General features: G+C 59.6%; 784 protein-coding genes, 1 tRNA gene, 2 rRNA genes, 14 pseudogenes and 1 riboswitch (1 of these 802 cut by a window edge). Of the genes and pseudogenes, 417 read left to right on the plus strand and 384 right to left on the minus strand.

Annotated features, from left to right (window positions below; genetic code table 11):
* From AC5YUO_RS21370 to AC5YUO_RS21385, 4 genes and pseudogenes are all read left to right on the plus strand, one after another.
* Positions 1 to 2,165, plus strand: a 23S ribosomal RNA gene (locus AC5YUO_RS21370) (it extends 771 nt beyond the left edge of the window).
* Between the two features lie 254 nt (positions 2,166 to 2,419).
* Positions 2,420 to 2,534, plus strand: a 5S ribosomal RNA gene (gene rrf, locus AC5YUO_RS21375).
* 162 nt (positions 2,535 to 2,696) lie between these two features.
* A tRNA-Met gene (locus tag AC5YUO_RS21380) sits at positions 2,697 to 2,773 on the plus strand.
* A gap of 312 nt (positions 2,774 to 3,085) precedes the next feature.
* Positions 3,086 to 3,343, plus strand: a pseudogene (locus AC5YUO_RS21385) (helix-turn-helix domain-containing protein); the annotation flags it as partial.
* 25 nt (positions 3,344 to 3,368) lie between these two features.
* Here the strand turns inward: AC5YUO_RS21385 and AC5YUO_RS21390 are convergent.
* The 11 genes from AC5YUO_RS21390 to AC5YUO_RS21440 all read right to left on the minus strand — a co-directional run bounded on the left by AC5YUO_RS21390 (position 3,369) and on the right by AC5YUO_RS21440 (position 23,273).
* Positions 3,369 to 5,462, minus strand: a complete 2,094-nt coding sequence (locus tag AC5YUO_RS21390) for a hypothetical protein (protein WP_496155094.1) — start codon at positions 5,460 to 5,462, stop codon at positions 3,369 to 3,371.
* A gap of 90 nt (positions 5,463 to 5,552) precedes the next feature.
* On the minus strand, positions 5,553 to 5,900 hold the full coding sequence (locus AC5YUO_RS21395; RefSeq protein WP_496155095.1) for a hypothetical protein: 348 nt from the start codon (positions 5,898 to 5,900) through the stop codon (positions 5,553 to 5,555).
* Positions 5,901 to 5,918: 18 nt separating this feature from the next.
* Positions 5,919 to 6,809 carry a hypothetical protein gene (locus AC5YUO_RS21400; protein WP_496155096.1) on the minus strand — a complete coding sequence of 297 codons (891 nt, stop codon included), beginning with the start codon at positions 6,807 to 6,809 and terminating at the stop codon, positions 5,919 to 5,921.
* A gap of 142 nt (positions 6,810 to 6,951) precedes the next feature.
* Positions 6,952 to 8,424, minus strand: coding sequence for a hypothetical protein (locus AC5YUO_RS21405; protein ID WP_496155097.1), 1,473 nt, complete (start codon positions 8,422 to 8,424; stop codon positions 6,952 to 6,954).
* The gene (locus AC5YUO_RS21410; protein WP_496155098.1) at positions 8,417 to 13,453 is read right to left on the minus strand and encodes an AAA domain-containing protein; all 5,037 of its coding nucleotides are present in this window, start codon (positions 13,451 to 13,453) and stop codon (positions 8,417 to 8,419) included. The genes AC5YUO_RS21405 and AC5YUO_RS21410 overlap by 8 nt, the downstream gene beginning before the upstream one ends.
* A 251-nt stretch (positions 13,454 to 13,704) precedes the next feature.
* Positions 13,705 to 14,634: a hypothetical protein gene (locus AC5YUO_RS21415; protein WP_496155099.1), complete on the minus strand. Its 930-nt coding sequence runs from the start codon at positions 14,632 to 14,634 to the stop codon at positions 13,705 to 13,707.
* 1,254 nt (positions 14,635 to 15,888) lie between these two features.
* The gene (locus AC5YUO_RS21420; protein WP_496155100.1) at positions 15,889 to 16,200 is read right to left on the minus strand and encodes a type II toxin-antitoxin system RelE/ParE family toxin; all 312 of its coding nucleotides are present in this window, start codon (positions 16,198 to 16,200) and stop codon (positions 15,889 to 15,891) included.
* Positions 16,190 to 16,471: a ribbon-helix-helix domain-containing protein gene (locus AC5YUO_RS21425; protein WP_496155101.1), complete on the minus strand. Its 282-nt coding sequence runs from the start codon at positions 16,469 to 16,471 to the stop codon at positions 16,190 to 16,192. The genes AC5YUO_RS21420 and AC5YUO_RS21425 overlap by 11 nt, the downstream gene beginning before the upstream one ends.
* 157 nt (positions 16,472 to 16,628) lie before the next feature.
* Positions 16,629 to 18,923: a DEAD/DEAH box helicase gene (locus AC5YUO_RS21430; protein WP_496155102.1), complete on the minus strand. Its 2,295-nt coding sequence runs from the start codon at positions 18,921 to 18,923 to the stop codon at positions 16,629 to 16,631.
* Positions 18,880 to 20,202, minus strand: coding sequence for an ATP-binding protein (locus AC5YUO_RS21435; protein WP_496155103.1), 1,323 nt, complete (start codon positions 20,200 to 20,202; stop codon positions 18,880 to 18,882). Before AC5YUO_RS21435 ends, AC5YUO_RS21430 begins: the two co-directional genes overlap by 44 nt.
* Positions 20,199 to 23,273, minus strand: coding sequence for a TerB N-terminal domain-containing protein (locus AC5YUO_RS21440; RefSeq protein ID WP_496155104.1), 3,075 nt, complete (start codon positions 23,271 to 23,273; stop codon positions 20,199 to 20,201). Before AC5YUO_RS21440 ends, AC5YUO_RS21435 begins: the two co-directional genes overlap by 4 nt.
* A gap of 408 nt (positions 23,274 to 23,681) precedes the next feature.
* Here AC5YUO_RS21440 and AC5YUO_RS21445 point away from each other — a divergent pair, with 408 nt between their 5' ends.
* Together AC5YUO_RS21445 and AC5YUO_RS21450 are read left to right on the plus strand one after the other, a co-directional pair.
* Complete coding sequence (locus tag AC5YUO_RS21445) at positions 23,682 to 25,304, plus strand: recombinase family protein (protein ID WP_496155105.1); 1,623 nt, start codon at positions 23,682 to 23,684, stop codon at positions 25,302 to 25,304.
* Positions 25,305 to 25,461: 157 nt separating this feature from the next.
* Positions 25,462 to 25,746 carry a type II toxin-antitoxin system TacA family antitoxin gene (locus AC5YUO_RS21450; RefSeq protein ID WP_496155106.1) on the plus strand — a complete coding sequence of 95 codons (285 nt, stop codon included), beginning with the start codon at positions 25,462 to 25,464 and terminating at the stop codon, positions 25,744 to 25,746.
* A gap of 45 nt (positions 25,747 to 25,791) precedes the next feature.
* Here AC5YUO_RS21450 and AC5YUO_RS21455 read toward each other — a convergent pair whose 3' ends face one another.
* The 4 genes from AC5YUO_RS21455 to AC5YUO_RS21470 form a co-directional block, all read right to left on the minus strand.
* The gene (locus tag AC5YUO_RS21455; RefSeq protein ID WP_496155107.1) at positions 25,792 to 27,744 is read right to left on the minus strand and encodes a recombinase family protein; all 1,953 of its coding nucleotides are present in this window, start codon (positions 27,742 to 27,744) and stop codon (positions 25,792 to 25,794) included.
* Between the two features lie 135 nt (positions 27,745 to 27,879).
* Positions 27,880 to 28,326, minus strand: a complete 447-nt coding sequence (locus AC5YUO_RS21460) for a recombinase family protein (RefSeq protein WP_496155108.1) — start codon at positions 28,324 to 28,326, stop codon at positions 27,880 to 27,882.
* 110 nt (positions 28,327 to 28,436) lie between these two features.
* Complete coding sequence (locus AC5YUO_RS21465) at positions 28,437 to 28,925, minus strand: hypothetical protein (protein ID WP_111814751.1); 489 nt, start codon at positions 28,923 to 28,925, stop codon at positions 28,437 to 28,439.
* 623 nt (positions 28,926 to 29,548) lie between these two features.
* Positions 29,549 to 29,884 (minus strand): hypothetical protein, encoded by a 336-nt coding sequence (locus AC5YUO_RS21470; protein ID WP_496155109.1) that lies wholly within the window; start codon positions 29,882 to 29,884, stop codon positions 29,549 to 29,551.
* Between the two features lie 850 nt (positions 29,885 to 30,734).
* On the opposite strand from AC5YUO_RS21470, the gene AC5YUO_RS21475 reads away from it, so the two are divergent.
* The 6 genes from AC5YUO_RS21475 (at position 30,735) to AC5YUO_RS21500 (ending at position 38,631) form a co-directional block, all read left to right on the plus strand.
* Complete coding sequence (locus tag AC5YUO_RS21475; protein WP_496155110.1) at positions 30,735 to 31,907, plus strand: hypothetical protein; 1,173 nt, start codon at positions 30,735 to 30,737, stop codon at positions 31,905 to 31,907.
* A gap of 332 nt (positions 31,908 to 32,239) precedes the next feature.
* Complete coding sequence (locus tag AC5YUO_RS21480; RefSeq protein WP_496155111.1) at positions 32,240 to 33,307, plus strand: hypothetical protein; 1,068 nt, start codon at positions 32,240 to 32,242, stop codon at positions 33,305 to 33,307.
* Positions 33,308 to 33,423: 116 nt separating this feature from the next.
* Entirely contained in the window at positions 33,424 to 33,966 is a 543-nt protein-coding gene (locus AC5YUO_RS21485; RefSeq protein ID WP_496155112.1) for a hypothetical protein, read from the plus strand.
* On the plus strand, positions 33,959 to 35,929 hold the full coding sequence (locus AC5YUO_RS21490) for an AAA family ATPase (RefSeq protein WP_496155113.1): 1,971 nt from the start codon (positions 33,959 to 33,961) through the stop codon (positions 35,927 to 35,929). The genes AC5YUO_RS21485 and AC5YUO_RS21490 overlap by 8 nt, the downstream gene beginning before the upstream one ends.
* Positions 35,926 to 36,699, plus strand: coding sequence for an ATP-dependent metallopeptidase FtsH/Yme1/Tma family protein (locus AC5YUO_RS21495; protein WP_496155114.1), 774 nt, complete (start codon positions 35,926 to 35,928; stop codon positions 36,697 to 36,699). The genes AC5YUO_RS21490 and AC5YUO_RS21495 overlap by 4 nt, the downstream gene beginning before the upstream one ends.
* Positions 36,700 to 36,939: 240 nt before the next feature.
* The gene (locus AC5YUO_RS21500) at positions 36,940 to 38,631 is read left to right on the plus strand and encodes a flagellin N-terminal helical domain-containing protein (RefSeq protein WP_496155115.1); all 1,692 of its coding nucleotides are present in this window, start codon (positions 36,940 to 36,942) and stop codon (positions 38,629 to 38,631) included.
* A 245-nt stretch (positions 38,632 to 38,876) separates the two neighbouring features.
* Here AC5YUO_RS21500 and AC5YUO_RS21505 read toward each other — a convergent pair whose 3' ends face one another.
* The gene (locus tag AC5YUO_RS21505) at positions 38,877 to 39,584 is read right to left on the minus strand and encodes a helix-turn-helix domain-containing protein (protein WP_496155116.1); all 708 of its coding nucleotides are present in this window, start codon (positions 39,582 to 39,584) and stop codon (positions 38,877 to 38,879) included.
* 98 nt (positions 39,585 to 39,682) lie between these two features.
* Here AC5YUO_RS21505 and AC5YUO_RS21510 point away from each other — a divergent pair, with 98 nt between their 5' ends.
* The 3 genes from AC5YUO_RS21510 (at position 39,683) to AC5YUO_RS21520 (ending at position 41,875) form a co-directional block, all read left to right on the plus strand.
* Complete coding sequence (locus tag AC5YUO_RS21510) at positions 39,683 to 39,922, plus strand: helix-turn-helix domain-containing protein (protein ID WP_496155117.1); 240 nt, start codon at positions 39,683 to 39,685, stop codon at positions 39,920 to 39,922.
* A 922-nt stretch (positions 39,923 to 40,844) separates the two neighbouring features.
* Complete coding sequence (gene tsaA / locus AC5YUO_RS21515; protein WP_496155118.1) at positions 40,845 to 41,366, plus strand: tRNA (N6-threonylcarbamoyladenosine(37)-N6)-methyltransferase TrmO; 522 nt, start codon at positions 40,845 to 40,847, stop codon at positions 41,364 to 41,366.
* Between the two features lie 17 nt (positions 41,367 to 41,383).
* Positions 41,384 to 41,875, plus strand: a complete 492-nt coding sequence (locus tag AC5YUO_RS21520; protein WP_496155119.1) for a GAF domain-containing protein — start codon at positions 41,384 to 41,386, stop codon at positions 41,873 to 41,875.
* 12 nt (positions 41,876 to 41,887) lie between these two features.
* Here AC5YUO_RS21520 and AC5YUO_RS21525 read toward each other — a convergent pair whose 3' ends face one another.
* Entirely contained in the window at positions 41,888 to 42,097 is a 210-nt protein-coding gene (locus AC5YUO_RS21525; protein WP_496155120.1) for a TOBE domain-containing protein, read from the minus strand.
* A gap of 133 nt (positions 42,098 to 42,230) precedes the next feature.
* Positions 42,231 to 43,238, minus strand: coding sequence for a LysR family transcriptional regulator (locus AC5YUO_RS21530; protein WP_496155121.1), 1,008 nt, complete (start codon positions 43,236 to 43,238; stop codon positions 42,231 to 42,233).
* 39 nt (positions 43,239 to 43,277) lie between these two features.
* On the opposite strand from AC5YUO_RS21530, the gene AC5YUO_RS21535 reads away from it, so the two are divergent.
* On the plus strand, positions 43,278 to 44,345 hold the full coding sequence (locus tag AC5YUO_RS21535; protein ID WP_496155122.1) for a Rieske 2Fe-2S domain-containing protein: 1,068 nt from the start codon (positions 43,278 to 43,280) through the stop codon (positions 44,343 to 44,345).
* 10 nt (positions 44,346 to 44,355) lie between these two features.
* The gene (locus AC5YUO_RS21540; protein ID WP_496155123.1) at positions 44,356 to 45,312 is read left to right on the plus strand and encodes a PDR/VanB family oxidoreductase; all 957 of its coding nucleotides are present in this window, start codon (positions 44,356 to 44,358) and stop codon (positions 45,310 to 45,312) included.
* Positions 45,313 to 45,321: 9 nt separating this feature from the next.
* Here the strand turns inward: AC5YUO_RS21540 and AC5YUO_RS21545 are convergent, their stop codons facing one another.
* On the minus strand, positions 45,322 to 46,197 hold the full coding sequence (locus tag AC5YUO_RS21545; protein WP_496155124.1) for a LysR family transcriptional regulator: 876 nt from the start codon (positions 46,195 to 46,197) through the stop codon (positions 45,322 to 45,324).
* 196 nt (positions 46,198 to 46,393) lie between these two features.
* On the opposite strand from AC5YUO_RS21545, the gene AC5YUO_RS21550 reads away from it, so the two are divergent.
* The 5 genes from AC5YUO_RS21550 to msrA all read left to right on the plus strand — a co-directional run bounded on the left by AC5YUO_RS21550 (position 46,394) and on the right by msrA (position 51,064).
* A complete protein-coding gene (locus tag AC5YUO_RS21550) occupies positions 46,394 to 47,182 on the plus strand; it encodes a class I SAM-dependent methyltransferase (protein ID WP_496155125.1) in 789 nt (262 codons plus the stop codon).
* Positions 47,179 to 47,823, plus strand: a complete 645-nt coding sequence (locus AC5YUO_RS21555) for a pyridoxine/pyridoxamine 5'-phosphate oxidase (RefSeq protein WP_496155126.1) — start codon at positions 47,179 to 47,181, stop codon at positions 47,821 to 47,823. The genes AC5YUO_RS21550 and AC5YUO_RS21555 overlap by 4 nt, the downstream gene beginning before the upstream one ends.
* A 172-nt stretch (positions 47,824 to 47,995) precedes the next feature.
* Positions 47,996 to 48,484 (plus strand): peptide-methionine (R)-S-oxide reductase MsrB, encoded by a 489-nt coding sequence (gene msrB, locus AC5YUO_RS21560; protein ID WP_496155127.1) that lies wholly within the window; start codon positions 47,996 to 47,998, stop codon positions 48,482 to 48,484.
* A gap of 18 nt (positions 48,485 to 48,502) precedes the next feature.
* Positions 48,503 to 50,314 (plus strand): cytochrome c biogenesis protein DipZ, encoded by a 1,812-nt coding sequence (locus AC5YUO_RS21565; protein ID WP_496155128.1) that lies wholly within the window; start codon positions 48,503 to 48,505, stop codon positions 50,312 to 50,314.
* A gap of 12 nt (positions 50,315 to 50,326) precedes the next feature.
* A complete protein-coding gene (gene msrA, locus AC5YUO_RS21570) occupies positions 50,327 to 51,064 on the plus strand; it encodes a peptide-methionine (S)-S-oxide reductase MsrA (protein WP_496155129.1) in 738 nt (245 codons plus the stop codon).
* Positions 51,065 to 51,114: 50 nt separating this feature from the next.
* Here the strand turns inward: msrA and AC5YUO_RS21575 are convergent, their stop codons facing one another.
* The 6 genes and pseudogenes from AC5YUO_RS21575 to AC5YUO_RS21600 all read right to left on the minus strand — a co-directional run bounded on the left by AC5YUO_RS21575 (position 51,115) and on the right by AC5YUO_RS21600 (position 58,897).
* Positions 51,115 to 52,893: a bifunctional protein-serine/threonine kinase/phosphatase gene (locus AC5YUO_RS21575; protein ID WP_496155130.1), complete on the minus strand. Its 1,779-nt coding sequence runs from the start codon at positions 52,891 to 52,893 to the stop codon at positions 51,115 to 51,117.
* Between the two features lie 85 nt (positions 52,894 to 52,978).
* Positions 52,979 to 54,633: pseudogene (locus AC5YUO_RS21580) on the minus strand (OFA family MFS transporter).
* A 109-nt stretch (positions 54,634 to 54,742) separates the two neighbouring features.
* Positions 54,743 to 55,258, minus strand: coding sequence for an HPP family protein (locus tag AC5YUO_RS21585; RefSeq protein WP_496155131.1), 516 nt, complete (start codon positions 55,256 to 55,258; stop codon positions 54,743 to 54,745).
* A 56-nt stretch (positions 55,259 to 55,314) separates the two neighbouring features.
* The gene (locus tag AC5YUO_RS21590) at positions 55,315 to 56,520 is read right to left on the minus strand and encodes an NAD-dependent formate dehydrogenase (RefSeq protein ID WP_496155132.1); all 1,206 of its coding nucleotides are present in this window, start codon (positions 56,518 to 56,520) and stop codon (positions 55,315 to 55,317) included.
* Between the two features lie 360 nt (positions 56,521 to 56,880).
* Positions 56,881 to 57,828 (minus strand): LysR family transcriptional regulator, encoded by a 948-nt coding sequence (locus AC5YUO_RS21595; protein ID WP_496155133.1) that lies wholly within the window; start codon positions 57,826 to 57,828, stop codon positions 56,881 to 56,883.
* 148 nt (positions 57,829 to 57,976) lie between these two features.
* Positions 57,977 to 58,897: a LysR family transcriptional regulator gene (locus AC5YUO_RS21600; protein ID WP_496155134.1), complete on the minus strand. Its 921-nt coding sequence runs from the start codon at positions 58,895 to 58,897 to the stop codon at positions 57,977 to 57,979.
* A gap of 142 nt (positions 58,898 to 59,039) precedes the next feature.
* Between AC5YUO_RS21600 and AC5YUO_RS21605 the strand changes: the two genes are divergently transcribed.
* The 3 genes from AC5YUO_RS21605 to lysA are packed head-to-tail and all read left to right on the plus strand — an operon-like array spanning position 59,040 to position 62,484.
* Complete coding sequence (locus AC5YUO_RS21605) at positions 59,040 to 60,323, plus strand: lysine N(6)-hydroxylase/L-ornithine N(5)-oxygenase family protein (RefSeq protein WP_496155135.1); 1,284 nt, start codon at positions 59,040 to 59,042, stop codon at positions 60,321 to 60,323.
* Positions 60,324 to 60,325: 2 nt separating this feature from the next.
* Positions 60,326 to 61,216 (plus strand): DMT family transporter, encoded by an 891-nt coding sequence (locus AC5YUO_RS21610; RefSeq protein ID WP_496155136.1) that lies wholly within the window; start codon positions 60,326 to 60,328, stop codon positions 61,214 to 61,216.
* Positions 61,213 to 62,484, plus strand: a complete 1,272-nt coding sequence (gene lysA, locus AC5YUO_RS21615) for a diaminopimelate decarboxylase (RefSeq protein ID WP_496155137.1) — start codon at positions 61,213 to 61,215, stop codon at positions 62,482 to 62,484. Before AC5YUO_RS21610 ends, lysA begins: the two co-directional genes overlap by 4 nt.
* A 189-nt stretch (positions 62,485 to 62,673) precedes the next feature.
* On the opposite strand, the gene AC5YUO_RS21620 is transcribed toward lysA, so the two are convergent.
* Positions 62,674 to 63,486, minus strand: coding sequence for an arginase family protein (locus AC5YUO_RS21620; protein WP_496155138.1), 813 nt, complete (start codon positions 63,484 to 63,486; stop codon positions 62,674 to 62,676).
* A 117-nt stretch (positions 63,487 to 63,603) separates the two neighbouring features.
* Between AC5YUO_RS21620 and AC5YUO_RS21625 the strand changes: the two genes are divergently transcribed.
* From AC5YUO_RS21625 to AC5YUO_RS21635, 3 genes are all read left to right on the plus strand, one after another.
* Positions 63,604 to 63,948, plus strand: coding sequence for a gamma-glutamylcyclotransferase family protein (locus AC5YUO_RS21625; RefSeq protein ID WP_496155139.1), 345 nt, complete (start codon positions 63,604 to 63,606; stop codon positions 63,946 to 63,948).
* A 543-nt stretch (positions 63,949 to 64,491) separates the two neighbouring features.
* Entirely contained in the window at positions 64,492 to 65,010 is a 519-nt protein-coding gene (locus AC5YUO_RS21630; RefSeq protein WP_496155140.1) for a nitrate reductase associated protein, read from the plus strand.
* Positions 65,010 to 69,188, plus strand: coding sequence for a bifunctional nitrate reductase/sulfite reductase flavoprotein subunit alpha (locus tag AC5YUO_RS21635; protein ID WP_496155141.1), 4,179 nt, complete (start codon positions 65,010 to 65,012; stop codon positions 69,186 to 69,188). Before AC5YUO_RS21630 ends, AC5YUO_RS21635 begins: the two co-directional genes overlap by 1 nt.
* A 244-nt stretch (positions 69,189 to 69,432) precedes the next feature.
* Here AC5YUO_RS21635 and AC5YUO_RS21640 read toward each other — a convergent pair whose 3' ends face one another.
* On the minus strand, positions 69,433 to 70,182 hold the full coding sequence (locus AC5YUO_RS21640; protein ID WP_496155142.1) for an SDR family oxidoreductase: 750 nt from the start codon (positions 70,180 to 70,182) through the stop codon (positions 69,433 to 69,435).
* A gap of 91 nt (positions 70,183 to 70,273) precedes the next feature.
* Positions 70,274 to 71,212 (minus strand): alpha/beta hydrolase family protein, encoded by a 939-nt coding sequence (locus AC5YUO_RS21645; protein WP_496155143.1) that lies wholly within the window; start codon positions 71,210 to 71,212, stop codon positions 70,274 to 70,276.
* 171 nt (positions 71,213 to 71,383) lie between these two features.
* Between AC5YUO_RS21645 and AC5YUO_RS21650 the strand changes: the two genes are divergently transcribed.
* A complete protein-coding gene (locus tag AC5YUO_RS21650; RefSeq protein ID WP_286172398.1) occupies positions 71,384 to 71,941 on the plus strand; it encodes a TetR/AcrR family transcriptional regulator in 558 nt (185 codons plus the stop codon).
* A 254-nt stretch (positions 71,942 to 72,195) separates the two neighbouring features.
* Here the strand turns inward: AC5YUO_RS21650 and AC5YUO_RS21655 are convergent, their stop codons facing one another.
* A complete protein-coding gene (locus AC5YUO_RS21655; RefSeq protein WP_110760674.1) occupies positions 72,196 to 72,576 on the minus strand; it encodes a winged helix-turn-helix transcriptional regulator in 381 nt (126 codons plus the stop codon).
* Positions 72,577 to 72,702: 126 nt separating this feature from the next.
* Between AC5YUO_RS21655 and AC5YUO_RS21660 the strand changes: the two genes are divergently transcribed.
* The gene (locus AC5YUO_RS21660) at positions 72,703 to 73,536 is read left to right on the plus strand and encodes an enoyl-CoA hydratase/isomerase family protein (RefSeq protein WP_496155144.1); all 834 of its coding nucleotides are present in this window, start codon (positions 72,703 to 72,705) and stop codon (positions 73,534 to 73,536) included.
* Positions 73,537 to 73,641: 105 nt separating this feature from the next.
* Here the strand turns inward: AC5YUO_RS21660 and AC5YUO_RS21665 are convergent, their stop codons facing one another.
* The 6 genes from AC5YUO_RS21665 to AC5YUO_RS21690 form a co-directional block, all read right to left on the minus strand.
* Positions 73,642 to 75,207: a methionine--tRNA ligase gene (locus AC5YUO_RS21665; RefSeq protein ID WP_496155145.1), complete on the minus strand. Its 1,566-nt coding sequence runs from the start codon at positions 75,205 to 75,207 to the stop codon at positions 73,642 to 73,644.
* A gap of 282 nt (positions 75,208 to 75,489) precedes the next feature.
* Positions 75,490 to 76,503: an alpha/beta hydrolase gene (locus AC5YUO_RS21670; protein ID WP_496155146.1), complete on the minus strand. Its 1,014-nt coding sequence runs from the start codon at positions 76,501 to 76,503 to the stop codon at positions 75,490 to 75,492.
* Between the two features lie 106 nt (positions 76,504 to 76,609).
* Positions 76,610 to 76,978, minus strand: a complete 369-nt coding sequence (locus AC5YUO_RS21675; protein ID WP_496155147.1) for an ethanolamine utilization protein — start codon at positions 76,976 to 76,978, stop codon at positions 76,610 to 76,612.
* Positions 76,979 to 77,077: 99 nt separating this feature from the next.
* The gene (locus AC5YUO_RS21680) at positions 77,078 to 77,914 is read right to left on the minus strand and encodes an alpha/beta fold hydrolase (protein WP_496156538.1); all 837 of its coding nucleotides are present in this window, start codon (positions 77,912 to 77,914) and stop codon (positions 77,078 to 77,080) included.
* 336 nt (positions 77,915 to 78,250) lie between these two features.
* The gene (gene alaE, locus AC5YUO_RS21685; protein ID WP_496155148.1) at positions 78,251 to 78,532 is read right to left on the minus strand and encodes an L-alanine exporter AlaE; all 282 of its coding nucleotides are present in this window, start codon (positions 78,530 to 78,532) and stop codon (positions 78,251 to 78,253) included.
* Positions 78,533 to 78,659: 127 nt separating this feature from the next.
* Positions 78,660 to 79,526, minus strand: coding sequence for an AraC family transcriptional regulator (locus AC5YUO_RS21690; protein ID WP_496156539.1), 867 nt, complete (start codon positions 79,524 to 79,526; stop codon positions 78,660 to 78,662).
* Between the two features lie 191 nt (positions 79,527 to 79,717).
* Here AC5YUO_RS21690 and AC5YUO_RS21695 point away from each other — a divergent pair, with 191 nt between their 5' ends.
* The 4 genes from AC5YUO_RS21695 (at position 79,718) to AC5YUO_RS21710 (ending at position 84,478) form a co-directional block, all read left to right on the plus strand.
* The gene (locus AC5YUO_RS21695) at positions 79,718 to 80,458 is read left to right on the plus strand and encodes an SDR family NAD(P)-dependent oxidoreductase (RefSeq protein ID WP_496156540.1); all 741 of its coding nucleotides are present in this window, start codon (positions 79,718 to 79,720) and stop codon (positions 80,456 to 80,458) included.
* Positions 80,459 to 80,681: 223 nt separating this feature from the next.
* Positions 80,682 to 82,442, plus strand: a complete 1,761-nt coding sequence (locus tag AC5YUO_RS21700) for a monovalent cation:proton antiporter-2 (CPA2) family protein (protein WP_496155149.1) — start codon at positions 80,682 to 80,684, stop codon at positions 82,440 to 82,442.
* 15 nt (positions 82,443 to 82,457) lie between these two features.
* Complete coding sequence (locus AC5YUO_RS21705; RefSeq protein ID WP_496155150.1) at positions 82,458 to 83,456, plus strand: homoserine dehydrogenase; 999 nt, start codon at positions 82,458 to 82,460, stop codon at positions 83,454 to 83,456.
* Positions 83,457 to 83,521: 65 nt separating this feature from the next.
* Positions 83,522 to 84,478 (plus strand): quinone oxidoreductase family protein, encoded by a 957-nt coding sequence (locus AC5YUO_RS21710; RefSeq protein WP_496155151.1) that lies wholly within the window; start codon positions 83,522 to 83,524, stop codon positions 84,476 to 84,478.
* A 372-nt stretch (positions 84,479 to 84,850) separates the two neighbouring features.
* Here AC5YUO_RS21710 and AC5YUO_RS21715 read toward each other — a convergent pair whose 3' ends face one another.
* Entirely contained in the window at positions 84,851 to 85,735 is an 885-nt protein-coding gene (locus AC5YUO_RS21715) for a LysR family transcriptional regulator (RefSeq protein ID WP_496155152.1), read from the minus strand.
* Positions 85,736 to 85,889: 154 nt separating this feature from the next.
* On the opposite strand from AC5YUO_RS21715, the gene AC5YUO_RS21720 reads away from it, so the two are divergent.
* The 6 genes from AC5YUO_RS21720 to AC5YUO_RS21745 all read left to right on the plus strand — a co-directional run bounded on the left by AC5YUO_RS21720 (position 85,890) and on the right by AC5YUO_RS21745 (position 90,593).
* Positions 85,890 to 86,552 (plus strand): hydrolase, encoded by a 663-nt coding sequence (locus tag AC5YUO_RS21720; protein ID WP_113731600.1) that lies wholly within the window; start codon positions 85,890 to 85,892, stop codon positions 86,550 to 86,552.
* Between the two features lie 208 nt (positions 86,553 to 86,760).
* The gene (locus AC5YUO_RS21725; protein WP_496155153.1) at positions 86,761 to 87,792 is read left to right on the plus strand and encodes an Atu2307/SP_0267 family LLM class monooxygenase; all 1,032 of its coding nucleotides are present in this window, start codon (positions 86,761 to 86,763) and stop codon (positions 87,790 to 87,792) included.
* Positions 87,793 to 87,827: 35 nt separating this feature from the next.
* Positions 87,828 to 88,718, plus strand: a complete 891-nt coding sequence (locus AC5YUO_RS21730; protein ID WP_110760682.1) for a LysR family transcriptional regulator — start codon at positions 87,828 to 87,830, stop codon at positions 88,716 to 88,718.
* Between the two features lie 154 nt (positions 88,719 to 88,872).
* Positions 88,873 to 89,808, plus strand: a complete 936-nt coding sequence (locus tag AC5YUO_RS21735) for a pirin family protein (RefSeq protein WP_110760663.1) — start codon at positions 88,873 to 88,875, stop codon at positions 89,806 to 89,808.
* 39 nt (positions 89,809 to 89,847) lie between these two features.
* Positions 89,848 to 90,183 carry a GNAT family N-acetyltransferase gene (locus AC5YUO_RS21740; RefSeq protein ID WP_496155154.1) on the plus strand — a complete coding sequence of 112 codons (336 nt, stop codon included), beginning with the start codon at positions 89,848 to 89,850 and terminating at the stop codon, positions 90,181 to 90,183.
* Positions 90,184 to 90,251: 68 nt separating this feature from the next.
* A complete protein-coding gene (locus AC5YUO_RS21745; RefSeq protein WP_496155155.1) occupies positions 90,252 to 90,593 on the plus strand; it encodes a hypothetical protein in 342 nt (113 codons plus the stop codon).
* Positions 90,594 to 90,791: 198 nt separating this feature from the next.
* Here the strand turns inward: AC5YUO_RS21745 and AC5YUO_RS21750 are convergent, their stop codons facing one another.
* Positions 90,792 to 91,700: a LysR family transcriptional regulator gene (locus AC5YUO_RS21750; RefSeq protein ID WP_496155156.1), complete on the minus strand. Its 909-nt coding sequence runs from the start codon at positions 91,698 to 91,700 to the stop codon at positions 90,792 to 90,794.
* 239 nt (positions 91,701 to 91,939) lie between these two features.
* On the opposite strand from AC5YUO_RS21750, the gene AC5YUO_RS21755 reads away from it, so the two are divergent.
* From AC5YUO_RS21755 to AC5YUO_RS21765, 3 genes are all read left to right on the plus strand, one after another.
* Complete coding sequence (locus tag AC5YUO_RS21755; RefSeq protein WP_496155157.1) at positions 91,940 to 93,745, plus strand: amidohydrolase; 1,806 nt, start codon at positions 91,940 to 91,942, stop codon at positions 93,743 to 93,745.
* Between the two features lie 153 nt (positions 93,746 to 93,898).
* Positions 93,899 to 94,357, plus strand: a complete 459-nt coding sequence (locus tag AC5YUO_RS21760; RefSeq protein ID WP_496155158.1) for a VOC family protein — start codon at positions 93,899 to 93,901, stop codon at positions 94,355 to 94,357.
* A gap of 207 nt (positions 94,358 to 94,564) precedes the next feature.
* A complete protein-coding gene (locus AC5YUO_RS21765) occupies positions 94,565 to 96,043 on the plus strand; it encodes an alginate export family protein (protein WP_496155159.1) in 1,479 nt (492 codons plus the stop codon).
* A 342-nt stretch (positions 96,044 to 96,385) separates the two neighbouring features.
* Here the strand turns inward: AC5YUO_RS21765 and AC5YUO_RS21770 are convergent, their stop codons facing one another.
* From AC5YUO_RS21770 to AC5YUO_RS21780, 3 genes are read right to left on the minus strand one after another with little or no spacing between them, the layout of a single operon-like run.
* The gene (locus tag AC5YUO_RS21770) at positions 96,386 to 97,507 is read right to left on the minus strand and encodes a DUF2218 domain-containing protein (RefSeq protein WP_496155160.1); all 1,122 of its coding nucleotides are present in this window, start codon (positions 97,505 to 97,507) and stop codon (positions 96,386 to 96,388) included.
* Positions 97,508 to 97,525: 18 nt separating this feature from the next.
* Complete coding sequence (locus AC5YUO_RS21775) at positions 97,526 to 98,650, minus strand: ABC transporter substrate-binding protein (protein ID WP_496155161.1); 1,125 nt, start codon at positions 98,648 to 98,650, stop codon at positions 97,526 to 97,528.
* A 7-nt stretch (positions 98,651 to 98,657) separates the two neighbouring features.
* Positions 98,658 to 100,805: a TonB-dependent siderophore receptor gene (locus AC5YUO_RS21780; RefSeq protein WP_496155162.1), complete on the minus strand. Its 2,148-nt coding sequence runs from the start codon at positions 100,803 to 100,805 to the stop codon at positions 98,658 to 98,660.
* A 163-nt stretch (positions 100,806 to 100,968) separates the two neighbouring features.
* Here AC5YUO_RS21780 and AC5YUO_RS21785 point away from each other — a divergent pair, with 163 nt between their 5' ends.
* The 7 genes from AC5YUO_RS21785 (at position 100,969) to AC5YUO_RS21815 (ending at position 107,860) form a co-directional block, all read left to right on the plus strand.
* A complete protein-coding gene (locus AC5YUO_RS21785) occupies positions 100,969 to 101,613 on the plus strand; it encodes a TetR/AcrR family transcriptional regulator (RefSeq protein ID WP_496155163.1) in 645 nt (214 codons plus the stop codon).
* Positions 101,614 to 101,850: 237 nt separating this feature from the next.
* A riboswitch (cobalamin riboswitch) is annotated at positions 101,851 to 102,044 on the plus strand.
* Between the two features lie 90 nt (positions 102,045 to 102,134).
* A complete protein-coding gene (locus AC5YUO_RS21790) occupies positions 102,135 to 102,926 on the plus strand; it encodes a (2Fe-2S) ferredoxin domain-containing protein (RefSeq protein ID WP_496155164.1) in 792 nt (263 codons plus the stop codon).
* A 16-nt stretch (positions 102,927 to 102,942) separates the two neighbouring features.
* Positions 102,943 to 104,439, plus strand: coding sequence for an ABC transporter substrate-binding protein (locus tag AC5YUO_RS21795; protein WP_496155165.1), 1,497 nt, complete (start codon positions 102,943 to 102,945; stop codon positions 104,437 to 104,439).
* A gap of 5 nt (positions 104,440 to 104,444) precedes the next feature.
* Entirely contained in the window at positions 104,445 to 105,359 is a 915-nt protein-coding gene (locus tag AC5YUO_RS21800) for an ABC transporter permease (protein ID WP_496155166.1), read from the plus strand.
* Positions 105,359 to 106,120 (plus strand): ABC transporter permease, encoded by a 762-nt coding sequence (locus tag AC5YUO_RS21805; RefSeq protein WP_496155167.1) that lies wholly within the window; start codon positions 105,359 to 105,361, stop codon positions 106,118 to 106,120. Before AC5YUO_RS21800 ends, AC5YUO_RS21805 begins: the two co-directional genes overlap by 1 nt.
* A gap of 44 nt (positions 106,121 to 106,164) precedes the next feature.
* Positions 106,165 to 106,938, plus strand: coding sequence for a class I SAM-dependent methyltransferase (locus AC5YUO_RS21810; RefSeq protein ID WP_496156541.1), 774 nt, complete (start codon positions 106,165 to 106,167; stop codon positions 106,936 to 106,938).
* Between the two features lie 91 nt (positions 106,939 to 107,029).
* Entirely contained in the window at positions 107,030 to 107,860 is an 831-nt protein-coding gene (locus AC5YUO_RS21815) for an ABC transporter ATP-binding protein (protein ID WP_496155168.1), read from the plus strand.
* 7 nt (positions 107,861 to 107,867) lie between these two features.
* On the opposite strand, the gene AC5YUO_RS21820 is transcribed toward AC5YUO_RS21815, so the two are convergent.
* The 4 genes from AC5YUO_RS21820 to AC5YUO_RS21835 all read right to left on the minus strand — a co-directional run bounded on the left by AC5YUO_RS21820 (position 107,868) and on the right by AC5YUO_RS21835 (position 111,941).
* Positions 107,868 to 108,866, minus strand: coding sequence for a FecCD family ABC transporter permease (locus tag AC5YUO_RS21820; protein ID WP_496155169.1), 999 nt, complete (start codon positions 108,864 to 108,866; stop codon positions 107,868 to 107,870).
* A gap of 59 nt (positions 108,867 to 108,925) precedes the next feature.
* Complete coding sequence (locus tag AC5YUO_RS21825) at positions 108,926 to 109,966, minus strand: FecCD family ABC transporter permease (RefSeq protein WP_496155170.1); 1,041 nt, start codon at positions 109,964 to 109,966, stop codon at positions 108,926 to 108,928.
* 5 nt (positions 109,967 to 109,971) lie between these two features.
* Positions 109,972 to 110,922, minus strand: a complete 951-nt coding sequence (gene fepB / locus AC5YUO_RS21830; RefSeq protein ID WP_496155171.1) for a Fe2+-enterobactin ABC transporter substrate-binding protein — start codon at positions 110,920 to 110,922, stop codon at positions 109,972 to 109,974.
* Positions 110,923 to 111,068: 146 nt separating this feature from the next.
* Positions 111,069 to 111,941, minus strand: a complete 873-nt coding sequence (locus tag AC5YUO_RS21835) for a helix-turn-helix transcriptional regulator (protein WP_496155172.1) — start codon at positions 111,939 to 111,941, stop codon at positions 111,069 to 111,071.
* Positions 111,942 to 112,270: 329 nt separating this feature from the next.
* On the opposite strand from AC5YUO_RS21835, the gene AC5YUO_RS21840 reads away from it, so the two are divergent.
* Positions 112,271 to 114,427, plus strand: a complete 2,157-nt coding sequence (locus AC5YUO_RS21840; RefSeq protein WP_496155173.1) for a TonB-dependent siderophore receptor — start codon at positions 112,271 to 112,273, stop codon at positions 114,425 to 114,427.
* Between the two features lie 74 nt (positions 114,428 to 114,501).
* Here AC5YUO_RS21840 and AC5YUO_RS21845 read toward each other — a convergent pair whose 3' ends face one another.
* Positions 114,502 to 115,341, minus strand: a complete 840-nt coding sequence (locus AC5YUO_RS21845) for an alpha/beta hydrolase (protein ID WP_496155174.1) — start codon at positions 115,339 to 115,341, stop codon at positions 114,502 to 114,504.
* 179 nt (positions 115,342 to 115,520) lie between these two features.
* Positions 115,521 to 115,724 (minus strand): annotated as a pseudogene (locus tag AC5YUO_RS21850) (N-acetyl-gamma-glutamyl-phosphate reductase); the annotation flags it as partial.
* 23 nt (positions 115,725 to 115,747) lie between these two features.
* Here AC5YUO_RS21850 and AC5YUO_RS21855 point away from each other — a divergent pair.
* From AC5YUO_RS21855 to AC5YUO_RS21875, 5 genes and pseudogenes are all read left to right on the plus strand, one after another.
* On the plus strand, positions 115,748 to 116,077 hold the full coding sequence (locus AC5YUO_RS21855) for a Wadjet anti-phage system protein JetD domain-containing protein (RefSeq protein WP_496155175.1): 330 nt from the start codon (positions 115,748 to 115,750) through the stop codon (positions 116,075 to 116,077).
* 195 nt (positions 116,078 to 116,272) lie between these two features.
* Positions 116,273 to 116,413, plus strand: coding sequence for a hypothetical protein (locus AC5YUO_RS21860; protein WP_219511825.1), 141 nt, complete (start codon positions 116,273 to 116,275; stop codon positions 116,411 to 116,413).
* A gap of 166 nt (positions 116,414 to 116,579) precedes the next feature.
* The gene (locus tag AC5YUO_RS21865) at positions 116,580 to 117,584 is read left to right on the plus strand and encodes an alpha/beta fold hydrolase (RefSeq protein ID WP_496155176.1); all 1,005 of its coding nucleotides are present in this window, start codon (positions 116,580 to 116,582) and stop codon (positions 117,582 to 117,584) included.
* Positions 117,568 to 117,984, plus strand: a complete 417-nt coding sequence (locus tag AC5YUO_RS21870; RefSeq protein ID WP_496155177.1) for a DoxX family protein — start codon at positions 117,568 to 117,570, stop codon at positions 117,982 to 117,984. The genes AC5YUO_RS21865 and AC5YUO_RS21870 overlap by 17 nt, the downstream gene beginning before the upstream one ends.
* Positions 117,985 to 118,021: 37 nt before the next feature.
* A pseudogene (locus AC5YUO_RS21875) lies at positions 118,022 to 118,168 on the plus strand (fasciclin domain-containing protein); the annotation flags it as partial.
* A gap of 84 nt (positions 118,169 to 118,252) precedes the next feature.
* On the opposite strand, the gene AC5YUO_RS21880 reads toward AC5YUO_RS21875, so the two are convergent.
* A complete protein-coding gene (locus AC5YUO_RS21880; protein ID WP_496155178.1) occupies positions 118,253 to 119,041 on the minus strand; it encodes a DUF4394 domain-containing protein in 789 nt (262 codons plus the stop codon).
* Between the two features lie 202 nt (positions 119,042 to 119,243).
* On the opposite strand from AC5YUO_RS21880, the gene AC5YUO_RS21885 reads away from it, so the two are divergent.
* Both AC5YUO_RS21885 and AC5YUO_RS21890 read left to right on the plus strand, forming a co-directional pair.
* Complete coding sequence (locus tag AC5YUO_RS21885; RefSeq protein WP_496155179.1) at positions 119,244 to 119,789, plus strand: sigma-70 family RNA polymerase sigma factor; 546 nt, start codon at positions 119,244 to 119,246, stop codon at positions 119,787 to 119,789.
* Positions 119,786 to 120,490 (plus strand): anti-sigma factor, encoded by a 705-nt coding sequence (locus AC5YUO_RS21890; RefSeq protein ID WP_496155180.1) that lies wholly within the window; start codon positions 119,786 to 119,788, stop codon positions 120,488 to 120,490. The genes AC5YUO_RS21885 and AC5YUO_RS21890 overlap by 4 nt, the downstream gene beginning before the upstream one ends.
* Before the next feature lie 39 nt (positions 120,491 to 120,529).
* Here the strand turns inward: AC5YUO_RS21890 and AC5YUO_RS21895 are convergent, their stop codons facing one another.
* From AC5YUO_RS21895 to AC5YUO_RS21940, 10 genes are all read right to left on the minus strand, one after another.
* Entirely contained in the window at positions 120,530 to 121,684 is a 1,155-nt protein-coding gene (locus AC5YUO_RS21895; RefSeq protein WP_496155181.1) for an iron-containing alcohol dehydrogenase, read from the minus strand.
* Between the two features lie 12 nt (positions 121,685 to 121,696).
* Positions 121,697 to 123,448, minus strand: a complete 1,752-nt coding sequence (locus AC5YUO_RS21900; protein ID WP_496155182.1) for a nitrilase-related carbon-nitrogen hydrolase — start codon at positions 123,446 to 123,448, stop codon at positions 121,697 to 121,699.
* Between the two features lie 27 nt (positions 123,449 to 123,475).
* Positions 123,476 to 124,171, minus strand: a complete 696-nt coding sequence (urtE, locus tag AC5YUO_RS21905) for an urea ABC transporter ATP-binding subunit UrtE (protein WP_496155183.1) — start codon at positions 124,169 to 124,171, stop codon at positions 123,476 to 123,478.
* Entirely contained in the window at positions 124,171 to 124,920 is a 750-nt protein-coding gene (gene urtD / locus AC5YUO_RS21910) for an urea ABC transporter ATP-binding protein UrtD (RefSeq protein ID WP_496155184.1), read from the minus strand. The genes urtE and urtD overlap by 1 nt, the downstream gene beginning before the upstream one ends.
* Before the next feature lies 1 nt (position 124,921).
* Positions 124,922 to 126,061 carry an urea ABC transporter permease subunit UrtC gene (urtC, locus tag AC5YUO_RS21915; RefSeq protein WP_496155185.1) on the minus strand — a complete coding sequence of 380 codons (1,140 nt, stop codon included), beginning with the start codon at positions 126,059 to 126,061 and terminating at the stop codon, positions 124,922 to 124,924.
* A gap of 1 nt (position 126,062) precedes the next feature.
* Positions 126,063 to 126,956: an urea ABC transporter permease subunit UrtB gene (gene urtB, locus AC5YUO_RS21920; protein WP_496155186.1), complete on the minus strand. Its 894-nt coding sequence runs from the start codon at positions 126,954 to 126,956 to the stop codon at positions 126,063 to 126,065.
* Positions 126,957 to 127,107: 151 nt separating this feature from the next.
* On the minus strand, positions 127,108 to 128,358 hold the full coding sequence (locus AC5YUO_RS21925) for a transporter substrate-binding domain-containing protein (protein WP_496155187.1): 1,251 nt from the start codon (positions 128,356 to 128,358) through the stop codon (positions 127,108 to 127,110).
* A 248-nt stretch (positions 128,359 to 128,606) separates the two neighbouring features.
* Positions 128,607 to 129,215, minus strand: a complete 609-nt coding sequence (locus tag AC5YUO_RS21930) for an ANTAR domain-containing response regulator (RefSeq protein WP_496155188.1) — start codon at positions 129,213 to 129,215, stop codon at positions 128,607 to 128,609.
* 12 nt (positions 129,216 to 129,227) lie between these two features.
* Positions 129,228 to 130,379, minus strand: a complete 1,152-nt coding sequence (locus AC5YUO_RS21935) for a transporter substrate-binding domain-containing protein (protein ID WP_496155189.1) — start codon at positions 130,377 to 130,379, stop codon at positions 129,228 to 129,230.
* Between the two features lie 181 nt (positions 130,380 to 130,560).
* A complete protein-coding gene (locus AC5YUO_RS21940) occupies positions 130,561 to 131,523 on the minus strand; it encodes a LysR family transcriptional regulator (protein WP_496155190.1) in 963 nt (320 codons plus the stop codon).
* Between the two features lie 232 nt (positions 131,524 to 131,755).
* On the opposite strand from AC5YUO_RS21940, the gene AC5YUO_RS21945 reads away from it, so the two are divergent.
* From AC5YUO_RS21945 to AC5YUO_RS21980, 8 genes are all read left to right on the plus strand, one after another.
* Positions 131,756 to 132,847, plus strand: a complete 1,092-nt coding sequence (locus tag AC5YUO_RS21945; RefSeq protein WP_496155191.1) for an ABC transporter ATP-binding protein — start codon at positions 131,756 to 131,758, stop codon at positions 132,845 to 132,847.
* A gap of 37 nt (positions 132,848 to 132,884) precedes the next feature.
* Positions 132,885 to 133,616 carry an HAD-IA family hydrolase gene (locus AC5YUO_RS21950; protein WP_496155192.1) on the plus strand — a complete coding sequence of 244 codons (732 nt, stop codon included), beginning with the start codon at positions 132,885 to 132,887 and terminating at the stop codon, positions 133,614 to 133,616.
* Between the two features lie 19 nt (positions 133,617 to 133,635).
* Entirely contained in the window at positions 133,636 to 134,940 is a 1,305-nt protein-coding gene (locus tag AC5YUO_RS21955) for an NAD(P)/FAD-dependent oxidoreductase (protein WP_496155193.1), read from the plus strand.
* A 62-nt stretch (positions 134,941 to 135,002) separates the two neighbouring features.
* Positions 135,003 to 136,043, plus strand: coding sequence for an ABC transporter substrate-binding protein (locus AC5YUO_RS21960; RefSeq protein ID WP_196378817.1), 1,041 nt, complete (start codon positions 135,003 to 135,005; stop codon positions 136,041 to 136,043).
* Between the two features lie 24 nt (positions 136,044 to 136,067).
* Positions 136,068 to 136,940: an ABC transporter permease gene (locus tag AC5YUO_RS21965; RefSeq protein WP_496155194.1), complete on the plus strand. Its 873-nt coding sequence runs from the start codon at positions 136,068 to 136,070 to the stop codon at positions 136,938 to 136,940.
* Positions 136,941 to 136,943: 3 nt separating this feature from the next.
* A complete protein-coding gene (locus tag AC5YUO_RS21970; RefSeq protein WP_496155195.1) occupies positions 136,944 to 137,741 on the plus strand; it encodes an ABC transporter permease in 798 nt (265 codons plus the stop codon).
* Positions 137,738 to 139,432, plus strand: coding sequence for a GMC family oxidoreductase (locus AC5YUO_RS21975; protein WP_496155196.1), 1,695 nt, complete (start codon positions 137,738 to 137,740; stop codon positions 139,430 to 139,432). The genes AC5YUO_RS21970 and AC5YUO_RS21975 overlap by 4 nt, the downstream gene beginning before the upstream one ends.
* Before the next feature lie 17 nt (positions 139,433 to 139,449).
* Positions 139,450 to 140,874: an aldehyde dehydrogenase family protein gene (locus AC5YUO_RS21980; protein WP_496155197.1), complete on the plus strand. Its 1,425-nt coding sequence runs from the start codon at positions 139,450 to 139,452 to the stop codon at positions 140,872 to 140,874.
* A gap of 70 nt (positions 140,875 to 140,944) precedes the next feature.
* On the opposite strand, the gene AC5YUO_RS21985 is transcribed toward AC5YUO_RS21980, so the two are convergent.
* From AC5YUO_RS21985 to AC5YUO_RS22015, 7 genes are all read right to left on the minus strand, one after another.
* On the minus strand, positions 140,945 to 141,655 hold the full coding sequence (locus AC5YUO_RS21985; RefSeq protein WP_496155198.1) for an anti-sigma factor: 711 nt from the start codon (positions 141,653 to 141,655) through the stop codon (positions 140,945 to 140,947).
* On the minus strand, positions 141,652 to 142,194 hold the full coding sequence (locus tag AC5YUO_RS21990; RefSeq protein WP_496155199.1) for a sigma-70 family RNA polymerase sigma factor: 543 nt from the start codon (positions 142,192 to 142,194) through the stop codon (positions 141,652 to 141,654). Before AC5YUO_RS21990 ends, AC5YUO_RS21985 begins: the two co-directional genes overlap by 4 nt.
* A gap of 140 nt (positions 142,195 to 142,334) precedes the next feature.
* A complete protein-coding gene (locus tag AC5YUO_RS21995; protein ID WP_004433128.1) occupies positions 142,335 to 142,763 on the minus strand; it encodes a DUF2177 family protein in 429 nt (142 codons plus the stop codon).
* A gap of 68 nt (positions 142,764 to 142,831) precedes the next feature.
* Positions 142,832 to 143,209 carry a DUF2147 domain-containing protein gene (locus AC5YUO_RS22000; protein WP_496155200.1) on the minus strand — a complete coding sequence of 126 codons (378 nt, stop codon included), beginning with the start codon at positions 143,207 to 143,209 and terminating at the stop codon, positions 142,832 to 142,834.
* A 27-nt stretch (positions 143,210 to 143,236) separates the two neighbouring features.
* Positions 143,237 to 144,469, minus strand: a complete 1,233-nt coding sequence (locus AC5YUO_RS22005; RefSeq protein WP_496155201.1) for a class I SAM-dependent methyltransferase — start codon at positions 144,467 to 144,469, stop codon at positions 143,237 to 143,239.
* Positions 144,456 to 145,274: a DUF1365 domain-containing protein gene (locus AC5YUO_RS22010; RefSeq protein WP_496155202.1), complete on the minus strand. Its 819-nt coding sequence runs from the start codon at positions 145,272 to 145,274 to the stop codon at positions 144,456 to 144,458. Before AC5YUO_RS22010 ends, AC5YUO_RS22005 begins: the two co-directional genes overlap by 14 nt.
* Complete coding sequence (locus tag AC5YUO_RS22015) at positions 145,271 to 146,644, minus strand: NAD(P)/FAD-dependent oxidoreductase (RefSeq protein WP_496155203.1); 1,374 nt, start codon at positions 146,642 to 146,644, stop codon at positions 145,271 to 145,273. The genes AC5YUO_RS22010 and AC5YUO_RS22015 overlap by 4 nt, the downstream gene beginning before the upstream one ends.
* Positions 146,645 to 146,836: 192 nt before the next feature.
* Here AC5YUO_RS22015 and AC5YUO_RS22020 point away from each other — a divergent pair, with 192 nt between their 5' ends.
* The 3 genes and pseudogenes from AC5YUO_RS22020 to AC5YUO_RS22030 form a co-directional block, all read left to right on the plus strand.
* Positions 146,837 to 147,625, plus strand: a complete 789-nt coding sequence (locus tag AC5YUO_RS22020) for a DUF1295 domain-containing protein (RefSeq protein WP_496155204.1) — start codon at positions 146,837 to 146,839, stop codon at positions 147,623 to 147,625.
* Positions 147,622 to 148,647, plus strand: a complete 1,026-nt coding sequence (locus AC5YUO_RS22025) for an SAM-dependent methyltransferase (protein ID WP_496155205.1) — start codon at positions 147,622 to 147,624, stop codon at positions 148,645 to 148,647. Before AC5YUO_RS22020 ends, AC5YUO_RS22025 begins: the two co-directional genes overlap by 4 nt.
* Before the next feature lie 524 nt (positions 148,648 to 149,171).
* A pseudogene (locus AC5YUO_RS22030) lies at positions 149,172 to 149,371 on the plus strand (ISNCY family transposase); the annotation flags it as partial.
* A gap of 409 nt (positions 149,372 to 149,780) precedes the next feature.
* On the opposite strand, the gene AC5YUO_RS22035 reads toward AC5YUO_RS22030, so the two are convergent.
* The 8 genes from AC5YUO_RS22035 to AC5YUO_RS22070 form a co-directional block, all read right to left on the minus strand.
* Positions 149,781 to 149,978 carry an RraA family protein gene (locus AC5YUO_RS22035; protein ID WP_496156542.1) on the minus strand — a complete coding sequence of 66 codons (198 nt, stop codon included), beginning with the start codon at positions 149,976 to 149,978 and terminating at the stop codon, positions 149,781 to 149,783.
* Between the two features lie 158 nt (positions 149,979 to 150,136).
* Positions 150,137 to 151,180, minus strand: coding sequence for a LacI family DNA-binding transcriptional regulator (locus AC5YUO_RS22040; protein WP_496155206.1), 1,044 nt, complete (start codon positions 151,178 to 151,180; stop codon positions 150,137 to 150,139).
* A gap of 34 nt (positions 151,181 to 151,214) precedes the next feature.
* Positions 151,215 to 152,045, minus strand: coding sequence for a DeoR/GlpR family DNA-binding transcription regulator (locus tag AC5YUO_RS22045; protein WP_400813477.1), 831 nt, complete (start codon positions 152,043 to 152,045; stop codon positions 151,215 to 151,217).
* A 131-nt stretch (positions 152,046 to 152,176) separates the two neighbouring features.
* Positions 152,177 to 152,599: a RidA family protein gene (locus AC5YUO_RS22050; RefSeq protein WP_496155207.1), complete on the minus strand. Its 423-nt coding sequence runs from the start codon at positions 152,597 to 152,599 to the stop codon at positions 152,177 to 152,179.
* Between the two features lie 37 nt (positions 152,600 to 152,636).
* Entirely contained in the window at positions 152,637 to 154,289 is a 1,653-nt protein-coding gene (locus AC5YUO_RS22055; RefSeq protein WP_496155208.1) for a hydantoinase B/oxoprolinase family protein, read from the minus strand.
* Positions 154,286 to 156,340 (minus strand): hydantoinase/oxoprolinase family protein, encoded by a 2,055-nt coding sequence (locus tag AC5YUO_RS22060; RefSeq protein ID WP_496155209.1) that lies wholly within the window; start codon positions 156,338 to 156,340, stop codon positions 154,286 to 154,288. The genes AC5YUO_RS22055 and AC5YUO_RS22060 overlap by 4 nt, the downstream gene beginning before the upstream one ends.
* Before the next feature lie 38 nt (positions 156,341 to 156,378).
* Positions 156,379 to 157,692 (minus strand): NAD(P)/FAD-dependent oxidoreductase, encoded by a 1,314-nt coding sequence (locus AC5YUO_RS22065; protein ID WP_496155210.1) that lies wholly within the window; start codon positions 157,690 to 157,692, stop codon positions 156,379 to 156,381.
* 22 nt (positions 157,693 to 157,714) lie between these two features.
* The gene (locus AC5YUO_RS22070) at positions 157,715 to 158,428 is read right to left on the minus strand and encodes an SDR family NAD(P)-dependent oxidoreductase (protein WP_496155211.1); all 714 of its coding nucleotides are present in this window, start codon (positions 158,426 to 158,428) and stop codon (positions 157,715 to 157,717) included.
* A gap of 266 nt (positions 158,429 to 158,694) precedes the next feature.
* On the opposite strand from AC5YUO_RS22070, the gene AC5YUO_RS22075 reads away from it, so the two are divergent.
* Genes AC5YUO_RS22075 through AC5YUO_RS22090 form a run of 4 tightly spaced genes read left to right on the plus strand, consistent with a single transcriptional unit; the run spans position 158,695 to position 163,751 of the window.
* Positions 158,695 to 160,398, plus strand: a complete 1,704-nt coding sequence (locus AC5YUO_RS22075; RefSeq protein WP_496155212.1) for an ABC transporter ATP-binding protein — start codon at positions 158,695 to 158,697, stop codon at positions 160,396 to 160,398.
* Between the two features lie 2 nt (positions 160,399 to 160,400).
* Complete coding sequence (locus AC5YUO_RS22080) at positions 160,401 to 161,372, plus strand: ABC transporter permease (protein WP_400813485.1); 972 nt, start codon at positions 160,401 to 160,403, stop codon at positions 161,370 to 161,372.
* Complete coding sequence (locus AC5YUO_RS22085; RefSeq protein WP_174032474.1) at positions 161,369 to 162,196, plus strand: ABC transporter permease; 828 nt, start codon at positions 161,369 to 161,371, stop codon at positions 162,194 to 162,196. Before AC5YUO_RS22080 ends, AC5YUO_RS22085 begins: the two co-directional genes overlap by 4 nt.
* 25 nt (positions 162,197 to 162,221) lie before the next feature.
* A complete protein-coding gene (locus AC5YUO_RS22090) occupies positions 162,222 to 163,751 on the plus strand; it encodes an ABC transporter substrate-binding protein (protein WP_496155213.1) in 1,530 nt (509 codons plus the stop codon).
* A gap of 114 nt (positions 163,752 to 163,865) precedes the next feature.
* Here the strand turns inward: AC5YUO_RS22090 and AC5YUO_RS22095 are convergent.
* A pseudogene (locus AC5YUO_RS22095) lies at positions 163,866 to 164,061 on the minus strand (transposase); the annotation flags it as partial.
* Between the two features lie 174 nt (positions 164,062 to 164,235).
* Here AC5YUO_RS22095 and AC5YUO_RS22100 point away from each other — a divergent pair.
* The gene (locus AC5YUO_RS22100) at positions 164,236 to 165,195 is read left to right on the plus strand and encodes a LysR family transcriptional regulator (RefSeq protein ID WP_496155214.1); all 960 of its coding nucleotides are present in this window, start codon (positions 164,236 to 164,238) and stop codon (positions 165,193 to 165,195) included.
* Positions 165,196 to 165,343: 148 nt separating this feature from the next.
* On the opposite strand, the gene AC5YUO_RS22105 is transcribed toward AC5YUO_RS22100, so the two are convergent.
* Positions 165,344 to 166,594, minus strand: coding sequence for a Zn-dependent hydrolase (locus AC5YUO_RS22105; protein WP_496155215.1), 1,251 nt, complete (start codon positions 166,592 to 166,594; stop codon positions 165,344 to 165,346).
* 549 nt (positions 166,595 to 167,143) lie between these two features.
* On the opposite strand from AC5YUO_RS22105, the gene AC5YUO_RS22110 reads away from it, so the two are divergent.
* Complete coding sequence (locus AC5YUO_RS22110; RefSeq protein ID WP_400813490.1) at positions 167,144 to 168,460, plus strand: MFS transporter; 1,317 nt, start codon at positions 167,144 to 167,146, stop codon at positions 168,458 to 168,460.
* Between the two features lie 62 nt (positions 168,461 to 168,522).
* Entirely contained in the window at positions 168,523 to 169,161 is a 639-nt protein-coding gene (locus AC5YUO_RS22115; protein WP_496155216.1) for an RraA family protein, read from the plus strand.
* Between the two features lie 87 nt (positions 169,162 to 169,248).
* Here the strand turns inward: AC5YUO_RS22115 and AC5YUO_RS22120 are convergent, their stop codons facing one another.
* Positions 169,249 to 169,644: a RidA family protein gene (locus AC5YUO_RS22120; protein WP_496155217.1), complete on the minus strand. Its 396-nt coding sequence runs from the start codon at positions 169,642 to 169,644 to the stop codon at positions 169,249 to 169,251.
* Between the two features lie 5 nt (positions 169,645 to 169,649).
* The gene (lhpI, locus tag AC5YUO_RS22125) at positions 169,650 to 170,612 is read right to left on the minus strand and encodes a bifunctional Delta(1)-pyrroline-2-carboxylate/Delta(1)-piperideine-2-carboxylate reductase (protein ID WP_496155218.1); all 963 of its coding nucleotides are present in this window, start codon (positions 170,610 to 170,612) and stop codon (positions 169,650 to 169,652) included.
* 172 nt (positions 170,613 to 170,784) lie between these two features.
* On the opposite strand from lhpI (AC5YUO_RS22125), the pseudogene AC5YUO_RS22130 reads away from it, so the two are divergent.
* The 7 genes and pseudogenes from AC5YUO_RS22130 to AC5YUO_RS22160 form a co-directional block, all read left to right on the plus strand.
* Positions 170,785 to 170,949: pseudogene (locus tag AC5YUO_RS22130) on the plus strand (ISNCY family transposase); the annotation flags it as partial.
* A gap of 512 nt (positions 170,950 to 171,461) precedes the next feature.
* Positions 171,462 to 172,514 carry a proline racemase family protein gene (locus tag AC5YUO_RS22135; protein WP_496155219.1) on the plus strand — a complete coding sequence of 351 codons (1,053 nt, stop codon included), beginning with the start codon at positions 171,462 to 171,464 and terminating at the stop codon, positions 172,512 to 172,514.
* A 229-nt stretch (positions 172,515 to 172,743) separates the two neighbouring features.
* Positions 172,744 to 173,490, plus strand: coding sequence for an electron transfer flavoprotein subunit beta/FixA family protein (locus AC5YUO_RS22140; RefSeq protein WP_496155220.1), 747 nt, complete (start codon positions 172,744 to 172,746; stop codon positions 173,488 to 173,490).
* A 25-nt stretch (positions 173,491 to 173,515) separates the two neighbouring features.
* Positions 173,516 to 174,457, plus strand: a complete 942-nt coding sequence (locus AC5YUO_RS22145; protein WP_496155221.1) for an electron transfer flavoprotein subunit alpha/FixB family protein — start codon at positions 173,516 to 173,518, stop codon at positions 174,455 to 174,457.
* Positions 174,458 to 174,544: 87 nt separating this feature from the next.
* Positions 174,545 to 175,429 carry a formyltetrahydrofolate deformylase gene (gene purU / locus AC5YUO_RS22150; RefSeq protein ID WP_496155222.1) on the plus strand — a complete coding sequence of 295 codons (885 nt, stop codon included), beginning with the start codon at positions 174,545 to 174,547 and terminating at the stop codon, positions 175,427 to 175,429.
* A 2-nt stretch (positions 175,430 to 175,431) separates the two neighbouring features.
* Positions 175,432 to 176,331 (plus strand): bifunctional methylenetetrahydrofolate dehydrogenase/methenyltetrahydrofolate cyclohydrolase FolD, encoded by a 900-nt coding sequence (folD, locus tag AC5YUO_RS22155; protein ID WP_496156543.1) that lies wholly within the window; start codon positions 175,432 to 175,434, stop codon positions 176,329 to 176,331.
* 22 nt (positions 176,332 to 176,353) lie between these two features.
* Positions 176,354 to 178,006, plus strand: a complete 1,653-nt coding sequence (locus tag AC5YUO_RS22160) for an electron transfer flavoprotein-ubiquinone oxidoreductase (protein ID WP_496156544.1) — start codon at positions 176,354 to 176,356, stop codon at positions 178,004 to 178,006.
* Positions 178,007 to 178,350: 344 nt separating this feature from the next.
* Here the strand turns inward: AC5YUO_RS22160 and AC5YUO_RS22165 are convergent, their stop codons facing one another.
* Both AC5YUO_RS22165 and AC5YUO_RS22170 read right to left on the minus strand, forming a co-directional pair.
* On the minus strand, positions 178,351 to 178,920 hold the full coding sequence (locus tag AC5YUO_RS22165) for a dimethylsulfonioproprionate lyase family protein (protein ID WP_496155223.1): 570 nt from the start codon (positions 178,918 to 178,920) through the stop codon (positions 178,351 to 178,353).
* Between the two features lie 431 nt (positions 178,921 to 179,351).
* The gene (locus AC5YUO_RS22170) at positions 179,352 to 180,047 is read right to left on the minus strand and encodes a GntR family transcriptional regulator (RefSeq protein WP_496155224.1); all 696 of its coding nucleotides are present in this window, start codon (positions 180,045 to 180,047) and stop codon (positions 179,352 to 179,354) included.
* A 341-nt stretch (positions 180,048 to 180,388) separates the two neighbouring features.
* Between AC5YUO_RS22170 and AC5YUO_RS22175 the strand changes: the two genes are divergently transcribed.
* Together AC5YUO_RS22175 and AC5YUO_RS22180 are read left to right on the plus strand one after the other, a co-directional pair.
* Positions 180,389 to 181,147, plus strand: a complete 759-nt coding sequence (locus AC5YUO_RS22175; RefSeq protein WP_496155225.1) for a class II aldolase/adducin family protein — start codon at positions 180,389 to 180,391, stop codon at positions 181,145 to 181,147.
* A 305-nt stretch (positions 181,148 to 181,452) separates the two neighbouring features.
* A complete protein-coding gene (locus tag AC5YUO_RS22180) occupies positions 181,453 to 182,154 on the plus strand; it encodes a GntR family transcriptional regulator (protein WP_496155226.1) in 702 nt (233 codons plus the stop codon).
* A 216-nt stretch (positions 182,155 to 182,370) separates the two neighbouring features.
* Here the strand turns inward: AC5YUO_RS22180 and AC5YUO_RS22185 are convergent, their stop codons facing one another.
* From AC5YUO_RS22185 to AC5YUO_RS22240, 12 genes are all read right to left on the minus strand, one after another.
* A complete protein-coding gene (locus AC5YUO_RS22185; protein ID WP_496155227.1) occupies positions 182,371 to 183,363 on the minus strand; it encodes a LysR substrate-binding domain-containing protein in 993 nt (330 codons plus the stop codon).
* A gap of 234 nt (positions 183,364 to 183,597) precedes the next feature.
* A complete protein-coding gene (locus tag AC5YUO_RS22190; RefSeq protein WP_496155228.1) occupies positions 183,598 to 184,407 on the minus strand; it encodes an SDR family NAD(P)-dependent oxidoreductase in 810 nt (269 codons plus the stop codon).
* Positions 184,408 to 184,418: 11 nt separating this feature from the next.
* Positions 184,419 to 185,201 carry an SDR family NAD(P)-dependent oxidoreductase gene (locus tag AC5YUO_RS22195; RefSeq protein ID WP_496155229.1) on the minus strand — a complete coding sequence of 261 codons (783 nt, stop codon included), beginning with the start codon at positions 185,199 to 185,201 and terminating at the stop codon, positions 184,419 to 184,421.
* 37 nt (positions 185,202 to 185,238) lie between these two features.
* Positions 185,239 to 187,689, minus strand: a complete 2,451-nt coding sequence (locus AC5YUO_RS22200) for a GcvT family protein (RefSeq protein ID WP_496156545.1) — start codon at positions 187,687 to 187,689, stop codon at positions 185,239 to 185,241.
* Positions 187,690 to 187,694: 5 nt separating this feature from the next.
* Positions 187,695 to 188,711, minus strand: coding sequence for an alcohol dehydrogenase catalytic domain-containing protein (locus AC5YUO_RS22205; RefSeq protein WP_496155230.1), 1,017 nt, complete (start codon positions 188,709 to 188,711; stop codon positions 187,695 to 187,697).
* 13 nt (positions 188,712 to 188,724) lie between these two features.
* Positions 188,725 to 190,230: an aldehyde dehydrogenase gene (locus AC5YUO_RS22210; protein ID WP_496155231.1), complete on the minus strand. Its 1,506-nt coding sequence runs from the start codon at positions 190,228 to 190,230 to the stop codon at positions 188,725 to 188,727.
* Positions 190,231 to 190,294: 64 nt separating this feature from the next.
* On the minus strand, positions 190,295 to 191,179 hold the full coding sequence (locus AC5YUO_RS22215) for a dihydrodipicolinate synthase family protein (protein WP_496155232.1): 885 nt from the start codon (positions 191,177 to 191,179) through the stop codon (positions 190,295 to 190,297).
* Positions 191,180 to 191,207: 28 nt separating this feature from the next.
* Positions 191,208 to 192,581 (minus strand): NAD(P)/FAD-dependent oxidoreductase, encoded by a 1,374-nt coding sequence (locus tag AC5YUO_RS22220; protein ID WP_496155233.1) that lies wholly within the window; start codon positions 192,579 to 192,581, stop codon positions 191,208 to 191,210.
* A 451-nt stretch (positions 192,582 to 193,032) separates the two neighbouring features.
* Entirely contained in the window at positions 193,033 to 193,875 is an 843-nt protein-coding gene (locus AC5YUO_RS22225) for an ABC transporter permease (RefSeq protein ID WP_496156546.1), read from the minus strand.
* Positions 193,875 to 194,720 (minus strand): ABC transporter permease, encoded by an 846-nt coding sequence (locus AC5YUO_RS22230; protein ID WP_496155234.1) that lies wholly within the window; start codon positions 194,718 to 194,720, stop codon positions 193,875 to 193,877. The genes AC5YUO_RS22225 and AC5YUO_RS22230 overlap by 1 nt, the downstream gene beginning before the upstream one ends.
* 26 nt (positions 194,721 to 194,746) lie before the next feature.
* Positions 194,747 to 195,838: a quaternary amine ABC transporter ATP-binding protein gene (locus tag AC5YUO_RS22235; protein ID WP_496155235.1), complete on the minus strand. Its 1,092-nt coding sequence runs from the start codon at positions 195,836 to 195,838 to the stop codon at positions 194,747 to 194,749.
* Between the two features lie 212 nt (positions 195,839 to 196,050).
* The gene (locus AC5YUO_RS22240; protein ID WP_496155236.1) at positions 196,051 to 196,893 is read right to left on the minus strand and encodes a glycine betaine ABC transporter substrate-binding protein; all 843 of its coding nucleotides are present in this window, start codon (positions 196,891 to 196,893) and stop codon (positions 196,051 to 196,053) included.
* 349 nt (positions 196,894 to 197,242) lie between these two features.
* Between AC5YUO_RS22240 and AC5YUO_RS22245 the strand changes: the two genes are divergently transcribed.
* The 5 genes from AC5YUO_RS22245 (at position 197,243) to AC5YUO_RS22265 (ending at position 202,409) form a co-directional block, all read left to right on the plus strand.
* Positions 197,243 to 197,995 carry an SDR family NAD(P)-dependent oxidoreductase gene (locus AC5YUO_RS22245; protein WP_496155237.1) on the plus strand — a complete coding sequence of 251 codons (753 nt, stop codon included), beginning with the start codon at positions 197,243 to 197,245 and terminating at the stop codon, positions 197,993 to 197,995.
* A gap of 162 nt (positions 197,996 to 198,157) precedes the next feature.
* On the plus strand, positions 198,158 to 199,045 hold the full coding sequence (locus AC5YUO_RS22250) for a LysR substrate-binding domain-containing protein (RefSeq protein ID WP_496155238.1): 888 nt from the start codon (positions 198,158 to 198,160) through the stop codon (positions 199,043 to 199,045).
* Between the two features lie 176 nt (positions 199,046 to 199,221).
* Positions 199,222 to 200,469: an aromatic ring-hydroxylating oxygenase subunit alpha gene (locus tag AC5YUO_RS22255; protein WP_496155239.1), complete on the plus strand. Its 1,248-nt coding sequence runs from the start codon at positions 199,222 to 199,224 to the stop codon at positions 200,467 to 200,469.
* Positions 200,466 to 201,596, plus strand: a complete 1,131-nt coding sequence (locus AC5YUO_RS22260; protein ID WP_496155240.1) for an FAD-binding oxidoreductase — start codon at positions 200,466 to 200,468, stop codon at positions 201,594 to 201,596. Before AC5YUO_RS22255 ends, AC5YUO_RS22260 begins: the two co-directional genes overlap by 4 nt.
* Before the next feature lie 21 nt (positions 201,597 to 201,617).
* Complete coding sequence (locus tag AC5YUO_RS22265) at positions 201,618 to 202,409, plus strand: hypothetical protein (protein WP_496155241.1); 792 nt, start codon at positions 201,618 to 201,620, stop codon at positions 202,407 to 202,409.
* A 59-nt stretch (positions 202,410 to 202,468) separates the two neighbouring features.
* Here AC5YUO_RS22265 and AC5YUO_RS22270 read toward each other — a convergent pair whose 3' ends face one another.
* The 5 genes from AC5YUO_RS22270 to AC5YUO_RS22290 all read right to left on the minus strand — a co-directional run bounded on the left by AC5YUO_RS22270 (position 202,469) and on the right by AC5YUO_RS22290 (position 207,375).
* A complete protein-coding gene (locus tag AC5YUO_RS22270; RefSeq protein ID WP_496155242.1) occupies positions 202,469 to 202,744 on the minus strand; it encodes a hypothetical protein in 276 nt (91 codons plus the stop codon).
* A 57-nt stretch (positions 202,745 to 202,801) separates the two neighbouring features.
* Positions 202,802 to 203,803 (minus strand): ABC transporter substrate-binding protein, encoded by a 1,002-nt coding sequence (locus AC5YUO_RS22275; RefSeq protein ID WP_496155243.1) that lies wholly within the window; start codon positions 203,801 to 203,803, stop codon positions 202,802 to 202,804.
* A gap of 71 nt (positions 203,804 to 203,874) precedes the next feature.
* Positions 203,875 to 205,347, minus strand: coding sequence for a betaine-aldehyde dehydrogenase (betB, locus tag AC5YUO_RS22280; RefSeq protein WP_496156547.1), 1,473 nt, complete (start codon positions 205,345 to 205,347; stop codon positions 203,875 to 203,877).
* Between the two features lie 44 nt (positions 205,348 to 205,391).
* Positions 205,392 to 205,709 (minus strand): cupin domain-containing protein, encoded by a 318-nt coding sequence (locus AC5YUO_RS22285; protein WP_496155244.1) that lies wholly within the window; start codon positions 205,707 to 205,709, stop codon positions 205,392 to 205,394.
* Positions 205,687 to 207,375 (minus strand): choline dehydrogenase, encoded by a 1,689-nt coding sequence (locus AC5YUO_RS22290; RefSeq protein WP_496155245.1) that lies wholly within the window; start codon positions 207,373 to 207,375, stop codon positions 205,687 to 205,689. The genes AC5YUO_RS22285 and AC5YUO_RS22290 overlap by 23 nt, the downstream gene beginning before the upstream one ends.
* Before the next feature lie 135 nt (positions 207,376 to 207,510).
* On the opposite strand from AC5YUO_RS22290, the gene AC5YUO_RS22295 reads away from it, so the two are divergent.
* Positions 207,511 to 208,374, plus strand: a complete 864-nt coding sequence (locus AC5YUO_RS22295; RefSeq protein WP_496155246.1) for a LysR family transcriptional regulator — start codon at positions 207,511 to 207,513, stop codon at positions 208,372 to 208,374.
* A gap of 139 nt (positions 208,375 to 208,513) precedes the next feature.
* Here AC5YUO_RS22295 and AC5YUO_RS22300 read toward each other — a convergent pair whose 3' ends face one another.
* From AC5YUO_RS22300 to AC5YUO_RS22310, 3 genes are read right to left on the minus strand one after another with little or no spacing between them, the layout of a single operon-like run.
* Positions 208,514 to 209,878, minus strand: coding sequence for a S41 family peptidase (locus AC5YUO_RS22300; protein ID WP_496155247.1), 1,365 nt, complete (start codon positions 209,876 to 209,878; stop codon positions 208,514 to 208,516).
* Positions 209,879 to 209,918: 40 nt separating this feature from the next.
* Positions 209,919 to 210,323: a VOC family protein gene (locus tag AC5YUO_RS22305; protein WP_496155248.1), complete on the minus strand. Its 405-nt coding sequence runs from the start codon at positions 210,321 to 210,323 to the stop codon at positions 209,919 to 209,921.
* Positions 210,324 to 210,350: 27 nt separating this feature from the next.
* The gene (locus AC5YUO_RS22310) at positions 210,351 to 210,686 is read right to left on the minus strand and encodes a cupin domain-containing protein (RefSeq protein ID WP_496155249.1); all 336 of its coding nucleotides are present in this window, start codon (positions 210,684 to 210,686) and stop codon (positions 210,351 to 210,353) included.
* Positions 210,687 to 210,835: 149 nt separating this feature from the next.
* On the opposite strand from AC5YUO_RS22310, the gene AC5YUO_RS22315 reads away from it, so the two are divergent.
* Positions 210,836 to 211,381 (plus strand): MarR family winged helix-turn-helix transcriptional regulator, encoded by a 546-nt coding sequence (locus tag AC5YUO_RS22315; protein ID WP_496155250.1) that lies wholly within the window; start codon positions 210,836 to 210,838, stop codon positions 211,379 to 211,381.
* Between the two features lie 58 nt (positions 211,382 to 211,439).
* Here the strand turns inward: AC5YUO_RS22315 and AC5YUO_RS22320 are convergent, their stop codons facing one another.
* The gene (locus tag AC5YUO_RS22320) at positions 211,440 to 212,048 is read right to left on the minus strand and encodes a DsbA family protein (protein ID WP_496155251.1); all 609 of its coding nucleotides are present in this window, start codon (positions 212,046 to 212,048) and stop codon (positions 211,440 to 211,442) included.
* A 62-nt stretch (positions 212,049 to 212,110) separates the two neighbouring features.
* Positions 212,111 to 213,931, minus strand: a complete 1,821-nt coding sequence (gene dsbD / locus AC5YUO_RS22325; protein ID WP_496155252.1) for a protein-disulfide reductase DsbD — start codon at positions 213,929 to 213,931, stop codon at positions 212,111 to 212,113.
* Positions 213,932 to 214,047: 116 nt separating this feature from the next.
* On the opposite strand from dsbD, the gene AC5YUO_RS22330 reads away from it, so the two are divergent.
* The 3 genes from AC5YUO_RS22330 to AC5YUO_RS22340 all read left to right on the plus strand — a co-directional run bounded on the left by AC5YUO_RS22330 (position 214,048) and on the right by AC5YUO_RS22340 (position 216,847).
* Positions 214,048 to 214,707, plus strand: coding sequence for a response regulator (locus AC5YUO_RS22330; RefSeq protein ID WP_496155253.1), 660 nt, complete (start codon positions 214,048 to 214,050; stop codon positions 214,705 to 214,707).
* A complete protein-coding gene (locus AC5YUO_RS22335; RefSeq protein WP_496155254.1) occupies positions 214,707 to 216,077 on the plus strand; it encodes an ATP-binding protein in 1,371 nt (456 codons plus the stop codon). The genes AC5YUO_RS22330 and AC5YUO_RS22335 overlap by 1 nt, the downstream gene beginning before the upstream one ends.
* A 68-nt stretch (positions 216,078 to 216,145) precedes the next feature.
* The gene (locus AC5YUO_RS22340; RefSeq protein WP_496155255.1) at positions 216,146 to 216,847 is read left to right on the plus strand and encodes a L,D-transpeptidase; all 702 of its coding nucleotides are present in this window, start codon (positions 216,146 to 216,148) and stop codon (positions 216,845 to 216,847) included.
* Between the two features lie 74 nt (positions 216,848 to 216,921).
* Here AC5YUO_RS22340 and AC5YUO_RS22345 read toward each other — a convergent pair.
* The 6 genes and pseudogenes from AC5YUO_RS22345 to AC5YUO_RS22370 all read right to left on the minus strand — a co-directional run.
* Positions 216,922 to 217,074 (minus strand): annotated as a pseudogene (locus AC5YUO_RS22345) (cell division protein FtsZ); the annotation flags it as partial.
* A 97-nt stretch (positions 217,075 to 217,171) separates the two neighbouring features.
* Positions 217,172 to 217,477, minus strand: a complete 306-nt coding sequence (locus tag AC5YUO_RS22350; protein WP_400814513.1) for a hypothetical protein — start codon at positions 217,475 to 217,477, stop codon at positions 217,172 to 217,174.
* A gap of 265 nt (positions 217,478 to 217,742) precedes the next feature.
* Positions 217,743 to 219,281 carry a sugar ABC transporter ATP-binding protein gene (locus tag AC5YUO_RS22355; protein ID WP_496155256.1) on the minus strand — a complete coding sequence of 513 codons (1,539 nt, stop codon included), beginning with the start codon at positions 219,279 to 219,281 and terminating at the stop codon, positions 217,743 to 217,745.
* Between the two features lies 1 nt (position 219,282).
* Positions 219,283 to 220,251 carry an ABC transporter permease gene (locus AC5YUO_RS22360; protein WP_496155257.1) on the minus strand — a complete coding sequence of 323 codons (969 nt, stop codon included), beginning with the start codon at positions 220,249 to 220,251 and terminating at the stop codon, positions 219,283 to 219,285.
* A gap of 10 nt (positions 220,252 to 220,261) precedes the next feature.
* A complete protein-coding gene (locus AC5YUO_RS22365) occupies positions 220,262 to 221,305 on the minus strand; it encodes an ABC transporter permease (protein WP_496155258.1) in 1,044 nt (347 codons plus the stop codon).
* A gap of 120 nt (positions 221,306 to 221,425) precedes the next feature.
* Positions 221,426 to 222,466: a sugar ABC transporter substrate-binding protein gene (locus AC5YUO_RS22370; protein WP_496155259.1), complete on the minus strand. Its 1,041-nt coding sequence runs from the start codon at positions 222,464 to 222,466 to the stop codon at positions 221,426 to 221,428.
* Between the two features lie 150 nt (positions 222,467 to 222,616).
* On the opposite strand from AC5YUO_RS22370, the gene AC5YUO_RS22375 reads away from it, so the two are divergent.
* The 7 genes from AC5YUO_RS22375 to AC5YUO_RS22405 are packed head-to-tail and all read left to right on the plus strand — an operon-like array spanning position 222,617 to position 228,992.
* Positions 222,617 to 223,366: a GntR family transcriptional regulator gene (locus AC5YUO_RS22375; protein WP_496155260.1), complete on the plus strand. Its 750-nt coding sequence runs from the start codon at positions 222,617 to 222,619 to the stop codon at positions 223,364 to 223,366.
* Positions 223,367 to 223,385: 19 nt separating this feature from the next.
* Entirely contained in the window at positions 223,386 to 224,114 is a 729-nt protein-coding gene (locus AC5YUO_RS22380; RefSeq protein WP_496155261.1) for an SDR family NAD(P)-dependent oxidoreductase, read from the plus strand.
* 10 nt (positions 224,115 to 224,124) lie between these two features.
* Complete coding sequence (locus tag AC5YUO_RS22385) at positions 224,125 to 224,451, plus strand: L-rhamnose mutarotase (RefSeq protein ID WP_496155262.1); 327 nt, start codon at positions 224,125 to 224,127, stop codon at positions 224,449 to 224,451.
* Between the two features lie 11 nt (positions 224,452 to 224,462).
* Positions 224,463 to 225,932 (plus strand): mannitol dehydrogenase family protein, encoded by a 1,470-nt coding sequence (locus AC5YUO_RS22390; RefSeq protein ID WP_496155264.1) that lies wholly within the window; start codon positions 224,463 to 224,465, stop codon positions 225,930 to 225,932.
* Positions 225,933 to 225,942: 10 nt separating this feature from the next.
* Complete coding sequence (uxuA, locus tag AC5YUO_RS22395) at positions 225,943 to 227,142, plus strand: mannonate dehydratase (protein ID WP_496155265.1); 1,200 nt, start codon at positions 225,943 to 225,945, stop codon at positions 227,140 to 227,142.
* A complete protein-coding gene (locus AC5YUO_RS22400) occupies positions 227,139 to 228,128 on the plus strand; it encodes an aldo/keto reductase (protein ID WP_496155266.1) in 990 nt (329 codons plus the stop codon). The genes uxuA and AC5YUO_RS22400 overlap by 4 nt, the downstream gene beginning before the upstream one ends.
* A gap of 30 nt (positions 228,129 to 228,158) precedes the next feature.
* The gene (locus AC5YUO_RS22405) at positions 228,159 to 228,992 is read left to right on the plus strand and encodes an amidohydrolase family protein (protein WP_496155267.1); all 834 of its coding nucleotides are present in this window, start codon (positions 228,159 to 228,161) and stop codon (positions 228,990 to 228,992) included.
* Between the two features lie 87 nt (positions 228,993 to 229,079).
* Here the strand turns inward: AC5YUO_RS22405 and AC5YUO_RS22410 are convergent, their stop codons facing one another.
* Positions 229,080 to 229,442: a hypothetical protein gene (locus tag AC5YUO_RS22410; protein WP_496156548.1), complete on the minus strand. Its 363-nt coding sequence runs from the start codon at positions 229,440 to 229,442 to the stop codon at positions 229,080 to 229,082.
* A gap of 238 nt (positions 229,443 to 229,680) precedes the next feature.
* Here AC5YUO_RS22410 and AC5YUO_RS22415 point away from each other — a divergent pair, with 238 nt between their 5' ends.
* Positions 229,681 to 231,369, plus strand: coding sequence for a dihydroxyacetone kinase family protein (locus AC5YUO_RS22415; protein ID WP_496155268.1), 1,689 nt, complete (start codon positions 229,681 to 229,683; stop codon positions 231,367 to 231,369).
* 131 nt (positions 231,370 to 231,500) lie between these two features.
* Here AC5YUO_RS22415 and AC5YUO_RS22420 read toward each other — a convergent pair whose 3' ends face one another.
* Positions 231,501 to 231,959: an Lrp/AsnC family transcriptional regulator gene (locus AC5YUO_RS22420; protein WP_496155269.1), complete on the minus strand. Its 459-nt coding sequence runs from the start codon at positions 231,957 to 231,959 to the stop codon at positions 231,501 to 231,503.
* A 123-nt stretch (positions 231,960 to 232,082) separates the two neighbouring features.
* Between AC5YUO_RS22420 and AC5YUO_RS22425 the strand changes: the two genes are divergently transcribed.
* Positions 232,083 to 233,366: a cystathionine gamma-synthase family protein gene (locus tag AC5YUO_RS22425; protein WP_496155270.1), complete on the plus strand. Its 1,284-nt coding sequence runs from the start codon at positions 232,083 to 232,085 to the stop codon at positions 233,364 to 233,366.
* Between the two features lie 100 nt (positions 233,367 to 233,466).
* Complete coding sequence (locus tag AC5YUO_RS22430; protein ID WP_496155271.1) at positions 233,467 to 234,147, plus strand: DUF2161 domain-containing phosphodiesterase; 681 nt, start codon at positions 233,467 to 233,469, stop codon at positions 234,145 to 234,147.
* A gap of 202 nt (positions 234,148 to 234,349) precedes the next feature.
* On the opposite strand, the gene AC5YUO_RS22435 is transcribed toward AC5YUO_RS22430, so the two are convergent.
* On the minus strand, positions 234,350 to 235,084 hold the full coding sequence (locus tag AC5YUO_RS22435; protein ID WP_496155272.1) for an alpha/beta fold hydrolase: 735 nt from the start codon (positions 235,082 to 235,084) through the stop codon (positions 234,350 to 234,352).
* 136 nt (positions 235,085 to 235,220) lie between these two features.
* Here AC5YUO_RS22435 and AC5YUO_RS22440 point away from each other — a divergent pair, with 136 nt between their 5' ends.
* Positions 235,221 to 236,114: a LysR family transcriptional regulator gene (locus AC5YUO_RS22440; protein ID WP_496155273.1), complete on the plus strand. Its 894-nt coding sequence runs from the start codon at positions 235,221 to 235,223 to the stop codon at positions 236,112 to 236,114.
* A gap of 54 nt (positions 236,115 to 236,168) precedes the next feature.
* Here the strand turns inward: AC5YUO_RS22440 and AC5YUO_RS22445 are convergent, their stop codons facing one another.
* The 3 genes from AC5YUO_RS22445 to AC5YUO_RS22455 all read right to left on the minus strand — a co-directional run bounded on the left by AC5YUO_RS22445 (position 236,169) and on the right by AC5YUO_RS22455 (position 238,508).
* Entirely contained in the window at positions 236,169 to 236,300 is a 132-nt protein-coding gene (locus AC5YUO_RS22445; protein ID WP_496155274.1) for a helix-turn-helix transcriptional regulator, read from the minus strand.
* 108 nt (positions 236,301 to 236,408) lie between these two features.
* Positions 236,409 to 237,047 (minus strand): nucleotidyltransferase domain-containing protein, encoded by a 639-nt coding sequence (locus AC5YUO_RS22450; RefSeq protein ID WP_496156549.1) that lies wholly within the window; start codon positions 237,045 to 237,047, stop codon positions 236,409 to 236,411.
* Between the two features lie 54 nt (positions 237,048 to 237,101).
* Positions 237,102 to 238,508 (minus strand): aminotransferase-like domain-containing protein, encoded by a 1,407-nt coding sequence (locus AC5YUO_RS22455; protein ID WP_496155275.1) that lies wholly within the window; start codon positions 238,506 to 238,508, stop codon positions 237,102 to 237,104.
* 150 nt (positions 238,509 to 238,658) lie between these two features.
* On the opposite strand from AC5YUO_RS22455, the gene AC5YUO_RS22460 reads away from it, so the two are divergent.
* Entirely contained in the window at positions 238,659 to 239,504 is an 846-nt protein-coding gene (locus tag AC5YUO_RS22460) for a PhzF family phenazine biosynthesis protein (protein WP_496155276.1), read from the plus strand.
* A gap of 27 nt (positions 239,505 to 239,531) precedes the next feature.
* On the plus strand, positions 239,532 to 240,128 hold the full coding sequence (locus tag AC5YUO_RS22465; protein WP_496155277.1) for an NUDIX domain-containing protein: 597 nt from the start codon (positions 239,532 to 239,534) through the stop codon (positions 240,126 to 240,128).
* 55 nt (positions 240,129 to 240,183) lie between these two features.
* On the opposite strand, the gene AC5YUO_RS22470 is transcribed toward AC5YUO_RS22465, so the two are convergent.
* Positions 240,184 to 241,071, minus strand: a complete 888-nt coding sequence (locus AC5YUO_RS22470) for a LysR family transcriptional regulator (RefSeq protein ID WP_496155278.1) — start codon at positions 241,069 to 241,071, stop codon at positions 240,184 to 240,186.
* A gap of 127 nt (positions 241,072 to 241,198) precedes the next feature.
* Between AC5YUO_RS22470 and AC5YUO_RS22475 the strand changes: the two genes are divergently transcribed.
* Positions 241,199 to 241,552: an antibiotic biosynthesis monooxygenase gene (locus AC5YUO_RS22475; protein WP_496155279.1), complete on the plus strand. Its 354-nt coding sequence runs from the start codon at positions 241,199 to 241,201 to the stop codon at positions 241,550 to 241,552.
* A 34-nt stretch (positions 241,553 to 241,586) separates the two neighbouring features.
* Here the strand turns inward: AC5YUO_RS22475 and AC5YUO_RS22480 are convergent, their stop codons facing one another.
* Positions 241,587 to 242,507 carry a LysR family transcriptional regulator gene (locus AC5YUO_RS22480; RefSeq protein ID WP_496155280.1) on the minus strand — a complete coding sequence of 307 codons (921 nt, stop codon included), beginning with the start codon at positions 242,505 to 242,507 and terminating at the stop codon, positions 241,587 to 241,589.
* 154 nt (positions 242,508 to 242,661) lie between these two features.
* Here AC5YUO_RS22480 and AC5YUO_RS22485 point away from each other — a divergent pair, with 154 nt between their 5' ends.
* The 17 genes from AC5YUO_RS22485 (at position 242,662) to AC5YUO_RS22565 (ending at position 260,091) form a co-directional block, all read left to right on the plus strand.
* Complete coding sequence (locus tag AC5YUO_RS22485; protein ID WP_496155281.1) at positions 242,662 to 243,321, plus strand: hydrolase; 660 nt, start codon at positions 242,662 to 242,664, stop codon at positions 243,319 to 243,321.
* A 238-nt stretch (positions 243,322 to 243,559) separates the two neighbouring features.
* Positions 243,560 to 244,468: a LysR family transcriptional regulator gene (locus tag AC5YUO_RS22490; RefSeq protein WP_400814455.1), complete on the plus strand. Its 909-nt coding sequence runs from the start codon at positions 243,560 to 243,562 to the stop codon at positions 244,466 to 244,468.
* Positions 244,469 to 244,615: 147 nt separating this feature from the next.
* Positions 244,616 to 245,398, plus strand: a complete 783-nt coding sequence (locus AC5YUO_RS22495) for a carbon-nitrogen hydrolase family protein (protein WP_400814657.1) — start codon at positions 244,616 to 244,618, stop codon at positions 245,396 to 245,398.
* A 15-nt stretch (positions 245,399 to 245,413) separates the two neighbouring features.
* The gene (locus AC5YUO_RS22500; RefSeq protein WP_003521976.1) at positions 245,414 to 246,079 is read left to right on the plus strand and encodes an RraA family protein; all 666 of its coding nucleotides are present in this window, start codon (positions 245,414 to 245,416) and stop codon (positions 246,077 to 246,079) included.
* Positions 246,080 to 246,141: 62 nt separating this feature from the next.
* Positions 246,142 to 247,182: an ABC transporter substrate-binding protein gene (locus tag AC5YUO_RS22505; protein ID WP_496155282.1), complete on the plus strand. Its 1,041-nt coding sequence runs from the start codon at positions 246,142 to 246,144 to the stop codon at positions 247,180 to 247,182.
* 299 nt (positions 247,183 to 247,481) lie between these two features.
* Positions 247,482 to 248,555 carry an ABC transporter ATP-binding protein gene (locus tag AC5YUO_RS22510; RefSeq protein ID WP_496155283.1) on the plus strand — a complete coding sequence of 358 codons (1,074 nt, stop codon included), beginning with the start codon at positions 247,482 to 247,484 and terminating at the stop codon, positions 248,553 to 248,555.
* On the plus strand, positions 248,552 to 249,430 hold the full coding sequence (locus AC5YUO_RS22515) for an ABC transporter permease (protein ID WP_400814449.1): 879 nt from the start codon (positions 248,552 to 248,554) through the stop codon (positions 249,428 to 249,430). The genes AC5YUO_RS22510 and AC5YUO_RS22515 overlap by 4 nt, the downstream gene beginning before the upstream one ends.
* A gap of 13 nt (positions 249,431 to 249,443) precedes the next feature.
* Positions 249,444 to 250,238: an ABC transporter permease gene (locus AC5YUO_RS22520; RefSeq protein ID WP_400814447.1), complete on the plus strand. Its 795-nt coding sequence runs from the start codon at positions 249,444 to 249,446 to the stop codon at positions 250,236 to 250,238.
* Positions 250,239 to 250,419: 181 nt separating this feature from the next.
* Positions 250,420 to 251,817 (plus strand): NAD(P)/FAD-dependent oxidoreductase, encoded by a 1,398-nt coding sequence (locus AC5YUO_RS22525; protein WP_496155284.1) that lies wholly within the window; start codon positions 250,420 to 250,422, stop codon positions 251,815 to 251,817.
* The gene (locus AC5YUO_RS22530) at positions 251,814 to 253,079 is read left to right on the plus strand and encodes an FAD-dependent oxidoreductase (RefSeq protein ID WP_496155285.1); all 1,266 of its coding nucleotides are present in this window, start codon (positions 251,814 to 251,816) and stop codon (positions 253,077 to 253,079) included. The genes AC5YUO_RS22525 and AC5YUO_RS22530 overlap by 4 nt, the downstream gene beginning before the upstream one ends.
* The gene (locus AC5YUO_RS22535; RefSeq protein WP_496155286.1) at positions 253,079 to 254,524 is read left to right on the plus strand and encodes an FGGY family carbohydrate kinase; all 1,446 of its coding nucleotides are present in this window, start codon (positions 253,079 to 253,081) and stop codon (positions 254,522 to 254,524) included. Before AC5YUO_RS22530 ends, AC5YUO_RS22535 begins: the two co-directional genes overlap by 1 nt.
* Before the next feature lie 143 nt (positions 254,525 to 254,667).
* Positions 254,668 to 255,483 carry a DUF2189 domain-containing protein gene (locus AC5YUO_RS22540; protein ID WP_496155287.1) on the plus strand — a complete coding sequence of 272 codons (816 nt, stop codon included), beginning with the start codon at positions 254,668 to 254,670 and terminating at the stop codon, positions 255,481 to 255,483.
* Between the two features lie 173 nt (positions 255,484 to 255,656).
* Positions 255,657 to 256,472: a cytochrome c oxidase subunit II gene (locus tag AC5YUO_RS22545; RefSeq protein WP_400814432.1), complete on the plus strand. Its 816-nt coding sequence runs from the start codon at positions 255,657 to 255,659 to the stop codon at positions 256,470 to 256,472.
* 54 nt (positions 256,473 to 256,526) lie between these two features.
* The gene (locus tag AC5YUO_RS22550; protein WP_496155288.1) at positions 256,527 to 258,305 is read left to right on the plus strand and encodes a cbb3-type cytochrome c oxidase subunit I; all 1,779 of its coding nucleotides are present in this window, start codon (positions 256,527 to 256,529) and stop codon (positions 258,303 to 258,305) included.
* Positions 258,302 to 259,006, plus strand: coding sequence for a cytochrome c oxidase subunit 3 (locus tag AC5YUO_RS22555; protein WP_496155289.1), 705 nt, complete (start codon positions 258,302 to 258,304; stop codon positions 259,004 to 259,006). Before AC5YUO_RS22550 ends, AC5YUO_RS22555 begins: the two co-directional genes overlap by 4 nt.
* 12 nt (positions 259,007 to 259,018) lie before the next feature.
* Positions 259,019 to 259,744 carry a heme-copper oxidase subunit III family protein gene (locus tag AC5YUO_RS22560; RefSeq protein ID WP_496155290.1) on the plus strand — a complete coding sequence of 242 codons (726 nt, stop codon included), beginning with the start codon at positions 259,019 to 259,021 and terminating at the stop codon, positions 259,742 to 259,744.
* Positions 259,745 to 259,758: 14 nt separating this feature from the next.
* The gene (locus tag AC5YUO_RS22565) at positions 259,759 to 260,091 is read left to right on the plus strand and encodes a cytochrome C oxidase subunit IV family protein (protein WP_400814420.1); all 333 of its coding nucleotides are present in this window, start codon (positions 259,759 to 259,761) and stop codon (positions 260,089 to 260,091) included.
* A 10-nt stretch (positions 260,092 to 260,101) separates the two neighbouring features.
* Here AC5YUO_RS22565 and AC5YUO_RS22570 read toward each other — a convergent pair whose 3' ends face one another.
* Complete coding sequence (locus tag AC5YUO_RS22570; RefSeq protein WP_496155291.1) at positions 260,102 to 260,980, minus strand: LysR substrate-binding domain-containing protein; 879 nt, start codon at positions 260,978 to 260,980, stop codon at positions 260,102 to 260,104.
* A gap of 124 nt (positions 260,981 to 261,104) precedes the next feature.
* Between AC5YUO_RS22570 and AC5YUO_RS22575 the strand changes: the two genes are divergently transcribed.
* From AC5YUO_RS22575 to AC5YUO_RS22590, 4 genes are all read left to right on the plus strand, one after another.
* Positions 261,105 to 262,352, plus strand: coding sequence for an aromatic ring-hydroxylating oxygenase subunit alpha (locus AC5YUO_RS22575; protein WP_496155292.1), 1,248 nt, complete (start codon positions 261,105 to 261,107; stop codon positions 262,350 to 262,352).
* 4 nt (positions 262,353 to 262,356) lie between these two features.
* Positions 262,357 to 263,424 (plus strand): FAD-binding oxidoreductase, encoded by a 1,068-nt coding sequence (locus AC5YUO_RS22580; protein ID WP_496155293.1) that lies wholly within the window; start codon positions 262,357 to 262,359, stop codon positions 263,422 to 263,424.
* A 119-nt stretch (positions 263,425 to 263,543) separates the two neighbouring features.
* Entirely contained in the window at positions 263,544 to 264,278 is a 735-nt protein-coding gene (locus AC5YUO_RS22585) for an SDR family NAD(P)-dependent oxidoreductase (protein ID WP_496155294.1), read from the plus strand.
* Positions 264,275 to 265,012, plus strand: coding sequence for an SDR family NAD(P)-dependent oxidoreductase (locus AC5YUO_RS22590; protein ID WP_496155295.1), 738 nt, complete (start codon positions 264,275 to 264,277; stop codon positions 265,010 to 265,012). The genes AC5YUO_RS22585 and AC5YUO_RS22590 overlap by 4 nt, the downstream gene beginning before the upstream one ends.
* A gap of 171 nt (positions 265,013 to 265,183) precedes the next feature.
* Here the strand turns inward: AC5YUO_RS22590 and AC5YUO_RS22595 are convergent, their stop codons facing one another.
* The 11 genes from AC5YUO_RS22595 to AC5YUO_RS22645 all read right to left on the minus strand — a co-directional run bounded on the left by AC5YUO_RS22595 (position 265,184) and on the right by AC5YUO_RS22645 (position 276,628).
* The gene (locus tag AC5YUO_RS22595) at positions 265,184 to 265,972 is read right to left on the minus strand and encodes a pyrroline-5-carboxylate reductase family protein (RefSeq protein ID WP_496155296.1); all 789 of its coding nucleotides are present in this window, start codon (positions 265,970 to 265,972) and stop codon (positions 265,184 to 265,186) included.
* A gap of 14 nt (positions 265,973 to 265,986) precedes the next feature.
* A complete protein-coding gene (locus tag AC5YUO_RS22600) occupies positions 265,987 to 266,985 on the minus strand; it encodes a 4-hydroxyproline epimerase (protein WP_496155297.1) in 999 nt (332 codons plus the stop codon).
* 13 nt (positions 266,986 to 266,998) lie between these two features.
* A complete protein-coding gene (locus AC5YUO_RS22605) occupies positions 266,999 to 267,862 on the minus strand; it encodes an ABC transporter permease (RefSeq protein ID WP_496155298.1) in 864 nt (287 codons plus the stop codon).
* Positions 267,859 to 268,707: an ABC transporter permease gene (locus tag AC5YUO_RS22610; protein ID WP_496155299.1), complete on the minus strand. Its 849-nt coding sequence runs from the start codon at positions 268,705 to 268,707 to the stop codon at positions 267,859 to 267,861. The genes AC5YUO_RS22605 and AC5YUO_RS22610 overlap by 4 nt, the downstream gene beginning before the upstream one ends.
* 13 nt (positions 268,708 to 268,720) lie before the next feature.
* Positions 268,721 to 269,800, minus strand: a complete 1,080-nt coding sequence (locus tag AC5YUO_RS22615; protein ID WP_496155300.1) for a quaternary amine ABC transporter ATP-binding protein — start codon at positions 269,798 to 269,800, stop codon at positions 268,721 to 268,723.
* Positions 269,801 to 269,898: 98 nt separating this feature from the next.
* Positions 269,899 to 270,750: a glycine betaine ABC transporter substrate-binding protein gene (locus AC5YUO_RS22620; RefSeq protein ID WP_220319410.1), complete on the minus strand. Its 852-nt coding sequence runs from the start codon at positions 270,748 to 270,750 to the stop codon at positions 269,899 to 269,901.
* 77 nt (positions 270,751 to 270,827) lie between these two features.
* Positions 270,828 to 272,174 (minus strand): NAD(P)/FAD-dependent oxidoreductase, encoded by a 1,347-nt coding sequence (locus AC5YUO_RS22625; protein ID WP_496155301.1) that lies wholly within the window; start codon positions 272,172 to 272,174, stop codon positions 270,828 to 270,830.
* A complete protein-coding gene (locus AC5YUO_RS22630; RefSeq protein WP_496155302.1) occupies positions 272,171 to 273,688 on the minus strand; it encodes an aldehyde dehydrogenase in 1,518 nt (505 codons plus the stop codon). The genes AC5YUO_RS22625 and AC5YUO_RS22630 overlap by 4 nt, the downstream gene beginning before the upstream one ends.
* Positions 273,681 to 274,592, minus strand: coding sequence for a dihydrodipicolinate synthase family protein (locus AC5YUO_RS22635; protein ID WP_496155303.1), 912 nt, complete (start codon positions 274,590 to 274,592; stop codon positions 273,681 to 273,683). The genes AC5YUO_RS22630 and AC5YUO_RS22635 overlap by 8 nt, the downstream gene beginning before the upstream one ends.
* Complete coding sequence (locus AC5YUO_RS22640) at positions 274,589 to 275,299, minus strand: GntR family transcriptional regulator (protein ID WP_220319406.1); 711 nt, start codon at positions 275,297 to 275,299, stop codon at positions 274,589 to 274,591. Before AC5YUO_RS22640 ends, AC5YUO_RS22635 begins: the two co-directional genes overlap by 4 nt.
* Positions 275,300 to 275,581: 282 nt before the next feature.
* Positions 275,582 to 276,628 (minus strand): GlxA family transcriptional regulator, encoded by a 1,047-nt coding sequence (locus tag AC5YUO_RS22645; RefSeq protein WP_496155304.1) that lies wholly within the window; start codon positions 276,626 to 276,628, stop codon positions 275,582 to 275,584.
* Between the two features lie 85 nt (positions 276,629 to 276,713).
* On the opposite strand from AC5YUO_RS22645, the gene AC5YUO_RS22650 reads away from it, so the two are divergent.
* Genes AC5YUO_RS22650 through purU (AC5YUO_RS22680) form a run of 7 tightly spaced genes read left to right on the plus strand, consistent with a single transcriptional unit; the run spans position 276,714 to position 285,440 of the window.
* Complete coding sequence (locus tag AC5YUO_RS22650; protein ID WP_496155305.1) at positions 276,714 to 277,967, plus strand: sarcosine oxidase subunit beta family protein; 1,254 nt, start codon at positions 276,714 to 276,716, stop codon at positions 277,965 to 277,967.
* A 12-nt stretch (positions 277,968 to 277,979) separates the two neighbouring features.
* The gene (locus tag AC5YUO_RS22655; protein ID WP_137005439.1) at positions 277,980 to 278,300 is read left to right on the plus strand and encodes a sarcosine oxidase subunit delta; all 321 of its coding nucleotides are present in this window, start codon (positions 277,980 to 277,982) and stop codon (positions 278,298 to 278,300) included.
* Complete coding sequence (locus AC5YUO_RS22660) at positions 278,297 to 281,287, plus strand: sarcosine oxidase subunit alpha (RefSeq protein WP_496155306.1); 2,991 nt, start codon at positions 278,297 to 278,299, stop codon at positions 281,285 to 281,287. Before AC5YUO_RS22655 ends, AC5YUO_RS22660 begins: the two co-directional genes overlap by 4 nt.
* 13 nt (positions 281,288 to 281,300) lie before the next feature.
* Positions 281,301 to 281,855, plus strand: coding sequence for a sarcosine oxidase subunit gamma (locus AC5YUO_RS22665; RefSeq protein ID WP_496155307.1), 555 nt, complete (start codon positions 281,301 to 281,303; stop codon positions 281,853 to 281,855).
* Between the two features lie 15 nt (positions 281,856 to 281,870).
* The gene (gene glyA, locus AC5YUO_RS22670) at positions 281,871 to 283,139 is read left to right on the plus strand and encodes a serine hydroxymethyltransferase (RefSeq protein WP_496155308.1); all 1,269 of its coding nucleotides are present in this window, start codon (positions 281,871 to 281,873) and stop codon (positions 283,137 to 283,139) included.
* Entirely contained in the window at positions 283,140 to 284,534 is a 1,395-nt protein-coding gene (locus tag AC5YUO_RS22675; protein ID WP_496155309.1) for an L-serine ammonia-lyase, read from the plus strand. It abuts the gene before it with no gap.
* Between the two features lie 21 nt (positions 284,535 to 284,555).
* Positions 284,556 to 285,440 carry a formyltetrahydrofolate deformylase gene (gene purU, locus AC5YUO_RS22680; RefSeq protein ID WP_496155310.1) on the plus strand — a complete coding sequence of 295 codons (885 nt, stop codon included), beginning with the start codon at positions 284,556 to 284,558 and terminating at the stop codon, positions 285,438 to 285,440.
* A 26-nt stretch (positions 285,441 to 285,466) separates the two neighbouring features.
* On the opposite strand, the gene AC5YUO_RS22685 is transcribed toward purU (AC5YUO_RS22680), so the two are convergent.
* Positions 285,467 to 285,619: a hypothetical protein gene (locus tag AC5YUO_RS22685; protein ID WP_496155311.1), complete on the minus strand. Its 153-nt coding sequence runs from the start codon at positions 285,617 to 285,619 to the stop codon at positions 285,467 to 285,469.
* A 175-nt stretch (positions 285,620 to 285,794) separates the two neighbouring features.
* A complete protein-coding gene (locus tag AC5YUO_RS22690; protein ID WP_496155312.1) occupies positions 285,795 to 287,021 on the minus strand; it encodes an MFS transporter in 1,227 nt (408 codons plus the stop codon).
* Positions 287,022 to 287,143: 122 nt separating this feature from the next.
* Here AC5YUO_RS22690 and AC5YUO_RS22695 point away from each other — a divergent pair, with 122 nt between their 5' ends.
* From AC5YUO_RS22695 to AC5YUO_RS22760, 14 genes are all read left to right on the plus strand, one after another.
* Positions 287,144 to 287,737, plus strand: coding sequence for a TetR/AcrR family transcriptional regulator (locus AC5YUO_RS22695; RefSeq protein ID WP_496155313.1), 594 nt, complete (start codon positions 287,144 to 287,146; stop codon positions 287,735 to 287,737).
* A gap of 132 nt (positions 287,738 to 287,869) precedes the next feature.
* Positions 287,870 to 289,624, plus strand: a complete 1,755-nt coding sequence (locus AC5YUO_RS22700; protein ID WP_496155314.1) for an alkaline phosphatase — start codon at positions 287,870 to 287,872, stop codon at positions 289,622 to 289,624.
* 114 nt (positions 289,625 to 289,738) lie between these two features.
* Entirely contained in the window at positions 289,739 to 290,203 is a 465-nt protein-coding gene (locus tag AC5YUO_RS22705) for a hypothetical protein (protein ID WP_496155315.1), read from the plus strand.
* Positions 290,204 to 290,207: 4 nt separating this feature from the next.
* Positions 290,208 to 290,897, plus strand: coding sequence for an ABC transporter ATP-binding protein (locus AC5YUO_RS22710; RefSeq protein ID WP_496155316.1), 690 nt, complete (start codon positions 290,208 to 290,210; stop codon positions 290,895 to 290,897).
* On the plus strand, positions 290,894 to 292,327 hold the full coding sequence (locus AC5YUO_RS22715) for an FtsX-like permease family protein (protein ID WP_496155318.1): 1,434 nt from the start codon (positions 290,894 to 290,896) through the stop codon (positions 292,325 to 292,327). Before AC5YUO_RS22710 ends, AC5YUO_RS22715 begins: the two co-directional genes overlap by 4 nt.
* A 254-nt stretch (positions 292,328 to 292,581) precedes the next feature.
* Entirely contained in the window at positions 292,582 to 293,040 is a 459-nt protein-coding gene (locus AC5YUO_RS22720; protein WP_496155319.1) for a DUF1801 domain-containing protein, read from the plus strand.
* Positions 293,041 to 293,286: 246 nt separating this feature from the next.
* Positions 293,287 to 294,339: an NAD(P)-dependent alcohol dehydrogenase gene (locus tag AC5YUO_RS22725; RefSeq protein ID WP_496155320.1), complete on the plus strand. Its 1,053-nt coding sequence runs from the start codon at positions 293,287 to 293,289 to the stop codon at positions 294,337 to 294,339.
* Positions 294,340 to 294,710: 371 nt separating this feature from the next.
* Positions 294,711 to 295,595 (plus strand): helix-turn-helix domain-containing protein, encoded by an 885-nt coding sequence (locus tag AC5YUO_RS22730; protein WP_010973746.1) that lies wholly within the window; start codon positions 294,711 to 294,713, stop codon positions 295,593 to 295,595.
* 97 nt (positions 295,596 to 295,692) lie between these two features.
* Positions 295,693 to 296,604 (plus strand): ABC transporter substrate-binding protein, encoded by a 912-nt coding sequence (locus tag AC5YUO_RS22735; protein ID WP_496155321.1) that lies wholly within the window; start codon positions 295,693 to 295,695, stop codon positions 296,602 to 296,604.
* Positions 296,605 to 296,675: 71 nt separating this feature from the next.
* On the plus strand, positions 296,676 to 298,178 hold the full coding sequence (locus tag AC5YUO_RS22740; RefSeq protein ID WP_496155322.1) for a sugar ABC transporter ATP-binding protein: 1,503 nt from the start codon (positions 296,676 to 296,678) through the stop codon (positions 298,176 to 298,178).
* Positions 298,168 to 299,145 (plus strand): ABC transporter permease, encoded by a 978-nt coding sequence (locus tag AC5YUO_RS22745; RefSeq protein ID WP_400814345.1) that lies wholly within the window; start codon positions 298,168 to 298,170, stop codon positions 299,143 to 299,145. Before AC5YUO_RS22740 ends, AC5YUO_RS22745 begins: the two co-directional genes overlap by 11 nt.
* A gap of 39 nt (positions 299,146 to 299,184) precedes the next feature.
* Positions 299,185 to 299,916 (plus strand): SDR family oxidoreductase, encoded by a 732-nt coding sequence (locus tag AC5YUO_RS22750; RefSeq protein ID WP_496155323.1) that lies wholly within the window; start codon positions 299,185 to 299,187, stop codon positions 299,914 to 299,916.
* A gap of 87 nt (positions 299,917 to 300,003) precedes the next feature.
* Complete coding sequence (locus AC5YUO_RS22755) at positions 300,004 to 301,614, plus strand: FGGY-family carbohydrate kinase (RefSeq protein ID WP_496155324.1); 1,611 nt, start codon at positions 300,004 to 300,006, stop codon at positions 301,612 to 301,614.
* A 57-nt stretch (positions 301,615 to 301,671) separates the two neighbouring features.
* Positions 301,672 to 302,397: an SDR family oxidoreductase gene (locus AC5YUO_RS22760; RefSeq protein ID WP_496155325.1), complete on the plus strand. Its 726-nt coding sequence runs from the start codon at positions 301,672 to 301,674 to the stop codon at positions 302,395 to 302,397.
* A 96-nt stretch (positions 302,398 to 302,493) separates the two neighbouring features.
* Here AC5YUO_RS22760 and AC5YUO_RS22765 read toward each other — a convergent pair whose 3' ends face one another.
* Positions 302,494 to 302,790: a PRC-barrel domain-containing protein gene (locus tag AC5YUO_RS22765; protein WP_003522015.1), complete on the minus strand. Its 297-nt coding sequence runs from the start codon at positions 302,788 to 302,790 to the stop codon at positions 302,494 to 302,496.
* A gap of 269 nt (positions 302,791 to 303,059) precedes the next feature.
* Between AC5YUO_RS22765 and AC5YUO_RS22770 the strand changes: the two genes are divergently transcribed.
* Positions 303,060 to 304,196 carry a polysaccharide biosynthesis/export family protein gene (locus AC5YUO_RS22770; RefSeq protein WP_496155326.1) on the plus strand — a complete coding sequence of 379 codons (1,137 nt, stop codon included), beginning with the start codon at positions 303,060 to 303,062 and terminating at the stop codon, positions 304,194 to 304,196.
* A gap of 9 nt (positions 304,197 to 304,205) precedes the next feature.
* On the opposite strand, the gene AC5YUO_RS22775 is transcribed toward AC5YUO_RS22770, so the two are convergent.
* The 14 genes from AC5YUO_RS22775 to tssA all read right to left on the minus strand — a co-directional run bounded on the left by AC5YUO_RS22775 (position 304,206) and on the right by tssA (position 322,887).
* Positions 304,206 to 305,111, minus strand: coding sequence for a protein kinase domain-containing protein (locus AC5YUO_RS22775; protein WP_496155327.1), 906 nt, complete (start codon positions 305,109 to 305,111; stop codon positions 304,206 to 304,208).
* The gene (gene tagF / locus AC5YUO_RS22780; protein WP_496155328.1) at positions 305,098 to 306,519 is read right to left on the minus strand and encodes a type VI secretion system-associated protein TagF; all 1,422 of its coding nucleotides are present in this window, start codon (positions 306,517 to 306,519) and stop codon (positions 305,098 to 305,100) included. The genes AC5YUO_RS22775 and tagF overlap by 14 nt, the downstream gene beginning before the upstream one ends.
* Before the next feature lie 83 nt (positions 306,520 to 306,602).
* Positions 306,603 to 310,082, minus strand: coding sequence for a type VI secretion system membrane subunit TssM (gene tssM / locus AC5YUO_RS22785; protein WP_496155329.1), 3,480 nt, complete (start codon positions 310,080 to 310,082; stop codon positions 306,603 to 306,605).
* On the minus strand, positions 310,079 to 311,584 hold the full coding sequence (tssL, locus tag AC5YUO_RS22790; RefSeq protein WP_496155330.1) for a type VI secretion system protein TssL, long form: 1,506 nt from the start codon (positions 311,582 to 311,584) through the stop codon (positions 310,079 to 310,081). Before tssL ends, tssM begins: the two co-directional genes overlap by 4 nt.
* Positions 311,581 to 312,921, minus strand: a complete 1,341-nt coding sequence (tssK, locus tag AC5YUO_RS22795) for a type VI secretion system baseplate subunit TssK (RefSeq protein WP_496155331.1) — start codon at positions 312,919 to 312,921, stop codon at positions 311,581 to 311,583. Before tssK ends, tssL begins: the two co-directional genes overlap by 4 nt.
* Positions 312,911 to 314,116, minus strand: a complete 1,206-nt coding sequence (locus AC5YUO_RS22800) for a type VI secretion system-associated FHA domain protein (protein ID WP_496155332.1) — start codon at positions 314,114 to 314,116, stop codon at positions 312,911 to 312,913. The genes tssK and AC5YUO_RS22800 overlap by 11 nt, the downstream gene beginning before the upstream one ends.
* A gap of 4 nt (positions 314,117 to 314,120) precedes the next feature.
* Positions 314,121 to 315,125, minus strand: coding sequence for a type VI secretion system baseplate subunit TssG (tssG, locus tag AC5YUO_RS22805; RefSeq protein ID WP_496155333.1), 1,005 nt, complete (start codon positions 315,123 to 315,125; stop codon positions 314,121 to 314,123).
* A gap of 9 nt (positions 315,126 to 315,134) precedes the next feature.
* Positions 315,135 to 316,916: a type VI secretion system baseplate subunit TssF gene (gene tssF, locus AC5YUO_RS22810; protein ID WP_496155334.1), complete on the minus strand. Its 1,782-nt coding sequence runs from the start codon at positions 316,914 to 316,916 to the stop codon at positions 315,135 to 315,137.
* On the minus strand, positions 316,909 to 317,418 hold the full coding sequence (gene tssE / locus AC5YUO_RS22815) for a type VI secretion system baseplate subunit TssE (protein WP_496155335.1): 510 nt from the start codon (positions 317,416 to 317,418) through the stop codon (positions 316,909 to 316,911). The genes tssF and tssE overlap by 8 nt, the downstream gene beginning before the upstream one ends.
* Positions 317,411 to 318,235, minus strand: a complete 825-nt coding sequence (locus AC5YUO_RS22820; RefSeq protein ID WP_496155336.1) for a type VI secretion system accessory protein TagJ — start codon at positions 318,233 to 318,235, stop codon at positions 317,411 to 317,413. Before AC5YUO_RS22820 ends, tssE begins: the two co-directional genes overlap by 8 nt.
* The gene (tssC, locus tag AC5YUO_RS22825; RefSeq protein WP_496155337.1) at positions 318,232 to 319,626 is read right to left on the minus strand and encodes a type VI secretion system contractile sheath large subunit; all 1,395 of its coding nucleotides are present in this window, start codon (positions 319,624 to 319,626) and stop codon (positions 318,232 to 318,234) included. The genes AC5YUO_RS22820 and tssC (AC5YUO_RS22825) overlap by 4 nt, the downstream gene beginning before the upstream one ends.
* Positions 319,627 to 319,681: 55 nt before the next feature.
* Positions 319,682 to 321,163: a type VI secretion system contractile sheath large subunit gene (gene tssC, locus AC5YUO_RS22830; RefSeq protein WP_496155338.1), complete on the minus strand. Its 1,482-nt coding sequence runs from the start codon at positions 321,161 to 321,163 to the stop codon at positions 319,682 to 319,684.
* 93 nt (positions 321,164 to 321,256) lie between these two features.
* Positions 321,257 to 321,766, minus strand: coding sequence for a type VI secretion system contractile sheath small subunit (gene tssB / locus AC5YUO_RS22835; protein ID WP_010973761.1), 510 nt, complete (start codon positions 321,764 to 321,766; stop codon positions 321,257 to 321,259).
* A 65-nt stretch (positions 321,767 to 321,831) separates the two neighbouring features.
* The gene (gene tssA, locus AC5YUO_RS22840) at positions 321,832 to 322,887 is read right to left on the minus strand and encodes a type VI secretion system protein TssA (RefSeq protein WP_496155339.1); all 1,056 of its coding nucleotides are present in this window, start codon (positions 322,885 to 322,887) and stop codon (positions 321,832 to 321,834) included.
* 220 nt (positions 322,888 to 323,107) lie between these two features.
* Between tssA and tssH the strand changes: the two genes are divergently transcribed.
* The 4 genes from tssH to AC5YUO_RS22860 all read left to right on the plus strand — a co-directional run bounded on the left by tssH (position 323,108) and on the right by AC5YUO_RS22860 (position 327,321).
* Positions 323,108 to 325,777, plus strand: a complete 2,670-nt coding sequence (gene tssH / locus AC5YUO_RS22845) for a type VI secretion system ATPase TssH (protein ID WP_496155340.1) — start codon at positions 323,108 to 323,110, stop codon at positions 325,775 to 325,777.
* Positions 325,778 to 325,834: 57 nt separating this feature from the next.
* Positions 325,835 to 326,311, plus strand: a complete 477-nt coding sequence (locus AC5YUO_RS22850; RefSeq protein ID WP_003504561.1) for an Hcp family type VI secretion system effector — start codon at positions 325,835 to 325,837, stop codon at positions 326,309 to 326,311.
* 108 nt (positions 326,312 to 326,419) lie between these two features.
* Positions 326,420 to 326,809, plus strand: coding sequence for a Rap1a/Tai family immunity protein (locus AC5YUO_RS22855; protein ID WP_496155341.1), 390 nt, complete (start codon positions 326,420 to 326,422; stop codon positions 326,807 to 326,809).
* A gap of 11 nt (positions 326,810 to 326,820) precedes the next feature.
* A complete protein-coding gene (locus AC5YUO_RS22860; RefSeq protein ID WP_496155342.1) occupies positions 326,821 to 327,321 on the plus strand; it encodes a type VI secretion system amidase effector protein Tae4 in 501 nt (166 codons plus the stop codon).
* Positions 327,322 to 327,419: 98 nt separating this feature from the next.
* On the opposite strand, the gene AC5YUO_RS22865 is transcribed toward AC5YUO_RS22860, so the two are convergent.
* The gene (locus AC5YUO_RS22865; RefSeq protein ID WP_496155343.1) at positions 327,420 to 329,378 is read right to left on the minus strand and encodes a putative bifunctional diguanylate cyclase/phosphodiesterase; all 1,959 of its coding nucleotides are present in this window, start codon (positions 329,376 to 329,378) and stop codon (positions 327,420 to 327,422) included.
* Positions 329,379 to 329,719: 341 nt separating this feature from the next.
* On the opposite strand from AC5YUO_RS22865, the gene AC5YUO_RS22870 reads away from it, so the two are divergent.
* Genes AC5YUO_RS22870 through AC5YUO_RS22880 form a run of 3 tightly spaced genes read left to right on the plus strand, consistent with a single transcriptional unit; the run spans position 329,720 to position 332,892 of the window.
* On the plus strand, positions 329,720 to 330,559 hold the full coding sequence (locus AC5YUO_RS22870) for an inositol monophosphatase family protein (RefSeq protein WP_496156550.1): 840 nt from the start codon (positions 329,720 to 329,722) through the stop codon (positions 330,557 to 330,559).
* Between the two features lie 45 nt (positions 330,560 to 330,604).
* Entirely contained in the window at positions 330,605 to 331,213 is a 609-nt protein-coding gene (locus AC5YUO_RS22875) for a dual specificity protein phosphatase family protein (protein WP_496155344.1), read from the plus strand.
* Positions 331,207 to 332,892 (plus strand): metallophosphoesterase family protein, encoded by a 1,686-nt coding sequence (locus AC5YUO_RS22880; RefSeq protein WP_496155345.1) that lies wholly within the window; start codon positions 331,207 to 331,209, stop codon positions 332,890 to 332,892. The genes AC5YUO_RS22875 and AC5YUO_RS22880 overlap by 7 nt, the downstream gene beginning before the upstream one ends.
* 33 nt (positions 332,893 to 332,925) lie before the next feature.
* Here the strand turns inward: AC5YUO_RS22880 and AC5YUO_RS22885 are convergent, their stop codons facing one another.
* The 3 genes from AC5YUO_RS22885 to AC5YUO_RS22895 all read right to left on the minus strand — a co-directional run bounded on the left by AC5YUO_RS22885 (position 332,926) and on the right by AC5YUO_RS22895 (position 336,979).
* A complete protein-coding gene (locus AC5YUO_RS22885) occupies positions 332,926 to 333,912 on the minus strand; it encodes a LacI family DNA-binding transcriptional regulator (protein ID WP_496155346.1) in 987 nt (328 codons plus the stop codon).
* Between the two features lie 114 nt (positions 333,913 to 334,026).
* The gene (locus AC5YUO_RS22890) at positions 334,027 to 335,586 is read right to left on the minus strand and encodes a TerC family protein (protein ID WP_496155347.1); all 1,560 of its coding nucleotides are present in this window, start codon (positions 335,584 to 335,586) and stop codon (positions 334,027 to 334,029) included.
* Positions 335,587 to 335,962: 376 nt separating this feature from the next.
* Complete coding sequence (locus AC5YUO_RS22895) at positions 335,963 to 336,979, minus strand: DUF1402 family protein (RefSeq protein WP_496155348.1); 1,017 nt, start codon at positions 336,977 to 336,979, stop codon at positions 335,963 to 335,965.
* Between the two features lie 233 nt (positions 336,980 to 337,212).
* Here AC5YUO_RS22895 and AC5YUO_RS22900 point away from each other — a divergent pair, with 233 nt between their 5' ends.
* The gene (locus AC5YUO_RS22900) at positions 337,213 to 337,881 is read left to right on the plus strand and encodes a transglutaminase-like cysteine peptidase (protein ID WP_496155349.1); all 669 of its coding nucleotides are present in this window, start codon (positions 337,213 to 337,215) and stop codon (positions 337,879 to 337,881) included.
* A gap of 46 nt (positions 337,882 to 337,927) precedes the next feature.
* Here AC5YUO_RS22900 and AC5YUO_RS22905 read toward each other — a convergent pair whose 3' ends face one another.
* Positions 337,928 to 338,152 carry a hypothetical protein gene (locus tag AC5YUO_RS22905; RefSeq protein WP_496155350.1) on the minus strand — a complete coding sequence of 75 codons (225 nt, stop codon included), beginning with the start codon at positions 338,150 to 338,152 and terminating at the stop codon, positions 337,928 to 337,930.
* A gap of 17 nt (positions 338,153 to 338,169) precedes the next feature.
* Positions 338,170 to 338,892 carry a phosphonate metabolism transcriptional regulator PhnF gene (gene phnF / locus AC5YUO_RS22910; RefSeq protein WP_496155351.1) on the minus strand — a complete coding sequence of 241 codons (723 nt, stop codon included), beginning with the start codon at positions 338,890 to 338,892 and terminating at the stop codon, positions 338,170 to 338,172.
* Between the two features lie 106 nt (positions 338,893 to 338,998).
* Here phnF and AC5YUO_RS22915 point away from each other — a divergent pair, with 106 nt between their 5' ends.
* A complete protein-coding gene (locus AC5YUO_RS22915; RefSeq protein ID WP_496155352.1) occupies positions 338,999 to 339,718 on the plus strand; it encodes an HAD family hydrolase in 720 nt (239 codons plus the stop codon).
* A complete protein-coding gene (locus AC5YUO_RS22920) occupies positions 339,715 to 340,395 on the plus strand; it encodes a pyridoxine/pyridoxamine 5'-phosphate oxidase (RefSeq protein ID WP_496155353.1) in 681 nt (226 codons plus the stop codon). The genes AC5YUO_RS22915 and AC5YUO_RS22920 overlap by 4 nt, the downstream gene beginning before the upstream one ends.
* A 68-nt stretch (positions 340,396 to 340,463) precedes the next feature.
* Here the strand turns inward: AC5YUO_RS22920 and AC5YUO_RS22925 are convergent, their stop codons facing one another.
* The 6 genes from AC5YUO_RS22925 to AC5YUO_RS22950 form a co-directional block, all read right to left on the minus strand.
* Complete coding sequence (locus tag AC5YUO_RS22925) at positions 340,464 to 341,549, minus strand: ABC transporter ATP-binding protein (protein ID WP_496155354.1); 1,086 nt, start codon at positions 341,547 to 341,549, stop codon at positions 340,464 to 340,466.
* Positions 341,546 to 342,373, minus strand: coding sequence for a carbohydrate ABC transporter permease (locus AC5YUO_RS22930; protein WP_496155355.1), 828 nt, complete (start codon positions 342,371 to 342,373; stop codon positions 341,546 to 341,548). Before AC5YUO_RS22930 ends, AC5YUO_RS22925 begins: the two co-directional genes overlap by 4 nt.
* Complete coding sequence (locus tag AC5YUO_RS22935) at positions 342,370 to 343,272, minus strand: carbohydrate ABC transporter permease (protein ID WP_496155356.1); 903 nt, start codon at positions 343,270 to 343,272, stop codon at positions 342,370 to 342,372. Before AC5YUO_RS22935 ends, AC5YUO_RS22930 begins: the two co-directional genes overlap by 4 nt.
* A gap of 116 nt (positions 343,273 to 343,388) precedes the next feature.
* Positions 343,389 to 344,621, minus strand: coding sequence for an ABC transporter substrate-binding protein (locus AC5YUO_RS22940; protein ID WP_496155357.1), 1,233 nt, complete (start codon positions 344,619 to 344,621; stop codon positions 343,389 to 343,391).
* A 62-nt stretch (positions 344,622 to 344,683) separates the two neighbouring features.
* Entirely contained in the window at positions 344,684 to 345,586 is a 903-nt protein-coding gene (locus AC5YUO_RS22945; RefSeq protein WP_496155358.1) for a sugar phosphate isomerase/epimerase family protein, read from the minus strand.
* Between the two features lie 12 nt (positions 345,587 to 345,598).
* The gene (locus AC5YUO_RS22950; RefSeq protein WP_496155359.1) at positions 345,599 to 346,633 is read right to left on the minus strand and encodes a Gfo/Idh/MocA family protein; all 1,035 of its coding nucleotides are present in this window, start codon (positions 346,631 to 346,633) and stop codon (positions 345,599 to 345,601) included.
* A gap of 139 nt (positions 346,634 to 346,772) precedes the next feature.
* Here AC5YUO_RS22950 and AC5YUO_RS22955 point away from each other — a divergent pair, with 139 nt between their 5' ends.
* A complete protein-coding gene (locus AC5YUO_RS22955) occupies positions 346,773 to 347,837 on the plus strand; it encodes a LacI family DNA-binding transcriptional regulator (protein WP_496155361.1) in 1,065 nt (354 codons plus the stop codon).
* Here the strand turns inward: AC5YUO_RS22955 and AC5YUO_RS22960 are convergent.
* Both AC5YUO_RS22960 and AC5YUO_RS22965 read right to left on the minus strand, forming a co-directional pair.
* Positions 347,827 to 348,702, minus strand: a complete 876-nt coding sequence (locus tag AC5YUO_RS22960; RefSeq protein WP_496155362.1) for a hypothetical protein — start codon at positions 348,700 to 348,702, stop codon at positions 347,827 to 347,829. The genes AC5YUO_RS22955 and AC5YUO_RS22960 overlap by 11 nt on opposite strands.
* 179 nt (positions 348,703 to 348,881) lie before the next feature.
* On the minus strand, positions 348,882 to 349,655 hold the full coding sequence (locus AC5YUO_RS22965) for an SDR family oxidoreductase (protein WP_496155363.1): 774 nt from the start codon (positions 349,653 to 349,655) through the stop codon (positions 348,882 to 348,884).
* 138 nt (positions 349,656 to 349,793) lie between these two features.
* Between AC5YUO_RS22965 and AC5YUO_RS22970 the strand changes: the two genes are divergently transcribed.
* The 4 genes from AC5YUO_RS22970 to iolG all read left to right on the plus strand — a co-directional run bounded on the left by AC5YUO_RS22970 (position 349,794) and on the right by iolG (position 354,016).
* A complete protein-coding gene (locus AC5YUO_RS22970; protein WP_496155364.1) occupies positions 349,794 to 350,693 on the plus strand; it encodes a LysR family transcriptional regulator in 900 nt (299 codons plus the stop codon).
* Positions 350,694 to 350,829: 136 nt separating this feature from the next.
* Complete coding sequence (locus AC5YUO_RS22975) at positions 350,830 to 351,879, plus strand: LacI family DNA-binding transcriptional regulator (protein ID WP_496155365.1); 1,050 nt, start codon at positions 350,830 to 350,832, stop codon at positions 351,877 to 351,879.
* Positions 351,880 to 352,008: 129 nt separating this feature from the next.
* Positions 352,009 to 353,025: a Gfo/Idh/MocA family protein gene (locus tag AC5YUO_RS22980; RefSeq protein ID WP_496155366.1), complete on the plus strand. Its 1,017-nt coding sequence runs from the start codon at positions 352,009 to 352,011 to the stop codon at positions 353,023 to 353,025.
* Between the two features lies 1 nt (position 353,026).
* A complete protein-coding gene (gene iolG / locus AC5YUO_RS22985) occupies positions 353,027 to 354,016 on the plus strand; it encodes an inositol 2-dehydrogenase (RefSeq protein WP_496155367.1) in 990 nt (329 codons plus the stop codon).
* 49 nt (positions 354,017 to 354,065) lie between these two features.
* Here iolG and AC5YUO_RS22990 read toward each other — a convergent pair whose 3' ends face one another.
* From AC5YUO_RS22990 to AC5YUO_RS23000, 3 genes are all read right to left on the minus strand, one after another.
* Positions 354,066 to 355,061: a LacI family DNA-binding transcriptional regulator gene (locus AC5YUO_RS22990; RefSeq protein ID WP_496155368.1), complete on the minus strand. Its 996-nt coding sequence runs from the start codon at positions 355,059 to 355,061 to the stop codon at positions 354,066 to 354,068.
* Positions 355,062 to 355,136: 75 nt separating this feature from the next.
* Positions 355,137 to 356,084: a sugar phosphate isomerase/epimerase family protein gene (locus AC5YUO_RS22995; protein ID WP_496155369.1), complete on the minus strand. Its 948-nt coding sequence runs from the start codon at positions 356,082 to 356,084 to the stop codon at positions 355,137 to 355,139.
* Between the two features lie 14 nt (positions 356,085 to 356,098).
* Positions 356,099 to 357,274, minus strand: a complete 1,176-nt coding sequence (locus tag AC5YUO_RS23000) for a Gfo/Idh/MocA family protein (RefSeq protein ID WP_496155370.1) — start codon at positions 357,272 to 357,274, stop codon at positions 356,099 to 356,101.
* Positions 357,275 to 357,615: 341 nt separating this feature from the next.
* On the opposite strand from AC5YUO_RS23000, the gene AC5YUO_RS23005 reads away from it, so the two are divergent.
* Entirely contained in the window at positions 357,616 to 358,554 is a 939-nt protein-coding gene (locus tag AC5YUO_RS23005) for a sugar ABC transporter substrate-binding protein (protein ID WP_496155371.1), read from the plus strand.
* Positions 358,555 to 358,612: 58 nt separating this feature from the next.
* On the opposite strand, the gene AC5YUO_RS23010 is transcribed toward AC5YUO_RS23005, so the two are convergent.
* The 5 genes from AC5YUO_RS23010 to AC5YUO_RS23030 all read right to left on the minus strand — a co-directional run bounded on the left by AC5YUO_RS23010 (position 358,613) and on the right by AC5YUO_RS23030 (position 363,182).
* Positions 358,613 to 359,614 (minus strand): ABC transporter ATP-binding protein, encoded by a 1,002-nt coding sequence (locus AC5YUO_RS23010; RefSeq protein ID WP_269702435.1) that lies wholly within the window; start codon positions 359,612 to 359,614, stop codon positions 358,613 to 358,615.
* Positions 359,611 to 360,405 (minus strand): ABC transporter permease, encoded by a 795-nt coding sequence (locus tag AC5YUO_RS23015; RefSeq protein WP_496155372.1) that lies wholly within the window; start codon positions 360,403 to 360,405, stop codon positions 359,611 to 359,613. The genes AC5YUO_RS23010 and AC5YUO_RS23015 overlap by 4 nt, the downstream gene beginning before the upstream one ends.
* Complete coding sequence (locus AC5YUO_RS23020; RefSeq protein ID WP_496155373.1) at positions 360,402 to 361,226, minus strand: ABC transporter permease; 825 nt, start codon at positions 361,224 to 361,226, stop codon at positions 360,402 to 360,404. Before AC5YUO_RS23020 ends, AC5YUO_RS23015 begins: the two co-directional genes overlap by 4 nt.
* A complete protein-coding gene (locus AC5YUO_RS23025) occupies positions 361,223 to 362,029 on the minus strand; it encodes an alkaline phosphatase family protein (protein WP_496155374.1) in 807 nt (268 codons plus the stop codon). The genes AC5YUO_RS23020 and AC5YUO_RS23025 overlap by 4 nt, the downstream gene beginning before the upstream one ends.
* A gap of 109 nt (positions 362,030 to 362,138) precedes the next feature.
* Positions 362,139 to 363,182, minus strand: coding sequence for an ABC transporter substrate-binding protein (locus tag AC5YUO_RS23030; RefSeq protein WP_496155375.1), 1,044 nt, complete (start codon positions 363,180 to 363,182; stop codon positions 362,139 to 362,141).
* A 126-nt stretch (positions 363,183 to 363,308) separates the two neighbouring features.
* Here AC5YUO_RS23030 and AC5YUO_RS23035 point away from each other — a divergent pair, with 126 nt between their 5' ends.
* Positions 363,309 to 364,070, plus strand: coding sequence for a UTRA domain-containing protein (locus tag AC5YUO_RS23035; RefSeq protein ID WP_496155376.1), 762 nt, complete (start codon positions 363,309 to 363,311; stop codon positions 364,068 to 364,070).
* 32 nt (positions 364,071 to 364,102) lie between these two features.
* Here AC5YUO_RS23035 and AC5YUO_RS23040 read toward each other — a convergent pair whose 3' ends face one another.
* The 4 genes from AC5YUO_RS23040 to nirK all read right to left on the minus strand — a co-directional run bounded on the left by AC5YUO_RS23040 (position 364,103) and on the right by nirK (position 367,718).
* Positions 364,103 to 364,498 (minus strand): (R)-mandelonitrile lyase, encoded by a 396-nt coding sequence (locus tag AC5YUO_RS23040; protein WP_496155377.1) that lies wholly within the window; start codon positions 364,496 to 364,498, stop codon positions 364,103 to 364,105.
* A gap of 199 nt (positions 364,499 to 364,697) precedes the next feature.
* On the minus strand, positions 364,698 to 365,399 hold the full coding sequence (locus tag AC5YUO_RS23045) for a Crp/Fnr family transcriptional regulator (protein ID WP_080820468.1): 702 nt from the start codon (positions 365,397 to 365,399) through the stop codon (positions 364,698 to 364,700).
* Positions 365,400 to 365,548: 149 nt separating this feature from the next.
* Complete coding sequence (locus AC5YUO_RS23050) at positions 365,549 to 366,466, minus strand: SUMF1/EgtB/PvdO family nonheme iron enzyme (protein ID WP_496155378.1); 918 nt, start codon at positions 366,464 to 366,466, stop codon at positions 365,549 to 365,551.
* Between the two features lie 109 nt (positions 366,467 to 366,575).
* A complete protein-coding gene (gene nirK / locus AC5YUO_RS23055; protein WP_302734926.1) occupies positions 366,576 to 367,718 on the minus strand; it encodes a copper-containing nitrite reductase in 1,143 nt (380 codons plus the stop codon).
* Between the two features lie 236 nt (positions 367,719 to 367,954).
* Between nirK and AC5YUO_RS23060 the strand changes: the two genes are divergently transcribed.
* On the plus strand, positions 367,955 to 369,187 hold the full coding sequence (locus AC5YUO_RS23060) for an NnrS family protein (protein ID WP_496155379.1): 1,233 nt from the start codon (positions 367,955 to 367,957) through the stop codon (positions 369,185 to 369,187).
* An 80-nt stretch (positions 369,188 to 369,267) separates the two neighbouring features.
* Here the strand turns inward: AC5YUO_RS23060 and AC5YUO_RS23065 are convergent, their stop codons facing one another.
* The 8 genes from AC5YUO_RS23065 to AC5YUO_RS23100 all read right to left on the minus strand — a co-directional run bounded on the left by AC5YUO_RS23065 (position 369,268) and on the right by AC5YUO_RS23100 (position 376,004).
* Positions 369,268 to 369,801: a DUF2249 domain-containing protein gene (locus AC5YUO_RS23065; RefSeq protein WP_496155380.1), complete on the minus strand. Its 534-nt coding sequence runs from the start codon at positions 369,799 to 369,801 to the stop codon at positions 369,268 to 369,270.
* Between the two features lie 78 nt (positions 369,802 to 369,879).
* On the minus strand, positions 369,880 to 370,185 hold the full coding sequence (locus AC5YUO_RS23070; protein ID WP_496155381.1) for a DUF2249 domain-containing protein: 306 nt from the start codon (positions 370,183 to 370,185) through the stop codon (positions 369,880 to 369,882).
* Between the two features lie 143 nt (positions 370,186 to 370,328).
* Positions 370,329 to 372,227, minus strand: a complete 1,899-nt coding sequence (locus tag AC5YUO_RS23075; protein WP_496155382.1) for a nitric oxide reductase activation protein NorD — start codon at positions 372,225 to 372,227, stop codon at positions 370,329 to 370,331.
* A gap of 67 nt (positions 372,228 to 372,294) precedes the next feature.
* The gene (locus tag AC5YUO_RS23080; RefSeq protein ID WP_496155383.1) at positions 372,295 to 373,107 is read right to left on the minus strand and encodes a CbbQ/NirQ/NorQ/GpvN family protein; all 813 of its coding nucleotides are present in this window, start codon (positions 373,105 to 373,107) and stop codon (positions 372,295 to 372,297) included.
* A 65-nt stretch (positions 373,108 to 373,172) separates the two neighbouring features.
* Positions 373,173 to 374,519: a nitric-oxide reductase large subunit gene (locus AC5YUO_RS23085; RefSeq protein ID WP_110758675.1), complete on the minus strand. Its 1,347-nt coding sequence runs from the start codon at positions 374,517 to 374,519 to the stop codon at positions 373,173 to 373,175.
* Positions 374,520 to 374,543: 24 nt separating this feature from the next.
* The gene (locus tag AC5YUO_RS23090; RefSeq protein ID WP_046800955.1) at positions 374,544 to 374,996 is read right to left on the minus strand and encodes a c-type cytochrome; all 453 of its coding nucleotides are present in this window, start codon (positions 374,994 to 374,996) and stop codon (positions 374,544 to 374,546) included.
* A gap of 178 nt (positions 374,997 to 375,174) precedes the next feature.
* On the minus strand, positions 375,175 to 375,465 hold the full coding sequence (locus tag AC5YUO_RS23095) for a hypothetical protein (RefSeq protein WP_496155384.1): 291 nt from the start codon (positions 375,463 to 375,465) through the stop codon (positions 375,175 to 375,177).
* A 5-nt stretch (positions 375,466 to 375,470) separates the two neighbouring features.
* Positions 375,471 to 376,004: a cytochrome c oxidase subunit 3 family protein gene (locus AC5YUO_RS23100; protein ID WP_080830323.1), complete on the minus strand. Its 534-nt coding sequence runs from the start codon at positions 376,002 to 376,004 to the stop codon at positions 375,471 to 375,473.
* 137 nt (positions 376,005 to 376,141) lie between these two features.
* Between AC5YUO_RS23100 and AC5YUO_RS23105 the strand changes: the two genes are divergently transcribed.
* Positions 376,142 to 376,297 (plus strand): hypothetical protein, encoded by a 156-nt coding sequence (locus tag AC5YUO_RS23105; RefSeq protein WP_496155385.1) that lies wholly within the window; start codon positions 376,142 to 376,144, stop codon positions 376,295 to 376,297.
* A 12-nt stretch (positions 376,298 to 376,309) separates the two neighbouring features.
* Positions 376,310 to 376,987: an NnrU family protein gene (locus AC5YUO_RS23110; RefSeq protein ID WP_496155386.1), complete on the plus strand. Its 678-nt coding sequence runs from the start codon at positions 376,310 to 376,312 to the stop codon at positions 376,985 to 376,987.
* Positions 376,988 to 376,991: 4 nt separating this feature from the next.
* On the opposite strand, the gene AC5YUO_RS23115 is transcribed toward AC5YUO_RS23110, so the two are convergent.
* The 3 genes from AC5YUO_RS23115 to AC5YUO_RS23125 are packed head-to-tail and all read right to left on the minus strand — an operon-like array spanning position 376,992 to position 379,500.
* Positions 376,992 to 377,582, minus strand: coding sequence for a UbiX family flavin prenyltransferase (locus AC5YUO_RS23115; RefSeq protein ID WP_496155387.1), 591 nt, complete (start codon positions 377,580 to 377,582; stop codon positions 376,992 to 376,994).
* Positions 377,579 to 379,093 (minus strand): UbiD family decarboxylase, encoded by a 1,515-nt coding sequence (locus AC5YUO_RS23120; RefSeq protein ID WP_496155388.1) that lies wholly within the window; start codon positions 379,091 to 379,093, stop codon positions 377,579 to 377,581. Before AC5YUO_RS23120 ends, AC5YUO_RS23115 begins: the two co-directional genes overlap by 4 nt.
* A gap of 56 nt (positions 379,094 to 379,149) precedes the next feature.
* Entirely contained in the window at positions 379,150 to 379,500 is a 351-nt protein-coding gene (locus AC5YUO_RS23125; protein ID WP_496155389.1) for a DUF488 domain-containing protein, read from the minus strand.
* A 149-nt stretch (positions 379,501 to 379,649) separates the two neighbouring features.
* Here AC5YUO_RS23125 and ubiT point away from each other — a divergent pair, with 149 nt between their 5' ends.
* The 14 genes from ubiT to AC5YUO_RS23195 all read left to right on the plus strand — a co-directional run bounded on the left by ubiT (position 379,650) and on the right by AC5YUO_RS23195 (position 391,151).
* On the plus strand, positions 379,650 to 380,165 hold the full coding sequence (gene ubiT / locus AC5YUO_RS23130) for a ubiquinone anaerobic biosynthesis accessory factor UbiT (protein WP_496155390.1): 516 nt from the start codon (positions 379,650 to 379,652) through the stop codon (positions 380,163 to 380,165).
* Complete coding sequence (gene ubiU / locus AC5YUO_RS23135) at positions 380,156 to 381,133, plus strand: ubiquinone anaerobic biosynthesis protein UbiU (RefSeq protein ID WP_496155391.1); 978 nt, start codon at positions 380,156 to 380,158, stop codon at positions 381,131 to 381,133. Before ubiT ends, ubiU begins: the two co-directional genes overlap by 10 nt.
* A gap of 5 nt (positions 381,134 to 381,138) precedes the next feature.
* Positions 381,139 to 382,077 (plus strand): ubiquinone anaerobic biosynthesis protein UbiV, encoded by a 939-nt coding sequence (gene ubiV, locus AC5YUO_RS23140; RefSeq protein ID WP_496155392.1) that lies wholly within the window; start codon positions 381,139 to 381,141, stop codon positions 382,075 to 382,077.
* A complete protein-coding gene (locus AC5YUO_RS23145; protein ID WP_496155393.1) occupies positions 382,074 to 382,451 on the plus strand; it encodes a hypothetical protein in 378 nt (125 codons plus the stop codon). Before ubiV ends, AC5YUO_RS23145 begins: the two co-directional genes overlap by 4 nt.
* A 151-nt stretch (positions 382,452 to 382,602) precedes the next feature.
* Positions 382,603 to 383,586: an ABC transporter substrate-binding protein gene (locus AC5YUO_RS23150; RefSeq protein WP_496155394.1), complete on the plus strand. Its 984-nt coding sequence runs from the start codon at positions 382,603 to 382,605 to the stop codon at positions 383,584 to 383,586.
* A 5-nt stretch (positions 383,587 to 383,591) separates the two neighbouring features.
* A complete protein-coding gene (locus AC5YUO_RS23155; protein WP_496155395.1) occupies positions 383,592 to 384,401 on the plus strand; it encodes an ABC transporter permease in 810 nt (269 codons plus the stop codon).
* On the plus strand, positions 384,398 to 385,150 hold the full coding sequence (locus AC5YUO_RS23160) for an ATP-binding cassette domain-containing protein (protein WP_496155396.1): 753 nt from the start codon (positions 384,398 to 384,400) through the stop codon (positions 385,148 to 385,150). The genes AC5YUO_RS23155 and AC5YUO_RS23160 overlap by 4 nt, the downstream gene beginning before the upstream one ends.
* Positions 385,147 to 386,334 carry an NnrS family protein gene (locus AC5YUO_RS23165; protein ID WP_496155397.1) on the plus strand — a complete coding sequence of 396 codons (1,188 nt, stop codon included), beginning with the start codon at positions 385,147 to 385,149 and terminating at the stop codon, positions 386,332 to 386,334. The genes AC5YUO_RS23160 and AC5YUO_RS23165 overlap by 4 nt, the downstream gene beginning before the upstream one ends.
* Before the next feature lie 205 nt (positions 386,335 to 386,539).
* Entirely contained in the window at positions 386,540 to 386,725 is a 186-nt protein-coding gene (gene napE / locus AC5YUO_RS23170; RefSeq protein WP_496155398.1) for a periplasmic nitrate reductase, NapE protein, read from the plus strand.
* A 7-nt stretch (positions 386,726 to 386,732) separates the two neighbouring features.
* On the plus strand, positions 386,733 to 387,233 hold the full coding sequence (locus AC5YUO_RS23175) for a ferredoxin-type protein NapF (RefSeq protein ID WP_496155399.1): 501 nt from the start codon (positions 386,733 to 386,735) through the stop codon (positions 387,231 to 387,233).
* Positions 387,226 to 387,513: a chaperone NapD gene (locus AC5YUO_RS23180; protein ID WP_065117759.1), complete on the plus strand. Its 288-nt coding sequence runs from the start codon at positions 387,226 to 387,228 to the stop codon at positions 387,511 to 387,513. The genes AC5YUO_RS23175 and AC5YUO_RS23180 overlap by 8 nt, the downstream gene beginning before the upstream one ends.
* Positions 387,488 to 389,992: a periplasmic nitrate reductase subunit alpha gene (gene napA, locus AC5YUO_RS23185; protein ID WP_496155400.1), complete on the plus strand. Its 2,505-nt coding sequence runs from the start codon at positions 387,488 to 387,490 to the stop codon at positions 389,990 to 389,992. The genes AC5YUO_RS23180 and napA overlap by 26 nt, the downstream gene beginning before the upstream one ends.
* Entirely contained in the window at positions 389,962 to 390,453 is a 492-nt protein-coding gene (locus AC5YUO_RS23190; protein ID WP_496155401.1) for a nitrate reductase cytochrome c-type subunit, read from the plus strand. The genes napA and AC5YUO_RS23190 overlap by 31 nt, the downstream gene beginning before the upstream one ends.
* 2 nt (positions 390,454 to 390,455) lie before the next feature.
* Positions 390,456 to 391,151, plus strand: coding sequence for a NapC/NirT family cytochrome c (locus tag AC5YUO_RS23195; protein ID WP_269702659.1), 696 nt, complete (start codon positions 390,456 to 390,458; stop codon positions 391,149 to 391,151).
* A gap of 70 nt (positions 391,152 to 391,221) precedes the next feature.
* Here AC5YUO_RS23195 and AC5YUO_RS23200 read toward each other — a convergent pair whose 3' ends face one another.
* Together AC5YUO_RS23200 and AC5YUO_RS23205 are read right to left on the minus strand one after the other, a co-directional pair.
* Entirely contained in the window at positions 391,222 to 391,908 is a 687-nt protein-coding gene (locus tag AC5YUO_RS23200) for a recombinase family protein (RefSeq protein WP_496155402.1), read from the minus strand.
* 147 nt (positions 391,909 to 392,055) lie between these two features.
* On the minus strand, positions 392,056 to 393,075 hold the full coding sequence (locus tag AC5YUO_RS23205) for a helix-turn-helix domain-containing protein (RefSeq protein WP_496155403.1): 1,020 nt from the start codon (positions 393,073 to 393,075) through the stop codon (positions 392,056 to 392,058).
* A gap of 321 nt (positions 393,076 to 393,396) precedes the next feature.
* Here AC5YUO_RS23205 and AC5YUO_RS23210 point away from each other — a divergent pair, with 321 nt between their 5' ends.
* Complete coding sequence (locus AC5YUO_RS23210) at positions 393,397 to 394,125, plus strand: AraC family transcriptional regulator (RefSeq protein WP_496155404.1); 729 nt, start codon at positions 393,397 to 393,399, stop codon at positions 394,123 to 394,125.
* A 38-nt stretch (positions 394,126 to 394,163) separates the two neighbouring features.
* On the opposite strand, the gene AC5YUO_RS23215 is transcribed toward AC5YUO_RS23210, so the two are convergent.
* The gene (locus tag AC5YUO_RS23215; protein ID WP_496155406.1) at positions 394,164 to 394,745 is read right to left on the minus strand and encodes a recombinase family protein; all 582 of its coding nucleotides are present in this window, start codon (positions 394,743 to 394,745) and stop codon (positions 394,164 to 394,166) included.
* A gap of 162 nt (positions 394,746 to 394,907) precedes the next feature.
* On the opposite strand from AC5YUO_RS23215, the gene AC5YUO_RS23220 reads away from it, so the two are divergent.
* Both AC5YUO_RS23220 and AC5YUO_RS23225 read left to right on the plus strand, forming a co-directional pair.
* Positions 394,908 to 395,168 (plus strand): hypothetical protein, encoded by a 261-nt coding sequence (locus AC5YUO_RS23220; protein WP_496155407.1) that lies wholly within the window; start codon positions 394,908 to 394,910, stop codon positions 395,166 to 395,168.
* A 20-nt stretch (positions 395,169 to 395,188) separates the two neighbouring features.
* Positions 395,189 to 396,295 (plus strand): EAL domain-containing protein, encoded by a 1,107-nt coding sequence (locus AC5YUO_RS23225; protein WP_496155408.1) that lies wholly within the window; start codon positions 395,189 to 395,191, stop codon positions 396,293 to 396,295.
* Between the two features lie 883 nt (positions 396,296 to 397,178).
* Here AC5YUO_RS23225 and AC5YUO_RS23230 read toward each other — a convergent pair.
* Positions 397,179 to 397,652 (minus strand): hypothetical protein, encoded by a 474-nt coding sequence (locus tag AC5YUO_RS23230; protein ID WP_496156566.1) that lies wholly within the window; start codon positions 397,650 to 397,652, stop codon positions 397,179 to 397,181.
* Between the two features lie 388 nt (positions 397,653 to 398,040).
* Here AC5YUO_RS23230 and AC5YUO_RS23235 point away from each other — a divergent pair.
* Positions 398,041 to 398,151 (plus strand): annotated as a pseudogene (locus tag AC5YUO_RS23235) (hypothetical protein); the annotation flags it as partial.
* Between the two features lie 2 nt (positions 398,152 to 398,153).
* Here the strand turns inward: AC5YUO_RS23235 and AC5YUO_RS23240 are convergent.
* Positions 398,154 to 400,223, minus strand: a complete 2,070-nt coding sequence (locus tag AC5YUO_RS23240) for a hypothetical protein (RefSeq protein ID WP_496156567.1) — start codon at positions 400,221 to 400,223, stop codon at positions 398,154 to 398,156.
* Positions 400,224 to 400,260: 37 nt separating this feature from the next.
* Here AC5YUO_RS23240 and AC5YUO_RS23245 point away from each other — a divergent pair, with 37 nt between their 5' ends.
* The 7 genes from AC5YUO_RS23245 to AC5YUO_RS23275 all read left to right on the plus strand — a co-directional run bounded on the left by AC5YUO_RS23245 (position 400,261) and on the right by AC5YUO_RS23275 (position 406,317).
* The gene (locus AC5YUO_RS23245) at positions 400,261 to 400,911 is read left to right on the plus strand and encodes a YadA-like family protein (RefSeq protein WP_496156551.1); all 651 of its coding nucleotides are present in this window, start codon (positions 400,261 to 400,263) and stop codon (positions 400,909 to 400,911) included.
* 166 nt (positions 400,912 to 401,077) lie between these two features.
* Positions 401,078 to 401,722, plus strand: a complete 645-nt coding sequence (locus tag AC5YUO_RS23250; RefSeq protein ID WP_496155409.1) for an invasion associated locus B family protein — start codon at positions 401,078 to 401,080, stop codon at positions 401,720 to 401,722.
* 60 nt (positions 401,723 to 401,782) lie between these two features.
* Complete coding sequence (locus AC5YUO_RS23255) at positions 401,783 to 402,031, plus strand: hypothetical protein (protein WP_496155410.1); 249 nt, start codon at positions 401,783 to 401,785, stop codon at positions 402,029 to 402,031.
* Between the two features lie 65 nt (positions 402,032 to 402,096).
* Positions 402,097 to 403,224: a DUF2827 family protein gene (locus AC5YUO_RS23260; protein WP_496155411.1), complete on the plus strand. Its 1,128-nt coding sequence runs from the start codon at positions 402,097 to 402,099 to the stop codon at positions 403,222 to 403,224.
* 26 nt (positions 403,225 to 403,250) lie between these two features.
* Positions 403,251 to 404,393 carry a DUF2827 domain-containing protein gene (locus AC5YUO_RS23265; protein ID WP_496155412.1) on the plus strand — a complete coding sequence of 381 codons (1,143 nt, stop codon included), beginning with the start codon at positions 403,251 to 403,253 and terminating at the stop codon, positions 404,391 to 404,393.
* Entirely contained in the window at positions 404,390 to 405,541 is a 1,152-nt protein-coding gene (locus AC5YUO_RS23270; RefSeq protein ID WP_496155413.1) for a DUF2827 domain-containing protein, read from the plus strand. Before AC5YUO_RS23265 ends, AC5YUO_RS23270 begins: the two co-directional genes overlap by 4 nt.
* Before the next feature lie 74 nt (positions 405,542 to 405,615).
* Positions 405,616 to 406,317 (plus strand): hypothetical protein, encoded by a 702-nt coding sequence (locus AC5YUO_RS23275; RefSeq protein WP_496155414.1) that lies wholly within the window; start codon positions 405,616 to 405,618, stop codon positions 406,315 to 406,317.
* A gap of 28 nt (positions 406,318 to 406,345) precedes the next feature.
* Here AC5YUO_RS23275 and AC5YUO_RS23280 read toward each other — a convergent pair whose 3' ends face one another.
* Positions 406,346 to 407,209 (minus strand): LysR substrate-binding domain-containing protein, encoded by an 864-nt coding sequence (locus tag AC5YUO_RS23280; RefSeq protein WP_496155415.1) that lies wholly within the window; start codon positions 407,207 to 407,209, stop codon positions 406,346 to 406,348.
* A 255-nt stretch (positions 407,210 to 407,464) separates the two neighbouring features.
* Between AC5YUO_RS23280 and AC5YUO_RS23285 the strand changes: the two genes are divergently transcribed.
* The 3 genes from AC5YUO_RS23285 to AC5YUO_RS23295 all read left to right on the plus strand — a co-directional run bounded on the left by AC5YUO_RS23285 (position 407,465) and on the right by AC5YUO_RS23295 (position 417,287).
* Positions 407,465 to 414,103 carry an Ig-like domain-containing protein gene (locus AC5YUO_RS23285; protein WP_496155416.1) on the plus strand — a complete coding sequence of 2,213 codons (6,639 nt, stop codon included), beginning with the start codon at positions 407,465 to 407,467 and terminating at the stop codon, positions 414,101 to 414,103.
* 110 nt (positions 414,104 to 414,213) lie between these two features.
* Positions 414,214 to 415,980 (plus strand): type I secretion system permease/ATPase, encoded by a 1,767-nt coding sequence (locus AC5YUO_RS23290; RefSeq protein WP_496155417.1) that lies wholly within the window; start codon positions 414,214 to 414,216, stop codon positions 415,978 to 415,980.
* Positions 415,981 to 415,982: 2 nt separating this feature from the next.
* Positions 415,983 to 417,287: an HlyD family type I secretion periplasmic adaptor subunit gene (locus AC5YUO_RS23295; RefSeq protein ID WP_496155418.1), complete on the plus strand. Its 1,305-nt coding sequence runs from the start codon at positions 415,983 to 415,985 to the stop codon at positions 417,285 to 417,287.
* A 370-nt stretch (positions 417,288 to 417,657) separates the two neighbouring features.
* Here AC5YUO_RS23295 and AC5YUO_RS23300 read toward each other — a convergent pair whose 3' ends face one another.
* The 6 genes from AC5YUO_RS23300 to AC5YUO_RS23325 all read right to left on the minus strand — a co-directional run bounded on the left by AC5YUO_RS23300 (position 417,658) and on the right by AC5YUO_RS23325 (position 425,055).
* Positions 417,658 to 419,571, minus strand: a complete 1,914-nt coding sequence (locus tag AC5YUO_RS23300) for a PhoX family protein (RefSeq protein ID WP_496155419.1) — start codon at positions 419,569 to 419,571, stop codon at positions 417,658 to 417,660.
* A 128-nt stretch (positions 419,572 to 419,699) separates the two neighbouring features.
* Entirely contained in the window at positions 419,700 to 420,413 is a 714-nt protein-coding gene (locus AC5YUO_RS23305) for a 4'-phosphopantetheinyl transferase family protein (RefSeq protein ID WP_496155420.1), read from the minus strand.
* 88 nt (positions 420,414 to 420,501) lie between these two features.
* A complete protein-coding gene (dhbA, locus tag AC5YUO_RS23310; protein ID WP_496155421.1) occupies positions 420,502 to 421,257 on the minus strand; it encodes a 2,3-dihydro-2,3-dihydroxybenzoate dehydrogenase in 756 nt (251 codons plus the stop codon).
* Between the two features lie 13 nt (positions 421,258 to 421,270).
* On the minus strand, positions 421,271 to 422,140 hold the full coding sequence (locus AC5YUO_RS23315) for an isochorismatase (protein WP_496155422.1): 870 nt from the start codon (positions 422,138 to 422,140) through the stop codon (positions 421,271 to 421,273).
* Positions 422,141 to 422,236: 96 nt separating this feature from the next.
* Entirely contained in the window at positions 422,237 to 423,862 is a 1,626-nt protein-coding gene (locus AC5YUO_RS23320) for a (2,3-dihydroxybenzoyl)adenylate synthase (protein ID WP_496155423.1), read from the minus strand.
* 17 nt (positions 423,863 to 423,879) lie between these two features.
* Positions 423,880 to 425,055 carry an isochorismate synthase gene (locus AC5YUO_RS23325; RefSeq protein ID WP_496155424.1) on the minus strand — a complete coding sequence of 392 codons (1,176 nt, stop codon included), beginning with the start codon at positions 425,053 to 425,055 and terminating at the stop codon, positions 423,880 to 423,882.
* A gap of 81 nt (positions 425,056 to 425,136) precedes the next feature.
* On the opposite strand from AC5YUO_RS23325, the gene AC5YUO_RS23330 reads away from it, so the two are divergent.
* Positions 425,137 to 429,588 carry an amino acid adenylation domain-containing protein gene (locus AC5YUO_RS23330; RefSeq protein WP_496155425.1) on the plus strand — a complete coding sequence of 1,484 codons (4,452 nt, stop codon included), beginning with the start codon at positions 425,137 to 425,139 and terminating at the stop codon, positions 429,586 to 429,588.
* A gap of 60 nt (positions 429,589 to 429,648) precedes the next feature.
* Complete coding sequence (locus tag AC5YUO_RS23335) at positions 429,649 to 430,995, plus strand: condensation domain-containing protein (RefSeq protein ID WP_496155426.1); 1,347 nt, start codon at positions 429,649 to 429,651, stop codon at positions 430,993 to 430,995.
* Between the two features lie 200 nt (positions 430,996 to 431,195).
* Here the strand turns inward: AC5YUO_RS23335 and AC5YUO_RS23340 are convergent, their stop codons facing one another.
* The 7 genes from AC5YUO_RS23340 to AC5YUO_RS23370 form a co-directional block, all read right to left on the minus strand.
* Complete coding sequence (locus AC5YUO_RS23340) at positions 431,196 to 434,027, minus strand: condensation domain-containing protein (protein WP_496155427.1); 2,832 nt, start codon at positions 434,025 to 434,027, stop codon at positions 431,196 to 431,198.
* Between the two features lie 62 nt (positions 434,028 to 434,089).
* A complete protein-coding gene (locus AC5YUO_RS23345; RefSeq protein WP_496155428.1) occupies positions 434,090 to 434,368 on the minus strand; it encodes a phosphopantetheine-binding protein in 279 nt (92 codons plus the stop codon).
* The gene (locus AC5YUO_RS23350; protein ID WP_496155429.1) at positions 434,361 to 435,200 is read right to left on the minus strand and encodes a siderophore-interacting protein; all 840 of its coding nucleotides are present in this window, start codon (positions 435,198 to 435,200) and stop codon (positions 434,361 to 434,363) included. The genes AC5YUO_RS23345 and AC5YUO_RS23350 overlap by 8 nt, the downstream gene beginning before the upstream one ends.
* Before the next feature lie 234 nt (positions 435,201 to 435,434).
* Positions 435,435 to 436,388 (minus strand): ABC transporter substrate-binding protein, encoded by a 954-nt coding sequence (locus AC5YUO_RS23355; RefSeq protein ID WP_400814126.1) that lies wholly within the window; start codon positions 436,386 to 436,388, stop codon positions 435,435 to 435,437.
* 23 nt (positions 436,389 to 436,411) lie between these two features.
* Positions 436,412 to 437,476, minus strand: a complete 1,065-nt coding sequence (locus AC5YUO_RS23360) for a FecCD family ABC transporter permease (protein ID WP_496155430.1) — start codon at positions 437,474 to 437,476, stop codon at positions 436,412 to 436,414.
* Positions 437,473 to 438,486, minus strand: coding sequence for a FecCD family ABC transporter permease (locus AC5YUO_RS23365; RefSeq protein WP_496155431.1), 1,014 nt, complete (start codon positions 438,484 to 438,486; stop codon positions 437,473 to 437,475). Before AC5YUO_RS23365 ends, AC5YUO_RS23360 begins: the two co-directional genes overlap by 4 nt.
* Positions 438,483 to 439,283 carry an ABC transporter ATP-binding protein gene (locus AC5YUO_RS23370; RefSeq protein WP_496155432.1) on the minus strand — a complete coding sequence of 267 codons (801 nt, stop codon included), beginning with the start codon at positions 439,281 to 439,283 and terminating at the stop codon, positions 438,483 to 438,485. The genes AC5YUO_RS23365 and AC5YUO_RS23370 overlap by 4 nt, the downstream gene beginning before the upstream one ends.
* A 214-nt stretch (positions 439,284 to 439,497) precedes the next feature.
* Here AC5YUO_RS23370 and AC5YUO_RS23375 point away from each other — a divergent pair, with 214 nt between their 5' ends.
* A complete protein-coding gene (locus tag AC5YUO_RS23375; RefSeq protein ID WP_496155433.1) occupies positions 439,498 to 440,799 on the plus strand; it encodes an NtaA/DmoA family FMN-dependent monooxygenase in 1,302 nt (433 codons plus the stop codon).
* A 2-nt stretch (positions 440,800 to 440,801) separates the two neighbouring features.
* Here AC5YUO_RS23375 and AC5YUO_RS23380 read toward each other — a convergent pair whose 3' ends face one another.
* Positions 440,802 to 441,578, minus strand: a complete 777-nt coding sequence (locus AC5YUO_RS23380) for an IclR family transcriptional regulator (RefSeq protein ID WP_496156552.1) — start codon at positions 441,576 to 441,578, stop codon at positions 440,802 to 440,804.
* Positions 441,579 to 441,876: 298 nt separating this feature from the next.
* Here AC5YUO_RS23380 and AC5YUO_RS23385 point away from each other — a divergent pair, with 298 nt between their 5' ends.
* A complete protein-coding gene (locus tag AC5YUO_RS23385; protein WP_496155434.1) occupies positions 441,877 to 443,943 on the plus strand; it encodes a TonB-dependent receptor in 2,067 nt (688 codons plus the stop codon).
* A 264-nt stretch (positions 443,944 to 444,207) separates the two neighbouring features.
* Here the strand turns inward: AC5YUO_RS23385 and AC5YUO_RS23390 are convergent, their stop codons facing one another.
* Positions 444,208 to 445,395, minus strand: a complete 1,188-nt coding sequence (locus AC5YUO_RS23390) for an acyl-CoA dehydrogenase (RefSeq protein ID WP_496155435.1) — start codon at positions 445,393 to 445,395, stop codon at positions 444,208 to 444,210.
* Positions 445,396 to 445,491: 96 nt separating this feature from the next.
* Between AC5YUO_RS23390 and AC5YUO_RS23395 the strand changes: the two genes are divergently transcribed.
* The 9 genes from AC5YUO_RS23395 (at position 445,492) to AC5YUO_RS23435 (ending at position 455,070) form a co-directional block, all read left to right on the plus strand.
* Positions 445,492 to 446,415, plus strand: a complete 924-nt coding sequence (locus AC5YUO_RS23395; RefSeq protein ID WP_400814111.1) for a LysR family transcriptional regulator — start codon at positions 445,492 to 445,494, stop codon at positions 446,413 to 446,415.
* Between the two features lie 98 nt (positions 446,416 to 446,513).
* Positions 446,514 to 447,146, plus strand: a complete 633-nt coding sequence (locus tag AC5YUO_RS23400; RefSeq protein ID WP_496155436.1) for a LuxR C-terminal-related transcriptional regulator — start codon at positions 446,514 to 446,516, stop codon at positions 447,144 to 447,146.
* Positions 447,147 to 447,356: 210 nt separating this feature from the next.
* On the plus strand, positions 447,357 to 448,418 hold the full coding sequence (locus tag AC5YUO_RS23405; RefSeq protein WP_496155437.1) for a LacI family DNA-binding transcriptional regulator: 1,062 nt from the start codon (positions 447,357 to 447,359) through the stop codon (positions 448,416 to 448,418).
* Entirely contained in the window at positions 448,415 to 449,437 is a 1,023-nt protein-coding gene (locus tag AC5YUO_RS23410; protein ID WP_496155438.1) for an ABC transporter substrate-binding protein, read from the plus strand. The genes AC5YUO_RS23405 and AC5YUO_RS23410 overlap by 4 nt, the downstream gene beginning before the upstream one ends.
* A 298-nt stretch (positions 449,438 to 449,735) precedes the next feature.
* The gene (locus AC5YUO_RS23415) at positions 449,736 to 450,563 is read left to right on the plus strand and encodes an ABC transporter permease (RefSeq protein ID WP_496155439.1); all 828 of its coding nucleotides are present in this window, start codon (positions 449,736 to 449,738) and stop codon (positions 450,561 to 450,563) included.
* Positions 450,560 to 451,339 (plus strand): ABC transporter permease, encoded by a 780-nt coding sequence (locus AC5YUO_RS23420; RefSeq protein WP_006315562.1) that lies wholly within the window; start codon positions 450,560 to 450,562, stop codon positions 451,337 to 451,339. Before AC5YUO_RS23415 ends, AC5YUO_RS23420 begins: the two co-directional genes overlap by 4 nt.
* On the plus strand, positions 451,332 to 452,357 hold the full coding sequence (locus tag AC5YUO_RS23425) for an ABC transporter ATP-binding protein (protein WP_496155440.1): 1,026 nt from the start codon (positions 451,332 to 451,334) through the stop codon (positions 452,355 to 452,357). The genes AC5YUO_RS23420 and AC5YUO_RS23425 overlap by 8 nt, the downstream gene beginning before the upstream one ends.
* A 2-nt stretch (positions 452,358 to 452,359) precedes the next feature.
* A complete protein-coding gene (locus tag AC5YUO_RS23430) occupies positions 452,360 to 453,280 on the plus strand; it encodes a nucleoside hydrolase (RefSeq protein WP_496155441.1) in 921 nt (306 codons plus the stop codon).
* The gene (locus tag AC5YUO_RS23435) at positions 453,277 to 455,070 is read left to right on the plus strand and encodes an adenine deaminase (protein ID WP_496155442.1); all 1,794 of its coding nucleotides are present in this window, start codon (positions 453,277 to 453,279) and stop codon (positions 455,068 to 455,070) included. Before AC5YUO_RS23430 ends, AC5YUO_RS23435 begins: the two co-directional genes overlap by 4 nt.
* A 50-nt stretch (positions 455,071 to 455,120) precedes the next feature.
* On the opposite strand, the gene AC5YUO_RS23440 is transcribed toward AC5YUO_RS23435, so the two are convergent.
* Both AC5YUO_RS23440 and AC5YUO_RS23445 read right to left on the minus strand, forming a co-directional pair.
* Complete coding sequence (locus AC5YUO_RS23440) at positions 455,121 to 455,822, minus strand: DNA helicase (protein WP_496155443.1); 702 nt, start codon at positions 455,820 to 455,822, stop codon at positions 455,121 to 455,123.
* Positions 455,823 to 456,037: 215 nt separating this feature from the next.
* On the minus strand, positions 456,038 to 457,210 hold the full coding sequence (locus AC5YUO_RS23445) for a M20 aminoacylase family protein (protein WP_496155444.1): 1,173 nt from the start codon (positions 457,208 to 457,210) through the stop codon (positions 456,038 to 456,040).
* A 309-nt stretch (positions 457,211 to 457,519) separates the two neighbouring features.
* On the opposite strand from AC5YUO_RS23445, the gene AC5YUO_RS23450 reads away from it, so the two are divergent.
* The 14 genes from AC5YUO_RS23450 to AC5YUO_RS23515 all read left to right on the plus strand — a co-directional run bounded on the left by AC5YUO_RS23450 (position 457,520) and on the right by AC5YUO_RS23515 (position 472,354).
* A complete protein-coding gene (locus AC5YUO_RS23450; RefSeq protein ID WP_496155446.1) occupies positions 457,520 to 458,227 on the plus strand; it encodes a phosphoribosyltransferase in 708 nt (235 codons plus the stop codon).
* 206 nt (positions 458,228 to 458,433) lie between these two features.
* Positions 458,434 to 459,489, plus strand: coding sequence for a dipeptidase (locus tag AC5YUO_RS23455; RefSeq protein WP_496155447.1), 1,056 nt, complete (start codon positions 458,434 to 458,436; stop codon positions 459,487 to 459,489).
* A 49-nt stretch (positions 459,490 to 459,538) separates the two neighbouring features.
* Positions 459,539 to 461,179 carry an ABC transporter substrate-binding protein gene (locus AC5YUO_RS23460; RefSeq protein ID WP_400814080.1) on the plus strand — a complete coding sequence of 547 codons (1,641 nt, stop codon included), beginning with the start codon at positions 459,539 to 459,541 and terminating at the stop codon, positions 461,177 to 461,179.
* Positions 461,180 to 461,197: 18 nt separating this feature from the next.
* Positions 461,198 to 462,265 (plus strand): ABC transporter permease, encoded by a 1,068-nt coding sequence (locus tag AC5YUO_RS23465; protein ID WP_077984083.1) that lies wholly within the window; start codon positions 461,198 to 461,200, stop codon positions 462,263 to 462,265.
* A complete protein-coding gene (locus tag AC5YUO_RS23470; protein ID WP_404503471.1) occupies positions 462,262 to 463,194 on the plus strand; it encodes an ABC transporter permease in 933 nt (310 codons plus the stop codon). Before AC5YUO_RS23465 ends, AC5YUO_RS23470 begins: the two co-directional genes overlap by 4 nt.
* Complete coding sequence (locus AC5YUO_RS23475) at positions 463,191 to 464,027, plus strand: ABC transporter ATP-binding protein (RefSeq protein WP_496155448.1); 837 nt, start codon at positions 463,191 to 463,193, stop codon at positions 464,025 to 464,027. Before AC5YUO_RS23470 ends, AC5YUO_RS23475 begins: the two co-directional genes overlap by 4 nt.
* Complete coding sequence (locus AC5YUO_RS23480) at positions 464,024 to 464,773, plus strand: ABC transporter ATP-binding protein (protein WP_496155449.1); 750 nt, start codon at positions 464,024 to 464,026, stop codon at positions 464,771 to 464,773. The genes AC5YUO_RS23475 and AC5YUO_RS23480 overlap by 4 nt, the downstream gene beginning before the upstream one ends.
* 289 nt (positions 464,774 to 465,062) lie before the next feature.
* Entirely contained in the window at positions 465,063 to 465,965 is a 903-nt protein-coding gene (locus AC5YUO_RS23485; RefSeq protein ID WP_496155450.1) for a LysR family transcriptional regulator, read from the plus strand.
* A gap of 353 nt (positions 465,966 to 466,318) precedes the next feature.
* Positions 466,319 to 467,854, plus strand: a complete 1,536-nt coding sequence (locus AC5YUO_RS23490) for an ABC transporter substrate-binding protein (protein WP_496155451.1) — start codon at positions 466,319 to 466,321, stop codon at positions 467,852 to 467,854.
* Positions 467,855 to 468,048: 194 nt separating this feature from the next.
* Positions 468,049 to 468,999: an ABC transporter permease gene (locus tag AC5YUO_RS23495; RefSeq protein WP_496155452.1), complete on the plus strand. Its 951-nt coding sequence runs from the start codon at positions 468,049 to 468,051 to the stop codon at positions 468,997 to 468,999.
* Positions 468,996 to 469,817: an ABC transporter permease gene (locus tag AC5YUO_RS23500; protein ID WP_400814064.1), complete on the plus strand. Its 822-nt coding sequence runs from the start codon at positions 468,996 to 468,998 to the stop codon at positions 469,815 to 469,817. Before AC5YUO_RS23495 ends, AC5YUO_RS23500 begins: the two co-directional genes overlap by 4 nt.
* A 53-nt stretch (positions 469,818 to 469,870) precedes the next feature.
* Positions 469,871 to 471,268: an amidase gene (locus AC5YUO_RS23505; protein ID WP_496155453.1), complete on the plus strand. Its 1,398-nt coding sequence runs from the start codon at positions 469,871 to 469,873 to the stop codon at positions 471,266 to 471,268.
* A gap of 97 nt (positions 471,269 to 471,365) precedes the next feature.
* Positions 471,366 to 471,932 carry a DJ-1/PfpI family protein gene (locus tag AC5YUO_RS23510; RefSeq protein WP_181423967.1) on the plus strand — a complete coding sequence of 189 codons (567 nt, stop codon included), beginning with the start codon at positions 471,366 to 471,368 and terminating at the stop codon, positions 471,930 to 471,932.
* Between the two features lie 71 nt (positions 471,933 to 472,003).
* Positions 472,004 to 472,354, plus strand: coding sequence for a ribbon-helix-helix domain-containing protein (locus AC5YUO_RS23515; RefSeq protein WP_496155454.1), 351 nt, complete (start codon positions 472,004 to 472,006; stop codon positions 472,352 to 472,354).
* A 164-nt stretch (positions 472,355 to 472,518) separates the two neighbouring features.
* Here AC5YUO_RS23515 and AC5YUO_RS23520 read toward each other — a convergent pair whose 3' ends face one another.
* From AC5YUO_RS23520 to AC5YUO_RS23530, 3 genes are all read right to left on the minus strand, one after another.
* Positions 472,519 to 473,439 carry an ABC transporter permease gene (locus AC5YUO_RS23520; RefSeq protein ID WP_496155455.1) on the minus strand — a complete coding sequence of 307 codons (921 nt, stop codon included), beginning with the start codon at positions 473,437 to 473,439 and terminating at the stop codon, positions 472,519 to 472,521.
* Positions 473,432 to 474,442 carry an ABC transporter permease gene (locus AC5YUO_RS23525; RefSeq protein ID WP_496155456.1) on the minus strand — a complete coding sequence of 337 codons (1,011 nt, stop codon included), beginning with the start codon at positions 474,440 to 474,442 and terminating at the stop codon, positions 473,432 to 473,434. The genes AC5YUO_RS23520 and AC5YUO_RS23525 overlap by 8 nt, the downstream gene beginning before the upstream one ends.
* Positions 474,443 to 474,585: 143 nt before the next feature.
* Positions 474,586 to 476,295 carry a peptide ABC transporter substrate-binding protein gene (locus AC5YUO_RS23530; protein ID WP_496155457.1) on the minus strand — a complete coding sequence of 570 codons (1,710 nt, stop codon included), beginning with the start codon at positions 476,293 to 476,295 and terminating at the stop codon, positions 474,586 to 474,588.
* A gap of 306 nt (positions 476,296 to 476,601) precedes the next feature.
* On the opposite strand from AC5YUO_RS23530, the gene AC5YUO_RS23535 reads away from it, so the two are divergent.
* The 11 genes from AC5YUO_RS23535 (at position 476,602) to AC5YUO_RS23585 (ending at position 490,265) form a co-directional block, all read left to right on the plus strand.
* Positions 476,602 to 477,765 carry a M20 aminoacylase family protein gene (locus tag AC5YUO_RS23535; protein WP_496155458.1) on the plus strand — a complete coding sequence of 388 codons (1,164 nt, stop codon included), beginning with the start codon at positions 476,602 to 476,604 and terminating at the stop codon, positions 477,763 to 477,765.
* A gap of 48 nt (positions 477,766 to 477,813) precedes the next feature.
* The gene (locus AC5YUO_RS23540; protein ID WP_496155459.1) at positions 477,814 to 479,664 is read left to right on the plus strand and encodes an ABC transporter ATP-binding protein; all 1,851 of its coding nucleotides are present in this window, start codon (positions 477,814 to 477,816) and stop codon (positions 479,662 to 479,664) included.
* 300 nt (positions 479,665 to 479,964) lie between these two features.
* Positions 479,965 to 480,918: a sugar-binding transcriptional regulator gene (locus tag AC5YUO_RS23545; RefSeq protein WP_496155460.1), complete on the plus strand. Its 954-nt coding sequence runs from the start codon at positions 479,965 to 479,967 to the stop codon at positions 480,916 to 480,918.
* A gap of 144 nt (positions 480,919 to 481,062) precedes the next feature.
* The gene (locus tag AC5YUO_RS23550; protein ID WP_003524929.1) at positions 481,063 to 482,376 is read left to right on the plus strand and encodes an ABC transporter substrate-binding protein; all 1,314 of its coding nucleotides are present in this window, start codon (positions 481,063 to 481,065) and stop codon (positions 482,374 to 482,376) included.
* A gap of 174 nt (positions 482,377 to 482,550) precedes the next feature.
* Positions 482,551 to 483,423 carry a carbohydrate ABC transporter permease gene (locus AC5YUO_RS23555; RefSeq protein ID WP_080820603.1) on the plus strand — a complete coding sequence of 291 codons (873 nt, stop codon included), beginning with the start codon at positions 482,551 to 482,553 and terminating at the stop codon, positions 483,421 to 483,423.
* A 331-nt stretch (positions 483,424 to 483,754) separates the two neighbouring features.
* Positions 483,755 to 484,579 carry a carbohydrate ABC transporter permease gene (locus tag AC5YUO_RS23560; RefSeq protein ID WP_065116739.1) on the plus strand — a complete coding sequence of 275 codons (825 nt, stop codon included), beginning with the start codon at positions 483,755 to 483,757 and terminating at the stop codon, positions 484,577 to 484,579.
* A gap of 12 nt (positions 484,580 to 484,591) precedes the next feature.
* Positions 484,592 to 485,590, plus strand: a complete 999-nt coding sequence (locus AC5YUO_RS23565) for an ABC transporter ATP-binding protein (protein ID WP_496155461.1) — start codon at positions 484,592 to 484,594, stop codon at positions 485,588 to 485,590.
* Positions 485,587 to 486,363 carry an L-iditol 2-dehydrogenase gene (locus AC5YUO_RS23570; protein WP_496155462.1) on the plus strand — a complete coding sequence of 259 codons (777 nt, stop codon included), beginning with the start codon at positions 485,587 to 485,589 and terminating at the stop codon, positions 486,361 to 486,363. The genes AC5YUO_RS23565 and AC5YUO_RS23570 overlap by 4 nt, the downstream gene beginning before the upstream one ends.
* A gap of 58 nt (positions 486,364 to 486,421) precedes the next feature.
* Positions 486,422 to 487,906, plus strand: a complete 1,485-nt coding sequence (locus AC5YUO_RS23575) for a mannitol dehydrogenase family protein (protein WP_496155463.1) — start codon at positions 486,422 to 486,424, stop codon at positions 487,904 to 487,906.
* Between the two features lie 7 nt (positions 487,907 to 487,913).
* Positions 487,914 to 488,633, plus strand: coding sequence for an HAD family hydrolase (locus AC5YUO_RS23580; protein WP_496156553.1), 720 nt, complete (start codon positions 487,914 to 487,916; stop codon positions 488,631 to 488,633).
* A gap of 57 nt (positions 488,634 to 488,690) precedes the next feature.
* Positions 488,691 to 490,265, plus strand: coding sequence for an FGGY-family carbohydrate kinase (locus tag AC5YUO_RS23585; protein WP_496155464.1), 1,575 nt, complete (start codon positions 488,691 to 488,693; stop codon positions 490,263 to 490,265).
* Between the two features lie 223 nt (positions 490,266 to 490,488).
* Here the strand turns inward: AC5YUO_RS23585 and AC5YUO_RS23590 are convergent, their stop codons facing one another.
* A complete protein-coding gene (locus AC5YUO_RS23590) occupies positions 490,489 to 491,322 on the minus strand; it encodes a MurR/RpiR family transcriptional regulator (RefSeq protein WP_496155465.1) in 834 nt (277 codons plus the stop codon).
* 296 nt (positions 491,323 to 491,618) lie between these two features.
* On the opposite strand from AC5YUO_RS23590, the gene AC5YUO_RS23595 reads away from it, so the two are divergent.
* Positions 491,619 to 492,356: a sulfate transporter family protein gene (locus tag AC5YUO_RS23595; protein ID WP_496155466.1), complete on the plus strand. Its 738-nt coding sequence runs from the start codon at positions 491,619 to 491,621 to the stop codon at positions 492,354 to 492,356.
* Here the strand turns inward: AC5YUO_RS23595 and nth are convergent.
* Positions 492,318 to 493,100 (minus strand): endonuclease III, encoded by a 783-nt coding sequence (gene nth / locus AC5YUO_RS23600; RefSeq protein WP_496155467.1) that lies wholly within the window; start codon positions 493,098 to 493,100, stop codon positions 492,318 to 492,320. The two genes, AC5YUO_RS23595 and nth, sit on opposite strands and share 39 nt — an antisense overlap.
* A gap of 37 nt (positions 493,101 to 493,137) precedes the next feature.
* On the opposite strand from nth, the gene AC5YUO_RS23605 reads away from it, so the two are divergent.
* Both AC5YUO_RS23605 and AC5YUO_RS23610 read left to right on the plus strand, forming a co-directional pair.
* Complete coding sequence (locus tag AC5YUO_RS23605) at positions 493,138 to 493,620, plus strand: DUF2244 domain-containing protein (protein ID WP_496155468.1); 483 nt, start codon at positions 493,138 to 493,140, stop codon at positions 493,618 to 493,620.
* Between the two features lie 217 nt (positions 493,621 to 493,837).
* Positions 493,838 to 494,710, plus strand: a complete 873-nt coding sequence (locus AC5YUO_RS23610) for a methylated-DNA--[protein]-cysteine S-methyltransferase (protein ID WP_496155469.1) — start codon at positions 493,838 to 493,840, stop codon at positions 494,708 to 494,710.
* A gap of 152 nt (positions 494,711 to 494,862) precedes the next feature.
* Here AC5YUO_RS23610 and AC5YUO_RS23615 read toward each other — a convergent pair whose 3' ends face one another.
* The gene (locus AC5YUO_RS23615) at positions 494,863 to 495,861 is read right to left on the minus strand and encodes a sugar-binding transcriptional regulator (protein WP_496155470.1); all 999 of its coding nucleotides are present in this window, start codon (positions 495,859 to 495,861) and stop codon (positions 494,863 to 494,865) included.
* Positions 495,862 to 496,054: 193 nt separating this feature from the next.
* On the opposite strand from AC5YUO_RS23615, the gene tal reads away from it, so the two are divergent.
* Positions 496,055 to 497,020 carry a transaldolase gene (gene tal, locus AC5YUO_RS23620; protein ID WP_400820739.1) on the plus strand — a complete coding sequence of 322 codons (966 nt, stop codon included), beginning with the start codon at positions 496,055 to 496,057 and terminating at the stop codon, positions 497,018 to 497,020.
* Positions 497,021 to 497,280: 260 nt separating this feature from the next.
* Here the strand turns inward: tal and AC5YUO_RS23625 are convergent, their stop codons facing one another.
* A complete protein-coding gene (locus AC5YUO_RS23625) occupies positions 497,281 to 498,048 on the minus strand; it encodes an IclR family transcriptional regulator (protein ID WP_496155471.1) in 768 nt (255 codons plus the stop codon).
* A gap of 198 nt (positions 498,049 to 498,246) precedes the next feature.
* Between AC5YUO_RS23625 and AC5YUO_RS23630 the strand changes: the two genes are divergently transcribed.
* The gene (locus AC5YUO_RS23630) at positions 498,247 to 498,978 is read left to right on the plus strand and encodes an SDR family oxidoreductase (RefSeq protein WP_400820743.1); all 732 of its coding nucleotides are present in this window, start codon (positions 498,247 to 498,249) and stop codon (positions 498,976 to 498,978) included.
* 211 nt (positions 498,979 to 499,189) lie between these two features.
* Here AC5YUO_RS23630 and AC5YUO_RS23635 read toward each other — a convergent pair whose 3' ends face one another.
* The 5 genes from AC5YUO_RS23635 to AC5YUO_RS23655 form a co-directional block, all read right to left on the minus strand.
* Entirely contained in the window at positions 499,190 to 499,363 is a 174-nt protein-coding gene (locus AC5YUO_RS23635; protein ID WP_003499086.1) for a DUF1328 domain-containing protein, read from the minus strand.
* 211 nt (positions 499,364 to 499,574) lie between these two features.
* The gene (locus tag AC5YUO_RS23640; RefSeq protein ID WP_496155472.1) at positions 499,575 to 500,429 is read right to left on the minus strand and encodes a metal ABC transporter permease; all 855 of its coding nucleotides are present in this window, start codon (positions 500,427 to 500,429) and stop codon (positions 499,575 to 499,577) included.
* Positions 500,426 to 501,286 (minus strand): metal ABC transporter permease, encoded by an 861-nt coding sequence (locus AC5YUO_RS23645; RefSeq protein ID WP_496155473.1) that lies wholly within the window; start codon positions 501,284 to 501,286, stop codon positions 500,426 to 500,428. The genes AC5YUO_RS23640 and AC5YUO_RS23645 overlap by 4 nt, the downstream gene beginning before the upstream one ends.
* Positions 501,267 to 502,175 (minus strand): manganese/iron ABC transporter ATP-binding protein, encoded by a 909-nt coding sequence (locus AC5YUO_RS23650; RefSeq protein WP_496155474.1) that lies wholly within the window; start codon positions 502,173 to 502,175, stop codon positions 501,267 to 501,269. The genes AC5YUO_RS23645 and AC5YUO_RS23650 overlap by 20 nt, the downstream gene beginning before the upstream one ends.
* A complete protein-coding gene (locus AC5YUO_RS23655) occupies positions 502,172 to 503,062 on the minus strand; it encodes a metal ABC transporter substrate-binding protein (RefSeq protein ID WP_496155475.1) in 891 nt (296 codons plus the stop codon). The genes AC5YUO_RS23650 and AC5YUO_RS23655 overlap by 4 nt, the downstream gene beginning before the upstream one ends.
* Positions 503,063 to 503,346: 284 nt before the next feature.
* Between AC5YUO_RS23655 and AC5YUO_RS23660 the strand changes: the two genes are divergently transcribed.
* The gene (locus tag AC5YUO_RS23660; protein WP_496155476.1) at positions 503,347 to 504,288 is read left to right on the plus strand and encodes a hypothetical protein; all 942 of its coding nucleotides are present in this window, start codon (positions 503,347 to 503,349) and stop codon (positions 504,286 to 504,288) included.
* 146 nt (positions 504,289 to 504,434) lie between these two features.
* On the opposite strand, the gene AC5YUO_RS23665 is transcribed toward AC5YUO_RS23660, so the two are convergent.
* From AC5YUO_RS23665 to AC5YUO_RS23695, 7 genes are all read right to left on the minus strand, one after another.
* Positions 504,435 to 506,138 carry a patatin-like phospholipase family protein gene (locus AC5YUO_RS23665; RefSeq protein WP_496156554.1) on the minus strand — a complete coding sequence of 568 codons (1,704 nt, stop codon included), beginning with the start codon at positions 506,136 to 506,138 and terminating at the stop codon, positions 504,435 to 504,437.
* Positions 506,139 to 506,874: 736 nt separating this feature from the next.
* The gene (gene lysS / locus AC5YUO_RS23670; protein WP_496155477.1) at positions 506,875 to 508,374 is read right to left on the minus strand and encodes a lysine--tRNA ligase; all 1,500 of its coding nucleotides are present in this window, start codon (positions 508,372 to 508,374) and stop codon (positions 506,875 to 506,877) included.
* A 251-nt stretch (positions 508,375 to 508,625) separates the two neighbouring features.
* Positions 508,626 to 510,083 carry a glutamate--tRNA ligase gene (gene gltX, locus AC5YUO_RS23675; RefSeq protein WP_496155478.1) on the minus strand — a complete coding sequence of 486 codons (1,458 nt, stop codon included), beginning with the start codon at positions 510,081 to 510,083 and terminating at the stop codon, positions 508,626 to 508,628.
* Between the two features lie 261 nt (positions 510,084 to 510,344).
* A complete protein-coding gene (locus AC5YUO_RS23680) occupies positions 510,345 to 512,117 on the minus strand; it encodes an SLC13 family permease (RefSeq protein WP_496155479.1) in 1,773 nt (590 codons plus the stop codon).
* A 244-nt stretch (positions 512,118 to 512,361) separates the two neighbouring features.
* On the minus strand, positions 512,362 to 512,673 hold the full coding sequence (locus AC5YUO_RS23685; protein WP_496155480.1) for a GIY-YIG nuclease family protein: 312 nt from the start codon (positions 512,671 to 512,673) through the stop codon (positions 512,362 to 512,364).
* 148 nt (positions 512,674 to 512,821) lie between these two features.
* Positions 512,822 to 513,583 carry a TerC family protein gene (locus AC5YUO_RS23690; RefSeq protein WP_496155481.1) on the minus strand — a complete coding sequence of 254 codons (762 nt, stop codon included), beginning with the start codon at positions 513,581 to 513,583 and terminating at the stop codon, positions 512,822 to 512,824.
* 163 nt (positions 513,584 to 513,746) lie between these two features.
* Positions 513,747 to 514,439, minus strand: coding sequence for a TetR/AcrR family transcriptional regulator (locus AC5YUO_RS23695; RefSeq protein WP_496155482.1), 693 nt, complete (start codon positions 514,437 to 514,439; stop codon positions 513,747 to 513,749).
* Between the two features lie 160 nt (positions 514,440 to 514,599).
* Here AC5YUO_RS23695 and AC5YUO_RS23700 point away from each other — a divergent pair, with 160 nt between their 5' ends.
* The 6 genes from AC5YUO_RS23700 (at position 514,600) to AC5YUO_RS23725 (ending at position 524,036) form a co-directional block, all read left to right on the plus strand.
* Entirely contained in the window at positions 514,600 to 515,814 is a 1,215-nt protein-coding gene (locus AC5YUO_RS23700) for an HlyD family secretion protein (protein ID WP_496155483.1), read from the plus strand.
* Positions 515,815 to 515,848: 34 nt separating this feature from the next.
* On the plus strand, positions 515,849 to 517,432 hold the full coding sequence (locus AC5YUO_RS23705; protein WP_400820774.1) for a DHA2 family efflux MFS transporter permease subunit: 1,584 nt from the start codon (positions 515,849 to 515,851) through the stop codon (positions 517,430 to 517,432).
* A 347-nt stretch (positions 517,433 to 517,779) separates the two neighbouring features.
* A complete protein-coding gene (locus AC5YUO_RS23710) occupies positions 517,780 to 518,802 on the plus strand; it encodes a LacI family DNA-binding transcriptional regulator (protein WP_400820776.1) in 1,023 nt (340 codons plus the stop codon).
* Positions 518,803 to 518,906: 104 nt separating this feature from the next.
* Complete coding sequence (gene xylB, locus AC5YUO_RS23715) at positions 518,907 to 520,361, plus strand: xylulokinase (RefSeq protein WP_496156555.1); 1,455 nt, start codon at positions 518,907 to 518,909, stop codon at positions 520,359 to 520,361.
* Positions 520,362 to 520,598: 237 nt separating this feature from the next.
* The gene (xylA, locus tag AC5YUO_RS23720; RefSeq protein ID WP_496155484.1) at positions 520,599 to 521,909 is read left to right on the plus strand and encodes a xylose isomerase; all 1,311 of its coding nucleotides are present in this window, start codon (positions 520,599 to 520,601) and stop codon (positions 521,907 to 521,909) included.
* A gap of 747 nt (positions 521,910 to 522,656) precedes the next feature.
* A complete protein-coding gene (locus AC5YUO_RS23725) occupies positions 522,657 to 524,036 on the plus strand; it encodes a GH1 family beta-glucosidase (protein WP_496155485.1) in 1,380 nt (459 codons plus the stop codon).
* Between the two features lie 70 nt (positions 524,037 to 524,106).
* Here the strand turns inward: AC5YUO_RS23725 and AC5YUO_RS23730 are convergent, their stop codons facing one another.
* The 6 genes from AC5YUO_RS23730 to AC5YUO_RS23755 all read right to left on the minus strand — a co-directional run bounded on the left by AC5YUO_RS23730 (position 524,107) and on the right by AC5YUO_RS23755 (position 532,150).
* Entirely contained in the window at positions 524,107 to 525,234 is a 1,128-nt protein-coding gene (locus tag AC5YUO_RS23730; RefSeq protein WP_496155486.1) for a Gfo/Idh/MocA family protein, read from the minus strand.
* Between the two features lie 215 nt (positions 525,235 to 525,449).
* Positions 525,450 to 526,262 carry a 5-deoxy-glucuronate isomerase gene (iolB, locus tag AC5YUO_RS23735; RefSeq protein ID WP_448733030.1) on the minus strand — a complete coding sequence of 271 codons (813 nt, stop codon included), beginning with the start codon at positions 526,260 to 526,262 and terminating at the stop codon, positions 525,450 to 525,452.
* A gap of 216 nt (positions 526,263 to 526,478) precedes the next feature.
* Positions 526,479 to 527,387, minus strand: a complete 909-nt coding sequence (gene iolE, locus AC5YUO_RS23740; protein ID WP_400820789.1) for a myo-inosose-2 dehydratase — start codon at positions 527,385 to 527,387, stop codon at positions 526,479 to 526,481.
* Position 527,388: 1 nt separating this feature from the next.
* Entirely contained in the window at positions 527,389 to 529,215 is a 1,827-nt protein-coding gene (gene iolD, locus AC5YUO_RS23745; RefSeq protein WP_496155487.1) for a 3D-(3,5/4)-trihydroxycyclohexane-1,2-dione acylhydrolase (decyclizing), read from the minus strand.
* Entirely contained in the window at positions 529,212 to 531,128 is a 1,917-nt protein-coding gene (locus AC5YUO_RS23750; protein WP_496155488.1) for a bifunctional 5-dehydro-2-deoxygluconokinase/5-dehydro-2-deoxyphosphogluconate aldolase, read from the minus strand. Before AC5YUO_RS23750 ends, iolD begins: the two co-directional genes overlap by 4 nt.
* Positions 531,129 to 531,334: 206 nt before the next feature.
* A complete protein-coding gene (locus tag AC5YUO_RS23755) occupies positions 531,335 to 532,150 on the minus strand; it encodes a MurR/RpiR family transcriptional regulator (RefSeq protein WP_496155489.1) in 816 nt (271 codons plus the stop codon).
* Positions 532,151 to 532,459: 309 nt separating this feature from the next.
* On the opposite strand from AC5YUO_RS23755, the gene AC5YUO_RS23760 reads away from it, so the two are divergent.
* The gene (locus AC5YUO_RS23760; protein ID WP_496155490.1) at positions 532,460 to 532,750 is read left to right on the plus strand and encodes a GIY-YIG nuclease family protein; all 291 of its coding nucleotides are present in this window, start codon (positions 532,460 to 532,462) and stop codon (positions 532,748 to 532,750) included.
* Positions 532,751 to 532,938: 188 nt separating this feature from the next.
* On the opposite strand, the gene AC5YUO_RS23765 is transcribed toward AC5YUO_RS23760, so the two are convergent.
* The 5 genes from AC5YUO_RS23765 to AC5YUO_RS23785 form a co-directional block, all read right to left on the minus strand.
* Positions 532,939 to 533,655: an ABC transporter ATP-binding protein gene (locus AC5YUO_RS23765; protein WP_496155491.1), complete on the minus strand. Its 717-nt coding sequence runs from the start codon at positions 533,653 to 533,655 to the stop codon at positions 532,939 to 532,941.
* Entirely contained in the window at positions 533,636 to 534,400 is a 765-nt protein-coding gene (locus tag AC5YUO_RS23770; RefSeq protein WP_496155492.1) for an ABC transporter ATP-binding protein, read from the minus strand. Before AC5YUO_RS23770 ends, AC5YUO_RS23765 begins: the two co-directional genes overlap by 20 nt.
* Positions 534,397 to 535,404 (minus strand): branched-chain amino acid ABC transporter permease, encoded by a 1,008-nt coding sequence (locus AC5YUO_RS23775; protein ID WP_496155493.1) that lies wholly within the window; start codon positions 535,402 to 535,404, stop codon positions 534,397 to 534,399. Before AC5YUO_RS23775 ends, AC5YUO_RS23770 begins: the two co-directional genes overlap by 4 nt.
* 1 nt (position 535,405) lies before the next feature.
* Positions 535,406 to 536,269, minus strand: a complete 864-nt coding sequence (locus AC5YUO_RS23780) for a branched-chain amino acid ABC transporter permease (RefSeq protein ID WP_004445147.1) — start codon at positions 536,267 to 536,269, stop codon at positions 535,406 to 535,408.
* A gap of 119 nt (positions 536,270 to 536,388) precedes the next feature.
* Positions 536,389 to 537,561, minus strand: coding sequence for an ABC transporter substrate-binding protein (locus AC5YUO_RS23785; protein ID WP_496155494.1), 1,173 nt, complete (start codon positions 537,559 to 537,561; stop codon positions 536,389 to 536,391).
* A gap of 400 nt (positions 537,562 to 537,961) precedes the next feature.
* Here AC5YUO_RS23785 and AC5YUO_RS23790 point away from each other — a divergent pair, with 400 nt between their 5' ends.
* Positions 537,962 to 538,339, plus strand: a complete 378-nt coding sequence (locus AC5YUO_RS23790; protein WP_400820978.1) for a hypothetical protein — start codon at positions 537,962 to 537,964, stop codon at positions 538,337 to 538,339.
* Positions 538,340 to 538,423: 84 nt separating this feature from the next.
* Here the strand turns inward: AC5YUO_RS23790 and AC5YUO_RS23795 are convergent, their stop codons facing one another.
* From AC5YUO_RS23795 to AC5YUO_RS23825, 7 genes are all read right to left on the minus strand, one after another.
* Complete coding sequence (locus AC5YUO_RS23795) at positions 538,424 to 539,248, minus strand: AraC family transcriptional regulator (protein WP_496155495.1); 825 nt, start codon at positions 539,246 to 539,248, stop codon at positions 538,424 to 538,426.
* Between the two features lie 111 nt (positions 539,249 to 539,359).
* Entirely contained in the window at positions 539,360 to 541,093 is a 1,734-nt protein-coding gene (locus tag AC5YUO_RS23800; protein WP_496155496.1) for a M14 family metallopeptidase, read from the minus strand.
* 5 nt (positions 541,094 to 541,098) lie between these two features.
* On the minus strand, positions 541,099 to 541,947 hold the full coding sequence (locus AC5YUO_RS23805) for an ABC transporter permease (RefSeq protein ID WP_496155497.1): 849 nt from the start codon (positions 541,945 to 541,947) through the stop codon (positions 541,099 to 541,101).
* A gap of 6 nt (positions 541,948 to 541,953) precedes the next feature.
* Positions 541,954 to 542,877 carry an ABC transporter permease gene (locus tag AC5YUO_RS23810; RefSeq protein ID WP_006316568.1) on the minus strand — a complete coding sequence of 308 codons (924 nt, stop codon included), beginning with the start codon at positions 542,875 to 542,877 and terminating at the stop codon, positions 541,954 to 541,956.
* A 77-nt stretch (positions 542,878 to 542,954) separates the two neighbouring features.
* Complete coding sequence (locus AC5YUO_RS23815) at positions 542,955 to 544,490, minus strand: ABC transporter substrate-binding protein (RefSeq protein WP_496155498.1); 1,536 nt, start codon at positions 544,488 to 544,490, stop codon at positions 542,955 to 542,957.
* Positions 544,491 to 544,531: 41 nt separating this feature from the next.
* Entirely contained in the window at positions 544,532 to 546,352 is a 1,821-nt protein-coding gene (locus AC5YUO_RS23820; protein WP_496155499.1) for an ABC transporter ATP-binding protein, read from the minus strand.
* Between the two features lie 673 nt (positions 546,353 to 547,025).
* On the minus strand, positions 547,026 to 548,927 hold the full coding sequence (locus AC5YUO_RS23825) for a bifunctional sugar phosphate isomerase/epimerase/4-hydroxyphenylpyruvate dioxygenase family protein (RefSeq protein ID WP_496156556.1): 1,902 nt from the start codon (positions 548,925 to 548,927) through the stop codon (positions 547,026 to 547,028).
* Positions 548,928 to 549,049: 122 nt separating this feature from the next.
* On the opposite strand from AC5YUO_RS23825, the gene AC5YUO_RS23830 reads away from it, so the two are divergent.
* Complete coding sequence (locus AC5YUO_RS23830) at positions 549,050 to 549,742, plus strand: TetR/AcrR family transcriptional regulator (protein WP_496156557.1); 693 nt, start codon at positions 549,050 to 549,052, stop codon at positions 549,740 to 549,742.
* On the opposite strand, the gene aroQ is transcribed toward AC5YUO_RS23830, so the two are convergent.
* The 12 genes from aroQ to pcaD form a co-directional block, all read right to left on the minus strand.
* Positions 549,717 to 550,160, minus strand: coding sequence for a type II 3-dehydroquinate dehydratase (aroQ, locus tag AC5YUO_RS23835; protein WP_496155500.1), 444 nt, complete (start codon positions 550,158 to 550,160; stop codon positions 549,717 to 549,719). The genes AC5YUO_RS23830 and aroQ overlap by 26 nt on opposite strands.
* A complete protein-coding gene (locus AC5YUO_RS23840) occupies positions 550,157 to 551,026 on the minus strand; it encodes a shikimate dehydrogenase (protein ID WP_496155501.1) in 870 nt (289 codons plus the stop codon). The genes aroQ and AC5YUO_RS23840 overlap by 4 nt, the downstream gene beginning before the upstream one ends.
* A gap of 202 nt (positions 551,027 to 551,228) precedes the next feature.
* Positions 551,229 to 551,990, minus strand: coding sequence for an amino acid ABC transporter ATP-binding protein (locus AC5YUO_RS23845; RefSeq protein ID WP_006316555.1), 762 nt, complete (start codon positions 551,988 to 551,990; stop codon positions 551,229 to 551,231).
* Positions 551,991 to 552,020: 30 nt separating this feature from the next.
* On the minus strand, positions 552,021 to 552,857 hold the full coding sequence (locus tag AC5YUO_RS23850) for a transporter substrate-binding domain-containing protein (protein WP_496155502.1): 837 nt from the start codon (positions 552,855 to 552,857) through the stop codon (positions 552,021 to 552,023).
* Between the two features lie 36 nt (positions 552,858 to 552,893).
* Positions 552,894 to 553,733, minus strand: a complete 840-nt coding sequence (locus tag AC5YUO_RS23855; protein WP_400821001.1) for a transporter substrate-binding domain-containing protein — start codon at positions 553,731 to 553,733, stop codon at positions 552,894 to 552,896.
* Between the two features lie 43 nt (positions 553,734 to 553,776).
* Positions 553,777 to 554,427, minus strand: a complete 651-nt coding sequence (locus AC5YUO_RS23860; protein WP_496155503.1) for an amino acid ABC transporter permease — start codon at positions 554,425 to 554,427, stop codon at positions 553,777 to 553,779.
* Between the two features lie 10 nt (positions 554,428 to 554,437).
* A complete protein-coding gene (locus AC5YUO_RS23865; RefSeq protein WP_400821006.1) occupies positions 554,438 to 555,106 on the minus strand; it encodes an amino acid ABC transporter permease in 669 nt (222 codons plus the stop codon).
* 370 nt (positions 555,107 to 555,476) lie between these two features.
* The gene (locus tag AC5YUO_RS23870) at positions 555,477 to 556,538 is read right to left on the minus strand and encodes a 3-carboxy-cis,cis-muconate cycloisomerase (RefSeq protein ID WP_496155504.1); all 1,062 of its coding nucleotides are present in this window, start codon (positions 556,536 to 556,538) and stop codon (positions 555,477 to 555,479) included.
* A gap of 18 nt (positions 556,539 to 556,556) precedes the next feature.
* On the minus strand, positions 556,557 to 557,177 hold the full coding sequence (gene pcaG, locus AC5YUO_RS23875) for a protocatechuate 3,4-dioxygenase subunit alpha (RefSeq protein WP_269709311.1): 621 nt from the start codon (positions 557,175 to 557,177) through the stop codon (positions 556,557 to 556,559).
* Between the two features lie 2 nt (positions 557,178 to 557,179).
* The gene (pcaH, locus tag AC5YUO_RS23880; RefSeq protein WP_003505508.1) at positions 557,180 to 557,920 is read right to left on the minus strand and encodes a protocatechuate 3,4-dioxygenase subunit beta; all 741 of its coding nucleotides are present in this window, start codon (positions 557,918 to 557,920) and stop codon (positions 557,180 to 557,182) included.
* On the minus strand, positions 557,917 to 558,351 hold the full coding sequence (gene pcaC / locus AC5YUO_RS23885) for a 4-carboxymuconolactone decarboxylase (protein ID WP_400821017.1): 435 nt from the start codon (positions 558,349 to 558,351) through the stop codon (positions 557,917 to 557,919). Before pcaC ends, pcaH begins: the two co-directional genes overlap by 4 nt.
* A 3-nt stretch (positions 558,352 to 558,354) precedes the next feature.
* A complete protein-coding gene (gene pcaD, locus AC5YUO_RS23890; protein WP_496155505.1) occupies positions 558,355 to 559,152 on the minus strand; it encodes a 3-oxoadipate enol-lactonase in 798 nt (265 codons plus the stop codon).
* 94 nt (positions 559,153 to 559,246) lie between these two features.
* Between pcaD and pcaQ the strand changes: the two genes are divergently transcribed.
* The gene (gene pcaQ / locus AC5YUO_RS23895) at positions 559,247 to 560,188 is read left to right on the plus strand and encodes a pca operon transcription factor PcaQ (RefSeq protein WP_496155506.1); all 942 of its coding nucleotides are present in this window, start codon (positions 559,247 to 559,249) and stop codon (positions 560,186 to 560,188) included.
* 198 nt (positions 560,189 to 560,386) lie between these two features.
* Here pcaQ and pobA read toward each other — a convergent pair whose 3' ends face one another.
* Positions 560,387 to 561,559, minus strand: a complete 1,173-nt coding sequence (pobA, locus tag AC5YUO_RS23900) for a 4-hydroxybenzoate 3-monooxygenase (protein ID WP_496155507.1) — start codon at positions 561,557 to 561,559, stop codon at positions 560,387 to 560,389.
* Between the two features lie 117 nt (positions 561,560 to 561,676).
* Between pobA and AC5YUO_RS23905 the strand changes: the two genes are divergently transcribed.
* Complete coding sequence (locus AC5YUO_RS23905; RefSeq protein WP_496155508.1) at positions 561,677 to 562,600, plus strand: helix-turn-helix domain-containing protein; 924 nt, start codon at positions 561,677 to 561,679, stop codon at positions 562,598 to 562,600.
* Here AC5YUO_RS23905 and AC5YUO_RS23910 read toward each other — a convergent pair.
* Positions 562,570 to 563,331 carry an IclR family transcriptional regulator gene (locus AC5YUO_RS23910; protein WP_496155509.1) on the minus strand — a complete coding sequence of 254 codons (762 nt, stop codon included), beginning with the start codon at positions 563,329 to 563,331 and terminating at the stop codon, positions 562,570 to 562,572. The genes AC5YUO_RS23905 and AC5YUO_RS23910 overlap by 31 nt on opposite strands.
* A gap of 138 nt (positions 563,332 to 563,469) precedes the next feature.
* Between AC5YUO_RS23910 and AC5YUO_RS23915 the strand changes: the two genes are divergently transcribed.
* From AC5YUO_RS23915 to AC5YUO_RS23960, 10 genes are all read left to right on the plus strand, one after another.
* Positions 563,470 to 564,177: a 3-oxoacid CoA-transferase subunit A gene (locus tag AC5YUO_RS23915; protein WP_110759985.1), complete on the plus strand. Its 708-nt coding sequence runs from the start codon at positions 563,470 to 563,472 to the stop codon at positions 564,175 to 564,177.
* Positions 564,174 to 564,869 (plus strand): CoA transferase subunit B, encoded by a 696-nt coding sequence (locus tag AC5YUO_RS23920; protein WP_496155510.1) that lies wholly within the window; start codon positions 564,174 to 564,176, stop codon positions 564,867 to 564,869. The genes AC5YUO_RS23915 and AC5YUO_RS23920 overlap by 4 nt, the downstream gene beginning before the upstream one ends.
* A gap of 24 nt (positions 564,870 to 564,893) precedes the next feature.
* Complete coding sequence (gene pcaF, locus AC5YUO_RS23925; protein ID WP_496155511.1) at positions 564,894 to 566,099, plus strand: 3-oxoadipyl-CoA thiolase; 1,206 nt, start codon at positions 564,894 to 564,896, stop codon at positions 566,097 to 566,099.
* 530 nt (positions 566,100 to 566,629) lie between these two features.
* A complete protein-coding gene (locus AC5YUO_RS23930) occupies positions 566,630 to 567,658 on the plus strand; it encodes a LacI family DNA-binding transcriptional regulator (RefSeq protein ID WP_496155512.1) in 1,029 nt (342 codons plus the stop codon).
* Between the two features lie 280 nt (positions 567,659 to 567,938).
* Entirely contained in the window at positions 567,939 to 568,880 is a 942-nt protein-coding gene (locus tag AC5YUO_RS23935; protein ID WP_400820875.1) for a sugar ABC transporter substrate-binding protein, read from the plus strand.
* Between the two features lie 136 nt (positions 568,881 to 569,016).
* Positions 569,017 to 569,940 carry a substrate-binding domain-containing protein gene (locus AC5YUO_RS23940; RefSeq protein ID WP_496155513.1) on the plus strand — a complete coding sequence of 308 codons (924 nt, stop codon included), beginning with the start codon at positions 569,017 to 569,019 and terminating at the stop codon, positions 569,938 to 569,940.
* A 46-nt stretch (positions 569,941 to 569,986) separates the two neighbouring features.
* Positions 569,987 to 570,883, plus strand: coding sequence for a sugar phosphate isomerase/epimerase family protein (locus AC5YUO_RS23945; protein WP_496155514.1), 897 nt, complete (start codon positions 569,987 to 569,989; stop codon positions 570,881 to 570,883).
* Positions 570,884 to 570,893: 10 nt separating this feature from the next.
* Positions 570,894 to 571,904, plus strand: a complete 1,011-nt coding sequence (locus AC5YUO_RS23950) for a Gfo/Idh/MocA family protein (protein WP_496155515.1) — start codon at positions 570,894 to 570,896, stop codon at positions 571,902 to 571,904.
* Positions 571,905 to 571,912: 8 nt separating this feature from the next.
* Positions 571,913 to 572,698, plus strand: coding sequence for a TIM barrel protein (locus AC5YUO_RS23955; RefSeq protein ID WP_496155516.1), 786 nt, complete (start codon positions 571,913 to 571,915; stop codon positions 572,696 to 572,698).
* 206 nt (positions 572,699 to 572,904) lie between these two features.
* Positions 572,905 to 573,951, plus strand: a complete 1,047-nt coding sequence (locus tag AC5YUO_RS23960) for a LacI family DNA-binding transcriptional regulator (protein WP_496155517.1) — start codon at positions 572,905 to 572,907, stop codon at positions 573,949 to 573,951.
* A 249-nt stretch (positions 573,952 to 574,200) separates the two neighbouring features.
* Here AC5YUO_RS23960 and AC5YUO_RS23965 read toward each other — a convergent pair whose 3' ends face one another.
* The 6 genes from AC5YUO_RS23965 to AC5YUO_RS23990 all read right to left on the minus strand — a co-directional run bounded on the left by AC5YUO_RS23965 (position 574,201) and on the right by AC5YUO_RS23990 (position 582,438).
* Entirely contained in the window at positions 574,201 to 575,250 is a 1,050-nt protein-coding gene (locus tag AC5YUO_RS23965) for a carbohydrate ABC transporter permease (protein WP_004433469.1), read from the minus strand.
* Positions 575,251 to 575,252: 2 nt separating this feature from the next.
* Entirely contained in the window at positions 575,253 to 576,248 is a 996-nt protein-coding gene (locus AC5YUO_RS23970; RefSeq protein WP_034498130.1) for a carbohydrate ABC transporter permease, read from the minus strand.
* 1 nt (position 576,249) lies between these two features.
* Positions 576,250 to 577,356, minus strand: coding sequence for an ABC transporter ATP-binding protein (locus AC5YUO_RS23975; RefSeq protein WP_400820856.1), 1,107 nt, complete (start codon positions 577,354 to 577,356; stop codon positions 576,250 to 576,252).
* Positions 577,356 to 578,708 carry a polygalacturonase PglB gene (gene pglB, locus AC5YUO_RS23980; protein ID WP_496155518.1) on the minus strand — a complete coding sequence of 451 codons (1,353 nt, stop codon included), beginning with the start codon at positions 578,706 to 578,708 and terminating at the stop codon, positions 577,356 to 577,358. The genes AC5YUO_RS23975 and pglB overlap by 1 nt, the downstream gene beginning before the upstream one ends.
* Entirely contained in the window at positions 578,705 to 579,799 is a 1,095-nt protein-coding gene (bglB, locus tag AC5YUO_RS23985; RefSeq protein WP_400820851.1) for a beta-galactosidase BglB, read from the minus strand. The genes pglB and bglB overlap by 4 nt, the downstream gene beginning before the upstream one ends.
* Positions 579,800 to 579,876: 77 nt before the next feature.
* A complete protein-coding gene (locus AC5YUO_RS23990) occupies positions 579,877 to 582,438 on the minus strand; it encodes a hypothetical protein (protein ID WP_496155519.1) in 2,562 nt (853 codons plus the stop codon).
* A 194-nt stretch (positions 582,439 to 582,632) separates the two neighbouring features.
* Between AC5YUO_RS23990 and AC5YUO_RS23995 the strand changes: the two genes are divergently transcribed.
* Positions 582,633 to 583,913, plus strand: coding sequence for an ABC transporter substrate-binding protein (locus AC5YUO_RS23995; protein WP_496155520.1), 1,281 nt, complete (start codon positions 582,633 to 582,635; stop codon positions 583,911 to 583,913).
* Positions 583,914 to 584,165: 252 nt separating this feature from the next.
* Positions 584,166 to 586,148 (plus strand): phosphatase PAP2 family protein, encoded by a 1,983-nt coding sequence (locus AC5YUO_RS24000; protein ID WP_496155521.1) that lies wholly within the window; start codon positions 584,166 to 584,168, stop codon positions 586,146 to 586,148.
* A 56-nt stretch (positions 586,149 to 586,204) separates the two neighbouring features.
* Here AC5YUO_RS24000 and AC5YUO_RS24005 read toward each other — a convergent pair whose 3' ends face one another.
* From AC5YUO_RS24005 to AC5YUO_RS24025, 5 genes are all read right to left on the minus strand, one after another.
* Complete coding sequence (locus AC5YUO_RS24005; protein WP_400820841.1) at positions 586,205 to 587,428, minus strand: MFS transporter; 1,224 nt, start codon at positions 587,426 to 587,428, stop codon at positions 586,205 to 586,207.
* Positions 587,428 to 589,857 carry a TonB-dependent siderophore receptor gene (locus AC5YUO_RS24010; protein WP_496155522.1) on the minus strand — a complete coding sequence of 810 codons (2,430 nt, stop codon included), beginning with the start codon at positions 589,855 to 589,857 and terminating at the stop codon, positions 587,428 to 587,430. Before AC5YUO_RS24010 ends, AC5YUO_RS24005 begins: the two co-directional genes overlap by 1 nt.
* Positions 589,858 to 589,967: 110 nt before the next feature.
* Positions 589,968 to 590,936 (minus strand): FecR family protein, encoded by a 969-nt coding sequence (locus tag AC5YUO_RS24015; RefSeq protein WP_496155523.1) that lies wholly within the window; start codon positions 590,934 to 590,936, stop codon positions 589,968 to 589,970.
* 83 nt (positions 590,937 to 591,019) lie between these two features.
* Complete coding sequence (locus AC5YUO_RS24020; RefSeq protein WP_269343182.1) at positions 591,020 to 591,526, minus strand: RNA polymerase sigma factor; 507 nt, start codon at positions 591,524 to 591,526, stop codon at positions 591,020 to 591,022.
* Between the two features lie 197 nt (positions 591,527 to 591,723).
* Positions 591,724 to 592,872, minus strand: a complete 1,149-nt coding sequence (locus tag AC5YUO_RS24025) for an ROK family protein (protein WP_496155524.1) — start codon at positions 592,870 to 592,872, stop codon at positions 591,724 to 591,726.
* 145 nt (positions 592,873 to 593,017) lie between these two features.
* Between AC5YUO_RS24025 and AC5YUO_RS24030 the strand changes: the two genes are divergently transcribed.
* From AC5YUO_RS24030 to AC5YUO_RS24055, 6 genes are all read left to right on the plus strand, one after another.
* Entirely contained in the window at positions 593,018 to 594,247 is a 1,230-nt protein-coding gene (locus AC5YUO_RS24030; protein WP_496155525.1) for an extracellular solute-binding protein, read from the plus strand.
* Positions 594,248 to 594,331: 84 nt separating this feature from the next.
* Complete coding sequence (locus AC5YUO_RS24035; protein ID WP_496155526.1) at positions 594,332 to 595,372, plus strand: ABC transporter ATP-binding protein; 1,041 nt, start codon at positions 594,332 to 594,334, stop codon at positions 595,370 to 595,372.
* Positions 595,372 to 596,226, plus strand: coding sequence for an ABC transporter permease (locus tag AC5YUO_RS24040; RefSeq protein ID WP_496155527.1), 855 nt, complete (start codon positions 595,372 to 595,374; stop codon positions 596,224 to 596,226). The genes AC5YUO_RS24035 and AC5YUO_RS24040 overlap by 1 nt, the downstream gene beginning before the upstream one ends.
* Positions 596,226 to 597,089, plus strand: a complete 864-nt coding sequence (locus AC5YUO_RS24045; RefSeq protein ID WP_496155528.1) for an ABC transporter permease — start codon at positions 596,226 to 596,228, stop codon at positions 597,087 to 597,089. Before AC5YUO_RS24040 ends, AC5YUO_RS24045 begins: the two co-directional genes overlap by 1 nt.
* 46 nt (positions 597,090 to 597,135) lie before the next feature.
* Complete coding sequence (locus tag AC5YUO_RS24050) at positions 597,136 to 598,032, plus strand: glycerophosphodiester phosphodiesterase family protein (RefSeq protein WP_496155529.1); 897 nt, start codon at positions 597,136 to 597,138, stop codon at positions 598,030 to 598,032.
* Positions 598,029 to 598,814 (plus strand): inositol monophosphatase family protein, encoded by a 786-nt coding sequence (locus AC5YUO_RS24055; RefSeq protein ID WP_496156558.1) that lies wholly within the window; start codon positions 598,029 to 598,031, stop codon positions 598,812 to 598,814. Before AC5YUO_RS24050 ends, AC5YUO_RS24055 begins: the two co-directional genes overlap by 4 nt.
* Before the next feature lie 63 nt (positions 598,815 to 598,877).
* Here AC5YUO_RS24055 and AC5YUO_RS24060 read toward each other — a convergent pair whose 3' ends face one another.
* Entirely contained in the window at positions 598,878 to 599,627 is a 750-nt protein-coding gene (locus AC5YUO_RS24060) for an SDR family oxidoreductase (protein WP_496155530.1), read from the minus strand.
* Positions 599,628 to 599,719: 92 nt separating this feature from the next.
* On the opposite strand from AC5YUO_RS24060, the pseudogene AC5YUO_RS24065 reads away from it, so the two are divergent.
* Positions 599,720 to 600,650 (plus strand): annotated as a pseudogene (locus AC5YUO_RS24065) (AraC family transcriptional regulator).
* A 56-nt stretch (positions 600,651 to 600,706) separates the two neighbouring features.
* On the opposite strand, the gene AC5YUO_RS24070 reads toward AC5YUO_RS24065, so the two are convergent.
* From AC5YUO_RS24070 to AC5YUO_RS24080, 3 genes are all read right to left on the minus strand, one after another.
* Positions 600,707 to 601,270 carry a flavin reductase family protein gene (locus tag AC5YUO_RS24070; protein ID WP_496155531.1) on the minus strand — a complete coding sequence of 188 codons (564 nt, stop codon included), beginning with the start codon at positions 601,268 to 601,270 and terminating at the stop codon, positions 600,707 to 600,709.
* A gap of 11 nt (positions 601,271 to 601,281) precedes the next feature.
* A complete protein-coding gene (fdxA, locus tag AC5YUO_RS24075) occupies positions 601,282 to 601,617 on the minus strand; it encodes a ferredoxin FdxA (RefSeq protein ID WP_065116941.1) in 336 nt (111 codons plus the stop codon).
* A 105-nt stretch (positions 601,618 to 601,722) separates the two neighbouring features.
* Complete coding sequence (locus tag AC5YUO_RS24080) at positions 601,723 to 602,322, minus strand: superoxide dismutase (RefSeq protein ID WP_496155532.1); 600 nt, start codon at positions 602,320 to 602,322, stop codon at positions 601,723 to 601,725.
* Between the two features lie 409 nt (positions 602,323 to 602,731).
* On the opposite strand from AC5YUO_RS24080, the pseudogene AC5YUO_RS24085 reads away from it, so the two are divergent.
* Positions 602,732 to 602,941 (plus strand): annotated as a pseudogene (locus tag AC5YUO_RS24085) (bile acid:sodium symporter family protein); the annotation flags it as partial.
* Between the two features lie 126 nt (positions 602,942 to 603,067).
* Here the strand turns inward: AC5YUO_RS24085 and AC5YUO_RS24090 are convergent.
* Entirely contained in the window at positions 603,068 to 604,123 is a 1,056-nt protein-coding gene (locus tag AC5YUO_RS24090) for an aldo/keto reductase (protein WP_496155533.1), read from the minus strand.
* Between the two features lie 165 nt (positions 604,124 to 604,288).
* On the opposite strand from AC5YUO_RS24090, the gene AC5YUO_RS24095 reads away from it, so the two are divergent.
* Positions 604,289 to 605,194 carry a LysR family transcriptional regulator gene (locus AC5YUO_RS24095; protein WP_496155534.1) on the plus strand — a complete coding sequence of 302 codons (906 nt, stop codon included), beginning with the start codon at positions 604,289 to 604,291 and terminating at the stop codon, positions 605,192 to 605,194.
* Positions 605,195 to 605,294: 100 nt separating this feature from the next.
* Here AC5YUO_RS24095 and AC5YUO_RS24100 read toward each other — a convergent pair whose 3' ends face one another.
* The 5 genes from AC5YUO_RS24100 to AC5YUO_RS24120 form a co-directional block, all read right to left on the minus strand.
* Complete coding sequence (locus AC5YUO_RS24100) at positions 605,295 to 606,080, minus strand: 2-keto-4-pentenoate hydratase (protein WP_496155535.1); 786 nt, start codon at positions 606,078 to 606,080, stop codon at positions 605,295 to 605,297.
* 352 nt (positions 606,081 to 606,432) lie between these two features.
* Positions 606,433 to 608,196, minus strand: coding sequence for an ABC transporter ATP-binding protein (locus tag AC5YUO_RS24105; RefSeq protein WP_496155536.1), 1,764 nt, complete (start codon positions 608,194 to 608,196; stop codon positions 606,433 to 606,435).
* A 596-nt stretch (positions 608,197 to 608,792) separates the two neighbouring features.
* Positions 608,793 to 609,953, minus strand: a complete 1,161-nt coding sequence (locus AC5YUO_RS24110) for a DegT/DnrJ/EryC1/StrS family aminotransferase (protein WP_496155537.1) — start codon at positions 609,951 to 609,953, stop codon at positions 608,793 to 608,795.
* Positions 609,954 to 610,654: 701 nt separating this feature from the next.
* Positions 610,655 to 611,455 carry a metallophosphoesterase gene (locus AC5YUO_RS24115; protein ID WP_496155538.1) on the minus strand — a complete coding sequence of 267 codons (801 nt, stop codon included), beginning with the start codon at positions 611,453 to 611,455 and terminating at the stop codon, positions 610,655 to 610,657.
* 54 nt (positions 611,456 to 611,509) lie between these two features.
* Entirely contained in the window at positions 611,510 to 612,220 is a 711-nt protein-coding gene (locus AC5YUO_RS24120) for a 4'-phosphopantetheinyl transferase family protein (RefSeq protein WP_496155539.1), read from the minus strand.
* 771 nt (positions 612,221 to 612,991) lie between these two features.
* Between AC5YUO_RS24120 and AC5YUO_RS24125 the strand changes: the two genes are divergently transcribed.
* The 14 genes from AC5YUO_RS24125 (at position 612,992) to AC5YUO_RS24190 (ending at position 628,016) form a co-directional block, all read left to right on the plus strand.
* Positions 612,992 to 613,819, plus strand: a complete 828-nt coding sequence (locus AC5YUO_RS24125; protein ID WP_496155540.1) for a transketolase — start codon at positions 612,992 to 612,994, stop codon at positions 613,817 to 613,819.
* Entirely contained in the window at positions 613,812 to 614,789 is a 978-nt protein-coding gene (locus AC5YUO_RS24130) for a transketolase family protein (protein WP_496155541.1), read from the plus strand. The genes AC5YUO_RS24125 and AC5YUO_RS24130 overlap by 8 nt, the downstream gene beginning before the upstream one ends.
* Positions 614,782 to 615,456 (plus strand): NeuD/PglB/VioB family sugar acetyltransferase, encoded by a 675-nt coding sequence (locus tag AC5YUO_RS24135; RefSeq protein ID WP_496155542.1) that lies wholly within the window; start codon positions 614,782 to 614,784, stop codon positions 615,454 to 615,456. The genes AC5YUO_RS24130 and AC5YUO_RS24135 overlap by 8 nt, the downstream gene beginning before the upstream one ends.
* A 2-nt stretch (positions 615,457 to 615,458) precedes the next feature.
* Positions 615,459 to 615,698, plus strand: coding sequence for an acyl carrier protein (locus AC5YUO_RS24140; RefSeq protein WP_496155543.1), 240 nt, complete (start codon positions 615,459 to 615,461; stop codon positions 615,696 to 615,698).
* Positions 615,699 to 617,078 carry an AMP-binding protein gene (locus AC5YUO_RS24145; RefSeq protein WP_496155544.1) on the plus strand — a complete coding sequence of 460 codons (1,380 nt, stop codon included), beginning with the start codon at positions 615,699 to 615,701 and terminating at the stop codon, positions 617,076 to 617,078. It begins immediately after the preceding gene.
* Positions 617,075 to 618,088, plus strand: coding sequence for a LuxE/PaaK family acyltransferase (locus AC5YUO_RS24150; RefSeq protein WP_496155545.1), 1,014 nt, complete (start codon positions 617,075 to 617,077; stop codon positions 618,086 to 618,088). The genes AC5YUO_RS24145 and AC5YUO_RS24150 overlap by 4 nt, the downstream gene beginning before the upstream one ends.
* Positions 618,075 to 619,268: an acyl-CoA reductase gene (locus AC5YUO_RS24155; RefSeq protein WP_496155546.1), complete on the plus strand. Its 1,194-nt coding sequence runs from the start codon at positions 618,075 to 618,077 to the stop codon at positions 619,266 to 619,268. The genes AC5YUO_RS24150 and AC5YUO_RS24155 overlap by 14 nt, the downstream gene beginning before the upstream one ends.
* A gap of 53 nt (positions 619,269 to 619,321) precedes the next feature.
* Positions 619,322 to 619,777 (plus strand): 3-hydroxyacyl-ACP dehydratase FabZ, encoded by a 456-nt coding sequence (gene fabZ / locus AC5YUO_RS24160; RefSeq protein ID WP_496155547.1) that lies wholly within the window; start codon positions 619,322 to 619,324, stop codon positions 619,775 to 619,777.
* Entirely contained in the window at positions 619,778 to 621,367 is a 1,590-nt protein-coding gene (locus AC5YUO_RS24165) for a GMC family oxidoreductase (RefSeq protein ID WP_496155548.1), read from the plus strand.
* Positions 621,357 to 621,740, plus strand: a complete 384-nt coding sequence (locus tag AC5YUO_RS24170; protein ID WP_496155549.1) for a hypothetical protein — start codon at positions 621,357 to 621,359, stop codon at positions 621,738 to 621,740. The genes AC5YUO_RS24165 and AC5YUO_RS24170 overlap by 11 nt, the downstream gene beginning before the upstream one ends.
* A complete protein-coding gene (locus AC5YUO_RS24175; RefSeq protein ID WP_496155550.1) occupies positions 621,740 to 622,471 on the plus strand; it encodes an SDR family NAD(P)-dependent oxidoreductase in 732 nt (243 codons plus the stop codon). Before AC5YUO_RS24170 ends, AC5YUO_RS24175 begins: the two co-directional genes overlap by 1 nt.
* A gap of 148 nt (positions 622,472 to 622,619) precedes the next feature.
* Positions 622,620 to 623,555, plus strand: a complete 936-nt coding sequence (locus AC5YUO_RS24180) for a hypothetical protein (RefSeq protein WP_496155551.1) — start codon at positions 622,620 to 622,622, stop codon at positions 623,553 to 623,555.
* A 371-nt stretch (positions 623,556 to 623,926) separates the two neighbouring features.
* A complete protein-coding gene (locus tag AC5YUO_RS24185) occupies positions 623,927 to 625,156 on the plus strand; it encodes a class I SAM-dependent methyltransferase (RefSeq protein WP_496155552.1) in 1,230 nt (409 codons plus the stop codon).
* 85 nt (positions 625,157 to 625,241) lie between these two features.
* Positions 625,242 to 628,016: a glycosyltransferase gene (locus tag AC5YUO_RS24190; protein ID WP_496155553.1), complete on the plus strand. Its 2,775-nt coding sequence runs from the start codon at positions 625,242 to 625,244 to the stop codon at positions 628,014 to 628,016.
* A 123-nt stretch (positions 628,017 to 628,139) separates the two neighbouring features.
* On the opposite strand, the gene AC5YUO_RS24195 is transcribed toward AC5YUO_RS24190, so the two are convergent.
* The 12 genes from AC5YUO_RS24195 to AC5YUO_RS24250 form a co-directional block, all read right to left on the minus strand.
* Positions 628,140 to 629,927, minus strand: coding sequence for a rhamnan synthesis F family protein (locus tag AC5YUO_RS24195; protein WP_496155554.1), 1,788 nt, complete (start codon positions 629,925 to 629,927; stop codon positions 628,140 to 628,142).
* A gap of 80 nt (positions 629,928 to 630,007) precedes the next feature.
* On the minus strand, positions 630,008 to 630,853 hold the full coding sequence (locus tag AC5YUO_RS24200; protein WP_496155555.1) for a glycosyltransferase family 2 protein: 846 nt from the start codon (positions 630,851 to 630,853) through the stop codon (positions 630,008 to 630,010).
* Between the two features lie 2 nt (positions 630,854 to 630,855).
* Complete coding sequence (locus AC5YUO_RS24205) at positions 630,856 to 632,121, minus strand: rhamnan synthesis F family protein (RefSeq protein WP_496155556.1); 1,266 nt, start codon at positions 632,119 to 632,121, stop codon at positions 630,856 to 630,858.
* 179 nt (positions 632,122 to 632,300) lie between these two features.
* On the minus strand, positions 632,301 to 633,167 hold the full coding sequence (gene rfbA / locus AC5YUO_RS24210) for a glucose-1-phosphate thymidylyltransferase RfbA (protein WP_496155557.1): 867 nt from the start codon (positions 633,165 to 633,167) through the stop codon (positions 632,301 to 632,303).
* Entirely contained in the window at positions 633,164 to 634,057 is an 894-nt protein-coding gene (rfbD, locus tag AC5YUO_RS24215) for a dTDP-4-dehydrorhamnose reductase (RefSeq protein WP_496155558.1), read from the minus strand. The genes rfbA and rfbD overlap by 4 nt, the downstream gene beginning before the upstream one ends.
* Before the next feature lie 4 nt (positions 634,058 to 634,061).
* Entirely contained in the window at positions 634,062 to 635,117 is a 1,056-nt protein-coding gene (gene rfbB / locus AC5YUO_RS24220; protein ID WP_496155559.1) for a dTDP-glucose 4,6-dehydratase, read from the minus strand.
* Positions 635,118 to 635,119: 2 nt separating this feature from the next.
* On the minus strand, positions 635,120 to 635,689 hold the full coding sequence (gene rfbC, locus AC5YUO_RS24225) for a dTDP-4-dehydrorhamnose 3,5-epimerase (RefSeq protein WP_496155560.1): 570 nt from the start codon (positions 635,687 to 635,689) through the stop codon (positions 635,120 to 635,122).
* Between the two features lie 186 nt (positions 635,690 to 635,875).
* Entirely contained in the window at positions 635,876 to 636,772 is an 897-nt protein-coding gene (locus AC5YUO_RS24230; RefSeq protein WP_269343237.1) for a MurR/RpiR family transcriptional regulator, read from the minus strand.
* A 97-nt stretch (positions 636,773 to 636,869) separates the two neighbouring features.
* Positions 636,870 to 637,832: an ABC transporter substrate-binding protein gene (locus tag AC5YUO_RS24235; RefSeq protein ID WP_496155561.1), complete on the minus strand. Its 963-nt coding sequence runs from the start codon at positions 637,830 to 637,832 to the stop codon at positions 636,870 to 636,872.
* 8 nt (positions 637,833 to 637,840) lie between these two features.
* The gene (locus AC5YUO_RS24240; protein ID WP_496155562.1) at positions 637,841 to 638,878 is read right to left on the minus strand and encodes a FecCD family ABC transporter permease; all 1,038 of its coding nucleotides are present in this window, start codon (positions 638,876 to 638,878) and stop codon (positions 637,841 to 637,843) included.
* Positions 638,875 to 639,918, minus strand: a complete 1,044-nt coding sequence (locus AC5YUO_RS24245) for a FecCD family ABC transporter permease (RefSeq protein WP_496155563.1) — start codon at positions 639,916 to 639,918, stop codon at positions 638,875 to 638,877. Before AC5YUO_RS24245 ends, AC5YUO_RS24240 begins: the two co-directional genes overlap by 4 nt.
* A complete protein-coding gene (locus AC5YUO_RS24250) occupies positions 639,915 to 640,739 on the minus strand; it encodes an ABC transporter ATP-binding protein (protein WP_496155564.1) in 825 nt (274 codons plus the stop codon). The genes AC5YUO_RS24245 and AC5YUO_RS24250 overlap by 4 nt, the downstream gene beginning before the upstream one ends.
* Positions 640,740 to 641,009: 270 nt before the next feature.
* Between AC5YUO_RS24250 and AC5YUO_RS24255 the strand changes: the two genes are divergently transcribed.
* Positions 641,010 to 643,181 carry a TonB-dependent siderophore receptor gene (locus AC5YUO_RS24255; protein WP_496155565.1) on the plus strand — a complete coding sequence of 724 codons (2,172 nt, stop codon included), beginning with the start codon at positions 641,010 to 641,012 and terminating at the stop codon, positions 643,179 to 643,181.
* A gap of 58 nt (positions 643,182 to 643,239) precedes the next feature.
* Here the strand turns inward: AC5YUO_RS24255 and AC5YUO_RS24260 are convergent, their stop codons facing one another.
* From AC5YUO_RS24260 to AC5YUO_RS24280, 5 genes are all read right to left on the minus strand, one after another.
* The gene (locus tag AC5YUO_RS24260) at positions 643,240 to 645,306 is read right to left on the minus strand and encodes an ATP-dependent helicase (RefSeq protein WP_496155566.1); all 2,067 of its coding nucleotides are present in this window, start codon (positions 645,304 to 645,306) and stop codon (positions 643,240 to 643,242) included.
* 293 nt (positions 645,307 to 645,599) lie between these two features.
* Positions 645,600 to 646,337: an ABC transporter ATP-binding protein gene (locus AC5YUO_RS24265; protein ID WP_496155567.1), complete on the minus strand. Its 738-nt coding sequence runs from the start codon at positions 646,335 to 646,337 to the stop codon at positions 645,600 to 645,602.
* The gene (locus AC5YUO_RS24270) at positions 646,334 to 647,179 is read right to left on the minus strand and encodes an ABC transporter ATP-binding protein (protein WP_496155568.1); all 846 of its coding nucleotides are present in this window, start codon (positions 647,177 to 647,179) and stop codon (positions 646,334 to 646,336) included. Before AC5YUO_RS24270 ends, AC5YUO_RS24265 begins: the two co-directional genes overlap by 4 nt.
* Entirely contained in the window at positions 647,166 to 648,065 is a 900-nt protein-coding gene (locus AC5YUO_RS24275; RefSeq protein WP_496155569.1) for an ABC transporter permease, read from the minus strand. The genes AC5YUO_RS24270 and AC5YUO_RS24275 overlap by 14 nt, the downstream gene beginning before the upstream one ends.
* Positions 648,062 to 649,090 carry an ABC transporter permease gene (locus AC5YUO_RS24280; protein WP_269343257.1) on the minus strand — a complete coding sequence of 343 codons (1,029 nt, stop codon included), beginning with the start codon at positions 649,088 to 649,090 and terminating at the stop codon, positions 648,062 to 648,064. Before AC5YUO_RS24280 ends, AC5YUO_RS24275 begins: the two co-directional genes overlap by 4 nt.
* A 206-nt stretch (positions 649,091 to 649,296) precedes the next feature.
* Between AC5YUO_RS24280 and AC5YUO_RS24285 the strand changes: the two genes are divergently transcribed.
* The 9 genes from AC5YUO_RS24285 to ligD all read left to right on the plus strand — a co-directional run bounded on the left by AC5YUO_RS24285 (position 649,297) and on the right by ligD (position 661,336).
* Positions 649,297 to 650,010 carry a FadR/GntR family transcriptional regulator gene (locus AC5YUO_RS24285; protein ID WP_269343259.1) on the plus strand — a complete coding sequence of 238 codons (714 nt, stop codon included), beginning with the start codon at positions 649,297 to 649,299 and terminating at the stop codon, positions 650,008 to 650,010.
* Between the two features lie 67 nt (positions 650,011 to 650,077).
* Entirely contained in the window at positions 650,078 to 651,058 is a 981-nt protein-coding gene (locus tag AC5YUO_RS24290) for a mannonate dehydratase (protein ID WP_496155570.1), read from the plus strand.
* A 77-nt stretch (positions 651,059 to 651,135) separates the two neighbouring features.
* A complete protein-coding gene (locus AC5YUO_RS24295) occupies positions 651,136 to 652,722 on the plus strand; it encodes an ABC transporter substrate-binding protein (RefSeq protein ID WP_496155571.1) in 1,587 nt (528 codons plus the stop codon).
* A 229-nt stretch (positions 652,723 to 652,951) separates the two neighbouring features.
* Positions 652,952 to 654,055: a hypothetical protein gene (locus tag AC5YUO_RS24300; protein ID WP_496156559.1), complete on the plus strand. Its 1,104-nt coding sequence runs from the start codon at positions 652,952 to 652,954 to the stop codon at positions 654,053 to 654,055.
* 189 nt (positions 654,056 to 654,244) lie between these two features.
* Complete coding sequence (locus AC5YUO_RS24305; RefSeq protein ID WP_496155572.1) at positions 654,245 to 656,584, plus strand: bifunctional diguanylate cyclase/phosphodiesterase; 2,340 nt, start codon at positions 654,245 to 654,247, stop codon at positions 656,582 to 656,584.
* A gap of 207 nt (positions 656,585 to 656,791) precedes the next feature.
* On the plus strand, positions 656,792 to 657,685 hold the full coding sequence (locus tag AC5YUO_RS24310) for an SDR family oxidoreductase (RefSeq protein ID WP_496155573.1): 894 nt from the start codon (positions 656,792 to 656,794) through the stop codon (positions 657,683 to 657,685).
* A 43-nt stretch (positions 657,686 to 657,728) separates the two neighbouring features.
* Complete coding sequence (locus AC5YUO_RS24315) at positions 657,729 to 658,016, plus strand: hypothetical protein (RefSeq protein WP_496155574.1); 288 nt, start codon at positions 657,729 to 657,731, stop codon at positions 658,014 to 658,016.
* The gene (ku, locus tag AC5YUO_RS24320) at positions 658,013 to 658,840 is read left to right on the plus strand and encodes a non-homologous end joining protein Ku (RefSeq protein WP_496155575.1); all 828 of its coding nucleotides are present in this window, start codon (positions 658,013 to 658,015) and stop codon (positions 658,838 to 658,840) included. The genes AC5YUO_RS24315 and ku (AC5YUO_RS24320) overlap by 4 nt, the downstream gene beginning before the upstream one ends.
* A gap of 3 nt (positions 658,841 to 658,843) precedes the next feature.
* Entirely contained in the window at positions 658,844 to 661,336 is a 2,493-nt protein-coding gene (gene ligD / locus AC5YUO_RS24325) for a DNA ligase D (RefSeq protein ID WP_496155576.1), read from the plus strand.
* 12 nt (positions 661,337 to 661,348) lie between these two features.
* On the opposite strand, the gene ku (AC5YUO_RS24330) is transcribed toward ligD, so the two are convergent.
* From ku (AC5YUO_RS24330) to AC5YUO_RS24340, 3 genes are all read right to left on the minus strand, one after another.
* The gene (gene ku / locus AC5YUO_RS24330; protein WP_496155577.1) at positions 661,349 to 662,140 is read right to left on the minus strand and encodes a non-homologous end joining protein Ku; all 792 of its coding nucleotides are present in this window, start codon (positions 662,138 to 662,140) and stop codon (positions 661,349 to 661,351) included.
* Positions 662,141 to 662,231: 91 nt separating this feature from the next.
* Positions 662,232 to 663,236 (minus strand): inorganic phosphate transporter, encoded by a 1,005-nt coding sequence (locus AC5YUO_RS24335; RefSeq protein ID WP_137411199.1) that lies wholly within the window; start codon positions 663,234 to 663,236, stop codon positions 662,232 to 662,234.
* Entirely contained in the window at positions 663,236 to 663,880 is a 645-nt protein-coding gene (locus AC5YUO_RS24340) for a DUF47 family protein (protein ID WP_496155578.1), read from the minus strand. The genes AC5YUO_RS24335 and AC5YUO_RS24340 overlap by 1 nt, the downstream gene beginning before the upstream one ends.
* 113 nt (positions 663,881 to 663,993) lie before the next feature.
* Here AC5YUO_RS24340 and AC5YUO_RS24345 point away from each other — a divergent pair, with 113 nt between their 5' ends.
* Positions 663,994 to 664,536 (plus strand): NUDIX hydrolase, encoded by a 543-nt coding sequence (locus tag AC5YUO_RS24345; protein ID WP_496155579.1) that lies wholly within the window; start codon positions 663,994 to 663,996, stop codon positions 664,534 to 664,536.
* Positions 664,537 to 664,817: 281 nt separating this feature from the next.
* Here the strand turns inward: AC5YUO_RS24345 and AC5YUO_RS24350 are convergent, their stop codons facing one another.
* Complete coding sequence (locus tag AC5YUO_RS24350; protein WP_496155580.1) at positions 664,818 to 667,970, minus strand: efflux RND transporter permease subunit; 3,153 nt, start codon at positions 667,968 to 667,970, stop codon at positions 664,818 to 664,820.
* A 1-nt stretch (position 667,971) separates the two neighbouring features.
* Positions 667,972 to 669,132 (minus strand): efflux RND transporter periplasmic adaptor subunit, encoded by a 1,161-nt coding sequence (locus AC5YUO_RS24355; RefSeq protein WP_496155581.1) that lies wholly within the window; start codon positions 669,130 to 669,132, stop codon positions 667,972 to 667,974.
* A 275-nt stretch (positions 669,133 to 669,407) separates the two neighbouring features.
* Here AC5YUO_RS24355 and AC5YUO_RS24360 point away from each other — a divergent pair, with 275 nt between their 5' ends.
* The 3 genes from AC5YUO_RS24360 to AC5YUO_RS24370 all read left to right on the plus strand — a co-directional run bounded on the left by AC5YUO_RS24360 (position 669,408) and on the right by AC5YUO_RS24370 (position 672,397).
* A complete protein-coding gene (locus AC5YUO_RS24360; RefSeq protein WP_496155582.1) occupies positions 669,408 to 670,082 on the plus strand; it encodes a response regulator transcription factor in 675 nt (224 codons plus the stop codon).
* On the plus strand, positions 670,079 to 671,410 hold the full coding sequence (locus AC5YUO_RS24365; RefSeq protein WP_496155583.1) for a sensor histidine kinase: 1,332 nt from the start codon (positions 670,079 to 670,081) through the stop codon (positions 671,408 to 671,410). The genes AC5YUO_RS24360 and AC5YUO_RS24365 overlap by 4 nt, the downstream gene beginning before the upstream one ends.
* A gap of 108 nt (positions 671,411 to 671,518) precedes the next feature.
* Positions 671,519 to 672,397, plus strand: a complete 879-nt coding sequence (locus AC5YUO_RS24370; RefSeq protein WP_496155584.1) for a DUF3313 domain-containing protein — start codon at positions 671,519 to 671,521, stop codon at positions 672,395 to 672,397.
* Positions 672,398 to 672,460: 63 nt separating this feature from the next.
* Here the strand turns inward: AC5YUO_RS24370 and AC5YUO_RS24375 are convergent, their stop codons facing one another.
* Complete coding sequence (locus AC5YUO_RS24375) at positions 672,461 to 673,369, minus strand: hydrogen peroxide-inducible genes activator (RefSeq protein ID WP_496155585.1); 909 nt, start codon at positions 673,367 to 673,369, stop codon at positions 672,461 to 672,463.
* 209 nt (positions 673,370 to 673,578) lie between these two features.
* On the opposite strand from AC5YUO_RS24375, the gene katG reads away from it, so the two are divergent.
* Complete coding sequence (gene katG, locus AC5YUO_RS24380; protein ID WP_496155586.1) at positions 673,579 to 675,750, plus strand: catalase/peroxidase HPI; 2,172 nt, start codon at positions 673,579 to 673,581, stop codon at positions 675,748 to 675,750.
* 165 nt (positions 675,751 to 675,915) lie between these two features.
* On the opposite strand, the gene AC5YUO_RS24385 is transcribed toward katG, so the two are convergent.
* A complete protein-coding gene (locus AC5YUO_RS24385; protein WP_400815574.1) occupies positions 675,916 to 676,092 on the minus strand; it encodes a hypothetical protein in 177 nt (58 codons plus the stop codon).
* 215 nt (positions 676,093 to 676,307) lie between these two features.
* Between AC5YUO_RS24385 and AC5YUO_RS24390 the strand changes: the two genes are divergently transcribed.
* A complete protein-coding gene (locus AC5YUO_RS24390) occupies positions 676,308 to 677,201 on the plus strand; it encodes a helix-turn-helix domain-containing protein (protein WP_496155587.1) in 894 nt (297 codons plus the stop codon).
* A gap of 193 nt (positions 677,202 to 677,394) precedes the next feature.
* Here AC5YUO_RS24390 and AC5YUO_RS24395 read toward each other — a convergent pair whose 3' ends face one another.
* Positions 677,395 to 679,515: a TonB-dependent siderophore receptor gene (locus AC5YUO_RS24395; RefSeq protein WP_496155588.1), complete on the minus strand. Its 2,121-nt coding sequence runs from the start codon at positions 679,513 to 679,515 to the stop codon at positions 677,395 to 677,397.
* Positions 679,516 to 679,736: 221 nt separating this feature from the next.
* On the opposite strand from AC5YUO_RS24395, the gene AC5YUO_RS24400 reads away from it, so the two are divergent.
* The 6 genes from AC5YUO_RS24400 (at position 679,737) to AC5YUO_RS24425 (ending at position 684,341) form a co-directional block, all read left to right on the plus strand.
* On the plus strand, positions 679,737 to 680,747 hold the full coding sequence (locus tag AC5YUO_RS24400; RefSeq protein ID WP_496155589.1) for an iron-siderophore ABC transporter substrate-binding protein: 1,011 nt from the start codon (positions 679,737 to 679,739) through the stop codon (positions 680,745 to 680,747).
* Positions 680,744 to 681,787 (plus strand): FecCD family ABC transporter permease, encoded by a 1,044-nt coding sequence (locus AC5YUO_RS24405; protein WP_496155590.1) that lies wholly within the window; start codon positions 680,744 to 680,746, stop codon positions 681,785 to 681,787. The genes AC5YUO_RS24400 and AC5YUO_RS24405 overlap by 4 nt, the downstream gene beginning before the upstream one ends.
* A gap of 2 nt (positions 681,788 to 681,789) precedes the next feature.
* Positions 681,790 to 682,824 carry a FecCD family ABC transporter permease gene (locus AC5YUO_RS24410; RefSeq protein ID WP_496155591.1) on the plus strand — a complete coding sequence of 345 codons (1,035 nt, stop codon included), beginning with the start codon at positions 681,790 to 681,792 and terminating at the stop codon, positions 682,822 to 682,824.
* Positions 682,821 to 683,630 carry an ABC transporter ATP-binding protein gene (locus AC5YUO_RS24415; RefSeq protein ID WP_496155592.1) on the plus strand — a complete coding sequence of 270 codons (810 nt, stop codon included), beginning with the start codon at positions 682,821 to 682,823 and terminating at the stop codon, positions 683,628 to 683,630. Before AC5YUO_RS24410 ends, AC5YUO_RS24415 begins: the two co-directional genes overlap by 4 nt.
* Positions 683,631 to 683,704: 74 nt before the next feature.
* A complete protein-coding gene (locus AC5YUO_RS24420; protein WP_020009805.1) occupies positions 683,705 to 683,986 on the plus strand; it encodes a type II toxin-antitoxin system RelE/ParE family toxin in 282 nt (93 codons plus the stop codon).
* 55 nt (positions 683,987 to 684,041) lie between these two features.
* On the plus strand, positions 684,042 to 684,341 hold the full coding sequence (locus tag AC5YUO_RS24425; RefSeq protein ID WP_149900963.1) for a HigA family addiction module antitoxin: 300 nt from the start codon (positions 684,042 to 684,044) through the stop codon (positions 684,339 to 684,341).
* Between the two features lie 18 nt (positions 684,342 to 684,359).
* Here AC5YUO_RS24425 and AC5YUO_RS24430 read toward each other — a convergent pair whose 3' ends face one another.
* Positions 684,360 to 685,232 carry a helix-turn-helix transcriptional regulator gene (locus AC5YUO_RS24430; RefSeq protein ID WP_496155593.1) on the minus strand — a complete coding sequence of 291 codons (873 nt, stop codon included), beginning with the start codon at positions 685,230 to 685,232 and terminating at the stop codon, positions 684,360 to 684,362.
* A gap of 135 nt (positions 685,233 to 685,367) precedes the next feature.
* Between AC5YUO_RS24430 and AC5YUO_RS24435 the strand changes: the two genes are divergently transcribed.
* Genes AC5YUO_RS24435 through AC5YUO_RS24460 form a run of 6 tightly spaced genes read left to right on the plus strand, consistent with a single transcriptional unit; the run spans position 685,368 to position 691,338 of the window.
* On the plus strand, positions 685,368 to 686,582 hold the full coding sequence (locus tag AC5YUO_RS24435; protein ID WP_496155594.1) for an amino acid ABC transporter substrate-binding protein: 1,215 nt from the start codon (positions 685,368 to 685,370) through the stop codon (positions 686,580 to 686,582).
* Between the two features lie 46 nt (positions 686,583 to 686,628).
* Positions 686,629 to 687,525 (plus strand): branched-chain amino acid ABC transporter permease, encoded by an 897-nt coding sequence (locus tag AC5YUO_RS24440; protein WP_496155595.1) that lies wholly within the window; start codon positions 686,629 to 686,631, stop codon positions 687,523 to 687,525.
* A complete protein-coding gene (locus tag AC5YUO_RS24445; RefSeq protein WP_496155596.1) occupies positions 687,522 to 688,430 on the plus strand; it encodes a branched-chain amino acid ABC transporter permease in 909 nt (302 codons plus the stop codon). Before AC5YUO_RS24440 ends, AC5YUO_RS24445 begins: the two co-directional genes overlap by 4 nt.
* Positions 688,427 to 689,155, plus strand: coding sequence for an ABC transporter ATP-binding protein (locus tag AC5YUO_RS24450; RefSeq protein WP_496155597.1), 729 nt, complete (start codon positions 688,427 to 688,429; stop codon positions 689,153 to 689,155). Before AC5YUO_RS24445 ends, AC5YUO_RS24450 begins: the two co-directional genes overlap by 4 nt.
* Complete coding sequence (locus AC5YUO_RS24455; RefSeq protein WP_496155598.1) at positions 689,148 to 689,870, plus strand: ABC transporter ATP-binding protein; 723 nt, start codon at positions 689,148 to 689,150, stop codon at positions 689,868 to 689,870. The genes AC5YUO_RS24450 and AC5YUO_RS24455 overlap by 8 nt, the downstream gene beginning before the upstream one ends.
* Positions 689,871 to 689,886: 16 nt before the next feature.
* Positions 689,887 to 691,338 carry an aldehyde dehydrogenase gene (locus tag AC5YUO_RS24460; protein WP_496155599.1) on the plus strand — a complete coding sequence of 484 codons (1,452 nt, stop codon included), beginning with the start codon at positions 689,887 to 689,889 and terminating at the stop codon, positions 691,336 to 691,338.
* A gap of 30 nt (positions 691,339 to 691,368) precedes the next feature.
* On the opposite strand, the gene AC5YUO_RS24465 is transcribed toward AC5YUO_RS24460, so the two are convergent.
* Positions 691,369 to 692,265 carry a choline sulfate utilization transcriptional regulator gene (locus AC5YUO_RS24465; protein ID WP_496155600.1) on the minus strand — a complete coding sequence of 299 codons (897 nt, stop codon included), beginning with the start codon at positions 692,263 to 692,265 and terminating at the stop codon, positions 691,369 to 691,371.
* 94 nt (positions 692,266 to 692,359) lie between these two features.
* Between AC5YUO_RS24465 and choX the strand changes: the two genes are divergently transcribed.
* Both choX and betC read left to right on the plus strand, forming a co-directional pair.
* A complete protein-coding gene (gene choX, locus AC5YUO_RS24470; protein ID WP_496155601.1) occupies positions 692,360 to 693,313 on the plus strand; it encodes a choline ABC transporter substrate-binding protein in 954 nt (317 codons plus the stop codon).
* A 14-nt stretch (positions 693,314 to 693,327) separates the two neighbouring features.
* Positions 693,328 to 694,842 carry a choline-sulfatase gene (gene betC, locus AC5YUO_RS24475; RefSeq protein WP_496155602.1) on the plus strand — a complete coding sequence of 505 codons (1,515 nt, stop codon included), beginning with the start codon at positions 693,328 to 693,330 and terminating at the stop codon, positions 694,840 to 694,842.
* A gap of 15 nt (positions 694,843 to 694,857) precedes the next feature.
* On the opposite strand, the gene AC5YUO_RS24480 is transcribed toward betC, so the two are convergent.
* The 6 genes from AC5YUO_RS24480 to AC5YUO_RS24505 are packed head-to-tail and all read right to left on the minus strand — an operon-like array spanning position 694,858 to position 701,370.
* The gene (locus AC5YUO_RS24480; RefSeq protein WP_496155603.1) at positions 694,858 to 695,751 is read right to left on the minus strand and encodes a carbohydrate kinase family protein; all 894 of its coding nucleotides are present in this window, start codon (positions 695,749 to 695,751) and stop codon (positions 694,858 to 694,860) included.
* Positions 695,748 to 696,788: an ABC transporter ATP-binding protein gene (locus AC5YUO_RS24485; RefSeq protein WP_496155604.1), complete on the minus strand. Its 1,041-nt coding sequence runs from the start codon at positions 696,786 to 696,788 to the stop codon at positions 695,748 to 695,750. The genes AC5YUO_RS24480 and AC5YUO_RS24485 overlap by 4 nt, the downstream gene beginning before the upstream one ends.
* Positions 696,788 to 698,302, minus strand: a complete 1,515-nt coding sequence (gene argH, locus AC5YUO_RS24490) for an argininosuccinate lyase (RefSeq protein WP_496155605.1) — start codon at positions 698,300 to 698,302, stop codon at positions 696,788 to 696,790. Before argH ends, AC5YUO_RS24485 begins: the two co-directional genes overlap by 1 nt.
* Positions 698,303 to 698,306: 4 nt before the next feature.
* Positions 698,307 to 699,149, minus strand: coding sequence for a carbohydrate ABC transporter permease (locus AC5YUO_RS24495; RefSeq protein ID WP_174029945.1), 843 nt, complete (start codon positions 699,147 to 699,149; stop codon positions 698,307 to 698,309).
* Positions 699,146 to 700,087 carry a carbohydrate ABC transporter permease gene (locus AC5YUO_RS24500; protein WP_496155606.1) on the minus strand — a complete coding sequence of 314 codons (942 nt, stop codon included), beginning with the start codon at positions 700,085 to 700,087 and terminating at the stop codon, positions 699,146 to 699,148. The genes AC5YUO_RS24495 and AC5YUO_RS24500 overlap by 4 nt, the downstream gene beginning before the upstream one ends.
* Before the next feature lie 17 nt (positions 700,088 to 700,104).
* Entirely contained in the window at positions 700,105 to 701,370 is a 1,266-nt protein-coding gene (locus tag AC5YUO_RS24505; protein ID WP_496155607.1) for a sugar ABC transporter substrate-binding protein, read from the minus strand.
* 248 nt (positions 701,371 to 701,618) lie between these two features.
* On the opposite strand from AC5YUO_RS24505, the gene AC5YUO_RS24510 reads away from it, so the two are divergent.
* Genes AC5YUO_RS24510 through AC5YUO_RS24520 form a run of 3 tightly spaced genes read left to right on the plus strand, consistent with a single transcriptional unit; the run spans position 701,619 to position 706,175 of the window.
* On the plus strand, positions 701,619 to 702,845 hold the full coding sequence (locus AC5YUO_RS24510) for an ROK family transcriptional regulator (protein ID WP_496155608.1): 1,227 nt from the start codon (positions 701,619 to 701,621) through the stop codon (positions 702,843 to 702,845).
* Positions 702,846 to 702,864: 19 nt separating this feature from the next.
* Entirely contained in the window at positions 702,865 to 705,267 is a 2,403-nt protein-coding gene (locus AC5YUO_RS24515) for a PIG-L family deacetylase (protein ID WP_496155609.1), read from the plus strand.
* Entirely contained in the window at positions 705,264 to 706,175 is a 912-nt protein-coding gene (locus tag AC5YUO_RS24520; RefSeq protein ID WP_496155610.1) for a DMT family transporter, read from the plus strand. Before AC5YUO_RS24515 ends, AC5YUO_RS24520 begins: the two co-directional genes overlap by 4 nt.
* A gap of 11 nt (positions 706,176 to 706,186) precedes the next feature.
* Here AC5YUO_RS24520 and AC5YUO_RS24525 read toward each other — a convergent pair whose 3' ends face one another.
* The gene (locus AC5YUO_RS24525) at positions 706,187 to 706,654 is read right to left on the minus strand and encodes a hypothetical protein (protein WP_496155611.1); all 468 of its coding nucleotides are present in this window, start codon (positions 706,652 to 706,654) and stop codon (positions 706,187 to 706,189) included.
* A 74-nt stretch (positions 706,655 to 706,728) separates the two neighbouring features.
* Complete coding sequence (locus tag AC5YUO_RS24530; RefSeq protein WP_496155612.1) at positions 706,729 to 707,622, minus strand: AraC family ligand binding domain-containing protein; 894 nt, start codon at positions 707,620 to 707,622, stop codon at positions 706,729 to 706,731.
* Between the two features lie 197 nt (positions 707,623 to 707,819).
* On the opposite strand from AC5YUO_RS24530, the gene AC5YUO_RS24535 reads away from it, so the two are divergent.
* The 11 genes from AC5YUO_RS24535 (at position 707,820) to AC5YUO_RS24585 (ending at position 723,387) form a co-directional block, all read left to right on the plus strand.
* On the plus strand, positions 707,820 to 709,286 hold the full coding sequence (locus tag AC5YUO_RS24535; RefSeq protein WP_496155613.1) for an alpha-glucosidase/alpha-galactosidase: 1,467 nt from the start codon (positions 707,820 to 707,822) through the stop codon (positions 709,284 to 709,286).
* A 104-nt stretch (positions 709,287 to 709,390) separates the two neighbouring features.
* Complete coding sequence (locus AC5YUO_RS24540; RefSeq protein ID WP_496155614.1) at positions 709,391 to 711,478, plus strand: ABC transporter substrate-binding protein; 2,088 nt, start codon at positions 709,391 to 709,393, stop codon at positions 711,476 to 711,478.
* Positions 711,479 to 711,621: 143 nt separating this feature from the next.
* A complete protein-coding gene (locus tag AC5YUO_RS24545; RefSeq protein WP_269709190.1) occupies positions 711,622 to 712,629 on the plus strand; it encodes an ABC transporter permease in 1,008 nt (335 codons plus the stop codon).
* Between the two features lies 1 nt (position 712,630).
* Positions 712,631 to 713,767 carry an ABC transporter permease gene (locus tag AC5YUO_RS24550; protein WP_496155615.1) on the plus strand — a complete coding sequence of 379 codons (1,137 nt, stop codon included), beginning with the start codon at positions 712,631 to 712,633 and terminating at the stop codon, positions 713,765 to 713,767.
* Positions 713,768 to 713,779: 12 nt separating this feature from the next.
* Positions 713,780 to 715,447, plus strand: a complete 1,668-nt coding sequence (locus AC5YUO_RS24555) for an ABC transporter ATP-binding protein (RefSeq protein ID WP_496155616.1) — start codon at positions 713,780 to 713,782, stop codon at positions 715,445 to 715,447.
* Positions 715,448 to 715,469: 22 nt separating this feature from the next.
* Positions 715,470 to 716,843 (plus strand): alpha-glucosidase/alpha-galactosidase, encoded by a 1,374-nt coding sequence (locus AC5YUO_RS24560; RefSeq protein WP_496155617.1) that lies wholly within the window; start codon positions 715,470 to 715,472, stop codon positions 716,841 to 716,843.
* A 472-nt stretch (positions 716,844 to 717,315) separates the two neighbouring features.
* On the plus strand, positions 717,316 to 718,380 hold the full coding sequence (locus AC5YUO_RS24565) for an HlyD family secretion protein (RefSeq protein ID WP_400815503.1): 1,065 nt from the start codon (positions 717,316 to 717,318) through the stop codon (positions 718,378 to 718,380).
* Positions 718,381 to 718,391: 11 nt separating this feature from the next.
* The gene (gene rbbA / locus AC5YUO_RS24570; RefSeq protein WP_496155618.1) at positions 718,392 to 721,169 is read left to right on the plus strand and encodes a ribosome-associated ATPase/putative transporter RbbA; all 2,778 of its coding nucleotides are present in this window, start codon (positions 718,392 to 718,394) and stop codon (positions 721,167 to 721,169) included.
* Entirely contained in the window at positions 721,166 to 722,284 is a 1,119-nt protein-coding gene (locus AC5YUO_RS24575; protein ID WP_496155619.1) for an ABC transporter permease, read from the plus strand. Before rbbA ends, AC5YUO_RS24575 begins: the two co-directional genes overlap by 4 nt.
* A gap of 138 nt (positions 722,285 to 722,422) precedes the next feature.
* Entirely contained in the window at positions 722,423 to 723,025 is a 603-nt protein-coding gene (locus AC5YUO_RS24580) for a hypothetical protein (RefSeq protein WP_496155620.1), read from the plus strand.
* A gap of 215 nt (positions 723,026 to 723,240) precedes the next feature.
* Positions 723,241 to 723,387 (plus strand): DUF1127 domain-containing protein, encoded by a 147-nt coding sequence (locus tag AC5YUO_RS24585; RefSeq protein WP_003521716.1) that lies wholly within the window; start codon positions 723,241 to 723,243, stop codon positions 723,385 to 723,387.
* Positions 723,388 to 723,928: 541 nt separating this feature from the next.
* On the opposite strand, the gene AC5YUO_RS24590 is transcribed toward AC5YUO_RS24585, so the two are convergent.
* Positions 723,929 to 724,372, minus strand: coding sequence for a response regulator (locus tag AC5YUO_RS24590; protein ID WP_003505649.1), 444 nt, complete (start codon positions 724,370 to 724,372; stop codon positions 723,929 to 723,931).
* A gap of 479 nt (positions 724,373 to 724,851) precedes the next feature.
* On the opposite strand from AC5YUO_RS24590, the gene ftsZ reads away from it, so the two are divergent.
* From ftsZ to AC5YUO_RS24605, 3 genes are all read left to right on the plus strand, one after another.
* Positions 724,852 to 725,814 (plus strand): cell division protein FtsZ, encoded by a 963-nt coding sequence (ftsZ, locus tag AC5YUO_RS24595; protein WP_003521714.1) that lies wholly within the window; start codon positions 724,852 to 724,854, stop codon positions 725,812 to 725,814.
* 388 nt (positions 725,815 to 726,202) lie between these two features.
* Entirely contained in the window at positions 726,203 to 726,901 is a 699-nt protein-coding gene (locus AC5YUO_RS24600; RefSeq protein WP_400815686.1) for a GntR family transcriptional regulator, read from the plus strand.
* 109 nt (positions 726,902 to 727,010) lie between these two features.
* Positions 727,011 to 727,976 (plus strand): dihydrodipicolinate synthase family protein, encoded by a 966-nt coding sequence (locus AC5YUO_RS24605; RefSeq protein ID WP_400815492.1) that lies wholly within the window; start codon positions 727,011 to 727,013, stop codon positions 727,974 to 727,976.
* 334 nt (positions 727,977 to 728,310) lie between these two features.
* Here AC5YUO_RS24605 and AC5YUO_RS24610 read toward each other — a convergent pair whose 3' ends face one another.
* The gene (locus AC5YUO_RS24610; RefSeq protein ID WP_496155621.1) at positions 728,311 to 729,348 is read right to left on the minus strand and encodes an Ldh family oxidoreductase; all 1,038 of its coding nucleotides are present in this window, start codon (positions 729,346 to 729,348) and stop codon (positions 728,311 to 728,313) included.
* A 443-nt stretch (positions 729,349 to 729,791) separates the two neighbouring features.
* Here AC5YUO_RS24610 and AC5YUO_RS24615 point away from each other — a divergent pair, with 443 nt between their 5' ends.
* From AC5YUO_RS24615 to AC5YUO_RS24645, 7 genes are all read left to right on the plus strand, one after another.
* Positions 729,792 to 730,598, plus strand: a complete 807-nt coding sequence (locus AC5YUO_RS24615) for an ABC transporter substrate-binding protein (RefSeq protein WP_496155622.1) — start codon at positions 729,792 to 729,794, stop codon at positions 730,596 to 730,598.
* Positions 730,599 to 730,670: 72 nt separating this feature from the next.
* Positions 730,671 to 731,336: an amino acid ABC transporter permease gene (locus AC5YUO_RS24620; protein ID WP_496155623.1), complete on the plus strand. Its 666-nt coding sequence runs from the start codon at positions 730,671 to 730,673 to the stop codon at positions 731,334 to 731,336.
* Positions 731,337 to 731,348: 12 nt separating this feature from the next.
* On the plus strand, positions 731,349 to 732,002 hold the full coding sequence (locus AC5YUO_RS24625; RefSeq protein ID WP_496155624.1) for an amino acid ABC transporter permease: 654 nt from the start codon (positions 731,349 to 731,351) through the stop codon (positions 732,000 to 732,002).
* Positions 731,995 to 732,717: an amino acid ABC transporter ATP-binding protein gene (locus AC5YUO_RS24630; RefSeq protein ID WP_020811659.1), complete on the plus strand. Its 723-nt coding sequence runs from the start codon at positions 731,995 to 731,997 to the stop codon at positions 732,715 to 732,717. The genes AC5YUO_RS24625 and AC5YUO_RS24630 overlap by 8 nt, the downstream gene beginning before the upstream one ends.
* Entirely contained in the window at positions 732,717 to 733,958 is a 1,242-nt protein-coding gene (locus AC5YUO_RS24635; protein ID WP_496155625.1) for an NAD(P)/FAD-dependent oxidoreductase, read from the plus strand. The genes AC5YUO_RS24630 and AC5YUO_RS24635 overlap by 1 nt, the downstream gene beginning before the upstream one ends.
* A gap of 113 nt (positions 733,959 to 734,071) precedes the next feature.
* Complete coding sequence (gene lhpI / locus AC5YUO_RS24640) at positions 734,072 to 735,781, plus strand: cis-3-hydroxy-L-proline dehydratase (RefSeq protein ID WP_496155626.1); 1,710 nt, start codon at positions 734,072 to 734,074, stop codon at positions 735,779 to 735,781.
* 95 nt (positions 735,782 to 735,876) lie between these two features.
* Positions 735,877 to 736,905, plus strand: coding sequence for a trans-3-hydroxy-L-proline dehydratase (locus AC5YUO_RS24645; RefSeq protein ID WP_496155627.1), 1,029 nt, complete (start codon positions 735,877 to 735,879; stop codon positions 736,903 to 736,905).
* A 149-nt stretch (positions 736,906 to 737,054) separates the two neighbouring features.
* On the opposite strand, the gene AC5YUO_RS24650 is transcribed toward AC5YUO_RS24645, so the two are convergent.
* Positions 737,055 to 738,077 (minus strand): LacI family DNA-binding transcriptional regulator, encoded by a 1,023-nt coding sequence (locus AC5YUO_RS24650; RefSeq protein WP_496155628.1) that lies wholly within the window; start codon positions 738,075 to 738,077, stop codon positions 737,055 to 737,057.
* A gap of 157 nt (positions 738,078 to 738,234) precedes the next feature.
* Complete coding sequence (locus AC5YUO_RS24655; protein WP_003505663.1) at positions 738,235 to 738,555, minus strand: hypothetical protein; 321 nt, start codon at positions 738,553 to 738,555, stop codon at positions 738,235 to 738,237.
* A 296-nt stretch (positions 738,556 to 738,851) separates the two neighbouring features.
* Here AC5YUO_RS24655 and AC5YUO_RS24660 point away from each other — a divergent pair, with 296 nt between their 5' ends.
* The 14 genes from AC5YUO_RS24660 to AC5YUO_RS24725 all read left to right on the plus strand — a co-directional run bounded on the left by AC5YUO_RS24660 (position 738,852) and on the right by AC5YUO_RS24725 (position 756,142).
* Entirely contained in the window at positions 738,852 to 739,655 is an 804-nt protein-coding gene (locus AC5YUO_RS24660) for a transporter substrate-binding domain-containing protein (protein WP_404503563.1), read from the plus strand.
* Between the two features lie 68 nt (positions 739,656 to 739,723).
* Positions 739,724 to 740,428 carry an amino acid ABC transporter permease gene (locus AC5YUO_RS24665; RefSeq protein ID WP_496155629.1) on the plus strand — a complete coding sequence of 235 codons (705 nt, stop codon included), beginning with the start codon at positions 739,724 to 739,726 and terminating at the stop codon, positions 740,426 to 740,428.
* A complete protein-coding gene (locus AC5YUO_RS24670) occupies positions 740,425 to 741,084 on the plus strand; it encodes an amino acid ABC transporter permease (RefSeq protein ID WP_400815466.1) in 660 nt (219 codons plus the stop codon). The genes AC5YUO_RS24665 and AC5YUO_RS24670 overlap by 4 nt, the downstream gene beginning before the upstream one ends.
* On the plus strand, positions 741,065 to 741,796 hold the full coding sequence (locus tag AC5YUO_RS24675; protein ID WP_035224928.1) for an amino acid ABC transporter ATP-binding protein: 732 nt from the start codon (positions 741,065 to 741,067) through the stop codon (positions 741,794 to 741,796). Before AC5YUO_RS24670 ends, AC5YUO_RS24675 begins: the two co-directional genes overlap by 20 nt.
* 23 nt (positions 741,797 to 741,819) lie before the next feature.
* On the plus strand, positions 741,820 to 742,755 hold the full coding sequence (locus AC5YUO_RS24680) for a 2-hydroxyacid dehydrogenase (protein ID WP_496155630.1): 936 nt from the start codon (positions 741,820 to 741,822) through the stop codon (positions 742,753 to 742,755).
* 217 nt (positions 742,756 to 742,972) lie between these two features.
* Complete coding sequence (locus AC5YUO_RS24685; RefSeq protein ID WP_496155631.1) at positions 742,973 to 745,147, plus strand: putative bifunctional diguanylate cyclase/phosphodiesterase; 2,175 nt, start codon at positions 742,973 to 742,975, stop codon at positions 745,145 to 745,147.
* A 466-nt stretch (positions 745,148 to 745,613) separates the two neighbouring features.
* Entirely contained in the window at positions 745,614 to 746,741 is a 1,128-nt protein-coding gene (locus AC5YUO_RS24690; protein WP_496155632.1) for a porin, read from the plus strand.
* A gap of 328 nt (positions 746,742 to 747,069) precedes the next feature.
* Positions 747,070 to 747,699: a flavin reductase family protein gene (locus AC5YUO_RS24695; RefSeq protein ID WP_496155633.1), complete on the plus strand. Its 630-nt coding sequence runs from the start codon at positions 747,070 to 747,072 to the stop codon at positions 747,697 to 747,699.
* A 300-nt stretch (positions 747,700 to 747,999) separates the two neighbouring features.
* Positions 748,000 to 748,935, plus strand: a complete 936-nt coding sequence (locus AC5YUO_RS24700; protein ID WP_496155634.1) for a LysR family transcriptional regulator — start codon at positions 748,000 to 748,002, stop codon at positions 748,933 to 748,935.
* A gap of 104 nt (positions 748,936 to 749,039) precedes the next feature.
* Positions 749,040 to 749,519, plus strand: coding sequence for a formate dehydrogenase subunit gamma (locus AC5YUO_RS24705; RefSeq protein WP_400815451.1), 480 nt, complete (start codon positions 749,040 to 749,042; stop codon positions 749,517 to 749,519).
* Positions 749,516 to 751,072, plus strand: coding sequence for a formate dehydrogenase beta subunit (locus tag AC5YUO_RS24710; RefSeq protein ID WP_496155635.1), 1,557 nt, complete (start codon positions 749,516 to 749,518; stop codon positions 751,070 to 751,072). Before AC5YUO_RS24705 ends, AC5YUO_RS24710 begins: the two co-directional genes overlap by 4 nt.
* Before the next feature lie 4 nt (positions 751,073 to 751,076).
* Entirely contained in the window at positions 751,077 to 753,959 is a 2,883-nt protein-coding gene (fdhF, locus tag AC5YUO_RS24715) for a formate dehydrogenase subunit alpha (protein ID WP_496155636.1), read from the plus strand.
* 71 nt (positions 753,960 to 754,030) lie between these two features.
* On the plus strand, positions 754,031 to 754,375 hold the full coding sequence (locus AC5YUO_RS24720; protein ID WP_496155637.1) for a formate dehydrogenase subunit delta: 345 nt from the start codon (positions 754,031 to 754,033) through the stop codon (positions 754,373 to 754,375).
* A 114-nt stretch (positions 754,376 to 754,489) separates the two neighbouring features.
* Entirely contained in the window at positions 754,490 to 756,142 is a 1,653-nt protein-coding gene (locus AC5YUO_RS24725; protein ID WP_496155638.1) for an OFA family MFS transporter, read from the plus strand.
* A gap of 171 nt (positions 756,143 to 756,313) precedes the next feature.
* Here the strand turns inward: AC5YUO_RS24725 and AC5YUO_RS24730 are convergent, their stop codons facing one another.
* Genes AC5YUO_RS24730 through AC5YUO_RS24740 form a run of 3 tightly spaced genes read right to left on the minus strand, consistent with a single transcriptional unit; the run spans position 756,314 to position 758,898 of the window.
* Positions 756,314 to 757,210 carry a dihydrodipicolinate synthase family protein gene (locus tag AC5YUO_RS24730; RefSeq protein WP_496155640.1) on the minus strand — a complete coding sequence of 299 codons (897 nt, stop codon included), beginning with the start codon at positions 757,208 to 757,210 and terminating at the stop codon, positions 756,314 to 756,316.
* A gap of 31 nt (positions 757,211 to 757,241) precedes the next feature.
* A complete protein-coding gene (locus AC5YUO_RS24735) occupies positions 757,242 to 758,123 on the minus strand; it encodes an SMP-30/gluconolactonase/LRE family protein (protein WP_496155641.1) in 882 nt (293 codons plus the stop codon).
* A gap of 55 nt (positions 758,124 to 758,178) precedes the next feature.
* Positions 758,179 to 758,898: a FadR/GntR family transcriptional regulator gene (locus AC5YUO_RS24740; RefSeq protein WP_174030028.1), complete on the minus strand. Its 720-nt coding sequence runs from the start codon at positions 758,896 to 758,898 to the stop codon at positions 758,179 to 758,181.
* Positions 758,899 to 759,199: 301 nt separating this feature from the next.
* On the opposite strand from AC5YUO_RS24740, the gene AC5YUO_RS24745 reads away from it, so the two are divergent.
* The 12 genes from AC5YUO_RS24745 (at position 759,200) to AC5YUO_RS24800 (ending at position 775,251) form a co-directional block, all read left to right on the plus strand.
* Positions 759,200 to 761,149, plus strand: a complete 1,950-nt coding sequence (locus tag AC5YUO_RS24745; protein ID WP_496155642.1) for an ABC transporter substrate-binding protein — start codon at positions 759,200 to 759,202, stop codon at positions 761,147 to 761,149.
* Between the two features lie 121 nt (positions 761,150 to 761,270).
* A complete protein-coding gene (locus tag AC5YUO_RS24750; protein ID WP_110759619.1) occupies positions 761,271 to 762,257 on the plus strand; it encodes an ABC transporter permease in 987 nt (328 codons plus the stop codon).
* Positions 762,258 to 762,266: 9 nt separating this feature from the next.
* Positions 762,267 to 763,391, plus strand: coding sequence for an ABC transporter permease (locus AC5YUO_RS24755; protein WP_496155643.1), 1,125 nt, complete (start codon positions 762,267 to 762,269; stop codon positions 763,389 to 763,391).
* Positions 763,392 to 763,399: 8 nt separating this feature from the next.
* Positions 763,400 to 765,124, plus strand: a complete 1,725-nt coding sequence (locus AC5YUO_RS24760) for an ABC transporter ATP-binding protein (protein ID WP_496155644.1) — start codon at positions 763,400 to 763,402, stop codon at positions 765,122 to 765,124.
* Positions 765,125 to 765,168: 44 nt separating this feature from the next.
* Positions 765,169 to 766,356 carry a galactarate dehydratase gene (locus tag AC5YUO_RS24765; protein ID WP_142841998.1) on the plus strand — a complete coding sequence of 396 codons (1,188 nt, stop codon included), beginning with the start codon at positions 765,169 to 765,171 and terminating at the stop codon, positions 766,354 to 766,356.
* Positions 766,343 to 767,209: an aldose epimerase family protein gene (locus tag AC5YUO_RS24770; protein ID WP_496155645.1), complete on the plus strand. Its 867-nt coding sequence runs from the start codon at positions 766,343 to 766,345 to the stop codon at positions 767,207 to 767,209. Before AC5YUO_RS24765 ends, AC5YUO_RS24770 begins: the two co-directional genes overlap by 14 nt.
* A gap of 134 nt (positions 767,210 to 767,343) precedes the next feature.
* The gene (locus tag AC5YUO_RS24775; protein WP_496155646.1) at positions 767,344 to 768,144 is read left to right on the plus strand and encodes a FadR/GntR family transcriptional regulator; all 801 of its coding nucleotides are present in this window, start codon (positions 767,344 to 767,346) and stop codon (positions 768,142 to 768,144) included.
* 78 nt (positions 768,145 to 768,222) lie between these two features.
* Positions 768,223 to 769,731: an ABC transporter substrate-binding protein gene (locus AC5YUO_RS24780; protein ID WP_496155647.1), complete on the plus strand. Its 1,509-nt coding sequence runs from the start codon at positions 768,223 to 768,225 to the stop codon at positions 769,729 to 769,731.
* 67 nt (positions 769,732 to 769,798) lie between these two features.
* Positions 769,799 to 770,746, plus strand: a complete 948-nt coding sequence (locus tag AC5YUO_RS24785; RefSeq protein WP_496155648.1) for an ABC transporter permease — start codon at positions 769,799 to 769,801, stop codon at positions 770,744 to 770,746.
* 10 nt (positions 770,747 to 770,756) lie between these two features.
* Positions 770,757 to 771,629, plus strand: coding sequence for an ABC transporter permease (locus AC5YUO_RS24790; RefSeq protein ID WP_003505690.1), 873 nt, complete (start codon positions 770,757 to 770,759; stop codon positions 771,627 to 771,629).
* A 21-nt stretch (positions 771,630 to 771,650) separates the two neighbouring features.
* Positions 771,651 to 773,435, plus strand: coding sequence for a gamma-glutamyltransferase family protein (locus AC5YUO_RS24795; protein WP_496155649.1), 1,785 nt, complete (start codon positions 771,651 to 771,653; stop codon positions 773,433 to 773,435).
* A gap of 4 nt (positions 773,436 to 773,439) precedes the next feature.
* Positions 773,440 to 775,251: an ABC transporter ATP-binding protein gene (locus AC5YUO_RS24800; RefSeq protein ID WP_496155650.1), complete on the plus strand. Its 1,812-nt coding sequence runs from the start codon at positions 773,440 to 773,442 to the stop codon at positions 775,249 to 775,251.
* Positions 775,252 to 775,290: 39 nt separating this feature from the next.
* Here AC5YUO_RS24800 and AC5YUO_RS24805 read toward each other — a convergent pair whose 3' ends face one another.
* Genes AC5YUO_RS24805 through AC5YUO_RS24830 form a run of 6 tightly spaced genes read right to left on the minus strand, consistent with a single transcriptional unit; the run spans position 775,291 to position 780,837 of the window.
* The gene (locus AC5YUO_RS24805) at positions 775,291 to 776,100 is read right to left on the minus strand and encodes an inositol monophosphatase family protein (RefSeq protein ID WP_496155651.1); all 810 of its coding nucleotides are present in this window, start codon (positions 776,098 to 776,100) and stop codon (positions 775,291 to 775,293) included.
* Complete coding sequence (locus AC5YUO_RS24810; RefSeq protein ID WP_496155652.1) at positions 776,097 to 776,933, minus strand: glycerophosphodiester phosphodiesterase; 837 nt, start codon at positions 776,931 to 776,933, stop codon at positions 776,097 to 776,099. The genes AC5YUO_RS24805 and AC5YUO_RS24810 overlap by 4 nt, the downstream gene beginning before the upstream one ends.
* Before the next feature lies 1 nt (position 776,934).
* Positions 776,935 to 777,969 (minus strand): ABC transporter ATP-binding protein, encoded by a 1,035-nt coding sequence (locus AC5YUO_RS24815; RefSeq protein WP_496155653.1) that lies wholly within the window; start codon positions 777,967 to 777,969, stop codon positions 776,935 to 776,937.
* A 9-nt stretch (positions 777,970 to 777,978) separates the two neighbouring features.
* Positions 777,979 to 778,803, minus strand: a complete 825-nt coding sequence (locus AC5YUO_RS24820) for an ABC transporter permease (protein ID WP_496155654.1) — start codon at positions 778,801 to 778,803, stop codon at positions 777,979 to 777,981.
* Position 778,804: 1 nt separating this feature from the next.
* A complete protein-coding gene (locus AC5YUO_RS24825; RefSeq protein ID WP_400815404.1) occupies positions 778,805 to 779,653 on the minus strand; it encodes an ABC transporter permease in 849 nt (282 codons plus the stop codon).
* Between the two features lie 32 nt (positions 779,654 to 779,685).
* Positions 779,686 to 780,837, minus strand: coding sequence for an extracellular solute-binding protein (locus tag AC5YUO_RS24830; protein ID WP_400815401.1), 1,152 nt, complete (start codon positions 780,835 to 780,837; stop codon positions 779,686 to 779,688).
* A gap of 283 nt (positions 780,838 to 781,120) precedes the next feature.
* Here AC5YUO_RS24830 and AC5YUO_RS24835 point away from each other — a divergent pair, with 283 nt between their 5' ends.
* On the plus strand, positions 781,121 to 781,303 hold the full coding sequence (locus tag AC5YUO_RS24835; RefSeq protein ID WP_400815399.1) for a hypothetical protein: 183 nt from the start codon (positions 781,121 to 781,123) through the stop codon (positions 781,301 to 781,303).
* A gap of 48 nt (positions 781,304 to 781,351) precedes the next feature.
* Here AC5YUO_RS24835 and AC5YUO_RS24840 read toward each other — a convergent pair whose 3' ends face one another.
* Entirely contained in the window at positions 781,352 to 781,555 is a 204-nt protein-coding gene (locus tag AC5YUO_RS24840) for a CsbD family protein (protein WP_065657719.1), read from the minus strand.
* 181 nt (positions 781,556 to 781,736) lie between these two features.
* On the opposite strand from AC5YUO_RS24840, the gene AC5YUO_RS24845 reads away from it, so the two are divergent.
* The 5 genes from AC5YUO_RS24845 (at position 781,737) to AC5YUO_RS24865 (ending at position 788,142) form a co-directional block, all read left to right on the plus strand.
* Positions 781,737 to 782,063 carry a GCG_CRPN prefix-to-repeats domain-containing protein gene (locus tag AC5YUO_RS24845; protein WP_400815397.1) on the plus strand — a complete coding sequence of 109 codons (327 nt, stop codon included), beginning with the start codon at positions 781,737 to 781,739 and terminating at the stop codon, positions 782,061 to 782,063.
* Between the two features lie 194 nt (positions 782,064 to 782,257).
* On the plus strand, positions 782,258 to 782,953 hold the full coding sequence (locus AC5YUO_RS24850) for a superoxide dismutase (protein ID WP_496155655.1): 696 nt from the start codon (positions 782,258 to 782,260) through the stop codon (positions 782,951 to 782,953).
* Between the two features lie 115 nt (positions 782,954 to 783,068).
* On the plus strand, positions 783,069 to 784,058 hold the full coding sequence (locus tag AC5YUO_RS24855; RefSeq protein ID WP_496155656.1) for a Bug family tripartite tricarboxylate transporter substrate binding protein: 990 nt from the start codon (positions 783,069 to 783,071) through the stop codon (positions 784,056 to 784,058).
* A gap of 460 nt (positions 784,059 to 784,518) precedes the next feature.
* Positions 784,519 to 786,321 carry an ABC transporter ATP-binding protein gene (locus tag AC5YUO_RS24860; protein WP_496155658.1) on the plus strand — a complete coding sequence of 601 codons (1,803 nt, stop codon included), beginning with the start codon at positions 784,519 to 784,521 and terminating at the stop codon, positions 786,319 to 786,321.
* A gap of 213 nt (positions 786,322 to 786,534) precedes the next feature.
* Positions 786,535 to 788,142: an ABC-F family ATP-binding cassette domain-containing protein gene (locus AC5YUO_RS24865; RefSeq protein ID WP_496155659.1), complete on the plus strand. Its 1,608-nt coding sequence runs from the start codon at positions 786,535 to 786,537 to the stop codon at positions 788,140 to 788,142.
* Here the strand turns inward: AC5YUO_RS24865 and AC5YUO_RS24870 are convergent.
* The 4 genes from AC5YUO_RS24870 to AC5YUO_RS24885 are packed head-to-tail and all read right to left on the minus strand — an operon-like array spanning position 788,136 to position 792,731.
* Entirely contained in the window at positions 788,136 to 789,086 is a 951-nt protein-coding gene (locus AC5YUO_RS24870; RefSeq protein ID WP_496155660.1) for a Csu type fimbrial protein, read from the minus strand. The genes AC5YUO_RS24865 and AC5YUO_RS24870 overlap by 7 nt on opposite strands.
* Entirely contained in the window at positions 789,083 to 791,521 is a 2,439-nt protein-coding gene (locus tag AC5YUO_RS24875) for a fimbria/pilus outer membrane usher protein (RefSeq protein WP_496155661.1), read from the minus strand. The genes AC5YUO_RS24870 and AC5YUO_RS24875 overlap by 4 nt, the downstream gene beginning before the upstream one ends.
* On the minus strand, positions 791,493 to 792,212 hold the full coding sequence (locus AC5YUO_RS24880; protein WP_496155662.1) for a fimbrial biogenesis chaperone: 720 nt from the start codon (positions 792,210 to 792,212) through the stop codon (positions 791,493 to 791,495). The genes AC5YUO_RS24875 and AC5YUO_RS24880 overlap by 29 nt, the downstream gene beginning before the upstream one ends.
* Positions 792,213 to 792,233: 21 nt before the next feature.
* Entirely contained in the window at positions 792,234 to 792,731 is a 498-nt protein-coding gene (locus AC5YUO_RS24885; RefSeq protein WP_496155663.1) for a Csu type fimbrial protein, read from the minus strand.
* Positions 792,732 to 793,093: 362 nt separating this feature from the next.
* On the opposite strand from AC5YUO_RS24885, the gene AC5YUO_RS24890 reads away from it, so the two are divergent.
* Together AC5YUO_RS24890 and catB are read left to right on the plus strand one after the other, a co-directional pair.
* Positions 793,094 to 795,883 carry a bifunctional aconitate hydratase 2/2-methylisocitrate dehydratase gene (locus AC5YUO_RS24890; RefSeq protein WP_496155664.1) on the plus strand — a complete coding sequence of 930 codons (2,790 nt, stop codon included), beginning with the start codon at positions 793,094 to 793,096 and terminating at the stop codon, positions 795,881 to 795,883.
* Between the two features lie 332 nt (positions 795,884 to 796,215).
* Positions 796,216 to 796,845, plus strand: coding sequence for a type B chloramphenicol O-acetyltransferase (gene catB, locus AC5YUO_RS24895; protein ID WP_496155665.1), 630 nt, complete (start codon positions 796,216 to 796,218; stop codon positions 796,843 to 796,845).
* A gap of 82 nt (positions 796,846 to 796,927) precedes the next feature.
* Here the strand turns inward: catB and AC5YUO_RS24900 are convergent, their stop codons facing one another.
* Positions 796,928 to 798,754, minus strand: a complete 1,827-nt coding sequence (locus tag AC5YUO_RS24900) for a chloride channel protein (RefSeq protein WP_496155666.1) — start codon at positions 798,752 to 798,754, stop codon at positions 796,928 to 796,930.
* 160 nt (positions 798,755 to 798,914) lie between these two features.
* On the opposite strand from AC5YUO_RS24900, the gene AC5YUO_RS24905 reads away from it, so the two are divergent.
* Complete coding sequence (locus AC5YUO_RS24905) at positions 798,915 to 799,334, plus strand: MarR family winged helix-turn-helix transcriptional regulator (protein WP_496155667.1); 420 nt, start codon at positions 798,915 to 798,917, stop codon at positions 799,332 to 799,334.
* A gap of 56 nt (positions 799,335 to 799,390) precedes the next feature.
* Here the strand turns inward: AC5YUO_RS24905 and AC5YUO_RS24910 are convergent, their stop codons facing one another.
* The 5 genes from AC5YUO_RS24910 to AC5YUO_RS24930 all read right to left on the minus strand — a co-directional run bounded on the left by AC5YUO_RS24910 (position 799,391) and on the right by AC5YUO_RS24930 (position 806,043).
* Positions 799,391 to 801,193, minus strand: coding sequence for an NAD(P)/FAD-dependent oxidoreductase (locus AC5YUO_RS24910; protein WP_496155668.1), 1,803 nt, complete (start codon positions 801,191 to 801,193; stop codon positions 799,391 to 799,393).
* A gap of 112 nt (positions 801,194 to 801,305) precedes the next feature.
* Complete coding sequence (locus AC5YUO_RS24915) at positions 801,306 to 802,379, minus strand: 2,3-butanediol dehydrogenase (protein WP_496155669.1); 1,074 nt, start codon at positions 802,377 to 802,379, stop codon at positions 801,306 to 801,308.
* 156 nt (positions 802,380 to 802,535) lie between these two features.
* Positions 802,536 to 804,419: a sigma-54-dependent Fis family transcriptional regulator gene (locus AC5YUO_RS24920; protein WP_496155670.1), complete on the minus strand. Its 1,884-nt coding sequence runs from the start codon at positions 804,417 to 804,419 to the stop codon at positions 802,536 to 802,538.
* A 123-nt stretch (positions 804,420 to 804,542) separates the two neighbouring features.
* Positions 804,543 to 804,866, minus strand: a complete 324-nt coding sequence (locus AC5YUO_RS24925; RefSeq protein ID WP_496155671.1) for a tetratricopeptide repeat protein — start codon at positions 804,864 to 804,866, stop codon at positions 804,543 to 804,545.
* Between the two features lie 97 nt (positions 804,867 to 804,963).
* On the minus strand, positions 804,964 to 806,043 hold the full coding sequence (locus tag AC5YUO_RS24930; protein ID WP_496155672.1) for a LacI family DNA-binding transcriptional regulator: 1,080 nt from the start codon (positions 806,041 to 806,043) through the stop codon (positions 804,964 to 804,966).
* Between the two features lie 239 nt (positions 806,044 to 806,282).
* Between AC5YUO_RS24930 and AC5YUO_RS24935 the strand changes: the two genes are divergently transcribed.
* The 8 genes from AC5YUO_RS24935 (at position 806,283) to AC5YUO_RS24970 (ending at position 814,502) form a co-directional block, all read left to right on the plus strand.
* Entirely contained in the window at positions 806,283 to 807,260 is a 978-nt protein-coding gene (locus tag AC5YUO_RS24935; protein ID WP_125146247.1) for a substrate-binding domain-containing protein, read from the plus strand.
* A 117-nt stretch (positions 807,261 to 807,377) separates the two neighbouring features.
* On the plus strand, positions 807,378 to 808,868 hold the full coding sequence (locus AC5YUO_RS24940; RefSeq protein WP_496155673.1) for a sugar ABC transporter ATP-binding protein: 1,491 nt from the start codon (positions 807,378 to 807,380) through the stop codon (positions 808,866 to 808,868).
* A complete protein-coding gene (locus AC5YUO_RS24945; RefSeq protein ID WP_496155674.1) occupies positions 808,861 to 809,877 on the plus strand; it encodes an ABC transporter permease in 1,017 nt (338 codons plus the stop codon). Before AC5YUO_RS24940 ends, AC5YUO_RS24945 begins: the two co-directional genes overlap by 8 nt.
* A complete protein-coding gene (locus AC5YUO_RS24950) occupies positions 809,874 to 810,869 on the plus strand; it encodes an ABC transporter permease (RefSeq protein ID WP_496155675.1) in 996 nt (331 codons plus the stop codon). Before AC5YUO_RS24945 ends, AC5YUO_RS24950 begins: the two co-directional genes overlap by 4 nt.
* A 1-nt stretch (position 810,870) precedes the next feature.
* Positions 810,871 to 811,722: a sugar phosphate isomerase/epimerase family protein gene (locus tag AC5YUO_RS24955; RefSeq protein WP_496155676.1), complete on the plus strand. Its 852-nt coding sequence runs from the start codon at positions 810,871 to 810,873 to the stop codon at positions 811,720 to 811,722.
* 37 nt (positions 811,723 to 811,759) lie between these two features.
* Positions 811,760 to 812,425: a nucleoside triphosphate hydrolase gene (locus AC5YUO_RS24960; protein ID WP_496155678.1), complete on the plus strand. Its 666-nt coding sequence runs from the start codon at positions 811,760 to 811,762 to the stop codon at positions 812,423 to 812,425.
* 61 nt (positions 812,426 to 812,486) lie between these two features.
* On the plus strand, positions 812,487 to 813,356 hold the full coding sequence (locus AC5YUO_RS24965) for a D-psicose 3-epimerase (protein WP_496155679.1): 870 nt from the start codon (positions 812,487 to 812,489) through the stop codon (positions 813,354 to 813,356).
* Between the two features lie 150 nt (positions 813,357 to 813,506).
* Positions 813,507 to 814,502, plus strand: coding sequence for a hypothetical protein (locus AC5YUO_RS24970; RefSeq protein WP_496155680.1), 996 nt, complete (start codon positions 813,507 to 813,509; stop codon positions 814,500 to 814,502).
* Between the two features lie 48 nt (positions 814,503 to 814,550).
* On the opposite strand, the pseudogene AC5YUO_RS24975 reads toward AC5YUO_RS24970, so the two are convergent.
* From AC5YUO_RS24975 to AC5YUO_RS24985, 3 genes and pseudogenes are all read right to left on the minus strand, one after another.
* A pseudogene (locus AC5YUO_RS24975) lies at positions 814,551 to 814,694 on the minus strand (curlin); the annotation flags it as partial.
* Positions 814,695 to 814,742: 48 nt separating this feature from the next.
* Positions 814,743 to 815,552, minus strand: a complete 810-nt coding sequence (locus AC5YUO_RS24980) for a cyclase family protein (RefSeq protein ID WP_496155681.1) — start codon at positions 815,550 to 815,552, stop codon at positions 814,743 to 814,745.
* Between the two features lie 135 nt (positions 815,553 to 815,687).
* Positions 815,688 to 816,896, minus strand: a complete 1,209-nt coding sequence (locus tag AC5YUO_RS24985; protein WP_496155682.1) for an MFS transporter — start codon at positions 816,894 to 816,896, stop codon at positions 815,688 to 815,690.
* Positions 816,897 to 817,152: 256 nt separating this feature from the next.
* Between AC5YUO_RS24985 and AC5YUO_RS24990 the strand changes: the two genes are divergently transcribed.
* From AC5YUO_RS24990 to AC5YUO_RS25005, 4 genes are all read left to right on the plus strand, one after another.
* A complete protein-coding gene (locus tag AC5YUO_RS24990) occupies positions 817,153 to 819,093 on the plus strand; it encodes an ABC transporter ATP-binding protein/permease (RefSeq protein WP_496155683.1) in 1,941 nt (646 codons plus the stop codon).
* Positions 819,094 to 819,258: 165 nt separating this feature from the next.
* The gene (locus AC5YUO_RS24995) at positions 819,259 to 820,071 is read left to right on the plus strand and encodes a nickel-binding protein (protein WP_496155684.1); all 813 of its coding nucleotides are present in this window, start codon (positions 819,259 to 819,261) and stop codon (positions 820,069 to 820,071) included.
* Between the two features lie 129 nt (positions 820,072 to 820,200).
* Positions 820,201 to 820,458, plus strand: coding sequence for a ribbon-helix-helix domain-containing protein (locus AC5YUO_RS25000; RefSeq protein WP_496155685.1), 258 nt, complete (start codon positions 820,201 to 820,203; stop codon positions 820,456 to 820,458).
* Entirely contained in the window at positions 820,455 to 820,817 is a 363-nt protein-coding gene (locus tag AC5YUO_RS25005) for a type II toxin-antitoxin system RelE/ParE family toxin (protein WP_496155686.1), read from the plus strand. Before AC5YUO_RS25000 ends, AC5YUO_RS25005 begins: the two co-directional genes overlap by 4 nt.
* A gap of 125 nt (positions 820,818 to 820,942) precedes the next feature.
* Here AC5YUO_RS25005 and AC5YUO_RS25010 read toward each other — a convergent pair whose 3' ends face one another.
* The 4 genes from AC5YUO_RS25010 to AC5YUO_RS25025 form a co-directional block, all read right to left on the minus strand.
* Positions 820,943 to 822,121, minus strand: a complete 1,179-nt coding sequence (locus tag AC5YUO_RS25010) for an iron-containing alcohol dehydrogenase (RefSeq protein WP_496155687.1) — start codon at positions 822,119 to 822,121, stop codon at positions 820,943 to 820,945.
* A gap of 81 nt (positions 822,122 to 822,202) precedes the next feature.
* A complete protein-coding gene (locus tag AC5YUO_RS25015; RefSeq protein WP_400815684.1) occupies positions 822,203 to 822,934 on the minus strand; it encodes an amino acid ABC transporter ATP-binding protein in 732 nt (243 codons plus the stop codon).
* A 29-nt stretch (positions 822,935 to 822,963) separates the two neighbouring features.
* On the minus strand, positions 822,964 to 823,653 hold the full coding sequence (locus AC5YUO_RS25020; RefSeq protein WP_400815336.1) for an amino acid ABC transporter permease: 690 nt from the start codon (positions 823,651 to 823,653) through the stop codon (positions 822,964 to 822,966).
* Between the two features lie 75 nt (positions 823,654 to 823,728).
* Positions 823,729 to 824,589, minus strand: a complete 861-nt coding sequence (locus tag AC5YUO_RS25025) for a transporter substrate-binding domain-containing protein (RefSeq protein ID WP_496155688.1) — start codon at positions 824,587 to 824,589, stop codon at positions 823,729 to 823,731.
* Between the two features lie 380 nt (positions 824,590 to 824,969).
* On the opposite strand from AC5YUO_RS25025, the gene AC5YUO_RS25030 reads away from it, so the two are divergent.
* The gene (locus tag AC5YUO_RS25030; RefSeq protein ID WP_496155689.1) at positions 824,970 to 825,458 is read left to right on the plus strand and encodes an RrF2 family transcriptional regulator; all 489 of its coding nucleotides are present in this window, start codon (positions 824,970 to 824,972) and stop codon (positions 825,456 to 825,458) included.
* A gap of 16 nt (positions 825,459 to 825,474) precedes the next feature.
* Here AC5YUO_RS25030 and AC5YUO_RS25035 read toward each other — a convergent pair whose 3' ends face one another.
* The 4 genes from AC5YUO_RS25035 to AC5YUO_RS25050 all read right to left on the minus strand — a co-directional run bounded on the left by AC5YUO_RS25035 (position 825,475) and on the right by AC5YUO_RS25050 (position 828,276).
* Positions 825,475 to 826,458 carry a mechanosensitive ion channel family protein gene (locus AC5YUO_RS25035; RefSeq protein WP_496155690.1) on the minus strand — a complete coding sequence of 328 codons (984 nt, stop codon included), beginning with the start codon at positions 826,456 to 826,458 and terminating at the stop codon, positions 825,475 to 825,477.
* 65 nt (positions 826,459 to 826,523) lie between these two features.
* Positions 826,524 to 826,946, minus strand: a complete 423-nt coding sequence (locus AC5YUO_RS25040; RefSeq protein ID WP_496155691.1) for a cupin domain-containing protein — start codon at positions 826,944 to 826,946, stop codon at positions 826,524 to 826,526.
* A 32-nt stretch (positions 826,947 to 826,978) separates the two neighbouring features.
* Positions 826,979 to 827,731, minus strand: coding sequence for an SDR family oxidoreductase (locus AC5YUO_RS25045; RefSeq protein ID WP_496155692.1), 753 nt, complete (start codon positions 827,729 to 827,731; stop codon positions 826,979 to 826,981).
* A 65-nt stretch (positions 827,732 to 827,796) separates the two neighbouring features.
* Entirely contained in the window at positions 827,797 to 828,276 is a 480-nt protein-coding gene (locus AC5YUO_RS25050) for a carboxymuconolactone decarboxylase family protein (protein ID WP_496155694.1), read from the minus strand.
* Positions 828,277 to 828,388: 112 nt separating this feature from the next.
* Between AC5YUO_RS25050 and AC5YUO_RS25055 the strand changes: the two genes are divergently transcribed.
* Entirely contained in the window at positions 828,389 to 829,303 is a 915-nt protein-coding gene (locus AC5YUO_RS25055) for a LysR family transcriptional regulator (protein ID WP_496155695.1), read from the plus strand.
* Between the two features lie 136 nt (positions 829,304 to 829,439).
* On the opposite strand, the gene AC5YUO_RS25060 is transcribed toward AC5YUO_RS25055, so the two are convergent.
* The 7 genes from AC5YUO_RS25060 to AC5YUO_RS25090 form a co-directional block, all read right to left on the minus strand.
* The gene (locus AC5YUO_RS25060; protein ID WP_496155696.1) at positions 829,440 to 831,050 is read right to left on the minus strand and encodes an ABC transporter ATP-binding protein; all 1,611 of its coding nucleotides are present in this window, start codon (positions 831,048 to 831,050) and stop codon (positions 829,440 to 829,442) included.
* A gap of 1 nt (position 831,051) precedes the next feature.
* Positions 831,052 to 832,182, minus strand: a complete 1,131-nt coding sequence (locus tag AC5YUO_RS25065; protein ID WP_496155697.1) for an ABC transporter permease — start codon at positions 832,180 to 832,182, stop codon at positions 831,052 to 831,054.
* Entirely contained in the window at positions 832,175 to 833,098 is a 924-nt protein-coding gene (gene oppB, locus AC5YUO_RS25070) for an oligopeptide ABC transporter permease OppB (protein ID WP_400815318.1), read from the minus strand. The genes AC5YUO_RS25065 and oppB overlap by 8 nt, the downstream gene beginning before the upstream one ends.
* 54 nt (positions 833,099 to 833,152) lie before the next feature.
* Positions 833,153 to 834,748, minus strand: coding sequence for a peptide ABC transporter substrate-binding protein (locus AC5YUO_RS25075; protein ID WP_496155698.1), 1,596 nt, complete (start codon positions 834,746 to 834,748; stop codon positions 833,153 to 833,155).
* 92 nt (positions 834,749 to 834,840) lie between these two features.
* The gene (locus AC5YUO_RS25080) at positions 834,841 to 835,722 is read right to left on the minus strand and encodes a carbohydrate ABC transporter permease (RefSeq protein WP_496155699.1); all 882 of its coding nucleotides are present in this window, start codon (positions 835,720 to 835,722) and stop codon (positions 834,841 to 834,843) included.
* Positions 835,719 to 836,807 carry a carbohydrate ABC transporter permease gene (locus AC5YUO_RS25085; RefSeq protein WP_496155700.1) on the minus strand — a complete coding sequence of 363 codons (1,089 nt, stop codon included), beginning with the start codon at positions 836,805 to 836,807 and terminating at the stop codon, positions 835,719 to 835,721. The genes AC5YUO_RS25080 and AC5YUO_RS25085 overlap by 4 nt, the downstream gene beginning before the upstream one ends.
* Positions 836,808 to 836,820: 13 nt before the next feature.
* Positions 836,821 to 838,089: a sugar ABC transporter substrate-binding protein gene (locus AC5YUO_RS25090; protein ID WP_496155701.1), complete on the minus strand. Its 1,269-nt coding sequence runs from the start codon at positions 838,087 to 838,089 to the stop codon at positions 836,821 to 836,823.
* A 271-nt stretch (positions 838,090 to 838,360) separates the two neighbouring features.
* Between AC5YUO_RS25090 and AC5YUO_RS25095 the strand changes: the two are divergent.
* A pseudogene (locus AC5YUO_RS25095) lies at positions 838,361 to 838,594 on the plus strand (MFS transporter); the annotation flags it as partial.
* Between the two features lie 3 nt (positions 838,595 to 838,597).
* Here the strand turns inward: AC5YUO_RS25095 and AC5YUO_RS25100 are convergent.
* Both AC5YUO_RS25100 and AC5YUO_RS25105 read right to left on the minus strand, forming a co-directional pair.
* The gene (locus tag AC5YUO_RS25100; protein ID WP_496155702.1) at positions 838,598 to 839,002 is read right to left on the minus strand and encodes a hypothetical protein; all 405 of its coding nucleotides are present in this window, start codon (positions 839,000 to 839,002) and stop codon (positions 838,598 to 838,600) included.
* Between the two features lie 45 nt (positions 839,003 to 839,047).
* Positions 839,048 to 839,266: a hypothetical protein gene (locus tag AC5YUO_RS25105; protein ID WP_269345715.1), complete on the minus strand. Its 219-nt coding sequence runs from the start codon at positions 839,264 to 839,266 to the stop codon at positions 839,048 to 839,050.
* 431 nt (positions 839,267 to 839,697) lie between these two features.
* Between AC5YUO_RS25105 and AC5YUO_RS25110 the strand changes: the two genes are divergently transcribed.
* The 5 genes from AC5YUO_RS25110 to AC5YUO_RS25130 all read left to right on the plus strand — a co-directional run bounded on the left by AC5YUO_RS25110 (position 839,698) and on the right by AC5YUO_RS25130 (position 844,772).
* On the plus strand, positions 839,698 to 839,880 hold the full coding sequence (locus AC5YUO_RS25110; RefSeq protein ID WP_496155703.1) for a hypothetical protein: 183 nt from the start codon (positions 839,698 to 839,700) through the stop codon (positions 839,878 to 839,880).
* 202 nt (positions 839,881 to 840,082) lie between these two features.
* On the plus strand, positions 840,083 to 841,087 hold the full coding sequence (locus tag AC5YUO_RS25115) for a sugar ABC transporter substrate-binding protein (protein ID WP_496155704.1): 1,005 nt from the start codon (positions 840,083 to 840,085) through the stop codon (positions 841,085 to 841,087).
* 89 nt (positions 841,088 to 841,176) lie between these two features.
* Positions 841,177 to 842,736, plus strand: a complete 1,560-nt coding sequence (locus tag AC5YUO_RS25120) for a sugar ABC transporter ATP-binding protein (protein ID WP_496155705.1) — start codon at positions 841,177 to 841,179, stop codon at positions 842,734 to 842,736.
* Between the two features lie 25 nt (positions 842,737 to 842,761).
* Complete coding sequence (locus AC5YUO_RS25125; RefSeq protein WP_496156560.1) at positions 842,762 to 843,769, plus strand: ABC transporter permease; 1,008 nt, start codon at positions 842,762 to 842,764, stop codon at positions 843,767 to 843,769.
* Between the two features lies 1 nt (position 843,770).
* Entirely contained in the window at positions 843,771 to 844,772 is a 1,002-nt protein-coding gene (locus tag AC5YUO_RS25130; protein WP_496155706.1) for an ABC transporter permease, read from the plus strand.
* A 75-nt stretch (positions 844,773 to 844,847) separates the two neighbouring features.
* Here the strand turns inward: AC5YUO_RS25130 and AC5YUO_RS25135 are convergent, their stop codons facing one another.
* A complete protein-coding gene (locus AC5YUO_RS25135; protein WP_496155707.1) occupies positions 844,848 to 846,266 on the minus strand; it encodes an LLM class flavin-dependent oxidoreductase in 1,419 nt (472 codons plus the stop codon).
* A 308-nt stretch (positions 846,267 to 846,574) separates the two neighbouring features.
* On the opposite strand from AC5YUO_RS25135, the gene AC5YUO_RS25140 reads away from it, so the two are divergent.
* From AC5YUO_RS25140 to mgrA, 4 genes are all read left to right on the plus strand, one after another.
* Entirely contained in the window at positions 846,575 to 848,023 is a 1,449-nt protein-coding gene (locus AC5YUO_RS25140) for an FAD/NAD(P)-binding protein (RefSeq protein ID WP_496155708.1), read from the plus strand.
* 168 nt (positions 848,024 to 848,191) lie between these two features.
* Positions 848,192 to 849,460: an SfnB family sulfur acquisition oxidoreductase gene (locus AC5YUO_RS25145; protein ID WP_400815301.1), complete on the plus strand. Its 1,269-nt coding sequence runs from the start codon at positions 848,192 to 848,194 to the stop codon at positions 849,458 to 849,460.
* Between the two features lie 10 nt (positions 849,461 to 849,470).
* Entirely contained in the window at positions 849,471 to 850,733 is a 1,263-nt protein-coding gene (locus tag AC5YUO_RS25150) for an SfnB family sulfur acquisition oxidoreductase (protein WP_496155709.1), read from the plus strand.
* A gap of 88 nt (positions 850,734 to 850,821) precedes the next feature.
* Positions 850,822 to 851,865 (plus strand): L-glyceraldehyde 3-phosphate reductase, encoded by a 1,044-nt coding sequence (mgrA, locus tag AC5YUO_RS25155; RefSeq protein ID WP_496155710.1) that lies wholly within the window; start codon positions 850,822 to 850,824, stop codon positions 851,863 to 851,865.
* A 66-nt stretch (positions 851,866 to 851,931) separates the two neighbouring features.
* On the opposite strand, the gene AC5YUO_RS25160 is transcribed toward mgrA, so the two are convergent.
* From AC5YUO_RS25160 to AC5YUO_RS25175, 4 genes are all read right to left on the minus strand, one after another.
* Complete coding sequence (locus AC5YUO_RS25160) at positions 851,932 to 853,185, minus strand: LVIVD repeat-containing protein (protein ID WP_496155711.1); 1,254 nt, start codon at positions 853,183 to 853,185, stop codon at positions 851,932 to 851,934.
* A gap of 67 nt (positions 853,186 to 853,252) precedes the next feature.
* Positions 853,253 to 854,296, minus strand: coding sequence for a substrate-binding domain-containing protein (locus AC5YUO_RS25165; protein ID WP_496155712.1), 1,044 nt, complete (start codon positions 854,294 to 854,296; stop codon positions 853,253 to 853,255).
* Between the two features lie 32 nt (positions 854,297 to 854,328).
* Positions 854,329 to 855,363: an ABC transporter permease gene (locus AC5YUO_RS25170; RefSeq protein WP_400815291.1), complete on the minus strand. Its 1,035-nt coding sequence runs from the start codon at positions 855,361 to 855,363 to the stop codon at positions 854,329 to 854,331.
* A complete protein-coding gene (locus tag AC5YUO_RS25175) occupies positions 855,363 to 856,844 on the minus strand; it encodes a sugar ABC transporter ATP-binding protein (protein WP_496155713.1) in 1,482 nt (493 codons plus the stop codon). The genes AC5YUO_RS25170 and AC5YUO_RS25175 overlap by 1 nt, the downstream gene beginning before the upstream one ends.
* A 367-nt stretch (positions 856,845 to 857,211) precedes the next feature.
* Between AC5YUO_RS25175 and AC5YUO_RS25180 the strand changes: the two genes are divergently transcribed.
* The gene (locus AC5YUO_RS25180; protein WP_496155714.1) at positions 857,212 to 858,258 is read left to right on the plus strand and encodes a substrate-binding domain-containing protein; all 1,047 of its coding nucleotides are present in this window, start codon (positions 857,212 to 857,214) and stop codon (positions 858,256 to 858,258) included.
* Positions 858,259 to 858,381: 123 nt separating this feature from the next.
* Here the strand turns inward: AC5YUO_RS25180 and AC5YUO_RS25185 are convergent, their stop codons facing one another.
* Both AC5YUO_RS25185 and AC5YUO_RS25190 read right to left on the minus strand, forming a co-directional pair.
* A complete protein-coding gene (locus tag AC5YUO_RS25185; protein ID WP_496155715.1) occupies positions 858,382 to 858,702 on the minus strand; it encodes a 4Fe-4S dicluster domain-containing protein in 321 nt (106 codons plus the stop codon).
* The gene (locus AC5YUO_RS25190; RefSeq protein ID WP_496155716.1) at positions 858,702 to 860,318 is read right to left on the minus strand and encodes an FAD-dependent oxidoreductase; all 1,617 of its coding nucleotides are present in this window, start codon (positions 860,316 to 860,318) and stop codon (positions 858,702 to 858,704) included. The genes AC5YUO_RS25185 and AC5YUO_RS25190 overlap by 1 nt, the downstream gene beginning before the upstream one ends.
* A gap of 89 nt (positions 860,319 to 860,407) precedes the next feature.
* Here AC5YUO_RS25190 and AC5YUO_RS25195 point away from each other — a divergent pair, with 89 nt between their 5' ends.
* Positions 860,408 to 861,214 (plus strand): phosphate/phosphite/phosphonate ABC transporter substrate-binding protein, encoded by an 807-nt coding sequence (locus tag AC5YUO_RS25195; RefSeq protein ID WP_496155717.1) that lies wholly within the window; start codon positions 860,408 to 860,410, stop codon positions 861,212 to 861,214.
* Here the strand turns inward: AC5YUO_RS25195 and AC5YUO_RS25200 are convergent.
* Genes AC5YUO_RS25200 through AC5YUO_RS25220 form a run of 5 tightly spaced genes read right to left on the minus strand, consistent with a single transcriptional unit; the run spans position 861,196 to position 866,556 of the window.
* The gene (locus tag AC5YUO_RS25200; protein WP_496155718.1) at positions 861,196 to 862,170 is read right to left on the minus strand and encodes an oligopeptide/dipeptide ABC transporter ATP-binding protein; all 975 of its coding nucleotides are present in this window, start codon (positions 862,168 to 862,170) and stop codon (positions 861,196 to 861,198) included. The genes AC5YUO_RS25195 and AC5YUO_RS25200 overlap by 19 nt on opposite strands.
* Complete coding sequence (locus tag AC5YUO_RS25205) at positions 862,170 to 863,144, minus strand: ABC transporter ATP-binding protein (protein WP_496155719.1); 975 nt, start codon at positions 863,142 to 863,144, stop codon at positions 862,170 to 862,172. The genes AC5YUO_RS25200 and AC5YUO_RS25205 overlap by 1 nt, the downstream gene beginning before the upstream one ends.
* Positions 863,141 to 863,974, minus strand: a complete 834-nt coding sequence (locus AC5YUO_RS25210) for an ABC transporter permease (RefSeq protein WP_496155720.1) — start codon at positions 863,972 to 863,974, stop codon at positions 863,141 to 863,143. Before AC5YUO_RS25210 ends, AC5YUO_RS25205 begins: the two co-directional genes overlap by 4 nt.
* Positions 863,971 to 864,951: an ABC transporter permease gene (locus tag AC5YUO_RS25215; protein WP_496155721.1), complete on the minus strand. Its 981-nt coding sequence runs from the start codon at positions 864,949 to 864,951 to the stop codon at positions 863,971 to 863,973. The genes AC5YUO_RS25210 and AC5YUO_RS25215 overlap by 4 nt, the downstream gene beginning before the upstream one ends.
* Positions 864,952 to 864,993: 42 nt before the next feature.
* Complete coding sequence (locus tag AC5YUO_RS25220) at positions 864,994 to 866,556, minus strand: ABC transporter substrate-binding protein (RefSeq protein WP_400815272.1); 1,563 nt, start codon at positions 866,554 to 866,556, stop codon at positions 864,994 to 864,996.
* 237 nt (positions 866,557 to 866,793) lie between these two features.
* Here AC5YUO_RS25220 and AC5YUO_RS25225 point away from each other — a divergent pair, with 237 nt between their 5' ends.
* The gene (locus tag AC5YUO_RS25225; RefSeq protein ID WP_496155722.1) at positions 866,794 to 867,765 is read left to right on the plus strand and encodes a fatty acid desaturase; all 972 of its coding nucleotides are present in this window, start codon (positions 866,794 to 866,796) and stop codon (positions 867,763 to 867,765) included.
* 120 nt (positions 867,766 to 867,885) lie between these two features.
* On the opposite strand, the gene AC5YUO_RS25230 is transcribed toward AC5YUO_RS25225, so the two are convergent.
* The 5 genes from AC5YUO_RS25230 to AC5YUO_RS25250 form a co-directional block, all read right to left on the minus strand.
* Positions 867,886 to 868,932, minus strand: coding sequence for an isopenicillin N synthase family dioxygenase (locus AC5YUO_RS25230; RefSeq protein ID WP_496155723.1), 1,047 nt, complete (start codon positions 868,930 to 868,932; stop codon positions 867,886 to 867,888).
* A gap of 34 nt (positions 868,933 to 868,966) precedes the next feature.
* Positions 868,967 to 869,155 (minus strand): hypothetical protein, encoded by a 189-nt coding sequence (locus AC5YUO_RS25235; RefSeq protein WP_107327886.1) that lies wholly within the window; start codon positions 869,153 to 869,155, stop codon positions 868,967 to 868,969.
* Between the two features lie 314 nt (positions 869,156 to 869,469).
* Positions 869,470 to 870,552 carry an amino acid ABC transporter permease gene (locus AC5YUO_RS25240; RefSeq protein WP_496155724.1) on the minus strand — a complete coding sequence of 361 codons (1,083 nt, stop codon included), beginning with the start codon at positions 870,550 to 870,552 and terminating at the stop codon, positions 869,470 to 869,472.
* A complete protein-coding gene (locus tag AC5YUO_RS25245) occupies positions 870,549 to 871,733 on the minus strand; it encodes an amino acid ABC transporter permease (protein ID WP_496155725.1) in 1,185 nt (394 codons plus the stop codon). Before AC5YUO_RS25245 ends, AC5YUO_RS25240 begins: the two co-directional genes overlap by 4 nt.
* 18 nt (positions 871,734 to 871,751) lie before the next feature.
* Positions 871,752 to 872,783 carry an amino acid ABC transporter substrate-binding protein gene (locus tag AC5YUO_RS25250; protein WP_496155726.1) on the minus strand — a complete coding sequence of 344 codons (1,032 nt, stop codon included), beginning with the start codon at positions 872,781 to 872,783 and terminating at the stop codon, positions 871,752 to 871,754.
* Positions 872,784 to 873,151: 368 nt separating this feature from the next.
* On the opposite strand from AC5YUO_RS25250, the gene AC5YUO_RS25255 reads away from it, so the two are divergent.
* The 3 genes from AC5YUO_RS25255 to AC5YUO_RS25265 all read left to right on the plus strand — a co-directional run bounded on the left by AC5YUO_RS25255 (position 873,152) and on the right by AC5YUO_RS25265 (position 877,857).
* Positions 873,152 to 875,191 (plus strand): DUF4034 domain-containing protein, encoded by a 2,040-nt coding sequence (locus AC5YUO_RS25255; RefSeq protein WP_496155727.1) that lies wholly within the window; start codon positions 873,152 to 873,154, stop codon positions 875,189 to 875,191.
* A 38-nt stretch (positions 875,192 to 875,229) separates the two neighbouring features.
* Positions 875,230 to 877,083 (plus strand): M48 family metallopeptidase, encoded by a 1,854-nt coding sequence (locus AC5YUO_RS25260; RefSeq protein WP_496155728.1) that lies wholly within the window; start codon positions 875,230 to 875,232, stop codon positions 877,081 to 877,083.
* A 69-nt stretch (positions 877,084 to 877,152) separates the two neighbouring features.
* Complete coding sequence (locus tag AC5YUO_RS25265; RefSeq protein WP_496155729.1) at positions 877,153 to 877,857, plus strand: hypothetical protein; 705 nt, start codon at positions 877,153 to 877,155, stop codon at positions 877,855 to 877,857.
* A gap of 43 nt (positions 877,858 to 877,900) precedes the next feature.
* Here AC5YUO_RS25265 and AC5YUO_RS25270 read toward each other — a convergent pair whose 3' ends face one another.
* The 9 genes from AC5YUO_RS25270 to AC5YUO_RS25310 all read right to left on the minus strand — a co-directional run bounded on the left by AC5YUO_RS25270 (position 877,901) and on the right by AC5YUO_RS25310 (position 888,213).
* Positions 877,901 to 878,515, minus strand: coding sequence for a hypothetical protein (locus tag AC5YUO_RS25270; protein WP_496155730.1), 615 nt, complete (start codon positions 878,513 to 878,515; stop codon positions 877,901 to 877,903).
* Positions 878,516 to 878,683: 168 nt separating this feature from the next.
* Positions 878,684 to 880,186 (minus strand): SecDF P1 head subdomain-containing protein, encoded by a 1,503-nt coding sequence (locus AC5YUO_RS25275; RefSeq protein WP_496155731.1) that lies wholly within the window; start codon positions 880,184 to 880,186, stop codon positions 878,684 to 878,686.
* A gap of 130 nt (positions 880,187 to 880,316) precedes the next feature.
* Positions 880,317 to 881,360: an ABC transporter ATP-binding protein gene (locus AC5YUO_RS25280; protein WP_496155732.1), complete on the minus strand. Its 1,044-nt coding sequence runs from the start codon at positions 881,358 to 881,360 to the stop codon at positions 880,317 to 880,319.
* 15 nt (positions 881,361 to 881,375) lie between these two features.
* The gene (locus AC5YUO_RS25285) at positions 881,376 to 882,218 is read right to left on the minus strand and encodes a carbohydrate ABC transporter permease (protein WP_080813145.1); all 843 of its coding nucleotides are present in this window, start codon (positions 882,216 to 882,218) and stop codon (positions 881,376 to 881,378) included.
* Complete coding sequence (locus AC5YUO_RS25290; RefSeq protein WP_065114191.1) at positions 882,208 to 883,134, minus strand: carbohydrate ABC transporter permease; 927 nt, start codon at positions 883,132 to 883,134, stop codon at positions 882,208 to 882,210. Before AC5YUO_RS25290 ends, AC5YUO_RS25285 begins: the two co-directional genes overlap by 11 nt.
* A gap of 55 nt (positions 883,135 to 883,189) precedes the next feature.
* Entirely contained in the window at positions 883,190 to 884,449 is a 1,260-nt protein-coding gene (locus AC5YUO_RS25295) for an ABC transporter substrate-binding protein (RefSeq protein ID WP_496155733.1), read from the minus strand.
* A 29-nt stretch (positions 884,450 to 884,478) separates the two neighbouring features.
* Positions 884,479 to 886,089, minus strand: coding sequence for an FAD-dependent oxidoreductase (locus AC5YUO_RS25300; RefSeq protein ID WP_496155734.1), 1,611 nt, complete (start codon positions 886,087 to 886,089; stop codon positions 884,479 to 884,481).
* Between the two features lies 1 nt (position 886,090).
* Positions 886,091 to 887,149 (minus strand): LacI family DNA-binding transcriptional regulator, encoded by a 1,059-nt coding sequence (locus AC5YUO_RS25305; protein ID WP_496155735.1) that lies wholly within the window; start codon positions 887,147 to 887,149, stop codon positions 886,091 to 886,093.
* Positions 887,150 to 887,520: 371 nt separating this feature from the next.
* Complete coding sequence (locus tag AC5YUO_RS25310) at positions 887,521 to 888,213, minus strand: DUF899 domain-containing protein (RefSeq protein WP_496155736.1); 693 nt, start codon at positions 888,211 to 888,213, stop codon at positions 887,521 to 887,523.
* A gap of 494 nt (positions 888,214 to 888,707) precedes the next feature.
* On the opposite strand from AC5YUO_RS25310, the gene AC5YUO_RS25315 reads away from it, so the two are divergent.
* The 8 genes and pseudogenes from AC5YUO_RS25315 to AC5YUO_RS25350 all read left to right on the plus strand — a co-directional run.
* Positions 888,708 to 888,992 carry a YMGG-like glycine zipper-containing protein gene (locus AC5YUO_RS25315; RefSeq protein WP_496155737.1) on the plus strand — a complete coding sequence of 95 codons (285 nt, stop codon included), beginning with the start codon at positions 888,708 to 888,710 and terminating at the stop codon, positions 888,990 to 888,992.
* 200 nt (positions 888,993 to 889,192) lie between these two features.
* On the plus strand, positions 889,193 to 889,867 hold the full coding sequence (locus AC5YUO_RS25320) for a response regulator transcription factor (RefSeq protein WP_496155738.1): 675 nt from the start codon (positions 889,193 to 889,195) through the stop codon (positions 889,865 to 889,867).
* Position 889,868: 1 nt separating this feature from the next.
* Positions 889,869 to 891,224 carry a sensor histidine kinase gene (locus tag AC5YUO_RS25325; protein WP_496155739.1) on the plus strand — a complete coding sequence of 452 codons (1,356 nt, stop codon included), beginning with the start codon at positions 889,869 to 889,871 and terminating at the stop codon, positions 891,222 to 891,224.
* A gap of 290 nt (positions 891,225 to 891,514) precedes the next feature.
* Positions 891,515 to 892,708, plus strand: coding sequence for an efflux RND transporter periplasmic adaptor subunit (locus AC5YUO_RS25330; RefSeq protein WP_496155740.1), 1,194 nt, complete (start codon positions 891,515 to 891,517; stop codon positions 892,706 to 892,708).
* Between the two features lie 9 nt (positions 892,709 to 892,717).
* Positions 892,718 to 894,667, plus strand: a complete 1,950-nt coding sequence (locus tag AC5YUO_RS25335; protein ID WP_496155741.1) for a MacB family efflux pump subunit — start codon at positions 892,718 to 892,720, stop codon at positions 894,665 to 894,667.
* Positions 894,668 to 895,302: 635 nt separating this feature from the next.
* A complete protein-coding gene (locus AC5YUO_RS25340) occupies positions 895,303 to 895,602 on the plus strand; it encodes a helix-turn-helix domain-containing protein (protein ID WP_496155742.1) in 300 nt (99 codons plus the stop codon).
* Positions 895,599 to 896,852, plus strand: a complete 1,254-nt coding sequence (locus AC5YUO_RS25345) for a type II toxin-antitoxin system HipA family toxin (protein ID WP_496155743.1) — start codon at positions 895,599 to 895,601, stop codon at positions 896,850 to 896,852. The genes AC5YUO_RS25340 and AC5YUO_RS25345 overlap by 4 nt, the downstream gene beginning before the upstream one ends.
* Positions 896,853 to 897,161: 309 nt before the next feature.
* Positions 897,162 to 897,482: pseudogene (locus AC5YUO_RS25350) on the plus strand (SDR family NAD(P)-dependent oxidoreductase); the annotation flags it as partial.
* Positions 897,483 to 898,048: 566 nt separating this feature from the next.
* Here AC5YUO_RS25350 and AC5YUO_RS25355 read toward each other — a convergent pair.
* The 4 genes from AC5YUO_RS25355 to AC5YUO_RS25370 form a co-directional block, all read right to left on the minus strand.
* On the minus strand, positions 898,049 to 898,954 hold the full coding sequence (locus tag AC5YUO_RS25355) for a radical SAM protein (protein ID WP_496155744.1): 906 nt from the start codon (positions 898,952 to 898,954) through the stop codon (positions 898,049 to 898,051).
* Between the two features lie 133 nt (positions 898,955 to 899,087).
* Complete coding sequence (locus AC5YUO_RS25360) at positions 899,088 to 899,486, minus strand: hypothetical protein (RefSeq protein WP_496155745.1); 399 nt, start codon at positions 899,484 to 899,486, stop codon at positions 899,088 to 899,090.
* The gene (locus AC5YUO_RS25365; RefSeq protein WP_496155746.1) at positions 899,476 to 899,841 is read right to left on the minus strand and encodes a hypothetical protein; all 366 of its coding nucleotides are present in this window, start codon (positions 899,839 to 899,841) and stop codon (positions 899,476 to 899,478) included. The genes AC5YUO_RS25360 and AC5YUO_RS25365 overlap by 11 nt, the downstream gene beginning before the upstream one ends.
* 1 nt (position 899,842) lies before the next feature.
* Entirely contained in the window at positions 899,843 to 902,497 is a 2,655-nt protein-coding gene (locus AC5YUO_RS25370; RefSeq protein WP_496155747.1) for an SMEK domain-containing protein, read from the minus strand.
* Positions 902,498 to 903,726 lie beyond the last annotated feature (1,229 nt).

Here is a 903,726-nt window from a genome sequence, read left to right on the forward strand (position 1 = left end):
GCAAGCTTAAGCCGGTAGGTGTAGGCGCAGCGAAAGCGAGTCTGAATAGGGCGATTTTAGTTAGTTGCATTAGACCCGAAACCGAGTGATCTAGCCATGAGCAGGCTGAAGGTTGGGTAACACCAACTGGAGGGCCGAACCCATAACTGTTGCAATAGTTCGGGATGACTTGTGGCTAGGGGTGAAAGGCCAATCAAACTCGGAAATAGCTGGTTCTCCGCGAAATCTATTTAGGTAGAGCGTCGACCGAATACCCTCGGGGGTAGAGCACTGGATGGGCTATGGGGACTCACCGTCTTACTGATCCTAACCAAACTCCGAATACCGAGGAGTACTAGTCGGCAGACACACGGCGGGTGCTAACGTCCGTCGTGAAAAGGGCAACAACCCTGACCTCCAGCTAAGGTCCCCAAGTCATGGCTAAGTGGGAAAGGATGTGAGGATCCCAAAACAACCAGGATGTTGGCTTAGAAGCAGCCATCATTTAAAGAAAGCGTAACAGCTCACTGGTCTAAATAAGGGTCTTTGCGCCGAAAATGTAACGGGGCTAAAGCCATGCACCGAAGCTGAGGATATGCCGTAAGGCATGTGGTAGCGGAGCGTTCCGTAAGTCTGTGAAGGCGGACCCGTGAGGGCTGCTGGAGATATCGGAAGTGCGAATGTTGACATGAGTAACGATAAAGGGAGTGAGAGACTCCCTCGCCGAAAGACCAAGGGTTCCTGCTTAAAGTTAATCTGAGCAGGGTTAGCCGGCCCCTAAGACGAGGCGGACACGCGTAGTCGATGGGAACCACGTTAATATTCGTGGGCCTGGTGGTAGTGACGGATCTCGTGTGTTGTTCAACCTTATTGGATTGGTTGGGCGGCGAAGAGGTTCCAGGAAATAGCTCCACCGTATAGACCGTACCCGAAACCGACACAGGTGGTCAGGTAGAGTATACCAAGGCGCTTGAGAGAACTATGTTGAAGGAACTCGGCAAATTGCACGCGTAACTTCGGAAGAAGCGTGACCCTTTTGTACGCAAGTATGATGGGGTGGCACAGACCAGGGGGTAGCGACTGTTTATCAAAAACACAGGGCTCTGCGAAGTAGCAATACGACGTATAGGGTCTGACGCCTGCCCGGTGCTGGAAGGTTAAAGGGAGGGGTGCAAGCTCTGAACTGAAGCCCCAGTAAACGGCGGCCGTAACTATAACGGTCCTAAGGTAGCGAAATTCCTTGTCGGGTAAGTTCCGACCTGCACGAATGGCGTAACGACTTCCCCGCTGTCTCCAACATAGACTCAGTGAAATTGAATTCCCCGTGAAGATGCGGGGTTCCTGCGGTCAGACGGAAAGACCCCGTGCACCTTTACTATAGCTTTACACTGGCATTCGCCAAGGCATGTGTAGGATAGGTGGTAGGCTTTGAAGCAGGGACGCCAGTTCCTGTGGAGCCATCCTTGAAATACCACCCTTATCTTCGTGGATGTCTAACCGCGGTCCGTCATCCGGATCCGGGACAGTGTATGGTGGGTAGTTTGACTGGGGCGGTCGCCTCCGAAAGAGTAACGGAGGCGCGCGATGGTTAGCTCAGACCGGTCGGAAATCGGTCGTCGAGTGCAATGGCATAAGCTAGCCTGACTGCGAGACTGACAAGTCGAGCAGAGACGAAAGTCGGTCATAGTGATCCGGTGGTCCCGTGTGGAAGGGCCATCGCTCAACGGATAAAAGGTACGCCGGGGATAACAGGCTGATGACCCCCAAGAGTCCATATCGACGGGGTTGTTTGGCACCTCGATGTCGACTCATCGCATCCTGGGGCTGGAGCAGGTCCCAAGGGTATGGCTGTTCGCCATTTAAAGCGGTACGTGAGTTGGGTTCAGAACGTCGTGAGACAGTTCGGTCCCTATCTGCCGTGGGTGTAGGAATATTGACAGGATCTGTCCCTAGTACGAGAGGACCGGGATGGACGTATCTCTGGTGGATCTGTTGTCCTGCCAAGGGCATAGCAGAGTAGCTATATACGGAATGGATAACCGCTGAAGGCATCTAAGCGGGAAACCAACCTGAAAACGAGTGTTCCCTATCAGAGCCGTGGAAGACGACCACGTTGATAGGACGGGTGTGGAAGCACAGCAATGTGTGAAGCTTACCGTTACTAATAGCTCGATCGACTTCTTCGTTCCCATTGAATATGTTCATCAAGCAAAGCTTGATGACATCATCTTCTGTCCTCACGGGCCAAAGGCCCTGCGGACGGCGCGCCGGACAACCGGCGACGGACTAGCGTCCTGTATGGCTGCCAAACTCGATCTCGAGCAAGGCAACATGAGGATGGGTCACAGAAAGACGTGTAAATTAAATAGAGCCTTGGCTCTCCAGCTTCTCGAAACAGCAGTTTCCATGTGAAAACATGGAGCATGTTGCGTTTTGCCGACCTGGTGGTTATCGCGGGGCGGCTGCACCCGTTCCCTTTCCGAACACGGCCGTGAAACGCCCCAGCGCCAATGGTACTTCGTCTCAAGACGCGGGAGAGTAGGTCGCTGCCAGGTCTGCAAAACGCAACACAAATCTTCTCATTCACAAATAAGGGCCAGCGCCCAAATCAACAGGCCGCGTAAGCGGCCTTTGTGTTATAATGAAATCACTTCGGTTCTTTGCCAAAAGCAAAAACCAGATCTAGGCGACAAGTTCTTCCGACTTCTCGCTGGTGCCGCGGGGTGGAGCAGCCCGGTAGCTCGTCAGGCTCATAACCTGAAGGCCGCAGGTTCAAATCCTGCCCCCGCAACCAAATCCCTACGCTACAGTATCCGGCAGTAGCCTAAAACCACGATCCAGTGCGCTAAACAGCTACGATCAAACAGGCTAAATCCCCGTCATAAAATACAAATTCCAAAATCAACAGGTCCAAAGCGGGGCTGGCCGCAGGCGATGACAATGCCATATGTTCGAGGGATTTACATGAGGCAGTATGCCAACGCCGCTTCTTTATAGGCCGAAAGCGCCAACGCGGAATGCATATCTTTCCGATGACGCCACACACGCTCTCGCGAGGAAGAATGTCATACAACAGCATTGTCGCGCAGCATCGCCATAGCCTACGGGTTTTTTGGCGGCCGCCGAGATCGGCAGTAAAGAGCATGACCGGCTGACGCTTGCGAAGACGATGATGGACCGAAAGCTGGAGGGGCGGCGGACATCTTCAAAATTGCCGGAACTCGTCGATCTCGTCATGGCTAAACCGCTCGTGTCGGCCGGGATGGTGGCGAAGACGCTCGACGTCACGCCGCAGGCGGCGCGGCGGATCGTTTTGGAGCTCGGCCTCAGAGAGATGACGGGGAGGGGGAGGTTTCGGGCATAGGGGATCGTTTAGCCGCCTCACTCCCCTAGGGTGGAGGAAGATTCTCGAAGTCTTTGCTCGCTTCAAGTGCCGCCCATGTGGTCTTGGTCAATGTCGCAACGCCCGATCGATGGTTAAGGAAAAGAACGTGGGTCTCTGGGTTGTCCACGTCCGACATCAGCAGAAAATGCGGTTCAGTGATGACCACAGTTCCAAAAGTTCCGTCTGCTCCGAGCCGTATGGCGGCACGCTGGCCGCGGGCACGTGCCTCACGTACCCCTTGCTTCAACCAAGACCAATCTGGTGAGACGCTAACGAGACGATTAAGCTTGTGAAAGACCGGGAAAATGAGCGTATCGAACAGCTCGAGGGCTTTCTCCACCATCGCGGTGTTTGTCTCCTTAAGCGCTGACAGCTCGTTCACTAGAGTTTGCTGTCTATCGCTCAATCCGCCGTTGTGCTGCTGCTCGTCAGCGCAATTGAGCGCGGCCTGTCGCACTTCGATGATCTCCAACTCTAGTTCTTTTTGATGTTCGATCGCGCCGGGACCACCAACAGACAAGTATGGATCGAAAGCAACATTCCCTTTAAGCCCTAGGTGGAACGCGGTCACGTGAGGATCTGAGTTCGCCAAAAGACCGGTGGTGATCCATTGTGTTAGGCCTTGAAAATTGTCTTCTGAATAGGGAGCAGTTCCCAAGCTGTAACGGACGGTGCCATCAACATCGCTCATAGTTTCTGACGACATGTAGATCAATCGAGTCTGCTCGAGAAGGATCTGCATCCGAATGGAGTGCCAAAAGCGACGCGGAGAAAGCGTGCGCTCCGTTTCTCGTTTTAGCGATAGGTTATCCAAATTCTGCCTGAGAACTGCATCTATAGCGAGATCTCGCCCGAGTGTGAACGCGTCTATCATACGAACCTCGCCATCAGCACAAAAGGTAGGTGCGAAAAACTCGTCTAGAATTTGCAAACCAACTGACGGCGACCGCCAGTCCTGCATCCCATTGCCAAGCAAGTCTGGTCGTATTTCCCGTATTGCTGGGTGCATAACGTAACGCCTCGCGTGGTCGCCGAGGATCCCCCAAAATTCAACGTAAACAGGCTCTGCGCGATGCAGGTATGTTTCTTGAGCTTGAAGCCAATCCATGAAACCTTCTATTGTTGGTTTTCCGACCTCGGAGACGACGGGCTTTATGTAGCTGTACAGAGATAGAAGCGCGCCAGGTGTGGGGTCGATTTCCCCGAGTAGGGACGCTGACAGAGCTTTAGCTAATTTGCCCTGATCATCTGATATTGTTCCTACCTCCCTCGCGGCGTTGAAGAACGCGGAGGGGGATACGCCACATAGGGTCAGATGATATTGGCCTCTGTCGCCAAACCATCGGTCTCGCCACAACATTGCGAAGCCATGCCCACCTTGGCGATCGCCTTCACGAGCAAGCAAATTCAAAGCCATCGGTAGACGTGGGTCAGGCTCCTCGAAGGTACCTTCGCCGATCCCGTCAAGAGAGATTTGAAAGCAGGGTAGGCTTTTGTTTGGGAAGTGTGCCACCCCTGTGATCGTCCAGGATTCCGGGACACGAACTTTTAGCGTGACCGTGCCATCAGGTGCTTTGCCAGCCTCAAGACCAAGCACTTTTTTACGAGACCACGTGCAAGCCGAAGCTAGACTGTGATCCAGCAGCGTGGACCATTCACTCGCAATCAGGACGAAATTTATGTCCCAGTCGGCCAGAAACGGGAGGTAGTTTTTGATCTCATGCTCATAACCGAGTAGTTCGGTGAAAGCCTCCCGCGCGGTCTGCCCACTATTTTTTAACTCGATGACCCAAACCGATCGCGAATCCTCAGAAATTCCGACAAAATCAGGTCGAAGAGCTTCGCCCCGACGCATGGAGACGTTTTGATCGTCGGTGAGGATCTGGATATCGTTTAGATCCTTCATGCAGCCAAGCGCGGCTCTGATCATCGCAGTTCTTGATAGGCGATCAATCGAGAATAGCGGCAGGACATCTGGAGACTCGTCCAATAGACCAGCCAAATCGTCCTCATTCACTATGCAGTTTGCGAGTTGCCCAGTCCGAATAAGCTCGCCGATTTCGCGCTGCATATCGCTTTCAGTCTTGAAACCTGTCACTTCCCACCGCATTGTTCTGGTATTTGTGAAAACATCTCGCAAATAACGTCGGAGAGAGCTTCACTGTTGGCTCGCCCGGCGAACGCACAATTATTTAAGCTCCTCCCAGCCTTTGCCCCACTCAGTAACGCTCTTCCCGGAATTACTGCGTTGTAACGGCCAGAACCTGCGCTGGAATTTCCGCCCTTCATACTCCACGACCTCCTTGCTTTTTGCGGAGGGAAACGCGCGGTCTAGTGTCTCCGCAAGCTCCTCCTGCGGAGACAAGGGCAAATCACCTCGAGCTTTGAGCCCATCTTCTAACTGACGCACGCGGCGCCGAGCTGCGTTGATATCGGATCTGTATTTATCCGGGTTGTTACCTGAATAGTTATCAAAGCGGTCCAACCAGTCCGCCAAGTGGCGTCGCGCGGCTTCAAGCTCTTCCAGTGTAGCCATGCATAGTTTCTCCCAAATCTAAGTCTGCAGCCGATCGTTATATTCGCCCTGCGAATCGTGCTCGCTTGGGTTATCTGTAGAACGAATGAATGCTCCCCATTTCGCAAGCATGTGGGTGGCCTCCCTCGCTACATTTCTAGTTCTCGCATCATTACTCGCAACGCCGCTGAAGAACGTAGCTACTGCCGCGATCTGAAGATCTACGATGTCGTTCAGGCGTTTGGTCAGCTTTTTTGAGCCTCGTCCCAACTGAACCCACTCCAGGTAAAAAAGGACCACGCAAAGCGCATATCGAAACGCGAACATGTTCTTTGCGGTAGCTACGTTAAGTGATTTAGTTCGGTTCGGCTCTTGATAGGACAGAATAAAGTGGCCGGTAATCTCATAGAGAAGGGCGTTTATTTTTTCGCGGGTCGCATCCGTCACGACGTTCCCAGTTCGGATTTCGGCAAGCTGACTTGCTGAAAACTCCTTGGCTTTTTCGAGGAGAGCAATTTCATACTCACCCATTTCTTCACTTAGCCGGTCAATGTAGTTAACTGCTTCCGCCTGTCGTGCCTCCAAGCGAAACGTGATGCTGTCCGTTGGTGGGCCTTGAAACAGGCCTTGGCAAAGCTCTCGCAAATCCTTCGTAGCCTCTAAGTCGATGAGGCGTTCCAAATCGCGATTACTCGTGATCACGTCATCCAGCCAGCGATGCGTCGGCTTAATCACATAGATTTGGTCGATAAAGTCAGCCGCGATAGCAAGACTTTCTCGACCTGTAACAAGAGGGTTCTTCTTAAATATCTCGAAGAGGACCAAATGATCGATCACGATCGCATTGTCGAGGGACGCTTTGAGAAAATCCCGCAACTCTGGTGATCTTAGGCAGTTGCTATCCACCAGAAGGAGTGTTGAAGGCAGCATTGCTCATCCTGCGGAGGCCAGCGGTGTAGTTGTTACAGTCCGACAAGGCTCATCGCCTGTTTTCGAGTTGTCGATTTTGTAGATGTGAATGCGCACTCGCGGTCGCTTGCGAAATTTGGATTGGTTGTTTTTAGCGGCCATCTTATTCATCGAGGGCGACCTGAGGTGAGGGAGCGAGAGCTATTTCGATGCGCGAACGTAGATGATCGCGATCAATAAAGCGCACGACCTTGTCCAAAACTGCTTCCTCAACTCGGCGAACCACAGCCGCATCGAGTGATGCGAAACCCAAGGGTACTGGTATTCCGATTGGAGCACCGACTGGTGTGTGGGCGAGAACCACGACGGCCACGGAAGGGATTACGTAGAGCTCGATCGACTGCGGAATCTCATGGTAGTCGATGCCAGCGGCTACGTCGAAGGCCTCTGCAAGGTATTTCTGTGGCCTTCCGGGGACTAGGCAGATGGTCTCTGGCGAGGCGTTCTCGTCTTCAGTCTCAATCAGCAGTTTCTGCTTTATCGAAATATTTGCCTCCCGCAACAGCGTCGTTGCGCCCCAATTTTTGCGTTGGCACGGGATGGATAGGATTACTGAAGGTTGGCCTGATTCACGAACCCTACTGTCGATTAGACGAAAGACTTTATCGAGGTTCGATCGTGTGGTGAGTGATCCTGCGATTGGGATGGTCTGTCGATCCAAACGGGTATCACCTTGATGGGTTATCGCATAGCGCCAGTATCGCGCTGCCGCAAACCCACGGCCGGTTCGATACTCCTTGAAAAAGTCGGGCGCAAATTCCATCAGCATTTCGTAGGCGCTTTGATCTTCCTGAACAGTTAGACTTAGGGCCGAAACGAATTCTCCGATCGCCTTCTCGACTTGGGGGCGGTCTGATAGTTCCTGCTCAGGGCGCCAGCTGGAGAGATCGACTTCCGGCAAGGTCGGACTTGAGGCCTGGCAATAAACATTCAAGCGAATGGGGACCTGATAGCGCTCCGCTGGAACGACGCTGTCGATCGAATAGAGGTTTCTTCGTTTTGATCGCCGCTCTTCCCGGTCACCTAGCTCCCGGAAAAACTGTCTGAACCGCTCCCCAACGACCTTGGACGGAGCTCCTCCTCCGAAAGGGCTATCAGTAGACAGGTCTGGGAGTAACATCTCGAGACGGTCAAGCGGCATTCTGCGCTCTGGTGAGAGTGATAGCTGATCAAAACCGAACTGTTTGGATCTGCTTTCAACTTTGAAGATAGCGGGTTGCGATCCTCCTTCAGAAAACAGTGCGTCGCCAGCCACGGTTAGCCAAAGCCGGGATTCGATCCGATCAACATATCCTGGAGTTGTCGCTTCCGAGATGACGTATTCCATCTCCGTTCGCGAAAACCCAAAAAACGTTCTCGCTTCGTCCTCCTCTAATCCGTCGACAGTCTTAACCAAGCGAAGAAGAAATTCTAGTGTCGGGCTGATATTACCTAAAAGCGCAATTTTATAATTTATCTCGTATCGCCGGCAAGGAAGAAGCAAATCAAAGGTGTATAGGTCGACACGCATATCATCGTCAGATGATAAGACATCGATGACTGGCTTCAGTGTCAGAGTTGGTCGCTTTTCAACCATCGCTAGCAACCTCTTTGCGCTGAAAATTCCTGTTTAAAAATGACGAAACCTGGATTGTTTGTGCATTTCCGCGATCAGATGCTTCCTGAAATCTTTGTGTGAGATCTGACATCGGACCGGCTTTGGGCCACCTATCTAACGTGCCAAAAATGACGAGGCGATCCATAGCTCGGCTCGCCGCGACGTTTATTCGGTTCGGAGTAGACAGAAAGCCCTCAGCGACGAGACGTTCGTTCTCTGCTTTAGAGCCGTCTCGGTTGTTCCGTACCAATGAAAGCAAGACTATAGGGTTCTCTTTGCCTTGGTAGCTGTCAACCGTTCCAACCTTGATGTGCCGATCAAGATGAGCGGCCAGCGGTGATCTCAAAATCTTCCGTCTAATCAGGTCGCGCTGCGCCGCGTACATGCAGATGACGCCGACCCCGAATGGCGCCGTGGTCTGGTTTGTCAACCAAGTCTTGAAGGCATCATGCTGATGCCACCGCTCGAGAAGAAGCACGATTGCATCGGCTTCAACCTTGTTTATGCGGCTTCCCGTCTTACCACCCGGACTTTCGAACGATTGTTCCTTAAGGCCACTCGTGTTGACCCACATCAGAGGCCTATCGAAGCCTTCTGGGAGGCAGCCCGATGGCAAGACAGCTTCAGATCGGCCTGCTCGAAGCCTTAAGTCCGGGTAAAAGGCTTCTGAGACCAAACGCCCTATAGGTTCGAGCATCCGATACTGTGTCTTGAGGCGCGCGCCGGCGATTTCGCCGTAAGAACTCGAAAAAACTCGATCAAAGTCACTACGCTTGATCTCGCGTAGTGGGAACTGGGTGTTCCGCCGAACCTCTCTTACAACCTCACCGCGGTGAAGGGGGTCAAGCTGTGCTTGGTCTCCTACCAAAACTGCCCACCTCGCCGCTTGCAAAGGCACCAGTAGCTCGCTGGCGGTGCATCGCGCTGCCTCATCTATGATAACCAGATCGAAGGCTGTGTTGACCAAGCCAAGGGAGGCCCTGCCAAGGCCGACGCAGGTTCCAAGGACAATCTGCCTGGTCGCTGCTAGAAAGGGCTCGAAACTTCTGAAGTGATTTGATGTGCTCGTGACAAAGTCAGTCCCAATTGCGATAGCCGATCGCAGGCGAGCAATCTTCTCTTCGCTTACGGTTAGGGATCGGTGCTTATTGACAAGTGCTACCAGGGCCTCGTTGACGAATTCGTCCGCTCCGTAGTCGAGCAATTCCGTGTAGTCTGGGGATAGATCCAAACGCTCAAGAATCGCTTTCAATGTCGCTACGATACTTGCTATTCGCGAATCGTCTCGATCAACGTTTTGTCGCAGATCGGTCACACGTCTGGCTATTGGTACGGCGTTGCGCTCGAATATAAGAACGTCGGATACGACCTGGGGCTTTAGCCCTAGCGTTGCACCTACCATTGTCATTCTGGCGTCGAAGCTACTGTCAAAGCGATCTTTTAGAGCTTGTTCGACTCTCAATGTGTGAAATGGCCGAACAGCGTCTGAGACCTGATCTTCATTCATACCAACACGAAGAGCGCTGGGTTCGCCGCCCGACTTCCGAAACAGTTTCAACAGAGTTTCGCCTGCAGTATTTACGGCTTCGTGTGATTGGCTCGAAAGCAAGACGTTCTTAGCAAGGCCGCTCGTAATAGCATAGTGCGCAAGCGCGGCAATAAACCTGGTCTTTCCGGTACCCGGCGGCCCCTGGAGCAATCCTACCGGACGAACTGTAGCGATGGTTCGCAAGGCATCCTTTTGATCTTCATTGAGGTCATATTCATCCAGGTCCTCGTCGCGGACGACGTGGTTGTTTCGCATCGGGATCACACCTGATGCTGGATCAAACACAGACACCAGACCGCTAGCACGACCGTCACCCGCCAAGATTCGATCGACAGCTCCCGCGCGTCTTTTAAGAGATTCCGCCTCAAAGTGGCTCAAAAAGCGAAGTCTTTGATCCGCTTCGACGAGCGCGCCGCCGTAACCATACTGATATGCATCAATAACCGCGCCTTCCGCAGTCGACCGCGATAAGTCTAGTTCACCGAGGCGCCGCCAACTGCCGTTATGCAGTCGTTGTACTTCGACAGCGTCATTGCGATCAAAATCGAACACACCGCTTTCAAGGTCCATAGGTACCTTGTGACGGCGTAGTTGATGGTCGTAGGAACTGTCTGCCAGTGCGATCGCCTCTGTGGTCAGCTCCTTTTCAGTGTCGATGAGCTGACGCCAAAGGGTTGGAACATCGATTTCGACAGCATCCCTGGTCGGCGCTGTGGCTGCCAACTCCTCAATGATCCCCTCTTCCACATTCTCCTCGGGAAGCAGCTCATCGCGCTCCTCCTCATCAGCTTCTGCAGGCTCCGTGGGAGGGCGATGCGACTGAGCTTCAAGAACTGAAGGGTCCACCATGAGTTCGTCGAATTGCTGAAAATCATTCTTGACGCTATCCAGAACAGCGACTTCCCCTTGGAACTTGAATATTTCGTGTCGCTCTATCACCGCGATCTTCGTCGGAGTAATCGGCTGTCGATTGACAGCCACCGCCTTTCCAGCATCGTCAAAACGAAATTCAAGTTCCTCGAAAGCACCTCGGATGTAAACGCGCATTCCGGGTTGCTTGAGCTTGCCGTACATTCGTAGGTAGTACGTTCCTTCCTCCGGCTCCAGTATGCCTGGCTGGCACTTTCGTCCTGAGAGATGGAGTTTGATCGTTGCGTTTTGAGCTGAAAGCGGCTGACTTAAAGTATAGAGCTGGGCCTCGAGTGCTTCAGCCAACGGCGTTAGCGTCGACAAGCGCGGCGACATGCTTCGGCATGTTTCAATCGCGGAGGTCAGGCTTGCGGCCATTTCTTCGGGCATAACGGCACATAAAAGGATTTCTTCTGCGATCTTCAAAACAGCGTACCGATCACGCTCGAAGCGATCGCCACCTGCCGAATACCTACGGTTCTGTATCTCGCCATCGGCCATTGGTGAGAAATCGACCACGTCAATTAGTGAAAACTTCAAGCCGTCTGACAATATGATATTGTCAGGCTTCAGGTCGCCATGCGCAAAGCCCTGTTCATGCAAAGTGCTGATCCGGCTTTCGAGTGCTTGAACAGCTCGGATCGCTCCTTCTGGGATTTTCCAATGATCTGGAGGAGATGCGATAACGCTCTCCAGGCTGTCCCCGTCTATCCATTCTTGTATGACGGCAAAGGAGTCTGACAGCCAAAGCACCTCTGCCACCTGAGGTAGGCCGGCAAGTCTATCAGCTCGAAATTCTAATGCCCGTTCAAGGAACGCAAGGATACGCTTGCCCTCTTTTTCGAAGTCACCCCAAGCCGGTTGCTTCCATAGTTTGACAAGCCAGCGGGTCCCGTCTTTCGTTGAGCGCCAGATGTCTACCGCGTTAGTCTCCTTGAGAGGTTCGCCATCTACCGGATACGCAGCGAAGAGTTTTCTCTGTGAGCCGACTTCGGAAGCTAATCGCTCCAACCCTAAGCGTATTTCTTCTTTGGTTGGCCGTTCTATCGTTGCTGAATTCAATGCCTCCAGTGCGGATCGAGCGTTTGCAAACCGAGCTGACTGGTCCAAGTCCAGGGCTTGAGCGAACCAGCTGTGCAAGTTCTCGCATTCCGAAGCAGTATCCACGTCAGGGTTCCATTCGGGCGGGTCGCCTTGCGGCGGCTCGCCGAAAATAATCTGATGGGCGGCAACCCCTGCCAAATAAACGTCACGCCGGAGGGGGTCTCCAGAAGGCGCCCCGAGGATGTCCTCGGGTAGTTGGACACTTGCAAGGAAGTTGTATCGATCAGGCCCCATCGATCGAACATCGTCGTGGCTAGCAGCGAACAGGTGGGACAACTTTACAGTGGTGGGCGTTTCTACCCAGATGCTGTGAGACCCTAGGTCCAGGTGGGCGGCTTTAACCTTATGGAATTCGCTAATCGACGTAAGGAGTTGGCGAACAAGCTCAACGCGGGTATTAGGACGCGTTCCCTTAAACTCGGTAGCAATCCAGTCGGATAGGCGTTTGAGACGCTTTCGCCGGTCGAAGATTTCCCAATATCTGACGCTCGCAGCTTCATCATCCGTTTTCGGAGCGAGAACGTATCTATCGAGTGATTCAGACCGGTCACGAAGCCAATGATAGACACGGCGTTCCCGTCCGGCGATTTCTTTTCTACCTGTTTCCATTTGGAACCGGGCGTCTTTTACCTCAGAGAAATCCCAAAGACGCAGAGTTCCGAGGCTCGGCGGAGTACCAGCTTCGCGCGCGCTGTACTCGCGATAGATATTGTTAGGATGTTCGAACTCCGACGCGTCTTCGGGAATGTAGCGCTCGAATTTTCGCCGACCTGGCTGGAGAGGCGAGGTGCTTCCGGCGTTGAAGAAATTTGTGAGGCGCTGTTTCCAGAATGAATCGATCAGAGACCTATTAAGAAACTCCTTGGCAACGTTGCCGAATTTATCCCGGCTTGTCTGATCATCTCTTAAAGCATTGACAAATTCGTCAAGCCAGAGAACCTTTCCGCGTTCTGCAGCTGGAATTCCAGACTTGTCCACCTGCTGAATGAACACCGTCAGCCCGATTATTTTCGGTACGGGTAGGGCTCTCGTCAGTTGATGCTTACTGAGTTCTTCCTTCAGCAAAATGTAGAGGTTTCGTTCGATCTCGCAGATCTTGGCTACGGGCGAAGAACCCATATCTTTTCCGTCTACCGACCAGTGTCCGTCGGAGCCCGACACCTTGCCAGACCAGTTCTTGAGGTCGACGATGAATACGTAGCGAGGCGAGATGATGATCATGTCGACCTCGCGTGCCGTCCCGGCGTCGATCACGAGATCAAGATTTGTGAAAGCGAACCAGTCGGCAGGTAGCGCGTCACGGAGAGTTTCTACCCCTTTGACTTCGTTACGATGAATTCCTCGCCCGCAGTTGTTGATTCTCAATGCCAAGCCCGCCCGCAAATAGTTTTCGATGAGGATAGACTGGACACCAGAGAGCGTCGACTGATCGACGTCATTTTCCACGTATAAATGTATGATATTTTTATTGTAACCGCTGCGCGCATCGACTGCGTCGACCCCGAGACCGGGATCAACGCGAAGGGTTTCCGCGAGCCAATGCGCAGGCCTCCAAATCAATGACCCACGCCGTGTCGCACATGTCGACGTCTACGGGTTTCCGACGATAGCGGTTGCGCTCTCGATCCAGTTGATAACGTCGAGCTCAACCCAAGCATCGAGGTCTGCTCTGCTACGCCCGCACTCGTCTGAGAAGGCTATCGATAAGTTTGTAGACGACCATTGATTTCAGCATACGGCGGAACTGGCCGCCCCTCTGAATCGATGTCTCTTAAAACTCGGACTGCTTCGCCGATAGTGCTTACGTCCTTGGAAAAAAGGTAAGCCATGACATTCAACAACTTCGGAAGCTCAAAGATCCGCTTCAGCTCAAGATGCCGTAGCGCTTGGTCGCGGGCGGCACCTGTTGCCCAGACCGTTGCCGATATGGAAGCCGCGAAATGAAATTCGTCCACTACATCCCGGATCCATAGCCAAGGGTCAAGCCGCTCGACCATTCCGGGGGTAACTCGCCACAACGGAAAGTAGTCGCGCGAGAAAATGACCTCGGAGCCGTCACCAAGGGTCCAGTATCCATAAGGAAGCCATAGGCGTGACGGTACGAAGTCTGGGAGCGGCCGGCGAGGTGTCGTCACCTCGAAGTCGGCGCGTGTGCCGAGGCCAGTGTCGAAGAGTACGTAAGTCGGCCGCCCAGCTCGGATTAGATACGCTGGTTCGTTGGCGCCATACGCTTTGTCTTTGACTACAGTTCCTGCCTTCCCTCGACCGGGAGCGCCGAATAGCGTCTCCCGCCAAATTGCGGAGCAGAGTTGGAGTTGCTGCCCCGATGGACTGTGGGGCCCCCATAGGATTTGTGCTCTGGAAAGAGCATATTGTACGTCGAGCGCCCGCACACCCGATGAAGACGCGATTTCCGTAACTACGCGGAGCAGGTCCGCGATTTGAATGTCTTTCTGCGGCGAAGGTGGGCCGGATTTTGTAACGCCTGATAGGTCGTGCCAGTCGCGATAGCCTAGCGATATAGCAAGCATCTCATGCATCGCTGAAAGATTGAGGTGCGACGATTCACGAACTAGAAATTTTGCGGCTTGCTTAAGCCGTTCGCGATCGGGAACGATGATCCTCATAAAACCACTCCGACAGTGCATCTAGGAGGCGTGTCCACTTAGCCCGTGCACCTGGAAGAGGTTCGAACGGTCAATACTCAAGAATCCTGCCCTTGAGCTACGCCATTGTGGACGGCATGACCGGATCAGCCATAGCCGACAGATTAGCCGGACTCGTGGAAATTTCCAGTGGAAAATCCTCAACCCAAGCAGTCTCGAAGAACAATTCGTGTGAGATTTCACCGGATCGATGGCCGCACAAGGTGAGCCAATGATCGAGAAAACGAGGGCACATGGGAAGGCCGACAGAGCAGACCATCAAGAGACTTTTCGCACTGTCGGGGAATCTTTGCGCATTCCCCGAGTGTGAGCTTCCGATCATTGAACCAGTGGGAACTATCACAGGGGAAATCTGCCACATCCACGGACAGAACAAAGGTGGCCCTCGATATGACGAAGGCCAGACGGAAGAACAGCGTCAAGCGTTCGAAAATCTCATCCTGCTCTGCCCTCGCCACCATACAATGGTCGATGCTGAACCAGATATCTATTCAGCTGATGCGTTAATTGAGATGAAGCTTATCCATTCCGATGAATATGGTCGGGAAGAGAAGAGAACCGATGGGTTTTACGCGAAGACGCTATTGGGAGCACTTGGCCGCTCAGAGATGAATAGCAACAGCGGTAACATCATGATTGCTAGTCCCGGGGCTCTATCCAGGCCAACACCATCCATATCAGATCTTCTCGGAAGAACGTGGCGATTCAGCCTGCGAACGGTACGATCGGAGCGGATCAGGATGCCAGCCGCTATGTCCAATATCTCGTAGGCCGCTACAACGAATTTGCAGCTTCAGACAAGAGTCGGTCCACAAAATTTAGCTATGGCGCACTTTCAAAGAATATTGAGACGAATTTTCGAGCACCTTGGAAATTGCTAGCTATGAATGATTTTGGCGACGTATGCGCATATATTCAAGGCAGAATAAGTCGAACCCGCATCGGAAAATCGAACCGTGCCAAGGGAACAAAGTCGTTTTCGAACTACGATGAATTTCTACAGCGCGAATGCTTCTAAAAGTGCGCGCGTCTCTATTTTCTTCTTTGCGCCGATGTAGGAATCGTGTTGTTTTCTGATGCGTTTGGATCGCGCTACACCGCATTACCGAAGTCATATAGCCGATTTTTCAAGCCGTTAGCTGAAATCCAATGCGACGGGTCGCTGGTTCAGATCCTTTCAAGGCGTAGGACTTGCTCAGGGCCTCAATTGTGTTTTTAGAAGAAGGCAGAAAGATTGCGCCGTCCATCCACCACTCGGACGATCTCAACCGTATGAACAGGTCCGTCCTGAGTGTCAGGCTTTATTTCGTAAAGAATAACGTAGGGCGCCTCCACTAACATCCGGGCAGTACGGAACACTTCCGGGTGACGCTCGCCCAGACGAGGATGCTCGATCAGCATTTCCGCCTTTTTGCGGAGTTTGGCAAAGTAACGTTCCGCGCTCCGAGGCTGCTCCTTAGCGATGTCGACGTAGATCTTCTTTACGTCGGCTCGAGCCTTTGTTGTCCAGAGAAGCTTAACGGGCATGAGGGTTGGCGGCCGCCATTTCCTGACGCGCTTCATCCAACACCGCGTCAAAATCGACCTCGACTGCGGGGCCACTGGCCTTGCCTTCCTCCCACATCGCGCGCAACTTTGCGATATCGTCGCGCTTCTGGATCCACTTGGCCGACCAGTCACGCATTGCTTCGCGGACAACTTCGCTTCCGCTGGCATAGGCGCCGCTGTTCACAGCATCGCGCAACAGCTCGGCGTGTTGTGGCGTCATCGAGACGCTTACTTTTTCAACATTGGGCATGGTGACCTCCGAACGTAGTGGTAGCAATTATTACCACCACCCTGCCTTTGCGGCAATGCCCATGTTTCCACTTGCACCGTGGAAACTATTGATCGATCTCGGGTGCCTTGATGGCGCCAGAGGTTCATATCCCTTTATACTTAGCATCTTCGTAATCTTAAAGGCGCTTTGAGACTGCATCTCCGGGTTCGTGTTCGAGGTCATGACCGTCGCAAAGGTTAATGGCGATGCCTTGGAGCGCGCCATAATCAAGCCGTTCTCGAAGGGTAACCATCGTCATCAGGTCCAATGACAGATGGCTGTCGAAGCGTGCGATGTTTGGCCGGGCCACCCCCGTCATCAGGGCTTCGATCGTTGGCAGATTGCCTGTCGCCCACTGCGCGAGGCATTGTTTGACGCCTTCGGGATCACAGTCTTGTAGTTCGAGGGAGTGTTGATACTGGGCTGTCCGGAAATCACGCGAGAGGAAGGCGAGGGCAAGGGTGGTCAACTTCCTGGTCCCGATCCAAGGCAGAACCAGAGCGCCATCGGCGTATGGCAGGATTGATCGAGTGGCTAGACCAAGTTCGCCAAAACACGCCCGGGCGTTACCCAACATGTCCGCAGCTATGCGATCAATGTAAGCGTACTGTTCGCTACTTTTGAGCACGCGGTTCATTTCCAGCGCGATGCGATCGTGCAGCCCACCGGCATTTCCGCTGAAGCGTGGCGGCTTCCCACCACGGGTTGGCTTCACAGTGATGACTCGGATGGCGTCGTCAACCTCGAGAACCTGCCAACGCCGCCCGGCGAAAATCAGAGTCTCCCCTGACCTGATCGCCGAATCCAGCGGGTAGGTGCCCAGTGTTCTGGCGTCATGCATGATCCGGTATTCCCGCTCCGTCGAGAAGACCGGGTAAAAGTCGTGGGCCTCGGTGATCCTTTCCCCAAACTCTCCGATCATCAGCAGGCCCTCGGGCGACTGTTCGATGAGCTTATTTTCTTCGGACGCCATACAGCGTAGAAGATCGGCGAATGTCGTGCGTTCCACCGACTTGAAGGGACCTCGGTCGCATAGCACTTTCCACGCGGTCTGCGGTGAAACTCCCCCTTTCTGAAGGATTAGGGCGAGGACTTGGTGAAGGAGTGTCGAAAGGTGAACGCCTGTCGGCGCAGGCGGCTCGCACCAGCCGTCCTTGAGGCACTCGATCATGGCGATCGATTGGACGAGCCCGAGGTTCAGGCGCTCGAGCGGATGCTGTCCGCGGCCCGGATTGCGCTCGATGACGAACATCCGCATGACGGCCGGGCTCCCGGCCCGTCGTCCCGAACGGCCAAGGCGCTGCCTGAGGGACGACACTGAAAAGCCCGGCCCGATCTGGGCAACGGATTCCACGTCGCCAATATCGATGCCGAGTTCCAAGGTCGTCGTAGCGACGGCCGTCGTCGGCCGGGGATCGTCCCGTAGCCTGAGCTCGACATCCTCACGTTCGGTTTTTGACAGGCTACCGTGATGGGGGAAGAACTCGTTCGGGACCCGGTTCTCCTCACACATCAGGCGGAGGCGATCCGCATAGAGTTCAACCCGTTCCCGAGACCCGCCGAACAGCAGGTTGCGGTGCCCTCGCAGGAAGCGGAAGAGGTCGTCGGCGAGGCGTTCCGGGATGCCATGCCGCTCCTCCATCTCTCTGTCCGGCGGCGTCTCACCGTCTTCGTCACGTTCGTCCTCGGTGACCTCTTCTTTATCGTAATATCCGCGGATTTGTAGTTTGAGGCCGTTACCTTCGTCGTTTCCCTCGATTACCGTGACGTTCGCGCCGCCGGCGGGCCGGAGCGCGTCGGCGGCCAACCGCATATCCCCAAGCGTCGCAGAGAGGCCTATGCGATCAATCCTCTCCCGGCCGCATTCTATCTCGATCCGATTGAGGATGGACTGAAGCTGCATGCCTCGCTCGGTCCCGATGAAGGCATGGAGCTCGTCGATGACAATGGCCTCCAGCGAGGAGAACAGGAAGCGTACTTCCTTGCCCCGGCGGACGAGCAGCGCCTCCAGCGATTCCGGCGTGATCAGCACGACCCCGCTCGGGTTCTTCCGCGCCCGCGACTTGGCGTCGGCCGACACGTCGCCGTGCCATTTATGCAGCGGGATGTCACAGGCCTCGCAAAGCGGCTCGAGCCGACGGTACTGGTCGTTGATGAGCGCCTTGAGCGGGCTTACGTAGAGAATACGGAAGCCGTCCCGCCCATCGCCGTCGAGAACGCGGGTCAACAGCGGCAGGATCGCCGCTTCAGTTTTTCCCGCGGCGGTCCGGGCGGATACGACGACGTCGCCGCCCGCGAGAACGGCAGGGATCGCCTTCTCCTGAACGTCCCTCAGCCGCTGCCACTTCTGTGTCCAGATCCAGCGCCGGATCGGTTGGCTGAGACGCTCAAAGGCGGAGGGTTGCAAGCTCGTCGTCCCCGTCGTCGGCATCTACAGGGATTTCCGCCTCGTCCGCGCCCTGGCGATCCTCGCTCACTTCGACACGGGTCAGCAGGTCGTTCCACTTGACCTCGGGGTTCTGCTCGAGGACCGCGAGAAGGTCCACGAACGCCTTCACGGTGTTGCGCGGCGTGCGGAAGTAGGCGTCACCGATGGTGTTCGAGCAGTGCTCCATGAAAGCGACGAGAGCCTCGTCCGGGACCAGATGTTTTTCTGGATCGCCCCCCGCGAAAACATCGCGGAGCCTTTCCAGCAGATGGAAGAGCTCTTCCGGGGTGAGGCTAGGGAGGTTTATGACTGGCCCCGAATAGTCGGCGAGGCCGTTCACCGCGAAACTGTTCTCGGCAAGCCTGCTTTGGAGTGCCTCGTAGGAGTAGAGACCCCGGCGGGTATCGAGCAGGAACTCAGGCGTTCCACCGAGGATGAAGCCGACGCCTTCGGTTGTCCCTTGGAGCACGTCGTTCAAGATGCGGAGGATCTGCTCGTAGTTCTGTTTCCGGGCCTGCGCGCTCTGCAGCTTGTAGAGGTTCACCAGTTCGTCGAGGCAGACGATCATCCCGCCAAACCCGGTGACGCGGACGAACCTCGCCAGAAGCCGGAGGCCGTCGTAGAAGGACGCGTCGTCGAGGATGGTCCTGACGCCGAGATCCTGCCGCGCCTCTGTCTTGGTGGTGTATTCGCCGCGGAGCCAGCGGAGGGCGGCATCCTGAAGGGGGCTGTTACCGTCTTCGTATCCGCGGGCATAAGCGGCGACCACGGTCGCGAAGTCGTAACCAGCAACCATCTCGCGGATATCACCGAGGCCGTCCTTGACAGCCGTCTCGATCGGTACGCCCGTCGCGCCGGCTTTCTCGGTTACCTTCTGGATATAGCTTTCGAGAACGTTGCGTAGCGCGCCGCCGTCGGGCGCGGTGCGGGTTGAAAGGCTTCGCGCGAGTTCGGCATAGAGCGAACGGGCCTGGCCGTTGGTGGCATGGATGCGGCGGTCGGGAGAAAGGTCAGCCTGGCATACAGCCAGCTTGCTTTGCAAGGCGATCTGCCGGACGAGGAAAAGGAAGAAGGTCTTGCCCGCTCCGTAAGCGCCGATCACGAAACGGATGCTCGATCCGCCTTCGCTCACTCGGCGGATGTCACGGATGAGCGCCTCAATCTCTCGCTGACGCCCGACCTGGATGTGCTGGAGACCCAGCCTCGGGACGACACCCGCCCGGAGCGCACTGATGATTGTGTCGCGATCACGCGGCTTGATGGCGGGTGGCTTGGTCGTCATGCGGGCATGCCTTCTTTGATAGCTGCTGGGCTTGGCGGAGGTGCGGGAAGGAGATGGCGATTGATGTCCAGTTCATCGTCGCCTTCGATCATGAGTTCGTCGAAACGGTCGAGAGCCCAGTCGTTGATCGCTTCCTTCGCCGCGCCCGGCATGAGTGAAGCGTCCCGGGCAAGATGCTCGAAATCGTCTTTCGACCAGCTCGAGCGCTGCAGGATTTCGGTCAAGAACGCGCCGTATCGCTGCTCGAGCCCTTCGAAAAGCTCGCTCTGCGGAGCTTCCACCGGGATCTCGGGGAGCAAAGCGACAGCTTCTTCCTCTTCGTCGACGAAAATGTTGGCGAGGACGTTTGAGGTAACCCGAGTCTCCGAACGGATGTTCTGAAGCCTGGAAAGGTTGATACGTGTCGGTGAAGGGGAAGTTGCCGTCTTCGGGGTAGGCGCCGATGCATGCCCAGCCGTACGCGTCGCGCTGCTTCCGGCGTGAAGACGCTCGTAGAGAGACTTCTGATCGATCCCCATTCGCTTGAAGATCGCCTCCAGCTTCCTGACCTCGTCGGCATGCAGATCGCCGTCGGCGGAAGCGAGCGCGACCAGTTCGGCGGCGACAGCGTCCCGGGCACGTTCGGGGATATCTTTCAAGCGTTTAAGCCAGTCATCCAGGCGCGCGGGATCCTTTTCGTTGAGTGTTAGCTCCGCTTCCAGCCTCCGTTTTTCGTCTCCGGACAGATCAGTGGCCGCGCCGATCCGGTCAAGAAGAGCCTTTCTCTCCAGTTCGTGGAATTCGCCGTCGGCATGGCCAACAACCATCCCCAGCATCGTGGCGAGCTGCTGCGTCCGGTAGGCGTCGTTCGCCTCCGCGGGAAGGGGCTGCGAGATCGGAAACAGGATAGCCCTCTCGTCGCCCGCCGACGACTTGACGGCAAACACCGGATCGAAGGTCGCCCCGATCCCAAAGCCGGAAAGGGCCTGGCTTAGGTCGCGGAGCTTGGCCTTGCCCGGGTTGGTCGCGATCTCGAGGCCGACCTGCTCGGCAAGGCGATCGATCCGTGTCTCGGCGGCTTCGTCGGCAAGACGCCGGATACCTGCCAGCGGATCGCCGGGCAGGCTCGCGGCGGCCGTCTGCCGCAGAGCCTCGGGGAGCTTCGATATGGCAAGCAAATTCGGCTGCAGGCCGGGAAGGCGTCCGAGGGTACGGCTGTAGTCGTCGAGCTGCTCCATGCAGTCGTTGAATACCCTCCGCGCTATCCTGATCGGCTCCTCCCGGTCGGTAATGTCGGGGATGTCTCCGCCAAGGACCTTGATTTCGAGAGTGAAGCTTCCGCTGCAGGCTTGGTATTGCTTCTTGAGCTTTTTTGTCCGTCCGGCCCTCGGCCGATAGCCAGCCGGATAGAGCTTCGCGAATTCCAGAAGGTAGAGTTCTCGTAAAAGTGCAGGCACGCGCTTGGCAGGCGTGCGGACGCTGGTCTCCGGATGCGTCAACGCGAAGCGGAGCATCAGATCGGCCTCTATCGGGCGTTCGTCGCGGACGCGGATACCGAGGGCAATCTTGACAGCGGCAGGGACCTCGTAGCCGTTGGGCTCTACCTTGGCGAGGAACTGCGCGGAGGGTTCACCGCTCCTAAGCTCGGCTGCCGTCAGCAACTCAGTGGCGTAACGGTTGAAAGAGCCGTTGTGGCCGTAGACATCGAGAAGCCGCCTGACCTCCGTCAGCACGGCGATCGCGTCGGAAGGCTCGACATCAAGCATCAGGCGTCTTTCGAGACCGTAGAAGTACAAGAAGACGTAGCCAATATAGTCGTCGGGGTTCGACCTGCTGCCCGCCAGCCATTCGAGATACGACCTCCTGGCGTCCGGGGACATCCCGCCGTATGTGGGCCAGTAGCCCATGGATACGCCCGCCGGATCGCGGCCTCTTCCCACGGTCAGCGCCGGATTGACCAGGCAGTTCTCGTTTTCGCTTAGCCTTCCTTGTTTACCGAGGAAGCCGCCAAGGTAGAACATGCCGCCCGGGATCGTGATGGAAGCGACCGTGACGGACTGCCCCGGCGATATCCACTCGGCTCCGGCCATTCTGGCGGCGGCGGAGTCCTTCGTCACGGGAGGGGATGGGGGCTTTGGTTCGGCTGCCTTTGCTCGATGGAAATTCAGCAGGGTGCCCGTCTGGTTGGGAATCGGGGGAGGGACAACACCAGTCTTACGCCCCCGCTCGGTAATATCGGTCAGATCGTCATTCTCGCCATCGGACAGCGATTTCGGTTTGGAGGCGTTTGCCTTGATCCAGTCGTTGACACCCCTGTTGTGAGCGTCCATCGAGGCGGCACGGTCCAAAGACGGCGGTGTTACTACCACAGCCGTGGACTTTTCCGTTAGAACGCGGAAGGCGTCCTTGTCCCATATCAGCTCTGCGGCAGTATCGCCGTCAGGGACCGCAGACACGCCATTGCGGCTAGCGGCTTGCCGCCTTCGCTTCTGTCGCCTCCAGAGCAGAGCGACACCGCCTACCGCAACGCCGACAAATGCCAGGTTCCAAGAGGCGTTGTTACCATCGGAAGGAGCCGCGGATGACAGGGGAGCGACAGCGTCGCCGCCCGAACTTCCTGTCGTCGGCGGGACGCTGTCGGCCTGCCGCCCGCTTTGAGCCTGCTGCGTAGTTGTGGTGTTTTCGACGGGCTTGACCTCCACGGTTGGTGCGACCGTGCTTGAAGAGGACGCGCCGGCAGGACCTAGTGGCTTGGCCTCGACCTCCGGGACCTTGGGTAATGGCGTTACGTTTTCCGACGCCACGGCAGGCTTTTGGTCTTCGGCTGCCGGAGGTGGCGGGAAAAGGCGACCCATCGTCGCCTGGTCCGCCGCGCCCGTAGGAGGCAGGCCGTTTGCCGTCTGGTACGCCCGTAGCGCCGCGACCGATCTCTTGCCCCACACGCCATCGGGAACGCCCGGCTTGAAGCCCCTGTCGGCCAGCGCCTTCTGGATGTCACGGATCGACGGTTCGGCTGCTTGCGCGGAAACCGCGGTCAGCGAGCCTAGCAGGGACGCAGCAACAACCAGAACAGCAATCGGTCGGAACTTCACGAAACCTCACCCCGAAGTAGACGACCACTATACACGGGAGACTTGTATGGCCAAGAGCTTGTTTACATTCGCGGTCTTGAGATCGCACATTAGATCCGTTGGGACCTATTCCTCGCCGCTGCCGTGTGGCGTCCACGGCTCGATGACATGTAAGAGTTCGACCGGCTAAATAGCTATCGCCCATTACCGATATTCGATATATGCATTCATGACACAAAGCTTGCCTTTTCATGCACTTATACTGTTTTGTGTACCGGTCCCCGGTTCGATTCCGTTCAATAGCCTCGATATTTCCTTCACGCACCACAGATGGTCGATTGACGGCGTCACGGCACGGGAAGATGATGCTGTTGCGCCTTTTGCGTGGTGCAGGTAGTACATCTTCCTCCTGCTTATCCTCTGGATAATGTGACGCACAACTTCTCTTTGGCCTTGGTTGCTGGCAAGGGGCGTTCCCCTTTTGAAATGCCAGGAATGCCAATGCCAAACGTTGCCCTCTATGCCCGATACTCCTCCGATCTCCAGAGCTCGCAGTCGATTGACGATCAATTCAACCTTTGCCGCCAATTCGCAGAACGTCAGGGGTGGAGGGTCGTTCAATACTATCGCGATGAAGCCATCTCCGGCGCCAGCATCCGCGGCAGGGACGGAATTGCCCGGTTGCTGGATGATGCGCGGGCAGGGCTGTTCGACATTTTGTGCGCTGAGGCGCTCGACCGAATTTCCCGCGACCAGGAGGACATGGCTCATATTTACAAGGCGCTTCGATTTCGGGGAATTGCCCTGCATACGGTGACCGAAGGATTGACCGATGAGATGCATATCGGCCTCAAGGGCACGATGAATGCGCTGTTCCTCAAGGATCTGGCCGAGAAGACGAAGCGCGGCCAACGCGGACGGATCGAGAAAGGACGTTCGGGCGGAGGTCTCGCCTACGGCTATGACGTATCCAATGATGGTGAAGGCGGTGCCGGAGGCCGCTGCATTAACGAGCAGCAGGCGATTATCGTCCGTCGCATCTTTGTAGCCTTTGCCAAGGGAGAGACGCCCAATGCTATTGCGGCTGCGCTGAACCGGGAAACCGTTCAGGGGCCGGGCGGACATTCCTGGGGTGCCACTACCATTCGAGGGCATCGGGCGAGGGGGACCGGTATTCTCAACAACGCCCTTTATCGCGGAGAGCTTGTCTGGAACCGCCAGCGCTTCATCAAAGATCCAGTCACCGGAAAGCGTCAGATACGCCTTAACCCAGAGACCGAATGGGTCAGACAGCATGTTCCCCATCTGCGGATTATCGACGAAGGCTTATGGCTGGCGGTGAAGGACCGGCAACAGGAGGCGGAACGGCGTCATGGAGGTGTTCGTGACGGTGTCTGGAAATCCAGAGAGGCTCAAGCTCTTGGCCTCAGACCAGCTTCCTCGAAGCTATATCGTCTCCTGACCTGTGGGCAATGCGGTGGCGAGTTCTGTAACGTGGGGAGGGATCGTTACGGCTGTGCGGAGCATTACCGGCGAAAGACCTGTGGCAATGGCAAGACGGTCCAGCGAAGAGTGATGGAAGCAGCGGTCAGAGATACTCTTGCCGAGACTGCCATGTTGATCACCCATCACGCGGACGCGTTGGCTGCCGACGAGCAGGTGAATACCGATGAGCAGAGCCGCCAGATGCAAAAGGATCGGTTGCAGCTTGAGAAGATAGGTCGACGGCTTCAAGGCTTGATGTCCGCCATCGAGGACGGGCTATATACGGCAACCTTGAAGACGCGCTTTCAGCAGCTCGAGGATCAAGCCGAAAGCCTGCGAGTGAGATTGCAGGTCAGTGGGCGGATACTGGCGCCTGCAAAACGAGAAGCAGGACACAAGTGGAGCGAATTGCGAACTCTGATTGCCAGATTGCAAGCGAGCGACACCGAGTATGATGTCCTGCAGTTCAAGCGGATAGTCGGAACGATCAACGTCATTCCCGGAACGGCTCGCAGTACTTGCAGGTTCTCGCCGGCGTGGCAGCTGTTCAAGCCCACTCGCAAGTAAGCTTGGCGGTACATGTTCCAATCTCAGCTTGCAGAGAGGGAGGGATTCGAACTCCTACCTTCAAACGTCTGCACTCTCGTGTACCCAAAACGGTAGTCAGACGAAGTTGTCATGCTGTAGGAAGGAAGAACGTGATGGTCGTAATCGGGTACATCGCTTGGAAGAGACAAAAGACATTATAACGATACGCCTTTCGGAAGCGGATGCCGCAGTGGTTAAGCGTGCAGCCGAGCAATGTGGTCATTCGCCGGCAGAGTTTGCCCATACCTCCATTCTACGATTCGCAGACGACGTGATAAATGGGCGTTTGATTGTCATGACGCCGGAGGGGTTTTCGGATTTTTGCTTGGCTTTATCTGAACCGGCTGCATCGGTTCCGGAAATGGTCGAATTGATAAATCGGCCAGCGCCTTGGGAACGAGGACAGACTGCCGATAAGTGATTGGACTTCACTGGTTGCTCGCCCCCTGGTTTGAAGGCGAGGTAGCTATGCCCATGTTGCAAAAAGTTCGCCTTGCGGAATGACGATATCCTTGGAAGTCATTGTTAAATAATCTGAAATTGCGCGATTTAAACCTGCAACCATCTTTACTTGCTTGGAGCGCAAGTAAAGATGAAAGCTCGCCCCCGCAACCACTGAGACTTGAATATTTTGCCATTCAAGTCGCTTCATAGAAAGCTCCTCCGCGTAAGCGTCGAGGAGCTTTTTTTGTTTCTGCTCCGTGTCCAGCTCGCCGGCGCGAAGCTTCTCCAGATAATCGTGCTGCTTCAGTGCCTCGAACTGCTTCTCCAGGATCGTTGCGGCTTCCATCGCAGCCAGGATCGAGGCGATGCGGCCGTGGACTTCGAGTGATGCCGGCTGATGACCCGGGGTCTTGCCGATCACGACCTTCTGGATGAACTGACGCACGATGTTGATGAACGGCTGCTTCGTTTCCGTGTCGGCGTGCTCGCGGATGTAATAGAAGGCGGAGTTGATGATCCGCTCTACGGCCTCGGGACTGACCTGCGCCTTCAGCTTCCTGATCTTCTCCCCGAAATCTTCCTCCGCCGGCGCCTGCTTCAGGCGCGCCTCGAGGCCGGCACGGCGTTCCTCAAGCGTGTCGAGCATATCGTCGAGGGCGGCAAGGCGCGGCCGGCCCTCGGTTGCGCGATCGCTGATCTGCTGGATGATCTGGCGCTGTTCCTGTTCGGCAGCCTTCAACTCCCCGGAAATGCGCTGGCGCTCGTCCGGTTCCTTCTTCATCGAGGCCGCAAGGTTCTGGCGGGCCTGTCCGGCGACATCGTCGAATACTCCCATCCCGAAAAAGGCGGCGGGGAGGCAGGACAGCACCCGGTCCTCCAGGTTCTTGCGGAGAATAGTCTTCTGGTTGGAGCAGCAGGCGCCGTCGAGTCCGTCGATCGGCAGCTTGTTCTTGTGGTTCGAGCAGCCGTAACGCTCCTTGGCCATGATGGCGTAGGATCCGCCGCACTCTGCGCATTCCAGCATTCCGCTCAGCAGGTAGCTCGGCCGATGTGTCCTGTTCAGCCGATTGGTGGTCGTGCGGGAGAAGTTCTCGAGCGTCGCCAGTTGCCTTTCTTTTACGCGCGCCCAGAGTTCGTCGCTGATGATGCGCATGGACGGCACTTCCGTCACGACCCATTCGCTTTTGTCGTTGAGGCGGGCGGTGCGCCGTTCGGTCTCGGGGTTCTTGCGGTAATTCTGCTTGTTCCAGACGATCCGGCCGACATAGAGCTCGTTGTGAAGAATGCCGGCCTGCCGCTTGCCGTCACCACGGATCGTGTCGTCGCGCCAGTACTTGTGCTGCGGTGCAGGGATATGGCGCGCATTGAGGCTCGCGGCGATCGCCGCGGGACTGACGCCATTTGCATATTGCTCGAAGATCCAGCGCACGATCTCTGCCTTGGCCGGGTCGATCTCGCGCAGGCCCTTGATCCGGTCGCCGTTGGCGTCGCGCTGCTGGCCGATGCGGTAGCCATAGGAGAGGCGGGTCGTTGCAGTGCCCTTGCGCGCCGCTGTCTTCATGCCTTCTCGTGTGCGGAAGCGACCTTGCTCGACCAGTTCGTGACTGAGCGTGGAGCGCATATGCAGTTCGATATGACTGATCTCCTGCCCGGCCTGGACCGTCCAGATCGCCGTGTCGTGGTAGTTGAGTTCCTTGAGGATTTTTGAGCTGTGCTCGACGTCACGCGACAGCCGGTCGACGGTGACACAGAGCACGACATCAATCCGCTCGCGCTTTACATGCGCCAGTAGTTGCTGGATGCCGGGACGCGATGTGAAGGAGGTTCCGCTGATTGCGGAGTCGGCATAGGTCTCGACCAGCTTCCAGCCCCTGTCGGCGACAAACGTCTTGCCGAGTTCGATCTGCGTTTCGATCGACACTTCGTTCTGGCGGTCGGTGGAGTAGCGGGCGTAGAACAATACAGTCTTGGTCATCGGGTCTCTCGTATCGAGATGAAATTGGGGACATGGTAACCGGCGGCGCGGGACCTGGGAGCCCCAGGCGCCGCCAGGCACTCATGGTCCGGCATGAGCGAGCGCCGACGGCAATTATTGCCGCCGGCGCTTCTTCTATTGGGCGGCAGACTGACGATCATCGATCTCCTCGAGACGGACCAAATAGCGGCTCTGTTCTTCCATCTCACGATCGAGAAGCGCACGAATAGCCGAACCCAGGTCCGTCACCGGCGTGTCTCCGGCCATGGTCTGGAGCTCCACGCCGTGATCGAGGAGCTCCTTGTAAATCTCTGAGCTGCGCCCGACGTCGCGCGACAGACGATCCATGGAGATGCAGACAACCACGTCGATCTCTCCTTCCGAAGCGCGCTTGAGCAACGCCCGGAGACCGGGGCGCGTCTTGTGGGTCGTGCCGCCGCCCATATGGTCGGTGAACACGTCCACGAGCTTCCAACCCTGCTTGCGTATGAATTCCTTGCCGAGTTCGATCTGTGTTTCGATCGACACTTCATGCTGAGGGGCAGTCGCGCAATGCGCGTAGAACAGTACTGTCTTAGTCATGTTCTTCTCTTCATTCGAGAGGAATTTGGGGAACATGGTAGCCGGCGCCACGGGGCTTGAGAGCCCCCCGCCCGGCTGCCAGGCCATCATGGCCCGGCATTCGGGGCGGGTTAGCGCGTCAGGAAATCCGTCGCCAGCCAGTGGGCGGTGGCTTCCATCTGGGCGATATACTCGGGCAGGAGACCCTCCAGCGTGCCAGCGGTGGGTTTGCCGACGCTGTAGATGATATCGCAGACACGCACTGCATTACGGATGCGCATCGCTGCAATGGCGAATGCGTAAACGATGGCCGGCGTGCCGTGCACACTCGGATGGCGAGCCGTGAGCATGAGGGTCACGCTATGACCTGCGCCGACAACCAGCTTCTGTTTGGGTGCCTTGCGTGACAGACCCACCGTCTTTGCGGCGATGGTCATATAGACCGGCTGTGCAAGGACATGACGGCCATCGATCAGGGATGCCGGCGCCTTGTTGAAGACGCCGGAGAGGCGATCGAGGAGGCCGCAGTGCTCGCGGATGAATTCCAGAATGTCCTGGCGATCGCCTTCAGACTGGAAGAGCGTGAAGGTATCGTTCTTGTGGTGTGGCGTACGCGACATGGTTGGTCCTTTCTCTCGCGGTTCGTCGTCTTCGACGACGGACCGCGCGAAGAACTTCCTCGCGCATGCGGCCGGTGCAGATTCCGAGACCGGAATCGTCCTTGCACTCGATGTCCCGGGACGGCTGGATCGTGGCGCCGTCGACATGGAAAACGTGAACCATGGGCGCCTCCTTTCCGTTGCAGGCTGGCCTGTTGAACACTTGTCGGCGCCAATAGCGCACAAAGCCCGGCACTTCTCAAGTGCCTTTATCTGTATGGCTTTCGACGCCAGTTTGCCGAAAATTACCGGAATTCCCGAAATGGCACGGCCAGAATCGTTGATCTGCGGGGAAGCGCCATCAGCGACCCAAACGGCGGTAAGTCATTGTTAGGCATAGAGTTATGAAAACTGTGGCTGATCTGCAACACACTTGTTCCCGTGACCTCTTCGCCAGTCGTGGATCACGCGTCGGCCCGCGTCCCCTGTGAATATGCTCGAAACATTCGATTCAGGACAAACGGCGTTTAACCGAGTAATGGGGGGAGGTGTCGTAGAGATTGCAAACGCCGTTAGGCGTTGCCATGACAGCGTTGGGATGACCAAGGGGCAGGAACCGCAGTTGGCAGTACGGACGCAGCCGGTCAGTCAGCCTCGTCGGCACCGTCAGGATAAAGCAGATGGGGCTTGCGGCGGAAGGGCCAGTCGCCATCTGCGTACTTCTCGACGAGCTCATCGACGACGGTGCGGGACGCGCGTTCATCGAAACCCTGCCGAACGAGCATCTCGATGACGAGAGACCGAAAGGCTTCCAGCGCGTCGTGGCTCCCTTTCGCTACCATGCTCGAAATCGACATGAACAGCGCCGTGCGGGCCACATCGTCGCGTCCGGGGCGCTTGGCCTTTCGGTCGGCATCGCGCAGCTTCTGCTGTCGCTCGCGCTGTTTGCTGTTGCGGATCTCCTCGGACTTCGCTGGCATGCATTCTTCCCCGTCAGGTCTCCGGCTACCGTTGCCAGACCGTTGTCACTGCTGCAACGCCGTTTGCATGGAATCGGAAATCCCGGTTTATGAATCGTTTTTTTTGGGTTCTGAATCAAATGAGCGCAATTTGAGATCAATTGCGGGCACGTTGAGACAGGTCAAGATAAGCTGGCGAGGGACAAACGGAGGTCGTGAATCAAATGACCAGCGTTCGGAATCAAAAATATCGGACCTTGAATCAAATGATCGCAATTTGTCTCGACGTGTGGGCACGTTGAAACGACCTGTGGGCAAGGTGACGGAAATCGTCTAGGGCTTCGTGTCGCGCTTGCGCCTGCCGGACCATCTCCCTTCCGGCCTATGAGGCTGTGAGCCGAAACCTTCCCGTTTGGTTCATCCGCGAAGCTGCATGTCATATGTCCCAACCGTTTGCGCGGAACGTGCCGTCTTCGGGTGGAAATCGAGCATCGCTCTCAGACGGCGAGACGCTGGCTTTGTGTTTACTTCGTCGCGTGTTTGGGTGACGGCCAAACTACTTCGTGAAGGGCTTAAATGGGGGATGTCGGGTGTCCATCTCCGGATTCTGGATTTTGTCGTGAAATAATGTCAATCAAATTTGAAGTGAAAAATTTTTATAAATATCGTATATCTCGATATTAAATGATTAATGTGTCGTTTATATTCAAATATAATCGCTAAAAACTGCAGAAAAATAAAGATTATAATCGAATATATACTATAATTATATTTTACTTGAATTTGCAATACATCAGTATTGGCGCGATCATATAGTCATCCGATGCATTGTTCGTCGGATACATTGTAAACGCGTCACACGGAGACTTCCATGCGCACAAAGGCCACCAAGACGACCACGACTGCCGCCTATTCCTACGAAGATAACGGTATCGGGCACTCGATGCGCGAACAGCTCGAAACGAGCGCGGCCCATATCTTCGACCTTGGGCGTCGCACGACCGAGCAGACTTTCGAACTCGGCGATCATCTGGCCCAAGCTGCAGACCTGCTGGCCGATGGCCGGTTCGACAATTGGGTGAAGATGCGCTGCGGTCTCGCACCGCGCAGCGGTCGCAACTATATGGCAGTGTTCCGCAACCTCGGCCATGTTCGTGATGAACTGGTCGATCTCTCGGTCGGGGCAACAGCGCTGTTCCATCTGAGTTCGGCAACGACCGACCAGATCACGGCGGCCATTGCCTTCGCCGAGGAGAACGGGCGTCTGCAGATCGCCGACGTGAAGGCCATTCTCGCTAGCGGCGAGGAAGGTAACGACAAGGCCGGGAAGGACGATCAGTTCTCGACCGGCGGTGTTGGCGGACTGAAAGTGATGATTGCGGCCAAGATCCGCGATGGATTGAAGGCGTTCCTCGCCCATGTCGCCGCAATCTGCAAGGCCGTCGAGGCTGCGCTGGCGAGAAGCCGCGTGATCAAGGAAGCGCTGGCGAAGGAAATCCAGGACATCGCCCGTGTCGCCCGTCAGGAGCTCGAAAACCTGGCCTTGTTCATCGAGCCGGAGCTCGATTATGGCCGCAACACCAAGCCAACGAAGTTCCCCAAAAAGACCGGCTGGGCCGAGGTTAACGACACGCTCTACACATTGGGGGGTGTCGATGGCTGGCCGAAGTCGAAAGACATGCGTGACTGGCTTGCGCTGCATGTGCTTCCGGTGCTCGGCTGGGCGGTGTCCAAAGAGCGGAAGCCGGAATGGCCGCTTGCGGTGCCAACTGCTCCGGCTTTCGAACCGGCGGTTCCGGCGGAAGCGGACAGCGTCGGTGATCGCCACGATGCCGAGCCGGTCATGTCGGACGAGGTCTCTGATGATGCCGATGTCCCGGATGAGGCGATCGACCGCTTTGGTGCTGCGCTCGAGGAGGCGACCGGCGGCTTCATGACGGTCAGCCGGGAGGCGGCGCGAAACCGCAGGCAGTTTGCCAAGGTGCCGGCGCTTGCCGATGACAACGTCGCCGAGGCTGAACTCGTACCCGCCGTCACGCCGTAAGATGCAGTTTGCACGAGGGCCGGGCGACCGGCCTTCCCGCCAAACTCGAAAGGGCCGCATGTCGGCCCTTTTCTTTTTGCCTGATGATGGCGAGTGAAACGCTGAGGTCGACCGTTGTGATCACGGGGTGCGTTCGTCGGCCCGGACTTCGTGAGCCCGCCGTTAACTATGTACCGGCTTTGTTCTTTTTTTGCGCTTCCGGGTCCTTGAGCCCGGCTCCCGGTCCTGCCAGGTTGGGGTCGTTCGGAAGACCGGACACAAAACGGCCCAAGCCGATGCTGGTAACATCGACAAGGGCCTGACCCTCAGCCTTCGTGAAAAGGAATCGGGCTATGACCACGTTTACCTCTATGACCCCCACAGGGAAAGTTCTCCGTTCGACCGCAGCAGCGGCATCTGTCTTCTTCCACCGTCCGTCCGTTTCCGGCGCCCGGACCGGCCTTGGCGAGCCGCCCGCGCTGCGTCGCCATCCGCACATCGTTCGCTTCCGTGACGTCGAGGCCGATCTCGATCTGCTGATCGATCGCGCCATTGCGGCCATCGCCGACGGCGAGCCGGTCGAGGACGAAATCCTCGGCCACTACGTTCACATCGCCTCGCTCGTCCGCGCCGTCTCTTTCCGCGAAGGCAAACTCCTGGAGCAGGCGGTCGAGCGTCTGGCGAAGGCCAACCCCAACATCGTTGTCTTGACGCAGTCGCTGAAGTTGCCTCTGGTCAAGGCGGCGCTCGAAGCTGTCTCCGGAAACGACTGGTTGAGCCTCGACGGGATCAAGCTTGACTGCGAGGCACCGGCCAAGGGATCGTATACGCCGGACTTGATCCTTGTGAATCGCGCCCGGCACACTGCCTACATCCTCGACCTGAAGCGTTCGCTCGCTTCTTACGGCGACACCAGCCGTCTCGAAGAGCTGAAGCTGAAGATGATGGCCTCGGCAATGGTGCTGCCGGACTGGCTCTATAAAAACCAGAAGCGCCTGATGGTCGATACGGTCGAAGTTGCAATCGTCGATGGCGCCAGCCGCCCGAGCGATCATGCCAACGGCATCTGGGCTCTGTCGGAGATCGACGACCTGCTCGAGATCGACGGAGTTGCGGCCTGCATGGCAGAACTGCGTCTGCGCTTCGGCCGCCGTGTGCAGCAGCTTCTTGAGACTGAGGCCCGCAAGGCCCTTGGTGTCATGGCGGTGGCCGTGTCGGATGCGACGTGCTCCTCTACCGGGACCGGAAAGCCGCTGATTGCGCTGAACGGTTCGTCTCGCGCTTACGAGGAAGAGCAGGCGATGGCCCCGCCGGACGAGGACGATGGTCATTACGATCTCGGCTGCTTCGACGATCAGGACGACGAGCCCGAACCGGTTCGTATCCGGGTCGGCTTCGCCCGCCGTCCGCGCCGGCACTGACGAGCCGCCAGCCCAACGGCACTAGCCGCGGTCGCGCCTGAAGCGCGTGGCCGGCTTCTCCAGTCCTTTCCATTCCACGAACGCCGGATGCGATGTGCTCCGGCGAGGAGACAGTCATGTCCATCGATAACCACAGCCCGTCTGTGGCCGGCTTCCGTTGCGAAGCGGTCACGACCGATACCATCGCGTCGCCCTGCCTTCACGGCAGGCTCGCGAATATCCCTCCTGTACACTCCGATGATGTGGATCACGGTTCGAGCGATCGCGACGACCCCGCCGTTCTGATCGGCCTGGCGCTTGCCTTCGTCCGGCAAGATCGTTCGTTAGACGGCCTTGTTCCGGAGCCTCTGATGCTGCGGTTGCGTGCTACTGCCGACGGCGGCGATGCGGTATGCCGCCTGCTGCTCGACTGGCTGCGGAGCCGCAACCGGCATCTCGATCGGTCCCGGAGCGAACACCTGAGCCTGTCTGTCTCGACCGGTTCGTCGGCTGACGCGCATCCGCCGCGTCGTTCGCCGCGCGAGCGTGTGTTGGCGCGGATCCCGAAGCCCGGTGTCATTGACGGGCGACGGCGTGGTCGGGCGCGTCGGCGCGATCCGGTGCAGAACGCCCAAACGGCAATTATTGCCGCGGAGACGGGAGGTCGGATTGATGGATAAGCTCGCCCGGCTGTTTATCCGCCGCCTCCGTCATCTTGCCCGCCGCGAGGCGCGCCGGATCGCTCTGCGCAACGGTCTGCTGGAAAGCAAGATCGTCGATGTCGATGGTCATCTCACCTGCCGCTTTAGCCCGGCGTTCGACACGACACGACTGAGTGGCGATCCGATCCGTGACGATACCTGGTTCCGGCGGAATTTTGGTGACTGGCTTATCCCACCGAAGGAAACCGGCAATCCGACGGCCGGCTCTGGTGGCGATGGTGTCGTGACCGCAGGGATCGTTCATCCGCCGCTCGCCTCGCAACTCGTGGCCCTCCCTCGGGCGCGTCACGGCGCAATCGCGCAAGACGGAGTGCTGGGCAACGGAGTTGATCGGCGTACCTACGCCGTCGGCGTGGTGGATCGGGCAACAGCTATGCCACTGGTCAGTCACATCGTGTCCGCCCTGGTTCTGGCGCGCGCGGTGCAAAGGAGCGGACGGTCGCTTCGGGAGATCGTTTATACGCTGACCCGTGTGACACCGGTCGTCACCCTCCATGCGCCACTTGCGGGCTTCGAGCGGGAGGTGCTGCGGCTCCTTGAAAAATCCCGGCTGGTGCCCGGCGGCCCGTTCGCAATCATCGAGTCGGATCACATGTTCAATGACGATCACTTCGATGTCCTCGAAGCTGAGGCACGCCGGCGCCTAATGACCTTCTCGGGCGCGGGCGTGCATCGTGTCACGGGCAATGCCCTGCGCCGGCGGATGCTCAGCGCGCTGTCGCGCGACTTATCCGTTCTTGCTATCGCGGAGAAGCGATCTGACATTCCCTCGCTGCTGCAGATCTCCGCCGACCTGTCGCTGGAAACGGGAAAGCTTGATCGCAGGTTTGTGGCCGATCTGGTCGAGGTGCTTTATCCGGACGTGGCAATCGAGACGCTTGGCCTGCCGTCGGATTCCGATGCACGCTGGCTGTCGCTCGAGGATCTGGTGCTTGCGTTTCGTCCCGGGCGACATGTTCGCGACGTACTGCATGTCCTTGCGGTGCTCATTGAGCGCAATCGCGGTGACTTCGAGGAAGAGGAGGGTGGTGGTGGTGACAAGGCATCAGGATCGGCATCGTCCAGCACGTCCACCGAGAAAACTTCAAAACCGGAAGAGAAGCCTAAGTCATCATCGAGTGAAGGCAACAGTGGCTGGAAGAAGGACAAGCCGTCCGGGGCCGAAGTGATCCAGCCGGAGCCAATGCCGACGGTGGGCGAGATCGGCCACAAGCCGCCAATGACCGTCGAGACCCTCTCCGGATATGGCAAGGCAAAGGACTGGGCGCTCGATCTCAAGGAAGATCTGGACAATTACCGCGCGAGTATCCTGGCTTGGTCGGAGATGAGCACCAAGCTTTTGCTCTCCGGCCCGCCCGGAACCGGCAAGACCACCTTTGCCCGGGCGCTGTGCAACAGCCTGCAGGTCCCGCTGGTTGTCACATCCGTATCGACCTGGCTGCAGGGCGGACATTTGAACGACGTGATCGACAGGATGAGCAAGACATTTGTCGAAGCGCGGGCCATGGCGCCGGCGATCCTGTTCGTCGACGAGATCGACGGCATCGGCAAAAGGCAGCCGGCCGAGCGGGAATATGCCGACTATTGGAATACCATCGTCAACAAGGCGCTGGAACTGCTCGATGGCGCGATCAAAAACGAAGGGCTGATTATCGTCGGTGCCACAAACCGGCCCGATCATATCGACGAGGCCATCAAGCGCTCCGGACGATTGGAGACCCATATCGAAATCCCCAGGCCAGATGTGCCGACGCTGGCCGAAATCCTGGCTCATCATCTCGGGGACGATGTGATGTCGCTGATCTCTGAGCCGGAAGCGGACGCCGATGCTGAAGCCGATGAAGGATTCTCGCTGAAGAGGATCGTTGCCGACTATCTGGAGGAAGACGCAGAAAGTGAACGGAAGGGAGCCAGCCGATGACAGAGCCGCACAACAGCAGAAGGGCGGAAATGCTGGCCGCCGCGCAAGAAGGCAACTCCGCCGATGCGATCCTCAGGCATCTCGCCACGCGGGCGATGGGGCTGACGGGTGCCGATATCGAGCGCATCGTCCGGGAGGCGCGATTGAAAGCGCGCCGCGGCAAGCGGGCGATCCGCTATGAGGACATCGAAGACGGCATCCGCGGCAATCGTCCGCCGGTGCCTTATAATCTGCGTTGGCGCTACGCCTTCCACGAGGCCGGACATGCAGTTGTCCATCATGCCCTCGATCTCGGACCTGTTCGCGGCCTCAATATCGATACCGGCGAGGGCGGCTACAATCTCGTCGGCTTCCACGTCTGGGCCACCGACACCCGCGACTGGTACGAAAACATGCTGACCATGCTCATGGCCGGGCGGGCTGCCGAGCAACTGGTGCTGAAACGTGTCTCGAGCGGTTCCGGTGGTACCGACGACAGTGATCTGGCGAGGGCTACGCGGCTTGCCTTTGACATGGAGCGCACCCTCGGCTTCGGAACCGAGCATCCGCTGCTCTATCGACCCCACCGCGATCCGGGTGCCGTGTTCGACCGTGATCCCGAGTTGGCGGCTCGGGTTCACGCCAGGCTGGAAACTGCAATCGATCGGGCGGTGGTGATCCTCAGGAGGCGCCGGCCGACATTCCATGCCCTCGCAAAGGCGCTGTTCGATGCCCAGGCAGTGGATGAAGTGGCAGTGCTGACAGTGCTCAATAGTGAGCTTGGGGTGTAGAAAAATAACCAGAGTTCAGACTGTGTTGAAACGACTCTACTTCGTTCCGCATTCCGATCGTCAGGTCGGATCAATCATAAGTGCATCGCATAATTTAGCTAGATTCCCCCGCGAATAGGGTAGTTTCCCCCTGTGCTTCCGCCACATTCGTTAACGCCGTCGGACCATGCTTGGACTGCGGAGTTTCCGCTTTTCGGTACATGATGATGCCGCACTAAAAAGATCCATTTCAGCGGCATCATGATGACGAGTATCCTGACGAACACATCAGCCATCGCGGCACTGGCCACCTTGCGAACCGTCAACGGCCAATTGAACCGGAACGAGAACGAGGTTTCCACCGGATACCGTGTTGCGACCGCTTCCGACAACGCCGCATACTGGTCCATATCCACCACCATGAAATCTGATGCCGGAGCCATGGCGGCCGTACAGGACTCCATGACCTTTGGAGCAGCCAAGCTCGATACTGCATATGCCGGCATCGAGGCCGCGATCGGCGTGGTGGATGCATTCAAGGCAAAGATCGTGGCGGCAATGGAAACCGGGCTCGACAGGACAAAGCTTCAAGGCGAACTGGAACAGCTCAAGCAGCAAGCGGTGTCGATCGCGGTGTCCGCGAGCTTCTCCGGTCAGAACTGGCTCAACACCAACATCGCTGACATTTATGATTCAGTCACGAGGAAGGAGTATCTGACCACCGGGTTCGTGCGGAGCGGCAATTCGGTAAGCGTCACGTCGACCGAGGTTGATCTCTCTGCAATCTCACTTTTCAATTCGACCGGAGGTGGGCTTCTCCAGAAGGATGACCGCAGCCTCGGCACCATCGGAGGCCTGCGCAACACCGATGCCTTCACCTATGGCGGCGGATCCATCCAGTCTTTTAGCTTTGATGGGCCACTTGTCTTCATCGACGATACAACCGCCATTACTTTCCAGATGGTGCTGGATGCCGACGATCCAGCGACGACAACATCGCCGGGAAGCGGAGCGACGGTCAATGTTACGCTCAACCGGACGCTGATGGATCAGGTCTACCCGACGCTCAACGGCGTGATCTCCTCCCGCGACCAGTTCGCCTGGGTGATGCGCGAGGCGATCATTCCCTTGGGAGCGCAGTTCGCGAGCCGAAGTGGCACGACCGACGGATACGCCCTCTTGTCTCGCGAGACATCGGGACTGACCGGTTCGTCGATCCAGGTTTTGAATGTCTCCTCCACGCTCACTGACGGAAAGACCGGCGGCCTTTCGGCAACCGGAACGAACTACGGCTCTCGCCCATCGGTGGTAAGCTACTGGGACGAGCCATTCAACGTCCACAGCACCGCCGAGATCTATGTGCCCGTCAGGGTGAACGGAACAACGACGACGGTCAAAATCGACAGAGAAGCCATCGACCACGCCCTCGGCACGACGACAGGCGACGTGACCTCCGCCGACGATCTTGTTCTCATTCTAAACACGCTCTTCACTGAGCAGAACGTAGGAATGACCGCCACGAACATGGGTGGATACATCATCTACGAAGTTGACGAGACGGTACATAAGGCTGCGGGCAGCAAGACTTCGCTTGGCATAGGTCCAGCCTATGACGGCTATGGTAACCTCGCGGATTTCGGTCTCCTTGATGTCGACATAACCACCGACGATGCCGACCTCGCCCGTTATCTCGATGGCATCGAAGCTATGCTCGGAAAGTTGTCGGATGCGGGTTCGGTTCTTGGCTCTCTTGAGAAAAGGAATGCTCTCCAACGGGATTTCCTCTCGACCCTTCTGGACTCCATAGACAGGGGCGTGTCTCGCCTGATCGACGCCGACGCGGAGGAAGCGTCAGCACGGATGAAAGCCTTGCAGACGCAACAGCAACTTGCGATCCAGTCTCTCCAGATCGCCAATTCGCAGCCGCAGACTCTTCTCAACTTGTTCCAATAAAACTGGCTTCAGGAGATTTGCGACAACTCCAGACGTTCGATCCCATAAACCATTGTTCTGGGATGAACATTGTATCGACCGGCAACATCCTAGACTGATGATCCCTAATCGATTGCGGCGCGAATTTCAAAACATTGCGCCGCGTTCAAGGCAGATGGCCGTCTTCGCTTTGCGAGGAAATCGCAGCGTAATTCAATTACCATTACAGGTTCGTGTGCGGCGGTCGATCTAACGAAAGACTGTTTTCAAGGTTTGTACACAATACGTCTGTCAACGCCTTCGACCACTATAATACTGGCGAGTTGGGCAAGATTTTTGGCGCCGAGTTTTCTTCGCATATTGTCGAGTCGATGTTCGATAGTACGGGGCGACAATTGCAGACGCGTAGCGATCTCTTTAGTGGTTTGTCCCTCCATTAGATATTGCAGAATACTCTCATTTATTCTGTCGAGCTTAATCGCGTGCGCTGACGTTCTCGCTATGAACCGCATATAGGTGCAAACGATCAGCCAAGACGGGGAAGCTACAGCTTTCTGGGGTAGAATGAGACGATCATATATTAACTTAACGCCATTCAATCTTGCATCTACGGTGTCAATAACCGGTTTTCTTTTTTCTCTCGCGGCTCGATATTGCGGTAAAATAGTATCTCTAAGGTAGGCCTGATCAGAAAAGTCTCCGAGACGTCCGTCGGCAAAGATTTGGTGGAGGTTGAGGTGAGGTCCTGCAATCTTTGAAGGACGTATCGTTTGCAAGAACCAGTCATCAGACTGCTGTGCACATATGTTGACTAGGGCAATACCAACTCGCCCGTTCAAACGATTCAAGACCCTGCCATAAACGTCGAATGGTTGTGGATTGTGAGCTTCAATCCAGAAATCAATCATTTGCTGGCAAATCGAGGCGAAAATCATCTGCTCGGCGCTTAAAGAAAAGGAAGGGCCTGCTTCCATCCGCAGGCATTCGTGCCTTCGTTAGCAGTTTTATTTGATATGGTCACTATAGTGACTGGAGGCTAGCAACATTTCCTTGTCGCTATGCATTTATGCGCATGGCAATGATTTTTGGACAAAACGTTAGACGTGTTCGCCAGGAACGCGGACTGACCTTGGAAGCATTGGCGGCCGAGGCGGAACTTGCATATAGCTACATGGGTGGAATTGAACGCGGTCAGCGCAATCCAACTTTATCTGTTGTCGAGCGGATCGCTAAGGTTCTGGATGTCGCTCCTGTCACTTTGTTGGTCATGTCCAGCCAGTGCAGTGATGGCACTTGGGATCCGATTGAATAAGGTAAGTTCTTGATTTGCAAGTTAGATATGAACCGTGATTAGCTCCGTCGTCCTTTCGATGGGCTGCGTGTCGGTTTGGATTGAACATCCATCTGGCACACTTCCTGTTCGGGTCGGTTGTGGCGCTGAATGACCAAGCACTCTGGATGATTGCCGGCATGCGATGTTTCCGGTGGCACCATTACGAATAACGCAACCTTTGGAACCGTGAGGCTAAGTTCCGCCGGGATTTCACCAACACCACGGGTGCTGGTGCCAGTGCGATCATCAATGCTTGTAACATCTCAAATGCGGAATTAATCGCTTCCGTAACGAACACGTCTGGAGCCTTTACGAACAACTCCGGTGGCATGACTACTGGAACCACAACGGTTTCCGGCGGGGCCGACGTTGATGTTGCGGCAGTGGCTTCCTTCGCCAAATAACAACGGGTTAAATCAGTAATTCAGGGGCTACTGAAAGGTGTGACGATGCAACGCGATATCTTGTGGTGAGAGCGGGCATTGCCGCCAGTCTATCCAATTCTGCTCGTTTGACCCTTACCTATTCCGGTGAGTTTGCAAGGGATTTTTCAATCGAACGCAGCGGACGCGAACCTGTCGCTCAATTTTAATCAGATACAAGTCGCGGCTTTTAGCTTTGTGTATGGCCCCATAACTTCTTGGACATGATCGCTCCCACCTGAAGTGAAGAAGGATCTCAAGTCAGCAGATAAATTCAATGGTGTGAGGCGGCTTCACTGTCTTGAACTGTTGGCCCTATACGCGAAAATCAGATGGAAAAGTGCCTTTGCAACACAACAATTGCAGACGCCGGAATTAACGAGGGACAATTTATAGCATTGATGTCGTGATTGGCGGTGATGGAGGATGCTACACACCGGTCTGCTCACCAAAGCAATTTTTATCTAGGGAGTCGCAACATGGTGCGTGAAAATGAAGTCCGTTTGAATGAGGTGGCTGTTGAAGCGCCGGAACCTGTTGATGCAGGACTGGTCTATATTGGCCGTATCACAAGCCCATGGACCTCGCGAATGGAAGCGCCACGACAGGGCCGCCATGACGGCCCGGTTTGCGTCATCGAAATATTCGAGCCGTGGGTGGCGGCCCTCAACGGGATTGAGAAATTCGAGCGACTGGAGGTTCTCTACTGGCTTGATCGTTCCCGTCGCGATCTTGTCCTGCAAAGCCCTGCCTCCAATGGCGACGTGCATGGTACCTTTTCAATCCGCTCGCCGGTACGGCCAAATCCCATCGGCACGTCTATTGTCGTTCTGGAGAAGGTTGAAGGAGCAAAACTGTTTGTCCGTGGTATGGACTGCCTTGACGGAACGCCGCTTATCGATTTGAAACCGGACAGAACATTGTTCAAGCCGATCGCGCCAGCGCAGAAAGGCGATTTCGAAACTGGCGATGGGCACGCATTGCCAGAATGCTTAAAGTGACTGATGGGGCAGATGTGATGTTTACGACAAAAGCAATTGAAAACACCGATAAGGCATCGTTCTACAGGGAACTAGCCAGCCAGCTTGAATGCCTCCTGCATGGTGAGCGTGATTTTATCGCCAACGCCGCTAATTTTTCAGCGCTTGTTTTTAATCTCATGCCAGACCTCAACTGGGCAGGGTTCTATTTCCTGAAACAACAGGACGAACTTGTCCTCGGTCCGTTTCAGGGCAAGGTCGCCTGCGTGCGTATTCCGGTCGGTAAGGGCGTATGCGGAACTGCTGTTGCTGAAGCAAAGACGCAGCTTGTGCCGGATGTTCACGCGTTTCCGGGTCATATCGCCTGCGATGCTGCCTCGCGATCCGAGCTCGTGGTGCCACTTATCACAAATGGGCGCATCATCGGTGTGTTTGATCTCGACAGCCCGCTGCCCGGCCGCTTCGACTTGGAAGATCAGGCAGGTTTCAAGGCACTCACCGCGCTCTATGTCGCAGCAAGCGACTTCTGATCCCTCCTGCCTTTAATCCACGGCAACCATGACGTCAGATGCTTTGACGACTGCATAGGCATCGCCCCCGACGGCCAATTCCAGTTCGTCCACGGCTTCGTTGGTGATTGAAGACGTGATGACAATACCATTGCCGATGTCGATACGGACATGCGCAGTGGTTGCCCCTTTGGTGACTTCAACGATTTTACCTTTCAAACGATTGCGGGCGCTGATCTTCATGGATTTTCTCCTGCTGGCTGGACACAAAAAATGTCATAGCAGGCAACTATCGCCAGAGGCAAAAGCTTCCGTTTACAGCAAGACGAAACCCAGAGGTCGCGCTGCCTCTGGCAAGTGCTGCGGCTCTCTGTGCTCATTGCGTGTTTGGGGGCAAAGAGCCTTTGGGAATATTAGCAGTCCACGATTCCTGCTCTTCGATTGCGGCAATAAACAGCGCCGTCGCGCTGGAGACCTGTTCGTGGCGCGCATGACAGAGTGCAAGCGTTGGCGTTCGCAAGGCTGTGTCGGACAAGGGAACGAAAGCCAGGCTGTCATCAGCTACTTCTGCGACGACATCGAGCAGGCTCAAGACCGTGATGCCGCCTCCCTGTACGACCAGAGACTTGATCATCGCGATATTGTTTGACGCGAGCGCTGCATCGACCCTCAGGCCGCTCGCTATTTCGAGCACCCGGAACAGGTCGGCAACCTCCAGCGGTTCGGCGGGCCTGATAACGGCGTGCTGCGCCAGATTGCTGAAACGAAGGCTACTTCTGTCAGCGAGTGTGTGCCCTTTCGGCAAGACGATGCCAACCGGGATTTCACGGAAGGCTCTGACGACAATCTCTCGTGATGATTGAGGGTTTAGCAGCAAGCCGATGTCGAATTCTCCGCGTGCAACGGCCTGTCCGATATCGTCGTTTGGCATGACGCTGACCTCCAGCGCAATGCCCGGATATTTCTCCCGCATACCAGCGATGACCTGCGGCAGGAAACCATGCACGGTCGCTTCGATCACGGCTAACCTTACAAGACCCCGGCGAAGGCCTGACAGATCGTTGATCTGCTCGCGAATTCTCGAAAAGTCACGCTGCCAGTCGAGAGCGCCGCGTAGGAACAGTTCGCCCGCCGCGGTCAGCCGCATTCCGCTTGGAAGGCGGCTGAAGAGCGGAACACCAAGGCTTTCTTCGGCAGAAAGTATCTGCCTGTCGATTGCCGAGGCCGATACGTTCAGATGTTCGGACGCCTTCCGAACCGATCCAAGTCTCGCGACCTCGATAAAATAGGTCATCATCCGGGAGAAGGGCTGCATCGGGCGTTCTCTTTTTTGCAATGGATCATGCGAAACATGATGTTTGAAGTTTACGCTTACGTCCAGCATCGATGTGTCCATAAAGATATATCGAAAGGATCGCTTGCCATGAACGTCCAGACAGTCCCTGCACCTTCCATTCCATCCGATCTGCCACGCAACTGTTCCTTCGATGCCGACGACTGGCGTATTCTCGCACGGCACTGGTACGCCGTGGCGCTTGTCCGGGATGTGGAGGAGAGGGGCCTGGTCGATGCGGTACTGCTCGATGAGAAGCTGGTGGTCTACAAGGTCGGTGATGAGATCGTGGTCGCCAACGACATCTGCACGCATCGCGGTGTACCTTTGACCATGGGATCGAACGAAGATCGCAAGGGTGTACGCTGTCCTTATCACGGACTTCAGTTCGGCGCCGGTGGGAAATGCGTCAAGGTTCCGGCGCATCCAGACAACGCCATTCCCTCAAAGCTCCATTTGCGAACCTACCCCGTCGTGTTGCGCTATGATCTTGTCTGGACTTGCCTGCGCCCTGAAGAGGGGGCAGATGCCGCGAAAGTGCCGTTCATGCCCCATTGGGATGAAGCAGGCTTTCAGCAAATCAACTGTCCCTCCTTCGATATCGCCGGTTTCGCCGGGCGACAGGTCGAGGGCTTTCTCGATGTCGCGCACTTCGCCTTCATTCACACCGAAACCTTCGCCGATCCCGACAACCCGGTCGTCCCGGCTTATGAAACGAAGCCGACGGATGTTGGCTTTGACGCGGAGTATTACAGCACCGTCGGCAACTACCCGCATGGAAAGCAGGATGAGACGCCGAACGACTATATGTGGCTGCGCCACTTCCGCGCCCATTTGCCGTTCACAGCACATCTGACAGTGCATTTTCCCGATGGCGGCCGCCTGTCGATCCTGAATGCGGCCTCACCCGTTTCCGCACGCAAGACCCGCCTGTTCGTGCCGATTGCTCGCAACTTCGATACGGAGCGCCCTGTACAGGAAGTTTATGACTTCAATCTCAAGGTCTTCAAGGAAGATGCGGAAATGGTGGAGCAGCAGAAGCCGGAGAACCTGCCGCTCGATCCCCGCATGGAAGCCCATATTCCAGCCGATCGAAGCTCCATCAACTACCGGCGAGGCTTGCGCGATATGGGCCTCAGCCATTTCTTCATTTCGTGAGGCGAAGCCTATGGAGCTGATGGTTTCCGCGATCCGTATCAACGGCGACGACAATTTGGATATTGAATTCACTGATCCGAAAGGTACTGAGCTCCCGCCATTTACGGCAGGCGCCCATATCGATATCCGTACGCCGGGAGGGCAGTTGCGGCAATACTCGCTTTGTGGGCCGGTCGAAGATCGCCGCGCCTATGTGATTTGTGTCCGCCGGGACGAAAGTTCACGGGGAGGTTCGCGCTCGCTGCATCAGGACCTACGCGTCCGACAGAAGGTCGAGGTATCGAACCCACGTAATCTCTTCAATCTGCCTGAGGCAGGGCGGTACATCCTGTTTTCCGCTGGTATCGGCATCACTCCGATCATCGCCATGGCCCGCACACTTGTCGAGCGTGATGTTAAGCTTGAGTTGCACCATTACGAGCGCAGCAGATCACGGATCGCATTCCTAAAGGAGTTATTGGAAGGGGGGCTGGGTAATGTGACCACCCTTCATCTGAGCGAGGAAGGCAAGAGTTTTCGCGCAGGCGGCCCGTCCTGCTTGTCCGAGGTCGATGAAGATGCCGTAGTGCTCGCCTGCGGGCCAAACGGGTTTCTCGATCTTTTGTCCGACCGCCTGAAGGCTGCTGGCTGGGGCGATCATCAGTTTCATTGCGAGCGCTTCGAGGCCGGGCCGGTTGCAAGCGCGCCAAGTGACAACAGCGCGGGGTTTGAGGTTAAAATTGCATCATCGCAACAGTCATTCATGATCGGACCAGACCAGACGATTGCCAATGTCTTATTGGCCGCGGGCATTCCCATTGATCTATCCTGTGAGCAGGGAATGTGCGGCGCCTGCGTTACCCGGGTTCTCGAAGGCGATCCTGAGCATCGTGACATCGTCTTGAGTGCGGCGGAGCAGGCGGCGGGTGACCAGATGACGATATGTTGCTCCCGGTCGCGCTCTTCCGTGCTTGTTCTCGACCTGTAGGTGCGGTTGTCAGTCGGGAGGAGAGGCTGCTGGATCGCAATGCAAGAATTGTTCAGCCTCGGCTTTCAGCCAATCGCAGAAAAGGCTGGATTTTCGATTGCGCCGCGCGCGACGTAACGCGACATATTGGTGACCGCTGTCCACGAACCCGAACGGAGCTACCAACCGCCCGGCTTTAATATCGTCTGTGACGTAGGGCCACGGCGCGACGCTGATGCCGAGACCGGCTCTTGCAGCTTCCAGCATGAAGTAGAAATGCTCGTAGTCCACTTTGGGGCCGTTCGGTGATGTGTGGCCGGAACGTCCGATCCAGTTTTCCCAAGCCTTCGGGCGTGTCCTTGTGTGGAGTTGGGGTATTCCGTCAAGGCCACCCCGCCGATCACCGGCAAGCGCCGGGGCCAAGACCGCTCCGGTTTGCTCAGGGAAAAGCGGGATGACGTCCGCTCCCGCAGGCCAGGGTGGATCGCCCACCCTTATGGCAACGTCGAAGCCGTCCCGATCAAAATCGACCGGTCGCGAAGACGCCGTCAATCGAACCTCTATCGAAGGGTGATCGGCCTGGAAGCGGTAAAGACGTGGGATAAGCCAGCGCATCGTGAAGGTGCCGGGGCATGAGACGTCAAGTGGGCCATCCTCCGTGTCGGAAACGGCACGTACCGAAGCGTCGATCTGATCGAAGGCAACGCCGAGGCCAGCGAGAAGCACTGAGCCGGCTTCCGTCAGCCGCAACCTGTTCTTCGGTCCTTCAAAAAGCGGTACGCCGATGAGATCCTGCAAATGCTGTATCTGCCTGCTGATCGCGCTATGCGTGACATTCAGCTCGTCAGCGGCAAGCGTCATCCGCCCGTGACGTCCGGCGGCTTCAAATGCACGAAGCGCATTCATGGATGGTATACGTCGAGCCATGTGCGTTTTATGAACATCAAGTGTTCGATCTGATCGATTTTCATTCGATGGATAATGCCGTTTTATAGCGATGTCGAGAGCCGATTTTGATGATGAGGAACATAGCTATCTCTAGGCAGTAGCTATTGGCTGAGACGGGCGTGCCTTCCCAACGAGACAGAATGGAGTAAATTTCATGGACGAACGACATCAGGATGGCAGCGCCGGAGATGCGAATTACGGCGTCATCGGGCAGGGTTATGTGAATTATCGCCAGCCGGATCCGCATATTGCGAACGTTATCCTCACCGCACTTGGCGACGCCAGGCGCGTCCTCAACGTCGGTGCGGGTGCGGGGTCTTATGAACCGTTTGATCGCAACGTTATTGCGGTGGAGCCATCGGCCTCCATGCGCGCGCAGCGGCCGGATCATCTGCCAAAAGCGATCGATGCAACGGCGGAAAAATTGCCGTTTGAAGACGGGGCGTTCGATGCCAGCATGGCGACCTTTAGCGTGCACCAGTGGTCGGACCTCAAGGCCGGGCTTGCCGAGATGCGCCGCGTCACCAAAGGACCAGTGCTTATACTCTCGTGCGATCCGGGCGAACTGCAGCACTCCTGGTTGCATGACTACGCCCCGGAAATGATCGAGGTGGAGGCGCGGCGCTATCCTGACCTGTCGGTCATTTCCCGAGCGCTTGGCGGTGCAGTCGAGATTCTTCCCGTGCCAATACCGCTCGGCTGCGTCGATGGTTTTAGTGAAGCCTACTACGGGCGGCCCGAGCGATTGCTGGAGCCCGGTGCGCGACTTGCGAATTCAGCCTGGAGCTTCGTCGACAAGAGCATTGGGGAGCGCTTCGTCATCGATCTTGCCCGTGACCTTGCTAACGGAAGCTGGGATGAGCGCTACGGCACCCTTCGCACGCAGCCGTTTTTCGAAGGGTCCTTGCGTTTGATCGTAGCAAGGCCGGAGGACGGTCGATGAAAGACGAACTCCGCACGTTGAAGTCTTTGGCGGGTCCCTTGCCGGATTTCGACATCAGGCATGCGCAGGACGACCCTCGTGATCTGTTTGTGGAATGGCTTCGGACGGCCATCAATGCCGGTATTCGGGAGCCGCATGCCATGACGCTCTCCACTGTCGATGGAAAGGGCCGTCCGGATGCTCGTGTCCTGATTCTGAAGAATGCCGATGAGCGCGGCTGGTATTTCGCGTCAACCTCGATTGGACCAAAGGGCCGTCAGATTGCCGAAAATCCATACGCAGCGCTAACATTCTGTTGGCCTGCACTGGGCCGTCAGATCAGGATTCGAGGTGGGGTTATTCGCGCGGACGATGAGGAAAGTGCTGCCGATTTTCGGGAGAGATCGGCAGGCGCGCGCGCTGTTGCGCTCACGGGCCAGCAGAGCGACGTGCTCAAGGCGAGACAGGATTTTGATGAAGCCATAACAGCGCAGACCACCCGGTTAGCTGATGATCCTGGCACGGCCGCACCGCATTGGTGGCTTTTTATCGTTGTCGCGGATGAAGTCGAATTCTGGCAAGGCCGGGAAGGTCGACGCCACCAGCGACTTCGCTATCGGCGGCACAGAGAGAACTGGGCGCGTGAGGAGCTTTGGCCCTGACCGGATGAGCGTAGACGCGAAGACCCGGCTTCACGTTTTGGTGTATTTATTTCGTCACCTGTAACTTCTGCGGCACTTCTACCGTATGTGTTGGAGAATGGATATATTCAAATGAATATATCGCTAGGCCAGTACGGTGTGTCTGTCGATGCGGCGTACAAGGAGGAGTGAAATGGTGAGCAGACGTCTATTCCTAGCAAGTGCTGCGCTTGGCGCGGTAGGCCTTCGCCTCGGTCTCTTCTCTGGGGATGCCAATGCGGCAGAGAGCTTTGCAATCTCGCATACGGATGCTGAATGGCGGAAACTTCTGACCGCCGACCAGTACGCAGTTCTGCGGCAAGAGGGGACGGAGCGTCCGTTCACCAGTCCTCTGCTCAATGAGCACGGCAAGGGCAACTTCGCCTGTGCCGGTTGCGATCAGAACGCCTTTTCATCGACCACCAAGTTCGAGAGCGGCACGGGTTGGCCGAGCTTCTGGAAGCCTCTGGACGGAGCCATCGGAACCACGACCGACAATTCTCTCGGCATGGCTCGTACCGAAGTGCATTGCAGTCGGTGCGGAGGGCATTTCGGCCATGTTTTTGACGATGGCCCCAAGCCAACGGGCCTCCGGTACTGCATGAACGGCATCGCCTTGAAGTTTCATCCGGCTGTGGCCTGAACGATTGAGGACAAGATAATGCTCCTCTTTCTCATTGCTTATCTCGGCGGTGTGCTGACGATCATCAGCCCCTGCATCCTGCCTGTCCTGCCCTTTGTGTTCGCTCGAGCTGGTCAACCATTCCTCAAGAGTACGTTGCCGATGCTGGTCGGCATGGCGGCGACATTTGCAGCCGTGGCGTCGCTTGCGGCTCTCGGCGGCGGCTGGGCGGTGCAGGCCAACGAATATGGGCGTTATGCCGCCCTGGTACTGCTTGCGGTGTTCGGTCTTTTCCTTCTATTTCCGCCAGTCGCGGACCATCTGACTAGACCCATCGTTGCACTCGGTGCGCGCTTGTCACAATCGGCAGACAAGGAAAGCCGAAACGGCGGCTCTACCGTCGTCTCATCATTGCTACTCGGTGTTGCTACGGGCCTGTTGTGGGCACCATGCGCCGGCCCCGTTCTCGGTCTGATCCTTACGGGCGCGGCACTTCAGGGGGCAAGTGTTGGAACCACGTTCCTACTTCTTGCCTATGCGCTTGGTGCGGCAACGTCGCTGGCGTTGGCTTTGTTGATCGGTGGTAGGGTCTACCAGGCCATGAGACGGTCGCTCGGTATAGGCGAATGGGTGCGACGTGGTGTTGGCGTCGCGGTGCTGGTGGCTGTTGTCGCAATCGGTCTGGGCCTCGACACCGGTTTCCTGACGCAGGCCTCGCTGGCCAGCACGGCGTCGCTAGAGCAGGGCCTGATCGACAAATTCAAACCTCAGGAACAGAAAGAATCCTCTTCCATTGTCATGAGCAAGAATGATGGTGGCGCGATGCTGATGAGCGGCGCAAATGCCATGATGATGCAGGCCAAACCACAAAAAGCAACCGACGTGCTACCGGTTGAAGCCACCGTGGCGTCTCTTGATGGCGCTGTCCAGTGGCTGAATTCCCCACCTCTTTCAATGCAGGGCCTCAAAGGCAAGGTGGTTCTTGTCGATTTCTGGACCTATTCCTGCATCAACTGCATCCGCGCCATTCCCTATGTCAAAGCGTGGGCGGAAAAATACAAGGATCAGGGGCTGGTGGTCATCGGTGTCCATGCACCCGAGTTTGCCTTCGAGAAGAAAGTATCGAATGTTGAAAAGGCGATCAGCGATCTCGGCATTACCTATCCAGTCGCCATCGACAACGATTATGCGATCTGGCGGGTTTTCGACAACCAGTACTGGCCGGCGCATTATTTCATCGATGCAGAGGGGCGTGTCCGCCATCATCATTTCGGAGAAGGTGAGTACGCGCAGTCTGAAAAGGTTATTCAGGATTTGCTGGCCGAGGCTGGACGCAAGAATGTTTCTGGAGACGTTGTCGAGGTGAAGGCAAGTGGCGCGCAGGCCGCTTCCGACCAGAACAACGTTCAGTCTCCCGAAACCTATGTCGGCTGGCAGCGTTCCGAGAATTTCGTCGATGCGAAGGGTGCCGTTCACGATTTGCCGTACGATTACGTGGCTGCAACACCTCGGCTGAACGAGTGGAGCCTGTCTGGTAACTGGACCGTCGGCGCGGAAAACGCCAACTTGAACGCCGGAGACGGCAGCATCTATTATCGCTTCCATGCCCGTGACCTGCATCTTGTGCTTGGTCCGGGCGCCGATGGCAAACCGGTACGCTTTCAGGTGACGATCGACGGCAAGGCGCCGGGAGAGAGCCACGGCATGGACACCGATGCCGAAGGCAATGGCACGGTGACCGAGGAACGGCTTTACCAGCTCGTCCGCGAAGCCGGACCTGTTGGAGAACACACGTTCGAAATCCGCTTCAAGGACCCCGGTGTTCAGGCTTTTGCATTCACATTCGGCTGAAAGGAGATCGAAATGAAACGTCAATCAAACGAGTGGACCGCAAAGCAAACCTGCTTTCGACCCCTCGCGGCGATTTCCGCGATAACGTTGTTCTTCGCCGTTGCAGGCGTTGGCGTGACCGCCTCTGCCGCGGAAGAGCCACGCGTCATTCCAGCTCCGATTCAGGACGAGCAGGCGTCATCAGGAACGCAGACTGCGGTTTTCGCCGGTGGATGTTTCTGGGGCGTGCAGGGCGTTTTCCAGCATGTGAAGGGCGTCGTCAGCGCGACCTCTGGTTATGCCGGTGGTTCAAAGAGCTCGGCGCAATATGAAACCGTCAGTTCAGGATCAACCGGACACGCAGAATCGGTGCGGGTCGTCTTTGACCCGAAAGTTGTCAGTTACGGTCATTTGATGCAGATCTATTTTTCGGTGGCTCACGACCCGACTCAACTCAATCGCCAAGGCCCGGATCAGGGTACGCAGTACCGGTCGGCAATTTTTCCGCAGTCCGATGAGCAGGCGAAACTGGCGAAAGCCTATATTTTGCAGCTCAATCAGGCACGCGTCTATAACGCTGCCATCGTCACCAGAATCGAGCCGGGCAGGGAGTTCTTTCCTGCCGAGGCCTATCATCAGGACTTTCTGACGAATAATCCGACTTATCCGTATATCGTAATCAACGATCTGCCGAAGATCGATAATCTTAAGCGGATATTCCCGAAGGATTACCGTGCAGAGCCGGTGCTTGTGGCGCAAAAGAGCAATTAGCTTTTCACCGGTGGCGAGCGCTATCGATGAACCTTGTGTCTCCGCTCTCGTCAGCGAAGCGTTGTCTGGCTGCGAAGGTCAACCACGATGATACTCGCATTGTCTGGCGCCCCGGCGTCAAGTGCGGCCTCAATAATAGCATCGGCTGCGTCTTGGGCAGAAATGGAACTAAGAAGAAGCTCATAGATATCTTGTGTGGTAAGAACGTCGGACAAGCCATCGGAACCAAGGACTATGAAAATCTCATTGGCCTGTCGTTCAAGCAGGACTATTTCCGGTTCCTGGCTTATGGCCGTCCCATATGAAGTCAGGCCGAGCGCTCTTGAGAGGGCGATACCACCCAAATGATTTTTCTCGGGACTAAAGGTCCGAAACGGTCCCCATGGCACCAACTCTCCGCTATCAAGCATTCGTTGCTCGCGGCGGACTTCTGCTCCGCAAGCGGTAAGACGGATGGCTTCATCATTTCGATCCGGATGGTGTGCCCGGATGAGTGAAAGTGCTTCGGGTTCCACATCCTCAGACGGCGTTCTGAAGAGCCAGGCGGGAGAATCACCAAGCCAGGCAATCAACAATTCGTTTTTATGAGCGAGGAGAACGGTGGCCGTGCTGCCACTTTGTTGACCGGCCTCCAAACGCCGCAACGTTGCCTGTGTACGGGAGAATACGTCTCTGATCGCAGTTGCGTTGTCTACGCAGGCCCGATCAAGCTTGTTAGCAATGGTCAGCGGAACTTGCCAGGATGCCAGTTCGCTTATGGCCGAGCCACGGAGACCGTCAAAAACCCCGCAAATCAGTGTATCGCCGGTGCTGACAATGGATGACGCGTCTTCCATTGTTCTACGCACCCTGCCGATCGTCGCCGCAACGCCAAGTGCATCGATCGGCTTTGATGTCTGGCAGGTTTCATACACCTTTCGAAATGTTCGATGGGGACCTGAAACTGGCTTCAGTGTTTGAAGGATTTCCGTGAATTCAGGGCGTGAAGCCGGATCGGTGGCCCAGCATCTTTCGGCAAGCCGTCGAAGGTCGTCATCTTGATCCCGCCAGACCGGGCGATACGTTTCATTGACAACTTTGCTGGCGAATTCGGCACGGGGCAATGAACCAGGCATTCCCGTCGCTACGTTGCTATACGGTCTTGCTCCATCGTGCATCACCTCGAACATTAGAATCCCAAAGGCATAGATATCGACACGCCGATCATACTCTTTCCCCGCCAACAGTTCGGGAGCCATATGAAAAAGCGATCCAACTGGCTCGGTGAGGACCAGACCCTCTGGTAACAGCACACTCCGATCGAAATCGGAGACCTTGGCCCAAAGGTTACACGAAACCGCAGTTTCGTAATCTGCATCCTCGAACATCAGAATATTCTCAGCCTTGAGGTCACGATGCACCACGCCAGTTGAGTGGATCTGAGCCATAGTCCCGGCGATCTGTGCCAGAATAATTTGGGCGTGTTCTCTATCGATGACGACAACTTCTTCGCGACCGTTGCAACGAAGTGCCGTTTCAAGCGATCCCATACCTGAGCGCTCCATCACGCGAACCAGATGGTCTGCTGTCGCCGAGACGCCTTCCAGTCGAACAATTCCCGACAGGTTGGTGATACGATTGAAAACCGAATAGATTTCAATTTCGCTGCGTGCGAGGGATGAGTTTTCCCATGGGGTAAATTTGTAAAGAAGCGATGGAGTGGCGTTTGGTGCGACGATGATCGTTCCGTTGGGGAGCTTGCGTCCAACAGGCTCCGGTATCTCCGGTATCCAGGGTATATCCAGAAGCTTGTTCGATTCTAAGGGGCCTAGTGAAACGAAATGCGACATTGGAATTGCTCTTGAGTGGAAAATGGCTGGCCGCCTTATTAGTGAAAAAAGAAGAAGGCTTGGCGGCCAGCACGGTCCTGCCGTGTCACCTGAACAATGCAGCAGTGGTCCGCAGCGTCGTCCAGATGCCCCAAAGCAGCGGGAAACCAACAACTGCCCAGGCGAGAGCCGCCGTCAAATCGAAACGGTCTCGATCTATACCGAATGAACCATTTTGTACTCCCGTCTTCCTGGCTTTGGCTTGAAGAGCATCAACTTCCTCGCTGGACATGAACCACTTCTTGTCCAGCGGACGCACAAGCGCATTGGCCAAAAGACCGATCGCAAGGAAACCCGCCAGGATGTACATCGTATAGTCGTAGACCTGAGCCCGCGGCACGCCAGCGGAAATCTGCGCTTCGCGGATGTAGTTGACCACGACCGGCCCGACTATCCCTGCGGTTGCCCATGCGGTCAGAAGCCGCCCATGAATTGCGCCCACGAACTGAGTGCCGAAGATGTCTGCCAGGTATGCGGGAACGGTTGCAAAGCCGCCGCCATACATTGACAGAATCACAGCGAAAATCGCCACGAACAGAAGCTGGCTGCCCATGTGTGCGGCTGACGGTGCCAAGGCATAGAGTGCGATCCCGAGGGCAAAGAATATGAATAGGTATTCTTACGTCCAAGCCGATCAGATGCCGACGCCCACACAATTCTCCCGCCGATATTAAACAGTGACAGCAGGCCAGCGAAGCCCGCCGCGACCGCGGCGATGTCGGCCACCTGTTCGCGTGACAGGTCGGTGAAGGTCAGCCTGGGCTGTCCGATCAAGCGTCCGGCGAAAATTTCCTGCAGCATGGGCGATGCCATGCCAATGACCCCTATACCTGCGGAAACGTTCATGCAGAGCACCAGCCATATGAGCCAGAATTGTTTTGTCTTGTGGGCATCGCGCAGATGCACATGTCCTTTTGTAATCATGGTGGCCGCCTTCGCCGCGGGCGCAGACCAGCCTTCGGGGTTCCAACCCGCAGGCGGAACCCGGTAACCGAAGGCGCCGCAGATCATGAAGACGAAGTAGATTGCCGCCATTACTAGGAATGTCTGCCAGACGCCGACCGATGTTGGCGTGGCGAACCACCCCATCAGAAGATTTGCCAGGGGCGCACCGATCATGGCTCCGCCGCCGAATCCCATGATCGCCATTCCCGTTGCCATTCCGCGACGGTCCGGGAACCACTTGATCAACGTAGATACCGGCGAGATATACCCCAAACCCAATCCAATACCGCCGATGAAACCGGATCCGATCCACATCAGCCAGAGTTGATGTGTCATAACGCCGAAAGCGCTCAGTACCATCCCGCCGCACCAGCAAACCGCTGCCACGATTCCCGCTTTGCGTGGGCCGGCCGTCTCAAGCCAGCCGCCCCAGATGGCTGCGGAAGATCCTAGAAGTACGAAGAACAAGGTGTATATCCAGCCGAGATCAGCGACACGCCAGTCGCAGCTCGTGGTGAAAAGCATGGTAACGAGGCTCATACTTTCGCAAACTATCGGACCGCTCCCGCCAAGCGAGCGAGACAGCGGTAGCCAGAATACGGAGAATCCGTAGGCCATGCCGATGCAAAGGTGGATGGCGAGTGCTGCTGGTGGTACAAGCCATCGATTGAAACTTGGCTTTGCTATGGTTCTTTCGCGAGACAGCAGGGAGAAGACACCTTCTTCCTGCTGCCAACTTTCCTGAGCGGTCGACATGCTTCCTCCTCATTTGGCGACGTTCGCCAAGTTAGCGGGATGTCATCAACAGGCCTCCTCTTGCCGCTGGTGATGTCCCGAAATGCGGATCTTCCGCCCGCTCCGCCTTTCAGGCGGGGTAGGCCCTCCTTGAAACAAACCGATGATAAAGCCACGCAATGACAACGAGGGTGATGGTTCCGGCGAGGATCGGTGTGGCCAGAAATGTCCATCCCGCACCGGCGAGAATAACGACTAGCGGGTCTCCACCGGCCGGTGGATGCAGGGTTCCTGTGAATTGCATGACGGCAATGGCGAGACCGACACCTATCCCCATCGCGATGACGCCGTTGCCGATCAGGGTCAGCACCAGCAGGCCGACGAAAGCCGACAAAAAATGACCGCCTATCACGTTGCGTGGTCTAGCAAGCGGGCTTTGCGGGATGGCGAAAAGGAGCACGCAGCTCGCGCCGAACGGTGCAATGAGCAGAGCGTAGTGAAGACCTTCAGTCAGCCCGGCGAGAAGCCAGATGGCGATAGTGCCACCAAGGCCGGAAACAAGAGCCGGTACGGTGTTTTTCGTCGTATGCAGCAAGAAGGTTTCCATCGGCGAGATGGCCTTCGCGGTATCTGTATCCGGGGACATTCATAACTCCAGATGAAATTGGCCCGCGCAAATCGTGTCCGCGCGGGCCTGGATTATTAGTTGACCTTCTTGAATTTGGCGGCCTCTTCGGAGCCACCGGTCGCATTGCCTTTTGAGTAGGAATGGGCACCGGTACCAGCAAGTCCACCGCCCTGGACAATCAGGTATTCGTCGCGGATCGGTCGACCTTCAAAGTAGCATTCAAGGATCTCCCTCGTGCCGGCCGCATAGCGCGTCTGAGCCGAAAGAGATGTGCCCGAAATATGCGGCGTCATTCCATGGTGGGGCATTGTGCGCCATGGGTGGTCCTGCGGCGCAGGTTGCGGGAACCAGACGTCGCCCGCATAGCCTGCAAGCTGGCCTGACTCCAGTGCGCGGGCAATCGAGTCGCGATCGCAAAGCTTGCCACGGGCCGTATTGACCAGATAGGCGCCACGCTTGAACAGCTTCAGAGTCTGGTCATTGATCATGTGCTCTGTTTCAGGATGGAGGGGGCAATTGAGCGTGACTACGTCGCAAGCCGCGTAGAGTTCTTCACGGGTGGCATGCCAGGTCAGGTTCAACTCCTTTTCGACTGCATCAGGCAGCCGGTGACGATCATTGTAGTGAAGATGAACATCGAAGGGCTTCAGAAGGCGTAAGACGCGCAGGCCGATACGGCCGGCGGCCACCGTGCCGACATGCATGCCTTCCACATCGTAGGAACGTGCCACGCAATCGGCGATATTCCATCCACCCTTAATGACCCAGTTATAGGATGGAATGTAATTTCGCACGAGACCGAGGATCATCATCACCACATGCTCGGCAACTGAATTCGAGTTGCAATAGGTGACTTCCGCGACGGTGATATTGCGATCGATCGCGGCCTGAAGATCGACGTGGTCGGAACCGATACCGGCGGTCAGAGCGAGCTTAAGTTTCGGTGCCTTGGCGATACGCTCGGCCGTCAGATAGGCAGGCCAGAACGGTTGGGATATAACGACTTCCGCATCGGCGAGATGCTTTTCAAGTTCAGAATTCGGCCCATCTTTCGATGATGTTACTACCAGTTCGTGGCCTTGTGATTCCAGATATTTGCGCAGGCCAAGTTCGCCGGAAACGGAGCCCAGAAGCGTACCGGGCTTGAAGTCGATGGCCTTTGGTGTCGGCAGTGTCTGACCGTCAGGGTACTTGTCGAGCTTGGGAAGATCGTCTCGCGCATATGAGGTGGTATAACCGTCAATGGGATCGTCGTAGAGAACGCAAACAACTTTGGCCATGAAACTTCCTTTCTGTCGTTGAGACAGCCAGATACCCTCCCGAGCGCTCTCTGGGCGCGACGGATTCTCAAACCTGAAACGTATGTCAGGCAAACCTCGCCTGACGGCGGGGAATATGGTCGGGCTTCCTCCCTGGATGCCTCGGTTTAATGAGGTGCCTTCTCAGGCGAGGGCACCATGCACCGGTGGAGAGGGGCCATCCAATGGAAGTTTTTTACGAATCGATAGGTAGAATCAATGAAGATGCAGCGCAGCAATAGGTGTACCCAATCAATTCAGTACGTTCGGGTGCCAATCACGTTACTCTTCGCAAAGCAAAATCCTTGAAACAATATCTTGCTCGCAACTGCACATTTGCCGTTATGCCATGTTCGTACCGTTTTCGGACTTAGTGCGTCTGGACATCATCTCGAATCGTTGTTCTATTTGAGCTTTCCCGGCACATTCCTGAAGTGCTAACGCGATCGGCGACTGTGGTAGCCGGTCTGCCAGGACAAGGCCTATGGTTTGCTGATGAACAGGTTCGATCATATCCAGCAAAACGAGATCGTCCGCTCCGCCGAAAACGAAACCGAAGGTGTGGGGCACTATCGCGCACCAGAAGCCCAGTCGTAAGTGAGATGCCACCCCAAGGAAGGAGTTACTGACCACCTTTGGTTTGAGATCTAGCCCCGCACTAGCTGCAATTCCGTTCAGGATCCTGCGGTTTTGCATGTCGTCAGAGAGGAGGCAGAGTGGTTCCTTCACAGCCTTTGCCCAAGTCACTGTCCCTTCCTCCGCGAAGGGATGATCGTTCCGGCAAGCGAATACGTAACGCTCATGATAAAGCGGGAAACGGCGGACATGCTCGAGCGGTTCATTGTCCAGATAAGTAATGCCGCCGTCTACCTCGAAGTTTTCCAACGACCTTTCGATAACGCGCGACGACATGGATCGAATTTCGATCTGCACGAGAGGATTTTGCTCCTCAAACTGGTGAGAAAGAAACGAAACTGATGGCATGGCCGCCGGAATAACACCAAGCCGCAGCGTTCCGGTCAGTCCTCCTTTCGTGTCGCCATTCAGATCATCATGGAGGCTCTCATAGTCCGAGAGGATTTGGCGACCCCAGTGAAGAACCTTTTCGCCTTCCGGCGTCAATGAGACGAACCGGTGCCCTCTGATGATGAGCGCCAGATCCAGGTCTTCCTCGATCTTTCTAATGGCTTGCGACAGCGTAGGTTGGGTGACACGGCACAGTTCCGCAGCACGCCCGAAATGCTGTTCCTCAGCGAGAGTAACGAAGAACTTCAAATGCCTGATCAACATGCTACACCCCCTCAACCGATATATTCCTTGAAATATATCGGTTGAGGGTTCAAGCCTTGTCACTCAGCATTTACACAGTCCGTCGCGTAAAATCGTTCTTTCAGTTCGTACAAAGGCGAACGAACAGGCGGCCTCCCAAGCCGCACTATCAAGGCTCGGTGGCAACTCTGATCCGATTAGCCACAGTTATTGCATGTTGCTCCAGAACATCGCTGAATTCATTGACCAGTGGAGACGGCGGTCGGTGGATGGGGCGGGCAATGTGGACAGAAAACGGGATCGACACCGAAAACTGCCGGATATGAACGCCGTTTGCCGCGTAATCCAGCGCGGTCAGAGGATTGACGATAGCGACACCTGTTCCTTCGCGCACCATCGCGCAAATCGAGGCTGCGCTATGTGTTTCGACGACCATGCGCCGGCGTACTTCGGTTTCCCGGAATATCTGATCGATCTGTTGACGGTAGTTGTCGGTCGCCGACAGACTGACGAACGGTTGCCCCTCAAAATCCTCGGGCACCAAGGTGGTCTTTTCTGCTAGGGGGTGCGATTCCGGCAGCACGCAAACTTCATCAAGTGTCAGAAGCGTTTTTGTTTCGGTCCCCTGAGGCGCTATGCCAGTTTCCGTGAGGCCGAAATCGTAGCGCTGGGCCGAGAGCCACTCCTCCAGCAACGGAGACTCCTGCGGCGTGATGGTAACACCCACCTGCGGAAAGCGCTCAAGAAACATTTTGCACACTGGCGGCAACAACGTCTGCGAAAAGACCGGCAGGCTGATGATCGAGAGCTGGCCATCCTCGAACTGCCGCAACGACATGGCCGCATTCACAATCCGGTCAAGCCCGAAATAGGATCGTTGAACTTCCTCGAACAGTTGAAGTGCGTGAGCGGTTGGCCGCAGCCGTCCACGCACACGCTCGAACAGCCTGATCTGCAAGAGGTCTTCAAAGCGTGCAAGTTCCCGGCTCACGGTCGGCTGTGAGGTGTTCAGCATTCGTGCCGCTTCGGTTATGCCGCCTGCGGTTATGATAGCCCTGAAGATTTCGACGTGCCGGAGCGTGACATTCATTGGTTTTCGCCGTTAAGCCATATCAGATATGAATGAATAAGAAAAATATCAGTATTTTTATTATGTCGGGCTTTGTGGTGAAACTGCAAGCGAAGATTGCAGGCGAATAAATCCATTCATTGAAACAAGGTTCGATTTTTCCATGGAACACATATGCTATGATGTCGCAGGCGTTGGCGCTGGTCCCTTCAACCTGAGCATTGCTGCCCTGCTGCACCCATTAAAGGAAGTCCGCAGCAGGTTTTTTGAACGCCAGCAGCAATATTCCTGGCATCCGGGAATGCTGCTGCCCAATACCACGATCCAAAACAGCTTTCTCAAGGATCTGGTGAGCTTTGCCGATCCGACGAACCCCTTTTCGTTTCTCGCTTTCCTTCATGCGAAGAAGCGGCTTTATGAATATGTGAACGCTGGCTTCCCTCGTACCTCGCGCGTCGAGTTCAACCAGTACCTGCAATGGGTCGCTCGCCAGCTTCCTTCTGTCCAATGGGGGCAGAGTGTTGAAGTCATTGATCGGCACGAAGCAGGCTTCCGCATCATCACCAACGAGGCCACCTGCATTACCCGTAATCTTGTAGTGGGTACGGGTCCTTCGCCGTCTGTCCCGGCCATGGCCGAGGGGCTCATCGGAAATCACGTTTTCCATAGCAGCCGCTATATGTTCAACAAGGACAATCTTTCGGGCAAGCGCGTTGCTGTCATCGGTGGTGGCCAGAGCGGTGCGGAAATCGTGCTCGATCTCATCAACAGAGGTGTATCGCCTTGCGAAATCCATTGGATAAGCGCCCGCCGCGGCATTGCGCCGCTGGACGAGTCTCACTTTGCCAATGAATGGTATACGCCAGCCTATATCGAATATTTTCATGGTCTTCAGGCTTCGAAGAAGGCGGAGCTACTGGAGCAGCACCGGCTGTCGAGCGATGGTATTTCACCAGAAACCATCGAGGCGCTTTACCAGACGCTGTATCGCCTGAGGTTTCTCGAAAGTGGCACGTCCTGCCGCGTGATGCATTCCCGCATTGTCCGGAACATCCGTGCCTCGCAGAGCTGCTACAATCTTGATATCACTCATCTCGATACTGATCAGACGGAAACAATCACGGTTGACGGCATCGTTCTTGCCACCGGCTACAGGCAAAAGACCTTGCCCGAGGCTCTTGAGAGCGTTGCCGATGGTATCCGGTTCTCAAACGGGAATCCGGTCGTCAATCTGGACTTCTCCCTGAACTACGATGGTCCCGGAAAAATATTCGTCGTCAATGCCTCCAGAGCAAGCCATGGAGTTGCGGAGCCTAACCTCTCGTTGAGTGCGTGGCGAGCCGCGACGATCATCAATTCGGTTCTCGGTCGTGAACACTATGTCTCGCCGCAATCAGATTCAGTGCTCGACCTTCCGGGCGACACCTTCTTGGCAGGAGCCGCCTGATCATGCCTCCTCTCTATATGCTTTATCTGCTGGCGGCGGCCTTCCTGTGGGGTACATCTTTCGTCGCGGGAAAGTTCGCGATTGGCATGGCCGATGCCCCGCTTGTGGTGCTCATCCGTTTCATGCTCGCGGCGGTTTTCTGGCTACCGGTTTTCTTTCCAGCACTCCAGGCACTTCCCCGCGCCAGGCTTGGCAGCCTGATGGTTCTGGCTTTCCTGATGATCCCTGCGACCTTTCTGTTACAGTTTATCGGTCTGCACTACACAACTGCCGCCAGTGCGGCAGTCATGATCGGCTTCGAACCATTGATGTTTGTCCTGGTCGGATGGCTTCTTTGGGGTGAACGTCTGACTGCGATCAACCTCACCTTCGGAGGACTTGCACTGACCGGTGTCCTGCTCGTCATGGGCTGGCCGCAGGGAGCCCAATTTGCCGGATGCGCCCTTGTTCTGCTATCGACGGCAGTGGTCGCTATCTGGGTTCGCTGGTCAAAGCCCTGGATGAATGAAGTAGGTGTGAAGCACTTTACGGCGTTGACGACTGTCATCGGGACCATCCTGCTTGTGCCTTTCACAGCCTTTCTCACAACCAGTTGGGATGTGAGGTGGTCGGGAGAGGGCGTCATGGCGCTCCTCTATCTAGGCATTGGATGTAGCCTTGCTGCCGGATGGTGTTGGAACAAGGGCATGGAGGCAGCGAATGCGAATTCGGGCGGACTGTTCCTTGCGCTTGAACCCGTGTTCGGGGTCGGTGTGGCTGCATTGCTGCTGGGTGAAACACTCGGACCGGTCGCCATCGGTGGAGCTTGCCTCGTTATCCTGCCGGTCATCCTGTCTTCAATCCTTCCATGGCTGCGCGCGCGGCCAGTAACCACAGGACAATCTGCGTCATGAACAACATTCCTGAAAATCTCCTGGCCCGCCTTGCAAATGAGCATTCTACACCTCTGTGGGTCTATGATGCGCCGATTATCCGTGATCGGATAAAGCAACTCGGTGCCTTTGATGTGGTTCGCTACGCCCAGAAGGCATGTTCCAACATTCACATCCTATCACTCATGCGCGAGGCGGGCGTACATGTCGATGCTGTCTCGCTGGGGGAAATCGAGCGGGCGCAACGCGCAGGTTTCTCTACGGGCCGTACCGGAAGCGGTGCCGCAGGCATCGTTTACACCGCCGATATCTTCGACCGTCCGACACTTCGCTATATTGTGAAGAACGGGATAGAAGTAAATGTTGGATCAACCGACATGCTGCACCAGCTCGGAGAAATTTCGCCCGGTCACCGCGTCTGGCTGAGGATCAATCCCGGTTTCGGCCATGGTCACAGCAAAAAGACCAATACCGGCGGCGAAAGCAGCAAGCACGGTATCTGGCACAGTGAACTGCGCGAGGCGGTGGAACTTGTGGGGCGCTACCGTCTGCATCTTGTCGGACTGCATCTCCATATCGGTTCAGGCGTCGACTACGCTCATCTTGAGCGGGTATGTGGCGCCATGACCAGCCTGCTGCAGGAACTGGATCACGATTTCGAGGCGATCTCGGCGGGTGGCGGGCTTTCCGTACCGTATCGCGAGTGTGAACGGCCGATAGACATTGGGCATTATTTCAGTCTTTGGGATGATGTTCGCAAGAAGGCTGAAGAGAAGCTCGGCCATGCCGTGCGCTTGGAAATCGAGCCGGGGCGTTTCCTTGTGGCGGAAGCCGGGTTGTTGATCTCCGAGGTTCGCGCCACGAAGCAGGTTGGCAGCAATCACTTCACGCTTGTCGACGCAGGGTTCAATGACCTGATGCGACCAGCGCTATACGGCAGTTATCATGCGATCTCCGTGCTGCCAGGTGATGGTCGCTCATTGAGCAATTCCGACGCTCGACCGACAGTCGTCGCAGGCCCGCTATGTGAATCCGGCGACGTTTTCACGCAGGGGCCAGAAGGGGTAGTTGAAACGAGAGCGCTTCCAGCGGCAAAGGTCGGAGACTTCCTGATTTTTCATAACACTGGAGCGTACGGAGCGTCGATGTCATCGAACTATAACAGCCGCCTTCACGCTACTGAATATCTCATTGACGGCGCAGCCTCACGTGTCGTCCGCCACAGACAGACATTCGATGAGCTTGTCGAACGTGAAATGTCGGCGATTTGTATCGAGAAAGCCGCCTGAAAAAGACATTGAGAGTGGCATAGCTAAATCGCTTACACATTTCGCCATGACGTTTGATTTTGAATGACTATACGCCCGCTGATGACGCGGGCGTTTTTTGTATTCTGCGGTCAGCAGGCATGCTGGCAGAGGAACTCTACCTCACGAAGTGCTCGGTCCTGCAATTTGAGTTCTGAGTAGTGCATTGACTTATCTTTTCGACAGAAGGGGCGAGATGGCATGGATGAGGTGAGCCAAAGATGCTGCGTTTTCGGTCTCGTCCCCGGATGCCTCGAACTCGGCAAGCTCAATCCCTACAATCTGATGTTGGGGGATTGCCTCGAAAATTGCGCGTAACTTCTCCGGCACCAAACCTCCGGGGATAGCGTACGCGGCTGGAACAAAGCCCGGCTCCAGGACGTCCCAGTCTGTATGGATCCAGACAGGGTTGTCTCCGATCATTCGCAGGATCGTTTCCGGCCGAGAGTCCGCCGGCGATAGAAACCGAACACCTACCCTAAGCAAGGCATCTCGTTCCAACTGATCGATATCTCTTGCACCGGCAATCACGACTTTCGACGGATCGATGCCGGCACCCATCCCACTTTCCCACAGCCCGCAGGCCGCTGCGAGGACCATCCCGCCGAGATAACCACTTGCCGTTGTCTCGGGCGTATTGAAATCGCCGTGGGCGTCGATCCACAGGATCGTAGCGTCGGGGTAATTGCGAGCCAATATGGGCAAGGTTGCAAGGCTTGCCGAACAAGTATTTGCAATCATGAAAGGCTTGTTGTCGCGCGAGATGATTGCTGAAACGTTATTTTGCAAAGCCTCAAGCGTTTCGCGGGCTTCCGGCAGGCTGGAAGACCAGTCGTCGATTTTATGTCGAGACGGTGTGCCCACGACGATTGGCTCCAGGCCGCTCAGTTTTCCGACCGCGTCTGCTGTCAGTTCTGCGCCGCGTATTGCGCCGGGACTGCGATCGGCCAGACGGCCTTGGGAAACAACAAGCTCGAAAGGCAAAGTTACACTCCTCGTCCGGTTGGACGATCGATTGGAAACGATGTATCTGTCGGAATATATCGTGCGCAGGTCACTGACAACTGGTTGCCCTGCCTTAGTGACAACGGAAAAAGCCCTATGCTCAACGCAACCCTTCACCTGTTCTCTTACGGCACGCTTCAACTGGAGAGCGTCCAGTTGGCCTCGTTCGGACACCGACTGACAGGTCAAGCCGATGCGATGCCTGGTTTCAGAAAAGAGATGGTCGAGATCACCGACCCCGATGTGCTCGCTAAAAGCGGAGAGAGGTTTCATCCGATTGTCGTGCCATCGGCTAATCCGGCAGATACAGTCACAGGAACGGTGTTCCTGATTACTGAAGAAGAACTCGTGGCTGCGGACGAATACGAGGTCTCGGACTACAAACGGATTGAAGTGGTCCTCGCATCAGGCAAAAAAGCCTGGGTCTATGTGAAGGCGTAAGCAACATTCAATTCCGCTCTATTTCAGGACCTCTTATTTACGGACATTGACTGCTGATCAAGGCTGTTCTCTTGGGCGGTGGACCCGTAAGCGGCGTGCAATATTGCCTCTTCAAACGGGGCAGAAGGGCAAAGGCGAGTGGCCGCACATCGACCCGGGCGGTCTGCTCACTTGCTTGATACAATCGTCCTTCCTGTCCGCACATAATATCCAGTATTCCTGCCACGTCTTTTGACGATCGCCCAATGGGGAGGCATTCTTTTGGATGATCTCTCGGTAAATGCTGATTTTCTCAGCTTTTATTGGTGTTCAATTCCTTCACGAGCCTACCCCGAAAAGGAAATCTATACTGGCACAATTATTGCTTCAGTTAGATTGATCGCCGAGTGTGGTCACCATAGCGTCCAACGGCGGACGATACATTGCAAAGCTGCAGATCTGAAACTGGCGTCCTTTCCGGGACGGCAATTTTTGGTCTGCAGCTTTTTTGTTTTGGGCTTTTCTCGGGACCGCAACAGTCCTGGTTGTGAGGGATAGAACGGGATGTCTGCCAATCATCTGAAATCGCCAACAGCTATACCAGACGAGATGCGAACTTTCGAATTCGAGAAGGATTTCGTCGGCACCCTACGGTGTATTCCCATGGCCGTGCGGTTCAAACTGGATCTTTCCGGCATCAAACTTTCGCTGCGCCAGTGGAGCCGCTTGATTGAGCCGGAACGTCGCTGGCTGCTTGAGTATCGATGCGACACGCCGGTCAATGTTCAGTTTTACCGCGACACTCTGTCAGAATTTATCGAGAACCGCACCGGTGAGGTCGCAAAGCCGATTGCGTCTGATGAAGCAGTGGAATGGACATCGTCGAACCGGGTACCGGAAGCGGTGACGATTCAGTCCGCAGTCAAGAGAGTTGCTGCGCCAACAGCCGATCAGTGGAGAAAGCTGACCGATCTCCAACGGTTCGCGCTCATCAAGCTGACGCGAGAGGGGCATGACAATGATAATTTTGTCCCTGCGCTGTTGGAGTTCGGCCTGCTGCCAGAAGCGGAGGCAGTTTTGTAATGTCCAGCGTGAAAACGGTCAAAGGCTCCTGTCCCTATTGCGGCGTCGGCTGCGGTATCGTCATGGAGGTCAAGGATAACAAGATCACCAAGGTCTCCGGTGACAAGACCCATCCGACGAATTTCGGGCGACTTTGCACCAAGGGGAACACCTGTGGACAGGCCGTTGCGGACACCGGGCGGATGGAAAGCGCCCACATGCGCACGTCTCGTGGTCAGGATCAGATTCCTGTTTCCATGGATAAAGCAATCACTGAAACCGCCACGCGTTTGAAGTCGATCATCGAGCAACACGGCCCGGATGCCGTTTCGCTCTATGTTTCGGGCCAGATGTCGCTTGAGGCGCAGTATCTTTCCAACAAGCTTGCGAAAGGCTTTATCCGCACAAAGCATATCGAATCCAATTCGCGGTTGTGCATGGCCAGCGCCGGAAGCGGTTACAAGCTTTCGCTCGGTTCCGATGGACCGCCCGGTTCCTATCAGGACTTTGACAAGGCCGACCTGTTTTTCGTGATCGGCGCGAACATGGCCGATTGCCATCCTATCCTGTTTCTTCGCATGATGGACCGTGTGAAGCAGGGGGCAAAGCTGATTGTCGTTGACCCGCGCCGCAACGCCACCGCCGACAAGGCGACACTGTTCATGCAGATCAGGCCCGGAACCGATCTGGCTCTCATGAACGGCTTGCTGCACCTGCTCGTCGTCAACGACCACATCGACACCACCTTCATTTCCGAGTTTACCGAAGGCTGGCAGCAAATGCCGGATTTTCTGGCGGAATACACGCCCGAAAAAGTGTCGGAGATCACAGGCCTCGCAGTAAAAGATCTCATCGAAGCCGCAGACATGATCGGTACGTCACCGGAGGTGATGAGCTGCTGGACGATGGGGCTGAACCAGAGCACCCATGGCACGTGGAACACCAACGCCATCTGCAATCTGCACCTGGCGACCGGAAAAATCTGTCGCCCGGGAAGTGGCCCATTCTCGCTGACGGGCCAGCCCAACGCCATGGGAGGACGCGAGATGGGCTATATGGGGCCGGGCCTTCCCGGTCAACGCTCGGTGCTGGTTGATGCGGATAGGACATTCATCGAAGACCTCTGGAAAGTCCCGCATGGCACATTGCGGGCAGAGGCGGGTGGTGGAACCGTCTCGATGTTTCAGGAGATGGCCGATGGCGGGATCAAGGCATGCTGGATTATCTGCACGAACCCGGTCGCAACGGTTTCCAACCGGGACAATGTCATCAAGGCGCTGAAGGCTGCCGAACTGGTGGTGACACAGGATGCGTTTCTGGACACCGAAACCAATATCTACGCCGATATCCTGCTGCCTGGTGCGCTCTGGGCAGAGGGTGAGAATGTCATGATCAACTCCGAGCGTAACATGACGCTGACGCGCAAGGCCGTTGAGCCGCCGGGGGACGCACTGCCGGACTGGCTCATCATTGCGCGCGTCGCCTGTGAAATGGGTTATGCCGATGCGTTCAGCTACGCTTCTTCCGCCGAAGTGTTCGAGGAGATCAAGCAAGCACGGAACCCCAAAACGGGCTATGACATTCGCGGCGCAAGCCATGAGCGCCTTAGCGAAGGTCCGTTGCAGTGGCCGATTGCATCTGCGGAAAGCGGAGACCGCAATCCCATCCGCTACATTAATAACGGCATCAGCCAGTATCTCAAGGCCGGAGATAATGGGTCACCCCGGCTGAGTTTCGCCACACCCAGCGGCAAAGCCGTGTTCTTTGCCCGCCCGCATATGGACCCCGCCGAAATGCCCGGTCGCAAATTCCCCTTCGTGCTGAACACCGGGCGCCTGCAGCACCAGTGGCACACCATGACGAAGACCGGAAAAATTCCGACACTGAACAAGCTCAATCCCGGTCCCTTTGTCGAAATTCATCCTGAAGATGCTGCCGAGCTTGGTATAGAAGATAAGGATCGAGTTGAAATCCGCTCCATGCGAGGCAAGGCGATTTTACCAGCCGTGGTGACGGATCGCGTCCTTCCAGGAAACTGTTTCGCGCCATTTCACTGGAACGACAGTTTCGGCGATGACCTTGCGATCAACGCCGTCACCAGTGATGCAGTCGATCCCATCTCCCAACAGCCCGAGTTCAAGTTCACTGCCGTTGCGATCCGCCTCAGTGAAAAAGCCGTTTTGTCTAAACCTGTAGAGGAGGCGCCTCCTTTGAATGCACTGGTCCACACCGAAGCAGCCGTTTCTCTAGCGCCCAAGTCCGAAATTGCTGCGTTCAGCATGATGACAGGTGTGGGCCTCGCGCCGGTTCCGCAATTGACGCCGCCGGAGCAGATATATCTTCAGGGCTATATCACGGGCCTGAACGCGGCGGCGGCAACGGGATTGATTGATGTTCCCGTCTTGCCGGATCACGCACCTTTTGCGCCAGAACGCCGTCTGTTGATTGACGGTATGCTGGCAGGACTATTCTCCCGGGGGCGCAGCACCTATTCGGACAGCGTGTCTCTTCCGTCTGGCAGCGTTTCCACCTCTGCAGCGAAACAGGAAGCTCCGGTCGTGCTCATCGCCTGGGCTTCACAAACGGGCAATGCTGAAGCAGCAGCCAACAATTTTGCCAAGGTTCTGCAAGGGCAGGACCGAAAGTTCCGTCTCGTCGCACTGGATGACCTCACCGATGATATTTGTGAGGCCGGAATATGCCTGTTCTTCGTCAGCACTTTCGGGGATGGCGATCCGCCCGACAACGGCGGCGGCTTCTGGAATATGCTGAACGGAAAGGCTGCACTGCGTCTGGAAACGCTGCGCTATTCGGTCTGCGCGTTCGGTGACAGCAATTACGATCAGTTCTGTGGCTTTGGCCGCAAACTCGACCAGCGGCTGGAATCCCTTGGTGCTCAGCGTATCGCTGATCGGGCCGATTGCGAACCGGACTATGAGGAGCTGGCAACTGCATGGGGCAGGCGTGTTCGCGACGCGCTAAACCCTGCCAAAGTCCCTGAGTTAGTCGGGGTATCATCGCAGACGTCTGTCGCTTCAGAGGCAACCTCGCTGGTGCCTGATGTCGTCGCTCCGTCTAAGCCGGTTTTCAGCCGGAAAGCGCCTTACCCGTCCCGACTGCTTCTCAATAAACGGCTGACCGCAGAAGGCGGCGGCAAGGATGTGCGGCAATTCGTGTTCGACCTTGGAGATGGTGAGCTCAGTTACGAAGCAGGCGATGCCCTGGGGGTCTGGCCCAGCAACTGTCCAATGCTGGTCGACGAAATTCTGACGACCCTGAAGTTGAAAGCCGACAGCCCGGTTCGGGTTGATGGCGTAGGCGAGCTGCCAATCGCCGAGGCACTTCAGAAACATTTTGAAGTCGGTCGGGCGAATGCCGACTTTGCGAAATGGTGCGCAACGCAATCCGGCAACAGCGGACTGGCAAAGCTACTGGAAGGAGGTCGTGAAGAGGTTTCAAACTGGCTTTGGGGCAAGCAGGTCGCAGATATACTCGCTTTTGCGCCCTGCAAGGTTGAAGCGCAGGAATTTATAAGCGGTCTGAAACGCCTCCAGCCACGCCTCTATTCGATTTCGTCCAGTTCGAAAATGAATCCGAAAGAGGTCCACCTGACAGTGTCGGTCGTCAGATATATGAATGACAAAACGAGTAGATCCGGTATAGCGTCTGCTTTTCTGGCAGACTGCGCGCTTGATGCTTCCATTCCGATCTTCGTTCAACCTTCGGCACATTTTCGTGTGCCCAATAATCCCGAGACACCCGCGATCATGATTGGACCCGGCACAGGCATTGCGCCCTTCCGCGCCTTCCTTCAGGAGCGTGAAGCATCCGGCGCAAAAGGACGAAACTGGCTGTTCTTCGGAGAGCAGCGGCAGGCGACAGACTTTTACTATCGCGATGAAATGGAAAGATGGACCCAATCCGGTCATCTTGCGAAGCTTGAGCTCGCATTCTCTCGAGATCAGGACACAAAAGTCTACGTGCAGGACCGTATGCGTGAGCATGGCGCGGAATTGTTCCGGTGGCTAGAAGACGGAGCACATTTCTATGTTTGCGGTGACGCGAGCAGAATGGCCAAGGATGTCGACGCGGCCCTCAAGGAAATCGTCGCACTGCATGGAAATATGCCGAGCGACCTGGCGGAAAATTACGTCAAGGCGCTCGCTGGCACGAAACGATACGTCCGTGATGTGTATTGAGGTGATTTCGTACCTACTATACTTCGCTGTAGCGCGCCCTGATGTGGTACGCGCCCCGTGTTAATTGCGCCAGGAGACAGGTTTCTGAAATCTGCCTTCCCTGTGTTGCTTAACAAGGTTGCGGCAGGAGCGTAGGAGCGAATGAAATTGGGATGACGGAGCGTATCGGCTCATTGGACTCTTCCGAGCGGAACGGCCGGATCTCATCGAACGATCCGGCCGGTGAAGGGGCAGAAGTAAGCCGTTATGCGACCTGTGCGGCAAGCTTTACGGCGTCCGCGCCGGCCAGGATGCGAAACGGCGAAGAGGCATCGGTTACTGCCTGCCAGACCGCTTTTGCCACGTCGCTCGCAGTGGTGATTTCGGCCGGCTGCGGCGGTGTTGCGGAGAACACCTGTTTCGCCCAGCTGACATAGGCTTCGGGTATGCTGTTCTGCGAGCGGTCGCGGGCGGTCGCGCTAAAGGAGGTTTCCGGCGCTCGACCGGGGACGATCAGCCGAACGCGCACCCCAAACGGCTCCACCTCCAGCGCCATGTTCTCGCTGAATGCTTCCACGGCCGCCTTGCTGGCAGTATAGGCGGACAACATCGGCAACGGCTTGAGCGTCACGGCGGACGACACATTGACGATCACGCCCGTCCCCTGCGCGCGGAAGCCGGGCATTGCTGCTTGCGACATCGCCATGGTGCCGAAGGTATTCAGTTCAAAAAGCTGGCGTGTTGCGTTGATCGAAACGCCTTCCAGCGCTCCCATCAGACCGGCGCCGGCATTGTTGACGAGGGCGTCGATCGGCCCTGCTTCGTCCAGAGCGCGGGTGATGCTGGCAGCGTCGGTCACATCGAGGGCCACGACGCGCAGCCGTTCGGATGCGGGCAACAGATCCCCTCGAGGCGTGCGCATCGTGGCAATGACAGTCCAGTCGCGATCGAGGAAATAGCGGGCAGTCTCAAGCCCGAAGCCGGACGAGCTGCCGGTGATGAGGATGGTGGTCATGTGAAACTCCTGTTTGTAGTGATGGTATAGCGCAGCCGTGGAAGGGCTGAACGCGCGTTACGAGGGAGCCGGAAAAGGCGGACCCGGCGACCTACTTCGTCTCGACGCTGCCTTCCGGCGCAGCATCGGCTGCCAGCGTCGCGATCGTATCGGAAAATGCGAGATCGCCGGGATAGAGCGCGCTGCGGAGGTAGGCGGTTGAAAGCCGCTGGATCGCGTCGACCCGCTGGGGCCGTTCGTCTGTCGTCTCGCGCGCCTCGTAACCGGGGATACCGCCGAGAGCATGCTCGCCGCCAAAGGCCGTAAACAATGCCTTGGGTGAAGGGCTCAAATCGTAGGCATCACGCCACCATTCGGCGCCACGTGTCGAAAGCGTGCCCACATCACGGTCGCCGACGATGATCAGGGTCGGCGCCGTCATGGTCGAGAAATCTGGATACATGAATGGATAGGTACGTGCTGCATATTCGGTCAGGTCATTGCCTCGGCCTGGCGCCGCCAGCAGCACGCCCGCCTTGATGCGATTATCCTTCCTGTTGACGACCGATCCGTCGTCGGGATCGAGGTGGGTGGCGCCAAGCAGGGTACTGGCGGTCTGCCCGCCCCACGAATGGCCGCCAACCGCGATGCGCGAGTGATCGAGCCGCCCGCGGATCATCGGTGCCTCACTCTCGATGTGATCAAGTCCGTCGAGAATGGCTGCAAGGTCTTTCTCGCGGAAGCGCCAGAGTTGCGGGCGGCGAGGGTCGTCCGGTGCAAGACCGAGCATCCGCGAATCCAGGTGTGTTGGCTGGATCACGGCGAAACCATGTGCTGTCCAATAATCGACGAGTGGACCGTAAGCGTGAAATGACTGGCCATTGCCGTGCGAGAAAATGATGACGGGCAGCGCGTCGCCTGCGACGGGGAAGGAAACCCGGACGTGCAGGTCAATGCCTCGTCCCGGCGATGGCAAGGTTATGGGAGCGATGGAAACAATAGCGGGGAAGCCGGCGGCATGCGCGTGGGTTCTAGCGAATGAGCTGGACATGGGACTGCGAACCTCCGGGCTAGCAAACGGATCAATGATCCGCTATACTTTAATACGGATCAATGATCCGTTTAGCAAGAGGGATCGCAAAAAATGTCGTCCGCCAAATTCCGGAATCCAGCCGAGGCAGTGTCACCGGTTCCAGGTGATGCCCAAGCGCCCGCACCGCGAATGCGTGCCGATGCCCGCAGGAACGAGGAAGTCGTTTTGGAAGCCGCCAAGATCGTGTTCGCCCGTTCGGGGGTGGATGCGCCCATCCGGGAGATTGCGACGCAAGCGGGCGTTGGGCTGGGCACGCTCTACCGCCGTTTCCCGACCCGCGCCGACCTGGTCGCAGCGGTGTTCCGCCGCGAGGTTGACGCCTGCGCCGATGCGGCCGGGCCGCTTGCCGCCGAGCGGGGGCCAGTCGATGCGCTGGCAGCCTGGCTGATCCGCTACACGCGCTTCCTCGCCACCAAGCAGGGTTTGGCCGCCGCGCTCCATTCCGGAGATCCTGCATTCGCCACCTTGCCGGACTATTTCCGAAGCCGGTTTGAACCCGCCCTGTCGATGCTGCTGAATGCCGCTGCGGATGCGGGCGAAGTCCGTGCCGACGTTGCGCCCTACGATCTGCTGCGCGCGATCGGAAACCTCGCCGTGGCTTCGGGGGAGGATGGGCCGGCGCACACCGAACGAATGCTCATGCTGCTGCTGGATGGACTGCGTTATGGTGCGGCGAAGTCGAAATAGCCACACGCAATTGCCAGTAAGACGCTCGATAGGACCGGCGCGCCCGCTCGCGCAAGCGGTCTTTACGCTCCAGTACTGAGTGATGCCGTCGTCCGGACGCCCAAGCAGGTCGGCATGTTCTCGGCGCTAGTTCTCTTGCACCACGGCGCTCTCGCGATCACAACGGGTATAGAGGCAACTGCCATCCTCCAGTCGGTGCGGAGGCCGCGGCTGTTCGGTGGTTGAGGTCGCGGAGTAGCCGCAGCCTCAATCCATTACATAGGGCCAAATGATGCGTCATAGCTGCGCTGGCAGTCCTGGATCACATCGATGTTCTCGACCGTCCAATCGAACAGGATCGAGAACGGCCCTTGCAGCGATCGGCCGAGCGGCGTCAGCGCATACTCGACGCCGAGCACCCGCCCATCCAGAACCCTGCGCGTCACCATGCCATTGCGCTCCAGTTTGCGTAGCGTCTGGGTCAAAACGCGCTGGGTCACGCCATCGAGGCGGCGCTTGATCGCGTTGAAACGACGGGGCTCGCTGAGCACCGCCAGCACCATCATCGACCATTTGTCGGCGATCTGGTCGAGGATCACGCGGCTCGGGCAGTCGGCACGGTAGACAGGGTCATTTTCACTTGTTGGTTCATCCATCGGTATGCTCCGGCATCCCTGGGATACTTTAGGTGCGTAATTGACGCTAGGTATCCGATGAATACTTTAGGGTCAATGGCGCGAAACATCGGCGCCAGAATTTCCCGAAGAACAGAGATATTACAGATGGCAGACACAGATTTCCGCAAGATTCTAGTTTCCCAGGCGGACGGCGTCGCGACGATCACGATCGACAATCCTCCAGTCAACGTTCTGGATGTCACTTTGATGAGCGAGATGCGCCGCTTTCTCCTTTCCGTTCGCGATGACCTGGACACGCGCGTCCTCGTTTTCCAGAGCGCAGACCCGGAGTTCTTCATTGCTCATGTCGACATGACATTGATCGATGAGCCGCACGCCTTCGACGAAATTGCTCGTGAGGCTCCGGAGGGCCTCAATCCTTTCCAGGCACTCGGGGAACTTCTGCGAGAACAGCCGCAAGTCACGATCGTCAAGCTGGCCGGCTTGGCGCGCGGTGGCGGCGCGGAATTTGTCGCGGCGGCCGACATGGCGTTTGCCGCCGAAGAGCGGGCGGGACTCGCCCAATGCGAAGCGCTGATGGGCATCACGCCCGGTGGCGGCGCCACGCAATATCTGTCCAGCCGGATGACGCGCGGCCGGGCTCTCGAACTGATTCTTGGCGCCGATCTCATCGATGCGGCGACGGCGGAACGCTATGGAGGGATCAACCGGGCTCTGCCGGGCGCGGAGCTCGACGATTTCGTCGACCGGTTGGCGCGCAATATCGCCGCCTTGCCCGAAGGCGTGATCGCCGCGGCCAAGAGGGTGTTGCCTCCTCAAGATCTGCGGGATGGCTTTAAGCGCGAGCATGAGGCCTGGGCAGGATTGTTCGAGCGCCCCGCTGCCGAAAAGCTCATCCGGGGCGGATTGAAAGCAGGAGCACAGACTAGGGAGGGTGAGAGAAATCTGGAAAGCTTGCTGCGTGCGTTGAAGATGTGAGGCGTGACTGATCAGACTATAGCGAAACCGCTCCAACGAGCTATAGCGAAGCGGTTTCGGTCTCTGATGGGCGCGCCTGCGCTTTTGAAAGCGGTGACGCCAAAATCATGACTTCGTTCGCACCGCCGTCTGCCGCGGGAAGAGGATCTCTCCAGATGATGTCTTTACTCCGGTAATGGATATTCGAAAATCATACTGCGCCGGGCAGGGTATTCCGAGCGTCGCGTGCAGCCTGGAAGCTGTTTCAGGTAAGAACGGGAGCAAACATTGAGCAACGATGGCGAGGCCGTAGACCTGTTCTGCCAGAGTAGCCCCAAGGCGATCGGATATCGCTTGTCGTTCCGCACTACCGAGTTCAACGGCTAAAGCCTTGGCATCGGACCAGGGTGCTTTGCGTGTAAACTCCCGGTTCGCGGACCCGAGGTAGGAGAAAATCTCACTCAGGCCGATATGGAGCTCGTATTTGTCAAACGAGTTCAAGATCTTTTCGGGGAGGATGGTTGCCTCGCGGACAAGAGCGCTGTCCGGGACCGAAGGCGTAATTCCGGAAAAGGATGATGCCAGCAACGTGAGAACCCGATTGAGGAGATTTCCCAGCTGCCCGCCGAGTTCTCCAGACCATGCGGCCTCAAGCCGTTCTTCAGAGAAATCGCCATCATCAGCGGAACGGATGTGCCGTAGCAGATAATAGCGCAATGCGTCCGGGGTCTTGTAGTCCTGCACGAAGACCTCGGGATCGACGCCGTTGCCGGCCGACTTTCCGATTTTTCGACCGTCCAGGGTTAGATAGCCATGAACGAAGATCGAAGACGGGAGCGGCACTCCGGCTGACAGGAGTATTGCCGGCCAGTAAATCGCGTGAAACTTGGAAATTCCCTTGCCGACAAAATGGATGCGTTCGCCCTGTTGCGACCAATATCGCTGGAACAGGCTTTCGTCGGAACCATAGCCGAGGCCTGTGAGATAGTTCGCGAGGGCATCGAACCAAACATAGATGACCTCGTCGCTCGCAGGCACGGGCACGCCCCAGCCACGCGCGCGGTCAGCACTGCGCGACACGCTGATATCCTCGAGCCCTCGTCGAAGCAGGGCGAGTATTTCGTTACGCCGGTGAACTGGGACGACCTCGATCTCGTTTGTCTCGATCAGACGTTGAAGGCACTCGCCATATCGAGACAGGCGAAAGAACCAGTTTTCCTCTCTCACGATCTCAAGCGGGATACCGTGCTCCGGGCATCTTCCGTCGTCCAGATCCGTGAGTTCGTAAAACTGCTCGCAGCCGACGCAATAAAAGCCCTCATAGCTCTTTCGATAGAGGTCGCCATTCCTGGAGCACGCGTTCCACAGCGAATGAATGCAGGCAATATGTCTCGTATCCGTGGATGTACGAACGAATGCATCGTTCGAAATTTGGAGGTGCCTGCCGAGCTGTTCGAAGCGGTCGGCATTCTCTCCCACGAAGTCGGCCACCGGACGTCCTGCTGCTTCCGCGGCGCGAACGTTTTTCAGACTGTTGTCATCCGTACCGCACTGAAACCTGACGTCTTTGCCCAGAAGTCGAGAGTGGCGGGCATAAGCATCGGCCTGCACGAGTTCGAGCGCAAAACCAACGTGCGGCGCGGCATTGACGTATGGAATCGAGGTGGTGATGTAAGTTTTCGTGCTGTTCATCGGGATATCCTTGTGAAGCTTGCATTTCCTTCAAGGCGGATCGACCAATGAAAAAACCGCCTCAAGGGCGGTCTAAGGTGCATGACAAGCGCACAAAATCCGCCACGCTAGGAGCGCGGCATCATCATCGTGGCGTTGGCGAGGTATGTTCTCATGCTGTCAGTGCTATCATCCGGTTGCGAGCGAAACAAGCCCGTATTGAGGGGCGTCTCCAAATCATATCGCTGTTGGTTCGTTCGCAACAGATCACCGTTTCGATCCATCGAAGTAAGCTTTGGATCGTCAGGGAACGAATGCCTGGAGACATTCGGTGACGAAACGGGCTACTTCCTCCGCAAGCTCCATATCTTCCGGAGACTCCGAGAATCCACAATGCGGCATCGCCTCGAACACATGAAGTTCGACCGGGGCTCCCACGCGTCGCAACTTGCGATGGAGCCGCACCGAATTGGAGAGGAACAGGTCACGCGTTCCGCTCTGCAGGAATATCGGCGGAAACTCGGCCGACATCTCTCCGAACAGCGGGGATAAATACGGATGCGCCAAGTCGGCACCGCCCGCATAAAGCAGATTGTTTCGCATAAGGGGATGGGGAAGCACGACATCGATGGTGCGGTTGGTTTGAAAGCTGTCGCCCGATTCCGTCAGATCTAATTCTGGAGACAACAAGACGACGCCTGCCGGAAACCGCAGGCCTTCATCGCGTGCCCGCAGGATGGTGGCGAGGGCAAGATTGCCACCGGCCGAGCGACCGCCAAGTACGACGCGATCGGCCCCATAGTGATCGATCACGTGCCGATACACCGCCAGGCAGTCGTCGAGCGCTGCCGGATAGGGGTGGTCGGGTGGCATCCGGTAGTCGATACCGTAGCAGGTCATCCCGAGCCGGTTTGCCTGTAGCCGTGTGCTCTCACGACAGGCATCGCCACCACCGAATACGAGCGCGCCGCCATGCAGGTCGATGAAAACGCAGTCTTTGAGCCGCGGGCTTTCCGGTAACGCGACATGGACAGTTGCGGTGCCCAGGCGCCGCGTTTCGATCTCGGTGCTTGTTTCATTCGTTGCTGCATTGAGAGCCGCGGCGTAATGGGCCTCGGCTGCAGCCTGCAACTGACGCCAAGCTGCCCGATCGTTTGGTGCCGGTATTGGATAAAGCGCATTGAGTGGTGTGCCGTCATATTGTACGGCTGCGCGCAGCATGGCCTGCGCTTCCTGACTGATCGACGTTGGTACAGGAATGATCCGTTCGCCGACGTGTACACCTTCCACGGGGGAGAGGTTCTGTTCGTTCTTCAAGCGGGCACTCCTGTTCACACTTGGTTTATTGTGCAACTACCCGAACCAACGCAAATGACCCACGCCGACAAACGCAACGGTAGGTCGGCAGAATCGATCGTCCACATCACGTCGAGCTCGATGATGTGGGTTCTGGCTGCTGCCAATGAGGAAATGTCACATAGGCGGTCACGGCGCCCGTCTCATGAGAACGGATGGTCACCTTGTCGCCTGTCTGCATTGCAATGATCTCGCCAGGCCTCGCTGTCTGCGATCCATGTGCGTCTGAGACAGTTATGCTTCCTTCCAGGACAATCATCGTGTCGTGTACGGACATGGTCTCTTGCAGAACCTGGTTCGGGCCGTAGCGCCCGAACCCGATGGTGACTGGCCCGCCGTGGCGCTGGTCGAGCAGGTTGCCGGTGAAGATCTCACCTTCCTGCCCCGGCGAGCGTTCAAACAACACGTCGGCAATGGCGAATTTGTAAACGGTCATGGGCTGTCTCCTGAAGATTGGAGCCGAGCGAGGGATGGGTCGATAGAGTGACCGCCGCGCAACGGTTGATGACGCGGCGGCCCGAATTGATGGAGCCTGCTATTTGGCAATGAAAGCCAGGATATCCTCGTTCAGAACATCGGCGTTGACCGTGAGCATTCCATGTGAGTACCCGGGATAGGTCTTCAACGTGCCATTCCTGAGCAGTTTGACCGCCTTTGAAGCTGATGCCGCAATCGGAACGACCTGGTCGTCCTCGCCGTGCATTACCAGTGTCGGAACGGTGATGGCCTTCAGATCTTCTGTCTGGTCGGTTTCCGAAAATGCCTTGATGCCGTCGTAATGTGCCTTGGCGCTACCCATCATACCTTGTCGCCACCAATTCTGGATCACGCCTTCATGGATTTTCGAACCCTCGCGATTGAACCCGTAGAACGGACCGGAGGGAACGTCTCTGAAGAACTGGGCACGGTTGCTGGCCAGCGCTGAACGGAAGCTGTCAAAGACCTCGATCGGTGTGCCCTCGGGATTGCTGCCGGTCTTCAGCATCAGCGGCGGAATGGCGGCAACTAGAACGGCCTTGGCAACACGATCGGCCGGTTCGCCGTGCCGCGCCACATATCGCGCGACTTCGCCGCCGCCGGTGGAATGGCCAACGTGAACTGCGCTCCGCAGGTCCAGGGCCTTGGCTACGGCAAAAGCGTCGGCTGCGTAATGGTCGATGTTATGACCTTCGGCAACCTGCTCCGAGCGGCCGTGCCCGCGCCGGTCATGTGCGACTACGCGAAATCCCTTCGACAGGAAGAAAAGCATCTGCGCGTCCCAATCGTCGGACGATAGAGGCCATCCATGGTGAAACACGATTGGCTGGGCATCTTTCGGGCCCCAGTCCTTGTAAAAAATCTGTACACCGTCGTCTGTGGTCACGAAGCCCATGTTACGCTCTCCTTCTGATGATTTAATTGTGGCAGGTTCGTCGCCTCGCACGTGGCGCGGCCAAAATATTGAACTGGCAGCAACGGCTGCTGCAGAGGTCAGAGCCTCGCGGCGGCTGAGCGGCAGGTCCAGACCAAAATAGCGATGCATCGACTCGTCCCTTGGTCTGATTAAAAACAGGTGGCGTTGCAGAACAGCTTCGTCCTGTGGCCGTTGCGGCGTTGGCAAGAGCACTCGGACCTGCGGCTAGAGAATTGGGAGTTTGGTTCTTTCAAAACTTGCGTTTGCAGGCTTGCTGGAGCACCCGTTCAACCCGCGTTGAGACTTGATGGCATCTCAAGACGTGAACCGATAGGCCGCTTTCATGCAAAGCTGTGTCGCAAAAAGCGGAACACAAACGAGTTTGGCGCTCGCGGGCCTTCTGTTTCGGCTTCGAGCCGCCTGACGGAAGACTGAAGAGGCTGCGTACGAAATTGCCGCTGCTCCAATGACCCCTCGGATAAGGCGGCTACCGGTCGCACCGCTGAAGGAGATGATCGCGGTGTAGAGTGGCGCCTGAAAGCTTAGAAGTGCCATTAGGGCAGGACATGGCGATGGAAGGTGGGAAAAGCCTGCCATCCATCGCGTAGCTCATCAAAAAGCTGATAAGAGATACCGAATGCTGTTCACTCCCCTGGATTGTGTGCCGGCCTAAACACATAAATCCCTGATCAATTTCTTTTTCTGTTAGCGGAAACGACTGAGTTCACCGCTCAAGATCAGCCATCGGCGCGTTGCCGAACATGCTCTTGTATTCGCGGCTGAACTGCGACGGACTTTTGTACCCCACCTCATATGCCACGCGCGATACGCTGGTGCTTCCGCCGGTAAGGAGCTTGCGTGCCTCAAGCAAGCGGATATGACGCTGAAACGCGAGTGGGCTGAATCCCGTAACTTCCTTGAAATGTCTGTGAAAGCTTGTGACGCTCATATGAGATGACGCTGCCAGTTCAGGAATGTTGACAACCTCGCTGTGATTGACGGCGAGCCAATCGGCTGCTGCCTTGAGTTGCTGGAACCGGTCGTTCCGTTTGCCAACCTGTCGGAGGGTATCGCCCATCGAGCTTTGGAGAAGACGATAATAAAGCTCGAACTCGTAGTGTGGTGCCAGCGCGCCAATATCCTCTGGCTCGTTCAGCAACCCAACTAGGCGAGTGAGTGCATCGCCGACCGACCCGTCGAGATCGCCTGCGGCGACTGCGCACGTCCAGCGATCCTCGCGTTTGGGCATATCGAGCATGACGCGCGTCAGGATGTCGGCATCAAGATGAAGACTGATGCCGACATAAGGCAGACCGGGTCTGGCCCCGGTCAATTGGTGGCTGTAGGGCAGGCCGAAGGACGAGACTGCACAGGTACCCGCTGTCAGCTCGAACCGATTGGCGCCCATGATCAAGACCTTTGTTCCGCGTAAGACAGCATAGAACATCGGTTCGAACACGGCCGGAGTAGGCGACGTCACCCTTGTACTGGTCCAAAGCATCAGGCGCGGAACTGGCGTGGGAAGGCCGATGGTTCCTCCCTGTTCCGGGATAAACGGAGCGACATCCTTCAGCAGGTGTGTGGTCGGCATCACCAAGTTTAGCATCGTGTCAGTATGTCGTGATTTGGCAGGATCAGGCAAGTATCTGAGAAGATCGGGAATGCTGTCTGCATCGTTGCCGCTTATCTTACGGCTGAACGAAAGCCTGTCGGAGCAACCAGTGGCGAGGAATGGACCTCGAAATCGGTAATATGGCGACAGAGAAAGCAAAGGGTATGACTATGCATGAACTAGCTGGAAAGAATGCGCTCGTGACCGGTGGGTCGCGCGGCATCGGGGAGGCGATTGCAATTGCGTTGTCCGAGAAGGGTGCAAACGTCGCGATAACGTACGAGCGATCCGTAGACAGCGCGGAGCGACTTGTCCGGACTATCGAAGCGAAGGGGGGCAAGGCCATCGCGCTACAGGCCGACAGCGCGGATCCTTCGGCCATCCAGCGGTCAGTGGACGAAACCGTCCGTGCGCTGGGCGGTCTCGACATTCTCGTCAACAATGCGGCGATCGCGCGATATAACACGATCGCAGATTTCACAGTCGATGATATCGACGTACTGCTTGCCGTTAACGTACGCGGACCGGTTCTCGCTGCAAAGGCCGCAATTCCCCATCTCAAGAAAGGTGGGCGCATCATTACCATCGGATCGGCGGGCGCAGATCGCATCGCTGGTGTACCTGGCACGGTCTACTACATGACCAAAGGCGCGCTCCAGGCATTTAACCGCGGTCTCGCGCGCGAACTGGGGCCCCGAGACATAACGGTCAATCTCGTGCAGCCAGGATCGACAAACACGGAATCGAACCCGGAGACGGGCGAATTTGCAGACTACCAGCGTAGTCTGAGCGCACTCGGTCGCTTTAACCAGCCAGAGGATGTTGCGGCTGCAGTTGTTTTCCTGGCGACACCGGCCGCCCGGCAGATTACCGGCACCATCCTTACGGTGGACGGTGGCGCTCTCGCGTAGTTCTTGGTGACGGCTGTGGTTGCTCGACTGCAAACAGGCAACCTGCGTTCGCCCCTGGCGGACCAGTCGCATAAGTCGCGTTCCCCTTTTCGCGACAGTGTTTTGCCGATGCCGCGACTATTCGTGCCAGCGCCGCAACGATACCAAACTCAATGAGAAGCGGGTCGGCCAAGCAAGGCCTATTGCCGGCCGCTGCAAAACAAAAGACCGGGGATGTGAGTGTATGGCTGAAGCGAGCTTGGGGCAGACGATTGGACCGGCGATTGTCCTGATGGGAGCGGCCGTGGTCGCGGTGCCCCTGTTTCGGCGGTTTGGCCTGGGCTCGGTTCTCGGATATTTCGCAGCCGGTGTGCTGGTTGGGCCGTCGGTGATCGGGCTGTTCACCGATGCCGCGTCGATATTGCATTTCTCCGAACTCGGCGTGGTGATGTTCCTTTTTATCATCGGATTGGAACTCAGACCCCACAAGCTTTGGGCCATGCGCGGCCAGATTTTCGGGCTCGGCCTCGTGCAGGTGGCGGCGGCGACAACCGCCCTGTCCTTGGCGGGTGTGCTGGTCTTCGGCCTGCCTGCCACGGTGGCCTTCGTCGCCGGCGCGGGTTTCGTGCTGTCGTCGACAGCCGTCATCATGTCGGTACTGCAGGATCGTGGTGAGATTTCCTACCCGGAGGGCCAGAAATCCGTATCCATCCTTCTCTTCGAAGACCTGATGATCGTGCCGCTTCTGGCAGTTGTCGCCTTTCTGTCACCACTCTCGCAGGGACAGTCGGGATGGGTGGATGTTCTCCTGGCGCTCGGCGCACTGCTCGTTCTTCTCGGCGTATCGAAATGGGGGCTGAACCCGTTCTTCGCCCTTCTGGCGCGGGCAAGGACCCGAGAGGTGATGACGGCCGGCGCGCTGCTGGTGGTGCTGGGGGCCGCTTTGCTGATGGCGGGTGCCGGGCTTTCCATGGCGATGGGCGCCTTCCTTGCCGGCGTGATGCTTTCGAGTTCGAGCTATCGGCACCAGATCGAAAGCGATATCGAGCCGTTTCGCGGCCTGCTGATGGGCCTGTTCTTCATGGCAGTCGGCATGTCGCTGGAGCTTGCCGTGGTGGCAACCGAATGGCGGCTTCTGCTGGCCATGCTGGCCGCCTTCACCATCGCCAAGGGCGTGGCGGTCTATGCGGTTGCCCGCCTGTTCGGCGGCTCCAGCCACCAGGCTCTGCACCGTACCTCGATGTTCCTGCAGGGCGGCGAGTTTGCCTTCGTGCTCTATGCTGCCGCAACCGCTGGCGGGGTGATCGATCCGCGCGAGAATGCGTTGTTCACGACCGTCATCATATTCTCCATGGCGCTGACGCCGCTGCTGATGATCGCTGCGGATCGGCTGCTGCGCGGCGAAGCGTCGATGGAGGGTGTCGAGGCGGCGCGTGATCTCAGCGGAAGGGTGCTCGTGATCGGCTTCGGCCGTTTCGGCCAGATTGCCTCGCAACTGCTTCTGTCTAAGGGCGTCAACCTTTCCGTCATCGACATGAACCCCGACCGTATTCGGGACGCGGGGCGTTTCGGTTTCAAGGTGTTTTTCGGCGACGGCACGCGTCTCGACACGCTGCACCATTCCGGCGCCGGTTCGGCCGAGGCCTTGCTGATCTGCATCGACGATCCGAAGGCCGCCCTGCAGATCGCGGAACTGGCCCAACATGAATTCCCGCAGGCCAAGATTTTGGTGCGCAGCTATGATCGCGGCCATGCCGTGGACCTGATCCGCGCCGGCGTTGACTACCAGATCCGCGAAACGGTCGAATCCGCCTACAGGATGGGGGCGGAAGGCTTGCGCGCCCTGGGTTATGCCGAGCTTGACGTGGAGGAAGCGGCAGAGGACGTTCGTCGACGGGACAATGAGCGGCTGTCCGAACAGGTGCAGGGAGACGCCATGTCCGGCATGGATCACCTGCATCTCGGACCCGTTCCCGAGCCGCTGAGCGGTGTGGCTGCGAAATAACGGAAGAGCGGGACGATGAACACGGTGAGGATTGCGATAGCAGGTTTCGGCGGCGTGGGACGGGCAACGGCAAGCCTGCTTCTGTCCCGGCGGGAGCGTTATCGCGACGTTTACGGCGCGGATATGCGGCTCGTGGCCGTCTGCGGATCCCGGTCCGGTGTAAAAAGCGCGGATGGACTGGAAGAGGTGCATCTCTCCACCTTGGCGGATGGGTTCTCCGGGCCAACTTTCATTGAGGAAAGCGGCGCTGATATCCTGATCGAGGCAGGCCCGAGTGACTTCCGCACCGGTGGCCCGGGGCTTGTCTATCTTCGTTCGTCGCTTTCGGCCGGGCGTGACACGATCGTGATATCGAAGGGCGCGCTGGTTCATAGCGGGCGGGAACTGCGGGCGCTTGCCAAAGGCTCCGGCGCGATGCTCAAGCTCAGCGGCGCCGCCGCGGCCGCGCTGCCGACGATCGATCTGGTCGAGTATAGTCTCAAAGGCTGCGAGGTGCTCGAAGTCGAGGGCATTCTGAATGCCACGACCAATTATCTGCTCGATGCAATGACGACACGTAGGATCGGCTTCGAGGAGGCATTGCGGGAGGCACAGCTTGGCGGCTTCGCCGAAGCTGATCCACGCAATGACACCGAGGGTTGGGACACTGCTTGCAAGCTGCTGATCCTCGCCAATTTCGGACTGGGTGCTGACCTCACGATGAGCGATCTGACCGTAGCGGGTATCCATTCGGTCACCGCGGAACGGATCGAGGCGTGGCGCGGGCAGGGGCTTGTCCCGAAACTCGTTGGCCGCCTTTGGCGCGAAAACGGTGCGATCCGCGCCGAGGTCGGCATCCGGACCTATCCGCTTGCCGATCCTCTCGCGAATATCCGCGGCAAGGACAAGGCGATCCGCATCGTCACCGATGCGATGGGCGAGACGCTCGCGATTGGGGCTGGGAAAGAGCCGCTTGCGACGGCCGCCGCAGCCTTGAAAGATCTGGAACATATCCTGGCGGTAAGGATGGTCTGAAACCGGGCGATACAGCCACCGCGACCACTCAAGGCAAGAGGTCCCTAACGGGAAAGGAACATCGCATGAAAGCTGCAGTCTATGACAACCCCGGTCCGCCGACAGTCTTGAGGTACGCAGATGTGCCCGATCCCGTCTGTGGGCCGCAGGACGTGCTGATTGCCGTCGAGGCGATTTCGATTGAGGGCGGCGACTTGATCAACCGGCGCTCGACACCGCAGCGATCCTCTTGGATCGTTGGTTATGCGGCTGCCGGGACCATTGTTGCGGTTGGCGAAAACGTGGGGGACCGAAGCGTTGGTCAAAGGGTGACGGCCTTCGACATGCAGGGATCGCATGCCGAACTATGGTCTGTGCCCGCCTCTCGCACATGGTTGATCCCGAATGACGTCGGCACGGTGCAAGCCGCGGCACTGCCGATCTCCTTCGGGACGGCCCGCCACTGTGTCATCACCAAGGGCCGGCTAAATGAAGGGGAGACGGTTCTGATCCAGGCGGCCGCGGGCGGTGTTGGTCTGGCGGCCATTCAGCTCGCGCGTCAAGCGGGGGCCACGGTCGTTGCGGTCACCGGTGGTCGCGAACGACAAGCGCGTCTGGCCGCACTTGGCGCCGCGCATGTCATTGATCGATTTGAGCAGGATGTCGTTGGGGAAGCCCGTCGGCTGACGGATGGCAGGGGAGTTGATCTCGTGATTGACCCCGTTGGATCGACCTTGCAAGCCTCCCTTTCCGCGCTTGCCGTCGAGGGACGTCTCGTCTTCGTCGGAAACGCTGGCGGTGGCGGTCTCGACGTCGATCTCTGGTCGCCCATGCAGAACAATCAGACGCTTCACGGCGTTTTCATGGGGCCGTTGTTCGAACGGCCTGCCGTGCATCGGACGGTTGACGAACTTCTGGAGGCTGCGGCAGAAAAGCGGCTGGACGTGGTTATCGATCAGGTTTTTCCGCTTCGAGAGGCAGCAAGAGCTCATGAATATGCCGAAACGGCAAAGCCGTTGGGTCGCGTCGTGATGACACCCTGACGCGGAGGCGTCGAAAAACTGATCTGGCGGCAGGAAAGCCGCCGGCATGGAGCGGACCTCGTTGAGGAACAGTTGCTGCGAATGTCCATCTGCCGACGGGTTTTGATGAGACCTGTTCATATCCGGTACTTGTTTTGTCGATCCCAAGCAGCAGTGCGAACGAGCAAACCTTCTTGGCTTCGACGCTTTCAACCTTGTGCCTGAGCTTCTGATACAGTCTCTTCAGGTCATCATCGGAGGTCGCCACGGTGCCACCGGTCGATGCGAGGCCGGCCACCGTCTGTTCGATCTCTCTCCGTTCAGCGAAAAGGACTTTTGTCGCCGAAGGCGCCGGCCGTTACTGCATGTATTGCAAGCCGGCTAGCGATAACGTTAGTCGATTCGTTGCCCGCCGCTGTCGAAGCACTCGATCAGCATTTCGGTCAGAACGCGGACCTTTCTTGAGGGGTGCTGTCCCGGCGGGCGAACGACATAGATTCCGGCCGGTGGCGGCGGATGATTTTTCATGACCGTCACCAATGCTCCGGAATTCAGATAGTCCCGGGTAAGGCCATCGGGGAGCGCGGCGACACCCAATCCTGCCGCGGCAGCAACGACGAGAGCAGCCCCGTTGTCAGCCTTGAATCGGCCCTGTGGGCGAATGGTGACGATCTTTTCGCCATCCATCACCTGCCATGTTTCCATTCCCTGCATAAGCGCCTGATGCGTGACGAGCTCCTCCGGTGTTTCCGGGGAGCCGTGAGCTTTGATATAGGCGGGGCTTGCGACGTAGTTTCCGTACAGGGGGCCAACGCGTCTCGCGATCAGGTTGGAATCCTGAAGTGTGCCAACCCGGATCGCGCAATCAAACCCTTCCGCAATCAGGTCCACGAAACGGTCGCTGTAGCTTGTCTGGATCTGCAGTTGCGGATGGCGCAATGCCATGTCCGCCAGGACAGATGCAAAGTGGGTGGGACCGAAGGAAAGGGGTGCGGCAATTCTTAGTCGACCGGTCAGCTCCCCGGCGGGCAGGATCGTGTCTCTGGCGACATCGATTTCGGCGCTGACCCTGGCAGCATAATCACGGAAAGTGGCGCCCGCTTCCGTCAAGGAAGCTCCGCGCGTGGACCTCGCAAGCAACTGCACGCCGAGCTCCGCCTCAAGCCGCGCAAGCCGCCGGCTCACCATCGATTTGGAAACGCCCAGCCGAAGCGCAGCGGGCGTGATGCCGCCCGCGTCCGCGACCTCCACGAACGTTCGTAAATCCTCGATATACATGCTGCGTTCCCCTTTCCGCGACACTGTTCGGCGCAAACGATGACTACCGCATCGAAATTGGGAATGACAAGGTCCTATCGCAGGCGGCGCTTCGGAGGGCACTTCATCCCTCCAGCAACGTGTCTCAACCAACCGCGAACCTAGGAATTTATCCATGACCTTCCGTAACGGCCTTGACTCCCTTCTTCGCCCTGAAGACTCTGTTCTCGTCCTGATTGATCATCAGCCCTATCAGCTCGCAAACCTGAACAGTCACGATCCGCAAGCTGTGGTCAACAGCACGACCGCGTTGGCGAAGCTGGCAAAAGCCTTCGACGTTCCGACCATCCTGACCAGCGTGATCGCGGATCGGGGTGGTCTTCTTTTCAAGCAGATCACCGACGTATTTCCCGGCCAGGAGGTAATCGATCGCACCTGGGTCAACACCTGGCAGGATGAAAATGTTGTCAACGTCGTCAAGGCAACCGGCCGCAAGCAATTGATTATCGCCGGCCTGTGGACCGAGGTGTGTGTCGCAATGCCAGTCATCCAGGCAGCCGGCGAAGGCTGGGACGTGACTGTGATCACCGACGCGTCAGGCGGGATTTCGAAGGAGTCCCACGAAGTTGCCGTCCAGCGCATGATCGCTGCCGGCGCGAACCCGATGACCGTGATGGCACTCGCTGGAGAATGGCAACGCGATTGGGCGCGTACCGGGCATGTCGAGCAGTTGACCGAGATTCTCATCCAGCATTTTGCCGGCAGTGGTATTGCCTATCTTTGGGAACAGCAGCTCCTCAACACGCCCGTAAAGGCGGCCAGCAAAGCCGGTTTGTAAAAGTGCGACCGGGATGGCGGAATGTCGAATTGATATTACCGCCACGGCGTCATTCGAACCTCGCCATCCCCACTCCAGAACGCTCATGCCTGGCAGAACGGCGTCCCGGCGCCGTTTGCCGTCATGACGGCACTTATATGGCCGTCGAAACGAAATCGGCCCGGTAACCGTGGCGGCAGACAATTCACTCAATTCACAGGGACCAGGCATGGAAATAGGTATCGATAGTTTTGCAGCGATCTTGCCGGATCCTAGAACGGGCAAGCTCCCATCGTCGACGGATCGCATGGCCGAGCTTATCGAGGAGGTCGCTGTCGCGGATCGCGTCGGCCTCGACGTCTTCGGTATCGGAGAACATCATCGTAGCGAGTTTCTCGATTCGGCACCGGCTGTTATCCTGGCTGCGGCCGCGGCTCGCACCACTCGGATCCGGCTAGCAAGCGCAGTCACAGTCCTGAGTGCCGCCGATCCGGTGCGCGTCTTCCAGGAATTCGCAACCCTTGACCTGATTTCCAAAGGTCGCGCCGAACTTGTCGTCGGCCGGGGATCCTTCATCGAGGCCTATCCCCTGTTTGGCCTTGATACCCGGCATTATGACGAACTCTTTGCCGAAAAGCTCGACCTATTTCTCAAGCTCGGAGAAACGACCAATATCGCCTGGGAAGGCCGCTTCCGTCCGCCACTCGAAGGGCAGGGGGTCTTTCCACGTCCGCATCAATCGCGGCTCCCCGTCTGGATCGGAGCAGGCGGTTCGCCGGAATCCTTCGCGCGGGCCGGCGCACTCGGGCTTCCCTTGATCGTGGCGATCATCGGCGGCAGCTTCGACCGCTTCCGCCCGCTTGTCGATCTCTATCGCGAAAGCGGTCAACGCGCCGGACATGATCGCGAGAAGCTGAAGGTGGGTGTTCATGCGATGGGTTTTGTCGCTGAAACCGATCTGGCGGCGAAGGATGCCTTTTTCCCCGGATGGGCGCATCTGACGACGAAGATCGGCCGTGAACGCGGTTGGTCGCCGCCCACGCGCCAGCAGTTTGAAGTGATGGCGGGGGCCGGCGGCGCATTTCTGGTGGGTGATCCGAAGACCGTTGCGGCCAAGATGCTGCAGGCCAGCGAAACGCTTGGCGACCTTTCCCGCATCACATTCCAGATGAGTACCGCGTCGCTCGAAACGGAAGCGATGAAACGGTCGATTGAACTTCTGGGGACCGAGGTCGCTCCGATCGTCAGAGCGGCACGATAGGAGCCCTGCCAATCGTCATGACGGAGGAACGCGAGATGGACATCGAAGATCTGCGGATATTCGTGGAGGTCGCCGACTCGGGAGGGATCACGTCGGCTGCGCGACGACTGGGCGTTTCGAAGTCGATGGTCAGTCGTGGCCTGACCAGAATCGAAGCTGCGCTTGGGATCCAGCTGCTTGCACGAACGACACGGGGAGCCGGCCTGACGGAGGCTGGCGCCCTGTTTCGCGACCACGCGGCAAAAGTCTGTGCTGAAATCGACGTCGCGCGCGAGGCGGTCCTGCCGGAAGGTGATCTTCGTGGACGGTTCCGCGTAGCAGTTCCGCTCACATCGGGTCCGGTCCATTTCGCTCCGGTTCTTGCTAAAATGGCGCGCCAGCATCCCCAGCTTCAAATCCATGCCGACTATAGCGACCGGTTTGCTGACCTCATCGTTGACGGGTTTGATTGTGCGATCCGTGTCGGCTCACTTCGCGATTCAAACCTGATCGCAAAACGGGTCGGCCAGATCTATGGTAAGCTGGTGGCGAGCCCGGACTATATCAAATTGCATGGCGCGCCCGAGACGCCGGAAGACATCGCGTCCCACCAGGCTCTGGTTGGTGCGGAGACGTGGCGATTCATGGACGGCGACAAGATCGTCACTGTGCAGCCGCAAGGCCGCTTCAGGACTGACAATGGCATGGCGCTTGCGACTGCTGCTGCTGAAGGGCTGGGTATCGCCTGGCTCCCCGATTGCGTCACCCAAGAATATCTCGTGTCAGGGGCGCTCGTTCCAGTCATGACCCACTTTCCGTTACCCCTCGGCGGAGTCTATGTCGTGCGGCCTCCCAGCCCGCATCCGTCCCGAAAGGTACGGGTTCTCTCCGAGTTCCTGATCAAATCCTTTGAGAATGACACGCATTGTTGGGACGTCGAGATGTGATGGGGCGACAGCGTGTTGCGCCTTCGGCGACACAGCGTAGCGCTATCCGCAGCTAGTCGCCGTCGCTTTCTATTTTTATTGTCGGGTTTGGTGGGCCGGCTCGTAAAAGAGTAAGCGCGCGGGTCCATTTTATAGAGCAAAGAGGAGAACGCGCATGAGTTGGAATCCCTCCTTGGCACCAGCTTGTCCTGATGGGATCGGTCTGGATGCGATTGACACCCTCATCATTCCCCGTTCGCGCGACCTCGGCGGCTTTGAAGTTCGACGCGCCCTGCCTGCGCCGAATCGTCAAATGGTGGGGCCATTCATCTTCTTCGATCAGGTCGGGCCTGCTGAACTCCTGACTGGACAGGGCATTGATGTGCGGCCGCATCCGCATATTGGCCTTGGCACCGTCACCTATCTCTATCGCGGCGAATTCCATCACCGTGACAGCACAGGAGCCGATCAGATCATTCGACCTGGAGCCCTGAACTGGATGGTTGCGGGCCGGGGTGTCACGCATTCCGAGCGCACTACACCTGAAGGCCGCAGCGGGCCGCAAAGCTTGCTAGGAATCCAGACTTGGGTTGCGCTTCCTGATAGCCACGAAGACATGGCGCCGATGTTCGAACATTATGAAACACAGGCGCTCCCGATAATTGAGGATCGCGGCGTGACGGTCCGGCTTATTTTGGGAAACGCCTATGGCGCGGTAGCTCCTGCGAGGATGTTTTCCGAGACCTTTTATGCCGATGTCACGCTCGAAGCAGGTGCACGTCTGCCCCTGCCGGACGATCACGAGGACCGCGGGCTCTATATCGTGGAAGGTTCAATTTCGATTGCTGGCCAGGACTTTGAAGCGCCGCAGATGATGGTGTTCCGCCCCGGTGACAGGATCACAGTCACCGCAGGCGGTCAGGGTGCAAGGCTGATGGCGCTTGGCGGCGCAACGTTTTCAGGACCACGCTACATCTGGTGGAACTTCGTCGCCTCCTCGAAGGAACGCATCGAAGAAGCTAAAGCCGAATGGCGTGCAGGAAACTGGGGGGAGGGGCGTTTCGATCTTCCAGCCGACGACAGGGATGAGCACATTCCCTTGCCCGATTGATTTTCTGCGGGCCGACTTCAACGAGAAGATCACCGCTGGATGGGCGATTGGCACAATGAACACAGACTTGCTGATGGAGGACATGTGATAAGCGAAGAGGTTGAGCGGGAAGATGGCGCATCCAAGGGACGCTACCGGATCGTCGTCGATGGGCACGAAGCCGAGATGACATACAGTCGTGCGGGGCAAAAGCTGATCATCATCGATCACACTGATGTTCCTGCTGCGTTGCGTGGCCGGAAAACTGGCGAGCAATTGGTCCGCCGGGCTGTTGAGGATGCCAGACGGGACGGCATCGCGATCATCCCGCTTTGCCCATTCGCCAAAGCGCAGATCGAGCGCCACGCGGAATGGCAGGATGTTTTAAGAAAGTGAAAAATTCAACCGAACAATGAGCCAGAGCCGGTGGCGAGCTTTTCAAGCTGCTTGCAGAGAGATGAACAATGGCCGAAAACACACCTGATCGAACTTTGGCAGACCGCCAGATCGCCGAGGTCATCAGTCGCACTGACAAGACGCTTGCTGTCGCGGTCTCCTGTGCTCTGGACGAGGCAACCAAACGGGCGCTCGAGGAAATGCGAGCGATCGGCCACGAAGATGCTGCGCCAGCATTGCAATACTTTGCGGCAGTCGTTCATCAGAGAATGTATTGCCTCATGTGTGGTGCAGACCCGGATACCTTCGAAGGCGGAAACCCTAAGACCGCCTATCACGTTATCCGTAACGCCCAGAACATCGCCAGGCACTATTGGTCCGCAGACATTGAGCCTTACCCGGAAAAATAGCGATGGGTTGTGCATCGATAGTGAGGGCGCCTTTCGTCGCCAACGCCTCTTCGATGTAATCGGTACTCCATGGCGTAGGGAAGCAATGACCCGCGCTTGCCATCTCGAACCGCGGCGACCGGTTTTTCCCGCCGCTGGATTCGACCGGGGCAACTGTTCGCAATACATCGCACTTTAGACTTTGCTACGGCAAGCTCATCAACCGTACTTGCCGAGGCTCGGTACACCGTCATTGATGGTCGCGGCCCCAAAGCGTTCTGCGAGCAACTCAGTGAGGGTCCTCACCTTGCGCGAAGGATGCTGGCCGGGCGGCCTTACGACAAAGATGCCGGCTGCCGGAATAGGATAACGCGTCATGATGGGGACAAGCGCACCTGAGGAAATATGGTCCTCAACAAGGGGTTCTGGAAGATAGGCGATCCCGACACCATCCAGGGCGGCAGAGACCAACGAAACCCCGTTGTCAGCTATGAAACGTCCCTGCGGAAGCAATGTGACAATCTTGTCGCCATCCTTGAACTGCCACCTCTCGTCGCCTCGCATTGCGACTTGATGATTGACGATTTCATCTGGCGATACGGGAGCGCCGTGGGCATCGATGTATTCAGGACTTGCGACCAGGATGCCGCAGACCGATCCGACACGCCTTGCGACGAGCGCAGAATCCTGAAGGTAGCCAACCCGGATGGCGCAGTCAAAACCCTCTCCGACAAGATCGACGAAACGATCAGTGTAGGAAGAAAAGATTTTCAGCTGCGGATGTCTTAGCGCCATTTGGGAAAGGACGGGAGCAAAATGCGTCGGCCCAAAAGACAGCGGTGCAGCGACGCGCAATCGGCCGCGGAGATCGTCAGAGTGGAGAATAGCCTCTCTCGCAATATCAAACTCGCTGCAGATTTTGGCAGCGTGCTCCCGAAACGTCGCACCGGCTTCGGTCAGGGATGCGCCGCGAGTCGTGCGCGCCAGCAACTGGACGCCGAGATGGTTTTCAAGCCTGGCAAGCCGCCGGCTGACGAGCGATTTGGAAACGCCAAGTCGGCGCGCTGCCTGTGTGACGCCAGAGGCATCAGCAACCTCCACGAAAGTGCGCAGTTCCTCGATGTCCATTAGTGTTTCCTATTCCGCGACATGGTGTGTCACTTTGATGGCCTACCGTAGCCGAAATTGCAATGGCATTCTCTACCTCGACATGGTTGCCACGGCGCCGTTTGACGAGGCGCTTGCAACGACGGATGGGAAGCGATGACGTTTCGCGACAGCTTTAACGCACGTCAACCAGTCGCAACGTCCGTAAGGAGCGGGCTTCCGCATCTGCGCAATTAGAGAAGCAGTCGATCGAGGGGAAAATGATCAGGAAAATATGCATCGCGTTTGTGACAAGTCTATCTTTCTCGGTGGTTCAGGCACAAACGACGCAGGAGCAGCCCGGCGCCGATCTGATCGTTTTCAATGCAAAGATCTTCACCGGCAACCGTGCTCAGCCCGAAGCTTCGGCTTTGGCAGTCAAGCAAGGGCGCATTTATTCCGTCGGTTCTGATGCGGATATTCTCGACCTCAAGGTTTCACGTACCGAGATTGTCGATGCGCGCAGCCGCAGGCTGATACCCGGCATCATCGACGCCCACATCCACGTTCTCAATGATCTGGCCTACACCTACAATGTTCGATGGGACGGCGTGCCGACGCTGCGCAAGGCGTTGACGATGCTGAGCGAGCAGGCCCAACGCACCCCACAGGGGCAATGGGTCAAGGTGATCGGGGGCTGGTCGCCCTACCAGTTTGAGGAGAACCGCTTTCCCACACTGGACGAATTGCACGCCGCCGTGCCTGACCGGCCCATGATCGTGCAATATGCCTACAACCAAGCCTTCTTGAACAGGCAGGCGATGGAAGCGCTTGGCGTCGGAACCGATCGGTTCCCGAAGATACCGGACGTCGAATTCGAAAAGGACGGCGGCGGCAATCTCACCGGTGTGGTCCACGGCTATACCTGGTTGTTTCTCGCCCTTGAGGCCATGGTGCCGCAGGCCACGTTCGACGAACAAGTGAGTTCGTTGATCTACAGCATTCACGGTCTCAACCGCTTTGGCGTGACCTCGATCATCGATAACGGTGGCAGGTTTCCTTACCCGGAGGCACAGGCAAGGGTCGACGTGCTTGCGCGGGATAACCGCCTCAACGTGCGTATGCCCTTTGTGGACCTGCAACTCGGCGACGGTGGGCCGATAAACATGGTGGACCTGGAAATCGAGGCAATCACCAAAACGGCGCCGATAAGTCCGGGACAAAACCTGCATCCAAACCTGGCACATGGCCACGAATATCGGGGTGCCGGGGAGGTCTTAAGCGGGGAAGTGCATGATCATGAGAATTTCGACCGCCCGGCGGTCATTATCGAGCCTGAGAGGATGCGGCGTTTCGTCGAGCAGGATGTGATGAAGCTCGTCCAGCGGCGTGTCCCGTTCCGCATGCACATCAGCTATAACGAGAACATCTCCCCGTTTCTCGACGGTCTGGAGAAGGTGAACCAGACGATCCCGCTCGATGGCCTGAAATGGAGCCTCGAACACGCCGAAACCATTAGTCCGGAGAACATCGCCCGGGTGAAGAAGCTGGGCGGCGGAATTGCCCTGGACGCCAAGATGGCGCTGCACGGCGATGGTTTCATAAAAACATATGGTCGCGAAAAGGCGTTGCAGACGCCGCGACTGGGCATGCTTGTGGATAGCGGTATTCCTCTGGCCATGACCACCGATGCCTTCAGGGCAGCGACGTACAATCCGTGGGTCGCTTTAAGCTGGATGGTGTCCGGGAAGTCGGTGTCCGGATCCGAGATTCTTGCCAGCGACAATCGCCTTTCCCGCGCGGAGGCACTGAAACTGTTCACCAGTGGCGCAGCGTGGTTCATGAACACGGAATCCGAAATGGGCCTCATCGCCCCCGGCAATCTCGCGGATTTCGCTGTTCTCGACAGGGATTACTTTTCGGTGCCGGAGGATCAGATCAAATCCGTTTCTTCCGTTCTGACCGTCATGGACGGCAGGGTCGTGTTTGGCGCGCAGGACTATAGCGGTCTGTCGCCGCAGCTGCCCTCAATTCTTCCGGATTGGTCGCCCGTGAAATACTTCGGCACCTACTATGGGGAAAAATGAACCCGGCGGAAGGTCTTCAGCGCTCTCCCTGAACAGTCATTGGACCAAGGTTTCGACGCCATGCCGAACCATTCCAAATCGACAGGGAATGCCCACCCCTCATCGAAATAAAGCGCGGCAAGGCGTCTGCCGTTGCATCAAGGAGAATATAAATTGCCTGACTTCAACCCACAGGTTCAGAGCACATCATCGCCCTTCGCCGATATGCGCGGACATCACGTTGCGATCCGAATTCCTGATCGGGACGTCGCCATAAAATGGTATCAGGACAAGCTCGACTGGCGTGTCATCCACATGTGGGCTCACGGTGATCAACAGCTCGCCTTTCTCGCGCCGCCAAATGACGATCGGTTCATGGTTGAACTGCTTGCCGGTGGCGACCCGAGCCCGCACCCACTACCGCCTTACAAGGATCTGGTCGATAGCTTGCGATACGCCGGCTACCACCATTTCTGCCTAACTGTCGCGAACATCCAAGTCGCTTTGGACGAGCTGCGTCGCCGCGACGTAAGGATTCTCACTGAACCGTTTCAGGTCGACGAGATCAACCGTAAGATCGCTTTCTTCGCCGATCCTTTCGGGAACGTTATTGAATTGACCGAGGCCATTTAACCGCGCGGCGGAGCATAGCCCCCGCGGACGAGTCCGACAGATTTCACGCAAAAACACACCGGGCTACGGGTCCGACCTTCAGCCAGTCGATAGGCAGCTGGGATGACCGCGCGCGCCATTCTTCACCTGGCCCTTCGGGGTTGGCCGCAATCCCCGCAAAAACTCAAATAGGACGTTCCCATGTGGCGAAAGCCGAAGAGTGTGCCGATGATCGGCAAAAAGAAAATTGCTTTGCCCCGCATATCATTAGCGTTTCGCCTTCAATCCGCTCGATATACGCAGGCACTCCTGCTTTCGCTTGCCGCCTTTGCCTTCGCTCAATGGGACTACCGGTCAGCCTTGGCGGCGGATGAATTACTCCTGGAGCAGAAGAGACCGTCGATAAAAGCCGACAGGTCGCGGGAGGACTGGTCGCTTCTCGCGGGTCCGAAGCTGCGGACTGAGCCGCTGGATCGTCTCAAATACATTCCGTTGTTTCCCTCGAATCCCGACAGCTATATCTCGTTCGGGCTCAATCTACGAGAGATCTTCGAAGTCAGTCATGCGCCGGCTTTCGGGACCGTGCCTGCGAACCCCGGAGATTCCTACTGGTTACAGCGCGCGCAGTTCCACATCGACGTTCACCTGAATGAAAACTGGCAATTGTTCACGCAGTTCGAGGATGTGCGTGCCTTCGACAAGACGGTGATCGGCCCTAACGACGCAAACCGATTTGACCTTCGGCAAGCATTCATCGGCTATACGCAAGAGACTGACAGCGGAACGTTCAGGGCAAGGGTCGGCCGTCAAGACTTTGCCTTTGACCTGGAACGGTTCGTTTCGACGCGCGACGGGCCGAATGTCCGCCAGTCATTCGATGCTGTCTGGGCCGGGTGGGAGACGGATGCATGGCGCTTCTATGGTCTCGTCAGCCGGCCTGTTCAGTATCGCGATGACCGCCCTTTTGATGATCGATCGAGCGGCGATGCAATGTTCAGCGGGGCCCGCGTCGAGCGACAGCTTTCGCCGGATATTGAGGCTTCCGCATATTACGCGCTTTATCAGCGCAAGGACGCTATCTTTCTCACCGCGTCGGGTGAGGAGGACAGACATATCCTCAATATCCGGACGGCCGGCAAATACGCCGGTTTCGACTGGGATGCGGAAGCGATGGGACAGGTTGGCAAGGTCGGCTCAGCCGACATTCTGGCCTGGGCCGTGGGTGCGAGGACCGGCTACACTTTCGAGGATCTCACCTGGTCGCCGCGGATCGGTCTGCAGTTCGACGTGGCGTCAGGCGACCGAGCCGCAAGTGATGGCACGCTCGGCACCTTCAATCCGCTGTTTCCGAACGGCTTCTATTTCTCGCTCGGTGGTCATACCGGGTACGCCAACCTTGTCCACATCAAACCATCGGTCACCGTTCAGCCGACAGAAGACCTGACCCTGATGGCTGGGGTTGGACTGCTCTGGCGACAGACAACACAGGACGCCGTCTACACTCTGCCAAGCATTCCCGTGGCTGGCACGGCGGGTCAGGGGCCGGCATGGACTGGGGCTTATCTGCAGGTCAAGGCCGACTACCGCTTCAATCCCAATCTCACGGGGTCGCTGGAGGCTGTTCATTACCAGGTCGGATCGGCGCTCGAAGCTGTGGGCGGCCGCGATAGCAATTATTTCAGGGCAGAGCTGAAGCTAGTCTGGTAACAATGTCACGTTTACGCCCCCGCAACCAAATCTATCCAATTATCAAAGGGCTCAGAGGAAAATCGGAGCCCTTTTTGTGTTTTGCGGAAATTGCCATTCAGCTCGGCCCCCCCCCCAGGCAACACTCACTTCCTTGAGATGGATAAAACCCTCGAGGGGGAATTTTTGCACATCCATGAATGTTCCTAACCACTGTTGCTGACCCAATGAATCGGTAAACAGCGACGCCGGTAGGACGGGCTCCAGCCCATCTGGGAAGCACTCATTAGCGCTATCTAAGAAAAACGTTCCCTGCGTGAGGCCGGTCCGGCGTGTTTAGTGTTTGAATAGCAATCCTTGTCTTCACTGAGGCAGATAGGCATCGCCTCCTCTGGCAATGATGTCTTCCTCGCTGAGGGACCGGTGCCAGTGCGAATAGAGCACGAAACGGTCACGGGGAAGTCCGATTTCTTTCTTCAGGTGATGGTGAATCGCACTGAATGCTTTGTGTTCACATCCACCCCAGAAGAAGGCGCTCGTCGGGCATTCTGGCCACCGAATGGCGCGGATTGCGTCCTCAAGCTGCGTCGTTGTGCCCGCACCCTTGCCGTTGCGATACAACCATTGGATCGAAACGCTGCTGGAAGAGCAGAGCGGCAGTTTGTCGGCGGCCGTGTCGACTTCGATAAACGCATGGCCGGTCGCCGTCGGCGGCAGATGTTCGAGAATTCTGGCAATGCCGGGCAATGCGGTCTCGTCGCCGGCGAGAACGTAGAAGTCCGCCGGCCCCGGGCCGTTCGCCGCCGGCCCCAGAATACCGACGACATCGCCTGCCCGTGCATTCATCGCCCACAGGGTCGCGGGACCGGGATGAGCATGGAGCGCGAAATCGATTGTGATCGTCTGTCTTGCCGTGTCGATGAAGCGGATCGTATAGACGCGCGTCGGAACCGCAATATTGTCCGGCCAGACGACATGCCCGCGATGGTCAAGTAGCGGCCAGCGTGGTGCGGCGATATCGCGCGGCTGGAAAATGAGACGACAGTGGAGCTGGTCTTTACGGTCGTAACGTTCGAGGTTTTCCCCCTTGAAGACGATCCTGCGAAAGCGGGGCGACAGATCCTCAATGGTCTGCACCCGCAAAATGCGCAGATCGTCGGGTAAGGCGGGGTCCGCATGATCGCCTTCCCATTGAATATCGAGATTTTCACGGGCGGCGATAAAACCGATCGGCCCGACCAGAGCATGTTTCAGCCGGTTCAGGCCGCCGGGATCGGGAGCTTCCGCCGTCAACCGAAAACCGTTTGCCGTCGCCTCGAATGTGGCGTCGCCGAATGGCGAATGGATATGATGAATGCCACCTGCCTTCTTGACGGTCATGTCGTGCGTTGCAATCGATTCAACAATCGGTTCGATATAGTCGTTAATCTTTTCAAACTGGACAGCGGCATGTGCGCGGTATCGGTTGTTGCTGGTCGATGGCATCGGGCGTGGCTCCGTGTCTCAGATCGCCGCCCACAGCGGTCCCTTTATGGGAAACGCCGCGAAGTCGCGATTGATGGTGTCGAGAATGGCGGTTGGATCGATATCGGCACATCGATCCGGATGCAGCCATCTGGCTGCCTGGGCGATAAACAGCGCGTTGAGGGGCAAGTTGGTAATCAACCCGGTCCATATCCCGTAAACACGCTTTGAACGAACGCTCGGCAGATGTTCGAAACTCGGGCGGCCCTCGATCAGGTGCTGTAATCCCTGTCGACCCTGTTCGGCGTCGATTCCAGGGCCGATGGACGGGCGGCCACCCGAGGCCCAGCCGCCGCCGGAGGCGATGTAGACCTCATGCGGTGTGGCGAGAAGATATTCGAGCGACAGCTTCTCAAACCACGGCGCGACCACGCCCGGAAGCGGCTGACCACCGGCCAGCGCCAGCAATTCTCCCCAGTTCTTTCTGCCCGCCGCCCAGCAGCAGTCGTCGAGCGTCGACTGGACCTCCAGATAGGTCGTGACGGGCTTCGCACCTGAAACGCACGTTGCAATGCCCGCCAGTTCCCGCTCGACAAAGGTGATATAGGCCTCTGCTTTGCCTGAAGCACCCAGAAGTGTTCCCCACATGCGCATAGATGCTTTCATCGCATCAACAGGGCCGCTTGCCCGCGCCTCATCGGCCGCGTTTGAGGAGGCGTCGCTGAACACCACGGGAATGCCGATCTTCTTCAGCCTCTGCAGCAGGGAATTCTCATCACCCTGCGGCGTCATGAAGGCCGTGGTTACGATCAGGTCGGGAGACAGGGCGATCAGCCCTTCAAGGGAAAGCGTGTCCGGGCTCAGCGTCCCGACCGTGCTGACGGAATGGCCGTTCAGCAGGATCGTCTGCAATTCACCGCTGTCGAGCCGATCGACGGCGGCCCAGCCCACGACCAGCGACGCAGGATCGCGATGCAGGAGCGACATCGTCAGCAGGTCATGCGCCTCCAGCAGAACGATCCTTTTCGGCAGGGCGGGAAGATGTACCTCGCGCCCCGCCATATCCCTCACGGTAACCGGCTGCTCGGCTCCGGCGGGCTGAATGCCGGAAAGGATGCCGGCTGCCGCAAAGGAAATGCAAAAGCCTCGTCTCGTTATGATCACGGCGACATCACCATTTATATCTGAGGCCAGCGAGCACCGTGCGGCCGTTGCCGTACTGGCAATAATACTCGGAACTGCAGGAGGAGTAATAGTCCTTGTCGAGCAGGTTGGTGACGTTCAGTGTCGCCTGCAGCCCCTTGAGTTTCGGGTTCGTTGCTCCAAAATCATAACGAAGTGCGGCGTCAAGCAGGGTATAGCCATCGGCTTTCACCGTATTGGTGTCGTTACTATAGCTGGAGCCGACGAAACGCATCCCGCCGCCGACGCTTAAGCCCTCCAGCGCACCGGAATCGACGGTGTAGTTCGCCCAGAGCGAACCATAGTAGCGCGGCACGGCCTGCGGGCGGTTGCCTATGATCGATGTGATGCCGGATTCGGAAACTTCCGTGTCGAGCAGGGAAACCGCAGCGATAAGTTCGAGATTGCTGGTGAGGTTCCCCCTCGCCTCGAACTCCAGCCCGCGGGAGTGGATCTCGCCCTGTTGTTCATTGAAGCCTGATGAGGCGTTGTAATAGACCACATTCTGCTGGCGAATATCGAAAGCGGAGAGCGTGAACATGGCGTCCAGCCCTGAAGGCTGGTATTTGACGCCCACCTCATATTGCTGCGCTTCCGTCGGCTTGAACGGACTGCCATTGGCGCCAACGCTGGTGGAAGGTTCGAACGAGGTGGAATAACTGACATAAGGCGCAATGCCGTTATCGAAAAGGTAAAGCAGGCCGGCGCGATAGCTTGTTGCGCTGTCGGATCGTTTCAACGATGTTCCGGCAAGGAGATTGTCAGTGTCCTGACGGGCCCAGTCGTGCCGCACCCCGAAAACGCCGCGCAGCCCGCCGATCTCGATCTGATCCTGGAGATAGATGCCTGTCTGGCGAAGCGACTGATCATTGTCGACTGCCGTCATGAACGGCCCGACCGGTCGGCCGTAAACGGGATTGGCCACATCAAGCGGCGTCGCGCCACCCAGCAGATATTCCCAACTGCTGCTTGAGCGCTGAATGTCGAGGCCGGCAAGAAGCGTATGACCGATGGCGCCGGTTTCGAACTTGAATTCAGCCTGGTTGTCGAAGGAAAAGCCTTCAGCGCCCTCAATGGAATGGACAGCCCAGCGGGGAATAATACCCGTCGCGGACATTGGCCCGTTCATCTGGAGCGAACGCATATCGGTATCCACGCCGGAATATCGGAAGTTGGAGCGGATGGTCACCTGGTCATCGAACGTGTGCTCGAACTCGTAACCGGCACCATACTGGGTGCGCCTGAACGCGTCGTAGTTGGGATCCCCGACATTGAGGTCCCGACTGAGGAAACCGGCATAGCCTGCGGGAGCCAGAAACTTCGGATAAAGCGAGTTGAAATAGCCACCTTCCGGATCGCGCTGATAATAACCGGAAACAACGAGCGAGGTATCCTCGTCCGGCTGCCACTTGAGGGATGGCGCAACGCCGAGACGCTTTTCATCCACATCGTCATAGCGTGTGCCGGAGGAACGGCCAACAATGCCGATACCATATTGCCATGTTCCATCCGTGGCGATGGGGCCGGTGGAATAAAGACCGCTCTGAACCCTTCCATCGGTCCCGACTTCGAGTCTTGTCTCGTTTGACTGTACGCTCGATGGCTTGCGGCTGACCTGATTGACGAGGCCGCCGGGGCTCACCTGGCCATAGAGAAGTGCTGCCGGCCCCTTCAGGACGTCGATGCGCTCAAGGAGAAACGGATCAATGGAGGGTGTTCCAAAGGCCTGACCACGTTGAAGTTTCAAACCGTCGAGATAGTTCACATAATTGGTCGCCGTGCCGAACGCGCCGAAGCCGCGCAGAAATACGGAATCGTAACGTGAGTTCGAGTCCCGGTCAGACAACACACCGGCTGTGTAACGCAGCGCCTCACTGACCGTTTGCGGATTCTGGTCGTCGATCTGCTTGCGGGTTACGACGGTAACGGATTGCGGCGTTTCGGCTAAAGGTGTTCCGGTCTTGGTTGCCGACCGAGTGGACTTGGCGACAATCGCAGCGGATGTTCCTGCCGCTGCGGCATTGCCCTGCACGACGATTGTCTCCAACTGCGTGCCCTGCTCCTGCGCCAGGGCGTGGGTTGCCACCAGAAAAGTTGTGGCCGTCAGAATGTTTTTAAAGGAAAGACCTTGCTTCACGAATTCGCCCCCATGGTCGAAGCTTGGGAAATCTGCTAGAGTGAATAAATCAAACGGGACCGTCCTGTCCAGTTAATATGAAGGCGCTGGTCAACTTTTATGTTGGCAATCCTGGTCGACATCTTCAAACAGGTCGGGCACGTGCAAGTGCGGAGGAAATCTGGTGTCGGAAAGAATAAATGCCACAGCGCGGGTCGGTCGTCCCTTGAAGGCGGAACAGAACGCCGCAGCCGAACGGATAATTGACGCTGCGACCACACTCTTTGCTACGCGCGGCTTTGCCGGCACGTCCATGGAGCAGGTCGCGTTGCAGTGCGGGGCAGGCAAGGATACTGTCTATCGCCGCTTTCCCTCGAAAGTCGCCCTGTTCGAGGCGGTAGTGGAACATGCTCATGCCCAAGCGGTGGCGCGGCTGAAAGACTTGCCGATGGCGCAGGGCAACGCTCTTGAGCGCCTGCGGACCCTGATGCGCGAACTGTTACATATCAACATGGAGCCGGACCTCATTGCGCTGAAGCGCATTACCTTCAGTGAAGCTGTCGTGTTCGAAAAGAAAGCACCGATCCCGCCGCAGCCCGATCCGATCATGAACCGGCTCGTCGATGCCGTACAGACAGCGCAGGATGCGGGCATGATTGCAGCTGGGGACGTGAGCCTGATCGCCAGCCACCTCATCCACTGTCTTGTCGCATTGCCCACCTCATCGGCGATGATGGGCAGCGCCGAATTTGATACAAGGCAGTCTGTCGATCTATATTTCGACAGGACCTGGAACTGGCTTTACAGAGGAATATCGGCAGATAGCTAACAGCAGGGCCATCATCTTGTGGAGGGTTCTGGAGCCTGAAATCGAGCGCCCGTTTGTCTGCCGCGCCGCTTTGTGATGTCAAGATCCTGCTTCAAGCTGCTTCCTTCCTTGGTAATAAACAGACTGACCTATTGACCAGTTCGTCATGAATGGTTAATGTTACTTTATAACATAACGAAAGGCTTCACTGTAGAGTTCTCAGCACTGGTGCAGGCGGTTGACAGTGACAGGCGGCAGTGTAGGGTCGCTCCGTCATGGTTCTTCCGCCGCCCGGCGGAAGCTAAGAGGGAATCCGGTTAAATTCCGGAGCTGTCCCGCAACTGTAAGCGGTGAGCCTATCGCCCACGATGTCACTGGCAGCGATGCCGGGAAGACAGGTGAGATGGCCTCGACCCGCAAGCCAGGAGACCTGCCTGACATCATGTAATTCCGTGGTCGGGGGGTGCCATGGGAATGATGGCTGTTTCCGGTCTTCTGCCGGAGACCCGTCATTTTCGACGCCGCCTCGTGAATGAGGCAATGTGACAGACAATACCCATCCCACCCATCGCGAGCCTTCCGTGCCGGAAGCGGTGCTGCTTGTCGCCAAGTCGGCCTTTGCCGCCGCGCCTCATCAGGACATGCAGCGGCTGGCAATGCAGGCCGAGGGGCTTTGCAGTGCGCAGACCGTTCGCATCGCCTTCACGGAGCAGGGAACACCATCACTCCATGAAGCGCTGTTCGAGCTGATCGATGCGGATGTCGGCCATATTCTGATCGTTCCGCTGATGCTGCCGCTGGAGCCCAGTTTTCGCAACTGGATGACCAAGACATTGAAACGATGGCGGGCAGGTGACCTCCGACCATGGCCGTCCCTTTCCATAACAGCAAGCCCCACATCGAGCAGCCTGATGGCACGCCTGCTCGAAGATCTGGCCGCAACGGCGCAGGTGCTTGACCTTTCAGGGCCTGTTCGCCCGGCAGGCGAAGGATCGCTGGTCCCGGCGCAGAAGCGTCGTGTGCTCGTCTGCCAGGGGGCGCCATGCAATTCGGCGGGTGCGGATGTGATCTGGGGTCATCTGCGCAACCACCAGGAACGGCAGAAGCTTCGGATTGCGGGTGAGGGCACCATGACCGCCAAGTCAACCTGTCTTGGCCCCTGCAACCTTGCGCCTGTCCTGCAGGTCTTTCCCGAGGGCACTTATTATGGCGGCGTCACGGAAGAGGCGGTCGATCGCATCGTTGCCGAACACCTGCTGGGTGGCAGCATCGTTGACGATTTCGCCTACCACCCGACCGGCCGCAAACAGCGGCTTCGTAATCTGTCCGAATAGCATGAGAGGAAATAGAATGTCGGCAAAGAGCTTTTCACGTCTGGCCGCGGCCGGGCTTGCGGCCTTGATCACGGGTGTGGGCGCCAGCGCTCTCGCCACCGAGCCCTTGCGCGTTGGCGCCACCTACATCACGAGCGGTCTTGACCCGGCAAAGGGATCGAACGGCTGGGCGCTTGTCAGCCATGGTGTGGGTGAAAACCTCTTCACCGTCGATCGGGAAGGGCGGCTTGTGCCCGGTCTTGCCGAAAAAGCGGAACGCACCGGCGATCTCGGCTGGAAAGTGACGCTGAAACCGGGCCGCGCCTTCTCCGACGGTTCGCCTGTAACGGCGGCTGCGCTTGCCGCCGGTTTCGACCACACATTTGCAACCAACAAGGCGGCGCTGGCAACGGGTGGAAAGCTGGATTTCAAGGCAACTGATGATCTGACGCTGATGATCACGACGCAAAAGCCGGTAGCCTTTCTTCAGGCGCTCTTTGCCGAATGGCCGCTGATCGCCTACAAGCCTGCAACCGACGGGAAGGCGCTGTTCACCGGGCCGTATCAGATCGCGGATTTCAAGGCGGATACATCTCTGACGCTTACGCCAAACACCCATTTTGCCGATGCGGATGCCCGTTCTTCGGTTGATTTTCGCAGGTTCGGCGATGCGCAAAGCATGACGCTGGCGCTGGAAGCCGGTGAACTGGACCTTGCCTTCGGTCTGCCGTCAGAGGTCGTAAGCCGTCTGAAAACAAATCCGGATTTGACGATCAAGTCTTTCCCCGTCGGTTATCAATATCTCGCTTTCCTGAACACAACGAGGCCGGCTACCGCCGATATCAAAGTGCGCCAGGCGCTCGATCTTGGCTTCGACCGCAGGGAACTGGCTGCCGCCATCAATGGTGGTGAACCCGCGACCGGCGCTTATGCCGCCTATTTTCCCTTTGCCGGGAAAGAGCAGCGGCAGACCGATCTTGCGAGAGCCGAAGCGCTTCTCGATGAAGCCGGCTGGACGAAGAATGCGGCAGGAAAGCGTGAGAAGAACGGCACGACGTTGCGCCTTCTCGCCATTACCTATCCGCAGCGCCCGGACCTCGTCACCATGCTGCCGGTGGTCAAGGCTCAGCTTGCCAGAATAGGCATCGAACTCGATACGAAGGTCGTGGAGAATATTCAGGACGTGGCTGCTGCCGGCGAATTCGACATCGCTCTCTGGGCGCAGCATACCGCCCCGAACGGAGACCCGGCCTTTTTCCTCAATTCGATGCTGCGCAGCGGCGCCTCGCTCAATTATGCGAAATACGCCTCGCCTGAGTTCGATGCCATTCTCGATCGTTTCGCGACGGCTGGCGATGCGGGCGAACGCGCCACGATAGCCCTTGATGCGCAGACGAAACTGTTTGCGGATGTTCCGGCATCCTTCCTGGTCTCGCCCGTCTGGTATGTCGGCCTTTCGAAGCGGCTGCAGAGCTACGAGCCGTGGGGCTCCGATTATTACGTCCTGCGTGCCGATATCGGCGAGGCGAAATAGGCTCGATGCGATTGCTCCGGTTCGGCATATATTCCGTGGTGGGAATGGTTGCGCTTTCATTCGCATCCTTCACGCTCATCGCATGGATGCCCGCCGATCCGGTGCAGATTGCCATTCGGGTGTGGAACCTGACGGCCACGAGTGAAACCGTTGCAGCGCTGCGGGAAGGGTGGGGGCTCGATCGCCCGCTCATCCTGCGTTATCTGCACTGGCTAGTGGATTTCGTGACCGGCGACTGGGGACGATCCATCCGTACCGGCGAATCCGTCTTTGCGGAATTTATCGAGCGTCTGCCTCTCTCGCTCATGCTCGGTATTTCCGGCCTTCTCCTCGCCATTGCCGTCGCCGTACCGCTCGGTTTCAGCGCTGCGGCGCGGCCGGGCGGCATTGCTGATCGTGCCAGCCGGGCATTTTCGGTATTTGTGCAGGCTGTTCCCGGTTTCTGGCTGGGGCTTGTCCTGCTCTGGCTCCTCGGCGTCCAGTTGCGCTGGATTCGTCCGTTCAGCACCGACATCACCGCAATCGTTCTGCCCGTCATCCTGATCGCCTGCCATTCGGCCGCCGTCTTTGCTCGCATCTACCGCCGCGACATGATCGAGACCACACGACAGCCGTATTTTCGCACCGCTCTCGCCAAGGGGCTTTCACACCGGCAGGCGCTCTTGCGTCACGCGCATCGTGGCGCGTTTTATGCCCTGCTTTCGGCGGTGCGCTCGGAGGCGGGGTGGGTGATCGGTTCGACGGCGACCATGGAAATCCTCTTCAATCTCCCCGGCATCAGCCAGTTTCTCGTGCAAAGCATCGCGGTGCGCGACCAGATGGTGCTGCAGGCCTATGTGATGGTCATCGCGCTTTGGCTGCTCTTCATGAACCTGATCGTGCAGCTGTTTCAGCGCCTTCTGGATCCACGGCTCGTCTGATGCTCCGGTATTTCGCGCTCGCCGTCCTGGCCCTTTTCCTGCTCCTCAGTGCCCTTTGGCAGCCCTATGATCCTGACGCCGTGGATATCCTAGCCCGCCATTCCGGTGTGACGGCGCAGCATCTGCTGGGAACCGATCATCTCGGCCGCGATCTTCTTTCGCGCCTCATGGCGGGCGGATGGCGCACCGCGCTTGTGGTTCTGTCGGTCGGCACCATCGCCTTTACCGGCGGCACCTTGCTCGGCGCCGGCGCTGCGGTGCTGGGCGGCTGGCAGGAGAGGGTGGTGCTACGCTGTTGCGAATTCTTCATCACCGTTCCGACGCTCATCATAGCCCTGACGGCGGCGGCGATTTTTGGGCTTACACCGATGACGGTCGGGCTGGCGCTTGGTCTTGCCGGCATCGGCCCGACGGCTCTGCTTGCCCATTCCCTCAGCCGGCGCGTGCTTGGGCAACCCTTTGTCCATGCCGCACAGGCGCTGGGCGTTCCGCCCTTGCGGATGGTCCTGCGCCATCTTCTGCCGAATATCCTGCCGCTGATGATAACCCATACCGGAAATCAGGCGGGTTTTGCCGTCACCGCCTATGCCTCGCTGGCCTTTATCGGGCTTGGCGCGGACCCTTCCAAACCGGACTGGGGCTCGATGTTGTTCGAGTATCGCGTTTTCATCTTCGATCATCCAAGCCTGATGATCTGGCCCGGCATCGCAATCGCCATCACGGTTGCGACGCTCAACACCGTATTCGACGCTTCCGACTGATCATTTCGCTGAGCTTGAACATGGAACACACAAGGAACGACACGATGGATGGCGGTAATTTCGATCTCAAGGAAGAAATCCGCGACTACTGGTCGAAAAGATCGGAGACCTTCGATCTCGCCTTCGGACACAGGATCGCCGCCGGTCCGGAGGCTGATGCGTGGCAGAAACCGATCCGGCAGCTGATCGGCCCGGAGCCGAAACGTGTTCTTGAACTGGCCTGTGGCACCGGCGAGGTGACGCGCCTGATCCACGATCTCGGCCACGATGTTACGGCACTCGACTTTTCAGAGGCGATGCTGGCGGTGGCGCGCGCCAAACACGCCGGCAAACCGCGGCTGCGCTTCATCATGGCGGATGCCGAAAACACCATGGAGCCCGATGCATCCTATGACGCGATCGTCTGCAGGCATCTGGTCTGGACTTTAACGCAGCCCGAACAGACGTTCTCCGAATGGTTCAGGCTTCTTCGTCCGGGCGGCCGGCTTCTGTTTTTCGATGGCGACTGGGCGACGCCGAAACCGACCGGACGCCTTGCGAGCGTGCTGATTTCGCTTATTGATCATGTGATGGGTGCTGACAGGAATTATGACGGGGCTCTGGGCAGTCGCCATGCGGCGATCATGAAGGCGCTTCCATTCGGCCGGGGGCTACAGCCCCAGATGCTGACGCCGCTGCTGATCGCTGCGGGCTTTGATAAGATAGAACTCCATTCCCATCACCCGATAGCGAAAGCACAGCGGAAAAATGCCAACCTGCGCAACCGGCTGCGCACCTTCGTCTACAGGCGCTTCATTCTGACCTGCAGCCGGTCGTGAAGACGTGCCGAGCAGTTTTGAGCTACCGCATTTGAGGTTGACGTTACATCCTGTTCTCGGCCACAAGGTGCCAAGCAACGGTTATATGCAAATGAAAAAGTCGATTCCCGGCCCCCTAGATTTGGCAAACGCCCGGCTTGAAGCCCGCACCGTCAAGCTGACCTATGGCGATCGGGTAATTTCTGAGAATTTGAGTTTTAAAGTCCCTGACGGCCTTTTTACGGTGATCGTTGGCCCCAATGCCTGTGGCAAGTCCACGCTACTGCGCGCGCTCGCTCGCATCATCCGGCCCGAAGCCGGGAGCGTCGTCCTTGACGGCAGGGAAATCGAACGTTTGCCCGCGCGCGACGTCGCACGCACACTCGGCCTTTTGCCACAAAGTTCGGTTGCTCCCGACGGCATCACAGTAGCCGATCTCGTCGCCCGTGGACGTTATCCGCACCAGTCTTTTCTTCAACGCTGGAGTCGGGCGGACGAGGAGGCCGTCAAGCGGGCGATGCAGACAGCGCGGGTCCAGGAACTGGCCAACCGTGCGGTTGACGAACTTTCCGGCGGGCAGCGGCAGCGTGTGTGGATCGCCATGGTCCTGGCTCAGGAGACACCGCTTCTGCTGCTCGATGAACCGACGACGTTCCTTGACATCGCTCACCAGATCGAACTTCTCAATCTTTTGCGCGATCTCAACAGGCGCCAGGGCAACACGGTTGTGGCGGTTCTGCACGATCTCAATCAGGCATGTCGCTACGCTGATCACATCGTCGCGATGCGCGATGGGCGCGTCATCGTGGAGGGTGATCCGCGCAGCGTGATGACAGCCGATCTCGTACAGACCGTCTTCGGGCTGGCTGCTGTCGTTATCGACGACCCGGTGACCGGCGATCCAATGGTCGTGCCGCTCGACGACCCTTCGCCAGTCGCTTGAGGTCGAATTAACTCCGCTTCGATCGGGTCAGAAGCCACAGAAGATAAATACCACCGACGAGTCCGGTCATGCGGCCAATCGGCAGCACCACGTTGGTGGCGAAGAGCTGCGTCAGCAAATCTGCAGATACCAGCAGGAACGCACCCATCATGGCGGAACCGATAACCGGTATGCCGCGGCTTGCTGTCAGCCTGGTTGCAAGCTGCGGTGCGGCCAGGGCCAGGAATGCGATCGGTCCCGCAGCACCCGTTGCCACGCCCACAAGAAGGACCGCGCATGCGATCATGCCGAACCGTGTCCGTTCGACGTGGACACCGAGCTGGCGGGCGATATCATCACCCATCTCGATCATGCGAAGTCTGTTTGCGGCAAGAGCCGCAATCGGTATCAGCAGCAAGGCGCCCGCCACGACCGTCAAGGCATGATCCCAGTTGCGCGCATCAAGCGAACCGGCGAGCCAGAGATTGGCGGCGATGGCATTGTCGAGGCTGCCCTTGACGAGCATCAGCCCGTTGAGAGCGTTGAGTGTCGCTCCCGCACCGATACCGGTTAACACCAGCCGGTAGCCACCCGTAACCCCCTGCTTGAAGGACAGAAGGTAGACGAGTGTTGCAGTCACCAGCCCGCCAAGGACTGCCGACAATGCCACGGCAAGCGGTCCGCCGCCAAAGATCACGATCTGTGCCAGTGCGCCCGTTGCCGCGCCGGTGGTAAAACCAATGACGTCGGGAGAGCCAAGCGGATTGCGCGACACTGACTGGAACACGGCGCCCGAGACACCAAGCGAGGCTCCCGCGAAGACGGCAACGAGTACGCGCGGCAGACGCAGGTTGAAGACGATCTGCTCTCGCATGCCGCCCTCTCCATCTCCGAGCACCGCTGCAATGACGTCAATGAAAGGTACCGGGACACGGCCAAGCGTCATGGCAAAGAGTGCCGCGAGTACGGTGGCTGTTGCAAGTAGAAGAGAGATGGCGACCGGACGCATCTCGACGGCGAACGACACGCGCCGGCTTCGCCAGACAAATCGCCGAGGGGTTGAGGACTGAGGGTGTGCGGGGCGGGTCACAGCTTTGATATCCGGTGGCGACGAACAAGGGCGATAAAGAACGGCCCGCCTATCAGCGCCAGCATGATGCCGACGCTCACTTCGCCGGGTGGGGCAATCACCCGTCCCAGCGCATCGGCACTTACCGTCAGCAAGGCGGCGATCATCATTGCATAGGGTAACAGCCAGCGATGGCCAGGACCGGTGATCAGCCGGGCAATGTGCGGCGCCGTCAGCCCGACGAAACCGATCGGTCCGGCACCTGCCGTCGCCGCCCCTGAAAGGATGATGACCGCAAGTGCCGAGAGTCCCCAGATGCGCAGCGGATTGCCACCGAGTGCCCTGGCAAGATCTGCCCCGAGGGCTGCCGTATCGAGCGCCTTCGTAAGTGTGAACGCAATTGCGGCCCCGATGGATGAAAGAGCAAGGACGGGAAGCAAGACTCCGTACCCTCGTCCCTGCAAGGAGCCGACGGACCAGTTGCGGAACTGGTCGAAGACCTGTTCGTCGCTGTTTACCAGAACGATCTGCGTCAGCGACATCAGGACGACGGAGAGTGCGGCGCCTGCCAGGACAACGCGAACGGGATTGCCGCCGCGCGACAGATTGCCGAGGAGATAGACAGCTGCGCCGGCAAGAGCAGCACCTGCCATGCCAAGCGCCATATAGGCCGTGACTGAGGTGATCCCGAAAAGGGCGATGGCGCAGGTGATTGCCACCGCCGCTCCCGCGTTGATGCCAAGGATGCCAGTATCCGACAGTGGATTTCGCGTCAGCGCCTGCATGATGGTACCCGCGACACCAAGTGATGCTCCGACCACGATGGCGAGCAGTGTGCGCGGGATGCGCAACAGGCGCACCAGGAGATGATCGCTGTTTGTCGGATCAAAATCGACGATCGCATCCCAGGATGTCGAGAGGGGTATCGGTCGCGCTCCGGCGATGATGCCAAAGATGACAGCCGCAGCAAGCAGGAAGGCAAGCGCCCCGAGCCCGATCAACCGGTTACGGTCGATCGTGCGTGTTGGCGTCGCTGTGCCATCCAGCCGGTTCCGCAAAGGTGTCAGTGTCCAAAATTGGCAACGATGCCATCGACGATTTCCTTGCCGCTGTAATAGTCTATGCGGAAAGAATTGACGCCAAGCCCATAAACATGACTGCTCTTTACAGAGGGAACGTTGGCGAGAACTGGATCGTTGCGGAAGGCGACTGCCTTGCGGTCATCCACCCGCAGGATGAAGGTGGTGTCCGCTTTAAGGTCGACCAGATGTTCGTAATTTGCCCAGACGAAATCGTCGCGGCTTTCCGCCTGGGTGTGCCAGGCCGGATCGGGATCTTCGATATCGAAACCGAGCGCGGACAGAAGGGCGGCATGCGGGCCTGTTGCGCGGCCAATGGGGTTGCTTTGGCCCGCGCCATTGAAACTGATGATGTTGGCCTTCCCGCCAGGGATTTTGATTTTTGCGCGTGCTGCCGCAACGTAAGCATCGAAATCCTTGATCGATGCGGCCGCCTCCGACTCAAGGCCGGTTGCACGGCCAAGTTCTGTCGCCAGGCCCTGCCAGGAGAGTGCTCCGTCGTCGACAAGAATGGTCGGGGCGATCTGGCGGAAGGCGCCGAGTTGATCCTTGACCGAACCGGCCCCGCTTGTCGTCACGACGATCAAATCGGGTTGTGCTGCATAGACGGCTTCGAGATCGACCTTGCCGGCTGGCCAGGCGTTTTCAACCTTGCGTTCGCTGGCCACTGCCGCCCATTGCGCGAAGAACTGGCCATTCGCTGCCGAACCGCTGGCAACAACCGGTGCATTGATTGCGAGAAGCGTGCCGGTCAGCGATACCGAAGTTGAAAGGATTTTTCGGGGTTTGGCGGGTATTTCCGTTTGGCTGCCATCGACATTGGTGAAGCTGCGCGGCCAGTTCTCCTCGGCGTTGGCGGCGGACCAGAACAGCAGGAAAGCAATCGCTGCTGTGACGATTCTCGCTGCGAATCGGCCGATTATCCCAATGCTCATGGCTGAATTCTCCGCTGAAGACGTGGAAAAAGCAGGGGCTTCACCGTCTGCTTCTTGCCCGTGCGGGCGGCAGCATTAGCATCACTGACTGGCGCTCGCCACCAAAAACATGAGTGCAGCGCACAGGATAATTCTGGTGGCCCTGCTCAGCCTTCGGTCGGACCGGAATGTCTTCGAAGCGAAGAGGGTGGATAACCGAACCGCTTGCGAAAGGCTGCCGTGAAGTTAGAAAGGTGCACATATCCGGCTTCGAAGGCAATCTCGGAGATGCTGCGATTGCTGAAGAGAAGCGCTTGACGGGCCTCATCCAGCCAGCGGTTTCGGATGAACTCGTTCAGGGAGCAATTGTGCGCTTTGCGCACCAGGCGCTGCAGTGTTGCCTGGCTGGCGCCAAGCTCGCTCGCCATGGCGGTCACGGCAAGCTCCTGGGCCGAGTGGCGATCGATATAGCGGACGAGGGCATAAATCCGCTGCTGTTCGGCCGCAGTCAGGTTGGTCGGCGGCATCACCGCCTCAGGGCTCGTACCGAATGCGGTCGTGAGCGCCTCATAGACGATGGCAAGCGTGTGGCTCTCCAGCAGTACGGACGAAAACGGCGGCTTGCGGGCAGCGATATCGAACATCTGCCTGGCCAGAAACTCGACCTTGCAATTGGGTCGCCATTGCCAGAAGCCCGGCTCCCCGCCCAGAAGCGCCCGGAAACTCGCTGGAGTTTCCGCACTTTCGGAAAACCGCTGCAACCATTCGCGAGACATGCCGATGACCATTTTATCGAGATATTGGCCCTTGCGTGCCCGTCGGCGCAGGCGTGCACCACTCCCGTGCGAAACGATAATGGCCGATGACTGCCAACGCCCCTGTTCTGTCCGTTGCGGCATTGGCATCGGCACGCCGTTCAACGACGCTTCGACAAAGCCTTCGAGGAAAATCTTGATGCACACCTGCGCATCAAGCGCCACTTCCATATCGAGGTCATCGACCTGCATACGGCGGCCGAAATTTGCGTGAATGCCGTCCATCCTAACCTTTCCGACGAGGCCGCATGCAACGACTGCGTCGCCCTGATCACCACCGTCGAGCACGCGCACGCCGTTTTTGCGTAACTCGCGTCGGGTCAGGATGGGGTTCGGATCTGCTGCCACGGGCGGAAGAGGGGCGATGGCTCTGTTCACAGAGGTCTCCTGCATAAGTTTATGCGCGGTTAACGAAAGCGGGCGCTTTCAAAACCGCTTATACGAATACATGAAATAAGCACTCAAGAATAGCCGCGACGAGGGACGTCCGGCACTGTTTGGCGCGTAACGAGCGACAATCGTGTGGAAATAGCCAGTCGTCCGGGGGTATGGAAATGAACGGAACTGAGATAAACCTGCAACGGCCGGCGATGAAGCGGCTGGCTCATATTCTACTGGCAACCACCGTGCTGACGGGTATGGCGGCAAGTGCCAGGGCTCAGGATGCCACAAGCACCAGGAGCGAAACCACGGAACTTGCGCCGATCGTGCTTGAGGGCGCGACCTACGAGACCGAAGGCACGAACAGCTATACGACCAGGCAGATAAGCGTTGGCGACAAAGACACGCGCGCGCTGCGCGAAGTACCGCAATCGACCACGGTAGTCACCCGCGAACGCCTTGAAGACGGAAATTTCTCTTCCCTCGATACGGTTATGCGCAAGACGCCCGGCGTCGTTGTCCTCACCAACGATGACGGTCGTTCCAGCCTCTATTCCCGCGGCTTTGAATTCGACACGCTTTATATGAACGGTCTGTCGACGCCGGTTTCCTCGATCTACGGCACGCAGCCGGACATGGCTGTTGTCGACCACATCGAGATACTGCGTGGCCCCTCCGGCCTGTTCGGCGGTGCGGGCGAACCGGCCGGTGCCGTCAATATGCGCCTGAAGCAGGCGTCGGACGAATACAAGGCAAGCATCAATACGATCATGAGTTCGTGGGATGGCAAGCGCGTCGAGGGTGACATTACCGGGCCGCTGACCAAGTCGGGCCGTGTTCGCGGTCGCCTTGTTGGCGTTCTCTCGGGCAAGGACAGCTTTGTCGATGGCGTCGACAACAAGGTTGGTGTTGTCTACGGGACGATTCAGGCCGATTTGACGGAAAACACGACCGCAACGGTCAGCATCAACCATACAAAGCGCGATATCTCGCCATTCAACGGTTTGCCGACGCTTGCAAACGGCACGCTGCTCGACCTGCCCACCGCGACATATACCGGCGCTGACTGGAACACCTTCGAAAACAATGTCACGCAATATATTGCCGAACTCGAGCACCGTTTCGAAGATGGCGGTCACGCCAAGATCTCGGCCCTTTATTCACATGTCGACGTTGATTTTCTGTATGCATATGCTGCCGGCGCGGCAAACGCGTCAGGCGTTGTCACAAGTGGAACACGGTGGCTTGCACGAGACTATGAGCAGGATTCGGTATCGCTCGACGCTCACATCAGCCGACCGTTCGAAATCTACGGCCTGGAAAACAACATTATTGCGGGCGTCGACTATCGCGGCAGCGATGACAGCCTGCGATCGGCGACAGGCGTGATTTCCGGCGCTCAAAGCCTATACAACTGGAATACACACCTCGCCAGGCCAACCGTGACTTTCGGCAGTGCGACGGAAACCGAGTCCGACCAGTACGGTATCTACGGTCAGTGGCGCATCAAACCATTCGATAAGCTGACCTTGATCGGTGGCGGGCGTTTCACCTGGTATGACGCCCAGTCCGGCAGCAGCGAAGTGAAGGTCAACGGCGAATTCACGCCTTATGCCGGCATTATCTACGATCTGACAGACCGTTTGTCCGCTTATGCCAGCTACACCCAGATTTTCCAGCCGCAATCGGCGGTTGACTCCTTGGGTGCGATCATCGATCCGCGCACCGGCGAGCAGTATGAAGTTGGCCTGAAGGCGGAACTGACCGATGGCCTGAATGCTTCGCTTGCGTGGTTCGATCTGACCGACGAAAACCGTGCTGTCACCGACCCGAACAATACCAGCTATTATCTCGCGCTTGGCAAGGCGCACATGCGCGGCATTGAATTTGAGGTCAATGGCGAAATCCTGCCCAACTGGGAAGCAACGGCCGGTTACACCTATACGGACACGGAATACAAGAACACGACCCGTGCGGCAGGATCGGAATATTACACGCCTGAGCATATGGTGCAGCTCTTCACCAAATACACGTTCGAAGATACTGGAAACTGGACCGATGGCTTCTTTGTCGGCGGTGGTGTGAAGCTATTCTCGTCATTCAAGAATGTCTCCCGTACTGCAGCCGGTGGCGCCACCACCATCAATGCACCGGGCTACGGTGTGGTTGATCTGCAGGCCGGATACAAGTTCAACGAACATGTAACGGCCAGCCTTACGGTCAACAACGTCTTCAACAAGACCTATTACGAACGCGTCGGCGGCACTTCGGTCTTTAACTTCTACGGCGAACCACGCAGCTTTGTCTTCAAGATCGGCACGACGTTCTGACCCGATCAAATATGGGCTTGAATGAAAGCGACCCGGAGCATCTGCTTCGGGTCGCTGGCATTTCAGTCGGCTTGTCAGTCACATGGTTCCAGTTCGTCGAAGGCCATCGCCCGTACGCGCCTGGCGCCATGCATGAGCATGTCAAGATGGTCATGGTCGGACGCAACGGTCAGATCGACCCGCAGGTCTGGATTGGCGCGCGCGATAAGTCCGGCCGCTTCCACTGCATTGTCCACCATCGCCCGCCGCGAAAGGTGCTCCTGTCGTCCTGCCGGCAATGCATGCTCAGCGTATTGTTCGTCCTTACCGACAGTAATGACCAAACGCTCGGCTGAACCGGTCACCGCGTCACGCCGCATCTGACGCATCATCATGAAATCACTAAACCACAGTGACGGGCTTGCTGCCCAGTACCGCTGGAAATATTTCGGACAGGAAAGCAGTGTGTGGACGACAAAAAGGCCGCCGTAAGAAAAACCAAACAATGTCTGTCTTGTGGGGTCAAGGGGGTAGAGCTCGGACAGGCTCGCACGGAGTTCCGCGGCAATGAAATGAAGGAAATCCTCCGAGCCACCGAAATCGACCGACACCATGTCACCGGTCTCGCGATCCGGCCGCGGCGTGTAGTTGCGTGAACGGGCAGGTGCATCGAAAGGCGAGCCACCGGGAAAACCTATCGCGATCGTCAGCCCCGTGCTGCTCGCCGCCGGCGCCTGAAAAAGCCCGTGCGCAGGCTGGCTGAAAATGAGCGGAAAGCTGGCGTCTCCATCCAGCATCCACAGCGCAGGATAACCTGCTTTGGGGGGTGGTCCGGGAGGAAGTCGGATCAATATCCTGTAGTTTTCACCGGTACGCCGGGACTGAATTTCGAAAGTCCGCGCAGCCGGAAGTTCTACCGGTTGCCATTCGCTCATTCGCTTTTCCATCATGTGATCTTCAACCGGCGGCTCATTATGAGGTCATCCGGCAGCCTGTAGCCGAACTGACATAGATTCTCGCCGAAAACTATCAGATATCAGTGGGTTATGATACTGGCCCAGTTCACCGCAATAATTGTCTTATCGGTAAACCCTGTCGCCGCCGCCCGCCTTCGTCAAGGCCAAACAGGTGCGCCGTCCAATCCCGCGGTTTCTGGCAGGCCGCAGATCAGGTTCGCATTCTGCACCGCCTGGCCTGCCGCGCCCTTGCCGAGATTGTCGACCACGCCCATCGCGATTACCAGGTTGCGCTCCGGGTCGGCCGCATAGCTGACGAACGCGAGGTTCGATCCGGTAGCCCATTTGGTCTGTGGCGGCTTGTGGCGGTTTCCCGTCGCGACCCGTGTTGGACACGATAGTAAATATGGCAAAGCAGGCAGGTGCGCCGGCCTACCATTGGGGAGACATGGATGGGGGCGGGGTGCGCATCTTTCGCTACATTGAGCAACATCTTGAATCGATCGGAGTAAGCTTGCAGCCGCACATGATGAATGTAGATTTTCTTCGGCAAGTCGGTTCGAAAGCACAGGCCGCAAATCGCTTTGTCAGCGACATGGCGGAGAGCGCGATCGCAGAGCTTGCTTCGTTTATTGAGCAGGTAGGTCTCGTACACGAACAGGAGGAATTCGATCCCAAAAGTCCCCTTGCAACTTCACGGCAGGTCCGGCCGTAATATTCTCGGCGACATCAACTATGGCGAACGCCATCCCTTGGTGCGCTCTTTTTCTTGAAGAACTGTTGCGAGGGAGGGATAGACGATTCGTAGATTGGCGATGGCCCTGAATTTACAAGTCTCTGTTTGCTCAGGCTCCCGCAACCAAAATTTACGAGACTTATCAAAGGGCTCCGAGGAAACTCGGAGCCCTATTTGCAGTCGCTGTGGTTGCTCACAACATCAATCGCGCTACCTGCTGCCACGACCAACTCCATCTTCGGCATTGCCATCGATCCCAAAACCGTGATGATGCACAATCATTCCACTTCGGATAAAAACCGCCGTGACCGCTGATCCCTCGCATATCCTCAAGACTGTCTATGGCTACGATGCGTTTCGCGGCAGGCAAGCCGGCATCATTCGGCATGTAATGGCGGGAAACAGTGCCTTAGTTTTGATGCCGACGGGCCTTCCGACAGGTCCGATCTTTGCCAGTGGCACGGCGGGGCAGCTCTAGGATATGCCGGATCGAACTCTTTGCCTGACCGCCGCGTTTCTGATGATCGGCTGCTTCGCGCTGATTGCTTGTAAAGCGGTTGCTGCGCCAAAGCGAGACGATCAAGCCCGCACCGATGTCGGTGGATTCAAGCTCAACAGCGTCTTGGTTGAGACTGGTCGGAAGCCAGACTTGCCACCAATCGTCTTTATTCATGGCGCCAGCGCCAGCCTTTACGATCCGATGTTCTCGTTTCGGACAAAGCTGCAGGAACGGGCCAAGCTGTTGTTCGTCGATCGTCCGGGTCACGGCAATTCCGACGTCGGTGGTGAGCAGAACATTTTGCCCGACGGTCAAGCCGACTCCATTGCTGTCCTCATGCGGAAGCGCGGCATTAACCGCGCTATTATTGTCGGTCACTCCTTCGGGGGAGCAATTGCCGCTTCCTTCGCCATTCGCCATCCGGATATGGTCTTAGGCCTCGTTTTCCTGTCTCCGGCGGTCTACCCATGGAATAGCGGGATCGCCTGGTACTACGAGGCCGCCAGCGCCCCGATTATAGGCACTCTATTCAGCACTCTTATCGTGCCACCTGTCGGGTTTATGACGATCGATAATGCCACGAAAGGCGTCTTTGCCCCGAACCCGGTTCCTGCCGACTACATCGACGAGACACGTGCCCTGCAGGCGCTGCGGCCGCTCGCATTTCGGCACAATGCGAGAGAGGTTGCGGCTTTGAGCGACTGGGCCAGAGCGGCTTCCGTGAATTACCGCAAAATCAAAGTGCCTACAGTCATCATCACTGGTGATACTGATAGTATCGTCTCCCCTGAGGTCCATTCCCGTCATCTCGCCCGCGATATTCTCGGTGCCCGTCTGATCGTCGTGCACAATCTCGGGCACAAGTCGGATTTCGTCGCCAGCGATCTGGCAATCGCGGCGATCGAGACGGTTGCGGGCCGCAAGTCGAACCTCAACGCCGTAAAAAGGGATGTCGAGCAGAGGATAGCACGTGACGGCAAGGATTGATGTCTGGCAGCGGCGCTGCCAGTGGGGACTATCCAGCGTCTATGGTCTCGCGGGTATTCTGCATATCGTCCTGCCCAAACCCTTCCTCGGTATCACGCCCGCCTGGGTTCCTGAGCCGGAGGCCGTTATTTTCCTGACTGGTCTGTGTGAGATTGCCGGTGCGGTTGGACTGCTGGTGCCGCGGCTGCGGAAAGCCGCCGGCATTGGCCTGGGGCTCTATGCAATCTGCGTATTCCCGGCCAATATCAAGCATGCCATCGACAGCCTTGGTGCAGCGACTGTCTCGCCATGGCAATGGTCCTACCATCTCATCCGATTGCCTTTGCAGCCTTACCTGGTGTGGTTGGCGCTCTTCGCGGGAAACATCGTCGTCTGGCCATTCAGGCGTGGCAAGAAATAGCTTTGATATCGTCTGACGAAATTCGCAAAGTTTCATCGTCGGCGGATGCAAGGCTAGGGAAAGCATGGGCAAGATCACGCTCACCGACAAGATGGGTAGTGTTGCGCACGTGACGATTGCCGACGTCAAACAATCCGACGGCGTCATCCATGTCATCGACAAGGTTCTTCTGCGCAAGACGTAGTCCGGGGCCAATCCATCATCAGAAAGGCCGGCGACATTTGAGGTCGCCGGCCTTTTCAGTTTTCATCGTTGAACGTCTGCCGAATTACATGTTCGGCAGAACGGCGATGTCGCGCACTTCGTTGTCGAGCCCTGTGATCGGGCCGACGTCGGTTGCCGCTCCAGTTTCGAGGTTGACCGTGTAGAGCGTCTTGGATGCGGCGAGATAGGCCATGTTCTTGCCGTCCGCCATGCCCTGAATATCAAAGGCATAGGCCGCAGGCTTGTCTTTGAGGCCGAGCTTGCCGATTGCTTTCAGCGTGCCGTCATTCGGCTTGGTCTGCTGGATCAGCGCGCCGATCGTGGCATCGATATTATACATGGCGGTCTTTTCAGGCTTGCCGACGGAATTTGTATAGGCAGCAGCGACGATATTCGGCGTCTCGCCCTTGTGCATGTCGCCCTCCTCGAAGGCGAGCACACCGTCAACCGTCACAGCGCCAGTATCCGGGTGGACACGATGGTTGGTTGTTCCGGTCATGAAGCGCAGCCGATCGGCCATAGGGTTGAAGTCGACCACGACGGGGGCTTGCGTCATGGTCAGCATCTTGTCCATTTTGGCGACGTCGGTGGCGGCGCCCGTTTCGAGATTGATCGAGACGATGCGATGATCCGGGGTGACGCCGATCACCGTCTTGTTGCCGGGGCGGAAGTCGATGCCGACAAGCTTGTCGACGCCAGTCACGTCCATCTTTTTTGTCACCGCCGGTTTCTCCGTATCGAAGATGACGAGCGTCCTGTCGCCGGTCAGGCCGATGACGGGGGCAGCGAATGCGGTCGATGCCGCTGCGATGGAAGCAGAGGAGGCAATCAGTGCGAAACGAATGATCTTCATGTCTTTCTCCCGTGTTGAACCGTTCGGAAGTCGTGTAGCGCTCGGCTCTCGACGCTTCCTGAACTGAAGACACGCCAGCAATGCCGCTTGGATGCAGCCTGTGAAAAAATAATTTCGACTTGCATCCATTCGTCGATCCAGCGGGTATAGCTTTCAAAGCCGACAGTCTTCTTCGTCGGTATTGGGAGAAGGTATTGCTGTGATGGGCTCTACGCCGGACGACCTCGATACGGCACTCGCTGCCTGCGCCAAGGGTGATCGCAATGCTCTGCGCCTGATCTTTGATCGGGAGGCGGGACGCCTGATCGCGGTCGCCGAGCGCATTGTCCGGCGTCGTGAGCTTGCCGAAGAGGTGGTGCAGGACGCCTTTATCCGGATCTGGACCCATGCGCATCAGTACAGGGCCGATCACGGCTCCGCCCGAGGCTGGATCTATGCCATCGTCCGCAACCGGGCACTTAATCTCCTGCGGGACGGAAAACGCGAGCATACCGTCGAGGAAGTGGAGGCCCTGCGCGAAAGCGAGCAGGCGGATGAGGTCATGGCGGCGTGGCACAGGCTGGACCGCAGTTCGCGGCTCTATGATTGCCTCGGCGGACTTGACGAGAGCAAACGGGACGGCATTCTCATGGCGTATATCGGCGGCTACTCGCATGGCGAGATCGCCGGGAGGCTGCGCATTCCGCTCGGTACGACCAAATCCTGGATCAGGCGTGGCCTTGCAGCTCTCCGGGAGTGCATGGCATGATCTACGATCGCGAGGATATCCCTGCTATTGCCGATGAATATGTCCTGGGCCTGATAGAGGCCGCGGATGTTGACGAGGTTGAGGTTGCCATGGAACGCGATGCTGAACTGCGCGCCGCAATTGCTGCCAGCCGCGAGCGCTTCCTGCCACTCGACATGAGCGTGGTACCTGCTACCGTCACCGAGCAGCTTTGGCAGCGCATCGAAGCGGCCTTGCCGGTCCAGGATCAAACCGGTGTTATGCCTCTGATCTCAAATGCCAATGACAACCGTAGAAGCGATTGGCGAATGGTCGCGATCTCGGCCCTCGCCGCCACCTTTTTGCTCGCAATAGGGCTTGCCTACAGCCTGACCCGGACGGTGGAACCGCTTGTCGTCGCGGTTCTGATCAATGATGCCGGGGAGGTGCAGGCGATAGTCGAGGATTTCGGCAATGAACAGGCGACGATCCGTATGCTGGCCGACTTCAACATCCCCGGGGACAAGACGATCCAGGTCTGGACCCTGCCGTCCAAAGACAGAGGGCCAGTATCGCTTGGCCTGATCGACGGTGTGCGCTCGGTACGTCTGGCTGTTCCGCAATTGCCAACACCAAGGGGGGACCAGCTCTATGAGATCACGCTGGAAGAGGCTGGCGGATCTCCGACCGGGCGGCCGACCGGACCAATATTGGCGAAGGGCCTCGCGAAGCTGCTGCGATAAAGGATGGTTGTAACTCATGTGACGTGTGCACTGGCATGCTTACCAGGCAACCTCGTAGATACTGGCGGCATCCGATAGCGTCATGGTACGAGGGTTGTTGACCAGCAGGCGGGTCTGCTCCATCGCGCTTTCCGCGAGCAGAGGAATTCCCTCCTTTGGAATTCCGACATGCCGCAGCCTTACGGGAAGATTAAGGCGCACTGGCAGCATCGTCAGTCCGTCGATGAAACCGGAGAGCCGTCCGTTCTGATCGGCAGGCTCAAGGTGAGGAAAGAGACACGGCGCCAGCTCCGCGTAGGCGTCACCACACACCGTCGCGTTGAAGCGCAAGACGTGCGGCAGTACCAGACTGTTGGAAAGACCGTGGGGAACGCTGTAGCGGCCTCCGATCGGATAGGCGAGAGCATGAACGGCAGCGACAGGCGAATTAGCAAAGGCCTGTCCCGCCAGCATTGCACCCAGCAGCATCGACTGTCTGGCGGCAAGGTCGGTTCCATCCTCGACGGCGACCGCGATATTCGCTCCGAGAAGCCGCAGGGCTTCTTTGGCAAGGGCACGGGAAACGGGATTGTTGTTTGCACTGGCGGACGTGAAGGCCTCGATGGCGTGGACCATTGCGTCAATTCCCGTCGCCGCGGTCACGGCGGGAGGAAGTCCGATGGTCAGGTTCGCGTCGAGAAGTGCCAAGTCCGGCAGAAGTACGGGTGATACTACGCCCTTTTTCTGGTGTTCGCCCGTGGTGACGATCGAAATCGGCGTGACTTCCGATCCGGTACCGGCCGTTGTCGGCACGAGCACCAGCGGCAGACGCTCCCCCGTCACTTTGCCAACGCCGTAGATAGTCTTGAGCGCTTCGCCGCTTTTGGCAATGAGCGCCACAAGCTTTGCGACATCGAGCGACGAGCCGCCGCCGATGCCCAGCACACCGGTTGTGCCAAACGTCACCGCCTGTGCCAATGCCGTATGGATGATGGCTTCCGGCGGATCAGCGACAACGCCGGTGAAGATCGATGTTTCGGCGCCGGCCTCTGTAAGGCTGGCAAGTGTTGGCTGAACGAGCCCCGCCTTGACGACACCATCGTCTGAAATCACCAGAACGCGCGGACCGAGCAGGCTCCTCAGCTCCGAAAGCCTTGCGATAGAGCCGGGTCCCGCAATGATCTGCGGGACGGTTGCGAATGTGAATGCGGACATCCTGCCAGCCTTTCACTGATGCCATTTGACGAGGGGCTGATAATGATGCGGCTGCCGCATGACAACAAGGTCTTTTCGACGGACGATGTTCGTTGGATAGGGTGTGTCGAGATTGGTGGTGTCGACAGTCGCACCGGCTATTCCTTCCTCATCCAATATCACCGATTCCTGACGCGGAAAGGCAAAGGAGTCCGGCCCGAACACGGCACTCTTGCCCAGATATCCCTCCGTCTCATCAAGCACATTGGCGAAGGCCAAATAGACATTGTTCTCGCCCCCACGAACCCGCAAAGCATGCCAGTGAAAGGGGTCGGCGCCCTTCGGGATGGGATAGTTGTGCGGGATTTTCGTTCCCGCGTGGCTTCCGGTGAACGTACCGGCAATTGCCGAAGGGCAGGCTATCAGATCGCACCCCATAAGAGAGAGCGAACGGATCGCTTCCGGATAAAGCGCGTCGTGGCCAATCGCCAGACCCACTCGGCCGATGGCAAGATCGTATATTTTCCATTCGTCACCGGCTGCCGCCCAGCTGTCGGCAATACCGAGATGCGTCTTGCGATAGCTGCCCACCAGCCCCTCGGGGCCGGCGAGCACTGCTGTGTTATAGACTTTGTCTCCGTCCGCCTCGGCAAATCCGGCGACAAGATAGAAGCCGAGCTTCATTGCCAGGCGCACGAAGGCGGAGACCGTCGGGCCTGAAAGCGGTTCCGCCCGGGTGTGGGGAGCCTCAAGCCCGGTCAGCGACAGTTCCGGGAAAACCAGAATGTCCGGCGCTGTCGTCGCCTTTGCTTCTGTGGCCAGTGCGGTGATGCGGGCGATGTTGTCTGCGATCACGGAGGAGGGGGCGAACTGGGCAACGGCCGCGTGCGATTTGCGCCCGCGCGGGATGGGCTGATAGCCATAGAGGCGGAAGTAGTCGCCCGGATTCCAAGTGAAGCTGTTGGTCATCATGTTCATGTAAAGCTCGGGTCGTCGGGACTTGAAGACGGGTTCGCTTAAGACTTCGCGGCGGCGTGCGCGGGCGAGATCGACCTTGCCGTAGGCAATCCCGTCGCCAGTATCAATGGACGCGGCAACCGTTCCGTCGGGCTCGATCAGGCAGCTTCCCCCGGAAAACTGCACCGTTCTCTCCAGCCCCCACCGGTTGCTTTCGATGACATAGCAGGCGTTTTCAAAGGCGCGGTTGATCCAGTAGGGGGCAGGTGCTCTCTCCTGCAGCCAGTTGGAGATGTGGCAGATGATGTCGGCACCGGCCAGAGCTTCCAGCCGTGCCGTTTCGAAGAAGTGCAGATCCATGCAGACTAGCATCGAAATCCGGCCGATCTCCGTTTCGAAGACCTCATGGACGATATCGCCATTGGCGGCCCATTTGGGCTCGGCGATATAAGGATGTGACTTACGATGCCGACCGACAACGCCATCGGGACCGATCAGAACGGCGGTGTTGTAATAGAGATCGCTCGCCGGTTCGACTTCCGGCATGCCGATGACGATATAGCAGCGGTGTCTGCTGGCAATGGCCTGAAAAACATCGGTTGTCGGTCCGGGAATGGCTTCCACGAAAGGCTTTACTTCGGCCCTGTCAAACCAGCAATAACCTGTCGTGCCCATTTCCGGCGTGACGATTAGGCGCGCACCTGCTTCTGCCGCTTCCTCGCAAAGAGCGGCCAGCCGCGCGATATTGCGCGCCTTTTCGAACATGGTCGGCTCGAACTGGATGGCGGCAGCGGTGTAGCTCTGTGTCGATGTCATGATGGTCCCCATTTTCTTTACCAAGGATTTCAGTCCGTTTCAGACAGCCATATGCCGATGAATAAGTGCATCGGAGAGCGTGTCGATGGCGCCTGCCGCGACCACGGTTCCCTTTTCCAGCATGGCGAACTGGTGAGATGAGTGCCGCGCAAATGCGACGTTTTGCTCAACGAGAATGATCGTCATGCCGATCTCGCGATTGAGCCGTATAATGATCTTTTCGATCTCCTCGACGATGGAGGGCTGAATGCCTTCGTTTGGCTCATCGAGAAGCAACACTTTCGGATCTGCGGCCAGCGCACGTGCGATGGCGAGCTGCTGTTGCTGGCCGCCTGAAAGCACACCACCCGGTCGATCGAGATTGGCCATCAGATACGGAAAAAGTTCGGGCACCAGCGCTGGAATTTCGCGTTTGCGATCGGCACGCGCGAAAGCGCCCATCAGGATGTTTTCGCGGATGGTAAAATCGGGAATGATCTCCCTGCCCTGGGGGACATAGGCGATCCCCGCCCGTGCTCTCATATGCGTCGGGGCGGCGGCGATATCTTTTCCCTGCAGATGCATTTCACCCGTCACCCGGTCGGTCAGCGCCATCAGGGTTTTCAACAGGGTCGTCTTGCCAGTGCCGTTGCGGCCGAGAATACTCGTCACCTTGCCGGTTGGAACATCGAGTGTGACCCCGTGCAGGATATGGCTGCGGCCGTAATAACTGTGCACGTCTTTCAATGTCAGCATCAGGAAATTCCTTTCGAACCGAGATAGGCTTCACGGACTTTCGGATTGTGCTCGATATCCTCGACGCTTCCTTCTGCCAGAACCTCTCCCAGATGAAGGACGGTTATGCGCTCGGCGATTTCACGCACAAACCCCATGTCATGCTCGACGACGAGAATGGTGTGGCGGCCTTTGAGGTTTTTGATGATCTGGGCCGTCTTGCGGGTCTCGGCCTGGGTCATGCCGGCTGTCGGTTCGTCCAGCAGAACGACCTTGGGATCCTGAACGATGAGCATGCCGAGTTCCAGCCATTGCGTCTGGCCATGGCTGAGATAAGCGGCCGTCATGTCCTCTTCCGCTTCGAGGCCCGTGAGGGCGAGCACCTCATCGATGCGTTTGGCTTCCGCGCGCGAAAACCCAAACCGGAGGTTGGCGAAAACGGAGGGATTTCGGCAATTCGCCACTTCCAGATTCTGACGCACGGTAAGATCGCGAAAAATGCTGGGGATCTGAAATTTCCGACCGATGCCGGCGCGCGCTATTTTGTGCTCAGGCCAATTGGTGATGTTGGTGTCGTAGACGAAGACCTTGCCCTGCGTGCTGCGTGTCTTGCCGCTGATCAGATCCATCAGGGTCGTCTTGCCGGCGCCGTTTGCGCCGAGCAACACCCGTAGCTCGCCATCTTCGACGGTGATGCTGGCATTGTTGACGGCTCTGAAGCCGCCGAAATCGACGCTGAGACCGTCGATGGTCAATGCGATTGCACTCATATCACAATGCCTCGCTTTGTTGCTGCAACGATGAAGACGCCGCATCTGGTTTGACCCGGCGGAGGAGCTGTCGCAGCACATCATGCGCGAGGCCGCCAAGTCCGCGCGGCATGAACAGGACGACGAGGACGAAGATGAGGCCGATGATCGCTTTCCACGCCTCGACCAGCGCTTCGGTTTCGCTGACCTCCGCCTCGATCATGTTGATCAGGATCGCGCCGATACAGGCACCGAGCAGGGAGGAGCGACCGCCAACGGCAGCCCAGACGACCATTGTCACCGAGAAAGACAGATCCATGAAGGTCGGAGAGGCGAACTCCGCAACGACCACATAAAGCATACCGGCAACGCCGGCGATCCCGGCTGAGATGGCAAAGAAGAACACCTGGTAAAGCGAGACGTCGAAACCGAGATAGCGGGCGCGCACCTGATCGTCGCGGATCGCCTGCAGGATCATGCCTGCACGGGTTTCCACAACAAGACGCGCACCGATGAGCGTCAACGACAGGCATATGGCACACAAATAATAGGTCGCCCGGCTGTAAGGGTCGAATTCGATGCCACCGATCGTCAGCCAGCCAAGATCGGTCAGGCCGTTGAAGCCATTCGTCACCGGCTGCGCATCGACCATCACGAGACGCACGAGCAGAACCAGCGCCAATGTAATGATCGAGACGAAGACACCGGAAATGCGCTTGCGGAAAACCAGCATACCGAGTGCGCCGGCCACCACCACCGGAAGCACGATGCCGAGCACGAGACCGACCGACTGGCTTTGAAACGGAAGCCAGAGGAAAGAGCCCTTGTTGATACAGCACAGTTCCGTGGGTGCACCGGGTTCGGCGTTCCAGAGCATGAAATCCGGCACCGGCTTGTCGGAGCCCTGTTGCAGACTGGTCAGGCTCGACAGCTTCAGGGACATGGCGAGCATATAGGCGCCCAGACCAAAAAACAGTCCCTGGCCGAGATTGAGAATGCCCGCATATCCCCATGTCAGCGCAATGGCGACGCCGAGCATGCCGTAGACCAGATATTTCGAGATGCGATTCAGCCAGAACTCGTCACCGAAAACGGGCGCTGCAAAAAGTAATGCTATGAAAATGACGTAAGCGGCGATCTGGAATTTTCGTTGGATACTCATGTCAGCGCCCCTTGAACGAGAACAGCCCGCTGGGCTTGACGAGAATGACGAGGATGACGACCCCGAAAACAACGGCGCGCGCCAGAATGTCGTTCGTGCCGATGGCCACCAGCGCATTGACCTCCCCCAATAACCCCGAAGACAGGATGGTGCCGAACAGGCTGCCAATGCCTCCCATGACCACGACCATGAAGCCGTCAACGACCATCGTCGTGCCCATGTCCGGGAAAACGGTTTTAAAGCCGGACATCATGACACCGGCGACGCCCGCAAGACCGGACCCGAAGGCGAAAGTCATGGCGTTGACGCGTTTCACGTCGGTACCACAGGCTGCGGCCATTTTCGGATTGCGGATGATCGCGCGAACCTGCATGCCCGCCGTCGTTCGATAGAGAATGAACCATGTCACCAGCGTCAGCGCGGCGGCAACCGCGATGATGAAAGCGCGGTAAGCATTGATCTCCACGCCTGCCAGGCTGAAGGTACCCTGCAGATACGAAGGCACGCCGACGTTTTGCAGGCCGGCTCCAAGGCCTTCGATATGGATGCCGAAAAAGGACAGGCCGAATTCGAGCCTCACGGCCTGCTGCAGAAGGATGGCGATGCCCCAGGTAGCGAGAAGCGTATCCAGCAAACGACCATAAAGTCGCCGCACGACCAGCCGTTCGATCAGCAGGCCGAGCAACGCGGTCACGATGAACGCCAGCGGTATCGCGAGCAGCAGGCTTGTCTTGAGCCATATGCCGGAGAGGACGGCGACGTAGGCGCCGATCATGACCATTTCGCCATGGGCCATGTTGATGACGCCCATGGCGCCGTAGGTTATGGCGAGACCGAGCGCCACCAGAAGAAGGATCGAGCCGAGACTGAGGCCGATAAAAAGAATGTCGAGCATGAAGCCACCGTTCGTGAGAAGGGCGGGTCGGGTTTTCCTGCTTCTTGCCAATCCGAAAGCGGATTGGCGCCGCGCAGAAGAAAAGCGCAGATCCGCCTTGCCGAGACATGGTCCCGCCAGGCATGGCTGGCGGGACAACGCGCAGGAGGGGTCAGCCCTTGAGTTTTGCTGCGTCGAGACCCTTGGCGGTGCAGAACAGGTTGCTCTCCGTCTCGCCATAAGCAGAATAGGGAAGCGGCTTGATCGGTGCCGGATAGGCGTTGACCACCTTGCTCTGGCCGTCCGGCTGCCACTGTCCGATGCGTGGCGTCAGCCAGCAATGCAGGTTGTCGGGGTCGGTCGTCACCTTGCCGCCGGGCGCGTCATAGGTCTGGCCGCGAATGCCGGCCCGGATCGCGTCGGCTGACAGATCGCCGGACTTCTCAACTGCCTGCTTCCACAGAAACACCTGGAAATAGGCGGCCTCCAGCGAATGGTATGTCACGGCCTTGGGATCGTTGACGAAGGTTCTGAAACGGTCGATGAAGCTTTTGTTCGCCGGCGTTTCAATCGACATGAAATAGGGGAAAGAGGTGTAGCTTCCTGCCGCGTATTCAGCCCCCATGGCCGCGATCTCGATTTCGGAAGTTACCGTCGCGCAGATCGGGATGACGTCCTGCGAGAGGCCCTGGTTCTTGAATTCGCGGTAAAAGGCAATGATCGAGTCGCCGACCACGTTGGAAAGAACCACATCCGCGCCCGATTCCTTGATCTTGCTGACCATGACCGCCCATTCCGAGTGGCCTAGCTCCAGATATTCGTCCGCTACCCATTCCGCGCCGGCTGCCTCGATCAGTTTTTTGGAAACCTTGGCCATCTCGCGCGGATAGACGTAGTTCGAGCCGACGATGAAGAACTTCTTCTTGCCCAGTTTCTCGACGATCCAGGGAATGTAGTTGGAGAGCTGCTGGTTCGGAACGGCGCCGGAGTAGATGACGTTGCGTGAGCACTCGAAGCCTTCATAATGTGTCTGATAGAACAGCATCGCGCCGCGCCGTTCGAAGATCGGCAGCACGGCCTTGCGGCTTGCGGATGTGTGGCAGCCGAATACGGTTGAAATCTTGTCCTTGAGGATCAGCTTCGAGGCTTTCTCGCTGAAGATCTTCGGATCGGAGGCTCCGTCTTCAACGACTACCTCGACCGGACGGCCGAGAACGCCGCCGGCGGCGTTGATTTCGGCCACGGCCATCATCACGCCGTTAGCAAGAAGCTTTTCGGCAACGGAAAGCCCGCCTGTCTGCGAGTAGAGTGCGCCGACCTTGATCGTATCGGCTGCAAAGGCCCGGCTGCCCAGGGCAGGCAGGGCGAGTGCGGCGGAAGCGGTGGCTGCGGTTTTGAGAAATTCACGTCTGTTGAACACCATCTTGGTTCCCCTTTTTTGATTGGCGCACACGGTGGCACTGCCCGGCTCAACGGCCCGGCTTCATGCCGAAAAAAGTGTAGGAAGGCTGACGTCACTGTCAGCAGACAACAAAAAACCCGCGAGGCCTGTCACAGCCTGCGGGCACCCTTGCCATCACAGCATCACGGCCTCGCCGCGTGCAACAGCGGCACATGGCTTCGCAAAACGAAGGGACGTGCCGGAGGTGTTCCTTTGAAACACATGAAAAACTAATCATGTTTTTGGGGACGGCGCAAGAGCTGTTCGGCGTTGATAATCGAATTGGCGATTTCATCGATCGGTACGCGCCGGGCCATCGCCTGCTCCCGCATTTCGCGGTACGCCTCGTTTTCGCTGGTGCCACGATTGGCCATCAAGATCGCCTTGGCGCGGGCAAGTTTCTGGTCTCCCAATACCTTGCGCTTATATTTGCGCGCTTCCTTCACGAGCTTTTGGCGCTCCAGCCACAGACTGCGGGCGATGGCGAGATTGGTCAGCAGACCGAACGGCTTGATCGGCCTCTCGACAATGGCAAGGGCGCCGCTTTCCAGAACGATCTGCAACGTCGAGGGATTTTCGTAACCGACGATGGCGAGCATGGTAGGAGCAGGATTGGGCAGACATTTGAGTAGGCGCTCGATTTCCGGTCGTGCCTCATCTTCCATGGCGAGGAACACGACATCCGTGCCGTGGGGTAACTCTGCAGGGACCGGCCAGAGGCAACTGACCGTGCAACCGATACGTCGTAGATGATCAACGAGAAACTCTCCTTCGGATGTCCGGGGATGGATGACCAGAACCTTGAGATCGCGCAAATCTCTGAGAAGGGCGAAAGACATCGTCGCTCCCTCTCAGACCTGAACACGATGTGGGAAAGTCTGCGTCAAGTCCGGGCGATATTCGCGCATGAACGGATCCGGCGCCACCCGCAGCGACGGATCGTAGACGATGTCGTAGCCGCCCTGCGCATTCACCCTCGCCACTCTTGGCCACAGATGTGTGTGGTTGGTCAGCCGGTCTATCTTCACAGCGCCCTGCGGGGCATCATATTCCACCTCGTAGAGGGCCGGCAGAAGCTGCTCAAGCCCATCACCACCGGCTCGCTGCAAAGCCGCCGCATAGAGATAGACCTGGAAATAGGCCGCTTCGGCCGGAGCGGTTGGCAGCATCTCTTGACCATAACGCTGTTGGTAAGCCGAGACGAAAGCGCGGGCGCGGGGTGTATCCAGAGAGGCGAAAAACGGCGCTGCGGTGATATGCCCTTCGGCCACGTCTGGCCGCATACGGATCACGTCGGCCTCGCTTGTCGACTGACTGGCGATCGGCATCGTCGCTGCATCAAAACCCGCCTCCCTGAACGCGGTGTAAAAGGGAATGATACCGTCGCCCACGATCGTCGAATAGATGACATCCGGCTGTGCCGCTCGAATGTGCCGGATGATCTTGGCGACGTCCTCAGTTTTGAGGTTCAGCGGAACATACATCTCGTCCAGAACCTGCCCGCCGAGCTGAAGGAAGAGGTCGCTGATCGTACGGTTCGATTCATAAGGATAGACGTAGTTCGACCCCACAAGAAAAACCCGCTTTCCATAGTGCTTGGTGAGGAAATCGACCAATTGAACGGAGTTCTGATTGGGAGCTGCACCTGTGTAGATGCAATGCCTGGAGTATTCGAACCCCTCGTACAAAGTCGGGTAAAACAGCAAAGCATCACGGGCCTCGATGACGGGAAGAGCGGCTTTGCGGGTGCTCGACATGTGGCAGCCGAAAACGACACGGACCCGATCTTCGTCGCAAAGTTTGACCGCAAGCTCCTTATAGAGACTGGGAGTTGATTGCGGATCGTAGGCCACAGGCTCTATCGTTCGGCCGAGCACGCCACCGGCTGCGTTGATTTCATCTATCGCCAGCAAGGTAGCAGCTCTCTGGGTTGTTTCCACGGCTCCGGTCACTCCCGTTTCGGAGAACAGCACACCCACCCGCCAGCTTTCTGAATGCATCATCGCCCACCAAAAAATAAAAAGCTCCCGCCCGTTTCCGGTCGAGAGCCACCCTGCTCATGGAATATAAGCGGCCCATTTTGAGCCTGCCGGCCGATGATGTCAGTTTCTTTATCTGGTGACAATAGCGGAACGAAGGGTTGTTCTGGCTATGTCGGCTCGAGCGTGTTCAAAATTTTAGTTTTTAGTTGATGGTATCGCTTCCCACGCCGCCGATGTTCAGGGATGGATAAAGCGCACTCACCGCATCGACATCCGCCTTTAATTCACGGATCATCCATTCCTTGACCTGCGTGACGATTGGTCGGGCGGGTTTGGTTCGCAGCCGGATAAGATGGCAGCGCCGGCCGGTGACCATCAGGTGTTCACTCGCTGGAACCAGTGTCCGCGTCCGTAGCCAATGGGCGACGACGTTGAGCCAGCCAAGCGCCACGCCCTGGCCCAGGAGAGCAGCCTGCACGACGATGGCGTAATCGGAGAAGATCATCGAATTCTGCGGGTCGCTGCCGCTGGCCGGTGTGAACAGCGTCGACCAGTTGGGCTGCGCATCGCTTAAATTGATCGTCGTATCCGGCACGCGATCAATATCGTTGCCGGAAATGGCATGGCTTTCCCTGTAACCCGGACTGCAGATCGGCAGCAAGATTTCGGGCATGACGAAAGCTGCCTCGTGATGCCTGTCCGGTCCATCGACGAAGCGCATCCCAAGATCGACGTCATTGACCGGCCCCGACAGGGCGCCCATCATGAGCTGAAACCGAAGATCGACATTGGGAAATTCCCTTTTGAATTCGGCCATTCTCGGCATCATCCAGTGCGTGGTGAAGCCGGTCGAGACGGAAAGGGATACGGTTTCGATACCGGTTCGGCGATCCTCGATTTCCCGCAGGGCGCTTTCTATTCCGGCGAAGCCTCTGGCGATCGCATCGAACAGCAGCTGGCCGGGTTCCGTCAGTATCACGCCACCGGGCTGCCGAAGAAACAATGTCGTATCAAGATGTTCCTCCAGCCGGGACATCATGCGGCTCACAGCTGCCGGCGTCACGTTCAATTCGTCTGCTGCCCTCGAAAAACTGCCGCAGCGCGCAGCGGCCTCGAAAGTAAAGAGGCCATTCATGGAGGGCAGGGAGCGGCGAAGGAATGTCATTACATTTTGTAACATCGAATAGATTTTTTTTCAATTGCGTATCCGCCTTTTGTTTGGTCTCTTTGCTGTCAACGAAGGCGAGAGACCTTCCATGAATTGAGGGGAACGCGGCAGATTGGTTTCAGGCCGGCGCTGGGCGTCACAGGCTGAAAATCTGCTCTTCGTTCCGCAAAAACGCGCTGCCATACGTCGGAGCACCACCGAACGTACTGGGATTTTTTAGTGGAATCATATGATTGAGCAGCCAAATACAGAGCGGGTAGGCGTTTCCATCAAAGAGGCGGTCAAGTGCTACGGAACGTTTCGTGCGCTGGACGATGTCAACCTCGATGTCGCTCCCGGCGAATTCGTTTCCATTCTCGGGCCTTCGGGGTCAGGCAAGACCACGTTGCTGGGAATTCTCGGCGGCTTTGTCCAGCCGACATCGGGGTCAATTTGGTTAGGCGACCGGGATATTACATTTGAGCCGCCGCATAAGCGGGATATCGGTATCGTCTTTCAGAACTACGCGTTGTTTCCGCATATGAGTGTGGGCGAAAACATCACCTTTCCGCTAAGGGCGCGGCGGCTACCGAAGGCGAGCTGGCCGGCGAAACTCAAGGCCGCGCTCGAGATGGTCGAACTCACCGGCTATGAGAACAGGCGTATCCACGAATTGTCGGGCGGCCAACGTCAGCGCGTGGCGCTGGCGCGCGCCATGATCTTCGAGCCCGGCCTCATTCTCATGGACGAGCCGCTTTCGGCGCTCGACAAGCAGCTGCGCGAGACCATGCAGATCGAACTCAAACGGCTGCATAAGCGGCTCGGCGCCACGATCGTCTATGTCACGCACGATCAGCGCGAGGCGCTGACGATGAGCGACCGCGTGGCGATCATGCACAGGGGACGTCTGGTGCAGGTCGATACGCCGGAGCGTCTTCATGACCGTCCCGTCAACGCCTTTGTCGCCCGCTTCATAGGCGAGGCGACCCTGCTTGCGGTTCGGCGCGAAAGCGAAACGGCGGTGCTGCTGGGAGACCGGCTGCTGCACACGGCGCATCGCGTGCCGGAAGGCGAAAACCTGCATCTCGTGGTCCATTCGGAAAAACTCGTGGTGGCGGATGGCGCTCAAGCCGATGGCGGCAACAGGCTGACAGGCACCGTCACGGATACGCTTTATCAGGGCGAAAGCATTCGGGTTTTCGTGCGGCTGGACAGCGGCGACGATCTGAGTTTCCGGCTTCCCAGCAACCATGCCGGCCGTGCGCTGATGAAATCGCCGGGTGAGGCGATCGCGCTTTCACTCCACCCGGAAGACACGGTGATCGTTCCCGAAGCGGGTTGAGACATTCCATTCCATGCAGTCAACAAGGATAAAGACTATGCAGCTTACGCAATTCAAGGTCATGACCTTCGATGTGGTCGGCACTTTGATCGATTTCGAAACGGGTGTGCTCAATGCGGTGCGTGCGCTTGGCGGTGAAAAGGCGGCCAGGGCCACCGACGACGAGATTTTCGAACCCTACAAGCGCGGCCGCGACAAGTTCTATGGACGGTCTTCCTTCGCCATGAAGGACGTCTATCTTTCTCTCGCCAACGAACTCGGTTTCAACAATGATGACGCCACGGCGGAAGCCTTCCAGCTTGCCGTGCTGCGCTGGCCTGCTTTCGCGGATTCCGTGGAGGCGCTCGCCCGCCTGCGCAAGAACTTTCGTCTTGTCGCCATGACGAATGCCGACCGGACGGCGTTTTCCGCCTATTCCGATACGCTCGGCAATCCGTTTCACGACAGCGTCACCTGTGATGAGGCCGGATGCGCCAAGCCCAATCCGCAATTTTTCGCCTTCAACAAGGGGCGTCAGTCGGCTTTCGGCTTCAAGCAGACGGAAATCCTGCATGTCGCCCAGAGCCAGCATCACGATATCGGCGTGGCCCGCGAACTTGGCTACACGACCTGCTGGATCGAGCGTCGCCAGGGCCAGCAGGGGTTCGGCGGCACGCCGGCTCCGAAGGTGGTGACCAGGCCCGACTTCCACTTCTCCTCGCTCAAGCAACTGGCCGATGCGGTGGACGCGGAGCTTGCTGCCGGCGTCAAGACGGCGACGGCAGCCTGAAAGCGAGAGAGCCGGACCGATGGCCGCACGCCCCCCTTTTCCTGATATCCACTCCCTCTGGCAGGAGACGGCTTCGAGCCGTCCCGCCTTCGACCGGCTCTCGGGCGATCGTCGGTTCGATGTCGCGATCATCGGCGGCGGCTATACGGGCCTTTCCGCGGCGCGCTATCTGGCCCGCCGCGGCCTGTCTCCGGTGTTGCTGGAGGCAAGCCGGATCGGTTGGGGTGCGAGCGGCCGCAATGGTGGCGTTGTGTCGGGCAAGTTCCGGCTTTCCTTTTCCGACATCGCCGCCCGCTACGGGCTGGAGACGGCGCGGCGCATGCATGATCTCGGTATCGAGGCCATCGATCATGTCGGCGAACTGGTAGACGATTATGCAATCGCCGCTGCCGATTATCGCCCAACCGGTTCGCTGCGCTGTGCCCACAATCAGTTGTCGCTCGATGGCCTGAAAAAAGAAGTCGAGTGGCTGCGTGGATCGCTTGGCGACCACGCCTGCACCATTCTCTCACCAGAGGAAATGGAGGCGGAGACGGGCTCACGCGATTTCGTCGGCGGCATGCTCAATACCCATGGCGGCGTCATTCACCCCTTGAATTTCGTTTTGGGCATGGCGGCCGGATTGAGTGCCGCAGGCATCGCGATCCACGAGAAGACGCCGGTGGCGGCATTCAGGCAAGATGGCGCCGGCATCGTTCTTGAAACGCCTGACGGTGTCGTTTCGGCCCGCCAGGTGGTGATCGCCACCAATTCCTATTCCGATCTGACGCCGGCCACGTCGGCGGTCCGCAAATCCATCATTCCCTTCCGCTCCGCGATGATTGCGACCGAGCCGCTGACCGGCAGACCGGGTGCTTCCCTCCTGTCGCAGGGACGTAGCTATACCGAGACGCGGCGCATGATGCGCTGGTTCCGCAAGGTCGGAGACCGTGTGATGTATGGCGGGCGCGGCGCCTTCGGCAAGGCGGATTCCGAAAGCGCGTTTGCGGCACTGCACAAGGCCATGGTACGGCAGTTTCCAGAACTCGCAACGGTATCTGTCACCCATCGCTGGTCCGGCCTCGTGGCCATGACGATGGACAGCATTCCACACCTGGGCCGGCTGGACGACCGGGTCGTCTATGCAGTCGGTTATAATGGAACCGGGGTAGCCATGGCCTCCAACATGGGCCGCTACGTTGCGGCCATGGTTGCCGGGCAAAGCCCCGATCTCGGGCTCTTGACCGCGGAGCCGCTCAAACCCGTGCCATTTTATCCCATCAGGGAGCCAGCCGTCCGGCTCGTCGCCGGCTGGTATCAGTTCCTCGATGCAATCGGGCGCTAAGACCCGACAGTCGCATGCCAACAGGGGCGACATCGCCTCGCCATAAAAGAGGAGAACGACAAATGAAATACAGATTTTCCATGCTCGTGCTTTCCGCATCCGCCGCCGTCTTTTCGGCTGGCCTGGCGTCGGCGGAACAGGTCACCTTCGTCTCGCAGGGCGGCGCCTATCAGGAGGCGCAGACCAAGGCGATCCTCGATCCCGTCGCCAAGCTGCTTGGCATCACTGTCAATCAGGACAGCGCGCCGGATGCCTGGCCGGTGATCAAGACGCAGTCCGCATCCGGCAAGATCGTCTGGGACGTCATCGACACGCCGGCGAAGGATTGCATACGCGGCGGGGAACAGGGAATGATCGAGAAACTCGATTTTTCCAAGATACCCAATGCGGAAAAGATGCCGGCCGAATACAAGAGCCCCTATTCGGTCGCCTATGAATTCTACTCGAGCGTGCTCGCCTACAACAAGGACAAGTTCGGCGGCAACCCGCCCAAGAGCTGGGCGGATTTCTGGGATGTGAAAAAATTTCCGGGCACGCGGGCGCTTCGTAACCATCCTCTGGCGACGCTCGAGGCCGCTTTGCTCGCCGACGGCGTGCCAGTGGACAAACTTTATCCGCTCGATGTCGACCGGGCTTTCAAGAAGCTCGAAGAGATCAAACCCTATGTCACGGTGTGGTGGACCTCCGGCGCCCAGTCGGCGCAGCTTCTGGCTGATGGTGAAGTCGACATGGAGATGGCGTGGAACGGCCGCGTTGCTGCGGTGGTGAAGGAGGGCGCGCCGATCGGTTATTCGTTCAATGAAGGATTCCTTCAGTATACGTCGCTCTGCATTCTCAAGGGAGCGCCGAATCTCGAAACGGCTGTCAAGTTCGTCAATGCGGCGCTGACCCCTGAAATCCAGGCGAATTTCCCGGCCTATATCGATTACGGTCCAGGCAATCCTGAAGCGTATAAGACCGGCAAGATCTCGCCGGAACGCGCTGCCGAAATGCCGAGTTCGCCGAACAATGCCGCACTTCAGGTTCTGGTGTCGGACGAGTGGTGGAGTTCACCGGCCGGCGAGGAGGCCCAAAAACGCTGGGCGCAGTTCATCCAGAAATAATCATCGGCCTGTGGAGGGTCACTGATGGCACAGTCGAAACGAAATCCGTCGGCGCGGCATGAGCAGCGTGAACAACGGCTCATGCTGATGCTGCTGGCGCCAGCGCTTGCTATCGTCGTCGTTCTGCTGGTCCTGCCGCTTCTGTGGCTGGGCTGGCAGTCGATCCGGCAGGATGGCGGCTTTACGCTTGATCACTATCAGCGGTTCCTGACGGATTCCGTCTACTGGATGACCTTCCTTCAGACCTTCCGCATTGCGGCGGTCGTCACACTGATGACCGTCCTCCTCGGCTATCCCGTCGCCTATGTGGCGGCGGGCCTGCCTCAGCGCTGGAGCGTGCTTGTTCTCGCCATGGTGCTGCTGCCTTTCTGGACATCCGTTCTGGTGCGCGCCTATGCCTGGCTCATCCTGCTGCAGCGCAACGGCATCATCAATTCGGCTCTGACGGGATCGGGCCTGATCGATGCGCCGCTCCGGCTGGTCAACAACGAATTCGGCACGGTCATGGCGACGATCCATATCCTGCTGCCCTTCATGGTGCTGCCGCTTTATGCGACGATGAAGAAAATACCCACGGAACTGACCATGGCCGGCGCCAGCCTCGGCGGCTCACCCATGCATGTATTCTGGCGGGTTTTCCTGCCGTTGTCGCTGCCGGGCATGATCGCCGGCATGGTGCTGGTCTTCGTGCTCACCCTTGGTTTTTATATCACGCCGGAACTGCTGGGCGGCGGGCGCACCTACATGGTCTCCATGCTCGTTTCGCGCAACATCGAGGTTTATAACGAATGGGGTGCGGCCTCGTCGATCAGCGTCGTCCTGCTTGTCTGCGTTTTTCTGGTTTTCCGGCTGGCGAGCCTTATCATTCCGTTCGAACGCATCATGGGAACGAGGTGACGCATGAGCCTGTCGAAAATCCTTCTCTACGGCTTTGTCGCCCTCGTTCTCGCCTGGCTGATGATCCCCATCCTGATCATCCTGCCAATGTCCTTTTCCGGCGCGCGCTTCCTCGCTTTCCCGCCGCCGTCCTGGTCGCTGCGCTGGTATGAGGCCTATCTCGGCAGCGCCGCCTGGATGCAGGCAACGCGTGTAAGCCTGATCGTCGCTGTCTCCAGCGCCGTCATCGCCACCATTTTCGGCACTGCGGCGGCCTATGCTCTCAACCTCACGCAATCGCGGCTGGTGCGCAGCCTGCAGGCGCTGCTGCTTCTGCCGCTGATCGTGCCGATCGTCATCACCGCCGTCGGCGTCTTTCTGGTTTACGCGCAGATCGGGCTTCTTGCCTCGCTGGCCGGGCTGATCCTCGCCAATGTCATGCTGGGCCTGCCCTATGTCGTCACCTCCGTCCTGGTCGGGCTGCGCAAGTTCGACCATACGCAGGAGATGGTGTCGCGAAGCCTCGGCATGAACCGCTGGCGGACCTTCTTCATCGTCACCCTGCCGCAAATCCGCCCGAGCGTCATTTCCGGTCTGCTCTTCGCCTTCATCTCCGCCATCGATGAGACCGTGGTTTCGCTTTTCATTTCCGGCGGTGAATACCAGACGCTCACCAAGCGCATGTTCACCGCGTTGAGGGACGAGATCGATCCGACCATCGCCTCGATCAGCTCCCTGCTGACGGCGATCTCGTTCATCCTGCTGATGCTGGCGGCGATCAACGCCCGCAACACCGAATATTCGCAGGGACGGGCAACATGATTGTCGATCACCTGATCCTCGGCGGCGGATCGGCGGGCTGCGTGCTGGCGGCACGCCTTTCCGCAGATCCTCGGCGGACAGTCGTTCTGGTCGAGGCCGGGCGCAATATTTCGGCGGACGATATCCCGGATGAGGTGCGCAGCCGTTATCCCGGCCGTGCCTATCTCGATACGCGCAATATCTGGTCGCAGCTCACGGCGTTGATGGGCCATGCCCGTTCCAACACGGCGCCCCGTCCACCGCGTCGCTACGAGCAGGCGCGGCTTCTGGGCGGAGGTTCGGCGATCAATGCGCTGATGGCCAATCGGGGTGCGCCGGCCGACTATGCCGAGTGGCAGGCACTGGGGGCGGCCGGATGGGGCTGGGACGATTGCCTGCCCTATTTTCTGAAGATCGAAGCCGACAGGGATTTCTTCGGCCCGCTTCACGGCACGACCGGGCCGTTGACGATCCGGCGCATATCCGACGATAGGATTTCACCCTTCGTCGACCGAGTCATGAAAACGCTCGACCGCCGCGGCCATCCGACACGGCCGGACCAGAACGGACCTTGGGAAGACGGCGTCTTTCGCGGCGCCATCGCCGTCAGCGATAGCGGGGAGCGCTTGCCGACCTCACTTGCCTATCTGACGCCGGACGTGCGCAAACGTCCTAATCTCAGGATCATCACCGAAAGTGTCGCGGACCGCATCCTGTTCGATGGTCGTCTGGCCACGGGTGCGATATTGGCGGGTGCTACGGCGGAGACGATCCATGCGGCGGAAGTGATCGTCTCGGCCGGCGCAATTCACACGCCCGCATTGCTGATGCGCTCCGGTATCGGCCCCGTCGGTGACATCGCCGCCGTGGGGGGCAATGTCGTGGCCGGCCGCAGCGGCGTCGGGCGCAATCTGATGGAGCATCCCTCGATCGCCGTCGCTGCCTATCTGCCGCGGCAGATGCGGGTGCGTGAGAGGGGAGAACACCACGAACAGGCGATCTGGCGTTTCTCGTCCGGCCTCGAAGGCGCGCCGCAGGGTGACATGCATGCCGCCATCCTGTCGCGATCCGGCTGGCACTCCATTGGTCTGCGTCTGGGCAGCCTGTTCTTCTGGGTCAACAAGTCCTATTCGCGCGGCTTTGTGAAGCTTGCTTCGCTTGATCCCCATGTCGAGCCCGAGGTCGACTTCAGAATGCTGAGCGACGAGCGTGATCTGGCGCGGCTGAAGCTTGCGCTGCGCGTGGGCGCTGAAGCCCTATCCGATCCTTTCATGGCGGGGCACAGCGGCACTGTTTTTCCATCGAGCTATTCGCCCCGGGTGGCGAAGGTCGCTGTACCCGGGACATGGAACGCGTTGCAGCGGGGTCTTTTATCGGGTCTTCTGGATGTGGCGGGTCCGCTGCGCCCCGCATTGGTGCATTCCGCGATAACACTCGGCACGACCATGCGGGGGCTGCTTGAGGACGACGAGGCGTTGACGGAATTCGTCCGCCGCCATGTGGGCGGTACATGGCATCCTTCTGGAACGTGCCGCATGGGATCGGCTGACGATCCCATGGCGGTGGCGTCGTCTACGGGCCGCGTGTACGGCGTGGAAGGATTGAGGGTTTGCGACGCATCGCTGATGCCGTCGATCCCTTGCGCCAATACCAACATTCCCACAATCATGATCGCGGAGCGGGTCGCCGACTTCATCCTGGCCGGCCGCTGAGATCATTGGAGACGGATATGGACAACTATCTCAAATTCTATATCGACGGCGCCTGGGTCGATCCTCTCGGCGGCCAGCGTCTATCCGTCGTCGACCCCGCCACCGAAGAGCCTTTCGCGGAGATAGCCATGGGATCGGCGGCGGAAGCCGAGCGCGCCATCGCCGCCGCGCGTCGCGCCTTTGCTACCTTTTCGCAGACGACGCGGGAAGAGCGCCTCGGTCTGCTTGAGCGCATTCTTGAGATATTGAAACGTCGGCAGGACGAGATCGGCGACGTGATCTCTCATGAGATGGGCGCTCCTCGAAAAATGTCGCGGGATGAGCAGGCGGGTATCGGAGTGGCGCATTTCGAGCAGACGATCCGCGCCATGCGTGATTTTTCGTTTGAATACATGCAGGGCACGACCCGCATCGTCCATGAACCGATCGGTGTCGTCGGCATGATCACGCCGTGGAACTGGCCGATCAACCAGATCGCCTGCAAGGTCGCCCCGGCACTCGCCACCGGCTGCACCATGGTGCTGAAACCCTCGGAAATCGCGCCGCTCAACGCCATACTTTTCGCAGAAATCCTGCACGAAGCCGGTGTTCCCAAGGGCGTGTTCAACCTCGTCAACGGCGACGGCCCGACCGTGGGCACGGTGCTGGCGAGCCATCCCGATATCGACATGGTTTCCTTCACCGGCTCGACACGCGCCGGCATTTCGGTCGCGCAGGCGGCGGCCCCGACGGTGAAGCGCGTGCATCAGGAACTGGGCGGCAAATCGCCCAATATAGTGCTCCGAAGCGCTGACCTCGACGCTGCCGTGCGCGCCGGCGTGAGCAGGTGCTTTGCCAATTCCGGCCAGTCCTGCAATGCGCCGACCCGTCTTCTCGTCCCTGCGGAGCAAATGGACCGGGTGATTGGCATCGCCCGTGGGGCGGCGGAATCGGTCCGTGTCGGTACACCCGGCGATGCCGAAACGGATATCGGGCCGGTTGCCAGCAAAACGCAATTCGACAAGATTCAGAGCCTCATCCGCAAGGGAATGGAGGAAGGGGCGGAGCTCGTTGCCGGCGGGCTCGACCGGCCAGCGCATCTGAACAGCGGCTATTATATACGGCCGACAGTCTTTGCGCGCGTTACGAACGACATGACGATCGCGCGTGAAGAGATTTTCGGGCCTGTGCTTGCCATTCTCGGTTATGGCGGCGAGGACGAGGCGGCGGATATCGCTAACGACACGCCCTATGGGCTGGCATCTTATATTCAAGGCGCGCCCGAGGAGGCACGTGCCTTCGCACGACGGCTCAGAACAGGCATAGTGCGCCTCAACAACTCCGCCTGGGATGGCGCTGCCCCCTTCGGCGGCTACAAGCAGTCGGGCAACGGCCGGGAATACGGCAGGTTCGGTCTGCACGAGTTCACCGAAATAAAGGGCATCGTCGGCTTCGGAGACTGACCGTTACGACCCATATCGGATCGTGACGCGTTGATCTGGACTCGCCTCGAAATCGGCAAGCTTCCGATATTCATCCCCATCGCGCCGTGCCGATGGCGATAACAGGGCCGGTTGCCTGACCAGTCGGCGAGCCGCCGAAAGGTTCGACGCTGATCGCGAAGGTGGTGCCTTCGGTGATGCTGTTGCGCATGTCTGCGGGGATTATAAGATCGCCATTCGTGCCGGGCTGGAAGACGCCGAGCGAGCGGGTCTTGCCGCCATCCATCACCAGCCACAGTTCCAGCGATTTTTCGTCGGTCTTGCCGGTTGCAACGGGCACAATGCGCATCCGTCCGGATTCCGCATCGTAGGAGGCGAGGAGATTAACCTGGCTGTCGGTCGTTGCAAGTTCGGCCACCAGCGGGGTGGCGCCCTGCCACTTTTCGGGGAAGGCGGCGTAAACGATGGCGGCCACGGCGGTTGCGCTGGTGGCAACCGAGATCCAGCGCCAGAAGGACGCGGAATTCCAGAGGCCGCCATTGGTATTGACTGTCCTGCTGCCGAACAGGCGTTCTTCGATACGCGCAAGAACAGTGGCACTCGGTGCCTGCTCCTGGTAATCGGCATTGAAGTCGGAAAACTCCGCCTCCCAACGCTGCACCAGCTGTGCGAAGGCCGCGTCGTCCTGCATGCGTCGTTCCAGTTCACGACGCTTTTCGAGTGGCAGGACGCCCAGAACATATTCACCGGCGAGAATGTCGTCGCGCGAATGCTTGCCGCCGCTCTGTTCGCCCGTCGTCATCGCTGCATGCACTCTCTGAGTTTGAGAAGACTGCGTCGTAGCCAGGTTCTGACCGTGTTGAGCGGCACGCGCAATTCTTCGGCGAGTTCGAGATAGCTCAGGCCCTCGACATAGGCCCGGCGCACCGCCTGTGCGTGTACGGTCTCAAGCTCGCGCATGCAGTCTTCGATCCTGCGGCCTTCATCGGCGAGAACGATCTGCTGCTCAGGATCGCGGACGCTCTCGTCGGCAAGATCGTAGACTTCCTCAATGTCGTCGGTTATGGGCTTGCGCGCGCGGATCGTGTCTATTGCATGGTTGCGGGCAATGGCGGCAAGCCATGTGGCGGGTTTGCCAGCACCGGCGGCAAATGTTCGCGCCCGCTGCCATACCTTGATATAGATTTCCTGCAGCGCCTCCTCGGCTTCCGTTCTGTCACGCAGGATTTTCAGGCAGATCGCGAAAAGCTTCGGACTGGTTGCCTGATAAAGCGAGACGAATGCTGAACGATCACCCATGCCGACGCGGTTGATAAGGCCTGCGATCTCTGTGCCCTGCATTCGAACCTTCCTTGCTGCGCCTCCTTTATAGGGTCGTCTTTCGCAGGAAGACAAGAGATGCATGCTCATGCTGCGAACCCGGCAACGACTGGGCCGCAGGGTTATCGCACTTAAGCGGCCGGTAAGAAGGGATGTCGTCATCATAGGCCCGTCGGATTTTCCAGCGGGCCGATCAGCCGCACCGTGATGAGATAGCCGATTGTAGCCGCTGCCGCGGAGACGAAGGTTCCCCATAGAAGATCGGCGACGGTCAGGGTCGTGGACCAGCTTTTCAACGTCGCCTGATTGGTCAGGTCGTAAGTGGCATAGGCCATGAAGCCGACCACTGCGCCATAAAGCAGCGCGGTCGTCCATTCCCCCGTCTGAAAGGCCGGGCGAACCGCAAGAAAGGTTAGGCCGGCGGCATAGATGAGGTAAAAGACGACCGCCGGAGCAAGCCGGAAGTTTTCTGCCAGAAGATCGCCGATGGCCGGGCGGTAAAGACGTGACGCCATCGTGCTCAACCAGATGAAATCAATCACCAGAAAGGCGACGAGGGTAAAAAGGTAGGCTGCGAAATAGGTTTTCATTGATGGTTTCCTTTGCAGGGCATCGATAAGGAAGCGACGATGTGGGTCGAAGCAACGTGGAGATGTGGCTAGTCGATCCTTGTCCAGTTTATGCCCTTGCACAGCAGACCGGCGATGATACAGCCTTTCGTGGTCATGCCGTTGCCGTTTATTGTCACTGTTATCCTGTAGGATTTATCCCGCTGGGGGTCGAAAGCGGTGCCGGAATAGCTGCCTGCCTCTGTCTGCTTTATGTCCATGATCAGCCGGTCCCCGGCCTTTTCCTTCGGGGTGCCCTGCTTGATCCAGGTGTTTGTGGCACAGATATTTTCACCGCAGGGCGCGATCAGTACTTTCGCCTTGCCGTCTCCGCGCGCCCAGTTGCCGTCGATATCGGCCGCCGCGGCGTTGGACGCGACCAGCAGTGGCCATAGGACGGAAGCAACCGTCAATCCGTTGATCATCATTGTCTCTCTCCGCAGTTTGGTCCCGCCTTATCTGTGTTCGATCGTGTAGAAGCCGACGTTTATGCTCCCCTCGGCAAAGCCTGCCTCGCAATAGCAAAGATAATAATCCCAAAGCCGCCGAAAGCGGTCATCGAAGCCGAGCAGGGAAATCGTCTGCCACCGCGCATGAAAACGCTGGCGCCATTCGGCGAGCGTGAGCGCGTAGGACTGGCCGAAAAGTTCCTTATCGGTGAGCTTCAGGCCGGTTTTGCCGACCGCTTTTTCGAGCGCGGCATTTGAGGGCAGAAAGCCGCCGGGAAAGACGTATTTCTGGATGAAATCCGCCTTACGCCGATATGTATCGAAGCGGCTTTCTTCAATCGAAATGATTTGCAGCACCGCGCTGCCGCCCGGTTTCAGGCATCTTTTCAGCGTTTCGAAATAGCTCGGCCAATAGGCCTCGCCGACTGCTTCGAACATTTCGACGGAGACAATCCTGTCGAATTGGCCGTTCAGGTCGCGGTAATCCTGCAGCCTAAGATCGATGCGGTCTGTACTGTCCGCTTTTTCCGCTGCATTTTTTGCCCATTTTAACTGGGAGGGGGAGAGAGTGATGCCGGTGACGTTGGCTTCGGCCTGGGTGACAAGGTGAATGGCGAGTGCGCCCCAGCCGCAGCCGATCTCCAATATGTTTTCGCCGCCGCTCAATTGCAGTTTATCGACGATACGTTTCAGTTTTTTCAGTTGGGCGGCTTCGAGCGTAGACGCCGTGTCATCGAAAATCGCCGACGAATACAGCATAGAGGGATCAAGCCACTGCCGGTAAAACTCGTTGCCGAGATCATAATGCGCTTCGATATTGCGGCGGCTGCCGCGTCTGGTATTGGCATTCAACCCGTGCGCAGTGCGGTTGAGAAGGCGCATCGGCAGGCTGCCGCGCATTGACCTTGCGAACGCCTCGCGATTTTGGGCCGCAAAGCGGATCAGCGCCGTCAGATCTGGTGTGGTCCAGTCGCCTTCGATGAAACCCTCTGCAAAGCCGATGTCTCCGTTCAGCAGCATCCGCCGGATCGCCCGCCAGCTATGCAGGACAAGAATTGCCTCGCTGCCATTCGTTGCGCCGGATTTTTCAATGAAGCCGCCGCCGGGAAGAATGATATGTAATCTTCCCCTGTCGATATTGCTCAACAGCCGGTTGATGAGCCACATGCCTGGGCCGAAGCGGTCGTTCAGGCGCGTATTCTTCGCCGATAATTCCGTGAGATTGTCAAACGGAGTCATGAATTTTGGCCTCGATTTGCGACGATGAAGGATGACGGAAGGAGACTGGACCGGCAGGCGGCAGCGGCCGTTTTCTGAGCTGCACGCCTTTCAGCCAAATTTTCAGGGCCTCCCAATAAATGCCCAAAATGACCTTGAGCGTCAGGAAAGGAATGGCGAAGAAAGCTTTCAGAAGCGCGCCGTCCGTCAATTCGACACGCCGGGCCAGATGCCGCGCCGTCAGGATCAGGCCGTCATTGTCGAAAGTATCGATGACGATTTTCAGCCTGTCGCCGGGCGGGGCGACGCGGAAAACATAGTGGAGATCCATGTCCATGAATGGAGAGACATAAAAGGCCTTGTCGCATCGCTGGACGATCTCGGTCGATTTGCCGGCTTCCACGGGGATCAGGTATGAGTGTCTCTCGCCAAACGTGTTGTCCACCTCCCAGAGGATAGCTTTGAGCGACAAGTCGCGCCCGTAGCAGAAGAAGACACTGAGTGGGTTGAAGGCCCAGCCGAGTACGCGCGGCATGGTGAGCAGACGTATCGGCCCTCCGTCCACTGCCATGCCTGCCGCCGTCATGGCTGCCTCGATCTGCTGGCGCAGTTCGATGGCGCTGCGGTTGCCGCGGTCCCTGCTGTGAAATGAGAACAGGTTGAACCGGTCTACGGAGAAAAATCGCAATTTCCGGTCGAGCACGTTCAACTCATCAAGGTCGACGAGCAGCGAATAAATCCGGTAGGCGAGCTTATGGGTTTTCGGCTTGAAACGCGCATGCGTTACATGGCCGGGAAAAAGCGCCGAGGTGAGGGGAGGCGTCATGCCATCGCCTCCATAATTTCCGTGTCTGTCGCAATCGTCGCCAAATCCAGGCGAATGATCCGGTTGTTGTCGTCAGCAACCTTCCATGGACGGGATACGCCGCCAAGATCTTCGGCGACGGCAAGGCCGGCCTGAAGACCATCTTCATGAAAACCGGATCCGAAATAAGCGCCGCAGAACCAGGTGTTTCGCAGACCCTGCAAGGCCCATAGCTCCTGACGCATCTGTTCGGTGCCAGCGTCAAAAACCGGATGGTGATAGGTTTCCTCGGCGATGATTTTTCCTTGATCCGGTTCCCGCGCCGGATTCAGCGTTACGAAAATGTCCGGGATTTCGCCCAGCGGCTGAAGCCTGTTCATCCAGTAGGTGATGCTCGGCTGGCCCGCTTCAATGCGCGTGTCGGCCACATAGTTCCAGCTTGACCAGGCAGCGCGGCGGCGCGGCATGAAACGGCTGTCGGTGTGAAGCACGGCACGGTTTTGGGTGTAGGCAAAAGCGCCAAGAATGCGCCGTTCGGCGCGTGTTGCATCCGCGAGCATGTCGAGCGCCTGATCCGCATGGGTTGCTATTACCACGTCATCGAAGCGCACGGCTTTGCCGTCCGCAGTGGTGATTTCGACGCCGTCCGGCAGGCGGTGGATGCGCTTCACCGGCGTCGAGAGGCGAATTCGATCCGCAAACGGCGCCGTGATGCGTTTCACATATTCGCGCGAGCCGCCGATGACTGTGCGCCAGACCGGCCGATTGCGCAGCAACAGCAGGCCATGATTGCGGCAGAATTTGATGAAATGCGCCGCCGGATAACGGCCGACCTCCATGGCCGGCGTGGACCAGATGGCCGCAGCCATGGGGTAAAGATGATCGTCGCGGAACGCTGAACCATACCGGTTGCGGGAGAGATATTCGTCGAGAGACAGATCGCCCATCAAATGCAGGTCGCGTGGGGCGTTGCGGTAAAAGCGCAAAAGGTCCGCAAGCATCGCCCAGAAACGTGGCCTCAGGATGTTGGACTTCTGGGCCAGCAGGCCAGGGCCCGTTCCGCCGGAATATTCGAAACAGCCATCATTCAGAGAAACGGCGAAAGACATGTTCGAAGCCGCGGTCGCCACGCCCAGTTTCTGGAAAAGCGCGGTGAGATTGGGATAGGTCCGCTCGTTATAGACAATGAAGCCGGTATCGACATGGACTTGTCCCTGGTCCGTGCTGAACGTCACCGTATTGGCGTGGCCGCCGATGCGGTCAGCCGCTTCGAAAACCGTGACATCGTGCCGTTGCGACAAAAGCCAGGCCGCCGACAAACCGGAAATTCCCGTTCCGACCACGGCGATCCGGCGCCGGCTTTGTTCTTTTTTCGCGTCGGTATCGACCATTTTTCCTCGCTATCGAATTGCCAATCCAGTCTTGGGGACTGCGACATGTACGAGGAGGCCGCCCGATCAGTTTCACCGGCGCATCGATTTTTTGAAATTTTGTCCGGCGCCTGAAACTATTTTGCCGGTCCGCTCGTATTTGCCATCACGAAACCCGACCTTAAACCATTCAAAATGGCGAGCGAATTAGTGATGTTTTCTGTAGTCCTGACGCTTGCCATTCTCATGTCGCTTCTGATGGCGGGCGCTTGGGCGTTGCAGAGAGCAACCGGTTCAAGCGGCTGGATCGACACGGTCTGGGCTGCGAGTGTCGGGCTTGGCGGAATTTTCGCTGTTGTTTTCGCCGGCGGAGACGGCTGGCGGCGCGGTGCTACACTTTTCCTGGTCGTTGTCTGGTCCCTTCGGCTTGCCGGCCATATTGGCATGCGCACGCAAGGAGGCGGGGAAGATCCCCGCTATGCAAAGCTTATGGAGCAATGGGGGAGCGCTGCCGCCCTGCGGCTGTTCATCTTCCTGCAGATACAGGCAATCGCCGCTTTCGTGCTCGTTCTTGCGGTCTATCTTGCGGCAAGCAACACCCATGTGTTTCCGCGTATGGTTGACGTTATCGCCATGGTGGTTGCCCTTGGCGCGCTGGCAGGTGAAGCGCTCTCCGACGCCCAGCTCTCGAAATTCAGAAAGACCGCAGCGGCAAAAAACAGTGTCTGCGAAATCGGACTGTGGCGTTATTCCCGCCATCCCAACTATTTTTTCGAATGGCTTTTCTGGTGCGGTTTTCCGCTGCTGGCCATTCAGGGGCAGGCCTTGTCATGGGTATCGCTCGCCGCACCGGCGATGATGTACTGGCTGCTTGTCCACGTTTCCGGCATTCCGCCGCTTGAAGACCATATGCTCCAATCGCGCGGGGAAAAATTCCGCGCCCTTCAACAACGCGTCAACGCCTTTTTTCCGGGGCCGCGCAAGAACGAGGACAGGCCATGAACATGCTCGCACTCGCCATCAACGCCGCCGAGCGCGCGCCGCTCAGCGACAGCGTGACGCTCGCCGGAATAGATATGCTCTGCGCACGGACGAAGCGGCGGCTTGCCGCCATTACAGCGGATGCGGAAGAGGCTTTCGCGGCGGATATGGTGAAGTTTCCCGTTGCCAGCCATACCGACGATGCAAACAAACAGCATTATGAAGTGCCAGCGGCATTTTTTGCGCTCGTTCTGGGAGAGCAGCGCAAATATTCCTGCTGTTATTATGACGATGCCACGACCACGCTGGATGAAGCTGAAAATGTTGCTTTGGCCCAGACCTCGGCCCATGCCGGCCTTGAGGACGGCATGGATATTCTGGAACTCGGCTGCGGATGGGGTTCATTATCCCTCTATATGGCTGGCCGTTTCCCAAATGCGCGCATCACGTCAGTCTCGAACTCCGTGTCGCAGCGCGAATATATAATCGGTCGTGCCGGAGAATGGGGGTTTTCAAACCTTTCTGTAGTGACAGCCGATATGAACGATTTCACGACGGGCGATCGTTTCGACCGTGTTGTATCGGTGGAAATGTTCGAGCATATGTCGAATTGGCGTGTGTTGTTCGAGCGTGTTCACTCATGGCTGAAGCCGGACGGCAGGTTTTTCATGCATGTGTTTAACCATCGCGACCGATCCTATCGTTTCGACCACAACAATCCTGCCGACTGGATCGCCCGGCACTTCTTCACCGGCGGCATCATGCCGGCCTTCGACCTTCCCCATCGCTTCAATCAGCTTTTCACCGTCGAGCGGGAGTGGCGCTGGTCAGGGTCGCACTATCGTCGGACAGCGCTCGATTGGCTCGAAAATTTCGACAAAAAAATTGACCGTATCCGACCCATTCTGCAGCAAACCTATGGTGCCGATGCCCGGCTGTGGGAAAGGCGATGGCGATTGTTCTTCCTGGCGACCGCGGGGCTTTTCGGGCATGAGGGCGGTAACGTGTGGGGTGTGGGGCACTACTTTTTTAAGAGGTTTTAGTGTTGGCGCCGCACAATCGGCGTCGGCACGCTCTAAAAACCGCGCTCGAAACGTTTGCCAAAACGAATGTTTACATCCCGCAATAATGAATAGGCTGGCCGCATCTTTTGAGCATGTCGAACGTTCTTGCAGAGAGAGCGGCTGGATAAAGTCATGAGTTCAGTTACGCCGAAACTGGATAGTTGCGGTGCCTAGCCCATCCATATCCCCGACGCCATTCAGGAGCATGGGGCTCTTCTTGTCCTGTCTGCTAGGGAACTTTTCGTGGTGCAGTTTCTTTCCATTCGGTTCCTTCCCGGAAAGCTAATATTATTCGGACGCCGACCTGGTCGTGCTAAACGCCGCCGCGACGCGCGCCATGGCGCTCAAGATGGAAGTTGTCACGACCCTACCGGAGGAACTTTTCCTGCTCCAAACCGTGGCTGCGTGAGACGGTGCGCGGTTGGATGTCTAATGCTGGACTGTGGTTGTCGCGCAAGCAGCGGCGGACGTTTCGTCAGCCGCAGCTGCGACGTGAAGCCTATGGCGATATGCTGGCCTATATTCTGGCCTGTATTAAGGAGCGTCAGGACCAGCAGGCCAAGCCGACGATAAGAGTAACAGCGACAAGAATGGCTACGTCAAGCATGCCCGTAGGCCGGGCCGGCGGAAGGACATCATGAGCGATCCAACGGTGATTGCAGAACGAAAGAAGGCGCTGTTGCCACTCGATATTGCCGAATAGCGCATCGATAAATTGTCTCAAAGCTGAAGCCGAAGGGGTGTATCTACCACCCGCCCCGATCTGACAAGTCTCCGTGGATTCAGGCCCCCGCAACCAAAATTTACGAAGAAATTCAATACGAAAGCCCTCCCATCGCGGGGGGCTTTCGTGCGTTTTAAGCCTAGCACAAGTCCGGCCCCTGATTTGACGGGTCCTTGTCGGCGTGATTCCCTGTTCCAATATCGAAGATGGGGAAGAAACGGCGGCCCTTTATGGCGAGCCGCGAAATCCTCGGAGGAAAGGTCAATGTCCGGTGCGGGGGCTTTATATGGCCGGATGTTGCCTGCAAATGTCTTGTACCCTCAATCTGCGCGCCATTTGGCGAGGCCGAGCAGGTCGAGCGTGGTTACTCCTGCCGAAAGCTTCTCCATCATCGCGGCTTCCATGTCGGCGCGGGCTTGTCCCTTCGCCAGCACGGCGTGCCGGCGAACGTGATCGGCCTGCCGACCGATGGCGCGCTGGCCTTGACCGTGCCGCGCATCAAGACACCGCGCGTAAAGATCGGGAACTGCCGCGCCCGAAGCGCCGCAATGTCACGTGCCCCGTCGTCGATAACAAGGCCGACCACGCCAGCTGCCTCGGCGTTCGCTTGACGAAAAAGCCAGCGGCTTCTTCGATCATCGTGATCCGGCAATGGTGCAGTGGCCTTACACGCGCAAGTTCTGATTTAAGACTGCCGAATATGGTGCCTCGCCAGATTCCGAGACGATGCGATCAGTCACGGCGTCATTGTTTCGATCCGCAGCTTTCTCTTACGCAGAGCATGTGCGGAAGATATTCGGTCATCAATGAAACCCTGCCGTTTTCCAAATGTTGAACCAGTGCCTTTGCGCCAGTGTAGCCGAGCAAGTGACGGGGTATTTTAATCGTTGTCAGAGTTGGCGTGAATGCGCCGCTGACCGGGTGATCGTCGAAGCCGACAAATGCGACATCCTCTGGTACCCTCATGCCCAATTCCTTCGCCACCTGAATTGCCCCGAAAGCAAGCTCATCACTTGCGCATAAAATCGCGCTCAGCCGCGCTTGCCTGGAGCGAAGTTGCTGCATCGCCGCGCGTCCGGCGTCAATTGTAAAGGCTGGGAGATGGATAACCTCTATTCTGTCGGCCAACCCCGCCTCCGTCATGCCGTCCGCATATCCTCTGGCCCGGGCTGTGAAAATGGGGCTGTCGCTTGGCCCGCTCAAATGAACGATCTCGGATTTCCCCAGTGAAAGCAGGTGCCGGGTGGCGTCATGGGCTGCCCTTCTGTCATCTATGCCAACAAAGGCTACGTCGGGGATATCGACTGGACGCGAGATTGCGATGATGCGATGCCGGTAGTGCGGTGAAGCTGAAAGGCTCTCGGGGATTCTCCCGGTGAGGATAATGACACCGTCTGCTGCTCCGGCGACAAGTTGTTCCGCAAGCGCGGTTTCGCGTTCAGCATTTCCTTTTGTGCTTCCAACGATGACCCCGATACCATGTTCTTCGAGAGCGTCCTCAATGCCGGAGATGATCTGAGGATGCGAAAACGCGGCGATATTGGGTAACATCACCAGGACCTGCCCGGCCTTGCGCGATCTCAGGCGTCGCGCGCTATGGTTGGCAACGTAGCCGTTCGCGCGGGCGATTTCGCCGATCCGTCGGCGAGTTTCTTCCGTCACCGCCCGGGAACCGGCCAATGCGCGGCTTACCGTTGACGGATTAACACCAGCAAGCCGGGCAATATCGACAATGGTGATTGCCGATCTTGTCGCCGGCTGTTCCGCCTGAAAATCCGTGTCGGTCACGATTGATCCATCCAGGCGTTACAGGATGCCGTGCTCATTCCGTTTCCTCCTGCAACTCGTCCACGTAAGGCGCTATCACGAACTGCGGTACAAGCTGGGAATATTTGGCGCGTTCCTCGGGGTCGAGCCCCTCATCGGTAATGATCCGTGTAACACTCTCGATTGGTGCCGTGCGATAGATGGTCCGGCTGCCAAACTTACTACTGTCTACAAGCAAGGTGGTTTCCGCTGCCGCCCCAATCATTGCTTTTTGTAGCTGGACCAGCTCAAGCGAGGTGTCGCTGACACATTCGGTGTCGACCGCCTGGGACGAGAGGAAAAAGTGGTCGCACCGCAATTCGCGCACAAAATTGATGCCTGTTTCCCCCAGAAGCGAATAAGCGCCGTGGCGACAGATGCCGCCGGGAACCACCAGCTTGATGTGCGGCTTGTTGGCCAGGATGTAAGCTACGTGGACGTCATTTGTCACCACGGTCAGCGGTATCGCAAGATCGGCAACAGCATGGGCAAATTGATGGAGCGTCGAGCGCGAATCAATCAGTATGCTCTGTTCGGGCTGCAGCAGCTTTGCGGCGGCTGCGGCAATCGCCCGTTTTTCCTCCACGGATGTCTGGCGCGCTTCCTCGACAAGAGGCTCATATGTCGTATTGCGGCGGACACGCACCGCACCGCCATGCGTACGGCGGACGATGCCTTGTGAAGCCAGATAATCCAGATCCCGGCGAATTGTGGATATGGATGTGTTGAGGCGCTTGGCAAGTTCCTGACTGGACGCAACCTGGTTGGTGGCGAACCATTCCATGATTTTTTCACGCCGTTCCGCCGGCAGGAAGTCGTCCATCTGAATGGGATTGGTATCGGCCAAAAAATAAGTCCTCGAATTTATCGGTTTCGGCGCATCTTACAGACAGGGTGAGAAAACTGAAAGCTGATGGCCAAACTCAAGGATGCTGGGGCGCCCCGGCCACTCCATTTCGGTTTGGCCGGGTGCTTTTTTCACAGGCTGACGTTGATATATTCCGAACCAGCGGCACCAACGCCCTTGTAGGCGGTGACTTCGATCTCGACGCGGAAGTCCAGACCGCCAAGCGGAGGGCAGGTGACGGTGCTGCAGGGGTCGATGCCGCGAAACTTTTCTCCGACATAAGCCATCACGGAGGGAGCATCTTCCACATGAGGAATGACGACGCGCGAACGGACAACGTCAGCGAGCGTTGCTCCCACGGCCGCGAGCGCGCCTTCGATGTTGTGAAAGCACTGCTTGGCCTGCTCAACCGGATCGGTCGACATTTCACGGGTCTTGTAATTGCGGCCGGCCGTGTTGGAGACGAACACCCAGTTGTCCACTGCCACGACGCGTGAATAGCTTTCCTTTTCTTCGTAAAGGCTGCCCGACTTGACTTTCGTTACCTTGACCACGTTTGAATTCCTTCCATTTCTGAGTGGTGATTGATGATCAGGCAGTCGCTGCCCGATGTGTTTCCGGCAGGGCCCGGTATCCGTAGATGCGCTCGGCGAATTCGGGCGTGATGCGGTCTTCACGCAGGTCCCGTTCGATATCGCCAGCCGCGCGTCCGGACGGCAGGCCGTAACCGCCGCCACCGGGCGTGACCAATTCGACGATCTGACCGGCCTTGAGCTGCACGGTGCCCGGCAGATTTTTCTGGCCGTTTCCGAAATCGAACCGGGAGCCGGCCGCCTGCAGGCCGCCGTTGAGACCCCATGGGTAGACGGCGATCCGGCCACCTTCAACGCTGAAGCGGCAATCGGCCTCGATGCGATAGACACGGCGCAGGCCCATTCCGCCGCGCCATGTGCCGGCGCCGGCGGATCCGTTGACCAGTTCGTATCGAAGCAGTGTGAGCGGATATTCCAGTTCCAGTGCCTCGACCGGCAGGTTGGAGGTGTTGGTCATATGAACATGGATGCCGCTCAGGCCATCTGCGGTCGGGCGCGCACCGCCCCCGCCGCCGATTGTTTCGAGATAGACCCAGAGTGAACCGTCTTCACGGGTGCCGGTGAAAAGGGCGCCGGTGCAGGCGCCGTTTCCTGCCGCCGTAACCTTGCCGGGCAAGGCCTTGGCAAGAGCGCCCTGCACGAGATCGGCGACACGCTGGCATGCGGCGATGCGGCCATCGACTGCGGCCGGGTGCTTGCAGTTGAGCAGCGATCCGTAAGGTGCTTCCACCGTGATCGGTCGCGACAGGCCGGCATTTGGCAGTATGGTTGGATCGATTACGGCCTTGACGGCATAATAGCAGGTTGCGAGCAGGGCCGTGTAGATGACGTTGAGACCGGCCGCCACCTGGGGCGGCGCGTCAAATGCCAGATGCATTGAATCGCCCGTGACGGTGATATCAACCTTGAATTCCATCACGGCGGAAAACTGGTTGCTGTCGAAATAGTCGGTAAATGAGTAGGTTCCGTCTGGAATGGCGGCGATGCCGGCTCGCATCTTGCGCTCGGCGTAATCCTGCAGCGCGTCTCCCGCTGCCAGAACCTTGTCTGCCCCGTATTTGGTGCAGAGGTCCTGCATACGCCTTACACACAGCCGGTTTGCCGACATTTGTGCCCGGAGATCGGAAAGCCGTTCATGCGGAACCTGGCAGTTTAGCAGAAATAGATCCTGAAGATCCTTTTGCAAAACGCCTTCGCGGTACAGGCGCACCGGAGGAATGCGGATGCCTTCCTGATAGATGTGGGCGTGACCCCGATCGGCGAAATCCGCGTGGTGGGCGGTGTTTACAGCCCAGCCAACCATGGTTTCGCCATGGAAGACAGGTTCTGCCAGAACAATGTCGGGCAGGTGGGTTGCGCCACCCTCATAGGCATCGTTGCCGATGAAGACGTCACCGGGTTTGATATCGTCGGCGACATAGCGTTTGTTGATATGCGGAATGATGCCGATGAAACTGCCGAGGTGCATGGGGATGTGTTCCGCCTGGCACAGGGTATTGCCGTGCCGGTCGAACAGTGCCGTCGAGCAATCACGACGTTCCTTGATGTTGGTAGAGTAGCTTGCGCGGACCAGCGCCTCTCCCATTTCCTCGACGATCGAGGTCAACGCACTGCCAATGACTTCCACAGTAATCGGGTCGATCTTGGTCATGCCGGCATCTCCAGAATGAGGTTGAGGTAAGGATCGACAATGCCTTGCATGTCCGGCAGGATCACGGTCGTGGTATCCATCTGCTCGACGATGGCAGGGCCGGAGATCCGGTTGCCTGACTTGAGCTTTTCACGCGCATAAATGGGGCAGGATACGAAATCCCTGACTTCGTCCATGTAGACGTCACGCGTGCCGATGATGGCGGTATCGCAGGATGGCCCCGCATCCGGTTGTGGCGTGAACTGAGCCTTGTTGACGATGCCTGCCGCTTCAAGGCGCAGGGTCACGATCTGGATGGCTTCACCTTCGGCGATGAAGCCGAAACGCTGCAGATGCGCCTGTTCGAAACCATTCACCAGCGCGTCAAGCGTATCGCTGCCGACCGGGCCTGCCGGAACCTGAACCTGCAATTCGTAGTTCTGGCCGACATACCGCATGTCAGCGGTGCGGTTGACCACCTGATTGTCCGGCTCGATGTCTTCCTGGCCAAACCATGTGGCTGCCTGCCCTTCGAGTGTGGCAAAGCCGCTGATCATCGGTTCGACTGCGTTCAGGTCGACTTTCATCAGGCGCGATATCGCGAAATCGGACCGCAGATCAGTCAGGAGCAGGCCAAGAGCGCAAAGCGTTCCGGGTGTGAGCGGCACGATGATGCGGCTCATGTCCAGCTCTCTGGCGAGGCGCGCGGCATGAAGCGGGCCAGCGCCGCCGAACGCCATGAGCGCGTAATCGCGCGGATCATGGCCCCGCTGCACGCTGATCAGGCGAATGGCCTTCGCCATATTGGCCGTCACCACGGAAATGATGCCTTGCGCGGTTTCCATGAGCCCCAGGCCAAGCTGATCCGCCAGCCGCTGTATGGCCTCGACTGCGAGATCACGTCGGACTTTCATGCGTCCGCCAAGAATCTCGACCGGATTGAGCGTCTGCAAGACGATATTGGCATCGGTGACGGTGGCTTCCGTATTGCCTCGTCCATAGCAGACGGGTCCGGGGTCGGCACCCGCAGAACGTGGGCCCACCTTGAGGAGGCCGCCGGAGTCAACGAAGGCAATCGATCCGCCGCCGGCGCCGACTGTATGAATGTCGAGCATGGGCGCCTTGATCGGGTATCCATGCACGTTTGCTTCGCCGGTCAGTTTGCAGATACCGCCTTGCAGAAGTGCCACGTCGCTGGACGTCCCCCCGACATCGAAGGTGATGATATTGTCGAAACCTGCCATTCGTCCAACGGCTTGCGCCGCGACGACGCCAGTGCTTGGACCGGACAGGACGGTGCGCACGGGAAGCTGTGCGGCGGTGTCGAATCCGATGACGCCACCGTTTGACTGTGTCAGTTGCGGCGCGACCGGTACGCCGAGTTCCGTCAACCTCTGCTTGAGGCGCTCGATGTAACGCTGCATGACCGGGCCGAGGTAAGCGTTCACGACCGTGGTCGACATACGTTCGTATTCACGAAATTCCGGGGCAACTTCGTGCGATGCGCTGATAAAAACGTCCGGCATTTCTTCGCGGATCACCTCGACAACGCGGCACTCATGCGCGGTGTTCAGAAAGCCGTAGAGGAAGCAGATCGCGATTGCCTTGATGTCTTCATGAGCCAGTTCGCGCACGGCAGCGCGCAGTTTTGCCTCATCTAGGGCAAGGTCGGCGGAGCCATCGCTTTTCAGCCGTTCCGGAACTTCGTGGCGATGGTCGCGGCTGACGAGCGTTTCAGGCTTTTCCGCGTTCATGTCATAAAGACTTGGCCGTTTCTGACGCCCGATTTCAAGCAGGTCGCGAAAGCCGTCGGTGGTGATCAGGCCGGTTGCGACACCCTTGAGTTCTATCAGGGCATTGGTGGCGACCGTCGTGCCATGCCCGAGAAAAGCGACATGCTCCGCCGTGCTGCCGACGGTTGCGAGGCCTTCGGCCACGCCGTTTGTTATCCCGCGGGAAGGATCGTCGGGGGTTGAGGGCACCTTCCAGATGTCAAGCTTGCCTGTTGCCTCATCGAAGAGGCAGACATCGGTGAAAGTACCGCCGGAATCCACGCCAATTCTCAATGCCATTACGTTACCCTCTTTGGCCAAGGTTGTTAGGAAGCGGATCAGGCTGCCTTGGTCTTCTTGAAACGATCAAAGCGGAAAGGAGCGGGATCGACGCATGGGGCCGCGCCGGTCACCAGATCTGCCATCAGACGCCCGGAACCCGGCCCGATGCCGAAGCCGTGCCCGGAAAAGCCGCTGGCAATGAAGAAACCCGGAATATTGCCTGCCGGGCCGATGACCGGCACGGCATCCGGGGTAACATCGATCAAGCCGCCCCAGCTTTGGGTGATGCGGCTGTCTGCAAATGCCGGAAACGCCTTGATCAGGTGCTCAAGACCTTCGCGATTGAAGCGTTCGAAGGGGACCGGGTCGAGAATCCGGACCTGTTCGAAGGGCGATATATTGTCTGCCGACCAAGAGCGCGGTGTCCGCCATTCTTCGAGAAAGCGGTTACCCACACGCAGTTTCAGCTCGCGCCAGCTCTTGATCAGGGTGGGCATGAAATCGCTAAACAGGCGGAAGCTGTCGGGAACGATCGGCGCGATGTTGGCATTGCGCATGGCAATCGAAAAACTTCCATCCAGGCGCCGGCGGAACGAGAAATTGTCGGCTCCGACCGGAAGATCCGGGACGCCGTCTACCGTCGTTGCGCGGGCGACTGTTCCAAGGATCTTCAATTGCGGAAAATCGATGCCCATGTTGCCGGCAAAGAGCCGTGACCAGGCGCCGCCTGCGAGGATGACGGAAGAGCAGGCAATAGGTCCGCGTTCGGTCACGACGCCGCTGACCCGGCCCGCCGAACGCTCGATCGAACGGACCGCGCATCCGGTAACGATATGCGCACCGGCGCGCAGGGCGCCGCGGGCTATGGCGGGCGCCGCCTTCAGAGGTTCGGCCCGGCCGTCGCTCGATGTATGCATTGCAGCCGTGAAGTCCCCGGTCATGCCAGGCAAATGCTGGCGCAGCTCTGCACTGCGCAGCAGCCTCGAATCCAGCCCGAACTGCTGTGCATGCACCAGCCAGGCTTCATATTCGGCTTCCTGGCGGGCGTTGCGGCACAGATAGACGATACCCGTCTGGCGAAATCCGGTTTCTTCGCCAATCCGGGCGTTCATTCCCTTCCAGAGCGCCAGGCTCTCCAGTGCCAGTGGAATTTCGGCAGGATCACGGCCCATCTGGCGAACCCAGCCCCAGTTACGGCCGGATTGTTCGCCGCCGATCAGGCCTTTTTCGCAGAGCGCGACGGAGACGCCCCTTTCGGCAAGCTCCAGGGCGGTCGAGACACCGACGATGCCACCTCCTATGATCACGACATCGACCTTGTCCGGCAGGGAGGCGCTGGATGGAACGGCGTCCGGAATGATGCGGCTCATGGTGTCGACCTCGATAGATTGTTCAAAGCATGTCTTCGAGGCGGCAATTCACCAGCATCTCGGCCATGGCTGCGGTATTGGGCAATTCAATCGCCGTGCGGACCAGCGACGCCAGCGTCTCCGGCTGGATCATCTCCTCGGGCGTGACCTTGTTTGTATAGGCGCTCATTTCCGTGCGGACGAAACTCGGACAAATGGCTGTTGCGCGTACACCTTTTTCCCAGGCAACGTGCCGGGTGGTGTGGGTCAGGCCCATGACCGCGAATTTCGTCATGTTGTAGCCGACGAAGGCGTTCCTGACGCGCTTTCCGGACATCGAGACGATGTTGATGATCCTGCCGGTGCCGGTCTGTTCCAGATGAGGCAGGCAAAGACGCGTCATTCTCAGGGGCGCCTTGACGTTGACGGCGAACAGCCGGTCGAGCGCCTCGTCATTGTCATCCATCAGCGAAACGCGCTCACCGAGGCCTGCATTGTTGATAAGCGCATCAATTCGTCCAAACCTTGCCACCGCGCCGGTCACCCATGCTTGGGCGCTCGCCGGTTCGTAGGCATCGAAGTGTGCATAGTGAAATTGCCCGCCCTCCGGCCCGAAGGCGGCCTCGAGCGCCGCCGTATCCCGCGCGCCGAGGCTTAGCCGATAGCCATGTTCTGCAAGTTCGCGGGCGATTGCCATTCCAATGCCCCGGCCAGCGCCCGTAACCAGTGCCACGCGGCCAGAATTTCCAGCGGTCATTTCGTTTCTCCGGTCTGGCCAGTGGCCATGCATTCGTTTGCATGAACGGTAGGCGCGGTTTCGAGATATGACAAGATACTTTTTGGGAGAAATTTAAAAAAAGCTCCAAAAACTACCAAAAATGAAAAGAATCATCAAAAATGCAAACGTATGCTTGACGTAGTTTGAAGCTTTGTGCCTAATGTTTGTAAATAAGCGCCACAAGCGTTCAAAAAACGGGAACCTGCTCCTGTCCTTCAGGAGCCCATCGCAGATCGGATCGCGGTATGCCGGGCAGGGAAATTCTGAAAATAGATAATCTTTCCGTCGCGTTCAGGTCGGGCTCTGAGCTGCGTCCCGCAGTGAAAGGCGTTTCTCTTTCGCTGGTGTCGGGCGAAATCCTCGGCCTCGTCGGCGAGAGCGGAAGCGGCAAGACCATCATGTCGCTGGCGGCTATGGGGCTCTTACCCCACAACGCGGTCGTCACGAGCGGAAGCGTCGAATTCGCCGGGGTCGATCTTCTGACTGCACGGCCAGATGTGCTGCGCAAGCTTCGCGGCAAGCGGATTTCGATGATCTTTCAGGATCCGATGGCATCTCTCGATCCCGTCTTCACCTGCGGCCAGCAGATTGTCGAGGCCATTCTTCTGCATGAAGATGTTTCGCGCCGGGAGGCGGGAAAGCTTGCGTTTCAGCTGCTGGAAAAGGTTGGCATACACGATCCTGCGCGCTGCATGCGTTCCTATCCGCACGAGCTTTCCGGTGGCCAGTGTCAGCGCGTGATGATCGCCATGGCGGTTGCCTGCAAGCCGGAGGTCATCATTGCCGATGAGCCGACGACGGCACTGGATGTAACGGTCCAGAAACAGGTGTTGACCCTGCTGCGCGGCCTCAATCGCGAAATCGGAGCGGCGGTGCTGCTCATCACGCACGATCTCGGTGTGATCTATGAAGTCGCAGACCGTGTCGCGGTTATCTATCACGGCGACCTGATGGAGGAGGCAACCACCGCCGATCTGTTTTCGAACCCCAGGAGTGACTATACAAGGGCGCTGATTGCATCCATGCCGTCGATATCGGAGCCGAAAACGCAGCTTCCGATCATTGTGCGCGGTAAAGACGGCGTCATTTCCAGCACCGTTGCCGCAACTCAGGTGAAACGCACCGTCCCATCTGATGCGCCGCATGTCCCGCTTCTGGACGTACGCGATCTGACAAAGACCTATTGGGTGCGGGAAAGCGCGCTTGCGACACCACATGCGTTTCGTGCGGTCGACAATGTCAGCCTTTCCATAGCGCCGCGTTCGACGCTTGGACTTGTCGGCGAATCCGGCTGCGGCAAGTCGACCCTTTCAAGGCTGGTGATGCGGCTGATCGAGCCCGATAGCGGTTCGATCCTGTTTGGCGGTCGCGATCTCGTTTCGCTTGGTCGAGAGGCGATGCGTGCTGCGCGTCGCGATATCGCGCTGGTGTTCCAGAACCCTTACGGTTCGCTCAATCCCCGGCAGACCGTTCTGGATCTCGTGGCCGCGCCGATCGACATTCATCTTGGCGGTCGGGATCGGGTGGCTACCGTCACGAAGCTGATAGATGCGGTCGGTCTGCCACGCACGGCGCTCAGCCGCTTTCCCCATGAGTTTTCCGGCGGGCAGCGCCAGCGCATCGTGATTGCCCGCGCGCTGGCGCTCAATCCGAAGCTGCTGATCTGCGATGAGGCAGTTTCCGCATTGGATGTCTCCGTTCAGGCTCAGGTTCTCAACCTCCTGCAGGAACTCCAGGGCGAATTCGATCTGACCTACCTTTTCATTTCCCATGATATGTCCGTCGTTCGCCATGTGAGCGATACGATTGCCGTCATGCAGAAGGGAAAAATCGTCGAAACCGGCCCCGCGCGCGACGTCTTCGACAATCCGAAGGCGGAATATACACGCACGCTCCTCAGTGCGGTACCGAAGATCGGTCGGGCGCAACCAGCCCTTGCGGAGGTCTGACGATGCAAGCTCTCTCATCATTCATCATTGTCCTCGGCTCCCGGCTGGTCACGGCCCTCATACAGCTTTGGGTGATCGCGACCCTGGTGTTCTCGATCATGTACATCATGCCCGGCGATCCGGTTCTGCTGCTGCTCGGTCCGGAGAGCAACCCGTCGCCGGAAACCGTTGCAGCCATGCGCCAGCAGCTTGGGCTCGATCAGCCGGTCATGTCGCAATATGTCAAATGGCTCGGTGGGGCCGTGACAGGCGATCTCGGCAAGTCGCTCGATGGTTATCCGGTGATCGAATATGTGACCGCCAGCCTGCCAAAGACCATGGAACTGGCCCTGGCCGCCATCATGGTCGCAGCGCTTATCGGCGTTCCCGTCGGCATTGCCGCGGCCCTGCGACGGGGCAGTTTTCTCGATGGCCTGCTCACCTCGCTTGCCACGCTTGGTATTTCTGTGCCGGTTTACATTCTTGGATCGCTATTGATCCTGTTGCTCAGCCTGAAACTCGGCTGGCTGCCGTCCAGCGGGTACACCGATATTTCCCGCAATGCTTTCCTGCACTTTCAGAAGCTCGTATTGCCCGCGCTCACGCTTGGCCTTGGACTGGCCGCGTCGATTGCACGCATGACCCGATCATCAATGCTCGAAATCCTCGGTCGCGACTTCGTCCGCTCGCTGCGGGCGCGCGGCATGCGTGAGCGCAGAGTGATCTGGCTGCATGTTCTGCGCAACGCCGCCATCCCGATCGTTACCATCGTCGGTCTGCAGCTCGGCAATCTGATGGGCGGAACGGTTCTGGTCGAGGCTCTGTTCAACTGGCCTGGCCTCAGTACGCTTCTGGTAACGGCGGTCTCCAACAGAAACTACCCTCTCGTACAGGGTAGCATCATGACGATCGCGGCTCTTTTCATTCTCATCAACCTGTGCGTCGATCTTCTGTACAGCCTGCTCGACCCACGCATCCGCCGGAAGCGCGCATGATGACGTCTGTTCTTTTTCGCCGTCCGCTTGTCCTCGCCAGCCTGCTTGTTGTCCTCGCCGTTCTCGCCGTGGCGCTGATGGGGCCGATGATTGCACCGCACGATCCGCTGCTCATCAACCAGAACGCCGTGAACCAGACGAGTTCCGTCCAGTATCTGCTGGGAACCGACGAATTCGGCCGCGACATTCTCTCCCGTCTGCTCATCGGTATCCGGCCGACCATGGTCGTTGCCGTCATCTCGACTGTCATCGCGGCAATTGGCGGAACGGCATTCGGTATCATCGGCGCTTATAGCCGGCCGGTTCCTGCTTTTTTTGTCATGCGCGCGGTCGATATCATGCTGAGTTTTCCGGCGATCCTGCTTGCACTCCTCGCCGTCGGCTTCTGGCGTAGCGGCGTCGTCAGCCTCAGCGTCGTTATCGGCATCATCTTCATTCCGCAATTTGCCCGCGTGGCGCAGTCCGCGACCCTGCAGGTCATCCGTCAGGAGTTCATTGAAGCGGAGCATGCCATGGGCGCCAGTTACCTTCGTGTCGTGTTCAGGGCGATCTTGCCGAATATTCTTTCGCCGCTGGTGGTTCAGGGGACACTGACAATTGCCGCGGCGATCCTGCTGGAATCGGGCCTGAGCTTCCTGGGGTTGGGCATCGTGCCGCCTGAACCGTCCTGGGGGCAGATGATCGGCACGGCTCGCGGCTATCTCAATCAGAACCCGATGTATGTCGTCTGGCCATCGGTCTGCCTCGCCTTCACGGTTCTTGCCATCAACATTCTCGGTGATGCGCTGCGCGATCACCTTGATCCCAGACTTCGCGAAAACTGATAAACAACAAAGAAAGGGAACAATTATGCAGAGATTTCTCCGATTGGCTCTGGCCAGCAGTTTCCTTGGCTTGACCGCCACGGCGGTTCTGGCTGATGGCACACTGTATTTCGGTCTGTCCGGCGAGCCGTCAACGCTCGATACGGTTGTGCAGCCGGGCACCTCCGGACGCACTGTGAAACTCGCGATTCATCGCGGGCTCGTTAATTACGGTATCGATGGCAAGATTTCGCCGGAACTCGCCGAAAGTTACGATGTCAGCCCGGACGCGAAGGAGTTCACGTTTCACCTTCGCGCCGCAAAGTTTCATGACGGATCGGACGTCACTGCGGCAGACGTGAAGGCGTCGCTTGAACACATGCTCGACCCGGCCGGCAAGGCTGCTTTTCGCAACGAGCTTTCAATCATTTCGAAGATAGAAACACCGGATCAGAAGACGGTGAAGCTGACGCTTTCCAAACCATCGGTCGCTCTCGTCGATTATCTCGCATTGCCGGAATCAGTGATCGTGCCCGCCGCATGGCTGGCGAAGAACGCAAACAATCCGACGGCGACGCCGATCGGCGCCGGACCGTTCAAATTTGCGACCTGGACACGCGGACGCGAAATCGTCGTCGAAAAATTCGATGGCTACTACAAGCAGGGAAAGCCAGATCTCGATGAGGTGCATTATGTTTTCTACAGCGACGAAAACACGCGTGTGAATGCGCTGAAGTCAGGGGATGTCGATATTATCGATTACGTTCCCGCCAAGGATGCCGCGGACCTGGAGAAAGGCCCGGAGACGCAGCTTCTGAGAAATACCGGTCCGTTCATGGGGCTGCAATTCAATACAAAGTTCGAGCCGTTCTCGAAGCCTGAAGTCAGGCAGGCCATCGCCTATGCGGTGGACCGGAGCGCCATCATCAATACCGCCTTCAACGGCCTGGGAAGCCCGATCTACGGCATCGCCATTCCCAAGGGTTACATGGGCTATTCCGATGCCAAAGCGAATTACTTCAAGCACGATGTGGCGAAGGCAAAGGAGTTGCTGACCAAGGCGGGATACCCGAACGGCTTCGAGGTGCGGCTGCTCGCGTCATCGCAATATAGTTTCCACCAGAATACAGCCGTCGCGATCCAGTCCGAATTGGCCAAGATCGGCATCAAGGTCACGCTTGATCTGCCGGATTGGGCCAGCCGAATGGCGAAGGCATCGGCAGCCGACTATGATTTTACCGTGCTTGGAAGTCTCGGTGAAATCACCGATGCCGACTGGCTGAGCAATTATTATTATGGCGGTGACAAGCTGGTTCGAACGAACAACTCGCCTTATTTCAATGATCCGCAGATCAATGAATTGCTTGATACGGGTCGGGCAACCGTCGACAAGGCGGAACGGGAAAAAATCTACGACAAATTCGTGGACCGTGCGCTGGAGCTGTCGCCTCTCGTTTACTTCATGTGGCGTGAGCAGAACTATGCCATAAAAAAAGGCGTGACAGGTTTCACGAACATGCCCGGCTTCCTGACCTTTCAGTCAGGGTTGAGCATTGAGAACACTAAGGTTGAATAACCTGAAATCGCCGGGGATGCGGGTCTTGCCCGGCGGTTTTTCATCAGGCAATCATTTTGAACTCGAGCTTTGCCAACCGGAATACCTCTGATCGATGGCGGCGAATGGAAGAGCCGCCTTCGGCAGCAGATCGGTCTGTCGCTTGTCCTCGTTGGCCTGCCTGCTCAGCGGGTTCTTCAGCCAGATGTAAAATCCGCTGGGATGGCCCCGCAGAAGGCGGCACATCGTCCGCCGCAACCGGATAGCCTCGCTCCGTGATCTGGCGCACCGCGTCACGCTTAAAATCTTCGCTGAAATTCGATTTACCCATGATGCTCTTCCTGCCCCAAAATCAGGAAAGAAGGTGTCTACAAATCTCAAGGCTATTCACAAGTTGACGCCGCCATTTCGCAAGCTGGGTCGTCGAACTCTCCGATGAAGAATCGCTATTGGTTCAGGAATAAACTATAGCGAAACCGCCAACGCTGTTTTTGAGGATCGATAGTTGCCAAACAACACGCCCCGCATCCAGCATTTGAACTGGAACCTGCTGCGGACCTTTCTGGTCATCGTTGAGGAAGGCAGTATCACGCGGGCGGCCAACCGGCTTTTCGTGCGCCAGCCCTCGGTAACCGCCGCGCTGCAAAAGCTGGAGGAAACGCTGGGGTGCCAGTTGATCCAGCGCGACAGCCGCCGTTTCGTGCTGACGGTCCAGGGCGAAATGCTTCGTCAGGAATGTGCCGAAATTTTCCTGCGTGTCGAGCGTATCGGCGAAAAACTGTCGACCGAGGCGGATGATCTGACGGGTCAGGTGCGTGTCCTCATCGTCACCAATCTCGTGCTTCCACAACTCGATCAGGCTCTTCGTCAATTGCGGCGGCGCCATCCATCCGTCACCATCCGCATTGATGTCGCCAATACGCAGGATATCGTTCGCGCCATCGGCCAGAAACAGGCCCCATTCGGCATTTGCCTGCTGCCGAAACCGCTTGCCGGAATGGACTGCAAATTCCTGCTCAGGGAAACATTCGGGATTTATTGCGGTGCTTCCCATCCCTTTTACGGCCGTGGCGATATCACCATGGAGGAATTGCGGCAGGAAGCCTTTGTAGCCTTCACCTGCAGCCAGGAAGGCGGCGCGCTGGAACCGATGATCGCCCTTCGCGATGGTGTGAGGCTCGGTAAATGGACCGTCGGCTCCAGCCCACATATGGAAGAAGTACGGCGAATGATCATCGCCGGCATCGGCGTCGGAATTCTGCCACTGGATGCGGCGCGCGGCTTTGAGGAAGACGAGCTTTGGCAAATCCCGCTGCTGCAGGATTCGCTCGGAGCCGACGCCTATTTCCTCCGCAACCCCGATATGGACCTCGGCGGCGCCGAGCAGGCATTTCTGACGATTTTCGAAAACGAGCTTTTCGACGCCCAGGCCGCGGCCGCCCTTGTGGAAACGGGGAGCGAATAGGAAAACGGCGAAAAGCGATCACACTTTTCGCCGTTCCATTTAAAGTATTTTCCAGTAAAACCGGATCCGGCATTGCCGGCCGGGAATACGCTAAAACAGAGTATTGGAGCCCTTCAGCGCTTCACAGAAAAGCGAAAGCGCTCCAGCATCAGTCCGCCCGGTTCGCGCGTTCCAGCACGGCCTGAACGAGAACATTCACACCGGGTTCGATGTCAGCAACCGTGACATTTTCCGCCTCGTTGTGGGAAAGACCGCCCTCGCACGGTGTGAAGATCATCGCCGTCGGAAGATATTCGGCCACATGCATGGCGTCATGCCCGGCCTCGGTGAGAAGGTCCATCGAGGAATAACCGAAAGCGCCGGTGGCATTGCGGATGAGTTCGATGCAGCCGGCGTCAAAATGCATGCCGCCATAGGCCCAGCCTTCCTTGACGACGATCCTGCAGCGGGACCGCTCTTCCAGTTCGGGAAGTCTCGCCTTGAAGGCATCGAACATGGTGCTGACCACCGCATCGTCGGGGTGGCGCATGTCGCAGGTCATTTCCACGAAATTCGGCAGCGCGCCAAGGAGATTGGGTTCCGCCCTGATGCGCATTGTCGTGGACTTGCCGCCGGTCTCGTGACTGGCCCAGCCGATCTCGTTGATTGCCAGCGTCACCTCAGCGGCGCCCACCAGCGCGTTCTTGCGCGCCGGCATCGGCGTCGGGCCGACATGGCCGGTTTCGCCGTGCACTTCCACCACGAAACCACGCACGCCGAAAGCGCCGGTGACGATGCCGAGTTGCTTGCCCGCTGCCTCCAGACGCGGCCCCTGTTCGATATGCAGCTCGAACAGACTGTCGAAAGCCTCCGCCGAAATCGCGTCTTTACCCTTGAAGCCGATGCGCTCCAACTCGCCGCCAAGCGTAAAGCCATCGCGATCTTTGCGGGAATAGGCGAATTCCGCCGCCTTTGCCCCGGTAAAAACCGCCGAGCCGATCATCGGCGGCTCGAAACGCGCGCCTTCCTCATTGGTCCAGTTCACAAGGGTGATCGGCCGGCGTGTGGCGATCGCATGGTCGTTCAGCGTGCGCACGAGTTCCAGCCCGGCCAGCACGCCAAGAATACCGTCGAAGCGGCCGCCATGAACCTGCGTGTCGAGGTGGCTGCCGACCAGTACGGGCTTCGCATCCGCATCGGTTCCTGGCCGTTCGGCGAAGATATTGCCGACGGCGTCGATCCTGACCGTCAGGCCCGCCTCCTCACACCAGTGAATGAACTGGTGACGCATCGCCGCATCCTCGTCGGAAAGCGCCAGCCGCTTCAGGCCGCCTTTTTCGGTCGCGCCGATTTCGGCGGAACGCATCAGCGTTGCCCAAAGGCGTGACATGTCTGGCCGGATATTGCTCAATCTCTTCATTTCGGTCCCCTGTTATGGTCTCGCTGCTGCAATGCCCCCGGCGTAACCGGCAGCCCGCAGGCGACCTCTTTTCAGTCCATGGAGTGACAAAGGGGATAAGACCAAACCGGAAAATTCAAAAATAGATAGATTCGATACTTAGAATAAGAGTGGCGGTTTTTCCGGCCGAAAAAGAAATTTCAGCCGGTCAAAAGACAGGCAGGGGCTGCGCAGCCGAGCGGCAAAGAAAAACAGCGCCTGCGATATTGCCATGATTTTATTATCTATTTCAAAATTTACGATCGGCGCCGAGATGCCCGAAAATGCTCAGGATTTGGTCTATAGCGCCGCCCTATGGAAGAAATCTGCATTATCTATTTGTCGGGAGCCTCCTGCTTTCCCATCATTGCGCAAAACAGGGGAACATCGCAGCATGTCGGACTGACGGAGAGAACCGAAAAACGGTTGCTCCGCCGGAAAAGGCTATCGGCATCTCATGCCTTCGGCATGCCGCCGCTCCGCTTCGTCGTTTCCCCGTTTTCCTTCACAGCAACATAAAGGGGAATGTTCATGCAAGGGGAAACCGCACTCGTGGGCTCCGTCGAAAAACAGCCGGTCGGCGTTCGGCGGATCGCCGTCGCAAGCGTCATCGGCACCACCGTCGAATGGTACGATCTTTTCGTCTTCGCCACCGCTTCGGCACTGGTCTTTAACAAGGTCTTCTTTCCAAGCTTCGACGCAATCGTCGGCACGCTTCTGGCTTTCGGCACCTTCGCCTCGGCCTATCTCGCCCGCATCGTCGGGGCAGCGCTTTTCGGCCATTTTGGTGACAGGATCGGCCGCAAGTCGATGCTGCTTGTTTCCCTGGTCATGATGGGTGTTGCGACCTTCGCCATCGGCCTTCTGCCGAATTATGAACAGATCGGCGTCTGGGCGCCCATTCTGCTTCTGGCGCTGCGCGTCGTGCAGGGGCTGGCGCTCGGTGGCGAATGGGGCGGGGCGGTGCTGATGGCGGTCGAGCACGCGCCGCAGAACCGGCGCGGCCTTTATGGCTCCTGGGTGCAGATCGGTGTTCCGGCCGGCACATTGATCGCCAACCTCGCTTTCCTCGCCATAGGTTTCACGATGGCGCCCGAGGACCTGATTTCCTGGGGCTGGCGCATTCCGTTCCTCGTCAGCATTCTTCTGGTCGCTGTCGGTGCCTATGTTCGGCTCAACACCGCCGAAACGCCATCCTTCGCCAAGGTGAAGACCGAAGAGGCGACCGTGCGCGTGCCCTTCTTCGAACTGCTTTCCAAATCCTGGAAGACGGTTCTTCTCGGCGGCATCGCCACCATGTCGACCGGCTCGTCCTTCAACCTCATCGTCGCCTTCGGTCTGAGCTATGGTACGCAGGCGCTCAACATCTCCCGCAACGAGATGCTGGTGATCGTGCTGATTTCCTGCATGGCATGTATTTTCCTGCTGCCGCTCTTCGGCCTGCTTTCCGACAAGGTCGGCCGCCGGCCGGTCATTCTCGGCGGCATTCTCGCCGAAGCGCTCGTCGCTTTCCCGATGTTCTGGTTGATGGATACCGCCACCTTTGCCGGCGCACTTGCGGGCTACCTGCTGATGATGACGGCCTTTGCCGCCAATTACGGCCCGATCGCCACCTTCCTCGCCGAACTTTTCGGCACCAAGGTTCGCTATTCCGGCCTGTCCATCGCCTATATGCTCTCGGGTGTTCTGGGCAGCGCGCTTACTCCTGTCATCACCACATGGCTGCTTTCCGCCACCGGCAGCGGCGCTTCCGTCGCCTGGTACATGATCGGCTCCGCCCTGCTTTCGGCCGTTGCCCTGCTGGCGCTGACCGAGACCGTGAAACGCGATCTGGCCAAGACCAACTGATCCATATTTGCAATATCACAGACGCCGGCCCTCGCGCCGGCGTCTTTCTTTTGGAGAAGTCAATGGAAAGTCCCGACACAATCAACGAGGCGCTCGAACTGCTCCGGGGCGTCGAGACGGCCACGATCGGTCATTTCAGATCGGAAGGATTCATGGATCCGGCGATGCAATGCGTGATCGACGGCGTTCGCATCGCCGGTCGCGCGCTGACCGTCAGCCTGCCGGGAGATGACGGAACGGCGCTTCCGCATGCTCTTTCGCGCGCCATGCCCGGCGATATCCTCGTCATCGAGCGACTGAGCGACGACCGGCACGCCTGCTGGGGTGCGGTCATGACCGCCGCAGCGCTCGCGCGCGGTGTCACCGCCATCATCCTCGATGGTTACGTCACCGATATAGGTTCGATCCGCAGCGCCGGTCTGCCGGTCTGGTGCCGGGGACGCTCGCCCATCACCACCAAGCTCAAAGGCCGGGGAAATGTCGCGGGGCCGGTTGTCTGCGGTGGGGTCGAGGTTCAGAACGGCGATATCGTACTGGCCGACGAAAACGGTGTCTGCATCCTGCCGCCGGGGGAGGCATTGGCAATAGCACGGCAGGCTCTCGCCATTCAGGAAAAGGAGCCCGGCATCATTGCAAGGCTCGAAAAGGGGGAAGATATCGTGGCGGTTTATGGGCTTTCACCGCTGGAGCATTCCACGTAAAGCCGGCATGCAATCTCGCGCCCCGGGAAATGCATATGGGCGCGTCAGCCGATCCGGCCGACGCGTCCTCTTTCATGCTGACTGTCCTCAGAGGACAGCGAGGCACTCGATTTCGATATCGAAAGGCAAGGACCAGGGTTTGATGGTTGCCGAAGTGCGCGCCGGAAAACCGGCTGCGAAATATTCGCGGTATATGTCGTTCACTGTTCCCATCAGCGCTGCATCGGTGACATAGATGGTAGTCTTGATCACATCTTCGAAGGTGGCGCCCGCTGTGGCCAGTGTCACTCGCAGGGCTTCCAGCGAGGCCCGGGTCTGGGCTGCGATATCGCCCTTGACGATGTCGCCCGTTTCAAGATCGACGGGCGGCATGCCGCAGGTGGCGATGATGTTGCCGGAGCGGACAAGCGCCGAGGTCGGCGCGCCCAGCCGGCGGATCGCCTCTGAAACCACCGGCACTTCAAGGATTTCGCGTTTGGCCATCTCTGTCACCCTTTTCCGTTCAGCGTCGCGGCTTCATAGACCATGGTGGCTGCCGCAAGATCGGCGAGCGCGGTTCCGACAGCCTTATAGAGCGTGATCTCGTCATCGCCACTGCGCGCAAACCGGTTTGCCCTGCAAAGTTCGGCGAGCGTCGACCTGACGCTCTCCTGCGAAAACAGGCCGGCTTTGATCGGCTGAACGAGATCACCCGCTTCGTGCAGCGCTTCCTCCGTATCGATAAAGACCGAGGCGCGGCCTATGGCCTCGTCATCTGCCTCGCGCATGCCGGGCGTGAAGCCGCCGATGAGATCGACATGCGTGCCGGGGCGCAGCCACGCGCCCCGGATGAGCGGTGTGGTGGCAAGCGTCGCGGCGCTGACGATATCAGCTTCGGCAACCGCCCTTTCCAGATCATCGACCACCGTGGCCGCAAGGCCCGACGTCTCGATGCTTTGCGCCAGCCGCTCGGCATTGCCGCGATCGATATCCCAGACGGCCACCTGCTCAAGTGGTCTGATGGCCCGGTAGGCGTCGGGAATGAGGCTCGCGACACGGCCGGCACCCAGCACCAAAAGCCGGCTGGCATTCTTGCGCGCCAGATAATCCGCTGCAAGCGCCGACGCCGCAACAGTCCGGCGGCCGGTAATGACATTGCCGTCCAGCGTGGCCAGTTGGATGCCGGTCTGTGCGTCGTAAAGCATATAGGTCGAGGTCAGTCCCGGCAGGTTTCTGTTGGCGTTTCCGGGAAAAACGGTGACGATCTTGATCCCCAGATAACGAGAGGACCGCTGGGAGCCATGCCAGGCGGGCATCAATAGCAGTGTCGCGGCGGCCTCATCTGGCACATCGATCGTGTGGTGGTGCCGGACCGGCATCTCGCAACCTTCCGCGAAGGCGGAGGCAAGCGCTTTGATGAGCCCGTCAAACGGCAAAAGACCGGCTGTTTCCTGTGAATTGATCATGAGCATATGCGCCTCCCTTCAGCTTTCTGGCGGAGGTCAAAATGGCGCAAGTCAGTGCGTTTTATAACGTCGAATCTCGCTATTCTATTTATAGCCTATGTGAAGGCAACATAAGCGCATGCCGCAAAGTTGGAATGTCACACTCCCCGGGGTCTGAGCGATGCCTGGGAGATTGCGGATGGGATTGATGGCGATGAGTGAGCGCGATCTGCAGCGGAGCGAGATTTTATCGAAAGTGATCGCCGGCCGGATGACCACGGTGTCAGCGGCACATGTGCTTGACCTGATCACACGCCAGGTGTGTCGGCTGCTGGAGGTGATACGAACTGGCGGCGCGACGTCTTTCGTCCTGCCGTTCATAGAGCCTCGTTCAAGTCGAGGTCCACAATGGCAAAAATGACACGGACTAAAGTCGATCTTGGGTCGCCGAAATCATTGGCCGTGATTTAATGGAATCGATGTCCGGGAATTACCGAAACCCGCAAGCTATATTGGCGTTGTTTGGCTGACGTGTTTTCTCGCAATGAGCAGACTTGTGCGGAGCGCTGCTCGACCTGGCATCCGAATGTGAAAAACCATGTGCTTGAGTGCTTAACAAGTCTCCAAGATAAATTCACTCTATGGGTGGCATAACTATTCCGCGTTGACCGTGATGCGCGCGCGTGGAACCCTCATCGCAATTTGTAAAACACTGTCCGCCAGCCCCTGCTTGATGAGGCCGTTCGCGAGGAATTGGACGCTCTCGTTGAACGCCGCAAGCTTGAAACTCAAACATGACGGAAGACCGAACGCTTACGCGGTGGTCCGGCGGACATTGCTTGGGTCCATTCCAATACTGTTCACGTGAGAGATGTTATGACCAAAGCAGACAACCAATGTGCGATGATTGACGTGGCAGATGTGCATGTTGGCGGCGATGTTCACCGCATCGTCCTTGGCGGTGTCAAACCTCTGCCTGGGGCAACTGTTCTCGATCAGATGAAATATCTTAAAACCGAAGGCGATGGACTGCGGAAAATCCTGCTCGATGAGCCCCGTGGTGGCCATCCTTCTTTGTTTGCCGATCTGGTCGTTCCCTCCAAGAACCCGGAGGCTGATGCGGGCTTCATCATTATGGAGATGATGGGTTACCCGCTGATTTCAGGAACGAACACGATGAGCACCGCGATTGCACTGCTCGAAACCGGCCGTATCCCGATGCGTGATGGCGTGTGCTCGGTCACACTGGAGGCGCCCGGCGGCCTCGTAAGGGTGAGCGCCGAATGCAAGGATGGAAAAGTGACCAGCGTGACCTATGAGGCGCAAACCCCGTCTTTTGTTGCCCGGAAAGGTGTAGAGATCAAGGTTCCAGGCTGGGGGCGCGTTTCCTTCGATGTGGTCTGGACTGGCGCGTTTTATCCTGTTGTCGATGCGGCTGCGATCGGATTTGATCTGGTTCGCACTGAAGAGGAAGAACTTGTCCGGTTTGGAAAAGCTTTCATTCCGGTCGCGCGGGAAGCGTGCCGACCGATGCATCCCGTGTACGGTGATGAAGGACCGTTGACGTTCGTCGTATTTGCCGGGGATCTTGCGGGCAACGCTAGTCATGGTTGGGAACGTCGCATTTGCTGCTATGAATATCCGCGGCCCAGCGTTTGCCGTTCTCCCGCCGGGGTCCCGACGACTGCCGCCACCGTGCAGCTTTTGCACTGCGGTGCGCTTACTCTTGGAGACAGGCTGCGATCTGTGTCGGTCTTCGACATGGACCTGCGCGCACGAATCACCGCGATAGAGGATTATCACGGATACAAGGCTGCTCGTGTTGCTGTAACCGGCGCTGGCTGGATGATCATGCGATCGCAAGTCCTTATCGACTTCAGAGATCCGTTGACGCCGCAGGAGGGATTGAAGGCTTTGCTGGCATTTTGATTGGGTCATGCCGGCACAGATTATGATCGTATCTCTCTTCATCGAGTATTTGCTGCCGATGGCAAGTTCGAAGAATTATCTGCAAATAGTCGATTGTCAAACAATCGATTGACGGAAGAAGCCGTCTGCTATAAACGGAAAAATGAAAGGCCTGATAACCAGAACTAATGAGAAGTGGCCATCTATGGGTCAGTCGAAAATTTCCTCAAAAAACTAAAGAGTGCCATCCATGAAGATTTTGGTCCCAGTCAAGCGGGTCGCTGACTACAACGTGAAGATCCGCGTGAAGTCGGATGGTTCAGGCGTTGAGCTTGCGAATGTGAAGATGTCGATGAACCCGTTCGACGAAATCTCGGTGGAAGAGGCGCTGCGTCTCAAGGAAGCCGGCAAGGCCGAAGAAGTCGTGGTCGTCTCCATCGGCCCGGCCAAGGCGGAAGAAACGCTGCGCACCGCACTCGCCATGGGCGCCGACCGCGCCATCCTGATCGAGACCGACGAGACGGTCGAGCCGCTCGCCGTCGCCAAGCTTTTGAAGGGCGTGGCGGAAGCCGAACAGCCCGGCCTCGTCATCGTCGGCAAACAGGCGATCGATGACGATTCGAACCAGACCGGCCAGATGCTGGCCGCCCTGCTCGGCTGGGGCCAGGGCACCTTTGCCTCCAAGGTCGAGCCGTCCGACGGCAAGGTCGCGGTCACCCGTGAAGTCGATGGCGGCCTGCAGACCGTGGAGCTGAAGCTTCCCGCCGTCGTCACCACCGATCTGCGTCTGAACGAGCCGCGTTATGCTTCACTGCCGAACATCATGAAGGCGAAGAAGAAACCGCTCGACAAGAAGTCACCGGCCGATTTCGGCGTCGACGTCTCGCCGCGCCTGAAGGTGCTGAAGACCGAGGAGCCGGCAGGCCGCAAGGCCGGCATCAAGGTCGGCTCGGTTGCCGAGCTGGTCGAAAAGCTCAAGGCCGACGGCGTCCTCTAAGATTTCGGAAAAGGGAGATATTCTCATGGCCATTCTTCTTCTGGCAGAACACGACAACGCAACCCTTTCCGACCTGACGGCAAAGACGCTGACGGCGGCAACGCAGATTGCCAAGGGGACGGGAAGCGACGTGCATGTGCTGGTCGCCGGTTCCGGCGCCAAGGGCGCAGCTGACGCAGCCGCAAAACTCTCCGGCGTTTCCAAGGTGCTGCTCGCCGACGACGCCTCCTATGCCAATGCGCTGGCAGAACCGCTGGCGGCGCTGATCGTTTCGCTCAGCCCTTCCTATGATGTCATCATTGCGCCTGCCACCGCCTCGGCCAAGAACGTGACGCCGCGCGTTGCGGCGCTTCTTGACGTGGCGCAGGTCTCGGAAATCATTGAGGTCGTATCGCCCGACACCTTCAAGCGGCCGATCTATGCCGGCAACGCCATCCAGACGGTGCAGGCAAGCGATGCGCAGAAGGTCATCACCGTGCGTCCGACCGCCTTTGCGGCAGCAGCGGAAGGTGGTTCCGCCGCAGTGGAAAGCATCGGTGCGGCGGAAAATCCGGGCCTTTCCAGCTTCGTGTCCGATGCGCTGGCCTCGTCCGACCGTCCGGAACTGACCTCTGCGAAGATCATCATCTCGGGTGGCCGTGCGCTTGGTTCCTCGGAAAAATTCAGGCAAGTCATCCTTCCCGTCGCCGACAAGCTCGGTGCCGCCGTTGGCGCCAGCCGTGCGGCGGTCGATGCCGGTTATGCGCCGAACGACTGGCAGGTGGGCCAGACCGGCAAGGTGGTTGCGCCGCAGCTTTATATCGCGGCGGGCATTTCCGGTGCCATCCAGCATCTGGCCGGCATGAAGGACTCGAAGGTCATCGTCGCCATCAACAAGGATGAAGAAGCGCCGATCTTCCAGGTGGCGGATTACGGTCTCGTCGCAGATCTCTTCGAGGCGCTGCCGGAACTGCAGAAGGCTGTTTGAGAGAACGTATTCGCCTCCTAAGAGACGAATGGTGTTGCGTTCCGGCTATGCCATTCTCCCGATAATCCATTGTTTGAAAGTCTCCCCATGAAAGATTACGTTTTGACCGTATCCTGCAAGTCAACGCGCGGTGTCGTTGCGGCGGTGACTGGATACTTGGCCGAAAAGGGCTGCAATATCACCGACAGTTCGCAGTTCGACGATCAGGAAACAGGCCTGTTCTTCATGCGACTGACCTTCGTGAGCGAGGAAGGCATCGGACAAGTCGAGCTCGAAGAGGGCATGAGGCCGGTCTCCGCTCCTTTTGGCATGACGGTCAAATTCCACGACAGCAGGCACCGGATGAAGGTACTGCTTATGGTATCGCGCTTCGGCCATTGCCTGAACGACCTGCTCTACCGCTGGAAGATCGGCGCGCTGCCGATCGAGATCGTCGGTGTCGTCTCCAACCATTTCTATTACCAGAAGTTGATAGTCAATCACGATATACCCTTTCACCACATCAAGGTGACGAAGGAAAACAAGCCGGAGGCGGAAGCCAGACTGATGGACGTCGTTGAGCAGTCAGGAGCTGAACTCATCGTACTCGCCCGCTACATGCAGGTTCTTTCGGATGCGGTATGCAAGAGGATGTCTGGCCGGATCATCAATATTCACCATTCGTTTCTGCCGTCGTTCAAGGGTGCCAATCCGTACAAGCAGGCGTTTGAGCGCGGCGTGAAGCTGATCGGTGCGACAGCCCACTACGTCACCGAAGACCTCGACGAAGGTCCGATCATCGAGCAGGATGTCGCCCGTATCACCCATGCCCAGAGCCCAGAAGATTATGTCTCGATTGGCCGGGATGTCGAAAGCCAGGTTCTGGCGCGCGCCGTCCACGCTCATATTCACAATCGCGTCTTTATGAACGGCAATAAGACCATCGTATTCCCTGCAAGCCCGGGGTCGTATGCATCCGAGCGCATGGGCTGATGATGGCAACGATAATCGATGGAAAAGATATTGCCGCCTCAGTGATCGTTGCCGTCAAGGCGGCGACAACGGCGCTTGAGACCGGAACCGGAGCAAAACCCGGACTTGCTGTCGTCATCGTCGGTGATGATCCGGCAAGCCATACCTATGTCGGCGCCAAAAGCCGCATGTCGAAGGAATGTGGTTTCAACTCCATCCAGCATACGCTGCCGGAGCAGACGACGCAGGAAGAACTGGCTGCTCTCGTCGAGACGTTGAACGCCGAGGAAACCATCCACGGTATCCTCGTCCAGCTGCCACTGCCCAGGCACATGAATTCGGACCCGATTATCCAGTCGATCCTGCCAGAAAAAGATGTTGACGGTCTTCATGTCGTAAATGCCGGCAAGATCGCGACGGGCGATCTCGATGGCGGCCTCGTCTCCTGCACGCCGGCCGGCGCCATGGCCTTCGTCCACCGCATCCATGGAGAAGACCTCTCCGGCCTCAACGCTGTCGTGGTCGGGCGCTCCAATCTCTTCGGCAGGCCCATGTCAGCATTACTGCTTGCCGCGAACGCGACGGTAACGACTGCCCATTCCCGCACAAGGGATTTGGCCGCCGTGTGTCGCAACGCCGATATCCTCGTTGTAGCCGTCGGTCGTCCGGAGATGGTCAAGGCAGATTGGGTGAAGCCCGGTGCCACCGTGATCGACGTCGGCATCAATCGCATACCGGCTCCGGAAAAAGGTGAGGGCAAGTCCCGCCTCGTTGGTGATGTCGCCTTCGATGAATGCGCCAAAGTGGCGAGTGCCATCACGCCGGTGCCTGGCGGCGTTGGTCCCATGACCATCGCCATGCTCATGGCCAACACCGTGATCGCCGCCTATCGCAAACTGGGTTGCAAGCCGCCGAGGTTTTGAGAGATTGTCTGTGACCAAAGAGATGTTCCGCCCCGAACGCGAAGCGATGGAATTCGACGTTGTTATCGTCGGCGCGGGTCCTGCGGGTCTTGCCGCGGCGATCCGTCTGAAGCAGGTGGAGCCGGAGCTTTCGGTCGTCGTTCTCGAAAAGGGTGCCGAAGTCGGCGCGCATATCCTCTCCGGCGCGGTGGTCGATCCGATCGGCATCGACAGGCTGCTGCCCGGCTGGCGCGAAGAGGAGGGGCATCCCTTCAAGACCGAGGTCAAGGACGACCAGTTCCTGTTTTTGGGCCCGGCTGGCGGGATCCGCCTGCCGAACTTCATGATGCCGCCCCTGATGAACAATCACGGCAATTACATCGTCTCGCTTGGGCTGGTCTGTCGATGGCTGGCGGAAAAGGCGGAAGGGCTCGGGGTCGAGATCTATCCGGGTTTTGCCGCAACGGAAGTGCTCTATAATGATGAAGGCGCCGTCATCGGCGTCGCCACCGGCGATATGGGCATCGAAAAGAACGGCGAGCCGGGTCCGAACTTCACCCGCGGCATGGAGCTGCACGGCAAATATGTGCTGATCGGCGAAGGCGTTCGCGGGTCGCTCGCCAAGCAGCTGATTTCCAAATTCGACCTGTCCAGGGATCGCGAGCCGCAGAAATTCGGCATCGGCATCAAGGAACTCTGGCAGGTGAAGCCGGAGAAGCACAGGCAGGGTCTGGTGCAGCACTCCTTCGGCTGGCCGCTCGGTTTCAAGACCGGCGGCGGCTCGTTCCTCTATCATCTCGAGGACAATCTCGTCGCCGTCGGCTTCGTGGTGCACCTCAACTACAAGAACCCCTATCTTTATCCCTTCGAGGAATTCCAGCGCTTCAAGACGCATCCGACAATCCGCGATACCTTCGAGGGCGGCAAGCGCATTTCCTATGGCGCGCGCGCCATCACCGAAGGTGGTTACCAGTCGGTGCCGAAGCTCACTTTCCCGGGCGGGGCGCTGATCGGCTGTTCCGCCGGTTTCGTCAATGTGCCGCGCATCAAGGGCAGCCATAATGCGGTGCTGTCGGGCATGCTGGCGGCGGACAAGGTTGCGGCAGCGATTGCGGCCGGTCGCGCCCATGACGAGGTGGCGGAGATCGAGGCCGAATGGCGCGACGGTGATATCGGTAAGGATCTGAAGCGGGTCAGAAACGTCAAGCCGCTGTGGTCGAAATTTGGCACGCTGGTTGGCGTCGGGCTCGGCGGTCTCGACATGTGGACGAACCAGCTGTTCGGCTTTTCCTTCTTCGGCACGCTGAAGCACGGCAAGACGGATGCTGAGAGCCTTGAACCGGCTTCGAAGCACAAACCGATCGCCTATCCGAAGCCGGATGGCGTGCTCACCTTCGACCGCCTTTCGTCGGTGTTCCTGTCCTCCACCAACCATGAGGAGGACCAGCCGGTGCATCTTCAGGTGAAGGACATGGCGTTGCAGAAGCGCTCCGAACACGACGTCTTTGCCGGTCCTTCGACGCGTTATTGTCCGGCCGGTGTTTACGAATGGGTGGAGAAGGATGGCGAGGAGACCTACGTCATCAACGCCCAGAACTGCGTGCATTGCAAGACCTGCGACATCAAGGACCCCAACCAGAACATCAACTGGGTGCCGCCGCAGGGGGGTGAGGGGCCGGTTTATCCGAGTATGTGAAAATAATCGCGCCGCTTTTATCTATAGACGCCGACAGGCGCTATAATTGGCCGCTCTCGCAAAACATGTGGGCGATTGCCTCCCACATGTGTCTTATTCTCGTGTCTGATGGAGTGATAGATTCCAATCGCCTGATAGGCGTCGGCGATTTTGTCATAGGCACTGCGCATCACGTCCTCCAGGCTTACCTCTTCCCGTCGCCTCGGTGCGGCCGGCAATGCCGCCGCACGCAGGCGGCTTCCCGGCCAAGATGATGTCCGCCGGTTGTGGTTGTGGCAGCCCTTGTCGAAGGCAGCACTCTGCGGTGCCGACGGACTGATTTGCGGTCTAAAACTCGCGGCCGTTCAGGCCTCCAGCCTTTGGCACCAGAGCGCGAGGAGGGGCTTCGAGGCGCATCGCATCGCGAACTGACGTCCTGCGGCACACAGTATAGGCGAGCCGATCTGGCTCCTGATCCATTCGCCGTTAATCGCACGATAGTCACCTTCGGAAAGTGGGAACATCACGCGTGGTTGCCGCAGTATGTGGTCGGGAAAACGTGTATATGGGGCCATGATCGTTACACCGAACAGTATGGCTTCATTGCCGTCCATTCTCCTCGAACTGCCCAGGATTGCATGAGCGTGGTTTCGCTCAAAATTGGCACTCGCAAATGGTCCGCTTTCGGCGGAATACCAGTCCAGTCCTTCATTGAGTTGCTGTAGGCCCTCTACAAGGGTACGGACGCTCGGCCCTTCCTGGTGCAAGGCGTTGAGCGCAGATTTCAACTCCGGCCGCAGTGGAAAATCTGGGTGTCCGGAGGGGACGAGGTTTCTGATGCCGGTTGACTGAAGAAGATTTAACATCTTGCAGCCTGGAATGGTGCCGGGAACGGCCAAATCCTGCGCAAGCAGAATGCCCTCCAGGGACTTCACGACCTGCTTCAGTGCCTTTGCCCTCTTCCCCCGCGGGCTCTCTTCCGTACGAAGGCCGGATGAGGAGGGTCCGAAGAAATGGCTTTCGCCCACGGATCTGGCGGTGCTGGTTGGCCAAGGCACGGGCATTTCCTCACTAGGATCTCGACGTTGTCGAAGGTGCAGCGATGCAGCCCCGGACAACATGGACGCCGGCGCACCATCTCGTCGCAAAATGAAACATTTATAGTAGATTGTCAAACAATCAATTATCGACAAAATTGATGACCCGCTCAGTGCACGGGCTGGAACTTGCTCAAATCGTAAGGGAGGAACTCTATCGCCAGTTAAGGGACATCGAATGAAAATCAGACGTCGAGGCCGACTAAAATCAGCCCGGCCGTGCAACCAGCCATGGCGCGCTCAGCAATTTCTACGAGCGAATAAATAGCTTACCTGGCTATGCGCGGCACATGAAGTTCTTGTGCTGCGAGATGTCGAGCGAGGATTTCTCCATCCACCAGATTGTGATCTTCCGCGAGATCTCCCGCACTGGCAATATCGCCAGAGATGATCGCTTCTGCTATTCTCTCATGCTGCAGGATTATGGTCGATGGGTCAAAAAGCAGGGAGTCGAGCGAGCGGATATACATTCTCACCTGGGATTCGATCGAGAAATATTGTGAACAAAGACGACTGTTTCCGGCGAGCGCCACAATCGTCTTGTGGAATCTAAAATCTGCATCGGCGATTTTATCCCACTCCGCAGTTTTGCATTGTTTTTCAAGGTTATTGAGCGCCTTCTTGATCTCTGTCACTGATTGCGGATCAATCTTGGAGGCAACTAGACGTGCACTGAGACGCTCCATTGTCGAGCGGACCGTGTAAAGCTCCCAGACGTCAGAAGGGGAAAGGCTGACCACCGACCATCCTGCATATCTCTTGAGGGTTGTCAGCCCTTCTCCTGCCAGTTGCTGTAGCGCACTTCGGATCGTCGCTCGGGAGAGTTGCATTTTCTCCGAAAGTTCGCCTTCGGTTATTCGGCTACCCGGTGCGATCGTGCCATCGACAATCGCGTCCCGAAGAATGTCGGCGGCCTTAATCTCGGCTGGTACCTTGATAACCTTGCCAACTTTAAAACTCTGCATTTCTTCCACTCTTCGATTGGATCGCCATCTGCCGTTGCCCGAAAGTAGCCACCTCGGAGATTGATGTCGATAGTCGCATTCATACAGGGGTTACGATGCCGTGATTAATGGTCGACCATCGACAATTATTCCTTTTCTTTTTTCTTTGTTTTTTGTATTCTCCTTTCAACAAAGGGGACGGGGTCGAAACAACTGACTCCAATGGAAGGCGCTCGGGTGATCCGGAGGAGATATATAGTCGCCCATCCTCCTCGCAGCAGCACTCATGACCGTGTCGAACACGCTTCAGGCTCACGCACAGAAGATTAAGCGCACATCCTTTAATTGAAGGGAGAAAACACTTGAATCAAATCGCGATACCTGCGCCGTCCGAAGAGACCGTAGAGCAACTTCGCGTTGATCTCGCCGCAGCTTTCCGGCTGGCAGCCAAGTTCGACTGGAATGAGTCCGTGAGCAACCATTTCAGCTGCGCCGTAAGTAGTGACGGCAGGCAGTTTCTCCTCAATCCGAAATGGAAACATTTCTCAAGAATTCGGGCAAGTGACCTGTTGCTTCTCAATGTCGATGATAAGGAGACCATGAGTCGGCCGAATGCACCGGACGCTACTGCCTGGTCGATTCATGGGGCGGTGCACAGCAAGAGTCCGGCGGCGCGCGTTGTCATGCATGCTCACCCGCCCTATGCGACCGCGCTTGCGAGTCTGAAGGATCCGACCCTCAAGCCGATTGAACAGACGACGGCCCGGTTTCATGGTTTGGTGAGCTTTGACCTGGGATTCGGTGGCATGGCTGACAACGAGCAAGAAGCGGGGCGACTCGCTGAGGCATTTGGTAATTACCCAATTCTTCTAATGGGCAATCACGGCGTGACGGTTTCGGCGCGAACGATACCAGAAGCCTTCGAGCATCTCTATCTCTTCGAGCGAGCTGCGCGGAATCTGATCCTTGCCTATTCGACAGGCCAACCACTTTCCATCATGTCCGACGAACTTGCCCGGCAAACTGCGGCCGAATGGCTCGAATATACGGACCAGGCTTATGCACACTTTGAGCAATTGAAGAGCATGTTGGATGAAGAGGATGGGAGCTTCCGTGAATAATAAGCCTCATGCATCTAAACAGCAGCGCCTTGTGCCAAAACCCGACGACGGAACTTGTAACCAGGTGCGGGTCAGTATGGGTGGGGGAGTAAGCATCATCGATTGTTGCTACTCTCCCGAGCCGCGTGGTGAGATTGAAGCAAGTCCCATCTTGAGTTGCGGGGTAAGAGAGTTCTTTGCGCGGCTCCAAGCTTGGTTCCTGGGTCGTCAGTGTTGTGACACGTCGCAAGAAAGTTCATCGTCGAGCGTGTAGCTCTTTGATGTCACTGTTCGACAATCGAGCCCGGTTTTGGTAAGTCTCTTCCATGGATAATGGCTCAATCACGATTAAGAAAGTCCACAAACGTGGCGCTGAAGCCCAAGCCGCAGACCGGCTGCGCGATGCGATCATATCCGGGGATATTCCCTTGGGCGCCAGGCTTACGGAAATACAGGTTGCCGAACAGGTGGGTGTCTCCCGCGGAACGATTCGTACGGCGTTTCACCAACTGGTGCAGGAAGGTTTGCTCATTCAAATTCCCTATACCGGTTGGACAGTAATGACTCTCAACGCCCACGACGCCTGGGAGCTTTATACACTTCGCGCAAGTCTCGAGGCGCTTGCGAGCCGCCTCGTTGCCCGCCGGGTTCGAATGGAGGGCGCTAGGGAAGAGGTTGTCGAGGCTATCAAATCCGCCTTCGGACAGTTGGAGAGGGCCTGTTCGACGGGGTCCAGAAAGCGCATTGCCGAGGAGGACCTCGATCTTCACCGGAGAATTGTCTCTCTCTCCAGTCACAAGCGCCTGATCGATCAATATTCTCTGATTGAACACCAGATTCAAATTTACATCCAGTCAAGCGATGCGTTGGTCCAGAATCCGGGTGAGATAGCAGCCCAGCATTTGCCGATTGTCGAAGCTATATTAAATGGCGACGAAGAGGCGGCGGTCGCCGCTGCTGCCGCGCATAACGAAAGGGAAGGGGCAATATTGGTTACTCATCTGGAGTTGCAATCCAGCAGGACCTGAAGACCTGAACTGACAAAGTTATTCACCCCATAGATTGTGCCAACGTTTAGAATTGTATGTCCGCCTTTGGGGCTGCGATGGTTCGCCGCACGCTGGTCGTTAATTTGGACTGAGAGCCGACCGCGTTTTGGAGCGGAGCCCTTGAAGTGGACCAGGGAAGAGCTTCAACCAAGCCGCCTGCTGGACAAACCGTGCTTGGACGATGGGTCGAGGGTTTCAGGACGCCCTAGTACTCGGCGTCGCTAGGTCGACGCTCTGTTGCTCCCACCGCTCCTGAATCTTTCGTCCTTCCTCGATCATCCAATCGCGAAAATTCTTTGCCATACCCGTGAGACGCATTCCTGCTGGTGCCACAAGGTAGAATGCTCGATCGGTACGAATCTGGTAAGTCGTTGGCTTAATTAACGACCCGGTTTCGAGAAGGTGATCGGTCATGCCCAGCCAACCGAGGCCTATTCCTTGGCCATCGACCACTGCGGCCAACAGCGCCTGCTGGTCTGAAAATGTAATTCTCTCATGTGCACTACCGATCGGCGACCCAGCCTTCTCGAAAAAATCGCGCCAGTCTTCGCGGGACCGGAAACGTTCTTTTAAGTAAAGAAGGTTGCTCGATTTAAGTCGGTCCAACGTCACCAACCCTTCCGTGTCCTCGAAGTAGCGAGGAGCGCAAAGCGGGAAGTAGACTTCATCAAAGAGCCGCCATCCGTCGAGATCCTCCCAATGCCCGTGTCCGAGCCGAATTGAGAAATCCCCGTTCTCGGCAGCGGGATTAATGTCCCGGCTCATAATTTTTATGCTCAAATCAATTTCGGGGGCCGAGGCACGAAGTTCCAGGTAGCGTGGAAGCAGAAAGTGCGCTGCGGCAGAAGATGAGGCGCAAAACGTGACGAGATTACCGTTTGCCTTGTGTGCAATCTCAGCAAGACCCGTCTGAATATTGGAAAAACCCCTCTCTACCGATTTAAAGAGGATTTCACCGTCATCAGTCAGCTCGATGTTGCGTCCCTTGCGATCAAAGAGACGCGTGCCAAGATGCTTCTCCAAGTTTTTTATCTGGTAGGAAACGGAAGGCTGAGTGACGTTCATTTCGAGGGCCGCGGCATGAAAGCTTCCGAGCCGTGCCGTTGCCTCAAATACGAAGAGAGCTACAGGAGATGAAATCTGTCTACGCAAACTATCCGACATACGGACCCTTGAAAGATTAGCCATGGCAGCAACCTTAAGCATAAGCCTGATTTATCATTGGCGCAAACGACTTCGTCGTCTCGCCAGCGGGAATCGCGGCGTGTGAGGGCCCTACGCTGTTGATTTGTGAGTGGTGAGGAAACCACATTCACGGGGTTGAAGTCCCTGCCAGTGGCTTGAGAGGATCACATTGGCAGGGTCTTTTTTGATATTGCCCCGTCGCGTAGAAGCCGCGACGGGGAGAGGCGGGGGCAGGAATCACGCGACGCAGTTGAGGCCGCCATCAACGTAGATTTCAGACCCGGTGATGTACGAGGACTCGTCACTGGCGAGAAACAACGCTGCGTTGGCAATATCCCAGGCCGTGCCGGTCCGTTTGAGTGGAACGCGGGCGGCACGAGTTTTTGCCAGTTCCTCGAAGTTGATCTCGGATTCCGCTTTGCCGCTGTTCTGGATGGTGGCGTCTCGCGCCATCGGCGTGTCAATGATGCCGGGAAGGATGGAGTTGGCGCGGATGCCGTTCGCGGCGTAGGTGGCCGCAAGGTTGCGAGTGAATGACACCGCAGACCCCTTTGAAACGTTGTACGCGATATAAGGCGCGCCAAGATTTCTGAATCCGGAGATGGACGAGATATTGATGATCGAGCCTTTGCCCTGCTTGATCATATGGGGCAGGGCATGCTTGCAAGGGAGAAAGAACGCCTTCGTGTTGACGTTCATCACGAGATCCCAATCTTCGACCGTCGTGTCGGTTGGGCTGCCGGCTTTGAGAATGCCAACGTTGTTGTGCAACACATCGATGCTTCCGAAAGCTTCAACGCAAGCAGCCACCATCTTCTTCACTGAAGACTCGTCGGTGACATTGCCCGCGAATACTTCCGCTTGGCCACCCTCTTCGCGGATGATCTTGACGGTTTCGGCGGCAGCAACCTCATTGAGGTCAACTGCGAGAACCTTCGCTCCTTCGCGAGCAAACAGAACCGCGGCAGCTTTGCCGTTGCCCCATCCTGGCCCCATCGAGCCTGCGCCTGTTACAAGTATCGACTTTCCATTGAGACGACCTGACATCTGGAACCCCATTAAACACTGTGAAGGAAATGGCTCATGCCGCCATCGACATTAAGCAGCTGGCCGCTGACGTAGGACGACGCGCCGGATAGTAGAAACACTGTCGGTCCGCCCAGTTCGGCCGGATCGCCCCAGCGAGCAGCGGGCGTACGGACGTTAATTTTGTTCGCAAAGGTTTCGTCCTTAAGGCGCTCCTTGTTGATATCCGTAACGAAGTAACCCGGCGCAATCGCGTTCACGCGGATGCCGAAACGGCCCAGTTCCGCAGATGCAGCTCGCGTAAAGCCCACAATTGCACCCTTTGCAGAGGTGTAATTGCAGATGCCTGCCCGAGGGCTCGTGAACGCGATCGAGGAAACATTCACGATACGCCCGCGGTCATTTGCATCAGACTTCTTCATCTCCGCCGCCGCAGCCTTGGTTAGAATGAAGGGGGCAACCATGTGGACAGCCATGATCTTTTCATAGCTCTCGATCGTTTCGTCCCAAAGGGAATCGTGAAGCAACATACCGGCGTTGTTTACCAACCCCCAGATGCTGCCATGCCGTTCGACAATCGTCGGCACGGCAGCGGCCACCGCCGCATGATCCTCCATGTCGAAGGCCAGATAGTCGGCCTTCAATCCATCAGCTTCGAGCTCGGCTTTGCGGCTACGTCCTGCTTCTTCCGTCCGGCCGTGCAGCACGACTGTTGCGCCAGCCTCGGCGGCGGCGCGGGCGGATGCCCATCCCAGACCTCGGGTTGACCCAGTGATAAATACGACTTTGCCGTCTAGCGAAAAGGGGTTCTTCATTACTTCCGTCCTGGTTGCATTGGGGCAGAGAGTGGCTTCAGGCCCGCATCCGAGAAGATGTCGGGTCAAAGAATGGTTTCAGGCTCGCCTTCGCCGGCTGTGCCTTGCCATTGACCTGGATTGCAAATCGGCTCTTCGCGAGAAGATCTGCGGTCAGGGGTTCGTCGGCAGTCACATAGCCCATGCCAATGGCGGCGCCGAGATGATGCGCGTAATTGCCAGACGTCAGGTATCCCACTGCCTTTCCATTCATCAAAATCGGCTCGTTGTGGAAAAGCAGCGGATCCGAATCCTCGAGAAGGAAGGAGACCATGCGCTTTTTGCTGATGCCAGCTGCCTTCTGCTGGAGGAACGCGTCGCGACCGATGAATTCGACGTTCTTCTCCGGCTTCGCGGTGAATGCCAAACCCGCATCTACCAGATTGTCCTCATAGACCACATCGTGTCCCCAGTGACGGAAGGCCTTCTCCATTCGAAGTGCGTCAACGGCGTGCATGCCCAACGGGCGCAGGCCGAAGCTCTTGCCGGCCTCGAGCAGCGCGTCGAGGAAGCGCAGGGCGGTGCCGCTCGGGATGAAGATTTCCCAGCCGAGTTCACCCACGTAGGAAATGCGCTGAGCCCAGAGATCAACGCCGCCGCATTTCATCCAGCGGCCGGTGCCGAATGCAAAAGCCTCGTTCGACAGATCCACATCGGTCAGCGTTTGGAGCACTGCCCGGGCATTTGGTCCCTGCAGGGCGATCACGCCGTAATTGTCAGTCACATCCTCGATCTTGACATCGCTGCCCTGCTCAGCGTGTCTCTGCAGCCAAGACCAATCCTTCACATGACTACCGCAGGGCGTTGTGACGAGGAACTCGTCATCACCCATCTTGCTGATGGTAAGGTCGGCTTCAATGCCGCCACGCTCGTTCAGCCACTGGGTGTAAACGAGCTTGCCAACCGGAACTGCGACGTCCGCGCAGCACAAACGCTGCAGCAAAGTCTCAGCATCGCTGCCCGTAATCTTGAACTTGGCTAGCGACGTAAGGTCGTAGAAACCGACATTCTCGCGGACGTTGTTGTGTTCGCTGGCGCTGTACTGGAACCAGTTCTGGCGACCGTAGCTATACTCGTATTCAGGCTTCACGCCTTCCGGAGCGTACCAGTTCGGACGTTCCCATCCGGCCACTTCACCGTGGACCGCCCCCAGTTGCACGAGCCGATCGTAGAAGGGGGATTTCCGAATTCCACGGCTAGACCGGTACTGGTAATACGGCCAATGCATCGCATAAGAACGCTCGAGCGCCTCGGCAACGCGATTTTCGAGATAGGTCTCGTCGCCCTGGAAGGGCATCGCACGTCGGCAGTCACTTTCCCAGACGTCGACAGGCGGGTAGCCCAAGTCGATCCATTCGGCCATGACCTTGCCGATGCCGCCGGCGCCGCCGATGCCACGGCTGTTGAAACCGCACGCGACGAAGAAATTCTTCAGCAGAGGGGCCTCGCCCATGAGATGCTGATTGTCCGTCGTGAAGCTTTCCGGACCGTTGAAGAATGTCGGAATGCCAATTTCGGCCAACGCCGGATAGCGGATCATCGCCCGCTCCAGGTACTTCTCGAAGTGGTCAAATTCATAGGGGAGCTCACCAAAGCTGAAATCGGCGGGGACCTTGGACATCGGCAGCGGGTTTGCGTTGTCTTCGAAGAAACCGATCAGCAGCTTGCCCGCATCTTCCTTGAAATAGACGCCGTGATCGAGGTCACGCATGATGGGCAGGTTCTTGGGCAAGTCCGGAATTGCATCGGTCACGACGTAATAGTGCTCGCATGCAAAGAGCGGCAGCACGACGCCGACCTGCTTGGCCAGATCGCGCGACCACATGCCGCCCGTTAGCACGACTTTCTTTGCGCGCACGGTGCCCTGGGTTGTTTCAACGCCCGTGACCTTGTCTCCGTCTGTCAAAATTTTGGTGACGGTGACACCTTCGCGGATGGTTGCCCCGTTCATGCGTGCACCTTTGGCAAGAGCCATGGTCACGTCGATCGGGTTTGTCTGGCCATCCTTGGGCAGATGCAAGCCACCGACGATGTCCGTGGTATCAATACCAGGATAAAGCTCTCCGAGCGTCTTCGGACCAACGACGTCAACTTCAACGCCGAAAACGCGGGCCATTTCCGCGGTGCGGGTTAATTCTTCCAGTCGGGCGGTTGTCTGGGCGAGAGAAATCGAACCGTTACGCTTGTAGCCTGTCGCCTGGCCTGTCTCGGCCTCGAGTTCCTGATAGAGGCGGTGAGAATAGGCGCCGAGTTGCGTCATGTTCTTTGTCGGCCAAAGCGTACCGACCAAGCCCGCTGCGTGCCAGGTCGTGCCGCAAGTCAACTGACCACGCTCGAGCAGCAATACATCGGAAACGCCACGCTTTGCCAGATGGTAGGCGATCGAAGCGCCTCCGATGCCACCACCGATAATGACGACCTGGACCTCTTCGGGAAGGGCAGACATAATGAACCTCACTTTGCGGGTTTTAAAGCGACGTGAAGCAGTCCGCCCGATTTTTGGACGCTGTATTCCATCGCTGTTTTGATGTTTTCGATACCGAAGCATTCGGTACGGATTTTCGAGAGATCAAGGGCGCCGCAAGCGATAAGGTTCAGGACCTCGGCAGCGACGGCGTGTGGGAACCAGAAAGATCCGACCAATGAGTTGCTGTTGCGCATCAATGCGCTGGTGTCGAACGACGCTCGCGTGTTCAAGGCACCAACAAATGTCAGGGCGCCGAAACGGGTCAGTCTCTCGGCCAGTAACTCGGTTGTCGCGACATCTTCGCCTCCGGAACAATCGAGGGCGAAATCGATGGGAGACTTGTCGCCGGGCGCCTCGACCACGACGCGGCGATCCAATCCCGCCAGTTCATGCAGGATGGTGGTCCGTCGACCGATCAACCGAATTTCAGAGGCGCCGATTGCCAACGCCACCAGCGTTGCGGAAGCTCCCAGGAGGCCGGTAGCGCCATTAATTGCTATGGTCATTCCCGGTTTGAAGCCACCGCGCTGAAAGGCAGCGAGCGCGGTTCCGAACCAGCCAATTCTGCAGAGAACCTCCGGGGAAGAAGTCACGCCGTCGGGGATGGCCGTGAAGCATTGTTCAGGTCCCACGAACTCTTCGGCAAAGGTGCCGTTCGGCCAAGCAGCCAGATGGCGGGAGGCTGCGGGCGTAAGGCCGAAGCATCCGATGAAGCCGTGGTCAGCCTCAGCGCCAGCCCCCTCGATATACATATCGCAATAGACCCGCTGCCCCGGCGTGAATGGGCTGTCGCCTTCAGCCTCAAGAACAGTGCCAATGGCGCATTGGCCGGCAGTGAAGGGCCGGGGAGGCGTGCGCCACGACCCTTCGGGGAGATGTGCGAAGTAGGGCGGGAGAAAAGCGGCTTCGATTTTCACACGGACGGCACCAGCCGGCAGCGCGGGGCGCTCCACCTCTCTGACGACGAATTCTTTGATGTCGTCGACCACTCTGACAGATTTCATGGTGCGCGAACTCCTACTTGCGAGACGGTGCGTTCAGATTCATCCAAACAGTCTTTACTTCTGTATACTGCTCATGCGCCTCCAGGCCGTTGTCGCGGCCGCCAAAACCGGACTGCTTAAAGCCGCCAAACGGGGTTGCCATATCTCCTTCGGAGTAGCAGTTGACTGAAACCGTTCCAGCATTGATCTGGCGGGAAAGTCGATGCGCCTTGCCGACATCGGTGGTGTAGAGCGAAGCGGTGAGACCGTATTCGGTATCATTGGCAAGTTCGATGGCGTGCGCGTCGTCTTGCGCTTCGATGATGGTCAGTACGGGGCCGAAGATTTCTTCGCGGTAAATCGTCATTTCCGGGGTGACACGGTCGAAAACCGTAGCTTCTATGAAATACCCGTCCTGGTTCAGTCGGTTGCCGCCGCATGCTACGCGGGCTCCCTCGGTCTTGCCCTTATCCAGATAGTGCTCGATGCTGCTGCAATGGTTTTCGCCAATGACCGGGCCGAGTTGGGTGGAAGGATCGAGGGGATCGCCGAGCTTCCAATTTTTGCACGCCGCGACAATCTTCTCGACCAGCTCTTCCTTGACTGCCTTGTGCACGATAAGGCGGCTGTTGGACGCGCAGTTCTGGCCCATGTTTGTCAGGATCGAGAAGGCCTGTTGCTCGGCGACGAAATCCAAGCTCGGAGCGTCGGCGAGAACAACCGCAGGGTTTTTCCCGCCGAGTTCCAAGACGATCCTCTTCAGGTTGGAGAGCCGGGAGTAGTCAAGAAATTTCTTGCCGACCTCTGTCGAACCAGTGAACGATATAATGCGCACGTCGGGGTGTAATCCGAGCGCTTCACCCACCGCCCCCGACCCGGTAACAACGTTGAACACACCTTCCGGAACGCCGGCTTCAAGGGCCAGCTCCGCGAGACGCAGCGCAGTCAAAGTCGTCATCTGGGACGGCTTGAGGACGACGGAATTACCCGTCGCCAGAGCAGGGCCGACTTTCCACCCTGCCATGAGCATCGGGAAATTCCAGGGCAGTACCAACCCGACCACTCCCAGTGGCTCGCGAACGATGAGACCGAGTGTATCTCTATCGGTCGACGAAATTCGCGAGAACAACTTGTCTTGTGCCTCTGCATGCCAGGCAATCGCATCGGCAGTCGCCGGGACATCGACCGTCAGGCAGTCTGTGATAGGCTTGCCGGAATCCAGGCTTTCCATCACAGCCAGTTCATGCAGATTTGACCTGATAAGGTCGGCAAAGCGCAGGAGCACTGCCTTTCGCTCAGAGGGATGCTTGGCAGACCATACTCCGGACGTGAATGCCGCTTTGGCAGCAGCGACCGCCGCATCGACATCCGAAATCGAGCATGCTTCAATCTCGGCGAAAGCCTTGCCCGTTGCCGGGTTCACACTTTCGAGAAGCTTACCACTAGTCGCTTTGCGATAGGCGCCGTTGATAAAAGGCCTCGTAGGCAGCTTGAGTGCCGCTGCCACCGAAACCGCGTCATCCCGAGTAAAGTTTGTCATTGGTCTACTTCCATTCCGGGCGCTCGGGCTATGCCTGCGCTTTGCCGCTATTGATGTTTGGGGGTCAGGCTGCCTTGGCCAGCTTAAGGGACTTGAGGGCCTCGGCGATCTTGGCTTCCTCTGCCGATCCGACTTCACAGACCGGAGCCCGGACCGTGCCGCCATCAAAGCCCATCTGACGGGCTGCTGCCTTCACTGCCGGAATATAATCGTTCTGCCAGCAGTAGAGGACGATCGGGAACATGGTCTCCCAGAGCTTCAGGCCTTCCTGATGCTTCCCGGCCTCGATCAGATCGAACAACTTGACTGCTTCGCGTGGGAAAATGTTCGCGCAGCCCCAGATGGTTCCGGAAGTTCCGATCATGAAGGAGAAGGGTGCAATCGGATCTGCACCATTGAGGATCTGGCCGCCGCAAGCGAGCAGTGCCTGCTGCTTGAGCAGGTCGCCCGAGCTGTCCTTGATGAAGTTAAAGTTGTCCAGTGCCATAAGACGGGTGTAGAGGGCCGGGGTCAGCTCAATACCGGTAGCGGCAGGAATGTTGTAGCCGATAACGTCGATTGAAACTTCCTTGCAGACGGCTTCGTAGAACGCGAAAATTCCGTCGTCGTGCTTCGGGCCTTCAAAGAACGGCGGCAGTATCATAAGCGCGTCGGCGCCTGCGTCCTGAGCCGCTTTCGACCGGCGGATAACTTCCTGCAGGTTGAGAGCAGAGGTTTGGGCTGTGATTGACGCACGGCCGTTAATGCGCTTGACGCCGGTCGTGAAGAGTTTGTTGCACTCTTCTTCGGTCAGGTAAGCGTGCTGCCCCGTTCCCGAACTCAGGACAAAACCATGCATCCCGGTATCGAGATACTGGTCGAGAAGGTGATCCCAGCGCTTGTAGTCGATCGATCCGTCCTGGTTGAAGGGGGTCTGCATTGCGAGGTTGATGCCGCGTAGATTTGCCATTTTGTAACTCCTGAATTGATCTGGCTGCTTAGACTTCGAGTCCGGCCTTCCACAGCCGGTATCGGGTGGACCATTTCACGCCCAGCGACGTGATGAGCTTGGGATAAGCGCGGCTTGGTCGTGCCTTATTCTTGAGAATCCGGATCGCTTTGCTGTCCTGACCGCATGCAAGTTCCGCAATCGACTTGCCGAATATGGCGCCCTTGGACACGCCGGTACCGTTGCAGAAGGCCGCACCGAACACGCGGTCACCCAGCTTGCCGAAGACCGTTCCGCCGTTCTGTGCCAGGCTCAGCGCGCCGCCCCAGGTATGTTCGAAACCGATGTGGGAGATTTCCGGAAAGCGTCTATCGAACGACTTCTGATGGCTCCGCTTCGCACGCTCCAACTGAGGCTGGGTGGTGTGAAAATCATCGGCGTAATCGTAGATGTTTCGGATAAACAGGCGATTATCGGCGGTCCTGCGAACGGTTGTTCCAAAACTTTCTGCAGGAATGAGACCCCAGGTGTTGCGGCCGCCGATCTTCGCCATTTCGCTTTCCGTCAGCGGACGGGTCATGCTGGCATAGGTGTAGACCGGGATTGGGCTGTTTTCATAGAAGCCGAACTGGCTGATGAAGCCATTGTTCGCCAGAATGACGTTTTTGGCATGGACTTCGCCGTTAGCTGTCTTGACGACATGGCGCGGGCTACCGTAACGGATTTCAACCACAGGAGTATTTTCGTAAACGGTGGCGTTGTTGCCCAGGTTCGCCGCAATACCCCGAAGCATCGCTGCCGGCTGCAGCAACACCGTTCCTGGGGTGTGCAGGCCACGAGTGTAGTATTTGCTGCCCACCATTTCGCGCATCCGCGCCTTGTCATACCAGTCGTACTTCACGCCAATGCGATCGAGGGCCTGGGCGAAGGTGGTGAGGCAGGCTTCGCCACGACCGGTCACGGCCGCGTGTGTTTTCCCCTCTTCACTCCAATCGCACTGGATATTGTATCGCTGGACACCGTCGCGGAGGTACTTGATGCCTTCAACGTTGATGTCGCGTTCATCAATGTTGCCTTGCTCGTCTTCGGCAAAATTTGCATTGCGTGGGTTGTGGGCAAGGTCGATGGCGTAGCCTGCGCAACGACCAGCCGCATTGTTTCCGATGGCGCCTGCGTCGAGCAGAACAACACTGTCCTGACCACGCAGTTCGGCGATGCGGCGAGCTGCGTTTATCCCGAACCAGCCGCCTCCGATGATCAGCCAGTCGGCTTCGACCCGTCCCTTGAGGGAGGGCGTGAGGTTGACATCCGGCAACGTGGCAAACCACCCGCTGACGCTGATCTCAGCTGGAAATTTTTCAATTTTTACGACTTTCTGAGTCGTCGGTGATGGCTCGGTTTTGTTAACTTCGTGAAGCCCCATGATGTGCCGCTTTCGATAAAATGGATCGGGTTAAAGACTGTAAAGCCAGTTGCCTGCGTCAGCCCTTCATGATGACTACATTATTATGGTTGTTGGGTTTTGATGAGTAAAAACTCGTCAAGAGCAACGGCATTTTTTCGCGCCTTTGATAAAATGAGTTTATGTGTTCACGGAACTTCTCTGACGTTTGCTGAAGGGAGGCGCGGGATCAACCGGGTCGCTGCTATGGTCACGCCGATGCGAGGGAGAACGGGGGTAGGGCGCCGTGGCGGCGTCCGACTGTGGACGGCGTCTTGCACGGCTGGCGGCTGATCAGTCACCTGCGAAACGGGTGGTGCATGAGCCTAATTGGTCTCTCGGCTCTACCGAACAGCCGTCGTCCCCAAACCAAAACGCCGTGTGAGGATCACACGGCGTTGAATGTGTTATGAATGTTCTGTTCGAAGCGTTTCTAGCTGCGCTTTGGCGATCGAGTGAGTGTCGCATGCGATAGCCGATCAAGCAACAATGCGATTGCAACGATGCACAGGCCGGACCGCAGACCAAGTCCAAGCTGCATTCTGGTCAGACCTCGCGTAACCTCACCGCCAAGGCCACCTGCCCCAACCAGTCCGGCGAGAACAACCATTGACAAGGAGAGGAGGATACACTGGTTCAGCCCAACGAGAAGCGTGGGCTTCGCCAAAGGAAGCTCAATTTTCCAGAGCACTGTCGCCCTGGTCGCGCCTACAGCCTTTCCAAGTTCCAAGAAGGGTGTTGGCACCTGCATAAGAGCAAGTGTTGTAAAGCGCAGCATCGGAGGGACGCCATAGATGACAGTCGCAATCAGTGCGGGTGTCCGGCCAAGGCTGAAGAATATAACGGCAGGGATGAGATAAACCCACGGGGGTACCGTCTGCATGATGTCGAGAACGGGGCGAAGTGCAGATCTGACTGAGTAGCTCCTTGCTGCCCAAACTCCCAAAGGAAAGGCGATTGCGACGGAGATGATCACCGAAACGATCACCAGCGACAGGCTTTCCATGGATTTTTGCCAAAGGCCCATCGCCCAGCAAAAGCCAAGCGCTGCGAGGGTCAGAGCACCAATCCTCCATTTCGCAAGAAGCGTTGTTAGAGCAACGGCGACCGCGATAAGAGCAAAGGGGGGAAGTGCGGTTAGGGTATCCTGCACCACGGAAAGTATCGCCTCGACAGCGGTCGTGATAGCGCGGAAAATGAAATGGGCATTCGAATTGAGCCAGCTTATAGCGGGTGCCACATAGGAGCCAGGGGAGATTGTAAAAGACGGTTCCATCATACTGCTCCAGCTTTTTCTTTTGCTGCTGCCTGGGTGATGCGATCGATGATCATGGTCAGAATTACGATCGCGATCGCGGCATCGATCGAGTGTGCGATGTCAAGCTTGCGGACTGAGTTGTAGATTGCCGTCCCCAAGCCACCCGATCCAACGATACCAGCGATGACCACCATCCCGAACGCCAGCATAAGGCACTGGTTTATGCCTGCCATAATGCTCGGCATTGCATAGGGCAGCCGCAGCTTGAAGAAGGACTCCATCGAAGTGCAACCAGAGGCCTGCCCCAGCTCCAAGTAGCTCAACGGCGTAAGGCTGATACCCAAAGCGGTTAGTCGAAGTGCCGGTGGGATCGCAACGATAACGGTGGCCGCCAACGCGGTTTGTGGCCCGAACCCCAGCAGAGCGATCGCAGGCAGGAGATAGATATAAGGAGGAAGCGTCTGCACCAGATCAAGGATCGGTGATAAGGCGCTCAAAAATTTGGGCCTGAACCCCGCAACAACACCAATCGGTATCGCAATGGCAAGTGCCATAGTGCTTGCGGCGACAACGAGAGCCAGCGTTTGCATGGTTTCCTTCCAGAGACCCATGTAAAAGCAAAGCAATAAACCAGCCATCGCAAGCAATGCGAAACGCAAGCTCACTGCAAACCAACCCAGCAGACCAATGATCAGGATGATCACATAGAAGCCCGGTGTCAGCAAACTCCACGACAACGCACCGAAGAGCGACTTGAGTATGAGGCTAAACGTACCAAAAAAGCCTTCGCCGTATATTTTTAGCCAATCCAAACCCGCTTCGATGGCGTCGTCTATATTTGAAGTCCAGTTGACGGTATCCATCGTCTCTATCCCCACAATCAACTGAGTTAAAGCGCAAGAGCTTCGTCTGGTGCTCGTCCCTTGACGCCTTGCAAAAGGCTCCGGGTCGTCACTATTCCTACGACTTTCCCGTCATCCACTACGGCGATGCCGTCTTGCTTGTTGTCGAGGTTGATCTTGATGAGTTGGTCCACGTCCGCATCAGGAGGAACCTGGACAAGGCTAGCAAAATCGACGGTCGGGTTGGCGCTACGATAAGCGTCGACGGGGTGCATCATTGAATGCGCCTTCACCAGGTGCAGCCGCGAGATGCCTGCCACAAAGTCCGACACGTAAGCATCGGCAGGATTGAGCACGATTTCCTCGGCAGTACCAACTTGAATGATGGCACCGTCTTTCATTATTGCAATTCGATCGCCGATGCGAATGGCCTCGTCCAGATCGTGAGTGATGAAGATGGCGGACTTACCGAGCGATTTAGATAGGTCCCGAAACTCGTCTTGGAGCTGACGTCTGATGAGAGGATCAAGAGCACTAAAAGGCTCATCCATCAGGATAACCTCGGGATCGGCAGCCAAGGCCCTGGACAACCCCACGCGCTGTTGCATGCCACCCGACAATTCACTTGGGTATCGGTCTGCCCAATCAGCGAGACCAACCTTTGCAAGAGCTGTTTGCGCCAGCTGCTTGCGTTTATTCTTTTCTACCTTTTGAACTTCAAGCCCAAACGCCACGTTTTCGAGCACCGTGCGATGCGGCAAGAGCGCTACACTTTGAAAAACCATGCCGACGTTGCGAGCACGCGTCTGACGCAGTTGCTGCGGCGACATCGCGCCCAGATCCGTGCCTCGGTAGAATACTTGTCCGAGGGTGGGCTCGATGAGGCGATTAAACATGCGGATCAGCGTCGACTTTCCGCTGCCCGAAAGGCCCATGATGCAGAAAATTTCACCCTGCTGAAGTGAAAGGCTCACATCGCTGACACCGACCACACAGCCGAACTCCTTCAGTATATCCGCTTTGCTGGCGCCACGCTCCGAGATCGCGGCGATAGCTTTAGAAGATTTATCTCCAAAGATCTTCCAAACGCCGTGACACTTAAGCAGCGGCTGGGTTTCCTGTGATGTGCTTGCGTACATAATTTTGCTCTTTGTATTTGCGCCGCCAGTCGAGCCATCGTCGAGTGTTGCGGTCTTGCAGTTGCCAGCCGATGAGCGCGATCCGTCGGGGCAGGGGCTCAAGAAGACCCCAGTTTTTGCTCAGCAAAAGCTTACTCTCGGGAACGTCGATGCGCTATACGTCGGAGGCTCAGCGCAGCAAAACGCTGCGCTGAGCCCTCTAACCATTGCCTTTATTGAATGGACCACTTCTCAACAACGGAGGCGTTCGCCTTCCACCAATTGTCGGCTGCCTGCTCGGCGGTTTTGCCGTCGGCCATCTCGATGCACATCTGGCCGATATCGCCGATTGGCAGGAATACCGTGGCAATATTCGCCCGCAGTTCTGGATTCTCTGCGGAGAATCCCTTGTTGGCAACCCAATAATAAGACTGATATGGCGCAAAAACCTTCTTGGGGTCCTTGAGGAACTTCACGTCAAACTTGTGCATCATCCAGGACGGATCCCACAACATCGTGACGATCGGCTCCTTGCGATCAATTGCCGACTGCAACTGGGCCACCATCGCCGCGGTGCTGCCTTCAATAATCTGATAGTTCAGCTTGTACTCGTCGACAGCTTTCGCTGCGTCGCGCATGATGCCTGATCCAGGCTCGATACCGATGATCTTGCCGCCGACCTGATCGCTGATCGTGTTCAGCTGATCGATCGAGTCAATGTTCATGTATGAAGGGACCGCAAGGGTCTGATAGTTGCCGAAAGAAACGACGGAGACCTTTTCAAGTTTCTTGCGGTTTTTTTCCCAATAGTCAGACGTTACGTAATCCGGCAGCGCCGCCATCACGTCCACATCCTTGTTCTCCAACGCAGCAAATGCGATGCCCCATTCGGAGAACTCCGTGACCTCGACCTTGTATCCCTGCTTTTCAAGGAACTTCTTGGTCACCAGGGTGATTGCCATCTCATCTTCCCAGCCCATCGTTCCGATCTTAACGGTCTTCTCCTGGGCTTGAGCAGGCATCCAAGCCAATGTCGCCATGGCGGCAGCGGCTACAAATTTCAGTATATTTTTCATCTGATTCCCCTTTTCTTTCGAAGCGTTTGGCTTGGTCGCTGCTGCATTTTGAATGCAGGAAGAAATTAACAGTCTCCTATCATCAATGGAGCAACGCTAATGCATGAACGTCCGGCCTGTGCCGGGGCCTTGGGCCATCTCCCGATCTCCCTTTGGCACGTTAAGCTTAATCAGTTTGCAGAAGTGCGATAGGCCGAAAAATGCGGCGCTTTGATAAAATCAGTTTATGTATAACCCAAACTGGACGCGCTGTTTCAGCCTGGAACTCTATGGTAGAGTGCAAAGAAATCCAACAAAAATAACGTGTTGTGACAATCTCGTAAATGATAATCAAGGCGGAGGTGCATTGATGACGCTCGTGGGTAAATCTATACTAGTGACTGGCGCCACAGGCGGCATCGGTCGACCATTGGTTAAGCTTCTTGCGGCTCAGGGGGCGAGACCGATCATACACTATGGTCGAAAGAAAAAGGATGCCGAGGCGCTCCTTGAAGAGATTTCTGGCAACGGCGCAGTCGTGCATGCTGACCTCACCATTCAATCAGAGGCCCGCGCGCTTTGGCAGAGAGCGGAGCGTGAGGCGGGTGATATCTATGCACTTGTAAACAACGCTGGAATACGATCCGAAGTGACAGTCGATGCCGACCCGGAGACCTGGGCCTCAATCTGGGAGCGAGAGTTTCGCGTAAACTTCTTTGCTGCCGCGGATCTGTGCAAGGAAGCCGTCCAGCATTTTATCGCACGCAAGGGCGGGCGGATTATCAATATTGCAAGTCGGGCAGGACAGCGTGGTTATGCGGCAGATGCAATGCCTTATGGCGCTTCAAAAGCCGCACTCATCAACTTAAGCCGATCGCTTGCCCGCTCATTCGGCGAGCATGGTATCGTCTCGGTGGCTGTCGCACCCGGATGGGTTCGGACGGAGATGGTAGAAGGCTTGTTGGACCGGGTTGGAGAAGAGGCCGCGACTGGAGATATCCCGATTAGACGGATGGCGGACCCTCAGGAGGTCGCGGAGATCGTCACATTTGCACTACAACCGTCTCAGATGTCGATAAATGGCGCTACCATTGATGTTAATGGTGGAAGCTATATCCGTTAGGAGCCGAAAGAGAGATGCGCCTTGGCACTTTATCTGGACGGATTAATACATTCCGCACAGAAGCTTAGGTAATAGCATTTCTCAAGATTGCAGATGCATGTCAAGCAACTGAGATCAGGCGTGAGCTAAAAGGAGGCCGAGATAGTCCGGAAATATTACGGGTTGCCACCTTTAACGACGCTGGCGGTTTTCGAAGCTGCCGCACGCAACTTGAACTTTTCTCGCGCGGCAGACGAATTAAACGTAACGGTGGGAGCGGTCAGCCGACAGGTCAAGGCGCTGGAAGACGGGCTGGGGGTGAAACTCTTTGTCCGAGAGAAGAATGGCGTCCAGCTCACGCCATCTGCTCAAGACCTGTTTGCTGAAGTCGCCGCAAGCTTTTCACGCTGTTCGAGCGCGATCCAAGCTGTGAAGTTGGATCAGCGACGCGCCAAGGTAACATTCGCATGCACTGATGGTTTCGCGACATTCTGGCTGATGCCACGAATGCAAGATTTTTGGTCTCGGTATCCTCATATCAGCGTCAATCATCTGATCTCCGAGCATGTCCGGGACATGCGCAATGCGGAGGTAGATCTGTTCGTGAGGCCCGCCTCGGGCGTTTGGCCGAATGAACGCACGGAAATGCTGTTCGACGATCTCATATATCCGGTATGCGGGACCGAATTCGCAAAAAGGCATCGCGACGTCACTCCTTCTGATCTGCCGGATCTTCCATTGCTTGACATGGATTGGGTCAATCTCGACTGGCCACGATGGCTAGAGTTTTTGCAGGCGCAAGCTGTTCCGCATCAGGGGCTTCGAGGCCAACGTTTCGGGCAACTATCCGTAATGCTCAGCGCCGCAGAGGCAAACCAAGGCGTTGGGTTAGGCTGGGATTCGCTGGTCCGTCCTTTGATTGAGAAGGGAAGACTTGCGCGGATCACCAATCTGTCCATGCCAGATCCTGTCGGCTTCTGCCTTGCATGGAATGAGCGGAAACCACTGTCGCCTGCAGCGGTCATTCTGAAAGAGTGGATATTAGAGCAAGCAAAGCCGATAAAGGCGTAATTGCGCGCCTCCGCCAACGAAGGATTCTGCAATAAACTCAAGGCTCCATGAGTTTATTGCGCGATACTGGACGAACGAGGCGATGCTACAACGATGCTGTCAGCGATTACGCAGCTGCGGCGATCCAAGCCCGGCGGCAAGCGCGCTCCACCCGCTCGTTCCCCGAAGAGGCACCGATGGTTACCGAAGCCTATATGTTGAAACTGCTGGAGAGCCGGGATCCCGGATTTTCTCTGGAAGGGGCATTTTACACCGACCCAGACATCTTCAAGCTGGATCTCGAGCATATCTGGTATCGCGAATGGCTCTTCGCCGGACATCTCTGCGAATTGCCTAAAACTGGCAGCTACATCACCCTCCAAATCGGCGAATATCCGATCATGATCGTCCGCAATGCAGATGGTTCGGTTCGCGCCATGCATAACACCTGCAGGCACCGAGGCAGCAAGATCTGCAAGAGTGAGAGGGGGACTTCCGCTCGGCTGGTCTGTCCGTATCACCAGTGGACTTATGGTCTCGACGGGCAACTTCTGTTCGCTCGCCAAATGGGTCCAGATTTTGACAAGACGCAATACCCTCTAAGACAGGTTGCCTGCGAGGTGGTCGAGAACGCAATTTTCATCTGTCTCTCTGAGAACCCGAGCAATTTCGATCTGGTTCGCGATCACATCGTCCCCTATCTCGGCATTCACCGTCTGAAGGATGCCAAGATTGCTCATGAGTCTACGATTATCGAGAAGGGTAACTGGAAGCTTGTCTGGGAGAATAACCGTGAATGTTATCATTGCGCGGCCAACCATCCTGAATTGCTGAGGAGTTTCCCGGAAAATTCCAGCGCGGTAGGCTTGGCAGGCGAGAGAGTGGATCCGGACGTTGCCGAGCTTTGGACACGGTGTGAAACGGCTGGCATCGCAAGCCAATTTAAAGCAAATCCATCGGGTCAATTCCGGACCACCCGGCAGCCGATGCTCGGCGACGCTGTCAGCTATACTATGGACGGCAAAGCTGCCGTGGCGAAACCACTCTCGGAGGCCAGCGTTGCGGGTCATCTGGGCGCGCTCCTCTTTTATCACTACCCATCGAGCTGGAACCACTTCCTCACCGATCATGCGGTCACTTTCCGCGTGTTGCCAATCAGCCCAACGGAGACCGCTGTCACGACCAAGTGGCTTGTTCACAAAGACGCGGTCGAGGGCGTTGACTACGATGTCGATCGGCTGACCCATGTTTGGATCCAAACCAATGACGAGGATCGCCGCGTCGTGGAGGATAATGCCGCTGGCATTCAGTCTGCTGCCTACCAGCCAGGCCCGTACTCTGAGGAAATTGAAGGCGGGGTGATGCAGTTCGTTAACTGGTACGCCGACACGATGAAGCCGCGTCTCGAAGGCAAGGCGGACACTCCCCTTCGGAGCGTCGCATGAATTCGGTAGCTAAGGTTGCAAAGGAGGAGGTGGCGCTCTTTCCCGCTTGTCCACCCGCAACAAACGAGATTTGGACAGGAGCTGCCTCGAAACTACGCGTTGTGAATGTTGTTGACGAGGCACCGAACGTAAAAACGTTCGTATTTCAACCCGAGCATCCGGCGATTTTCAAGTATACGGCCGGGCAATTTCTTACCCTGGAGTTGTCCGTTCCGGGCGGGCTGCTTTTGCGGACCTACACGATCGCATCGTCTCCATCGAGACCCATGACGCTATCACTGACTGTAAAGGCACAGTCCGACAGTGTCGGTACGCGCTGGATGTTCGAAAACCTCCTTCCGGGGAGCCTCGTCAGGGCAATCGGCCCCGCCGGAAATTTCACACTGGAGCGGTGCCAGCGACCGCAACTTCTCTTTCTGTCTGCAGGATCTGGGATTACCCCGATGATGTCGATGTTGCGTTGGCTATCCGACGTGGCTGCGAATGCGGACGTTGCGTTTGTGCACTGTGCCCGCAGCCCGCAAGACATAATCTTCCGGGAAGAGCTTGCGTCGGCGTCGAGGATATTGCCGGGTCTCATGCTGGGTCTTTTGGTCGGCAGGGGAGCGTCCGACTGGGAAGGTTTAACAGGGCGTCTGGACATTGCTAAGCTTGAGAGCCTCGTGCCCGATTATCTGGATCGCGAGATTTTTTGCTGCGGCCCGGAAACCTTCATGGCAAATGCAGAAACTATGGTAGCTCAGCGAGGGTTTTCCATGGGGCATTTCCATCAAGAGGCTTTTACTTTTGCTTCACCTGGTAACGTCAATCTCCCGATCAAGGAACGGGAATCGAAGGTTCCAGAACCAGAAGGCCTGGCGGATAGTTCACACCTTCTATGCTTTCGGTCTTCCGGCGTAGAGGACGTAGCAAGAGCGGACGAAACCGTTCTAGACGTCGCACACCGTAACGGAGTGAATATATCCTCAGTCTGCGGGATGGGGCTTTGTGGGACCTGCAGAGTGAAGAAAACCAGTGGCGAAGTCGCGATGGACCATAACGGCGGCATCACCGACGACGAGATCGAGGAGGGTTACATTCTCGCATGTTGTGCGAAGCCGCTCTCCGACATCGAGATTGAAGAATAAGGGAACGGTTAGATGCATGTAATGGCACTTTTCAAAGGAAACATGTTCGACGCGGCTATCAACGGCCAACCTGCAACGCTCGAAGACGTGTTCCCGGGCTGGCACGACCACGATCGATTTGGTCTGGTCATCGATGAAACCTTCGGCGGGATCGGGGCTACCCACTTGCTGCAGCTGGCCATGACGGCATTTTACGATATCAAACCATCGCGTCGTACCGCCGTTACTGTCTATCCGGAAATCTTCGCCTTCCATATTGGGAAGGGGCGCGGGGCTCATGCTCATTACGATTTCTGGCCAGCGCGGCGGGAAGTTATTCTGAAGACTGACGACCACCGTGAGATTCTCGACGCGATCAACGATCGAGGCATCACGAGATTGGCCGTGCCGGACCGGCCGATGCGGGATGTTGTTCATCGCCCAAAGGAAGAGGATGCCGCCTTCGATCGCATTGCATCCGCATTCGTTTACAGCCCATCCGGCAGGACAGCGGACGCAGATCTCACCATTTCCGGCAATGACAAGCGCACAGAATTCAACCCCACTCAAACGTTGAGGCCGCTGGCAGAACTGAGCGTCAACCGAGTTTCATCAGCGACCGGCAAGCCGATCAAAGAGGCCGACGACGCTTTCCTTCACTGGATCAGAGAGCGCGAGAACGATCTGACGGAGGAGGACAGACCGCGTGTTCGGGCGATGCGCGAGGCCTTAAAGGTAAATGGCTTGGTAACGGAGAGTTATCGTCGAGTAAGCGTAGAAGAGGCTCTCAAACGCCTGGCATCTGCCGGGCTTTGGGAAAATCCTAACCTCTAGATTGAGGTGCGAATCCGAGAGCATGACCCGCTGTCGGTCGCTCGGACGCGGAACTGAGCTTATGCCTGCGCTTCGGATAGCCGTGCGTACGAGGTGAAGTTTGACCCGCCGATCTCAGGCGCAAACATTCTCTCGGGAGAGACAATCTCCAGCTCCACCCCGGCGCGAGCAATTATCTCGCCGGCAGTCATGCCGCTGTGCGCTGCGCCGTCGTCATACAGGCGCACGGGGCCTTCCAGCTTTATGGCCCCGGCGATGATATCCCAGCTCGACGTGACCAGATCGTCACCCTGTTCCAGTGTGGGGTTCTGCGCGATTCCGTCCGTCGCGATCACCACCAGATCAGGATGACGCTGCAGGAGGGGCGCCGATCCTACGGCGCCGCGCAGATGTCACAGGGAGGCCTTGATCTTTTCAGCCGCCTCGGGCGAGACCCATTTGATCCACAGGTCCTCGTTTTCCTTGAGGAAATGCTTGGCCCCGTCCTCGCCGGTGGCCTGGTTGTCGGTCATCCACGCCATGAGCTTGTTGACGGTGTCGTTCGACCATGAGCGCTTCTTGAGGTAGTCCATGACCTCCGGCCCGGCCCGCTCTGCGAAGGGCTTTGCGACGAGCGTGACGATGGTGTCGCGCGGCCAGTCATTTTTCCTGGGGTCGGCGCAGTCGGCGACAGTATTGCAACGCTTCCATTCCGCAGCGTCGTAGGAGGCGCCATGTTCAAGCTTCACCAGCTTGTATTTGCCAAGGAGCGACGTTGGCGACCAATAATAACTTAGGAAACCCTGCTTGCGTTCGTAGGCCTTCGCGATCGCGCCGTCCAACCCGGCCGCGGAGCCGCTATCGACCAGTTTGAAGCCGGCCTTTTCCGCCCCGTAGGCCTTGAACAGATTGGCGGTAACGATCGTACCACCCCAGCCCTGGGGACCGTTGATGATAGCGCCCTTGCTCGAATCTTCCGTGTCGGGGAATAGTTCCGGATGCTTCAGGGCATCTGCGATCGTCTTGATGTCTGGATGCTTGTCGGCAAGGTATTGGGGAATCCACCAGCCCTGAATACCACCTTCGGGTAGGGGAGAGCCGACCTTTTCGATGTTTCCAGCTTCCTCTCCGTGCTTGATCACCTCCGGAAGAAGGTCTACCCAGGCCTCGGGTGCGATGTCCGGCTGAGCCTTCTCCGACATTGAGGTCATCGTCGGCACGGCGTCGCCGACCGTGATTTCGGCCTGACATCCATACCCTTCCTCAAGGATTACCTTGTCGAGGTTGGACAGAACCTCGGCGCTCTGCCAGGACATGCTGGCGATCGTCAGGTTTCCGCATTCCGCAGCCTGTGTGAACGAAGCGCTGGCGAGCAGACCCAGCGTCAATGCGGTGGATGCTAGAAGTTTGTTCATGTCAGTTCCCTTTTCATTGGCGGCACGATGGTCACGATTGGGAGCGCCGCTGCTTCCCACCGCGTTCGAGGTCAATAATAAGGCGTTTGCACCGGTCCCAGGCCGACATAAACCGTCTTCAACTCGCGATAATGCTCCAGCGCCGCCGCCGAATTCTCCCGCCCGAAGCCGGACTGCTTGGAACCGCCAAAGGGGATTTCCACCGGGCAGAGATTATAGGTGTTGATCCACAACGTGCCCGCCTCCAACTGATCGACCACGCGATGGGCGCGGGCGAGATCGGCGGTGAAGACGCCGCCGGCCAGCCCGAATTCGGTGGCGTTGGCGCGGGCGAGAACCTCGTCCTCATCGTCGAAATCCAGCACGCACATGACCGGCCCGAAGATTTCCTCGCGGGCTATGGTCATCCCGTCCGTCACATCCGCAAAAACGGTCGGCTGCACATAGGCGCCCTCACCCGAGACATTGTTGGGAATGCCGCCGCCGGTCACCAGCGTCGCACCCTCCGCCTTGCCCTTTTCGATATAGGCAAGAACCTTCTCCTGCTGGGCCTTGGAGACCAGCGGGCCGAGATGGGTGGCGTAGTCGAGCGGATCGCCAAGGATCATCGCTTCGGTGCGGCGCTTCAGGTTGTCGAGGAAACGGTCCTTGGCCTTTTTCTGCACGAAGACACGGGTGCCGTTGGAGCAGACCTGACCGGAGGAATAGAAGTTACCGAGCATCGCCCCGCCGACAGCGCTTTCGATATCGGCGTCGTCGAAAACGATCAGCGGCGACTTGCCGCCGAGTTCCATGGTCACATGCTTCAGATGTCCGGCAGCGGCGGCGGCCACCTTGCGGCCGGTCGGGACCGAGCCGGTAAGCGAGACCTTCGCCACATCCGGGTGGTTGACGAGCAGCGGCCCGGTATCGCGATCACCCTGAATGACGTTGAACAGGCCTTTGGGCAGGCCGGCCTCGATCAGGATTTCGGCAATCTTCAAGGCGCCGAGCGGGGTGTTTTCCGAGGGCTTGAAGACCATGGCGTTGCCGGCGACCAGCGCGGGTGCCGCCTTCCAGCAGGCGATCTGCTGCGGATAGTTCCACGCGCCGATGCCGACGCAGACACCGAGCGGCACGCGCTTGGTATAGGCGAAATCGCCACCGAGCGGGATATAGTCGCCATTCAAAGCCGAAGGCGCGATGCCACCAAAAAACTCGAAGGCATCCGCGCCTGATGTCGGGTCGGCGACGATGGTTTCCTGAATGGGCTTGCCGGTATCCAGCGTTTCCAGCGTCGAAAGCGCATCGTTGCGCTCGCGCATGATATCGGCGGCGCGTTTGAGGATGCGGCCGCGCGCCATGGGGCTCATCGCCGCCCATTCCTTCTGGGCGCGTTTGGCCGAGGCGATGGCGCGCTCGACGATGGCGGGCGTTGCCGCATGCAGTCTTGCGATCACTTCACCGGTGGCCGGGAAAATGCTTTCGATGACAGTGCCGGCGGTGTCTTCGACATACACCCCGTCGATGAAATGCGAGGCTTTCGGCTGCGCTTCGGTTCTCATGGAGCTGGTCATCCCTTAATCCTGTCTGCGGCTTTCACGTGGGGTCAGACCCCGCTCCTGGTGTCGTGGTACATGTAGAGGTTCGCGATCGGCTCTATGATGGTCCACACGCCCTTGATGTCAGGGGTAATGGTGACGAAGTCGTCGGGCTGAATGTCGAGCCTGGACCCGTCACTGAATGCGATTTCGGCCCGGCCGGCGGCGACGAAAAATGAGACCGGGCGTTCGTAGTGGATTTCGAACGGCGCCGGGCCGACCGCTTCCCATCTTGTCCAGGAAGCCGTCTCCAGCTTGGTATCCTGTGTTGCTCTCTCCCGCCTTACGCGGTCGGTGGCGAAGTTACGATCCAACTGCACGGTCATGGTGGACCTCCGTTTGAGCTTTGAAATAGGGGACGTCCAAGGGTGCGAGCGGCTTCAGGCCGCGGATGATGTCTGAAGCCTTCTCCGCAATCATGAAGGTGGCCGCGTTGATATTTGCGCTCGGAATGGAAGGAATGACCGACGCGTCGACGATGCGCAGCCGCTCCGCACCGATCACTCGCAGGTCGAGATCAACGACCGATCGAGGGTCATTCGCGCGGCCCATGCGAGCGGTTCCACAGGGATGGAAGGAGCTGGAGACATCTTGCCGGATGAAGGCTTCTAGGTCGGCATCCGTGACACAGCGTGCACCAGGCGCGTCCTCGCGTTTCCGGTAGGGCGCGAAGGCGGGTTGCGCCAGGATTTCGCGACCCATCTTCAATCCCTGCAACGTTTCGTGTCGATCACGTTCGGTATTCAGATAGTTCGGATCAATGAGTGGCGGTTGAGAAGGATCCGCCGAGCGCAGGCGAACCGTCCCGCGGCTCTCCGGGCGCATCGGTCCGACCCCGAGCCGGTAGCCGCCGATCCGCGCATCGGGAATCCAGTTCGCGCCGAAGAATACCGGGAAGAAATGAATCTGGAGGTTGGGATGGCTGGTCGTGGCATCGCTTCGAAGGAACGCGCCGACATGGCATTGATTTACGGCGGCCGGTCCTTTCTTGAGGAGGAACCATTGTATGCCTGCCGAAACCATCTTGTCTGGCCGGAGATATTGGTTGAGGCTATGTCTCAGATCGGATTCGACCTGGATGTGGGTCTCAAAGTGGTCCTGTAAATTCTGCCCAAGCATTGGGACGTCGAGAATGGGCCGGATTCCCAGCCGACGAAGGTCATCAGCGGGGCCGACCCCGGAAAGCATAAGGGTCTGGGGGCTGCCGAAGGAGCCGGAACTCAGGATGACCTCCTGCGATGCGAAGACGTCGGTGATTTCCGACCCGCGTTTGACGCGAACGCCAATGGACCGACACCCCTCGAAGAGTATCTTCAGCACCTGGCACCCGGTCTGTACATGGAGGTTCTTTCGTGCCGGCTGCGGACGCAGGTATGAATTCGACGAGCTGGACCTCACGCCGTCGCCGACGCTCATCTCGAATTTGCCGACGCCTTCCTGACGGAACCCATTGAAATCCATGGTTTCCTGGTGGCCTGCTTGTCGTCCCGCATCCAGAAATGCCTGGTTTAGGGCGCCTAGGTGCCGCTGCTTCTTCACGCGGACCACCCCTTCAGATGATCGAAAGGGGCCTGCAGCGTTTTCGAGACGTTCGAAGCGTTTGAAGTAGGGAAGGCAGTCCCTATATCCCCACCCTTCGCAGCCGTCCTGATCGCGCCAATTGTCGAAATCCAATGGGTTGCCACGCAGGAATGTCATGCCGTTAATCGAGGACGAACCGCCAAGCACACGGCCACGCGGCTGGTCGATCTCGCGATTGTCCAGATTGGCCTGAGGTGTGGTCTTGAACCAATAATTATAGGCGCTGGTTGGCTTGAATGCGGAGCGAAGGCCGGCGGGCATGCGCAGGATCCAACTCCTGTCTGACGGGCCTGCTTCAAGCAGCAGCACGGAAGCGCGTTCATCTTCGCTGAGCCTGCCGGCGAGAACGCACCCCGCCGTGCCTGCGCCAACTATGATGAAGTCGTATCCTTCGGCGCGGAAGGTTCTCAATGCGGTTCTCCATATTACAGGACAGCAACGTCACGCTCTCCAACGGGCAATCCATTGCGACACCTGAAGACTAGACTGACGTATTGGGATTGGTAAAATGAGAAGTCTTTATAGGCAGTATTGAGGATTTTAATAGTGATTGACCTGGATATCAGACTGCTGAAATCCTTCCTCACGGTAGCGTCCGAAAGGAGCTTTTCCAGAGCAGGTGAAAAGCTCGCCTGTTCGCAGGCAACCGTATCGTTGCGGATAAAAGCCCTGGAAGACGGTATCGGCCGCAAGCTGTTCGAACGGAGCTACCATCTTGTGGAGCTGAGCGCAGCGGGTCGGGAACTGCTGCCCCACGTGCAAGGATTGCTCGATCGTCACGATGCGCTGCTGGATTTTTTGCGAAACGGCAAGCTGGCGGGCACTGTCAATTTCGGCGTCGCAGAAGACTACGGTGAGGCTTTTCTGTCGCGATTGATGCGGGTGATGGACGAGTCATTTCCGGGGATCGAATTGAACGTGACCTGCTCTATGAGCGTAAAGCTTGAGAAGCTCCTGGAATCACGCAAGCTGGACCTCGCAATCGTCACACTTCCGAATACCAAGAGGCATTCTACAATACTTCGCCGGCCGAAACTCGTCTGGGTTTCGTCGAGCGAGTATGTGTATGACAAGAAGAGACCGTTGCCCATGGCGTTCTATGCCGAAGGATGCGCGTTTCGTGCGGCCACAATCGAATTGCTTCGCGAGAAGGGCATGCCATATCGGGAGGTGGTCACCACTGGAAGCGGGGAGGTCATCAAAAGCGCAGTGAGCTCCGGCACGGCGATTACCGTCATGGCAGAGGGGACGGTTCCCCCGGGCTTCATGGTGCTGCCACGGGAAGCGGGCCTCCCCGAGCTTCCAGTGAGCTGTATCCAGCTTGTTGAACGGGAGGACGGCATCTCCAAGGCCGCGCAACAGGTCAAGTCATCGGTCATGAAGCTTTTGGGCGTTCAACTCGCGACGTAGGAATCACAAACACCTGACCGCGTTGAGGAGCCTGGCATAATGCACCAACGGTGCGGGCAGGGACCTACACCCACACCGGTACGGTTCAATGCGCCTGCCAGTTGATCTCCGTTACGCGGAAGCTGCTACTCGGTTGGGCCTAGCGTGCAAACTCCAATGCCTTTTCCAGCACCGGATCCCGGCCGCCCACATAGTCGCTGAAGCTGGGATCGACAGAGATGTCGGGTGCAAGAGAGATATTGCGGGGTCCAAATGCGACGGTTGCCCAGTAACATGTGCGGACATCGTTGCACCCTTGCTCGTAATCCTCGAATTCGGAACTGTAGCGGACGCTTATCCGTGAGTTCGGCAATGTTATCTTATCGCCTTCTGCCCAGAATTGACCACCGTCTCCCATTCTTTCGCCGATCAGGGATACCTTCTCGCCACCGCTTCCCTTTATCAGGGCAGCGGTGACGATACCTGCGGAGAAGGTCGCGCGTCCGACCAGGACGGAAATCCGGCCTCGGTGGGGCAGAAGCCGTGGCAGGGCCTGTGCGAAGAGAATGCTGTTGAAGAAGTCGCCGCCATTGTTGAGACGAAGATCGACAACGATGTGCCTCGGTTGGAAAGGCAGGATGTCCCTGTGGATGATGCCGGCGAATTTTTCGACCAGTGACGTGTCGTCAATACTGCGGGCTGTATCGTTTCTGATGTAGAGCGTGGTCCTGTCGTCATCCAGAAAAGACGCTGTCACATCGCCCCGCCTGCTGTACAGGCGAGGTCTTGTCTTTAACGGGTCGAGCACATGCGGCCAGCGTCCTGCCATCTTGTCCGCATCCGGAATGAGGACCGAATAGCCTCTGTTCAGTCCCATCCTGCGCTCATCGCCCGGGTCTTCCCCTCCCATCGGTAAATACACCGTTTCCAGGATACCGTGCCCGAGATCGAGCGTCAGCGGGGTTTTCGTGGTGCTGTCGACGGCGCCTATATGCTGGAGCACCCGGGGCGTCACTAGATAGCCGGGGCCGAGGAAGCGGATTCTCTGATCCGTTCCGGCAAGATAAGGCTTGAGCCGTTTTTCGGCCTCCGCGGCGGTCAAGGAGCCGATCTTTTCCACACGCGCACCGAGCAGACGGGCATAGTCCGGATGGGCTTTTACAACGTACAGGCCATCGGCAAACGACCACACACGAATGGGCAGATCGCCGCCCAGAAAAGCGCCGATATTGGCATTCGTGTGCCCGTTTCGGGCAATCGCCACGGATCGCATGATCTCCATCGCGAAGGCTTCGGCAGTCAATTGCCCGATCGTGCTTTCGATGGACGTGACGTGACGCTCGAATGCTTGCCGTTGATCCGGGCTGAAGCTTTTATCCAGCGGAGCCCATTGCTGCTTCAGCACCGATAGGTCCTCCCGCATCTGCCGGGGCGTCAACGGGATCTCGCCGGCATGACCTGTCAGGGGCAAAAGCAGGATTGCGAGAAAGCAAGGGACCAGGTTGCGATGTGAGGTATTTCCCATGGCAATAATCCTTTATTTCTCACGCCCGCAAATGATGACGTCAGCTATGGTTGCTCAAATCCATGTAGGCGGGTTCGAAGACGTGGCCATCGGGGTCGGCGAAGGTCCGAAGATACATGAAGCCCAGATCCTGAGGCTCCCGCACATCCGCTTGACCGCCCGCTTTTGCCGCGGCCTCAACCATGGCATTGACCTCTTCGCGGCTGTCGCGCGAAAGGGCGATCAGCATGCCGTTTGTCGCATGGGCGTCGGCGATCGGCTTGGCAGTAAAGGACTTATAGTAGTCGTGCTGAAGAAGCTGGAACGTGATCGTGTCCGACCACACCATAGAGCTCGCGTCCTCATTTGAGAACTCTTCGTTCTTCACGCAACCGATAGCCTGATAGAAGGCGGTCGAAACAGCCAGATCTTTCACCGGCAGGTTCAGGAAAATCGTCTTGGTCATTGTCTTTCTCCTCATGTTTAAGCGGGGTTACAGGAAAGTCTGCTGGAATATCTCACTCGGATGGATGCAGATGACCTCCAGTGGGTCAGCGCCGATATTCTCGAAGCGATGGGGTATATTGGCAGGCCCCACGACGATATCCCCCGACGCGCCGCGCGTCCGATGCTCGCCGATGGTGAACTCGGCCTCGCCTTTGCGGACGACCCAGGTCTCGGCATAGGGGTGGACATGCAGAGCAGGGCCGCGACCCGGATCGACATTGACGAGAAAGATGGACACGGCACTTCCGTATTCGCACCCTTCGTAACGTACCGTTCGGCTTTCGCCCGGTTTCGGTTCCTGATGGCGACGGACTGAAAACATCTGATCTCCTCCCTGAGGCAGAACTATCTTCGCGAGAAGATATATGTCCAATTTATCTTCTCGTCAAGATATTTATCTTCTCGCAAAGATATATTCACGGAGCGGGCGAAGCCGTATATGGTTTTCCAGATTGGTGATGGGGTGGTGAAATGAAGCAGACGAGGCCGGATGTGACGGCGCAGGGGCCGATCGAAGCTGACGGAGAAGATCATGTCGACCGTCTCCGTGGCCAATGGGCGCGGGAAGTGCCGGATATCGATACGGAACCCATGGCCATCTTCGGCCGGGCCAAACGGCTCAGTAATCTTGTGGCGCCGTCCATCGAGGCAACCTTTGCCCGCTTCGGCCTTGACCGCGGGGAGTTCGATGTCGTCGCGACTTTGCGCCGGGCAGGGCCGCCTTACCAACTGACGCCAACGGAAATGTACACGACGCTGATGCTCTCGTCAGGCGGTCTGACGCATCGGCTTGATCGATTGGAAAAGTCTGGCCTTATCGAGCGCAGAAAATCGAATCTGGATGGGCGCAGCGTCATTGTATGCCTTCTGCCGGCCGGTATCGAGCTGGCGGAAAAGGCGTTTCGTGAAGACATGGCGAATGAGCTGGGTTTTCTGCAGGGCCTCAATCCGGAGGAGCGCGCCAACCTCGCCGCGCTGCTGAAAAAGCTGGTATTGGATATCGATACCCGATTGTAGTCCCCAGGGGGATTTTGCCGAGAGCCAGAACGTGTCGCTGGCTCGCGCTGTCGGTAAATTATGACCGGGCTTGTTTAATGGCGGCCTTGAGGCCTTTCTCATCCAGAACACCGGGATAGATCGTCTTGCCGATGACGAAGGATGGCGTGCCGACAAAGTTGAAGGCGAGCGCTTGGCGATAGTTTCGATCGAGCAGCGCGGAGATTTTCCTGTTGTTTCTGTTCACCGCCGCGGCGATGTCTTTCATCGCCAACCCCGCGCCGGTCAGGGCATTTTCAACATCGCTTTCGGAAATACGCGCTTTTGTTTTCATCAGCGCTTCCATGGCGATTTCATATTTGCCGATCTGGGCGGCCCCCAATACCGCCTGTGCCGCGAAGACGGATGCACCGCCGAAGATCGGCCAGTCCTTCAAAACAAGCCTGATGTCGCCGTCATTTGCGACAACCTTTTTCACCATGGCATGTGAGGTCTTGCAGTAGGGGCATTGATAATCGAAATATTCGACAATCGTAACCTTGCCCCTGGGATTTCCAAGCACGGGTGCGTCCCTGTCGAAGAACACCTCGTCCGTGCTGATCTGCTGCGCGAAACCGTCTCCTGCAGACACCAGCGCTCCGCTAAAAGCCGCCAATCCGCCGGCCATGAAATTGCGTCGTGAAAACACCAGAATTCTCCTTGTTGGATTATTGGATACCGGCAATGCGGCAGGATTGATCGCGACGCCGTTCACGGAGGCGATCCCTGTGCCCTGCGAGCCGATGCTGCCAGATCTGCGGCCGAGAATTCGCCGATCAGCCGTGTTGCTTCTGGCTCCTTTCGGTTGCTGTCGAGAAAAACCATCGTGGGCGGACCGACCACCTTCAATGTCGAAAGCAACGCCTGCTTATTCGCGTCCAGTTCAGTCAGGTCCAGACTAACGAGGTTCATTTCCTTCAATACGTCAACCACATCGGGTGCGGTCAGAAGTGACCGCTCGATCGTGCGGCAGGTCACGCACCAGTCCGCTGTCACATAGAGGAGTGTCGGTTCCTGTGGCGTTGCGCTGTCGAGCCGGGACCCCAGGCCCGCGATGGAGGAAATCTTCTGGAAGTCGCTTTTCTTTATCGATGCGAGCGATCCGGAGCCGCTGGCGGAATGCAGCGGCTTCAGGGGAGAGAGCGGATCCGTTGCACCGATGCCGAGACCGACGAAGATCAGAATTGCCCAGATGATGGATGCAAGACCTGTCGTGCGAGAAAGCACGCTCACACCGGACTTTGGATCGCCGGCGCCCGCACCGAAAGCAAAAACGCCGAAGGAAAGGGCAAGTATTGCCCATCCAAGCAATGTCAGCCGTTCCGGCATGAGCGGTGTTGCCAGCCAAAGTGCGGTGGCCAGAAAAATGAAGCCGAAAATCTGGCGCACTTTTTCCATCCACAGCCCTGCTTTCGGCAGAGCCTTGCCGCTTGCGGTAGCCATGATGACAAGTGGAATCCCCTTGCCCAGTCCAAGGGCAAATAGCGCGGCGGCGCCGATGACGACATCGCCGGTGCGGGCAATATAAAGAAGCGCACCTGCCAAGGGAGCCGTGACGCAAGGTCCGATGAGCAATGCCGAGGAAAAGCCGAGCAGCATCGCGCCCGGAATCGTGCTCGCGCCTCGCGGTGATTTCGCAAACCGGGCCGAGATCACGGCGGGAAGCTGAATGTGGAAAAGGCCGAAATTTGCGAGTGCGAGGACAACGAACAGAATGGATATCGCGGCTACGGCATAGGTTGATTGCAGGGCGATCTGGAGGTTTTGTCCTGACCATGCGGCGACCATTCCCATCAGCCCGAAGGCGGATGCGAGCGCAAGCGCATAAGACAGGGACAACAGGAAGCCGCGTCGTGCGGTCAGTCTTTCCCCTTCCCGGGCGAGCATGGCCGCAACGATCGGATACATTGGAAAAACGCATGGGGTGAAGGCCAGCAGTAATCCGAAGCCAAGAAATCCGGCAAGAAGCAGGATCAATCCGCCATCCGCCAGCAGCAGATCGACCGCCGTCTGCGCGTGATCTTCCGCCAGTGAAAATCTTTCCTGTGTGGGGCCTGTTGAGGCATCGGCCGAAGCCTGCGCGGCTGCAGCGAAGCTATTTTGGGCAAACAGACCTTCAGCGCTCACGGTCAGGCTTGCCATATCGACCGTTTTGGTGGTCGGCGGATAGCAGAGGCCCTTGTCCTGGCAACCCTGATAGGTAAGGCGGAATTTTGCCGGTGCTTCGGCGATCGATGCCGTTGCGGTCTTGTAGTAAATCTCGGTAAAGCCGAAACTGGGGTCCTCTTTCACCTCGCCGGGGAGGGATTGGATTTCCAGTTTGCGGCCGTCCTCGTCTTCTGCGCTCAGATAATCACGGTAGAGATAATAGCCGTCATTGATCGCCCAGCGAATGATGGCTCGGCCGTCGTTTCCCTGTTCGACCGTTGCCTTGAACGCCTCGTCCATGCCAAGTGGTGTTTCCAGCGCGGAAGCCGGGGAGACGACCCTGAAAAGCGCCAGAATCACAAATGTGAACGCCAATATGCGCATCCGGCATATCCCTTCATGTATTCTTCCATGCCGGGACTGATCTCGCCGGCACCTTAAGGCAGGCTTAAGCTGGGGCGCGCATGGCAAAACTGGATGGGCCGCTTGCGGAGGCGTGATTGCGAATTCTCATTGTCGAAGATGATCCGATCCTGCTCGATGGGTTACGGGAAGGTTTGAAGTTGAGCGGTTTTGTCGCGGATGGCGTGACAACGGCTGCCGATGCATCGGAGGCGCTGGAAACGGATAATTTCGACGCGGTCGTTCTTGATCGAATGCTTCCGGATGGTTCCGGGCTGGATGTCCTGAACGGCTTACGTCGCAGCGGAAACCGGATCCCCGTCCTGCTCCTGACGGCCAAGGATGAGGTTGGAGACCGCATCGATGGTTTGGATGCGGGTGCCGACGACTATCTTGGCAAACCTTTCGATCTGGATGAGGTTGCCGCCCGTCTGCGGGCGATCACGCGCCGCGCCGCCGGACGGGCGAGTGCGCAGATCAGTCTGCGGGGACTGACGCTGGACCCCGCTTCGATGCAGGTTCTTCGGGATGGGTCGACCATAATCCTGTCGCGCCGGGAGTTCTCGATCCTTCATGCGCTCATGGAAAGTCCCCAGACAATTCACTCCAAACAGGCATTGGAAGAGCGTCTCTACGGCTGGCAGGAGGATGTGGAGAGCAATACGATCGAGGTACATGTGCATAAGCTGCGCGCCAAACTTGGAAGTGCCGCCATCGAAACGGTGCGCGGCGTTGGCTATAGATTGGGGATGCTCTGATGCGTTCGATCCGGTTGCGGCTGTTTGCGATCCTTCTGGCGACGACGGGAGCACTCTGGCTGCTTGCCGGTATGTGGACCTATTTCAGCGTGCAGCATCAGGTCGAGCGGGTGCTGGACGCGCGACTGATGGAAGCCGCCCGCATGGTCAGCTCGCTCCTCACGGATCACCATATCGACGTGGCTGCCGCCGTGGACGATACGAAAGCCAGCGACGCCGCCTCGCCGTTCGACCTCCAGGGGGACTACCGACGGCAGCTTTCCTGCCAAATCTGGTCGCTTCAGGGGCAACTTGTCAGCCGGTCGGAAAGTGCGCCGCGTGAATCGCTTACAGACAATCGCGACGGGTTTAGCGAAACCACTGTCGATGGGGTGCGTTGGCGTGTCTTTGCGGTTGTGAACCCGAACCTCAATGCCCGTGTTCTTGTGGGCGACAGTCTGGAGATACGCGACAGGCTGGTTGCCGATGTGGTCAAGGGGCAGCTCGTTCCGGCCGTTGCCATTTTGCCGATCCTTGCGGTGCTGATCTGGCTGAGTGTCGGACAAGGGCTGGGACCACTCAACAGGATCGCCATGTCGCTGGGGTTGAGGTCCGCAGATGAACTGCACGCCATAGAAAACCGGGATACGCCCAGCGAAATCAGGCCATTGCTCAGATCGCTGAATTCCCTCTTCCTGCGGGTGGAAGCAGCCCGTGAGCGTGAGAAGACGTTTATCGCCTATGCCGCCCACGAATTGAAGACCCCGCTTGCCGGATTGAAGACCCAGGCTCAGGTGGCGCTGCGGAGCAAAGAGGATGATGTCAGGGACAAGGCGCTGGCGCATATTTCGACGAGCGTTGACCGGACCGGGCGTCTTGTCCGCCAGCTTATCGATCTGGCGCTCGTCGATTCGGCGGATCGCGGCGACGGGATCGAGACGGTGCGGCTTGCGGGGATAATGGAGGACATCCGTTCCGATCTTGAAGCCCAGAGCAGCAGGCGTGCCATCTCCGTGATGCTTTGCCTGCATCCGGATGAAATGGTTATCTCGAGAAACGTGAATCTCCTGCGTCTGGCCCTGCGCAACGTGATTGAGAATGCGATTCAGTATTCGCCGGAAGGCTCAAGCGTTGAGATTAGTGCACTGAAGAAAGGCCCCAAGGTCGAAATCGAGGTGAAGGATCAAGGGCAGGGCATACATCCCGAAGATCAGGCTACTGTCAGGGAACGGTTCAAGCGAGGACATTCGGCCCATGGCGAGGGCAGCGGCCTCGGCCTGGCGATTGTCCACATGGCGATGCGAAAGCTCGGCGGCGGACTTGACTTTCGCCAGGATGATTCCGGTTTCATCGTGACGCTCATTCTGCCGCAGGAGTGGTCGGGACTATGATTTAAGGCAGCCTTAAGGTTGGAGCTTCAGCCAGGTTTGTAGGCTTCAACCAGTTCCAGTAGGCTCCCATGATTCGTCCAATTGTTTCTCCTCGCAGGCCGATGGCCGTCGCGTTGACAATTTTCCTCACCGCTTGCGCGAGTAATGCCGACCGTCTTCCCGGTGTTGCACCGCGCCCTTCCGATGAGCATGTCGAAGATCGGGAGGAAGCCCCGGTCGGAACCGACCCAATGCTTATGTATGGCGAAAAAACTGATGCCGGTTTTCATATCGCCGGCGTTAATACCGGAAAAATGAATCCCGAGTTCGTGCGGCAGGTCGTCAGCTACGCTACCGACGAAAAGCCCGGTACGATCATCGTCGATCAACGAGCACGTTTCCTTTATCTGATTCAATCCGGCAATAAGGCGATCCGATATGCCGTTGGTGTCGGCCCTGTTGCGCGCGCCTTCGATGGTGGCGACGCGATTATTGCGAGAAAAGCTGCCTGGCCTCGGTGGATCCCAACACCCGACATGGTCGCAAGGAACCCCGCGCATTACGGTCCGAACAAGGATGGAGTCGATGGCGGCCCGTCGAACCCGATGGGTGCTCGGGCACTGTATATGCATAAGGATGGCAAGGACACATATTATCGTGTCCACGGCACGAATGATCCAGGCTCAATCGGCAAGGCCGTATCGGCTGGCTGCATTCGCCTTTTGAATCAGGATATCATCGACCTTTACAACCGGGTAAAGCCCGGTGCCCGGATCATTGTACAGGGATAGGGTAGAGCCGCTTCCCACGTATGAGCTGCATCACGCCATTCCCGCCGAAAGATGGACGACTTCTGCCGATGCCGCAAACCGGTGGCGACAACGGAAACTCTTAACCGCCCTGTCAGCGCACGATTGAAAGTCGTGCCGACGACGATATTCGCGTCCGGATCAACCTTCTCGCGAACGCGCGTCGCTGCTTGGTCAACATCGAAAAGTGTCATGCCCGGTCCGCCCGTACGTCCTGCAGCTTCAAAAATTAACGAAATCAAAATGGGCCATTCTGAAAACTTCAGAAAAGAAGCTCGCCCATCCGGATATGGTTACGGCAGGAAATCAGATGCCAGACCCATCGAGCTCCCGGTCGTCGTCGCCTTCCCATGGGGTGGGCATCGATGGGCTATCGATATCGGCCGTGGGCATCGGCATCCAACACTTCAATTCCGGCTCCGAATACGCGATGATCCGCCCCGGCGACGAGTCAGAAGCACGCCAGCCTTCTGAACCGTACTGGTCACCCTTCGACCAATACGCAAGGTCTACCTGCGACGGCCCTTGTTCGGACGAGCGGATTGTAACGAGAATGCGATCGCCATTTTTCGGCGCGCTTGCCATATGCCGCCATCGGCGTGGTTGATCCATTATTTTCCCTCCGTCTTGGCTTTTAATTGTGGCCTTGCCGTCGAAGAGGTCAACCAAAACTTTACATGGGCCCTCTGTCGATCCGACGGGCATCGACCATGACGAAACGAGCCGGCCATCGAGCGTCCAGATTGACACCGCAGGCGCGCTTCTCTTCGCCATGTAAGGAACTGCGCCGCGTCATTTCGCCAGGCGTCATCGGCCGACGGGATTGCTTGACGAAGGCTGCGATCTGGACTTCCGGCGCTGATCCGAGACTGTGGTCTTAGGCTGGCTCGGCGACCTGATCTTCCTTTTCGCGATGGATGAGGCTCATGATCGCATAGCTCATTGTGTCGTAAGCGCCGGTATTTTCGACCTCGCCCTGAACGCGGTAGTCATTCATGACAACGATCCGGTCGGCGAGCGCCACCATCTCTGGCATATCGCTGGTAATCACCACCACGGCCGTGCCCTGATTGGCGAGATCGCGCAGCAGATCGTGCAGATAGGCTTTGGTCTTGATGTCGATGCCCACCGAGGGCTCGTCGACAATCAGGATATTCACCCCCGCCGCCAGCCATTTGGCGACGCTGATTTTCTGCTGGTTGCCGCCGGAAAGATTGCCGACGGTCTGCGCGAGGCTCGGCGTCTTGACCTCGAGCCGTTCCAGATAGGGGAGGACGGTTCGTTGCACGCTGGCGTCGGAAAGATCGCCGAGAAAACCCGCAAGCTTGCGCCAGATGACGATGCCGGCATTGGCGAGAACGGAGTGGGGCAGAACCAGCCCCTCCTTCTTGCGGTCTTCGCTGACATAACCGAGGCCGTAACGATGGATCGCATCGGCGACGGAGGTGATGCGGGCCGGCTCGCCATTGATCAGCACGTCTCCGCCGGTGACCGCGATCTGGCCCATGATCGCCTTGGCCAGTTCGGTGCGCCCGGCGCCGATGAGGCCATAGAGGCCGAGGATTTCGCCCTTGCGGACGGAAAGGTCGATGCCGCGATGGCCGATCGCGGTGGCGACGTTGCGCAGTTGCAGCGCCACCGGATTTTCGCCGACATCGCGTTTGCGCCAGCTCCCGCTGTTTTCACCGCGCCCGATCATCAGCCGGACCAGATCCTGCCGGCCCAGCCCCTGCATCGGGCGGCTTTCGCAGGCGTTGACGCCGTCGCGCAGCACCGTCACCCGGTCGCAAATCTCCTGCACTTCCTCCAGCTTGTGGCTGACGAAGACGAGGCTGACGCCGTTGTCGCGCAGACGCCTCAAAATGGTGAAGAGCGTATCCGTCTCGCCTGATGTCAGCGAGGCGGTCGGCTCGTCCAGCAACAGCACGCGGCTTTGCAGCGAGAGCGCCTTGGCGATCTCGACCAGCTGCATCTTCGCGACGGACAATTCGGAAACCGGGGTTGCCGGATCGATATCGAACTGCAATTCGTCGAGCCAGCGGCGCGCCTTGCGATTGAGTTCGGCGTAGTTGATCGGCCGCAATGCGTGGCTGCCGAGCCGTTCCAGATGGATATTTTCCGCGACGGAAAAACGCGGAATGAGGTTGCGCTCCTGATGCACCACGCCGATACCCTTGGCGATGGCGTCATGGGTGCTGGAGAAATGGACCTCCTCGCCACCGAGCAGAAGCTGTCCGGCGGTCGGGCGGTGAACGCCGGTGATCACCTTGATCAGGGTGGATTTGCCAGCGCCGTTCTCACCCAGCAATGCGTGGATGGAGCCCGGCAGCAGCGACAGCGAAACGCCATCGAGCGCCCGCACACCGGGGAAGACTTTCTCGATGCGGCGCGCCTCGAAAATGGGGGAAATGTTCATGTTACGCCCTCCCGCCTGCAAGCCGCACCTGACGCAGCCGGTTAACGCCGACGGCGGCGAGGATCAGTAATCCAAGCACGACCTGCACCAGAAACGGATCGATGGAAAACAGCACCAGCGCCTGTGTTATCAGCGCCACGATGACGACCCCGAGAAAGGTTGCCGCGACGCTGACATGGCCGCCGGCCAGAACCGCCCCGCCAATGACGGGCGCGGCGAAGGACAGGATCAGCCAGTCATCCCCGATCGACGGCTGGCCGATCTGTAGCCGCGCCACCAGCAACATGCCGGCGCTGGCCGCCAGTATGCCGGAAATGGCATGTGCGAGGATCACGGTACGGCGCACGGATATGCCAGAAAGGGAGGCCGCGTGTTCGTTGCCGCCCACGGCAAGGATGAAGCGGCCGGCGGGCAGACGTGCGAGCAGGAACCACAACACGCCGGCGGCGATCAGGGTCGGAAGAAGCAGCATCGGCACCGGGCCGATCAAGGTGGCCGTGCCCAGTTCCTTCACGCTTTCGGGAATGCCGTAGAATGGCTGCGCGCGGGTGATGCCGAGATTGATCCCCTTGTAGATCGACAGCGTCGCAAGCGTGATGACGAAGGCCGAGATGCCGGTGACGGAAATCAGCACACCGTTCAGCACGCCGCAGGCCATGCCCGCCAGCAACGCGGCAATCGCGGCATAGGGCGCTGGCACGCCCCAGACTTCGACCATGCCGGCAAAGGCGACGGCGGAAAGTCCGCCGATGGCGCCCACCGACAGGTTCATCTGGCCGATGGCGATGATGATCATCTGCGAGAAGGCGATCAGCACGTTAATGGCGATGGCCAGCAGCAGGATCTGGATATTGAAGGCCGAAAGAAAGTTCGGGCTGAAGCTGCGGATGATCGCAACCGTGATCAGCACGGCCAGAAGCGGCCCGAACCAGTCGGCCCTGGTGAGACGGAAAAGAAATGAACTTTTCACGACGGTCTCCTCACACGAGATTGCGGTAAGCGAGATAGCTGCGGCGCGCCTTGTCCATGAAGACGGCGACCAGCAGCAGCAGGCCAAGGAAGGATTGCACCCAGAATTCACCCAGCTGGAGCAACAGCAGGCCGCTTGTCAGCAATGTGACGAGCGTCGCGCCGAGGCAGGTGCCAAGTACGGGCGCCTTGCCGCCATTGAGCAGCGCGCCGCCGAGCACCGGACCGAGGAAAGCCGGCAGAAGCCAGTCCTGTCCGAGTTGTCCCGCCATGGAAGGAATGGCCGCGCCATTGCGCGACACCAGCATCAGCGCCGCGATTGCCGCGAGCGCACCGGAGAGCATATGACAAAGAACCGTGATCCGGCCCACGCGGATGCCGGAAAGCTCCGCCGCTTCCGGCCGCGCGCCGGCGGCCAGCATCTCCCGGCCGAGCACGCTGCGACGATAGAGCCAGACGAGAACCATCGCGACGACAAGCGTGACGATGAGCAGCGGCGAGACATAGCCGAGGATTTTCATCTTGCCGAAGCTGCCGAACAGCGGCGGCAGGTTGCGATAGGCCTCGGCGCGGGTGAGGAAAATCATCGTGCCGAAGAAGATGCTCATGGTCGCAAGCGTGATGATGAAACTGTGAAGGCCGGTGCGCACCACGGCAAAGCCGTTGATGAAGCCGAGGCCGGCGCCCAGCGCCATCGCGCAGATCAGCGAAACGGTCCAGTGCAGTTGCAGCACCTCGATCGCATAACCGCAGAGCATGGCCGCGCAGACCCCGATCGCGCCCACCGCAAGGCTCAGCCCTCCGGTAACGATGACCGTCATCATCGACAGGCCGATCATGATGTTGATGGCGGCGCTGCGCCCAAGTGTGAACAGGTTGAAAGGACTGAGAAATCCCTTGGCTGTCAGGCCGAAGACGATAGCGAAGACGACGATGAGCAGGATCAGGCCGAACTCGTTTGATACGAAGATGCGGCTGAGCGGCATTCCCGCGCTCAGAGAAGGGCGGCGTTTGTGAATGTCTTCGGCGGCGGCTGGTATGTCATGCGACGACATGGAACGTTCCTCGAAATTCTCGCGATGCGCACGGCCTGCCCCCGAAACGGGCAGGCCGTTATGCGATACCGGGCGGAACGGGAGAGGCGTTGTTGCCTCTCCCGTCCGTTATCGGGTTGCTCACTTGCAATCGAGGTAAGTCGCCTCGAAATTGGCGAGCAGGGCTTTCGTTCCTTCGCGCATCGTATCGACATAAGTGTCGACCTTGGCCGCATCGATGAAGGCGGTGCCGGAATCGATGAACCTGGCCGTCAGCGCATTCGACTTGAACGGTGCGTTCTCCTTTACCTTGCAGCCCGAGCGCAGCTTGTCGACAGCGAAGGAGCCGACATAACCCTGACCATAGGGATTCTGGATCATCGTTCCGTCGAGGAAACCGTCCTTGATCGCCTTCAGAACGACCTCGTCATGGTCGATGGCGACCATGCGGATGCGCTTGTCGCCTATCCTGCGCAGGGAATTGGCGGCAACCACCGAAGGCACCCACGCCGAGGCGATGATGCCATCGACCTCGCCCGCATGGGCGGCCAGATAAGCGTTGATCTTTTCTTCGGCTGGCTCGGGGGCGTCGATATCGGCGATGACCTGAACGACCTCATTGCCGGATTCGTCCGCGGCCTTCTTCACGGCGTCGATGCGAAGCTGGGTGTTGGGATCGACGAGAAAGCCGGTCAGATGCAGGATGCGCTTCTTGCCGGAGCCCATCACGCGGATCAACTCCTTCGTGCCGAGATAAGCGGAGTTACCGGTATCGGTGCCGAGGCAGAAGGCTGCTGCCGACGGATCCTTGAAGCAGCCGCCGGCGGCAACGACAGGCGCATCATTGGACGACAGCTCGTCCACCGTGGAGACCGAGCCGACCGGGTCGCCAGGGAATATGACAAAACCGTTATAGCCCTGGGCGAGCGAGCTTTCCAGAAGCTGGTTCTGCTGCGAAAGTTCCCACTTCTGCGGCACCTTGTAGTCCGCGGCCTTGAGTTTGAAATCCCTGGCCGCATCTGCTCCCGCCTGTTCCCAGGCGGCAAAATAAGGGTGAGGCCCACCCGGCACCAGCGCAATCGACGTATCGTCCTGCGCATGGGCCAGTCCGGTGGCGCCGCTCCCGATCATGCCGGAAAGCAAAAGGCCGCAAAGGGCGCGTGTCATTCCTGTTTTCATCATTCCCGTAAACCTCCTCCAAGGTGCGCGCTTTGTGCGCGGCGCGATGGCCAGGGTGGAATTTCCATCGCCCACTTGCCATCGTGGCTGGGACACTATAATACTTGTATCCAAGCTGCAAATGGAATCTTCCGTTCAATTCGAGGGCATCATATGAAACTTCCTTCCAATCCTGTGTCATGGCCCGGCGGCCCCGGTACCACGCTCGGCGCGACGGGGCTCGAAGGTCTGGCTCTGGTGCTGGATCGCCACCGTTCCGCGACCGATCAGGTCCATGCGGTATTGAGGCAGGCAATCGTCGATGTGCGGTTGGCGCCGGGAAGCCAGATCAGTGAGAATTCGATCTGCCGCCAGTTTTCGGTGTCGCGCACGCCGGTGCGGGCTGCCATTCAGAGGCTGTCGGAGGAGGGGCTGGTGGACGTTTATCCGCAGGTCGGCAGTTTTGTCGCGCCGATCCGCCTTGTCGGACTTCAGGACGGTCACTTCATTCGCCGCTCCCTGGAAATTGCCCTGCTGCGCGAGGTCGCAACGCTCTGGAAGCCGGAGATGAGCCGCGCCATGCGGGATATTGTGGCCGAACAGGAGCGTTTCATCGCCGCTGGAGATGGAGACGGATTTTTCCGGGCCGATGAAGCGTTCCACCATCTGCTCGGCACCTTTGCCGGCCGCGAGGGCGTCTGGCAGGCGATCCTTGCCGCCAAGGTTCCGCTGACGAGGTTCCAGCGGTCCTGGCAGACGGCGGAGCGTTTGCCCGATGTTATTCGCGAACATCTCGCGGTGGTCGATGCGCTTGATCGCGGCGACCCGGCATGCGCCGAGCAGGCGTTGATAACCCATCTGGACATGATCTTCGTGGCTGTCGAACGCATGTCGGAAGAACAACGGAAAAACCTGACGGCTTAATCGTATAGGAAGAAAATTCATGGAGCTGAAGAACAAGGTGGCCCTGGTCACGGGCGCGGCCGGCGGTATCGGCAGCGCGATCGTCACGGCATTGACCGCCGCCGGCGCGCATGTGCTGGCCTTTGACCGCGATGCGGCGGCTGTGGCACGTCTCGGCGCCGAATGCGAGCCGGTCGCTGCCGATCTCGCCGATCCCGAAGGTGCCGTCGCTGCGGTACAGGATGTGCTGGCGCGTCACGGGCGTATCGATATTCTCGTCAACAATGCGGGTATTCTGTCACCCCACAAGCTGGCCGCGACAACGCTCGAGGAATGGCGACGGCTGATGGCCGTCAATCTCGACGCCGCTTTCCTTCTTAGCCAAATGGTCGCTCCGGCCATGCAGGCGAACCGGTGGGGCCGGATCGTCAATATCGGCTCCTATGCCGCGAAATCGGGCGGGCTGACGGCCGGCACCGCCTATGCGGTTTCCAAGGCCGCCCTGGCGGGGCTCACCTTCTCGGTGGCGAGGGAGCTTGCATCTTCGGGTGTTACCGCCAACGCCGTCGCGCCCGCCTTCGTCGTGTCGCCGATGATCATGGAACAGCTTTCCGAGGAAGACAGAAACCGGCAGCTCGCCGCCATTCCTGTGGGCCGGCTGTGCGAGCCGGAGGAGGTGGCCCATGCCGTGCGCTTCCTTGCCTCGCCGCTCTCCGGCTTCATGACAGGTGTGGTGCTCGACATGAATGGCGGGCTGCAATTCGGCTGAGGAAACAGGCATGCGCTACGCAATGGTGATCGGGTTGCACGACCATATGGTGGAGGAATACCGGAAGCTTCACGCCGCGGTCTGGCCGGAGGTGCTGGCGGTGATATCGGCAAACGGCATCCGCAACTTCACGATTTTCCTGAAGGAGCCGGAAAACCTGTTGTTCGGCGCTTTCGATTATGACGGTGACGATTATGCCGAAGCGGCCCGCAGCATTGACGCCGATCCCGTCTCCCAGCGTTGGTACAATTTGACCAAACCGTGCCAGAAGCCGCTCGACACGCGCAGAAGCGGCGAGTGGTGGGCCTTCATGGAACCGGTTTTTCACCTCGATTGAAAGTTTGTGCCATGTCGAATTCCCGTCTTTGTCAGGCTGCCCTTCCCGCCCTGCCGACCGCCATCGCCTTGCCGGCCTATGACCGCGCCGGCGTCACGCCCGGCATCGTGCATCTGGGTGTCGGCGCCTTTCATCGCGCCCATCAGGCGGTGTTCGTTGACGATTGCCTTAATCGTGGTGAAACCGGATGGGGCATCGTCGCCGCGTCGCTGCGCAGTCCCGATACCCGCGACGCCATCGGACCGCAGGACAATCTTTATACCTATTGCGAGCGCGACGGCCGGGACGAGAGGTTTCGTGTCATCGGCTCCATCCTCGAAATGCTGGTCGCGCCGGAAAACCCCGCCCGGCTTGTCGACCGGCTGTGCGACCCGCAGGTGCGGATCGTGACGCTGACGGTGACGGAGAAGGGTTATCTCGCCAACCTGTCGGAAGGGACGCTCATGCGCGACCATCCCGACATCCGCCACGATCTCGAAAACCCGGAAGCACCGCGTTCGATATACGGTTTCCTGCTGTCGGCTACCCGACGCCGCCGCGCCGAGGGGTCGGTGCCGCTGACGCTGCTGTCCTGCGACAACCTCCCTTCCAATGGCCGGGTGCTGCAAACATTGCTGGCGGAATTTGCGAGAATAAACGACCCCGATCTGGCGGATCATGTCGCCCGCGATGTTTCATGCCCCTGCGTGATGGTCGACCGCATCGTGCCGGCCACGACGGGTGTCGACCGGCTTGCGGTCGCCCATAGCCTTGGCATCATGGACGCCTGGCCGGTCGTTGCCGAGCCGTATTTTCGCTGGGTGATCGAGGAGCGCTTTCCGCATGGCCGCCCGCAACTGGAGGCATCCGGTGTCGAATTCGTCGAAGATGTCGAACCTTACGAGCATATGAAGCTCAGAATGCTGAACGGCGCCCATACGGCCATTGCCGCCATCGGTCAGGTCGCCGGGCTTGCTACCGTTGCCGACGTCTATGCGCAGGCGCGGGTGCGGACCTTCATCGACCGCTACTGGCAGGAGGTCGCGACCACGCTGTCGCCGCTCGTCAGCGGCGCGGATTATGCCGCGGGCCTGCGGGGTCGCTTCGCCAATCCCGCCTTGCGGCATCGGGCGGTGCAGATCGCTTCGGATGCGTCGCAGAAGGTGCCGCAACGTATTCTTGCGCCGCTGATGGAGCTTCGCGGCGACAGGCGCGCACATGGTGCGGTGATGATGGCGCTTGCGCTATGGATCCGGTCCTGCGCCGCCCGCAACGAGGCGGGCGAGCCGATCGTCATTCAGGACCCCGTCTTCAACGGCTGGGCGGCTCCCGATCAGGATGTCCTGCCCGCCGAAGCTGTGATCGAGCGGTTTCTCAGTTTCGACCGGGTGTTCGGCGGGCAATGCCGGGCCGAACCGGAATTCGCCGCGGCCCTGACGGCCGCTTATCACGCAATCCGGACGAAAGGCGCGCTGAACGCCATCGGAATGATGACAGGTTGAGGAGAGAAAAATGCAGGAGACATGGCGCTGGTACGGCGAAACCGACCCGATCACGCTCGAGCACGTTCGCCAGACGGGCGCATCCGGCGTCGTAACGGCGCTCCACGAAATTCCGGATGGCACGTCCTGGCTGGCGGAGGATATCGCCCGGCGCAAGGCGATGATCGAAGCCGCCGGACTTTCGTGGTCTGTCTGCGAATCCATCCCGATGGAGCAATGCGTCAAGCGCGGCGACGCAGACGCGCCGAAGGCCATCGCCCGGTGGAAGGATACGCTCGCCAATCTCGGCCGGGCAGGCATCCCGGTCGTCTGCTACAATTTCATGCCGGTGGTGGACTGGACCCGCACCGACCTGCGTTGGCGCACCCGTCGCGGCACCGGGCTGGCGTTGCGTTTCGAGATGACGGATTTCGTCGCTTATGACGTGTTCATCCTGCAACGTCCCAAGGCGGCGGATGACTACGATCCCGCTGTCTTGGCCAGGGCCGAGGCGCGGGCTGCGGCAATGGGCGAGGATGAAAAGCTGCTGCTTGAACGCAATATCATCGCCGGCCTGCCGGGTGGGGCGCTGGTGCAGACGCGCGCCTCCATCATGGCGTTGCTGGATAGTTTCAAAGGTATCGACGCGGCCACCATGCAGGGCAACCTGGTCGCCTTCCTGAAGGAAGTCGTGCCGGTTGCCGAGGAATACGGCGTGCTGCTCGGCATTCACCCCGACGACCCGCCATTCTCGCTGTTCGGATTGCCGCGCGTCGTCTCAACGCCGCAGGATGTACGCAACATCCTCGCCGCCGTCGACAGCCCCCATAACGGCATCACGCTCTGCACCGGCTCCTACGGCTCGCGCCCCGACAATGATCTGGCGGCGATGGCGGCGGAATTCGCACCGCGCATCAATTTCGCGCATCTGCGCAACGTCACCGTCGAGGTGGACGGTTCGTTCTTCGAGGACGATCATCTGGATGGCGATGCCGACATGGTGACGGTCATCGAGGTGCTGCTGCGCGAAGAGCGCCGCCGGGCCGCTGCCGGGGAGGGCCGCGCTTCCATTCCCTTCCGGCCCGATCACGGCCATCTGCTTGGCGACGATATCGGCAAGAAGACCAATCCCGGCTATTCCTATATCGGCCGGATGAAAGGGCTGGGCGAGCTTCGCGGCGTTGCGCGCGCCGTCGCCCGTCAACTCGACCGCGAGGAGGCAAGGGCATGAACAGCCGCGAACTCGGTTCCACGGGCTTAAGCCTCAGCACCCTGTCATTTGGCGCGGCCGGCATCGGTAATCTCTACCGCGAGGTGTCTCACGAGGATGCGATGGCAACGCTGGAGGCGGCATGGGCGGCCGGTATCCGTTATTTCGATACGGCACCCCATTACGGTCACGGCCTTTCCGAGCGGCGGCTGGGTGATTTCCTGCGCGGCAAGCCCAAGGGGTCGTTCGTTTTGTCGAGCAAGGTCGGCCGGGTTCTGAAACCGGTGCCGGAAAGCGAGGTTCCCGAATACGGCTTCGTGCGGCCGCTGCCCTTCGCGCAAGTCCACGATTATAGCTATGACGGCATCATGCGCTCCTATGAGGACAGCCTGACGCGGCTTGGGCTGAACGCGATCGATATTCTCTACATCCACGACCTTGAGGTCACGACGCTGGGTGAGCAGGGTTATGCGCGCCATTTCGCCTCGTTCCTCGAAAGCGGGGCGAGGGCGCTGGCAGAGCTGAAATCCTCTGGCGCGGTCAAGGCGATTGGGCTTGGCGTCAATGAGGTTCCGGCCTGCCTTAACCTCATCGACCGGTTTTCGCTCGACGCGATCCTGCTGGCCGGCCGATACACATTGCTGGATCGTTCGGCCGAGCCGGAACTTCTCGATCGCTGCCGAAAGGCCGGCACGAAGCTGATCATCGGCGGCGTGTTCAATTCCGGCATCCTCGCAACCGGCGCGCAGCCGGGCGCGACGTTCAACTATACCGAGGCCCCGCCCGATATCATGGACAAGGTGCGGGCGATGGAGGCCGTGGCGACGCAGGCGGGAACGACGCTCGCCGCCGCCGCCATGCACTTCCCGTTGCGGAACCCGCTGACGGCAAGCGTGCTGATCGGCACCGCCAAGCCTTCCAGTCTCAGGCGAAACGCGGAGATTTTTGCCACGCCGGTGCCGGAGGACGCGTGGCCCCGCTTCGACGCGCTGGCGCTGTCACAGTAAATTCGGAAGAGCGACGATTGGAGGATGACTATGCGCCGCATCGATTGCCACATGCATTTCTGGACGCTGGCCATGGAGCCGGACTATTCGCACTGGCTCAGCCCCGAACGCAAGATTCTTTATGGCGACTACGGACCGCGCGACGCCCTGCCGCTGATGGCGAAAAACGGCGTCGAGGGCGTGGTCGTCGTGGCGGCCGCCGCGTCCCATCATGAGATCGGCTATCTTCTCGGGCTGGCCGAAGGCCACGACTTCATCAAAGGCGTCGTTGCCTGGCTCGACCTTATGGATCCCGAGATCGTTGCCCGCCTTGGGACATGGGCCCGTCACAACAGGCTCAAGGGCATTCGCCCCTATCTTGAAAACCTGCCGGAGGACGACTGGATCCTCAAACCCGAACTCGACCCCGCCATTCGGGCAATGCAGGCGCTCGGTCTGCGGTTCGATGCCCTGATCAAGCCGAGGCACATTCCTCATACGCTCAGATTCATCGAACGTTATCCCGATCTTCCGGTCGTCATCGACCACATGGCCAAACCCGATATTGCCGGCGGCGCGCTGGAGCCGTGGAGGCGCGACATGGAAAATTTCCGCGACCTTAAACACGTCCATTGCAAACTCTCCGGCATCGTCACCGAAGACGGTCCCGACTGGAGCTCCGAACGCCTGCGGCCCTATATCGAGGCCGTTATCGATATCTTCGGGCCAGAGCGCCTTATTTTCGGAAGCGACTGGCCGGTCGTCAACCTTGTCGCCGATTATTCCGCCTGGATTGAAACTCTCGGCAAGGCGATGTCTTCCCTGACCCGAGCCGATCAACAGAATATCTGGGCCCTGAACGGTGAACGCTTTTACGGGCTCTGATGGCCAACGGATTTGCATCGGCGTAATGCCTGCCAATGGCAGGCGAGGCGGCTCGACCAATGCCTGGCAGATCCGGTTCCCCGGCCTTCAGGCTTCGACGGGTTCGCTAACGTCGTCCAGAAGAAAGTGCACGATCACATAGGGCGTGGTGTATTTCTGGCCGCTAGCGGACACACTCTCATCGCTGCCACCGTCGGAGGGATGCCATTGCTGGTAATGGGGGTTGTTGGCGATCAGCGTGATCGCTTTACCCGAGAACCGGCCGTTCAGCCTGTAGCGAGCCTCTGCGAGAGGCCAGATCTTTTCAAAATCCTGCTGGCTGATACGGGTTTTCAAGGCCTTTCGGGATATCGTTTTTCCGGGCGAACCATCGTCATGTGCTGCCAATGGAATATGCAGGTCAACCTCTTCGGCATCGTCCAGCAAAAAGGCGAGTTCGTCTGGCCACATCCGTCTCACGTATCGCTCCTCCCAAAGCTTACCGTCCTGAAGAACAGTCATGATAGCGCCTCCGTCGCGAGAGGCAATGGCGGAAATGCACCTGTGTTTCCCTCGCAAGAGATGCGTTCCGGTGCCCTGCGTTCAAATTGCGGGAACTTGAATTTGGCCGGCAGATCGTGCTTGTTCACGGTCAGCAGGGCACATGTGCGTCCCTCGCCAGTTGACGAACCGCATCGAGGAGTAAGGCATGAAGAAGCTCATCAACGATCCAGCCACCGTCGTGCGGGATATGCTCGAAGGCGTGGTGGCCCTCAGCCCTGCGACGATCCTGCTTGCAGATGAGAACGTCGTTATCCGGTCTGGCCTTCCGGAGGCGGAAAAGCGCAAGGTGGCGGTCCTGTCGGGCGGAGGCAGTGGTCATGAGCCGGCGCATGCGGGCTATGTCGGCGCGGGCATGCTGACCGTTGCGGTGGCAGGCGATGTCTTCACCTCGCCGAGCACCGATGCGGTTCTTGCCGGTATCAGGGCGGCGGCCGGACCCGCCGGGGCTGTGGTTATCGTCAAGAACTACACGGGCGACCGGTTGAATTTCGGATTGGCGGCCGAGCTCGCAAGGGCTGAAGGAATTCCGGTCGAGATCGTGGTCGTTGCCGATGACGTTGCGTTGAAGGACACGGTTCCCGCCGATCGCCGCCGGGGTATTGCGGGTACGGTGTTCGTTCACAAGCTTGCCGGGGCGGCCGCGGAGCAGGGGCTTCCCCTTGATGAGGTGGCCCGGATCGCGCGGGATGCCGCCGGAAGATTATCCTCCATGGGAGTATCGCTGGGTTCCTGCACGCTCCCTGCCGTCGGCAGGCCGGGCTTCGTTCTTGGCGAGACTGAAATCGAAGTCGGGCTCGGAATTCATGGCGAGCAGGGCGTCCGGCGGATGCCTGTCGCATCGGCGGACGAGCTTGTGCAGCTGGTCCTCGAAACGATCGAAGCCGATGGCAAGCTAAAGAGCGGAGACCGGGTTGCCCTTCTGGTCAACGGGCTGGGAGCAACGCCGCCAATGGAACTTGCGGTCGTGGCGCGATCCGCGGTCGCGCGCCTTGAAGCAAAGGGCGTGGTGGTGGAGCGGGTATGGGCCGGAACCTTCCTCTCCGCCCTGGACATGCCGGGTTTTTCTTTGTCGGTCCTGCATGTGGATGACGCAGCGCTCAATCTCATGGATGCCCCGACCGATGCCGGTGCATGGCCGCGCGGCGGCGCGGTGAACCGCGAGCGGGTTTTGCCTTCGGCGGGCGTCGAGCAGATCGTGACTGCGGAAGGCAAGACAACAGCAGCCGGCGAACGACTACGGTCCGCCGCAGGGCTGGTTGCCGAAGCCATGATCGCGGCGGAGCCCAAACTGACGCAGCTGGACAGTGTTACGGGCGACGGGGATCTCGGCACAAGCATGGTCCGGGGTGCCGAAGCAATCCTTGCATTGCCGAAGACGAGCTTCGGAGATGTTTCCGACGGCTTGATGGCGATGGCAAACGCCATGCGGAAGGCGATCGGCGGAAGCTCCGGCCCCTTTTACGCCACGGGCCTGATGCGCGCTTCGCGTCATCTTGCCGGGATCGAACAGCCGACGGCCCGGCAGATGGCGGAAGCATTTACGGCGGCCGTTGCCGCAGTCTCGGAACTCGGTGGTGCCAAGCCGGGAGACCGCACGATGATAGATGCGCTGCATCCCGCGGCGGAAACGTTCCGGGATAAACTCGCCGCGGGAGCTTCGACGGAAGAGGCCTGGCGATCCGCCACGGCGGCAGGCGTCGCGGGCGCCGAGGCGACAGCGTCCATGATGCCGCGACTCGGGCGGGCAAGCTATCTTGGCGAGCGGGCTGTCGGACATCCCGATGCGGGCGCGGTCGCCGTCAGCCTCTGGCTAGAAGCAATCAGCAACGACTAGCGCCGATGGGCAGCGGGCCGGAACCGGCATGCTCGACGCGCAGCCGAGCATAACGAAACAAGGGCGATCTCGGCCTCTCAGACGCAGGCCGAGATGGTTGAGAACTGGGATTGCCGCCTCGGGCGCGAAGCTCAGATACGCCGCGCCTTGATCGTGTTCATGACAAAGCTGGTCTCGATGGTGTCGACACATTTAAGCTTTGCGATCTTGTCCTTGATAAAACGCTCGTAATCCTCCAGCCCGCCGCACATGACCTTGAGCATATAATCCCTCGTGCCCGTGACCAGGTGACATTCGAGAACCTCGTCCCAGTCAAGAACCGCCGCCTCGAACATCCGGATTTCGTCATCGTGCTGGCGGCTGAGGCGGACGGACGCAAGGGCGGTCATGGTCCATCCCTCGATTGCCGGATCGATGATCGCGGAATACCCTTTGATAACACCCATGTCCTCCAGGCGTCGAAGCCGCCGCAGACACGCGGATGCCGACAGTCCGACCCGTTCGGCGAGTTCGTTATTGGTGATCCGCGCATCGGCAGACAATTCCCTGATGATCCGCCTGTCGATCGGATCTGCAATTTTCTGCGACATAGACGACCATTCTCCGCAATATATTGCTTCATCAGACATATCAGCGCCTCAGAATGCAAGGTATGTTGGTTTCAATGCGTGTAACCTGCAGACAGTTAAACGCCAGCTGAGGGATCATCGGAAATGACCGCGCCGCATCCGTCCAAAACCCATATCGGCAACCACGCCCTTCATCCCGAAACCCAGATGCTCAACTACGGCTATGATCCGGAATTGTCCGAGGGCGCCGTAAAACCTCCTGTGTTCCTGACATCGACCTTCGTCTTCAAGTCGGCAGAGGACGGGCGCGACTTCTTCGATTATGTCTCCGGGCGCAAGGAGCCGCCCGAGGGCAGGGGGGCGGGCCTCGTCTATTCGCGCTTCAACCATCCGAACAGCGAGATCGTCGAGGATCGTCTTGCCGTTTATGAACGCACGGAGAGCTGTGCGCTCTTCTCTTCCGGCATGTCCGCCATTTCGACGACGCTTTTCGCCTTCGTCCGTCCCGGCGACACCGTGCTCCATTCCCAGCCCCTATATGGCGGCACGGAGACGCTGCTGGCGAAAACATTCCATAATTTCGGCGTATCGGCCGTGGGTTTCGCTGACGGCGTCAGCGAGTCCTCGGTAATGGCCGCGGCGGAGGAGGCGATGGCGAAAGGCAGGGTGTCCGTCATCCTCATCGAGACCCCCGCCAATCCGACAAACAGCATTGTCGATATCGCGATGATGAGCCGGGTTGCCGGCGTGATCGGCGAAAAGCAGGGGCACAGGCCAATCATCGCCTGCGATAATACGCTTCTCGGCCCCGTGTTCCAGCGGCCCATCGAACATGGCGCCGATATCTCGCTTTATTCGCTGACGAAATATGTCGGCGGGCACTCCGACCTCATTGCAGGGGCCGCGCTCGGTCGGAAGGACGTCATGAAACAGGTGAAGGCATTGCGTGGAGCAATCGGCACGCAACTCGATCCCCATTCGTGCTGGATGCTCGGACGTTCCCTTGAGACGCTGCAAATCCGGATGGAGCGGGCGGATAGCAACGCCAGGGTCGTGGCGGAGTTCCTCAACGCGCATCCCAAGGTCGAGAAAATCCATTACCTGTCGTTCAGCGATCCCGCATCCGCGGTCGGCAAGGTGTTTGCCGCGCAATGTTCCGGCGCAGGATCGACCTTCTCGTTCGATATCGTCGGCGGGCAGGCCGCATCTTTCAAATTCCTCAATGCGCTCAACATATTCAAACTCGCGGTAAGCCTTGGCGGTACGGAGTCTCTTGCGTCTCATCCCGCAACGATGACGCATTCGGGCGTTCCTGCCGATGTCCGCCAGCGGATTGGCGTTCTCGATTCGACGATCCGGCTGTCAATCGGCATCGAACATCCCGACGATCTTATCGCCGACCTGACCCTTTCGCTGGATCAGGCCTGACGAACAGGTGGCCGACAAGCTGTAACCGTGCGCCAAAGGTTGTCCTGTGCAGGTGTATCGATGTATCTGGGGACGGATATTCATTTGAACCTGCAGGCACATGGAAACATCGCTTTATCTGCCCATCAAAGGCTTTCTTGAAAAGGCGGGATACACCGTCAAGGGCGAAGTTGGCGGTTGCGACCTCGTTGGCCTGAGCGATGGCGATCCGCCGGTTGTCGTGATTTGCGAGCTGAAACTGAGTTTCAATCTGGAACTCATTTTGCAGGCCGTCGATCGCGCGGCTATCGCCGATGAAGTCTGGATCGCGGCTCGGGTCTCGGCCAAGGGTAAAGGCCGCGAGGCCGACAGGCGTTACCGCGATCTTTGCCGCAGACTCGGGATCGGCATGCTCGGTATCGCCGATACCGGCGAGGTCAGCATGATCGTTGGTTCGATATCGCCGATGCCGCGAACCAATCCGAAACGGCGGTCGCGGCTCATGCGTGAACACCTGAAGCGGCGCGGCGATCCGACCGCAGGTGGGAGCACACGGGCACCGATCATGACCGCGTACCGCCAGCAGGCGCTTGGCTGTGCCTTGGCGCTGGCATCGGGGCCGATGCGTGTGCGACAGGTCAGGTCCAGCATACCCGATGCCGGGAAGATCCTGCTTGCGAATGTTTATGGCTGGTTCGAACGGCTCGATCGAGGGGTCTACGGCTTGACCGAGGCCGGACGTGAGGCGCTGCAGCGATGGCCGCAGCAGGATATGCCGGCAACAAGCGCTCTTCCCGGCTGATTTATTGAGCAATAGAATGCGCGTCGCGATCAGGGCTTTGCGTTGATATGCGAGGAGCGCAACAATGGCATTGTGCCCGTCAGGGGCTCGCCCCGTTCCATCAGGGTGTCGTCGAGCCGATTGAGCGCTCGATTGCGCCGGCAATTCTGCCGGGTGCAAACAAAGCCTGCACCGTTTCCGGGCAGGCTTTGAATACTGCACTTCATTTGGCGACGTGGGCAATCGCCTCAAAAATGACCTCCGCGACTTCCGTCGTGCGGGATATGTGCGGAGCGTGCCCGGCTTGCAGAGTAGTCACGTTTGCGGAAATCTTCTGTGCCATTGCGGTCTGAAGTTCCGGCTGGATCATGCGATCCTGCTCGCACACCACGTACCAGGAAGGCTTCGTGGTCCAAGCGGCGACCGACACCTTGCCGTCGAAATTCCCGGCGTGGGTCGGATGCTGCGTGGCGAATATCACCTCGGTTTGTTCAAGCGCGACGTCTTGGGCAAGGTGCTGTTGCACCCCTTCCAGGGTCAGGGTCAGGAAGCCATCCTTGTCTGCCTGCACGTGGTTGAAGCCGGAAGGGGGCGGATAGTCCTTGGCCGTTTCGTTGACCGACATGCCTTCGGACAGTGCGAAGGCCGCCACATAAACGAGTGCTTTCACATTGTCGTTCTGGCCGGCTTCGGTGATCACGGCTCCGCCATATGACCAGCCGACAAGCACTACCGAGCCTTGCAGTTTGTCAAGCGCGCGCCGAGTGGTCGCAATGTCGTCTGCCAGGGAGGTCAGCGGGTTCTGAACGGCTACGACATTCACACCTTTTGCCTGAAGCAGGGAGATGAGCCGGCTCCAGCTTGATCCGTCGGCCCATGCTCCATGCACAAGGACGACCGTTGGTTGCTGCGCGCCGGAGCGGGTGGCGGCGTTTATTACATCAGGGGCAGTCTGCATGGTCTTATGCCTTTTCTTCTAGGTGATGCTGACTTTGTGAGACGCCGGATGAGGACAGCGTCAGGCATATTGTAGTGATGAAAAATAATGGATATAATGACAGAATAATTTCAATAGTTGAAACGGATCATTTTTAATGGACAGGCTTGCTGCTATGAAAGTCTTCGTAAAGGCTGTTGAAGCTGGGTCCATCTCTTCGGCAGCGCAGGAACTGGGGATGTCGTCGCAACTGGCCGGCAAGCAGATACGCGCCTTGGAGGACGGTTTGGGCGTGAAGTTGCTGACCCGGACGACGCGCCGGCAAAGCCTTACCGACAGTGGGCAAGTGTTCTACGAGCGGGCGAAAAACATTCTTGCGGAAATGGATATGGCGGAAGCGCTGATGGCGGAGACGCGGTCGGAGCCCCGGGGAAGGATTCGCATCAGCGCTCCCGTCACCTTTGGCTGTCACGCGCTTGCACCGGAACTTTCAGAATATCTCAGGCGGCACCCGGAGGTATCGGTGGATATCAACCTGACGAACCGAAATGTAGATCTGGTCGAGGAGGGTTTCGATGTGATCTTTCGTGCAGGTGATCTTCCCGACAGCAGTCTTATCGCGAAGCGGCTTGCGCCCTATCGCCTCGTTCTTTGTGCTGCGCCTGCCTACATGGCCTCCGCGAGTAGCCTTCAGACCCCGCAGGACCTGACCGAGCATGAATGCCTGATCTTTTCGCATTCGTCGCTTCGCACCCATTGGTCCTTCATTGGGCCGGAAGGGCCCGTGACGGTTGCAATCACAGGCCGCTTTTGCGCCAACAGCGGCGAAGCGCTGCGCGCTGCGGCGCTCTCCAGCATGGGGGTCCTTTTTCAGCCATACGAGCTTGTTGCCAATGAACTGTCGGCAGGAAAGCTGGTCCGCCTCCTTCCTGACTATGAACCGCCGCCGCGTGCCTTACATGCGCTTTATGCGTCGGATCGACAGATGACGCCCAAGCTTCGGAGCTTTCTGGATTTCACGATTGAGAAATTTGGTGAGGGAAAGCGGTGAGGCGTCGCGATTGGAACCCTCCTCATCCTGCTTCCCGGTGGGGAAATATCGACATCATTCGCGGTCGGTCAGCTTGAGATGTTTGCTGACGGAGACGGCCATGCCGCGCCGGCTGACGCCAAGCTTCGCGTAGATGTTCTTCAGGTGGAATTTCACGGTCGCTTCCTTGCCGCCCGGCGGCATCATCGGCGCTCATGCGGCGATCTTCATAAACATCGATCAGGCTGTTGATATGGTCGAGGACGCTACGGTCGACGGCGGCAAGTGCGGCAGCGGACCATTCGCCGTTTTCTTTCAGAATATCGAGCCGTCCGTGCCCTGCTGCCGCATTGCATGTGCCCAATCGTGACCCGGGTGGAGGCGGTCGAGGCAGTCTCGCAGCCAAAGGCGTTCCGAAAGAGGTAGCTTTGGCTGGGCTCTTGCGAAGTCGGCCTCGTCCTTGGGGCGCCTGTGCTTCGCCTTGAACAGAAGCACGGCGGAGGGATTGAGATAAGGGATGCCGTCCGCGGTCAGCGACACCATTTCGATCCGCAGCCGCGTCATTTCCGGATTTCGCTTGTAAACCCAGGTGTCATTCGTTCCCGGCTCGATCATCATATCGGCGCGCCAGCACCCGGCAGGGCGATCGAAGCACCATATCTGGAAAATCTCGGGAGCCGGATGCTGATCCGCCAGCAGCGGTTCGATAATGCCATCGTTGACGGTATAGAACTCCATGTCACCCAGTTTCCGGCGAAAGATAGCGAGATCTTCGCTAAGGATCGTGAATTCGAGATCGTCATGCTCGCGTGTCTTGCTCCCCTGCCACAGATCGAGCGCCCAGCCGCCGACAACGCACCATGGCCGCGATACGCCGTTAAGTCGCCGGGAGAGTTCGGCAGGGCTCCAGGGGTTCCACGCATTCTGGTCCGGCACAGGCGGGTGATCACTCATCATATACGGTCGCTTCCATGCAATTTTCGTATTGTCGTTTATTTGCCGATGGCCTCAGGGCCAACGCTTCAGCAGCCCCGCCAGAAGCGTCAGCGCCTCCGTGAGATCGTCGAATGACGGGCCGCCGAGGCAGAGCCGAATACCGCTCGCCTGATCGTCGGGGTTCACCAGCATGGATTCCGGAGGGGTCAGCTTGATGCGCATCGCCGCAGCGGCGAATGCGAAACGATGGGCGTCGTCGCGTTCCATCGGCAGCCAGACGTTGTACGCATCGGGATGCGAGCCAAGCCGGTTCGTGCCGAGCAGCGAAACGGCCAGGCTGGAGCGCCGCCTCGCCTCGTGGCGTAAATCCCGCTGGATTGACGAGATGATGCCGGAGATCAGCCAATCCTCAACCACCGCGCAGGAGAGTGCGGATGGGGCCATCGGCATGTCCTGCAGAAGGTCTTCGGCGGTGTCGTGCAGCCCGGCCGGCAATGCAAGCACGCCGATCTGCAAGCCGGGGCCAACGGACTTGGAGAGCCCGTTCACATGAAACGAGATGTCAGGAGCCAATGAGGCGAGCGGCGGCAAGGCCTCGGCCGATGCCGCATAAACACCGTCCTCGATGATCCATACGCCCGCCCGGCGGCAGATATCCGCAATGGCCTGCCGCCGCGCCGCGCCCATGGTGACGGTTGTCGGATTATGCAGCGTCGGCGTCAGATAGACTGCTGTGCCGTCACGCGAGGTCGTGCTGGCGAGCGCTGCGGCAAGCGCCTCCGGCACCATGCCTTCGGCATCGATTTCAATACCCTGCATCCGGTATCCGTTACGCCGGGCCAGTGCGATCGCGCCGGGATAGGTGATGCGTTCGGTCAGGAGCAGTCCCTTTGGGCCGCAGGCGAGATCGAAGGCCAGGGCCAGCGCCTGACGGGCGCCGCTCGTCAGCGCCAGATGTGACGGATCGACGGTCAGACCCAGCGTTTCGAGCCAGCGGGCCAGAAGGCGGCGATGTTCCAGATGTCCGGCGGGTGGAGCATAAAGATTGATGTGATCCGCATCGATCCTGCGGGCGATCCCCGTTAGCGTCTTCGCCAGAATGCGGGCGTTGAGCATGGCCGGTGGCGCATTGGAGGAGAGGTCGAACTGCCGATCCCTGTACGCCTCCTGCAGCGCCACGAATGTTCCCCGGCCCTTGACGCTGCGTGTCAGCCCGCGCCGTTCGAGAACGGAATAGGCTTTTGTCACGGTGCCAAGGCCCACCCCCAGTTTCCACGCGAGATCGCGATGGGCGGGCAGGCGGTCGCCGCCCGTCAGCCGCCCCTCGATGATGTCATCGGCAAGAGCAAGCACCAGCCGTTCTGCGGCATTCGCCTCAATGTCTGCAAGACGGGGAGTCCAGGGGGATTGCAGCAGCACGCTCGCACCTTCGATAAAAGTGTCACGATACACTATTTCAATAAACAGTAAGTGTAACATAGGCTATGACGAGGCTGATTGAAATCCACACTTTACGGCGGGCGGGCGGCCATCGGTATTTGCCGCCGCAGGGCTGAAATCGCCTCTCTGGCAGCATTGACAGGCCGCCCGTCCCCATTGCCAATCGATCCTAACCGAAAGAACCGTGTCATGACCTTTGATATCCATATGATTGATGTATTCGGCTCCGGGCCGCTTTCCGGCAATCCGCTGGCGGTCGTCAGCGGTGCCGATGTTTTATCGACGGATGACATGCAGCGATTGACGCGATGGTTCAACCTTTCCGAAACCACCTTTCTGCTGCGACCCACCCACCCACAGGCTGATTACCGGGTCAGGATATTCTCGCTGGACAGGGAGTTGCCCTTTGCCGGACATCCCACACTGGGCAGCTGCCATGCCTGGCTCTCCGCCAATGGCATGCCCAGGAATGAAGCCGCCATTGTTCAGGAATGCGGCGCGGGGCTCGTGACGATCCGGCGCTCGCATGGACGGCTTTCCTTTGCCGCTCCGCCGCTGATCCGTTCCGGCGCACCGACCCCGGCCGAACTGGAAGAGGCGCGGCAGCTCCTGGGGATCGAGGTTCGCGACATCATCGATGCCGCCTGGGTCGACAATGGCCCCGGCTGGCTGGGACTCAGGCTGGCATCGGCCGAAAAGGTGCTTGGCATCAAGCCGGCCCGCAGTTGGTCCCGCCACATCGATATCGGTGTGGTTGGCCCTCACGCGGAAGGTGGTGAAACCGCATTTGAAGTTCGCGCCTTCTTCAGCGATCATCTGGGCGTCATCGTCGAAGATCCCGTTACCGGAAGCCTCAACGCGTCTTTGGCGCAATGGTTGTTCGCGACGGGCGTGGCCGGTGAGGACTATGTCGCGGCGCAGGGGACGAGCCTTGGCCGCCGGGGCCGCATTTACCTGACGCGCGATGATGCCGGCCAGATATGGGTTGGCGGCGAAACGCGCACGCATGTCGAAGGCCGGTTGCACGGCCTTTGAAAAGACAGATGAAAACGAGGTGATTTGATGAATGGCAGTGTGTACCGCCCTATTTCCGAACGCGTATTGGCAGATGACTGGGGGCGGCTGACCAAGTATGAGTATGAACTCAGGCTAAGGGACGGAAGCTGGCAACGGCAGACCCGGGAAGCATATGATCGCGGCAACGGTGCGACATGCCTGCTGTACAATCCGGCAAGCGACACTGTCCTGCTGACCCGTCAGTTCCGGTTGCCGGTGCTTTTGAATGGCGGTCTGGAATCGTTAATCGAGACACCGGCGGGGCTGCTGGAGGGTGCTGACCCGGCAACGCGGATGCGTGCGGAATTGATGGAGGAAACCGGTTATGAGGTTTCCGAACTTACGCATCTGTTCGATATCTATATGAGCCCCGGATCGGTCACGGAATATCTGGCCTTTTTCTACGGCGAATATGCCGAGAAACATAAGGTCGGGGCAGGTGGTGGTTCAGCGGACGAGGGCGAAGACATCGACGTGCTGGAAATCGCCTTGCCCGAGGCGATGCGGATGATCGGCCAGGGCGATATTCGCGATGCCAAGACGATCATTCTGCTCCAGCATCTTGCCATCCGGCTTTTGCAGGAAAAGGTCGCGGCACGCTGATCCTGACCTCCGTATATTGTCGATCCGGTGCCGGTCACCCCTGCCATCGGCGTAATTACCGGGCGAAAAGATTGGCGGCCATGTAGTCTACAAATGCTCTGACTTTTGGAGAAAGATATCGATTGGTCGGCCAGAGGACACGGAAGGTGCCTGTGTCTGCCATATAGTCGTCCAGCAGCGATACCAGTTTCCCCTGAGCAACTTCGGACGCCACGGCGAATGAGGGCAGGCATGTTATCCCGAACGATCGTTCCGCAAGATAGATCAGGGGTTCCAGCGTGCTCGCAACGGTGGCGACCGGCAGATTGATCCTGATTTCCCGCCCTTCGCGAACCAGTGGCCAAGGCTCGAGCTTTCCGGAATTGGCGAAGCGATGGTGGAGACAGCGGTGCCGGACAAGATCTTCCGGAATCTCCGGGCGTCCATGGGCCTCGAGGTAGTCAGGCGCGGCCACGATGCTGTGTCTGAACGTGCCGAGCTTGCGGCTCATCAGCCGTGTGTCCCTGATCTCTCCCGTCCGGATGACGGCGTCGAATCCCTCCTCGATGACATCAACCAGACGATCGGTAAAATCGAGGTCGAGGCTGATTTCGGGATATGCCTCCATGAAGGCGGATATCGTCGGCATCAGAAGCATGCCTGCCAGCGGAAGGCTCACGCGAAGCTGCCCGCGCGGGACCGCCTGCGATCTCGACAGCTGTGCCTGCACGGTCTCATATTCGGACTGGATGCGCCGGCAGGTATCAAGGAAGAAACTTCCGTCCTCGGTCAGGGCCATGCTGCGGGTTGAGCGATTGAACAGCCTTACGCCCAGCTCCTCCTCCAGACGTGCAATGGCTTTTCCAACGGCGGATCCGGAGATGCCGAGACGATGTCCGGCGGCCACGAAACTTCCCGCTTCTGCCACCTGAATGAATATGCCGAGGGTTCCGAGCTTGTCCATGATTCTGCAATTAAAGAATTTTTGTCCGGTATGTTGAGAATAGCAGCTCATTTATCCGGTATTTTTCCTCCGATATCCAGAGGTCGTCGCGGCTGAAATGGCCCGGCGCTTCAAAAGGAGATAATTCATGGAAACGAAACCTATCGCCGCTTTTGCGGGCTCTCCCGCCCCCACGACATTCGTTGTCAACGTCATTCATGCCCATCCGGGAAAGCAGGACGAAGCCTTCGCCATCATTCAGGATGTCGTCCACTATGTTGCCGCACGAAAGGAAGGGTTCCTCTGGAGCAGCCTCGCGAAAAGCACGGACGGTCAGACGGTCGTCAATGTCGAGGCCATTCAGGGAACCGGCAATGTCGACGAGTTCTTTTCCGATCCGCAATTCGTCGAAAAATTCCGGAAACTGGACACCGTCTCCAAGAGCGAGTTTCACACATATACGGTCGGGGATCTGGTTCTTCCAAAGCCCGTGGCTGTGTGACAGATAGCGCTGCCCGGTTCTGACAATGTGCCGGTCAGGTAACGGCCGGGGGGCTTCCCCCGGCATTGGAGCGGAATGCCGTCGCCGGGCCATGGTCGAAGCACTCGATCAGCATTTCGGTCAGCACCCGGATCTTTCTTGAAGGATGCTGCCCAGGCGGTCTGACGACGAATATTCCCGCCGGCGGCGGGGGGTGGCGTTTCATGACCTGCACCAACTTGCCTGAGTCCAGATAATCCTTGATCAGGTCTTCAGGCAGCACGGCGATGCCCAATCCGGCCGCTGCTGCAACGGCGAGGGCAGCGCCGTTATCGGCCTTGAAGCGGCCCTGTGGACGAACGGTTACCACCTTGTCTCCATCCATGACCTGCCAGCTTTCCGTTCCCTGCATGAGAGCCTGATGGGTTACGAGTTCCTCCGGTGTCTCGGGAGAACCATGAACCTCGATATAGTCGGGGCTGGCGACGAAAATTCCGTAGAGGGGGCCGACGCGTCTGGCGACAAGGTTGGAGTCTGGAAGGTTGCCAACCCGGATTGCGCAATCATATCCTTCTGCGATCAGATCCACGAAACGATCAGTGTAACAGGTCTGGATCTGGAGTTGAGGATAACGGCGCGCCATCTGCGCAATCACCAATGCGAAATGCGTAGGGCCGAAAGAGAGCGGCGCAGCAATCCGCAGGCGGCCGCGGAGTTCGCCAGCCGGAAGAACGGTCTCCCTCGCCACATCGATTTCGGCTGAAATCCTTGCGGCATAGTCCCGGAAGGTTGCGCCCGCCTCCGTTAGGGAAGCGCCGCGTGTGGATCGGGCCAGAAGCTGGACACCAAGCTCCGCTTCCAGCCGCACAAGCCGCCGGCTGACCATCGACTTGGAGATGCCAAGCCGCAGTGCGGCCGGGGTGACGCCTCCCGCATCGGCAACTTCGACGAATGTCCTGATATCTTCGATGTCCACTCAGCGTTCCCCATTCTGCGACACAGCTTGGCAGGGACAAGGACTACCGCATCATAAACAGCAATGACAAGTTTCGTCCCGCGGCACCGCCCCAGATGGGCGCATGTCCTTTGCGCAAACGCGCTTCAATAAACAGCCAACACAGGATGAACCCATGACCTTCCGTAACGGCCTCGATTCACTTCTCCGCCCTGAAGATTCCGTCCTCGTTCTGATCGATCATCAGCCCTATCAGCTCGCAAACCTGAACAGCCACGATCCGCAGGCTGTGGTCAACCTCACGACCGCGCTGGCGAAGCTGGCAAAAGCCTTCAATGTTCCGACCGTTCTCACCAGCGTGATCGCGGCGCGCGGCGGACTTCTCTTCAAGCAGATCACCGACGTGTTCCCCGGCCAGGAAGTCATCGATCGCACCTGGGTGAACACCTGGCAGGACGAGAATGTGGTGAACGTCGTCAAGGCGACCGGCCGCAAGCAACTGATCATTGCCGGCCTGTGGACCGAGGTCTGCGTCGCAATGCCGGTTATCCAGGCCGCCGGCGAAGGCTGGGACGTGACCGTGATCACCGATGCGTCGGGCGGAATTTCAAAGGAGTCTCACGAGGTTGCCATCCAGCGCATGATCGCGGCCGGCGCGAATGTGATGACGGTGATGGCACTCGCCGGCGAATGGCAGCGCGATTGGGCGCGCCTCGAGCATGTCGAGGAACTGACCGAAATTCTCATCCAGCATTTCGGCGGCAGCGGCATCGCCTATCTCTGGGAGCAGCAGCTTCTCAACACGCCGGTACCAACCGAACCGGGCGGGCACTAAAATCAATCAGGGATGGCGGGCGTCTGTTGGCTCCCGTCATCCCGCCGCCTCAAGGCTATTCTTCCGCTCTGCAAACGACGCCGGCGCAATCCCGTGAGAAAGGGAGGCGCCGGCTTTGATCGCTTGCCTATGGGCGCGCGCATCGGACATACTGCCCCTTGAACCACAAAGGCCAAGGGCAAGACGAAGCCAGAGACTCAGGGCTGGATCGCGAAGCCGTGCGAGAAGATGTCACCTCATGAATACGCGATTTCTCGAAACTTTCCTCTGGGCTGCCCGATTGAGCAGCTTTTCGGCAGCCGCAGAACGTTTGCACACGACCCAGGCGTCGGTCTCCAACCGCATCGCCGCCCTCGAGCGTGAGTTGGGTGTGGTGCTGTTCACCCGCGATGTGCGCTGCGTCAACCTGACGCCTGCCGGTCGTCTGGCGCTGCAACATGCCGAAAAGATCGTCAACCTCACCGGCGAGTTCCGGCAGATCGTCAGTAACCGGGAGGCGCTGAGGGGCACGGTGCGCATCGGTGCAGCCGATACGATCGTTTATGCCTGGCTGCCGCTTCTCATCCGCCGCATGAACGAGCAATATCCCGGTGTCAGCCTCGATCTGACCATCGATACCAGCCTGAAACTCTCCCAGCGCATCCAGAACGGCGAGGTGGATGTCGGTTTCATCATGGGGCCGATCATGGCCGCGGATATTTACAACTCGCCGCTCTGCACCTTCGAATCCTGTTGGGTCGGCGCGGTTGAGTTGCCGCTGCCGGAAACCGGTGTCACTCTGGAAGATATCGCGCATTTTCCGCTGCTTACCTTCTCGACCGGGTCGCAGCCGCACCAGGCATTGCGCGCGCTTCTCGATTCCCATGGCCTGTCCGATAGCCGCATCTATAATTCCAATTCGCTGTCGATCATGACACGGCTCGTGGCCACGGCCGTTGGCGTGGGCGCGCTGCCGCGCGTTTTGGTGGACGGCATCATCAAATCGGGCGAAGCGCGCATTCTCGACATCACGCCGCCGGTGCCGCCCCTCACTTTCCACACGGTTTATCAGGAGCGTGGCGACAACGCGATTGCCCGCGCCATCGCCGACATGGCGACGGAAATCGTCAGTGAAACCACCACGCAATGGATGACCGTTGCAGCTTAATTTTTATGCTGCATCGCAAAATGATTAATCTATAAGCTTATCTTATGGGTTTCGATAGAGTTTTTCCGTTTGTCAGGAAAACAGTTCCCGTTCTTAATTCTCCTCGCAACATGAGAGGAGAGCAACGTGAAAGTCTCACTTGTTCAAATGAATACCCAGAACGACAAGGCGGAAAATCTTAAGATTGCTGCCGATTTAATTGAGAAGGCAGTCAAGTCGGATAATCCTGATCTTGTCGTTCTTCCGGAATACTTCGCATTTCTTGGAGATAATCCTCAGGAAATGCATGAGAGCGGGGAGGAATTCCCCGGCGGCGAGATTTATACGCTGCTTTCGGATCTGGCCAGAAAGCACGCGATCACGCTGCATGCCGGCTCCATCGTCGAGAAGGAAGGCAACCGCTTCTACAATTCGACGCTCGTTTTTGGTCCTGATGGCAAGCAGATTGCCCGGTACCGCAAGATTCACCTGTTCGACGTCGATACGCCGAACGGCATCAGCTACCGCGAATCCGATTCCGTTGCCCGCGGCGAAGAGGTCGTGACCTACAAGGTTGGCGACAAGACGGTCGGTTGCGGCATCTGCTACGATATCCGCTTTCCGGAACTGTTCCGCGCCCTGCGGGACAAGGGCGCAGACGTCATCGTTCTGCCGGCCGCCTTTACGCTGATGACGGGCAAGGACCACTGGGAAGTGCTGGCTCGCGCCCGCGCCGTCGAAACCCAGACCTATTTCCTCGCTGTCGGCCAGATCGGCACCCATGCGGGCGGCAAGAAGGCCTGCTGGGGTCATTCCATGGTCATCGACCCCTGGGGCCACATCGTCGCGCAATGCTCCGACAGTGTCGGAACTGCCGGGGCTGCCCTCGACTTCGACTATTCGGCCAAGGTGCGTGCCAACGTGCCGGTGGCGAACCACCATGTTCTCTGATCGGAGAAAGACCTGATGTTTATCGTCAACCCCATGCCGGAACAGATCGGCGCCGACATCATCGAGCTTCTAGAAAAGGTCGAAGTCGCAACGATCGGTCACGTGCTTCATTCCGGCTTCGTCGATCCTGAAATCCGGGCCGTCCTTCCGGGCAAGCGCGTGGCGGGCACCGCCGTCACCCTGCGCATTCCGAACGCGGATTCGACCATGCTTCATTACCTGACGCAACTCGTGCGTCCGGGCGATATCGTTCTCATTGACCGTTGCGGTGATACCCGCCACGCCTGCTGGGGCGGCGTCATCACCAACACCATGAAAATGGCCGGTGTGAAAGCCGGTGTCGTCGATGGCCCGGCGACGGATTTCTCGGAGTTCACCAAGGTCGACATGCCCATGTGGTGCCGCGGCCCGTCGCCGATCACCACCAAGATCCTTGGTCTGGAAGGCGCGATCAACGTTCCGATCAGCGTCGGCGGCCAGATGATCAATCCGGGCGATGCGATCCTGTGCGATGAAAGCGGTGTTGTCGCCCTTCATCCGAGCCAGGCCCGCGCCATGGCGGAACGGGCCATTGGCATGCAGGAAGCCGAGATCGTGCTTCTGGAACGCCTGCGCAACGGCGAGAAGCTGCCGGACATTTCCGGCGCCAACAAATTCGTCCAGGCCAAGCTGAGCGCCTGACACGATCTTACGGGTGGCGGATCCGTTCGCCACTCCCAATAACAATAGAGGAGAACAGGACAATGAAGAAATCAGTACTTCTGAGTGGGATTCTCATGCTTGGTGCGGCCGCCCTGCCGGCGCAGGCCCAGCAGACCGTGACGTTCCTCGGCTATAGCGGCCTTTTCCAGGAGCGTTACACCAAGGCCGTCATCGAGCCTTTCATGGCCGCCAACCCTGATATCAAGGTCGACTATTTTCCGCAGCAGGGTTCTGCCGCCATGCTTGGCTCGCTGCGCGCCCAGAAGGCTGCTCCGCAATCCGATATCGCGCTGATGGACGTTTCCGTCGCCAAGACCGGAACGGATGAGGGCCTGTTCGACAAGATCGATGAAAGCGTGACCAAGAATGTCGCCGACCTCTATCCGAACGCCCGTTTCGAGGGTGTAGCCGGTGTTGGCGTGACCTTCGACAACCTCGTCCTCATCTATAACACCGATGCGATCAAGACCGCGCCGGACAGCTGGAACGCCCTGAAGGACAGCGCCTTCAAGGGCAAGATTGCCATGTTGAGCGCCCCTGACATCGTCGGTATCGGCACGACCATCATCATGGACCACATGAATGGCGGCACCGACTTCATCAAGAATATCGATGCCGGCATCAATGCGATGGCGGACGTTGCGCCGAACGTCCAGACCTGGGAACCAAAGCCGGAAGTCTATCCGACCGTCGTGAACGGTCAGGTTTCGCTGGGTGTGGGCTGGAATGCCCGCAGCCAGGTGAATGCCGATGGTTCCAAAGGCAAGATGAAGGTCGTTCTTCCGAAGGAAGGCACGATCCTCCAGATCAACACGCTCAATCTCGTCAAGGGTGGCCCGTCGTCCGAGGCGGCCCGCAAATTCATTGATTATGCGCTGAGCCCTGAAGCCCAGGCCGCCTTCACCGCCGCCATGTATTATGCGCCGACCAATGCCAAGGCCACGGTGGCTCCCGATGTCAGCGATCGCACGGTCGTCAAGGCGATGGACAAGGTCATCCCGGTCGACTGGATCGGCCTTTCCAAGGTCCGCGACCAGATCACGCAGGACTGGCGCCGCAAGGTCATCCCGCTCAGCCGCTGAGGTGTCCGTTCAGGGAGTGAAAATGACAGGGCTTCCGCATCGCCCTCATCGGCTGCGGAAGCAGCAAAACAAACCTCTCGGCTCATTCCCTCTGTCGGCGCTCGTGCCGGTAGAGGGGTGGATCGACACGGACAAGCATTCCGAATGGCCTGACGAAGCTGCAATATGGAAGCGCCGTGAAACAGCGCCGCGAATTTCCGCCGCGACTGTGTGATCAAGGGACAGGGCATGTTCGCGACCCCACGGGTCTGACATGTTCTGGAGAAAGGCAAAAAGCCAGAATGGGAACTTCAGACATCATGCAGCCAGGATTCCTCTCGATTCGTTCACTGACCAAGCGCTACGAGACCATGGTCGCCGTGGATAATCTCAATCTCGAGATACCAAAGGGCGAACTGGTTGCTTTCCTCGGTCCATCCGGCTGTGGCAAGTCGACGTCGTTGCGCATGATTGCAGGCCTTGCTCCCGTAACGTCAGGCTCGATCCTGATCGATGGCAAGGACGTGACGCAGCTTGCGCCCTACAAGCGCGACATCGGGCTTGTTTTCCAGAGCTACGCGCTCTTCCCGCACATGACGGTCCTCAAGAACGTCATGTTCGGCCTTGAAATGCGCAAGGTGCCGGCAGCCGAAGCGGAACGGCGTGCGCGCGAAGCGATTGCCATGGTGCGTCTGGAAGGACGCGAGGACCGCCGCCCCGCCCAGCTTTCCGGCGGCCAGCAGCAGCGTGTCGCACTGGCGCGCGCGCTCGTCATCCAGCCCTCCATCCTTTTGTTCGATGAACCCCTTTCCAATCTCGACGCCAAGCTGCGCGACGAGATGCGCTCTGAAATCCGCCGTATCCAGAAGCAGCTCGGCATCACGTCCATCTTCGTCACGCATGATCAGGTCGAGGCGCTCAGCATGTGCGACAAGGTCGCCGTGCTCAATGGCGGGCGGCTGGAGCAGCTCGGCACGCCGCACGATCTCTACGAGCGCCCGGCCACGGCTTTCGTCGCTTCCTTCGTCGGCCGCACCAACAGGCTGGTCGGAAACGCGGCCGGCGATCGCATCACGGTTGGCGATGCGGTACTGCGGGCACCCGGCTCGCACAATGGCAAGATCGACCTGATGGTACGGCCGCATCGCATGGCCATGACGGTTGCCGGCGACGCCGTGCCGGATTTCGATGGCGCGCCGGTCAATCGTATCGCCGGCGAGGTTCGTGACGTCTATTATGCAGGCGATATCCTCCACTACGAGATCGCCGCGGGTGGCCAGACATTGTCGGTGGAGCGTGCGACATCCGGCGGTGAAACGCCAGTTGCGGCTGGCAGCGCGGTCAGTCTCGTCTGGCGCGTGGAAGACACGCTGGTCTTCGGAGCAAACCAATGACGGCGGCTGTCATGATCACGGCTCCCGGCAGCCGCACGTCCTCCATGGTGTTTCTCGCCACGCTTCTTCTCGGGCCGATCATCGCGGTCAATGGCCTTGCCTTCGTGATGCCCGTCTTCAACCTGCTCTTGCTTTCCTTTCGGGAAAGCCTCGGCGGCGGCGGTCTCGGAGAAGCCCATACGCTCGACAACTGGTCGTCCACGCTGACCGACGGTTTTTATATCGAATTGATCGGCCAGAGCATCCTGACCAGTCTCCTGATCACCGTTCTGACGCTCATCGCCTCCTATCCCATCGCGCTTTACCTGCACCGGGCGCAGGGTCGCTGGAAGACGCTGCTGCTGGTGCTGGTCATTTCGCCGCTGCTCACCTCGGCGGTGGTGCGAACCTATGGCTGGATCGCGATCCTTGCCGATGACGGCCTGATCAACAACATTCTCTTTGCATTCGGTGCTGAAAGCGGCGTGCGCCTGCTGTTCAACAAGGTCGGCGTTGTCATCGGCCTCACCGAAATCCTGATGCCCTATATGATCCTCGCGCTGCTTGCCGGTTTCGGCAGGCTCGATCCACGGGTGGAGGAGGCGGCCGAAACACTCGGCGCATCGCCCTGGAAGGTGTTCTGGCGGATCATCGTGCCGCTCACCATGCCCGGCGTCGCGCTCGGTTGCCTGCTCTCCTTCGTTCTGGCGGTCAGTTCGTTCATCACCCCCAAGCTGCTCGGCGGCGGACGTGTCTTTCTTCTGGCGACGGAAATCTACGATCAGGCGATCGTTACGCTCAACTGGCCACTCGCCGCGACGCTGTCGATGATCATCCTCGTGATTTTCGGTGCTGCCCTGGTGCTTTATTCCCGGCTTCTGCGGGCCATTCTTTAAAAGGAGATCGAAGATGGAAGAACGTCCCGCTCCGCTGGCGCTGAAAATCGTCGCCTTCATCATGTTCCTTTTCCTGCTGGCGCCCGTGGTTCTCGTCGTGCCGATCTCGTTTTCGGCCGACAGCTACATGACCTTCCCGCCCTCCGGCTGGAGCCTACGCTGGTATGTCGATCTCATGCATAATTCGAAGATGATGGGCGCGCTGGGCACCAGCACCCTTCTCGCCGTCATCGTCACCGTGCTGTCCATGCTGATCGCGCTGCCGGCCTCCTATGCCATCGTCCGCATGCGGGTGATCGGCGCGGATGCGCTTCTCGCCTTCTTCACCGCGCCGCTGCTTCTGCCCACCATCGTTCTCGGTCTGGCGATCCTGATCGTCTTTGCCGGCGCCGGCCTGCTCGGCACCTTCACCGGCCTGGTGATCGCCCATCTCATCATCGTGCTGCCCTATGCGCTGCGTGTCCTCACCACGTCGCTTGCCGGCCTGCCGCTGATCTTCGAGGAGGCCGCCTCCACGCTCGGGGCATCGCCGCTCACTATTTTCCGGCGCGTCACCATGCCGATGATCGCGCCGGGTGTCGTGGCGACGGCGGCGCTTTCCTTTCTCGTATCGTTCGATGAAGCGGTGATTTCGCTGTTCCTCACCGGCCCGCGGATCACCACGCTCCCGGTCGCCATGTATCAGCATGTGGAAACGCAGGCGGATCCGCTCGTTGCGGCCATTTCCGTTCTTCTGATCGTGCTCACCCTTGCCGTCGTTCTCATCGTCGATCGCACGGCGGGCCTGACCAAGACTTTCGTGAAATAAAGGCGGGGAGGGCGGCGCATCCGGAGATCGTCAGCGTGAGGCTGGCGAATCCAGAGTCGTGCCCGCCCGCCTGACGGAAACAGCGCGAGTTTCACTCCCGTTTATGAACGCCGCTGCTGCATCGGTGCGATCGGTCGCGCCTGTTGATTTCGCTTTGAACGATGAAAGCAAAGGGAAGCCCATGGCTCAGATCCCCTCCACGGAATTTGATGTCGCCGTCATCGGCGCCGGCGTCGTTGGTTGTGCGGTCGCCCGCCGTTTCGCACTGGCGGGTGCGAAGGTGGTGGTTATTGAAAAAGGCCCCGATATTCTCTCCGGAGCCTCCAAGGCCAATAGCGCCATCCTCCATACCGGTTTCGATGCGCCGGAAGGCAGTCTGGAGCTGGAACTGGTGAAGGCGGGCCGGGAGGAATATCTCTCCATTCATGGGCAGATGGGCCTCAGCCTCGTCGAAACAGGCGCGCTGGTCTGCGCCTGGAACCCGGAGGAGGCGGAAAAACTGCAGGCGATCGCCGATCAGGGGCGGCGCAACGGCATTGCCGGGCTCGAGCTTCTCACGGCGGGGCAAGCCCGTGAAACCATGCCGGGTCTGTCCGAACGCCTTGTCGCCGCGCTTGACGTCCCGGGTGAACATATCATCGATCCCTGGTCCGCACCGCTGGGTTATCTCACGCAGGCGGTGGCGCTGGGCGCAAAGCTGGTGCGCAACGCAGAAGTCCTGTCCGGTGTCTTTGACGGCGTTTGGCGGATCGAGACGACGGCGGGTGCCGTCCTTGCCGCGAGCGTTGTCAATGCCGCCGGGCTGTTCGGCGATATTGTCGATGCCCGTCTCGGGCTTCCGCCCGACTTCGCCATCAGGCCCCGCAAGGGTCAGTTCGTCGTGCTGGACAAGGCTGCCCGCCGACATGTGCCGCGTATCCTCCTGCCCGTTCCCACCGAAATCACCAAGGGCATCGTGGTGTGCCCGACCGCCTTCGGCAATGTTCTCGTTGGCCCGACGGCAGAAGAGCAGGACGACCGCGAGCGCGCGACGGTCGAGACGGCGACGCTGGAGGCGCTGCTGAAACGCGGCGTGGAGATCGTTCCGGCGCTGGCCTCCGTTTCGGTAACCGCCGTTTATGCCGGTCTGCGCCCGGCGTCTGACAAGAAGCATTACCGGATTTCCGCCCGGCCGGACCGGCGGGCGATCACGCTCGGCGGCATTCGCTCCACGGGCCTCAGCGCCGCACTCGGTCTGGCGCAATATGCGCTGAGACTTCATGAAGGTTTCGGCACCGGTTTTGCCCCGCCGCCGCCTCTCCCCGAGGTGACGATGCCCAACCTGACCGAAACCTGTGAGCGGGACTGGCAGCGTGCCGATCACGGTGAAATTGTCTGTCATTGCGAACTCGTCACCCGACGTGAGATCGAGGCGGCCTTTGCAAGCCCGGTGCCGCCGGGCGATTTCGGCGGGTTGCGGCGGCGCACCCGCGCCGGCATGGGGCGCTGTCAGGGCTTTTATTGCAACGCCCGGCTGGCCGCCATGACCGGAGACCGTCTGGCAACCCCGCTTGCCGTTCAGGAGGGAGCGGACCGATGAACGCAACTGCGGAACCTTTTCGGCGAGAGCATCAAAACGTTGAGAACGCAGATGTCATCGTGATCGGCGGTGGTCCGGCGGGCGTGGCGGCGGCGCTGGAGCTGAAAGCGCGCGGTGTCGCCCGTGTGATGATCCTCGACCGTGAGCCGGCCCTTGGCGGCGCGACCCGGCATTGCCTGCACTCGCCCTTCGGCATGCGTGAATTCGGACGGGTCTATTTCGGGCCAGCTTATGCACAACGCCTGCAACGGCAGGCGCAGGATGCGGGTGTCGACATACGCACCGGTCATTCCGTGGTGGAACTGGGGCAGGATGGCACGCTGCTGGTGACATCGGCGCTCGGCGTCAAGACGTTGAAGGCCCGGCGCATCGTGCTGGCGACCGGTGCGCGGGAAAAACCACGCTCCGTGCGGCTCCTGCCCGGCGACCGGCCGGTGGGTGTCATCACCACAGGCACGCTGCAATCCTATGTCGCCTTTCACGGCATCATGCCCTTTCGCCGCCCGCTTGTCATCGGTTCGGAACTTGTTTCCTTTTCCGCACTTCTGACCTGTCTGACGCATAGTGCCGGGCCGGTGGCGATGATCGAGCCGGAGCCCCATCCGCTGGCGCGGTCGCTCTTTCGATGGTTTCCGCGACTGGTGGGCGTGCCCTTTCATTGCGGTGCGGCAGTCACGGATATTCGCGGGCGCGGCCGGGTCGAGGAGGCTGATATCCGTCTGGCGGATGGCCGCATCCTGACGGTTCAATGCGACGGTATTCTTCTGACCGGAAGGTTCACGCCTGAGGCGGCGCTTCTCAACGCATCTCCCATGGATGTCGCGGCAGGCAGTGCCGGGCCGCTGACCGATCAGGACGGACGGATGGCCAATCCGCTCTTCTTTGCCGGTGGAAATGTGTTGCGGGCCGTGGAAACGGGCGGCTGGGCGTTTCGTGAAGGTCGCCGGGTTGGCGCGGCGGTGGCTGACGATCTCGCCCGGAAACCCTGCAACGCCCCGGCGCTGCCTGTCACATTCGCCGATCCGCTCAAACTGGTGGTTCCCGCCATGTTACGGCCGGGCGGGCTCGAAAGACCGGCATTTCGCGATTTTCAGCTTCGTTTCACCCGGCGTGTTCAAGGCCGGCTTTCGCTCCACCTCGGTGGAACGGAAGTGTGGAGCAAGACCGGTCTGTGGCTTCCTGAACGCCGTGTACTGGTCCCTATTCCCCGCGCTGCCTTTGCATCCAGCCAGGTTGCTTTTCACTTTCGGGAGACCAATTGATGCGCATAGCGGCGATCGATCAGGGAACGACGTCGACCCGGTGCCTTGTGGTGAGCGATGGCGGCACGGCAGACATTGTCGCCAGCCGGCGTCACGCGCAATTCTACCCGGCTGCCGGCCATGTGGAACATGATCCGGAAGAACTGCTGCGCAATATCCGCGCGGTGCTGGTTGCCGCCGGGCCGGTGGATGCCATCGCCATCGCCAATCAGGGCGAGAGTTGTCTGGCGTGGGATGCCGTGAGCGGAGAGGCGCTGTCGCCGGTTATCGTCTGGCAGGATGCCCGCACCGCCGAAATGCTGGCCGCCCTGCCATTATCGGCAACGGATCGTTCGAAAGAGATTTGCGGGCTGCCGCTCGATCCCTATTTTTCGGCCAGCAAACTCGCCTGGCTGGTCAGGCACAATCCGGCCGTGGCACAGGCAAAGGCCGCGGGACGTTTGCGGCTCGGCACCACCGACGCTTTTTTTCTGGACCGGCTGACGGGCTGTTTCCGCACCGACCTTGCAACGGCATCGCGCACGGGGCTGCTCGACCTTTCAACCGGAGACTGGAGCCTGGAACTCTGCGCGCTTCACGGCGTGCCGATGGATTGCCTGCCCGAAATCGGCCCTGTCGATGGTGGCTTCGGTTCGCTTGAGGGAACGCCCATTCACGTTTCCATCGTCGATCAGCAGGCAGCGCTTTATGGGCATGGCTGCCGCAAGGCCGGCGATTGCAAGATAACGTTCGGCACCGGGGCCTTTCTGCTGGCCGTTGCCGGTACCGGGCGGCCTTTGGCGGGCGAGCTTCTGCCGACCATTGGCTGGCATATGCAAGGAGGCGCCGCCGTCTTTGCCATCGAAGGCGGGATCTATGATGCCGGCGCGGCGCTCGAATGGGCGAAAAAGATCGGCCTCTACGCAGACAATGGCGACCTCGACGGTTTCGAGGGGCCATCGGCCATTCGCCGTGGCCTTGTGTTCGTGCCCGCCCTTTCTGGCCTTGCCGCGCCCTATTGGGACAGGGGGGCCGTGCCGCTGTTCATCGGCATGGACCACGCCACCGAGCGGAGTGACATGGTGCGCGCCGTGCTGGAAGGCATTGCCCTGCTGACGGCTCGGTTGATCGAGGCGGCATCGGCTGTCGCTCCCATAGGCGACACGATCTCCATCGATGGCGGCTTGTCGAACAGCCGCTATTTCGCCCGCTTTCTGGCTGCTGCCAGCGGCCGAACCATTTGTGTGCCGGCCATGCGCGAGTTGACGGCGCTCGGTCTGGCGGAACTGTGCGGCGTCGATGTCGCGGCCATGCGAGGTGACGCCGAGATATTCGTCCCCGATGGATCGATCGATGCCGAAGACCATGCCCGTTTCGCGCGCGCCCTAGACAGTGCGCGGAGTTGGCAACGATCCAAAACCTCTCAAGGTGCGGTTCTGTCGACCGTGCCGGCAGCGGGCATCTGATTTCTCCAATTTAAAGAACAGGCGACAAAGGCGACAGAATTTGATAAATTACAAAACAGCCGGTTGCGGTTTGACGCATCGATAAGAAGTCACCGAACGTTCCTATACCGCCAGCCGGATCATGGCGCAGGAGGAGAAGTGCTATGACGGCATTCCATGTCATGGCCGGTGCGAGTGGTGAATTTGCCCGCCCGGAAGTCCGCAAGATTGGTATCGCAGATATTGTCGATGCCTTGAGGCTGGGACTTGAAGACTTTAAAGAAAAACCGTCCCACTATGTTTTTCTCTGTCTTATGTATCCGATCGCCGGTGTTTTCCTGGTGATGTGGAGTTCCGGCGCCAATTTGCTGCCGCTGATTTATCCGTTGATGTCGGGTTTTGCGCTGATTGGTCCAATCGCGGCCATCGGGCTCTATGAAATCAGTCGACGACGCGAGCAGGGGTTGGATAGCTCCTGGCGGCACGCGCTGGAAGTTCGTCGCTCTCCGGCCCTGCCATCGATCATCGCGGTCGCCGTCATGCTGTTTGCGCTTTTCGTCGTCTGGTTGATTGTTGCGCAAAGCATCTATGCCACCACTTTCGATGCGACCGGTCCGGTCGCGCTCTCGACCTTTCTGTCGGACGTCTTGACGACCTCGCAAGGTCTCTCCCTCATCATCTGGGGCAATCTGGCCGGTTTCGTTTTCGCGGTCATCGTGCTGGCGACAACGGTGGTGGCGTTCCCGCTGCTGCTCGATCGCGATGTCGGTGCAGTCGCGGCGGTGGATGCGAGCATCCGCGCCACGCTTGCAAACCCGGTTCCGGTGGCGCTTTGGGGGTTGATCGTCGCGGCGCTGCTCGTCATCGGCACAATCCCGGTGTTTGTCGGCCTCGCGGTTATCATGCCTGTCCTCGGACATTCGACCTGGCACCTCTATCGGAAATTGATCGTCTCCGATTATCCGGGCCGTACGCCTTGAATTCATAAAGGAAATATATCGGTAGATGATCCTCTTTGCCGTTGCGGCCCCGCTGATGGGCGCCGCTGCGGTGGGGGACCATAATTGTTCGCCAGATCCATTCGTGAGATAATGCTAATATACTTCGCGATGGAGTTGTAAAACTATTCGTGGCCGGGTCAGGGGAGGAGACGATGGCTGTCGTTGTGGTTCTCGTTCTGCTGGTGGTGGGATCGATCGTGTTCCACCTGCTGAGCCCGTGGTGGTGGACGCCGATAGCCTCGAACTGGAGCTATATCGACAATACCATCATCATCACCTTCTGGATCACCGGCTTCGTTTTTTCGGCCATCGTGCTGTTCGTCGCCTATTGCGTGTTCCGCTTCAGGCACCGCACCGGCAATCGGGCGGCATACGAGCCCGAAAACAAGCGCCTGGAATTGTGGCTGGCGGGCGGAACCGGGGTCGGGGTGGCGGCAATGCTTCTGCCGGGCCTCTTCGTGTGGAACCAGTTCGTAACCGTTCCTGATGGTGCAAGCGAAGTGGAAGTGGTCGGTCAGCAATGGCAATGGAGTTTCCGGCTGCCCGGGGCCGACGGACGGCTCGGACGGGCGGATACGCGCGCCATTGCGCCGAACAATCCGCTCGGTTTGAACAGAAACGATCCCGCTGGAATGGACGATGTCATCGTTGAAGGCGGCGAATTGCATCTGCCCGCCGGCAGGCCGGTGAAGATGCTGCTGCGCGCGGTTGACGTCGTGCATGATTTCTACGTGCCGGAGTTCCGCGCCAAGATGGATATGATCCCCGGTTCGGTTACCTATTACTGGTTCACGCCGACCCGGACGGGAACCTTCGAGGTTCTCTGCGCGGAACTCTGCGGCGTCGGCCATCCGCAGATGCGCGGCACCGTCATCGTTGATACAGAGGCCGATTATCAAGCCTGGCTGCAGCAGCAGCCGACTTTTTCGAAATTGCTGGCCTCGGCGGAACCGTCGGCAGCCAGATAAGCGCCGTGCATATGGGAAGGGAAAGCCGCATCGGGGAAACTGGGAGGATGGAATATGGTCGAGATCGGATCCGGCGCCGGGCAGGTCATACAGCCCGCTGAAGTCGAGGACGTCGAGCTTTATCACCCGAAAAGCTGGTGGACGAAATATGTCTTCAGCCAGGATGCCAAGATCATTGCCATTCAATATTTCCTGACCGCGACTGCAATCGGCGTGGTGGCGCTGGTGCTGTCCTGGCTGATGCGGCTGCAACTCGGTTTTCCCGGCTATTTTTCCTTCATCGATGCTGAACACTACTATCAGTTCATCACCATGCACGGCATGATCATGGTGATCTACCTGCTCACCGCGCTGTTTCTCGGCGGTTTCGGCAATTACCTGATCCCGCTGATGCTCGGCGCGCGCGACATGGTGTTTCCCTATGCCAATATGCTGAGTTACTGGCTCTACCTCTGCGCGGTCCTCGTGCTGGTGGCCGGTTTCTTCGCTCCCGGCGGGCCGACTGGCGCCGGCTGGACGCTCTATCCGCCGCAGGCGCTGCTATCAGGGACGCCGGGCGGGCGCGACTGGGGCATCATCCTGATGCTGTTGTCGCTGATCCTGTTCATCATAGGTTTTACCCTGGGCGGGCTGAATTACGTCGTCACCGTGCTGCAGGGACGCACGCGCGGCATGACGCTGATGCGCATGCCCCTGACGATATGGGGCATATTCACCGCGACCGCCATGGCGCTGCTTGCCTTCCCGGCGCTTCTCGTGGCCGCTATCATGATGCTGTTCGACCGGCTGCTCGGCACGAGCTTCTTCATGCCTGCCATCGTCGAGATGGGCGAGCAGCTGAAGCAGGAGGGTGGCAGTCCCATCCTGTTCCAGCATCTGTTCTGGTTCTTCGGCCATCCGGAAGTCTATATCGTCGCACTTCCCGCCTTCGGCATCGTCTCGGATCTGATCAGCACCCATGCGCGCAAGAATATCTTCGGCTACCGGATGATGGTCTGGGCGATCGTCATCATCGCGGTGCTGAGCTTCGTCGTCTGGGCGCATCACATGTATGTCAGCGGCATGAACCCGAATTTCGGCTTCTTTTTCGCGACCACGACGCTGATCATCGCCGTGCCGACGGCGATCAAGGTCTATAATTGGGTGCTGACGCTCTGGCGCGGCGATATCCATCTGACCTTGCCGATGCTGTTTGCGCTCGCCTTCATCGTCACATTCATCAATGGCGGATTGACCGGCCTCTTCCTCGGCAATGTCGTGGTCGACGTGCCGCTTTCGGATACGATGTTCGTCGTCGCGCATTTCCATATGGTGATGGGGGTCGCGCCGATCATGGTGATCTTCGGCGCGATCCACCATTGGTATCCGAAAGTCACGGGCCGGATACTGAACGAGGCAATGGGGCGCGTCCATTTCTGGGTCACCTTTGTCGGCGCCTATGCCATCTTCTTCCCGATGCATTATCTCGGGCTGATGGGCGTGCCGCGCCGCTATTACGAGCTTGGCGAAACCGCTTTCATTCCGGAATCCGCTCACACGCTGAACGTGTTCATCACGATAGCGGCGCTCGTCGTCGGCGCGGCGCAATTGCTGTTCCTGTTCAATCTCGAATGGAGCCTGCGCTGGGGCAAAAAGGCGGGCGGCAATCCGTGGCGGGCGACGACTCTGGAGTGGCAAACGCCGCAGACCCCGCCGGTTCACGGAAACTGGGGCAAGGAGCTGCCGGTCGTTTATCGCTGGGCGTATGATTATAGCGTGCCCGGTGCGGATGAGGACTTCCTGCCGCAAAACCAGCCGCCGGCGGCCGGGCCGTCCGAAAGGGCCCTGTCATGAGCGCCATTCTTGTCTTCATGGCCGGGATCGCCGGCATCGTCACCTGGTGGATGGCACGGCAGCGGCTGGCCTCGAAACCCTGGCTGGAAGTTGGCCTGGCAGGCGATGCGCCGGAGATGCCGGGATCGTCGGCGACAAGAGCGAAACTCGGGCTGGGGATATTTCTGGCGGTCGTCGGCGCGTTGTTCACGCTGCTCATCAGTGCCTATCTCGGCCGTATGGGCGGCGCCGACTGGTGGGGTATTCCGATCCCCGGGCTGTTATGGGCGAACACCGCAGCGCTTGCCGCCAGCAGTCTGGCACTGCAATGGGCAAAAACCGAAGCCGGCGCGGGTCGTCGTGAACGGCTGAATGCGGCTCTTGTGACAGGCTTTGCGACGGCGGTTCTCTTTGTCGCCGGGCAATTTCTGGCGTGGCGGCAGCTCATCTCCGCAGGTTATGTGCTGGCGGATAATCCATCGAACAGCTTCTTCTACATGATCACCGGCCTGCACGGCCTGCATATATCGGGCGGGCTCTTCGTGCTTGGACGTACCGCGATCCGCGTCCGGGGCGAGCCCTTGTCGGCAAGGTTACGCCTCAGTGTGGAGCTGTGCGCCATCTACTGGCATTTCATGCTGGTCGTCTGGCTGATCCTTTTTGCGCTCTTTGCCGGCTGGGCGAATAGTTTCGTCGATCTCTGCCGTCAATTGGTCACCTGAGGAGTGTCGATCATGACCGCATCCATGGAGGAAAGACCGGTAAGTGATCCGCATCAACGCCCGGCGGGACTGCGCGGCATCGCCGCCGATCTGTCATCGGACCAGCGGGCGTTCAAGAACGTCTCCTGGGGCAAGGCGATGATGTGGATCTTCATCCTGAGCGACATCTTCATTTTCGGCTGTTTTCTTTTGGCCTACATGTCCGCGCGTATGTCCACCACCGTCGGCTGGCCCAATCCGAGCGAGGTTTTCGCCCTGACGATCGGCGGCAAGGACATTCCGCTGATCCTGATCGCCATCATGACCTTCGTTCTCATCAGCAGTAGCGGCACGATGGCCATGGCCGTCAATTTCGGATACAGCCGCGATCGCCGCAAGACCGCCGCGCTGATGGTGGTGACGGCAGCGCTTGGCGCGACATTCGTGGGCATGCAGGCATTCGAATGGACGAAACTGATCGAGGAGGGCGTTCGTCCCTGGGAGAACCCCTGGGGTGCGGCCCAATTCGGTTCGTCCTTCTTCATGATTACCGGCTTTCACGGCACCCATGTCTCGATCGGCGTGCTGTTCCTTCTCGTCATCGCGCGCAAGGTGTGGCGGGGCGATTTCGATCATGAAAGGCGGGGATTTTTCACCAGCCGCAAGGGGCACTACGAGATCGTCGAGATAGTGGGGCTTTATTGGCACTTCGTGGATCTGGTGTGGGTCTTCATCTTTGCATTTTTCTATCTGTGGTGAGTGAGGATGGCGTCATGGCAGAGCAACAGTCACAACAGGGACAGCAGCATCCGATAAGACTTTATATGGTGGTCTGGGGACTGCTTTTCGTCCTCAGCACCTTCTCCTATCTGGTCGATTATATCGGCATTCAGGGCTATCCCAGATGGTCTCTGATCATCCTGTTCATGCTGCTGAAGGCTGGGCTGATCATCGCGATTTTCATGCATCTGGCCTGGGAGCGGCTGGTGTTGATCTACGTCATCCTGTTTCCGCCGGTCCTCGTGCTTGTCTTCGCCGCCCTGATGGCGTCGGAATCCAATTACACCATTCTCAGCCGAATGACCTTTCTCGGCACCGGTTCGTAGCCCACCGGCGTCAGGCGCTCCTGACCAGCCAGTCCGCGAACAGCCGGGCCTGCGCAGACGCGCGCGGGTGAATTTTCAGATGAAACGCCACGGGTGACGCGATGCTTTCGGGCACAAGCGGGATCAGCGAACCGTCCCGCATCAGATTTCCGACCAAACCATCCCACCCCAGAACCGCGCCGATGTCGTCCTGCGCGCTCTGAAGCGCGATGGTGTAATTGTTGACATGGAAGCCCCGGCCTTTCGGAGCAGGCAGGCCCAGCGACTGGAACCAGTCGGACCAGCTCGTCCAGTTGGTTTCCTCGCTGCTCGAATGGATCAGCGGAGCCCTGAGCAAGTCTCTTATCGAGGAAATGCCGTGTTCCGCCTTGAAACGCGGGGTTCCGAGCGCGACGATCCTGTCCTGGAAAAGCTTGCGATATTCGCAATGATCGTCCTCCGGATTGCCGTAGTGAATGCTGAGGTCGCAGCGGTTCGCCTGCGCCGGAACATCGCTGACGATTTGGGCGATGGTGACTGCGGGATGAAATTTCCAGAACGCGGATATTTTCGGCGTGAGCCAGAGCGAACTGACCGCCGTCGTCGCCCGAATGGTCACATCGACCGCCTCGGCACGATCCCTTATCTCGCCGATAACATCCGAGATTGCCTCAAAACCGCGCTGAAGCGCAACAAACAGGAAAGCGCCTTTTTCGGTCAGCTCCACGCCCTTGCTGCGGCGGATGAACAGCTGGCAGCCCAGATCGCTTTCAAGCGCCTTTATCTGATGGCTGATCGCCGCCGGCGTCACGTTCATCTCGCCGGCTGCCTGTTTGAAGCTCAGATGCCGCGCCGCGGCCTCGAAGCAGACGAGGGCGGTTATCGAGGATAAGTCGTAAGGCCTCGGCATGCAGGGCTCTCCACATCATGAGTTTACTTAAACTAAATCAGCATGAAAATAATTGCTATTGTCAAAAACAGCGGCGAGGGGGATTTTTGCGGTCAGAACAAGGATAAACCGGGAACCTACCGCCATGAACGCACATATTTCTGCACAGGAACTGCTGGCCCGCCGCAAGCCCGGCCATGCCCTGGAACAACCCTTCTATACGTCGCAGTCGATCTACGATCTCGATCTCGAACATCTCTTCTACAAGGAGTGGCTGTTTGCCATCCCCGCCTGCCAGCTGGTGAAAACCGGCAGCTACGTCACGATGCGCGTCGGCGCCTACAACATCATCATCGTGAAAGCCCGCGACGGCGAAATCCGCGCTTTTCACAATTCCTGTCGTCATCGCGGCTCCATCGTCTGCAAGGCGCGTGAGGGGCAGGTGGCGAAACTGGTCTGTCCCTACCATCAATGGACCTATGAGCTGGATGGCAAACTTCTGTGGGCCAACGACATGGGGCCGGACTTCGACGCATCCTCGCATGGCTTGAAGCCGGTTAGCCTGCGTAACCTCGACGGGCTGATCTACATCTGTCTGTCCGACACGCCGCCGGCCTTCGAGCCCTTTGCCGAGCTGGCGCGTCCCTATCTGGCGGTCCATGATCTTTCCAACGCCAAGGTCGCTTACACCTCGACCATCGTCGAGAAAGGCAACTGGAAGCTCGTCTGGGAAAACAACCGCGAATGCTACCATTGCAGCAGCAACCACCCGGCGCTCTGCCGCTCCTTCCCGCTCGATCCGGAAGTGGCGGGCGTTTCGGCTGATGGTTCCATCTCGGCACGGCTTCAGGCCCATTTCGACCGTTGCGAGGCCGCCGGCGCTCCGGCGCAATTCCTCCTGGCCGGCGACGGTCAATATCGTCTGGCGCGGATGCCGCTCCAGGAAGGCGCGCTGAGCTACACCATGGATGGCAAGGCCGGCGTGGATAAGAGACTCGGCCGGGTCGCCGTGCCGGATGCCGGCTCGCTGCTGGTTTTCCACTATCCCTCGACCTGGAACCATTTCCTGCCCGACCATTCGCTTACCTTCCGCGTCGCGCCCATCAGCCCCACGGAAACCGAGGTCACCACCACCTGGCTCGTTCATAAGGATGCGGTCGAGGGCGTCGATTACGATCTGAAACGGCTGACGGAAGTGTGGATCGCCACGAATGGCGAAGACCGGGAGATCGTCGAAACCAATCAGGAGGGAATTTTTTCTCCCGCCTACCGCCCCGGCCCCTATTCGCCGGCGCAGGAAAGCGGCGTCATCCAGTTCATCGACTGGTATGCCGGCTGGCTGGAACGCTCGCTGACGACATCTGAGATGGCGGCCCAGATAGCGGCGGAGTGAGGCGATGAACACCATCACAAGGCCGAGACTTGCCTTCTGGTCGGATACGGAAGAGCTGGAATGCGTCTCCTGTCTGCCGGAAGCGCCCAATGTCATGACGTTCGGTTTCCAGTCTCCTTCCGGCGCCCTGTTCAGCTTCGATCCCGGCCAGTTCCTCACGCTGGAACTGCCGGTGCCGGGCGGAAACATCTATCGTACCTATACGATCTCGTCGTCGCCGTCGCGGCCGACCTGCCTCACCGTGACGGTCAAGGCGCAGGCCGATTCCATCGGCACGCGGTGGATGTTCGACAATCTGCGACCCGGCGTGCGGTTGCGCGCCACGGGGCCGGCGGGCCGGTTCTCGTTCATGCAGAACCCGGCGGAAAAATATCTGTTCATCTCGGCCGGATCGGGGATTACCCCGATGATGTCGATGACCACCTATCTCTACGATTCCGGACGCGAGCCGGATATTGTTTTCGTCAATTGTGCCCGGCGTCCCTCCGAGATCATCTTCCGGGAACGGCTCGAGCAAATGGCCTCGCGCGTCAACGGTATCGATCTGAAATGGGTTGTCGAGCAGACCGATCCTTTCAGACCCTGGACGGGCTATCGCGGTTTCTTCAACCAGATCATGCTCGGCCTGATGGCGCAGGACTATCTGGAACGCGAAGTGTTCTGCTGCGGGCCTGAACCCTTCATGCGGGCGGTGCGCGAGGCTCTGGCGATCCTCGGCTATGATATGAGCCGCTACCATCAGGAAAGCTTTCAGGCGGCCCCGCAGCAGGCCGAAGCGGTTCCGACCGATGTCGTTCCGGACGAGGACAAAAAGGCGGAGATCGAATTCAGCCTTTCCGGCATCTCCACCCGTTGCGCGGAGACCGACACGATCCTCGCCGCCGCGCGGGCGGCGGGTCTGATGATCCCTTCGGGCTGCACCATGGGCCTGTGCGGCACCTGCAAGATCCGCAAGCTCGAAGGGCAGGTGCATATGGTCCATAATGGCGGCATCACCGACGAGGACATTGCCGACGATTATATTCTCGCCTGCTGCTCAAGGCCGATCGGGTCCGTGAAGCTCGAAATATAAGCGCCTTAAGGCGAAACGCTGCGCGAAAACTCCACCCCGGGGATCAGTTGAAATCGGCCCGGATGCAGCGCGGCGCCTTGATTATCAGATCGTCAACCGAGTGAAGGCAAGGGACGGAAATGACACGTTTTCAGGGAAAATCTGCGCTGGTGACCGGCGCTGCCGGCGGCATCGGGGCAGCCGTGGTGCACAGGCTGCGCCTGGAAGGCGCTCGCGTGGCGGTGGCGGATCGAAGCCTCGCCGGGCTTGAGGCGGATGCCTTTCTGGAGGGCGATCTGCTCGATCCCGCTTATGCGGACGGATTGCCGCAAGCGGCTTTCGAGGCCCTCGGCGCGCTCGATATCGTCATCAACAATGCCGGCGTCATCACAAGGGGCGCGGTGACGGAAACGAGCGATGCCGATTGGTCGCTCTCGGTCGGCGTCAATGTCGAGGCTCCGTTCCGCGTCTGCCGCGCCGCCATTCCGATCATGGCTGCAAGGGGCGGCGGCGCTATTGTCAACGTGTCGTCCTGCTGGGGTGTCCGACCGGGACCGAACCATGCGGTCTATTGCATGACCAAGGCAGCGATCGCATCCCTTACCCAATGCATGGGCATGGACCATGCCCATCAGAATATCCGGGTGAATGCGGTGTGTCCCAATGAGGTCAACACGCCGATGTTGCGCACCGGGTTCATCAAGAGGGGCTTCGACCCCGATACGGCCGTCGCCGAACTCGGAAAAACCGTGCCGCTGGGGCGGATCGCCGAACCCGAAGATATTGCCGATGTCATTACCTTCCTCGCCTCTGACGCCGCCCGTTACATGTGCGGCGCCCTGGTCGAGGTCAACGGAGGAAAGCCGGTAGGATGAGCCGTTTTCATGGAAAAGTCGCTCTGGTGACGGGCGGGCGCAGCGGCATTGGCCGGGCGATCGCCGACAGGCTGCGCGAAGAAGGCGCCCGGGTTTTCACGGCGCAACGGGGCGAAGATCGGGAGTTCGAGGGTCTCGCCGTCGACTTCGCCGATCCGGCGGCGGCGTCCGCCGCCGTTCAGACCCTCATCGACCGGGCCGGCAGGCTCGACGTCCTCATCAACAACGCCGGAATGATGCAGGAGGCGCTCGTCGAGGCGATGACGCTCGAAGACTGGACCCGCAACCTGACGGTCAATCTGACGACGCCCTTCATGCTCATCAAGGCCGCCCTGCCGCACTTGCGGGCCACAAGGGGAACGATCGTCAATATCGGCTCCATCGAAGGGCTCGGTTCCAATCCGAAACATGCCGCATATTGCGCCTCCAAGGCCGGACTGCATGGCCTGACCCGCGCCGTCGCCGTCGATCACGGTGCCGAGGGCATTCGCTGCAATGCCGTCGCGCCGGGCTGGATTGATACGGATCTGAACATCGATTTCATCGAAAGCATGCCTGATCCGGCCGGCTTCAGGCGTTCCATCGGCAATATCCATCCGGTCGGTCGCACCGGCAAGCCGGAAGAAGTCGCAAGCCTCGTCGCATGGCTGGCGTCATCGGAATCGTCCTTTGTGACAGGGCAGGTCTGGAGTGTCGATGGCGGCCGCATGGCCAAATTGAGCCTGCCGCAATAGGGCAAGTTGGCCGGACAAGTGCGGCGCGCATTTCCCATCGCAAGCGCGCCGCCCAATTAGAGCGTTTTGGCTTTTCTTCGAATCGCCAAAGCGCCCTAACTCTTTGTTTTTCTGCATTTCCGGCGGAAACCTGGGTTCCACTTTTCCTGGAAATGCTCTAATGCACTGATATCACTGAACGGAAAGCGCCTTCGCTTTCCTAAAAGCCGCATCCAGTCCCGCCTCGACCACATTGGCGAAGCCCGCGCGACGCATCGCAAGAATGCCGGCGGCGGTTGTTCCCTTGTAGTCGACAAATGATGTCACGGTTTCGTCGGGAGAAGCGCCGTCCCGTTCCTGAAGCCGCCCCGCACCGATGATGAGCTGCTGAGCGGCGCGGCGGGCCACGGCGGTCGGTATGCCACGCGCGATCGCATCGTTCATCATCGCCTCCGCCAGCAATGCCGGGAATGCGGCGCCCGATCCCGACATGGCGGTGAAATAGTCGATATCCGTCTCGCGGCTGACGAGATCCACTTCACCGCAGCTGCGAAACAGCGTGCCGACAGTCTCTGCGTCTCCGGTTTCGGAGGATGCAACGAAGAAGGGCGTATAGGAAAAACCAAGTTCCGCTGCGGCGTTCGGCAGAGCGCGTGCGACACGCGCGGAGCCGGTTCTTTCCCTGATATTGTCGACCGTCACGCCGGCCATCACGGAAACCACCAGTTTCCCGGCCGCTTCGATCTCAACCGCATTCCAATCCTCAGGCCGCACCGAAAGGATGACGATATCGGAATTGTCCACCAATTCCCTGTTGTCCTGCGTCCAGCGGCAATCCAGCGGTTCTGCGGGTTTGCTGCGCCGGAATGAGCATATCAGCCGGTCAGGGGATACCGTGCCGGAGCGGACGAGCGCCTTCGCTATCGCCGTTCCCAGCCATCCAGCGCCTCCGACGATGCCGATGCGGCCGATATCCATCATGATCGAAACGCTCCTCAACCGATCTGAAATCCATGCGCCAGCGGGTCGCGATCATCCACGAATATGGTGTTGTGTCCAATGATCCGCGCCCAGCCGGAGACGCTCGGCAGGATTCCTCTAAAGCTGCCGATCTGCGTCTCCTCCTCGATCCTGCCTTCAAAGATCGTGCCAATCAGGCTTTCCTGACGAAATCTTTCCCCGGCTTTCAGGCGGCCCTTGCCATGGAGTTGCGCCATGCGGGCCGAGGTGCCGGTGCCGCCGGGCGAGCGGTCGATGGCCTTGTCGCCGTAAAACACCGCGCCGCGCCCATCCGCATCGGCTGAAACCGGTCTGTCGCACCAGATGGCATGGTGCACGCCGCTTATTCTCTCGTCCTCGGGATGCACGGGATTGCAGATTTGCGAAAGCGCGCCGCGCAGCTTGCGGCTGAGATCGACGATATCGCTCGCCGACAGGCCGTCGAGACCGGGCCAGGCGGCTTGCGGCTCGATGACAGCATAATAATTGCCGCCATAGGCGACATCGACCGTGAGCCTGCCGAGGTCTGGAACTTCAACCGCCACATCGGCGGCATGAAGATAGCTGGCCACGTTGAACATGCGGACGGATTCGACGAAGTCTGCGGGTTTCTCGTATTGAATATCGACCTTTCCAGCGGGCGTCTCAATCGACAGCCTTCCCGGCACCCTCGGCGTCACCAGACCCTCCTCGATGGCCGCCGTCACGAGCCCGATGGTGCCGGCGCCGCACATGGGCAGGCATCCGCTGACCTCGATGAAGATCACGGCGAAATCGCAGTCCTGCCGATAGGCCGGATAGATGATCGCGCCCGACATCACATCGTGGCCGCGTGGCTCGAACATCAATGCCTGCCGCACCCAGTCGTGGTCGCGCACGAATATGTCGCGGCGCTCGGCGATTGGAAGATGCGGCAGCAGCGGCCCGCCGCCGGCGACGAGACGAACGGGATTCCCGCAGGTGTGGGAATCGATGCAGAAGAAGCTATGACGCATGGCTCTCTTTTTCTCAGTGCGCGCCGTTTCCTCCGGCCGATACCCTGCGGCCCTGCAGCGCGCCTCTGGACAGTCGGTCGAGGAAAATGGCGATGGCGACGATGGCAAGCCCGGCTCTCAGACCCGGACCCATTTCCATGCGCGTCAAGCCGCGCGTCACTTCGGCGCCGAGCCCGCCGGCCCCGACAAGCCCGGCCAGCACGACCATGGCGAGCGACAGCAGAATGCACTGGTTGAGACCGACCAGAAGCGTGGGCGTGGCGGACGGGATTTCGATCTTGAACAGGATGGACCGGGGCGAGGCGCCCGTTGCCTGTCCAAGCTCCAGAAGGTCCTTCGGAACCTGGTTGAAGGCAAGCGTCGTGAGGCGCAGCATCGGCGGAACGCCATAGACGATCGTCGCGATGATCGCCGGGACACGGCCGAGGCTGAAGATCATCACGGCCGGGATCAGATAAACCCATGGCGGCACGGTCTGCATGATGTCGAGCACCGGGCGGATGAATGTCTCGAACCGCTTGTAACGCGACGCCAGAATGCCAAGCGGAAAGGCGACCGACACCGAAATGGCGACTGCCACAGTCACCAGAGAGAGCGTCTGCATCGATTCCGTCCACAGGCCCGCGAAGAAACAGAATGCCAACGCAAATATCGTGACCAGTGCGGCCTTGAGATTGATGGCGAAGAAGGCGAGCAATGTCGCGACCGCAATCAGAACAAAGGCGGGTGGATAGAGCAGCACGGCCTCGATGGCGCCGAGGACCGTCTCTATGAGCTTGGTCACGGCTGCGAAAAACGGGTGGAAATTGGTGTTCAGCCAGTCCACGGCGGGGGCGAGATAGGTGCCCGGCGAAAAGCGGAGGAGATCGAGGTTCATCTTGCACCTGCCTTTACGCGGTGGGCCGCGCTTTGCGTGAGCCTGTCCAGCACCATGGTCAGAATGACGATGGCGATTGCGGCATTGATGGAGGTGGCGATATCCAGCGTGCGCACCGCCCCGTAGATCGTTTCGCCAAGCCCGCCGGAACCGACGATGCCGGCGATGACGACCATGCCGAAAGCCATCATCAGGCTCTGGTTGATGCCCGCCATGATGCTTGGAATGGCGAAGGGTAGGCGGATTTTCGTGAACATCTGCCAGGAGGTGAGACCGCTCGCGTGGCCGAGTTCGATGAATTCCCGCGGTGTCATGCGGATGCCGAGCGAGGTCAGCCGGATGGCGGGCGGCATGGCGACGATGAAGGTGGCGATGAGCGCCGTCGCCGGCCCATAACCCAGAAGGGCAATCGCGGGCAGGAGATAGATATAAGGCGGCATGGTCTGGATCAGGTCGAGTACGGGTTCGAGCACCCGGTCGAGCGATTTGGCGAAGCCCGCAAGGATGCCGAGCGGAATGCCGACCAGCAGAGCAAGGATCGTCGCCGTGGCCACCAAAGCGAGGGTGCTCATGGTTTCGGTCCACAGCCCCATGGCGGCGCAGAACAGCAGCGCGACGCCGGCGAGAACACCGGCCGCAAGGTTTATCAGCCGCCAGCCGAGCAAAGCGGCGATGAGGGCGATGACGACGGGCGGGGCAAGCTGGAGCAGCCAGAGGATGCCGTCATAGCTGCCCTCGAGCAGCCGGCTGACGAAATCGAACAGCCCTTCGCCATTATCGCCGATCCAGCCAAGCGCATCTTCCGTCCAGGTGTCGAAACGGTCCGTGATGATCGAAGTGTCCATTTCCCGTCCTCCGCTATGCCGCCGCGAATTCTTCGGCAGGTGCGCCCGCTACGCCCCGCAAAAGGTCCCGGGCGGTAACGATGCCGATGACGGCATCTTTTTCGAAGACGGCGACAGCGTCGTGGTCGGACTGCATCGTCAGATCGATCAGCGCGCCGATATCGGCCTCCGGCGAGGCCCGCAGCAGCGTGCCGATATCGCATTGCGGCCGCGAGGCCGTAAATTCCGCAACCGGCTGCATGACCGAATGGGCCTTCACCAGATGGATTCTGGAGATGCCCGCCACGAAATCGGCGACATAGTCGTCAGCCGGTTTGGTGACGATATCCTCGGCGGTGCCGACCTGCACGATGACGCCGTCCTTCATGATGGCGATGCGGTCGCCGATGCGGATGGCCTCTTCGAGGTCATGGGTGATGAAGACGGCGGATTTGCCGAGCGATTTCGTCAGTTGCCGGAACTCGTCCTGCAATTGACGGCGGATGAGCGGATCGAGCGCGCTGAACGGCTCGTCCATGAGAATGATCTCGGGATCGGCCGCGAGCGCACGGGCAAGGCCGACGCGCTGCTGCATGCCGCCGGACAATTCCGAGGGATAACGGGAGATCCAGTCGGCCAGCCCCACTTTCTCAAGGGCTTCGCGTGCCACGCGATTGCGTTCGTCTTTCGCGACGCCGCGCACCTCGAGGCTGAAACCGGCATTTTCGAGCACCGTCCGGTAGGGCAACAGCGCCACGCTTTGAAAAACCATGGCCATGTTGCGGGCGCGCAATTCACGCAATTCGGCGGCGTTCAGCTTGGCGATATCCTTGCCCTTCACCGTGATCCTGCCGACACTCGGCTCGATGAGGCGGTTGAGGAGCCGGATCAGGGTGGATTTGCCGCTGCCGGAAAGCCCCATGATGCAGAAGATTTCGCCACGGCGAACCTGAAGGCTGGCGTCGGAGACGCCGACGACACAGTCGAAATCCTCCAGTATCTGCTTTTTTGACAATCCGCGTTCGGAGACGGCCTTGACGGCGGCCTGGGCACGCGCGCCAAAAATTTTCCAGACGTTTTGGCAATCAACCAACACTTCGTTGGGTTCGTTCATCACAGAATTCATCGCGTTCCCCACGGGCCTGCTCGGGGCCGGCCTTCAACTTTTGGAAATCCGCGTGCGGGCCGCCTTTGCGGCCCGCACGTTCAGGGTCATTCGCCCTTGATGTTTTCCCAGCGCTTCAGAAGATCGGCGTGGCTGTCGGTCCAGTCCTTGACTGCCTGATCCATCGTCTTGCCATCGTTGACGGCGGCATTGATGGCGGTGATATCGGCAAGCGGCACGTAGACGCTGGCGACCACTTCACGCGCATGCGGATATTTCTCGGAGAAGCCCTTCTGGCCGATCCAGTAATAGCTCTGCGGCGGCGGGAATACGGCCTTCGGATCCTTGAGGAACTTTACGTCGTAGCGCTGCATCATCCAGGAAGGTTCCCAGATCGTGACGGCGATCCATTCCTTGCGGTCGATGGCCGACTTGAGCGCCGCGGTCATTGCCGCCGTGCTGCCTTCGACGAGCTGCAGCTTCAGGCCGTAATCCTTCACGGCGTTGCCGGTGTCGCGCATCAGGCCGGAACCGGGTTCGATACCGACGATCTTGCCGCCGAACTTGTCGGCATTGTCATTCAATTGATCGACGGAATCCACGGTGACATATTTCGGCACGGCGATGCCCTGGAAGAGACCGTGCGACACGGGCGAAATCTTCTCGAGACGCCGCTTGTTCTTGTCCCAGTAATCCTGCGCGACATAGTCGATCTGCGAGGCGAGCAGCTGAATATCGCCCTTGGTCAAAGCGGCATAGGCGATGCCCCATTCCGAGAACGGCACGACCTTGACGGTATAACCGGAATCCTCGAGCACCTTTTTGGTAATGCCGGTAATGGGTGTGAGATCCTCCCAGGACATCGTACCCAGGGTTACGGTCTTTTCTTCCGCAGAGGCGGAGAATGCCGTCATGCCGACCATCGCGGCCGCGCAGAGCGCTTTCCATAAAGTCTTCATAATATTTCTCCTAGTTTTTGTTCCCATTCTTATCGAAGACCCGACGCCGGCCCGGTCCTCCTATTGCGCGGGAGGGATCATCCCTCGCGGCCTGCACGCAATTCCTGCAATCGGATCACCGAATTGATGCCGAGCCACGCGAAAGGCTCCGGCGGCAGCCGGGTGGGCTCGGGATGATCCATGTATTCTTCGAGGTGTCTGGAGGCGTTGCCGGTCGCCAGTTCCGCCGCCATCATGCCGGCAAGCGTGCTTTTCACGGTGCCGAGCCCGTTCTCGCAGCAGGCGGAATAAAGCCCCTCCTCGATCTCGCCAAAGGCGGGCACATGGTTGCGGCTGAGACAAAGCCTGCCGGCCCAGCTGTGCTCGAAACCGATATTGCGAAGGCCGGGAAAGCGGGCGTCGAGCGAACGCCGATGCGCGTTCGCCATTTTCGCAAGCCGTCGCTCGCTGATGCCGACCGTCGTCTCATAGGTGTATTTCGTGCGGATCGCGATGCGCGACTGGCCGCCCGAGGTGATCTTGCGCACGGTCGCGCCCATCGCATCGGCAGGCAGCAGCGCCCATCTGTCCTCGCCCGAGACGCGGTGGCCGAAATCGTCGGCCGCAAAGGGCGCGGTGATCGAGGCATAGGCGAAAATATGCATCAGCCGTCCGCCGAAATGGCCGAAATCGTCGATATGGCCGTTCACCCCGAGAATGACCTTCGGAGCGCTGACGCGGCCCTTCGGCGTCACCGCCGTCCAGATGTGATTTTCGTGTCTGAGCGCCGTGACGGGCGAATTTTCGAACAGGTCCACCTTCGACGACAGGCCGGCGGCCAGTTCGCGAATATAGTCCGCAGGCTGGATCAGCACCGCTCCCGGCGTATAAAGCCCGCCGAGATAATAATCCGACCCGGTCAGCGCGCGCATTTCGGCCGCATCGAGGAAACGGTGCTTTTCGCCGGCGTTTTTCAGCGACTGGCCGAAACTCTGATTGAGTTTCAGCCCCCGCGCGGTGGCGGCGGCATTGATCTTTCCGGCCGGATCGAATGTCTGGCGTGACATTTCGTATTCCGCCGCCGCCTCGCCGGCGAATTTTATCGCCGACCGGTTCTGCGCCATTTCGAGCTGGGTGGCATCGGCCGCTCCGCTCGAATATTCACCGGAGGCGAGGTTATGCGGGACGTCGATCATGAAACCGGAATTGCGCCCGGACGTGCCTTTACCAACCTCGCTCGCATCGATGACGACGATCCTGTCGCCGGGACGGAGCTGCGTGAGGCGGCGGGCAGCCGAAAGACCGGCAAAACCCGCGCCGATGATCAACCAGTCCGCCGTCACGTTGCCTTCCAGGCTGCGGACCGGGAAGGAACGTTTGCTGATCGCCTCCCAGCCCGAGATGCCGTTTTCGACCGGCAAACGTTTGACGGACCGGCTCGTCATCTGACCGTCTCGTCCACCGAACGATCCGATATGTCGATCCAGATCGTCTTGAGTTCGCAATAATTGTCGTGCGCGAAGATCGACTTGTCGCGCCCGCCGAAACCGGATTCCTTGTAGCCGCCGAAGGGCGTGGTGGCGTCGCCTTCACCGAAGCAGTTGACGGTGACGATGCCAGCGCGGATTTCGCGCGACAGCCGGATCGCCTTGCGCAGGCTTGCGGTATAGACGGAGGCGGCGAGGCCGTAATTCGTGTCGTTGGCGAGACTGACCGCCTCGGCCAGCGTGTTGAAACTCGTCACCGACAGGATCGGGCCGAAGATTTCTTCCTGGAAAAGCCGGCTCGCCGGCGTCACCTTGTCGACCACCGTGGGCTCGATGAAGATGCCCTTGTCGGTCTTGCCGCCGTGAACGATGGCGAGCTTCTCGGTCTTCACATCCTCGAGGAAGGAATGGACCTTGTCAAAATGGGCCTTGCTGACCAGCGCGCCGACGCGGTTTTCCGGGTCGAGCGGGTCGCCCATCTTCCAGTCGCGCATATAGGCGCCGATCCGCTGAAGCAACTCGTCCTTGATCTTCGCATCGACGATCAGCCGCGAGGAGGCCGAGCAATTCTCGCCCATATTCCAGAAGGCGCCATTGACGACCTGCTCGGCAACGAGATCGAGGTCTTCGGCGTCATCCAGCACCACTGCCGGGTTCTTGCCGCCGCATTCGAGCACGACACGCTTAAGGTTGGAATCGGCGGCGTAACGCAGGAACCGCCGTCCGGTCGGCGTCGAGCCGGTGAAGGCCACCATGTCGACATCCATATGCAGGCCGATAGGCTCGCCAACTTCCTTGCCGCCGCCGGTGACGACGTTGAAGACGCCGGCCGGAATGCCGGCCTCATGGGCGAGTTCGGCGACGCGCAACGTCGTCAGCGTCGTTTCCGCCGCCGGCTTGACGATGACCGAGCAGCCGGAGGCAAGCGCCGGGCCGATTTTCCAGGCGAGCATCAAGAGCGGGAAGTTCCAGGGCAGGACGCAGCCGACGACACCGACGGGTTCACGCACGATCATGGCAAGCGCATTGCCGGTGACCGGGGCCGTGTTGTCATAAAGCTTGTCGATCAGTTCGGCATGCCAGCGAATGGTATGGATCGTATCGGGAACATCGACCGTCTGGCACTCGCGCACCGGCTTGCCGCTGTCGAGGCTTTCCATGACGGCCAGTTCGTGCCGGTTGTTTTCCAGAAGCTTGGCGAAGTCGAGCAGAATCGCCTTGCGGTCGGCCGGTGCAAGGTTGCGCCAGCTGCCGTCCTCGAAGGCTTCGCGCGCCTTGGCGACGGCGAAATCCACATCGCTTGCGTCACAGGCGGCGATTTCGGTCAGCGTCTCGCCGGTGGCAGGGTTGGTGGAGGTGAATGTCTTGCCCGATTTCGCCGGGACGAAAGCGCCGTCGATGAAGGCATTGGCGGGCAATTGCAGATTGGCGGCAATCGCGCGATATTCGGCGGCGGTCAAAGGTTCATGCATGATTGGCTCCCGACGTGATCTGGGCAACGGTGCGCTTCAAGGTGGCGACGACGGTCTGGAGGGTGCGTTTTTCCTCGGAATTGAGCGGCCTGAGCGGGGCGCGCACGGGACCGGCCTTCAGGCCGATGATCTCGCAGCCGTGCTTGATGGACTGCACGAATTTTCCGCATTCGAGGAAATCCATCAGCGGCAGCATCGCGGTCATGATCACGCGACCCTTGTCGAAATTCTTTTCGAGAACACAGGCTTCGTAGAGCGCCACATGTTCGCGCGGCAGGAAATTCGAGCCCGCGCAGACCCAGCTTTTCGCACCCCAGGCGAAGAATTCCAGCGCCTGATCGTCCCAGCCGCAGGAGAGCGCAATATGCGGAAACTTGCGGGCGAGCAGATGCAGATTGCCCATGTCGCCGGAGCTTTCCTTGATGGCGACGATGTTCTTGGATTTGCCGACCAGGGAAAAATATTCTTCCCCCATCACCACGCCCATGCGGGCGGGATAGTTGTAGAGCATGATCGGCAGATTTGCGGCGCGGTCGACGGCCAGCGCATGGACCGCATTTTCACGCTCCGTCGGCAGCGCATAGGGCGGGGAGGAGACGAGAATGGCGTCCGCCCCGATTTCCTTCGCGGCCTTGGCATAGTCAATGGAATCCTCGGTGCGCGTCGCGCCGGTGCCGATTATCAGCGGCAGCCGCGTGCCGATGACCTGCTTGGCGTAAGCGGCGAGATCGAAGCGCTCCTGCGCCGTCTGCGCGTAATATTCACCCGTGGAACCGCCGACGATGATGCCATGGACGCGGGCTTCGATCAGATGTTCCAGAACGGCTGCGAAACCGTCACGGTCGATCTGCCCATCGGGCCCAAGCGGCGTGATCGCCGGAGTATATATGCCTTCGAACTTCAAGACGATTTCTCCATCGCTGCGACGGGCACCTCGACGAGGGCATCCGCCTTCATTCCCTGTGGTGCGATGAACATTTCCATGTTCTCGCGCGACAATTCCCAATGCTCGAAGACCAGATCGACAACGGCGTCCTCGTCATGCTTTTCAATCGCGGCGATGAAGCCGTCATGATGCTCGACGGCGAGCTTCAGGCGCTCGCGCATGTCGTCATTGCGCGGCCGGTAAAACGTGTGGCCGATGCGGGCGTGATCGATCAGCAGCCGGCCGAGGCTCGCCTGCAGATAGACGTTGCCGGACATGTCGCCGATCAGCGCGTGGAAATGGTTGTTTTCCACCACCATGGCCGGCGCATCGCCCGTCAGGCTTGCCGTGCGGAACCGCTCCTGCGTGTCCCGCAATTCGCCAAGCTGTTTTGGCCGGAAATTCTGTACGGCGAGGCGGCCGATCGCGGCATAGATCATCGGTGCGACCAGAAAGAAGTGCCGAAGCGTCTGGTGATTCATCGGAATGACACGCGCGCCGCGATTGGCGCGGATATCGATGTAACCCTCACCCTCGAGACGGCGGAAAATTTCCCGGACAGGCGTGCGCGACAGGCCGTAGCGTGCGCCGAGGCTCACCTCATCGAGATCCTGATCGGGGTCGAGTTCCATCGTCAGAATCTGATGCTTGATATCTTCATACAAGCCGTTCTTGCCGTTTTTCATCCAAACCTCCTGCCCGAACCGGTGTGGGCGCATTCCATTCCTGTCGACGTTGAAAAAGCTGACACGGCTTTTGCGATGAGTCAACGAAATTGTATAATCTCGTTATACATTGCTTATAAGAAAATAATTCATTTCCATGATTTCGCACGCCTGATGATGCATATATTATTGAAAATATTATGCTTTAAGGAATTTTGGTTGTTTGCATGGGCTGGCGAGACCGCCCCGTTTCAGCAGCGGATAGGGCGTGGAAAGCTCGTTTTGGCGATGATCTGAGCGCGGTCAGGGCTGTGGAAGCAGCACGCCGACGGCGAATTCCTCGTCGGTTGCCACTCGGCCGGCCTGGGTCTTGCGATATTCGCTGGGGGTGAAACCGCGCTCGGTTCGCAGCGTGCGGGAAAGGTGGGGTGCGTCGCAAAAGCCGGTGGCGAGCGCAATCTGGGTGATCGTGTCATGCGTGGTGCGCAGCAGGGAGAGTGCGCGGTCCAGCCGAAGCTCGAGATAGACCTTGGACGGCGTCGCGTTCAGGTCGCTCAGGAAACGCCGTTCGAGGCTGCGGCGGCCAAGGCCGAGATCATTTGCCAGTTCCGGCACGGTCCTCGGAACCTCGATATTCTGCTGCATCCGCAGGATCGCCTTTTTCACCAGGGGATCATTGGCCTTGCGTGCGCTCTGCTGGCCGGGTTGCGGTTTTTCGCCGCTCAGCGCGCTGTCGATCATCATGATATTGAGGCTTTTGATGGCGGCGGACTGGCCGACATGACGCTCGACGAGAAAGGCGGCCAGATGTGCGGCGCCATGGCCACCGGAACAGGTCAGTCGGTCGCGGTCGATGACGAAGATCTGGTCGGAGACCATCTGCACCGTCTCGAACCGGTCGAGAAAATCCTGGTGGTGGAACCAGCTCACACAGCAGCGATATCCATCAAGCAGGCCGGCCTCGTGCAGAATGAAAACGCCGGTGCAGAGCCCGACGATGGGAATGCCCGCCGCCGCCCGGTCTTTCAGGAAGCGCAGCGCCTCCGGTGGCAGGGCGCTGTGATCGCTGATCAGGCCGCCGACAACGACGATATAATCGTAATGCCCGGCATCCATCAGCCGCCTATCCGGCTGCACCTTCACGCCGCAGCTCGATTGCACGCTGCTCAAGGTTGCCGACAGCACCGACCATTCGCACAGGATCGGCCGGGAACGGTCCGCCTCGTCGGCGGCAAGACGCAGCACATCGACGAAATTCGCAAAGGCCGACAGCGTGAAACGGTCGGCAAGCAGGAAGGCGACGCTGAGGCGTTTTCTGGCGCGGTGTGAGGTCATGACGCAAATATTCATGCAAACAGACGCGATTGTCCAGCCGGGGCGCAACAAATGCTCCTAGCTTTTGCGACACGAGATTTTCCAACCATCGGGTCCGCTCATGACGCGTTTTAATGCCTTCAATCTTTTGCGGAATGCCCTGACCGGCCACAAGAACTGGGACGAGCAATGGCCCGACAGTCAGCCGAAAGCCGAATATGACGTGGTTATCGTCGGCGCCGGCGGCCATGGTCTGGGTGCCGCCTATTATCTGGCCAGCCAGCACGGCATCACCAATGTCGCCGTCATCGACAAGGGCTGGCTCGGCGGCGGCAATACCGGCCGCAACACGACGATCATCCGCTCCAACTATCTCTATGACGAGAGCGCTCGTCTTTATGACCATGCCGTCGACCTGTGGGAGAACCTCAGCCAGGAGCTGAACTACAACGTCATGTATTCCCGGCGCGGCGTGCTGATGCTGGCCCACAATGTGCACGACGTGCAGAGCTTCAAGCGTCATATTCATTCCAACCGCTTGAACGGCGTCGACAATCGCTGGCTCAGCCCACAAGAATGCCAGGAATATTGCCCGCCCTTGAGTATTGCGCCGAATGCCCGCTATCCTGTCATGGGCGGCGCGTTGCAGGAGCGTGCGGGTACGGCGCGCCACGATGCAGTCGCCTGGGGTTATGCCCGCGGTGCCGCCGCCCGTGGCGTCGATATCATCCAGAACTGCCCGGTCACCGCCATTCGCCGTAACGCCGATGGCTCCGTTGCCGGCGTGGAAACGGCGCGCGGCTTCATCAAGGCGAAGAAGGTCGCGGTCTCGGCCGCTGGCCACACATCTGTCGTCATGGATACGGCCGGTGTCCGCCTGCCGCTCGAAAGCTATCCGCTGCAGGCGCTGGTGTCGGAGCCGATCAAGCCGATCTTCCCCTGCGTGGTCATGTCCAATGCGGTGCACGCCTATATCAGCCAGTCCGACAAGGGCGAGCTGGTGATCGGTTCGGGCACCGACCAGTACACCTCCTATTCGCAGCGGGGCGGCCTGCCGCTGATCGAACATACGATCGCGGCCATCGTCGAAATCTTCCCGATCTTCAACCGCATGCGCATGCTGCGCAAATGGGGCGGCATCGTCGATGTCACGCCGGATCGCTCGGCCATTCTCGGCAAGACACCGGTCGATGGGCTCTACGTCAATTGCGGCTGGGGTACGGGCGGGTTCAAGGCCACGCCGGGCGCTGCCCATACCTTCGCCTGGACCATCGCCAAAAACGAACCGCACCCGATCAACGCGCCCTTCACGCTGGAACGCTTCCGCTCCGGCCGCCTGATCGACGAGGCCGCCGCCGCCGCCGTGGCGCATTGAGGAGCTGACCCCATGCTTTTGATCCGCTGCCCCTATTGCAACGAAACGCTGCCCGAAGCCGAATTCACCTATGCCGGACAGGCCCATATCGTCCGCGCCGCCGACCCGTCGTCGCAGACCGATGAACAATGGGAAGAATTCCTGTTCATCCGCGAAAACGTCAAGGGTCCGCATTTTGAGCGCTGGCGGCACCTGCATGGCTGTGGCCGCTTCTTCAACGCCGTGCGCGATACGGTGAGCGACCGGTTCCTGACGACCTATCGCGCGGGCGAGCCGCGACCTGAACTGTCTTCCCTGACCCGCGCGCCAGCAAGTTCCGAGGTGTCGAAATGAACTCCTATCGCGTTTCCGGCCGTGGCCGTGTGGATGCCGCCCGCTCGGTAAACTTTACCTTTGACGGCAAGACCTATCGCGGAGCGAAAGGCGATACGGTCGCCTCGGCGCTTTTGGCCAATGGCGTGCATCTGATGGGCCGCTCGTTCAAATACCACCGTCCGCGCGGCCCGGTCGCCGCCGGTTCCGAGGAGCCGAATGCGCTGATCGGCACCCGCCGCAGCGCCGGACGCTTTGAGCCCAATACCCGCGCTACCATGCAGGAAATCTGGAACGGGCTGGAAACCACCTCGCAGAACAAATTTCCGAGCCTGAAATTCGACATCGGCGCCGTCAACGACATGGCCTATATGCTGTTTTCGGCCGGTTTCTACTACAAGACCTTCATGTGGCCGAAGAGCTTCTGGAACAAGGTCTATGAGCCCTTCATCCGCGCGGCCGCGGGTCTCGGCGTTTCTCCCAAGGAGGAAGACCCGGATACCTATGCTTCGCGCAACCTGCATTGCGATGTGCTGATCGTCGGCGCCGGTCCTGCCGGTCTGGCGGCGGCGCGCGCGGCGGCGGTCGATGGTCTCAAGGTCGTGCTGGTCGATGAAAATGCCGAAGCCGGCGGTACGCTGCTTTCCGAACCGCAGGCGAAGATCGACGGCAAGCCGGCATGGACCTGGCTGGCGGATGAATTGCAGGCCCTGAAGGATCAGGGCGTCAAGGTCATGACCCGCACGACGGCCATTGCCTATTACCATCAGAACATGATCGGCCTTTGTGAAAAGCTGACCGATCATCTTGAGACCGTGCCGAAGGATACGCCGCGCGAACGCCTGTGGCGAGTACGCGCGCGGCAGGTGGTGCTGGCGCAGGGCGCTCTGGAAAAGCCGCTGGTCTTTCACGGCAATGATCGGCCGGGCGTTATGCTCGCGGGCGCGGCGCAGACCTATCTCAACCGTTACGGCGTAAAGGTCGGCAACCGCCCGGTGGTGGTGACGAGCCATGACAGCGCCTGGTATGCGGCGTTTGATCTTCACGGTGCCGGCGCGCGCGTTCAGGCGATTGTCGATACCCGCGCCAAGGTGCGGGAAGAACTGGTGAACGAGGCGCGTGCGCTCGGCATTCCGGTCAAGCTGTCGCATACGGTCACGGCAACGTCGGGACGGCTGCGCGTCAAGTCGGCTCGCGTCAATCTGGTGAATGGTTCCACAGTCGCTGCGGGACAGGAGATCGCCTGCGACGCGGTGCTGATGTCGGGCGGCTGGACGCCGTCGCTGCATCTCTTCTCCCACACGCAGGGCAAGCTTGCCTGGGATGACGAGCGGACCACCTTCTTGCCCGCCCTCACCAATGAGGACTGTGTTATCGCAGGCGCCGGACGCGGGCTCTGGGGCATCGAGGCCGCGTTGAAGGACGGCGCGGAGCGGGGTCGTGAAGTCGTTGCCGCACTTGGCAGGGCTGCCAATTCTTCCAGCCATGCGGTGGAGCATGATCGTACCGGCAGCGGTGTCTCGCACACGGAACTGCCGAGCGACCGCGATGCCGGCAAGGCCAAGGCTTTCGTCGATTACCAGAACGACGTGACCGCCAAGGATCTGAGGCTTGCCGTGCGTGAGGGCATGCGTTCCATCGAGCATGTCAAGCGCTACACCACCAACGGCATGGCCACCGATCAGGGCAAGATGTCCAACATCAACGGTCTCAACATCGCGGCGGAAGCGCTCGGCAAGCGACAGCCGGAAGTGGGCCTAACCACCTTCCGCCCGCCCTATACGCCGACGACCTTCGGGGCTTTCGCCGGTTATCACCGCGGCGCGCATTTCGAGGTGACACGCAAGACGCAGATCGACGGGTGGGCTGAGGAGCATGGCGCGGTCTATGAGCCGGTCGGGCAATGGCGTCGCGCCTGGTATTTCCCGAAGTCGGGCGAAGACATGGATGCGGCGGTCGGGCGCGAATGCCGGGCGGTGCGCGAAAGCCTCGGCATTTTCGATGCCTCGACGCTTGGCAAGATCGAGGTTGTGGGTCCTGACGCGGTCGAGTTCATGAACCGCATGTATACCAATCCCTGGACGAAGCTCGCTCCCGGCCGCTGCCGTTACGGCCTGCTGCTCGGCGATGACGGCTTCATCCGCGACGACGGCGTTATCGGCCGCATGACCGAGGATCGTTTCCACGTCACCACCACGACAGGCGGTGCGGCCCGGGTGCTGAACATGATGGAGGATTATCTCCAGACGGAATGGCCGGATCTCAATGTCTGGCTGACCTCGACGACAGAACAATGGTCGACCATTGCCCTCAACGGCCCGAATGCGGCAAAGCTGCTCGCACCGCTTGTGGAAGGCGTCGAGCTGACGGAAGAGGCCTTCCCGCATATGTCCTGCGTGGAATGCACGGTCGCCGGCATGCCGGCGCGGCTGTTCCGCGTCAGCTTCACCGGCGAGATCGGCTTCGAGGTCAACGTGCCTGCGCCGCTTGGCCGCAAGCTCTGGGAAATCCTGTGGGAGGCCGGCCAGCAATACGGCATCACGCCCTATGGCACCGAAACCATGCATGTGCTGCGTGCCGAAAAGGGCTACATCATCGTCGGCCAGGACACCGATGGCACGGTCACGCCCTATGATGCGGCGATGGGCTGGGCCGTGGGCAAGAACAAGCCCGATTTCGTCGGCAAGCGCGGCCTCGCCCGCCCCGATCTCGTCGCCAAGGATCGCCGCCACCTCGTCGGCCTTCTGACGGAAGACCGCTCGAAGCTGGAAGAGGGCGCACAGATCGTCTTCGACCCGAAACAGCCGATCCCGATGAAAATGGTGGGGCACGTGACCTCCTCCTATCATTCGGATGCCGTCGGCCAGCCAATCGCGCTGGCGCTGGTGGAAGGCGGGCATGAGCGGATGGGCGAGACCGTCTATATTCCGATGCTGGATCGCACCATTGCCGCGAAAATCACCGGGATGGTCTTTGTCGATCCCGAAAACACCCGCCTGAAGATTTGACCCGGAGATGACAATGAACATGCGTGTTTCCTCCCCCGTTTCCGGCACGCTGGCCGAAAGCAAAGCAGCCCGGGTCAGCATCTTGGCCGCACAAGCCCGGTTGTCGCTGCGCGCACGCGGCGATCTGGCGCCGCTCAGCGCCGCCCTTGGCCTGAGCTTGCCCGACCGGATCGGCACCCGCTCCGCCACGGGCGAAATCGAGGCCATGCGCCTCGGTCCCGACGAATGGACGATCCTTGCTCCGACAGGGGAGGTCGAGAGGCTGGTTGCGGCCTGCGGCGCGGCCTATGCCAGCCATCCGCACAGCCTCGTCGATATTTCCGGACGGGAAGTGACGCTGCTGATCGAAGGTCCGCAGGCCACCGAACTGCTGACGCTGGGCTGCGCCCGCGACATTGAGACGATTGCCGTCGGCGAGGGACGCCGGACGATTTTCGACGGTGTGACCGTAGTGCTCTGGCGCGATGCGGAAAACCGTTTCCGCATGGATATCTGGAACAGTTTCGTGTCGCATCTTGGCCATTTGCTTGAAACCGGCTGCAAGGAACTTGCAGCGGATATCGCCTGATCTGGGAGAAGAAATATGCTCAACCGCCTGTCACATCATACCGTTTCAGACACGGTCATCGCCGATGCCATCGCAGAGGAACTCGACCGCCAGAAGACGCAGATTGAATTGATCGCCTCGGAAAACATCGTTTCGGCCGATGTCCTGGCCGCTCAAGGCTCGGTGCTGACCAACAAATATGCCGAGGGTTATCCCGGCAAGCGTTATTACGGCGGCTGCGAATTCGTCGACAAGGTGGAGGCGGTCGCCATCGAGCGGTTGAAGCAGCTCTTCGGCGCGGAATTCGCCAATGTACAGCCGCATTCCGGCGCGCAGGCCAATCAGGCGGTGTTTCTGGCGCTGCTGCAGCCGGGCGACCGGATCATGGGGCTTTCGCTTGCCCATGGCGGGCACCTGACCCACGGTTCGCCGGTCACGATGTCGGGCAAATGGTTCGACGTCGTTTCTTATGAGGTCGATGCCGATACACATCTGATCGACATGGAGAAGGTGCGCGCAAAGGCGCTGGAAACGAAACCGAAGCTGATCGTGGCGGGCGCTTCGGCCTATCCGCGCCAGATCGACTTTGCCGGTTTCCGCGAGATTGCCGATGAAGTCGGCGCCTATCTGATGGTGGACATGGCCCATTATGCCGGCCTGATCGCCGGCGGCAAATATCCGAACCCGGTGCCGCACGCTCATGTCGTCACCTCCACCACCCACAAGACGCTGCGCGGCCCGCGCGGCGGCGTGATCCTCACCAACGATGCCGATCTCGCCAAGAAGCTGAATTCGGCCGTCTTCCCCGGCAATCAGGGTGGTCCGCTGATGCATGTCATCGCCGCCAAGGCCGTGGCTTTCGGCGAAGCGCTGCGCCCGGAATTTTCCGATTACGCCGGCCAGGTCATCGCCAATGCACAGGCGCTGGCTAAAGTACTGACAGAAGGTGGTCTCGGCATCGTCTCGGGCGGAACCGACAGCCATATGGTGCTGGTCGATCTGCGTCCGAAAGGCGTCACCGGCAAGGTTGCCGAAATCGCGCTGGAGCGGGCGGGTCTCACCTGCAACAAGAACGCCATCCCCAATGACCCGGAAAAGCCCTTCGTTACCTCGGGCATCCGGCTCGGCAGCTCCGCCGGCACCACACGGGGTTTCGGCGTGGCTGAATTCGAGCAGATCGGCGTGCTGATCCTGCGCGTCATCGATGCGCTTTCGGCGAATGTCGAAGGCGACGCCGCAATCGAGGCCGAGGTGCGGGCACAGGTTGCCGCACTTTGCGACGCCTTCCCGATCTACGGTTCGTAAATGTTCCTGTCGGTCTTCGATATATTCAAGATCGGCATCGGCCCATCGTCTTCTCATACGATGGGGCCTATGGTCGCGGCCGCCCGGTTTCTTGACGATCTGCGCGGCGGCGACAAGTTCCCGGGGGCCGGAGACCTGTTCGGCCTGCGGGCGAGCCTGCATGGCTCACTCGCCTTCACCGGCAAGGGCCATGCGACGGACCGCGCGGTCATTCTCGGCCTTTGCGGGCTGAAGCCCGATACGCTCGATCCCGACCGGGTGGAGGAGATCGAGGCGGAGGTGCGCCGGACCGGTCTTGTCCAGCCCGAGGGGCTGCCGCCGCTGCGGTTCGATCCGGACAGGGATCTGGTCTTCGATTATGGCCCGCCGCTTCCCGGCCATGCCAACGGGCTGGTCCTGATCGCCTGCGACCGTCAGGGAAACACCTATCACCGGGAGGTCTATTATTCGATTGGCGGCGGCTTCGTCGTCACCGAAACAGAGCTGCAAAGGTCGGCCGGCGGATTGAGCGCCGGCAAGCAGCAATCGGTGCCCTATCCCTTCAGCACGGCGGCCGAAATGCTGCGCATGGGCCGCGCGTCGGGCAAGACCATCGCCCAGATGAAGCGGGCGAATGAGGAGGTTGTTTACGGATCGGAACTGGATGCGCGGCTGGACCGCGTCTGGGAGGTGATGGAAAGCTGCATCGAGCGCGGCCTGACGCAGGATGGTATCCTGCCCGGCGGGCTGAAGGTGAAGCGCAGAGCCAAGGCGATCCATGAGCAGTTGCAATCGGAGCGCGGGCTGAACCTTAACCAGCCGCATCAGGCCAATGACTGGATGAGCGTCTACGCCATGGCGGTGAATGAGGAAAACGCCGCCGGCGGGCGCGTGGTCACCTCACCCACCAATGGCGCGGCGGGCGTGGTGCCGGCGGTGGCGCGCTATTATCTCGACCATTGCGTCGGCGCGCGCCGGGAAGGCATCCGCGATCTTCTGCTGGTGGCTGCGGCCATCGGCGGTCTCATCAAGCACAACGCCTCGATCTCGGGGGCGGAAGTCGGCTGCCAGGGCGAGGTGGGTTCGGCTGCGGCCATGGCGGCGGCGGGGCTTTGCGCGGTTTTAGGCGGCAGCAATGCGCAGGTGGAAAATGCCGCCGAAATCGCGCTGGAACATCATCTCGGCATGACCTGCGATCCGGCGGCCGGGCTCGTTCAGGTTCCCTGCATCGAGCGCAATGCGCTCGGCGCCATCAAGGCCGTCTCTGCGGCCAGCCTTTCGCTGCGTGGTGACGGCACCCATTTCATGCCGCTCGACAATTGCATCACCGTGATGCGCGAGACCGGCCGCGACATGCATGTGAAATACAAGGAAACCTCGCAGGGCGGCATCGCCGTCAATCTGCCGGAGTGCTGAACTATCAAGGGGGAGCAGGATTTGACCACCTATATCATGAAAGTCGCGTGCCCGGCGCGCAGCGGCATAGTCGCCGCCGTCTCGGGTTATCTCGCCCGGTCCGGCTGCAACATCAACGACAGTTCGCAATTCACAGACCAGGAGACGGGCCGTTTTTTCATGCGGTTGAGCTTCGTTTCCGAACAGGGATCGGGACGCGAGGCGCTGCTTGACGGTTTCGGTCCCGTCGCGACCGATTTCGATATGGACTATGACATCCACGACCTTTCGCGAAAGACGAAAGTCGTGATCATGGTCTCGCGTTTCGGCCATTGCCTGAACGATCTGTTATATCGCTCCCGCATCGGTGCACTGCCGGTCGAAATCGTGGCCGTGATCTCCAATCATCTCGATTACCAGAAGCAGGTGGTGAATGAGGATATTCCTTTTCACCACATTCGTGTCACACCGGAAACGAAGCCCGAGGCGGAAGCTGCGATCCTGCAGGTGGTGCAGGATACCGGGGCGGAACTCGTGGTGCTGGCGCGCTACATGCAGGTGCTGTCGGACCGGCTGTGTCAGGAAATGTCTGGCCGCATCATCAATATCCACCATTCGTTCCTGCCCTCCTTCAAGGGTGCCAACCCCTATAAGCAGGCCTATGAGCGCGGGGTGAGGCTGATCGGCGCGACCGCTCACTACGTCACCGCCGATCTCGATGAAGGGCCGATCATCGAGCAGGATACGATCCGCGTGACCCATGCCCAGAGCGCGATGGATTATGTGAGCCTGGGGCGGGATGTGGAAAGCCAGGTTCTGGCCCGCGCCATCCACGCACATATTCATCATCGGGTCTTCCTGAACGGAAACAGGACGGTCGTCTTTCCCGCATCTCCCGGAGAACACGTGTCCGAGCGCATGGGCTGAAGGCGACTCGTGGTTGACATCCCTGGTCAGTGGCTCGCCGGCATGTCGTCTCGCCAGTAGCAGGCGTTGAGACACCGTTTTTTGGACAGGAGCGATAATTTGTCCCGAAAGCCCTGCCACTGGGAGAACGCATTGGCGAGCCACAGGAAATAATCATTGGTGGAAGCGGCTGTCTCCATTGCCGCATCGCCAAACGGGATCGCCCCGCAGGCATGATATCATCGGCCGTGGACGGTATCATGCTTGCGGGGCGACAGCAAAGTAAAACAGTCGCTCTACTATAGATTAGTCTGTGACTCTCATGCGTACATATCAAATGCCGCGATGAGCAAGGCAGGCTACGAGTAAAGGTTGCTATTCGGCGGGCTGCGCGACGGCCTCCGTGCCGGGGCGTCCACGATCTCCGGAGAGGCTGCGCTGGCCGAGCGTGATGATGGCCACGGTTGAAAGGCTCGCGACAACCGAGACCCAGAAACCATTGTCCGGGCCGAAATTGTCGATCACCCAGCCGGAGATGAAGGCGCCGAGCGCCATGCCGATACCGATGCCGGTCATGACCCAGGTCACGCCTTCCGTCAGCATCGATTCAGGCACGCGGCGCTCGATCAGGCCGAATGACGTGATGAAGATCGGCGAGATCGCAACGCCGCTGAGGAAAACGGCAAAGGCGAGCAGGGCAACGCTGGTATTGGCGACGAGGAGTGGCAGCGCGGTGAGCGCAAGCACGCTGACGGCGATCAGCAACTGACGCTGCAACGGCATTTTGGGATTGAGCGCGCCGAGAATGAGGCCGACCACGAAGGAGCCGATGGCATAGACACCGATGACGAGGCTGGCGGCTTCCGGTTGGCCAAGCGCCTTGGTGATTGCGACGGCGCTAACTTCGGCCGTGGCGAAGGTCGAGCCGACGAAGATCAGGGCAAGCGTTATGATCTGGACCGGGCGCAGGGAGATGGCCGAACGCTGCGGGCGGCCGCTTTCAACCGGCCGCACCTTGGGCTCGGTCGAGCGTTGCAGAAGGAAGGCAAAGGTGCCGAGCGCCAGAAAGGCGGTGCTGATCATCATGCCGGCTTCCGGAAAGAGTGAAACGGCAAGGCCGACGGAAAGCGAGGCGCCGGAAATGTAGACAAGTTCGTCGGCGGCGGATTCAAAGGCGAAAGCGGTATTCAGCTCCGGCCGGTCGCGGAAGATTTCCGTCCAGCGGGCGCGCATCATGGCGGGAATGCTCGGCATGGCAGCGGCGAGAAAGGCGGAGAGGAACAGCGTCCAGGCGGGCCATCTCTGATTTGTCGCGATAATCAGCGCCGCAAAGGCGATGACCGAAACGATGGTCGCCGGGATGAGCACACGGCTCTGCCCCTTGCGATCCACCAGCCGGGAGATTTGCGGGGAGACGGCGGCATTGGTGAGCGCAAAGGTTGCGGAGACGGCGCCGGCCAGCCAATATTCGCCATGGGTTTGCGACAGCATGGCGACGATACCGATCGGGGCCATGGCAATGGGAAGGCGGGCAAAGAAACCAGCGGCGGAAAAACCTTTTGCTCCTGGAGCACGGAAAATTTCTCTGTATGGATTAGCCATCGGGATGCACCTTGTTCTGAGGGTATCCACCACACACATACGTGGCGTATGTGAAATGAGATAATTGCATACGTGGCGTATGTCAACTAATATACGCGGTGTATGTGGAGAATGGAGAGAAAATGCGCAAACCTCGCAGCGAAATGATTGCCGAGACGCGGGCGAAGCTTCTGGCTGCCGGCCGCAAGGCCTTTGGCAGCATCGGTTATGCGGAAGCATCGATGGACGACTTCACCGCCGAGGCCGGTCTCACCCGCGGTGCGCTCTATCACCATTTCGGCGACAAGAAGGGCCTGCTGCTGGCTGTCGTGGCAGAGATCGACGCGGAAATGACGACGAGGCTCTGTGAGATTTCGTCCAGGGCTGCCACCCGGTGGGAGGGTTTCGTCGAGGAGAATGTGGGTTATGTCCGCATGGCCCTCGAGCCGGAGATCCAGCGGATCATGTTCCGCGACGGGCCGGCCGTGCTGGGTGACCCGTCCCGCTGGCCAAACGCCAATGGCTGTATTTCGGCTGTCGCGCGAAGCCTCGACGCGCTGAAAGAGGAGGGGACCATCGTCGATGTCGATCCGGAGGCATGCGCCCGTTTCATCAATGCGGCAAGCAGCAGTGCCGCCCAATGGATAGCGAATTCAGACGACCCCGAAACGACCTCGAAACGAGCCGTGGAAAGTTTCCGGACCCTGCTCGACGGTTTGCGGATCAGGAAAGACTGATCCGGGTTTCACGAGGCCCGGTAAATTCCCCTTCAACGTCCGCTTTCGGGATATGGGCGCCCGCAAGTCATGCAACTGTCATCTGGCGGGTCTAGGAGAGATTGTGGTTTTCACATGGCTCGCGAGGGGAATATGCGCAAAATTGTTGCCGCTTTGGTCGCTACGACCGTTCTTGCCGGCGCCGCTCAGGCTGCCGAGGTCTATCCGCTTGATCGTGCTACGATCCTGACGGGTTCGCCGTTTGATTTTAAAGTCGAGTTCGCTTCCGTCGTGAAGCCGGAAGACGTCAAGATCACCGTCAACGGCCAGGATTACAAGGCCGCTCTCGGCAAGGATGCCGAGTTCGTCGCCGAAGAAAAGAACAAGGACAAGGTTCTTGGCTCGGCCGTCATCCTGCGTGGCGTCACGCTTGCCAATGCCGGTGACTACAAGGTTGAAGTTTCGGCCGGTTCCGAAACCAAGAGCGTGACCTGGGCCGTTTATGGCACGCCCGCCCAGGCAAAGGCCAAGAACGTCATCTTCCTGATCGCCGACGGTCTTTCGGTTGCGCATCGCACCGCCGCCCGCATCATGTCCAAGGGCATGACCGAGGGCAAGGCCAATGGCCGTCTCAACATGGATGACGTGCCGCCGGTCGCCTTCATCGGCACCTCCGCCACCGACGCCGTCGCCACCGACAGCGCCAACACCATGTCGGCTTACATGACCGGTCACAAGACCGCCGTGAACGCCATCGGCGTTTATGCCGACCGCACCCCGGCCTCGCTTGACGATCCGAAGGTGGAAACGCTGGCCGAAGCGCTGCGCCGCCAGACCAAGAAGTCGATCGGCATCATCTCGACCGCCGAAGTGCAGGATGCGACGCCGGCTGCCGTCGTCGCCCACACCCGCAAGCGCGGCGACAAGGCCGAGATCAACGGCATGCTGTTCGACGTGAAGCCGGATGTGCTTCTTGGCGGCGGCTCCGCTTATTTCCTGCCGCAGGCCACCGCGGGTTCCAAGCGCAAGGACGACAAGGACTATATCGCCATGTTCAAGGAAGCCGGCTACACGCTGGCGACCAGCAAGGCGGAACTCGCAGCGGCTTCGGGCACCAATACCGGCAAGATCCTCGGCCTGTTCCACACTGGCAACATGGACACCACGCTTGACCGCGAATTCCTGAAGAAGGGCACCACGGCCAAGTTCCCGGATCAGCCCGGTCTCGTTGAGATGACCAAGGTTGCGCTCGACAATCTCTCGAAGAACCCGGAAGGTTTCTTCCTGATGGTTGAAGCGGCCAATGTCGACAAGATGTCCCACCCGCTCGACTGGGATCGCGCCGTTGTCGATACCATCGAATTCGACAAGACCATCGGCATTGCCCGCGAATTTGCGGCGAAGAACCCCGATACGCTGATCATCGTCACCGGCGACCACACGCATGGCGTTTCCATCATCGGCACCGTTGATGACAACAAGCCAGGCACCGACATGCGCGAAAAGGTCGGCACCTATGCCGAAGCCGGTTTCCCGAACTACGAAGACAAGGACGGCGATGGCTATCCGGACAGTGTCGATGTTTCGCGTCGCCTGTTCCTGAACGCCAATAACGGTCCGGACCACTACGAAACCTTCCGTCCGAAGCTCGATGGCCCCTTTGCACCGGCCATCCAGAACGAAAAGAAGGAATACATCGCCAACGAGCAGTACAAGGATGTTCCCGGTGCCGTGCTCGTCACCGGCATCATTCCGAAGAGCTCGGACAGCGGTGTCCACGCGGTGGATGACGTCGTGCTGCAGGCCGAAGGCCCGGGTGCCGAAGGCTTCCGCGGTTACATGGAACAGAGCGATGTCTACAAGGGTCTCGCTGAGGCGCTCGCACTCGGCGCCAAGCAGACCAACTAAGATCTGAACGGGGCGAGGGCGCGCCGCCATGGCGTGCCCTCGTCGTCATTTCCGGTCTTGCATTGCCGGCCCTGTCGGCTGGCGATGAAGGACCTTTCAAGAAGGAGAATGGTCATGGGCAAGCCTGATCAGGCACGGTTCAACCGCCGCCAGACACTGGGTCTCATTGCCGGTCTGCCGCTGCTGGCCGCCGGCACGCGCGCGCAGGCGAAAAGCGACCTCACCTTTGACGAACTCTACGGCAAGGTCAGCGTCCTCGGGCTGGAATTTTCCGAAAAGGTCAAGCAGCTGAACGGCAAGGATATCGCCATGCGCGGTTTCATGGCGCCGCCGCTGAAGGCCGAAGCGCAGTTTTTCGTGCTGACCGAAATACCCATGTCGATCTGCCCTTTTTGCTCCACCGATTCTGACTGGCCGGACAATATCGTCGTGGTTTATCTCGGCGAAAAGCAGACCTTTACCCAGCCCAGCCAGACCATCGAAGTGCGTGGCACCTTGGAAACCGGCTCGTGGACGGATCCCGATACCGGCTTCGTCAGCCTGCTGCGCATTCGCCAGGCAGAATACGCGACGGTTTGAGACCATGCTGTCCCTGAAGATAGATCATCTTGCCGTGTCCTTTCCCGGTCTCGCGGCGCCGGTTCTCGTTATCGACCATCTGGAGATCGCCGCCGGAAGCCGCGTCGCGCTGACGGGCGGTTCCGGCTCGGGCAAGAGCACGCTCATCAACATCGTCGCCGGTCTCGAACGCGTGCAGGCCGGTCGCGTCGTCTGGGGTGAAGAGAACATCGCTGACTTGTCCGAAGGCCGTCGCGACCGCTGGCGGGCCGCCAATATCGGCCTCGTCATGCAGGAGTTTCATCTTTTTCCCGGCCTGTCCGCGCTGGATAACATCCTGCTGCCCGCCCGCCTGTCGCGCGTGGCGGATGCGGCGCTTATGAAACGCGCGCAAGCCCTGTTCGCCACCGTCGGCCTCAAGCGGCCGGAGCAGCATGTCGAGACCATGTCGCGGGGTGAAATGCAGCGTGTCGCCATCGCCCGTGCGCTGCTGCGCAGTCCCGGCGTCATCATCGCCGACGAACCGACCGCGAGCCTCGATCTCGAAAGCGGCGAGGCTGTCGGTGACCTGCTTCTGTCCGTCGCCACCAGCACCGGCAGCACGCTGATTGTCGCCAGCCACGATCAGCACCTCATCGGCCGTCTCGACCGGCGTCTGACCCTCAGTAGTGGCCGTATCGTTGCGGATAGCGAGCGGAAGGAGATCGCGGCATGATCGGCTTCATCCTCGCCGACCTGCGCCGCCTGTGGTTGGGCGGCGCCGTTGTGGTTCTGCTCGTGGCGCTCGCCACAGCACTTGGTGTTGCGGTGACGCTGCAGGAACGGTCGCTACGGCTTGGCAGCGCCCGCGCCGCCGATAAATTCGATCTCGTCATCGGCGCGGCCGGCAGCGAAACCCAGCTGGTCCTTTCTTCCATCTTTCTTCAGGCGGCCCCTTTGCCGCTCGTCGATGGCGCCGTTCTCACCAGGCTCTCCGCCGATCCGCGCGTCGCCTGGGCCGCCCCGGTGGGGTTTGGCGATTCCTTTGCGGGTTACCCCATCGTCGGCACGACGACGAGCCTTGTCAGCAATACGACGCCCGGTTTTGCCGAAGGCAGGATTTTCGCTCTGGAAGGCGAAGCTGTCCTCGGCGCTGCCGTCGATCTGTCGGTCGGTGCCGAGATCAAGCCGATGCATGGCACGGCCGAGACCGGCGGCCATACCCATACCGAGATCGCCTACAGGGTCGTCGGCAAGTTGCAACCAACCGGTACGCCGTGGGATCGCGCCATTCTTGTGCCGATCCAGGCCGTCTGGCACGTTCATGGCCTTGGCGAGGACCATGGTCATGACCACGAGGAGGGGCATGGCGAGGGTGAGGCGCATGCCGACGGGCATCATCACGAGGATGGTCACGATCACGCCCATGAAGATGGGGACCATCACGAGGATGGCGGCGCGCATGCCGAAGACGAGGCGGACCATGCCGAAGCGTCCGTTCAGCTTGCGGCCTCGCCGGCGCAAAAACAGGCCTTGGCCCTCGGTCCCGCAACGTCGGCGCATGGGGGAGACGATCATCGTGGCAACATCGATCCCGATGCGCCGATCCTGGAGAGTTTCGGCGATGGCCTGCCCGGCCTGCCGGCCATTCTCGTCAAGCCGAAAACGATTGCCGATGCCTATCGCCTGCGGCAGGAATATCGCAGCGGTAATACGCTCGGCGTGTTCCCGGGCGAGGTGCTGACCGGTCTTTATGCGACGCTTGGCGACGCCAAGAAGGTCCTGAGCGCGGTCGCCGCCGGTTCGCAAGGTTTGGTGGCGGCGGCGCTGATGCTGGTCACGGTGATCCATGTCGGGCAACGGCGTCGGCAGATCGGTGCATTGCGGGCGTTCGGCGCGCCGCGCGGCTCGGTTTTCGCCATCGTCTGGCTGGAGCTTTTCTTTCTGGTGGCGCTCGGTGTCGGCATCGGTTTTCTGCTGGGACTGGGTGCTGCCCATATCGGCGCGCAGCTCTTCACCGCGAAAAGCGGCGTGATCCTGCCGGTCGGCTTCACCGGCGAAGATTTGCGTCTTGGCCTCTTCCTGCTGGGATTTGCCGCCATTCTCGCGGCCATACCGGCGTTGCTCGCCTATCGCCAGTCCCCGGCTGCCGCCCTGCGCGCCTGAGACCACGCATAAGCTATGATAGCCAATGCGTTTTTCAGATTCGAATGACGTGCTAGCGGGGTCATTGGCACGACTTTGCCATACTGAGAGATCGCATTGCGTGGACAAGGACGGCCAGGAATCGGCGCTCCAAGGCGCAAAGAGGATGAGGCGGATAAAATATAGTTTTTTTACTGCGACTGCGTTTTATGGCAGGCTTGTGCCGGGGTTTTGGAAAACGATGGGAAGCCGTGTCACAATAGGAGGGAACCCGGATGGTGGAAGAGAAGCCGGGTAAAGCGCCTGAAATCGTAGGGACCGAGCGATCTGGCGCTGAACCGAAACTTCTTTCGGGCGGCAATCCACAGATTGCCAAGGGATATGGCAATGTGCCGGTGCGGGCCTATATCGCCGCCATGCCGGGTTGGAAAAGCCCGGTCGGAGCGCATATCGATGCGTTGATCGAAAATCTCGTGCCCGGCGTCCGCAAGGCGGTGAAGTGGAATTCGCCCTTCTACGGGATGGAGGACGATGTCTGGTTCCTCAGCCTTCACTGTTTTACCAGATACATCAAAGTCACCTTCCTCAACGGCGCATCCTTGCAGCCCCTGCCGCCCGGCACCTCCAAGCACCCGAAGGTTCGTTACCTCGATATCCATGAAGGTGCTTTTGACGAGGCGCAATTTGCCGATTGGGTGAAACAGGCGAGCCGGCTGCCGGGCGAAAAAATGTGAGTGGGCCGCTTCGCCAGTCCGGGCCGTAACGCAATCTTGCGGTCGGCGAATCGCGCCGTTTTTTCCCGCCGTGAAAAGCCGCAGCACGCCGCCGGTGATGAGAAATCACGGGCGTCTCGATACAGTTTTTCCTTCGCGAAGAAAAACCGGCCGATCCGGCCGATTTCTGTTTACTTTTGCCGAAGTTGCACGCCATCACGCTCACTGAATTCGCTGCCAGGCGTATCGCAAACCATGGAGGATGAGATGAAGGCACTGGTGCTGGAAGAAAAAGGCAAGCTCTCGCTCAGGGATTTTGATATTCCCGGTGGAGCCGGATCCGGTGAACTCGGACCGAAGGATGTGCGCATCCGCACCCATACGGTCGGCATCTGCGGCTCGGACGTTCATTATTATACCCATGGCAAGATCGGCCACTTCGTTGTCAACGCGCCCATGGTGCTCGGCCATGAAGCCTCCGGTACGGTGATCGAAACCGGTTCCGACGTCACCCATCTGAAGGCGGGCGACCGCGTCTGCATGGAGCCGGGTATTCCCGATGCCACATCGCGGGCCTCGAAACTCGGCATCTACAATGTCGATCCCGCTGTCCGCTTCTGGGCGACACCGCCGATCCATGGCTGCCTGACGCCGGAAGTGGTTCACCCCGCGGCCTTCACCTACAAGCTGCCGGACAATGTGTCCTTTGCCGAAGGGGCGATGGTCGAGCCCTTCGCCATCGGCATGCAGGCGGCATTGCGGGCGCGCATTCAGCCCGGCGATATCGCCGTCGTCACGGGCGCCGGCCCGATCGGCATGATGGTTGCCCTGGCGGCGCTTGCCGGCGGTTGCGCCAAGGTCATCGTTGCCGATCTCGCCCAGCCGAAGCTCGATATCATCGCCGCTTATGACGGCATCGAGACTGTCAACATCCGCGAGCGCAACCTCGCCGAAGCGGTTTTGGCCGCAACGGATGGCTGGGGCTGCGATATCGTCTTCGAATGCTCAGGCGCTGCACCCGCCGTGCTCGGCATGGCGAAACTGGCGCGGCCGGGTGGTGCCATCGTGCTGGTTGGCATGCCGGTTGACCCGGTGCCGGTCGATATTGTTGGCCTGCAGGCCAAGGAACTGCGGGTGGAAACGGTTTTCCGTTACGCCAATGTCTATGACCGCGCCGTGGCGCTCATCGCCTCCGGCAAGGCCGACCTCAAACCGCTGATTTCAGCCACCATTCCCTTCGAAGACAGCATTGCCGGCTTCGACCGCGCGGTGGAAGCGCGGGAAACGGATGTGAAACTGCAGATATTGATGCCGCAGTAACGAATGAGCCTGCCGCTGATGATAGAGCGGCAGAAATGTTGCGGAAAAGTATGAGTGTGGCCTGCCGGCATCCGGCAGGCCACACGTCAAAATTTCACCTGAAATCGCCTCCGGTTGCGCATTGTCTGGGCGCATCACGCCAAATTGAGCGGAAAAATCGGCACCGTCGCCGCCTTTATAGTCAGCCCTGTCGGGCGACTCTTCAATTCCTGACAAAAAAGAGTCAAAAAAGTATCGGCAATTTCTTCGGCGTGATGTGGATGCAGAGATGCCGCACGCCATATGCTCCTCATCAACGCCTGGGACGAGCCATAAAGAGGAATGGCTCCGCTCCGTGAACGCGGCGGACGCGACTGATGGGAGGAACCATGATGCAGCCCGATCTGGAACTGGTGCACATCCGCAAGGGCGAATCCTTCGCTGCCTGGCGGCATGGCTATCCGTTCCGCACCGTGCGCTGGCATTACCATCCCGAATACGAAATCCATCTGGTCGTCGCCACGTCAGGCACGTTTTATATCGGTGATTTCGTCGGTCGCTTCAGCCCCGGTCAGCTCATCATGACCGGTCCCAATCTCCCCCAGAACTGGATCAGCGAGATCGAGCCGGACGAAATCGTGCCGACACGCTCTCTCGTGATCCAGTTTCCGGAGAGCTTTATCGAAGATGCCTGCACCTCCATGGCCGAAATGGATGTGGTGCGCGCCCTGCTGGATCGCAGCCGCCGCGGCATTCTGTTTGACGACGAGACGAGTGACCGGGTTCGTCCGCTGGTGCTTCGGCTGATCGAGGCGCAGGGGCTGACGCGTCTGGCGCTTTTCTGGGAAATTCTCGATCTGCTCGTCAACGCGCCGTCTTCAGAAGTGCTGGCAAGCCTGAGTTATGAGCTTGATCTGACCGGCATTGGCGACAGCGGCATCAACCGCGCTCTGTCGCATCTGCGCCAGCATTTGACCGAACAGGTCGAGGAAATCGATCTTGCCGACATGGTGGGCCAGAGCCCGAGCGCCTTTTCCCGTGCCTTCAAGCGTCATACGGGAACGACGCTGGTGCGCTATCGCAATCAGTTACGCATTGATCTTGCCTGCCAGATGCTCTTGGCGGATCAGGACGTGAAGGTAGCGGAGGTCTGCTACGATGTGGGCTTTTCCAACCTTTCGAATTTTAACCGGCATTTCCTGAAATTGAAGGGAATGTCGCCGTCGAGGTTCCGAACCATATTCGCAGCCCAGAAGGCAGCGGTCATGGCGGAGTAAACCAGCGACACATCGCCGATTTTTACCAATTCGGGCAGAGGGCTGTCCGGAAACGGGCACTTGTTGCCCCAACTTTCCAAACGGGAGGAAGAGTGAGATGAAAATGAAATCCAAGTTTCTGATGGCGACAGCCGCAATTGCAATGATGGCCGCTCCGGCGCTGGCGCAGGAAAAGCTGAAGATCGGCATGACCTTCCAGGAACTCAACAACCCCTATTTCGTATCGATGCAGGAAGCGCTGAAGGAAGCCGCCGCAAGCATCGGTGCTGACGTCGTCGTCACCGATGCCGGCCACGATGTGGCAAAGCAGATTTCCGACGTTGAAGACATGCTGCAGCAGAAGATCGACATCCTGCTCCTGAACCCGACCGACAGCGCCGGCATCGAAGCCGCCGTTCACGCTGCCAAGTCCGCCGGCGTGATTGTCGTTGCGGTTGACGCCAACGCCAATGGCCCGGTCGACACCTTCGTCGGTTCGAAGAACCGCGATGCGGGCTACCAGTCGTGCAAATATCTCGGTACGTCGCTTGGCGGCAAGGGCGAGGTTGCCATCCTCGATGGTATTCCGGTCGTTCCGATCCTGCAGCGCGTCGAAGGTTGCAAGGCGGCTCTCGCGGAATTCCCAGAGATCAAGCTCGTTGACACGCAGAACGGCCGTCAGGACCGCTCCGTTGCTCTCGGCGTCGTTGAAAACATGATCCAGTCGCGTCCGAACCTCGCCGGTATCTTCTCGGTGAATGATGGCGGTGCGATGGGCGCTCTGGCCGCTATTCAGGGTTCCGGCAAGGACATCAAGCTGACCTCGGTGGACGGTGCTCCGGAAGCGGTGAAGGCGATTGCCGATGGTGGCCCTTTCATCGAAACCACCGCCCAGTTCCCGCGTGACCAGGTGCGTGTCGGCCTTGCCATGGCGCTCGCCCAGAAGTGGGGCGCACGCGTCGTGCCGAAGGAAGTCCCGATCGACGTCATGGTCGTTGACAGCAAAAACGCCGGCGAGTTCAGCTGGTAAGAACTCCTCCCAGGCCCCGTCCCCATCTAGTATGGGGGCGGGGTTAAATCCCGACCATTGAGGAGGGTGACATGCTGGAACTGAATGGAATAAGAAAAAGCTTTGGCAAGATCGAAGTCCTGCGCGGCGTCGACCTTGAGGCCCGTGCCGGTGAGGTGCATGCGCTTCTGGGCGAAAACGGTGCCGGCAAGTCGACTTTGATGAAGATCCTGTGCGGCATTCTGCAGCCTTCCGAGGGAACGATCCGCATTGACGGCAAGGATCGCCGTTTTGCCAATTACGATGAGGCGATTGCCGCCGGCGTCGGCATCGTGTTTCAGGAATTCAGCCTGATCCCCTATCTCAACGCCGTTGAAAACATGTTTCTTGCCCGCGAAATCCGCGGGCCGTTGCGCCTTCTGAACAAGGGTGCCATGCGCAAGCGCGCGGCAGAAATCATGGGCCGGCTGGCCGTGGATGTGCCGCTCGACGTGCCGGTGCATCGTCTTTCCGTTGCCCAGCAGCAATTCGTCGAAATCGCCAAGGCATTGTCGCTGGATGCCCGCATTCTCGTGCTCGACGAGCCGACGGCGACGCTGACCCCTTCGGAGACGGAACACCTGTTCAAGGTTATGCGCGAGCTGCGCCGTCAGGGCGTGGCGATCATCTTCATTTCGCATCACCTCGAGGAAATATTCGAGATCTGCGACCGCATCACCGTTCTGCGCGATGGTGAGCTTATCGGTTCCTGCCTGACTTCGGAGGTCGACAATGACCGTCTGGTGGAGATGATGGTCGGCCGGCGCATCGAAGCCAGCTTCCCGCCAAAGCCGCAGCTCGATCCTTCCGCCGCAAAGGTGATCGAAGTCGAAGAGCTGCAATTGAAGAAGGGCGGGCCTGTCTCACGCTTTTCGCTGCGCAAGGGTGAAATTCTCGGTTTTGCCGGGCTTGTCGGCTCGGGCCGCACGGAAACGGTTCTCGCCATGCTCGGCGCGCATTCCGCCTCGCGCCGCAAAATCAAGCTCGACGGCGTGGATACGCGTTTATCCGGCCCCGATGATGCGCTGATGCGCGGCATTGGCCTGCTGCCGGAAAGCCGCAAGGAGGAGGGCCTGATCACCAGCTTCTCCATCCTGCAGAATATTTCGCTGAACAATTATCGCAAATACCGCAAGGCCCACTGGTTCCTCGATCTCAAGAAGGAACTGGAGCACACGACGAAGGCCATGGCGCAGGTGCAGGTCAAGGCGCAGGGACCCTATGCCCGCGTCGACACGCTATCGGGCGGCAACCAGCAGAAGATCGTCATCGCCCGCTGGCTGAACCATGACATGCGCGTGCTGATCTTCGATGAGCCGACACGCGGCATCGATGTCGGCGCAAAGGCGGAAATCTATTCGCTGATGCGCGAATTCGCCGCCAGGGGGCATTCGATCATCATGATCTCCTCGGAGCTGCCGGAAGTGATCGGCATGTCCGACAGGGTCTGCGTCTTCCGCTCCGGCGGCATCGTCGCCACGGTTGAAGGCGAAGACATCAATTCAGAAACAATAATGACAAACGCCACCACCGGGAGAGTTGAACATGTCGCTTGATGCAAACACCGGCACTGCCGCGAAAACGGGCGGTTTCAGTTTCAGCTCGATGCTGCGTTCCCCGCTCGCCCTGCCGCTGGCGGGCCTCATCGTCGTATCGATCCTCATGGGGCTTGCGAGCGACAATTTCTTCAGCCTCAACAACATCATGAACGTGCTGCGGCAGGTTTCCGTCGTCGGCATTCTCGCCGTCGGCATGACCTTCGTCATTCTCACCGGCGGCATCGACCTGTCGGTCGGCGCGGTCATGGCGCTTATCGGCACGCTGTCGGCCGGCCTGATGGTGAATACCGGCCTGTCGCCCGCGATTGCCTTGCCGGCCGGCCTGTTCATCGGTCTCGGCATCGGCATCTTCAACGGGGCGCTTGTCGCCTGGGGCAAGATGCCCGCCATCATCGTCACGCTCGCCACCATGGGCATGGCGCGTGGCCTCGGCCTCATCTATTCCGGTGGTTATCCGGTCAGCGGCATTCCGAGCTGGATTTCATGGTTCGGCGTCGGCCGTATCGGCGTCGTTCCCGTACCTGTCATCATCATGGTGGTGATTTATGCCATCGCCTGGGTGCTGTTGCAGCGCACGGCTTTCGGCCGCCACGTCTATGCACTTGGCGGAAACGAGCTGGCGGCCCGTCTTTCGGGCGTGAAGACCCAGCGCGTCAAGCTCGCGGTCTATGGCATCTCTGGTGTCACGGCCGCTTTCGCCGCCCTCATTCTGACAGGCCGCCTCATGAGCGGCCAGCCCAATGCCGGCGTCGGTTTCGAACTCGATGCCATTGCGGCCGTCGTTCTCGGCGGCACGGCGATTGCCGGCGGCAGGGGTCTCATCCTCGGCACGCTCATCGGCGCGGTGCTGCTCGGCATTCTCAATAACGGCCTCAACCTGATGGGCATCAACCCCTATCTGCAGGATGTCATCAAGGGCGGCATCATCCTGCTGGCCATCTATATCGGGCGCGAATGGCGCTGAGCCGGCTCGGAAACACCTTCATAAACGCAGGAGAATTAAATGTCTGAATCGCTGCAAGGCAAGATCGCGGTCATCACCGGCGCCGCATCCGGCATCGGGCTTGCCACAACGGAAGCGCTCTTGGAACAGGGCGCAACCGTGGTCATGGTCGACTGGAACGAGAAAGCCTTGAATGATCTGGCCGCCAAGCTCGGCGACCGCGCCATCCCGCAGGTGACGAACCTGCTCGACGCCGACAGCTGCAATGCCATGATCCCGGAAATCCTGAAGAAGGTCGACCATGTCGACGTTCTCTATTGCAATGCCGGCACCTATATCGGCGGCGATCTTACCGAAACGACGCCCGAGGCCATCGACAAGATGCTGAACCTCAACGTTAACGCGGTCATGAAGAATGTGCAGGCCGTCGTGCCGCATATGTCGGCGCGCAAGACCGGTGATATCATCGTCACCTGCTCGATCGCTGGCCATTTTCCGACCTATTGGGAGCCGGTCTATTCGGGCTCGAAATGGGCGATCACCAGCTTCGTGCAGGGCATGCGCCGCCAGATGATCCCGCACGGCGTGCGCGTTGCGCAGGTCTCTCCCGGCCCGGTCGTCTCGGCACTTCTGGCCGACTGGCCGGAGGAAAACCTCCGCAAGGCCAAGGAATCGGGCAGCCTCATCGATGCGAGCGAAGTGGCAGATGCCGTCGTTTACATGCTGACGCGCAAGCGCACCGTCACCATCCGCGACATGCTGGTCTTGCCGACCAACTTCGACCGCGTCTAAGACTTCAGGAGCGGCGGGAAATCGGAACCGGTCCCGCCGCTTCAACCTGTTCACGCACCGGATGATCCGCTCCGAGGAGTATCGCAAATGGCTTCCTATCTTGTTGGCGTCGATGTCGGGACCGGCTCGGCGCGGGCCGGTGTCTTCGATGTCGCGGGCAAGCTTCTCGCCACCGCCAAGCGCGCGATCAGCATGCATCGCGAGGATGGCGCCATTGCCGAACAATCGAGCGCAGAGGTGTGGCAGGCGGTCTGCGACAGCGTCCGCGAAAGCGTTTCCCGCGCCGGCATCAATCCGGCCGAGGTCGCCGGCATCGGTTTCGACGCCACCTGTTCTCTTGTGGTTCGCGGATCCAATGACCAGACCCTGCCGGTCGGCGCTGCCGATCATCCCGAGCGCGATATCATCGTCTGGATGGATCATCGTGCTGTCGAACAGGCCGAACGCATCAATGCCGGCAAGCATGCCGTCCTGAAATATGTCGGCGGGCGCATTTCTCCGGAAATGCAGACGCCGAAGCTTTTGTGGCTCAGCGAAAACAGGCCCGATATCTATGCCCGTGCCGAGCACTTCTTCGACCTGACGGATTTTCTGACGTGGAAGGCTTCCGGCGCGCTCGATCGTTCCGCCTGCACGGTCACCTGCAAATGGACCTATCTCGCCCATGAAAACCGCTGGGATGCGGACTATTTCACCAACATCGGCCTTGGCGATCTGGCGGAGCAGGGCTTCCGCCGCATCGGTGAAAGCGTCGTGAATCCCGGCACGGCACTGGGCGCTGGCCTGACCGAAGATGCAGCCAAAGCCATGGGGCTGGTTGCGGGCACAGCGGTTGCCGCTGGCCTGATCGACGCCCACGCGGGCGGCGTGGGCACGGTGGCTGCCGGTGGTGATGCTTCGCGATGCCTCGGTTATGTCTTCGGCACGTCCTCCTGCACCATGACCACCACCACTGAGCCCGCTTTCGTGCCGGGTGTCTGGGGTCCCTATTATTCCGCCATGGTTCCGGGCTCCTGGCTGAACGAGGGCGGTCAATCCGCTGCCGGAGCCGCCATCGACTACCTCGTGCAGCTGCATCCGGCCTTTGCCGAAGCGAAGGCGCTTGCCGAGAAGGACGACAAAGCCTTGCCGGTTTGGCTTGCCGACCGCGCGCTCGGCCTTGCCGTATCCGCTTCCGCCGCGGTGAAGGTCGCCGAAGATTTCCATGTGGTGCCGGAATTCCTCGGCAACCGCGCGCCCTTCGCCGATCCGCATGCCCGCGCCGTCATTGCCGGTTATGGTACGGAAACCGGGGTGGATTCCCTCGTCGCGCTTTATGTGGCTGGGCTGCTCGGCCTCGGTTACGGGCTTCGCCAGATCATCGAAACACAGGCCCGTAACGGCGCGCCGGTGGAAACCATCAGTGTCAGCGGCGGGGCCGGCGCTCATCCGCTTGCCCGGCAATTGCTGGCCGATGCGACTGGCCTCCCGGTCGAACTCACCGAATGTGAAGAGCCGGTGCTTCTCGGATCTGCGATGCTTGGCGCGGTTGCTGCCGGAACCTATCCGGACCTGATGGCGGCGATGCCTGCCATGTCGAGGATCGTCAGCTGCGCTTCGCCAGATCCTGCATTTCAGAAGGTTCATCAGTCGCGGTACGACGCGTTTCTGGCGCTCCAGAATGCGGCGCGCGCCATTCGATCCGCCAGCCATTCCTGAGCCGCGTCACAAGTTTAGATCATCCGGCCGTATTGGCCGTAAAATAACGAGGATTCCATGCAGTTTTCCGGAAAATCCGTCATCATCACCGGTGCAGGCAAAGGCATCGGCCGCGCCTGTGCGCAGCTGATGGCCGCGCGCGGTGCGGAAGTGGTGGCGATCAGCCGCACCCAGTCCGATCTCGACAGCCTGAAAAGCGAAATCGGCGGCCGTTCGATCCGTGTCGATCTCGCCGATGTCACGGCCACCCGTGCTGCCATGGCGGAGGCTGGTCCCTGCGACTTCCTGATCAGCAGCGCCGGTATCAATGTGCTCGAAAGCGTGCTCGACATGAGCGACGCTGGTTATGAAGCCGTATTGGGCATCAACCTGCGCGCCGCTCTCGTCACCTGCCAGGAATTTGCCCGCGCCCGCATTGCCAAAGGCGGCGGTGGCGCAATCGTCAACATCACCTCCATCGCCGGTCATCGCGGTTTTCAGGATCACCTCTGCTACGCGGCGTCCAAGGCCGGACTTGAAGGGGCGACCCGCGTTCTTGCCAAGGAGCTTGGCCCGCACGGCATCCGCGTCAACGCGGTCGCGCCGACCATCACCCTCACCGAGCTGGCGGCGGAAGCATGGAACGATCCGGCGAAAAGCCAACCGATGATGGTGCGCCATCCGCTGAACCGGTTCGCCGAAGCGCAAGAGGTGGCTGAGAGCATCGCGCTGCTCCTGTCGGATGACAGCCGCATGATTTCCGGAGCCGTGTTGCCGGTCGATGGCGGTTTCCTCGCCGTTTGACGTGCGCGGGGAAAGTCTGACGCGCAAGCGCTTGCCCGGAAATAAAAGAACGCCCGGCAAACAGCCGGGCGCTCCTCTTAATGAATGACAATGCTGTTAATGACGATGCTCGGGCATGTCCTTCAGTTGGTCCTTGGTCCATGATGTGACCGCATGGACATCGCCGTCCTCATCCCGCATGAAATCAAGATCGCTGAGCGGTACTGCGACCGGCTTTGCGCCGATACCAAGAAAGCCGCCGACATCGATGATGGCGGTGCTGCCGGCCCCGACGCCGTGGACATGATCGACCTTGCCGACCTTGTGATCGTCTGCACCATAAACGGTGGCGCCTTCAAGAACGGACGGCGTCAGTTCCGTTTCAACCAGGCGTACGTGATTGGTGTGATCCATTGTTCTTGCTCCTGTCTTGGTTTGCACAAAACAAACTCCCGCATGGCAAAACCGTTCCATGGAATGTCGCCGGCACGGGCGTCGGAGGCCGGTGATTTCTCATCGATACATTGTTGGGGTTTGCGGCAGGCGCTTCCGAAAAGGTTGCGGAATGGTCACACCTTTTCTCCGGAAGACAAGTTTTCACTAAATTGCAACCGCTAAAGTTGTTGCGATGACGTGTCTGGATGTTATCTCTGCGTCAGGTTGAATCATCAAGGGGATGAGGGATGAAAAAGTTGGGGGCGGTTTTGCTGGTGGCTCTTTTGAGCGCATGTGCAAAGCCATCTGACGGACCGACCGCAGGCAATATCCGGTCTGCGACCTTGCCTCGAACCAACGAAAAAATCCCCGTCATCGAGTTGGCAAATGCACCGGCGGCCACGGTTTCCGCCGGAAGCCTGCAGGGCGCTTCCGGCCCCGGTCTCAACGCGCTTCGCAACACCGGTTACAACGCCCAGAGATTGCGGCGTGGCGATGTGATCGACATCACCGTGCTCGATACGGGTGAAGACGGCCTTTTCTCCCCGACGCAAAGCAAGACGCTCAATCTCGGCCGCTTTACCGTGGATCAGAGCGGATCGGTGAATATCCCCTTCGTCGGCAAGCAGCGGGTGGTGGATTCGACCCCCGAGGGCCTGCAATCGCAGGTCGTTGCCGGGCTCAAGGGATCGGCCGTGAACCCGCAGGCCGTCGTCACCGTCGTCGACAAGCCGACGAGCGCTGTCATGCTCAGCGGTGCGGTGAAAAACCCTGGAAAAATAACGCTCACCGCCCGTCAGGAGCGGGTGCTCGATGCGCTCAATCAGGCCGGCGGCCCGACCGTCGCTCCCGGCGCTGCCACGGTTACCGTGGTGCGCGGCTCGCACAGGGCCAGCGCGCCGCTTGACCGCGTCATGCGGGAAGATCGCCAGAATATCCGCCTGTCGCCAGACGATCAGATCATGATCGATGGCGATGCGGCGAGCTACACCGCGCTTGGTGCCTTCAAGAGCGCCGGCGAATTCCAGTTCGAAGCCGGGAAACTGACCCTGGCGCAGGCTGTCGGCCGTGCCGGTGGATTGCTGGATGACCGTGCCGATGCGCGCAATGTCTATGTCTTCCGCAACGAGATCATTCAGGTACCGTCCGCAACCGCATCGGGCGCGAAAGGCCCGGTTGCGACGGCCACGACCATGCGGCCGGTGATTTATCACGTCAATATGCGCGATGCTTCCAGCATCGCGCTCATGCAGCTCTTCCAGATGCAGAAGGGCGATGTGCTCTATGCCAGCAACGCGCCGCTGGTGGATTCGGCCAAGCTGCTGACCGTGTTCCAGAAGAGCGCTCCGACGGCGGCAGCGCCGCTTCCCGGCAGCGGCAACTGACGATAGGCGCTACAGAAGCTGTAGCGCTTCCATCGCCGATTGCGGACGCAAAGCGGGATCGTCATGGCAACAGGTGTCTGCAAAATCCACCAACCGTGGCGTGACTTGCGCTCCATCAGCTGTGGCAAGTCGCCGGGCAAGTCGTCCCACTGAAAATATATCCTGATCCGGCTTTGCAGTTGCGTCCCGCATCCGTTCCGGCGCTGCAAATTCACGCGAGGCGGCGAAGCTCATGCCCCGTTCCGCGTGTTTTTGGCCGATTTTCAGCGCAATGCCGAAATCGCCAAGCCTGCTTGTTTCGAAATCGCCATTCTCCAGCAGAATATTGGCTGGCGTGACATCGCAGTGAACATAGCCCCGTGCATGCAAGGCGCTCAGCCCTTCCAGCAGGCGGCGAAGGATTATGCGCGCATCCGACGCGGTAACCGGCCGCTGCGATGCGAGCGACGCCAGTGAACGCGGGAACCATGGCTGCAGCAGACCCGGACGGCCATCGGCCAGTCGCAGCAGCGTCGATGTTTCCACCAGACACGGATGGCGCAGCGCCAGTCCGACCTGTGCCTCTTCCCGCAATCTCTGCAGCAGTGCCGCGTCGTTTCTCGATGCCGGCGGTAAGGTTTTCAGCGCATGGAGGGAACCGAGATCGCGGTGCCGCAATTGCAGCAGCAGCGTGTTTTCGCTTTCGTAAGCAATGCGTTCAAGGGCAAAACTGTCGGCGATCCAGTCGGGTTTCGCATCGGAAAGATGCGAGGCTTTCCGGTCCAGCGCATTTCTGACCTGATCGATCAGATCCTTCTGCTCTTCGGCGGGCCTTTCCTGCCTGCCGTCATGGCGGATGCTTTGCCACAGATCGGAAAAGCGCTCGGCAACCTCCGGGTAGGCCTGCCCATCGCCCGGTTGTTTACCCTTGCTCAAGCCGGTTTCCAATCACGATGGCGCTGACATTCTCGCGTGTGTCTTCGATCAATGCTTCCTGGATCAGGGCACTGGCGCAATCCTTGATCGGAGTGTTGCCGATAATTTCGGCGATGGCCCGTTCCTTCAGGATTTGCACCAGCGGATAGCTGCACAGGAGCAGCCTGTCCTGCGAACCCCAGTCTTCCCCAGCGATATCCGGCCGGAACTGCTGGGAAAGCCCGACACATTGCGAGAGCTGCCTTTTCATGCCGACAACGACGTGATCGCGCGAAAGCGGGTGCATGGTTCCGTTTTTCAGGAGATAGGCGCGTGCATCGCCGGACCACAGGACACTCAGCCTGCGGCCGACAATGGAGGCGATGACGACGCTGGCCATCGGCCTGCCGTCGGCGCCCATGGCTTGCCGCGACAGAAGCAGGCTGTTGACGGTGCCGAGTTTTCCCCTGATCTGCTGGGCCATCACCTCGGGGTTTTCGGCATCGGGCGTCTCGGCAAGAATATTTGTGACCAGACGAGCGGCTTCCACGGCGCTGTGCGTGTCGCCCTGTCCATCCGCTATGGCGAAGAGGGCAGGGGTCTGGGAAACGAAGAGCGAGTCCGCGTTCAGGGAAAGCCGTGTTCCCGGGTGCGTGGCATAGCTGTAGATTACAGATGGCGGCTGTTCGCTTGAAGGCAAAGGCGAAGCCGCCGCAATGGGTGGGGTTTTCTGTTTCGCACTCTCCGGCGCCTGGGCAGGTGTTGAACCGTTGTCGTCGCCCTTGCTTGCCCCATTGCCTGCCATATCGCTGAAGAGACGCAGGAAATCGGAAGCTTTCGGCTTGCCGTCGAATTTGAGACCGCGGGCGCGGCGGCTGACGGGATCAATGTGCCACCAGATGCTCGTCGGTACGCGGCCACGCACCATGTCCGCCGCATCATCATCATCGTCCCGTGGTTTCGGCAGGCGCAGTTTCTTGACGGAGGCGTTGAACCGGGACATGTCGAAATCGCCTGTCATGGATGTTTCGGCCAGCGCCTCGGCGGCCATGAACCAGGTGTCGTCGAGATAGAGCGTTCTTGGATGTTTCCGGAAGCTATTGAGCTGCGCGATGATGGCAAGCGGATATTTGCGGCCCACCCGGTCTGCACTGGGCACCAGCACGCCGGCATAGGCGCAGTTTCCCCATATGCCGCGTTCGATGATGAAACGGATGGGAGGCGATGACGCGAATATTTCGGACCACCGGCCCGAGAACAGGTCAGCGCAGGCGTGAAGGCCAGATCGCATCCAGTCGTCAAACGTTCCGATCAGCTCCCGTTCAAGCCCGTCGGAGATGAAGTCGCCATGGCTGGGGACCTTGCCGAAGAAACCGATACGGTCGCTTTCCGCTGCGGTTTCCGCGGGCCTCGATGCCGGATTGGCCATCAGCCGTTATTGACCGCGGTGCTTTTCGTCGTTGCTTCCATCATAAATCCCCTCCTGTGAAAAACCGGTGTGTCGCCCCGCCGCTAGAATTGTGCGGGGCAGGCAAAGCCGGCGATGGCGTCCAGCCTGAATGGATTGAGAACGGAGCCGAACTGAATATCGAATTCGGCAACCTGACCGCCATTCGCAAATCGCACCCGCAGCAGATCACCGGACTGGTTTTCGATGTCGGCGCCATCGAACAGCCGGAATGGCGACCAGTCGCCGTTTTCGGTTTTTGCCTGCTGCCAGCCGCCCGGCTGGAAGGCGATGCGCGACAGGCTGGCCGTGTTTTCGCGCGAGGGCCATGTGATCGATTTCGCCTGGATCGGGCCGTGATAATAAACCACCCGCTCGCCCTCGATTTCCAGCATCACTGCGCTGGAGGCATTGGTGAGCGAAACGGGTTTGACATTGATCGACACCGCCGGCGTCTCGCTGCCATTCGGGAAAAAGGCGCGCGAAATCTTGTCGGCATTTTCGAACTGGGCGACGGCGCTGCTCGGGATGCCGGCGGCGCCGAAGGTGCCTTTCCAGCTCCAGGGGGTGGTCGTTTTGTCGACAAAGGCTTCCATTCGCTGTTTGAAGAAGGTCTGGAAAACCCCGGTCGGCCCGAAGAGCCGCGTAAAATCCGCAATCGCGACATCGCGGGAAGACGACCTGTCGAACGGATAACGGCCGGTCACGATCGAAGAGCAGAGGGATGCCGCATCGGCTGTCCAGAGTTGCGCAATGCGGCTGCGTGCTGATTTGACCGCAAGCGAGCCGACATCCGCCGCCACGCCCGCCACCCAGACATCGAGGGGTGCCGGCAATTCGCGGGCCTGCTGCAACAGATCCTGATTGGCCTTGGTGAGTTGGCTATCCACATCAAACACCTTGGCGACTTCGTCGGAGGTGGTTGCCGAACGGGCAAGCTGCTCGTTCAGCATCTTGAAATGCGCGAGCAGCTGTTCCGATGGCGAGCCCCCGGCCTTGCCGCCATTGGCCTGCTCACCGGTTGCGGCGGGTTCTTTCGCCGCCAGCATGTCCCGTAACCGGGCATAGGGATCCGCCGCGTTCACCGTGGCGGCCAGAACGGCTGCGGTCGCGTCCCCTTCCGCGGCGGAGGCGAGGGTGGCGGGGTTTGCCCCGGGGCGCAGATCGGTCGCCTCCGCGATCGATCTGGCGGCCTCCACCAGAATGTTGCGCTCATTGGCAAGCGCGCGGGTTGTTTCCACCGCGTCGCCAAGGGTCTGGGATGGCTTGACCCGGAGGTCGGCCAGCGTATCGGCCCATATTTTCTCGAAACGGTCGAAATAGATCTGCAGCGCGGCCTGCGCCACCTGCTCGACAGTCGCGCCCTTGATGGCGTCGTCAGAACCGCGCACCCAACCTTCGGAAAGCGCGACGCGGGCCGCATGGGCGACCTGGGGAATGACGACGCGGCGATATCCATCCGCGGTGAAGAGGCCTTCTATACCCTCCGCCATCGGCGTTTTGCTGCGTCGTTCGAAAGCACGCTCCCCCAGCGGGCCGAAGGCTGTAGCGGGTGTCCATTCCACCAGTTCCCGCACTTGCGGAAGGCCGGCGAGAATATCATAGGCGCGGGTGCCGATCGCCTGGTCGCGGATCGTTTCGCGGGCGGTGGCGATGAGCCGCGCATCTAGCTCGATCGGGGCGAGCACGCCGTCGGCCAGCGCCTTTGCGTGCTGGTCAAGCGCCTCTCTCGCCGCCGCCCGCCCGTCGCCGGGATAAAGGGATGCGAACATCTGATGTGTCTGCACGGTCAGGAAATCGCGGTCCAGCGCGCCCATTCCGCCCAGCATCCCGTAGAGTTTCAGCGAATTGAACGTGCGGGTGACATCCTTCTCATCCTTCAGCTGCTTTTGCAGCTGCACGATCATGCGCGGCAGCAGAAGCGCGTTGAGCGCGCGCTGATAGGCATCACGCTGCCGGCCGGCGATCTTGTCTTCCTGATCGAGGCCGAAGCTGACATTCCACACCCGTTCGCGGGCAAAGCCGGAATTGACATCGCGCAGATTGTCCAGTGCGGGGAGGATGCGCAGGAAATCGGCGTCGGAAACATCGCGCACGGGAATGCCCTGCACGAGCTGTTCATAGGCCCCGAGTTTGCGGTCGGCTTCCGCCAGCGCCTGCGTATTCGCGAAATAGGTGAAAATCCAGCCGGTGAAAACGATGGCGACCGCAACGGCGGAAACGCCATAGGCAATGCGCCGCACCAGCAATTGTCGCCCGGAAAGGCGCTTGTCGCGCATCACCAGCGCGGCCTCCGGGAAGATGACGTCCTTGAAGAGCCGCGACAGGAAATAGCTTCGGCGGGTTCTGGGTGCAGCGGGAGATTTTTCCGTTTCCGGCTGCGTGCCCGAAGCGAGATAGACGCCGCGCAGAAGCGGTGCTTCGATCAGCGGGGAGCTTGCGCAAAGTTCGGTCAGGGCCTCATGGAGCCGGTCTTTAAGCCGCGCGAGTTCGGCCGGGAAACGGAAGATGCGTCCGCGTATCTCCGCATTCTGCTCCTGCTGCAGGCGCTCGATCAGCATGGCATCAACCCGCTGCTGCAGCAGTTCGAATTCTTCCGTCAGACGCTGCGGCAGGTTTTCGGCGGAGTAACTCTCATCCAGCTTGAAGGTCGTGCCCCACACCTGCTGTCGGTCGGTCTTGTTGAAACCATCGAAGAATTCCACGAAACCATGCAGCAGGTCGGCTTTCGTCAGGACGATATAGACCGGAACGCGGGCATGCAGATATTCATCCAGTTCCGAAAGCCGCTGGCGGATGGAGCGCAGCTCCTGGCGCTGTTCCTCGGGATCGCGGTTGAGCAGATCGGGAATGGACAGGGTGACCAATGCGCCGTTGATCGGCTGCGAACGGCGATATCGCCTCAAGAGGCCAAGGAAACCTTCCCAGCCTGCCTTCGAGGAACCGTCGAGATCGTCCTGCGTGGTGTAGCGGCCGGCGGTGTCGATCAATATCGCCTCGTCGGCGAACCACCAGTTGCAGTTGCGCGTACCGCCGATGCCCTTCACCGCATTTTCGCCGAGCGCATCGCCAAGCGGAAATTGCAGGCCGGAATTGGTGAGTGCCGTCGTCTTGCCGGAGCCAGGCGCGCCGAAGATCACGTACCAGGGCAAATCGTAGATGTAACCGAAGCGCTTTTTCGTCACCCGCCGCAAGAGCGCGAGGGCTTCTTTCAGGCGGGTCTGGATTTCGCCGATTTCCGCCTGCCGGTTGGCCAGCGCTTCGCGCTCGATGCTGTCGACGAGTTCCTTGTCCTGCTTGCGGCCGCGGTAAATCGTGACGACGATATAGACCAGCCAGACGGCGATAATGATGCCGATGGCGATGAGCCGTGACTGCACCGTTCCAAGCGGTTTGAAATCGCCAAGCGCGATCAGATAGCCGTAGAACCAGATGACGACGCAGAGCGCGACCACCCATAAAAGCGACAGGAAACGCCGGCCGACGAGGGCCGCATAGCTCTCGACATAGGAACGGATCGTATAAAAATAGCTTAAGGGGTTCATGGCTGGACCTCTCCCGGCTGCTGTCCCGGACTGTTCTCTATGGTCGGCGAGAGGATGCCGGCGTCGCTCAGTTTTTCATCGGGATTGGTCAGGACCATGATTTCCGTTCTGCGGTTTATCTGGCGGCCTTCTTCCGTTTTATTGTCGGCGATCGGGTCGCTGTCGGCCCGGCCTTCCGTCAGGATCGCGTCAGGGCCGGTGAATTGTGAAAGAATGTCTCCGACTGCCTTGGCGCGCGCCTCGGAAAGGTGCCAGTTCGATGGAAACTCCACCGTCTTGATCGGCACGGTGTCGGTATAGCCGATGACGACGGCGCGGAATTTTTCAGCGGCAAGCGCACCGCCGATGCGCTGGATGAGATCGCGGAATTGCGGGCTGACATCGGCGCTGCCGGTGGTGAACAGGCCCGAATTGTTGATGCGAATGCGCAGCCGCCCGTTCACATCCGCAAGGGTCACAAGCTTCCTGTCGACTTCCGGCTGCAGGAAGGCCATCAGTTTTTCAAGCCGCGAGGGTTGTCTCGGCTCCACCACCTTCGGCGGTTCCACCACCTTGGGCGTTTCAACCTGGGCCGGTGGCTGGGGCGGTGGAGTGGCGATCAGCACGCTCGGCGTCTCGTTAGGGGGCAGATGAGCAAGCCTTTCGAAGGTGACATCCGATGCGTTGTTGAGCGACAGCGTGAAGAAGAGATAACCAAGCGCGAAGGCCAGCGCCATCAGCGATAGCAGGGTCCAGAGCGCGGCCATCGTCCGCAATGGCGTATGTCGGGCATCGACGCCTTTCCAATGCGGAGAAAGCTCCCGCTCGAAGGCGCCATATTGGCCGATCAGCGTCTTGTAGAGGCTGTCGCGGATGCGCGAAAGCTCCAGCGCTCCCTTTGGCGAAACGCGGGTGCGTCCTTCGAAAGCCAGCGACAGGCACAGATAGATCAGCAGCAGCAGATCCTTGTTGGCGCCGGGCGACTGGTGGAAATGGTCGAGAATGTCGAAAACCCGGTCGCCGCCGGTGACATCGTTGTGGAAGGTGGAGACGAGGCCGGAGCGCGCCCAGCCTGCCCGCACGCCCCAGGGTTTGCTGAGGACCACATCATCCACGGTTGCGCAGACGACATAATGCGCAGCCCTTGCCCGCTCCGGGCTGATGCGGGCAGAAGCGAGATCGCGCTCATAGCGGGTGATCGCCTCAACGCAGGCGCGGCGAAGCTGGTCGGGGTCCGGCTCCGCATCGCTGAAGCGTAACAGATGCGCGAGGTTGAGGAGTGGGGCTGCCGACTGCACAAGTGTCGGCACCTCTTCTCCACCGAAGTGGAAGCCGGTGAGCAGCTGTTCGACCGGCATGGCGGCCGCGCTTGACTTTGCTCGCCCGGACGGCTCGTCGGCGTCGACAATGTCTTCGAGGATTGCCGCCATGTTGCGGGCGTTCTGGTTGCGTCGGCGGCTTTCCTCGGTGATCTCGACCACCGTCGGCAAATCCTGCCACGAAGAGGGGTTTTCCTTGCTCATTCGCGTAACGCCCACATTTCCATCTCAAGCCCGGGAAACTCGCCAGCCAAATGCAGGGCGATGGCGCCGGAGGTCTCGAGTTGCTTCCAGAGTGGCGATTGCGTGTCGATCTCGAAATAGACGGTGCCGGATCGATAGGGCAATTGCCGCGGCAGAACCGGCAGGGAGCGCACGGGAATGCCCGGCAGCGCCACATTGACCAGTTCGGAAATCCGCTCCACCGGCCCGACCTTGATTTGTGCCGGCAGGCGGCGGCGAATGTCTTCGGCCGCCATATCCGCGCGCACGGCGAGCACGAAACCGGCATCGCGCAGCAATGTGCGGTCATGGATGGTGCCGACGCGGACGCCATGGCGGCGTTCCACCAGTTCGATCGCCACGGCCGCCTGTTCCAGAACCGCCGACAGCGATGTGCGCAGATCATCAAAAACAGCGCCGAAGGTGGCTTTCAGATCCTCGTGCCGATAGGGCGGGAAATCCGTTGCCCGTTTTTTGTCCGTGGTGAAGGTGGCAAGCTCGCCGGCAAGCTGGATGCAGTCTTCGTAAAAGCGGATGGGGTGAAATCGCGTGGCGTTGGCACCGCGGTGCGCCAGCAGCGGATCGGCCCGGTTGAGGATCTGCAGCAGGAAATAATCGCCCACTTCCGCCGTTCCCCGGATCGTCGGATCGCCAATGCGTTCGGCAATCGCCTGGGCGCGGTGGCGCACGATCCCCAGAAGCTCCGTCAGCAATTCGTTGAGGCGGGGTGCCGCCGCGCAGCTGAGGCTCGGAGGAATGAAATCCGGATCCAGAATGACCGCGCGGTCGGAGCGGACCTCGATGACCCTTGCAAGGCCGATGAGATCGTAACCGGAAAGATCGTCGCCGGTTTTCAGGAATTTCAGGCTGAGACGGCCGACATCGATCGGGGCCACGAAATCCGTCTCGATATTCGTGTCGGAGACCTCATAGCTGGAGGCGGTGAAGCGCACATTGTTCGCGTCATTGCGGCCGCTGGAGGACATGTCCGCCTTGCCCGGCTGCCGGGCCGGCAGGGCGAGATAGATGACGGCGTTCTTGACGCTTTCGTCGAGATCGAGCGGCGGCGGCAGGTCGGAATCTTCAGGCGCTTCGAAAGGCGTTCCATCGGGAAGAACGCCGCGCAGGTTCGAAAGGGCGAATTGCCCTATCGACAGCGCGCTGCGGTCCACGCCGATTTCGGCGATGCCCCAGGGATAAGGCGAGAGGTTGCGCGTGGTGTTGCGCACCAGCCGTTCGGTCCAGCGGTCGGATTGCTGAAAATGCTGGACGCGAAGAAACATGCCCTCGCTCCAGGCAACACGGTTCTCATGTCTCATCGTGGTTGTTTACCCCCTTTGCATCGGCCGTTATCGCGTCGGGTTCCTGGGTGGGCGCGGCGTCACCGCGCGCTGCCCGCTGCAGGAACTGCCTGACCGGCAATGGACGGCCGTTTTCCTCAAATTGCTTTTTGTAAGTGGACCAGTAATCGGTCTTCATGATCAGCCCCTGCCAGTCCCGGCGCTCGATCTTCGTCCGGAGATCGTTGCCGGCATCGACGGCGGCTTCGAGAAGCCTCGGCTCGAGCTTTTGCGTGCAGCCGTGGATCAGGGTTTCAAGAGAGGTGGCGAGACGCCGCTGCTGGCGGATGAGCGTTTGCATCCGCTCGCTCAGGGAGGCTGATGAACCGTGGCCGGCGCGCTCGACTTCGATGTCGAGAATAGCCAGACAATCGGCGCTTTCCCGCTCCAGCGTGGTCAGAAGATCGCCGATCTCCTGCGCTGTCGACGCGTCCGCAGCCGGCGCGTTTTCCAGCCGCAAGTCTTCGTCCGCCTCGGGGAAAACGCTGTCGAAATCTTCGCTACTTGCGGCCGAAACCGGACGCGAAATCATGACCGGCGTGTTCAGTGCGTCGGTATGTTCGTGCTCGCTGCTTGCAACCGGTTCGTCGTCCCAGTCATCAGGCAGAACGGTATCGATTCCGCGCGCCGAGGGCGGTTCGCTCCAGCCGATTTCGACATTTCGCGAAATGGATTTTGTCTTCCGGCCCGCACCCTCGCGCCATGTTTCGGACCAGTCATCGGCAGAGGCGGCGTTGCCCATCACGCCGCCGGCCGACCGGCCGTTCGGGGCGATATCGGCAAGGATCGCCGAAATGGTCAGGGGTTCGTCACTCATGCGCAGGGAAGCGTCGGGATCGGAAAAATCCAGTTCGGCATCGCCGCTGATGGCGACCTGAAAAACCTGCCCGCCAATGTTGATTTGCGAACCGTCGCGCAGACGCGCGCTTTCGCCTTCAAGCAGCAGGCGGCCATCGACCAGCGTGCCATTCGCGCTCTGGTCCATTATCGTGAAGCCCTCGCCATCGCGGTTGAGCGTGCAGTGCAGCTTGGAAACGCGCCGTTCATTGTCGTCGATCTGCCAGTCGCATTCCCGCGATCGGCCGATGACGCGGCGGCCACGCTCGAAGCTCCACTGACTGGCTCTTGCCGCTCCGATATTGCGTGTGTCCTTGAGTGCAAGCTTCATATCCATGCCCTCATGCGGAAATCGCCGAGCCTTCCCGCTCGGTCACCACAGCGTCAGCGCTGTCTTGTTGGGCGGGCGCCACGCGAGCCCAGCTGTTCCAGCCGAGGCGGGCGGGAGCATCGGAACGGCCGAGGCGGCAAAAGGGAATATCCTCCTTTTTCAGGATCACCTGCACGTCGAAATGCAAGGCGCTTCCGACGAACAGGCGTGTCAGCGAAAATATTTCCGCAAGCCGTTTCGATCCGGGCGTCAGCGCCAGATAATCGGCATAGCCGACAGGGCCGATCACGACCCGGAAGCCGCCGCTCATATCTTCGACAGCGCTGCCTGCCGTGGTATTCTGCCCGAGCCTCAGCCCGGATGCCTGGCCGATATGGCTCTGTTCGTGAAGCGGCAGAGCCACCCAGCGCCGGCGAAACTGTTCGACGTTGACCGGAAGTCCCGTGAATTCGCAAAGCATTGATGTCAGGGCCGAAACATTGCGGTTGCGGCCGGCCAGCAGTCCGCTGAAACGCAGGAGCGCATCTTCGCTCACACCAGCCTTCTCGACCAGACCGGCTGTGCGGAACCCGGTGATTGCAAGCAGGGTTTTGCGGAAACCATTCTCCCGCTGCTCGGCCGACCAGCGCAATCCCCTTGCGAGGCGGTATTTTTCCGTCGCTGAGACAAACAGTTCGCTGAACCTTGCCGCGAACAGATTGAAGAAGCCTGCCAGCGCTCCGGAACGATTGCGTTCTTCCCGCTGCAGCAACTCGCCATAGGCCGGCGGCAGCGAACCGAGCGGCCCGACAATGGGCGCGAAGGCGGATTTCAGTTCGGCTTGGCCGCGTTTGCGGTTGAAGCCGCTGATCGCCAGCGCGGTTGGCTGTGTTCCGCCATGGGCGCCGACGACAATACCGTCATCCGCCGAAACGAGCTGGGCGACGCGAAACGCCGTGGTGGGCTCAAAACGGCCGGGATCGTCGCTGAGAAGCGCCGCCTGCCGGTCTTTCATGGTTGGCGTCTGCTGTTCCATCCCGGTCTCCTAGAGCAGCGACCGGTCCGCGGCGCGGGCCGGCCAGCGGGCGATGGGTTTGGAGTGGCCGCGCATCGTCGCCGTCAGCCGTGTGAAACTGTTGATCGAGGTGTAAAGCCCGAAAAAGTGGTTGAGGACGCTGGCGAAAATAAATGCGGCGGGTCGCGCGATCAGCGCGGGATCGAACTCCACGGTGATATCGGTTCCCGGCACCATCGCCGAGCCGATCCGGGCATGGGAATTCTGCGCCTCGACATTGCTGATCGCCTCCACGAGCTGCCGGGTTTCCGGGCTGTCCCTGAAGGAATAAAGCGACAGAATGTCCTTCAGCGGTGCACCGCCGCTGTCGGTGAGGGAGAGATGGTTGAGGAGAAGATGCGAGATAAGCCGCCACTCGCGCGCCGAGCGTTCATTGACGCGGATCGCCGCCGTCGGCGGCATCAGCGCGTGGACCGACTTTACCGCTTCATTGCCGGTCGAAAGCTGCAGGAAGGGGTGCCCGCCGCCAAAGGGAAGCTGGCTCGGCAGCTCGCGGTTGATGCACAGCGTATCGATGCTCGCTACCATATCGAGCGGTCCGAGCGGGCCGCGCTTCTCATCCACGAAGGCGATGTCCGTATCGGATGAGCCGTCGTCATCGAACCGGCGCTGTATCTGCCAGAACACGTTGGCGCCATTGTTGCGCTGCGTACGGCCGAAAAATGGGGAGGTCTTTTCGGTCTGCCCGGAACGGCTGGTCAGTTGAACATTTTCGACGGCATAGATTTCGCGGGTCCGCTGCCGCCGTGCATCCGGCAGCAGGCGGTATTCCGTGCGGGTGCCATCGAGGCTGAGCGGTTCGCAGCTTTGTTTGAACAGGTTGATGACCGGCGAGGCGTTCAACACGAAATCCCCGACCGACACCATGCGCTCAAGCTGCGTGTCCGCCGCATCCAGATAGATATAAAGTTCGCAATCGCCGCCGCTCCATTTGTTGAGCCCGTCGATGTCGAGAAAGAGAAATTTCTGCGGCAGCGCGAAGAATTCGGTGAGAAGCCGGTATCCGTCAAAACTGTTGGCCGGATAGGGCAACATGGCCTGGTCGCGCGTATAACCGGATGGCGTGAGATTGCCGGCGGGCAGGAAAACGGCTTCCTTGTCCTCGGCGTGACGCGCCAGCGCCATGCCCACGCAATGATTGGTCAAAAGCTCGTAAAGCGCCGTGGCCTGCTGCCAGGCGGCGGACAGGAAAATCTGAAGTTTCGTCAGTCCCATTTCCGGAAAAGTGCCGCCGCGCGGCGCCGTGCTGCGTAGAGAAAGCCGCAGGCAGCTGGCGGCGCCGGCAAAGGAGGCTGAAAAAGGCGCGTCGATCGGCTGGCCGGAAAGTGTTGCGGCGGCAATTTGCAGGGGAACGATCTCCACCTCCTGCGTGGTGCGAAAACGGCAGCTTTCGCCGCCCACCGGTTCCGCCAGTATTTCGCTGTGCCGTGGAAGCGTCTGCACCGTTGCGAGCGCCGTGCTTGGGGTGAACTGAACGACGCTCATCGAAGGGATTGGCGCAAGATAATGCGGATAGAGCGTTTCCAGCAGGCTGTCCGACAGTTCGGGAAATTCGTCGTCCAGCTTCTGGCGCACACGTGCGGCGGAATAGGCGAAACTCTGGATCAGCCGCTCGACATGCGGATCGTCGGCGACATCGCCCGTCATGCGCAGCCTGCCGGCGATTTTCGGGAAAGCAGCGGCAAAGCGGGATGCCCGCTTTCTCAGCGCAAAAAGCTCGTCATTGTATTTTTCGAGGAAGCCGTCAGCCATTTGCCGCCTCCACCAGAAAACGTTGCGTGGAGGGATCGATCCGGGATTCGAAGCTGATCGGTGGCATGCCTTCCTGAAGACGGAAACTTGCCTGTATGCGCATGCGCAGTGCCCGGTCGCCATCCGTGCGGTTCTTCAGGATTGTCACATGCACATCGGCAAGGCGGGTTTCGAACAGGGAAATCCGCCGCTCGATGCTGCGTGCGAGCTGCGCCTTGGAGGCATCCGTTACCAGATTGGCCGAAAGAATGCCGTCCACGCCATAGCTCACCAGCGCATCGGACAGTTCCTTCAACACAGCCGGCGGCCCGGCGGGGTTGCGGCGGGTATTGAGCAATGCCTCGAGATCGCGGCGGATCACTTCGCGCATTTCCCGTGCCTGATCCTTCAGACTGACGAGCATATCCGTTTCCGCATCCGGCGCGTCATCGAGCAGCCGGTCCAGAACGGAGCGCGACAGCGTTCTCTGCCGTGCGCGATATTGCTCCAGCGGATCAACCACGGGCGATCTGCCTTTCTTCGTCGGAGAGGGCGGAAAGCGCGCCGATCTCATGGAACGGCACCACATCGTCGCCAATCAGCAGGCAGCGTTGTCCGAGGCCCGTCGCCAGCGGCTGGTCGCCTTCGCTCCAGCGGGTTTCGCGACCCAGAAGGAGGCCGACATCGTCGCCCGCGCCGTGATAGATCGCCGGCAGCAGCACGGATGCGACCGCCCCGTCACGCAGCGTCAGTTCGGCACCACGAAAGGCGAGATCACGCGGGCGACTCATGGGGTCGATGGCAAGGCTCTCGATGCGCCCGTAGTCGATCCAGAGGTAACGGCCGCCATTGGTCAGGACTTCCAGTGCGTGTGGAATCCGGTCGTCCAGATCGCGAATGTCGCCGGCGCTCTTGCCATCGTGGCCGATCGGTACGTTGCCGCGTTTGTCATCGAGTTCAGTCAGCGCGGTTCTGGCGGCATCCGCGTCGCCGCTGCGTGCGGCAATATTCGCCCGGATGGCCAGCTGATCGAGCGCGGAGGGACCGCCGGGGAAATCCGGCACGGCGCCGGTTTCGAACCACGCATTGCGTGCGGCCATGGCGCGCAGCTGGTGGCGAAAGAGGGAAAAGCCGACGCTGTCCTGAGGCGAAAATGTTGCGGCCAGATTGCATTGCGCATCGGCCTTTTCATAGTCGCCGGCAAGCACCAGCAGGTCGATGTAGAAATGGCGGCCATCCTTGTCGGTCGGTCTGACTTTCACATGGTCCCGCGCGAGCCCGATTGCGTCTTGCAGCTGGTTGTCATCCAGGAGGAGGGAAATATCGTCGCGCAGCGTCATGCGGATATCCTTTGCGGCTCGGCGGAAGACCGGGATGCGGCGGTGGCCGGCATCATGGTTTCGGCAATGAGGTGGAAGCTCGTGGAGACGTCATCGAGCTGGAAATGCGGCTGGAGGCGCACGGTGCAGGAGAATGTTCCGGGCTTGCCGGGAACCTCGAAGACATTGATCCCGGCAGAGCGCAGCGGATAGCGCGTGCGCAATGCCGCCTCCGCATCGTCATTGCCGAGCGTGTAGGAGGATAGCCAGCTTTCCAGCTTGCGTTCGATGGTCGTGGCATCGCTCAATTGGCCGATGTCGTCGCGCATGATGACCTTGAGGTAATGCGAGAACCGGGAGGCGCACAGCACATATTGCAGCATGGCGGCAAGGCGGGCGTTCTGCCTTGCCGCTTCGGTGGAATAATGGCCGGGCGCATGCAGGGACTGATTGGCGTTGAAGATCGCCATGCCGGAAAGATAGGTGGTGGAGACGGGCACGATGCCGAGATCGGAAAATTGCTGCTCCTGCCCGGTCGTCAGTTGCACCTCGACGGGCGGCTGGGCGGAAAGGCCGTTGCTCTCGATGCCGAGATCGAACGGTGGCAATTGCCGGGCAGAGAGCATGCCGCCATCCACGGCATCCTGCGTCACACCACGCAAATCCGCAAACCAGCCGGAATCCACGAAGTTGCGCACGACCACGGTTGCAAAGGCGAAGGCGGCATTGCCCCAGAGCAGGGTCTCGCCACTTTCCGCCACATGTTCGCGGAACGGGAAGCCATCATCGCGCCCGCGCGCATAGGGCCTGTAGGGAGAGCGCAGCAAAACACGCGGTGCGACAAGGCCGACGAAGCGGGAATCGTCGCGTGCACGAAGCGCATTCCAGCGAAGCCGCGATTTATCCTGCTTCAGCGAGGAAAAGTCGTGAACCCGGCTGAGTTCGGAAAAATCCTGCAGGCCAACGGCGGAAGGCGCGGCTGCAGCGACAAAGGGGCAGAAGGCCGCAGCGGCCACCATGCCGATCTGCGACAGCGTGGTGATGGAATCTGCGCCCTGAAGATCATCGGGGGAAAAGGCGTAGTCACCGATCATCAGGCCCACCGGTTCGCCGCCGGGCATGCCGAATTCGCGGTTATAGACGACTTCGAAAAGATGGCTCTGGTCGAAGTCGGTGGCGCGTTCCGTGTTTCGGGCAAGGTCGCGCCAGCTGGCGTTCAGCAATTTCACCTTCACGTCGGTGCTGCGGCCCGCCTCGCGCACGACCATGGCAAGCCCGCGCCATCTCGCTTCCATCGCCTGAAAATCAGGGTGATGGAGGATGGCGTTCACCTGGCCGGTCAGCGCATCGTCGATGAGGGCGATGAGCTGGTCGGCGAAAAGACGGGCGTCCGGAAAGGACTGATGCGCCATGAGCGGGCTCCGGGTGATGAACGGGGTCGGGGTGGCGGACCACCCCGGTCCGGGCTCAGTTCTTGGATGGAATACGGGCGACCATGCGCAGCGAGGTCGTCAGTTCTTCCATCTGCAACCAGGGCCGCATCCATGCGACCGCGTTGTAGGCGCCGGGTTTGCCGGGCACTTCCTGCACGGTCACCTTGGCATCGCGCAGCGGATATTTCGCCCGGCTTTCTTCACCCGCTTCGTCATTGGCGTTGACGTAGTTGGCGATCCAGCGGTTGAGCCAGACTTCGCAATCGGACGCTTCCATGAAGGAACCGATCTTGTCGCGGCCCATGACCTTGAGATAATGCGCGAAACGCGAGGTGGCCATGATGTAGGGCAGGCGGGCGGAAACGGCGGCATTGGCCGTGGCTTCCGGCTTGTCGTAGAGCTTCGGTTTGTGCGCGGTCTGGGCACCGAAGAACACCGCATAATCCGTGTTCTTGTAGTGGCAGAGCGGCAGGAAGCCGAGCTTGCCGAGTTCGGCATCGCGGCGGTCGGTGATGCCGACTTCGGTCGGGCATTTCAGGTCGAGATCGCCGTCATCGCTGGAGAAAACGTGCATGGGCAGGTTTTCCACCCGGCCGCCATTTTCCGCACCACGGATCGCCGTGCACCAGCCGCTCTTTGCAAAAGCGTCGGTCAGCTTGGTGCCCATGACGTAAGCGGCGTTCATCCAGCAATATTCGTCATGCTGCAGGTCGCCATTCACCGCACCCCTCGTTTCGTCATAGGCGAAATCGTCGATGGGGTTGGTCTTTGGACCATAGGGCATGCGGGCCAGCACACGCGGCAGGGCCAGCGTCACGAAACGGGAATCGTCGCTTTCGCGGAAGCTGCGCCACTTGGCATATTCCACCGTGTCGAAAATCTTTTCCAGATCGCGCGGACGGGCGAGATCGCGATAATCCTCGAAGCCGAACATGTGCGGGCTGGCGGCCGAGATGAACGGCGCGAAAGCCGCGGCCGCAATCGACGAAACGCCCTGCAGCAGCTGCACGTCATCGAAGGAGTTGTCGAATTCATAGTCACCGATGATGGCGCCGAGTGGTTCGCCGCCGGGGGTGCCGAATTCGTCTTCGTAGATCGCCTTGAAGAGGCGGGACTGATCGAATTCGACGGCTTTTTCCAGATCGCGCGCCAGTTCACGCTTGCCGGCATTCATGACGCGGATCTTGAGGTTCACGCTCGTCTCGGAATTCTTGACGAGGTAGTTGAGCCCGCGCCAGGTGCCTTCGAGCTTGGCGAATTCCGGCGCCTGCATGATGGCGGCGAGCTGCTCGGAAATCGTGCGGTCCAGTTCGGCAATCGCGTGGTTGAGGGTGACGGTGAGGTTGCGGTCATATTTGACCGTTCCCTTCAGGGCCTGATCGGTCAGCGTGCGCAGGAGGTTCTGCGCGCGGTCCGGTTCGGTCTGGCGGGTTGCGGAAACCACCTTGGACAGCAGTCCCTGATCTTCGGCGGTCGTTGCCTGTGCGTCGCTTTTCAGCAGGCTTTCAGCGCTCATGTTTCAGTCCTTCCACATGCGGCTTAGAAAATGCCGCTTGAACAGTTGAAGCCCTAACGGGCCGTTCGGGGAGGTTCTCCTCCGCACAGGCGATTATTCGCTCGCGCCGTTCTTTTCCTTCAGTTCGGAAACCAGCGTTGCGAGGTCGGTCTTGTTCTGCAGAATATCTTCCAGCATCCGCTCCAGATCTTCCGAGCGGTCGGCCTTGGAAAGCAGGTCGCGCAGCTCGTTGCGGGCATCCAGAAGCGCCTTGAGCGCCGGAACCTGCTGCACGACGGCGCCGGGTTCGAAATCGTCCATGCTCTCGAACTTCAGGTTGACCTGCATGTCCGTGCCGTCTTTCTGCAGCGTATTGGCAACGGAAATGTTGAGGCCCGGCGTCATACGGCGCATGACTTCGTCGAAATTGTCGCGGTCGATCTGAACGAATTTACGCTCGCCGAACGGCTTGAGCGGCTGGGTGGGATTGCCGGAGAAATCACCGAGCACGCCGACCACGAAAGGCAGCTCCTTGACCACCATCGCGCCTTCGGTTTCGACTTCGTATTTGATGTGAACGCGGGGCTTGCGAACCCGCTCCAGCTTTTCATGTACACTTGCCATTTCAACCTCCTTGATGCCCCTTGGCATGGATGACTGTTACGGGGCGTCGTCTCGCCCCGAGTTGGTTATTTTCCGTTGTTGTCTCCGCCGGGTTTGATGCCGGCGGCCGTCAGAACGGCGTTACGGGCCTGCGCTTCCGGCAGAAGCTCCGCCAGCAGTTCCGAAAAATCCATGCGCCCCCTGCGAACCAGCGTTTCGATGGAGAGCGAAATCGGTGAGTGCGGTTCGGTACGGCGAAAATAACGCGCAACCGAAAGAAGAGTTTCAAACGCCTCATCGCGCGAAGATATGCCTTCCGGGGAGGCTGCAGGTGCACGAACGGCCGGCTGCCCGCTTTCATCGGTGCCCGCAACGACGGCCGGTGCCTGTTCGACCGGTGCCGGTTCCTGGTCGCGCCCACCCAGCGTGCGAATTGCCGCGGCCGCTTCGATAAGCGTGTTGCGGATATTGGAACTCGGGGGGGCGGCCTGGCCGCAACGTTCGGAAAGAACGGCCGTGATGGCATCAAACGAGGAGAGACAGGCATTCACCGCCGCCAGATGGGAAGACATGGCGGCGACACCTGCCTCGGACGCTATCCGGTACAGTTCTTCGCGGCGTTTGCTCTCGTTCGGACGCTGCGCCAGCTGGAAATCCCAGAGACTGTGTTCTCCGAACTTCCCCCCGGGGATCAACGATGCCAGCCGGAGCGGCTGAACAAGTGTCCCCTCGCTGCCAATGCCATTCAATCCCGCAAAAGGTGCAAATTTTTCCTCGTCATTATCATCGCTGATCGAGCGCAATGAGTCCCAGTGGTTGTAAAAAAGATCACCACAAAGCTCGTAGATTTCGCGCAGCCCATGGAAGCCGCGCAGTCGCAGGCTTGCTTCCGCGAGCCACGCCAATATTTCAACATCCTTGCTTTCGGAATATATAATCTGCAATCCAAGATTGCTGACACTGTCCCAGCTACTGGAAATCTTCAGGTTATCCTGGGGGGATGCAGCCCGCTCTTCTGCGCGTGCCTGGTTTCTTTCGTCCTTAATTCTATAGTATATTTCACGCATTCTTGAATCGTTGCGGATATTATCTCCGCAATTCCCCAAAAATTCTATATCTCTTTTAACATGCTGCGTATCCAAGAGTAGTCTATCCCCAGAAAATAGTAATGGATTTTTTGTAGTTACTTCCCTTACGTGAGGCTATTGATCAGACAGACTTATTCAAAATGTGTCTAAATTGTGGCGTCTACTGCCTAATCTAACCCGATAAAAAATAAACTTCGGGGTGGACAACCCGGTTTCATCATCATAGTTATTCCACGTCACGTTGTGGAATGAACCGGGGCAGGAGGCTCATTGCATGTCGCATATCGATCTCAATCGCCTCATTGGAGCGCTTGAGCCAGACCTGCGCGTTACCCTTGAAGCTGCGGCTTCCATTGCGGTGCGCATGGGGCACAGATACGTGGATATCCCGCACTGGCTGCTGGCGGTTGTGGATACCGGTATCTATGCGGAAACATTCGAGGAATTAAAAATTCCACTTCCGGTATTGAAGGCTGAAATCGGCCGGAGTCTGGAAGAGGCCATTATCGGCGACGGGGAGGCCTTGTCGCTCTCCCAGAACATCCTGACGGCGGCCCGCGAGGCATGGGTTCTTGCTTCGCTGGAGGCTGGCCGTGACCGCGTGACGCTTTGCGATCTCTTGCTGGCGATGGATGAGGAAACCTCACTTCGCTCCTTCGTCCGCTCGGCATTCCCGTCTCTCAAGGCGATGGATCGTGCGGCGCTCGAACGTCTTCGCAGCTCGTCCGACACCGGCGCAGCCGCGGATATTCCTTCCGCATCGGTAGGTGCAGGACAGGCAGGTACCGCCGGCCAGAACGATTTCTTGCGCCTTTACACCCAGGACATGACCGCCGATGCCCGCAACGGCAAGGTCGATCCCGTTATCGGCCGCGATGATGAGTTGCGCCAGCTCGTTGATATTCTGACGCGCCGCCGGCAGAACAATCCCATTCTGGTGGGTGAGGCCGGTGTGGGCAAAACGGCGGTCGCCGAAGCGCTGGCGCTGGAAATCGCCTCCGGCAACGTTCCGGAAAAACTGCGCAATGTCCGCCTGCTGAACCTCGATATTTCGCTGCTGCAGGCCGGTGCCGGCGTGAAGGGTGAGTTCGAGCGGCGCCTGCACGGTGTGATCGACGCGGTCAAGCGTTCGGCCGAACCGGTCATCCTGTTCATCGATGAGGCCCATGGCCTTGTCGGCGCGGGTGGGGCTGCGGGTCAGGGCGATGCGGCGAATATTCTTAAACCCGCACTCGCACGAGGCGAAGTGCGGACCGTCGCGGCGACGACGTGGAGCGAATACAAGAAATATTTCGAAAAAGATGCGGCGCTGACGCGTCGTTTCCAGCCCGTGCATGTGCGCGAGCCGGATGAGGCGACCGCGATACGGATGTTGCGCGGTGTGGCGGATAGTTTCGTCAGCCATCACAACGTCACCGTTCGTGACGAGGCAATCGTGGCCGCCGTGCAATTATCCGCGCGCTACATGCCAGCGCGGCAATTGCCGGACAAGGCTGTCAGCCTGCTCGATACGGCCGCCGCGGCCGTTTCGCTGGCACGCCAGACCCTGCCGGAGCGGCTGCGCGCCATGGAAAGCGAGCGGCGCCTTCTGTCGGACGAGTTGAACTGGCTTCTGCGTGAACCGCAGGATGAGGACATGCAAAACCGCATCCAGTCGATACGTGACGAGCTTGAACGGCTTGAGGGCGGGATCGATGATCTGCGCGGCCGATATGACGCGGAGATGGCCGAACTGGCGGCGCTCAGCGAAGAGCAGCCGGCCGAAACAGGCGCGTCGAATGTTTCGCATCTGCGGCCTGCCGCGGATATGCGGCCGGCAAATGCCGAAAGACTTGTGCCGACCGTGGTCGATCGTGAAGCGATTGCCGCCGTCGTCTCGCGATGGACCGGGATTCCGCTCGGGAAGCTTCTGGCGGACCAGATCGAAAGTGCCCGCACGCTGGATCAGCGCATGCGGCAGCGGGTGGTGGGGCAGGATGCCGCAATTACCCGGATTGCCGATGCCATGCGCACCGCCCGTGCCGGATTGTCCGATCCGCGCCGCCCGCCGGCCGTGTTTTTCCTTGTCGGCATGTCCGGAACGGGCAAGACCGAAACGGCGCTGTCGCTGGCCGATCTGCTCTATGGCGGCAACAGCCATCTGACGACGATCAACATGTCGGAGTTCAAGGAGGAGCATAAGGTTTCGCTGCTTCTCGGCTCACCGCCCGGTTATGTCGGTTTCGGCGAAGGCGGGGTGCTGACGGAAGCGGTGCGCCGCCGGCCGTTCGGTGTTCTCCTTCTCGATGAGATCGACAAGGCCCACCCCGGCGTCCAGGATATTTTCTATCAGGTGTTCGACAAGGGCGTGCTTCGCGATGGCGAAGGCCGTGACGTCGATTTCAAGAACACCACGATCTTCATGACGGCCAATACCGGTTCGGAACTGCTTTCGGCGCTTTCCGCCGATCCCGACACGATGCCGGAAGGTGAGGCGCTGGAAGCGCTTCTGATGCCGGAGCTCTCCAAACAGTTCAAGCCCGCATTCCTCGGGCGCACGATCATTCTGCCCTTCATGCCGCTCGGCACGGAGGAGCTTGCAAGGATCGTGGACATGCAGATTGGCAAGATCAGGGAACGTGTGCTCGCAACATATGGCACCGACCTGAGATTGTCCGATGCGGCGCGCGATGCCCTGGTGGTGCGCGCCGGTGCAAGTGAAATTGGCGCACGCGCCATCGAGATCATGATCGGCAAGGATCTCCTGCCGCCTCTTTCCAGCTTTTTCCTCGAGAAGGTCATTGCGGGAGAACGCGTCGGGAAGATCGTTGTCGATTTTGGTGAAAACGGGTTCGGCATTCGTGCCGAAGCGGCTGGGGAAGCAGATGAATTCGCCGTAACCGAAGAGGTTGGGGTGGATAAAGTTGCCGCGTCGGATGGGGCTACCCGACGCATGCGGCATTAGACGAAGGGTAACGCGGCCTCGAAGCAAGAGGTCATTTCAGCTACAGGAGCTTACAGCATGCCAATTTATCTGCAGATTGACGGTATCCAGGGCGACGCCACGCATGAGGAGCACCGCAAGTGGATGGACATTGAAGCCATTCATTGGAACGTGGCCCGCAACATGAACACCTCTGCTGGTTCTGCTGCAAACCGCGAAGCATCCGAACCGACCATCTCGGAAGTCATTCTGACGAAGGTCAGCGATTCTTCTTCCACGAAGCTTTTCCAGGAAGCCTGCGCCGGCCGCACCGGCAAGCTTGCAACGATCCACCTGGTGACGACCGGCAATCCGGGCAACACCTATATCGAATACCTGCTGACGAACACGCTTATCGCCAGCTACTCGGTGGATTCCAGCGGTGACCGTCCGGTGGAGACCATCAAGCTCAACTTCACGAAAATGGAAGTGAAGTACACGCCGTTCGACGACAACAACTCGCCGCAGTCTCCGATGATCGCTTCCTACGATCTGGCGACGACCAAGGCCGCCTGATAGCCACGCGACCCGGTGCCGGCATTGCCGGCACCGGAACGTTTTCATTGCAGTTTTGCAGCTCACGTCGTGATGTTTCTCATCCACGTTGGACGAGGCGGGTTTGCCATGCGCTCCCTATATGCGTTTTTTGTTTCCGTGCCGGTTGTTCTGGCTCTGTCCGGTCTTTCACCGGCCGGGGCCGAGGAACGGACATGGATATTCTCCGGTGCCGAACTCAAGCAGGCCATCGAGGGCAAACTTGCCCCTGAAGTGTCTGATCCGGAAATGCGGCGGCTGGTTTCCGTCGCAAAATCGAGCGCCTATATCGCCGGTGTGGCCGATCTGACAAGCGGAACGGACTGGTGCGGTGCGGGTGCCGTGGCGCCCCATGAACTCACCGACCGGATCTACACCTATCTTAGCGATATGCCTGCGGAAAAACTGGATGAACAGGCAGCCATTCTCGTGCGGGAGGCGCTCAAGGTCTCCTTTCCCTGTGAGCAGAAAAGTAACTAGTGGGACGAACCATGCGTGTTAACTTTGATACTCTCTACAAGAATTATCCGAGCAGCGACCCGTCGCATCCGAATTATCTCAGCCAGCGTGATCTGTTCACCGAAATCGGCTGGGAAGATTTCATCGGCAATCCGAACTATCACAATACCTGCGCCATCCGCGTCAGCATCGCTTTCGTGAAGTCGGGCATCAACATCGTGCCCTCTTCGCACCGCATCCAGAAAGGCTCCTCTGCCGGAAAGGGCATAGAGGTGAACATGCACCGTCTCGCCAACCTGATGAAGAGGACGAGCTATCTCGGTGAGCCCGAGCCTTTCACCCCCACGACGGCGCGCAACGGCATCGGCGCGCGCAACGGTGTCGTGGCCTTCAACAATATCCCCGGTTATACCGGCGGCGGTCACATCGATCTCGTGCGCGGCGGTTCGGAAGCCACCCAATGCGCATCGGCCTGCTACTATAATTCGGAAACGATCTGGTTCTGGCCACTGCAGGCGAGCCGCGGATCCTGATCGGGTCGGGGGAACTCCCTATTGTCTTGCGGAGACCACGGGGCGGTTTGGAAGACGGCCTTGAACGGGTTTCGCCGGTTTGATTGGCGGAACCTGTTCTAGACTTTGCCCGTGGATGCTCTGCCTCCATGCATCCACGCCGAAAGAAATTCCAGGGCCTCCTGCTCTCCCAGCGGCGGCGCATAAATATAGCCCTGCACCAGCGTGGCGCCGAGGCCTTCAAGCGCGGCAAGCTCGGCTGGTGTTTCCACGCCTTCCACCACACATTCCAGCCCCATGTCCCGGCTGAGCGTGAGAAGGGATTTCACGATTTTGTAGCTGGCCGGTTTTTCGTGCAGATCCGTGACGAAGCTGCGGTCGATCTTGATCTTGGTCAGCGGCAATGCATGCAGTCGCGTCAGGCTGGAATAACCGGTGCCGAAATCGTCCAGCGAAATGCCGCAGCCGAGACGCCGCAGCATTTCGACCGACTGCCTGACCTGTTCGAAATCATGCGCAAAGGCCGTCTCGGTGATTTCAAGGTCGAGACGCCGCGCATCGAAGCAGCTGTTTTCGATGATGCCGAGCAGGGACAGCACGCCCTCATGGGAATTGAGGTCCTGGGCCGAGAGGTTGAACGACAGGCGAAGGGAAGGTTCCCACTTGGCGGCGGAGGCCAGCGCCATCTTGAGAAGCGGCCGCGTCAGCGAACTGACGATGCCGGCCCGTTCCGCGATGGGAAAAAACTGGGAAGGCGGCACATGGCCGAGAACCGGGCTGTGCCAGCGTGCCAGAGCTTCAAAACCTGCCGTTCTTCCGTCGCGTATATCGACGATCGGCTGGAACACGACCGAAAGCTCGTTTTCCATATCCCGCTGTTTGAGCAGATGCTCGATGCGGGCTTCGATATTGATCTGCTTTTCGTGTTCCGCATCGAACAGAACCGCATCACCACGCCGGGTTTTCTTGGCATGGTAAAGGGCATAATCCGCCCTGTCGAAAAGCTGCTCAAGCGTGGAGGCAAGGTTTGGAAAGACGGCTATTCCCATAGAAGCGGACACATGCACGGTCCCTTCCGGCATATGGTACGGCGCCTTCAACTGCTCGGAGATCGCATTGGCATTTGCGACGAGTTGCTGGTCATCGGGGATGATCGGAGCGACGATGGCGAATTCATCGCCACCCAGTCGAAAGGCCCTGCTGGCTTTCAGATTGGCCGTGAGGCGCTTGCTGACATTGACCAGCAGCCTGTCTCCCACCGAGTGGCCGTAAAGGTCGTTGACCGGCTTGAACCCGTCAAGATCGATGACCCCCAGCGCCAGCCGGGTTCCGTTGGCTCTGGCCTTTTCGAGTTCGGCTTCAAGATGGGCGAAAAAGGCGCGGCGGTTCGGCAGTTCCGTCAGGCTGTCGATATTGGCAAGCAGCAGGTTTTCGTTGCTCAGCGCTTCCGTGCGCTGCTGTGAAATGACCATGCGCTCGAAATTGCGGTAGTTGGTCAAAAGGATCGACATCATGCCGGCGCAGACCAGCAGCACGTTGATGGCGATGGCGACAAATGTCGGTTGCCGTGACGCCAGAAAGAAGGCGATGAAGGCGCCATTGACGATGACCGTCACCATGAAGGCGGCCGAGCGCACATACATCAGACAGAAAATGCAGGAAATGACGGTAATCGCCATATAGAAGGCGACATGGGATCGCGTATAGGCATCCCCATAGGGCACAAGTAGAAAAGACCAGAGCGTGAACGCCATGGCTATGCCGGCGGCGAGGCGGTTTGTGCGCCGAAGGGCTGCGTGCGCCACACGGGGTTCGGGATCCCTGCCACGTGTCCTCCACCAGAAGGCGACCCTGAGCGTGCAGCCGAGCGTGAAGAGAGCGGGAACTCCAACCGTGAGCCAGAGCGGCGCCAGTTGCATATGGGTCACCGCCAGCGCCCAGGTGCTTGAGAGCAAAATGAAATACATCATCGGCATCTGCCGGGTGAAAGCCCGGTACTGTGCTTTCAGCAAATCAGGATTGTCAGACCGGACGGACATGAAATCCTGCAATCTTTGTGTGGCGTTCAGTATTTTCATTCATGGCTCTTCAAGTACAGAGCGTCATTTGTAACATAATTCCTGTTACGTCATTGGAAATACACAGGGTTAACCGATAGACAACTCCATCAACCGCAAGATGCAGGCGCCGCACTTCGCAACAGTTTATTATTTCCATTATTAAGCACTTTCTCAAATACCCCTCGTGATGGTGTGAAGGCCCTTTGTCTCTTGTCATGAGCTGCCGCGAATCCATCGAATTGGCATGATGAGACTGGCCGCTTCCGATGGTCGTCAATTCCTTTTCAAACTCTCTTGAAAAGATTGAACGCGTGTGCAACATGGGCGCGTGTTCAAATTTTGAGAAATGGTTCTTGCGCATGGATTCGATCCACTATCCCGACACATTGGCGGCGCGTGCCGAATTGTGCCGCAACGTTATTCTTTCGGCAGGGGAGCTGGTGCTGAAAGGTTTTCAGGGCGAGGCGACGCGCAGCTTTTCGATGAAGGGGCCGCAGGATTTTCTGACGGTGACCGATGCGGCTTCCGAAGCGCATATTCGCGGCGTGATCTCGGCCGCTTTCCCGGAAGACAGTTTTTTCGGTGAAGAGGGCGGCGGCGAGATCGGTGAGCGCGTCTGGGTCGTGGATCCTATCGACGGCACCGCCAATTTTGCCCGTGGCATTCCGCATTTCTGCATCTCAATCGCCTATGTCGAAAACGGCCGGACCGAAATCGGCGCGATCTATAATCCCGCCCTTGGCGAGCTTTATTTCGCCCGTCGCGACGAGGGAGCGACACGCAACGGGCAGCCGATCCGGACTGCGGAAACGGAGCGTTTCGATGCGGCTTCGATCGAGATGGGGTGGTCTACCCGTATCGCGAACGCCACCTATCTCGATGTGGTCAAGAACCTGCTCGATATGGGCGCCAATGTTCGCCGCGCCGGCTCCGGTGCCTTGGCGCTTGCCTATGTGGCCGATGGCCGTTCCGATGGCTATCTCGAATTGCATATGAATTCATGGGATTGTCTTGCGGGGCTGCTACTCGTCAGCGAAGCTGGCGGCGATGTGTGCCCATTTCTGGAGATCGGCAGTCTCAGGGATGGCGGACCGGTGCTGGCCGCAGCTGCCGGTGTTGCCAAAGGCATCAGCCAGGCATCGAATATAGTCTTGGCCGCGCGGCAGCTTTCGGATCATCCTCAGGCTGCATCGGCCTGATTTATGACGGGGGCCCTGGGTCCTTCGTGCATGGGGAGGAATGACATGGATGGACCCGTTTATGCCCGGCCTGCAATCAGCCTGATTGCGGAAGGGCTCGGCCCGCACGGTGCTGCGCTTTACATCGGCGGCAGCGATGGTGCGGGTGATCTCGGGCTCCTTCGCCGGCATGGCATCACCACCGTCGTCAATTGCGCCGTCAATCTGGATATCAATCTCGTGCAGGCCGTGGCGGAAGAGGGCGACAGGCGCGCCGTTGGCTATGGCGATATCCGCTACTACAAGCTTGGCCTTATCGATGGCGAGGGCAGCCCCGACACCATGATGCTGGGTGCCTATTACATTCTCGACGGCGCGTTGCGTCAGACCATGCCTGAGCGGGAAACCTATCCCTTTGCCGATGGCGGCAATGTGCTGGTCAATTGCCGCAGTGGGCGCAGCCGTTCTGTCTCGCTGGTGGCGCTTTTCCTGCACAAGCAGCAGCCGGATCTCTATCCGACCCTCGACGATGCGCTGGCCGTGATCCGCACGAAACGGGAGCTGCGGCCTGACGAATGGTTCGAGACGCCGAAACCGATGCTTTATGCAGCCGCTCGCCGTGCTTCCGACTGGATCGACATGGTCGAGGGCAGAAAGACCGCTCAACCATGCTGACACGCACGCTTCCCTCCGTTGCCATCATCGCCGACGCGCATTTCCATGACACGGCAGCTGATTTCGGATTTCCCGGTATCGAGATCGGTGGCCAGCGCATCACCATGCGCAGCTGGTCGGATACACGCGAATCCACCCGGGTTTTCAACGAGAGCGCCGATGCGCTCCATGCGGCGCTCGAAGAGGTGCGGCAGCGCGGCATTCGCCATGTGGTGCTGCTGGGCGATTATACCGATGATGGCCAGCGGGTGACGACTGAAACGCTGAAGGGCATCCTGCAGCGCCACAGCGATACCCACGGCACGGCCTTCTACGCATTGCCCGGAAACCACGATATTTTCGGCCCTCGCGGGCGGCACCATACCAAGGAGTTTCTGACGGAGAACGGCAAATGTCTTTCCGTTTCAAGCGATGCACGGCGGGCCGGTGAGCGCGTTGTCGTCAGCGACCGGATGTATTGCGAGGGTTATCCTGCGGGCCTTGGTCCGATGGCGGCTTTCGGTTATTTCCGTCAGCCGGACTATCTGCATTGGGAAACCCCTTTTGGAATGTCCGATGCGGCGGAAGACCGGCTGTATGAGGTGCGCTCGCCCGATGGGCGCAATGTCTACCGCCTGATGGATGCCTCCTATCTGGTCGAGCCGGAGCCGGGCCTCTGGCTGCTGATGATCGATGCCAATATTTTCGAGCCGCTCGATGGTGCGTTTGAAACGGGCGAGGAGGCGGCTTTCACCGACAGCACCTCCGGTGGCTGGAATGCGCTTTTGCGCTGCAAGCCTTTCCTCATCGACTGGATCGCCGATGTGCGCCGCAGGGCGGAAATGCACGGCAAGACATTGCTCGGCTTTTCCCATTATCCGGCGCTCGACCCTTTCGATGGTGCAAGCGGCGCAGAAAGCGCCCTGTTCGGCGAAACCAATGTCGTGCGTCGCACGCCGCGCAGGGCCGTGGAGGATGCGCTGTTACAGGCCGGGCTTGCCGTCCATTTCAGCGGGCACCTGCATGTGGAAGGCGTGACGCGGCGCGGGGAGGGCGAAAATTCGCTCACCAATATCGCCGTGCCATCGCTTGTCGCCTTTCCGCCCGCCTTCAAGGTCGTCCATCCGTCGCGGCAGGAAATCCTTGTCGAGACGGTGGAGATGGCTGCCCTTCCGGTCAATGACCGCATTTGCCGTGGTTACGCGCAGGAAACGGGACTGGCGGGCGAGGAAAACGACCGGGCTTTTGCTGCCGGCAATTACGGTGATTTTCTGCTGGGCCATAACCGGGCGCTGATCAGGCAGCGTTATTTTACCAGGGAATGGCCAGCCGAGGTCGTCGCGGCAATCGCCGACAAAAGCATTCGGGACGTTCTCGGCCTGCTTGGAGACGAAGGCCTATCCTCGTCCGACGATGCTGTCCTGTCCTCAGAGCTGCCGATGTTCGAGCTGATTGCCGACTGGTATTGCCTGCGCCAGGGCGCAGGTCTTGCGCTGCCGCATATCGCGCCGCACCGGCTTTCCCTTTATCGAATGCTGGCGGAGCGCTTCGGTCGCGCGCCGGATCATCACGATGGTTCGGTGGAGAGTTTTCTCGAAATCTTCTTCGGAGCCCTCGGCCTGTTTCTTGAACGTGCCGAGAGCAGCCCGGGCGATCTGACGCTTCGGCTTGCACCGCGTCACGAACGCGTTGCGGTTTGAACGGAGGATGCCGGCGGATGGACGTGGAAGCGTCTAGCGCGCGGTGATGCGCTCCACCATCGAGACGGGTACGACCTGAAGCCGGGTTTCCGGCTCATCGCTATCGAGCGCGGTCAAAACCTTCTCGGTCAACGCGTCGAAGGATTGGGCAACGGTCGTCAGCTGGTAGCTTTTCCAGCCGGCCTGCGGAATATCGTCGAAACCGACAATCGATATGTCTTCCGGTACTCGACGGCCCATTTCCAGCCGTGCGGCATCCATGAAGCCGAGCGCCAGCAGATCGGTCACGCAGAAGGCGCCGTCTATCGTTTTGTCGGTCAGCAACTCGCGGCCGGCCTGATAACCGCTGTCATAGCTCGTCGGTCCGCCGGACCATGGAACGACCTCGATGCCTTCGATGGTCATGCGCTGGGTGAAGGCGCTGGCGCGGCGCAACTGGGCCGGCGTCTGGCTGCCGCTGGAAATGACCGCGACCTTTTTGCATTTTGCCTCCACAAGTCGCATGGCGGCAAGCTCGGCACCGCGGGAATCGTCGCTCAGCACCATGTTCGTATCGGTGCGGTCAAGACGCTGATTGATGAGGATGAGGCGCACACCATTGGCGATGCATTCGTCGACGATCGAGGCCGGCGGCTCGCCGGAGAGAACGACGATAGCCTGGGCGCGGAACTCGAAGAGCCGTTCGATCAGCGGAGCGATGTCCTTGCGCGCATCCGCCGCATTCAGCAGCAGGCATTGCAGGCCGCGACGCAGAAGCCCGATGCTCAGCAGATCGAGCTGCTTTGAAATGAAGGGAGAGCTGAGATTGGCGCCGACGACCCCGATGAGGTTGGAACGGTCATTGTTGAGGCCCTGCGCCAGACGGTTGACGCGGTAGCCGAGTTCCTGTGCGGCTTTCAGCACCTTGCGCCGGACGGCCTTCGATACGCTGCCGCCGGGTGTGAAGGTACGCGAGACGGCGGAGCGCGAAACCCCGGCCCTTTTCGCTACCTCTTCGGCTGTCACGAACCCTCTCGCCATTCGATTCCCCCCGTTGCGAACCATGGTCTGATATCACAGGCCATAGGGCGCCGCCTATTCCAATCGAGACATTCGGGCGGGAGGTGCCGTTGCCCACCACCTCCCACGCCCGGATCATCCATCAGAAAGGCTGGTGTTCCACGCCCGGATCTTTTCGATGTTTCGGTCGGAGCACGAGACGATCTCGAATTCGAACCCGTCGCCGGCAATACGCTCACCGATTTCGGGAAGGCGGCTGAGGCGCCAGAGAATATAGCCCGCGATAGTAGAGTAACGGTCGGCATCATCCACCAGATCGATATCAAGGAGATAGGAGACGCGTCTGACATCGACGGTGCCGTCGAGCAGCCAGGAGCCGTCTTCCAACCGTCCGGAAATCTGCGATTCCTCACCCTCGTCCGGAAACTCGCCCGCAATCGCCTCGAGAATGTCCGTGGGCGTGGCGATACCCTGAAGCGTGCCGTATTCGTCGATGATGACGGCCATCTGGAGTGGCGATGTGCGCAGCTGTTCCATGACCTGCAAGGCCGTGGCGCTTTCATGCACGACAAGGGGTTCGCGCAGCGAACGTTCGAGGTTCAGTTTTCCGTCATGCAGCAGATCGCGCAGCAGGTCTCTGGTGGCGGCGACGCCCAGGAAGGAGTCCAGCTTGCCCTGCGCCAGCATCAGCCGGGAATGGTCGAGTTCCAGCAGGCGGCTTCTCAACGTGTCGTGATCGGCGTCGATATCCAGCCAGTCGATCTCCGTCCGTGGGGTCATGATGGAGATGACGGGGCGTTCGGCAAGCGTGAGTACGCCGCGGATCATGTCCTTTTCCTCGGATTTGAACAGATCGCCTTGCGCGGCCTGCGCGGCAATGACGTCGGCGGTCTCGCCAAGGGACGGCTGTTCGCCGACCCGGCCACCCAGAAGCCGCAGAATGGCATCGGAGGTGCGCTCGCGCATGTCTCCGGCGGTGATACGCTTTTCACGGTTGCGCCGGCCGATCTGGTTTGCCGCCTCGATAAGCACGGAAAAGCCGATGGCGGCATAAAGATAACCCTTGGGCAGATGGAAGCCGAAGCCCTCGACGATCAGGCTGAAGCCGATCATCAAGAGAAAACCGAGGCAGAGAATGACCACGGTCGGATGTTTCGACACGAAGGTCATCAGCGGCCTGGATGCCGCCATCATCACGGCCATGGCCACGCAGACGGCGGTAATCATCACCCAGAGATTATTGACCATGCCAACGGCGGTGATGACGCTATCGAGCGAGAACACCGCATCGAGCACCACGATCTGCACGATGAGCTGCCAGAAGACCGCATGCACGACCTTGCCCTGTTTCGGCTTCTGGTCACCTTCCAGCCGTTCGTGCAATTCCATCGTGCCCTTGGCGAGAAGAAACGCGCCGCCGAGCATGAGAATGAGATCGCGCCCCGAGAAGGAATAATCCGCGATGCTGAAAAGCGGCCGCGTCAGCGTGACGATCCATGAGATGGAAAAAAGCAGCAGGAGGCGCATGATCAGCGCCAGCGACAGGCCGACGATCCGGGCCCGATGGCGCTGGTGCGGCGGCAGCTTGTCGGCAAGGATCGCGATGAAGACGAGATTGTCGATGCCGAGCACGACTTCGAGAACGATAAGGGTGACGAGGCCGATCCATATATTCGGATCTGCGAGGAATTCCATGTTCAGGAGCCTTTATGGGAATGGGTGCGAACGCGCAAAGCCCCGGACCGAACATCCGAGGCTGGAAGCATCTGCTTTGAGAAAAACAAGAAAATCCGAGGCTGGCGTCGCGTTATGCGAGCCAGCCTCGTTCGGTGTCGACTACTGTCGGTACTGTCGCCTTCGTCAGGCATAGGGCGGATTTATCCCACTATCAGTAAATTCTTGTGCCGGTCCAACTAGCAAATTTTCGACGGTTGGAAAAGCGGTTTTCGATTTTTTGCCGCCGAAATGGTGCGGTTTGGCAATCTTGGCGCGTATAATACGCGACAATTGTTCGAAACATCGGATGCTGTGCAATCTGGGCGATTGCTACCCGTTCGCCGGCAAAAAGCCCCTATTGCTTAGGCTCGCCAATATCGGAGGTGGTGCGCCGGTCGATGGCCTTGCCGTCGAGAATGTTTTTCAGGGTGTCGAGACGGTCGTTGATCAGCCATCCATAATAGTTTTCCACCGGCAACAGTTTTTTTGCGCCCGCATCCACGGCGGTCCGCAGGCGTTCCGCGCGGCGTCTTGGCTGGCCGACATTGTAGAGCGTGGCGGTGATGCCGGGGTTGCCGGAAATGTCGAAGCCCTTTTCCCTGTAGGCGTCGATGGAATCCCTGATGATGGCGGCGATGTAGAGGATGCTGCGGTCGGGATCCATGACGTCGCGGTAGATATCCTTCGGCCTGTCGGCCGACAGTTTCGCAAGGCCGCTCGTCTTGTTCACGAGATCGGTGACCTGCAGCGCCGTCAGCGGGCTGATCTGGCCGAGCCCGAAAGTCTGCCCCGCGTAAAAGGGCTGGAAGAAGGCCCGCTGGAAGGAGATCGCCTCATAGCTGGCGCCATCCACTACCTTGCCACGGAAGCTCTGGTCCCAGACGCTATCGCGGCAGCTCCATTGTTGCGAGGTGGTGGCAAGCGCCTCGCAGGAGCGGAATTCCGGCCGCTGGAGAAATGTCTTCAGGGCCACGCCGTTATAGCTGAACTTGATATCGAGTTCGGCATAGGAGATGGCCTTGATATAATAGGTCTGCATGCGATCCACGGCCGAGACGTTGAAGGTATGTTCCCCGACGATGGCGCCAACGATGTGGATCGGGTCGATGCCATAGGCCGCGCCTGCCTTCCTGATTTTTCCCAGCAGGCCGGGTTCGCTGTTCAGGAGATCGACCGTCTTGCGAAATTTTTCCTCGTAGGTCGTGGCGAACGCCTTGGTTCTGATGGCGGAGGCCTGCGGTATTTCGGGCTGTTCGACCGAGCGGTTGCCGGGAGGCACAACGACCATCTGCTGGGCTGCGGCATAAGAAGGCAGGAAGGCCAGCGCCAGAAGGACAGCGGCCGCGCGGGTGGACTTCGCAAACAGGCTCATACAGCGTTCTCGATGATGGGGATCGTGTTGCGGTGAGGGCTCCTTCTTAAGGCAGGCCGCCCACGCGTGGCAAGTTGCCGCCGCTCACTTTACCGTTGCTGCCGCCCCGAATGCTGTTGCTCCCTTCTTCTCGACCCATCCGGGCCGGAATTTTCGGGGTCGTTAAAAGTCGAACATTTTGTTTCATGCGACCTCAAGTCGCCACGGGTAGCGCATGTCGTCAGGAGACGAACATGAGCCATCTCATCAAATCGCTGCAAGCATGTTTCATTCTGGCTGTCGTGGGTTTGGCCGCGCCGGCGCAGGCGTCTCCCTCGATGCAGACGGGCAGGATCACGTCACAACCCGTCGGGCACTATGACTTCTGCCAGCGGCATTCGTCCGAGTGCCAGCCGGTAAAATCCACGCCGCCGCTCAATCTCACGCCCGATCTCTGGGCGACCATCGTCTCGGTCAACAATGCCGTCAATGTCGAGATCGACCAGCGGACCGACATGGAAGTGTGGGGTTATGAGGACTATTGGGAATATCCCTATAAGGGCGCAGGAGATTGCGATGATCTCGTGCTGGAAAAACGCAAGCGGCTCATGGATGCGGGTTTGCCTGTTTCCGACCTGCTGATCACGGTGGTGCTGGACGAACAGTCCCAGGGCCATGCCGTGCTGACGGTCAGGACGGATCGCGGCGATTTCATCCTCGACAACATGAAAACCAAGATCTTTCGATGGGATGAAACGCCCTATACCTACCTCAAGCGCCAATCCACAGAACATGCCGGCCGGTGGGTGGATATCGAAGGTTCGGGCACGCCTGCCATCGCCGCCCGCCAGCTCGAACGCGGTACTGCGGTGCCCGCAACCACCAGCCGTCGCAACATCCTCGACCTGTTCAGGAGCCGCTGATCCCTGCGGTTTTCTTGGGGAATCGCTGCCGAAGGTGCCGCAACGATCAGTCCTGACGTTTCAGGGCATCGGCTGCGGCCTCCGCGCGGGCCGCCGCCTCCTCTGCTTCACGCGCGGCCTCGAAGGCTGCATCGGAGTTGGTGGAGGAGCCGTCATAACCGCCCATGGCGCGTTCCCCTATGCCGATGTAAAAATCCTTCAGCTGGAAAGCGGCGAATGCCAGAAGGCCGGCAGCGGCAACAAAAAGGCATGTCTTCATGCGCAGGTTCATTTGCGTTTCCCTGCGCCTCAGTCGGTGATGTGCAATTCGATTGCCTGTGACGAAAAGCAGCCGATGAAGCAGGATATCGGGTTTCCGTCCGCGGCCCGGTCGATTGCGGTGTAGGCGAGCACCGGCAGCGATTTCGACGATTTGAGGAAATGATGTTCGTGAGGTGCGGGCAGCCGTGCGACGACGATTGTTTTTGCACGTTGATAGTCAACCACGCCGAACCGTTTCAGTGTTTCGCTGATCGATCCCAGCTCTTCGAAAATCTCCGGAAAGCCGGAAAACCGTGTCGCACAACAAAAGCGGGTGCCGATGCCGATGGGGTGACCATTGGCGTAAGCGCCGATTTCCAGGGCGAGCAGCGGCGCTTTTATGCCAAGACCGAGAGCTGCTGCGACATCTTCCGTCGCCGTTTCAAGCCACCAGCGCAGCAATTTGCGGTCCGGGCGCGCATTCACGGCTTCAAGATTGCGGTCGAAATGGACCCGGCGGCCAACGACGTAAGGAATCGGCGCGTCGCTGACGAAGGTGCCGCTGCCATGCAGAATACGGAGCAGTCCTTCTTCTTCCAGTGAGGCCAGCGCGCGGCGCGCCGTCATCCGGTTGACGTTGAATTCCCGGGCGATGTCCTGGCTGGAGGGAATTTTTTCGCCGGGTTTCAACTCTCCCTGTTCGATCCGCCCGCGCAACGCGGCGGCGACCTGCCGCCATAAAGATTTTGTTTCTGATGTTGCGTTGTCCATGCACGGCGTCCGGTTGTCTTGCAGATGTCACATGAATGAGGTTAAAGGTATATACCTCTTAACAGTGGTATATCCTATTTAAAACTCATTCGTTTCGGTTGTCCGCATGATTACCAGTATTTCGCCTGATCGCTACATTGTTTGGGACTTTGAGGGCACCCTTGCCGTTCGCAGAGGACGTTATACCGGCGCGCTGGAGACAGCCGCGGGAATGGTCGATCCCGCCTTCATCGGCATGGCCGACAATATCCGTCCGTTCTTGTCCGGCGCGTTTCCCTGGCATCGGGCAGAACTCGCACATGCCTTCGCGGGGGACGCAGAAGCGTGGTGGCGTGCCATTCTCACCGCAGCCGAAGCGGCGCTCGTGGCGCTGGGCATGGACCGAGGCATGGCGGCGGAGGTCGCAAAACATTCGCGCGAGATCTATCTCGATCCCACCGGCTGGGAAGTCGATCCGCAGGCCATGCCTGTGCTTGATCAATTATCCACTGCCGGCTGGCGCCATGTGATCCTGTCCAATTTCGCGCCGGAACTCCCGGCGCTGGTGAAAAGCATCGGCCTCTCCAGCTGCATGGATCATGTTTTTTCCTCTGGCCTGATCGGCCTTGAGAAGCCATCGGCCGCGCTTTTTCATCATGTGGCCGGAGTGCTCGCACCGCATCGTGCTTGCTGGATGATTGGCGACAATCCCCATGCCGACATTGCCGGCGGCCGGGCCGCCGGTCTCTCGACCATCTTGGTGCGACCTGAAGGCCCGGGGCCCGGACTTTCGGTCACCGAGCTTTCCGCCATTCCCGCCATCATTTTAGAGGAGAACCGACCATGACATGTTCCGAGGCCATTACCCTGTCGATGAAAGACAGGTTGCGCCAAATCCCGTCGCTGAAAGCGCCGCTTCCGGAGTGCGATCCGCTTGCGCTGCCCGATACACCACAGGACGCTTTTGCCCTGTGGCTGGACGATGCCCTCAATGCCGGTATCCGCGAGCCGCACGCCATGACCTTGTCCACGGTGGACGAGAACGGCTGGCCCGATGCCCGCATGCTGATCCTGAAAAACCTCGATGAGCGCGGCTGGCATTTTGCCGCAAAGGCCGAGAGCCCCAAGGGGCGGCAGATCGAAAACAGGTCGCACGTCGCTTTGACCTTCTACTGGTCGGCGCTCGGACGGCAGGTTCGCCTGCGTGGCCCCGCAATCATGCTTTCCGACGGTGAATGTGCGGAAGATTTTCTCGACCGTCCCGTAAGCTCGCGGGCCAGCGCCATCGCCTCGCGGCAAAGCGAAATTCTGGAAGCGGGCGAGGGCCTCGAAAGCCGCATGGCCGAGGCACAGGCGCTCATCGCGGCCAATCCGGATTATGTGTCCCCGGGATGGCGTGTCTATGCCGTTGCGCCCGTTGTCGCGGAGTTCTGGCAGGGGGCATCCGACCGCAATCACAAGCGGCTGCGATATGGTCTTGTCGGGGATAATCCGACGTGGGAAAGGTCCCTTCTCTGGCCGTGAAACCAACGCGGACCGTCGCGACGGTTCCTGATCCTGCCGATGGTCCGGGCGCCTCATTTGGCTCAGGCTTACCGGTTCAGGAGGGCGACACCCGTTTCGTCATCGAACAAATGCATATCGGACGGGTCGATGTCGAGGCCGATCATTTCACCGGCTTTGACCGCGCTGCGTCCCTGCACCGCGATGACCAGTTCGGTGGATGTTGCCGTTGTGAGGAAGGTCGCCGAACCGGTCGTTTCCACAGCGGAAACAGGCAGCGTCAATGCCGCCCCGACTGCCGTTGCCGGCCGGATATGTTCCGGCCTGATGCCGACGATTACATTTTTACCGGGAGGCAGGGAGACAGGGTTCCTGACCGACTGCTGCGGCTCGGCTTCGCCGAACCTAAGCTGAAGGGAAGCGCCATCCGGGCTGACGGTCGCCGGAATGAAATTCATCGCCGGCGAGCCGATGAAGCCCGCAACGAAACGATTGACCGGGCGGTCGTAGAGTTCCAGCGGCGTTCCCTGCTGTTCGATGACACCGTCACGCATGACGACGACATGATCGGCCATGGTCATCGCCTCGATCTGGTCATGGGTGACATAGACCGAGGTGGCATGCAGGCGATCGTGCAGCGCGCGGATTTCCTTGCGCATATGAACGCGCAGCGCCGCATCGAGGTTGGAAAGCGGCTCATCGAACAGGAAGGCCTGCGGATTGCGGATGATCGCCCGGCTCATGGCCACACGCTGGCGCTGGCCGCCGGAGAGTTCACGCGGATAACGCTTCATCAGCTTGGAAAGACCGGTCGTGGCCGCAACCTCTTCCGCCGCCTTGCGGGCCTCGGCCTTGGCGACGCCGCGCATGCGCAGCGAATAGGTGAGGTTCTCCTCCACCGTCATATGCGGGTAGAGCGCATAGGACTGGAACACCATGGCCACATCGCGCTTGCGTGGCGGCACGCCATTCATGAGCGTGCCGGCAATGCGCATGTCGCCGGCCGATATGGTTTCAAGGCCCGCGAGCGAACGCAAAAGCGTGGATTTGCCGCAGCCGGAAGGGCCGACAAGTGCGACGAAGGTGCCCTTCTCGATGGAAAGGTTGATGTTCTTCAGCGCATGGAAGGCGCCGTAATATTTGTTGACGCCGGAAAGTTCGATCTGAAGGGTCATTTGAGCGCTCCTGATGTCAGGCCGGAAACGATGCGGCGCTGCAAGAGAATGAAGAGGGCGAGAATGGGCGTCACATACATCGTCGCATAGGCCATGATGTTGTTCCATTCGCTGGTATTGGGGCCCATGAAGGAATTGAGGCCGACGCTGGCGGGCTGCAGTTCCGCCGCCTGAATCATCGATTTCGAATAGACGAACTCACCGAAGGCCTGCATGAAGATGAGGATGGCACTGACGAGGATGCCGTTTCTGGCAAGCGGCAGCACGATGTTGAAGAAGGCGCCGACGCGGGAATTGCCGTCCACCAGCGCCGCTTCTTCCAGTTCCTGCGGCACCGCCATGAAGGTGGCGCGCACCAGTACGACAAAGAAGGGCATGCTTTTGGCCGCAATGGCGAGGATGACCGACAGGCGCGGATAATCCAGAAGCCCGAATTGCGAGAAGCCGACGAAGATCGGCGTGATCATCAGCGATGCCGGCAGAACCTGCAGCATGAGGATGAGGAACAGGCCGATATCCACCCAGACATTGCGATACCGCGCCAGAACATAGGCACAGCCGACGCCGAGAATGGTGATCAGAAACACCGCGCTCGACGCGATCAGCACCGAATTCCACAGGTAGCGCCCCATGTTGCGGCTGTTCCAGACATAGGCATAGGTCTGCCATTGCGGATCGCTGGGCCAGAAGGAGGGCGGATTGGCGAACATCTCCGAGCCGCTTTTGAGCGACGTCAGATACATCCAGTAAAGCGGGAAGAGGTAGATGATGGCGAGAACGATGGCGATTGCCAGCATCAGGCGATTGCGGTTGGTGGTGCTCATCCGCGCACCTCATGCCGTGTCGAGCGCACATAAACGACGGATGCCAGCATGACGAAAACGATCATGATGACGGATATCGTTGCGCCCTTGCCGAAATCATATTGCCGGAACGACAGATCCCACGCCCAATATTGCGCCACGTTGGAGCTGTTATTGGGTCCGCCGTCGGTAATGGCGGCGAAAAGATCGAATTGCTGCAGCGTGAAGATCAGCCCGAGCGAAACGATCGCGCCGATGGTGGAGCGCATCATTGGCAGGGTGATGGTGTAGAAGCGTTGCCAGGCATTGGCGCCATCAAGCTTCGCCGCTTCGTAAAGATCACCCGGAATGGAGGCGAGGCCGACGGAAAGCAGGATCATGTTGAAAGAGGTGCCGAGCCAGATATTGGCGATGACGACGGCCCAGAGCGAAAAATTCGCATCCGAACGCCAGAAGATATTGCCTGATATCATGCCGCTTTCCCGCAGGAAGAAATTCAGGACGCCGAAATCGCCCGAGAGGATCCAGTTCCAGATGGCGCCGACGACGAGGCCGGGCATGACCCAGGACACGAGGAACAGGCCGCGCAGCCAGGTGGCGCCGGGAAAATTCACCCAGAAGAACAGCGCCAGTCCGAAGCCGATGGCGAATTGCCCGGCAATGGAAGCGACGACAAAGGTGACCGTGTTCATGAGAATGGGCAATGTTTCAGGCTGCCGGAACAGATCGACATAATTCTTGAAGCCGACGAAGGGGCGCACGAAGGTGCCCAGGCTGAACATGTCGACTTCCTGAAAGCTCATGACGATGTTGTAAATGAGCGGCAGCCCCGCCATGACGAACAGGAAGCCCAAAGGAAAGGCGACAAGGACGATATCGAAACCGCGACCGTCACTGACGCTGGAAAACAGTTTTTTCATGAAACATCCTCGCAAGCTCCAGTCGGGGCCGCCGCCGCTTGTCGCGGCAGGCAGCCCCACCGGGAGGAACCCGTTGAGTGGAGGCCGGAGAAGAGAAACCCGGCCGCCTGCCCGGATCAGCCTTCGACCAGCTTTATCTTTTCAGCGGCCTGATCGAGCGCGGCTTTCGGCGTCATCTGCCCCGACAGTGCACCCTGGATGGCATCCTGAATCGCCTTGGAAATCTTCGGCCATTCGGGTGAGGGGCCGCGCGGCTGCGCATATTTTAGCTGCTCCACGAAGGTCTTCAGCGCCTCATCCTTCAGCGCATTACCGGTTGGAGGCACGGGAATATCCGAGCGCGCCGGCAATTGGCCGAAGTTCTTGAACATGTCCTTGTCCTTCGAGGCGAAGAACTCGATCGCCTTGAAGGCTTCTTCCGGATGTTTGGTCTTGGAGAAGATCGCCCAGTTATAGTCGCCCATGGCCGAAGACCGTGGGGCGTCGGGCGTGGGCACGGGCAGCAGGGCCACGCCCCAGTCGAACTTGGCGTCCTTCAGCATGCGGTCGATTTCCCATGGGCCGGAAATGACCATGGCGGCGTTGCCGGCGTTGAAGGTGGCGGTGGAGTCCCACTGGCTGCGCGTCAGCGTGTCCGGTGATGCGAGCTTTTCATCCAACATCAGTTTCCACGTTTCGAGCGCTTTGACGGCGCCCTCGGTATTGATGTTCTTGTAGGTCGCGCCCGCCATCTGCGCCCAGGGCAGGAACTGGAAGGTGCCTTCTTCATTCGCCTTGGCGCTGAAGCTGATGCCGTAAATATTCTTTGAAGGATTGGTCAGCTTGCGAGCCGCCTCCACCAGCTCGTCCCAGGTCTGCGGCGGTTTTGCCGCATCGAGCCCGGCAGCCTTGAACAGGTCCTTGTTGTAATAAAGCGCGATCGTGTTCGTGGCCTTCGGCACGCCGAAATATTTGCCGTCCCACATCACCGATTTCAGTGGTCCCGGAAAATAATTCTCCGTTTTGATGACATCAGACTTGGCGATCATGTCCGTCACGTCGAGAAAGGCGCCGCGTGCGGCGAACATGGCGTGGTTGGGGTTGTCGATGGCGATGATGTCGGGCGCATTGCCGGTGGAATAGGCGCGCATGGATTCGCTCACCACATCGTCGAACTGCAATTGCCGGTATTCGATCTTGATGCCGTTATTGAGTGCGTTGAACTCTTTGATAAGGTTCGGCGCGGGCTGGATATCACGATCCAGCGACCAGAGGGTCAACGTCACATCTTCTGCCTGCGCCGCAATAGCGCCGGCGGATACGCCCGCCAGCATAAACGCGCCGGCCATCATGCATTTCGCGATACCCATAATCTCCTCCTCTTGGTTATCGTCTCTGCAATCTTCGAAAACCTTCTCCCAAAAGGCTTCCGTTATGTCGGGTCGACGACGAAATCGCCGCCGCGGCATTTTTTTAGATAGTTCAGACCATGCACCTGGCCCGTCATTTCCAGCGCGTCGCGGTAGACGGGGTCATGCCAGCCTTCGATGTCGATCGAGCCGGACCAGCCGGCGAGGCGCAGTTCGGAAATAATGTCCGTCCAGTTGCTGTCGCCGAAGCCCGGCGTGCGCATGAAGACGAATTTTTCCTTGCCGAAAATGCCGTGCTCGCGAATGACATCCCAGCGGATGGTCGCGTCCTTGCCGTGCACGTGGAAAATCTTGTCCGCCCATTTGCGGATCTGCGGCAGCGGATCGATGAGATAGACCATCTGGTGGCAGGGTTCCCATTCGATGCCGATATGCTCGTCAGGCGTTTCGTTGAAGATCAGCTCCCAGGCGTCGGGATTATGCGCGATGTTCCAGTCGCCGGTCTGCCAGTTGCCGTCCATGGCACAATTTTCAAAGGCAATCTTTATGCCCTTGTCGGCGGCGCGCTTGGCAAGCTCGCTCCAGATTTCCTTGTATCTGGGCAGGCTTTCCGGCAGCGGTTTGCCGCGCAGCCGGCCGGTGAACCCGGCAACGCAGGTGGCGCCGAAATGATGGGCATTGTCGATGCAGTCTTTCCAGCCCTGCAATGTCTGAAGGTCGATATCGGTTTCCTCCAGCGGATTGCCGAACATGCCGAGCGTGCCGATGGTGATGTCGCGGTCGCCGATCGCGTCAAGGCAGCGCTTGCCGAGTTCGGCCAGGTCCTGACCGTTGGTTGTCTGCCAGAAAAACGGCTCGAAGCTTTCAAAGCCGAGATCGGCGATCTGGCCGATGCGTTCAGCCGCCTGTCCCTTGCTGGCGCTGACCATGGTGCCGATGCGGATGGATGTTGCCGGATTGCTCACGTCTTTCAGTCCTTATGCTGCAATGGAAACACGCTGGCCGAGGCGGGCGCTTTCTATCGCGCCGATCACCATGGCAAGGCTGTTGATGTTGTCGAAGGAGGCCGTCTCCGGCATCTCACCCGTGCGGATGGATTGAAGGAACGAGAGAATGACGCTGGCATGGCCGCGCGTATCCTTCTCGGAAATGACATCGGAAACGTTTACGGTCCTGAATCCGCGCAAAAGCCCCTGGTCTTCGCCGGCCACGGAAGCGGAGAAATTGTCCTCCCCGTCCCAGAGGATCATGCCCTTGGAGCCGATCAGCCGCCAACGCGCTTCCCAGCTGGTCCGCTCGCCTTCGGCGCACCATGAACCGCGATAGGTGAAGACGACATCGTTGGAGAACTCGAAAATGGCGTTGGCGCTCGCCCCATGGGCATACCAGGAGCCGGCCGGGTTCTTTTCCACGCAAAAGACGGAGAGGGGTTTCTCATTGGCGACGAAACGGGCTGCATCGAAGGTGTGGATCGCCATGTCGAGAAGCAGGACGTTCTTCATTTCCTCACGGAAGCCGCCAAAATGCGGGCCGAGGAAGAAATCGCAATGAATGGCCGTCAGATCACCGATGACGCCGTCTTCGATGGCGCGGCGCAGCCGCCGGATACCCGCCACAAACCGCCGGTTTTGCACCACGGCATGAATTTTCCCGGCTTTTTTCGCCAGCTCCACCAGCGTGGCGGCTTCCTGCATCGAGGCGGCCAGCGGCTTTTCGCTGAGCACATGGCACCCGGCCTCGAGACCGGCTTCAACAACGGCAAAGCGTGCCTGCGGGATGACGATGTCAAAAAGGATGTCGGCTTTCGTTTCGGCAAGAACCGCGCGAAGATCGGTGCCGATGACCGCGTCGGTGAGGGCGAATTCTTCGGCAAGCGCGCGGGCCGTGTTCTCGTTCAGATCCACCAGGCCGGCGATTCTGATCGCGCCGGCGATTTCCGGCGTGGATTGAATGGCGCGCAACCAGCCTTTGGCCATGGCTCCGCACCCGCATAAAACGGCATTAAATGTCATCTCATCTCCCCGGGCTCTTTCGCAAACTCCTCTTTGCGCAGAGCGTCGTAAACGTTTACGAGACTATGACGATGATGTTAGATATGTCAAGACCGTTAAGGGCGCGTCGATTGTGCGCCGGGGCATGGGAGGGGAATGCATGAAAGGAATCCGTCAGCTTGCCGATTATCTCGACATATCGATAGGCACCGTTTCCCGTGCCCTGAACGGCAAGCCCGATGTGAACGAAGAGACGCGGCGGCGTGTTCTGGAGGCGGCGGAAAAGCTTGGTTATGTCGCCAACCAGTCCGGCCGCAGCCTTAGGCAGGGAACCACCAATGTCATCGGCCTGATGACCGGCAGCGACGCGCAGACCGTGGAGAACTCTGACAACTTCTTCTTAGGCGTGACGGATGGCCTGCAAAGCGTGTTTTCCGGACATAATCTCGATCTCATCGTTCTGCCCTGCCCGGGGGAGGAGGATCCGGATGAATATCTGAAGCGCATGGTGGCGCGCCGCATGGTGGATGCGATGATCATTTCCGCCACCCGGCGCACCGACAAACGTGTGGATTTCCTGAAGCAGACCCGCCTGCCTTTCGTGGCCCTCGGACGGACCGCTTCCAGCGACAATCACGCCTGGATCGATCTCGATTTCGAGGGTGTCGCGAAAAATGCCGTCGACCGGCTTGCCGCCGCCGGGCATCGTTCGATTGCGGTGGCCGTGCCCGACAGCGATATCAATCTCGGTTACGTTTTTCTGGAAGGATACAGGCGCGCACTGGAGGACAATGGCATCGCCTACGATTCCTCGCTGGTCATCCGCGCGAAATCGAGCGAGCAGGGCGGGTATCACGCCGCCAGCGAATGGCTGCAGATGCGGCCACGGCCAACGGCGATCGTGCTGATCTACGAGCTGATGGCGGTCGGTCTTTATCGCCGGCTTGCGGAAGTGGGGCTGAAGCCGGGGCGCGATCTTGCCGTCATCGGCTTCCGCGATGGCCCGCGCGGCCAGTTTCTGGAACCGCGGCTGACCAGTTTCCGAATGTCCCTGCATGATCTCGGCGTGACGGTGGCGCAGACGCTGTTATCGACCATGCCGGCCTACGCGCCCTTTTACCCCGATCAGGCCCGCCATTGCGTGTGGCCCATGCTGCTGGTGGCAGGCGAGAGCGACCCCGCACCTGCTCCACAGGCGGCTGTGCCCGGGGGCGTCAAAGCTTGAGGTCATCAATGCCGACGACACCGAAAGGATTGAATTTATATTCGTCTTCCTCATAGCGTGTATCGTCGGTGAGGGTGGCGCGACGATCCTTCAGGACCGCGTCGACCCCGTCGCGCGCCATTTGATCGGCGATATCGTCCATCAACGCGGCGATCTTTAACTGGTCTGCATTCGTGGACGGCTGATCCCCATTTTTGGTAAAGCGCACATGCACATCGGGCAAGCCGATGAGGTGAAACCCCACGCTCGTCATACCCTCGGCATCGCCGCCTATGGGGCGACGTGCGAAAGCCAGACGGCAGGTTCTCGCAAGCGCCATTTCGTCATCGGCAGCAGCTTCGCTGCGCGATTGCTCGAAGAGCTGCTTCCAGCGCCTTGCCCCATGCGCGACGCCCGCGCTTTCTCCCTTCACGGCGAGGGCGCCGTGATCAAGCATGTGCTGTACGAATCTGAGGGCATGTGTGGATGTCTTTACGGCTGTTCCGGCATCCATGGACGGGCCAAGCACATAAAGAACCGAGCCGTGCCCGGCGACGGCTTCCTCATCCGCCGGCTGATAGGCATCCGGGTCGACGCGGTCCCAGCAGACATTGAAGGACCGTTCCATCCGGTCGTCCGGCTCATCCTGTGAATAATCCTCGTCGAGGCTGAAATCGGGCGCGAAACCATCGATAGCGGCGCGGGCGCTCTTCTGGAGCGCCGCCAGCCCGTTTTCGGGGCCGAGAAAACAGAGGATGTGCCGCGGTTTATATTCGGAACGGGATTCGGCAAAGGCCGCTGACTTGCCCGGTGTTGCACCGAGAGAAGGCCTTGCCAGCACAAGGCCGCCCAGAAATGCGAGAACGCCACGACGCGCTGAATTCATCCGATATCCCCGGCTTTCCAATAACAGGATGACGGGGGTTTTACACCGGTACGTATGGTTCAGGCCATATGGCGTTCCATTTTTTTTGGTGCCCCGGCATCAAGCCCGCCGAGGCCGGCTGGGCTGAAACGGTGCCGAGTCGCAGCCCGATTCCGTTTGTCGCCTTCAGCCGAAATGCCTTATTTCGTGGTGTAACCGCCATTGACGAGAATGGTCTGCCCGGTCATCCACCAGCCATCCGTCACGAGGAAGCGGATATAGGGAACGATGTCCTCGATATCGGTGAGACCGGTTTTTGAGAAGCCGGAAAGTGCGGCGGCACTCTTGTGATAGGCCTGCGCGTCCGGTGTTTCCTGACCGTAGAAGAACGGCGTGTCCATCGGTCCGGGGCCGATTGCGGTCACCGAGATACCGCGTTCGCCAAATTCCTTGGCCGCGGCGCGGGTAAAATGCTCCACCGGGGCCTTGGTGCCGGCATAGCTGGCGTAAAACGGCGTAAAGGCACCCAAGAGTGACGTTACGAGGGTGCAGATCCTGCCATTGTCGCTGACGTGGCGGCCGGCCTGTTGCAGGAAAAAGAAGGCCGACTTGGCGTTGACGGCAGTCATTTCGTCATATTCGGCTTCGGACGTGTCGAGGATCGGTTTCTTCAGCACCTTGCCGACCGTGTTGATGGCGATATCCGGGCGGCCAATGGCGGCAACTGTATCGGCAAACAGCTTTTCGACCGCGCCTGCCGTGGTGAGATCGGCCTGAAGGGCGACGGCCTCGGCACCGGCTGCTTTCACGGCGGCCACTGTTGCTTCGGCATCGGCCCTGGTTGCGGCGCTGTTATAGTGGATGGCGATGGCGCCGGCGCCCTGGCCGGCAAAATCGCGGGCAATCAACCCGCCGAGGTTTTTCGCGCCGCCGGCGATGATGACGGTTTTGCCCTTGAGGGAATGGTCTGTCATGGGTCGGCCTCCTTTTGCCGGTGTCCGGTCACGCTGATGACCGCTTTCGTTGTGGCAGGATATCGTCTAGTATTACGTGATAAAGGCGCTTATTCTGACAGGACTTGTCAGAAAATCCGCACAATAGGGTGTTTCCGGTTGGACCGTATCGACCTGTTCCGTATCTTCACGCGCGTCGTTGACTGCGCGAGTTTCACTCGGGCCGCCGATACGCTCGGTATTCCGCGTTCCTCGGTTTCGGCGGCGGTGCAGGAACTGGAAGGACGCATCGGTGCGCGGCTGCTGAACCGCACGACGCGCAAGGTCTCGCCAACCGAGGACGGTTCAGCTTTTTATGAACGCTGCCAGCGGCTGATCGCCGATGTCGAAGATGCGGAAAATCTCTTCCGGCAGACGGCGGCACAGCCTTCGGGACGCTTGCGGATCGACGTGCCGGGCCGGATCGGCCGGCTGGTCATCGCGCCGGCGCTGCCGGAATTTCTCGACTTTTATCCGCAGATCGACATAGGCCTCGGCGTGACCGACCGCGCCGTCGATCTGGTGGAAGACAATATCGATTGCGTGCTGCGCGTCGGTCCGCTCAGCGATTCCGGCCTGATCGCGCGGCCGATCGGCAAGCTGCCGCTGGTCAATGTCGCAAGTCCCTCTTATCTGCAGCGTCATGGAACGCCGAAAACGCCCCACGATCTCTCCCACCACTGGGCCGTCAATTACGCTTCGCCCTCCAGCGGGCGCGTGGAAAATTGGGAATGGCTCGAAGGCGAGGCGCTGCAATCGGTTTCCATGCAAGGCCGCGTTACCGTCAACAATGCCGAGGCCTATATTGCCTGCTGTCTCGCCGGTCTCGGCTTGATCCAGATACCGGCTTACGACGTCAGGCCGCATCTGGAGAGCGGCGAACTCATCGAGGTCATGCCGGCCCATCGGGCCGAGCCGATGCCGATGGCGTTGCTTTATCCGCATCGCCAGCATCTTTCGCGAAGATTGCAGGTCTTCGCGGACTGGCTGGAAGCTCTTTTGCGGCGACGGCTTCTCTAGTCGGCCGGCGCCCTACTATTCGGGCGAGATTGTGCTGAAATGGTTGATTGATTTCCATCAGGAAGGCGATAGTCGTTGTAGCCATGCGGGCGACAATACTGAACGCATAGGCGGGCGATGCGGAGGAGCTTGAGGGATGGCGTCGAAACGGCAGGGCAGGCGTGTCACGATCACGGATGTTGCTGAACGGGCAGGGGTCGGCACGGCAAGCGTCGACAGGGTCCTCAATGATCGCGGCAATGTCAGCGAGGCGGTCAGCAAACGGGTCTTGCAGGCGGCAAAGGAACTTGGCCTGCGCCGCATGTTGCCGCAGGCGCATCGCAGGCTGATCCGGATCGATGTCATCCTTGCCCGGCCGGAACTGCCGCTCATCGCCCGCATGGGTTTCGAGTTCCGGCGGATCGCAACCTCACTCGACAGGTCGATCGTCATTCACCGGACGGTGCTGGAGGATGAGAGGCCGGAAACCCTGGCAAAGGCGCTGGCAAAGACCGGCTGCGATGCGGTCGTCTCCTATATGCAGGATCATCCGCTCGTCCATGCAGCGGTGGAGGAGCTGAGCGCCCGGGGCATTCCCGTCGTCACCGTCATCTCCGACGTTCCCGGCTCGGCGCGGATCGGTTATGCCGGCACGGATCACTATCGCGCCGGTCGTTCGGCCGGTTATTTCATCAGCAGGATAGCGCGCAAACCGGGGCCGGTCATCCTGTTGTGCAATCATCTCGGTTTCCAGTCACATGCCGACCGCGTGCGTGGTGTCACGCAGTTTCTGGCGGAAAAGGCGCCGGGCTGGAATGTGGCGCGCATCGTGGAAGGAGGCGACGACCGCGCCCGTTCGGAGCTTCAGCTGCGCGAGGCTTTTCATGCCGAGCCCGATACCGTCGCCGTCTACAATGTGGGAGCGGCCAATATCGGTGTGGCGCGGGCCATCCGCGCCGATATTCTCCCGGATCGCCCCGTCTTTGTCGGGCACGAACTGACGCGCAATACCGCTGCTTTTCTGCGGGAAGGGCTGATGTCGCTCACGATCGACCAGAGCCCGGAACTGCAGGTGCGGCTGGCGGTGAACATCCTGCTTCGCCATTTCGAATTCTTCGATGCCGGACAGGGATCCTTTCCACCTGAAACGGAGGTGCCCATCGTCCTTTACGGGCCGGAAAACCTCCCGAACCCGCTGCCTTTCTGAGAAGCCGCACGGCTGATGGTTTTCCATCAGCGTGGCATTTGCCGGGCGTAATGCGCCGGGGCATGTTTGCCGCGTCCGAGGGCGTTCTTGGCAGGTCAAAGGCGGGCGTCTCTCCAGGGAGGAAACATCATGAACGACATCATCGCCCCCGTCCGGTGGGGCATACTCGGCGCCGCGCGCATCGCGGACGGTGCCATCATTCCCGGCCTCGTCAAAAGCGCCGTCTGCGAGGCGCTGGCCATCGGTGCGCGCAGCGTGGAACGGGCAAGAACCATGGCCGACCGGCACGGTATTCAGCGCGCCTATGGCAGCTATGAAGAGGTGCTTGCCGATCCGGATGTCGAGGCGGTCTATATCGCCCTGCCGAACCATCTGCATGTGGAGTGGGCCCGCAAGGCGGCGAAGGCCGGCAAACATGTCCTGTGCGAAAAACCGGCAGCCATGACGGCGGCGGAACTCGATCAACTCGGGGATGTCGATTCGGCGCTGAAGATTTCCGAGGCCTTCATGGTTCGCCAGCAGCCGCGCTGGATCAGGCTGCGGCAGCTCCTCCAGTCGGAAGACTATGGCAGGCCGCTTTCCTTCTCCTCGCTCCTGTCCTTCATGATGACCAATGAAGCGGATTTCCGCCAGAAGCCGGAATTCGGCGGTGGCGCCTATTACGATCTCGGCTGCTATACCGCCATGGCGGCGCGTTATGTTTTTGGTTCCGAACCGAAGCGCGCTTTCGCAGCCGCCGCCCATAATGCCGGCGGCATCGACATGTTCACTTCGGTCATCCTCGATTTCGGCGACGGCAGACACGCGACCTTCATGGTTTCGATGGCGCAGGCCTCCTCGCAATCGATCCAGATCGTCTGCGAAAGGGCCTTCATCTCGCTGCCGCAGGCCTATGTGCCCTCGCGCGTCAGCCCCAACATCATCGCCATCGACACCTCGGCCGACCACGCGAATTCGGACATCCATACGCTCGAATTCCCGCCGCTCGACCAATACGAGGAAGAGGTGACGAATTTCTCCCGGGCGGTCCGCGGCGAGGCGGTGCCCTATTTCGACATGCGGGACGCGCGGGCCAATGCGGCCGTGGCCGACGCGGTTTTCGCCTCGGCGAAAAGCGGCGCATGGGTTGATGTGAAAGGATATTGAAATGACGATCAAACTTGCCCTCATCGGCGCAGGACGTATCGCAAAGGTACATGCCCGGGCGATTGCCGGCAGTGACGATGCCGAACTTGTGGCCGTTACGGACGCCCTGCCGGCCGCAGCGGAAGCTCTGGCGCAGGCCTCGGGAGCGAGGGCGGCGGATGTGGATGTCATCGCGGCGGATCGATCCATTGACGCGGTGCTGATCTGCACGCCGACCGATACCCATGCCGACCTCATCGAAAAATTCGCGAGAGCCCGCAAGCACGTCTTCTGCGAAAAGCCTGTCGATCTCGATCTTGCCCGGGCCGAAGAGGTGGTCTCGATTGCCAGGGCGGCGGGCGTGACGCTGATGCTCGGCTTCAACCGCCGTTACGACCCGAATTTTGCCGGTGTGCGCGCCGCGATCGATGCCGGGCGCATTGGCGATGTCGAAATGGTGACGATCACTTCGCGCGATCCGGGGGCGCCGGACTTGTCCTATGCCGCGCGTTCTGGCGGCATTTTCCGTGACATGACGATCCATGATCTCGATATGGCGCGTTTCCTGCTCGGCGAAGAGCCGGTCGTGGTGTCGGCCCATGCTTCGGTTCTCGTCAAACCGGAGCTGAAGGACATAGGCGATTTCGACAGCGCCACCGTCATTCTCGAAACGGCGTCGGGCCGGCAGGCGGTCATCACCAATTCGCGCCGCGCCACCTATGGTTATGATCAGCGGGTGGAGGTGCATGGTTCGCTCGGCGTGGCCCGTGCGGAAAACCATCATGAGAACACGGTCGTCATCGGCAATGCGGATGGTTATCGCAGCGCACCGCTGCAGAATTTCTTCATGACCCGTTATACCGCTTCTTATGCCGGGGAAATTGCCGAGTTCATCGCTGCCCTCAAGGACGGAAGGCAGCCGGCCACCACAGGTGAAGATGGCGTCTTGGCCCTCAAACTTGCCAATGCCTGCGTGCAATCGGTGGAAACCGGAAAGCGCGTCGCGGTTTAAGGCGAGCCACGGCAATTGCATGGCGCGTCACGACCTGGCGCGCCGTGCTTCAGATTTTCGTGCCGGAGGAGCGCCGGACGATCAGTTCTGGGGCGATGATGCGGTTGCGGATCGGGGCTGCGGGATCGGCAAGCCGGGTCGTTAGCGTTTCGACAGCGGCGGCAACCGTGTCCGGCACCTTTTGACGGATGGTGGTAAGCGAAATCGGTTCGGAGGCTGCCATGGGTATGTCGTCGAAACCGATGACCGCCACTTCGTCCGGCACCCGGAATCCATGCCCGGCGAGCCGGCTGATGGCGCCGAGCGCAATGAGATCGTTTGCCGCGAAGATTGCGGTTGGCCGCTCCTTGCGGGCCATCAGCGCGTCCGTTGCCATGCTGCCGGCGTCGATATTATATCGGCCTTCGGCGATGATGGGTTGAAGGCCATGCTGCAGCATGGTGTCGCGATAGGCGTTCGCGCGACTGCTGGCACCCGCGCCGCTGCCGCCGGTAATATGCGCAATGGCGCGATGACCGAGCCCCAGCAGGAACTCCGTTGCCAGTCGCGCGCCGAGCGCGTTATCCGAACTCACGCTTTCCACCATCTCCGCCGTCAGATTGCGCCCGATATAGACGGTTGGCAGGAGCTTGGAAACGGCGGCGATCTCCTCCTGCTTCTCCGGTGCGCCAATGAGGACAATGCCGGCGATACGCTGGTCGATGAAGGCGCGCAGCGTGCTGGCTGTACTGGAGACGGCCAGCATCGCGAAATAACCGGCATCCCGCAAAGCTTTATCGCATTCGCGCGCCAGCATCGCTTCGTAAGGATTGAGCACATCGCCGACAACAAGGCCGATCGAACGGCTCTGGCGGCTGGCCAGTGTCTGGGCGGCAAGGTTCGGCGTATAATTGAGGCTGGCGGCAGTAGTGAGGATATGGGCCTTCGTCTCGCCACGGACTCCGGGGTCGTTTCGCAGCGCGCGCGACGCCTGCGAGCGTGAAACACCCGCCGCCTTGGCGACATCTTCAAGCGTTACTCCGGGGCGGGTGGGAAAGTTGCTCATGCTTTCCTATAAAGAAGGCTGGTGGAAACTGGCAAGCGTCGGCGCTTTAATTTCGCGGTGCGGCCCCGGCAGGCGTCATTTGACGCCTGCGGATTGTTCGATGCAGAAGCGCAGGGTGGTTGCCGATGTGGCGACGGCGTCGAGCGGCGGCATGGAATAGTCCTCGTTCTCGATGCTGATGACGTCGTCATAACCGGCCTTGCACAGCGCCCTGACAATATCGAGCCAGCCATGCACGGCGGTGCCGTGGCCGAGCGAGACGAAATTCCAGGACCGGCCGTCTACCGGCATCACATGTTTGGTGTCGAGCAGGCCGTCGATCCGGGCGCGCAGTTCGATGCGCGAATCCTTGCCGTGGACATGGTAGATGCACTCCCCCAGCGTCTCGATGGCGGAAATCGGATCGCCGCCCATCCAGATCAGGTGGCTGGGGTCGAAGTTGACGCCGACCGTTGGCCCGACCGCGTCGCGCAGGCGGAAAAAACTCTCGCTATTATAGACGCACTGGCGGCCGTGCTGCTCGACGCAGATCTTCAGGCCCTTTTGCCCGGCTGCTGCCGCGTATTTTCTCCAGAAGGGCAGAAGCCTTTCGCTCCATTGCCATTCCAGCATCTCCATGGCCTCAAGCGGCCAGGAGGAGGTGATCCAGTTCGGGTTCCGGTCCTCCGGCCCGCCGGCGGGAAGGCCGGACATCATGACGATCCGTTCGACGCCGAGCAGGACGGCAAGCTCCAGCGTGTCATAGGCAAGTTTGCTGTCGTCCACCCCGATCTTCCCCGGATGCAGCGGATTTCCCGAGCAATTAAGTGCCGATATTTCGAGGTTTCGCTCCTTCAGCATACCTTTCAGGCGATCACGCGAGGCGGCATGGGCAAGCAGATCGGCGATATCCACATGCGGTGCGCTCGACCAGCCGCCAAGTCCGAATTCGACATGGGTGAGGTCAAGTTCCGCGATCTGGTCGAGGCAGGCGGTAAGCGGCAGCGCGCCGAAGCCGTCGGTATTGAGACCAATTTTCATCATTCGCTCCTTTGGCATCAGGCGGCGGCGTGCCTGACCTTTACGGGCCGGTTGGTATCTGCGCTCTGCTGGATCGCATCGAGGATTTCGCTCGCGCGCAGGCCGTCGAGGATGGAGCCGTTCGTCATCGGCCCGCCTCTGGCGATGGCGTCGAGGAATTCATGGATCATGAAACCGAAGACCTCCGCATAACCGATGGCGACGCCGTCATGCGGCACCGGCAGCAGCGCGGCGAAAGGCAAAGCCGGATGGTTGGCGACGATGGTGAAGGGCGACTGGCCAGAACCGTCGAAACGGGCGATCTCGTAATGCGCCGGCGTGCGGGAACTGTAGCGAACCGTGCCTTTCGTGCCGGTGATTGCAACTGTCAGGCTGTTGCCCATGCCCACTGCAACGCGGCTGGCAAGGAAGGTGCCCTGGCAACCATTTTCGAAACGCAGCAGGGCGGACATGACATCGTCATTGTCGACCGGCCGGCTTTCCTTGCTCAGCGCCACATGATTATGACCAATGCTGGCGCCGGCCGGCAGGAAGCGCTGCTTGATGGAAATGGTCGCGATCGCGCCGGCGATCTCCTCGACTTCACCGCACAGGAAGCGGGCTATATCGACGGCATGGGTGCCGATATCGAGTAGCGCGCCCGGCCCGGCCCGGTCCCGCTCATAACGCCAGCTATGGGGCAGCTGCGCGTCGGCGGCATATTCGCTTTCATACTGGACAAGCGCGTTGACCGGTTCGCCGATCTCGCCGTTCTGGATCAATTGCCGGATTGCCGCGATTGCGGGGATACGGCGATAGTTGAAGACGGTTGCGGAAACGGTGGAAGTCGTTTTCGACGCCTCATAGATACGGGCTGCCGTTTCCGCATCAAGCGCCAGCGGCTTTTCGCAGATGACGTGTTTGCCAGCCGCGAGTGCGGCAAGCGTGACCTCCGCATGCAGGAAATTCGGCAGGCAGATGCTGACGATGCCGATTTCCGGATCCGCAAGTACGTCCTTCCAGTCCGAAGCGATGGTTTCGAAACCCCAGCTTGCCGCCATCGCGGCGGCAAGCTCGCCATTGGCGTCGCAGATGGTCTTCAGGCGCAGGCCGGGGAGCCGATCAGAGAGCCGGTCGATATTGACCCTGTAGCCAAAGGCATGCGCAGCGCCGATCATGCCAGCGCCAATGACCGCAATTGCCGATCGTGTCATATGTTCCTCCCAGAGACGGATATGTGATCTGTCAGTTTGATATGAGAGCGCTCCCACATTGTCAATATCGCTATGATCTCCATCGGGGATGGGCTGGTTGTCGTTAGATTTCCCGTATTCTGCAGGGTTTTGTCCTTCTGTGTCAGGGCCAACGGCTCGGCCAGAAATTCCAGCGCGTGGAAAATAATTGTGATCGGATTCAATCAAGCCCTGCGGTGCGGACCCTTCATTACCATTATCGAGGTTGACAGATTGAGAGCGCTCCCATTATTGGTGACAACAAGGGTTGAGGAGCCCTTGGTCAACGTGGCGCCGCAAGCCGGCGTATTGAGGAGGAAACGATGAAATCCCTACTGTCCGCACTGCTTTTGTCGTCCGCGCTTTTTACGACGGCGAATGCCGCCAATATCGGCATTGCAATGTCGAGTTTCGATGACAACTTCCTGACGATCCTGCGGCTTGCGATGCAGAGCTCGGCCGAGGGCAAGCCGGATATTCAGCTGCAATTCGAGGATGCCCAGACCGATATCGGCAGGCAGCTCGACCAGGTCAATAATTTCGTCGCCCAGGGACTGGATGCGATCATCGTCAACCCGGTGGATGCCTCGGCGACCCAGCCGATTACGACTGCCGCCGCTGCTGCCGGCATTCCGCTGATCTATGTGAACCGTCAGCCGGTCGAAAAACTGCCGGAGAGTGGCGTCAGCTTCGTCGGCAGCGATGAATATCAGGCGGGCAACCTGCAGATGACCGAAGTGTGCCGTTTGCTCGGCGGCAAGGGCAAGGTCAATATCATCATGGGCGATCTTGCCTATGAGGCTGCCCGTGTCCGCACCAAGGCGGCCGAGGATGTGCTGAAGAAACCGGAATGCGCAGGTATCACGGTTGCCGACAAGCAGGCCGGCAAATGGACCCGTATTTCGGGCGCCGACCTCGTTACCAACTGGCTGAGCGCCGGCCTCGATGTCAACGCGATCATCGCCAATAATGACGAGATGGCGCTTGGCGCGATACAGGCGCTGAAGGGTGTGAAAAAGCCGCTTGGCGCCGGCGAAGGCAAGATCGTGGTTGGCGGCATAGATGCAACGCAGGATGCCATGAAGGCCATGAAGGCGGATGAGCTCGCCGTCACCGTGTTTCAGGATGCGGCAGGGCAGGGCAAGGGTGCATTGGAAACCGCGCTCAAGATGATCGCCAAGGAGCCGGTCGAACAGAATGTCTGGATTCCGTTCGAACTGGTAACCCCCGCAAACCTGGCCACCTATGACAGCCGCAACTGATGCTCTAGGAGAATAGATGGCATGGCGGCGGGGGCGCCGCCATGCAATGCCGCTTTGGTCAGATGTAATGCAGCTGACGTTCGGCGACGGTGAGGGTGACGTGCTGGCCGGGCGGCGGGTAAAGCGCATCCTGCGCGCTTGCATGTTCGACCTTGAGCGCCACGCCGGCCGCATCCAGCTGGTAACGGACCGTGGGGCCGACGATGCTGATGTCTTTCACCTCGGCGGTGAAGGCCACGCCAGTTCCGTCCGGCGCGTTGCCGATCGTGAAGGCGTGTGGCGGGATGATGCAGGTGCGCTCGAAGCGGTTGCCGGTGATGCGTGACATGTCTTCGGCGGTGATGATGTTGGCGTCACCAATGAAACCGGCGACGAACAGGTCGGCCGGCCGGTAATAAAGCTCCTGCGGTGACGCGGTCTGGGCGATGCGGCCGGCATTCATCACCGATATGCGGTCGCCCAGCGACAGGGCCTCGTCCTGATCATGGGTGACGAGGATGCTGGTGAGGCCGCTTTCGCGCTGAATGCGTTTCAGCTCGTCGCGCAGGCGCTTGCGGATCTGGGCATCGAGCGCGGAAAGCGGTTCGTCCAGCAAAAGCAGCTTGGGTTCGAGCACCAGCGCGCGGGCAAGCGCCACGCGCTGTTTCTGGCCGCCGGAAAGTTGATGCGGCCGCCGGTCGGCGCGGTCGCTGAGGGAGACGGTTTCGAGCGCGGCGGAGACCTTGTCGTCGATGGTCTTTTTTGCCAGCCGGCGCTGCTCCAGACCGAAAGCGAGGTTCTGCCGCACCGTCATATTGGGAAAAAGCGCATAATGCTGAAACACCATGCCGATGCCGCGATCCTTCGGCGGCAGGGTGTCGATGCGCCGGCCGTCCAGCGTGATCGATCCGGACGAGGGCGAAACGAGGCCGGCGATGGAGCGCAGCAATGTCGTCTTGCCGCAGCCGGACGGCCCCAGCAGCACATGCATCTCACCCGTGTCGATGCCAAGCTCGATGGCGTCGAGAACGGTAGCGTTGCCATAAATGGCGCTGATATTATGGATCGCAAGATGGGTCATGATGCACGCTCCGTTTCCCGGACCATCCGAAAGGCGATCAGGGTAAAGGCAAGGATGAGCAGGAAATAGAGAATGACGATGACGCTGGTGATGCGGCCGCTGAGGCTGCGCTGGGCGAACATGTACATTTGCAACGTTTCGAAATTGCCGCCGACCAGCATCTTGGCGTAGACGAATTCGCTGAACAGCGTCGCGAAATTCAGCACGATGGCAACCGCGATGGACGGCAGGATGCTGGGCAGGACGACGCGTCGCAGAATGGCGAGGTCGCTCGCGCCGATCAGCCGGCCGGCATCCAGAAGCTCGTCGATGTCGAGGTTGCGCAGGCCGTTCTTCACGGCGATGTAGAACATCGAAAAGCAGAGCGGCACATAGGTCAGTACCAGTACCAGCGGTGAGCCGCCGATCTGCAGCGGCGGTGCGGAAAATATCCTGAGATAACCGACCACGAGAATGATGCCGGGTGCGGCATAGGGCAAGATCACCAGCCGTGCGAACCAGCGGTCAAGTGCGGGCCAGTAGATATGGGCGGAAACCACGGCAGGGACGATGATGAGGGTCGCGATCGTCAGGGCGGCTGCGGCAACCAGCGTGGAGCGCAGCAAGGCCGCATGGAAACGCGCGTCCGACAGGATGGTAACGAAATTATCCACCGTCAGCCCGGCCGGCAGCAGGGTTCCCGACCAGTCGGTTGCCACTGCATTCATCATCGTCGCCAGCAGCGGCGATATCATGATGAGCGCCATCAGCCACAGAAACAGGCTTGCGCCTTTGAAACCCTGCTGCGTCATCGGCGCTTTTCTCCCGCCAATATCTGGCTTGCGGTGATGGGCACGAGAAGCACGACCAGAAGGCATATGGCGATGGCGTTGGCGAGATTGGGATCGGAGAAAATGTCACCCGAGACCAGTTCGCTGATGCGGATGGTGACGATATTGATGCTTGTGCCGGTCAGAGCGAAGGTCGTCGCGAAAGTGCCCATGGCATTGGCAAAGAGCAGAATGGTGATTGCCAGCAATTGCCGCGCAACGGTGGGCAGACCGACTCTCAGCCAGAACCGCAGCTTGCCGACGCCGATCAGCGCCGCCGCCTCTTCGATATCCTGACCGACGGCAGCAAGCGCCGGCGTGATCAGTAGCGTGGCCAGCGCCACCTGAAAGTAACAATAGGCGATGATGAGCCCGGTAAAGGAATAGACGTTAAAATCGTCGATCAGCCCAAGCTCCTTCAGCAAAAGCGTGAACATGCCGTTCAGCCCGAAGAGGAAGATGAGCGCCATGGCGAGCGGTACGCCGGCGAAGTTGGCGCCAATATTGGCGAAGGCCATGACGATGCGACGGGTGCCGCCAGACCTTGCCCGCAGCGCCACTGCGACCAGAAAACCGAAAACGAGACCCGTTCCCGTGCTGATGAGCGAAATGATCGTCGTGGTCGCGAATGACTGAAGATAAAAGGCATCCGTGAGGATGGTGCGGTAATTGGCAAGCGACAGCGCACCGCCGGCGAAAAAGCTGTCAGTGACGACACTCGCCAGCGGCCAGAGGACGAGAGTGGCGATAACGCCCAGAAACGGCGCTGCCAGCAGCCGCATTTTGCGGTTCTGCACGCTCATGCGGATAACAGCCCTTGCGGTACGGGCAGGCCATGATCGGCAATGGCGAGAAGCGTGCAGAGCAGTCCGGCAATATCCGTCTGTGCAAGCTTCGCATCCGCAGCCGGCGTAAAGGCCTCGCCGAATGTATAGAACGGCACCAGAGCCTCGGTCTCATGCGGCCCGCCGTGATTGCCGTCATCGCTCATGCCGTGATCGCTGGTAACGATGATGTTGTAACCCGCAGCGTGCCAGGCTGGCAGATAACGCGCCAGGAGATCGCCGGCGTTACGGGCGGCGTTGCGATATTCCCGCGAGCTGCCGCCATGCTTGTGGCCTTCATTGTCGATATTCATCGGGTGGATCAGCAGGAAATCCGGGCCATGCCGGCGCAGCAGAACATCCGCATCGGCAAAGACATGGTCGTCCGGATAATGATCGGCCCAGTAAAACGAGCCATGATGAATGCCGCCGCTGAAATTTTCGATATGGCGGAATTCCGGGGAGAAGGGCGCCTGATTATAAAGTTCGAAGTACCAGTGATAGGCGGAGGCAGCGGTGGTGCGGCCGGCCGCACTTGCCAGCGAGAAGACATTGGGAAAGCGGGAGCGGCGAACCACACCATTGCTGGTGACACCATGAACCACCGGCGGCAGTCCGGTCATCAGCGTTTCGTAAAGCGGTCGCGAAATCGACGGCAATTCGCTGCGCACGGCGCGGATACCGGCCTTTCCGGCCGTTACCAGACCTTCCATATATCCGAGGCAATCCCGTGCCGTCGCATATCTGAGGCCATCCAGCAGGATGAAGATCGTCTTGTGCATCGCTTTCGTCTCGCCTGTTTGTGGTTCGGTTTGCCCGAGCACTTTTTAGCATGTTCCGCGGGCTCGATGCCCGCGGAACAGTCGTTCGGTTTTCAGGCCGGTTGCCCGATTACATCTTCGGGGCGACGCTGGCGCGCCAGAGATTGACCAGCTTGCCGGCGGCCTGGGTCCAGACGGCGGCATTGATCGGGCGGGCCTTGGCATATTGTTCCGAAGGCAGCAGGCGCGCCTTGGCTTCCGGCGGAAGGGTAATGCGGTCGACGCGGATCGGACGGGCGTAACCATTGGCCAGGTTGATCTGGCCGGCATCGCTGAGGATATATTCGCGCGCCAGCTTGGCGGCATTGGGCTGCTTGGAGAATTTGTTGATGATGGTGGCGTAACCGCTGGTGACCGAACCGTCAGAGGGGATGACGACCTTGAACTTCTCGCGGCCAACCACATCGCGGTAGTTGAGGGCGTTGAAGTCCCACATCGGCGCGACCTGGATTTCGCCCTTTTCCATCGTGGCGGGGTTTGCACCATTGGCCAGCAGGCGGCCTTTTTCCGCCAGCTTGGCGAAGAGGTCGACGCCCGGCTGGAGATTTTCCTCACCGCCGCCCATGGCGATGGCGGCAGCCAGCACGGCGGCATTGTCCTGCGCGCCGGAACCGACATTGCCGAGCGAGACCTTGTAGTCGCCCTTCAGCAGATCAGCCCAGGAAACGGGCGGGTTCTTGACATCGGCGGAGATCAGGAAGGCGATGGTGCCGGTGTAACCGATGACCCAATGGCCGTCCTTGTCCTTGGCCCAGTCGGGAACCTGATCCCAGGTCGTGGTCTTGTAGGGCTGGGTGACTCCGCGGGCGACAGCGATCGGGCCGAATTCGAGACCGACATCGCCGATGTCAGCCGTGGCATTGGCGCCTTCATTGGCGAACTTGGCGATTTCCTCGCCGCTGCTCATGTCCGTATCGGCATGTTTCAGGCCGTATTTTTCGGTCAGCTGATTCCAGGTGTCCTTCCAGTTCGCCCAGCCGTCCGGCATGCCGACGCTGTAGATGGCGCCTTCTTTGCGGGCAGCGGCTTCGAGGGTCGGGACATCCTGTGCCTGGGCGGCGAGGGGAAGGGTGAAAACGGTGAGAAGGGAAAGGGAGAGGATGGAATTTTTCACGGGGCTTGCTCCTTGGTCTAGACCAGTTGCATGCTCATTATCGGTTCGCTATGACAGGCCAATGACGGTTTCAGCGCAGACGGAAACACGCCCGCGATTTTTTGACGGCGACAACGAAGGGCGACGATGTTGGGCAAGGGAACGGTGAGCGAAAACAGGGGTATCGACCCCGGCCGGCGCGGCGGACTGGAGCGGCAATTGCGGCTGGCCATCGCCGCAGGCGAGGTGGTGAAGGACGGCCGTCTCCTTTCCGAGCGGCAATTGATCGCACGATATGCCACGACGCGCATTACCCTGCGCGAGGCGCTATTCCATCTGGAAATCGACGGGCTGATCTTTCGGGAAAGCCGGCGCGGCTGGTTCGTTTCCGGACCGCGCCTCATCTACAGCCCGCTACACCGTTCCCACTTCCATCGCATGGCGGCCGAGCAGGGGCGCTTTGCCGAAACGGTGCTGGTGGAGGCCGAGGCCGCAGCCTTGCCAGAAGAGCTTGCACCCCTCATGCGCTGCGCGCCGGCAACGCCTTTCTGGCGCATCCGCAGAAAGCGCAGCATCGACGGCCGGCTGGTGCTTTTCGTCGAGCATTATCTTTCAATGGAGATTTTCCCTGATATCGTGGATCATGACCTCACCCGGTCGCTCACGACGATCTATCAGGACAGTTACGCCGTTACCTATGGTCCGGCCTATTTCGAAATCAACCCCGTCGCTTTACGGGGATATCCGGCCCATCATCTCGGCTGCAGCGAAGGGGCCTATGGCCTGAAGATCACCCGCGTCAATCAGGACCAGCATGGCCGCATCATCGATTGCGACCTCGAATATTGGCGTCATGACGCCATATCGGTCAGGGTGGAAACCGGTCCGCAGGATCAGCCTTCGAGCTGAGGTCCGGAGAGATATCGGACCGGCTGCCCCCGTCAGCCGCCATATTGGGCGTCTGTCACCTGCTCCATCCAGTCCACCACCTTGCCGTCTTTGACCTCCTGAAGCGCGATGTGGGTCATGGCGACATTGGGGGCTGCCCCATGCCAGTGCCTTTCGCCCGGCGCGAACCAGATGACGTCACCAGGACGGATCTCCTCGATGGGACCGCCCTCGCGCTGTGCGCGGCCAAGGCCGGATATCACGATCAGGGTCTGGCCGAGGGGATGGGTGTGCCAGGCGGTGCGGGCGCCAGGTTCGAAGGTGACCTGTGCACCCTGCACCCTTTCCGCGTCAAAGGGGTTGAAGAGGGGATCGATGCGGACCTGCCCGGTGAACCAAGCATCGGGACCCTTGGCCGATGCCCGGGTTCCTGCGCGCAATATTTCCATAGCCATTCTCCTGACTGATATCGTGCGGCGATTTGAGGCGGGAATTCGCCTCCTGTCCAGAGGGGAGTTCGAAGTTGATCGGACCGGCAAGGGACAATGTGATTTTCTTTGCGGGCCTGCCCTTCAAGTGCCAGACGCTGATACAGGATTTGATGGTGGTGTGGCGCTGGCCGGCGGCATGGCGACAGGCGTCTGCGCGCTATACCTGGCTGGTTTCGCCCTCTGCCAACTGAGCAAGCCCCGGCAGATTGCAGACCAGAAGCTTTTGCCGCCCGCCCTGCACCAACCCCTTGCTCTCCCAGCTGGAAAGGATGCGGGAGACGGTGTGCAGTGTGGTGCCGGTCATTTCGGCAATATCCTGCCGCGAGATCGGGAAATCGATACGGATGCCGTCTTCCTCCTTGCGGCCCGCCTGCTGCGAAAGGCGCAGCACGGCATGCGCCACCCGGCGCTCCACCTCCTGCGTCGACATTTCGCGGATGCGCGTATGGGCTTCCTCAAGGCGCTGGCCGATCGTCTGCATGGCGGAGACGGCAAGATGCGGGTTCTGTTCGACGAATTGTGGCCAGAGGTCCGTCTGCCATGACAAGATGACGCTTTCGGCAGCCGTCGTGGCGGTGCCGGGATAATCGGACCGTTGCAGTGCTCTTGCGAAACCGAAGAGATCACCGGGATGCACCACGCGCACGATGATCTGCTGGCCGTCATGCGTCACCTGCGTCACCTTCAGGCGGCCGTGGATGAGCAGGAAAAAATGCGTTGCCGACTGGCCCTGCTCGAAAATGGCTTCGCCCGGCGGCACCAGCCGGGATGTGGCGTGGGTCAGCAGCCCGTCCAGCTCATCGTCGGCCATCTTGGCAAACAAGGCCAGCGACCGGATGACGCTTCGGTCAATCTTCACTTGCACCCTCTCCGGTGATCGGACGATCCTCAAGGTGATTGCATTGGCAATCGAGGATCGGCCTTTTCTGTATTGTCAGCATACAGCACTATCACCGGCGGCAGAAGATCAAATGATATGAATCAAGCGCTTGTTTTAATTGACGATTATCAAGAAAACAGGGTGGTGGCACGAAGCTTTTCAAGAAGTGGCGCGTACCAGCGCGTGTCTCTCACGAGCCTGAACCCGAGATTATCAGGCGGTACGCCAACGGCGCAGCCGCCGCTTTTCGGGTTTTTGACGAAGGCACTCATCGCCGCCCGGTGTTTTCCCGAAGCGACGGGAATGCCGCAGGAGGCGACGCTATCGATCGCCTCACCATCCTTGCCGAGCGTCACACGGTGGCTGCAGCTCGAGGTCCATTCCCAGACGTTGCCGCCGAAATCGGCAAGGCCATATTCGTTTTCGCCGAAGCTGCCATAGGATTGCGGAACGGGGTTGCCCGAGGCCTTGCGGCTGGTCTGTCGCTCGTAATCCGCCAGCCAGCGCAAAGCCGGGTTCTCACTATCGGCAGCGACACCCAACGTCTCATCCGGAAAAAGCGAGCCGGCGGCGAAAGCCAGTTCAGCGTCGCTCGGCAGGCGCCAGACCTTGCCTGTCCGCTCGCTCAGCCACTTTGCATAGGCGTGGGCGTCATCCTGGCTGATACCGGTTGCCGGTATCTCGCCGCCGACCGGAGCGGCAAAGCCGGGTTCCGGCTGCTGGCAGCCGCCTTCCGCCACGCAGCGCGCATAATCCGCGCTCGACACCTGATATTTCATGATCGTCAGATTTTGCCGCATCGCCACGTCGACCATCGGCCCATCGACGGCATAACCATTGCGGAAATACTCGCCCTCCGCCCGGTAGGTGAAATGTCCGGCGGGCACTGTAACGACCTGTGGAGCCATCATGGCCGCGCGGTCATCAATGCCGCTGCGGATGATCCCGGACTGGAAACCGATGGCCGTTGCCAGCAGTGTCGCAATCGAGAGCGGGAGAAGAAGCGAGACGGCATTTGGGAAGTGGCTGTTGCCGGGAATGCCCATGGGAACCTGCCTGCGTCGAGAAGACGCCAAAGTTCGGGCCTGCTTTCAGGCCGCATAGCAGAAGGGGGAGCGCGCCGCGACCGCTGGCGGCGGCGCGCTCCCATTTGTGTCAGATGCTCGAGGGGGCGAGCACCGCCTGCATCAGGCTGTTGTTCCACTCACCCGTCACCTTGAAATGGGCGGCTGCACCCAGCTCGAAAGCTTCAATGAGGTTGTGGTTGACATAAGCGTAGATGCCGGGCTGCTCGAAGGTGTAGAAGGCCGCACCCGCCGTACCGCCGGGAATGAACCAGGTTTCCTGGTCGAGATCCGGTGGGTTGCGGAACTTGCCCGTTGCCCAGACATAATCGCCATGGCCGCCGATGAGGTGCGGACGGGTATCACGGTTTGCCTGCGAATGGACGATCAGCACCTTCTCGCCAACGGCGGCCTGAAGGGCATGTTCCCCGGTCAGGGCGCCGACTGCGCCGTTGAAGACGATGTGGGTCGGCGTCAGTTTGCGCATCACCTCCAGCGTGTCGGCCATGGCGTCGCCGGCGCTTTCATATTTCTTGAAATTGCCGTTCTCGTCCCGCGGGATGTAGAAGTCCTGTTCGCCGACATAATAGATCTTGTCATAAACAAGCTCCTTGCCGTGGCCGTCCGTCAGGCCCTCACGCGGCAGTACCATGATCGCGCCATTCATGCCCGAGGTGACGTGCCACGGCACCATGCCGGGAGGTGCGCAGTGATAAACGAAGACGCCGGCCTTGGTGGCCTTGAAGCGCAGGATCGCCTTTTCACCGGGGTTGACGATGGTGAGCCCGCCGCCGCCGAGCGCGCCGGTGGCCGAGTGAAAATCGATATTATGCTGCAGCTCATTGGTATCAGGGTTGATGAGGGTCAGTTCGACATAGTCGTCCTGGTGCACCACCATCAGAGGCCCGGGAACCGACCCGTTGAAGGTCATGGCGTGGACCTCGGTGCCCTTGTCGTCGAGGATCATCTTCTGCTCTTTGATCGTGAGCGTGAACTCGACGATCTTCGGTCCGCCTTCGGCTTTCTGCGTGTGGGCATGCACGAAGGGCGGTTTGACGAGATCAACTTTTACGCGAGGCAGCGCTGCAATCTCAGCGCTCGTCAATGGCTTGGCTGCGGCCTTCTTTTCCTCTGCCGCGCTCGCTGCCGATGGCATGATGACGGGAGCTATAGCCCCTGCAAATGCTGCGCCTGCGAGAATATTACGCCGTGTGATGTGGAAGGTTTCCGTCATCATTCTTCTCCTATCCCTCTTGGGGCAGAGCATGTTTCGCTCTGTCACAGCATTTGTAGCGGAGGGGCGGAAATACAATTTGAGATGGAGCAAACTTCGCTTTCGGCACCCTGCGACATTTTGGCAGGCGGCTGAAGGCTGGTGTGGAAGCGTCGCACCGCCTCTTTGCCTGTTCGCAAAGAAGCCGGACGGGCTTGGGTCTAGACATATGTCAAGACCAAGCAAGGAGCATTATAATGAGTGGCAGCGAAACCGTTCTCACCGAAGGTCGCAGCCGGCCAAAGGGCGGCATTCCAAGAGGGCTGGCGCGCACCGGCCCGGTTATCTTTTCTTACGGCTTCCGGCCGTTTTTCCTCGGCGGCGCCCTCTGGGCCATCGTGGCGATGGTGTTGTGGATCGCAGTCCTTTCCGGCTTCATCGACCTCGGCGGGGATTACGGCGCACCGAACTGGCATGCCCATGAGATGCTGTTCGGTTTCGCTTCGGCGGTGCTGGCCGGCTTTCTTCTAACGGCCGTGCCGAACTGGACGGGGCGGCTGCCGGTGTCGGGCAAACCGCTGGTCTGGCTGTTTGCGCTCTGGTGCGCCGGCCGGCTTTTCCTGCTTGTGCCGGGCACGGTGGGCGTGGTCACGGCCGCAGCCGTCGATGGGCTTTTCCTGCCGGCACTTCTCACGATCTGCGCGCGCGAGGTCATTGCCGGGCGAAAATGGAAAGACCTGAAGGTGCTGGGCGGACTACTGGCGCTTTCCGTCGCCAACATCATATTCCACGTTGCAGCGATTGGGGGCGATCATAGCCAGATCGCGACCCGCCTTGCGGTCTCGGCCTATACCGTGCTTGTCATCATCGTCGGCGGCCGCATCGTGCCGAGTTTTACCCGCAACTGGCTGAACCGTTTCGGCCGCACGGATTTCCCCGTGCCCTATAACGGTTTCGATACCGCCGCCATCCTCACCGGCATCGCGGCGCTGGCCGTCTGGACGATAGAACCCGAAAGCATCGTGGCCGTGCCAACGGCGCTTCTGGCGGCTTTCATGCACGCCGTGCGTCTGATCCGCTGGCGTGGCTGGACGACATGGCCGGAGCAGGTGCTGGTGGTGCTGCATGTGGCCTATGCCTTCATTCCCGTCGGTTTCATTACCATGGCGCTTGCGGCTCTTGACGTCATGGATACACGCTCCGTCCTGCATGTCTTCACCGTCGGCGTCATCGGCTGCATGATGCTTGCTGTCATGACGAGAGCGAGCCTTGGCCATACCGGGCGCAAGCTTGCGGCCAGCAGGGTCACCATCGCCGCGTACGTGGCGCTGATCGCCTGCGCGCTGCTGAGACCGGCAGCCGAGTTCTTCCCCGGCGCGATGATGCATCTCTACGCTTGCTCGGCGCTCTTCTGGATCGTGGGTTTCGGTCTCTTCTGCATTGAATATGGGCCGATCCTGATGCGCGAGCGCAAACCGCTGAAAGCCTAGATTGCTTGCGACGCCGCCAAAACGAAACGCCCCGGAAGCAATTTCCGGGGCGTTTCGTTTTCTGGGATTTGATATCCGGCTTAATGCGCGCCGGCACCGGCGCGGATGAAGATGCGGAACGCGGTGCGCGCCTCGTCGAAATTGCCGGCCCATTGATGGCCCCGGGCCAGAAGTTCCGGGTAAAGGAAAGTCGGCTCCTGCGGCATCAGCACGAAGATCACGGCACCCGCCGGAAGACGGTCGAGTGCGGCAAGCGTGCGGCTCGCCTGGCCTTCGGCCGTCTCGTCGCTCAGATCGAGATAGATGACCGGATCGGGCCATATCTGCGGCTCCTCGGCATTGCCCGCAAGCGCCGGCGAAACGGAAATCTGTTCGGTCTCAGTGGATTGCGGCGTAAACAGCACTTCCCAGTCGCCGCCGCCGATTTCCCTCACCTGATGGTCGAAACCGCGCTCCGCCATCACCTTGAACAGCGGGACGGGCCGGAAGGTGGCGTATAATCGCAGCGCCTCACCGGGAGCAAGCCCGGCCACGGCTTCCATGATGGCCGGAAAGGGCTCGCCGCCGCTCAGCAAAAGCGGCCGCACATCGAGTTCCCTGATCATTTCCGTCATTGCATCACCTCATCTGTCGGCTGGCGGCGGCAAGGGCCATCCGCCAGAGGTCTTTTCACCACACGGCCGGGGAAGGGGTCAATGTTCGGATCCGCAGCAGCATTCGCAGCCGGACATATCGTCTTCGGAACCTTCGGCCTGTTCTTCCAGCCGGCCAATATCGAGACGCCAGACGTCCGGACCCTGTTCGAGATATTCCCAGCCGAACTGGCCGGGGAAATTTGTGGCCAGCTGGTAAAGCAGTGGACGGGGATCGTGATCGCTGGTGATCTGCAGCGATTGCCCCTCATTCAATGCACTGAGCGCACCGAAAATGCGCGGATGGCGTTCGCGATGCGGAATGATGCGCACGTCGATATTGGTTGCGGTTTGGGCTTCGGGCATAGGCTGGCTCCACGGCCGCGGATGGAATGATGTCCGGCGGTGCGGCCGGCCGACGGACTGGAAAAACCTATCCGCCGGGCGGTCGGGAGACATTGTCGCCGCGCAAACAAACCTGAGATTCGTCAGGTTTGTTGCGACATGCATCAGCCGGCAAGGTTGCGATAAATCGCCGGCAGCGCCGATGGCAGCTTTGCTATTCTGTTGACGATGGCATAGCCGTTCTGGCCGAACATGGCCGGAATATAGGATTGCGCCTTGCTGTCGACCGTTACGCCGAAGACACTGACGCCCGAGCGCCGCGCCTCGGAAACCGCACGACGGCTATCCTCGATGGCGAATCGGCCTTCGTAGTGGTCGACATCGTTCGGCTTGCCGTCCGTCAGCAGCAGAAGGAGCTTTCGGCGCTCCGGCCTTTCACGCAGCTTGGCGCTGGCGTGGCGGATGGCTGGGCCGATGCGGGTGTAGAAGCCGGGTTTCAGCGCCGCGATGCGACGCTCGATAGTGTGCCCCATCGGCTCATCGAAATCCTTCACCGCTTCCACCCGCACCCAGGAACGGCGGCGGGAGGTGAAGGTCAGGATGGAGTGGCTGTCGCCGCAGGCGGAAAGCCCGTGGGCAAGCACCAGCAGGGCTTCCTTCTCCACATCGAGCACCCGGCGATTGTCGAACCAGGCATCGGTCGATAGCGACACGTCGACGAGGATCGTTACGGCAAGATCATGCGCCTGTGGGCGGCTTGCCATATGAATGCGGTCGCTGCCCTGTCCACCGGCGGCAATATCGCTTCTGGCGCGAACCACGGCGTCAAGATCGAGATCATTGCCGTCAAGCTGGGCGCGCAGCATCTCGTGGCGTGGCCGCAGCACCTCGAATTGCCGTCTGACCCGGCGGATGAGGCTTTTGGTGTCCGGGTCGGGTTCCGGTGCCGTCTCGGCGTCTTTCGCCGGACCGGCGATGACCCGGCAATGATCGGCGAGATAGGTACCGCTGCGATAGTCCCATTCGGGATAGGTCAGCTCCGCTGTCAGCGCGGTATGGTTCAGTGCTTCAGGCGGCAGGTCGAGATCGAAGCGGAAGCGGGCGGAAGGCCGTCCCTTTCTTTCACCCAGCGTCATATCGTCAAGCTCGTCCGCCGCGCTGCCATCGGCATCGTCGCTATCGTCACCCGGCCGGTCGACATTGACCATCTCGGCCATGGCGAGGATTTTTTCGAAACGGTTGAGGATGAAGGGGCTGCGTTCGGTCTGGCGGTTCTCGGTCTTTTCGCGCACGGCGATATGGCGGGCCGCTTCCGCGCCCTGCGGCGCGGCGCCCGCTGCCGGCTGGTCTTCGCTCTGCCTGGCCTCGGATGTTTCGCGCAGCAGCGTGTCCGGCCACAGCGGCACCGGCAACATCGGCAGGTAGCGCGGCGGCGCCTTGGCCGGAAAGCCGGCGGGTGGCGCAAGGCCCTCGATCCCTGCCGCATCGGCGAGCATGGAAAGCACCCGTTGTTCCACCTGCTGCTCCGCCTGCGGCAGCGGACGTTTCCGGCGCACCGCGAGCATGGCGGCGCACAGCCGGCGATAACGGGTCTTCATTCCGGGGAAGGCATGGATGACGGCTTTTGCCAGTTCTGCGGCGCGGTCGAGCCGGGCAAGATCGTTGCGAAGCGGGTCGGCGGCCATGACTGGTTCAAGCGGCATCATCGCCATGGCGGCGGCCAGCCAGAGATAGAGATCGCGATTGAGACGCTGGTCGGGAAACAGATCGAGTACGGGCGGCAGCATCAGCGTGGCGTGATCGCGCCCGGGCTGGGCGAGCTTCTCTTCGCCAAGACCCATGCGCTGGCGCAGCCTCAGCCGGTGGCTGGAAGTGCTGGCGCGGGCCGGGGCGATCTGCACCGCATGTTCACCGCCAAAACCGCGGAAACATATGGCCAGCACGGCCTGCATATCCTCCAGCTTCACGGCATGATCCGGGAAGCGCAGCCATGTGCCGGTTTCGCCGATCAGCCTGTGCCAGGCGCGGCCGACGGTTTCTTCCAGTTCCAGAAAGTCCAGCATGGTTTATCCTCACGGCATCGGGCCGGAACGCGCGGGGCCGCGCAATCCGATGTGGATATCAAAGCGTCTATCGAATGATCGCATCCGCGACTTCATGCAGCGCGGCCTTCACATCCGGCTCGTCGGTCAGCGGTTCGATCATGGTCGCGCGCACGGCCTGACGGGCGGGAAGGCCGGTATCGATGAGGCTGGCGCAATAGACGAGCAGACGGGTGGAGACGCCTTCCTCAAGGTCATGGCCCTTCAGGCCGCGCAGCCGGTGGGCAAGATCGACGAGCGGCTCGACATCGCGCGCATCCAGCCCGCTTTCATGCGAAACGACGGCGATTTCCTGCTCCTTGGGCAGAAAATCGAATTCAATGGCGACGAAACGCTGGCGTGTGCTGGGCTTCAGGCTCTTTAAAAGGTTCTGGTATCCGGGATTATAGGAAACGACGAGCATGAAACCCGAGGGTGCTTCCAGCACCTCACCTGTGCGTTCCAGCGGCAGGATGCGGCGATCATCGGTGAGGGGATGCAGCACGACAGCCACATCCTTGCGCGCCTCAACGATTTCGTCGAGGTAGCATATGCCGCCCTGACGCACGGACCTCGTCAGCGGGCCGTCCATCCACACGGTTTCGCCGCCTTTCAGCAGGTAACGGCCGGTCAGATCGGCGGCGGCAAGATCGTCGTGGCACGAAACGGTGGAAAGCGGCAGGCCGAGTTTCGCTGCCATATGGCTGACGAAACGGGTCTTGCCGCAACCGGTCGGGCCTTTCAGCAGCAGCGGCAATTGCCTTACCCAGGCGCTTTCGAACAGCGTGCATTCATTGCCGAGCGGTGTGTAGAACGGCGTGTCCGGCTGGGGCTGAGGGATCGGGCGGAACATCGTGTTCATGGTCATCTCCATGTTTGTTGATAAGGAACCGGCTCTCCGGGGGAAAAGGAGAGCCGGTCCGTTTCTCATTCGGCGGGCTGCACGAGGCGGGCAACGTCGCCCTGTTTCTGCTTGCCCGGTACCAGGATTGCCCAGATGAACATGACCGCCGAAATGAGAACCGCGAAACCAGAACCGAGACGGATCCAGTAGAAGATCGCCAGCTGGTCCTGCACGTCCATGAAGCTTTCGCCCATGACCCGCTGAAGCTGGATCTGCACCACGCCGGCAAAGGTGAGCGCGAAGGTCATCACCGACATGGCCGTGCACATGACCCAGAAGCTCGTCATCGAAAGCCACTGATTATAGGGCGCGCGTTTCTTCATTTCGGGGATGGCATAGGCCATCATCGCAAGGTTCAGCATCACATAGGCGCCGAAGAAGGCGAGGTGGCCGTGGGCGGCGGTAAGCTGCGTGCCGTGGGTGTAATAGTTCACCGACGACAGCGTGTGCAGGAAGCCCCAGACGCCGGCGCCGAAGAAGGCCATGACCGAGCAGCCGATCGACCACAGAAGCGCTGCGCGGTTCTCATGCTTGCGGCCGGCCTTCCAGGTCATGACGAAGGTGAAGATGACCATGGTGAAGAAGGGGGCCACTTCCAGCGTCGAGAACAGCGAGCCGATCCATTGCCAGTAACCCGGTGCGCCGATCCAGTAATAATGGTGGCCGGTGCCGAGAATGCCCGAGAACAGGGCAAGACCGACGATGACATAGAGCCATTTTTCCACCACTTCGCGGTCGATGCCGTTGAGCTTGATCATCAGGAAGGCGAGGATCGACGCCATGATCAGTTCCCACACGCCTTCCACCCACAGATGGATGACGTACCACCAGTACATCTTGTCGAGTGCGAGGTTGATGGGGTTGTAAAAGGCGAAGAGGAAGAAGATCGCCAGACCCCAGAGACCGAAGAGCAGGATGTTGATGACGGTGGTCTTGCGGCCCTTCAGTGCTGTCATGGTGATGTTAAACAGGAACATCAAAACGACAAGCACGATGCCGACCTTGATGGCGAAGGGCTGTTCGAGGAATTCGCGGCCTTCATGGATGCGGAACATATAACCGACCACGGCAACCGCGGCGGCCACCAGGAAGATCCAGAACTGCGCGATGGCGAGTTTCGGGCTGTAAAGCTCCGTTTCCGTCTCTTCCGGCAGAAGATAGAAGGTCGAGCCCATGAAACCCATCAACAGCCACACGACCAGCGCATTGGTGTGGATCATGCGCACGATGTTAAAGGGCAGAAGCTCGGAAAGCGTGTTGGGCAGCACGTAGATCGTCGCGGCGATGACGCCGAACAGGATCTGCGCCACGAACAGCCCGATTGCGCCGTAAAAATACAGCATGGCGACTTTTTGCGTCTGGTATTTCATCTGGTCATCTCCTTGCCGTCAACCTCAACCCGCATCGTTCGGCGGCCAGTTCTGCGTCTTGATCCGGCTCGTCCATTCGAGGAAGTCGACGAGATCATCGAGTTCCTGTTCGGTGAGATTGAACTGCGGCATCTGGCGCCGGCCCTCGATGCCGGTGGGCTGGGCGGCCATCCAGGCCTTGATGGAATCGCGCGCCGTCTCCTTGTCTTCCACGCCGCCATAGCGCTTCCAGACATTGCCGAGTTCGGGTGCGAAATAGGCGCCTTCGCCGAGCAGCGTGTGACAGTTGATGCAGGAATTTTTCTCCCACACGTGTTTGCCGCGCGCGACGCTTTCCGTCAGCGTGCTTTCATCCGTCGAGGTGGTGCGCATGTAATAATGGCTATGGGCGGTCAGCCCGACGAATATGGCGAAGAAGAAGATGGAGCCGCCGTAAAAGACGTTTCGCGCTCCTGTTTTGGTCAGGCGTTCTGCCATGCCAATGGTCCTTTCCATCCGGAAGACCGCTTATGCGGACTGGCTTGATCGAACCCTCTTGCCGGGATTTGCCAGCAGGCTGGCGGAATGCGGTGGGGTCTGAAGCCTTTCTAGCCGCTGGCTGCCGGCGTTCTTTGCCATTTGGCAAACAAATGGAGAGGTGATGTGGTCCGCCTTTTCAGGGCGACAAAATGCCCTGCAGAAACGCCCGCAAAAGGGCTGCGGCGGCGAAGATTGCGGGCCATGCCAGAAGTGCCGTGCGCAGCAGGCCTCGCTCTTCGCCAAAACCCAGAAAGTCGTCGATGACGCGTCTGGATTTCATGAGCGCGAAAAGCAGCATCAGGCAGGCGACGGCAACCGGCGGCAAAAGCGCCGCCTTCCACGAGGTGACGGCGGCCGTACCGGCGAGAACAAGAATGGCGAGCACTGCAAAACTTCTTGCGAGCTGGCGGGAGGTGCGGTGGATCATGACTGTCAAACCAGATAGATGATGGGAAAAATGACGATCCAGACCAGATCGATGACATGCCACAGCGTCGTCACCAGCGTGACGTTCTCGTTTTTCGGGAAGACTGCGACGAGAAACAGCAGCACGGCCACGAACACGACATGCAGCAGGTGGAAGCCGGTGAGCAGGAAATAAAGCTCGAAGAAAGCGCCATAGGCTGGATCGGACGCGAAGGCGATTTCGGTGGAATATTCATGGAGTTTCACACCGACGAAAGCGAAACCCAGCAGGCCGGCAAGGACAAGCGCCCGTCTTTTGCCCGGCAGCGCGGTGTGGCGGCTGGCCGCGACGGCCGCCTGCCAGCCGCTTGCCAGCAAAATCAGGGTGTTGAGGCCGGCAAGCTGCGGCTGCAGATGCTGGCGCGCGGCGGCGAACGCATCAGGGTTGAGGGCGAAGGCGATGATGAAGGCGCCGGTCAGCGCGCCGAAAGCGGCAAGTTCGCTCCAGACCAGAATCCACAAAAGCAGGTTTCCGCTTTCCTCTTCCGTATTTATCGCCATGGCCTCGCCCGTAATTGTAAAACAGCAAGCCACGCTTAGGCGTCCTCAAACCCCGCTTCTTTGCGGTCGGTCAAAGAAGGGAGCGCGCAAAGCCCTATTGTCATGACAAAGCGCAACTCTGGAAAATGGAGCTTCCCATGAACGACGCGCAGGTCGGGCTGATTGTCGCAACCCCTATTATCATTGGCTTTGCGGTGCTGTTGTACCGTATGGGTGTGTTGCAGCGCATGGGCGCGGTTTCCGCCGTGTTTGCCTCCGTGGCCATTGCTTCGGTGCTGTTCCTGAACCAGTGAGAAGACAGTCGCATGCTTGAACTTGTCGCCGCGCTTTCGCTCTTCGTGGCGCTGCATTCCATTCCCGCCGTACCTGCCGTGCGCGGACGGCTGATCGCGGCCATCGGCCGGCCCGCCTATTTCGGGGCTTATTCCGTGGTCTCGCTTCTGGCGCTGGGCTGGGTGTTTTATGCCGCGCTGTCGGTGGATTATATTCCGCTCTGGGATGTCGCGCCCTGGCAGGCGCATGTCACCTTTCTGGCAGCGCCGATTGGCCTGTTTTTCGTACTGGCCGGCCTTCTCAGCGTCAATCCGGTTTCCATTTCCGTGCGGCAGGGAGAGGAGCCGGGGGCAATCGTGCGCATCACGCGGCATCCGGTGCTTGTCGGTTTCCTGTTCTGGTCGCTCGGCCATGTCGTGCCGAATGGCGACCTGCGTTCCGTTATTCTCTTCGGTGGCTTTGCGTTGTTTTCCCTCGGGGGAATGGCGATGACCGAAAAACGCGCGCGGAAAAGACTGGGTAATTCATGGAGCGCTGCGGCTGCTGAAACCGCAACGATCCCTTTCGCAGCAATCCTTTCCGGCAAAACGCGCCTCGCCGTGGACGGGCCGATGTTGCTAGCCGCGGTACTGACAGGCTTGACGGTCTGGTGGCTGCTGGCCGGCGGCCATGCCGCGCTCTTTGGCGCGGACCCCATGGCCTATTTCTGATCGCTCACGATGTCTTCACCACATGCGGCTGCCATATCGGCGCCTGCGGTGCGGAGCTGATACCGAGCTGATCGATGGCGCGGGCAGCAAGCTGGTCGACAATATCGAAGACGCTTTGCGGCCTGTTGTAAAAGGCTGGCACCGGCGGCATGACGATCGCACCGGCCTCCGTGACAATGCACATGTTGCGCAGATGGATGAGATGCAGCGGCGTCTCGCGGGTCATCAGCACCAGCTTCCGGCGTTCCTTCAGATGCACATCGGCGGCGCGGGTAAGGAGATTGTCCGAAAGCCCGGTTGCAATGGCCGCGAGCGTTCGCATGGAGCAGGGGGCGACGATCATGCCTGTTGTCGGGAAGGAGCCGCTGGCGATCGCCGCGCCGATATCGTCGACAGCATGATTGACGCTGGCGAGCGACAACATCCGCCCCAAGGTTTGCGCACCTTCCTCATGCAGCACGGTGCGTCTGGCGGATTGCGACAGGACGAGATGGATTTCGACGCTTTTCATGTCGGCGAGACGCTCGATGATGCGCAGCGCAATGGCGGCGCCTGAGGCACCGGTGACGCCGACCACGACGCGGCACGGATTCACGGTCGTTCTCCAAGGCCAAGATCACGCCACATCAGATCCACCTTTGCGATGATGTCAGGTGTCATGGAGAGCACGCGACCCCATTCGCGCTCCGTCTCCGGCGGCAGCTTGCGGGTGGCGTCCAGTCCCATCTTGCCGCCGAGGCCGGCTTTCGGCGAGGCGAAATCGAGATAATCGATCGGCGTATCGTTAATGATCGTCGTATCGCGCGAGGCGTCGAAACGGGTGGAAAGCGCCCAGACGACATCCGCCCAGCTGCGGACATCAATATCGGGATCGACCAGAATGATGAGCTTCACATAGCTGAACTGCGGCAGCATCGACCAAAGGCCCATCATCACCCGCTTTGCCTGACCGGGATAACGCTTGTCGATGGAGGCGACCATGACTCGGTAGGAACAGGCCTCCGGCGGCATCCATAGATCGACGATTTCGGCAAACTGCCTTTTGACGAGCGGCAGGAAAATCTCGAGCATGGCTTCGCCGAGAACCGAGGGTTCGTCCGGCGGCCGGCCGGTATAGGTGGAAAGATAGATCGGATCGCGGCGCGTGGTGATGGCCGACAGCGTCATGACCGGGAAGGCTTCGACCGAATTATAATAGCCGGTATGGTCGCCATAGGGGCCTTCGAGCGCCGTTTCAGCTGCCGATACGGTGCCTTCCAGCACGATCTCGGCATTGGCGGGCACCGGCATGGGCACGGTCAAGGCTCTGGCAATTCGGCTTTTCGAGCCGCGCAGCAGGCCGGAAAAACCAAGCTCGCTGATATGTTCGGGAAGCGGCATGACGGCGGAAAGAATGGTGGCGGGATCAGTGCCGATGGCGACGGTAACGGGCATATCCAGCCCGCGTGCCTGCCACAGCCGGTGGTGCTGCGCGCCGCCGCGATGCGCCAGCCAGCGCATGATCACCCTGTCCGGCCCCAATACCTGCATGCGATAGATGCCGACATTGATATCGTCGGGATCATCAGGCGAACGGGTGATGACCAGCGGCCAGGTGATGAGCGGGGCCGGCTCACCCGGCCAGCACCATTGCACCGGCAGGCGGGCAAGATCGACCGCATCGCCCGTCAGTACCTTTTCCTGCACCGGCGCGCGGGAGACGTTGCGTGACCGCATGGACAGTGCGGCTTTCAGCAAAGGCAGCTTACCCCATGCCTCGGCCATGGATTTCGGCGGACGTGGCTCGCGCAATTCGGCGAGCTTTTGTCCAAGTGCGGGCAGGCCGCCCGTTTCCAGCCCCAGACCCCATTCGATGCGTTGCCGCGTGCCGAAGAGATTGGCAAGCAGCGGCATGTCCCGCACCTTGCCCTCATGGTCGACGGGTTGCTCGAAAAGCAGCGCCGGCCCGCCATCGGCAAGCACCCGGCGGTGGATTTCGGTGATTTCGTGCACCAGTGAGACCGGCTGGCGGATTCGCCGCAGCTGCCCGCGTTCTTCCAGCAACCGGACGAAACCGCGCAGATCGGCTGCGTGGGCCGGTTTAGTTTCTGTTTTCTCGTCTCTCATGCCGCCTGTTTGCCGGTGGCGGTGCGGCATGTCCTTGCGCTGCCGCAAATGCGGCTTCAGTGCGAACGAAGATAGTCGGCGAGAACAAGAGCGTGGTTGTGTTCGGTATCATGGGCGGCATAAAGCAGCGTGACGCGGCCCTTCGCCATAAAGTCCTTCATGCGCGCCACGGCATCGGGATTGGCGGCCAGCTCCTCATGATAGTGCCGGGTGAATTCCGCAAAACGCGACGGCATATGCGAGAAATTCTTGCGCAATTCGTTGCTGGGCGCGATTTCCTTCATCCACAGGGAAAGCTGTGCGGTTTCCTTGCGCATGCCGCGTGGCCACAGCCGGTCCACCAGAATGCGTGCGCCGTCATCATCGCTGGCGGCATCATAAATCCGTTTGATCCTTATATCGGACATGGGCGGCCTCCTTCGCTTCGCAAGTGAATGATTTATAGCGGCTTTTGTGAAGCTGCACTCGAAAATCTCCCTGTCTTTGCGTTCGCTCAAACCGGTGCTGGCGCGCTGCGGTTAGGTTCCTGCCCGCAACTGACCTGACAGGACCATCTATGAGACCGTTTCCCGCCGCCATCGCCCGCCCCATGAATTTTCTGCCCCTTGCCGTGGTGCAGCGAGCGACGGCGGCGATGCTGGCGCAGATCATGAAACGGCACCCGGATATGTTCGGCCGGCTCGGTGAGCATAGCGGCAAACGCTATGCCTTCCTGCCGGTCGATCTCCCCTTCGCCTTCATGGTCGAACCGGCGCGTCCGGCCATCACCGTCAGCCGAAAGGGCCGCCTGCCGAAGGTGGATGCGGCGGTAGAAGGGCCGCTTTTCATGCTGCTGGCGCTGATGGAGGGGCGGCAGGATGCCGATGCGCTGTTCTTTTCGCGTGATCTCAGCGTGACAGGCGACATGGAGGCGATGCTGGCACTGCGCAATGCGCTTGATGACAGCGGCATTGATCTGCCGCGCGATCTCGGTGCCTTTGCCGGGCCTTTCGCGCCGGTGGTAACGGGCCTTGCAAACCGCCTGCGCGGCCATGTTCTATCCGAAACACGGGGAGGTGCGGCATGGAACTGATCTGTCCTGCGGGAACGCCCGCCGCCTTCCGCGAGGCCGTGGATGCCGGCGCGGATGCCGTCTATTGCGGCTTTCGCGATGAAACCAATGCCCGCAATTTCCCCGGCCTCAATTTTTCCCGCGAAGAACTTGCCGAAGCCATCGCCTATGCGAAGAAGCGCGGCGTGCAGACCTTCGTGGCGCTCAACACCTTCATGCGCGCGGGCAATGAGGATATCTGGTATCGCGGTGTGGCCGATGCCGTGAAGGCGGGGGCGGATGCGCTTATCCTTGCCGATTTCGGCCTGATGGCGCATGTGACGGAACATCATCCGCAACAGCGCATCCACGTCTCCGTGCAGGCCTCCGCCTCCAATGCCGACGCGGTGAATTTCCTCGTCGATGCCTTCGGCGCGAAACGCGTGGTGCTGCCGCGCACCCTGACGATCCCCGACATCGCCCGGCTGGCGCGGCAGATCCGCTGCGAGATCGAAATCTTCGTGTTCGGCGGTCTCTGCGTCATGGCGGAGGGGCGGTGCTCGCTGTCGTCTTACGCCACAGGCAAATCACCCAACATGAACGGCGTCTGCTCGCCGGCAAGCCATGTGCGTTACCGGCAGGACGGGCAGGAGCTGGTGTCGGAACTCGGCGATTACACCATCAACCGCTTTCCGGAAGGAGAGGCGGCGGGTTACCCCACCCTGTGCAAGGGCCGTTTCGAGATTGCCGATGACAAGTCCTATGCTTTCGAGGATCCGGTATCGCTTGATGTGATGGACCAGATCGATGCCTTGCGGGAAGCGGGTGTCAGCGCGCTGAAGATCGAAGGCCGCCAGCGCGGCAAGGCCTATGTGGCGGAAGTGGTGTCCACCCTGCACAGGGCGCTGGCCGCCAGCGCCGAAGAGCGTGGACGGCTGCTCTCACGCCTGCGGCTGTTGAGCGAAGGCCAGCGCACCACCGTTGGTGCTTATGAGAAACGCTGGAGATGAGGGCGATGGCAAAAACCGCAAAGGCCACATTGGCGCTCGGCCCGGTGCTTTATCTCTGGCAGGGCGAGAAATGGCGGGATTTTTACTTCCGCATCGCCGATGAGGCGCCCGTCCGCCATGTCTATCTCGGCGAAACCGTCTGCTCAAAACGGTTTCATTTCACCGAACCGCATCTGGCCGAGGTGATCGAGCGGCTGGAGAGTGCCGGAAAGCAGGTGATCCTCTCTACGCTTTCACTGGTAACGTTGGAGCGCGAAAGCCGCCAGCTGCGCGGCCTGATCGCCGACAGTCCTTATCCCGTTGAGGCGAACGATCTTTCGGCGCTCGGCATGCTGCATGGCACGCCGCACGTCGTCGGCCCGATGGTGAATGTCTATAATGCCGCAACCGCGCGGCTTCTGGCGTCACGCGGGGCAAGCGCCATCTGCCTGCCGCCGGAACTGCCGGTGACGTCTGTAGAGCGCATCGTGGCGGAGACGCTGGATGTGGATTTCGAAATCTTCGCCTTCGGCCGCCTGCCGCTCGCCATTTCAGCGCGCTGCGCCCATGCCCGTGCCAAGGGTAACATCAAGGATAATTGCCAGTTCGTCTGCGGTGACGATCCGGATGGGCTGCCGGTGCGCACGCTCGACCGGCAGTCGTTTCTGGCGCTGAACGGCGTGCAGACGGTGTCGCACACCTGCCAGTCTCTGCTTGGCGAATTGCAGGATCTGGCCGCCACCGGCATCGCCCGCTTCCGCCTATCGCCGCAGGATTGCGACATGGTGGCGGTGGCGCAGATTCACGACGATGTTCTGGCCGGCAGGCGGGATGCGGCAGATGGCCTTGCACGTCTCGGGCAAATCTATCCGGACGCGCCCTTTTCCAATGGTTTCCACCACGGGCAGGAAGGGGCGGCCTGGATCGCCCGGGCCCGCAACACGGCGCATGGAGCGAATCTATGACGATGAGCGGACGGGAACAGCAGGCACCTTCAACACCGGGCGGCGCGGATATCGCGGCGGCGATCCATCTGGTGCGCAACATCGTTCTGGAAAGCGCGCTCGATTGCGGCTGCCGCGACAGGGTGCATGAGGCGCTGCGTGAGCTCGAGGATTTCGAGCGCCAGCGCAATATCGTCAAGCTTCTGGCCGCCGCCCGCGAAGAGCGGCGCAAGATCGCGCTTCTGACCGAGATGCTTTCCGATTTCGCCGAGGACGACACGGTGGATGAAGGCGTGGTCGAAACCGCAAGCCTGATGTTTCTCGATATTGCCGCCGCCGCCGCGGAAGGCTCGCGCATCCTGCGCGAGACGCTGTCACTCAGGCCAGGCGAATAGGCCTGGTTTCCGGCGCTGTTTGATCCTGCGCAAAGATCGGGCGCTTGCAAAATGTCATTTCCAGATGATGACGCGCCCGTCGCCCGAAAGTCGGTCTTCAGCGGGCGCCACGCGCATCAGGGCGCTTCCGGCGCAAACAAGGATCAGGACCATGGCTCATCTCACCCGTCGTCAGGCGCTTTCGGCCCTTTCGGGATTGACGGTGGCGACACTTGCCGCACCGCATATTCTGAAGGCGGAAACACCGCTCACCTTCTATGGCCCTCCTGCCGCGCCGTCGGCCGTGCTGGCCCATGCGGTAAAGGGCGGGTTTCTGAAGGATGTCGCGCCTGAGGCTGTCTTCAAGGTCTGGAAAACGCCGGACGAGATGCGCGCTGCCGTTGCCTCCGGGTCCATGGGGGCGGTGGTGATGCCGAGCTACGGTGCTGCCAATCTGCATAATCGCGGCCTTGGCCTTGGGCTTCTGAACGTGCTGACAACAGGCCTGCTCTATGTGGTGTCGAAGGACGAAACATTGGCTTCGCTGGAAAGCCTTTCCGGCAAGACCCTCGCCCTGCCATTCAAGAACGATATGCCCGATTTCGTGCTGCGCCGGCTGGTTGCTGAAAATGGGTTGAAGCCCGGCGATATCAAGCTGGAATATGCCGCCTCGCCACCGGAAGCCGTGCAATTGCTGCTGACCGGCCGGGTGGATGCCGCGCTGCTGAGCGAACCGGCGGCAACCGCCGTGCTCATCAAGGCAAAGTCGTTTTTCATGACCGTGCATCGCACCATCGATATCCAGCAGGACTGGGCGAAGGTGGCGGGCAAGCCCGAAATCCCGCAGGCCGGTCTCGCCCTGACCTCACAGGTTCAGGAAAAGCTCGGAACGGCTGGCATTGGAGCCTTGCAGGCGGGCATGGAAGCGGCACTCGCCAGCGCTATGGCCGATCCGCAAAGGGCAGCATCGGCCGCCGCCGATGCCCTTGGTTTCCCGGCGGAAATCATCGCCGCCTCTTTCCCGACAAGCCATTTGTCGGCGCTGAAGGCGAGCGCTGCACGCACCGATCTCGAGGCATTTTACGATGAACTCGCCAAGGCGGACCCGGCCATCATCGGCGGCCGGCGGCCGGATGACGGTTTTTATCTGGTGTAGCAGACATGAACCGAATTCTTGAAAGCCTTGGCTGGACGGGCCGCTACCTCTGGGCGGGCTGGGCCGGGCTATCAGGCATTTTCTGCTTTCTTGCCGCCTGGCAGGGCGGGCATGAAATTTACGGCTCCTTCATCCTGCCATCGCCGGGGGAGACCTTCACGGCAATTGGTCTTCTGGCGATGCGGCCGGATTTCCTGGCCATACTGTCGCAGAGCGCCGTCAGGGCCCTGACCGGCTTTGCCATTGCCGCCGGCATCGGCACGGTGGCGGGCGTGCTGGCCGGTTATTCCTTTGCTGCCATGCGGTTGATGAAACCTGTCGTCACCGTCCTTCTCGGCGTGCCGCCCATCGGCTGGATCGTGCTTGCGCTGATCTGGTTCGGTTCTTCGGGCGGCACGGCCATCATGACCGTGGTGATCGCCTCCGCCCCCGTTTCCTTCGCCGGCGCGCTGGAAGGTGTCGCCAAGCGGGACCGGCAGCTGGAGGTGATGGCGCAGGCTTTCGGCGCTCCATGGTTTTACCGCCTGCGCACCGTCACCATGCCGCACGTCCTCTCCTATCTCTTTCCGGCCTGGACGACGACGGCCGGAAGCGCCTGGAAGGTGACCGTCATGGCCGAGCTTTTGTCGAATTCCGGCGGCATCGGCGGCGAACTGGCCACTGCACGGGCGCTGTTCGATATCGCCCAGGTCAGCGCCTGGCTCACCATCACGGTCGGCCTTGCATTGCTGACCGATTACGGCCTGCTGCATCTGCTGCGCGAAGCGCTGGAACGCTGGCGCGCCGCCGGGCTGCCTTGGGGTGTCAAACGATGAGCGACCATTTTGCCCTCAGTTTCGAACAGGTCGGCCATGCCTTCCTTGGCCGCAGCCTGTTCGAGAATTTCGATTTGAGCATCGCGCCGGGGGAAATCGTGGCCTTGCTAGGCCCCTCCGGCAGCGGCAAGACGACGATCCTGCAGATCGCGGCAGGCATCATCGATCCCGTGCGCGGCCGTGTGCACCGCCTATATCGCCGGCAGGGTCTGGTGTTTCAGGAACCGCGACTGCTGCCGTGGATGACATTGATCGATAATATCGCCTACGGCCTTGCGGCTGCCGGCACGCCGAAACGGGAACGGCGTGAAAGGGCAGGGCATTTTGCGCTGGAAGTCGGTCTGGAAGAGATGGATTTCGGCAAATATCCGGTCGAGCTTTCCGGCGGCATGCGCCAGCGCGCCGGTGTGGCGCGGGCGCTCGCCGTGGAACCGGACATGCTGTTTCTGGACGAGCCCTTCAGCGCCGTCGATGTCGGCCTGCGACGCCATCTGCAGGAGCTTCTGGTGGCCGCCGCCCGCAGGCGTGGTTTCTCCACGCTTCTCGTGACGCATGACCTTCATGAGGCGCTGCTGGTGGCCGACAGGCTGATCGTGCTCTCCGGTGTCGATGGCCGCGTCATCGCCGTGCATACGCCCGCCGGTTCGCCGGGCCGACGCATGGCACGCGCGGTCTTTGACGAGGCGGAATTGCTGGCCGAAAGCCCGGCCTTTGCCGAACTGTTTTCGGCACGGGAGCGGTTGAGATGAGGTCACCACCGATCCTTTCCGAAGCCCTGCGGCTGTTTTTCCCGCTTGCTGCTCTCCATGGCGCGGTCTGGCCATTTCTGTGGATCGTCATCGGCAGCTATGCCCTGCCTTTCGCCAATGCCGTGCCGCCATCGCAATGGCATGCGCATGAAATGATTTTCGGTACCTATGCCATGGCGCTTGCCGGTTTCCTTGGTTCGGCAGTTCCTGAGTGGACAGATACCAAGGTGGCTTCGGGCCGCACGCTTCTTGTTCTCGCCGGCCTCTGGCTGCCGGGTCGCCTGATCGGTTTTGCGGGGGCCGATGCCTGGAGCCTGCCGGCGGGCTTTTTCGATCTGAGCTTTCTACTGGCGCTTTCCACCCTCATCGGCAAGGCGATGCTGGCACGGCGCACGGTGAAACATCTGGCTTTCCTCATCTGGCTTCTTCTGTTCACGGCGGCGGAAGCGGCTGTGCGTTATGCCTGGTGGAGCGGTGATACCGACCTCGCATCCCGCTGTCTGGAGGCGGCGCTGTGCATATTCATCGTGCTGTTTTCACTGTCCGCCGCGCGTATCAATGTCGTCGTCCTTAATCTGGCGCTCGATCCAACCGGGGAGACGACCCCTTATCGGCCGCATCCCGGCCGCCAGCACATGGCGGGCGCCATGGTGACGCTTTATATGGCGGCGAAACTTTTCTTTCCGCAAAGCGACGTCTGCGCCTGGCTGGCGCTTGCGGCCGGGGCTGCGTTTTTCGACCGGCTGGCCGAATGGTTCATCGGCCGCGCGGCCTTCAAGGCCGAGGTTTTGCTGCTCGGCTTCGGCAATGCCTTCGCCGGCGCGGGGTTTCTGGCGCTCGGGGCGACACGGCTCGGGTTTTCCGTCACGCCCGCCGCCGGGTTGCATCTCCTGTCAGTGGGGGCGCTTGGCTGCGCCGTCATGGCTGTCTTCATCATTGCCGGACTAAGGCATACGGGACGCAGTCTGGCGCATCTGCCATGGCAGGCGCATGCCGCGGCCGGGCTGATGGTGATGGCCGGACTGATCCGCGTCCTGCCCGAGTTCGATGTCGCCGCGATCCTGTCGCCCTATCATCACGGCCTCAGCGCAATAGTGTGGGCTTTGAGTTTCGGCGTCTGGCTACAGGGCTTTTTGCCCTTCATGCGTGCGCCGGGCACGGACGAGGCGGGGGCATGCGGATGAGTGGGCTCTTGCGGCGCTGGCGGCAGGGCGCTCACCCTTTCCGCCTCCGATGTTTATTTTTTCGGCAAAAGCCCAATATGAAATCAGTGACTTAGGTGGGCGGTATTGATGAATGTTATTTCTGATAAATAATCAATAAAATCAAGTGGTTGAATATTTCTGTCTTTTAACCGATGATGACTCGAACCGAATAGGAAACGCGAATATGCCTAAAATAGTCGCGCCCCATAATGCCGATGACAAGCCGGGCCGGACGAGGGAACTTGTGACCTTTGCCGTTCTGGCCTTCGGAATCTGGCCCATACTGGCGGTTGGATTTGTCGGGGCTTATGGCTTCATCGTCTGGATGTTCCAGATCATTTACGGCCCGCCGGGGCCTCCCGGTCATTGAGGGCGGAATGATGATGGAAGCCTCTCTCAGCCGGCGCGATTTCCTGCGCGGCGGACAAAAACAAAAACCGCGTATCTGTCCCCCCGGGGTCGTGTTGAGCGACCTCGCCGCCTGCAGCGGTTGCGCAAAATGCGTCGAAACCTGTCCCACCGGCATCATCGCCATGGCAGACGGTTTGCCTTCGGTGGATTTCTCCGCCGGGGAATGCACCTTTTGCGGCAAATGCGCGCAAGTCTGTCCCGAGCCGGTTTTCGCCACCCCTGCGGCGCAGCGCTTCGGTCATGTCATGGCCATTGGTGAGGGCTGTCTCGCTTTCGGCAATATCGATTGTCAGGCGTGCCGCGATGCCTGCCCGACCGAGGCGATCCGGTTTCGTCCGCGCCGCGGCGGCCCCTTCGTGCCTGAACTTTCGCAGGACGCCTGCACGGGCTGCGGCGCCTGCGTGTCCGTTTGTCCCGCCAGTGTGATCGAGATCAAGGATAGAGCCACGGAGATGCAATATGCCTGAAAATACAGGCCGGTATCATGTCTCAAGCGCTGTCGTGGCGGTGATGCCGCAGATGCGGGACGCCGTTTTCGCCGCACTTTCAACGCTCGACAATGTCGAGGTTCATGGCGAGGGCAACGGCAAGATCGTCATCGTCATCGATGGCACGAGCACCGGCATGCTGGGCGATACGCTCACTTATATTTCGACACTCGACGGTGTGATTGCCGCCAACATGGTTTTCGAACACGTCGATACAGAGGAGACGAGCGGCGATGAGCAGCGAACTGACGCGGCGTGATCTATTGAAGGCCCATGCCGCCGGCATTGCGGCGGCAACGGCGGGCATTGCGCTGCCGGCCGCAGCCCAGCCGGTGCCGGGCGGTGTTTCCGCATTGCAGATCAAATGGTCCAAGGCGCCCTGTCGGTTCTGCGGCACGGGCTGCGGCGTCATGGTTGGCGTCAAGGAAGGCAAGGTTGTCGCCACCCATGGCGACATGCAGGCGGAGGTCAATCGTGGCCTCAACTGCATCAAGGGCTATTTCCTGTCCAAGATCATGTATGGCAAGGACCGCCTTGAGACCCCGCTGCTGCGCAAGAAAAACGGTGTTTACGCCAAGGACGGCGAGTTCGAGCCGGTCAGCTGGGACGAGGCCTTCGATGTGATGGCTGAGCAGTGCAAGCGCGTGCTGAAGGAAAAGGGACCGACGGCCGTCGGCATGTTCGGTTCCGGCCAATGGACGATCTTCGAGGGTTATGCCGCCACCAAGCTGATGCGCGCCGGCTTCCGCTCCAACAATCTTGATCCCAATGCCCGCCACTGCATGGCGTCGGCCGCTTACGCCTTCATGCGGACCTTCGGCATGGACGAGCCGATGGGCTGCTACGACGATTTCGAACATGCCGATGCCTTCGTGCTCTGGGGCTCCAACATGGCGGAGATGCACCCCATCCTGTGGACGCGCATCGCCGACCGGCGTCTGGGTTTCGACCATGTGAGGGTGGCGGTGCTTTCGACCTTCACGCATCGCAGCATGGATCTTGCCGATATCCCCATGGTCTTCAAACCGGGCACGGATCTCGTCATCCTCAATTACATTGCCAACCACATCATCAAGACCGGGCGCGTCAACGAAGACTTCGTGAAGAACCACACGAAATTCGTGCGCGGTGTCACCGATATCGGTTATGGCCTGCGGCCCGACAATCCGGTGGAGGTGAATGCCGCCAATTCCGCCGATCCGACCAAGACGGAAGCCATCGATTTCGAGACCTTCAAGGAATTCGTCTCCGAATACACGCTGGAAAAGACCGCCGCCATGACCGGGGTGGAAGCCGGCTTCCTGGAGGAACTGGCCGAGCTTTATGCCGACCCGAAACGCAAGGTCATGTCGCTCTGGACCATGGGTTTCAACCAGCATGTCCGCGGCGTCTGGGCCAACCAGATGGTCTACAACATTCATCTTTTGACCGGAAAGATTTCCGAGCCCGGTAACAGCCCGTTCTCGCTCACCGGCCAACCATCGGCCTGCGGCACGGCGCGCGAAGTGGGAACCTTCGCCCACCGCCTGCCGGCCGACATGACGGTGACCAACCCGGAACACCGCAAACATGCCGAGGAAATCTGGCACATTCCGCATGGCATCATCCCGGAAAAGCCGGGTTACCACGCCGTGCAGCAGGACCGCATGCTGCATGACGGCAAGCTGAATTTCTACTGGGTGCAGGTCAACAACAACGTCCAGGCCGGTCCCAACACCAAGAACGAGACCTATCAGGGCTATCGCAACCCGGAAAACTTCATCGTGGTTTCGGATGCCTATCCGACCATCACTGCCATGAGCGCCGACCTCATCCTGCCCGCCGCCATGTGGGTGGAGAAGGAAGGGGCCTATGGCAATGCCGAGCGGCGCACCCATGTCTGGCACCAACTGGTCGAAGCCTCGGGCGAGGCGCGTTCCGACCTCTGGCAGCTGGTGGAATTCTCCAAGCGTTTCACCACCGACGAGGTATGGCCGGCGGAAATACTCGACGCCAACCCCGCCTATCGCGGCAAGACGCTTTACGAGGTGCTCTACAAGGACAGCGATGTCGGCAAGTTCCCGCTGAGCGAGATCAATGCGGATTACCAGAACCAGGAATCCAAACACTTTGGTTTCTATCTGCAGAAGGGCCTCTTCGAGGAATATGCCGCTTTCGGCCGTGGTCACGGCCATGATCTGGCGCCTTACGATGCCTATCACGAGGTGCGCGGCATGCGCTGGCCTGTGGTGGACGGCAAGGAAACGCTGTGGCGTTACCGCGAGGGTTACGACCCCTACGTCAAACCGGGTGAAGGCGTGAAATTCTACGGCAACAAGGATGGCAAGGCGGTCATCATCGCCGTGCCTTACGAGCCGCCGGCGGAATCCCCCGATGAGGAATTCGACACCTGGCTGGTGACGGGCCGCGTGCTGGAGCATTGGCATTCCGGCTCCATGACCATGCGCGTGCCGGAACTTTACAAGGCTTTTCCCGGGGCGCGCTGTTTCATGAATGCCGCCGATGCGCGCAAGCGCGGGCTCAATCAGGGTGCGGAAATCCGCATCGTTTCGCGCCGTGGCGAAATCCGCTCCCGCGTGGAAACGCGCGGCCGCAACCGCATGCCGCCCGGCGTCATCTTCGTTCCCTGGTTCGACGCCAGCCAGCTGATCAACAAGGTGACGCTCGACGCAACCGATCCCATCTCCAAGCAGACGGATTTCAAGAAATGCGCAGTCAAGATAGAGCCAGTCGCATGATCAGGAAACACGGATGGATCGTCGCCACGCTTCTGGTCGTGGCTCTTGCGACGGGGGCCGTTGCGCAGATGGTACCGGAACTGTCCGGCCCGCGCAGCGATGCCATGAAAACCGAACCCGCCAAACCCCTGCCGAAATGGGTGATCGACGATATCAGGCGCATGCGCGCCTATCCCGAACAGCCGCCGGTCATTCCGCACTCGATCGACGGTTACCAGCTATCGGTCAATACCAACCGCTGTCTGTCCTGTCACAAGCGCGAATTCACGCAGGACTCCGGCGCGCCGATGATCAGCGTCACGCATTATATGACGCGCGAAGGCCAGATGCTGGCGGATGTTTCGCCACGTCGCTATTTCTGCACCGCCTGCCATGTGCCGCAGGCCGATACGCGGCCGCTCGTGCCCAACACCTTTCAGGACATGAGCGAAATGGGTGTCAAACCGGCGGGTAGCGAATGATGATCGCCCGTGTGAAAAAGCTCCTCGCCTGGCTGTGGGTGGTTCTGACGACGCCGGCCGCCACGCTCAGCCTTGCTTTTCTAACCCTCGGCGGCTTCGTTGGCGGGGTGATGTTCTGGGGCGCCTTCAACACCGCGCTCGAAATGACCAACAAGGAGGCCTTCTGCATTTCCTGCCACGAGATGCGGGCAAATGTTTATGAAGAGCTGACGCGGACGGTGCATTTCTCCAACCGTTCCGGCGTGCGCGCCTCCTGCCCGGATTGCCATGTACCGCATGAATGGACGGACAAGATTGCCCGCAAGATGCAGGCTTCCAAGGAGGTCTGGGGCAAGATCTTCGGCACCATCGATACGCGCAAGAAATTTCTCGATCATCGCCTTGAGCTTGCACAACACGAATGGTCGCGCCTCAAAGCCAATGACAGCCTGGAATGCCGCAATTGCCATTCCTCCGCCGCCATGGACTTTACCAAGCAGACGCAGCGTGCTGCCGACATCCATTCCAAATATCTGCTGACGGGCAAGGCCACCTGCATCGATTGCCACAAGGGCATCGCCCATGAATTGCCGAATATGGAAGGCATCGATCCCGGCTGGAAAATGCCGCCGGCGCTCAACGATGAACCGGGACAGACGGCGTCTGCGGTCGATGATCTGCGGCGGGCGATGAGCGATGTGCATCGGAACGTGTTCTAAAATCTTCCGGTGTGGCGTCTAGTCCGCCGGCGGGGCTGAGCCCGGCGGCGGCGATCTTCAGGGTCAATGATTATGGCTTGCCCGTCGCAGTCTGTTTTATGTCGGAACGGAGATGGGTCGATTGAATGCAATGCCGAGCCCCATCGCAACCGGGTGGACATTTTTTTTCGACGGGCGCCGCCACGGAGCGCCTCAGTGTTCGCGGATCGACGCTTAGAAGACGTGCGACTTCCCTAAGCGCGGATCCCTCAACGATCATCTTCCTTGCACGCGAAATCTCAGTGCATGACAGCCGGGGTTTCCTGCCCAGCCTGCTACCCCTCTCTTTTGCTGCCTCCAACCCGGCGCGGGTCCGTTCGCTTATCAGGTTTCGTTCAAATTCCGCCAACGCGGCCATGATGTGGAAAATAAGCCGGCCACCGGGCGAGCAGGTGTCGATATTCTCATTCATCGACCGGAACTCGACCCCTCGTTTTCCCAGAGATTCGACCAGTTCCACAAGTTTCAGTAGCGACCGGCCAAGTCGGTCTAGACGCCAGACGACGATCACATCGCCTTGATTGGCGGATTGAAGAGCTTCTTTCAGGGCCGGCCGGTCAAACACTTTGCCGGATCGTCCGTGGTCGGCGAAGATATGGTCGCAGCCGGCATTCTTGAGCGCGCGTAGCTGCAAGTCCAGGTTTTGCTCTTCTGTCGACACGCGCGCATAGCCGATGACGAGTGGTCTATCGCTGCGGCTCAACATTTTCCGGTTCACGCCAATCTTCTCCCTCTCTTTTGCATGTCGCCGAATCAAGCCGGCGGTGGCGAAAGAGAGGCAGCTACATCGTCATGAAGGTTTTCTGTTATAACGACTTTGCCGCTGCATGACAATAATTGCGCATTTCGTTGCGTCGTGCGCAATTCATCCTAGATGTCTGAGCGCTGCGTGCCAGTCACTCCATGCGCCGGGTCGCCGAATGGGCCGATTCTCCGCCAGTGCCCGTCGAAACTCCTGTAAGGAAATGCCGTAGTGACGTCGGAAGGCTCGACCGAGATCCGCGCCATCCAGAAAGCCCAGATGATGCGAAAGCTGTTTGATGCTGGGAGGTTGTTCGGATTTTTTGACGATCTTCAGACAGGCGTTTAACCGCAGCGACATGATGTAGGCCTTGATCCCGCCCTCGTTCTGAAACGCTCGATAGAGGCATGAGCGGGATATTCCGAACGTGTCGATGATGAGTTGAGCCGACAGATTCCGGTCGGAAAGCCGGCTCTCGATAAATCTTTTAATGCGGGCTTTTTTTGCCAGCTCCAAGGCCTCCGAAGCTTCGTGCAGACTGTCCGGTGTTCCGAGGGAGGCGGCAAGTACCAGTTGGCTTATCGATTTGGCGACACCGTTGGCAGACTCTACGTTCATAAGAGGGAAACTCTGGCGGACAAGCAACAAATAGTCTCTCAGAAGGTCAGCAACCGGAGTGTCCAGAACGCCACTCGTCAAATGTGGCAATCTTTCCGTGCACTCTCCTAGAAGTCGCCTCGGCAAAAAAACCGAAATGGCACTTGCTTCCGACACGACACCCTCACAGGGTTGCAGAACAGAATGTAGGCAGAGAGAACCCGGCCGAGCGTCTATTAGCTGCTTGTCACCCAATACGGTGCTATTCCTGCCGCTCGTCAAAAGAAACAGGTAATAATTTTCTGCGTCGCAATGCATGATCTCGCGCATCGAATAGAAGAAACGTGCACCGGGAAGCTTTTCCTCGGCAAGAACCATGTCGTCAGCGGCCCAACTGGTCATGGAGTACACGCCATTGGACGAGCCGTCTTCATGCGGTTCCAGCCGCACGAAAGGATATATTTCCTCGCGCCAAGCTTCAAAACGATGCGTGACGGCCAGGTCTTGGTTAGAGACGTGATAAGTAGGTACCTGTTTTTTGTTCAAGATCTTTTCCGTCGTCGTGCGATTTGGGGGTAAGTATATTTTATTACTTGGGTAGAAATATTTCCTCTCTATATCCCATTGTCGATCATTCATTTCCGGTTGCTGTGATCCCGGAAAACTATGCATTTCGTCCCGAAAACACGGCGTGAAATCCCATTCGCGCCACCTTCCAAGTAGTGTTTAAAATACAAGCTCACAAATGTTAAGTATTTTTTATTATTTAAAGTATTTATAAGATTATATTTCGAATTTCGCGGGTATATCCTCTCGGTTGCTTTCCGTGTATGTTTGGCCTTGTGAATGTTGAAGGTTGGATATGGAATGAGTGGAAAAAGCGGGGGCATGATTTTACTCGGGAAGGGGTGTGGTTATCCGGAACATTCAGGTTTGGGCTTTTCCAGCAATGGTTGGCACGTCGAGTACCGCCCGCTGTCTGCCGGTCGTAAACGCATCGACATGGACGGTTCCAAAAATATGTTCACCATGCGCTCGGGAGCGGCATTCCAGGCAAATATCTGGCAGTTTCTTTCGGCTTTGGAGATACGGGGAGGCGAGGCGTCTCCTCTTGATCAGAAGTCTGGCGCAGCTTCTCTTCTGGGGCAGGTGATGCTGTCGATGTTTATTGGCTACTGGCTGTGGCAAGCAGGTGTTCGGCCCAATCACACCCCTGCCCCTCGGCAGGTGCGAAGGGCAGTAGAGTGGATTCACGCCAATATCGACCGGGACATCTATCTGGAGGAATTGTCGCGTGTTGCCGGCGTCAGCATCCGTTGCCTGCAAACGGGTTTCAAAAGGCAGTTCGGAATGGGGCCGATTGCCTACATAAGCGGAATACGTCTGAAACATGCACATGAGGATTTGAAATCTGCTGATCCGGACGTCACCGTTGCGGAGATCGCCAAACGCTGGCGATTTTCCCGGTCGGGCGAGTTTTCTGCCAGATACAAGACGATGTTCGGACGATATCCGTCGGAAACACGACGAGAATACCGGCGTGAAGCACGTGGGCAGGAGATTAATCAGCCGAAGGTAGGGCGCGCCGAATGCTGATCCGCCGAGGGGCACTTTGATATCCACGTGAACGCGCCTCAGTCCTTGTGAATATCCGGGCGCTGCGGTCTTCGCTTTTCGATCGTGCGCCGCAGGGATCGCGATGAAATATTGTAACGCTCTGCCACGGTTTTTAGCGCTTCGCCGTCGTGAACGGCTTTCAATGCGGAGTTCAGCTTCTCTCCATGGAGGCATGGTGGCCGGCCTATCGACTTACCGTTTTGCCGCGCAGCGGCGATACCGGCTCTGGTGCGCTCGCTGATAAGGCTTCTTTCGAACTCCGCCAGCGCCGCCATCATGTGGAAAACCAGCCGGCCGCCAGAAGAACCCGTGTCAATGTTTTCGGTCAGCGAATGCAGGTGAATATTATCCTTTGAAAGTTTTTCCATCAAATCTATGAGGCTACCGATCGACCGCCCCAAACGGTCGAGGCGCCAGACGACCAATGTGTCGCCCTCGACCAGGCTGTCGAGAAGTTCATCCAGTCCGGGCCGGCCGAAATCGCTGCCGGATATTCCCTGATCCAGAAAAATTCTCGCACAGTCGGCTCTTTCCAGGGCCTGAATCTGGAGGTCGAGCTTCTGTTCATCCGTTGAAACCCGGGCATAACCTACGCGCAAAACAAAATTCCCTTTTATGGTTGGCGATCAATCGCTTTTTTATTGCTCTGGCCCGATCGTCACGTTTGACAAAAAGGGTCCTTTTCGCCCCGCATTAAAAACCCCTCTTGAAACCAACCGAAAACCCTGATTTTCTCGGGTGAATCACAAAGAAACCAACTTGTGATTCCATTTACTAAAAAGGACCGTTTTTTGCACGATGGCGAGCATGCTCGCCGGGCCGGGCTGCAGGATGGCGTTTTGCCAGAGCCAGGCGTCGTTGCTGAAGGGGGTATTCCTCCCTTTCCTTTAGCGCTTTCAGGGGTTTGCGGATTTATCGCGGGCTTTTTCGCGGCTGGCGAATTCCCCGAAATTCTACTCGTCGTGCTGATGTCTGTCGTCGGATTTTGCTTTGGATGGACCATTCGTGGTGCGGTCAAATGACCGTCCGCTCAGCGCCATTTATGATGGATTTGCCTTCCGCGGCTCTCGGGCTGGTGGTTGCAAACCTTCCCGACATCGCGGATATGTTCGGTCAAAGCGGCGTGGCGTGCGTCCTTGTAAAGCTTGCCGCACGGGTCGAGCGGGCTGCGCGCCTGGCGCCTGGTGTCGTGACGATCCGTGGTGACGGTGTCTATTTTCCAACATCGCCGGATGAGCTCGTGAGGATCATGTGGGAGGTCGACAGGCCGGTCCGCGTTGGTAATGATCGCGCTGTCATGGCGCTCAGATCTCCTTGGGGTGCCAGCGGATGGGCGCCGCCGCGCGGGGCCGCTTTCAGTCACCTCATCTCGGATGATATGGAACTGGCGGCAAATCTTTATGAGGGCATTCGCGCCGGCCGAACATGGTTCGTCATCCAGCCGATCTGCCGTTTTTCGTCTTCTGAGGCGGGCAGCGACATCCTTTATTGGGAGTGCCTGTCCCGTGTTGCGGATATCTCCGGCCGTCCCATTTCGCCTGCCCAATTCATTCCGGCTCTGGAACGGTCCGGCCTCACCCGGCACTTTGACGCACATGTCGTGTCTTCGGCGCTCGATCTTCTCGACAGTGGCGAAACCATATCGCTTGGCTGCAACATCTCGGCCCAGAGTGCTGTTGATGACGAGTGGTGGACGGGTATCATCGCGCGGCTCACCAAAGATCCAGCCCTTGCCTCCCGTCTGGTGATCGAGATCACCGAAACCGCTCCGGTCACCGACCAGGCGGATTACATCCGCTTCGTTGAGCGGATGCGTGGGCTCGGCTGCCGCATCGCGCTCGATGATTTCGGAGCGGGATATCACTCCATTGATCTCGCCAGACGCTGCCCGCCGGATATCATCAAGATCGATGCCACGTTCCTGCCCCGTGCGGGCGGCAAGGCCGCGTCGCTGCAGCTATTCCAGCGCATGGTCTCGCTCGCCGGCGCCCTCGCTGGCCTGGTGGTCGTCGAGGGGATCGAGGATGAGGCCGAGCGGTTGATCGCCGCGCAGTCCGGGGTTCTCTGGATGCAGGGTTATCATCTTGCCAAACCTTTGCCTTCCGCCAATGTCCTTCGGGGCGCAGACCCTCCCGCGCCTCCTCTATAACCCTTTTTCGTCCCCCTCCCGGTCGAAGGCGCTGGCAGTCGCTTTCGACCGAGGCCCGGATACCGCCGCTGTCTACCCCGGCGCGGCGGTATCCGGAGCCAACGCGATGCGCCCGCGCCTCCGGCGCATCGCGTCCTTTCTCAGCGTCTGTAACCAGTAGATGTAATGGCCGCGTATTGGCCGATGCCCAATAACGCTAGGCCAGATTTTGATCTGGAAACAGGTGAATTATGAAGATAAATCTGCAATATTCAGCCGCGACCTTCGGTCGAGCGATAAGGACAGCGAGCAGGGCGCAGCGACGCCGGCTGATGGCCTTATGGCGACGGATTTATCTCGTCCTCGGAATAAAAAGGCATCGTAGTGCAGGCTTTCCCGGCCCGGCGGGAGAGGAGGCGGTCAATGGTCTGGATGGTTTCCGCAGGCTGATCGATGAGCTTTTCGTACTACCCCCGTTGCCGGTGGTTGATTTCCTTTCCATTTCCTCGCGCCATTTGCGCACGACATGGAAATATATCGTGGTTGTATCGGCGTTTGGTCTCCCACTCGTTCCCTCCGCCCTCTACGCTCAATCGGTGCCGACAATTGCCGATACAATTGCGGGATATATTCAACGCGGAGTCTGTGCATGCTATAGCAATGACGGCTCCTATATTTTTCTGACAAACGCTGACCGAAAAGTAAGCTATCCAAATGGTGTTTCAGATACCAACCAGCCCGACGCCGTCATATTTTCGCAATACTTCGATACGGGGGCGGCGCGTAACCTTTTCACGGCCTATCTTAACCCGCGCTGGGCGTCCACGCCTGAACTTGACGGCTTAACGACCGTCATCATCGGTGACCCCACGTTTGATGGGTCCAATCTCGCCAATACCAATCTTTATGGCGGCGTTGTCTCCATCGGTAACAATAATAGTTTCGGCGGCAAAATCTCGCGTATCAACACGCTGAGCAATGTGCTCGGAATGATGGGTGCGGCGGTCAACGCCAATAACGGTGTCGGCATCGGCGCGGGATCGACGGTCGCCGCAGGGGCGACCGACGGCGTCGGAATCGGTACCGCATCGAAGGTCGCTGAGGGCGCGACCAACGGTCTCGCCATGATGGGCGGGGTTGCCACGGGCGCCGACACAATCGCCATCGGTGCGGCAGCCAACACCGCAACGACGTCCGATGTCGCAATCGGCGCCGGGGCGACAGCGGCTGGTGTCGAGGCAACGGCGCCCGGAACGATTTCTGGCGCGGCGGTTTCAATCGGTGCGGGCAATGTCGCCCAAGGTGCCGGAGCGGTTGCCGTTGGCGATCCAAGCGTGGCTGTCGGCACTGGTTCGGTAGCTGTCGGTTTCAATGCCATTGCAACCTCGACAGGAGCTACATCCGGCGCCGCGTCGAGCGGCACCGTAGCGATCGGTAACGCGGCCACCGCTGCCGGTCAGGGTGCGGTGTCGCTCGGCAACCTGACGGCAGCGGCCGGTCAGGGTTCAGTTGCGATCGGTAACGCCACCGCCGCACGCACGGCGGGCGCAATCGCCCTTGGGGATTTGGCGAGCGTCGGCGACTTGGCCAACGAGGGTGTGGCGATCGGCGCAGGAGCTAGCGCCACAGTTTCTAATTCGGTGGCTTTGGGTGCGTTATCGGTCACGCGAGACGCCACCGCCGCAAGTTCGGTCACCATCGGCGGCGTCGTCGGTGCGGACGGCACCATCACCGGAGGCACATTGTTTGGCGGTTTCGGCGACAATATGCCGGTGGGTGTGGTTTCGGTCGGCGGCGTTGGAGCAGAGCGCCAGATCCAGAATGTCGCGTCCGGCCAGGTGACTGCAACCTCAACGGACGCTGTCAACGGGCGACAGCTTTATAGCGTCACCTCGACCACGCTCAGTACCGTTTCAGACCTTTCGACCGCGACGTCGCTCGGCATAGCATCGCTTTCAACATCGACCGTCGCCGGCCTGTCGACGCTGACGTCTGGCATCGCCTCCCTTTCGACCACGACCTCAAGCGGTCTCTCAACACTTTCGACAGCAACCTCGGCCGGTCTGTCGACTGTCACTTCAGGCGTTGCGAGTCTCTCGACGTTGACTTCGGCGGGGCTGAGCACAACGAATAGCAACGTCGCTGCGCTTTCGGCATCCGCTTCCACCGGCCTTTCGACCGCCGCTTCAAACATCGGCAGCCTCTCGACCTCAACTTCGACGGGCTTTTCGACGCTTTCGACATCGGCGTCGACCGGTCTTTCGACGGTGGCGTCAAGCTTGAGCGGTCTCTCGACTTCGACGTCGACGGGCATCCACTCGCTCTCGACGGGTTTGAGCACCACGAACGACGCCGTCGCATCGCTTGTCGCCTCAACCTCGACCAGTTTTTCGACGGTCACATCCGATGTCTTGGATCTGTCGACCTCAACCTCAACCGGGATCGCCTCGCTCTCCACCGGTTTGAGCACCACCACTGAGAGTATTGTCTCGCTCTCGACCTCGACCTCGACGGGCCTGTCAACCGTCACGTCCAGCGTCGGCAGCCTTTCGACATTGACCTCGACGGGCATGACGTCGCTGTCGACCGGTCTGAGCGAAACGAACGACGCTGTATCTTCCCTTTCCACTTCCGCCTCGACCGGAGCGGAATCCTTATCGACTGGTCTGCGCATCACCAATGAAACGATGGCCTCGCTTTCGACCTCGACCTCGACCGGGTTTGTGTCGCTTTCGACTGGTCTCAGCACTACGAACCAGAACGTCATTGATCTTTCGACGTCCACATCGTCCAGTTTTTCGACTGTCACATCGAGTATCGGCAGCCTCTCGACGTCGACGTCGACGGGGATAGTTTCGCTCTCGACGGCCATTACCGCGACGAATGACACGCTCACGTCGCTCTCCACATCCAACTCGACCGGAATGGCGTCGCTTTCCACCGCTTTGAGCGCGACGGACGAAAACGTCGCCACTCTTTCAGCCTCGACATCGAGCGGTCTTTCGACCGTTGCCTCCAGTGTCGGCAGCCTTTCTACCTCGGCGTCGACGGGTATGGCGTCGTTGTCGACGGGTTTGAGCACGACGAATGGGAATGTCGCTTCCCTGTCGACCGCGACATCGGCCAGCCTTTCGACCGTTGCCTCGAGCGTCGGCAGCCTCTCAACCTCGACCTCTACCGGGATGGCGTCGCTATCGAGCGGCCTGAGCACAACGAGCGAGACTGTCGCCTTACTTTCGACGTCCACCTCTACCGGCCTTTCGACCCTCACATCCAGCGTCGACAGCCTTTCGACCTCCACCTCGACGGGGATGGCGTCGCTGTCGACCTCGACCTCAACCGCTCTTTCCACGGTTGCTTCGAGTGTCGGCAGTCTCTCGGCGTCAACCTCCACGGGCATCGCTTCGCTTTCGACGGGGCTCAGCACCACGAATTCGAACGTAGCTTCCCTTTCGACTTCTATGTCAACGGGCCTATCGACGGTGACGTCCAGCGTCGCCAGCCTCTCGACATCCACTTCAACCGGTCTTTCGACGGTGGCTTCCAACGTCGACAGCCTCTCGACCTCGACCTCGACGGGCATGGCGTCACTCTCGACAACCCTGTCGGCCGGTCTTTCGACCGCCACCGCGGGGGTCAGCAGCCTCTCGACGGGAATGTCGTCGCTCTCGACCTCTACCTCGACCGGAATGGCTTCGCTCTCTACGGGCCTGAGTACAACGAACGAAAATGTCGCCTCGCTGTCGACGTCAACCTCGACCGGCCTTTCGACAGTTGCTTCCAGCGTCGGCAGTCTTTCAACCTCGACCTCGACGGGGATCGCTTCATTATCGACTGGCTTGAGCGAGACGAACCAGTCGGTGGCTTCCCTGTCCACATCCACTTCGACCGGGCTTTCGAATGTCGCATCGAGCGTCGCAAGTCTTTCGACCTCTACGTCGACCGGCATCGATTCGCTTTCAACGGGGCTGAGCACGACAAACGTTGTGGTCGCCTCGCTGGAGACCGGGATAGAGACCGGCACGATAGGCGCGGTCCGCTACGGCAGCGGTACCGCCCGTTCGGGATCCGCGTCCACGACGGGCAACGATCTTTATCTGATGCCTGGGTCGGGCTCCGGCCCAGTGGTGCTGCATAATGTCGGGAATGGCAGTCTGGCGGCGGGATCGACCGATGCGGTCAATGGCGGCCAGGTCAACAAGCTGGGCGGCAGTCTGGCGGCGGCGCTCGGTGGCGGCTCCAGCTTCAATGCGACGACGGGATCGGTCACCGCGCCGAGCTACACCGTCGGCGGCACGAGCTATAACAGCGTCGGCGGCGCGGTCGCGGCGCTGGATAGCCGGGTATCGTCCTTCGAGACCAACTTCAGCGCCATCCGCTCCGAGATCATCCAGAACCGGAAAGTAGCCTCCGCCGGTATCGCCGGGGCGATCGCTTCCAGCCAGATCCGCTACGGCGACAAGCCCGGGGGCCAGAGCCTCGGCATCGGTTTCGGCTATTACGACGGCCAGCCCGCGCTTGCCGGCGGCTACGCCGTCACCTCGGCGGATGCGGCCTGGCGCGGCAATGCAAGCGTTAGTTATTCGCCGGGAGTGGACAAGATCGGTGTCGGCGCCGGGGTTTCTTACAGCTGGTAATCCGCGGCGGCGAGACAGCGCCAGGGGTCTCGCCGCCCTCTTCTACTCAAAGCGAACGCCGAACGTATCTCTCGGCCTATTTAAGGACATGTCCCAAGCACACGCCGCGATGCCGCAAGGGAGGACGAGAATCATGACCATAGCTTCAATCAGACGGAACAGGACGATGAAACAGGCATATTCATCCGCCTTTTTCCATTCCATCATCGGGTCGGCTTTCGTCCTCGCCCTATCTGTCATGGGTGGCGATGCTTTTGCGCAAAGCCCGATCGCGACACCAGCCATAGATGAATCACTTTTCAAGGAGGGCGCGGTCGAACAGCGGGAGACGACGTTCGACGCCTGGCATCTGCGCTGCCAGGAGATCGTGAAGATGAGACGGCGCTTCTGCAACCTGTTGTCGGATGTGACGGACAGTGACGGCAAGCGTCGGGGTTCACTCCTGCTGGCCACCGACGACCTGGGTAATCCCGCTGTTCTTATCGCGATTACCGCCCCGGTCAGGCTCGACAGACCCTTGACCGTAAAGTCGGGCTATTCATTGCCGCAGAAAGGCAGGCCGCCAAAGGTGCGATACGAAAAAAGCCTTTACGTCATGGATTGCGATACCAGCTGCAAGTTTCTGTTCGCCGCCGATTCAAAGCTGATCTCCGCTCTGAACGAAGGCGCGGATGTGACTGTGAGCGGCTACGTTGCCCGGCCGCTCGAGGAGTTCTGGCTCCTGCCGATGCAGAAAACCGATACCTTCGTACTGACGATCCGGGGCAAAGGTTTTGCCGATGCCCTGAAGGCCAGCACGGAGATCTGGTGAAGGAACGCGTTTTCCGCGCCCTTGAAGATTTCAAACGCAAAGACCGAAAGGATCGAAACCATGTCGAGCATCATCCGACAAAACATACTTCTCCTCATCCTGACCATTCTGACGCTCGACATGCTGATCGTTTCCGCGCTGGGCGTGTTTGGCATTGCCAGCGCGTCTGCAACCGATTCCCGTTATGACATCATTGATTGCGCTGACGGTTCCGGAGCCGTGCATAAATGCATTCGCGTCGATGCCAAGGCGGGCGAGATAAATAACGCCGCCACAGGCGCTTCCTATCGCGTCATCTATGGACACTGAGCCATCCGCCGGTGAGGGCGCGGCATCAGCGACCCCACCGGCCATCAATTGATCAAGGGCCTGACATGCGTGTGGGAATCTCAATTAGAACGGGCAGGGAGGAGAATGTCTGGAATGGCGGGCTCATCCAGAATATTTATCATCTCGCAACTGCGCTGACCAACATACCTTTTGTCGCTGAAGTCGTGCTGATCAACTGCGGCACTCATGACGCCCATCCCGCCGGGGTTGTGGAGGCGAATGAACGCCTTTCGCTGGTGAACCTGAACGACGCCGCCGAGTTTCTGGATGTCGCCATCGAGATGGGCGGCTGCTTTGATGCTCAATGGGTCGCCCGGCTCAGGGCAAGGGGCGGCAAGCTCGTTCATTTCGTCCGGGACCAGCCTTACAAGACACTGGTGGACAGCTCGATCTTTAAATGTGACGGCTATGCCGGTGAAGCGAAGCTTTACGACGAGATATGGTTCCTACCGAAGGACCGGCTGTTCTTGAAGATGCTGGAGGCGATCCACCGTTGCCCCGCGCATGAGACGCCCTATCTCTGGTCGCCATGTTTTCTGGAACATTCGAGCAGGAATTTACCTGCGGGTTCCAAGCCCTTCGGTTATGTGCCAAGCGCGCTCGATTGTGGACCTATCCGCGCCGCGATCTTTGAGCCCAATCTGTCACCAACGCGGATGGGATTGATCCCGGCGCTGATATGCGAGGAGATGGAGCGTCTGTTCCCGCGCTCCATATCGAGTCTCGATTTTCTGAACGGCGATCACATGGCCTCGCAGGCGAGCTTTGTGTTCTTCATGAAAAACCTGTCGCTTCACGCTTCCGGCAAGATCACCATTCACGCAAGAGACTATTTTGCCCATGTGATGGCGCGGGGCAGCAATGTTGTGGTCAGCCACCAGATCGATTGCGAGCAAAATTATATTTATCTCGACGCTCTTTATGGCGGTTATCCGCTCATCCATAATTCCCCATTTTTTGAAACACTTGGCTACTATTACCCCGGTTCGGATATCTCGGCGGGCGTCCGCGCCCTTGCTGATGCGGCGCGCCATCATGACCGCCACCTTAAATCCTATATCCGCCGCAGCCGTGAACGGCTGGGTGACTATTCGCCGGACGCGCGCACCAATCTCGACATTATTGCGAGACGCCTGATCGGCCTGATGTGCTCTGCCCGGAGGGGCGCATGATGGTGCCGGGAGCAGGGAAAAAAACCATGGTAAAAAAAGGCCCCTCCGGGCTGCGTGTAGGGATCACCCTCTTTATCCGCGACGAAAATCAATCCATCTGGGAAAACGGCATTTTTCAGAATTGCTTTTTTCTGTTGATGCTGCTGCAGCGCTCGCCATTGGTGCAGAAGTGTTTCATCGTCAATGGAGGGCCGGGAGATCCGAAACAGGCAGGCAAGCTGTTTTCCGGGGTGGATCCGGAAATTCTCAGCATGACCGATGCCATGACGAGCCTCGATGTCATGATCGAGCTCAGCGCCCAGCTTTCCCCGGAATGGGCGCGCGCTTTTGAGGCGCGGGGCGGACGCATCATCGGCATGCATGTCGCCAATGATTTCATCATCGATGCCGAACGAATGGCGCATATGCTGCCCTCAGCTTTGTTGATGTCCGGCGTGCCCTACCATCAGATATGGACGCTTCCGGCCTTCGAGCGAACTTGCGGCGGTTATTATGGCGCGGGCCTGCGTGCGCCGGTGCGCGTTCTGCAGCATCTCTGGTCGCCGCTGCTGCTTACCAACGCGGCAGCGCAGCGCGGCGAAGGGCAAAATTTCGAATATGTGCCCGGCCGCAACCGCTGGCGCGTGGCGGTCATGGAGCCGAATATATGTGCGGTGAAGACCTGCCACATGCCGCTGCTCGTCTGCGATATGGCGCATCGGCTCGATGGCCGCGCCATTGAACACCTACGGGTTTTCTGCGCCTTCGAACTGGCGCAGAATGGTAATTTCGTCGCCTTTGCACGGGCCACCGATCTCGTGCGCCAGGGGCTTGCGACCTTCGAAGGGCGCTATCCGATTGTTGACATCATGGGGCCGATGGCCGACGTCATCGTCTCACATCATTGGGAAAACGCCCAGAATTATCTTTATTACGAGGCGCTGTTCGGCGGGTTTCCGCTTGTTCACAATTCTCGCCTGATGGACGGCTGCGGTTATTATTATTCGGATTTCGACCCTGAAGACGGGGCGGCGGCGCTCTTGCAGGCGCTTTTACAACACGACCGCAATCTCGATTCCTACAGGAGTGATGCACGTCGCCTGATCGCTAAACTCGATCCGCTCGCAGAACACAATATCGATGCCTATAGCGCCGCGATCGCAGGGTTATTCGAGGAGGGTAAACCTTGACGGGATCGAACAGAACCACTCCCGGTCATCGGCCCTTGAAGATCGGCATCACTATCGGCCTGCGCTCGTACGATGAAAGCCTGTGGACCAACGGCATCAAGCAGAATGCGCTGTTTCTGGCGAAGCTCTTTCAAGGCTCCGAACATGGACATCGCATCGTCCTGCTCAACACCACGGATGTACCCATCACCGACGGCCTGCCCTGGGATCGCAACCACTTCGAAACCAGAGCTTTCGACGAGGGTTTCGAGGAGCTGGACGTTCTCATCGAACTCGGCGGCCAGATTTGCCCGGAGCGCACCGAGGCGATCAAGCGCCAGGGCACGCGTCTCGTCAGCTATTGCTGCGGGCCGGAATATATTCAGAACATCGAGGCGATGATTTTTTCGCGCCGGCTTTACGACGGCATTTATATCAACGACCGTTATGACAGCCTCTGGATCATTCCACAGATATACAGGCTGAACCGGGGATTTTTACAGACGCTTCGCCGTTGCCCGGCGCGGCAGGTGCCGTTTGTCTGGCATCCGATGGCGATCGAACAGGCGTCCGCCGATCTGCCCGACCACGGCGAATATCGCCCTGTCGCCGGCCCCCGGCGGCTGGCGGTGGTGGAGCCGAATATCGACATCCTCAAATTCTGCCTCTATCCGATCTTCATCGCCGAAAACGCGTTTCGGCAGGCTCCCGATGAAATCGCCTTCATGCATGTGGCCAATGCCGACCGGTTCGTGCACGACAACGCCGAGTTTGCCGCTTTAATGCGGGAACTCGATATTGTTCGCGCCCGGAAAGCCAGCTTCATCGGCCGTGTGGTGACACCTCGCTTCCTGAAAGAGCATGCGGATGTCGTCATTTCACACCAATGGGGGTTGCCGCTCAACTATTTCTATCTGGAATGCTGCTGGCAGGGTTATCCGCTCATCCACAATGCCAGCCTCGTTCCCGGCCTCGGTTATTATTACGAGGGCAGCGAGATCGACGCCGGCGCGGAACGCCTGCTCCAGGTCCTTCACGGCCACGATGACAACTGGGAAGACTATGCCGAGGAGCAGCGACGCCGGATCTGGTGTTTCCACGCTGAAAATCCCGATCTCATCCGCCGGTATGACACGCTCCTCTTCGACCTTGTTTCCAGTGACACCTGATTTGAACCGCACTTCGACGCCTGGCGGCTGGTTCTTCCGGCTCCGCGGCGAAGGCATGACGCGAAAGGATTGACATGACCCATTCCCACAAAAACAACGACACTGCACCCATCTCCACGTCCGGCAATGCGCCGCCGCGACACAGGCTGAAGGTGGCGTGCGCCATAACAGTGCTTGGAGCTCTCGGCGCGCTCGTCGTCCCGGGCGGCGGCGGCGCGCAAACGCAGATTCAGCCGAACGCGGCGCAGACGCAGAATAACAGCCCGCAAAAAAAGGCGCTGAAAACAGCGCCGCCCGCCGCGCAGCCGAAAGCGATTTCCGGACCCCTTGCCAACATCGCCCTCGATTCCCTTTTTTTGGAGGAAGCGAGGAAAGTAAAGGCCACTGCCAGCTGCGCTTCTGTCTACGCTAAGCTCGGCAGAAATCTCACCGCGGGCTCCACTTTCACCATAAAAACGCAGGCGGAGAACCCGCAAACCGGCAAGTGCGGCATACAGGGCGTTATCGGCATGAATTATAGCAACCCCAGTGATTATTCGGGTCCGGCGGGGGGCGTCATTCTGGCGGTGCCGACCGAAAAGGGCTGTGAAGGCAATATGGTCCGTGTCGTTCCGTATCCGCAAAGCTGCGCGTCAGCGCAAGGTTTTCTGCCCCAGGGAAGCCGGCCGCAGCCTCCGCTGTCCGGCCTCGACATCGCTGCGCTGCCGGGGGGAGGGCAGGCGCTCTTCATCCCCGCCGTCAGCGGCTGCGTGGTGGTTTCATTCGGGACGCTCTGAGGGCTGAAGGCGCCTTGCCACTGTCGGTTCAGACGCGGGTGGCCTCCTCGATGAACCTGCGCACCAGCGGCAAATGCCGCCGCTCAGCAAGGCAGATCGCATATTCGTCGATGACCTCGCTTGCGTCGCGCAGCGGAACGAAGGCAAGACGGGCATCGTGGCCGAATTCCAGATCGGCGACCACCCCGCATCCCACCCCGTTTGCGATGGCTTCCCGCACGCCCTCGCGGGAGGAGATTTCGACCACCGGTTGAATGGCGATACCATGCTTTGCGAGATTGTTTTCAAAGATTTCGCGCGTGCGCGATCCGCGTTCACGCATGACGAAGGACATACCTTCGAGTTCGCACATGGAGACGTCCCGGCGCTGTGCCAGCGGATGCTGGGCCGGCACGCACAGGCCAAGACGCATGCTCAGAAACTTGACGCCATAAAGACGCGGATCGTCATCCGGCGTGCGGGCCGTGATAGCCACATCGGCGCGGTAGTCGATAATCTGCTCCACCACACGCGCGGAATTGTCGACCGAAAGGGAAAAGGTCAGCTGCGGCCGCTCCGCTTTCAGCCGTGAAAGGATCGGCAGTGGCAGGATGGGGCCATCGGCCGCGACGCGCAAATGCCCGCCCGTCGCGCCGGCTTCTCCGCGCAGAAAGGCTGTCGCCTCGTTTTCAGCCTGAAACAGGCGTGCGGTGATTTCGAACAGGCGCTGTCCCTGCGGGCTGAGGCTGACGCCTCGCGCTTTGCGCTCCAGAAGATTGACGCCGCCGATCGCTTCCAGATCCCGCACATGGGCCGACAATGTGGACTGGCTGATCGCCATGTCCCGCGCGGCCTGCGAAAAACCGCCCGATTGCGCAACGATGTGGAATGCCTTCAGCTGGGTGATCGACATGGGTTCCTGTTCTGCGACCGGCCGACAAGACAGCTGCCGGTGCGTCGCGATCATCGTTGAAAACGCTGACAAAGTTATGACATATACCTAAAGTGCCTCTTCACCTTACCTGCACAAACCGATGGCAGGCATGGGAAATCGCTATGGCAGGTTTACGATTTGTTAGGAAATCGTCATCCGGGCGTTAGTCCGCGCCTCTAATCGTGCCGGCATGGCCTCAGGGCCACTCCGTTTCACGAAAGGAAGGCCAAAGATATGACGACCTCCCCAAATCCGATCGCCAATCCCATCGAAACCGCTACCGACTGGCTGCTGGCTATTCCCGGCAAGTCCAGCGAGCAGCGCCTCCTGGTGTCGCCGAACGGCACCGGGCTCGCAACCAGCTACAGCCTTATCTACGACGTCTATTTTCCGAAGAACGGCAATGGCGGCTGGATGCCCTTCCTTCAGACCGACCTCCGAAACACGACCGACGGCGACTTTTTCGGCAGAGCAGACGGCAGTGGATATGAACTCGGTATCAACGGCGTTTATAGCGGCGCGGCCAAACTGGATGCCTGGAACCGCATCGGCGTGACGGTACAACGGGACGCCAATAACGGCGTCACGATGACGAAATATATCAACGGCGAACTCGTCGGCGACCAGAAGATCGACGACGCCGGCGGCCGCTTCACCATCGATATGGCAAAAGGCTTCCTGATCTTCGCGGATGAGGATGGCGAAACCTCGCCGGGTTATCTCAGCAATCTGTTTTTCATGAAAAACGCGCTGTCAAAAGAAGAGATGAACGCTCTCGGTGGTCCGAAGGCGGCGGGTATCTTGCCGTCTGAAGTTCGGGAAGCCGTAAATGCGCAGCCAAATTCGTTGGACGTTCTGGAATTCAACTTTGCGAAGGATTCAGCCGCGCCGGTGGTCGGGAGCGGCAAGATCGAGGCTGAAGGCAAGCCCCTCGTTTTCACCGATGCGGCCAAAGCGGGAATTCCCGTCATCGGCGCGAAGCCCGCCGTCGATCCGGTTCCTCCCGTGACGACGGCTGTCCTCGCCAAAACCGCCGCCATCAAGGATGTCATGGTGAAGTCCGGCGCGGCCGACATGACCATCGATCTTCTCAAGCATTTCTCCGGTGAGGCGCTGACATTCACCGTGCAGAACAGCAAGAACGAGGTTTTGAAAACCGCTCTGACCGACGGCAACAAGCTGACGCTGGACTTCGGCGCGCTCGGCCATTCCGATCTGCGCATCACGGCCACGGACGCCAAAGGCGCGTCGGTTTTTGACGACTTCCGTGTCCGCGTCGCCGGCCCGAACGCTTACACGGTCGCTGTTCTGCCCGATACGCAGGACTACACCGATACCAGCGTCACCAATGGCGCGCCGGAAACCTTCTACAGGATGACCGAATGGCTGGTCGCCAACAAAGAGACGCTGAACATCCAGTTCGTCGGTCACGTCGGCGACGTCACGCAGAACAATCTGGCGCATGAATGGGCGGTCGCCGAGAAGGCGATGCGCACGCTCGACGGCAAGCTTCCCTATTCGCTGCTGCCCGGCAATCACGATCAGGCCAATGGCGGCACGGCGGCGAACCATAGCTCGGTTTTCCTCGACAGGCTCTTTTCTCCCGAAAAGCAGGCGCAGACCAATCCCGGCACGTTCAAGGGTGTGTACGATCAGGAAACGACCTCAAGCCGCAACAATTACCACACATTCACCGCGCCGGAAGGCACCAAGTGGCTCATCCTGTCGATGGAATTCGGTCCGCGCGATGATGTGATCCGCTGGGCGTCGGAGGTGATCGAGCAAAATCTCGACCATCGCGTCATGATCCTGTCGCATTCCTTGACCAACTTCGCCAGCCGCCACGATCCCGCCGGCCTGTCGTTCTACGACGAGGGCTCGGCACGGGACTACGGCATGCGCAGTGATCCGCAGGGCGCCAATGACGGCGAAGCCGTCTATCGCATGCTTTCGGCCAAATATCCGAATATCTCGTTCACCTTCTCCGGCCATATTTTCGGCGACGGTGCGGAGACGAATATCAGCTACTCCCAGCATGGCAATCCCGTGCATGAAATGCTGGTCAACTACCAGAACGGCATTTCCAGGGAAATCACCGGTAACGGCAACGAGGCCCTGGGTAACCGAGGCGGCAACGGCGCGATCCGTTTGGTGACGATCGACCCCGACAATGACACCATCTATACCTCGACCTATTTCACCGAGTTCGACGACTACCTCGACGGCTACCGCGTGAAACCGGAACTCGACCGTGACGGTCTGACCGGCTATTATCGCGGTCATCAGGAAGTCTTCACGGGTGTCGATCTCGGCACGCCGGAGTTGCGCGCCATCGCCAAGGCGGGAAACGACAAGTTCGTCGCGGCCGAGGCAGGAAAGGACAAGGCTCTCGTCACCCTTGACGGCGACTGGACGCTGAATCCGAAGAATGACGTGGGACTTACCTATCGCTGGACCGACCGCGACGGCAAGGTCGTTTCCGAGAGCGCCAAGCCGAGCCTCGAACTTCAGGCCGGCCAGCACAAATTCACGTTGAGCGTGACCGACATCGACGGCCGCGTCACCACCGATAGCGTGACGGCCATCGTGAGTACGAACAACACGCTGCTCGTCGACAACTTCAATGACGGCAACAGCAACGGCTGGTCGGCGCCGGTCGCGAAAATCGCCACGAAGGTGGGAACCGTGTCGAGCTTCAATCTGCCGGCGCTTGCGGGCGGCGATGCGACGGTGGGATACATTCCCGGCCTCAGCGCAACGCAGGTTCTTCAGGTGAAAACGGTGAAGGAAATTCCCGCCCTGAAATCCTACTCGCTGATCTATGATCTGCTTATCCCGGCCGGGCAGGGCAACTGGTTCTCCTTCCTGCAGACGGACCCGAATAACAAATCGGATGCGGAACTCTTTTTCCAGAAATCCAGCGGCGGCATCGGCATCAACAACGATTACGAGGGCGCTCTGACCGTCGACGCCTGGCACCGGGTGGCGTTCACCGTTCAGGACAAGGGAACGAGCGTTCTCATCACCAAATATATCGACGGTGTAAAGGTCGGCGACACCACAATGTCGGGCAGCAACTATGCCCGTTATCTGCTTGACCTGAAAAAAGGCGTCTTGCTGTTCTCGGATGAAAGCAACGAAACGTCCGGGACCTATGTGTCGAGCGTGCTTATCACCGACAAGGTCTATACCGATGCCGAAATAGCGGCGCTCGGCACGGCAAAGGCGGGCGGCATTGCCGCGACGGCCCCAACGCCGTTTTCGTCGCAGATCAATTTCGGCGCTACGACCCTCACTGATGATTTCGGCAATGCGACCGCGCTGATCGGCACGATCGCCCCGCCGAGCAATTTCCTCGTGAAAGGATCGGCCACGATCCGCAACACGACGGCCGAGAAACAGGCCGCTCCCGAGGGAAGTGTTTTCGAACAGAGCGACAGCGCCGACAACATCCTCGTCTGGAGCGATCCGTCGGCGAAGACCTGGTCGAACTACGTTTATGAAGCAACGCTGGTCGCCACCGACAATGACGGCATCGGCATCGTCTTCGCCTTCCAGGACCGCGCCAATCATTACCGGCTGGTTCTCGACGCGGAGACCAATTCCCGCAAGCTCGTGAAGCTGATGGACGGTGTCGAGACCGTGCTGGCCAGCGATTTCAGCGGCACGCCATGGAACCGCGATTTCGCAGTCAAGGTTGCTCTCGTGAACGGCAAGATCGATGCCTTCCTAGATGGCCGCAGCCTGTTCGGCACCGTAACCGACGCGGCCCCGCTTGCCGGCGGTACTGTCGGTTTCTACTCCAACGGCCAGCGCAGCTCGCAATTCGACAATGTGACCGTGAACAAGGTCGCGTTGACCGCCCATGCGGGTGACGATGCGCGCCTGATCGACCTCGACGGTGACGGCCGTGTGACTGTCTCGCTGAGCGCCGAGGGTTCCTACGGCCTTGCCGATATCGCCAGCTATGTCTGGACGGATGCAAAGGGCGCCGTCGTGGCCGAGGGCAAAAACGCCGAGGTCGTTCTGGCGACCGGCCGTCAGGCCTTGACCCTCACGGTCACGGATGCTGCCGGCAGGACCGCCACCGACACCAAGCTGGTGGAGGGTATCGCCAAGAGCCGGGTCCTGCTTTCCGAGAATTTCGACACGGCCGACGCGCTCAGCCGCTGGACCATCGTCGACGAAGGCGAGTTGGGCGGTGTCGGCCCGGACGGCAAGTCCTCGCAATGGGAGCTTAAGGACGGGCAACTCGTGCAGCTTTCCGACCTGCGCAGCCGCGAACTGACCTGGAACGGCGCCAGCAACGCCGATTTCTGGAAACGCGGCTGGAGCCCCCTCGGCGATGGAGTCAACATGCTGCGACGGGGCACCCAGGCGATCTATAACGATCCGGCGGCCAAGGACTGGACGGACTACGCCATTGAGGCAACGATCAAGACGCCGGATAACGAGGCGCTCGGCTTCCTCATCCACTATGTGGATGCGAAGAACTATTACAAGATCGAACTCAATGCGAATGGCACCTATGACAGCAACGCCGGCAACGGCGCCGGCAGCATCTTCCAGCTGCTCAGCGTCACCGACGGTGTCGAGCGTGTGCTCACTCAGATGCCGGCGAAATATACGCCCGGCGAGACCTTCAACCTGCGGGTCGAGGTCATGGGCAACAAGATCCAGGCCTATGTCGATGGAATGGATCTCTTCGCCTATCCGATCGAGGATCGCGCAGTGGATAAGGGTACAATCGCGCTCTACTCATGGGGCAGCGCCGGCGTCGCCTTCGACAATGTAAGGGTGGTCGATCTGAAAACCGGTCCCGACGCCGTGAGGAAACTCAATGGTACGGAGACTGCCGATACGCTTGCCGGCGGTGAAACCGACGACAGGATACTCGGCCTCGGCGGCAATGACAGGCTGCTCGGCAACGGCGGCAACGACCGTCTTGACGGCGGCGACGGCAACGACATTCTTTCCGGCGGCGCCGGTAACGACGCGCTCGTTGGCGGCGTCGGTCACGACTATCTGCTTGGCGATGGCGGCAAGGACATTATTTCGGGCGGTCTCGGCGATGACTTTATCGAAGGCGGTCGCGGCAACGATCTTCTGATCGGCGGCGCGGGTTCGGACACCTATCGTTACGGTCGCGGCGACGGCTCTGACGACATCGTCGACGCCGCAGCGACAGTGGATGGCAACGATCTGCTGCACCTCCACGATATCGCCAGAAGCGAAGCCGTGCTGCGCAAGTTCGGCGATGCGGTGGAAATCGAGTTCTCCACGGGCGAAAAGCTGTCGCTGCGCGGCCAGCTGGTCGATGGCGGTATCGAAACCCTGATTTTTGCCGATGGCACGCAACTCAACCGTGAGAAGATCGCCAGCAGCCTCGTCAATCGCAGTCCCGTCGCCGTGAACGATACGCTCGCGGCGGTCGATGAGGATGCGGCTTCCTTCCTCATTTCGTTCCAGAGCCTGCTCGCCAATGACAAGGATGCCGATCTCGATCGGCTTGCTGTCACTGAGATCGTCTCCGTGGTCGGCGGCACCGCGACGCTGGAAGAAACCGGTATCCGCTTCACGGCGGCAGCCGATTTCTACGGCAAAGCGTCCTTCGGCTACAAGATCGCCGACGGTCGCGGCGGTGTCAGCGAGGCGACCGCCTCCTTCACCGTCAAACCGGTCAACGACGCGCCTGTCGCGGCCGCCCAATCGGCGGTGACGGATGAGGATGCGGCTCTCAGCGGCGCAATCGTCGCTTCGGACATGGACGGCGATACGCTGGCCTATGCGCTGAAGACCGGCGCGAATGCCGCCAATGGCGAGGTTCGCCTCGATGCCGCCACCGGCGCATGGGTCTATACGCCGAAAGCCGACTTCAACGGCGCCGACAGCTTCACCGTCATCGTTTCGGACGGCAAAGGCGCGAGCGTCGAAAGCATTGTCACCGTCACCGTCCGGCCCGTCAATGACGCGCCTGTCGCCGTCGAAGACAGGGTCGCCGTTTCGGAAAAGGACACCGAAGCCTTCGACCTCGTCGCCAACGATACGGACATCGAGGGTGATCGCCTGACGCTGGTGAAGGTTGCGGTCGCTTCCGTGGCGGGCATCGCCCTCACCAGCGAGCAGGCAGCGTCCGCCTTCTCGGTCATCGACGGAAAACTGGTCGTCGATCCGTCCTCCGCCTTCGCGGCGCTGGAAGACGAGCAGCAGGCGAGCGTCACGCTCACCTATACCGTTCGCGACGCCAATGGCGGCGAAGCCGAGGGCAAGACCACGGTGACGGTGGATGGCTACACCGAATACACCATGGTCAGCGGCACCGGCAGCGAAGATTTCCTGATCGGGGGTGACCGCAAGGAAATGATATCGAGCGGTGCTGGCGACGACACCATCCTCGCCGGTGGCGGTGACGATATGGTCGATGCCGGTGCGGGCAATGACCGCATCCTCGCCGGCGACGGCAAGGACATGGTGGATGGCGGTGCGGGCAACGACGTTCTGATGGGCGGCGACGGCAAGGACGCACTTCTCGGCGGCGCCGGAAACGACTTCCTGAGCGGCGAGGCTGGTGACGACACGCTGAACGGCGGCGCTGGCAACGATGTTCTGGTTGGCGGCAGCGGCGCGGATAGCTTCGTGTTCGCGGCTGGTAACGGCCGGGACGTGGTGCGGGACTTCGAGGCCGGTACGGCCGGCAAGGACGTCGTCGTCCTCTCGAAGGATGTGTTTGCGGACTACCAGACGCTCATGTCCTCGGGTGCGCTCGCCGATGGTGAGAACGGCGCGCAGCTTGCCTTCAACGACGGTTCTTCCGTCACCTTCAACGGTGTGAAGACTGAGCAGTTCGCGATCGACGATTTCCGCTTCGCCTGATCTTTGAAAGGCGCATCCGCAAAGATGCGCCTTTTCCACCTTTGCGGCCGGCCGTCTTGCCATTCCAGCGCCGGCCGAGACCGCCGCCGCCAGAGCAATGGGTTTGTAAAATGCGTTTCAACTCTGCCAATAATAACGTCGCCAATAACAATATCCGCAGGAGCTGCGGCGTGTTCGCCGGATGTACCGGCGCATTCATCGGCATCGGCCTGATGAGCGCTCTCGTCAATATTCTTTATCTCACCGGCTCGCTGTTCATGATGGAAGTCTATGACCGCGTCCTGCCGAGCCGCAGCCTGCCGACGCTGGTAGCGCTCTTCGCCATCGTGGTGGTGCTTTATGCATTTCAGGGCCTGTTCGATGCCCTGCGTGGCCGATTGCTGGTACGCATCGCCGATCGTCTCGATCAGGTGCTGTCGTCGAGGATTTTCGATGCCGTGATCGGTCTGCAACTGCGTCTTCCCGTCAGCGGGCGCCAGGCGCAGCCGCTGCGCGATCTCGATACGATCCGTTCCTTCCTGTCGGGAAGCGGTCCCATAGCGCTGTTCGATCTGCCCTGGTTGCCGTTCTACATCGCCATCTGTTTCGCCTTTCACTTCTGGCTCGGTGTGACAGCGCTTGCCGGGGCCGCCATTCTCACCGTCATCACGCTGATTACCGAACTGGCCTCGAAACGATCAGTGGAAGAGGCGGCCGGTCATTCCGTCAAACGCAGCCGGCTGGCCGAGGCGAGCCGACGCAACGCCGATATCGTCACGGTCATGGGCATGATGCCGCGGCTGCGGGAACGCTGGCAGCGGGATAACCGTGCCTTCGTTCGCGAACAGCGGTCGGCAAGCGATGTCGCTTCCGGTTTCGGGGTTGTCAGCAAGGTGCTGCGCATGGTGCTGCAATCCGGCATTCTGGCGGTCGGGGCATGGCTCGTCATCAACGAGCAGGCGACGCCCGGCATCATCATCGCCGGTTCGATCCTGTCGGCGCGCGCGCTCGCGCCTGTCGATCTTGCCATCGCCAACTGGAAAGGTTTCATCGCCGCCCGGCAAAGCCGCCGCCGTCTGGAAAAAACCCTGACGCTGCTGTCCGATACACCGGCGCGGATGGACCTTCCGGCGCCGCATGCCCTGTTGTCGGTCGAACGGGTCGTCGCCATCCCCCCGGAAACAGCTGAGCCGGTGCTCCAGGATATAACCTTCTCGCTCGTCGCGGGCAGTGGCCTCGGTGTAATCGGTGCAAGCGGCTCGGGCAAAAGTTCGCTTGCGCGCCTGCTCGTCGGCCTTTGGTGGCCCCAAAAAGGCGCGGTTCGTCTGGACGGCGCAACGCTGGATCAGTGGCCGGCTGCGGCCCTTGCGCGGCATATCGGTTATTTGCCGCAATCCATCGAACTCATGGACGGCACGATTGCCGAAAACATCGCTTCCTTCGATCCGGAAGCCACGTCGGAAAAGATCATCGCTGCGGCGCGTGCGGCGCGCATCCACGATCTCGTCGTCAGCCTGCCGGACGGCTATTCCACCGAAGTGGGTGAAACCGGTCGGCAATTATCGGCCGGACAGAAGCAGCGGATCGCACTTGCAAGAGCGCTTTATGGCGACCCCTTCCTCGTCGTGCTCGACGAGCCGAATTCCAATCTCGATTCCGAGGGTGAGGATGCGCTGACGGCGGCCATTCTCGGTATTCGCGAGCGTGGCGGCGTGGCTGTCATCATCGCCCACCGCCCGAGCGCGCTTCTGGCCGTGGACAAGGTGCTGATGCTTGCCGACGGGCGCCAGCAGGCTTTCGGCCCCAAGGAAGAGGTGCTCGCCAAAGTGCTGCGGCCGGTCGGCGGTAGCGCCGGTGCTCTCAAGGTCGTGCAGGCCGCTGAAGCTGGAAAGGTATGAAAATGGATGAATGGCAGACACTCCGACGCTCTATCCGCAATCACCTCTTCGTTGGCGGGCTGGGCTTTCTGACCCTGACCGGCGTTTTCGGCGGTTGGGCCGTTGGCACCGAGATTGCCGGCGCGGTGATCGCGCAAGGCTCTCTGGTGGTGGAAACCAGCCTGAAAAAAGTCCAGCATCCGGTGGGCGGCGTGGTCAGCGAACTGATGGTGCGGGACGGAGACCGTGTAAAGGCGGGAGACGTGGTCATGCGTATCGATGCGACGATGACCAAGGCCAATCTCGCCATCATCGTCAAAAGCCTCGATCAATTCACCGCCCGCAAGGCGCGGCTGGAGAGCGAGCGTGACCGGGCTGGCCGGGTGGTTTTTCCGCACGCTTTGTCAGATCGGGCCGGCGATGCCGAGGTTCTGGCGATGATGAATGCCGAACAGCTTCTTTATGAAAATCGCAAGGCCGTCCGCGAAAGCAAAAAACGCCAGCTCGAACAGCGCGTGCGGCAGCTTCGCGATGAGATAAGCGGCATGGAGGCCGAGCGCGCGGCGAATTTCCGCGAACAGGGCATGGTCGATGAGGAGCTCATCCGCTTTCGCTCGCTGCATGAAAGGGGCCTGATGGAAAAAAGCCGGCTCAGCACCTTGGAGCGTCAGGCGACGGATATCGACGGTGATATCGGTCGGCTGATGGCCGGCATTGCCGGGGTTGAGGCGAAAATCAGCGAAACCGCGCTGCAGATCCTGCAGATCGACGAACAATGGTCGGAAGAGGTGGGGTCCGATCTGCGCGAAATGGATGCCCGTATCGGCGAATATGTCGAGCGTCGGGTGGCGGCCGAAGACCAGTTGAAACGTGTCGATATTCTCGCGCCGCAGGATGGGGTGGTGCATCAATTGTCAGTGCACACCGTCGGCGGTGTTGTCGCGCCTGGCGAACAGATCATGATGATCGTGCCTGAAGTCGACAAGCTGGTGGTGGAGGCCAAGGTCGCGCCGCAGGATATCGACCAGATCTATTACGGGCAGGCGACGAATCTGCGGTTTTCCGCCTTCAATCAGAAGACGACGCCGGAAATCACCGGAACGGTGGAGCGCATTTCGGCCGACGTGACGGTGGATCAGCGAACGGGCACCAGCTATTACCTTGTGCGTGTCGCAACCTCACAGGAACAGATAAAGCGGCTGGGCGAATTCAGTCTCATGCCCGGCATGCCGGTGGAAGCCTTCATCACGACAGGCGAAAGAAGCGTATTGTCGTATTTTCTGAAACCGCTGCTCGATCAGGCAAACCGCACCTTCCGCGAGGCCTGAGCGGCAGGCGGCCCGATGGGTTGCGGAAGGCAATAGCAGGATCACCCGTGCAAAACGCCGTGCGTCGTCAGGCGCACGGGGTTGCACTGTTTTATAAGGCGCGCGGAAATCTTCTTCCGCCCTTCCGGCCCCGAGCCGGTATTCAGCCATGGCGCGTCTGCGCCGTAAAAGGGTCTCTCACGATCCATGATTGGGCCATGCAAGATACTGGGAACAGGTTCGGGCGTAACCAAGTGTGGATGCGCCACTTCGCAAAAGCACGCTTTTCGGAACCTGGTAAAACGCCGCATGTCCTTTCGGGCACGCGGCGTTTTATCGTGAAACCGGATCGTGATTTCCATCGCGATCCGGCACTGTTTATGCCGATGCCTCAGCCGATCTTCACATTGTCGTCGCGCTTGATGGCGATGACCGCCGAGCGCGGCAGCTTGCCTTCGCCATCCGGGAAGGGGGCGTCGGGGTGCTGGATGCCGACAAAGTGGGTGCGCTTGTCGCCGGACCAGGTCTGGCCGGTGACTTCGGAACCCTTCGGCGCGGTCAGGAAGCGCTCGATGCGGCCGGTGGCCGGGTCGCCCGCCAACATCTGGTTGTTGCCCTGGCCGGCGAAGGCGCCTTCATTGCTGTCCTCGCCGTCGGTCTGGATCCAGAGCAGACCGGTCGAGTCGAACATCATGCCGTCGGGCGAGTTGAACATGTTGCCTTCGTTGATGTTCGAAGAACCGGCATAGGCGTCCTTGTGGACGGAGGGATTGCCGGCCATGCAGAACAGGTCCCACTTGAACTTGCCGTCCGCATGGTCGTCATTTTCCGGATACCAGCGCACGATCTGGCCGTATTCGTTCTTTTCGCGCGGGTTGGCGGCATTGATCGCCATGGCGTCGCCGCCGGCATTGGCGCGCAGCTTGCCATCCTTCATTTCGCCGCGGCGGCTGTTGTTGGTCAGCGCGCAATAGGCTTCGATGGCGACCGGGTTGATGGCAACCCACTCCGGACGGTCCATGGTCGTCGCACCCACCTTGGAAGCGGCCTGGCGGGTGAAGACGCAGATTTCGTCGATCTTCATGCCCGTCGTTTCCGGCGTCAGGGCCAGCCACTCGCCGGCGCCGTCATCCGAGAACTTGGCGACGAAGAGGGTGCCTTCGTCGAGCAGCTTCGAGGTGTCGCCGCCCGGCACGTAAATGCCGTTGGAGACGAATTTATAGAGGAATTCACCACGCTCGTCGTCACCCATGTAAACGACGACACGGCCGTCCCGGGCGATGACCACGGCGGCGTTTTCATGCTTGATACGGCCAAGCGCGGTGCGCTTGATCGGAGTGGAGGAAGCGTCCGAAGGATCGATCTCGACCACGTAACCGGCACGGCGCGGTTCGTTCGGGTTCTTGGCGACGTCGAAACGCGCGTCGAACTTCTCATAGGCATAACGCGTTTCGGCGACGATGCCATAGCGCTTGTAGTCGTCAGGCAGCTTGAAGGCGGCGTCGGTGGTGCCGAAATAGCCGTTGAAGTTTTCTTCGCAGGTGAGGTAGGTGCCCCACGGCGTGCGGCCGGCGCCGCAATTGTTGAAGGTTCCAAGACAGTCGACACCCTTTGGGTCGGCGGCGGTCTTGACGAGATCGGAGCCGGCGGCCGGGCCGGAAAGCTTCATCGGTGTATTGTGGTGAATACGGCGGTTGAAGGGGCTGTCGAGAACGATTTTCCAGCCGTCCTTGTCTTCCGCGACTTCCATGACGGTGACGCCCTGCATGTTCTGCAGGATTTTTACGTCGTCGGCCGTCTTCGGATTGCCCTTTTCAGCATGCGGCAGGTTGATTTCCGGGTTCACATATTCATGGTTGACGGCGATCAGCTGGTGGCTGCCGACCACGAAGAGTTCCATGCCATCGGTGTTTTCGCCGAAGACCTTGTCTGAGTTTTCAACGCTGACGCCCTTGGCGGGGTCGAGATCGGGAACGTTAGAGAACAGCGGCTGGCCCCATTTCGCCAGCGGCTTCCAGTTATAACCTTCCGGCACGTGGATGGTGTGGTCGGTGGCAGCCGCCACCGGCTTGAAGGGGAAGCGGCCGGCAGCGGCTTCCTGCGCCTCGGCCGAGGTGCTGACCATCAGGTTGCCGAGCGTGCCCATGGCGGCAGCCGCCGAGCCGAAGGCAAGCGCGCCACCGAGGAAACCGCGGCGGGAAATCGCGCTTTCGACAACGCGGTCGAAATCGGTTTCGGCCGGCGGCGGGTTTTGCAGTTCGTCCCACTCGTCCCAGGACAGCTTGCTGGTATCGATGTCGCTCATGTCGTATCTCCACGTTGCATGTTTGGAATCATTCCAACAAGCTGCGTACCGTCCGAGTGTTTCACACGGATGACGGGAGGATGAGCTTCAAACATGACTGTCTGAGGACAGAATTTACCCTTTTTCCCTCAATACGGGAGAAGGATACGGGTGAGCAGGAACCCTTCGAAATGGCAGAAGCGGAAGGCAATCTCCGTTCCGCTGCGCCATTTTCCGTTAAGGTCGGCCGTCAGGCGCAGCGAGGCCAAGCCGTTTGCGTCGAAGCCGGCTAATTCGGCCGCCTCGAAAAAGAAAAACCGCTTCACTGTTGGATGAAGCGCCTTGAACAGGCTTTCCTTGGCCGAAAAAATCAGCCCGACCATGAAGGGGTCGATGGCGTTGCCGAGGTTGTGGCGCTCATTTTCCGTCAAGGCCTGTCGGGCGATGTCGCGGGCCTCGTCTTCGTTCAGTATCCTTTCAATATCGATACCGATGCCGCGGAACCGCCCGGAAGGGCCGGCAAGCGCAATCGCCCGGTCTTGGCTGTGGGAGATGGCGCCGACCACGCCTTCGGGCCAGAGGGGCGCGCGGTCCGCACCCATGCCGGGAAAGGTGGTGCGGCCGGTGAGGCGGCGGATGGCTTCCGCCGCGCATCTGCGCCCGGCGATGAACTCCGCCTTGCGTTTTGGCACTGCGCGTAAAAGCTGCGGCGGCAAGGGAGGGACCTCGCCGCCGCCGCCTTCATCGGCGCTGTAACGAAGGGTGAGGCAATGGCAATCGCAGCTGTCGTCCGGCCAAGGCCAGATGGCCTCCGGTGGATCGCCGGAGACGACTTCGCGATGAAACGCCGTTGCAACGGCCATGTCCGTCACCCTCATTCAGCGGCCTAGATCATGATGAGAGCGGGTTTCAGGCGAAAACCGCTCACATTTTTCGCGATCCCGCTTCTGTTCAGGCCGCAAGCGTGGCGCCGCCGTCAACGACGATCTGCTGCATCGTCACATGGCCGGCCTGATCAGAGGCGAGGAAGAGTACCGTATCGGCGATATCGTCCGGTCTTGCGATCTTGCCGAGCGGAATGCCGAGCTTGAACTGCTCGGGTAGCCCCTCGACCAGCCGCTGTTTGCCGGCGGGATCGCTCAACATGCCGGCGAGCATCGGTGTGTCGGTTGAACCGGGTGAAACCACGTTGCAGCGCACGCCATAGGGCGCGAGCTCAAGGGCGGCGCAATGGCTGAGGCTGACCAGCGCCGCTTTGGAAGCGCAATAGGCCATCATGCCGATGCGCGGCACGACGGCGGCATTGGAACCGACATTGACGATCGCGCCGCGCCGCTGTCGCTTGAAGGTGCCGCTCCATTGCCGCAACATATGGAAAGGCCCGGCGGCGTTGACGTCCATGCAGGCTTTCCAGTCTTCCGGCGTCAGGCTTTCGCTGTCACCGAGCCGCAATATGCCGGCGGCATTGACCAGAATATCGAGCCCGCCCCATTCGCTTTGAATTGCCTTGCAGACCGTTTCCACCGCCGCCGCGTCGGTGATGTCGAGCGCGATCTGGCGGAAGGGCGCTTCCGCCGTCTCGGCCCGAAGGTCGAGGCCGATGACCTCGGCCCCTTCCTCAATGAAACGTTCGGCGATGCGGCGGCCGATGCCCTGGGCCGTGCCCGTCACCAGCACACGCCGTCCGGTAAATCTCTGTTGCGTCATCTTGTCCGTCCGCTCAGGCTGCGAGCCGCTTTTCTTCGATCAGCGCCCACCAGGCGGAGAGTGTGGGCACGCGGGCGAGCTCGTCAAAACCGACGGTGACACCGCGCTCCTTCAGCTCGCCGGCGAGCTTCATCACCTGTAGCGAATCCAGCCCGTAGAAGATCAGGTTCTCATCGGGGTCGATATCGCTTTCGTCCTCGACCATCTGCAGGACGCGGGCCTTCAGCCATTCGCTGATATCACCGGCCTGCCCGGCGCCGACAAGGCTGGCGGTGTCGATCACCACGCCGCAGCGCGTCGCTACATATTGCAGCGCCATGCGATGTTCGGCCTCGGAAAAATCGGCAACCCCGTCACCGACCATGAAGGGCTGGATATCCTTCATGAAGGCTTCCACCGCCGTCATCATGCAGCCGATATGGGCGTAAACGCCACCGACGATGATCTGGTCGCGGCCCCAGCCCTTCATGCGTTCGGCTAGGTCGGAACGCTGGAAGGCGCTGTAGCGCCATTTGGTCAGCACCACGTCGTCAGGCGTCGGGGCGAGCTTGTCCACCACCTTCTGCAATTCAGGATCGACGACGGTGAGACCCGGGCCCCACATGTCGTTCAGGAGCGCGCGGTCGCCGGGCGGCTGGTTATGCGGCTGGGCGGTATAGATGACCGGGACGCCGTTCTGAACGGCCCATGCCTTCACCCTTGCGAGATTGTCGATGAGGGTGGTCATCAACTTGCCGTCGGCCTCGTAGAACCGAAGGAAATAACGCTGCATGTCGTGGATGAGGAGCACGGCGCGTTTCGCATCGGGCTGCCATTTTGTCTTGTTGACCGGAAAGCTCGCGGCGACCGGCATCGGATAGTCGGAAATGGTGGGGATCGTCATGATGACCTCGGTATTTTGCTGCGCCGGCGCATGCGGCGCGTAATCTTGGAAATTTGGGACGCCCTTTAGAGCGTCCCTTTCGATTTGTGCTGCGTGTCAGGCGCTGATGGCGACGGGTGACGTCAGCAGGTCGCGCAGGCGCTTCTTGTCGATCTTGCCGACGGCGGTGAGCGGCATGGCCTCGATGAAACGCACCCGGTCCGGCAGCTTGTAATCCGCGACGCCGAGACCGGCGAGGTGCTGGCGGATGGCCGGCGCCTTGAGGGACGGGTTGCGGGAAACGACGAAGACGCAGCTCTTTTCGCCGAGAAGCTCGTCCTGCATCGCCACCAGCGCCGCATGGGTGACGTCCGGATGCCGCAGGATGAGGTTTTCCACCTCTTCCGAAGCGACCTTTTCGCCGCCGCGGTTGATCTGGTCCTTCACCCGGCCGACGACGCGGAGATAACCTTCCGGCGTGCGCTGCACCACGTCGCCGGAATAGTAAAAGCCATCCTTGTCGAAGACCCGGGCGCTGTGTTCGGGCGCGCGGTAATATCCCCGGAACGTATAGGGGCCACGGGTCGCCAGCATGCCGGCTTCGCCCTCGGGCACGTCGTTGCCGTCCTCGTCGACGATGCGGATTTCGTCGTCGGGGCTGATCGGCCTCCCTTGCGTGGTGAAGACCAGATGGTCGGGGTCACCGAAGCGGGTGTAGTTCACCAGGCCCTCTGCCATGCCGAACACCTGCTGCAGGCCGCAGCCAAGCACTTCCGGCACCTGGCGGGCCAGCGCTTCGGCAAAGCTTGCGCCGCCGACCTGCAGGAGCTTGAGGGATTTCAGCCTTTCACGATGCGCAGGGGCCACCTGCAGCCACAGCGCCACCGCCGGCGGCACCAGCGGCACGATATCGACGCCGTGTTTTTCGATCAGATCGAAGCAGGCCAGCGGCTCCGGATTGGCAGCCATGACCACCGCGCCGCCGGCGTGGAACACGCCAAGCGCACCCGGCGAACTCATCGGGTAATTATGTGCCACCGGAATGGCACAGAGGAAACGGGTTTCAGGTGAGAGTTCGCAAATCTCCGCGCTGGCCCGGGCGCTGTAATCATAGTCGTTATGCGTCCGGGGGATCAGTTTCGGCGTTCCGGTGCTGCCGCCGGAAAGCTGGAACAGCGCCACTTCATCGGCGGCGGAGGGGGCGTAAGCCGGTGGATTTTCAGCCGGGGCGGCCAGCCGTTGCTCCAGGCTGCGCTGCGGATCGGTTTCGCCGAGCAGCAGCGTCACGGCAAGCCCTGGAGAGGCCGCCTTCAGCGCGTCGACAAATGCGTCATCGGCGAAAAGCTCGTGGCTGCGCGAGGCAATCACCAGCTTCGGCGCGATCTGCTCCGCATAGGAGGTCATTTCCAGCCGGCGATGGCTGAAAAGCGCATTGACGGGGGCGGCGCCGATTTTGATGAGCGCGAAAAAGACGAGATAGAACTCGGCTATATTCGGCAATTGCACCAGCGCCGTGTCACCCCTGCCGATGCCCGCGGCGGAGAGATGTCCGGCCAGATTGGAGGATTGCCGGTCGAGATCGGCATAGGTGAAACGACGGTCGCCGCAGATCAGCGCTGTGGCGTCCGGCCGGCGCTGCACCTGTTCGGTGAGAATGCCGCTCAGCGGCCGGTCGATCCAGTAGCCGCGTTCGCGGTATCGGCGAACGAAATCCTCGGGCCAGCGTTGGAATTCGATTGTCATGGTTTGTCCCTGGAAAATTAGGCCGCAAGACCGCAGGCGTTCAGCATGGTCTTGAGCTTGGTCTGCACCTCGGCCCATTCGGATTCGGGCTCCGAGGCCTCCACGATGCCGGCACCGGCGAAGAGCCGCACGGTTTCCCGCTGCACGGTGCCGCAACGGATGGTCACCACCCATTCGCCATTGCCTTCAGAATCCGTCCAGCCGACCATGCCGGTGAAGAGGCCGCGCTCGAAAGGCTCGACGAAGCGGATGAGGCGATGGGCGCGCTCGGTGGGGAAACCGCAGACGGCGGGCGTCGGGTGCAGCAGGCAGGCAAGCTGCAGTGCGTTGGTCTCGGGATCGGCGAGGCGGCCTTCGATGCGGGTCGAAAGATGCCAGAGTGCCGCCGTGTTGATGAGGGAGGGTTTTTCGGGAACATCGAGTTCCGCGCAGACCGGCGAAAGCAGCGAGCGGATATCCTCGATGACGAGGCTATGCTCGTAATGGTCCTTTTCCGAAACCGAGAGACGATCCGCATTGGCCTTGTCCGCCGCCGGGTCGATCATGCGTTTTGCCGATCCCGCCAGCGGGTTCGAGATGATTTTCTCGCCCTGCTTGCGAATCAGCAGTTCCGGGCTGACGCCGATCAGGTCGCCGCCATCGGGCAGCGGAATGCGGAACTGGTAACCTTCGCGGTTCTGTTTGGCCAGACTCGCCAGCAATCTTTCGACATTGACCTCGGAGGCGAAAGTCAGTTCACGCATGACCGAAAGCACCGCCTTGCGGACCTCGGAATGGCGGAAATTGACGATGGCATGTTCGACGGCGTGCTTGAAACCGCTCTCGTCCGGCACGCTGTTCTGGCCGACAAGGGCGGGCATGGCCGAATCGGCGACGATCGGCTCGGCATCTTTGGAATTCCATTCATAGTTGTATGGAATATACAGGCATGACGGTTCGCTGACATCGAAGGGGATAGCGCCGATGGCGATGGGGTTCTCCTGTCCGTCCCGGCGCGCACGCTCGAAGGCACCGGCCAACGCCTGCTGCAGCGGGCTGGCAATGCCTTCGCCGCCACGGGCGGGAATCGCGATCTTTTCGCGAATGCCCTTGGCGCGCAATTGCCCGCTGCCGGAAGTAAACAGAAATTCTCTATTGAATTCAGTAATTTCGTCGGATTCGACGTCATTCGTCCTGAGTGCTCCCGTTTTCATGGGATGCCTCCTGTGCGAGTGGTTGACGATGGCTTATACTTGAGTATGCTAATCATGTTTTGTCAACCGGTTCAAATTCACATGCTAAATTTAACCCCCATGCAGGTGGCCTATTGGGTCGGCCGCGAGGCGGATGGAATACTCGGGAAAGTTACGCCCCATCTCTACCTCGAATTCGACGGGCAGGCGGTGGATGCGGAAAAACTGGCCGTTGCCGTCGAAAGGCTCGGCGGGCGTCACCCCATGCTGAGCCTCAGGATCGATGCGGAAGGCCATCAGTCCGTCGATCCTGCCGGCCGGCCGCTCCGCCTTGATGTGGAGGACATGATCGCGCTTCACTCGGAGGCGCTTGTGCGCCGGCTTGAGGCGAAACGCGAGGAATGGAGCCATCGCCGCGCCGATCTTCGGGTTGCTGCGCCGGCGGCGATCTCGCTCAGCCTGTTGCCGGGAGAGCGTTGCCGCCTGCATGTGGATACCGATATGCTGGCCATCGATCCGGCCAGCGTGCGGATCGTGATGGAAGACCTTGCCCGCTTTTACGAGACGGCGTCAGGCGCAGACGAAACCCGGACTTTCGAACCGGTAACGCCGTCCTTTTTCGACTGGGCGGAGCGCCTCGCATCCGATCCTGACTTGAGGGGCCGGCGCGAGAGGGACCGGTTGTGGTGGCGGCAACGGCTTGCCGATGTTCCGGACGCTCCGCCGCTGCCGTTTCTGCCCGATGACCCGTCGCGTGCCGTTCACACGGACCGGCTCGCCACGACGCTTTCGGCGGCCGAACGCGGCAGTCTGGAGCAGACGGCGCGGCGTTTTTCCGTGACGACATCGACCCTTCTGCTTGGCGTTTTCGCAGTGGCGCTGTCGCGGGCGGCCGGGGCGGAAAAATTCCGGCTTTCCGTGCCGGGTTTCTGGCGCGCGCCGCTGGTGCAAGGGGTCGATGAGGTCGTCGGCGAGTTTTCCAACGTGCTCGTGCTCGGCGTCGACATCAGGCCTGAAGAAAGCCTCGAAGCGCTGCTCGGCCGGCTGTTCGGCGAAATGACCGGGCTTCTCGCACACCAGTCCTATCCGGGCGTCAGCGTCATGCGCGATCTCTCCCGCCAGCGCGGTGGTTTGCAGACCTCGCCGGTGGTCTTTACCGCCGGGGTCGATCTTGCGGGCGGAGAGCTGTTTTCGGAACGGGTGGGCCGGGCGTTCGGTCCGATGGTCCACACCGTCTCGCAGGGGCCGGGGGTCGCGCTGGATGCGCAGGTGGCGGCGCTGGATGGCGGGTTGCTGATCAACTGGGATGTGCGGCTCGATGCGCTGCCGGAAAGCTGGCTGCGCGCTTTGTTCGAAAATTACGTCGTCCTTCTCCGCCGGCTCGCCGAAACGCCCGATCTCGCTTGCGAAAGCGTGGAGCGATTTGTCGCACGGCAGTCGGAAGCGACGGCCAAGGCAAAAGGAAAACCCATGGAACGTCCTCTTTCACCGCTGCAACAGGCCTATCTGCTCGGGCGCGGCACCCACCTGCCGCTCAGCGGCGTGGCGATGCAGGAGTTCCGCGAATATCGCGGCAATATCGACCCGGAACTGCTGCAGTCGCGCCTTGCCGCAATGGTCGCGAGACATGAAAGCCTGCGCACCCGCATCGACGAGCGGCGTCTGGTGCAGATGGTCTCCGACGAGCCGAAGATCAATCTCGATCTCGTCGATCTTTCGGCCCTGTCTTTTCCGGAAGCCGAGGCAAGAATCGATGCAGTGCGACGGGATTTCTCCCATGCGCATTTCGATCTCGCGGCCTCCCCATGGCAGGTCACGGTGTTTGTTATGCCGGATGCCGGGGCGACGGAGCATAAGGTCGTGGTTTTCCTGCGTTTCGACGCGCTTATCCTTGACGGGCGGGCCATTGCCAGCCTCGCGGCGGAACTCTTCGATGGCGTCCTGCCGCCAGAAACCGCGGCTGCGACCGGAGCGCCGAAGGAGGATATCTCGGCGGCCCGTGCCGGGGATGCCGCCTATTGGGCTGAAAAGTTGAAAGATGCCGAAGTGCCCTCGCACCTGCCCTGGAAAGCGCCGCTCGAAACCATTCCCACGTCCCGTTACAGCCGCCAGAGCCTGACTGTCGAAAAACAGCGTTTCACCGCCTTTTCGCGGATCGGCGCGAAAGAGCGGCTGTTCAAGAATTCGGCGCTGACGGCGGTGATCCTCGATGTGCTCTCGCATTGGCTCAATGAAGGCGCGCTCGTCGTCGGCATTCCCGTCGCGCCGCAGGTGGAAGGGGCTTTCGCCAACCGCTCGAGCTTCATCGCCATCCAATGGGATGCGGCGAGGAACAGCTTTGCGGAGCGGGCGGCGGGCCTCCAGAGAGATGTGCTGGAAGGGCTGAACCATCTCGCCTTTTCGGGTATCGATCTCAATCGTGTCCTTCTCAATGCCAATCCGGGCGGGCTCGCCTTGCCCGTCGTGATCACCAATGGTCTGACCTGGCCGACGCTTTCACCCGAATCGACGATGCGATGGACCGGCGGACTGACCCAGACGCCGCAGGTCGCGCTGGATTTCCGCTTTTCGCAGAACCCGCAGGGCGATCTCGTCCTCGATATCGATTATGCCGAGCAGGCGATCGATGCGGCCATGGTGGCGGATATTCTCGAAGCCATCGAGCGCGCGGTTGGCGGGATCGTGGAGAGCGGCGCCTTCTCCTTCAACGCCCGCGATATTGTCGACCTGTCTCACTACCGGCTGAACGGCGACGAACGAGGCTTTGTCTGCCCGCCATTTCTGGAGCGGATCGCCGCTCATCTTTTCGAGGGCGACCCGTCGAGGACAGCGCTGGTCAGCGGCAGACGGCGCGTCGCCTATGGCGAACTTGGAGAGATGGTGGCAGGGGCGATGGCGGGCCTCAAGGCGCGTGGCGTTGGCCGGGGCGATGTCGTGGCCGTGTGCCTGCCGCGCAGTCCGGAACATACGGCCATCACGCTTGCTGCAGCACTTATGGGTGCCGTCTGGGTGCAGGTCGATTCCGGCTCGCCGGAGGATCGCCTGCGCTATTTGCTGACCAATTGCCGCCCGGCCGTCATCGTCGCCCGCAGCGTTCCCAAGGATTTCGATGCTGTCGATCCGGCGGCGCTTCTGTCCGCGCCGGCTGGCCCACCCGTTACCATGGCGGAGGTAGCGGCGCTCTCCCGAAGCGAGGAGCCCGCTTATTATCTCTATACGTCAGGCACGACAGGCAAACCGAAATGCGTCGTGCTTTCCAACCGCGCCACGGCCAATGTCATCGGCAGCACGCTTGCGGAATGGGCGGTGACGGATGCCGACGTGTTCATGTCGGTCACGCCGCTGCACCACGACATGTCCGTCTTCGATGTTTTCGGTGCGCTTGTCGCCGGCGCGACCCTGGTGCTGCCGGAACCAGGAGAGGAAAAGGATGCGGTGCGCTGGAACGAGCTGGTGGCCGAACATGGCGTCACGCTGTGGTGCTCGGTGCCGGCCATCCTCGAAATGCTTCTCTCCTGCCGCCGTGGCGACCAGCTCTCGTCGCTTCGGCTTGTCGCGCAGGGTGGCGATTACATCAAACCTGTCATCATCGAAGAGCTGCGCAGGCTGAAGCCCGACCTGCGGCTGATATCGCTCGGCGGGCCGACGGAAACGACGATCTGGAGCATCTGGCACGAGATCGTTGCGGAAGATGTCGCGGCCGTGCCCTATGGTCACCCGCTGCCCGCCAATCGTTATTTCGTCCTCAACGATCAGGGCGAGCATTGCCCGGCCGGCGTGGTTGGCCGCATCCATACGGCCGGCGTGAATGTGGCGATCGGCTATCTCGAAGATGGCGCGATTACCCAGACGGATTTCGTGACGGTTGCCGATCCGGAAGGAAAGCCGGTGCGCGCCTTCCGCACTGGAGATCGTGGCCGTTATCGGCCGGATGGCAAGATCATGTTTGCCAGCCGCGTCAATGGCTATGTCAAGGTGCGCGGCGTGCGCGTTTCGCTGCCGGATGTGGAAAACGAGCTTATCCGCCATCCTTCCATCCAGCGGGTTCTGGTGGTGGATTATGGTGTCGAGCAAAAGGGCGAGGCGGCCATCGGCGTGCTTTATGTCGTTGCACCGGGCCTTGAACTCTCGACCGCCGATCTGCGCAATTTTGCCCGCGGCCATCTGCCGGAATCGCATGTGCCCGGCCGGTTCCTCAAGGTCGACGATCTGCCGCTTTCGGCCAATGGCAAGCCGGATCGGCGTCGCGCCCGCGAATTGCTGACCGAGGGGACCGGTGGCGCGGAACCGGCAAAAATCTCCGCCCCTGCGGCCCCCGCCGTCGATCAGGGCGACCGCCGGGTGCTGGAGATCTATCTCGGCGTGCTGGGTAAAAAACCGGCGAATGTCGATGCGAACAGCGACCTCCTGGCGCTCGGTCTTCTGCCGTCGCATCTGAAAACCGTTTCGGCGGAAATCCGCACGGCCTTCGGCGTGGAACTCACACCGCAGCAGCTTCTGCGATGCCGCAACGCCAGACAGGTAACCTCGCTTTTGGCCGCCCGGGCGGCGTGAACGCAATCATTTCGGGCGGGATTTCGCGCCCGATAACGGAAATAGTTCAAGGAAAAACAGATGGCGCATATCGATCCTGCCGGCGGCTGGCTTCCACTGACGCAGCCGCAACTCGATTTCTGGGAGGAGTTTTCCTTCCATCCCGATGAGCCGGTTTCCACCGTCGCCCATTACATCGATCTTTCCGGTGCGGTGAATGAAAGCGCGCTCCTTCAGGCGATCAAGCGCACCGTGCGCGAATCCGAAGTCCTGTCGATCCGTTTCCGTATCGGCGACGATGGCGAGACGCCGCAACAATGCTGCGATCCAAGCCATGCCCCGGTGGTGGAGCTTGTCGATCTCCGCCGCAGTTCCGCTCCCCTGGAGGAGGCGCTGCGGCGCATGAACGCGGATGTGGAAGCGAGGCTCGATCTTAGAACCGACAGGCTCTCGGCGCAGCTGCTCTACCGTATCGCCGATGATCGTTACCTCTGGTACATCCGCGCCCATCATATCGTCGTGGATGGCTATGGGCTGACGCTGGTCGAGCAGCGCTGCGGCCAGCTTTACGGGCACTATTGCGGCAAGGGCGAAGCGGGTCCGGATTTCCACCCCTTCGGCGATTTCCTTGCCGAAGAGGATGCTTATAAGCAGAGCCGGCGTTTCGAAAAGGACCGCGATTTCTGGGCGGCCTATCTCGCCGCACCCGCCGAACTGCCGGTGCTGGACAAGGATTGCGAGGATTATGGCGGCGGCGGCCTGCATGCGGATGCGGCCTTGCCGCCGGGTTTCAGCACGCGGTTGCAGCAGGTGGCGGGCGCATTGGAGATCGGCTGGCCGGACCTTCTGGTGCTGCTCTCCGGTCTTTATCTCCATCGTGTCCTGCCGCGGCCGGATCGCGATGTGCTGACCCTGTGGCTGCCTTTCATGAGCCGCTGGGGCAGCGTCGGCGCGCATATGCCGGCCATGCTCGTCAATATCCTGCCCTTCCATCTCACCATCGAGCCGGGCGAGAGCCTCGGTGCCTTTCTGACGCGCAACGCCGCCAATCTGCGAAAGCAGCGCCTGCATGGCCGCTACCGCATCGAGCAGATCGCCGCCGACCGGGAAATCCCGAAGGGACGGCGCTTCTTCTTCTCGCCGCTCATCAATGTCCTGCCCTTCAGCGCGCCGGTCTTTGCCGGGCTTGAGGTTATCAGGCACATCCTTGCCAATGGCCCCGGCGACGGCTTCAACCTCACCTTCCGTGGCGAGGATGACGGCAGTGAGCTGAACCTGCATATCGATGCGGATTCGGCGCTGACGCAAGCGGAGGATTTCGCCCGCTACCGCGAGGAACTACCATTGTTCCTCGATGCCATGCTCCGCGAGGAGGCGCTGACGCTTGCGGCGGCTGAGGCGTCCACGGCATTCCGTCTGGCGGTTTGAGGGGAAGGCCGACACCGCTTCCCTATACTCCACGTCATCCTCGGCCTTGTGCCGAGGATCTAACCACGTCCAATAAGTCGAGGCGTTGCAGATGCTCGGGACAGGCCCGAGCATGACGGAGCAGGGCTTTCAGGATTTTGCCAACAAATTGAACCCGGCTCCGCCAACGCGAAGCCGGGTTTTCCTTGCCCAGGTCCAACTCAGGCGAGTGTCGTCAGCACGCGGCTCGAAGCGCCGGCTTCCGCAAAGCGGCTGAAGACGCCGCTCGTCGTGTTGCGCAGCCGCTCGACATCCTCAGGGCCGTAGCGATCCGCACGGTAGCTCATCAGCACACGAATGGAACGCTCGCCGCCGATCATCTCCTCCATCACCTCGAATTGCAGTCCCAGCATGGATTCATGCTTGTCGGGGTCGATCTGGCGGAACTCCACCGGCTTGCCATCCGGCCCGGCAAGGGTGCCATTGAGCTTGTTCTTGGCGTGGATCTGGATGAAGACCTCGAACAGATGGTCGCGGCCGGGCGTCATGCCCAGCGCTTCCTCGACGAGATCGATCGGGATTTCGCTATGTTCCAGCGAGCCGTTGATGGTGTTCTTCACCGAGGAAATGAGCTCTCCGACGGTCATGGTCTCGCCGAAACGCACGCGATGGGCGACGACAGTAGTGAAATAACCGATCGTATCGAAATAACCGCTATCGGTGCGGCCCGAAGCCGAGGTGCCGACAACGAGATCGCTCAACCCGCCGAGATGGCGCAGGGACGCGGCAATGGCGGCGTATACTACGTTGAACAGCGAGGCGCTGTTCTGCTTGGCAATAGCGTAAAGCCCGTCACTGACATGTTTTTCCAGCTTGAATTCGATCCAGCCGCCTGCCGGTGCTTCGTCCTGCGAGGCCTCGTGCGGCGTGCCATCCTGTCCGTTGAGGGTAAGGCCTTTCGGCGCGTCCCGCAGCATGTCGGTCCAATAGGCAAGGTGGGCGGCATTGACGCCTGAGGCGACCTGTTTTCTCGCAAATTCATGGAAGGGCGCCGGTTTCGTCGCAAAGACCGGGGCCTTGCCCGTCGCCCTTGCCCGATAGGCCTCGGTCAGCTCGTCCATCATCAGGTTCACCGACCATTCGTCCAGCACGATGTGATGGAAGAGGAAGGAAAGCACCTGGCGGCCGGTCTGCGCATCCCGCAGGAAGCGAAGCCGCATAGGCAGTTCATGCGCAAGATCGAACCGCCAGCCGGCTTCCGCGTGCCGGTCCACTCCTTCGCTTTCTTCGCTGGTCCAGAACCATTTGTAACCGGGCAGATCATGCATCGGCACGATCTTCTGCAGAACCCTATCGTTTTCGATGTAGAAATGGGTGCGCAGGCCGGGATGGCGTTCGATAATGTCGAGGAAGGCGCATTCGAAGGCATTCTCATCGACGGGATCGAGGAAATCGAGCGCGAAGGGAATGTTGAAGATTTCGCCGAAACCGAAGGCGGCATAGGCCTTCCAGAGCGACATCTGCGCCAGCGACAGCGGCGCGGTGAGCGAGCCTGTTGCCGTCGCCTCCGCTTGCGCGGGTGCGGCGGTTTCGAGCCGGGTCGCCTGTTTTGCGAGCGCGGCGGCGGTCGGATAGCTGAACAGGTCGTTGAAGCGCAGCTCGATGCCGTGATTGGCGAGAAGGCGCCCGATGATGCGTGTCGCAATCAGCGAATGGCCGCCGAAATCGAAGAAATCGTCATCCGGCCCCATGTCGGGCGAGACGAGCGCTTCGCGGAATTCGGCAAGGATCGTTGCAACGGTGTCGTCGTCGTTCTGACCGGAAGCAGCCGGCGAAAGGGCTGCCTGCACGGGCGCTGCCGCGACGTTTTGAGGGGCGATGCCGGAAAAGTCCGTGCCGCCTTCAAGATGGCTGACGAAACGTTCCAGCAGGAAGGCCGTCGCATGCGGCGATGTCTCCCTGCCGCCCGTCAATTCGAGGCGGATATCGCCGGCGGCTGTCGGGCCGGCGGCAAGCGTCAGGCCGAGACCGGATTGCAGGGAGGGCAGGGGCAGGTGCTCGAACTGCAGGCCATGCTCCGATATGGCCTGAACGGGTGTCGCAAGCGCCTGCAGCGTGAAGGTGGCCGTTCCGCCTTCATTGTCGTTTTGCTGTTCCAGTCCCGCCAGCACGGCTTTTTCAGCCTGTTCGGGGGATTGGCCGCGCGAAACCGATACTTTTGCCGCAGCCTCCGCTGAAATCGGCATTGCAGCGCCGGGCAGCAGGCGCAGGGTCACTGTTTCGGGACCACCATTCGTTGCCAGGAAAAGGGCAAAGCGCGCGCCGGCGCGGGCCAGAAGCGCATTTGCCGCCGTGGAGCTGTTGAGGCCGAGCAGGGTGGCGGGAAGATCGACGCCGTGGCTATGGCTCGCGGGCCTGTCGACCCCGTTTTGCCGCAGCGCCACGACGGTCGAGCCGGAGGCCGGACGTTGCAGCCAGTGGAGCGGAAGCGGGTCGACGTTGTCACTTTCGGCCGCGCGCGGCGAAAGCGGCTTCGGCTCCTCCCCGGCGTAGGCGGCGGAAATGCCGTCCAGCAGGATTTGCGGCGAGAGGACTTCGCCAAGCAGGCCGTGGACCAGAAATGCCAGCAGGATTTCGCCTTCGCTCAAAAGCACGACGGCCTGAAACGGCGGATCGGTCTCGGCATCGAAGGGCCTTGCCTGAAGGTCGTGCAGCAAAGTCACCGCCTCGCCTGCCGATGGAACATGCAGCAGTTGCACGATGGATGCGGACGGGGCTTCGATGTTCTTGGCAAGCGTGCCATCTTCGCCGAAGGCAAAACGTGCGCGAAGCTCGGGCCAGACTTCGCAAACCGTCTTCAGTGCCGCGGTCAGACGCAGCAGATCGCACTCTTCACCGATGCGATAGGCGAGAAGGCCTCGGAAGACCTGATCGGGGTCCTGAAACTGTTCGAACCAGACCCGTTCTTCGTATTGGCTCGGCGGGGCTGCACCCCCCTTGTCGAAGGTTTCTTCGATGCGACGTGCGAGCATACGCGTATTGTCTGCTGCCATGGTCCTCTCCTTGGAAATATTCGGGAATCGCGCTCCGGCGCGAAAAGTGCTGTTTTGCGGGATCAATGTTCCGCGCGCGACCGTTCGATGAGCGCCTGCCAGGCGGCGAGCGTCGGCTGCCGGGCCAGATCGTCATAATCGAGCCGTGTCCCGGCAAGCTGCGAAAGCGGCGGTATCAGGCGCATGAGGGCAAGCGAATGAAGCCCGCAGCCGAACAGGTTGTCCCCCGGTTCGATATCGCGCATCTCATCGTCCAGAACCCTGGCGAGAAGGGCCCTGAGTTCCGTCATCATCGTTTCCGCCTCCAGCATGACACGCGCCGCGATTGCCGGTTCATTCATCGAAATGATCGTGAACGCCACTGGCGCCGCGCCGCCAGTAACCGGAAGCGCGCGTCCATTTGGGATTGGCGCCGAATTCTTCGACCAGAAGGGCGCGAACCTCCTTCGCGGCTTTCGATTCGCAGGCGACCCAGCTGAAGAAATCGCCTTTCGGCAGTTCGAGCTTGCGCAGCGCGCCCGCCAGCGCGTCGTGGTCGGTTCCGTTTTCCGTCTTCTGTGTCACCCAGACGATAGACGCATCCGCCTTCGTTGTAAGCTCCAGGCGGTCCGCATCCGTCTCGACCTCGATCAACGCCACGACGCGGGTGCCCTCGGGCATTTCCTCCAGCCGCCGTGCCAGCGCGGGAAGGCCGGTATCGTCGGCGATCAGCAGGTGCCAGTCATAGGTGAAGGGAACGGTGAAGGAGCCGCGCGGACCGGCGATCCATGCTTTGTCGCCCACCTTGGCGGCTTTCGCCCAGTTGCTGGCGGGGCCGTCGTGATGGGTGGCGAAATCGATGGCGAGTTCGCCCTTTTCGGCGTCGAAGCTGCGCGGCGTGTAGTCACGCGCCAGCGGGCGCGGCGCGCCTTCCGGGAATTCAATGCCGTTCGGACCGATCACCGGCAGGCTCGGTTCGGTTTCACCGGGCTGGGCGAAGAACATCTTGACGTGATCGTCAAAACCGAGGCTCGCAAAGCCCTCCAGTTCCGGCCCGGTCAGGACGATGCGCACCATGGACCGGCTGAGCTTTTCGACGCGCGCGACATTGAGCGCGCGCAGCGTGACGGCATAACGATGGCGTTTGGGAGTGCGGTCCGGAATGGGGGAATCTATCGTTTCTGGCATGCTCATGCTGCTGTCTTTCCTGGGATATCGCCGACGGGTTCGGCGGTCTCGCTGTCCCGGGTCGGCGTGCCGGACCATCGCGCGTTGGGAATCTCATCCGGCGCGATATTCCGGCCTCGTTGCGTCAAGATGCGCGAACCATAACAGGCGGTCTCGGCCCCGGCAATATAACTTTCTCCAAAAACTCAAGTTTATGCCCGGCACTTAAATCGTGCCGGGATTGGTCTGGGAGAACGATGCTCAGCGGCGGCCCGCCCAGCTTTCCACTTCATCCAATGTGTGCAGGGCGCTCGGAATGGAAGGGGTCGTGACCCTGGTGGAATCGAGGAAAACGATCCTGTTCTCGCGTGCCGGTTTCACGAAACGCTCCCAGCCGGGAATGATCTTTTCCAGTGCCGCGCGCGTTCCCGCCTCGCCGCGGGCGGGGCTGGTATAGCTGTTCATCACGACGAGCAGATCGGGGTTGAGCTTGCCGAAAGCATCGGCACTCAGCGGCATCATCAGGGTGGAGCCCATTCCGCCCGAAGAGGCGGCGTTGTCGATTTTCAGGCGGGTATAACCCAGATCCTCCAGTGCCTGCACCGCGCCGGACATGTCGCCCACCGCATTGATCTGGTCGGTCAGCAGGATCGCGAGATAGGTCTTGCCCTTGATATCCTCACCCAGCGTCTTTTTGACGGCGGCGAGCTTCGTATCATAGGTCTTCCGGCGCTCGGCAAAGACATCGCTTCGCCCGACCAGGGCGGCAAGATTCTCCTCGACGGTGAAACCATAGGCATGGCCGGTGCTGACCTTTTGCAGATAGACGGGGGCAACGGTGGAGAGCTGTTCGGCCTTGCCGCCATCCATTTCCGTGGCGACGATGAGGTCCGGTTGCAGCGCCCGCAGCTTTTCGAGGTCGATCTGGCCGACTGCCCCGAAACCCTTCGGTTTCGTGCGGCCTTCACCGAGAACGGTATCGACGAAATCGACGGCGGTGGCGAATTTGCCGTCGCTGTTGCGGCCATAGGCGCCGACCACATTGGCGCCGAGATCCATCAGCGGCACACCGAGCAGCGGCTCGTGCATGACGACGATGCGCTGCGGCTTTTCCGGAACGGAGACGGTGCGGCCGGCGGCGTCGGTGACGCTGCGCTCGGCGGCGAGGCTCGTTCCGGCGGCCAGAAGGGCGGCAATGAGGATGGCAATTCGCATGGCATTCCCTTTATTCGATGTCTTCAGTGACTGTTGGTTCTGCGCAGCGCCTGAAGACGCAGCGTGAGGATGAAAAGCGGCACGCCGATCAGCGTCAGCGCAAGGCCGATCGGCATCGGCGTATCGGCGACAAGCCCGCGCGACAGCGTATCGGCGGTGACGACCAGAATGCCGCCGGTGAGCCCCGACAGGAAAAGCCTGGCGCGGCTGACGGCGGGCGAAACGAAAGTGGCGAGATGCGGGGCGATGACACCGAGAAAGGTCAGCGGGCCAACCGCGGTAACGGAGGAGGCGCTGAGGATCACCGCAAAAACAATGACGAGCGGACGCGAGTGCCTGACCGTTTCCCCCAGTGCCATGGCCATTTCATTTCCGAGATCGAAGACGGCAAGTGCGCGTCCGATGAGGAAAATGCCGGCAAGGCTTGCGGCAAAGAGTGGCGCGAAAACAGTGATGGTCGGCCAGCTTGCCTGAAACAGCGAACCCGCCATCCAGTCGGCCAGCGACAGCGAGGTTTCCGCCGGCGTATAGAGCAGAAGCACCGAGGAGACGGAGGAGAGCGCCGATTCAATTGCAATGCCCATCAGCAATATGGCAAGGCCGCTCGAGCGTTCCCGCCCGACGAGCGCGATGAGAAGAAAGGCGACAGCCAGACCGCCGCCGACCGCCGCAAGCGCCACCAGCGTCTTGGGGGCCGTCGGCACCAGCACCAGAAGCAGCATGATGGTGGTCATCGACCCCTGGCTCAGACCGAACAGGCCGGGATCGGCAAGCGGATTGCGGGCGACGGATTGCAGCATCGCGCCCGCGAGCGCCACGCTCCAGCCGGCCATGAAGCCGAGCAGGATGCGCGGCAGCCGCACCGTCCACAGCGCATAGGCCTGATCGTCGCCGAGATGCCCGCCGGCCAACCCGCGCAGGAGATCGGCGAGGCCCGTTTCGGTATTGCCGAGGCTGACGGACAGGGCGGCGAGCGCCAATGCCAGCACAAGCAGCGCAAGGCCAGCTTTCAGATTGCCGATGCCGATCTGCAGGCCGCCCGGCAGCCTGAGCACGGCTTTGCCGTCAGTGGCGAAATGCCGTTTCATGATAGCCCCCTTGCCGAAGGCGAAAGATAAAAGCGCTTGACGATGACGATGAAGACGAGGCCGCCGAGCAGATCCATGAACAGCCCGGTATTGACCACATAGGGCGCAAACAGGGTTTGCGCGCCAAGATCGGCCAGCACGCAAAGGCCTGCGCCGACAAGCGCGGAAGCCGGCAGGGCGAGCGTGAAATTCACGCCGACCAGCGGCCGGATCATATGCGGCACGATGAGGCCGACGAAACCGATCGGGCCGCAGATCGCCACCGCCGAGCCCGAGGCCAGCATGGTGGCGAAGAGCGCGACCCGGGAGATACGCGTGACGTTCACACCGGCGGAGGCGGCTTTTTCCGCGCCCAGCAGAACGAGCGTCAGCGGCCGTGCGACCGACAACAGGATCACCAGCGCAATGGCGCCGATCCACCAGAAATCGGTGAGCCGTTCGGCATAGACATGGTTGATATTGCCGCCCACCCAGCTCAGGAATTCCGCGCGGCGTGTGGGGTTGGAGAGAAGCAGGGCGTTGGTCACGCCGATCAGCAGCATGGAAACAAGCGCGCCGGAAAGGATGAGCGACAGGCCGCGTGGATCGTTTGCCCGCCCGGCGAGACGCGCGACGACGAAGCAGGCGGCAAAACCGAAGCCTGCACCCGCGAGCGCGGCAAGGCCCTGTATTTCCGGAGAAACATCGAACACCAGCGCGCCGGCGATCACAAAAAGCGTCGCGCCGGCATTCAGCCCAAGCGTGGAGGGCGAGGCGAGGGGATTGCGGACAAGTCCCTGCAGCACGCAGCCGCTGACGGCCGTCGTCGCCCCCACATAGATCGCAATCAGCGAGCGCGGGATTTGCTGATAGAGAAGCACCGACTGTTCATAGCTGTCGGCCTCGCCGCGCCAGAGCGTTGCCACGATTTCGGCAGGCGGCATGTCGCCGGACATGACAAGCAGATTGATGGCGAGGATGGCGGCCAGCAGCAGCGCGGCGGCGAAAATCAGCGTTATTTTCGGGGTCATGCCGGAATGGCCTGTTCCTGCCGCTCCAGCTTGGGCACGCAGATGAGCCGCCCCTGCCGGGAGAATATATCCGCTTCGAGATCGAAGACCTCGGCGACATTTTCGGGCGTGACCGTTTTTTCCACCGGCCCGGATGCCAGAACCCGGCCGGCTTTCAGCATGATGACATCATCGGCGAAAGTGGAGGCGAGGTTGAGATCGTGCAATACGACGATGACCGTCTTGCCATGCCTGTCCGTCAGTTCGCGCACGAGGCCGAGAACGGCATATTGATATTTCATGTCGAGGTGATTGACCGGCTCGTCCATGAGGATGACATCCGTATCCTGCGCCAGCACCATGGCGATGAAGGCGCGCTGGCGCTGCCCGCCGGACAGCGTGTTGACCTGCGCTCTCGCCTTGTCTTCCAGCCCGACGGTCTTCAGCGCCGCGGCAAAAAGCGCCCGGTCGCGGTCGGTCGGGCCGCCTGCAAGACCGTAGCGCGCGTAACCGGCAAGCTCGATCAGCTCACCGAGCGTCATATAGTCAGGGCAATGGCACTCCTGCGGCAGATAGGCGATGCGCCGCGCCAGTTCGCGTCGTCCGATCTCGCCGATCAAACGCTCGCCAAGCCTTATTGCTCCCGATGACAAAGGCAAGAAACCCATGATGGTCTTCAACAGCGTCGACTTGCCGCAGCCATTGGGGCCGACCAGCGCGGTGACGCGGCCATTCCGGAAACGGGCGGAAAGCCCTCGCAAGACGGGAACATGTCCATAGCTGGCGTGAAGGTCCGTGGCGTCAAGCACCGGATACAACTCCTGTTATTCATGCGCCCATGCGTCGAGACGCCGCACGGTCGTTATAAGTATTTGAATTTCAACATCCAACCCGCGGAAAAAGCATTTCTTTCCGGCGAGCGCGACGGGGTGGTCTTGAAGCGACACTAAACTATAGTAAAACTCTCCACAAATCGAAATTTGTCGATTCAACGCGCGGATTTCCTGCCGGTTATTTCAGTCGAGGTGCATCATGTCAGTCGCAGCCAAGCTTCATGTCGGCATGTCGCTGGCCCCAACCTGGCTCAGCGGCGAAGCCTGGCGACGGGCGGACAGCGATATAAACGGGGTGTTTTCCAGCGATTATTTCGTCGATCTGGCGCAGCGCGCGGAAGCCGCCCATGTGGATTTCGTGTTTCGTCCGGATACGCTTTTTCTGCGCACCGAGGGGCTGGAGACCGGCGGCGGATTTGCCAGCATGGACCCGACCATGCTTCTTGCGGCCATTGCGCGGGAAACCAGCCATGTCGGGTTGTTGTCCACCGTTTCGACCACATTTCTGCCGCCCTATGTGGTGGCCCGCCAGATCCAGTCGCTGAACTGGCTGAGCAACGGCAGGGCGGGCTGGAACATCGTCACGGCGCTGGAGGGGCACGAAAATTTCGGCCTGAAAGAGATGCCTTCGCCGCAGGAGCGCTACGAGCGCGCCGCCGAATTCACGCAGGTGGTGAAAGCGCTGTGGGCAAGTTTTCCCCATGAGGCGCTGAAGCTCGACAGGGAAAGCGGGCGGTTCGCCGATTCCTCGCTGGTGCGGCCGGTGGCGCATGAAGGCAGGCATTTCAGCGTCAAAGGCCCGCTCAACCTGCCGGCCCATGCCAGCCGCATTCCGCTGGTGCAGGCGGGCGCCTCTCCCGAGGGGCGTGATTTCGCCTCGTCGGTGGCCGATGCTGTCTTTGCCTCCGCACCTGACATGCAGGCGGCAATCGAACTCAGGGCGGATTTGCGGCGGCGTGCCGAGGGGCATGGCCGTAACCCAGACGGCGTGAAGCTGATGCCGGGTCTCAGCCTCTATCTCGCGGAGACCGGCAGGGAGGCGCTGGAACTCTTCGCGCAGACCCATGCCCGCGCCAATCGCGCCCGCGCCTTTGCCTCCATTCGCGATATGACGGGTGTTGATCTCACGGATTGGCCGCTCACGCGGATCGTTACCGCCTCCGACCTGCCGGCGGCGCCGGAAACACCGAGAAGCCGCACCCATGCCGGCCTGCTGCGCCGGCTGATCGAGCGGGAGACGCTGAGTGTTGAGGAATTATTGCGGCGTCCGGAAGTGATGGGCTCGGGCCATTGGCAGATCATCGGCACCGTAGACGATGCCGTTGAAACCATCCGCGAATGGGCCGCTGCCGGCGCGATCGACGGTTTTGTCGCGGTGCCCGGCGGTTCGGTAGCGTCTATGCGGCTTGTGCTGGAGCGGCTGCTGCCGAAGCTCGCCGATGCCGGGCTGTTCCGCACGGCCTATTCCGGCCGCACCTTTGCGGAGCATCTGGCCGAATAGGCCTATACGCCACCGGATTCGGCCGTCGCCTGTCCGGCGGCTTCGATCAGCCGGGAAAAATGCTGCTCGGTCTCGGCGGTGGCCACGAAGGATACGGTGGTGACGACACAACAGAGTTCGCCCTGTGCGTCGAACACCGGCGCTGCCTTGCCGGTGAGGGCAGAGAACAGATGTTCATTGAGTTCCGCGCCACCCGCTTGGCGGATGGTTTCCAGAATGGCGGCATCGGGACGGGAGCCGCGAAAGGCGGCGGGTTGCAGCCTGCGCACCGCGGCCACCCTGTCCGGCGGCAGGTAAGCCTGAAAAACCAGCCCGCAGGCGCTGTTGTCCAGCGGCAGAACATCGCCCAGCGCCACGGTGCTGATGGAAAAGCTGGCGCTTCTTGCCCACCGCACCACGGTCGGGCCGCGCTCGGTCCAGATCGCCACGCCGCAACTGGCGCCGATCTTGGAGGCGAGCGCATTCATCTGGCGGCCGGCGGTTTCGACCGGATTGATTCGCCGGAGCGCGCTGATGCCGATCCCCAGCGCTGCGGGTCCGAGATCGTAACTGCCGCTGGCGGGATCCTGTATCACCAGTCCTTCCCGCACAAGGCTCTGCATGTAGCGATGCGCGGTGGAGCGGCCGGTGCCGGCGCGTTTGGCCAGCTCGCCCAGCGCGAGCGCCGTATCCGATCTGGCGAGCAGATTGAGGAAACGCGCCGCGATCGACACCGACTGAATGAGGGCAGAGCGTTTTTCACCCTCGTTTTCCGGCAGATTGTCCGCATTGTCATCCATGGCGTTCAAGCCCGCTCCCCCCATTTGTTGAGCATGCCTATCGCATCGGGGCGTGAATCGGAATCGATTTCTGCGGGCTGCGCTGCGCTGTTCCCTTTTGAAACGCCAAGCGATGCGCAGGACGCGGTCCATAAACTTTGTTGTAAATATGGCACATCCCGTTACGGAAGCCTTTTTGTCCGCAATACAGAACGCATTCTCTATTGCGAAACAGATAACGCTTCCGTTACTTGAATATGACTTTAATACTCATGTTTCTTAGGGGTGTGTGATGGGGTTTAGCTCTAGCGGTCGTTTGATGAGCGGGGTCAGCGCTCTGACGCTGGCGACATTGTTTGTGACGCCGGTTCTCGGTCAGGATCAGCAGGCTGATGCGGCGGGCAACACCGTCTTGAAGCCGATCGTCGTGACCGGTGAAAAAGTGGCGCGCGACATGAAGAACACGGCGTCGTCCGTCTCGGTCATATCCGGTGAGACAATCAGGAAAGAAAAGACCGGCGACCCGACCGTATCGGAAGCGATCAAGGATATTCCGAACGTCGTTTATACCGACAATGTCAGCGCCCCGATCATTCGCGGACAGGATACGCAGGGACCGAATACCGGCTCCATCGCCTTCTTCACCGGCACGGTGCCGCGCGCGACGATCAATGTCGACGGCCACTATCTCGGTTATAACGAGTTCATCTATGGCGCGAGCTCCATCTGGGATGTCGAGAGCATCGAGGTGTTCCGCGGTCCGCAGACCACCTCGCAGGGCGCCAACGCCATTGCCGGCGCGATCCTCGTCAACACCAAGGACCCGACCTTTACACCGGAAGCCAGCTATCAGGCGGAAATCGGCAATTATCACCAGAAGCGCGGTTCCTTCGCCTTTTCCGGTCCGCTGATCGAGGATGAGCTGGCGGCACGCATGGCGATCGATTATTCCGGCCGCGATACCTTCATCGACTACATCAACTCCGCATTCGCCCATGAGGGAACGGACCAGAACTTCAAGGAATTCAACGGTCGCTTCAAGCTTCTCTGGGAACCGTCGGAAATTCCCGGTCTTTCGACCAAGCTGACCTACTCCTACAACGCCTCCAACCGGCCGAGCCAGGAAGCGGCGTCGCGCCCCTTCGAGGATCTCAACCACGTCACCACGACGATGCCGAATTTCAGCCAGTACACCAATACCGGCATTCTCGACATCAATTACGATTTCGAAAACGGCGTGAAACTGTTCAACCAGACGCAGTTCTCCTCGTCCATCGCCAAACGCCGGGTTGGCATTGCGAATAATGGCGATGCCGATGTCGACCTGAAGAACACCTCCCACGAGACGCGTGTGACCTTCGGCGATCAGGAAGATGTGCTGAGCGGTGTCGCGGGTATTTATTACGCGCATACCAACGCCGACGAGATTCTTTATCTGCGCGGAACCTCGCGCTTCAACGATACCAAGGACAATCTCGGTCTCTTCAGCGAGCTGAGCTATCGCCTCACCGACCAATGGACCCTGACCGGTGGTCTGCGTTACCAGCAGGACCAGATTCAGCGCGCCGGTTACCGGACGCTGAGCGCCACCAGCAGAAGCTCGGTCAATTATGACGAAACCTTCTCGGAAATCCTGCCCAAGGCGTCGCTCGCCTATGCCATCAATGACGACTGGACGGTGGGTGGTCTGATCAGCCGCGGTTACAATCCCGGCGGCGTCGCATTCGACCTGACGACCAGCAAATGGCGCACCTTCGACAAGGAAACCATCTGGAACTATGAGCTCTTCACCCGCGCCAGCCTGCTGGACGATACGCTGACGGTGAACGGCAACCTGTTCTACATGGACATGAAGAATGCCCAGTTTAACGTACCGGTCGTCGTCTCCACGGGCATCAGCGAATCCTATACCGTCAATGCCGAAGAGGCCCATGCCTATGGTCTGGAAATCGGCGCGGATTATCGGGTTCTCGACAATCTGACGCTGAAGGCCAGCGCCGGCCTGCTGAAGACAAAGATCGACGAGATTTCCAGCAACGCCGCCTATGTCGGCAAGGAATTCGCCAAGTCGCCGGGTTACAGCTTCACCATCGGCGCAAGCTGGGACGTGACGGACAAGTTCACCGTGTCAGGACAGGTGCGCCATCTCGACGGTTATTATTCCGATACGGATAACAAGGCTGTCTATGCGATCGACCCCTATACGATCGCGGATGTGCGGGCGAGCTACAAGTTCCAGGACGAGCTTGAATTCTACGCCTACGTCAAGAACGTCTTCGATGAGCGTGCACCGACACTGATGAAGGAAAACCGCGGCATTGGCGGCATCGAGGCCAGCATGACCGAACCGCGCATGTTCGGCATCGGCGTGCGCGGCACGTTCTGAGCCGTCACCTGAATTGAAAAGCGAAAAGGCCTTCGAAGCGATCTTCGGAGGCCTTTTTGTTTCAAGGGGTATTGCTCCCGATGATACGATTTGAGCTTGGCTCAGAGGGTTGGCTCACATTTGCCGGGGCGTCATGCACTCTCCCTCCGTCTTCCCGCCACGCGGACGCGCGTCGGCTGGATTCCGGCTCAAGGCCGGAATGACGGTGAGAAGAAACGTCGCCGTTTGCTATGATCGACGCCATTCCCGCTCCGTCCACAAGCCTCAGAAAAACGCCTGAATCCCCGTCTGCGCCCGGCCGAGGATCAGTGCGTGAACGTCATGCGTGCCCTCATAGGTGTTGACCGTTTCGAGGTTCTGGGCGTGGCGCATGACGTGATATTCGATCTGGATGCCGTTGCCGCCATGCATGTCGCGGGCCTGTCGGGCGATATCCAGCGCCTTGCCGCAATTGTTGCGTTTGACGATGGAGATCATTTCCGGCGCCATCTTGTGGTCGTCCATCAGCCGGCCGACGCGCAACGATGCCTGAAGGCCAAGCGCGATTTCCGTCTGCATGTCGGCGAGTTTCTTCTGGTAAAGCTGCGTGCCGGCGAGCGGCTTGCCGAACTGCTTGCGGTCGAGGCCATATTGCCGGGCGCGGAACCAACAATCTTCCGCAGCGCCCATGACGCCCCATGAAATGCCGTAGCGGGCGCGATTGAGGCAGCCGAACGGGCCTTTGAGCCCGGAAACATTCGGCAACAACGCATCTTCGCCGACTTCCACGCCATCCATGACGATTTCGCCTGTAATGGAGGCGCGCAGCGAAAGCTTGCCACCGATCTTGGGGGCGGAAAGGCCCTTCATGCCCTTTTCCAGCACGAAGCCGCGGATCTCATTGCCATGCGCTTCCGATTTCGCCCAGACGACGAAAACATCGGCGATCGGCGCGTTGGAAATCCACATTTTCGAACCGCGCAGGCGATAACCGCCTTCTATCTTTTCCGCGCGGGTCTTCATGCCGCCGGGGTCGGAGCCGGCATCCGGCTCGGTGAGGCCGAAACAGCCGATCAGCTCGCCGGAAACGAGGCCGGGCAGGTATTTCTTCTTCTGCTCGTCCGAGCCGTAAGCGAAGATCGGGTGAATGACGAGCGAGGATTGTACGCTCATCATCGAGCGGTAACCGCTATCGATCCGCTCTACCTCGCGGGCGACGAGACCATAGGCGACATAACTGGCATTGGCCGCGCCATATTCCTCCGGCAGGGTGACGCCGAGCAGGCCGGTGCGGCCCATCAGGCGGAAGAGTTCCGGCTCCGTGGTTTCGGAAAGATAGGCTTCCTGAATACGCGGCAGCAGTTCGGATTTGCCGAAGGCCTCGGCGCTGTCGCGGATCATCCGCTCGTCATCGGTCAGTTGGTCTTCCAGCAGAAAAGGATCCTGCCAATTGAATGCTGCGCGTTCGCTCACGTTATGCCTCCGGATTTGCTGGCCGGATTATTCGTATTCGGGCCGAATGGCACAAGCCATGTTTACTCATTTTTGCATTACATATAGTAATGGCTCATGACGTCTCTCAGCCGCAAACTCCTGCCCTCCACCAGCGCGCTTGCCGCCTTCGATTCCGTGGCCCGGCTCGGCAGTTTTTCCGCTGCCGCCGATGAGCTGGCGCTGACGCAAGGGGCGATCAGCCGGCAGGTTATGTCACTGGAAGAACAGCTTGGCGTGCGCCTGTTCGAGCGCGGCGCGCGGGGCGTGGCGCTGACGACCGAGGGGCGCGCTTATGCGAAATCCATCGCCTCCGCCCTTGGCGAGATACGCTCCGCCTCGCTGCAGATCATGACCAAAACGCATGGCAATACGCTGAATCTTGCCATGTTGCCCACCTTTGGCACCCGCTGGCTTTTGCCGCGCATCCCGGATTTCGTGGCGAACCATCCCGAAATCACCATCAATTTCGCCACCCGCATCGGCCAGTTCGACTTTGAGCGGGAGCAGCTGGATATGGCGATCCATATCGGCCAGGCCGACTGGCCGGGCGCGGAAAGCACCTTTCTGATGCATGAAATGGTCGCGCCGGTCTGCAGCCCGCAATTCCTCAGCGCCCACCCGGTGGAAAAGGGCGAGGATATCGCGGCGCTGCCGCTGCTGCACATGGCGTCACGGCCGGGAGCATGGGGCCACTGGTTCGAAAGCCTCGGCCTTTCGCTCGCTTTGCCGCAGGGCATGCGGTTCGAGCAGTTCTCCAGCGTGGCGCAGGCCTGCATCGCCGGGCTTGGGGTGGCGCTGATGCCGCTGTTCCTGATCGATAACGAGCTGAAGTCACGCCAACTGGTCAAAGCCTTCGATCATCAGGCCAAAAGCCCCAGTTCCTATTACGCGGTGGCGCCGCTTTCGCGCGCCAATCACGTGCCGGTCGTGCTGTTTCGCGACTGGCTGGTGCGGCAGGTGGAGGCCTATCACGCTTCCCGTAACGCGCCCCTTTCATAAACTCGTGGCAGAGACGGTTTAACTGATCCTGACTCTCACACCGACAAATGCCGGCGGGGGGAGGGAAATTCGCGGCAAATCGGGTTATGAAATCGGTCATGAAATCAAAGAGGCAGCGCGGCCGGCCGGCGCATGAGGATATTCTGACGCCTGCCGAATGGCGGACCGTTCATGCCGCCCAGCACGGCATGACGAACCGCCAGATTGCCAGCCGCCGCGGCATCAGCCTCGATGCCGTGAAGTTTCATATCGCCAATGCGCTCGGAAAGCTTGGCCTCGACAACAGGAAAATGCTTCTGCGCTGGTTTGCTGTGCCGGCCGACAGCGCCTTGCGAAAACAGGAAAAAACGATGCATAAAAATATCGCGCTTGGCGCCATTGGGCAGATATCCCGTTCCGTCAGCGATCTGCCGCTTGCCGAGGCCTGGTATCGCGATGTGCTGGGTCTGGCCCATCTCTATACATTCGGCGATCTGGCATTTTTCGATTGCGGCGGCACCCGGCTCTTCCTGTCGGTCGACGGGCGGGGGCCGACAAATTCGGTCATCTATTTCAGGGTGGATGATATCGGTGCCACCTATGAAAGCCTGTTGGCATGCAAGGTCGACTTTAAAAGCCCGCCGCATCTCATCCATCGTCATGGCGATGGAACCGAGGAGTGGATGGCCTTTTTCAAGGACCCCGATGGCGGCCTGCTGGCGATCATGTCGCAGGTCAGGCCGCAGCAATGATCCCGTCCGGCCGGAAATGCGAAAAAACAAAGAGTTAGAACGTTTTGGCGATTCGAGGAAAAGCCAAAACGCTCTAACGGTTTTACCCGCCCGACAACAATCCTTGCCGTTTCCGGGGATAGCTCCTGATTTTTATCACCTGCGGACTCGACAGGGCATCCCCGCTCGACTATCCTGATTAAACGTTTAATCAGACCTTCCGGACCATCAATGGCGTCGTCACGGCCTGCCACCAATCTGAGCGCGATAGCAGCGGCACTCGGCGTGTCGGCGGCAACCGTGTCCAATGCGCTGTCAGGCAAGGGCCGCGTTTCGCCTGAGCTGGTGGAGCGCATTCGCAAGACGGCAAGCGAGCTGGGCTATGTGCCGAGTTCGGCGGGCAGGGCGCTGCGCACTGGCAGGAGCGGTGTTCTCGGGCTCGTTTTGCCGGATATCGCCAATCCGCTTTTTCCGCAGATCGCGCAGGCCATCGAGAAGGCGGCCGTCACCGCCGGTTACGGCGTGCTGATCGCCGACTCCCGCGGTGAGATCGCCATGCAGACGGACGCCATTAACCGGCTGATCGAGCGCGGCGTGGATGGCATGGTCATCGTTCCCCGCCGTGGCACCCGCATTGCCGATGTCGATTGTCCCGTGGCGGTGATCGACAGCCCCTCGACACCGGGCAATACCGTTTCCGCCGACCATTGGGATGGCGGCCGGCAGGTCGGCGAATATCTGGCGGGACTTGGCCATCGCAAGGTGGTGCTGGTGGGCAAGAACCGGGATTCCAACGTGCAGAACGACCGTCTTGGCGGTATTCGCGATGGTCTTGGCAAGGGCTGCGTGACGGAAACGCTTTGGGTGGATGGCATTGAAAAGGCGGGCGGCGCGGGTTGCCTGCTTGGCCTTGCCGGCAAGGTTGCGAGGGGTTTTACCGCCTTTGCCGCCGTGTCTGACCTGCATGCCCTGCGCGCGCTCACCGAATTGCAGCGTGAGGGCATTGAGGTGCCGGAAGAGGCGAGCGTTACCGGTTTTGACGATCTCATCTTTTCCGCCGTGGTCACCCCGCCGCTGACGACCATGCGCATGGATATGGGCCGCATCGCCGATCTCGCCGTCGGGGCGCTGCTGCGCGCCATCGATGGCGCGGGCGAAAACGGCGTCACCATCGATGTGACGGCGGATATTTCGAAAGTACCGATGGCGCTGATCATGCGCGGCTCCACCGGCAAGGCAAAGCATGATGCGATTGAAGCCAAAAAAACGACAGCAGGAGAACTCATACCATGAAAAAAATCATTTTTGCATCGGGCACCGCCCTGATGCTGACGATGGGAGCGGCGCAGGCTGAGGACAAGACGCTGACGATTTCCGTCTACGCCTTCGCGCAGGATGAATTCAAGGAACTGGTCTATACGCCGTTTGAAGCCAAATGCGGCTGCAAGCTGGTGGTCGAGACCGGCAACAGCGTCGAGCGTCTTGCCAAGATGGAAGCCAACAAGGCCAATCCGGTGGTCGATCTCGCCATCGTCTCCATGGCCGATGCGCTCTCCGCCACCCGCAAGGACCTGATCCAGAAAATTGACGCGTCCAAGGTTCCGAATATCGAAAACCTCTATGACATCGCCAAGGACCCGAATGGCGACGGCATGAGCGTCGGCGTCAATTTCTACGCCACGTCCATCGTCTACCGCACGGACAAGATGAAGATCGACAGCTGGGCCGATCTTTTGAAGGATGGCATCGTCGATCACGTCGCCTTCCCGAATGTCACCACCAATCAGGGCCCACCGGCGCTTTATATGCTCGGCAAGGCCATCGGCAAGGATACGCCTGATCTTGCCGGCGCCATCGAGGCCGTGGGCGAGAAGAAGGACGATATCGTCACCTTCTACGTCAAGTCCTCGCAGCTGGTGCAGCTGATGCAGCAGGAAGAAATCTGGGCAGCGCCGATCGGGCGTTTCTCCTGGGCGCCTTTCACCAAGCTTGACCTGCCGCTCGCCTGGGCAACGCCCAAGGAAGGCCAGACCGGTGGCATGAACGTGCTTGTCGTGCCGAAGGGTACCAAGAACGAGGAGCTTGCGCTGCAATTCATGGATTTCTGGCTCTCGACAGACGTTCAGAAGGCGCTGGCGGAAAAGCTGGTGGACAGCCCGACCAACAGAGAGGTTAAGGTGTCCGACGAGGTGGCGAACAACATCACCTATGGTGATGAAACCGCCCGTAGCCTGCAGCTCATTCCGTCCGACGTGACGCTCGATAACCGCGACAAGTGGCTGTCGGAGTGGAATTCTAAGGTCGGCCAGTAAGTCCCTTCACCGTTTGGAATGGGGCATCGAAACGTCCGCGCGGGCGGCTCCATTCCGGGAAAAGCGGTTCGGTCGTCCCCTGACCGCTTTTCCACCCTTTTGATCGTAGGCCGGCGCGTCTGGCGAACCCAATGGCACCAAGCTCAATGATTTCGTGTTTTGGCCCACCATACACTCCCTCATTCCTGTGACAAGCACAGGAATGAGGGGGGTAGTGATCGGCCTCAACTCTTGCTGCATTCGCCAAACTCCAACCACAGCCGGCGCACACCGACGCTGCCGTTCAGGGAATAAACCCATGTTTCAGAACCGGGCCGAAGCACTGGCGCTTGCCTTGCCCGCCGCGATTTTCGCGGCGGCGGTCTTTCTTGTGCCGGTCTTCATGCTTCTGTCGGAGGGCTTCCACACCCCCGATGGCTGGACATTGTCGGCCTATGCGGCATTCTTTTCCGATCCGCTGAACCAGACGGTTTTCCTGCGCACACTCAAACTCGGCGCGCTCGTCACCGTCGTTTCGGCGGTGGTGGGATATGCGGCGGCTTTCGCCATCGTCAACCTGTCGCCGGGCAAGAAGGGCCATGTGGTCAATCTCGTCGTGCTGCCGCTGATGATTTCGCCGGTCGCCCGCACCTATGCATGGATCGTCATTCTCGGCAGAACCGGCATTGTCAATCAGGCGCTGCAGGCTGTCGGCCTGAGCGACGCGCCGATCCGCATCCTGTTTTCAGAAACAGCCGTTTTCATCGGCCTTCTGCAACTGTTCCTGCCGCTGATGATCATCTCGCTCATCAGCGCGTTGGAAAACATGCCGAAGGATACGATCGCGGCCGCCCGCGTTCTCGGTGCCAACTGGTTTCAGGTATTCTGGAAGATCATCCTGCCGCTCACCAAGGAGGGACTGGTCGTGGGCGGCACGCTGGTCTTTACCGGTTCGCTCACGGCCTATATCACGCCTGCCATTCTCGGGGGTTCGAAGGTGCTGATGCTGGAGACCCTGCTTTACCAGCAGGTCACTGTCTCCAACAACTTCGTCGCCGCCAGCGTCATCGCCTTCATCCTGATCGTCATGAGCTTTGCCGCCAATATCCTGCTGAAGCGCATCGCCACCGCAAGGAACAAGAAATGACCCGGCAGCTCTTCATTCCGCTCACGCTTCTCCTCGTTGTCGGTTTCCTCATCGGGCCGTTCCTCATCATCGTCGCGGCTTCTTTTTCGGCGGGCGATACGCTCGCCTTTCCGCCGCAGGGTTTTTCGCTGAAATGGATCGCCAAGGTCTTCACGGTCGAAAGTTTTCGCGAGAGCTTTGCCATGTCGATGTTCCTCGCCATCGGCGGCACGTTTACGGCGCTCATCCTCGGCATTCCCGCCTCCTACGCCATGTCGCGCTACAAGCTGCCTTTTGCCGAGACCGTGCGCACCATCGTTTCCGCGCCGATCATCGTGCCCGGCATCATCGTGGGTCTCGCACTGCTGCGTTATTTCGTCGTGCCTTTCGGCATCGGTATCACGCTTGCCTTGTTTCTCGCCCACACCGCGCTCATCCTTCCCTATGCGGTGCGCGTGGTGTCGGCCAGCCTCAATAATCTGCGGTCCGATATAGAGGAGGCTGCGGTGCTGCTCGGCTCGTCACGGCTTGGCGCGTTTTTCCGGGTGGTGCTGCCGAATATTCGCGGCGGCATTCTCTCGGCCTTCATTCTCGGTTTCGTGACGAGTTTCAACCAGGTGCCGGTGTCGCTGTTCCTGTCCGGTCCCGGCGTGCGCACATTGCCCATCGATATGCTGGGCTACATGGAAATCGTCTTTGATCCTTCCGTGGCCGCCCTTTCTTCGCTGCTCGCCTTCCTTTCCATCGGCATCGTCTTCATGGCCGAACGTTTCCTGGGGTTCTCCCGTTATGTCTGACGCAAAATACCTTTCGCTGCAAAAAATCTCGCTCGCTTATGGCGGCAATGTCGCCGTCAAGGATCTCGATCTCGATATCCGCAAGGGCGAGCTGCTCGCCCTTCTCGGGCCCTCCGGCTGCGGCAAGACCACGACGATGCGCGCCATTGCCGGGCTGATGCCGGTGGCAAGCGGGCGTATCGATCTCGATGGCGCCGATATTACCCGCGTCGCGGCCAACAAGCGCGCCGTCGGTCTGGTGTTCCAGTCTTACGCGCTCTTCCCGCATCTGACGGTCTATGAAAACGTTGCCTTCGGCCTGAAACTCAAGGGCATGAGCGGCAAGCCGCTGGAGGACAAGGTCGCCTCTGGCCTCAAATCGGTGGGCCTGTCCAATTTCGCTTCGCGCAGGCCGGCCGAACTTTCCGGCGGCCAGCAGCAGCGCGTGGCTTTGGCGCGCTCCATGGTCATGGAGCCGAAGGTGCTGCTGCTCGACGAGCCGCTCTCCAATCTCGACGCGCGTCTGCGGCTTGAAATGCGCACCGAATTGCAGCGTGTGCAGAAGGAAACCGGCGTGACGATGATCTTCGTCACCCATGACCAGATCGAGGCTTTGGCGCTGGCCGACCGCATTGTCGTGATGAAGGGCGGCAAGATCGAGCAGATCGGCACGCCGGAAGAGATTTATAACGCGCCGGTTTCGTCCTTCGTGGCGGACTTCGTCGGCTTTGAAAACATCTTCGCGCTTGATGGCGGCGCGTTGAAAACCGCAAACGGCACAACACCGCTTCCCGGACCAGTCGGTTCAGCATCCGGACTGGCCTGGCGGCCGCGCATGGTCACCCTAGGTTCAGGCCCTTTCCAGGGAACCGTGCGCGGCACATCCTTTGCCGGCAACAGCCGCGAATATCTGCTGGATACGCCGCTTGGCCCCATCAAGGCGGAAACCGATGCGGCGCTTGCCGCGCACGCCATCGGGGATACGCTCGCCTTCGACCTGCCGGTCGAAAAAGCGGCAAGCCTGAAGGTGTTTGGCTGATCATGGGCGTGTGGATCGATACCGATATGGGCTTTGACGATATCGCCGCCATCCTGGTGGTGCAATCGGCAGGCCTTGCCATCGATGGCATCTCGCTGGTCTTCGGCAATGCCACGCTGGAGGCCGTCTGCCGTAATGCCGCAGGCGCCGTTGCCGCCTTCGGCTGGTCGATGCCGATCCATCAGGGCCGCGCCATGCCGGTGCTCGGCGCGCTCGAAACCGCGCAGTCGATCCTCGGTGAAAGCGGCATTCCGACCGTCGGCCAAAACCTGCCGGATGCGCCGGCTTTGCCGAAAAGCGATGCCTTTGCAGCACTCTGCAATTGGCTGGAAGGGGCTGGGGAGAAGCGCATTCTCGCGCTCGGCCCGCTCACCAATATCGCCGCACTCTGCCTCGCGCGGCCCGATCTTGCCGCCAGAATTTCCGACCTGACCTGGATGGGTGGCGGGCTTAGCAGCGGCAACCATACGGCATCGGCCGAATTCAACGCCTTTGCCGACCCCGAGGCGCTGGCCATCGTGCTCGCCCACCGCCTGCCGCTGCGCATGGTCGATCTCGATGCCTGCCGCAAGGTAACGGCCTCACCGGCCGATGTGTCGCCGATCCGTAGTGCCGGCGGCAAAAATGCCGGGCTGATTGCCGATCTGCTGGAGGGTTTCATCGGAATTGCCACGAGCCGCGGCAGAGACGCCATGGCGCTTTATGATCCCGTCGCCGCAGTCGGCTTCATCTCCGATCATCTGGGCTGGCAGCAGGCACGCATCGATGCCGAACTTCATGCCTCGCTGACGCGGGGAAGAACCGTGGTCGAGACACGCGCGGAGAAAGTGACAGACTTTAACGCCCAGTTTGCCGTGACCGTTGATGCTGGAGCCGCGAAGGTGGCCATACTGGAGGCACTGCGTCGGGAGGCCTCCCGATGAGCGCGCAAATCCGCCTGGCGGAACCTGCCGATATCAACCATGACACCCTGCGCACCCGCGCGGTTGCCGCCGCGCGTGGTGACGCGCCTTTCGATGTACTCATCACCGGCGGAACGCTGGTGGATGTGGTGACGGGAGAGCTTCGCGCCGCCGATATCGGTATCGTCGGCCCGTTGATCGCCAGCGTCCACGAAGCGGCAAGCCGCAGCGATGCCGCGCAGGTCATCGATGCGGCCGGGGCCTATGTCTCGCCCGGCCTGATCGACACGCATATGCACATCGAAAGCTCGATGATCACGCCGGCCGCCTATGCGGCAGCGGTGGTCGCCCGTGGTGTCACCACCATCGTCTGGGATCCACATGAATTCGGCAATGTGCATGGCGTGGAAGGCGTACGCTGGGCGGCGAAGACCATTAAAAACCTGCCGTTGCGCGCCATTCTGCTCGCTCCGTCCTGCGTGCCCTCGGCACCGGGGCTGGAGCGCGGCGGTGCGGATTTCGACGCCACCATTCTGGCCGATCTCCTGTCCTGGCCGGAAATCGGCGGCATTGCGGAAATCATGAACATGCGCGGCGTCATTGAGCGCGATCCGCGCATGAGCGGCATCGTGCAGGCCGGGCTTGCCGCGCAAAAACTGGTCTGCGGCCATGCACGCGGCTTGAAGGATGCCGATCTCAATGCCTTCATGGCGGCGGGCGTCTCCTCCGATCATGAACTGGTCTCGGGCGAAGACCTCATGGCAAAGCTGAGGGCAGGGCTGACGATCGAGCTGCGCGGCTCGCACGATCACCTGCTGCCGGAATTCGTGAAGGCGCTGAATAAGCTCGGCCATCTGCCGCAGACGGTGACGCTCTGCACCGACGATGTCTTCCCGGACGACCTGTTGCACGGCGGTGGGCTTGATGATGTGGTGCGCCGCCTTGTGCGTTATGGTCTGAAGCCCGAATGGGCGCTGCGCGCCGCCACGCTCAATGCCGCGCAGAGGCTCGGTCGTGCCGATCTCGGCCTCATCGCTGCCGGCCGCCGCGCTGATATCGTCATTTTCGAGGATCTGAGCGGTTTTTCAGCCCGCCATGTGCTGGCCGGGGGTAGGGCGGTTGCTGAAGGCGGGCGTATGCTCGTCGATGTTCCGGCCTGTGATGCCGCGCCACTTGAGGGCTCGATGAAGCTGCCGTTGCGCAGCGCCGATGATTTCCGGGTTGCCTCCGAAGGCGTGAAGGTACGCCTCGCCACCATCGACCGCCCGCGTTTCACCCAATGGGGCGAAATGGAAGCCGAGGTGAAGGACGGTTTCATCGTTCCGCCTGAAGGTGCAACGATGATTTCCGTCACCCATCGCCACGGCAAGGCCGAGCCCACCACAAAAACCGGTTTCCTCACCGGCTGGGGAAACTGGAACGGCGCTTTCGCCACCACCGTCTCGCATGACAGCCACAACCTCACCGTTTTCGGCGGTAATGCGCAAGACATGGCGCTCGCCGCCAATGCGGTGATCGGCACCGGTGGCGGCATGGCCGTTGCCTCCGGGGGCAAGGTCACCGCGCTGCTTCCCTTGCCGCTCTCCGGCCTCGTTTCGAATGCGCCGCTGGAAGAGGTGGCGCGGGCTTTCGAGGAGTTGCGCGAAGCCGTGGGCAAGATGGTGGAATGGCAACCGCCCTATCTCGTCTTCAAGGCCTGCTTCGGCGCCACGCTCGCCTGCAATATCGGCCCGCACCAGACGGATATGGGCATTGCCGATGTGCTGACGGGGAAGGTGATGGAAAGCCCGATCATCGAGGTTTTACGATAATAACGTCAAGACCGGCTGCCGCGATGTCGCCGTCGCGGCAGCCGTACGTATCAGTTCACATTGTGAAGCTGTGCTTCGCCATTATGCAGAAAGCAGGCCTTGGTGAAGAGGCCCAAATCCAGCAGGTTGGGCAGGCGGATATCGCGCATATCGGGAAGTCGCTTGTTGTCAGGATCAAATGAGCGGTCAACCTGCGAGATGAATGCAAAAATGACGCCGCTCTTTTGTGCGAATTCCCTAAGGGCGGTTATCTGTTGTGACAGGTCCGGTTTGTGCCGCTGCTGGTCGAGTATCTGCAGATAATCGATCACGGCGAAGGTGCCGGGTTTGGCCGGTGACAAATGGCGGATGATATAATCCGCGCATATCTCCTCCGATGTCACGATCTCGGTCTCTCTCTGCCTGGCCACCTGTATTTCGATACGCTTTTTTGCCTGTTGCTCCGTCATTTCAAGTGTGAACAGAACAGATTGTCGCCCGTCTTCGGCTGCCGCGCGCAAAAGTTCAAATCCAAGCGCTGTCTTGCCCTGACCTGGGCGACCGGCAAGCAGAAGCATGTCGCCATCCACGGTGCGTAAAAACAGGTCGTCGGATAAGGAACCCGCGGCAACGTGAGCGGACAGCAGGCTCCACCTTGCAAATCCTTCTTCGCGCGCGATCTGGTCCAGCGCTTCGTGCAGGGGAATTGCATTGTTTCGGACCATGAGTTTGGCCCGCCGTTTTAATTGAAAAATCGGAGTAGAAAGTTTCATCAAAAGACCTCTATTGCGGGTCTGAAACGCAATCCCTCCTTATGCGAATGCCCGAACAGACGGTTCGTTGATGATATTACCCCGCATGTCGAATGCTTCCCCGAAAGGAGGGGGGAGGCGTGGGTCGAGCCTGTGCGCAGAATTTACCGCGCCCGATGATTCGCCACAAGCGTCCGAGGTGTTGCCGGTCGAAAATCGGCAGGCAGCAAATGGGGCTACTCCGCCGCCAGTTCCTGCTCAACCAGCGTCGCCCAAAATGCCACGCCCGGCACGATGGCCGCGTCGTTGAAGTCGTAGGAGGTGTTGTGGTGCAGCGCGCCATCCACCGCCGGGCCGTTGCCGAGCCAGACGTAGCAGCCGGGAGCTTCGCCGGCGAAGAAGGCGAAGTCGTCGCCGGCGGTCGAGGGTGGAAAAGCGGTGCGGGTTTTGTTGCCGAAGACGGTTTTTGCCGCCCGCAGCGCCCGTTTCGTTGCGTCCGCCTCGTTGATGACGGGCGGAATGCGGCGGATGAATTCGTAATGCGCCTCGATGCCGAACATCGCCGCCGTGCCGTTCGCCAGCCGGCCGATTTCCGCCTCCAGCTGGTCGCGCACGTCTGCCGCATAGGCGCGCGCCGTGCCGCCGATTTCGACGAGATCGGGAATGACGTTGAGCGCCTTCGGATCACCCGCCTGCACCGAACAGGCGCTGACGACGGCGGGCTGCAACGGATCGACGACGCGCCCGACGATGTTTTGCAGCGAGGCGAGGAAGGTGCCCGCCGCCGTCACCGGGTCGCGGCCGAGATGCGGCTTGGCGCCATGGGTGCCGATGCCTTTGAAGGTGACGCGCCAGCTGTCGGAAGAGGCGAGCTGCGGGCCTTCCACCACGGCCATCTCATTGATGCCGAGCCCCGGCATATTGTGCAGGCCATAGACCGCATCGCAGGGAAACAGGTTGAACAGCCCGTCTTCGACCATTTTTTTCGCGCCGCCCCGGCCTTCTTCGGCCGGCTGGAAAATGAAATGCACGGTGCCGGAAAAATCGCGGGTCCTGGCGAGGTAACGCGCAGCACCCAGCAGCATGGCGGTGTGGCCGTCATGGCCGCAGGCATGCATCTTGCCGGGAAATTTCGATTTATAGGGCCGGTCGGGCACCTCAGGCATGGCCAGCGCATCCATGTCCGCCCGCAGGCCGATGCTGCGGGTGCCGTTGCCCACCTGAAGGGTGGCGACCACGCCGGTGCCGCCGAGGCCGCGATGCACCTTCAGTCCGGCGCGCTCTAGAAGATCGGCGACGATGGCGCTGGTTCTTTCCTCTTCAAAGCCCAGTTCCGGATGCGCGTGCAGGTCGTGGCGAAGCTCCGTCAGGAATGGCAGGTCCTCGCCGATCCGGTCCAGCAGTCTCATGGGAAGCTTGTCCTTGAATATGGGAAAAACCCGCGTCATAGGTGGGTTTGTCCGAATGCCCGTTGCTTTTTTCTCTTCTAGAGCATTTCCAGCAAAACTGTGTAGCGGTTTTGCGTTTGGAAATGCGTGAAACGAAGAGCTGGAGTATTTTCGTGTTTCGTAGAAAACGAAAATACTCTAGCGGAAAAAGCCAATGAAATGAACCCGCAGCGTCTCTGCGGTTGCTGAAATGACAAATGTGCCGAATGGGATTGGCGCGGCCGAAAACCGCATTCGCCTTGCGCCATTCCGGTCCTGAAAGGAAAACCGATGCCGTCATCCGCATCGCCCGTCGCCCCGTCTCCCGCCGCGCCGCACGAGTTCTGGCAGGATATTCTTCCGCCCGGCACCTTTGTAACGGCAGGTCCGCATTCCACCTTCTTTCCGGCGGAACTGGATGACAACAGGCAGATCTGCCTGCCGATAAGGCCGCTCGCGGATGGCGAACATGCGCTCGCCTCGCTCATCGTCAATCAGGCCTCTTTTGAGGTGCTGGAGGCGCTGGCGGCCGATCTCGCCGCAAAGCTTCTTCCCTTCAAGCCGGATGTCGTCATCGGCCTGCCGACGCTGGGGCTGACGCTCGCCGCCGCCGTCGCCCGGCATCTCGGCCATTCCCGTTATGTGCCGCTCGGCACCTCGCGCAAATTCTGGTATCTGGAGGAGCTGTCGGTGCCCATGTCCTCCATCACCACAAGGCAGGAAAAGCGGCTCTATATCGATCCGCGCATGTTGCCGCTGATCGAGAACCGGCGGGTGGCGCTGGTGGATGATGTCATCTCCAGCGGCAGCTCCATCATATCGGGTCTTTCGCTGCTCGCCGCGTCGGGCATTCGGCCCGCCGTCATCGGTGCGGCCATGCTGCAATCGGATCGCTGGCGGGAAAAAATCGCCGCTTTCGGGCCGGAATGGCCGGAGCGGGTGAGGGGCGTTTTTTCCACGCCGCTGCTCACGAAAGCGGAAGGTGCCTGGCGCGCCTGACGTTGCGCAAGTTCCGGCAAAAGGCAAGTGGTGATAATTTCACCGGTGCCTAATTTCTATCTTGCGAAGCTCGAAGAGATCGTCCTAAGATCGCCTCCGACAGACAATAGCGGTCGGCGAATAATACGCTGGTTTGCTTTCGCGCGGTGTCATTCCGGCGTCTGCCCACCCCCGTTTGTTCTTTCCGATGACTGGAATTTCTTCCCATGCATGCAGTGTTCGACGGTCATAATGATGTGCTGCTTCGGTTGTGGCGCAACAGCAAGGCCGGTGCCGATCCGGTTGCGGAATTCAAAAACGGTACGCGGGAAGGTCATATAGACGGGCCGCGTGCAAGGGCCGGCGGTCTCGGTGGCGGCATCTGCGCCATCTATATTCCCTCCGGCGATCTCATTCTGCAGGAACCGGATGAAAGCGGCCATTACAATACGCCGCTCGCCGCACCGCTGGAGCGGCTGCCTTCGCTCGATATCGCCATGGAAAAGGCGGCGATTGCGCTGAGGCTGGATCGCGCCGGCGCCTGGCGGCTGTGCCGTTCCACGGCCGATATCCGCAAGGCCTTTGCCGAGGATATTTTCGCCGCCGTGCTGCATATGGAAGGTTGCGAGGCGATCGGCGCCGATCTCGATGCGCTGGAAGTATTTTATGCCGCCGGCCTGCGCTCGCTCGGCCCGGTCTGGAGCCGGCACAATATTTTCGGCCATGGCGTTCCCTTTTCCTATCCCATGTCGCCGGATACGGCGCCGGGCCTCACCGACGCCGGTTTTGCGCTGGTGAAGGAATGCAACCGGCTCGGCATTCTCATCGATCTCGCGCATATCACCGAAAAAGGCTTCTGGGATGTGGCAAGGACCAGCAACCAGCCGCTGATTGCCAGCCATTCCAATGCGCATGCTCTCACCCCCGTCGCCCGCAATCTCACCGATCGGCAGATGGACGCCATCAGGGAAAGCGGCGGGCTGGTGGGCCTGAACTATGCCGTGACCATGCTGCGCGCGGATGCGCGCGACATTGCCGATACGCCGCTTTCCGACATGGTGCGCCATATCGATTACATGGTGGAGCGCATGGGCATTGATTGCGTGGCGCTGGGATCGGACTTCGACGGCGCGACGATACCCGTCGGCGTTGCCGATGCGAGCGGCAACCACAATCTGGTTGCGGCGCTGAAATCGGCGGGCTACGGTGATGGAGAACTTGCTAAAATATGCCGGGAAAACTGGCTGCGTGTTTTGTCTGAGGCCTGGCACGAGGCGGCCTGAGAAGAGCTGAAGCGAACCAAATCAATCTCATAACAAAAGGGGAGATCCTATGATCAAATCGCTCAACAAATCCATGCGTATTCTCAGCACCAGCGCCGCTTTGTCGCTGATGATGCTGTCCGCACCCCACGCTTTTGCCGCCACCCCGGCCGATACGCTGGTCGAAGGTTTCGCCATCGACGACATTATCACGCTCGATCCGGGCGAGGCATTCGAACTCTCCGCCGCCGAAGTCACCGGCAACACCTATAGCAAGCTGGTTTCCATCGATCTCAACGACACGTCCAAGGTGATCGGCGATCTCGCCGAGAGCTGGACGACCTCCGAGGACGGCCTCACCTACACCTTCAAGCTGAAGTCCGGCCTGAAATTCGCCTCCGGCAATCCGGTCACGGCCGATGATGTGGCCTTCTCTTTCGAACGCGCCGTGAAGCTCGACAAGTCGCCGGCATTCCTGCTGACGCAGTTCGGCCTCAAGGGCGACAACGTCACCGAAAAGGCGAAGGCTGCGGATGCGAACACCTTCGTTCTGACGGTCGACAAACCCTATGCGCCGAGCTTCGTGCTGAACGTGCTCACCGCAACCGTCGCCTCGGTGGTCGACAAGAAATTCGTGACGGAAAAGGCCAAGTCGGTCACGCCGAGCGCCGATTACAAATACGACACGGATTTCGGCAATGAATTCCTGAAGACGGGTTATGCCGGTTCCGGTCCTTACAAGATCCTCGGCTGGAAGGCCAACGAAGCGGTGATCCTCGAGGCCAACCCGAATTATTACGGTGAGAAGCCGAAGCTGAAGCGTGTGGTTTATCGCCACATGAAGGAAAGCTCCGGCCAGCGCCTGGCGCTTGAAAACGGCGATATCGATGTTGCCCGCAACCTCGAGCCGGGTGACATGGAAGCGGTTTCCAAGAAGGAAGGCCTTGCCGTCACGTCCGCGCCCAAGGGCACCGTCTATTACTTCAGCCTCAACCAGAAGAACGAGAACCTGAAGAAGCCCGAGGTCATCGAGGCCTTCAAATATCTGGTCGATTATGACGCGATCGGTGCGACGATCATCAAGGGCATCGGCGAAATTCACCAGACCTTCCTGCCGAAGGGCCAGCTTGGCGCGCTCGACGAGAACCCCTACAAGCTCGACGTCGCCAAGGCGAAGGAGCTTCTCGAAAAGGCCGGCCTGAAGGACGGTTTCACCGTAAGCATGGATGTGCGCAACACGCAGCCGGTGACCGGCATTGCCGAAAGCGTGCAGCAGACGCTGGCGCAGGCCGGCATCAAGCTGGAAATCATTCCGGGTGACGGCAAGCAGACGCTGACCAAATACCGCGCCCGCACGCATGATATCTACATCGGGCAATGGGGTTCGGACTATTTCGACCCGAACTCGAATGCGGAAACCTTCACCATCAACTACGACAATTCCGATGAAGGCAAGAACAAGACGCTCGCATGGCGCAACGCCTGGGATGTTCCTGATCTGACCAAGGAAACCCAGTCGGCACTTCTGGAAAAGGACAGCGCCAAGCGCGCGGCGATCTATGAAAACCTGCAGAAGGAAGTTCTGGCGAAGGGTCCCTTCGTCATCATCTTCCAGCAGACGGAAGTTGCCGGTTATTCCGCCAAGCTCAAGGGCCTGAAGCTCGGCCCGAGCTTCGACACCAACTATGTCTATACGATCTCCAAGGAATGATCCGGAAGGATCGGTCTCTTGAGCATCGTTGAAGCAAACAGCAGGGCGAGGCAGGGAAAACGCCGTGCCAACGCCCGCGTGAAAGCCGTTCTCGGCTTCGCCGTCACCGTCATCACCACCTTTCTGGGGCTGATGGCGGTCACCTTTTTCATTGGCCGCGTGGTGCCGATCGATCCCGCGCTGGCGATCGTCGGCGACCGTGCGCCTGCGCATGTGGTCGAGCGGGTGCGTGAGCAGCTCGGCCTCAACCTGCCGCTCTGGCAGCAGTTCTTTCTCTATCTGAAGCAGGCGCTTTCGGGCGATTTCGGCACTTCCGTGCTCACCACCAATCCTGTCATGGAGGATATCAAGCGGGTGTTTCCGGCGACGATCGAGCTCGCCACGATCGGTACCATCATCGGTGCCGTCTTCGGCATTCCGCTCGGCGTTCTCGCGGCCGTGAAGCGCGGCAGCTTTGCCGATCAGGTGGTGCGCGTCATCGGCCTCATCGGTTATTCCGTGCCGATATTCTGGCTCGGCCTTCTGGCGCTGCTGGTGTTTTACGCCCGGCTGCAATGGGTCGCTTATCCCGGCCGCATGGATATCGTCTATGAATTCACCTTCACGCCGGTCACGGGCTTTTTCCTGATCGACGCGATCTGGCAGCGGCAATGGGACGTGTTGTGGGATCTCTTCCGCCACATCATTCTGCCCGCCTCCCTGCTCGGTTATTTCTCGCTCGCCTATATCAGCCGCATGACGCGCTCTTTCATGCTGAATGAACTCGCCCAGGAATATATCGTCGCGGCCCGCGCCAAGGGGCTTTCGGAAACCCGCATCATCTGGTTCCATGCGCTGCGCAATGCCGCCGTGCCGCTGGTGACGGTGATTGCGCTCTCCTATGCCGGTCTGCTCGAAGGTTCGGTGCTGACCGAAACCATCTTCGCCTGGCCGGGGCTTGGCCTCTACATCACCAATTCCCTGCAGAATGCGGATATGAATGCCGTTCTCGGCGGCACGATCGTGATCGGCGCCATCTTCGTCGGCATCAATCTCTTCTCCGATCTGCTTTACCGGACGCTCGATCCAAGGACGCGCAGCCGATGACGATGTCGACAGATACGATCAAACCCTATAGCCGCGAATGGCTGCTCTCCGACCGGCCGTCCTCGCGCAAGCAGGCGCGGCTTGGGCGCGCCTATGTCATCTGGCGGCGCTTTTCGGAAAACCGGCTGGCACTGCTTGGTCTTGGCATCATCATCGCGCTGCTGTTCGTTGCGCTGTTTGCCGATGTGCTGGCCCCGCATAACCCGGTGCAGGGCGATCTGCGCAATGCCCGGCTTCTGCCGCCCGGTACGGAAGGTTACCTGCTCGGCACTGACGATCAGGGCCGCGACATTCTTTCGCGTCTCATCCACGGTTCGCGGCTGACGCTGTTCGTCGTGCTCCTGGTCGCCATTATCGCCGCGCCCGTCGGCCTCATCGTCGGCACGGTTTCCGGTTATGCCGGCGGCTGGGTGGATGCGGTGCTGATGCGCATCACCGATATCTTCCTTGCCTTTCCGAAGCTCGTTCTGGCGCTGGCGCTGGTCGCGGCGCTCGGGCCGGGCATAGAGAACGCGGTGCTTGCCATCGCGCTCACCTCATGGCCGCCCTATGCGCGCATCGCACGTGCCGAAACCATGACCTTCCGCAACTCCGATTTCATCGCGGCGGTGAAGCTCATGGGGGCATCGCCCTTCCGTATTGTCCTCAAACACGTCATGCCGCTCTGCCTGTCGTCGCTCATCGTGCGCGTGACGCTGGATATGGCCGGCATCATTCTCACCGCCGCCGGTCTCGGCTTCCTCGGTCTCGGCGCGCAGCCGCCGCTACCGGAATGGGGAGCGATGATCGCTTCCGGCCGTCGTTTTATTCTCGACCAATGGTGGGTCGCGGCCATGCCGGGCGTGGCGATCCTCATCGTCAGCCTCGGTTTCAACCTGCTGGGCGATGGGCTGCGCGATGCGCTGGATCCCAAGGAGGCGGGCCAATGAGTGCGCCGCTTCTGACTGTTCAGAATCTCCGCGTATCCTTCCCCACCCGCACAGGGCTGGTGGAGGCCGTGCGCGGCGTGTCCTTCACGCTCGGGCGCGAGCGTCTCGGCATCGTCGGCGAATCCGGCTCCGGCAAGTCGCAGACCGGCCGCGCCATCATGGGGCTGACGCCGAAAAGCGCGCGCATCGAGGCGGATGCGCTGCGCTTCGGTGATATCGATCTGCTCAAGGCCTCTGCGAAAGAGCGGCGGATCATGCGCGGCAAGCGCATGGCCATGATCCTGCAGGACCCGAAATATTCGCTGAACCCGGTCATGACCATCGGCCGCCAGATCATGGAAACCCTGCGGACCCATGAAAAGATCGGCACCGGCGAGGCGCGTCAGCGCACGCTTGCGATGCTCGAAGCCGTGCAGATCCGCGATCCCGAGCGGGTCTTCGATCTTTACCCCCACGAGGTTTCCGGTGGCATGGGTCAACGCGTCATGATCGCCATGATGCTGGTCTGCGGCCCGGAACTGCTGATCGCTGACGAACCGACTTCGGCGCTCGACGTGACGGTTCAGCTGGAAGTGCTCGATATCCTCGACAAGCTGGTGCGCGACCGTGGCATGGGACTGATCTTCGTCAGCCATGATCTGAGACTCGTCTCCTCCTTCTGCGACCGTGTTCTCGTCATGTATGCCGGTAAGGTGGTGGAGGAGCTGTCTTCCGCCAATCTGAAGGAAGCGAAACACCCCTATACGCAGGGCCTGTTGAACTGCCTGCCGCAGATTGGCGGCCACCGGCACCCATTGCCCGTTCTGGAACGCAAGCCGGAGTGGCGCGCATGAGCACTGTTCTTTCCATCAAAGACATGGTGGTGGATTTCGACGGTTACATCGCGCTCGACAGCGTCAGCGTCGATGTGGCCGAGGGTGAATCCTTTGGTATCGTCGGCGAATCCGGTTCCGGCAAGTCCACGCTGCTGCGCGCCATTGCCGGCCTCAACCATTTCGATGAAGGCTCGCTGATGGTGGCCGGTCGCTCCTATTCCGGCAAGCACCGCGACAAGAGCTTTTATAGCGACGTGCAGATGGTGTTTCAGGATCCCTATGGCTCGCTGCACCCACGCCAGACGGTTGATGCGCTGCTGCTCGAGCCGCTCGTCATCCATGGCCTCGACAATCGCGAGCAGCGCATTGCCCGGGCACTGGACGAGGTGGGGCTAGGTTCCGGTTTCCGTTTCCGTTATTCGCACCAGCTGTCCGGCGGCCAGCGGCAACGTATCGCCATTGCCCGCGCGCTGATCGTCGAACCGAAAATCCTGCTGCTCGATGAGCCGACATCGGCGCTCGACGCCTCCATTCAGGCGGAAATCCTCAACCTTCTGGAACAGGCCCGCAAGGACCGCAATCTCACCTTCGTCATGGTCAGCCACGATCTCGGCGTCATCAGCCATATGTGCGACCGCCTGGCGGTGATGAAAAGCGGCAAGGTGGTGGAGATGCTGGAGGCCGAGGCGCTGGAAAGCCGCGAATTCAGTGCTGACTATACAAGGCAGCTGCTGGTGGCGAGTGAGGGTTTCAAGCGCGCTTGATTGGTGAGACGTTGCCTCCCTTTCTTCTCCCCGCCGGGGAGAAGATGCCCCGAACGGGGCAGATGAGGGGGCAAGCTCTCCGCATCTCTCCCACCATCGCCCCCTCATCCGGCGCTGCGCGCCACCTTCTCCCCGGCGGGGAGAAGAAACAAGCGGCGAGCGTTCGTTCCACATGCAATTGGATCGTCTTCGGCTGAGGTTCAAGACATTGAATGTCCGGTCTTTGCTCGTTAAGCGGTAGTGATATGCTGGCCCTCACACCGGCCCACCCGAACAAGGTCTCCACCCCATGCAACTGCGCGCCTTGATGTATTTCGACGAACTCGTCCGCACCAATTCCATGCGCGCCGCGGCGGAAAACCTGAATGTCGCTCCGACGGCGGTGAGCCGGCAGATCGAGAACCTCGAATATTATTTCGGCTCGCCGCTGGTGGAGCGGTCCAGCCGCGGCGTGAAGCTGACGGCGGCCGGCGAGCTGCTCGCCGCCCGTGCCGGCAAGACGTTGCGCGAGCTCGACCATGTGCACCAGCTGATCGACGATCTGAAAGGCCTGCAGCGCGGAAGGGTCACGGTCTATGCCAATGGCGCGACGGTGGCGAACCTTCTGGCGCCGGTGCTGGCGCAGTTCAGCCTGAAATATCCAAAACTGCGTTTCGAGGTGCATATTACCAGTGCCCGGCAGGCGATAGAGGCCCTGAGTGCGGCGGAAGCAGACCTCGTCGTCAGCCTGTTTGCGCCGAAGCTTTCGGGCGTGAAGGTGCGCTCGCGCACCCGCATCAGCTACGATGTCATCTTCCCCGCCGGTCACGCGCTTGCCGCCCAGCCGGAGGTTTCGCTGAAGGAACTGGCCGGACTGCCGCTTGCGCTGCCGGACAAGAGTTTTGCCGCGCGTCAGGCCTTCGATGCGCTGTTTGCCGATGCCGGCATCGAGCTTGATCCCGTTTTCATCACCAGTTCGCTGGAAATGCTGAAGGAGCTGGTGCTCGGCCATGCTGCCGCCACGCTGCTGCCGGCGCTTTCGGTGGCGCGCGAAATCCGCAGCGGCCAGATGGTTGCCATTCCGCTTTCCGGTAAAAAAGGCATCCATACCCAGATCGATCTCTGCGTTGCGCCCGACCGGCAATTGTCTTTCGCCGCCTCCAAGCTTGCCGATTTCATCGAGCGTTTCATGCGCGAGGCGACAGCGGGGTAGGGGTTTCTTCTCCCCGCCGGGGAGAAGGTGGCCCGAAGGGCCGGATGAGGGGGCCGCGTAGCTTGGGTGGGGGACGGCGAGGGGAGGTCGAGGAAGAATTTATCCGGCAACGTTTCCCCTCACCCCGCCTCCACTTCGTTCGGCGGACCTCTCCCCGGCGGGGAGAGGAATTAGCCAGTATGGAGAATTACCCACTAAGGTTGATTTCCACCTGCAATTCCGTGTAGCCATTTCAGCTACACGGAGCACACAAAAACGGTGATTGTGTGTGCGCCTGTAACATGACACTCTTTTCGCAACGGGTGGTCTCTGGAAGGGCAAAAATGCCCCGGCCGCCAGACAGGGGACTAAGGATGCCACGCATTTATCTTTCTGAGGCGGCAAAGCTTTCGCGCCGCACCGCGCTGACGCTTGCATTGGGCACGGCGCTCTGGCTGCCGCTTTCGGTGACGGGAGCCGAAGCCGCCGCGAAAACCGCCCTGACGCTTGGCATGACGGTGGAGCCGACCGGTCTCGATCCGACCATTGCCGCCCCCGTCGCCATCGGCCAGGTCACCTGGCAGAATATTTTCGAAGGTCTCGTCACCATCGACAGCAAGGGCAAGGTGAAGCCGCAGCTTGCCGAAAGCTGGGAGATTTCACCTGATGGCAAGAGCTACACCTTCAAGCTGCGTAAGGGTGTCACCTTCCATGATGGCGAGGCGTTCGATTCCGCCGTCGCGAAGTTCTCGCTGGACCGGGCGCGCGGAGAAGCCTCCGTCAATCCGCAGAAGCGCTTCTTCGCGGCAATCGATAGCATCGAGACGCCGGATGCGGACACGCTGGTGCTGAAACTGAAGCAGCCCGCCGGCAGCCTCATCTATTGGCTCGGCTGGCCGGCCTCCGTCATGGTCGCGCCGAAGAGCGCTGAGGGTAACCGCACGACGCCCATCGGCACCGGCCCGTTCAAATTCGTCAGCTGGGCCAAGGGCGACAAGGTGGAACTGGAAAAGAACGCCGCCTATTGGGATAAGGCCGTTGCGGTGAAGCTCGACAGGGCGACCTTCCGTTTTGTCGCCGACCCGCAGGCGCAGGCCGCCGCGCTGAAATCAGGCGATATCGATGCCTTCCCGGAATTCGGCGCGCCGGAGCTGATGACCTCCTTTGACGGCGATAAACGCCTCGGCACTTTCGTCGGTAATACCGAGCTGAAGGTCGTGGCCGGCATGAACAATGCCCGCAAGCCCTTCGACGACAAGCGCGTGCGCCAGGCGCTGATGATGGCGGTGGATCGCGGCACTGTCATCGAGGGCGCATGGTCCGGTTTTGGCACGGCCATCGGCAGTCACTATACGCCGAATGACCGCGGATACATCGATACGACAGGGGTGCACCCTTACGATGTCGACAAGGCCAGGGCGCTGCTTGCCGAAGCGGGTTATCCTGACGGTTTCAGCTTCACCATCAAGGCCCCGCAAATGGCCTATGCCCAGCGCACCTCGCAAATCCTGCAGGCGATGCTGGCCGAAATCGGCGTGACGATGACCATCGAGACCACCGAATTTCCGGCCAAATGGGTGGCGGATGTCTTGAAGGGTGCGGATTACGACATGACCATTGTCGCCCATGCCGAGCCGATGGATATCGATATCTATGCCCGTGACCCCTATTATTTCAACTACAGGAACCCGGCCTTCAACGAGGTTATCGCCAACGTCGAAAAGACGGCGGATGCGGCTGAGCAGGAAAAGCTCTATGGCGAGGCCCAGAAAATCCTCGCGGAAGATGTTCCGGCTCTCTTCCTCTTCGTGATGCCGAAGCTTGGCGTCTGGGACAGAAAGGTGAAGGGGCTGTGGGAAAACGAGCCTATTCCTTCGAATGTGCTGACGGACGTGCATTGGGAAGAGTGACGTTTGGCTATACCCGTTTCTTCCGTCATGCCGGACTTGATCCGGCATCCAGCCAGCCCAAGTCCTTGGGCTGAAAGGGCTCTCTCCGCCGCGCAGACGCGCGTCGGCTGGATGCCGGATCAAGTCCGGCATGACGGGGGAGTGTGGAGCTGTCCAGCCGCCGCAGGTGAAGTATCGCAAGGAGCAGATGCCAGATGTTAATCGTCCTCATCCGGCGTCTCGTCAGCCTCATCATCACGCTGTTTGCCGTTTCCCTCATCATTTATGTCGTCATGGGCCTGCTGCCGGGAGATCCGGCGGCTATCATGCTCGGCACCTCGGCAAGCCCGGATACGCTCGCCGCGCTGCAGAAGCAGATGGGTCTCGATCAGCCCTTGCCGCTGCGTTACCTCCACTGGCTCGCCGGTGTCTTCCGTGGCGATCTCGGGCAATCCTATACCTATGGCGTGCCGGTGGCGGGGCTGATCATCGAGCGGCTGGCCGTCACCCTGCCGCTTGCGTTGCTGGCCGTCTGCCTGTCCGTCACCATCGCCATTCCGCTTGGCGTGGCGGCCGCGAAGAACCGCAACGGGGTGCTGGATTTTGCGGCCGGGCTGTTTTCCCATCTGGGCATCGCCGTGCCCGGCTTCTGGGTTGGCCTGCTGCTGATCATCGTTTTTTCCACCACGCTCGGCTGGATGCCATCAGGCGGTTTTCCCGGCTGGACGCCGAGTTTTTCGGCAGGGCTCATGGCGCTGGTGCTGCCGGCCATTGCCCTGGCGCTGTCGCAGGCCGGTGTTCTCACCCGCGTCTGCCGCTCCGCCGTGCTCGAAGTGATGAATGAGGATTTCGTGCGCACCGCCCGCGCCAAGGGCCTGAGCGAGCGGGTGGCGCTGTGGCGGCATGCGGTTCCGAATGCGATGATCCCCGTTGTCACCATGATCGGCCTGCAATTCACCTTTTTGATTGCCGGCGCGGTGCTTGTCGAGAATGTCTTCAACCTGCCGGGCCTCGGGCGGCTTGCCTATCAGGCGCTGACCCAGCGCGATATCGTCGTCATGCAATCCGTCGTGCTGTTTTTCTCGGCGCTGGTCATCATCATGAATTTCGTGGTCGATATCGCCTATCTCTTCATCGATCCGAGATTGCGGGCAGGTGCGCGATGATGCGATTTATCCGCCGCCGCCCGGCCTTTGCCGCCGGCATCGCCGTCACGGTCTTTCTGGTCGCCGTCGCCCTGCTGTCCCTGGTCTGGACGCCGGTGTCGCCCACCAAGATACAGATCGTGCAGAAGCTGAAATCGCCCTTCGTTTATGGCGGCCTCGGCACGGATCATTTCGGCCGCGACGTATTGTCGATGCTGATGGCGGGTGCGTGGAACTCGCTGTCCACCTCCATCGCCGCCGTCGCCATCGGCGCATTTATCGGCACGGCCATCGGCGTCGCGGTCGCGGCCCTGCGTGGTTTTACCGAAACCGTGGTCATGCGCATCTGCGACATCATCTTTGCCGTGCCGCCGATCCTCTCGGCCATGATGCTCGGCGCTTTTATCGGCACGGGGCGCTTTACCGCCATCATCGCCATCGCCACCTTCATGGTGCCGGTCTTTGCCCGGCTGACGCTCGGCGCCGCACTGCAGATTTGGGCACGCGAATATATCACCGCCGCCACCAGCATCGGCCAGAACCGCGCCAAGATCACGCTTTTCCATATCGTGCCGAATATTTCCAACCAGATCATCGTGCAGGTGACCATCCAGCTCGGTCTGGCGATATTGACGGAAGCAGGCCTTTCCTTCCTCGGTCTCGGCATGCCGCCGCCCGCCGCCACCTGGGGGCGGATGCTGGCGGACGCCCAGACCTATCTCGGTGTGGCGCCCTGGCTTGCCATCATGCCCGGCCTTGCCATTGCGCTTGCCGTCTTCGGCCTCAACCTTCTCGGCGATGGCCTGCGCGATCTGCTGGACCCGCGCGATACGAGCTGATCGCCTAAAGCCGATATCGCCCCTATTTCCTGTTTTTTTGACGAGACGATGCCATGACCGATCTCATAGACCTCAACACGCTCGAAATCCTGGCGCTTTACCGGGAAAAGACGCTGTCGCCCTCGGAATATTGGCAGGCGGTGGAGGCGCGCATCGAGGCTTTCGAGCCAACTGTGAATGCGCTTTATGCCTACGACCCGGAAGATGCCCGCAGGCAGGCAGCGGCTTCGACGGAGCGTTGGCGGAAGGGCGAGACGCTCGGCCCGCTCGATGGACTTCCGGTCTCGCTGAAGGAACTCATCGCCACGAAAGGCCATCCCGTGCCGCTCGGCACAAAGGCGGTGGAACTGGTTCCGGCGCTGGAGGACGCGCCGGTGGCCGCCCGCTGCCGGGAAGACGGCGCGATCCTCTACGCCAAGACGACCTGCCCGGATTATGGCATGCTCTCCTCCGGTCTCTCCAGCTTCCACAAGCTCAGCCGCAATCCTTGGGATATCACGCAGAATCCCGGCGGCTCCAGTGCCGGCGCGGCATCGGCGGGTGCGGCGGGGTATGGCACGCTGCATGTCGGCACGGATATTGGCGGCTCGGTGCGGCTGCCGGCCGGGTGGACCGGGCTCTTCGGTTTCAAGCCGAGCCAGGGCCGCATCCCGGTCGATCCCTATTATACTGGCCGCTGCGCCGGGCCGATGACCCGCACCGTGGTTGATGCCGCCTATGCCATGGTGACGCTTTCGCGGCCCGACTGGCGGGACGGCACATCGCTGCCGCCGAACACCATTGACTGGATGGATCTCGATATCGATGTTAAAGGCCTGAAGATCGGCCTGATGCTGGATGCCGGCTGCGGCCTGCCGCTGGAAGATGAAGTGCGGGACGCCGTGCTTTCCGCCGCGAAGCTGTTTGAGGCGGCCGGCGCCATCGTCATTCCGGTCGAGCCGGTGCTGACACGCGCGATGCTGGATGGGCTGGACGATTTCTGGCGCGCGAAATTCTGGGGCGATATGGCGGCGCTGAGCGATGAACGCCGCGCGGCGATCCTTCCCTATATCCTCGAATGGGCCGGGAAGGGAGCGGAGGTTACCGGTTCGCGTGCGGTCTTCGGTTTCAACCAGACCATGGAAATGCGCAGGGCCTGCGGGCGGCTGATGCGGGAGGTGGATGCGGTGATCTCACCCACCAATCCCATCGTGTCCTATCCGGCGGACTGGGCCTCACCCACCAACGATCCCGCGCGCCCCTTCGAACATATTGCCTTCACCGTGCCGTGGAACATGTCGGAACAGCCCGCATCCTCGATCAATTGCGGTTTCTCGACTTCCGGCATGCCGATCGGCCTGCAGATCGTCGGTCCCCGTTACGAGGATCTGTTCGTGCTCAAACTGTCCAGGGCCTTCGAGGATTGGGGCGGTGGTGTAAAACACTGGCCGCAGCCGCCGCAGGCCCGCTGATCCCACCTTTATCGGCCATGTAGTATTGCCATAATACCCGCATCTGCGCCCGGCCTGTTAGGTTGCGTAAAGGCATTCGAAAACGGGAGGAGCAGACATGCCGAAGACGATTTTGATGATCACCGGCGATTTCGCCGAGGATTATGAGACCATGGTGCCGTTCCAGACGCTGCTTGCGGTTGGTCACACGGTGCATGCCGTCTGCCCCGGCAAGAAGGCGGGCCAGACCATCGCCACGGCCATCCATGATTTCGAAGGCGACCAGACCTATTCGGAAAAACGCGGCCATAATTTCGCGCTCAACGCCACCTTCGCCGATATCAAGGTTGCGGATTACGATGCGCTGGTCATTCCGGGCGGCCGCGCGCCGGAATATCTGCGGCTCAATGCCGACGTGCTGGCGGCCGTGAAACATTTCTTTGAAGCCGACAAGCCGGTGGCGGCCGTCTGCCACGGTGCGCAATTGCTGGCGGCTGCGGGCGTGCTCAAGGGCCGCACCTGCTCGGCCTATCCCGCCTGCCGCCCCGAAGTCGAGTTGGCCGGCGGCACCTATGCCGATATCGCCATCGATGCGGCCGTTACCGACGGCAAGCTGGTGACGGCGCCCGCATGGCCGGCGCATCCGGCCTGGCTTTCGCAATTCATGGCCGTGCTCGGCAAATAAGACCGGCGGAACGGGGCTTTTTCCGGCCCCGTTTTCCGCCTATCCTTGTGAGCGTGGTGAGGGAGGAAACCATGTGCAAGCTCTTCATCAAGGCAGACCCCACGCTTTGGGAAAGCCATACGCGGTCGCTCAGGATCGATGGCATGGTCACGAGTGTGCGGCTTGAAAATTTCTTCTGGGCGACGCTGGACGAGATCGCACGGCGCGACGGCATGAACAGCGTGCAGCTCATTGCCAAGCTTTATAATGAATCGATCGATGCCGGGCACGATCTCGGCAATTTCACTTCGTTCCTGCGGGTTTGTTGCGGGCGTTATCTCGCGCTGCAGCTTTCCGGCGATATTCCGGCGCGGACGGATATTCCGATTGCAGCGCTGGATGCAGACAGCATTCTTGAGACGGAGAAGGTGAATTATCACTAGGACGCGTTTGTTTTTATGTGCCGGGGCATCCCCTCCACCTCATTCCTGTGCTCGTCACAGGAATCCAGCCGACGCGCGTCTGCGCGACGGGGAGAGTCCTTTCAGCCCAAGGACTTGAGCTGGCTGGATCCCTGTGACGAGCACAGGGATGAGGCAGAGAGCGTTTAGCTCTTCAGCGCCCGCGGATCGAGCGCATCACGCACGGCATCGCCGATGTAATTGACGCTTAGAACCGTCAGCGAAATCGCCAGCCCCGGCCACAGCACGCGCGATGGCGTCAGCTGCAGGAAGTTCGCGCCATCAAACAGCAGCCGTCCCCAGGTCGGAAAGTCGGAGGGAAAGCCGAGGCCGAGGAAGGAGAGCGCCGATTCCGTGATGATGGCGGCGGCGATGCCGAGCGTGGCTGAGACCATGATCGAACTCAGCACATTCGGCAATATATGCCTCAGGATGATGCGATATTCGCGCATGCCGCTCGATTTCGCCGCCATGATGAATTCCTGGCTTTTGATCGTCAGCACATTGCCGCGCACGATACGGGCGGTATGCATCCAGCTGGTTATCCCGATCACGAAAACGATCAGGATGAAGATGCCGGTTTCCGGCCCGAAGGCGGCACGCAGCGTATCGCGAAACAGCATCAGAATGACGAGCAGCAGCGGCAAAAGCGGTAGCGCCAGGAACAGGTCCGTCAACCGCATCAGCGGCCCGTCCAGATTTCGGAAATAGCCTGACAGCACCCCCACCAGCGTACCGAGAAACAGCGCCAGCAGCATGGCGGTGATGCCGACGGCAAGCGATATGCGCCCGCCGGCCAGAACCTGCGCCAGCATGTCCTTGCCGAGATTATCGGTGCCGAAGGGATGCGCGAGCGACGGCCACTGGTTGCGCGCCTTCACATTGATGGCGTTGGGTGCCACGGTGTGGATATAGGGGCCGACATAGACCGCGAGCAGGATGAAGACGAAGACGAAGAGCCCCGCCACACCGCCCTTGTGAACGCGGAACTGTTTCCAGATATCGGCAAGGGCGGATTGCGTGGGGGTGGCCGCAACCGTCGGCGCTGCGATGGTGGCGTCAGTCATAGCGGATCCTCGGGTCGAGAATGCCGTACAGCACGTCGGCAATCAGGTTGAAGAGCACGATCAGTACCGCGAAAATGAAGGTCAGCGTCTGCACCAGCGGGATATCCGCGCCCTGAACGGCTGTTATCAGCAATTGGCCGAGCCCGTTCACGCGGAATATCTGCTCGGTGATGATGGCGCCGGAAAAGATCGTCGGCACGCCGAGTGCGATGACGGTGACGACCGGGATCAGGCTGTTGCGCAGCACATGAACGAGCAGGACGGATTTTTCCTTCACGCCCTTGGCGCGTGCGGTGCGCACATAATCCTGATGCAGATTGTCGAGCATGGAGGCGCGCACGAAGCGGCTGATCTGCGAGACATTATAGAGCGTCAGCACCAGCACCGGCAGGAACATCTGCTTCACCTGCGCCACGAAGCTTGCCCAGTCCGAGACCCTCAGATTGGTGTCATAAACGGACGGGAACCATTGCAGATAGGAGCTGAAGATAACGACCAGCAGCACGCCGGTGAAGAAGGTCGGCACGGAATAACCGACCATGGAGACGAAGGTGCCGATCTGGTCGAAGATCGAATATTGCTTATAGGCGGAAATGACGCCGATCGGGATCGCCAGCAGCGCACCGAAGAGATAGGCAAGGCCCACCACCCACAGCGTCTGCGGCATGCGCTGGATGACGAGATCGACCACCGGGCTGCGTGTCGCCCAGGAGAGCACCCGCATGCGGCTGCCATCGCCGATCTGCCAGCCGGTCAGCTTTTCGAAGAGGTTCAGCGGTTCGTTGATGAAGAATTGCTGCAGCCACATCAGGTAACGGATGAGGAAGGGCTGGTCGAGACCGAGCGAGGCGCGGATCTTTTCGCGCACTTCCGGCGGAATGGTGAGCGGCAGGTCGCCGGTCGGGTCGTTGGGCGCAAGATCGAGCAGCGCGAAGATGACGAAGCTGATGACGAGCAGCGTCGGTACGGCAAAGGCAAGCCGCCGGAGCGTAAAGGTAAACATCTGAAACTCTCCAGACCCAGAGCGCGGCAGGACGAAAATTGGGAGTGTTTTCGCCGTAACGCGGCAAATGTGTCTTCAGAACATGGTCCAGGGGCATGCAGAAGGCCGGCCTCTTCAGGGGGAGAAGCCGGCGCATCCGCGTGTTATTTCTTGCGGGACCAGTCCGCGACGTTCCAGAGTTCCGAATCCCAGGCATTCATGCGAACGCCTTCCAGCGTCAGCGAATGCGAGGAAACGCTGCCGCGGTGGATGAGCGGAATATGCGCGCCTTCCTCCGTCAGCATGTCGTTGAGCTGCTTGGAAATCTCTCCGCGCTTGGCAAGGTCGGCGGTCTTGGAGAGTTCACCCACCAGCTTGTCGAATTCCGGGTTGCAATAACGCGGAATATTCTGGCCCTGCCAGCCATTTTCAGGCGCGGGAATCTTGTCGCACAGCCATTCCGCCAGATATTTTTCCGGGTCCGTGCCGTCGAAATTGTTGGTGTACATTTCGACGTCGGCATAGAACTTTTGGAAGGTGTCCGGGCTCGCCGGATCGCCGCCGAAGAAGACCGAGGCGCTGACATTGCGCAGTTCGGACGCGACGCCGATCTGCGACCACATGTCCTTCACCAGTTCCTGCGTGGCCTGGCGAACCGAGTTGGTGGAGGTCTGGTAGAGGAAGGAGAGCTTCACGCCATCCTTGGCGCGGATGCCATCTGCACCCTTCACCCAGCCGGCATCGTCCAGCAGTTTGTTTGCGCCTTCCACATCCTGCTTCAGGCACCAGCTGTCATTCTTGGTGGAAGCGAAGGCTTCCGGAGCCGGCACGATGTTGCAGGTCGGCTTGCCCGCTTCGCCATAACCCGCTTCGTCGATGATCTCGCGGTCGATGGCAAGCGAAAGCGCACGGCGCACGGCCGGGTCTGATATGGCCGGGTGCGGGCCGCCCTGCTTGGTGGAGCGCTTGTCGCCCAGCGAAGGATCGGGATTGTACCAGTTGAGATTGATACGCTCGACCTGGGTGCCGAAGGCGGTTTCCAGCTTGCCTTTACCGGCGGCCACCATGGTCGCGAGAATTTCCGGCTCCACCTGCATGTTCCAGGCATAGTCGAATTCGCCGGTTTCCAGCACGGCGCGCGCGGCGGAAGCGGCATCGCCGCCGCCCTTCAGGGTCGCCGTGGCGAAGGCGGGCTTGGCGGGGTCGCGATAATTGGTGTTGGCGACGAAGCTGATCACGTCATTCGGCTTGAAATCCTTGACCACGAAGGGGCCGGTGCCGATGGGACCGAAATTGGCGGATGTGCAGCCGGGTGCGGCAGCGCCGACGCAGTTTTCGAACTGCTTCTTCTGAATGACCGGCGATTGTGCGCCGACGAATGCGGAATAGGGGTAAGGTTTCGGTTCGGTGAAGCTGATCTTGACGGTGTGGGCGTCGATGGCTTCGACATTCTTCACGCCCTCATATTGCGCCGCCTGCGCGCAGCCGCCATCCGGTGCGAGGCAATATTTCCAGGTGAAGATCACGTCCTCGGCGGTGAACGGCGTACCGTCAGACCATTTCACGTCGCTTTTCAGCTTCCAGGTCATGCTGAGCAGATCCTTCGCGACGCCGCCATTGTCGATCGTCGGAATTTCGGTGACCAGCATCGGCACCAGCTCGCCCTTTTCGTCATAGCGCGCCAGCGGTTCGATGACCATGGACGAGCTGTAGACTTCCTTCGTGCCCGCGGAAAGATAAGGGTTAAGTGTCGATACGGCCTGCCAGAACAGGATTTTCAGTTCGCCGTCACTGCCGCGCTCGGCATGGGCGGCAGAGCCTGCGAGAGCCATCGCCGCCACCGTGCTGGCAAAGAGAACGTTGCGCTTCTTCATTGTGGTTTTTCCCCTTTTTGGATTTTATCTGTTTGAATGTTTGACGCTTTTCCTGTCGTCATGTGCAAGGTCTTTTGTTCTAAGTATTTGACTTTGCTAAGGAATAATCCTCCATTCCCGATGATGCTATTGTCAGTTTTTTTGAAAAGCAAGTCCCAATGTCTCTTTGATGAACAAAATTTGAGCCATTCAGTTTTGGGCCTATTTTTCGCTCATGCAGCAAATTTCATGCTTGCAAAACGAGAAATTCCAAACGCAATATGGCGTCCGACAACCCGGCGGGGAACAAAAAAAGGGAAAAAGAGAATGCCGATATTGAACCGTGTGGCTGAAATGCAGGAAGACGTTGCCGGCTGGAGGCGCCATCTGCATGAACACCCGGAACTGCTCTACGATGTCTTCGAAACATCGAAATTCGTTGCCGAAAAGCTCAAATCCTTCGGCTGCGACGTGGTCGAGACCGGCATCGGCAAGACCGGCGTGGTCGGCATCATCAAGGGGCGGCACGGGGATGGCCCGACCATCGGTTTCCGCTCCGACATGGACGCGCTGCCGATCCTCGAGACGAGCGGCAAGCCCTGGGCGTCTAAGACGCCGGGCAAGGCCCATTCCTGCGGTCATGACGGGCATACCGCCATGCTTCTGGGTGCGGCGCAATATCTGGCCGAGACCCGCAATTTCAAGGGTTCCGTGGCCGTGATCTTCCAGCCGGCGGAAGAGGGCGGGGCGGGCGCGCTCGCCATGCTGAACGACGGCATGATGGAGAAATTCGGCATTTCGCAGGTCTATGGCATGCATAACGAGCCGGGCATCCCGGTCGGGCAATTCGCCATCCGCAAGGGTTCCACCATGGCGGCGGCGGATAGTTTCGAGATCGTCATCACCGGCAAGGGCAGCCATGCGGCCGCACCGCATCTTTCCATCGATCCGGTGCTGACCTCTGCACATATAATCATCGCCCTGCAATCCATCGTCTCGCGGGAAACGGACCCGTTGAAATCGCTGGTCGTCACCGTCGCCACCACCCATGGCGGCACGGCCGTCAACGTCATTCCGGGCTCGGTAACGCTGACCGGGACCGTGCGCACGCTCTTGCCGGAAACCCGCGATTTCGCCGAAAAGCGCCTGAAGGAAGTGGCGACCGCCACCGCCATGGCGCATGGTGCCACCGTGGAGGTGAAATATCATCGCGGTTATCCTGTCACCTTCAACCATAGTGACGAAACCGAATTTGCGACCGGCGTGGCCATGGGCGTGGCGGGCGCCAACGCCGTCAATACCAATCCCAACCCGCATATGGGCGCCGAGGATTTTTCCTACATGCTGGAAGCGCGCCCCGGCGCCTTCATCTTCATCGGCAATGGCGATACCGCCGGGCTGCACAATGCGGCCTATGATTTCAACGACGATGCGCTGCCCTATGGCATCAGCTACTGGGTTTCGATGGCCGAAACCGCACTTGCTGCATAAGACATCCGGCGGCCCTCGTGGCCGCCTTCTGCTTTTCAGGAGATCGGCATGCTTTTGGCGGCGACATCAATGGAACAGACCGGCGGTTCGGTAAGCCCGGTTCTATCGGTTCAGAATCTCATCACATCCTTTCGCGTCGATGGCGGCTGGAAATCCGTGGTCCGCAATATGAGTTTCGAGATCGCGCCGCGCGAAACGGTGGCGATCGTCGGTGAAAGCGGCTCGGGCAAGAGCGTCACCTCGCTCTCCATCATGCGGCTGCTCGATAAAAAGACGAGCCAGATCGAGGGCAGCGTCATGCTCGGCGGCCGCAATTTGCTGGCGCTGCCGGAAGAGGAGATGCGCAAGGTTCGCGGAAAAGACATTTCGATGATCTTCCAGGAGCCGATGACCAGCCTCAACCCGATCTTCCCGATCGGCAAGCAGATCGCCGAGGCGCTGACCGTACATCAGGATATTTCCTCTTCCGCCGCGCGCGCCGAGGTCATCCGCCTGCTTGAGAAGGTCCGTATTCCCAATGCGAAGAACCGTTTCGACGATTATCCGCACCAGTTTTCCGGTGGCATGCGCCAGCGCGTGATGATCGCCATGGCGCTCGCCTCCAAACCGAAGCTGCTGATTGCGGACGAGCCGACGACGGCGCTTGACGTCACCATTCAGGGCCAGATTCTCGACCTCATCAAGACGCTGCAGGAAGAGGAGGGCATGTCGGTCCTGTTCATCACCCACGATATGGGTGTGGTGGCGGAAGTCTCGGACCGCACCATCGTCATGTTCCGCGGCGATGTGGTGGAAACCGGCACCACTGACGACATCTTCCATCGCGGCCGCCACCCCTATACGCGGGCGCTGCTTTCGGCGGTGCCGAAGCTCGGCTCGATGAGGTCGCGGGTGCTGCCGGCCCGTTTCCCGATCATCGATATCAAGACCGGCGAAAGCCAGCCGGTCGCGGAGGTGAAGGACACGGTCTCCGGCGGCCGCACGCCCATTCTTTCGGTCAAGGACCTCACCACCCGTTTCGATATCCGCACTGGCCTTTTCAGCCGCAAATCCGGTGCCGTGCATGCGGTGGAAAAGGTCTCCTTCGATCTCGCCGAGGGTGAAACCCTGTCTCTCGTGGGTGAATCGGGTTGCGGCAAGTCCACCACGGGCCGCTCGATCACCCGGCTGATCGAACCGACATCCGGCAATGTCATGCTCGATGGCTACGAGGTGCTGAAACTCGACAAGACGACGCTGCGCACCATGCGCCGCAGCGTGCAGATGATCTTCCAGGACCCCTTCGCCTCGCTCGATCCGCGCATGAGCATCGGCACGGCGATCATGGAACCCTTTATCGAACATCGCCTCGGAACCAAGCCGCAGGCCCGCGAAAAGGCGGCGGACCTTCTGGAAAAGGTGGGCTTGAGTCCGGATATGATGCGGCGTTTCCCGCATGAATTTTCCGGCGGCCAGCGCCAGCGCATCGCCATTGCCCGCTCGCTGATGCTTGACCCCAAGGTGATCGTCGCCGATGAGGCGGTCTCGGCGCTCGATGTCTCGATCAAGGCGCAGGTCTGCAATCTGCTGCTCGACCTGCAGCAGAGCCTCAATCTGGCTTTCCTGTTCATCTCGCACGATATGGCTGTCGTGGAGCGTGTCAGCCATCGTGTGGCGGTGATGTATCTCGGCGAGATCGTCGAGATCGGCCCGCGTGCGGCGGTTTTCGACAATCCGCAGCATCCCTATACGAAAAAGCTGATGTCCGCCGTTCCGGTGCCGGACCCGGCGCGCCGGCAGATCCGGCGCAACATGGCGACGGATGAGATCAAAAGCCCGATCCGGCCGGTGGATTATGTGCCGCCTGAGCGCCATTACCGCGAGGTTTCGGCCGGGCATCTGGTGCAGGAAGCGGCTTGATTGAGGGTACGGGCCTAAACCCAGCACCGTCACCCCGGACTTGATCCGGGGTCCAGCGCGATCAAGTCCTTGATCGCAAAAGACTCTTCTCACGGCGCAGACGCGCCGTGGCTGGATTCCGGCTCAAGGCCGGAATGACGGAAAAATAGCGACACGGACGTATAAGCCGTCAGTCACCGATCCACCGTTCGACATCCGCCGATTTTCGCGTCGTATAGTCTTTGCGCGCATCCCCCGTTTGACAGCCGACGCAAAAAAATGCCAGCAAATGCTCAAGCATAATTCCTAGAGGGCAGCGGCATGGCCAGACGAAACGACGCACATGGACGGCTGGACGATGCGGCCCGCGCCGGCTGGCTTTATTATGTCGCCGGCCGCACGCAGGATGAGATCGCCGCCGCCATGGGCATTTCCCGGCAATCGGCGCAGCGGCTGGTGTCGCTTGCCGTCGCCGAGCGGTTGATCAAGGTCCGGCTCGATCACCCCATCGCCGCCTGTCTCGAAAAAGCCGAGCGGCTGAAAGAAAAATTCGCTCTTAGATATATCGAGGTGGTGCCGAGCGATCCGGCCGGGGTCTCCTCCACCGTCGGCATTGCCGAGGCCGGCGCGGCGGAAATCGAGCGCTGGCTGAAAAATGCCGAGCCCATCGTGCTCGCCATCGGCACCGGCCGTACCTTGAAAGCCGCCGTAGACCAGCTGCCGCCGATGGAATGCCCGCAGCATCGCATCGTCTCATTGACGGGAAATATCGGGCCGGACGGATCGGCCGCCTATTATAACGTCATCTTCAGCATGGCCGATGCCATCAAGGCCCGGCATTTTCCGATGCCGCTGCCGGTGCTCTGCTCTTCTGCGGAAGAGCGGGAGTTGCTGCATGATCAGTCCATGGTGCGATCCACGCTGGCGCTGGGTTCTGCGGCCAATGTCACCTTCGTCGGTGTCGGCGAGCTCGGGGAAAACGCACCGCTCTGCGTCGATGGTTTCCTCGGCGTCGATGAGATGAAGGCGCTGATGGCAAGCGGGGCGGTCGGCGAGATTTGCGGCTGGATGTATGATGCCAATGGCCACATTCTCGAGCACGCCGTCAACGAGCGCGTCGCCTCCGTTCCCATCCCTTCACGAGAGACCTGCACCGTCATCGGCATGGCGCAGGGCGCGCGCAAGAACGCCTCGATTCTGGCGGCGCTGAGGGGTGGTCTGCTGAACGGCCTCATCACCGATGAAGTCACGAGCGAATATTTGCTCACTCACTGAGCAAAAATTAAACACATAAAATCAAAGGCTTGGTTTTTCCATGTGCGTCGCAGCACAGGATGTCGCTTGACTTTTTTGCTCATGAGGTGAGTAAATGCTCTAGAGCAAAGCGAATGCTCATCATTTTTCTTCTGGGAGGAAGATATGACATTGAAGACCATTTTGCTGGGCGCATGCTCGGCACTCGCCTTTTCGACCCTTGCTTCCGCCGAGACGCTGACCATCGCCACCGTGAACAACGGCGACATGATCCGCATGCAGGGTCTGACCTCGGACTTCACCACCAAGAACCCCGACATCAAGGTCGAATGGGTGACGCTTGAAGAAAACGTCCTGCGTGAGCGCGTGACGACCGATATTGCCACCAATGGCGGCCAATATGACATCATGACCATCGGTAACTACGAAGTGCCGATCTGGGCCAAGCAGGGCTGGCTGCTGCCGCTCGAAAAGCTCGGCGACAAATATGACGTCGACGATCTGCTACCGGCGATCCGCGGCGGCCTCTCCAGCGAAGGCAAGCTTTATGCGGCGCCTTTCTACGGCGAATCCGCGATGATCATGTATCGCAAGGACCTGTTTGAAAAAGCCGGTCTGAAGATGCCGGATAGCCCGACCTGGGAATTCATCGGCGACGCCGCCCGCAAGATCACCGACCGCAAGGCCGATATCAACGGCATCTGCCTGCGCGGCAAGGCCGGCTGGGGCGAAAACATGGCCTTCATCAGCGCGCTCACCAACTCCTTCGGTGGCCGCTGGTTCGATGAAAACTGGAAACCGCAGTTCGATCAGCCGGAATGGAAAAGCTCGCTGCAGTTCTACGTCGATCTGATGAAGGATGCCGGCCCGTCCGGTGCCTCCTCCAACGGCTTCAACGAAAATCTGACGCTGTTCCAGCAGGGCAAATGCGGCATGTGGATCGACGCCACGGTGGCTGCTTCCTTCGTTTCCAATCCGAAGGATTCCACCGTTGCCGACAAGGTCGGTTACGCCATTTTCCCGACCCATGGCGAGCTGAAGAACCATGGCAACTGGCTGTGGTCGTGGAACCTCGCGATCCCGAAGAGCTCGCAGAAGGCGGAAGCGGCCGAGAAGTTCATTTCCTGGGCAACCAGCAAGGAATATACCGAGCTCGTCGCTTCCAAGGAAGGCTGGGCAAACGTGCCTCCGGGCACCCGCACCTCGCTTTACAAGAATGCCGAGTATGAAAAGGCAGCCGCCTTCGCCAAGCCGACGCTTGCCGCCATGGACGCCGCCGACATCACCAAGCCGACCGTAAAGCCCGTGCCTTATACCGGTGGCCAGTTCGTGGCGATCCCTGAATTCCAGGCGCTCGGCACCACGGTCGGTCAGCTGTTCTCGGCGGTCGTTGCCGGCCAGTCCAGCGTCGACGATGCGCTTGCGGGCGCCCAGTCGACCGCGACGCGTGAAATGACCCGCGCCGGTTACATCAAGTAATCCTCCCGAAGATCGCTGTCCGGCGCCAATGCCGGGCAGCGAACCTTGGGGATGGCAAGCCGCCGGTCTGTACGGTGGCGTTTAAGCCTTTCAAATCAAAACAAGAATGAGCCGGTTCTTCCGGATATGCCGGGCGCATGTCGTGACGCCTGTACCCAAGGGGAGGTGAGTGCAATGGCAACTCGAAACACGAGCGGTCTGGCGCGGGTGATGCTTGCGCCATCGGTGCTGTTATTGCTGGTGTGGATGATTGTGCCTCTGGCGATGACGCTGTGGTTCTCGTTCCAGAACTACAATCTCCTCAACCCGGCCAATGTCAGCTTTGCGGGTCTCTTCAATTACCAGTATTTCTACACCGACCCGGCCTTCTTCCAGTCGATCTGGAACACGCTTTTGATCGTCGGCGGCGTGCTTGCGATCACCGTCATCGGCGGCATCGCCATTGCGCTTCTGCTCGACAATGACATTTTCGGCCAGGGCATCGTGCGCATCATGATCATCTCGCCCTTCTTCGTCATGCCGCCGGTGGCCGCATTGGTGTGGAAGAACATGATCATGCATCCCGGTTACGGCGTGCTTGCCGATCTGTCGCGCTTCTTCGGCCTGCAGCCGGTCGACTGGTTCGCGCAGTTTCCGCTGCTCTCCATCATCATCATCGTCGCCTGGCAATGGCTGCCGTTTGCGACGCTGATCCTGCTGACTGCCCTGCAGTCGCTCGACGGCGAGCAGAAGGAGGCCGCCGAGATGGATGGCGCCAACTTCGTCAACCGCTTCATCCATCTGACGCTGCCGCATCTGTCGCGCGCCATCACCGTCGTCATCCTCATCCAGACGATCTTCCTGCTTGGCGTCTACGCGGAAATCCTCGTCACCACCAATGGCGGACCGGGTTATGCCTCCACCAACCTCGCCTTCCTCATCTATCGCACCGCGCTTCTCGGTTACGACGTCGGCGGCGCTTCGGCCGGCGGCATCATCGCCGTCATCCTCGCCAATATCGTCGCCATCTTCCTGATGCGGGCGGTTGGCAAGAACCTGGATCGTTGAGGGGGCGTGATATGACAATGGTTCTGTTCTCCGGGGTTTTGCTCTCTGGGATTTTGCCCTCCGGGGTTTCGTTCTCCGGCCGGCCCTCCACCCTCCCTCATTCCTGTGCTTGTCACAGGAATCCAGCCAGCCCAAGTCCTTGGGCTGAAAGAAAGTCCCTCCGTCGCGCAGACGCGCGCCGACTGGATTCCTGTGACAAGCACAGGAATGAGGGCGGTGGGGATGTGCCCGCCGGAACGATAATGGCCTCCCTTCCGGCCCCAGCATCCCGCAAGTCCACACAAATCCGGCCCCGTGCTTTTACCGCTATTACCTCAGGGGAGGTCTAATCATGGCCCGCAAGACAACCACACGTGCGAAGATCGGCTTTTCCATCGCGGCCTGGGCCGTGGCGCTGCTGCTGTTCTTCCCGATCCTCTATGCCTTCCTCACCTCGCTCAAGACCGAACCGGAGGCAATCGCCGGCTTCAGCCTCATTCCCTCGGGCACCTTCGAGAATTACGTGACGGTCCAGACCCAGCGCGATTACTTCAAGCCGTTCATGAACTCGGTGGTGCTGTCGCTCGGCTCGACGATCATTGCGCTGATCATCGCCATTCCCGCCGCCTGGGCCATGGCGTTCTCGCCGACCAAGCGCACCAAGGACATTTTGATGTGGATGCTCTCCACCAAGATGATGCCGGCCGTCGCCGTGCTGGTGCCGATCTATCTGATCTTCCGCAATGCCGGCCTGCTCGATACCCGCATCGGGCTCACCATCATGCTCACCTTCATCAACCTGCCGATCGTCATCTGGATGCTCTACACTTACTTCCGGGAAATCCCAGGCGAGATCCTCGAGGCAGCCCGCATGGATGGCGCATCCCTGTGGAACGAGATCGTGCACGTGCTCACACCAATGGCGGTGCCGGGCATTGCCTCGACGTTGCTGCTCAACGTCATCCTTGCCTGGAACGAAGCCTTCTGGACCATCCGGCTGACGACCACCAATGCAGCACCGCTGACGGCCTTCATCGCCTCCTTCTCGAGCCCACAGGGGCTGTTCTGGGCAAAACTCTCGGCCGCCTCGATGATGGCGATCGCCCCCATTCTCGTCATCGGCTGGTTCTCGCAGAAACAACTCGTGCGTGGCCTGACCTTTGGCGCCGTGAAATAAGGAACGACAAACATGGGCAGCATTTCCCTTCAGAACGTGTCCAAGCTCTTCGGTGAGGCGAAAGTCATCCCGTCGATCGATCTCGATATCAACGACGGCGAGTTCGTCGTCTTCGTCGGCCCGTCGGGCTGCGGCAAGTCCACGCTTCTGCGCCTCATCGCCGGGCTGGAAGACGTCTCCGGCGGCAGAATAGTCATCGACGGCAATGACGCCACCGAAAAGGCGCCGGCCGAGCGCGGCCTTGCCATGGTGTTCCAGTCCTATGCGCTTTATCCGCATATGAGTGTCAGGAACAACATCGCCTTCCCGCTGAAGATGGCCAAGCTCGACAGGGCGGTGATCGACAAAAAGGTCGAAGACGCCGCCCGCGTGCTGAACCTCACCGATTATCTCGAACGCCGGCCCTCGCAACTATCAGGCGGCCAGCGCCAGCGCGTCGCCATCGGCCGCGCCATCGTGCGCGAACCGAAAGCCTTCCTGTTCGACGAGCCGCTCTCCAACCTCGATGCGGCGCTGCGCGGCACCATGCGGCTGGAAATCTCCGAGCTGCACAACACGCTGAAGACCACGATGATCTACGTCACCCACGATCAGGTGGAGGCCATGACCATGGCCGACAAGATCGTGGTGCTCAACCGCGGCAATATCGAGCAGGTCGGCTCGCCGATGGAGCTTTACCGCACCCCCGCCAACCTCTTCGTCGCCGGCTTCATTGGCTCACCGCGCATGAACCTCATCACCGGTGATTTTGCCCGCAGCAAGAACGCCACCACCGCCGGCGTGCGGCCCGAGCATCTGCTGCTGTCGAAGGAAAGCGGGCTGTGGCAGGGCAAGGTCACGGTTGCCGAACATCTCGGATCGGATACCTTCCTGCATCTCGAGGTGTCAGGCATCGGCCCGATCACCGCCCGCACTGACGGCGAGTTCGAATGCAAACATGGCGATACCGTCTTCATCACCCCGGACGAGACCAAGATACACAGGTTTGATGAGAAGGGTGTCGCAATATGACGGGGAGACTGGAAGGCAAATCCGCGCTGATAACAGGCTCGGCGCGCGGTATCGGCCGCGCCTTTGCGGAGGCCTATATACGTGAGGGCGCAACCGTCGCCATCGCCGATATCGATTTCGAGCGGGCGAGCAAGACCGCTCGCGAGATCGGCGAGAACGCCTATGCCGTCGAACTCGATGTGACCAAACAGCATTCCATCGACACCGCCATCCGCACCGTGGAAGGCCAGACCGGCGGGCTCGATATCCTCATCAACAATGCCGCACTTTTCGACCTCGCACCGATTGTCGAGATCAAACGCGAGAGCTACGAAAGACTGTTTTCGATCAACGTGTCCGGCACGCTGTTCATGATGCAGGCCGCCGCAAAAACAATGATTGCTCGGGGAAAAGGCGGCAAGATCATCAACATGGCAAGCCAGGCGGGCCGGCGCGGCGAGGCCTTGGTGGCGGTTTATTGCGCCACCAAGGCCGCTGTGATCAGCCTCACGCAATCGGCCGGGCTCGACCTCATCAAACACGGCATCAACGTCAATGCGATTGCGCCCGGCGTGGTCGATGGCGAGCACTGGGACGGTGTGGATGCGCTGTTTGCGAAATATGAAAACCGCCCCGCCGGCGAAAAGAAGCGGCTGGTCGGGGAAGCCGTACCTTTCGGCCGCATGGGCCGTGCCGAAGATCTGACCGGCATGGCGGTCTTCCTCGCCTCCGATGAAGCCGAATACATCGTCGCCCAGACCTATAATGTCGATGGCGGCAACTGGATGAGCTGACCACCGGGGTTTCCCGGTGACCGGCACGAACAACGTTTCCCCTTTCGAGGATCGTGACATGACATGCAAACTCTCCCTCGCAACGCTTGACGAAGCCAGAAAAACGGCGGCGGTTCCGGCCTATTCCCGGGCCGATCTTTCCGCCGGCATCGTGCATTTCGGCGTTGGCAATTTCCACCGCGCCCATCAGGCGGTTTATCTGGATGACCTGTTCAACACGGGTGCGGATCATGACTTCGCCATCATCGGCGCCGGCGTTCTGCCCTCCGACGCGGTGATGCGCGAGAAACTCGCCGCGCAGGATTTCCTGACCACTGTCGTAGAGCAGGACAATAACCGCACCGGCGCTCGCGTCACCGGGCCGATGATCGATATTCTGCAGGTTGGCGATACGCAGCGGATCATCGATACGCTGGCCGATCCGAAAATCCGCATCGTCTCGATGACGATTACCGAGGGCGGTTATTTCATCGATGCTTCCGGCTCTTTCAATCCGCAACATCCGGCCATTGCCGAAGATGGAAAGAACCCGTTGACGCCAAAAACCGTGTTCGGCCTGATCGTCGCCGGGTTGAAGGCACGGCGCGACAGGGGGCTGCAACCCTTCACCGTCATGTCCTGCGACAACATCCCGCATAATGGCAAGGTCACCAAAAACGCGGTGGTCGGGTTGGCGGCGCTCTCCGACCCGGCCTTCGCCAGCTGGATTGGCGAAAACGTCGCTTTCCCCAATTCCATGGTCGACCGTATCACGCCAGCCACCGGCGAGCGCGAACGCAACATTGCCCGCGACGATTTCGGTATCGAGGACAATTGGCCGGTCTTCTGCGAAGAGTTCAAACAATGGGTGATGGAGGATAATTTCCCCGCCGGTCGCCCGGCGCTGGAAAAGGCCGGCGTGCAGTTCGTCAGCGACGTTGCGCCCTATGAGCACATGAAGATCCGCATCCTCAATGGCGGCCATGCGGCAATTGCCTATCCGGCGGCACTGCTCGATATTCATTTTGTGCATGAGGCGATGGAGCATCCGCTGATCCGGGCGTTTCTGGCAAAGCTTGAAAATGAAGAGATCATCCCGGTCATTCCGCCGGTTCCCGATACAAATCTTGCCGACTATTTCGCCCTGATCGAGCGGCGTTTCCTCAATCCGAAGATCGGCGACACCATTCCGCGTCTGGCGCAGGACGGCTCCAACCGCCAGCCGAAATTCATCCTGCCATCCACCGCCGACCGTCTGGCGCGTGGCGAGGATATCGTCGGCCTTTCGCTGGTGTCTGCCCTGTGGTGCCGTTATTTCCAGGGCACGTCCGACAGCGGCAGGGAAATCGCCTTCAACGATGCCAGCGCCGAACGCCTGCAGGCGGCGGCGATCAAGGCGAAGGATGATCCGATGGCCTTCCTCGCGCTTGACGACATCTTCGGGGAGGTTGCCGAATCGGAGCTTTTCCGTAAACGCTTTGCCCATGCACTGAAGACGCTGTGGCGCGAAGGCACGGCGAAGACCTTGCAGCTTTATCTGGATGACAAGCTGGCTGAAAAGTGACCGCGAGATGGAAGACGAGACCGGGCCCCTGTTGATTTTCGATTGCGACGGCGTGCTCGTCGACAGCGAGCCGGTCTCCATCTCCGTCCTTCTCGACATGCTCTCCCATCTCGGCGTGACGATGGGAGAGGAAGAGGCCTATGAGCGCTTTCTCGGCCGCAGCGTCGCCAGCATGACGGCGACTCTGTTTGAGGACTACGGCGTCGAGACGGACATCGATTTTCTCGACCATATGCGGGCGACGCTGTTTGAGCGTTTCCGCACCGAATTGCAGCCCATAGAGGGCATTGCCGAAACGCTGGACAGGCTTCTGCCGCTGAAGCGCTGCGTGGCGTCTTCCAGCCAGCCGGAGCGTATCCGCTATTCGCTGGGGCTGACCGGCCTGATCGACAAATTCGAGCCGCATGTGTTCAGCGCCACCATGGTGAAGAACGGCAAACCGGCGCCCGATCTCTTCCTGCATGCGGCGCGCCAAATGGCTGCCGAGCCGCGTCACTGCATCGTGATCGAGGACAGCCCCGCCGGCATTGCCGCCGCAAAGGCAGCCGGCATGGGCGTTTTTGCCTTTACCGGCGGATCGCATGCGCGCTTTCCCGCATTCCGCGAAAAGATCGCCGGGCTAGGGGCGGATGCCGTGTTTGACGCGATGCCGGATTTGGTCCAACTTGTCAGGAGCTATGTGGGGAAGGGCGGTTTTGACGGCCAAATGGAACGTGATGCAGGCTGAAGCGTATTTTGCCTGCCGTCGCCGGGTCGTTGCGCAAGGGATGGAATTGCAGTCTTGATGCGTCAAAATCTCGTCGCTGTCGATGTCGGCACCGCCAGCGCCCGGGCCGGCATTTTCGATCCGGCCGGCCGGCTGCTTGCCCGTTCCACCCATCCAATCCTGATGCAGCGGCCGCAGGAAAACCACGCCGAGCACGATTCCACCGACATATGGAACGCGGTCTGCATCGTGGTGAAGGCAGCGCTTGCCGAGGCGGGTGTTTCACCGCAAAGCATCGCCGCCATCGGTTTCGACGCCACCTGCTCGCTGGTCATCCGCGATGGGCGGGGTGAGCCGGTTTCGGTTTCCGTTACCGGCGAAGACCGCTTCGACACCATCGTCTGGCTCGATCACCGGGCGATATCGGAGGCCGACCGGCTGACGGCATCCGGCCACCGGGTGCTGGATTTTGCCGGCAACAGCGTCTCGCCGGAAATGCAGATGCCGAAGCTGATGTGGCTGAAGACGCATATGCCGACAAGCTGGTCACGCATGTCCTTCGCTTTCGATCTGGCGGATTTTTTGACATGGAAAGCGACGGGTTCGGCCCAGCGCTCAAATTGCACGCAGACGGCGAAGTGGAATTTTCTGGCGCAGGAAAATCCCGGCTGGCAGGCGGATTATCTCGAACTGGCGGGCCTTGCCGATTTGAGAGAGCGGGGAGGGCTGCCCGAAACCACGGTGATGCCGGGGGAAAGCATCGGCCCGCTTTCACCCGAAGCGGCCGCCGAGCTCGGCCTCGATACCGGCTGTGAGGTCGCTGCGGGCATGATCGACGCCTATGCCGGCGCGCTTGGTGCGCTGGGCGGCTGCTTGTCTGCGGATGTGGGCCGGCATGTGGCGCTGATCGCCGGCACATCGAGCTGCCTTGTCGCCATGTCGGAGCGGCAGATGCCCGGCCACAGCCTCTGGGGTCCCTATTGGCAGGCGATCCTGCCCGGGCACTGGCTGGTGGAAGGCGGGCAATCGGCCACCGGCGCGCTGCTCGACCATATCGTGCGCATGCATGCGGCGGGCGGTGAGCCGGATACGGCGCTGCATGCCCGCATCGTTGCGCGGGTAACGGAATTGCGGGCGCTTGAGGGTGAGGCGTTTGCCGAGCGGCTGCATGTGCTGCCGGATTTCCACGGCAACCGCTCGCCGCTTGCCGATCCGCATGCCGTCGGCGTCATCAGCGGGCTGACGCTGGATACGTCTTTCGACAGTCTGTGCCGTCTTTACTGGCGCACCGCCGTGGCGATTGCGCTTGGCGCCCGGCATGTGCTCGATGCCATGGAGCGTTTCGGTTATGCGGTTGAAAGCCTGCACGTCACCGGCGGGCATGTGAAGAACCCGCTGCTGATGGAGCTTTATGCCGATGTGACGGGCAAGCGCATCGTGGTTCCCGCCACCGCCGATGCCGTGCTGCTGGGCACGGCGATGACGGCGGCGACGGCCGGCGGGGTGCATGCGAACCTTGCGGCCGCAGGGGCCGCCATGTATCCGGGCAATGCGGAAATATCGGGAAATCCGGCGCGTGGCCCCCGTTATGAGCGGGATTATCGCCGTTTTCTCGCCATGTACCGCCATCGTCAGGAACTGGAAAGCCTTTGATTTTTCGCCGAAAATGGCAAGGCTAGACCATGGCTCAGGGCTGCCGCCTGTTTCTTCTCCCCGCCGGGGAGAAGGTGGCCCGAAGGGCCGGATGAGGGGGCACCCTCACCGGATATCTCTACCCTTGCCCCCTCATCCCGCTGCCGCGACCTTCTCCCCGGCGGGGAGAAGAAACAAGCGGTAACCGCTCGATCCCTTGAACCCCTCCTGCCGTGAAGCGCAATCAGGTTCGCAGCGAGCGCTTAAGGGCGGCGATGTTCCGTGCCCTTGCCCTGCCCGTATCGTCGGCCCCGGTGCTGAGCGCACAGAGGGTGAATTCCAAAAGCGAGACCAGTTGCAGCAGCCCCTGGCCACCGTTCTGGGCCTGCGGCATGGCAAGAGAGAGATCGACGCTTTCCGGTCCCCATTCGTAAAATCGGGTGGTGATCAAAAGCGTCCTGTAGCCGCTCTTGCGCGCCATTGCCGACAGGCGCTGCAGGGGCGACAGGCTGCCACCGCAATCCATGATGACGAGCAGCGCCTGCGCGGGGTCAAAATCCCACAGGGCGACATAGGCCGCACTGTCGCTGCCGAGATAATGGATGCGGCCCCGGCTCTCCAGCAGCCGCCCGTAAAAATGGCGCCCGGCATCGATACTTTCCGGAGAGGTTGCCAGAAAAACATCGCCGGCCGTGGCGATCTCGTTCATGGCAATCCGCCAGATCGATTGGGTGGTCATGTCGAAAGCGGTCTGGATGGCCTGAATCTGCTGGGACAGAAGCTGTGAAAACGGGTTGGAATGGCGCTCGCCGCCCTCGGCCGTGGCGGGCTGGTCGGCGCCGGCCGCTTCTTCGGCATGGCGCAGATCGGCGCGGATATCGCTGAACTGCCGGTATCCCAGGGAACGCAGGAAACGGCCGACCGTCATCGGACTGAGGCTGAGCTTGGCGGCAAGCGTCTGCGCCGTCTCGAACGGCAATTCGTCCAGATGTTCGATCAGATATTTGGCGATCTTGCGCTCTGAGGGCGTTCCCGCCTTCATGGCGCGCGTAAGGTTCAACAGCAGCTTTTCCACCAACGCCTCATTCTTTTATCTTTATTGAACGATGATGCATGCGCGCGCGCAAACGAGCGTGCGAACCGCGATTTAGGGTGGGGGATAGCCTTTCCGGCCTTGTCCTCCACCGGACCGGAATGCGAATTATGATAGATGGATTATTATATTTTAGAGATACCTTTTGTTCAAGGGAAATTCCATCTGCGGTTTAAATCCGGATATCGGGCATCCCTTTGCCCGTCTTGCAGAGGGGGCGGGCAGCGCTTATCTCTCGTCTGGTAAGTGTGTTTCACCGCGAAGGTGTCGAGGAGTTACGGATGATTTTTGATGCGGCGAGGCTTGCCTTCCACAATCTCTTTGCCACCGAAACCCGGTCGGTATTCTGGAAGGTTCTGGGGCTCACGCTTCTCGTGCTGGCGGCGCTGTGGTTCGCCATCCGCTCGATCTTCATCTATTTCGCCTTGCCCTGGGTGGATACGCTGATCCCCGGCGTGCCGGACTGGGCGGGTTGGCTGACCTTCGTTTTCGCCATTTTCGCCGGCATCGGACTTGCGCTGGCGCTTGCGCTGCTCATTTCGCCGGTCACCGCCGTCATTGCCGGCCTGTTTCTCGATGATGTCGCCGAAGTGGTTGAAAAAAAGAGCTATCCGAACGATCCGCCGGGCAAGGCGATGCCGGTCGGCGAGGCCGTTTTGTCGTCCATCAAGTTCTTTGGTGTCGTCATTGCCGGCAACCTCATCGCGCTGCTGCTGCTTCTGGTGCCGGGCATCAATCTCATCGCGTTTTTTCTGGTGAACGGTTATCTGCTCGGCCGGGAATTCTTCGAATTCGCGGCGATGCGTTTCCGCTCCCCCGTGGAGGCAAGGCAGTTCCGCTCAAAACACCGCACCACCGTCTTCATGGCCGGGCTGGTGATTGCGGCCTTTCTGGCGGTGCCGTTCCTCAACCTGTTGACGCCGCTTTTTGCCGCCTCGATGATGGTGCATCTGCACAAGGCCGTCAGCCGGCGCGATCCCTCATTCGCCGCTGGCCGCACTGAACAGCTGCGCGGGTAATTCCACCAGTGGGGCCGGAATATTGAAGGTCTTTTCCGGCGATTTGCAGATATCGGCAATCACGCAGCGCTCGCATTCCGGCTTGCGCGCCTTGCAGCAATAACGCCCGTGCAGGATCAGCCAGTGGTGGGCATGGAACAGATATTCTTCGGGAATGATGCGGATCAGCCGGTCTTCAACCTCGTCAGGGGTTTTGCCCGGCGCAAGACAGAGCCGGTTGGCAATGCGGAAGACGTGGGTATCCACCGCAAGCGTGGGCACGCCGAAGGCCATGGACATCACCACATTGGCCGTCTTGCGGCCGACCCCCGGCAGCGTCACCAGCTCCTCGCGGGTTTTCGGCACCTCGCCGCCGAAATTGTCGATCAGCATCTGTGACAGCGCGATGACGTTTTTCGCCTTGTTGCGGTAAAGCCCGATGGTCTTGATATAGCCGATCAGTTCTTCCTCGCCGAGCGCCAGCATCTTTTCCGGCGTATCGGCCACCTTGAACAGCGCCCGGGTCGCCCGGTTGACGCCCACATCGGTCGCCTGCGCGGAAAGCGCCACGGCCACCAGCAGGGTGAAGGGATTGGTATGTTCCAGTTCGCCTTTCGGCTCCGGCCGCTGAATGGAAAAACGGCGAAAGATTTCGGTGAGCTCGTCCTTTGAATAGGCCGTTTTCACCCGCGCCGGCTTGCGCGCGGATGCCGGATTTGACTTTTTCAATGTTTGGGTGCTGGATCGTTTCTTGGCGACTGTCATGGACTATCTATAGCCAGCCCGCCCAAAGGAAAGCAACGTGGATACGCTTAACGACAAGCCGATTTTCGCGGCGGAACTCGTTCCGCACCGTTCGCTTGGCAGAAGGGGTTTCCGGCTGCTCCTGCTTTTTTCCGGGCTGGCCTGCCTTGTTTATGGCGGCTTCTTCCTCGCCACCGGGGCATGGCCGGTCGGCCTGTTCTTCGGGCTGGATTTTCTGCTGCTTTATGCCGCCTTCCGCGCCAATTACCGGGCGGCTAAGGCGCGGGAAGAGGTCAGCGTCTCGCGCACCAGCCTGTCGATCCGCAAATTTTCTCCGGCCGGGCGGATGGTGGAACATCGCTTCAATCCCTTCTGGGCACGCTTCCGGGTGAGGCGGCATGACGAGATCGGCATCGTCTCCATGCATGTGACGGGCGAGGGCCGGGCGACCGATATCGGTTCGTTTCTCAATCCGGATGACAGGGAGAGTTTCGCGAAAGCTTTCGGCGGCGCGCTGGCGACTGTGCGGCGGCGGATGTAAGAGGATAATCCAGCTCTCCCTCCGTCATTCCGGCCCTGAGCCGGAATCCAGCCGACGCGCGTCTGCGCGGCGGAAAAGACTCCTTTCAGCCCAAGGACTTGGGCTGGCTGGATACCGGCTCGAGGCCGGTATGACGGTAGAAATGGAGCAGTGCGCAAGAAACGGGTGGAGGCCGACGCGCTTTAATGGTTTTCTCTTCCCCGTTAGGAGACATGCGATGAACGCCAATATTACGCTGAACGAAGACATCACCCCCATCGGATCGGACTACGACACGGTGCGCGGGGTTATCGAGCTTTTGACGCTGGATTATCGCGAGCAGCCCTCCCTCGAAGCCATTGCCGCAAGGCTCGGCCAGTCGCCGACGCAATTGCAGAAAACCTTCACCCGCTGGGCCGGTCTTTCGCCCAAGGCCTTCCTGCAGGCCGTGACGCTCGATCACGCCAAGCGGCTGTTGCGCGAGGAGGACCTGCCGCTCTTGGAAACCTCGATCGAGGTCGGCATGTCGGGGCCGGGACGCCTGCACGATCTGTTCGTCACCCATGAGGCCATGTCGCCCGGCGAATGGAAGGCGAAGGGCGGCGGGCTGACGATCCGTTACGGGTTCCATGCGTCGCCCTTCGGACTTGCCCTGGTCATGTCGACCGATCGTGGCCTTGCCGGCTGCGCCTTTGCCGATCCGGGTGAGGAAAGGGCCTGTTTCGAGGATATGGCCGGCCGCTGGCCGAATGCCTGTTATGTCGAGGATCGCGAAGCGACGGCGCCCTATGCCGCGCGTATCTTCGATCCATCCATGTGGTCGGCGGACAGGCCGCTGCGCGTCGTGCTGCTCGGCACGGATTTTCAGGTGCGCGTATGGGAAAGCCTCCTGAAAATCCCGATGGGTCGCGCCGTCACCTATTCGCACATCGCCTGCGATATCGGCCAGCCTACCGCGTCGCGTGCGGTTGGTGCGGCGGTCGGCGCCAACCCGGTGTCGTTCGTCGTTCCCTGCCATCGCGCCGTGGGGAAAAGCGGGGCTCTGACGGGGTATCACTGGGGCCTGACCCGCAAGCGGGCGATGCTCGGCTGGGAAACGGGGAAGGTGTGAGTTTGGTCTCCCTCATCCCTGTGCTTGTCACAGGGATCCAGCCAACCCAAGTCCTTGGGTTGAAAAGACTCTTCCCGTCGCGCAGACGCGCACCGACTGGATTCCTGTGACAAGCACAGGAATGAGGGAGAGCCTAAATCGACTGACGAGGCCTAAACCAGCTCCATCAACGCCCTCGCCGCCGCTTCGTCTGTTATCAGCGTGTTACACCCGATGCGCTTGATCGTGGCGCGGATGGCGACGGCGCGGTGGGCGCCGCCGGAGGCGAGCACGATGTGTTTGGCCTTGCGCAGCGTATCGAGATCGATCGCCATGGCGCGCTGGTTGATTGGGTGATCGACGGAGCGGCCTTCCGCATCGATGAAATTAAACATGGTATCGCAGACGCAGCCGGCATCGATGAGTTCCTGCAGCGTCGCCTTCGAAATGAAACCCTCCGACAAAGATGTCGAATGCGGGCCGATATCGCCGCAGGAGACGATGGCGAGATCGAGCGTTTCGGCGAGGTCGTAAAGCGTCGCGAGCCCGCATTTTTCGATCAGCGCCCGCTTGGTCTCGACGGAATCCACCAGGAGCGGCGCCAGAAACATGTAACATTCGGCCCCCAGCGCGCTCGCCAGCCGCCAGGTGTAATCGAGCGGGTTGGTCTGGTGCACGGCGACGATACCGCCGAGCAGCGAGACGACCTTGCAGTTTTCCCGGCGCGGCGGGCGGAAGCTGGAAAGCGAAGCGGTCATGGTGCGGCCCCAGCCGACGCCGATGGTGGCGCCGTTCGGCACCGCTTCGGAAAGGAATTGTCCGAGCGCCAGCCCGACCGCCTTGGCCGTGCCTTCTGCGCTTGCCTTGTCTGGAGATGGGCCGGGGGAAGGGATGATCACCGCCTCATCCAGCCCGTAAGCGGCTTCCAGTCGGCCGGCCAGTTCGACGAAATCCTCGATACCCTCATTGATCCAGATCTGCACTTCGGAGCGTTTCATCGCCTCGTCCAGCAGGCGGATGACGGTGGAGCGGCTGATGCCCAGTTTCTCGGCGACGTCTTTCTGCGTCATGCCCTGATTATAATAGAGCCATGCGGCGCGCAGCCTCAGCGAAGCCGCTTCCGAATAGGCCGTATGGGTTTCTCTTCTCAGTTTCGCCACGGTTTCCGCCATTCCTTATGTTTGCGGAGTATCGCAGGCGTGAAACTTATGTCAATTGCGATGCGCAAATGTCTTGACTTTCGACCGTGCCGCTTGCGATAGTCGGAGCCGGACAAACCGCGATTTCGGCCTTGGGCGCACCCATGGTGCGGGAACGAAATGACGGCTGAGCAAGTTTTCAAGCGATCATGAAGGATCATTCGATATGACGTCCAAACTCGAACAACTTCGCGCCATCACCACGGTCGTTGCCGATACCGGCGATATCGAGGCGGTTGCGCGCCTGAAGCCGGTGGATTGCACCACCAACCCGACCATCGTTCTCAAAGCTCTCGGCACACCGGCCTTTGCCGATGCGGTGAAGGAAGCCGTCGCATGGGGCAAGAAGCAGGGCGGCCAGTCCGACGCCGTGGTTGCCGCCGTTGCCGACCGTCTTGCCATTTCCGTGGGTGCAGCGCTTGCCGGCCTCGTTCCGGGCCGCGTGTCGACCGAAGTCGATGCCGATCTCTCCTTCGATACGCAGGCCTCCATCACCAAGGCGCGCCACATCATTGCCGCCTACAAGGAGCGCGGCATCGAGCGTGAACGCATCCTCATCAAGCTCGCTTCCACCTGGGAAGGCATCAAAGCCGCCGAAGTGCTGCAGTCCGAAGGCATCGATTGCAACCTGACGCTGCTCTTCTCGCAGGCCCAGGCGATTGCCTGCGCCGAAGCCAAGGTCTTCCTCATCTCGCCCTTCGTCGGCCGTATTCTCGACTGGTACAAGAAGTCCACCGGCGAGACCTACACCGCCGAAACCGATCCGGGTGTGGTTTCGGTGCGCAGCATCTACAATTATTACAAGGCCAATGGCATCAGCACGGTCGTCATGGGCGCGTCCTTCCGCAATGTCGGCGAAATCGAAGCACTGGCCGGTTGCGACCGCCTGACGATCAGCCCGGCGCTGCTGGAAGAGCTGGACAAGGATACCGGCAAGCTGGAGCGCAAGCTTTCGGCCGAGAATGTCAAGGCCGAGCCGCTGCAGTCGCTCGACGAAAAGGCATTCCGCTGGGCGCTGAACGAAGACGCGATGGCCACCGAGAAGCTCTCGGAAGGTATCCGCCTTTTCGCCAAGGATCTGGTGACGCTGCGCGAAATGGTCCGCAAGGAACTGACGCTGGCTGCGGCCTGAGAACTCGCCGTTCAGGCTTTCGCCACGTTGCCGCCCACGAGACGTCATCCTCGGGCTTGTCCCGAGGATCTATCGCCGTCTCGTAAAATCAATCGGTCGCAGATCCTCGGGACAAGCCCGAGGATGACGAAAAAGGGAAGGTCGCTACCTTCCTCTTCAGCCTCAAAGGGAACAAACCAGGTCTCCCCTGCGTTTACCCCGCATAAATCTCCAGTCACTCAAAACGCGATCGGGTCCCTGCCGGTCGCGTTTTTTTGTGGTCAGACGCTTCCGGTGACGATCTCGGAAATGCGTTTTGCCGCCTCGCGGATCAGCCCTTCGCAGGCCTCGCTTGTCGGCGCCCTGCCGCCCAGCGGCGTGATATAGGGGCAGGTGATGACGGCGAGCGCCGTGCCATCGAGCGTCAGCACCGGGGCGGAGATGTTGCGCACCCCGGCGGTCTGCAGGCTGTCCATGGATTCAAAACCGTGTCTGCGCACCTCGGCCAGCCGCTCGGCAAGGCCCGGCGGCACCGTTTCGCCGCTGCCGCGCACCTGTTCGGTGATCATGATCTCGCGCTGCGCCTCGGTCTGGAAGGCCAGAAGCACATGGCCGGAGCCGGTATGGAACAGGCTCATCTGCGCGCCGACCCGCATGGACATGGCCCAATAGGTGGCCGATTCCTGCTGGGCGATGACGACGACGCTGCCGCGGTCATAAACCGCCAGATGGCAGGCCTGCTCGGCGCTCGCCGAAAAATCGCGCATGACGGGTGTGGCAAAGGAGACCAGCCGGCGGATCGGCGCGTGGAAATGCGCCAGCCCGAACATCTTCAGCGTCAACGAAAAACGGTCGCCATCAAGCCGCTGCACATAGCCGCGGCGCACCAACCGGTCCAGCATGCGGTAAAGCTCGTTCGGGCTTTTTCCGATCGATTTGGCGATCTCGATCTGCGTCAGCCCGCCATCGGTGCGGGCCAGAAGTTCGAGAATGTCCAAACCCTTGTCGAGCGCGGGGGCGCGATATCTTTCGCTGTCGTCTTCGGTCATCTGGCCTCGATGGTGTTTGCGCGGCGGTCGGGTGCGGCAGCCTGAAAATATGGTTGCCCGATACCCGACATCCGCGCAAGTTTGCTTGACGCCATATGAATACCGCGTTTACATATGAATTGTCGATCCATATTTGAGATCATCGAAATTTAGCGATCCGTCCATAGAGGCCGGTCGCGCCGAGCGGGAGGCTATTCAATGGTGCAGGATTTTAACGGCCGGACAGTGGTAATCACCGCCGCCGGTCAGGGTATCGGCCGGGCTGCGGCCGAGCGGTTCGTGTCGCTCGGCGCGCGCGTCATCGCCACCGATATCAATGAGCAGGCGCTTTCGACGTTGAAAGGCGCGGAAACCCGGGTTCTGAACGTGCTTGACGGCGATGGTGTCAAGGATTTCGCCGCCGATATCGGCCATGCGGATGTGCTGTTCAACTGCGCCGGTTTCGTTCATTCGGGCACCATCCTGGAGTGCGAAGAGAAGGACTGGGATTTCTCCTTCGATCTCAACGCCAAGGCCATGTACCGCACCTGCCGCGCCTTCCTGCCCGGCATGCTGGAAAAGGGCAAGGGCGCAATCGTCAACATGTCCTCGGTTGCATCGAGTGTGAAGGGCGTGCCGAACCGTTTCGCCTATACCGCGTCGAAAGCCGCCGTGGTGGGCCTGACCAAGGCGATTGCGGCCGATTTCGTCACCAGGGGCATTCGCTGCAACGCCATCTGCCCCGGCACGGTCGACAGCCCGTCCTTGCATGACCGCCTGCGCGCCACCGGCAATTACGAACAGGCGCTCGCCGATTTCATCGCCCGCCAGCCGATGGGCCGCATCGCCACGCCGGAAGAAATCGCAGCGCTCGTCACCTATCTCGCTTCTGATGAGGCAGGTTTCACCACCGGCCAGATCCATGTGATCGATGGCGGCTGGACGGCCTGAGGGGTTATTACGGGAGAGAGGAGATGGGACCGCGTTTATTCGCCGGTTGAGGTTTTAACATCTCCACAAACTCAACGTCATCCTCGGGCTTGACCCGAGGATCCACACCTCAGGCTATGGATCCTCGGGTCAAGCCCGAGGATGACGCAGGAGAGTATACAGTTTTCAGAGATTAAAGGCGGCCGGCTCTTGCACCGGTCGCCTTTTTCATTCAGACGACGGCGCTTCCGGCCATCAGTGCAAGCACGAGGAAGACCAGGAAGATCACGACGGCGATGAAGAACAGAATGCGGGCCACGCCCGCCGCGGCTGCCGAAATGCCGGTAAAGCCGAATACGCCGGCGATCAAAGAAATAACAAAGAAAATAAGAGCCCACTTCAGCATGGCGCTTCCCCTTTTGCATAATTTTCCCGAGCTCGCCGCCCCGCGACAGGCTCGGTAAAATGACGCGCAAAAGGGGAAAATGTTCCACACGCCCGCAAAAATCGTTGTTTTAGAGTGTTTTCGCTTTTCTTCGAATCGCGAAAACACTCTTACTCTTTGTTTTGGCGCATTTCCGGACGGAAAACCGGGGTCCACTTTTCCTGGAAATGCTCTAGAAGCCTGTTTCACGCGCCGCGTCGATCTGGCGGGCTTTCCAGATGGTGCGGATGAAGGTGGCAACGAAAGCAAGGCTCATGAACATCACGATGGTGGGGGCCGGCGCGCTGTCGATCAGGAAGCTTAGCCATATGCCCGAAAGCGATGAGGCGACCGCCACCGCAATGGCCACCAGCAGCATGGCGGAAAACCGCCGGGTCAGCAGGAAGGCGATTGCCCCCGGCGCCACCAGCATGGCGACCGAAAGGATGATGCCCACCGCCTTCAATGCGCCGACCACGGTGAGCGACAGAACCATTAGCAGGCCGTAATGCAGCACACGCACCGGCAGGCCGATGGCTTTTGCATGCTGGGCATCGAAGGCGTTGACCAGGAGGTCCTTGCGCAGGATGCCGAGGAACAGCGTGGCGAAAAGCGCGATCAGGCCCGTCTCCAGCATGTCGGACGGCGCAATGCCCAGCATGTCGCCGAAGAGGATGTGGTCGAGATGCACGTCGCTTTGCACCTTCACATAAAGCACGAGCCCCAGACCGAACATGCCGGAAAAGACGATGCCAAGCACCGTATCTTCCTTGATGCGGCTGTTTTCCTTGATGAAACCGGTGCCGAGCGCGCAGATCATACCGGCGATGAAGGCGCCGATGGAAAGCGGGATGTTGACGATATAGGCCACCACCACGCCGGGCAGCACGGCGTGCGAAACCGCATCGCCCATCAGCGACCAGCCTTTCAGCACCAGAAGACAGGAGAGCATCGCCATGGGCACCGCGATCATCAGCGTGATCACGAAGGCATATTGCATGAAGGGCAATTGAAACGGCAGGATGGCGAGTTCGAGATATTCGCTCATGGCGTTTCTCCGAGCGTCTTGCGGGCCTTGGCCCGGGATGCGAGCAGGCCGTGCTTGGGCGCGAAGATGAAGGCGGCAAGGAAGATCGCCGTCTGCAGCACGACGATGACGCCACCGGTCGCGCCATCGAGGAAATAGCTGAGATAGGCGCCGACGAAGCTGGTGGCCGCGCCGATGATGAGGCTCATCAGGATCAGCCGCTCGAAACGGTCGGTGAGCAGATAAGCGGTGGCGCCCGGCGTCACCACCATGGCGACGACGAGGAAGGCCCCGACGGTCTGGAGGGCGGCAACCGTGGACGCAGCAAGCAGGGTGAAAAAAATCACCTTCAGTACTTCCGGCTTCAGCCCCACGGTGCGGGCGTGGTTCTCATCGAAGAACACCACCATGAAGTCACGCCATTTCAGCGCCAGCACGATGAGGCTGATGCCGCCGATCAGCGCCAGCTGGATGGTGTCTTCGGCGGTGATGGCGAGAATATTGCCGAGCACGATGGTCTGGATATTCACCGAGGTGGGCGAGAGCGAGACCATGAACAGGCCAAGCCCGAAAAACGAGGTGAAGATCAGCCCGATGATCGCGTCTTCCTTCAGCCGTGTCTTCTGGTTCAGGAACAGCATGGAACCGGCCGCAAGCCCGCCGGAAAGGAAAGCACCCAGCGAAAAGGGAAGGCCCAGCATATAGGCGCCCGCCACACCCGGAACGATGGCATGGGAAAGCGCATCGCCGATCAGCGACCAGCCTTTCAGCATCAGATAGGCGGAGAGAAAGCCGCAGACGCCGCCCACCAGTGCGCTGACCCAGATGGCGTTCAGCATATAGCCATAGGTGAAGGGCTCAAGAAGGCTGTTTATCATCGACTTTTTCTTTCGGAGCCTCAGGATCGCGCCCGTTATGGCCATTCTTGCCGTAGATCACGAAGGGCCGCTCGTCATCGGTGATGACCTTCACCCGGCGCGGATCGGCGTCATTATGCAGGTCTGCCCCGCCAAGCACGAAGTGGCGCAGGCTGCCGCCGAAGGCTTTTTGCAGGTTCTCCTCGTTGAAGGTATCCGCCGTCTTGCCCGATGCCAGCACCGTGCCCTTGACGAAGACGGCGCGGTCACAGAATTCCGGCACGCTGCCGAGATTATGGGTGGAGACCAGCATGACGCGGCCTTCGTCGCGCAGCGCCTTCAAAAGTGCGACGATCTGCTCTTCCGTCGTCACGTCGACACCGGTGAAGGGCTCGTCCAGCAGGATGACCTGACCTTCCTGCGCCAGCGCGCGGGCCAGAAACACCCGCTTCTTCTGCCCGCCGGAGAGTTCGCCGATCTGGCGCTTGCGATAATCGAGCATGTTGACGCGTTTCAGCGCCTCTTCGACCATCTGGTGATCGCGTTTGGACGGGATGCGCAGGAAATTCATGTGGCCGTAGCGCCCCATCATCACCACATCCTCCACCAGCACCGGAAAACTCCAGTCCACCTCCTCGGCCTGCGGCACATAAGCGACGAGGTTTTTCCTGAGCGCTTCCTTGACGGGCAGGTCGAAAATCGAGACGGAACCGGCGGCCAGCGGCACGAAACCCATGATCGCCTTGAAAATCGTGGACTTGCCGGCGCCATTGACGCCGACAAGTGCAGTGATCGTTCCGCGGGGGATGGAAAAGCTGGCATTTCTTAATGCGGTGTGGCCGTTTCGATAGGTCACTGTCGCATTTTGAACCGTCAGGCCGCCGCCGGATTTTTTACTGCCCATTCTCATGAAGACAGCCCCTTGGCGATGGTTTCGCTGGTCACGCGCAAAAGGTCCAGATAGCCCGGAACCGGGCCGTCCGCTTCGCTCAGCGAGTCCACATAGAGGATGCCGCCATAGGCCGCGCCGGTTTCCTTGGCCACCTGCTGCGCAGGATCGGCGGAAACCGTGCTTTCGCTGAAGATGACCTGGATATTATGCTCGCGCATGGCGTCGATCACGCCGCGCACCTGCTGCGGTGTGCCTTGGCTATCGGCATTGACCGGCCACAGGAACAGTTCCTTCAGGCCGAAATCACGGGCGAGATAAGAAAAGGCGCCTTCGCTCGTCACCAACCAGCGCTTGTTCTCAGGCAGAACCGAAAGCGTGTCGCGGATCGGCTGCACCGTGGCCCTGATCTTGTCCGAATAGGCCTTGGCATTGGCGGCGTAGACGTCGGCATGGGCAGGGTCGATTTCGGCAAGACCCTTGCGGATATTTTCCACGTAGATCAAGGCGTTATCGGGCGACATCCAGGCATGCGGATTGGGTTTTCCCTGATAGGCGCCGCCGCTGATCGCCATGGGTTCCACGCCCTCGCTCACCGTCACGCTCGGCACGCCGGAAAGGTTGGCCAGGAACTTTTCGAACCACAATTCCAGATTGAGACCGTTGCGCAAAACCAGATCGGCCTTGCGGGCTTTGAGAATATCGCGCGGCGTCGGCTGGTAGTTGTGAATTTCAGCGCCCGGCTTGGTGATGCTTTCCACCTCGGCCGCATCTCCCGCCACATTGCGCGCCATGTCGGCGATGATGGTGAAGGTGGTCACGACAACAGGCTTTTCCTGGGCAAGGGCAGCGCCCGGCAGAAAAAGCGAAAAAGCGAAAATGGCGTGGCGGATTTTATGGAAGTTCACGGAGCTCACCAGATTTTGTTGCGATTAATTCGCAATACCATCTGTTATAAAATCACGCTTGTCAACGCTATTGCAAATCATTCGCAAATTACTGCATTTCGCAAATGTCCGGAAATGGCGCGTTTTTGCTGGTGTTGTGCTGGCGGGATTAAACTTTTTTCAATGAGAAAGCGGCACTATCGCAAGGCTCGGACAGCGTGGTCCCGAGCTTGTCCCGCGTGTGTTCCTCATCCATCGAGCCACGTTTTGGGGTGAGGGCGTAAGACGGGGTACTTGATGTCAGGATGTTGCGGGTGAAAGCTGTATTCGGACGAATGCGGTTTTCGCGCAAGCTCGTTATGATTGGAGGCGGGATCCTGCTTTTGGCGGGTGCGACCGGCTCTGCTGCCGTATTTATCGGCAGCGAGCGGCTGCTCGGGCGATCCTACGTTTCTTCCAACGGGCTTTCCTGCGACGCGGTCCAGACAGTCAACATCCGCAAGAACGGTTCCTTATGGGTCCGCAAATTCATTCGCACCCAGGGCGGTGACGGCACCGAGCGGCTGAAGACCGCGATTCGGGTCGCCCGGGCGGTTTACGACAAGCAGAAACCCGATCTGGTTCAGGTCTCCGTACTCGACAGGAACGGTCCGCAACTGCGCTCGGAAATGCGCGGCCGTGCCATTGCCGCACAGGTGGTCTTCATTCCCGATCCGGCAAAAATCCCCGAAGGGGCGGATGCCCACCGTTATTCGGCCTTTTATTATGATGGCGCGGCGAATGGCAGCGGCCAGTTTTACGGCTTGCGCATCGACCTGCCGCTGGAAGATACCGAGGCACTGGCGGCAAGCCTCAGCGATTCCGCCGATTGTGCCACCCCGGCTCTGGATGCAGGCTCGGAAGGCCACGAAGGAAAATCCGCGAAAAGTGCTTCGGGACACGGCGAAACCAAGGATGACGGCGCGGGTGGCCATGGCGCCGCGCCGGCGCAAACCGAGGAAGGCGGCGCCGGTGCTGAAGGCCACGGTGAAAGCCCGTCTCCCGAAGCGCATGGCGAGCCGGCTGCCGACGAACTTCTGACCTCGACGCCGGAAGCCGATGGCGGCAGCATCTTCAGCCTCACCTATCTGAAATCGCTGATCTTCGGCAAAGGCTCGACCACCGCACAGGCGGCGGAAGGGAAGCCGGCTTCCGAAAACGCGCCGGAGGAAGAATCCGGTGCAGAGAAAAAGGCACCGAGCCACTAAAGGATCCGCTCGATCAAAGCGGATATTCCAGCTCTTTGTTTTACGCATTTTCCGGACGTAAAACCGCCTCGCACTTCCAGGGGAAATGCTCTAGCAGGCGAAGGTGGGTTCTCCCGGAAGCCTTCCGGGGATATTCACCCGGCTCGTCAGATATCCGGTCCGATCCGCAGGCGACCGGCCGGATTTGGAAACTTCTTCCGTTTGTTGACAATTGCCGGGGAGAAACTCTGCGACAGGGCGGCGAAGGCGGCAATGCGGGCGATCAGCTTTTCCCGCTCACCCTTTGTCACGGCTGCGTAGCTTTTGATCTCGTCGACATAGCCCGTCAGCCAGTCTTCATATTTGCCTTCGCTCCACACGCGCTCAGTCGCAAACACCGTCTCTTCCAGCCGATCATAGGCAACAAGCGTCCGTCGCCAGCGATGCTCGTCGAAATCCAGCGCGCCATTGGCAAACAGCGATCCGACTTCGAGACCATAACCCATCAATTTTGCCGAACGCTCCGGTGGCATGGTGAGATTTAGCCCGCCTTCCTCCTCGTTGAGAAAGACGCGGGCGATGCGCTCCCGCTGCCCTGGCATGGTGGCAAGCGATTGATCCTGCCAGTCCTTCGCCGAGCTGAGGATGCTGCCGAGGAAACCGCTCATTTTTTCCATCTTGTGAACGGGCACGCCTATTCCTTCGCCCGCTTCCTGCGGAATGGTCACGCGCTTGCTGTTGCCGGCGATGGATTTCGGCAATTCATCGAGGCTGAGGGCGAAAGTGGGACGCGACGGAAGCAGGGCATCGAAAAGATGAATGGGAAAGTTGCTGCTGATGCCGCCATCCGAGAACCAGATTTTCGCTTTCATGACGGGTCGCGCGTCGCCGCTGAGACGCCGCACGATATCGAGCGTGCCGCGATCGTTGGTGTAAGCGGGAATGGCCTTGAACAGCACCGGGAAACTCAGGCTCATGCGCGTGGCGATGATGACCGGCAGCTGGCCGGGCTCCGGGAAAGCCTTGAGTTCGGAAAAGGAACCGCCCGGTGTTGCGATCTGCTTCAGCCAGTTCATCACGCCGGCGGGAAACAGCTTGCTCCATTCCTTCGGGTCGTAAGCCACAATGAGATTGGTGTTCGGAAGCGTGTGCGGTCGCCGCATCGACAGGTTCGTGGTGACCATCTTCAGGTTTATCACCGGCTTGTTCGGGTCGTCGCCGGCGAGATGGCCAAAGGTCAATGGCGGCGCTGCCGCGGCCTCGCTGCCGAAGGCGATGTCCTGGATCGATGCATGCAGCCATTCCGTGAGACCCGGAACATCCGCCCGCGGAACCGTCAGTCCCGAGCACAAACCGAAGCCCTCCTGCGGCAATCGATGGAAAACCAGCCACAGAACCTGGATGAGGATCGCGGCCACCAGTCCCACAAACCCGCCGAGAACCGATCCGGCGTAGCTGCCGCCCATGGCCCATAACAGGCCGGCGCCTATGGCGATCCCCGCTATCGAGGCAAGCGGAAAGGCCAGGGGCAGTCCCAGAACTTTGCCCGGCCAGCCGCCGGCCTGCGCCCATAACAGATATTGCATCAATGGGCGAAAACGACGCTCCGGCTGGAAGAGCTTGCCCAGAATTGCGGGTATCGTATCGCAATGGGCCTGCAGGCGGATGAACCCTTCAGGATCGTTTCTGACGGTGCGGGAATATTCCGCAGCCGCCGCAAAGGCGGCGGCAATCGCACCGGCCGAGGTGCCGCCTATCGAGTGGAAGCGATACCGGCGCGCCAGTTCCAGAACCGCATAGGGATAAACGACACCGGAGGTGATGCCGCCCTTCATCACCACGTCGCAGTCCTTCTCGGGCGTTGCGAACATGTCGGGCTGGTATTTGGGAAGCTCATTCTCGGGCATGCGTATCTCCCCCGGCGGCTCTTGATCGAAAGCCGTCAAACACAATGCGAATGATGGGAAATGGGTATCACAAGTTGAGGTGAGGTCGCCAGTATATTCTACCGAAAGTTAAATAAACTTATGCGATCCGTTCGCTGAAAGTCGGATAATTACTTGCGCGCGTCTATGTATGGAGAGGAAAACCGGCAGACAAACGGGGCGAAACCTCGCCACACTCTCCGACGTCATCCTCGGGCCTGTCCCACTGCTGTCCGGTTTAAATTTCTGGGTACTTTATATGGCATGGAAATTGATGGTGAACGTTGCGCATTTTTCTCAACGTCATCCTTGGGCTTGTCCCAAGGATCTAAACACGTCAACAAAATCAAGACGTTGCAGATCCTCGGGACAAGCCCGAGGATGACGTCAGAGTGTTTGGCGAGGTTTGCCCTTCATCGAAGAACGCCCATACTTCATTCGTGTCCGAAGGGAGAGTGACGTCTGACGTTGATCAAAAATCAATGTTATAGGCGGCGCGTGAAAATTTAAATCGGACAGCAGTGGGCCTGTCCCGAGGATCTGCAACGGATTGATTTTGTTGGGCGTGATTAAATCCTTGGGACAAGCGCAAGGATGACGTCAAGAAAATACGCCCCTTCGCCGCTAGCGGGAAAATCGGGGAGCGGAAGGCGGCCGCGAGGCCGCCCCTGGTTTTGTTGGATCAGTCCGCCTTGTTGCGGCGGGCCGGGAAGAGGATGACGTCGCGGATCGACGGCGCGTTGGTCAAGAGCATGATCAGGCGGTCGACGCCGATGCCGAGGCCGCCGGCGGGCGGCATGCCCTGGTCGATGGCGTCGAGGAATTCGTCGTCCAGCTGCTTGTCCTTTTCGCCGCGGGCGTGCGCCTGTTCCAGCTGCTCCACCATGCGGCGGCGCTGTTCTTCCGGGTCGTTGAGTTCGGAGAAGGCATTGCCCACTTCCCAGGCATTGCAATAGCTTTCGAAACGCTCGACGAGGCGCGGTTCGCCCGGCACTTCCTTGGCAAACGGCGAGATGTCCTTCGGGAAATGCGTCACATGGCTCGGCTGGATCAGCGTGGCTTCCACCTTTTCTTCAAAGATGAAGGCAAGGCATTCGCCCCAGGTCCAGTCCTTCTCGACGGCAAAACCGGCGGCCTTGGCGGCGGCGCGGGCTTCTTCGTCGGTCTTGAGGGCAAGGAAGTCGATACCGGTCGCTTCCTTCACGGCATCAGGCATCGGCACGCGCTTGAACGGGCCCTTGAAGGAGATGGTCTGGCCCTGGAATTCGACTTCGGTGGTGCCATGCAGGGCAATCGCCAGCGTCTCGAACAGACGCTCCACGAGACCCATGATGTCTTCGTAGTCGGCATAGGCCCAGTAGCACTCCATCATGGTGAATTCAGGATTGTGCCTTGTGGAGACGCCTTCGTTGCGGAAGTTGCGGTTGATTTCGAAGACCTTGTCGGTGAGGCCCGAAACCAGCGTGCGCTTCAGGAACAGTTCCGGCGCGATGCGCAGATACATGTCCATCTTCAGCGTGTTGTGGAAGGTCTTGAACGGATCGGCCGTCGCGCCGCCATAGATGGTCTGCAGCATCGGCGTTTCCACTTCGAGGAAGCCTTCGGCCTCCATGAAGCGGCGGATGCCGGAGAGAATCTTCGAGCGCTGCAGGAAGCGCAACTTGGATTCCTCGTTGGAGAGGATGTCCAGATGACGCTTGCGATACCGCAGCTCGATGTCGGAGACACCGTGCCACTTCTCGGGCATCGGCAGCAGCGACTTCGTCAGCATGGTGATTTCTTCGGCATTGATCGTCAGCTCGCCGCGCTTGGTGCGGCGCACCTTGCCGGTCACGCCAATGATGTCGCCGATATCGATCATCGGCAAAAGGTTGCGGGCCGCTTCCGGCGTCGTATCCTTGTGGGAGAAGATCTGCACCTTGCCGGAGGCGTCATGGATATCCATGAACATGCCGGAATTGCGCGAGGAATAAACGCGGCCGGCCACCGTCACCGTATCGCCGGTTTCGACGTCGGCTTCGATATCGGCATATTTTTCCGCCAGCTCGGCATTGGTCAGCGTGCGGTGGAAATGCGCCGGATAGACGTCGCCGATCTGCTCGCGCAGCAGCGCGAGTTTCTGGCGGCGCACTTCTGTCGCGTCGGAGGAAAGGGCGGTGGTTTCGGTCGTCTTGTCGTTCATGGTGTTGGCCTTTAGCGGGCTTGTTCGTTGCGGGTGGCCTTTGTGCTCGGGGCTCACCCCCCTCTGTCCTGCCGGACATCTCCCCCTCAAGGGGGGAGATCGACAAGCGGCTGACACCTTGCCCATGGAACGGGTGGGCGCGGCATCTGATCTCCCCCCTTGAGGGGGAGATGCCCGGCAGGGCAGAGGGGGGTAAGCCCCAGGCAGAAGGCGTATTCTAAAATGCTGCCGTCACCGCCAGCACATAACTATCAGCTTCCGCTGCCAACCATCGTGGCCACAACGGCAATCGCCATCTTCAACCGCTGGCGCACAACGGAGCGGCCAAGCAGCGCCATCGAGTCAAACAGCGGCAGCGAGCGCGAGGAACCGGAGACGGCGACGAAGAGCGGCGGCGTCACCACGCGCAGCTTCTTGCCCGTGCGTTCGGCCACATCGCGCAACTCGGCCTCGATCGCTTCCACATTCCAGTCCGGCATCTTTTCCAGATCGGCGGCAACCGTGGTGAGGATTTCGTGGATCTCCTCCGGTTTGCTCTTCAGCCCGGCAAAGGAAGCCGGCGTCAGGCCGACATCGCTTGCCAGCAGGAAGCCTGCAAGGTTCGGCAATTCGCCGAGTCTCGAAATGCGGCTCTGGGCAAGTTTCAGCCCTTCGGTCAGGCGGGCATTTTCCATCGCCCATTCCAGCGTGCGGGCAATGAATTCTTCCGGGGAAAGCTTCTCGCGCAGCCAGCGGCCGTTCAGCCAGTCCAGCTTCTGGATATCGAAGATGGCGCCGGCCTTGGAAAGCGCTTCCGGGTCGAACTTCGCGGCGAGCTCATCCATGGTCAGCAGCTCTTCGCCTTCGGCGATCTGGATGAAGAACAGGCCAAGGAAGTTCATCAGCGCTTCCGGCAGGTAACCGAGAGCGGAATAATAGGAGATCGAGGTCGGGTTCTTGCGCTTGGAAAGCTTCGACTTGTCAGCATTGCGCATCAGCGAAAGATGCATGAACGTGGGCTGGTCCCAGCCGAAATAACGGTAAAGCAGAATGTGCTTGGGCACGGATGCCAGCCACTCTTCGCCGCGCGCCACATGGGTGATCTTCATCAGATGGTCGTCGATGACGTTGGCCATGTGATAGGTCGGCATGCCGTCGGCCTTGATCAACACCTGCATGTCGACCGAATCCCACGGGATCGAGACATCGCCATAAACGCCGTCATGGAAATCGCACGAGCCTTCGGTCGGGATTTTCATGCGCACGACATTGGCCTCGCCGCTAGCGACGCGGGCGGTGACTTCCTCGGCCTTGAGGTTGAGGCAGTGGCCGTCATATTTCGGCGGCTTGCCGCTAGCGCGCTGGGCTTCGCGCATTTCTTCCAGCCGTTCGGGCGTGCAGAAACAGCGGAAGGCATGGCCCTTTTCCAGCAGCTCTTCGGCATAGGGCCAGTACATGGACTTGCGTTCCGACTGGCGGTAGGGGCCGTAGGGGCCGCCGACATCGGGGCCTTCCGACCAGGTGAGGCCGGTCCAGCGCAGGGCTTCCAGCACCTTCTGCTCATATTCGAGGGTCGAGCGGGTGGCGTCGGTATCCTCGATGCGCAGGATGAACTCGCCGCCGTGTTTCTTGGCGAAGAGATAGTTGAACAGCGCGATATATGCGGTGCCGACATGCGGCTCGCCGGTGGGGGAAGGTGCGATGCGGACGCGAACGCCGGAAGTGGTCATGAAATTCACTCGTCGTGACGTGGAAGTGACATAGGGGCGGCTTCACCCGTCTGTCACAGAGTTTTCGTTTGGATGCGGCAGGAAATCATGTTGGAAGACGCAATGAAAGCGCCTTTTGCACATTCCCGTTCGGCTTCGGCTTAGGCCATATTCTGCCGCAGGCGTCAAGGAAATACGCAGCCCGCGCTGTCTTCGCGCGGCGGCGGACCGCGCTGGTTCAGTGCCCTGGTTCGCGTCCCAGCTCACGTCCTAGTTCACGTCCTAGCGCACTGGCCAGACGTAAAGCAGCATGGGAATGCTGGCAATGACGATCATGATCGACAGCGGCAGGCCGAGGCGCGGATAGTCGCTGAAGCGGTAGCCGCCGGGGCCCATGACCAGCGTGTTGCACTGGTGGCCGATGGGGGTGAGGAAATCGCAGCCGGCGCCGATCGCCACCGCCATCAGGAAAGCCTCCGGCCGAAAACCGAGCGTGGTGGCGAAACCGGCGGCGATGGGGGCCATGACCAGCACGGTGGCGGCATTGTTGAGAAAGGGCGTCACGGCCATGGCGGTGAGCAGGATCATGCCGAGCGCCGCAAAGGGCGGCAATCCCTGCGCGGCATGGCCAAGCCAGGCGGCGATCAGTTCGCTGGCGCCGCTGGTGCGGAGCGAGTCGCTGACGGGAATGAGGGCGGCAAGCATGACGAGGATTGGCCCGTCGATGGATTTATAGACTTCGGTGAGCGGTATCGCGCCGACGACGATCATCAGGAAGGCGGCGGCAAAAAAGGCGACGGAGACCGGCACCAGGCCGCTGCCGGCACCGATCATGGCGGCGGCGAGCACGATGACCGCCAGAAGTGCGCGACGCTGCACGCCGAGCAGGATTTCGCGTTGCGCCAGCGGCAAGAGCGAAAATTCCTGCAGCACCTGCGGCAGGTTCTTGCGGCTGCCCTGCAGAAGAATGACGTCGCCCGCCTGCAATGTCAGTTCGGAAAGCCGCTGGCTGACACGCTGGCCGCGGCGGCTCACCGCGATCAGGTTGACGCCGCGCGTATAGGAAAGCGAAAGCTCGCGTGCGGAAATGCCTGATAGCACCGACTCATTGCTGATGACAGCTTCCATGGAAATGAGATCGGCGGTTTTCTGGCCATTCTCCATCAGAGGCTTGCCGGATAAGAGCAGCTTCGCCTGCGAGACGATCCGGTCTAGCCCCTCCGGGCTGCCTTCGAGAAGGATGGTGTCACCCGCCTTCAGCGTCACATCGGGGAAGGGGGAAATGCGTCGCGGGCCGCGCAGGATGGTGCTGGCGATCACGCCGCCATCGGCCTGTTTGAGCAGTTCGCGCAGCGGCTTTTCCGCGTATGTGCTGTCGGCCGGCAGGGTCGCCTCGGCGGTATAGGCCGACTGGTCGAGAATATCCTCCACCGAGGCCTGCTGGCGGTTGCGCACCGGCAGCAGCCGGTAACCGAAGGTCAGGAAGATGATGCCGATCACGGTCAGTCCCGCGCCGACGGGGGTAAAATCGAACATGGTGAAGCTCTGCCCGGTCATCTCCTCGCGCAGCCGCGAGACGACGATATTGGGCGAGGTGCCGATCTGCGTCATCAGCCCGCCGAGCAGGGCTGCGAAGGCCATGGGCATCAGATAATAGGAGACCGGGCTGCCGGATTTGCGCGCGAACTGAAAGGCAACCGGCATCATGATGGCGAGCGCGCCGATATTCTTGATGAAGGCCGACATGATGGCGACGACGATCATCAGAAAGGCCAGTTGAAGGCTTTTCGAATGCATTTCCGGGAAATATTTCTTGATCGTCATGTCGACGATGCCCGACCGCGCCACCGCCGAGCTGACGACCAGCGCGCTGCCGACGATGATGACGATATCGTCGGAGAAACCCGAGAAAGCCTTGTTAAAGGGCACGACCCCAAGCGCCACCGCCACCAGAAGGGCGCTGCAGGCGATGACGTCATAACGGAACCTGTCCCAGATGAACGCGACCATCATGCCGGCGATGACGGTGAAGGCGAGGATCTGGTCTGTCGTCATGCTGGCATATGCTTTCGAAGGAGAGGCGCCGATAGAGGACTCTATCGGTGATGGTATCGAAGAACGCAAGGCGGGGTGAAGCGGTTCCGGGTTGGACGTCGGGATTTATACCTCCTCCGTCATACCGGCCTTGAGCCGGTATCCAGCCGACGCGCGTTCGCGCGGCGGGAAGAGTCTTTTCAGCCCAAGGACTTGGGCTGGCTGGATGCCGGATCAGGTCCGGCATGACGGAGCGGAGGCGTTGTCAGAGAAGAAAATGCGCGATGTCGTCCCAGGCTGGATTGATATCTTCAATCAACTTGATCTTCCATGCCCGCGGCCAGTTTTTAATGGTCTTTTCTCTCGTGATCGCGTCGGTCACAAGATCGTATGTCTCGAACCATACAAGCGTCTTAACGCCATAACGAGTTGTGAAGCCGGGGGTCAGGTTGTTCTGGTGCTCATATAAACGGCGAGAAAGATCACTCGTCACGCCAGTATAAAGCGTACCGTTTCTTTTGGAAGCAAGAATATATACGTAACCTTGGCGCATGAGGAAAGCATGCGCAACGCTCATTGTTTTGACAATGGGTCAATTTATTTCCGTCATACCGGCCTTGAGCCGGTATCCAGCCGACGCGCGTCTGCGCGGCGAGAAGAGTCTTTCCAGCCCAAAGACTTGGGCTGGCTGGATGCCGGATCGGGTCCGGCATGACGGAATGCTGTCAATGCGGTTTGCCGGCGGCCTGCGCTTTCTTGCGCTGTCTGGCGTTGCGGGCCAGCATGTTGAGCAGTTCCACCAGCGCCGAAAACGCCATGGCGGCATAGACGTAACCCTTCGGAACATGGAAGCCCATGCCTTCGGCGATCAGCGTCGTGCCGATCATCATCAGGAAGGCGAGCGCCAGCATGACGATGGTGGGGTTGCGCTCGATGAAGTTGGCGAGCGGCGTCGCGGCCAGCAGCATGACGGTGACGGCCACGATGACCGCGACGATCATGATCGGCAGATGCGGCGTCATGCCGACGGCGGTGATGATGCTGTCCACCGAGAAGACGAGGTCGAGCAGCAGGATCTGGCCGATGGCGGCGCCGAAATTCATGCCCACAGGGCCGCCCACCATGTCTTCCTTGTGGTCTTCCGGGTCGACATTGTGGTGGATTTCCTTGGTCGCCTTCCACATCAGGAAGAGACCGCCGGCGATGAGGATCATGTCCTTCCACGAGAAGGCGTGGCCGAAGACTTCGAAGACCGGCGTGGTGAGCTGCACGATCCATGCGACGGTGCCGAGCAGGCCGAGACGCATGACGAGTGCGAGCCCGATACCGATCTTGCGGGCTTTTTCGCGCTGTTCGGGCGGCAGCTTGTTGGTGAGGATGGAGATGAAGATCAGGTTGTCGATGCCGAGCACGACCTCCATGACGATCAGCGTGACGAGCGCCACCCAGGCGGCGGGGTCAGATAGAAGAGGGAGAACGGACTCCATCAGGCAGGTTTTCCTTTCAGCAACAAGGCCAGCCGAAACATTCGGTGGGGGGAATTTATAGCGCAATACGCGAGAAACAAGGAGTTGATGGCTCCAGGGCGCAAGATTTCATCGAAATTTCGCGCAGACCGCGTATTGGCGTTCACGCCGTTGCTGAATGATCTCAGGCCTTGTCGGTTCCGTAGGCAGCCATGAAGACGTTGATGGCACTGCCGATCACCCGGTCCAGTTCCTCGTCGGGAACCGGGCCTTCCAGCTCGCCGAACAGCCGGAGCTTGAAGAAGGTGCCGGTGGAAAGCTCTATATATTGCCGGGCGGCAAGCTCAGGATCATCCACCTTCAAATGGCCGATCTCGACCTGATGTTCGATGAAATCCAGAAGCACGGTACGTACATTATTCGGCGCGGAAAGGAAAAAACGCTGCGCCAGCTTCGGCATGCGATCGATGACACCAAGCACCGAACGCATGGCAGGGATCATGTCGGAGCAGATCATCTTGTTGGCAAAGGCCTTGCCGAACTGTTCCAGTCCCTCGCGCACCTCCTCGGTGCCTTCGAGAATATGGCGCATGGAGGTGGCGAATTCGTTGCGGTGATGGTCGACGAGGGCGACGAACAGATCTTCCTTGTTGGAGAAATAGACATAGATCGTGCCCTTGGAAACGCCGGCTTCGCGCGTGATGTCGTTCATGCTGGCCGCGTCGAAACCCTTGCGCTTGAACACACGCCAGGCGCCCGCGAGAATCTGCTCGCGTTTGGCCGGGTCTTCACCCGCCGCAAAACGCCCGGCGGCATTGCCCGGACAGCCCGTTTCCGTTTCCGTTTCCGTCTCCATATCCCTGTCTTCACCTGCCATCGATACCGCCTCTTAGCATCGCAATGGCGTAAAAAAAATTAACCGAACGTCGAACCAATCGGTTCGATAACACTTGATATGTGTCAGGAAAGAGATTATGTCAATCGAACCGAACGGTTCAGTTCGAAAAACTTTCTTCAATTTATCACGGTAAGCTCTCATGTCGGCCCAGAAGAATAGTGCGGTTCGCGCCGCCAACGATGCGGAAGAGGCGGATATCTCCGCCAAGGCCGAGACCTCTCCCGCAAAGCCGGCCGAGGCCGCGCCGCAGCCGCAGCCCCAGACCATTGCTGCGCCGAAGCAGAAGAAGCGTTCGAAGCTTCTGCCTGTTATCGCCGTTGCCCTTCTCGCCGGCGCCGGCTGGTATGGTTACAACTGGTGGGTCGACGGTCGTTTCATGGTGTCGACGGACGATGCCTATATAGAAGGTGATATCGCCGTCATCGCACCGAAGGTTTCGGGTTATGTCGCCAAGGTGAACGTGGTCGAGAACCAGGAAGTCAAGGCGGGCGATCCGCTGGTGACGCTGGATGATGGCGATTATCGCATCGCGCTCGATCAGGCCGAAGCCCAGATCCGCACCGAGCAACTGTCGCTGAAGCGCATCGATGCGCAGATCGTCGGCGGTGAAGCTTCGCTGGAACAGGCCGTCGCCCAGAAGGGCGCGCTGGATGCCGCCCTTCGCGGTGCGGAAATCACCCAGAAGCGCGCCAGCGAGCTGCAGGCGAAGGATGTCGGCACGGTTGCCGCTTCCGACAATGCGCAGGTCGCGCTCGATCAGGCCAAGGCGAATGTCGTGGCCGGCGATGCCGCCATCTCCTCCGCGAAAGCAAATGTCGAGCTTCTGCGCGCCCAGCGCGAGGAAGCCGAAAGCACGATCCGTTCGCTGCAGCTTTCCCGCGACAAGGCCGCCCGCGACCTGTCCTTTACGGTTCTGAAGGCGCCCTATGACGGCGTCATCGGCAATCTGGCGGTTCAGAACGGCGATCTGGTGTCTGTCGGCAAGCGTCTGGCTTCTCTGGTGCCGATGAACGAGCTTTATATCGACGCCAATTTCAAGGAAACGCAGCTTGCCCGCGTCGTACCCGGTTCGAAGGTGCGCGTGCATGTCGACGCCTTTGACGATGCGACGATCGAAGGCACGGTGCAGTCGATTTCGCCCGGTTCTGGCTCGGTATTCTCCATGCTGCCGCCGGAAAACGCCACGGGCAACTTCACCAAGGTCATTCAGCGCGTGCCTATTCGTATCGTCTTCTCCAAGGAAGACCTCGAAAAGCACAATCTGCGTGCCGGCCTCAGCGTCGTTGTCGATGTCGATACCCGCACGGCGCCGGAAACCACGAAAACGGCGCAAGTTAACCCGGAAGCCAAGTAAGGCGCATCGCTGATGCGCCGTTGAGGTCAAGATCATGGCGGCTACGGTTGTCGGTACGGGCGGGGCGTCGATCCCCGCCGATCCCCCGATGGACAGGCGTAGGCTCATCGCGTTCTTCGCGATGGTCTTCGGCATGTTCATGTCCATCCTCGACATTCAGATCGTCTCCGCCTCGCTCGCGGAAATCCAGGCCGGCCTCGGCGCGGGTTCCGATGAGATCGCCTGGGTGCAGACTTCCTATCTGATTGCCGAAGTCATCATGATCCCGCTTTCGGGCACGCTGGCGCGCATCCTGTCCACGCGCGTGCTCTTCGCCACCTGCGCGGCCGGCTTCACGATTTCGAGCGCACTCTGCGCCACAGCCACCAATATCGACCAGATGATCGTCTACCGCGCGATCCAGGGCTTTATCGGCGGCGGCATGATCCCCTCCGTCTTCGCCGCCGCCTTCACGATCTTCCCGCCGTCGAAGCGCTCGGTCGTCTCGCCGATCATCGGTCTCGTCGCCACGCTCGCACCCACCATCGGCCCGACGGTCGGCGGTTATCTCTCCAATGCCTTTTCCTGGCACTGGCTGTTCCTCGTCAACATCATCCCCGGCATCATCGTCACCATCCTCACCTGGAGCCTGATCGATTTCGACAAGCCCGAAAGCTCGCTCTGGAAAAAGTTCGACTGGTGGGGCCTGCTTTCCATGGCGGTCTTCCTCGGCTCGCTGGAATATGTGCTGGAAGAGGGCAACAACAAGGACTGGTTCAACGACGAACATATCGTGCTTGGCTCGGTGGCCATGGTCATCGGTGCTGTCGTGTTCTTCTGGCGCGCCTTCAAGGTGGAATTCCCCGTGGTGGATATCCGCGCCTTCGCCGACCGCAACTTCTCCATCGGCTCGCTGTTCTCCTTCGTCATGGGCATCGGGCTTTACGGGCTGACCTATCTCTATCCGCTCTATCTCGGCCGGGTGAGGGGATATGATGCTCTGATGATCGGCGAGACCATGTTCGTGTCCGGTCTTGCGATGTTCTTTACCGCGCCGATCGCCGGCAAGGTCTCCACCAAGCTCGATCCGCGGGCGATGATGGCCATCGGCTTCATCAGCTTCGGCTGCGGCACGTGGATCATGACGCATGTGACGACCGACTGGGATTTCTACGAGCTGCTGATCCCGCAGATTCTGCGCGGTTTCGGCCTGATGATGTGCATGGTGCCGATCAACAACATCGCGCTCGGCACCCTGCCTCCGGCCCGTATCCGCAACGCCTCCGGCCTGTTCAATCTCACCCGTAACCTCGGCGGCGCGGTTGGTCTTGCCATCATCAACACCATGCTGTCGCAGCGCACGGACGACCATTATGTGCGGCTGGCCGAACATATCAGCTACTCCAACCCGCAGGCGCTGGAATGGCTGAACAGTGTCGGCGCCAACTACGATTCCTACGGGCTGGACGGCGCATCCGTCGCGGTCAAGAAAATGGTCGGCATGGTTTCGCAGCAGGCATGGATTTTGGCCTTCGCGGATGTGTTCTTCGCGCTGACGATTTTGTTCTCCAGCCTGATCTTCATGACCGTGCTGATCCAGAAACCCAAGGCAGCGCCGCCACCAGACGCGGCGCACTGACAACAATCCCCTCCCATCCACCGCAGAGCTGGGGCCGTCGGAAATGACGGCCCCTTTTTTGTTTTGAATATGGAGCGAGCGGGGTGCCGCCCGCTTCTTCTCCCCGCCGGGGAGAAGTCCGCGGCAGCGGGATGAGGGGGCAAGGGTAGAGATATTCGGAGAGCTTGCCCCCTCATCCGACCCTTCGGGCCACCTTCTCCCCCTCGGGGAGAAGAAACACGCGGCAACGCCGTGAAAGAACCTCCGCCGATTGATCGCTGTGGCTTTAGGCAGAATATGAGGTACGTACATCATTTTTCAGTTTACCTCGACCGCAAAGCTGGATATGCAAAAGGCAGGGAGGAGCCATGAAGCCGACAGTTCATGATATCGCCGAGCGGGCGGGCGTCAGTCTCGCCACCATCGACCGGGTGCTGAACATGCGCCCCGGCGTGCATGCGGCCACGCGCGCAAGGGTGGAGGCGGCCATTGCGGAACTCGGTTATGTGCGCGATATCGCGGCCGCCAATCTGGCCAAGGGCCGCAATTATTCGCTGGTCTTCATCCTGCCGGGCAATGACAATTCCTTCATGGCAACGCTGCGCGCCGAAGTGCGGGCGGCAGCGGCACGCGCGCATCTGGAGCGCACGGCGATCCGCATCATCGAGGTGCCGCCGTTCAACGCCACGGCGCTGACGGAGGCTCTCGAGGTGGCGCGGCGGGAAAAGCCGTCGGGCGTGGCCTTTGTCGCCACGGATTCCGGGGATGTGGCCGAGGCCGCCGACCGGCTGGCGGAAGACGGCATCGCCACGGTGACGCTGGTGTCAGACCTCTCCGGTTCGCGGCGCGATCATTATGCCGGTGTCGACAACGTCGCGGCCGGGCGCACGGCGGCGAGCCTGATGGGGCGTTTTCTCTCCGGGCGCGGCGGCGATGTCGCTGTTGTCGCCGGCTCCATGCTGGTGCGCGACCATCGCGAACGTCTGGAAGGGTTTCGCGCCGTCATCGAAAGCGAATTTCCGCAGGTGCGGCTGCTGCCGGTGCTGGAGGGCAGGGACGATCCGCTCACCGTCGAGGCGCTGGTGCGCGAGGCGCTCGGCAATGGTGCCCTCTCCGGCATCTACAGTCTCGGTGCCGGTAATCGCGGTCTCATTCGCGCGCTTGCGGCGGCTGATGGCGAAAGGGCGCTTTCGGTCATCGCCCATGAGCTGACGGAAAACACCGCCAATGCGCTAAGGGAAGGGCTGCTCGATGCCGTGCTCAACCAGGATGCCGGCCACGAGGTGCGCAGCGCCATCCGCGTGTTGAAGGCGCGGGCCGACGGCCAGCCGGTCATCGCCGCGCAGGAACGTATCCGTATCGACATATTCCTCAGGGACAATCTGCCCTGATGAAAGCATTTCCAGGAAAAGTGACCGCCGTTTTCCGTCCGGAAATGCGGTGACTTCTAAAAAACGCTGAAAGCGGCGCATGGGGCGCCGGAATGGAGAAATACATGTATCTCGGTCTCGATCTTGGCACTTCAGGCGTCAAAGCCCTGCTGATGGACGGCGATCAGAAAATCATCGGCTCGGCCAATGGCTCGCTGGACGTTTCACGCCCGCATCACGGCTGGTCCGAACAGGACCCGGCGGACTGGATCGCCGCGACGAAAACCGCCGTTGCCGGCCTGAAGCAGAAGTTTCCGAAGGAACTCGCCGCCGTGAAGGGCATCGGCCTTTCCGGCCAGATGCACGGCGCGACGCTTGTGGATGCCGAAGGCAAGGTGCTGCGCCCCTGCATTCTGTGGAACGACACGCGCTCCCATGCCGAGGCGGCAGCACTCGATGCCGATCCGCGTTTCCGCAAGATCACCGGCAATATCGTCTTCCCCGGATTTACCGCGCCGAAGCTTGCCTGGGTGGCGAAGAACGAACCTGACATCTTCGCGAAAGTGGCCAAGGTGCTGCTGCCGAAGGATTATCTGCGGCTGTGGCTGACCGGCGACTATATCTCGGAAATGTCCGATTCCGCCGGCACCTCCTGGCTCGATACCGGCGCGCGCAAATGGTCCTCCGAACTGCTTGCCGCCACCGGGCTCGATGAAAAACACATGCCCTCGCTGGTGGAAGGCACGGATGAGGCGGGCGTACTGCGCGCGGAACTGGCTTCCGAATTGGGCATTGCCGGCCGTGCCGTCGTCGCCGGTGGCGCGGGCGACAATGCTGCTTCCGCCTGCGGCATGGGCACGGTGAAGGAAGGCCATGCCTTCGTATCGCTCGGCACATCCGGCGTGCTTTTTGCCGCCAATGCGTCTTATCTGCCGAAGCCGGAAAGCGCCGTGCATGCCTTCTGCCATGCGCTGCCCAATACCTGGCACCAGATGGGCGTCATCCTTTCCGCGACAGATGCGCTGAACTGGTATTCGCGCCTCACCGGCCAGTCCGCCGCCGATCTGACCGGCGAACTCGGCGAGACGCTGCTTGCGCCCTCCGGCGTGACCTTTGCGCCCTATCTCTCCGGCGAGCGCACCCCGCATAATGACGCGGCCATTCGCGGCTCCTTCATCGGCCTTTCGCATGAAAGCGACCGCAAGGCGCTGACCCAGGCTGTGCTGGAAGGCGTCACCTTTGCCATCCGGGACAATCTCGAAGCGTTGAAATCGGCCGGCACCTCGATTTCCCGCGTCACCGCCATCGGCGGCGGCTCGCGCTCGGCCTATTGGCTGGCATCGATTGCCACCTCGCTTGGCGTGCCCGTGGATATTCCGGCCGAGGGCGATTTCGGTGCCGCCTTCGGTGCGGCCCGCCTTGGCCTGACTGCCGCGACCGGGGCCGATCCGGTGGCGGTTTGCTCGCAGCCGGAAACGGCGCGGACGATCGAGCCGGTGGCTGCGCTGGCCGGGGCTTATGAGGAGGCCTATCGGCGATATCATGCGCTTTATCCGGCTATTCGGGCGCTTTCGCATTGATGTGTTGAGGGTGGGGCATCACCCCCCTCTGTCCTGCCGGACATCTCCCCCACAAGGGGGGAGATCGGCAAGTGGCGGGCACTTCACTTCATACTCTACCTCGCGAGAGGTGAGAACCTAACCACAAGTCGATCTCCCCCCTTGTGGGGGAGATGTCCGGCAGGACAGAGGGGGGTGAGCCCCACCCTCCAACCTATACCGAACACCACCCAAACCCACCCCAAGAGGAGGACCACCATGAGCACAGGTTTCTTCGGCGATATCGCCAAGATCAAATATGAAGGCCCCGACAGCACCAATCCGCTGGCCTTCCGCCATTACAATCCCGACGAGATCGTCGCCGGCAAGCGCATGGAAGATCACCTGCGTTTTGCGGTCGCCTATTGGCACACCTTCACCTGGCCGGGCGGTGACCCCTTCGGCGGCCAGACCTTCCAGCGCCCCTGGTTCGAAGATACGATGCAGGCCGCCAAGCTGAAGGCCGATGTGGCTTTCGAATTCTTCTCGCTGCTCGGTTCGCCGTTTTATTGCTTCCATGACGCCGATGTGCGCCCGGAAGGCAAAAACTTCGCCGAGAACACGAAGAACCTCAACGAGATCGTCGATTATTTTGCTGAGAAGCAGGCCGATACCGGCGTGAAGCTTCTGTGGGGCACGGCCAACCTCTTCTCCAACCGCCGCTTCATGTCGGGTGCGGCAACCAATCCGGACCCGGATGTCTTCGCCTTCTCCGCCGCCACGGTGAAGACCTGCATGGATGCCACCAAGAAGCTCGGTGGCGCGAATTATGTTCTGTGGGGCGGCCGCGAAGGTTACGAAACGCTGCTCAACACCGATCTGTCGCGTGAACTCGACCAGCTCGGCCGTTTCCTCAACCTGGTGGTGGAATATAAATACAAGATCGGTTTCGAAGGCACGATCCTGATCGAGCCGAAGCCGCAGGAGCCGACCAAGCACCAGTATGACTACGACGTCGCCACCGTTTACGCCTTCCTGCAGAAGAACGGGCTGGAAAAGGAAGTGAAGGTCAATATCGAGCAGGGCCACGCCATTCTTGCCGGCCATTCCTTCGAGCATGAGCTCGCAATGGCCAATGCCTTCGGCATTTTCGGCTCCATCGACATGAACCGCAACGATTACCAGTCCGGCTGGGACACCGACCAGTTCCCCAATAACGTGCCGGAAATGGCGCTTGCCTATTACCATGTTCTCGCCGGTGGCGGCTTCAAGAATGGCGGCACCAACTTCGATTCCAAGCTGCGCCGCCAGTCGCTCGACCCGCAGGACCTGCTGATCGGCCATATTGGCGGCATGGATTGCTGCGCCCGTGGCCTGAAGGCGGCGGCGAAGATGATCGAGGACGGCGCGCTGTCGAAGCCGCTTTCCGAACGTTACGCCAAATGGGATTCTGCCGAGGCGCAGAAGATGCTGCGTGGCGAGCTGAAGCTCGAGGAGATCGCCGCACTGGTGGAGCGCGAGGATATCAATCCCGAGCCGAAGTCCGGTCGTCAGGAATATCTCGAAAACGTGGTCAATCGTTACGTTTGATGCGCGCATTGGGGGCAAGGGCAGCGTTGCCCCCTCATCGCCTCGCTTCGCTCCGGCACTTCTCCCCGGCGGGGAGAAGAACAAGCGGGGCGCTCTTTGCCCAAAGCGACCTCTCCTGAGAATATGCGGCGGTCACTGCACATTTCTTCTCCCCGGCCGGGGAGAAGGTGGCCCGAAGGGCCGGATGAGGGGGCCTGCTCGCCATCTCTTCCCAAAGGCGAGGGCAATTCCACACCGCCACTCCTTACTTTTCAGTCACTTCCCGAAAAATACGTTCCCTCCCATCCCCGCCGGCCATTTCCGCCGCATCATTCTTCCCGCAACCGGAACGGAAGGGCGATACGCGCGGCGTCTTTCGCGAACCGGAGGCCGGCATCGACAAGCATGGTTCTGGCAGACCGTGTTTCGGAAAAGCATTCCGTCTGGCCAGAGGCGGGAAGGACCGATCCGATAGGTGCCGTGAAAAGACTAGGACCGATGGGCCGTTATCGCGGTCCTGATGATGCGGCCCGGTGAGTGCAACAACTTTCACCACATCCCATCCCACCCGCATTCGCCGGGCCGATGCCCAGCGCCGCCGGCAAAACCGTCGCGGCGGCATCTACCCATGCAAAGCGCTTTGGACTTGTTAACTGCGCAGCCTGAAACGTTGTAGATTCCTTGTCACCCGACTGTACCTCGCAGACGACATGGTCTAAACCGCTGCTGATCTTTTCACGCTCGATGGATGACGAAAGGGCCTCTCCGATGACCGATCCCCAAGCGCTTGCAGCCCGTTTCCCCGGCGATTTCCTGTTCGGTGTCGCGACCGCCTCGTTCCAGATCGAGGGCTCCACGAAAGCGGATGGCCGCAAACCGTCCATCTGGGATGCCTTCTGCAACATGCCGGGCCATGTCTTCGGGCGTCATAACGGCGATATCGCCTGCGATCATTACAATCGCTGGGAAGAGGATCTCGATCTCATCAAGGAGATGGGTGTCGAGGCCTATCGTTTCTCCATCGCCTGGCCGCGCATCATTCCCGATGGTTTTGGGCCGATCAACGAAAAGGGTCTGGATTTCTACGACCGCCTCGTTGATGGCTGCAAGGCGCGTGGCATCAAGACCTATGCGACGCTTTACCATTGGGATCTGCCGCTGACGCTGATGGGCGACGGCGGCTGGGCCTCGCGCTCCACCGCGCACGCCTTCCAGCGTTATGCAAAAACCGTCATGGCCCGTCTCGGTGACCGGCTGGATGCGGTGGCGACCTTCAACGAACCCTGGTGCGCGGTGTGGCTCAGCCATCTCTACGGCATTCACGCGCCGGGCGAACGCAACATGGAAGCGGCCCTTGCCGCCATGCATCATATCAATCTCGCCCATGGTTTCGGCGTGGAAGCCTCCCACCATGTCGCGCCGAAGGTGCCGGTGGGGCTGGTGCTGAACGCCCATTCCGTCATTCCCGCTTCCGACAGCGAGGCCGATCTGAAGGCGGCCGAAAGGGCCTTCCAGTTCCACAACGGCGCGTTTTTCGATCCGGTCTTCAAGGGCGAATATCCGGCCGGGATGATGGAAGCGCTGGGCGATCGCATGCCTGTGGTGGAGGCGGAAGACCTCGCCATCATCAGCCAGAAGCTCGACTGGTGGGGGCTGAATTATTACACGCCGATGCGGGTTGCCGACGATGCGACGCAGGGCGCGGAATTTCCCGCCACCACGCCGGCTCCGGCGGTCAGCGCGGTGAAGACCGATATCGGCTGGGAGGTTTACGCCCCGGCGCTCCAATCGCTGGTCGAGACCCTCTACAAGCGTTACGACCTGCCGGAATGCTACATCACCGAAAACGGCGCCTGCTATAATATGGGCGTCGAAAATGGCGAGGTGAACGATCAGCCGCGTCTCGATTATTATGCCGAACATCTCGGCATCGTCGCCGATCTCATCCGCGACGGTTACCCGATGCGCGGCTATTTCGCCTGGAGCCTGATGGATAATTTCGAATGGGCCGAGGGCTATCGCATGCGCTTCGGCCTCGTGCATGTGGATTATGATACGCAACTGCGCACGCTGAAAAACAGCGGCAAATGGTACAGCGCGCTGGCTTCGGAGTTCCCGAGGGGGAACCATGGTGTGGCGAAGGTATAAACCGGGTGACAGCGTGAAAGCGACTGCCTCCCGGTAATGACGCCGGCCTGAGCCTGCTTTCGCGCCGGTGTTATTCCGCAATCTCGGCGCTTCCCACCCAGCGCCCTTCGGCGAAGGAACGGGCCATGGCATGAATGCTGCGCTCGATCTTCAGCCCTTCCTCGAAATCGATGATATGGGCCTTTTTCCCCTCAATTGCCGCGATCAGTTCCCGGCATTCGATGACCTTGAGGTCGTTGAAACCGAGGCCGTGGCCGGGGGCGGGGATGAAGCGGTCATAGGGCTTGTGATGGGGGGCGGTGAGGATGGTTCTGAAACCCTGTTCTTCCGCGCGTCCATCCGTGGTGTAGAGCTGGAATTCGTTCATCCGCTCCTGATCGAACAGGATCGAGCCGGTGGAGCCATAAATCTGGATGGCGATGCGGCCCTTGCGGCCCCAGGCGGAGCGGTTGGCGATGAGCACGGCGGAAATGCCGCCTTCGAGCTTCAGCAGCACGCTGGCGAGATCATGCGTCTCGACGGCGCGCTCGCCGCCGCCGGCCAGCGGGCGGGTCTCGTAAGGCTTCACCATGTCGGTGATGGCGCTTTGTGCGTGGCCGAACAGGGCATAGAGCAGCGACAGCGGATGCACGGCAAAATCATCCAGCGCGCCGTAACCGGAGGAGGCCTCGCTCTTCCAGTAGAAGGGCTGGGTGGCGTCGGCCATGAAGTCCTCGTCCATTTCGGCGCGGACGTGATAGACCTTGCCGATCGCGCCTTCGTCGATCAGGCGGCGGATATGGCGGATGACGGGGTTCTGAATATAGTTGTAACCCATCGCCGCCGCCTTGCCGGACCGGCGGGCGGCGTCGCGCATCCTCACCGCGTCAGTGAAGGCGGGCGCCATCGGTTTTTCGCACCAGACATGTTTGCCTGCCTCGAGGGCGGCAATCGCCATTTCCGGGTGAAAGGCGTTGGGCGTGGTGACCGAGATGACGTCGATCTCCGGATCGGAAAGCAGGTCGCGCCAGTTGCCTGTCGAGCGGGCAAAACCGAACTCGGCGGCTTTCTTCGCCGCCAGCTCCGGCTTGACTTCCGCGAGCGTCACGAGGCGGGGGCGTTCCACATCGCCGAAGACGCTGGTGACGTTGTTCCACGCCAGCGCGTGGCATTTGCCCATGTAACCGGTGCCGATAAGGCCCACGCCAAGAGCGGCCATGGTATTTTCCTCCCGAGAGTTTTATAATGAAATCAACGTATTGAGCGTTTATTGAAATGTGGCAGGCGAAACAAAGCCCCTCCGCCCTCATCCCTGTGCTTGTCACAGGGATCCAGCCAGCCCAAGTCCGTGGGCTGGGAAGACTCTCCCCGCCGCGCAGACGCGCGTCGGCTGGATTCCTGTGACAAGCACAGGAATGAGGGACGTCGTGCTTCTCAGGGATTATCCCGCTTGAAAATCCAGTCATGATCCGGATGGTTCTTAAAGCGCCATTTGCGCATCGGTCCCGCCATCACGTTCAGGTAATACATCTCGTAACCATAGGGCGCGCCGCAGGGGTGGTGACCCTTGGGCACCAGCACGACATCGCCATCCGCCACCGCCATGGTCTCATCCAGCGAGCCGTCTTCGGTGAAGACCCGCTGAAAGCCGAAACCCTGCGCCGGGTTGAGGCGATGATAATAGGTCTCTTCCAGATAGGTCATATCGGGATAGTTATCCTCATCATGCCGGTGCGGCGGATAGGACGACCAGTTGCCCGACGGCGTGAAGACTTCAGTCACCAGCAGGCTGTCGGCCACGTCACGCTCTTCCATGGCGATGGGGAAGATGTAACGCGTATTGGCGCCCTTGCCGCGTTCGGTCAGCTGCACGCCATTGGGGCCGATCTGCTGCGCCTCGCGGCTGCCTTTTTCGCCGGGCGCGGTGCAGACGCCGACGGTGCAATCCGTCGTGGCCGTCAGCGACCATTCTGAGCCGGCCGGAACGTAGACGCAATGCGGCGGCTTGCGCTCGAACACATTCATGCGGTCGCCGAGTTCACCGAAATCCTTCCCGCCTGCGGAAATCGTCGCCTTGCCTTCGACCAGTACGAGGATGACTTCCGTATCGCCGGTGTTTTCCGCCGCCGTTTCGCCCGGCTTCAGGCGGTAGAGGCCGAAACCGACATAACCCCAATCCGCGCTTTGGGGCGTGATGTCGTGCACCTTGCCGCTGGTCGCGACCGGCTTGCGCAGAAGTGAGGTCATGGTGGTGTTCCTTTTTGGTGTGTCGTTCAATTTATCGGGCGGCTATTCCCGCGTTTCCCTCATCCCTGTGCTTGTCACAGGGATCCAGCCAGCCCAAGTCCTTGGGCTGAGAGGAGTCTTTCCGCCGCGCAGACGCGCGTCGGCTGGATTCCTGTGACAAGCACAGGAATGAGGGAGGAGGAGCTTCAGGCTTCCACTGCCTAAGGCAGAAGGGCCTCAAGCAGCCTCGGCCTTATCCAGCCCCGCCTCGCGCGCAAAAGCCTTCAGCGATTTCAGCCCGAGGCTCTGATATTCGAACGGGTTGCGCACGTCAGGGTCCTGTTCGGCCTCGATTACCAGCCAGCCGCTGTAACCATGCTCGGCCGCCACCTTCAGCACCGGCGGAAAGTTCACGCCGCCTTCGCTGTCGCCGGGCACGGTGAACACGCCACGGCGAACGCCCTCGAGGAAGGAGAGCCGCTCGTTGCGCACCTGATCGGCGATGACGGGACGCACATTCTTGGCATGGATGTGGCCGACGCGGCCCATATATTTCTGCGCGACGCGCACGGGATCGCCGCCGCCGAACAGGCAATGGCCGGTATCGAGCAGCAGATGCGTCTTCGGGCCGGTGTGTTTCATCAGGAGGTCGATTTCCTCTTCGCTCTCCACCACCGTTCCCATGTGGTGGTGATAAACGAGGGTGATGCCCTGTTCTGCGGCAAAGGCGGCCAGCGCCTCGACGCCCGCGCCGAATTTCGCCCAGTCCTCGGCCGCAAGGCGCGGACGGTCGACCAGCGCCGTGTCATCGGCACCATGGATGGCATTGGAGGTCTCGCAGACGATGATGACCTTCGAGCCCATGGCCTTCAAGAGATCAAGCGCTGGCTGCATCGCCTTCTTTTCGGATTCGATGTCATCGGTCAGAAGGTTCAGCGAATGCCAGCCGGAGACGAAGGAGAGGCCGCGCGGCGAAAGCACGCCCTTCAGGCCTTCCGGCTCCGTCGGGAACTTGTGGCCTTTTTCGATGCCGTCGAAACCGATCTTCGCGGTTTCATCAAGGCATTGTTCGAGGCTGATATGCGCGCCCAGCGTGCGGTCGTCGTCGTTGGACCAGGCAATCGGGTTGGTACCGTAACGGATCATCTTACTGTCTTTCCTTGACATGGTTTTCATAACGGGCGCGGGCCGGGCCGATTTCGGCGCGGTCGGACACTTCAGGCACCGCGACATCCCACCAGTGACCGCCGGCCTGCGGCGTCGGGTAAGGGTCGGTATCGATGACGATGACGGTGGTGCGGCTGGAGGCGCGGGCGGCGGCAAGCGCCTCTTCCAACTCGGAAATGGTGGAGACCTTGCGTGCATCCGCCCCCATCGAGCCGGCATGGGCCACGAAATCGATGGCGATGGGGTTGACGTTGGTGTGGGCGTAGAGGTTGTTGAACTCCGCGCCGCCGGTTTCCATCTGCAGGCGGTTGATGCAGCCGTAACCCCTGTTGTCGGTGATGACGAGGGTGATCTTCACGCCCATGGCGACCGATGTGGCAAGCTCGGAATTCATCATCATGTAGGAGCCGTCGCCGACCATGACGATCACATCCCGGTCCGGTTCCGCCATCTTGATACCGAGACCGCCGGCCACCTCATAACCCATGCAGGAGAAGCCATATTCCATGTGATAGGAGAGCGGCAGCTTGGATTTCCACAGCTGGTGAAGTTCGCCCGGCATGGTGCCTGCCGCGCACATGACGACGGTATTGTCACGCGACTGGCGCTGTACGGCGCCGATCACCTGCATGTCGGTGGGCAGGCTGTTGGCATTGTCCTCGCCCGGCGCCGCCGTATCGGCATCGGCCTTTTCAAACCATGCAGCTTTCAGGCCGGCATTGGGCGCCGCGAAACGGTGGCTGCCAAGCGCTGCGGAGAGCTTTTCAAGCCCGATCTTGGCATCGGCCGTCAGGCTGATCGCATCGTGCTTGGCGCTGTCATAGGGCTGGACGTTGAGCGCCAGGATCCTGCGGCTTGGGTTCTTGAACAGCGCCCAGGAGCCGGTGGTGAAATCCTGAAAACGGGTGCCGACACCGAAGACCAGATCGGCCTTCTCGCTGATGATATTGGCGCTTTCCGCACCGGTAACGCCAACAGGGCCGAAATTGAGATCGTGATCCCAGGCCAATGCCGATTTACCGGCCTGCGTTTCCACGACGGGGATGGAGTGCGTTTCGGCAAAGCGCTTCAGCGTCTCGGTTGCGCCGGCAAAATGAACGCCGCCGCCGGCAACGATAACAGGGTTCTTCGCCGCCTTCAGCGCCGCGACCGCTTCTTCGAATTCCACGACATCCGGCTCGGGACGGCGCTGACGCCAGACCCGCTTTTCGAAGAAACTTTCGGGGTAATCATAGGCTTCCGCCTGCACATCCTGGCAGAAGGCGAGCGTGACGGGGCCGCAATCGGCCGGGTCCGTCATGGTGCGCATGGCGCGGGGAAGGGCCGTCAGCAACTGTTCCGGCCGCATGATACGGTCGAAATACCGGCTGACCGGGCGGAAGCAGTCATTCACCGTCATGGTGCCGTCGCCGAAATCTTCGAGTTGCTGCAGCACGGGATCGGGGCCGCGATTGGCGAAGACATCGCCGGGGATCAGCAGCACAGGCAGGCGGTTGACATGCGCCAGCGCTGCCGCTGTCACCATATTGGCCGCACCCGGGCCGATGGAGGAGGTGACCGCCATGGCGCGTCTGCGGCGCAGCTGCTTCGAATAGGCAATGGCCGCATGGGCCATGGATTGCTCGTTCTGGCCGCGATAGGTCGGCAGTTCGTCGCGGATGCCATAAAGCGCTTCGCCGATGCCGGCGACATTGCCATGGCCGAAAATGGCCCACATGCCGGCGATATAGGTTTCGCCATGCTCATTCATCTGCGCTGCCAGGTAACGAACCATGGCCTGCGCAGCCGTCAATCTGATTGTCTTCACGCTGCCTCTCCCTTTTTGGCGCGCGCCTCATCCCAAATGCGGCACAGGCTGGTATAGCGCTGCGCCATATCCCTGACCGCTTCCTCATCGGTCATCCTGCCACCGAGCCAGTTGCGGGCGGCATCCACGAAAATCGTGCGGCCAACGGCGAAACCTTTGACCAGATCGAAACCGGCGGCAAGGCGGAAGCTCTCTTCCAACTCGCTTTGCGGCGCGTCGAGACCGAGAACGACGATGCCGCGCACATAAGGATCGTTGCGATGCACGGCGTCGCAGGCGTTCTTCCACGCGGCACGGGTCTTCATCGGCTCCAGCTTCCACCAGTCGGGATAGACGCCGATCTCATAGAAACGCTCGACGATGCGGGCGGCGGTAAGGTCGTCGGTCGGACCGACCTTGGAGGGAATGACCTCCAGCAGCATTTCCAGCCGGTTGCGGCGTGTTGCCTGGAACAGACGCATGACGGTCTCTTCCTGCGCGGCGCGCATGTCGTCCGTATCGTCGGGATGATAGAAACACAGAACCTTGACGACATTTTCAAGCGGCCATTCGGAAAGACCGCCGAAATCCTTACCGAGATCGGGTTCCAGCGTCAGCGGGCGCGAGCCCGGCCATTCCACCGGACGGCCGATCCAGAGGCCGGAGCCGCTGGCGGCAAACAGGGCGTCGCGGCCAAGGCGGCCGTCGCAGAGAATGCCGTAACCCGGCTCACCACCGGAAACCTTCTGTGCGGCCTGAAGGCAGAGCGTCTTGAAAGCACCGATCTGCTCGTGCTTGACGCCAAGTTCGTCGGCGATCGCTTCCAGCTGCATGCGGTGGTCGAAAGCGAAGACGCGCATCGTCTCCCAGTCGCCCTTGCGGTTGGTGGACCAGTGCACCTGCTCCAGCGCCTCGTCCTTGCGCAGCGCCTTGTTGCGGATGCCGGCCTTGAAGAAATATTGCAGCTCTTCCCAGCTCGGATAGGCCGGCGTGCAGCCATGGCGGGAGACGGCGAAGGCGCCGCAGGCATTGGCGTATTTCAGCGTTGTCGGCCAGTCTTCGCCACGCAGCCAGCCACGGAACAGCCCGGCCATGAAGCCGTCACCTGCACCGAGAACGTTGAAGACCTCAATCGGGAACCCTTCGCCCGTCTCGCCATCATCGAGGCTGGCAGGAATATCGCCGGCGAAAACCGAAGCACCCATCGGCCCGCGCTTGCACACCAGCGTCGCGTTCGAAACCTTGCGCACGGCCTTCAACGCGGTGAGCGTATCGGTGGAGCCGCCGGCAATGTGGAATTCCTCTTCCGTGCCGACGATCAAGTCGAACAGATGCAGGGTGGATTGCAGCTTGGCGGTGACCTTCTGCGATTCGACGAAACGGCTTTCGCCATCGCCATGGCCGGCCACACCCCAGAGATTGGGCCGGTAATCGATATCGAGCGCGGTCTTCGCGCCATTTTCGCGGGCGAGTTTCAGCGCCTTCAGCACCGCCGCTTCCGTTCTTGGATGCGACAGATGCGTGCCGGTGGCGCAGACGCAGCCGGCCTCGGCAATGAAGGCGGGATCGATGTCGTCTTCGCTGAGCGCCATGTCGGCACAGTTTTCGCGATAGAAGATCAGCGGAAACTGGTTCTGGTCGCGAATGCCGAGCAGCACCAGCGCGGTCAGCCGCTCCGGGTCGGTCTTGACGCCGCGCACATCGACGCCTTCGCGCACCAGCTGCTCGCGGATGAAGCGGCCCATATGCTCATCGCCAACGCGGGTGATGACGGCGCTGTTGAGACCCAGCCGGGCAGCGCCGGCGGCGATATTGGTGGGGGAGCCGCCAATATATTTGGCAAAGGAGGCCATGTCCTCCAGACGGCCGCCGACCTGCGAACCGTAAAGGTCGACAGACGAGCGCCCGATCGTGATGAGATCAAGTTTTTTCAAAAGGTTCCTCCTTCGGGCCGCCCGTTGCGGCGGCCTGCCTCATATGTTTGGAGCGACACCGGGCGAAGCCGCCCGCACCTTTCGCCATCCCGCTCCGGCGGGCCTCCTCCGCCCACTGTCACCCGTCACGAGACGGACGATGATGGAATGCCCGTTTCATGGATTTGGATCATAAATTCTATTTTTTCCATTTTCAATAAAAATATTCAGGCCGTCTTGCGAGTTCCCACAGCAACCGCCAGCGTGATGGCGAGACAGAGCGTGGCCGAAAGCGAGCGGAACGCGCCGAAATCGATCTCGGTGACGGTCAGCAGCGTCGCACCGGATTTCCGGAGCGGATTGACGGCGGAATCGGAAAGCGCCACGACCGGAATGCCGTTGGCGCGGGCGTTCTCCGCCAGTTCCAGCGTCTCAGTGGAATAGGGCGAGAAGGTGATCGCGATCAGCGCGTCGTCGCGGGAAATGGCGCTGATATTGCCGAGCCCGCCGACCGCGCTGTGCAGAACCGCCGGAACCTTCATTTTCTCGAAGGCATAGGCAAGGTAACTGGCGATGGGGAAAGAACGCCGCAAACCGACAATGTGGACGGTGCGCGCGCCGGCCAGCGCCGAAACCGCCTCGTCAAGCTGGCGTGTATCGACCGACTTCAGCAGCATTTCCAGCGAGGACCGGCCGGCCTCCACGAATTCCGCCAGCAGGCCGGAGGCGCTCTCGTCGCCCTTTTCCCGCAGATGGTCGAGCCGCGTGGCATAATCCGGCCAGCCGCCGACATAGGAATCACGGAACAGGCGCTGCATTTCCGAAAAGCCGGAAAAGCCCATGATCTGGCAAAACCGCATGAAGGCCGAAGGCTGCACACCCGCCCCATCCGCCATTTCGGCGACGGTGGAAACGGCGATCCGGTCCTGATTGGAGGCGACATAATCGGCACATTGCCGCAACCGCTTCGGCAGGCCCTCCGCGACCTGGAGCAAGCGCTCCTCAAAAGCCTTCACCGAATCTGGCGCCTCGATTGCCGTCATTGTCGTTCCCTTATGCAGACTGAAATCGTGTGCAGTTTAACTGCAATGGAATTTTTATTCCATTGGGTTTTTTTAAGGGGCGGGGAAATGAGACATGGGTGGGTTTTTGATGGACGCAGGCTGACCCGCACACCCCCCCCATCCCTGTGCTTGTCACAGGGATCCAGCCGTCGCGCGTCTGCGCGGCGGGGAGGGTCTCCTTCCAGCCCAAGGACTTGGGCTGACTGGATTCCTGTGACAAGCACAGGAATGAGGGGAGGATATAATTCGACCTTGCGAAGCATTAAGGAAAGATGCACGTTCATTTACATGAAAGGCTACGTTTATATTTTAGCATCCAAGCGAAACGGAACGCTCTATACTGGCGTTACGAAGGATTTGCCCAATAGAATATTCGAACATCAGAATGAACTAACGCCCGGATTTACGTCACGATATGGCGTAAAGACGCTCGTGTGGTTCGAGGAATACGACCTCTTGACGAGCGCGATCACGCGCGAAAAAACGATCAAGAAATGGCCTCGGCAATGGAAGCTCAATCTGATTGAAAGCACAAATCCGGATTGGGATGATGTATCTGCTCATCTGCATGGCCTGTGACCCACGCCTTGTGACCAAGCCACCGACGGTCGCCACACACTCACCTCATCCCTGTTCCCCGGAACAAGCCCGAGGATGTCACGGGGATCCAGCCGACGCGCGTCTGCGCGGCGAGAGAGTCCTTTCAGCCCAAGGACTTGGGCTGGCTGGATTCCTGTGACAGGCACAGGAATGAGGGTGAGGGTGGCTCAGTGCAGTCCGCCAACCCCGAGATGCGTGTCGATAATGCCCGGATTCTCCGAAAGCTCGCTCGACGGCCCTTCCCAGACGATGCGGCCGCGTTCCATGATGATGGCGTGGTCGGCGAAGTCGATGGCCATCTGGATGCGCTGTTCGACGAGGAGAATGGTCATTTCGCCGGATTGGGCGAGTTTGGAGAAGGCGGCCATCAGTTCCTCGCAGATGACGGGGGCGAGGCCTTCGAGCGGTTCGTCGAGCAGCAGCACGCGCGGCTGACCGAGAATGGTGCGGGCGGTGGAGAGCATCTGCTGTTCGCCGCCGGAAAGCTGCGAGCCGAGATTGCGGCGGCGCTCCTTGAGGCGCGGAAACAGCGTGTAGGCTTCCTCGATCGCAGATTTCGGCCGGGTCTTGAGGCCGACGAAGAGGTTTTCCTCGACGGTCAGCGTCGGGAAGACGTCCCGCGTTTGCGGCACGTAACCGAGGCCGGCTTTGGCGCGGGCAGCACTCGGCAAAGCGGCGATGTCCTGCCCGCCGATGCGGATATCGCCGGCAAAACGTTTCGTCTGGCCGGCCAGCGTGGCAAAAAGGCTGGTCTTGCCGACGCCGTTGCGGCCGAGCACGGCAAAACGCGAGCCCGAGGGCACGGAAAGCGACAGGCCCTCGATGACCCTTGTCGGGCCATAACCGGCGGTGAGGTTGACGATTTCAAGCGGCGCTGCGGGCATTGGCGTAACTTCCGAGATAAGCTTGGCGGACTTCCGCATTGCTGGTGACATCATCAGGCGAACCGTCGAAGATGACGGCGCCGGCGGCCAGAACGACCACGCGCTTGGCGAAACGGAAGACGAGATCCATGTCGTGCTCGATCATCAGGATCGCGAGGTCAGACGGAAGCCGGTCGAGCGCCTGTTCGATGCGCGCCGTTTCCGTGGAGGGCACGCCAGCGGCCGGTTCGTCGAGCAGCAGGATTTTCGGGCGAAGCGCCATGGCAAGCGCGATCTCGATCAGCCGCTGCTGGCCATAGGCGATTTCGCGCACCCTTGTTTCGGCAAGCGCCAGAAGGCCGAGCGTGCCGAGAATATCGCGGGCTTCGCTCATCACCGCAGGCATGGCGCGGTAACGGCCGAAAATCCGGCCCGTCTTGCCTTCACGCTGGAGAATGGCGAGCGCCACATGTTCCTCCGGCGTCATGTCCTGAAACAGCCGGGTGACCTGGAAGGAGCGCACGAGGCCGCGCTTCACCCGCTGGCTGGCGCTGAGGCCTGTCACGTCCTCGCCGGCGATGCGCACCGTGCCGGCCGAGGGTTTGATGTTGCCGGTGACGAGATTGACGAAAGTGGTTTTGCCGGCGCCGTTGGGGCCGATCAGCACCGTGCGGTCTCCCGGCGAAAGCGACAGCGAGACATTATTGGTGACGACGAGGCCGCCGAAATTTTTCTTGAGGCCGGAGACTTCGAATATGGCGCTCATTTGCGATCTCCCCGCAGGCGCGCAATGATCTGTTCACCCGCGCCGTAAAGCCCGCGTGGTGCGAAGAGCACGACGGCGATCAGCAGCAGACCGACAATGGTGAGCCAGTGGAAAGGATTGGCGGCGGAAACGACATCCTCGAACCACATGAAGGTGACGGTGCCGATCAGCGCGCCGTAAAGCGAACCCGCGCCGCCGAGCACCAGCATGACCAGCCCCTCGGCCGAAAGCGTGAAGCTGAGGCTGTCGAGGCCGACGACCTGGGTGGAAATGGCGTTGAGCGCGCCGCCAATGCCGGCGACGATGCCCGATATCACGAACATCTTCAAAATCGTGCCGTTGACGGCGCCGCCCATGGCCTGAATGCGGATGCTGTCCTGCTTGACGCCGCGGCACAACATGCCGAAGGGCGAATTGACCACGACCCTGAGGGCGAGGAAAACGAGGAGCAGCAGACAGACGCCGTAAATATAGGCGGTGCGGCCGAAGAGATCGAATTCGAAGGTTCCGAACAGGGCGTCGGGGGAGACACCGGCAAGCCCGTCGCTGCCGCCTGTCCAGCTGGATGCCTTGTTGGCCGCCTCATGGAACAAATGGATGACGGCGATGGAAAGCACCAGCTGCGGCAGGCCGTGGGCGCGCAGCAGCACCGTGCCGGAAAGCAGCCCGGCCACGCCGCCCGCAGCGGCGCCGATCACGGTCATCAAAAGCGGGTCTGTGATCTCGAAATGGGCGGCGGCGATGCCGGCGGCATAAGCGCCCGCGCCGAACAGGGCGGCATGGCCAAGCGTGGCGACGCCGCAATAACCGGTAACGAGATCGATCGACAGTACCAGGAGCGCAATGGCGATGATGCGGGTCAGAAGCGCCAGATTATCCGGAAACAGGTAATAACCGGCAATGGCGGCGGCAATGATGAGGAGCGGCCCCGCAAGCGTGCGCAGCGGCGAGCGCGCCTTCGGGATCTCTGCCGTTTCAGTCATGTCGTTCATGAGCACCGCCATCTCATTTCGCCCTTCCGAGAAGGCCGCGCGGGAACAGCGTGATGATCACGATGACCGCCAGATAAAAGAAGAATTCGCCATATTCCGGAGCAAGATACCGCCCGGTCGTATCGATGGCGCCGAGCAGCAGGCAGGCGATCAGCGCGCCGGGAATGGAGCCCGCGCCGCCGACCGAAACCACCACGAGGAAGGTGACCATGTAGCGCAGCGCATAATAGGGTTCGACCGGCAGCAGTTCCGCGCCGATGACGCCGCCCATGGCGGCAAGGCCGACGGCGATGGCGAAGCTGACGGCATAGATGATCTCCGTGCGCACGCCGAGTGCCGCCGCCATGGCGGCATTATCGACCGCCGCCCGCAGCTTGATGCCGAAGGCGGTCTTTTCGAAGGTGAACCACAGGGCGCCTGCCACGGCAAGACCGCAGGCAATGGCGAAGATGCGGTGGGTGGCGATGGTGCGGAAGCCGAGATCGGTGGGGCCGGCCAGCTGCTGCGGCAGCGGAATGGTCTTCAGCGTCGGGCCGAAAACGAAATTGGCGATGCCGATGATGCAAAAGGTGATGCCGATGGTCATCAGCACCTGCGTCAGCTCCGGTGCGCCATAGATGCGGCGATAGAGGAAACGCTCAAGCGGAATGGCGATGACGATGGTGCCGACGATGGCGACGAGGATCGCCGCCGCATAACCGAGGCCGAGGCCATGGGCGGCATAGGAGGCGAGATAACCGCCGATCATGGCGAAAGCGCCATGCGCCAGATTGACAACCCGCATCAGCCCCATCGTCACCGAAAGGCCAATGGAGATGATGAACAGGACCATGCCATAGGCAAGTGCATCGATGAGGATGCTGAAGACCGTCTGCATGCTGAAAAAACTCCTCCCGGTGCAACGATGCCCATCCGGGCCGGAACCGAACCGCCATAGGGGCGGTTCGACCGTTTCAAGAATGGCCGCTATTGTGGCGGCGAGGCCCGTGTCGCCGGTTACTTCGCGGCGGCGAGGCCCGGATCGCCCTGCTTTTCGAAAGTCTGGACTTCCTTGTTGTAATAGCTGCCGTCATCCGCCTTGGCCACTTCACGCAGATAGATGTTCTGTGTGATGTGGCGGCTTTCCGGATCGATGCTGACAGGGCCGCGCGGGCTTGTCCAGGACAGGCCCTTCACCGCGTCCACCGCCTTTTCCGCATCCTGTTTGCCGCCGGTGGCCTCGATCATCTTGCTGATGACATACATGCCGTCATAGGCGCCGACTGCGGGGAAGGACAGTTCCTTGGGATTGCCGATCGCCTTGGCGGCGGCTTCCACGAAGGTCTTGTTCTCGGGCGAATCATGCGAGACGGCGTAATGGAAGGTCGTCTGCATGCCGAGTGCGGCTTCGCCCAACGCCGGCAGGTCGGATTCCTGGGTAAGGTCACCCGGTGCGAAGAGCTTGACGCCTGCGGATTTCAGACCGTTATCGTTGAAGGCCTTGACGAAGCCGAGCGTGGTCGGGCCCGACGGCAGGAAGGCGAAGACGCCCTGCGCGCCGGAATCCTTCACGCGCTGCATGATCGGGCTGAAATCATTGGTGGAGAGCGGCATGCGGATGGTTTCCACCACCTCGCCGCCGGCGGCGGTGAAGGCCGCCTTGAAGGCGTTTTCGGCATCGACGCCCGGGCCGTAATCGCTGACCAGCGAAATGACCTTCTTCACGCCGCCATCAAAGGCCACCTTGGCGATGGGGGTGGAGGTCTGCCAGGTGGTGAAAGAGGTGCGCACCACATAGGGGCTCTTGGTCACGATGGCCGAGGTGGCGGCATTCATGATGACCATCGGCACATTGCCCTGTTTCAGAAGCGGCGTGACGGCCATGGCATCAGGGGTGAAATAGAAGCCAGCGAGATATTGCACGCCTTCCTTCACCACCAGTTCCTGCGCCAGCGCCTTGGATTGCGCCGGATCGGCCTGCGGCACATCGCGATAGACGACCTCGACCGTGTCATCGCCGACCTTATTGCCATGAAGGGCAAACCAGGCGTCGATGCCGGCCTTGAAGTTCTTGCCCTGCAACGCAAACGGGCCGGAGAACGGACCGACCACGCCGACCTTGATCGTCTCGGCATAGGCGGCAGTGCTGAAGCAGATGGCCGCGATTGCGACGGTGATCCGAAATTTCATGATTTCCTCCCAGTTGATCCGTGGCTCCCATCCACCGATCCAGACTTGCCAGAGTGATGAGGGAAAGGGCCAAAGTAAAATGAAATAAGGGGGGTAATAGATAACCTGACGGTTATCAATATCCGCGCATTGGTTCCCCCTGTCGATCGCTCGCCACGCCCTGGCATATGAGCCCCGGCCGCCTTCGCACCGCCGTCACTCATTCCGGCTTGAGGCCCAAAACGATGGCGGACACTGCGGCCGCCACCGCAAAGATACGGGTTTTCTCGATGAGAACAGTTTCGCGCAAACTCAACGCGGGATAGTGACGATGTGGAGACGAAACCAATGCCTTAACCAGTTCTAAGGGGATTGTTCGTAGTCTCGCCAAGCATATTTTGGAACTTTATTTGGTGTCTTGATGGGCGAATATCAGAATAAAGCTGTTGAGCTGATGCGCAATCGCGTCGGGGAGAATATGCTCAACAACAGGATCGAGCGTCGTGAGGCATTTCTGCGCAAGGCGCTCACGCTCTATCACGCCATGGGCGGAACGGCAGAGGACCTGCAGGCGGCCGTAAAGGATGCCGCAGCCGCGCCGGCGCCCAGCATCGACGTGGCCGTTGGCGACGTCATGTACAAGCTCGCGGCGATCGGCCACGTTGCCGATATCGATATTATTCAGGCGGGTTACAACAAGCTCGATGCAGCCAATCTGCATATTCTCAGCAAGGGCAAGAAGCTGCTGCAGAAGCAGCGCGATCAGAAGCTCGCCACCACCGCCGCGCCAGCGAAATAGGCGAGCCGCCTCCTGTTCGGCAGCCGCCAATTCACCATATGCCCCAGGGCTGGCCGGGGCATATGGTCTTCACGGGCCGATATTTCAGGCGATGACGGGTATCCAGATTTCCACGATTCCCCGCCCGGTCTTGGCATCGAATCGCCGGTCATAACGTTCGAAATCGGGAGAGTGGGCGGTTTTCAGCCCGGCATCGGGCAACGCCTTGTTCCAGATCGTGTAGACCGTTCGGGGAAGATCCGAGATATGGCCGTTATGGGTGAAGACCGCATAGGATTGCGCGGGCAATTCGATATGATCCATGCCCGGGGTTTTCGCGAGCGCCTGGACGCCGGCAAGATAGGTGCAGTTACCGGCCTCATCGGCGGCGCTGCAAACACCATAAGCAGCCCCCGACACGGCCTCCTCGACTTCGCTTTCGCGCAGATTGAAGCGTTGCCACAGGGCGGGAATGGCGCTGTTGTTCTCCAGCGAGCAGGGGGTGGTGAGGCCCACCACCATAAAGGCATCGGCGCGGCGCATTTCCGGCGGCGGGACTTCGACGAACATGTCGTTTTTCATTTTCAAAGGCTCCATGAGATCAAGGGACGAGGTTGATCGGGCCTTGCGAACAGTGCTTGGTAAGGTGTTGAAATAATTCGCAAAGGCCCGCGTGAACGCCTCATGGGACCCGTATCCCGCATCAAGTGCTGCGGTGAGAATGTCGCCATTACACCGTGCGATGGTTTCCGCCGCCCTGGAAAGGCGGCGTGCCCGGACATAGGACATGATCGACAGGCCGGTGGAAAGCTGGAACAACCGGCACATGTGATGTGTGCTGATCGCGCAGCGATCGGACAGGACCGTCAATGTCAGGTCCTTGTGCAGATCGGTTTCGATCTGCCAGATGAGCTTATCGAGAGCGGGCATGGGGTCTCCTGTGGTTCACGCCCTTACCATGCAAAACCGCTCCGCTTCCTGCTTGATCGGGTTTGACTTGTTATCGCCTTTTCCCGCTGCTGCCGTTTCAGGACGGTTCCATCAGGCCACCTTCGGCGACAGGATTTCCTGCCAGGCATCATAGGCGGATAGAACCGTTTCCATCTGCGCGGTATGGCCGGTGATGAAATCATCGCCATAGATCGTTTCATCGGGATATTCGGTGATCAGCGTCATCGGCACGGTATGGCGATCGTCCACGGACGACAGGCACGGAAAGCCGTTGATGATGCGGAAACCGGTTTCGCCGGCATGAATTTCATAAAGCGCGATCTGGCGGTTGTTGTAGTCGAGCAGGCCGGGAATGGCGCCGAGATGGCGGGTCACCCTGTCGAGCAGGGCTTCCGCCTGGCTTTCCCAATCCGCATGGTGGCGGATGATGAGGAAGAAACCCTTGGGCAGCGTCCACATGGCGAAATTGCGCGGCACATAACCGGAAAGTGGTCGGGTCCACTCATGTGAGGGATAACCGTGCAGGTTCACATGCAGGCTGGCGCCGCTGATCTCCTGCGCCTTGAAGCGGATTGCCTTCTCATTGAGATGGGCGCCCGAATTTTCCCGCGTGCGATATTCGAGATCGTCGCCGAGCGCCGTGTAACGCGCCGCGTGATGCATGTGGCGCGGATTGTCGACGCGCAGGCGCTGGTGCAGGGCGTAACCGTCAGGATTTTCCAGTGGCGAGATGGTGAAATGCGCGCCCTTGCGCTCCGCGAGTTTGCGGGCGGCGCGGATGGCGCCGACGATGCCTGTCGTCTCGTTGGGGTGCTGGCCGCCGCTGATCATCACCGCGGCATCGCTGCCGGCGACATAACGGGCGGCAAGGATGCGGCCGGAGCGGGAGCGGGCCTCGAAGGCCTCGCCGCCGATCTCTTCAAGCAGCTTCGCGAGCTGGCCTGCCGCGACCGGTTCGCTGGCCGTATCGATCGGCTGCTCGCCGCCATCGAGGAAGGCGGTGGTGAGCGCGCGGGTCTCGATGCGCAGCGAGATTTCGCCTTCGCTCTTGACGATTTCCGGCACGATCTGGCCGGGTTTCAGGCCCCGGTCACCCAACGGCCGGCCGGATTTCTTCTGGAAGAACTCCAGGAGCGAGAAATAGAAATCCTCGTGCAGCGCCTCGCGCAGGCTGACGACCTCATCGCCGACGGAAAGCGGCAGGTCTTCGGCCGGATGCGCGACGCGGATGTTCAGTTCCTCGAAATAGGGCTCCTCATCGCCCCAGCCGTGGTTGGCGACGGCATGGATCGCCGCTTCGAAAAGCCGCTCGTAATCCGTCTCCAGCCGCTCGCCCGCAGCATTGCCGGCAGGCCGGAACCAGCCGGTCGGCGAGACATTGGTTTCGCCGACGATATCGGTATGAACCCGGTTTGGGGCCAGAACCTTCAGGGTTTCCTGCTTGCCATTACGGCTCAGGGTAACGTCATAATGGAAGGCGTCGTCCTCGCGGGCGATGAAATCGATCTTCGCATCGCCCACCAGAGCCGCCAACGGATAGGCCTCCAGCCGGAAACGGTTGGCGGGGGCGTTGGCGTGCACGGGGTAACGCACCTCGATGGTGTCGACGCCATCCAGATTGATCTCTTCCAGAAAGGTGAAGAGAAGCGGCTTGTAGGCGCTGCGGATGCGGGCGCTGACGCCTTTTTTCTTCAGCCTCTCTTCGGCCTCGCGGCGGCTTTTGGCGTCATCGAAGGTCCATGCCTCGAAGGACTGGCCGGGCTCGGCATTGGCGAGAAGCGCATCCAGCGTGCGCTCGAAGGTCTGGTCGAAAATCTGGTTCATCTGGATTACCTCGAGGTTCTGCCTGTTGGGTCAAGGCTGTCACGTAGCCAGTCGCCGAGAAGGTTGAGGCCAAGCACTGTCAGCAAGATGGCAAGGCCGGGGAAAACGCTGACCCACCAGGCGGTCTGCAAATAGGTGCGGCCATCCGCCAGCATGCCGCCCCAGCTCGGAATGGTCGGATCGACGCCGAGGCCGAGGAAGGTGAGGCTGCTTTCAAGCAGGATGTTGTTGGCGACATTCAGCGTCATCAGCACGATGACCGGCCCGATGAGGTTCGGCAGCAGGTGCTGGAGGATGATGCGCCAGTCCTTCACGCCGATGGCGCGGGCGGAAAGGATGAATTCCCGCTCCCGAAGCGTCAGCACCGAGCCGCGCACGAGGCGGGCATATTGCACCCATTGCGATATGATCAGCAGGATGATGGTGTTGGTGAGGCTGCCGCCGACGATGGCGATGAAGGTGATGGCCAGAAGAATGAAGGGCATGGCGAGCTGGATATCGGCAAAGCGCATGACCAGCATATCCCAGAAGCCGCGATAATAACCGGCGACCAGACCGACCGCGACACCGAAGATGACAGCACCGATGACCGAGGTGAAACCGACCAGCAGCGAAATCTTGCCGCCGGCGACGACACGGGCGAGCACGTCACGCCCCAGCGGATCGGTGCCGAGCGGATGGGCGGCATTGGCGAAGGGCTTGGCAAGGCGCGCCATCAGGTCGATCTTGTCCGCCCCGCCCGGAAACAGCACGTCGGAAAAGACGACGGCAAGGCAGATGACTGTCGTGAGGAACGCGCCTAGGACGAATTCGAGATTGGTGAAGCGCGTGAAACGCGAGGTTTTGGCAGCCATCGTCACTTACTCCGTGCGAATGCGCGGATCGACAAGCCCGTAGGCGATATCGACCAGAAGGTTGATGCCGACGATCATCAGCGACAGCACGGTGATGACGGCCTGAAGCACGGGATAATCACGCGCGCCGACCGCATCGAAGGCCAGCGTGCCGAGGCCCGGCCAGTTGAAGACGCGCTCGATAACGACGATGCCGCCGAGCAGCCCGCCGAATTGCAGGCCGAAATAGGTGATGAGCGGAATGGCGCAGTTGCGCAGCGCGTGTTTGTAGAGAACCTTGCTTTCGCTGAGGCCCTTGGCGCGCGCCACCATGACATATTGCGAGCGCAGCGTGTCCAGCATGGCGGTACGCACGAGGCGGACATTGGTGGCGGTGAGGATCACACCCATGGTGACCGATGGCATGATGTAGCTGGCAAAACCGCCCATGCCGCTGGGCGGCAGCCAGCCGAGCGTGATGGAGAACAGCAGCACCAGCATCGTCGCCAGCCAGAAGTTCGGGAAGGACAGGCCGATGAGCGAGAAGATGCGGATCACCTGATCGGCCGTCTTGCCGCGCGAGGTCGCCGCCTTGATGCCGAGCGGGATGGAGAGCGCGATCGACACCGCCATGGAGATGAAGGCGAGCAAAAGCGTGGCGGGCAGGGCATCGGCGATGAGGCGCGAGACCGGCGTGCTGCCGGTGAAGCTGCGGCCGAAATCGAGTGTCACGAGGCCCTTCAGGAAGCTGAAATATTGCACGAAGAACGGCCGGTCGGTGCCGAGTGCCGCGCGGATGCGCGCCAGATCGTCTTCCGTCATGCTGCCGCCGCCCTGGAACATGGTGACAGCCGGATCGCCGGTGAGGCGAATGGCGAAGGAAACGAGAAGGGTGATGGCGATGACGACAAAAATCGCCTGCAGCAATCGCTTGATGAGGAAACCGGCCACGTTTTTTACCTTGAAGAGAGACCCGGCCTTGCCCGCATTGCGGCGGGCAAGGTGTGTTGATCAGAAAACCAGCGTGATTATTCGACGGTCACGTCGGTTAGCTTCAGGCGGTTATCCGGCGGTGCGACGAAACCCTTGACCCGCTTGTTGATGCCGTAAATGGCATTGGTGTTGTAAAGCGGGATTTCCAGCGCGCGTTCGGCGGTATAGCTGCCGATTTCCTTGAGGATATTTTCGCGCTCGGCACGGTCGGTCAGCGGACGCTGGGATTCAAGCAGCTTGTCGAGCTTTTCGTCCTTGTCGTAAGGGTTCCACTTTTCACCCGAGTGATACATGGAATAGGCCGTGTTATCGTAATCGAAGGTCCAGCCGCCCCATTTCTGCTGGAACATCGCGCCGGTCTTGCCCTGCGGGATGATGTCGTTCAAGAGAACGTTGGTCTCATAGGGCTTGATGGTGGCGGTGATGCCGACCATGGAGAGGTAGCTGGAAATAACCTGCGCCACTTCGTTCATCGTCGCGTCGTTGCCGCGGATATCGATCTGCAGCGCCGCGCCTTCCTTTACGCCGGCTTCCGCGAGCAGCTTCTTTGCGCCTTCCGGATCGTAAGGCAGCGGCTTCAGTTCCGGATCGTAACCGAAGGACAGTGCGCTCTGGAAGCTTGCAATCTCGGATGCCTGGCCGGCAAGAATCGACTTGACGATGGTGCCGCGGTCGACGGCCATGATGATCGCCTTGCGCACCTTCGGATCGGCGGTAATGCCGTCACGGGTGTTGAAACGCAGCGCGTCGACGGTCGGGCCGGGAACGCTGACGATCTCAAGCTTGGAATCGCCTTCGATGACCGGGATCATGCCGATCGGGATGGTGGGCGGAATGACGAGATCGACGCGGCCGGCCTGCAATTCGGCAACGGCGGTCGCCGGCTCGGCGATGAAGCGATATTCAAGCTCGGAAAGTTTTGGCGCACCGCCCCAGTAATCGGGGTTGGCTTCCAGCTTGATATTGGTCTTCGGCGCGTAGGAAACGAATTTGAATGCGCCGGTGCCGACTGGGTTGAGGTTGAAATTGTCCTCGCCCTTTTCCTTGATGTAGGCAGGCGGAACAATCATGCCGCCATAACCGGCAAGCTTGGTCAGCAGTACCGGATCCGGTGCCTTCAGCTTCATGTCGACGGTGTAATCGTCGATGACATCGACGCTTTCGATGGCGACATAGTTGGAGCGCTGCGGTCCCTTGGCACCCTGTTCGCCGAGAAGGCGCTCGAAGGTGAACTTGACGGCGGCGGCGTTGAAGGGTTCGCCATTATGGAACTTGACGTTCTGGCGCAGCTTGAAGCGGATGCGCTTGCCCTCATCCAGCTCTTCCCAGGATTCGGCAAGGCCGGGGGCCAACTTCAGGTCCGGGCCGCGATAGGTGAGGCCATCGAAAATGTTGGTGGCGACAGCCGCCCATTGCACGAGGAAGGTGTCGATCGGGTCCCAGCTGCCGGGGTCCTGTGGGCTGGAAATGGTCATTTTGCCGGCGGCAAGAGCCGGTGCGGCGGTGAAGGCCGTGGCGGCCATGGCAAGCGCGACGAACGTTGTCGTCATCCCCTTCTTGATTATTGTCATCTACCTGTTCCTCTTCAGATGGTTGCGGTTCTGGTTGCTATTCAGGCGCTCTTCGCGATGAAGTGGCCCGGATTGATTTCCTCATGGGCGAGAATGGCCGGCTCATCGCCGACACGGCGCACGGGATTGGGTATTTCGCCCTCGATCATGGCGATGCGGCGCTCGATGGTCGGATCGGCAACCGGCACGGCCGACAGCAGTCGGCGGGTATAATCATGCGTCGGCGTTTCAAACACCTGCCGGCGGCTGCCCATTTCCATGATCTGGCCGAGATAAAGCACGGCGACGCGGTGGCTCATCTTTTCCACGACAGCCATGTCATGGCTGATGAAGAGATAGGCGAGGCCACGCTCGGCCTGCAGGTCCATGAACAGATTGATGATCTGCGCCTGAATGGAGACATCGAGCGCCGACAGAGCCTCATCGGCAATGATGAGCTTCGGATCGGAAGCCAGCGCGCGGGCAATGCAGACGCGCTGGCGCTGGCCGCCGGAAAACTCGTGCGGATAACGCGCGGCATGTTCGGAGCTGAGGCCCACACGCTCCAGCAATTCATCCACCCGCCGGCGTACCGCCTTCTGATCGTTGATCAAACCATGGGTGTTGATCGGCTCGGCAATCGAAAAACCGACCGTCTTGCGCGGATCGAGCGAGGCGAAGGGATCCTGGAAAATATATTGCACTTCCTGGCGCATGCGGAAGCGCTCCGCCGCCGACATCTGCGAATAGCTGCGGCCGTTGAAGGAAATCTCGCCTGAGACCGCTGTCTGCAGCTGCTGGATGGTGCGGCCGATGGTGGATTTGCCGGAACCGGATTCGCCCACCAGCGCCAGCGTCTCGCCGGCATGAATATCGAAACTCACCTTCTGCACCGCGCTGCAACGGTGCGTCGCCTTGCCGAACAGGTTCTTGCGGATATCGAATCGGACGAACAGGTCCTTGACCGATAGAAGCGGCTTGGCGTCATATTTCGCGGTGTTTTGCACGCGCTCCTCGCCGACCACGACCGGCTGGCCATCCTGCAGCACGGTGAGCGGCAGGCGCTTGGGAAACTCTTCACCTTCCATGCTGCCGAGACGCGGCACGGCGGAAAGCAGGGCACGCGTGTAAGGGTGCAGCGGATTGGCGAAGATATCCTTCACCCGACCTTCCTCGACCTTCTTGCCCTTCCACATCACAACGACGTCATCGGCCATTTCCGCCACCACGCCCATATCATGGGTGATGAAGACCATGCCCATGCCGAGCTTCTTCTGCAGGTCGCGCATGATGTTGAGGATCTGCGCCTGAATGGTGACATCCAGCGCTGTCGTCGGCTCGTCGGCGATCAGAAGCTTCGGCCGGCAGGCGAGCGCCATGGCGATCATCACCCGCTGGCGCATGCCGCCGGAAAGCTGGTGCGGATAACGCTTTAGAAGCTCGGCCGCATCGGGCAGGCGCACCATTTCGAGAAGTTCGCGGGCTTGCGCCATGGCGGCCGTCTTGCCGAGCTTCTCATGCAAAACAAGCACTTCGCAGATCTGGTCGCCAATGGTGAAGACGGGATTGAGCGAGGTCATCGGCTCCTGGAAGATCATGGCGATCTCCTTGCCGCGGATCGAGCGCATCTCTTTCTGCGAAGCCTTCAGCAAGTCCTTGCCTTCAAACAGGATTTTGCCGGTGGGGTAGGTCGCGCCCATCATGTCCGCAAGGCGCATGGTGGAGAGCGAAGTGACCGATTTTCCCGATCCGGATTCGCCGACGATCGCAACCGTGCGGCCGGGCTCGACGCGGAAGGAGATATCATCCACGACGCGGCTGTTACCAAACTCGACGCTCAGGCCTTCGACGGACAGGAGGGCGTTTGCGTTTGCGGCAGTCATATCATCGTCTCCGTCATGGCTTGCGCGGCAATTCTGGCGCAGTCATCTGAAATGGAAAGGGGGAAAAGGTCGCGGGCAGGCATGCGCCGGGCGGCGTCATGCGGACAGGATGGGAATGTCACGAGGGAGCGCATGTTTCAGGCCGCTTTGCCAGCGGAAAGCGCCTTGCCCGGCGTCCGACAATCCAAAACCCGCGGTGCCGCCGAAGCACCGCTGGCGGCCTCGCAGCTACCATCAGGACAATTTGCGTCGGCCGCAGATTCGACGATGCGCATGAAACTTTATTCCCCACCCTTGTTTTGCCGAAAAAGCTAACAAAACAGAACAATCATGTCCAGAGTGTTGAACAATTTTTGTGTACTGCTCTACAAATGCGCAAGTGCATTTTTATTGAGCGCAGATTTAGTGCGGGGGATGGTGGTGAGGCTAAGCTTTGCGGATGCGTGCTCTCTCCCTCATTCCTGTGCTTGTCACAGGAATCCAGCCAGCCCAAGTCCTTGGGCTAAAAGGAGTCCTTCTCGCCGCGTGAGAGCCGCATCGACTGGATCCCTGTGACATCCTCGGGCTTGTTCCGGGGAACAGGGATGAGGGAAGGAGAGGTAGGAGGCGGAGCCGCTACCTTCAGCGGGTGCATTCCGTTCGAAAATCGTCCGGCGAGTGGCATTCCGCGCCGCTATTCCTTCGGCATGCCAACCGGCGGTGCAAGGCGCCGTTGCGCGGCGATGCGGAAGGGGGCGTTCATGGCGCCATAACCGCCGTAAGCGCCGCGTCTTTCGATGATCTCGAAAAAGAAACCCTCACCGAAGGTGCGGCTGTAGATCTGGAAATATTCGCCATTGTCATCGCGGTCATAAAGAATGCTCGCGGCCCTCAATGCATCGGAAAATTCCGGCTCCAGCCCGAAGCGGGCTTCGAGATCGTCGTAATAATTGCGCGAAATCGGCAGGGCCTGGAAACCGCGCGCCTGCATCGCCTTGGCCGTGGCGAAGATATCGTCGGTAGCAAAGGCGATGTGCTGGATGCTGGTGCCGAAACCCTCGGCCAGAAATTTGCCGGCGAAGGTCTTGCGGTTGTCCGCGCCGTTCATGGTCAGGCGGAAATGCGGCGAGGGCACGCTTTCAATCGCCTGGCTGCGCACCAGCCCGCCCGGATCGACCACATCCACCATCGGTGTGCGGCGGGAGGCAAACAGCGAGGTGTAAAACAGAAGCCAGGTCAGCATTTCATCATAATGCGTTGTTTGCGCGAGATGATCGATGCGTGTCAGGCCGGCATCGCTCACCGCCTTCTGCCCCTGCGTCGGTACGAATTCCTTGTCCCAGATGGAGGCGAGCGCCGGTGAGGCATCGAGGAAATAGATGACGCCATTGCCCACGCCCTGAATGGCGGGAACAGCGACTTCACCCGTCTTGCGCGGTTCTGCAAAGGTCGGTGCGCCGAGTGCTTCGGCCCGCGCCAGCGCCGCTTTGGCATCATCGACCTTCAGTCCGAAGGCATAGGCATTGGTGCCGTGGATCGAATAGGAAGCACCGGCAAAACTGTCGCCGTCATCGCTGGTATTGATGACGATGCGGATATCGCCCTGCGTATAAAGGTCGACCGTGCGGTTGCGGTGCTGCGCCGATTTTTCAAAACCGAGCGTGGCGAGCAGCGCTTCCAGATTGGCCTTTTCTTCCGGTGCCGTGGTGAATTCGACGAATTCCACGCCCTGCGTCTCAACCCGTTCCGGCATGGCGGGCACGTCGATGCGGATATCGGGTTCAAGACGCCGCACCTGGTCCATGAGGTTGATCAGCGAACGGTGACCATCTTCGGCGAGCAGCCGGGCCGAGCCGCCGCGGAACTGGTCGTTGAAGATTTCCAGCGACAGCGGCCCGCTATAGCCGGTCGCGGCCACGGCGCGCATGAAATCCACGACAGGCAGGTCGCCTTCGCCCGGCATGTTGCGGAAATGGCGGCTCCAGTAGAGCAGGTCCATGTCGATCAGCGGCGCATCGGCCAGCTGTACGATGAAGATCTTGTCACCGGGAATGGAGCGGATCGAATTGGGATCGATCTTGCGCGACAGTGTGTGGAAACTGTCGAGGATGATGCCGACATTGGCGTGATCGGCACGCCGCACCACCTCCCAGGCATCGCGGTGATCGCTGATATGGCGGCCCCAGGCCAGCGCCTCGTAACCGACGCGCACGCCGTGTTTCGCGGCGAGTTCACCGAGCTGATGGAAATCGGCCGCCGCGCGGTCGATGCCACCGAGCGAGACCGGCGAGACATTGGAACAGATCAGCATCAGATCGGTGCCGAGCTCGCCCATGATGTCGAATTTGCGCTGGGCGCGCTCAAAGGCGCGGGTCCGGTGCGGTTCCGGCATGCCCTCGAAATCGCGGAACGGCTGAAAGAGGGTGATATCGAGACCATGATCGGCGGCCAGCGCCTTCACCTCGCGCGGGGAGGCGTCGTAGGTCAGGAAATCATTCTCGAAAATCTCCACGCCGGAAAAGCCGGCCTTGGCGATGGCCGCCAGCTTTTCGGGGAACTCGCCGCTGATCGACACGGTTGCAATGGATGTGCGCATTGGCATGCCGTGTCTTCCTGTGTCATAGCTCGCCATATTGCCTTCCTTTTCAGCCTTATGTACTAATTGGTTAATAAGCAGGGCGTGACCTCAAGGCCGCCGCCGCATCGATGGAATGGATGATGACCAAAAGCGCGACTTCGAACGCACCCCGAGAAAGCCGGCAGGCGAAGCGCGATCCGGAAGGGGTTCGCCGCGACATTCTTTCCGTCGCCATGGAGGAATTTTCGCAGAACGGCCTCTCCGGCGCGCGCATCGATGAGATCGCGGCGCGCACGCGCACGTCCAAGCGCATGATCTATTATTATTTCGGCGACAAGGAGGGCCTCTACAAGCGTGTGCTGGAGGAGGCCTATGCGCAGGTGCGCGGCGGCGAAGGCAATCTTGAGCTGGATGATCTGGAGCCGATTGCCGCACTCGAGAAACTCTGTCGCTTCACCTTCGAGCATCATCGCCGCAACCCGGCTTTCGTCCGCATGGTCATGACGGAGAATATTCACCACGGCAGGCACATCAGGGTTTCGGAGGCGATCCGCAACGTCAACCGGCCCGCCATCGAGATCATGCGGCGAATATTGAAGCGCGGGCAGGATGCCGGCCTGTTCCGGCCCGGGCTGGACGCTCTTGAACTGCATTGGCAGATCAGCGCATTGTCTTTTTACAACGTCTCGAACACCGAAACTTTTTCGTTCAATTTTGGCGATACGCTTTTCAGTGAGGCCGGTCAGGAAGCGCTGTCCGCGCATGTGGCGGAGATGTTGCTGCGCTATGTGCTGAAGCCCGAGCATATTACGCGGATCGGGAAAGACGGTTGATGAGGTGGCGTAGCGCCACCCCGTAACCTTCGATGCCGAGACCGGCGATCACGCCTTCGGCACGGGTCGACACATAGGAATGGTGCCGGAAGACCTCGCGTTTGTGGATGTTGGAGATATGGACCTCGATGACCGGTGCCTCGAAGGCGTTCAGTGCATCGAGGATCGCCACCGAGGTGTGGGTGAAGGCGCCGGGATTGATGACGATGCCCGCGGACTTGCCGCGGGCTTCGTGGATCCAGTCGATCAGCTCATATTCCCGGTTGCTCTGGGCAAAAAACAGTTCGTGGCCGGCGGCTTCGGCGATGGCACGGCAATCGGCCTCGACATCGGCGAGCGTTTCGTAGCCGTAGATTTCCGGCTGGCGCTGGCCGAGCAGATTGAGGTTCGGACCGTTCAGGATCGTAAAAAGGCTCATGCCACGCCCTCCGCCATGCAGAGTTCGGTGAAATGTGCCGTCATGCGCTTCGCATCCGGCTCGCGGCCGCAGAAGAGGCGGAAAGCGCCCACGGCCTGAAACACGGTCATGCCGCCGCCGGGCAGGGTTTGGCACCCTTTTCTGGCCGCGGTCGCCAGAAGCTCGGTCACCAGCGGCATATAGACGATATCGGCGACCCAGTGCTTTGGTTCGATCAGCTTGGCCGCAACCGGCATGCCGGGATGGGCGGGCATGCCCATCGGCGTGGCATGGATCAGACCATCGGCAAAGGGCAGCGATTGGGCCGGGTCCTTGACCGCAACGGCGCGGCCTTCGCCAAAACGGGCATTAAGCTCGTCGGCGAGACGTTCGGCTCTTGGAAAGTCCCGATCGACAATATCGAGCCTGATAATATCGAGCTTCAACGCGGCATGGGCCACGGCAACACCCGCACCACCCGCGCCGACCAGAAGCGCCCGGTCGCGCTTTGCATCCGGCAGGCCGCGCACGAAGCTTTCGTAAAAACCGTACCAGTCGGTATTGTGGCCGATGCGGCGGCCATCGCGGAAGACGACGGTGTTGACCGCGCCCAGCATGCGGGCATCGTCGGAGAGTTCATGCAGATGCGGAATGACGGCCTGCTTGAAGGGATGGGTGATGTTCGTGCCGGCAAAACCGCGTGTCTCCAGCTCGTCGAGAAGAGCGGGAAGGGCGCTCTGCGGCAGTTTGCGGGCGGTGACATCCACAAGCTCGTAGGAATAGTCGAGGCCATGGGCCGCACCCTCGCGCATGTGCAGCGCGGGCGATTTGGAAAGCTGGATGTCGGCGCCTATCAGGCCGACCTTGTAGAAGGTTTTTTCTGTCATGATCACATGTCGTTCGTCGGTTCGGGGCAGGCATGGCCTCCCAATCGGGTTGCTGGCGAGGTGCTGAAACCTCTCCTTCGTCATCCCCGGGCCTGACCCGAGGATCTGTCATCCGCTGAAATTCATGGATCCTCGGGGCAAGCCCGAGGATGACGTCGCGTATGCCGGGAAGTCGCCCAAGTCCGAGGACTGAGGGCGAATCTCAATGGTGGGCGAGAATCTCGCCAAGGAACGTGCGCGTGCGCTGGTGCTTGGGGTCGCGAAAGAATTCTTCGGGCGGGCCTTCCTCGATGATCTCGCCTTCCGACATGAAGACCACGCGGTCGGCCACCTGCCGGGCGAAACCCATTTCATGGGTCACGCAGATCATCGTCATGCCGTCGCGGGCAAGGCCGATCATGGTGTCGAGCACTTCTTTCACCATTTCCGGGTCGAGCGCCGAGGTTGGCTCGTCGAACAGCATGGCCTTCGGTTCCATGCACAGTGCCCGGGCAATCGCCGCACGCTGCTGCTGGCCGCCGGAAAGCTGTGCCGGGTACTTGTCGGCCTGGTTGAGGATGCGCACGCGCTCCAGATATTTGCGGGCCGTCGCCTCGGCATCGGCCTTGGAAAGCCCCTTCACCCGCATGGGGGCAAGGGTGCAGTTTTCCATGATGGTCTTGTGCGGGAAGAGATTGAAGCTCTGGAACACCATGCCCACTTCGCGGCGAACCGCATCGATGGCGCGGCTGGAATCCGACAAAGTTGTTCCCTCGACCGTGATCTTGCCCTCCTGGATTTCCTCCAGATGGTTGATGCAGCGGATGAGGGTGGATTTGCCCGAACCCGACGGGCCGCAAAGAACGATCTTTTCGCCCTTGCGAACCGTCATGTTGACGCCTTTAAGCGCATGGAAGGCTCCATACCACTTTCCAACCCCTTCAAGGGCGATCAGCGGAGCCTGTGCGGCGGAGGATTGCGACATGGAACTTTCCTTCATGCTTGGCAGCAATGTTTAGTTGACGGTGTAGGGGATATCCGGAAGCGAGGCCGGGAAGTCCGGAACCGGGCGCTTCATCCATTTGGCATAGACTTTTGCGAGATCGCCATTGGCCTTGGCCTTGTCGAGCCAGGCGTTGAGCGCTTCGTTCCAGTCCTTTTCACCGGGGCGTGTCGCGGCGCTGTTATAGAGGGTGACGAGGTCGAACTTCACCTCGTAATCCTTGCCGCCGGCCGCCGCGAGACGGTCTCCATAAAACTGGTTGCCGCCGATCGCCTCGATCTGGCCCGACAGGATCGCCTGGATCGTGGCGGCGTCGTCATCGAAACGAAGGATATTCGCTTTTGTCCCCGCACCGGCGGTCAAGGCCGTATCCATGGGGCTGGATTTCGGTGCGCCGACGGTCATTCCGGTCAGATCGTCGAAATTGACGATCTTCTTGTCCTTGGTGGCGTAAACCGACATGACGTTATGCGCGTAAGGCTGTGCATATTGCACGTTCTTCGCCCGTTCCGGCGTCATGCCCATCGACGCGAACAGGGCGTCGACCTTGCCGGTGCGCAGCGACGGAATGCGGTTGGCGACGGCAAGCGGCACGAACTCCACCTTCAGGCCGAGATAATCCGCAAAGCCCCTGGCCAGATCGGCATCATAACCTTCCTGGACACCGGTGGAATTGATGAAGCCCCAGGGCGCATTGTCACCCTGAATGCCGATCACGATCTTGCCGCTGGATTTTGCCTCTTCCAGCGTTCTGGCCTCTGCGCCTGCGGGCGAAAGGATTGGCAGCAGGGCTGCCAATCCGACTGCAAGGGCTGTACGCCATGCAGTGTTTTTCTTAAAGATTCCCATTGGTTACTCCTCCCAATCTCAGCCTCGTGCGATCCTTCACTTCACGGTGAAAGGAATATCCGGCAGGCTGTCCGGGAAGGCCGGGACTTCGCGCTTCATCCACTTGTCGTAGATCTTGGCGAGCTGGCCATCGGACTTGATCTTGTCGAGGAAGGCGTTGACGGTTTCGTTCCAGTCCTTTTCACCCGGGCGGGTGCCGGCGCCGTTATAAAGCGTCGTCAGATCGAATTTCGGCTCGTATTTGCCTTCGGCGGCCTTGTTCAGACGGTCACCATAAAACTGGTTGCCGCCGACGACCTCGACCTGACCGGAGATGAGTGCCTGAATATTGGCGGCATCATCGTCGAAGCGCAGGATGTTTGCTTTCGAGCCGGCGCCTGCCGTGATCGAGGTGTCCATAGCGCTCGACTTCGGCACACCGACAGCCACACCGGTCAGATCGTCATAGCCGGTAATCTTCTTGTCCTTGGGGCCATAAACGGAGAGCACGTTGCCGGCATAGGGCTTGGAATATTGAATGGTCTTGGCGCGCTCGGCGGTCATGCCCATGGTCGCGAACAAGAGGTCGACCTTGCCGGTCAAAAGCGCCGGGATGCGGTTGGCCACCGCGAGCGGCACGAATTCAACCTTGACGCCGAGATAGTCGGCAAAGGCCTTGCCGATATCGGCATCGAGACCATCCTGCACGCCGCTGGAATTGACGAAGCCCCACGGCGAGTTGTCGCCCTGAATGCCGATGACGACCTTGCCCTTGGCCTTGGCTTCTTCCACCGTGCCGGCGAAAGCATCGACCGGTGCGACGAAGGGCAGGGCAACCGTTGCCGCGGCGAGCGCGAGCAGGGCGCGGCGTGAGAATTTCATGTTGGTGGTTTTCATCTTTTGCTCCTCCTTACAAAGCTGATGAGATGGTTTTTGGTAATTAGCGGGACGCGGCCTGCAGCCGCTTTTCAACACCGGCGCCCCACAGGGAAAGCGGCCAGCAGATCAGGAAATAGATGATGCCGACGATGGCGAAGACGGTGAGCGGGCGAAACGTCTGGTTGGAGACGATCTGACCGGCGCGCGACAGCTCGACGAAGCCGACGATGGCCGCAAGCGAAGTGCCCTTGATGAGCTGCACGAGGAAACCGATGGTGGCCGGCAGCGAAATCTTGAAGGCCTGCGGCAGCACCACGTCCTTCATGCGCGATATGTAATGCAGGCCGAGCGCATTGGCGGCCTCCGTCTGCCCTTTCGGCACCGCCTGGATGCCACCGCGCCAGATTTCACCGAGAAAGGCGCTGGCATGCAGGGTGAAGGCGATGGCGACCGCGATCCAGGCATCGACATTGAGGCCAGCAAGTGCCACGCCATAATAAACCACGAACAGCTGCATCAGGAGCGGCGTGCCCTGAAAGACGGCGATGTAAGCCGTGCTTGCCCGCTGGATCGCCGGGCTGTCCGCGACGCGGGCAAGTGCCACGCAAAGGCCGAAGACACCGCCGCCGATGAAGCCGATCAAGGTCAGCGCAAGGGTCCATTTCAGGCCTTGCATCAGGAAGAAGAGTTCGTTGGGACCGATGGATGCCATTGTCTTTTCCTCACTTGACCGGATAGCTGAAGGACGCGCGGGAGATGAGCGAGAAGACGCCCATCATCAGCGAGGAAATGACCAGATAAAGCAGGGTGATCGAGAAATAGACCTCGAACGACCGGAACGTGTCCGCCTCGATCTTCTGCGCCACCGAGGTCAGTTCGTAAGCCGCGATCGACGTACAGACCGAGGTCGTCAGCGTCAGCATGATGAACTGGCTGGTGAGCGAAGGATAAACTGCCCGGAGCGCCGGCTTTAAGATGATGTGGCGGAAGATCTGCGCGCGGTGCAGCCCGAGCGCCAGCCCCGCCTCCACCTGGCCCTTGGGAATGGAATCGACGCCGCCGCGAATGATTTCAATCGCATAGGCGCCGCCGTTCAAAGCCAGCGCGATGATGGCGGTGACCGTCGGGTTGAGTTTGATGCCGATCTGCGGCAGGGCGAAGAAGATGAAGAATATCTGCACCAGAAACGGCGTGTTGCGGATGGCTTCCACAAAACCGATGACGAGGCCGCGCAGCAGCTTGAAGCGCGAACGGCGCGCAACGACGCCCAGAACGCCGATGACTGTCGCGAGCGACATGCCGGCAATCGCCAGGCCGATTGTCGCAAGACAGGCCAAAAGCAGCTCGGGCAGGCGCTCTATGACCGCCGAAAAATCGAGACTGTAAGACATTCTTCCTCCCAACCCGTTCGGGTCCGGACAGGCGTTTGGCCTTGTCCGCATCGCTCTGGAACCTTGCGGCGCCAAAGCCTTCCATTTTTATCCGTCCCCGCCGCCACAGGCTTTGAGCCTTCCTCGCCGGCATGGTATTAATCGTAATGTTTGTACCAGTTAGTTCATTTTTGTGTCAAGCGCTATGTCCGGTTAAAAAACAGCTTTGACACTGTTTTTTCGCTCTCTGGATTTTTAGATAAAGTCTTTTTTATCAATGACTAATGCGAAGAAGCGCAAGCGCTTTCCACGCGTCGTCGCATCGCCTCCGGCCTGCCGCCCGGCAGTGCCCGGAAACCCTGTCCGCACATAAAATCGACCGGACTTGCGGCTAGTTTTCGCCTGTGCCCAGCCTGTCTATCTGCGCCGCCAATCGCTCGGCGATCAGCAGCGCGGCACCCGTTGCCGTCACCATCTGCGGCAGCGACAGCCATTCCAGCATCCAGCCCGCGCCGGACCGCTCCTGTTCATGCACGAGCGACTGGTGCAGCGCGGAGATTTGCACGGCATTGAAGCGGGCGAGCGCCACCAGCGTTTCGGCATTGACCGGATTTTGCTTGTGCGGCATGGCCGAAGAACCGCCGCCGCCGGAGAGGCGGATTTCCGCACCGAGCTCGGCCATCAGCGCGATATCCTGCCCGAACTTGCCGAACGCGCCGGTGATGAGCGAGAGAATATTGCCGAATTCGGCGATGCCGTCGCGCTGGCTCTGCCATTGCGGCCTGTCGGCAAGGCCGAGCCGCTTGGCGAGATCGGCGCGTACGGCCGCGGCATTGTCGCCGAATTTTTCCAGCGTGCCGGCAGCACCGCCGAATTGCAGGGCAAAACCGCTCTGCGCGAAGGTTTCCAGCCTGAGCAGATGGCGCTCGAGCGGCGCGATCCAGCTCGCCGCGCGGTCGGCCACCGTGATACCGATGGCGGCCTGCATGCGGGTATAACCGGTGAGCGCGTTATGGCCATCGCGGGAGGCGATGTCTCCGAGCGCATCGATGAGCCGGCCAAGCCGTGCGGCGATGATTTCCGTCGCCATTTTCAGCCGCAGCATCAGGCTGGTATCGATGACATCCTGGCTGGTTGCGCCGAAATGCACCTTTTCCGCCGCCTTGCCGGCGACGGCTGCCCGCATCTGCCGCACCAGTTCAGGCACCACCACGCCGTCTTTGGCGACGCCATGGCGAAGGGCGGTCATATCGGCGGCAAACTCCGAAAGCCCCGAGACGATCGCCTTCGCCACATCCTCGGAGATGATGCCGGTCCCCACTTGCGCCTGCGCCAGTGCCGTCTCGAAGCGGATCATGGCGTCGATATCCGCTTTTGCCGAAAAAAGCTCGACGATCTCGCTATCGCCGAAAAGGCCTGAGAGAAACGGATGCTCGAAGGGGGAAAGGCTCATTTCACTTGTCCGTTGGGCTCAGATATCGAAAAACACAGTTTCGCCTTCGCCCTGAAGGCGGATATCGAAACGATAGACGTTGCCTTCCTCCTTTTTGGCGACAAGCGTGGCGATGCGGCTTTTCTGCTCGATGCGGGCAAGAACCGGGTCGGCCGCATTGGCCTCCTGTTCCTCCGGGAAATACATGCGGGTCTGTAGGCCGATATTGATGCCGCGCGCGACGATCCAGAAGGTGATGTGCGGCGCCATCGGCCGGCCATCGCGGAACGGCACTGTGCCGGGCTTGATGGTCTCGAAGACGAATTCACCGGTATCCATGTCGCCCGGCGAGCGGCCCCAGCCGATGAAGTTCGGGTCGGCCTTGCCCCGGGTTTCGCTGGGGCTGTTGTAATAACCATCGGTATCGGCCTGCCAGATCTCGATCAGCGCGTCCTTTAGGGCCATGCCCGCACCGTCATAGACCGTGCCGCGCACGCTGATGCGTTCGCCGCGGGCCTTGTCGTTATAAAGCGGACCGGAACCGAGATCCTTTTCGAACACGCCTTCGATGCCGACGAAATTCGGTGTGCAGCCGATATGCACATAGGGCCCCGCCGTCTGCGAGGCGGTTTCCTTGAAATAGTTGAGCGGCTGAACCATGGTCAGTTGCCCTCCATGCGGTTTTCAAAAAGGGTCGAGCGGCGGCCGCGCAGGACGATATCGAACTTATAGGCCAGCATGTCCATCGGCAGTGTCGCATTCATGTCGAGCGGCGCGATCAGCCGCCTGATGGCATCCTCGTCCGGAATGGTCTTGACGATCGGACATTTCCAGATCAGCGGGTCGCCTTCGAAATACATCTGGGTGATCAGCCGCTGGGCAAAGCCATGGCCGAAGACCGAGAAATGAATATGGGCCGGCCGCCAGTCATTGACGCCGTTCGGCCAGGGGTAAGCGCCCGGCTGGATGGTCTTGAACCAGTAATAACCGTTTTCATCCGTGATGGTGCGGCCGACGCCGCCGAAATTCGGATCGATGGCGGCGAGATAACTTTCTTTCTTGTGGCGGTAACGACCGCCGGCATTGGCCTGCCAGAACTCCACCAGCGCGCCATCCACGCCACGGCCGCGTTCGTCCAGCACCCGGCCATGCACCAGAATGCGCGGGCCAACCGGCATTTCGCCGGGGCGGGCATAGTTGAGGATGAGGTCGTTATCCAGCGGGTTGAGCATGCCATGGCCGAAGACGGGGCCGGTGATCTCGCTTTTCGTGCCTTCCAGCGAAATCAGCGCGCGCTGCGGTGAGCGCAGGATCGAGGTCTTGTAGCCGGGCGCATAGGCCAGCGGATGGATATCGCGGTTGCGCGCGAAGAACGGCCCGGTTTCAGGCGGCTGGTTGCTCATTTCGTCTCCTCCCCATCGCCAGAATTATCGAGTGAACTATCGGCCTTCATGCTGGCCAGGGCAAGCTTGGCGATCTTGAAAGCGTGGTTGGCGGCGGGTACGCCGGCATAGATCGCCACATGCAGCAGCGCCTCGCGAATATCCGCTTCGGTGGCGCCGGTATTGACGGTGGCGCGCACATGCATGGCCAGTTCCTCATCCTGACCGAGCGCTGCAAGCAGGGCGATGGTGACCATCGAGCGCTCGCGCTTCGTCCAGTGATTGCCGGACCACACCGTACCCCAGGCGGCCTCGGTGATGAGCTGCTGGAAGGGCTGGTCGAAGCCGGACGTCATGGTCTGCGCCCGGTCGACATGGGCGTCGCCCAGTACCGAGCGGCGGGTCTTCATGCCCTGTTCGAAACGTTCGTTTTTGTCGATATGGTCCGCCATCGGTCAATGCTCCGGCAAGGTCTTGAGAAAAATCGAGGCTGCCTGCGCGTAGGCGAGCGGCTGTTCAAGGCAGGGGATGTGGCCGCAGCCGGCAAGGGTGACGAAGCGGCTTGCGGGGATGAGACCCGCCAGCGACTGCACCAGTTCCGTCGGGGTGGAGCCATCCTGATCACCCGCGATACAGATCGTCGGCACGGCGATGCGTCCCGCCTCTTCGGTAAAATCCGCATCGCGGATGGCGGCGCAGGTGCCGCTATAACCCGCTTCCGGCTGTTGCGAGAGCATGTTGCGCGCGCCGGCATAGGCGGCATTCTCAGGCTGGCGGAAGGCGGGCGTGAACCAGCGCTCCATGACGGGATCGACCAGCGAGGCGAGGCCATCGGCGGCGATCTTGTCGATACGGGCGTTCCACATCTCGGCCGTGCCGATCCTGTGGGCGGTGTTGCTGAGCAGGAGTGCGCGGACGAGATCGGGCCGCCGGGCATAAAGCCCCTGCGCAATCAGTCCGCCGACCGACAGGCCCCAGATGACGGCGCTTTTGACGCCGAGATGATCAAGAAGTTCGATCAAGTCACCGGCATGATCGTCTATCGAATAGGGCGCACGTCCGACATCCGAAAGTCCATGGCCGCGCTTGTCGTGCAGCACATAGGCATAGTCATCGCCCAGCGCCTCGATGACCGCATCCCAGATGCGGAAATCGGTCCCGAGCGAATTGATGAAGGCGATCACAGGCTTGCCGCTGTCCAATCCCTTGACGCGATAATGGATCACAGTCTCGCCGCAGCGCAGAAAATGCATGGCATGCTCCTCCTGCGAAGAATATTGCAAGCCGGTTTCGGTTAAGTAAAATGACATTATCGATGAAAATCATAACCACTGGATTATATGAGCGATGGTCGACCAGCGTATCAAGTTCCGGCACCTGCAGACTTTCGTGGAGGTGGCGCGGCAGAAAAGCGTCATCCGCGCTGCGGAAATCCTGCATGTCAGCCAGCCGGCAGTGACGAAGACCATTCGCGAGCTGGAAGAGATTCTCGGCGTGTCATTGTTCGACCGGGAGGGGCGCGGCATTCGCATCAGCCGTTATGGCGAGGTGTTTCTGCGCCATGCCGGTGCGACGATGACGGCGCTGCGCCAGGCGGTCGATTCGGTCTCGCAGGAGGCGGCGCGCGCCGGTCCGCCGGTGCGGGTCGGCGCTCTGCCGACCGTGTCTGTCCGCATCATGCCGAAAGCAATGGCCGGCTTTCTGGCGGAAAAGACCGGCAGCCCGGTGAAGATCGTGACGGGTGAAAATGCGGTTCTGCTGGAGCAATTGCGTGTCGGCGATCTCGATCTCGTCGTTGGTCGTCTCGCCGCGCCACAGAAAATGGCGGGTTTTTCCTTCGAGCATCTCTATTCGGAAAAGGTGCGCTTCGTGGTGCGCGCCGGCCATCCGCTGCTGTCACCCGGCATTTCGGTGTTCGATCACCTGCATGAATATCCGGTGCTGATGCCGACACGGCAATCCGTCATCGGGCCCGTCGTCGAGCAGTTCCTGATCGCCAACGGTGTGCCGGCCCTGCCGATCCGTATCGAAACCGTCTCCGACGCCTTCGGCCGCGCCTTCCTGCGTACCAGCGATGCGATCTGGATCATCTCGGAAGGCGTGGTGGCGGCGGATGTGGCGGATGGCATTCTGGCGATCCTGCCGGTCGAGACCGGCGACACCAGCGGTCCGGTGGGGCTGACGGTCCGCGCCGATACGCAGCCGTCCCTGCCGCTTTCGCTTCTGATGCAGGCTATTCGCGAGGCGGCGGGTGAGCTGTTGGATGGGAGGCCGGAGGCTGGTTCTTGAGATGAGGATGAGAGTGGGAAAAGTCAGAGAACCTCTCCTCCGTCATTCCGGCCTTGAGCCGGAATCCAGCCACGGCGCGTCTGCGCCGTGAAAAGAGTCTTTTGCGATCAAGGACTTGATCGCGCTGGACCCCGGATCAGGTCCGGGGTGACGGGTGTGGAAACGGTAGAGATAAAAGCCGCGTGTCTGGGGCAGTCCCTAATAGGGAAGCCCAACGTAATTCTCCGCGAGCGCCGTGGAAGCGGCGCGCGATTGCACGAGATAATCCAGTTCCGCCTCCTGAATGCGCTGACCGAAATCCTCCGTATCGGGAAAACGATGCATCATCGTCGTCATCCACCAGGAGAAGCGCACGGCCTTCCAGACGCGGGAAAGCGCCTTCTGCGAATAGGCATCGATGCCAGCTTCGGACCGGTCGCGATAAAACTCGATCAGCGCCTCGCTCAGATAATGCACGTCGCTGGCGGCGAGGTTGAGGCCCTTGGCGCCCGTCGGCGGCACGATATGGGCGGCGTCGCCCGCGAGAAACAGCCGACCAAACCGCATCGGTTCACTGACGAAGGACCGGAGCGGCGCGATGGATTTTTCGAAGGACGGGCCGGTCACCATTTCATCCGCATGGTTTTCCGGCAGGCGGTGGCGGATTTCATCCCAGAAACGCTCGTCGCTCCAGTCCTCCGGCCGGTCATCCAGCGAACATTGGATGTAATACCGGCTGCGCGTGTTTGAGCGCATGGAACAGAGCGCAAAACCGCGCGGATGGTTGGCATAGATCAGTTCATGGTTGACCGGCGGCACGTCGGTGAGAATGCCGAGCCAGCCGAAGGGATAGACCTTCTCGAATTCCTTGATCGCACCTTGCGGCACGGATTTGCGGCTTGCTCCGTGAAAACCGTCGCAGCCGGCGATGAAATCGCAATCGATCCGGTGGTTTACGCCGTCTTTCTGATAGGTGACATAGGGGCTTGCGCCATCGAAATCATGTGGCTGGACATTGCGGGCGTCGTAGATGGTCACAAGGTTTGCCGCCTCACGCACATCCATCAGATCATGCGTCACTTCGGTTTGGCCATAGACCATAACGCGTTTGCCGCCCGTCAGATCGAAAAGATCGATACGGTGGTCGCGGCCGTCGAAGGTCAGCGAAAAACCGTCATGCGGCAGGCCCTCGCGGCGCAGGCGCTTGTCCGCGCCAACCTTTTCCATCAGCTGCACGGTGCCTTCTTCCAGCACGCCGGCGCGAACACGGCCGAGGATGTAATCCTTGCTGACCCGATCGAGAATGACGGTCTCGATGCCGGCTCCCGCCAGAAGCTGGCCAAGCAGCAGCCCCGATGGGCCGGAGCCGATGATGACGACCTGTGTACGCATTGTTTCCTCCCGAACTTGTCTCCGGTCAAGAAATTGACCAAGGCGGGTCACAAGCTCAATGGACTTTCCGGTCCGTAAATTGCACAATCCGACCATTAGGCGGAGGAGTGGCGTGAGATGCGGGCGACTGCCAATGAAGGGCTTTATGGCGAGGAAGCCTTGCAAGGCACAGATTTTCGCTTCCATTGCGAGACGCTTTTTTCGCGAAGCAGCCTGCACCGCTTTGAAATCGGCCTGCACCGTCATGTCGCCTTTCTGCAAATCTTGTACATTTTTGGCGGGGAGGGTGATGCGTTGCTGGATGGCCGCATCGAGCCTATCCGCCCGCCGGTCGCCGTCATCGTGCCGCCGGGCTTCGAACATGGCTTCCGCTTCTCACGCGATATTGGCGGGGTGATTGTCACCATGCTGCCGGGGTCGCTGCCGGCATCCGTGCAGGCGTTGTTGTTGCGGAATTTCCAGCAGCCGGTGCTTGTGCCCTTGCGGGATTTTGCAGAAAAAGAGGGTCTGCGCAGCGGTTTCGAACGGATTTCCACGGAGTATGAGGCCCGCGAGATTGGTCGCGATGCGATGATCGAAGGCCAACTCGCCACTGTGGTCTCGCTTCTTTCACGGGCCGCGCGGCCGCTTCTGGAAACGAGTGGCGAAGGTCTTGCCGAACAGCGTTTCGAACGGCTGCTGTCGCTGATCGCCCGCCATATCCGCGAGCCGCAGAAAGCCGGGTTTTATGCAGGGAAGCTCGGTCTCTCGGAGACACATCTCAACCGGCTTGTCCGTTCGGTCTCCGGCCTCAGCCTGCAGCGGCTGATCGCCAAGCGTCAGATCGAGATCGCCCAGCAGGAGCTGATCTTTACGGTCTCCAGCGTGCAGATGATTGCCGAAGGGCTGGGTTTTGCCGATCCCGCTTATTTCAACCGCTTCTTCAGGCGGGAGACCGGCATGACGCCGCGTGCCTGGCGTCTCGCCGAACAGCGCAAAATGGGCGATATGGGCGCGCGGCAGATGCCGTCTCAGACCAGCATTCTCGCCAGTTCCCGCTGAACGGAAAGAAGCGCCGGCAGGTAACGCTCCACCAGATCCTCCATTGAGGCCACCGAGGCTGCAAGCCCGACATTGAGTGCCGCAACCGTCTGGCCACGCACGCTTTTCAGCGGCACGGCGATGGAGCGAAGACCAATCTCCACTTCCTGATCAATCAGCGCAAAACCGCGATGGCCGGTCACCTCGATTTCGGCAAGCAGGGCTTGCATGTCGGTGATCGTGTTTTCCGTGCGGGCAACCAGCCGGGAAGCTCCGAGAATGTCGCGTTGCCGCTCGGGTGTTTGTGCGGAAAGAAGAACACGACCCATTGACGTGCAATAGGCGGGCAGGCGCGAGCCCGGCATCAGCGCAATGGACATGACCCGCTGTTGCGCGGCGCGGGCGACATAAACAATTTCGATCTCGTCCAGAATCGAAACCGACGTGCTCTGGCCGATCTCCTCTGAGAGACGGTCGATGAGCGGCTGGACGATCTTCGGCAGCGGCATGGTGGCGAGGCAGCCGGTGCCAAGCCTCAGTACTTTCGGCGTGACGGTGAAGAACTTGCCGTCATAGGCGGCATAACCAAGCTCCGAAAGGGTCAGCAGACAGCGGCGTGTGGTGGCGCGGTCCAGCCCGGCGATCTCGGCGGCGTCGGAGATGGACAGGCGCGGCCGCTCGGCGCTGAAAGCCTCGATCACCCGCAATCCCTTGGCGAGACCGCCCATCATGTCTCTTTCGCTGACGGCCATGCCCAAGCTCCATTTGTGCGATATACGAACAAAAATCATATAACGCACAAAATCCTTGCCGTCGAGGCAATTTCGGTTTTACCTCAGGGCCACGCAGCCTTGCCGGTCCATCCGCTCGGCTGGATGGAGGTTTTGAGAATGGACAAGACAATCAAGAGCGCCGAAGAGGCGCTTTCCGGCATCGGTGATGGTGCGACGATCATGATCGGCGGTTTCGGCGGCTCCGGCGCACCCATCGAGCTGATCCACGCGCTGATCGACAGGGGACCGAAGAACCTGACCGTCATCAACAACAATGCCGGCAACGGCCGCATCGGCATCGCCGCGATGATCGATGCCGGCATGGTCAGGAAGATGATCTGCTCCTTCCCGCGCTCTTCCGATCCGCGCGCCTTTACAGACCGCTATCTGGCCGGTGAAATCGAGCTGGAACTGGTGCCGCAGGGCACGCTCGCCGAGCGCATCCGCGCTGGTGGTGCGGGTATTCCGGCTTTCTACACCCCGACCGGCTTCGGAACGGAACTGGCTGAAGGCAAGGTGATCGCGGAATTTGACGGCCGCTCTTACGTTCAGGAGCGCTGGCTGAAGGCGGATTTCGCCATCGTTAAGGCCGAGCTTGGCGATACCTATGGCAACCTCACCTACAACAAGGCGGGGCGCAATTTTAACCCGCTGATGTGCATGGCCGCGAAGACCACTATCGCGCAGGTCTCGAAGATCGTCGCCGCCGGTGAAATCGATCCAGAGCATGTCGTGACGCCAGGCATTTTCGTGAACGGCGTCGTGGAAATTCCCGATCCGCAACAGGAAGAAGTCCTCATTCGTGCGGGAGTAGCCTACGCATGACAAAGACCATCGACACCCGCGAAGACATCAAGCTTTCCAACGCCCAGATCGCATGGCGTGCGGCGCAGGACATCGAAGACGGTGCTTACGTCAACCTTGGCATCGGCTTTCCGGAAATGGTGGCGCGTTACCAGCCGCCCGGCCGTCAGGCGATTTTCCATACCGAAAACGGTATCCTGAATTTCGGCGAGGCGCCGCCGGAAGGCGAGGAGGACTGGAATCTCATCAATGCCGGCAAGAAGGCCGTGACATTGAAGCCGGGTGCCGCCTTCTTCCATCATGCCGACAGCTTCGCCATGGTGCGCGGCGGGCATCTGGATGTGGCGATCCTCGGCGCCTATCAGGTGGCGCAGAATGGCGATCTCGCCAATTGGCGCGTTGGCTCCAAGGGCGTTCCGGCCGTTGGTGGTGCCATGGATCTGGTGCATGGCGCAAAACAGGTTTTCGTCATCACCGAACATGTGACGAAGAATGGCGAACCGAAGCTGGTTGAGAAATGCGCCTTCCCGCTCACCGGCGTCGGCTGTATCACTCGCGTCTATACCAGCCATGCTGTCATCGACGTGGTGGATGGCCGTTTCGTGCTGCGTGAAAAACTGCCGGCGATGACGTTTGAGGAATTGCAGGCAATGACCGGCGCGCCGCTGCTTATGGATGGTGCGGTAACCGATCTCGTCGCACCGGAACTTTGAGGCCAGAACGCTAGGGAAAGACCGATGACCGAAGCCTATATCTGCGATTATATCCGCACGCCCATCGGCCGCTTCGGCGGCGCGCTCTCCTCCGTGCGGGCCGACGATCTCGGCGCGGTGCCGCTGAAGGCGCTGATGGAGCGCAATCCTTCCGTCGATTGGGAGGCCGTCGAGGATGTGATCTTCGGCTGTGCAAACCAGGCGGGCGAGGACAACCGCAATGTGGCGCGCATGTCGCTGCTGCTTGCCGGCCTTCCCGTCTCGGTGACGGGAACCACGATCAACCGGCTGTGCGGCTCGGGCATGGATGCCGTCATCGCAGCCGCGCGCGCCGTCAAATCGGGCGAGGCGGAACTGATGATCGCCGGCGGTGTGGAAAGCATGAGCCGTGCGCCCTTCGTTCTGCCCAAGGCCGAGAGCGCCTTCTCGCGTAATGCTGAAATCTATGACACCACCATCGGCTGGCGTTTCGTCAACCCGTTGATGAAGGCGCAATATGGCGTCGATTCCATGCCGGAGACGGGCGACAATGTCGCGGTCGATCATCAGGTCTCGCGGGAGGATCAGGACGCCTTTGCGGTGCGCAGTCAGCAGAAGGCGGCGGATGCGCAGGCCAACGGCCGTCTCGACAGGGAAATCGTCTCGGTGACGATCCCGCAGCGCAAGGGCGATCCGCTTGTTGTCTCCAGAGACGAACATCCGCGCGCGACCAGTCTCGAAGCGCTGGCGAAGCTGAAGCCGGTGAACAAACGCGATGGCGCGACGGTGACGGCGGGCAACGCGTCTGGTGTCAATGACGGCGCGGCGGCTCTCATCATCGCTTCGGCGGAAGCGGCGAAGAAATATGGCCTCACCCCCATTGCCCGCATCCTCGGTGGTGCCACCGCCGGCGTGCCGCCGCGCGTCATGGGCATCGGCCCGGCCCCGGCCTCGGCCAAGCTTTTGGCACGGCTCGGGCTGAAGCAGGAACAGTTCGATGTGATCGAGCTGAACGAGGCCTTCGCCAGCCAGGGCCTTGCGACGCTGCGCCAGCTTGGCATTGCCGATGACGATGCGCGGGTGAATGCCAATGGCGGCGCGATCGCGCTCGGTCATCCGCTCGGCATGTCCGGTGCCCGCATTGCCGGCACGGCGGCGCTTGAACTTTCACTGACCGGCAAGCGGCTTGCGCTCGCCACCATGTGCATCGGTGTCGGGCAGGGTATTGCCGTGGCGCTGGAACGGGTCTGACGGGATAGCGGCATTCAGTATTGGTATAGGGGGCGAATGCCGTCGTGAGGCGGTACGGATGCCGCCGTAAAAAGGTATGAGTGCCGCTATAAAAGGGTATAAATACCGCTGCCGTAGTCTCATTCCGCGTGATTGGAACCATTCAGGCCACTCGGCAGACGATTTTCTCGCCTTGCCCCCAAATTCCCCCTCATTCCTGTGCTTGTCACAGGAATCCAGCCGACGCGCGTCTGCGCGGCGGGTAAGGACTCCTTTCAGCCCAAGGACTTGGGCTGGCTGGATCTCTGTGACAAGCACAGAGATGAGGGAAGGAGGCGTGATGACAAGCAAAGAGAGGGAAGGAGGCGTGGCGGACTAGTCGTAACGGCTAGTCGTGGTGGATGGTAAAGCAGTCGCCACACAAGAGACGCAGCCTCAGCATTTTTCCCATGACGCTCCTACCATATCCCTTCACCCATGTTGGATTCCATCATCATCCGTGACATGTTTTGCGAGATATGACAGAAATCTTTCCGCCTGCGGGAGCCAGCATGAAGCGTCCGACCATCACCGATGTCGCAAAAGCCGCCGGCGTCAGCGTCGCCACCGTCGACCGGGTGCTGAACGGCCGCCTGCCGGTGCGGGAGGAGACCGCGCGGCGGGTGTTCGAGGCGGCGGAGAAGATCGGTTTTCATGCCACCAACGTCATTCGTCAGCGCATGCTGGCCGATCTGCCGTCCTATAATCTCGGCATCATCCTGCGCAAGGAACGGCACGCCTTTTACCAGACCTTTGCCGACGAGCTGGAGCTTGCGGCGCGCAACGTCAGGGATCGTCATCTCAATCTGCGCATCGAATTCGCCCAGTCGGGCGAGCCGAGCGAGCTCGCGGCGCTCCTGACGGGCATGAAGGGCCGTGTCGAGGCCGTGGCGGCCACCGGTCCGGACCATCATGATGTCACCGCCGCCGTGGAGGCGCTGAAGGCCAGGGGCATTCCCACATTTTCACTGCTTTCGGATTTCGCGCAGGGGGTGCGGGAAGCCTATCTCGGCGCCAACAACATGAAAGTGGGGCGCACGGCGGCCTGGATGATCTCGCGACTGGCGCGCAGCAGGGGCAAGGTGCTTCTGCTGCTCGGTGGCCACCGTTTTCACGGTCATTCGCTGCGCGAAACCGGCTTTCGCAGCTACATGCGGGAATATGCGCCGGAATTCGAGGTGATGGACGCGCTGATCACGCTTGAAACGCGGCGGCTGACCTATGAGCTTGTCATGGACACCATCGCCAAGCACAGGGATCTGGTCGGCATCTATTGTATCGGCGGCGGTATGGAAGGCGTGATCGAGGCCCTGCAACAGGAAAACCGGCAGGAGACCATCGTCTGCCTTGTCAATGAACTGACGCCCGAATCCCGCCAGGCGCTGCTGGAAAAGCGTATCAGCGGCATATTCCAGACGCCGCTCCGTGAATTATGCACCGATCTCATTACAACAATGGTTCACACCATCGAACACGGCATGGCGGAAACGCCGGGACAACGATTTGTGCCCGCCCATCTGTGGGTTCCTGAAAGCCTTTGATGGTTTGATAGATTCTATCATAAATTCCGCGTCTCTTTCTATCAGCCTTGATGGTTTCGGTTGCGGCTGACCCGTTGACGCCGGGTGCGGACTGGGAAATCTTGCCTGCGTGTGGAGCGGGCAGGAGGCCGGTCCACGACAATAACGATGTTTCAGGATTGCCGCACGCCGCAGATATTCATCTTCGGCGACAGCCATTCTTTTGCCGGTGCGCGACTGCGGCATGATGTGCCGAGGGCCGCGAGACCGGTTCTTTTCAAGGGTTTTGGAGGAGAACGACATGAAAAGACATTTCGCAATTGCAGCGCTCGCCACCATGCTGGCAACGAGCGCGTCGGCTGAGACCGTTGGGGTTTCGATGGCGCTGTTCGACGATAATTTCCTGACGGTGCTGCGCAACGGCATGATCGATTATTCCAAGGGCATGAGCGGCGTTTCGCTGCAGATCGAGGATGCGCAGAACGATGTCGGCAAGCAGCTGAGCCAGGTGCAGAATTTCGTCGCCGCCGGTGTCGACGCCATCATCGTCAACCCGGTGGATACGGACGCGACCGTGGCGCTTTCGCAGGCCGCTGCCGCCGCCGGCATTCCGCTGGTCTATGTCAACCGCCAGCCGGTCAATCTCGACAGCCTGCCGGAAAAACAGGCCTTTGTCGCCTCCGATGAAAAACAGTCCGGCACCCTGCAGACGCAGGAAGTCTGCCGGCTGTTGAAGGCGGCGGGCAAGACGGACGCCAAGGCCGTGGTGATGATGGGCGAGCTTTCCAACCAGGCGGCGCGCATGCGCACGCAGGATATCAAGGATGTGGTCGCCACGCCCGATTGCAGCTTCATCAAGCTTGTCGAGGAACAATCCGCCAACTGGTCGCGCACACAAGGGTCGGACCTGATGACCAACTGGCTTTCGGCCGGGGTGCAGTTCGATGCCGTCATTTCCAACAATGACGAAATGGCCATCGGCGCCATCCAGTCGCTGAAGGCGGCAGGCCGGTCGATGGACAGCGTCATCATCGCCGGCATCGATGCCACGCAGGACGCGCTTGCCGCCATGGCGGCGGGCGATCTGGATGTGAGCGTTTTCCAGAATGCCGCAGGCCAGGGCAAGGGTGCGCTGGATGCGGCGTTGAAACTCGCCAAGGGCGATGCGGTGGACAAGAAGGTCTTCGTGCCCTTCGAACTCGTCACGCCTGACAACCTCAAGAACTATCAGGCCAGGAACTGAGCCATGGCCATGCCAGGGCGGCTTCTCCGCTCCCGGGGAGTGCCGCCGGGCAGGCCGAACGCGCCGGAGCCGGCAGGATGGCCGGCTCCGGCGACACGACATGATGAACCAGCGGCGATTTCCGCGGGAGGAAACCTTGAAAAAACTATTGATGGCAACGGCACTCTGCATTTTCGCGACACCGGCCCTTGCCGAGACGCGCATCGCGGTCTCGATGACGTCTTTCGACAATCCGTTTCTGACGATCCTGCTCAACGGCATCAGGGCCGAGGCCGGGCGCGATAAAACCATCGAGCTTCTGGTCGAGGATGCCCAGCTTGATCCATCAAAGCAGCTCAATCAGGTGCAGAATTTCATCGCCAATGGTGTCGATGCGATCATCGTCAATGCCGTGGATGGCGATGCCACCGCCGCAATCACCAAGGCCGCGTCAGCTGCGAAAATCCCGCTGGTTTATGTCAACCATCCGCCGGCGGAACTGGAAACCGGCCTGCCTGACGGCACGGCCTTTGTCGGTTCCAACGAACTCGATTCCGGCACCATGGAAGCTGAAGCCGCCTGCAAGCTGATGGGCGGCAAGGGCAAGGCCGTCATCCTGATGGGACCATTGGAAAACCACGCGGCGCTGGTGCGCACCAAGGATGTCGAAACGGTGTTTTCCAAACCGGACTGCAAGATCGACATCCTCGAAAAGCAGACGGCGAACTGGAGCCGCACGCAGGCGCAGGATCTTGTCTCTTCGTGGCTGACGGCGGGCATCCAGTTCGATGCCGTCATCGCCAATAATGATGAAATGGCGATCGGCGCCGCGCAGGCGCTCAAGGCAGCGGGCGTTTCCATGAAGGATGTCGTCATTGCCGGCATCGACGCCACGCCTGATGGGCTTGCCGCGATGCAGGCCGGCGATCTTGATATCACCGTCTACCAGAACGCGACGAAGCAGGGCGAAGTCTCCGTGCAGACGGCGGTGAAGGCCGCTGCCGGGCAGAGTGCTGAAAAGACGCTCTGGGTGCCTTTCGAACTCGTTACCCCCGAAAACATGTCCGCCTACGCGAAATAGAAGGGGCTTCGGCCCCGGTCCATCTATCACTCCACTGGAAACAGCCATGAAACATACGCTCGATCCCCACATGTTCCGGCACCTATCCCTCGCCGAAACCTGCCGCAAGGTCGCAGACCTCGGTTATGACTATGTCGAACTTTCGCCGCGCCCGGATTTCCTCTCCTGGTGGACACGGCCGAAGGTCTATCCCGAACGGGTCGCCGAATTCAAAAAGGCGCTGAAGGACCATGGCGTCGGTCTTGCCACGCTGCAGCCGATGTATCGCTGGGCAAGCCCCTATCCGGACGAATGGGAAGTGGCGATCGACAACTGGAAACGCGCCATCGAGATTGCCGTCGAGATGGAATGCCCGATGTTCGTTTCGGAATTCGGCCGCGGCGGCTCGCCGGAGCGCAGCCTTAACGACCGTTCCGGCCTGCACCGCCCGGAAACCTGCGAGGCGCAGTTCTTCCGCGCCATGGATATTCTGGTGCCGATCCTCGAGCGGGAAGGGCTGGTGCTCTCGCTGGAGGCGCATCCCGAAGACTGGATCGAGGAGATCGCCCCGGCCATCGACATCATCAAAACCATCAATTCCAAAGCGGTGAAGGCCTCCTTCATCGCACCGCATACGTTCTTTTACGGGCCGGACATGGTGGCGAACCTGCGCGCGACGGAGGGCCATCTGGTGCATGTGCGCCTTGCCGACACCTATGACCACAACAAGTCCTCGCAGCTGCGTTACATCGTCAATCCGCCCGGCTCCAAGGTTCGGGTGCATCAGCACACCGATTTCGGCCAGGGCGAGATCGACTGGGAGATTTTCTTTGCGACGCTTGCCGACATGAAATTCGATGGCGTGCTGTCGAACTGCGTCTTTGCCTGGGAAGATCGTGTCGATGAAAGCGCGCGGTTTATGCTCAGCGAAACCCGGCGATACGTCGCCAAATACTGGAAATGAGGTATTTCAGATGACTGTGAGAATTGGTGTCGTCGGCACCGGCGCAATCGGGCGTGATCATGCCCGCCGTATCAACAAGGTTCTGGGCGGCGCGAAGATCGTTGCGCTGAGCGACGTCAACCGCGCCTCGGCCGAGACGGTCAAAAACGACATCGCCCCGGATGCCGTCGTGTTCGCCACCGGCGAAGAGCTGATCGCATCGCCTGACGTGGACGCGGTGCTTGTCACCTCATGGGGCGCAACCCATGAGCAATATGTGCTGGCGGCCATCGCCGCCGGCAAGCCGTGCTTCTGCGAAAAGCCGCTGGCGACAACGGCGGAAGGCGCAAGACGCATCGTCGATGCGGAGGTGGCGCATGGCAAGCGGCTGGTTCAGGTGGGCTTCATGCGCCGTTATGATGCCGGTTACGTGGCGCTGAAACAGGCCGTGGATAACAGGATCGGCGCGCCGATCATGGTGCATGCCGCCCACCGCAACCCGGCGGTTCCCGAGCAATATATCACCCCGATGGCGATCCATGACACGATGATCCATGAGATCGACGTGCTGCGCTGGCTGCTTGACGATGACTATGTTTCGGCCCGCGTTCTCTTTCCCCGCTCCGCCGCCCGCAGCCATGCCAAGCTGAAGGACCCGCAGATCGTCATTCTGGAAACCGCCAAGGGCACGATCATCGACGTCGAAATCTTCGTCAATTGCCACTACGGCTACGATATCCAGTGCCAGGTGGTGGGGGAAGACGGCATTGCCAGCCTGCCGGAGCCGATGTCGGTGCAGACGCGCCTTGGCGCCAAGCTGCAGAACGACATTCTGACCGACTGGAAAGACCGCTTCATCGCCAGCTACGATGTGGAATTGCAGGATTTCATCCATGCGGCGGCGAAGGGCACGGCGTCCGGACCGAATTCCTGGGACGGCTACGTGGCCGCCATCACCTCCGACGCCTGCGTCGCCGCGCAGGAAACGCAAGGGGCTGCGGTCGCCATCGAACTGCCGGCCCGTCCCGCCCTTTATCAGTGAGGTCTTTCATGCGTTTTGCCATCAACCACATCACCGCGCCGAAGCTTTCCCTTGAGGCGTTCTTCGCAACCGCCCGTGAACTCGGCCTCACCGAAGTCGAAATCCGCAACGACCTGCCTGATATCGTCGGCACGGTGGATCCGGCCGCGGTAAAGGCGGCGGCCGAAAAGGCCGGCGTGACGATCATCTCGATCAATGCGCTTTACCCCTTCAACGTCTGGTCGGGCGACCTGCCTTTGCGGGCTGTCGCCATGGCCGATTATGCCGCGGCAAGCGGCGCGAAAGCGCTGGTGATGTGCCCGCTCAATGACGGCACGGCGGTGTCTTTTGACGATCTCGTCACGGCGCTGAAGGCCATGAAACCGATCCTCGAGGAACGCGGCCTGACAGGCCTCGTCGAGCCGCTCGGCTTCCCGGTCTCCTCGCTGCGCACCAAGGCCGAGGCCGTGAGGGCAATCGATGCCGCCGGCGGCGGCGATGTCTATAAGCTGGTGCATGACACCTTCCACCATCACCTCGCGGGCGAGACTGAATTCTTCCCCGAGCGCACCGGCCTCGTGCATATTTCAGGCGTGATCGATCCTGCTGTCTCCGTCGCCGACATGCTCGATGCCCACCGCGTTCTGGTGGATGGCGACGACCGGCTGGAAAATATCGCCCAGATCGGGACACTGGATGCGGCCGGTTACAAGGGGCCTTACAGCTTCGAGCCCTTTGCAACCGAGGTGCACGAATTGAAGGACCCGGCCGCTGCCGTGAAGGACAGCATCGGCCATATCTCCCAGGCGCTCTGACCGCCTTGCCGCCCGTGGTTCGCCGCGGGCGGCGCTTCATGGGCGGGGATAAAAACCGAGAGAAATCAATTCCGCATTTACGGATGATGCTGTAGTCTTCCGCAGATTAGAGAGCAGCAAACGGGCACGGGTATTCTTCAGATCGACTGCGTGAGGCAGGCTTTCTGCCCGCACCGTCCGAAGAAGAGTGGTTGAATTTCCCCTTTATGAAAATAGACAGGAAAACGACGCTTAAGGACGTGGCGCGGGAGGCGAATGTTTCGCTGAGCACGGCTTCGCATGCCATCAACGGCACCGCGCCGTTGACCACGCAGGTTCGCGAGCGGGTGCTGGAGGCGGCCCGCACGCTCGGATATCTCGAAAATCGCCGGCAGAAGGCAACCATCGCCACCCTGCGTGTCGTGCTGCTCGCCATGACCAATGATGCGGCGCCGCAGAGCGACCTCAACATGGTCAGCTGGACGATGCTGAACGGTTTTCGACGCGAATGCGAGCGGCGCGGTATTCGCATCGTTCCCTATGTCAGCGCGACGAGCCGGATTGATCCGGTCGCCGTGGTGGCGGCTGCGGATGCCGACAATGTCGATGGGATCGTGGTTCTCAATGATGACAGGCCGCAACTGGTCGAGGCGCTATCGGCGCTTGGCCGGCCGGTGGTGCTGATCAATGGTGAAGATCCGGCGATGATCGTCGATACGGTGACGGCGGAAAATCGTTTTGGCGCGCGGCTCGGTATCGAACATCTGCTGTCGCTCGGGCATCGCAATATTCTGCATATCACCTGGAAGGGGCGCACGACGATCCGGCGCCGTTATGATGGTTTTAGCGATGCGTATCTCGCGGCAGGCCTCAGTGTTCCCGCCGATATGGTCATCGAGGTGGAAAGTTACGAGCCCGAATGGGGCGAGGCCGCGATCCGCAGCCTGCTGGCTGAAGAAAAGCCTCTCCGAAACGCCACCGCCATTTTCTGCGCCGCCGACAATCTGGCGCTCGGCTGTCTGAAAGCCCTGACGGAGGCCGGAATCCGGGTGCCGGACGATGTTTCGGTGCTTGGTTTTGACGATATCATGCCGGCAGCCTTCAGCGCGCCGCCGCTCAGCACCATCCAGTTGCCCGCCGACAGGCTGGGTGCTGCGGCGCTTGCGCTGCTGGAGCAGCGGCTTGTGGCGGCTGATCCGACCCGCCCGGCGCATCGGCTGGAACTCGGCTGTCGGCTGGTGTTAAGGGGCAGCATCGCGCCGCCGCCGAAGTAGGGTGATCCAACGCCTCCGGGGCTCGTGGCCATATGTCTTTAGGGCGATTAGCTTTCCTCCCGTCATTCCGGCCTTGAGCCGGAATCCAGCCGACGCGCGTCCGCGCGACGGGAAGACTCCTTTCAGCCCAAAGACTTGGGCTGGCTGGATCCCGGCTCAAGGCCGGGATGACGGGGTGAAAGGAGCACCTGTGACATCACCAAGCCAACGGTGAAATCAGGGTTTCAACGCGAATATCCGTGATCCCCCTCACTTCATGCCTGTCCCCGCAATCCCTGTCGTGATGTAACGCTGCAGGAACAGGAACACGACGGTGACGGGCGCCAGGCTGAGGAAAGTCATGGCAAGGATATAGTGCCATTGCACCGAGAACTCGCCCTGGAAGGCATTCAGCCCCACCTGCAGCGTGAAGTTTTCACGACTGCTGAGCACGATCAGCGGCCAGAGGAAGTCGTTCCAGCGCCACAGCACCGAGAAGATGGCGAGAACCGCGAGCGCCGGCGCCGTCAGCGGCAGGATGATGCGCCAGAAGATGCGGAATTCGCTGGCCGCATCCACACGGGCCGCCTCGATCAGCTCGTCCGGGATTGTCAGCATATATTGCCTGAGCAGGAACACGCCGGTCGGCGTCGCAACCGTTGGGATGATAACGCCCCAGAGATTGTCGACGAGGCCGACGCCGACGATGACGAGATAGGCCGGCACCATGACGACGGTGAGCGGGATCATCAGGGTGGAGATGATCAGCACGAAGATCGCCTTCTCGCCGCGGAAGCGGTATTTGGAGAGGGCAAAGGCGGCCATGGCATTAACGATCAGCGTCAGGACCGTCGCGACGAAGGTGACGAAGACCGAGTTCTTGAGGAAGGTCAGGAAGCTGAAGCGGGTCAGCGGATCGGTAAAATTCTCCGTCGCGATGGTCAATTTCTGGACAGGTGTTATTTCCCGCGTGTCGACGCTGACCGGTGGGCCGGGATTGGCCGGATCGACCATCTGGGCTTTCAGGCCGATACGGCGGACCATGGCCATTTCCCGCTCCATGCCGTCGATGGGGGCTTTCCACAGGCTGAGCGGCTTGTCGTAACCCTGTACCTCCACCTGCACGGCGGCGCGCGGCAGAAGGCTCGGCGGAAACCGGGTGATTTCGGCTTCCGGTTTCAGCGATGACATGGCGGCCCAGACGACCGGGATGAGGACGGCGAGCGTGCCGCCGATCAGCCAGACCCAGGAGAGGATATCGGTGAGGCCGATCCGGCCGGGGCGGCGGGTGCGCGTGAGGAAGGAGACGGCGTTGGACATGGTCAGGACTCCATCTTTTTGCCGAGGCGCAGCTGCACGAGGGTGAGTGCGAGAAGCACAAGGCCCATCAAGACCGATGCGGCGGATGCAAGGCCGAACAGCCTCAGATCGCTGCCGAAGGCCATCTGGTAGATATATTGCACGACGAATGTATTGGCCGTGCCCGGTCCGCCGCCATTGGTCAGAACCCATGCTTCATCAAAGATCTGTACCGAGCGGATCATCAGGAGGATGAGCACGACAAGCAGGTTCGGGCCGAGAAGCGGCAGGGTGATGCGCAGCAGGGTACGCCGGGGTGAGGCGGCATCGATGGCGGCGGCTTCATAAAGGTCCTTCGGGATGGCCTGAAGGCCGGCCAGCAGGATCAGCGTATAAAAGCCCATATGGAACCAGACCGAGACCACCACCACGAAGAAACGCGACCAGCCGACATCCAGCAGGAAGATCTCCGGCGGCACGCCCAGCATCTGGAAAAAGGCGTTGAGCAGGCCGTTGCGGTCCAGAAACCATTTCCAGATGAGGCCGATGACCACGGGCGACAGCAGGACGGGATAAAAGAACATGGCGCGGAAGAAACCGCGCGCGGCAATCGCCCGGTTGAGGATGAGGGCGGTGATGAGCGCGACCAGCAGCGTGGCGATGACGTTGAAACCGACGAACCACAGCGTGTTCCAGATCGCCGTCCAGAACAGCGATTCCCGGCAGCTTCCGGGGTCCATGTAGCTCTGGCAATCCAGCAGCTTGCCGAAATTCTCCAGCCCGACGAAGGGGCGGTCGGTGATCAGAAGTTCGGTGCCGCCGGTGAAGGCGTAACCGACGGCAATGGCAATCGGCAGGAAGGTGAAGATGCCGAAAAGAACGAGGTTCGGCATCAGGAAAATATAGGGCATGCGCCTTTTGCCGATCAGCCGCTCGATGAAGTTGAGCGGCACTTCGGCAATCGCCATCACGGCATCGAGCGCACGGTCGGACAGTCTCGCAAGCGTCGGATTGGCCATGCTAACCTCTCCCTTCGCTCTCAAGGCGCGGCAGCGCCAGTTCGGTTACGGGATCGAAGACATGCACCTTTTCCCGCGCCGGCATGATCTTCAGCACCGAGCCGGAAGCGGGCGCGAAGTGGCCCGCCTGATGCACGATGATCTGCTCCTTCTCGCCCTCAAGATTGCCATAGAGATAGGTCTCGGTGCCGAGGCTTTCGTGATATTGCACCTCGAAGGGCAGGCCGGCATTGTCGGTGATGGTGAAATGCGAAGGGCGGATGCCCGCCAGAACCGCCTGTCCGGGGCTGACGGTTGCCGGATCGACGAGGCAGGGCAGGGACACGCCATAACCGGCGTCGATGGCGATGCTGCCGTCGCTGCCCTTGGTGATGGTGCCTTTCAGCATGTTCATGCGCGGCGAACCGAGGAAGCCGGCAACGAAGAGGTTGCGCGGATTGTCGAAAAGCTGGAGCGGGGTGCCCACCTGCTCGATGCATCCGGCCCGCAACACCACGATCTTGTCGGCCATGGTCATGGCCTCCACCTGATCGTGGGTGACATAGATCATCGTCGTCTTGATATCGCGATGCAGGCGGGTGATTTCGGCGCGGGTCTGCACGCGCAGCGCCGCATCGAGGTTAGAGAGCGGCTCGTCGAACAGGAAGATGTCAGGCTCGCGCACGATGGCGCGGCCGATGGCGACGCGCTGGCGCTGACCGCCGGAAAGCTGCTTCGGCTTGCGGTCGAGATAGGGCTCGATGGCCAGCATGCGCGCCGCCTCGTTGATGCGGCTTTCGATTTCCGCCCGCTTGAAACGGAGATTTTCGAGGCCGAAGGCAAGGTTCTTGCGCACGCTCATATGCGGATAAAGCGCATAGGACTGGAAGACCATGGCGATCTTGCGCTCGGCCGGCGACAGCGCGCTGACATCGCGCCCTCCGATGGCAATGGTGCCTGAGGTGACATCCTCAAGGCCGGCGATGATGCGTAGCAGCGTCGATTTTCCGCAGCCCGAGGGGCCGACAAAAACCACGAATTCGCCGTCTTCAATATCGAGGTCGATGTCATGCAGCACATGAACGGCGCCGAATGCCTTGTTGAGGTTTTCGAGTTTAAGACTTCCCATCACCTGCTCCCTTCGGACAAGTTCGTCGTCGCGACGATCTCTTGGCTGTTCCAGCCCCCGGGCAAGGGCATCATTCTTTTAATGGCGACATCGCGCGCCGAAAATCCCTCTACGCCGGCAAGATAGACGGCGGGCATTCCGCCGGGATAGTCCTCCATTCCGACGATCCTGCCCTGCGCATCCTGCGTCCAGGCATTGGCGCGGCCGGCGGCATGGGGGCTTGGCGCAATATCCGCATTGGTTGGGCGGAGATCATATTGCAGGCCGGTGCCGAGCTTGCCGGGCTGCTGCGACAGCGTGATACGCTCCAGCCGGACATTATGAATACCGGCCTTCGATGTGGCGACGAGGTTGATCGCCCCTTCCATCGAACCGCTTAAGTCTTCCACGACCAGATTGTCGACGCTGCCGGCCCGGCGTTCGGGGCGACGATCGACGACGGTGACGGTGACAGCCTCACCCGAGCCCCAGAAGCCGCCCGGCGTTTCGTGGCATTCGGTCTCTATCCTCGAAAAACGGATGTTGCGCATCGCGCCGCCATCACGGGAGAACAGGCCGACGCCGCGATTGGACTGGACGATTTTGCAATCCTCGAACACGACATTGGTGAAGTCTCCGAAGGATTCCGTGCCGAGCTTCAGGGCGCAGCTCATGCTGGAAACGGTGCAGCGGCGAACGGTGATATCGGCGCAGGCGCCGACCGCCTTGCCGTCCGGCCCGGCGCTGGTCTTCAGGCAGATGCCGTCATCGGCGGTCGAGATGGAGCAATCCTCGATCAAGGCGCGCCGGCAGGCGTCGAGCACGATGCCATCGGTATTGGGCAGGCGGCGGTCGTTTTCGATGCGGAGATTGCGGAAATGAAGGTCTTCGCAATCGACCATATGCAGCGTCCACATGGGTGAGCCGCTGACGTGGAGGTTTTCGAGGCGCACCTTGCGGCAGGCCTCCAGCACCATCACGCGCGGGCGTTTTTTCGCCGGGACATAGGTGCCCATCGCCTTGTCGTCGCCGATGATGAAGTTTTCACCGCCGGCCTCGATGCGGCCGGGGCCGGTGACGGCGATGTCATGCGCGCCCCTGGCGATGATCATGCCACGGTTGGAATCTTCGGCGATGACCGAAACCGTCGTATCGGCATAGGCTCCGTAATCGGAAACGGGCGCAAGCACCGCATTTTCGGCAAGGTGCAGTTCCACGCCGCTTTTAAGATGAAGCCCACCGCTGACATGGCGTCCGGCTGCGAGTGATACACATCCGCCGCCTGCGTCCGATACCGTATCGATTGCCTGCTGGATATCGGCAGTGGCATCGCGCCCCACGGCGGCAATGGTGATATTGGTTTGAGCGCTCATGATACCTGCGGCCTTTTCAGAAATACGTCGATCAGGAGCAGCATCGTCAGCGCCTGCCCATAAGGCGTGGGCAGATTGGGAATGCGGCGGTAAAATTCGAGATCATGGCCCATCGGCGTGCCGTCGGAGACGCCGTGGACAACACCTTCGTCATCGATATTGCCGAGCACTGCTTTCAGCGCACGCTCCGCATGCGGCCTGTTCTCTTCTCCGAGAATACCGGCTTCGATGCCGCGCAGAATGCCATAGGCGATGCCGGCCGTCGCCGATGTTTCCACCGGCGAGGTCGGGTCGTCGAGAAGCGTGTGGAACATGCCGTCCTCGCGCTGATATTGCCTCAGCGACCGCACCTGGCTTGAAAGGACGTTGGCGAGGAAACGTTTGTCCTTTTCGCCAAGCGTCGGCACCAGTTCGAAGAGTTCGGGAATGGCAACCGTGATCCAGGAATTGCCGCGCGCCCAGAAGGCATCCGCGAAATTGTGGCGGCCTTTGAAGGTCCAGCCGTGATACCAGAGCCCGGTGACGGGATCCGACAGATAACGCGTATGCACCATGAACTGGTAGACCGCTTCATCGATCCAGTCCTGGCGTTTGCAGACGACGCCGGCGCGGGCAAGGAACAGACACGCCATGAACAGCGTGTCGTCCCATAATTCGCCCTCATTCAGCCGCTCCTTGACGACGTGCTGGAAGCCGCCATCTTCGGTTTTCGGCAATTGATGCACCAGCCAGTCGGCCCAGTCTTCCACCAGCGCCCGGAAATCCGGCCGGTCGACATGTTCGGTGAGGATGACGAGCGGCAGCATCGGGGCGGAACTGTTGATCTGGCGCGGCGGCAGGCCACGCTCGATCTGCCAGCCATACCATGTCACGAGGTCGTCCAATGCCTTCCGGTCATTGGCGGCGAGCGCCCGGCGCAGGAAGCCGTAAAGGCCCACACCCACTTCCCAGTCCCATTCGTCGAACTGGATCTTGCCGTCGGAACTGCCGCTGACCAGACCTTCCTGAATGCCCTTGAGGCGGCTGAAGGCGGCGGCGACATTGTCGATCGTCGTCCTGAGAGTGTCTTTTTCCATGCTTGGCTGGTTCATCTGTCAATTCCGCTTAAGAGCATTTCCAGTAAAAGCGGATGCGCTTTTACGTCCGGACAATGCGTTAGAACAAAGAGCTAGAGCGTTTTCGCGTTTCGCGGAAAAGCGGAAGCGCCCTGGCAGTAGAAGGGTCGTGCCGCGCCGCTCGATGCGGGGTCGGCACTGTCGTAGGTGATTTCCGGCTGGGGCTGGTCATGGTCGAAGGCCATGGCCTGCCCGCCGATGGTGAATGCGCCCTCCCAGGTGAGGGTAACGTCCGGGCCGCCGGGCGGCGTGACCGAAAGCAGAAGGCTTTCGGCATCGAAGGTGACCTGTGTGGCGAGGATTCTCTCACGGAAACCGGCGAAGTCCCGGTCGTCGCCGCAGCCGATGACGCCGACCCAGCCGGCGCGGCGGCCGGGCGATCTGATCTCGCGGTTGGCGGTGGCGCCGGAGGCGATGGGTTCAAGTCCGTTGGTCGCATAAAGCGCGGCAAAGCCGCGGCCCGCGCGGGTGATGAGCCAGTTGCCCTCCACCAGCACCTCGTCCAGCCCGTCGCGGCCGAGATAGGCATGGGTCCAGTCATTGCGGTGATCCTGCGTATCGAAGATCATCATCGCGAGATCGCGATGCTGCGCCACGCGCGGCAGGATGCCGCTTCCCGCCCAGTAGGAGGGGCGCTGCGTACCCCACGGATCGTCCTCACCGGGATGGTTGATCCAGAGCCGCGCCATCGGATGGCCGGCGAGTTTGATATCCATGACGTGCTGCTGATGGCCTTTGCGGCCGGTCTTGTGGTCGACAACGGTGGAAAGCTGGGCGGCCTCGTTCTTGAACAGCACGAGCTTGCCGGGCTCCAGCCCCTGCGCATACCGCGCCTCGACCATACGGCCGCTTTCCAGCCGCGAAAGGGCGGCAAGATGCGTCGGCGGCAGGTAGTCACTGCTGCAAAACATCGGCAGCGAGGCGACGCCATTGTTCAGCCAGCCCCGACCGAAGGCCACCTGCGCAAACGGCGCCAGCTCCGTCAGCGGCCCGGCGCGCAGCTCCTTGTCATAAGCCCGCCCTTGCGAACCGGAGGGAACGCCGCCGAGCGTGTGCAATGCGATCATCTCGAAGATGAGATCGAGCTGGTGGCGGGCGCGGGCGGCAAGTTCCGGCCCGGCCCAATGTTCGATGGCGAGAAGGCCGATGAAATCCACGGGGTAATAGGCGGCCGAATTCCATTCGGCCAGCCCATGCGCCTCGACGCTGTCGAACCAGCGCTCCAGCCGGTCGGCGGCCAGCGCCGCCTGTTCCCTGCCGGTGCGGCCGGAGGCGGTGAAGACGGCATCCGGCAGATACGCGCCGGCCAATAACTGGCTGGTGTGGAAGCAGAGAACATGGTTCTCGCTCCAGAACCACATGACGTCATTGCCGGGTTCGTCCACCCAGTAGCGATAGCCGAGGATCGAGGCATCGATCCGCGCCCGCATTTCGGCAGGCAGACGGTCACTATGGGCGCGCACAAGCCACAGAAGCGGGATCATGACGAAATCGGAGCAATCTTCCCGCCGATCAATGGAATGCAGCGTCGCATCGACAATGCCGCCGATGGTCTCGATGTCATCGCTGCCGGTGGCGACCATCGCCAGCGCGCGGCCGATGCGCCATGCGCCGAAGCGGGCGCTGAAGGAGAGGGCGGCCTTCTTGCGCCCGGTAATATCGGCACTGGATGCTTCCGGCGCGATGTTGCCTATGAAAGCGGCGTCGATGACGCGGGTTACCGTTCCCGCTCCCGAACCCATGGTGATCTTTACACCATGATATCCGTCGGAAATGCCTGCCGTCCCGGGGATCGCCAGCGAGGATTGCCCGGCCTTCAGCACGGTGTCCACTTCCGCCAGCGCAGCGCGCTCATGTCCATGGCTTTTGATCGCGATGTGCACGGGCAGATCGCTGACAGGGGCTGCCCCGAAGACCAGTTCGAGGGCCGTGCCGGAAAACACGTCCCACGCCGGGCGAACATCGCGTACCAGCGCGGCGAGACGTTTCGTCTCTTCCCGGTCGAGCGGCACGGGCAGCACGACGGTGAGCGGCACGGCATCGGTGACCTCAAGCTCGAAGAACCAGATGATGTCGCGTTCCGCCAGATCCTCGCAGAGCAGCAGCACCTCATTGTCGCCGGCCGAAAGATCGAGCGTGATGTCACGGCTGCTTTCGACATTGCGGATGAAGGGTTCGAAACGGACCTGTTCGACGCCGCCCACCCAGATGCGCACGCCGCCGCAGGTGCGCAGCCGAAAATGCGCCTGTCTTGCAGCCTCGCTGCGGAATGTGCCCTTCAGCCAGCGCTGCACATGGGTGGGGACATGCCAGAAGCCGGTGAATTCGACACGGCGGTTGGAGCCCGGCAGGTTGAGGTGCGACACCGGCCAGCCGGCATCGGGCGCGATGTCGCGGCCGATCATGGTCTGCTGGAAGGCCTTGCGGCAGGGCAGGTCGCCCACATCCACGAAACCATTGATGAAACGATAGTTCACGCGGTCTTCGGCGGGGGCCGCGATACCGGGAAAAGACGTCTCCACCAGATCGGAGACGATCCAGGCCGTCACCGTTTCGCCGTTAGCGACGGTATATGTCGGCTGCGACGCGTTCGCCGCAAATGGTCCATCCGTCATAATGGATCGCCTCCCGTCGATCTTTATGAAATTATTTTCACAAACCAATTTTCGCTTTTCCGCGTCGATTTGTGAGATTTGCGTAAAACAAACAGCTTGACGTTTATTCTGTCAAGCCGCAAAACATTATAAATCGAATTAAGCAGAGGAGCTTCCGTTCGATTTATGAAAATGTTTTCATTGGGAGGATGAGCATGATGAAATTGTTTTCGGGCGTCAGCGCCCTCGTGGTGGCCTCTGTCGCAGGTCTTGCGGCGGCCCAGGCCGAGACCCGCACGATCACTTTCCTTTTTACGGATGACGACCAGGGTTACGTGCAGCGCATGTCGGAACTCAGCAAGGAGTTCGAGACGGCCAATCCGGGCGTGAAGATCAACTTCGTGTCTTCGGGTTATGACGCGGTTTCCAAGCAGCTGCCGGTGCAGCTTGCGGTCGGCGAAGGTCCTGACATCGCCAAGATCACCGACTGGCAGCTTGCGCCCTATTATCTCGACATGCGCCCTTATATGAAAGACGCGGAAGCCTTCGCGAAGCTGCATGGTTCCAGCCTCAACCAGCTTCGCCTGCCGAATGTCAACGATCCGCAGTCGATCAACGGTTACATGGCGTCGCAGACGCTGAACCTGCCCTTCGTCAACAAGACCCTGTTCGAGCAGGCGGGTGAACCCTTGCCCGGCCCGGCCGCGAAATTCAGCGAGATCGTCGAGGCTTCCGCCCGTGTCGCCAAGGCGACCGGCGTGCAGATCCCCTTCACCATGGACCGTTCCGGCCACCGCTTCTCCGGCGGCGCTTTCGCTTACGGTTCGAGCTATGTGAAGGACGGCAAGTTCAGCTTCCCGGATGATGCGGCGAAAAAATACATCGCCGATATCTATTCATGGACGCAGAATGGCAGCTTCCCCAAGGAAATGTGGGGTGCGGCCGGCGGTTCGCAGTACAAGAACATGGGTGACGAGTTCGTCAACGGCAATGTCGTGACGTATCTCGCCGGCAACTGGATGGTCAATCCGTTCCAGAACAAGATCGGCGACAGTTTCGAATGGACGGCGATCAATGCGCCCTGCGGCGATGCCGGATGCTACGCCATGCCTGGCGGCACCGCCATTGTCGGCTTCAAGCGCACCAAATATCCTGAGGATGTCGCCCATTTCATCGAATTCCTCGGCTCGGAAAAAGTGCAGCGGGAAATCGCCGAGAACTACGTCATCCTGACGGGCGCGGAGATCGTCGATCCGCAATACAAGCTGAAGAGCGAAAACGCCAAGGCGGCGATGAAGGTCTTCCTCGACAACAAGAAGAACGTGCCGCAGGCCGCCCGTGAGTTCGAGCGCGCCAAGGGCGGCAGCGCCATGTATCAGCAGATCGTGCAGCGCATGAGCCAGCTCATCGTCGGCGAGTTGACGCTCGACCAGACCTACAAGGTTCTGGAAGATGACGTCGCCAAGATCAACGAGGCCGTCGCGGTCAAGAAATAACGGCCCGACTATCCGCCTCCGGCGGAATGATGAAGCTTTCGAACGATATGCCCGGAGGTGTGCTCCGGGCATATCGCGCCGTTTCTCTTCGAAGCGGCGCATTTTCGCTGGAGGAACTGCCGCAGGGGGCCGTTCCCGGCGGCCCATCGAAAAACTGAAATAAGCTCCGTTTAAACCTGACGATGAGGCGCGCGGAACGCCGCGCCGCCTGTTTTCGTCACGCGTCACTCGCTGAAAATCATAGGATTCGTCATGGCCAGACTGAAGATGTCGTCTTTTCTTTCCGCACGCTCGAGCCTGCTCGCCTCCGTCGCATTGCTGGTTCTGGTTCCGGGCGCGCAGGCGCTCGATAGCACCGGGCCGGCAGGGCAGGGTTATGCCATCACGGTGCCGGAACCGGCGGCAACATATCCGTTGCCGCTTGCCGACAATTATCGCAACCAGACCGGCAAGAATGAGAAGGGCGAGGCGGTTCGCGCCTATGATGACCGGGACAACCCGATCATCGAAATCCTCTCCGGTTTCAACCGCATCTGGACGCTCGGCGATGAAAAATGGGCGGATGGCGGCGCCAATGGCGATGGCCCTTCGGATTTCAGCCATGTGAAGATCGTCGATCCCGCCGTCTGGCAGGAAAACATGCGTTACGTGCTGTCCGTCACCGGCGGGAACCGCACCCGCGCTGCGGCCTTCGAAGCCTATATGAACGACCGGCGTTCGCAGGGTTACAGCGTCATCGACGGCTTAGGCCCGCTTGCCGGCTGGTATCGCGAAGGCGCGGGCGCGACGACGACGATCAATCATACGCTTGCCGATTTCGATCCGAACGAGGTCATCACCCGCAAGGAGGACGACAAGGGCACCGAAGCGGGTGCAGCCGATAGCGAGCTGAAGGATTTCGTCGCCTTCATGAAGGTGATCCGCGGCCCGGAAGGCACGACATCACCGGCGAAATATTTCTATTCCTCACCGCGCCCCTGGCGCATGAACGCCAAGGGTGAGGTGATCGAGACCGGCAAAGAAACGATTGGCGACCGCAGCTTCGAAAGCCATGACAGCGATCCTGATATCATCGTGCCGGCGCTGAAATATGCGCGGGAAAATCGCGGGCGCGGCAAGGATGGCGGTTTTCCGAGCGGACACACCAATGCCGCCTATCTGGCCGCCATCGCCTATGCCTATGCGGTGCCGGAGCGCTTTTCCGAATTGCTGACGGCGGCCTCCGAACTCGGCGAGAGCCGTATCGTCGCCGGCATGCATTCGCCGCTCGACGTGATCGGCGGCCGCATCACCGCAACCGCAATGGCCGCCGCCATGTTGCAGGACCCGAAAAATGCCGAGGTGAAAAAGGCGGCGCATGCGACCTTGCAGGCCTATTTTGCCAAACGTCTGCCGCAGGGCCAGTCGCTCGTCGATTTCGCCCATGGCGCAAAGCCTGACGTCGACCGCTTTGCCGATGCGGCGAAGAACGGGGCGGATTATCGCCGGCGCATGACCTTCTCCTTCAGCCGCGACAAGGCAGCGGGTGACGCGGCGATGGTGGTGCCGAAGGGGGCCGAGGTTCTGCTGGAAACGCGACTTCCCTATCTGAATGCCGAAGAGCGCCGCGCCGTGCTGTTTTCCACCGGCATCGAGGCCGGTTATCCGCTGCTGGATGACAGCAATGGCTGGGGCCGCATCAATCTGGTCGCTGCCGCCAGCGGTTACGGCGCGTTGGACGGCGATGTCGAGGTGACCATGGATGCCGCAGCCGGCGGTTTTAATGCGGCGGACAGCTGGACGAACGATATTGCCGGGGCAGGGCGTCTCGCCAAATCCGGCAGTGGTGTGCTGACGCTCAGCGGCAATAACAGCTACAGCGGCGGTACCATCGTCAGGGACGGAACGCTGGTGGCGTCCTCCGCCGATGCCCTTGGAACCGGCGGCGTGCTGGTGAGCGGCGGCACGCTTTCGCTCGGCGGCGGGAAGGACGTTGTTATTGGTGGTGATTATCAGCAGTCGGGCGGCACGCTGGCGCTTGATCCGCAAAAGGCGCCGCTGCACGTCAAGGGCAATGTGGTGCTGGAAGGCGCAACGCTGAAGCTCACCTTTGATGGCGGCGCACCGGCCGCGGGCACGCGGCTCGACGTGATTTCCGCCAACGGCCTGACCGGAACCTTCACCGCGATCGATGCGGGCAATGTGAAGGTGCGGCCGGTCTATACCGGCTCGGCACTGTCGGTGGTGGTCGAATAGGCCGATGCAAGAGGCTTGCCGGGCGTGGCTTAAGCCGCCGCGCCCGGGGCTTTGGTTCAGGAGTTCTGCCGTCGCATCAGCAGGAAGATGACCGGTGCGGCAAGCACCGAAACGATGGCGGCGATGATGAAGGAGGCCTGATAGCCGAATTTTTCGGCAATCGCGCCGGCGCCCAGCCCGCCGATCATGCCGACAACGCCGTCCATGCACTGGAACAGGGTGAAATCGACGCCTGCCTGCCGGGGGTCGGACCAGCCCATGAAGCAGGCGTAAAGCGCGACGAAGCCAATGGACATGATGCCCGACGAGCTTGCCACCGCAACCGCCATGACGACCCATTGCGAGATATCGCGATGGACGCTGAAATAGGCGAAAAGGCACAACAGCGCCGTCTGCACGAAGATGGCGATGAGCAGGATTCGTGACGCCCCGTAGAGCCGCACCAGCGTGCCGCCGAGCAGCGCGCCGGCGAAACCGACGATCATGCTGCCCACGCCATTCAGCGCGCCGATGGTGGCGAGATCGAAGCCATAGTCGACCAGAAACGGGCCGAGCATGGCGAGACCCCATTTCTGCGCGGCGACATAAACGGCCGCGACCAGAAGCCCGGTGCGGACTTCCCGTCGCTTGAGCGCGTTTTTGATCGATGGCAGGTGGTCCCGTGTTTGCGTGACCGTTCTTGCCGCCGGGCCGAACAGGAAGGGGAGCGCGAGCAGGATGACCAATCCGGCCATGACCAGCGTGGCGCTCATCCAGCCGGCGCGTTCCACCAGCACCAGAAACAGGCCGGCGCCGATGGCGGAACCGAGATAGGAGCCGCCCACCTGCGCGGCATTGCCCCAGCCGTGATGCTCTTCCGCCAGCGTTTCGACCGCATAGCCGTCGCAGGCGATGTCGACGGTCGCCGTCACCAGCGCGATCACCGACAGGATGGCGATTGCGACGGAAACCGGCGACGGGCCGGTGAAGGCAAGTACAGCGAGGCCGCAGGCGCAGGCGGCGATACCCGTGCCGACGATCACCCGCGAGCGGTTCCTGCCGACGGGCGGCAGCCGGTAACGCTCCACATGTGGCGACCAGAGGAATTTCAGCGCCCAGGGCAGAACGACGAGATAAAGCAGGCCGATCTGGTCCAGCGGCAGCCCGGCGGTTCTGAGCACCGCCGGCAGGCCGAGAAAGGTCAACCCGCCAATCACGCTCTGGCCGACATAAAGCCCGCCGACCGCCACGAAGACGGCGGCCGGCGACGGCTTGGTTGTGGCAGGGTTCTGCTGCAGCATCAGAAGCGATACCGGATGCTGCCGACGACCTTTCGGCCTTCGTCATAATAGCAGAAGCCCGTGGTGCAGACCTGTTTCACCTCGTCGAGAAGGTTGGTGGCATTGATCTGCAGTTTCACGCCTTCCAGCGAAGGCAGGGCCTTGCCAAGATCGTAGCGCAGCGATGCATCGACGAAGGTGCGGGCCTCATTGTCGAGAATGGGCGTGTGCTGGTTGTCGCCGAAGCTCGATCCGACATAACGCAGGCCCGCGCCGATGCCGAGGCCTTCCAGCGCGCCTTCCTGGAACTCGTAGTCGGCCCACAGCGAGAAGGTGTGATAGGGCGAGGAATTGAGCTGCTTGCCCACCGTTTCCGACGTCAGCTTGGTGATTTCAACGTCGTTATAGGAATAGGAGCCGATGAGGCTCCAGCCATTGTCGAGCGAGGCCGTGGCTTCGAGTTCCACGCCGCGCGAGCGCAGGTCGAGTTGGCGCAGCAGGTTGATGCCGGAGGAGGTCTCGTAGACCGTGGCATTGTCCTGATCGAGATTGAAGAAGGCGGCGCTCAACAGGGCGTTATATTGCGGCAGGGCATATTTGACGCCGAGTTCATATTGCTTGCCAACCGTCGGCTGCGCCTGGCCCGTTACCGTTCCCGTGGTGATGATGACGCCCGGATTGGCGACGAAGGAGGTGCCGTAGCTGACATAGGGCATCACGCCGCTGTCAAAGACATAACCGAGGCTGGCGCGGCCGGTCGTCTTGGTTTCATCGCCGTCATAGGTGGGAGCCGTTGCCGCGCCGACCGTCTGGGCCTGATATTCGGTGTCCAGCCAGTCGTGGCGGATGCCGGCCGTTAGGCGCCAGCGGTCGATCTCGATCTGGTCCTGCGCATAGATGCCGAGCGTGTTCATCCGCTGAGTCAGGATCAGCGATACGTCGGGCACGTAGGTAAAAGTGTCGGTGAAGGGACTGGCGCCGCTGCCCTGTTTCGATGTGTAGGACATATGGCTGAAGTCGATACCGGTCAGCAGCGTATGTTTCGCCGGGCCGGTGTCGAATTCGGTCTTGAGGTAATTATCTGCGGAAACGCCTTCATTGTCCTCGATGGTGATGCCGGGATAATTGGCGAAGACCCATTGCTGGTCGGCGGAAAGGGCCGAATAACGCGCCTTGCTGTAGAAGGTGACGTTGTCGTTGATTTCGTGCTCGAACTCATAGCCGATACGCCATTGTTTCTGCTCGAAATCATTAAACCGGGAATCGCCGCCATAGACCGATGTCGCACCGATGGAGGTGCCGCTGGCTCCATATTTGTTGATGTATCCCCAGGTGCCGCCGGTGGTGCTGTCCATATATTCGCCGAGCAGCGTCAGCTTGGTGCCGGCATCCGGCTGGAAGGTGAAGGCCGGCGCGATGAACAGCCGGTCGTCCTTGATGGCGCTGATTTCGTTGCGGCCGTCGCGGGCCACCCCGGTCAGGCGGTAAAGCATGGTCTTCTCGTCATCGACGGCGCCGGAAAGATCGAAAGCGCCCTGCACGCGGCCGAAGGAACCATATTGCAGCTCCACCTCGCGCAGCGTCTCTTCGGTCGGGCGTTTCGAAATGATATCGACGATGCCGCCGGAGCTGCTGGCGCCATAGATGGAGGCGGCGGGACCGCGCAGGATGGAAACCGCTTCCACGCCATAGGGCTCAAGCCGGGCGCTGCCGTTCTGGCTGCTCACCTGCCGCAGCCCGTCGCGGAAAATGCCTGTCGTGCTGAGATCGGTGCCACGCACCTTGAAGGCGTCGAAGCGCGGCTCCGCGCCATATTGGCCGATGCGCGCACCGGGCGTGTAGTTCAATGCTTCCGAGAGGTTCTGCGGTTTCAGGTCATCGAGCTGCTTGCGGCTGACGGTGGTGATGGACTGGGCGGTTTCGGCAATCGGCGTATCGGTCTTGGTGGCGGTGCGGCCGGATTTGCCGACATAGCCATTGCTCTCGATGATGCCCCTGGCGCCCTCAAGGCCGGTGCCCTGCACGGTGACCGGCGCAAGCAGGGTGCTGCCGGCGGCAGCCGCGCCGCCGCTTTCACCGCTCTGGCTGGCGGGATCGAAAATGCGGACGGTGTTGCCGCCGGCCAATGCGTAGTTCAGCCCCGATCCGGCCAGAAGCCCGCTGACGGCCGCCGATACGCTGAGCGTGCCCTTGACGCCGGCCGTGCTGCGGCCCCTGGTGATCGCGGAAGGATAGACCATGCGCAGGTTGGCCTGGCGGCCGAAGGTGAGCAGGGCGTTTTCCAGCGGGCCGGCGGGAATGGAGACGGTGACAGTGGCGGGCGCACCGCTTGCGGCAGGCGGTGTCTGCGCTGTGGCGGTCGTGGCGCCCGGACCTGCCGCGACGATGCCCCCGATGATCGCCGTCGTCGTCAGCCAGAACCAGCCGCGTGCCTGCTTGCCCAAATTCATGTCATTCCCTCTCACTCGTGATCTCATGCCGCCCGCAGAAACGGGTCCTGATTGCCTAGAGTGAAAAGGCGGGCCGACTCCTGACGTCGGATTCGCGAAAAAAAGCTATTTTATCGCGAGCGGACGAAAACCAGCATTCCGGAAAGCCGCGATACCGAAACGGGAAGGCTCTCTTCGAGAATGGTGAGCGCCTGATCCGTGTCCTTCAGGTCGAATATGCCGGAGACGTGCTGCCTTGCCGCCGCCTCATCGAGGATGACGATGCGGCCCCGGCGATATTGCGAGAGAATATCGAGAACCTCGCGCAGCGGCTGGCCGGAAAAGACGAGCTTGCCCTCGCGCCAGGCCATGCTGTTGGCGACATCCTTGCGGGCGCGCACCAGCCTGCCATCGCCGCCAAGGGTCACGGCCTCTCCGGGCGTGAGCACGGCGATCTCGGCGCCTGTCGCCACCTCGACGCGGCCTTCCTCCACCTGCACCTCCTGCGGCAGCGCGCCATTGACGGTGCGCACCGAATAATGGGTGCCGAGCGCCTTTGCCGTCAGCGCTCCATCTTCGACGATGAAGGGCCGCTCCGGGTTTTTGGCGACATCGAAATAGGCCTCACCGCGAAGAAGGGCGATGCGCCGTTCCTTTTGCGAATAATGAACCGCAATTGCCGTGTCGGTGTTCAGGCTGATGCGGCTGCCGTCTTCCAGCGAAAGCATGCGTGTTTCGCCGATTTCGGTGTAATAATCCGCCTGCCAGCGGTCCTTTAATCCGCTTTTCTCCGCAAACAGCGCCGCAAGCCCGATGAGGCAGAGACCGGCAACACCCGCCAGCATTGCCCGGCGAGGTCCGCGCCGTTTTCGCTGTTCGGCCGGCGCAAGCTCGATATCGCCAAGCTCGCCCCAGAGGCTCCGCATGTCCTCATAGGCGCCAGCATGGGCGGCATCGGCCCGCAGCCAGACATGAAACGCCTCGCGCTCCGCTTCCGTCGCATCTCTCGATTGCATGCGCGCCACCCACAGCGCGGCCTCTTCGGCCAGACCGTCATCGGTCAAACCGTTATCCTTCAGGCCGTCCGGGCGCTTGTTCATGTCCTGATCTGCCGTTGTTGCGTGCTGATGTGTATTCCTTTTCCCTTATAGAGTGAAAAAGGATGCGAACACCTGATGTCGGTTTACATTTTTATTTGCGCGCGGACCTGACGGCAGTGCAGCAGCGCCTTGATGATGTGTTTTTCCACCATGTTGCGGGAAATGCCGAGCCGGACGGCGATCTCGCCATTGGAATGGCCATGCAGACGGCTGAGCACGAAGACCTGCTGGCAACGTTTGGGCAGGGCCTCGATGGCCCGCGCCATTAAAATAAGGTGCTGTCGGCCGGCGACGATCCGTTCCTGTCCGGGGTCCTCGCAGGCGACGGCAAAACCCGCCTCGTAAGGGGCGAATAACGGCCGCTCGCGCGACTGGCGGATGACGGTCAGGCGGGCGACGGACCGGGCGATCTGGAAGAGATAGGCCTGCGGATTGTCGATCAGCGTTGCATGCGAGACTTCCAGCGCCCGCAACAGGGTTTCCTGCATGGCGTCGGCGGCGTCTTCGCGGTTCTGCAGCTGCCGGCGGAAAAACCGCATCAGGCGGTTTTCTTCCTTGGCATCGAGAACCTCAAACAGGGCTTTGCTCATCAATCGACCCGGTGGCGTATTGGCTTGGCGCATGAGGCGGGCGGAGGCACCGCTTCATGTCAGAATAAACATGATATTTGTAATCATGTTTATCGCCTTCGGATGCAAGCTGCCAACCAGTAAAAAACCGGGGGCGAAATCAGGCTCACGTTTCCGTGATGATTGTTGCGGGATTACATCAGGCCGCTTGGGCTGACCTAGAGGAAATAGCGCACCCTGAGCGGCAGCAGCGCAGCACCGATGGCGGAGGGATCGCCGACCGTCTCGCTGAGAACCAGCTTCGCTTCCTTTGGTCCGACACCATAACGATGTTCGCGCTCTGACGGCATGTGCGTGCGTTCGATCATCATCTGGCCAAGCGCGCGCGGCAATTGCCCACCGAAGACGATGGCCTGTGGATCGAGCACCGCGATGAGGCTCGCCACCAGCCTGTCCACCTGCGGCATGGTCTCGGTCAGCCATTCCTCGACGCCTGGCCATGCGGGGTCGAACTGCTGATAGAGCGGTTCGATCGAATGGATGTCGACGCCGTTTCTCTGCAGGGTGGCGATCAGATATTGCAGGGCAGGGCGTTTCGGCGATTCATCCGGGCTGTATATGCCGCTGAATTCGCCGGCATTGCCATGAAAGCCGTGAAACGGCTGCCCGCCAAGGATCAGCCCGCCGCCGAAACCATAGTTGAAGGACAGATAGGCGAAGGTCTGGCACCAGGAGCCGACACCGCGAAGGCTTTCGCCGATCGCGCCCGTAGTGGCGTTGTTCTCCAGCCAGACCGGCAGGTGGAACCGTTTCTCAAGGATCGGCTTCAGGTCCATCAGCGACCAGTCGCGCAGGGGCTCCGGCGCATTGAAGGCGCGGTCCTCAGATACGAAGAAGCCGGACATGGAAAAACCGAGGCCAAGCAGGCGCTCGCGCGGGATGCCGTGTTCCAAGAGCTGCCTTTCGAGGGCCTGTGACAAGGCCGCCAGCGTCTCCTCGCGGTCCCCCGGAAGCATCTTCAGTTTTTCCTCGACAATAACGTCGCAGCGGAAATCGGCGATGCAGATGACGACGGAGTCGGTGTTGATGGAAATGCCGAGCGAATAGGCTGCCTCCGGCACCAGCTCGATGGTGGGGCTCGGCTGGCCGCGCGTGCCCTTGAGCGGCGCGCCGGTTTGCAGAAGCCCGCGCTCCAGCAGGCCTTCGATCAGCCGGTGCACGGATTGCTGCGTGAGGTTGGTGTGGCCGGTGATCGATGCACGGGCAATCGGGCCGTGACGGCGCACGATATCCAGAATGAGACGCTCGTTTTCGCTGGCAAGCGGCTGGCGGTCGAAGGTCCGGTGCGGCGTCTGATCTGTGTTCATGGCCTTGGATAACGGCTGCGCGGGGCGGCGGCAACACGGGCCACCGGTTTGCGACAGCATTTTTCACTGGACTGTCACAAATATTACACTTAGAGTGTATTAATAAGGGGCCGGTCAACAACGGGTCCCCAGGAGGAACCATTCAATGCGCATGAAATTTTTTGCGATCGCCGCGCTTGCGCTGGCGACGACGGCAGCGCCGTGCCTATCGGCTGACAGCAATATGAAAAACCTCGACTTCGATCTGTCGAAGGTCACGCGCGACAATTTCTACGACATCGTCGTTCCCGCCGCCAAAGCCGAGGGCACGGTGACGATGTATAATTTCGCCGGCAGTTTCGCCGACACGTGGAAGGAGCTGATCACCCGCTTCGAAGCCAAATATGGCATCAAAGTCGCCTATAGCGACGTGAAGGGCGACCAGGCGAACCAGCAGCTGATCGCGGTTCAGGCGGCAGGGCAGGATTCGCCGGTCGATGCCTATTTCGCCGGTGGTGGCAGCTATCCGCTGCTGTCTGCCAAGGGCGTTGTCGGCAATATTGCGCTGACGAAAATCCTGCCGAACATGGTCAATTACAATCCGGAAATGGCCGAAACCGTTTTTGGCAAGGCGCATGGCGGCAGCTTCCCGCTGGTGCATCTCAACCAGACGGCTATCGGTTATGACTCTGCCTTCGTGAAGGCCGAGGATGTGCCGAAGAGCTTCGAGGACCTGCTGGTCTGGGCGGAAAAGAACCCCAAGCGGCTTGGTGTCACCCTGCCGGCCAAGGGCGGTTCGGGCGGCGGTTTCATCTATTCGGTCGCGCTCAATTATCTCACCGGCGACTGCCGTGCAAAGCTCACCGACTATAACCAGACGCTGCAGCAGGCCGAAGACTGGGCGATGGAGTCCGAGTGCCTCACGCCTGTCTGGGATTATTACCGCCGTCTTCTGGCCGTGGCTGAACTGACCAACGGCAATGCCGATACGCTCAATCTCATCAATAACCAGCAGCTTCACATGGGCACCGTCTGGGAAGATCAGGTCATGAGTTTCCTCGGCACCAAGCAATTGCCCGACAGTTTCCGCGTCACGCTTCTCGAAAAAGGTCAGGTCGGCTCTGGCGACGCCATGTTCGTGCCGGCTAACGCCAAGAACGTCGCCTCCGCACTGCTGCTGATCGATATGGCGATGAGCAAGGAGTTCCAGCTCTGGAAGCTGGAAAACAAGGCCTCCCGTTCCCCCCGCGCCGATGTCACCAATGACCTGATGCCGAAGGCCGTGCAGGAGCATGTGCTGCCGCAGAGTGTCTATCCGCGCCTGTCGCTGCCGGCTTTCTGGGACATGTCGACAGCGCTTGCCGAAGCGCTCGATGAAAAAGTCCTCAACCAGTAACGCCATCAGGATGAACGGATCGTGCGGCCGCAAGTGGCTGCACGGTCCGGAAGCCTTGGTCAAAAAATATGAGGGAGGCTCGTCATGAGTGAACTCGAGATCAGCAATATCAGCAAGGATTATGGCGCCAGCCGGGCGCTTCATCCCGTGTCGATCACCGTGGAACGGGGCGAATTCGTCACCATTCTCGGGCCCTCCGGTTGCGGCAAGTCGACGCTTTTGCGCATCCTCACCGGCATCAGCCAGCCTTCGGGCGGCGAAATCCGGCTGGGTGGCAAGCGCATCGAACAGGCACCGCCGGAAGCGCGCGATATCGCCATGGTGTTCCAGTCCTATGCGCTTTTCCCGCATATGTCGGTCGCCAAAAACCTCGGCTTCGGCCTGAAGATGAAGAAGGTCGCGAAGGACGAGCGGGTCCGCCGCATCGCCCATGCGCTGGAAATCTGCAATCTTGCCGGTCTGGTGGATCGCATGCCGCGGCAATTGTCCGGCGGCCAGCAGCAGCGCGTGGCGCTGGCGCGCGCCATCGTCATGCAGCCGAGCCTGCTGCTGTTCGACGAGCCGCTCTCCAATCTCGATGCCAAACTCCGCGATACGCTGCGCCATGAGCTGACCGAGCTTCACCGCCGCATCGGCGCCACAAGCCTTTATGTGACGCATGATCAGGCCGAGGCCATGGCGATGTCGGACCGGATCGTCGTCATGAATGCCGGCCGGGTGGTCGAGATCGGCACGCCGCTTGAGCTTTACCGCGCGCCGAAACACGCTTTTACCGCCGGTTTTCTCGGCCAGACCAATCTTCTGCCCGTCTCCGCCGAGGGCCAGCAGGCGCAATTGCCCTGGGGCCAGCCGGTGATGCTGGATCGGGCGGCGGCCGGCAATGTGCAGATTTCCGTTCGCCCGGAAAACATCTACATCCGCGCCGATCAGGCCGGTGCTGGCACGGTTTCCGCCGTTTCCTTCATGGGCGCCAATGCGCTCTATACGGTTGAGATCGGCGGCCGCCAGATAAGGGTCAGCCAGTCCGGTGCGGAAACCCTGATCGACGCCGGGCAAAGGGTCGCGCTGCAGTTTCCCGGTTCGGTCCATCTTCTCGATGACAGGATGGCGGGGGAGGCGGCATGATGGCCGGGCTTCTCCGCGACAGGCGCGCCCAGCTTCTTTTGCTGTTGGCTCCGGGGGTAGGCTATCTTCTGGTCTTCTTCGGCGGGCCGCTTCTGTCGGCGCTGATTGGCAGCTTCAGGCAGGAAGATGGCAGCTTCACGCTGATGTTCTACCAGCGGATTTTTAACCGCGCATCGATGATCCGGGGGCTTACGACCTCCATCTATTACGGCGTCATGCCGGTCATCGTCTCGCTTGCGGCCTCGGTGCCGCTGGCGCTTCTGATCCGCAAGAGCTTTCTCGGGCGAAAACTGTTCAGCGGCCTTTACAAGCTGCCGATGGCCGTGCCGGGCATCATCGTCGGCCTGATGGTGATCGTTGTCTTCGAAAGGGGCGGTTTTCTCGACCGGCTGGTCGCGCCGCTGGGGCTGGAACTACCCAAACTGGTGCGCGACGACTGGGGCATCGGTGTCATTCTCGCCAGTGTCTGGAAACAGATACCCTTCATGACGCTGATCATCACCAGCGCCTTTGCCGCCATTCCCGAGGATATCCGTTACGCCTCGCGCACGCTTGGTGCTTCGCGGCTGAAGACCTTCTTCTTCGTGGAGGTGCCACTCGCCATGCCGGGCATCACCGCCGCCATTCTTCTCACCTTCATCGGTTCCATGGGCTCTTACGCCATCCCTGACATCGTCGGCCCGCCGACGGCCCGGCCGCTATCGGTGCTGATGATCCAGGAGTTCAACCAAGGCCGTTTTAATCAGGTCTATGCCATGGGCATGGTTCTGAGCCTCTTCGCCGTCACCGTCCTCATTCTCTATTATTCCCTGACATCCCGCATCGGCCCCGGCCAAAACCGAGGAGACGCATGATGAGTGCCATCACCATTGAACCTGCCACCACTCCCCGCCGCGGCACCTTCACGCCGGAGGACCGGATTTTCGTTTCCATCGGGCTTTATGGCGCGCTGACGCTTGCCATCGCCGTGCCGCTGGCGTTGATGTTCCTCTGGAGCGTTGCCGACGGCTGGTCGCCACCGCTGGTCGTGCCGGAGCATTACACCACGGCGCGCTGGGCAGGCATTCTGGGCGATGCAAGTCTCATCCGCGCCGCGATCAACAGCATCGTCATCGCCATCGTCGTCACCTTCCTGACGGCGGCCATCGCGCTGCCCACCGCCTGGGCGATGGCGCGTTTTCCCTTCCGGCTGAAACGGCTGGTGGAGATTTTCATTCTGGCGCCGATCATCATTCCGGGGCTGGTCGTCGCCGTCGGCATCGGGCAGGTGTTCCTGCTTTTCGGCCTTGCCTATTCGGTGACGGGGGTCATCCTCGTACAGATCGTCGGCACCCTGCCGCTGATGATCCGGCTGATGACGGCGGCGCTGGAGACCATTCCCGACGATCTCATCCATGCCGCCCGTTCGCTGGGTGCGGGCACGGTCGGCATCGTCCTGCACATCATATTGCCGCTGGCTGTGCCCGGCCTTCTCGCGGGCGGGCTGATGTCCTTCATCGGCAGCTTCGAGGAATTCGACAAGTCCTTCATCGTCGGCGCGCCTGTCGTGGAGACCCTGCCGATCAAGCTTTACATGTATCTCGATCCCTATTCGATGCAGCTGCCGCTCGCCTCCATCGTCTCCTTCATCCTGCTTCTTCCCGCACTCGTCGTCTTCATCATCGCCGGCCGCATCCTGCGCGACGACCTGATGGCGGCGGGCATGGGGAAAATCTGATCCGGGCGCTCAAACCCGGTAATTGCAACGTCCGAAAGTGAAAACCATGCACCAGACCCTTGCCACCTCCCCAAAGACCTCCAATCCCTGCGACGTGCTCGCACTCTGCTCGCGCGACAATCCGGCCATCCTGACCGTCGCCCATCGCGGTTTCTGGACGGCCACCGCCGAAAACTCGCTCGCCTCCGTCCGCGCCGCGGTTGCGGCCGGTGTCGAGATGATCGAGATCGACACGCAGGCGACGGCCGATGGCCGGCTGGTCGTCATTCACGACGAAACGCTTGACCGCACTACGACGGGCAAGGGAACCGTGAGCGCGCTGCCCTTTGAAGTGGTTCGCGCAGCGAAGCTGAAGGCCGGTGCTGGTGGTGACGGCGCTGGTGTGACCGATGAATGTGTGCCGACGCTGGAAGAATTGCTGGAAGAGGCGCGCGGCAGGATCACCGTCAATATCGACACCAAATTTACCCGCGATCTGCCGCAGGTCATGGAAACCGTGCTGCGGCTCGGCGTCGAGGATCAGGTGCTGGTGAAAACCGATATCGATCCTGAAGCTGCCCGTTTCGAGGTGCTGGAGACCGACTGGTTCGGCAAGATCCCGCATATGCCGATGTTCCCGGTGAGAAAGGGCAGATTCGCCGAGGATCTGCGCCGCATCGAGACGCTGAAGGCGCCCATGATCGAGGTGAAATTTGCCGATATTGCCGATTTGGCCGAAGGCCGGGCCGAGATGGAGCGTCAGAACATCCGCCTGTGGATCAACTCGCTCGATGTGTCCCATTGCCTCGATTTCAACGATACGCGGGCGCTTTCAAACCCCGAAGCCGTCTGGGGTGCTCTTGCCGAGGCGGGCGTGGGCGCGATCCAGACCGATGAAGTCGAAGCCTTCACCGGCTGGCTGAAGACGGGCGCCGGCAAGACGGGCAGGGCGTGGACACGATGAGCGAGCGTCTCGACCGCGCCGTCGCCATCGTCGAGGAAGCGATGGGCCTTGCCCTTCGCTTTTTCGAGGCGTGCGACGCCATTGCCACCCGAACGAAGGGTTTTCAGGATTTCGTCTCGGAAGCCGACACCACGGTCGAGAGGTTCGTCCGTGACCGTCTGGCGGAAGCCTTTCCCGGTGAGACGGTGCTGGGCGAAGAAATGGGCGGCGTGGCCGATGACGCCTACTGGATCATCGATCCCATCGACGGCACCGCCAATTTCCTGCGCGGTTCGCCGCTCTGGGGCATTTCACTCGGTTTCGTGCGGAACGGGCGTCCGGAACTCGGTGTCGTCGCCATGCCGGTGTTCAAGGACATTTATGCGGCGGCGGATGGAACCGGGCTGATGCTGAACGGCAAACCGCTTGCCCGCCATGTGCCCTTCGAGGCTGTGCAGGTCATGTCGCTCGGCGACAGCGCCGCCGCCGATGCGGAAGAAGTGGCGGCTCTGAATGTCGGGCTCAGGCATGCGGGCTGGGTGGTGGAGTCCATCCGCTCCACATCGATCGGCCTTGCCTTCGCGGCACGCGGCATCTTCGACGGCCATCTGCAGAAGCTGACGACGATGTGGGATATCGCCGGCGGGGTTGTTCTGGCAAGGGAGGCCGGTCTGGATGTCCGCATCGGAACCCGGCCCGGCAGCGGTATCCCCTGGGTCGCAGCCGCGACACCGGCGCTGATGACGTTGACGGAAGGGCTCTGGCCGGAAATCAGGCAGAAACTGCCGGCAGAACCCGTGTGAATCTTCTGAAAAGCAGAGGCCGGGTGCTCTTCAGGCACTCGGCATCCTGCTGCTTTCTGAATCTCAGTGTTTGCGGGCGAGAGCAACGGCATCCGCGCCCGCTGGAAAGTGGAGCTGTCCCGAGGTGTCATGCACCGCGCCCCAGACCGCTTCGGCAACGTCGGTTTCACGGGTCGTCAAGGCCGGTGCTGCAAAAGCCTCGAGAACCGGCCTTGCGAAGGCCGCGTAATCATCGGGAAGCAGCTGCTGGAGTGGCAGAATGGCATTGTTCGTGAAACCGGTTGTCGGGGCATAACCTGGCTCCACCAGCTTCACGCCGATGTTGAAATGAGCCAGTTCATGCGCGAGGGAACCGGTAAAACCCTCGATTGCCTGCTTGCTGGCGGTGTAAGCGGCGGCAAGCGGGAAGGAAGCAAGCGTGACAGTGGACGTGACGTTGACGATGGTGCCGGACTGGCGCTTTCTCATCTGCGGAATGACGGCCTGCGTCATGGCCATCACACCAAAGCTGTTGGTGTCGAAGATCGTGCGGATTGCCGACATCGGCGTTGCCTCAAAGGCGCCGACCATGCCGATGCCGGCATTGTTCACCAGAACGTCAATCGGGCCGGCGGCATCGATCGCCGCTGCAATGCTCTCCTCGTCCGTCACATCCAGCGGCAGCACGCGCAATCGGCCGGTATCGCCGGTGAAGCGGGCAGCACTCGGGCGCCGCATGGTCGCGATAACGTTCCAGCCGCGTGCGAGGAACAGTTCGGCAATCGCTTTGCCGTAGCCCGACGATGTGCCGGTAATGAGGACGGTGTTGGTCATCTTAGGTCTCCTTTGTTGATGGGCAGGAGATAGACGGTCCGGAATGGATGATATATGCTCAAATGACTGTTATTTGTTATTGATCGTCCAATATGGATCCTTTGAGCGATATCGTCGACCTTTTTGCGACCCAGCGCCGCCGTCTCGAAGCCGATTTCCGGTAAGGGCAGATGGGGAGTGCGCTATCGCGCCCATGATGCACCGGGTTTTGCGCTTGTTCTGGCCGGGGCGGCCTGGGTGATGATGGAAGGCCGGGAGCCTCTCCGGTTGGGATGTGGTGATTTCCTGCTTTTGGCCACAACGCCCGCTTTTTCGCTTTGCAGTGAGACTGACGTGGAATGTGTTCCGGTCGAACCACAGGATCGGCCCGTCCGCCATGGCGAACAGGGGGGTGTGCCCGATTTTCTCGCGCTGGGCGGAAGCTTCACGTTCGAACGTATCAACGCTTCGCTTCTCCTGTCGCTCATGCCCGGTCTGATCTACGTGCCTGCGGCGGAGAAGGGGGCATCCCGGCTGGCGCGGCTGATCGAGCTATTGTCTGAGGAATGTGCAGGCGAAGATCCGGGCAAGGAACTGATCATCCGGCGCATGCTGGAGGTTCTTCTGGTTGAAGCGCTGCGCCGGCCGGACGCTGGCAATGCGGCAATTCCTGCAGGACTGGTGAAGGGAATGCGTTTGCCGGGGCTTGCGCGCGCCTTATCGGCCATGCATGCGAATGTCCGTGTGGGCTGGACGGTTGCGGAACTGGCGGGCCTCGCCGGCATGTCGCGCTCCGCATTTTCGGCGCGCTTCCTTGAAATGGTGGGCTGCGCGCCGATCGAATATCTGGCCCGCTGGCGGATGGCGCTTGCCAGAGATGCCCTCATGCGCGGCGTAAAATCGCTCGATCATATTGCCGATGAAATCGGTTATGAATCCGCCAGCGCATTCAGCACCGCTTTCCGCAGAAGAATGGGCATTGCGCCAGGAAGCTTTGCCCGGGCACACAATGACGGCCGCCACCATTCTCCGGTTTCCCTCTAGCTGTTGCCATCATGGCAACGATGAGAGCTTTTTCCGGCGACGAAGAGGAAGCAACCTCAGCCGCCTTCATTCGTACCGGTATAGTCCCGCTTGTTCCAGAGCAGGGCCCTACGCCGCGGATCGGACGTCGCTTCGACGATGGCGCCGACGAAGAGGATGTGGTCGGCGGCATCGATGGATCCGACGAGTTCGCAATCCATGGATAACAGCGCATCGGCAAGCCTTGGGCTTCCCGAAGGCCAGACATCCCAGCCGCCGACGGAAAACCGGTCCGGCAGGTTTCCTTTTCCGGCAAATACGTCGGCAATTTCCTCCTGTCCTCTGGCCAGTGCGGAAACCGAGAAGCGCCGGCTTGCGGCGATGAGATCGACCATGCGGCTGCTGGCGTCGATGGAGACGATCAGAAGCGGCGGTTCCGCGCTGAGCGGCATGAAGGAGGTGATCGTGCGCCCGATCCGCTCACCCGCATGGGCGGCGGCGGCCACTGCGACGCTGAAGGTGAGGCCGGCCATCGCATCCTTGAACTCACGCGGTGAGATCGTCGGGGAGGTGGAGGTCTTCAGCGGAATATGCGCGTGATTGACGACACCGCCATCGATCAGCCTAAGATTATGAGACATGCAGTGCCGGGCTAACCGCCCGCTCCCGGATTTTTCGAAAAAATGGAAAACTTGGCCGCGGCGCCATTCATGATGTCGGCATTGTCGGGCGGCGTCCTTTTCTGGTGCACGCGGGGCCAGATGCCGGAATAATGGCGGTTGAGGTCGAGCCAGACATGCAGCCCCGCTTCGGTATCCGGCCGGATCGCCGCGGCGGGACATTCGCGCTCGCAGATGCCGCAATCGATACATTGGTCGGGATGGATGACGAGCATGTTCTCACCTTCATAAAAACATTCGACCGGGCAGACCTCCACGCAGTCCATGTATTTGCAGGCGATGCAGTTTTCGGTGACGACATAGGGCATGGGAATGCTCGAATGGAGTTGCAGCCGGACGGCGGTTGTCCGGCTGCGCCTGACCCGGCGGGCCGCTCAAGGGCAGCGGGACCGGCCGGATCGGTGGGGCTCAGATCAGAGACGGGCGGCGACTGCCTGCCAGTTCACCAGATTGTCGAGGAAGTTCTCGACATAGGCCGGACGCTTGTTGCGGAAATCGATGTAATAGCTGTGTTCCCACACATCGCAGCCGAGAAGCGCCTTCTGGCCGAAGCACAGCGGGTTGACGCCGTTTTCCGTGCGGGTGACCTTCAGCGTGCCATCGGTATCCACCACCAGCCACGCCCAGCCCGAACCGAATTGCGAGGCGCCGGCAAGCGCGAAATTCTGCTTGAACAGCGCCACCGAACCGAAAGACTGCGTCAGCGCATCTTCCAGCGTCTTGGGCATCGCGTGTTTTTGTGGCCCCATGATTTCCCAGAAGAGATTGTGGTTCCAGTGCTGGGAGGCATTGTTGAAGATGCCGGACTGCGCCACCGCGCCCTTCTCATAGGCGCCCCGCACGATGTCCTCGAGGCTGCTTTTCTCCCATTCGGTGCCTGATATCGCCTTGTTGAGATTATCGACATAGGCCTTGTGATGAAGATCATGATGAAACTTCAGCGTCTCCTCGGACATGCCTGAAGGGGCGAGGGCATCATGGGCATAGGGGAGGTCGGGAAGCTGGAAAGCCATGGGGGTATTCCTTTGTCACTGTTTGCTCAAGAGCATGGAAAAAGCCTTGCGGAAACAAGGTGACAATACTTCTAGGACCTCAATCACGGTTTAGGTCAAGCGGTTTTTTCGCGCTGTGTCATGCGCGCCGGTCAAAGTAACGGATGGATGTTTCGGAGTGCGAAAGTTCACCTTTCGCGATTTGAGGCTGGCGTTTTCACGGACACATTGTCGGTCTCGGCGGGCTATACGGTGCTTGATGTCGATTATTCGGACGACGGTTATGTTTTTGATTCCCGATTGAGTGGGCCCATGCTCGGGCTGACTTAACGGGTCTGACCAATCGATGCCGAACCAGAGCGTCTTTTCTGCCGAGCCTCCGGCTTCGTCATGAGGAAGCAGAGTCGGGTACTCGCGGCGAAGGCAACGGGGGCTCACGCTTGCCAAGCGCAAAGCCATCGCAATCGAGGTGGGCATGCAGAATTCGGGACTCGGTGCTGCACTCGCTACCGCCTATTTTTCGCCTCTCGCTGCCGTTCCGAGTGCCATTTTCAGCGTCTGGCACAATATATCGGGCACCATTCTGGCAAACTGGTTTTCGGGGCGGGCGGAACAAACCTCTGGAAGCAAGGCGGTCTGAACCTCCTTGCCGTAAGATCACCCGCCGCCAGGTAAGTCTGCCAGCCGATCGCCCTGTCAAAAAGATGCGGGGAAGCCCGGCCGCCCAAGGCAGGGCAGGGCCGCGTCCGTCCCTATCGCGTCCCGCTCAAAAGGACGCGTTCTGGTGCGTCACAGTCGGTGGATTAAGCTGCGCAAAACCCGCCTGCCGCTGGTACGGGAAATGCGGATAGGGCGCCGTCGTCTCACTCGCCTCGTCCAGCCTTGCCACCTGCGCAGGCGTGAGCTCCCATCCCACCGCACCGAGGTTCTGGCGAAGCTGTTCCTCGTTGCGGGCGCCGATGATGACCGTGGAAACGGTGGGGCGCCGGAGCAGCCAGTTAAGTGCGACCTGCGGCACGGTCTTGCCGGTGTCTTGCGCCACGGCGTCCAGCGCATCGATCACACGATAGAGATGCTCGTCGTCCACAGGCGGGCCGAAGCTGGCGGTCTCATGCAGGCGGCTCCCTTCGGGCAACGGCGTGCCGCGGCGGATTTTCCCGGTGAGGCGTCCCCAGCCAAGCGGGCTCCAGACCATGGCGCCAAGACCCTGATCGGCGCCGAGCGGCATCAGATCCCATTCGTAGTCACGGCCAATCAGCGAATAATAGACCTGATTGACCACATAACGCGGCCAGCCATAACGATCCGCAACGGCGAGCGATTTCATGATCTGCCAGCCTGAAAAATTCGAAACGCCGATATATCTGACCTTGCCGGAGCGGACGAGTATATCGAGCGTCGACAGCACTTCTTCAACCGGTGTGAAGGCATCGAAGGCATGGAGCTGGAGGATATCGATATAATCGGTCTTCAGCCGCCGCAGCGCATCTTCCACCGCCCGCAACAGCCGAAAACGGGAAGAGCCGGCATCGTTCGGCCCATCGCCCATCGGCAGGCTTGTCTTGGTCGAAATCAGAACGCCGTCGCGCCGACCGCTTATGGCTTCGCCGAGTACCTCTTCGGATGCGCCGTTGGAATAGACATCGGCCGTATCGAACAGATTGACGCCGGCCTCCAGGCAGATATCGACAAGACGCCGGGCCTCCGTGGCATCAGACGTGCCCCAGTTGCTGAAGAGCGGGCCAGTGCCGCCGAAGGTTCCCGTGCCGAAGCTCAAGACGGGCACCTTCAGGCCGGATTTGCCGAGGGAGCGATATTCCATTGGGGCATTCCTTTCATGCTTTGTGGTCGTGCCGCGCCCTGCCGTTCATGCGTGACGGTGCGGCAGTGTCGGGCGCCGATGGCCTGACCGCACTCTGAAGATAGACGCCATTACTCACATGAAATAGAATGCCGAAAATACTATCACTTATGAGATGAAGTCATCATGGCGCGACTGGAGATTAATCGGGCAGGGGAGATGGAAATCTTCGTGCGGGTCGTCGAGCTCGGCGGTTTTTCCCGCGCGGCCGCGGCGGCAAACATGACGCCTTCTGCGGTGAGCAAGCTCATCGCCCGGCTGGAAAGCCGGCTTGGCGCGCGTCTCCTCAACCGCTCCACCCGCCAGCTTCAGATAACGCCGGAAGGATGCGCCTTCTATGAAAGGGCCACCCGCATCCTCGCCGATCTCGAAGAGGCAGAACGCGCCGCCGGAGAGGGCGAAAAGCCCATCGGCCGCGTGCGGATCAACACCAGCGCGTCTTATGCGACCCATATTCTTGCGCCGATCCTGCCGCGGTTTCTCGCGCTTCATCCGGGTGTTACGCTTGATATCGTCCAGACCGATCTGGTGGTCGATCTTCTTGCGGAGCGCATGGATGTCGCGGTGCGCGCCGGGCCTTTGAGGAGTTCAAGTCTCGTTGCCCGGAAGCTCGGTGAGACAAGGATGATCATTGCCGCCGCCCCGGATTATCTGGAGCGCTGCGGCGTGCCGCAAACCATTGATGATCTTGAAGTGCATAACCGCCTTGCGCTTGGATATGCCCGGTCGACCGATGGCTGGCCGCTGCGAGAGAACGGCAAGACCGTCGTCATTCCCGCAACGGGGCGTGTGCAGGTCAGTGATGGCGAAGGCCTTCGCCGTCTGGCGCTTGCCGGTGTCGGGTTGGTGCGCCTTGCCGCCTTCACCGTAAGGGAGGACATCGCCGCCGGCCGACTGGTCTCAGTGCTCGATCATCTCGATATGGGTGAAACGGAAACGTTCCACGCGGTTTATGTCGGCCAGCGCGGGCCGCTGCCCTCACGCATCCGGGCGCTGCTCGATTTTCTCGGCGAATATGGGCGGGTGAAGTAACGCAACGCAAAACGGGCGCCGACGATTTGATCGGCGCCCGTTTGCGGGTCAGGATCGGTAGTTCGGGAAAGGTGAGTGCCCCTCCGAGGGGGCTGGCGGCTTATTCCTTCGGGCCTAACAGGGTGAAAGCGCCAACCGCTTCCAGCACGATGTGTGTCTCGCTGGAAAGCGTGCCCGGCAGCGCGCCGCAGAGGCTGCCTGTCGTCACCACTTGGCCGGCCTTCAGCATATCTCCCATGTTGAGTGCGGCATTGGCAAAGGCGAGAAGCGGCGCCAGCGGATCGATGTTCGGGTGTTTCACCGTGGCATTGAAGAGTTCTTCCGATCCGCCGGTGACGATGAGCCGGGGCAGGGCATCGCCGTTGGCGGCAAAAACCTCCACGATGCCCTTGTCCACCTCAGGACCAATGGCGAAACCATGGTTGGCGAGGCGATCTGCCAGAAAAAGCGGAAAGGGGACCTGATTTTTCTCTTCCAGCCTGTAGCGTAGAAGTTCGACACCCAGATGGACCTTGTCGATATATTCCATCAGATCCGTTCTGCTCAGCCGCCCTTGGGCTACGGCAGGGATGTCGGCAGAGAGCGTAAAGCATATCTCGACTTCGATGCCTTCCGTGCTATCAAGCGGAAAGGAAGCGATGTCGGCATCGTTTACCCGGCAGCAATCAAACATGGGCGCCGCGACCGCTTCGCCATCCGGGCGGATCGCCAGCTTCCAGCCGGCAACCGGTCTGCCCCAGTATCCGGCAAAGTCCCGCTGAACCGCCATTGCCTCTGCCAGCGTGTCCGGAACCAGGCCCTCAGCTTCAAGCGCTGACAAGGAAATTCTCGCACCCTCCCGGTTCGCCTTTGCAAAACGCTCCGCCAGTTTTTCGATCGCCGTCATTCCGCTGATGTCTCCTGATAATCTCATGCGCCGAATGCTGTCACGATTTGGCGTTGTCTGCCAAGGCCATCAATGTCGAGTTCGACCAGCCGTGCAGTTTGCGAAGCCTAGGAGGGAGGAGGGGCGATCGCCGTCGCCATTCGTTGAGGAAAGGAGGTTGTCAGAACCATGAGCGTTGCTGCATCGCTGACGCGGCTCACGGATAAGCGAGTAACGGAGATATCGCCGCTTCTGGCGAGGGCTGTGAGCGATATGAAAATTGCGTGGTAGCGCAGGGTGGGCGACTTTGAGCCCTTCGCTCGAGTATTATGAACAAATTCGGGCGGCGAGGCCGCCCGATTTCATTTGCGGGTTAAGCGACGTCTGCATCGAACTGGATGCTGTGAAGCCGCTTGTAGAGGCCATCATTTGCCAGCAATTCACGCCGGCTGCCCTGCTCGACCACTTCACCATTGTCCATGACAACGATCTTGTCGGCGCGGTTGATGGTGGAAAGGCGATGGGCAATGACGATGGATGTCTTGTTGAGTGTCAGACGCTCCAGCGCATCACGCACGAGAGACTCGGATTCGGAATCCAGTGCACTCGTTGCTTCATCGAGGATCAGGATATCCGCGTCTCGAAGCATTGCGCGTGCAATGGCTACACGCTGCCGCTGACCGCCCGACAGGCCCGAGCCGTTCTCACCGAGCCTCGTATCGTATCCATCCTGCATCTTCATGATGAAATCATGCGCATTTGCGGCCTTGGCTGCAGCGATAATCTCCTCCTCCGTCGCATCGTCGCGACCGACAGAGATGTTGTGCCTGATTGTGCCGGAGAACAAGAAGGTTTCCTGGCCGACGTAAGAAACATGCTCTCGCAGGCTGGCAAAGGAAACATCGCGCAGATCCATGCCGTTGATTTCAACGGAGCCGTTCTGCGGGTCGTAAAGGCGCATCATGAGGTTGATGATGGTCGATTTGCCACTGCCGGAGGGACCGACCAGCGCTGTCATCTTGCCGCCTTCGAAAAGGACGCTGACGTCCTTGAGAACCGGCTGGCCGGAAACATATTCAAAGCTGACGTTCTTGAGTTCGACATCGCTGCTAGCCTTGGGGAGCGGCACGGCATCCTTTTTCTCGACGAGCGTCAATGGAGCGTCCAGCACCTCAAACATCATGCGCACACCAATCATCCCGCTTTCAATTTGTACACGCATGCGCGCCAAGCGTTTTGCAGGTTCATAGGCCAGAAGCAGGGCTGTGATAAACGCCATCAGGTCACCAGGAGAGCCGCCCTTTTCGAGGACGGTATATCCAGAAACCGCAATCACGACAGCTATTGCCAGGCCAGAGAGGGTTTCCATGATGGGGCTTGTCGCTGCTTCGAGCTTGGCAATTCCATTTGAGCGCTGCTCCACATCCGTAACGGCCCTGTTCATACGTTGACGCATCAGGTTTTCGAGCGAAAACGCCTTGATGACCCGAACACCGATGCTCGTTTCCTGTACGACATTGACGATTTCGCCGATAGAAGCCAACTCCGCTTCCATGATCTTGCGTACCCGTCGCAATACCAAACGGACGCTAAAAATGGCGAGCGGACCTATAATCATGGAGATCGCACTCAAAAGGAAATTCTGGGCGAACATGACAATGATCAGCCCCAAAAGAGAAAACAGGTCTCTTACGAAGGACGTGACGATCGTATCAATCACGCTACGCGCTGCTTGCGCATTATAGGTTACACGCACGAGCAACTCAGAAGAGGGCATGTTCTGAAAGAAAGACACGCCCTGCTTCAACAGGCGGTCGTATATCTTGCGTTGCTGCTCAGCAACAATGCTGTTGCCAGCTTTGCTCAAATAGAAGCTTTGGAAAAAAGTGGCGAAGCCTTTGATGATGAAAATCATCGCTACGGCAAACGCGATTTCCAGCACAACGTCGAATCCGCGTTTCAGATAGACGCTGTTGACGATATCGCGCATGATCCAAGCGCTGAGCGATGTCGTTAGCGCAACCACCAACATCGCAACGATGGCGACGGAATACCAGCCAACATGTTTCTTGAAATTCTCTTTAAACAGTCGCGCCAGCAACTTCTTGTCGTCCGCCGACAAAAACGATCCGATCACGGAAAAATCCTTACTTAGGGTCGACGCTGGGATAGCCCGACAATGCATATACAGCCATCAGAGGTGCGATTTTCGCTGCCCTCGCTCGCTAGTTAATATACATACCTCTTATTGCGCCGCCACACGGGCTCTCATCTTGAGCTCATTCGCATAGCGTTTTGCCTCGTTGCGGCTAGCAAATAGTGTGGTGGGAACAGACTGTCAATATTTTGCTTGGAGGTACTGGAAAACCTTCGGGAAGTTGGCTGCAGACGGACGTCTTCTAGCGACCAAAGATTGTTTTTTAAAGGCAATATGCGGTTGCTGGAAGGATTGTCATGATGCGCCCTTAAGACATATGCCTTGGGGGAGCTGAATGAGTGCGTAATCCTCACCGGGGTGGAGGTCGAAACTCATAGCCTGCTCGGTGCCCGAGCTTTGAACTGACGGTGCAGATGATCCAATGAGTTCGGGGCCGTCTTGTCCGGGAACGTCGTGCGGATCGGATTTCCGGCAGAGGCAAAAGGCGTCGCCGTAACCTCACAAGCGACGCTCAAAAATCTCAATAACCTAAGGCAGCATACATGTTTGGGGTGACGCGAAATTTCTCGTTGAGATCAGGGCCGACCGTGAAACACATCAGCAATCACTGATAGAGCATCCTCGCTCACGCCGCTGTGGAAAGGCAGGCAAAGCACACGAGACTTAACCTCCGTCACATGCGGCACTGACCGCGTCGAGACGATTTGGAGATGTCGATAAGTCTCGAAATCGGTGCAAATCGGGTGGAAATACTTCCGTGCAAAAATATTTCGAGCCTTGAGCGCATTGTAAATGTCATCACGGGTTTTGCCGTACCGTGTTTCATCAATGATGAGCGGGAAATACTGCTCGGAACCGTCCACGCCTGGCTGCAGAAGTTGCGTTTGCACGCCATCCAAGCCCGCAAGCATGTCGCAATAACGTTTCCGCAATTGCCGGCGTTTGGCCTTTTCACCCACCATGGCACGCAAGTTTAAAAGTCCAACCGCGGCCTGAACTTCATTCATCTTTCCATTGATGCCAACTTCGACGACTTCTTCCTCGCTCTTAATTCCGAAGTTGCGTAAATAATATATTCTCTCGCGGTCTTGCGCGTTCGGCGTCGCGATCAGACCACCTTCCAGCGTATTGAAGAGCTTGGTTGCGTGGAAGGAAAAAATAGAGGCGTCGCCATAGCGGCTAATTGGAACGCCATTTTTGGTCGCTCCGAATGCGTGGGCAGCATCATATATGACCCGTAAATCGTGCTTCGCTCCAATCGCGGCAAGGGCCTCTACCTCGCAGAGTGTTCCGTAAACATGCACGCCGAGGATGGCGGAGGTGTTTTTAGTGATGGCCTGCTCTACCGCTTCTGGATCAAGGGTCAGCGTGCCCGGCAAAACATCTGCAAAAACCGGCTTCAATCCATTCCAAGAAATGGCATGGGCTGTGGCCGCGAAAGTCATTGGTGAGGTGATGACCTCGCTGCCCGGCGGCAGATCAAATAATTTTAAGGCAGTGATAAGACCGATGGTGCCGTTATTAAACAACATTGCGGTGTCTACGCCCAGATAGGTTTGTAACTCCGCTTCAAGCTGCTGATGCAATGGTCCGTGATTCGTAACGTGCTTTTTTTCCCATATCCGCTGAAGCATAGGCATCAGCTCGCTCAACTCCGGCAAGAGCGGCTCGGACACGAACACTGGGGCATTGAGCGATCGAATATTATTCTTTTCTTCAGGCACAACTTGGACCATTATTCTAGTGTTCTCTGCTATATTCCGCCTCACAGCGGTTATTATTCATCAATTGGAGTAGCCAAAGTCCACAAATGGCAACAACAGAGTCTGACAGGCTACTCACTACATTTACGGATGCCTAACGCAACCCGACGCAGAAGGAAATAGAGTAGACAAGAATTACGTCTAAAAAATCACCGGTTCGACGCTTTTGCTCGCCGGACACGTTTCACGGTTTCATCCACGCTGTCGCAAAACAAAGAGGATCATTTGCCGAGGCGGGTAACGGTTGCATTCTCACCGTCTCGAAACCGACATCAAGAGTTTCTGCGACCGGAAGAAAATCGCGGCTGTCAAGCGACCGCGTCAAAAGAGCCGAGATTAGGTGCTTGATCCCAGAATTCGATGGTGCGGTCTTTCGGCACCTGCCGCGTAGACTTCCCGGCCGTTCAACTTCGCCGAAAAGGCCCTTGTCCCGCTAAGTCGACGATTGTGATCGCACTTTGATATTTCAAGCGAAACGAAGTGTGCCGTGGCGGATGGCGTCGATCGCAAGCCGCATGTGCGGAACCGGACTGGGGGGCGATTGGGAGCACTCGTTCCTATCGGGAGCTCCAAAAGCAGATGCGTTCGTTCCGCATGGCTGGGTGCCGATTTTCCCAATCGAGTTTGATTTTTATGAGTTAGGGCGACATTGTATGCCCGCTTCAGCCTGTGGGTCATTGATGAATGCAGAGCAAATCCTTGCGGGCAATAGACTGTTCCGAAGGGTAGCCATAGGCATTGTTGATGTATTCGACATCATTGATGGTGACACGTCGGTTGAGATGGCTGTGGCCATAGACATGCAGGCGATGTGGTGCCCTAAGAAGCCGGGCCTGACGATCGATGACTTCGCTGCCTAGCGCAGGATATAGAAAGTGGAATCGCTCCGAGACGAAAGATGGCATCAGGTCGATCCGCGGGAGGAAATGCGAAAAGGAAATAATGGTTTCGTTCTCGACTGACAGGACATGTCGATTGAGATTGAGAAAATAGGCGGCGATCTCCTGCGTGGTCATTTCCGAAGGCCAGCGGCAGGCACGGAAATCGAGCCAGCTTTTCAGCAACTGCTCTTCAGGCGTCCCGAAAGAGTAATCATACCAACCCAGCAGCGGCACAATTGAAAGTGCACCATGGTGAAAAGGCTCGGTATCTATGCCACGTTCTCGCGCCAGCCGTAAAAGATGGTGGAACTTGTCCACGGATGTCATCTCGGTATCGCGGTGCACCCAGAGGTCGTGATTTCCGGGTACGAAGATAATCCCGGCGAATTTTCGCCGCAGTTCCACGAAGGCCCAATCCACAAGCCGAACGTCATCGGAAATGTCGCCTGCAAGGATGAGCAAGTCGGACTGATAATCCTGGAAGGACAGATTTGCGATCCAGGCCCGGTTCTCCTCATAGTCGATGTGGATATCGGAGATTGCAAAAACCCGCATGAAATACTCGCATTCAAAAATATACGGCGTCCTTGCCATCTCGGCGTTACCTAAGACGAAAAGGCGGCTTTACGCTGCCAATTTGAGGACAGATTATCTTTTTTCGCTTCGCCCGACTACGAATAAGGTCAGGATACGGTGGTCAATTTCCCTGAACTGGGCGTTCAACAAGGCGCCGGAGGGGAATTCAGGAGCCAGGTCCCGGTGAACGGTGAACAGTAGTTTTCCAGCCCCCCAGTCAATCTCCAGGACTGACATGGCGTCGAAGCCGAAATAGGCGCCCACGAAGGGATAAACTGCCTTGAAAAAACTCTCCTTTACCGAAAAAATCAGCGTAACGACCTTCTCGGGCGATGTGCTATCGGTGACCAGGTGCAGTTCGTCGTCATTGACAATGGATTTGCGAAGCCGCGCCTGCGTCGCGACGGTGACGACATTTTCGACATCAAGCCCGACAGCCAGATATCGACATGCCTTTGCAGCCGCCGCAACGGCATAGCCATGAGAATGACTGATTGAGCCGACAATGCTTGCGGGCCAGAGAGGCTGGCGGGCAGTGCCTATGCCTATGAGGCCATGAGATATTTTATGTGCCGCAATCGCCATATGTGCGCAGTGACGTCCGGCGATGAATTCGGATTGGCGTTTGGTCACGGCATCGCGGATGAATTCGCCATAGCCTTCATCCAGATGGAGAATGGAGGCTTCAGAAAATCGGCCGACATCGAAACCGGTGTGAAAGACCGAAAGGCCTTCACCGCCCAACCAGTCCACATAGCCGGATTGAAATAAAAACTCGGCCATACTCTACATTCCGCAGCTTTTTTCAGGCACCGCTTTTTCCATGGTTTGTGCCCTTTCGATAAATTGGCGTTTCGTCGCACAGCACGCTGTCCGTTACACATGTAAAGAGACATGCGCCACTCCTTTGATCCCGTGCTTGGCGAAAACCGGACTCCACTCTTTCTCAAGGGAACGCCGTGTGCCACGCTCAGCGCGGAGGTCGACGATGGTTCAGAAGCGGTAGAACGGTCTCAATTAGAAATTTGCGCTCAAATCCGGTCTATCCGGCTTTCCGCAATCCGGATGCCGCCAAGTCAGACTTACGGCTTATACCCGCTCGCGTTAACGTGAGGGCTATGAAGCCGACTCAGACTGCCTGATATACATGCGAACGCTACCCGAACCACACCGAACAGCAACTGCGGCAAAGCTGCCTGCATTCCAGCTCCGCAGCCGTCCTATATCGAGAGAAGACGAGTCGCCCATACGCAGCCGCATGCCTGGGGCGCAGAATGAGTTCCATAATCCTGCCGCAGTCATGTCCCATCAGGATTTTTCGGCGATCTCGCAATGGCAGCGTTCCTGCATGGCGTACTGGCTCACGGATAGGACGCAATGGCGGCCTGTTAGCCCCGGTCCGGAAGCGCCATCTCTAACGGCAGATATCAACAACAACGCTAAAATCGTCACTGTTTTGAGCAGGGCGTTCAACCAAAAAACAGGGCCGTTCGAAGTTGCAATGCATTTTTAAATAAAGTAGGTTCCGCCGTCGCTGCAGAGAGGGGCCAAGTGATGACGAACACTTCAATGGTGTCGGATATAGATATTCGCAAGACGATAGTAGATACTGCATTCAAATGCGGAGAGTCTGCGCACATCGGCGGCAGTCTTAGTATGGTCGAATTGCTGAATGTACTCTTCGGCGAGATACTAAATCATCGCCCTGAAGAGTCTGAGTGGCCTGAACGGGATATATTCATACTCAGTAAGGGGCACGCAGTACTTGGCTATCTGGCTGTCCTTCACCTTTATGGTTATTTTGATGCCGACAAGCTCGCGACATTCCAGACTGATGGTAGTGACCTGATTGCGCACCCAGTCAAGAAGCTGAAGCTTGGGATTGAAAGCTCCAACGGTAGCCTCGGCCAGGGACTGTCCTACGGCCTTGGTCTTGCGCTCGGTATGGAACTTAAGAACGAGGACCGTCGCGTTTACGTGATGCTGGGCGATGGCGAATGCAACGAAGGTTCGGTATGGGAAACAGCGGCATTGGCTGCAGAGCGTGGGACGAACCGGCTTTGCGCTATCGTTGATGAAAACGGCTTCCGTAATGACGGGGCGACGACAACATATGCAAATAAGATTAAATTGGCTGGAGTCTGGCGGGCTTTTGGCTGGAATGTTATCGAAATTGATGGTCATGACCGTGAGCAGATCCGTGAGGCCTTCTCGGCGGCGCAAGCCCATGAGAGTGGTCCGACTGCGATCGTGGCCAGGACTATTAAGGGACGGGGCATAGACTTCATGGAAGCCAATAATGACTGGCATCACAACCGGATTACCAGCAACGTCTATAAAGATTGTATGCGTGCGCTCGGAGTGGAATTAGCTGATGGTTGAAATTTCCACGCGAAATGCACGCACTTGGTCGCGGATGGGTATTCGCGCGACCTACGGTCAGGCCCTCTCGGGATATGCGGCGGAGAATCCGAACGTACTTGCCGTGTCTGCCGATCTGGGCAGGTCATCAGGGCTCGACCGTTTCTCCAAAGAATATCCCAACCAGTTTATCAATACGGGTATTGCCGAGCAGAACATGGTCGGCGTCGCTGCAGGGCTTGCACGGTCAGGTTTTGATGTCTTTGCCTCTACATTCGCACCTTTCGCTTCGATGCGTGCAAGTGAGCAGGTGCGCATGAACATGGGCTACATGGAAGAGCCCGTGAAGCTTGTGGCATTGGGTAGTGGCTTTGCCATGGGTTTTTTGGGCAATTCGCACTACGGGCTGGAAGATTTGGCTGTGATGCGTGCCATACCCGGGTTGACCATTGTCTCGCCCGCTGATTGCGCCGAGATTTACAAGACGCTTGAGGCTTGTATTGGTTATCCTACGCCCGTTTATATCCGTCTTACAGGTGCGGTGAACTGCCCTATCGTGTATGAGGAAGACTACCATTTTGAACTTGGCAAGGCGGTCTGGATCAAGCCGGCTGCGGATATCACCATAATTTCGGCGGGCACTACCGTGGGTCATTGTCTGGCGGCAGCGAATGCGCTGGCGGAAGAAGGTCTCACAGTCGGTCTGCTTAACATGCACACAATTAAGCCACTGGACAAAATGGCTCTGGCGCATGCGGCTGAGGTTTCCTCCACCCTGATCGTTGTGGAAGAGCATATGCGTACCGGAGGCTTGGGCAGCGCGGTGTTGGAGCATTTCGCAGACGTCGGCGCGCCTCCATGCCGCATTGTGACACATGGTATCGCGGACCGCTACGGCGAGACTGGTAGCTACTCCTATATGCTGAAGATTTCGGGCCTCGACGCCGAAGGCATCATTCAATTAATAAAGCGCGAGGCAGCAAATGCCTGATGATGCAAAGCCCGCTTGGTACATCTACGGCGCTGGAGGGTTTGGGGTCGAAACGCTAGACATCTGCATCAGCGCCATGGAAGCTGGACAGGTGCCAAAGCGCAGCATGGGATTCATTGTTGATGGTTCGAGCCAAAAGGATGTGCTCGGATATCCGGTGGTGGAGCTTGCAGATTGTCAAAAAGGTGCCCTTGTGACAATCGCGGTGGGGGAGCCTGCGGTGCGCACCAAGCTGGCTGAGAAAGTGACGGAGGCCGGACTGCAGTTGTGCTCCGCTATCGCGCCATCTGCTGTCATTTCGCCTTCTGCTATCATTGAAGAGGGTGTCATTGTCGCACCATTTTGCTCGGTTCAAGCCCGTGCTTTTATCGGGCGTAATGCTGCAGTAAACACAATGGCAATTGTGGGACACGACGTGAGCGTCGGTGAAGATGCGGTCATTTCGTCCATGGTGAATCTTGGCGGCGCGGTGAAAGTCGGACCGCGCGCCTATGTTGGTATGGGTGGCATCGTGCGCGAGAAGCTCACTGTGGGTGCCGACAGTATCGTGGGCATGGGGTCTGTTGTTCACAACGACGTGCCTGAAGAGGTTATCGCGATGGGTAACCCGGCGCGCGTATTGCGTCGTAATGAAGATAAAACTGTTTTTCGCAAGACTGGAGACTAGAGTTGTCAAATAGAGAAAAATACGATTCCGCCTTTATGACTGTGTTCGAGATTGACGCAGCTCAGTTGACCGATGGACTTGAGTATCGCAGCATTAATGCTTGGGATTCCGTGGGCCATATGGCGCTCATGGCGGAACTCGAAAATGCCTTCGACATTATGCTCGACATGGACGATGTTGTAGACTTTGGCTCATACAATACCGGCCTGAAGACGCTTGAGAAATACGGGATCAAGTTCTAAATGTTCTGGAATGACAGGGACCAGGCAAGTGACGCGCGGACCTTCTTGACGACACAAAATCTTGCGCTCAGTTATGCGGAAGTCTTTGATGCCGGCGACAATCTCTTCAAGGGTTGTGGGCGAGGCGTTGTTGTCATTCTCTGTGAACGTTCGCCTGAAACCGTAGCCGCTTATGTAGGTGCGTTGCGCGCAGGCTTGGTGCCTTTTCTTTTAGATGGCACCGCTGTCCCTGCCGTCGTCGAACGGACTGTTCAGGCGTATCGCCCTGCTTATATGTTCAGCCCGACAGGTTTGGCTCCGGAGGGGTTCACGCCTCACGCGAAGATTGGCGCGACGGGAGTACTTCTCGTCGCTAACCAAGCTGCTGAGGCTGACTTTCACCCTGACTTGACGCTTTTGATACCCACGTCTGGCTCTACCGGCGATCCCAAGGCCGTGCGTATTACAAGCCGAAACCTACAAAGCTGCACTGATGCGATTTGCGACTACCTTACAATGGCGGAAGATCGGGTCGCAGTGTCTCTCCTCCCGCTACATTACTCCTACGGTCTCTCGGTGCTGCATAACGTCATGAACGTTCGTGGCCGCATTGTGTTGACCGATCTTTCTGTTCTCGACCGAGAGTTGTTTGGCTTTTGCGAGGAACAGGGGGTGACAGATATCGCCGGTGTACCTTTCATTTTTGATATTTTGCGGCGCTCCCGTTTGCCCGAGGGTCTCGCCCGTTCACTCGTTTGTGTGACACAAGCGGGCGGACGACTAGATCCAAAGATCACGAAGCACTTTCTTGAGCGGTTCGCGGGCACGGGTACGCGCTATTTCACCATGTATGGACAGACCGAGGCCGCTCCACGTATCTCCTACGTTTCGCCTGAGATGGGCCTCGAAAAACTTGGGTCAGTCGGTGTACCGATTTCCTGTGGGCGTGTGCATATCGATGCAGATGGAGGAGAGTTGGTTTATTCTGGCGAGAACGTCTCGATGGGCTACGCGCAAGGATTTGTAGATCTTGCACGCGGTGATGACTTTCAAGGCGTGCTCCGTACCGGCGATCTTGCGACCATCGATCCTGATGGCTTCATCACCATTACAGGTCGTCTCAAACGCACTATAAAACTTCACGGTATTTCCGTGAATCTTGATCATGTGGAAAGTGTGCTTACCAGCGCCGGAATTGATTGCATGGTCGTGGGACGCGAAAATCGCCTGATCGTATGCTATAGTGGAAGCGATCACGCCGAAGTCAATAACGCGATGTCGCATAACTTTTTCTTTCACCCTTCCACCATTGCCCTTAAGGAGGTCGCCCTCCTGCCTCGCACGGCTGTCGGTAAGCCCGATTACGTCGCTGCCCTGAATGCATATGGAGATGTGCGTTGACTTCAACGATACTCGACGATCTCATCGCGCTCACAGAACACCACCGCGCGGCTTGCAAACCGTACGCCAATTACTGTGATACACTTTACGCGCAGGATCATCCGCCGCGAAGTCTCGCTGACCTACCATTCCTGCCCGTGCGCGCCTTCAAGGATTTCGACCTTCGCAGCGTGGCAGAGGAGGATGTCTTCAAGGTAATGATGTCGTCTGGGACGTCTGGGTTACGTTCGCGCATTTATCTCGACCGGGAAACGGCGCAAGCTCAAACTCGAACGCTGCTGGCGATCTGCGGCGAAGCCTTCGGTAAGGCCCGTTCGCCTATGCTGGTGATTGACAGCGAGAGTACGGTTAAGGATCGCAACCGCTTCTCCGCTCGCACCGCAGCTGTAAATGGCTTTTCGATCATGGCACGTGACCGATGTTTTGCGCTGGACGAAGACATGTCACTAAACATTCCGCGCGTGATGGCCTTTTTGGAAGAACACAACGATAAGCGCGTCTTCATATTTGGTTTCACGTTCCTTGTTTGGCAAGCATTTTGCGGTGCCCTGCGTGCGCTAGATCAGAAGCTTCCGCTAGAAAACTCCTTCCTGCTGCACGGTGGCGGGTGGAAGAAGCTGGAAGCCGCGAAGGTTTCAAATCAGGAGTTTAAGGCCACTATTGCCGAGTGGACTGGCTGTACTGATGTCCGAAATTACTATGGCATGGTCGAACAGACTGGCACAATCTTCATGGAATGCCGAGAAGGTCACTTGCATGCCAGCCCATGGTCTGACGTTCTGGTTCGAGACATTCATACGCACGAAGCACTGCCGCATGGTAAAGTGGGGCTTATAGAAGTGTTCTCCACCATCCAGAAAAGCTATCCTGGTCATGCGCTACTAACTGAGGATCTGGGGCTGACGCGCGCTGCTTCTGAATGTTCCTGTGGACATTCAGGCACTATCGTAGAGGTTCATGGGCGCTTGCCGGCCGCCGAGGTTCGGGGGTGCAGTGATGCCTATATTTGATCCGAGAAGCTTTGAAACCGGCCAATGGCGACAGGGCTTTGATTTCGGCGGCACGTCCGCGTTTGCGGACGAGAGCATTCAGGAATTCCTCAACGCACTGTCGCGCGCTATCCTCACCGACAAGGAGGTGCGTGGCCACCCGGATCTTGCCACTTTCGGTTATTTTTGTCGCAAAGCGAACCTTGCGCGGGCGGTTGCCGATGTGCATTCTGTCTCCTCGCGCTTCGGCTGGGGCACGGTGGTGCATATCGCGCCCGGCAATATTCCGCTGAACTTCGCTTTTTCTTTCGTTATGGGGTTACTTGCAGGCAATTCCAACGTCGTTCGCTTACCCTCGCGGCATTTTCCGCAAACGACGCTCTGCATTACGCTAATCGACCGGTTGCTTGCCAATCCCGCTTTCGAACAGATTGCACGGCGTACTCGCTTTGTGCAAACAGAGCGAGACAGCCCAGCCCTTAATGGACTTATTAGCGAAGCGGCGGGGCTCGTCGTCTGGGGCGGTGATGCCACCGTACGGCGATTCCGTGCGCTGCCAAAATCACCTGGTTGCGTTGAGGTTTATTTCCCAGACCGCGTTTCGTCCCTACTGGTTGATGCAAAAGGTTACCTCTCGCTGCCGGAGGACGACGCGCAACTTAGCGCGCGGCGCTTTTTCAACGACACATTTTTGGTGGATCAGAATGCCTGTTCCTCGCCGACTACGGTTTTCTGGCTTGGTGATAATGGAGACGTCGCTCAGGCAAAAAAGAGGTTCTGGTCGCTTCTAGAGGCGATTTTGAGCTCTGAATACGTGATTGATCCGATGGCACGGATAAACCGTAATCTCGACATCCTCCGTGATGTAACCACCATAGGGCACGCGCTCAACCTCGATATCGAGTATGATATTTGGCGTCTTGATGACCCCGAAGTATTGGGCCTGCCGCTACGTTTCGGTACCTTCCTTGAGCTTCCGATTACGCACGTGAAGCAGGTGCTGAACTACTTGCGCCCGAACGAACAGACGCTGACAACGCTCGGCATCACGCCGGATGAGGTCTTCCGCGGGATGACTGTAGACGGGCAGATCCCTAATATCGACCGGATCGTGCCTGTGGGCAGTGCCCTCGACATCTCGTTCAACTGGGACGGCAAGGAAATTCTTGCCATCCTGTCCCGCAGGGTACAAATTTCCTGAAACCTCGCTGCTCGCTCTTATTGGCGGCACACGATATAGATGAGGCATTGCCAATGGCGTTTTCTCTGGATTGCGAAGAACTTAAAGCTTATCAGCCCAATCGCTACCCTTTCCTGATGATTGATATGGTGACGGAAGTTGAGCCAGGGCAGTATGCCAAGGGTTTCAAGAACCTCACCAACAATGAATGGTATTTTCCGGTGCATTTTCCCGGTGGTCCCAACATGCCGGGAGCGCTACAGCTTGAGGCGATGGCGCAGATGTTGACTGTAGCCATCACAACTCAGGAAGGTCTAAAAGGTAAGGTCACACACGCGCTTGAGCATACGGTACGCTTTAAGAAGGAAGTGCGACCGGGAGATCAGCTTTTGATTGAGGCAACGATTGACAGCTGGCGGCGCGGAGTCTGCAAGGGCCGCGCTGTGGGTTATACCAACGGTGAGGTTGCTTGCGAAGCCAAGATGATGATCACCATACCGGATATTCTCGAACAATATCTTCCTAAATAAATGAAAGATTTTGACGTCATCATCATTGGTAGCGGCGCAGCTGGTGCAGCCGCTGCTTGGCGGCTTGCGACGAAGGGCTTCAAGGTAGCGTGTGTGGAGAGGGGGCCTTGGATGGACCCGGCCTCTTACCCAAGTACGCGCCCTGACTGGGAGGTGTTGAAACGGACGTCGATGTCGCCGGTCGCCGCCACACGAGGGGCTGCGCAGGATTATCCCGTTGATGACAGCGCGTCATCTGTTGCAGTTTGCAATTTTAATGCGGTGGGTGGCTCGACCATTCTTTATTCAGGGCATTTTCCGCGTTTCCGTCCTGATGACTTCCGCCTTTTCAGCACGGAAAGTCTCTCTGAAGACTGGCCGATTTCCTACAGCGACCTGCAACCCTATTTCGATATCAATGAAGAGATGATGTCGGTTGCTGGGCTGGCGGGAGACCCACTTTATCCCGACATCGAAAACCTACTGCCACCAGTACCGCTCGGGGATGTGGGAACACGGCTTGCTCAGGCGTTTAACACCAAAGGCTGGCACTGGTGGCCGAGCTATTCCGCGATCTCGACAAGGGATCGGCGAGGGCGCTCTGCTTGCCTCAACCTCGGCCCATGCAATACGGGCTGTCCGCAGGGTGCAAAATCGAGCACCGACATTACCTATCTGGCGCGGGCGAAGGCTGCGTCATTGGTGATTTTCGATGAAACGGCCGTTTCACATCTTCTGGTGGAAGACGGGCGTGTAGCGGGTGTGTGCGTGAGCGACAAGGATCGCAACAAGAAGACCCTGCGTAGTCCGCGCGTTATCTTGGCCGCAAGCGCCATTGGTACGCCGCGCCTGCTGTTGAATACGCGGAGCGACGACCATCCGCGTGGCTTGGGCAACGGCCAGGACCAAGTCGGGCGCAATCTGATGATCCACCCGCTTGGCTATGTGGAAGGCGTCTTTCCCGAGACGCTTGATACGGATGTAGGACCGCAGGGTTGCATGCTCTACAGCCTCGAGCACTACCGCAGTCCGAGTGCGGGCCACCGGCTGGGCTACATGATGCATGCTTTGCGCGGGACGGGTCCGCTGGAGACAGCTCAATCCGCCTACGGCCGGCGAAAGCTGCGGTTTGGCGAGAATCTATACGAGGATTTTGCGGCCTTCTGGCGTAAGCAAGCGGTGATCTCGATCATCTGCGAAGATCTGCCCGACCCCGCGAACCGGGTAGAACTCGACACAACACGCACAGATGCTCATGGAGATCCTGGTGTGCGAGTCAGCTATACGATGAGCGACAACACTCGTAAGATGATGACCCATGGCATGGGTAAGGCACGTGAAGTGCTTTCGACAGCGGGCGCGCGGCAGATTTACGCGCATGGACCTGTTCGCAATTCTGGGTGGCATGTGATGGGTACTGCGCGCATGGGGTCCGATCCCAGCCGCTCGGTGGTAGACCCTCGAGGCAAAGTACATGGGGTTGACGGGCTCTATGTGGTCGATTCCAGCGTCTTCGTGACCTCATCCTGCGTGAACCCAGCGAATACAATTCAGGCGGTTGCCCTCTATCTTGCTGACGCTATTGCCGAGGAGGCCGCCCATGTTGGTTGATGCGCTGCTGGCGGCGATGTTCCCAGGAGATCCTGCTCACAATGTTCCTGGATTTGCCGCGTTGGGACTCGATGTCGATGCCTTGGGTCATCCGGAGGCAGTGCAAGCCGTGGGCCGTGCGCTTTCCGAACTGCCTGAAGCTGAAACAGCCGAGGTGAATGAAATTCTGCGTGCGTTACGAAAATCGCACCACGAGGTGGCGCAGGCATTCATTGATGCGGCACTCGTAGCCTATTTTACCGCGCCAGAGGTGATCCGCGCTTTGCGGGGTGGACCCGAAACGCTCTTTCCGCACTCGCGGACTTTGCCTGATATCGATTATGCGCTGCTCGAACCCGTATTTGAGCGCGCAGCCCCTCCGGAGGGATCATAATGAACGAAAGTAAGCCATTTGCTGTTGTGACGGGTGCCAATCGCGGGATTGGTCTTGCGATTGCCGAACGGCTCGTGACACAAGGTTATCGTGTCGCGGGCTGTGTGCGTAGCGCCTCGCAGGATCTGCGGGATCTGCTATCCGAAGAGGAGGGACACACCATCGTAAAGCTCGACCTGCGTGACGACGCGGCCATCTCAGAGGCGGCTCGCGCGGTTCTAAAATGGTCCAAGCAGATCGATGTTCTGGTTAATTGTGCCGGTATCGCTACCGGCAGTCTTTTCACCATGACCCGAATGGAGCAAATGCGTGACGTCTTTCAGGTGAACACCTTCGGGCCGCTGCTCTTCACCCAGTATATTGTCCGAACGATGACGAGGGCCAAGGCTGGATCAGTCATCAATATCGGCTCTACAGCGGGGCTTCTGGCGGATGCAGGTACCCTCGCGTATGGTGGCTCAAAGGCGGCGCTCATCCACGCTACCCGGGTTCTAGCGATGGAGCTCGGTGCGAGCGGTATCCGTGTAAATGCCATCGCCCCCGCCGTGGTGGAAACCGATATGGCCGCACAAATGGACGATGCCGCACGCGCTGCCCTCGATGCCCGGTCAGCACTAGCCGGCAAGATAATGCCCGGCGATGTGGCCGCACTGGTAAGCTATCTCATCTCACCTGAGGCAACACAGATGACCGGCCAGGTGCTGCGCCTCGATCGCGGTATGTCGTTATGAGATGAAGGCATCGAAGATGCTGACACTTCCTGGTTTTTAGAAAGTTTTGAATATATAAGCTGCATCTAAGGCTTGATTATTCGAGAGATGAAGATGGATGGTCATTTAAGATGATCCTCCTACCAGAAAAACGGGAAGTCAGTATATTATGAATAAACTGAACAGACCGGTAGTCGTGGCCTGCCCTCCTTTTGATGATCAGAGCGGTGGCTGCATCGTTCTCCACTACTTGACTCACCGTTTACGCGGCATGGGAGTAGAGGCTTACGTTTTCCCTCTCATCGATGAGGAACCGTCGGATGTACCGCGCCTGCTGCGTAAATTTCGTAGAGCGCTGACTATGGGTAAATACATATGGGGGCACCTACCATTCAAAACGCATCCCGCGCTTGATACGCCTTTGGCGCCGTTCTCAGCGCTGTGTCGTGGAATTGTCGTTTACCCCGAAATCGTGAGCGGTAACCCGTTGGGTTTCGCCCGTGTGGTGCGCTGGATTCTCTACACCCCGCGTGGCCACGGGGTAGGTGAGGATTTCGCAAAACCGATACCCAAGGAAAAGGTATTCTTCTTCCAGCCTCCCTTCATCGAGCATATCGACTGGATACCGCGCGAAAACTGTCTTCGCCTGCAATGGCACCGCGACGACATTTTCAACGATCCCGGCCCGGTTGAGCGGACTGAAGTCTGCCGCATGATCCGCAAGGGAGACGCCACGGCGGAAAGCCCGCCCCCCGGTGCGGAGGGCGCTACCGTGTTGGACGGCAAAAGCAACGAGGAGATCGCTGAGGTCTTCAAGCGCGCGCGCCTTTTCTACTGCCACGACCCATACACGATGTATTGCGACTACGCCGCGCTCTGCGGCTGCCTGCCGATTGTAGTCCCACCACCGGGGCTCTCGCGCGCCGACTGGCGTCCAGAGGCGGACCGCCTCGGCATCGCCTATGGCGACAGTGCCGAGCAACTGGAATGGGCCGTGCGCACTCGCAGTGGCCTTGTAGACCGGATCAAGGACCTTAAGCGGCAGGAAGACGGGATGCTGGAGCATTTCATCTCCTACCTCGCCGACCCAACCACTCGACAATAGAGCCGTTCTTTTTCGTATCGGATCCGAAGGAGGGGGAAAAGTTATTTTGCTTCTTGAGATTCGATGGAGTCGATCAGTTTTCCGCTCCTGTCTCAGAGCTCTACCACGGCGCGCTTCCGTCTAGTGGGAATTGCGAGCCTTGCTGAGATGTTTGGACTACAACCGCAGCGAGAGCTCAAGCGCCCGGACTAAAAGGAAGGCTTTGGCATATCCACCGATCTCTATCGGCCGATCGCTTGAATCAGGCTATGCTTGATTTGCAAATCCTAAAATATTTATTCGGCAAGGGAACTTCTTTCGATTCAAAATGTTAACTCCCGATGAGCTGAAAATGAAATTATTCACTTTCAGCTGCTGTTGAGGAGAAACAGATGGAAAGCAATTTCAAATCCCGGATTGTTCAATTATATCGCAAAATAAAAAAGAACGGAATTTCTGATCGTATTCGGGATATGAATGGCTCTCTCCAAGAGAATATTACAATTAGTAATAATATTGCAAGTCAAAACAACGCTAATATGGCTTCAATTGAAGAAATAAAAAATATATGCGAATCATACAAGCATCGTGTTGATGAAATTCGAGAAATGTGTATAAAATTGAATTCTTCAATTGAGGAAAATTTGAGAATTAATAGAGATTACATAAATATACTTGAGGTAATTCTAAGTGAAGGCAGGGACGTTATCCATGTAGTTGATGAAATTCGAAGAAATGGCAATATCCATGATAGTCGTATTTCTCAACTGGAGCTATATATGCTTCATCTCATGAGGCAGACGGGGGTCTCCGTGGAATCTCTCTCTGTCGAAGCGTCTGACAGTCAGCAGCCAGCCATTGCTAGCGACGTAAGATTTCTTAAGCTTGAGATAACAAAGAGTAGTGTCATCAAAAGCGTAAACCGTATCCGCGCTCTAACGGAGTTGCAGTGCCGGGACGTCGAATTCCTAGAGCACTCGCTGATACCCGAATTAGGTCTAGCGCAAGAAGGTTGGTCGTTCCCTCCGGAGGTAGCACATTTATCTGGAAAAGGGTTGCATTTGCTTCAGTTGCCGTGCCAGCTCGCACCTCTGTTGGCATGGCTTGCCGACAACGCGCGTGGCATAGAATGTTATTTGGAAATCGGCGTTCGCTGGGGTGGAATGTTCATTCTCATTTCGGAGTGGCTCAGACGCTTTTCACCCGAGTTGTGTCGGGTTGTTGCCCTTGATCCTGCTGAAATGTCGCCTCTCATCAGGGAATATATAGACTTCACAAACAAAATTGACGGAAACGACAGACTTGAGGTTCGTTACGAAAGAGAATACTCGACATCCACAGCCGCAAAAAAAATGATTCTGAATTTGAAGCCTGATTTCGTCTTTATCGACGGCGATCACCGTTACGAGGGTGTGAGCCATGACTACGAGCTCGTCCGTGGCCAGGCAAAAATGATTATGTTTCACGATATTTTCGCAAGCACTTGGCCAGGTGTGGGCAGGTTGTGGCGCGAGGTTCTTGAACAAAACTCCAGCACCCATGCATCGGTTGAATTCACAAAACAATATCAGTCCGGCGACGGAGGTGGTATGGGCCTTGGTGTTATTAAGGTGCCTGTATAGGCATTACGTCCGCAGGATCGATAAATGGTTGCTCATTCTGCACGGCTGAGGACGTTTGCGGTCATTGTAAGCGAAGGAACTAAATATGACGACTCATGGAACGCCATCGTTGCAAGATGACGCGCTGTCCTCTAACCCCGTGACAACTTCCACGATGGTGCAAGGCGCAGATTTCCTGGGCGAGATTGACGAAAGCCGCCTTATCGGTCGCTTCAGAGACGAGCTTACGGAAGGCGACAAACTGGCACTCAAAAATTTCATAGCGAAGGAATTTGGCCTCGAGCAACTCGAGGTACTGCTGGATGTGGCCAACGTGCCGACTGCCGTTGAACGACATGAGGCCGTGCGCACGCAGATTGACCTCTTATGTATTGACGTCGCGGTGGCACGGGATTGCGAAGACGAGGTGTTTGCGCGGCTTTTAAAACAGCTTTCGCCCAAGGGAATCGTCTGCATTGAATCCGGTAACAAGACCGAACGGATTAACGCGGACGTGCTCTTGGACTGCGCGTTTGAGGCAGTGATGGTGGTCCCCGGCTTTACGGTGTACGTACAAGTTGATGGCGAACGATCACCCAGTAGCGTAGGTTACCAGATAGACCTGTTCCGCCGACATCGCTATGTTAAACGCAAGCAGCAAGCAAGGCTGGCGGCTGGGCCAAAGATACCCGAAGTGGCGGTGATCGTGCTGACACATCAGCATGAAACATTCATCGCCGAATGCCTTCGTTCCGTCGTGATGCAGCGTGGCGACTTCACCATGCGTGTACTGATTATCGACGATGCGTCAGTGGATAAGACTGCACAGATTGCACGGCGTATCATCGCCGAAAACCAGAGTGACCGCATAAAAATCGAGCTTAGGATCAATTCCCAGAGTGTGGGCACGGGTGCCAACTGGGGGGCTGCCCTAAGTTGGGCAGAGGGAGCTGACTATGTGGCGCCTTGCTACGGGGATGATTTCTGGGAGTCCGAATATCGGCTCCAAGAACATCTTGATTTTCTGCGTAAATGGCCAAGTGCGGTCATGTCGTTCAATTCCACTGCTTCCTCGTTCAATGCCTCACGCCGCCACAGAAGCATGGTTGTAGCCGAAGAAATCATTACTGGTTCCACTATCGTAGAGGATAATCCGGTTATGAGCCTGGGCTGCACTTTCTACCGCGGGGAGATTGCAGATGTATTTCCCTATGAATGGCTGCTAAAGGACAATGATGAAAATCATAATTGGAAATTCAATATTTACTGCGCGCAATTCGGAACGATCGGACACTTGAATAAAGTTCTTACGTATAGTCGTAAAGAAAATCCCTCCACATCTAGAAGGTCTCCATGGAATGCATCGAGGGCTTCTGGGATTGTTTCATCAATTAATTCGATGAACAATTTGTTCGATTTTAATTATCGAGACGAATTTAGAAATGTAACTGACTTTTGTTATTCTGTTTTAGGGAATTCCATTTCTTACAACGATGATCATTCAAAAAAGATAGACCTTATCGTTCTGGATGACACATTTCCAACTCCGAAAAATGGATTTCGTTATCTTGAATTCACGTCTTATCTGCAGGAATTTCCATCGTCTTTAGTTCTCAGTACCGGGAACGCGACGAGCTTGGTGGACAGTACGCCCCATGAATTGCTCATTCTCAATTATCAACGCAAATACCCAGAATTAGGAAATAGAGTTGTCGCAAAGCGAGGTAAATTCCCGCTACATCTTGGAAAATTGATTTATGTAATGTTCCTGCACAACACATACGCGATGCTTCCGGAAATTGAGGAGGCGGGTGTGCAGTTTATATTTACTCTGTATCCCGGCGGTGGGTTTGCCTTGAACAATTCCGAGGTTGACCGTCAGCTCCAGCGGGTATTCGAGTCGCCATTTTTTAAGAAAGTCATCGTGACACAGGCGGTTATCTACGAATACCTCGTTAGAAAGGAACTATGTCCGGCTGAAAAGATAGAAGTAATTTATGGCGGCGTGATGCCTGAAGTCTCCACGGGGTCTTCGCTTCCCAAGCGTCGCTGGGGGTTTGATAAGGCGCAGTTGGACATTTGTTTTATGGCCCACAAATACACACCTCGCGGTGAGGATAAGGGCTACGACGTGTTTGTGGAGGTTGCCAAGATACTACGACAGAGCCATGACGATATCTATTTTCATGTGGCAGGGGGCTTCGATCAGCATGTCATAGATGTGAGCTCGCTGGGCGACCAGATCAAATTTTACGGCCCCCTAGGTCCCGATGCGATTGATAGCTTTTTCAAGGACATGGATATTATCCTGTCACCTAATATCAGTGGCAAGATATACTCAGGATCGACTGACGGCTTTCCAACCGGGTGTTGCGTGGAGGCTGCCATGCGCGGGACCGCTATCTTTGCTACAGATGAATTCGATTCTGCCAAGAGTTGTTACACCGATAACCAAGATCTTGTCATTGTGAATTATGATGTTAAGCACATCGTGGACAAGATTGAGCAATATTATAGCAATCCTGGCGCATTGAAGGCCGTCGGAGAAACGGGCATCAAAACAGTACGGGATGTTCATCGCCTTGAGGCGCAGATGGTGCCGCGCATTAATCTGCTGCGTGAAGCCATTCTTAATCCTCCCCCGGCTGGAGAAGCACTGCCTCTAAGAATAAAAATCGCTGGGTTGCAGTCCGAACTTGCGCAGCGTGAAGAGGAACTCGCAACGCTAGCCAAAAAGAAAAGAAAACTGTCGTTATTATTGCGCGGATTGAGGCGCTTTCTGACCGGCCGCTCGAATACGACAGCCAAAGAGATGTTCCATGTTTTTCGTTCTGCTGGATTTAGAGGCCTAAGGCGAACCTTGCGCGACATCGGAAGCTGAATATGTCTTCGGAGGAGAGAGCGCCATTTTTAAAGGGCGCTCTCTCACCGATGATCTCGAAACGACCATTCATGCAGAAGATTCCTGCGAGTGGCATGGGTCCACGCCAGCGAACACAATTTTCTATCGAGGGTTATTTCTAACGCCAGGTATGAGATCGTGCTTGAAGTCATGACCGACGAGAAACTCGACGACCTCGGTTATATTTTCGTCAGCAGTTGCATCTTTGATAATCTGCGTTTTTACAAAAGGGAATCCTCTTTTAATTAACTCTCTCCAGCAGTGGATTGTAGGGTTATGATGCCAATTTCCACGGTTGGGGTCTGTTTCATAAAGAGGGCCACATGTCAGTCCCGCGTGGATTAATTTGCTTGTCATCCCAATTTCATACAACGCGATAATCCGGCTCTTATCTTGCCACGCTAGAACAGAGGCCCAGAACTTTCTGACTGTTTGAGACTTCAGAGCTTTTTGATTAAGATGGATAAAATAGCTTTGCAGGTGACGTCTGCCTATTGTGCTATCAGTTAATCCGGTAACATCGTATGGAGATGCGGACAGTTGGCTGAGAAGTGGCTTCAATGAGGGCCCCTTCGGTATCATGCTGTCGTTTGCGAAAAGAAGGGTTTCTGCCTCCCAAACTTCCGGACGTTTCCGCAGTGCTGCTGCCCAGAGGGCGAAATCATGACCGTCGTTCGCGCGAGCCGCGAAGCCATCGCAGAATGCCTCTCCAGGGTCTTTGCCGTCTTTGGGAGACGTGAGGCTCACGCCAAGAGCATAAATGTGAAACCCGTGATCCTTAAGCGCCCTCATGTAAGCCAGCGCGTGAGGTGCGAACTGACCATCCTCCCGAAGTAGTCCGACGAACAGACAGCAGTTCTTGTTCGCTGGATTTGCAAGGGGGCGATGTTCCACCCATTCAGCTTGCATGACCGAGCGGCCAATAATCTGGTCGCCACCATTCAAAGGCATTGGACTTATTGCGAAACCTGCTTTCTCAACGACTGCCGGGATGAGCCTGAGCAACGCGTCGGAGTCGTAGATGCCACTATCGACATCGGCAGACTCAATATTCATCGTTTTTATCCAAATGAGCGCGGATTTGCGCACTAGACACACTGCGGGAAAGGAAGGACTGTTGTCGATCTCTGCGAGATCGAGATTCATAACTTGCGCCAGCCGTCTGGTTTTCCTTTCGTGTTTCTTTCCGCTTCGCCCACTGTTGTCAACGTCCCAGGTCAAAAGCCCAATTCCAGGATTGGCCCGCATAAAATTCCACGCGGGACCTAGTTGGGAAGATCCTTTACCAAAACGCTGCTCGAGCAAATACTGGATCGCGGGCCGACTGGGCTCAGAAAATTTCTTTTCATTTGCCACAAACACGAATTCGTCTTCGCCACTATTTATTTCGTCCAGGAGGTCTTCCAGCACCGTAGCAGAAAAGAAACCCTCTTTCACCGGGTGAAATGGCCAAGAGCCATCAACTCCTTTGGGCAGTCGAAAGTTATGAAATGCCAGCCGTTCTATATTGGAGGCGGCGCGCTCCATGAAGCGCCCGAGCGTTATTTCACGTAACTGAACTCCCGTAGAGGTTCGGATGTCCGGCCAGTAAGAACCTTGTTTACGCCGAACGTCGTCGAGCATCTCTCTTATCTTTATTCCGATGGGCCGACGTTTCCTGTTTCTCGGAATAACCAACACCTCAATAGGCGCCATAGACGTAAATTTCAGGGTATTTTTCCCCTGAATAGTTCTTATTACAAAATATGATTTTGTTTTTTGGAGACTCAGCAAGTATGATTCTTGTTTGCCGCCGGCGTCGATTTCTACCGCGCAAAGACCGATATCTTGCGTTTTCACGACAAAATAGTGTTTATTTACTGTCGATATCGAAATTTGCGTTGTAAACATCAAAACCCTTGGCTCATTGCAATCACTCTTATCTCGTATTTGGCTTTTCACTACGCAACGGCATCAAACGCGGTATTTTTTCATGTCGCCTCGCGACATGCGCTGATGATGCCTTGGAAGAATCCCAGCGCTTTAGCGCGACGTCGAGCTGAAAAAAGCATTTCAGGCGAAAGAAACAAAAATGCAGCTTGGCAGAGCGTCGACAACAACGGGAAAGGACGAAGGTGCTTTTTTCCCGTATAAATTCTTGATCTAGCCATATGATAAGCTTTGAAACGAGCAATCTCGGGTGAGCGACCCGACGAGTGCCCACTAGTATGCACTATGAGTGCATCTCGGACAAACATAAGCGGTCCAATTTTCGCGAGCCTGAGCGAGAGATCATCATCCTCGTGATAAAGAAATATGTTTGGATCGAAGCCTTTGGTATCGCTAAATGTAGCGCTCGCAACGAAAATTGCGGCTCCGCTCAATATGGAAATGGGCCTGTCTTGAGTGGGCCACCCCCGAGGCATATATTGCTGACGTGGCAGAAGCCAGGAGCGCCGTTTGAAATAAGGTGTAGAGTCACCGTTTGCAATTCGAGGATTGAAGGCAGAAGCCGCCGGATAGCGTTCGGCCGCGATGAGCAAGGCATCGAGAGCGCCATCGGTTAACCGTGCATCTGGATTTAGAAATAATAACCAGGGTGTACTAGCCGCCTGTGCGCCGGCATTGCACCCGCGCCCAAATCCTTCATTTTTATCAAGCTTTATGACACGTATGTCGCGATTGTCAGGAAAATCACTAAACCGATTATTTCCGCCATTATCCACGAGTATGATAGGCGTTTTTTCAGGAACGGACGCAATCATTCCGCGGATAACGTCTTCGCTTCTGTAGCATACCGAAATTACAGTTACGTCTGCCGCGGATAGATTTGGCACTCTCAAATAAACTCCACCATCGATATTGTTCCGTTACGCGGTGCCGGTTGGTTTGCCGCTATCTTGTAGCCGGCTTTCCTGACAATAGCGGAAAAAACACGTTCCAAACCATGTTGGAGTGTACCCTTCTTGGCTCCGTTTTCTGGTTGAAAATCTTTGAGGCCTATATTGGCCCGGCTAAGCAGTTCGAATGCCGCGGGACGAAACCAAAACATCGTTCCCACGAAGAATTGCGTGTCCTGAGGGTCGAAGGTCACATCCGCTCGTTTAAATACCTCCCGCATGTGAGCCAACTCGTTCTTTATGTATTGTGATACAGGTTTTCCTCTAACCGGCAAACTCAAGTTTCGTGGACCGATAAGGCCGAGTTCGGGATTCTCGGAAAAGGACTTCAGTATATGTGCGCCGGCACCATTCGCTAAAAGACAGGCAAGTGTGTAGCGACGAATTCGATGTCCGGAGAGGGTTTCGTTGCCGTTCTTTCGGGATAGTTTGCCGTGAATCTTGCAAACGGCATCATAATTCTCAAAAATTCCTCGCTTCAAAAGTTCCATGAATGGCCCGACATCTCGGCCGCGATTTTCCATGTGGATGATCCGGGCGTTTGGAAACGTCGCAAGCACTTCGTCCCGAAAATTAGAATCTTGAGCCGTAACACTTATGACGACGTCCATGTCCACAGCGTTCTGAAGGAGGGTGGACCTAATTTCCGGCCATGTTTCCATGTAGTGTAGATGAACATAAACGCAGGCCCGTACTGGCGGATGTGAAATTGCGTTTTCAGAGAGATCGAACATGGGCCATCCCTCATCTAGCCAATCCCACCCGTTGTTTTCTTTCGATAAATCATCAAGCCCATATAAACGCAGAGCGCGATATTCGACGTTGGCGAATGCCGCAGCTTCCGCCACCTCTTGATCACCGAAAAGACAAAGAAGTTTCTCTCCAGGGCCGAAACTTTGAAGCCGATGACGTTGAATAGCGGCCCATGCCTTTTGTAGTGAAAAGAATTTCTGGGAGACAGGTATAAAATCAATACTTGTTTCTCGCTCGCCGGGCTTGTTAGCTAGAAAGCGAATATTTCCTGCTTTGACAGGTTTTTGTAGATGCAGGGCGTATCGCAATTGGCCGTTGCTCAAATCCAGTCTGCAACACCGTTCGACATCATCCGCGTCGACAAGTTCAATCGCTTGGACGTCGGGATCAATGTTCTGAAACGAGAGTTTGTAATATCCGGGTTCTAGAGAAATTGTCTTCACTTGAGGCATCTGACAGTCCATCCCAAAGGCCGTTTAATCAAGCAGGAACGGACGGAGAAGAATGCGTCCGATTGCTTTGCCGATCTTTATCTAGATAAGCGTATGTTGACGGTTTTGCCCTTGATGTAACCCCAGTTGAGTTTGGGTAAGGAGCGCTCGCTCCTTATTGCTCAATACATGAAAGTGGATCATACATTCGCAAGTTTACGCAAGTAAACGCCATAATCGCCCTTGCCCGCTTTTTCGGCGATTTCGGCAAATTGCGACTTGCTAATGAAGCCTTTGCTCAAGGCGATCTCTTCCGGGCAGGCGATCTTGAAGCCCTGTCGCTTTTCGAGCGTTCGCACGAATTCACCAGCTTCGAGAAGACTTTCCGGCGTGCCGGTATCAAGCCAGGCGTAACCGCGTCCCATGATGGATACTTTCAGCTTGCCACGCTCGAGATAGGTTCGATTTACATCCGTAATTTCGTATTCGCCGCGCGCGGACGGTTTTAGATTGGCGGCGATATCGACCACATCGGCATCGTAAAAATAAAGACCGGTGACCGCCCAGTTGGATTTGGGCTTTGCCGGCTTTTCTTCGATGGAGAGGGCGCGCATTTCGCTATCGAAATCGACCACACCATAACGTTCGGGATCGTTCACATGATAGGCGAAAACCGTCGCTCCGTCCTTAACGCCCGTGCCAGCCTGCAGAAGCTCGGGTAATCCATGGCCGTAATAGATGTTGTCACCCAGGATAAGGCAGGATGGCGAACCCGCCACGAAGTCTGCGCCGATCATATATGCCTGCGCCAGCCCATCCGGGCTCGGCTGGACCGCATATTCAATGGAAAGACCCCATTTTGAACCATCACCCAGAAGAGACTGGAAAAGCGGCATGTCATGGGGTGTCGAGATAATCAAAATCTCGCGAATGCCGGCCAGCATCAGCGTGGTCAGCGGGTAATAGATCATCGGCTTGTCGTAGACCGGCAGGATCTGCTTCGAAACCGCCAATGTCATCGGATGCAGACGCGTGCCGCTGCCACCGGCCAGAATGATACCCTTCATGGCTTTTCCTTTTTGCTCTGCGCAAGAGCGGTGACCACCGCGCGCGTTGATATTTGCCAGCTCGGTAACCTTATGCCGTAAACCTCTTCCAGCTTGCTGCAGTCAAGCCGCGAGTTTGCGGGGCGCCGGGCCGGGGTAGGGTATTGCGCAGTCGTGATGTCGTTGACGATCATCGACTTTCCGCCGTTTTCTGCAGAAAATGCGAATATCTGTTTTGCGAAATTCGCCCAGTTCGTTTCACCGGTTCCAGAAAGATGAAAAACCCCACGAAGGCGAGCTGAGGAATCTTCCACCAGCTTTTTTGCGACTGCGACGATCGCCGTAGCGATGTCGTTGGCCGAGGTAGGGCATCCGAACTGGTCCGCAACCACGTTGATCTCGTCGCGGCTCTCGCTCAGTCGGAGCATGGTTTTTACGAAATTGTTGCCATATTCCGAATAGACCCAAGCGGTCCGCAGAACTGCATAGTTGTCGGTCGTCTCGGAAACGGCTCGTTCGCCTTCAAGTTTTGAGCGGCCGTAGATGGAGGTAGGGCCGGTCGGATCGCTTTCGACATAAGCGGTGTCCTTGGTGCCGTCGAAAACATAATCCGTAGAAAGATGAATGACGGGAATGCCGATCTCACTTGCCGCTTGTGCGACAGCCCTTGCTCCATCCCGATTAACGGCAAAAGCAATGTCCGGCTCGCTTTCGGCCTTGTCGACAGCGGTATAGGCCGCAGCCGATACCACGAGATCGGGCTTGACCTCGCGTAGCGCCTTCAAAACAGTCTCAGGCCGTGCAAGGTCAAGTTCCGGTCGACCAAGAGCTACGATCTCCAGTTCCCCATTCGCCAATGCCTGAAGGGCGCTGACGACCTGACCATTTTTGCCCGTAACTGCCAGCCGCATTCGCTCAGCCCTTTGTCAGAACGCCGAGGCGTTCTCCGGCGTAAACACCCTCGCGGAGCGGCTGCCACCACCACGCATTGTCGAGATACCATTCCACGGTCTTGCGGATGCCGGTGGTGAAATTCTCCTGCGCTTTCCAGCCGAGTTCGGTTTCGAGCTTCGTCGCGTCAATGGCATAGCGTGCATCGTGGCCGGGGCGATCCGTCACATATTTGATAAGCTCGGCATAGGGCTTCGATTGCGGGCGCAGCTCGTCGAGGATGGAGCAGATGCAGTTGACGACATCGATGTTCTTCTGTTCGTTTCTGCCGCCAACATTATACTTCTCGCCGGCAAGGCCCTTTTGAACGATGAGCCAAAGGGCGCGAGCATGGTCTTCCACATAAAGCCAGTCGCGGATATTGGCACCGTTTCCATAGACCGGCAGCGGTTTGCCTTCCAGCGCGTTAAGGATGATCAGCGGAATGAGCTTTTCCGGGAAATGGAATGGGCCATAGTTGTTGGAGCAGTTGGAAATCACGACCGGGAGGCCGTAGGTGCGCTGCCAGGCCGTTGCAAGATGATCGCTCGCCGCTTTCGAAGCCGAGTATGGTGACGAAGGGTCGTAAGATGTGGTTTCTTCGAAAAGACCATTCTCCCCGAGAGAGCCGTAAACCTCGTCTGTCGAAACATGCAACATGCGGAAATTCGCCTTCGCGTCTTCCGCAAGGCCGCTCCAATATTGCCGTGCTGCCTCCAGCATCGTGAAAGTGCCGTTGATATTGGTTTGAATAAAATCCGCGGCGCCGGTTATGGAGCGGTCGACATGGCTCTCGGCGGCCAGATGCATCACGTAATCCGGCTGAAATGTCGCGAATGCCTCATTCATCGCCGCCCGGTCACATATATCGGCCTGAAGAAAGCGGTGATTGGGTGCATTTTCGATCGGCTTGAGGGAAGCCAGATTTCCTGCATATGTCAGCTTGTCGACAGTGAGAACATCTGCGCCAACCTCGCTCACGAGATAACGTACGAGGGCCGAGCCGATAAATCCGGCGCCGCCGGTAACTAGAACGCGCATCATCAGTTCCCAGTATTTTGGTAAGTGAAATATTCAGGCAATTCGGACAGAAGCGGCTGCTTTGCATCCTTGTCGGAAAGGATGCAGTCTTCCAGCTTCGGCCAGTTGATACCGATGGCAGGGTCATCCCATTTGACGCCGCGGTCGTTGGCCGCACTGTAGGGGGCCGTCACCTTGTATGAGATGACCGTGTCGTCAGCGAGCGTCATGAAGCCATGGGCAAACCCTGCCGGAACCCACAACTGTTCGCCATTTTCGGGCGAGAGCTCGACAGCGGCCCATTGTCCGAAGGTGGGCGATCCCGTTCTGATATCCACCGCGACATCCAGCAGCCGTCCCCGAATGCAGCGAACGAGCTTGCCCTGTGCAAAAGGTTCTGTCTGAAAATGAAGCCCTCGTACGGTTCCGGCCTGTGCGGAGAGGGATTCATTGTCCTGCACGAACTCAACATCCGCTACGTTTTCGCGAAACCACTCCCTCTTGAAAACCTCGCTGAAATAACCCCTGCTGTCGCCGAAACGAGCCGGAGTTATCTTTTTCAAGCCTGATATCGAGAATGCTTCTAGTTGCACTATGCGGATCCTGTCTGGTCTGCCTACTCAGGGTGATATGGCTTTATCGGTAGGGACAGTCAATAACGCTTTATTGATCGCCCACACAAGAGCGACGGAAACTCCTTCGGACAGTATCGAGAAAGCTTGTTTGATCACCGCCTATTTTTTGCGACTGGAGCGTGATGGGGAAGAGTTCCAAAAAAGCTAAACCCGCTTATGCGGCCTGATCGACGTCCTCAGCTCCACCAGCCGCTCCAGCGTCTCAAGGCTTCGCTCGGGGCAGGCGGCGGAGAGGGCAAGGGCCATGGTTTCCATGGCGATGAAGGTGGGGGCGTGCAGCGCCACACCTTCGTTTTTGGCGCGGGGCAGGAAGAGGCTGGCGTTGGCGTGTTTTTTGAGCACGCTGTCTTCCTGGCCGAGCAGCATGATGATGGGGACATCGAGGCGGCCGGCCTCGGCTATGGCGGTCTGGGCTTCGCGGTGGGCGCGGCCGTGCAGGAGCATGATGAGGACGTGGCCGTTTTCAAGCTCGAGCAACTGCTCGGCAAGGGTGATGCCGGTGGCGTTGAGCGCATAGGAGCGGACGCCCGAGCGCTGGAACAGCCTTGCCGCATAGGTGGCGATGATGCCGGAGGCGCCGATGCCGAGCACGCCGATGCCGCGCGCCTGCGAGAGAAGCCGCACGGCCGCCGCCATGGCTTCGCGGTTTTCCACGCTTGAAAGCATCTCCAGCGTGTTCTTCTGATTGTCGAGAACGAAATCTATCGCCGCATCGCAGTCGCCGGATATGGATTTTGTCGTCGCCGCCATTTTTTCGACGGGCGAATCCGTCACGCCCAGATAGGCCTCCAGCGTTTCCTTGAGATCGACCAGCCCCTGAAAGCCAAGCGCCTGTATGGCGCGGATAACGGTCGCATCTGACGTATTGGTCTCGAAGCCGATTTCCAGGGCCGATTTGGCGAGAACGGCATGGCGGTGGCCGTCAATATATTCGGCAACGGCAAGCAGGCCCGGCGACAGGCGGTCGCGGCGCCTGCGCAGCTGCTCACCGAAACGGTCGGTGCGCCGAAGCCTTGATGTGTGCGTTTCGCCAGCCGACATGGGTTGTTCCGTGAAGCTGAGTTTTCTACTCTTCTTCTCGGATTAGCAGCGTGCCAAGCCGCGAGGCAAGCGCTTTTGTCCGCGATGGTCGTTACCGTCACTTTTCGGCCGCCGGCCGCACCGTCAAATGTGACTGAACGGCCGAGACCATGAGGCTGAGCGCGGCATAGGAGTTGGAAATCGCTTCCTCGCGCGGCAGGAGAATGTAACGGCCATTGCGGCAGGCCTCCAGAAAATTGCAGAAACCCGGCATCACGGCTTCCATCATGTCTATTTCCGCCTGCGGCGAGGCGCCGGTATCGGAGCGATAGGGGTCGAAGATGATATCGGCATCGAGTTCCGGCAAACGTTCGGCGCTGATCTCGATGCGATCGCCATCCGGAATGGCGTCGATGATTGCGGGGAAACGGAAGCCCGCATCGCGCAGCACGCGCCCGAGCGCCCGATAGGTGTGGTAGACGCTGATCTTGCCGTTGAGCGGCTGGAACACCGAAACGGTGATGGCGCCGGTATCGACCGACGCTTTCAGCGCCTCGATCTGCGCGCGGTAGCGCCGGTCCAGCACGGCAAGACGCGCCTGTGTGCCGGTCAGCTCGGCCAGTACCTTGTAAATATGCGGCGCGCCGTCCTTGGTATTGTCGATGGCGACCGTGGGGGCGATCTGTTCCAGCTTTTCGATCGGGGTGGGGCGGTCCGGTTCGGTCACGATGAGATCGGGTTTGAGAGCAACGATCGCCTCCAGATCGGCATTGATGGAGCCTATATAGGCGATGTCGCTATTGTCGAAATCAATACCCGTCAGAATGGCGCTGGAGCGCAGATAGGGTTTGCCGTCCGCTCCCATGCGGCCGTGGCTGCCCACCGGCGTCACGCCCAGTTCGATCAGCGGAATGGTGAGGTCTATATCGTGAAGTGTCACGATACGTTTCGGTTTTACCGGAATGGAAACGTTGCGGCCGAGATCGTCGGTAAAGGTGCGGAGAGGCTCTTCGGCATGTGCCATGGCTGTGCCGAGGAACAGGCACGCGGCGGAAAGAAGAGCGAGAAGGGTTTTGCGCATGGGGAAACCTATAGGCGATGCCGGTGAAACCAGAGAAGGGCAAGAAGCGTGGGTGCGCCGACGGCGGAAAGAACGAGGCCGGTCGGCAGTTCCAGCGGTGAAAAGGCGGTTCGGGCGATGGTGTCGGCAGCCGCTACCAGCGTTGCCCCGGTCAGGCCCGCGCCGAGCGTAAGCCCGAGATAGGAACCGCCCGGCAGCAGGAGCCGGGCGATATGCGGGCCGATCAGCCCGACAAAACCGATGCTGCCGGTAAAAGACACGCAGGATGCGGTGAGGGTGACCGCAAGCGCGACATGCAGCGCCGACAGCAGGCGCGTATGAACGCCAAGCGCCGTCGCGGCATGATCGCCGAGGGCCTGCATGTCGGCGGCGCGGGCGGTCAGGGCGAGAAGGCCAAGGGCGATGACGAGGATGAAAGAGAGGATTGAAACCGCTGTCCAGCTTGCGCCCTGCAGGTTGCCGGCCATCCAGATCATCGCCGTCTGCAAATTGCGAATATCGAGCGATGCCATGAGGATAAGCAGCAAAGCCGATAAAAACCATGAAAAGCCGATGCCGGTCAGCACGAAGCGCAGGCGCGAGGTCGCGCCGGAAAACGTCAGGACGATTGCGGCACTTGCCATCCCGCCTGCAACACCCGCGACGGGGCGTAACGTTACCGGCAGGGAAGGCAGTAGGAAAAGGCAGCCCAGCACGGCAAGCGATGCGCCTTCCCGCACGCCGAGCAGGCCGGGATCGGCAAGGCCGTTGCGGGTGGTGGCCTGCATGATGGCGCCGGCAATGCCGAGCATGGCACCGGCCAGCATTGCAAGCGCCAGACGCGATAGCCGGAAGTCGAGAACCACGGCGTCGGCCATGGCGGGTTTGACATCAGTAGCAGTCAATAGCGACCAGAGCGCGGATGCCGGAATGTGCTGGCTGCCGGCGGTGAGCGACCATGCGGCGACGAGCACAAGCAAAAGGGCGAGTGCCAGCAGAATGGCGAGCCTGAGCGGCATGAAGCGAAGGGAAAAACGTCCCAGTCTTAGGGCTTGGTAGCGGTTCATTTCAGCACCCTGCGCACCAGCCAGAGGAAGACCGGCGCGCCGACAAGGCCGGTCATCGCGCCCGTGGGCAATTCTTTCGGCAGAAGGATCAGACGGGCGGCGAGATCGGCGGCGATCAAGAGAACCGCGCCACCGAGTGCTGCGATGGGTATGGAAAGCAGCAGCCGTCCCGTTTTCAGACGCGCGACGAGCGGCGGCACCACCAGACCGACGAAACCGATGGGACCGACGACGGCGATGGCCGCGCCGCAGAACAGCGAGATGGAGACAAGCGCCAGAAGCCTGGTTGAACGGACCGGCACGCCGAGCGCTGCGGCCGTGCTGTCGCCCAGCCCCAGAAGATCGAGCCGGGGCGCGACGGCGAAAGCGAGGATGAGCGCAATCAAGGCCGCGGGCAGGGCGGCGGCGATGGTTGCCATCGACACGCCGGCCGTATCGCCCACCAGCCAGAAACGCATCTGCTGCAATGTTTCTTCATTGAGAATGAGGATGGCGGAGGTGAGGGTTCCGGCAAGCGTGGAAAGCGCAATGCCGCAAAAGACGAGTTTTGCCGGCGTCAACCCCTGCCGCCCGGCGGAAGCAAGGAGAAGCACGAGCGAGAAGCTGATACCCGCGCCCATGGCCGCCAGCAATGGGCGGAACAGCGGCGCTGCGATCAGCCCGAGCGGAAGCACGGTCGCCAGAACGACGGCAAGGCTTGCCCCGGCATTCAAGCCCAGAATATGCGGCTCGCCGAGCGGATTTCGAAGCAGGGTCTGGAGCAGAAGCCCCGCTGTTCCAAGGCAGGCCCCGGCCTGCATCGCAGCCAAAAGACGCGGCAGGCGCAGGCGCATCAGAACCTGCTGGTCGAAATTGCGGGCGTCATGGGCAAATATCAGATCGTGCAGGACATGTGGCGCAACGGGACGCGGGCCGGTCGCTATATGCGCCAGCACCAGAAGCAGCATGGCGAGCAGCAGGAAAAGTGCTGCCGCGAGCGTGCGCCCATAGGCTCGCTCTCTAAGGGCAAGGATGCTTGCGCTGGTATTGCTGGGGGTCATGCCGCGCCGGCCCGTCCGGGCAGGGGAAGAAATACCGGCCGCGCCGTGACCGGATGCGTGAGCTGGGCAACTGCCATGTCGAATACATCGGCAATGATGCCGGCATCGCAGGCTGCCGCCGTTTCCAGCCGGTGCCGCAGCCGCCCGTCCTTCAGAAAAATCAGGTGATCGGCATATTGCAGGGCAAGATTGATGTCATGCAGCACCGCGACGATCGTGCGGTTGTGGAGGGTGACGAGGCCCGCCAGCATGTCCAGCACCTCTATCTGGTGGTGCAGATCGAGAAAGGTCGTCGGCTCGTCGAGAAGAATGATATCCGTCTGCTGTGCCAGCGCCATGGCGATCCAGGCGCGCTGGCGCTGGCCGCCGGAGAGGCTGTCGACCGCTCGTTCCGCCAGTTCGGACATGCCGGTCACGGAAAGCGCCTCTTCCACCGCGCGGGCGTCTTCCTCGCTCCATTGCTTCAGAAATCCCTGATGCGGGTAACGGCCCCGGGAGACGAGATCGAAAACCGAAAGCCCTTCCGGCGTATGGTTCTGCTGCGCCAGCATGCCGAGTTTCTTTGCCACATCCCGTGTCGGGTGGCGGAAGATATCGTTGCCGTTAAGAAGAATATGGCCGCGTACCGGCCGGTGCAGGCGGGCAAGTGCTGAAAGAAGCGTGGATTTTCCAGAGCCGTTCGGGCCAAGCAGGACGGTGAAGCGGTTCGGCGCGATATCGATGGACATATCCGCAAGCACGGGCGTGTCGCCATAGGCAAGCGCGATCGCCTGCGCCGCAAGGCCTGTATCCGTGCTTGTGGGTCTTATGCCGTCGTTCAAATTCGTCCCCGTCTGAATGCGTTGCCACCAGAATTATTGATGACTGTAGTAGTCAAGTATATAGCGTTCAAAAATGCGGTTTTTGCCGGTCGATTTGAACAAAAAGCGGCTGTCATGGGCTGAAATGACACGCGCGGAGGTACGAATGCACCCCTTGGTACCGACGTTTTGCCCCGTTGATGCGGAAATAAAGTTGACTACTACATTCATCAATTGAAAGAGCGGTGCATCGTCGCGATGACGATTTGGGACAGTCGGGGACAAGACAGGATGCATGACGGTTCGATGATCATTGGGGTGCGCTCGCGGGCGCTGCTGGCGTTTCTTCTGGCCGGGGTTGCCCTGCCTGCTTTTGCGCAGGAGAGTGCAACGCCGAAGAAAAATGCCGACGGGACGACCGTGCTCGAAACCATAACCGTCAATGCCGATGTCAAAAAAGGCGCGCGCGGTTATCAGCCGGTAACGACGGGCACGGCGACACGCACCGAGACGCCGATCCTCGATATTCCGCAATCGGTCAATGTGGTGACGGCTGAGGTGCTGCGCGACCAGCAAGCGCGCTCGCTGGATGAAGCGCTGGCCAATGTCAGCGGCGTCACCCAGGCCAATACGCTGGGCGGCACGCAGGACGCCGTCATCCGCCGCGGTTTCGGCGATAATCGCGACGGCTCCATCCTCGTCAACGGGCTGAAGACGGCCTTGCCGCATTCCTTCAACGATACGGTCGAGCGAGTGGAAGTGCTGAAGGGCCCTGCCTCCACGCTTTACGGCATTCTCGATCCCGGCGGCATGGTGAATGTCGTGACGAAGAAGCCGGAAGACACATTTACGGCGGAGGCCTATTCGCGCTTTTCAGCCTATGGTGCGGGCAAATACGGCACATCAGGCGGTTTCGATGTGACCGGCCCGATTGCGGGCACGGATTTTTCCTATCGCCTGATCGGTCAGGGGGAAAACAGCGATTACTGGCGTAATTTCGGTGAGAAGAAGAACTGGCTCATCGCACCGTCGCTGAAATGGAGCGGCGAGGATACCGATATCACGGTTTCCTACATGCATGAGGACTACAGCGTGCCGTTCGATCGCGGCACGATCTTCGATCCGGCGACCGGCAGGGCGATCAATGTCAGCCGCCGCCTTCGCCTTGATGAAGCCTATAACATCACCGACGGCAAATCCGATCTGGCGAGCATCGCCATAGACCGGCAACTGTCCGACGACTGGAAACTGTCGCTGAACTACGCTTATAGCCGCAACGAATATTCGGACAATCAGGCGCGCGTGATGGGTTATAATTCCCGCACCGGGCAGGTGACGCGACGGGCCGATGCGACGCAATATTCGACGATCTACAATCACGCGGTCCGGGCGGATCTGACGGGTGAGGCCGAAATCGGCGGGCTGCGCAACGACCTGCTGTTCGGTGCGTCCTATGATTACAGCGATACTCTGCGCACCGATATGCTGCGCTGCGCGAATTCCACGAATTTCAATATCAACAATCCCGTCTATGGCCGCTTGCCGGTCTGCACCACGGTGCGGGCGGTCGATAGCGACCAGACCGAAGAGCTTTCCACCGCCTCGATCTATATGCAGGATGCCCTGCATCTTAACGATCAATGGATCGCGGTCGGCGGTTTGCGTTACCAGTATTACGACATCTATGCCGGCAAGGGCCGTCCCTTCGTCGTCAATACCGAGAAGGATGGCGGCGAACTCATCCCCAATGCCGGCCTCGTCTACAAGCTCACTCCGAATGCCTCGCTTTACGCCAATGTGGCCAAAACCTTCCGCCCGCAATCATCCATCGGCGCCTATTATGGCGGGCTCGATCCGGAAGAGGGCATTTCCTATGAAGTAGGCGCCAAGTTCGATCTTTTCGCCGGGCTCAACGCCAATATCGCCCTGTTCAACGCCCGCAAGCGCAATGTCGCCTATTCGGAAGATGTCGGCGGCGTCTCCACGGTGAAGGCCGCCGGCCTCGTCCGTTCGCGCGGTGTCGAGGTCGATATTGCCGGCAGCCTGACCGACGATCTCGATCTCATCGCAAGTTATGCCTATACGGATGCGCTCGTGCTCGAGGATCCCACCTATGCCGGCAAACGCCTGCCGAATGTGGCGCGCCACACCGGCTCGCTCTTCCTCGCCTATGATGTCGGCGAGGTCGGTCCGAACGGCAATACGTTGCGCATCGGCGGCGGCGTCCGGGCGGTGGGTGAGCGCGCGGGCATCAATGACAATTCCTATAATCTGCCGGGCTATGCGGTCTTCGACGCCTTCGCCACCTATACGCTTCAGTTCGAAAAGCCGGTGACGCTGCAGCTCAATCTGAAGAACATCTTCGACAAGACCTATTACACCTCGTCCATCGGCTCCACCAGCTATGCCAATGTCGTGGGTGAGCCCTTTAATGTCAGCCTGACGGCCAGCGTGAAATTCTGACGGCAGCGTCGACCGGAAACAATCACAAGTCATGAGAGCGGGGTGAATGCCCCGCTTTTTATTTCCACATGGCGCGCATGCGTGCGCCTACATCGATGCGGATCTGCTGCGCGCTGCGTTCGGAAGCGGCAGCCGACACCAGTGGCCAGGTTGCCGTTTCGAAGAATTGCAGCAATGTCGCCGGTATGAAGCGGGTTCTGGCGGCGTAGACATGCCTGTCGCCCTGCTGGTTCTGCCCGCCGGTGAAGAAACGTTGCGGCGTGATCAGCGACAGACTGTCCTTGGCGCGCGTCATGGCGACATAAAGCAGCCGGCGTTCTTCCTCCAGCTCCTGGGTGGTGCCGACCCCGAGATCGGAGGGGATGCAGCCATCGACCACATTCAGGATGAAGACGGAACGCCATTCCTGGCCCTTTGCCGAATGGATGGTGGAGAGGCTGAGATAGTCTTCATCGAGCAGCGGCACGCCCGCCTGGTCGCTGGTGGCGTCCGGCGGATCGAGCGTCAGCTCGGTCAGAAAGCGCTCGCGCGAGGGGTAGCCGCCGGCGATCTGCTCGAGCTGCAGCAAATCGGCCTTGCGGGTGTCCGCATCCTCATGGATGCGTTCCAGATGCGGTTCGTACCACAGCCGCGCCTGACCGATCTGGCCCGGCCAGTCATTCGGGGCCTGCCGCAGGCCCACCAGCATCTGCGTGAAGGCTGTCCAGTCGTCGCCGGTCTTCGGCGGCGGCGGAATTTCGGCAAGGGCAAGCAGAGGCTCGGGGTCTGTCGCGATCGCATCGAGAATATTGCCGGCTTTCTTTGGTCCGATGCCGGGCAACATCTGCAGCAGCCGGAAGCCGGCGACACGGTCGCGCGGGTTCTGTGCGAAGCGCAGCACGGCCAGCATGTCCTTCACATGGGCGCTGTCGAGGAATTTCAGACCGCCGAATTTGACGAAGGGGATGTTGCGGCGGGTCAGTTCCACTTCAAGCGGCCCGCTATGGCTGGAGGTGCGGAACAGCACGGCCTGCTGTTTCAGCGTCATGCCGGTTTCGCGGTTGGCGAGAATCTGGTCGATGATGAAATTCGCCTGCTCGGTCTCGTCTTTCACCGTCACGAGTTTCGGGCGCTCCAGCGACTGCCGCTCGGTCCAGAGGTTCTTGGTGAACCGCTCGCGCGCCAGATCGATGACACCGTTGGCGGCCGCCAGGATCGGCTGCGTCGAGCGATAGTTGCGGTCAAGCGTGATGATGTCGGCCGCCGGGCTGAAGGAGGCCGGAAAATCGAGGATGTTGCGCACCGTCGCGGCGCGGAACGAATAGATCGACTGTGCATCGTCACCCACCACGGTCAATCCTCGGCCGCCGGGTTTGAGCGCCATCAGCACCGAGGCCTGCAGCCGGTTGGTATCCTGATATTCGTCGACCATCACATGGTCGAAGCGGTTGCCGATATCATCAGCCAGAACGGGATCGCTGACCATCTGCGCCCAATAGAGCAGAAGATCGTCGTAATCGAGCACGTTCTGGACCTGCTTGGCCTCGACATAGGCCGCAAACAGTTCTTTAAGTTCGCTCTCCCAGTTGGCGACCCAGGGATAATGCTGGCGCAATATCTCCTTGAGCGGCGTCTGGGAATTCACCACCCGCGAATAGATCGCAAGACACGTGCCCTTCGTTGGAAAGCGGCTTTCGGTCTTGGAAAAACCCAGCTCGTGCCGGGCGAGGTTCATCAGGTCGGCGCTATCCTCGCGGTCGTGGATGGTGAAATCGATGTTGAGCCCGATCTGCTCGGCATAGATGCGCAACAGGCGCGCGCCGATGCCGTGAAATGTGCCGGACCAAGCCAGCGCATCGGTCATGATCGCCGAATTCGCCCCGATAACGTGTTTGCAGATACGCTCGACCCGCCGCGACATTTCCGTGGCCGCACGCCTCGAAAACGTCATCAGCAGGATACGGCGGGGATCGGCGCCATTCACGATCAGATGCGCAACACGGTGGGCGAGCGTATTGGTCTTGCCCGAACCGGCCCCGGCGATGATCAGTAGCGGCCCGGCCGTGTGTCCGTCTGCCAGCCCAACGCCATGCTCCACCGCCCTGCGTTGCTGTTCGTTGAGCTTTTCCAGATAGGCAACCGCCATGCCAGCAATCCTTAGATAACCTGCCTGTCCCCACGGGTGAGAACCTTGTTCAGAGATGGCAGTCGTCGGAATGTCCGGCCATTGTCTGCCCTGTCGTCGCAATGATTAGCAAAGACTCAAACAGCAATCCAGAACAAATGCTGAACGCATTGTTCCGGTGGTTTGAAGGCGGTCGGTGGTGAAATTTATCGGCCCAAAAGGTTGCTCGTCCCCTGCCGGCGATTGTCGGCTGGCGGGCGGGAAGGCGGGCGGCCGTGGATGGGCCGCCCGATATGGCCGTTGTGGGGTGACCGTTACAGGAAACTGCTTTCGAACAGCTCACCTGAATAGGCCGCATGGGTAACGCCCGCTTCAAGATCGGCCTTGGTCAGCTCATCGACAAAATCGCCGTTCTGCATCACTAGCACGCGGTCGCACATATGGGCGATCACCGCGAGGTCATGGCTGACGAGAACGAAGGTGAGGTCGCGTTCTTCGCGCTGGTCGGCAAGCAGGTTCAGGATTTCCGCCTGAATGGAGACGTCGAGCGCCGATGTCGGCTCGTCGAGCAGCAGGATCGGCGGTTCGAGGATCAGCGCGCGGGCGATTGCCACGCGCTGGCGCTGGCCGCCGGAAAGTTCATGCGGGAAGCGCTCGGCAAAATATGCGGGCAGGCCCACCTGCTGCAGGGCAGCCGGAACCTTCGACCAGCCATCGCCAAGCCCCATGGCGCGGATCGGTTCGGCCAGAGCCCGGCCGATGCGGTGGCGTGGATGCAGCGAACCGTAGGGATCCTGAAACACCATCTGGGCCAGTTTCAGTTCGTCGCGGCTGCGGGTCTTGCCGACCGGTTTGCCGTCAAAGCTGATCGAGCCGGTCCAGCCGGCTTCCAGCCCGGCCAGCGACCGCAGCAAGGTCGACTTGCCGCAGCCGCTCTCGCCGACGATGCCAAGGGTTTCACCCTTGTTGACCGTGAGGCTGACGCCGCGCACGACGTGGTTGCGTTTTTCCTTGGCGCCGTAAACGACGTCGAGCTTGTCTACCGTGATCATCGCATCACCTCCGCGTCGATGGCCTGACGATCCAGCACCTTGAGACGCCGCACCGGATTGCGGGGATCGGGCATGGCCGCGATCAGGCCCCGCGTATAGGGATGCTGGGCATCTTCCAGCTTCGTCAGCGTTTCCACCACGCGCCCGCCATACATGACCAGCACGCGCTCACAGAAGGCCGCAACCATGCGGATGTCATGGCTGATGAGGATCAGGCCGGAATTATTCTCGCGCACCATCTCGTCCAGAAGCAGAAGCACGTCCTTGCGGACGCTGACATCGAGGGCCGAGGTCGGTTCGTCGGCGATGACCAGCTTCGGCTTGGCGAGCAGCATCATGGCGATCATCACGCGCTGTCCCATGCCGCCCGATATCTGGTGCGGATAAAGCGCCATGACGCGCTCGGGATCGTTGATGCGCACGCGCAGCAACATGTCGCGGGCGGCATCTCGCGCCGCCTTGCCGGTCAGCGCCAGATGCAGTTCGGCAGCCTCCGCCACCTGTTTGCCGATGGGCAGCACCGGGTTCAGCGAATAACGCGGGTCCTGCATGATCAGCGCCATCTCGCTGCCGCGGATCGCGCCCATCTGCCGCTCGGACTTTGTGAGCAGCGGTTCGCCGAGGAAGTCCATCTTCTCCGCCGTCACCGTCGCGCTTTTCGGCAGGAGCCGCATGGCGGCCCGGCCGGTGGTGGATTTTCCGGAGCCGGATTCACCGACGATACCGACCCTTTCGCGCCCGACGTCGAAATTGACGTTGGACACGGCGGGAATGGTGTTGCGGCCGAAACGGACATTGAGGTCGCGAACCGAGAGGATGGGGGAGCTATCAGGAACGGGCATGGCGCGGATCCAGCAGGTCGCGCAGCGTATCGCCGGCGATGTTGAAGGCAAGGCTCGTCAGCAGGATGGCGATGCCGGGCATGACGGCGACCCACCAGTAATCGAGCATGAATTTGCGGCCGCTGGAGATCATCGCACCCCATTCCGGCAGCGGCGGCTGCGCCCCGAGGCCGAGGAAGCCGAGTGAAGCGGCGGTCAGGATGATGCCCGCCATGTTCAGCGTCAGGCGAACGATGACCGAGGGAACGCACATCGGCGCAATGTACAGAAACAGGATACGCAGCGGCGAAGCACCGTAGAGACGGGCGGCGGCGACGTAATCGGTATTGCGCACGACGAGCGCTTCCGCCCGGGCAAGACGCGCAATCGGCGGCCATGCCGTCAGCGAGATCGCAATGATCGCCGTCCCGAGGCCGGCGCCCATGGCGGCCGCAAAGGCAAGTGCCAGCACGAGCGAGGGAAAGGACAGGACGATATCCGTCGCGCGCATCAGGATCGCATCGGTGCGCCCGCCGAAGAAACCGGCCATCACGCCGATGGCAAGGCCAATCGGACCGACGATGATCGAGACCGACAAGACGGTCTGGATGGTGATGCGGGTGCCGTAGACGAGCCGGCTGAAAATGTCGCGGCCGAATTCGTCGGTTCCGGCCAGATGCGCCCAGCTGGGAGGCTGAAGCGCGTTTTCGAGCGCCTGCCGGGCAGGATCGTAAGGCGCAATCAGCGGAGCGAAAATGGCGACCAGAACCAGAATGGCCAGAATGGCGAAGCCGAACATTCCAAGCGGTTCGTCGCCGAGCTTTCGAAGTGTCCGCACGGTGGTGGTCGACAGGCGCGAAAGGGCGCCGGGACGATCGACGGTATTGTTATGCGCGATATCGGTCATCGTGCGGCCTCCCGTGTACGGGGATCCAGCGTTGTATAAGCCAGATCGGCGAGGAAGTTGAGCAACATGAATATGAAGCCGATGACGATCGTGGCGGCCAGAATTGCATTCATGTCGCCGATGAGCAGCGCATTCGTCATGTACTGGCCGATGCCGGGCCAGGAAAAGACGATCTCCGTGACGACGGCGCCTTCCAGCAGGTTGCCGTAGGAGATCGCCAGAACGGTGATGAGCTGCACGGCGATGTTGGGCAGCACATGGCGGGTTATGGTGCGTGCGGGGCTGACGCCCTTTGCCCGTGCCGCGATGACATAATCCTGGCTGAGCTGTTCGAGGGTGAAGGCCCTCGTCATGCGGGTGATATAGGCCATGGCCATATAGGCAAGGATAATGGCCGGCAGGATGATGTGTCCAAGCGCGTTCCAGAAGATTTCCGTCTCGCCCGCAAGCAGGCTGTCGACGAGCATCAATCCCGTCTTCGGCTCCACAAGGCCTTCGTAGAAGACATCGACCCGGCCGGGGCCTGCGACAAGGTTGAGGTTCGCGTAAAAAATCACCAGCCCGACGATGCCGAACCAGAAGACCGGTATCGAATGTCCCACAAGCGCAAAAACGCGTGCGAACTTGTCGATGAAGGTATCGCGGAAGAGCGCGGCGGCAAGGCCGAGCGGCACGCCGATAACCGTCGAGATGATGATCGCCAGCGTGGCGAGCTCGAAGGTGGCGGGGAAGGCCTGCGCCAGATCGCGGGTCACCGGGTTGCCGGTGAGGATCGCAATGCCGAAATCGCCATGCAGCAGGCCGCGCAGATAGATGAAGAACTGCTGGTAAAGCGGCAGGTCGAGGCCGAGCCGCGCCCTCATCGCCTCATAGGCTTTCGGGTCCGCAAGTTCGCCGACGATCGCGCCCACCGGATCGGTGGGCATGACCCGGCCGATGATGAAGGTGATGCAGAGCAGGATGAAGAGGCTGACGATCAATTGCAGGAAACGATGTCCAAGCCCGCGTAGTGAGATTTCCGTCATTGCCGGTCGCACTTCCCTGTAAGAAATCCGTCAGCTGTGGAGCCCTCACACGCCGCTCGCGGCAGACGCGCAATTCTCCATTGCAAAAACTCTTGATGGTACTTCATCCCAACTCCTCCCTGAGCTAACATGAAAACATATGACGTGCAGCCATGTCATCATATGAGTAGCGAAGGGATTCGTATTCTGCAAGAGGGAAGAGTGGCATGATGGGCGACAGGGCGAGGCCGCGGGAGAGGCGGGCACAACAGATCATCGATAATCTCAGCGCAGAAATTCGCAGTGGAAAACTGAAAAACGGTGATCAGCTTCCCACGGAACCGGAGCTTGAACGCAGCTATGGCGTGAGCCGCACCGTGGTTCGCGAGGCGATTGCCGATCTGCGTTCCGCCGGTTATGTCGTTCCCATCCAGGGCAAGGGGGTTTTTGTCAGCAATGCCAGTGAATGGGCTGGCGTGAAACTGACGCAGTCCGAAGTCGGCACCATCGCGGAAACGCTTGAGATGCTGGAGTTCCGGCTTGCGACGGAAGGGGAGGCGGCGGCAATCGCCGCCTATCGCCGCACGGCCCAGCAGGAGGCGGCAATCTCTGCGGCGCACCGGAAAATGGCTCGCGCCATCGATGCGGGCGAGACCACCGTCGATGCCGATTACGAGTTTCACACGGCCATCGCGATCGCCACGAATAACCGCTTTTATCTGGAGGCCCTGCGTCAGTTCGGTTCGCGCTCGATCCCGCGCGGGCAGTTCCCGACGCTGCCGGAAACCGGTGACGCGAATTATCTTCGCAAAGTGCAGGCCGAGCACGAGGCAATCCTGCGCGCCATCGTCGAGCAGGATCCCGACGCGGCGCGAAAAGCCATGCGTGAACATATGCTCGCCAGCCAGCGCCGATACAGGTTGTTATCGGAAGCGCAATAGCATCTCGACACTCATCTTATTTCATGCGATGTCATATGATGACTTGCATGGAGAGAGGAGAGAATCGATGTATGTCGGCACCCAGGTTGCTGCGCGCGATGACGAGGATTTCAAGGTTTGGGCGCAGCTCGGCGTCAAGAATATCAACGCGGATCCGCCCGGAAAGCCCGCGAGCTGGAGTTTCGAGGACTTTGAGCGCCACCGTGACAAGGTCGAAAGCTTTGGCCTCGTCCTCGACATGGTGCAATTGCCGCTGCCGTCCCGGCCCATCGAGCAGGCGTCGTATCCCGATATCCTGCTTGCCGGTCCTGATCGCGACCGGCAGATCGATGCGGTCTGCACGATGATCGAGAATATCGCCAGGGCTGGAATCCCTGCTGCGAAATATAATCTCAACCTCATCGGCATTCCGCGCACCGAAATGGAGCGTGGCCGCGGCGGTTCGCTCAACGAGGCCTGGCGCTGGGACAAGGCGGACCATGATGCCGCGCCGGGCCTCGCGGGCGTTCTTTCCGAAGACGAGAACTGGGAACGCATCGACTATTTCCTCGAGCGCGTCGTGCCGGTGGCGGAAAGCAACCGCGTGCGCCTGGCCTGCCATCCGCATGATCCCTATACCCCGCCGGGCTACAGGGGCGTCACCCGCGTACTAGGCACGGTCGAGGGGCTGAAGAAATTCGTGCAGATGCGCGAGAGCCCCTATCACGGCCTGAATTTCTGCCAGGGCTCGATCGGCGAGATGCTCGACAATCCGCGCGAGGAGATCGACGACATCATCCGCTGGTTCGGCAGCCGCGACAAGATCTTCAACGTCCATTTCCGCAATATCAGCGGCGGCAAACTCTCTTTCATGGAGACCTTCCCCGATGAGGGCGACATGGACATGGTGCGGTCGCTGAAACTCTATCACGAACTCGGTTATCGCTACATGATCATGCCGGACCATGTGCCGACGATTGCCGGGCGCGATGCCGTCGGTGTGGCTTTCGCCTTCTGCTACGGCTACATCGCGGCCCTGATCGAAGCGCTTGATAATAAACATCTTTGACCATTCTGGTCCGCGACGCACCGCTGCGTCGCGGCTTTTTCCCGAACATGAATTACCGATCTGTAGGAGGAGCAGGTATGAGAAAATCATTGATCCGTCTCGCATTCACCACGGCCCTGGCGGCCATGCTGGTACAGGCAGCACCAGCCCTGGCCAAAACACCCAATGACCAGCTCGTCATCGGAACCTCGCTGGCCCAGGTGTTGTCGCTTGATCCGCATCAGGCGACCGAAGGAAAAGCCAACGAAATCATGTCCAACCTCTATGACCGCCTGATTTCGGTCGATGGTTCGGGCAAGGTTTCACCGCAGCTTGCCGAGCGCTGGGAGATAGATGACAAGGGCATCACCTTCCATCTTCGCGAGGCCAATTTCGCTTCCGGCAATCCGGTGACATCGGCGGACGTCGTCTATTCGCTCGGCCGGCTGTTGAAGATGAACCAGGCGGCCGCAGCCAACCTCAAGCGGGTTGGCTATAATGCCGATAATGTTGACAAGCTGGTGAGCGCGCCGGATGAAAAAACGGTCCGCATCGATCTTTCCGGCGAAACGACGTCCGAACTACTTCTTTACCGTCTGGCCATGGTCATCGCCAGCGTCGTCGACAGCAAGGAATTGAAGTCGCATGACGTCAACGGTGATTGGGGCAATGGCTGGCTGCGAACCAATTCCGCCGGTTCCGGTCCCTTCACCCTCAATCGCTGGTCGCCCAATGAGATTATCATTCTCGAGGCCAACAAGAATTATGTGGCGGGCAGCCCGAAAATGCGCCGGGTCATCGTGCGGCATGTGCCGGAAAGCCAGGTGGAGCGCCTGATGCTGGAGCGCGGCGATATCGACATCGCCAGTGCGCTGACGGCTGCCGACCTAGCGACCTTCAACAACAAGGAAGGCTTCCAGATCCAGCGCGTGCCGACCGGCGGCTTCTACGTCCTGTCCATGAATGCCGGCAAGGAGCCTTTGTCCAACCCCAAGGTCCGCGAAGCGATTGCCTATGGCATCGACTATAAGGGCATGGAAAAGACCATCATGGGTCCTTACGGCCGGGCGCGCACGGTGCCGGTGCCGGAAAACTTCGAATACGCCATTCCGAGCCCGGACTGGAAGCTCGATGTGGAGAAGGCGAAGGCGCTCCTCAAGGAGGCCGGTTATGAGAACGGCTTTACGCTCAATCTGAAGACGATTGCGCAGACGCCGCGCATCGATCTCGCCACCGCGATCCAGGCGTCGCTCAGCCAGATCGGCATCAAGGTCAATATCCAGCAGGGTAACGGTTCGGACGTGATTGCCGCCCATCGCGCGCGTGATTTCGATCTGCTCATTCCGCAGACCGGCGCCTACATGCCGAATGTTCTGGGTTCGATGGAGCAGTTTTCCAGTAACCCCGATAACTCGCTCGCCGCCAACAATGCCGGCAATTTCGTCTGGCGCTCGGCCTGGGACATTCCGGAACTGACGGCGCTCACGGCAAAGGCTTCGCTGGAGCCTGATGCCAAGAAGCGCGGGGAAATCTACACCCAGATGCAGGAAATGTTCGTCGCCCAGAAGCCGGCGGTGCTGCCGATGTTCGAGAGATTCGAGCCGATCGTGCTGAATGCGCGCGTGAAGGACTATGTGGGTCACCCCAGCCAGACGACCCGGCTGGAGAAGGTCACGAAGGACTAAGGGCAACCACAGCCTCTGAAAACCTGTGACGGGCGGTTTTACCGCCCGTTTTTTTATCCGCGGTCAAGCGCGCAGCCCGGCCGAGGCGGTGGATTATCGTCGTCATCCCGCAATTTCAGGGGGTTTTCTCAAGGACTTCATCGGATTAGACCGTCGAACGACTATTCCTTCCGTCGGGCGAGAGTCGCAAACTCCGCTCACCCACCTCCCGAAGAATGTGTTGACGACCATGAACCTTGCACAGATAAAACTTCCGTCGCGGCCGTTGAGCCTCAAACGTGGCGTCATTTCGGTGCCGGCAGCCTATTATTTTTCCATTCCGGTGCTTCTGGTGATCACGGTCGTCATGCTCGTGGCTGAAGGCCCGGGCATATTGCGCGACTATCAGATCAGCAAAGATCCTCTGGAGATCGAAAACGGCGATATCAGTGGCAGCTGCAAGACGCGCAAGGCGATCTTCACGACCTGCGAGGCGGATCTTTCCTACGAGCATGCGGGTGCGCGCTACAAGAAGGATGTCGAGGTCATGTTCGTCGATTTCCATTCCGGCGATTATGAAACCGGGCTGGTCATCTCCGCGAAGAACCCGGAACTCGCAACGATTTCGCTGGGCCTCGACATGCTCTGGAACCGCATCATCACGCTCGGCGTGTTTGTTGCCCTGCTCGGTTTCGGCAGTCTGGCGATGCTGTTCACGCTTGTCCGGGTCCTGCGGGTTCGCCTTCAATTGCGCAAGCCCGCGCCTCTGACCGTCATTCCGGTGGCGCTGACGGCGGTTGCCGAAAAACGCAGCCGCCTTTTCGTGACCTATGCCGATACGGTGAGGGACGGTAAAACCAAGCGGCAATCCTTTACGCATCTGGAGCGGGGCCGTATTCCCGTTGTCGTCGGCAATACCGGCAAACATGACGTGGCGCTGGCGGTTCTGCATGGCAACGGCGCGTTGCCGGTTCTGCTCGACGATCTGCTGGAGCGGATCGACCTTACGGAACAGGAGAGGGCGGCGGCTCTCGCATCGCTTGCCCCGATGGTCGTAAACGAGACGCAGGAAAATGCCACGGCTCAGGGCGCCGCGATAAAGAAAGGACCGGGCCTGCTGCGCAGGCTGGGCACTTTCGTCGCCATCGTGGCCGTCATCATCGTCGCGGTGTTCGGTTACTGGCTGTGGTATGTCACGAGCGCGCCGTCGCAATTCAACTCGCCCGGAATGGACATCAACAACATGCTGCCGGCAGCACTCAATGAGTGGGGTTGCGCCCGTCTGCAGGAGCGCTTCGCCGATGGTCCGGCGCCTTTCGGATGCACCGCGGCGGATTATCGAAGCTGGAAATAAGAAGCCTCGGCTGATCATTTTGCCGGGCCGGTTTGCCGAAAGTGTTACAGCTTGGCACGCCGGCCCGGCCTGTTTTTTATGCGCGAAAAAATATTGACGCAATTATCAATAGTTGCATTAGAGATTTATAAATAAACCACTCCCATAGTGCCACCGTGAGCGGTTCTTCAGAGGCTGGGAGAGTGCGTCATGTTCACGGTTCTGGAATGCGTTGTCGTACAACACGACCGGGCGGTCGTGCTTCTTGCGGCTGTTATCTGCCTGCTTGGCATGTTTGCTTTTTTTCATCTTTTATTGCGTGCGGAGGAAAGTCCGGCTGGCCGCAAGCCCTATTGGGTGCTGGTTGCCGCCTTTGCCGGGGGATTGAGCGTCTGGGCCACGCATTTCGTTGCCATGCTCGCCTATAAGGGCGCGGTTCCGATCGGTTATGATTTCGCCTTTACCGCCCTTTCGGCGGTTCTCGCCGTTATCGGTTTCTGGCTGGCGCTTACGGCCCGCTCGCAGGCTGCTTACAGCCCTGTTCTCGTCGGCACGCTGGTCACGCTCTCGGTTGCCGTAATGCATTTCGTCGGCATGGCGGGAATGGATGTCGCCGCCACGATCAGCTATCGCTGGGGACCGGTACTGGGCGGTTTTGCGTTGGCCTGGGCGTCTTTTCTCCTCGCCTTTTTCCTTTTTCGCCGCCTCGGCTCCTGGCAGCGCATCGCAGCACCCGCCGGATCGGCGATTTTCGCGATCTGCGCGCTGCATTTCACGACCATGTCGGCCACGGTGCTTTCGCCGGATCCATCCGTATCGGGTCCTGATCCCGACAATGTCGCCCGGCTGATCATGATCTGCGCCATTTCCGGCGTCACGTTCCTGATCCTGTCCACCACCGCCGTCGCCGCTCTGGTGGATCGTTATCTTGTCGATCTCAAGGGTCTCGTGGATGCGACGCTCGATGGTCTCGCCGTCGTTCGCGATGGGCGGATCGTGGAGCTGAACACCCGTTTTGCCGGCCTTCTGGGCAGGGAGGAGGCATCGCTGCTCGGTCAGAACCCTGACGATCTCTTCAAGGCCATCGACGGCCAGCCCGCCTATCTGCCACGCCATGCACCGGTGGAGGCGGTCCGCGAGCGCGCCGGGCAGGTGCAGATATTCGAGCTCGGCGTGCGCACGATCGAATATCGCGGTCGCCCATGCGAGGTAATGGCCATTCGCGACCTGACGGAAAAGCGGGAAGCGCAGCGGGAAATCGAATATCTCGCCCGTCACGACGTCCTGACGGGCCTTTCCAACCGCACCATGTTCCAGACCCGTCTGCACCAGCAGATCGAACATTGCGATGAGGAGGACGAATTCGCGCTGCTGGCGCTCGACCTCGACCGGTTCAAGGCGGTCAACGACATATTCGGCCATGCCGAGGGCGATCGCGTCCTGAAAAAGGTCGCCGCCATTCTCGATGAATGCGCAAGGGCAGGCGATGTGGTCGCCCGTCTCGGCGGCGATGAATTCGTCATCCTCACCGCCCGGCACACCAAAGCGGAAGAGGCGCGCCTGCTGGCCGAGACGATCCTTGGCACGTTCGCACTGAAGATGAATGTCGCCAACGACCCGACCTCCGTCGGCGTCAGCATCGGCATCGCCGTCTTCCCGCGGGACGGGAAGGACCATGAAAGCATCATGCATGCCGCCGATCTGGCGCTTTACCGCGCCAAGATGGGCGGGCGCGGCATATTGGCCTTCTACGACCCGGTGATGGATCAGGAGGCGCGCGAACGCCGCCAGCTGGAGACGGATCTGCGGCTCGCGATCAATCGCAACGAGCTGCTGCTGAATTATCAGCCGGTCCTTTCGGTCGAATGCGGCCAGGTCGTTGGTTACGAGGCGCTGGTGCGCTGGCAGCATCCCACAAGGGGCGTGGTGCCGCCGGACGTCTTCATTCCGATTGCCGAGGAGAGCGGCATCATCATCTCGCTCGGCGAATGGGTGCTGCGCGAGGCCTGCCGCCAGGCGGCCGGCTGGGCGCCGCATCTGAAGATCGCTGTGAATGTTTCGCCATTGCAGTTTTCGTTGGCCAATCTCGGCCATGTCGTCTGCACGGTCCTGATGCAGACCGGGCTTTCGCCTAGCCGGTTGGAGCTGGAAATCACCGAAGCCGCGCTTCTGAAGGACCGCAAGGCGACATTGATCATCCTCAACCAGTTGAAGGCGCTCGGTGTCGCCATCGTCATGGACGATTTCGGCACGGGTTATTCCTCGCTCAGCAACCTGCAGAGCTTCCCCTTCGACAAGATCAAGATCGACCGCAGTTTCATCGCCGCCATGAGCGACGATGACAATGCCCGCGCCATCGTGCGCGCGGTGATCGGCCTTGGCCGCAGCCTCGATCTGCCGGTGACGGCGGAGGGAATTGAAACGGATGCGCAATACCGCATGGTGGTCGACGAGGGCTGCGCGCAGGCGCAGGGTTATCTCTTCGGCAAACCGGATGTCGCGCCCGCCCAGATCGTCAGCGCCGCCACCCGGAAGAAACATTCCGTTTGATAAAAGATGCGGCGGCACGATGGTGCCGTCGCCCTGCTTTCCCATGTCCGATGGAACGAGAGCCAAGGCAGATCGTTAGGCTAGCGTGTGGCACGTCCATGCCGCTGTCATCCTGACCGGCACCGACGATCTGCCTGACCGGAGCGGTATTCCTGCTCTGTCGGCGAATGCGCCACGCATGGACATCTATCTATGGGAGAGACCGCGATGACAGACCGCCTCGAGCCACAGGACCCGCGCAGCCAGTATCCGCGCCCGCCTTTTTCGACCCCGACCCAGGAGATGCCGGGTCTGGTGACGAATATGACGCCTTTCCCTGATCATGGCGAAAAAAGCTACAAGGGCACCGGCAAGCTCACCGGCCGCAAGGCGCTGATAACCGGCGGCGATTCAGGCATCGGCCGTGCCGTCGCGATCGCCTTCGCACGGGAAGGCGCGGATGTGGCGATCTCCTATCTGCCGGAAGAGGAATCCGACGCCGAGGAGGTTGTGGCGCTCATCGAAGCGGAAGGCCGCGTGGCGGTCGCGCTGCCCGGCGATATTACCGATGAGGCATGGTGCCGCGAACTGGTCGAGAAAGCGGCAGGCGATCTCGACGGGCTGGATATTCTCGTTATCAACGCGGCAAGACAGCAATATCGAGACAGCGTCGACGCGTTATCGACGGTCGATTTCGATCTTACCATGAAGACCAATCTTTATGCGCTGCACTGGATAGCGCAGGCGGCGGTTCCCCATCTGAAACCGGGCTCGTCTGTGATCACCACCGCGTCGATCCAGGCCTATGAGCCCTCCGCCATCCTGCTCGACTACGCCACCACGAAAGCCGGTATCGTCGCTTATACCAAGGCGCTTGCAAAGCAGCTTATCGAAAAGGGCGTACGCGCCAATTCGGTCGCTCCCGGCCCGTTCTGGACGGTGCTGCAGCCGAGTGGCGGCCAGCCGGACGAGAAGGTGAGGAATTTCGGCAAGGACAGCGATTTCGGCCGCCCGGGACAGCCGGTGGAACTGGCGCCCGTTTATGTGCTGCTGGCATCGAAGGATGCGAGCTTCATCAATGGCGAGGTTTATGGCGTGACCGGCGGCAGGGGCATTGCCTGAGGCGATGCCCGACAATGCCGGAGGGGCCCTTGAGGATTTCGAGATGAAACGGCAGGCAGAACGTTCGGACAGAAATTTGAAGAGCTTCGATGTCCGCGACCGGCTGATACTGGCGCTTTATGCGCAGTTGAAGGCGGAGCGGCAGACCCGCGAGGCGATGGAATGGGTCATCCGCAATGGCGGGCTGTCGCCGGAGGTGCTGGAGGCCATGGCGTCCGATCCGGTGCCGGTTCTGGCGGAGGCGGACGTGCCCGCCATCGAGCGCATTCTGGCCAAGGGCCGAGGCGGAGAAATGTCCTCCCGCAGCGATGACGAAGGACGACGGACATGAACCGGAGAGCGAGCTGGAGAGGCCATCTGACCTTTGCCGATTTCAACTGCGAAGTCGGCCTTTATTCCGCGCTGACCTCGGCGGAGAAAATCTCCTTCAATATCGTCAACCGCAAGACCGGCCACCGCGTCGAGCGGCAATATGTCGATAGCGATACCGGCGATCCGGTTCTTCGTGAAGATCAGGTCAAGGGATACGAGCTCGACAATGGCGATCATATCGTCATCGAGGGAGACGAGATCGCAAAGCTGATGCCGGAGAGCGACAAGGTCATCCGCGTCAAACACTTTTTGCCCTGTGACGAGATCGACAAGCTCTATTTCGACAAGTCCTATTATCTTGCGCCGACTGCGGAGGAGGGCGGGGAGGCATTGACGCTTCTGGCAAGGGCAATGGAGGACGAGAATGTCGCAGCGCTTGGCGAAGCCGTGCTTTTCCGCCGCAACCGCGTTCTCCTCATCCGCCCCAGCGGCAAGGCTCTCGTCGCGACGACGCTGAATTTCAGTTATGAGGTTCGCTCTCAGACCACCGTCTTCAAGTCGATCCCGGACATCGAGTTTGATGAGGAAATGCTGGAACTTGCCGGCCACATCATCGAAAAGCGCGCCGGTACCTTCGATCCGGCGGACTATAGCGACCGGTACAACGATGAACTGGCGGAACTGGTGAAAGCCAAGATCGAGGGCCGGGAAATCGCAAAACAGCCGCCGCACCGGGAAGACAATATCATCGATCTCAAGGAGGCCCTGCGCCGCAGCGCCGGGGCCGGAGCCGGGAAAAAGGCGGCGGCAGCAGGCCGCAAGGCCCCGCGGAAAGCGAGCTGATCGATGGGATTGCAGACCTACAACGCCAAGCGCAGTTTTGACAGGACACCGGAGCCCAAAGGAACGAAGGCCGAACAGCGGGGGTCGAGCTTCGTGATCCAGAAACACGATGCCCGGCGTCTGCATTACGATTTTCGCCTGGAAATGGACGGGGTGCTGAAAAGCTGGGCGGTGACGCGCGGCCCGAGCCTCGACCCCGAGGACAAGCGCCTTGCCGTGCATGTCGAGGACCATCCGCTGAGCTATGGCGATTTCGAGGGCGTCATTCCGAAAGGGCAATATGGCGGCGGCACCGTGATTGTCTGGGATCGCGGCACCTGGCAGCCGATCGGCGACGCCCGGAAAGCTTATCGCAAGGGCCATCTGGAATTCGAACTGGACGGCGAAAAGCTCAAAGGCCGCTGGCATCTGGTGCGCATGCATGGAAAGCCCGGAGAAAGCCGGGAAAACTGGCTGCTCATCAAGGGCGATGACGAGGAGGCGCGGCATAAGGGTGGTGCGGATATTCTCGAAGAACGGCCGGAATCCGTAAAGACCGGGCGCAACGTCGAGGACGTTGCAGCCAAACCGAAGGATACCTGGAATTCCAAAACGGTATCGAAAAAAGCTGTCGCTTGGGCCTCCGGCAGGAAACAGGCGCATGCGCTGCCCAAAGGCGCACGCAAACTGGCCATGCCATCCTTCGTGCCGCCGGCGCTCGCCACGCTCAAGCCGAAACCGCCGGATGGTTCTCGCTGGCTGCATGAAATCAAATTCGACGGCTATCGTCTGCAGGCGCGCGTCGATCAGGGCAAGCTTCAACTGCTGACCCGCAGCGGGCTGGACTGGACGGAGAAATTCGGCAGGGCCGTGACGGGAGCGCTCACGGCGCTGCCGGTGGAAACGGTGTTGATCGATGGCGAAATCGTTGTCGAACGCGATAACGGCGCCTCCGATTTCTCCGCTTTGCAGCAGGATCTGAGCGAAGGGCGCAGCGACCGCTTTGTATTCTACGCCTTCGATCTTCTCCATCTCGATGGCAGCGATCTGCGCGGTGCGCCATTGAGCGAGAGAAAGGCGCTGCTGGAAAAGCTGTTGCCGGCGGGCAATCACCATCTGCGTTACAGCCAGCATTTCGAGGAAAGCGGCGCGCTTGTTCTCGACCATGCCTGCCGGCTCAGCCTCGAGGGCGTCATTTCCAAGGTCAAGAACAGCAAATATGTTTCCGGCCGCAAGGGCGATTGGGTAAAATCCAAATGTTCGATGCGGCAGGAATTCGTCATCGGTGGTTATACCGTCTCCTCGGCATCGGACCATGCCATCGGATCGCTGGCGCTTGGCGTTTATGACAACGGCAAGCTGCGCCATGTCGGGCGTGTCGGGACAGGTTTTACGGGTGAAGTGGCGGAGATGCTGCTTGGCCGGCTGAAGCCGCTGGACCTGAAGGAGAGCCCGTTCACCGACAAGCTCACCGCGCTTGCCCGCCGCGATCTTCATTTCGTGAAGCCGGAACTGGTGGCGGAAGTGGAGTTCCGGGCATGGTCTGCAGATGGCAATCTGCGTCACGCCTCCTTCCGGGGGCTGCGTGAAGACAAGCCCGCAGGAGAAATCGAACGCGAGGAGAAGGCCGTGTCCGATACCAAGGCGCCGCAATCGAAGATCAAGTTCACCCATCCGGACCGGCTTTATTGGCCTGACGATGGCGTGACGAAGGAGGGGCTTGCCGACTATTATGCGCAGGTCTGGCGGCACATGGCGCCCTTTGTCGTCAACCGGCCGCTGGCGCTCCTACGCTGCCCGGAAGGGATCGAGGGACAACGTTTCTTCCAGAAACATGCCTGGCGCGGCATCAACAAGGCCGTCGAGCAAATCAACGATCCCAAGGACAAGGGCGGCGAGCCGCTGATCCGCATCACCGATTTCGATGGCCTGATGGCGCTCGTACAATCCGCCGCGCTTGAAATCCACCCATGGGGCGCGACCACCGCCAATTGGGAAAAGCCCGACATGATCACCATGGATATCGACCCCGGCGAGGATGTGGCTTGGCAAGAGGTGATCGAAGCGGCGCTGGAACTGAAGCGACGTTTCGAGGCGGCCGGGCTTGCCGCTTTCGTCAAAACCTCCGGCGGCAAGGGCCTGCATGTCGTCGCACCGTTGAAACCGCAGGCGGGCTGGGCTCCGGTCAAGGCCTTCGCCGAGGCCATGGCGGCGGATATGTCGAAAGCCGAACCGGAGAAATACCTCTCGGTCGCCACCAAGGCAAAACGGCAGGGCCGCATTTTCATCGATTATCTGCGCAATGGCAGGGGCAATACCGCGGTTGCGGCCTATTCGACACGCGCCCGGCCGGGCGCCGCCATTTCAGCGCCGCTCGAATGGTCGGAACTCACCGCCGAGATCGGCCCGGCCCATTTCACCGTCAACAATATCGGCGCACGTCTTTCCGCGCTGAAAAAAGACCCTTGGGATGGATTTTTTGCCGCCGCCCAGCCGCTGCCGAAAAAAGCCCGCTGAAAGCATCGAGCTTTAATTTCTCTTTTCGGAAGCAAGGCTTTTCTTCAGGGCATCCATGATGTTGATGACATTGCCACCGGTGCGGGCCTTTGTGGCGGTTTTCTTTTTCGAGGAGGAGACCTCCTCGCCCTTGGTCTTCAGCAGGGACTTGATCTTTTTCTGAATGGGGTCCTGCACCAAAGCCGGCTTCCAACCCGTCACCTGTTTGCCGATGCGTTTTTCCATGGCTTGCAGCAGCGGCCGGTCGATTTTCATCTTCGGCTCCAGCGCGTCGATGCTTTCGCGCACCTCCTCGCCATAATGCAGCGTCCACAGGATGATGCCCTTGCCTGAAGGTTCGAGAAGGACCGCTCTTTCGCGGCGATAGATCACCAGACGCGCTATGCCGAAAACATCGTTCGCCTTCATGGCTTCGCGAATGACGCTGAAGGCTTCGGTGCCGATCTTGTCTTCCGGGCGCAGAAAATGCGGGCGGTCGTACCAGATCCAGTCGATCGATCCTTTCGGCACGAAGGTCTTGATATCGATGGTGCGGGTGCTTTCCAGCGCCACCCCATCGATCTCGTTATCCTCCAGCAGAACGTAATCGTCCTCACCACGGGGAAAACCTTTTACCTGGTTCTTGGCGGCGACCGGCCTGTGGGTGATGCTGTCGACATAACGGCTTTCGACGCGATTGCCGGTTTTGCGATTGAGGATGTGGAAGGTGTATCTGTTGCCATCGGTCGTCGCGGGTGTCAGCGAGACGGAGGCCGTCACCAGCGACAGCTTCAGATAACCCTTCCAGAAAACCTGCCGTGCCATGTCCGCGATTCCGCATTGGTCTCCCGGAACAACAGCCGCGAGGTGGCTTTTGTTCCGGGAGGAGCGGCAAATCAGGGCAGGGATGGCGCTGTCAGCCGAACAGCGACGTCAGCCCGTAAACCGCAGCCGAGATCAGCGCGGCCGCCGGCATGGTCACGATCCAGGCGATGACGATATTGCCGGCAAGGCCCCAGCGCACCGCCGAGACGCGACGGGCCGCGCCGACGCCGACGATGGCGCCGGTGATCGTGTGGGTGGTGGAGACCGGAATACCGAGCCATGTCGCACCGAACAGCGTCAGCGCACCGCCGGTTTCGGCGCAGAAACCCTGCATCGGGTTCAGCCGGGTGATCTTCGATCCCATCGTATGGACGATGCGCCAGCCGCCGAACAGCGTGCCGAGCGCCATGGCCGACTGGCAGGAAATCACCACCCAGAAGGGCACGTAGAAGCTCTCGCCGAGATGTCCCTGGCTGAAGAGCAGCACGGCAATGATGCCCATGGTCTTCTGCGCGTCGTTGCCGCCGTGTCCCAGCGAATAAAGCGAGGCGGAGATGAACTGCATGACACGGAAGGTGCGGTCGACCGCAAAGGGCGTCTGCCGCACGAACAGCCAGGAGACGGTGAGCACCAGAAGCAGGGCAAGGAAAAAGCCGATGGCCGGCGACATGAAGATGGCGCCCACGGTCTTCAGCAGGCCCGACCAGACGATGGAATTGAAACCCACCTTCGCAAATCCCGCACCGACGAGCCCGCCGATCAGCGCGTGCGACGAGCTGGAGGGAATGCCGAAAATCCAGGTGACGATGTTCCAGACGATGGCGCCGATCAGCGCCGCGAAGATGACCTGCGGCGAGACGATGGCCGGATCGATGATACCGGTGCCGAGCGTTTCGGCCACATGCAGGCCAAAGAACAGGAAGGCGATGAAGTTGAAGAAGGCCGCCCAGGCGACCGCATATTGCGGCCGCAGCACACGGGTGGAGACGATGGTGGCGATGGAATTTGCGGCGTCGTGCAGACCGTTCAGAAAATCGAAGAACAGCGCGATGGCGATAAGGCCGACCAGCAGCGGCAGGGCAAGCGCGACATCCATCAGACGTTCTCGATCACGATGCCGCTGATCTCGTTGGCCACGTCCTCGAAGCGGTCGACGACCTTTTCGAGTTCGCCATAGATCTCGCTGCCGATCATATAGGCCATGGCATCGCCGCTCGCACCATGGCGGCGGAAGAGGTCCTTGAGGCCGAGGTCGTGAAGTTCGTCCGAGCGGCCTTCGACGCGGGTTACCTCTTCGGCAATGGACGACAGGCGATGCGCATTCGTGCCGACCTTGTTGAGAAGCGGAATGGCTTCCGCAATCAGGCCGGCAGCACGCACGATCTCATGACCCATTTCCTTCATCAGCGGATCGAATTCCGTCTGCTCGAAAAGACGGATGGTCTTCACGGTCTTGTGCATCATGTCGATGGCGTCATCCATGGACTGGATGAGATCCTTGATGTCGCCGCGGTCGAAGGGGGTGATGAAGCTGCGCCGGACCGCGAGCAGCACCTCGCGGGTGATGTCGTCGGCCTGATGTTCCAGCGTGACGATGAGGTCGCAATTCTTCTCGACGTCGACGCCGCTTAAAAGTTGATCAAGGGCCTCGGCCGCTTTGATGACGGTTTCGGAATGGTTGCTGAACATGTCGAAGAAACGGTCCTCGCGCGGCATCAGCTTGCGAAAAATACTCATCATGCGAATTGGCCCTCAATGGCGCTTTATTAGTTGTGGGGGGTGATTGTCATAAAACTGTCATAAATGCACGCAGGGCATTGATGCAACCCGGAAAATCAGCACTATCAACGGATATGAAACCCACCAAGAAAAGCCGGAAAACCCGCCCGGCTCGTGCACTGACATTGCTCCAGCAGCTCGCTGCGGTTCCCGAAAAGCTCTTCACCGGCGCTTTCCGGCAGCAATATGCCGCGCTCTGTTTCCGTTATGCCGGCAATGGCGAGGATGTCGAAATCCTCCTCGTTACCTCCCGCACCAGCGCACGCTGGATCATTCCGCGCGGCTGGCCGATGAAACGCAAGAAGCCGCACAAGGCGGCGGCGATTGAAGCGTGGGAGGAGGCGGGCGTGCGCGGGCGGGTGAAAAAGGATGCGGTCGGCCGCTATACCTATCTCAAGATGCTCGACAATGGCGATGTCGTTCCCTGCATGGTCGATGTGTTCCAGATAGAGGTGACGGCGGCGGAAACCAGTTTCAAGGAACGCGGTGAACGCCTGCTGGAATGGGTGCGCCCGGATGAGGCGGCACGGCGCGTTCGCGATATCGAGCTGAAGTCGCTTCTTGTCGATTTTCGCCCGAAGGGCAAAAAGAAGCGCCAGAGCGGTGAAAAACCGTAACCGCATGTGTCCGGCATTTTTGCGGCCAGAACTGTAATGCTGTCGCAACAGGCCATGCCCAACCTTGCCTGATTGTCGTCAGGAGCCGTTGCATGAATTTACCTCGTCCCGTTCCCCGCTGCCTGTTGCGTTACCTCCATCCCATCATCGCGCTCGCGGTGCTTCTGGCAGGCCCGGCTGCCATTCTTCTGCTACGGTGACGACAGGGGCGTCATCTTGAATGACGGGAAGGTGGTGACGCCTTCCCCTTGTCTGGCTGGATTGATGTCCAGCCGGCCCTTTCAGGCCGGCTGCTTTCGGGAAGGTTGCGCCTGATGGTTAGAATGCCCGGTTTCATCCGGCGCTTTCGGCAACAGGCGGGCGAAACGCCTGCTGATGCTGTCCATATAGGAGAGGATGGTCGGCACCACGATCAGGGTCAGCAGCGTGGAACTGATGAGGCCGCCAACCACCGCATGGGCCATCGGCGCACGCTGCGCGCCGCCTCCGCCAACGGCAAGACCGAGCGGGATCATGCCGAAGATCATCGCAAGCGTCGTCATGATGATCGGACGGAAGCGGATGACGCCGGCATTTTCCAGCGCCTCGTTCAGCGAAAGCCCCCGCCGTCGCTCGCGATTGGCAAAATCGACCAGCAGGATGCCGTTTTTGGTCACGAGGCCCATCAGCATGATGAAGCCGATCAACGAGAACATGTTGATCGTGCTGCCGGCCACCATGAGGCCCAGAAGGACGCCGACAAGCGACAGCGGCAGCGACGCCATGATGGCGAGCGGTTGCATGAAGCTGCCGAACTGCGAGGCGAGCACGATGTAGATGAAGATGACGGCCATGGTAAGCGCCGTGACCATGTGGCCGATGGTTTCCTGCATGGTTTCGGCGTCACCGCCGAAGCGGATGCGATAGTTGTTCGGCAGGTCGAGACCGGCGATCAGCCCCTGCAGCGTCTCCGTCACGTCGCCAAGCGTGCGGCCGGCGATATTGGCCGAAACCAGTATTTCGCGGCGATTGTCGATGCGGCGGATTTCGGCGGGAGCCGGCAGGATGCCGATATCGGCAACCTGATCGAGACGCACCATCAGCGGTGCACCACTCGCGGCCGTGCGGCCGGTCGCGATCATCAATTCACCGAGACTTGCCACGTCGGACCGCCGCTCGGCGGGCAGGCGGATGACGATATCGTAGCTGTTGCCGTCTGCATCCGTCCATTTCGACACATCCTCGCCGCCGATAAGGGGCGAGAGCGCCGTTGCAAGATCGGAGCGGGCGATGCCGAGATCGCTGGCTGCCGCAGGCTTCAGGCGGACCGAAAGAATGGAGGTCACATCTTTGGCGCTGGAGGTCACATCCACGAGGCCGGGTATTTTCTTCATGTCTTCGACCAGATCGGCGGCGATCCTTTCGAGGGTCGCCCGGTCGTCGCCGAGGATGCTGAGCTGCACCGGGCTTTCGCCGCCGCCAAGGCCGTTCTGCAGGATCGTGACCTCTATGCCGGGTATGGCCGACAGGCGTTTGCGGATCGGTTTGGCAAGGGAGAGCGGGGTTCGGCTCCGCATATCGAGCGGCACCAGCCCCACCAATATGGCAGCCCGATGCTTGCCGGCGGCGCCACCGGTATTGACGGTGGAATAAAGCGTCTCGACCTCCGGAAATTCCCTCAGCGCCTTCTCGACCTGCCGCACCTTGGTTGTCGTATAATCCAGCGAGGAGCCGACCGGCGCGGTAATGTTGATCTGGAAGCGGCCCTCATCGGTATCGGGAACGAATTCCGTGCCGACCAGCGGCACCATGAACAGGCTGCCGACAAAGACGCCTGATGTGGCAAGCAGGGTGACGAGCCTGTGCCGCAGGGTCCAGCCGATGGCACGGCGATATTGCCCGGCCATCCATTCGAAGCCACGGTCGAAACGGGCAATCAGGCGGCCTATCGGCCCGCGCTTCGCGTCGGGCTGGGCATCCGGATCGTACCAGACGCTCGACAGCATCGGATCGAGTGTGAAGGCAACGAAAAGCGAAATCAGCACGGCGGCGGAGACGGTGACGCCGAATTCGTAGAAAAACCGGCCGACAATGCCATCCATGAATGCGACCGGCAGGAAGACCGCCACGATGGTCGCCGTCGTCGCGATCACCGCAAGCCCGATTTCGCCGGTGCCGTCGAGGGCTGCGCGCAGATGCGACTTGCCCATGTGAAGATGGCGGGTGATGTTTTCGCGCACCACGATGGCGTCATCCACGAGAATGCCGATGGAAAGCGTCAGCGCCAGCAGGCTGAGCGTATTGAGCGTGAAGCCGAGGAAATCGATCACCGCGAGCGTGCCGATGATTGCGATCGGCAATGTCAGGCCGGTGATGACCGTGCTGCGCCAGGAATTGAGAAACAGGAAGACGATGGCGACGGCGAGCGCGGCACCTTCGATCAGCGTCGTCTGTACCTGATTGACGGATTCGCGGATGGGTATCGATGAATCCGTGACGATGCGCAGATGCACGTTCTGCGGGGCAAGCTCGGCATTGAGCGCATCGAGGCGCTTCTTCACATCCGTCGCGACCTGGACCGTATTGGCGTCCTGAACCTTGACGATGTCGATCGCCAAGGCTGTCTGGCCATTATAGAGCGCGCGGTTTTCGGCATCGGCTGCCCCTTCGGAAAGCGTGGCGACATCGCGAAGCGCAATGGCCGCGCCGCCGCGCCTTGCCACGACCATGTCCAGCAGCGCCTGCGGTTCCTCGATACGCCCCTGCACCTGGATCGTGCGTTCGGAGACGGGATCGACGACGCTTCCGGCCGGGCTGTTGCTGTTGCCGGTGCGCAGCGCATTCACCACCTCGTTGATGCCGATCTCAAGGGCGCGCATGCGCGTTTCGTCGATTGTCACATCGATCTGCCGTTTGCGGGCGCCGACCAGCGTTGCCTGGCCGACGCCGGCGACGGTCGTCAATTGTCGCACCACCCTCTGGTCGGCGAGGGTGGTGAGTGCGGGCACATCGAGCGATTTCGAACTGATCGCAATCGACAGGACCGGCTCGGCGGCGGGGTCGAACCTTGATATAACGGGCTTTTTGGCGTCTTCGGGAAAATCCGCCTCGATGGCGGCGATCTTGTCGCGGACCTCCTGCGCGGCGGCCGAACTTCGCACCTCGAGCTTGAATTTCGCGACGACGACGGAGCGCCCCTCATAGGAGGTGGACGTGACCTCATCGAGGCCGCCAATGGCGTTCAGCGCGTCCTCGACCGGGCGTGTCACCTCGGTTTCCACCGTCTCCGGCGTAGCGCCGGGATAAGCGGTGATGACCACCACCACGGGAACGTCGACATTGGGATATTGGTCCAGCCCGAGCCGCTGCATCGAGAAGGCGCCCATGACCAGAAGCGCCACCATCATCATGGTGGCGAAAACGGGATGGGTAACGGATATGCGGGTCAAGAACATGTCAGCCGGCCTTATCGATGGTGACGGCCATGTCGGGCCGCAGTTCGGGAAGCGGCGCGGTCAGGATCGTCTCGCCATCTGTCAGTCCGGCGGCAATCTCGATCAGGCTTCCGCCGTTCCAGCGCGGCCCCACGGCGACCGTCTGGCGGCGCAGATAGCCGTCCTGCACCTTGAGCACATGGTAACCCGTCTCATCCTCGCGCAGGGCAATTGCGGGAACGACGAGCGCATCGCTTTTTTCGCGCAGCAGAATATTTCCGCTGGCGAACATTCCGCCCCACAATTGCCCATCACGATTGGCAAGCCTGACATAGACGGCAACGACGCGTGTGCCGTCTTCGGCAACAGGGCTGATGCGCTCGACCGTGCCCTTGACGATCTGGCCCGCGAGGCCGTCAATCTCCAGTTCCGCCGTCTGGCCGCGGGCAACGCGCGGAACATCGCGCGTGGCGACAAGTACCTTCGCCTCCAGCACATTGGTATCGACCAGCGTGAGAAGTTCGCCATCCGCGCCGACGCGCGATCCCGCCTCGGCCAGTCGCCGGGTGACGGTGCCGCTGAAGGGTGCGTGGATTTCGGCATTGCGAAGCGCCAGGCGTGCGATATCCGCCTGCGCCGAAAGGCTCTGGAGCCTTGCCGTCTTCACCGCGACGTCGCTTTTCGCCTTGTCGAGCTGTTCTGCCGAAGCGATGTTTTTTAGGGCAAGCTGTTCGGTTCTCGTCAGCGCCAGCATCGCCAGCATCAGTTCGGCTTCGGCCGCGTCCCGGTCGCTCTGCCGCAGCAGCAGTGTCGATTGCAACTCGTCGGTTTCGAAACGCACGAGCAGCTTGCCCGCCTGCACCGCGTCTCCGTCGCGGACATTCATCTCGACGATCTTGCCGGCTTCACGGGCGCGGATCACCACGCGGGTAATCGGCTGAAGTTCGCCGCTGATGCCAAGCCGCTCCACCATCGGGCGCGCGCCGATCTTCGCCGTTTCTCCGGACGTCAGTTCGAACGGAGTACCTGCGGGGCTCATCGCGGCAGTCTCGACGAGCCCGTTCACGATGCCTTTGACACGCTCATTCGCATCGACGCTGCCGCGCGCCGGATCGAGAGCGGTGACAACGAGAACGCAACCTGCAAGCGCGATTCCCGCCTTGATGGTTCTCTTCACCCACATGCTGAAATCCTTTCCATACCGGACCGCAGCTCAGGCGGTCGCATTGCCTCTCTTGAGGCGCATGGCATCTGGATAGGCGTCCATAATTGCAGCAGCATTACCCCTGCGAACACACCTGCTTAAACAGCAAGGCCTGATGCTCTATCGCCCTGTTTTTAAGCCCTTTTCGGAGGGGAAATCGTTATGCGCCGGGTTGGAAATGCTCTGGCGTCGTCTTCGCCGCAATACTGCCGCAACCTTGCTGGCAGACAAGGGAGGCGAAGGAACGGTGACGCATGAGACTTCTGTTGATCGAAGATGAAAAGGAAATGGCGGATGCGCTGACGGCAACGCTCGGCAGGCAGGGCATCGTCATCGACTATACGATGTGGCTCGGCGATGCGGTGGAGCTGACGCGCCAGCATGTCTATGACGCCATCCTGCTTGATCGCCGCCTGCCGGACGGGGAGGGACTTGCCTTCATTCCGCAGCTGCGCCACGCTGGCATCGACACGCCGATCATCCTGCTGACGGCAATGAACGAACCGGAAGACCGCATCGCCGGACTGGATGGCGGCGCCGACGACTATCTCGGCAAGCCGTTTCTCGTCGGTGAGCTGCTGGCGCGGGTGCGTGCGGTTCTGAGAAGGCCGGCAAACCTTGCGCCGGCCGAGATCACCGCGGGCCGCATCGTTATCGATCCGCTTCATTTCAGCGTCACGATCAATTCCGTTCCGTTCGATCTGCCAAGGCGCGAGCTTGCGGTTCTGATTGCGTTGGCGAAACGCAAGGGCAAATCCGTGCTGCGCTCCACGCTTGAGGCGGCCGTCTACAATTACGAGGAGGAGATCCAGTCCAATGCGCTCGACGCGCATATATCGCGGCTGCGAAAACGCCTGCTCGATGCTTCCGCCGGGGTTGGCGTGCACAATATTCGCGGCATCGGTTATCTGCTCAAGGAGGAGACATGAAAGTGCAGGCCTCCAACCCGTCCTTGTGGTGGAAACTGAGCTGGCAGCTCAGCGTCGTGGTTTCCTCCATGATTGCCGTGGTCATCATCGGTCTCTGCTTTTACGGCGTGACGATGCTTTCGCCCAATATCGCGCTCTGGGACGACCTGTCGCCGACACTCGATGAGTCGCTTTCGCTCGATCCGCAAAAGGGATTGGTCGTCACCGAAGGCCCGGCGCTGCGGGCGCTCAAGGCGGAGAATTCAACGCTCTGGTTCGTGGCTTCCACGCTGGATGGGCAGGTGGCGACCTATGGCGCCGTGCCGGCCGTTTATGAGGAATTGTCGCGGTATCTGCATCTGATGACGGATGCCGATATTCGCGGGGGCAAGGGCATCACCGAGGTGGCCCTGGTTGAAAGCATGGAGACGAAGTGGGGTCCCGTAAGGGTCATGTTCGGCGGGACCACCTATATAAGCGGGCAGTTTCTGACGCTTCTGGCCGGAACCTACAAGATTTACGTTCCCTTGCTGGCCGTCATCCTTCCAGCCGTGTTCTTCTCCATTCCCCGCATCGTGCATCAGGCGCTTTCCGGCCTCAGTTCCGTCGTCAAAAAGGCGCCCGAGATCGATCCGCGCCGGCCGGGTGCAAGGCTTCCCGTCGAGGACGTGCCGCGGGAGGTGGTTCCGCTTATTCTTGCCTTCAACAGCATTCTCGAACGGCTTGAAGAGCAGTTTCGGGCGCGGCAGCGTTTTCTCATCGATGCGGCGCATGAGCTGAGAACGCCGATTGCGATCATGCAGACCCGGATAGAGGGCCTGCCGGGGCCGGAGCAGCAGCGTCTGATGGAGGATGTCGCCCGGCTTGGGGAAACCACCGAACAGCTTCTCGCCTTCGAGCGAAACGATCAGGTGAACGACCGACGCGAAACGGTGGACCTCGTCGAGACGGCTCGCACCGTCGTTGCCGATCTCGCCCCCCTCGCGCTTTCGGCGGGCTACGATATCTCCTTTGAAACGCAGATCGCGCATTATGAATTACTGGGCAACCCCTTCACCCTGCCGCGCGCCATCAGCAACATCGTGCGCAACGCCATTGACCATGGCGGAAACAGGGGGACGATCCACGTCTCGGTTCTCGCGAATGGCGAGATCGCGATTTCCGATGAGGGGCAGGGCATAGCCGAAGACCAGCGGGAACGGATTTTCGAACCTTTTTACCGCGTCACGCCGCGCAGCACCGGGGCTGGGCTTGGCCTCAGCCTCGTCAAGCAGATCGTCGCCAACCATAACGGGCGAATCTTTCTGGACAGCAGCGCCTTCGGAAGTACCTTCCGGCTACGTTTCTGATCGTGCGTTGCACGCCGTTTCAGCGGCGGGCAATTGTAATGTTGCCGCAATTTTCGCTGTCGTACCGTGTGGGGCACAGGATCAACCATGCCAACTGGAGTACGTGCAGTGCAACAACAGCGGAAACTGTTTCCCCGGGGTTCCGGCCACAAGGCGTCCCGCAGTCGCGGTGTCGCCTTCGCGACCTTGCCTTTCGCCATCATCATGTCCGGCTGCACCTCCGTGCCGCTCAAGGAGGGTGGTACGCTGACTTCCTATGCGCAGCTCAGTCCGGCCAAGGGCAAGTTCACCAAATCGCGCACCTTCGTGGACGCCAACGGGCTGGCCGGGGTCAAGACCGTTGCCATCGTGCCGACCACCTTTTCCTTCTCGGCCTCATCGCGCGTCACATCGGAAAAGGACCGTATCCTTGTTTCGAATGCGCTGGATCGGGCCATCTGCGTGGCGCTCAGCGACAAATACCGGATCGCCGCGCTTGGCCAGCCGGCGGATATGACCGTGCGCACGGTCATCACCGATCTGGTGCCGACCGACAAGACCATGGCCGGGGTATCGACGGCCGTGACGCTCGGCAGCAGCGTCGTCCTGCCGGTCAGCGTGCCGCGTCTCCCTTTCGGGCTTGGTGGCCTCGCTGTCGAGGCGGAGGCGGTGGACAGCACCGGCGTCCAGCGTGCGGCAGCCGTCTGGTCCAAAGGCGCAAATTCCATCACTGGCAATGCCCGCGTGTCGGAAATCGGGGATGCCTATGAGCTTGCCGCCGATTTCTCCAACTACTTCTCGCGCATTCTGGTGACAGGCAAGGTCTCCGACGGGCTGAACCTCTCTCTTCCCTCCGGCCACCGAATCCGGTCGGCTCTGGGCGGAAAGCCGAAATATGCCGAGTGCGATGCCTATGGCCGATCGCGCGGCTTGAAGGGCATGGTGGCAGACAAGTTCGGCGCGCCGCCGGAATGGACCGACGGGCACGCGAAAGCCGCATCGCGATAAGGCCAGCCGCCTCATGTGAAGATCGCGCGCGCTACGGTGCGCGCGATAGCCTGAGCCGAGCTTCTATGACGTAAGACCGAGCTTCTGGAAGCCGCATTCGCGGACGATCTCCGCAATATGGGCGAACTGCGCCGAAAGCGGATTGCTCCTGCGCCACACCATGCCGATGGTGCGCGACGGGCGCGGTTCCGCCAGCCGAAATACCGAGACGGTGGACTGGCGTGTTTCCATATCGACGGCCATCTGCGGAATGAGCGTGACGCCGATGCCCGCGCCGACCATCTGCACGAGGGTGGAGAGCGAGCTGCCCTCCATCAGGACGCGCGGCGGCGCATTTGTCGTGCTGCAGAAGGAGAGCGCCTGATTGCGGAAACAATGGCCTTCTTCCAGGAGCAATAGCCGCATTTCACCCAACTTGTCGGCGCTCGGCACCGGCATGCCCGCATCCTCCAGCGGCCGCACCAGAATGAATTCCTCGGAAAACAGCGGAACCTCCTCCAGCGCCGGTTCCGAGACGGGCAAAGCGACGATCGCCATGTCCAGCCGGGCTTCCAGAAGGTCTTCGATGAGCTTCTGCGTCACCGCCTCGCGCGGGCGCGCTTCCAGACCGGGATAATGTCGCGTGAGTGTCTTGATAATCTGTGGTAAAAGATAGGGTGCGACGGTGGGAATGACGCCGATGCGCAGGCGGCCGCTGAGCGGCCCATGCCGCGCCCGCGCCAGATCCTGCAACTCATCCACCGAACGCAATATCGAGCGGGTGCGTTCGGCGAATTCCTCGCCAAGCGCGGTCAGCCGGATCTGGCGGCTGCTCCGTTCGACGAGCGGCGCGCCGATCAGTTCCTCCAGCTCCCGGATCTGCAAAGACAGTGCCGGCTGGGAAATGGCGCATGCCTCCGCCGCCCTGCCGAAATGGCCGATCTTGGCCAGCGCATCGAAATAACGGAGATGTTTCATGGAGAGCGCAATCATAAGCCCAGCATATCGCAGCCTTTAGAATATACAATTGGAAATTATGGAACCCGGCTGTTAGTCATCTTCATGACAGAAAGAAGCTGTAGCTGTGAGAGGTTACCAGCGCCGCTGCACGGTCTTCCCATGACCTGCCGCTGGCTCTGGCTCCCACGCTGCACATGTCGAATTGATTATTCGTTTAATTGCTAAACCCATCGGAGGGCGAAATGGACGCAACTTCAAAACCGGCTGGCAAGTGTCCTGTCATGCATGGAGGCAACACGGCCTCGGGTAAATCGGTGACCGAATGGTGGCCGAACGCGCTGAACCTCGACATCCTGCATCAGCACGACACCAAGACCAATCCGCTCGGCACCTCCTTCAACTATCGCGAAGCCCTGAAGACGCTCGACGTCGAGGCGCTGAAAGCCGATCTGCGTGCGCTGATGACCGACAGCCAGGACTGGTGGCCGGCCGACTGGGGCAGCTATGTGGGCATGATGGCCCGTGTTACCTGGCATGCGGCGGGTTCTTACCGCGTGACGGATGGCCGCGGTGGTGCAAACACCGGCAACCAGCGTTTTGCCCCGCTCAATTCCTGGCCGGACAATGTCAATACCGACAAGGGCCGCCGCCTGCTGTGGCCGATCAAGAAGAAATACGGCAACAAGATTTCCTGGGCCGATCTCATCGCGCTCGCCGGCACCATCGCTTATGACGTCGCCGGTCTGAAGACCTTCGGTTTCGCCTTTGGCCGCGAAGACATCTGGGCTCCGGAAAAGGACACCTATTGGGGTGACGAAAAGGAATGGCTGGCGCCGAGCGACGGCCGTTACGGCGACGTGACCAAGCCCGCGACGCTGGAAAACCCGCTTGCCGCCGTGCAGATGGGCCTGATATACGTCAACCCGGAAGGCGTGAACGGCAAGTCCGATCCGCTCGCCACGGCGGCGCAGATGCGCGAGACCTTTGCCCGCATGGGCATGGATGACGAGGAAACCGTGGCGCTGACCGCCGGCGGCCACACCATCGGCAAGTCGCACGGCAACGGCAGCGCCGCCAACCTCAGCCCCGATCCGGAAGCCGCAGGCCCGGAATATCAGGGTCTTGGCTGGATCAACACCAAGGGCCGCGGCATCGGTCGCGACACGGTGGTTTCCGGCATCGAAGGTGCGTGGACGAGCCAGCCGACCAAGTGGGACAACGGCTTCTTCGACATGCTGTTCAAGCATGAATGGACTTTGACGCACAGCCCCGCCGGCGCATCGCAATGGGCGCCGATCACCATCGCCGAAGAGGACAAGCCCGTCGACGTCGAGGATGCCTCGATCCGCACCATTCCGATGATGACCGATGCCGACATGGCCCTGAAGGTCGATCCGATCTACCGCGAGATTTCGCTGAAGTTCAAGGACGATCAGGACCATTTCTCCGAGGTCTTTGCCCGCGCCTGGTTCAAGCTGACGCATCGCGACATGGGGCCGAAGTCCCGTTACATCGGTCCGGATGTTCCGGCTGAAGACCTGATCTGGCAGGATCCGATCCCGGCAGGCTCGACGAGCTACGATGTCGCTGCCGTCAAGGCGAAGATCGCCGCTTCCGGTCTTTCCGCTGCCGATCTGGTTTCGACCGCATGGGACAGCGCCCGCACCTTCCGCGGTTCGGACAAGCGCGGCGGCGCCAATGGCGCACGCATTCGCCTCGCACCGCAGAAGGACTGGGAAGGCAACGAGCCCGCCCGTCTTTCCCGCGTCCTCTCGGTTCTGGAGCCGATTGCCCGCGAAACCGGTGCAAGCATCGCCGATGTGATCGTGCTGGCTGGCAATTACGGTGTGGAGCAGGCGGCAAAGGCGGCCGGCTTCGATATCGCCGTGCCCTTCGCGGCCGGTCGTGGTGACGCTTCCGCCGAACAGACGGATGCCGACAGCTTCGCGCCGCTCGAGCCGCTGGCGGATGGTTTCCGCAACTGGGTCAAGAAGGACTATGTGGTCAGCCCTGAGGAACTGCTGCTCGACCGGGCGCAGCTTCTCGGCCTCACCGCGCCGGAACTCACCGTTCTCATCGGTGGTCTGCGCGTCATCGGCGCCAATTACGGCGGCGCGGCGCATGGCGTCTTCACCGACAAGCCCGGTGCGCTGACGACGGATTTCTTCACCACGCTGACGGACATGGCCTATTCCTGGGTCCCGACCGGCAACAATCTCTATGAAATCCGTGACCGCAGGACCGGAGCGACGAAATATACCGCGACCCGCGTCGATCTCGTGATCGGCTCCAACTCCATCCTGCGCGCCTATGCGGAAGTCTATGCGCAGGATGACAGCAGGGAAAAATTCGTGCGTGACTTCATCGCCGCCTGGACGAAGGTGATGAACGCCGACCGCTTCGACCTGCTGTAAGGGCGACTGCTCAGCGATAATGCACCTCCCTGAGCGATCGGGGAGGTGTTTTTTTCCAATACTGGTGGGGATGCATCATCTGCCTCCGCCCATATACTCCGACACAGCGAGGCGAGGTTCCCGGACCTTTATCAGTCCCAGTCTCCCCGCAATCGCACGCGTTTCCTATCGCCGAGCTGCAGACGAAGCCGGCTTGCCGGGTGAGGATTTTTCGGCCTTTGCCGAGGGGGCCTTGCCGCTCTTTTCGTTTTCATGCGCATCCGGTCCGGCCACGATGACGCCATGGCCCTTCTCTTCGCGCTTCTTGTCGGCGAAATTGCCCGGTTCTTTCTTGCTGTCCATGATGGTCTTCCTTGTTGCATCCTGTCAGGAGTTCAACGGGTGTCCCGGGCAGAGGTTCCAGAGCTGTCGCGTCAGCGAATGTTTCTCTTTATAACGATCTTTGCTATTAACATGAATTGATAAGTCATGTTATTGGGGCTGAGCGCGATGACTGGCATGGTACGCGCGTCTTTCCAAGCCCTCGACCTAGACCCGACAACCGGACGGTACCTGCATTGAGTTTCTGGCATTCCATGACCTGGCACACGGAAGGGATCAGCGTCACTGCGCCGGTGAAGTGGCGCCAGTTCGACGGGCTGGTCAGTGCTTTCTGGGAGGCGGAGAGCCAGATGGGGGCGAAGGGTTATTATCTCGCTGCCGATCCGCGCATCATGATTTTTTTCAACGATGTCTCCTCGCGCATCCGTATGTCCAACCGTAACGGCGAGTTCACCAACCATTCGCGGCCGATGACACGGGCGGTTTATGTGCCGGCCGGCGTGCCGATGTGGACGAGCAGCAGCGCCACCCATCGGTTCTCGCATCTCAATTTGCATATCCACAAGGACCGTCTGTTGCGTTTCCTGTCACCTTCCGTTGGCAGTTCTGCCGCGATGACGGCGCTGCGCCGTCCAGTCGAAATACAGGATATCGGCTCGGTGGAGACCCTCGCCGGCCTGCTTGTCGATGAACTGGCCGAACCCTCGAAACATGCGGTCTATGCGGAAAGTCTCGTCGGCAGCATCGTTGCCGGCCTGCTGGATATTCCCGGCCCTTCGCCGGAGCAGGCCAATGGCAGGCTGACGCAGGCGCAGTTGAACAAGCTTCTTGCCCAGGTCGAAAGGCGCGGCGATGACCGTATGACGGTTGCCGAGATGGCCGATATTGTCGGGCTTTCGGAAAGCTGGTTCGCGACCGTATTTCGTCAGACCACCGGCAAGACGCCGCTGCAATGGCAACTGGAGCGGCGCATCAATGTCGCCCAGAAACTTCTGCTGGAAGGTGATCTGACCGTGGCCGATATCGCCGCGCAGCTTGGCTTTTCCGATCAGGCCCATCTGACCAAGGCGTTCCGCCAGTCCGTGGGTAACACGCCCGCGGCTTGGCGACGGCTGCACAGGCTGCTTTGAGGGGGGTGGCCTTTGCCTTCTACAGGCAATCGCCGACGTGTCCGCAAACCTTGCTCGACGTCATCCTCGGGCTCGACCCGAGGATCTGCGACCTTGTGACTTTACGATACGTGGTTGGATCCTCGGGACAAGCCCGAGGATGACGTCAAGCATTAGGATTATCGTTTAATAATTTGAAATGGATATCTTTTTTTCACCACGTCTTTCGCAAAGTCACGGAAAACGCCCGGCCGGGATTGTAGAAGTCAGCGCCGAACCCGCCATAAGAGACGTGTTTTTCGTTGAAGATGTTGGAAACATTGACGTCCAGCGAGGCGGTTTCCTGAATCTTGTAGCTGAACGCCGCATCCACGGTCACGCTGCTTCCGGTTTCGACCTTGTTGGCATTGTCGAAATAATAGGCGCCGGTGTAGCGGCCACCGAGACCGAAGGTCATGTCGCCGAAGTGGTCGTTGCCTGCAAGCGTGTAGTTGACCCACAGTGAAGCCTGATGCTCGGGCACGAATTGCGGCCGGTTGCCGACATTGCCGCCGGTGCCGTTTTCGGTGATTTCCGCGTCGAGATAGGAATAGGCGGCCGTCAGGCTGAGATTGTCGGTCACCTCCGCCTTGGCTTCGAGGTCGAGACCGCGCACGCGCACCTCGCCGATGGTCGTGGGCAGGCTCGTGATCGGGCTGGTGACGGTGATGTTGTTTTTCTTCAGATCGTAGATCGAGGCGGTGAACAGGGCCGGGAACGCGTCCGGACGATATTTCACGCCGAGTTCGATCTGCTCGCCGCGTTCGGGCTCTACCGTCAGACCGGATGCCGGAACCACCGATTCGGCATAGCTGACATAGGGCGCGATCTCGTTGGTGACCTTGTAGGACACGCCGATCCGCTTTGTCAGTTCGCTGATATCGCCGCTGGCCGAGGTGCCGCGCAGCCGGTTGGTCTGTGTCGTATCGATCCAGTCGTTGCGCAGGCCGGCGCTGACTATCAGCCGGTCGAAGAAGGTGAAGTCCTGCTGGAGATAGATCGCCTTGGTCTTCTGGTCCGTCAGGGAATCGGCATAGAGCGGCACCGATGCGGGTGCGCCGGTATAGACCGGATTCATCCAGTTGATGCTCGGCGCTGCGCCGAAGTAGCTTTTGCTGCCGGAGGTGTAGTCGTTATAGAAGACGCCGACGAGGCTGCGGCTTTCGACATTTTCAAACCGCGTATCATATTGGAGGCGCGTGTCGATCAGGAAATTTTCGGTCTCGGTGTCGTTGCCGAAATAGGACCGGTTGGCGATCGTCGAACCGTTTGTCGGCGTCGACGAGATATAGGCATAACCGAAGTCCGTATTCGCCTTGCTGTAGCGCGCATTGGAACTCAAGGTCAGGCCCGAGCCGAAATCGTGGTCGAACATCACGCTCAGCGAATTGCGGTTCGTGCCGCGATAATTGTAGTCCGGTTCGCCAAAGAAGCGGCTCCGGTCGAAATGCGAGCCGACCGGATGGCCGCCGCCACCGGGAACGCCATCCTTGTTGAGGTGATCGTAGACGACGGTCAGGCTGGTGACGTCGGTCGGGCGCCAGGTCAGGCCGCCCATGAAGAATTTCTCGTCGTCGCGGGAATAGTCATATTCCGCATCGGCGTTTCTGAGCTTGCCGGTCAGGCGATAGGACAACGTGTCGTCGCTGGTGATGTTGTCGCCGAAATCGAAGCCGGTTTCGGCGCGGCCGTAGGAGCCGCCGGTGATATAGGCTTCACCGAAACGGGTGCGTTTCGGCACCTTGGTGGAATAGTTCACCGAACCGCCGGGATCCGAGACGCCAAAGGTGGTGGAGTTGCCGCCCTTCAGCACTTCCACGCGCTCATAGGCATAGGTTTCCTCGCGCAGCGCGCCGAAGGGACGGCCGAGCGTCAGGCCGTCGCGATAGGTATAGGCGTCGAAACCGCGAATCTTGAAATAATCGAAACGGTCGTCGGAACCGTAAAAATCCGTGGTCACACCGGCGGTATATTGCAGCGCCTCTTCCACGGTCTGCACGCCGCGCTGCTGCATTTCCTTGGCGGTGATGACCGAAACGGAGGCCGGCGTGTCGAGAATATCGGTCGCCATCTTGCTGCCGCTCGTTGTGCGGGAGGCAACGATGGATTTCTGGTCATTGTCACCGCTTTCGACGGTGATCTGTTCCAGAACCGTGCTGCTGTTTGTGTTGGCAGCCTCCTGCGCCAGCAAGGCGCCGGGGAGGGTGGCGACAAGCGCCGTGCAGGCAAGCAGCGCCGCATCCTGGTAACGACGTCGCGCATTTTTGCGGTGTCTGCCTTCGGTTTCGATATTCATGGGTATGTTCCAGACCTTGATGCCCCGATCGCCGTTTCCACGGCCCACTCTCGAAGCGCCCAATAACTTGAGAAACTTTGTCCGGTATTGTAACTTTCTGCGGTTTTGTACAAAACCCCGGAAATTTCACCGCTGTTGCGGCAGCATTTCCTGCCTGGGCTTGACGGGGGCAATTGAAGCTGAGAGTTCAAGTCCACTTTTGAACTTATGAGAGCTCACCAATGCTTCGCCCGTTCCGCTGCCTCATTCCGGCATTCATGCTTTTCCTGTCGATGATCGCGCCTGATTTTGCCGCCGCGGACGAGACGACCAGCTATCCCATCGTCATCAAACATGCGTTCGGTACCACCACGATTGCGAAGAAACCGCAGCGGGTCGCGACTGTCGCCTGGGCGAACCATGAGGTGCCGCTGGCGCTCGGCATCGTGCCCGTCGGTTTTGCGGCCGCCAATTTCGGCGACGACGATGGCGACGGCCTGCTGCCGTGGGTGGCGAAGCGGCTTACCGAGCTCAATGCGGTAAAGCCGGTGCTGTTCGACGAGGGCGACGGTATCGATTTCGAGGCCGTGGCGGCGACGCAGCCGGATGTCATCCTTGCCGCCTATTCGGGCCTCAGCCAGTCCGATTACGATACGCTGAGCCAGATCGCACCTGTCGTCGCCTATCCGGTGTCCCCCTGGGCGACGGATTGGCGCGAGACGATCCGGCTGAACAGCGCCGGCCTTGGCATGGCGGCCGAAGGTGAGGCGCTCATCAAACGCATCGAGGGTGAGATCGCGCAGGTGGTCGCCGGTCACCCGCAGCTGAAGGGCAAGTCGGCGATGTTCGTCACCCATCTCGACGCCACCAATCTCAGCGTCGTCAATTTTTATACGGCCAATGACACCCGGGTGAAGTTCTTCGCCGATCTCGGTCTCACCTCTCCAAAAAGCGTCATGGAAGCGACGAAGCCGGGGCAGTTTGCCGCCGGCGTCAGCGCAGAGCGTGTCGATGCCTTCGATGATGTCGATATCGTCGTGACCTATGGCAGCGAGCCGCTTCTTAAGGCCATGCGCGCCGATCCGCTTCTGGCGCGCATGCCGGCCGTTTCCAACAATGCCGTCGTCATGCTGGGCCGCGATCCGCTCGGCACCGCTTCAAACCCTACGCCGCTATCGATTTCGTGGGTATTGAAAGACTATGCCGATCTTCTTGCAAAGGCCGCCGGCAAGTCCTCCGGGAAATCGCAGTGACGATTTCCGGACCCGGTAAAGCAAGGACGATGCTGCTCGCCGGCCGCTCCAGCCGCACGCGAACCGTCTGGGCGTTCGTGGTGCTGGCGCTTCTCGCGCTGCTCTGTGCGCTTTCCGTCGCCATCGGCACGCGTGACGTTACTCTTGCCGATATTCTGGGCGGGCTTAGCGGCCGCGTCGAGACGGTTGCCGAGGCGGCGGTTGCCGTGCGCCTGCCGCGCACGCTGCTCGCCCTGCTTTCCGGCGCCGCACTCGGGCTGGCCGGGGCCATCATGCAGGGTGTCACCCGCAACCCGCTTGCTGATCCCGGCATTCTCGGTGTCAATATGGGGGCATCGCTTGCCGTCGTCATCGGCATCGTCTGGTTCGGCATCGCCTCGGCTCAGGCCTTCATCATGGCGGCGATTGCCGGGGCGGGGGCGTCTGCGGTTTTCGTTTATGTCGTCGGCTCGCTGGGGCGGGGTGGGGCGACCCCGCTGAAACTCGCTCTTGCGGGCGCTGCCACCTCCGTCGCCTTCTCCTCGCTCGTCATCGCCGTCGTCCTGCCCCGCAGCGATATTGCCGGCGGCATCCGCTCCTGGCAGATCGGCGGCGTCGGCGGAGCGACCTTCGAGCGCATCGAGACAGTGCTGCCATTCCTCGCCGCCGGTTTCATCATCAGCCTGCTTTCGGCGCGCAAGCTGAATTCTCTGGCGCTCGGAGACGAACTCGCGGCCGGGCTTGGTGAAAATGTCGCGGTGGCTCGAGCCGTGGCTTCCTTTGGCGCCATTCTTCTCTGCGGAGCGGCTACCGCCATTTGCGGGCCGATCGGTTTTGTCGGGCTTGTGGTACCGCATCTTTGCCGCCTGCTTGTCGGCGTGGACAATCGCTGGCTGCTGCCTTTTTCGGCGCTGGGCGGGGCGTGTCTGCTGATCGCGGCCGATATTGTCGGGCGCATTGTGGCGCGGCCTTCCGAACTCGATGTCGGCATTGTCACCGCGCTTGTCGGTGCGCCCTTTTTCATCTGGATCGTCAGACGTCAGAGGGTGCGCGAATTGTGACCATGCACGCTGCCATTATTAAGAATCTCGTTTTCAATCGGCACGCCCGAAAGCGCAGGCGTCGGCTTGTCATCGCCAGCCTGTCGGCGCTTCTGATCGCTGCCTTTTCAACAACGCTGATGCTCGGACAATCCTTCACGCCACCCGGCGACGTCATTCGTGTTCTGCTGGGAGAGGATATCGCCGGCATCTCCTTCACCGTCGGGCAGCTGCGGCTGCCGCGCGCCGTGCTCTCGGTTCTCGCAGGTCTGAGCTTCGGGCTCGGCGGCGTCGCGTTCCAGATCATGCTGCGCAACCCGCTCGCCAGCCCCGATATTATCGGCATCAGCTCCGGGGCGAGCGCGGCGGCCGTTTTCGCCATCGTCGTCCTGCAGATGAACGGGCCGCTGGTCTCGGTCTTCGCCGTCACCGCCGGTCTTGGCGTCGCGCTCGCCGTCTATCTCCTGTCCTTCCGCAACGGCGTGGCCGGTACGCGGCTGATCCTCGTCGGTATCGGTGTGTCGGCCATGCTGGAGAGCTTCATTGCCTATATTCTCTCCGTCGCCCCGGCATGGACGCTGCAGGAGGCGATGCGCTGGCTGACCGGCAGCGTCAACGGCGCGAAGATGGCGCAGCTGCTGCCGCTCCTTATCGCGCTTATCCTGTTCGGTGGCCTGCTCATCAGCCGCGCACGTGATCTCGAAGCCTTGAGACTGGGCGACGATGCCGCCTCGGCGCTCGGTGTATCGGTCGGGCGAACCCGCATCCTCGTCATCATCGCCGCCGTCGGCATGATCGCCTTTGCAACGGCGGTCTCCGGGCCTGTCGCGTTTGTTGCATTTCTCTCCGGACCGATTGCGGCGCGCATCGTCGGCAGCAACGGCTCGCTGCTCCTTCCCGCAGCGCTGGTCGGCGCGGCGCTGGTGCTGGTGGGGGATTATTGCGGCCAGTTCCTGTTGCCGGGCCGTTATCCGGTCGGCGTCGTCACGGGCGCACTCGGGGCGCCCTATCTCATTTACCTGATCGTGCGGGTCAACCGCAGCGGAGGCTCGTTATGACCGGCCACTCCCTTTCCGTAAGCGGCCTGTCCGCCGGCTACGGCGAAAACATGATCATCGAAGGACTGGATCTCACCGTTCCGCGCGGGAAGATCACCGTCATCGTCGGCGCCAATGCCTGCGGCAAGTCCACCCTGCTGCGCAGCATGTCGCGGCTCATCACGCCACGCGCCGGTCAGGTTCTGCTCGATGGGAAATCGATCCATCGTCTTGCCTCGCGCGAGCTCGCACGGCGCATGGGCCTTCTGCCGCAATCGCCGATCGCGCCGGAGGGCATCGTGGTTGCCGATCTCGTCAGCCGGGGCCGGCACCCGCATCACGGCCTGTTCGCCCGCTGGTCGCGGCAGGACGATGAGGCCGTCGCCGCGGCCCTTGCCGCCACCGATACGGTGGAACTGGCCGAGCGGCCGGTGGACGAGCTTTCCGGCGGCCAGCGGCAACGCGTCTGGATCGCCATGGCGCTCGCCCAGCAGACCGATATATTGCTGCTGGACGAACCGACCACTTTCCTCGATATCAGCCATCAGGTCGAAGTGCTGGATCTTCTGACCGACCTCAACCGCGCCCGTGAGACCACCATCGTCATGGTGCTGCACGATCTTAATCTCGCAGCCCGATATGCCGATCATCTCGTCGCCATGCGGGACGGAAAGCTGCATGTCTTCGGCACGCCGGAAGAGGTGCTGACGGAAGACAATGTCCGCCACGTCTTCGGCATCGAAAGCCGCGTCATCGAAGATCCGACCTCGGGCAAGCCGATGATGCTGCCGATCGGGCGGCACCGGGTGGTGGCGGGGCAGCAATAACGTATCTTTTTAAGATACGGTTTTGTTGACTTCTGTGCGTATCTGTTTATGATACCAATATCACGAGGCCAGCAATGATCCGTTCTTTCAAAAACAAGCTGACGGCATCGATTGACGATGGATCTGTGAAGAAGGGCTTTCCCGCCGATCTGGTACGTCGCGCCCAGCAACTACTCACGATTCTGGATGCGGCGACCACGGTTGAAGACCTTCGGTCACCGCCCGGCAACCGTTTGGAAAAGCTGTCCGGCGACCGTGAGGGCCAATATTCGATCCGGATCAACAAGCAGTGGCGCATCTGCTTCGTATGGACAGAAGCGGGGCCGGAAAGCGTGGAAATAACCGACTATCACTAGTCGGTCATTCTCGTGGAGAGGCTCGTGACAAATAGGCCAAGGAGGGCCAGTGATCATGACAATCAGTAAATCGCCTCCGATCCATCCGGGCGAAATCCTGCGGGAACTCTATCTTGAGCCGCTGGGCATGTCGGCATACGCTCTTGCAAAGCACCTCAATATTCCCCGCACCCGCATAGAACGGATAGTGGGAGAGAAACTTGGCATTACCGCCGACACCGCCTTGCGTCTGGCGAAGTTTTTCAAGACCACACCGGAATATTGGCTGAACTTGCAGAACGCCTTCGACATTAAGGCCGCCGCTGCAAGGCTGGAAGCGGACCTTGCCAATATCAAAGAACTGGAGGCGGCCTGATTCTCAGCCGCCTGTTAGTCACGGCCAGGCCGCATAGGATGGCGGCGGCACGTTCTGCATTCGCATTGCGGCCCGGCGGAAACGTCCGGGAGAGGTGCCCTCGTTGCGGGTGAAGAAGCGATTGAAGTAGCCGGGATCCTGAAATCCCAATCGGAACGCGATTTCAGCAACTTGCAGCGATGAGTTGAGAAGAAGGTCGCGTGCTTCGGATAGCAGTTCCCGGTGAATATAGGCCTGCGGCGAAAGCCCCGTGGCCTTGCGCACCGCAAATCCGAGGCGTTCACGGTTCACACTCAGATATTTGGCATAGTCATCCACGCCCCATTGGTCGCGCTTGTGCTGGCTCACCAGCAGGACGAACCGTTCGGTGAGGCTGCCGGGGGTGGAGATGGCGGCGGCAATATCGGCGATGGCGTGCTGGCAGAGGCGGATGAGGGTGACGGAGAGCAGGCTGGCGATGATCGTCTCCGAACCGGTTGTCGCGCGGACGTTTTCGCTGGCGATGGTCTCGAGATAACCCGCCAGTTCCTGTCCGTCCTTTTCCGCTGGCACCTGCGTCAGAACGCGTTGCAATATGTTGCGCACGGCGCTGGCGCTCGTGCCGGTGGGCATCGCGTGGGCAAGCCCGATTTCGCTCGTCCTCAGCAGCGATCCACGGCTTCCGGCAGTCAGCCGCAGGCGGCCCGCGGGGCCGATGGGCAGCCAGACGAGCCCCGGTGCCGGGACAGGCAGCGTCTTTTCGCCCTGTATGATCTCGGCTTCCCCAGAGGAAAGGAGAAGCAGATGGGCGATGTCCGATTCCAGCCGGAATTCGGATACCCGCAGCGTCGAGGCGAGGATGCGTGCCGTGATCTCCACGCGATTGCCGGCAATCTGGCTTTGCAGCGGCATTCAACCCTCCAAAAGTACAATAATGCGCTACACTAGTGCATTTTATATGCGGCTGTCATTGCTAAACTTTGATCAGCGCAGGGGAAAGCCTTGAGGAGAACGGCAACCCCGATAAGGCGCTTTGGGAGGAACATCATGAATAGTCTGAAGCGCAGAACGCTGTTCTGCCTGCTCTCCGGTGCTGCCCTGTCGGCGGTATCTTTCGGTGTTGCCAATGCGCAGGACCGCACATCGGTGAAGATCGGTTATGCCGTTTCAAAAAGCGGCGCCAATGCCACAGGTGCTGGCATCACCACCATTCCGAACTACAAATTATGGGTGAAGGAGGTCAACGATGCCGGCGGCCTCACTTTGCCGGATGGCAAGCGCCTGCCGGTGGAAGTGGTCGAATATGACGACCGTTCCTCGGCCGAGGATGCGGTGCGGTTCACCGAGCGTCTGGCCAGCCAGGACAAGGTCGATTTCATTTTGCCGCCATGGGGCACGGGCTTCAATCTGGCCGTCGCACCGCTTTATGAGCGCTTCGGTTATCCGCAGCTTGCGGTGACCGGTGTGACCGATAAGGCGCCCGAATTTGCCGCGCGCTGGAAGAAGAGCTTCTGGATGCTGGGCGGCGGCCATGATTATGCCAATGCGCTGGCCGACGTTTTGAAAGCCGCGCGCGAGGCCGGCCAGATCAACGACAAGGTCGCGGTGATTTCCGTGGCTGACGGTTTCGGCATCGATCTCATCAAGGCTGCGCGACCGGCGCTGAAGGAAGCGGGTTTCACACTCGCCTATGACAAGACCTATCCGGTTGGCACCTCGGATTTCGCAGCACTTGTGAACGAGGCGGCGGCGAGCGGTGCCGACAGCTTCATCGCCTTTTCCTATCCGCCCGACAGTTTTGCGGTAACGAAACAGGCGCAGACGGCCCGGTTTAACCCGAAGGTTCTTTATGTCGGCGTCGGCGGTGCTTTCCCGATTTTCCCGAAGGTCTCCGATGGCAAGCAGGAAGGCGTGATCAGCATCGGCGGCGTCGATGGCAGCAGCGACAGGATCGAGGATTATTTCAAGCGCCACGAGGCCTTTATCGGCGCCAAGCCGGACAGTTGGGCAAGCGCCATCACCTATGCGAGCCTCGAAATGCTGGCCCAGTCCGTTCAACGCGTCGGCCTTGATAAGGCGGCGGTGGCAAATGAACTTTCGACGGGAAGCTTCGACACCGTCATCGGCCCGGTCAAGCTTGAGGACAACCAGCTTCGCCAGCTTTGGTGGGCGGGGCAATGGCAGGGTGACCGCTTTGTGGCGATTGCGCCGGCAGACCGTTCAGGCGCGGCAAAGCCGGTCATTCCGAAGCCGCAATGGTGAGCCTTTGCCGGCCGGGGCCGTGAACCCCGGCCGGCAGGCTTGCGCCATGTTCCAGACTGGAGACATTCCCTTGTTTTTATCCACCCTCATCTTCGGCTTGATGCTGGGAGGGACCTATGCGCTGATCGCGCTTGGACTTTCGCTGCAATATGGCATCGCCCGCATCATGAACCTTGCTTATGGCGAAGTGCTGATTGCGGCTGCCTTCATCGCCTTCGTGCTGTTTTCCAGCTATGGCCTGTCGCCGCTCTGGTCGCTGTTCATCATCGTGCCGCTCGGTTACGGCCTGTCGTTCGCGATCTATCGGGTCATGATGCGGCCGCTGGTGCGCCGTTCGGGCGGCTCCGGCCGTCTGGAAGTCGATTCCATTCTGGCGACCTTCGGGCTGCTCTTCGTTATCCAGGGCATCATGCTCGTGGCGTTTGGCGGCAACTACCATTCCTATTCTTATCTCGCCGAAGGTGTCGATATCTTCGGCACGACGGTGGCACTCAACCGGCTCTTGTCCTTCGGCCTGTCGGTCGCGATCGGTGGCGGGCTTTATCTGGCGCTCACCCACAGCCGCTGGGGTCTCAACCTGCGGGCGGTGGCGCTTGCGCCCAAATCCGCGCCGCTGGTTGGCATTGATGTGAACCGTGTGGCCTCGATCGGCTTTGCCCTTGGCGGCGCGCTCGCCGTGGCCGGCGGGGTGATGATTTCGATGTACCAGACCTTTTCCGCCTCCTATGGCGTGGTCTTCACCATGAAGGCGCTTGTCGTCGTCATCATGGGCGGTGTCGGCAATCTGCTGGGCGCGCTGGTGGCCGGCCTGCTGCTCGGTCTCGTGGAGACCTTCGTGCTCGTTTATGTCGATCCCGGCCTCACGCTTGCCGCCACCTATCTGCTTTTCCTCGTGGTGCTGCTCTGGCGTCCGGAAGGCATCTTCGCAAGGAGGGGCAAATGATCCCGCTTCTCATCGGCCTTGCAGTAGTTGCGCTGCTGGCGCTTTCCCCCTTCTTTTTCGATGCCTATGGCGTCGGCGTCATCATCGGCCTGCTGGGCTATGCGACGCTCGCCTCCGCCTGGGCGATGTTTTCCGGTCCGACCCGTTATATTTCGCTCGCCACCGTCGCTTTCTTCGGTGTTGGGGCCTATACGGTTGCGGTGCTGAGCGAGGTTCTGCCATGGCCGCTCGTGCTCCTGTGCGCGGCCCTTGTCGGCGCGGCGCTGGCGCTTGTCGTCGGGCTTTCCACACTGCGCGTCGCCGGCATTTATTTCGTGATCTTTTCCTTTGGCCTTGCCGAACTCATCCGCCAGCTCATCACCTGGTATGAGGTGAATGTGACCGGCACGCTCGGGCGTTACATCTTCCTGCCGCTGGAGCCGCAGCATGTGCTCTGGCAATTGCTGGCGCTGGCTGTCATCACCCTCCTGCTGGCAATCCTGATCGACCGCAGCAAGCTCGGACTGGCGCTGAAGGCAATCGGTGACGACGAGGTCGTGGCCGCCCATGCGGGCATTAATCTCGCCCGCACCAAGCTGGCGCTCTTCGTGCTTTCCGCCACGATCATCACGTTGGTCGGCGCCATTCAGGCCCCGCGCTGGGTCTATATCGAGCCGGCCATCGTTTTTAATCCGCAGGTCTCGTTCCTCACCGTCATCATGGCGTTGCTTGGCGGAGCCACACGCCGCTGGGGACCCATTCTCGGTGCGGTGCCGCTGTTCCTGCTGTTCGAGTGGCTGGGCGCCAATTTCCCCAACCATTTTTCCATCATCCTCGGCGCCCTCTTCATCCTCATCGTCTTTGTTCTGCCGGATGGCGTGCTGGCGGCGCTGGAGAAGTTGCGCAAAAAGGAGAAAGCCGCATGAGCGCCGTTCTCGAAATCACCGATATCCGCAAGACCTTCGGCGGGCTGAAGGCGGTGGATGGCCTTGGCCTCACCATCGAGGCGGGCGAGGTCGTCGGGCTGCTCGGGCCGAACGGTTCCGGCAAGACGACGCTGATGAACCTGATCTCCGGGGCGCTGAAGCCCACCGAAGGGTCGATCCGGCTCAAAGGGCAGGAGATTGCCGGCCGGCGGTCGGATGTGATTGCGCGTGCCGGCGTGGCGCGCACCTTCCAGCTGGTGCGGCTTTTGCCGTCGCTTTCCCTGCTTGAAAACGTTGCCGTATCGGCCATGTTCGGGCCACAACGCCTGTCCCGTCTCGAGGCGGAGAAGGTCGCGCGCGCCTGCCTCGAAAGAATAGGTCTTGCCGGGCGGGAAACCATGCCGGCCGGCGATCTCACCTATATCGATCAGAAACGCCTTGAACTTGCGCGTGCGCTGGCGGGCGAACCGAAGCTTCTGCTTCTCGACGAATGGCTTGCGGGCCTTAACCCCACGGAGCTGCAGGAAGGAATAGCGTTGATCCGGCGGCTGGCATCGCAGGGTACGACGATCCTGCTGGTGGAACATATCATGGCCGCCGTCCGCGCCCTCTGCCCGCGTTCCGTGGTCATGGCGGCCGGTCGCAAGATCGCCGATGGGCCGACGGCCGTGGTGCTTGATGATCCGCAGGTCATTTCCGCCTATCTGGGAGCGGCACATGCTTGAAATAGACGCACTGACAATCCGTTACGGCAAACACCTCGCGGTTGACGGCATATCGCTCAATGTTGCCAAGGGCGAAACGGTGGTGCTGCTCGGTGCCAATGGAGCCGGCAAGTCGTCACTGCTGAAAGCGGTCGGCGGCATGGTGGCTCCGGCCTCCGGAGACGTGCGCGTCAACGGTTCGTCGCTTGCCGCTGTTCCCGCCCATCAGATCGTGGAGCGGGGCGTGGCGCTGGTGCCGGAGGGGCGCGGAATTTTCGCGGCGCTGACGGTGGAGGACAATCTCCGTCTCGGGGCCAATCCCCGCCATGCCCGTTCAGCGGAAAAGGCGACACGAGAGCATATTTTCGCACTGTTTCCGCGTCTTGCGGAGCGGCGGCAGCAGCTTGCCGGCACCATGTCCGGCGGCGAACAGCAGATGGTCGCCATCGGGCGGGCTTTGATGTCGGCGCCGGATTATCTGCTGCTGGACGAGCCGAGCCTTGGCCTTGCGCCCATCGTTACGCAGGAACTGTTTGCCGCCCTGGCGGAGATCAAAAAGAGCGGCCTTTCCATTCTGCTCGTGGAGCAGAATGTGCGCGAAAGCCTTGCGCTTGCCGATCGCGGTTATTTGCTGGAAGCAGGACGGATCGTCGGGGCAGGCACGGCTGAGGCCCTGTCTGCCGATCCCGCCGTGCAAGGGGCGTTTCTCGGCGGCACCACCGCCGCCATTGTCTGAACTCAGGAGAAAGACCATGCAGACTGTCAATCTTTTCATCGGCGGCGATCATTGCCCGGCCGCGAACGGCAAGCGTTTCGAACGCAGCAACCCCATTACCGGCGATGTGGCGACGAGTGCTGCGGCAGCAACGGTGGAGGACGCCACCCGTGCGGCCGATGCCGCGGCCGCTGCCTTTCCCGTCTGGTCGGCAACCCCGCCCGGTGAACGCCGCCGCCTGCTCCTGGCTGCCGCGCAGGCGCTCCTCGCCGCCGGGCCTGATATCACCCAGGCGATGAAGGAAGAAATTGGCGCAACCGATGCCTGGGCCGGGTTCAACGTCAAACTGGCAAGCGACATGCTGGTCGAGGCGGCAAGCCTGACCACTCAGATCAAGGGCGAGATCATCCCCTCCAACCGTCCGGGAACCATGGCAATGGCATTGCGTCAGCCGGCAGGTGTTGTCCTGTCCATGGCGCCGTGGAATGCGCCTGTTATTCTCGGCGTGCGCTCCATCGCCACGCCACTTGCCTGCGGCAATACGGTTGTCATGAAGACTTCGGAACTCTGCCCGCGCACCCATGCGCTGATCATCGAAGCCGTCGCTTCCGCCGGTCTGCCCAAGGGCGTGCTCAACGCCGTCTCCAATGCGCCGGAAGATGCCGCAAAGATCGTCGATACGCTGATCGCGCACCCCGCCGTCAGACGCGTGAATTTCACCGGCTCGACCCGCGTCGGCCGAGTGATTGCCGAAACGGCCGGCCGTTATCTGAAACCCGCTTTGCTGGAGCTTGGCGGCAAGGCGCCGTTCATCGTGCTTGACGATGCCGATATCGATGCGGCTGTCGCGGCTGCTGCCTTCGGCGCTTATATGAACCAGGGCCAGATCTGCATGTCGACGGAGCGCATCATCGTGCTCGACAGCGTTGCCGATACATTTGTCGAGGCCTTTGCCAAAAAAGCTTCGAGCCTCACGGCCGGCGATCCGCGTGAGGGCAAAACACCGCTCGGCTCGCTGGTCAGCGCCGAAGCGACATCGCGCATCCGGGCGCTGGTGGATGATGCCGTCTCCAAGGGCGCGCGGCTGGTCGCGGGCGGCGGCGGCAATGGCACGATGGTGGATGCGATCGCCGTCGATGGCGTCACGCCCGCCATGCGGCTTTATGCGGAGGAAAGCTTCGGTCCCGTCGTCTCCATCATCCGGGCCGGCAGCATTGATGAGGCGGTGAGCATCGCCAACGAAACCGAGTTCGGTCTTTCCGCCGCGATTTTCGGCAGGGATCAGGCAAGGGCGCTTGCCATTGCCGCCCGCATCGAAAGCGGCATATGCCACATCAACGGCCCGACTGTTCACGATGAGGCGCAGATGCCTTTCGGCGGCGTCAAGGCCTCCGGATACGGCCGTTTTGGCGGCACAGCGGGCATTGCGGAATTCACCGAGCTGCGCTGGGTTACGCTGCAGGACGGGCCGCTGCATTATCCCATCTGAACCGCAAACGGTACAGGCGGGCGGGCGGCGTCATCGCCGCTCGTCGATCAGCCAGCCGGTGAGTTTTCTGACCGCGCTGTCGCTGCTTTTCGGCCGCATCAGCCAGTAGCCGCGTCCCGGTGCATCGAGGCTCGGGCCTGCCGTCACCAGCACGCCGGCCTCGAGCAACGGATCGACCAGTCCGGCCCAGCCGAGCGCGAAACCCTGTTCGCCGATGGTTGCCTGCACCACCATGGTGTAATTGTTGAAGCTGATATCGCCGCCATCATGCTCGGCACCGCGATGCACGCCGAAATGCTTGAAATAGGCAGTCCAGTCGAACCAGTGTGCCTGTGACGTGTTTTCGAGGTGGATGAGTTTATGGCGTGAAAAATCAGCGACACCCGCCGGTGCCGGCGTTTCCACCAGGAGCGCCGGCGAGCAGACCGGCGTGACCTTTTCCGAAAGCAGCAATACCGCTCCTTCGCCCGCCTCCTGCCGCGTGCCGAAAATCACCATCACGTCGCTGTCGTGTTTGCCCTGGCCGAGCGGATCCTGCGTGGCGACGATCTGGATGTTGATGTCGGGGTTGAGCGCGCGAAATCCGTGCATGCGCGGGATGAGCCACAGGGACGAGAAGGCATAGTCCGTGTGCAGACGGATGGTCTGCCGCTCCTCCGTCCGGCGAAGCTGCTGCGCCAGAAGGTCGATGGCGTCGACATTGCGAGAGACGATCTCGAACAGCCTCTGACCCTCCGTCGTCAGTTCGATGCCGCGATGTCTGCGCTGCACGAGCGCCACACCCAGTTCCTCCTCCAGCCGGCGAATCTGATAGCTGACCGCCGGCTGCGTCAGCCGCAGGGATGCAGCCGCCGCCGTCAGGCTGCCGCGGCGGGCAACCTCGGTGAAAATGCGCATCCATCCCAGATCAAGCGGCCGGTCTGACATTAAAATTCCTTATATCAACTATCGAAAAATACCCGCTTCACAGGCAAAAGCAACGTGGTGTTCAATAAACTGGATTGATAAAAGGGGAGCCGCAATGAAAACCATTTCTCATCTGCATCGCATCGCCGCCGGTCTTTTTCTGTCCGTGGCGGCCTTCTCAACCCCGCTTCAGGCGGCCGATGACGCGGCCTGCAAGACCATCCGCCTCAGCGATCCGGGCTGGACCGACATCACCGCCACCAATGGCGTTGCCTCCGTGCTGCTCGATGCCTTGGGTTATGACGCTGACGTCAAGACGCTGTCGGTGCCGATCGGTTATCAGGCGATGAAGAACGGCGAAATCGACGTTTTCCTCGGCAACTGGATGCCGGCGCAGAAATCCTTCGTGGACGATCTGAACGCCGCCAAGGCGGCCGAGGTGATGACGAAGAACCTTGAAGGCGCGAAGTTTACGCTGGCAGTGCCTTCTTACATGGCGGAAAAGGGCGTGAAGGATTTCGCCGATCTCGCCAAACATGCCGATGAATTCGAAAGCAAGATTTACGGCATCGAGCCGGGTGCGCCGGCCAACCAGAATATCCAGAAGATCATCGACGCCAATGATTTCGGCCTGAAGGGCTGGCAGCTCGTCGAATCCGGTGAGCAGGCGATGCTGGCGCAGGTGGAACGGGCGGGCAGGGACAAGAAGGCGGTAGTCTTCCTCGCCTGGGCGCCGCATCCCATGAATGAGAAGATCGATATCGCCTATCTCTCCGGCGGCGACGCCTATTTCGGTCCGAATTTCGGCGGCGCGGAAGTTTATACGCTCGCCCGCACCGGCTGGCCGCAGCAATGCCCGAATGCGGCGACGCTGTTCAAGAACCTGAAATTCGATATCGGCATGGAAAATACCCTGATGGGCTCCATTCTCGGTGGCGAGGATTCGAAGGCGGCGGCAGCGGCCTGGCTGAAGGCCAATCCGCAGGCGCTGGATGGCTGGCTGCAGGGCGTCACCACGCTGGATGGCAAGCCGGGTGCGGATGTTGTCAAAGGCAAGCTTGGTCTCTAAGCCGGAAAGTCGAAATGCCGCGTCCCAATATCCTGATCCTGATGGCCGACCAGTTCAACGGGACGTTTTTTCCCGATGGTCCGGCTGATTTTCTCCACGCGCCCCATCTCAAAACATTGGCGAAGCGGTCTGTCCGCTTCGCCAACACCTATACGGCAAGCCCGCTCTGCGCGCCGGCCCGCGCCTCCTTCATGTCCGGGCAATTGCCGAGCCGCACGCGGGTTTACGACAATGCCGCCGAATTTGCTTCCGATATCCCGACCTATGCGCACCACCTGCGGGCCGCGGGTTATTACACCGGCCTTTCAGGCAAGATGCACTTCGTCGGCCCGGACCAGCTGCATGGCTTCGAGGAGCGCCTGACGACGGATATCTATCCCGCCGATTTCGGCTGGACACCCGACTATACCAAGCCGGGTGAGCGGATCGACTGGTGGTATCACAATCTCGGCTCGGTGACTGGCGCAGGTGTCGCCGAAATCACCAACCAGATGGAGTATGACGACGAGGTGGCCTATAACGCCACCCGCAAGCTTTACGACCTGTCGCGCCGCCTTGACGACCGGCCGTGGTGCCTGACGGTCAGCTTCACCCACCCGCACGACCCCTATGTGGCGCGGCGCAAATTCTGGGACCTCTATGAAGACTGCCCGGCGCTCGACCCAGAGACGGAAGCGCTTTCCTTCGATGAACACGACCCGCATTCGAAACGGCTGCTGGAAGCCTGCGATCACGGGGCGTTCGAGATCACCGGCGAGCAGATACGCCGGGCACGACGCGGTTATTTCGCCAATATCTCCTATATCGACGAAAAGGTCGGCGAAATTCTCGACGTCCTGAGGGCGACGCGGATGGAGGAGGACACGATCATCCTCTTCCTGTCAGACCATGGCGATATGCTGGGCGAGCGTGGCCTGTGGTTCAAGATGTGTTTCTTCGAGGGTTCCGCCCGTGTGCCGCTGATGGTGGCCGCACCCGGTTGGCAGCCGGCTTTGATCGATGCCCCTGTCTCGACACTCGATGTCACGCCGACGCTGTGTGGACTTGCCGGGCTTGATATTACGTCACTCAAACGCTGGACGGATGGCGAAGATCTGGCGGCGTTGGCTCACGGGACCGGCGGGCGTGGCCCGGTGCCGATGGAATATGCCGCCGAAGGCTCGATAGCACCGCTCGTCGCCATCAGGGACGGGCGCTACAAGCTGTCGGTCTGCGAGGCCGATCCGCCGCTGCTCTATGATATCGAGGCTGATCCGGAAGAGCGCACCAATCTTGCCGGCGATCCCGCTTTCAGCGACGTTCTCTCATCGCTTTCCGTCGAGATTGACCGGCGTTGGCAATTGCCGGTGTTCGACGCCGCTGTTCGCGAAAGCCAGGCGCGGCGCTGGGTGGTTTACAAGGCGCTGCGCAACGGCGCCTATTATCCGTGGGATTACCAGCCTCTGCAAAAGGCCTCGGAACGCTACATGCGCAACCATATGGACCTCAACGTGCTGGAGGAAAACCAGCGGTTTCCGCGCGGAGAGTGAAACAGGCAGGATGCCTCAAGCGGCGGCGGTCACCCTCGGTGCACCGCCTGCCGCCTGCACGGCAAGACTGCCCGCAGCGACCCCGGCTTTGAGGCATTGCTGTTCGTCCTGTCCCTGAAGCCATGCATCGAGAAAACCGGCATTAAAGGCATCGCCTGCGCCAGTTGTGTCGATGACCGGGACGTTCTGGGCCGCGTTATGGTGAAGCCCGGCCGCAGAAGATACCCATGCACCTTCCGCGCCACCTTTGAGCGCGACGATGGGAAAAGCCTCCGCCAGTGTCCTGATGGCCGCCTCCGGGTCTGAATGCCCCGTGATCGCTTCCGCCTCCTCGAGATTGGGCAAAAACACATCGACGCCGGCACAGGCCTTGAGCAGGCCTTTGTCGTAGATCAGCGCTGCATCCCAACTCGGGTCGAGAGAGACTGACAATCCGCTCGCCTTGGCCCGCGAAACCAGCTCGGGAATTTCGTGCAGAGTCGCGAATTCGGCGATGTGCAGATGCCTCGCCTTGTCCCATGCAAAGGCAGCATCCAGCGTTGACGGCCGGGCGGCACCGGCGCGGTGCGTCAAAAATGCCCGGTCCTGACCAACCACCGTCGCGACCGTAACTTGAGGCCCGGCATCCGTTGCATGTTCCAGAAACTGCAGGTCCACGCCGCTCTGTGCCATTTTCTCACCGATATCTCGCGAAAACGTATCGGTGCCGAGCCTTGCCAGCAGTGCAACCGGGCGGCCTATATGGGCGAAATGTGCGGCGGCAATGAAGGCGCCGCCGCCAGCGGCAATTTCCATGTCGCGGGCAAACAGTTCCCGGCCGAGCACAGGCAATTCATCGAGCCCGGTGAAAATGAGGTCGCAATAGATCCGGCCGATGCTGATGACGGCTGTTTTTTCTGTTGTCATCATGCGCGGCCCAGAAGCTTTTCCGTTTTCGCATCGAAAAGATAAAGCGCGCCTGTTGTCGCCTGGCATTGCAACCGGCTGCCGACAGCGGGAATGGATTTGCCCCGGGCCGTGGCGATCACCGAGGTGGTGTCCGTATCCAGATGAACAAGCGTCTCCGGCCCCAGCGGCTCGACTGCCGTTACCGTTCCCTCAAGTGTAAACGTTCCCTGTGCAGCACCGTTCTCGCCGACCAGCAGATCATGCGGCCGGACGCCGATCAGAAGCTCACCGTTGGCGGAGGGCGCAACGCCGCTGGTTGTTTTGGTCCCTCGCAGCAGGTTCATCGAGGGGCTGCCGATGAAGCGGGCGGTGAAGATATCGACAGGTGTTTCGTAAAGTTCTGTCGGCGTGCCGACCTGCAGGATATGACCGTCCTTCATCACCACGATACGGTCCGCCATGGTCATGGCTTCCACCTGATCATGGGTGACGTAGACGGTTGTTGTCTTAAGACGTTGGTGCAAGCGCTTGATTTCAATGCGCATCTGCGATCTCAACTGCGCATCGAGATTGGAGAGCGGCTCGTCGAACAGAAAGGCTGCGGGATCGCGCACCATGGCGCGGCCGATGGCGACCCGCTGACGCTGGCCGCCCGACAGGGCCGCGGGACGGCGGTCGAGCAGGGCTTCAAGCCCCAGCACCCGGCCGGCCTCTTCGATGCGGCGGTTCTTTTCCGTCTTGTCGAGCTTTGATGTATAAAGCCCGAAACCGATATTCTGGCGAACCGTCATATGCGGATAGATCGCATAGTTCTGGAAGACCATGGCGATGTTGCGCTGTTTCGGTTCTTTCTCGTTGACGACGTTGCCGGCGATCTTCAGCGTGCCATCGGAAATCTCTTCCAGCCCGGCGATCATGCGCAGCGTGGTGGATTTGCCGCAGCCGGAAGGGCCGACAAAAACGACGAACTCGCCGTCTTCAATGGCGAGATCTATGCCTTTGACCGCTTCGACCTTGCCGTAGCGCTTCACGAGTTGATTGAGTTCGATTGTCGCCATTATCGCGCTCCCGTCAGGGCGGTGAATTTCTCTGCCAGTTCGGCGGCTTTCGCCGCTTCGTGATCGGCGAACCGCTGGGCTTCCGTCGCAAAAGTGCCGAGCCTATCGCGATATGCCGCAATCGCTTCCCGCATGGGTTCAGGCGCCGGGCCGCCAAAACGGGCGCGCACGGCGACAAAGTGTTCCGGCGAGACGATCTGCCTGAATTTGTCCTCGTCGATGCCGGTCTCGCGTCCCGTCAGTTCACTGAATGCCTTGAGGAACGGCTGGTAACCGTCATTCGGCAGATCGCCCTTCAGCGCGACGACGCTTTTGGCGACGGTCGCGGCAATTTCATGCGCCTGGCGGAACGACAGGTCTTCGATGCGGACAAGCGAATCCGCCAGTTCCGTGATGGTGATGCAGGATCGGCGGATGTTTTGGTCGACCCTTTCAGGATCGATACTGATCTGGCCAACCAGGCTGGCGAGCAGATCGAGAACCCGACCGGCAGAAGTGAAGGCTTCGTAACCCATGCCCTGGGTTTCGCCCTCACTGTCATTCATGTCGGTGAAGGGCGTATTGTGCATCACATCCAGCACGGTCCGCGCCCGGCCGAATGTCTGGCTGGCGAGGTGGCGCAGATGTTCGATCGGCACCGGGTTGCGTTTCTGCGGCATGATCGAGGAAATCTGCACCAGCGAATTCGGCACGTAGATCTGGCCGACCTCAAAACTCGTCCAGAACTGGAAGTCCTGAATAAGCCGGCCGAGATGCAGGAACATCAGTTCGATCGCGCCATAGGTCGCCGTCGTATAATCCACGGCGGCGATGCAGGAATAGGAATTGCGTAAGGGTGCGGCAAAGCCCAGCAATTCGGTAACCCGTGCCCGATCGATGGGAAAGCCCGAGGTCGTGATGGCGGCAGCGCCCATCGGCGAAAGATCGACGATGCGGCGTGCCTCCGCGAAGCGGTCGATATCCCGGATCAGCACCTCAATGGCGGCGGAGAGATAGTGGCCGAAGGTGGTGGGCTGGGCCGGCTGCCCATGCGTATAGGCCACGATCAGCGTGGATTGGTTACGCTCGGCGGCATCGATCAGCGCTTTCAGCAGAACACGCGCCTTGGCGGTGAGCGTGTCGATCTTGTCTTTCAGGCCGATCTTGAACAGCGTGTGATCGATATCGTTACGCGAGCGGGCCGTGTGCAGGCGGCCGGCGACATCGACGCCGATGCGGGCTTTCAGTTCTTTCTCGATCAGAAAGAAGAAATCCTCGACTTCGCCGGTATAGACGAGCTCGGAGGGCTCGATGGTCCTGTCGATATCCTCAAGCGCGCCGGCGATCTTCGCCGCTGTTTCGGCATCGAGAATGCCGGTCTCGCGCAGCATGACCAGATGAGCGCGGTCTATGCGGCGGAAGCCGTCGACATGGTGGTTCTTGGCGCCGTCGAAAAGCGGGCGCAGCACGGTTTCCTTGTAGACAGGGTCGGGAAACTTGCTGCTATCCGACTGGCGCGGGTTGGTATCGGCCATGATATTATCCTTTCAGGCCCGCCAGCATCACACCGCGCACGATGTAGCGTTGCAGGACGATGAAGACGATGAGGGTAGGGATGGTCGCAATGGCTGCGCCCGTCATGATCATTTCCCACTGAATCTGCTGTTCCACGGCAAAGCTCGAAAGACCGACGGGCAGGGTGTAGAGTTCCTTGCTAGTCGTGACGATCAGCGGCCAGAAAAAGGCTGTCCAGTTGCCGAGGAAGGTGAAGATCGCGAGCGCGGAGAGCGCCGGCGTCACCAGCGGCAGGGCGACTTTCCACCAGATCTGGAATTCGTTGAGCCCATCAACGCGCGCAGCCTCGATGAAGTCGTTCGGAACCGTCTCGAAGAACTGCTTCATCAGGAAGGTGCCGAAGGCTGTCATCATGCCCGGGAACATGATGCCCCAGTAGCTATCGAGCCAGCCCAGCTGGCTGGACATCAGATACCAGGGAATGACCAGCATTTCTGTCGGTATCATCAGCGTCGAGAGGATGGCGAGGAAGATGAAATAACGGCCGCGAAACTCGAATTTCGCCAGCGTGTACCCGACCAGACTGTCAAAGAAGCAGTTGGACACGGTGACGATGACCGCAACCAGCATCGAGTTGAAGAACCAGCGCAGGAAACGGCCATCGGCCATGACGGTGATGTAGTTCGCAAGCGTCGGCGCGGCCGGAATGAGACGTAGATCGTAAACCTGATCCGCCGTCTTGAACGAGGTCGCGAACATGAAGAGTAACGGCGAAATCATGATCAGGCCGCCGATGAACAGCAGCGTCCAGGCGAGAATGCGGCCGGGGCGGATACGGGCGTGGGAGAGTGGCGAGGCTTCGCTCATTTCTTTTCCCTCAGGACCCAGAGCTGGATCAGCGATACGACGAGAAGAATGGTGAACAGGACAACCGTCTGCGCGGCGGCATAGCCCATCGCATAGGAATTGAACGCGGTCTGGTAGATCATCAGCACCAGCGGTTTGGTGGAACCGAGCGGGCCGCCCGGATCATTGGTGGTCATGTTATAGACCTGGTCGAAAATGCGCAGGAAGCCGATCGAGGAAAACACCACGAGGAAAACGGTTGTGGGTTTCAGAAGCGGCAAGGTTATCTTGCGCAGGATCGCCCATTCACCCAACCCGTCGATGCGGGCGGCTTCGTAAAATGTCGTCGGAATGGCGCGCAGCCCGGCCATGAAGATGATGATCTGGAAACCGAGGCCAGCCCAGATGGCGGTTACCATGACGGAATAAAGCGCCTGATCGGTGGAGCGAATAAAGGGCTGCTGGGGAATGCCGATCATGCCGAGCATGTCGTTGATGATGCCGATGGGTGGCGGCTGATAGAACCAGCGCCAGACCCAGGCCATGGCGGCAGCCGTGGTGAGGTAGGGCAGGAAATAAAGCGCGCGGATGAAACCGTGCAGAATGCGCACCCGGTCCAGATAAAACGCGATGACGAAAGCCAGAACGAGGCTGATCGGCGTACCGACGATAAGATAGGCAAAGGTGTTCTTGAACACCTTCCAGAATTGCGGGTCCTTGAACAGCTTGACGTAATTGGCGATGCCGATGAACTTTGCCGGCCTGAGCAGGTCCCAGTTGGTGAAGGACAGATAGAAGGCCTGCAGCGTCGGGTAAAAGCGGATGACGCTGTAAAACAGGATCGGGATCGCCAGAAAACTCCAGATCCACAAAAGCCGTTTGGTGCGCATGGAAAGGCGATCTCCAAAGGAGCCGCCGGGGCGGCCGGATGCCGCCCCCTGTTGATCTATCGCTGTCATTGTTGGACCTGCGGTTTTCAGGGTTTCGCCGCGTCGATGATTTCCTGCTCGGCCTCGGCGGCCTGCTTGATGGAATCTTCGACCGACTGACCTTCGAGAAGCACCCGGTTGGTCATGTCGATGGCGTTCTGCCGCTGGGCGGCTTCATCCATGAACAGCGTCGTATGGGCATATTCCAGACCCTTCAGGAACGGCGCGTAGATCGGGTCCTTCAGGTTTTCTTCGGTCAGAGCCGCAGAGCGGCGTGCCGGCAGTTCACCCACCGTCTTCAGCCAGATCGCCATGGCTTCCGGGGAAGAGATATAGGCGAGGAACTTCTTGGAAGCCTCAAGCTCTTCACCCGTCGTCTTGGCGCTGATGCCGTTGGCGAAATAGCTCGCATAGTTGGAGCGGATGTTCTTGTCGTTGGTGGGAAGTTCGGTCACGCCCCACTCGAAATCCTTGATGGTGCGGAACGAGCCCAGCCGGAAGGTACCGTCGATGGTCATGCCGGCCTTGCCGGCGCGAAAGGCGGCCTGGCCTTCATCCATGAAACCCACCTGGCCGATCTTCTTTTCAAGCTGCAGGCTGGTATAAAATTTCAGCGCCTGAATACCCGGCTCGCTATTATAGGTCACTTTCTGATCGTTGTCGGCATAGGGCTCGCCGCCATATTGGCGAATGAGGACTTCACGCCACCACTGGTGGTCCTGGCCGCCCATGTCGAGCGTGGAACCTGCAACTGTCAGGTTTCCGGCGGCGTCGTGTTTGGCGATCTTTTCCGCTGCGGCAACGAATTCGTCGAGCGTCTTCGGCGGATTGGCGGCGTCCAGACCGGCCTCGGTGAAGAGCTTCTTGTTGTAGAAGAGCGCCAGCGAACGAACCGCCGTCGGCAGGCCGTAATAATCGTCACCGCGCTTCATGGCGCTGACGATCGGGAAGAATTCGCTTTCGATCTTGTCATGCGGGAAGGCGTCGGTCGGCAGTGGCTGCAGGATGCCGCCGGCCGCGAACTTGTCCAGCCAGCCATAGAACAGCTGCATCACATCAGGGCCCTTGCCGGAAAGATTGGCGGCGATGACGCGCGTCTGGTAATCGGCGTAAGGGAAGGTCACCTGCTTGACGGTGATGTCAGGATTGGCCTTCTGGAATTCCGCGATCAGCTCATCCATGGCTTTTACGCGTGTGTCGAAGACATATTGCCAATATTCGATTTCAACCGCCTGGGCGGCGTTGAATGCAAATGTGCTGAAACCGGCGACCAAGCCGGCGAACAGAGTTGCCCTGCGCATGTAACCCTCCATTTCCTCCGTCCGGTCTTCCGGATGCGGAGTGATCGTTCCCTTTATCCGCGCTTTCGCGCGCGCTCATCGACTCGGCCGGCAACGGGATTTTTCGTGTCCCATCCCCCATGCGAGCCTGACCCCCGGTCGTTCTCTACGGTTCTCCGAACACGGGCGTTTGTCAATAAGATAATTTACTTGAATTATTATATTGCGCTTATCGTCATTTGGACGTTATGAATTTTCTAAGGGACGGGGAAATTGAAGAGATGACGGTGCACACGGTGGATGCCTATCCCGTAGCAATCGGAAAAAATCCTGAGCGGAGCCGCGAGCATAACAGGCGAGTCGTCCTCGACCTCGTCCGGCGGCACGGTTCGCTCGGCCGCGCCCAGATCGCCAAGATCACCCACCTGACAGCCCAGGCAGTCGCCAACATCGTCGATGAGCTGGTGGGCGAGGAGTTGCTGAAGGAACTCGGGCGACGGCGCACCGGCAGGGGCCAGCCGCCGATCCAGTTCGCCGTCAATCCGGATGGCGGCGCGACGATCGGCGTGGAAATCGCCGCCGACCATATGGTCACCGTCGGCCTAGATCTGGCCGGCATGCTGCGCACCCATCGCGTCACGCCGCTCACGGACACCACGCCGGAGGCCATATTCAAGACCTTCGCCGCCGAGCATGCGGCTGTTGCGAAAAATCTCGGTTGCAGACTGCTTGGCACCGGCGTCGTCATGCCCGGTCCCTTCGAGATCGATGGCATGACCTCGGTCGGGCCAACGACCCTTTCCGGCTGGGGTGGCATCGATGCCCGCCAGATGCTGAGCGATGCCTGCGGCCAGCCGGTGGTGGTGGAAAATGACGCGACGGCCGCGGCCGTCGGGGAGCGCCTGTTCGGTGCGGGGCTGGCGATCCCCAATTTCTGCATGATCTATTTCGGCGTCGGTATCGGTCTTGGCATCATTCAGGATGGCTCGCCCTATCGCGGCGCTTTCGGAAACGCCGGCGAAATCGGTCACGTCACCGTATCGCCGCGGGGCAGGGCCTGCCCTTCCTGCGGGCAGAAAGGTTGCCTCGAAGCCTATGCTTCCGTGTACGTGCTGAAGGAAAAGCTTGGCCATGCCGGTATCGCCGATACGGAACTTGGCGATCTTGAAGCCCTGTTCAAAGCCGGCGATCCGGTCGTGACAGAGTGGATCGACGATGCCTCGGCCCATCTCGCGCCGATGATCGCCATGCTGGAGAATATTCTCGATCCGCAGACTGTCATCCTCGGCGGCGCGCTGCCGGAGGTCATCATCAGCGACATCATTCAGCGCATGGGGGATTTGCCGACCTCGGTCGCAAGCCGGCGGCAGCGGGAACTGCCGCGCGTCATGCACGGCAAATCCGGGCAGTTGACCGCCGCCCTTGGCGCTGCGGCACTGCCGTTGTTCGACATCGTCACACCGAAACTGGAGACATCCCCGGGAGCCGCAACACAGGCGCCGGGCTGAATATTGGAGGAGACCGCCCATGCTTACCCCCCGCGAACGCATCGAACGGCAGATGGCCGATCCTTGGCTCGTTCGCCTGCACCGCAAGCTGAGCGCGCTGAAATCCACCGCCACCGTCATGCATACCGGCGCGCATCCGGATGATGAGCAGAACGGCCTTCTTGCCTATTTTCGCATGGAACTGGGCATACGGATCATCATCGCCTGTTCGACACGCGGTGAGGGCGGGCAGAACGCGCTGGGGCCGGAGAGGCTGGGGGCGCTCGGCGTCATTCGCTCGCGGGAACTCGAAGAGGCCGCCCGTGTCATCGATGCCGACATAAGCTGGCTCGGCCACGGACCGGCGGATATGATCCACGATTTCGGCTTCTCCAAGGATGGCGACCAGACCTTCGGCCGCTGGGGACAGCAGCGCATCGTCGAGCGGCTGGTGCGGGCCTATCGCAAGGAGCGGCCCGATATCGTCATCCCGACATTTCTCGATGTGCCGGGGCAGCACGGGCATCACCGCGCCATGACGCGGGCTGCAAGAAGCGCGATTGCGCTGGCGGCCGATCCTTCCGCTTACCCTGAACATTTCTCCGAGGGGCTGAAGCCCTGGAAGGTGGCGAAGTTCTATCTCCCGGCATGGTCGGGCGGTGGCGATACCTATGATGACGAAGTGCCGCCGCCGGAAACGACGCTGACGATCAATGCGGCCGGCAGGGAGCAGGCGACCGGTGCCGAATATGACCGTATCGGCGAATGGTCACGTTATTACCATGCCTCGCAGGGAATGGGGCACTGGCCGAAGCGGGCGCAGGAACTCTGGCCCCTTCATCTCGAACTCACTGACGCCGCCAATCGAGAAGAAGGATCAATCCTCGACAACCTGCCATCGGCGCTTGCTGCCCTTGCCGGCGTTGCGGGGCTTGATGCCGAATCCCGGAAAGCGCTGGTCGAGGCCGAACAGGCCATCACCAGGGCGATTGCGGCCTTTCCCGACACGCGGGAAATCACCAGATCGCTGCTGGATGCCGCAGCCCTTCTGCAAAAGGTGGATGAAGCCGCGGCGAGCGAATTCACGGACTTGCACGGCCACAGGATCACGCGCAAGCGGGCCGAGGTCGATGCTGTCATTCTGACGGCGCTTGATCTTTTCGAGCGGGCCTATGCCGAGCCGGCGGAGATCGTTCCGGGTGGGGAAACGTCGCTTTATGTGGAGCTTTCCGACCGGGCAGCCGAATTCGATGTCAAGGTGACGCCGGTCCTTCCGAGCGGAGTGTCGTCGTCCATCAGCTCGTTGGGACAGACGGTTGTCTTTTCTCTCACGGCCGATCAAAGCGCGGCTATCTCGGGTCTCTATCAGCCGGACTGGAAAGCGGCAGGCGGCAACGGCCATGGTTTCGTACGTGTGGCTGCAAAGCTTGAAGGGCGGGAGGTTTGCGCCCTCTTCGATCTCGAAGAACCGTTTTTCGTTATGCCGGCGCAGTCGCTCACGCTTTCGCCGGATGCTTTTCTCGTTCCGCTGGGACAAGGCCGGGACACACATGTGTTTCAGGCCCTCGTGAAAGGCGCGGATACACCACTGTCATTCAGGAGCGCCGGCGGCTGGAATGTGCAAAAATCGGGAGATGACTGGATTGCCGAACGCACGGGCGAGGGCGCGGCGGGGCTTGCACAGCTTGAGGCGATTTCCGGTTCGCAGCCGGCCTTTCAGATCACCCCCATCGCCTATCCGCATATTGGCCGGGCGCGGTTTCTTGCGCCATCCGTCATGAAAATCCTGTCGCTGGACCTCAAGCTGCCCAAGGGCGCGCGGATCGGTTATGTCGGCGGCGGTGCGGACCGGGTCGGCTCATGGCTGCCGCGCATGGGTCTCGATGTCACCGAACTCGACGCGCAGGCGCTCGGCGGCGATCTCTCGTCTTTCACGACAATTGTCGTCGGCATATTCGCCTTCGGCATCCGCAGGGATCTCACTGCTGCGACGGAGAAGCTCCATCGCTTTGTTGAAAACGGCGGCCATCTCGTCACGCTCTATCACCGGCCGACCGACGGATGGAACCCGGAGACAACGCCGGTCCGGCATCTTGAAATCGGCAAACCGTCGCTGCGCTGGCGGGTAACGGACCCGAAGGCGGAGGTGACGGTGCTGTTGCCCGACCATCCGCTGCTTGCCGGGCCCAATGTCATCGATGCCGCCGACTGGGCGGGCTGGGACAAGGAGCGCGGGCTTTATTTCGCTTCGCGCTGGGATGATGTCTATGAGCCATTGCTCGCCATGCATGATGTTGACGAGCAGCCGCTGAAGGGCGCGCTGGTCTCGGGCCTCATCGGCAAGGGCCGGCATACCCATACCAGCCTCGTGCTGCATCACCAGATGGACAAGCTTGTACCGGGGGCGTTCCGCCTTATGGCCAATCTTGTGCAACCGGCGTGAATGGCGACGGACACAGTGAGAAACAGGAAAACCCGCGCGAAACAGATACGCGCGCGGGTATCGGCTGGCTGTTGCTGGACATGACGCTTGTTGCGGGAGGAATGACGGCGCTCGTCAAGGCGCAGGGCGTTACCTATCCCGCTTTCCAGCTTGTCTTCATCAGGGCGATGATCGGCCTCATCTTCATCCTGCCTTTGATCTGGCGGCATAGGATGGAGATGCTGCGTGTCAAATATCCCTGGCGCAACCTCTTCCGCATCTGCTGCAACGCCATCGCGCTCACGAGCAATTTCATCGCCATCACCCTGCTGCCGCTTGCCACCGTTAACGCCATCGGCTTCTCCCGACCGCTGGTGACGATGGCGATGGCGGTTGCCTTTCTCGGCGAAAGGGTGAGCCGATATCGCTGGGCCGGAGCCTGTCTTGCGTTTGCTGGCGTGCTCGTCGTCATCGGGCCGGGTGGGGCGGAGTTTAACGCAGGCGTGCTTGTTGTCCTTGTGTCAGTAGTGTTCGGCGCACTTGCCGTGATCCAGACCCGGGCGCTGCGGCAGGAAAACACCACGGTCATGATGGTGTTTTATACCGTCGGCCTTGCCGTCATCACCGCCGTTCCGGCGATCTGGACGTGGAAGCCGGTTGCGCCGCTCGACTGGGGTCCGCTGCTGGCCATCGGGCTTCTGGCGCAGATGGGGCAATATTGCTTCCTGCGGGCCTATCGTATCGCCGATGCCAGCGTTCTCGCACCCGTCAGCTATCTCTCGATCCTGTTCGTCACGGCTGTTGGATATTTCCTGTTTGATGAGGTGCCGGAAACCCGCGTCGTGCTCGGCATTGCCATCATCCTCGTTTCGTTGCAGTCCACCGCACTTGTGGAATATGCCCTGAAGACGCTGCGCCGCCGGAAATAACGGAAGCGCCCCTACCTCTGGAATTCCATGACCCTCAGTCGGATCCAGTTCAAGGTCGCGAGTTTGGCGCGATCGTAAAAGGAACGGGCGAAGCGCACATAACGCATGATCCAGGCGAGCCAGGCATAGGTGAGGAGCTTTTCCCTGCCCGCGTGATAGATGCGTTCGACGATCAGGAAGGTTGCCAGATGGGCTAGGATCGTCAGGCTGATCCCGGTCTTGATTGCGCCGTGGGCAATCAGGAGAAGGCCGACGATCTTCATGGGTTCGGCAATGGCGAAGGGCACGGCAAGACAGAGCAGGATGGCGAGACGCGGCAAGCCGGCAATCCGGTTTTCCAGTCGCCTGATGAATGTCAGGCCGGATATGGTCCTGATAATGGGCCGGTAAAGCGGCCGGAAAATGCCGTCGAGGATCAGGGCAAATACGATGATTGCCCTGATTGGAAAGACGAGGATCGTGCGGATTTTGCTGTTCACCTCAGCCGGTCTCCAAAAGTGGTTGTACCATCCATCCTTAATCGCCTGAAACGTGGCAAAACGAAGTTGTTTTTTCAGGTTCCGTCCTGCCGTACACTCGCATACATGCCGGTGGTGCGAAATTCGCTGGGGTTGGTGCCATAGAGCCTGCGAAAGACCTTGGAAAAATAGTTCGGGTCCTCGAAACCGCACAGTACGGACACTTCCTTGACGGGAATATTTCCGGCTGTCGTCAGCAGTTTTGCCGCACGCCGCAATCGCCGCTGCAGTACGAATTCAGCCGGCGGCAGCCCTTCGCTCGCCGTGAAGATGCGGGAAAAATGCGCGCGGCTGAGGCCGGCCACCGCCGCAAGGTCGCTGACCGAAAGCCGCTCGCCGAGATGGCTGTCTATATAGCTCAACACCTGCTGCAGGGTGCGATATTCACCGCCGAAAGAGGGATGCGAGCCGAAGACATCGTCATAAAGCGTCATCGCCGCCTCATAGGCCACGGCGGAGGCGGCTCCCGGCGTTTCCGCGCCATTGACCAGGCGCGAGCAACATTCGGCAAGGTGATCGACGGTTTCGGGCTGGAGCTTGAGGATTGGGCCGGTGACGGCGAGGATGTTGCGGTGAATGCGCAGGGCCTCTTCGCCATTCATGGAAATCCAGAAGAACTCCCATTCCTTGCCGTCTTCCAGCCAGTAGCGGTGATTATGCGGGATCAGCAGCAGCAGGGTTTCACCCGGCTTCACTACATAATGGCGGTTCTCGTAACGCAGGTTGCCCTGTCCGCCGATGCAATATTGCAGCACCGTGAAAGGCGTCTGGCCGCGCTTGCGTCCATCCCAGTCATAATTCCCGCCTCGGCGGATTTCATAACCGCTGCTGGTCGGCATGGTGTGCAGCGTCTGGCGGCCGCGCGGTAGCGAGACGGTGCGCATGCCGGATCCCTGAACGATTAAATCGCGCAGCACAAAATTACCCATGAAAGCATAATCCTTCTCTGGTCCTATCCGTCTTTATACGCATAATCCCGATCCGAGGAGACAGCCAGCGGGATATTGCTGCTGAAAAATAGGGAGTAAGGCCGGTTTTCCGGGATTCTCAAGGGTATTTTTCTGCAGCGTCATTTCATGATCCCCAGGCCCGTTTCACCCGTTCGATTTGCAACAGAGGTGGCGTTATGAGTTTCAAAATCGCTATTATTGGCGCAGGCAGCGTCGGTTTCACGAAAAAACTGTTCACCGATCTCCTGTGCGTGCCGGAATTTCGCGATATCGAAGTCGCGCTCACGGATATCAGCCAGCACAATCTCGATATGATCAAGGCGATCCTTGAAAAGATCGTCGAGGCCAATGGTTTCCCGGTGAAGGTGACGGCCGATACCAATCGCCGCCGGGCGCTGGAGGGCGCGAAATATATCATCAGCTGTGTGCGGGTCGGCGGTCTGGAAGCCTATGCCGATGATATCCGCATTCCGCTGAAATACGGCATCGACCAATGCGTGGGCGATACGATCTGCGCCGGCGGCATCCTCTATGGCCAGCGCAACATTCCCGTCATTCTGGATTTCTGCAAGGATATCCGCGAAGTCGCAGCACCGGGTGCAAAATTCCTGAACTATGCCAACCCGATGGCCATGAACACCTGGGCGGCCATTGAATATGGCAAGGTGGATACGGTCGGTCTCTGCCACGGCGTACAGCACGGTGCGGAACAGATCGCCGAAATTCTTGGCGCAAAAAGCGTGTCCGAACTGGATTACATCTGCTCCGGCATCAACCACCAGACATGGTTCATCGATCTAAGGCTCAACGGCCGCAAGATCGGCAGGCAAGAGCTGGTCGCCGCCTTCGAGGCGCATCCGGTCTTCTCGCAGCAGGAGAAGTTGCGCATCGACGTGCTGAAGCGTTTCGGTGTTTATTCGACCGAAAGCAACGGCCATCTCTCGGAATATCTGCCGTGGTATCGTAAGCGGCCGGAGGAAATCGCCCGCTGGATCGACATGTCCGACTGGATTCACGGTGAAACCGGCGGGTATCTGCGCCACTCCACCGAAACGCGCAACTGGTTCGAAACCGAATTCCCGCAATTCCTCGCCTCGGCTGCCAAGCCCATCGATCCGGCAAAGCGCTCCAACGAACATGCCAGCCATATTCTCGAGGCGCTGGAGACGGGACGTGTCTATCGCGGCCATTTCAACGTCAAGAACAACGGCGTCATCAGCAATCTGCCCGCCGATGCCATCATCGAGTCGCCCGGCTTCGTCGACCGCTTCGGCATCAACATGGTGTCGGGCATCACGCTGCCGGAAGCCTGCGCTGCCACCTGCATGGCCTCCATCAATGTCCAGCGCATGTCTGTGCATGCGGCGGTGAGCGGCGATATCGATCTGCTGAAGCTTGCCGTGCTGCATGACCCGCTGGTCGGTGCCGTCGCCACGCCGGAAGAGGTCTGGCAGATGGTGGACGAGATGGTCGTCGCGCAGGCGCGCTGGCTGCCGCAATATGCCGATGCCGTGCCGGCGGCGAAGGAGCGGCTTGCCAAATCCAGCGTCAAGACCCGTGACTGGGCGGGGGCTGCGCGCCGCAACGTGCGTTCCATCGAGGAATTGCGGGCCGAAAAATCGGCGCTGAAAAAGGCTGTTTGAGGAAAAGCATGGGAACAGGCTGGCGGCGAAAGGGAGTTCGCCGCCCGGTCGCAACGATCACAGAGGGTGGGCGGTCGAAGAGCTGCCATTTGGGAGGAATGACGATGTTACTTCAACGCAGGATCGGTATCATCTCGGCACTGGGACTTGGTGTTTCGATGATCGCACTCAATGCGAATGCCTTCGAGACCACCACGCCGCCCGAGCCGCCGCAATTTCCGGCCGAAGGCAAGATCAATTATGTCGCGCGCGATTCGATCCTCGAATTCAAGGCGCTGCCGAGCTACAGCGAACCCGACTGGATCACCGAAAAATTCGAGAAGGCCGGCAAGCTGCCGCCCTTGAAAGAGCGCCTGCCGGAAGAGCCGCTGGTCTACAAGACCGGCAACATGCCCGACGGTGTCGGCGTTTACGGTGACACGATGCGCCATGTGGTCGGCGGCCGGCCCGAGGGCTGGAACTACATTGCCGGCCAGAGCCAGGGCTGGGGCGGCATCGATATCGCCCTTTCCGAATGCCTGACGCGCACCGCGCCGCTTTTCCAGGTGGATGCCAAGGACACCGAACCGCTGCCCAATCTGGCCAAAAGCTGGGAATGGTCCGAGGACGGCCACAAGCTGACGATGCATCTGGTTAAAGGTGCCAAGTGGTCGGATGGCGAAGCCTTCAACGCCGATGACGTGATGTTTTATTGGGAAGATGCCGTCGTCGATCCCAATGTCTCACCGCTCGGCGGGGGTGCGTCGCCCGAGGCTTTCGGTGAGGGAACGACGCTCAAAAAGATCGATGATTACACCGTCGAGTGGACCTTCAAGGCGGCTTTTCCCAAGCAATATCTTTACACGATGGCCTATCCGAGCTTCTGCCCCGGACCGTCGCATATTCTCAAACCCCAGCATCCGAAATATTCCAAGAACACCTATAACCAGTTCAAGAATGCTTTCCCGCCGGAATATATGAACATGCCGGTGATGGGCGCATGGGTGCCGGTCGCCTATCGGCCCGATGATATCATCGTGCTCAGGCGCAATCCCTATTACTGGAAGGTCGATGAAAAGGGCCAGCAGCTGCCCTACCTCAACGAGGTCCATTACAAGCTTTCCACCTGGGCGGACCGCGATGTGCAGGCCGTGGCGGGATCGGGCGATTTCTCCAATCTTGAGCAGCCGGAAAACTTCGTCGCCTCGCTGAAGCGCGCCGCAGACCCCAATGCGCCGGCCCGCCTTGCCTTCGGGCCGCGGCTTATCGGCTATAATCTGCAGATGAATTTTTCCGCCAATGGCTGGGGCAATCCGGATGAGCGCGGACAGGCGATCCGCGAACTGAACCGTAACGAGGTATTCCGTCAGGCCGTGACATCGGCCCTCGACCGCAAGGCGATTGGTGACTCGCTGGTCAAGGGGCCTTTCACGGCGATCTATCCGGGCGGCATTTCGTCGGGCACCAGTTTTTATGATCGCGCCTCCACGGTCTATTATCCCTTCAACCTCGAGGCCGCCAAGGCAGCACTTGCCTCTATCGGCCTGAAAGACACCGATGGCGATGGTTTCCTGAATTTCCCCAAGGAAACGCTGGGTGGCCGCAACGTCGAAATTACCCTTCTCGTGAATAACGGCTATGCGACGGACAAGAGCCTCGCGGAAGGTCTCGTCGGCCAGATGGCGAAACTCGGCCTGCGCGTTGTCATCAACAGCCTCGATTCCAACCAACGCGATGCCGCCCATTATGGCGGGCAGTTCGACTGGCTGGTGCGGCGCAATTCCACCGAGCTTTCATCCGTGGTGCAGAATACCGAGCAGCTTGCTCCTGTCGGCCCGCGCACCAGCTGGAACCACCGCTCGCCCGAAGGCAAGGAGCTGGATCTGATGCCGTTCGAGAAGGAGATGGCCGATCTGGTGCGGAAATTCATCTCCTCGCAGGACAATGCCGAACGGGCCGAGCTGATGAAGCAATATCAGAAGGTCTACACGCAGAACCTCTATACGATTGGTCTCACCGAATATCCCGGTGCGCTCATCGTCAACAAGCGCTTCTCGAATGTGCCGCAGGGTACGCCGATCTTCATGTTCAACTGGGCTGAAGACGCCATCATCCGCGAACGCCTGTGGGTCGCGGCCGACAAGCAGGGCAAATACGAACTTTTCCCTGAGCAGCTTCCCGGCAAGCCGGGCGAGGGCGGCCCGATTAACTGAAGCATATCCGGGAAAGGCGGACACCGCTTTTCCTGACGGAAATGCGAAACTTGAAGAACTCCTCCCGGAGAACACCCGGTACCGGTCGCGCGTGAAGCGCGGCCGGAGACACACGGCCCATCCAAACCGAGGAAGACCGTTCGATGCTGAGATTTCTGACGATACGTGTAGCATCCGCCATTCCGGTGCTGTTGATCCTGAGCGTGGTGACTTTCGCCATCATCCAGGCGCCGCCCGGCGATTATGCCGATTACATCCGCTCGCAGCTTATGAACCAGGGCGGCGCGTCCTTCGAACAGGCGGAAGCGCAGGCGCAGGCCTATCGTGTCGAACACGGGCTCGATCAGCCGCTTGTCGTGCAATATTTCAACTGGATCGGCGGCATCGTGACCCGCGGCGACTTCGGTTACAGCTTCTATTACAACAAGCCGGTTGCCGATGTGGTTGGCGAACGCCTGCCGCGCACGATTGCGCTGGCGCTGGTCTGCCACATCTTCGCATCCATCCTTGGCATCGCTTTCGGCATCTGGGCGGCCACACGGCAATATTCCTGGGTCGACAACCTGCTCTCCACCATCGCCTTCCTTGGCATGACAATCCCGCGCTTCCTGATGGCGCTGATCCTCGTCTATCTCATGGTGTTTCATTTCGACGTGTCGGAGATCGGCAGCTTCTTTTCGCCGCAGTACGGCGGTGCGCCGTGGTCGTGGGGCAAATTTGTCGATCTCGTCAGCCATGTCTGGCCGGTGGTCGCCATCGCCGTCTTCGGTGGGCTGGCCTATAATATGCGGGTGATGCGCGGCAATCTGCTCGATACGCTGAATGCGCAATATGTCGAGACGGCCCGCGCCAAGGGGCTTTCGGAAGGTGCGGTCATCATGCGCCATGCCGTGCCGAATGCCGTCCACCCGCTGGTCATGTATCAGGGCGTCGTGCTGCCCTACATGCTGAGTGGCGAGATCGAGACTGCCATCATCTTCGCGCTGCCGACTGTCGGCCCTGCCATTGTCGGCTCCATGGCGGTGGGCGATGTCTATGTCACCGCGACTTTCATGATGGTGTTGGCCGCGACGCTGATCGTCGGCAACATCATCGCCGACATGCTGCTTGCCATGCTTGACCCACGCGTTCGCGAATTCGGGAGGGCCTGAGATGATGGCGTTTGACGAAGTGAAAAACGAAACCGCCATCACCCCCAAGCCTGAACGCGGCATGCAGGGTAATGAGTCCTATCTCGCGCTGGTATGGCGGCGTCTCAGACGCTCCTTCACCGGCATGGTCGGGCTGGTGCTGGTGGTGCTGCTGATCCTGATTGCCATTTTCGCCGATTTCTTCGCTCCGATGAACCCGCTTGAAACCAATGCCAGCTTCTCGCCGCCGCAGGTGGTGCGGTTTTCGGACAAGGACGGCAATGTCAGTCCGTTCCCCCGCGTTTACGCGACTGCCGAAACGGAAGAGCTAGATCCAGTCACCTTCCAGCCCATCGTCGGGCCGGATTACGACAATCCCGTTTATCTCGGTTTCTTCGTCAAAGGCGTGGAATACAGGCTTCTGGGTCTCATTCCGATGAGCCGGCATTTCTTCGGCTCGACGGACGGCAAGCCGGTGCATTTTCTCGGAACCGATAAATTCGGACGCGACGTGCTGTCGCGCGCCATCTACGGTTCGCGTATCTCGCTCGCCATCGCGCTCAGCGTTGTGGCCATCGTCACCGTCATCGGCACCAGTGTCGGGCTGATATCAGGCTATTTCGGCGGGCCGCTGGATGCCTGGGTGCAGCGTTTCGTAGAGGTGGTGCTCGCCTTCCCGCAATTGCCGCTTTATCTCGCGCTGACGTCTCTCATCCCGGTCACCGCACCGACCACCGTTTTCCTCGTCTTCGTGGTTGGCGTCATGTCGGCGCTCGGCTGGGCGCAGATGTCGCGGGAGGTGCGGGGCAAGACGCTGGCGCTGGCGCGTATCGATTACGTCCGGGCAGCTATTGCCGTCGGTGCCACCGACCGGCGTATCATTTTCCAGCATATCCTGCCGAATGTGATGAGCCATGTGATCGTCGCCGTGACGCTACACATTCCAAGCGTCGTGCTGCTCGAATCCTTCCTCGGTTTCCTCGGCTTTGCGGTGAAGCCGCCGCTGATTTCCTGGGGGTTGATGCTGCAGGATACCGCGACCTATTCCGTCATCGGTTCCTATCCCTGGATTCTCGCACCGGTCGGTTTTGTGCTGGTCACCGTCTTCGCCTTCAACGCGCTCGGCGATGGCCTGCGCGATGCCGTCGATCCCTATTGAGAGGAGCGTAAAATGGTAGCTAGCCAGAACAACACATACGCCCCCGCGATCCGCTTCGATGCCGACAATCGCAACGACGACGCCATCATCGACGCCCGCAATATTGCCGTGAGCTTCAAGGTGGAGCACGGCACTGTCGAAGCGGTGAAGGACATCTCCTTCCAGCTCTACCGGGGCGAGACGATCGCCATCGTCGGCGAATCCGGTTCGGGAAAATCGGTAACGGCGCGCACTGTCATGGGCCTTCTGACGAAGCGGGCTTCCGTTTCGAAATCTGCGACCGTGCGGTTTAACGGCGATGACATATTGAAGTTTTCGAGCCGCCAGCGCAGGGCACTGCGTGGCAACCGCATCTCGATGATCTTTCAGGAGCCGATGAGTTCGCTGAACCCGATCTATACGATTGGTAGCCAGATCGTCGAGGCGATCCGTGTTCATTCGAAACTCAGCCGGAAAGAGGCCGAGGCGAGGGCGCTCGATCTTCTGCGGCAGGTGCAGATACCGGAGCCTGAAGCGCGGCTGAAGCAATATCCGCACCAGCTTTCCGGCGGCCAGCGGCAGCGTGTGATGATCGCCATGGCGCTCTCCAACGATCCGGATGTGCTGATTGCCGACGAACCGACCACCGCACTCGATGTGACGGTGCAGGCGCAGATCCTCAATCTCATACGCGACCTGCAGAAAAAGCGCGGCATGGCCGTGGTGCTCATCACCCATGACTTGACGATCGTGAAGCAGTTTTCCGATTACGTCTACGTCATGCAGCATGGCGAGATGCGCGAGCACAACACCACGGAGAAGCTTTTCGCCGGGCCGCAGCACCCCTACACAAAGAAGCTGCTCGGCTCCGAACCGCATGGCACGGCGAAACCGCTGCCGGAAAATTCCGGTGTGCTGCTGACGGCAAGCGGTGTGCGCGTGTCCTTCATGATGCGTCACGGCGGGTTGTTCAAACCGGAGCTGAAAGAACTGATCGCCGTCGACAGCCTCGGCCTGACCCTCAGGCGGCACGAGACGCTGGGGCTCGTTGGTGAATCCGGTTCCGGCAAGACCACTTTCGGGCAATCGCTGCTGCGGCTGAACGAGCCGGTGGGCGGCGAGGTGGTCTTTGATGGCGAGAGGGTCGATGGGCGTTCTCGCGCTCAAATGCGGCCCCTGCGTTCGCGTATGCAGATCGTGTTTCAGGACCCTTTCGCCTCGCTCAATCCGCGCATGACCATCGGCCAGATCATCGAGGAAGGCCTCATCATCAACGGTCTGGGCAAAACCAAGGCCGAAAGACTGGAGCGGGTACGCGATGCGCTGGAGGCGGCGGGCATGCCCGGCAATATCCTCTCGCGTTTCCCGCATGAATTTTCCGGCGGCCAGCGCCAGCGCATCGCCATTGCGCGCGCCGTGGCGCTGGAGCCGGAATTCATCCTTCTCGATGAGCCAACCTCGGCGCTCGATCTTTCCGTGCAGGCGCAGATCATCGATCTGCTGCGCAAGCTGCAGGATGAGCGGGGCCTGAGCTACCTGTTCATCTCGCATGACCTGAAGGTGGTGCGCGCACTCTGCCACCGCGTCATCGTCATGCAAAGCGGCAGGATCGTCGAGGAAGGCCCTGTCGAGGACGTTCTTACCCACCCAAAAACCGAATATACTCAGCGGCTTGTACGAGCCGCCTTCGAAATCGCTTGAATGCCAAATGCCGGAGGTAGACATGGCAAGAGATCCCAAGATCACATTTATCGGCGCAGGTTCCACTGTTTTCATGAAGAACATCATCGGTGATGTGCTGCAGCGTCCGGCGCTTTCCGGCGCCACCATTGCGCTGATGGATATTAATCGTGAAAGGCTGGAAGAAAGCGCCATCGTCGTCAACAAGCTGATTTCGACATTGGGCGCGAAGGCGAAGGCCGAGACCTATACCGACCAGAAGAGGGCGCTTGCCGGTGCCGATTTCGTCGTCGTCGCTTTCCAGATCGGCGGTTACGAGCCCTGCACGGTCACCGATTTCGAGGTGCCGCGCAAATATGGTCTGCGCCAGACCATTGCCGATACGCTCGGTGTCGGCGGTATCATGCGCGGCCTTCGCACCGTGCCGCATCTGTGGAAGATCTGCGAGGACATGCTGGCCGTCTGCCCCAACGCCATCATGTTGCAATATGTGAACCCCATGGCGATCAACACCTGGGCGATTGCCGAGAAATATCCGACGATCCGGCAAGTGGGCCTTTGCCATTCCGTGCAGGGCACCGCCATGGAACTCGCCCATGATCTTGATATTCCCTATGAGGAAATCCGCTATCGTTCGGCCGGCATCAACCACATGGCGTTTTTCCTGGAGTTCGAGCACCGCCAGCCCGACGGCAGCTACAGGAACCTTTATCCCGATCTCGTGCGCGGTTACCGCGAAGGCCGTGCGCCAAAACCCGGCTGGAACCCGCGTTGCCCCAACAAGGTTCGTTATGAAATGCTGACAAGGCTCGGTTATTTCGTCACCGAAAGCTCCGAGCATTTCGCCGAATATACGCCCTATTTCATCAAGGAAGGGCGCGAGGATCTGATCGAGAAATTCGGCATTCCGCTCGATGAGTACCCGAAGCGTTGCATCGAGCAGATCGAGCGCTGGAAGGGGCAGGCGGCGGCCTATCGCTCGGCGGAGAAAATCGAGGTCAAGCAGTCCAAGGAATATGCCTCCTCCATCATCAACTCGGTCTGGACCGGCGAACCCTCCGTCATTTACGGTAACCAGCGCAACAATGGCTGCATCACCTCGCTGCCATCGGATTGCGCGGCGGAAGTGCCCTGCCTTGTCGACCATAACGGCGTGCAGCCCACCTTCATCGGGCAATTGCCGCCGCAGCTCACCGCCCTGATGCGCACCAACATCAACGTGCAGGAGCTGACGGTGCGGGCGCTGATCACCGAAAACCGCGAGCATATCTTCCATGCGGCGATGATGGACCCGCATACGGCGGCGGAGCTGGACCTCGATCAGATATGGTCGCTGGTGGATGACCTGTTGCTCGCCCATCGCGACTGGCTGCCGGAGTGGACGCAGGCGGAGGTGAAGCGGGCGCGGGCGGTGTAAATTCATCGCCCACCGTCAACTGCGCACAGGAGGGTGCTGTGGGAAGCACACTGCATTCCTCATGCCCGCGAAAGCGAAAACCCTCCTTCGTCATCCTCGGGCTTGACCCGAGGATCCACAACTCCGCCTGCCGATGGATCCTCGGGTCAAGCCCGAGGATGACGCCCCATTGATCCCGAAGATGACGCCGGATTTGATGGAGAGATTGTCTGACACTCGGTAATCTCGAAGGTGAGCCGGTGAAAGGCGGGCGAAGGGGACGCCTTTTGCTGACGCTCCGCTTTAGACCTTTTCCGGTGCTTGATTTGTGTCAAGGTCGTAAACCGCTCCCTCACCTAAACAAGCCCCATCACCCGGTCTTCTCCCACTGAGTGCGGGAAATATCAGGTGCGAATTATGAACGTAAAGGTGGCTGGCTTCTTCGGTTTCATCGTATTACGGTTGAAACTCTAGGGGTTCATGGGGAAGACGGATGTCTAAAAAAGGCTTGCTCATTGGTCTGGCGGTTGTTGTGCTTGCCATCGCCGCTTATTTCGCCTGGTCGAAGCTGACGGCAGCGGGGCTACCCTCCGGTTTTGTGGCCAGCAACGGCCGCATCGAGGCGGTCGAGATCGATATTTCCACCAAGACCGCCGGTCGCCTTCAGGACATCATGGTGCGCGAAGGCGATTTCGTGAAGGCCGGGCAGGTGCTGGCGCAGATGGATACGGCCCAGCTGGAGGCGCGGAAACGTCAGGCGGAGGCACAATTTCGCCGCGCGAAAATAGCGATCGATACCGCCCACAGCCTCGTCGCCCAGCGCGAAGCGGAAAAGACCTCGGCGCAGGCGGTGGTGGAACAGCGCAAGGCCCAGCTCGATTCCGCCTCCAAGACCTTTGCCCGTTCGAAACAGCTGCTGACCGGCAATGCCGTGTCGCAACAGATTGTCGATGACAGTGAAGCCGCCGAGCAGTCCGCCCGCGCCACGCTCGCTTCGGCTGAGGCCTCGCTGGCCGCCTCGGACGCGGCAATCAACGCCGCCAGGGCGCAGATCGTCGATGCGGAAGCCGCTGTCGATGCCGCGCAGGCTGATATTGAAAGCATCGAGACCGACATAGCCGATGCGACGCTGAAGTCGCCGCGCGACGGCCGGGTGCAATATCGTATCGCCCAGCCGGGTGAGGTTCTTTCCGCCGGCGGGCGGGTTCTCAACCTCGTTGATCTCGGCGATGTCTATATGACGTTCTTTCTGCCGACCGCCGAGGCCGGCCGCACATCCATGGGTTCGGATGTGCGCCTGATACTGGACGCCGCGCCGCAATATACCATTCCCGCCAAGGTTTCCTTTGTCGCCGATGTGGCGCAATTCACGCCGAAGACGGTTGAAACCGAGGAGGAACGCCAGAAGCTCACCTTCCGGGTCAGGGCGCAAATCCCGCAGGAGCTGCTGCAGAAATATATCCAATATGTCAAAACCGGGCTGCCCGGCATGGCCTATGTCCGGCTTGATCCGCAGGCCGCCTGGCCGGAGAACCTCGAACGCAATCTTGTGAAGTGAGGGTGGCCGCCATGGTCATGCCCTCCGCGACGAGCAGCAAAAACGATCCCGGCGCGCCGGTCGCACGGTTGACGGATGTAAGGCTGACTTTTGCCAGCACGGTTGCGCTGGCCGACATATCGGTTGAAATTCCAGCCGGGCGGATGATCGGCCTTATCGGGCCTGACGGTGTCGGCAAATCCAGCCTGCTGTCGCTGGTTTCCGGCGCACGCGCCATACAGAAAGGCAAGGTGGAGGTTCTGGGCGGCGATATGTCCGATCCGCGCCACCGCGAGGATACCTGCCCGCGTATCGCCTATATGCCGCAGGGCCTTGGCAAGAACCTTTATCCCACCCTGTCCGTCTTTGAAAATATCGACTTTTTCGGCAGGCTGTTCGGTCAGGGCGGCCGGGAGCGGCAGGCGCGCATTGCCGAATTGCTGAAGAGCACCGGCCTTGAGCCGTTCGCCGACCGCCCGGCCATGAAACTTTCCGGTGGCATGAAGCAGAAGCTCGGGCTCTGCTGCGCGCTGATCCACGATCCCGACCTGCTTATCCTCGATGAGCCGACCACGGGTGTCGATCCGCTGTCGCGCCGGCAGTTCTGGGAGCTGATCGATTCCATCCGGGCCGGGCGTCCGGGCATGAGCGTGATTGTCGCAACGGCCTATATGGAAGAGGCCGCCGGTTTCGACTGGCTGGTCGCCATGGATGGCGGAAAGATCCTTGCCACCGGCTCGCCCGCCGAGCTGCTGGAACGCACCGCCGCCGCCAATCTCGATGCGGCCTTCATCGCGCTTCTGCCGGAAGAGAAACGTAGGGGTTATCACGAGGTGCAGATTGCACCCCGCAAGGTAACGGATGATGGCGATTATGCCATCGAGGCCTCGCATCTCAGCATGCGTTTCGGTGATTTTACCGCCGTCGACAATGTCAGCTTCAAAATTCCGCGCGGTGAGATTTTCGGCTTTCTCGGCTCGAACGGCTGCGGAAAATCCACCACCATGAAAATGCTGACCGGGCTTCTGGCCGCCAGCGAGGGCGAGGCGAAGCTCTTCGGGCACAAGGTGGATGCCAGCGACATGGCGATCCGTCACCGCGTCGGTTACATGAGCCAGGCTTTCTCGCTCTACTCCGAACTGACGGTGCGTCAGAACCTCGATCTTCATGCGCGCCTGTTCAAATTGCCGGAAGAGACCATCCAGCCGCGTATCGCCGAAATGGCCGAGCGCTTCGATCTTGGCGCAGTCATGGAAACCCTGCCGGACGACCTGCCGCTCGGCATCCGGCAGAGGCTGTCGCTGGCGGTGGCGATGATCCATTCGCCTGATATTCTCATTCTCGATGAGCCGACCTCCGGTGTCGACCCGGTGGCGCGGGACGGCTTCTGGCAAATCCTCGCCGATCTCTCGCGCAACGACAATGTCACCATTTTCATCTCCACCCATTTCATGAACGAGGCGGAGCGCTGCGACCGAATTTCGCTGATGCATGCCGGCAAGGTGCTGATCAGCGATACGCCTGATGCGATCACCAGGAGCCGTAATGCCGCAACGCTGGAGGAGGCTTTCGTCGCCTATCTGGAGGATGCCTCCGGGGTGAGGAAGACTGGAACGGCCGAAGCACCTGCCGCCGCAGCAAACGTGCCGGCGACGCCACATGTCACGCCCGCCCGCAAGAGGTTTTTCGATTTCAGGCGCATGTTCAGCTATACGCGCCGCGAAGCGCTGGAGCTGCAGCGCGATCCCATTCGCGGCACGCTCGCGGTGCTTGGCAGCGTCATCCTGATGTTCGTGATCGGATACGGCATCAATCTCGATGTCGAGGATCTGACCTTCGCGGTGCTGGATCGCGACGATTCCACCATCAGCCGCGATTATGTGCTCGATATTGCCGGCTCCCGTTATTTCATCGAAAAGGAACCGATCCGCGACTATGCCGACATGGACCGGCGGATGCGCGATGGCGAACTCAGCCTTGCCATTGAAATTCCTCCCGGCTTTGGCCGTGATGTGTTGCGCGGCAAGACGGTGGAGGTAGGTGCCTGGATCGACGGTGCCATGCCGCAGCGGGCCGAGACCGTTCGCGGTTACGTGCAGGGCATGCACCAGACATGGCTGGCGCGCAAGGCCACCGAGATTTATGGCGCCGCCGCCACACAAAGCACATTCAGCATCGAAACGCGCTATCGTTACAATCCGGACGTCAAGAGCCTCGTCGCCATGGTTCCGGCGGTCATTCCCCTGCTGCTGATGCTCATTCCCGCCATGCTCTCGGCGCTCAGCGTCGTCAGGGAAAAGGAACTCGGCTCCATCGTCAATCTTTACGTGACGCCGACCACGCGGCTGGAATTCCTGATCGGCAAGCAGCTTCCCTATGTCGCCCTCGGCATGCTCAATTTCCTGCTTTTGACGGCATTTGCGATCTTCATCTTCCGGGTGCCGTTCACCGGAAGCTATCTCGCTTACGCGACGGGCGCTTTGCTCTTCGTCATCATTGCCACCTCAATCGGCCTTCTGATGTCATCCTTCATGAAAAGCCAGATCGCGGCGATCTTCGGCACGGCTTTGCTGACGCTCATTCCGGCGACGCAATATTCGGGCATGATCGATCCCGTCTCGTCGCTGCAGGGAGCAGGGGCCTTTATCGGCAACATCTATCCCGCCACCTATTTTATGACCATTTCGCGCGGAACCTTCTCCAAGGGGCTGGATTTCGCCGGACTTTCCGGCTCTTTCCTGCCGCTTCTCATCGCCATTCCGCTGCTCCTCATCGCCGGTGCCGCACTTTTGAGGAAACAGGCGTCATGAGGTTGTTTTCGTCCAACATCTTCCAGCTCGGCATCAAGGAACTGCGCGGCCTTGCGCGTGACGGCATGCTGCTGCTCCTGATCGTCTACGCCTTCACGCTGCAGATCTACACCGGCTCCAGCGCGCTGCCGGAGACGCTGAACAATGCCGCCATCGCCATTGTCGACGAGGACCAGTCGCCGCTTTCCGGCCGCATCAGCACGGCGTTTTATCCGCCCTATTTCTCCCCGCCGAAGCAGATTTCCATCGCGGAAATGGACAAACGCATGGATGCCGGGCTCGATACCTTCGCGCTCAACATCCCGCCGGATTTCCAGCGCCGGCTGATGGCCGGGCAGCAGCCGGCCATCCAGCTTAATATCGACGCCACCCGCATGAGCCAGGCTTTCAGCGGCGGCGGTTATGTGCAAAACATCGTCACGAGTGAAATCCAGGAATATATCAGCCGCTATCGCGGTGCGACCACGGTGCCGGTGGAGCTGACGCTGCGCTCTCGTTTTAACCCGGAACTGGACAAGTCCTGGTTCGGATCGATCAACAACATCATCACCGCCATCACCATGCTGTCGATCGTGCTGACGGGGGCGGCGCTCATTCGCGAGCGCGAGCATGGCACGGTCGAGCATCTGCTGGTCATGCCGGTCACGCCGCTGGAAATCATGCTCAGCAAGGTCTGGTCCATGGGCCTTGTCGTGCTGGTGGCCTCGGCATTTTCCCTGTTTGTCGTCGTCAGGGGGCTGCTTGCCATTCCAATCGAAGGCTCGCTCCTCCTCTTTCTGCTCGGCACCGCCTTGCAGCTCTTCGCCATGACGTCGATGGGCATCTTCCTGGCGACGGTGGCCGGTTCCATGCCGCAATTCGGCATGTTGCTGATCCTGTTTCTGCTGCCGCTGCAGGTGCTTTCCGGCGCCATGACGCCGCGTGAGAGCATGCCCGATATCATCCAGTACATCATGCTTCTCGCACCCAACACCCATTTCGTCATATTGGCGCAATCGGTGCTTTTCAGGGGGGCGGGGCTGGATGTGGTCTGGCCGCAATTGCTGGCGCTGCTGGCCATTGGCTCCGCGCTCTTCGTTTTCGCGCTTCGCCGGTTCAGGCGGTTCCTGCGCTGACCCACAGCCGGATCATGCGCGTGTTTCGGCCATTTCCGCGCAAGTTGAATTAATTGTGTTCGGTAACGGTATGTTCGCCTTCCGTGAATATGCCTATGAGGACGGCTGGGTAAGCGGGCTTTGTTCAGGAGTAGCAAAATGAATATTGCAGCACGTCTGTCACTGGTTGCCATGATCGCACTGGCGGCAACGCCCTCTGTCGCGTCGGAAGATATGACGCCGGAGACGAGCGAGGCGATATTCGGCTTCGGCGGCGCCCTGACGAAAGAAGACATGCTGAAAAGTGCGGCCCTCTTTCCGGTGGAATATGAGCGTAACGCCATTCTGGGCGGCGGTTATCAGCTCTATCCCTATCACATCGGCAATGTGAAACTCGGCGGCGAAATCGGCGTCGCCGCCAGATTTGGCAAGGGTTTCACGGGCGAAGTCTGGGCGGGCCCGGTTGCGCGTTACGAGCAGATCAGGCTCGGCGAGCGGCTGTTCGTCACGCCGAGCTTCACTGCCGGCCTCAGCCTCGTCACGAATACGCAGCCGGGCCGCGAGCGTGAGCAGGAAATCAAGGATGATGGCAACGCGAACGTCCTGTTTTACCTCGGGCCTGAGATCAACGTCTCCTTCAGCGAAGATTCCTCGACGGAATTCTTCTGGCGCCTTCACCACCGTTCCGGCGGTGGCAAGACATTGGGCAATATGAAGGGTGCGACAAACGCCAACGTCTTCGGCGTGCGCTACAAGTTTTAAGGCGCGGGCGCTCACGCGCCCCTCCATGTGGCTGAATTTTCAGCCGCCTTTCATTTTTCTGGAAGACGTGAATGGGAACCCTTGCATGCAGCGCATGGGTGGATTGCCTTATTCTGCCTGTTAATTCCGCATCGGAAAGCGCATATAGGGGGCATCAAAGGACGCCGGAACGAAAACGTTGCTGACGTCACCTAAACCTCAGAAAGGGTAATGTCATGAACGTAGCACGCAGCTTCAATAACTGGCGCAAATATCGTCAGACCATCAACGAACTCGGCCGTATGAGCACACGTGAACTGCACGATCTCGGTATCGATCGCAGCCAGATCACCAGCGTCGCCCGCGCCGCTGTCGGCAGGTAATCAAGGCGATATCGCCCCATTACGAATGATCCAACGCCCGCTTTGCGGGCGTTTTTGTTTGCGGTGAACGTGCCTGACTACAGGCGTCTGACAGACGGGTACATTTCACGACATGCTCCACTCCGCCCTCGGCCGTGTGCCGAAGATCGGTGCGCGTCGTGAAAAATCAATCGGTATCAGGTTTGAGATATCGGGTTGACTGCGAGGGGCGTTCAGCGCCCGGTATTTTCCATCGCCCATATTGCCATGCATCATATGCATATCTGCGCTGCAACCTTGTGCCTGTCAAACGCGCAGGAAAATGGTATCTTCCAATCATCGAAACGGATGTACCTCCTCCCACATCCTTTTGGTAATGCGGGTGATCCTACTCCTCCTCCCAAAGGATTGCCCCAGGGACAGCGGTTTTCCTCCTCCCATATCGCTGTTCATCTTTTCAAAAAGCCTGCCGCACCTCCTCCCGCGGCAGGCTTTTTTGTTTTTGGCAACTTCGCCAGTCTTCAGAACAATCGTCTTCAGAATAATCGCCTTCAGAATAATCTCAGTCGAAAGCCATCATGCCGATGGGCGTCACGGCATGGGTGCCTGCGCGTCTGGCAAGGGCATAAGCAAGGCACTGTTCGACGGCATCCTGCGGCACCGGCTTGGCGATCACGCCGGCCCCGATGCCGAGATTGACGACGACTTCGGGATTCGCCGTCATGAAGATCACCACCACGCCATGGTCTTCGGAAAGCCGCCGCCCGATCTCGGGGCCGGTCTGACCGTCGGCAAGATTGACGTCGACGAAGGCGATATCGGCACGGCTGCCAAGCGCCACGGCCTCTTCCAGCCGGTTGGCGATGCCGATGACATCTGCCTCTTCCTCCGCCTGCAAAATGGAATCCTCTATATCCATGGCGATGAGGAATTCGTCTTCCACGATCAGCACACGCGGCTGTTCCGTGCGGAAACCCGGTTCGTTTTGCAAGACGTCTGCCAACATATGCCTGTCTCCATTCGTGTGCTTCAGAGCACCGGACCGAAAAGCGTGGTGCGGTTTTCGGATCATCCGATGCTTTAACCAAAATCTGGAGCGGCGGGGCCGGTTCCGTTTCAGTTCCCGCCGCTCCAGCGGGATCGGCAAGCAAACACTTCTCGGCGCAACTCGTTCCAAAGTGAGATAAACATAGTGAATGGAGTGTAAACGATGTGCCTTTTCGGCTATCACCTCTAAAGAGCGAAGCAGTTGATTCGGTTCGGTTTTCATCCGGGGAAGGGGTCGGAGAACGTCGCCGTGGAGCATCTTTCGCCCCCTGGAACACCGTTCTTTCGCCATTATGGGGTGAAAGGCCGGTATGGAAATTCAAAGCGTTACAGCTTCTTTCCCTCTCGGAGAGAAAGCGCTGGGAGCTTGCCGATCATTCGCGTGCCGCAGTCGAAAAACGGCGCGGAACCCTATGAGTTTAGAAAGAGAATAACACGATGACCCAGTCTCCGCGCGCCACCATCGCCCGCAACACGCCCAATATCGCCGTCGTCGGCGTCGGTGGCGGTGGCGGCAATGCGATCAACAACATGATTGCCGAGGGCATTGGCGGCGTCGATTTCATCGCCGCCAATACGGATGCGCAGGCGCTGAAGAAGACCAATGCGCCGCGGCTGGTGCAGCTCAGTTCCGAGCTGACAGGCGGGCTTGGGGCGGGTGCTGACCCAGAGGTCGGCCGGCAGGCGGCGATCGATTCCCTGGATGAGATCATGGATCACCTGAGCGGCTACGATATGTGTTTCATCACCGCCGGCATGGGTGGCGGCACCGGCACGGGTGCTGCTCCCGTCATCGCGGAAGCCTGCCGGGCGAAGAATATCCTCACCGTCGGGGTCGTGACGCTTCCTTTCAGCTTCGAGGGCGCGCGCCGCATGCGGGCCGCCGAATACGGCTTCGCCAACCTGCTCAATACGGCCGATACCGTCATCGTCATTCCCAACCAGAACCTGCTGCGCATTGCCGATGCGGGCACGACTTTCGAAAATGCGTTGAAGACGGCCGACAAGGTTCTGTCGCTCGGCGTGCGCTGCATCACCGATCTCATCCTGCGCGAAGGCCTCGTTAATCTCGATTTCGCCGATGTGCGTTATGTCATGAAGAACGGCGGCCGGGCGCTGATGGGAACAGCGCAGGCCAAGGGTGAAAAACGCGCTTCGGAAGCGGCGGCGGCAGCCATCGCCAATCCGTTGCTCGGCGAACCCTCGCTGAAAGAAGCGCGTGGTGCGCTGGTCTCGATTTCCGGTGGCAACGACCTGACGCTCTACGAGATCGACGAGGCGATGACGCTGGTGCGCGAGGCGGTCAGCGAGGAGACCGATGTGGTGATGGGCGCTTCCTTCGATCCCACCCTGGACGGTGCTTTCAAGATTTCCGTCGTGGCCACCGGCCTGCGCAATTAAGGGCGCACTTGCCGCGTCGCGGAACCGGGGTAGCACGGCGGTGCGACACATTTCTTCTCCCCGCCGGGGAGAAGGTGGCCCCGAAGGGTCGGATGAGGGGGCTAGCTCGCCGAATACCTCTACCCTTGCCCCCTTCATCCCGCTGCCGCGACTTTTTCCCGCCGGGGAGAAGAAACAGGAGGCGTGCTCCTCTTTCTCCGGATAAATCGAACCTCCCATCGCCTACGCCATAAACTGAACGATCAAAAGCCGTCGCGGGCAATTTCCGCGATGGCTTTTGGTTGTTTTTGAACAATTATTCCGCCATTCGAAGAAGGTGCGGTGCAGCGCGACGTTGATCGGGAAAAAATATAATAGTACTCTTTATGTCGACAAGAGGGATTTGATGATGACGGATATAATTGCTTCTGCCGAGCGCAAGCGCGGCTCCGGCGTAAAGATGGTCTATGATCTGCTGCGCGACGAGATTCTCGATCTGGTTCTGCCGCCGGGCAGCCCGATCGATGAGGTGCAGCTTGCCGAAAGGTTCAAGATGTCGCGCACGCCGATCCGTGAGGCGCTGGTGCGGCTTTCGGGCGAGGGGCTGATCGATACGCTGCCGAACCGCTCCACCATGGTGTCGAATATCGATTTCCTCAACATGCACACCTATTTCGATGCGCTTGTCCTGATGTACCGGGTGACGACCCAGCTTGCCGCGCAATATCACCGTCCGGAGGATCTGGCTGGAATCCGCGCCCATAACGCGGAATTCGCCATCGCGGTGGAGGAGCAGGATGCGCTGGCGATGATTTCCACCAATGCCGCACTTCACCTTTCCATCGCCGAAGCCGGGCGCAACCCCTATTTCACCAGCCTGTTCAAACGGCTGCTGGATGAGGGGCGGCGCATCCTCAGGCTCTACTACCAGTCCTATGACGATCGTCTGCCGAAGCGCTTCGTCGATGATCATGAAGAGATGATCGCGGCGATTGCCGCGCGCGATACCGCCCTTTCCGAGAGGCTGGCGCGCGAACACGCCGAGCAGATCGTGCGGCAGGTCCAGAAACTGCTGGTACGAAACGAACGGCTGGAAATAAATCTGTAGCCTGCGGATTTCTTGTCGACAAATAAAATACAAGATAGTAATGTGCCTGTCGAAAGGGTGGCGCGGACGTGCGTCCATTCCCGAAAAACATGTCCCTTAGGAGCAAGTAATGACGGCCAGCATTTTTTCCGGCGTGATTCCCGCCTTGATGACCCCCTGCAAGGATGATCGCACCCCTGATTTCGATGCGCTTGTTCGCAAGGGCAAGGAACTGATCGCCGATGGCATGTCGGCCGTTGTTTATTGCGGCTCCATGGGTGACTGGCCGCTTTTGACGGACGAGCAGCGCATGGAAGGCGTGGAGCGTCTGGTGAAGGCCGGTATTCCGGTTATCGTCGGCACCGGTGCGGTCAACACGGCATCCGCCGTAGCCCATGCCGCTCACGCCCAGAAGGTTGGCGCCAAGGGCCTGATGGTCATCCCCCGCGTCCTGTCGCGCGGCTCGGTCATCGCGGCCCAGAAGGCCCACTTCAAGGCCATCCTCTCGGCCGCCCCGGAAATCCCGGCCGTCATTTACAACAGCCCTTATTACGGTTTCGCCACCCGCGCCGATCTCTTCTTCGCGCTGCGCGCCGAACACAAGAACCTCGTCGGCTTCAAGGAGTTCGGCGGTCCGGCGGATATGCGTTATGCCGCTGAAAACATCACCAGCCGTGATGATGAAGTCACCCTGATGATTGGCGTCGATACCGCCGTTTTCCACGGTTTCGTCAATTGCGGCGCAACCGGCGCCATCACCGGCATCGGCAATGTCCTGCCGAAGGAAGTCATTCACCTCTGCAAGCTGTCGCAGGCCGCCGCCAAGGGTGACGCGGATGCCCGCGCCCGCGCGCTGGAGCTGGAGCAGGCGCTCGCCGTTCTCTCGTCCTTCGATGAGGGCCCGGATCTGGTTCTCTATTTCAAGCACATGATGGTGCTGAAGGGTGATAGGGAATACACGCTGCACTTCAACGAAACCGATGCCCTGACTGACAGCCAGCGTGGTTATGTCGAAGCGCAGTTCAAGCTGTTCAACAGCTGGTATGCCGACTGGAGCAAGCTTCCGGGCGCCGTGCAGGCCTGCAAGGCTGCCTGAGCAGTCGCTGACGTGAAACAAAAGGCCCGCAAATGCGGGCCTTTTTTGCATGAGGTTTGAGCGTTTCTTGGCTTCTACGTCATCCCCGGACTTGTCCTACAGCTGTCCGGTTTAAATTTCTGCCGGCTGCAATCCCCACGAAGTTTGTGGTGAAGAGTGGATATTCTCTCGGCGTCATCCTCGGCCTTGCGCCGAGGATCTAATCAAGGTGAATAAAATCAATCGGTTGCAGATCCTCGGGACAGGCCCGAGGATGACGGAAAAGAGGTTTGCGGATTCCGCCGTCAACTCTGCACCGGGCCGCGGGCCTTATGTATATTGTTCTCCGACACGGTCAGGAGACCGCGTCCAGCCCCTTTTCGAGCAGCCGGTCCAGCCCGGCCATTTCTGCTGCGGTAAGCGTAATGCCTTCGCTTTCGGATTTGGCACGCGCGGCGAAGCGGCGGCCGGAGGGCAGGCGGGCGCCCTGGCCGATGATGGCGTCGAACAGCACTTCCGCGCGCTGGAACGGATCGCCGGGACGGCCCTTGGCGAAGGCTTCGGGAGAAAAGGCGACGATCAGCTCTCCATGGGTGGGGGCAAGTGTCGTGCTGCCGAGAAATTCGAGCGCTTCCGGGCTGGTGAAATCACCGATCATGATGCCGGCGAGAAGCTCGATCATCGTGCCGATGGCCGATCCCTTGTGACCGCCAAAGGGCAGCATGGAACCGGCAAGGGCGGCTTCCGGGTCGGTCGTCGGCTTGCCTTCGGCATCCAGAGCCCAGCCTTCCGGCAGGGGCTTTCCGGCCCGCCGATGCAGTTCGATTTCACCGCGGGCCGCAACCGACGTCGCGAAGTCGAAGACATAGGGTGAGGCGCCCTTGCGCGGCCAGCCGAAGGCGAAGGGGTTGGTGCCAAGCAGCGGTTTGCTGCCGCCGGTGGGCGCGACGGTGGAATAGCTCGGGCACATGACCAGCCCGGCAAGGCCGTTCGACGTCAGCCCCTCGACTTCCGGCCAGAGCGCCGAAAAATGCGTGCAGTCATTGATGACGAGTGCCGCAACGCCGAGACGTTTCGCGCGCTCCGCCAGAACCGGCAGGCCGAGCTCGAAGGCGGGGTTGGCGAAACCGCCATTGGCATTGACCTTCACGATTGCCGTGCCGTCGTCCTCGGCCACATCAGGAATGGCATCGGGCTTGACCTTGCCAGCCTTGACGGTGCGCAACGCGCCTTCGATACGGTAGATGCCGTGGGACTTGCAGGCATCCCGCTCGCCCGCCGTGATGACGCGCGCCAATGCGCCCGACTGTACATCATTCAGCCCGGCCCTCAAAAAAATCGACTCGACCCGCTGGAAAAGTGCCTCAATGGTCAAGGTGGTCGTGTCGCTCATCATAGTCCTCCGATAGGGCTCGCACATTTTGAATACATAAAGTATACAAAGGTGTGAGTATTGCAACGTGTCTTTTCGATGAAGCTCAGTCAGAGCAGAAGGCCACCCTGTCAAACACGGAGATACCTTAAGCCCTCATTCCTGTGCTTGTTACAGGAATCCAGTCGGCGCGCGTCTGCGCGCCAGAAAGCCTCTTTCAGCCCAAAGACTTGGGCTGGCTAGATTCCTGTGACAAGCACAGGAATGAGGGATGCTGGACGTTTCGCCCACCTTGTCCGCTCCCCCCCGCGCCGGCTTGCGTAATGATCCGCGACACCTCATCTTTTCGCATGCAAAAAAATTCTTTTTGTATACTCATTGTATTTTTATGTTGATTTATCGCTTTCTTGGGGAAATAGTGACCGCGCCTTCAAGGGCAGACCAATTCTGGGAGCAAATAAAGAATGAAAAAATCGGTCATTTTCGCCGGCCTTTTCGCCGCCACTTCCGCTATCACCCCGGCCAAGGCCGACAAGCTTGACGACATTATTTCGTCCGGCACCCTGCGTTGCGCCGTCGTGCTCGACTTCCCGCCCATGGGGGCGCGTGACGACGCCAACAACCCGATCGGATTCGACGTCGATTATTGCAACGACCTCGCCAAGGCGCTCGGCGTCACGGCTGAAATCGTCGAAACGCCGTTCCCCGAGCGCATTCCGGCGCTGATGTCCGGCCGCGTCGATGTCGGCGTTGCGTCCACCTCCGATACGCTGGAGCGCGCCAAGACGGTCGGCATGACCGTGCCTTACTTCGCCTTCGAAATGGCCGTCACCGCCAACGACAAGTCGGGCATCAAGTCCTTCGAGGACATGAAGGGCAAGACGGTTGGCGCAACCGCCGGCACGTTTGAAGCCATCGCGCTTGAAAAGTCGGTCAAGGAGTGGGGAACCGGCGAGTTCCGTCCTTACCAGACGCAGGCTGACGTGTTCCTCGCGCTGAGCCAGGGCCAGATCGACGCCACCGTTTCCACTTCCACGGTTGCGCAGTCCAACGTCAAGGGCGGCAAGTTTGCCGGTATCTCTGTCGTCGGCAAGGCGCCTTATGACATCGATTATGTCGCGCTCTTCACCAATCGTGACGAATACGGCTTCATCAATTACCTGAACCTCTTCATCAACCAGCAGGTTCGCACCGGCCGTTACGCCGAACTCTATGAAAAATGGGTTGGCGGCGAGGTTCCCTCGCTCACCGTCAACGGCGTTTATCGCTGATCAGGACTTTTCGTAAACGGCGCGGTCAAAATGATCGCGCCGTTGATCGTTTCTGAAAAGGCGGGACGCTTCATGTTCAACTATACATTCCACTGGAATCAGGCGCTGAAGGCTCTGCCGCAGCTTCTGGACGGTGCGGTGGTGACGCTGCAGATCGCCCTTCTGTCGATGGTGATCGGTCTTACCTTCGCCATCCTGCTGACGCTGTTCCGGCTGTCCGGCAACCGCGTTCTCGGCGCTTTGGCCTCCGTCTGGGTGGAGGTTGCCCGCAACACGCCGGCACTGTTCCAGATTTACATGGCCCATTTCGGGCTTGGCAATTTCGGCATCCACCTCAGCCCCTATACCGCGCTTCTGGTCGGTATCGCGTTTAACAATGCCGGTTATCTGGCAGAGAATTTCCGCGGTGCACTGAAAGCCATACCGGATACGCAGACGCGGTCGGGCCGTTCGCTTGGCATGACCTCGATGCAGACCTTCCGGCTCATCATCCTGCCGCAGATGCTGCGCGTCGCCTTCCTGCCGGCCACCAACCAGATGGTCTGGGCGATCCTGATGACATCGCTCGGTGTCACGGTCGGTATGAATACGGATCTCGCCGGTGTCACGCAGGCGCTCAATGCGCGCTCGTTCCGCACCTTTGAATTCTTCGCGCTCGCCGCGGTCATCTATTACGTGATCGCCAAGATCGTCACGCTTGCCGCCAGATTGCTGGCCGCGCGTCTGTTCCGCTACTGAGAGAGGTGAGCCATGTTTGAAACCGCTCTCACCTGGAGTGATCTCGCCTTCCTGGCTAAGGGTGCCGGCATGACGCTTGCCGTCACCGCCGTCGCCGTCACGGCAGGCACCATCATGGGGATCGTCTTCGGTATCGTCCGCTTCCAGTTCGGCCCTTACTGGTCGCTGCCGCTGACCTTCGTTCTGGATATTTTCCGCTCCGTGCCGCTGCTCATCCAGCTGGTGCTCGGCAATGCCTTCCAGTCGATCGCCAAGCTCGGCTGGCCGCCATTCACCACCTCATGCGTGGTGCTGTCGCTTTATACGGCAGCCTATTGCACCGAGATCGTGCGCGGCGGCATCGATGCCGTGCCATCCAATACGCGCCGCGCCTGCCGGTCGCTCGGCATGACCTGGTCGCAGGACATGCGTTACATCGTGCTGCCGCTCGCCACCCGCGTGTCGTTGCCCTCGTGGATCGGCCTGACGCTGGGTGTGATGAAGGATTCGGCCCTGGTGCTTTGGCTTGGCCTCATCGAGCTTTTGCGCGCCTCGCAGATCCTTGTGACCCGCCTGCAGGAACCGCTGACCATCCTGATGATCTGCGGCGCCATCTACTTCCTTATCAGCTTCCCCATCGCCCGTTTCGGCGGGTATCTCGAAAGACGGTGGTCCCCCAATGATTGAGATCGAAAACGTCCGCAAATCCTTCGGCCCGCTGGAGGTTCTGAAAGGGATCAACCTCACCGTCAACAAGGGCGAGGTCGTCACCATCATCGGCGGCTCCGGTTCCGGCAAATCGACGCTGCTCACCTGCATCAACGGCCTGGAGCCGATCGACAGCGGCAAGATCGTCATTGACGGCACGGAAGTGCATGCCAAATCGACCGACCTCAACAAGCTGCGCCGCAAGGTCGGCATCGTTTTCCAGCAATGGAACGCCTTCCCGCATCTGACGGTATTGGAAAACGTGATGCTGGCGCCGCGCAAGGTGCTCGGTATTTCCAAGGAACAGGCCGAGGAGATCGCGGTCAAGCAATTGACCCATGTGGGCCTTGCCGAAAAGCTGAAGGTCTATCCGAACCGCATGTCGGGCGGCCAGCAGCAGCGTATGGCGATTGCGCGTGCGCTTGCGATGTCGCCGGAATATATGCTGTTCGACGAAGTCACCTCGGCGCTCGACCCGATGCTGGTGGGCGAAGTGCTCGATACGCTGAAGATGCTGGCGGATGAAGGCATGACGATGATCTGCGTCACCCACGAAATGGCCTTCGCCCGCGATGTCTCCAACCGCGTCGCCTTCTTCCATCAGGGCGTGATGGCGGAAATCGGCACGCCGGACCAGCTTTTTGGCGCGCCGCAGCATGCCGAAACCCAGAAGTTCCTGGCGAGCGTGCGGTGATGCCTGCACATGATGTCATCGTCATCGGGGCCGGCGTCGTCGGCCTCTCGGCGGCAATCGCCGCTCAGGGTCGCGGTCTTTCGGTCACGGTCATCGACCGCGAGGGACCGGCGGCGGGCGCTTCTGCCGGCAATGCCGGTGCCTTCGCCTTCACCGATATCCTGCCGCTTGCATCGCCGGGCATTCTCTGGAAAGCACCGAAATGGCTCATCGATCCGCTGGGGCCACTCAGCGTGCCGCCGGCCTATGCGCTGAAGATCGCGCCATGGATGTTCCGTTTCTGGCGGGCCTGCGCCGCCTCGAAGGTCGAGCATTCCACCGCCGCGCAGACGGCGCTGATGGACCTTTCCAAAGCAGAGCTGGAGCCGTTCCTCAGAAAGACCGACACCATTGCGATGCTGCGCAAGGAGGGCAACCTTCAGGTCTATGAAAGCGAGGCGGAATTCGAAGGCTCGCTTGCCGGCTGGAAGGCACGCGAACGCCACGGCATCGAGTTCCGGCATCTGAATGCCGAGCAGATGGCCGAGATACAGCCGGGAATAGCACCGCGTTTCACCTGCGGCACATTCACGCCCGGCTGGTATTCCATCGCCGATCCGAAGCTTTACGCGCTGGCGCTGGCCGATCATTTCCGCACCATTGGTGGCCGCATTGAATGCCTGGATGTTGCCTCGCTCAGACCGCTGGAAGACGGCGTCGAGGTCGTGAGCCATGATGGCCGCACCCGCAAGGCGAGCAAGGTGGTGCTGGCGGCGGGGGCGTTCTCGCATCGCATCGCCCGTTCGCTTGGGGAAAAAATTCCGCTGGAAACGGAACGGGGGTATAATACCACCCTGCCGTCTGGTGCTTTCGATCTGCGCACGCAGGTCACCTTCGGTGGCCATGGTTTCGTCGTTACCCGCCTTTCCTCCGGTATCCGCGTTGGCGGTGCGGTGGAACTAGGTGGACTGGAGCTTCCGGCCAATTTCGCCCGTTCCGAGGCGCTTTTGACCAAGGCGAAGGCCTTCCTGCCGGGCCTGAGGACCGAAGGCGGCAAACAGTGGATGGGCTTTCGTCCCTCGCTGCCGGACAGCCTGCCGGCCATTGGGCAAGCGCGGCACACGGCAAGGGTGGTTTATGCTTTCGGCCACGGGCATCTGGGGCTGACGCAATCGGCGGGTACGGCCCGCATCGTCGCCGATCTTCTGACGGGGCAAAAACCCGCCATCGATACAGAGGCATTTTCGCCACAACGTTTCTAGAGAATTTCGGCTTTTCTCCGAAACGCAAAAATTCTCTAGCGCTTTTTTTCACGCATTTTCCGGGCGTCAAACCGTTACGCACGTTTACTGGAAATGCTTCAGGGAGATTTTCGATGTCTTCTTCCGTTTCATCCACAGCCGCTCCCGAGGCGCGCAGCATTCTGGCGGGTGCCGCCGAGGGCAAGGTCATCGCCACGACAGAGGCGCTGAGCTTCTGGGGTGGGGTCGATCCCGCCACCGGCAAGGTAATCGACGTGCATCACCCGCTGCATGGCATCTGTCTCACCGGCGGCGTGCTGTTCATGCCGACCAGCCGCGGTTCCTGCACCGGCTCGGGCGTGGTGCTCGATCTCATCCTCACCGGCCGTGCGCCTTCGGCATTGGTGTTCTGCGAGGCTGAAGACGTTCTGACGCTCGGTGCCCTCGTTGCAGCGGAAATGTTCGACAAGGCTTTGCCGGTCATCCGGCTCGATGCAGAAACTTTCGCCCGCTTTTCCCGCGCCGCGCATGTCCGCATTCACGGGAGCACCATTGAGGCTGACGGCATCTCGCTCGCCATCGCTCCGCCGGCGACGGCGCATCTCGACCTCACGGACGACGACCGGGCGATGCTTGAGGGCCGTGACGGCATCGCCGCGCGCCAGGCCATGCGCATCATCGTCGCCATGGCGGCACAGCAGGGCGCATCCGCGCTTGTCGATGTGACGCAGGGCCATATAGACGGCTGCATCTATGCCAGCCCCGCCAACCTGACCTTCGCGGAAAAAATGGCTGATATGGGCGGCAAGGTGCGGGTTCCATCGACCATGAACGCCATTTCGGTGGACAAGGCCAACTGGCGGGCGCAGGGTGTACCGGAGGATTTCGGTGATCCCGCCGCAAGGCTGGCGGATGCCTATGTGCGCATGGGCTGTCGCCCCACCTTCACCTGTTCGCCTTACCTTCTCGACAGCGCGCCAAGTGCAGGCGAATCGATCGGCTGGGCCGAGTCGAATGCGGTGATCTTCGCCAATACGGTGCTCGGTGCCCGCACCGCAAAGCACCCGGATTTCCTCGATCTCTGCATTGCGATGACGGGCAGGGCGCCGCTTTCGGGGGTGTATCTCGAAGAAAACCGCCGGCCGCAGTGCATCGTCGATGTGGCGTTGCCGCAGGGCGTGGATGACGCCTTCTGGCCGCTTGTCGGTTATCTCGCCGGCAAGTCTGCGCCGGATTGTATTCCGCTGCTGCGCGGTCTTGGCTCCGCAAAGCCATCGCGGGATGATCTGAAAGCGCTCTGCGCCGCCTTCGGCACCACCTCCGCCTCGCCCATGTTGCATATCGAGGGCGTGACGCCGGAAGCCGGGCTCGCGCCGCTCGAAACAGCGGAAACCGTCACCATTTCCCTTGAGGATATGGCGGCCGGCTGGTCGCTTCTGAACGAGGGGCCGGAGGAGGTGCAGCTTGTCGCCATCGGCAGCCCGCATGCCTCGCTGGAGGAGTGCCGCGCGCTTGCCGCCCTGTTCGCCGGCCGCAAACGTCGTGCGGATGTCGCCGTCATCGTCACCGCCGGCCAGCAGGTCATCGACGCGGCCGGGCAGGACGGCACGCTGCAAAGCCTGAAGGACAGCGGCGTGCAGGTGCTGCCGGATCTCTGCTGGTGCTCGATTTCCGAGCCGGTTTTTCCGACGAAGACCCGCGCCCTGATGACCAATTCCGGCAAATATGCCCATTACGGTCCGGGCCTGAGCGGCCGCGCGGTGCGCTTCGGCAGCCTTGCCGATTGTGTTGAAAGCGCCCTGACCGGCCGGGCTGTCTCCCGTCTTCCCGCCTGGCTTCCCTAGGGCGCGTCCAGACGCGCGCCTATCTTTCGGTTTCCCATTTTCCGGACGCAAATCCGCTCCGCCCTTTGACTGGAAATATTTTAGAGGAGTTTTGAATGCGCAGTATCAAGACCGTTCACGTCATTTCCGCCCATGCGGAAGGCGAAGTCGGGGATGTGATCGTCGGCGGGGTGAAGCCGCCGCCGGGGGACACGATCTGGGAACAGAGCCGTTTCATCGCCCGTGATGAGACGCTGCGCAATTTCGTGCTCAATGAGCCGCGCGGCGGCGTGTTCCGCCACGTCAATCTGCTGGTGCCGCCGAAACATCCGGATGCGGATGCCGCCTTCATCATCATGGAGCCGGAAGACACGCCGCCCATGTCCGGCTCCAATTCCATCTGCGTTTCCACAGTACTTCTGGATGGCGGCATCGTGCCGATGCAGGAGCCGGAAACCCATATGCTGCTGGAAGCACCGGGCGGGCTGGTGAAGGTGCGCGCCGAATGCCGCAACGGCAAGGCCGAGCGCATTTTCGTGCAGAACCTGCCGAGCTTTGCCGCAAAGCTCGACGTAGAACTCGAGGTCGAAGGCCTCGGCACGCTGAAGGTGGACACCGCTTATGGCGGCGACAGTTTCGTCATCGTCGATGCCGAGACGATGGGTTTCAGCCTGAAGCCGGAAGAGGCGCATGAGATCGCCCGCCTCGGCGTGCGCATCACCAATGCCGCCAACAGGGCTTTGGGTTTCGACCATCCCGAAAACCCCGACTGGAAACATTTTTCCTTCTGCCTGTTTGCCGGCAAGGTGGAGCGCACGGCGGAAGGCCTCAGGGCAGGGGCGGCCGTCGCTATCCAGCCGGGCAAAGTGGACCGTTCGCCAACCGGCACGGCGCTTTCAGCCCGTATGGCCGTGCTGCATGCACGCGGCGAAATGAAGGAAGGCGAAACGCTGACGGCGGTGTCGCTGATCGGCTCAACCTTCACCGGCCGCATTCTCGGAACCACAACGGTCGGCGACCGCCCGGCCATCCTGCCGGAAATCTCCGGTCGCGGCTGGGTCACCGGCATCCACCAGCATATGCTTGATCCGTCCGATCCGTGGCCGGAGGGGTATCGGCTGACGGATACCTGGGGGGCACGGTAAGGGCGATACACCGCCCTTACCTCATCCCTGTGCTTGTCACAGGGATCCAGTCAGCCCAAGTCCTTGGGCTGAAAAGACTCCCTTTCGCCGCGCAGACGCGCGTCGGCTGGATTCCTGTGACAAGCACAGGAATGAGGAAAGAGAGTGGATTAGCCGCCCGCTTGTTTCGTCGTCTCCCGCACGATCAGCTCGAACCCGACATCCACCCGCGCCCCTTCGGGAACAGCGGCATCCTTTTCCGGCTCCAATATCGAAAGCAGCAATTCGCCCGCCCTGCGGCCGATCATCTGGGCGTCGACCCGGATCGTTGAAATCGCCGGGTAACATTGGCGGCTGATATCGAAATCGCCGAAACCGAGGATGGACACCTGATCGGGCACGGCAATGCCGCGGCGGTGACATTCCATCAGCGCGCCGACGGCGGAAATATCGGAGACGGCGAAAATGCCTTCGACATCGGGCGCCTTCCCGAGCAGGGAGCCGAGCGTCTTTGCCCCGTGATCATAGGAGACTGGCGCGCTGCCTTCGCGGATGATGAGATCGTCGGAAATGCCGGCTTCGCGCAACGCTGCCGCAAACCCGACAAGGCGGCTTTCGCCGCGCCAGTCGTTCACGGCGCCGTCAGCCCGGGAGCCGAGTGCGCCAATACGCTTTAAACCAAGCGAGATCAAATATTTGGCGGCGTTTCTTCCCACTTCGTAGTTGGAAAAGCCAACCGCATGGTCGATCGGGTGCTCCGGAACGTCCCAGATCTCCACGATCGGAATGCCGGCGCGCATCAGAACCTCGCTCGCCATCTTGGTATGCACCGTGCCGGCGACGACGATGGCATCGGGGCGGCGCTCCATCATGGTGCGGATGACGCGCTCCTCTTCCTGCAGGTCATACATCGTATAACCGATCAGCAACTGGTAATCGGCCGCGCGCAGCGCCTTGGCCAGCCCCTGCGCGCTGTCGGCGAAGTTGGAGTTGGTGAGCGTCGGCAGGATGGCGGTGATGAAATTGGTGCGCCGGGAAGAGAGCGAACCGGCGATTCGATCCGGCACATAGCCAAGCTTCTCGATGGCCTTCATTACCTTCTGGCGTGTCTCTTCCGACACCAGGGCAGGATCGGCCAACACCCGCGAAACGGTCATCTTGGAGACGCCCGCGAGTTTCGAGACGTCGCTCATGGTTGCTTTTTTTGACGTGACTAACGCTGCGGCCAAGGGCGTGCGCTCCACCAAAGCATGTCTCCCTAAATTCGAACCGTTTCAGGACAAGACATACACGAAGATATCAAGGGAAAGCACGCCGTATGATTTGATATCAATGCGGCGTGCACCGGATTTATGCGACGCGGCTATAGACCAGATGGTAAAAACGTCCGTCGCACATGCTCATCATCTCATCCGTCAGTACCCGGCCTTCCAACCGGACCGGCGAGACCAGCGCTTCCTCCACGGCCTCCATCGAGGGATAGTCGATTTCCTGCACCATGATGATCGAGGCTGCGTCCGGGTCGGTGCGCTCGGTGCGCATCACCCGCACGGCCTGCGCATTCGGCATGCGTTTCCAGACCGGCAGCAATTTTTCCTCGACGATGCGGAAAAACTCCTCCTCCCGGCCGGGGTGGATCCTGCCTTCGAAAATTGCCGAGCGTGTATACATGGTTTCCTCCCGAATGAATCTCCGATGCAACAGTTCTGCAGATCGGACTTGCAATGATACCGATAACATGCATTATTGATCCTGCCAAGAACGTGAAACGGTGTCGATGAGAGGAAAATCGATAACCAGCCGAAATTGTTGAATTTTAAGGAAAATTCACATGGTTTTGAGCTTTCGCGGTTTCTTGGGAGGAGTTTTTTGTCAATCGCGGTGAAATGTTATCGAGAACATTTTTCGCTTTGTGCAAGATCGCTGTTCCGCGTTGGGCAGCCACTTAAAAGGTTGGAGGAGAAACCATGAGCATTTCAAGATTTCTGAAGAACGTGACCGTTGCCGTCGGTGTTGCCGCAGCAACGCTTGCCGCCAGCACAGCCGCCCATGCGGTCTCGCTCAGCGAGATCACGGCGCGCGGCAAGGTCAAGATCGGTGTTCTGACCGGCGCTCCGCCGATGGGCATGGTGGATGAGAAGGGCAATCCTTCCGGTTATGACGTGGATGTCGCCAACCTCATCGGCACCTATCTGTCGCTGCCGGTTGAGCTTGTGCCGCTGACGCCGCCTGCGCGCATTCCGGCCCTTCAGACCGGCAAGGTCGACTTCCTTGTCGCAACGCTTGCGCCGACGGGCGAGCGCGCCAAGACCGTGATGTTCACGCAGCCTTACAGCGCCTTCAACATGGACATCATCTCGGGCAAGGACCAGAAGTTCGAAAATCTCGACAGCCTCAAGGGCAAGCGCGTTTCGGTCAATCGCGGCTCCTCGCAGGAAACCGCGCTGCGCAAGGCCAATGTCGAAGGCCTCGAAATCGTCGTTTACGAAGACGATTCCACCAGTGCCCAGGCACTGCTTGCCGGCCAGGTCGATGCTGTCGCCCTGCCGTCCACGGTTGGCGAAGCGATCATCAAGCAGCGCCCGGAGGCCGGTCTGCAGGTTGGTTTCACCTTCTTCCAGCAGGGCAATTCCATGGCGACAAAGCTTGAGGATTTCGAGCTGCGCCAGTGGCTGAACACGTCCATCTACCTCATGAAGATGTCGGGCGATCTCGACCGTATCTCGGTGAAGTGGACCGGTCGTCCGCTGCCGCAATTGCCAAGCTTCTGATTGAGCCTTTCAACGCGTCCGCCGGAGAAAAATTTCCGGCGGACCGGGAAATGTCAACGGAGTGACGCATGTCCTATACTTTTCAATTCGGCGCGCTCGCCCAGTATCAGAATGAAATTCTGAACGGCATATGGCTGACGATCAAGCTGTCGGTCCTCTCCATCGTGCTCGGCTGCGCTTTCGGCATTCTTTTGGCCTCGCTGCGCTCCATCAAGGGCGGCATCGTCCGCATCATCGTGGACGGTTATGTGGAGGTGATCCGCAACACGCCGTTTCTGGTGCAGCTTTTCATCGTCTATTTCGGTCTCCCGGGTCTCGGCTTTCGTGTCGGGGCGGATACCGCGGCGCTGATCGGCATGACGATCAATCTTGCCGCCTATTCGACGGAAATCATCCGCGCCGGCATCGAGGCGGTGCACAAGTCGCAGATCGAGGCGGGAGAGGCCCTGGGCTTCACGAAGTACCAGATCTATCGCCACGTCATCATCGTGCCGGCCATCGCCAAGGTCTATCCATCGCTCTGCAGCCAGTTCGTGCTGATGATGCTGGCGTCGAGCATATGTTCGGCAATTTCCACCCATGAGCTTGCGGCTGCCGCAGCCTTCGTGGAATCGCAGACCTATCGCTCCTTCGAGGTCTATATCGTCGTCACGCTCATCTATCTTGCGCTGGCGCTTAGCCTGCGGCTTATCCTTGCCCTTGTCGGCATGTGGCTGTTCGGCCGCCGCGTCGCCCGCAAGACAATGACCGCCATGCCGGAGGTGCAGTCATGACTCTTCGAACTTTCGGCTGGAACGAATTCGGCTTTCTTCTGACCGCCCTGCAATGGACCGTGCTTCTGACGATCATTGCGCTTATCGGCGGCGGCATTGTCGGCTTCCTTGTCGCGCTGGCCCGTACCTCGAATTTCAAGGCGCTGCGCATTGCCGCCGGCACCTATATTCAGGTTATTCAGGGCATTCCGGTGCTGATGATCCTGTTCCTGTCCTATTACGGCCTCAGCCTTGCCGGGCTGGAACTGCCGCCGCTCTTTGCCGCCGGCGCCTCGATGACCATCTATACATCGGGTTACCTCGCGGAAATCTGGCGCGGCTGCATCCAGGCGGTGCCGAAGCAGCAATGGGAAGCATCGGAATCGCTGGCGCTCACCCGCGCCCAGCAATATCGTTACGTCATCCTGCCACAGGCGATCCGCATTTCGCTACCGCCGACCGTCGGTTTTGCCGTCCAGGTCGTCAAGAATACGTCCATCGCATCGATCATCGGTTTCGTCGAACTGGCGAGAGCGGGGCAGCTCATCAACAATGCCACGTTCCAGCCGTTCCGCGTCTTCGTCGCGGTGGCCGTGCTTTATTTCATCGTCTGCTACCCGTTGTCCCAGCTGTCGCGTTGGCTGGAAAGGAGGCTTCATGCCGGAAGTAATCGTTGAAAACGTTCACAAGAGCTTTGGCGCTCTGGAAGTCCTCAAAGGCGTGTCGCTGACGGTCGGTCGCGGTGAAGTCTTTGCCCTCATCGGCCGCTCGGGCTCGGGCAAGAGCACGCTTCTGCGCTGCATGAACGGGTTGGAGAAGATCAATTCGGGCCGCATCGAAATCGCCGGTCATGCGATCGGGGAAGATGCCAAGGCGTTGCGCAAGCTGCGCACCGATGTCGGCATCGTGTTCCAGAGCTACAATCTTTTCCCGCATCTGACGGTCGGCGAAAACATCATGCTCGCGCCACGCATCGTCAAGGATGTGGCGAAATCGGAAACCAGGGATATTGCCCGCGAGGTCCTGCAGCTCGTGGGTCTTTCGGAGAAATTCGATTCCTATCCCGACCAGCTGTCCGGCGGCCAGCAGCAGCGCGTGGCGATTGCCCGTTCGCTTGCCATGCGGCCGAAGGTGATGCTGTTCGACGAGGTGACCTCGGCGCTCGACCCGGAACTCACCGAGGAAGTGCTGACCGTCATGGAAAACCTCGCCAAGGATGGCATGACCATGATCCTCGTCACCCATGAAATGGCCTTTGCGCGCCGCGTGGCGACCGAAACCATCTTCATGCACAAGGGCAAGATCTGGGAGCAGGGCCGCTCGTCCGAACTCTTCGCCAATCCGCAAACGCCGGAACTCCGGCAATTCGTCAAGGCCGATGTGAAGTAGTTCACCGGCACAAAGGAAAGTCCATGACCACTGAAATCGTGCAACTGTGCCCGCTCATCCCGGCACTGGAAGAAGAACTCGCGCAGCGCTTCACCGTGCATCGCCTGTTCGAGGCGGCCGACAAGGCAGCATTTCTTGCTGAAAAGGGCGGCGCGATCCGCGGCGTCGTCACCGGCGGCCATATCGGCCTGCCGGCGGATGTCGGCGCGGCACTTCCCAACCTCGAGATCGTGGCCATCAACGGCGTCGGTTTCGACAAGGTCGATCTGGCGGAAGCCAAGCAGCGTGGTTTCCGCGTCTCCAATACGCCTGATGTGCTGACGGCCGATGTCGCCGACCTCGCGCTCGGTCTTGTTCTGGCACAGGCGCGCAAGCTGCCGCAAGCGGATCAGCATGTGCGCACTGGGCAATGGCTGAAGGGCGACATGGGGCTTGCGACCCGTGTGGCCGGCCGTCGTTACGGCATTTTTGGCCTCGGCCGCATCGGTCAGGCAATCGCAAAGCGGCTCGAGGGTTTTGACGCGCGCATTTCCTATACCGCCAGAAACCGTCGCGATGTCGCCTATGATTATTACGACAGCATCGAGGCGCTGGCCGCCAATTGCGATGTGCTGATCATTGCCGCCGCCGCCACCGCCGAAACGCGCCATATCGTCAATGCGGATGTGCTGAAGACGCTTGGACCGCAGGGCGTGCTTGTCAACGTGGCGCGCGGTTCGCTGGTGGATGAGAAGGCGCTTGTCGAGGCTCTTTCCAGTGGCGCCATCGGCGGCGCGGCACTTGATGTCTTCGAGGATGAGCCGCGTGTGCCGGAAGCGCTTTTCGCCTTCGACAACGTCACGCTTGCCCCACATGTCGGCAGCGGCACGCACCAGACACGGCGCGCCATGGCCGATCTGGTTATTGCCAACCTCGATGCGCATTTTGCCGGCAAAGAACTGCCAACGCCGGTGGTGTGACGGACAACGAATTGCCACCTGTATAAAGTGACGGCGCAGCTTCTGTTGCGCCGTTTTGATTCAGGCGGGCAGGGCGTCAGGGAGGCCGCTTTCCCGGCAATCTCCCGCTGTTGTTCATACTTATATAATACGTATAATCCTACTATTCCGCTTCCTTGTAAGATGATGAGGCGGAGAGGTGCGTTCCAAAGGCCCGAAGACACCCGAAGAGACCCGGATGTCGCGAAAAAAGCGCGATGTCACGCCATCTGCCACCCCTGACAAGAGCGAAAATGCCAATCCTTCCGACCGGCACGCGCTTCTGGAAGCGATGATCGACCACGTGCCGGATTTTATCTATGCCAAGGATCTGGAAGGGCGCTTTCTTTTCGCCAATCGGGCCATCGTTACCGAAAACGGTTTTGACACGGTCGAGCAACTGATCGGGCTCACCGATTACGAGATTAATGGTGAGGCGGCGCACCGTGCCGGTATTCCCGATACCGAGGCGCGGGTGATGCGCACCGGCGAACCGGATCTCGGTTACGAGGAGCGCGCCATGCGCGGCGATATCGATCGCTGGCTGATGATGTCGCGCGTGCCGTTGAAGGACAAGGCCGGCAACATCATCGGCGTGGTTGGCGCCTCCCGGGATATAACCCAGAAAAAGGCTTCGGAAAGACTGCTTCAGGCGCAGGCGCATATTCTGGAAATGATTGTCGCGGCGGCGCGTATCGAGGATTTTCTCGAGGAATTCGTCAAGGCCATCGAAAATCTCGCAACCGGACTGGCCTGTGCGGTGCGGGTGTTCGATGCGGCGGACGGGGAGCCTTCCGTTTACGCCTCGCCGGCGCTTGCGCAGCAGAAAGGGCTGACGGCACTTGTTTCCAGTGTCAGTGATCCCGAAAGCCTCAGCCATCCGGCGGAGCAGGTGGCCTTCAGTTTCGATATTCCCGCCAGCGAAGGCAAGGCGCATGGCTTCGTCTGGTGCATGCTTGCCGGCCGTGAGCCGGATGCGGCGCTGGTGGAGTTTATCGCTGCCGCGGCGCGCATGGCGGGGCTGGCGATCGACCGCAAAAGGGCGGCGGAACATATCGCCTTTCTGGCGGATCACGACATGCTGACCCGGCTGCCGAACCGCCGTTTCCTCGATACGCGATTGCCCGAAATACTGGCCGCGGCGGCAAAGGCGAACCGAAGGGTCGGTATCGGCTTTCTCGATCTCGACAATTTCAAGCAGATCAACGATACGCTCGGTCACAGCATCGGCGATGCACTTTTGTCGAAGACCGCCGAGCGCATTGCAAAAAGCCTCCGGCAGAACGATCTGGTTCTCCGGGTCGGTGGGGATGAGTTCGTCATCATTCTTGAAGAGCGCAGGGACGATGTCGAAAGCCGCCTGCAGCGCATCCGCGCGGCGGTCTCTCAGCCATTGCGCATCGGCAATTACGATATCAAGGTGACATGCAGCATCGGCATGGCCTTTTTCCCCGAACACGGACAAACCACGGCGGAAATCGTCGCGGCGGCCGACCTTGCCATGTATGAAGCCAAACATAACGGGCGCGACAGCATTGCCACCTTCACCCCGAACATGGCGGATGATCTGAGGAAGAAGTTCACCCGCATCGAGGAGTTGCGCAAAGCCGTGAAGAGGGACGAGTTCGTCCTGCACTTCCAGCCGCAGGTCGATCTCGTCAGCGGCGGGATCAGCGGCGTGGAGGCGCTGGTGCGCTGGCAACACCCCACGGAAGGTCTGCTCGGCCCTGCGGAATTCATCGGGCTTGCGGAAGAAACCGGGCTCATCGTGGAACTCGGCGAAAGCATTCTCAGGAAGGCCTGTCGTCAGGCGCAGGCATGGGCTGCCGCCGGCCTCTCGCCCGTCAAAATGGCGGTCAATATCTCGCCGCGGCAGTTTCAGGGCGGGCTGGTGCAGCAGATCAGATCGGTGCTGAAGGAAACCGGCCTTGCGCCATCGCTGCTGGAAATCGAAATCACCGAGACGCTCATCATTCAGGATGTCGAAACATCGGTGCGGATCATGCGGGCCATCAAACAGATGGGCGTCAGCCTGGCGCTGGATGATTTCGGTATCGGCTATTCCTGTCTTGGCATGCTCAAGACATTCCCGCTGTCCTGCATGAAGATAGACCGCTCGTTCCTCACCCACCTGCCGGAAAAAACCAAGGACAGCGCCATCGTCTCGATCATGATCCAGCTTGCCGGGTCTCTGGGCATCGATGTCATAGCCGAAGGTGTGGAAAGCGGTGAGCAGGCGGCGTTTCTGCGCGCCGCCGGCTGCCCTTACGGTCAGGGTTATTATTTCAGCCGTCCGCTTCCTGCGGATGCGATCGAGGCAATGCTGGCGAATAGCACGACGTTCCCCACCGGCCTTTCCGGCGACAGGCCATAAGCTCCGCCTTCTGCGGGTTGCCGGGAGCGTGCCGCGTTGCACGCTGCGACGCGCCGTCTTTATTTCCCGGGCTTTTCTCTCCCGATCCGCGCTTTGCGATGAAAGTCCACGCAGCCTCATCCCGCATATGAGCGCATTCTCGTTTCCCCCGCAGGATGGCGCGGGGCGTTGAGAGTGTATTTCGGTTATTAATAATATTGTCATTTTAGAAAATTTAGCTGTAGTAATAAATGCAATTATTTCAAAATAAAATATAAAATTACTACATATAAAGCTACTAATTTGTTGTAATTTTACTACTTAATCTGAATGTGTGCTTCTATTATATTTCTATTTGTTCGATTTGGATTGCGACTCCATGGTGGTTTCTGTCATTTGCTCGTTCAGCGCAGGGAAGCGGGCGGCAGGGAAAGACCAGCCCTCAAATTTGCGCATTTGTTGAAAAATTTTTGACTGGAGATTAAAAATGAACATCAAGAGCCTTCTGATCGGCTCCGCTGCCGCTCTCGCAGCAGTATCCGGCGCACAGGCCGCTGACGCTATCGTCGCTGCCGAGCCCGAGCCCATGGAATATGTCCGCGTCTGCGACGCATTCGGCACCGGCTTCTTCTACATCCCCGGCACCGAAACCTGCCTGAAGTTCGATGGTTACGTTCGTTTCCAGACCGACTTCGGTCGTGACCAGTCCGGCACGTCTGACTGGGATTCCTTCACGCGCGCCCAGTTCAACGTCGATACCCGCACCGACACCGACCTCGGCGCTCTGCGCGGTTACTTCGGTTTCCGCGGCCAGGCTGACCAGGACAGCAGCCGTGGTGTTGTTCTTGATCAAGCTTTCATCGAAATCAACGGCCTGAAGGTTGGCTTCTACTACAACTGGTGGGATGATGGTCTGTCCGGCGAGTATGATGTCCTCAGCTCGAACCAGACCCGTCTGAACGCCATCCGTTACACCTATGACGCTGGCTCCTTCTACGCTGGTGTTGCCGTTGAAGAACTCGAAGGCGTCATCGCTGGCAACTCGATCACGACATCGGGCAGCACGACGACCATTCAGCGCAACAACCTGGGTGTAAACCAGCTCAACTGGACGACGCAGAATCGTCAGGGCGACAACAATGTTGGCGTCAGCGCTATCATCGGCGCCAAGTTCGGCGGCGTTAAGGCTAACCTGCTCGGCGGTTACGATACCGATGCTGAAAACGGTGCAATCCGCGCAATCGTGACGGCAGAAGTAGGTCCGGGCACCTTCGGCCTCGCCGGCGTATGGGCTTCCGGCGCGAACGCATACTACGAAGAGTCCGAGTGGTCCGTTGCTGCTGAATACTCAGTCAAGGCAACTGACAAGCTGACCATCACCCCCGGCGTTCAGTACTTCAGTACGCTTGATATCGGCACTGATGGTGACTTCACCGGCAACCGCGATGCATGGCGCGCTGGTGTAGCGGTTGGCTACAAGATCACGTCCGGCCTCTCCACGCTCGTTTCGGTTAACTACCAGAGCGTTGACGGCGATGAGCGCGTTCGTAGCGGCATCGGCAGCGGCGCTGGCGACCAGTGGACCGGTTTCGTTCGCCTGCAGCGTTCGTTCTAATAGCCCAGATAAGCAAAAAGCATAATAGGGTTAGACAACTCAGATCCACCCCGTCTTCGGACGGGTGAGTGACTAGCTCCAGTCAAAGTTCCTGACATGATGTCAGGTTTGCTCCCCGTCCTCTCCAGGTCGGGGAGTTTTTATTTGCGCTGAAAGCCGATGCGTGGATGATGATCCCGTCGATAAGGTCGGAAAATGCAAGGGTGTCTGCGCTCCATCCTCGCTTCAGAAAGCTGGCGCTGCAAAAATCGACCCTCAAGCGACGACGGCGATTGAGAAATTGTCTGCAATATGAAATATTATTGTATACAATAAATCAGGTGCTTCCATGGAATTCGATTTTACCGCGCTTGAGCCGCAGAGCCGTTATCGTTTGCTGACCAATTTTATTGGCCCGCGGCCGATAGCGCTTGTCACGACGCGTTCGGCCGCAGGCCACAATAACGCCGCGCCGATGAGCTTTTTCAACGTTTTCTCCCACGATCCGCCGATCGTTATTCTCGGTATCCAGCCGCGGGTGACGGGTGAGGAGAAAGACACGATGGCCAATATTCGCCGCACCGGCGAATTTGTCATCAACATGGTCGATATGGCTCTGTCCGATCAAATGCTCGTCTGCGGCCTTGGCTTCGATAGCGAGGTCGATGAACTTTCGATTGCCGGGCTGACGGCCAAATCCTGCAGCAAGATCGATGCGAGCTTTGTGGCGGAATCGCCCTGTGCCTTTGAGTGCCGTGTGGAGCGTTTGATCGATTATCCACGCCGTACGCTGGTATTGGGGGAGGTCGTGCACATGCATGTCCACAAGGATTGCCTCGATACGGAGGGGCGTTATGTCGATCCGGACCGGTATCAGCCGATTGCGCGCCTGCACGCCGATAATTATATCAGCTCGGATCGCCAGTTTGTCCTGAAGCCACCCGCGATAACCGACTTCATCAAGCCGGACGGCAAATAAAGATTATGGCAGCGGAAGTGCCGGATGGTCTCGGCCGCTGCAGGAAACGCCTGAGAATGAGAGGGCAGGGCGCCGATCCCCATCATTGGCGCAGCGCTCGCATCTCCAGTCCAGCACGGTTTGAACTAGATTGCCACCCGCAAAAGCAGGTCGGCGCGCATGACTCTTCGCCCTTAAGGGAACTCGGCCTTGCCGTCTGCGCAGGAAAACAACCGCGTCCATTTGCGGGCTTGTCCGCCTCGCTTTAGTGTTCTTCTGCTCGCATCATGCATAGGGTCGCGAGTCACTGCGGGAGGACGCATGATCGACAAGCTGGAATTTTTCATTGCATTGGCGCGCGCAGAGCATTTTGGCCGTGCCGCCGAGGAGTGTGGTGTTTCTCAACCCAGTCTCTCGGCTGCGATCCGGCAGCTGGAAGACCAGCTGGGGGTTGTTCTCGTGGTGCGTGCGGCGCGTTATCAGGGGCTGACGCCGGAGGGCCAGCGTGTTCTGGAATGGGCGCGGCGCATCGTCGCCGATACGCGCACCATGCGTGAGGAAATGCGGGCGGCGCGCAAGGGTCTGGCGGGCCATATCCGGCTTGCGGTCATTCCGACAGCGCTTGCGATGGTGCCGCGATTGACGGAATCCTTTCAGGCGCGGCATCCGGATGTGACTTTTTCCGTGACGTCACGCACCTCGCTTCAGGTCCTGAGCCAGATCGAAAACCTCGAGATCGATGCGGGAATCAGCTATCTCGACAATGAACCGCTGGGGCGTGTGACCACGGTGCCGCTTTATTCGGAGCGATATCACCTGATTGCAGCCGCCGGAACGCCGCTTGCCGATCAGGAAAGCGTTACCTGGAGGCAGGTTTCAGGTCTTAGGTTATGCCTATTGACTTCGGATATGCAGAACCGCCGCATCATCAACAAACATATGGCTGAAGCGGGTGTGGAGGTGAAGCCGACACTGGAATCCAACTCCATGATTGTGCTGTTTTCGCATATTCGAACCGGACAATGGGCTTCAATAATGCCGCGTAACATAGCGGAATCATTTGGTTTTCCAAAGCAGATCAGAATGATACCCATTACTGAGCCGGATGCGGAACATCTGGTGGGATTGATCGCGACCTACCGAGAACCGCACACGCCACTGGTTTCCGCGCTTCTGCATGAGGCGCGTCAGCGCGCAGCGGAGATGGTTTTTGATAGGAATTTCCTATCGGTTGACGAAAACACATTATTGACCTGATCCGGCCGATCTCGCCATTCTCCCTGACGATGCAGGGGCTGCGCTGACACTGAAACATGTGCCGCTCGCCATACCTGCCCCTGTCGGTTTGGGAGGACTGGCTTATGAATATTCGTGCGGTTGCCGCAGATGAGGCGGCCCGTGTTTCCGCTATCATTGACGAATTTCTCCACCTGGAGGGGCCCTTGCTGCCCATTTTGCACGCGGTGCAGGAAGAATTCGGTTACATACCGGAAAGCGCCAAGCAGATCGTCGCATCCGCTCTGAATATATCGCGCGCCGAGGTTCATGGCGTCGTAACCTTCTATCCCGATTTTCGCGACCATCCTTCCGGCCGCCATGTTTTAAAGCTCTGTCGCGCCGAGGCTTGCCAGTCGATGGGTGGCGAGCCTCTGGCGGATACCATCAGGAACCGGCTCGGCCTCGACTGGCATGAAACCGCGGCCGACGGATCCGTCACGCTGGAACCGGTCTTCTGTCTCGGGCTCTGTGCGCAGGCGCCAGCCCTGATGCTGGATGGCGAAGTCCATGCCCGCCTTGACGAAGACTGTCTTGGCGACATTCTGACGGAGGCGCGCCGATGAGTGTCACCGTTTTTGTTCCCGGCGATTCCGCCGCTCTTGCCGTTGGCGCCAACCGGGTGGCCGAAGCGATCGCCCGCGAGGCGGTCAGCCGCAATCTTGATGTCCATATCGTCCGCAATGGCTCACGCGGCATGCTCTGGCTTGAGGTGCTTGTGGAAGTGCGCACCGAACAGGGCCGGATCGCCTACGGACCGGTCAAGGCCGGCGACGTTGCTTCGCTTTTCGATGCGGGTTTTCTGACCGGCGGCGAGCATCGTCTCTGTCTCGGGCTGACAAAGGATATCCCGTTCCTGAAAAGCCAGACGCGCCTGACATTTGCCCGCTGCGGCGTTACCGATCCATTGTCGCTTGAGGATTATCGCGCCTATCAGGGTATGAAAGGCCTTGAAAAAGCCATCGCCATGGCACCTCTGGACATCGTTGCGCAGGTAACCGAAAGCGGCCTGCGCGGACGCGGCGGCGCGGGTTTCCCGACGGGCATCAAATGGAAGACCGTCGCCGACGCGGTCGCCGATCAGAAATACATCGTCTGCAATGCGGATGAGGGCGATAGCGGCACCTTTGCCGATCGCATGATCATGGAAGGCGATCCCTTCGTGCTGATCGAAGGCATGGCGATTGCCGGCCTCGCCGTCGGCGCGACGAAAGGTTTCATCTATACCCGCTCGGAATATCCTTACGCCATTAAGGTCATGGAGCAGGCGATCGAAATCGCCCGCAGCAACGGCATCATCGGCCCCTCCGTGCTCGGTTCCGGCCGGGCCTTCGACATGGAAGTGCGCATGGGCGCCGGCGCTTATGTCTGCGGCGAGGAAACCTCGCTTCTGAACAGTCTGGAAGGCAAGCGCGGCACGGTGCGCGCCAAGCCGCCGCTGCCTGCCCTGCAGGGCCTGTTCGGCAGGCCCACCGTCGTCAACAATGTGATCTCGCTCGCCTCCATTCCTGTTATCATGGATCGCGGCGCGGCCTTTTATCGCGATTTCGGCGTTGGCCGTTCGCATGGCACCATTCCTATCCAGCTTGCCGGAAACGTCAAACATGGCGGGCTTTATGAGACCGCATTCGGTTTGCCGCTCGGGCAACTGGTCAATGATATCGGTGGCGGCACGATCACTGGCCGCCCCGTCAAGGCGGTGCAGGTGGGCGGTCCGCTCGGCGCCTATTTCCCGGTTTCCCTGTTCGACACGATTTTTGACTACGAAGCCTTTACGGCGGCTGGCGGGCTTATCGGGCATGCCGGTATCGTGGTTTTCGACGATACCGCCGATATGCTGCATCAGGCGCGGTTCGCGCTGGAGTTCTGCGCCGTCGAAAGCTGCGGCAAGTGCACGCCCTGCCGCATCGGCTCGACGCGCGGCGTCGAGACGGTGGACAGGATCGCGCTCGGCATCGAGCGGGAGAAGAACACCGCGCTCCTCGCAGACCTCTGCGAAACCATGAAATTCGGTTCGCTCTGTGCGCTCGGCGGTTTCACGCCCTATCCCGTCATGAGCGCGCTTCGGCATTTCCCTGATGATTTTGCCCCCATCCCACGTGTTGAAGCGGCGGAGTAAGACCATGGCCCTTGTGACAGAATTCGACTATGGAACCCCGAAATCCCTCGCAACGGATATGGTGACGCTGACCATCGACGGACGGCAGGTGACCGTGCCGGCGGGAACCTCGATCATGCGCGCATCCCGGGAAGCGGGCATCGATGTTCCGAAACTCTGCGCCACCGATATGGTGGACGCCTTCGGCTCCTGCCGGCTCTGTCTTATCGAGGTGGAGGGCCGCAACGGTACCCCCGCCTCCTGCACCACGCCTGTTGCCCCCGGTCTCGTCGTGCACACGCAGACGGAGCGGCTGAAGCAGATCCGCAAGGGCGTGATGGAGCTTTATATTTCCGATCACCCGCTCGACTGTCTGACCTGCGCCGCCAATGGCGATTGCGAGCTGCAGGATATGGCGGGTGCGGTGGGCCTGCGCGATGTGCGCTACGGTTATGAAGGCGACAACCACGTCAAGGCCCGCACCGGTGAGGGCGATCTCAATGCCCGCTGGATGTCGAAGGACGAAAGCAATCCCTATTTCACCTATGATCCTTCCAAATGCATTGTCTGTTCCCGCTGCGTACGCGCCTGTGAGGAAGTGCAGGGCACCTTCGCACTGACGATCGAAGGGCGCGGTTTCGAAAGCCGTGTTTCGCCCGGCGCGCATGAGGCATTCCTCGATTCCGACTGCGTTTCCTGCGGCGCCTGCGTGCAAGCCTGTCCGACGGCGACGCTGACGGAAAAATCGGTGATCGAGATCGGCCAGCCGGAACATTCGCTGGTCACGACCTGCGCGTATTGCGGTGTCGGCTGCTCCTTCAAGGCGGAAATGCGCGGTGAAGAACTGGTGCGCATGGTGCCGTGGAAGGACGGGCAGGCCAATCGCGGCCATTCCTGCGTCAAGGGTCGCTTCGCTTATGGTTATGCCACCCACAGGGACCGCATTCTCAACCCGATGATCCGCGAAAAGATCAGCGATCCCTGGCGGGAAGTCACGTGGGAGGAGGCCTTCTCCCACGTCGCCTCGGAGTTTAAGCGGATTCAAGGCACCTATGGCCGGGAATCCATCGGCGGCATCACCTCGTCGCGCTGCACGAATGAAGAAACCTTCCTCGTTCAGAAACTCATCCGCGCCGGCTTCGGCAACAATAACGTCGATACCTGCGCCCGCGTCTGCCATTCGCCGACCGGTTACGGTCTCGGTCAGGCTTTCGGCACCTCCGCCGGCACGCAGAATTTCGACAGTGTCGAGCAATCCGATGTGGTGCTGGTCATCGGCGCCAATCCGACGGATGGGCATCCGGTTTTCGGCTCGCGGCTGAAGAAACGGCTGCGTCAGGGCGCTAAGCTCATCGTCATCGATCCGCGCCGGATCGATCTCGTCCGCACGCCGCATGTGGAGGCGTCCTTCCACCTGCCGCTGAAGCCCGGAACGAATGTCGCGGTGCTGACGGCGCTTGCCCATGTCATCGTCTCGGAAGGCCTGTTCAACGAAGCCTTCATTCGCGAGCGTTGCGACTGGTCGGAATTCGAGGATTGGGCCGCCTTCGTTGCAGAACCTCAGCACAGCCCGGAAGAAACCGAAAGCTTCACCGGCGTGCCGGCGGAAGAAGTGCGGGGTGCAGCACGCCTTTATGCCAGGGGCGGCAATGGCGCCATCTATTACGGGCTCGGTGTCACCGAACACAGCCAAGGGTCTACCACGGTGATGGCGATCGCCAACCTCGCCATGGCGACCGGCAATATCGGCCGCCCCGGCGTGGGGGTCAATCCGCTGCGCGGGCAGAACAATGTTCAGGGCTCCTGCGACATGGGGTCTTTCCCGCACGAGCTTCCCGGCTACCGGCATATTTCCGACGATGCGACGCGCGACATTTTCGAGAAACTCTGGGGTGTGAAGCTCAACAACGAGCCGGGGCTGCGCATTCCCAACATGCTCGATGCGGCCGTGGATGGCAGCTTCAAGGGCATCTATATTCAGGGCGAGGATATTCTCCAGTCCGATCCGGATACGAAGCATGTTTCGGCCGGTCTCGCTGCGATGGAATGTGTCGTGGTGCACGATCTCTTCCTGAACGAGACGGCGAATTACGCCCATGTCTTCCTGCCGGGTTCCACCTTCCTCGAAAAGGACGGCACCTTCACCAATGCCGAGCGCCGCATCAACCGCGTGCGCAAGGTCATGTCGCCGAAGAACGGTTATGCCGACTGGGAAGTGACGCAGAAGCTGGCGCAGGCCATGGGACTTGCGTGGAATTACGCGCACCCGTCCGAGATCATGGACGAGATCGCCGCGACGACGCCAAGCTTTGCCGGCGTCTCCTACGACTATCTGGAAGAGAAGGGTTCGGTGCAGTGGCCCTGCAACGAGAAATTCCCCGAGGGTTCGCCGATCATGCATGTGGACGGTTTTGTCCGCGGCAAGGGCAAGTTTATCCGCACCGAATATGTGGCGACGGACGAACGCACCGGTCCGCGGTTCCCGCTGCTGCTCACCACCGGCCGCATCCTGTCGCAATACAATGTCGGCGCGCAGACGCGGCGCACCGAAAACGTCGTCTGGCATGAGGAGGATCGTCTCGAAATCCATCCGCACGATGCCGAACAGCGCGGCGTGAAGGATGGCGACTGGATCAAGCTCGCCAGCCGGTCTGGAGACACGACGCTGCGGGCTTTGATCACCGACCGTGTGGCGCCGGGTGTGGTCTATACGACCTTCCACCATCCCGGCACGCAGGCGAACGTCATCACCACCGACTTCTCCGACTGGGCAACCAACTGTCCCGAATACAAGGTGACCGCCGTGCAGGTCTCGCCCTCCAACGGGCCAACCGAATGGCAGGAGGAATATGATGCGCTTGGCCGCCGGTCGCGACGGATCGCCGGCAAGCTCGAAGCGGCGGAATAAGGAGGGCCGGGTGCGCCCGGCCTTATGACACACAGAGGCGCCGGCCGGCTGCCGGCGCGGGGGAATAGGTCATGTTGCTCAACCACACCGATGAAAAGCTGGTGCGAATGGCGAACCAGATTGCGACATTCTTTCTGTCGCAGCCGGAAGATATTCGTATCGAAGGTGTCGCGACGCATATCAACAAGTTCTGGGAACCGCGCATGCGACGCCGGTTCTTCGAGATGGTGGATGCCGGTGCCGGTGATTTTCTGCCGCTGGTGCTGGCCGCCTCGAAGAAGATCAAGCGGCCCGATGATCCGGCAGCCGATGCCGTGGGTCTCGGCGACGATGCAAAGGGCGCACAGGGCGGGAAGGGACCAATTGCGGGTGAGTCCCTTTCGGAACCGAGCGTGCCGGAAAGCACGGAGGCGTGAGCAGCACGGCTGCAAAATCAGACTTTCGGCCGGACAGGGGACGTTCGGCGATATCGGTGTTCGCCTGACGGGCGAACGTGACATGTCCAGACATTCACGAGGGAGGTAATGTCAATGGCAGTAGCAGATGCAACGGCGGGAGAGGCGGCGCAAGCCGGGTTTTTGGACCGCGAACGAATAATCGCAAGACCGGGTTTCAATCGCTGGCTGGTGCCGCCGGCCGCACTTGCCATTCATCTATGCATCGGCATGGCCTATGGCTTCAGCGTGTTCTGGCTGCCGCTGTCGAAGGCGCTGCCAGCCACGGACCCAAGCTGCTCCAGCCTCACCCTTCTGGGCGCGCTATTCACCACTCAGTGCAACTGGCGCGTCGCCGATCTCGGCTGGATCTATACGCTTTTCTTCGTTCTTCTGGGCTGCTCTGCGGCCATCTGGGGCGGCTGGCTGGAAAGAGTGGGGCCACGCAAGGCCGGCTTCGTTTCCGCCTGCTGCTGGTGCGGCGGTATTCTGGTGGCGGCGGTCGGTGTCATCACGCATCAATTATGGCTGATGTGGCTGGGCGCCGGCGTCATTGGCGGCATCGGGCTCGGGCTTGGTTATATTTCGCCCGTATCGACGTTGATCAAATGGTTTCCGGACCGTCGCGGCATGGCGACGGGCATGGCCATCATGGGCTTCGGTGGTGGAGCGATGATCGGTGCGCCGCTCGCCAATCTCCTGATGAACAGCTTCAAGACGGATGTTTCGGTCGGCGTCTGGCAGACTTTCGTCGTCATGGCCCTGATCTATTTCGCCTTCATGATGGCGGGCGCCTTCGGTTACCGCATTCCGCCATCGGGCTGGCGTCCGGAAGGCTGGACGGCGCCCTCCGCCAAAAGCGCCATGATAACCCATCGCCACGTGCATCTGCGCGATGCGCACAAGACGCCGCAATTCTGGCTGATCTGGGCGGTGCTGTGCCTGAACGTTTCGGCGGGTATCGGCGTCATCGGCATGGCCTCGCCCATGCTTCAGGAAATCTTCGCGGGCTCGCTGATCGGCTTGCCCGGCGTGGGCTTTGCGGATCTCGATGCCGGGCAGAAGGCGCAGATCGCGGCGATTGCGGCCGGCTTCACCGGTCTGCTTTCGCTCTTTAACATCGGTGGCCGCTTCTTCTGGGCGTCGATGTCCGACAAGATCGGCCGCAAGAACACTTACTTCTGCTTCTTCATTCTTGGCATCATTCTTTATGCGCTGGCGCCGACGCTGGCGACGATGGGCTCCAAGGCGCTCTTCGTTCTGGCCTTCGGCATCATCCTGTCCATGTATGGCGGTGGTTTCGCGACCATTCCGGCCTATCTCGCCGATATTTTCGGCACGCAGTTCGTCGGCGCAATCCACGGCCGCCTGCTGACGGCCTGGGCGACTGCCGGCATCGCCGGTCCGGTCGTCGTCAACTATATCCGCGAGGCGCAGATTGCGGCGGGTGTGGCGCCGGGACCAGCGCTTTATACCAGCACCATGTATATTCTGGCCGGCATGCTGGCGATCGGCCTTGTGGCCAATGCTTTCGTGCGACCGCTCTCGGACAAGTGGTTCATGTCTGATGCGGAGGTGGCGGCGCTGCAGGCGAAGACGGCGGCTGCCAATGCCGGCCCGACGGGTTCCTTTGGCATCGGACGTGGCGGGCTGGATACCAAGGCGGCCCTTGCCTGGATTGCTGTCGGTATTCCGCTTCTCTGGGGCGTGTGGGTTACCGTGAGGAGCAGTCTCGCGCTGTTCGGCTGAGCGTCCATCCCGGCGTATCGCCGGTATGTCACTTGATTCGGTCATAAAAAAAGGGGGGGGCGGCTTGGACCATGTTCGGTGAGCCGCCCCCCGATATTTGCAAAAACTCCGTTTTTCAGGGCAGGTTCAGATCCAGCCCCGAAAACATACGGCTGGCGGAAAATGCGCCCGTCAACGCCAACTGGCGAGCAAGCCTTCAAGCGTCTGACGATCCTGTTCGTCCAGACGGGCAAGCCCCGGCGCGCGCACCGGGCCGACCTTGAGCCCCAGAATTTCCATGGCTTCCTTCACCACGGTCACATTGGCGCCGTTGCGATAGCGTGTCCGCAGCCTTTCAAACAGCTCGATCTTTTCAACGATCTCGCGTGCCGCCGAAAAATCGCCTGATGTCAGGGCATCATGCACCTGCAGCGAGAATTGCGGAGCCACGTTGACGAGGCCGGATGTGAAACCGCGGGCGCCGACGGCCGAAAAGGCGGGCGCCCAGCTTTCCGCAAGGCCGCAGACATAAAGAGCACCCTTCGGATCGGAAGCGGCAATCGCCCGCGACAGAAGCATGATGTCGGTGGTTGCGAACTTGATGCCCGCAACATTCGGGTGGCTGGAAAGCCTTACCATGTCATCGACCGAAAAACCGTCCGCACGGACATAGGCGACAAGCGGCAATTCGCTGCCCTCGGCCAGACCGACGAAATAATCGATCTGCGATTGCGGCGCCGCAAAAGGGTCGACCGGCTGATGCGACATGACAGCGGATGCGCCCATTTCTTTTGCCTGGCGGGCCATGGCGAGAGCCTCGCGCTGCGAGCGTCCAATCGCCGCCGTGACCGGGGCTTTTCCGCTGACCCCTTTTATCGCGGCCTCATAAACCTTCAGAATTTCTGCTGGCGTCAAGGCGTAGAATTCACCGGTATTGCCGGCCGCGACGATATTATGGATGCCTGCTTTTGCAACGCGGGCGTAAACCTCGGCGGTGACACCGGTGTCCACTTCGCCGCTTGCATCATAGGCCGTTACCGGAACGCCGGAGATACCCTGCAGGGCCTGGCGAAAATCGAATGTGGTCATCAACGGGGTTCCTTCAGATCAAAGGTCATCTTCAGATGGAGAATTTGTGAACGGGTGTGCCAGCGACAGGGGCATCGAATGCTACGACGGTGCCGGCGGTGGTGATGCCGTCGGTTTCGGTCACGAGGCTTGTGAGATAGATCGTTTTGAGATCAGGACCGCCGAAACACGGCATGGTCGGGCCCCTGAACGGCACCCGATAGATCTCGAACAGTTTGCCGTCGGGCGAAAAACGGTTGAGACGCCCGGCCTGAACGCCAGCGCTCCAGTAACAGCCTTCGCTATCGGTCGCTGCCCCATCCGGCCTGCCTTCGTCCGGTGCGAAATCGTGAAGACGTTCGGCCGGACCGAGCCTGCCGGTCGCGACATCGAAATCGAACGCCTGATACATCAGCCCGCTGCTGTCGGAATGATACATGCGCGTGCCATCCGGGCTCCAGGCAAGCCCGTTTGAGGTGAACATGTCGCCGTCGATGATGCGTTCGACGCCACCATCCGGCGCGACGCGATAGAGGCGCGCATTGCCTGTCTGTATGGCGGCCTCGTCGCGGGTTCCGACCCAGAAATGGCCGTCCGGGCCGATCTTTCCATCGTTGAGGCGGCTGTCAGGCCGCCCTTCATCCGGGTCGCACAGAAGTTCAAGTGTTCCGCTTGCGGGATCAAGAAGATGCACGCCGGTCTTGAGGCCCGCCACGATGAGGCCATTGTCGCAAAGGCCGAGGCAACCCACCTCAGCGGGCATATCGTATCTGTCGAGCTTGCCGCCCGGATATAGGCAGAAAATGGCGGGGGCGAGAATATCGACAAACCACAGATTACCGGTCCGCTCGTCCCATGCCGGTGATTCGCCGACTTTCAATGGCGTGTCGATGAGGGCGCGGAGTTTCGGTTCCATGATGCGCGGCTGGCTCACTGATTATTCTCCCATCGCCCTGTACGGTCTCGTTCTTCGAAATGCGGAAACGGTTCTAGCTGCCGACGCCCTGAAACATGCGCGCGCGCGCCTTCAGGATGTGATCTTTCATCGCGTCATGCGCTGCCTGTTCCCGCCGGGCAAAAATCGCTTCCACGATTGCCGTATGCTCGTTCTGCACCTCGCGCACATGTTGCGGCGTGCGCTTGAGGCTGAGGCTGCGTGTCACTGACTGGCCGATCGCGAAATGCGGCTTGAACCAGATCCGCACGGTGATGTGGAACTGGTTGTGGCTCGCTTTCGCAATGGCTTCATGCAGGGCAAAGTCTTCCTCCGCACCAAGATCGTTGCGCTCCAGACACTGTTCCAGCGCCGCAATGGCCTGCTCGATGCGGGTTTTGTCGGCGGCCTGCCAGTTGCGCGCCGCAAGTTCGGCGGCTGCAGATTCAAGGCCGGACCGGAATTCGAAGAACCGCTGCACGTCGGCAAGCGAGCCGACAGGCACCTGCTGCAACACGGACGAATCCGGCTGCTGGCGCACATAGGAGCCCGATCCCTTCTGGGAGACGATGAGGCCATCGTTTCGCAGCCGCTCCAGGGCTTCGCGCACGACCGGCCGGGATGCGCCGAACAACGACGCCAGATTCTGTTCCGATGGCAGCCGCTCGTTCATGGGAAACCGCCCGTCCGAAATCATGCCGATGATCTTTTCGTAGATGATGTCGCTCAGCCTGGTCTCGCCGCGAGCGGCGGCAGATGCGGTTTGATTGTCCATCAGCAGCCCTTCCGTTGCAAATCGCTGAAGTTAATGGATTTCCTGCATTTCAATCGCAACAGAAATACCGGGGTTTTTGTAAGCGAGGGTGCTGTCGTGCCGATTTTTTCGTCAAGCCTGATCCTGAAAACCAATCTACGAATAAAAAATATGTAAAAAGCTGTCAATACTTGTAATCATCTGAAAACGCCCATATGGTCTGCCCCTGCCGATGGAGGATCGGTGTGCTGGCTGGCCGGGAGGGCCGTTGCGGTTCGGTGAAAGCCGTCTCGCTGCCGGTGATTTTTTGGGAGGATAATCGATGCGCGATGGGGATAAATTTTCGCTTGGCGTGACGCGCCGAACCTTCATGGCGGGGCTTGGGGGCGTCGCCGCCCTTTCCGTCATCGGGACCTCGGCCAGGGCTGCCACCGGCGGCCAAGCGCCGGAGCTGGAGGCGCTGGTTAAGGACGGCAAATTGCCGCCTTTGGCCGAACGCCTGCCGAAAAATCCGATGGTGGTGACACCGCATGAAAAGATCGGCACCTATGGCGGCACATTGCGCCGTGGCCTGCGCGGCTCGTCGGACCATAACGGCATCCTGCGCATGGTTGGCAATCAGGGGCTGGTTCGCTGGAACATGGACTTCACCGAGGTTCTGCCAAACCTTGCGGTGAAATGGGAAGTCAACGAGGACGCTTCGCAATTCACCTTCCATCTGCTGGAGGGCGCAAAATGGTCGGATGGTCATCCCTTCACCGCAGATGACGTGGTGTTCGCCATTGAGGACTGCATCAAGAACAAGGAGCTTTACAGCGCCACGCCTGCGCAGCTTTCCGTGGCCGGCAAGGCCGTCGATGTCGAGAAGGTCGATGATTTCACGGTAAAGTTCAAATTCGCAGCGCCGAATGCGCTTTATCTGGAAAACCTCGCAACCCCGCTCGGCCAGCATCCGACGCTGTTTCCCAAGCATTATTGCAGCAAGTTCCTGCCGAAATACAACACGGCGCTGGATGCCGATGTGAAGGCGGCCGGCGTATCGAGCTGGACGGAACTGTTCCGCGCCAAGTGCGGCGATATCGAAATTCCATCCCGCTGGTCGAATGTCGACAAGCCGACACTGGACCCCTGGGTGGTGAAGGAACCCTATTCCGGCGGCGCGACCCGCGTGGTCATGACCCGTAACCCTTACTTCTGGCAGGTCGATACCGAAGGCAACCAGCTGCCCTATATCGATGAAATCAATTTCGGCATTTCGCAGGACGTGGAATCGCTGATGCTGAATGTCATTTCCGGCAAGATCGACATTCAGGAGCGGCATATCAGCGTTCTCGCCAACAAGCCCACCCTGTCGCAGAACATGAAAAAGGGTGACTACCGCCTGCTGACGCTGGTGCCCTCTGCCTCGCAGCAGTGCCAGATTTACCTGAACATTACCCACAAAGACCCGGCGATGCGCAAGATGTTCGCCGACAAGTCCTTCCGTCAGGCGCTGTCCATCGCGCTCAACCGGCAGGAAATCATCGACATCGTCTATTTCGGTCAGAGCGAGGGATATCAGGCCGGGCCACGCCCGACACACCCCTGGTATAATGAAAAGCTGGCGCGGCAATTCACCGAATACGATGCGGACAAGGCCAATGAACTGCTCGACAAGGCCGGTTACGACAAGAAGAATGGCAATGGCATGCGGCTTCGTCCCGACGGCCAGCCGATCTTCTTCTCCATCGACGTCATCCCGACGCTTTATCCCGATCTGGTCGATGCGCTGGAACTGGTGAAGGCGCAGTGGGCGCAGATCGGCGTCGATATCAAGGTCAATACCATCGAACGCGCGCTCTATTACACACGCGGCGATGACAACGCCCATGATGCGGCGGTCTGGCCCGGCCCCGGAGGCCTCGATCCGATGCTCGATCCGCGCGATTTCTTCGCCTTCCATCCGCAGGGTTCGCGTTACGCCATTCCGTGGGCACTCTGGTACACCTCGAATGGCCAGAAGGGCGAAGAGCCGCCGGAAAGCCAGAAGAAACGTTTCAAGCTGTTTGACGAGGCGCGCTCCACGGCCGACCTTGCCAAGCGCGGCGAGAAGATGAAGGAAATCTTCGACATCGCGGCGGAAGAGTTCGAGACGATCGGTCTTTGCCTTGCCGTTGGCGGTTTCGGCATCATCCGCAACAATCTGCGCAATGTGCCGGAAACCGAACCCGACAGCTGGACATGGCCCAATCCCGGTCCGGCGCTGCCGCAACAATTCACCTTCACAAGCTGACATCGCCACATGGGCGTCGCTGCCCCAAAGCAGCGACGCCTCTCAGGTTGTTTCGACCACCCGCAGCCCGTCTCCTCAGTGGGAGGCGGCGCGTGCGGCACAATGTGATTGCGAGAACGACATGCTGCTTTTTATCGTAAAACGCCTGCTGTGGATGATACCGTCCCTGTTTGCCGTCAGTTTCCTTGCCTTTGTCCTGATCCAGCTGCCACCCGGCGATTATGTGACGACCTATATCGCCACCCTGGCGGCTTCCAACGAGGTCATCGACCACAATACGGCGGCGCAGCTGCGTGAACGCTTCGGTCTCGATGACCCGATGATCGTGCAATATCTGAAATGGATATGGGGCATCATCAGCCGCGGTGATTTCGGCATTTCGTTCGAATGGCAGCAGCCGGTTTCCGGCCTCATCTGGGAGCGCATGGCGCTGACGCTGGTTCTGGCCGTCGCCAGCCTTCTCGCCACCTGGGCCATCGCCCTTCCGATCGGCGTTTTCTCCGCCGTGCGCAAATATTCGATCGGCGATTATCTCTTCACCGCCTTCTCGTTTTTCGGCCTCTCCATACCCTCGTTCCTGCTGGCGCTGGTGCTGATGTATGTGGCGGCGGTGGAGTTCGGGGCTGATGTCGGCGGGCTGTTTTCGGCGGAATATGAAACGGCGTCCTGGAGCATCGCCAAGATGATGGACCTGATGGCCCATATCTGGCTGCCGGTCGCCATCCTTGCCGTGTCATCCACCGCAAGCCTCATCCGCGTCATGCGCGCCAATATGCTGGACGAATTGCCCAAGCCCTATGTGACCACGGCGCGGGCGAAGGGATTGTCCGAGTTCAAGCTGCTGACGAAATACCCGCTCAGAATTGCGCTCAACCCGTTCATTTCCACCATCGCATGGTTGCTGCCCAATCTCATTTCGGGCTCCGTGGTGGTCGCCATCGTGCTCAATCTGCCGACGGCCGCACCGCTGCTTCTGCAGTCGTTGATGGCGCAGGACATGTATCTCGCCGGCGCTTTCGTGCTGTTGATCTGCGCGCTGACGCTGATCGGATCGCTTATCAGCGACATCCTGCTTGCGCTGGTCGATCCGCGCATCCGTCTCGAATAGGAGGGCGCCATGAGCGATATCACTATGACCACCAATGCCCGGCAGGACCGTGCCGCCGTCGCCTCGCAGTGGCAGCTCATCTGGTGGGCTTTCAAGCGCCACAAGCTGGCCATGGCCGCCCTGTTCATCACCGTCGCCATGTATATCGTCGCGCTGGTGCCGGGCTTCTTCGCCATCAACGACCCGGTGCTGCAGAATGCCCGCGCCACCTTCCATCCGCCGCAACGCGTCCACTTCATCGATACGACCGACGGTTTCTCGCTCGGGCTGCATTATTATCCGCTTAAGCTGACCCGCAATCCCGAGACGCTGGCGGCGGTGTTCGTCGAAGATACGGCGACGAAAATCCCGGTCCAGCTTTTCGGACGTGGTTACGAATATTCCGTGTTCGGCCTGTTCACCACGGATATCCACCTGCTTGCTTCCACCGACAAGACGCGGCCGCTGTTTCTTTTCGGTGCGGATCGTCTCGGCCGTGATGTCTTCAGCCGCGTCGTGCAGGGGTCGCAGATTTCGCTGTCGATCGGTCTTGTCGGTGTGTTCTTCTCGCTGCTGCTTGGTGTCGTTCTCGGCGGCATCTCCGGTTATTATGGCGGACGCATCGATTTCGTCATGCAGCGCGTGATCGATTTCGTTTTGTCTCTGCCCACCATTCCCATCTGGCTGGCAATGGCCGCCGCCCTGCCGCAGGGTTGGCCGGCAACGCTGCAATACATGATGATCACCATCATCCTGTCCTTGACCGGCTGGGCGCAGCTTGCCCGCGTTGTGCGCGGCCGTTTCCTGTCACTCAGAACCGAAGAGTTCGTGGCCGCGGCCCGGCTGGATGGCGTGCCGGAAGGGCGCATCATCTTCCGCCACATGCTGCCGAGTTTTTCCAGCCATATCATCGCCTCGGTCACGCTTGCGGTTCCGGCGATGATCCTTGCGGAAACCTCGCTGTCCTTCCTTGGCCTCGGCCTTCAGCCGCCGACGATTTCCTGGGGCGTTTTGCTTCGCGAGGCGCAGAACATCCGCTCGATCGCAACCGCACCCTGGCTGTTCCTGCCCGGCGTCGCTGTTGTCGTTGCCGTCATGGCGCTCAATCTGCTCGGTGACGGCCTGCGCGACGCAGCCGACCCCTATAACAAGTGAGGCCCCGGATGAGCGATATTCTCTCCATGAAGCCAGCAAAGCCGCTGCTTGAAGTCCGTAATCTGGTCACCGAGTTTCCGGTCAGAAACGGCGTTTTCCGGGCGGTCAACGATCTGTCTTTTTCCATCGATCGCGGCAAGACGCTCTGCGTTGTCGGCGAAAGCGGTTCGGGCAAGTCCGTCACCGCCCGCTCGATCCTGCAGATCATCGACAGCCCCGGCTCCATCGCGTCCGGCTCGATCATCCTCAACCGCGCCGATGGCACGTCACTCGATCTTGCAAAGCTCGATCCGCGCAGCCGGGCCATCCGCTCGGTACGCGGCGCAGACATCGCGATGATCTTTCAGGAGCCGATGTCGTCGCTTTCACCCGTGCACACCGTGGGTGACCAGATCACCGAGGTGCTGCGGCTGCATTTGAAGATGAGCAAGGCACAGGCGCGGGCCGAGGCTATTGAGCTGTTGCGGCAGGTGGAAATCCCCAATCCTGAAAAGGCGCTGGATCGTTATGCCTTCCAGTATTCCGGCGGCATGCGCCAGCGCGCTATGATCGCCATGGCGCTGGCCTGCAAACCGCAATTACTGATCGCCGACGAACCGACGACGGCGCTTGACGTGACGACACAGGCCGAAATCCTCGACCTGATATCGCGGCTGCAAAAGGCGCATGGCATGGCGGTGCTGTTCATCACCCATGACATGGGTGTGGTGGCGCAGATTGCCGATGACGTGCTGGTCATGCATCACGGCGTTGCCAAGGAATATGGCACCGTCGAGCAGATATTCCACAGCCCGCAGGACCCCTATACCCGCATGTTGATCGGCTCGGTGCTGAAACTGGAGCAGAAAGCGGAAATCCGGCTTGCCCGCCCGCCACTCGATCTTGCCGCAGCGCCCATCCTGGAGGTCAACGACCTCTCCATGCATTTCGGTGAGATGAAGGCGCTGGATGGCGTCTCGATCAAACTGTTGCCCGGCGAGACGCTCGGCATCGTCGGCGAAAGCGGTTCCGGCAAGACCACGATGGGCCGCTCGATCATGCGCCTTTACGATCCGACCGGCGGCGAAATGCGCTATCGCCGGGCGGATGGCACGGTGGTGGATCTGGCCAAAATCGAAGGCGCCGAGCTGAAAGCCGCACGGCGCGAATTGCGCATGGTCTTCCAGGACCCGTTCGGCTCACTCAATCCGCGCATGACGGTGGCGCAGGTGATCGGCGAGCCGTTGCTGGTCAATGGCATTGCCAAGGGCAGGGAACTGGATGAACGCGTCTGCGCCCTAATGGAGCAGGTGGGTCTCGACCCGACCGGGCGTGAGCGTTACCCGCACGCCTTTTCGGGTGGCCAGCGCCAGCGCATCGGCATCGCCCGCGCCATCACGCTGAAGCCGCGCATCATCGTGGCGGATGAGGCGACCTCGGCGCTGGATGTGTCTGTGCGGTTCCAGGTGCTGGATCTGCTCATGCGGCTGCAGGACGAACTGGGGCTCGCTTACATCTTCATCAGCCACGATATCGGCGTCATCAGATACATGTGCGACCGCGTCGGGGTAATGTATCGCGGCAAGCTGGTGGAAGTGGGAGAGGCGGAAAAGGTGTGCAACGCGCCGGATCACCCTTATACGCAGGCGCTTCTTTCCGCCATTCCGCGCCCTGACCCACGCGACCGGGATCGCACCCGAAGGTTCCGTTATGTCGAGCCATCCGAGATCAAGAACGGGGTTGCGGCCCGATAACGTCGCGGCCGTTGCATCCTGCAATTCACGAGGAAGACTAAAGCATGAAAATCGATCGCATGCGGGTATTCGTCACCCGCGACAAGGACCGTCCCCGCGTTGTCGTCGCTCTCGATACCGATGACGGTCTGACCGGCTGGGGCGAATGTTACAATCACGGCCCGGATCTCGCCCTGCCGCCGTTGCTGGATTATCTCTACGGCTTCCTCGCTGGGCAGGACCCGACGCGGGTTGAATATCTCTACAATCTCCTTCTGCAGCAAAACCGTTTTCCGCCCGGCGCGCTCGGCCTTTCGGCCATCTCGGCGCTGGACCATTGCCTGTGGGACCTTGCCGCCAAGGCGGCGGGGGTGCCGGTCTACAAGCTGCTGGGCGGCGAAGTGCGCGACCGTATCAAGGTCTATGCCGGGGTCTACACGGCTCCGGACGCGCCGGCTGCAAAGGAAGAGTTCGATCGTCTGAATGAGGACTGGGGCTTCACGGCCTTCAAGCTCAGCCCGTGGCGCCTCGATATCCACGCCCATCGCTGGGGCGAGGTGGTGCGCAGTTCGGCCGAATATTTCCGCTCGCTGCGTGAAACCGTGCGGCCTGATTACGATATCGCCTTTGATGCCCATGCCAAGATTTTCGAGCCCGCAGCCGCCCGCCAGCTCGGCAACGCGCTTGCCCCTTACGATCCGCTGTTCTTCGAGGAGCCTTTGCGTCCGGAAAACATCGAGATGTGGGGAGACCTGAAGCAGGGGCTGAACTGCACGCTGGCAACAGGGGAAAGTCTGTATCATCGCAATGAGTTCCTGCGTCTTCTTCAGGTAAAGGGTGCGGATATCATCCAGCCCGATATCTGCGTCGTCGGCGGCATTTCGGAGATGCGCCGCATCGCCACGCTTGCGGAAGCCCATTTCGTCAGCATCGCGCCGCATAACCCGATGGGGCCGCTCGCCACCGCCGTCAATGTGCATTTTTCCGCTGCCCAGCAGAATTTCCGTATTCTCGAATACCGGCTGCCGAAAGGGCAATGCTACGTCTATGGCGGCACCGATCTGGAAAAACGCGAGGATGAAACCCGTTATGTCGTCGACCCCTATCTGCCGAAGGACGGATATCTGGAACTGAGGCCGGATCGCCCCGGCTGGGGTGTCGAGATGGATGAAAAAGCCATGCAGGAAGATGGTTATGTTCACTGGCAGAGGCGGGTACCAAAACGTCCTGACGGATCCTATGCCTTCGCCTGAAACGGTTGCGATAAGCTGCGGGCCGTTTTCGGCCCGCCTGCGCCCCGCATGGGGCGGCAGGATGACCCATCTGCACCATGCCGACCACGGCGATATTCTGGTGCCTACGGGCGAGGACGGTTTCGAGCCGCTCAACTGGCCGCGCGCCGGCGCATACCCGCTGTTCCCTTATCACAACCGGCTTTATGGCGGCTCATTCGTTCATGCCGGCATCCGCCATAACCTCCTGCCACATCCTGCGCTCGCGCCGGATGCCATGCATGGGCCTGCGCACCGGCGCGCATGGGAGATTTCCGATCTGGATTTCGATCGGGCCGGGCTGGTACTCGACTATGAGGCTGACGGGGAATGGCCCTTTTCTTTCCGCGCCGAACAGTCCTTTCTGCTTGAAAACACCGGCCTCACCGTGGATCTGTCGATCACCAATCTCGCGGACGTGCCCGCGCCGATGGCGCTCGGATGGCATCCCTATCTGGCCGCCGGACTTGGTTGCGACGCGCGCACGGATGCCAGACTGCAATATCTGCTGGACCCGCAGAACGTGCCGACCGGCCAGCCGGCAGTCCCTCGCCACAACACCGCCATTCCCGCCGCAACGGGATACACGTTGCATTATACCGACTGGTCAAATGCACATGTGCAATTTGACAGGTTTTCGCTGCGGATCGAGGCCGATCCTATTTTTGGCCATCTCGCCGTTCACCGCATGGACCGCTATCTTTGCCTCGAGCCCGTTTCCATGGCCGCCGCAGCGCTTGGCGTGCCGGAGACGCAGCGGGAAGTGTTTGGTGTCAGGATCATCCCGCCCGGAGAGCGCCTGTCGGGACGCATCCGGCTTTCCATCGGGCCTTGAGGAGCACAGGGCGCGTGAGAACGTCATGCGCCTGCGCCTACTTCACTTTCAAAAAAACGCCACATGCCCATATTTTGAGCGTGAAAAATCGTCGCTCAAAAATGCGCTTGACGTCGGCAAAAATTTCTCACCAAATGAACCAATATCAGATTGGTTCACACAAATGGTGCGGCGTGGCAGCAGGCCCTAACGACAATTCCAACTACGCCTTGGCGCGGTTACGTGACTATATTCAGGCGAATCATCTCGCGAGGGATGGGCGTCTGCCGACGGAACGGGCCTTTGCGGAGACTTTTAACGTCGGCCGCCGTTCGATCCGCCGGGCGCTGGAGGTTCTGGAAGCCGAAGGCCTGATCTGGCGGCGGCAGGGGGCCGGAACCTTTGTGGGTGAAAAACCGGATGATTGGTCCGCCCAGGTCACGGAACTGGTCGCCGGAACGGATTTCATGGAGATCATGGAAGTGCGCCTGCGCATAGAACCGCAGCTGGCGCAGCTTGCGGCCATGCGCGCCAAACCGGCCGAGGTGGAGCGCATGCGCGCGCTTGTTCAAAAGACCGGCCAGAGCACGGATGCCGACGCCAAGGAATTATGGGATGGCTCGCTCCATCGCCAGATCGCCCAGAGCGCCGGCAACAAGCTTTTCCTGTCGATCTTCGATGTCGTCAACCGCATTCGCCAGGACGATGCATGGCAGTCGATCCGCGAGCTTGCCCGGCGCAGCGGCACGAATGGCAGGGCGTCTTTCGAACAGCATATGGCCATTGTCGAAGCCATTGCCGACCGTGATCCGGCGCGTGCCGGTGAAGCCATGCGCCAGCATCTTCTCATGCATCAGGAAAGGTTGATCCGCGCCACCTCGCTCGGCTTTCTGGAGGAAGACACCGGGGAGGGCAATGCGGCCGAGGCTGATAATTCGCTGACCGAGGCCTCCTGAGGCCACGGATGAAAACTGTCGTCCCGCAAGGGGCGGCCAATGACAAAAAGTCAAAATAACCAGACCAGAGGAACGAACATGAAAAAGATCCAGACACTGACTGCGGCGCTATTGGCAAGCGCATTGCTCGCCGCACCGGCGCTATCGTCCGAATTGCGCATCGGTCTCAATGACGATGCCGATGTGCTCGACCCCGCGCAATCGCGCACCTTCGTTGGCCGCATCGTCTACACCGCCATGTGCGACAAGCTGGTGGATATCTCGCAGGACATGAAGATCGTGCCCCAGCTTGCCACCGAATGGGCCTGGTCCGAAGGCGGCAAGGTGCTGACCATGAAAATCCGCGATGGCGTCAAGTTCCACAATGGCGAGACGCTTGATGCGGCTGCCGTGGTCGCGACCATTGAGCGCAATATGACGCTGCCGGAATCGCGCCGCAAAAGCGAGCTCTCCTCGGTCGAAAAGGTTGAGGCGACGGGACCGCTGGAGGTGAAATTCACGCTGAAGACGCCCGACGTTACCCTGCTGGCGCAGCTTTCCGACCGCGCCGGCATGATCGTTGAACCCAAGGCGGCCAAGGAACTGGGCGCGAATTTTGGTTCGAAACCGGTTTGTGCCGGGCCGTTCAAATTTGTCGAGCGTATCCAGCAGGACCGTATCGTGCTCGAGAAATTCGCTGACTATTGGGACAAGGACAAGGTCCTCGTCGACAAGGTCGTCTATCTGCCGATCCCAGATACAACCGTGAAGCTTGCAAACCTTCGCGCCGGCGACCTCGATATTGCCGAACGTATTTCGGCGTCCGATGCGGAATCCGTCAGGAACGACTCCAAGCTGACCTATGCCGATATAATCGGGCCGGGTTACATGGCCATGTATGTCAACATGAACAATGGCGCGCGTGCGGATAATCCGCTCGGCAAGGACAAGCGCCTGCGGCAGGCATTCTCCTATGCGATCGACCGCGAGGCGATCGGCCAGATCGTCTTTGAAGGCACCTCCAAGGGTGGCAATCAGGCCTTCCCGCCGACGAGCCCCTGGTTCAACCAGAGCCTGCCGGTACCACCGCGCGATATCGACAAGGCCAAGCAGCTGATGAAGGAGGCGGGTTACGAGAAGCTTGACGTCGAGCTGCAGCACGCCAACAACACCACGCAGACGCAGATGATGCAGGTCATCCAGTCCATGGTGGCCGAGGCCGGTTTCAACGTCACCCTGAAGGCGACCGAATTTGCGACGCTGCTGTCCGAACAGACCGCCGGCAATTACCAGCTCAGCCGTTCCGACTGGTCGGGGCGTATCGATCCCGATGGCAACCTGCACCAGTTCGTCACCTGCAAGGGCGGCATCAACGATGTGAAATATTGCAATCCTGAAGTCGACAAGCTGCTGAACGAGGCCCGCGCCTCGACCGAAGATGCGGTGCGCAAGGAAAAATACGATGCCGCAAGCGTCATCCTCAACGATGACATGCCGATCATCTATCTTGGCCACCAGCCCTATGCCTATGCCATTTCCAACAAGGTCAAGGGCTGGGCGCCGTCGCCCGATGGCATGATCCGCCTTCTCGGCGTTTCCAAGGACTGACAGCTTTGAACAGGTCGCACGGCTTGCCGTGCGGCCCCCAGCACCGGACTCAAACGGGGGCAATGCCATGCCTGTTTACATCGGCAAGCGACTGCTGGTCGCGATCCCGACGCTTCTCATCATTTCCATCTTCGTTTTCTCGCTGCAGAAACTCCTGCCGGGCGATCCGGTTCTTGCCATGGCGGGTGAGGAACGCGATCCCGCGACGATTGAATTCCTGCGGGAAAAATATCGTCTCAATGACTCCGTTCCACTGCAATATCTCAACTGGCTGGGCGGCGTGGTGACGGGTGATTTCGGCATTTCGCTGCGCACCAACCAGCCGGTGCTGGAACTGATCGGCCAGAAGCTGCCGGTCACCATTCAGCTGGCTGTCATGGCGATGTTCTTTGCCATGGTCATCGGCATTCCCATCGGCATTCTCGCTGCCGTCAAGAAGAATACGTGGATCGACTACACGGCCAATATCGTGGCGCTTTCCGGCCTGTCCATCCCGAATTTCTGGCTCGGCATCATGCTGATCCTGCTGGTGTCGGTGAAGCTCGGCTGGCTGCCGGCGTCCGGTTATGAATCGATCTTCGTCGATCCTGTCCGTTCCATCGAAACCATGATCATGCCGGCCTTCGTGCTGGGCAACGCGCTTGCGGCAACGCTGATGCGTCATACACGTTCGGCGATGGTGGCGGTCTTGAGTTCCGATTATATTCGCACTGCCCGGGCCAAGGGGCTTTCGCCGCGTGAGATCATCCTGTCGCACAGTTTCCGCAACGCGCTGCTGCCGGTCATCACGCTGCTGGCGCTGCTCTTCGGCGAATTGCTGGCCGGCGCGGTCCTGACGGAGCAGATTTTCACCATTCCCGGCTTTGGCAAGATGACGGTCGATGCGGTGTTCACCCGCGATTATGCCGTCGTACAGGGCATCGTGCTCTGCACCGCAGTTGGTTTCATTCTCATGAACCTTCTGGCCGACATTGCCTATGTCCTGCTCAACCCCCGCCTCAGGGCGACGATCTGAGGCTGATATCATGACCGTTCTCGATCAAAACCTATCCGTACCGGCGACACGGCAGGAAAGCCGCGCCTGGAAAAAAATGAAGCGCAACAAATCGGCGCTTGTTGGCATGATCATCGTGCTGTTCTTCGCCGTGCTTGCCATTGCCGCGCCGATCCTGCCGATTGCCGACCCGGTTGCGACCAGCTGGTCGGCCATCCGCAAGGCGCCATCGGCGGCCCACTGGCTCGGCACCGACGATCTCGGCCGAGACATTCTCTCGCGCATGATCTATGGCGCCCGTGCGTCGCTGATGGCAGGTGTCGTCTCGGTGATGATCGCGGTGGTCATCGGCGTGCCCTTCGGCCTGATTTCGGGCTATTTCGGCGGCTGGGTGGATATGGTCATCTCCCGCATCACCGAAGCGCTGCTCGCCATGCCCTTCCTGATCATGGCGATCGCGCTTGCCGCCTTCCTCGGCCCGAGCCTCACCAATGCGATGATCGCCATCGGCCTTTCCGCCATGCCGATCTTCGTGCGGCTGACGCGCGGGCAGGTGCTGGCGGTCAAGATGGAGGATTATGTCGAAGGCGCGAGGTCCATCGGCCTCAACCATATCGACATCATGACCCGCTACATCCTGCCGAATGTCTTTGCCCCCATCATCGTGCAGGCGACGCTGACGGTGGCGACCGCAATCATCGCGGAGGCGAGCCTTTCCTTCCTCGGTCTTGGCCAGCAGGCGCCGGCGCCCTCCTGGGGTTCAATGCTGAACACCGCGAAGAATTTCCTCAGCCAGGCGCCGTGGATGACGATGTGGCCCGGCATCGCCATCTTCCTCGTCGTTATCGGTTTCAATCTTCTGGGTGATGGCCTGCGCGATGCGCTCGATCCGCGCGAAGCATGATTTTTTACAAGGAATATCGGAATGACTGAATTCACCACACGCCCTGAAATCCTTGGCACCTTCGGCGTCGTCACCTCAACGCACTGGATCGCCTCGGCCGTCGGCATGGCCATTCTCGAAAAGGGCGGCAATGCTTTCGACGCCGCCGTCGCCACCGGTTTCGTGCTGCAGATCGTCGAGCCGCATCTCTGCGGTCCGGGCGGGGATATGCCGGCCGTGTTTTATTCAAAGCAGAAGGACAAGGTCGAAGTCATCTGCGCACAGGGCCCGGCCCCGAGCGGTGCGACGATCGAACATTACACCTCCGAAGGGCTGAAACTGATCCCCGGCGACGGGCTGCTCGCCACCGTCATTCCCGGCGCTTTCGATGGCTGGATGCTGATGCTGCGCGACTATGGCACGATGAGCGTGCGCGACGTGCTGGAACCTGCCATCTATTATGCCGAGCAGGGGCATCCAACGCTGCCGCGTGTCTCCGCCACCATCAAGGGGCTGGCCGATTTCTTCGAGAAGGAATGGCCGACCTCCCATGAGACATGGCTGCCGGGTGGTGCCGCACCCGAGCCTCACGCCAATTTCCGTAACCCGGTTCTGGCTGCGACCTATCAGCGGATTATCACCGAAGCCGAAGCGCGCACCGGCCGCGAAAATCAGATCGAGGCGGCACGCGATGCCTTCTACCGGGGTTTCGTTGCGGAAGCTATCGACAGTTACGTAAAGACGGCGGAAGTCATGGATGCCAGCGGCGCACGGCACAAGGGCGTGCTGACGGCGCAGGATATGGCCGGCTGGAGCGCGACCGTCGACGCGCCGCAGACACTTGATTATCACGACTGGACGATTGCCAAGACGCCCGCCTGGGGGCAGGGGCCGGTTCTGCTGCAATCGCTGGCACTTCTGAAGGGCTTTGACATTGCGGCCATGGACCCGTCCGGGCCTGATTTCATCCACACCATCGTTGAGGCCATGAAGCTCGCTTTTGCCGACCGTGAGGTCTATTACGGCGACCCGGAATTTGGTCAGATACCAACGGAATATCTTCTCTCCGAGGGTTATAATGCCGGACGCCGGGCGCTGATCGGTAGCGAGGCCTCGCTGGAGCTGCGCCCCGGCACCGTGCCCGGATACGAAAATCAGGTGGACGCCACCATGGCCATGCTGGCCGAGATGAGCGGCAAGGGCACCGTCTACGAGCCGACCATGTCGCACCTGACGGAGAAGCGCGGTGACACGGTGCATATCGACGTCATCGACCGCTGGGGCAATATGGTGTCCACCACGCCATCGGGCGGCTGGCTGCAATCGTCGCCGGTCGTGCCGGGCCTCGGTTTCGCGCTCAATTCCCGCGCCCAGATGTTCTGGCTGAAGGAAGGCCTGCCGACCTCGCTTGCGCCGGGCAAACGCCCGCGCACCACGCTGACGCCCTCGCTTGCGCTGCATCAGGGCCGACCCTCGATGGTCTTCGGCACGCCGGGGGGCGATCAGCAGGATCAGTGGCAGCTGCCTTTCTTCCTGCGTTATGCGCATCACGGCAAGAACCTGCAGGCGGCCATCGACATGCCTTTGTTCCACACCTCGCATTTTCCGGGCTCGTTTTATCCGCGCACCAGCTCGCCGGGTGAAATCATGGTGGAAAGCACAGCGGGTGAGGCGACGCTCGATGAGCTTCGCCGTCGCGGCCACCGGGTCACGGTTGCCGATGCCTGGTCAGTCGGGCGATTGACGGCAGCAAGGCGGGATGCGGACGGCCTGCTGCGCGCGGCCGCGACACCGCGGCTGATGCAGGCCTATGCGGTGGGGCGGTGAAACCATGGAAACCAAACCCGTCCTCTCCGTCCGTAACCTGACCACGTCCTTTCTCGTTGATGACGAATGGAAAAGCGTCGTGCGCAATGTCTCCTTCGATGTTGCGCCCGGTGAAACCGTTGCGATTGTCGGCGAATCCGGTTCCGGCAAGTCCGTCACCTCGCTGTCGCTCATGCGCCTGCTTGCGCCTTCCTCCAGCCGGATCGAAGGCGAAGTGCTGCTCAATGGGCGTAATCTGCTGGCGCTTTCCGAAAAGGAGATGCGCGGCGTGCGCGGCAACGATATTTCTATGATCTTTCAGGAGCCGATGACCTCGCTCAATCCGATCTTCACCATCGGCCGCCAGATTTCCGAAGTCCTCATCAGGCACAAGGGGCTTTCGAAACAGGAGGCGCGGGCGGAGACGGTGCGGCTTCTGGAAAAGGTGCGTATTCCCAATGCGGCCGGCCGTTTTGACGAATATCCGCACCAGTTTTCCGGTGGCATGCGCCAGCGGGTGATGATTGCCATGGCGCTCGCCTCGCGGCCGAAGCTGCTGATCGCCGATGAGCCGACGACGGCGCTCGACGTCACCATTCAGGGGCAGATCCTCGATCTCATCAAGCTGCTGCAGGAAGAGGAGGGCATGTCGGTTCTCTTCATCACCCACGACATGGGTGTGGTGGCCGAAATCGCCGACCGGACGATCGTCATGTATCGCGGCGACGAGGTCGAGACCGGCCCGACCGAGGAGATATTCAAACGCGGCAAGCACCCCTATACGCGGGCGCTGCTTTCGGCGGTACCGAAGCTCGGCTCGATGCGCGATCGGCAATGGCCGACGCGTTTTCCGGTGCTCGACATGAAAACCGGTCTTTCAACCGAGCCTCAGGAGGTGGCTGAGACCGTGGCGAGCGGTCAGACGCCGGTCCTGTCGGTCAAGAACCTTGTCACGCGCTTCCCCATCCGCTCCGGCCTGCTGGCGCGGCAGACGGGTGCGGTTCATGCCGTCGAAAACGTGTCCTTCGATCTCTTTCAGGGAGAAACGCTGTCGCTCGTGGGCGAGTCCGGCTGCGGCAAATCCACCACCGGCCGCTCGATCATGAGGCTCGTGGAGCCGTCGTCCGGCGATGTGTCGCTTGACGGTTACGATGTGATGCGGCTCGATACGGTGGGTCTGCGCAACATGCGCAAATCGGTCCAGATGATCTTTCAGGACCCGTTCTCCTCGCTCAATCCGCGCATGACGGTGGGCACCGCGATTTCCGAGCCCTTCATCAAGCACAAGCTGGGCAGCACGAAACAGGCGAAGGAAAAGACCGCCGATCTTCTGGAGAAGGTCGGCCTGTCGGCCGATATGGCCGGCCGCTATCCGCATGAGTTTTCAGGCGGCCAGCGCCAGCGCATCGCCATTGCCCGGGCGCTTGCGCTTGATCCCAAGGTTATCGTGGCTGATGAAAGCGTCTCGGCGCTCGATGTGTCGATCAAGGCGCAGGTCTGCAACCTGCTGCTCGACCTGCAGCAGAGCCTCAACCTTGCCTTCCTGTTCATCTCGCATGACATGGCGGTGGTGGAGCGCGTCAGCCACCGCGTGGCGGTGATGTATCTCGGCGAGATCGTTGAGATCGGCCCGCGTGCCGCCGTCTTCGACAATCCGCAGCATGCCTATACGAAAAAGCTGATGGCTGCGGTGCCGGTGCCGGATCCGGCAAGGCGTGGGGTGAGGCGCGGCATATCCAATGACGAGCTGAAGAGCCCGATACGGGCAATGGGATATGAAACGCCGGCGCGAAGCTACAGGACCGTGTCGCCAGGCCATCTGGTGCAGGTGGCCTGAGATGATTGCTGCAGCATGGATGTTCCGAAGACGGAGCCCTTACGAGGGATTCTTGGGCGGAACGCCGCGCAGGTGCTCCATAAGATAGGCGTGGGTCGCGGCATTGGCGACGATCAGCGTACCGGTCTTCTCATAAAATTCCGGTCCGCGGCCCCACCAGTCGGTCACGATACCTCCGGCCTCCTGAACCAGCAGGATGCCGGCTGCCGTGTCGACGAAGCCGGTTTCCTCGTAATAGCCGGTCAGCCGGCCGCAGGCGACATAGGCGCAGGAATTGGCGGCGCTGCCGACGACACGGACCGCGCCGATGGGCGCGCGGATGGCGTCGAGGCGCTGATAGGCGCCGGGATAAAGCTGGAGATTGGGCGTCGGCAGGCCGGTGCCAACGCACATCAGGGCGACATCCGTGCTGGCATTGACCGACAGGCGCTCGCCGTTGAGATAGGCGCCGTCTCCCTTGATCGTGGTAAACATCTCGTCGGAGACGGGATTATAGATCAGTCCGCAGATGGTTTCATTGCCCCGACGCAGCGCGATGGTGATGGTGTAATGCTGGCCGAAGAGGAAATTGGTGGTGCCATCGATGGGGTCGACCAGCCAGTGATGATCCTGATCCGCCCCCTCGACGGGTGCGAATTCCTCGCCGGTCAGTCCCCAGGGATATTGACCGAGCAGGCGCTCGCGGATCAGCGTTTCGGATTGCCTGTCCGCATCGGAAACGAAATCACCCGGTCCCTTGACGCCGATCTCGATGTCGCGGAAACGCCGGAAATGCTCGAGCGTCAATGCGCCGGCTTCGCGGGCGGTGGCGACCATGTGGTCGAGGATGGTGCTGTAATCGACTGTCATTTGCTGAAAACCTCGGCGAGCCCTTCCGGATCATCGGTGGTGATCTGGTCGACCCTGAGCCGCAAGAGGCGCGCCACCTGTTCGATGGATTGCGGCGTGACACTGTTGATCGTCCAGGCGTCGACACGGCGGCCGGCGGCATGGATGGGGGCGATGATATCGACACCGGCATCCTCGGCGGCAAGCACGATCTCGTAGGCGAGATAGATCATGTCCGCATCGGGCGCGGTGGCGAGAGCGTCTTCGATGAAGCCCAGATAGTTCCCGCTTGCCTGCAACGCGGCAAGTGTGCCGCGATGGCAGGGATCATATCCGGTGCGAAGTCCGGGGGCTGAGCCGGCGAGCGTGGCGATGGCGTCGAAATCGCCACCGGACAGGATTACCGAACCTGCGATCGGCGAAACGCTTACCCCGAAGCCGGTAACGATCTCCGGACCAAGAGCCTGCCGGTCTTCCTTGAAATCGAGCTGCAGCAAGGCGTCGGGATGAACGGTTTCGCGGGCGAGCAGGGCGCAGAGGTCTTCGAGCAGCATCACTTTCGAGGCGATTGGCTGGCCGTCATTATCGCGCAGGTGAAGCTGGCGCAGCGTGGTGGCGGATGTGTCGCGCACTCGCCCGGTGCCGGTGGTTTCCCGCTCCAGCGTCAGGTCATGCAAGACGGCGCAGCCGTGATCGGCATGAATGACGAGATCGACTTCGATGCTTGCACCAAGCCGCATCGCTTCGATGATGCGCTCACCGGTGAAGACCGGATCTGCTGCCCTGCGGCGGGCGCGATGCCATTTCAGCCACGTTCTGTGGCCATCGCGGTCGATAAGGATAGGCTGGTTCATGTCAGCTCCGGTAGATTGGGCGATTGTCGCGATAGGCCGTGACGGCACGGGGCGAAATCTGGACGCCCTGTCCCGCCCGGAACATATCCGGGTGAGCGACCATGGATTTGATCCTCGTCCCATCGGCGAGATCAAGATCGACAAGGCCGTGGGTGCCATAATCCGTCACCCGGTGCACGCTCGCTTCCGGTGTTTCGGAAACCGTCAGATCGATGGCTTCCGGGCGAACGGCGAGAATGGCCGGGCCATCGGAGACGGGAAGCGGCAGCGTGAAATCGGCCCGCATGAAGTTTCCGTCTGAAACTGTCCCTTCGATCAGATTCATGGTGCCGATGAAGCCGGCGACGAACGGCGTCTGCGGTTCCCGATAGATCACATTCGGCCGGTCGATCTGTTCCGTCTTGCCATTCGCCATGACGACGATGCGGTCGGCCATGGAAAGCGCCTCGTCCTGCCCGTGGGTAACGAACAGCGTGGTGATGCCGAGACGCTGCTGGATATCGCGCACCTCCTCCCGCAGCCGCTCGCGCAGATGCTGATCGAGGCTGGCGAAGGGTTCGTCGAGCAGGAGGATTTTCGGTTCGAGAACCAGCGAGCGGGCAAGCGCCACACGCTGCTGCTGGCCGCCGGAAAGCTGGCCGGTGGCGCGCTCGCCATAACCGGAAAGCCCGACGAGTTCGAGGACGGCCTCCACTTTCTCTTTGATCACGGCAGCCGGCATGCGGCGCAGCTTGAGGCCGAAAGCAAGGTTCTTGAACACGTTCATATGGCTCCAGAGCGCATGGCTCTGGAACACCATCCCGGTCGGCCGCCGCTCCGGCGGCAGATGCGTGACGTCTTCACCGTCGATGGTGATCTGCCCGCCCGTCGGTTGCTCGAACCCGCCGACCATGCGCAGCAGTGTCGACTTGCCCGAACCGGAAGGCCCGAGAAGGCAGACGAGTTCGCCATCGGCGACATCGAGCGAAAAACTGTCGACTGCCTTGGTGCCGCCGCTGAAGGTTTTCGTGACCTGGCGGATGTGAAGTACGGACATGCTGATTTCCTAACCGCCGAAACCGCGGGCGAATGCGCCGCCACCGATGACGCGGCGGGCGAAAATGAGGGCAATGAAGGATGGTACCCAGAGCAGGACGGACAGGACCGCGCCATACTGGATGACCATCTGGTTGTTGATGTAGCTGATCATCAGCACCGGCATGGTGCGAATGCCGGGCGCGCCGATCAGCCATGCACCTTCGGTCTCATAAAAAGTGCCGACGAAGCTCAGCAGCACGGCGGCGGCGATGGTCGGTCCGGCCTGCGGCAGCGTAATCGACCAGAAGACCCTGAGCGGACTGGCGCCGACATCGCGGGCCGCCTCTTCCATGCGCCGGTCGACGGCCTGGAATGCCGCCACGGGAATCCAGATCATGAACATCAGCGTGCCGACGAGCTGGATGAGAACGACGCCCCAGAAGGTGCCGATGAGGTTGAGCTGCAGGAAGATGGCGGCGATTGCCACCAGAAGCCCGAATTTCGGGAAGGCATGGCCGGCGAGGAAGGAGAAGAACAGCAGGTTGCGGCCGGGAAAGCTCATGCGCGCAAAGGCATAGGCGGCGGGAAGGCAGATCAGCGCCGAAAGCAGTGTTACCACCGTTGTCAGCCGCAGGCTCAGCATCAGGGCGTTCCACACATCGGCGCGGCCGAGCGTCTGGCCCCAGAAACGGAAACCGAACTGCTGGGGAATGACGTTGGGAAAACGCCAGACCTCGGTGAATGCCCAGGTGCCCACCACAACCAGCGGCCCGACGATGGCGATGGTGAGAAGGGTGGCGAAAAAGATGCCGGGCCAGTCCATGCGGGCGCGCGCCCGCGTCAGCGTCGTCATGTCATTTCCCCTGGTTGCGCGCGACCGAACGCACGTAAAAGAGGCCGAAAGCGATGCAGAAACCGAAAGCGATGACGGCCTGGGTCATGGCGCCGATGGGATCCTGCACTTCGCGCAGCGTGCGCTGCATGAAGGGGCCGAGCATTTCGGGAGAAGCCGGGCCCAGAAGATAGGGCAGGGTGAAGGAGGAAAATATGCCGAGCACCGAAAAGGAAAGCGCCACGAGAATGGAATTGGAGATGCGCGGCAGGATGATGTGCCAGAAGACCTGAAGGCCATTTGCCCCGACATCCCGCGCCGCCTCCACCGACTGGTTGGCGACGCTGCCGAGCCCCGCGAGCAGGATGAGCACGGTGAGCGGAATATTGTCCCAGACAAGACCGATGACGGGTCCCCAGGGCGTAAGATAGGGCGTGCGGATTTTCGGCAGGTCGACGGCGTTGAACAGGATGTCCACCATGCCGTTGGGCCCGAGAACGCGGATGAAGGCGAAGGCGAGGATGATGGAGGGCACGAACATCGGAAAGATGGCCAGCGCCTGCACATAGGCCGAGAGGCGGCCTTGCGAAAAGCGCAGGTAAAGCGCGATCGGCAGGCAGATCGCCAGAAGGAGGATCGCGCAGACCATCGTCGTCCACAATGTCACGGCGAGATTGTCGAGGCTGTAGCGGTCCGAGAAGAAGAAGCCGTAGCTCGAAAGGTCGAAACCCGTCTCACCATCGGCGCCGGTGCGCCAGACGGTACGGCCGATGGCGTTGATGGCAGGCCAGATGACGAGCCAGATCATCAGAAATACGGGAATGGCGACGAGCAGGAGGCCGATTGGCCTCCTGCCTGCCCTGTTGTCCATGAGCGGGCGAACCGCTCCTTCCGCAACCTCGGTCACGACTTGCGGTTAACGTTGGGGGCGACGTTGCGATACCAGCCATCATTGATGGCGGTTTCCCATTTGCCGGCCGGGAAGGTCGGAATGGTCTGCGGAATGATGTCGGCAAAACGCTTGCGCAGGTCGGCCGATACATGGTCCCAGGAAACGCCGGGGAAACCGCCGAGTTCGCTGAGGATCGCGCCCTGAATTTCTTCCGACAGCACGAAATCGGCGAGCTTCAAGGCAGCGTCGCGATTGGCGCCGTTCGCAAGCACCACGGCGCGCGAGAAATCGCCGCAAAGCGCCAGATCCTGAAGCTGGACGAGGCCGGTTTCCTTCGGCAGAACGCCTTGATCGATGGCCTTCAGCACCTGATCGGACCAGACCGGGGTCATGGTGACGACGCCCTGGGAAAGAAGCTGCAGCGACTGCGTGTTGCCCGAGGAGTATGCGCCCTTGTCATAGAGTGACGGGGCGATATCGTTCAGCAGCGCCCATGCCTTGCCGAGAGCCTTGTCACCGGCTTCCTGGGTGTAGTTGTCGACCGTGAAGGCCTTGGGGTCGAGACCGTTGGCCTGATGGATGGCGCGGCGGACGAAGTTGCCGCCGGAGCCGCCCTTGTCGGGACGGTTATACACGAACTGGCCGGGATTGGCCTTGATCCAGCTGACGAGCTGATCCCAGGTCTTCGGCGCATCCGCCGGCTTCAGCTTGCTGGTGTCATAGGCGAGCAGAACCTGGCTGCCGCGATAGGGCAGGCTGTATTCGCTGCGGATGGCGAGCGGATTGACGCGCGAATAGTTGGAAAGGCCGGCTTTCGCCATGTTCACATAGATGCCGGCCTCGATGGCGCCGGTGGGAAGCAGCGGATCGGCCGTTTCGAAATAATCGGCCTGCGGATCGGTGCCCGTCTGCTTCGCGGCAATGGCGCGCTCGCCGATGGCGGCGATGCCGGCGCTGTCGCCGGCATCGACGAGGTTGAGCTTCAGGCCGGGATTGGCGGCTTCAAAGGCGGGCTTGATCGTATTGGACCAGAAATCGAGGATATTGGTATCCGAGCTGGTGTACCAGTCGATCGTGCCCGGAGCGGCAAAGCTCATGCGGGGTGCAAGGGCGAGACCGGCGGCGGCGCCTGCGGCGGACATCATAAAGGTGCGGCGTTTCATCTATGTCTCCGATGTTTTCGGCGCGAGTGGAACTGCTGAGCGCCGGCCCGTGAGCGTTGGTGGGAAAGGCGCTGGCCGGTCTTTGCACAGCCGTGCATTTTTCGAACGGGCCGGCGGCGGTTCTAATGTCTTTCCATAACGCTTTCGTGACGGTTGCTGCCGGACCGGTCCCGTCGCCTTTTGCGGAACAGGCTGCCCGGTGGCCGCTCGAAAGCACGGGGCTCTACCCAAGGTGTGTCCGGGCGGATAGGTTAATCGCAACAGTATCGGAGGAAGGGGAGCGATGATCGCAGCCTATATTGACGAATTCATCATGTTTTGCGCTGGCCTGTGGATGACATGTGTTGGCTTTGGTTACCTGCCGCTGTCAAAAAACACGGGCAGCCAGCCTCCCGTCGTTCGTCACTTCAGATGGATGGGGCCTCTGCTGCTCGTCATCGCCGTTATCCTGGCTGCGGCCAGCTGAGCGAAGAATCTATCGCAAAGAAAAACCCCGCCGAAGCGGGGTCTCGTCTTACCAGGGCTGACGGCCATACCAGTCGTCGATATCTTTCTTTGCCCGGTCCTTTTCGTAACCGTAGCGCTCCTGAATCTTGCCTTCGAGCTGTTCGCGCTTGCCGTTGATGACGTCAAGATCATCATCGGTGAGTTTGCCCCACTGCTCCTTGACCTTGCCCTTCATCTGCTTCCAGTTGCCTTCAACGCGATTCCAATCCATCGGTGTTCTCCCATTTTGTTTGGCTTGCACTGGTAAATGTTCAAATCTCCGCAGGGTTCCGCCCGGCGGCCGTCACCTTCGGCGCAACCGTGGCCTGCTGCCACGAAAAGATCACGATTCATTCAGCCACAGTTCACCCGGCAGGGCGCTAAATCCCCTCATCCCACAAGGAGGGAATAAGATGCGCAAGATGATTTTAACCGCCGGACTCATTCTCGGCGCCCTGTTCGGCACTGGCGCCAACGCCATGCCTCTCGGTCAACCGTCTGCACCTTCGGCATCCCACATTCAAAAGGTGGATTATGCCTGCGGACGCGGCTTCCATTTGACGCCGCGCGGCTATTGCCGTCCGAACGGACCGCGTTATGAGCGCGGCTGGGACCGGCGCGACCGCTGGGAAGGCCGCCGGGAATGGCGCGAGCGTCAGGCCAGACGGGAATGGCGTGAGTGGCGCGACCGCCGAGATTATCGCGACTACCGCGACCGTCGCGATTATTATCGCTACTGACCAGGCAAGGCCCTCCCCAACCGGGAGGGCCTTTCTTTGTGCACCGATCAACCGATCCATCCGTCCCCGAGGCGTGTCAACACAGCGTCGCATTCCCCGATCATCATGACCCGCGACGGATTTGCATCCGGCGTTAGGAAACCAGGGCCGTAGTTCGGGGTTAGTCCTATATCTCGGTTCATGAGGAGGATATGATGGACATTACCAGACGCACCATTCTCACCGCCAGCGCCGCAACCGCCGCCGCTGCAATTTTTCCCCGCCCGCACGTCGCGCATGCCGCACTGCCCTTGATGCAGCCCAAGCTTCCTTTTGCCGAAGCCGATCTGGCGCCGGTCATCTCGGCGAAAACGGTGGGTCTGCATTACGGAAAACACCACAAGGCCTATTATGACAAGCTGAATGCGCTTGCCGCCGGTACGCCTTATGCCGACATGGAGCTGGCGGATATCGTGACGCAATCCGCCAAGTCGAAAGAGGCGGCGGACGTCAAAATCTTCAACAATGCCGCGCAGGCGTGGAACCACGTCGCCTATTGGGATCAGTTCGTACCGGGCGGCCCGAACCGGCCGACGGGCGATCTTGCCGCTTCGGTAGACGAGACCTTCGGTGGTTATGATGGTTTCATCAAACGCGCGGTCGATGTGTCTGACACGGTCTTCGGCACCGGCTGGGTCTGGCTCACGCGCGGCGATGACGACCGGCTCGCGCTGATCGGATATGAGGACGGCAAGAACCCCGTCGCCGTCGGTCGCCCGGCCTATCTCGGCATCGATATATGGGAGCATGCCTATTACGTCGATTATGAAAATCGCAAGGCCGACCATATTCGCGCCGTGCTCGACAAGCTGGTCAACTGGCGGGTCGTCGAAGAGCGCCTCAAGGCATGACGATCCCCTTATCTCCTGAAACCCGCCGGGGGCGGCCGGTCGCCTGCGGGTTGCCCTGAGGTGCATTTGAGCTACTATGCGCCCATGGCGAGGAGGCCATGTTACAGGAGGGTTCATGATTTACCGGTCTTCAAAACGGCGCATGGTGCTGAAACTTGCCGCCGCGGCGGTTTCTTTCGGCATGCTGGGAACGGCTGCGGGTGCGCAGGGCTTCCCCGATCGAACGATTACTCTGGTCGTTCCTTTCGCGGCGGGCGGCTCCACCGATGTGGTCGCGCGTGTTATCGCACAGAAGATGGGTGATGAGCTCGGCCAGCAGATCGTCGTTGAAAATGTCGCCGGTGCCGGCGGCAATCTCGGCGCCGACCGGGTGGCCCGCGCCGAGCCTGACGGTTACACGATCCTGATGGGCACGGTTGCCACCCACGCGCTCAACCCGCTCATTCTCAAGACCAAGCCTTACGATCCGGAAAAGGATTTCACGCCGGTCTCGCTGCTCGTGGTGGTGCCGAATGTGCTGGTCGTCAATCCGAAACTCAACGTCAACAGCGTCGCGGAACTGATTGCCCTCCTGAAAGCCGAGCCGGACAAACATGCCTATGCCTCTTCCGGCAATGGCACGCCGCTGCATCTTTCCGGCGAGCTGTTCAAGAGCATGGCCGGCGTCAGCATGCAGCATGTTCCCTATAAGGGCGCAGGCCCGGCGCTCAACGACCTGCTCGGCAACCAGATTTCCATCATGTTCGACAATCTGCCGTCTTCATCAGGCCATATCAAATCCGGCACGTTGCGGGCGCTCGGTGTCACGACCAAGGAGCGCGCCTCGTCCTTCCCGGATCTGCCGACAATCGCCGAGACGGTGCCGGGTTATGAGACCTATACCTGGAATGCGCTCTTCGCGCCTGCCGGCACACCGGCCGAGGTGGTCGACAAGCTGAATGCCGCCGCCAAGAAGGCGCTTGCCGATCCGGCGGTTGCCGGACGCATGGCGGAATTCAGCGCCAAGATCGTCGCCTCTTCGCCGGAAGAGCTGAAAACCCACGTTGCGGCGGAAATCGCCAAGTGGGGACCGGTGGTCAAGGACGCGAATGTGCAGATGGACTGACCGGTAACGGCAGATCCATTCCAGTTTTCCGCCGCGCATCCTGCCGGTCGCGGACGGAGGCAGAGACCTGAAAAACCGTAGCCGATGCTCCCGTCGCATCGGCCACGGTTTATATCGTCGCACCCAGCCGGTGTGGCGTTTCCGCATCACTCACCAGTCGGTTGCAAAAACCCGCTTGGCAAGCTCGAACTGCTGAGTTATAAATCTCATTACCGCGTCAGATCGAACAAAGGGAGGCGTTGCATGACACCAGCATTCATCAAAACCCTCCCGCAGGGAATGACCCGACACTAGGTCATATCCATTCGCGGCCCGCCTTGAGCGCGCCCGACATGCGGTTTTATTTTCCCCCATAGCCCGATTGATCTGACGGGATCACTTCGTCTCCCGCCCGGGCTGTGCCATTCAACTTCCGATTTTGAGGACCGGTCGCCGATTATAGGGCGCTGGGCTGGTAAAAATGACTCGCAAGAAGCTCGATTTCCGCGCCGATGCCTATCGCCATGTGCTCGGCTTTGTTTTCAACCATTGGCGTCATCGGCCGGCGTTGGTGGGTTTCATCATCGTTCTGGTGATTGCCAGCACGCTGGCCGAAGTGATGGTGCCGGTCTTTTCCGGCCAGATCGTCGATGCCATTGCCAGTGGTGATGGGGGCGGCGACGGAGCCGACAAGGCGCTGCGCGCTTTCGTCATCGTGGTGGCGCTGGGGCTGGTGAGCGTGGTGCTGCGCTGGTTCATCTTCAACGGCATCATCCGGCTGACGCTGAAAATCATGGCGGATGTCGCCAATAACGGCTTCCACAGGGTGCAGCGCTTCTCCACCGACTGGCATGCCAACAGCTTCGCCGGCTCCACGGTCCGCAAGATCACCCGCGGCATGTGGGCGCTGGATTCGCTCAATGACCTGCTGCTCGTCGCGCTCCTGCCGTCCATCGTCATGCTGGTGGGCGCCACCATCGTGCTCGGCAGCTACTGGCCGGTCATGGGCCTGATCGTCGGTCTCGGATCGCTGATCTATATCGGCGTCACGGTCGGCCTTTCCATGGGATATGTGTCGCCGGCGGCACGGCTCGCCAATGCCTGGGATACCCGGCTTGGCGGCGCGCTGGCGGATGCCATCAGCTGCAATTCGGTGGTCAAGGCCTTTGGCGCCGAGACCCGCGAGGAAACGCGGCTGGGCCATGTGCTGGTGAAGTGGGATAACCGCACGCGCAGGACCTGGAAGCGTGGCACACTGAATGGCACGATCCAGAGCTTCATGATGGTCTCCATGCAGGCCGGCATTCTGGGTACGGGCCTCATCATGTGGCGGCAGGGGCTGGCGACGCCGGGCGACATTACCTTCGTGCTGGCGATGTTCTTCGTGCTGCAGGGTTATCTGCGCGATGTGGGGCAGGATATCCGCAACCTGCAACGCGCCGTCAACGACATGGAAGAACTGGTGCTGCTGGACAAGATGCCGCTCGGCATCGAGGACAGGCCGGATGCCGGACCGATCAGGATCGGAAAGGGCGAGATCGTCTTCGATCACGTCACCTTCCAGTATGGGGCGCATCCGACGCCGCTTTACGATGACTTTTCGGTCACCATCAAGGCGGGTGAACGTGTGGGTCTGGTCGGCCATTCCGGTTCGGGCAAGACAACCTTCGTCAAGCTCATCCAGCGGCTTTACGACATCAAGTCCGGCGCGATCCGTATCGACGGCCAGAATATCGCCGGGGTTACGCAATCGAGCCTGCGCGGCCAGATCGCCATCGTGCAGCAGGAGCCCATCCTGTTCCACCGCACGCTGGCGGAAAACATTGCCTATGGCCGGCCCGACGCCACGCGGCGTCAGATCGAGCAGGCGGCGAAACAGGCCAGCGCCCATGATTTCATCATGTCCCTTCCCAAGGGTTATGAGACGATGGTGGGTGAGCGCGGTGTCAAGCTGTCCGGCGGCGAGCGCCAGCGTGTCGCGATTGCCCGCGCTTTCCTCGCGGATGCGCCGGTGCTGATACTGGACGAGGCTACCTCCAGCCTCGACAGTGAAAGCGAAGTGCAGATCCAGCAGGCGATGGAACGGCTGATGGTCGGCCGCACCACGCTCGTCATCGCCCATCGGCTTTCCACCGTCAGGGCGCTGGACCGGCTGCTGGTCTTCGACAAGGGCAGGATTGTCGAGGAGGGCGACCATCAGGCGCTGATCCGTCTCAATGACGGCATCTACCGCCGGCTGTTCGAACGGCAGGCGCTGGAGCTGACCAAGGGGCTGGTGGCCTGAAAAAACGAAACGCCGGAGGTCTGCTCCGGCGTTTCATTTCCGGCAGATTGATGCACGGCAGGGTTTATCTCCGCAAACCCCGGAGATACGCCATGACCACGCCGCTTTTTTCGTTTACGACCATTTTATCAGCAACACCAACAGGACGGTGAACCATGGATTTCAACCCGATCACAAAGCCGCAACGCCTTGTCATCAGGGGAACCCATATCCATGCCGCATTCCATCACCCTCTCGGACCTCTCGTGGTCGACACCTGACGGTCATCCGCTCTTTTCCGACATCAATCTTCGCTTCGGGCAGGAACGCACCGGCCTTGTCGGGCGCAACGGCGTCGGCAAAACGACGCTTCTTAAACTGATCGCCGGCGAACTGTCGCCGAACGCTGGCACGGTGTCCGTCCCGGGCAAAGTCACTCTTCTGCGCCAGAGCGTGCAGATCGTGTCCGACGAGACCGTCGCCGACCTGTTTGAGGCGCGCGAGGCGCTTGATGTCCTTGCCCGTGCTCAGGCGGGAAGGGCAACTCTTGAAGAACTCGATGATGTCGACTGGATGCTGGAGGAAAAAATTGCCGGGGCGCTCGCGCAGGTCGGGCTGGACGCCTTGCCCTCCACGCCGCTTTCGGCACTTTCCGGCGGACAGCGCACGCGGGCCGCCCTTGCGGCTCAAATCCATGCCGCGCCGGATTTCCTGATCCTCGACGAACCGACGAACAATCTCGACCGGGACGGGCGCATTTTCGTTGCCGAGTTTCTGGCGGCCTGGCGCGGTGGCGCGATCGTCGTCAGCCATGATCGGGAACTTCTCGAAACCCTCGATGCGATTGTGGAAATGACCACGCTCGGTGCAACCCGTTACGGCGGCAACTGGAGCCACTATCGCGCACAAAAAGCGCTGGAACTGGCCGCCGCCGAACAGGACTTCGCGAATGCGGAAAAACGTCTGTCCGATGTCAAGCGCCGGTCGCAGGAGGCCCTGGAGCGCAAGGCCCGCCGCGATAGCAGGGGGGCTGCAAAAGCGGCGAGGGGAGACATGCCTCGTATCCTTGTCGGTGCGATGAAGAGGCGTGCCGAAAAGACGAGCGGCGACAATGCCAATCTGGCCAGCCGTCTGGCGGCGGAGGCGACGGAAGATCTGAAGACGGCGCGTGAGCGGATCGAAATCCTGCAGGGCGTGAGCGTCACATTACCGCCCAGCGGGCTGCATGCGACAAGAACCGTGCTCAGCTTGCAAAACCTGACCGCGGGGTATCGGGCCGAACACCCCGTGCTTCGCGATCTGTGCTTCGAGATCACCGGGCCGCAGCGCGTCGCCGTCACCGGTCCGAACGGGTCTGGAAAAACGACGCTGCTTTCGGTAATCACGGGGGACTTGCCGCTGTTCGAAGGCGCGGTGCATGTCGGGGTGAAATCCGTGTTTCTCGACCAGCAGGTCAGTCTGCTCGACGCCAGCCTGTCCATCCGCGACAACTTCCTTCGGCTCAACCCTGAGGCCGGGGAAAATGCCTGCCGCTCCGCGCTTGCGCGCTTCATGTTTCGTGCCGATGCCGCCCTGCAGATCGTCGGAACCCTTTCGGGCGGACAGATGCTCAGGGCCGGTCTCGCCTGTGTTCTGGGCGGCCCGCAGCCTCCGCAATTGCTGATCCTTGATGAGCCGACGAACCATCTGGATATCGATTCCATTGCGGCCGTGGAAGCCGGCCTTCGGGCCTATGACGGCGCCTTGCTGGTCGTCAGCCATGATGAGGCGTTTCTTGCCGCCATTGGCATTGATCGGCGGCTTGAACTTGGGAAGTCGGAGATGCGTTCGGGCGCTCAGTAATTCACCGTCACGACGACCGTATCGGAGTAGTTTCCCGGTGCCGGCGTGTTCTGCGCCGGTACGCGTCCGTAGACCGTCAAGGTCTGCAGGCCGCCTGTTCCGGTACCGGTGGCTATCTCCCCTGTCGCACTGCCCCAGACATTCGTGCGGTTCGCGTCGCGATAGAGACCATAGGTAATCGATGCGCCTCCCTGCACCATCTGGCGTGCGGCCGGCGGGCTGTTGCTCAGGCCGCCATTGAGCGCCACACTGTAGTTCAGATTGGTGGTGCAGGTCAGATTGATTGCTCCGGTCGCATTGACTGCCGTGTTCAGCACGCCATGACTGCCGAAATCGATGTTCTGGGCCGAGATGATGCAGGTGGGCGCCACTGCGGCCGACACGTTGAACGGCACCTGCGTGGGGTTCTGGGTTACGGAAGAGCAGCTCGGTGCGAGCAGGGTAAAGCTCGTATAGGTGAAGCTCGTTTCTGCACCGGCAAAGCTGGAGAGATAAAGGCCGCGCGCCGCCGAGGCCTGACCGGCGTTGATCCGGCCATAGACCGTGCGGCTCGTGGTGTTGATCAGGAGCGGTAGCGCCAAATCGATTGGCGGAGGCGAGCCGAGTGCGGGTTGGGTGACCGATCCCCATGAGGTCGTCCGCGCCGAGTTCTGGTAAAGCTGGTAATTGAGGATGTTGCTGCCCTGGAGCATCCGGCGGATACCGCCCGACTGCCCGCCGCTTCCGGCATTGATATTGGGGCAGATGCGGATGGAAAGCGCCAGCGACAATGGGTTGGAACAGGTGACTGACAATGTCGCCGTCGTGTCCACGGCGCTGCCGCTCGCGAGATTGACGAAGCCGAAATTCATGTCCGACATGCTGAAGGTGCAGCTTTGCGCCAGGGCCGGTGAAGCGGAGAGGAGAGCGGCGATGGCAAGGGCGGCACGGGTCAGGACCTTCATTGGATGCTCCTGCATATGGTCTCGAGGGTTGCCCGGGTCTTGCCGGCAGAGGGGACGGTGATCTGCGCCTCGCACGCGCCCTTCGTCGGCTGTGTGATGCGGAGCCGATGGGTTTCGCCGATATTGTCGAGATAGGCCTGCCCGTCATAACCGACGATGAAATCGCGCTTGCCGTCGATTTTGCCGGTCGATCCGGTTTCGATGAACTCGCCGCTCTCGTCTTTCAGCGTCACCAGCGCCACCTGACCCTCGGTTTCCACCTTGAAATTGACCACGGCTCCCGCCCGCTCGGTCGGCGTTACGGTCTGTTTCGTCCGGTCGATGCGGGCGTCGACCGGAAGATTGCTCGGGTCGAGCGTGATGTTGTTGACGTCATAGGAACGCAGGTTCGGAAGCAATATCTTGCCGCGGCGGTTGGTCTGGCCGATGGGGCGGTTTTCCAAAAGGATATCGACGCCGGGCGCGCCCGCATCCACCACGGCGAAAGCGTCATCGATCCGGTTGCCGACAAAGACATCGCCGCCGGCGAGCGCTATCGATCCTTCGATCTGCGCATAGGCCTGTGTCGTGCGGTTGAATTGATCGACGCCGGCCGAAACGCGCGCGGCGCTGCCGCGGTAGCTGCCGGAAACGGAGGCGATGTCGTTGCCGCCGGTCGAGCCGCGCAGGCGCCAGCCATAACTTCCCTCGGCCTGTTCTTCGGATTTTCCGACCTCGGCCGTCAGCGAATATCCATCCGCATCCGACGACATGCCGGCCGAGCCGGAGACGCCGCCGCCGAACGACCACGAGAGGCCCGCGAAGATGCCGTAGGATTTGTTGTCCTCAAGGTCCTTATAGGCGGTGATGAATATATTACCGTTCTCGCCGAACGGCCGCGTGGCGGAAAGGCCGAGCAGACGGGATCGTCTTTCATCGAAGGTTTCGAGCTCCGTATAGGAGAAATTGAGGCTGGTCTCATCGAAGCCGAGCTGGGTGGAAACGGAAATCTGGTCGAGGGCACGCGGCGGCCGCGCGCTCAGCAGTCCGGATACCGTGCGGATATCGGACAGGTCGGCGGAGACAGAGGCCATATCGTGATAATCGCCGAACGTCCTTTGCGACCGCGCGTGAAATTTCACCCCCAGCAATTCCGCCTCGACGCTTGCGGAAAGCTGATAACCGCTTTCCGCGCCAAAGCGGCTCGATGCGCCCGAAACCGCCGCCAATCCCTCCGCTCCAAGGGTGAAGACGCCGCCAAAGCCGATATTGTAGAAATTCTCGCCGCCCTCCGCATGGCCTTCCAGCGTCAGGCTGTCCGACACACCATAACGCAGCGTCGCAGACCCCAGCGGTTTGTCGTCATAATCGAAAGACGATGTTCCGTAATTGCGTCGGGCAAAGCCAAGCTCGGCCGAAAAATCGATGAGACCCTGCGCCAGCAAATCCGGTGAAGCATAAAAGGGCGTTTCGGACACGGTTTCGCGCCCCAGCGCATCCCTGACCACCAGCCGCGCATTGCCCGCGCCGCTGATGACAGGGAGATTGGTGATGGAGAAGGGGCCTTCGGGAACATCCTGCGACAGGCGGCGGACATTGTTGACATAGACATCGACGGTGGAGGGCACGGCGGCGGAACCGGCAAATTCCGGCATCGGCATGGTGACGATATCCGGCCGCAGATCGAAATTGCGGCGGATCTGCAGGCCGCCCAGCCGTGTCGGGCGCGTCCAGCTCAGCCCGCCGGTGATCAGATCGCCGGCCCGGTAGCTCGTCAATGTGTCCTCGTCCGAATAGCTCCAGGTCGTATCGAGGCGCTGGGTGTCGAACTCCGACTGGCGCGATGTGCTCAGAACCTGCGACGAGGACAAAACGCCGAGCGGACCGAAGGCCCTGCTTTCCAAAAGCGCGGAGACACCGTTGAAATCGGCGATATCCGACCATTTGTTGCCGCCGGAGGAGCCATAGATCGTGTAATTCACCAGACCTCCAAAATCGCTCGTGGCCTTTTCCCTGATCTCTTCGTCGTCTTCCTGCGCAATCTTGCCGGAGGCGTCGATCACCCTGTTCGCCCGCGCCGCCATCGGCAGGGTGAAATGCATGGACTGGCTGCCTTCATCGTAACGCGCCACCACGTCGGGCAGCCGGGAAATATCGATCCAGCCATCATCGCCGGCAGCGCTTTCAACCGGGGAAATCCCGATATTCGTGAGCTGTTCCGGCTCGATGAGAAACGATCCGGCGTCGTTTTGACGAAATGTGGCGATCAGTTCTGTCGAAACATCGTTGATGTAGACTTCGAGCTGCAACTGTCCCGCTTCTTTTGCGGCAAAAGAGGCCGGTTGCGCCGCAGGGGGAATATCCTGCGCCACGGAGAAATTGCCCGATGAAATGACCGTCAGAGCGGCAATCGTCAAAACGGCGAGATCAGCCGCCCGAGACGCGCGCCGTCGCATTGACGGGGCCGCCTTCGCTGTCTGCCGAAATCTTCAGCGTGCCGCCGCCTTTTTTGCCGCCCGTTGCCGGAACCACGAAGCTTGCGGCGGATCCGCCAAGCACATATCCCACCAGCCCCTGCTGGCGGGCAATCGCCTGGCCGTTGCCGCCGGAAAGCATCAGATTGGCGATCCTTATCCGCTTTGCGCCCGTATTGGATACCGACACCCGGTAGCCATTGCCCTGCGGCGTTATCTTCCAGACCGGTTCCGCATCGCCTGTGGAGGCGGGTGAGAAGAAAACGGGTATGGAGTGGCGCACCACCAGATTGACCGTGCCGGATTGCGGTCTTCCCGCCGGCGGCAATTCGTCGACGATGACGCGATAACTCTCTTCGGCCCTGAGCGGCGCCTTGGAAAGCCGGACGATGCGGATAAGGTTTTCCGCGCCTCCCTTCAGCTGCGTCATCGGCGGGCTGGCGACAACGTCCTGCGCCGCCGTATAGACGTCCTGCCCATTCTGCTGGGTCCAGCGGAATATCCTGACCTGAACGTTGATCGGGGTTTTCGCATCGTTCCAGATGCGGAGGCTGGAGGCCGCCGTGGGCGCTTTAAGATCCAGAAGCACGGGCGCGACCCGTAGCGATGCAGCCTGTGAAGGTGAAACACTCAAACCGGCAAAAAACGCAGCCGCTAAGGTAAAAACACGCATGCGCGATCCTCCCTGTGGCGATCAGTAGTTGAGCGTGGCCGTCACCGTATCGGTATAGACGCCGACCGCGGGTGTCGTCTGGGCAGGTACGCGCCCATAGACAGTGAATGTTTGCGGCGCCCCGTTTCCGGTTCCCGTTTGCCGGTCCGTTCCCACGGTGTTCCCCCACACCGTGCTATGTGCCGCAGTCGTATAAAGCGAGTAGGAAATGGTCGCGCCCGCAGGCGATGTCATCAAACGGCTGGCGACCGTCGCCCCCGAACCGGCCCCGGCGCTGAGGCCGAGGCTGAAGGGTGTGCTGGCCGTGCATTGCACGATAATATCGCTGGTCGCATCGATATTGCTGCCGATCACGCCATTGGTGCCGAAATTGAGATTGCCGGCGGAATTGATCTGGCACGCCGCCTGAATGGTGATCTGGACGTTGAAATTCGTCGTGGCGACCTGCGCTACGCCCGATACCGGTGTGAGAACCAGTGCCGCAAACGATAATAAAATGCCTGATGCTGCAAACTTCATGCTGCCTCCCCAAGCTGCTGCGCTGTCGATTGTCGGTGCACAACATGGAATTACGCCAATAACGGGTAATTAGAATAATCTAATATTCATACTGATTTGGTTAACGAATCCTTAATCCGTCCGCCTGAAAAACCATCGGCTGAAATGCAGGGGATGACACAATCAAAAGTGTAGCAACCTGACGTGATCTTGAGCGCAGGATCGGCACGAAATACCGTCTACGAGTTTTTTACTGAAATGCGACATCTTGTCAGCCGGCCCCGGTTGGCGTACTCGAAATCGATAGAAACTCGGGCCGATCAACAGTACCGTTCAATGGCGCTCTGTACCGGCTCCATAGACATCTTGACGTTGGGATTGCGATGAACCTTTACTTGGATTACCTGGCTGAAATCAAAAGCAGAGAACCACAGGGTCTTGCGCCCAAGCCGATCGATGACGGCGCACTGACGGCCGAGATTATCGAGCTGATCAAGGATGCGGGCAGTGAACATCGCGCCGACGCGCTGAAGTTCTTCATCTATAACACCCTGCCGGGCACCACGAGTGCTGCCGGGGTCAAGGCGGCCTTCCTGAAGCAGATCATCCTCGGCGAAGTCGTCGTGCCGGAGATCACGCCTTCCTTCGCGCTGGAACTGCTGTCGCACATGAAGGGCGGCCCGTCGATCAAGGTGCTGCTCGATATCGCGCTCGGCAACGACGTTGCGATTGCCACTGAAGCCGGCGAAGTGCTGAAGACGCAGGTCTTCCTTTACGATGCCGACATGTTCCGCCTGCGCGACGCCTACAAGGCCGGCAACGCCATCGCCAAGGCCGTGCTGGAAAGCTACGCCAAGGCCGAATTCTTCACCAAGCTTCCTGACGTCGAAGACGAGATCAAGATCGTCACTTTCATCGCCGCCGAAGGCGATATTTCCACCGACCTCCTGTCTCCCGGCAATCAGGCGCATTCGCGCTCGGACCGCCAGCTGCACGGCCAGTGTATGATCTCGCCGGAAGCGCAAGCGGAAATCGTCGCGCTTCAAAAGCAGCATCCGGACAAGCGGGTGATGATGATCGCCGAAAAGGGCACGATGGGCGTCGGCTCGTCGCGCATGTCCGGCGTCAACAACGTGGCGCTGTGGACCGGCAAGCAGGCCAGCCCCTATGTGCCCTTCGTCAATTACGCCCCCATCGTCGCCGGCACCAACGGCATCTCGCCGATTTTCGCCACCACCGTCGATGTGACGGGCGGCATCGGCATCAACCTCAAGAACTGGGTGAAGAAGCTCGGCGAAGACGGCAAGCCGATCCTCAACAACGATGGCAACCCGATCCTCGAGCAGAAATATTCGGTCGAGACCGGCACCGTCCTCAAGATTGACGCCAAGAACCGCAAGCTTCGCGACGAGGCCGGCACGGAACTGGTGGATATCGCCTCTTCCTTCACGCCGCAGAAGATGGAGTTCATGAAGGCCGGCAGCTCCTACGCTATCGTCTTCGGTAAGAAGCTCCAGACATTCGCGGCTGAAACGCTCGGTGTCGAGACCACTCCGGTCTTCGCGCCCAACAAGGAAATCTCGATCGAGGGTCAGGGCCTCACCGCCGTCGAGAAGATTTTCAACCGCAATGCCGTCGGCGTCACGCCCGGCAAGGTGCTGCATGCCGGCTCCGACGTTCGCGTCAAGGTCAACATCGTCGGTTCGCAGGATACGACCGGCCTGATGACCGCGCAGGAACTGGAAGCGATGGCGGCCACCGTTATTTCGCCGCTGGTGGATGGTGCCTACCAGTCTGGCTGCCACACGGCCTCCGTCTGGGACAAGAAGGCGCAGGCGAACATTCCGAAGCTCATGTCCTTCATGAACAATTTCGGTGTCATCACCGCGCGCGATCCGAAGGGCGCCTATCACTCCATGACGGACGTGATCCACAAGGTGCTGAACGACATCACCGTGGATGACTGGGCGATCATCATCGGCGGCGACAGCCACACCCGCATGTCCAAGGGCGTTGCCTTCGGCGCTGACTCCGGCACCGTTGCCCTCGCGCTGGCAACGGGCGAGGCGACGATGCCGATCCCGCAATCGGTCAAGGTCACCTTCAAGGGCACGATGCAGCCCTATATGGACTTCCGCGACGTGGTGCACGCCACGCAGGCGCAGATGCTGAAGCAGCACGGCGACAACGTCTTCCAGGGCCGCATCATCGAAGTGCATATCGGCACGCTGCTTGCCGATCAGGCCTTCACCTTCACCGACTGGACGGCCGAAATGAAGGCCAAGGCGTCGATCTGCATCTCGCAGGACGAAACGCTGATCGAGTCGCTGGAAATCGCCAAGTCGCGTATCCAGATCATGATCGACAAGGGCATGGATAACCCCGCCCAGACGCTCAAGGGCCTGATTGCCAAGGCGGATCAGCGCATTGCCGAAATCCGCTCAGGTGAAAAGCCGGCGCTGAAGCCCGATGACAATGCGAAATATTTCGCCGAAGTCGTCGTGGATCTTGACGTGATCGACGAGCCGATGATCGCCGACCCCGACGTCAACAACAACGACGTGTCCCGGCGCTACACCCACGATACGATCCGCCCGGTCTCCTATTACGGCGGCACCAAGAAGGTCGATCTCGGTTTCGTCGGCTCGTGCATGGTGCACAAGGGCGATATGAAGATCGTCGCCCAGATGCTGAAGAACATCGAGAAATCCGAAGGCAAGGTCGAGTTCAAGGCGCCGCTCGTCGTCGCCGCGCCGACCTACAACATCATCGATGAGCTGAAGGCGGAAGGCGACTGGGAAATCCTGCAGAAATATTCGGGCTTCGAGTTCGATGATCTGAAGCCGAAAACCACCAACCGGACGGAATACGAGAATATTCTCTATCTCGAACGCCCGGGCTGCAATCTGTGCATGGGCAACCAGGAAAAGGCCGAAAAGGGCGACACCGTTCTGGCAACCTCCACCCGCCTGTTCCAGGGCCGCGTGGTGGAAGATACGGCTGAAAAGAAGGGTGAATCGCTTCTCGCTTCCACCCCTGTCGTGGTGCTCTCGGCCATCCTCGGCCGCACGCCGAGCATCGAGGAATATCGCTCTGCCGTCGAAGGGATCGACCTGACGAAGTTCGCTCCGCCGAAGGTCACGCCGATCGATTCCCAGTCGGTCCATTACTGAGGCCGTGATTATCGCGCTGCGTGGGCTTCGGGCTCCGCGCGGGCGATGCACTGAAAATGCCGAATGAACGCGGACAGCGGGGAGAAATCCCCGCTGTTGTTTTATGGGCCGGCGGTTCTCCGATCAGGCCCATGGAGACTGGAGACATGTCTCGGCTTGGCCTTCGCCTCTTTTTGCGGTAACCAGACTGAATGATAAAAGCATCGAGTATCACCTGCATCTAGCTCCCGCCGCAACGCGAGGAGCATCGAGCGAAAAGCCGATCGGCTTGGCGCTCGGCGTCGGCTTGTCTGAAGGCAAGCGAATGCGACCATATGCAGTGAGATTACTCCATGGAAAATTACTTCGAAAGCCCGTTCCGGGGCATCACGCTTGACAAGCAGGTCAGCAACCCGAACCTCGTGGTCGGGAAATACAGCTATTATTCCGGTTATTATCACGGCCACAGTTTTGAGGACTGCGCCCGTTATCTGCTGCCGGAAGAAGGTGCTGACAGGCTGGTGATCGGAAGCTTCTGCTCGATCGGTTCGGGCGCCGCCTTCATCATGGCCGGCAATCAGGGCCATCGCAACGAATGGATCAGCACCTTCCCGTTCTTCTTCATGCCGGAGGTGCCGGAATTCGAGAATGCCGCCAACGGTTACCTGCCGGCGGGTGATACCGTCATCGGTAACGATGTCTGGATAGGCTCGGAAGCCATCATCATGCCCGGCATCACGGTCGGTGATGGTGCGGTGATCGGGACGAGGGCGCTGGTGACGAAGGATGTCGAACCCTATGCCATCGTCGGCGGCAATCCCGCAAAAACGATCCGCAAGCGCTTCGACGACGACAGCATCGCCCTGTTGCTCGAGATGAAATGGTGGGATTGGCCGGCGGAGCGGCTGAAAGCCGCGATGCCGCTCATGACCAGCGGCAATGTCGCGGAGCTCTATCGTTTCTGGCGGTCCGATAAGTCCTAGCGATGAAATTGCCGGTCCGTCTTGTAACGGCGGACCGGCGCTCTTGGTTGTCATGCCGGCAAGCGGAAACGTGGACCGCCCTTCAGGGCGTCGTCGCCGGCCGGCTGCGGTTTGTCCGTGCCGCTCGGATGAAGGGTCGCCGCTCCAGCTCGGATCTCTGCTGCGCCTGGCGCAGATGCAGCAGGTCCTTGCGCGTAACGAGACCGACGAGACTGTTCGAGGACTGGTCGACAATGGCGATCCTGCCCGTGTCGGCGCTCAGCATCAGGTCGGCGACCAACCCTACGGGGTCGTGTTCGTGCGCAACCGGGACTTCACGATCGGCCAGCTTGTCGGCCAGCGTCTCTTCGTCATTCGGCGGCTCCTGTTGCCACGAGAGGATGTCTGCCCGCGAGACGAGCCCCACCAGCTTTCCTTCAGGCTGCACGACCGGATATGTCCGGTGCGTTTCCTGTGACGACGTAAAGAATGAAATCGCCTCAGATATCGTCATCGTGGCAGGCAGGGTGTCGACCTTGCGGATCATGATTTCCGACACCCTGGTCAGTTCGAAGGAATCAATCGCATATTCGCGCGTGATATGCTGGCCGCGCCGGGCGATCTTTTCCGTCAGGATCGAGCGCCGCATCAGCAGGACGGTCACGGAGTAAGCGGCCACGGTTGCTATCATGAGGGGGATTGCGGCGCTGAGATCGCCGGTGATCTCGATGGCGAAGAAGATGCCGGTCAGCGGTGCGCGCATGGTCCCGCCCATCATGGCCGCCATGCCAAGCAATGCCCAGAGGGCGGGGTCGCCGGGCAGGAATGTCCCGGTCAGATAACCCAACGATCCGCCGAGGATCAGAAGTGGCGCCAGCACGCCGCCGGATGTACCCGATGAAAGGGCGATGAGCCAGATCCCGGACTTGACGAGGAGAATGGTGATGGCGGTCTTGATGACGAGATGGTTGTTGAGAAGATCGGCGATGATGTCGTAACCGACGCCGAGCGCTCTTGGCTCCGTCAGGCCGCCGAGGCCGACGGCGAGACCGCCGAGAGCCGGCCACCACATCCAGTGGATGGGAAGTTTTTCGAAGAGGTCTTCGATCTTGTAGAGCAATAGGGTCATCAGCCCGGACTGCAACCCTGCGAGAACGCCGATCAGGACGCAGGGTGCAAGCCCCCACCACGGCAGGTCATAGGCGAAATCCGTGGGAAACAGGGGGCCGGCACCGAAGTAAAATGGTCTCCATGTGATCGAAACCGCGGCGGCGACAGCGACCGGTATGAAGCTCCTGGGTTTCCATTCGAACAGCAGGAGTTCGACGGCGAGCATGACAGCGGCGATCGGTGAACCGAAGATCGCCGTCATGCCGGCCGCGGCTCCGGCAACCAGCAGGGTTTTGCGTTCCGCGCTGCTCATATGGAAACATTGGGCAAAGAGGGAGCCGATCGCGCCACCCGTCATGATGATGGGCCCTTCCGCGCCGAAAGGCCCGCCACTGCCGATGGAAATGGCTGACGAGAGCGGCTTCAGCAGCGCGACTTTCGGAGACATGCGGCTGCCGCCGATGAGGATGGCCTCGATTGCTTCCGGAATGCCGTGCCCCCGGATTTTTTCGGAGCCGAAACGGGCCATCAATCCGATGACAACGCCACCGATGACCGGCGCCAGCACCATCCAAAGCGAAGGATGTATTTCTGCGAAGCGGACTTCGTGCGTGCTGATCCTGCCAAGCCAGACGATATTCGTGACAAGCTGGATGAGGCTGACCAGAAGCCAGGCGGCAAGGGCCCCGAGCGAGCCGACGATGCATGCCATGGCGATCAGCAGCAAGACACGCTTGTCCGTGGTGAAATCTCCGGCTTGCCGCCTTGGAAAACCGCTGTCGAATTGACTTGATCTGGAAGACGAAGAGGCTTGGGTCAACGGCTTATCCTTGCGTGCACGAAAACAGTGGCGTGACAAATATGTCGTAATACGATATAAATCAACCGATTTGTGATCCGTCAGATATCCTGTGATGTTCATTCGCGGACAGCCGGGCTAAAGAGCAATGAGAGGCGATCAGCATAAGGGCTTGCGAAATATGACATTACCCACCCAGTCGGAGTATGAGGCGCTTGCCGTCTTTCGCCATACCCTCAAGAAATTCATGGATTTCAGCACCTCCGCCGCTCAGGCCGCCGGCGTGCCGCCCCAGCAGCATCAGGCGCTGCTCGCCATCAAGGGGCTGCCGCAGGGTGAGGTCATGACGATCGGCCTTCTTGCGGAGCGGCTGCTGATCGCTCCCCATTCCGCAACGGAACTTGCCGGTCGTCTGTTGAGCGGCGGTTTCATCACGCGCGAAGCAGACCCGTCGGATCGGCGCCGCCAGACATTGCTGCTGACGGAAAAGGCCGAACAGGCAATGGCGCATCTGAGCGCCATCCACCTGACGGAAATCCGCGAAATGGCGCCGCAACTGATCGCCATACTGAGTGAGCTTGGAAACGTGAAGAGGGCTTAGAACGAAAGATACGCTTGCCATTGAGGCGCCGGTTCGACCGGCGCCCCGGAACATGATCAGGACAGGTGATGTGGCTTCTGCAGCCCATAGACGGGTGTCTTCAACCCAGCCTGTCTGGCTTTGAGCTGCAGCGACAGATATTGCGAATAATGCCGCGACTGATGCAGGTTGCCGCCGTGGAACCACAGGGCGTCCTGTTGGGTCGGCTTCCACATGTTGCGCTGTTCGCCTTCCCAGGGGCCGGGATCCTTGGTGGTATTGGAACCGAGGCCCCAGCATTTGCCGACCTTGTCCGCCACCTCGCGCGAAATGAGATCCGCCGCCCAGCCGTTCATGGAACCGTAACCGGTGGCATAGACCACCAGATCGGCGGGCAGTTCCGTGCCGTCCTTCAGCACCACGGCATTTTCGGTGAGATGTGAGACGTCCACGCCGGATTTCAGCTTAATCGAGCCGTCGATCACCAGATCGCAGGCGCCGACATCGATGTAATAACCCGAGCCGCGGCGCAGATATTTCATGAAAAGACCGGACTCGTCGTCACCGAAATCAAGCATGACGCCGGCTTTCTCAAGCGCCGCATAAAATTCGGCGTCCTGTTCGCGTATCCGGTCGTAAATCGGAACCTGGAACTCATGCATGATCCTGTAGGGCAGGGAGGCGAAGATGAGGTCGGCCTTGCGCGTGGTCATGCCGTTCGCAACCGCGCGCTCGGAATAGAGATCGCCGAGGCCGATCTCCATCAGTGAGTCCGACTTGACGATATGGGTGGAGGAACGCTGCAGCATGGTGACATCAGCACCCGCTTCCCAGAGCGCCGCGCAGATATCATGCGCTGAGTTGTTGGAGCCGATCACCACGACCTTTTTGCCGGCATAGGCGTCCGGGCCGGGGTGCTGCGAGGAATGCTGCTGTTCGCCCTTGAAGACATCCTGACCGGTGAACTTCGGCACATTGGCCTTGCCGGACATGCCGGTTGCCAGCACCAGCTGTTTCGGTCGCAACACAACCTCCTGACCGGCGCGATCGACAACCACCGTCCATTCGCCCGTCGCCTCGTCATATTGCGCCGATTTGCAGGTGGTGGAGCCCCAGTAATTCAGCTCCATGACCCTGGTGTACATTTCCAGCCAGTCGCCCACCTTGTCCTTGGGTGTGAAGACCGGCCAGTTTTCCGGGAAGGGGATATAGGGCAGGTGGTCGTACCAGACCGGGTCATGCAGGCAGAGCGATTTATAGCGCTTGCGCCAGCTGTCGCCGGGCCGCTCGTTCTTTTCGATGATGATCGTCGGCACACCGAGCTGGCGAAGGCGCGCGCCAAGCGCGATGCCGCCCTGTCCGCCGCCGATGATGACGACATAGGGCTGTTCCGCGTAACCGAGTTCCGCTGCCTCGGCCTCGCGTTTTTCCTTCCAGGTCCGGCGGCTGCGGTCGTGGCCGTGTTCCGCGCCCATCGGCCGGCGAATGCCCTTTGGTTCCTCGTGGCCCTTCAGTTCGCTCATGGTGGTGAGCAAGGTCCAGATCAGCCCGTCCTTCAGGCGGATATGACCGTAACCACGGGCGGCCCCGGTCTCGAACTCGAACCAGCCTTCGGTGACGCCGCCGCCTTCAGAGGCGTGCTCCTTCGCATCCTGCACGAAGCTGGAGGGCTTGATAGCGGCGAGCTGGCTCGCCAGCATGTCGTGGATCTGTTCGCGGCCCTCCAGCGTCTTCAGGTTCCAGGTGAAGGTCACGAGATCGCGCCAGTAGCAATCGGCCTGAAACAGGTTGACGGCGGCGTCTATGTCGCCAGCTTCAAGCGCATTGCCTAGCTTCGAAAGAACCGTATCGATTTTGGTGGCGGGACTGACATCAAGCATATTCATCTCCTCCATGGTGCTTGGTCTGATGGCGGAGCGGCGGTGTCGCCGCTCCGAAAGCCAAGGCCTGCGCCTGCCGGGCTCCTCTTCCCGGCAGGTGCAGGCGAAAAGCCTATTTCGAAAGATCGATCAGGATTTTCAGATGCGTGCCGGCGGGGTCGAGCAGGGCATCGAAACCCTCGGTCACTGCCGTATCCAGCGTGATGCGTTTGGTGACGATCTTCGTCGCCGGCAGCAGGCCGGAGGCAATGAGCCGGATGACGCGCGGCCAGTAATGGGTCGGATAGGCCCAGGAACCCTTGATCTCCAGATCACGGAACGTCACCTGGAACCAGTCGATCGGGTTTTCATGCGGGTGAAGCCCGGTTTGCACGACGACGCCCTGCTTGCGCACGGCGTCAACGCAGGCCTTGAGCGCATGTTCATTGCCCACGCATTCGATCGCCACGTCGCAGCCGACCTTGCCTTCGGTTGCCGAGCGGACGACATCACCGACATTATCGCGCTTGGGGTTGATGGTGATGACATCAGGGATGACATTGCGAGCAAGCTCGAGGCGGGCGTCATTCAGATCGGAGACAAAAAGCTGGGTAGCGCCGGCGGCGCGGGCCGCCAGAAGCGTCAACATGCCGATCGGGCCGGCACCCGTGACCAGAACGCTGTTACCGGCGGTGACACCACCGCGATCACAGGCATAAACGGCAACGGCCGAGGGTTCCACCAGTGCGGCCTCTTCGTCGGTCATCTCGTCCGGAATTTTCTGGACGTTATAGTCGTTGACAAGTGCGGCTTCGGCCATGCCGCCGCCATCCCAGCTGAGGCCGACCAGTGCCAGTTGCGTGCTGAGATGGAAAAGGCCACGATCAGCGAAATAATCGCCGGATCGCGGCATGACGAGCGGCTGGATGGAGACGCGGTCACCGACGCTGACGGAGGTCACACCGTCGCCGATCGCCTCAACCACGCCGCCGAATTCGTGGCCCAGAATTTGCGGGCCATGGGCGCCGGTAAAGGGATGCGGTTCGGTGGGAATGAAGATCGGGCCGTAGCTATATTCATGCAGATCGGTGCCGCAGATGCCGACGAAACGGTTGCGGACGAGGACCTGTCCCGGGCCAGGCCGTTTCGGCTCGGCAATGTCTTCGATCCGCAAATCCTTGGCTGCATGAAATCTGAGCGCGAGCATGTTTTCTCCTCGATGGCACTTGATGCCAGAGAAGGTGCAATGCCCATGCCAGCACGGTTTTCTCCACCGAAGACCTGAAATTGCTGGGTTTTGGGGAAGGCCTGTTTTGCGACCTGCCACAGCTGTGGCGCTACAGCTGTGGCATACGCCTCACCTTCAGTGAGGTTTTCCGATGCCGAGGCGCCGCATGCGGCGGTGGAGGGTCGTGCGGTCGACGCCGAGCCGGCGGGCGGCCTCGGATACATTGCCGTTGCAGGCGGCCAGCAAGGCGCGAAGGTCGGTGCCGTGGCTGTCGATCATGGGGGTGGAGGATGCGGGGCTGAATTGCTCCGGAAGGTCCTCCACCGTAATCAGCCCGTCGTCGCAAAGGGCGGCTGCAAAGGCGATCGCATTGTCCAGCTCGCGGATATTGCCTGGCCAGCGGTGGTGCAGGATCGTCAGCCGGGCAGCGTTGGAAAGCGTCAGCGGCCGGCCGGGCACGCCGTGTTTTTCGAGTATCCTGTCGAGAAGCCAAGGAAAATCGTCGCGCTCGCTGAGTGCCGGCAGCGTCAGGACCGCCGCGTTCAGCCGGTAATAGAGATCTTCGCGGAATGCACCTGTTCGCACCATGTCGTTCAGGGGACGATGAGATGCCGAAATCACCCTGAAATCCACCTTCTGCGGGGTGGAGCCACCGACAGGCAGAACCTCGCCTTCCGCCAGAACGCGTAAAAGCCGGCTCTGCGCCACAAACGGCATGTCACCGATTTCGTCAAGGAAAAGCGTTCCGCCCTGCGCCTCTTCCACCAGTCCCTTGCGCCCTTTCGCAAGAGCGCCAGTGAAGGCGCCCGGCAGATAACCGAACAGTTCACTTTCGATCAGCTGTTCGGGAATGGCGGCGCAATTGACGGCGACGAAGCGGCCGGAAACGCCGCTGGCATCGTGAATGATGCGTGCGAGGTGTTCCTTGCCGGTGCCGGTCTGGCCCTGCAGCAGGATCGGCAGTCTTGCGGGCGCGAGTTTTTCCACCTTCCGCCTGAGATTTCGAACCGTCGGGCCGTCACCGCCGATCCTCTCCATCACCGGCTGCGGTCTTGAGCGGGCAAGCGGAACGCTCGACCTGCGCTGTTGCGGTTCGATCGCGTGCGCATAAAGCACGGTCCCGTCTCTAACGACGATGCGCCTTTCCTGGGGAAGGCTGGAGCGGGTGAGGGAAGCAAGCTCATCGAAACCGGCTTCGAAAAACTCCTCCACCCGCTGTCCGAGAAGACGTTCGGGCACGCGCCAGTCGAGCCCCCGCGATGCGGCGAGAAGGCGGGCGGCGGCGTGCGTCATGCCCGTGATCCGGCCGGAGCCGTCGACCGACAGGGCCGCTTCCGGATCGACATCCAGAAATTCGGGCGCGCCTGCAAAGCGCAGAACGAGATCATGGCGGCTGCTGGCCATCAGATTGGCAAGCTCGATCCTCCGCACGGTGGAAGAGACCAAATGGCGGGCCATGTTCTGGCTCGTTTTCAGGATCGGTGAGCTGAGCAGTGAAATATCGAGTACCGCCGTCAGCGCGCCCTGGGTATCGTAGATCGGCGCTGCGGTGCAGGAGAGCGGCGTGTGCGTTACATCGAAATGATCGGTCTGGTGGATGGTGAGCGGCTTGCCGGTTGCAATGCAGGCACCGACGGCACAGGTGCCGGCGCGGGGTTCCGACCATTCCGAGCCCAGATAAAGCCCGGCCTTGCGCAGATTATTGTTGAAGGAGGGATCGCCCAGGAACTCGACCGTCACACCCTGCCGATCGGAAAGGAGGAGGACGTAATTCTGCTCGGCCACCTGTCGGTAAAGCCGTTCCAGGCCGGAACGGGCGATGTGCACGAGGTCTTCCGCCTGCTGGCGGTGCTCTCGAAGACGTGTCTCGGAAACGATGACAGCTTCGCGCGCCTTGGTTGGATCAAGCTGGTAGGTGTCGAGGCAACGCCGCCAGGATTCCAGCACTACCGCATCCCGGCCGGTATTCCTGCCCTGACCGACGGTCTCGATTTCCTTGATATGATCCGAAAAACCCATAAACCACCGGCTCTGGACAGCCGCCTCCCGTGATTTTTCCGGCGATCATAACCAGTTTTATGAAACCTGGCTAATCTCCGGGCGATTTTTTGGCAGAAGGGATCGACTGAACTTCCACCGCCGTCAACCAGCACTCAGGCTGCGCATCTGCAAACGTCGCAACCGGACTTCCATCTGCCTTTTCGCCTGGATATCGCCGCGCCGGATGGCCACTGCCACGCCTTCCACCCAGGCCGCTGCGGCACCGTCGTGATCTCCCAGCCGCGCCCGGCATTCACCGAGTGCCGCCCAGACTGCCGAATAGTCGGGATTCTGCCGGATTGCCTCTTGCAGATGGTGTGCGGCGTCCTCGAATTGCCGCGCTTCCATCAGCGCCCTCGCGATGGAAAAGCGCAGGACTGCGCTATCCCTTCCGCTTTCCAGGACCTTCATGAGCTTTTCAATCATCGTTATTCCGTTGCAATGGTGATGCCTGTTGCAAGTCGGTACGACCTCAAGCGCGGTTGAGGTCAAGCGAAGATTTCGGCGCTTTCGTGCAGGCGTTTCACTTTGCCATACGGCGCAACGCAACCGGGTCCCATATGTCGTCCAGCGGTCCCTTAAGGGCGGTTCGTGGGGGGATGAGCTGCGGTTCGATAATGGTCACTTCGGGCTCTGCCCGGTTTTCTTCCAAGAGATCGAACCCTCTTTCCAGCATCTGCGCAATATCGGGTTTGATCATGTAAACGGGGAAGGGAAGAAAAGACGCGAAAGGATCATAGTCGAAGCAGCCGACGACGATGTCGCCGAATGCCTCGCCGTCATGGCGTCCCATGAAACGAAGCAGCCCTTCGAAATTGATCGATGAATTGACGAAGAAACAGCGGGGCAGGCGGCCTCGGCGGGCAAAGAAACGTTCGAAAGCCAGTTCCGTCATATGCGGCGAATAGCCTGTTATCTCGATGTCGTCACCGCTTTCAACACCAAAATAATCGGCTTTCGCGGTATGAAAGCCGTCAATACGCTCGCGGCTGGCGTGGTCGTCATGCCCGCCGAACAGGATGACATCGTCAGGACCGAGCGGGCCGCCTTTTGCCGCATGGGTAAGGATCGCCGCTGTCAAAATTTCCGCACCGTGCCGGTTGTCGGAGATGACCGAGGAGGCAAACTTGCCGGGCAGGTCGATGTTCACATGCGGAAGGGCCGCGCGCGCGCAGACCTGGTGGACGCCATCTGGGTCCGTCACGCCGGCAATGAAGAGGGCATCGATCGAATAGGCGATCAGGGTCTCGACGGTGCGTCGTTCTTCCTCGGGGTCGCGCCGGCCGGAAACCACCATGGGCGACAGGCCACGTTTGCGGGCCTGTCCCTCGAAGGTTTGCGCCATCGATGAAAAGAACCGGTTGTCATAAACCGGCACCAGAAGCCCGACGAGGCCGGATTTCGAACTTCTGAGGCCACGCGCCTGCAGGTTGGTGGTGTAGCGCTGGGCCTTGGCGAGCGAGAGTATCTTGTCTGCGGTTTCTTCCGAAATCCGCCGCTTGCGCCACGATCCGTTCAACACCGCACTGACCGTCGAGGCGGAAGCGCCTGATAATATCGACAAGTCATAAATGGTGGCTTTCTTTGAACTTATGCCCGTCACTGTGATCTCCCCAACTGATTCCGATTATTAGAACACGCATCCCCTTGACGGAAGAGCGCTTCATGATATGGTTATTGCACCATCGATTGTGCAACTTGGCAATATCGATTGTGCATGATGGTTGCTGTGGGAGTGGCAAGGGAGAGTCTCGAATAAGCGAGATGAGAGATTTTGAACGCGTCCGGGAAAAACGGGCTGCGGGCGGATTTCGTTTGCCGAATTTTTGAGGAGGAACATCAATGAAGAAAATTATTGCTGCGGCGGTTGGTCTGTCGCTCGCGTTGCTCTCATCCGCAGCCTTTGCCGAAGGGCCGAAGGTTGGCGTCGTCGTCAAGATCGGCGGCATTCCGTGGTTCAACGCCATGGAAGCCGGCATCAAGGAGCAGAGCAAGAAGCTCGGCGTTGACGGTTTCATGGTCGGTCCCACCAGTGCCGACCCGGCCCTGCAGGTTCGCGCGATCGAAGACCTGATTGCCCAGAAGGTCGATTTCATCGGCGTGGTGCCGAATGACGCCAAGGTGCTGGAGCCAGTGCTGAAAAAAGCCCAGGCCGCCGGCATCAAGGTCATCACCCATGAATCGCCGAAGCAGCTCGGCGCCGACTGGGATTTCGAACTCGCCTCCGCCAAGGGTTTCGGTGAAGCGCATGGCAAGCTGCTGGCGGAAAAGATGGGCGGCAAGGGTTCTTATGCCGTTTTCGTCGGTTCGCTCACCGTTCCGCTTCACAACGCCTGGGCCGATGCCGCCATCGCCTATATCAAGGCAAACTATCCCGACATGAAGCTCGTCGGCGATCGCTACGGCGTCGCCGAAGATCTCGACAAGAGCCGGTCGACTGCGCTCGATCTGATGTCCGCCAATGCCGACCTGAGCGGCTTCCTCGCCTTCGGCTCGCAGGGGCCGATCGGTGCGGGACGGGCGGTTGAAGAGCGCCGCAAGGATGGCAAGGTCTTCGTCATCGGCCCGTTTTCGCCGGGGCAGGGCGCCAAGCTCATCAAGTCTGGCGCACTGACGGGCGGCTTCATGTGGAACCCGAAGCAGGCCGGTGAGGTCTTCATCACGCTCGCCGACCGTATCGCCAAGGGCGAGACACCCAAGGCCGGCGACACTATCGAAGGCCTCGGCACCATCAATCCCGAGGGTAACACCATCGTCGTCGACCAGCTCTTGAAGATCGACAAGGAAAGCATCGACAAGCTCGTTTCCATGGGCCTCTGATCCTCCCCAAGGCCGAAGGCGTCGCGCGGGAAACACTGCCCGCGCGACGTCCATCCAGAATTTATGCCGAGCGCCACGTCTGCGATGCTTTCGCGGCGAAAGGAGAGATACGCTATCATGAGCGCAGAACCGCTCCTGTCCCTCAAGAATGTCAAGGTCACCTTTGGTGGCGTGCGCGCCCTGAAGGGTGTTTCCTTCGAGGTCAATCCGGGGGAAGTGCATTGCCTTGCCGGCGAAAACGGCTGTGGCAAAAGCACCCTGATCAAGGTCATTACCGGGGTCTATACGCCGCAAAGCGATGCCGAGCTCTATTTCGATGGCAAACCCATCACCACGATGACCCCGACGCTGGCGCAAACGCTCGGCATCCAGGTGATCTGGCAGGATCTGGCGCTGTTTGATGAAATGACGGTGGCCGAGAATATCGGTTTCCAATATGCGGTGAACGGCAAATTCGGGCTGGTCGACAAGCGCGCAATCGAGAGCGCCGCCGAAAAAGCTCTGGCGCGGCTCGGCGTCTCGTTCGATCTCGACAGGCCGCTCAAGGAGCTGCCGATTGCCCAGCGCCAGATCGTGGCGATTGCCCGCGCGCTGGTCGGCGAAGCCCGTCTCGTTTTCATGGATGAACCCACCGCATCGCTGACGCAGTCGGAGACGGATTACCTGATCGACATCGTCCGCAACCTCTCGGCATCAGGCGTCGCGGTCGTGTTCGTCTCGCATCGTCTGGCGGAAGTGCTGGAGATTTCGGATCGCATCACCGTTTTGCGGGATGGATCGCTTGTCGGTGTCTTCCCGGTCGAAGGCATGACCCAGTCGCGCGTGACCGAGCTGATGACCGGCCGCAACTTCGACAGCGCCGTCATTGCCACCGATCACGATGACAAGCCCGTCGTTCTTTCCGTGCGCGGCCTGAGCCGGGCGGGTGAGTTCGAGGATGTTTCCTTCGATCTGCGGCGCGGAGAAACGCTCGGGATTACCGGCCTGCTCGGGGCCGGGCGCACGGAGCTGGCTTTGACGCTGTTCGGCATGCACCGGCCGCAATCGGGCGAAATCCTCATCGATGGGAAGAAGGTGGATTTCCATTCCAACCGGGACGCGATCCGGGCGGGCGTCGCCTATCTCTCCGAAGATCGGCTCTCGCTGGGCCTGAACCAGCCGCAGTCCATTGCCGACAATCTGGTCATGGCCTCGCTCGACAAGTTGCTGAGCGGCGGTCTCATCTCGCCATCGAAAAAAGCGGATGTCGTTTCCCGCTGGATTTCAGCGCTCGGGGTGAAGATCGGCCTGCCGGAAGATCCGATCCGCACGCTCTCAGGCGGCAACCAGCAACGTGTGGCGATTGCCAAATGGCTGGCGATCGGGCCGAAAATCCTCATCCTCGATGCGCCGACCGTGGGTGTCGATGTCGGCGCCCGCGCCGGCATCTTCGAAATCGTCCGCAAGCTCGCCGCAGAAGGCCTGTCGATCATCGTCATCTCCGACGAAGCGCCGGAAGTCTATTTCAATACAGACAGGGTTATCCATATGGTCGAAGGCCGGTTCCACGCCACCTATGATCCGCGACGCCTGTCGCTGACCGAACTGGAGGCCGCCATCTATGCGTAGGCTCATCCTCGGACATACGACCGAATTCACCCTGCTTGTGGTCATGGTGCTGCTTTGCACGGGACTGTCCTTCGCCACCGACCGTTTCCTCACCATTTCCAACGCCTTCGATGTGCTGAATGTCTCGGCGGTCAACATCATCTTCGCGGTCGGCCTGCTTGTCGTGCTGATCTCCGGCGGCATCGACATTTCCTTCGCGGTCGCGGCTTCCGTCGTTCAATATGTCACGGTGCTGGCGCTCAATGCGCTCGGCGGCGGCAACTGGGCGGAAGGTTTCATCATCGCCGGTGCCGTTGGCCTCGGCCTCGGTTTCGTCAACGCCTTCCTCGTCTGGCGGCTGAACATCATTTCCATCGTCGCAACCATCTCCACCTTCAACATCTTCTTCGGCCTGTTGATGTTCTTCACCAAGGGCGTGTCGATCTATGACCTGCCGGAATGGCTCTCGACGCGCGTGGTGTTTTACGAACGCGAAATGTCGGACGGTTCCTGGGTGGAACTGACGCTGCCCGTCGTGGTGATGATCCTCTGCTGTGTCGCCACCTGGTTCATGATCTCGCGCACCACTGTCGGTCGTAAACTTTATGCCTTCGGTGACAATCCGGAAGGCGCGCGCCGCTTCGGCATCAATATCGGCGCCATGCACTACATTTCCTTCGGCTGGCTTGGCCTGATGGCGGGCATTGCCGGGCTCATGCAGGCGCATTATGCGCAGGAGGTGGTGCCGAACGCGCTTTATGGCCGCGAGCTGGATGTGCTTGCTGCCACCGTGCTTGGCGGCGCGCGGCTCGGCGGCGGCAAGGGCTCCGTCATCGGCTGCGTGCTCGGCGTGCTGATGGTGTCGATCACCCAGAACGGCCTCAACCTGATGGGTGTTTCTCCCTTTGCCTTCAAGATGATCGTCGGCGCCATCATTCTCGTCGCCATCACGCTCTCTTCGACCCGCTTCGACAAGCTTCTGCCGAGTGCGCTCCGCACATCCAGGAAAAAGGGGAGCGTGCAGCGATGAACAGCCTCATCCGGAAATTCAACGCGATCTTCGGGGCCGACATGGCGGGCCCGGTGATTGCCTTCGTCGCCGTCATGCTGATCTTCGGAACGTTGGCGGATAACTTCCTGTCGCTTGCGACATTCGGTTCGGTCGCCTTCCAGCTACCCGAACTCGGTTTGCTGACTTTGGCGATGCTGCTGCCGCTGCTGACGGGCGGGATCAACCTTTCCGTCACCTTCGCCGCCAATCTGTCGGGGCTCGCCGCAGCCTGGGTGCTGCAGGCCCATGGCGGGGTGGATGCGCCGCCGAGTGCATTCCTGCTCGCGTGCCTTGCCGCCCTTGTCACCGGCGGAGCCGCCGGAGCGATGACGGGAGCGGCGATCGCCTACACCCGCGCGCACCCCATTCTGGTGACGCTGTCGATGATGATCTTCCTGCGCGGACTGGGCGAGTTTCTGACGCGCGGCGGCGATGTCTCCGGTTTCCCGGCCTATATGGCACCGCTCGGTCATGGAACGCTTCTTGGCCTGCCGATTCCGCTTCTGATTTTCATCGTCTGCGTCGGCCTCTGGCATGTGCTGTTGACGCGCACCAAGCTCGGCTTCGGCCTGTTGATGATCGGCTCGAACATCGAGGCCGCACGTTATTCCGGCCTCAACACCCGCAAGATTCAGGTGCTCGTTTATACGCTATCGGGTCTGATGTGTGCTGTTGCCGGCATCATCATGCTTGCCCGTTTCAACTCCGTCCGTGTCGGCCACGGTGAATCCTATCTGCTGATCACGGTGCTGGCGGCCTTTCTCGGCGGCATCAATCCGTTCGGCGGTTTCGGCCGGGTGCTACCCGTCTTCGTCGCGCTCATCGTGCTGCAGCTCCTGTCGTCGGGCCTCAATCTTCTCGGCGCCAACCAGCATCTGGCGACCGCGCTGTGGGGCGTGCTGATGATCGTCGTCATGGCGGCGCGCGGCCTGTTCTCCAGTTACTTCGCATCTCTCAGAAAGAAGGTATGACGTGAAAGGCCTCGGTGTTCACGCAATGATGTGGTCTCTGAAATGGGACCATGAAAATGCCGCCCGCGCCATTGCCGGTGCAGCCAGCTATGGTCAGGACTTCATCGAAATCCCGCTTGTCGATATCGCGTCCGTCGATGCGGAACACACGCGCAGCCTGCTGGAGCGGCATGATCTCGGCGCTGTCTGTTCGCTCGTGCTGCCGGAACCGGCCTGGGCTTCTGTCCGTCCTGAAGCCGCTGTCGAGCATCTCAAGGCGGCGCTGGACAAGGCTGCCGCCATGGGGGCGAAGGCGCTGACGGGTGTCACCTATGGCGGCACCAATGAGCGCACCGGTTTTCCGCCGACACAGGGTGAATATGACAATCTGACGAGGGCACTCTCCGAAGCCGCCCGCCACGCAAGAACGCTCGGCCTGCAATTCGGCATCGAGACCATAAATCGTTACGAAAACCATCTGCTCAACTCCGCCGAACAGGCGGTGGCGCTGGTGGAGCGCATCGGTGCCGACAATATCTTCATCCATCTCGATACCTTCCATATGAACATGGAAGAAAGGGGCATAGCCAACGGCATCATCGCTGCCCGCAACCACCTGAAATATATGCATATGTCGGAAAGCGACCGCGGCACGCCGGGTTTCGGCAACGTCGCCTGGGACGAGGTGTTTTCGGCACTCGCGGCCATGAGGTTCAACGGCGTCCTTGCCCTTGAGGGCTTTGCCGCGATGCCGGTGGAGATGGCGGGCGCGATTTCGACGTGGCGGCCCGTCGCCGCCAGCACTGAGGAGTCCCTGGAGAAGGGGCTGGCCTTTCTACGCGACAAGGCAAAACAGTACCGGATTTTCGAGTAGCCGGTGGCGATAACCACTTTTCGAGGCGGGGAGCACCTTGAGTAAAATTGACGACAATGCCGGTGAAATTGCCGGCTTCGCGCTGAAGCGTTTTGCGGGCTCGAATGGCCAGCGCGTGATGATTGCGATTGCCGGAGCGCCCGGATCGGGAAAATCAACCATTGCCGAACGTGTGGTCGATGCCCTGAACGCGGGCAATGGCGTGTCCGCTGCGCTGTTTCCGATGGATGGCTTTCATTATGACGATGCCGTGCTTGAGGCGATGAACCGCCGTGCCTTCAAGGGTGCCATCGATACCTTCGACGCGCATGGGCTGCGCCATATGCTTGAACGTCTCAAGGCTAATGAGGACGATGTCGTTGCCGTGCCGGTCTTCGATCGCGCCATCGAGATTGCCCGCGCCGGCGGCCGGCTGATCCCGCAATCCGTCGATATCATCGTCTGTGAGGGCAATTATCTCCTTGCCAGCCAGTCGCCATGGGATCGTCTCAAATCAATCTTCGATCTCACTGTCTTCGTCGATGTCGAGGAGGACGATCTGCGTGCGCGGCTGCGGGACCGCTGGCGGAGCTTCGGTCTCGGCCAGGACGAGATCATCAGGAAGGTGGAGGAGAACGATCTTCCCAATGGCCGCTTCATCACGTCCACAAGCGCGGAACCTGATTTTCGCGTCAGAAATCCGGGAAAAGGCACCGCGTCCTGAGCCCGCCTGAACCACTGTGCCTCCCTATTCAAAGCGAAACAGAAAAGCGAAAGAGACCCCCATGAAACACGGCATCTATTATTCTTACTGGGAACATGAGTGGAGCGCCAAGTTCGGTCCCTATATCGAGAAGGTCGCCAAGCTCGGTTTCGACATCATCGAAGTCGCCGCACACCACATCAACGAATATAGCGACGCCGAACTCGCGACCATCAGGCAGAGCGCCAGGGATAACGGCATCATCCTCACCGCCGGCATCGGCCCATCGAAAACGAAGAACCTGTCGTCGGAAGATGCTTCGGTGCGTGCGGCCGGCAAGGCGTTCTTTGAACGGACCCTTTCCAATGTCGCCAAACTCGATATCCACACCATCGGCGGTGCTCTGCATTCCTATTGGCCAATCGATTATTCGCAGCCCGTCGACAAGGCAGGCGATTATGCGCGCGGCGTCGAGGGCATCAACGGCATTGCCGATTTCGCCAATGATCTCGGCATCAACCTGTGCATCGAAGTCCTCAACCGCTTTGAAAACCATGTCCTCAACACGGCGGCCGAAGGCGTCGCTTTCGTGAAGGATGTCGGCAAGAACAATGTGAAAGTCATGCTGGATACGTTCCACATGAACATCGAGGAAGACAGTTTTGGCGAGGCCATCCGCACGGCTGGCCCGTTGCTGGGGCATTTCCACACCGGAGAGAGCAATCGCCGCGTACCGGGCACGGGCAGGATGCCGTGGCACGAAATCGGCCTTGCGCTGCGCGAGATCAATTACACCGGCGCAGTCGTCATGGAGCCCTTCGTGAAGACTGGCGGCACGATCGGCTCGGATATCAAGGTGTGGCGTGATCTCAGCAATGGAGCCGCCATCGCGAAAATGGACGAGGATGCCCGCAATTCATTGGCATTCTCCCGCTTCGTCCTTGGTGGCTGATTTGCGATAATATCCTGACCGGGCGGCGGCGATTTGCCTTCACCCGGTTCGGCGCTGCCACTATTCGCGAGTTGAACAGGCCATCGCTTGCGGCTAAAGCTCCAGCGTCTCTTCAGGATCAAGACGATCCGCCCAAGGCCGCTGGTTTTCATGATCCCTGTCGCACTGCCATCCGTCGAAGCGCTGCTTTTCCTCGCCTTCCTTCTCGTCACGACCTTCGTCTGGATCGTCTGGACACTGGGGCTTGTCCTTCGATATGCGGCCGGACGCTGGAAACGGCCTATGATCCTGCCCTATGGGCTGGTGACCGCCGTCGCAGTTTTCACCCTGTGGCAGATCGGCGATTTTTATCTCCAGATGCATGCCTATGACAAAGAGAGAGCCGCGCGCTACAGCCCGGAACTCTCGGAGCCGACGCGCCTTGGCCAGATCGATATGCCCAAGGGCACGAAACTCGAATTATCGGTCGCCGATACACCGGAATCCTTCAATCGCGCCCTGTTTCCGCATCCCGTTTCCGTCGCTGGTATCGATGCGGTGGAGATCGCCCGTTATATTTCGATCAAAACCAACGAGAATTACGAGACGATCGGTTTTACCCCTGACAATATGCGGATAACCGGCAGGGGCGTGACCACCCAGAGCGGCTGGCGTTGTGACGCGACACAGCCTGTACAATTCGACCTGAAGCCCGATGGCGGCATATCCGCCTTCAGCACATGCATGCTCGCCGATGGCAATGTCGTCGACGGCATCACCTTGCCGAAAGGCACGTCCCTGCGGTCCTCCACCGGCAATGTCTATACCGACGGTTTCGTCGATTCCGACAGATGGGTTCTCGATACGCCGGAAGGTCAGCACGTCCGGATCGATAATTTCGATCTTTCTGAGGCAACGCTTGCCCTTGATGGCGAGCGCAAGCTTCACGAGGTCAAAAGAGGGGTGCTGTCAAAAGATGCTACGCTTGGAGCGTATCACCATGCCGCCGGCAGCAATATTCGTTATAATCCCCGGCATCTTCGCAATGACTATCCCGGCGCGTGGCTGATAGCTCTGCCTCTGCCTGCTTCCGATGCTCCACCGGTTCCGGCAAAGGATATCGTGCAGGGCAGAGACGGAAAGCTTTTGGCCGTTCTTGCGAATTGAGCCCGTGCGGCGGTGAAGTGCCCGAGTTATGGCTGTCCGGCAATTGCCTTACCAGCCATAACTGAAGGTCAGGCCACTGCCATTGTCGCTATCCTGCACCACATTGGTGTCGGTGTTGCGCCCATATTGGAAAATGCCATGGGCATTGTTGTTGTCGTGCTGCAGCAGCGTCGCCGAATGGCCGTTGCCGCGCGTTCATGCGCCGGCGGCGGCATGTTGCTGTTGCAGAGTGTGCCGGTCTCACACCAGAGCCAGGATACGCGCCGGCCCACCCGTTCCGCCGCTGTGCTTCGGTGCGCCGACAATCACGGTCGCGCCCTTGACCGGCAGAGCCTCAAGGTTGTTGAGGCCTTCGATCCCGTAGCGCCCCGCCGGCAGCCAGGAATTGTGGACGGCGAAATCCGCCGAATTGCCGGGGTCCAGTGAAAGCGTGTCGACGCCGATAGCGACCGTGTCGCGCTCGAGCAGAAGATCGGTCGCGGACTTGCCGAAACCGGGGAAGGCGAATTTTCCGGCATCGTCATTGCGGAATGACGGGCTTTTCACCTTGGTCGCCCAGCCGGAGCGCAAAGCCACGATCGCACCTGCAGGTATGTCGCCATTTGCAGAAATCCAGCGTTCGATGTCTTCGGCCTCGACGGTGGAATTGGCATCCTCTTTCGCACGGTCGGTGATGTCGATGATGACCAGTGGCGCGACGAGTTTCTGCGGCTCCAGCTGATCGACGCTCGCGCCGTTGGCGCTGAAGTGGAAGGGTGCATCGATATGCGTGCCGGTATGTTCGTAGATCGTCAGCTTGTGGAGCTGATAACCGTCCTTGGCGATCTCCGCTGCCCATTCGAACTCTATTCCCGGTTTGCCGTCGAATGTGGGAAATGTTGAATCGTAGCTATGGGTGAGATCGATGACCTGCCGGGGTGATTGCGCCAGCACCGGGGCCGCGAGGCTGCCCGCCGCCATTGCCGTCACTCCTGCCACGGCGCCCTTGAACAGCAGGCGTCGTGACAGCATGTTCCGTTTCACGTTCTCGATCACGCAGGTATTGCACATGCCTCAGTCCCTCCATTGGAAATCCCTGCGCAAGCGTAACGCAAAGGTGGAGTGACGCAAGGCAGGAGTCTTGCTGATTTTTGACCCGTGTTTACGTGGCGGTTTGTGCAAACCGCCACCCGTTGCCGCAGCGCTTTAGTCAGCCCGCTGCAGCAAGGCGAGAGCGGCGGTGGCTGCAGCCAGGATCGCAGTCAGAGCCAAAGGAGCAGTTGCGCCGTAGGAATCGACGATGTAGCCGCCGAAAACCGCACCGATACTGATAGCCACCTGAAAAGAAACGACCATCAGGCTGCCTGCTGCTTCCAGGGCATCGGGCGCGCCGCGGGAGAGGTTGGTCGGCAGTACGACGGGCGCCATGCCGAAGGCAAGGCCCCAGAGGGCGACGAGAGCAAATGCGGCACCGGTATGAGCGCCCCAGAGAACGAGGGCGAGCGTCGCAAATGCCATCAGGGCGGCGGTAACGGTGAGTGCGAGGCGGATACTGGTGTCAGCCATTCGGCCCCCCGCGACATTGCCGATCACGGAGGCGACGCCAAACCCGAGCAGTGCGAGTGCAATCGGCTTGGTCCCAAGCAGCGTCACCTGTTCCAGGAAAGGACGCACATAAACCGAGCCGGCGAAATGGCCCGTCATCAGCAACAGGATTGCAAGCATCCCCAGTTGAACACTGCGCCGCCGGGTCAACCGGAAAACATCGGAAAGACTGTTGCTGGTACTTGCCGGCAGCGACGGCAAGCTAAGGACCTGCAGCAGCATGGCAATGACAGCAAGCCCGGCCGTCATCGACATGGCTATGCGCCATCCCAGCCAGTCGCTGATCAAGGCACCCATCGAAGGGGCGGCGATGGTGGCGAGCGAAACGCCGAGGGTGACGATAGCCATGCCGCGCCCGGTCGAATTCGCGCCGACGAGCCGCGAGACAACGGCAACCGACAGTGCCCAGAAACCGCTGAGCGCGATACCCAGCCCGGCCCGGCCTACCAGCAACAGCCAGAAATCGGTCGCGAATGATGCGAGAACGTTGGAGGCGATCGCCAGCACGCTCAGGCCGACAAGCACGGTCTTTCGGTTCAGCTTGCCGATGAGAACATTGCTCAGCAGAGCCGCCACCGCGCCTACGGAAGCGGTGGCCGTGACGACCTGCCCGGCCGTACCTTCTGTGATCCCGAGATCGCGCGCCATGGGCGTCAGAAGTCCCGCTGGCAGAAACTCGGCCGATACCAGCGCAAAGCTGGTAGCCGCCATCGAAAGAACCGCGAACCACGTTGCCGCGGTCCACGCGGGTTGCTCGTCGGCATCGAGGGGAATCGTCGTCCCGTCAAACTGTGATGTCGTGTCCGTCATGTTGTCTCTCCTTGAGTTGAGAGAGTCTTAGATGAATTTTTCCGGATGATATGTACCTAAAAATCCGAAATTCATGCCTATTCGTCCGAAACTTGTGCGCCGCACAACGTTCACGCTTGCATGCGCGCATCCAGAGCCGTGGCCTGACTGCAAGCGGGTGCTGTGCGGAACGCGGGCCGGTGATGTTCCGCCCGCTATCAGCTCGGTAGGCGTTCCTGACCTGCAACCTTTCAAACCGCCACTCGTTTAAGCGTTCATGACCGATGCTGACGCAAACCCGAAACCAGTCGATGGCACCGGCCATAATGGTGCAGAGAATTCACATGCTAACGCCGCCGCCGATGATCCCATTCCGCCGGCGGAAGAACCTGCTTCGGGTTTGACACCGGAGGAGGCCGAGCAGGCTCGCAAGAAATATCTGCTGAAGCGCTTCTGGATCAGCGCGCGAGGTTTCTGGAGCCGTCGCGGCGATGGGCTGGCATGGCCATTCTCCATCGGGCTGCTGGTGATGATCGGCATTAATGTCGGTTTCCAATATGGCATCAACGTCTGGAATCGCGGGATTTTCGACGCGATTGAAAAACGCGATGCATCCACGGTCTATTTTCTTGCCTCCATATTCCCGCCGCTCGTTCTCGGAAGCGTGCTGATCGTGACATCGCAGGTCTATGTCCGAATGCGGATCCAGAGGCGCTGGCGGTCGTGGCTGACGAAGGTGCTGGTCTCCCGGTGGACTGCAAATGGCCGCTACTACCAGCTCAATCTGATTGACGGCGACCACCAGAACCCGGAGGCGAGGCTTTCGGAAGATATGCGAATCGCCACCGAAGCGCCGGTGGATTTCATAGCAGGCGTCATCGCCGCCTTCGTGTCTGCCTCGACGTTCATCGTTGTCCTGTGGACGATCGGCGGTGCGCTGACGCTGCCGATCGGTGGGATATGGATCACAATCCCCGGCTTTCTCGTGGTGGCGGCAGTGATCTACGCGCTGATCACGTCAAGCTCCATCGCGTGGATCGCCCGTAACTTCGTCAGGGTTTCCGAGGTCAAGAACCAGCTTGAGGCGGAGTTCCGCTACACACTGACCAGGGTCAGGGAAAATGGCGAGAGCATTGCCCTGCTTGGCGGCGAGGAGGAGGAGCGAAGCGACCTCGACAGGAGGTTCCGCAATGTCCGGCACCAGTGGAAGCAGATGGCGCAGCAATATATGCGCACCACCGTTGTGTCGCATGGATCGATGTTGATTGCGCCCGTCGTCCCGGTTCTGCTCTGCGCGCCGAAATTTCTCGATGGAAGCATGTCCCTCGGTCAGGTCATGCAGGCGGCATCGGCTTTCACCATCGTTCAATCCGCCTTCGGTTGGCTGGTCGATAACTATCCGCGGCTGGCGGATTGGAATGCCTGCGCACGGCGCGTTGCATCCCTGATGATGTCGCTTGACGGGCTCGAGCGGGCCGAACAGAGCGATACGCTTGGCCGGATCGTGCGTGGTGAGACGGAAGGCGAAACGATGCTCAGCCTCAAGGATGTTTCCGTTTCGCTGGGCGACGGGACGGCCGTCGTCAAGGAAACCGATGTCGAAATCGGACCGGGAGAAAGGGTCCTTGTCGCGGGAGAATCCGGCTCCGGTAAGAGCACGCTTGTTCGGGCAATCGCGGGCCTGTGGCCATGGGGTGGGGGCAGCGTGCGTTTTCGCGCCGACAGCCGGCTTTTCATGTTGCCGCAGCGGCCATACATTCCGTCCGGCACATTGCGCCGGGCGGTCTGCTATCCGCAGGCGGCCGAGAACTGGACGCTTGAAGAGATAGGGGAAGCGCTCGAAAAGGTCGGCCTTGGCCACCTCAAGGACAAGGTGGAGGAGGAGGCGCCGTGGGACCAGACGCTGTCGGGTGGTGAAAAACAGCGGCTGACTTTCGCGCGCCTGTTGCTGAACGATCCCGATATCATCGTCATGGACGAAGCGACCGCGGCTCTGGACGAAAAGAGCCAGGACAGGATGATGCAGACGGTGATCGATGAATTGCCCGACGCCACGATCATCAGCGTGGCGCATCGTGCCGAACTTGAAGCCTTCCACAGCCGAAAGATAACGCTGGAACGTCGGGAAGGCGGCGCAAAGCTGGTCAGCGATATCCACCTCATTCCTCGCAAGTCCCGATCCGGCTCCCTGCTGCGGCGCATGGTGAAACGCAGGTAAAAGGCCATTCGGCTCCCGCGACGCCTGCAGTATAACGCGAACGAATATCGCTCTTTCGGTGCCTCCCTCCCGTCCGGCGTCACCCGTAAGAACGATGGACGCTCGTTCGGTGAAGTCGTAAACTCGCCGGCAGAGGAGGCAACGATATACTCTTGGGAGGAAACAATGCCTATCTTCATGGACCGGCACGAGCTTGCCGGAGTTTCAGCGGCGGATATTGCCGCGGCACACCTTAAAGATCTCAACGTTCAGGATCAGTATGGCGTCAGGTTCTTGACCTATTGGTTTGATGAAAGGCGTGGCACCGCCTTTTGCCTTATGGATGCCCCGGATGCCGAAACCGCACAGTGCGTGCATCGGGAAGCCCACGGTTTTATCGCCAGTGAAGTCGTGGAAGTTGCCCTGTCGGCCGTAGAAGCATTTCTCGGGCGAATACAGGATCCGGTAGCGGTCGGGCCTGTTTTGACAGATATGGACGCCGGCCACCGCGCGATCCTTTTCACCGACATTGTCGGTTCGACCGAAATGACGGCCCGCCTCGGCGATCGTATGGCGACGGAACTCGTCCGGGCGCATGATGCGCTGGTACGTGGCTGTCTGGGGCGACGATCGGGACGGGAGGTCAAGCACACCGGTGATGGCATAATGGCAGTGTTCTCCTCGACGCCATTTGCGGTCGATTGCGCCATTGATATCCAGCGCGAGTTCCATCGTTATAACAGCGACAAGGGCGAGCCCATTCACATCCGCATCGGACTGGATTGTGGTGAGCCAATCGAAGACAGCAATGATTTCTTCGGCACCACCGTGCAATTGGCCGCAAGGCTTTGCGCTGCCGCCCAGAGCGATCAGATCCTGATGTCGGACAAGACCTTCCAAGAATATGGCGGCGCCGATGTCCTCGTCTATGGTCATCGCTACAGGCTGAAAGGATTTTCCGAGCCGGTCCTCGCCTATCGTTGCGAGTGGCTGCATTAGCTTCGGCTGGTGCTGCCACTGGAGACGCCACACCGTCCTTGCGCCCTGTGCGAGTTGCTGGCTTGCCGTGATGAATATTGACAATATATGCTACGCTTTCCATAGTTGCGGAGAGCGAAAGGAAACGTCATGGCGTCAGGTAGCATCCACGTCAAAGTCAGCGGCGCGTTGCAGGACCATATTCAGCAGCAGATTGGCGATGACGGTCTTTATGAAAATGCGAGCGAATATATTCGAGCGCTTATTCGGCGTGACCTGCAAACCCGCGACGAGGCATGGGATGCGCTACAAAAGGAACTTGCTCCCGCCATGCGTGCGGATGATAGCCAGTTTGTAGCCGTCTCGGCTGACGATGTCATCGGCCGCAACAAGCGTCGCTCGTTATGACAGCTTATCGCTTTTATGCGCCTGCCGACGCCGCACAGGATAAAATCTGGCGTGATACGATGGATGCCTGGGGCGAAGCGCAGGCTGAGACCTATATACGTGGCCTGCACGCGCATTTGCAGCGTCTCTGCGACAACCACCTGCTTTGGCGGCGCCTTCCCCAAAGGCTTGCCGTTCCCGGCGACATTACGCGCGCGGCCTATTTTAGCCGGTATGAGCATCATTATTTATTTTTCCGAGAGCTCGATAACGGCGACCTGGGCGTGATGAGTATCCTTCATGAGCGGATGGATATGGCCGTACGCCTGAGAGAAGATCTCACAGCGCTCGACGCCAGAGGCATTATCCAAACCGGCTAGAGCCCCGGAAGCGATCCATCATGGCCGACATCAAGGTCGGCGAGGGTGTCCTGATAGGAGCGCCGGTGCCAGACGATTCTCTTTCGAAAAATCGAAAATCGTAAATTCTGGCAGGGCGTTATGACTTAGAACTCTTCGATGCGACCGTCATAGGCGAGGTCGTATAAACGCGTCATTTCTGCCGCTGTCGGCACCCGCGGGTTATTTGCCGGCGTGCCGGAAGCCAGCCCTTGCCGCACCATTTCGGGCATGAGATCGAGATAGCGGCTCCTGTCGATGCCGAATGCCTGCGGGGTCGGCACTTTCAGCCGCCTGTTGAGGCCGATGAAAGCCTCCACAAGCTTCGTGCCGGCAATCTGGTCGCTATCCGCCGCACTGGCACAGCCGAGCGCCCGCGCGGCTGCCGCATAATTGGAAAGAGCGGCGTTCAGCGAGAACTGCGTGACCAGCGGCAGCACCATCGCATTCGACATGCCGTGCGGCACATGGAAAAAGGCTCCGACCGGCCGGCTGAGGCCATGGATCAGCGCGGTGGAGGTGTTGGAGACGGCAAGTCCGGCATGGGTCGCACCCAGCATCATCGCTTCACGCGCATCCCGGTCTTCCGGATCGTTCGCCACTCTTTCAAGATTGGCGCCGATCAGCTTCAGGGCGGAGAGCGCCAGCGCTTCGGAATGGGCGTTGCCATTGCGGTTGACCAGCGCTTCCAGCGCATGGGTCAGTGCATCGATGCCGGTATCGACCGTGACCCGGTAGGGGCAGCTCAATGTCAGCTCGTAATCGATGATGGCCGCGACCGGCAAAGCGGCGGTGCCGAGGATCAGCATTTTTTCGCTGGCAGCCGTATCGGTGACGACGGCAGCGCGGGTCACTTCCGAACCGGTTCCCGCCGTCGTGGGAATGGCGATCACCGGCATGACGGAAAAATCAACGATGCGCGGCACCTTGAGGGCGCTCAACTTCTCACCGCTCGTGGCGACGATGGCGCCGGCCTTGGCCGTATCCATGGCGCTGCCGCCGCCAAGCGCAACCAGGCCATCATGATCGCCATCGGCAACATGTTTCACCAGAGCGGCGATGGATATGTCCGTCGGGTCTTCAACAACGTCGGAGAAGACCGCAGCCTTGATGCCTTCCTTCGCAAGCGCCTGCAGAAGAGCCTCTGCATGACCAAGCTTCTGCATCACGGGATCGCAGACCAGCAGCGGGCGATTGACCTCCAGCGATTTTACCACAGCCGGCAATCGGAAACGGCTGCCGCCGCCGATGAGCATTTCGCGGGGCATCAGGACACGGTTTATCATTGCGGTTCTCCGCCACTATCAGACTGCGTTGTTCGGAATGGCCGAAGCGGGTTTTCGGGGCCTGCTCCGGCCTGCATGAACCTAGTGCGCCAGGATTTTCGACAGGAAGGAGCGCGCACGATCGGTTTTCGGATCGGTGAAGAAACTGTCGCCCTCACCGATCTCGACGATCTCGCCGCCATCCATGAAGACGATGCGGTCCGCCACCTTGCGGGCAAAACCCATCTCATGGGTCACCACCATCATCGTCATGCCCTCCTGCGCGAGCGAGACCATGACGTCGAGCACCTCGTTGATCATTTCCGGATCGAGCGCCGATGTCGGCTCGTCGAACAGCATCGCAACCGGGTCCATCGCCAATGCGCGGGCAATGGCGACGCGCTGCTGCTGCCCGCCCGACAATTGGCCGGGATATTTCCTGGCATGCGCCGTCAGACCCACTCTTTCCAGCAGCGCATTGGCCTTGGCGAGCGCTTCCGCCGGCGAGCGGCCCAGAACCTTTTCCTGCCCGATGCAGAGATTTTCAAGGATCGTCATATGCGGGAAAAGTTCGAAATGCTGGAACACCATGCCCACCTTGGAGCGCAGTTTCGGCATGTCGGTCTTCGGATTTGTCACCTCCACGCCATTGACGGTAATGACGCCGTTGCCGATCGTCTCCAGCGCGTTCACGCATTTGATGAGAGTGGATTTTCCAGAGCCGGAGGGGCCGCAGATGACGACGACTTCCCCCTTGGCGACATTCAGGCTGCAATTGGTCAGAACCTGAAAATTTGGCCCGTACCATTTGTTGACGGATTGCAGTTCTATCATGCTGATTGCTTGCGACATCAGGCCACTCCTTAATGCGCGTCAGTGGACATGGGGCCATAGGCCTTGCCGAACCGCTTCTCGATGCGGCGCTGGATCAGTTCCCAGGCGGTCGTCATGGCGAGGTAATAAAGGGCCGCGACCATGAAGAGCTCCAGAACCAGGAATTTTTCCTGAATGAGCACCTGCGTGCGGCGCAGAAGCTCTTCCATGGAGATGATCGAGGCGATCGACGTCGTCTTGAGCACGCCGTTGACGGAATTGCCGAGCGGCGGAATGATGATGCGGAAGGCCTGCGGCGCAACGATGTAGCGCATCACCTGCGCCTCGGTCATGCCGATGGCGCGGGCGGCATTGATCTGGCCTTTCGGAACGGCGGCGATGCCCGCGCGGACGATCTCCGAGAGATAGGCGGCCTCGCAGAGCGACAGGCCGATCAGGGTGGATTGCAGGACGGTGAGCTTGATGCCGATCTGCGGCAGGCCGGTATAGATGATGATGAGCTGCACCAGAAGCGGCGTGCCGCGAAAGATCCAGGTGTAGAAATAGGCGGGGCCAGACAGGATGCGGTATTTCGACATGCGCATCACCGCAATGACGAAGCCCAGCGCAAGACCCGCCGTCATGGCGAAGACCGTGAGGCCGAGCGTCACCAGCGCGCCCTCGAACAGATAATAATTCGTCAGATATTCGAAGAAACCTTCCCAGTTCCAACCCTTCACGTCTTTCTCCAATTCATGCGGGAACGGTCGCGGCGGAAAGCTTCCCGCCACGATGGCAGTTCAGATGGATGAAATTCAGCCTTCCGGGCCGAGAACGGCGAGGTCACCCGGCGCTATGCTGACGCCATAACCGCCCATCAGCTTTTCAAGCGAACCATCCGCCTTCATCTCCTTCAGGGCGGCGGAAACGGCGTCGGCCACATCCTTGCTGCCGAAGGAAAGTGAACCGGGCGTGGGATACATGCCTGACAGCGCATGGGTGAATTCGCCGCGATCCTGATATTGCTTGGCGACGGGATCGATGGAGACGGCCGCCTGCACCTGACCGGCACGCAGCGCCTGATAAACCGTCGCGTAATTGTCGAACAGGTTGATCGTCATCGGCGCAAGACCGCGCTTCTTGAAGTCTTCGTTGAGTTCCTTGATCTTGCGCTCGGCATAGCCGCCAATATCGGTGCTGACGGCCTTGCCGGCGAGATCGTCGACCTTGGCGATGGGATCGGACGCGCCGACGGCCGTGGAAATGCTGATGGCGAGGTTTTCATAGGGAATCATGAACAGTATCTTGCGCCGCTCCGCCGTGACGAACAGGCCGGCATTGATCATGTCCCAGCGGCCACCCTGCAGGCCTGGCACCATTGTCGCATATTCGGTGCTGATATATTCCGGTTTCAGGCAGAGCCGCCTGGCGATCTCGTACCCGAGTTCGATGCGCAAACCCTTCAGCACACCCTGCTGGTCGGCATAGGCCATGGGCGGCAACGTCGGGCTGGTGGCCATGACGAGATGGCCGGGCTTGATGAGATGGTCGTCGGATATTTTCGGCGTGCAGTCCTGGGCGACGGCGGTGCCGGCAAAAACAGTGAGTGCGGCACCCGCCATAAGGGCTTTGGCGCGCACGGCTATGCATTTCCGGGAAATCTGGTTCCAGTTCATATTAAGCTCCGCTCTCTTATATTATTTATTATGGCATACCATCACATCAAATGGTTTGCCCTGTCAAGAAGCGGCGGGATGATTTTCTAACGTGTTGTAAAACAATGATAAAGCAAAAGCTGTGCTTCTGGCGGAGCCGCCGCGGGGTGGGGAAGGTCCTGGCACCGTAAAACCGTAAGTCCGTGGTTTTTAACGCGGTTCCTTGCGGTTTGGAGCCGATGACGATCGCGACGCGGATGGCCACACGGTGATATCCTTCCACTCTGCAGGCTTTGCGGTCATCGATTGGCAGGGTGCGGCCGCGACGGATATTTACAAGCCCGGGAAATAGGGATATTGAATATCCTTAATCACCGCACGATTGCGGTAGGATGTCCTGCATGATCCTCAAGAGCCAAGTCGAGTGGGCACTTCACTGTTGCGCCATCCTCTCGGGCCTCCCTGAAGGCCGATATCTCTCCACCAAGGCGCTTGCCGAACTTCATGGGCTTCCCAAGGAATACCTGTCGAAGGCGCTGCAGACCCTTTCCCAGGCAGGTCTCGTCCGCGCCACGCTTGGCCCGACGGGCGGCTATCGGCTGGCAAGGGCGGCGAGCGAAATCACATTTCTCGATGTCGTCGAAGCGGTGGAAGGGAATGACCGCACTTTCGTCTGCCAGAATATTCGGGCGAACAATCCTTGCCGCCCGGAAGGCTATTGCGAAAGCGGGCCCTGCGCGATCGCCCGCATCATGTGGGAAGCTGACGAAGCCTGGCGTAACGCACTTCGCCGCGTGACGTTTGCCGAGCTTGGAAAGATACTTGAAAAAGATATCGCGCCGGAAATCTGGTCCGGCACCTTCGAATGGGTTCTGAAGAGGTCCGGTTGATCTTCCCATCACGTCGTCAATGCCGGCGCGGTCTCGCCAGTTGCAGATAGCTCTGGACAGGCATGGCGAAGGATAAGCCATGCACGGCGCAGTGTTGATGCACGACATCGATGACCTCATTGCGAGCGGGCGTTCTTGCGGCTGGCGCCGTCACCCGAAACTGGAGTTCGATATCGATGGCGACCGCATCGATACCCTTGAGGGCGACGATCGGGACGGGTGACTGGACTATGCATTGGCAGGTCTGCATCGCCGACCTCAGGATCGTCTCGACATCCGCTGGCCTCCTGTCGGCGGTGATGCGGACGGGCAAGACGATGAGATGGGTCTCGTCGGGTCTGTTGAGATTGGTCAAGCCGAGTTTGGCCAGCGTGCTGTTGGGAAGAACGACCAGATTATTGGCCGGCGTAAGCACCTGCGTCGAGCGCCAATTGTTCTGGACGACGCGCCCCTCCGTACCATCGGCAAGCTGAATCCAGTCGCCAATGGAAAATGGGCGACCGAGCGTCAGTGCTATTCCCGAGAATAGATCGCCGAGCGTATTTTGAAGCGCCAGACCGAGGATAATTGCAACAACGCCGGAGGTTGCGACCAGCGTGCCGATGGGGGCTTCGAAGACGAAACCCACGATGGACAGCGTGACGCCCAGATAGACGCCGGCAACGATAAGGTCCTGTATCAGGCGGGCTTCCTGCGGCCGGCGATCGAGGACGATGTAAAGGCGGACAAAGCCGATGCTTGCCCAGGCGAGATGCACCCACCACAGGACGCGCGCCGAAACGCCCGCAATGTCGCTGCCGCTTACCCGCTCGTTCGCGGGAATGCGGTGCGGCAGGATATTGCCGTAGGCGAAAACAAGGGTCATGGCGACAAAGAACCCGATCTGCACGATCAACCGCGCAGTGGGTCGCCTGGACCCTTGCAGATGCCAGATGACGATGCCAACGACGCCCAGCACATCGATGATCAGAAAGCTGGCGATATCAGGCATCGCAAACATGTCGGTTTCTCCTGCGAAGATGGAAAAGGGCCGGATGGAAATGCGGCATCCGGCCCTCGCGTGACTTATTTCTTGATCGGGAAAGTCAGATCCTTCTGACCGGTATCGACCACAAAAACAGCGAGAAGCCTGGCGGGTTTGGTGTCGCTGCCATTCTTGCTGACCCCATGCCGGTCACCCGGATATTCCGAAAAACTTTCGCCGACTTTATATTCTTTCACCGGACCATCGTTGACCTGGCTGAGAATGGAGCCTTCGAGCACCGTCGCGTAGATGAAGGCCGAGTCCGGATGGGTATGGGCGTCGGAGTAACCGCCGGGGCCGTATTCGACCAGCACGCCCTTGAGGCTTTTACCCGGTACGTTGGGCAGTTCGTGCTCGTAAACGAGCGTGACCTTCGAAGCTGCTCCGCCGGGCGCGTCGTGCGCCGTGGCAATGCCTGTGGCAAGGGCGGCGATGCCAATCGCGGCGAGGGTTCTTTTAATCATTGCATTCATCCTTACGAGTTTGAGGACACCGCTTATTTGCGCGAAGACGTGGCGAACCACTGTTCAAAGCCGATCTTGCCGAGATGTGGGGCGTCATCGGAAACCAGCGTTGCATCTTCCAGGCGTGCCCCGAAATATTTCGCATCGGGATCGGCGACCACGTCGCGGGCATCCGACGTGGCCTTCAGATAACGGGCAACCAGTTCGTTGAGCCGGAAGCGCTCAGGGCCGGCGATTTCGATTATGCCGTTGACAGGGAGACCCAGGGCCACGTCGGCCATGGCTTCGGCAACGTCGTCGGAAGCGATGGGCTGCACGAAGGCCGGTGACAAATGCACCTTCCCATCCACCATGCCGGATTGGGCAATGCCCCCGAGGAATTCCATGAATTGCGTGGAATGCACGATCGTATAGGGAATGCCGGCGTCCCGGATCAGCTTTTCCTGCTGCAATTTGGCACGGAAATAACCGCTGTCCTGAAGCCTCTCCGTTCCAACCACCGAAAGGGCGATGTGATGCTTGACGCCTGCCGCCTTCTCCGCGGCAAGCAGATTGCGGCCCGAGGTTTCGAAGAACTCCATCACCGCCTTGTCCTCGAACGAAGGGGAGTTGGCGAGGTCGAGCACGATGTCGGCCCCGGCGAGCGCATCTGCGAGGCCCTCGCCGGTAATGGTATTGACCCCCGTATTGGGCGAGGCGGCGATGACCTCGTGTCCCTTGGCCCGCAGGCGTTCGGTCGTCTTCGAACCGATCAGGCCGGTTCCTCCGATAATAACGATTTTCATGATATCTCCTTTGTCAGACCCGCTGACGCCAACCTGTTGTCTGGAAAATGCGATCGTCTCCCACCTCAACTGAGGCCGGCCTTCTCGAGGCCATAGAGCTTGTCGGCAGAACCGGGGACGGCCCTGAAGGCGATGCTGGCGCGATTCCAGGCGTTGATCGTCATGATTGAGAAGGTCAGATCCGAGATTTCCTTCTCCGAAAGCTGGCCGCGGACGCGCTCGTAGAGTTCGTCGGGGATGCCGCCCTCCGGCAGTTCGGTAACCGTTTCCGTCCAGGCAAGGGCTGCGCGCTCCCGTGGAATGAAAAGGTTGGATTCGCGCCAGATAGCGACGTGATAAAGGCGCAGTTCGCTTTCGCCGTGAATCTTGGCTTCCTTGACATGCATGTCGAGGCAGAAGCCGCAACCATTGATCTGGGAGGCGCGGATGTTAACGAGATCGCGGATCTTTTGCTCGATCACGCTGTCCTTCAGCGACATGCTGAGATCGGACAATTTCTTGAAAAACTCGGGGGACTGGGCTGCGTAGTTAAGGCGCTGTGTCATCGTTCTCTCCTTTATTAAGGACATAAAGTATCCTTAATTGCTGGACAGGCAACCGAAACCGGACTAAGCATGAGGCATAAGGCTCATGCGCAAACGTTATGGGGAGGCTGCAATGGATGTCGTGTCTGCCTTGCGAAGTTTCCTCAGGGTTACGGAGACAGGGTCGTTTTCGGCGGCAGCTCTCGATCTGGGTCTGACCCAACCGGCGATCTCCCGACAGATATCTGCCCTTGAAGGTCATTATGGCGTCCGCCTGTTTCATCGCTCCACGAGCGCGCTGGCGCTTGCGATCGAAGGGGAAAGGATGATCCCGATGGCGCAGCGGGTCATCGAGGCTGTCGATGCGCTGGGTGAAAATGCGACGAGCGACGGGAAAAAGGTTGCCGGGAAAGTCCGGTTGAGCCTGCCGGCTCCGCTCGGGCTTTATCTGAGCGAACGTTTGCCCGCGCTTTTACGCACACATCCCGGTTTGAGCGTCGAACTGATGACCCGCGAGGAGCCGTCGGATCTTGTCGGAGATGGGATCGATCTTGAAGTCCGCATTGGCGAGATCACGGATGCAGGCCTGATTTTCAGGCGGATTGGCTGGACGACCGCCTTTCTGGTTGCTTCGCCCGACTACCTGCAGGGCCGCAAGGAACCATCCCACCCGTTCGAGGTCGTGTTGCATGACTGTATCTGTTACGTTCGGGGCGGAGATCGGCGGGTATGGAGCTTTTCCGGCGGTGCCGAGGAAATCCGTGTTTCGTTGACGCCCCGGCTGACCTGTAACAATGCGACGGCCGTTCATCGCGCCGTTCTCGGCGGCGGTGGCCTCGCAATCCTGTCGCATATCGTGGTCGAGGCGGATCTCCGCGAGGGGCGGTTGATCAATCTCTTGCCGGATTTTCCACCGGTCCGCTTGCCGATCAACGTGGTCTATGCATCGCGCCGTCACATCTCGCTGCGCGTAAGAACCGTGCTTGACTTCCTGACGGCGGCCGTCCGTGCCGATCAGGAAATGAGATCATCCCTTGAAACGCCTTAGCCTGGATGGCACGCGGAGCGGATGAAGGCCGGGCACGCCCCGTTGCTCCTGCTTATCGAGGGCCTCATTCGTCGCATTGTTCACCTTGAAGCGGCCGGCTCTCTTGAGAGACGGCCCGGCACGGCCGGGCGATAACCTATTGCGCCACTTCTGCCGAAAACGCGGATTTGATGAGTGTTTCGGTATATTCAGCCGTCGGCCTGTTGAATATGGCGTCGGTTTCGCCCTCTTCCACAATCTTCCCGTTTTTCATGACGATGACGTAGTCCGAAATGGCCTTGATGACAGAAAGGTCGTGGCTGATGAAGATGTAGGAAAGGCTATGTGTCTTCTGCAGATCACGCAGCAGGTCGATAACCTGTCCCTGAACGGATCGGTCCAGCGCGGATGTGGGTTCGTCAAGAATGACGACGTCCGGCTTGAGGATGATCGCGCGGGCGATTGCGATACGCTGGCGTTGCCCGCCTGAAAACTCGTGAGGGTAGCGGTTGCGGGCTGCGGGATCGAGACCGACTTCCTTCAGTGCTGCGATTGCCCGCTTGTCTCGCTCCGCCCGGCTCAAGCGTTGCTCATGCACAAACAGGCCTTCAGTGATGATCTCTCCAACCGTCTGTCTCGGCGAAAGCGAGCCGTAGGGGTCCTGGAATACAAGCTGCAGATGCCTCCGCAAGGGCCGCATTGCCTTTCGGTCAAGTCCGGTGATTTCCCTCTCGCCGAAGAAAATGCGGCCATCAGCCACGATAAGACGCAGAAGCGCTCGACCGAGTGTCGACTTGCCTGATCCGGATTCGCCGACGATGCCGATAGTCTGTCCCTGGCGAAGGCTGATATTGACGTCGTCCACAGCCCGGAACCTGCTGGATTTCGCCAGGAAGCCGCCCGGAATTTTATAGTCGATCGTCACGTTCCGGCCGGAGAGGACGACCGGCGCCTCTGTGCCGACGGCCGGTTTGTGTCCACGGGGTTCGGCATCGAGTAGCATCTTGGTGTAGTCCGCCTGCGGGCGATCGAAGATATCTTCCGTTGTGCCGGACTCGACAATCTCGCCGCGGCGCATGACGGCGACGCGATTGGCGAAATGGCGGACCACGCCGAGATCATGCGTGATCAGGACGATGGCCATGCCGAAGCGTTGCTGCAACGACTTCAGAAGGTCGAGGATCTGCGCCTGGATCGTCACATCAAGCGCAGTGGTCGGCTCATCGGCAATCAGAATGTCCGGCTCGTTCGCGAGAGCCATGGCGATCATCACACGCTGGCGCTGGCCACCGGAAAGCTCATGGGGGTAGCTGTCCATACGCCGCTCCGGGTCAGGAATTCCCACAAGCTTCAGGAGTTCGAGGACGCGTGCGCGCGCTTCCTTCTTACTGCCACCCCTATGGTAGAGGATCGGTTCGGCGATCTGCGCGCCGATCCGGTAGAGAGGATCGAGCGAGGTCATCGGCTCCTGGAAAATCATGGTGATTTTCGCGCCGCGAATATCGTTCAGCGCGCTGACCGGCAGGCCGATCAACTCGCGTCCACGATATTTTGCCGAACCCTCGATCATGCCGTTGGATGCAAGCAGCCCCATGATGCCCATCATGGTCTGGCTTTTACCGGAACCGGATTCCCCGACGACGGCAAGGGTTTCCCCCTGTTTGACGTCGAGATCGATGCCCTTGACGGCATTCACCTCGCCGTCCGGCGTCGTGAAATCGACCTTGAGATTGCGCACGGTAAGGATGGTTTCAGATGTCGTATTCATGTCAACGATCCTTGGGATCGAGTGCGTCACGCAACCCATCGCCCACAAAATTGAGCGAAAACAGGGTCAGCACGAAGAAGATCGCCGGAAATATCAATAGCCACGGGGCCGACTGGATATTGTTGGCGCCTTCAGAAATCAGCGCCCCCCAGCTCGTCAGCGGCGCCTGCACGCCAAGGCCAAGGAAGGAGAGGAAGCTTTCCAGAAGAATGACTTTGGGTACGACGACCGTGACGAACACGACGACGGGCCCGATCGTATTCGGGATGATGTGACGGCGGATGATCTGCCAGTCGCTCAAACCCAAAGCCTGTGCGGCCCCCACAAATTCACGCCGCTTCAAAGCGAGCGTCTGGCCACGCACGATACGGGCCATATCCAGCCATTCCACGGCGCCAATCACCAGGAAGATCAGGATGAAGCTGCGGCCGAAAAACACCACCAGAACGACCACCAGAAAGACGAAGGGCAGCGAATAGAGGATTTCGACGAAACGCATCATCACATTGTCGACACGCCCCCCGATATATCCCGCCGTCGCGCCGTAGAGAACGCCGATCCCGAGTGAAACGAGGCTGGCCAGAACGCCGACGGCGATCGATATCTGTCCCCCCAGCATCACGCGGGCCAGCAGGTCGCGACCGTTCGAATCCGTGCCGAAGAGGAAATATTCGCGGTTGACGTCGCCTTCCAGCTTCAGCGTGCGCCCCTCGTCTTCGGTGGCCACGAACCTGGTGTTTTCAAATTCGTTGGCGCGGTCGAAATAACGTGTCGTGCGCGGGTCGATCGGGCTGCTGGAGGTGACGGTTGCCGTGAAGGTCTGCCCTTCCACGGAAAATTCCTTCAACTCCACGCGTGCCCGGCCGGCAACGCCCTCCATCACGCCCTGGAGGTTGTTCACGTCCGGGCGCGGCTCAAGGCTTGGCGCCACAGAGACATAGGATGAAAACACCTGGTCATAGGTATGCGTGAGGAAATGCGGGCCGACAAAGGAGAAAAGCGTAATCAGCACGAGCATGACGGAACCCGCCATGGCGGCCTTGTTTCGTCTGAAACGCAGGGCTGCCAGCTGGAACAGGCTTCGGCTTTTCACCAGCGGTTGATCGGCAAGATTGCCGGAAATATCAGTCATGTCTGACCCTCGGATCAAGCAGGCCATAAAGGATATCGACCGCGAGATTGAACACGATGACAAAAATGGCGACGAGAACCACGGTTCCCATCACCAGCGTATAGTCACGGTTGATGGCGCCAAGAACGAAATAACGCCCGACCCCCGGGATCGTGAAGATCGTCTCGATGACCGCCGAACCCGTCAGCAGGGCTGCGGCGCAGGGCGCGAGATAGGAAACGACGGGCAGCATGGCCGCGCGCATGGCATGAAACACCACCACGCTGCGGGCTGGCAGGCCGTAAGCCTTGGCAGTGCGGATATGGTCCATCCGCAGAGCCTCGATCATCGCACCGCGCGTCAGGCGCGAGATGACGGCAAGCTGCGGCAAAGCGAGCGCGATCATCGGAAGGATGAGATATCTGAGCGATCCGTCACCCCAGCTGCCTGCGGGCAGGAGCCGGAGCATGACGGCGAAGATCAGCGTGAGAACAGGCGCGACAACGAAGTTCGGCACGGTGACGCCAATTGTCGAGATGGACATGATCGAGAAATCGAAGACACTGTTCTGCCTGAGCGCGGCCAGGGTGCCGGCGAGAACGCCACCCACCAGCGCCAGCAGAAGAGCATAGCTGCCGAGTTCCAGCGAATAGGGCAGGCCCTTGCCGATCAACTGCGCGACGGTATTGTCCTTGTAGATATAGCTCGGACCGAAATCGCCGGTGACGGCATTGCCGAGATAGATGAGATACTGGCGCCACAATGGCTCATCCAGATGATAGGTTCTCATCAGGTTTTCCATCGTTTGCGGCGGCAGGGGGCGTTCAAGATTGAACGGGCCACCCGGTGCGAAACGCATCAGGAAAAACGAAATCGTGACGACGATAAACAGGGTCGGCACGGCGCTCGCCAAACGGCGCAGAATAAACGAGATCATGGTTTTTCGGGCTCCGGCATGGCACGGTGGTGTTGGCCACCGTGCCAGCGCTGCTTATTCGGAAACGCTCAGGAAGCGGCTGAGGTGTTCGTTGGCAGCATTGTCGACCCAGCCCTTGACGCGGTTTGAAACCAGCCAGAGATCGGCCTGCGTCAGAAGAGGGGCAACCGGCTGTTCCTTCATGAGGATGGTTTCCGCCTCATGCAGCAGCTTGGAGCGGGCCGCAGGGTCCTTCTCGTCATAGGACTTCTGCATCAGCGCATCATATTCCGCATTGTTGAACTTGGAATAGTTGAAGGTCTTGTTGGAGGATACCGAAAGGGCGAGGAAGTTTTCCGCATCCGCATAGTCGGCAACCCAGCCGGCACGCGCCACGTTGAACTTACCGCCTTCCTGAAGGTAGCCGTAATGCGAGGCGACGTCGAGATTCACCAGTGACACCTTTGCGCCGAAGGTGTTCTTCCACATGTCCGCGATGGCCGTCGCGACGCGCTCATGGTTCGGGTTGGTGTTGTAACGGATTTCGATGGAAAGCGGCTTGCCGCCTTCACCGTAACCCGCTTCCTTCATGAGCTTGAGGGCTTCGTCTTCGCGATCAAGCTGCGATAGTGTGGCAAAATCGGCCTTTGCCGGCTCTCCGTAGGAATCCATGCCCGGGGGAACCATGGAGTAGGCCGGAATCTGGGAGCCGCTATAGATTTCCTTGGCGAGGAAATCGCGGTCTACCGCCATGGAGAGCGCCTGGCGGACACGCACGTCATCATAAGGCGCCTCGCGTGTATCGAAGGTGTAGTAGTAGGTCGCAAGCGTCGGCGAAACGTGAACCTGCTCGCCATAGGAGGTGCGCAGCCGGTCGATCTGGTCCGCGGAAAAATTGTAGGCGAGGTCCATTTCCTTGGCTTCGAAACGGCGAACCGATGCGGCCTGGTCGTCGATCGGATAAAAGATGACCTTGTCGATCTTGGTGTTCGAGGCGTCCCAGAAATTGGTATTCTTGACCACCGTCAAGCTGTCATTGGGAACATGCGTTTCGAGCTTGTAAGCACCGTTAGAGACCATGACGCCCGGCTTTACGAAGTTGGCGCCGTTCTTTTCGTAGCTCGCCTTCGAGATCGGCAGAGCCGTCTGGTGCGCAAGGAGCTCAAGGATGAACGGTGTCGGGCGCTCGAGTGTGATCTCAAGGGTCTTGTCATCCACCGCCTTGACGCCAAGCTGGTCAACCGGCGTTTCGCCCTTGTTGATCTTTTCGGCGTTTTTGATCGGGTAAAGAATATTGGCATATTTCGCTGCGGTCTTGGGATCTTCGACGCGCTGGTAGGAGAAAACAAAATCTCCCGCCGTTACCGGCGTGCCGTCCGACCATTTCGCATCCGCACGCAGTTTGAACGTGTAGACGGTGCCATCGTCAGACAGCGTCCAGCTTTCCGCCGTGCCGGGCACGATCTTGCCGGCCGCATCGTAAATGGTCAGACCTTCATAAAGGTCTTTCAGGATAAATTCTTCGATGTTGATCGAGGTCTGTGCCTGATCAAGCGTCTGCGGTTCGCCGGCATTGCCGCGGTGCAGAACTGTTTCTGCAAGTGCCGAATTGGCGCCAATCAAAAGCGATCCGACCAGCAGAGTGGCGCGCGTTGTTGTTTTTATCGACATCGTTTCTCTCCCCATGAAGATTTTGAGTCTACAAACAAGGCGATATTGCTCCGAAGTGCAACCGCAAGAAATTGTGAATTCATGCCGAGGCCTTATCCCTTTATCCCGCTCGCGGCGATACTGGAGATGAACAGCCTCTGCAGGCAGAGATAAAAGATCAGCACCGGCAGGGTGATGATGGTGAGATAGGCCATGACTTCACCCCAGGGCGTATTGAGCTGGAAGAAATATTGCAGCCCCACCATCACCGGCCTGTAGGCCTCGGATTGGGTCACGAGAAGCGGCCATAGATATTGCTGGCTGTACATGACGAGAAACTTGAGGATTGCGGCCGTTGCGATGACCGGACCGCTGAGCGGCATCACCACCTGCGCATAAATCCGCAGCCAGCTGGCCCCGTCGATGCGCGCCGCCTCCAGCAATTCCTTCGGCAAATCCTTGAAATATTGCGCGAAGAGGAAAATCGTCAGCCCGTCTGCGATCCATGGGATGATCTGCACATGCCACGAATTGAGCCACCCCCAGCTAAACCCGTTGCTGCCAATCCATGGCAGATTGTTGACTTCCAGCAGCAGCGGTACGGCAATGGTTTCAAAGGGAATGATGAGCGTGGCGAGGATGATCGAGAAAAGAACATCCTTCCCGCGCCAGTTCAGAAAGGTGAAGGCGAAGGCGGCGAGCGAGCCGAGCAGCAGCGCGAGAAACACGGTAACGCCCGTCACGATAACCGAATTGAATATGAAGGTCGCAATCGGCGCCCGGGCGAAAGCCGCTGTGTAGTTTTCAAGCGAAAGATTTCCCACCGGCAGGAAGGCTCGTATCGACGTGGCGTCACTCAGCAACTGGTCGTTCGGTTTTAGCGACGAGAACCCCATGAACAACAGGGGCAAGATGAAGATCGCCGCGAAGGCGAGCATGAGCACATAGTTGCCGATGAGAAAGGCGAGGCTTTTGCGTTGTCCGGCCTGCATCATTGCTTCTCCCTTGTCAGGTATCGCTGGGTCAGCGAAATGCAGAGAACAAGCAGGAAAAGCACGACCGAAATTGCCGAGCCTGCTGCAATGTCCTGCTGCCGGTATCCCCGCTCAACCGCCTGATAAACGATGCTCTGCGTGGAATCGCGAGGCCCGCCTTTGGTCATCACGTCGATCTGGGCAAAAAGCGCAAAAGCCTGCATGGTAATGACGATGATGATCAGCACGGCCGTGTTGCGCAGCAGCGGCCAGGTTATCATGCTGAACCTCTGCCAGCGGCTCGCTCCTTCGATGTCGGCTGCCTCGTAAAGATCCGGAGAGATGGTTTGCAGACCGGAGAGCCATATGACCATGTGGAACCCGACGCCCTGCCAGACCGACATCACCAGAACGGCCCATAAGGCGGTATCGGTTCTGCCCAGCCAGTCGACTGGCTGGAAGAGCCCGAAGCTCATGTAACTCAAGAGGCTGTTCAAGAGCCCGTTATCGGCCGCATAGATAAACCGCCAGAGCAGCGCCACCACCACCACCGACAGCACGACGGGCATGAAGTAGATCGCGCGGAAAATCGTGACGCCAGGGATCTTCTGGTTCACCAGCAGGGCAAGAAACAACGCCAGCGCCGCCTGAACCGGCGCTACGACCGCCACGAAGGAAAGCGTATTGACGAGCGCTGTCAAAAATACGACGTCGCGCGCCAGAATGACGATCTGGTTCTCGCCCCAGCTGAAGCTCTTATATTCCCGCATCCCTTCCAGATGGGGATAGGCGGGATTGTTGCGGGTGAAATTGCGAATGCGCGGATAGGAGATGGCGCCATCGGCATCTCGCTTGATGCTGCCGTCCGCCTCCCTTTCCGGCTCGATTGTCAGCATTCCCAAACCCAGCAGCCGGCTGTAATTTTCAAAGCCGACAAGCTCGGTCGGATTGGGAGACGTCAGCCGCTGGTTGGTGAAGGAAAAACCGAGCCCCAGGAGAAAGGGCGTGATCAGGAAAAGCCCGATCAACACCACCGCCGGTGCGGCCATGAACCAGCCCGTGAAGCCGTCCCGGGTCAATTTCCCCTTTGAAGAAAAGAGCGCCATCGATCACCTTCCCCTATTTGGGTTGGTAACCGGAATTGCGCTCAATGTTGTTGTTTATCTCGTCGGCCGCGTTATCCAGCGTATCGGCCACATCCGCGCCATTGGCAATGTCGGAAAGAGCCTTGGAAAAGACCGGTGAGATGAAGGCGTAAGCCGGAGTGACCGGACGCAACGTTCCCTGACGCCTGGAGAGCTCGAAGAAAACCTCAAGCGGGCCGCCCTGCTTGTAATTCTTCGTCATCTGGGCAGCCGAAGACGTGGCCGGGATGAGGCCGATCGCATCGGAGAACTGCGCGAGATATTTGTCCTGTATGGCGAATTCGATGAAGGCGGATGCGCCTTTGGGATGCTTGCTGGTGGCTGAGACGCCAAATTGCCAGGATCCTGCGCCGATCTTCGGACCGTTCCCGAAATCAGGGGCAGGCAGGAACAGCAGATCGTCTCCATATTTCTCCAGAGCCTTCACCGCAACCCAGTTGCCCATCCATTGCAGGGCGTGGCGCCCTTCCAGAAATCCGGTTTCATGGTCGGCAGGCGATTGCGATGTTCCGGGCGCTAGTTTTTTCTGGAACAGGGACTGCCACCATTCTCCGAACTTGACGGCATTGTCTCCGTTGAGGAAATCCTCGGCGGTCTGGTAATCTTCCTTGTCGATCAGGCTGCCGCCGAAGCTTTCCAGAAACGGGCTGAAAGCATAGCTATACCATTCGGTCTTGTCGGCCATGCCGAGGTCGATCGGATATTCGAACTTGCCGCTGGCCGCGAGCTTGTCGAGCGCCGCATTGAATTCCTCGCCGGTCCATGGCTGTTCAAGGCTTGGAATGCGAATACCGTTTTCATCGAGCACCGATTTGCGGGCGAATATTGCTACCGCTGCGTCCCACAGGCCGACGGAATAGAGCTTGTCTCCCCACCTGCCGATAGCGCCGGGCAGAAAATTCGCAAGCTTTGCCTCATCAACCTGCAGGGGTTGCAGATAACCGGACCAGGCCCAGTTCGGCATGTTCGGCCCGTCGACATCTAGAATGTCGGGCAGCTTGTTTGAAAGTGCGGCGGCGGTGACGGATTCGTTATAGGCGTTCTGGGGAAACTCCTGAAGCGAGACCCGCCAGTCCGACTGAGACGAATTGAAGTCCTCGATGATGCCGGCCAGGATCTTGCGTTCTTCAACATTGCCCGCGCCGTGATACCACATCGTCAGGTCGGTCTGCGCGAGTGCGACGGTGGAAAAAAGCGTCGACAACGCAGCGGCTGCCCCCACAAAAATGGCTTTGGTGATCATGGATGGTCCTCCTCCTGATGAAGGGTAACTTCAACATCCACCGATTGTTCCGCAAAAAATGCGTCGCCGGCGAACCGACCATGGCGCTCGGCGTGACCGTTGAGACGCAGATCACGCCGTTGCCCGCGATGCTCCGGAAGGCGTGGCGGATGGGCAAGACGCCGGTGACGGAGGGTCGTTGCGGAGAATGCCGACCGGGTCGTCATCCCGCATACCGGCCCGCTTCATCGAAACCACCACGCCGCAGGGAAACTTGCGGCGGCGTCCCGCAGGTCAGGCCGCGATCTTTCTTGCCTATCCGGCCTCGCGCCAGCGGTTCCTGCAATGCCTCTTCGCCATGGGCTCCGTCGTCGCACCGGCGACGATTGCGCCGGCGCTGGAGGGTTGGCTGCTCGACAGCCATTCCTGGTTCTGGATCTTCTTTTGCGTCGTTCCCGTCGCGCTGGCAGCTGCCGGGCTTCTCATCGCCGCGGACGACCAGATCCCGGCCAGAGCACCGCGTCGCGTTTCACACGCCCTTTATGATGTTGCAGATGCCCTCGCGAATGACGTTCTTGTCAGCGATCTGTCCTGCCTGAATATTGAAAACGGCATCGATCCGCACGGCATTGCCTTTCTGCCGTGCCACCACCCGCAGCGTCTGAATTCTGCCGCTGCCGCTGGTTTCCTGATGGGCATCGATCGACGAGAGTGACTTGTTGATCTGGATACCGGAGAAACCTTCTGCCGCGACGGCCTGGGCAAGCTTTTGAAGCACCGCCGGCGCCTTTGCTTTCGGCAGCTCCTGCCATGACTTGTAGGAGACGGCTGTCACCATCGGCACGCCCGAAACGGTGAAGTTCCTCTCGCAGGACGCTGCGAAGGCAGGGCTTGAGAGGGCGATGAGGCCAAGGGCCGCGATAAGAGATTTCATAGGTATGATCCGATTGTTGGTGAAGGTTTTCAGCTGTTGCCCAAGTCAGAACGACGACCGTTTTCCCCTGTAGGTCGCTGGCGGCGGCAGGGCCTCATGGGCCTGCGCCAGCGTTTCCAGCCATGTTGCCAACCCCTCGGGAACGGCTTCATTGCCGGCTTCCAGCGCTTCGATCCAGGAGAGCTCGCATTGCAAGGCAGAGGCGATATTGATTGGCGTCCAGCGGATCACCCGCAGGCATTCATTGAAGCGATCTGGCGACATGATGATTTGTTATGTTCCCCGTCATTTTCTCACCGAAGCTCGCCTACACAGTTCAAAGAGTCAATCATTTGTGCAACTTTTGATTGGCATAAATCCGAGTGCTTGTCGCTTTTCGGTGTCAACCGGACTGGTTGTGCCGGGAGCGGTTGCCCGTGCTCGGTTAAACAACCTGTCTTGGAACATGTGGCAAGGCCACACACGGCCAGCTCCGGAAAAGGAGCGTCGCTACAGTCGGAGATAAGGGCGTCCTTCCAATTTTCGCCGCTGAATGTGCCAATGGTTGCAGGTACGGCAATAGTCTCATTCAGGGTCAAAACCTTGGAGCCGCAGGTTCAAATCCTGCCCAGGAAACGGGGCACTGGTCTGTAGCGGGTACATCTGAAAAACTCGCCGGAGCTATTGAGGAACGCTATCGGGCGGGAATTCTCGACGTGCTCTCCCTTCACGGATTTGGCAATCCCGAACAGGAAGACCTGCTGGTCAACGGACTTCTGCCGGAACTGCGCCGCCGCGCCATAATCGATACGGACTATGTGGGCTACGACTTCCGCGCCAATCTGCAGCTTCCGGGATTTTCTGTCTCCCATGATGTCATCGGGACACGGACCGCGTAGGTCTTGCGGAAAATCAGTGAGCCGGCGGGACAAAAGGGGAAAGCCCGATGAAATGAGTTGCGGTTCCGCTTGTTGGCGGAACCCAATCAAGCCTGCTCACCGGCTTAAAATTTTTCCGCATCGGCCCGCATTTGGAAAATCCTCTCTGTTGGCACCATATTCCATATTTTATTTATGGATTATATCTACTTTGGGGACGCACATGACAGAAGATATTTTCTCCGGGTTTAACCGCCGCAATCTCCTGAAACTGGCGGCGGTCACCGCTGCGGCCATTGGCACGCAGGTGGCTTCCGGTTCGCGGGCTTTCGCCGAGCAGGAGCTTTCCCTGAAGGGCAAGCGCATCGGCATCAGTGCCACGGGTACGGATCATTTCTTCGATCTTCAGGCCTATAATGCCCAGATCGAGGAAGTGAAACGCCTTGGCGGTGAGCCGATCGCGGTTGACGCCAGCCGCAACGACGGCAAGCTGGTATCGCAGCTCCAGACGTTGATCGCCCAGAAACCGGATGCGATCGTGCAGCTTCTGGGCACCTTGAGCGTCATCGATCCCTGGCTGAAAAAGGCGCGCGATGCGGGCATTCCCGTCTTTACCATCGATGTCGGCTCGACCAATTCGCTGAACAATGCCACATCGGACAATTGGGGCATCGGCAAGGATCTGGCGCTGCAGCTTGTTTCCGACATCGGAGGCGAAGGCAATATCGTCGTGTTCAACGGTTTTTACGGGGTGACGCCCTGCGCCATTCGTTATGACCAGCTCGTCAACGTCACGAAATATTTCCCCAAGGTGAAGATCATCCAGCCGGAACTGCGCGACGTCATTCCGAACACGGTGCAGGATGCCTTTACGCAGATCACCGCAATTCTGAGCAAATATCCGGAAAAGGGCTCGATCAAGGCGATCTGGTCGGCCTGGGATATTCCGCAGCTCGGGGCAACGCAGGCGCTGGTCGCGGCGGGCCGCACGGAAATCAAGACCTATGGTGTTGATGGCAGCCCAGAGGTTCTCCAGCTTGTTGCCGATCCCAACTCTCCCGCTGCGGCCGATGTCGCCCAGCAGCCAGCCGAACTCGGCAGAACGGCCATCCGCAATGTCGCGCGTTATCTGGCCGGCGAAACCCTACCGCGCGAAACCTATGTACCGGCGCTCATCGCCAACAAGGGGAATGTCGGCGAGGTCTCCAAAAAGCTCGGCATCGGCTGAGGTGTGAACCCGCAAGGCGCGATGCAGCCGCTTCGCGCCTTCAGGTCCTGGTTCGGATGATCTGAACCGTCGTGCATGGAGAATTTGCCGTGGCTGTCGCAACATATCCGGACCATCCGGTCGAGGCCCGCGAGACGGACGACATCATTCGTCTGCGCGATATTACCAAATCCTTTGGCGGTGCTCAGGCGCTGTCCGGTGCGTCGCTTGCCGTGCGTCGCGGCACCGTTCACGGTCTCGTCGGCCAGAATGGCGCCGGTAAATCGACCCTCATCAAGTTGCTGGCCGGCTTGCACGGGGCGGATGGCGGTTCAATCGAGATCGATGGAAAATCCCATGATCGGTTGACGCCGCATCTGGTGGAAAAGCTCGGCATCCATTTTATCCATCAGGACCGGTTGCTGGTGCCGACATTCACGGTGGGCGAAGCGCTTTTTCTGGCGCGTGAACCGCGGATCAAAGGGACGCCGTTTCTTGACCGCACGCTGATGCGCCGTCGTGCCGCCGAGGTGCTTGAGCGCTATTTCGGTTTGCACCTGCCGAATTCGGCGCTGATTTCCGATCTTTCGGCAGCGGAAAAACAGATCATCCAGATCACGCGCGCGCTCATCGACAATCCCAAGGTGCTGGTGTTCGACGAACCCACCGCAGCCCTTGTGCGGCGGGAGGCGGAACTCCTGTTCTCGCTGATCCGGCGGCTGCGGGAGGACGGCATAACCGTGATCTATATCTCGCATTATCTGGGTGAGATCGTCGATATCTGCGACACGGTGACGGTTCTGCGCAACGGCCGCGATGTCGCGACCCTGCCTGTCGCCGAGACATCCGCCGCCGAAATCGGCGCGCTGATGGTCAATCGTGATATCGCCGAGCTTTACCCCAAGCCCCGGCTTGTTCCGGGTGAGGTCCTCCTGTCGGTGAAAGCTCTCACGCTTGCCGATAAATATTCGGATGTCGGCTTTACGCTAAGGAAAGGCGAGGTGCTTGGCCTCGCCGGACTGGTCGGCTCGGGCGCGAAAGAACTCATCCGCACCCTGTTCGGACTTGAGACGCCATCATCAGGCACAATTGAAGCCGGCGGCCAGACGACAACAGTTTCAAGCCCGGCACATGCGGCGGCGCGACGACTGGCGCTCGTTCCCGAGGATCGTCGTCGCGACGGCGTCGCGCTCGATCTCACCGTTGCTGAAAACACCAGCCTTGCCAGTCTCGGCCGCTTTTCCCGTCTTGGATTCCTTAAAAAGACAGAGGAGCGGCGCCAGGCCGAAGATCTGATCAAGCGGCTGCAGATCAAAACGGAAGGTCCGGATGCGCTGGTTAGAACCCTTTCCGGTGGCAACCAGCAGAAGGTCGCAATCGCCAAATGGCTGAGCCGTCAGTCGGAAATCTATCTTCTCGATGAACCGTCAGTCGGGGTCGATATCGCCGCCAAGGTCGAGATTTACACGCTGATCGGCGAACTCGCGGCGCGTGGCGCCGGCGTCATCGTCCTGTCCTCCGATATCGAGGAGCTTCTGGGCATAACGGACCGGGTTCTGGTCTTTTTCCGCGGACGGATCACACGCGAGTTCATTTCGAAAGACACGCGGCAGGAACAAATTCTATCGGAGGTCACAGGTGCTTCGGACGCCCATACTCACAGTCGCTGACGCCGCGTCCACCGCGCCTCACGATCTGAATTTCCCGCAGCAGGCGCCCGTCCGGTTTTCGCGCGAAGGCAATATCCGTCGCAGGCTTGCGACCTTTGCCCTGCGTGGCGGCGCGCTTGCGGTTTTTGTTGCGGTTTTTGCCTTCTTTTCGCTTGCGGCCCCGTTTTTCCTGTCGGTGGGCAATATCGGCAACGTGCTGGCGCAATCGGCCATTGGCGGCGTTCTCGCCATCGGGCTGACGATCGTGATCATTGCCGGTGGTTCCAACGTGGTCACGGGGGGCATCGATCTGTCGCTGGCAGCGAATATGGGATTGAGCGCGGCGGTTTACGCTACGCTGGCGCAGGCCGGATATGGTGATGCCGCAGCCGCTGTCGGAGCGCTTGCAACGGGGGCCGCAATCGGTGCCGTGAACGCGCTCGCCGTCACGGTCGTCGGCATCGTACCGCTTCTGGCGACGCTGGCGGTGATGAATGTCGTGGCCGGGCTCGAACTGGTTCTGACGCAGAATACCGTCATCCCGGCCTCCACCGAATTCCTGTCGGCCCTTTCCGCCACGGGTCCTGCCGGAATACCGGTGCTGGCCTATGTCCTCATTCTTTTTACCGGGCTCGTGGCAGCGGTGGTGCAATATACACCCCTCGGATTGCGGCTTTATGCCGTGGGCGAATTTCCCGAGGCGGCGCGGGCTGCCGGGCTGCCGGTAAAATCCTTCGTGGCTGGCGCATTCGTGACGAGCGGTCTGTTCGGCGGTTTCGCTGGCATATTGTCCGTGTCCTACCTTAGCGGCAGCACCACCGGCTCCGGTGAAATGCTCCTGCCCGTGGTGGTCACTGCGCTTCTCGGCTCCGTCTTTTCACGTCGTCTGGTGCCGACGGTGACCGGCACGCTGCTGTCGGCTCTTTTCGTCGGTTTCCTCGTCAACGGTTTTCAGCTTCTCAATATTTCCAGCACGCTGGTGAGCGGCGTTCAGGGTCTCCTGATCCTGCTCGTCGTTTCCGCCACGACCCTTTTGCGTCGGGAGAACCGTTAATATGTCGTCTGCTGCCATCGCCCCGGGCAATAAAGCTGTGCTCATCTCTGCCGTGCGAACGGTCGCGCGCTTTGCGCTGCCGTCGGCTCTGTTGATCGTTTTTGCCCTGTTCGCGAGCCTTGCGCCCGGATTTCTGACGACGACCAACCTCATCAGCGTGCTGGTCAATAATTTCGTGCTGCTGGCAATCGTCTCCATCGCCATGACTTTTGTCGTGGCCTCCGGCGGCATCGATCTTTCCGTCGGCGCCGCGATCGATTTCGCGAGTTTCGCATTCGTGTCGCTGGTTCTTGCGGGGCAGCCAGTGGCAATTGCTGTGCTGGCGGGGCTTGCGGCCGGTGCGCTGGTCGGCATTTTTAACGCCATTCTCATTGCGGGCATCGGCATTTCGCCTTTCCTCGCCACGCTCGGCACCCTGTTCGTAGGCCGCAGCATCCAGCAATTGCTGACCAATGGCGGTAATCCCGTCTATCTGCCTCCCGCCGGCGTGCCCGAAGCCTTTCGGTTCCTCGGTCATGGCAACCTGTTCGGTGTTTCCGTTTCCTTGATTGTCGCGTTCGCCGTGGTCATCGCTGCCTGGATCATCCTGTCCGGCACGCGCTTTGGCCGCGTCGTCGTGTCCTCCGGAATCCAGGCCAGTGTCGTCCGTTATTCGGGCATCCGGCTTTCCGGTCATGTGGCGGCGGTCTATGTTCTGGCGGCGTCCGTCGCCGCCATTGCAGGGCTCATTGTTACCTCGACGGTGACCGTCTACATCCCGTCATCCGGCAACGCATTCCTGCTGAACGCGATCGGCGCAACCTTCATCGGCACGACGCTTGATCCAAGGGGAAGGCCGAACGTGCCCGGCACCGTTCTCGGTGTGCTGCTGCTCAGCATCGTCGCCAATGGTCTTCTGCTGTCGGGCCTGAATTTCTACTGGCAGCAGGTCGGTACGGGACTGCTGATCTTCCTTGTGCTCGCCATCGGTTTCGCCAATCGGAAGGCAACCGCATATGCATGAACCGCCCCGTAAGGGGCGGCGCGGGGATGGCGTTTTTGGATCACAGGCGCGATACGGCGCGGATGACAGGCCTCTTCAGACCGCGGCACTCTTTGGTATCGCGCCGGCCGCCTCCGCCTCTTCCCGCTTGATTGCTTCAATGTCGCGATAGCGGTTGGCCGGATGGCTGGTCGCCAGATAGTCGCCATCGCCGAAAAGCTTTTCCCGTAGTGTGCCCGGCTTGTATGCCGTGGGATAAACACCGCGTTTCTGGAGTTCAGGGACGATATAACCGACCACATCCTCGAAACTGTCGGGTGTCACCGCATAGGCGAGGTTGAAGCCGTCGACGTCAGTGTCATCCACCCATTCCTGCAGGATATCGGCAATGCGCGAAGGGGAGCCGACGAAGACCGGTCCCATCCCGCCGATGCCGCCGAATTTCGCCAGTTCGTCGATCGTCCAGGACTTGTCGCCGCCGGCGATGTGTTCGACGAAGGAATGGATTGCATTGGTTTCGACCTTCCGCACCTGGTCCGTTGGTGCATATTGGCCGAAATCGATGCCACTCCAGCCGGACATGAAGACCAGAGAGCCGTCATAGGAGACATAATCCCGGTATTCTTCGAACTTCTTCTGCGCCTTTTCATCCGTCTCGTCGGTGATGATGGTGACCAGCGTGTAGATATAGACCTTCTTGGGGTCACGCCCGGCTTCGGCCACGCGGCGACGGGTTTCCGCGACATGCTGCTTGAGAACCGATCGGGTCGGGGCGGCCACGAAGATGCATTCCGCATGTTCGGCGGCAAAGGCCTTGCCGGGGCCGGACGCGCCCGCCTGATAAAGAACGGGGGTGCGTTGCGGCGAGGGTTCGCTCAGATGATAGCCGGGCACCTCGAAATATTTGCCCTTGTGACCGATCTCGTGAACCTTGGCGGGATCGGTGAATATGCGACGGTCACGGTCACGCAGCACCGCGCCTTCTTCCCAGCTTCCCTCGAAAAGCTTGTAGAGCACTTCGATATATTCGGCGGCCACTTCATAGCGGTTGTCGTGACGGCGAAGGCCACCCTGGCCGATATTCTTCGCCCCGCTTTCCAGATAGGAGGTCACGATATTCCAGCCGATCCGGCCTTTGCTGTGGTGGTCGGCGGTCGAAAGCCGGCGCGCAAATGTGTAGGGATGCTCGAATGAGGTGGAGGCGGTGATGCCGATACCCAGATGTTCCGTCGCCAGCGCAATCGGGGCGGCAAGCTGCAGCGGATCGTTGACCGGTATCTGCGCGGCCTGATGAAGGGCGTGATAGTTCGAGCCCTTATAGACGTCGTAGTAGCCGATGACATCGGCGATGAAGATGCCGTCGAACACGCCGCGCTCCAGCGTGCGGGCGAGATCCTGCCAATAATCGAGATCCTTGTATTTCCAGGACTTGTCGCGCGGATGGGCCCAAAGGCCTGGCGACTGATGCCCTACACAATTCATGTCGAAGGCATTGAAGCGGATGGTCTTGCTCATACTGAACTCCCGGATGTGTCGCAGCCGAGAATAAAGAGCGCAGCAGGTGGGTGATAGTTTCTTGATGTTCTTTATAGACTAACCAGAGGAATAAAATTGCGCGTGGGCTGGGACAGGCAGCAGCCTCATCCCGGCCCCTCCCGGAAGAGGGGATCGGTGCCGGGATGAAACCGGCGCCTTATGACAGGTGCGGCGGATGAATTTTCCGCGCTGTGCGCCAAAATTGGAACTTCAGCAGGCTACTAAATCGACAAATGTTGTAGATTTTTTCCGTGGGCAAGGGTGCCGATGGGATTGCACGAGTTGAAATGTCAGTAAACGGAAAGAATGCCATTGTCGCCATTATCGGTGGCGGATTTAGCGGGGCGGCGCTTGCCGTTCATCTGCATCGCGCCATTGAAGGGCAGGAAGGGATACGGATCGTCGTCTTTGAACCGAGGGAGACGCTCGGCTCGGGGCTTGCCTATTCCACGCCGGAACCTGCCAACCGGATCAACGTGCCGGCCGGGCGCATGACACTCTATCCCGATGATCCCGATAGTTTTGTCCGTTATATCGAGAAAACCAACGGGCTGGCGGGTGATGCGGCTGCGGTTCTACCGGATGGTCAGGCCTATCCCCAGCGCCGTGTCTTCGGTGCCTATGTCGCCGCCGAGATCGCTCCCTTGCTGGAGGCGGGCATCATCGAACATAGGCGCAGCCGCGTGGAGCATGTGGCCCGTCACGGTGAAGGCTGGCAACTCCAAACCGCAGATGGCGACAGTCACGTCGCCGATATCGTGGTGGTGGCGACAAGCCATCCGCCACCGGCCCTTCCGCGGGTGCTGGAGCCGCTTGCCGGCCATTCGAAGCTGGTCGCTGATGTGAATGCAGATGCTGCACTGGACACTATCGCAACGGGTGACCGCGTTCTGATTGTTGGCAATGGTCTGACGGCGGCCGATGCGTTTGCTGCGCTGAAGCGGCGCGGCCACCACGGACAGGTCGTTTCACTGTCGCGCCGGGGCTTGCGGTCGCGCGGCCATCCTGCCGTGCCGCAGGAGCCCTATGGGGATTTCATCGATCCGCCGTCGAGAAGCGCATCTGAGTTATTGCGGCGGATTCGTGCGGCTTTGCGAGCGGCGCAGGCCAGCGGTGCGAGCTGGCATGGCGTTCTGGATGCCGTCCGCCTGCAGGGGCGCGATATATGGCGGAATCTTCCCCTCCAGGAACGGCGCAGGGTCGTGCGTTGGCTGCGCCCCTTCTGGGATGCGCATCGCTTCAGGATTGCGCCGCAGGTGGAGGCGTTGCTGGATACGGCTGTCATTGCCGGCCAGTTGCAGATCGTCGCCGGTTCGCTTGTTTCCGCACGGCTTGGCCAAAGCGGGTCGTTGCATATCGATCTCAGATATCGTGGTGAAAAGGATGTCACGCCGATTGACGTCGATGCGGTCATTGTCACGACTGGTCCCGCCCACGGCGGAATATTGAAATCGCAGGTCTTTCTTGTCGGTCTGGAGCAGGAGGGACTTCTGACCCTCTGCCCCACGGGGTTGGGAATCCGTTGCGATGAGCAATCGCGCGCCATCGACCAACAGGGTCACGCCATCGAAACATTGCTGATCGGCGGTCCGCTGGCGCGCGGAACCTTCGGAGAATTGATGGGTCTGCCCCAGGTCACGGAACATGCGGTGTTTGTGGCGCAGGAGATAGCGCGCAGTCTTTTGTCGATAGGGGCGACCCCTCGGCTGGCGCCGTCACAGGCGGTCTCGGGGTAGATATTTCACTCTCCACGGATGGCGTGCTGCTCCTTGCATCTTTTATTTTTTCCCAATTACAGAGAAAAACCTTCCCTTTTTTATAGCATAAAAAACATAGAATTACTGTTCAGTGCTGCGCCTTATGCGATGCTCACGCCATCATTCACCGTGTTTGCGAGGCGTCCCATGGGCACGATTTCCGAGACCAAGATCGACTATAGTGTTCATCCCCGCGTCAATTCGGCGGACCCGATTGCGCCGCGTCCGCGTCCGGCGAAGCCGGCGCATATCGTCTCGTCGGATGCGGAAGCGATAGAAATCGCGCAGCGGCTGGCGGAAAAATTCAGGGTCGGTGCGGCGCTGCGCGATCGCGAAGGCCTGTTGCCCATCGACGAACTCGACGAATATTCCCAGAGCGGTCTCTGGAGCATCAACGTTCCCAAGGCCTATGGTGGGCCGGAAGTCTCTTACGCCACGCTCGCCAGGGTCATTGCAACGATTGCGGCGGCCGATCCCGCGATTGCCCAGATCACCCAGAACCATCTGGCAATCGTCGCCACCGTCGAACTTGATGGCACGGAAGACCAGAAGAAGCTGTTTTTCGGCTGGGCGCTTCAGGGTATTCGTTACGGCAACGCCTTTTCCGAACTGAAAAGCAAGACCGTCGCCGATTTCGAGACGAAAGTGGTTCATGACGGCGACAGCGTCGTCGTCAATGGCGAGAAATTTTATACGACCGGTGCGCTTCTCGCGCATATCGTGCCGATTGTCGCGCTTGACGAGACGGGGCAGGGATATCTCGTTTTCGCCGACCGTGACGCTCCGGGCCTGACAGTGACCAACAACTGGTCGAGCTTCGGTCAGCGCACCACGGCATCGGGATCGGTGAAGATCGAAAATGTCCGTGTTCCCAGCGAGAGGGCGGTGAAGGTCACGTCCTTCGATCATCCCACCATCGGCGGCCCGGTCTCGCAGATCATCCAGTCGGCAATCGACGTGGGCATCGCGCGCGGCACGATCGACGACACCATCGCCTTCATCGGCAAGCACAGCCGTCCATGGCTCGACAGCGGCAAGCAGACCGCTGGCGAAGATCTCTTCACCATTGCCGCCATTGGTGACCTGAAGATCCGTCTGCATGCAGCCGAGGCGCTCTTGGAAATCGCCGGTCACAGCATTGACGCTGCAAAGCGGAACACGACGCTGGAAACCGTTTCGGAAGCGACGATCAGGACCGGGGAATCGAAGGTTCTGACCACCGAAATCGCCATTCTCGCAACCAACAAACTGTTCGAACTTGCCGGCACCCGCTCGACGCTTGCCGAGCACGGGCTGGACCGGCACTGGCGAAACGCCCGCGTCCACACGCTGCACGATCCGGTGCGGTGGAAATATTTCCATGTCGGAAATTATTATCTGAACGGCGCGCATCCCCCGCGCCATGCCTGGAATTGAGGCCGTTTCCATGACAACGACTGACCGGAAGCTGCATCGCGAGGCCGCGTTGACCTCGGGAAAACCTGCGCCGCATATCCCGCCGCGCCGGACGAAGGCCCACATCATAAAGGACGATGCGGAAGCGATTGCCGTTGCGCAGGAGCTTGCGCGCGGCTTTGCTGCCGGGGCGGCGGAACGCGACAGGGAGCGGCGTTTGCCGCTCGCCGAAATCGAGCGTTTCTCGCAAAGCGGGTTGTGGGCCATTACCGTGCCGAAGGATTATGGCGGTGCCGGCGTTTCGGCCGTAGCGCTGGCGGAAGTGACGGCGATCATTTCCGCCGCCGATGGCAGCATCGGGCAAATTCCGCAAAACCACTTCTACATGGTCGAAGCGTTGCGGCTTGCGGGCAGCGAAGAACAGAAGCGGCATTATTTTGAGCGCATTCTTGACGGAGACCGGCTGGGCAATGCCTTTACCGAAATCGGAACGAAAACCCCCGTCGACTACAAGACGCACTTCGCCGAGCGGGACGGCAGGCTGCTGCTGAACGGACAGAAGTTCTATTCCACCGGTTCTCTGTTTGCCCATATCATCGTTGTCGTCGCCAAGGGGCCGGATGGGCGGGTGAACATCGTCTTTATCGACCGCGCAACGGCTGGTCTTTCCCTTGTTGACGACTGGACGTCCTTTGGCCAGCGCACGACGGGCAGCGGCACAGTCACCTTCGATGAGGTTGAAATCACGCCCTTCCAGATCGTGGATCACGATGTCGTCTTCGAGCGGCCGACACCCATGGGGCCTTTCGCGCAGATCATTCATGCCGCCGTTCAGGTCGGCATTGCCCGAGGCGCTCTCGCGGAGACGATCTCCTATGTTCGAGCCCATGCCCGGCCGTTTTTCGAGCTGAGCATCGAGCACGGTTATGAAGACCCGCATACCATCCATGCCGTTGGCGACGTTTCCATCCGCGTGCATGCGGCCGACGCGCTTCTCGCAAGAGCCGGCCGCATCCTCGACAGTGCGAGTGCGGCACCCGACGAAAAAACGGTGGCAGCGGCCTCCATCGCGGTGGCGGAGGTCAAGTCGCTTGGCACCGAAGCCGCTCAACTTGCGTCCACGAAGCTCATTGAACTCGGCGGCGCGCGTTCCACGCTGGAAAGCTACGGGCTGGACCGTTACTGGCGCAATGCCCGAACGCATTCGCTGCATGATCCCGTCCGCTGGAAATATCACCATATCGGCAACTTCTATCTGAACGGTGTGCTGCCGCCGCGTCACGGGGCCATCTAGGGTCCGGTTTCAAGATCACAAATCCCCATCCGAACCGGCGATCACCGATCGCCGGACGATCATTCAACGCCACCAGGAAACAGCGACCATGACGTATCATCCAGATCCCAACCGCTATGAAGACGCCACCTTCCGCCGTGTCGGGCGCAGCGGCCTGAAGCTGCCGGCGATTTCTTTCGGCCTCTGGCACAATTTCGGCGATACGACACCGCTCGAAACGCAACGCTCCATTCTTTTCAAGGCTTTCGATCTCGGCATCACCCATTTCGACCTCGCCAATAATTACGGCCCGCCCGCCGGCAGCGCGGAGGTGAATTTTGGCCATATACTGAAACAGGATTTTGCTGGATATCGTGATGAGCTGATCATCTCCACCAAGGCCGGCTGGGATATGTGGCCCGGTCCCTACGGACGTGGCGGCGGCTCAAAAAAGGCGCTGCTTTCGAGCCTCGACCAGAGCCTGACCCGGCTGGGGCTGGACTATGTCGATATTTTTTATTCGCATCGTTTCGATGCGGAAACGCCGCTCGAAGAAACTGCCGATGCGCTGGCGCAGGCCGTTCGTCAGGACAAAGCGCTCTATGTCGGCGTGTCGTCCTATTCCGGCGTGAAGACGCGTGAAATTGCGGCCCTGCTGAAAGAGCGCGGCGTGCCGCTTCTCATCAACCAGCCTGCCTATAATCTCTTCAACCGCTGGGTTGAAAAGGACCTTCTGGATGCGACCGACGAGGTCGGTGCAGGGGTAATCGCCTTCACACCGCTGGCGCAGGGACTGCTGACCAACAAGTATCTTGATGGCGTGCCGCAGGATGCGCGCGTCAACCGTCCCGGCGGGGATTTCCTGCGGCCGGAGCATCTGAAGCAGGAGAATATCGAACGCGCCCGTGCTCTCAATGAAATTGCCAGAAACCGAGGGCAGTCGCTGGCGCAGCTCGCCATCGCCTGGGTCCTGCGTGATAACCGTGTCACCTCGGCGCTGATCGGCGCGAGCTCTGCCAGACAGGTGGAGGAAAATGCCGCGGCGCTCAAGAACCTGTATTTCACGGCGGAAGAACTGGCGGAAATCGATCGCTACGCCGTCGAAGGCGGTATCAATCTGTGGGAAAAACCGTCCCATGACGAAGCGGTCTGATGCATTCTGTCTTACCAACAATCGCCCGGGCTTTCCCGGGCGATTTTCTTGTCAGGTCACGTTGCTTCAACCGCCATATTCGATGATTTCGAGCCCGGCATTATAGTCGGTCGCGTAGATCAGACCGTTGGCGTCAACAAAGACATCCGCCGACTGGATGACCTTTGGCCGGCCCGGTCGCCGGTCCGTCATCGTTGTCGGCCCTGCCGGAACGAGCGCGCCGGTTTCGACGGGACGATAGGGATCGGAAATATCGAAGGCGCGGATGCCGGCATTCTGCCAGGTGGCGAAGATCAGCGTTTCCGACACGAAGGAACCTGGCCGGTTTTCATGCAGGTTGTGCGGGCCGAAATGGCCGCCCTTCTTCCCGTAATCGATCTCGTTCGGGATCGGGAATGTCGAGATGCTGACCGGATTTTCCGGAGCGCGGATGTCGAAAATCCAGGTGTGCTTGCGTCCATCCTCCTCATTGTCAAGCACGGCCTCGTCGGCGACCACCAGCAGGTCGCGACCCGGCAAGGGCAGGGGCGAGTGGGTGCCGCCGCCATAGGGCGGTGACCAGTTGCGATGGGCGATGAGCTTGGGGGCTGAATGATCGCTGATGTCGAGCAGGGTCAGGCCGCCATCACGCCAGCAGGCATAGGCGGTGTCGCCATGCACCAGTGCGTGATGCAGGGCGTACCGTTTTCCCTCGCCCCATGCCGGTTTTTCACCCTCGGCCGTGTTCATGCCCGGCAGCCACCAGCGGCCAAGCAACTGCGGTTTTGTTGGATCGGCAAGATCGATGGTGACGAAGATATAGTCGGAGAAACCGTCCAGCAGCGCCGAAGCATAGGCATAACGCCCGCCCACATACCACAGGCGGTGGAAACCGATGCCGTCGACATTCAGCTGACCGATTTTTTTGGGCTTGTCGGGTGTCGAGATGTCGAACACGGTCATGCCCGCCGTCCAGACCCGCTCCCTCTTTTCCGCAGCGACCGTCTCGCCGACCGATTTGGTATAATAGGCCTTTTCGTCGGTGAAGGACTGGACATCGGCGAAAAGATCGAGCGCATTGATGACCAGCAGCAGGTCGTCATGGGTCTGGAGGTGAATGTTCCAGGTGTTGGCCGGGGCCTGCACGTAGTTGACGGTGACAGGGTTTTTAGCGTCGCGCACGTCGATGATCGAAAAACCCTGCGACCATGGGTGGGCCATATAGGCGTAACCGCGATGGACCATCAGTTGCAGGCCATCGCCACGGCCGCCGATATCGCTGTGGCCGATGAGTTTCATGTTGTGGGCGAAATCGGGTGTCGGGAGGTCTGGGGCGGCCATGGTCTGCTCTTGCGTTGCGACGGGAAAAGCGCCGCCCGTGAGCGGCGGCGCATCTTGGCGAAGGCGGTCAATGCTTGACGGCGGGAATCCAGGTGGCGGTAGCGGCATCGCTTTTCAGAAATGCCGGGAATTTCTTCTGGAGGTCCTCGATGGTGCCGATGTCGTTTTTCACGAGATCGTCACGGGTGATGAGGGTCGGCTGCAACAGCACCGACTGGCCGGGGAACTGCCCGGCGATCGAAAGCGCGACGGCGCGCACCGATACTTCGCCGACGACGGCGGCGTTGGTTGCTGCGGTGGCGACCCATGCGCTGTCCGGCTCGGTGATGAGCTGGATGTCCGCTGTCGAGATATCGACGCCGTAAATCTTCACCTGCTGCGAAAGGCCGAGTTCATCGATGGCGAGCTTTGCGCCCTTGGCGAATTCATCCCACGGGGTGAAGATGACGGAAATATCCGGATTGGCGCGCAGGACGGCCTTCGTCTGATCGGCGACGGAGGCCGGCACCGTATCGTTGACGACGCCCCAGACGGCCTTTTCCTTCAGATTGTGTTTGGCTATGAAGTCTTTCCACACGGCGTAACGCCGGTCGAGCGGCGCAAAGCCGGCCACATAGACCGCCCCGCCGACAAAACCGTCGCCCTTGTCCTTCACGGCCTGGTCCAGCACCAGCCTCGCCATGTCCTTGTCGCTCTGCTCGATCTGCGGGATTTGCGGATTGTCGAGGTCCACATCATAGGCAACGACCTTGATACCCTTATCGAGCGCCTTTTGCGCTACGTCCTTCAGCACTTCCGGGCGGCCATTGTTGATGATGATGCCGTCAACACCGAGATTGATCGCCTGCTCGACGAGGTTTCTCTGCGTGTCGTTGTCGTTGCGGGCCTGGGAGACGGTGAGCTTGACGCCCAGCGTATCGGCCTGCCGCTTGACGCCGGCCTCAAAGGCCTGCAGCCAGTCGCCGCTGCCGAGGAAGCTGACGACGGCAATATTGACCGTCTTCTTGTCGAAGGGTGCGGGGGCACCTTCGATGCCGGCGGAAAAGGCGCCGGTGGAGAGGAGGGTAAGCGAGATGACGGCCGCGGCCAGTTTCTTGACGGTCTTGAACATGGTTTCCACTTCTCTGGACGGATATTGAATGGTCAGATTTTCGAGCGGGCAACGCCGTAGGTCAGCGCCAGCGCGCCAACCAAAACGGCGCCCTTGATGAAGTCCTGCGTGTAATAAGGCGCGTTCAGCATGGTGAGGCCATTGAGCAGCACGCCGACGAAAACGGCGCCGACAAGCGTGCCGAGAACGTTGGGACGGCGAAGCGCCAGAACCGCAAAGCCGATCAGCGCGGCGGCGACCGAATCCATTAGCAGCGACGCGCCGGAGGAAACGTCACCCCGGCCGACACGGGCGGCGACGATGATGCCGCCAAGCGCCGCGAGCGTGCCCGAAAGCACGTAAGCGAAGGTCTTGATCCTGTCGACATTGGCGCCGGCAAGCCGCGCCGCCGTTTCATTGCCGCCGGTGGCGTAGATCAGGCGGCCCAACCTCGTTTTTTCGGTGAGAATGAACAGAACGACGGCGACGATGGCCATCAGCACCACGGGCAGGGGGATGAAGCCGAACAGGCTGGAGCGCCCGATCGTCAGGAAGGCGGGATCGTATTTGCCGCTGGCCGTCGAACCGTCAGGCAGGATGAGGCCGACGGAGATGGAGCGGCCGGCCGTTGGAATGAGCTGGAGGCCGGTCAGCAGGAACATCGTGGCGAGTGTCGCAAGCAGGTCCGGCACCTTGAGCCTGACGATCAGGAAAGCATTGGCAAGGCCGACAAGCGCGCCGAAGGCCAGCACCAGCGGCACCGTCTGCCAGGCGTTCAGCCCCAGCACGATCATCGCGTAACTCGCGGCCATGACGCTGGATGCCGCCACCGCCCCGACCGACAGGTCGAAACCGTTGATGGCAAGCGTGATGCTGACGCCCGCACCGATGATGGCGACGACGGAGACCGCCTGCAGGATGCTCATGAGATTGTTGATGTTGATGAAGGCGGGCTGCGCGAGCGAAAAGCCGACGACCATCGCCGCCAGCAGCAGGAAAACCGCGCCGCGTCTTATCGCGTTTCGCAGGGTTTCCAGTGTCGCCGCTTCTTTTGACTGTTCTGAAATCTCTCGGGTGCCGTCGACCATCAGGCAGGTTCCTTGTGAAGATGCGGCGTTCCGGCATCGTTGGTTTGTTCGAGAAGGGTGTGGCTATCCATTACGAGAACCCGGTCCGCCACCTCATAGGCTTCTTCCGGGTCGGACGTGGCGATGAGCGTGGCGCGCCCGGAATGGCGGCGGATGGCGGCGATGATATCCTGCCTCGCGCCGACATCGACGCCCTGGAATGGCTCATCCAGCAAAAGCAGGCGGCTGGGCTCGGCTTCCCAGCGGCCGATCACGACCTTCTGCTGGTTGCCGCCCGAAAGCGACCAGACGGAGGCCTCGGCCGATTGCGCCTTGATCGACAGGCGGTGGATCGCTTTCCGGCCCTCTTCTTTTTCCCGGTTGGATAACAGGAAACCGGAGGGATACCATTGTTTGAGATGCGGCAGGCTGATCGTTGCGGCAATACTTTCGCCCGGCCAGTCGGCATGGATGAAGGAGGATCTGTGCCGGTCTTCGGCGGCCATTACCACACCGGCGGCGATCGCTTCGGCGGGGCTGCCCGGCGCATAGGCCTTTCCATCCAGAAATGCCTGTCCGCCCGAAAAAGCGCCAAGGCCGAACAGCGTGGACAGAAGACGGCTTTTGCCGGCGCCGAGAACGCCGGTGATGGCGACCACCTCTCCCTCCCGGACGGAAAGGGAAAAGGGCGCGCTTTCCGGCAGCAGACGGGTATTTTCCAGCCGCAGCACCGTCTTTTCGAAATCGCGTCGCCGGTCCGGGCGCGCCGCATTCAGCGAACGGCCGATCATGGTTTCAATGGCGGCGTTGAAATCGACGGGCCGCACAAAAGAGCCGACATTGCGTCCGCCCCGCAGGATTTCGACCCGGTCTGCAAGCGCTTCGAGATCGGCAGTTCGATGCGAGATATAGAGCACACCAATCCCGCGCGCCTTCAGGGAGCGCACGAGATCGTAGAGACGAGCGGATTCCCGAGCGGAGAGACTGGCCGTCGGTTCGTCCAGGATGATCAGCCGGGCCTTGTTCGCCAGAGCGCGGGCAATCGCGACCTGCTGCCGGTCGGCGGCGCTCAGCGTTTCGAAATCCCGGTCGAGCGGCAGATCAAAGCCGGTTTCGGCAAGAATGGTCGCCGCCTGCCGACGGACCGATTTTTTCGACAGGAAGAAGGGATGGCGGCCATCGACGAAATGGTTGAGAAGCAGCGCATCCGCGACCGTCAGGCCCGGTATGCCGACGACATCCGTTGATTGGTGAACCGTCACGATGCCCTGTGATGCCGCATCGGCCGGGCTTTGCGGTGAAAATGGCTTGCCTTGCCATATCATCGTTCCGGCATCGGGCCGATAAAGCCCGGAGAGGATTTTGACGAGCGTGGATTTTCCAGCACCGTTTGCGCCCATCAGTGCGACGACTTCACCTGCCTCGATCGTCAGGCGTGCATCGGTGAGGGCCTTGGTGGAGCCGAACGCATGGGAAATGTTCTGAACGTCGAGAAGGGGCATGTACGGAAATCCATCCTGGAACAATCCAGTTTGGTAATACTTTTGCAGCCGCAGACAAGAATGGGCCTTCTATTGTGTCGCCAAAGCATGGAATAAATTTCCCCGCTCGCCGGTGTATGCTCCAAGGTTTTGAAATTCATCAGTTTTACGCCGTATCGGCCGTCAGTCATCAGTTGTCCTTCAAAGCCACAGGGGGAACACCCGCCGTCACGGTCATGAGCAAAACCTCTTCCCGCACGCCTCTTGCGGACAAAAGAAAACTCGTTATCCCGAGCAAAATAGCAATTTTAAACCCATAAAAACGATAGATTATATGCTCTTAATTTGATGGCTGATACAGGCGCCATCCAATTGGAGAAAAATCCCGATGTCTTTTAAACCCGGTCATATTGCCCTTGCGGTTTTGCCTTCGCTTCTGGCCGCCGGTGCCGTAAGCGCGGAAGGGCTGAAAGGCGCACCCGATCCCTTCGACAAGGGCGGCGTCAAGATTGCATTGATCAGCTATATTTCCGCCGGCGATTTCTTCCAGGCCTATCAGTCGGGTGCAGAGGCGCAGGCCAAGGCGCTGGGCGCGGACCTCAGGATATTCCCCGGCAGGCAGGATGCGGCGCAGCAGCGTGAGCAGATCCTGCAGGCGATCAATCTCGGTGTTAAGGCCATCATCATCGATCACGGCCAGCCGGAATCGCTGACGGATGTGGTTCAGCAGGCGCTGGACAAGGGCATCAAGGTCGTGGCTTTCGATGTGAACCTCAATAATCCGAAGATCCCGCAGGTCGAGCAGTCGGATCATCGTCTGGCCGAGCTGGCGCTCGATCAGTCCCTGAAGGATAACGGCACGAGCTTTGCGGCCGGCTATGCCTATGTGGCGGGCTTCGCGCCGCTCGACCGCCGCAACGAGGTGTGGGACAAGGTGAAAACAGCCAATAAGGGCATTGTCGAGAAAGCCCGTTTCGGCACGGTGAGCGACACGACCGCGGCAGCCACCGCCGATCAGGCCAAGGCCGTTCTGCGCGCCAACCCTGATATCTCGGTGATTTTTGCACCCTATGACGAATTTGCGCGTGGCGTGAAACTGGCCGCGGCGGATATCGGCATCAGCGATAAAATCAGGATTTATTCCGCCGATATTTCCACAGCCGATATTCAGGAAATCGTCGAGCCCGGCAGCCCCTGGGTTGCAACTGCGGCGACCAATCCGGCTGTCGTCGGTGCAGTATCGGTGCGCGCCGCTGCACTTGAAATCGCCGGCGAGACCGTGCCGAGAAACATCGTGGTCGATCCGGTGCTGGTCACCCAGGAGCAGCTGCGGACCGCAGACGTGAAAACCATCGAGGAACTTGCGAAGAAAATCCCCGCCTTCTCGACCAGCACGGCCGCCACGGCGAGCTGGATACCGGCAGCAGCCTTCTGAACTGCCTGAAAACGGACATGGGAAGCGCCTCGACCAGCCGTGTCGGGGCGGTTTCATGCCGGGATATGTGGAAATTGTTGTCGCCGACCGCCAGGTGAACATCTTTGGCGCTGTGACGCCAGATTATGGCGGAAGACGGAAGTGATCGTCGATGTGGCGGCGTTGACGCGTGTCCTTGTGCCAGCCGATGGCCTTTCTATAACTGCCGAAGAGGTTACTCTCCCGCACGCTGTCCAGTGTCAGGCCATGCACGGCTTCGGCATCCGGATCGACATAAAGAGCATCCACCGGGCAATAGGCCTCGCACATGAAACATGTCTGGCACGAATCCTGCCGCAGGATGACGGGCGGGCCTTCCGGCATCGCCTCGAAGACATTGGTCGGGCACACCTGAACGCAGAGATTGCAGTCCGTGCAGGCATCCTTGTCCAGAACCTCGATCATTATTCCGCCGCCTCCGTGTAAATGCCGGGATCAACGCTTTCCCGCCGGATGGCGATTGCATCGAGGCCGCTGAGAATGAGCCGGTGATGCTGGGCGGGATCCTGCTTCGGAAAATCCTCGCGCCGGTGCATGCCGCGCGTTTCGGTGCGCGCAAGGGCAGCGCGATACATGAAGCGCGCGGTGGCGACCATTGCTTGCGCCTGGCGCAGCGCCAATATCTGGCTTTCATCGGCGGCCGTTGCCGTAGCGACCCTCGCCCACAAAGTATCAAGCCGTGCCAGTGCTGCCGAAAGACCGGATTGGGTGCGGAAATAGTTGATGTCGAGAGGAAAGACCTCGTCCTGTACCGCCTTGATGATGGCCGCGGGGTCGGTGGGTTCCTGGGGCAATGTGGTCTGGGCGGTGAGCTGCGGAAGGTTGCTTTCCGGCAGTTCCGCCTTCTCGCGGGCAAAGGCCGCGGCCGCGGCGCCGGCGAAGGCACCCGTGGAAATCGCCCAGGCTGCATTGTGGCTGCCACCGCCGGTGAAACCACCGCAGATCGGCTCGCGCGTGGCGTTGTCGCCGGCGGCATAAAGGCCGGTGACCGTCGTTGCGCAGTCGAGCCCGGTCAGCCGCAATCCACCGGTGCCGCGCACCGTGCCTTCCAGCCGGAGCTTCACTTCGAAGAATTCGGTGAAGGGATCGATGCCGCGGCGATCGAATGGCACGAAGAAGTTAGGCTGGGCGCGCCGCAGGATCGCCTTCACCTCGTCGGTTTCCGCAAGGTCGAGGCGGGCATAGACGGGTTGCGAAAGCAGGGTGCGGGCGATGATCGAGCGACCCCTGGCGGAGCCTGCGCCTTCTATCAGGCTATGATCCTTGCGATAGAACTGCGCGAAACGGTAGAGCGCCGTCTTGGTAATCGAGGCGAAGGCTGGCGAAATCGCATAGGCCGACGAGAATTCCATCCCGGAGAGCTCGGCGCCCGCCTCGGCGCCCATCAAATAGCCATCTCCTGTCAGGACATCGCAGCCGAGCGCCTTGCTCATGAAGGCACAGCCGCCCGTTGCAAGCACCACCGCTCCGGCGGCGATACGCCACTGTCCGCCCTGTTGCCGCCGCAGGCCTGTTGCGCCAACGACCCGCGCATCCGCCGTAAGTAGGCCCGTTGCGGGGTGGTGATCGAGAATGGTGACGCCGGCGTTTTTCACCCGGCGACGCAAAAGCCGCATATATTCCGGTCCCTGAACGGAGATGCGCTGCTGCTCGCCTTTGTCGTCACGGGGGAAGGGGTAGCCCCAGTCCGCCAGCCGGTTGACGCTTTCGAAAGTCTTGTCGAGGACCGGCGCCATCCATGATCGTTCGGAAAGATAACCGCCCATCGCCTCGCGGCTTGCCATGGCGGCGTCCCGCGCGTCCTCATCCGGCGGCACATACCATATCTGTGTACCAGCCGAGGCGGTTGCGCCGGAACTGCCGCAATAGCCCTTATCCGCCAGAACAACCCTTGCTCCCGCACCGGCGGCTTCCATCGCCGCCCAGCAGCCGGCCGGGCCGCCGCCGATGACAAGCACGTCGCATGCGATATAGGTTGCGACTGAAGGCGACGAATGGGCCTCTTTCAAAGGCAGGCTCATGGCAGGCTTCCTTTCGATGAAGAAATCGCATTGCGATTTAAATCTATGTATTGCATAGGTTTTTGAGTTGCTTCCCCGGAGTTCCGCCCATGCCGCTCGCCAGCCTTGCCATGTATGCCAGCCCTTCGCCGGTCAAGGAGGCAACGACGCTGTTCTGGGCGGCGCTGGGCAAGCGTCTTCGTGCCGGTGGCATTGATGCGCCGGAGGCTCTGGATGATAAAATCCGCTATGATGAGGCTTGGTTGCGGCCGAATCTGCTGTTCGGCCAAACCTGCGGCTATCCCTATGTGCGACACCTGCGTGGCAAGGTGCAATTGGTGGCAACCCCGGTCTATAATCTGCCCGGCTGCGACGGCCCGCTCAAATGCAGCTTCATCATCGTCAATGCGGCGTCGCCGGCGCAGTCGCTCGAAGATCTGCGGGGCGCCCGGGCTGCCATCAACGAGCCGGGCAGCAATTCCGGCTATAACCTCTTCCGCGCTTTCGTGGCGCCAAATGCCAGGGACGGCCGGTTTTTTTCTTCCGTGCAGGAAACCGGCGGTCATCTGGCAAGTATCGATGCGGTTTCCAGCGGAAAGGCCGATATCGCTTCCATAGACTGTGTCACCTTCGGCAATACCCTGCGTTTCGATCCGCAACGGGTTGCAGGGGTGCGCGTCCTTGCCGAGACTGCCAGGGGACCGGGCTTGCCCTTCATCACGACCGCCGCGACACCGGCAAGGGAGCTGGTGACCCTGCGGCGGGCGGTGGCGGAGACCATCGCCGACCCCGAACTTGCCAGCGTGTGCGATACGCTCTCCCTGCGCGGCATCAGCCTGCTCGGGGATGCCGACTATGAGGTGCTGGCCGAGTTTGATCGGGATGCCGCGCGTCATGGTTACCCCGTTATCGCCTGAGGCAGGGCTTCCACTTCCGCTGTGAGCGGGAAGTGGCAGGCGACATTACGGCCGGATGAGCCGGCGGAGAGAAGTACTGGAACTTCGGTTGCACAGCGTGGGCGCGCCAGCGGACAGCGTTTATGGAAACGGCAGCCGGAGGGCGGGTTGCCCGGGCTCGGGAGCTCCCCGGAAAGCACGATGCGCTCCCGCCGGCGACTGGAATCCAGTGTGAGGTTGGCGGAGAGCAATGCCTGCGTATAGGGGTGAGCCGGATCACGAAAAAGATCGGCCGTCGGTCCGCTCTCGACGATCTGGCCAAGATACATCACCGCGACACGATCGGTAACGCGGCCGACCACATTGAGATTGTGGGAGATGAGCAGATAGCTGAGCTTCAGACGATCGCGAAGCACGCGCAGGAGGTTGAGCAATTCGCCCTGAATGGAGATATCGAGGCCGGCCGTCGGTTCATCGGCAACGATGATCGAGGGTTCGGCCGCAAGCGCGCGCACCAGCGCCACACGTCGCGCCTGCCCACCGCTCAACTGATGCGGATAACGTGAAAGAAGTTGCTCGCCGAGACCGATGCTTTCTGCAAGCGCTGATATCCGCGCCCAGCTCTCGGCCGAATGCACTTTGCGGATTTTAAGCGGTTCGGCCAAAAGCGCGCGCACCTTCATGCGGGGAGAAAGCGAGGCGGCGGGGTCCTGGAATAGCAGATGAATGCGGCGCTGCAGATCGTTACGTCGGGTCGCCGTCACATTGGCGAGCGTTTCTCCCGCGATGGAAAGCGTACCGGCGGCAAGCGGCTGAAGCCCGACGATGGCCCGGGCGAGGGACGATTTTCCGCACCCGCTTTCTCCGACAAGGCCGAGGGTTTCGCCGGAAAACAGATACAGCGACACGCCATCGACGGCGATCAGCCGGTCATAGCGGATCACCGCGTTCTTCAGGGAAAGGGCAGGGATATTCATCACGCCGCCTCCAGCCAGCAGAAGAAGCTCTGTCCGGTCTTCGCCTGCCGACGCGGCGGTTTTTCGCTACAGCGGTCGTGGCGGGAGGGACATCGCTCGGCAAAGATGCAGCCTTGCGGCCGATTGGCGGGATCGGGAACGGTACCGGGAATGGTGGCAAGATCCTGCCGGCGGTCGAACGCGGCGTAAGGGTCTATCTCGCAGTTGAGCAAGGCGCGGGTATAGGGATGGTGCGGATGATGCAGGACGTCCGTTACCTTGCCGTTTTCCACCACCGTTCCCGCATACATCACGATGACGCTGTCACAGAGTTCGGCAATCAGCCCCATGCTGTGACTGACGACCAGCATGGAAGCGACAGTCCGCTGTCGCAGCCGATGCAGCATCTCCACCACCTGCGCTTCGACAGTCGCATCGAGCGCGGTCGTCGGTTCGTCGGCAATCAACAATTTCGGTTCGACCAGAAGCGCCATGGCGATCACGACACGTTGCCGCATACCGCCTGAAAATTCGTGCGGATAGCGATACATGCGCTGCGCCGCATCCTGCAAACCGACATCGGATAGCACCGCTTCGGCCCGTGCCCAGAGCGCCCGACGGCTTTCCTTCGGGAATCGCCGGCGCTGGATGTCGACGAGCTGCGTGCCGATCGTGAACATCGGGTTCAGCGCGGTCATGGGGTCCTGAAACACCATCGCTATATCGGTGCCGCGCAGCCTTGCTGTTTCCGCTGATGTCAGGTTCGTCCCGCGTCCGTCGAAGGCTGCACGGTTCGCAGAGATTTCCGCATTATCGGCAAGCAGGCCGAGCAGGGTGAAGGCGACAGTCGACTTGCCGCTGCCGCTTTCCCCGACGAGGCCGACGGACTGGCCGCGGCCAATGGTGATATCGACGCCGTCGATGATATGCGCTTTCTGCCCGTTGCCCCTGTAAGAAACGTTGAGATTTTCGATGAGGAGGAGGGCGTCTGTCACAGGCTTTTCCTCAGTTTCGGGTCAAGCGTGTCACGCAGGGCTTCACCGAGAAGCGCAAAACCGAGTGTCGCGAGGATCAACGCCAGACCCGAAAAAGTGGCGAGCCATACCGACTGGTCGAGATAGGTGTAGCCGTCATTGAGCAGGTTACCCCAACTCGCAAGCGGCGGGCGCACGCCGAGACCGAGAAAGCTCAACCCCGCCTCGATGGTGATGACGACAGGGATATCCATGCATGCCAGCACAAAAATCGGGCCAATGATGTTGGGCGTGACATGATGCAGGACAACCCGCCACGTTTCCGCACCGAGAACCCTTTCCGCCTCGATGAAAGGGCTGTTGCGGATCGCGATCGTCTGGGCGCGTGCGACCCGGCCGAAATGCGGGATGAAGACGATGCTGACAAGCAGGACGACATTGCCAAGGCCCGGGCCGAAGACCGCGACGAGCGCGAGAGCGAGGATGATGCTTGGAAACGACGTCACGACATCGAAGATACCGACGACGAAGAGATCTACGACGCGTGAGGAAAGGGCGGCCGCCACGCCGAGTGCGACACCCGTTGTCAGCGAAATGGCGATGACGGAAAGAGAAATGCCGAGTGCGACCCGTGCGCCGTAGATAAGTCGGCTTAATATGTCGCGCCCGAGATGATCGGTTCCCAGAAGATGTTGCAATGACGGGTCCATGAACCGGCTGGACGGCGCGATTGCGTTCGGCCCATAGGGCGCGATCAACGGCGCAGCGATTGCCACCAGACAGAGCAGCGTGACCGCAAAGAGAGCGAAGGTGCCGCCGGGCCGGCGGGAAAGGTCGTGGAGGACGGTCATGGCTGTTGCCTCCCGGACAAGAGTCGGCCACGCTCGCGCGGATCGAGCAGGCTCTGGGAAAGGTCTGCAATGAGATTGGTCAGGACATAAAGCAGCACGATGACAAAGACGCCGCCCTGAACCACCGGATAGTTACGCGTGCGGATGGCGTCATAGATCAATGAGCCGAGACCGGGACGGTTGAAAATGACTTCGGCAAAGACCGCTCCGCCAAGAAGTTCTCCAAAACCCATGCCAAGCACCGCGACAGTGGGCAATATCGCCGGTTTGAGGGCATATTTCACCAGGATTTTCGTCTCGCTGACACCATAGGCCCGCAGCGTGCGGATTTGGTTTTCACCGAGCACTTCCAGCAAGGAGGCGCGCAGCAGACGGGCGATGTAACCGATCCAGCCGGCGGCCAGTGCCGTTGTCGGCAGGGCGAGATGCCAGAGCTGGTCGCCGATATCGCCGCTCTCTCCGGCGCCCAGCACCGGAAACCACCGCAGCTTCACCGAAAACATCATCAGGAGGAACACCGAGACGACAAAGCTCGGGGTCGAGATGAAGCCGACACTCAGGAAGGCGACAAGCCGGTCCGTCCGGCCACCCGGCCAGCGCGCGGAGATGAGGGCTAGCGGCACGCCGAGCGCGATCGCACAGAGCATGGCGGAAACGGCCAGCGCCACCGTATTTGGCAACGCTGCCGCAACAAGGTTAAAGACCGGCCGGCCGTTAAAGACATCTTCGCCGAGATCGCCGGAAACAAGCCGGCTGAAAAACCTGAACACCTGCTCGATCAGCGGCTTGTCGAGACCGATGCGGGCATTGAGTGCGGCTACCGCCTCAGGCGTTGCGCGTGAACCGAGAACTACCGTTGCGGGGTCGCCGGGGATCAGCCGCGTGAGCGCCATCAATAAGACAACGGAGCCGGCCACGGCGAGAAGCGCCGTAACCAGCTTGAAGGCGATATGAATGTGCAGGGATGCGCTCCTCATCGCAGCGCATCCCTGTCTGTCATTGAGAAAACACGCACCGGATCAGGCCGTCGCTTCCGTAAAGGCCGTATAGAGCCAGTTGTTGCCATTCGGAAGAACGCCGGGCTTCAGCCATTTACGCGAGGCAAAAGCATTCAGATTGTGCGTGATCCAGATGAAGGCTGCGGATTCATCGAGCAGTTTTTGGGCTTCGATGTATATTTTTTCACGCTCGGCGGGATCGACCGTGACGCCGCCCTTTTCGTGCAGCGCATCGTAATCGGCGTTCTTCCAGCGCTGCCAGTTCCATTGGCCGACCTGCGCGGAGGTGAACCACTGTGTCTGGAAGCCAGGATCAAACTTTCCGTTGAATTTGACCAGCGAGAGTTCGAGATCCTTGCTGGCGTCGTTTTTGCCAAGCGCCCAGTAGGCGGCGGATTCCAGCGCCTCGATCTCCACCTCGATGCCGACTTCGGAAAGGTTGGCCTGAATGATCTGGGCAATGGCCTCATAACGTGCCGTCGCTTCGATGGTGAGTTTGGTCTTGAAGCCGTTCGCATGCCCGGCTTCGGCGAGCAGTGCCTGCGCCTTTTCCAGATCCCGTGCATAGACGGGGGCTTCTTTCCAGTATCCGAGCAGGCTTGGCGCAAGCAGCGAATTGGCGCGCGGATAGATGCCGGAATAGGCGCCCTCAAGGATCGCGTCGATGTCGACGGCATAACGGATCGCCTGGCGGACGCGGATGTCGTTGAAGGGAGCCTTCTCGATATTGGGGCCGAACCAGACGTAATCGATGGCCGGAATTTCCGTCACGCTTGCATCGGGCAGGTTCGCCAGGGCCTTTCCATTTTCGGGATCGATCGCGGTGAAGTCGATCTCGCCGGACTGGAAGGCGATTTCCGAGGTCTTCTGTTCTCCGATCGGTTTACCGACGATCTGCTGGAAATGCGGTTTGATCGGTCCCTTGTAGTTGGGGTTGATTTCCAGAGTGAAATGCTCGCGCGGAACCCATTCCTTGAGAACATAAGGGCCGCTGCCGATCAGTTTCGTGGCAATATCCTTGCCCAGTGCTTCGAACGCCTTTTTCGAAATGATCCGGCCAGACCCATCGGCGAGTGCGATCGTATAGAGCGCCGGTGCCGGCTGCTTCAGGATGATGCGGCCTTCGAGCGGGCCGGTGACCTCGACGCGATCAAGGGCCGACCAGTCCTTGGCATAGGTAACGGGCTTGCCTTCGGCATCGGGCTTGAGGAAACGCTCGAAGGAGAATTTCACGTCTTCGGCGGTCAGTTCGCCATAACCGTCGGTAAAGGTGAGGCCACTGCGCAGTTTGAAACGGATTTCGGTGTCGCTCACCTGTTCCAGTTCTTCGGCGGCATCGAGTTCCCAGTCCGTCGAGCCCGGCTTGAAGGAGATCAGGCCCTGCTGCACCGACCAGAGGACGTTGAGGTCGATCGGGCCTGAACGATTGGCCGGATCGAGGTTGGAAAGGTCTTTCTCGACGCGGACGACGATCCTGGTGCGGTCGGTATTGGCGAAAGCGGGATGAAGGCCGCCAAGAGCGGCAAGACTCACAATGGAGGCGCCGCCGACGAGCACCTGCCGGCGTGTGGTGTTGAATGTCACGTAATGTCCCTCCGGGTACGGAGCACCTGCCCGCACGATGCGGGTAGCGCTCAGCAATTCGATGGAGGGATTAAAGCCAATAACCTACAAATTTTATAGAATAAATATTTTCCGTAGAGCCCTGTTGCAAAACCATTTTTCCCTTTTTGGCGTCGCGGCTGCAAAGCCGTGCGGCGCGGTCGCCAGCGCTCGGCCTTATAGTGGGGCGCGAAACCTGTCTCAGCCGGAACCTGCTTCATGTCCCGCATTCCATCTCCTGATCTCTTCTCCTCACCCTCGTCTCTGGCCATTGCCCGCATCGAATGGCAGACGGTGGTTCTGGCGGTCGTCATCTATGGCGGCTTTTTGGGGGTGACATGGTTCTGGCAAGCTTTGCCGGTTCTCGTCTTGATTGCCATTGGCGGATGGCTGGTCGCCTGGCATGGGTCACTCCAGCACGAGGTCATTCATGGTCACCCGACACGCTATCGCACCATCAACGACGCAATCGGCTGGCCGCCTTTATCCCTGTGGTTGCCCTATGCAATTTACCGGGAAGGGCACCTGACCCACCATCGCGACGAACACCTGACCGACCCGATCGAAGATCCGGAATCCTCCTATTTCACCCAGGCGGCCTGGGAGAAAATGGGAGTGATCGGCCGATATCTGGCGCTTTGGAACACCACCCTGCTGGGACGGCTTGCCCTTGGCCCGCTGGTCATGATCGTTAATTTCCTGGCGCAGGAGGCGTCCCTGGTCTTCAGGGGTGACAGGGCACGGGCAGCGCTTTGGGCGCGGCATGCGGTCGGTGTTGCGGGTGTTCTGATCTGGGTGGTGGGAATTTGCGGAATGCCGCTCTGGCTCTATCTCTTGGGTTTCGTTTATGTGGGCGCGGCGCTCAGCAGGTTGCGGTCCTATGCGGAGCACCGTTATGCCGACCATCAGGATGAGCGCACCGCGATCGTCGAGAACAGCCCGCTGTTCGGGCTGCTGTTTCTCTACAACAATCTGCATGTGCTGCATCACAAATTGCCTGCCGTCCCCTGGTACAGCATCCCCGTTCTCTACCGTCGCCATCGAAACATTCTCGTTACGATCAATGGCGGTCTGGTCTATAACGGCTATCTCGATGTTGCCCGCCGCTTCTTCCTGAAGCCCCATGACGATCCCCGTCATCCTCGCCATCTTGACGCATTGCCCGTTGATGCCGCGACGAAGGATGTTTGATTGTAACGGGTAAGAGGAAAGACCACCTCACCCCCGACGTGCGGCATCGAAATCAATGCGCCCCATCGAGCCTGTCGCCAGGGATTAAGCGAGCCGAAGTGGTCTCCGACATCAACCGGACTAAGCGGTTTTGTGTTCCGGCGGCAGAAGATCGGCGTGGTGCGCGAGCGCGACGTCCGGATGCGAGCGTAAACGGCTCTTGAGGTGGTTCTGCCCAACCTCCCGGAAGATCGGGTTAAGAGGATCAACGGTGATGCCCCGTTCAGAGCGCTTCAGCTCGTCCGGCAAGTCGATGACCGGTATGGTCGCGTCATAGCGGGAGCCGAGGAAAAAGGCGACGGAGAAGCGCTCCACGCCCGCTGGCGGCGCCACGACGTCATGCACATCTGCGCGGACGAAGCCGTTGGTGGCGAGTTCCAGCAATTCACCGGTATTGATGATAAAGGTTCCAGGCACCGGCGGCGCGTCGATCCAGTCTCCCGTTTCGGTGCGCACCCGCAGCCCCGGCGTCGTGTCCTGCAGAAGCACGGTGACAAAGCCGCCATCCTTGTGGGCGCCGACGCCCTGATCGGTCTCGGCGACATCTCGTCCGGGATAGCGGATGATTTTGAGAAGCTGCGTCGGCTGTGGCTCGTAAATCTCGGCAAAGACATTTTCCGGCTGCCCGAGGGCGGCGGCAATCGCCTTGAGGAGATCGATGCCGATCCGCGTCACCTCCGCCTGATATCGCAGCAACAACGGTTTGAGTTCGGGCAAAGCCTCCGGCCATTGATTGGGTCCAAACAGCCGCTTCCATGGCGGCGAGTCCGGACCGATCTTTGCCGGTTCGCCTTCGGTATTGACGTCGAGCTGTTCACGCCAGTCCTGCTCGCCCCGCGTCCGCTCCTGACCGGCCCGGTTATAGCCACGGAAATGCGGTGATTTCACCATCTCGATCTTGAGCTTTTCCTCCAGCGGCAGAGCGAAAAAACGTTTCGAGGTCGACAGGACATCTTCAATCAGCCGGGGATCGACACCGTGGCCGGTGAGATAGAAAAAGCCATGGTCATGGAGCACGTTGCGCAGGTCGCTGACAAATTCACTACGCTCTTCCGGTGAATGAAAACGCGAAAGGTCGAGTGTCGGCAGCAAAGCCGTATTTTCGATGCGGGCGGTTTGAAATACCATGTCAGTTTCCGGCTTTTGGGTGGTTTCTTATTACTCAGGCGGCCAATACCTGCTCGCCGTGCAGATGCGCCCGGATGGCCGACTTCAGCTCCGCGACGCTGGAAAACTGCCGGTTGTCCAGATCGATGACGTGGAATTTGACCGCGATGAAGCGCAGCTTGTCGTTGTTCGGGATAGCAATGCCGACGGGCAGTCCCTGATATTCGATCGTTTGTCTTTGCATTTCGCTTCTCCGCCAATCTGGGCTTTGTGGGTTTGTTCGGTACGGACCGTCTTTCGACGGTGCCCGCATTCGGGGCAGAGAGAGGCGACAACAGGGTCTGGAACGACGGATATGACTTGACGTCGATGCAGGCGAAGCGGATGCAAAGGCCATTTCCGAAGTTCCTTTCTGCGATTATTTTCTACAAAAAATATATACTACGTTGAGCAATGGAACCACCGATTTTGACGCTAGTTCGGAAGAAAAATCTATACTTCTCCATAATGGTGGGCATGCGTAGATAATTATCTCAGAAATGCCCGGCTGGGGAATTGTCATTCCCCTTGGGTTGGTCTGTTTCGCAGCAGGCGCTCCAGCCACAGGCTGTACCGGGACGCGCCAAAGCAGATCGCGAAGTAGATAAGGGCCACAAGCAGATAGGCTTCGTTGTAAAAGCCGAGCCAGCCCGGATCCGTTGCGGCCGCGCGGGCGGCGTTCAGCAGGTCAAAAACGCCGATAACCGCGAGCAGGGATGTTGCCAGCAGGAAACCGATTGCCAAATTGACCATGCCGGGAATGACGATCCGCAATGCCTGGGGCAGAACGACGAGATGCATTGTCCGCCAGTACCCGATACCCAGCGCAGTGGCCGCCTCCTGCTGGCCGGATGGTATCGCCTGCAGGCCTGCACGCACGACTTCCGCTATATAGGCTGCCCAGAAAAGAGTGATCATGATCATCGCCCGGATCATCTTGTCGAACTGTGCTTCCGGCAGCGCCATGGGCAGGATCAGCATGGCGACATAGAGGATCGCGACCATGGGCGTGCCGCGCATCACCTCGATGTAGACGATCGACAGGGTACGCAGCCCGCCAAGGCCCGAACGACGGGCGAGCGCCAGAAGGATCGCAATCGGTGTCGCGGCCGCAAAGCAGATGGCCCAGACAAACAGCGTCACCGGCAGCCCGCCCCATTGGTTGGACGGAACTGGAGAGCCGCCCGGACCACCCGTCAAGAGCATCCAGCAAACCAGAGCCGCACCCGGCCAGACGAGCAGCAGCTCCCTGCGCCAGAAACGCGGGAGAGCGCTGGTGACGAGCAACGCCATGAGGATCAGAATGACGAGTGCTGGACGCCATTGCAGGTCCGGCGGGTAGAAAGCGAACAGGATGAAACGCAGCTTGGCGGCAATGAAGGCCCAGCAGGCGCCCTCGCGCGCCGCACAATCCGCGGAAGTTCCGCTCCACGTGGCGTCAAGCAGCGCCCACCGGAACAAGGGCGGCAGAAGCCAGGTCAGTCCTGCCAGTGTCAGAAGAGTGATGGCGCTGTTGGAAAGCGTGCCAAAGAGCCCGCTTCGCAGCTTGCCGAGAGACCCATGAAGCCGATGGGCGGAGATGTTTCCGGCCTGTCTGGTCATCGTGCCGTTCCCTTCAGCGCAACCCTCTTGTTGTATTGGTTCATGAGTGCGGAAACGACCAGATTGATGCCGAGGTAGGTGCCGATGAGGATCATGAGGGCCTCCAGCGACTGACCGGTCGTATTGGCGGTTGTGTTGACGATGCTGACGAGATCCGGGTAGCCGATTGCGACCGCCAGGCTGGAATCCTTCGTCAGATCGAGGTAGCTCGACGTGGCGAGCGGGGTGATGACGCGCAGCGCCTGCGGAAGCACGATCAGCCGCATGATCTGTCCGTTGTGCAGGCCGAGCGCGCGGGCGGCTTCCCACTGACCGCGATTGACCGACTGGATGCCAGCCCGGACGATCTCCGCGATTGCGGCGGAGAACTTTACGATCAGACCGGTTAAGAGCGCGGCAAATTCCGGTGTCAGATTATACCCGCCCCGGAGGTTGAAGCCCGCCAATGCGGGCGTTTCAAACGTGAGCTTCGCTCCTGAAGCCACCAACGCGGTGGTCGCGGCTGCGAGAATGGCGACTATGGCAATAGCGATGGTTCGCCCGTTCAGCCGCTTCAAATGGGACAGCAAGACGAGCGCAAGGCCAAGGGCAAAGATGATAAATATCACAAGCACCGGTGTGGCGACCGGGATGCCTTCCGCGGAGACGGCCGGTAGATAAACGCCGCGATTGGTCAGATAGACCGATCCGAGCAAAGCGCCCGCCTGGCGCGGTGCCGGAAACGCCTTGGCGAGCGAAATCCAGAAGAAGAGTTGCAGCAGGAGTGGCGTATTGCGGATCAACTCCACGTACCAGCGCACTAGGGAGGCGAGAAGCAGGTTTCCTGACAGGCCCGCGACGCCCACGGTCACGCCGAGAACCGTCGCTAATACGCAGCCGATCAGCGACACTTTCAGCGTGTTGAGCAGCCCCGCCAGCATGGCGCGAAGATATGGATCTCCGGCGGCGAAGGTGATCGGGCTTTCGCCGATTTCGAAGTTCGCCGAACGCCAGAGAAAATCAAAGCCGGGTGAGACGCCGATACGGGCCATCGTCGTCGTGACGTTGATCCCGAGATAGACGAGCAATGCGATAAACGAGGCGATAACCGCCAGTTGAGCGATGGGGCGATGGCCCCACCACATGAGCAGCCGACGATGGATGCCGGGCCTGCGAGGGCCCGGCGTTACGATTGAGGACATCTGTGAAACTCGGCTGTCTCAACGGAAGGGTGGCGAATAAAGCAGGCCGCCATCGGTCCAGAGGCGATTGTAACCGCGATCCCAGCCGAGCGGCTTCAGATGCCGGTCGAAGATTTCACCATAGTTGCCGACCGTCTTGATGATGTTATAGGCCCATTTGGGATCAAGGCCGATGGCCTCGCCAAGCGAAGGATCGACGCCGAGGAAACGCTGGATTGCCGGGTCGGGAGACTTCAGAAACTCATCGACATTCTTGGAGGTAATGCCCCATTCTTCCGCCTGGATGGTGGCGTTGACGGTCCAGTTCACGATTTCCAGCCAGCGGTCGTCACCGCCGGCAATGGCCGGTGCCAGCGGCTCCTTAGACAGCCGTTCGGGCAGGATGATATAGTCGTCGGGTTTCTTCAACTGGGTACGCTTGCCGACGAGATCGGAGGAATCCTGGGTGATGGCGTCGACGCGTCCCGACTCCAGAGCCGCGATAAACTGCCCGGTATCTTCGATCGTGACCGGCGTGAATTTCTTGCCGGTCTTGCGGAAGAAGTCGGCAACGTTGAGTTCGCCGGTGGTACCGCTCTGGGCGCCGATCGTGGCGCCGTCGAGATCGGCGGCCTTGGTGACACCAAGATCCTTGCGGACCAGAATACCCTGACCGTCATAGAAAATTGTCGGACCAAAGTGGAAGCCGAGTTTGAAGGCGCGGGTAACGGTTACCGTGACACCGGAAAGCAGGATGTCGAATTCACCGCTCTGCAGCGCCGGCAGACGCTGCTGGGGTGAGGAATTGGTGAATTCGACCTTGTCCGGATTGCCGAAGACGGCGATGGAAAGTGCCCGGCCGTAGTCGATGAAGAAGCCCTGCCAGCGGCCGTTGCTGTCCGGGGAGAAAAAGCCCGGAGTCGTGCCGACCCCGACCTTGATCGTGCCGCGCTGATTGATCTTGTCGAGCGTCGGACCGGCATGGGCTGTGCCGGACAGTGTAGCCGAAGCAAGCAGCGCCGCAGCAATGGCCGATCTGATGAAGCCGCCGATAAATCCCTGAGATGACATCTAAAAATGCTCCTGATGAAATGATCAGGTTTACCGCCCACCGATTGATCCCCCGATGGCCGGAACCTGATAGTATAGTAATTTTATGGAATATATAAACGAGGGATCGATTGCCCGAAATTTAAGCTTTTAGAAAAGGCAATTGCTTATTTTTCGAATTGTCGGCACGCAGTTACTCCTGACGGAAGTGATGGCTTCGCGGGGCCCTTTTTCTGCCTCCCGCGTGTCTTTTCCAGGCACGCGTTATGCAGAGGGGAAAGGCCGTCACTTTGTCGGTTATTTCAAGCAGTTGCAAAACCCTTACAACCGGGCCATGAAATGAATTACCTGAAGATTGCCTGTCATTGAACCGTTTCAAGGAATCGTCCATGCCAACTGTCATAAGCTCGCCTGTCTTGTCGCTGGATGGGCCGTTGTGGATTCGCCTGCGCCAGCAGGAGGAATTGCGCAAGGCGATGCTTGAGCGACGTTTCGACGAGGTCGAACGTCTTTTGGCGGAACTGGAAGAGGCGTGGTGGCAGGCCCCCGCCGTTCCGGATGATCGCTACACCTTTCTTGCAACCAGCGCCGCCCTGTTCGACAATGCGTCTGTCGATGCGGCGCTCAGGCTTGAACTGTTGAATGAGTGGGTTCGATCCCACCCTGCCTCCTATCATGCGCAGATGGTTTCCGGTGAATATTACTTTCGCAGAGCCTGCGATATCCGCACGGCGTCGTGGGCATCCGAGGTGGGGGAGGATCAGTGGATCGCCGCCCATATGGCCTGCATCAACGCGGCCGAACATCTTTTGAAGGCAATGGCGCTTTCCCGAAGGCCGGCGGTCGCCTGCGAAACCATGATGCAGATCTGCCAGTATCTCGGCCAGCCGGATTTCGTCGATGCGCTGTTTGATGGCGGACCGGTTCAAAACACCCTGCAGCGGGATGAAGTCGAGCCCGATCTTTACGAGGCGGCTTCCGCCCGGCTTGCAGGGCACGGGCTGAAACCGCCCGGCATCGTCTCCGCAACGCTTCCCGCTTCCGCGCCGCCGGTGGAGGAGGGAGACATCCAAAATCCCGGCTATTACTGGCTGCGCTATTGCCTGTCGATCAAGCCCGGCTGGGCGGATGTGCTTGCGGATTATGCGCAATATCTGAGTGAGCGGTGGGGCGGTTCGGAAAGCGAGGTCGAAAAATTCGCCTCCGGTCCCCTGTGTTCGCAACTCAGCGCCAGGGACCGCAACGCTGTCCGCTGGCCGGGCGTTCACGATACGCTGACAATTCCTGATTATCCCGAGCCGGGCGATCTCCGCGCCATTGCCGCGCGAGAGAAAAAATTCGAACAATGGCTGTCGCGAGAGCTGCCCGACCGGCTGCGGTTCATTGCTCTCGGCAAATATGCCAATTTCACCCACTATTCCCTGCAGGACACAGAACTGGCGCATCGACGCCATGTCGAATCTGTCCGTTATCTGAAGGAGCCGGGAACATATCCCGGTGTGGACGGGCCGTTCCGGGACTTCACCAATCTGATGTTGATTCACCATGTCGAGGATGTGGAAGGCGCCTATGCGCGGGTGCTGCAAACCGCCGTGCGCCGTTTCGATGAACCGACGATGCTGACCATGGCGGCCTTTGCCTGGCAGTTCGGTATGTGGGGCATAAAGGCGGACCCCGCAATTGCCACACGGTTGATCGACCGGACAGCCGAGCTTGCGCCGCTTTACGAACCGGATGAATTCACGCCGATGCATGCCTGCCGGATGATATGGGACGGCGGTTTTCAGGACGAGGCAGCCTTTCTCACGCGCGCCCTTGCGGAGAGACGTGTCTATGCGGCTTCGGCCAGCATGTATGATATCGTCAGGGGCTTCCGGGACGATGCCAAACCGCATCTGCTTGACGACGGGCAAGCGGATTATTGGCTTGAACGCTCCGTCGAGGAAGGCGAGCCTGTTGCGCTGTACAACTACGCCTGGCGCCTCGAAAATGTTCACAAGATCGATTTGACGATCCGCGAGAATTTCGAACGGGTTCGTGACTATTACTTCCGGGCGATGGAGGGAGGAAAGGACGCTTCCGCGATCCGGATTGCGAGCCTTGACCGGCGTCACGGCGTAGAAGAGGAGAAACAACGCGCCGTTGCGCACATGAAATCCTTCATTGCCCATGAGGACGACCATCTCGCCGGCGAAGCTTACAGTGAAGTTGTGCTGGCGTATAAATATGGTGACGGCGTCCCGAAGAGCGAATTCATCGCCATGCAATGGTTCGACCGCTACAAGGAGCTTTTCCCCGATCATTCTTCGCTCGACTGGATGGAAACGCAGGTTTACGGTTCGAGTGGCTGGCAAATGGCCGGACGGGCGATGCGGGCTTTCTTCGGCAACAAGCTTTCCAGCGACCATCTGCCGCCGAAGAGCCAATGACGAAGCGTCCGCCGCCGCATGAAGGCAGATGGCGAGCCTTGTTTTGGCTCGCTTTCGGCGATGCCGTCCTGTTGGTGTCCGGCGTTGCCCTTGTTTTGTCTCCGCTCTTGCTGGTCGTTTTTCTCAGCTCGCCGCTTCTTCTCGTCATTCTCGCCCTGCCGTCCATAACTTGGTTCTTTTATGGATTGATGGTGCTGCGCGCCCGTGCAGTGCCGCCGTCACCGCCGATATCGGACGCCATATTGCTGAACCCGGATGATGTTCCGGCACTTGCCGCCGATCTTGAGCGGTTGCGGCTGGCCTGCGACGCGCCGGCCTTTACGGCGGTCTATGTTAACGACGAACTCAATGCGTCCATTTACCAGAAGGGATCGCGGTTCGGTTCTCCGCACCATATTCTGGTGCTTGGCCTGCCGCTGCTGGCCCTGTTGACGCAAGCCCAGGCCGAGGCGGTCATCGCCCATGAATATGCGCATATTTCCCGATCGCACGGCCATTTTGCCCGATGGGCCCATAGGGCGCGGCAGCGCTGGGCGGCGCTCGGCGATCTGCATGAACGAAACCACCGGCTGATTACAGCGCCGCTCCGTTTGTTTTTATCCTGGTACGTGCCGCGCCTGTTGCGCGAGACGCTGGAATTTTCGCGGCGCTGCGAGAGGGTGGCCGATGCGCAAGCCGTCGAAGTCTGCGGTGCCACGGTCGCGCTGGAGGCGGAATTCGCGCTGGCGCTGCGGCAAAGAGCCATGACAGCCAGCTTCTGGCCGGACGTATTTTCGCGTGCCGGGGAGGATGAGATCACCGGGGCCAGCCCCTTCACCCAATTGCTCGCCGAGCCTGCCGCAAGCCACCCGCGCGACGGCGCACAAGCCGCCGTCTGGCTGCATGAAAGCCTGTGCGAAAAGCCGGGCATCCACGATACGCATCCATCCCTTTTCGAGCGTGTCGAAACGACCGGTTTTGACCCCTCCGGTCCGCTTCCCGATCATCTGCCCTGGCGTCTCGACGACACGTCGGCGGCCGCGGCCTGGCTGGGGGAACACGCACCCGGCATTGCGGCGCAGCTTGACGTCCACTGGCGTGAAAGCGCCCGGCAAGGCTGGGATGATGCCGGGAGCCGGCACTCGCGCCAATATGGCCAGTTCTCGAACCTTCTGCATCGCCGGAAGCAACAGGCATTCGACGCAAAGGACTGGTGGCTCCTGGCGCGACTTGCGGAAAAGTTCGATGTCTCCGGTTCCCTTCGTCACGAAGCAATCGAACAGGGATTGCAGCAGTCGCCGGACGATCCGACGCTTCTTGAACTCAAGGCCGGCGATCTCGACAAATGCGGCGACATGGCCGGTGCAATCGCTCTTTGGCGGCTCATCGGCCGCGACCCGTCGGCTTCACCCTATGCGGTGCATCGTCATCTATGCGAACTCTGCCTGCGTTCTGGAGACAGGCAGGACGCTGAGCGGCACAGACGCAGCGCCGACGCTTTGTGGCCGGGCGAAGATGCTGCGCAGTTCATCTCCATTGGCAGGTTTGCGCATGGAATGCAGGCTTCGGAACTCGCCTTGTTGCAAGGCGTGTTGCAGCCGCTCTTTGCCCATGCGCGCGCGATCTGGCTTTGCTGCGATACGCCGCCGCATGGCCCGACCCCAACCCGCTGGTTTCTCTATATAGAGGCCTATGACGGCTGGTTCATGCGCTTGATCGGCCGCCTGACGGGTGAGGAAGACCATAATGCTTCCGCCTGCAAACGGCTGATCGAGCGTTTGTCACCACGACTGCATATTGACCCGGAAGTCGAATTTATCGGACCGTCCGGGCAAATTCCGGTCCATTGCACGCCCGAAAGTTTGATCGCGCGGGCCGGCCTTGCGCTGACACCGATCACCGGCAAGCCTTGAAAGAAACATGTGAAAGAGACCTTCAGGGACCTCGAACGCACGGTCCCACTCCTGTCGAGAGAAGCAGATTTGGCAAAGAGAAGATTGTTCATCGGCCTAAGCCTGATAATCGCGGTTTTCGGAGCTTTATTTCTCGTCCCCGTCTATCCCGAAGTCCCGCCGCAGTTGCGGGAGCCCGTGGTCGCGCTCAATCTCGACTCATCCGGCGACCGTCTGCTGCTGCGGACGCAGGGATCGGATTTCGAATTTATATTGCCCCCAAACCGCCTGAAGGAACTCTCCGCGACAGGATTTGACCGACTGCGCTCACTCGGTGGCATACGTGTCTATATCGACACGATCAGGCTGCAATCACCGGACGCCGCGACCACCAAAATCACCGTCATGCTCGGCGGATACGATCCCGCTTTGGGCGAAACAAGAGAAGGAATGTTGCCCGAGGCGCTCAGGAGCGATCTTGAAACTCTTGGCTTCGTGCCCTCCAACGGCAATGTCGTCGGTGATTTCGCAACACCGCTTTATATGGTCTGGAGCGCGGATTTGTCAGGGCGGCAATACCCCGCAAACAGCCGTCAGCCATATGACGGGATGGATCTGCTGACACCGACATTATTCGAGGTGCTGGTATTGGAGGGGAACGATCCGGCGCTGGAACGCAACCGGCAACTCAACTCCATGCTGCGACCACTGATCGCGGTTCGGGAGGGCGTCGAGACCGCAATCTTCGCGTTCTTCATGAAGTTCAGCGGCGCAAACCCGGCTCCCGGCGGATGAGCGAGGTAGCGGCGTTGTCCTGAACATCGGCGGCGATTCCCGCTCAGCCCGGGTCACGCTCGATCTCAATCGAAGCGTCGCGTTCCTGAAGGGCGCGGCGCACCTCGGAATGGAGTTCGGCAAGCCGATCCTTCGCTCTCTGATTTTTGGCGAGCAGCGCCATCACCTTGCCGATATCGTGTCGCGATCGTGCTGCTACCCGGTCGATGGCATCCGCCGCCATTGAGACGAGTTGACCAGATGTCAGTGGCAGTTGGAGGCCAGTATGAAAAGAAAGGGCGACGTCCTCGTATCGGCTTAGCCCGCTGCTGCTGAATTCGAGAATGCCATCGATCCTTAGCGGGATTGTATCTTCACCGACGGAGCCAAAAGACAGGCGCTCCGTGAGAAAGTGGACATGCACGCCAAAGAGGCAGATGCTGCCGTCAATGTAACCCGGTTCGGGGTTGAGAGGAAACTCGAAGCTTTTGTCGGACAGCGCGGACAGATCATCGAGGTCAAGATCGATCTGGTCACATCGCAGCAGGGTTTCGTGTGTCTCCGCATCGAATTCGAATGTTGCCAGACCGACGGAAATGGAAGAGAGGCCGGACGGACCGCTTTGAGTGGAATAATATGCGTCCGTCGTCGTGATCGCTGCGGCGGGAAACTTCAGCATTTAAAATGCGCCTCCGATTGTACACGCCATTTCGGGCTTACACGGTTTGAGTGATGTGCCGCTCCGCGGCAGGATCGTCAGCCATTGCGAGACGAAGATTCCCGATCGGTCCGGTATCAAGGAACGAAGGGTGCACCCGGATGCCGGAGGAAATCCTCTCTGCAAGGATTATGGCGCCAACCGCACGATGATCGTGGCCCCGGAAGACGACAATTTCCGTTCGACGGCCAGAGCTTGCGCTGAATCGAGGCCATTGATGGTGACGCTGCCGCCCATGATCGGCTCTCTCACCACCGGCTCGAAGATGACTTCGCCATCAACCAGCAGCTGGGTCTTTTGCCCGAGAGCCGTGCGCGTGAAATCCTCGAAAGTCCTGGCGCTTTCCGGCGTCAATGCAATCTCCACCGCAGGCCCGGCAGCGGGGTCGACGGAGGTTTTCACCTTTGCGACCTTGAGCGAAATCGGCGCAATATTCCCGGCGTTGTCGGCAGAGGTTTTGCCGCCATCGTTCTGGTTGGGAGAGGAAGGCGTACCGGCATCGGCCTTCGGACGGTACTGGCCCAGATCGATCGACGTTTGCCTATTGTTTTCGGGTAATGGTTCAACGAGCTGGCCAGACAGGGCGTTGGCGTTCCATGCATGCGGCGCGGGCAGGACCGGCGGCTGATCCTCCTGCCATATGTGCACAGCCACGGTGACCGTCATGCCACCGACACTTGCGACCGTGTTTTCCAGCACTTCGAGCGTCGAGCCGTCGCGTGTCGAATTGACATAGGTCACCGTCCGTGACTTCGCGGCGCTTCTGACCTGCGCCAGCTGCGCATCTGTCAGTTGCTTCGCGCGGTCTCCGAAACTTGCGATGATGCCATCGATCGACGCTTGCTGCGATTGCAGCAGGGGAACAGGATCGTAGGTCACCTTCGCGCTGAACGTGGCCGTTTGCCTCGTCTTGTCGGCAGCTTCGAGTTTCCACACGGTGTTTGTCGGGACGAGCATGCCTTTCAGCTCTTCATTGCCTGCAACCGTCCACTCCTGTCCAATATCGGCCGTGAAAGCTTCGGGAGACTGTCCAAGCACCAGGGTCATGATTTCAGGCGCAAGAGCGTCGATAATCGTGAGAGGACTATTTTTGACGGTCTGGAGCATACGGGAGGCTGTGCTATCCGGCGTGGAGGAGGACAGCAGCCTTTCCATATTGGCGACGATCTGATCCGCGCCGATCAGCGCCGTCGGAGTACCGCTCGGATCGGCCTCGAATTCCAATTGCTGAACGCCGTAGGCGGCGAGTGAATTGCGAAACATGGCGTTCATCGGATAGGAATCCGCAGCGTCCGCCGCATCCGGTGGCAGATCGGCGGAAAGCCTCCATTTCACCCGCATGCCCTCGTCGTCCCGCGACAGCACCGTCGCCGATTGACGGAAATCGCCACGCATGACAACGGCGGATGCTTCCGGCTTGTCGAGCCAAAGCGACATGTCGGTCTCGGTCGTCTTTTGAACGCGATAATGACGCTCAGTCGCGACGGCAGGCGCGTAAGGCGGAACGGTCACGCTCTCCGCCGCCCGCGCGGGGGCGACTGCTACCGTTGCCTGGAATATCAGTCCGGCAGCGAGAAAGAGGGGAGAGACCGGACCGATAGTGCGGCGCGTTGCGTTCGTGCGAATTTGCATGCCCTCCGGTTACGGCTTTTCCAACAGGTGACATGCGGTTTTCGAGTTGTCTATGCCAAGTTCGACGCCATCCGGCCTCCGTGGGCAATGATTTTTAATCATTGAATAATGTCCTGCTTTGCGATCCCATCTAGTTGAGGCGTTGATTGGTCGCGGCATCAAACAAATGGATCGCTGCCAGATCCGGCTGAACATGGATGGTCGCGCCCGGCTGCGCCTGCACACGTTCGCGAAAAACACCGATGACCTGATGATCGCCGAGCATCATCGTGACCTGCGTTTCCGACCCCATCGGCTCCACCAATAAGACGGTCGCGGGTAGGCCGTGCTCGGCCAGTTCGAAATGTTCCGGGCGGATGCCGTATATCGCATCGCCCGAGACGTGGTCGGGCGGAAGGGGCAGGACGACGCCGTCAGCCTCGAAGCCGTCGGCGGTAAGCCGTCCCTTGATGAAATTCATCGCCGGCGAACCGATGAAGCCGGCGACGAAGGGATTGGCCGGCCGGTCATAAAGCTCGAGCGGCGCCCCGCATTGCTCGACCCGTCCGGCATTCATCACCACGATCTTGTCGGCCATGGTCATGGCTTCCACCTGGTCATGCGTGACATAAACGGTCGTGACGCCGAGGCGCTGGTGCAGCCCCTTGATTTCGCCGCGCATCACCACGCGCAATTTGGCATCGAGATTGCTGAGCGGTTCGTCGAACAGAAAAACCTGAGGATTGCGGACGATTGCGCGGCCCATGGCGACACGCTGCCGTTGCCCGCCGGAAAGCTGGCGGGGAAACCGTTCGAGCAACGGTGTGAGCCCCAATATGTCAGCTGCCCATTTCACCCGCTCGGCGACCTCCGCCTTGCTGCCGCCGCGATGCTCGAGCGAGAAGGCCATGTTTCGGGCGACGGTCATATGCGGATAAAGCGCGTAGTTCTGAAAGACCATGGCGATGTCGCGGTCTTTGGGTTCGATCTCGTTGACGACACGGCTGCTGATCGAGATATCGCCGCTGGTCACGGTTTCAAGGCCTGCGATCATGCGCAGAAGCGTGGATTTGCCGCAGCCCGAAGGGCCGACGAGGACAACGAATTCGCCATCGGCAATATCGATATCGACACCATGGATGGTGGCGAGTGCGCCATAGCTTTTCTTGACGGATCTAAGGGTAACGGGTGCCATGGGTCAGCCTTTCGGTTAGCCTTTTAGGCCGGTATGGGCGAGGCCTTCGACGAATTGTTTCTGCGCGACGATGAAGACAATGAGGACGGGAATGGCGGTCATCGTTGCGGCGGCAAGCTGGATGTTCCACATCGGCCCGCCATAGGCGTCGGTAAATTGGGTCAGTGCCTGGGGCAGGGTGAATTTGTCGGGGCTGGAGAGAAAGACGATGGGTTCGAGATAGAGGTTCCAGCTGCCGAGAAATGTGAAGATCGCAACGGCCGCCAGCGCCGGACGGGCAAGCGGCAGGGCGATGGTCCAGAATATCTTGAACCGGCCGAGGCCATCGACCCGGGCGGCTTCCTCCAGTTCCACGGGTAAGGAGATAAAGAACTGGCGCATGATGAAGGTGGCGAAGACCGCCGGTGCACCGAAGATCGGCACCAGGATCAGCGGCCAGTGTGTGTTGATCATGCCCCATTTGAGAAACATCCGGAACAGCGGAACCAGCGTCACTTCGGACGGGATCAGCAACCCCACCAGCACCACCATGAAGATGGCGTTGGCGAAGGGGAACCTGATGCGTGCAAAGGCATATCCGGCCATCGAAGCCACTGCCATGGTGCCGATGGTGACGATTGCGGCGATATAGGCGGAGTTCCAGTATTGCAGCGCGAAGGGCTGTATTCTGAAAACGTCGGAATAGGAGGAAAAATCAAAGGCGCGCGGCCAGATGTCAGGCGGAAAGGCAAATATCTGGCTGACGGGTTTGACCGACGACGTGACCATCCACCAGGTCGGAAAAACGAAGGGGACAAGCAGCACGCAGAGTATGAAATAGATAAGCGTCTGCGCGCGTGGGCTGAGTTCAGTTTTCATAGAATACGAACTTTCTGCGCAGGTGCCATTGAATGAAGGTGAGCGCGCCGACAATGACCAGCAGGATGATGGAGAGTGTCGAGCCATAACCGAAGAGGTAGAACTGGAAGGCCTGCTGGTAGAGGTAATAAACGAGAACCGTCGTGGAAAAGCCCGGCCCGCCCTGCGTGAGGATCATGATCTGCGCAAAGACCTGCAACGCGCCGACGATGGTGACGATGGAGGCGAGCAGGATCGTCGGGCTGATCATCGGCAGGGTGATGCGATAGAATTGCTTGAAACGCGGCACGCCGTCGACGCGCGCGGCTTCGAACAGTTCCCGCGGCACGCCCTGTAGTGCGGCCAGAAACAGGATCATGTTGAGACCGAGATTCTTGAGTGCCTGCACGACGATGACCGAGATCATCGCCGTCGTGGGGTGGCGCAGCCAGTTGGGACCCTCGACGCCGATCATTTGCAGGAGGCCGTTGATGCCGCCATTGTTCTGCAGAAGGAAACTCCAGACGATTGTCCAGGCGACCAGCGACACCACCACAGGCGAAAAGAACAGCGTGCGGAACACGGTCATGAAGGCCAGTTTCTGGTTCAGGAGCAGCGCAAGCCCCAGCGCCAGGCTCATATTGAGGAGCGCAAGCCCGGCCGAGAACACGGCGGTCACCGCCAGCACCTCGCCTATGGCCGGGTCGCCGAGCAGCTTCTGGTAGTTGGCGACGCCGGTGAACCGGAACGACCCCGCCAGCACATTCCACTCATGCAGCGAATACCAGAAGACCAGCACCAGCGGCACGAGCACGAAGACAACGATACCGATGAGTTGCGGCGCTATGAACAGATAACCGGTGGCGGCGTCACGGCGCGCCATGGTCCAGAAACCGCGCCTAGCCTGTGTCTGCGCTGTCTGGAGGGCAAGCGTCATGGCTTTTCTTCCTTCTGCTTTTCGCATCCACTGAAAATCGGATGACTGCCAAGCGTCAATTGGCCGCCAGCAACGGATCGAGACGGCCGCAAAGCGCTTGCAGGACAGCCGCGACATCGGCATCGGGGCGCCAGAGACCGTCAAGGCCGGCGCGAACAGTCTGTTGCAGCCGGGCAAAATTGAGAACCTGCTGCGTCGACTGGCCCGTGGCGACGCCGCGAATGACCACGGCCTCTATCTGCTCACGCGACAGCAATGGGTTGGCGGCCGCCAGCACATCGGCGGTGAGCAAGCTCTGTCGTGCCGGCGGGAAAAACCGCGCGAGCTTGGCCACATTAGGCTTGGAGGAGAAAAACGCCAGGAATTCCGCCGCGAGCTTCGGGTTTTTGCCGCTGGCCATGACGCCAATGCCTGCCCGACCTGTTACGGCATAGTCACCTGCAGGTCCTTTAGGCAACGGCACGAGATCCCAGTCGAAGGCCTTGTCGCCTTTCGGCAGCAGCGCTGCGCGGCTGATCTGGGTGGTCGTCATCGCCGCATCCCCGGCAAAAAAGTCGGCAGAAACACCAGGCCCCGGCATGGCTTTTTTCACGAAGATCGCATCGTGGATGAAGCGCATCGCATCAACCATCTCCGGGCTGGCAAAAGCGCAGGACTTGGTATCCTTCGACCAGGGATAGGCATTCCAGCCGGTATAGACTTCGGCAAGGTTCTCCCAGGCCTTGTATTCGAAATCACGGATGATCAATCCCTGTTTGCCGGTGGCCGCGACTTTCGCAGCCGTCGCAATGGCATTGTCCCAGTTCCATTCGCCGGCAGCGATCATCTCCGCGGGCGTCTTTGCGCCTGCTGCCCGGATCATGTCGTTGTTGACGAAGACGCCGAAGGGCGATGTCGAGAAGGGATAGAGATATTGTACTCCTTCATACGACCAGGCGGTGAGTGTTGCCGGGGGGAAGTCGCCCATGTCGTAACCTTCTGTATTGGCAAAGGTTTCGGTGAGGGGATAAAGCGCCCCGGCCGCCATGAAGTCAGGTGCGGTGGTGTCGAACAGCCAGGCCAGATCGGGAGGGTTGCCGCCGGCGATCTGGGTGGTCAGGGTGGTGGCATAGCCTTCGTAGGCAAGCGAATCGTAGGTGATCTTGACGCCGGGATGGCTGGCCTCGAACTCATCGGCGATCTCGTTGAAGAGGGCGAGATGGGCTTCGTTGGCGCTCCAGATGGCCATCCGCAATTCCTGCGACAAAGCCGGCGAAACCAGCCCTGACGTGACCAGAAAACCGGTCAATGCAATTTTGACTATACTCCTGCGCATGAATAATCCTCCCAGATTATACGTTTTGGCTAGTAGCCGCGAATATCAGGCCAATGGCGCTCCACCCCTTGGCGTTCGATGTGGGTGTGAAACTCCGCCAGGCGCTTTTCATCGGCATGCACGCCATGCGGGGTCTCGCCCCTGTCAAGGCAATAGGCGGCCAGCATGCCGGCCACTTCGCCGATATTCCATTCGACTGGATGCAGCCTGTAACAACCATTGGTGATATGCGTCGTGCCGATATTCTTGGATGCTGCCAGCAGGTTCGTTTTGTGGCGGGGAATAAGGGCACCCAGCGGAATTTCGAAAGGGCAGGCGCCGACATCGATATAGTTATCGCCGCCCGTCGAGGGGTGCAGGTCGATGCGGTACATGCCGATACCGATACTGTCGGGGTAATGCACCGCGCCGCGATCGCCGCGCACCGCAAGCGACAGATCCTGTTCCACCACCGTGGTCAGGGCACGAATACGACGGCTTTCACGGATATAGGGCGCCATGGCCAGTCCATGCTCCGTGCCGGTAATGTCGCCGCGCAAACGCAGGCCCGGAAAACCCTGACCACCATCCGGGCGGGGCGCCTCGGTCTGCATCCAGTAGAACATGGAATAGGAGAGGCTTGCCGCATCGGCCAGCCGCTCGGCATATTGTTCGGGGGTAACGTCGATGATCGGTGCCTCGAAATAATCGATCATCGGCCAGTTCACGAGGCAGATATCGCTGGCATAGGCGCCGGGCCGAAATGTATGGCGGGCGGCAATGCGGCGGAATATCCACAGGCTCATATCGCCGGCGCTGTGGCGCTGGTCGGCAACGTCGCGTGTTGCGTTGTCGACCGGGTTGGGATCGAAGAACCGGCGGCTGCGCTCCAGCGTCCGCGGATTGGGCGAGTCCCAGCTCAACAGCGGGCCGCCCCAGAATTCGGGGGCAACCTGACGCCAGTGGTCGTACCGGGCGGGTTTGTCGATGACATGATTGCCGTCAACCTGATCGACGGCGAAGCAGATCGAGACGGCTTGCTGATTGTCCGGTTGCGCCTGCGCCGGCGCGCTCGGTTCGCCGGTTTCGGATTGCGCTTCGAAACCCGTGACATAGTCGGTCGCGGTCAGCGGCAGCAGGTCCCCCAGTTCGGTGGCGTCGATGATATAGCGGGCCGAGCAGGAGATGAGATCGCCCGTATTGCAATGGCGCAGTGTCACGGCCCGCACGGTATCGCCGTCGACGTCGGCCGCGACCGGCTCATAGGGCTTGAGGATGGTCAGCTTGCCGCCCGCCGCGTAAGGGGCAAGCATCGCCTCCATCACCGCCAGCGAAACGCGTGGTTCGTGGCACAGGCGAGAGACATTTCCGTCACCGGGGTTGAGCGTCAGATCGGCCCGGGCCGCGTCTGTCAGCGGATAGTGGTCGCGGTAATATTGCCGCACGCCTGAGCGCAGGGCGCGATAGCTGGCGGTGATCCCGAACTGTTCCACCCAGCTGTGTTCGTCGGGCGGCACCGCCTGGCTGGTCAGCTGGCCACCGATCCATTCGAATGCTTCGGTCAGGACAACGCTGCGGCCGTTGCGCAGGGCGCCAAGCGCCGCCGCCACGCCGCCAAGTCCGCCGCCAACCACAAGAATATCTGCATTGTATTCTCTCACGTCAGGTTCTCTTTCCTTGAGTTGGGCCTTGAGTTGGGGAAGCAAGCGTTTCGCCCGCCACGATGTCGCAGCCCAGCAATATCTGCTTTACGGGGCCGGGAGGGCTGGTGAGGGTCTCGACCAGCATGGAAGTTGCCTGCCTGCCCATTTCTTCGCGAGGAATGGCATAGGAGGTGAAGACGCGTTGCGACCGGAGCGTATGGGTTCGCGTGCCGCTGCCCAGCACCACGATGGAGAGATCGTCGGGGACGCTCACCCCCTGGGTCCGGGCATGATTGTCGAAGATCACCGCTTCGGCCACTTCGGCGAAAAAAACGACACTCGCTCCGCTGGCGCGAACGGCGGCCAGCTGCTCGGCCGGATCGCCATTTTCGCTTTCGTGGGAATAGACCAGCTCCGCCGCGTCCTTGATTGCGGCCAGAAAACCCAGCCAGCGGTCGCTGATGGATTCAGCCGGGCCCGTCGCGCCGATAAAGGCGAAACGGCGATGGCCGGCGACAAGGGCCTCCCGCACAAGAGCATGCGTGGCGGTGACGTAATCCGCGCCGACATAACGCACCGGCCCGCCGGCATCGTCACGGCGACCGACCGCGACGTAAGGGTAGTCGCCGGCAACCAGCTGGGCCAGCTCATCGCGGTCGAACAGACTGCCCAGGATAAGGCATCCGTCAGCAAGTCGAAGCCGACCCGTTTCACCGAAAATGCGCTTGCGGCCATTGTCGTCGCGCGCCGCCGCCGTCATCAGCAGAAGGTCGTAGCCCAACCTCTCCGCTTCCTCCTCGATCCCCATCAGAAACGGCGTGTAGAAATCGGCCTGCGCGATTGGAAAAGCCGGCTGATAGGTGAAAACACCCAGAATGCGGTTGGCACCCTTGACCATGCTGCGCGCGACGGGATCCGCCACATAACCGGTATCCCGAATGGCCTTCAGCACACGCTCGCGCGTTTCCGGCGGAATACGGCCTTCCGCGGATTTCGCCTCGTTGAGCACGAGCGAAACCGTCGCCTGGCTGACGCCCGCGAAGATCGCAATGTCCCGTTGCGTCAAGCGCCTAACCATCGAAACCTCATCTCCCAATGACTGCTAATTCGTATTAGCAGCTTATACGTATAAACAAGGTTTGCGAGAGGATGTCAAGAGTGAGACGGATCGTTTCATTCACGGGGCCTATCAGACATTTCCCCGCAATAGGCTGGCCGCCGCCGGCAGCGCCCGTTGTTTTGACAGCGATTTCTGTCTGATGGGTCCGAGTCCCGATCTCATCAAGATCAGGACTTGGTCCGTGTCGAGGAACGTAGCAGTTCGAGGCGGCCGAAGCCGCCCTGCCAGAACCGGGCCTGCGCCTTGCCGCCGTTAGTAACCAGAACGGGATGACGACCGCTACCGTCGGTCACCGCTTGCGGCAATCGCATGGGCAAACGTAAGGACTGCTATTCGTACCGATCGTGGCGGCGCACCCAGTCCATTCCTTCGGCTTCATTGCGTCCCTTCGGCGCGAGATCGAGCAGCTGATAGGTACCCATCATCGCCTCGACGCCGCGCCCATAGGTGGAGTAGGTGCGGAAGACCTGGCCGGTATCGTCCTTGTAGAAGGCGCTGATGCCCGGCCATTCCTCGCCCAGCTCCGGCCACTCTCCGAAATTGTAGTCGATCTTGCCGGAGGCGACTTCGTCAGGTGTGAAGCTGACACGGAAATCGTGATTGAAGTCATTTCCGAAGGACGACACCCATTTGAACTGCCAGCCCATCCGTTTACGATACCGCTCGATGTCGGCGAGCGGTGCGCGCGATACGGCGGTCATGGTAACGTCGTGATGCGCCAGATGCTTGTTCATGCCATCGGTATGATCGGCCATGAAAGAGCAACTCGGGCAGCCTTCCTTCCATCCCGGCGCGAACATGAAATGCTGCACCAGAAGCTGCGATCGACCATCGAACAGATCGGCAAGCGTTCGGGAGCCATCGAGCGTATCGAACACATATTCCTTCTCGATCCGTACCCATGGCAGCGCCAGCCGCTTTTGGGCAACCTCGTCCCGGTGTCGAGTAAGCTCTTTCTCCGCTTTCAGAAAATCCCGCCGGGCGGCGAGCCAGTCTTTGGCTGAAACGATTTTGTGGTTCATTGTCAGTCTCCTCGGGTTTCGGGGGATGGACATTGCCGCCAGTAAGCGGAAGCGAGCTTCAGCCAGGGCGACAGGTGAAAGGGGCTCATCAGCAGGTACATGAAGGCCATGCCGCTGATCGGCAGCGCGCCCGGTGGGGACGCGCAGATCCCAGCCTGCATTGGGTCGACCGCGCGAGGAAAACGGTCCTGAACCGTCAATCCCCATATGAACATGAACATCGGCAAGGGTCTGCTCTAGTCATTTCGACCCCTCATCCTCAAGCGCAGCGATGAACACGGCGACGTTGGAGCCTATCGATTGGACTGGCGGAATTACCTGACAATAACTTATCGCGAACACGCACATCCTACACGAATTTTCGCTTTCGAACGGTGTCGATGGCGACGGTTCTGCGTAACTTCCACGTAATTTTCGGTGTCCATACGTCTCGGCCTTGGTGCGCCTCAACGGTCGACGGGCGACCGTATCGGCGATGGATCGAAAGGACAGACATGAAAAAGATCATTTCAGGCGTACTCATTTGTTTGACGCTGACAGCGTGCAGCCGGACGGAAAAGGCCGCCGGCATTGGCGCGGCCAGTGGTGCAATCATTGGCGGACTGGCAAGCGGCACCTGGCAAGGCGCTGCAGTGGGAGCCGCCGCAGGTGGCGCAGGAGGAGCCGTGGTAGGCAACATCAGCGAACGTAACGACAGGAACCGCCGCGACCGCTGGGAACAACAGGACCGACGCAACTACGGCTGCAGATATCCGGACTATTACGGTCGCTGCCGATAAAGATTGTTGCCCGGGCGACGCGCGGTCAAGGGCGAGATGGATGCCGGACGAACTTCGGTTTCGCCGGTATCCTCGTCCGCAGCGGTTTCGGGCGTCCAACAACGGACGTCACGACCGTCGCGTTTATCTGAACCGGTGCCGCAGTTATGCTGTAGAGACTATCGGGAATGATGGTCCGTGATTTGACTGATTAGGCGATTATGAAACTTCTACTTATCGAAGATGATCCGGAAATGACGGATGCCTTGAGGGTAGCTCTCTCGCAGCATGGCATCGTTCTTGACGCCGTTGGAGATCTGGCAACGGCGCGGGAAGCGATCGCTATGGCGGATTACGATATTGTCCTTATCGATCGGCAATTGCCGGATGGTGATGGCAGTACCTTTCTCGCCGATTTGCGTAGCGTGGGTTCAAATACGCGATCGATCATCATCTCCGCTCTGAGATCGACCGACGAGCGAATTTCCGGCCTCAATGACGGCGCTGATGACTATTTGCCGAAGCCGTTCGAAATTCCCGAGCTGATTGCCAGAATGAGCGCTGTGCTGAGGCGGGCGCCGACAACCGGCCTGTTCGTCCTGTCGGCAGGAAACGTCACCTATGATCGTGTTTCATGCGATGTGCATGTCAACGGCATCAGGCTTGCGCTCACCCGCAGGGAACTGCTTATCATTGAAACTCTTCTGAGAAACCGTGGTCGTACGGTGTTGCGCTCGTCCCTTGAGGGCCAGGTCTATTCCTTTGACGATGAGATCCAGTCGAATTCACTGGAATCCAATATGTCTCGCCTGCGCCGAAAGCTTGGCGAAGCGGAGGCCGACATTGTTATCAAGAACATTCGTGGCATAGGCTACTACCTTCATGAGCAGAAATAGGATGACCAGCACATCCCTTCGCTGGCGATTCACTTTTGGTTTTATTGTCCTGCAGCTCTGCGCGGTCATCGCCTCGCTCAGCCTGGTTTTCTATCTTCTTTCTGGCCTCAAGCCCGATGTGGCGATCACGTCCATCTGGCTGTCTCAGGAAATCGCAGACTCGGTCCGTCTCGAGCCGAATGGCCGGGCCCATCTGGTGCCGACGGCCAAACTTAAAGAGATTATGGAGGAAGCGCCGGACCTGTGGTTCGTGGCAGACCTGGGCAAAGATAAAGATATTGTCCTTGCACACGGTGCGCCTCCCGGGAAAATTGCCGACAATATGCCATTCCTGCGGACGTTCAGAAGCGTCGAGCTCCATGGTGATCTGAACGATCCGTTGAGTGTCGCCCGCATGGAGCGTTTCGACACAGAGGCCGGTGAGGCAACGATTTTTGCCGGCGGTGTTTCGATGTCCCAATATGGTGTGACCGTGCTGTTGGGGAACCTTGCCATCGGCGTGCCGGCGCTTATCCTCGTCGCCATTTCTCTCATTGGCGTTCCGCTTGTCACACGCTGGGCTTTGCGGTCCTTCAGCGATCTGACGGGGCGTCTCGACAGGATTGATCTCGACACACGCGGCGCTCTGGTGGAAGAGCGTGGCTTGCCCAATGAGGTGCTTCGCCTGGTGCGCGACATCAACAGGGCGCTGCGTCGTCTCGATAGTGGCTTTGAGGCGACGGAGCGTTTCTTCGTCAACGCGGCGCATGAACTTAGAACGCCGATCGCTGTCCTGCAGGTGAGAATCGATACTCTTTCACCAGGTGCGGACAAGACACACCTGCAGACGGCCATCAAGCGACTGACAGCGATCGCGAACCAGCTCCTCGACACCGAGAAGTATCGGCAAAAGCCTCAGCAGAATGCACCTGTCGATCTCAACAGAGTCGTATCGAAGGTGGTCGCCGACCTTGCTCCCCTGGCCATCGCCGAAGGCTACGAGATTTCGTTCGACAGCAACGCGGAAAAGCTGTTCGTTCCCGGGGATGCCGAAGCTCTGGAGCGTGCATTCGTCAATCTGATACGGAATGCAGTCCAGTACGGAGGTGGAAGAGGACAGATATCGGTCGGTATTGAGGCTGACGGTAGCGTGACTGTCGCCGATCAGGGCTGCGGAATTGCCGGCGACAAGCATTCGCGCATATTCGAGCCGTTCTACCGGGTCAACCCTCATGGCTCAGGTGCGGGTCTGGGGCTCAGTATGGTCAACGAGATCGTGACCCGCCATGGCGGTTACGTCGAGCTTTCTTCCGCGCCGGGCAAGGGCAGCACCTTTGTGGTGCGCTGGCGCGATATGCGCGTTTTCCGCCAGCCGTAGGGGAACCCGCCGGTTGCGCCGGCTGGTCGATGAGACGGTTTCATTTGTGGATAGGGCCGTTATGGCACTCAATGTCCCCCGGGCAATCTCTGCCATGCCATCAACCTGGCAAGCACTCTTTGTCGCCCGGTCGACTTTGCAATGGGCACCAAACACACCAGGCGTGACAACGGCCAGGTAATGTCGGGTTCCTGACCAGCGGCCAGCCGGGACGGCCGCTCTCCGTAATTTTTGCGTAATTTTCGTGACGGAGAAAGCCCGCAATTCTCAATAGCACGGACCATGGCTTGATGACACGACACATTACCCGCAAGCGTCTGTTCCTGGCGGCAGTGACCCTTGTGGGTCTGCTGGTTGTCTGGAACCAGTTTCTGCGTCCGCCGGCGAAGCCTGAACTGGTGACCACGCAGGCGAGAACGGGTGACATTGAAGAGGTCGTGTTGGCGACAGGGGTTCTCGAACCGCTCGAGCTGGTGCGTGTCGGCGCCCAGGCGTCGGGTCGCGTTGAGCGTCTTGCGGTCGAGATCGGTGACGTCGTCGAGGCTGGCCAATTGGTGGCCGAGATCGATTCCCAGACCCGGCGCAACACCTTGCGGGACCGGGAGGCCGCCTTGGCCAACATCCGTGCCGTCCACGCCGCGCGTATGGCCGGTCTGGTGAAAGCCCAGAAGGATTTCGAGCGAGAGCGTGAACTGCTGGCGGGAGGCTCGATACCCCGTGCCCAGTATGACGCGGCTGTCGCCACGTTAGACAGTGCGCGGGCGGAGGTCCAGGCGCTCGACGCTCAGATCACCCAGGCGCAGGTCGCGCTGGCGTCTGCGGATATAGAGCTGGGCTATACCCGCATCACCGCCCCGATCGCCGGCACCGTGGTGGCGATCGTCACCGACGAAGGTCAAACCGTCAATGCCCTGCAGACTGCGCCGACCATCGTCATGATCGCGCGATTGGACAGAATGAAGGTGCGCGCGGATATTTCCGAGGCTGACGTCGTGCGTGTACGGCGGGGCCTGCCGGTCTGGTTCAGCATTCTTGGCGACCCGAAGCGCCGTTTCGATGGGGAGTTGCGACAGGTGGAACCGGCCCCCGCCTCCATCGCCAACGAAGGCAGCACCGCCGTAAGCGGGCCTGGCTCAACCAAAGGTGCTGTCTATTACACCGGGCTGATCGACGTCGCAAATGCGGACGGGGTTCTGCGGCCCTCCATGACGGCGCAGGTGTCCATTGTTCTCAGCCGCGTCAGCGGCGCCGTGCTGGCGCCGCTGAGTGCTGTGGAGGGTGCGCCGCGAGCTGGCGACACGGCGCGCATCCGGGTGCTCGACGCGGCAAGCGAGGTCCAGGTCCGGCAGGTTCAGGTCGGCGTCGATAACGGCGCGGACATCCAGATCCTTAGCGGTCTTCAGACAGGCGAGATCATCGTCCTGGGAACATCCACGGATGAGCGCACAGATGGTCAGTCTCAACTGGCCGCGGCGCAGCGGTAGGGCGGCGTCATGACGGAGCCACTGATCCGCGTACGCGGGGTATCCCGCGCTTTTCCCGCAGGCGACGAGATGGTGCGCGTGCTGAAAGACGTCGACCTCGACATAGAGGCCGGCGAGATGATGGCCATCATCGGTGCCTCGGGTTCTGGCAAGTCGACCCTGATGAACATCCTTGGCTGCCTCGATCGTCCAACGACTGGCAGTTACTGGATCGAAGGGCGCGAGACGTCGAAGATGGCTGTGGACGAACTGGCGGCGCTACGCCGTGAGCGGTTTGGGTTCATCTTCCAGCGTTATCATCTGCTTGGCGACCTCAGCGCGGCGAGTAATGTCGAGGTGCCGGCTATTTATGCCGGACGCAGCCGATCCGACCGGCACAAGCGAGCCATCTCCTTGTTGACCCGACTGGGCCTGGCCGAGCGGACGGGCAATATCCCTGGCAAGCTGTCTGGCGGCCAGCAGCAGCGGGTGTCGATCGCCCGCGCCCTGATGAATGGCGGCGAGATAATTCTGGCCGACGAGCCGACCGGAGCACTGGATACCCACAGTGGCGCCGAGGTTATGAAGATCCTGCGCGAGCTTCACGCCGAAGGGCACACCATCATCCTGGTCACCCACGACAAGAAGATCGCCGACCACGCGGATCGGGTTGTAGAGATCAGCGACGGCGTTATCATTTCCGATGAGCGCAATATATCCAGGTCCGCTGCGACGGCCCGTCCCATCCGCGAACAAGCGCCGGGCGCTGGCTGGCGCGGCGCAATCGATCGGATGACTGAGGCCTTTCGTATGGCGGGCGCGGCAATATGGGCGCACAAGATGCGCTCGCTTCTAACCATGCTCGGCATCATCATCGGTATCGCCTCGGTGGCGGCTATATCGGCCCTGGGCGCTGGCTCGCAGCAACAAATCCTGAGCAGTATCAGTTCGCTCGGCACCAACACGATAGAGGTGCGGGCCGGGAAAGGCTTCGGCGATCTGGAAGCTGGGCGAATACGGACCCTGGTGCCCGCCGACGCGGAAGCCCTGGCGAACCAGCCCTATGTCGACAGCGTGACGCCAACCGTCACGACGAGCGTAACTGTCAAGCGCGCCGCTGTGGCCGTCAATGCGTCAGTCACCGGAGTTGGCGCAGACTTCTTTCGTGTACGGGGCCTTGAGCTGGCGCGTGGACAACTGTTCGACGCCCAGGACGTTACCGCCTATAGCCAGAATGTGGTGATCGATGCAAACGCCGCGCGGGACCTGTTTCCAGACCGGGTAAACCCGGTGGGACAGGTCATCCTTCTGGGCACAATGCCGGCGAGGGTTGTAGGTGTGACGAAACGGGAAAACTCCTTCGGTCCGGCGATTGATACATTGACGGTTTATGCGCCTTACACAACCGTCATGGGCCGCATGCTAGGTCGTCCGAATGTCGACAGCATAACTGTCCGTATCAGAGACGATGTCGATCCGGGCAATGTCGAGGCCGCGGTTTCGCGCCTTATCGAGCGTCGGCACGGTGCGAAAGACTTCTTCCTCACCAACTCGGCGACCATTCGTGAAACCATCGAGACCACTACGCAAACCCTGACGCTGCTGATATCGTCAGTCGCCGTGATCTCGCTGATTGTCGGCGGCATCGGCGTGATGAACATCATGCTGGTGTCCGTGACCGAGCGCACCAAGGAGATCGGGGTTCGTGTGGCCGTCGGCGCTCGCCGCAGCGACATCCTTTCCCAGTTCCTGATCGAGGCCGTCATGGTCTGCCTTGTCGGCGGCTTCATGGGAGTGATGCTCGCCCTCGGGATCAGCGCTCTTTTCAATTTGCTGAGCCCCGACTTCAAAATGATCTTCTCTTCAGGCTCTATCATGGTGGCCTTCGCTTGCTCAACCCTGATCGGAATCGTCTTCGGCTTCCTTCCCGCCCGCAATGCGGCAAAGCTGGACCCGATCGAAGCCCTGGCGCGCGACTGATGGCCCGCAAACGTCTGCTTGGTTGTGATGCAACGATATTCGTGTCCAACGTAGATGTGATCGCAAAGGGCAGACGGGAGGGCAGAGCAACTCTAGCATGGCAGTCCGTTGTTGAGCGCGTTTGAATGCAATCTCACGGGCTGTGCATTAGCGGTCCTTAAGGCCCCGCCATATCTTCAGACAGGCTGACTCAATTGGCGTAACAATGTTTGCCTTGTCGGCTTTAGGGCACCCGGCTACGGGGAGGTAACGATGGCAATGAGGTCAAAAGCGGCCTTGCAATCCTGTCCCCGTTACTCCCGGTTGTTATGATTGAATCCCGCGTAATGTCACGAGACTGATGCTGACACGGCTGCATCTAACAACCTGCGCCGGGCGCCGAATGGTGTTGCTGCAATTGATATTGGTTGAGCGTCCATGCGCTCGGAACCGTCCTTTCTTTGGTGCTGGCTGGCCGCATTGGAACCAGAGACTCTGCCTGTAACCCATGGGTGGAAAAAACCGCGATGATGACGTGTCCTGCAATGCGCGGACAGTCATAGAGCCCGAGTTTTCCGGGCACACGCGCTACTTGCGATTTATTTAAATGCTATTATATTTGCATTAATATGCATTATCTCTATCTAGGTGATAATATGTTGGCATTTAATATGTCGTCCCTCGCGGAGATTATCAGGGGTCTGGCGGACAGAATGAAGCGCCGAAGGATCGAGCATGGATTGACCCAGCGTGAACTGGCTGCAAGATCGAATGTCTCTTACGGATCGCTGAGGCTATTTGAAGAAACCGGGAAAATCTCCCTCGAAAGTCTCGTGAAAATTGCGTTTGCCCTTGAGGCGGAGGCTGAGTTCGAAGGCTTGTTTCCAGCTCGGCCGCCGCAGAATATCGAGGATGTCATTGATCGTCCTCTCAAGCAGCGTGTGCGCCGGAAATGAAGTTCAAACCAATCCAGCAGATGAGCGTTTATCTGGAGCTCGAAGGCAACGAGAGAAAGCTCGGCACGCTTGCCTGGAGTGGCAGGGAACGGAAGGCATATTTCGAGTACGCGGCGGAGTTTCTGGCTGTGCCCCTTTTGATGTCACCATTCCATATGATGGCCTCTGCTGAATTGATTGCAGCGCCTCGCGATCCGTTTGACGGGCTTCATGGGCTATTCAACGACAGCCTGCCGGATGGGTGGGGCCGTCTGTTGCTGGATCGCCGTCTCCAGCGGGCCGGCATCGACTATACCCGGCTTACTCCGATCGACCGTCTCTCGGCAGTGGGCCGAACGGGAATGGGGGCACTTTCATACGTTCCTGAACTGCCAGACGATCAGAAACAACAGAACGTCACTGATCTCGATTGGTTCGCTGATCAGGTGGAGTTGGTGCAGACTGAAATGGACGTTGCCGACATCGATAGCCTGCAGGGTGCGCAGGGTGGATCAGCGGGTGCGCGGCCGAAGATCATGATCGGCTTCAACAAGGCGGAAAACACCTGTGTTCTGGATTACGGCCAGCCGTTGAATCCGGGGTTTGAAAGGTGGATGGTCAAAGCTGCCAGTCCCTATGATCCGCGGGAGATCGGCGCCGAAGAAAAAGCCTATGCGCTCATGGCGGTCGCTGCAGGATTGACGATGGCCGAAACCCGGCTGTTGGAGACCCGGAAAGGAAGACGACTTTTTGCGACGAAACGTTTTGACAGGATACCCGCCGGCAGGCTCCACATGCACACGGCAAGCGGCCTGCTGAACGCCAGTCATCGTGAGGCCACCCTGAATTATGAGCAACTGCACAAGCTTACGCATATGATGACCCGCGACGCTGCGGAAGTCCTCAAGATGTTCCGAAACATGGTGTTCAATGTCTATGCCAAAAACCGAGACGACCATGCGAAGAACCACGCATTCCTTATGGACGGGAATGGTCGTTGGTCTCTGGCACCCGCATACGATCTTACTTTTTCGTCCGGACCAGGCGGAGAGCACAGCACGGCAATAGCCGGGGAAGGCAGAAACCCCGGCATGTCTCACCTTCTGGCCGTTTCAAAAGGGGCCTCGATTTCAGATCAGGATGCCCGGGAAGTTATCGAACAGGTTCGAGCGGCCGTAGAGCGCTGGCCGCAGTTTGCTGAAGAAGTTCAGCTATCCAGATCCCGCACTGCTGAACTCGACAAATTCCTGAATGGTAATCGGCTGGCTTAGTGATGGAGGTCAATCTGATCCACGGCGGAGAGGATCGGAGGATCAGTGCAGACAACGACCGTATCGGTCGCCCGTACGTTGCGCAGAAGCCAGATGAAACCAGCACCTGAAAAAGGAGATAATCAATACTCCGGCGCAGCAGGCTGTTCCGACCAAAGCGGCCACTTGCGAGCAGTCGGATCTGTACACCCCTTTTGGGGACTGAGAGCAAACCCAGCGTGCACTAACCGGATCGCCCGATGGGGCAGGCCACTTGGCCAGAAAAAAAATGAGGGATGGGCGAGTGCTACATCCGGTTTGCGCGTCGATTTTGCTTTCCTGTCGGCGCGTGTTGGCTCGATTGGCGATAACCGGCTGGGCGGTTGGATTTCCTACCGCGCCGCGAAGGCCGCTCAAAATCAGATCATTCGAACCGCGGCGATCGAAATTGCCCGCACCAACCGCCAAGCCATCATCGTCGCGCTGCATCCCGGGACAGTCGATACGGACCTTTCCCAACCGTTTTCGAAGGGCAGAGACCGGTTCACTCCGGATCAGTCCGCTGCGCGTCTTTTGGAAACGATCAACGGTCTCGACCAGAGCCAGACAGGTCAATTTTTTGCCTATGATGGCTCAACTATAGAATGGTGAGTTCTGGCATATGTGGTCGCTACCAACAGTCCGGTAGCAAGGGTGGTGCAGTGATCAGCCTCTCAATGTCGGATAATCCCAGTTCCCTTTCAATCGATCGCGAGCGCGATCCAACAAGTCACTATATTCGGCTTTGATAGGGCAGACCAATTGCTTCTCAAGGTCAGCCAACAGTCTATGCAGTACAGCGCCCTCGGCAGTGCTTTCGAAACAAGAGGCCTCCGGTGTTGACGCATTGTTGTCTTCGCACCACCGTGATAACAGCTCGAATAGCACGATTGACTCTTCAGACGTGAGTTGGATTTGCGCGCTATCCGGCGCTGAGTTCTGTTCGACTGTCATGAGGCAAATTCGCATGGGCTCTGGAGGTCCGCAATCGGCCACTCGCGGTCTTCCGCTGTGCGCCAAAAGCGGACATTCGGTCCAAGCGAGGCGTCGCCCGATTTGGGGCCGTGGAACGAACCATCCGCTCCTAAGACAATCATTAATGAAAGCAGGCATTCAGGGTGATCTAACGGAGTGGACATGCGCTTTCCAACAACCATCTAAATTGTCGAGAACGATTCTTAGCGGTTCCCGCAGACCACCAATTGGTCAAAGATAGGACAGCCGTTCATGCAATTTTTCTTGTGTGAGCAGCCTCCGCATCGGTTGGAAGCAAAATACTCTCTAAATGAACCGACATTCGGCGAGTTGTGCCATATGTCGAGAAGGGAATTCTCATCATGCAGTTGGTCCCCTTCCACCAATCCACTTTGAAACGAACAGGGATATATCCTCAAGTCCTCGGAGACATACAGCGAGAACCGACCCGCGTCGCAAGCGTCCACCAGCGCAGTGCTCGCATCCGTCCTTGCAAATACGCCGCTCACACAGCAGGCGTCGAAACCGACCTTTAGTTTGGCCTGAGGAGACGTCGCCAATTTGAAGAACTCTTCAACCCTTGGGCTATTTCGGAGCAAACGATCCTCAAAGACCTTTCGCCCGGATGGCTTATAATTCAGAAAGACTAAAGCATTAATATGTCTTAGGAATTCTGGAGGCGTGGTGAGCCACTCGATAGCGGTGTCGACGCTGTGGCTATCGATGATGAAGTGGACGTTTGTCTTGATCTTATGGGCGGCAAGCAGTCTCAACGTCTCGGCGGTTTCAAGGTATGGGGGATAGGCCGACACCGCCACCGCCCCGCAATGCTGCTTCGTCGCCGCTAATATGCTCTCCGTCAGGCCTCGACCGTTCGTTGTATAGTTGGGGACGATCCCCTTAGTCGCGGTGTATTCGAGAATTTCCTCAAAATCTGGATGCTGGTTGGGGTTGCCGCCCCCGAGGGCGACCTGGAACGTTCCCATCGCTGCGGCCTCATCAATAACGCGCTTATAGTCCCGCAGTGCCATGTGGGAGCCGTGTTTGGTCGAGGACTTATAACAGAACACACATCCCTTGTCGCACCAGTTCGTGATGGATATATCCATCAACTCTGGTCCATGCGGCGACCAAAATGGTTCGGGTTTTCCCGCATCTGGCACGCGCGCGAAGAAGCCGGTTCGCGCGTTAGAGAACGTGGAATATCCCAAGTCCTTATAGCGGTTTACTCTGAGACTCAAACTACCAGTAGTTGTCGTATGCATTTATGTAAAACCTTTCGGACTCAATCTCGAATATTTCGGTGCAAAGGACCGTTTCCGCGAGGCATTCTTCGCTGCTCAGATGTCCCGTCGTTACTGTTTTTCCCTGCTTTACTGCTTCGCGCATTCGGTCCAAGACTTCGCTCGTAAAGTCACGTTTCCCCTCCAAGGCATCTACTTCCTCGATCGATTGGAGGGTTTCTCCCTGCTCAATGCTAGACTTTAACTGGTAGAACATCGACTCGAATAGCGATGCGACGGGACTATCCGCGCTTACACCTGCCGCGCCGAAGAAATCCTCCTTCGAAATCATCTCCTTCGATATGTAGACGAATGACGTCGATGAGCTGTTAGAAACAAAATCCATTTTAATTTTCATGTTCGTCCTCCAACTTCCGAATGCAGTCGACTACAGTTTCGAGAATGTTGTCCTCATAGGCATCGTTCATGAGGCCACTGTCTTGCCTGAATTCTAGTATGTGATTCTTCTCCAGCTCGTCCTCTTTAAGATATACATCGTGGGCACATTGGAGATATTGGGAGAGAGATGGGTACTCAACGCAATAGTACCGATCGTATTCTCTTCTAAGATCGGTAGAAGCTACGAAGATATGGTCGTAAACCGATTTGAAGAGCTGTGCACCAAGAGTAGCATTCTTGATCTTGAGAACGCCCAGAAAATCGCTGAACTCGGGAATGACATTTACGGACAGAATTAACATTTCGTCATCCATCTCACTGAGCCTCCATCGATTGCAGAATTTCGGCAACCAAAGTGTCGACGGACCGCGCCCTTGCGGGTAGAACCAGCTGCACTGCCTCGTTCAAAATTACGTCGCTTGCATTGGCAGTGAAAAGCTCAGCGGCCTTTTCACGCTCGTACCATCCGGCAGACGCCGCGATGTGCAGGAAGAATGCCCACCATTCGGCAGGGCGGCCTTCCGAGATACCGTTCGAATTAGCCTCGCACACCTGCTCGACAAACTGGTTTAGCTTTCCTCGCCAGTCGGTAGAAAAATCATATCTGTTGGTGAAAAGAACTACAATTAGGTCGTCATGCTTGTCTGAATCCAAGCAATTGAGGTGCTCAATCAGGATGTTGATGTTTAACAATTCTGCTCGGTTTCCACGTCGCAGCAGTAGCATTGTAGCTTGCCGCACCCGATCAGGGAACACAGTATCTGTAAGGAGTACTTTCAACCGCTCGACATCTTGCATATTTTGCACGTTTGGGGGCAACAGATGCACACTCAATGAATAGTGTTGCAAAAAGTCGTCAGCAGCTTCGCAAGCTTGGATGGCGGCCTTTACTCCTTGCTTTCGACCCAGCAAATAGACGTATCGGTATACCCCCTCGAAAATTGGGCGGCCAGAAAGAGCGGACAGGGCGTTTGCCAAGGCCTCTGCGCTTTGCAGGTTGGATACGAAACTGTAGGCGAGAACGAAGTCCCGCAATTCGTCGTACGTGAATGAGATCACGAGATCACCCAGGCTTGCAAGGCCGGCTGGCGTCATTTCCTGCCTCAGGATGACGTCATCTGCGACGAGGCGACGAACGATCTCTTTCTCGACCTCGGAAAAACCTCGAACAGAGATCGTTGAGAAATCGTCAGCGCTGAGCATCGCAGAAACGATCTTTATCAGCGTTGGAAATGCCGCTGCTTTCAAGTTGTCTGGAAACAGCTCGATTTTTCTTCTCAAAAATTCTTCAAACAGGTCACCCTTGTAAATGTCGGACATATAACCGACATCCTCTCCTTCATGGCTTTCGGAAAAGATCCGAAGAAGTAATAGGTCGTCCTGCAGAAACTCTTTCGCGACGCGAGAAAGGCGCCCTCTAATTTGGAAATGATCGAGGTACGATCGGAGAAGTCTCCTCTTGCTCGCGTCAGTCATTTTTGCGCGAAGGTCCGAGACCCTGTGGACTTTATCTCTGAATGGTTCATCTAAGAGCGATGCGTACTTCTCATCAAAGAATTCGCTACGACAGGTAACCACAACCTTGACCAAATCATATTGGCAGACGGCGTTACAGAAGTCTTTTAGCTCCCCGTTAAACTCCTCGAGATTGTTCACTTCGTTGATGCCGTCGATAACTATAAGAAACGGCCTCTCGAACTCAGTCGCTACTTTGTTGAAAAAATCCAAGTACTGATGGATAGATGAGTAATTTGGTGCGTATCGATTATTGGATATAAATCCGAGCAGGCGCTGGCGAGGCTGATAACTATTCAATTCCCTCGCCGGTATATAAATGCATGGAAGATCGAATGCGCGAAACTGCCTGTCGACGAGATCGCAGACGAAGTTAGTTTTACCTTGTCCAGCCATACTGGTAATCAGGAAAATCTTGTTCCGCATTAGAGCAATTAGGGAGCGGGCCTCTTGAAGCTTGTAAGTAAGCCCGGTTGCTATGCTCTCAGCGCGGAAACGGACGATCGACCAAGCAGCCGAATCCTCGTCTTTTGGAGAGTACTTTTTCCCATACTCGCGGTGGTTCCAGGACAAGGGCCCAACCTTGCGAAGCTCTCGTTCGATAGCCCTGTCGACTTCACCGAGCCACGACCATAGTTCTGAGAAAGTGGCTAGGTCAGAACCTATAATTTCGCTCTGTATTTCAAGATTAATTCTCGGTTCGTCTCCGAGCTTAAGCAGATCGTTCAAATCTGAATATTGAACCCTTCTGAGGGTATCTTGGACTTTCCTGTAGAAAAACAGAGGATGGGCGAAAAGTCTCATCTCCTCTTTTGTTTTATGGGTTTCGACAAATATGCTTGGGATGTACTTTTTTGAATTTTTCTCTATATCAATTTTGCTTTTGGAGAACTCTAGGAATTTGTCTAAATCAGCACGGAATTGCAGGTGCTGATCCCGTTTCGTGAACTCTGAAGAAAGATATGCCTCGATGCGCCCGAGCTTCGTCGTCTCAAGACGGCGCAAGTGCGAAACGATATCGTCGATATCGATGATATCGGTTGCGGGATCGAAATTTATGGGAAGTGTAGAGATCGCGTTGTTCAACGCCTTAGCCGTATAACTAGACTGCTTCTCCGTAATTGTTAGAACGTAAACGCGCTTAAAATGCTCTTCCAAGCTGTGCTCTTGGAACTTCGTCAACGTTTTGACCACCTTGTCGCTAGAGGCGTCTGTTGTAACCTGGAACGAGATTTTTGATTTCCTGCAGCCAAGGTCTACAGAAGGAAAGTTCTGCTGAATCTCGTTCTGGTTTTGGAGTTCGGGACAGTCGAATAACTCCTTGAGTAGCGGAATCAGGAAATCTTCGGTCACGGAATTGATGTCGAAACGCGCCGCTGCATTAAGCGCCCTTATTTCATGCCCTAGACGGCCAAGATACCTTGCGCAATTGTTTAAATATTCATCTCTATTCATTCAGTTGGGACCAGCTTCTGCATCAACCTTCGCTATCTGATTGCTACTCAATGGTATTCAATTCTTCAAGTTTTTGGCGCGAAAAATCGCATGATCACCACAATAGGTCGTAGCAGCCATCTTGTATCTATCACGGCCTTAACGCGACACGCTGCCGCACCCGGTGCGTCCTGCGTCTGCTATCTGGGCTCGGCTAAGGGATGCCGTAGGACCGAAATGAGGGTGCAAAACCGCCGTCGGGCAAGCGTTTACTTCATGACGAGTTTGGCCAGAAGTGAACATAATGCTAGCTTGTCGATGAAGCCAAAGTGAAAAGTTGTTTTGACTGGCTGCCGTGGTTGCCGCCTGCATATTTCGACTTGAAAATATCTATGTTTTCAAGGAATTAACACTGTTTCCCTAGTTTCTTTGGCTTTAGGGAAGGATTTTTGTTTCCCCGTTCATCCCCACCCTGTTTGCCTGCTCTATACTGCGCCTGTTCCGCGATGAACCGGGAAATATCCCGGTTTGAAGTGGAGCCAGCGCTGGCTATGAGAGAAAGACGTCACTCTCATATTTTGGGGTATGACAGGGAAAGCCCTCTGGCAATGACCGGAGGAGAGATGGAATCTGGTTTGTGGTGGGCCTTTCTATTTCTCCTAACGCATTGGCTGAAGGACTCGCTCTGACAGGCATAACCGCTGATGAGGGGCACTGATAAGTGTCTTTATTTTCCACAGGTGGCAATTTTCAGTGCCCCGTTGCAATGCCCATCGAGCTTAAGGCGGATGGGAAAAAGAGATGAAGCTCATAACACGGTCGCAACTGCGTCGCGTGATAGGAAAGGTGTGTTCAAATGAGTCTCTATGAGATGTATGTCCTTGCTGCTCGTGCAGAAACAGCCCTGATGAGGCTAAGAGCGGCGAAGGTTATGAATCGTCGGCGCAAGAAGCAATATTTACACAATCAGAAGAAGAATTCGAGTTTGGAGGCCGAGATGAAGAGGGAAGTCCAACTTCGACCTGGGAGGCTCCCATAAACATATATTTATACAAATACATAAGCAAAAACATATAAAATATATGCTGCGATAAATTATGTATAAATAATTGAGAGCAGGTGAGAATCTGCGTGCGGAATCTTGCTTTTACGGCCTGCAATTTGCGAATTGTGGGACGATGGCGCGTAAATATATGATTTTTATGTTGAAATTACTGGATTGACTGGAGAATGATTATGCGTGGAAACTA

The organism is Agrobacterium sp. LEGMi-208b (assembly GCF_059511785.1).

Bases quoted from the DNA above. Each gene is read 5' to 3' on its own strand.
- AC5YUO_RS21395 (WP_496155095.1), bottom strand. From the start codon at position 5,900: ATGGCTACACTGGAAGAGCTTGAAGCCGCGCGACGCCACTTGGCGGAC.
- AC5YUO_RS21400 (WP_496155096.1), bottom strand. From the start codon at position 6,809: ATGCTGCCTTCAACACTCCTTCTGGTGGATAGCAACTGCCTAAGATCA.
- AC5YUO_RS21405 (WP_496155097.1), bottom strand. From the start codon at position 8,424: ATGGTTGAAAAGCGACCAACTCTGACACTGAAGCCAGTCATCGATGTC.
- AC5YUO_RS21415 (WP_496155099.1), bottom strand. From the start codon at position 14,634: ATGAGGATCATCGTTCCCGATCGCGAACGGCTTAAGCAAGCCGCAAAA.
- AC5YUO_RS21420 (WP_496155100.1), bottom strand. From the start codon at position 16,200: ATGCCCGTTAAGCTTCTCTGGACAACAAAGGCTCGAGCCGACGTAAAG.
- AC5YUO_RS21425 (WP_496155101.1), bottom strand. From the start codon at position 16,471: ATGCCCAATGTTGAAAAAGTAAGCGTCTCGATGACGCCACAACACGCC.
- AC5YUO_RS21430 (WP_496155102.1), bottom strand. From the start codon at position 18,923: ATGCCGACGACGGGGACGACGAGCTTGCAACCCTCCGCCTTTGAGCGT.
- AC5YUO_RS21435 (WP_496155103.1), bottom strand. From the start codon at position 20,202: ATGACGACCAAGCCACCCGCCATCAAGCCGCGTGATCGCGACACAATC.
- AC5YUO_RS21455 (WP_496155107.1), bottom strand. From the start codon at position 27,744: ATGACCAAGACTGTATTGTTCTACGCCCGCTACTCCACCGACCGCCAG.
- AC5YUO_RS21460 (WP_496155108.1), bottom strand. From the start codon at position 28,326: ATGACTAAGACAGTACTGTTCTACGCGCATTGCGCGACTGCCCCTCAG.
- AC5YUO_RS21465 (WP_111814751.1), bottom strand. From the start codon at position 28,925: ATGTCGCGTACGCCACACCACAAGAACGATACCTTCACGCTCTTCCAG.
- AC5YUO_RS21470 (WP_496155109.1), bottom strand. From the start codon at position 29,884: ATGCCAGCGAAGTCCGAGGAGATCCGCAACAGCAAACAGCGCGAGCGA.
- AC5YUO_RS21475 (WP_496155110.1), top strand. From the start codon at position 30,735: ATGCGCACAAAGGCCACCAAGACGACCACGACTGCCGCCTATTCCTAC.
- AC5YUO_RS21480 (WP_496155111.1), top strand. From the start codon at position 32,240: ATGACCACGTTTACCTCTATGACCCCCACAGGGAAAGTTCTCCGTTCG.
- AC5YUO_RS21485 (WP_496155112.1), top strand. From the start codon at position 33,424: ATGTCCATCGATAACCACAGCCCGTCTGTGGCCGGCTTCCGTTGCGAA.
- AC5YUO_RS21490 (WP_496155113.1), top strand. From the start codon at position 33,959: ATGGATAAGCTCGCCCGGCTGTTTATCCGCCGCCTCCGTCATCTTGCC.
- AC5YUO_RS21495 (WP_496155114.1), top strand. From the start codon at position 35,926: ATGACAGAGCCGCACAACAGCAGAAGGGCGGAAATGCTGGCCGCCGCG.
- AC5YUO_RS21500 (WP_496155115.1), top strand. From the start codon at position 36,940: ATGATGACGAGTATCCTGACGAACACATCAGCCATCGCGGCACTGGCC.
- AC5YUO_RS21505 (WP_496155116.1), bottom strand. From the start codon at position 39,584: ATGGAAGCAGGCCCTTCCTTTTCTTTAAGCGCCGAGCAGATGATTTTC.
- AC5YUO_RS21510 (WP_496155117.1), top strand. From the start codon at position 39,683: ATGGCAATGATTTTTGGACAAAACGTTAGACGTGTTCGCCAGGAACGC.
- tsaA (WP_496155118.1), top strand. From the start codon at position 40,845: ATGGTGCGTGAAAATGAAGTCCGTTTGAATGAGGTGGCTGTTGAAGCG.
- AC5YUO_RS21520 (WP_496155119.1), top strand. From the start codon at position 41,384: ATGTTTACGACAAAAGCAATTGAAAACACCGATAAGGCATCGTTCTAC.
- AC5YUO_RS21525 (WP_496155120.1), bottom strand. From the start codon at position 42,097: ATGAAGATCAGCGCCCGCAATCGTTTGAAAGGTAAAATCGTTGAAGTC.
- AC5YUO_RS21530 (WP_496155121.1), bottom strand. From the start codon at position 43,238: ATGCTGGACGTAAGCGTAAACTTCAAACATCATGTTTCGCATGATCCA.
- AC5YUO_RS21535 (WP_496155122.1), top strand. From the start codon at position 43,278: ATGAACGTCCAGACAGTCCCTGCACCTTCCATTCCATCCGATCTGCCA.
- AC5YUO_RS21540 (WP_496155123.1), top strand. From the start codon at position 44,356: ATGGAGCTGATGGTTTCCGCGATCCGTATCAACGGCGACGACAATTTG.
- AC5YUO_RS21545 (WP_496155124.1), bottom strand. From the start codon at position 46,197: ATGAATGCGCTTCGTGCATTTGAAGCCGCCGGACGTCACGGGCGGATG.
- AC5YUO_RS21550 (WP_496155125.1), top strand. From the start codon at position 46,394: ATGGACGAACGACATCAGGATGGCAGCGCCGGAGATGCGAATTACGGC.
- AC5YUO_RS21555 (WP_496155126.1), top strand. From the start codon at position 47,179: ATGAAAGACGAACTCCGCACGTTGAAGTCTTTGGCGGGTCCCTTGCCG.
- msrB (WP_496155127.1), top strand. From the start codon at position 47,996: ATGGTGAGCAGACGTCTATTCCTAGCAAGTGCTGCGCTTGGCGCGGTA.
- AC5YUO_RS21565 (WP_496155128.1), top strand. From the start codon at position 48,503: ATGCTCCTCTTTCTCATTGCTTATCTCGGCGGTGTGCTGACGATCATC.
- msrA (WP_496155129.1), top strand. From the start codon at position 50,327: ATGAAACGTCAATCAAACGAGTGGACCGCAAAGCAAACCTGCTTTCGA.
- AC5YUO_RS21575 (WP_496155130.1), bottom strand. From the start codon at position 52,893: ATGTCGCATTTCGTTTCACTAGGCCCCTTAGAATCGAACAAGCTTCTG.
- AC5YUO_RS21585 (WP_496155131.1), bottom strand. From the start codon at position 55,258: ATGTCCCCGGATACAGATACCGCGAAGGCCATCTCGCCGATGGAAACC.
- AC5YUO_RS21590 (WP_496155132.1), bottom strand. From the start codon at position 56,520: ATGGCCAAAGTTGTTTGCGTTCTCTACGACGATCCCATTGACGGTTAT.
- AC5YUO_RS21595 (WP_496155133.1), bottom strand. From the start codon at position 57,828: ATGTTGATCAGGCATTTGAAGTTCTTCGTTACTCTCGCTGAGGAACAG.
- AC5YUO_RS21600 (WP_496155134.1), bottom strand. From the start codon at position 58,897: ATGAATGTCACGCTCCGGCACGTCGAAATCTTCAGGGCTATCATAACC.
- AC5YUO_RS21605 (WP_496155135.1), top strand. From the start codon at position 59,040: ATGGAACACATATGCTATGATGTCGCAGGCGTTGGCGCTGGTCCCTTC.
- AC5YUO_RS21610 (WP_496155136.1), top strand. From the start codon at position 60,326: ATGCCTCCTCTCTATATGCTTTATCTGCTGGCGGCGGCCTTCCTGTGG.
- lysA (WP_496155137.1), top strand. From the start codon at position 61,213: ATGAACAACATTCCTGAAAATCTCCTGGCCCGCCTTGCAAATGAGCAT.
- AC5YUO_RS21625 (WP_496155139.1), top strand. From the start codon at position 63,604: ATGCTCAACGCAACCCTTCACCTGTTCTCTTACGGCACGCTTCAACTG.
- AC5YUO_RS21630 (WP_496155140.1), top strand. From the start codon at position 64,492: ATGTCTGCCAATCATCTGAAATCGCCAACAGCTATACCAGACGAGATG.
- AC5YUO_RS21635 (WP_496155141.1), top strand. From the start codon at position 65,010: ATGTCCAGCGTGAAAACGGTCAAAGGCTCCTGTCCCTATTGCGGCGTC.
- AC5YUO_RS21640 (WP_496155142.1), bottom strand. From the start codon at position 70,182: ATGACCACCATCCTCATCACCGGCAGCTCGTCCGGCTTCGGGCTTGAG.
- AC5YUO_RS21645 (WP_496155143.1), bottom strand. From the start codon at position 71,212: ATGTCCAGCTCATTCGCTAGAACCCACGCGCATGCCGCCGGCTTCCCC.
- AC5YUO_RS21650 (WP_286172398.1), top strand. From the start codon at position 71,384: ATGCGTGCCGATGCCCGCAGGAACGAGGAAGTCGTTTTGGAAGCCGCC.
- AC5YUO_RS21655 (WP_110760674.1), bottom strand. From the start codon at position 72,576: ATGGATGAACCAACAAGTGAAAATGACCCTGTCTACCGTGCCGACTGC.
- AC5YUO_RS21660 (WP_496155144.1), top strand. From the start codon at position 72,703: ATGGCAGACACAGATTTCCGCAAGATTCTAGTTTCCCAGGCGGACGGC.
- AC5YUO_RS21665 (WP_496155145.1), bottom strand. From the start codon at position 75,207: ATGAACAGCACGAAAACTTACATCACCACCTCGATTCCATACGTCAAT.
- AC5YUO_RS21675 (WP_496155147.1), bottom strand. From the start codon at position 76,978: ATGACCGTTTACAAATTCGCCATTGCCGACGTGTTGTTTGAACGCTCG.
- AC5YUO_RS21680 (WP_496156538.1), bottom strand. From the start codon at position 77,914: ATGGGCTTCGTGACCACAGACGACGGTGTACAGATTTTTTACAAGGAC.
- alaE (WP_496155148.1), bottom strand. From the start codon at position 78,532: ATGGCAGGCTTTTCCCACCTTCCATCGCCATGTCCTGCCCTAATGGCA.
- AC5YUO_RS21690 (WP_496156539.1), bottom strand. From the start codon at position 79,526: ATGCCGACCACACACCTGCTGAAGGATGTCGCTCCGTTTATCCCGGAA.
- AC5YUO_RS21695 (WP_496156540.1), top strand. From the start codon at position 79,718: ATGCATGAACTAGCTGGAAAGAATGCGCTCGTGACCGGTGGGTCGCGC.
- AC5YUO_RS21700 (WP_496155149.1), top strand. From the start codon at position 80,682: ATGGCTGAAGCGAGCTTGGGGCAGACGATTGGACCGGCGATTGTCCTG.
- AC5YUO_RS21705 (WP_496155150.1), top strand. From the start codon at position 82,458: ATGAACACGGTGAGGATTGCGATAGCAGGTTTCGGCGGCGTGGGACGG.
- AC5YUO_RS21710 (WP_496155151.1), top strand. From the start codon at position 83,522: ATGAAAGCTGCAGTCTATGACAACCCCGGTCCGCCGACAGTCTTGAGG.
- AC5YUO_RS21715 (WP_496155152.1), bottom strand. From the start codon at position 85,735: ATGTATATCGAGGATTTACGAACGTTCGTGGAGGTCGCGGACGCGGGC.
- AC5YUO_RS21720 (WP_113731600.1), top strand. From the start codon at position 85,890: ATGACCTTCCGTAACGGCCTTGACTCCCTTCTTCGCCCTGAAGACTCT.
- AC5YUO_RS21725 (WP_496155153.1), top strand. From the start codon at position 86,761: ATGGAAATAGGTATCGATAGTTTTGCAGCGATCTTGCCGGATCCTAGA.
- AC5YUO_RS21730 (WP_110760682.1), top strand. From the start codon at position 87,828: ATGGACATCGAAGATCTGCGGATATTCGTGGAGGTCGCCGACTCGGGA.
- AC5YUO_RS21735 (WP_110760663.1), top strand. From the start codon at position 88,873: ATGAGTTGGAATCCCTCCTTGGCACCAGCTTGTCCTGATGGGATCGGT.
- AC5YUO_RS21740 (WP_496155154.1), top strand. From the start codon at position 89,848: ATGGGCGATTGGCACAATGAACACAGACTTGCTGATGGAGGACATGTG.
- AC5YUO_RS21745 (WP_496155155.1), top strand. From the start codon at position 90,252: ATGGCCGAAAACACACCTGATCGAACTTTGGCAGACCGCCAGATCGCC.
- AC5YUO_RS21750 (WP_496155156.1), bottom strand. From the start codon at position 91,700: ATGGACATCGAGGAACTGCGCACTTTCGTGGAGGTTGCTGATGCCTCT.
- AC5YUO_RS21755 (WP_496155157.1), top strand. From the start codon at position 91,940: ATGATCAGGAAAATATGCATCGCGTTTGTGACAAGTCTATCTTTCTCG.
- AC5YUO_RS21765 (WP_496155159.1), top strand. From the start codon at position 94,565: ATGATCGGCAAAAAGAAAATTGCTTTGCCCCGCATATCATTAGCGTTT.
- AC5YUO_RS21770 (WP_496155160.1), bottom strand. From the start codon at position 97,507: ATGCCATCGACCAGCAACAACCGATACCGCGCACATGCCGCTGTCCAG.
- AC5YUO_RS21795 (WP_496155165.1), top strand. From the start codon at position 102,943: ATGTCGGCAAAGAGCTTTTCACGTCTGGCCGCGGCCGGGCTTGCGGCC.
- AC5YUO_RS21800 (WP_496155166.1), top strand. From the start codon at position 104,445: ATGCGATTGCTCCGGTTCGGCATATATTCCGTGGTGGGAATGGTTGCG.
- AC5YUO_RS21805 (WP_496155167.1), top strand. From the start codon at position 105,359: ATGCTCCGGTATTTCGCGCTCGCCGTCCTGGCCCTTTTCCTGCTCCTC.
- AC5YUO_RS21810 (WP_496156541.1), top strand. From the start codon at position 106,165: ATGGATGGCGGTAATTTCGATCTCAAGGAAGAAATCCGCGACTACTGG.
- AC5YUO_RS21815 (WP_496155168.1), top strand. From the start codon at position 107,030: ATGAAAAAGTCGATTCCCGGCCCCCTAGATTTGGCAAACGCCCGGCTT.
- fepB (WP_496155171.1), bottom strand. From the start codon at position 110,922: ATGAGCATTGGGATAATCGGCCGATTCGCAGCGAGAATCGTCACAGCA.
- AC5YUO_RS21835 (WP_496155172.1), bottom strand. From the start codon at position 111,941: ATGGACGGCATTCACGCAAATTTCGGCCGCCGTATGCAGGTCGATGAC.
- AC5YUO_RS21840 (WP_496155173.1), top strand. From the start codon at position 112,271: ATGAACGGAACTGAGATAAACCTGCAACGGCCGGCGATGAAGCGGCTG.
- AC5YUO_RS21845 (WP_496155174.1), bottom strand. From the start codon at position 115,341: ATGAGCGAATGGCAACCGGTAGAACTTCCGGCTGCGCGGACTTTCGAA.
- AC5YUO_RS21865 (WP_496155176.1), top strand. From the start codon at position 116,580: ATGCCGGATCGAACTCTTTGCCTGACCGCCGCGTTTCTGATGATCGGC.
- AC5YUO_RS21880 (WP_496155178.1), bottom strand. From the start codon at position 119,041: ATGAAGATCATTCGTTTCGCACTGATTGCCTCCTCTGCTTCCATCGCA.
- AC5YUO_RS21885 (WP_496155179.1), top strand. From the start codon at position 119,244: ATGGGCTCTACGCCGGACGACCTCGATACGGCACTCGCTGCCTGCGCC.
- AC5YUO_RS21890 (WP_496155180.1), top strand. From the start codon at position 119,786: ATGATCTACGATCGCGAGGATATCCCTGCTATTGCCGATGAATATGTC.
- AC5YUO_RS21895 (WP_496155181.1), bottom strand. From the start codon at position 121,684: ATGTCCGCATTCACATTCGCAACCGTCCCGCAGATCATTGCGGGACCC.
- AC5YUO_RS21900 (WP_496155182.1), bottom strand. From the start codon at position 123,448: ATGGGGACCATCATGACATCGACACAGAGCTACACCGCTGCCGCCATC.
- urtE (WP_496155183.1), bottom strand. From the start codon at position 124,171: ATGCTGACATTGAAAGACGTGCACAGTTATTACGGCCGCAGCCATATC.
- urtD (WP_496155184.1), bottom strand. From the start codon at position 124,920: ATGAGTGCAATCGCATTGACCATCGACGGTCTCAGCGTCGATTTCGGC.
- urtC (WP_496155185.1), bottom strand. From the start codon at position 126,061: ATGAGTATCCAACGAAAATTCCAGATCGCCGCTTACGTCATTTTCATA.
- urtB (WP_496155186.1), bottom strand. From the start codon at position 126,956: ATGCTCGACATTCTTTTTATCGGCCTCAGTCTCGGCTCGATCCTTCTT.
- AC5YUO_RS21925 (WP_496155187.1), bottom strand. From the start codon at position 128,358: ATGGTGTTCAACAGACGTGAATTTCTCAAAACCGCAGCCACCGCTTCC.
- AC5YUO_RS21930 (WP_496155188.1), bottom strand. From the start codon at position 129,215: ATGTCTTTCGCCCTTCTCAGAGATTTGCGCGATCTCAAGGTTCTGGTC.
- AC5YUO_RS21935 (WP_496155189.1), bottom strand. From the start codon at position 130,379: ATGATGCATTCAGAAAGCTGGCGGGTGGGTGTGCTGTTCTCCGAAACG.
- AC5YUO_RS21940 (WP_496155190.1), bottom strand. From the start codon at position 131,523: ATGACATTCCTTCGCCGCTCCCTGCCCTCCATGAATGGCCTCTTTACT.
- AC5YUO_RS21945 (WP_496155191.1), top strand. From the start codon at position 131,756: ATGATTGAGCAGCCAAATACAGAGCGGGTAGGCGTTTCCATCAAAGAG.
- AC5YUO_RS21950 (WP_496155192.1), top strand. From the start codon at position 132,885: ATGCAGCTTACGCAATTCAAGGTCATGACCTTCGATGTGGTCGGCACT.
- AC5YUO_RS21955 (WP_496155193.1), top strand. From the start codon at position 133,636: ATGGCCGCACGCCCCCCTTTTCCTGATATCCACTCCCTCTGGCAGGAG.
- AC5YUO_RS21960 (WP_196378817.1), top strand. From the start codon at position 135,003: ATGAAATACAGATTTTCCATGCTCGTGCTTTCCGCATCCGCCGCCGTC.
- AC5YUO_RS21965 (WP_496155194.1), top strand. From the start codon at position 136,068: ATGGCACAGTCGAAACGAAATCCGTCGGCGCGGCATGAGCAGCGTGAA.
- AC5YUO_RS21970 (WP_496155195.1), top strand. From the start codon at position 136,944: ATGAGCCTGTCGAAAATCCTTCTCTACGGCTTTGTCGCCCTCGTTCTC.
- AC5YUO_RS21975 (WP_496155196.1), top strand. From the start codon at position 137,738: ATGATTGTCGATCACCTGATCCTCGGCGGCGGATCGGCGGGCTGCGTG.
- AC5YUO_RS21980 (WP_496155197.1), top strand. From the start codon at position 139,450: ATGGACAACTATCTCAAATTCTATATCGACGGCGCCTGGGTCGATCCT.
- AC5YUO_RS21985 (WP_496155198.1), bottom strand. From the start codon at position 141,655: ATGACGACGGGCGAACAGAGCGGCGGCAAGCATTCGCGCGACGACATT.
- AC5YUO_RS21990 (WP_496155199.1), bottom strand. From the start codon at position 142,194: ATGCAGGGCACAGAGATCGCAGGCCTTATCAACCGCGTCGGCATGGGT.
- AC5YUO_RS21995 (WP_004433128.1), bottom strand. From the start codon at position 142,763: ATGAAAACCTATTTCGCAGCCTACCTTTTTACCCTCGTCGCCTTTCTG.
- AC5YUO_RS22000 (WP_496155200.1), bottom strand. From the start codon at position 143,209: ATGATGATCAACGGATTGACGGTTGCTTCCGTCCTATGGCCACTGCTG.
- AC5YUO_RS22005 (WP_496155201.1), bottom strand. From the start codon at position 144,469: ATGACTCCGTTTGACAATCTCACGGAATTATCGGCGAAGAATACGCGC.
- AC5YUO_RS22010 (WP_496155202.1), bottom strand. From the start codon at position 145,274: ATGACGCCTCCCCTCACCTCGGCGCTTTTTCCCGGCCATGTAACGCAT.
- AC5YUO_RS22015 (WP_496155203.1), bottom strand. From the start codon at position 146,644: ATGGTCGATACCGACGCGAAAAAAGAACAAAGCCGGCGCCGGATCGCC.
- AC5YUO_RS22020 (WP_496155204.1), top strand. From the start codon at position 146,837: ATGTTTTCTGTAGTCCTGACGCTTGCCATTCTCATGTCGCTTCTGATG.
- AC5YUO_RS22025 (WP_496155205.1), top strand. From the start codon at position 147,622: ATGAACATGCTCGCACTCGCCATCAACGCCGCCGAGCGCGCGCCGCTC.
- AC5YUO_RS22055 (WP_496155208.1), bottom strand. From the start codon at position 154,289: ATGACCAAGATCGACCCGATTACTGTGGAAGTCATTGGCAGTGCGTTG.
- AC5YUO_RS22060 (WP_496155209.1), bottom strand. From the start codon at position 156,340: ATGGCATTGAGAATTGGCGTGGATTCCGGCGGTACTTTCACCGATGTC.
- AC5YUO_RS22065 (WP_496155210.1), bottom strand. From the start codon at position 157,692: ATGAGCCGCATCATTCCGGACGCCGTTCCATCCAGCGCCTCCCTGCCG.
- AC5YUO_RS22070 (WP_496155211.1), bottom strand. From the start codon at position 158,428: ATGACCGCTGGAAATTCTGGCCGCGTGGCACTGGTTACGGGCGCTGGC.
- AC5YUO_RS22075 (WP_496155212.1), top strand. From the start codon at position 158,695: ATGCCGGGCAGGGAAATTCTGAAAATAGATAATCTTTCCGTCGCGTTC.
- AC5YUO_RS22080 (WP_400813485.1), top strand. From the start codon at position 160,401: ATGCAAGCTCTCTCATCATTCATCATTGTCCTCGGCTCCCGGCTGGTC.
- AC5YUO_RS22085 (WP_174032474.1), top strand. From the start codon at position 161,369: ATGATGACGTCTGTTCTTTTTCGCCGTCCGCTTGTCCTCGCCAGCCTG.
- AC5YUO_RS22090 (WP_496155213.1), top strand. From the start codon at position 162,222: ATGCAGAGATTTCTCCGATTGGCTCTGGCCAGCAGTTTCCTTGGCTTG.
- AC5YUO_RS22105 (WP_496155215.1), bottom strand. From the start codon at position 166,594: ATGAAGAGATTGAGCAATATCCGGCCAGACATGTCACGCCTTTGGGCA.
- AC5YUO_RS22110 (WP_400813490.1), top strand. From the start codon at position 167,144: ATGCAAGGGGAAACCGCACTCGTGGGCTCCGTCGAAAAACAGCCGGTC.
- AC5YUO_RS22115 (WP_496155216.1), top strand. From the start codon at position 168,523: ATGGAAAGTCCCGACACAATCAACGAGGCGCTCGAACTGCTCCGGGGC.
- AC5YUO_RS22120 (WP_496155217.1), bottom strand. From the start codon at position 169,644: ATGGCCAAACGCGAAATCCTTGAAGTGCCGGTGGTTTCAGAGGCGATC.
- lhpI (WP_496155218.1), bottom strand. From the start codon at position 170,612: ATGCTCATGATCAATTCACAGGAAACAGCCGGTCTTTTGCCGTTTGAC.
- AC5YUO_RS22135 (WP_496155219.1), top strand. From the start codon at position 171,462: ATGACCAAAGCAGACAACCAATGTGCGATGATTGACGTGGCAGATGTG.
- AC5YUO_RS22140 (WP_496155220.1), top strand. From the start codon at position 172,744: ATGAAGATTTTGGTCCCAGTCAAGCGGGTCGCTGACTACAACGTGAAG.
- AC5YUO_RS22145 (WP_496155221.1), top strand. From the start codon at position 173,516: ATGGCCATTCTTCTTCTGGCAGAACACGACAACGCAACCCTTTCCGAC.
- purU (WP_496155222.1), top strand. From the start codon at position 174,545: ATGAAAGATTACGTTTTGACCGTATCCTGCAAGTCAACGCGCGGTGTC.
- folD (WP_496156543.1), top strand. From the start codon at position 175,432: ATGGCAACGATAATCGATGGAAAAGATATTGCCGCCTCAGTGATCGTT.
- AC5YUO_RS22160 (WP_496156544.1), top strand. From the start codon at position 176,354: ATGTTCCGCCCCGAACGCGAAGCGATGGAATTCGACGTTGTTATCGTC.
- AC5YUO_RS22170 (WP_496155224.1), bottom strand. From the start codon at position 180,047: ATGCAGAGTTTTAAAGTTGGCAAGGTTATCAAGGTACCAGCCGAGATT.
- AC5YUO_RS22180 (WP_496155226.1), top strand. From the start codon at position 181,453: ATGGATAATGGCTCAATCACGATTAAGAAAGTCCACAAACGTGGCGCT.
- AC5YUO_RS22185 (WP_496155227.1), bottom strand. From the start codon at position 183,363: ATGGCTAATCTTTCAAGGGTCCGTATGTCGGATAGTTTGCGTAGACAG.
- AC5YUO_RS22190 (WP_496155228.1), bottom strand. From the start codon at position 184,407: ATGTCAGGTCGTCTCAATGGAAAGTCGATACTTGTAACAGGCGCAGGC.
- AC5YUO_RS22195 (WP_496155229.1), bottom strand. From the start codon at position 185,201: ATGAAGAACCCCTTTTCGCTAGACGGCAAAGTCGTATTTATCACTGGG.
- AC5YUO_RS22205 (WP_496155230.1), bottom strand. From the start codon at position 188,711: ATGAAATCTGTCAGAGTGGTCGACGACATCAAAGAATTCGTCGTCAGA.
- AC5YUO_RS22210 (WP_496155231.1), bottom strand. From the start codon at position 190,230: ATGACAAACTTTACTCGGGATGACGCGGTTTCGGTGGCAGCGGCACTC.
- AC5YUO_RS22215 (WP_496155232.1), bottom strand. From the start codon at position 191,179: ATGGCAAATCTACGCGGCATCAACCTCGCAATGCAGACCCCCTTCAAC.
- AC5YUO_RS22220 (WP_496155233.1), bottom strand. From the start codon at position 192,581: ATGGGGCTTCACGAAGTTAACAAAACCGAGCCATCACCGACGACTCAG.
- AC5YUO_RS22225 (WP_496156546.1), bottom strand. From the start codon at position 193,875: ATGGAACCGTCTTTTACAATCTCCCCTGGCTCCTATGTGGCACCCGCT.
- AC5YUO_RS22230 (WP_496155234.1), bottom strand. From the start codon at position 194,720: ATGGATACCGTCAACTGGACTTCAAATATAGACGACGCCATCGAAGCG.
- AC5YUO_RS22235 (WP_496155235.1), bottom strand. From the start codon at position 195,838: ATGTACGCAAGCACATCACAGGAAACCCAGCCGCTGCTTAAGTGTCAC.
- AC5YUO_RS22240 (WP_496155236.1), bottom strand. From the start codon at position 196,893: ATGAAAAATATACTGAAATTTGTAGCCGCTGCCGCCATGGCGACATTG.
- AC5YUO_RS22245 (WP_496155237.1), top strand. From the start codon at position 197,243: ATGACGCTCGTGGGTAAATCTATACTAGTGACTGGCGCCACAGGCGGC.
- AC5YUO_RS22255 (WP_496155239.1), top strand. From the start codon at position 199,222: ATGGTTACCGAAGCCTATATGTTGAAACTGCTGGAGAGCCGGGATCCC.
- AC5YUO_RS22260 (WP_496155240.1), top strand. From the start codon at position 200,466: ATGAATTCGGTAGCTAAGGTTGCAAAGGAGGAGGTGGCGCTCTTTCCC.
- AC5YUO_RS22265 (WP_496155241.1), top strand. From the start codon at position 201,618: ATGGCACTTTTCAAAGGAAACATGTTCGACGCGGCTATCAACGGCCAA.
- AC5YUO_RS22275 (WP_496155243.1), bottom strand. From the start codon at position 203,803: ATGAACAAACTTCTAGCATCCACCGCATTGACGCTGGGTCTGCTCGCC.
- betB (WP_496156547.1), bottom strand. From the start codon at position 205,347: ATGAGAACCGAAGCGCAGCCGAAAGCCTCGCATTTCATCGACGGGGTG.
- AC5YUO_RS22285 (WP_496155244.1), bottom strand. From the start codon at position 205,709: ATGACCGTGCAGTTGGATCGTAACTTCGCCACCGACCGCGTAAGGCGG.
- AC5YUO_RS22300 (WP_496155247.1), bottom strand. From the start codon at position 209,878: ATGGGAAATACCTCACATCGCAACCTGGTCCCTTGCTTTCTCGCAATC.
- AC5YUO_RS22305 (WP_496155248.1), bottom strand. From the start codon at position 210,323: ATGACCAAGACGATTTTCCTGAACCTGCCGGTGAAAGATCTGGCTGTT.
- AC5YUO_RS22310 (WP_496155249.1), bottom strand. From the start codon at position 210,686: ATGTTTTCAGTCCGTCGCCATCAGGAACCGAAACCGGGCGAAAGCCGA.
- AC5YUO_RS22315 (WP_496155250.1), top strand. From the start codon at position 210,836: ATGAAGCAGACGAGGCCGGATGTGACGGCGCAGGGGCCGATCGAAGCT.
- dsbD (WP_496155252.1), bottom strand. From the start codon at position 213,931: ATGCGCATATTGGCGTTCACATTTGTGATTCTGGCGCTTTTCAGGGTC.
- AC5YUO_RS22335 (WP_496155254.1), top strand. From the start codon at position 214,707: ATGCGTTCGATCCGGTTGCGGCTGTTTGCGATCCTTCTGGCGACGACG.
- AC5YUO_RS22340 (WP_496155255.1), top strand. From the start codon at position 216,146: ATGATTCGTCCAATTGTTTCTCCTCGCAGGCCGATGGCCGTCGCGTTG.
- AC5YUO_RS22350 (WP_400814513.1), bottom strand. From the start codon at position 217,477: ATGGATCAACCACGCCGATGGCGGCATATGGCAAGCGCGCCGAAAAAT.
- AC5YUO_RS22355 (WP_496155256.1), bottom strand. From the start codon at position 219,281: ATGAACATTTCCCCCATTTTCGAGGCGCGCCGCATCGAGAAAGTCTTC.
- AC5YUO_RS22365 (WP_496155258.1), bottom strand. From the start codon at position 221,305: ATGTCGTCGCATGACATACCAGCCGCCGCCGAAGACATTCACAAACGC.
- AC5YUO_RS22370 (WP_496155259.1), bottom strand. From the start codon at position 222,466: ATGATGAAAACAGGAATGACACGCGCCCTTTGCGGCCTTTTGCTTTCC.
- AC5YUO_RS22375 (WP_496155260.1), top strand. From the start codon at position 222,617: ATGAAACTTCCTTCCAATCCTGTGTCATGGCCCGGCGGCCCCGGTACC.
- AC5YUO_RS22380 (WP_496155261.1), top strand. From the start codon at position 223,386: ATGGAGCTGAAGAACAAGGTGGCCCTGGTCACGGGCGCGGCCGGCGGT.
- AC5YUO_RS22385 (WP_496155262.1), top strand. From the start codon at position 224,125: ATGCGCTACGCAATGGTGATCGGGTTGCACGACCATATGGTGGAGGAA.
- AC5YUO_RS22390 (WP_496155264.1), top strand. From the start codon at position 224,463: ATGTCGAATTCCCGTCTTTGTCAGGCTGCCCTTCCCGCCCTGCCGACC.
- uxuA (WP_496155265.1), top strand. From the start codon at position 225,943: ATGCAGGAGACATGGCGCTGGTACGGCGAAACCGACCCGATCACGCTC.
- AC5YUO_RS22400 (WP_496155266.1), top strand. From the start codon at position 227,139: ATGAACAGCCGCGAACTCGGTTCCACGGGCTTAAGCCTCAGCACCCTG.
- AC5YUO_RS22405 (WP_496155267.1), top strand. From the start codon at position 228,159: ATGCGCCGCATCGATTGCCACATGCATTTCTGGACGCTGGCCATGGAG.
- AC5YUO_RS22410 (WP_496156548.1), bottom strand. From the start codon at position 229,442: ATGTGGCCAGACGAACTCGCCTTTTTGCTGGACGATGCCGAAGAGGTT.
- AC5YUO_RS22415 (WP_496155268.1), top strand. From the start codon at position 229,681: ATGAAGAAGCTCATCAACGATCCAGCCACCGTCGTGCGGGATATGCTC.
- AC5YUO_RS22420 (WP_496155269.1), bottom strand. From the start codon at position 231,959: ATGTCGCAGAAAATTGCAGATCCGATCGACAGGCGGATCATCAGGGAA.
- AC5YUO_RS22425 (WP_496155270.1), top strand. From the start codon at position 232,083: ATGACCGCGCCGCATCCGTCCAAAACCCATATCGGCAACCACGCCCTT.
- AC5YUO_RS22430 (WP_496155271.1), top strand. From the start codon at position 233,467: ATGGAAACATCGCTTTATCTGCCCATCAAAGGCTTTCTTGAAAAGGCG.
- AC5YUO_RS22435 (WP_496155272.1), bottom strand. From the start codon at position 235,084: ATGCAGACTGCCCCTGATGTAATAAACGCCGCCACCCGCTCCGGCGCG.
- AC5YUO_RS22440 (WP_496155273.1), top strand. From the start codon at position 235,221: ATGGACAGGCTTGCTGCTATGAAAGTCTTCGTAAAGGCTGTTGAAGCT.
- AC5YUO_RS22445 (WP_496155274.1), bottom strand. From the start codon at position 236,300: ATGATGCCGCCGGGCGGCAAGGAAGCGACCGTGAAATTCCACCTGAAG.
- AC5YUO_RS22450 (WP_496156549.1), bottom strand. From the start codon at position 237,047: ATGAGTGATCACCCGCCTGTGCCGGACCAGAATGCGTGGAACCCCTGG.
- AC5YUO_RS22455 (WP_496155275.1), bottom strand. From the start codon at position 238,508: ATGTTACACTTACTGTTTATTGAAATAGTGTATCGTGACACTTTTATC.
- AC5YUO_RS22460 (WP_496155276.1), top strand. From the start codon at position 238,659: ATGACCTTTGATATCCATATGATTGATGTATTCGGCTCCGGGCCGCTT.
- AC5YUO_RS22465 (WP_496155277.1), top strand. From the start codon at position 239,532: ATGAATGGCAGTGTGTACCGCCCTATTTCCGAACGCGTATTGGCAGAT.
- AC5YUO_RS22470 (WP_496155278.1), bottom strand. From the start codon at position 241,071: ATGGACAAGCTCGGAACCCTCGGCATATTCATTCAGGTGGCAGAAGCG.
- AC5YUO_RS22475 (WP_496155279.1), top strand. From the start codon at position 241,199: ATGGAAACGAAACCTATCGCCGCTTTTGCGGGCTCTCCCGCCCCCACG.
- AC5YUO_RS22485 (WP_496155281.1), top strand. From the start codon at position 242,662: ATGACCTTCCGTAACGGCCTCGATTCACTTCTCCGCCCTGAAGATTCC.
- AC5YUO_RS22490 (WP_400814455.1), top strand. From the start codon at position 243,560: ATGAATACGCGATTTCTCGAAACTTTCCTCTGGGCTGCCCGATTGAGC.
- AC5YUO_RS22495 (WP_400814657.1), top strand. From the start codon at position 244,616: ATGAATACCCAGAACGACAAGGCGGAAAATCTTAAGATTGCTGCCGAT.
- AC5YUO_RS22500 (WP_003521976.1), top strand. From the start codon at position 245,414: ATGTTTATCGTCAACCCCATGCCGGAACAGATCGGCGCCGACATCATC.
- AC5YUO_RS22505 (WP_496155282.1), top strand. From the start codon at position 246,142: ATGAAGAAATCAGTACTTCTGAGTGGGATTCTCATGCTTGGTGCGGCC.
- AC5YUO_RS22510 (WP_496155283.1), top strand. From the start codon at position 247,482: ATGCAGCCAGGATTCCTCTCGATTCGTTCACTGACCAAGCGCTACGAG.
- AC5YUO_RS22515 (WP_400814449.1), top strand. From the start codon at position 248,552: ATGACGGCGGCTGTCATGATCACGGCTCCCGGCAGCCGCACGTCCTCC.
- AC5YUO_RS22520 (WP_400814447.1), top strand. From the start codon at position 249,444: ATGGAAGAACGTCCCGCTCCGCTGGCGCTGAAAATCGTCGCCTTCATC.
- AC5YUO_RS22525 (WP_496155284.1), top strand. From the start codon at position 250,420: ATGGCTCAGATCCCCTCCACGGAATTTGATGTCGCCGTCATCGGCGCC.
- AC5YUO_RS22530 (WP_496155285.1), top strand. From the start codon at position 251,814: ATGAACGCAACTGCGGAACCTTTTCGGCGAGAGCATCAAAACGTTGAG.
- AC5YUO_RS22535 (WP_496155286.1), top strand. From the start codon at position 253,079: ATGCGCATAGCGGCGATCGATCAGGGAACGACGTCGACCCGGTGCCTT.
- AC5YUO_RS22540 (WP_496155287.1), top strand. From the start codon at position 254,668: ATGACGGCATTCCATGTCATGGCCGGTGCGAGTGGTGAATTTGCCCGC.
- AC5YUO_RS22545 (WP_400814432.1), top strand. From the start codon at position 255,657: ATGGCTGTCGTTGTGGTTCTCGTTCTGCTGGTGGTGGGATCGATCGTG.
- AC5YUO_RS22550 (WP_496155288.1), top strand. From the start codon at position 256,527: ATGGTCGAGATCGGATCCGGCGCCGGGCAGGTCATACAGCCCGCTGAA.
- AC5YUO_RS22555 (WP_496155289.1), top strand. From the start codon at position 258,302: ATGAGCGCCATTCTTGTCTTCATGGCCGGGATCGCCGGCATCGTCACC.
- AC5YUO_RS22560 (WP_496155290.1), top strand. From the start codon at position 259,019: ATGACCGCATCCATGGAGGAAAGACCGGTAAGTGATCCGCATCAACGC.
- AC5YUO_RS22565 (WP_400814420.1), top strand. From the start codon at position 259,759: ATGGCAGAGCAACAGTCACAACAGGGACAGCAGCATCCGATAAGACTT.
- AC5YUO_RS22570 (WP_496155291.1), bottom strand. From the start codon at position 260,980: ATGCCGAGGCCTTACGACTTATCCTCGATAACCGCCCTCGTCTGCTTC.
- AC5YUO_RS22575 (WP_496155292.1), top strand. From the start codon at position 261,105: ATGAACGCACATATTTCTGCACAGGAACTGCTGGCCCGCCGCAAGCCC.
- AC5YUO_RS22580 (WP_496155293.1), top strand. From the start codon at position 262,357: ATGAACACCATCACAAGGCCGAGACTTGCCTTCTGGTCGGATACGGAA.
- AC5YUO_RS22585 (WP_496155294.1), top strand. From the start codon at position 263,544: ATGACACGTTTTCAGGGAAAATCTGCGCTGGTGACCGGCGCTGCCGGC.
- AC5YUO_RS22590 (WP_496155295.1), top strand. From the start codon at position 264,275: ATGAGCCGTTTTCATGGAAAAGTCGCTCTGGTGACGGGCGGGCGCAGC.
- AC5YUO_RS22595 (WP_496155296.1), bottom strand. From the start codon at position 265,972: ATGATGGATATCGGCCGCATCGGCATCGTCGGAGGCGCTGGATGGCTG.
- AC5YUO_RS22600 (WP_496155297.1), bottom strand. From the start codon at position 266,985: ATGCGTCATAGCTTCTTCTGCATCGATTCCCACACCTGCGGGAATCCC.
- AC5YUO_RS22605 (WP_496155298.1), bottom strand. From the start codon at position 267,862: ATGAACCTCGATCTCCTCCGCTTTTCGCCGGGCACCTATCTCGCCCCC.
- AC5YUO_RS22610 (WP_496155299.1), bottom strand. From the start codon at position 268,707: ATGGACACTTCGATCATCACGGACCGTTTCGACACCTGGACGGAAGAT.
- AC5YUO_RS22615 (WP_496155300.1), bottom strand. From the start codon at position 269,800: ATGAACGAACCCAACGAAGTGTTGGTTGATTGCCAAAACGTCTGGAAA.
- AC5YUO_RS22620 (WP_220319410.1), bottom strand. From the start codon at position 270,750: ATGAAGACTTTATGGAAAGCGCTCTGCGCGGCCGCGATGGTCGGCATG.
- AC5YUO_RS22625 (WP_496155301.1), bottom strand. From the start codon at position 272,174: ATGACGAGCCGGTCCGTCAAACGTTTGCCGGTCGAAAACGGCATCTCG.
- AC5YUO_RS22630 (WP_496155302.1), bottom strand. From the start codon at position 273,688: ATGCATGAACCTTTGACCGCCGCCGAATATCGCGCGATTGCCGCCAAT.
- AC5YUO_RS22640 (WP_220319406.1), bottom strand. From the start codon at position 275,299: ATGAAAAACGGCAAGAACGGCTTGTATGAAGATATCAAGCATCAGATT.
- AC5YUO_RS22645 (WP_496155304.1), bottom strand. From the start codon at position 276,628: ATGAATATTTGCGTCATGACCTCACACCGCGCCAGAAAACGCCTCAGC.
- AC5YUO_RS22650 (WP_496155305.1), top strand. From the start codon at position 276,714: ATGACGCGTTTTAATGCCTTCAATCTTTTGCGGAATGCCCTGACCGGC.
- AC5YUO_RS22655 (WP_137005439.1), top strand. From the start codon at position 277,980: ATGCTTTTGATCCGCTGCCCCTATTGCAACGAAACGCTGCCCGAAGCC.
- AC5YUO_RS22660 (WP_496155306.1), top strand. From the start codon at position 278,297: ATGAACTCCTATCGCGTTTCCGGCCGTGGCCGTGTGGATGCCGCCCGC.
- AC5YUO_RS22665 (WP_496155307.1), top strand. From the start codon at position 281,301: ATGAACATGCGTGTTTCCTCCCCCGTTTCCGGCACGCTGGCCGAAAGC.
- glyA (WP_496155308.1), top strand. From the start codon at position 281,871: ATGCTCAACCGCCTGTCACATCATACCGTTTCAGACACGGTCATCGCC.
- AC5YUO_RS22675 (WP_496155309.1), top strand. From the start codon at position 283,140: ATGTTCCTGTCGGTCTTCGATATATTCAAGATCGGCATCGGCCCATCG.
- AC5YUO_RS22685 (WP_496155311.1), bottom strand. From the start codon at position 285,619: ATGGAGACAGCCGCTTCCACCAATGATTATTTCCTGTGGCTCGCCAAT.
- AC5YUO_RS22690 (WP_496155312.1), bottom strand. From the start codon at position 287,021: ATGGCTAATCCATACAGAGAAATTTTCCGTGCTCCAGGAGCAAAAGGT.
- AC5YUO_RS22695 (WP_496155313.1), top strand. From the start codon at position 287,144: ATGCGCAAACCTCGCAGCGAAATGATTGCCGAGACGCGGGCGAAGCTT.
- AC5YUO_RS22700 (WP_496155314.1), top strand. From the start codon at position 287,870: ATGCGCAAAATTGTTGCCGCTTTGGTCGCTACGACCGTTCTTGCCGGC.
- AC5YUO_RS22705 (WP_496155315.1), top strand. From the start codon at position 289,739: ATGGGCAAGCCTGATCAGGCACGGTTCAACCGCCGCCAGACACTGGGT.
- AC5YUO_RS22710 (WP_496155316.1), top strand. From the start codon at position 290,208: ATGCTGTCCCTGAAGATAGATCATCTTGCCGTGTCCTTTCCCGGTCTC.
- AC5YUO_RS22715 (WP_496155318.1), top strand. From the start codon at position 290,894: ATGATCGGCTTCATCCTCGCCGACCTGCGCCGCCTGTGGTTGGGCGGC.
- AC5YUO_RS22720 (WP_496155319.1), top strand. From the start codon at position 292,582: ATGGTGGAAGAGAAGCCGGGTAAAGCGCCTGAAATCGTAGGGACCGAG.
- AC5YUO_RS22725 (WP_496155320.1), top strand. From the start codon at position 293,287: ATGAAGGCACTGGTGCTGGAAGAAAAAGGCAAGCTCTCGCTCAGGGAT.
- AC5YUO_RS22730 (WP_010973746.1), top strand. From the start codon at position 294,711: ATGCAGCCCGATCTGGAACTGGTGCACATCCGCAAGGGCGAATCCTTC.
- AC5YUO_RS22735 (WP_496155321.1), top strand. From the start codon at position 295,693: ATGAAAATGAAATCCAAGTTTCTGATGGCGACAGCCGCAATTGCAATG.
- AC5YUO_RS22740 (WP_496155322.1), top strand. From the start codon at position 296,676: ATGCTGGAACTGAATGGAATAAGAAAAAGCTTTGGCAAGATCGAAGTC.
- AC5YUO_RS22745 (WP_400814345.1), top strand. From the start codon at position 298,168: ATGTCGCTTGATGCAAACACCGGCACTGCCGCGAAAACGGGCGGTTTC.
- AC5YUO_RS22750 (WP_496155323.1), top strand. From the start codon at position 299,185: ATGTCTGAATCGCTGCAAGGCAAGATCGCGGTCATCACCGGCGCCGCA.
- AC5YUO_RS22755 (WP_496155324.1), top strand. From the start codon at position 300,004: ATGGCTTCCTATCTTGTTGGCGTCGATGTCGGGACCGGCTCGGCGCGG.
- AC5YUO_RS22760 (WP_496155325.1), top strand. From the start codon at position 301,672: ATGCAGTTTTCCGGAAAATCCGTCATCATCACCGGTGCAGGCAAAGGC.
- AC5YUO_RS22765 (WP_003522015.1), bottom strand. From the start codon at position 302,790: ATGGATCACACCAATCACGTACGCCTGGTTGAAACGGAACTGACGCCG.
- AC5YUO_RS22770 (WP_496155326.1), top strand. From the start codon at position 303,060: ATGAAAAAGTTGGGGGCGGTTTTGCTGGTGGCTCTTTTGAGCGCATGT.
- tagF (WP_496155328.1), bottom strand. From the start codon at position 306,519: ATGGCCAATCCGGCATCGAGGCCCGCGGAAACCGCAGCGGAAAGCGAC.
- tssM (WP_496155329.1), bottom strand. From the start codon at position 310,082: ATGAACCCCTTAAGCTATTTTTATACGATCCGTTCCTATGTCGAGAGC.
- tssL (WP_496155330.1), bottom strand. From the start codon at position 311,584: ATGAGCAAGGAAAACCCCTCTTCGTGGCAGGATTTGCCGACGGTGGTC.
- tssK (WP_496155331.1), bottom strand. From the start codon at position 312,921: ATGAGACATGAGAACCGTGTTGCCTGGAGCGAGGGCATGTTTCTTCGC.
- AC5YUO_RS22800 (WP_496155332.1), bottom strand. From the start codon at position 314,116: ATGGATATGAAGCTTGCACTCAAGGACACACGCAATATCGGAGCGGCA.
- tssG (WP_496155333.1), bottom strand. From the start codon at position 315,125: ATGGAACAGCAGACGCCAACCATGAAAGACCGGCAGGCGGCGCTTCTC.
- tssF (WP_496155334.1), bottom strand. From the start codon at position 316,916: ATGGCTGACGGCTTCCTCGAAAAATACAATGACGAGCTTTTTGCGCTG.
- AC5YUO_RS22820 (WP_496155336.1), bottom strand. From the start codon at position 318,235: ATGACGCTGCGCGACGATATTTCCCTCCTCCTGGATGACAACCAGCTG.
- tssC (WP_496155337.1), bottom strand. From the start codon at position 319,626: ATGGCGCATCAGTCCTTTCCGGACGCCCGTCTTTTCGCCGACCAGCTC.
- tssC (WP_496155338.1), bottom strand. From the start codon at position 321,163: ATGAGCGCTGAAAGCCTGCTGAAAAGCGACGCACAGGCAACGACCGCC.
- tssB (WP_010973761.1), bottom strand. From the start codon at position 321,766: ATGGCAAGTGTACATGAAAAGCTGGAGCGGGTTCGCAAGCCCCGCGTT.
- tssH (WP_496155340.1), top strand. From the start codon at position 323,108: ATGTCGCATATCGATCTCAATCGCCTCATTGGAGCGCTTGAGCCAGAC.
- AC5YUO_RS22850 (WP_003504561.1), top strand. From the start codon at position 325,835: ATGCCAATTTATCTGCAGATTGACGGTATCCAGGGCGACGCCACGCAT.
- AC5YUO_RS22855 (WP_496155341.1), top strand. From the start codon at position 326,420: ATGCGCTCCCTATATGCGTTTTTTGTTTCCGTGCCGGTTGTTCTGGCT.
- AC5YUO_RS22860 (WP_496155342.1), top strand. From the start codon at position 326,821: ATGCGTGTTAACTTTGATACTCTCTACAAGAATTATCCGAGCAGCGAC.
- AC5YUO_RS22865 (WP_496155343.1), bottom strand. From the start codon at position 329,378: ATGAAAATACTGAACGCCACACAAAGATTGCAGGATTTCATGTCCGTC.
- AC5YUO_RS22870 (WP_496156550.1), top strand. From the start codon at position 329,720: ATGGATTCGATCCACTATCCCGACACATTGGCGGCGCGTGCCGAATTG.
- AC5YUO_RS22875 (WP_496155344.1), top strand. From the start codon at position 330,605: ATGGATGGACCCGTTTATGCCCGGCCTGCAATCAGCCTGATTGCGGAA.
- AC5YUO_RS22880 (WP_496155345.1), top strand. From the start codon at position 331,207: ATGCTGACACGCACGCTTCCCTCCGTTGCCATCATCGCCGACGCGCAT.
- AC5YUO_RS22885 (WP_496155346.1), bottom strand. From the start codon at position 333,912: ATGGCGAGAGGGTTCGTGACAGCCGAAGAGGTAGCGAAAAGGGCCGGG.
- AC5YUO_RS22890 (WP_496155347.1), bottom strand. From the start codon at position 335,586: ATGGAATTCCTCGCAGATCCGAATATATGGATCGGCCTCGTCACCCTT.
- AC5YUO_RS22895 (WP_496155348.1), bottom strand. From the start codon at position 336,979: ATGAGCCTGTTTGCGAAGTCCACCCGCGCGGCCGCTGTCCTTCTGGCG.
- AC5YUO_RS22900 (WP_496155349.1), top strand. From the start codon at position 337,213: ATGAGCCATCTCATCAAATCGCTGCAAGCATGTTTCATTCTGGCTGTC.
- AC5YUO_RS22905 (WP_496155350.1), bottom strand. From the start codon at position 338,152: ATGAACCTGCGCATGAAGACATGCCTTTTTGTTGCCGCTGCCGGCCTT.
- phnF (WP_496155351.1), bottom strand. From the start codon at position 338,892: ATGGACAACGCAACATCAGAAACAAAATCTTTATGGCGGCAGGTCGCC.
- AC5YUO_RS22915 (WP_496155352.1), top strand. From the start codon at position 338,999: ATGATTACCAGTATTTCGCCTGATCGCTACATTGTTTGGGACTTTGAG.
- AC5YUO_RS22920 (WP_496155353.1), top strand. From the start codon at position 339,715: ATGACATGTTCCGAGGCCATTACCCTGTCGATGAAAGACAGGTTGCGC.
- AC5YUO_RS22925 (WP_496155354.1), bottom strand. From the start codon at position 341,549: ATGACCCTTCAGATCGAACTTTCCGGCGTCAACAAATATTACGGCGCC.
- AC5YUO_RS22930 (WP_496155355.1), bottom strand. From the start codon at position 342,373: ATGAGCACCACCAACCGCAATCGCCTGATGCTGGCAATCGCCATCGTT.
- AC5YUO_RS22935 (WP_496155356.1), bottom strand. From the start codon at position 343,272: ATGAAAAAACTGTTTTCCAGCGTCAGTGACGGTCGCGGTTTCGATATC.
- AC5YUO_RS22940 (WP_496155357.1), bottom strand. From the start codon at position 344,621: ATGGGTATCGCGAAATGCATGATGGCCGGCGCGTTTATGCTGGCGGGC.
- AC5YUO_RS22950 (WP_496155359.1), bottom strand. From the start codon at position 346,633: ATGACATTTAATGCCGTTTTATGCGGGTGCGGAGCCATGGCCAAAGGC.
- AC5YUO_RS22955 (WP_496155361.1), top strand. From the start codon at position 346,773: ATGAAAGGAATCCGTCAGCTTGCCGATTATCTCGACATATCGATAGGC.
- AC5YUO_RS22960 (WP_496155362.1), bottom strand. From the start codon at position 348,702: ATGAATTCAGCGCGTCGTGGCGTTCTCGCATTTCTGGGCGGCCTTGTG.
- AC5YUO_RS22965 (WP_496155363.1), bottom strand. From the start codon at position 349,655: ATGACAGACCATTCCCTCAAGGGCAAAACCGTCATCATCGCCGGCGGC.
- AC5YUO_RS22975 (WP_496155365.1), top strand. From the start codon at position 350,830: ATGGCGTCGAAACGGCAGGGCAGGCGTGTCACGATCACGGATGTTGCT.
- AC5YUO_RS22980 (WP_496155366.1), top strand. From the start codon at position 352,009: ATGAACGACATCATCGCCCCCGTCCGGTGGGGCATACTCGGCGCCGCG.
- iolG (WP_496155367.1), top strand. From the start codon at position 353,027: ATGACGATCAAACTTGCCCTCATCGGCGCAGGACGTATCGCAAAGGTA.
- AC5YUO_RS22990 (WP_496155368.1), bottom strand. From the start codon at position 355,061: ATGAGCAACTTTCCCACCCGCCCCGGAGTAACGCTTGAAGATGTCGCC.
- AC5YUO_RS22995 (WP_496155369.1), bottom strand. From the start codon at position 356,084: ATGATGAAAATTGGTCTCAATACCGACGGCTTCGGCGCGCTGCCGCTT.
- AC5YUO_RS23000 (WP_496155370.1), bottom strand. From the start codon at position 357,274: ATGACACGATCGGCAATTGCGGTCATTGGCGCTGGCATGATCGGCGCT.
- AC5YUO_RS23005 (WP_496155371.1), top strand. From the start codon at position 357,616: ATGAAATCCCTACTGTCCGCACTGCTTTTGTCGTCCGCGCTTTTTACG.
- AC5YUO_RS23010 (WP_269702435.1), bottom strand. From the start codon at position 359,614: ATGACCCATCTTGCGATCCATAATATCAGCGCCATTTATGGCAACGCT.
- AC5YUO_RS23015 (WP_496155372.1), bottom strand. From the start codon at position 360,405: ATGACGCAGCAGGGTTTCAAAGGCGCAAGCCTGTTTCTGTGGCTGATG.
- AC5YUO_RS23020 (WP_496155373.1), bottom strand. From the start codon at position 361,226: ATGAGCGTGCAGAACCGCAAAATGCGGCTGCTGGCAGCGCCGTTTCTG.
- AC5YUO_RS23025 (WP_496155374.1), bottom strand. From the start codon at position 362,029: ATGCACAAGACGATCTTCATCCTGCTGGATGGCCTCAGATATGCGACG.
- AC5YUO_RS23035 (WP_496155376.1), top strand. From the start codon at position 363,309: ATGTTGGGCAAGGGAACGGTGAGCGAAAACAGGGGTATCGACCCCGGC.
- AC5YUO_RS23040 (WP_496155377.1), bottom strand. From the start codon at position 364,498: ATGGAAATATTGCGCGCAGGAACCCGGGCATCGGCCAAGGGTCCCGAT.
- AC5YUO_RS23050 (WP_496155378.1), bottom strand. From the start codon at position 366,466: ATGGGCATTCCCGGCAACAGCCACTTCCCAAATGCCGTCTCGCTTCTT.
- nirK (WP_302734926.1), bottom strand. From the start codon at position 367,718: ATGACGGAAACCTTCCACATCACACGGCGTAATATTCTCGCAGGCGCA.
- AC5YUO_RS23060 (WP_496155379.1), top strand. From the start codon at position 367,955: ATGAGTGGCAGCGAAACCGTTCTCACCGAAGGTCGCAGCCGGCCAAAG.
- AC5YUO_RS23065 (WP_496155380.1), bottom strand. From the start codon at position 369,801: ATGACGGAAATGATCAGGGAACTCGATGTGCGGCCGCTTTTGCTGAGC.
- AC5YUO_RS23070 (WP_496155381.1), bottom strand. From the start codon at position 370,185: ATGCCCGAAGCCCAAACCGCAACCAATATCGACGTGCGCATCATTCCG.
- AC5YUO_RS23075 (WP_496155382.1), bottom strand. From the start codon at position 372,227: ATGCTGGACTTTCTGGAACTGGAAGAAACCGTCGGCCGCGCCTGGCAC.
- AC5YUO_RS23080 (WP_496155383.1), bottom strand. From the start codon at position 373,107: ATGAACACGATGTTCCGCCCGATCCCTCAGCCCCAGCCGGACACGCCG.
- AC5YUO_RS23085 (WP_110758675.1), bottom strand. From the start codon at position 374,519: ATGAAATACCAGACGCAAAAAGTCGCCATGCTGTATTTTTACGGCGCA.
- AC5YUO_RS23090 (WP_046800955.1), bottom strand. From the start codon at position 374,996: ATGGCAGAACGCCTGACCAAAACAGGAGCGCGAAACGTCTTTTACGGC.
- AC5YUO_RS23095 (WP_496155384.1), bottom strand. From the start codon at position 375,465: ATGATCCACCGCACCTCCCGCCAGCTCGCAAGAAGTTTTGCAGTGCTC.
- AC5YUO_RS23100 (WP_080830323.1), bottom strand. From the start codon at position 376,004: ATGGCGATAAATACGGAAGAGGAAAGCGGAAACCTGCTTTTGTGGATT.
- AC5YUO_RS23105 (WP_496155385.1), top strand. From the start codon at position 376,142: ATGAACGACGCGCAGGTCGGGCTGATTGTCGCAACCCCTATTATCATT.
- AC5YUO_RS23110 (WP_496155386.1), top strand. From the start codon at position 376,310: ATGCTTGAACTTGTCGCCGCGCTTTCGCTCTTCGTGGCGCTGCATTCC.
- AC5YUO_RS23120 (WP_496155388.1), bottom strand. From the start codon at position 379,093: ATGAGAGACGAGAAAACAGAAACTAAACCGGCCCACGCAGCCGATCTG.
- AC5YUO_RS23125 (WP_496155389.1), bottom strand. From the start codon at position 379,500: ATGTCCGATATAAGGATCAAACGGATTTATGATGCCGCCAGCGATGAT.
- ubiT (WP_496155390.1), top strand. From the start codon at position 379,650: ATGAGACCGTTTCCCGCCGCCATCGCCCGCCCCATGAATTTTCTGCCC.
- ubiU (WP_496155391.1), top strand. From the start codon at position 380,156: ATGGAACTGATCTGTCCTGCGGGAACGCCCGCCGCCTTCCGCGAGGCC.
- ubiV (WP_496155392.1), top strand. From the start codon at position 381,139: ATGGCAAAAACCGCAAAGGCCACATTGGCGCTCGGCCCGGTGCTTTAT.
- AC5YUO_RS23145 (WP_496155393.1), top strand. From the start codon at position 382,074: ATGACGATGAGCGGACGGGAACAGCAGGCACCTTCAACACCGGGCGGC.
- AC5YUO_RS23150 (WP_496155394.1), top strand. From the start codon at position 382,603: ATGGCTCATCTCACCCGTCGTCAGGCGCTTTCGGCCCTTTCGGGATTG.
- AC5YUO_RS23155 (WP_496155395.1), top strand. From the start codon at position 383,592: ATGAACCGAATTCTTGAAAGCCTTGGCTGGACGGGCCGCTACCTCTGG.
- AC5YUO_RS23160 (WP_496155396.1), top strand. From the start codon at position 384,398: ATGAGCGACCATTTTGCCCTCAGTTTCGAACAGGTCGGCCATGCCTTC.
- AC5YUO_RS23165 (WP_496155397.1), top strand. From the start codon at position 385,147: ATGAGGTCACCACCGATCCTTTCCGAAGCCCTGCGGCTGTTTTTCCCG.
- napE (WP_496155398.1), top strand. From the start codon at position 386,540: ATGCCTAAAATAGTCGCGCCCCATAATGCCGATGACAAGCCGGGCCGG.
- AC5YUO_RS23175 (WP_496155399.1), top strand. From the start codon at position 386,733: ATGATGATGGAAGCCTCTCTCAGCCGGCGCGATTTCCTGCGCGGCGGA.
- AC5YUO_RS23180 (WP_065117759.1), top strand. From the start codon at position 387,226: ATGCCTGAAAATACAGGCCGGTATCATGTCTCAAGCGCTGTCGTGGCG.
- napA (WP_496155400.1), top strand. From the start codon at position 387,488: ATGAGCAGCGAACTGACGCGGCGTGATCTATTGAAGGCCCATGCCGCC.
- AC5YUO_RS23190 (WP_496155401.1), top strand. From the start codon at position 389,962: ATGCGCAGTCAAGATAGAGCCAGTCGCATGATCAGGAAACACGGATGG.
- AC5YUO_RS23210 (WP_496155404.1), top strand. From the start codon at position 393,397: ATGAGTGGAAAAAGCGGGGGCATGATTTTACTCGGGAAGGGGTGTGGT.
- AC5YUO_RS23225 (WP_496155408.1), top strand. From the start codon at position 395,189: ATGATGGATTTGCCTTCCGCGGCTCTCGGGCTGGTGGTTGCAAACCTT.
- AC5YUO_RS23230 (WP_496156566.1), bottom strand. From the start codon at position 397,652: ATGGCATTGAAACCGACAGCTACCGAACCAGTGCCGACAGCCACGCTT.
- AC5YUO_RS23240 (WP_496156567.1), bottom strand. From the start codon at position 400,223: ATGCCGGTCGACGTAGAGGTCGAAAGACTTGCGACGCTCGATGCGACA.
- AC5YUO_RS23250 (WP_496155409.1), top strand. From the start codon at position 401,078: ATGAAACAGGCATATTCATCCGCCTTTTTCCATTCCATCATCGGGTCG.
- AC5YUO_RS23255 (WP_496155410.1), top strand. From the start codon at position 401,783: ATGTCGAGCATCATCCGACAAAACATACTTCTCCTCATCCTGACCATT.
- AC5YUO_RS23260 (WP_496155411.1), top strand. From the start codon at position 402,097: ATGCGTGTGGGAATCTCAATTAGAACGGGCAGGGAGGAGAATGTCTGG.
- AC5YUO_RS23265 (WP_496155412.1), top strand. From the start codon at position 403,251: ATGGTAAAAAAAGGCCCCTCCGGGCTGCGTGTAGGGATCACCCTCTTT.
- AC5YUO_RS23275 (WP_496155414.1), top strand. From the start codon at position 405,616: ATGACCCATTCCCACAAAAACAACGACACTGCACCCATCTCCACGTCC.
- AC5YUO_RS23280 (WP_496155415.1), bottom strand. From the start codon at position 407,209: ATGTCGATCACCCAGCTGAAGGCATTCCACATCGTTGCGCAATCGGGC.
- AC5YUO_RS23285 (WP_496155416.1), top strand. From the start codon at position 407,465: ATGACGACCTCCCCAAATCCGATCGCCAATCCCATCGAAACCGCTACC.
- AC5YUO_RS23290 (WP_496155417.1), top strand. From the start codon at position 414,214: ATGCGTTTCAACTCTGCCAATAATAACGTCGCCAATAACAATATCCGC.
- AC5YUO_RS23295 (WP_496155418.1), top strand. From the start codon at position 415,983: ATGGATGAATGGCAGACACTCCGACGCTCTATCCGCAATCACCTCTTC.
- AC5YUO_RS23300 (WP_496155419.1), bottom strand. From the start codon at position 419,571: ATGAGCGACATCGATACCAGCAAGCTGTCCTGGGACGAGTGGGACGAA.
- AC5YUO_RS23305 (WP_496155420.1), bottom strand. From the start codon at position 420,413: ATGGCCGTTGCAACGGCGTTTCATCGCGAAGTCGTCTCCGGCGATCCA.
- dhbA (WP_496155421.1), bottom strand. From the start codon at position 421,257: ATGACGCAACAGAGATTTACCGGACGGCGTGTGCTGGTGACGGGCACG.
- AC5YUO_RS23315 (WP_496155422.1), bottom strand. From the start codon at position 422,140: ATGACGATCCCCACCATTTCCGACTATCCGATGCCGGTCGCCGCGAGC.
- AC5YUO_RS23320 (WP_496155423.1), bottom strand. From the start codon at position 423,862: ATGACAATCGAATTCCAACGCTGGCCCGAGGATTTCGTTCGCCGATAC.
- AC5YUO_RS23325 (WP_496155424.1), bottom strand. From the start codon at position 425,055: ATGAAAACGGGAGCACTCAGGACGAATGACGTCGAATCCGACGAAATT.
- AC5YUO_RS23330 (WP_496155425.1), top strand. From the start codon at position 425,137: ATGCTAAATTTAACCCCCATGCAGGTGGCCTATTGGGTCGGCCGCGAG.
- AC5YUO_RS23335 (WP_496155426.1), top strand. From the start codon at position 429,649: ATGGCGCATATCGATCCTGCCGGCGGCTGGCTTCCACTGACGCAGCCG.
- AC5YUO_RS23340 (WP_496155427.1), bottom strand. From the start codon at position 434,027: ATGGCAGCAGACAATACGCGTATGCTCGCACGTCGCATCGAAGAAACC.
- AC5YUO_RS23345 (WP_496155428.1), bottom strand. From the start codon at position 434,368: ATGAATGAACCGGCAATCGCGGCGCGTGTCATGCTGGAGGCGGAAACG.
- AC5YUO_RS23350 (WP_496155429.1), bottom strand. From the start codon at position 435,200: ATGAGCATGCCAGAAACGATAGATTCCCCCATTCCGGACCGCACTCCC.
- AC5YUO_RS23355 (WP_400814126.1), bottom strand. From the start codon at position 436,388: ATGCGAATTGCCATCCTCATTGCCGCCCTTCTGGCCGCCGGAACGAGC.
- AC5YUO_RS23360 (WP_496155430.1), bottom strand. From the start codon at position 437,476: ATGAAACGGCATTTCGCCACTGACGGCAAAGCCGTGCTCAGGCTGCCG.
- AC5YUO_RS23365 (WP_496155431.1), bottom strand. From the start codon at position 438,486: ATGACCCCGAAAATAACGCTGATTTTCGCCGCCGCGCTGCTGCTGGCC.
- AC5YUO_RS23375 (WP_496155433.1), top strand. From the start codon at position 439,498: ATGTCAGTCGCAGCCAAGCTTCATGTCGGCATGTCGCTGGCCCCAACC.
- AC5YUO_RS23380 (WP_496156552.1), bottom strand. From the start codon at position 441,578: ATGGATGACAATGCGGACAATCTGCCGGAAAACGAGGGTGAAAAACGC.
- AC5YUO_RS23385 (WP_496155434.1), top strand. From the start codon at position 441,877: ATGAGCGGGGTCAGCGCTCTGACGCTGGCGACATTGTTTGTGACGCCG.
- AC5YUO_RS23395 (WP_400814111.1), top strand. From the start codon at position 445,492: ATGACGTCTCTCAGCCGCAAACTCCTGCCCTCCACCAGCGCGCTTGCC.
- AC5YUO_RS23400 (WP_496155436.1), top strand. From the start codon at position 446,514: ATGAAATCAAAGAGGCAGCGCGGCCGGCCGGCGCATGAGGATATTCTG.
- AC5YUO_RS23405 (WP_496155437.1), top strand. From the start codon at position 447,357: ATGGCGTCGTCACGGCCTGCCACCAATCTGAGCGCGATAGCAGCGGCA.
- AC5YUO_RS23410 (WP_496155438.1), top strand. From the start codon at position 448,415: ATGAAAAAAATCATTTTTGCATCGGGCACCGCCCTGATGCTGACGATG.
- AC5YUO_RS23415 (WP_496155439.1), top strand. From the start codon at position 449,736: ATGTTTCAGAACCGGGCCGAAGCACTGGCGCTTGCCTTGCCCGCCGCG.
- AC5YUO_RS23420 (WP_006315562.1), top strand. From the start codon at position 450,560: ATGACCCGGCAGCTCTTCATTCCGCTCACGCTTCTCCTCGTTGTCGGT.
- AC5YUO_RS23425 (WP_496155440.1), top strand. From the start codon at position 451,332: ATGTCTGACGCAAAATACCTTTCGCTGCAAAAAATCTCGCTCGCTTAT.
- AC5YUO_RS23430 (WP_496155441.1), top strand. From the start codon at position 452,360: ATGGGCGTGTGGATCGATACCGATATGGGCTTTGACGATATCGCCGCC.
- AC5YUO_RS23435 (WP_496155442.1), top strand. From the start codon at position 453,277: ATGAGCGCGCAAATCCGCCTGGCGGAACCTGCCGATATCAACCATGAC.
- AC5YUO_RS23440 (WP_496155443.1), bottom strand. From the start codon at position 455,822: ATGAAACTTTCTACTCCGATTTTTCAATTAAAACGGCGGGCCAAACTC.
- AC5YUO_RS23445 (WP_496155444.1), bottom strand. From the start codon at position 457,210: ATGAGACTGCTGGACCGGATCGGCGAGGACCTGCCATTCCTGACGGAG.
- AC5YUO_RS23450 (WP_496155446.1), top strand. From the start codon at position 457,520: ATGCCGTCATCCGCATCGCCCGTCGCCCCGTCTCCCGCCGCGCCGCAC.
- AC5YUO_RS23455 (WP_496155447.1), top strand. From the start codon at position 458,434: ATGCATGCAGTGTTCGACGGTCATAATGATGTGCTGCTTCGGTTGTGG.
- AC5YUO_RS23460 (WP_400814080.1), top strand. From the start codon at position 459,539: ATGATCAAATCGCTCAACAAATCCATGCGTATTCTCAGCACCAGCGCC.
- AC5YUO_RS23470 (WP_404503471.1), top strand. From the start codon at position 462,262: ATGACGATGTCGACAGATACGATCAAACCCTATAGCCGCGAATGGCTG.
- AC5YUO_RS23475 (WP_496155448.1), top strand. From the start codon at position 463,191: ATGAGTGCGCCGCTTCTGACTGTTCAGAATCTCCGCGTATCCTTCCCC.
- AC5YUO_RS23480 (WP_496155449.1), top strand. From the start codon at position 464,024: ATGAGCACTGTTCTTTCCATCAAAGACATGGTGGTGGATTTCGACGGT.
- AC5YUO_RS23485 (WP_496155450.1), top strand. From the start codon at position 465,063: ATGCAACTGCGCGCCTTGATGTATTTCGACGAACTCGTCCGCACCAAT.
- AC5YUO_RS23490 (WP_496155451.1), top strand. From the start codon at position 466,319: ATGCCACGCATTTATCTTTCTGAGGCGGCAAAGCTTTCGCGCCGCACC.
- AC5YUO_RS23495 (WP_496155452.1), top strand. From the start codon at position 468,049: ATGTTAATCGTCCTCATCCGGCGTCTCGTCAGCCTCATCATCACGCTG.
- AC5YUO_RS23500 (WP_400814064.1), top strand. From the start codon at position 468,996: ATGATGCGATTTATCCGCCGCCGCCCGGCCTTTGCCGCCGGCATCGCC.
- AC5YUO_RS23505 (WP_496155453.1), top strand. From the start codon at position 469,871: ATGACCGATCTCATAGACCTCAACACGCTCGAAATCCTGGCGCTTTAC.
- AC5YUO_RS23510 (WP_181423967.1), top strand. From the start codon at position 471,366: ATGCCGAAGACGATTTTGATGATCACCGGCGATTTCGCCGAGGATTAT.
- AC5YUO_RS23515 (WP_496155454.1), top strand. From the start codon at position 472,004: ATGTGCAAGCTCTTCATCAAGGCAGACCCCACGCTTTGGGAAAGCCAT.
- AC5YUO_RS23520 (WP_496155455.1), bottom strand. From the start codon at position 473,439: ATGACTGACGCCACCATCGCAGCGCCGACGGTTGCGGCCACCCCCACG.
- AC5YUO_RS23525 (WP_496155456.1), bottom strand. From the start codon at position 474,442: ATGTTTACCTTTACGCTCCGGCGGCTTGCCTTTGCCGTACCGACGCTG.
- AC5YUO_RS23530 (WP_496155457.1), bottom strand. From the start codon at position 476,295: ATGAAGAAGCGCAACGTTCTCTTTGCCAGCACGGTGGCGGCGATGGCT.
- AC5YUO_RS23535 (WP_496155458.1), top strand. From the start codon at position 476,602: ATGCCGATATTGAACCGTGTGGCTGAAATGCAGGAAGACGTTGCCGGC.
- AC5YUO_RS23540 (WP_496155459.1), top strand. From the start codon at position 477,814: ATGCTTTTGGCGGCGACATCAATGGAACAGACCGGCGGTTCGGTAAGC.
- AC5YUO_RS23545 (WP_496155460.1), top strand. From the start codon at position 479,965: ATGGCCAGACGAAACGACGCACATGGACGGCTGGACGATGCGGCCCGC.
- AC5YUO_RS23550 (WP_003524929.1), top strand. From the start codon at position 481,063: ATGACATTGAAGACCATTTTGCTGGGCGCATGCTCGGCACTCGCCTTT.
- AC5YUO_RS23555 (WP_080820603.1), top strand. From the start codon at position 482,551: ATGGCAACTCGAAACACGAGCGGTCTGGCGCGGGTGATGCTTGCGCCA.
- AC5YUO_RS23560 (WP_065116739.1), top strand. From the start codon at position 483,755: ATGGCCCGCAAGACAACCACACGTGCGAAGATCGGCTTTTCCATCGCG.
- AC5YUO_RS23565 (WP_496155461.1), top strand. From the start codon at position 484,592: ATGGGCAGCATTTCCCTTCAGAACGTGTCCAAGCTCTTCGGTGAGGCG.
- AC5YUO_RS23570 (WP_496155462.1), top strand. From the start codon at position 485,587: ATGACGGGGAGACTGGAAGGCAAATCCGCGCTGATAACAGGCTCGGCG.
- AC5YUO_RS23575 (WP_496155463.1), top strand. From the start codon at position 486,422: ATGACATGCAAACTCTCCCTCGCAACGCTTGACGAAGCCAGAAAAACG.
- AC5YUO_RS23580 (WP_496156553.1), top strand. From the start codon at position 487,914: ATGGAAGACGAGACCGGGCCCCTGTTGATTTTCGATTGCGACGGCGTG.
- AC5YUO_RS23585 (WP_496155464.1), top strand. From the start codon at position 488,691: ATGCGTCAAAATCTCGTCGCTGTCGATGTCGGCACCGCCAGCGCCCGG.
- AC5YUO_RS23595 (WP_496155466.1), top strand. From the start codon at position 491,619: ATGATTTTTGATGCGGCGAGGCTTGCCTTCCACAATCTCTTTGCCACC.
- nth (WP_496155467.1), bottom strand. From the start codon at position 493,100: ATGACAGTCGCCAAGAAACGATCCAGCACCCAAACATTGAAAAAGTCA.
- AC5YUO_RS23610 (WP_496155469.1), top strand. From the start codon at position 493,838: ATGAACGCCAATATTACGCTGAACGAAGACATCACCCCCATCGGATCG.
- AC5YUO_RS23615 (WP_496155470.1), bottom strand. From the start codon at position 495,861: ATGGCGGAAACCGTGGCGAAACTGAGAAGAGAAACCCATACGGCCTAT.
- tal (WP_400820739.1), top strand. From the start codon at position 496,055: ATGACGTCCAAACTCGAACAACTTCGCGCCATCACCACGGTCGTTGCC.
- AC5YUO_RS23625 (WP_496155471.1), bottom strand. From the start codon at position 498,048: ATGACCGAAGACGACAGCGAAAGATATCGCGCCCCCGCGCTCGACAAG.
- AC5YUO_RS23630 (WP_400820743.1), top strand. From the start codon at position 498,247: ATGGTGCAGGATTTTAACGGCCGGACAGTGGTAATCACCGCCGCCGGT.
- AC5YUO_RS23635 (WP_003499086.1), bottom strand. From the start codon at position 499,363: ATGCTGAAGTGGGCTCTTATTTTCTTTGTTATTTCTTTGATCGCCGGC.
- AC5YUO_RS23640 (WP_496155472.1), bottom strand. From the start codon at position 500,429: ATGAGCGAATATCTCGAACTCGCCATCCTGCCGTTTCAATTGCCCTTC.
- AC5YUO_RS23645 (WP_496155473.1), bottom strand. From the start codon at position 501,286: ATGATAAACAGCCTTCTTGAGCCCTTCACCTATGGCTATATGCTGAAC.
- AC5YUO_RS23650 (WP_496155474.1), bottom strand. From the start codon at position 502,175: ATGAGAATGGGCAGTAAAAAATCCGGCGGCGGCCTGACGGTTCAAAAT.
- AC5YUO_RS23660 (WP_496155476.1), top strand. From the start codon at position 503,347: ATGTTGCGGGTGAAAGCTGTATTCGGACGAATGCGGTTTTCGCGCAAG.
- AC5YUO_RS23665 (WP_496156554.1), bottom strand. From the start codon at position 506,138: ATGTTCGCAACGCCCGAGAAGGACTGCGACGTGGTGATGAAGGGCGGC.
- lysS (WP_496155477.1), bottom strand. From the start codon at position 508,374: ATGAACGACAAGACGACCGAAACCACCGCCCTTTCCTCCGACGCGACA.
- gltX (WP_496155478.1), bottom strand. From the start codon at position 510,083: ATGACCACTTCCGGCGTTCGCGTCCGCATCGCACCTTCCCCCACCGGC.
- AC5YUO_RS23680 (WP_496155479.1), bottom strand. From the start codon at position 512,117: ATGACGACAGACCAGATCCTCGCCTTCACCGTCATCGCCGGCATGATG.
- AC5YUO_RS23685 (WP_496155480.1), bottom strand. From the start codon at position 512,673: ATGAGCGTTGCGCATGCTTTCCTCATGCGCCAAGGTTACGTATATATT.
- AC5YUO_RS23690 (WP_496155481.1), bottom strand. From the start codon at position 513,583: ATGGAGTCCGTTCTCCCTCTTCTATCTGACCCCGCCGCCTGGGTGGCG.
- AC5YUO_RS23695 (WP_496155482.1), bottom strand. From the start codon at position 514,439: ATGGCAGGTGAAGACAGGGATATGGAGACGGAAACGGAAACGGAAACG.
- AC5YUO_RS23700 (WP_496155483.1), top strand. From the start codon at position 514,600: ATGTCGGCCCAGAAGAATAGTGCGGTTCGCGCCGCCAACGATGCGGAA.
- AC5YUO_RS23705 (WP_400820774.1), top strand. From the start codon at position 515,849: ATGGCGGCTACGGTTGTCGGTACGGGCGGGGCGTCGATCCCCGCCGAT.
- AC5YUO_RS23710 (WP_400820776.1), top strand. From the start codon at position 517,780: ATGAAGCCGACAGTTCATGATATCGCCGAGCGGGCGGGCGTCAGTCTC.
- xylB (WP_496156555.1), top strand. From the start codon at position 518,907: ATGTATCTCGGTCTCGATCTTGGCACTTCAGGCGTCAAAGCCCTGCTG.
- xylA (WP_496155484.1), top strand. From the start codon at position 520,599: ATGAGCACAGGTTTCTTCGGCGATATCGCCAAGATCAAATATGAAGGC.
- AC5YUO_RS23725 (WP_496155485.1), top strand. From the start codon at position 522,657: ATGACCGATCCCCAAGCGCTTGCAGCCCGTTTCCCCGGCGATTTCCTG.
- AC5YUO_RS23730 (WP_496155486.1), bottom strand. From the start codon at position 525,234: ATGGCCGCTCTTGGCGTGGGCCTTATCGGCACCGGTTACATGGGCAAA.
- iolB (WP_448733030.1), bottom strand. From the start codon at position 526,262: ATGACCTCACTTCTGCGCAAGCCGGTCGCGACCAGCGGCAAGGTGCAC.
- iolE (WP_400820789.1), bottom strand. From the start codon at position 527,387: ATGATCCGTTACGGTACCAACCCGATTGCCTGGTCCAACGACGACGAC.
- AC5YUO_RS23755 (WP_496155489.1), bottom strand. From the start codon at position 532,150: ATGACGGCAATCGAGGCGCCAGATTCGGTGAAGGCTTTTGAGGAGCGC.
- AC5YUO_RS23760 (WP_496155490.1), top strand. From the start codon at position 532,460: ATGAAAGGCTACGTTTATATTTTAGCATCCAAGCGAAACGGAACGCTC.
- AC5YUO_RS23765 (WP_496155491.1), bottom strand. From the start codon at position 533,655: ATGCCCGCAGCGCCGCTTGAAATCGTCAACCTCACCGCCGGTTATGGC.
- AC5YUO_RS23770 (WP_496155492.1), bottom strand. From the start codon at position 534,400: ATGAGCGCCATATTCGAAGTCTCCGGCCTCAAGAAAAATTTCGGCGGC.
- AC5YUO_RS23775 (WP_496155493.1), bottom strand. From the start codon at position 535,404: ATGGCGGTGCTCATGAACGACATGACTGAAACGGCAGAGATCCCGAAG.
- AC5YUO_RS23780 (WP_004445147.1), bottom strand. From the start codon at position 536,269: ATGCAGACGGTCTTCAGCATCCTCATCGATGCACTTGCCTATGGCATG.
- AC5YUO_RS23785 (WP_496155494.1), bottom strand. From the start codon at position 537,561: ATGAAATTTCGGATCACCGTCGCAATCGCGGCCATCTGCTTCAGCACT.
- AC5YUO_RS23790 (WP_400820978.1), top strand. From the start codon at position 537,962: ATGGGCGAATATCAGAATAAAGCTGTTGAGCTGATGCGCAATCGCGTC.
- AC5YUO_RS23795 (WP_496155495.1), bottom strand. From the start codon at position 539,248: ATGCCCGCTCTCGATAAGCTCATCTGGCAGATCGAAACCGATCTGCAC.
- AC5YUO_RS23800 (WP_496155496.1), bottom strand. From the start codon at position 541,093: ATGAACCAGATTTTCGACCAGACCTTCGAGCGCACGCTGGATGCGCTT.
- AC5YUO_RS23805 (WP_496155497.1), bottom strand. From the start codon at position 541,947: ATGGCTGCCAAAACCTCGCGTTTCACGCGCTTCACCAATCTCGAATTC.
- AC5YUO_RS23815 (WP_496155498.1), bottom strand. From the start codon at position 544,490: ATGACAATAATCAAGAAGGGGATGACGACAACGTTCGTCGCGCTTGCC.
- AC5YUO_RS23820 (WP_496155499.1), bottom strand. From the start codon at position 546,352: ATGACTGCCGCAAACGCAAACGCCCTCCTGTCCGTCGAAGGCCTGAGC.
- AC5YUO_RS23825 (WP_496156556.1), bottom strand. From the start codon at position 548,927: ATGCGCACATCCATTGCAACCGTGTCGATCAGCGGCGAGTTCCCCGAA.
- AC5YUO_RS23830 (WP_496156557.1), top strand. From the start codon at position 549,050: ATGACCAAAAGCGCGACTTCGAACGCACCCCGAGAAAGCCGGCAGGCG.
- aroQ (WP_496155500.1), bottom strand. From the start codon at position 550,160: ATGAGCCTTTTTACGATCCTGAACGGTCCGAACCTCAATCTGCTCGGC.
- AC5YUO_RS23840 (WP_496155501.1), bottom strand. From the start codon at position 551,026: ATGACAGAAAAAACCTTCTACAAGGTCGGCCTGATAGGCGCCGACATC.
- AC5YUO_RS23845 (WP_006316555.1), bottom strand. From the start codon at position 551,990: ATGTCGCAATCCTCCGCCGCACAGGCTCCGCTGATCGCCCTTGAAGGG.
- AC5YUO_RS23850 (WP_496155502.1), bottom strand. From the start codon at position 552,857: ATGGGAATCTTTAAGAAAAACACTGCATGGCGTACAGCCCTTGCAGTC.
- AC5YUO_RS23855 (WP_400821001.1), bottom strand. From the start codon at position 553,733: ATGAAAACCACCAACATGAAATTCTCACGCCGCGCCCTGCTCGCGCTC.
- AC5YUO_RS23860 (WP_496155503.1), bottom strand. From the start codon at position 554,427: ATGGCATCCATCGGTCCCAACGAACTCTTCTTCCTGATGCAAGGCCTG.
- AC5YUO_RS23865 (WP_400821006.1), bottom strand. From the start codon at position 555,106: ATGTCTTACAGTCTCGATTTTTCGGCGGTCATAGAGCGCCTGCCCGAG.
- AC5YUO_RS23870 (WP_496155504.1), bottom strand. From the start codon at position 556,538: ATGAGCCTTTCCCCCTTCGAGCATCCGTTTCTCTCAGGCCTTTTCGGC.
- pcaG (WP_269709311.1), bottom strand. From the start codon at position 557,177: ATGGTTCAGCCGCTCAACTATTTCAAGGAAACCGCCTCGCAGACGGCG.
- pcaH (WP_003505508.1), bottom strand. From the start codon at position 557,920: ATGAGCAACCAGCCGCCTGAAACCGGGCCGTTCTTCGCGCGCAACCGC.
- pcaC (WP_400821017.1), bottom strand. From the start codon at position 558,351: ATGGCGGACCATATCGACAAAAACGAACGTTTCGAACAGGGCATGAAG.
- pcaD (WP_496155505.1), bottom strand. From the start codon at position 559,152: ATGCATTTTCTGCGCTGCGGCGAGACTGTGATCCATTATCGCGTCAAG.
- pcaQ (WP_496155506.1), top strand. From the start codon at position 559,247: ATGGTCGACCAGCGTATCAAGTTCCGGCACCTGCAGACTTTCGTGGAG.
- pobA (WP_496155507.1), bottom strand. From the start codon at position 561,559: ATGCGTACACAGGTCGTCATCATCGGCTCCGGCCCATCGGGGCTGCTG.
- AC5YUO_RS23905 (WP_496155508.1), top strand. From the start codon at position 561,677: ATGCGGGCGACTGCCAATGAAGGGCTTTATGGCGAGGAAGCCTTGCAA.
- AC5YUO_RS23910 (WP_496155509.1), bottom strand. From the start codon at position 563,331: ATGGCCGTCAGCGAAAGAGACATGATGGGCGGTCTCGCCAAGGGATTG.
- AC5YUO_RS23915 (WP_110759985.1), top strand. From the start codon at position 563,470: ATGGACAAGACAATCAAGAGCGCCGAAGAGGCGCTTTCCGGCATCGGT.
- AC5YUO_RS23920 (WP_496155510.1), top strand. From the start codon at position 564,174: ATGACAAAGACCATCGACACCCGCGAAGACATCAAGCTTTCCAACGCC.
- pcaF (WP_496155511.1), top strand. From the start codon at position 564,894: ATGACCGAAGCCTATATCTGCGATTATATCCGCACGCCCATCGGCCGC.
- AC5YUO_RS23930 (WP_496155512.1), top strand. From the start codon at position 566,630: ATGAAGCGTCCGACCATCACCGATGTCGCAAAAGCCGCCGGCGTCAGC.
- AC5YUO_RS23935 (WP_400820875.1), top strand. From the start codon at position 567,939: ATGAAAAGACATTTCGCAATTGCAGCGCTCGCCACCATGCTGGCAACG.
- AC5YUO_RS23945 (WP_496155514.1), top strand. From the start codon at position 569,987: ATGAAACATACGCTCGATCCCCACATGTTCCGGCACCTATCCCTCGCC.
- AC5YUO_RS23950 (WP_496155515.1), top strand. From the start codon at position 570,894: ATGACTGTGAGAATTGGTGTCGTCGGCACCGGCGCAATCGGGCGTGAT.
- AC5YUO_RS23955 (WP_496155516.1), top strand. From the start codon at position 571,913: ATGCGTTTTGCCATCAACCACATCACCGCGCCGAAGCTTTCCCTTGAG.
- AC5YUO_RS23960 (WP_496155517.1), top strand. From the start codon at position 572,905: ATGAAAATAGACAGGAAAACGACGCTTAAGGACGTGGCGCGGGAGGCG.
- AC5YUO_RS23965 (WP_004433469.1), bottom strand. From the start codon at position 575,250: ATGTCCAACGCCGTCTCCTTCCTCACGCGCACCCGCCGCCCCGGCCGG.
- AC5YUO_RS23970 (WP_034498130.1), bottom strand. From the start codon at position 576,248: ATGGCCAATCCGACGCTTGCGAGACTGTCCGACCGTGCGCTCGATGCC.
- AC5YUO_RS23975 (WP_400820856.1), bottom strand. From the start codon at position 577,356: ATGGGAAGTCTTAAACTCGAAAACCTCAACAAGGCATTCGGCGCCGTT.
- pglB (WP_496155518.1), bottom strand. From the start codon at position 578,708: ATGAGCGCTCAAACCAATATCACCATTGCCGCCGTGGGGCGCGATGCC.
- bglB (WP_400820851.1), bottom strand. From the start codon at position 579,799: ATGAACCAGCCAAGCATGGAAAAAGACACTCTCAGGACGACGATCGAC.
- AC5YUO_RS23990 (WP_496155519.1), bottom strand. From the start codon at position 582,438: ATGACGGATGGACCATTTGCGGCGAACGCGTCGCAGCCGACATATACC.
- AC5YUO_RS23995 (WP_496155520.1), top strand. From the start codon at position 582,633: ATGATGAAATTGTTTTCGGGCGTCAGCGCCCTCGTGGTGGCCTCTGTC.
- AC5YUO_RS24000 (WP_496155521.1), top strand. From the start codon at position 584,166: ATGGCCAGACTGAAGATGTCGTCTTTTCTTTCCGCACGCTCGAGCCTG.
- AC5YUO_RS24005 (WP_400820841.1), bottom strand. From the start codon at position 587,428: ATGCTGCAGCAGAACCCTGCCACAACCAAGCCGTCGCCGGCCGCCGTC.
- AC5YUO_RS24010 (WP_496155522.1), bottom strand. From the start codon at position 589,857: ATGAATTTGGGCAAGCAGGCACGCGGCTGGTTCTGGCTGACGACGACG.
- AC5YUO_RS24015 (WP_496155523.1), bottom strand. From the start codon at position 590,936: ATGAACAAGCGCCCGGACGGCCTGAAGGATAACGGTTTGACCGATGAC.
- AC5YUO_RS24020 (WP_269343182.1), bottom strand. From the start codon at position 591,526: ATGAGCAAAGCCCTGTTTGAGGTTCTCGATGCCAAGGAAGAAAACCGC.
- AC5YUO_RS24025 (WP_496155524.1), bottom strand. From the start codon at position 592,872: ATGAACACAGATCAGACGCCGCACCGGACCTTCGACCGCCAGCCGCTT.
- AC5YUO_RS24030 (WP_496155525.1), top strand. From the start codon at position 593,018: ATGCGCATGAAATTTTTTGCGATCGCCGCGCTTGCGCTGGCGACGACG.
- AC5YUO_RS24035 (WP_496155526.1), top strand. From the start codon at position 594,332: ATGAGTGAACTCGAGATCAGCAATATCAGCAAGGATTATGGCGCCAGC.
- AC5YUO_RS24040 (WP_496155527.1), top strand. From the start codon at position 595,372: ATGGCCGGGCTTCTCCGCGACAGGCGCGCCCAGCTTCTTTTGCTGTTG.
- AC5YUO_RS24045 (WP_496155528.1), top strand. From the start codon at position 596,226: ATGAGTGCCATCACCATTGAACCTGCCACCACTCCCCGCCGCGGCACC.
- AC5YUO_RS24050 (WP_496155529.1), top strand. From the start codon at position 597,136: ATGCACCAGACCCTTGCCACCTCCCCAAAGACCTCCAATCCCTGCGAC.
- AC5YUO_RS24055 (WP_496156558.1), top strand. From the start codon at position 598,029: ATGAGCGAGCGTCTCGACCGCGCCGTCGCCATCGTCGAGGAAGCGATG.
- AC5YUO_RS24060 (WP_496155530.1), bottom strand. From the start codon at position 599,627: ATGACCAACACCGTCCTCATTACCGGCACATCGTCGGGCTACGGCAAA.
- AC5YUO_RS24070 (WP_496155531.1), bottom strand. From the start codon at position 601,270: ATGTCTCATAATCTTAGGCTGATCGATGGCGGTGTCGTCAATCACGCG.
- fdxA (WP_065116941.1), bottom strand. From the start codon at position 601,617: ATGCCCTATGTCGTCACCGAAAACTGCATCGCCTGCAAATACATGGAC.
- AC5YUO_RS24080 (WP_496155532.1), bottom strand. From the start codon at position 602,322: ATGGCTTTCCAGCTTCCCGACCTCCCCTATGCCCATGATGCCCTCGCC.
- AC5YUO_RS24090 (WP_496155533.1), bottom strand. From the start codon at position 604,123: ATGGAATATCGCTCCCTCGGCAAATCCGGCCTGAAGGTGCCCGTCTTG.
- AC5YUO_RS24095 (WP_496155534.1), top strand. From the start codon at position 604,289: ATGGCGCGACTGGAGATTAATCGGGCAGGGGAGATGGAAATCTTCGTG.
- AC5YUO_RS24100 (WP_496155535.1), bottom strand. From the start codon at position 606,080: ATGACGGCGATCGAAAAACTGGCGGAGCGTTTTGCAAAGGCGAACCGG.
- AC5YUO_RS24110 (WP_496155537.1), bottom strand. From the start codon at position 609,953: ATGGTCCAAGTTGTGCCTGAAGAAAAGAATAATATTCGATCGCTCAAT.
- AC5YUO_RS24115 (WP_496155538.1), bottom strand. From the start codon at position 611,455: ATGGCAAGGACGCCGTATATTTTTGAATGCGAGTATTTCATGCGGGTT.
- AC5YUO_RS24120 (WP_496155539.1), bottom strand. From the start codon at position 612,220: ATGGCCGAGTTTTTATTTCAATCCGGCTATGTGGACTGGTTGGGCGGT.
- AC5YUO_RS24125 (WP_496155540.1), top strand. From the start codon at position 612,992: ATGACGAACACTTCAATGGTGTCGGATATAGATATTCGCAAGACGATA.
- AC5YUO_RS24130 (WP_496155541.1), top strand. From the start codon at position 613,812: ATGGTTGAAATTTCCACGCGAAATGCACGCACTTGGTCGCGGATGGGT.
- AC5YUO_RS24135 (WP_496155542.1), top strand. From the start codon at position 614,782: ATGCCTGATGATGCAAAGCCCGCTTGGTACATCTACGGCGCTGGAGGG.
- AC5YUO_RS24145 (WP_496155544.1), top strand. From the start codon at position 615,699: ATGTTCTGGAATGACAGGGACCAGGCAAGTGACGCGCGGACCTTCTTG.
- AC5YUO_RS24155 (WP_496155546.1), top strand. From the start codon at position 618,075: ATGCCTATATTTGATCCGAGAAGCTTTGAAACCGGCCAATGGCGACAG.
- fabZ (WP_496155547.1), top strand. From the start codon at position 619,322: ATGGCGTTTTCTCTGGATTGCGAAGAACTTAAAGCTTATCAGCCCAAT.
- AC5YUO_RS24165 (WP_496155548.1), top strand. From the start codon at position 619,778: ATGAAAGATTTTGACGTCATCATCATTGGTAGCGGCGCAGCTGGTGCA.
- AC5YUO_RS24170 (WP_496155549.1), top strand. From the start codon at position 621,357: ATGTTGGTTGATGCGCTGCTGGCGGCGATGTTCCCAGGAGATCCTGCT.
- AC5YUO_RS24175 (WP_496155550.1), top strand. From the start codon at position 621,740: ATGAACGAAAGTAAGCCATTTGCTGTTGTGACGGGTGCCAATCGCGGG.
- AC5YUO_RS24180 (WP_496155551.1), top strand. From the start codon at position 622,620: ATGAATAAACTGAACAGACCGGTAGTCGTGGCCTGCCCTCCTTTTGAT.
- AC5YUO_RS24185 (WP_496155552.1), top strand. From the start codon at position 623,927: ATGGAAAGCAATTTCAAATCCCGGATTGTTCAATTATATCGCAAAATA.
- AC5YUO_RS24190 (WP_496155553.1), top strand. From the start codon at position 625,242: ATGACGACTCATGGAACGCCATCGTTGCAAGATGACGCGCTGTCCTCT.
- AC5YUO_RS24195 (WP_496155554.1), bottom strand. From the start codon at position 629,927: ATGTTTACAACGCAAATTTCGATATCGACAGTAAATAAACACTATTTT.
- AC5YUO_RS24205 (WP_496155556.1), bottom strand. From the start codon at position 632,121: ATGCCTCAAGTGAAGACAATTTCTCTAGAACCCGGATATTACAAACTC.
- rfbA (WP_496155557.1), bottom strand. From the start codon at position 633,167: ATGAAGGGTATCATTCTGGCCGGTGGCAGCGGCACGCGTCTGCATCCG.
- rfbD (WP_496155558.1), bottom strand. From the start codon at position 634,057: ATGCGGCTGGCAGTTACGGGCAAAAATGGTCAGGTCGTCAGCGCCCTT.
- rfbB (WP_496155559.1), bottom strand. From the start codon at position 635,117: ATGCGCGTTCTAGTTACCGGCGGCGCCGGATTTATCGGCTCGGCCCTC.
- AC5YUO_RS24230 (WP_269343237.1), bottom strand. From the start codon at position 636,772: ATGTCGGCTGGCGAAACGCACACATCAAGGCTTCGGCGCACCGACCGT.
- AC5YUO_RS24235 (WP_496155561.1), bottom strand. From the start codon at position 637,832: ATGCGCAAAACCCTTCTCGCTCTTCTTTCCGCCGCGTGCCTGTTCCTC.
- AC5YUO_RS24240 (WP_496155562.1), bottom strand. From the start codon at position 638,878: ATGAACCGCTACCAAGCCCTAAGACTGGGACGTTTTTCCCTTCGCTTC.
- AC5YUO_RS24245 (WP_496155563.1), bottom strand. From the start codon at position 639,918: ATGACCCCCAGCAATACCAGCGCAAGCATCCTTGCCCTTAGAGAGCGA.
- AC5YUO_RS24255 (WP_496155565.1), top strand. From the start codon at position 641,010: ATGCATGACGGTTCGATGATCATTGGGGTGCGCTCGCGGGCGCTGCTG.
- AC5YUO_RS24260 (WP_496155566.1), bottom strand. From the start codon at position 645,306: ATGGCGGTTGCCTATCTGGAAAAGCTCAACGAACAGCAACGCAGGGCG.
- AC5YUO_RS24265 (WP_496155567.1), bottom strand. From the start codon at position 646,337: ATGATCACGGTAGACAAGCTCGACGTCGTTTACGGCGCCAAGGAAAAA.
- AC5YUO_RS24270 (WP_496155568.1), bottom strand. From the start codon at position 647,179: ATGCCCGTTCCTGATAGCTCCCCCATCCTCTCGGTTCGCGACCTCAAT.
- AC5YUO_RS24275 (WP_496155569.1), bottom strand. From the start codon at position 648,065: ATGACCGATATCGCGCATAACAATACCGTCGATCGTCCCGGCGCCCTT.
- AC5YUO_RS24280 (WP_269343257.1), bottom strand. From the start codon at position 649,090: ATGACGGAAATCTCACTACGCGGGCTTGGACATCGTTTCCTGCAATTG.
- AC5YUO_RS24285 (WP_269343259.1), top strand. From the start codon at position 649,297: ATGATGGGCGACAGGGCGAGGCCGCGGGAGAGGCGGGCACAACAGATC.
- AC5YUO_RS24290 (WP_496155570.1), top strand. From the start codon at position 650,078: ATGTATGTCGGCACCCAGGTTGCTGCGCGCGATGACGAGGATTTCAAG.
- AC5YUO_RS24295 (WP_496155571.1), top strand. From the start codon at position 651,136: ATGAGAAAATCATTGATCCGTCTCGCATTCACCACGGCCCTGGCGGCC.
- AC5YUO_RS24300 (WP_496156559.1), top strand. From the start codon at position 652,952: ATGAACCTTGCACAGATAAAACTTCCGTCGCGGCCGTTGAGCCTCAAA.
- AC5YUO_RS24305 (WP_496155572.1), top strand. From the start codon at position 654,245: ATGTTCACGGTTCTGGAATGCGTTGTCGTACAACACGACCGGGCGGTC.
- AC5YUO_RS24310 (WP_496155573.1), top strand. From the start codon at position 656,792: ATGACAGACCGCCTCGAGCCACAGGACCCGCGCAGCCAGTATCCGCGC.
- AC5YUO_RS24315 (WP_496155574.1), top strand. From the start codon at position 657,729: ATGAAACGGCAGGCAGAACGTTCGGACAGAAATTTGAAGAGCTTCGAT.
- ku (WP_496155575.1), top strand. From the start codon at position 658,013: ATGAACCGGAGAGCGAGCTGGAGAGGCCATCTGACCTTTGCCGATTTC.
- ligD (WP_496155576.1), top strand. From the start codon at position 658,844: ATGGGATTGCAGACCTACAACGCCAAGCGCAGTTTTGACAGGACACCG.
- ku (WP_496155577.1), bottom strand. From the start codon at position 662,140: ATGGCACGGCAGGTTTTCTGGAAGGGTTATCTGAAGCTGTCGCTGGTG.
- AC5YUO_RS24335 (WP_137411199.1), bottom strand. From the start codon at position 663,236: ATGGATGTCGCGCTTGCCCTGCCGCTGCTGGTCGGCCTTATCGCCATC.
- AC5YUO_RS24340 (WP_496155578.1), bottom strand. From the start codon at position 663,880: ATGATGAGTATTTTTCGCAAGCTGATGCCGCGCGAGGACCGTTTCTTC.
- AC5YUO_RS24345 (WP_496155579.1), top strand. From the start codon at position 663,994: ATGAAACCCACCAAGAAAAGCCGGAAAACCCGCCCGGCTCGTGCACTG.
- AC5YUO_RS24350 (WP_496155580.1), bottom strand. From the start codon at position 667,970: ATGTTCTTGACCCGCATATCCGTTACCCATCCCGTTTTCGCCACCATG.
- AC5YUO_RS24355 (WP_496155581.1), bottom strand. From the start codon at position 669,132: ATGTGGGTGAAGAGAACCATCAAGGCGGGAATCGCGCTTGCAGGTTGC.
- AC5YUO_RS24360 (WP_496155582.1), top strand. From the start codon at position 669,408: ATGAGACTTCTGTTGATCGAAGATGAAAAGGAAATGGCGGATGCGCTG.
- AC5YUO_RS24365 (WP_496155583.1), top strand. From the start codon at position 670,079: ATGAAAGTGCAGGCCTCCAACCCGTCCTTGTGGTGGAAACTGAGCTGG.
- AC5YUO_RS24375 (WP_496155585.1), bottom strand. From the start codon at position 673,369: ATGATTGCGCTCTCCATGAAACATCTCCGTTATTTCGATGCGCTGGCC.
- katG (WP_496155586.1), top strand. From the start codon at position 673,579: ATGGACGCAACTTCAAAACCGGCTGGCAAGTGTCCTGTCATGCATGGA.
- AC5YUO_RS24385 (WP_400815574.1), bottom strand. From the start codon at position 676,092: ATGGACAGCAAGAAAGAACCGGGCAATTTCGCCGACAAGAAGCGCGAA.
- AC5YUO_RS24395 (WP_496155588.1), bottom strand. From the start codon at position 679,515: ATGAATATCGAAACCGAAGGCAGACACCGCAAAAATGCGCGACGTCGT.
- AC5YUO_RS24400 (WP_496155589.1), top strand. From the start codon at position 679,737: ATGCTTCGCCCGTTCCGCTGCCTCATTCCGGCATTCATGCTTTTCCTG.
- AC5YUO_RS24410 (WP_496155591.1), top strand. From the start codon at position 681,790: ATGCACGCTGCCATTATTAAGAATCTCGTTTTCAATCGGCACGCCCGA.
- AC5YUO_RS24415 (WP_496155592.1), top strand. From the start codon at position 682,821: ATGACCGGCCACTCCCTTTCCGTAAGCGGCCTGTCCGCCGGCTACGGC.
- AC5YUO_RS24420 (WP_020009805.1), top strand. From the start codon at position 683,705: ATGATCCGTTCTTTCAAAAACAAGCTGACGGCATCGATTGACGATGGA.
- AC5YUO_RS24425 (WP_149900963.1), top strand. From the start codon at position 684,042: ATGACAATCAGTAAATCGCCTCCGATCCATCCGGGCGAAATCCTGCGG.
- AC5YUO_RS24430 (WP_496155593.1), bottom strand. From the start codon at position 685,232: ATGCCGCTGCAAAGCCAGATTGCCGGCAATCGCGTGGAGATCACGGCA.
- AC5YUO_RS24435 (WP_496155594.1), top strand. From the start codon at position 685,368: ATGAATAGTCTGAAGCGCAGAACGCTGTTCTGCCTGCTCTCCGGTGCT.
- AC5YUO_RS24440 (WP_496155595.1), top strand. From the start codon at position 686,629: ATGTTCCAGACTGGAGACATTCCCTTGTTTTTATCCACCCTCATCTTC.
- AC5YUO_RS24445 (WP_496155596.1), top strand. From the start codon at position 687,522: ATGATCCCGCTTCTCATCGGCCTTGCAGTAGTTGCGCTGCTGGCGCTT.
- AC5YUO_RS24450 (WP_496155597.1), top strand. From the start codon at position 688,427: ATGAGCGCCGTTCTCGAAATCACCGATATCCGCAAGACCTTCGGCGGG.
- AC5YUO_RS24455 (WP_496155598.1), top strand. From the start codon at position 689,148: ATGCTTGAAATAGACGCACTGACAATCCGTTACGGCAAACACCTCGCG.
- AC5YUO_RS24460 (WP_496155599.1), top strand. From the start codon at position 689,887: ATGCAGACTGTCAATCTTTTCATCGGCGGCGATCATTGCCCGGCCGCG.
- AC5YUO_RS24465 (WP_496155600.1), bottom strand. From the start codon at position 692,265: ATGTCAGACCGGCCGCTTGATCTGGGATGGATGCGCATTTTCACCGAG.
- choX (WP_496155601.1), top strand. From the start codon at position 692,360: ATGAAAACCATTTCTCATCTGCATCGCATCGCCGCCGGTCTTTTTCTG.
- betC (WP_496155602.1), top strand. From the start codon at position 693,328: ATGCCGCGTCCCAATATCCTGATCCTGATGGCCGACCAGTTCAACGGG.
- AC5YUO_RS24480 (WP_496155603.1), bottom strand. From the start codon at position 695,751: ATGATGACAACAGAAAAAACAGCCGTCATCAGCATCGGCCGGATCTAT.
- AC5YUO_RS24485 (WP_496155604.1), bottom strand. From the start codon at position 696,788: ATGGCGACAATCGAACTCAATCAACTCGTGAAGCGCTACGGCAAGGTC.
- argH (WP_496155605.1), bottom strand. From the start codon at position 698,302: ATGGCCGATACCAACCCGCGCCAGTCGGATAGCAGCAAGTTTCCCGAC.
- AC5YUO_RS24495 (WP_174029945.1), bottom strand. From the start codon at position 699,149: ATGAGCGAAGCCTCGCCACTCTCCCACGCCCGTATCCGCCCCGGCCGC.
- AC5YUO_RS24500 (WP_496155606.1), bottom strand. From the start codon at position 700,087: ATGACAGCGATAGATCAACAGGGGGCGGCATCCGGCCGCCCCGGCGGC.
- AC5YUO_RS24505 (WP_496155607.1), bottom strand. From the start codon at position 701,370: ATGGAGGGTTACATGCGCAGGGCAACTCTGTTCGCCGGCTTGGTCGCC.
- AC5YUO_RS24510 (WP_496155608.1), top strand. From the start codon at position 701,619: ATGACGGTGCACACGGTGGATGCCTATCCCGTAGCAATCGGAAAAAAT.
- AC5YUO_RS24515 (WP_496155609.1), top strand. From the start codon at position 702,865: ATGCTTACCCCCCGCGAACGCATCGAACGGCAGATGGCCGATCCTTGG.
- AC5YUO_RS24530 (WP_496155612.1), bottom strand. From the start codon at position 707,622: ATGGGTAATTTTGTGCTGCGCGATTTAATCGTTCAGGGATCCGGCATG.
- AC5YUO_RS24535 (WP_496155613.1), top strand. From the start codon at position 707,820: ATGAGTTTCAAAATCGCTATTATTGGCGCAGGCAGCGTCGGTTTCACG.
- AC5YUO_RS24540 (WP_496155614.1), top strand. From the start codon at position 709,391: ATGTTACTTCAACGCAGGATCGGTATCATCTCGGCACTGGGACTTGGT.
- AC5YUO_RS24545 (WP_269709190.1), top strand. From the start codon at position 711,622: ATGCTGAGATTTCTGACGATACGTGTAGCATCCGCCATTCCGGTGCTG.
- AC5YUO_RS24550 (WP_496155615.1), top strand. From the start codon at position 712,631: ATGATGGCGTTTGACGAAGTGAAAAACGAAACCGCCATCACCCCCAAG.
- AC5YUO_RS24555 (WP_496155616.1), top strand. From the start codon at position 713,780: ATGGTAGCTAGCCAGAACAACACATACGCCCCCGCGATCCGCTTCGAT.
- AC5YUO_RS24560 (WP_496155617.1), top strand. From the start codon at position 715,470: ATGGCAAGAGATCCCAAGATCACATTTATCGGCGCAGGTTCCACTGTT.
- AC5YUO_RS24565 (WP_400815503.1), top strand. From the start codon at position 717,316: ATGTCTAAAAAAGGCTTGCTCATTGGTCTGGCGGTTGTTGTGCTTGCC.
- rbbA (WP_496155618.1), top strand. From the start codon at position 718,392: ATGGTCATGCCCTCCGCGACGAGCAGCAAAAACGATCCCGGCGCGCCG.
- AC5YUO_RS24575 (WP_496155619.1), top strand. From the start codon at position 721,166: ATGAGGTTGTTTTCGTCCAACATCTTCCAGCTCGGCATCAAGGAACTG.
- AC5YUO_RS24580 (WP_496155620.1), top strand. From the start codon at position 722,423: ATGAATATTGCAGCACGTCTGTCACTGGTTGCCATGATCGCACTGGCG.
- AC5YUO_RS24585 (WP_003521716.1), top strand. From the start codon at position 723,241: ATGAACGTAGCACGCAGCTTCAATAACTGGCGCAAATATCGTCAGACC.
- AC5YUO_RS24590 (WP_003505649.1), bottom strand. From the start codon at position 724,372: ATGTTGGCAGACGTCTTGCAAAACGAACCGGGTTTCCGCACGGAACAG.
- ftsZ (WP_003521714.1), top strand. From the start codon at position 724,852: ATGACCCAGTCTCCGCGCGCCACCATCGCCCGCAACACGCCCAATATC.
- AC5YUO_RS24600 (WP_400815686.1), top strand. From the start codon at position 726,203: ATGACGGATATAATTGCTTCTGCCGAGCGCAAGCGCGGCTCCGGCGTA.
- AC5YUO_RS24605 (WP_400815492.1), top strand. From the start codon at position 727,011: ATGACGGCCAGCATTTTTTCCGGCGTGATTCCCGCCTTGATGACCCCC.
- AC5YUO_RS24610 (WP_496155621.1), bottom strand. From the start codon at position 729,348: ATGAGCGACACGACCACCTTGACCATTGAGGCACTTTTCCAGCGGGTC.
- AC5YUO_RS24615 (WP_496155622.1), top strand. From the start codon at position 729,792: ATGAAAAAATCGGTCATTTTCGCCGGCCTTTTCGCCGCCACTTCCGCT.
- AC5YUO_RS24620 (WP_496155623.1), top strand. From the start codon at position 730,671: ATGTTCAACTATACATTCCACTGGAATCAGGCGCTGAAGGCTCTGCCG.
- AC5YUO_RS24625 (WP_496155624.1), top strand. From the start codon at position 731,349: ATGTTTGAAACCGCTCTCACCTGGAGTGATCTCGCCTTCCTGGCTAAG.
- AC5YUO_RS24630 (WP_020811659.1), top strand. From the start codon at position 731,995: ATGATTGAGATCGAAAACGTCCGCAAATCCTTCGGCCCGCTGGAGGTT.
- AC5YUO_RS24635 (WP_496155625.1), top strand. From the start codon at position 732,717: ATGCCTGCACATGATGTCATCGTCATCGGGGCCGGCGTCGTCGGCCTC.
- lhpI (WP_496155626.1), top strand. From the start codon at position 734,072: ATGTCTTCTTCCGTTTCATCCACAGCCGCTCCCGAGGCGCGCAGCATT.
- AC5YUO_RS24645 (WP_496155627.1), top strand. From the start codon at position 735,877: ATGCGCAGTATCAAGACCGTTCACGTCATTTCCGCCCATGCGGAAGGC.
- AC5YUO_RS24650 (WP_496155628.1), bottom strand. From the start codon at position 738,077: ATGAGCGACGTCTCGAAACTCGCGGGCGTCTCCAAGATGACCGTTTCG.
- AC5YUO_RS24655 (WP_003505663.1), bottom strand. From the start codon at position 738,555: ATGTATACACGCTCGGCAATTTTCGAAGGCAGGATCCACCCCGGCCGG.
- AC5YUO_RS24660 (WP_404503563.1), top strand. From the start codon at position 738,852: ATGAGCATTTCAAGATTTCTGAAGAACGTGACCGTTGCCGTCGGTGTT.
- AC5YUO_RS24665 (WP_496155629.1), top strand. From the start codon at position 739,724: ATGTCCTATACTTTTCAATTCGGCGCGCTCGCCCAGTATCAGAATGAA.
- AC5YUO_RS24670 (WP_400815466.1), top strand. From the start codon at position 740,425: ATGACTCTTCGAACTTTCGGCTGGAACGAATTCGGCTTTCTTCTGACC.
- AC5YUO_RS24675 (WP_035224928.1), top strand. From the start codon at position 741,065: ATGCCGGAAGTAATCGTTGAAAACGTTCACAAGAGCTTTGGCGCTCTG.
- AC5YUO_RS24680 (WP_496155630.1), top strand. From the start codon at position 741,820: ATGACCACTGAAATCGTGCAACTGTGCCCGCTCATCCCGGCACTGGAA.
- AC5YUO_RS24685 (WP_496155631.1), top strand. From the start codon at position 742,973: ATGTCGCGAAAAAAGCGCGATGTCACGCCATCTGCCACCCCTGACAAG.
- AC5YUO_RS24690 (WP_496155632.1), top strand. From the start codon at position 745,614: ATGAACATCAAGAGCCTTCTGATCGGCTCCGCTGCCGCTCTCGCAGCA.
- AC5YUO_RS24695 (WP_496155633.1), top strand. From the start codon at position 747,070: ATGGAATTCGATTTTACCGCGCTTGAGCCGCAGAGCCGTTATCGTTTG.
- AC5YUO_RS24700 (WP_496155634.1), top strand. From the start codon at position 748,000: ATGATCGACAAGCTGGAATTTTTCATTGCATTGGCGCGCGCAGAGCAT.
- AC5YUO_RS24705 (WP_400815451.1), top strand. From the start codon at position 749,040: ATGAATATTCGTGCGGTTGCCGCAGATGAGGCGGCCCGTGTTTCCGCT.
- AC5YUO_RS24710 (WP_496155635.1), top strand. From the start codon at position 749,516: ATGAGTGTCACCGTTTTTGTTCCCGGCGATTCCGCCGCTCTTGCCGTT.
- fdhF (WP_496155636.1), top strand. From the start codon at position 751,077: ATGGCCCTTGTGACAGAATTCGACTATGGAACCCCGAAATCCCTCGCA.
- AC5YUO_RS24720 (WP_496155637.1), top strand. From the start codon at position 754,031: ATGTTGCTCAACCACACCGATGAAAAGCTGGTGCGAATGGCGAACCAG.
- AC5YUO_RS24725 (WP_496155638.1), top strand. From the start codon at position 754,490: ATGGCAGTAGCAGATGCAACGGCGGGAGAGGCGGCGCAAGCCGGGTTT.
- AC5YUO_RS24730 (WP_496155640.1), bottom strand. From the start codon at position 757,210: ATGACCACATTCGATTTTCGCCAGGCCCTGCAGGGTATCTCCGGCGTT.
- AC5YUO_RS24740 (WP_174030028.1), bottom strand. From the start codon at position 758,898: ATGGACAATCAAACCGCATCTGCCGCCGCTCGCGGCGAGACCAGGCTG.
- AC5YUO_RS24745 (WP_496155642.1), top strand. From the start codon at position 759,200: ATGCGCGATGGGGATAAATTTTCGCTTGGCGTGACGCGCCGAACCTTC.
- AC5YUO_RS24750 (WP_110759619.1), top strand. From the start codon at position 761,271: ATGCTGCTTTTTATCGTAAAACGCCTGCTGTGGATGATACCGTCCCTG.
- AC5YUO_RS24755 (WP_496155643.1), top strand. From the start codon at position 762,267: ATGAGCGATATCACTATGACCACCAATGCCCGGCAGGACCGTGCCGCC.
- AC5YUO_RS24760 (WP_496155644.1), top strand. From the start codon at position 763,400: ATGAGCGATATTCTCTCCATGAAGCCAGCAAAGCCGCTGCTTGAAGTC.
- AC5YUO_RS24765 (WP_142841998.1), top strand. From the start codon at position 765,169: ATGAAAATCGATCGCATGCGGGTATTCGTCACCCGCGACAAGGACCGT.
- AC5YUO_RS24770 (WP_496155645.1), top strand. From the start codon at position 766,343: ATGCCTTCGCCTGAAACGGTTGCGATAAGCTGCGGGCCGTTTTCGGCC.
- AC5YUO_RS24775 (WP_496155646.1), top strand. From the start codon at position 767,344: ATGAACCAATATCAGATTGGTTCACACAAATGGTGCGGCGTGGCAGCA.
- AC5YUO_RS24780 (WP_496155647.1), top strand. From the start codon at position 768,223: ATGAAAAAGATCCAGACACTGACTGCGGCGCTATTGGCAAGCGCATTG.
- AC5YUO_RS24785 (WP_496155648.1), top strand. From the start codon at position 769,799: ATGCCTGTTTACATCGGCAAGCGACTGCTGGTCGCGATCCCGACGCTT.
- AC5YUO_RS24790 (WP_003505690.1), top strand. From the start codon at position 770,757: ATGACCGTTCTCGATCAAAACCTATCCGTACCGGCGACACGGCAGGAA.
- AC5YUO_RS24795 (WP_496155649.1), top strand. From the start codon at position 771,651: ATGACTGAATTCACCACACGCCCTGAAATCCTTGGCACCTTCGGCGTC.
- AC5YUO_RS24800 (WP_496155650.1), top strand. From the start codon at position 773,440: ATGGAAACCAAACCCGTCCTCTCCGTCCGTAACCTGACCACGTCCTTT.
- AC5YUO_RS24805 (WP_496155651.1), bottom strand. From the start codon at position 776,100: ATGACAGTCGATTACAGCACCATCCTCGACCACATGGTCGCCACCGCC.
- AC5YUO_RS24810 (WP_496155652.1), bottom strand. From the start codon at position 776,933: ATGAACCAGCCTATCCTTATCGACCGCGATGGCCACAGAACGTGGCTG.
- AC5YUO_RS24815 (WP_496155653.1), bottom strand. From the start codon at position 777,969: ATGTCCGTACTTCACATCCGCCAGGTCACGAAAACCTTCAGCGGCGGC.
- AC5YUO_RS24820 (WP_496155654.1), bottom strand. From the start codon at position 778,803: ATGACGACGCTGACGCGGGCGCGCGCCCGCATGGACTGGCCCGGCATC.
- AC5YUO_RS24825 (WP_400815404.1), bottom strand. From the start codon at position 779,653: ATGGACAACAGGGCAGGCAGGAGGCCAATCGGCCTCCTGCTCGTCGCC.
- AC5YUO_RS24830 (WP_400815401.1), bottom strand. From the start codon at position 780,837: ATGAAACGCCGCACCTTTATGATGTCCGCCGCAGGCGCCGCCGCCGGT.
- AC5YUO_RS24835 (WP_400815399.1), top strand. From the start codon at position 781,121: ATGATCGCAGCCTATATTGACGAATTCATCATGTTTTGCGCTGGCCTG.
- AC5YUO_RS24840 (WP_065657719.1), bottom strand. From the start codon at position 781,555: ATGGATTGGAATCGCGTTGAAGGCAACTGGAAGCAGATGAAGGGCAAG.
- AC5YUO_RS24845 (WP_400815397.1), top strand. From the start codon at position 781,737: ATGCGCAAGATGATTTTAACCGCCGGACTCATTCTCGGCGCCCTGTTC.
- AC5YUO_RS24850 (WP_496155655.1), top strand. From the start codon at position 782,258: ATGGACATTACCAGACGCACCATTCTCACCGCCAGCGCCGCAACCGCC.
- AC5YUO_RS24855 (WP_496155656.1), top strand. From the start codon at position 783,069: ATGATTTACCGGTCTTCAAAACGGCGCATGGTGCTGAAACTTGCCGCC.
- AC5YUO_RS24860 (WP_496155658.1), top strand. From the start codon at position 784,519: ATGACTCGCAAGAAGCTCGATTTCCGCGCCGATGCCTATCGCCATGTG.
- AC5YUO_RS24865 (WP_496155659.1), top strand. From the start codon at position 786,535: ATGCCGCATTCCATCACCCTCTCGGACCTCTCGTGGTCGACACCTGAC.
- AC5YUO_RS24870 (WP_496155660.1), bottom strand. From the start codon at position 789,086: ATGAAGGTCCTGACCCGTGCCGCCCTTGCCATCGCCGCTCTCCTCTCC.
- AC5YUO_RS24875 (WP_496155661.1), bottom strand. From the start codon at position 791,521: ATGCGACGGCGCGCGTCTCGGGCGGCTGATCTCGCCGTTTTGACGATT.
- AC5YUO_RS24880 (WP_496155662.1), bottom strand. From the start codon at position 792,212: ATGCGTGTTTTTACCTTAGCGGCTGCGTTTTTTGCCGGTTTGAGTGTT.
- AC5YUO_RS24885 (WP_496155663.1), bottom strand. From the start codon at position 792,731: ATGAAGTTTGCAGCATCAGGCATTTTATTATCGTTTGCGGCACTGGTT.
- AC5YUO_RS24890 (WP_496155664.1), top strand. From the start codon at position 793,094: ATGAACCTTTACTTGGATTACCTGGCTGAAATCAAAAGCAGAGAACCA.
- catB (WP_496155665.1), top strand. From the start codon at position 796,216: ATGGAAAATTACTTCGAAAGCCCGTTCCGGGGCATCACGCTTGACAAG.
- AC5YUO_RS24905 (WP_496155667.1), top strand. From the start codon at position 798,915: ATGACATTACCCACCCAGTCGGAGTATGAGGCGCTTGCCGTCTTTCGC.
- AC5YUO_RS24910 (WP_496155668.1), bottom strand. From the start codon at position 801,193: ATGCTTGATGTCAGTCCCGCCACCAAAATCGATACGGTTCTTTCGAAG.
- AC5YUO_RS24915 (WP_496155669.1), bottom strand. From the start codon at position 802,379: ATGCTCGCGCTCAGATTTCATGCAGCCAAGGATTTGCGGATCGAAGAC.
- AC5YUO_RS24920 (WP_496155670.1), bottom strand. From the start codon at position 804,419: ATGGGTTTTTCGGATCATATCAAGGAAATCGAGACCGTCGGTCAGGGC.
- AC5YUO_RS24925 (WP_496155671.1), bottom strand. From the start codon at position 804,866: ATGATTGAAAAGCTCATGAAGGTCCTGGAAAGCGGAAGGGATAGCGCA.
- AC5YUO_RS24935 (WP_125146247.1), top strand. From the start codon at position 806,283: ATGAAGAAAATTATTGCTGCGGCGGTTGGTCTGTCGCTCGCGTTGCTC.
- AC5YUO_RS24940 (WP_496155673.1), top strand. From the start codon at position 807,378: ATGAGCGCAGAACCGCTCCTGTCCCTCAAGAATGTCAAGGTCACCTTT.
- AC5YUO_RS24945 (WP_496155674.1), top strand. From the start codon at position 808,861: ATGCGTAGGCTCATCCTCGGACATACGACCGAATTCACCCTGCTTGTG.
- AC5YUO_RS24950 (WP_496155675.1), top strand. From the start codon at position 809,874: ATGAACAGCCTCATCCGGAAATTCAACGCGATCTTCGGGGCCGACATG.
- AC5YUO_RS24965 (WP_496155679.1), top strand. From the start codon at position 812,487: ATGAAACACGGCATCTATTATTCTTACTGGGAACATGAGTGGAGCGCC.
- AC5YUO_RS24970 (WP_496155680.1), top strand. From the start codon at position 813,507: ATGATCCCTGTCGCACTGCCATCCGTCGAAGCGCTGCTTTTCCTCGCC.
- AC5YUO_RS24980 (WP_496155681.1), bottom strand. From the start codon at position 815,552: ATGTGCAATACCTGCGTGATCGAGAACGTGAAACGGAACATGCTGTCA.
- AC5YUO_RS24985 (WP_496155682.1), bottom strand. From the start codon at position 816,896: ATGACGGACACGACATCACAGTTTGACGGGACGACGATTCCCCTCGAT.
- AC5YUO_RS24990 (WP_496155683.1), top strand. From the start codon at position 817,153: ATGACCGATGCTGACGCAAACCCGAAACCAGTCGATGGCACCGGCCAT.
- AC5YUO_RS24995 (WP_496155684.1), top strand. From the start codon at position 819,259: ATGCCTATCTTCATGGACCGGCACGAGCTTGCCGGAGTTTCAGCGGCG.
- AC5YUO_RS25000 (WP_496155685.1), top strand. From the start codon at position 820,201: ATGGCGTCAGGTAGCATCCACGTCAAAGTCAGCGGCGCGTTGCAGGAC.
- AC5YUO_RS25005 (WP_496155686.1), top strand. From the start codon at position 820,455: ATGACAGCTTATCGCTTTTATGCGCCTGCCGACGCCGCACAGGATAAA.
- AC5YUO_RS25010 (WP_496155687.1), bottom strand. From the start codon at position 822,121: ATGATAAACCGTGTCCTGATGCCCCGCGAAATGCTCATCGGCGGCGGC.
- AC5YUO_RS25015 (WP_400815684.1), bottom strand. From the start codon at position 822,934: ATGATAGAACTGCAATCCGTCAACAAATGGTACGGGCCAAATTTTCAG.
- AC5YUO_RS25025 (WP_496155688.1), bottom strand. From the start codon at position 824,589: ATGAACTGGAACCAGATTTCCCGGAAATGCATAGCCGTGCGCGCCAAA.
- AC5YUO_RS25030 (WP_496155689.1), top strand. From the start codon at position 824,970: ATGATCCTCAAGAGCCAAGTCGAGTGGGCACTTCACTGTTGCGCCATC.
- AC5YUO_RS25035 (WP_496155690.1), bottom strand. From the start codon at position 826,458: ATGTTTGCGATGCCTGATATCGCCAGCTTTCTGATCATCGATGTGCTG.
- AC5YUO_RS25040 (WP_496155691.1), bottom strand. From the start codon at position 826,946: ATGATTAAAAGAACCCTCGCCGCGATTGGCATCGCCGCCCTTGCCACA.
- AC5YUO_RS25045 (WP_496155692.1), bottom strand. From the start codon at position 827,731: ATGAAAATCGTTATTATCGGAGGAACCGGCCTGATCGGTTCGAAGACG.
- AC5YUO_RS25050 (WP_496155694.1), bottom strand. From the start codon at position 828,276: ATGACACAGCGCCTTAACTACGCAGCCCAGTCCCCCGAGTTTTTCAAG.
- AC5YUO_RS25055 (WP_496155695.1), top strand. From the start codon at position 828,389: ATGGATGTCGTGTCTGCCTTGCGAAGTTTCCTCAGGGTTACGGAGACA.
- AC5YUO_RS25060 (WP_496155696.1), bottom strand. From the start codon at position 831,050: ATGAATACGACATCTGAAACCATCCTTACCGTGCGCAATCTCAAGGTC.
- AC5YUO_RS25065 (WP_496155697.1), bottom strand. From the start codon at position 832,182: ATGACTGATATTTCCGGCAATCTTGCCGATCAACCGCTGGTGAAAAGC.
- oppB (WP_400815318.1), bottom strand. From the start codon at position 833,098: ATGATCTCGTTTATTCTGCGCCGTTTGGCGAGCGCCGTGCCGACCCTG.
- AC5YUO_RS25075 (WP_496155698.1), bottom strand. From the start codon at position 834,748: ATGTCGATAAAAACAACAACGCGCGCCACTCTGCTGGTCGGATCGCTT.
- AC5YUO_RS25080 (WP_496155699.1), bottom strand. From the start codon at position 835,722: ATGATGCAGGCCGGACAACGCAAAAGCCTCGCCTTTCTCATCGGCAAC.
- AC5YUO_RS25085 (WP_496155700.1), bottom strand. From the start codon at position 836,807: ATGGCGCTCTTTTCTTCAAAGGGGAAATTGACCCGGGACGGCTTCACG.
- AC5YUO_RS25090 (WP_496155701.1), bottom strand. From the start codon at position 838,089: ATGATCACCAAAGCCATTTTTGTGGGGGCAGCCGCTGCGTTGTCGACG.
- AC5YUO_RS25100 (WP_496155702.1), bottom strand. From the start codon at position 839,002: ATGAAATCTCTTATCGCGGCCCTTGGCCTCATCGCCCTCTCAAGCCCT.
- AC5YUO_RS25105 (WP_269345715.1), bottom strand. From the start codon at position 839,266: ATGTCGCCAGATCGCTTCAATGAATGCCTGCGGGTGATCCGCTGGACG.
- AC5YUO_RS25115 (WP_496155704.1), top strand. From the start codon at position 840,083: ATGACAGAAGATATTTTCTCCGGGTTTAACCGCCGCAATCTCCTGAAA.
- AC5YUO_RS25130 (WP_496155706.1), top strand. From the start codon at position 843,771: ATGTCGTCTGCTGCCATCGCCCCGGGCAATAAAGCTGTGCTCATCTCT.
- AC5YUO_RS25135 (WP_496155707.1), bottom strand. From the start codon at position 846,266: ATGAGCAAGACCATCCGCTTCAATGCCTTCGACATGAATTGTGTAGGG.
- AC5YUO_RS25140 (WP_496155708.1), top strand. From the start codon at position 846,575: ATGTCAGTAAACGGAAAGAATGCCATTGTCGCCATTATCGGTGGCGGA.
- AC5YUO_RS25145 (WP_400815301.1), top strand. From the start codon at position 848,192: ATGGGCACGATTTCCGAGACCAAGATCGACTATAGTGTTCATCCCCGC.
- AC5YUO_RS25150 (WP_496155709.1), top strand. From the start codon at position 849,471: ATGACAACGACTGACCGGAAGCTGCATCGCGAGGCCGCGTTGACCTCG.
- mgrA (WP_496155710.1), top strand. From the start codon at position 850,822: ATGACGTATCATCCAGATCCCAACCGCTATGAAGACGCCACCTTCCGC.
- AC5YUO_RS25160 (WP_496155711.1), bottom strand. From the start codon at position 853,185: ATGGCCGCCCCAGACCTCCCGACACCCGATTTCGCCCACAACATGAAA.
- AC5YUO_RS25165 (WP_496155712.1), bottom strand. From the start codon at position 854,296: ATGTTCAAGACCGTCAAGAAACTGGCCGCGGCCGTCATCTCGCTTACC.
- AC5YUO_RS25170 (WP_400815291.1), bottom strand. From the start codon at position 855,363: ATGGTCGACGGCACCCGAGAGATTTCAGAACAGTCAAAAGAAGCGGCG.
- AC5YUO_RS25175 (WP_496155713.1), bottom strand. From the start codon at position 856,844: ATGCCCCTTCTCGACGTTCAGAACATTTCCCATGCGTTCGGCTCCACC.
- AC5YUO_RS25180 (WP_496155714.1), top strand. From the start codon at position 857,212: ATGTCTTTTAAACCCGGTCATATTGCCCTTGCGGTTTTGCCTTCGCTT.
- AC5YUO_RS25185 (WP_496155715.1), bottom strand. From the start codon at position 858,702: ATGATCGAGGTTCTGGACAAGGATGCCTGCACGGACTGCAATCTCTGC.
- AC5YUO_RS25190 (WP_496155716.1), bottom strand. From the start codon at position 860,318: ATGAGCCTGCCTTTGAAAGAGGCCCATTCGTCGCCTTCAGTCGCAACC.
- AC5YUO_RS25195 (WP_496155717.1), top strand. From the start codon at position 860,408: ATGCCGCTCGCCAGCCTTGCCATGTATGCCAGCCCTTCGCCGGTCAAG.
- AC5YUO_RS25200 (WP_496155718.1), bottom strand. From the start codon at position 862,170: ATGAATATCCCTGCCCTTTCCCTGAAGAACGCGGTGATCCGCTATGAC.
- AC5YUO_RS25210 (WP_496155720.1), bottom strand. From the start codon at position 863,974: ATGACCGTCCTCCACGACCTTTCCCGCCGGCCCGGCGGCACCTTCGCT.
- AC5YUO_RS25215 (WP_496155721.1), bottom strand. From the start codon at position 864,951: ATGAGGAGCGCATCCCTGCACATTCATATCGCCTTCAAGCTGGTTACG.
- AC5YUO_RS25225 (WP_496155722.1), top strand. From the start codon at position 866,794: ATGTCCCGCATTCCATCTCCTGATCTCTTCTCCTCACCCTCGTCTCTG.
- AC5YUO_RS25230 (WP_496155723.1), bottom strand. From the start codon at position 868,932: ATGGTATTTCAAACCGCCCGCATCGAAAATACGGCTTTGCTGCCGACA.
- AC5YUO_RS25235 (WP_107327886.1), bottom strand. From the start codon at position 869,155: ATGCAAAGACAAACGATCGAATATCAGGGACTGCCCGTCGGCATTGCT.
- AC5YUO_RS25240 (WP_496155724.1), bottom strand. From the start codon at position 870,552: ATGACCAGACAGGCCGGAAACATCTCCGCCCATCGGCTTCATGGGTCT.
- AC5YUO_RS25245 (WP_496155725.1), bottom strand. From the start codon at position 871,733: ATGTCCTCAATCGTAACGCCGGGCCCTCGCAGGCCCGGCATCCATCGT.
- AC5YUO_RS25250 (WP_496155726.1), bottom strand. From the start codon at position 872,783: ATGTCATCTCAGGGATTTATCGGCGGCTTCATCAGATCGGCCATTGCT.
- AC5YUO_RS25255 (WP_496155727.1), top strand. From the start codon at position 873,152: ATGCCAACTGTCATAAGCTCGCCTGTCTTGTCGCTGGATGGGCCGTTG.
- AC5YUO_RS25270 (WP_496155730.1), bottom strand. From the start codon at position 878,515: ATGCTGAAGTTTCCCGCCGCAGCGATCACGACGACGGACGCATATTAT.
- AC5YUO_RS25275 (WP_496155731.1), bottom strand. From the start codon at position 880,186: ATGCAAATTCGCACGAACGCAACGCGCCGCACTATCGGTCCGGTCTCT.
- AC5YUO_RS25280 (WP_496155732.1), bottom strand. From the start codon at position 881,360: ATGGCACCCGTTACCCTTAGATCCGTCAAGAAAAGCTATGGCGCACTC.
- AC5YUO_RS25285 (WP_080813145.1), bottom strand. From the start codon at position 882,218: ATGAAAACTGAACTCAGCCCACGCGCGCAGACGCTTATCTATTTCATA.
- AC5YUO_RS25290 (WP_065114191.1), bottom strand. From the start codon at position 883,134: ATGACGCTTGCCCTCCAGACAGCGCAGACACAGGCTAGGCGCGGTTTC.
- AC5YUO_RS25295 (WP_496155733.1), bottom strand. From the start codon at position 884,449: ATGCGCAGGAGTATAGTCAAAATTGCATTGACCGGTTTTCTGGTCACG.
- AC5YUO_RS25305 (WP_496155735.1), bottom strand. From the start codon at position 887,149: ATGGTTAGGCGCTTGACGCAACGGGACATTGCGATCTTCGCGGGCGTC.
- AC5YUO_RS25310 (WP_496155736.1), bottom strand. From the start codon at position 888,213: ATGAACCACAAAATCGTTTCAGCCAAAGACTGGCTCGCCGCCCGGCGG.
- AC5YUO_RS25315 (WP_496155737.1), top strand. From the start codon at position 888,708: ATGAAAAAGATCATTTCAGGCGTACTCATTTGTTTGACGCTGACAGCG.
- AC5YUO_RS25320 (WP_496155738.1), top strand. From the start codon at position 889,193: ATGAAACTTCTACTTATCGAAGATGATCCGGAAATGACGGATGCCTTG.
- AC5YUO_RS25325 (WP_496155739.1), top strand. From the start codon at position 889,869: ATGACCAGCACATCCCTTCGCTGGCGATTCACTTTTGGTTTTATTGTC.
- AC5YUO_RS25330 (WP_496155740.1), top strand. From the start codon at position 891,515: ATGACACGACACATTACCCGCAAGCGTCTGTTCCTGGCGGCAGTGACC.
- AC5YUO_RS25335 (WP_496155741.1), top strand. From the start codon at position 892,718: ATGACGGAGCCACTGATCCGCGTACGCGGGGTATCCCGCGCTTTTCCC.
- AC5YUO_RS25340 (WP_496155742.1), top strand. From the start codon at position 895,303: ATGTTGGCATTTAATATGTCGTCCCTCGCGGAGATTATCAGGGGTCTG.
- AC5YUO_RS25345 (WP_496155743.1), top strand. From the start codon at position 895,599: ATGAAGTTCAAACCAATCCAGCAGATGAGCGTTTATCTGGAGCTCGAA.
- AC5YUO_RS25355 (WP_496155744.1), bottom strand. From the start codon at position 898,954: ATGGATATATCCATCACGAACTGGTGCGACAAGGGATGTGTGTTCTGT.
- AC5YUO_RS25360 (WP_496155745.1), bottom strand. From the start codon at position 899,486: ATGAAAATTAAAATGGATTTTGTTTCTAACAGCTCATCGACGTCATTC.
- AC5YUO_RS25365 (WP_496155746.1), bottom strand. From the start codon at position 899,841: ATGGATGACGAAATGTTAATTCTGTCCGTAAATGTCATTCCCGAGTTC.
- AC5YUO_RS25370 (WP_496155747.1), bottom strand. From the start codon at position 902,497: ATGAATAGAGATGAATATTTAAACAATTGCGCAAGGTATCTTGGCCGT.